The sequence below is a fragment of the Arthrobacter sp. AOP36-F1-5 genome (assembly GCF_058137995.1).
In genome coordinates, this window is sequence record NZ_CM176892.1 from 854,556 (window position 1) to 1,772,168 (window position 917,613).

Consider the following 917,613-nt stretch of genomic DNA (forward strand, 5'->3'; position numbering starts at 1 on the left):
CCAGGAGTTCGGCGTAGCCGGCATAGTCCATGGTCTCCACGTCCTGGGAAGCCGGCCACAGCGGGTTGCCGTCCTCGGTGCGCATCTCCCAGGAGACCTGGTTGAGGTCGTTGTTATGCAGGACCAGGATGATCAGTTGCGGGTTCTGCCACCGCGAGAGGTATTTCTTGATCGTGATGAGCTCGTTCATGCCCAGCATCTGGAAGGCGCCATCGCCGATCGTGCAGATGACGCTGCGCTCGGGGTGGGCGAATTTCGCGGCCGTGGCATAGGGCATCGCCGCCACCATGGTGGCCAGCCGTCCGGAGAGGTCCCCCATCATCCCTTCGCGCAGCCGGATGTGGTGGCCGTACCAGTCGGCGGTCGAGCCCGCATCGGCGGTGACGATGGCGCGCGGGGGAAGACGCTGGTTGAGCTCGTGGTAGACCCGGCGCGGGTTCACCCCGTCGTCGTAGGAGACCATGGCTTCGGCCTCCATCTCCGCTTCCCATTCCTTCATGCCCGCCGCGACACGCTCCTGCCAGGAGAAGTCCGTGGTGGCCTGCAGATGGGGGATCAGGGCGGTGAGGGTCTCCTTCACGTCCCCCCAGAGGTTCAGCTCGGTGGGGTAGCGCAGCCCCATCTGTTCGGGTTTGAGATCGACCTGGACGGCCCGGGCCTGCCCTGATTCCGGCAGGAACTGGGCATAGGGGTAGTTGGTGCCCAGCAACACCAGGGTGTCGCAGTCGGCCATCTGCTCCACGCTGGGCCGCGATCCCAGCAGTCCGAGCTGTTGGGAATGGTGGGGCACCTCGGAGGGGATGACTTGTTTGGCCCGCAACGCGGTGATGATCCCGGCGCCCCGGAGTTCGGCGGCCTTCAGGACCTCGGCGGTGGCCCCGTTGGCGCCGTGCCCGACGAGGAAGCTCACCTTGGAGCCGGCGTTGATGATCTCGGCGGCCTTGAGGATCTCACTGTGGGCAGGGACGACGGCGGTGGAGGGGGCGACGGCGCTGGAGCGCGAGACCCAGCTCTGCGGGCGCAGTGCGGGCATCTTCTGGTCCTGGACATCGTGCGGGAGGATGACGACGGTGGGGCCCAGCCGGACGCGGGCGGTGCGGAAGGCGGTGTCCACGACGGCCTGGGCCTGTTCGGGGGAGACGATCGTCTGCACGTAGACCGCAACATCCGCCAACGCCCGTTCCAGATTGCTGACCTGCTGGCCGAAGGTGCCCAGCGCGTTCAGCCCCTGTTGTCCCACGAAGGCCACGACGGGCTGGTTGTCCATCTGGGCGTCGTAGAGCCCGTTGAGCAGATGGAACACCCCGGGGGAGGAGGTTGCCACGCAGACCCCCACCTCGCCGGTGAACTTGGCGTGGGCGGTGGCCATGAGCGAGCAGATCTCCTCGTGGGTCGGACGGATGTAGTCCACCCCGTCGTCCTCACGCTCCGCCTGGCCCAGGGCGCCGTCGAAGGCGCCGATCCCGTCCCCGGGGAAACCGAAAACGCGGCTGACACCCCATTCCCTGATGCGCTCGATCACGAAGTCGCTGACCGTTCCTGCCATGGGAGGTACCTCCTGGAGATTGTTGCCGTGGCCCGGTGGGGATTTTTTCAGCTTCCTCGGAACCGACGCAAACTTCAAGGGCCCCCCAGTAGGCTGTAGCGGTGGATCTTCAACTCCTGGCCGTGGCGGCCTCCCTGGTGTTCATCGGTGCCGTCGCCCAACGGGTCGCCGGGCTGGGATTCGCCATGCTGGCCTCACCGTTCCTGGTGTTGCTGCTCGGCCCCCATGAGGGGGTGCTGCTGGTGAACATCTGCGGCGTCGTCTCCTCCACGCTGATCACCCCGCGGGTCTGGAAGGACATCAACTGGTCCGCGTTCCGCTGGCTGGCCGCCTTCAGCGTCGTCGGCTCCGTCATCGGGGCGCTCATCGCCACCCGGCTGGAGTCCGCGGTCCTCTCCCTGTCGGTGGGCATCATCGTGCTGATCGCCCTGCTCCTTTCGCTGGGCCTCTCCCGCTCCAGCGTCGCCGTCGGAGGCCCCGGCATCCGTTCCGCCGCCGGGGCGCTGTCGGGGCTGACCAGCTCCATGGCAGGGGTCGGTGGCCCGGCGGTCAGTGCATACGCGGTCCTCACCCGTTGGGATCAACGCTCCTTCGCCGCCACCATGCAACCTTTCTTCGCGGTCACCGGAACCGTCTCCGTGGTGTCGAAGGTCCTCCTCGCCCCGGAGCAGCAACTCATCCTGCCCTGGTGGTACTGGGCGCTGATCGTCCTGGCGATCGTGGTGGGGATCTTCGGCGGTGAACGACTCCAGCGCCACGTCCATGACCGTCATGCCCGGGCATTCATCCTGATCATCGCGTTCGTCGGGGCCTTCGCCGCCATCGCCAAGGGCTGGTTCGGCCTGCTCTGAGCCGGCCGCCCGGCCAGGGCCGCCGGCCGCGGGGGCCGGCAATGCCCTGGGCCCGGTCCTGCTAGTTTCGCCGGGCGACGATGACGGTGTCTTCCAGGTCGACGACGGCGCCCTCGGGGCCGGTGGCCTGCCGCGGCCTGGCCTCCGCGGTGACGACTGTCCACCGGTCCTCGTCGAGTCCGAGGAGTTCGAGTTCCTCGGCGGGGGTGGGGAAGTCGTGGGGGCCGTGGGAGGTGGGGGCCTCGCCGGGATCGTGCCGGTGCCGGGACCAGGGTGGCATGGCGGCATGGGAGACGATCAGCAGGGTGCCGCCGGAGGCCACGGCTTCGGCGGCCCGGCGCAGGACCTCCCCGCGGGGCAGGTCCACCGGGGAAGCCAGGAAGCAGGCGGAGACCAGATCGTAGGTCCCCGGAGGGAAGTCCTCGCCCAGATCGACCTGAAGCCAGTTGACGTCTTCGGCGCCCAGGCCGCGGGAGCGGGCCTCCTGGGCGGCCCGTCCGAGGGCCGTGGTGGAAATATCCGCCCCGGTGACCGTCCAGCCGGCCTCGGCCAACCAGAGCGAATCCCCGCCTTCCCCGCAGCCCAGATCCAGGGCGCTGCCCGGTTTCAGCGGGGAAACAACGTCCACCAGGGCCCGGTTGGCAGCCCCGCTCCAGATCCTTTCGCGCTCGCCGTACCGGGCTTCCCAGAAGGCGCGCGGCTCGATGGGCGCCTCGTCGTGGTGGTGTTGGTGCTCCATGTCGGTGCTGCTCCGTTCGTTCATGCCGCGTGAACCTGCTGTGCTGCGTGGTTGAAATCCTCGGTCACCAGATCCATGTTGACCATGCTGCCAGCCATCGTGCCCGCCGACATGCTCATCGGCACATTGGCCATCGGGGCGACGAGGTTTCCGGCAGCCCAGATCCTCGGGTGACTGGTTTTGCCGGTGGGATCGGCGGCGATGAAGCTGCCAAAAGGTGTCTGCTCCCGCGTCAAACCCAGTCCGTCAAGGTAGGCGTCCTGGGGGTGGAGTTCACCGGCGGTGAAAAGGGCGTCGAGGTTCCGTTGCCCGCCGTCTACCATCCGCACCCCGGTGAGGGCCCCGGCGTCGTTCCTGAGGATGCCGGTGACCTGCCGGTTGTCGATCACCACGTCCCGGGAGGCCAGGGTGGTGGCCAGTGCGTCGTCGATGGGCCCGGCGCCGGCGCTGAAGAGGACGACGTCGTCGCTCCACTGGCGGATCAGCTGCGCCTGGTGCAGGGCCATGGGCGAGGTGGCCAGGATGCCGAGGCGTTGACCGCGGACCTCCCAGCCGTGGCAATACGGGCAGTGCAGCACATCGGTTCCCCAGCCCGCGGCGAGGCCGGGCAGCGGCGGGAGTTCATCGCTGATTCCGGTGGCGGCCACGAGGCGGCGGGCAGCATGGTGCCGGCCCTGGGTATCGGTCACGGTGATACCGGCGTCGGTTGCCACGACGGTTGCGGCTGCCGCCGTGCCGAACTGGACGCCATAGCCGGCGACCTCGGAACGGCCGCGGGCCAAGAAGTCCTCGGGGGCGGTGCCGTCGTGGCCCAGGACACCCTGGATCCCTGCGGCGAAGCGGTTGCGCGGGGTGCCGGTGTCCAGGACGAGCGTGCTGCGGAGCGAGCGGCCGAGCATCAGTGCTGCACTGAGACCCGCGGCGCCAGCGCCGATGATGATGACGTCGTAGTTGCTGTTGGTTTTCATGCTTCTACTGTGGAACCCCCACTGCTATGATGGCAAATATCTTTGCAGAAACAGCAAGAAGGGAAAGATGTGAAGGATACGGTTCTCGAGCAGATCGGCCCCCGACTCCGGGCTGCCCGGGTGAAGCAGGATCGGACGCTGGAGGATCTGGCCTCCAAGACCGGCATATCGGTGTCCACGCTCTCGCGGCTTGAATCGGGCAAGCGCCAGGCCAGCCTGGAACTGCTGTTGCCGCTGACCCGAGCGCTGCGCATCGGCATCGACGAGCTCATCCCCGCCGAGGTGCCCGACCCGCGCGTCCGCCCCACCCGCAGCATGCACCACGGCATCCAGACCCTCAGGCTGTCTCCGCCGAACTCGCCCACGCAGACGTTCAGGATGACCTATCCGGGACGCCAAGTCATGCCGGAGCCCCGCGTGCATGATGGATACGACTGGCTGTATGTGCTCTCCGGGAAATTGCGCCTGCTGCTGGGGGATCGGGACCTGGTGCTCGAACCCGGGGAGGCCGCCGAATTCGATACCCGGATCCCGCACGCCATGGGATCGGCGGATGGCCGATCCGTGGAGGTGCTGAGCATTTTCGGGGGAGACGGCGAACGCATCCACACCAGGGTTTCCGACGGCGACCGACCCGGCGACTGATCCGCCGGCCCTGCCCTCGGACGGCTGGCCGAGGCACGGCCCCGTGCAGGATACTAGGGGAGCACCCCGGCGAGCTGCCGGGCGGAGGCGAGGAGCGGAGCCCGGACATGACCGAACGCTATGTGAAGATCTGCGGGTTGAGCACGCCCGAAACCGTGGCTGCCGCCGTCCAGGCCGGGGCCGATGCCCTGGGATTCATCTTCGCCCCCGGCAGTGTGCGGACCGTGGAGCCGGGGGTGGTCCGCCAACTGATCAACGACGTCCCCGCAACGGTCGAAACCGTAGGGGTTTTCCGCAACCAGCCCCTCGATGTCGTCCTGTCCACCGCGGCAGCGGCAGGAGTGTCCACCGTCCAATTGCATGGTGAAGAACCCCTGGCCGATATCCGCGCCGCCCAGGAGGCTGGTTATCGCACCCTGCGGGCCTTCTCCGCCCCGGCGTATGCCGCCCTGTCCTCGGCCGATCGCGCCGAGTGGGCCGCCGAGCGGATCCTGCTGGACGCCGTCGACCCCGGGGCCGGTGAGACCTTCGACCCCTCGGTGCTGGCCGGCCGGGCCCCTGAGGGATTCTGGCTGCTGGCCGGAGGGCTCACCGTGGACAATGTCGCGGCCCTGCTGAACAGCTCGGGGGCCACGGGCGCCGACGTCTCCAGCGGGGTGGAATCCCGGCGCGGGGTCAAGGACACCGGGTTGATCCGCGCCTTCATCGCCGCAGCACGGTCGGCGGCCGGCTGAGACGGTCGCCGGTCCACCGAAAACCCTGGCCCGAGAAACAATTTGCAGTTAGTGTGCAAATTGTTCGGGTTGCTCGACCCGCCAGTTCCCCCCACCACAGGATGGCAGCGTGAAAAACGGTATGACGGTCACCAGCGACTACTTCCTGCTCGACGAGGAACTCGACGATGCGGAGATCGCCCTGCGCGACAGGATCCGAGCCTACGTCGATACGGATGTCCTGCCCATCATCAACGGGTACTGGGAACGGGCCGAGTTCCCGCACCAGCTACGCCCCGGGCTGGCGGGCCTGGGCATCATCGGCGGCACCATCGAAGGGTACGGGTGCCCGGGGTTGAGCCGCCGGGCGGCAGGAATCGTCGCCCGCGAAATCTCCCGCGGCGACGGCTCCATCAACACCTATATCGGCGTGCACTCATCGCTGGGCATGGGGACCATCGCCATGCTCGGCAGCGAGGAACAACGCCAACGCTGGCTGCCGGAGATGGCCACGCTTCAGCGCACGGGGGCGTTCGCGCTCACCGAACCAGAGCACGGATCAGACTCCGTTGCCCTGGAAACCAGCGCCCGCCGCGAGGGCGGAGAATGGGTCCTCAACGGGCATAAGCGCTGGATCGGCAACGGGGATGCCGCCGATATCGTCGTCATCTTCGCCCGTGACGCGGCCGACGGCCAGGTCAAGGGATTCGTCATGGAGAAGAACGACGACGGTACCTACCCCGCAGGATACGAACCCACCGTGATCACCGGGAAAATGGGCAAACGGGCGATCCGGCAATCCGATATCGTGATCTCGGAACTGCGCGTTCCCGCGGCCAACCAACTGGAGAACTGCCACTCCTTCCGCGATGTCTCCCGGGTACTCACCGCAACCCGTGGCGGCGCCGCCTGGGAAGCGGTAGGCCACGCCATGGCCGCCTACGAAATCGCCGCCACCTACGCCGGTCAGCGCGAACAATTCGGCCAACCGATCGCCAGCTTCCAATTGGTGCAGAACAAGCTGGCCAATATGCTCTCCGAGCTCACCGCCATGCAATTGATGTGCACCCGGATGGCCGAGCTGGCAGAGACCGACCGACTCACCGGTCCGATGGCCTCCATGGTCAAGATGTCCACCGCGCAGAAGGCCAAATGGATCTGCAACGAGGCCCGGGACATGCTCGCCGGGAACGGTGTACTCATCGAACGCCATATCGCCCGGCATCTGACCGATATGGACATTGTCAGCACCTATGAAGGGACCGACTCGATCCAGTCGTTGTTGGTCGGCCGGGACATCACCGGCATCTCAGCCTTCAAATAACCCTGCCGCCGAATCAATAGCCTGCCAGTACCTGCACCCCACCGGAAGGGCTCCATGACCGACCGCAGCTCCCGCCCCGCGCCCCGGGTCGCCCTCTCCCGGCACGACGACGTCGTCCTGCTGACCCTGTTGGCTCCGCCGGTCAACGCCCTGGGGCAGGCGGCCCGCACGGCGATCGCCCAGGCCCTCGATGACGTGGCGGATCTGTCAGGTGTGCGCGCCGTGGTGCTCACGGGCACGGAGAAGGCGTTCTCCGCCGGCGCCGACATCACCGAATTCGGTGGCTCCACCGACGGGATCTCGCTGCCCGAACTCGTGGACCGGATCGAGTCGTTGGCCCTGCCGGTGACCGCAGCCATCTCCGGGGTGGCCCTGGGCGGGGGGCTGGAATTGGCGATGGCCGCCCACAGGCGGGTCGCCCACCCCGAGGCCCTGGTCGGGCTGCCGGAAATCACCTTGGGGCTCATCCCGGGGGCCGGCGGCACCGGGCGGCTGCCGCGACTCGTCGGGCCCGAACGGGCACTGGCCATGATCCTGACCGGAACGCGCGTCGGTGCAGCCACTGCCGAAGGTGACGGGCTCATCGACGCGGTTCTTGATGGTGGGGATTTCTCCTGTGCCGCCGTCGCCTGGGCGGCTTCCCGGCTCGACGAGGAGCCCGGAACCGAGTCGACGCCCCCCACCAGAACCCGTGACCTGAACCGGCGGATCGCCGAAGCTTCAGCCGTTCCGGGAACCATCGAACGCCTCGCGGCCCCGGCACTGCGCAAGGCCAAGGACCCCTTCGCGGCCCGGGCGGCAGTGGACTCCCTCGCCGCAGGCATCGAGCAGGGATTCGACGCCGGGGCGGAGCTCGAACGCGAGAAGTTCCTGGAGCGGCTGGCCAGCGACGAATCGGCGGCCGGTCGCCACCTCTTCGCCGCCGAACGGGCCAGCCGCACGCCCCGGGCCCTCGCCACCGCCCCGGGAGAAACAGCCGCCCGCGACGTGCGGCGTGCCGGAGTCATCGGTGCCGGGACCATGGGCGGGGGCATCGCGTTGGCCCTGGCCACCGCGGGGGTTCCGGTCACCGTGGTGGAAACCTCTGCCGAAGCCCTGGACCGCGGCCTGACCCAGGTCCGGGCGACTCTGGACGTTTCGGTCTCCCACGGCAGCCGCAGCCCCCAGAGGGCCAACGAACAATTTGCTCGCATCAGCGGAAGCCTCGACTACGCCGACCTGGCCTCGGCAGACCTCATCATCGAAGCGGCCTTTGAGGACCTGGACGTCAAAAAAGAGATCTTCGCCCGACTGGATGCCCACGCCAGCGAGGACGCAGTACTGGCCACGAACACCTCCTACCTCGATGTGGACGCACTCGCCGCCACCACGGCCCATCCCGGCCGCGTGCTGGGAATGCACTTCTTCAGCCCCGCGAATGTGATGGAACTGGTGGAAGTCGTCCGGGGGGAGGCCACCGAGACCCGGGTTCTCGCCACAGCGGTTTCCTTGGCCCGGCGGCTGGGCAAATGCCCCGTCGTGGTGGGGGTCTGCCATGGGTTCGTGGGCAACCGGATGCTCGAAGTCCGCGCCCGCCAGGCCGAGGCCTTATTGCTGGAAGGGGCGCTTCCGGGGCAGGTCGATGACGCGTTGACCGGTTTCGGTTTCCGCATGGGCCCGTTTGCCATGGCCGATCTGGCCGGGCTGGATATCGGTTGGCGCAACCGCCAGGCCCGGGGCACCACAGCTGCCGTCAGTGACGCGCTCTGCGAGGCCGGCAGGTTCGGGCAAAAGACCGGAGCAGGTTTCTTCGCCTACCAGGGCCGTGAGCGTCAGGAGGACCCCGCAGTCACCGACATCATCGAAGCTGCCAGCGCCGAACAGGGGATCGAACGCCGGGAAATCGACTCCGCGGAGATCCTCGAACGGCTGCTCTACCCGATGATCAACGAAGGTGCCCGGATTCTCGCCGAGGACATCGCCGAACGCCCCGGGGACATCGACCTCATCTGGGTCAAAGGCTATAACTGGCCCGCCCACCGGGGAGGGCCCATGTTCTACGCCCAGCAGATCGGGTGCGCCCGGATCGCCGATCGGCTCCGCCAGCACGCCCGGGCCACCGGGGATCCGACGCTGGAACCGGCCCCCTGGCTGACCGAGGCGACCCCGGACGGCCAGGGCGCCCCGGGAAATGGTCGAGCATGAACGACGTGGACGGCCGCAGCGCCCGGGCCGAACGCACCCGCTCCCAGATCGTCGACGCCCATTTGGGGCTGATCACCGACGGGAAACTCAAACCCACCGCCCGCCAGGTGACTGAACGCGCGGGGGTGTCCCCCCGGACGCTCTGGGGCCACTTCACCGATATGGAGGCGGTGATGGCCGCCTCCGCCCGCCGACAACTCGATGACCGGGCCTCGGCCTTCACCCCGCCGCCCGAGGGCACCGGCCTGCCCGCACGCATCCAGGCCTACGCGCGCCACCGGGCCGCAGCCTTGGAGGAACTGGCACCACTGGCGCGGGCAGCCGATGTGCAACGCCCCTTCTCACCCGTGCTGCAACAGAATCTGCGTCAGAACCTGGAGAGAATTCGCGCAGAAATCGAAGCCCATTTCGCCGAAGAACTTGATCGGCATGAGGCGGGGGAGCGGGAACGACTCGTCGCGGCCCTGGTCGTCGTCTCCGACTGGGCCAGCTGGCAACTGCTGCGCCAGTACCTGGAACGTTCCGTTGCCGACGCCAGAGCAGTGCTGGAAACCTCGGTGGCCGCCCTGCTGGCAGCCCCATCCGTATCGGATCCCAGGAAGAAAAACCCGGCATGACAGCATTATCCCTCGCCGCCGTTCTGGAAGGGTCGGCGCGCAAGTATCCGCAGAAGACGGCAGTGATCAGCGAAGGAACGTCCTACACCTACGCACAGCTATGGGGCCAAGCGCTTCAACAGGCGGCCTCGTTGGCCGGTGCCGGGATCCGCGCCGGTGACGCGGTGGCCATCATGAGCCCCAACGTCGTGGACTTCCCACGTTCCTATTATGCCGTGCTCGCCGCCGGCGGGGTGGTCGTACCGGTCCACCTGCTGCTCACCGTCCCGGAGGTCGTGCACGTGCTGGCCGACAGTGGCGCCACGATGCTGATCTGCCACCCCTCCTTCCTGCCGGTCGGAGGTCCCGCGGCCGCGGAAGTGGGGATCCCGGTGGTGACCAGCACCTGGCCACAGCAGGACGCGGAAGACCCGGGCCTGGACGCTGGACTGGAACCGGCGAAGCTGGCCCACTATGTGGCGCGTGAAGCCGAGGACCCCGCCGTCGTCTTCTACACCTCGGGGACCACCGGCACCCCCAAGGGGGCCATCCTGACGCAGGTGAACATGGTGATGAACGCGACCGTATCGGCGGTGGATGCCAACGACGTCCACTACGACGACGTGGCGCTGGGCTGCCTGCCGCTCTTCCACGTCTTCGGGCAGACCGCGAGCATGAACGCCGTCTTCCGGCTCGGCGCCACCCTGGTGCTGCTGCCCCGGTTCAGCGGCGCCGGGGCGCTGGGGTTGATCCGCGAGCACCAGGTCGACGTCTTCCATGGGGTGCCGACCATGTTCCACCAGCTGCTCGCCTCCGCCGAGGACGAATCCGAACTGCCGAGACTCAGGCTCTGCGTCTCCGGGGGAGCTGCCATGGCGCAGACGTTGATGGAGCGGTTCAACGCCGCCTTCGACGTGACCATCTTTGAGGGCTACGGCCTCTCGGAAACCTCCCCGGTGGTCTCCACGAACACCCCTAACGCCGGTGTGAAACCGGGCACCGTGGGCCCGGCGATCTGGGGTGTCGACGTCATGATCAGCGACCGCACCACCCCCGAGACCCTTGCCGAACTGCCCCATGGCGAACTGGGCGAGATCCTGGTGCGCGGGCATAACGTCTTCGCCGGCTACCTCGGCAACGCGGAAGCCACCGAAGCGGCGATGGTCGAGGGGTGGTTGCGCACGGGGGACCTGGGCACCATGGACGACGACAGCTTCATCACGGTGCTCGACCGCACCAAGGACGTCATCATCCGCGGCGGATTCAACGTCTACCCGCGAGAGGTCGAAGAGGTCCTCTCCCGCTGCCCCGGCATCGAGCAGGTAGCGGTCATCGGGGTTCCCGACGAGGAACGCGGCGAGGAGATCTGTGCCGTGGTCATCAGGGATACCGGGTACGACGGCGCAGAGCCCACCGCGGAGGACATCATCGCCTGGAGCAGGACCCGGCTGGCCAAGCATAAATACCCCCGGCGCATCCGCTTCGTCGGCCAGTTCCCGCTGGGGCCCAGCCATAAGATCCTCAAACGCGAACTGCGCCGCGATGTGGCGGGGGAGTAGCTCACGGTTCCGGGCATGGGGTTCCCACACCGATGCGGATCACACCACAGGTTGGTCAGTAAGGTGAGCCTAAGCTAATATGTTTGCGTGATGTCCAATAAACCTAATGTCATGCTCACGGCCGACGGGTTGAACCTGCGCTACGGAAGCACCGACGTCGTCCACGATGCGTTCCTCACGCTGGAACCCGGCCGCATCCTGGCGCTGGTGGGCCCCAACGGCAGCGGCAAATCGACGCTCCTGCGCGCTTTGGCCCGGCTGCATGATGCCGAGTCAGGGGCCCTGCAGCTGGAAGAAGCCAGTGCCAGCACCGATGCCCTGGCCCTCAAACGTAGTGAGTTCGCCCAACGGGTGACCTTGCTGGCGCAAAGCCGTCCGGTCCCGAACGGGCTCAGTGTGCGCGACGTCGTGGAATTCGGCAGGCACCCCTATCGGGGACGCTGGCGGGCGGCCGACCCCGACGGGGCGGCAGCGATCGAGCACGCCATGGAGCTGACGGGGATCACCGAGCTGGCGAACCGCGGTGTCCATGAACTCTCAGGAGGTCAGCTCCAACGCGTCTGGCTGGCCAGCTGCCTGGCCCAGGACACCTCGATCCTGCTGCTCGACGAGCCGACCAACCATCTGGACCTGCGCTATAAGGTCGAAATCTTCGACCTGATCCACGATTTGGCACGCGACCATCAGGTGGCCATCGGCGTCGTCCTCCATGACCTCGACGAAGCCGCCGATATTGCCGACAGCATCGCCGTCCTCTCCGAAGGCCGCATCCTCGCCAACGCCCCGGCCGAGCAAGCCCTGGAATCCGGGCTGCTGAGCAGGGTCTACGGCATCGACGTCGTCACCCATACCGACCCGTTCACGGGACGGCTTCGCACCCACGCCCTCGGCAAACGCGCCGGCGCGCTCGTCTAACCTGCCGGCTTCACGCCCGCCGCCCGCCCCGGCGGTGGAACACCCCTGCCTCCGACCACCGATCCGAAGGAACCCCTGCCCCATGAAGCTCCTGCGCCCCCTGCTCATCCTGACCACTGCGACCCTGCTGCTGACCGGTTGCGGTACCACCGAAGAACCCGCCGGGAGCACCGCTGACGGTCAGGCCCCGGCCGAGTCCGCCGGCCCGGTCACCCTGACGGACACCCGTGGAAAAAAGATCGAACTCGACGCGCCGGCCACCCGGGTCGTCGGCACCGAATGGGTTGTCGTGGAGGACCTGGTCGCCCTGGGAGTGATGCCCGTCGGGGTGGCCGACGTCAAGGGCTACACCGACTGGGTGACAGCCGAACCCCTGGACGATACGGTCACCGACATCGGCACCCGGGGCGAGCCCAGCTTCGAGACCGTTGCTTCGCTGGACGCGGATCTGATCGTGGCCACCACGGATCTGCCGGAGAACGTCATCGCCCAGCTCGAGGACCTGGCCCCGGTCTTCGTGATCACCCCGGCCGATGCCAGCCGGCAAATCGACCAGGCCACCGAGAACCTGGACCTGATCGCCCAGGCCACCGGCACCGAGGAAGCCGCCGCGGCGACCATCGACGACTACGAAAAGGCCGTCACCGAGGGGCGGGACACCCTCGCAGATGCCGGGCTGGACGGGGCCCGCGTGGCCTTCACCGACGGTTGGGTCGCCGACGGCCAGGTGTCCCTGAGGCCCTATCCCGCAGGATCGTTGCTGACGGATATCAATACCGAGCTGGGCCTGGAAGCACCATGGACCCTGGAGGGCGACCCCGCCTATGGGCTCGCCACGACCGACGTCGAGGCGCTGACCAAACTAAAAACCGACCATTTTGTCTACATCGGCAGCCCCGTCGACGGGGACTTCACCGACGCGCTGAAGGATAATGCGGTGTGGACGTCACTGCCTTTCGTCCAGGACGGGAACGTGGAGCGCCTCGATGACGGGATCTGGATGTTCGGCGGCCCCTCCTCGATGACGCAATACGTCAAGTCCCTGGTCTCCACCCTCACCGCTTCCTGAACGCCGGATGAGTCTCGACACCGAACGGGCCTCCCCGCCCCAGGACCCAGAACGGCGGACGACGCCGGGACGCCGGGGCCGGGGGATCGCCGTGGTCGCCGCCAGCGGGCTGGGCCTGCTGGTCCTGCTGGGGCTGATCCACCTGGGCCAGGGCACCGCCACCGTGGGGGCGGCCGATCTGCTGCGGATCCTGAGCGGGGAAGGCACCGACCAGCAGACCGCCGTCCTGCAGGCCTCACGCATTCCGCGGTTGCTGGCCGGGTTGCTCGTCGGGGTGGCGCTGGGATTCGCCGGGGCCGGGCTGCAATCGGCCACCCGCAACGTGCTGGCCTCCCCGGACACCCTGGCGGTCGACGCCGGGGCCCATCTGGTCATCGTCGCCGTCGCGGCCTTCGGGGTGGCCCTGCCTTCGCTGGCCTCCGGCGGGCTGGCCTTCATCGGCGGTCTGGCCGCCGCCCTGCTGGTCCTGGGGCTCTCCGGGGCGGGAGGTTCCGGCAGCGGCGGGCCCATGCGTCTGGTGCTGGCCGGAACCGCCATCGCGCTGGGATTGTCCTCGGTGACCTCGGCGCTGTTGCTGCTCTTCAACCAGGAAACCACCGGGCTGCTGGCCTGGGGCAGTGGCAGCATCGGGCATACCAGCAGCACCGATCTACGCGAATTCTCCCCGCTGATCCTGCTCGGTGCGGTGGGTCTGCTCCTGCTGGCCCGCCGGTTGGATCTGCTTTCGCTGGGCGATGATGCCTCCCGGCTGGCGGGAGCCGACCCGCGGGCCGGACGAATTGCCGCCGTCGTTCTGGCGGTCCTGCTCGCCGCCTGTTCGGTCACCATTGCCGGCCCCATCGGCTTCGTCGGGCTCTGTGCCCCGGCGATCGTGAGGTTGCTGGCCACGAGGGTCGACGGACTCATACGACACCGGGCGTTGCTGCCGGTCTCCGGACTGGTCGGGGCCATCGTGGTGATCGGTGCGGATGTGCTGGTGCGCCTGATCCTGGGGGCCGCAGCCGGGGTGGAGGTGCCCACCGGAGCCGTCACCACGGTGTTCGGGGCGGTGTTCCTGGTGGTGCTGGCCTACCGGATGAGAGATGCCGGAACGGCCATGATGGGCGATACCCTGGCGAAGCTGAGGTCTCCGGCCAGGTATCTGGCGGTGGTGGCCGGGCTCGTGGTCCTGCTGGTGGGCTTGCTCGGGGCCGGGGCGTTGCTGGGGGACGCAAAACTGTTGCTCGGGGATCTGTCGAACTGGCTGATGGGGAACGCGGGCCCGACGGTCACCGCCGTCCTGAACACCCGGCTGCCGCGGGTTGTGGTGGCCTTGTTGGCCGGGGCCGCCCTGGCGTTCGCCGGCGCCCTGATCCAGGCCATCTCACGTAATCCCTTGGCCGAACCCGGTTTGCTCGGCGTCTCCGCGGGTGGGGGACTGGCGGCCATTGCGGTGATCACCACGGTGCCGTTGGCCGGGGCCTGGCTGATCACCGGCTCGGCGCTGGCGGGTTCGACCCTGACCGCCGTGTTGGTGTTCGGGTTGGCCTTCCGCGGTGGGCTGCAACAAAACCGGTTGGTCCTCATCGGCGTCGGGATCTCCGCCGGGCTGGCGGCCCTGGTGGCCATCATCCTGGTCTCCACCGACCCGCATAACCAGGCCAAGGCGTTGACCTGGCTCTCCGGCTCGACCTATGGGCGCAGCTTCGACTCGGTGCTGCCGCCCCTGGTGGCGCTGCTGCTCGCGCTGCCGGTGCTGGCCGGGGCGCGTCGTGACCTGGACCTGCTGGCCGTAGATGACGATTCGCCGCGGGTCTTGGGCATCAGCCTGGCCCCGGCGAGGTTGGTCCTGCTCGCCACGGCCGTGATGCTGACGGCCGGCGCCGTGTCATCGGTGGGGGTTATTGCCTTCGTCGGTCTGGTTGCACCGCATGCGGCCAGGAGCCTGGTCGGATCACGCCATGCCCGGGTTCTGCCGGTTGCCGCGTTGCTGGGGGCCTGCATGGTGGTGTTGGCCGATACGATCGGGCGTACGGTCATCGCCCCGGCGCAAATCCCCGCGGGCATCATGACCGCCCTGGTGGGGACCCCCTATTTCGTGTATCTGCTGTGGAGGTCCAAGGCGGGGCAACGGTAGGGCAGTTTCATTCGGCGAGCAGACCGGCGTGCTTGTTGGCGTAGCGGCGGGCCTTGCGCACCTGGCGCATGGTGCGGGGCACCAGAACCGCCACGAAGATCACCAGCAGGATCAGGAAGAGGATACCGAAGAAACCGCCCTGACCCACGAGGGCTTGGCGGGCGAAGATCGTGCCCGTCGAGGCAAAGAGGTAACCGAAACCGTAGGTCTGCAACGGGACGGACACCGGCAGGACCGAGGCGACGCGGGCGGCGTGGATCTGCTCCTGTCCGTCCAGGTCCATCTCCCGACCGCGCAGGACCACCTGGTTGATCCTTTTCAACTGCTCCTGGCTGTTTCCTGCGGCACGCAGCAGTGCCTGCCCCACGGACGTCGCGGAGAAGATGGCCGTGAAGGCGGCGGCCAGAAACAGCGCCTGGAGGTACCCGAGCAGTGTTTCAAACGCCGCGGCGGGTGGATCGGTGGCGCCGAACCAGGCGAAGACGGCGACGCTGATCGCCAGCCCACCGCCGAGGACGGCGCCGATCAGGGCGAACCTGCGGGCGAAGATGACCGGGGTGGCTTCCGACCAGGAGGCGATGGCCCGTCCGCCACGCAGCGGGTCCGGTGTGGAGAAGGCATCCCTGAGCCGCCACCAGAGCGGGAACCCCAGGATCACCAAGAGCCCCAGCCCGGTCACCAGGGCAGGAACCGGGGACCCGGGCGCCAACTGGCCGGCGCCCAGGGCCGCGAACATGACGAGCACGGTTCCGCTGATGGTGTAGGTCAGGAAGAACCACGTTTTCATCGGTCCTCCACGTTGGCGCTTGAGCGTTCGGCGAGAGGACGGGGAAGGTTTTCGCTGGCGTAGTGGCGGGCCCGACGTAACTGCCCGGCCACATAGGGGATCCGGATGAGGGCGAGCAGAAGAAGCAGGGCCGGGAGGAGGAAGTCGAAGATGTCGCCCTCGCCCAGCGCGATGTTCCTGCCGAAGCCCACGGCGAGGAACGCGAGGAAGAAGGTGATGCCGAAGCCCCGTAGACGCAGCCTGAGCGGTGCCACGATCGCCACGCGGAGGGCCACCAGTCGATCGTGCTCGGTGAGGGGGAGGTCCTTGCCGCCCAAGGCCACCTGGTTGATCCGCTTCATGGACTTCCGGGAGTCACCGACCGCGTCATGGGAGGCGGTATCCAACGGCACGGAGGTGATGGTGAGCGTGAAGGCCGTCAACACGAAGAGCCCCTGGACGATGTAGGAGAGCACCTCCAACGCCTGGTCCGGTGGCTCGTGGGCACCGGTCAGGGCGAAGACGATGACGCTGATCGCCAGGGCCACCCCGAGGAGGATTCCGGTCCGGGCGAAATTACGGGCGAAGACCTCAGAGGCCGTATCCGCGGTCCAGATCTGCTCCGGAGGGCCGCCACCCAATGGGTTGGGTTCCGAGAAGGCATGCCTGAGCCGCCACCAGAGCGGCGCCGCGAACAGCAGCAACAGGCCCAAGCCGGACAACAGGGCCGGAGCCGGGGAGGCCGGGGCCAGCTGGCCGGCGACCTGGGTCCCGAGCAGGACCACGGGCGTTGCCAGCAGGAGGTGGAGTTGGAAGAGGGTGGGTTTCATCTGGAGGACTGTTCTCCCGTGGGTCGGCGATGGGGCCGAGGGTAGGCCTCGTGCCCCGGGCGTCTGGGCGTTCAGTGGGCGGGCTGGGGCGTGTTGGTGCGGGCGTAATGGCTGGCATGGCGGATCTGCCGGGCCAGATGGGGAAGGTAGATGAGTACGACGACGCCCATGAAGACCAGGAGCACGGCGGGCATCACCTGGCGTTCACCGGTCAGGAGCGTCTCGATGAAGGCGGTGGCGAAATAGCCGTAGAGGTAGAACAACCCGAATTTCTGCAACGGCAGGACGACCGGGACGACGAGCGCCATGCGGTTCGCCGCACGCCGTTGAGGGTCGGTGAGGTCGACGTCCTTGCCGCCCAGGACCGCCTGGTTGATCCGGGGCATCTCCCCGGGGGCGGCTTCGGCGGCGTTGCGCAGGGCGCTGTTCAACTCGAACGTGACGATGATGGTCGTGAGGCCGGCCACCACAAACACCATCTGCAGTTGGAAGGACAGGGACCCCAACGCTTCGGGGGACAGATCGGTGGCGCCGGTCAGGGCGAAGGCGATGACGCTGACGGCCAGCCCCGTGCCGAGGATGGCGCCGACCAGGGCGAATTTATGGCCGACCAGCTGCCGGGCCTCGGCGGTCCAGAACAGGGCGGAACCCTCGCGGCGTCGGATGCTGGCCACGGACAAGGCCCGCCGGAATCCCCACCAGAACAGCGAGCCGAGGACCACGAGCAGGCCCAGGCCGGCCACCATCGCAGGCACCGGCGACCCCGGGGCCGCCTGGCCTGCACCGTAGGTCGCGCACAGGACGGCCAGGGTGCCGGCGATGGTGGCGACGAGGAAGGCTGCGACTTTCATTATTGGGTGGAACTCCCGCTGGTCGAGGTGCCCGGAGGCTGGTTCTCTCCACGCTACTGCCAGGCCGCTCGGTCGGCGACCTTGGCTGCCCGGGGTCTTGATGGGAACTGCACGGAACTCGATCATCAGTCCGCCGTCGTCAACGTCCACCCGACAGGGCAGGGAGGTGCCCGGCGCACCATGACGGGCGAGTAACGCACAGCGCGGGGCAGGTCCCGCGAGCCGACCTGGGTTCAATGGGTCACCTGGATGCACCGATCAGGGACTCCTCCTGCCGGTACCAGTGGATCCAGTGGCCCGGTTCATCAGTGGGGTGGGTACCTGATGATTCTCGACTTCAGCCGTGGAAACCCCGGGCCCGAAGGAACTCTCGTCGAGCTTGCGGTACTTGTTCCGAACCGCAATGCGTGCAGAACAAACGAGTACGCCCACGGTGAGCACGACGATGAGGATCGAAAGGCTCGTGAGCTCAGCAATATTCAGCGAAGCGATATCGATGTTCGAATTCATGCCCATGCTCGCTGCCCCCCCCACAGTGAAAGAAAACCGCGGCTTCAGCCTACGCCTCTCAGTTGGGGGGGAGGCCGGTCATCCGCCACGGGCCGCGCGCCCGGAGGCGACTGATGAGGAGAATCAAGGGGGATGAGTTCATGACTCTGGAAGGGCGGGGTAGTGCAGCCGGGATGCGGTGACGGACCCGGAAGTCACGGCGGGGAGACATGCGTCGTCTTGGCTTGCTGCAGCGAGGTGAGCATCGCCTTGATCTGCAGGTATTCTTGGGTGCGGGTGTAGGCCTCCAGCCGCTTCGTCCCCTTCAGCTTCGAAGACACCCCGGCCAGCGGGGTATCCGGTCCGATCTCCCGGCGGAACACGCCGCTGCCGCCCACATAGGAAAAGCGGCGGGGCAGGGCGGAGACTTCATCATCGGATTCCTCCTGCGGGCTCAGGGCCATCGAGGCGTCCGAACCGTCCTTGCCCAGTGCGTCGTAGACGAATGCGTGGTCCTCGATGAACGTCGGGGCCGAATCGAACCTGGTGTAGGGCCGGTCCTGATCGCCGGTTTCCGCCTCCGCCATCGGGGCGTCGCCGGAGACGAACTCCGCCATGACCTTGCCCTCTTCATTCAGGACCCGGAGGTGGCCGGCCTCGGGGCGGTGGGCCAGCAGGGGATCGACCTCCAGCTTCTCCACGGTCCAGGTCGGTGGCGCCTCGAACTCGAAATAGCCATCGGCCACGGAACGCACCAGCATCCGGATCCGGGTCGAATCGGTGGCCGCGGCACTCGGGGTGGCGGTAGTGCTCTCGGGGGGTGGCGTATGGGGTCCGGGTGCGGGTGCGGCGCAGGCCGTGAACAGGACCAGCGATACCAGTGCCACGACGCAGCGTGCCACGGGACGGCGTGGTGAAAAGTTCATCGTTTCCCCTGGAGTGACCTCCCGGTACTCGGCGGCCCGGGACACAAGACGTGATGATCCGCATCCTATGTAGAACGGGTGGAAAAATCTGCTTACCCACGAGTACGTGACCATCTGAAGTCGTCAACGGTCCTCCGGGTGGTCTACCGAAGCCTGGAGTTTGTCACCACGCATAGGATGGAAGGCCCGAAACTTCTTCAAGGAGAAAACCAAACATGACTGTTTTGATGGCCGGATGTGGCGATGTGGGGACCGAAGCAGGACTACGCTTCGCCGCGCTCGGACATCGCGTCGTCGGCTGGCGGCGTTCGCCCGAGGTGCTGCCCGGGGCCATCGAGCCGGTGGTCGCGGACCTGACCGGCGAATTGCCTCCCGTGCCGGCTGACACCAGCATCGTGGTCGTGGCGCCGGCGGCGGGGGCACGCAACGCGGACGCCTACCGGCAGGTCTACCGGGAGGGGCTGGCCAACGTCCTGAATGCACTCGAACGTGACGGTGTGCGCCCCGAACGCATCATTCTGGTCTCTTCCACGGCGGTCTACCCCAACGTCGACGGGGCATGGATGGACGAGGTAAGCCCCGTGGATCCGCCAACAGCCACGGCCGCGGTGCTCTGTGAAACCGAAGAGCTGCTGGCCGCCCGTGCCCCCCAGGGCACCGTGCTGCGCCTGTCAGGTATTTACGGGCCCGGCAGGACGCGCCTGATCGACCAGGTACGCACCGGGGAGGTCGACCCGTCCGTCCCCGGGCTCTATACCAACCGCATCCACCGCGACGACGCGGCAGGAGCGATCGTGCATCTGGCCACCGCCGTGGATGCGCCGGGCCCGCTGTATCTGGGCGTCGACGAGGAGCCGGTCAGCCAGCTGCAGGTGCTCTCCTTCCTCGCCGGACGCCTGGGGATGCCCTGGCAGGAAGCACCGAACCCGGGGGAGCCGGCAGGAAAACGCCTGCGGGGCGACCTGCTCCGTGCCAGCGGCTACACGTATTCCTATCCGAGCTACCGGGAAGGCTATGCGGCGGTGCTCGAGGGGTCCGGGGTCCGCCACCCGTGATGACCACCCCGGCCGGAACCGGCGGCCTGGTGCTGCTGGTCAATCCGAACACCAACGAGGACACCACCGCCCTGATGGCCGACATCGCCGGGCGGGAGCTGGCCGGCTCGGGATATGAACTGCGCGCGGTCACGGCCCGCTCCGGACCACGGATGATCCTGGACTCCGGGGCCCTGGCCGAGGCAGCGACCGAAGTCTGCCGCACCGTCCACGAGATCCTGGCCTCGGACCAAGGCAGCCGGGTGGCCGGCGTCGTCGTGGCGGCTTTCGGGGACCCGGGCCGTGGCCGGTTGGCCCGGGAACTGGGGATCCCCGTCGTCGGCATCGGCCAGGCATCCATCCTGGCCGCGGCCCGGGGCGGCCGACGGTTCGGGATGGCCACCACCACTCCTCGTCTGGTTTCCTCTTTGGAACGGCTCGCCGACGAGCATGCCGAGGCGGGGCTTTTCTGCGGGGTCGAGACCACTGCCGCGGGCCCGTTGCAGCTGGCCACCGACCCCGAGGCACAATTCGCCGAACTGCAGAGCGCGGCACTTCGATCCTGGGCGGCCGGCGCCCGCGCCGTCATCATCGCCGGGGGACCGTTGAGTGAGGCGGCCCGTCGGCTGGCCACGGGCGGTGCCGTGGAGATCATCGAACCCATCCCCAGTGCCTGCGCCCTGATCCGCGAACGCCTCTGAGGGTGTGTTCTTCACCACCGGGGAACGCCCCGGCGGAAGATTAGGGCATTACAGTTCCCTGGCCTGGCGGTGCCTGCGCACCCGGGTCCTGTTCGCGCAGCCGCGTTGCGGGCAGAAACGTGCCGAGGCGTTGCGGGTGCGGTCGGCGAAGTAGCGGGAGCAGTCGGATGCTGCGCAGCTGCGCAGCCGTCGCGGGGAATGCCGCAGGATGAAGTCCATGAGTCCGGCAGCGCATTCGGCGGCGACGTGCCGCCACAGCAGGTCTCCCGGAATGTGGTGGTCCAGATGCCAGTCGTGCCCGTCATGGTTGGAAAGCCGTGGGGTGCACCCTCCCTCGGCGGCCAGGGAATTCAGTGCCGGGGCGGCCTGGCCGATCTCGGCGGCGTCCATCACCACGCGCAGTTGCCCCCGGACGGCCCGCAGATGGGCGGCATCGTCGTCGGTGGCCGGGCGGCGCGCCGCCACATGGTGTCTGGCCAGTAGTTCGGCCACGTCCGCCGAATCGCGCAGCCGGTCATCATCGGTCGCCGCCGTGTTCACGAGGTCGACGGCGAGGTCAACCGCCCACCCTTTGTAATGCTCAAACTCGTTATTGGCCATGTTGAAAGGGTAGCAGGGTCCTTCTAGGCTGGTCGGGCCCCACCACCGAAGGACGACGATGAACCCAGCAGAGACCGCACCCTCGACCGCCGCACCATCGACCGCCCAACCCGGCGCCGGAACGGCACCGGAGGAGCCCTCCGTGGCCCCGCACCGCTCTCTGGTGCCGTTGTGGTTCGCCGCGGTAGCCGTCGTCGTGGTGGGCCTGAACCTCCGCCCGCCGATCACCGCCGTGGCCCCGTTGATCGGGCAGATCCAGGAATCGCTGGGCTTCTCCTCGGCCATCGCCGGACTGGTGACCTCCACCCCGTTGCTCAGTTTCGTCCTGCTCTCCTCCCAGGCACCACGGATCGGACGCCGCTTCGGCATCGAACGCACGATTTCCGGTGCACTGGTCATCATCCTGGCCGGCACCGGGCTGCGGATGCTGCCGGGCACCGGATTCCTCTTCGCCGGGATGGCGCTGGTCGGCGTGGGCATCACCTTCGGCAACGTCCTGCTCCCGGCCCTGATCAAACGCGACTACGCCGGACGCACCGGGATCCTCACCGGGCTGTACACCACCGCCCTGTTCACCGGCCCGGCAGCGGCCGCCGGCCTGACCTTGCCGCTGCAGCGCGCATTGGGCCTGGACTGGTCCGGTGCGCTGGCCCTCTGGGGGGTCCTGCCGATCATCGGCCTGGTCGTCTGGATGCCTTTCCTGCGCGGAAGCAAGCAACCGGCCACCGGTGCCGGACACCTTCAAACGCACGACGGCGGGGTCTCCGTCTGGCGCCAGCCGTTGGCCTGGGCGGTGACCGTGTATTTCGCGGTGCTCTCCCTGGTCTTCTATACGGCCAACGCCTGGTTGCCCGTGATCCTCATGGATGCGGGGATGCCTGCCGCCGCAGCCGGCAACGCCCTGTCGATCGCCAACCTGGCGGCCATCGTTCCGGCCCTGATCTCCTCGATCGCCGTGGCCCGCCACCATTCGCAGATCGGCGGGGCCGTGGCAGGGACCCTGTTGACCGTCGCGGGGATCATCGGTGTCTTGGTGGCGCCCACCGGGCCGACCCTGCTGTGGATGCTGCTGATGGGCGTGGGCTTCGGGATCATGACCGGCGTCGGCTTCTCGTTGCCGTTGCTGAGGGCCCGCGGCGGCTCGGCAACCGCTGAACTGGGCGCCATGTCCCAGACCATCGGCTACTCCATGTCGGCCAGCGGACCGCTGTTGGCCGGGGTGCTGCACGACCTCACGGGCAGCTGGACGACGTTGCTCTGGGTCCTGCTCGTGGCCCTGGTCGTCCAACTCCCGGCGGGGATGGTGGCGGGGCGCAGCGGCTACGTCAAGCACTGATCCGTTCCAGGACCAGTGCCAGGGCCGGCCAGGCGCTGCGACCGCGCCGGATGCGGGCGAAGGCGCGGAGCCTGACCTCTGGATCATGCAGTTCCAGGATGGTGATCCCTTTCCGGGGCAGCCGGTTTCTGGGGAGCAACCCGACGCCGAGACCAGCCAGGATGAGGTCCTCGACCAGGTCCAGGCTGTCGGACTGGTGGCGCAGCGCCGGTTCGAATCCGGCCATCGAGGAGATGATGCGCAGCACCGTCTCGTCGGCGATATTGCGTGAATTCCCGATCCAGTCGTGGTCGCGGAACGCCGAGAAGACCGTGGCCGCATCCGGGGCGGTGGTCCCCGACCTGTCTTGGGTGCCTGTGGCGGGAAGGAACCCGAACCGGTGGGCGGCGGCCGTCGGTACGCCGAGGCCCCACGGGGTGCTCCACAGTGGCAAGGTGTCCACCCCCGCGTCGACCTGGTCGGGCGCCAAGTTGTAGTCATAGGTCAGGGCCAGATCGATCTGGTCCACGCCGAGGAGTTTCAGCGCCTCCGCCGGTTCGTGTTCGAAGACCATGATGTCCATGCCGGGATGGCGCTCGGCCAGTTCGGCGATGATCGGCATCAAGGTCGTGCGGATCGCCGTGGCGAAACCGGCCACTCGCAGGGTCCCCGAGGGGGCCGCCCCCGGAACCAGATCCAGGCGCGCCGAATCGACGGCGGTCAGGATGGCCTCGGCATGATCGGCCAGACGGCGCCCCGCCGGGGTCAGCCGCACCCCGCGACCGTCGGGCTCCAGGAGCCGGGCGCCGGTCTCCCGGGCCAATAAACCGATCTGCTGGGAGACCGTGGACGTCGTGGTCCCCAACAGATCGGCGACCCCGCGCATCGAGCCCATGCGGGAGAGTTCGTAGAGATATTGCAGACGCCGGGTTTCCATTCTTCTATTGTGCAGGAATGCTGGATGATCCGTTGTGGATTGTCACGTGGACGTTGACGGAGTGTTTCCGTTCCAATGGACCCATGAACTCCTCACCCCGCCTGGCGGAGAACTCGGCAGGCACCGGCTCGCTCATGGCGCTCGCCGCGATGGTCTGCGTCCAGTTGGGGTTGGCCGTCTCCGTCGGACTCATCGACACGTTGGGTCCAGCCGGGGTCGCGTGGCTGCGGCTGTCCTGGGCGGCGGTGATCCTGGTCGTGGTGGGACGGCCGTGGAAGGTCACGTACAGCCGGGCCGCCTTGGGGACCAGTGCCTTGCTGGGGGTGGCGACCGGAGGGGTGACGATCTTCTTCATGTTCGCCATCGAACGGATTCCGTTGGGTACTGCCAGCGCCCTGGAATTCCTCGGGCCGTTGTCGGTGGCCATCGTCCAGGGCCGGGGCCCGGCCCGGTGGTGGGCCTTGGTCGCCGGGGCCGGCGTCCTGGGGCTGACCGAACCGTGGTTGGGCGCCACGGACCCGGTGGGGATCTTCTTCGCGCTCTGTGCTGCCGCCTGCTGGGCCGGCTACGTACTGTTTACCCAGAAGGCCGGTGACGCTGTTTCGGGGATCAGTGCCTTGGCGATCTCGATGCCGGTGGCCGGGATCGTCGCCACGCTCGCGGTCGGGCCCTCCGTTCTCGGAAACCTGGACTGGCCGATCCTGCTCTGGGGGTTCGGGCTGGCCCTGCTGTTGCCCGTCATTCCGTTCAGCCTCGAGATGCTGGCCCTACGCAAGCTGACCACCGCCGCCTTCGGGACCCTGATGTGTCTGGAACCGGCGATCGCCGTGCTGATCGGGCTGACCATCCTGGACCAGGTCCCGCGTCCGGCAGCGGTCATCGGGATCGTCTTGGTCATCGCCGCAGGGATCGGCGCCACCAGGACGGGCCAACGACGCACGAACCTCGAAACCGACGCGGTCATCGGCGCAGGATGAAGATCCCGTCGGGTCCCTGAGGCGGATCCGGCGTGCCGGGTGCCGAGAAAACAGCGACCGACCAAGGAGAACCGGCGTCGAACGGGCCCAGATGCCAGTCGGCATAGCGCTGAACCAGCTTCAGGCCGGCTGATGCCGCCGCCTGATCCTGGTCTCCGGGCCCGCCGCGGATCGCGCTGGTGGTTCCGATGACCAGCGTTCCACCGGGATCCAACAGTTCGGCCACGTGCCCGATGACTTCCTCGAGTTCTGCTTCGGAGAGGAACGCCGGGACGTTTCCCGACATGAGCACGACATCGTAGGAGCCGGGGAGACCCTGGCGAACCAGCTGTGACGGGGCGATCTCCACGGCGCCGAGAGGACGAAACCACGAGGGCTCGTAGAGCTCGACTGCCACGTCGAGGACTGCGGGGGTGGGATCGATCCCGTATGCCGCATGGCCTCTGCCGCGCAAGGCAGCAACGGCAGTGCCGATCCCACAGCCGACGTCGAGGATCCGGGCGCCGCGACCGCTGATCATGTCGAGGAACCGGGCCTCGACCTCCATATCGACGCCGGACAGGACGAGGTGCCGCATCTTCGCTGCGTAGTTGAGGTAGTCGGGCTGGGGGATCATCGACCCAGTCTGACATGGGGGCATTGAACCGTGGAGCTGTGAGTGCCCGCAAGCCAGGCCCCCAAGGGCACGAGGGGCGAATGGATCTGTCGTGGCCCAGCGACAGCCACAGCCCCGGTCCTTGCGCGTGTTCAGCTTCGCTTGCGGGCGATCACGATCAGTTCACCCTGGCCTTCCCCGATGACTTCGCCAGCCCAACCGCTGAGCACCTGTTCGAGAGTGAACCCTGCTACCGCGAGATCCTGGCGCAGCTGTGTTTCAGTGCGGAAGGAGAGAATCAGCGTGGCGGTCTCTTCCTCACGGCCGCGACGGAGCCGGTGTTCGGTCAGAAGTGCCAGCCCGTCGCGAGGGACAGTGCAATCAATCCACGTTTCGACGGTCGTGCCATCGGGGAGTGTGTAGGTATCCCGCGTGTTGGCCGGAGTCCACCGCTCCCAGACACGGGCCGCAGGATCGCGGGAATCGAAGATCAAACGTCCGCCGGGGACCAGTGCCCAATGAAGACCTTCAAGGGTTTGGGCCCAGGCTGCCTCGTCGCTAATGGCTTGGGCCACATGGGAGGTCATGATGGCGGTATCGAAGAGAACCCCGTCGGGGATCCTGGTTGATGTTCCGTGAACCCACCTGATGTTCTCGGCGTCCGGTTTCCTCCGTGCGGCATCAAGGGCCTCGGCATCCGGATCGATGCCGACGACGTGATGACCATCGGCAGCGACGGCCCGGGTGAGTCGTCCAGTGCCGCATCCCAGATCAAGAACCTGGCTGCTCGGGAGCTCGTTGATGACGGTGAGGAAGAACGCGTCGTCCACCGACCACGGGTTCTCAGCGTCGTAGAGGGCGGTGAGCTGTTCGCCGGTCAATGGTGAAGTCATGGCCCCACGGTACGGTCGTTCAGCGATGCCGTCATCTGGACCCTGCGGCCGTAGCCAGGCAGCCCGAGATCCTCTTCGGTATCGATCAAGCCACGGTGGAAGTCGGTCGCGGGGAGCACCTCGACAAAACCGGCTCGGGAGTAGAACGGTGCATTCCGGGGCACGTCGGCATAGGTCCGTAGGGAGACCCGGTCATATCCGTGTACCCGGGCTTCAGCGAGGGCAGCATTAAGGAGGAGTAGGCCATAGCCCTGCCGGCCATGTGCGGGGGCCACCGACAGTTGTTCCAGATGGGCCAGCCCCTCGACTTCCAGGACATGAACGAAGCCGAGAATGGCGGGTGGACTGCCCTCTTCGGCAACCAGAAGGTATCCGTCCGCTGAAAGTCTGGAGGCACCGGAAGGGGCAGGGGGCCAATGAGCAGGGGACAACCAGTCGATCAAGAGCCGGTCGGCGTCGTTCTCTAGCGCTTCGATCGATGCCGCGTCGGCCGGGGTCGCAGGGCGAATTCGAAGGGCCATGGACCGATGGTACGACGAGGGTCCGGCGGGCGATGCTGGGTACACTCGGCGCATGGTCACCATTGACGAAGAACCGGACTGCGGAAATTCCCCGCGCAAGGAAATCCTCAGGGATCTGGTGGTCGCCCTCGCGCAACGCGACGTCGAACACCTTGAGGCAGTGCTCGACGAGGAAGTTTCCTGGACGGTGGTCGGGCGGCAGACCGTGACCGGGCGCGCGGCAGCCCGGGAATTGGCGTTGGCCCTTCCCCCGGTTGACGAGCTGAAATTTGGAACGTTCCTGACGCACGGACGTGGTGCCGGGGTCGATGGGGTCCTGCGGCTAGCCGATGGGACGGAAACCGCGTTCTGCCATGTCCTGCGTTTCAAAAGCACGGCGAAATCAGCGAAGGTCGCCGACATCAACAGCTACCTCATCACGGTGGTTGGCGAATCGTAAAGAAGCTTGCGAGGTGCGGAAGGCTTTTCGCCGCTGATCCGTGCCATACGATGGCCGAAGCTGCAGATGCTTGGCCACTACAGAGGGGATGTAGCGGGAAATGACTGAACTTCCTGACGGACCTAAGTCCTCGCGGACTAGTGGCAGAAGCAGGGTAATTGCCTTGTTGATCGTTGCCCCCCGCAAGCTCCATCGTCCTAGTCCCCCTCCTCTATCTGGTCTGGGGCCCATGGCTACCGAGTCGGGCCGTTGTCCATGTCGGCACCGACAGCGTCGAATATGGCTCTCTTTCACTGCTGCTGGTAGGGGCCTGTTCCCTCGCAGCGGTGGCGTTCATCATTGGTGGTGCGACAGCAAGGGGCTTCTTGAAGGAAAGCCATTGGTTTCAAACCGGGAAATCCATCGCCGTCGGGATTGAGGCCGGTGGCTTCGGTTTGATTGGTTTTGCGGTGGCCAGTATTTTGGCCATCGTCGGCGTTGTGCCCTACGAGGCCTCGAGCGATTCGGTGGGCTGGGGCTTGCTGTGCTTCGTGTTCCTATTTATCGCCGCGATCTGTGTCTATGTTGCTTTCCTGCCGCGCGCGCAGATCGAAACCCTAACCACGGAGGATTCGTCACGCTGAACACGGACCCCGGGGCCCAGGATTCCTTAGCTGTTCTTTCGGTGCGGTGTGAGTGGCTGCGAGAGTGCGGCCCGAAGCACTCTGGTCCACAAAGTTCGACGAGAGGGCGATCTGGCTGGAGCACCGCATTCCCGTTCGGCGCGATCCAGACTTTCTTTCACTAGGGCGTTGTGGAGGGGCCTGAAGAACAACGGCCAGGTGATGAGTGCGATACCCCGCGGCCTCAAGAACAGTTCGTGTCGAAGCAGCGTTGAGTCGGTTGAGTTACTGAAGGCCGCAAAGGAATGGTGTCCGTGGAAGCCCTCCGGACCAGTGAACCGGAACTTCACCCGTCGGCCCGGTTCGTAGTGCTCGATGGTGTAGCGGACCGGGCCGTGCCCGCCGGCGGAACCTACCTCGAGTCCTCGGTCCAGGCACATGGCAGGCCAGTCATTGCTGGGCCAGAGGCGATCATTGGAGCTGGCCAGTGAATCGATCAACTCAGCGACCACTGCTGGGGGTGCGGCGATTTTTCGCTCATGCACATTGAGGACCATGGAGGACAAGATACCGGAGAGCGCTGGAAGCGAATACGTTTTTCGGGAGGGCGCCGATCCGCGCGTGGTTTTCGTCCAGAACTTCTTCGCTCCTTCAGCTATGGACGGCCGACCCGGGATTGCCACTCCGGCTACGATTGAGTCATGAAGCTCTGGGGGAAAGCAGCGCTACGGGGCGGTATTCCGCTCGTGCTCATGTCGGGCATTGCGGCGCGATTGGCGGCGTTGGACCAGACATCAGACGCACGCGGCACGCTGACTGTCGGTGTCATCGTTGCTTCGGTCATGGCGGCTTCGGTGATCTACGACGTTGAAGCGTGGACCCTGAGGCGCCAGACGGTTATTCACTTTTTGGTGATGGCCCTGACGGTTTTTCCCGCTCTGTGCTTGAGTGGCTGGTTCCCCGCACAAACAGCTACGGACATTCTGGTCATCGGAGGGTACTTCCTGGTTATCGGGCTCGTCGCCTGGGTTCTTGCGTATTGTGTTTTCGGTATCGTCGTTCCGCGTCTTCAAAAACGAGGCAGCACGTCGGCCAGCCCTCAATAAGGCCAGCGCCCCAAGCGTGGGCGTGGATCGCCAGAAGGTCCTCGGGTACGTGGGATGCGGGCCCTTCATTTTGTGCGGAGCTGGATAGCGGGGGCTAATTCCCTTGGTTTTGCGTGTATCGCGATATATCGTTGAGTATCGCTGTACATCGTTGGCGATTCCCGAAGGAGACCAAAATGCGTAATTCATATCCGTCAGGTGGATTCGACGGCAACAACATGGACGGTATGTGGCAGGCCGTGGAAGAGCTGCGAGCACGATTCGGGAAACGCCCGGGCACGCGTGCCGGACGCGGCGAGGTGCGCACAGCGGTTCTGGCCCTGCTCGCAGAGCGCCCGATGCACGGATATCAGATCATCCGCGAAATCGAAGAGCGCAGCGGTGGTAGCTGGAAGCCCAGTGCCGGCTCCGTCTACCCCACGTTGCAGTTACTCGCCGACGAGGGTTTCATCAGTTCCGAGGAATCCAATGGACGCAAGATCTACTCGCTCACCGAGGCGGGCCGGGAAGACGTCGCTGACAACGATGAGCCGGCTCCCTGGGAGACCAGCGGGGCAGCCTCAGGCTCAGGTTTCGCGGCGCTTCCCAAGGCCGGTGTGGAACTCGCCCAGGCAGCGTCGCAGGTCGGTCGCACCGGAACTCCGGAACAGGTGCAGGAAGCCGTGACGGTGCTCGACGAGGCCCGGCGTCGGCTCTACTCGATCCTCGCCCAGGGCTGACGGGGGTGGCGTCGGTTCGTCGGGATCGGGCAGATCCGGTGGCGGGGGCCGGCAACACCCGTGCCCGCTATCGGCGCATCCTGCGTTTCGCGGCCTGGCACCTGGTGGTGACCTGGTGGTTCGAACTGTTCCTTCCACGGATCGGGCTCAGATGGATGGCGGACCGGGGGCGGACCGAAAGGATGCGGCGCTTTGCGCAGCGTTTCCATCGGCTTGCGGTGGAACTGGGCGGTTTGATGATCAAGGTAGGGCAGTTCATGTCTTCCCGGCTCGATGTCCTTCCGCCGGAGATCACCGCCGAGTTGGAAGGTCTGCAGGACGAGGTTCCTCCTGTTCCGTTCCCCGCGATCCGGGCCCTTGCCGAGGCTGAGTTGGGTGCCGGGCTGGAGCAGGTCTTCGCCGCCGTCGAGGAGACACCCATTGCCGCAGCCTCTCTCGGGCAGGCGCACCGGGCACGGCTGGTTCCCAGCCTGGCCGCCGATACCGGTTTCGACACGGTGATGCTGAAGGTTCAACGACCCGGCATCGAGGCCATTGTCGACATAGACTTGGCGGCCCTGCGCAAAGTCGGCGGCTGGCTCAGCCATGTGCGCCTGGTCTCCAAGCGCGCGGATATGCCGGCATTGGTCGAAGAGTTCGCCCAGACGAGCCGCGAGGAAATCGACTATCTGCAGGAAGCGGCCAATGCCGAGCGCTTCGCCGCCGAATTCGCCGAGGACGATCGGGTGGCGGTCCCTGCGGTGGTCTGGGAGCGAAGCGCCCGCCGCGTCCTCACCCTGGAGGACGTCACCGCCATCAAGATCACCGATGCCGTGGCGCTTCGTGCTGCAGGCATTGATCCGGCACAGGTGGCCCCCGTTTTCGCCTCGATTATGTTCGACCAGATGTTCACGAACGGTTTCTTCCATGCCGATCCCCACCCCGGAAACATCTTCGTCACCCCAACCGGCGACTCCTCTGCGGAGCACCCTTGGAAGCTGACGTTCATCGACTTCGGCATGATGGGGGACGTTCCACCCAGTACACGAAGCGGACTGCGGAAACTACTGATCGCCGCAGCCTCCCGGGACGGTAAAGGGCTCGTAGCCGCGATCGGCGACGTGGGCGTGTTGGTGCCCTCGACCGATACGGGCGAGTTGGAGCGGGCCATGACGCAGCTTTTCGCCCGCTTCGGGGGGATGGGCTTCGCCGAGCTGAAGGACGTGGACCCGCGCGAATTTCGTGAATTCGCGACTGAATTCGGGGACGTCGTCAGGTCGTTGCCGTTCCAATTGCCGGAGAACTTCCTCCTCATCATCCGGGCGATGTCCCTGACCTCGGGCGTCTGCAGCACGCTAGATACCCAGTTCAACTTGTGGGACTCGGTGGAGCCCTATGCGGGGCAGCTGCTGCGCGACGAGCGCGGAAATTTCGTGCAGGACGTCGCCCGCGAGGGGCTCGATGTCGCCAAGGTCGCCGTGGGGCTGCCCAAACGCCTGGATGGCCTCATCACCGGAATCGAAGACGGGACCCTCTCGGTGGCCAGCCCCCGGCTGGAACGCCAAGTCGCAGGGTTGCAGCGCACCATCCAACGGGCGGTGGCGGTCCTGGTCTTCGGTGCCGTGCTCATCGCCGGTTCACTGGTCCGTCCCGACGACGTGGTGCTGGGCAACGTCCTGATGATCGGGTCTGCCGTTCCGCTGCTCACCGGACTGTGGGCGGGGCGCCGGCGGCCCTGAGGCGGCAAGCTCGCCGAAGGTCTCAGTCGCGGGCCTCTTTCAGCACGGTGTCCAGACGTTCGAAGTCCTCGTCCATCCCGGCGTCCATGCCGGAATCGATCATGGCGTCGCAGGCGTGTTTGGACGGGTAGGTCGAGGTGGCCTCCAGGGCGCTGGATCCGTCGCCGTGATCGACGAAATGCAGCGTCTCCAAGGTGACGTCGTGGTCCTCCTCGTACTCCCAGGTATGCACGATCAGCCCGGGAGAGACCACATGATAGGAGCCGTGGAACGGCCGGCTGCCGCCACCCTCGGCTTCGACGATGTAGTGGAACGCCCCTCCGGTGACCGCATCGAAGCGTTCCACGCGGACTGTGGTCCCCCGCGGGCCCATCCATTGCCTAAACAGTTCCACGTCCGTGTGGGCGCGCTGGACCAAGGCGGCCGGGGCGGAGAATTCGCGCCGGTGCACCACGCTTTGTTCGCCGACGCGGCGGTGTTCGGTCCGTCCCGGATGGTGGATGTCGTGCGGATTCATGATCTTTCCCCTGACGGTTGGATCGGAGTGCTCCGGAAGGCGGGCCAGTACGGCGCCGAGACGTCGGTGGCGGTGCTCGAGCCGACGTCGTCGCTCCTGGAGCCAATGGTGCGCGGCATCCAGGGTCTGTTCTTCCAACTGAACGCGGCGCGTCCGGCCCTCCCGACGGCGGGTGATCAGCCCGGCGCGTTCCAGCACGCCCAGATGCCGCGTCAGGGATCTCTGGGAGATCTCGAATAGTGCGGCCAGCTCACCGACCGTGGCATCCGTCGCGGAGAGGTGGTCGACGATCGTCGCTCTCACCGGATCGCCCAAGGCGGTGAACGTCTGCGTTACGGGGGTGCTCATCCTCCGATTCTTCAACCAGGGAATCCAATGTCAAGGCCTGCCGGTCCCCGGGGCGGCGCGTGGCCCCGGGGAACAGGGACTATTCGGAGAGGTTGGCCAGGCGTGCCGGGCGCAGCAGCTCCTCCAGTTCGGTGCGGCTGAGCAGGTTCTGCTCCAGCACCAGGTCGGCGATCCCGCGGCCGGAATGCAGGGCCTCCATGGCGATCGCCGTCGAGGTGGCGTACCCCAGCTGCGGGGTCAGCGCCGTCACCAGGCCGATCGAGTTCTCCACGTTGGCCCGCAGCAGGTCCTCGTTGGCGGTGATACCCGACACGCAGTTGCGGGCCAGGGTCAGGCAGCCGGCTTCCAGGTGGCGCATCGACATCGACAGGGAGTGCACGATCACCGGTTCGAAGGCGTTGAGCTGGAGCTGTCCGGACTCGGCGGCCATCGAGATCGTCACATCGTGCCCGACCACCTGGTAGGCGACCTGGTTGACGACCTCGGGGATGACCGGGTTGACCTTGCCGGGCATGATCGAGGACCCTGCCTGAACGGCCGGCAGATTGATCTCGTTGAAGCCCACCCGCGGGCCGGAGGACAGCAGGCGCAGATCGTTGCAGATCTTGGAGAGCTTCACGGCCACGCGCTTGAGCACGCCGGAAAGGTGCACGAAGGCGCCGACGTCCTGGGTGGCTTCGATCAGGTCGGGGGAGGTGGTCAGCGGCAGACCGGTCAGTTCGACCAGGTGCCGGCAGGCGGCCTCGGTATAGCCGTCGGGGGCGTTGAGCGAGGTGCCGATCGCCGTGGCGCCCAGGTTGATCTCATGAACCAGCTCCAGGGACTCGGCCAACCGGTCGTGGTCTTCGCGGATGGTCACCGCGTAGGTGCCGAACTCCTGGCCCAGCGTCATGGGTACGGCATCCTGCAGCTGGGTGCGGCCCATCTTCACCACGGTACGGAATTGGCTGGCCTTGGCTTGGAATGCGGTTTCGAGTTCTTCGATGGCCGCCAGCAGTGGGGCCGCGGTGAAGGAGGTCGCCACGTTCACTGCCGTGGGGTAGACGTCGTTGGTGGATTGGGAGAGGTTCACGTGGTCGTTGGGGTGCAGGTGCTGGTAGTCCCCACGTGCGTGGCCGAGGATCTCCAGGGCCCGGTTGGCGATGACCTCGTTGGCATTCATATTCGTGCTGGTCCCGGCACCACCCTGGAGGACGTCGACGATGAACTGGTCATGCAGGGCGCCCCCGGCGATCTCCGCGCAGGCGGCATCGATGGCTTCGGCACGGGTGGCGTCCAGCAGACCGAGTTCGCGGTTCGCCCGGGCCGCCGCCTGCTTGACCAGGGCCAGGGCGCGGATCAGGTGCGGGTTCGAGCCCACCTGCTGGCCGGTGATATGGAAATTTTCGGAGGCGCGCAGCGTGTGCACGCCCCAGTAGGCTTCGGCGGGGACTTCGCGGTCACCGATCAGATCGTGTTCGAGACGGGTGGCGGCCAAGGTGCTGATGGACATGGGGTGATGCTCCTGAAGGGTGTTGCTCTGGGTGGGTATGGGAAAAGCGGGGGAGGGGACGACGGCGGTGTCGGCCGGTCCCGGAAGTATCAGGCGGGGACGGCGGTGAGTTCGCCGACGCGTTCGCCGCCGCCCAGGGCGCCGACGGCCAGGAGGGGGTGCAGGGCCGCGGCCAGGGAGGGATCGTCGCTCAGCCGGGACAGGGCCGCCGCGGCGACGGGCATCCGCGCCCGGTCCCCGCCGTCGGAGATCTTCAGGGCCAGTCCCGTGCCGTCGGGCAGGCCGATGGCCTGGATGCCCTCGAAACCGTCCTTGGCGACCAGCCCGGGGACGGCGCGCATGATGGCTGTGACATCACGTCCCTCGCCGGCGACCAGCTCGGGGTGGGCGCGCATGGCATCGGCCACGGCACGTTCCGCGGTGCCCTCGGCGGCCGCGGCCAACCGGCCGAAGGCCCGGGCGACCCCGGCCAGGGACAGGGTGTAGACGGGGGTTCCGCAGCCATCGGTGCTGGTGGTGCCGACGTTCTCGCCGGTGAGGTCCTCGACGGTGCTGCGCAGTAGTTCGTTGATCGGGTGGGATGTGTCGAGGTAGCCCTGAACGGGCCAGCCACGCTTCACGCAGAGGGCGACGAGCGCGGCATGTTTGCCCGAGCAGTTCTGGGCCAGTCGGGTGGGGCCGTTTCCAGCCTGCAGCCAGGCGCTTCGTTCTTCGGCGCCATAGGGCAGGTCGGTGCTGTTGGCCAAGGCCGAGGCGTCCATTCCGGCGTCGGCCAAGGTGGAGGCGGCGATGTCCTGATGGCGCTCGGAACCGGAGTGGCTGGCCGCGGCCAGGGCGAGTTGTTCGCTGGACACGGCCAGGCCGGCGCGCACCATGCCCACGGCAAAGAGTGGTTTCAGGGCCGAGCGCGGGTAGAAGCCCGCCTGGCTGTCGCCCATGCTGGAGGAGATGCTCCCGTCGGGTGCGGTGGTGATCAGGGATCCGTAGTGGACGGATTCGACGGCATCGCCTCGGGTCTGGACGGCGAGCGGGGCGTGGGAGGGAAGATTCACTGGGATCCGTTCTTCACGAGATGGTCGACGGCGCCGTGGACGGCTCCGAGGTGTTCCTGCAGGGCGGTTTCGGCGGCCGCGGGGTCACGGGCCCGGATCGCCGAGACGATTTTCTGGTGTTCGGCTTCCGAGGCACGGCGGCGGCCAGAGACCAGGTTGATGGTCTCGGACTGGCGGGCCATGGCCTCGCGGATGTCCGCGATGACCTTGATGAAGACGCCATTGCCCCCGGCGGCGGCGATGGCCAGGTGGAAGGTGGTGTCTAGTTCCACCCAGGCTTCGGCGTCCTCCTCGGTCCGCATCTGCTCCATGAGCGAGGCCAGGCGTTCAAGATCCGCGGGAGTGCGTCGTTCGGCGGCCAGTCGGGCCGCCGGGCCCTCGATATGCGGGCGGGCCTCGAGGAGGTCGGTGGAGGAGAAGGTGCCCAGCACCAGGTCGGTGGTGGCGTCGTCGGCGATGACGAAGGTGCCGCGGCCGGTCTCGGTGCGGGTCAGACCCAGGGACGCGCAGGAGCGCAGGGCCTCGCGCACGACCGAACGGCTGACGCCGAAGCGGGCGCCCAGGGCTGCCTCCGAACTGAGTTTGGTGCCCACGGGCAGGTCGCCGGCTTCGATGGCCTTTCGCAGGGAGGCGAAGACCGCTTCGGGGGCGCTCGTGCGCTCGATCGGTTGCTGTCCTGCTGTCCAGCTGTCTGACAGGTTCATGAACAGTAGGATGGCACCGATCACAGTCCGAGGTCAAAACAGGCGGGCCTCCGGAGCCGATACACTCTGGACGCGGCGGATGCTCGCGAGCTCCCTGCTTCGGTCTTTCGCCGGTCCCTGGAATTCGGAGCCCGGTGAAAGGCCCAGGCTCAAACGAGTGTCCCAAAGGTTAGGCCGCTACTCCAGGATTCGATACCCCTACGGAGCTGATTTTCGGTACGGCCCAATCATGGAATGGTGGCCTGAGGAGGATCTATATGAGGCCGCTCAACCGTTTTCGGCGGCTACTCCTCCTGTTGTGACGTTCCACCGATGCCCATGGCCCATGTCTTCGCTCAGTCCGATCAGTCGCGACGCCAAAGAGGAGAACCGGTCACGGACGGGGCATGGCCCGCACTGCTGGAGAGGTGAGCAACACCAGAACTCCGAGTGCGCCAATTGCGCAGGTGAAGACACCCAAAGTTGCGTCAAGCCTAGCTTGAATGGCGGCTCCTGCAACGATCGGAGCAGCCACCGTGGCGAGTCCGCCGACAAGGCTGAAGGTGGCCATCACCCGTCCCTGCATGCCTGGAGACGTCTCGGCGAACACGTGTGCGAACAGCCCCCCGTTGAGCGCAGGAGAAGGAAGCATTGCGAGGACGCCCAAGACAAACAGTGTCCACGGTCGTCCGTCACACAGAAATAGCCCGGCAAAGATGGCGGTCATCCAAGACAGCCCGACGATCGCCAGGGGGCCAGGGGGGAATCGATCTGTCAGTGCCGGGGCTATGGCACTGCCAATCAGTCCACCGACAGCAAACCCGGCGACGGTGATCCCCGTTGTTAGCGCGTTCACCCCTGTTGAGGCCAGGTGCAAAACCGTCCAGGACGTACCGGAAAAAACCATGAGATTAACCAGTGGCGCAGCGACCAGAACTCGCCGTAAGGCACGGTGTTGACGTAGAAACGACAAAGCCTCCCGGTACCCCAGGAGCGCTTGAGCATATCGGCCGCGAGGGGAGGCACCTGAGTCCTTATCTAGTCCCTCATGTGTCACGGGGCCGAGGTCCTGGCGAATGTGTCGCAAGGTCAGGAGGAAACCCAGGTCGCATAAAACGCGAAGCATAAACGGGGCTGACGGTATGAGGGCGTAGAGTCCACCCGAAGCGGGACTGCCGACGATCTGCAATGTGGAGCTGCGTGCCTGTTCGGCACTCATTGCGCGCGGAAACTCTGGAGGTTTAATCAATGACCGGGCCGAGGCGTCGAGGGCGGGATCGGCGATTCCCGCCGCACCCGCCGACACCACGAGCGCAACGACCACTGCCCAGGCAATCCAGGCTCTTCCTTCACCCCCTGCCAGGGTCAGGGTGGTCAGCAAGGCGACGAGCACGGTGTTCGCGGCCAGTGCCGCGAAAAGCGCACGGCGCAACAGCGTCCGACGGGAGATCACGTCAGCCAAGCCACCCCCTATGGGCACTACCAGCAGTTCGATTCCAAGAATGAGGCCGCTGATCAGACCGGCCAGGGCGACACTGGCCGTGACGTCGACGAGTGCCAGCGTTACTGCCACCATGGTGGAAGTGCTCACAGCAAGCAGTGTTGTAGCTGCATACCACTGCCGGAAAGCAAGGCGTCGAAAAGGATTCGGCTGGCTCTCGGAGTCGACGTGATTCTCGTCGGCGATGCTCAAATCACAACTCCCCGTGTGTCTCGAGGGCTAAACTTCGCTGCCAGGTCACGCTTGTACATACGATGTCAGCCATTTCCGTGAACAGGCGAGTGTATTCTGGCTCAGCCCAGATCTGCTCCTGCAGATCGGCCCCAGAACTCAGCGCAGAAGTCATATTGGCGATCCGCTCCCCGAGCTCAGCTATCCGACGGAGCCTCCACTGCTGGGTATCAGAATCCACGAGAAGCTGCTGATCTGGATAGTTGTTGTGCGCCGCGGCGAATTCTTGGACTGAAGCCACCGCTTCTATGGCACAGGTGCTGGTTTTAGCGAAGGTTGAAGAGATGGCGTCGACCTGAGGAGGAGTAGGGACTCCCGATCCAGTGATGACATCTTCGACAAGAGCATTCGCTGCGAAGAAATTTTGAGCCGCGCGGAAGAGGTCGCGGCAGTACCGAGCACTAGAGCGGACATAGCTGTCATAGATGCCATCAATATTCATACGAGTACTTTCTTGATTAGAGAAGTGCCCTGCTGGCCATCGACATGGCATACAGGGCACTTCAGCAAGTCATTAGGGGCGGGTAGGACGGGGGTTGATGCCACCACGCATAATGGATCTCCTTTCTGTAAGGCCGCTAGCAGGTCTGTAATTTCATTACACAACGAATGTTATGTGAGTCACATTAAAAAACACAAGACCCAACTTCGTCTTTAATTCCGGCCGGAAAAGGAGCACCCTGACGATGAAGAAATTTGCTCCTTGCTACCTCGACCTCAAGATGATTCGCACGGGACCGGTGTCTCGTCCCAAGCCGGAACCATCCTGCTGACCGGGACTGCGAAAACCGTCAGCCTGCCAACAGCCGTGAACACCGCGTTCTGCCGTGGCGCAAACCATTCGTCGCGCAAGACCCGGCGGCGTTCTGGCTCGTTGCCTCGGAGTCACCATCTCGCGGCTCATGGAGTCCTTGGCCGCTGAGGCCCCCGCCGTGCTGGAAGCCATCAATACCACCCACGCCGGTGGCCGAGCCCGAGTTTGGGAAGTTGCCGGGGCGGGGGCCCGGCACCGCGACGTCCGTCGGATCCTGGAATCCGGCGGGCGCATGGTGCCCGGGAGTGGCGGTGCCCCTGGGGCGGAGCGGCTCTCGCCGACACGTTGAAGAAGCGAGGCCGAGGCCGTCCGGGGCGTGGCTCGAGGCCGTCTCAGGTCGTCGCGCTTCGCTTGACCGAGGAAGAGCTCTCAGTCGTTGACGCACGCGCCGAGCGTGAGGGGAAGACCCGTTCTAAAATCATCCGTGAAGCGCTGGCCGAATCCGGCGCGTGAAAGTTCACGAGTCCGCGCTCGAGCATGCTTTGTCTTGCTTGAGGCACGGACTTCGCACGTGAGTCCGGACGAAGAGGCCCACGGGTTGACGGGGACGCGTAGGGTTCAGGGGAAGGACCCCATCAGCTGAAGGAGCGACCCATGACGTTGAAACCAGCCGAACGCCAGGTCACCAGCGAAGAGCTCGCAAAGAACCTGTCCCTGTCCGGTCGGAGCCGGGAGCAAGTCTGCGAAGACCTCGAATTCAGCGACGAGGCGCTCGACGCGGCGCTGGAGCTACGCGAACTGGTGGACCCCGTCGATGTGTGGGTGCTGCGCGACTACCTCGAGCAGACGGCCCGCGATGCCGGCGCCGAACCTGCCGCGTACACGGTGCTGACCGAAGAGGCCAGGACCGAGGCCTACCGGTGGTTCGAACTGCGCCAGGCCCCGCGAGCCGGTTCAGGGGTCACCGCGGACTGATCCCCGACTGAAGCCGGGATCGTTCGCGCGGATCCGTGGCGGCGGCGACCGCCGCCATGGCCAGACCGTAGGCGCCGTCGAGCACTGCCTGATCGGCCCCCTCGCTGGTTCCGAAGGACGCGAATTCGGCGGTATGGGGTGTGGCGCCGTCGGTGGGGTATCCCACCATCGGGTGGATCGAGGCGACCAGATGCGAGACGTTGCCCATGTCGGTGGACGCCGCGGGAGCCTCCAGCAGCGGCACCTCGCGGCCCCGATCGACCATCGCGGCGGCATAGGACTCGGCCAGGAAACGGTTCTGGCGCAGATCGGCGAAATCGTGGCCCTGCGGTTCGATCTCCAGCGTGGCGCCACTGGCCAGGGCTCCTGCCTCGAGGCATGTGCGGATCTTGTCCTGGACGAGGACCAGGGTCTCGGCCGACGGGGCCCGCATTTCCACCCGGGCGTGGGCCCGGGCCGGAATGATGTTCACGGCGGTGCCCCCCTCGAGGACCACCAGCGAGACGATCGCCCCGGCCGGTAGCTGCTGACGGGCCAGTCCGATGGCCGTCTGGGCCACCACCACCGCGTCCAGGGCGTTGACCCCTGCCGCGGGGTTCATTGCCGCATGCGCCGGAACCCCCGAGAAGTAGGCGTCCCAGCAGCCCAGGGCCAACGAGGCGGAGCCGACCCCGTCCGTATCGGCCGCATGGCCCATCAAGGCCAGATGGACCCCTGAGAAGAAGCCCTCGTTGATCAGATCGACCTTGCCTCCGGTGGTCTCCTCCGCGGGAGTACCGAAGACCTCGACCGTCAGGCCCAGCTCTTCGGCGACGTCGGCGAGTGCCAGCGCGGTGGCCACCGCCATGGCCCCGTTGACGTTGTGTCCGCAGGCATGGCCGAGCCCCGGCAATGCGTCGTATTCAATACAGACGGCCACGACCAGATCCCCGGAACCGGTGGTGGCATGGAAGGCGGTGGGGGAGTCCGGCTGGTGGTCCGGGAAGTCGAAGCCGGCCCCGGCCAGCACCGTACGCACCCGGGCCGCGGAGCGGTGTTCGTTCCCGCCGAGCTCCGGGTCGGCATGCAGGGCGTGGCTCAGTTCCAGCACGGTGGCACGATCGCGGTCCAAGGCCCGGGAGATCGTGGAGGCCGGTTCCTGGATGGCGGGACCGGCGTCGTGCCGGGTCTGGTGCGGATTCATGCTGTGACCTCTTCGGTGGGGGCGGATGCGGTGACCGGGGTGTACCCGCGGGAAAACAAGGTGGCGACGAGGGCGGCCAGGATCAGGGTGATCCAGATGGCGATCATCCCCTTCATCAGGATATGGCCGTCGGCGGCGAAGGTGGAGGAGAGCATCTTGACCACCGCCGCACCCACGGCGATGCCCACCGAGAGCGCCAGTTCGTTCAGTCCGGCGGCCGTGGCCGTTTCCTCCAGCGGGACCCCTTCGACCGAGAGCGCCCGGGTGGCCGATTGGTAGATGCCCATGCCCATGTTGAACAAGGCGAAGCCGGCGCAGTATCCGGTGAAGGAGCCGTGCCCCAGGGCCATGACCACGAACCCCGAGGCGAGGGTCGCCCCGGCCAGCATCAAGGTGGTGCGTTCGCCGATCGCCGTCAGCGCCCGGCCGGTCAGCAGCGAGGCGCCGAGGGCGAGGACCGAGGCCAGGGCGAGGACCAGGGCGATGGCCAGCGGATCGAGTCCGAAACCGTAGCCGGCGGCCTCGGCGTCGGCGTGCAGGAAGATCCCGTTGGTCCCGAAATAGCTGACCGAGGCGAAGCCGAAGAAGAACGTGGCCAGCGAGACGCTGCGTACGCGCGGGACCGCCAGCAGGCGCAGGTTGATGAACTGCTTCTCGGCGCGGGCGTCGATGCGGGTCCACCACAGCAGCAGGCCCACCCCGATGATCCCGGCGAGCAGGGTCTTCGCCGACAGCCAGCCCCAGTCCGGGCCCATCGACAGGGCGATGACCAGGCCCACGAGCCCCAGGGAGCAGCAGGTCATCGGCAGCAGGGCGATCGGCTCCCGGGTGGGGACCCCGGCGTCGGGCAGGAAGAACGTCATGAGCAGCGCCAGGAGGGCGAACGGCACCCCGACCCAGAACCCGCGGGCCGGATCGTGGGCCCCGATCAGACCGGCCAGCAGGCCGCCGAATCCGACCATGATCATCAAGGTGCCGATCATGACGCTGACGCCGCGCCGGGTGTCGGCCGAGCTGGTCACGCGCAGGATGCCCATCATCAGCGGGATGAAACCCACGACGCAGGTGAGCATGACGACGCCGATGCTCACGGTGAGCAGGGTCGGGGCCAGGGCCATGAGCAGGACCCCGGCGGCGACGACGACCGTGGAGCAGCGCAGCACCAGTCGATAACCGAAGCTGTCACCGAGCCGGGAGATGATCGGGGTCATCACCGCGAAGGAGACGTTGGAGATCAGGAAGATCCCGTTGATGGTCGGGTCGTCGATGTCCAGTCTCGGGCCCAGGGCCGGCAGGATCGGGTTCAGATAGCCCTGCGTGACGCCGCTGAGCGCCTCGATCAGCGCCATGGCCACGATCATGCCGGTGATGGTCCGCCGCACGATGGGTGCGGAGGCCTCGTGGGTGGTTCTCATGGGGAATCCTTGGTGGGTGGGCTCTGCCGGGGGCCGGGCCCTGGGGGCCGAACCTCCGATGTGCGGTACATCACCTATTTTGAAGGTGTACGGTAAGGGCACGGAAAATCCAGTGGAAACATCATTATTTGGATTACTCACGAAGGAATCGTCCATGATCTCGGAACTTGATCTCAAGATCATCCACGCCCTGCAGATTGCCCCTCGCGTCGACTGGGAGCAGCTCGCGACTGTCCTGGACGTTTCGGCGGTGACCCTGGCCCGCCGCTGGGAGACCCTGCGCGAGGCCGGCATCGCCTGGGTGACCCCGTTCCCGGGGCCGAAGTACCTCGAGGCCGGCTGGTCGGCCTTCGCCTACCTGACTTCGACCCCGGCCCGACAGGCGGAACTGATCGAACGGCTCTGCCTGGATCCGGCGTTCGCCACCGTTTCGCTGGTCTCCGGACCCCACGACCTGTTGGTCGATTGCTATGCCTCCTCCCACGACGAGCTGATGCGCACCCTGACCCGCTCCTTCGCCGAGCTTCCCGGGCTGGTCCACCGTGACGTGATGTTCTCCACCACCCTGCACCGCGGGGCCTCGGAATGGCGGTCCGGGACGTTGGAGCCGGCCCAGGTACGCCAACTGGGCGCCCCGGCACGGCCGGTGCGGGTCGGCCACGTCCCCGACGCGCTGGACACCCGCCTGGTGCGGGGGCTGTCCTCCGATGGCCGGATGTCCTGGGCCCGGCTGGGGCAGGAATGCGGCGTATCCGCGCAGACGGCCCAACGCAGGATCAGCCAGATCCTCGATTCGGGGTTCCTCTCCCTGCGCTGCGACGCCGCCCTGGAGATCGAGGCAGGACAACGCGAGGTCTCCCTGCTGCTCAGCGTTCCGGCGACCTCGGTGGAGGAGATCGGGGCCTATCTGGGGAACCTTCCCGGCTGCCGGCTCAGCGCCGAGGTGCTGGGGGCCGCGAACCTGCTGGCGACCCTGTGGGTGCATGAGTTCTCCGAGGTCCGCGGGCTCGAGGTGGAGCTGGCCCGGCGGGCCCCGGGGTGCACGGTGGTATCCCGGCAGGCCACCGTGCGGCACTATAAGCGGGCGGGCCGGTTGCTCGATGCCGGCGGCCGCTCCTGTGGCACGGTCCCGGTCCCGCTGTGGGAGGCCGGCTCCGGACGCTGAATCCGCCGGTGGCGACCGGGGTCCGCGCGGTGTCAGCCCCCGGGGGTGGTGACCGGGGGCCCCTGGGGCTGTCGCCGGGCGAAGCGGCGGGCCGCCCGTCCCCACCGCAGGAAGTGGGCCGTGGACAGGACCAGGCCCACGGCCAGAGCGAACGAGGTGACTTGGCCGAAGAACGATCCTTCGCCCCGGATGACCCCCACGTAGTACTGCAGCGCCTGCGCCAGGAACAACAGCGGGAAGACCATGGCCCGGAAGAACGACTGGTAGGGCATGGACAGCGCGAACCGCAGCGCCTGGCGGCGGAGTTCGGCGTCCTGGGGCAGCGGCGTCCTCCCACGGATGATCCGACGCAACAGCGCCGTCTGGTCCCTGTTGACCCGGGCATCGTGCAGGACCTGGTCCCGCAGGTAGGCCCCGCAGATCATGGCGGCCAGGCCGGTAGCGTAGAGGGCCAGCTGGGTGTTGCCCAGCAGGTGGTAGACCAGCTGTCCGGTGTCGCCGGTGGGACGGGAAGGGGCCCCGGCCAGCAATGAAATCCAGAAGATGGCCTGTGAGCCGATCGCGACCAGGCAGGCCATCTGCCGTTGGAGGCGTTCGGCCGCGGGCATCCTGCGTGGCCCACTGATCAGCTCATCCGGGCGGCGGGCGCGGATCCACCGCCCGGTGCCGATCCCGAAGCCGCTCAAGACGAAGCCGCTGGCCACCAGGACAAGCGCGGGCCAGGCGGAGTTTCCATTGGTCAGCGCGTGGGCGAGGGTGGCCAGGATGCCGATGGCCAGCAGGGCCGACCCGCTGCGTTGCCACCCCGTGCCGAAGGCAGCCGTCCACGCGGTGCCCGGGGTCCGCACCGGCGCGTCGACGCTGCGGGTCCCCAGACACCAGGCGGCCCCCACGAAGGCCGTCGGCGCCAACGCCGCCAACAGGACGGCCCCGGGGGACCTCGCCGAGGAGGTGGCCAGGACCCACGCCAGCAAACCGGTGGTGAAGACCTGGCCGCCGACGACTGCGGCCAGATACATCACGATCTTCATCTATCGGGGTCCCTCGGAGGTTGGGTGGTCGAAGAGCACCAACCCTTTCAGCCGGGCGCCCGCCCGTCAACGTGGGTCCCGGGCCGTGGAGGCCGGACCGGCGGATCGCCCGGGCGTGCCACGGGTGCGCTTTGGCAGGCCAGCGTCCATACTGGGCGGAAGGGGCCGCCGTCGGAGCCGGTTGCGGCGTTCCCGCCAGCGAGGTTGCTGCCCACGCCTGGTGAACAGCCAGCCGGCCAGGAGGCCATGCATGCACGTGCCGCGCGGTTCGCTTCTCGCTGTCACCGGGTTCGTCGCCTCTCTGGCACTGACGTGTTGCACCGCAGGACCTCCCACGGACGAGTCTGCACCCCCGGCGCCCGGGCAGGGATCGGCCCCCGCCGGTTCGTCCATCCGGCCCGCAGAAGCCGCCCCGACCCTGTCCGTGTTGAAGGATGATCCCGAAGTGGTCGCCGAGGATCTGGAAGCGCCCTGGTCGGTGGTCTTCCGCGAGAAAACGGCCCTGATCAGTGAACGGGACTCGGGGCGCATCCTCGAATTGGGGGAGGACAGCGAAACCCGGGAGATCGGCGTCGTCCCCGGAGTGGTCCATGGCGGGGAAGGCGGGCTGCTGGGCTTGGCGATGCGCGGGACCGAACAGCTCTACGCCTATTCCACCGGGGCCGAGGGCAACCGGATCCAGCGTTTCGAACTCATTGGCCAACCGGGGTCGCTGGCACTGGGCAGTGTCGAAACCCTGCTCGACGGGATTCCCGCCGGCACGAACCATAATGGCGGGCGGCTGGGGTTCGGCCCCGATAAGATGCTCTACGCCACCACCGGGGATACCGGCGACCGCTCATTGGCCCAGGACCGGGACAGCCTGGGCGGGAAGATCCTGCGGATGGAGCCCGACGGCGGAATCCCGGACTCGAACCCCTTCGAGGACTCCTACGTCTACAGCCTCGGGCACCGCAACCCGCAGGGGCTGGCCTGGGACGCCGTGGGCACGCTCTATGCCACCGAATTCGGGCAAAGCACCTGGGATGAGCTCAACGTGATCACCGCCGGGGCCAACTACGGCTGGCCGACGGTGGAAGGCATCGCCGACGAGGACGCTTTCACCGATCCCGTCCAGCAATGGCCTCCCGCCGAGGCCAGCCCCAGTGGGATGACCATCACCGCCGGGGCGATCTTCATCGCCAATCTGCGGGGGGCCGCCCTGCGGATGGTTCCGGTGTTTGAGGATGGAACCTCGACCGAACACTATGTGGGACAGTTCGGCCGGCTGCGCCAGGTGACGACCGCCCCGGACGGGGACCTCTGGATCCTGACCAACAACACTGACGGACGAGGCAGCCCCGGTCCCGAGGACGATCAGATCCTCAGGGTCGGGGTCCGCGGCAGCTGAGTCGGCTGACGGCGGCCCGGCGGAGGAAGACGGCTACGCGGTGGCTTCGCGGACCCGCGCCACGATGTGCTGGCGGGCGGCACGCCCGGTCGCCGTGGGCAGCAGCGGATACACGTGGAGCTGCCCCTGCTTTTCGACGTATTCGACGTCGACGCCGGCCCGGGCGGCGCGCTGTGCAAAGAGCCGGCCGTCGGGGTTGAGGATGTCTCGGGTTCCGGAGAAGAGCGTCACGGGGCCCAGACCCTCCAAGTCACCATTGAGCGGGCTGACCGTGGGGTCATCCACGTCCAGGGTGTCCCGCCACAGGTCGATGAAGACCTGGGTGCCCCGGGTGCCGAGCCACGGATCACTGGGCTGGACGGCAGCGATCTCGGGGTTCTTCATGGACAGGTCGACCGCCGGGGCGATGGCGATCGTCCGCGGCAGGGTCACCTGGTGCCGGTCGCGCAGGTGCAGGAGGGTCGACAGGACGATCTGGCCTCCTGCGGAGTCCCCGGCCAGGACGGTGGGTTCGGCGCTCTCCAGGCACTTCAGGACCTCGGTGGTGAAACCGTCGACGACCCTCCCGGCCGTGCCGAAGGGGACCAGTGGATAGATCAGCACATGGACGGTGGTCCGTGCCTCGGCGGCGATCTGCGCGGCGAGCTGCCAATGCTGGGGGGAGATCTCGTTGACCCATCCGCCGCCGTGGGCGTAGATGAGGTGCCCCCGGGCCCCGGGATTGCGGGGCCGCAGCGTGTAGGCGGGCCATCCGGCCGCGGTGCGCGCCACGGTGATGCCGACGTCGTTCCGCAGCCCCCGTGGTGGACCGTAGGGGGCCGGGCGGAGCGTGCCTTCGCGGACCCGTCGGTGGGCCGCGGCCTCCGAGATGAACTCTTCTCCGGCCTTCGTGGCCTTCAGGAAGACGGGGATGAGCGGCTCGGGAAGGATCATGGCTGGTTCCGTGTCCGATCGGTCGGTGGCTGGTCGGGGAGGTTGGCTTCGATCGCCGCGATGATTTCCGGGGCATCCGGTGTGGTCCGGGGACGGAAGCGCAGCCTCTGTCCGGAGGGTAGCAGGAGGAACTTCTCGAAGTTCCAGCGCACGCGTCCGGCCTTCCCGGTGGCGTCCTTCGTCTTCTTCAGCTCCGTATACAGCGGGTGCTCGTTCCGGCCGTTCACGCGGAGGCGGTCGAAGACCGGAAAGGTGATGCCGTACGTCGTCGAACAGTACTGGAGCACCGCCTCGTTGCTGCGCAGTTCCTGGAGGAACTGGTTGCTGGGGAAGCCCAGGACGGTGAAGCCGCGATCTGCATAGGTGCGGTGGAGTTCCTCGAGCTGCTCGTATTGTCCGGATAGTCCGCAGCGCGAGGCGACGTTGACCACCATGACCACCTGGCCCGCGTAGTCGTTGAGGGTCGTGGTGCGCTCATCCATCGTGGTCAGGGGAATCGTGGTCAGGTCCATATCCGGGCCAACCCCTGCGGGGCCCGGGACATTCCCCCTGGCACCTAATGCGAGGTCGGCATCACGCTGGCCAGATGCTTGACCACATCGCGCAGCGGGAACGCCGTGCCCGGATGCGCGTGGACCCGGGACCGTTGGGTCCTGGCCCGCTGCGGGTGGTCGGTGACGATTCCGGCGACGCCGTCGTAGAGGTATTTGCGGATGCGGTCCTCGCGGTTGACCGTCCACACATAGACGGGCAGATCCGCCGCGCGGGCCTGGTCCAGGAACTGCTTGGAATAGGAGGCCTGTTCCACGACCAGGAAATCGCAGTCCACGTCCGGGATCCCGCCGACGGTCATCGCGATGGTGTATCCCACGGACAGGTCGGGGCGCCGGGCCTTGAGCGATTCCACGAGGTCGGCATCCAGGGAATGGTAGATGTTGTCGTCCAGGGGTCCCACCGAGGCGAGTTCGGCGATGAAGCGGTCCAGGTAGTCGTCCGTTTCATGGCCGTGGACCTTGGGCTCGATGAGGAGCTTGATCCCCAACTGCCGGGCCCGGCGGACGTAGTCCAGCATCGAGGGGATGTGGTCGCTGAAGCCTCGGGCACTGACTGTGGTGGCTTCGGCCTCGGCCAGGGTCAGATCGTAGATGTCCACGTTGTGGCCGGTCAGGAGCAGCAGGTTCGTGTCATGGCTGGCGACGAAGTGTCCGTCCTTGGTCTGCTGGACGTCGACCTCCACCAGATCGGGGTCCTGGGTGGCCGCCGATTCCAAGGCGCCCAGGGTGTTCTCGACCCCGCCCCACACCCACCCGCGGTGGGCGATGACCAGGGGGTCGGAAGTCTGGGCCGGAGCGGCGGCCACCGCGGGGGCGCCCATGATGGCGATGGCCACCACCGCGGCGCCCGCCGTGGTGCGCAGCGCCAGCCGACGTCCCCCGAGGGGGAGTGCGGCACGGCCCGGCGACCGGTTGGCTTCGGCGGCGGGGCGGTCCACCGCCCCGGCGGGCGAGGCGGAGGCCCGGCCGGCCGGAACCCGCCGATCCACCCAGGCGAGCAACACCCGGATGAGCGCCACCGTGGCGATGACCATGAGCACGAAGTCCGCCGCCCGCGCCGCCCCCAGGCCCAGGGTGGCCACCAGATGGGAATCGGTGTCCAGCACGGCCCCGGGCAGGGTCGCGGCCCAGGCCACGGTGCGCGAGGGCAGATCGAAGGTCAGCACCGCGGCCAGTAGCGGGGCAGCGAGGATCGCCGGGAGGCGGAGGCGTGGGGTCCAGGTCGCCTGCCAGCTGGTGAGCATGGCCCGCAACGGGGTCAGCCCGCGGGTGACCAGCAGCGGGATGGTCGGCAACAGGCGCAGGTTCAGATACACCAGCGCGCTGATCATCGACAGGTACAAGCTGATGCTCAACGGTTTCTTGAGGTACTCGGCCGTGACGAACGGGGCGACCCCGATATCGCGGGTCAGCGGGGAGAGATCGGCCAACCCGCCCAGCGGCATGAGCAGGAAGACGTAGAGGGCCACCAGCGGGGCCTGCAGCCCCAGCGCCTTGCCGGTCGCACGCCAGGCCTGGCGTCCCGCCGTCGTTCCCGGATGCCGTGACCCGGCGCGGATCCTGCCCACCAGGGCGATGACCGAGGTGTATTGCAGGGCCAGTGCGCCCAAGGCGATGAACCCGATGGCCAGGAACAGCAACACCGACGGGGGACTATGCAGGATCCGCGGGAAGTTCCGGTCGGTCAGGTTCGGGGTCCCGGCCAGCGCCAATGCGTGGGTGAACAAGAACTTCACCAACGGCAGTACGAACACCAGGATGATGCCCTGCCAGAGCACGAGTACCCCGGCAGGGACCGACAGGCCCGTCAGGAACGCCCTGAGCCTCCCGGGCCGGGCGGTCGGGGCGGCATCGGTCCCGGCCGGTTGCTCATGCTGGTTGCGCTGGCCGATGGCGTCTTCCCCCTGTCCCTGCCTCGGTGGTTCCGGACCGCCACGGGCCGTGACGGGTTAAAAGATCCGTACCATTTTACCAATGCGGGGCGGGGGACCGGGTATCCGGTGCGTTCGGCGGGGTCGAGTCGCCGGGCCGGACGGGCCCGGGGGGGAGAGGCTACAGCAGGGATTTCAGGTAGGCGCGGTCGGCGGGATCCAGCGACGTGGCGAAGCTGGCCAGGCATCTGCGCCGGTCGTTGGTTTCGCCCAGCGCCCGGACCATATGGGCCGCGGAGAATTCACAACCGCTAAACGCGGCGGTGTAGGACCAGACCTGGCCGGTCAGTTCCCGGGTGGCCAATTGCTTCTCCACCAGATGCCCCAACACCGTGGCCACCGTGGTGTAGGCCGGATGCGGGGGTTCGCCGGTGGCCAGTTCCTCGAGGATGCTGCGCGTGGTGTGGGTCTGCTTGGTCTTCCACAGCACGTCCAGGACCCGGCGTTCCAGGGTGCCGACCCGGGGGGCCTCTCCGGGGTCGAAGGGCAGAAGGGGCTGCCGGGGCGATGCCCCGGGCTCGACGGCGGCCTCGCCGGTGGTGGTGGTGCTCATGCCTGGGTCCTTTCCGCTGTCTCCTGTAGGGCATCCGGTCGCGGGATCGACACCGGGCATTCGACCTGGCCCGAGAGCCGGTAGATCACGGCGCCGAAGGTCATGACCAGGGCCAGGGCGGCCATCCAGGGCTGCAGGGGCGCGAAGTAGGCCATTGCGCCGGAATACCCCAGGGCCAACAGGGCGATCTTATTGCAGACCGGGCAACCGATGGCGAACCAGGCCAGCAGCCCACCGGCCAACCCCCAACGCGAACCGCCGTCGGCCGAGGAGTCCTCCGGGGCCGGGGCGGCCCCGCGGGGACTGACATAGCTGCCCACCAACAGTCCGGAGAGCAGGGACGTGGCGATCCAGACCGGCCGGTCCCATGCCGTGGGGGCGATGTCGCGGCTGAAGAAGTCGTTGGGGATCAGGACGGTGGCCACGCCGAGCAGCACGCCGATGCCCAGGGCGCCGAGGGCGGCGATGATCCATTGCCGGGGCCCCCACCACCTCAGGGCGGTCGCGGCCAACGTGATGCGGCGTGTGAAGCCGATGCGCGGTCGTGCGGGGCGTGACATGGGTACTGGCTCCTGGGTGGTGTGTGATCTTCAACGGAAAACTTGATCGTCGCCGTTCTATCTACTATCAAGGATAGTAGAGATACTATGCAACATAGTAGCTAATCGATCGAAAGCAGCACCCCCATGTCTGAAACACCAATGCACGACGAACCGGCGACGCCGGGCCGCCGGAACGGCGGAGCCAGGAAACTGCCATGGGTGTGGATCATTCCGATCCCCGTGGCCCTCGTCATCGGTCTGTTGATCGGCATGCAATTGCCCTTCGGCAACGGAAGCCCCTCCGAACCGGCCCCGGCCGCCGCACCGCAGGAACAGCAACAGCAGCAACCACCCCAGCAGGAGCAGGCCCCGGGCGAGGACGTCGAGGTCCCGGACATGGCCCGCGTGGATCCGGAGGATCCCACCGCCGTGGGGGATGTGGATGCGCCGGTGGTCATGGTGGCCTACTCGGACTTCCAGTGTCCGTTCTGCGCCAAATGGACGGCCAACACCCTGCCGACCCTGATGGACAAGTACGTCGACGAGGGAAAGCTGCGCATTGAATGGCGGGACCTGGACATCTTCGGCGATGCGTCCCTGAAGGCCGCCGAAGCCGCCCAGGCGGCGGCCATGCAGGACGGCTACCTCGAATTCCACGAGGAGATGTCCAAGGACGGCAAGATCGCCGATGCCTCCGCCTTCGAGGACAAGAACCTGAAGGCCACCGCCGAGAAGCTCGGGATGGACGGCGATCAGCTCATCGAGGACATGAACGGGGTCCACGCCCCGGATGTGGTGCAGCAGAACATCGACGAGGCCATGGAGCTGGGCGTGACCAGCACCCCGTCCTTCCTGCTGAACAAGACCCCGTTCGTCGGCGCCCAGCCCACGGAGAACTTCATCGAGGCCATCGACAAGGAAATCAAGGCCGCTGAAAAGGACGAGAAGTAGATGGAGGCCGGACTGCTCTTTGCCTTCGTCGGGGGAGTGCTGGGGCTGTTCAGCCCCTGCAACGCCCTGCTGCTTCCGGCGTTCTTCGCCCATGCGGCCACCTCCACCCGCAGGCTCTCGGCCCTGGGGCTGGCCTTCCTGATCGGCATGCTGGCCACCCTGGTCCCGCTGGGCCTGGGCATCGGCTGGCTCGGGGGCACCATCGCGGTGGATCGCCGGGCCCTGATCGTCGTGGCCGCCTGGGTCATCATCACCCTGGGGGTCGTGCAGATCCTGGGCGGGGGATTCGATGTCGGCAAGCTGCTGCCCAGCCGGGCCCGGCGCAAGGGTCCAGCGACTCCGTCACTGGGTGGGGCCGTATTGCTGGGGACCGCCGCCGGGGTGGCCGGATTCTGTACCGGCCCCGTCCTGGGAGCGATCCTCACCCTCGTCCTGGCCCAGGGCAGTGCCCTCTCGGGAGGACTGCTGCTGGCCATATACGCCCTGGGCATGGTGATCCCCGTGCTGATCGTGGCCGGCATCATCCGTCGGACCGGGGTGTTCAAGGCCGGCTGGCTGCGCGGACGCACCGTGTATCTGGGCAGGTTCCGCTTCAACACCAACATGTTGATCGCCGGGGTGGTCACCGTGGCCGTCGGGGTCGTCATGTTGGCCACCGGCGGACTCGTCACCTCCAATGAACTGATCTCCGCCTCGGTGATGGACAAGGTCTCCGCCGCGGCCGGCTCCGTCGACCAGGCGCTGCCGGGCTGGGCCTGGCCGGCACTGTTGGGACTGGTGCTGTTGGGCTGGTGGATCCTGGCGGTCCGCCGTCACCTCAAGGCCGAAGACCCGGGGAACGGGCAGGACGCGGAGCACGACGCCGGCTCGCAGGACGCTGGTTCGGGCCAGTCGGGCGAACGGGCCACCAGCGGCGCGGGAACGGAGGCACCATGAACTCCCTGGTGCTGCACCTGGCCGGACCGGGGCAGGCGCCGTTCCCCGATCTGGCCACGGCCTTGAGGATCGCCGCCAACGCGCTGGCCGAATTGCCCGGCACCGAGGTGGAGATCGTGGTCCAGGGTCCGTCGGTGACCCGGCTGGCCGCCCCGGCGGAGGACTCGGCACGGATCACGGAGCTGCTCGGCACGGGACGGGTGGCGATCAGTGCCTGTGCCAACTCCCTGCGCTCGGCCGGGGTGGAGGTCTCGGAGCTGGCCCCCGGGGTCCGCGACGTGCCGGCAGCCATCGCCCAGCTGGCCCGCCGGCAGGGCGAGGGGGCCGCCTACGTCCGCATCTGAGGCAGCCCGGGCCCGACCCGCGATAGCATCGGTCCCGGGAGCCGGCACGTCAGTTCTCGGCGTCCGGGCGTCCGGCAACCGGCCGGCACCATAGACAGCGAGGCGGGGAGACGATGGCCACCGGGCAACGGGATCAACCAGGGCGCAAGGTCCCCCTCTGGCAAGCGGTCCAGGATCGGCTCAAGGAGCGGATCGACCGCGGGGAGTTCGTCGACGGCTTCCCCGGGGAAATGGCCCTGGCCGATGAATACGAGGTCAGCCGGTCCACCATCCGGGCCGCCCTGGCCCCGCTGCGTCGGGCCGGGCTGCTTTCGGCCCAACGCGGCAGGCAATCCTCGGTGGTCAACGTCGTGGACGAACAACGGTTCGGCCCCGTCTACAGCCTCTTTGCCGCCGTCGAGAACGCCGGGATGACCCAGCGCAGCGTCGTCGAGGTCGCCGAGCTGCGCCGCTCCGCCACGGCGGCGGCCCATCTGGGGTTGGCGGCCGATGCCGAACTCGTCTTCATCTCCCGTACCCGCTATGCGGACCGCGACGTCATCGCCGTGGACGACACTTGGCTGCCCGCCGACCTTGCCGCGTCGGTCCTGGAGGCCGATCTGAGACATACGGCCCTCTATGAGGTGCTGCGCCGCAGGTGCTCGATCACCCTCAGCGCCGGACATGAAACCCTGCACGCGTTGGCCTCCGACGGGGCCCAGTCGCGGCGCCTGGCCTGTCCCGAGGGGACCGCCGTCTTCTTCATCGAACGTCTCGGTCTGGCCGGGGAGCAGGCGGTGGAATGGCGCGAAACCCTCATCCGGGGAGACCGTTTCACCGTCACCACCTCCTATCCCTCGGCCCCCGCCGCCGCCCGCTGACCCCGCCGCCTCCCGGCGCGCCGACCACTGCCACCATCCGGGGGCTTCCCAGAACCGGCAAATGTACGTACATTAGGGCGTAGGGTGCTTCCCGCCGGGATCCGGCACCTCCCCGCCGCATGGACAGCTCCGGCGGGCAGCGCCGAACGAAGTGGAGACGTTTCATATGGGCCTGCACCATCGCATCCTGATCATCGGCGGCGGCAACGCCGGACTGAGCGTGGCCGCCCGGCTACGCCATGCCGGCCAGGACGACGTCGCCGTCATCGAACCGAACGACAAGCACTACTACCAACCGCTCTGGACCCTGGTCGGCGGTGGACGGGCCCCGGCGAAGGAATCGGTGAGGTCCCAGGCCTCGGTCATGCCCCAGGGGGTCGCCTGGATCAAGGACGCCGCCACGGGGGTCGACCCCGAGGCGAAGACCGTCACCCTCGCCTCCGGGACCACCGTCGGATATGACTATCTGGTGGTCTGCCCCGGCATCCAGCTGGACTGGGACAAGCTGCCCGGCCTGCCCGAGGCCCTGAAGACCCCCTCGGCCTCGAGCAACTACAGTTTCGAGCTGGCGCCCAAGACCTGGACCATGATCCGCGCCCTGCGCTCGGGCACCGCCGTGTTCACCATGCCGGCCGGGCCGATCAAATGCGCCGGAGCACCCCAGAAGATCGCCTACCTCGCCGCCGACTACTGGCGTGAACAGGGGGTCCTGGACGATATCCGCATGGTCCTGGTCCTACCCACCCCGGGCATGTTCGGGGTCAAGGAATTCTCCGACGAACTCGACCGGGTCGTCGCCGACTACGGCATCGAGGTCCGCTTCAGCAGCGAAGCAACCTCCATCGACCCGGAGGCCAAAACCGTCTCGGTGCGCAACAACACCACCGGGACCGACGAGGAACTCGGCTACGACTTCCTCCACGCCGTCCCGCCGCAGTCCGCCCCGGACTGGTTGAAGAACAATGCCCTGGCCGACCCCCAGAACCCCGCCGGCTACGTGGAGATCGACAAGAACACGCTGCGCCACACCAGGTACCCGGAGGTCTTCGCCCTGGGCGATGCCGGCTCGAGCCCGAACTCCAAGACCGGGGCGGCCATCCGCAAACAGGCCCCCGTGGTGGTGGAGAACCTGTTGGCCGTCATGCGTGGGGCGACGCCGTCGGCCAGCTACGGCGGGTACGCCTCCTGCCCGCTGACCACCTCACGCCACACGATGCTGCTGGCCGAATTCGACTACAGCATGCGCCCGGCACCAAGCTTCCCGTTCATCGACACCACCCATGAACGCAAGGACATGTGGTACCTCAAACGCTACGGACTGCCCAACATGTATTGGAATCTCATCCTCAAGGGACGAGCCTGAACCCACGAGCGACTGCCTAAGGAGTACGCCATGTTCTTTGAACGCATCTACGACACCGATTTGGCACAGGCCAGCTACGTCATCGGCTGCCAGGGCAACGGGGAAGCAGTGGTCATCGACGCCCGCCGCGATACCGACGTCTACCACCGGATCGCCGCGGAGAACGGACTGAAGATCACCGCCGTGACCGAAACGCACGTGCACGCCGACTACCTCTCGGGCACCCGCGAACTGGCGGCCGATACCGGCGCCACCATGTATGTCTCCGGCGAGGGAGGACCCGACTGGCTCTATGACTTCGAGGCCACCGTGCTCACCGAGGGTGGCACCATCACCCTGGGCAACATCACCCTCACCGCCCTCCACACCCCCGGGCACACCCCCGAACATCTGACCTTCCTGGTCACCGACGGGGCCTTCTCGAAGGATCCCGGGTACGCGCTGACCGGTGACTTCGTCTTCTGCGGGGATCTGGGCCGCCCCGACCTGCTCGACGAGGCCGCCGGCGGCGTGGATACCCGCTTCATCGGGGCGAAGCAGATGTTCGCCAGCCTGCGGGACAAGTTCCTCACCCTGCCCGACCATGTCCAGGTCCACCCGGCCCACGGCGCCGGCAGCGCCTGCGGCAAGGCGCTGGGTGCCGTGCCCTCGAGCACCGTGGGCTATGAACGGCTCAACGCCTGGTGGGGCAAATACCTGGAGGCCGACGACGAGGAAGGCTTCGTCGCCGAACTGCTCGAGGGCCAGCCCGACGCCCCGGCCTACTTCGGGCGCATGAAGCGCCAGAACCTCGCCGGCCCCGCCGTCCTGGGCGAACGGAAGCCGCTTCAGGAGCTCGACGTGGACCAGGTCGCCGCCTCGCTGGACGCCCACGAGGTGACCTTCGTGGACACCCGGGCCCAGAGCGAGGTCCACCGGGGCACGGTCACCGGGTCGGTGAACATTCCGGCGATCAAATCCATGGCCACCTACGGGGCCTGGGCCATCGACCCCGAACGCGACGGCCGCCCGCTGGTCCTGCTGGCCGAGGGCCCCGAGGCCGCCCGGACGATGTGGGACCACCTGATCCGGGTGGGCATCGACGATGTCTCCGGTTACGTCACCAGCATCGAGGGCCTGCCCCGGCATACGCCGAAACTGGTCCAGCCGGGCGAGATCGCCGACTTCGACAAGGCGCTGCTGCTGGACGTCCGGGCCAAATCCGAGCACGAGGACGGCCACGTCCCCGGCTCGGAACAACTCCACGGCGGGAGGGTGTTGTGGAACCTGGAGAAGCTGCCCACCAGTGGAACCATCGTCACCTACTGCCAGAGTGGGGTGCGCAGTTCGGTGGTCGCCAGCACGCTGCGTCATGCCGGGTACGACGTCGTCGAGCTCGAGGGCAGCTATGCCGCCTGGGCCGAACAGTACGCCAGGTAGCCGGCGGTGATCGGTGCCGCACTGGTCTTCGGGCTGATCGTCGGCGGGCTGCTGGGGCTCGTCGGCGGGGGAGGGTCCATCCTGGCGGTTCCGGCACTGGTCTATGGGGTGGGGATGCCACTCTCGGCGGCCATCCCCAGCTCGCTGGTGGTCGTGGGGGCCTCCTCGACCATGGCGGTGCTGCCCCGGATACGACGCGATGTGGACTGGCGGCTGGCGCTGGTCATCGGGGTCACCGGCGGGGCGACGGCCTTCGCCGGCACCGCGGTGAACTCGCTGATGGATCAGCAGGTGCTGCTGATCGTCTTCGCGGCGATCATGGTGCTGGCCGGCATCCGGATGCTGTTGCCCGTCGGTTCCCGGGCCGGCCATGACATAGCCGCCGACGGAACCATCATCTGGCGTCGCCGCCTACCCAAGGCGGTGGCCACCGGTATCGTCGTCGGATTCCTGACCGGTCTGCTCGGGGTCGGCGGAGGGTTCCTCATCGTCCCGGCCCTGGCATTGGTCCTGGGTCTACCCATGACCACGGCGGTGGGGACCTCGCTGGTCATCGTGGTGGTCAACTCCCTGGGCGGATTCATCTCCCATATCGGGAACCTGGACCTGGACTGGGCGCTGACCGGGGCCTTCGCCGGAACCGCCATGGTGGCGTCCTATATTGCCGGGCATATCGGGCGCTCGCTGCCCGAACGGGTGCTCAAACGAGGCTTCGCCTCGCTGGTCTTCGTGGTCGCCGCCTATGTGGTGGCCCGGGTGGTCCTGGCCTTCTAGCCGGTGGGGCCGGGACCCTCCGACGGGCTTGTGGGGCCCGGGCTGCGTAGACTGGCCTGCATGTCGGTTACTGAATTGTCGGACAGCGCCCAAAACCATCTCAAAGCCGTCTGGAGCCTCTCGGAGTGGACCAGCGAACCGGTCACCACCAAGGACATCGCCGAAAAAACCGGCTTGCGGATCTCCACGGTCTCCGATGCCGTGCGCAAACTCGCCGAGCAGGGCTACCTGGACCATGCCAAATACGGCACCGTTGAACTCACCGAAACCGGTCGCACCCACGCGGTGGCGATGGTCCGCCGCCACCGGCTGATCGAATCCTTCCTGGTCGACATCCTGGGCTACGGCTGGGAACAGGTCCACGACGAGGCCGAAGTCCTCGAGCATGCCGTCTCGGACTTCATGATCGAACGCATCGACACCATCCTGGAGCACCCCACGCGCGACCCGCACGGGGATCCCATCCCCGCGGCGGACGGCACCGTGGAGGTGCCCGACGCCGTCCAGCTCACCGGCGTCGAACCCGGAACCGTCGTGGTGGTCGAGCGGATCTCCGACTCCGACAGCGAACTGCTGGGCTACTTCAGGGACCGGGACATCATCTGTGGTGTGCGGTTGACCGTGGGCGCCGGCGAACCGTATTCGGGCACACTCGAAGTGCAGATCGACGGCTCCGACCAGCCGCCGTTGAGCCTGGGGAAGACGGCCAGCGACGCCCTCTTCGTCTCGGTCGCCGGCCGCTAGGGAACAGAAGCAAAAAACTGCCCGCCCGGTTCAACCGGGCGGGCAGTTTTTTGCCGTTCCCCCTCAGGCTGCGGTGGTGAGCAGGCGCTTGCGCCGCTGCGCCGCCCACCGCTTACCCAGCAGTCCGTGGCGGGGGCCGAACAGGTAGACCACTGTGAAGGCGGCGCCCTGGGACAGGACCACCATGGCTCCCGAGGCGGTGTCGAGGTAGTAGCTCACATACAGCCCGGCCACGGCGCAGACCACCGAGATGATCGGGGCGATCACCAGCATCCGGGAGAACCGGTCGGTGAGCAGGTAGGCCGTGGCCCCGGGGATGATGAGCATGGCCACCACCAGCACCACGCCGACCGCCTGCAGCGCCACGACGCAGGTCAACGCGAGCAGACCCAACAGACCCGCTCCGAGCAGGCGCGGGTTCAGCCCGATCGCCTGGGCGTGGGTGGGATCGAAGGCGTAGAGGGTGAAATCGCGGCGCTTGAGCAGCAGGACCGCCAGGGTGATGGCCCCCAGGATGCCCACCTGCCACAGCTCCGCCCGGGAGACCCCGAGCAGGTTGCCGAAGATGATGTGGTTCAGGTCGGTCTGGGAGGGGGTGACGGAAATCAGTGCCAGACCCAGCGCGAAGAGCGTGGTGAACACGATCCCGATCGCGGCATCCTCCTTGACCCGGCTGGTGTCACGCACCACCCCGATCAGGGCGACGGCCAGGAACCCGAAGACGATGGCCCCCAGAGCGAAGGGCGCCCCGACGACGTAGGCCAGCACGACCCCGGGAAGCACCGCATGGGACACGGCATCGCCCATCAGGGACCAGCCCACCAGCACCAGCCAGCAGGAGAGCACGGCGCAGACGACCGAGGCGATGATGGTGGTGGCCAGGGCACGGACCATGAAGTCGTAGCTGAGTGGTTCGGCGAAGAGCTCGATGAGGTTCATGCCAGCACCTCCCGGTCCATGACGTCCAGGCCGAAGGCGCGGGCCAGGTTCTCGGGTTGGAGGACTTCGTCGGGGGAGGCGTGCATCAACACCTTGCGCATCAGCAGCACGGCCTCGTCGGCCAGGGCCGGCAGGGCGTGGAGGTCGTGGGTGGAGACCAGGACGGTGGCGCCGTCGGCGGCGAGCCCGCGCAACAGGGACGTGATGGTGGCCTCCGTGCGCTTATCGACGCCGGCGAACGGCTCGTCCAACAACAGGATGGTGGCACCCTGGGCGATCCCTCGGGCCACGAAGGCCCGCTTCTTCTGTCCTCCGGAGAGTTGGCCGATCTGCCGGTCGGCGAATTCGGTCAGTTCCACCCGTTCCAGGGCGTCCGCCACGGCGGCTCGGTCGGCCGGGCGTGGCCGGCGGGTGAAGCCCATCTGGGCGTAGCGGCCCATCATCACCACATCGCGGACGGACACCGGGAAGGCCCAGTCGACCTCCTCGCTCTGCGGGACGTAGCCGATGGTGCCCGCCTTGCGGGCGGCGGCCGGGGCCCCGCCGTTGATCTTCACGGTTCCCTGGTCCGGGGTCACCGAACCCATGATCGTCTTGAACAGCGTGGACTTGCCCGAGCCGTTCATGCCGACCAGTCCGCAGATGCGGCCGGGCTGCAAGCTCACGCTGGCGTGGTCCAGGGCCAGGACATCGCCGTAGTGGACGGTGGCCTCGCGCACGTCGATCGCGGCGGTCATGAGTTGGCTCCGGTCAACGCGTCGGAAATGGTCTCCGAGTCATGGCGCAGCAGATCCAGATAGGTCGGGACCGGTCCGTCGGCGGTGGAGAGCGAGTCGACGTACAGGGTTCCGCCGAAGTCAGCGTCGGTGGCCTCGACGATCTGCTGCATCGGGGCATCGGAGACCGTGGATTCGCAGAACACCGCGGGGACCTGCTGGTCCTTCACGAATTCGATGGCCGCGGCGATCTGGCTGGGCCGGGCCTGCTGCTCGGCGTTGACCGCCCAGATGTACTGCTCGGTCAGTCCGGCGTCGCGGGCCAGATAGGAGAAGGCGCCTTCGCAGGTGACCAGCGCCCGTTCATTCTTCGGCAACGTGGACAGATCGGCTTCCAGATCGTCACCGACCTGCTGGATCTCCTTCTTGTATTCCGCGGCGTTGGCCAGGAAATCCTCGGCATGCTCGGGGGCGAGTTCACCGAAGGCCTTCGCCATGTTGTCGACGTAGAGCTTGGCGTTGTCCGGGCTCATCCAGGCGTGTGGGTTGGGCAATCCGGCCTGCTCGTCCTCGCTGATGTCGATGACGTCCACGCCTTCGCTGGCCACGATGTGGGGGACGTCCAGGTGGTCCACGAACTTCTCGAACCACGCTTCGAGGTTCATCCCGTTATCCACGATCAGATCGGCCTTCGAGGCCTTCTTGATGTCCCCGGGGGTCGGCTCGTAGCCGTGGATCTCCGCACCCGGCTTGGTGATCGACTCCACCTGGAGGTGGTCTCCGGCGACATTGGTGGCCAGATCCGACAGGACGGTGAAGGTCGTCAGGACCACGGGCAGGTCGGAGTCGTCGTCGGTACCGGTGGACGAGGCTGCTGCGCTGCAGCTCGTCAGGCCCAGGGCCGCAGCCAGCAGGGCAGCAGCGGCAACGGGGCGACGCCTAGCGTTTTTTGGCCAGGGAAAGTGAGGGATGTGCATATCTGTACTTTACGATCAAGCACCCAGAAAACAAAAGTTCGGGTCCCCAAACCTGTTGTTTTGACCCGCAAGCCCGAAACTTCCGCCTAGTCCCGCAAGATGTGTCGGATCTGCCCGGTCTTCTTGCCGTTTTTCCAGATCACGCCCACGGCGCTGAAGGTTCCGATGAGGATGGCGGTCGATAGCAGTGTGCAGAGCAATCCGGTGTCCATGGTCCTGCCTCCGTTCCGGTCCTGATGTCCTGTTCCGGCCACGGTACTCCCTCAACAGGTGACGCGGGTCAGACCCGGATCTTGCGGGGCAGGACCCCGGCACAGACGATGACCAGCAGTCCGGCCAATGGCACGATGAGCAGCCCGGTGGCCAGGGTGGTGCGGTCGGCAACAAACCCGACGATCGGTGGGGAGAACAGGAACCCCACGCGCATCAGCCAGCCCAGGATGGTCAACCCCGTGCCATGGCGCAGGCCGGGGAGCTCGTCGGCGGCGTGCATGGCCGCCGGGATCAGCGTGGCCATGCCGAAGCCGGAAAGCCCGAAACCGATGATGGTCCCCGGGATGGTCGGGAAAGCCAGCGCCAACCCCATGCCCACCACGACGATGACGCCCCCGGCACGGGCCACCAGTCGTTGGCCGAAGGCATCGAAGAGCTGGTCACCGATGAGCCGACCCACCAGCTGGCAGCCGATGAGGGCCACGAAACCCAGCGCGGTGACCGGCGCAACGGCGCCGAGTGAATCGTGCAGGTAGATGGCCGCCCAGGAGTTGCCGGCATCCTCGATGACCGAGCCGCCCGTGGCGACCAGGACCAGTGCGGCGAGGATCCCGTAGGTGGCCAGGCGGGAGACGCGGGCCCGGGGGATGCCGCCGTCGTGCTGCTCCGCGGTGTCCACCTCGGTCGGCTCCGGCCCGGGAAGAAGCGTGCGGCGGCAATACAGGGCGAGGGCGCTGAAGAGGATGAGTGAAAGCCCCAAATGGATGCCGCGTGGGATATCGGCTCCGGAGGCCGCGGCCCCCATCAGCCCGCCCAGGACCGCGCCCACACTCCAGGCGGCGTGGAAGGAGTTCAGGATCGAGCGGCCATAACGGCGTTGGACGCGCAGCCCGTGGGAGTTCTGGGCGACATCGGTGATCGCGTCGGCGGCCCCGGCGATGAACAGCGCCCCGGCAAGCAACGCCCAGCTCGGGGCCAGTCCGGCCAGCAGGATGCCGGCGCCGGTGAGGATCGTGCCGGTGACGGCGACCCGTGAGGAGCGGAAGCGACGGATCAGGGTGGCCGCGGCCAGACCGGCGATGAGGGCCCCGAGCGGGAAGGCCGCGACGGCAGCCCCGAATTCCCCGTTGGAGAGCCCGAGTCCGTCCTTGATCGCCGGGTAGCGCGGCAGCAGGTTGGCGAACAGGGCGCCGTTGGTCAAAAAGAGCAGCGAAACCGCCAGTCGCGCCCGGCGGTCGGTGAGTGAAGGGCCGGTGGCAGTCGCGGTGTCTGGGGCCTCAAGCGGGTCGGGTGTCACGTATTCACCGTAGGCCGTTTTCGTGATCGCCTGCCTGCATGACTAGTTCCGTGTAGTGTGCCTGTGACGGTGCACACGGTACCGGAGCCGGGGGAGGGCATTGATGGCACGTCTCGATGGCGCGGATCGCCTGGGAGCGCCCTCGGTGTTGCGCCGCGAACGCCGGGTGCTCACCAGTGCCACGCTCACCAGCGGCACGGGAACGTTCATCGACTTCGTCCTCCCGCTGTTCGCTGGGGCCGTGCTGGGACTCTCGGCCTCCCAGACCGGTGTCCTGCTCGCCGTGGACGTGCTGGTCTCCCTGCTCACCCGACCGTTCGCCGGAACCTTGGTGGACCGTGGAGGACGCCTCGGCATCGCGGCAGCAGGCGCAGCGACCATCGGTGTGGGCTGCGTGCTCTTCGGGCTGGCCTCCGGGTTGCCGCTGGCGGTGACGGCAGCAGCCGTGTCCGGGGTGGGAGGAGCCTTCCTGTGGGTGGCGATCCGGGCCATCGTGGGCGAACGGTTGGACATAGACTCGGGAGTCTTCGCCAAGCTGCTCTCGGCCGAGGAATACGGCAGCTGGGTCGTGTTCGTTCCGGCGGTCGTCCTGCTCTCGCTGACCAATTATGTCTCCGTGTTCTTCGCACTGGCCCTCTGTTCCTTCGCAGCGGCCGTGGTGCTGGCCACCTCACCGGGGCGGCGGGTCCTACCTGCCGCGCCCGATGAACCTGCCGGCGGTGGGGAGGAAGGAACCGAGAACGATTCCGCAACGGCGTTGACCTCCCTGAATCTGGGTGGGGTGGGTCGGAAGCTGCGACCGATGCTGCTGGCAGTGGTCATCGTCGAGGCCGCGGAGGCCGCGATCAGCCTGCTGATGATCCTGCAGCTGCAGCGTCACTTCGACTTGGAGCCCTTTCAAATCGCACTGATCTTCCTGCCCGGTGCAATCGCCATGAGCATCCTGCCACCCCTTCTGCACCGTGCCGTCGTCATGTACGGGCGCCGGAAAATCCTGATCCTCGGTTCAGTGGCCAGTGCGATCTTCGCCGCGGGCCTCGGCTTAGCGCCCAATCCTTTGGTCATCGCTGGTCTGTGGGTGCTCTCCGGGGCCGCCTGGGCGGCCATCATGCCCATCCAGCAGGCGGTCATCGCCGAATCGGTCGGGCCTCGCCACCTCGGACGCGGGCTGAGCCTCTACGAAGCCAGCACCCTGGCCGGGGCTATGGTCGGTTCACTCGCCGCAGGTTTCTTGTACGACGCCGGATCCTGGCTCATGGCCTGCCTCGTCTTCGCGGTGGTCATTCTCTCCGGGGCGGCGCTGGTGCCGGCGGCAGTGCGCCGGCTCGGCGCGGTGGATCAGCCCCGCACTCTCGAGCCGACACCGCTGGTCCCAACGCCCATCGAGACTCCGGACAACGCAGCGGATGCGGGCCTGGACGCAGAAGACGAAGAGAGCGTGGCCTCGGAGGAGGCCAAGCCGGAAAAGAGCCGACGGCAGCTCATGGTGGACCTGCTCTGGCATACGGTCCTCTTCGGGACCGCCGTCGTCCTCGGGTTGCTCTTCCTGCCCTCGTTGAACCCGGAGGCGCTTCTCGGGATCGGGCAAGAAGCGATCCTCCCGTTCCGTGCGGTGATCCATGCCGTCACCGGGCCATTCGACCTCGTCGCCCTCCTGGCGGCTGCCCTACGGCTCTGGGTCTTCGTCTACGCCGTCGATGTCGTCTGGACGCTGTGGAAAGTGTGCACCGGCAACTGGACTGATCCGACTAGGCACTGAGAACACGATTGCATTGCGGACGCGAGCAGCGCGTGGACGTACTTATGGGAGCAGGCGATGCCTGAGCTAATCGGTACGCGTTAGCGGGCAAACGCTGCTGATTCCCGGGCGGGTCCGGTATCTCCGGGGAAAGTCATAGTCATATTGCGCGAGTTGCTGCCATCGTCCCCGCGAAGTGTTTGCCCCGTGAGCGGTCGGGGAAAGTCATCCTCGGTGGGCAATTTTCCTTTTGCGACGGATTGAAACACCTCTCGAGGACGAGCGGGGTATTCCGACTCGTGGCGGGCAGGAGTCCGTCGCCGTGAGGCTTCTACTCCTCCGGGAGAAGTTCTAGGTGTTGCTGATTTCGATCCGGTGGTACCCCGTCCCCACCCATCCGAAGGATTCATGGCGAATCCCTTGACATAGATAGTCCCTGCGCTGACCCTGCTGGCTTCGAAGACTGCTAGGAGCGCCCGTGCCAAGGAGCGGGAAGCGGTGGCGCTCTCGGTGTCGATTTCTAGGGCGATCTTCTTTTTGTCATGCACTGAACCTACCTGCTGACCCGACCGGGCCTGCGTATCGGCGCCGTTCTCATATAAGCGGCGCAAGATTCAGGGCTTGGATCAGAAGAGACTACTGGTTGGCCCGGTCTGGTCCCGGCCGCGGGTGAGTTCGGCGAAAGCGGCTAGGTCCATCAGCCAAGATTGTTGCTCGGCCCTGTAGGGTGCCTGCAGCGGCTTGGGGACGACAAGTTGCAGTTTCTGTGCCTGCATCTCCCGGGTTTGCCCTAAGCTGATCGGGCTTTCCAAGGTGATCAGGTGTTTGTGCTCGATGCGTTCAGCTTCGCTCAGGACCTGACGCCAGCGGTCCTTGCAGGTGGTCTTCGCTCCCAGGACGGTCAGTTGCTCGGCCGGGATACTAGGGTCGTGGTAGTCCTCGATGCTGGGGAAGATGAAATCGGGGCGGACATCATTTTCGGTGGCCTTGTCGAAGGTATGGCGCATCCCCAGAGCCTCAAAAGTAGCGATGAGATGGTGCTCAAGGCTCTTGCCTGCCCGGCTTTTGCGCCTGTTGTGGATGCGTAGGGACTCGGCGACGAACTTGTCCACGTCAACTTGGCCGTTGGTGTAGACCGCATTGAGGGTATCAGTGACTAGATGGCGTTCTAGGGTGCGGAAGAGTAGTTCCTCGCGTTCCAGCCAGGCCATGAGTACCGCGTCAGGGTCATCGCGTGGGTCAGCATCGGGGAGAGTGGATCGGGTGAAGGCCCCGAACTCCGCGGTGGAGGGAAAGGTGGCCCCGAACTTTTCGAGAAGTTGTTCGAGCCAGTTCTGGTCGGTGGGTTCGACAGCGATGCCGAGCATGTCCAGCAGATACAGGGCAGGCAACCCCAGACCGTCCTGATTCTCTTGGAGGCTGGTTCGTACGGAGTAGCTCTCGCGTTCCAAGGCGTTGGTGCCGAAGAGCCAATCTAGTTGCGCGGCCATGCTCGAGCCGTGAGGCGCGACAATGAGCAGGACCGTGTCGTCCTTCTGTTTTGCTATGAACACGATGTCCCCGGGCAGGGCCCGTTTCATGGCCTCGACATGCGCGGGGTAGTAGAGCCGGTATTCGGAGCCGCGTTTGGGTTGATTTGCGCGGGCGTCGTAGTAGGTCAGGGTGCCGTCTTCCACGACGGGCTCCTCTGCCTCATCCGTCGCCCACAGGAACCTAGTCCGCAATGGGACTCTGCCTTCAGGGTCGCCGAAGAGCTCCCGAAAGGCCTTGGTACCGGCTAACTCGTTTTGGTTGGAACCGTTTCCCACGGTTTCGACGCGACTAAGGACCTTAGCGGCCACGCCCTTGAAATGATCGGCAAGATATCCAAGTTCCATTGATCCCCCAGGATCTCCGTGTTGTGTCGTGTGATGTTCGTGCGGCGGGTGTTTTCAGGCGACCAGTGGACTGTCCTGGCGGGCCAGGATGGCTTGGACGTGCGGGGTCATGATACGTGCGACTTCTGCCATAACGGGGGCCACGACGCTGTTACCGAACTGGCGATAGGCTTGGGTGTCGCTGACGGGAATGCGGTGGGTGTCATCCAGCCCCATCAGGCGCGCGCATTCCCTAGGGGTGAGTCGGCGGGGCCGGTTGCCGTCTTGGGCGACGAGGATCTCGGAGCCGTCTTTGTAGTAGCGGGCAGACAGGGTCCGGGAGGTCCCGGTGGGATGGACCAAGCCGAAGCCAAAACCGTTGCCGGCGGCCTTGTGCTTGGCCGCATATCCCTGCAGGTAGGACCACAGGTTGGCGGTGAGCGTGTATTTGGGCTGCACACGGGCGTTGTCGAGGTCGAAGAACCGGTCGCCGTCCCACTCGAGCACCGGTTCGGTGCCGTCGGTGCGGTGCAGGATGGTCTCGAGTTTCGGCCCCACGGGCGGTATTTCCAGATCGTCCCAAGTGAAGTCGGTGGGTTCACGGAAACCGACGATGATGATGCGTTCACGGTTCTGCGGGGTGAAACTGATGCCATTGATGACCTTGGTATGGACCTCGTAACCAAGTTCTTCCTGCAAGGTGGCCATGATGACCGCGAAGGTCCGGCCCTTATCGTGGGAGCGCAGGTTTTTCACGTTCTCCAACATGAACGCCGCGGGCCGCTTCTCATCGATGATCCGGGCCACGTCGAAGAACAAGGTGCCCTGAGTGGCGTCCTCGAAGCCGTGGGCCCGACCCAGAGCGTTCTTCTTGCTCACTCCGGCAATGGAGAACGGCTGGCAAGGAAACCCGGCCAGCAACACGTCGTGGTCGGCGACCTCGGCTGCCGGGACGGGTTGGATGTCCCCGACGAAGACATGTTCGGGGTCGTTTTCGTCCGGGTAGTTCGTTAGGTAGGTCTTCTTCGCCCAACGGTCCCATTCGCTGGTGAACACGCATTTTCCTCCGTGGGTTTCAAAGCCCTTGCGGATCCCGCCGATCCCGGCGAACAGGTCGATGAACCGGAAATCGGCGTCGGCCGCGGCCGGCTTCATGCCCAGCAGTTCCCGCAGGGCCGGGGCGAGCATGGTCGGCATGGGGGTCTGGTCGCTTTCCCAGCGGGCGATCGTGCGCGTGTTGACGCCGAGTTGTGCGGAGAGCTGACGCTGGGTGTAGCGGGCACGGGCAAGGGCAAGAAGTTCGGTATTCGTTTCCACGACATCCTTATCTGGGTTAACTACCTGACATCATGTCGCATATTCGTTCTTTTGCGCGGATGCCACGCCGTGGCGGAAACCCGGTGGCTTCCCGTCCTCGAGCATGGATAGTTTCCCAGCCGCCACCGACGGATTAGAACACCCAACGGTGGCACGGGGGAGGCGATACGGGGAGGGCTTCAGCCGGTGGGGGTGCGGTGTTCACGTCAGTGGTCGTCCAGCCACGCCAGCTGCCGACTTTTCAAACCCACATGCAAGGGTTGGCCGCCCTATGCCGGCATAGAGCGCGTAGGAAGCCAAGGAGTCGGCGACGTCGATGGCCTGGGTAGCCGGGTCCACCGCGATAAGCCCGAGGTCGAAAAGCCGGTGCAGGTCCCGGCGCATCAGCAGGCCCCAGTGTTCGTGGTGTTCACCCACCGCCGCGAAGCTGTAGAGGTGGGCCGCTTCCAAAGCCTGGGCCGGGGTGGGACCGGTGAAAACGCAAACATGTCCCATCGAGGTCAGCAGGTCGCGGCGGAATTGGCCTTGTCCGATCCGGGCCCGGACGTTCGCGCTCCGGTGCCCGCCCGCGATGGTCCGCGTCGACGCCTGCAGAGCGGTCAAGAGTTCCGGGCCGCCGGACTGTGAGAGTTCGCTCTGGAAGGTCGGCCAGTGCAGGGGGCACAGACTCAGCTGGGAGTTCGGACTCAGGCAGGAGCGGCGCAGGGTAGCCCCGTCCAGCAGGCCATCCAAGGACACCCGTGAGGTCCCGTAACGGGCGGTGTATTCAACGACGTCCTTGTTCTCGACGGTTGGTTCATCGAACTCCTTTTCGCATTTGAAGCACCGGTAGCGGGGTTGCTTAGTCTTGCGTTCCTTGCAGCAGTTCAGAGACCGATACACCCGCGTGGAGGATTCAGTGATGTCGACTCTTTCGATGACCGAGGCCTCGATGATGGCCTTCTTATCCCACAGCACGACGGTATCGCCGACGTTGATGCGCCCGTGGTTGGGGACGGTATCGTCCCACCGGTAATGGGTTTCGGGTTCATCGTCGTATCCGTCATTGCTGCCAAAGGCCCGATCGCCGGAGACTGCGCGCAACAACCATGTTGTGGCCCCGACGGAATCCGGCAGGTCGGACGGTGCCGGGGGAGAGGCCGGGCCAGAGTTTGTTGGTGACTTCCGGTAGTCATAGCCGGCCCTGCGGGCATAAGCGGCGAGATCTTATTCATAGATGACCCAGTGGTCGCCGTGGATCTGGCGGCCGGGCAGGACCCTGTTGCGTAGCTTCTGGCGCAATGCCTTTGGACCAAGTCAAAGCCGCCGGGCCGCTTCGGTGGCAGTCAATCCTATCGGCACGGCATCTCTTTCCACTTCCATGTTCATTTCTTGGCAGGCACGAGGGGCGCGGAGTCGACCACGAGGGACCGTAGGCCAGCTGCGTCGAGGTAGGAGATGTCGCGGTATCCATAGACGAGTGTCATTTCCATCATTATTGATTGGAGGTGTTTGTCTGTTGCATTGGTGCCTCCCTTTGCCGCGTGTTCCAGGACGCTGCGGACCAGGTCGGGTAGCGCTCCTGCTTCCCGGTCGAAGAGGGCGTTGAGGCGGTCCTCGTTCTTGAAGGCCTCGCGGGTATAGGCGAAGGGGTCGCCGGTGGATTGTGCCAGCGGATGCTTCCGTTGGGGGTCGTAGGTCAGGGAGGACACCCACCAGAGGCGGGCGATGCCATGCCTGATGAGGCGACCTCGGGTGGCATTGCCCATGAGCCAGCGGGTCCGGACACGGTTTTTCCAGTTGCGTACGTCGGCTAGTGGCCAGCGGGTTTCCATGTATTCGCGGTACGTGGTGAATGCGAGGTAGGTCCATAGGCGTCGGTCCGAGGCATTGGCGCGGTCCAAGGCCCCCAGATACTCGTACACCAAGGGGGCGTTCTCGACGTCGCGTCCGGGCCCTTTCGTGTCGTCCAGCCGCTCTGGCGCGCCCAGGTCCACGGGCAGCTCCAGCTGGTTTTCCTCGCGGTGCACGATCGTATCGGCGTGGGCGAAGAAGCCTTCATAGGTATCGGCGGCGTCGAGTGCGGAATTGAGCTCGACCACGGCCTGCTTGGTGAGTGAGCGGGCACGGTTGTCTTCCATGGTCTAGTCCCCCAGATTGTCGAAGGTGGTGGTGAGAGATGTGTCCAAGGGGTTTCCGAGGATTTCCTGCGCCATCTGAAAGGGACTCATGTCACCGGAACGTGATCCTTCCATGAGCCGATTTATGGCGGTGTACCACTTCCTATCGGTCAGGTCTTCGCCGTCGCCGGATGTTTCATTGGTTTTGATGAAGGAGATGGTTTCCATGAGGGCGGGGAGGACGACGAGACTGATCTGCAGGTCTTGACGGTTGCGGAGCATGCCGAACCCTTGAAGGACTTCAACGGGGAAGGTCACGAGGATGTGCTCGTCGTCATCGAATCTGATCCGCAAGCCGCGCTTCAGATTGGAGTCGGCAACGAACTCGAAGCACGATCCGAGGGGCGGATTGAGGGGGTCGTAGAGCTTTTCCGCCTCGAATTCGAGGACGCCGGCGTCCGCGAGGATGTCACCGGGCAGGAGGTGGAAGTCCGCGTCGCCGTAGTCTGGGTGCTGGTTTTCCGGTCGGTACTTCTCGATGGGTTTGGTGGCGACGACCCTGAGTTCGAGCCTGACCGTGCCGCTAACGGATTGCTGGTCGATCCATCCGATATAGCCGGTGCTGTCGGTATGGTGCATGTTGAGCTTGGCCCCTAGCTCCTCGCTGGCAAGGGTGGCGGTGCAGGACCATCGGAAGCTGTACTTGGCTGACCCCTCATCGATGAGGGCTTGGATTCGTGGTTCTGTCATGCGTACCTGGAACTTGATCTCGACGTCGTCGACGCTCGGGGCGAACGAGGCGTTGAAGACCTCGATTTCGGCACCGACGTCGTCGGAATCATCGAGGACGGGATGCGGATACGACCCGCGGGTGGTGCTGCTCATTTGATCCCCAAACGGTAGCGGTGGTTGGACGAAAGTGTGAGCCGGACCTGGGATGTGGTCCCGGCCTTTAGCTCGAGTTGGGTCAAGGTGTTTCCTTGGTGTTTCAACGGGCTGGTAACCCCTGCGGTAATGATGGAGACTTTGTCGATCGGCAGTTCGTAGTCTTCCTCGATGCTCCCGCCAGGTCCGAGTGCAAGAAGCTGCACGTCACCGGAGATATCTTCTAGAGAGGTCAGGGCAAGGCAGACGTCGCCGCTGCTGGCGTCGGACCAGCTTCGGAATCGGACGTTACCGGCGCTGATCCGTCCCGTTCCGTCACCTTCCTTGCCATTGCCGGCGATGTTCCCACCCTTGTTGTCACGCTTCTTGCCACCGCCGGCATCCTTGCCCTTTTCAGCAGGGGACGGGCCATCGCCGCCGGCCGAGGTCTTCACCCGGACGCTGACGGCCTTGCGACCGCCGACAGAGGCAGGCTTTTCCGCTTCTTCGCGGCCTTGGACCGTGCTGGATTCACGGGTGGTTCCAGACCCTGTGTCGGGGGTTCCTGTGGGCCCGGCTTCGGTCAGAGTCCTCTCTTCGAACAGCTCATCGGGAAGGTATTTGGATAGGCCTTTGACATGGACCTGTTCGCCGATTTGCTCCTTGACCCGGCTCTTGAGGCCGTTGCGGACGAAGGCCTTGAGGTCTTTGATTAGTTTCCCCCCGCCTTCGGAGCGTCCGGCATCCCATTTGTGGTGTTGGGGTGGCTCGAGCTTGCGCAGTAGGGTGTTGCCCTTCTCGTCGAAACACTCCAGCACCGCCGCGTACTTCACTGGAATCGACGTGTGTTTGAACGTGTCGATCTTCATGAGGGGCCTGCGGACGGTGATCGTATGCAGCGAGGTGGTTAGGGAGTCGTCGACATTGACGTACAGGGTCATCTGGCCGAGTTTTTCGTGTGTTCCGACGATGGGATTGGGGTCCGTGATGGCACGGAAGAAGGCCGCGGATTCCCCATCTTCTAACACTTCTGTCTTGAGCCTTTCCGCGTCCAAGCACCACGTTCCTGACGGGGTTATGCCCTCCACAATGAGTTCGCCGCGGTGGATCGCTAGGAGAAAATTCCTCATGAAGGCGACCTTGATGTGCTGGAGTGTGCTGTCCTCTTCGGCCTTACGGTATCCGAGGATGTACAGGTCGGTGCCGGCGTCCGTTCGTTGTGGAAATGGCCCGACGGGGCCGGGGTTGCGCAGGTAGCGGAAATCCTCGTCGTGGGACTGTTCTGTGTAGAACCCATCACCCACGCGCCAGGTCCCCTCGGCGTCACGGTGCGATGCCAGGCAGCTGTAACCGGCGAAGATCACCTCGTTGCCGTCCGAAGGAAGAGATGTGTAGAGAACGGTGCTCATATCCGAGGCCATGGGCCCCACGGCCGAACCGATGCCGAAGGAACCGCCTCGGGATCCGTCGTCAGCGGAAATACCCGCCCCTCTCGTCAGGGCGCTAAGCGGGGACTTGGGGTCATCGATGGACTCGGTGCCGCTCAGGCCTTTGGTGCCATAGTCGCCGATGCGCAGCACGGGAATAGTCGTCCGCAATGCGGTTTCATGGGCCAACTTCATGTTTTCGTGCCCCTGCGACTCCCGTGTCTGCTCTTCCACCTGTGCGAGATGGGTTCGCAGACCATCCATTCCCGGAATGTCGTCGGTGGGAATGTCTGCCAATTCGAAGACGATCCTCACGGGATCGACATCGGCACGGGCATCGATGGAGTTCTGGCCGGTCTCACGGACTAAGGAGGTTTCGGCCCTTGAGCCTTCGAAGAACTGCGCGGCCGGAGAAATGGCACCTTGGGTAGCGGTCTTGCCGGCGGCCTCGAAATAGAAACCGAAGTTCGCAGAGGTCATTCGAATGACACCTTTCTGTCGGAGGGGGAATCGGGATCGAAGAGGGCTCGCACTTCTTGTATCTCGGCCTCGATCGGACGAAAAAGCGCTTCTACCTCTTCTGGCGTGTACTCATAGTTCTTTCGGTTGGAGAGGTTCCCTAGTAAGGAAATCTCCCGGATAAGCCGATCTCCTCGAGTCGCGGCCAACCGGCGGAATCTACCGTTCCGGGTTTCACTGGACTTACTTCTTGAAGATTTGTCGGACATAGATCAACTATATATCTTAAATGTAGTCCGTCAAGATGTGGTGTAGAAATTTTTCGGGGGACACGACCGCGACCATGGAGTGGTTGGCGACCCGGGTGCCGTCAAAGGACGATTTCTTCGCACTCGTGTAATCCGCCGTACCTTAGCTGCAGGCGGTGAGCTAGTGTTAGCATCGTGGACCCGGTGTGGTCCACGCAAGCCGAGGGTATTTGGAGTATCTACCCGGCATTCGAGACGACATTGTCTGCGGCAGCTCGTAAGGGCCGGCTGTTAGATGGTCGCCGTCTCGATCGCCTTTGGCGACAGCGCGAACTCCGTCGCCAAGGCCACCGCGCCCAAGACGCCAGCGTGGGAGCCGGAGCTGGAGGCGATGATGCGCAGGTGCTTGGTGGCCAGGGGGAGCGAGCGCTGATAGACCACCTCTCGGATCCCCGCTAAGAGGTGCTCGCCGACCTGGGCCAATGAGCCGCCGACGACGATGACCGAGGGGTTCAGCAGGCTGACGCAGGTGGCCAGGACACTGCCCAGGTCCCGGCCTGCCTGGCGCACTGCGGCAATGGCGGCGGCATCCCCGTCGCGCACTTGTTGGGCCACGAGCGAGGGGATGTTCTGTCCCGGTTCGCCGGTCAGGCCCAACTTCAGGGCGATGGCCGGACCGCTGGCGACGGCCTCCAGGCACCCGACATTCCCGCACGTGCAGAGGGTCTCTGGTCCGCCGGGGACCCGCACGTGTCCGAGGTCCCCTGCGGTTCCCTGGGCTCCACGTTCGAGGTTCCCGCCGGCGATGATGCCGGCGCCGATGCCCGTGGCGACCTTGACGAAGAGGATGTCCTGGTCGGTGGGGAGGTTCGCCTTGTGTTCGCCCAGGGCCATGATGTTCACGTCGTTATCCACGAGCACCGGGACGTCGTAGTCCTGATGCAGCCTCGCCGGCAGATCGTAACCGTCCCAGCCCGGCATGATCGGTGGGCTGACCGGTCGACCTGTTTGAAATTCCACCGGGCCGGGGAGACCGACACCGATGGCCGCAAGCTCGTTGGTCGTGCATCCCGCCTCGGAGAGCAGCCGGCCGATGGTCTGGGCCAGCCAGCCCACCACGGCCTCGGGGCCGTCGGCGATCGGCAGCATCTCCCAGAACTCGGCCTTGACTTCCCCCGCGAGGTTGGCCAGCACGGCACGGGCGTGGCTGGCCCCCAGGTCAGCGCCGATGACGACGCGGGCGTCGGGGTTGAGCGCGAAGAGCGACGGTGGGCGACCGCCGGTCGAGGTGGAATCGCCGACCGGGGCGACGTAACCGAGCTGCAGGAGGGTGTCCACGCGGGACGCCACGGTGGATCGAGCCATGCCGGTGACCTGCGCCAACTCGGCGCGGGTCCGGGGGCGTCCGTCGCGTAGCAACTGCAGGAATTCGCCGGCCTTGGCCAGGTCGGCCGTGCCGTTCTCCGCCGTGTCGATTGGCATGGTCCCTCTTCTCGTGCGTCGTCGGTGATCGGTTCTTAGCAGTGATCATGCCAGCAGATTCGCCGTTCCCCGTCTTGGTGCCAGAACGTGACCACGAATCGTCTTCTGAGTATACCTCTACAGCTTTTGCTTGACGTTCGTCAAAAGTACTCGTACGCTCATTCCAACGCTGATGTGATTGCCGTCACGATGATGATCGCAGCGGCAGCAGACCGATAGTCCGCCCAGCACCGAGGAGTCCTTTCATGACACCGTCCGTCCAGCTCTATACGGTCCGCGGCCATTTGGCCGAGGACCTACCCGGAACGCTTGAAGCGATGGCCGGCATCGGCTTCACCCAGGTCGAGCCCTACGCCTTCGTCGAGCGGGCCGCGGAATACGCGGAACACATGGGCCGCCTCGGACTCGCGGCCCCGACCGCCCATGTGAAGCTCATCGACGCCGACCTGGACGCCGTCTTCGCCGCAGCGAAGCAACTGGGCGTCTCCACCATCATCGACCCGCATATCGACGAATCCCGCTGGACCAGCCGCGAATCCGTCGCCGGCATCGCCCGCGACATGAAGGACATCGCCGCGAAGGCCGCCGAGCACGGGCTGGCCATCGGCTACCACAACCACGCCTTCGAACTCGAGAACCGCATTGACGGATCTGCGGCCCTGGAGGTCTTCGCCGAGGAGGTGGGCGACGCCGTCGTGCTGGAAGTGGACACCTACTGGGCAGAAGTCGGCGGCGAAAGCGCCCCGGCGCTGCTGGGCCGCCTGGGCGACCGGGTCCAAGCCCTCCATGTAAAGGACGGACCCAAGACCAAGAACGACAAGGAACAGGTCGCCGTCGGCGCCGGCTCCATGCCGATCGCTGAGATCCTCGCCGCCGCACCCCAAGCACTGCGCGTGATCGAACTCGACGACTTCAACGGCGACGTCCTCCAAGCCGTCACCGATTCCTACAACTTCCTGGCAGGCACCAAATGAACACCACCACGGGCGTCGGCATCGTCGGCGCAGGAACCATCAGCGACCAGTATCTGGAGAACCTGACCCGCTTCCCCGACCTGAAGGTCCTGTTCATCGCCGACCTCGACGAGGAACGTGCCGCCAGCCAGGCAGCCAAATGGGGCGTCCCGAACTCGGGCTCCTATCAGGCACTCTTGGAGAACGCCGACGTGGAGATCGTGGTCAACCTGACCGTCCCGGCAGTGCACGTGGAGGTCGCTCTCCAAGCCGTCCGTGCCGGCAAGCACGTCTGGGGAGAGAAGCCCTACGCCCTGGACCGCGAATCAGGACGCGAACTCATGGACGCCGCCCACCAGGCAGGAGTCCGCGTCGCCGTCGCCCCGGACACGTTCCTCGGTGCCGGCCTGCAAACCGCACTGCGCGAGGTCCGCGCCGGGTCCATCGGCCAGCCACTGACCGGGCTCACGCTCTTCCAGGTCCCCGGCCCCGAATCCTGGCACCCCGGCCCCGAATTCCTCTTCGCACAGGGCGCCGGCCCCATGTTCGACGTCGGCCCCTACTACCTGACCACGCTGGTCCAAGTCTTCGGTCCGGTCCGACGGGTCGCCGCCACCGCCTCCCAGGCCCGCCCCACCCGCACCATCGGCTCGGGACCGAAGGCAGGAACCGAATTCCCCGTCGAGGTCCCCACCCATATCTCGGCATTGATCGAATTCGAATCGGGGGCGAGCGCACAATCGGTGTTCAGCTTCGACTCGAAACTCCCACGCGCAGGATTCGTCGAGATCGCCGGCACCGAGGGCACCGCGGTGTTCCCCGACCCCAATATGTTCGACGGCGAGACCACCCTCCACACCGGTGAGGACGAATCGCGGGTCATCGAGGCCGAAGGTTCGCTGTTCACCCGGGGGACCGGCGTCGCCGAAATGGCACAGGCCCTGCGCGAAGGGCGCCCCGAACGGGTTCCCGGCGCCCTGGCCTTCCACGTCCTGGACATCATGGTCTCCATTTCCGAAGCCGCCGGCACCGGCCAATTCGTCGATGTGACCAGCACGGTCGAGGTCTCCGAACCGCTGGATGCCGACTGGGACCCGTCGAAGGCCAGCTCCAAGGCCAGCAGCTCCGTCTAATCAAATACACCGGGCCCTCCCGGCGCATCCCTTCCGTATCCACTCCACCGACAGGCCACCTAGCCACCGCTTGCCCTGCACCTCACCGCATCCGGGCTCCGCCCGATGAGAAGAAAACGAGAAACCACCATGAAAACGACCAAGAAATGGGCAGCCGCCCTCTCCATTGGAACCCTTGTCCTAAGCCTCTCGGCCTGCGGCAACTCGGCTTCGAATGATGTCGGTGACGCCCAGGCCGGCGGAACCATCACCTACTGGGCCTCCAACCAGGGCACCTCCGTCACCGACGACGAACGGGTGCTCAAGGAGTCCATCGACCGCTACACCGAGGAGACCGGCACCAAGGTCGAGCTCGAGGTCATCCCGTGGAGCGACCTCTACAACCGCATCCTCACCGCCGTCTCCTCAGGTGATGGCCCCGACGTGCTGAACATCGGCAATACCTGGGCCGTCTCCCTGCAGGCCTCCGGTGCCTTCATGCCCTGGGAGGGTGATCCGCTGGAGAAGATCGGCGGGCAGGACCGCTTCGTCCAAACCAGCTGGGCCACCGGTGGTGCCGAGGGGGAAGCCCCAACCTCCGTCCCGCTCTACGGGCTGAGCTACTCGATGTACTACAACACCAAGATGTTCAAGGAGGCCGGCATCGAGAGCCCGCCGGCCACCTGGGATGATTTTGTTGCCGACGCAAAGAAGCTGACCAAGGACACCAACGACGACGGCAAAACCGATCAGTGGGGCGTGTCCCTGGCCGGAGCCTCGGTCACCAATAACGCCCACGCCGCCTTCATCCGCGGGCTACAGAACGGCGGGTCCCTGTACGACGCCGACGGCAAGCCACAGTTCGCCGCCGACGGAGTGGTCAAGGGCGTGAACCAGTGGGTCCAGCTGATGGGCTCCGACGGCGTGGTCAACCCGTCCATGGCCGAGGCTCAGAACGGCTCGGATATGGTCGAGGACTTCGCGGCGGGAAAGTCGGCCATGTTCTTCGATCAGGCCCCCGGCAAGACCCTGAACGCCCGGGACATGAAGGACTATAAGGCAGCGCCGGTTCCGATGATGACCGCCGATGCGACCGGCCTCGAGGGTACGCAGAGCCACGTCGCCGGGATCAACGTCTCGGTCTTCGACAACTCGGATAACAAGGCGACGGCCGTCGATTTCGTGAAGCACCTGACCAGCGACGATGAGCAGATCTACCTGAATAAGGAATACACCGCGCTGCCGGTGGTCACCGCCGCCTACGACGATGAGGCCTTCCAATCAGACGAGATCACGCTGAAGAAGGACATCCTGGCCAACCATGCCCAGCCGATGCCCCTCTACCCCTCCGAAAGCCAGATGGAGACCCTGGTCGGCACCGCGGTGAAGAACCTCTTCGCCAAGATCGCCCAGGGCGAGAAGGTCAGTGAAGCGGACGTGAAGAAGGCGCTGGACAACGCGAATTCGCAGATGTAACCGTCTCCGCCCACCCCTCGTCGAATCCGCTGAAAGGACTGACCATGGGCCCCACCCTCGAAGCCGGCAAACGCCGTCGGGCCGCATCGGATCCGGGCACCCCTACCGCGGGGCGCCCGGCCCCGGCCGCAACGCCCCGCAAACGCAAAAAGGACCTGTTCCCGTATCTGCTCGTCGCCCCGGCGAGCATCATGGAACTGCTGATCCACATCATTCCCATGGCCCTTGGGGTCTGGATTGCGTTCATCGCGCTGACCCAGTTGAGCATCGCGAACTGGGTGCAGGCGAAGTTCATCGGATTCCAGAACTTCGTCGACGGGCTCAACCCCGCCGGTCCGATCGGCAGCCAGTTCTACGACGCCCTCGGCCGGACGGTGCTGTTCACCATCATCGTGGTGGGTCTGGCCTGGAGCATCGGGATGTTCGCCGCGGTTCTGCTCTCCTCGAGCTTTCGGGGCCGCGGCTTCCTGCGGACCCTGTTCCTGGTCCCGTACGCGTTGCCCAGCTATGTGGGCACCATCGCCTGGGCGTTCATGTTCAACCAGCGTGACGGCGTCATCAACCGTTTGCTGGTCGATGACCTGGGGCTCCTGGACCACCGGCCGTTTTGGCTACTGGGTTCCAACGCCTTCTGGGTCATGGTGATCGTGACGGTCTGGCAGTTCTGGCCCTTCGCGTTCCTGATGCTGCTCGCGGCCCTGCAGAACATCCCCGGCGACGTTTATGAGGCCGCAGCGCTGGACGGGGCGAGCCTGTGGAAGCAGTTCACCAACATCACCCTGCCGATGATCCGGCACGCGAACACGGTGTTGCTGCTGATCCTCTCGCTGTGGATCTTCAACCAGTTCAACGTCCCCTACGTCCTCTTCGGGCCGGCCTCCCCACCGGAGGCAACACTGATCTCCCCGCTGATCTACCAGCAGTCCTTCAGCAACTGGAACTTCGGCGTCGGTGGGGCCATGAGCGTCCTGCTGCTCATCGTGCTGCTGATCGCCTCCGCCTTCTACATCCGACTCGTCATGCCGAAGGGAAAGAGCACCGATGCTTGAAACCCGTGGATTCCGGATCCTGCGCACCTTTGGGCTGCTCGGACTCTCCGCGATCGTGATCCTGCCGCTGTATGTCGTGCTGATCACCAGCGTGAAACCGCTCGAGGATGTGCGCGGGCTCTTCACCTGGTGGCCCAGCACCATCACCCTGCAGCCCTACCTGGACATCTGGACGACCGTCCCGCTGGCCGACTACTTCGTCAACAGCCTCATCGTCACCGTCAGCGCCACCTTCTTCTCGGTCGTGCTGGCCATCATGGCCGCCTACGCGATCTCCCGTTTCGAGTTCAAGGGGGCCCGCACGTTCTCCCTGGTGGTCCTTTCCACCCAGATGTTCCCGGGCATCCTGTTCCTGCTGCCGCTGTTTCTGATCTTCACCCAGATCGAACGGACGGTGGGGCTGCAGCTCTCGGGCAGCTACCTGGGCCTGATCCTGACCTACCTGACGTTCTCGCTGCCCTTCGCCATCTGGATGCTCACCGGCTTCTTCGCCTCCATCCCGCGGGCACTGGAGGAGGCGGCGATGATCGACGGAACCGGACGGCTTGGCGCGCTGATTCGGGTGGTCCTGCCGGTCGCGAGGCCCGGCATCGTCGCGGTATCGGTGTACTGCTTCATCACCGCCTGGGGCGAGGTCCTCTTCGCCTCGGTGCTGACGAACTCCTCCACCCGGACCCTGGCCATCGGTCTGCGCTCCTACGCCTCCCAGAACGATGTGTATTGGAACCAGCTGATGGCCGCCTCGGTGGTCGTCTCGCTGCCGGTCCTCATCGGCTTCATGCTCGTGCAGCGCCACCTCATCGCCGGGCTGTCCTCCGGCTCCGTTAAGTAACCCCGACCCGACCATCTGCGCAGGAGACACCCGTGAGCTACACATCCACAGCACCGCTGAAAGTCGGGATCGTCGGCGGCGGCTTCATGGCCAGCACCCATGCCCGCGCCGCCCGGACCGCCGGCGCCGAGGTCGTCACCCTGATGTCCTCGGACCCCGACCGCTCCTCGGAAGCGGCCGCCAAACTGGGAATCCCACACGCATCGTCCTCCATCGAGGAGCTCCTGGACCGGGTCGACGTCGTCCATGTCTGCTCCCCGAATGCCGTGCATGCGGCCCAGGCACGTGCGGCCCTGCACGCTGGCAAACACGTCGTCTGCGAAAAACCGCTGGCCACCGGCCGGGAGGAAGCCGGGGAGCTGGCCGAGCTCGCGGCCCGCACCGGTCTGACCGCCACGGTCCCGTTCGTCTACCGCTTCCACCCCATGGCCCGGCAAGCCAGGCACCAGGCAGCCGATGGCGGGATCGGGCGCCTGCTCACCGTGCGGGGAAACTACCTGCAGGATTGGATGCTCTGCGACCAGGAAACCAACTGGCGGGTGGACCCCGTTTCCGGGGGACCCTCCAGGGCCTTCGGCGATATCGGCTCCCATCTGGTGGACCTGCTCGAATTCGTCTCCGGTGAGCGCATCGCGAGGGTCAACGCCCGGCTGGGGATCGCCCACCCCACCCGTGGGGGAGAGGTGGTGGAAACAGAGGACTCGGCCGTGTGCATCGTGGAGATGGCCGGCGGTGCCATCGGCAGCCTCATGGTCTCCCAGGTCGACGCCGGCCGGAAAAATGCCCTCATGCTCGAAATCGCAGGAACCAGGGGCTCCGTGGTCTTCGACCAGGAGCACCCCGACGAACTCTGGCTCGGCGGCCGGGCCGGTTCCACCCTCTTGGCCCGCGACGCCCCGCAACTGGTCCCCGATGCCCAGCGAATCTCCACCGTTCCCGCAGGGCATCCCATGGGCTACCGTGATGCCTTCGCGGCCTTTGTCGCCGATACCTACGATCACATCGCCGGCGGATCGCCTGCCGGGTTGCCGACCTTCGCCGATGGGTTGCGGGCCAGCGTGATCACCGACGCGGTACTGGCCTCCGCAGCCACCGGCCGATGGGTGGACGTCTCAGCGGCCACCGACCACCGTGCCGTGCCGTGCAGCTGAGCCAATGACCCCGATCCCTGATTTTCGACCCATTGTCCCCGCCCCCACAGGAGAATCCGATGACCGTGACACCGCAGCCCACCAGACAGCAACCCGTCACCTTGTTCACCGGCCAATGGGCCGATATGCCCTTCGAGGAGCTGGCAGGACGGGCCGCGGACTGGGGGTACGACGGCCTGGAGATCGCCGCCTCCGGCGATCACCTGGATCTGCAGCGTGCCGATGAGGACGACGCCTATCTGGCCTCGCGGCTAGAGATTCTCGACCGTCACGGTCTCAAGGTCTGGGCCATCTCCAACCACCTGGGTGGGCAGGCCGTCTGCGATGACCCGATCGACTTCCGCCACCAGGGGATCCTACGCCCCTATATCTGGGGCGATGGCGAGGCCGAAGGCGTGCGCCAACGCGCCGCCGAGGATATGAAGCGCTCGGCCCGGGTGGCCCGCAAACTCGGCGCCGATACCGTCGTGGGCTTCACCGGATCGAAGATCTGGCAATACGTCGCCATGTTCCCTCCCGTCCCCGGCGAGGTGATCGACGCCGGCTACCAGGACTTCGCCGACCGTTGGAACCCCATCATGGACGTGTTCGACGACGAAGGGGTCAAGTTCGCGTTGGAGGTCCACCCTTCCGAAATCGCCTACGACTACTGGACCACCGTGCGCACCCTGGAGGCCATCGGACACCGCGAATCCTTCGGGCTGAACTGGGACCCCAGCCACATGTTCTGGCAGGGCATCGACACGGTCGGGTTCATCAGCGACTTCGCCGACCGGATCTACCACGTGGACTGCAAGGACACCCGCCTGCGCCCGCCGATGGGCCGCAACGGGATCCTGGGCTCCCATCTGCCCTGGGGCGATCCCCGCAGGCGCTGGGACTTCGTCTCCACCGGCCACGGTGACATCCCCTGGGAGGACGCCTTCCGCGCGCTGGCCCATATCGGTTACGACGGCCCGATCTCGGTGGAATGGGAGGACGCGGGGATGGACCGCCTGCACGGTGCCGCCGAAGCCGTCGGGCGGATCCGCGAGCTGCTCTGGAAGCGGCCGGAGGCGTCCTTCGACGCTGCGTTCTCGAACCAGTAGGCCGCTGATCGTGGAAGGTGTGGTTTCATCGCTCGGGCTCGAGAAGCGGAGCAGTAATCACTCGTGCGCTGAGAAGAATGACGTGACGTTTGATGCACTCTGTACTGGTGATCATGACGGGCGGCGGCGGGTAGCTTGAACTTCGATGCCGGCCCATTCGTAGATGGCGATGTGGATGTCTATGGCGGTCTGAACAAAGTCGCCAGCTCCACGACCGTCGACGCGAACGGCTTTGCTTTTTACTTGGCCTTCTAACCGGCGGATTTGGCGGGTCAGATCGATCTGTTCTTGCGGCGCTTTTAAGCGCTTCAGGATCTCGTCGGCGGAAGCAAGCGGCCAACTGCTTCCACTGATCTTGTCGGCACCCAACCGATGCTGTCCCAAATAGCGCACACCGAGGCGCAGATCGCTGTAGGCCGTCCGGACGAGTTCCGCGCTGACCGCTGGAGATCTTGTATTATCTTGCCGTTTCGTGTTGAGCAGTTTCTGGTAGATCTGGTCACCGAGAAATTGCAGCAGCTGCTGTTCGGATTTCTCATCAGCTTCGCTTTGCGCTGCGTTCTGCCGAGCTTTTCGTTGCGTGAAGCTCGGATATTGAGTTTGGGCGACCGCAGCGCCGGCGACATCGTCCTTGGGGGTATTGCCCGGATCAGCCGAGCCCTCGACTCCTCCGAGGCCCTCGAGAGCATCCTGCCGAAGCGATTCTGAAAGTTGGTTGCCAGATCTTGTTGCCTTATTCCCCATGATCTCGAGCTGGGTGATTTCGTCGATGAATCGTCCGATGGGGCTGCGGAAAAGCCACATGGCGAGTAGGAATGCCGCTGGCCAAGCAGCGGTTCCCAGGAAGACGAGAACTGGGCTGTACCAATCCGCGGGCATGTTTTCCTCCCCATTTGGCCGCCGCCAGACTCAGGGAACGATATCCCTAGTATACGTGACAGCCACAGGGACAATCTATCCGAGAATCCGTGGTGTGGCTGGCTTCGCGGGGGAAAGATTCTGGAGAACGTTGAGGTTCCCATACGTGAAGAACCCGACCAAGACCGCGCTGCATGAAACTCGATGCTCTTGTTATATCGCTGGAGTAGCTCGCAGCAGCCGCTACGAAGCAGAATGGGCTGGAAAAAATGGGGACGAGTTCGCAAGACGTCGGCGTTAGACAGACATCGCCGTCGTCCTTTATGCCACGTGCTGTACCTGCGGGGTTAATCAGGCAGCGTGGCGATCTGGATGAGGTTCCCGCAGGTGTCGTCCAACACCGCGGTAGTCACCGGCCCCATGGTCATTGGTCCTGGGTGAAGCGCACCCCGAGGGAGCGGAGGCGCTCGTATTCGGCTTGGACATCCGCGACGGCGAACTGGGTGAACGGGATCCCGTCGGCGACCAAGGCCTCCTTGAATGGTTTGGCGGCGGGATGACCGCTGGGCTCCAGACGCAGCTCCGCGCCTTCGGTACCCACCGCTAGGTCGTTCTTCTTCACGAAGCCGAGCACCTCGGTTGAGAACCGCTCAGCCTTCGCTTGGTCGTCGACGAACACTCTGGTCAGGGGAATCTCATGTCCTGTCAGTTCTCTGGGTGGACGACAGTTTCACTTTGGCTGCTGCCCCCTCATAGATCGCCGAGGCCACGGCCAGGTCCTGCCAGGGCATGCCCGTGGTCTTGAAGATTTTCGGTTGGCCTTCGGGCAGCGTGTGCCCTTCGGCCAGCTGGCGCATGGTGACCAAGCTTGACCGGTCGGAGATGGCCCCACTGTCGAGGCCTTGGATGATCTCCCCGGCCTCCCGGGTCGAACTATCCAGTGACTCGACGGCAATGCCGGACCGGGCCAACAGGCCGTCGTCGAGCTCCCTGCGTTCGGGGGAGTGGGACCCCACCGCGACGACCACGGCGTGGTCAGCCACCAACGCGCCGTCGAACGGCGGTTCCTTGGCGCTGGTGCAGGAGACCACCACATCCGAGACCGGCAGCGCGTCGGCTGCGTCGCTGGCCTGGACGCTGAAACCCCGGCTGCACCCCTGCTCGACAAGCTCCTTGACGTTGCCCGGGTCCCGGCCGACGATGTGGATCTCGCCGATGTCCAGCACCGAGGTCAAGGCCAGCACATGCTCCCAGGCCTGGACCCCAGTGCCCACGATCGTCAACGTCAGCGGACCTGTCTTGGTGACCAGATGTAGTGCGCCGAAGGCCGAGACCGCGGGGGTGCGGATATTCGTCAGCGTGGCACCGTCAAGGACGGCCACCGGATTCTGTTGTCTTCCGGCAAAGAGGACGTAGACCCCCTGGATCATCGGCAGCTCTTCGACCACGTTCCCCGGCGTCAACGTCAGGATCTTGGTCCCCACGTAGTCCCCGAAGGTCGAGGGCATCTGCAGCATCTCCCCGGTATCCGTGGCCACCCGCGTCCGCGGAGCATCGTGTTCCGGGTCGAAACCGGCCAGCAGCGTCTCCTTCATGGCGTCAACAGCCTGCCGGGTGTTCACCAGTTCCCGGCACCGTTCGGGGCCGAAGAGATCCGGTGTTGCCGTGGGCAGGAAGTCCTGTGCGAGGTCGAGTCCGTCACTACCAGTCATGGGTGTTCTCCTTCTGCAACGCGTCCGAGGACTATGCTTTCTGGTCGATGTTGGCCACGGTGCTTCGCTCATGCTCGGCCACCTCGGGGATCCGGCCAGCGTCGAGATCCGCCCGGTGTCCAAGGATCTCGCGGCGCAGGACACCGGAGAGCAAGTAGATGCCCAGGATATTGGGCACCGTCAGCAGGAAGAAGGTGGCATCCGAGAAGGCGACGACGGTATCCAGCGACACCGACGATCCGACGACGATCATGACGATCCATGCACCGTCGTAGATGCGCTCCACACGTTTGCTGTTGCCGAAGACGTAACCGGCCGCCTTCTTGCCGTAGTAGGAGTAGCTCAGCAGTGTGGAGAACGCGAAGAGCAGGACGCACAGGGTGAGGATGTACGGGAAGAAGGCAGCAACGGTGCCGAACGCCACCGAGGTGAGTCCCACGCCGTCTGCGGAGGTTTCCGCGTACTGGCCGGTGACGATGATGGCCAGGGCCGTCATGGTGCAGATGATGACCGAGTCGATGAAGGGTTCCACGGAGGCGACGTAGCCTTCCTGAGCCGGACGCTTGGTCTTGACCGTGGAGTGGGCGATACCCGCCGAGCCAACACCTGCCGCGTTGGAAAACAACGCGCGCTGGATACCGACGATGGCCACGCCGACGGCACCGCCGGCCACACCGTTACCCGTGAAGGCGCCCTCGAAGATGAGCACGATGGCATGGGGCAGCTCGCTGATGTTCGCAATCAGGATCACGATCACCGACAGGCCGTAGACGACGGCCATGATGGGCGTGAGCTTACTCGTCCAGCGCGCAATGCTGCGGATTCCGCCGAAGATCACGGCGGCGGCGACGACGGCCAGAACAACACCGACGATCCAACCCCGGCCGTCCAGGAAACTGGATTCTCCACCGGTGGCGGCGGTCAGCTGGGCGGTGACCTGGTTGGCTTGGAAGATGTTGCCGGCACCCATGGCACCGAAGATCATGAGCAGCGCATACAACATGGCCAGCACCCGACCGGTCTTGGGTTTGCCGATGTGGGCGAGTCCGGTTTCGAGATAATACATGGGACCGCCGGAGACCGTGCCGTCCTTATTCATCCGGCGGAACATGACGCCCAAGGTGGCCTCTGCCATCTTCAGACTCATCCCGAGGAAACCGGCAATGATGATCCACAGGGTTGCGCCGGGACCGCCAATGGTGATCGCCACGGCCACACCGGCGATGTTGCCGAGCCCGACCGTCCCGGAGAGCTCGGTAGCCAGGGCTTGGAAACTAGTGGTCTCGCCCGGATCGCTGAAGCGGTTGAAGCGTCCACGCGCGATCTGGATCATATGGCGCATTCCGATAATCGGCTGGAATTTCAGGAGCACGGTCAGGAAGATGCCGCCGGCTAACAGCCAGATGATCAAAAAGGGAAGCTCGGTGCCGAAGAACGGGAAAGAGGCGAAGACGATGTTCTCCAGCCATTCGACGGCCGGCCCGATGGCGTTCTCGAGCGTTTCATCGATGCTGGCCGCCACCGGGACGGCATTCAGGGGGAGGTTCATTGCGTGGATCCTTTGACTAGGTCTGGTCTGTACCCCGGTGGCCGCACCTGATCGCGCCCCGAGCAGTTCTGCCCTCTAGAGCTTGATGTTCACCCTTTCTCGAGGCTGCGCACCGCCGAGCCGGGCGCCGCGCAGATCCATGGCCGCGCGGACCCGGTCTCTGGCCATGGCGAAGGCTGCTTCATGGGTGGTGGTGTCGCGCAGGCGGGCCTGCCCCAACACCGTGGAGGTATTACTACGGATTTTCTCGGAGACCGTGGCCATGATCGGGGCGGTATCCGGGCGGAAGGCAGAGTAGCGCCCTTCCATCGCGTAGGCGGCGGCGACGATGCCTCCGGCGTTGGCGATGAAGTCCGGGACCACTGCGGTTCCCTGGGCCCGGAGGCGTGCCCGCGCCCCGTCGCTGGACGGCAGGTTCGCCCCCTCGGTCACCAGCCGGGCCCGGACATCACCGGCGTTGTCTTTGGTGAGCACGTCCTGCAGGGCGGCGGGGACCAGGATGTCGCAGTCCAGGAAGAGCTCCGAGCCCGGGGCGATGCGCTGGGGAAGATACTCATCGACCAACTGGTCTCCCAGTTCGGCGCGTTGGGCCAGCAGCCGGTCGATGTCGAGTCCGTCCGGGGCGTGGATGGAACCGACGGCGGTGGAGAGTCCGACGACGGTGTACCCCAGTTCGTCGAAGCGCTTGGCTGCAGCGTGGCCCACTGCCCCGAAGCCTTGGATGACGACCCGTTTGCCCGGAAGTGCCACGTCGGTTGCTGCCTGGTCGGCGGCCTCTGCCACCCCGAAGCCGGTGACGCCGAGCCGGTCGTAGGCGACCCCGCCCAGTTCGGCAGGGGTGCCGACGGCGGCACCCCGATCGCCGAGCTCGTCGTTGATGATGGCGGCGTCGTTTTCCGTCAACCCCATGTCGAGCCCGAAGACGTATTCGCGGGGGACCTCGTTGCGCAGCGCCTTGACGAAGGAACGCAGTACAGCTTCCTTGTCCGCGGAGGTGGGATCGAATTTGATTCCGGCTTTGGCCCCACCGTAGAAGAGGTCGGCGGCAGCCCATTTCCACGTCATGGTCCGGGCCAGTCGGGCGACTTCCTGGACACTGACGTTCGGCTGCATGCGGGTGCCGCCCTTGCCCATGCCCCGGGCCGAGTTGTCGATGACCAGAACGCCTTGCATCCCGGTTTTGGTGTCGCTGACGAGCACGACTTTCTCGGGGCCCCAGTCATCGATCAGGTCAAACATGTCGTTGCTACTCCTTGGTCTGCGGTGTGCTGAAGTTCGCCGGTGTGGCCGTGGCCGGCACGGCCCGGACGTGGGCCGTGCCTGTAGGGTGTTCGGTGGTTCTAGAGGAACTCGACCCCCTGGGCCAGGGGCAGTTCACCGGAGTAGTTCACCGTGTTGGTCGCCCGGCGCATGTACCCGCGCCACGCGTCGGAACCGGATTCACGGCCACCACCGGTCTCCTTCTCGCCGCCGAAGGCACCACCGATTTCCGCGCCCGAGGTGCCGATATTGACGTTGGCGATACCGCAATCGGAGCCGGCGGAGCTGATGAAGCGCTCGGCCTCACCCTGGTCCTGAGTGAAGATCGCCGAGGACAGGCCCTGCGGGACCGCGTTGTGCATCTCGATGGCATCGTCCAGATCCGTGTAGGTCATCACGTAAAGGATCGGGGCGAAGGTTTCCTCTTTCACTGTGGCGGTCTGTGAGGGCATGCGGATGATGGCCGGTTCCACGTAGAACGCATCCGGGTACTCGTCGGCGAGCACGCGATCCCCACCGCAGACCAGTTCGCCGCCTTCGGCCAGGGCGTTCTTGATGGCCTGTTGCATGTTCTCGTAGGCACCCTGATTGACCAGGGGGCCGACGAGAGTGTCGGGTTCCATGGGGCTGCCGATCTGCAGGGTCGGGTAGGCCTTGGCGAGGCTATCGACGAGCTGGTCGGCGACCGACTCGTGCGCGATCAGACGGCGCATGCTGGTGCAGCGCTGGCCGGCGGTGCCCACGGCGGCGAAGGCCACACCGCGCAGGGCGAGATCGAGATCGGCCGATGGCGCCACGATGGCCGCGTTATTGCCGCCGAGTTCCAGGATGCTGCTGCCAAAGCGCTCGGCGATCCGGGGAGCAATCGTCCGTCCCATGCGGGTCGACCCCGTGGCCGAAATCAGGGGGAAGCGGGAGTCTGAGACCATTTTGGATCCCAGTTCACGGTCGGCGAGCAGCACGTGGTGCAGACCGGCAGGTGCCCCGGTTTCCTTCACGGCCCGTGCGAGCAGGGCATCTGTGGCCAGTGCCGAGAGCGTCGTCATCTCGGAGGGCTTCCAGACGATCGAGTTGCCGCACACCAGGGCGACGGCGGTGTTCCAGGCGTAGGGGGCGACGGGGAAGTTGAAGGCGGTGATGATGCCCACGACACCGAGCGGGTGCCAGGTCTCCATTAGCCGGTGGCCCTTGCGCTCGGAGGGCATCGTCTTGCCGAAGAGCTGACGGGAGAGCCCGACGGCGAGTTCGCAAATATCGATCATCTCCTGAACTTCGCCATTGGCCTCAGAGGTGATCTTGCCGGCCTCGGCGGTGACGAGGACACCGAGGTCTTCCTTGTGTTCGGTGAGCAGCTCGCCCCAGCGTTTGACGAGGGCGCCGCGGACCGGCGCCGGAGTATCGCGCCACTGTGTGAAGGCCTCCTGGGCCTGGCCGATCATGGATTCGAGATCGGCTTCCGTGCTCTTCTTCAGGTTCTTCAGCGTCTGGCCGGTCAGCGGGGAACGGGCGCCGATGCCCTCACCCTCGGTGACGGTGACGCCGCAGGCGGTCAAAGCGGATTCGACTGACTGGAGGAGGTTGTCCTGGCGGGTTTCGGTGGTCTGCATGGTGTGACTCCTGGTTCTTTCTGCGTGGGTTACGTGTGTTTCGTGTTCTCCGGGCTATTGCCGAAGGGTGACACCGAGTTGTTTTTCAAGTTCGGAAAGCGAGGCGTCCTGTTGGGCCCGGTACAGGTCCACCGGATCCTTGATGGGAAGACCGATGATTTCTGAAAGTCGGTCCATGTCGTAGAGGGTTCCCTCCTGGGCATCGTCACGTTGGCCGGCCTCGCGCAGGTTGGACTGGAAGATCCCAGCTGCCGAACGGGGAAGGAAGTCCTCGTAGACGATGGGATTGAGCTCCACGGTTCCCGCAGTGACCAGCTCGGCGAGGCTGGCGCCGTCCGGAACCTCGCCCTGCGACGCGCTGGATGAGTAGGTGTAGAAGGCCAGATCCTGTGCTGCCAATTCGGCATCCGTGCCCGGCAGCATTTCCTGCCACACCGTTTCGGATACCCGGGAGCGACTGTCCCCGGAGGTCATTCGGCGGTCGATTTCGGCGTTCATCTCCTCGTAGAGGTCGCGTCCCTTCCGGGTCAGGGCGACTCCTCGTTGCTCGACTTCGCCGAAGCGGACACGCAGCTTTCCCTGTCCTTCGCTCCCGTCGGCGAAACGGAAGGTTCGTTCCTCGTCCAGGGCGCGGAACGAGGTCTGGCGCAACAGCACATCCGGGCCGTTCCAGCGCGGCGGGCCCTGGATGGCGTCGATCATCTTGATTCCGCGGTCCTCCATGCGCTGATAGAGATCGTCGATGTCCAGCACGCGGGGGGTGAGGTGGTTGATATGGGTGCTTGACACTCCGCCGATATCCGCAGCGACCGCAGAAATGGCCTCGAGCTTGCGGTACCAGGCATCATCGACCGGTTCGCTGGAGAGTTGGAAGACGCTGGTGGCCAGGTGGAGCAGCCGTTCGGCCTCATCGCTGTCCAGACCCTGGCCGACGGTGGCACGGTCGGCCAGTTCCAGCAGGCCATCAGGGAACAGGCTGCGAGAGTCGATGAACTCCCGCAGCTCGCGTTGGAGTTCTTCGTTGAAGAAGCGGGGGTCTTCGGTAGCCAGCAGCGAGGTGAAAACCCGGAAGGGGTTCTTGGCCAGCTCGTCCTCATCGACGGGCCGGAACGCGGTGGCGATGACCGGGACCGAGGACGACGAGGCATCGCGGAGGTCATAGAAGCCGACCGGATGCATGCCGAAGGCTGCGAAGACGCGGGCGACTGACGCCAGCTCTTGAGGTGAGCCGACGCGGATGGCGCCGTGGCGTTCGGCGGTGACCCGCTCCAAGGTGCCCAGCCGTTCGGCGTCGGATCCGTGGCGATCCATGAAGTCTTGGTTCACGTGGCTGGAGACCTCAACCAGTGTGTTGTATGCCGGAACCTCTTCGCCATACATCTGTGACAGGCGCAGGGCGAATTCGGCTCGTAGTTGCCAAGTGTGCAGAAACGGCACGTGTTCTTCCTTTCCGAGGTGTGGTGGTCGGGGTGGGGGCTGGTCAGATGATGTGGACTTCGTTCAGCTGCGGGACGTTCTGGCAGCTGAAGCGTTCCGCGGAGAACCCGGAGGCGTCCATGAATGATTCGCGGCCCAGATGCAGATCGGCCATGATCTCCCCGACGCCAGGGGCCTGAAGGAAGCCGTGGCCGGAGAAACCGGTGGCGTAGGAGAACCCGCGCACGTCTTCGGAGGCCCCGATCAGGGCATTCCTGTCGGGGGTGTTCTCATAGAGGCCGGCCCAGCCGTGCTCCAGTTCGCGATCGCTCAGCGCCGGTGCGCAGATCTCGGCCGAAGCGTTGAAGTCCGGGACCCAGTCGAAACTGAAATCACGGTCGAAGCCCTTTTCCTGTCCGGGGTTCGAGATGCCGAGCAGCAACTGGTCATCGTAGTTATGGAAGTACATGGTGGTGCCCAGATCGAGCGTGAAGGGAATCACCGGGGGAGTGGGGCCGCCGTCGGGCCGGGTGATGCCGATCTGGCGCTTGACCGGCACCACCGGCAGGTCGACGCCGACCATGTTCCCGATGGAGGCGGACCATGCCCCGGCGCAGCAGATCACCGAGGTGGTTCGGATGGTCCCGCGCGAGGTCTGCACGGATTCGACGGAACCATTGGACGCCTCGATGCCGGTGACCTGCGTCCGGTCAGCGATGACGAGCCCGAGTTCCTTGGAGAGCGATGCGTAGCCGTCGACCACGCTGCGGGGGCAGGCGAGCCCGTCCTCGGGGGAGAACTGGGCGCCGAGCAAGGCCCCGGGGGCGATGTATGGATTGATGCGTTGGGCTTCGTGCGGGCTGACCATGCGGCTGTTGCCGCCGAGGCTGTTCTGTAGCTCCACGCTGGCTTCGCAGGCCGCAAGTTCTTCGGGGGTCCGGCACAGGAAAAGGTAACCGACCTCGCGGAAGGAGATGTCGATGCCGTGGGTGGACTCGAAGTCGCGGAACTTGGCCAGGCTGTGGCGACCCAAGCGGATGTTGTTCGGGTCGGAGAACGTACCTCGCACCCCGCCGAGGGGCTTGGCAGAAGAACCGGCCCCCAAGGCGCCGCGCTCGAGGAGAACGACATTTTGAACTCCGGCTTCAACGAGGTGGTAGGCGACGCTCATGCCGATGACGCCGCCGCCAATCACCACGACGTCGGCGGATTCCGGTAGATCTGTCGAATGCTCTGGGGTGAGGTCGGTGAGCAAACTGGCCATGTCCCCTCCTTCCTATGTGAACCGTGGGAGTGACCCACGTCATGTTTTCTTCTGGAATCACCATCCCCCGAGAGCGGTTATTACACAAGCTATTGTTTTTTGAGCAATTGCTTTAGTGAAACTATAGGTAGGGTCGAGGCATGAACTGGACGCTCCACCAACTCAAGTTATTCGCAGCCGTCGCCCGCACCGGCAGTATGACGGCGGCCGCGGACGATGCCGGATATACGATCGGGGCCGTTTCCCAGCAGATGAAGGCCCTGCAGCAGGAAGTCGGTTCCGCCCTGTTCATCAAGGACGGGCGGGGCGTGACGCTCTCCGATGCCGGGATCAAACTGGCTCTTCCCAGATGAGGGTGTAGCGCACGTCGCGCGGCGGGCCGGCGCGTCGGTGTCGGGGTGAGGGTCGAGGTCTCCCGAGGATGAGAGCTCCTACACACTCAGCCCGAAAGACCTCGACGTGCACGACGCTACCGTCGGCGGGCGCGCTGATGCGTTCGCCAGCCCCGACCTGACTGCCTTCTGCCGCCTCGACGAACTCGGCCTCGTTGTCACCGGGCAGCGACTCGAGCCGGATCGTGCCGTATTGGCCTGTCAGGTGGTCGAGCCCGACCAGTGGTGCCGGCGCTGCGGCTGCGAAGGGAGACCACGTGACACCGTGGTCCGACGGCTTGCCCACGAACCACTGGGCTGGCGGCCCACGACGCTGGAGGTCGTCGTGCGCCGTTACCGCTGCAGCGGCTGCGGGTATGTGTGGCGCCAGGACACCACCGCCGCGGCCGAGCCCCGGGCCAAGTTGTCTCGGCGCGCTCTGCGGTGGGCGCTGGAAGGGATCGTGGTCCAGCACCTGACCGTGGCTCGGGTCGCCGAGGGGCTCGGGGTGGCCTGGGACACCGCCAACGACGCCGTTATGGCCGAGGGCAAGCGGGTGCTGATCGACGAGGAGCACCGCTTCGAGGGGGTGAAGGTCGTCGGGGTCGATGAGCACGTGTGGAGGCACACCCGTCGCGGCGACAGGTACGTCACCGTGATCATCGACCTCACCCCAGTGCGAGATGGCACCGGCCCGGCACGGCTGCTGGACATGGTCGAAGGACGCTCCAAGCAGGCGTTCAAGACCTGGCTGGCCGACCGCCCGCAGGAGTGGCGCGACGGCGTGGAGGTGGTCGCGATGGACGGCTTCACCGGGTTCAAGACCGCCGCCGTCGAGGAACTGCCCGACGTGGTGACCGTGCTAGATCCCTTCCACGTCACGCGCCTCGCTGGCGAGGCGCTCGATGAGTGCCGACGGCGAGTTCAGCAGGCCATCTGTGGGCACCGCGGCCGCAAGGGCGACCCGCTCTATGCCGCCCGCCGGACCCTGTCCACCGGCGCCGACCTGCTCAACGACAAGCAGAAGGACCGACTGGACACCCTGTTCGCCGACGACGCCCACGTCGAGGTCGAGGTCACCTGGAGCGTCTACCAGCGCATGATCGCCGCCTACCACCACGAGAACCGGCGCCACGGCCGCGAGCTGATGGCCCGGCTCATCGACTCGATCAGCACCGGCGTCCCCAAGGCCCTGGTCGAGATCACCAAGCTCGGCAGGACGCTGAAGAAGCGCGCCGCCGACGTCCTGGCCTACTTCGACCGGCCCAGCACCTCCAACGGGCCCACCGAGGCGATCAACGGCAGGCTCGAGCACCTGCGCGGCTCGGCGCTGGGGTTCCGCAACCTGACCAACTACATCGCCAGATCCCTGCTCGAGACCGGCGGGTTCAGACCCCGACTACACCCTGGATTCGGATGAGCCGGTTTCGTTGGGTTGGTCTGCTTCGAACCGGTGGATGCTGCTTTTGGGGCGCTTCTTCGGTTCTGGGGTGATCAGGTCTGCTTTGTGCAGGATCCGGCGGATCGTGGAGGTCGACGGGGCGCGCGGGTGTTCGTGTTCGAGGTGCCAGGCGATGGTGACCGGGCCAGCGTCCAGTCCGGAGTCCGTGAGGACGCGACGCAGGGCCAGGATGCGGGCTCGCACGGGTTCGGCGGTGGCGGCACTGTTGCTGCGGGGGCGCCGACTTCGGGGCTCGATCGCGTCCCAACCGCCCTGTTCGTATCGTCGGATCAGTTCGTGGACCCATCGCCAGGACACCCGGTAGCGGCGGGCGACCTCGGCCTGCGTTTGCTGCCGCTGCGTGACGGCCAGAACAATCAGACGCGCTTTAGACATCCCTCATCGTCACGGACCACTATGAACGATGTCCCGACTCACCTATGAACGATGTCCTGAACCTACACACCTTCAGCTCCACCAATATGTTCAGGCAATGTGTTTCAGCAATAGCCTCCGGGCTCGTCGATGTGGCCGGTGGCGAGGATTTCGCCGGTGTGCCGGCCGTCGCGGGTCAGCTGACGGCGTGAGGCGATGACCCGTTCTCGGACCGGGCGCGGCCCTCGCCGCCACGCGATTCTATGGCCTGCCCAGCCTCTGACCGATGTCTCGACTCATCCGTCCCGGTGGACCTAGGGAGTCGAGCCCTAGGTGTTGCGGGTCATGACGTTGTAGTCACGGAGCGGGGATGAAGGAACGGGTCCCTGACCGGCACGATGGGTGGTGCTGAAGCCGTCCATCTGCCGGAAGAGACCCGTTCCATGACCCACCGTAATTCGCCGCTGACCCCTGCCGGAAGACTCCGCCTGGTCCAACGTGTCGAAGATGATGGCCGACCCATCGCCCACGTCGCTGCCGAAGCCGGCGTCGCCCGCTCGACTCTGACGAAATGGGTCCACCGCTATCGCGCCGACGGTGCCAAAGCCTTGGAAGACCGCACAAGCGCTCCGGCCAGGCGACCCTCGAGGCCACCGATCAAGGTCCTCGAACTCATCGACGCCTGGCGGCGAGAGCACAAATGGTCGGCCCGCCGCATCGCCCTCGAGCTAGCCAGCCGCGGCCACCACTACTGCGTCCGGACCATCGGACGCTGGCTGCAGCGCCTCGGGATCTCCCGCCGCCGTGACCTCGACCCGACCGGGGAGAACAACCGCGAGCCCGGGAAGATCATCGCCCGCTTCCCGGGCCACATGCTCCACCTGGATGTGAAGAAGGTCGGACAGATCCCCGACGGCGGCGGATGGCGACTCCATGGCCGCGGCCATGCAAAGGCGCGCAAAAAGCGCGTGGGCTACACCTACCTGCACTCTGCGATCGACGGCTACTCCCGCCTCGCCTACACCGAGGCCCTGGAGAACGAGACCGCGGCAACCACCATCGGTTTCTTCTCCCGGGCGAGAGCGTTCTTCGCTGCGCACGGCATCAATCGCCTCGTCCGGGTGGTCACCGACAACGGCACCAACTACCGCGCCAAGACCTTCGTCCGCACCGTGAACGCGCATGCTTCCCGGCATCAGCGGACCCGGCCCTACACGCCCAGGCACAACGGGAAAGTCGAGCGTTACCAGCGGATCCTCTCTGAGGAATGCCTCTACGCCCACGCCTTCTATTCCGAAGACGAACGGCGCGAAGCGATCAGCGTCTGGGTCCACCACTACAACTATCATCGGCCGCACACCGCCTGCGCTGATCAGCCCCCGGCCACCCGAGTCCACGAACGTGTCGACAACGTCATGACCTCATACACCTAGGTCCACCCGAGATGGATAAGACATCGCTCAGGCTCTCACGGCGTCGCGCTACCTTGGGGACTTAGGCCCAGTCCTTGTGCGGCGACGTGCCGCCGATACCGGCGTTGAACGTATTCGTCGGATCGAGCTCCTTGAAGTGCTCTTCCATGGACTCCGGCAGCTTGTAGATGCGACCGTAGTTGTGCTCGGCGGGCAGCTTCGCGCCGCGCTCCTCCAGCAGGTGCTGGATGCGGTCGTGCAGCGCCTCGGGATCCACGCCCTGCTTGGCGACATAGTCCTGGTGCATCACATGGCAGAAGAAGTGCCCGTAATACGCCTTGACCTCAAGCTGGTCGTCGATCTCCTCCGGCAGCACCTCGAGCCAGTTCCAATCGTCGCGACGCAGGGCCACATCGATGGGGATGAGCCCTGCGATGTGCCGGCGCTTCAACGCGGCGTAGCGAGTGGCGGCACTGGCCGCGCCGAACCGGTTGAGCGACGCGCTCTTTTCTTCATCAGACGTGCAGATGAAGAACTCACCAGTGTGCTCGGGCTCTGCGAAGAACTCCTTGAGCATCTTCTCGCTCGCGGCCTTCTGCGACTCGCTGACGGTGAGCAGCAGGTGATGCTCGAAACGGTTGCGGTACTCCATCATGCGCTTGGGCAGCTGGTTGGGCAGCACGCTGAACATGGCTTGCGATACCGTGTCGGCGAAGGTCGGACCAATGCCGGGAATCTTCGAGAACAAGCCGTTGGCCCACGTCTTGAACGAGAACATGCGCGTCTGCAGCGCTGGACTCATGAACTTCAGGAAGACGAAGGTGTCTTTGCCGTACTTCTCGGCCAAGTCGAAGGCACTGCGGCCCATGTACTCACCAGAGATAGGCAGCGGCATGTCGGCTTCGAGGAACAACCGACGGATCTCTTCGAGCTCGTGCGTGTTGTTCGTGCCGATGTAAAACACGGTCGGGTGCACTTCGCGAGGGAAGGTGCGGGTGCGCACCGCGAACACCATCAGCTTGCCGGCCGAGCCGGAAGCCTCGAACAGGTACTCGGGGTTCGCATTGTAGCGAGCAGGCGAAGGCACGATCTTGCGCAAGTGCTCGGCGTACTCGGTCTCGTTCGAGTCTTCGGGAGCTGGGGTGACATCCTCGGGAGACCACTCGCCGCGCTGTAGACGGTCGAGTGCGACCTCAGGGTCGTCTCCGAGCGAGATGCCCAGGTGATTGACCAGCTCGACCTTGCCGTCGTCGTTGACGCGGGCGAAGATCGCTTCGCGCGTGAATGCCGGACCCTTGCGAATCTGGCTGCCGCCCGAGTTGTTCGCGATGCCGCCGATGACCGAGGCGCCGATTGATGTCGACCCGATCACCGAGTGCGGCTCGCGCTGGTGCTTGGCGAGCGCGTCGGTCAGGTGTGTCAGCGGGGTGCCCGCGAGCGAGATCGCCTCGCGCGCGTCGTTGATGAGGTGCACCTCATCGATGCGGTGAGTCGAGATGATCACAATGGGGCGATCGTAGTCTTGGAAGCCGGGGCCGGATCCACCAGTCAGGCCCGTGTTCGATGCCTGCGGGATGACGATGAGGTTGTTGTCGACGGATACCTGCAGCGCCCGCCACATCTCGACCAGCGTGCCGGGGCGCACCACGGCGAAGACTGGTCCTCCGCCGAATCGATAGCCTTTGCTGAATGGCATCGTGGCACGCTCAGAGGTCAGTACATGTTCGTCGCCGACGATTCTCTTGAACGCATCGATCGCTTCGTGCGAAGTCGTGGTGGTCTGTCCTGGTTGCGTCATCTCTAAGCTTCCTATATTCAGTTGCATCACAAGCGCGTCATGATGCTGAGGGGATGTCGCCTTGATCCGAGCTAGTCCGCGGTCGTTCATTTTTTGATGGGCGGGGAAACGAGCCAGGGGGACGACGTCTGCGACCGTCTGCCCGGAAGCTCGCTACGGCGTCCAAGGAGTGTGCGTGTGCGTATGCATGTGCATACGCGCATCCTCATTGTAGAAGATGCGCATCAGATAGTTTCGGACCGCGGTACTTTCGGACTCCGGTAGGTTCGGAGGCTCTTCCCAGATGAGGGTGTAGCGCACGTCGCGCGGCGGGCCGGCGCGTCGGTGTCGGGGTGAGGGTCGAGGTCTCCCGAGGATGAGAGCTCCTACACACTCAGCCCGAAAGACCTCGACGTGCACGACGCTACCGTCGGCGGGCGCGCTGATGCGTTCGCCAGCCCCGACCTGACTGCCTTCTGCCGCCTCGACGAACTCGGCCTCGTTGTCACCGGGCAGCGACTCGAGCCGGATCGTGCCGTATTGGCCTGTCAGGTGGTCGAGCCCGACCAGTGGTGCCGGCGCTGCGGCTGCGAAGGGAGACCACGTGACACCGTGGTCCGACGGCTTGCCCACGAACCACTGGGCTGGCGGCCCACGACGCTGGAGGTCGTCGTGCGCCGTTACCGCTGCAGCGGCTGCGGGTATGTGTGGCGCCAGGACACCACCGCCGCGGCCGAGCCCCGGGCCAAGTTGTCTCGGCGCGCTCTGCGGTGGGCGCTGGAAGGGATCGTGGTCCAGCACCTGACCGTGGCTCGGGTCGCCGAGGGGCTCGGGGTGGCCTGGGACACCGCCAACGACGCCGTTATGGCCGAGGGCAAGCGGGTGCTGATCGACGAGGAGCACCGCTTCGAGGGGGTGAAGGTCGTCGGGGTCGATGAGCACGTGTGGAGGCACACCCGTCGCGGCGACAGGTACGTCACCGTGATCATCGACCTCACCCCAGTGCGAGATGGCACCGGCCCGGCACGGCTGCTGGACATGGTCGAAGGACGCTCCAAGCAGGCGTTCAAGACCTGGCTGGCCGACCGCCCGCAGGAGTGGCGCGACGGCGTGGAGGTGGTCGCGATGGACGGCTTCACCGGGTTCAAGACCGCCGCCGTCGAGGAACTGCCCGACGTGGTGACCGTGCTAGATCCCTTCCACGTCACGCGCCTCGCTGGCGAGGCGCTCGATGAGTGCCGACGGCGAGTTCAGCAGGCCATCTGTGGGCACCGCGGCCGCAAGGGCGACCCGCTCTATGCCGCCCGCCGGACCCTGTCCACCGGCGCCGACCTGCTCAACGACAAGCAGAAGGACCGACTGGACACCCTGTTCGCCGACGACGCCCACGTCGAGGTCGAGGTCACCTGGAGCGTCTACCAGCGCATGATCGCCGCCTACCACCACGAGAACCGGCGCCACGGCCGCGAGCTGATGGCCCGGCTCATCGACTCGATCAGCACCGGCGTCCCCAAGGCCCTGGTCGAGATCACCAAGCTCGGCAGGACGCTGAAGAAGCGCGCCGCCGACGTCCTGGCCTACTTCGACCGGCCCAGCACCTCCAACGGGCCCACCGAGGCGATCAACGGCAGGCTCGAGCACCTGCGCGGCTCGGCGCTGGGGTTCCGCAACCTGACCAACTACATCGCCAGATCCCTGCTCGAGACCGGCGGGTTCAGACCCCGACTACACCCTGGATTCGGATGAGCCATCAAACTGCTCAAACATGTGGGCCCGCTCCTGACGGCAGAGCAGGATGCGGTGCGCAGCGTGGATGATGATTCGAAAGGCAGCGAATCGGTGGTCACCTTGGGGATCTTCGCCACGGTCGGCGCCATCGCCTGCAAGCCGCTGATTGATGCGCTGCGCGTCACCGATCCGGATCTGGAGGTGATCTTTCATGAAATCGATGTCGAACGCGACGCTGAATACGTCAGATCGGGCGCGGTGGATGTTGCCTTGACCGTCGAGTACTCCCAGCTACCGGACATGGTTGGCAGAGATCTGGAGCGAGTGGTCCTGCATACCGAACCGATGCTTTTGGCCGGCAATGACCATGCCGGGCTCCACCCGGGAATGGACTTGACCCGAGAACGAACGTGGATCCTGCCTCCGGCTGAAACGGCATTTGGCAGTGCTGCCCGGCAGGCGTGCCTGAGTCAGGGCGCCCAGCTGGATGATGTGCACAGCATCACCGATACCGCCCTCGTACTCGCGCTGGTGGAGGCCGGGGTGGGGATGTCGATCACCACGCCGTTGATGCAGATTGTCCACCCACTGCGCCTGCAGACGCTGGCTCTGGCTTCGGGATCGAGTAGGTCGCTGGTGACCCTGGCCAAAGCCAGCCATATGCAGCGCCGCTCGGTCCGCCGGGTGGTTGAAACCCTGGAGACCATCCTGAACGGCAGCCTCATGGAAACCCGGCAGCCGGATGAGGCTCCACGCTAGAGGGAGCTGCCGCCGAGGCCTCAGTCGCCGACGCCCTCGGATCTCATCCTGTCCAGCGAATACTCGGCGGAGGCGAAGCTACCGCCTTGAGGGGTCCCGGGGTCGATGGCCTCGAGGACACCATGCTCTGCCGCATCATCGACGCGAACGAAACCCAGGGTCTTGCCGGCGTCAAGGTTCCACCAGAGTTCCGAATTCTTGGAGACCGCATAGAAGACGCCGTGGTGCTGCGGTGTGCGCATGGCCGCCGTGAAGGCGCGCACCGCATCCCCGGGACTGAGCATGGTGCGCATATGCCGCGGTGATGCGGGTTCGGAGAGGTAGGTTCCGATGCGCAAGGCGATGGTGCTCAGGCCGAATTTATCGGAGTAGAGCTGGCACAACGCTTCGCCGGCGGCCTTGGAGACCCCGTAAAAACCATCCGGCCTAGCAGGCATGTCGACCGTCAGCTCGGTATCCACGTCGTAGAAGCCGGTCAGTCGGTTGCTGCTGGCGAAGACGACCCGGCGCACACCGGCCCGGCGGGCGGCTTCGAGCACATGGTAGGTCCCGACGATGTTGACCTGTGCGAGGTCATGGAAGTCCGCTTCGTCCGAAATGCCGCCGAGGTGGATCACCCCATCCGCTGACGCAAAGGTCTGCTCGAGTGTCTTGAGATCCTCGACATCGCCCCGCACCACGGTGTCCGTGGGCCCCACCGGCTCGGTGTCGGCCACATCGACCGAGACCAGGTTGACTCCCAGCTCGGCCAAGGCCCGACGGAGGGGGCGGCCGATCCTTCCGGCGGCCCCGGTGACGATCCACCGTTGGCCCGTGAAATCCTCCATGCCGGCGGCATCTTCCGTTGGTGAAGTCTGTGTCATGCCCCGAGTGTACAAAAATGCTTGGCCCGGAGCTGCTGGCTAGTAGCCCCGGGTCAGTTCATCCCAGAGGCGGGCGGCGTCGATATCGAGGTCCTGCCGAGCAGCAGCCTGGGCCAGAAGTAGCCGTCCTGTGGTGGCCAGGTGTTCGCTCATCAGCTGCCCAGCGCACTGTGGATCGTTGGCGATGACTGCTGCCACGATGGGCGCATGCTCGTTCAGGATGTCCTCGTAGGTCCGCTGTCTGCCGGCGGTGGAGACCCCCAGCAGCCGGGTTGATACCCGCAAGCGGTTGACCACCTCCCGGGCGCGATGGCTTCCGGCCGCTTCGAGGAGCAGGTCATGCAAGTACTGGTCATCGGCGAAGAAGGACTCGTCATCGCCCGCCCGCGCAGCACGGGCCATGCTGGCCTCCAGTGCCTTCAGGGCGGTAGCGAGTTCATCGCTGCAGGCCATCGCGGCCCGACGCGCTGCGGGGACTTCCAAAGCCAGGCGAATCGAAAAGATCTCGGCCACGTCCTGCGGGGTGGTGGGGATGATGCGGAAGCCGCGATTGCGGGCGAACTCCACCAAACCGGCTTCTTCGAGCCGCAGGAGGCCGTCACGGACCGGGGATCGTGAGAAACCCAGACGTTCAGCCAGTTGGTAGACGCTGTAGAGCTCGCCGGGACGCAGATCCCCCGAGGCTGTGGCAGTGCGCACGAAGTCCATGACCTGCTCGGTCAACGACCTCCTGACGGGAGGGGCGTTCCCGGCTCCCGGGCTGTTGCTCGTGGTGCCGGGGGCCGAAGGCTGGATGCTCATAAGTAACATGTTACTCTAATTCAAGTCGTGATCGTGAGGAGCAGCAGTGGAACAACTAGCGCCAAACCCCTTCAAGGCGGTGCCCCCGGGAACGATCCATGAACTACTACGCACGGACATGACCACCCGGGCCGCCTACGTTTCGGACGCCTCGATCTATCGGCGCCTTCCCGCGGCAGTACTGGAAGTGCGCAGCGTTGAAGATCTCCGCGGTGCCGTCGCCCTGGCCGGCGAAAAGAACTGGTCGATCACCATGCGTGGTGGAGGAACCTCGGTGGCCGGCAACGGCATCGGGGAAGGGCTGGTACTCGACACCTCCCGCTACTTCAACCAGATTCTTTCCATTGACCCCCAGGCGCGAACGGCTAGGGTCCAGCCAGGGGTGATCTGCGACCAGCTCCGCGATGCAGCCGGGGAATTCGGGCTGACCTACGGCCCGGATCCCTCCACGCATAGCCGCTGCACCATTGGGGGAATGGTGGCCAATAATGCCTGCGGTTCACATTCACTGGAGTGGGGGACCGCGGCGGAGAACCTTGAATCGGTGACCTTGATGCTCGCCGACGGCCGGGAAGTCGTCTTTGGACCCGACGGTACCGACGATCCCGAAATCAACGCCAAGTTGCTGGCGCTGCGGGATGGGAACCTGAAGACCCTGCGGACCGACCTGGGGCAGTTCCCGCGCCAGGTCTCCGGCTACGGGCTCCACTACCTGCTGGCCGAGAACGGCTTCGACGCCGCCAAGGCCCTGGCCGGCAGCGAGGGGACCTGCGGGATCATCACCGAGATGACCGTGAAGCTGGTCAAGCGTCCACTGGCCAGCGCGCTGGCCGTGCTGGCCTTCGAGACCGTCTTCGATGCCGCCGAGGCCGCGGCCGTGGTCCGCGGTACCGGGATGACGACCGCCGAAGGCATGGGCTACGACCTGCTCGAAGCCTTGCGTTCACGCCCCGGCCAGGACTTGGCGGGCTCGGAGCTGCCCGGGGTCAATGATCCGGCCGGCGGGCAGGACGCCGGAGGCTGGCTGTTCTGTGAGGCCGTCGGCGATACGGTCGAGCAGGCCAGGGGAAATGCCGAAGACTTCGTTGCTTCGGTCACTACGGCCACGTCATCGATTGTGGTCACCGAGCATGCGGAGGCCCGGGCGCTCTGGCGCATCCGTGAGGCCGCCGCCGGCATCGTGACCCGCCTGCCCGACGGTGGGGAGGCTTGGCCCTCCTGGGAGGACTCGGCGGTGCCACCGAAGCATTTGGCCCATTACCTGCGTGATCTGTACGCCTTGATGGACCGGCACGGGCTGCGCGGAATCCCTTTCGGACACTTTGGTGAGGGCTGCGTCCACATCCGGCTCTCCTTCACGCTAGGAACCGATGAGGGGGTCGCCGACTTTCGTTCCTTCATGGAGGAAGCCGCCGACACGATTGCCCGTTATGGCGGTTCGGTGTCAGGGGAGCATGGTGACGGCCGGGCTCGCTCCGAACTGCTGCGCCGGATCTATAGCCGCGAAGCCCTGGAGGCCTTCCGCACCTTCAAGAACATCCTGGACCCGGGACGGATCTTCAACCCCGGGGTCTTGGTTGACCCCGAGGTCGTTGACGATCGGGTCCGCCCCGGTCCCGGCCAACGCAGTTTCGAGCTGCTTCCCGTCCAAGCCCTGAGCCGTGACGGCGGCTCACTGGTGAACGCGGTGAACCGCTGCGTCGGGGTCGGTGCCTGCCGATCCGACGAAGGGGCCATGTGCCCCTCCTTTCAAGCCACGGGAGACGAAGTCGACTCGACCCGCGGCCGCGCCCGGGTGCTCTCTGAAATGTTCCGGGGCGAATCCCTGCCCCAGGCCTACCGTTCCACCGAGGTGAAGGATGCCTTGGATCTCTGCCTGTCCTGCAAGGCCTGTGCCAGTGAATGCCCGGTCAACGTGGATATGGCGACCTATAAGTCGGAATTCCTGCATAAGTTCTACCAGCGGCGCATCCGGCCGATGGCCCACTACAGCATGGGCTGGCTGCCGCTGCTGACCCATGTGCTGCACCGGATCCCCGGGATGGCCTCGGTGACCAACCGCCTGCTGGGGATCGGCACAGTGGAGAAGCTGGTCAAGAAACTTGGGGGCATCGAACCCAGCCGAGCCATGATTTCCTTCGCGCCGTCTAGTCTCCAATCGTGGTTCGCCCGTCGTCAGCCATCCAATGGCCCCCGTGCCGGAGTGGGGACCCGCGATGCAGGCACTGTGGTGCTGTGGCCCGATTCGTTCACCAATCATTTGGACACGGGGCCGGGGCTGGCCGCCGTCGAGGTGCTCGAAGCCTTGGGCTACACCGTGGTCATGCCCCAGGGATTCGTCTGTTGCGGGCTGACCTGGCATTCAACCGGACAACTCGATATGGCACAGAAGGTGCTGACCCGAACCTTGGATGTGATGGAGCCCTATCTTCGCGCTGGATATCCGGTGGTGGGTTTGGAACCTTCCTGCACCGTCCTGCTGGCACACGATCTGCCGGAGATGCTGCCGGATGATCCCCGGGCGGCCCTGATGGCGAAGTCCGTCGTGTCCTTGGGCGGGCTCATCGAACACCGGGTCCCGGCCAACGGAGAGTCCGGCACTGAGTGGCCCTTCGAGGAATTGGACGCCACGGCGGTCAGCCAAGTGCATTGCCATGAACGCTCGCAGGGTGACCATGGTCCCGCGGCAACGGTGCTGCGGAGTGTGGGCGTGCGTGAAGAAGAGATCAAAACCGGCTGTTGCGGCCTAGCGGGCAACTGGGGCTTCGAGCCGGGGCATGCGGAATTGTCCAAGACCCTGGGCGAACGCGAACTCTTCCCAGCAATTCGAGCCCGGGAAGCAGGGGACCTGGTGTTGGCCGATGGGTTCTCCTGCCGCACGCAGATCACCGAAGGCACAGGAGTCGATGGCCTCCACCTCGCCGAAGTGCTGCAGAAGGCTCTGGTGAAGAAGACCTAAACGCCGTTAGAAAAAGGCGCTCCCATTTTCCAATACGGTTCCCACCAGCGGATCGCCCCACCAGCCCAGTCCATTCGCGTCGAAAGTCAAACGGTCGATGTAGGTCCCCAACGGCTCGGCGACGTCGACATCTGCAATGTTTTGACCCTGCTCGACGGGATCCTCACAGTCCGGATCCTCTGCACCGCGCATTAGCCCGACAGTGGGTCCCCAGGGGGAGGTGTAGACGATGAACATCGCGCCCTTGTCCACCCAAGCGTCGAACACCTCGACGCATTCCCACGCGGTCGGGCCGCCGGAACCCAACCGCTTCAGGCAGGAAGTCAGGACGATGGTGACCCAGTCGGGGTGGGGGATGGCATCGAAGGTTTCGATGAGGGACTGCAGCCGGGGAGTCATCATGTGCTGAGCCTACGCGGATGCGTGAAAACGAATGAAGCGGTTAGAGCCCCGCGGCCAAGGTCTCCGCCACGTGATCCAAGGCCCCGGGGACCAGGGAGTAGTAGGCCCAGACCCCGCGCTTCTCACGGTGGAGGAAGCCGGCGTCGACCAGGATCTTCAGATGGTGGGAGACCGTGGGTTGGCCCAACTGCAGCGGCTCGGACAGATCGCAGACACAGGTCTCGGCGTTGGTGTCGGCAGCCACGATGGACAGGATCCGTAGCCGGCTCGGATCGGCGAGCGCCTTGAACGAGGCGGACAGCGCTTCGGCTTCCTCGATCTCCAGTGGAATACGGGCGGGGGAGGATGCGCACCCCGGTGCCGGTTTCGTGGCAGTGGATGCCGGGCCGGCGCCCCTTGGGACCTGGCCGGTGGCTGACGTGGACATGAGCTGCCCTGCTTTCTGGCACTCCCGATCGGGAGATTGACATCTGTCGATATCGACCACCATACTCGACACATCGATGTTCGTCGATATATACCCTGGGAGTCCCACACTATGAACAGCACCGCCGTGCCCGCCGACACCGGACACGTCACGAAGAAGCTCTCCACCCTGGACCGGTACCTTGCCGTCTGGATCCTCGCGGCCATGGCCGTCGGGCTCGGACTGGGACGGGTGATCCCCGGATTGGGGGAAGCGCTGGATTCCCTGCAGGTCGCCGGGGTCTCCCTGCCCATCGCCATCGGACTGTTGGTGATGATGTATCCGGTCCTGGCCAAGGTCCGCTATAACGAAACCGGGAGGGTCATCGGCGACAGGAAGTTGATGGTCACCTCCCTGGTCGTGAACTGGCTGTTGGCCCCGGCCTTCATGTTCGCCCTGGCCTGGATCTTCCTGTCCGATCTGCCCGAATACCGCACCGGGCTGATCATTGTGGGATTGGCCCGCTGCATTGCCATGGTCCTGATCTGGAACGACCTGGCCTGCGGAGACGGTGAAGCCGCCGCCGTCCTGGTGGCCATCAACTCGGTGTTCCAGGTTGTCGCCTTCGGCGCGCTGGGCTGGTTCTACCTCCAGGTCCTACCCGGCTGGCTCGGCCTGCCGACCACCAGCGCGGGCTTCTCCGTCTGGACGATCACCCTCTCCGTCCTGGTGTTCCTGGGCATCCCGCTGGTGGCAGGATTCCTGACCCGGACCTTCGGTGAACGAGCCAAGGGCCGCGACTGGTATGAGGGCACCTTCCTGCCGAAGATCGGTCCCTTCGCCCTCTACGGCCTGTTGTTCACCATCGTCGTGCTCTTCGCCCTCCAGGGGGATACGATCATCGGCCAACCCCTGGACGTCGTCCGCATCGCGATACCGCTGTTCATCTACTTCACCGTCGTCTTCGGCGCCGGGATGCTCATCGGGCGTGGTCTGGGCATGGGGTATGAACGCACCACCACGCTGGCCTTCACCGCGTCGGGAAACAATTTCGAACTGGCCATCGCGGTCGCCATCGCCACCTTCGGGGTCACCAGCGGTCAAGCACTGGCAGGAGTCGTCGGGCCCCTGATCGAGGTGCCGGTTCTGGTGGGGCTGGTCTATGTGGCCTTGTGGTCCCGCAAATTCTTCACCACCGGTACCCCACGAAAGGTCAGCGCATGAGCCAGACTCACATCCCCTCCGTCCTGTTCGTCTGCGTCCACAACGCCGGACGCTCCCAGATGGCCGCCGGCTTCCTGCAGCAGCTGGCCGCAGGCCGCATCGAGGTCCGTTCGGCAGGCTCCCAACCCGCCGAGAGCGTCAACCCGGCAGCGGTGAGGGCGATGGCCGAAATCGGCATCGACATCTCCACCCAACAGCCCAAGGTCCTGACGACTGAGACAGTTCAGGAATCCGACGTCGTCATCACGATGGGCTGCGGCGACGCCTGCCCCATCTTCCCCGGCAAACGCTACGAGGATTGGCAGCTCGCCGATCCTGCAGGACAAGGAGTGGACGCCGTGCGGCCCATCCGCGATGACATCCACTCCCGGGTCCAGACGTTGATCGCCGAGCTGCTGCCGGGGGTCGAACCGTTGGAAAGAACGCAACAGCAAGCAGGAGGAACACAGCATGGATCGTGAAAACACCCTGCCGGTGATCATCATCGGTGCAGGACCCATCGGCCTGGCCGCCGCCGCCCAGCTGCGCGAACGAGACCAGGAGGTGCTGGTGCTCGAAGCCGGTGCCACCCCGGGAGCGGCCATCAGCAACTGGGGGCATATCAAACTGTTCTCCACCTGGCGCTACAATATTGACCCGGCAGCCCGCCGGCTCCTGGAAACCCCGGCCCCCGGCTACGCCGCCGACTGGCAGACACCTCGCGCAGCCCACCTGCCCACCGGTGCCGAACTCGTCTCCGAGTACCTGGTGCCACTGGCCGAACACCCCGAACTGGCGCCCCGCATCCGGTATAACCACCGCGTCACCCACGTCTCCCGCGTCCACGACGACGGAAAAGGTCTCGACCGCACCCGGACCGCAGGCCGCGAAGCCACCGCGTTCCTGATCCGGGTCGCCACACCCGGCGGGGAGACCGAGATCCTGGGCCGGGCCGTCCTGGACGCCTCAGGAACCTGGGGGACCCCGAACCCCGTGGGACGTTCGGGGCTCGAAGCCCTCGGCGAGGCCGAAGCCCGCAGGTGCGGGTTCATCACCTCCCCACTACCTGACCCACTCGGCGAGGACCAAGACCGGCTGGCGGGCAAAACCGTCATGGTCCTCGGTGCCGGACATTCGGCAGCAAACACCCTGATCAGCCTGGGCCGGCTGCGCCAACGCCACCCCGAAACCCGCATCCTGTGGGGACTGCGCGGCACCGCCGACCCGGTCAGGCTCTACGGCGGCGGAGCCGCAGACCAGCTCCCGGCCCGCGGACAACTCGGGGCCAGCCTGCGCCGACTGGTCGAATCCGGCGACGTCACCATCGAAGAGAACTTCTCGATCACCCGGCTGGTTTCCGGGGAACGGTTGAGCGTCCTGACAGCCGACGAACGGGAACTCATCGTCGACGCGCTGGTTCCGGCCACCGGCTTCCGGCCCGATCTGCGGCCGCTGGCCGAACTGCGCCTGGACCTGGATCCAGCGGTCGAGGCACCCCGGGCACTGGGTTCGCTGATTGATCCCGAGTTCCACAGCTGTGGCACCGTCCCGGCCCACGGGGAGTCCGTGCTGGCCCACCCCGAATCCGGGTTCTACCTGGTCGGGGCCAAGAGCTACGGCCGGGCACCGACGTTCCTGCTGGCCACCGGCTACGAACAGGTCCGCTCCGTGGCCGCCGCGCTATCCGGGGACCGGTGCGCCGCAGATGCGGTGGAACTGGAACTGGCATCCACCGGTGTGTGTTCCGGCTGAGCGGTAGCCCGCACCGTCACTGCGGGCGAAGCTAGGAGCTGAGGCCCCGGCCGGCGTCGTGAACCAGCAGGGCGATCTGCACCCGGTTCTCGGCGCCGAGCTTATCCAGCACCCGCCCCACATGGGTTTTCACCGTGGTGATGCTGATGTGGAGGTGCTCGGCGATCTCGGCATTGGAGAGCCCCCGGGCCACAGCCGTCGCGATGCCTCGTTCACGCTCGGTGAGCAGGGCCATCTTGCGGGTGGCTTCGGTATCGGCTTGTGCCTGGCCCCGGTGGGCGGTGGCCGCGGTGACCAGATGTCCGATGGCCGCGGGGGAGAGCATGGACCCGCCGCCGGCAACGTGATGCACCGCTTCGACCAGGCGGGCCGGCGGGGTGTCCTTGAGGAGGAAGCCACTGGCACCGAGCTCCAGAGCCTGCAACACCAGGTCGTCGGTGTCGAAGGTCGTCAACACCAGGATCTTCAGCTCGGGGTCCCGGGCGAGCAGTTCCCGGGTCGCCGCCAGCCCGTCCATGGTCGGCATGCGCACATCCATGAGGACGACGTCGGGCCGGGCATCGCGGATCACGTCCAATGCCGCAACACCATCGCCGGCTTCGCCGACGATCTCGATCAGCGGATCCCCGTTCAGGATCAGCCGTAGCCCGGCCCGCACCAGGTTCTCGTCATCGACCAGCACCACCTTGATGCTCGTATCTACCGGTTCCATGGGACCCAAGCCTCCACGACGAAGTGACCCTCGCCGTCGTCCGCGGCGCTCAGCGATCCACCGGCCAATCTGACGCGTTCCGAGAGTCCGGTCAGTCCCATGCCCGAGGCCGGGGCAGCGTTGGGGCCAGTGGCTTTGACGTCTGGCACTAGCGCACGGGTCCTGTCGGTGAGGCCATTGCGCAGCGACACCGTGAGCCGTCCACCCGGGTTACCGGCCAACCGCACGTAGACGGTCTGCGCTGGGGCGTGCTTGCGGGCATTGGTCAGCCCCTCCTGCAGGACCCGGAACACGGTCCGGCTGCTCGTTTCATCCAGTGCCTCCAGTTCGGTGGCTCCGGGCGGGTTCCCCTCCAGGACGGTGGGGGTTCCGGCCTCGCGGTTTTCGGCGAGCAGGGCCTCGAGGCGTCCGAGCGTGGGCGGGGGAGTCGTGGAGTTTGGTTCGTTTGAGACGGTCGCCGGATCACGCAGGACACCCAGGACCTCGCGGAGTTCGCTGACGGCCAGATGGGCGTTGGCGCGAATCACCCCGGCGGCCTCGCTGACTTGTTCGGCCGGTAGGTCCGTACGGTATTCCAGAGCGCCGGCATGCAGGGCCACCAGGGAGAGCCGGTGGGCCAGTACGTCGTGCATTTCCCGGGCAATGCGGGTGCGTTCGTTGGCCCGGGCCTGCTCCAACTGGGCGTCTTGGCTGCGCCGGTTGCTGGCCAACTCAGCCTCCAGAGCGGCCCGTAACTGTCGGCGCCCACCGATATACATCCCGGTCAGGACCAGGACGGCGGTGAAGATGACGACGAAAAGGACGACAAGCCACCAGGGCTCCAGGGGTTCCTCCCCGGGCAGCAGGGGCATGCTGGTTTCCACAAGAAACGAGGCGCCCATGAACAGCACCGAGACGATGATGATTTCCGCCCAGCGGCGCCGGGTGGCCAAGGAGACGAGAGCCAGCATCGCGGCGGCCGAGCCCAGGGTGGAGAACGAGGCGAAAACCACGAGCAGGATGGTGAGGGTGCGCGGTGCCCGATGCCTGAAGGGATACAGGAGGAAGCAGAGGAGCCCCAAGACCAGGTCCACAAAGATCAGCACACCGAAGGTTTCCCCGGCAGGCCCTGAGGGGTCCAGTTCGAAGACCGGGGCATAGACGACGGCGAAGGCGACGATCCCGAGCAGCACGGCGACCACCAGACGCCAGGTACCGCTCCAGGCCCGGCGGAGGCGGGACTGCGGTGGGACAGAAAGTTCGGCGGTGGTCATAGGCTCAACCCTATCCAGCCGGTACTGCGCAGACATCCTCCCCACGGTCGGTTTGGCACTCATCCTTTAGGCCCGATATTTTTCGTTCCGACGGTCGATGCGGTGACGGCGGGATATGGGAAAGGATGGGTTCATGACGAGCACCAACACACCTCAGCCATCGCCGACTACCGAGACCGGCGACGCCTCGCCCATGTCTTACCACCGGTTGGCCCGCGACGGGGCCGGATACCGGTGGTGGAAGCCGCTGCTGGTCGGGCTGATCGGGGTCGGCCTCTATGTGGGCTTCATGATCGCCGCCTTCTTGGCTGTCGTCATCGTCGGGCTGCTGAGCCCCGGATTCGAACGCATCATCGACGGAGTGTTGCTGGGCTCCGGAGTCCCGGACATGAACGACCCCTTCGTCTTGATCCCCCTGCTCGTCTCCTTGGCCTTGATGATTCCGGCCCTCTGGCTGGCCACGCTGATCGTGGGCACACGGCCCGTCGGTCTGCTCTCCTCGGTCACCGGGCGACTGCGCTGGACCTGGCTGCTCTGGTGTCTGGGCGCCGCGCTGGGGATCAACGTCATCGCCCAACTGGTGGCACAGTTCCTGCCCGGCACCGAAGAGGGCGGGGAATTCATGTACGACGGCGGCAGGACCCTGGCCGTCTTGGCTGCCGCCTTGCTGGTGGTCCCGTTTCAGGCAGCTGCCGAGGAGTACGTCTTCCGCGGCTATCTGATGCAGACCCTTGGTGGCTGGTTACGGCATCCGGCCTTCGCGATCCTGCTGCCGGTGCCGCTGTTCGTGCTCGGCCACGACTACGAGCTGCTGGGTCAGCTCGACATCGCCGTTTTCGCGATCGCCGCCGGCTGGTTGAGCTGGCGTACCGGGGGACTGGAGGCGGCGATCGCCCTGCATATCGTCACCAATGCCAGCATCTTCGCCTTCGTCGCCTTCGGGGTCGCCGACGCCAACGCCGATGATGTCGGCCTCCTGGATCTGCTCCTCTCGGTGGCCGTCACCGTCGTCACCGTCCTGGTCCTGGCCAGACTGGCGACAGCACGCAAGGTCCAGCGCACCCGCCCCTCAGTTCCCGAGGCTGACCTCCAGGGTCGAGCCCCCGTAACCGTTCTCTAGGTCGCGTCCTTGAACGGTGACCGTGGAGACGTCCTCGGGGAACCGGTCCGCGGCGCTGTCGGTGGTGGCTGTGCCGGAGGATCGACGCGGCACGTTTCATGTGATCAGCATGCCACGCGCTGCACCGCAGCGACATCAGTTCCGGGGCCGGGATTCCGGGCCGAACTGCTCGACGCCGTCCTGGAAGACCCGCTCGATCATGGAGTGCAGATCCGCGAGCTGGTCGGTGGATTCCAGTTTCCCGTTCAGGACGACGGCGTCGGCCAGATAGCCTTCGGCCAGCCGACCCACCGAGTGCTCAGGGGTGATCAGTTCCCCCGCCACCGAGGTGGTGGAAGCCAACACCTGTTGCAGTGACATCCCGGCGTCGGCCAGCAGGGCCAGCTCCTCGAGGTTCTCGCCATGGATACCGACCCCCGAATCGGTGCCCATGCCGATCTTTACTCCGGCCGCAATGGCCCGGGCGACCGAGCCCCGGTGGTCTTCGTGGACCCGGTAGGCCTTGTCGATCACGGTTTGCGGTAGGCCACTGTTTCCGGCCTCGGCCTTCCTGATGACCGCTGCCGGGGCGGCCAGCGTGGGCACCAGGTAGGCGCCCCGGTCCAGGAAGACCTGGATGGTCTCGTCGTCGAGATAGATGCCGTGTTCGATGGTCCGCACGCCGGCATCGAGGGCATTGCAGATTCCAGCGGTGCCCTGGGCATGGGACATGACGTACTTGCCCTGGGCTTCGGCTTCGTCGACGACGACCCGGATCTCTTCGGGGCTGAACTGTGAGTGGCGGGGATCGTCGGCGGGGGAGAGGACCCCGCCGGTGGAGCAGATCTTGATCTGGTCGGCCCCGGCGCGCAGCATCGTGCGCACCGTTTTGCGCACTTCTTCGACCCCGTCGGCCACCCCGCTGGGCCGTCCGGGGTGTGGACCGAGGGCGGGGGCCGAGACCCCCGAAGGCAGCCAGAAATCCCCGTGTCCGCCGGTCTGGGACATGATCGAAATCGCCAGACGCAGGCGGGGCCCCTGGATGAGCCCGGAAGCCTGGGCTACCTGGGCGCCCAGGTCGGCACCACCGGCATCGCGGGCCGACGTGATCCCCGCCCGCAACGTGGCCTCGAGGTTGTGCACCGACTCGTAGAACTGCAGTGAGAACGGCTCGGCAACGGCGTGCAACGAACCCGGGTTCGAGGAGGTGACATGGATGTGCAGGTCGATCATCCCGGGCAGCACCGTCTTGCCCGTGCAGTCGATGACGGTGGCCGAGGCATGTGGGGCCGCATCCCCGGCGCCGGGGCCGACAGCTGCCACGCGGCCGTCCACGAAGACGACGTCTGCCGGCTCCGGAAGGAAGGCCACCCCGTCGAAGACCTGGGCATTCGTGAAAACCGTGGATGTGCTGGGCATCGGGACCTCCGGAGACGAGCAGTTCGCATGAACCTCATGTCCACGCCTGCTATGGACTCTAGCCCCCGGCTCATGCACCGGACTTGGAGGAAGGTCGGCTAGCCGCCGAGCTTGCCCGCCATCCGCCGGCGCATTTCCAGGCTGGCGGTGTTCAGCCCCTGGACGGAGACCGCCTTGCCGTACTTCTCGTATTTCTCGGTGATGGAGTCCAGCGCGGCGATGGTCGAGGCATCCCAGAGGTGGGAATCATGCAGGTCGATCACCACGCGCTCGGGGTCCCCGGCGTAGTCGAACTGGGTGTACAGGTCGTTGGAGGAAGCGAAGAACAGTTCGCCGTGGACCCGGTAGGTGGCCAGCTGTTCGCCGTCGTGTTCCTCGAGATCACGATCGACGGTGACGAAGTGTGCGACCCGGCGGGCGAAGAGCACCATGGCGGTGAGCACGCCGACGCCGACGCCGATGGCGAGGTTGTTGGTGGCCACGGTGCCGATCACGGTGACGACCATGACGGTGGTTTCGCTCTTGGGCATCATCCGCAGTGTGGAGGGTTTGATGGAATGCCAGTCGAAGGTCGCCACGGAGACGAAGATCATCACGGCCACCAGGGCGGCCATGGGGATCAGGGCCACGATATCGCCCAGGGCGACCACCAGGACCAGCAGCAGGGCACCGGCCAGGAACGTGGAGATCCGGGTTCGGGCGCCGGAGGCCTTCACATTGATCATGGTCTGGCCGATCATGGCGCAACCGCCCATGCCGCCGAAGAGCCCGGTGACGATGTTCGCCACGCCCTGGCCCCAGGACTCGCGCGTCTTGCTCGAGCGGGTATCGGTGACGTCATCGACGAGCTTGGCGGTCATCAACGATTCGAGTAGACCCACGAAGGCCATCGCCAGGGAGAACGGGAAGATGATCTGTAGCGTTTCCCAACTCAGCGGGACGTTCGGGAAGACCAGGCCCGGCAGGGAATCGGGAAGATCTCCCTTGCCACCGACGGTGGGCACGTTCATGGACGTCAACACGGTGATCAGGGTGATCACGACGATGGCGACCAGCGGGGCGGGGACCGCGGTGGTCAGTTTCGGCAGGCCGAAGACGATGAGCAGGCCCAGGGCCACCAGCGGGTAGACCAGCCACGGAACGCCGAGCAGTTCGGGGACCTGGGCCGAGAAGATCAGGATGGCCAGCGCGTTGACGAAGCCGACCATCACCTGGCGGGGGATGAACCGCATCAGCTTCGCCACCCCGAGGACGGCCAACACGATTTGCAGGAGTCCTGCCAGCAGGACGGCGGCGATGAAGTAGTCGGTCCCGTGGCTGGCCACCAGCGGGGCGATCACCAGGGCGATGGCACCGGTGGCGCCGGAAATCATGGCCGGACGCCCACCCACGAAGGCGATGGTGACGGCCATGGTGAAAGCGGCGAACAATCCGACGCGTGGATCGACCCCGGCGATGATGGAGAAGGCGATGGCCTCGGGGATCAGCGCCAAGGCCACGACCAGCCCGGCCAGGATCTCGGTCTTGAGCAGGCGCGGGGACTTCAAGGTGCGCAGGACCGACTGGCGCTCTTCGGGCGTCAGCGTCGTGCTGGGGGTGTCGATGGCCACGCGGGCCTCCGTTCGGGTCATCGTCACGGTGCGGCGTGCAGGATGCTGCGGGGATGTCAGGGGTGCGCTGCGCTGCGCGGCCGGGAAAGCACCGGCGGTGCCTCGGGCTGGTTTCGGGGGACCAACCGTGAAAAGGGCCGGAGCGAACTCTACCCTAACGTGAGGGTTGGGTTCGCATCGTCGGGGAGGCTCATCGGCCGGTCAGGGATTCGAGCTCGATGATGAGCTCATCGGCCTGGACCAGATAGCGGGCCAGTTTTTCGCGTTCGTGACGGGCGCGTTCCAGAAAATGTCCGGCGCGTTCGGCCCGCTGGGCTCCGGGGGCGGCCTCCTCGATGACGGAGAGCAGTTCGGTGATCTCCTCGAGGCTGAACCCCAGCGGTTTCATGGCCTTGATGTGCATCAGGCGGTCAAAATCCGTCTCGGCGAAGACCCGGAAACCGCCCTCGGTGCGCGCGCTCGCCGGCAGGAGGCCGACGTCGTCGTAATGCCGGATGGTGCGCAGCGATAGGCCGGTCCGCTCGGCCAGTTCACCGATATGCATGGTGCGGCCCCGGGGGTGGTGCGGCATGGATCCTCCGTCGATCGTCGGCTCGTCACGTTACCAGCGTGAGGGGACCCCGGCCGGAGGGGCGCCGGCGTCGGCCTCGGACCGCCGGCCGGGGGTGAGTTGATCCAGGAGGTCCTCGGCCCATTGCGGATCGTAGTGCTCCAGCCGGGCGAATCCGGTCGGGGGCGGGCTGGTCCAATGATAGGTGGCCCCGGGGTTGTGGTGACGCGCGCCGTCGGCGGTCTCGACGACGGGGCTGCCCTGGATCGGCAGGGAGCGGGCCTGCTCGAAGTCATGGTGGATCGCGGCGATGCCGGCTCCTTGGGCCAGCTGTCGTTCCAGTTGCACGGGATCCAGATCGGGGCAGGTCCGCGCGGTATCCAGGATGACCGAATGGATGCTGATGCAGCGGTGGTCGATGTAGAACGCCTGCCGCAGTGCGGCGTCGAGCTGGTCGCTGGCACGTAGTCCGCCGACGTCGGGATGCTTGGCCGCCTGCACCGCCGCCATGGCCGGGAGGGTGGTCACCGGGTAGGACGATGCCGGGGCCGACCAGCAACTCCATCCCAACTCGGGCAGCAGGCTGGCGATGGCGACGATCTCCGGATCGACGATGTCCTGCGGCGTGGGGCCGGCGTTGAACAACTCCAACGGGAAGGCCCGATGGTCGATGTCGACCGCTGCGTTTCGCTGCTCGATCGCCGTGCGCAGGGTGGCCAGGGCCAGGGTCGCCCAGGGGCAACCGATATCCGACCAGACGGTCACGGTGGGGGTGGGGCGGGGTGCATTGAACATGATGCTCCTTGGGTGGATGGTCCGTTAGCGTACTAACAGTGTGCACGCCGAAGAGTAGTCCGTCAACGGACTACCTGTGGGACGATGGCAGCATGGCTTCCACCCCGACGAACCGAACGGCTCCCGCCCTGACCGACGACCGCCTGACCCTGGTGGGCCTGCTCCTCGAAGTCCAGCGCGGACTGGCCAAGGCGATGGACGAGGTCCACGCCGCCCATGGCCTGCTGGGCAAGGAATTCGACGCCTTGCTTCGGCTCGCGCGCAGTGACCAGCACCGCCTGTCGATGCGCGACCTGGCGGCGCAAACCTCGACGTCGACCAGCGGGACGACCGGTTTGGTCGACCGGCTTGAGGCCCGAGGGCTCGTGACGCGGTCCCAGAGCCAGGCCGACCGCCGCAGTTTCGACATCATCCTGACCGACGCCGGCCACCGGCTCGTGGCCGAGGATGCCACCGCGCTGATGCCCGTGATCGACCGGCTTGTCACCGACCCGGTGGGACCCGATGCCGAGGTGGTGCAGCACGCCCTGGAGCGCATCAGGGACCTCACCACGCCGCAGGCCACCGCCGGCCGTCGTTCCTGATGAAAGGGCTTCGCGCTACACCGTGGTGACGACGGCCCTCTGGTTGAATCGGTGGACGAGGTTAGTATATTGAGTGTTCTTGGGGTGCGGATGGGCCGCACCACCACCCAGACCCGGAGACCTGATGAAAAGCACCTGGCCCCTGATCACCACCGTGACATTGTCCGCAGCCCTCCTCGTCGGCTGTAGCGGCGGTGATTCCGATCCGGAAGATGCTGAAGCCTCCTCCCGGACGGCGCCCGCGACCGCCTCGGCGGGCGAAGCGGCCCCGGGGGACTCGCATCAGGTGCTGGCCAAGCAGGAATACGAGCTTCCCGGTACCAATGACCAGGTCACGGTCGGGATTAAATCCCTGGTCGTGGACGGGGACACCATGAAGCTCACTCTCGTGCTGACGCCCGAGTTCTCCTCCTTGGGGGAGACGGACCAGGTGTCGATCTCCAAGATCACCGATCCGTGGTACCTGAGCCCGCGGTTGATCGACCGGGAACACCATAAGGAGTATTCGATCGTTAGCGATACGTTCAATAAACGGTGGCAAGTGGACACCATGAGCAATACCACCAACGGTGAGCCCATCATCTGGTGGGGAATCTATGCTGCGCCCGAGGACGGGATTGATTCGGTGGACCTCCGGATCTTCGGAGATATGCCCGACTTCACCAATGTGCCCATCCAGCAATGACCCGCCAGTCCATGGCAGCGACGTGATGGAGCAATGGTGACCCGCAACATAATAGTTAGTACCTTGAACAGTCCATGGATGTGGCACGGCCCGTATCTGCACTCGAACCCCGGAGACCTGATGAAGAAGACCTGGCCCCTGATCACTACGGCTGCCGTCGCCGCGATGCTGTTGGCTGGCTGCAGCGCTGGAGACTCCCCGCAGTCCACCACCGGGACCAGCGGTTCCTCGTCCCCGTCGTCGTCCGGTACCTCCGGCGATGATGGCCAGGACGTGGCGGAAGACTCGGACATTGGTATCGCCGAGATGGATACGAGCAAGGTGTTGGCCGAGCAGGAATACCAGCTTCCCGGGACCAAGGACAAGGTCACCTTCGGGGTCCAATCCCTGGAAGTGCAGGGGGAGACGATGAAGCTCACCCTGGTGTTGACTCCGCATTTCACTTCCGTGAGCGAGTCGAAAACCCTGCCCATCTACGAACTGACTGGAGAGGGCGCGTTGGATCCGTTACTGATCGACCGGGAGAACCTCAAGGAGTACTCGGTCATTCGCCAGCTGAGTGACCTGTGGACCGTCGACCGCCTGCATACCAAGACCACCAATGGCGAGCCGGTGATCTGGTGGGGGATGTATGCCGCCCCCGAGGACGAGATCGACGAGGTGGATCTGAGGCTGTTCGGTGACATGCCCGAGTTCACGAAGGTGCCGATCGAACGATGAGGACGATGACCAGGCGCGCACTGCGCGGATCCGCCGTTGTTCTGGCCACGTTGATGGTGGCCCCGGTGATCGCCGTCGCGGACACCACCCAGTCCGAGGACTTGCCCGAGCCCACGAAGGGTCAACTGGCGAAGTCGGTGCATGTCTGGGATCCGACCAGAGGAGTGCACACCTGGAAACTCAAGGGGGCGGTCTCAGAGGTCGAACAGGTGGAGACCAAGGACGAAGAAACGACGATCACCCTCTCGACCGACATCCTCTTCACTCCCGACAGCTCCACGTTGCCGGGGACCGCTGCGCAGCGGATCGAGAAGCTCGTGAAGGACGTTCCGAAGGGGGCCAGGATCCGGATCGACGGGCATACGGATTCGGTGAAGGGGAAGGTGGACAATCAGAAGCTATCCACCGACCGGGCGAAGTCCGTGGCCACGGTGGTGTCCACGAAGCGCCCGGATCTCAAGACCAAGGTCGCAGGCCATGCGGATACCCAGCCGGTGGAGCGCGAGGACCCCAAGGATCCGTCGACCCGGGCGGCCAACCGTCGCGTGGAAATCACCTATCACGGTTAAAAAACGGCAAGTCAGCGAATAAGTGCACACTGGCGTGATGTAGGAAGCGTCACCTTCGTTAGGTATGGGTTACCTTCCTCGGGTAGCCTGAAGGCGTGTTGAAGATTCGTGGGTTGAGCAAGACCTTCTCCGGACGCGCCGGACAAGAGCCGGCGCAGGCACTGGACCAGGTCGATATCGACGTGGCCGAAGGCCAATTCGCCACCATCCTGGGCCCCTCGGGCTGCGGGAAAACCACCCTGCTGCGTTCCATCGCCGGCTTCGAGGACCCCAGCGCGGGAACCATCAGCATCGACGGCCGCGACGTGGCCGCCAACGGACGCTCCCTGGTCTCCGCCCACGAACGCGGAGTCGGTATCGTCCCGCAGGACGGGGCCTTGTTCCCGCACCTCTCGGTGGCCCAGAACATCGGATTCGGGCTCACCGGCCAGCCCCGCCGCGAACGCAACCGCCGGGTCGCCGAGGTCCTGGAACTGGTCGGCCTGGACAACCTCGGATCCCGCCGCCCCCATGAACTCTCCGGCGGCCAGCAGCAACGCGTCGCCCTGGCCCGCGCCATCGCCCCCAACCCGCGGGTGATCCTGCTCGACGAGCCCTTCTCCGCCCTGGACGCCTACCTGCGCCAGTCGCTGCGCGAGGAAGTACGCACCCTGTTGCGCGATATCGGTGCCACCGTGGTGCTGGTGACCCACGACCAGGGAGAAGCCATGACCCTGGCCGACCATCTCGTGGTGATGCGCGAGGGCAAAGTGGTCCAGGCCGGCAAACCGCGCGAAACCTACTTCCGTCCCTGCGATATCGAGCTGGCCCGCTTCCTGGGCGACGCCGTCGTCGTCGACGGGGACATTCCCTGCGGGGCGGCCACCGGCACCAGCGGCTCCACCGTCTCCTGTGCCTTCGGCGAGCTCGCCATCGGCTCCTGGCACGGCAGCCCGGGGCTCTGCGACGTGCTGATCCGTCCGGAGAACATCACCGTGCGCGGCGCCGGCGAGGGCGTTGGCCTGCCCGGGGTCGTCGGCACCGTCGTCGACCAGTCCTTCTACGGCCACGACGGCGTCCTGCAGGTGGCCATCCCGCAGCTTCCCGAACGGGTTCCCGTCCGGGTCATGGGGGACCAGGCCTTCGACGTCGGCCAATCCGTGACGCTGTCGGTGGACCGGGCGGTATGCACCTACTAGGCCCACCGGCACCCCACAGCCCCCTCCACTAAGGCGCACACGACGCCGCTGTCTTCCGTGCGCCAGCGCGGTCCGTACCCATCCATGCAACACAACCGAGTTAGGTCCAGACGTATTCGTATGTTCTCCACTCTTTCCCGGCGGGTCTTCGCCGCCACCGCAGTTGTTTCCCTGGCCGCCCTGACCGGATGTTCGGCAGGTGGCGCCGATTCCGAATCCAACGCGTCGAATTCCGGCGCCGCGGGCGAAGATACGACACTGACCGTCTACACCGACCAGCACGCCGAACTCATCGAGGGCCTGACGAAGGCCTACACCGATGAGACCGGCGTGAAGTTCAACATCCAGGCCGACGCCACGGTGGGCCAGATCGAAGCCGAGGGCGATGCCGCCCCGGCCGACGTCTTCCTCTCCGAGGATCCGGGCCCGGTGGCCCAGCTGGGCAAGAAGGACCTGCTCACCGACATCGACCAGGAGACCCTGGACCAGGTCCAGCCCGAGCTGAACTCGAAGAAGGACCAGTGGGTGGCCTACGCGGCCCGCACCCGGGTGCTCTACTACAACCCGGAGAAGATCGACGAAGCCGACCTCCCCGAGACCCTGATGGACATCAACGACCCCGAATACAAGGGCAAGTTCGCCTGGGCCCCCTCGGGAGCGTTCGTGGCCACCACGCAGTACCTGATCTCCACCATCGGTGAAGCCAAGACCAAGACGTTCCTGGAGGGGCTGAAGGAGAACGGCGTCAACGAGCAGAAGAACGGCAACGTCCGCGACACCGTCGAAGCCGGCAAGCACGCCATGGGCCTGTCCAACCACTACTACTGGTGGATCAAGGCCGATGAGGTCGGCGGTGTCGATGAAATGACCTCGAAGATCCACCACTTCCCCGAAGCCGACGCCGGCAACCTGATCCTCTCCTCGGGCGCCGCGATCATGAAGTCCTCCGACCAGCAGGAGGCCTCGGCCGACTTCGTCCAGTGGCTCACCGCCGCCGACGGCGGGCAGAAGCTCATTGCCGAAGGCGACATCGACGTCTCCGGGGCCCAGTACCCGGTCGCCAAGGACACCGAAAGCAAGATCGTCGGATCCCTCGATGACGTGAAGTCCCCCGACTACGACATGGACATCATGGCCGACCAGGCCGAGGCGGAGAACCTGCTGAAGTCCTTGGGTATGTCCAGCTGATCTTGCCCACCCGCACCGGAAAGCCGACGGCGACCGCATCCCTTGCGGTCGCCGTCGGTGTGCTGTCACTCCTGCCGGTCAGCTATCTGTTCATCGCCGGTTTCTCCCTGGCCGACATCCGCCAGCTCTTCGCTTTCCCCACCACGGTGCCCGATATCGCCCGGACCATCGGGCTGACGCTGTCGGTTTCGGTCCTGTCGATCCTGCTGGGGGTCGCGGCGGCCAGCCTGGTGGTGCGCACCGACATCCCCGGACGCAAACTGCTCACCGTGCTCTTCGCCATGCCCTTGGCCGTTCCGGGGTTCGTCAGCGCCTACGCGGCCTATTCGGCCAACCTGATGTTCGTGCCCCACACCGATCTGGTCACCAATTTCGCCGGGGCGACGGCGGTGCTTTCGCTGACGCTCTACCCCTATGTCTTCCTTCCGGCCGTGATCGCCCTGCGCAATACCGACCCCGCGCAGGAGGAAGTGGCCCGCAGCCTCGGGACCCGTTCGAGCTCCGTGTTCTGGCGGATCGTCGTCCCGCAGCTGCGCCCGGCCCTGGCCGGCGGGGTGCTGATCGTCGCGCTGCATGTGCTCTCCGAATACGGGGCCATGGTCCAGCTGCGCCAACGTACCCTGACCACGACGATCATGGCCGAAATGATCGACTACGGCGACTACTCCTCGGCCCGCTCCATCTCGGTGCTGCTGGCCGTCTTCTCCTTCGGGGTGCTGCTGGCGAACCGGGCCTTTTCCGGACGGACGGTCCCCGGCTCGGTCGGCAGCGGGTCGGTCCGCCCGCCCTCCCGCTGGCGGTTGCGCGGGTCCAAACCGGTGGTCATGCTCGCCGCCCTGGTCGTTCCCGGCCTGGCGTTGGGGCCCACCGTGTTGATGACGGTGCGCGGGCTGACCTCGCCGCATCGGGACGCCGTCGTGCATTGGCCCGAGGTGTTCGCCGCGATGGGCTCCACCCTGGGCTACGCGGGATGGGCGGCGCTCTTCGCCACGATCCTGGCGTTCCCGGTGAGCTGGTGGGTCAGTCGGAAACCCTCGGTGTCCTCGCATCTGACCGAACGCTCGATCTGGGTGGCCCACTCGGTGCCCAACGCGATCCTGGCTCTCGCCCTGGTCTTTTTGGCCACCCGGTTGCTGCCGGGGATGTATAAGACGGCCGCCCTGCTGGTGTTGGCCTATGTGATCCTCTACCTCCCGCTGGCGGTCAGCAACCAGCGGGTCGGCATGCAGGCGGCCCTGGTGAAGTACGACGACGTGGCCGCCTCGCTGGGGTCCGGCAGCGTCCGCAGGTTCTTCCGGGTCTCGCTGCCCCTGGCACTGCCCGGGGTGGTCACCGGCGCCCTGCTGGTGGGCCTGGACGCCAGCAAGGAGCTAACCACCACGTTGATGCTGCTGCCCTATAACTCCAAGACCCTGGCCACCGGCCTGTGGGCCACCACCAACGGGGAGTCCCTGGACTTCACCGCAGCCGCCCCCTACACGCTGATGCTGGTGATCCTGGGGTCCATCCCCGTCTTCCTGATCGTCCGGCGCACCCTGCGCTACGTGCGCTAGGGGCGCCGTCGCTCAGGACTCGACGAACTGTACTTCGCCGGTGGCCGCCCCGGTATGCAGGTCCCAGAAGGAGCCGGCAATGGCATCGGGGTCGAAGAACGTCCCGGCCTTCACCACGCCGCCGATCGTGACGGTGCCGACGGTGACGCCGGTCCCGGCCAGCTCATCGGCCAGGGTGAAGACCAGGTTGCGCAGTCCGGCCTTGCCGATGGCCGCCGAGACTCTCGAGGCCACCGGGTTTACCCCCAGCATCCCTCCGGTGAACAGCAGGGTGCCCGACCCACGCTCCCGCATGGCAGGGGCCACCAGTTGGGCGCATTCCAGCGCGCCGAGGACGTTGACCGCGAAATCGTGGCTGACATCGTCCGCCGCCACCTCCAACGGTGTGCCGACGGTGATGGCCCCGGCGTTGTAGTGCAGCACGTCGGGGGTTCCATACTCGGACTCCAGTGTGGCGAAGGCCCGGCGCAGGCTTTCGGGGTCCGTCACATCGGCGACCAGGGAGTGGGCTTCGATGCCGGCTGCGCGTAATTCGGACACGCGCTCGTCCAACGCCTCGGCACTCCGGGCCAGCAGGACGACGGCGAATCCCTCGGCCCCGAACCTGCGGGCGACCCCGGCACTGACGCCCGGTCCGGCGCCGACGATGGCGATGAGTTTCTTCTGCATGGGGCCTTCCTAGTCCAGCGTGGAGGTGTCGATGACGGCGCGGTAGCGAACCTTCGAGGACATGACCCGGTCGTAGGCCTCGTTGATCTGCTCGGCCGCGATCAGTTCGGTGGCCGCCTCGACGCCGTGTTCGGCGCAGAAGTCCAGCATCTCCTGGGTTTCGCGGATGCCGCCGATGAGCGATCCGGCGAAGGAGCGCCGGGCCCCGATCAGCGAGAACGCGTTGAGCGAGAGCGGGGCCGGCGGGGCCCCGAGGTTGGTCAGCGTCCCGTCCAGGGCCAGCAACGAGAGGTAGGCATCCAGATCGATCTCGGCGCTGACGGTGTTCAGGATGAAGTCGAAGGAGCCCGCCAGCCGGGTGAACGTCTCCGGGTCGGAGGTGGCGTAGTAGTGGTCGGCGCCGAAACGCTTGCCGTCCTCCTGCTTGGAGAGGGTCTGCGAGAGCACGGTGACCTCGGCTCCCAGGGCGTGGGCGATCTGCACCCCCACATGGCCCAGCCCGCCCATCCCGACGACGGCGACGCGGGAGCCGGGGCCCACGTTCCAGTGCCGCAACGGTGAGTAGGTGGTGATGCCGGCGCAGAGCAGCGGAGCGGCGGCGGCGAAGTCCAGGGCCTCGGGGATGGACAGCACGAAGTCGGCGTCGACGACGACGGCGGTGGAGTAGCCGCCCTGGGAGATGGTTCCGTCGCGGTCCACGGCGCCGTAGGTGCCCACGTTGCCGCTCGTGCAGAACTGTTCCTCGCCCTTGAGGCAGTTCTCGCACTCGCGGCAGGAGTTGACCAGGCAGCCCACGCCGACCTTATCTCCGACCTGGTGGCTGGTGACCCCGGAACCAATCTCGGTGACCAGCCCGACGATCTCGTGGCCCGGGGTCAGCGGATAGTGCTGCTCACCCCAGTCGCCCTGGACCGTGTGGATGTCGGAGTGGCAGATGCCCGCATATTTGATGTCGATGAGCACGTCGTTCACGCCGACGTCGCGACGGTGCAGGGTGGTGGGGACCAGGGGTTCGTTCTCGGCGGGGGCGGCATAGGCGTTGACGGTGAGCATGGTGTCCTTTGCGGTGCGCCGGACCGGGGGAGCGGCGGTGGGTATCGGGGACGAAACGAATCGATCGGGGATGAAGTACGATGACCAGCGTAGTACGATGGTTCTCGTATTAGCTAATCATTTCCCGTACCGGAAGATGGGTTGATGACTTCCCCCCGCACCCTGGAGCACCCCGAGACCGGTGAACTGAACCTGGATGCCGTCCTGGCGGCCCTGGCCGATCCGATCCGGCGGCGGATCGTGGTCCAGTTGGCCCACGGACATCAGGACCAGGCCTGCATCGGATTCAACCTGCCGGTCAGCCGGTCGACCTCCACCCACCATTTCCGGGTGTTGCGGCAGGCGGGGGTCATCGAACAGCGCTACCGGGGCACCGCCATCCTGAACTCGCTGCGCACCGCCTGCCTCGACGAACGCTTCCCCGGGCTGCTGTCCGCCATCGTCGCCGCCGAACCGCCCGTGGACGGCGCCTTGCCGCACCCCGTCTGACGTTCCGGCCCTCGAACCGCAGGATATCCGGCACCCCGACCCCCTTCCCCTTGAGGGTCTATTTTGGAATGATACTTTTGGGATACGGAAAAGAGAGGGGTTTCGGCGATGCTGATCCGCAATGTCAGGCCATGGGGCGGGGAAGCCGCCGACGTGGAAATCGAAGGCGCCCGCATCACGGCGATCAGGCCCCGCACGGCAGCAGGCGGGACCGCCGGTGACCCCGCGCCCGGGACGTCATCCGCCGGAGCCGACGAGCTCGACGGCCGGGGACGACTGCTCCTGCCGTCCTTCTCCGACGTCCACGTCCACCTGGATTCCACCCGGATCGGTCTGCCCTTCCGCGAACACACCGGTGGGCCCGGGGTCTGGGCGATGATGATGAACGATCGGGCGAACTGGCGCCACGCCGAGGTCCCCTTGCCCGAACGCGTCGCCGGAACCCTGGAACGCATGATCGCCTATGGCACCACCCGGGTGCGCAGCTTCGCGCAGATCGATGTGGACGCCGGACTGGAGAAGTTCGAGGCCGTGCTCGCCGCCCGCGAGAAGTTCGCCCACGCCGCCGAGGTCCAGATCATGGCCTTCCCGCAGGCCGGCCTGCTCATCGAGCCCGGGACCATCGACCTGCTGGAGGAGTCGCTGAAGCTCGGCGCCTCGGTCATGGGCGGGATCGACCCCTGTCAGCTGGACCGCGATCCGGTGAAGCATCTGGACGTGGTCTTCGATTTGGCACAGAAGTACGACGTCGATGTCGACATCCACTTGCACGAACCCGGCCAGCTGGCCGTCTTCAGCGCCGAGCTGGTCTTCGAACGCGTCCGGGCCCTGGGGATGCAGGGGCGGGTCACCCTCTCCCACGCCTACGAGCTCGGGGCCGTCTCCGACACGGTGACCGCGGCCATGATGGACCAGATGGCCGAACTGGACATCTCCTGGACCACGATCGCCCCCGCGCGGACCGCCCCGCAGTTCAACCTGGCCGCGATGAGCGCGGCAGGAATCCGGGTCGGGCTCGGCCAGGACGGCCAACGCGACTACTGGAGCCCCTACGGGAACTGCGATCTGCTGGATCGGACCTGGCAACTGGCCTTCACCCATCAGCTGCGCCGCGACGAGGACATCGCCCACTGCGCCGCCATCGCCTCCATCGGCGGGGCCTCGATCATGGACCGCACCGCCCCTCGACTGGGAGACGTCGCCGACCGCCCGGGACTCGCGGTGGGGGACCGTGCGGACCTGCTGCTCTGCCCGGGCGAGACGGTGACCAGCGCCATCATGGACCGCGAGGCCGACCGCACCGTACTGCACGACGGCCGCGTCGTCGCCGAAGGACTCCATGTCAGCTGATACCTCGCCCCCGTCGCCGCCGTCCACCGGTTCCGACGCCGCCCGGCTGCTGGGACTGTTCGCCGCGGCAGCGGTCGGGTTGAACCTGCGCCCGGCCATCACCTCCGTGGCCTCGGTCCTGGACCAGTTGCCGGCCCAGCTGGGGGTCTCCGATACCGGCATCGTGGTCCTGTCCTCGCTGCCGGTGGCGGCCTTCGGGCTCAGCGCACCCCTGGTGCCCCGGCTGGCCCGCAGATTCGGGGTCAACGGGGCGTTGCTGCTGTCCATGGGGGTGCTCGCCGCCGCCCTGCTGCTGCGGGTCCTCTTCCCGGTGCTCCTGCTGCCCGGGACCCTGGTCGCCGGTGCGGCGATCATGGGCGGCTCCGTGCTGATGCCGCAATACCTCAAGCAACTCCAGGCAAGCCCCCGGGCGATCGGGGTGGCCACCACCATGTTCGCCGTGGGGGCGGCCCTGGGCGCCGCCCTGACCCGGCAACTCTCCGATGCGGTCTCCGCGGCCGTCGCACTGGGGGTCTGGGCCCTGCTGGCGGCCCTGGCAGGCGCCGTGCTCTATCTGGCCCGCCGTGCCGCAGCGCACGGAACGGTGGAGGACTCCGAGGCGTGGACGGGTAGATCATCCACCGGTTACGGAGTCGTCCCCCGGGCCGCCGGACAACGCTGGACCACCTCCTTGATCGTGGTGGTCTTCGGGCTGCAGGCCGTACTGTATTTCTTCGTCGCCGGATGGCTGCCCACGGTGCTGGGCGAAGCAGGAACGGATGCGGGAACCGCGGCGAACCTGCTGGCCTGGTTCAGCGTCGTGGGCTTCATCTCCACCATGATCACCCCGATGCTCGTGGTCCGTCCGGTCATGCTGCGGGTCACCGCCCTCGTCATCGGCGTCGGTATCGCCGGCGGCGTGCTGTGGTTGACCGTCGTCGTTCCCGGGCAGGCGTTCGCGCTGGTCTCCCTGCTGGGACTGCTGCAAAGCGGGGCCTTCGGGGTGGCGATGTCGTTGCTGGTGGCCAAGGCGGCCAGCCCCGCCGCCGCGGGAACCCTCTCGGCCCTGGCCCAGGGGATCGGGTTCGTGCTGGCCGCGATCGGCTCCGCCGTCGTCGGCTCCCTGCGGCTGTCCACCGGCTCCTGGGACGCCGGATTGTGGATCATGGCGGCACTGGCCCTGGTGTTCGGGGCGGCGGTCATCGCCGTGGCCGGCCGCCCGGCGATCGGCCAGCGGGTCGCGGAGCCCCAGGCCCCGGTGGGCTCCGGAAACCGCTGAGCAGCGGTCCGCGGGCCTCGCCCCGGCCGGGTTCCCGGCGTACCGTAGGGGCAGGGGTTAGTGCCGATCGGAAAGTGATATGAAACCAGCCAGCAAGAAGTGGATGCCCGCCGTAGCCATTCCGGCAGCGATCGCCGCCGTGGCAGTCGGAGCCAATGTGTCTGCTTCGGCCGCCCCGGAGCTGGAGGCCAAAACGCCCGAACAGGTCATCGAACTGATGGCCGCGTCCGATCTCGAGGCGTATTCCGGCCAGTTCGGCACCTCCACCCGGTTGGGTCTACCGGCACTGCCCGACGCCGGGGCCCCCGCCTCCTTCGGCCCTCCGGCCCAGGCGCCCTCGGACGATGACGGGCCATCGAACGCGGCGAAATCCGCCCCGGCTTCGGAACCGTCAGGGGCCCCCGGGGCCGGTGACTCCAGCGACGCACCACTGGCGAAACTACTGAGCCTGGTCTCCGACAGCCATAAGGCCCGGGTCTTTGTCGATGGTGCCGATCAGGCCCGGCTGCAGGTCTTGGGAGACATGGAGGAGCAGGACGTCATCCTCAATGGCACCAGCCTGTGGACCTATGATTCGGCGGCGAAGAAGGCAGTGCACATGACCCTGCCGAAGAAGCCTTCGGCGGCCCATGAGGGCCCCGGCGCAGGGAAGTCAGGTGCCGCGGCATCGGGCGACGTGGCGCCCCGGACGCCGGCGGAGCTGGCCGAGACCTTCCTGTCAGCAGCCGAGGGATCGACGCAGGTTTCCGTGAAGGAAGGCTCGACCGTTGCCGGACGGGCCGTCTACAACCTGGTCCTGGACCCGAAATCCAAGCAGACCCTCGTGGACGAGGTGACCATCGGCGTCGACGCCGAAACGGGGGTTCCGCTGGCGGTCACCGTCGCTGCCGTCGATCAGGACGCCCCGGCCATCAACGTCGCCTTCACCTCCTTCACCCCGAAGGCCCCCGACGCGGCACGCTTCGACTTCACCCCGCCGGCCGGCGCCACGGTGACCGAGAAGAAGGTGCCGAAGCACACCGACAAATCAACAAACTGGCCCAAGCACACCTTCGGGGCACCGCATGAACGCCCGGCGCCCTCGGACGCCCCGAACGGTGACGGACACTGGCCCGCAGACGAAGCGAAGGACGGGGTCGACGGCGAGGGCTGGGATACGGTCACCACCATTCCCGCCGACAAGGTCCCGGCAGAGCTGAAGGACTCCACGATGCTCAACGCCCTGGCCACCGAGGTCGACGGCGGAAAACTGCTGCACACCTCGCTGGTCAACGTCCTGATCACCGACGACGGCCGCGCCGTCATCGGCGCCGTGCAGCCCTCCCGGCTGCAGGCGGTGGCCCGGGCCGACGCCCGGTGACCGGCGCAGCCGCCACGGCTGGCAGCGCCAACGCAGCCGCCAGCACGGCCCACACCGGCGAACTGGCCATCGAGACCAGCGGGCTGAGCAAATCCTTCGGCCGCCGCCACGCGGTCACCGATCTGGATCTGGCCGTCCCGCACGGATCGGTCTTCGGGTTCCTGGGTCCCAACGGGTCGGGGAAGACCACCACCATCCGGATGCTGCTGGGTCTCGCGAGCCCCAGTAGCGGGACCATCAACGTCCTCGGTCGGCCCATGCCGACCGCCGCCAAGGACGTGTTGCCGCGGGTCGGGGCGCTGGTGGAAGGCCCGGCCTTCTACCCGTTCCTTTCCGGCCGGGCGAACCTGCTGCGCCTGGACGCCGCCAATCCCCGGGCCGATGCCGAAGATCGCCGACGGCGCGTGGACCGTGCCTTGGAGACCGTCGGCCTCGCCCAGGCCGCCGGGCTGGCCGTGCACGCCTACTCGCTGGGAATGAAGCAGCGACTCGGGATCGCCAACGCCCTGGCCACCGATCACGAACTACTCGTCCTGGACGAACCCACCAACGGCTTGGACCCGCAGGGAACCCGGGAAGTCCGTCACCTGATCGCCTCGATGGCCGGAGCCGGGACCACGGTCTTCATCTCCAGCCACCTGCTCAGCGAGATCGAACAGATGTGCACGCACGCAGCGGTGATGAGCAACGGCCGCCGGGTGGCCCACGGGACCCTGGAGGAACTACGGGCCGACGGCACTGCCTCCGCGGTCCTGCACACCCCCGATGAACAGGCCGCCCGCGCCGTGCTGGCCCGCATGGGTCTCGGTCTCGTGGAAGCCGCGGCAGGCACCTCGACAAGTACTGAAAGAGGCGCCGCCGTCGTTCCCGAAGGGGGCGCAGCCGTGGAGGCGAGCCCGGCAACGGACACCGTTGTCGTGCGAGGTGCCATGCCCGAGGGGGCTGCCACCGCCGAGGAGATCGTGGCGGAACTGGTGGCCGCCGGGGTACGGGTGCGCGGTTTCGCCATTGAGCGGCCCAGCCTCGAGGAACGGTTCGTGGCGTTGACGGGGGAGGGGTTCGATCTTGCCCACTAGTGCGTTGTTGCTTTCAGAGCTGGGGATGGTGTTTCGACGCAGGCGCACGTGGGCGATGCTCGCGGCACTGGGGGCTGTTCCGGTCCTGATCGCCGTCGCCGTCCGGCTCACCTCCTCGGAGGTTCCCGCGGGCCATGGTCCGCAGTTCCTGGACCAGGTGGCCGGCAACGGACTATTCGTGGCGATCGTGGGGATGTTCATGTGCATTCCGCTGTTCCTGCCGTTGACCGTTGCCGTGGTCTCGGGAGACACCATTGCCGGAGAAGCAGGGCACGGAACGTTGCGCTATCTGCTGCTTGCTCCCGCCTCCCGGGCCCACCTGTTGTTGGTGAAGTACCTCGGGGCGTTGGCCTTCTGCCTGGCCGCGGCGTTGACGGTGGCAATCTGTGGTCTGCTGATCGGGGCGGCCCTCTTCCCGGTGGGGCCGGTGACCTTGCTATCGGGGGACACCATTGCCCTCGGCGCCGCCGTCCTGCGGATCGTGCTGATCGCCGGCTATGTTGCCTTATCGCTCTGCGGGCTGGCGGCGGTAGGCCTGTTCATCTCCACCCTGACGGATGTTCCCGTGGGGGCGATGGCAGCCACCGCCGTGCTCTCGGTGGCTGCCCAGATCCTGGGCCAGCTGCCCCAACTGGACTGGTTGCATCCCTGGTTGTTCACCCATGAATGGTTCGGATTCGCCGATCTGCTGCGTGAACCGATCCTGTGGGGATCCTTCGGCCGGAACGCCTTGCTGCAGGGCGGCTATGTCCTGGTTTTCGGCGCCCTGGCCTATGGGCGGCTGAGCACCAAGGACATCCTGTCCTGATTCAAGGAGATCAGAGGCCGGATGCCTCGGATCATGCGGGTTTCCCTCCCACGATCCCCTCACAGGTCACCCGGCAAGCCTCCTGTCCCCAGCACCCGACGACCCCCTCGAGCGAGGTCCCGCCTGCTGGCAGAGTGGAGGCATGGAACACAACACGAGCGTGGTGGTCGACGGATGGGACATCTCCCGGTCCGCCGGCCCCACCGTGGATGGTTCCACCCGGTTGAAAGCCGCCGAGGCCCTGGCCCGGTTTGCCGAGGCGGAGAAGTTCAAGGCCGCCGCCATGCTCCATGCCGAAGCCCAACAGGCGGTTCCGTCCCTGTTGGATGATTTGGCCCAGGAACCCGGGATGGGGACGTCGCTGCGTACCGGTCGGATGGCCGAACAGGCCGCCACGGAAAGCGCCGCGCTGGAAGTCGCGCTGGTCTGTGGAATCTCCCCCGGACAAGGGCAGCGCATTCTCGACCAGGCGGAAACCCTGGTCCTACAGACCCCGGAAGTCATCGACTCCCTGGCCTCGGGACGACTGGGGAGCGGCCATGTCCAGAAGATCCTCGAACAAGTGAAGTACATCGTCCCTGAAACGCTCCCGGCATTGCCCCGGGAAGCCGATCAGGCCACCCGGGAGGAATGGGAACGGGAGAAGGCCCGGCTGGACGAGCAGGCCCGGGCCGCACGGCGGGATTTCGGCGCAGACATGCTGGCCACGGCTCCCGGGAAGTCACCTGCACAATTGCGTACCCGGGGCCGGCAGTTGCTGGAGAAGTACTACGGGCTCTCCTATACCAAGCGCTCGCGCACTGCCATGCGGGACCGGCGGATCATGTTCGATGAAGACGCTGACGGGATGTCCTGGTTCTCCGCCTTCCTTCCCACGGCCGGTTGCCACGCCATCTTCTCGAGGATCGATGCCATGGCCAGGGTGCTGAAAGCGGATCCGGCCTCTGCCGCCGATCTGCTGCATCCCGAAGGGAACGGCACCCCCGCCCCTCATAGCGCGGCAGCTTCCGGTCCGGGGACGCCAATGACTGAAGCCACCGATGACCCGACCGAACTGCGGACCGTGGAGCAATTGCGGGCCGATGTGTTCATGGACCTGCTGCTCGAGGGTCCCGCGGGGAAGGGGCTGGCCTCGATCCAGCCCGAAGTCTTTGTCACGATCCCGGCCACGATGCTTCCCGGTCTGCCGGGTGGCCCCACCGCCGAAACCGAAAGCAAGCCCAGCCAAGTCGGTACGGCCGAACTACCGCCCGGGGCAGAAGTTCCCACAGTGCTCGGCGGCGGAGTCGTCGATCAGGAATCCGCCGCACGTTTCATGGCGGCAGCGAAGACCTGGTGGCGGGTCGTCACCGATCCGATGACCGGGGCCATCGTGAAATTCGGACAAAGAAAGTACCGGCCCAGTGCCGCCCAACGCGCGGCCCTGCGCTTCCGGGACGGAGGCTGTTGCACCCCGGGATGCCCTGGCCGGGTGGAGGACTGCGACGTGGACCATGACCGGGAGTGGCAGGAGGGTGGCGGCACTGATCTGGGCAATCTGTATCTCAGGTGCCGACGCTGCCATCGGCTCAAGTCCTGGGGACTGCTCGATTTCGAGGAGGGCGCAGACGGCAGTGTCGTGGCACGAAGCCTCTTCGGTACCCGGCAGGGAAGAACCCCTGCCGCGCCGTGGGCGGTTGGAGACCCTGGACGTGCCGCCACCGTGCCCGTCGAGCCGCAGGCCCAGGCACCGGAATCCCCATCGACCCCCTGGGGCAGGGCGGAAGATGTGCCTGACCCGTCCTGCGAGCACCCGGAGTTCGGCCGGTACGCCAAGACCAGCCAGGCACGCGGCGCTCGCCGTCGACGGCTGAACCGCCAGGCCGGCGGGCCACGTCCCCGGGCGGCCCCCGACGATCGCCCCGTGGATCCGTGGCAGAGTACCTCAACCCAGTCGCGGTCCGGCACGGAGGATATCCCGTTCTGAGGGCCGCCTTTCCGGGAGGTGGTTCCAGCAGCAGACACCGGGTTACTTTTGAGCACCAGTGGCAGGAACTTCGTCGACGATGGAATCGGCGACCTCGTCGGACACGGCTTTGAGGGGCATGAGTAGTCCATGCAGATACAGGTCGAACGGGACGCCGATCACTCGTCGAGTGAACTTGGCAGGATAGACTTCACCGCGGTCCACGCCAGGATCCGGGATCTGTTGCATGGCATTGCCACGGCCAGGGAGGAGGTCTTCGCGCAATGGGGCGATGCCTATCGGAGAACTGGTTCTGCTCAAGGCTTTCGCCCGCTGGCCGCGTCGTCGTCGCTGGTGTTCCGGCCCGGCATCACCCTGAATGGCGCGATGCTCCTGCTGCCGTTGTACTTCCAGGTTCTGCGGGGGACCACTGTGCTCCGAGTGCCCCAGCTGCTGGTTCCCCAGGGTCAGGGCATCCTTGCCAGCCGTATCCTGGCAGGATTCCAGCAGGCGTTCTGGTGGGCGATGGCCTGTGGCACCGCGATAATGCCGGTGTCGGTGTCCCCGCCCGGTCGGCTTCCTGCAGGCCCTGAAGAGGTGCTGAAGGCATGGCCTTCGACTGCTGGGGGAGCCGGGGGAGTGCGGAGACTGTGATTTTTGGTGGTCAGGGTGCCGGGGGGACCGAGGCGAGGCGCGGTTAGCCGGAGGTTGCCTCTCGTTGGGAGGCCCACCGGCGCAGGAGCAGCGCCAGCAGCACGGCCGCTGCGATTCCCACGACGGTGAAGACGACCCGCTCGATGGTCAGCTCGAATCCGCGGTCGACGTCACCGAGGGAAGCGAAGATCAACAGCATGGGCGTCAAGGACAGTGCTTGCATCAGGTAGGCGCCGCCCATGGTGTACCAAACCAGGGTGAACAGGCACAGTACGGCCACGACCACCGCGGCCCATAGTGGCAGGAACAGGACGACCAGCAGGGCAATGATCGCCCCGAGGAAGGTGCCGATCAGCCGGCCGTTGAGCGTCTCGCGCCGCTGGTTGGCCAGAGGACGCAGGGCCATGAGCACGGTCACGGCGATCCAGTAGCCGTGCGGAACCTGATAGGTCAGACTCCAGAACATGACTCCGGCACACAGGATGCCGACGGCCAACCCATGTTCCCAGGCGCTGCGCTGGTCCACAGGGAGGGTCGGTGCCTGGAACTTCAGGAGGCGGGTGATGAAGCAGCCGACCAGCCCACCACCAAGAATCCACAGGCCCGCGGACCACCAGCTCAAATCGATGGGGCCGGGGCCAAAGAGGATCACCATGATCGGAGCGAGGGACAGCAGCCCAGCGGAGCGCTGGTTGGCGATGGCAAAGAGGACTGCGGAGGCGAACATGAGCGCCGCTATGGCCCACGGAGTTGTCCCGGCCCAGGACGCCAAAGCGCCTAAAGCGGCACCCACGACGATCAGGGCCGCGACCTGGCGTGGCCGGCTCACGGGCGTGACCGCCATGCCCAAACCCACGGCCATGCCGAAACCCATGCTCGCCGACGTGCCCGCCAGCACGCTCACCAGCGCGGAAGGGATCAGGATGGCCACGAGGAGCTTGAGCGTGATGGCCAAGGTACCTGGCTGGGGACGGCTGAAAATATTCATGATGTCGTTACCTTTGGATCGGCCGGTGGAAGAAAGGACTGCCAGCCTTCCGAGGAAGGATTGGGTCAAGGAGCCGAGAATACCGGCGCTTCGAGAGTTCCAGTTCGTTCGGGAACGTCATTCTCCTCAGGGGGGATTCTTCTGCGGGAGCCCCGTCCATCTGCTACACCTGTTCTCGTGCCATCTCGTGCCATCTCGTGCCATCTCGTGGTGATTGGTGTCCGAGGGGAAGCTACGGGGTCTTGGGCAGAAGGACTTCCCCTTCCAAACCGTCGGGATCCCGGAAGAACATGCTGAACTGTGTGCCGAAGTCATTGACGGTTCCGTCGCCGGCCCCCGCCTGCACCAGCCGTTCACGGATGGTCTCGAAGGCCTCGGCCGAAGCGGCGGCCAGACCAAAATGATCCAGTCGCCCACGCCCCCACATCGGGGTCTGCCGGTCGGCCTCGGTATTGCCAGCGATGACGAAGACGTTCAATTCAGTCGCCGGTCCGATCCGGATATTGGTCATCGTCTCACCCGGCCCGTGATCCCGGGTTTCGACCACGATGGCGTCGAAGACTGTTTGGTAGAAGCGCCCCAGCCTCTCGACGTCCTTCGAAATGAGCGCTATGTGGTTGATGCCATCGAGCAACATGTCAGGTCCAGCCTTCCCTCGTCGGTCAGATCTCCACAGTGTCCCCGCCGTCGGGTTTGTTCAAGACGACGCCGACGCCGGGCTCTCGCCAGCCCGTCGGTCTTCCCGGCGAGGAAAGGCCACCCGCCATGATTACCGGGAACGACGGGAGATGGTTGCGCCCCGGGAGCAGACTGCCGAGTCAGCCGTGCCTGCACCACGAACGGCATGCCGAACGGCAGTTTTCATGAATCCAAGGGGGATCCAGTAGTCCACGGCTGGTGGCCATGGTCCTATCGTGGCAGGGTGGAGCAACCACGTCGATGGTCCGTCGGGACCGTCGGCCAAAACCACTTCGGGAGCCGAGCATGACCGCTATCCAGATCCAGAACTACGGACCCACCGACCAGGTTGTTGTCGCCGACACCCAGGGCCCGACCGAGGTATCCGAGGGGCACCTTCTTGTCCGGGTGGCCGCCGCGAGCATCAACCAGATCGATACCGGCATTGCGTTGGGGTACATGGCCGAGGACATGCCGTTGGAATTCCCGATCACCCTGGGTACCGACTATTCGGGGATCGTGGAAAAGATCGGGCCCGGGGTGGAGGGCTTCTCAGTAGGTGACCTCGTCATCGGACAGGCCGGGGTGGCCATGGGCGGTTCCGGTAGCTTCGCCGAATATGCCGTGGGTCCGGCAGTGTTCGCAGCCCATGCCCCTAAGTCCTTGCCGCTGGTCGAAGCCGCGGCCCTGCCACTAGTTGGAGCCAGTGCCCTCCAAGCCATCGAATCACTGCGCATCATTCCAGGAATGACGGTGCTGGTCCTCGGGGGAGGGGGCGCCATCGGTAGCCTGGGCGTCCAGCTGGCACAGGCCGTCGGTGCCAAAGTCATCGCCACGGCCGGTCCGGCCGATCATGAAGATGTTCTCGCGCTGGGGGCCTCGGAAGTCCACGACTATGCCGACCAATCATGGTGGGAGGACCTACCCGCCGTCGATGTCATCCTGGATGCGTCCCCGGGGCTGGATCCGGCACCGTACTACGGCCTTCTGCGTTCGGGCGGGACGATGCTCTCACTATCCAGCCAGCATGATGAAGCCACCGCTTCAGCCGCAGGGGTTAGCGCACAGACCCAGCTGAGCGTTCCGGTCACCGACGTACTCGACCAGTTCGTTGCCGCCGTGGACGCGGGCCACGTGATCCTGCACATCGGAATGACCCTCCCATTGGCGCGGGCCGCCGAGGCTTTTGCCGCGGACGAAACGACTCCAGGAAAAACGCTACTCATTGTCGCGGATCTCACTGAGCGTTAGACGGGTAAGGTCGCGGAAAATCACCGTAGACCCGCCGGGGCCGGTTCCTGTTGTTGGAGGGGGTCAGCTGGACTGTTGGCTGGCGCGCGGGGCAAATCCCGCAGGACGGACCATGCGGATTTCTGGCAGCTCGTTGAATGCGGCGGGCAGCCGCTTCCGGGCCCCGTCCGGACGAAAGCCGTGCTTGGCGTAGAAAGCCTGGGCACGCGGGTTCGCCTCCAAGACCCATAAGTACGCAGCAGCATCTGATATACAGGCCTCGAGCAAGTCGGAGCCGAGCCCGCTTCCATGGGTTCCTGCCAGCGTGTAAATGCGATATAGCTCCACCGTGCGGGGTCTTTGCTCGTCGCGTCCGGGGCCCGACTCGACGAACCCGACGACGGAACCGGCGCCATCGTGGGCAAGGAAGTGGGGATCTGTACCGTTGAGGAAGGAGCGGCGACGTTGAACGCGCTCGTTCCGCTCGGCGCCGACGGTGTGGAAAGCGATCCGGGGCATGAGGCTCCGGTAGCTCTCTTCGAGAGCAGCGGCGTGCATGTCCACCAAGGCTTCGGCATCTTCGGGGGTGGATTGGCGGATGCGGTAGATCATCGGTCCAATCTATCGCCGTCGCCCACCGGGGTGCCCGACCCCCCCCCCATCGAGAAAGGCGACGAGCTTCGAGAGGACGACGTCGGCGTCCTCTAGTTCGCATTCCCAGACATCCAGGACACTCCAGCCCAGTTCATGGAGTTCCGAGTGGTTACGTGCATCGCGTTCCCTGTTCGTCTGGAGCTTCCGGGCCCAGAACTCCGCATTGGTTGTTGGTGCGTGCCGTCCGGCTCGACAGCCGTGTTGGTGCCAGAAACAGCCATTGACGAAGACGACCTTCCGTTGCCCGGAAAAGACGAGATCCGGACGTCCCGGGAGCTTTCCTCCGGGTAACCGTACATCCGGGTGGTGACGTCGGGCCTGGGCCTGTGCCACGGCAGAAATCCGCCTGTGCAATCGGAATCTGAACCCGGCGTGGTGGACCAACCGGCGTACAACGAGTTCGGGACGCGTGTTGGTACCTCGGATGCGCGACATCTGAGCGGAGCGCTGCTCGGGGGTCAAACGATCCATGGGAGGGGTCCTGGGACGCGGGTTCTTGTGTGGTTCTGGCCTTATCCTACGTTCAGGCCGGTCTGATCCATGGAGAACAGTTTAACCAGATGACGGTACACGTTGCGGGCGGGAACGCGTTCGAGAAGTGCCCGGCCAGAATCAGCACGTACCTGATAGTGGCCGGCAGCCGAGGCGTTGACGAACGTCGACGGCTGGCCGCCCTGCTGCTCGATTTGCCACACCAACCACGGGCTCTCCCATAATTCCGGGGTGACACCGTCGGGCCTGGCGATATCGGTATCGTTGGCAAGAGCTCGTTGGTCGTAGACGATTCGACTGATGGAAACCGATTCCTGGCGGAACCAGGAGGGGCCGAGACCCAGCCAGGAAGTGACCACGGCCGCGGTCTCGTCTGCGGCAATGTAGTCCAACTGCGCGTGAGACGAGAAAGCTGCCAGCTCGGGATCGGCCTGAAGTTGCTGATGGGCCGAGGGGCCTGCGAGCAACAGGACGCGTTCGTTGGTCCCGAACCAGAGTTGCAGAACTGATGTACGACCCCGCAACTGTGTGGTGATGCGCCAGGACGAGGCATTCTGGCGTAGCGGGGTCGTGCACACCAAGCCCCCGCTGGAGAGCTTTCCCTCCTGGGTAGCCAGCTCCGCGGAGACGAGTTCGCCGATGGCTTCCTGCTGGCCTCGTCGTTCGAAGGCACCCAAGCCACCACTTAGGCTGATCAAGGAGTCACCATCATCAGCGATCCCTGCTTTGGAACGTGGTCCCAGCAGACCGACCAGCCGTTGGGCATCGAGCGACAGCCAAGGGCCTACGCTGCGGTAGGGCTGACGGATGGCCAACCCCGAGAGTTCTTCACGGGGCACACCAGAGCGGCTGGTTGCGGTCGCGTCCAGTCGTGGCTCGCGGTCCGGGATTCTGCTCATGCTGCCACCTTGACCGTGTCGTTGCAGTCGAGGAAAGCGGCGTCAAGACCTGCCAATTGAGCCTCGGTGGAAGTCAACGTGAGATGTGCGGCCAGTCCGTTGATGACGGTGCTGTATTGGATGCAGTGGAGCAGGCCCCCACCCAACCGGTGAACGTACTCAAACCGTCGGCCATCCGGAACCGGCACGTCCCAGGTATCGACATCGATGAGGTGATATTCAGCCAGCATCACCTGGTGGCCGGCCAGGGTTACGGTCGATAGCTTCGCTTGGCTGCCAGCGAATTCTTCGGAGTGGACGACGAAGTTGGGACGAAAAGCCCCCTCCGGTGGTGCGGGGGCAAGCACCACAGCGTCGGTTCCTACCAACGGCTCTGTGGCGGACCACCCGGAGGGTGGGAGTAGCCTCAACGGTCCGGCGTTCAAAGAGCCCATATCAGTGGTGCTCCTTCCGGGAAGATTGATGGTGTCAATGTGGGAATTCATACGGCGTGTTTTGACTCCCGCCATACTGACGGTCGAGGTCCAGCAGCCACTGCGGGCGCCACCGTTTGGGCAGCCACCACGAGAACAACGTTCCGGCCCCACCAACGATCACGATGACCGGCACGGTGAGCAAGAAGCTCCCCATGGGCGACATGTCTACGTGGTAATAGTTGAACCACACGATGTAGCTTCCGGCCACACCTACCCAGAATGAACATACTGCCCACAAAGCGCACGTGAGTAGTCCCCAGTATCGGCCGACGGGCACCATGAAGGGCTGATTCGTGAGGAACCAGGACCAACGGCCCTTATAGGCGCGGTAAGAAAAGAACGCCAGGGTGATGCCAGCGAAGAAACACACGCCGATCTGGAACAGCACCATCATGACCCATTCAGGCATCCAAGGTCTCCTTTCATTTCAGCGCTCAAACCATGGATCATCCAGAAGGCAGCCAAGGGCTTTGCCGAAATACTTACTTCAACGTTTCTGGATCCAGGCTCGAGGATACGCGCGTGGGGCACTAGGAGGGTCCTTGCGGGAACGAATGCCAGCAGTTCGAGAGGGGCCCATCAGGCTCCACTCGCTGTCAATGAAATGTCATCACAGATTTAGTGTATAAGTTTCCAACTTATCTTGCCCTCTTGTTGATGTCGTCCATAGCCTGACTGCATGGAATATAAACACAAGACACCCCCGATAGCGTCGATCCGTCATCTACCCACGGGATGTGCCCAGTGACCGCCCGCCGTTGGGCCGGCCCCTGCGCTTTTCTGGGGGCGGCACTCCTGCTCATCGCCCCGGCGTCTGCTGGTGCCGCGACGGCGGTGACCCCGCTTCCGACCTCAACGATGGCTCTCCCGCAGGTCCCATCACAGAAAACGGAGACCCAAAAGGTCGACCGTGTGGCCACGCCCAAAGCCGACTGGTTCGACTGCGCCGACATCGCCAAAGGTGCCGACTGCGCCAATATTCCGATGCCGTTGGACTACGACAAGCCGGACGGACCAACGACCGACGTCGCCGCATTGAGGCTGGAAGCCACCGGTAGCAAGGACGAAAAGCTGGGAACCTTGTTCCTCAATCCCGGAGGACCGGGCGGCTCCGGCGTACAGATGGCTGCTTCGGCGGATTTCTTCCTCAGTCCCGAACTTCGCCAGCGTTTCGATGTCGTGGGGTTCGACCCCCGTGGAACCAATTTCAGTGACAATGTGGCCTGCTGGGAAAACATGGGGGAGCAATCCGCGGACTTGAGCGGCTTCAACGTCGCCTTCCCGGTCACCAAGTCCGAAAAGAAGGCCTACATCAGCTCCTCCGAGGCGTTCGGCCAGGCCTGCGCGACCACGGGAACCCCGCTTTCTGAATCCATGTCCACTGCCGAGGTGGCCCGGGATATGGATCTGCTTCGGCGCATGGTCGGGGATGAACAGCTCAGCTTCCTGGGTTTCTCCTATGGCAGCTACCTGGGCAATGTCTACGCCAACATGTTCCCCGACCGGGTCCGTGCGGTGGTCATCGACGGTGTACTAGACCCGGAAGGCTGGGCCGGCACGAAGTGGAACAAGGCGCTCCCGCAGACCCAACGCATCAAATCCGGCCAGGGTGCCTCCAAGGCATTGAAGGAAATCCTCAAGCGCTGCAAAACCGCAGGGGAGGACTACTGCCAGCTGGCTGCGGACGGAGACCCTGCCAAGGTCTATCAGGCCATTGTGAAGTCCTTGAAGAAGGAGCCGTTGGTCGTCAGCGCCGAAGGCGAAACCTTCGAGCTCAGTTACGCGATGTTGACGTCATTGATGCTGAATTCCTTATATGCACCCGATGCCGGGGCAACCGTGGATGGATTACTTGCCCAGGTATCCGCGCTGATGGCCGAGCCGGGCGCGCAGGGCAGTGCACTGGCCAAGCGTCAGATTCAGGCACGCAAGGATCTGGCTGCGCGAATCACCGAGGAGGAGCAGGCGGCGGACGAGGCGGCAAAGGCGAAACAACGCATGGGGAAGTCCGCAGGCTGGGCCTTCCCCTACAGCAATGCCCCGGAGGCCTTCCAGTCGGTGTTGTGTACCGATGGGATCAACCCGTACCGAGCCGGGAGCTGGGCGAACTACGCCGACTATGCGCAGATCCTGGCTCCGGACTTCGGGCCGATGTGGACCTGGTCATCCGCCCCGTGCGCGAACTCGACGTGGACCGCTCAGGACGAGGACTCCTACCGGGGGACCTTCGATCATGACACGGCCAACCCGGTCCTCGTCGTGGGCAACTATTGGGACCCGGCTACCAACTACGACGGGGCGGTCAACGCTGCCTCGTCGCTGCCCAAGAGCCGCCTGCTCTCCAGTACCAACTGGGGACACACGGCCTACGGGACGTCGACGTGTGCGACGGGTGCCGTGGATTCCTACCTCCTGACGGGCGAATTGCCGGCCAAGGGCACCGTCTGCGAGGGCGATATCCAGCCGTTCACCGTCCCGCTCGATGAGCAGGACGCACAGAAGAAACGCCGGATGACACCGGACCGTGGACTGCCGCCAGTGGTCCCGCCGATTCCTGGAGCCGTGCCGCGTTCCTAGCTGGACATCACGAAGAACCCCTGGTTTCTTGTCCTCTCGTTGGAGGGATCCAGGGGTTCTTTCGTGGACCGAAGACTTCCGGGCGGAGTCGATTCCACCGGCTTTCCACCGAGATTTTTAGACAAGATGCAAAGTCAGCGCAGGGTTGAGATCAATTATTTACAACCATGACACAAACCCGATTTATGGCACGAGTTCAGTCATGGTGTATTCAATTCGTTTAAATGGTTCGCAAGAACCCGTTATGAAATTGTTGCTTCAGAGGGCGTGACACAGGTCACCCATCCTTGGCAGGGTGGTGGAGGTCAAGGGCTTTGTTCCGGACGTCAGAGTCGACGCCGGGGTCCACGGCCCACTAGCTCCAGAGGAACCACGTTTGCTGAAATTCATTGCCCGAAGATTCGCTTCGTACACAGTCATGTTGTTCCTGGCAACCAGCGGGGTCTACTTCCTGGCGTCCTGGTTCCTGGATCCACGCTCCAACTACATGGCCCTCCGGCCTCAACCCCCTGCAGCATCGATCAACGCCTCGTTGGACTATGCGGGCATCAACGACCAGACACCGATTTTCGAACGGTACTGGAATTGGCTCACCGACATCGTGCTCCACTGGAATTGGGGATACAGCCCGGTGGGGGAGCCCGTCAGCGGGGTCATCTGGGACCGGGCCTGGGTCAGCGTCCAACTGGTCACCATCTCCACGGCGTTGGCCATCATCGTCGGCATCGCCATCGGCGTCCGGGCGGCCATCCGCAAGTACAAGGCCTTCGACCACGTCACGAACTCGGTCAGTGCCGTTTTCCTGGTCATGCCGTCCTTCGTTCTGGCACTACTGGTCGTGCTGATGTATCTGATGCTGCAACAGCGATTTGATCTCCACTGGTTTGCCGTGACCGGTTTGGGGGACGGCACGTTCTTCAGTTACATGCAACACCTGTTCCTCCCCACCCTGGTGTTGACCCTGGTGGGCTACGTGGGCTTCCACCTCACCCAACGCACCTATCTGCTGGACACCATGAACGCTGATTATGTGCGGACCGCCCGGGCCAAAGGCGTCCCGCAGAACGTGGCCATTCGCCGTCATGCCCTGAGGACCTCCATGATCCCCACCGCGTACGGCATCGCGTTTTCGATCACCGGTACGGTGACCGGCGCACTGTTCGTCGAGCAGATCTTCGCCATCCATGGAGCCGGTCTGTACTTCATCGAAAGCCTCTCCAAGAACGACATCAACGGTTCCGTTGCCGTCGCCTTCCTCGGTGGCGTCGCCACCTGCGCGGGACTTCTCCTCGCCGACATATTCGTTGCCTTCCTGGATCCCCGGATCCGGATCTCCTAAGGGGCCCCATGACTACCAACGCGAGCATCGACCTCTCCAACCAGGACAGCGAAGTCCGGACCACGGTCAAGCGCACCTCGAAGCACCGGCTGATCCTGCGTCGCTTCTGCCGCAATAAGCAGGCAGTCATCGGCGTGGCCATCGTGCTGCTGATGATCATCTACGCGGTCTTCGCCAAATATCTGACGGAGTGGGACTACGACGAACCCGATTTCCTGAATCTCAAGCAACCGCCGAGCGCCGAACACTGGCTCGGCACCGACATCGTCGGTGGAGACCTGTTCGTCCTCTCGGCCCGGGGGCTGGGACGATCCCTGATGATCGGTTTCATCGCTTCGATCGGCATCACCGTCATCGCGGCATTCGTCGGGGCGGCCATCGCCTACGTCGAAGGATGGTTCGAAACGGTAGGGACCTGGATCCTCGACATGCTCCTGGTCGTGCCCACGTTCTTCCTGCTGGCCATCATGGTCTCCAAGTCCTCGGGAACCAGCGGCTGGATCTGGCTGACGTTCGCGTTGATGCTCTTCGGCTGGATCGGTTACGCCCGGGTGCTTCGCTCCATTGCCCAATCACTCCGCGACCGTGAATATGTCGCCGCCGCCCGCTACATGGGGGTGAAGCCGCTGACCGTTCTCTGGCGGCACATGATCCCCAACCTGGGTTCGATCCTGATCATCCACACCGTGCTCGGTGTCGTCTATGCGGTTGAAGCGGAGACAGGCCTGTCCTTCATCGGTTTCGGGATCACCCCTCCGGACACCTCCCTCGGCGTGCTGATCAAATCAGGATCGGCGACCCTGATGACCGCCCCGTGGATGTTCCTGACCCCTGCGCTGCTGCTGCTCGCGCTGTGTTACAGCATGACCAAGATCGGGGATGGCCTACGGGACGCCCTGGACCCCTCATCGGAATCCGGAGGCAAGGCATGACCATGACCCACCCCGCAGAACTGGGCGATACGCGGGAATCCGCCACGGAACCCGTGCTTTCCGTCAGGGACCTGACGGTCAGCTACGGCAGCGAAGCCGGGCCGGTGAGGGCGGTCCGAGGGGTCTCCTTCGACCTGCTGCCCGGCCGGACACTGGCCATCGCCGGCGAATCGGGGTCGGGAAAGTCGGCCGCCTCGCTGGCCATCATGGGGCTGCTCCCGGACTCGGCCGTCGTCGGCGGATCCGTCCGGCTCGATGAGCGTGAACTGCTCCGGCTCAACGACCGCGAGATGTCCTCGGTGCGTGGCCTTGAAATGAGCATGATCTTCCAGGATCCCTTGTCGGCGCTGACCCCGGTCTTCACCATCGGCCAGCAGATCGCCGAAGCCCTGGATACGCATCAGGACCTCAGCCGCGGGCAGGTCGTGAAGCGTTCCATGGAACTGTTGGACTTGGTGGGGATCTCCGATCCCGCAGCGCGGCTGAAGGCCTACCCGCATCAATTTTCCGGAGGCATGCGGCAGCGGGTGATGATTGCCATCGCCATCGCCAACGACCCCAAGGTCCTCATCGCCGATGAGCCGACCACGGCGTTGGATGTCACCATCCAAGCCCAGGTGCTTGATGTCCTGAAACTTGCCCAGCGTGAGACCGGAGCCGGCGTCGTCATGATCACGCACGACCTGGGTGTCGTGGCCAACGTGGCTGACGACGTCATGGTCATGTATGCCGGCAAACCAGTGGAACACGGAACCGTCGACAGCGTGTTCGATGCTCCACAAATGCCCTACACCATGGGCTTGCTCGCCGCCGTTCCCCGTCCGGACCGCAGCACCTCGGGCCCGCTGGTCCCGATCGAGGGGAACCCGCCCTCGCCGGTGATCCTTCCTCCCGGCTGCCCGTTCGCGGAGCGGTGCCCCATTGCCGTGGACCAATGCACGGAGGCCGAACCGGCGCTGGTTACCCATGGTGGTCCCAACGCGCACGATGCCGCCTGCATCCGCGCCGATGAAATCGTCGAACAGGGGCTCAAATACACCGACGTCTACCCGATTCCGGAACTTCCGCCACGCGAGGCCAATGTCGCTCGCGCAGAGCGCGCGACCGTGCTGGAAGTCAAGGATCTCAAACGTCATTTCGAGCTCTCCAGCGGGATGCTCCGCCGCAAGACCGGCACCGTCCGCGCCGTGGACGGGGTCACTCTGGATATCCGGCAAGGCGAAACCCTGGCGCTGGTGGGGGAGTCCGGCTGCGGGAAGACCAGTACGTTGCTGGAGATCATGCAGCTGAAGCAACCCATGAACGGACGCATCGTCCTGATGGGGCGGGACGTCTCCGAACTCGGCGCCCATCAGCGGCGCAAGCTGCGGTCGGATCTGCAGATCGTCTTCCAGGACCCCATGGCCGCCCTCGACCCCCGCATGCCCGTCTACGACGTCATCGCCGAACCGCTGAAGGCACAGGGCTGGACCAAAAAGGCCATCAATGAGCGGCTCGGTATCCTCATGGACCTGGTGGGGCTCAACCCGGATCATGTGGACCGCTTCCCGGAGCAGTTCTCCGGTGGACAACGACAACGCATCGGTATCGCCCGTGCCCTGGCCATCGAACCGTCCCTCGTGGTCCTGGACGAGCCGGTCTCCGCGTTGGACGTCTCCATCCAAGCCGGGGTCATCAACCTGCTCGAATCCTTGCAGGCCAGGCTCGGGGTCTCCTTCCTGTTCGTGGCCCACGACCTTTCGGTGGTCCGCCACGTCGCTGATCGCGTCGCGGTGATGTACCTCGGCCGGATCGTGGAGATCGGTGACGTCGAGAGCATCTACACCCGGCCGCGCCACCCCTATACGGCGGCTTTGCTGTCCGCGGCACCGATCCCCGACCCGCAGGTGGAACGCCAACGCCAACGCATCATGCTCAGCGGTGAGCTTCCCAGCCCCACCGAACGGATTTCCGGATGCCGCTTCCGGACCAGATGTCCCACCTACAAGATGCTTCCGGAAGCCGACCGCGCGGTATGCGAGGCCGAGGAACCGGATCTAGTGAAAGAGGGGGAAACGGACCAGCAACGCGCATGCCATTTTCCGATGGAAATCAAATGATGACCGGGACCACCCGGTCCCCAGCCGAATGGGAGTTTCGACTATGAAAATGAATAAGATCCTGGCGGTCGCCGCGACGGCTTCCGTCTTCGCGCTCTCCGCTTGTGGTGGCGCGAATAATGGCGACGGCAGCGATGGCGCTGATCAGTCGGCGGCGAAGCAGCCGGCCGCCGGTGTCGCCCCCAACACCGATCCGCTACCACAGCCCGAGGTCGGGCAGCTCTATAACAACCCGCAGGACCGCGACGACGTCAAGGATGGCGGGACACTGACCCTGCCGATCGGCGAGATCCCCCCGAACTTCAACGGGTTCAACATCGACGGCAACTCCGTCTATGTCAGCGACATCGATAATTGGACCTCCCCGACCCTGTGGAACTTCACCGAAAGCGGGGAAGCCAGCCCCGATGAGGACTACCTGCTCTCGGCCGAGCTGGTCAGTGAAGATCCCGAGACCGTCAAGTACGTGTTGAATCCGGATGCGAAGTGGAACAACGGGGACCAGATCACCTGGAAGGCCTTCGAAACCACGTGGAAGACCCAGAGCGGGAAAACTGATAAATACAACCCCGCAGCCACGGATGGCTACGAGAACATCGAGAGCGTGAAGAAGGGCGAGGACGAGAAGGAAGCCATCGTCACCTTCAAGAAGTCGTTCTACCCCTATGAAACGCTCTTCGGAGACCTGGAACATCCGAAGAACCTGGACGCAAAGTTCTATAAGACCGGCTGGGTCAACGATCCACATAACGAATTGCGGGCCGGCCCCTTCATGATCGATGAGCACTCCAAAACGGAGCTGACCCTGGTGCCCAACCCGAAATGGTGGGGTGAGAAGCCGAAGCTGGACAAGGTCGTCTATAAGCAGATGGAATCCTCGGCTTCCATCAACGCCTTCCAGAACGGCGAGATCGACGCCACCGGCATTGGCACCGCCGACCGCCTGGCGCAGATCAAGGACATGGATGATGTGCAGCTCCGTCGTGGCTTCGACAGCTCCGTCGCCGTCTACACGTTCGGGCAGGACAGCCCGCTGTTCGAGAACGATTACGCCCGTAAGGCCTTCTCGCTCTCGACCGACCGCAAACAGCTCCAGGAAATCGCCTATAAGGGAATGGACTGGGAAGAGCCGCTTCCGGGCTCGGAAGTGCTCTACCCCTGGATGCCGACCTACGTGGACAACCTGGACGGCTTCGAATACGACGTCGACGCCGCCAAGCAGCTCATGGAGGACAACGGCTGGGCCATGAACGACGACGGATACTACGCCAAGGACGGCAAGGTCGCGGAATTCAAATACGTGAACTTCGGCGATGACCCCATCTCCGATGCGCGGGCCCGTGCCCAGCAGTCGATGTCCAAGAAGGCCGGGCTGAAGATGGAGATCGACAACAAGAAGAGCGCCGACTTCTCCGAGACCCTCTCCAGTGGTGCCTTCGACGTGGTGATCATGCGCTGGAGCCAGGGTGACCCCTACGGCTACGCCTGGGCCTGCCAGCTCTACTGCTCGGATTCCGAAAGCAACTTCTCCGGCGTGGGCGATGACGAAGTCGACGAAATGATGAAGAAGGTCACCACGGTGGCCGATCAGGACGAAGCGCTGAAGCTCGCCAGCAAGGCGGAAACGAAGGCCTTGGAACACTTCGGGACCCTGCCGCTGAGCAATGGGCCTGATATGTCAGCCGTGAAGAAGGGACTGGCCAACTTCGGTCCTTCGGGATGGAAGGTTGAAGAACCGGAAAACGTCGGCTGGGAGAAGTAGGTCCAGCTAGCAGATTCCTGTGGCCGATCCCCTCCTCGGGGATCGGCCACACCTCATTAAACCGACGGTCGTCCAAGGGGACCCGCCTGCATGACCGCGGAAGGCTACCGGGGCGCGTTCGCCTCGAGCCGGTCGATGACCGGTTTCAGTGCGAACAGCACCAGGGAGGCGATCACGGCAGCCACCAGCGCGGTCAACGTAGAGGTCACCACGAGGGAGAACAAACCGGTCAAGACCGCCAGCCCGGCCAGCAGGGACAAGGCTTCCCGGGCCACCCGAAGATCCCGGGGAAGGAACGACCTCAGAACGAACTCCACGAATTCAACGGCCACCAGCCACGCCAGGAGGAAGCCGATCAAAATCACGGCGCCCCAGGCCAACACACCGGGTTTGAAATCGCCCAACCCGGGAATGGCCACGGCGGCACCGAGACCGACGGCCAGCGGGACCGCAACCAACAGCACGCTGCCGGCCAGCAACAGGGCCAAAACAGCGATGCCGCCGAGGCCCAACGGTTCAGGGTTCCGGTCCCGCGGTAAGCCTGTCATGGGGGATACGCTGCCACGTCGAAGGGCTCGTACCAAGACACCGGGCCGCAGGTCAGGCCAAGGATTGGAGTCCGAGGCACCGCTCCGGCCGTCGGGGTGTTCCCGAGGGCCGGACAACGGTGGAGACTGGAGGTCGAGGTAGCCACCACGAAACCGGGGAAATTGTGAACGAAATCCAGCAGATGTCAGCCACCGCCCTGGTGGGTGCCATCCGCCGTCGGGACGCTTCAGCCCGGGAAGCGGTGCAATCCCAGTTGGACCGCATTACCGCAGTGAATCCGGTGGTCAACGCCGTGGTCACCCTGGCACCAGAAGAAGCCTTGGATCGCGCAGATGCGGCCGACCGGCTGACGCTCTCCGGGGCCGACCTGCCGCCGTTGCATGGACTGCCGATGACCCATAAGGACACCCACGACGTGGCCGGGATGCGCAGCACTCAGGGTTCTCCGCTGTTTGCCGAGCACGTTCCCGACATCGACGCTCCCATCGTGGCACGGTTGCACACCGCCGGGGTGATCTCCACAGGCAAGAGCAACGTCCCCGAATTTGCCGCGGGCTCGCATACCTTCAACCCGGTCTTCGGGACGACAACGAACCCCTACGACCCCACACTCAGTGCCGGAGGATCTTCCGGTGGGGTGGCCGCAGCCCTCGCCGCCTGCATCCAACCCCTGGGTGATGGATCCGATATGGGAGGCTCGCTACGCATTCCTGCATCGTTCTGCCACGTCGTCGGATTCCGTCCCTCCCACGGGGTGATCCCGATGCCCGCCGTCGACAACGATTGGGCGTGGCTCTCGCGCACCGGACCGATGGCGAGAACCGTGGAGGACATTGCCCTGTTCATGGCGGCCACCGCTGGCCCCTCCGAACGCGTCCTGCCCTCGGCACCGCTGACTGGGGCTTCCTTTGCCGGGATCTTCGAGGGCCCCGGGGGAGCGGGACCAGCCGGCGGGCCCGGCGATCTGCGCGGGGTGCGGATCGGGTGGAGCCCCGACTTCGGGCTCGACGTCCCGGTACAGGCCGAGGTCCTGGACGTACTGCACAGCCAATTACGCCACTTCGAAGAGGCCGGTGCGATCATCGAGGAGGCGTCCCTCGACTTCACCGGGGCCGACCTGGTGTTCGAACGCACCCGGGCCACCGATTTCGCCGCAGGGTTGGGCCCGCTGGTGGAAAGCCACCGCGACCGGATCAAACCGGAGGTCTGCTGGAACGTCGACGCCGGGTGGTCGCTGACCGCCACCGAGCTCATCGCAGCCACGGCCGCGAGAACCCGCCTGGCCGCGGCCACCCGCGACTTCTTTTTCCGCTACGATCTCTTCCTCAGCCCTGCCGCCCAGGTCCTGCCCTTCGACGCGAGAGAGCGCTATCCCGGGGCAATCAATGGAACCGCAGCGACGTCGTACCTGGACTGGATGCGCTCGGCCTCCCTGCTCTCGGCCACCGGACTGCCCGTCCTGGCGCTCCCGGCAGGATTGAGCGGCTCCGGACTCCCGGTGGGCTTCCAACTGGCAACGAACCACTACCGCGATGTCGAGCTGCTGCGTTACGCCCGGGCCTTTGAAGCCCGGGCGGGCTGCGGCGGACAGCGACCGGACCTGGTTCCCGGAACCGGCCAGGCGCACCGGCCGGTGGTCACCGTGGGTCCCGGACAGGGATGACGGGCCGCCGTTCTTCCCCCCCCTGGTGGGGAATACGATGGAAGGGCGATCTCACGTTTCCCCACTGTCAGGCGTCTACAGGGTGATGAAGAATAAACAGGCCTTCGAAACCGTCGTTGAACGGCATGGCAGAACCGTGCTGCGCGTGTGCCGTGCCGTCCTGGGCCCCGGAGCCGATGCCGACGACGCCTGGTCCGAGACATTCCTGGCCGCCCTGCAGGCCTGGCCCGGAGTCGACGCCGAGACGAACATGCAGGCCTGGCTGGTCACCGTCGCCCACCGCAAGGCCCTCGACGTGACCCGTGCCCGCGCCCGTCAGGCACTTCCTGCCGCATACCTGCCCGAACAGACCTCCCCGTGGGGCACCCCGGGGACGGGCGAACCGGAACTCTGGGCCGCGGTGGGGCAACTCCCCACCCGTCAACGACTCGCGGTGGCCTACTACTATCTCGGCGGCCTGAGGCACACCGAAACTGCGGAGCTGATCGGCGGTACCGCCGAGGCCGTGCGTCGTGCCGCCGCCGACGGACTGAACACCCTGCGCCGGACCTACGGGGCCGACGCCTTCCGGGAAGGAACCCTGAGATGAACACCGAAATCCCCGCTGAAACGGCGCACCTGGCCTCCCTGCGGGCGGAGCTGGCCGAACGGGCCGAGAAAGCCGAGCTGCTCGACGTCGCCTACCGGAGGGTCGACAGCCCCGTGGGACCGCTGCTGCTGGCTGCCACCGCGCGGGGACTGGTGCGGGTCGCGTTCGAACGGGAGGACTTCGACGCCGTGGTCGACTCCCTGGCAACACGACTGGGCAGCCGCATCCTGAGTGGCACGGCCCGGCTCGATGACGCGGCCCGCGAGGTCGAGGAGTACTTCAGCGGGAACCGCCGGCACTTCGACCTGGAGTTGGACCGGTCGCTCTCAGCCGGCTTCCGGCTCGAGGTCCAGCGCTACCTCCCGCGGATCGACTACGGCCGGACGCTGAGCTACGCCCAGGTCGCCGACTCGGTGGGCAATCCGCAAGCGGTACGGGCCGTGGGCTCGGCCTGTGCCAGAAACCCGCTGCCGATCGTCGTCCCATGCCACCGGGTGGTGCGCACCGACGGCTCACTGGGCGGATACATCGGTGGGCTGGAGGCCAAGAAGGCCTTGCTGGGTCTGGAAGCTGCCGCATGAGCGGGGAGGCGCTGTTCGGCGACGACCTCTTGCATCGGCCGCGCCGCGAGCTGGCCCCCGGGGCCATCTGGGTGCCCGGCTGGCTACGGCTGGACCAGCAACGGTGGATCGTGGACCGTTTCCACGAGTGGGTCAACGGTCCGGTGCCGATCCGTTCGGCCCGGGTCGGCGGACACGAGATGAGCGTGAAAACCGTTTGCCTGGGCTGGCATTGGCGTCCCTATGAATACACGCGCGAGGCCGTGGACGTCAACGGCAACCGGGTGCTGGACGTTCCCGACTGGCTGGTGAGGTTGGGGCGCAAGGCCGTGGTCGAGGCCACCGGCGATCCCCGGGCCGGGGAGGCCTACACCCCGGATACCGCCCTGGTGAACCACTACGACGACGCCGCGCACATGGGCATGCACCAGGACCGGGACGAACGCTCCCGGGCGCCGGTGGTCTCGTTGTCCATCGGGGATACCTGCCGTTTCCGTTTCGGGAACACCGAGCACCGGAACAAACCGTATGAGGATATCGACCTGGTCTCCGGGGACCTCTTCGTCTTCGGCGGGCCCTCCCGGCTGGCCTACCACGGGGTGACCAGGATGCGCCCGGGGACCGCCCCGGCCGGCTGCGGGGTGGAGACCGGGCGCATCAACATCACGCTGCGCGAAACCGGGTTGGGCTAGCGTTTCGACCCGGGGCGGTACCGCGGTTCAGAAGGAGAATCGGGCCAGGGCCTCCAGGTAGGCCTCGTGGAAGGTGGGGAACTGGGGGACCTGATCGCGCAGGGTCTCGATCGGGATCGAGGTGCGAATGGCCAACGCCGCATGGTGGATCCACTCGGCCGCCTCCGGACCCACAGCCCAGGCGCCCAGCAGCACCTGCCGGTCGGTGTCGGCGAGCAGACCCAGCCGTGCGGCCGGCGCGGGTTCGTCGATCCACGGTTTGGCCAGGGCCGCGGTGACGTCCAGTTCCACCGATTCCACCGAGAGGCCCTCGTCGGTGGCCTGCTGGCGGGTCAGCCCGACGCAGGCGATATCGGGGATGCCGAAGACCACCCGCGGGATCCCGTCATAGTGGGCCGTGCGCCCGCGGCCGAGGATCGCGTCGGCGACGAGGCGGCCCTGGTATTTGGCCACATGGGTGAAGGGCAGCACCGCGTTGACGTCACCGATGGCCCAGACGCCTTCGGCGGCCCGGCAGGTGCCATCCACCGGGATCTCGCCCTTCTTTCCCAGCGTGATGCCTGCGGTGTCAGCCCCCAGCTCGTCGGTGTTCGGGCGCCGGCCCGTCGCGAATACGACGACGTCCGCGGCTACTTCGGGTACGTCTCCACCCTCGAGTTCGAGCACGCTGTCCCCACCCTCACGTCGGGCCCGGGTGGGGGAGGAGTCCAGCAGGACGCGGACCCCGGCTCCCTCGAGCTGTTCGAGGGTCAGTTCCCCGACGCGCGGTTCCTCGCGGGATAGGAGCGCCGAACCGCGGTGGACCAATGTGGTTTCCACCCCGAAGTGGGCCAGGAACGTGGCGGTCTCCACCCCGACGGCGCTACCCCCGACGACGACGGCACGGGCCGGCAACGTGGTCGCGGTGTAGATCTCACGGTTGGCCCAGGCCACGATGTCTTGTAGCCCCGGAATCTGGGGGAACACCGGCGTCGTCCCGGTGGCGATGATGACGTGGGTGGCTTCCAGCTCCCGTTCGCCGACCGAAATGCGCCCGGGGCCGGTGAAGCGTCCCGCTCCCCGGACAACGGTGGCGCCGCGTTTTTCGTAGCCTTTCAGCTGGGCCGAATCGTCGAGGTGGCGGATCATGGTGTCCCGGTAGTCGCTGGCCGCGGACCAGTCGAGTTCGGCGCCCGTGACCCCGGGGGTGGCGCGGGCTTCGGTGCGGACCTGCGCCGGCCGCAGTAGCGTCTTGGAGGGGATACACGCCCAATAGCCGCATTCCCCGCCGATCAGTTCGCGCTCGACGACGGCGACGTCGAGCCCGGCTTTGAGCAAACGGCCCGCGGCCACTTCGCCGCCGGGGCCCATGCCCAGAATGATGACATCGAAAGTGTTCTCCATGTCCCCACCGTCCCACCTTCGACGGGCCCGGAACAGGGGTGGGGAGGTGGCGGCGGCTAGGCCTGGCTCAACGGCCCGGCGGGATCCTCCATCACCGTGGCCGCCGGATAGTGCACCACCACGGAGAAGGAGGCGGCCGAACGGCCTGCATTGCTGTAGCTGTGCTCGATGTCCCCGCCGTGCGTGGCCGAATCCCCGGCAGCCAACACCACCGAGGTGTCGTTGACCCCGAGGGTCAGCTGGCCCGAATGCACGGCGACCAGTTCCCGGGTCCCCGGCGGGTGCGGGGTGCTGTGGTGGGTTTCGCCCACCGCCATGCGCCACTCCCAGAGTTCGGAGACATTGGCTCCGCCGAGGCTGCCGGCCAGATGGGCCGTCCCGCCGTCGTCCCCCTCCCAGAGCAGCGGCCCTTCCCCTGACCTGCGGACCTGGAAGGCATCGGGCTCGCCGGCATCCACCAGCGACGCGAAGGCCACCCCGAGGGCGTCGGAAATGCCGGAAAGCACGGCGGTGGAGGGGTTCGCCTGGCCTTGTTCGATCGCCACCAGCGTCCGCCGGCTGACCCCTGAACGGGTGGCCACCTCTTCGAGGGACCATTGGCGGGCCGTCCGGCGGGCGCGGATGCGCTGGCCGATCAGCGTGGCGATGTCCTGATTGCCGGTCACGGGGATTCCTTTCGTGGAGCGGAGACCATTCTACGCCAACGAGAGACCACCGGCCCATAGTGATGCACTGCATAGTGCAATATTGTGCACTATTCGTTATGCTGGTTCGATGACTTCCTACCGTGATCTTTTCCGTGCCCCTGGCGTCCTCCGCGTCGTGGTCTCGCAACTGGTCGCGCGTTTTCCCGCCGGGATGCTCGCGTTGGCCGCGCTGATCCACGTCGAGCACGTCCACGACTCCTACACCGCCGCCGGTCTGGTCCTGGCGGCACTGGCCATCGGGCAGGCGGTGGCCGGACCGCTGAGCAGCCGGATCTTCGGCCGCTTCGGCATGCACCGGGTCCTGCTGGTCACCCTGGTGCTCTCCGGGTCGACGATCCTGGTGCTGGCCCTGCCCGGACTCTCCGTCATGGCCTATGCGGTGATTGCCTTCATCAGCGGGATGAGCACCCCTCCCTTCCAGCAGGCGGCCCGCTCGATCTACCCCTCGCTGGTGGCCCCCGGCGCCCGCGGCGCCCTGTTCTCCTTCGACGCCTCCCTGCAGGAGGTCATCTGGATCCTCGGGCCGGTGCTGACCACGTTCGTCTCCCTGACCATCAACACCTCGTTGGGCGTGGTCATGGCGGCAGCCTTCGTCACCGGCGGGGGTATCTGGTTCATCACCACCAAACAGATCTCCCGCGCCGTCGCCGCACCGCCGACGGGCCGCCTCGGCTCCGTCCTGCGCTCGCCGGCCCTGCGCCTGGCGGCGGTCATCGGTTTCCTGATCTGCGGCTGCATCTCGATGGTCGAAGCCTCCGTCGTGGCGACCTTCGGTGAAGGCGGAGCCCAGTCGGGCATCATCCTGGGGGTCCTCTGCGTCGGTTCGCTCTCCGCCGGGCTCTACCTGGGGCGCAAACGGATCAACCGCTTCAGCACGGCACGGCGGATGGTCGTCGTCGTCATCGGTCTGGCACTGGCCACCGTCAGCACCGACTTCTGGTGGCTCATGGCCACGGTCTTCCTGGCCGGACTCGGGGTCGCCCCGGTCATTGCCGCCCTGACCCAGATGACCTCGGCCGGGGTTCCGGCAGCCGACGTGGCCGAAGCCTTCGGCTGGACCACGACGGCGCAGCTCATCGGGATCGCCCTGGGATCCGCGGTGGCCGGGGCCCTCATCGATGGCCCCGGCACCCAGGCCGCGCTGGTCGGTGCCACCGTGGTCGCCGCCATCACCCTGGTGGTGGCGCTGGTCGTCAAACGCGGCCAGCCGGGGGTCCCGGAAACGGTGGAGGAACTGATCGACGCCGGCTACACCAAGGCCGCCTGAGCGGTCGTCACTGCAGGGAGGAGGTCAGTCGGGCCAAGTTGTCCAGGACCTTCTCCCTGGCCGGCCGACCGACCCAGTCCTGAAGCGCGAGCTGCCGGCTGTTGGTGCGATAACCGTCCTCGATCGCCCGGACCCGTCGGACGAATGCTGCGCCTTGGATCATGACCGAGACCTCCATGTTCAGGCTGAAGGAGCGGATGTCCATATTGCTGGATCCGATGACGGCGACATCGTCATCGATGGTGAAATGTTTGGCGTGGAGCACCGTCGGCGACGCGTAGAGGTGGATCTTCACCCCGGCCCGCAGCAGCGCCTCGTAATAGGAGCGTTGGGCATGGTGGACCAGTACCTGGTCGCCGATCTCCGACACGAAGAGTTCGACGTCCAGGCCCCGGGCCGCGGCGGAGATGATCGCCAACAAGGTTGATTCCTCCGGCACGAAGTAGGGGCTGGTGATGCTGATCCGCCGTTCGGCCTTGTGGATCAGGGCGACATACAGCTTCAGGTTGTTGTCGTTCTCGAAGCTGGGCCCGCTGGGCAGGATCTGGGCGTCGAGGAGCCCGGGTGCCTCGGAGATGACCACCGGGGTGGTGTCCAGGGGGAGCAGCTCGCCGGATTCGCTGAACCAGTCGGTCACGAACACGGCTTCCAGCTCGCGGACCGCAGGCCCTTCCAGCCGCACCATCAGCTCATGCCAGTGCAGGTCCAGCTTGCTGCTTTTGCTCTGGTGGTATCCGGCCTCGATCATGTTTTGCGACCCGGTGAAACCGGTGTGCCCATCGACGACGACGAGTTTGCGGTGGTTGCGTAGATCCGGGCGCTGCCACTGACCGCGCCAGGGACGCAACGGCAACATCGCATGGTATTCGGCGCCCAGCTGTTCCAGCACCGTTCTGGTGTGTCGGCGGTGGGGATTCATGAAGCCGGAGACATGGTCGGACAGCACCCTGACCGTCACCCCGCGGTCCACCGCACGGGCCAGCGCGTCGAAGAACGGTGCGGTGGAGTCGTCGTGGACCAGGATGTAGAACTCGACGTGGACGTAGCGGGTGGCTTGGTCGATCTCAAGGATCATCGCGTCGAAACAGCCCTGGTAGTCATCGATGAGCTCGATCCGGTTGCCACCGACCATGGGCAGGGCCCCGAGGTTCTCGTTGAGGGTGACCACCGAACGCAACCAGGCCGGCCACTGGTCGCTGTTGCCCACCCGATGCAGGCCCTCGGTGCGTTCCAGGATCAACGCGTTGACGTGCTGTTGCTTATCGAGGCGATTGCGGGGGAGCCGGCTGAGCCCGATGAGGAAGAAGACCAGGGCGCCGAGATAGGGGATGAAGACGATGACCAGCAGCCAGGCGACCGCCGTGGAGGGGCGGCGGTTGGCCGAGATCAGCACGATGGCGATCGTGCCCACGACGGCATGCAGGGCAATGAGGAGCAGGGCAACCGTGTCGAGGCCGTCGGGGGTGATCATGGGTTCAGACTGTCATGGCGGAGACGAAGCCGGTAGTAGGTGGCCGGCCTCGACGAACGGGTGTTGCTGCGAGGTGGTTAGGGCTCCTGTTCCTGCGTTTCGTCGTCGTCCTCGATGGCCACACCATCGCGTTCGCCTTCAAGGTGTCGCCGCAGTTTCTCCTCGGTCTCCTGGCGCCGACGCGTCATGTTCCGGAAGTCATCTTCCTCGCCGCCGTGCGGACCCGCTTGACGTCGCTCCGCGCGCTGCAGCGGAGTCCTGCGTCGTTCGGTCATCACCGCGCCCTCCCCGTGGACCCGCCGGGGGCCTGTTCGCGCCGCGGGTCCGTTTCGGGCTCCGGGGGAACCACGATGGGTTCGATGAGCGGTTCGGGCCAGGGCTCCGAAGGCTCCGGTGAGGTGGGCGGATCCGTAGCCGGGACGGTGCTCGGGCTCGGTTCGGGCTGCGTGGGCGGCTGCGTCGTCGGATCGCCGGGGATCGATGCCCCGTGATCCGCCCGGGGATGTTCCTGATACATGGCATTCCTCCACCTGTCTTGGACGGATCGTCCGTGGCTCAGGGACGACGCCGGCGCGGGACGGGCTCTGCGCGTACCCGCACGTCTGCCCGCACGTCCTGTCTGAAGTGAAGCACCGGTCCGGTGGGTGGGTCAACGGTTCCAGGAGCCCGCAGGCCCGCGCGTCCTCCATGGCTTTCCCTCCCGGGGGCGCTGCCGGCAGCAGGTAGTGTCGGGGGTGCCTTCAGCGGCGCGGATCGCGTCGACTGCCAGCCGAAAGGGGAGAACGATGTCCACCTCTGCGACAGGACGACCCGGCTCGGGGACTGCTTCCGCCCGGACGAGGGACGACGCCGCATCCGCGGGGGTCATGCAACGCGCCGGGCGCTGGATGGCGGAGCTGGTGAAACGCCCCGACTTCGTCACCGACCTGCTGCAGATCCTCAAATCAGTGGTTGCCGGGACCGGTTCGTGGTGGTTGTCGGTCCATGTCCTGGAGTCCCCGTTGCCGTTCCTGGCGCCCTGGGTGGCCCTGCTGACCGTGCACGCCACCGTATATCGCTCGCTCTCCCACGGGGTTCAGACGACGGTGGCCTCCATCATCGGCGTCGGACTCTCGTTCGTGATCGGCAACTACCTCGGCGTCGAATTGTGGACCTTCGCCCTGGCCCTCCTCGTCGGACTGGTCGGGGCACAGGTGACGTGGATCCGCGACGAGGGAATGGTCATCGCCACCACTGCGGTTTTTGTCCTGGGGAGCGGGTTCTCCAGCCAGGAACCCCTCTTGCTCGACCGCATCATCGAAGTCGGCCTGGGTGTGGGCGTAGGCGTGGTGGTCAATCTGTTGATCATCCCTCCGCTGCGGGATCAGCAGGCGGCACGCTACGTGGACAGCATCAACCGGCGAATGGGGGAGGTGCTGGGCAACATGGCGGAGGAACTCTCCGACCAGTGGGACACCGACCGGGCCGACGCCTGGTATTCCGAGACCCAGTCGATGTCCGATGAGCTGAACTCGGCCTGGCAGTCCGTCCGCTTCGCCCGGGAAAGCAGGCGGGCCAACCCGCGGGGTGGACTGCGGGCACTGCGCCGCTCGCGTGCGGCCACCAGCGGCAAACCCGCCTCCAGCCAGGAGGTCAGCTACGAGCACATCCTCTCCAGGGTCGACGAGGGAATCTCGCATCTGCGCCATCTGGCCCGCACCCTGCGCGACGCGACCTACGCCTCCGGTGAATGGGACGAGCGGTTCAGGCAACAGTGGGTGGCCCTGGTGCGCGATTGCGGCCGATCGATCGCCGATCCCGACGCCGACGTCGAACCCCTCGCCGACCGCTTGACCGAGCTGGCCTCGACGATGTCGGAAGACCATGAACTTCCCCAACGCCGGTGGCCGCTCTACGGGGCGCTGATCACCAGCCTGCGCCATATCGTGGTCATCGTCGACGATGTGGCCTCCGCGCGGGAAGCGCGCGAGTCCGCCAGCAGGAACCCGGAGGATTAGGCAGGGAGATTCCGGTGAGCACGCCGGGGCAGCTACGCGGAGGATAAGCGGTTGACCAGTGGATTCCGTGATCCGCGCCAGTGACACCCGTGGGTTTATCTCGTAAACTACTTTTTATGGGGCTCGTACTTACATTGATCATTGTCGGAGTAATTCTTCTGGTGCTGGGCGTCGCGGTGGAGGCTGCGAAGTTCCTCTTGTGGATCGGTATAGCCATCCTCGTGATTGGTGCCGTGATGTGGGTATTGCGCGGCGTCAAGAACCGGGTCTGAGCGGCTTGCTACGACCGCGGAGTGGGCGGTGACCCAACCCGTGCGCCAAGCGGTCACGGGGGGGTCTGGCAGCCAAGCTGCCGGGCCGAGGCGGCATCCCGCGTCGTAGACTGGCAGGCGACGATTCATATCAGGGGGTTTCGTGGCACCGGAAACGGCTCCAAGCGCTGTCGAGCGCGGCAGGGCGCCACTGAGTCGGGAATTGATCCTCGACACCGGGGCTGAGTTCATCGAGGAACATGGTTTGCGGCGCCTCACCATGCGCCGGCTCGGGCAGGAACTGCGTGTCGAAGCCATGGCTCTCTACCGTTATGTGCCATCCCGCGAGGATCTGTTGGACGGCGTCGTCGAGCGGATTTTGATGGAACTCCAGGAGGATCCCGACGTCTTTGTCGATCCACGCCAGGGATGGCAGGATTATTTGGTCCGGCTGGCCCACGGGCTAAGGAAACTGGCCGTGGCCTACCCACAGGTCTTTCCCATCCTCGCCACCCGTCCGACGGGCGCCCCATGGATCAGGCCGCCGCTGCGCAGCCTCGCGTGGATCGAATCCTTCCTGGCTGCACTCACCAGCTCTGGATTTTCCGATCGGGATGCCGCCGACGCATATCAATCCTTCAGCAGTTTCCTCCTGGGAAACCTCCTGCTCCATGTCTCCCTTGAGGGGGAAGGCACACAGCCCGAATCGGCGGCCCAGGAGAGCCACGGCGTCGACCTCGGCGGATACCCGAATATCCACCGCATGCAGACGCTCTTGGCGGAGAGCTGGAACGAGCAGGAATTCGACATGGCCCTTCAGGACGTCCTGAACCGGATCGAGCTGCTCAACTCCTGAAGCCGCTGTCCGCACCCCCGCCACCTCGAGTGCTGGAGGCTTCGAAGGCGAAACCCGCTGGATCGTGGTTCACTGGCCTCGTGGGCAGGAGGCGGAAGGGGCCAAAATGGGAACCGACGGGGACGAACCAGGCAGCGCGCACGAACTACTGGAATTGCGCATTCATGGGGTGTTGAACACCCCGAACTACGAAATGCTCGAAACGACGCCGCAACGGGTGAAAACCATCCGTGGGGATCAGCTCGCAGGATTTTCCACCTATCGCTTCCCGGCCCCCGTAGACGCCCCGACCGACCGACGCGTGGAAGCCTACGCCTGGGGCCGGCTGTCCCGGTTCACCGGGATCCCGTCCCTGGGCCGGATCGGTGATGCGCTGGTCAAACTCCTCTGGTTCGCGCTGGCTCCCTACGGACTGGCGAACACGGCCTACTGGTCGCGCCGCCAGATCGGCACCGGCGAAACACCCCGGACCGAGGACGCCGCCGACGGAGGGCACCGGTGGATCGCCCGCACCATCAGCACCGGGCGTGGCGCCGGCACCATGCGGCTATACGGGCTGCTGCTCAGTCTGCTGTTCGTCACCACCGCGGCCACCGTCGCCCTGGACATGATCGGCCGGCAATGCTTTGCCACGGCGACCTCGGCCGTCGGGGCCGGGGTGGAGCTGAGCTGTCCGGGGGCGCGGCTGGTGTTGTCACCGTTGGCCGCATGGGGCCCCGGCACCCGGGACGCCCTGCTGCTGGGCATGCCGTTGCTGGCATTGGCCGCCGTCGTCGTGCTGCCGATGCTGGGACGTACCCGCTATTTGACCGGCCCCGCCCGCCCCGGGCGCGTGCCGCCGGGCCAGGCGGCGGCGGTGCAGCCCGGGGGCCCGTTATTGGCCCAACGCGACCTGTGGCTGGTGGGTTCTGGCATGGGCCGGTTGCGCCGCCTGCATGCGGGGGCGGCGCTGGCCTGGTTGGCGGCAATCCTGGCATTCGATCTTGCCGACGGGTGGCGGCAGGATGCCGGGGCGGCTGACTGGGCGGGAACCGTTTGGCCGGTGGCGGCCGGGTTGGCCGTGCTGCTGACCGTCGGCGGCTGCGGATGGATCATCAAACCCCAGGCCCAGGTCGCCGGTGACGTGCCGCGTCGCCATGTGGTCTATCTGGTGGTCTGCGCCGGCCTGCTGGCCGCGGTGATGGCCGCAGGGATCGCGGATCCGGGGACCGCCCGCGGAGCCCGCTCCGGAGCATCGGCGGCCGTCGTCGTCATGCTCGCACTGGCGCTGACGCTGGTGGTCCTGCTGGTCAACGCCGAATCGGCGGCGCGATCGGAAAAAAAGGGCCCGTCGGCAGTCGCCTCGGAGGACGAACGGAAGTACCTGGGCTGGAACGGCCGGGGCCCCTTCATCCTGGGTTCCCTGGCCGCCGGATTCGCCCTCCTGCTCTCCTTCGCCGTCGTCCTGGGTGCCGGATGGGTGTTGCGCGGCCCGAAACCACCGCTGGTCTATGTCCTGCAGGGCGCCGGCTTCCTGCTGTTCCTGCTGGCCGCCGTGATCTGGTTGGCCCTGCGGCAGGCCGCCATCCACCGGCGGGAGCGTGCCCGACGAGACGACGAAATCGCGGCGATCCGTGAAGACCTGCTCCGCCAAGCGGGGCATTGGACGACCGGACCGATGATCACCCACTCCGCCGAGGAGATCCACCACGCCCGCCGGCAGGCGGCATTGCTGCGCCGGATGGAGACGTTCATCGGGTGGATCGGCTGGGCCGTGTTCATCGGCATCTGCGGTGGTTTGCTGGCACTGTTCCTCTTCCTAGGGCAGGACCGGACGACGTCCGGGGGAGCGTGGAGCGTGGTGCGTGGGCTCGGGGACGCCGGCCTATGGGCCGGGATGATCGCGGTGGCGGCGCTGTATCTGTTGTCACGGGGCTCCGATTCCCGCCCGTTGGGCCTGCTGTGGGACCTGATGTGCTTCCTGCCCACCCAGGCCCACCCGTTCGGTCCCTCCTGTTACGCCGAGCGGGTCGTGCCCGAGCTGGCCGACCGCATCGTCGACTGGTTCGCCGAGGACCACCAGGACCCGGCCGGGGCAGCCGAGCCGGAGGAACGCGGACTGGTGGTCTCCGCGCATTCAATGGGTATCGTCCTGGCGGTCTGTGCGCTGTTCCAACTGCCCTCCCGTGGCCTGGTGGAGGAGGACCGGGACCGGATCGGGCTGCTGAGCTACGGCTGCCAATTACGGCGCTATTTCGCCCGCTTCTTCCCGGGGGTCTGCGGCGCGGATGAGCTGTCGCTGGTTCCGGCGGGCCGGCCGTCGCCGACCGCCCAGGACCCCTGGCCGCCCACGCTGGCCGGGGAGATCGCCGAGGAACCGGATCCCGGGCCCGCCGTCGTGCAGCCGGGTTCGTTGGGAAGCCTGTTGGGGCCACGGTGGCTGAACCTCTACCGTTCCACGGACCCGCTGGGTTTCCCGGTGCGCTATCGGGGAGGGGACGGGACCATGGATTGCGAGGCCGCCTCGTATCAGGAGCAGGCCTACCAGTTCCTGCCGGCCACCCACGGGGACTATCTGGAGTCCACCAGCTATGAGTGGGGCTTCTCGGAGGTACGGCGGCGGTTGCGCTGAGTGCGCCCGACGCCGGGGGGTTAAAAGGCCCGGCACCGGAGCAACTTTGGGGGGAAAACAGCTCCGGTGCCGGTGAAGATTAGTCTAGGACGCCGTCGGGGTGCCCGCCATGGGGAGAACTCCCCATGCCCGCCCCTAGGCAGGAACCCATAAACGTGGTATTAGCCCCTTTGTGTTGGCGATGGGAAAAGAAATCCAAAACTTTTCGTCTTCTTCCAATCCATCCTGCCCCGGGCTCCGAATGACTTCATGACAGCCCACCCCCGTCACCGGGGAACGGGAAGCACGCACGGCCGCTGGTCGTGACAGCAAGGAGACACGTCATGAAGACCATGAACCGCAAGTACACCGCACTCTTCGGCCTGATGGCAGTCGGCTCGCTCGCCATGAGCGCCTGCTCCGGTGGAGGCAGCGACGCCGGATCGGCCGAATCCTCGGCGCCGATGTCCGAGTCCTCCTCTTCGGCTCCGATGTCAGAATCCTCCTCCTCCGCCTCGGAGATGGACCCGGCAGCCAACCTGATCGGCCCCGGCTGCGCCGACTACGCCGAGCAGGTCCCGGACGGAGACGGATCCGTCGCCGGCATGGCCCAGGATCCGGTGGCCGTGGCAGCATCGAACAACCCGCTGCTCACCACGCTCACCGCGGCCGTCTCCGGGGAACTGAACCCGGATGTCGACCTGGTCGACACCCTCAATGGTGACGAGTTCACCGTCTTCGCCCCCGTCGATGACGCGTTCGACGCGATCCCGGAGAAGGACCTGAACGCGGTCGTCGAGGATTCGGACATGCTCAGCAAGGTCCTGACCTACCACGTGGTCCCCGGCCAGATGAGCCCCGATGAAATTGATGGCACCCACGAGACCGTCGAAGGCGATTCGGTCAAGGTCACCGGCAGCGGAGATGACATGAAGGTCAACGGAGCCTCCGTCATCTGCGGTGGCGTCCAGACCGCCAACGCCACCGTGTACCTCATCGACGAGGTCATGATGCCGGACGCCGCCAAGAAGTAAGGCAGGCAGCTGGAACACCACGGATCCCGGCGGCAACCGCCGCCGGGGCCGGTGGTGTACCCCGGGCCAGGGGCCAACGGGGAAGGGCATTGGTATTCAGGCAGGTTGGAGTCATGCGAGACTGTCAGACATGAGATTGCCATGGGCCCGGACGGCGGAGGAACCCGCACCCCCGGACCATGAGGAACTCCTCGGCAGGATCGCCCAGGGCGACGAAGCAGCATTCGGAGCATTATATGACGAGCTCTCGGCCAGGGTCTTCGGTCTCATCCGTCGCATACTGCGCGATGAGTCGCAAAGCGAAGAGGTCCTCCAGGAGGTCTTCATCGAGGTCTGGCAACACGCAGCCCGCTACGACGCCGACCGGGGCCGGGGAACCTCGTGGATCATGGTCATGGCCCACCGCCGTGCCGTGGACCGCGTCCGGGCCAGCCAAAGCAGCAAGGACCGGGACCTTCGCGAGGGGGTCAAGGGGTTCGAGGAAAGCTACGACGACGTCCAGGACACCGTCGAGGCCCGGATGGAAGGCGAGCGGGTGCAGCAGGCGTTGAAATGCCTCTCCGCCGCGCAACGCCAAGTCATCGAGTTGGCCTACTTCGGGGGCTATACCCATCAGGAAGTCGCCGGATTGATCGAAGCCCCCGTGGGAACCGTGAAAACACGGATCCGTGATGGAATGATCAAACTCAGAGACCAGTTGGGAGTAGCGTGATGGATCGGCAACTGCACCTACTCACTGGTGCCTATGCACTCAATGCCTTGGAACCGGGCGAACGCGAATCCTTCGAGGACGCCGCCCTGGACTCCGAGGAAACCCTGCGCGAGGTCCGCTCGCTCAGCGAAACCGCCGCCCTGCTCGCCGAGCAGACGACGCCGGTGACCCCGCCACCACGGGTCAAGGCAGACCTCATGGCCGCGATCCGACAGACCCCCCAACTTCCGGCCGTCCGTGACGATGCCACGACGTTCGGACGCGGCACCGCCTCCGAAGGCCCCGCTGCCGAAAGCCCCGCCACCGCGGAGCCCGAGGCACCGACCGACGCCTCCGCACCAGCCCCCGGGGTCCTGGATCTGGGCTCTGCCCGGGCCCGACGTCGGGCCCCCGGCAGCGGGACCCGCAACGGGACCAAATACCTGGCCGTCGCGGCTGCGGCCCTGTTGGTGACCTCCGGCGGACTGACCGGGGTGGTCATCAGCCAGAACCACCAACAGGACCAGCTCCAGAACCAGATGACCGCGCTGGATGACAGCAACGAGAAGATGCTGCGCATCTTCTCCTCCAACGACGTGAAGTCGGCCAGCCAGTCCCTGGACGACGGTGCCCAGGTCACGGTGACCTATTCCGCCTCGGCCGGATTGGCAGCGCTGACCGCCGATGGGCTGCCCACGCTCCCGCAGGACAAGGGCTACGAACTCTGGCTCATCGGTGACGACGGGGCGGCCCCCATGGGCATGCTCGACTTCGCCGGCGGTTCGAGCGATACCGCCCTGATGGAAGGCAAACTCTCCTCGGCGACCCATGTGGGGATCACCGTGGAACCTGCCGGGGGATCGCCGCAGCCCACCACCGACCCGATCGTCCTGCAGGAACTCTAGGTTCCCGGCACCTCGATCCAATCCAGATCGGGCCGGGCTCCGAATCTCCTGTGTCCATGGGTCTGAAATCCCGACCCTGGCCACCGAAGCAGGCCGCCGACGCCCGGAAGGGCGCCGTGGGCCGCAAGGCAGGATGGAAGGCGCACGATGGAAACGCATGAAACGCCCGGCCCGGAAACCACGGCCCCGGGCAGGGCCCGCACGGTGCTGCGGCGCTGGCCCCACGCCGTCGCCGGACTGGTGTCCGCCGGCTTGCTCTTCGGGGTGGCCGAACTCGTCGCCGCCTTCTTCTCCACCTCCTCCTCGCCCCTGGTGGCCCTGGGCGGGGCCTTCATCGACATCACCCCGCCGTGGCTCAAGGACTTTGCCATCGCCACCTTCGGCACCAACGACAAACTGGCGCTGTTCATCTCCATGGGCATCGTGGCCACTCTCGTCGCTGCCGTCACCGGCCTGCTGGCACGGCGCCGGTTCGCGGTGGCCCAGGGGATCATCCTGGTCCTGGCCGTCGGCATGGCCGCCGCCGTCCTGAGCCGTCCGGCCACCGGGATCCTGGATATCGTGCCGACCGTCGTGGGTGCCGTGGCAGGGATCGTGGTCCTGTACCAGCTCAGCCGGCTTGCATCCCGGGCCGAACCCGGGGGCCTCCCGGCCGCCGGGCAGGCAGAGGAGCACGACGCCGAGCCGACGCGGGCTGCCGGATCCTCCTCGCGACGTCGTTTCCTGACCTTTTCCGTCGTGGCGGCGGTCGGCGCGGGGGCCATGCTCGCCGGAGGCCGGGCCCTGTCGGGGGTCCGCAATGCGGCAGCGACCGCGCGGGAATCCCTGCGGCTGCCCCGTCCGGCCCACCAGGCCACTGCCCTGCCCGACGGCGTCGCCGCCGAGGTCAAGGGCATGCCCTCCTTCGTGACGCCGAATGATTCCTTCTACCGGATCGACACCGCGTTGGCGGTTCCCCGCATCGACCCCGCCACCTGGACGCTGCGGGTGCACGGGATGGTGGAGGAGGAATTCAGCATCGGGTTCGACGAACTGCTGGGCATGGAGCTCGACGAGACCTGGTTGACCCTGACCTGCGTTTCCAACCCCGTCGGCGGTGACCTGGTCGGCAACGCAAAATGGTTGGGCTACCCGTTGCGCAAGCTGTTGGAACGGGCCCGCCCACAGCAGGGGGCCGATATGGTGCTGTCCACCAGCATCGACGGATTCAGCGCGTCGACTCCGCTGGAAGTACTCACCGATGATCGTCAGGCGCTGCTGGCCGTGGGAATGAACGATGAGCCACTTCCGCTCGAACACGGCTATCCGGTGCGGATGGTCGTGCCGGGGCTGTACGGATACGTTTCGGCCACCAAATGGGTCGTTGATCTGGAGGTCACCCGGTTCGCCGATAAGGCCGCGTATTGGACCACCCGCGGCTGGTCCGAGCGCGGGCCCATCAAACTCGCCTCGCGGGTGGATGTGCCCCGGCCGTTCTCGACGGTCAGCGCCGGCACCGTCATGATCGGCGGGACCGCATGGGCGCAGACACGAGGCATCAAGGGCGTGGAAATCAAGATCGATGACGGGGACTGGCAGAAGGTCGAGATGGCCACCGAAGCCTCCGTCGATACCTGGCGCCAATGGTCCTACGAGTGGAAGGGCGCCAAGGAAGGCACCCACTCGGCCACCGTGCGGGCCATCGACGCCGACGGCACCGTCCAGACCGAGGAACGCGCCGATCCGGTCCCCAACGGAGCCAGCGGCTGGCAGCGGGTGCAGTTCACCGTCGGCTGACCGGCGGCGGCCTGGGCATTGACCGGCCCCGGTGGATCCGTAGTCTGGGGGATACGGACCACCTGAAGGAGGACGGGCAGCCATGGCAGAGGACACCTCACCCATCAAGGACGAGCAGATGTACCAGGCCCTGCGTGACGAGGGCAATTCGAAGCAGAAATCGGCGCGTATCGCCAACGCTGCCGCACGAGACAGCCGATCCGAGGTCGGTGAGCGGGGCGGTGAATCGGGCAGCTATGACGACTGGACCGTCGAGGAGCTCACCCAACGGGCCCGCGAGATCGGCCTCACCGGCTACTCGGATTTGACGAAGGACGAACTGATCAAGGCGCTGCGCGATTCCTGAGCCCACCGATAATCCGCCCCGGCGTCCTCGAGCGAAGCTGGTGGACCTGCCGCGCCCCCACGGCGAAACCATCAGGACCCTCGGCGAAATCCCGCAGGACGCGGTGGACTACGACTCCTGCGAACATCAGGGCCGTCCCGGTCCGGAAGCCACTCAGGACGACCACGTCTGACCGGTGCCTGCGACCCGTGGCCCGAACCTCCGACCTGCGGGTGTGGCGCAAATCACCACCAGGGCATAAGGTCGGGTGAACGACCCGGTCAGACCGGTTTTGTTCGGGTCCTTCGGACGTTGACGGGGAGGCTCGTACTGATGCCAGAACATGCGAAACACGGTCGCCGCCGGCGCCGTGTCCGGTGGGCCGGGGTCACCGCCGTTGCCTCGGCCTTGCTGCTGTCCGGCTGTGGGGCGCCGGACTCGACCCCGGTGCTCACCTGGTACATCAACCCGGACGACGGCGGCCAGGCGGCGATCGCCAAGACCTGCACCGCAGCCGCCGACGGCAAATACCGGATCGAAACCTCACTGCTCCCCTCCGACGCAGCGGCCCAGCGTGAACAACTGGCCCGTCGTCTGGCGGCGGGGGATACCTCGCTGGACATCATGAGCCTGGACCCGCCGTTCATCCCCGAACTCGCCGAGCCCGGCTTCCTGGCCCCGGTCCCGCAAGAAACAGCAGACAAGACCACGAAGAACACCCTCGATGGTGCCTTGGCCGGAGCGAAATGGAAGGACGAACTGGTCACCGTCCCGTTCTGGGCCAATACCCAGATCCTCTGGTACCGCAAATCCGTGGCGAAGGCCGCCGGGCTGGACATGACGAAGCCGGTGACCTGGGACGAGCTGATCGAGGCCACCCGGGACGAGAAGAAATATCTCGGGGTCCAGGGGGCGCTGGCCGAGTCGATGACCGTCTGGGTCAATGCGCTCGTCGAATCCAGCGGCGGACACATCGTGCAGAACCCCGAGGCGTCGGCCGACGACGTCAAGCTCGGACTGGAGACGAAGGCCGGGAAGAAGGCCGCCGAGATCGTCTCGACCATCGGCAAGGAAGGGCTGGGGTCGCCTGGCCTTCCGACCCAGGCGGAGAACGAGTCGATGCTGCTCTTCCAAGGCAAGAAGGGCTCCTTCATGGTCAACTGGCCGTTCGTCTGGCCGGCCACCAACGCCAGCGTCAAAGCCGGCAACCTGGACAAATCGCTCGTGGAGGACATCGGCTGGGCGCAATATCCGCGGACGATGGCCGATGAGGAATCCCGTCCGCCGCTGGGTGGCATCAACCTCGGGGTCGGGGCGGCCAGCCCCCACGTGGACCTCGCCTACGAGGCGATCGAATGCATCGTGGAACCGAAGAACCAGGTCGAATACTTCGTCACCAACGGCAACCCGCCCTCGGATTCAACCGCCTATGACGATCCGTCGATCAAGAAGGCGTTCCCCATGGCGCCGACCATCAGGGAATCGTTGAAGCATTCGGCCCCACGGCCGCAGACCCCGTACTACAACGAGGTCTCCACCGGCATCCAGCAGCATTGGGCGCCACCATCCGGGGTCGATCCGGCCACGACGCCGAAGAAGACCACCGACTTCATCATCGCCGTGCTGCGAGGGGAGAGGCTGCTATGAGGCGCAGATGCACCGACGGGCCCACCCGTAGGAGGGAGGAATCGCGATGAGTACCCCCGTGGACACGAAACCAAGCGGGCGGCGGCGGGCCGACGCCGGCGTCGGGCTCTCCGAACGGCGGAAGGCCGAACGCAGGCTGGGCTGGATGTTGGCGGGGCCCGCCTTCGTGGTCATGCTCATGGTCACGCTGTATCCGATCCTCCAGGCCGTCTGGGATTCGCTGTTCAATTTCCGGCTCACGGCCCCGGGGGACAAGAGCTTCATCGGGCTGCAGAACTACGGGGTCATCCTCACCGACCCGGTGTTCTTGAGGGACCTGGGCGTCACCTCGCTGATCACCGTCATCACCGTCGTGGTGGAGCTGATCCTGGGCTTCGCCCTGGCGCTGGTGATGCATAAGGCGCTGAAATCGGTTCGCGGCTTCGTTCGCACCGCCATCCTGGTTCCCTACGGCATCATCACCGTCGTGTCGGCCTTCGCCTGGTTCTACGCCTTCGACATCAACTCGGGCTTCATCAACCACTGGTTCGACTGGCTGCCGGGAATCAGCGAGGACACCAACTGGTTCGCCGGGACCTGGACGTCGTTGTTCGTGATCATGGCCTCGGAGATCTGGAAGACCACGCCGTTCATTTCGCTGCTGCTCCTGGCCGGTCTGGCACAGGTCCCCGATGAGCTCACCGAGGCGGCCGAAGTCGACGGGGCCACCTGGTGGCAGCGCATGCAGAGGGTCATCCTGCCGAACATGAAGGCGGCGATCATGGTTGCCGTGCTCTTCCGGGCGCTGGATGCCTTCAGAATCTTCGACAACGTGTACATCATGACCAACGGTGCCTACGGCACCGAAGTGCTCTCGCTGTTGGCCTATCGGACCTCGATCGGGCGACTGGAGATCGGACTGGGTTCGGCGATCTCGGTCCTGCTGTTCCTGTGTGTGCTGATCATCTGTTTCGTGGCGATCAAGTTGTTCAAGGTCGACCTCGCCGGAAACCAGGGAGGCAAGTGATGAAGAAGACCACCACGAAGACCCGGCTCATCTGGGCGGGTATCACGGTCGTCGTCGCCGTCTACGCCCTGTTCCCGGTGTTCTCGATCCTGGCGACCTCCTTCAAGGAACCCAGCGACCTGTCCAACGGCAAACTCCTGCCGACCAACTGGTCGGGGGTCAACTACGAACAGATCCTCGTCGGTGACGCCCAGGGGCTGTTCCTGACCTCGCTGCGGAACTCGATCGGGATCACGCTGATCTCCACGGCGATCGCCGTGGTGCTGGCGACCCTGTGTGCCTACGCGATTGCGCGGTTGGACTTCCCGGGCAAGAAGCTGGTGCTCACCACCGCCCTGGCCGTCTCGATCTTCCCGGTCATTTCCATCGTTACCCCGCTGTTCAACGTCTGGCGCACCATCGGGCTGTACGACACCTGGCTCGGTTTGATCATCCCCTACCTGTCGCTGACCCTGCCGATCTCCATCTGGACGCTGGCGGCGTTCTTCCGGCAGATCCCCTGGGAACTGGAACAAGCAGCCCAGGTGGACGGGGCCACCGCCTGGCAGGCCTTTCGCAAGGCGATCGTCCCGTTGGCGGCCCCCGGGGTCTTCACCACGGCGATCATCGCCTTCTTCATCGCCTGGAACGACTTCGTCTACGGCATCTCGCTGACCTCCACCGAGGCGGCGCGACCGGTTCCGGCAGCCTTGGCGTTCTTCACCGGCGCCTCCCAATTCGAATCACCGACCGGCGCGATTTCCGCCGCCGCGATCATCGTCACCATCCCGGTGGTGCTCCTGGTGCTGGGCTTCCAGCGGCAGATCGTCTCAGGCCTGACCCAGGGCGCAGTCAAGGGCTGAGGCCCTGATCCGAGAAAGCAGAGGACAACCCATGGCATCGATTACGTTGAAGAACCTCGTCAAGAAATACGACGACGGGTTCCCGGCCGTGAACGACATCTCCATCGATATCGCCGATGGGGAGTTCGTGATCCTGGTCGGCCCCTCCGGCTGCGGCAAGTCCACGCTGCTGCGCATGATCGTCGGGCTGGAGGACATCACCAGCGGGGATCTGTACATCGACGACAAACGGGTCAACGACATGGCCCCGCGCGACCGGCACCTGGCGATGGTCTTCCAGAACTACGCCCTCTACCCGCATCTGACCGTTTTCGAGAACATCGCCTTTCCGCTGCGGCTGGCCAAGGGAAAGTTCAGCGAGGACGACGTCCAGGAGCGGGTGCGGGCCGCGGCACTGACGCTGGAACTGACCGACCACCTCGACCGTAAACCCGGCAACCTCTCGGGTGGGCAACGCCAACGCGTGGCAATGGGCCGGGCGATCGTACGCCAGGCGGACGCCTTCCTCTTCGACGAGCCGTTGTCGAACCTGGATGCCAAGCTGCGCGGGCAGATGCGGGCGGAAATCTCGCAGATGCAGCGCCGGTTGGCGACCACCAGTGTCTACGTCACCCACGACCAGACCGAGGCCATGACCCTGGGCGACCGGGTCGCGGTGCTGAAGAAGGGCGAACTGCAACAAATCGCTTCCCCGCGTGAACTCTACGAACAACCGGTGAACATCTTCGTGGCCGGATTCATCGGCAGCCCGTCGATGAACTTTTTGCCCGCCACGGCCGAGGGCAACATCCTCAAGACCCCCATCGGCGACTTCGAGGTCCCGGCGGAGACGGCGGCCACGGCGGCCGGGAAGGAGATCGTGCTGCTGGGCATCCGGCCCGAGTACTTCGAGGATGCCTCCCTGGTGGAGGAATCCAAATTGGTCCACGGCAATGCCTTCAGTGCCGAACTGACCCACACGGAGTGGTTGGGCAACGAACAATACGGCTACATCGACTTCGACCCTTCCCCCGAGGTCAAGGACATGCTGGACTCCCTGGCCCGCGACCTGGATGCCGACGAACTGCGCCCGCAGGTGGTGGTCACCCTCGACGCCGCCAGCCGGATCCGCGGGGGGCGGGTCTGCGAACTCTGGCTCGACACCCGCCGGCTGCACATCTTTGATCCGGCCACGGGGGAGAACCTGACCCGGGACGCGGACGCCGGGGCCGCGTTGACCGAGGAGGCCAACCAGGAACGGGCGGAGGAAATCGAACGGGCCACCCGCGAAGCCGCCGAGGCCGGCTGAGCCGCCCCGGGGGTCGGGCCCCGGTGGAAGGCGCCGTTTCCGGGCCCGCCACCGGGGCCTCCCTTGTGGAGTACGGGTTTCCGGCCTACCGTGGAAGTACCCATTCGGCTCGTCCGGGGCCGAATCGGCTTTCGAAGGAGAGGGTCATGGGGTTCACACATACGGTTCCAACCGGAGGCCGCCCACCACGGGCCGCCACCGCCGATTTCCGCATCAGGGGCAGCGCGATGGCCACCGGCGGATTACTGGTCCTGATGATCTGCGCGCTACTGAACGCAGCGGTCCTGGGCAACGCCGATACCGGTGGTTCGCTCGGATTCGGCCTGCTGATCGGCATGTACATGCTGGCCTACGGCATCGTGAAACGACTGAGTCTGAGCTTCCCGCCGCGGCCGGGGACCAGCACCGGAGACTCCCGCGAACACCACCCGGCTGACTAGCGGCGGGGTGCCCTGAAGGGAATACTCCTGCCACGAACGTGGTTCCATCTGCGCAGGCAATGAACCAAGGTGAGTGGCAGGAGGCCGTCATGGGCGCATCGATCGTCGTTGTTTCCGGGGGACTGGGGGTGCCGTCGTCCTCACGTATGCTGGGGGACCAACTGGCCAGATCGACGGTCTCCGCTCTGGCCGCCGACGGAATCAGCGCGGAAGTCCAGGTCATCGAACTGCGTGAGCTGGGAGTGGACATCGCCAAGGCCATGGTCGCCGGATGGGTGTCCCCGCAGCTGGAGGAAGCGATCGAGGCCGTCGGGTCGGCCAACGCCGTGGTCGCCGTCAGCCCGGTGTTCACCGCCTCGGTCAGCGGGTTGTTCAAATCCTTCCTCGACGTTTTGGATCCCACCCTGTTGGACGACAAGCCCGTCCTGTTGGCCGCCACCGGTGGATCCTCACGGCATTCGATGGTGATCGACTACGTGATGCGCCCGATCTTCGGCTACCTGAGGGCCAACACCATGCCCACCGCGGTCTTCGCGGCCCCCGGGGACTGGTCGGACGGGAGTGGGTCGGGAGCCCTGGCCGAGCGGTCCGACCGGGCCGGTGCCGAGCTGGCCCGGGCCCTGGGTGGTCGGCATGGCCTGTCGGCGGCCCGGCAGGACCCGATGGAATCACTGCCCTTCGAACAACTGCTGGCCGAGATCCGACCGGAAGCCTAACCACCCCGGACGCACACGTGAGGGGCGGACCAATCGGTCCGCCCCTCACGTCCATTCAACCGCTAACGCCAGGCACGCCCACGTTCCATGGCCCCCTCAAGGGAAGATGCCGCGAGCCAATCCAGCGCCGCCGTCGTGCTTTGAATTATTCGCCGGTCAGGCCGTCCTTGACGTCCTTCGCGGCGTCCTTGACATGCTCGCCGGCCTGCTTGGCTCCGGCGCTGGCCTGATCGCCCACGCCCTCCGCCTGCATGCCTTCGTCGTCCGTGGCCTTGCCGAATGCTTCCTTGGCCTTGCCCGAGAGTTCTTCGGTCTTATTCGACATCTTGTCTCCCAAACCCATTGCGCATTCCTCTCATCGGTATTGCTCAGATGGCGGCTCCGTGGAGCCGTCGTGCCGGCCGACGACCTCAAGGCCGTGCACGATGTCTTCCACGTTAACGCCGTGCAACGGATACGTCTAGCTGTGGGGCCCGCAAAAACGCTCGGAAATCGAGGTTCCGACGATGGGTCCCCGCCATGGTGGGGATGCAGGATTTTCCGGCGGGTTCGAAGTCGGGGTATGACCTCCGTCACCGGCGTGATCGTATACGATGTCAGCAGGACGTGGGTGGACGGCACCCCGTGCGCGCGGCCGCCCCGCAGCCCGCCGACCGCCGCCCGACAGGATCAGGAAGGTACTTTCCGACATGCTTGACGACGAGACCATCACCTCCATCGCCGACGAACTGGTGGAGGCCGGCCGCAGCCGGACCCCGGTGAAGCGACTGACCTCCCGGTATCCGGAGATGACCATCGAGGATTCCTACCGGGTGCAGAACCTGTGGCGCCAACGCAACGAGGCCGCCGGCCGGCGCCTGGCGGGCCGCAAGATCGGGCTCACCTCCCGGGCCATGCAGGCCGCCACCGGGATCACCGAACCGGACTACGGGATCATCTTTGATGACATGGTGCTGGAGAACGCCTCAAGCATCGAATGGAAGCAATACACCCATCCGCGGGTGGAGGTGGAACTGGCCTTCGTCCTCAAGGACGACATCACCGGCCCCGGGGCGACGATCTTCGACGTGCTGCGCGCCACCGAATACGTCACCCCCGCCCTGGAGATCCTTGACTCCCGCGTGGAGATGGAGGGGCGGACCATCGTGGACACCATCAGTGACAACGCGGCCATGGGGGCCATGGTCCTGGGCGGACTCCCCGTGGCCCCCGACGCCGTGGACCTGCGCTGGGTCTCGGCGATCCTGTACAAGAACCACGTGGTGGAGGAGACTGGCGTCGCCGCCGGGGTCCTGAACCACCCGGCGTCCGGGGTGCATTGGCTGGCCAATAAGATCGCCCCGCATGGTGACGGTCTCAAGGCGGGTGAAATCATCCTCGCCGGATCCTTCACCCGACCGATGTGGGTCAATGAGGGCGACACCGTCTTCGCCGACTATGGAGAGCTGGGAACGATTACATGTCATTTCGCGTAGAACCCGATCCGTCCTTCAAGGACGTCCTGGCCACGGCCGACCGTCCGCTGGCCGGGATCTGGATCTGTTCGGCCTCCCCGCTGGTGGCCGAGATCTGTGCCGGGGCCGGGTTCGATTGGGTCTTCATCGACGCCGAGCATTCCCCCAATTCCCCCGAGACCGTCCTGGCCCAGCTCCAGGCCGTGCGCTCCTACCCCGTGATCCCGGTGGTCCGTCCTGCGGTGAACGACACGGTGTTGATCAAGCAGTACCTCGATGTCGGCGCCCAGACGCTCATCATCCCGATGGTCCATACCGTCGAGGACGCCCAGGCCGCCGTGGCCGCCGTCAGATATCCGCCCCACGGCGTCCGCGGGGTGGGATCCGCGCTGGCCCGTTCGGCGCGGTGGAACCGGGTCCCCGACTATCTGGAACGGGCCTCGGACACGATCACGCTGATCGTCCAGGTCGAATCTGCCGAAGCCGTGGACAACGCCGCCCGGATCGCGGAGGTCGACGGGGTCGACGGGATCTTCATCGGCCCCTCGGATCTGGCGGCCTCCATGGGACTGATCGGCCAGCAAGGCCACCGCCGGGTCGTCTCCGCCGTCGATGCCACGATCGCCGCGGTGAAGGCAGCCGGCAAGTTCGTCGGTGTCAATGCCTTCGGGGAGGCGGCGGCGTTGCGCTACATGGACACCGGAGCCGATTTCGTCGGCGTCGGCGCCGATGTCGCGGTCCTGGCCCGCGGGACCGAGGCGCTGGCCGGGAAGTTCGTTCCCGCCGCGAAGGGCGCCACCCCCGACAGCTACTGATACCGCCTCCGGCGCCCTTCGGCGTCGTACTCTGCGGCCCGGGTCGCGTCGCTCGCCCGGATCGGGGACGGCAAGTGGCACGATTGAGACGATGAAAAAAGACCAGCAGTCCGGGGCCGGCCCGGAGAAGGCGCGGGAACCGAAGACGGCACGGGGGCGTGGAGCCATGGCCTCCTGGCGGGAGTCCTTCAGCGAGGGCCTGCCGATGCCGCTGTGGCTCCAAGGAGCCCTGGAGTTCATCCAGTGTGCCTTCCTCTCGGCCCTGCTGGTGGTCGTGCCGTTGGTGGGTGTCTGGTTCGCCGGAGGATTCGCCGAACGGACGCTGGACTCCGTGTTCAGGATGTGCGGGCAGGTCTGGCTGCTGATCCACGGGGTGCCGTTGCAACTGACCCTGACCGGGGAGGACTCACCGGTCGTCACGACCGGGATGCTCACGCTCATCCCGTTGGGTTTGACGCTCATCCCGTTCTTCCTGGCCTGGCGGTCGGGCCGACGCATTGCCCGGGCTTCCTATACCGACCAGCTGTGGCAAGGCATCGCCGGGGCCCTGGGCGCCTACCTGCTGGTGGGACTGATCACCGGCTTCGCCGTCCCCACCGAGGAGGTCGGAGTCAATCTGGGCGCCGCCGCGCTGATCCCGTTGATCCCCGCTGGGCTCGGAGTCGTGATCGGGGCGCGGCGCGAGGCCGGGTCCTGGGGCCGGCTCATCGGCGTGGACTTCGTGGAGTGGATCGCCGCCACCAGCCAGCATTCGCGCTGGACCGGTTCCTACCTCTGGTCCGTCATCCGGGCCGGACTGCTCGGGTACGTCGCGGCCTTCGCGCTGGCCGCGCTGGCATTGACCGCCGCCCTAGGCCTGAACTGGCTCGACATCTCCAACATCTACCAACAGCTCCAGCCAGGGCCAGTCGGCGGGTCGGTGCTGACCGTCGCCCAGCTGGGCATGATGCCCAACCTGGCGTTGTGGGCCCTGGCCTGGATCAGCGGTGGCGGGATCACCCTGGGGGTCGGCAGCACGATGGGCCCCTTGGGCACCGCCGTCGGACCGTTGCCCGCGGTGCCGTTCCTGGGGGCCTTGCCAGCCGGGGACCTCGGAGCGGCCTGGGCCTTCATGCTGTTGCCGGTCCTGGCCGGGATCCTGGCCGGCTGGTGGTTCCTGCGTGAAGGGGAGAACCACTTCGAGGACTGGCTCTCGATGCGGCTGAACACCCGGTGGCTGTCGCTGGCCCTGTCCACCGTGCTGCTGGGGCTGTTCATCGGCATCGTGACCGGTGTGGTCTCCCTGGCCGGCAGCTGGCTGGCCGGCGGATCGCTGGGCATCGGGCGTTTGACCGACGTGGGCCCCAACCTCTGGATGACCGCCCTGCTGCTGGCCGGGGAGGTGGGCCTGGGGGTCGTCATCGGCTACCTGTTGGCCCCGCTGCTCGAACGCGATCCGGTGCTGGAGGACTAGACCGCCGGGTCCCGGCCGTTCACATCGTGCAGATGGTGGGCGATGTCATGCCAGGTGTACCGGGCCAGGGTCTCGACCGTGAAGGCCGCCCCGTTGCCGCGGAGCCCGGGACGGTCCAGATCGCGGTTGAGGACCGAATCGAAGGCATCGGCCAGCCCCCGTCCGGCGGCTGCGAGCTGGGTGGCGATGACCCGGGGGGGCTGGTCGGCGTAACCATCCTCCAGCGCGGTGGCATCCTGGTCCCAGTCGGGGAACGTCGGGGAGTCCTCCATATGCATCAGATCCAGCCGGTAGTGCATCACCTTGAACACGTCTCGCACATGCGCCGCGTACTCCAGCGGGCTCCAGACCGCCGGTTCCGGACGCACGGCGACATCCTCCCGCTGCAGGACCGCCGCCCAGCGGGGCAGACAGGTGCGCAACGCGATGGCGATGTCCTGGGGGCTCAGCGCCGAGACGTCGGTGCCGCATTCGGGACAGGCCCGCTCGATGGTCCAGGTCCAGTCCTTGGCGTCGGGGACCGGCTGGATGTCCTCATGCGGTGCCGGGTCGGAGGGGCTGGTCATGATCCGATCACTCCTTGGAGGGTGGAGAGCTTCTGGTCGTAGTCGTGTTTGCATTGGGCCTGGGACCGGTCGGTGACGGTGGTGGCCATGCACTGTTCGTAATCCAGGGTCGGCTGGTAGAAGAGCACCTGGGTGGAAGTGGAGACGGTGAAGAGCAGGCACGCCAGGGTGGCCAGCGGCAACGTGATCCGCAGGACGCCGGGCAGCTTGCGCCGGAAGACCTTCACCGAGGCGACGACCCCGGCCACGATCCCTGCCAGCCCGAAGACCACCGAGGCGATCTTCCAGGGCAGGACCACCGAGGAGAGCAGATAGGACAACAAGACGAAGAGGACGACGGCTCGGATCCATCCGCTCACGGCGGCAATACGCTGGGCGACGTCCTGTTCTGGTTCGGGCATGCCCTCAGCCTAGTCCGGACCGCCGGAGCACCTAAACTGGTGCCATGCGCATTGTGATCCTCGTATCCGGGACCGGTTCCAACCTCCAGGCAGTCATCGATGCCGTCGCGAGCGGGGAGCTGGACCTGGAGATCGCCGCGGTCGGCGCGGACCGCACCGGGACCGGAGGAGTGGCGCGGGCCGCGGCCGCAGGGATCGAGACCTTCGAGGTGCCGTTCAAGGAATACACCGACCGCGCGGCCTGGAACCACGAACTCACGCGCATCTGCCGGTCCCACGCCCCGGACTACGTGGTCTCCTCGGGGTTCATGCGCATCGTCGGCGAGGAATTCATCACCGCCTTCGACGGGACCTACCTCAACACCCACCCGGCCCTGCTGCCGGCCTTCCCCGGCGCCCACGGGGTCCGCGACGCCCTGGCCTACGGGGTGAAGGTCACCGGATGCACGGTGCATATCGCCGATGCCGGGGTCGATACCGGCCCCATCCTGGCCCAGCGCGCCGTGGAGGTCCACGAGGACGACACCGAGGACACCCTGCACGGGCGCATCAAGATCGCCGAACGGACCCTGCTCATCGAGACGCTGGCCTCCTTGGCCGACCGGCACACCGTCTAGGACCGTCCCGGGCCCAGGCCCGGGGGAGGAGCGGCCCCGCCACCTTCCCCGGTGGCGGGACCACGTGTCGGCCGGCTACTGGATCCCGGAGTCCGGGTCGGGTAGCCGGTGGATCAGTTCGGCGGTGACGGAGGCGACGCCGCCGATCGCTTCGAGTCCGGCCATCCGCTCCGCGGCGATGGTGCCGGTGATCATCGACAAGGCCGGCAGGACCCGCTCGACGATCATCCCCGCGGTGGCCAGTTGCCCGGCGACCTCGGCCGACCGGCCGGCGTAGGGCTCCGTCAGGGTGACCGTGACCCGTTGGCTCATGGGGAGGGAGCCTCCGGTGGTGCCGGGGCGGCCTCGTCGCCTTCGTCGCCGTCGCCCCCGGGGGCCGCCGGTTGCGGGGCCCTGACCAGTCCGGCGCCGACATCGGCGGAGGCGGCGTCCAGACGTTCGCAGCCCTGCACCAGTTCGGCCCAGAGCTCCCGGCCGCGCAGGCCGGTGGACGCGGCCAGGACGGCGGCGACCCCGGCGGCATGCGGGGTGGCCATGCTGGTGCCGCTGATCGTGTTGTAGCGCTGGGGCATGGGCCAGGAGGAATAGACCTCGACGCCGGGACCCGCCACATCGACCTGCCCGCCCTCGGTCGCCCCGGAGCGGGCGGAGAAATCGGCGATGGCCAGCTGCTGATCGACCGCCCCCACGGCCATGATGTAGGGGCTGTTCGCCGGGGTCCCGACGAATCCGGGGTTCCCCGCGGAGCGTTCGGCATTATTGCCGGCCGCCGCGATGATGAGCGTGCCACGGGCCAGGGCCCGCTTCCCGGCCGCCACATAGGGCGGGTGGACCTCGGCGACATCGGCGCCCAGCGACATCGAGATGACGGCGCAGCCCTGGGTGATGGCCCAGTCGATCCCGGCCAGGATCCCCGCGTCGCCGCCGGAACCGGAGGCGTCCAGGACCTTGCCGGCATAGATCTCCGAGGCATGGGCCACCCCGTATCCGGGGCCGGTCCCGGGGGCGCGCGGGCCGCAGGAGGTGCCGATGCAGTGGGTGCCGTGCCCGTGCCCGTCCTGGGCGTCCTCGCCGTCGACGAAGGATTCGGTCACGATGGTGCGGCCGGCGAAATCCGGATGGCCCGTATCGAAGCCGGTATCCAGCACGGCCACCTTGATGCCCTCGCCCGAGGCCTCGGAGGTCGCGGCTCCGGTGGCCTGCAGGCCCCAGGTGAATTCGGCGGTATCGGCAAAACCGTCGGCCGGTGCCGCCGGGGAGGAACCGGTGGCGTCGCGGGAGACGGCGTCGGGGGCGGCCTCGGAGCGGTGCCGGCCGGCCTGCCCCGGTTCCAGGACGTGGTGGATCAGTTCGGGGTAGTAGTGCAGGCCCCGCTGGGCTCCGGCCGAGCTGGTCCGCAGGGTCTCGAGTTGGGCGTCCTCCGCCGCGACGACGGCCATGCGCAGTTCCGCGAAGTAGGTTCCCTGCCCCTGCCGGGCCGCGGCGGACCGCTCCTCGGAGGTGGCCAGCGAGGCCAGGTCACGGGTGTCGGCCACCCGGGTCATGCCGCCGGCGGCCAGCAGGTCCAGCGGGTCCGGGTCATCGTCGTCGAACACCACGATGTAGCGGCCGGTGTGCTGCCCCGACGGACCGGAAAAACCTGGATCCAACATCCGTTGCCTCCATCGTTGCGACCGGGGAGTCGCCCCGTACCTCGGGGCCTGGCCCCCTTACGGTCAGTGTAGCTGCGCCCCGCGGGGGTGGGAATGGTCTGTGGGACCGGGCTTCAGCGCAGGTGGGTGCCGCGGGTTTCCGGGGCACGCAGCCCCATCCAGCCGACCGCGAGCAGGACCAGGGCGCCGGCGACGAGGAAGGAATTGGCCAGCCCGAACACCGGCCACAGCCAGGCGAAGAGCAGCGGCCCGAAGCCTGCCCCGAGGCGGCTGAAGGAGGAGGCCCAACCGAATCCCGAACCGCGGAGTTCGGTCGGATAGAGCTCGGAGACGTAGGTGTAGAGCACGGGGATCGCGATCTGGATGATGAACCCGAAGACCAGCAGCCAGGCCACGGCCACGGCGGGCTGGGACAGCGAGAGGGCGACGAGGACCAGGACGAGGGCGGCCAACGGGCCGGTGACGCCCAGGAGCCATTTACGGCCGACCCGTTCCACCAGCAGGGCGGCCAGCACCACGCCGGCCAATCCCACGGCCGCCATGCCCGCGGTGCTGAACAACGCCGCGGATTCACCCATCCCGGCGTCGAGGAGGATCGAAGGCATCCACGTCAGGGCCAGGTAGTAGACGAGCAGGACCGTCAGGAAGAGCGACCAGGCGATGGCCGTGATGCGCCAGTTGAAGGCCCAGACCCGTCGCAACTGGTCGACCCACGCCCCGGCGGAGAACCGCGGCACCGAGCTCGCCGAGGGCAGCGTATAGGGTTCCACGGCGGCCCCGGTGCGCCGGACCAGACCGTCGATGACCCTCGAAGCCTCACGCCGGCGGCCCGCCCGGACCAGGAACAGCGGGGACTCCGGGACCGAACGGCGGATCCAGAAGACCAGCAGGGCCGGCAGGACCATGACCAGCAGGATCAGCCTCCAGTTCCCGGTGCCGGCCTGGATCACCGCGGAGACGAAGAACGCGGCGGCGGCCCCGACGGGCCACCATCCGTCCATGGCGGTCAGGACCCTGCCGCGGTGCCGGGCGGGGGTGAATTCCCCGACCAGGGCATAGTCCACCGGGATGCACCCGCCCAGTCCCAGCCCGGCAAGGAAACGGCAGGCGGCAAAGAAGACGAAGTTCGGCGACAGGGCCCCGGCCACCGTGAAGAGGGAGAAGATCAGCAGGGTCCAGGTGAAGGCCTGGCGGCGGCCGATCCGGTCCGCGATGGTGCCCCAGAGGAAGGCGCCCAGGGCCATGCCGATCAGGTTCGCGGTCCCCAGCCAGGCCGCCGTCGTGCGCTCGAGCCCCCATTCCTGCATCACCAACGGGATGAGGGCGCCGTTGAGGGTGACATCCCAGGCGTCGAACATGAAGCCGAGCCCACCGATGATGAAGATCTTGCCTTGGACGCCCCAACGCCAGGGGAGTCGTTGGACGATGTCGTCGCCGGAGGCCAGGGTGCGGTACTCGTTCATGGGCAGGCAGGTCCTCTGGCGATGGTGCAGGTCGGGTGGGAGGCGGAGCTGTTCCGGTCCCGGCCGGACCGCCCGATCCCAGATTAGCCGGTGGGCCGCAACCGGGCCGGGCGACACGTCTGTCACCACGGTGGTGAAGGCCCTACAGTAGGTGTGAACTACATCACCATAGGCGCTCCGCGGGGGTGCCCGAAGGGACGGACCGCCATGGCAGAAGACCCGGCCGGGAAACACGGCGAACTCGAGACGCCCAAGAAGTGGAAGGTCATTGGTCCCGGGCTCATCGTCGCCGCCACCGGCGTGGGGGCCGCCGATATGGTGGCCACCCTGGTGGCCGGCTCCAAATTTGGTTACGGGCTGTTGTGGGCGCTGGTCGTCGGCGTCATCCTGAAGATCGTGCTGGTGGAAGGAGCCGGACGCTTCTCGCTGGCCTCGGGCCAGACGATCTTCGAGGGGTGGCGCTCATTGGGCCGGTGGCCCGTCTGGTATTTCGGGCCCTACATCATCATCTGGGGGTTCATCTACGGGGCCTCGGCCATGGCCTCGACGGCGCTGCCGTTGGCCGCCCTGTTCCCTGCGGTGCCGCAGATCGTGTTCGCCCTGGGCACCGGGCTGGCCGGATTCCTGCTGGTGTGGTTCAACCGGTATGCGGTGTTCGAGAAGATCACCGCCGCGTTGGTCGGGCTGATGTTCATCACGATCGTCGGGCTGGCCATCATCGCGGTCCCCGACGTGCCGGCCATGCTCGCCGGGCTGGTTCCGCGCCTGCCGGAGGGGTCGGTGCTCTATACGCTCGCGCTCGCCGGCGGGGTCGGTGGCACGATCACCTTGGCCGCCTATGGCTATTGGCTGCGGGAGAAGGGCTGGGTGAAGCCCGGATGGATGCGGGTGATGCGGCTGGACAACACCATGGCCTACGTCATCACCGGGATCTTCGTGATCTCCATGATGATCGTCGGTGCCGAGGTCGTCGCGGCCGCAGGAGTGACCCTCGATGCCAAGGACAAGGGCTTGCTGGACCTCAGCGAGGTGCTCAAGGACAAATACGGGGACTTCATCGGTTCCGCGTTCCTGGTGGGCTTCTTCGCCGCGGCCTTCTCCTCGGTCATGGGCGTCTGGAACGGCGTCTCGCTGATGTTCGCCGATTTCTGGGGCAACATCCGCGGCAAGGGATCCGACCACCCCGATTCCCGGGCCCACGGCAAGTACTTCCGCTTCTACCTGCTCTGGCTGACCTTTCCCCCGATGCTCCTGCTGCTGATCGGCAAACCGATCGCCCTGGTGCTGGCCTACGGTGTCCTGGGGGCGATGTTCATGCCGTTCCTGGCCATCACGCTGCTGCCGCTGCTGAACACCGACCGGGTGCCGCGCGAATGGCGCAACCGGTGGCATACCAACACGGCCCTGGTGATCTGTGCGGTGCTGTTCATCTGGCTCGGCGTCTACAAGCTGGTCACCACGATCATGGATTTCTTCTAGGAACCGGGCCCTCCGGCGGCTCCATGGCCATGACTGCCGAAAAAGCAAGGCCTTATCAGCCGCGCCCGACGGGGGTAGGCTCTGATCATGGGAGTGGATTGGACGGCTTTGGAAGAGGCAATCCGGCGATCGGCATTGCGACAGGCCCGGGACGTGATCGAGAATCACCCGGACCACGAGTTCTATGCGATCGCACTGTCGGGGGTCTCCACCGACCCGGCCGAGCCCATCGAACTACCGGTGCTGGCCTTGAACTCCGAACAGGCGTTGGACCGCGACGGGGACTCCGTGGAGGAGGACCTGGGGGTCGGCGACGAACCCGAGGAGACCGAAGAGGACGGCGACGGCCCCGACCCGCTGAACACCGGCCACGAGGACGACGGCGACGATGCGGAGGACACCGCCGAGGATTCGGCGGACGACGACGATTCCGACGGATTCGACGTCGACGGGGAACTGGCCCAGCTCGAAGCCGAAGGCGAAGCCGCGGAATCCGGGGCCAGCTACTACTCGTCCCGCTGGAACCCGCCGGAATGGCACTGGTGCTCGATGGAGCTCTTCGACGAATCCGCCGCCGTGCTGTGGCGCGAGGCGTTGACCCGGGTCGCCGAATCCTCCGGCTGGGAGGAAACGCTCCGGCGCTACTACGAATTGCTGCTCACCGTCGTCGAAGACCTGCGCGTGGAACTGGCCCACGGCCGCAATGCGGAGATCGTCGCCTATGTCGCCGATGACGACCACGCCGACGCCCTGCTGCGCAGGAGCCTGACCCCCGAGCAGCTCTCACGTCATTTCCCCGACCTCGTCTCCTGAAGCCCGGCTGCGGGCCGGTAGGGTTGTGAACGCCCCAACCGATGATTCCCGGGAGTTCCTTGTGAGCCAGACCGTCCTTGACCGTGTTCCTCTTCGCCGTGCACTGATTTCCGTCTACGACAAGACGGGGCTCGAAGACCTCGCCCGTGGCCTGCACGAGGCGGGGGTTTCCCTCGTCTCCACCGGCTCGACCGCGAAGAAGATCGCCGCCGCCGGGGTGCCGGTGACGGAGGTATCCGAGGTCACCGGCTTCCAGGAATGCCTCGACGGCCGGGTGAAGACCCTGCACCCGCGCGTGCATGCCGGGATCCTGGCGGACCGCCGCCTGCCCGAGCACATGGACCAGCTGACCGAGATGGGCATCGAACCCTTCGATCTGGTCGTGGCGAACCTCTACCCGTTCGTGGACACCGTCGCCTCCGGTGCCGGTCAGGACGAGGTCGTGGAACAGATCGACATCGGTGGCCCCTCGATGGTCCGCGCCGCCGCGAAGAACCACCCTTCCGTGGCCGTGGTCGTGGATCCAACCAGCTACGGCGACGTCGTGTCGGCAGCCCGGGGCGGGGGCTTCGACCTGAAGACCCGCCGCCGGCTGGCCTCACTGGCCTTTGCCCATACCGCCGCCTACGACAACGCCGTCGCCAGCTGGACGGCAGCCCAGTTCGGCGATGACGAAGCCCCCGCCAAGTTCCCTCCCTACGCCGGGCTCGCGCTCGAACGCTCGGAGGGCCTGCGCTACGGGGAGAACCCGCACCAGGCCGCCGCACTCTATGTCGATACGGCAGCCCCCGCCGGCATCGCCCAGGCCGACCAGCTGCATGGCAAGGCCATGAGCTACAACAACTTCACCGACGCCGACGCCGCCCTGCGTGCGGCCTTCGACTTCGCCGAGCCGGCCGTGGCAGTCGTCAAGCATGCCAACCCCTGCGGTGTCGCCGTGGCCTCGGGCCACGCCGCGGACCCGATCGCCGATGCGCACCGCAAGGCCCACGCCTGCGACCCGGTCTCCGCCTACGGCGGAGTCATCGCCGCCAACCGGACCGTCACGGCGGGCATGGCCCAAACCATCAGGTCCATCTTCACCGAGGTCGTCATCGCCCCCGGCTTCGAGCCCGAGGCGTTGGAGATCCTCACGGCGAAGAAGAACATCCGCCTGCTGCAGCTGCCGGCCGGTTACGAACGCGATGGCGTCGAGTACAAGCAGATTTCCGGTGGCATGCTCCTGCAGGCTTCGGACCGGATCGATGCCGCCGGCGACGACCCGGCGAACTGGACGCTGGCCGCCGGCAGTGCCGCCGATGAGGCCACGCTGGCGGATCTGAACTTCGCCTGGCGGGCCATTCGTGCCGCCAAGTCCAATGCCATCCTGCTCGCCAGCGGCGGGGCCACCGTCGGGGTCGGCATGGGCCAGGTCAACCGGGTGGACTCCTGCAAACTGGCTGTCGAACGCGCCAACACGCTGGGGGTGGCCGTCGAATCCGACGTCGATGCCGCCGGCGGCGCGTCGGGAGTGGCAGCAGGAGCCCCCTCACCCGAGCGGGCCCGCGGGGCGGTCGCCGCCTCCGACGCCTTCTTCCCCTTCGCCGATGGGCTGCAGATCCTGCTCGATGCCGGGGTCAAGGCAGTGGTGCACCCCGGTGGGTCGATTCGAGACGAGGAAGTCGTCGCCGCGGCCAACGCCGCGGGGATCACCATGTACTTCACCGGGGCGCGACACTTCTTCCACTAGGAAGCGCGGCGATACCGCCGCCGGAACCCCCAGCGGCCGGTCCCCTCGAGCCAGGGGCCCGGCCGCTGCCGTATCCGGGGCGGGAGCGGCCGGGAAGTCATCCTCGGTGGGGATGACCCGTCCGCCCCGGAGTCGTACGCTGAAATGAACGCAGACCCGAAGGGGGCCTCATGTTCAGCATCATTGCCGCAGGTACAGCAACAGCAGCAGCGAGCGAAAACGGTTCGGGGAACCTCGTCGTCGGACTGGTGGTGGGGGCCGTCATCGTCCTGGGCGCCGCCGGATGGTTCCTGCGGCGCTACCTGGTGGCCCGCCGCCCGGCAGCCAGCCGGGAAGAACACGAAAGGCTCCGTGAAATGAACGGGGTGCGCCCCGAACAGAAGGTCGTCAACGACCAGACGACCGTGCGGCCGGTCCGCCGCGGGGGCATCTAGCCCGGTCCGGAAGGACCGGCGCAACAACAGCTGGGGGGAACATGCTCATCACCATCACCGGTGGCCTGTTGGCTGCTGCCGAAACCAGCGGAGATGATTCAAGCAATCTGGCCCTGGGCCTGCTGATCGGGGCCGTGGGCCTGGTCGGCGGCGTCTGGTGGATCGTGTACCGTTTCCGGGCCGCCCGGCGGCCGGCCGCCAGCCGGGCCGAGCATGAGATGCTCCGGGAGATCACCGCGGAGCGGCCGGAGCAAAGAGCCGTCCAGCGGGTGCGCCCCCGGGTCCGCCTGCGCCGGAGCGGATTCTAGTTCCGGGCCGTCAACACCTGGTGTGCCAGGGCCGAATCCGCGGGTAGGAACGGGAGCAGGGCCGCGCCCTGAAGCGAGGTGGCCGCGGGCTCACGCACCTGCAGATGCGGCCAGAGCGCCGCCAGCCGGGAGATGAGTTGGCTGCGGACGCGTTCCCCGCGCAGCACCCCACCGAGGAAGCAGACGGCCGGGGCCTCGGCCCGGTCCTGCCCCACCCGGCGCAACCCGGTGGAGACGGCCAGGGCCAGTTCCCGGGCCGCGTCATCACAGATCCGGCGGGACACTTCGTCGGTCGCGGCGAGCCGGGCCACCGTGGCGGCATAGGAGGCGGTGCGGCTGACGCGGTCCGGATCGCGTTGGAGTTCGACGTAGGCCTGGGCCAGATCGGGGAAATCGGCGCGCACCACCTCGGTCAGGGTGGTGGCGGGGCCGCGACCGTCGAAGTCGCGCATCACCGCGTCCAGGGCCGCCCGGCCCATCCAGTAGCCGCTGCCGGCGTCGCCCATGATGTAGCCCCAGCCGTCGATGCGCACCACCTCCGTGGCGCCCACGGCCAGGGTGACCGCGCCGGTCCCGGAGGCGATCACGGCGCCGGGGGAGTCACCCAGTGCCCCCAGGTATGAACTGACCGAATCGTGGGTGATGTGTACCGAGTGAACGCCGTAGCCGGTGGTGGCAGCCAACAGTGCCGGTGCCAGCCCCTCGCCGTCGGTCAGTCCCGACAGTCCCGCGGAGACGGTCCTGAAATCGTGGCCGGCCGCCTCGCGGGCCCGGGCGACGACGTCGGCGATCTGGCCGGCCAGCGGCCGGTCGGTGAGGATGCCCCGGAATTCAAGGACCTCGACGTCGGGGGAGGCGGTGCCATCGTCCTGGAGCACCTGGGCGCGGATGCCCGTTTGCCCGCCATCGATCGCCAAGGCCATTTCGGGCATGGGAGCCGTCCTTTGTTCGGTGGTGCCTCGGAGGGGACCCGGGGCCCGGACCATCATACCGATCCGTTGTGAGGTCGGACACGGTGCGGTCGCGGGAACCGCGGAATGTGGCGCATCCCACAACTAGTGGCCTGGGGCAACGGGATATGGTGGCGGTGACGGACGCCATGGCGGGCCGTCGGCACCGACCAACACCACTTCTGGAGTCATCGCATATGAAGTTCCCCCACGTCCTGGGCGCCGGAATCGCCGTCGCCGCTGCTTCCCTGGCCCTGGCCGGCTGTTCCGCCGGTGAACCGGCCGCCGATTCGTCCTCCTCCGCCTCCTCGGCCAAGGCGGCGATCGCCGCCCCGGAGACCAACGACCAGATGAAGGCCGAAGGGGCCGACGGGCTGTCGGCGACCACGTACTACTACTACGAGGCCATGTCCTACGCACTGCAGACGGGCCAGACCGATGACATGCTCGCGGTCACCGAGGACTGCACCGAATGCGAGGACGCCGCCGGGGCCATTGCCCGGGTGTACGACGACGAAGGCAGCATCGAGGGTGGGCAGCCCAAGCCGCAGGACGTGGTTGCGGTGGGCGAGGTCGACCAGGACGGCCAGCTGAGCGCCGTCGTGCCCTACATGGAGGATGCGAAGAAGGTCCTGGACAAGGGCGGCGAGGTCGTGGAGGAAACCGAGTGGGATGCCGAGGGCACCACCTACACGGTGACCGCAAAATACGACGACGGTGCCTGGAAGATCACCGCGCTGAAGCACACCCCGGATGCGAGTGCCCCCGAGGACGAGTAGCCCCCGGGAATAGGGGCCCACGGGCCCTCTCGGGTAAGTTGGATACGTTGAGATCATCACGTTGATCTCCCCAAACCGTTGACCTTCAGGGAGATGCCTCACCCATGGCAAAGATTATCTACACCCACACCGACGAAGCGCCGATGCTGGCCACCTATTCCTTCCTGCCCATCGTCGAAGCCTTCGCCTCGACCGCCGGCGTCGAATTCGAGACCCGCGATATTTCGCTGGCCGGCCGCATCATCGCCCTCTTCGGTGACTTCCTGAGCGAGGACCAGCGCCAGAACGATGCGCTGGCCGAACTCGGCGCCCTGGCCCGGAAGCCCGAAGCGAACATCATCAAGCTGCCGAACATCAGTGCCTCCATGCCGCAGCTCAAGGCGGCCATCGCCGAACTGCAGTCGCAGGGCTACGCACTGCCGGACTACCCGAACAACCCGGCCTCCGACGAGGAAACGGACATCCGTTCACGCTACGACCGCATCAAGGGCTCCGCCGTGAACCCGGTGTTGCGCGAAGGCAACTCGGACCGCCGGGCCCCGCTGTCGGTGAAGAACTACGCCCGCAAGTACCCGCACTCCATGGGTGCCTGGTCCGCGGATTCGAAGACCAACGTCGCCACCATGGCCGACGGGGACTTCCGCGCCAACGAGAAGTCGGTCGTCATGGACTCCGATGACCGGATCGAGATCCGCTTCATCGCCCAGGACGGGACCGTCAAGGTCCTGAAGAAGGCCTTCGACGTGCTCAAGGGCGAGGTCATCGACGGAACCTTCATGTCCGCCGCGCAGCTCGACGCGTTCCTGGCCGACCAGGTCGCCCGTGCCAAGAAGGAAGGGGTGCTCTTCTCCGCCCACCTGAAGGCGACCATGATGAAGATCTCCGACCCCATCATCTTCGGCCACGTGGTCAAGGCGTTCTTCCCCGACCTCTTCGCCACCTATGGCGAGGACCTCGAAGCGGCCGGACTGAGCCCCAACCACGGCCTGGCCGCCATCCTCGGCGGACTCGAGGACCTCTCCGAAGAGGTGCGCGACGGGGTCAAGACCGCCATCGAGGACGGCCTGGCCAACGGGCCGGGCATCGCGATGGTCGATTCGACCAAGGGCATCACCAACCTGCACGTGCCCTCGGATGTCATCGTCGACGCCTCCATGCCGGCGATGATCCGCACCTCGGGCCACATGTGGGGCGCGGACGACGGCGAACACGACACCCTGGCCGTGCTGCCGGATAGCTCCTACGCCGGGGTCTACCAGGCCGTCGTCGAGGACTGCCGCGCCCACGGCGCCTACGACCCGACCACCATGGGCACCGTCCCCAACGTCGGGCTGATGGCCCAGGCAGCCGAGGAATACGGCAGCCACGACAAGACGTTCGAGATCGCCGGAGCAGGCACCGTGCAGATCGTGGATTCCGCCGACCGGGTCCTCATCGAGCACCAGGTCGAGCAGGGCGATATCTGGCGTGCCTGCCAGACCAAGGACACCCCGATCCGCGATTGGGTCAAGCTCGCCGTCACCCGGGCCCGCACCTCCGGGATGCCGGCGATCTTCTGGCTCGACGAGACCCGCGCCCACGACCGCAACCTGATCGCCAAGGTCACCGAGTACCTGGCCGATCACGACACCGAGGGCCTGTCGCTGCAGATCATGGCCCCCGTCGAGGCGACCACCTACACGCTGGAGCGCCTGCGTCGCGGCGAGGACACCATCTCGGTGTCCGGCAACGTGCTGCGCGACTACCTGACCGACCTCTTCCCGATCCTCGAGCTGGGCACCAGCGCCAAGATGCTATCGGTGGTCCCGCTGATCAACGGGGGCGGCCTCTTCGAGACCGGCGCCGGCGGTTCCGCGCCGAAGCACGTGGTGCAACTGCTGCAGGAAAACCACCTGCGCTGGGATTCGCTGGGTGAATTCCTGGCCCTGGCCGAATCCTTCGCCCACCTGTCCAGTTCCACGTCGAACGCCCGCGCCCAGGTGCTGGCCGACACCCTCGACGCCGCCACCGGCACGTTCCTGCTCGAGGACAAGTCGCCCAAGCGTAAGGTCGGGGAGCTCGACAACCGGGGCAGCCACTTCTACCTGGCCATGTACTGGGCCCAGGAGCTGGCCCGTCAGGAAGAGGATGTCGAGCTGGCCGCCGCCTTTGCCGAGGTGGCAAAGGACTTCGTGACCCACGAGGACGACATCAACGCCGAACTGCTCGGGGTCCAGGGTTCAGCCGTGGAGCTGGGCGGCTACTACCGTCCCTCCGACGAGTTGGCCCAGGCGGCCATGCGCCCCTCGGCCACGCTGAACCGCGTCCTGCAGTCCCTGGTCTCCAAGCTGGGCTAGGGCCTCGGCCACCGCTGCGGCGGCAGGACCACGACGGCGCGTGGCCCGATGACTTCCATCGGGCCACGCGCCGTGTGCGGTGCCGGGGGTCTTCGGCCCGGGGGAACCGCCCCGGGGGCGTTCCCGGCCGGTTGCTCAGCCGGTCGCCAGCGTGGGGGAGGCGGCCAGCAAGGCCCGGGTATAGGGGTGCTGCGGGGCGGCGAAGACCTCTTCGGTGGCCCCTGATTCCACGATGCGCCCCTGCCGCATCACCGCCAGCCGGTCGCTGACATGGCGTACGACGGCCAGATCGTGGGAAATGAACAGGTACCCCAACCCGAATCCGGCCTGCAGGTCATCGAGCAGGTCCAGGATCCTGGCCTGGACCGAGACATCCAGCGAGGACACGGGCTCATCGCAGATGAGCACCCGGGGTCCCGGGGCCAACGCCCGGGCGATCGCAACGCGTTGACGTTGGCCCCCGGAGAGGGTCCGTGGATGCCGTCCGGTCAGCCCCGGGGCCAGGCCGACCAGTTCCAACAGCGCCTCCGGGGAATCGGCGCCCCAGCCGCCGTCGGCCCCGGCCCCGCCACCGCGGACGGTCAGGGCATCGGCCAGGATGGCCCCGACGCGTCGGCGGGGATCGAAGGAACTCAACGCGTCCTGGTAGACGGCCCCGAGCAGTGGCCGGCGCGCCCGGCGGGAGGATTCCTTCCCCGGAACCCAGTCACCGCCGAACAGCTCGACCGTGCCTTCATCGGGTTCCTCCAAGCCCAGCAGGATCCGCGCCGTCGTGCTCTTGCCCGATCCGGAGGCGCCGACCAGGCCCAGCGTGCGCCCGGCTTCCACCCGCAGGCCCACATCATCCACGGCCCGGAAGTCCTCGCCGCCTTTGACCGCGAAGGTCCTCGACAGGTGCCTGGCCTCCAGCACCGTCCCCTGCGACGAACCAGGGCCCGACACCGGCCGCGGCTTCGACTCCGGCACGGGATCCAGCAAAGAGACCGGCTCCGGCGCCCCGGGATCCGCCGGTGCCACCGACAGGCGGGTGCCGCGGGGGCGACCGGCCGGAACGGCGCGCAGGAGCATCCTGGTGTATTCGTGCTCCGGGTGGGACAGGACCGTGGCGGTGGGACCCTGTTCGACGATCCTGCCCCCGCGCATGATGGCCACCCGGTCCGCCACCGAGGAGACCACCGCCAGATCGTGGCTGATCAGCAGCAGCGACGACCCCCCGGAGCGCAAGGAGGCCAGCACCCCGAGGACCTGGGCCTGGGATTCGGCATCCAGGGCCGTGGTGGGTTCGTCGGCGATGAGCAGCTCCGGATCCAAGGCCATCGCGGAGGCGATCAGCGCCCGTTGGCGCATGCCGCCGGAGAGTTCCCCGGCCCGCCGCCCGGCATCAACGGTCTGCAGTCCCATCGATTCCAGCAACCCGGCCACCCGGCGGCCCCGGGAGGCGGCGGAGAGGGAGGTGTGCAGGCGCAGCGAGTCGTCGATTTCCCGGCCGATGGTGCGCAGCGGGTCCAGCGAGACCAGCGCATCCTGGAGCACCAACCCGATCCGGGTTCCGCGCAGGCGCCGCCACTGCCGCGCGCCTGCCCCGTGCAGGGAGGCGCCGTCGAACTCCCACCGGCGGGCGTCCACCCGGGCGGCCCGGCCCGAGAGCCCCAACAGGGCCCGCGCGGTCACCGATTTACCCGACCCGGATTCTCCCACCAGGGCCAGGCATTCGCCCCGGCCTACGTCCAGGCCGACGTCGTGCACCACCGGGGTGCCGCCGAATCCGACCTGGAGCCCCTCGACCCGCAACAGCGATGGCCCGTTCATGCGCCGACCGCCCGTCGTTGGAGGGACCTGCCGAGTACAGTGCTGGCCGCCGCCGTGGCGACGATGGTCAGACCGGGGAAGAACGTCATCCACCAGGCGGAGCCCAGATAGGTGCGTCCCGCCGCGAGCATGGCGCCCCATTCGGGCGCCGGAGGGGCCTCGCCGAGCCCGAGGAAGCTCAACGCCGAGGCCCAGATGACTGCCTGGCCCACCCCCAGGGTCGCCAACACCAGGACGGGGCCCAAGGCATTGGGCAGCAGATGCCGGAACAGGATCTTCGCCGGATGGTGGCCCAGGACCCGGGCCGACTCGATCATCGCCGAGCCGCGCAGGGCCCTGGCCTGGGACCGGATGATCCGGGCGTAGCCCGGGGCGGTGGTCAGCCCCACGGCGACGATCGTGGTGGACACCCCGGGACCGGCCAACGCGATGAACACCAGGGCCAGGAGCAATCCGGGCAGCGCCAGCATCACTTCGACGAGGCGTCCGATCCCTGCGTCGAGCCAGCGTCCGCCCAGCCCGGAGGCCAGCCCCAGGACCAGGGCCAACCCCAGTCCCAGGGCGGTGGCCGCGGCCCCGATGAGCAACGAGGGCCGGGCCCCGTGGACCACGCGCGAATAGAGGTCCCGCCCCGATTCGTCGGTGCCGAACCAGTGGGAGAGGGAGGGGCTGGAGAAGGCGGCCCCGGGGTCGATGGCCAGCGGGTCGGTGGGCGCCAACCACCAGGGTACGACGGCGGCGAGGACCAGGAAGCAGGCGGTGGTTGCGGCGAGGGCCGGCAGGATGACCCCGGGGCCCGGCCAGCGGCGCGGGCCCGGCCGGCGGCGCGGGCCCGGACCGCGCGGGAACGGCCCCGGCAGGCTCGACATGGTGGAAGACACGGGGGTCACCGCCCCCGGATCCGCGGGTCGATGAGCCGTTCGGCCAGATCGGAGAGAGCCATGACCACGACGTAGGCCAGCGCCGAAACCAATGCGACCCCGGTGACCAGGGGGACGTCGCGCAGCGTGACGGCCTCGAGCAGGGTGCGCCCCAGGCCGGGCCGGGCGAAGATCGACTCCACGACGACCGCGCCGGAGACCAGGGACCCCAAAGCCCAGCCGGAGAGGGCCACCCCGGGCAGGGCCGCATGGCGCAGGGCATGGCGGAGCACGACGCCGGCCTCGGACTCCCCGCGGGCGCGGGCCGAGAGCGCGAAGGGTGAGTTCAGTGCGGTCACCATGGACTCACGCATCACCTGGCCCAGGAATCCCGCCAACGGCAGGGCCAGGGTGACGATCGGCATGACCAGCCCGGCGACCGTGCCGTTGCTGACCGGTGGCAGCCACCGCCAGGCGCTGGAGAAGAGGAGCACCAGCACCGAACCGAGCCAGAAGTGCGGGACCGAGGCCGCGGCGATCTCCAGGGCCGAACCGACGGCGGAGGCGCCCCGACCGCCCAACCCCGAATAGAGGGCGAGCCCCAGGGCCACCACCCAGGCCAGGATCCAGGCGCCGACGGCCAGGCCGAGCGTTCCCGGAAGTTGGGCGGCCAGCACCTCGGAGACCGGGATCTTCAACGAATACGAGGTCCCCAGGTTCCCGGTGGCCAGATGCCCCAACAGGGTCAGGTACTGCACGCCCACCGGCCGGTCGAGCCCGTAGTCGACCCGGGCGGATTCGAGGGCCTCGGCCGAAGCCTGCGACCCGGGCCCGCCCATGATCGCCTCCGCCGGGTCCCCGGGGATGAGACGGATGGCGACGAAGATCAGTGTGGCCACGGCCCAGAGCACGAAGACCGCCGAGGCGGCACGACGAGCCAGCCAGACGCCGACGGGACGCCACGCGGTGGGGGCGCCCCGGCTGCTGCGTCGGGTCTGGGTGGGGTCGGAGGTCGTCTGCCCGGCCATGCTCCGGCGTCGTTCCTACTTCGCCAACCAGGCGTCGTGGAACGTCGGGGAGGCCACCGCGGTCATCGCCCCGACGTCGTGCAGATCCGTGCTGTACAGGAAGTGGTTCTGCTGGTCGTACAACGGCAGGAGGTAATGGCCTTCCAGGACGATCTTCTGGGCTTCGGTGTACTTGGCCTCGCGCTCATCGGCGTCGTTGGTGGCGCTGGCCTCCTCCAACAGGGCGTCGAGCTTCTTGTCCTTGACCTGGGCGTGGTTGGCGAAGTAGCCCGAAGGGGCCGGGACCGTGTTGGAGGAATGGAACAGGATGGACAGCACGTCGGGGCCGACCTTCGTGTACGGGGCGCTGACCAGGTCGTAGTGGTTCTCGCCCAGGACGTCGTACCAGCTGGAGAGGTCCAGCAGGTCGAGCTTGACCTCGAAGCCGACCTCCTTGGCGGTGGCCTGGAACTGCTGGAAGAGCGACTGTTCGGCCGGGACCGACTGGTTGGTGCTCACCGGGAAGGTCAGGGACAGGCGTTTGCCGTCCTGGGTGCGGTACCCCTGGGAATCGCGGTCGGTCCAGCCGGCCTCGTCCAGCAGCCGATTGGCCTGTTCGGGGTCCCGCTCGAAGGCGGATTCATCGGAGTAGCCCATCGGTTCGACGCTGGACAGTGCCGAATAGGAGCGCTCTGCCGTATCGAAGAACAGCGAGGAGAGGCCGTCCTGGACGTCCACGGCGCGGATGAAGGCCTCACGGACCTTCGCATCGTCGAACGGGGCCTTGGAGGAATTCAGTTCGATCCGGTTCGAGGCCCCCGGACGCGGGGCATCGAGGTGGTCGATGTCCTCGGCGTCCTCGGCGGCCTTGATGGTGTCCGGCTGGGCGTTGTCGATCATGTCCACCGTGCCCGATTGCAGGGCGGCATAACGGGTGGCGGCCTCGGGGATGAACTTCCAGGTGATGGCCTCCAGATGGGCGGGCCCCGCATGGTCGGCGCCGTCGACGGGGACCGTGTAGTCCTCGTTGCGGGTCAGTTCCACCGAATCCTGTTTGGTCCACTTGGAGACGGTGAAGGGGCCGGTGCCCACCGGGGCGGCGCAGTTGTCGGCCTGGCTGCGTTTCAAGGCCTGCGCCGATTCGATCGCGACCCACGGCATCGAGAACGATTCCAGCAGGGCCGAATCCGGGGCCGAGAGGTTCAACGTCAACGTCGAATCGTCCACGACGTCCATGCTCTTGATCTTCGCCACCGCCAGATAGCCGGTGGAGGAGGCGGTGTCGGGGTCCTGCAGGTGTTCGATGTTCGCCTTGACCGTGGCCGCGTCCAACGCGGTCCCGTCGGTGAATTCGATGCCCTCGCGCAGGGTGAGCGTCCAGGTCAGCCCGTCCTCGGAGGCTTCCGCCCCGGAGGCCAGCCACGGGACGATCTTCCCCTCTTCGTCCTTGGTGTACAGGGTCTCGAGGTATTGGCCGGCCAACAGGGCCTGCGGGTAGTTCCCGCCCACATGCGGGTCCAGGCAGGTCGGTTCGGCGTCGCCCGAAGCGTAGACCAGGGTCCCACCCTCGACCGGGGTGTCATCGGAGGCCGAACCTCCGGGGCCACCCGAACCGGCGCAAGCGGTCAGGACGAGAAGGGAAGCGAGCAGGGACGCGGCGAGCGAGGCCGGCCGTGCGGGACGGGGGACTACGGGCATGGGTGTGACTTCCTCGACAGATGCTGGGGCACCGGCGCCCGGTGATGGCGGGCGCGCGGCGGACCACGCTGATGCGCGGGATGCCCCACCAGCCTAAAGCAGGGGAGCCCGGACCTGCGGTGGCGTGGGACACAGTGGGCGCCCCAAGTCACAATTATCGGCCCCGGGCCCGGGTTTGAAACCATGGTTTCCATGCCAAGCACTCCTGAAGGACCCGGCGGGCCAGAGGCGCCGTCGACGGTGACGACCGAACCCCGGGGCGGGACGAACCCCGGCGAGGAACGCAGCGCCCGGGTGGCCGTGACGCTGTTCCCGCTCCTGATTCTCGCGGGCGGGGCGGTGGCCTTGTTCTTCCCGGCCCCCTTCACCTCGCTGGCGCCGCTGATCAACCCGGGGCTGATGCTCATCATGTTCGGCATGGGCCTGACCCTGACCCTGCCCGACTTCTCCCTGGTGGTGTGCCAACCCTTGCCGGTGCTGCTGGGAGTCATCGCCCAATATGTGATCATGCCGCTGCTCGGGCTGGGGGTCGCCAGCCTGCTGGGGCTGCCGCCGGCCCTGGCGGCAGGGGTCATCCTGGTGGGTTGCGCCCCGGGAGGGACGTCGTCGAACGTGGTCACCTATCTCGCCAAGGGCGATGTCGCCCTGTCGGTGACGATGACCAGCGTGTCGACGTTGCTCGCCCCGATCTTCACCCCGCTGCTGACCCTCTGGCTGGCCGGACAGTACCTGCCCGTCGCGGCCGGGTCGATGGCCGTGTCGATCGTGCAGATCGTCTTGATCCCGGTGGTGCTGGGCCTGATCGTGCGCACCGTCGCCCCGGCGCTGGTGGCCGCCATCCTGCCGGCACTGCCCTGGGTCTCGGTCCTGGCCATCACCTTCGTGGTCATCGCCGTCGTCGCAGGCAGCGCCGAGGCCATCTTCAGCGCCGGGCTGCTCATCCTGGCAGCGGTCATCCTGCACAACGGGCTGGGCTACCTGGTCGGCTACGGGGCCGCCCGGATCTTCGGATTGCCGATCCCCTCCCGCAGGACCATGGCCATCGAGGTCGGAATGCAGAACTCGGGGCTGGCCGCCGGGCTGGCCAAGACCTATTTCGCGCCCGAGGCCGCCCTGCCCGGCGCCGTGTTCTCCGTCTGGCACAACGTCTCGGGAGCGATCCTGGCGGCGATCTGGCGGCGCAGCAGCGCGCGGCCGCAGTAGGACTGCACCGGCCCCCTGGGACTACGAAGGGAGGACGACGACGGGTTCCGTCGTCGTCCTCCCTTGCCGCCGGAGGCGGGGGTCGCTACTTCGTCAGCGGGCCCAGCACCGGATCGTTGACATAGGCTTCCTTGACGTTCTCCTGGGTGACGATCTGCGGCTTGAGCAGGTAGGCCGGAACGACCTTGGTCCCGTTGTCGTAGGAGTCGGGGTCGTTGACTTCGACGTCCTTGCCCTCCTGCAGGTCCTGGACCATGGTGACCGAATGCTCCACCAGGGCACGGGTGTCCTTGTTGATGGTGGAGTACTGCACGCCCTTCATGATGGACTTCACCGACTCGACCTCGGAGTCCTGCCCGGTGACGACCGGGACGTCCTTGCCTGCTGCCTTGACCGAGGTCAGGGCGGCGCGGGCCAGGGTGTCATTGGGGGAGAGGACCCCGTCGAGGGACTTGGAACCGGTGTAGGTGCCGGTGAGCAGGGTGTCCATGCGCTTCTGCGCGTTTTCCGCCTTCCACCCCTGGGTCACCGCCTGCTCGAACTTCTGCTGCCCCGAGGCCACCTTGACGGTCTTGTCCTTGATGGCCGGCTTCAGCACGTCCATGGCGCCGTCGAAGAAGACCTGGGCGTTGGCATCGTCGGGGGAGCCGGCGAGCAGCTCGATGTTGTACGGGGCCTTGCCCTTCTTCTCCTTCAACCCGTCCAGCAGGGCCTGGCCCTGGAGCTGGCCGACCTTGAAGTTGTCGTAGGCGACGTAGTAGTCGACGTCCTGGGTGTTCAGCAGCAGCCGGTCGTAGGCGATGATGGTGGCCCCGGCCTCCTTGGCGGCCTTGAGCTGGTTGCCCAACTGGGCTCCGTCGATGGCCCCGACGATGATGACCTTCGCGCCCTTGGAGATCATGGCGTTGATCTGGTTCTGCTGTTCGGCGACGCCGCTGTTGGCGAACTGCACGTCGGGTTTGAAACCCTTGTCCTTGAGGTCCTTATTGAATAGGTTCTCCGCCAGGACCCAGTTCTCACTGGTCTTCTGCGGCAGGGCGACACCGATGGTGGCGCCCTCGTCGAATCCTGAAGCACCGTCCGCGTCGGCGGCGGCCCCGGCATCCTGCCGGCCGCAACCGGTCAGTGCCAGCGCGGCGATCGCCGTGACCGCGGCGAACTTGGTTGCTTTGCCCATGATCTTCATTGGTTTCTCTTTCTGGTGGTGCGGGTGGAGCCGGATGGAAGGTGTCAGACAGAGGTCGGGATCTTATCCGGGGTGGAGGGGATCCCTTCGTCCGCGGGACGGTTGCGGGAGGACAGCCCCCGGGTCAACAGACCCGTGATGGAGGGTTTGCCCTGGGATTTGTTGTAGACATCGAAGGCGACGGCTGCCAGCAGCACCAGGCCCTTGATGATCTGGGTGGCATCGGCCCCGACGCCGAGCAGCTGCAGGCCGTTGTTCAGCACGGCCATCACCAGGCCGCCGATGATCGAACCGACCACGGTGCCGACGCCGCCGGTGACGGCGGCGCCGCCGATGAAGACCGCGGCGATCGCGTCGAGCTCCCACATGTTGCCATCGGAGGGCCCCGAGGCGGTGGAACGGGCCACGAAGATCATGCCGGCCAACCCGGCGAGGACTGCCATGTTCATCATGACCAGGAAGTTGACCTTCTTGGAGCGGACGCCGGAGAGCTCGGCGGCGTGGCGGTTGCCACCGACGGCGTAGATATGGCGGCCGAAGACCGTGCGCGAGGAAATGAAGCCGTAGATGATCACCAGGCCGATGAGGATGATTCCCGGAATCGGCAGCGAGGTCCCCGGTCGGCCGGTGGCAAAGAGATAGGTGGCGTAGAGGATGGCGGCGCTGATCAGGGTCAGTTTGGTGAGCTGGACCCACAGCGGCGGGACCAGGGCGCCCAGCCGCAGGGCCTTGGCACGGCCGCGCAGCGACATGATGACCACCAGGGCGACGGTGGCCAGGCCGAGCAGGAGGGTGAGGTTGTTGTAGCCGGTATTGGGTCCGACCTCCCTGAGGTAGCCGGCACCGATGTACTGGAAGTCCTCCGGGACCGGGATCGTGTTGGATTTGCCCACGAACTGGTTCAGTCCGCGGAAGAGCATCATGCCCGCCAGGGTCACGATGAACGCGGGGATCCCGACATAGGCGACCCAGAAGCCCTGCCAGGCTCCGATCACCACGCCCAGGGCCAGACCCAGGAGGATGCCGGCCCAGGCGGGCAGCCCCCAGTCGCGGATGGCCAGGGCCACGGTGACGCCGACGAAGGCGGCGATCGAGCCCACCGAGAGGTCGATGTGCCCGGCGATGATGACCAGCACCATGCCGATGGCCAGGATGAGGATGTAGGCATTGCCATTGAGTAGGTTCATCAGGTTGCCCGAGGTCAGGGTGACCCCGTCGGTCATGATCTGGAAGAAGACCACCAGGGCCACCAGGGCAAAGATCATGCCGAATTGACGGGTGTTTCCGCCAAAGAGCTGCTTGATCGCGTTCATTATCGGTTCCTAGGTTCGCGGGTGCGGGTGGGGGAGGTGCCGGCCGGAAGGCTCAGGCAGGTTGGCGCGCCGAGGTCATCAGGCGCATGAGGTGCTCGGGGGTGGCGTCCTCGCGGTCCATGACCCCGGTGATGGCTCCCTCGAAGATCGTGTAGATCCTGTCGGAGAGACCGAGTAGTTCGGGCAGTTCGGAGGAGATGACGATGACCCCCTTGCCTGCCCTGGCCAGTTGCTGGATGATCCCGTAGATCTCGAACTTGGCTCCCACGTCGATGCCGCGGGTGGGTTCGTCGAGGATGAGCAGGTCGGGTTCGGTGAACATCCATTTGGCCAGGACGACCTTTTGCTGGTTGCCGCCGGAGAGCTTGGCAACCCCTTCCTGCACCGAGGGGGTCTTGATGCGCAGCGCCTTGCGGTAGTACTCGGCCACCTCGAATTCCCGGTCCCGGTCCACCACCTGGTGCTTGCTGATCTTGCCCAGGTTCGCCGAGACGGTGGTCTCCTGGATGTCGTCGAGCAGGTTCAAGCCGAGGGTCTTGCGGTCCTCGGTCACGTAGCCGAGGCCTGCACGGATGGCCTGGGCGACGGTGCGCAATTCAAGGTGGCGGCCGTTCATCGTGATGGTCCCGGATTGGTACCGACCGTAGGAGCGGCCGAAGACCGAGCGGGCCAATTCGGTGCGTCCGGCTCCCATGAGCCCGGCGAAACCGACGATCTCCCCCCGCCTGACGAAGAAGGACGAGTCCTTGCAGACCATCCGGTCCTGGACCTGGGGGTGGCCGACGTTCCAGTGGGAGACCTCGAAGAACGTCTCGCCGAGCTCTGCCGCGTGCTCGGGGAAGCGCGACTCCAGGGTCCGGCCGACCATGCCCTTGATGATCCGGTCCTCGTTGACGCCGTCGGCCTGGACATCGAGGCTTTCGATGGTGCGTCCGTCGCGGATGATCGTGATGGAGTCGGCGACCTGTTCGATTTCGTTGAGCTTATGGGAAATGATGATCGAGGTGATGCCCCTGCCCTTGAGCCCGCGGATCAGATCCAGCAGATGCTGGGAGTCGGATTCGTTCAACGCGGCCGTCGGTTCATCAAGGATGAGCAGTTTCACCGATTTGTTCAGTGCCTTGGCGATCTCTACCAGTTGCTGCTTGCCGACCCCGATCTCCTTGATCGGGGTGTCGGGGTCGTCGTTCAAGCCGACCCGGGCCAACAGGTCCAGCGACAAGCGGCGGGCGGTGGACCAGTCGATCATCCCGAAGCGGGTGGGCTCGTTGCCCAGGAAGATGTTCTCCATGATGCTCAGCTCGGGGATCAGGGCGAGTTCCTGGTGGATGATCACGATGCCGGCCTCTTCGCTGGCATTGATGGTGCGGAAGGTCTGGACTTTTCCTTGGTAGTGGATGTCCCCGGTGTAGGTCCCGTGCGGGTAGACCCCGGAGAGCACCTTCATGAGGGTCGATTTCCCGGCACCGTTCTCGCCGCAGATCGCGTGGATTTCTCCGACGCGGACGTTGAGGTTGACCGTGTCCAGGGCCTTGACGCCCGGGAACTCCTTGGTGATGGAGCGCATTTCCAACAGGTTCGGGGCGTGCTGTCCGGCAGATGGTGTGTGCATGGTGCCCTAGGGCCTTCCAGTGGGTGGTCGAGGGGATTCTTCGGTGCTGGTCGGTCACGGACCGCCGCGGGGGTCAGGGGGCACGGATCCCGACATGCTGGAAGGCCAGTGCCGCGGCTCCCAGGGATTCGGCCCGTTCACCCAGTGAGGACATGACGACGTTCGTGCTTTCGCCGACGATGGGGACGGCATGGCGGTGCAGGCCGCGTCGGATCGGGTCCAGCAACAGTTCGCCCAGACCGGCCAGGGGGCCTCCGACGACGATGGCTTCGGGGTTGAGCAGGTTGGCGATGTTGCCCAGCTCCTGCCCGACGGCCATGCCGGCGTCGTCCAGCACGCGCAGGACCGCCGAGCCGCCGGCGCGTCCCTGCGTGACGATGTCCTCGGCCGTGTGGGGTGGATGCTCGCCCCCGGCCAGCAGGGTCGACATGATGGTGGTGGAGGCGACGGTTTCCAGGCAACCGCGGTTGCCGCAGCGGCAGATCGAGCCATGTTGTTGCACGGTCGCATGGCCGATTTCCCCGGTGATTCCAATGTTGCCGTAGTAGGGGGAACCGTTGATGATCAACCCGGCGCCGATGCCCGAACCGATCTTGATGAAGACCAGGTTATCCACCCCGTTATGCGGACCCCACGTCACCTCGGCCAGGGCTCCGAGGTTGGCGTCGTTGTCGACGATGACCGGGATGTCGAGGACTTCTTCGATGCGTTCCTGCAGGTTCAGCCCCACCCATTCGGGCAGGATGGCCCCCTGGGCGACCGTCCCGCTGCGGCGGTCGATGGGTCCGGGGATGCCCACGCCGGCACCGATGAGGGCACTGCGCTGGAGATCGTGTTCGGCCAGGAGGTCGTCCACGAGCCGTGCGGCGGCGGCGATGCCTTCTTCGCCCTGGTGCCCGAGCGGCAGGATCACGGTCTTCTCCGCGATGATCTGGTAGGTCAGCGAGGAGAAGACCACCCGCAGGTGGCGCCGGCCGAAGTCGATGCCGACACCGATGGCCCCGTCGTTGATGAGACGCACGTTCAGGGCCCGGCGTCCCGAACTGGTGGTGGGTTCGGTATCGACCAGGCCGGAGGCCTGCATGAATTTCACGATGTTGGAGACGGTGGCCGTGGACAGCCCCGTCTGGCGGGAGAGCTCGGCCTGGGTTGCGGGGCCGGCGAGCAGGCTATCGATGAGGCGTTGCTGGTTCAGGTGGCGCAATGCGGATTGCGATCCGGGACTCCTGGGGCCGCCATGTGATCCAGCTCTCGTTTCTTGCATGCTGAAAAGTCTGCAACAAGGATTTGTTGCCGTCAATAAGTAAACGCAAGAATTAAAAAACTAGTGGCTTGTGTATGGAGGGTTACGTCAATGGGGGAGGGGTGCAGTTCCTTAAGGCAGCGGCCACTCGTGGACCGGGCCCGAATGGTGCATGTGGTCCCAGTACAGCCGGGTCATTTCCTGCAGGGCATGGCGGCGGTCCAGCCCGCGGGCCTCGAGCCGGTCGAGGGCCTGGATCTGCCAGAGGGCCCCGTTCTGTTCGGTGCGGGCCCGTTCGCGCAGCACGTCGAGATACCGCGCGGCCACGGCATCCTCGACGCCCAGATCCGCCAACCCCTCGGCAGCCAGCGGGATCAGGTGGCGCACGATGAGCTCGGACACCGGGATCTCCCCGACCCCGGGCCAGTAGACCATGGCATGGAGCCCGTCGCGGGCGCAGGCCAGGAAGTTCTCCGTGGCCGTGCCGAAGGCCATCCGTGACCACAACGGACGTTGGGACCTGCGCAGCCGGCGGACCAGCCCGAAGAAGAACGCCGCATTGGCCACCGTGTCCAGCACGGAGGGACCGGCGGGCAGCAGCCGGTTTTCCAACCGCAGGTTCGGCCTCTGAACCCCCGGGTCGTAGATGGGCCGGTTCCAGCGGTAGACGGTCCCGTTATGCAGGCGCAGTTCGTGCAGATACGGGGCCCCCGCCTTCGTCTTCTGCGGACGCCGTCCAGCCAGTTCGGGGAGCAGCGCCGGGAAATAGCGCACATTCTCTTCGAAGAGGTCGAAGATCGAGGTGATCCACCGATCGCCGAACCAGACGCGGGGCCGTACCCCCTGGGCCCGCATTTCCGGGGCCCGGGTGTCGATCGACTGCTTGAATAATTCGATCCGGGTCTCGTGCCACAACACCCGTTCCAGGAACACCGGGGAGTTGGCGGCCAAGGCGATCTGGGGTCCGGCCATGATCTGGGCCGCGTTCCAAGCCGGGGCGAATTCGGCCGGGCTCAGTTGGACGTGGAGCTGGACGGAGGTGCAGGCGGCCTCCGGGGCGATCGTGGGGGCATAGAACCTCAGGCGTTCCTGGCCGGAGATATCGATCAACACGTCCTCGCCGCGGGCCTGCAGCACCGAGGTGTTCAGGGCGGCGTAGCGCTTGCCGGTGCTCATCCAGTCGGGGTCCTGCAACTGCTCGGGACGCAGGGTGGGCAGGATGCCGGTCATCAACAAATCGGCACCGACCTGGTCGGCCTGGGCGTCGGCATGGTTGAGCTGCGCCCGCAGCCCCTCCTCCAGATCGCGCAGCCCGCGACCCGAGACGTCCAGGGCCGGATGGTTCAGTTCGATGTTGAAGGCACCGATCTCGGTCTGGAAGGCCTCGTCGGCGATGGATTCCAGGACTTCGGTGTTGCGCATCGCCGGGGTGAAGTCCTCGTTGGCGAGGTTCAGTTCCAGCTCGACGCCGATGGTCCCCGAGGCGGCGAAATGCCCGTTCGAGAGGAAGTCCTCGAAGGTCTCGAGGTTCTCGTTCAGGCGTTCACGGTACCGGGTGCGTTGCGCCCGGGTGAAGGTCTTCTTCCTGACTTCTGCTCCCATGGCCTGAGCGTACTGGGGCATTGGTCATCTGTATACGGATGCGGGCCTGCACGCCGGCGGGGGCCGGAGGCCCTAGCGGCCGCGGTCGTTGAGGTAGCTGACCCCCAACTGGTTGCGGACCCCGTCGAACAGCCGCAGGGTATCCACCGAATCCTCCCAGCTCATCGTCGGGCTCTGGGTCAGTCCCTGTTGGATGCAGCGGGTGGCCTCGCGCAGTTCATAGACGTAGTTCCGGCCCACCGTGTCGAACCTCTCGGTCCTGGCCTGACCGTCGAGGGGGTGGACCTCGAAGGAGGGCGGGTTGTTCAGCGGGCCGGTGATGCGCAGGAAACCGGTGCTGCCGGAGATCACCGCCTCCCGGGGTCCTGCGCCGGTCAACGAACAGAGCAGTTGGGCCTGGGCGCCCGAGCCGTAGGTGAGGGTCAACGACTCCTGGGTGTCGATCCCGTCGTCGTTCAGGGTCCCCACCGCCTGGACCGACTGGGGGAAGCCCAGGGCCCCGAGCGCCCAGGTCAGCGGATAGACCGCCAGATCCAGCAGGGCCCCACCACCGGCTGCGGGGTCGAAGAGCCGCCAGGTCCTGTCGTAGTCCGCCGGGAAGCCGAGATCGGCCCGGACCCAGGCGACTTCCCCGATCGCCCCGGCCTCCAGGAGGTCCAGGGCACGGTGGACGGCCGGCAGGAACCGGGTCCAGACGGCTTCCATCAGAAACAGGCCGCGGGACCTGGCCAGTTCCACCAGCTCGGCGGCTTCGGCGGCATTGATGGTCAGCGCCTTCTCGCACACGACATGCTTGCCCGCCTGCAGGGCCGCGAGGGCGACGGCGAAGTGCTGGGCATGAGGGGTGGCGATGTAGACCGCGTCGACGGCCGGGTCGGCAAACAGCCGATCGTGGCCCGACACCCCGTCCAGCGGGCCGTAGGCGACGGCGAAACCGTGGTCGGCGGCGAAGGCGGCCGCCCGGCCTGCGTCGCGGGAACTGACGGCGTGCAGCGTCGCATCCTCGAGCAGGCCGAGATCACCGACCACCGTCGCGGCGATGCGCCCCGTGGAGACCACCCCCCACCGGAGGGGCCGTCCCGTGGCGGTCAGGGGTGATCCGGCGTCGGGCGCGGCGCAGGGCGGGGTGGGGAAACGGGGGTTCATGCCCCCAGCTTGGCATGACGCAGGGGGCCCGGCAATCGGGGGCGTTCCGGCTCAGCCTGCGTTGGCGTCGCGGTGCTTGCCCGCCAGGACGAGGTAGTGCTCGGTGTTGGTGCGCAGCGACTCGACCTCCTCGTCGCTGAGTTCGCGGCGGACCTTGGCCGGGACCCCGGCCACCAACGAACGCGGCGGGACGTCGGTGCCCTCCAGCACCAGGGCGCCGGCCGCCACGAGGGACTGCTCACCGATCCGGGCGCCGTTCATGACGGTGGCGCTCATGCCCACCAGGGAGCCGTCGCCGATGGTGCAGCCGTGGATGACCGCGGAGTGGCCGACGGAGACGCCGGTACCCACGGTGGTGGGGAAGCCGGTGTCGGCGTGGACGACCACGTTGTCCTGCAGATTGGTGTCGTCGCCGATGCGGATCGGGGCGGAATCCCCGCGCACGGACACCCCGTAGAAGGCACTGGCGCGCTCGCCGAGCTCCACATCGCCACTGAGCGTGGCCGTGGGGGCCGTGAAGGCCGAGGAGGCGATCTTCGGGGTATGGGAATCGATGGTGATGATGTGTGTCATGGGGCGAGTCTACAAACCCCGGGGCCCCGGAAGGCTAGTTGAAGACCACGGTCCGGCGCCCGTCGAGCAGGATCCGCCGTTGGGCGGCCCACTGCACGGCCTGGGCCAGCGTGCTTCCCTCGACGCTGCGGCCCATGGCCACGAACTGGCTGGGGGTCTGGGAATGGTTGACCCGGATGACCTGCTGTTCGATGATCGGGCCCTCGTCGAGATCCGCGGTCACGAAGTGCGCCGTCGCCCCGATCATCTTCACGCCCCGGGCGTGGGCCTGGTGGTAGGGCCTGGCCCCCTTGAAGGAAGGCAGGAACGAATGGTGGATGTTGATCGCCCGCCCGGACAACCCCCGGCACAGTTCGTCCGAGAGGATCTGCATGTACCGGGCCAACACCACCAATTCGATGTCATGGTGCTCCACCAGCTCCAACAGCCGGGCCTCGGCGTCGGCCTTGGTGGCGGGGGTGACCGGGAGATGCAGGAAATCCACCCCGTAGAACTCCGCCATCGGGGCCAGGTCCCGGTGGTTGGAGACGATGAGCGGGACCTCGATCGGCAGGGACCCGGCGCGCTGCTGGTACAGCAGGTCGTTCAAGGCGTGTCCGGCGGTGGAACACATGATCAGGGTGCGCAGCGGCCGGGCCTCGGCGTGGACGGCGAGCTCCATGGCGAAGCGGGCGGCCACGGCATCCAAGCGGGACTGGACCTGCTCCTGACCGGCCTCGGTGGAAACGGCGACGCGCATGAAGAAGGACCCCGATTCGGGGCTTTCGAACTGCTGGGATTCGGTGATGTTGCATCCGGCCTCCAACAGGGCGCCGGACACCGCATGCACGATGCCCGGCTGGTCGGCGCAGGAGAGGGTCACGATGAATTGCTGGCTGGTCACCCCCGGAGTTTATCGGGGCCCGCAGGCGTCAGCGAAAACGAGGGTCCACCCGGGTCATGGAACTCCCGGGGACAACAGGCTATGACTAGGGCATGGTGATTCTTCGTTTCCTGAGGCGGTACCCGCTTTTTGCGGCCACCGTGGGGTTCGGACTGCTGACCGTCGGGCTGAACATCGGCGGCCTGCACGGGCCGGCCCGGCTGGTCGCCTCCGGCTTCGCCCTGGTCGTGGCCGCGACGGTCTGTGTGGACATGGTCAAGGACCTGCTGCGTGGACACTGGGGGATCGACGTGTTGGCCCTGACGGCGATCGTGGCCACCGTGGTCGTGGGTGAATACCATGCGGCCTTGGTCATCTGCCTGATGCTGACCGGGGGAGAAGGGCTCGAGGACGCGGCCCAGTACCGTTCACGGCGGGAACTGACCGGACTGTTGGACCGGGTCCCGCGGACCGCCCAACTGGTTGCCTCCGACGGCACCGTCTCCGAGACCCCGCTCGAGGACGTGGCCGCCGGTGACATCGTGTTGTTACGCCCCTCCACCGTGGTTCCGGTGGACGGGACGCTGCTGGAAGGCAGCGCAGATTTCGACGAATCCGCGGTGACCGGTGAATCCTTGCCGGTGACCCGGGCGGCGGGGGAACCCGTGCCCTCCGGCGCCGTGAACGGCACGGTGGCGGTATCGCTGCGCGCCACCGCCACGGCGGCCGACTCGCAATACGCCCGGATCGTGGCCCTGGTCCAGCAGGCCGCCGAATCGCGGGCACCGCTGGTGCGCCTGGCCGACCGGTACGCAGTCCCCTTCACACTCTTCGCCTATCTGGTGGGCGGGCTCGCCTGGTGGCTTTCTGGGGATCCGGTGCGGTTCGCCGAGGTCCTGGTCGTCGCCACCCCGTGTCCGTTGCTGATCGCCGCCCCGGTGGCCTTGATGGGAGGGATGAGCCAGGCGGCCCGTGAGGGGGCGATCGTGAAGGACGGCGGAACCCTGGAACGGCTGGGCCGGGTGAAGACGGCGGCCTTCGACAAGACCGGGACCCTGACCACGGGGACCCCGCGGCTGAAGCGCATCGCGGTCACCCCGGGTCTGACCGGCGGGCTCGATGCGGATCGGGTTCTGGAACTGGCGGCCTCGCTGGAGGCCTACTCCACCCACGCCTTCGCCCCCGCCGTCACGGCGGCCGCCCGCACCCGCGGGATGGCCCTGCACCCGGTGGAGGATGCCACCGAGATGGCGACCGAAGGGATCAGCGGCACCGTTGAAGGCCACCGGGTGATGGTGGGCAAACCACGGTGGATCGCCGACCACAGCTCCGGATTCGCCCCCGGATCCCTCCAAGCCGGCGAAGCCGGTGTCTACCTGGGAATCGACGGCGTCCACGTCGGGATGCTGGTGATGAGCGACCCGCTGCGCCAGGAGGCGGCGGGCATGATGGCGCGCCTGGACCGGGCGGGGGTCAAGGACCGGGTGATGCTCACCGGTGACATCGCCGCGACGGCGCAGGACGTGGCCCGCCAGGTGGGGCTGACCGACGTCCGGGCCGAGCTGCACCCGGGGCAGAAGGTCGACCTGCTGGCGGCCTTGCCGCACCGCCCGGTGATGATGGTCGGGGACGGGATCAATGACGCCCCTGTGCTGGCGGCCGCCGACGTCGGGGTCGCGATGGGCGTCCATGGGGCCACTGCGGCCTCCGAAAGCGCCGACGTCGTGATCATGATCGACGACGTCTCGGTGGCGGCCACGGCGGTGGAGATCGGCCAACGCACCGTCAGGGTGGCCCGCCAATCCATCTGGATCGGGATCCTGCTCTCCGTGGGCCTCATGGTCTACGCCTCCACGGGGGGCCTTCCGGCACTGTTCGGCGCCCTGGCCCAGGAGGTCGTGGACGTGGTGGCCATCGCCAACGCCCTGCGGTCCCTGAGCGGTCCGGCCACGTCATCGCAGGTCCGCAGGACTGCGACGGCAGGCTCCATCCAGTAACATGAAAGGCGTCGTGACTGGCGCTGGTGGATGACCACAAGGGAGCGGCAACAGCAGGAACCAAACGGATCGCGCGCCTGGGCCCGGGGGTCTCCGCAGCGGCGCCTGCCGCCGGGGTGGCCCCTAATCGAAGACCATCCCCGCAGCAGGAGAAGATTTCGTGAGCACACCACACCCCGTCACCAACCAACCACTATCCGAAGTGGACCCGGAGATCGCCGCGGTGCTGACCGCAGAACTCGGCCGCCAACGCAACACCCTGGAAATGATCGCCTCGGAGAACTTCGCCCCGCGATCGGTCCTGCAGGCCCAGGGTTCGGTGCTGACCAATAAATACGCCGAAGGCTACCCGGGGAGGCGCTACTACGGCGGCTGCGAGCACGTCGACGTGGCCGAGAACCTGGCCCGGGACCGCGTCAAGTCGCTCTTCGGTGCCAAATACGCCAACGTGCAACCGCATTCGGGGGCCACGGCCAATGCCGCGGCCCTGGCGGCCATGATCAACCCCGGGGACAAGATCCTCGGCCTGTCCCTGGCCCACGGGGGCCACCTCACCCACGGGATGAAGCTGAACTTCTCGGGCAAGCTCTACGCGGTCGCCGCCTACGAGGTCGATCCCGAGACGTTCACCATCGACATGGACAAGCTGCGGGCCCAGGCCATCCAAGAGAAGCCGCAGGTCATCATCGCCGGCTGGTCCGCCTACCCGCGCCAGCTCGATTTCGCGGCCTTCCGTTCGATCGCCGACGAGGTCGGGGCACTGCTCTGGGTCGACATGGCCCACTTCGCGGGACTCGTCGCCGCCGGTCTGCACCCCAACCCCGTCGAATACGCCGACGTCGTGACCTCCACGGTGCATAAGACCCTCGCCGGACCGCGCTCGGGCCTGATCCTGACCAACGACCTGGAACTGTATAAGAAGATCAACTCCAACGTGTTCCCGGGCCAGCAGGGCGGGCCGCTGATGCACGCCATCGCCGGCAAGGCCGTGGCCTTCAAGATCGCCGCGGGGGAGGAGTTCCGCGAACGTCAGGAACGCACCGTCGAAGGAGCCCGCCTGCTCGCTGCGCGGCTCACCGCCCAGGACGTCACCGCAGCGGGGATCTCCGTGCTCACCGGCGGGACCGACGTCCATCTGGTCCTGGTGGATCTGCGTGATTCCGCGTTGGACGGCCAGCAGGCGGAGGATCTGCTGCACTCGATCGGCATCACCGTGAACCGCAACGCCGTCCCCTTCGACCCGCGTCCGCCGATGACCACCTCGGGTCTGCGCATCGGGACCCCGGCACTGGCCACCCGTGGTTTCGGGGCCGCCGAATTCACCGAGGTCTCCGATATCATTGCCACCGCCCTGCGGGACGGGGAAGCGGCCGATACCGCCACCCTGGGTGCCCGTGTGGAGCGCCTGGCAGCAGACTTCCCCCTCTACGCCGAACTGGAGCAGTGGTGATCATGACTGAACGCGCACGAATCCTCGATGGAAAAGCCACTGCGAAGACGATCAAGGCCGAACTGACCGAACGGGTCGCCGCCCTGAAGGAACGCGGCATCACTCCGGGACTGGGAACCGTCCTGGTCGGGGAGGACCCGGGCTCGAAATGGTACGTCGGGGGCAAGCACAAGGACTGTGCCGAAGTGGGGATCACCTCGATCCGCATCGACCTGCCCTCGGACACCAGCCAGGAGGACCTGCTGGCGGCCGTCCACGAGCTGAACGAGAACCCCGAATGCACCGGCTACATCGTCCAGCTCCCCCTGCCGGAGCACATCGACCAGGACGTGGTCCTGGAAGCCATGGACCCGTCCAAGGACGCCGATGGCCTGCACCCGATGAACCTGGGCCGGCTGGTGGCCAACGTGAACCGGCCGATGGTGTCGCCGCTGCCCTGCACCCCCAAGGGTTGTGTGGAGTTGCTGGCCCGCCACGGGATCGAACTCGACGGCAAGAACGTCCTGGTCGTCGGCCGCGGGGTGACCATCGGGCGACCGATCGGCCTGCTGTTGACCCGCCGGCAGGTCAATGCCACCGTCACCCTGGCCCACACCGGCACCCGGGATCTGGCCGAGCACCTCTCCCGGGCCGACGTCGTCATCGCCGCCGCCGGGAAGGCCCATATGATCAAGGCCCCCGACCTCAAACCGGGAGCCATCGTTCTTGATGTCGGCGTCAGCCGGGTCGACGACGGCAGCGGCAAGGCGGTCGTCACCGGAGACGTGGAACCTGCGGCCTACGACGTCGCCTCGTGGATCTCCCCGAACCCCGGCGGGGTGGGGCCGATGACCCGCGCCATGCTGCTGGACAACGTCGTGGACAGCGCCGAACGCCAGGCCGACTGAGACCACCAGGACAGGTGCCCGGGAACCCCAGGGGTCCCGGGCACCCGTGCGTGGTCGTCGAGGCCGCGGCGGGTCGGCGGCCCCGCAGGGTTTCCCCGGATGGGAATGCTGTCATCACGCGGGCGTGGATGGTAGACATGCGGTGTAAGGTCCCGAAGTTTCCCACCCAGCCAAGGGGTTTGATCACATGGATACCTCACAGATCATTTGGATTGTTGTCGCCGTCGTGGTGGTACTGGTCATCATCGGCATCATCGCCCGCGTGGCCGGCCGGAAGAAGGCCGAACGCAACCGTGAAGAAGCCGGCAGGATCCGTGCCGAAGAGCAGGAAGCCCAGCTCCAGGTCCGAGAACGCGAAAGCTCGGCGCAACGGGCGAAAGCCGACGCCGATGCCGCGGAACTGAAGTCGAAGGAACGGGAGATCGAAGCCCAGCGCCTGCAGGCGGAGGCCAAGGAGGCCGAGGTCGCCGCCGAACGCAAGCGCATGGACGCCGACCGGCAGGCCGCCGCGGCGAGCGAACAGATGGAGGCCTCCGAGGAACGGCTGCGCCAGGCCGAGAAACTGGACCCGGACGCCGGGAAGGAGACCGCCCCGGAGGCCGGGAAGACCGGCAGGGGCCGTCGTGCCGAGGGTCCCGCCGCCGGGGAACCGGTGGACGGCGAGCGTCGCCAGGAACCTGCAGCACCCGGTCGTCGTGAGGATGCTGGACCGGTGGCGGATGAACCACGGGTGACTCGTGAGGGCGATGCCGCGGGGCAGCGGGTTCGTCGGGAGCCAGCAGAACCGGTGGTCGGCGATCCTTTATCCGATGATCGTTCGGACGCCTCCGGCGAGGCCACCGCCCAACGCGCGGATCGCCCCGCAGGACCCGACCTCACCGGGGCCGACGGTCTCGAAACCGATGGCCTCGACACACCTGAGGTTGATCAGCAGGGACGTCCCGGGGACAACCCCAAGCATCTCGACGAAGGCTGACGGTCCGCCCATCGCCGTGCCCGGCCCCGCCGTTTAGGCGTGGCCGGGCGGCGTCATGCGGCCTGTTCGGCGGCCCACGCTCAGTCGTTGCACAGCCCACATGCGTATAGTGGTGATTCAGGGATCATGAGGTTTTCAGTTCCTGCGGCCGCGAGGCCAGGAACTACACTCCGAGGGAGTGCACATGAGCGCTCAAATGCCTTCCATCCTGACCCACGATTCATCGACGACCGCCCCCAAACGGCGCAACGCCGGGGCCCGGAACTTCAGCCTGCTCAAGAACCGGGTCCTCGATGCAGGGCTGATGGGCCGACGCCGTGGCTACTATCTCGGCGTCGTGATGCTGCTGACGCTTCTGCTCGCCGCCGCGGTCACCGGCTTCACCTTGCTGGGCGACAGCTGGTTCCAGCTGTTCGTGGCGGCGGCCCTGGGGATCATCCTCACCCAGTTCGCCTTCCTGGCCCATGAGGCCTCCCACGGGCAGGTGCTGAAGTCGGGTCCGGCCAATGACCGGGTCGGCCGGATCCTCGCCAATGCCGTCGTGGGCATGAGCTACCAGTGGTGGATGAACAAGCACACCCGTCACCACGCCAAGCCGAACACCATCGGCAAGGATCCCGATATCGAACAGGACACCGTCTCCTTCCTTCCCGAGGATGCCGCGGCGCGTACCGGCGTCCTGGCCTGGTTGACCCGCCGGCAGGGATACCTGTTCTTCCCGCTGCTGACGATGGAGGGGTTCAACCTGCACTTCCACTCGTTCCGGTATCTCTTCTCGCGCCGCCCGGTGAAGCAGCGCACCCGCGAGATCCTCATGGTCGCCCTGCGCCTGTCGTTCTACCTGGCGGTCTTGTACATTTTCTTGCCGTGGGGTATTGCCAGCGCTTTCCTGGGCGTCCAGATGGCCGTCTTCGGCGTCTACATGGGTGCCTCATTCGCCCCGAACCACAAGGGCATGCCGCTCATCCCCAAGACCTCCACCATTGACTTCTTCAGCCGCCAGGTCCTGACCTCGCGCAATATCGTGGGACGGACGTCCTTTGGGACCCGCGTTCTCACCGCTGTGTACGGTGGCCTGAATTACCAGGTTGAACACCACCTGTTCCCCAGCATGCCGCGCCCGCACCTGCGCCAGGTCAGCGTCATGGTCCGCGAGTACTGCCAGGAACTGAAGGTGCCCTACACGGTCGCCTCGGTCGGTGAATCCTACGGCCAGGTCGTGAAGTACCTGAACACGGTGGGACTGAACGCCCGCGACCCGTTCGATTGCCCGATGGTCCAGGAATACCGCCCCCACTAAACCAGGACGACCACGCTGATTGGCTGGTGCCAATCACTCGTTGCCAGTAGAGTGCGGATGTGATTCAGAACCCATCTCGCCCCGCGGTCATCGTTGCCGACCAGCTGACCAAACGCTACGGGGACTTCACCGCCGTGGACTCCATCTCCTTCGAGGTCCCGGCCGGGGAATCCTTCGGGCTGCTCGGGCCCAACGGCGCCGGCAAATCCACGACCATGCGGATGATCGGCGGGGTGTCCCAACGTAGCGGCGGGACCCTGAGCATCATGGGGCTGGACCCGGAACAACAGGGCCCCGAAGTCAGGGCGCACCTGGGAGTGGTGCCGCAGGAGGACAACCTCGACCAGGAATTGAAGGTCAGGGACAATCTGATCATCTATGGACGCTACTTCGGGCTGCCGATGAGCTATCTACGACCCAAGGCCGACGAACTGCTGGAATTCGCCCAACTCACCGAGAAGTCCACGGCCCGTGTCGACGACCTCTCGGGAGGCATGAAACGCCGGTTGACCATCGCCCGGTCACTCATCAACGATCCCCGCGTCCTGCTCCTGGACGAACCGACGACCGGGCTGGACCCGCAGGCCCGGCACATCCTCTGGGACCGGCTGTTCCGGCTCAAGGAACGCGGGGTCACACTGATCCTCACCACCCACTACATGGACGAGGCCGAACAACTCTGCGACCGGCTGATCGTGGTGGACCAGGGCCGGATCATGGCCGAGGGGTCCCCGGCGGCCCTCATCCGGGAATACTCCACCCGTGAGGTCCTCGAGCTGCGCTTCGGGGCCGACCGCAATGCCGGGGCCGCCGACGCCGTGGCGGGGATCGGGGAGAGGATCGAGGTCCTGCCGGATCGGTTGCTGATCTATGCGCACGACGGCGAAGCAGCCCTGGACGCCGTGACGGCCCGGGGCCTGACCCCGCTGACCTCGCTGGTGCGCCGTTCATCGCTGGAGGACGTGTTCCTCCGGTTGACCGGGCGGAGCCTCATTGAATAACCACGAAGCAGCACCTTCCACCACCGGGCCCAGCCGGCCGGCGTCGTTGACGCCGTTGGTCCCGCATCCGCCCGCCACCAGCGCCCGCAAGACCCGGAGGTTCGGCAGCTGGTACGTCGCCGAACAGTACCTCCGAGCGATGAAGGGCTATCTGGACATCGTCATTGCCTACTCCGTGGGCAACCCACTGATCTACCTGTTCGCCATGGGGGTCGGATTGGCCTCGCTGGTCGATGCGAACTCCGGGACTGCGAGCTTCGACGGCGCCAGCTACCTGCAGTTCGTGGCCCCGGCCCTCCTGGCCTCCGCGGCCATGATGACCGCGTCGGGGGAATTCACCTACGGGGTGATGTCCGGATTCAAATGGTGGAAGACCTATTACGGGCCGCTGGCCACCCCGCTGACCCCGCAACAGATCTGCCAGGGCCATGCGCTGGCCGTCGCGATCCGGATCCTGGGTCAGAGCATCGTCTATCTGGTCATCGTGCTCCTCTTCGGTGCGGCCACCAGCGGTTGGGCCGTCTTGTCGATCCTCACCGCCTCCCTGGCCGGATTGGCCTTTGGCCTGCCGCTGATGGCCTACTCGGCCTCGGTCAGGGACGACAAGGGCCAATTCGCACTCGTCGAACGATTCATCGTCATGCCGCTCTTCCTGTTTTCCGGCACGTTGTTCCCGTTGTCGACGCTGCCCTGGTTCCTGCAGTGGATCGGATGGATCTCCCCGGTCTGGCACGCCACCGAAATCGGGCGGGTGCTCTCCTACGGGTATGCCGAGCCCCTCTGGCTCTCCGTGGTGCACGTGCTCTACCTGCTGGCATTGACCGGCGGGGGACTGTTGCTCGCCCGTCGGGTCTATGCCCGCCGGCTGGAGGGATGAAATGAGTCTGATCCGTGACGCCGACCTCGTCCTGAAGCCCGACCGCCGCCCCTTCGCCGCCCTGTACTCACGCAATATCCGGGCCGTGATCGAACGTGGCCTCATGGCCACCCGGACCTCCAACGCGGCCATCATGATCTCCGGATTCGTCGAACCCGTGCTCTACCTGCTCTCGATGGGGATCGGGCTGGGTGCGCTGATCGGGACCGTCCAGGGTCCCGAAGGAACCCCGATCAGCTACGCCGCCTACATCGCGCCGGCCCTGCTGACGGTCTCGGCGATGAACGGGGCGCTGTACGACTCCACCATCAACGTCTTCTTCAAGATGAACTACGGCAAGCTCTACCAGAACATGCTCCACACCTCGTTGGGCCCGCTGGATGTGGCCTTGGGGGAGATCTTCCTGGCCCTGTTGCGCGGATTCCTCTACGCCACCGGGTTCACCATCGTCATGGCGGCCATGGGATTGATCACCACCTGGTGGGCCTTGCTGATGGTCCCGGCCGCGGTCCTGATCGCCTTCGGCTTCGCATCGATCGGCATGGGCATCACCTCCTATATCCGGACGTTCCAACAGTTGGACTGGGTCACGTTCATCATGCTGCCGATGTTCTTGTTCTCGGCGACGTTCTACCCGCTGGATGTCTACCCCCAGGCCATCCAGTGGCTGATCCAGGTGTTGCCGCTCTGGCACGGGGTCGAGCTGCTGCGCCAGCTCTCGGTGGGTGCCTTCGGGGTCATGACGGTGGTGCATGTGCTCTATTACGTGCTGATGATCGGCGGCGGAATGATGCTGACCACGAATCGTCTGCGGGCCCTGTTCCTGAAGTGAGATGGGTGTCGGAGGCCTCCGGCAGGTAGTCTGGTCCGGACCAGAACCCAAGGAGGCGCCGTGATCGGCAGTTGGCATGCGGTCGTCATCGACTGCGAAGACACGGAAATCATGGCAGATTTCTACGAAAAAGCCCTCGGCATGGTGCGGGTGCAGCATGACGACGACGGATGGATCACCATCGGGGACGCCCCCGACCGGCCCGCCATCGCCTTCCAGCGTGTGGAGAACTACCAGCCCCCCGAGTGGCCGGGCCAGACCCACCCGCAGCAGGCCCACCTGGACATCCGGGTCGACGACCTGGATGTCGCCGAGGAAGCCGTGCTCAAACTCGGTGCGACCTCGATGAACACCGGCGGACAGAACTACCGCGTCTACCTGGACCCCCAGCGCCACCCCTTCTGCCTCGTGTCCTGGTGACCCCGGGCCCGCAGCGGACCTCTCGGCGCCGTGCGGTCGTCCTGGGCGGTACCGGCCTGCTCGGACGGGCCACCGCCGCCCGACTGGCCTCCGCTGGATGGGCGGTGGACGTGACCGGTCGGGACCGGCACCACCTGCCAGCCGATCTGGGCCGGGCCGGGGTGCGTTTCGTCGCCGCGGACCGCTACGATCCCGTGGCCCTGGCCGCCGTCATCGGCGACGGGGCGGATCTCGTCGTGGACACGCTGAGCTACACCGCGGGGCATGCGCGCAGCCTGCTTCCCCTGCGGGATGACATCGGACGGGTGGTGATGCTCTCCAGCAAGGCCGTCTATGTCGACGCCGAAGGCCGGCATGTGAATTCGGCCCACCGGCCGGAATTCACCGGCCCTATCGCCGAGGACCACCCCACCCTGGCTCCCGGGAGCATGCCGTTCGCCTCCGCCGCAGGGTATGGGCCGAATAAGGTCGCTGCCGAACTGACGCTGCTGGAATCCGGGGCGAACGCCACGGTCATCCGGGCTTCGAAGGTCCACGGGGTCGGCGCCGCGCCCGCCCGGGAATGGGCCTTCGTCCGCCGGGTTCTGGACCGCCGCCGGGTGCTGGTGCTGGCCGGACGCGGTAGGGGGACGGACCATACGACGGCCGCGGTGAACACCGCGGCCCTGATCGAATGCGTCGCCGAGGCCCCCGAGGGGGCCCGGGTGCTCAACAGCGCCGACCCCGACGCCCCCAGCGGGCTGGACATCGCCCGCGTGGTCGCCGCGCAGCTGGGCCATGACTGGCACGAGGTCCTCCTGGACGACGACGCCCCGGAAGGCCTGGGGGCCCATCCCTGGGACTCCCGGCCCGCCATCGTGCTGGACACCACGGCGTCACGGGACCTGGGCTACGTTCCGGTGGGAACCTACGCACAAACGGTCACCGACGAACTGGATTGGTTGGCCGGGCTGCCGCGGGAAAGCTTCGCCGGAAGCCCGCACTTCGGCGATTTCGCCGCGGACTATGCTGCCGAGGACGCGTATCTGCGCCGGTTCCCTGGCTTGCTGCCGCACCGCTGAGCCTCGCCGGATCCTGCCGGGGTGTTCGCCCACGGGAAACTTGTCCCGGACAGCGCCCCGGGTTTGGGATACTAGGAACATGGAACCCATCGGCACGGCCCGCCCCGGCTCGGAAAAGAAGATCACCCTCAAGGCCAGCACCCTGTCGTTGGCCGTCATGGTCACTGTCTTCCTGGTGGCGGTCGTGTTCGCCGCCAACCAGAACGACGTGATCGGGTGGATCGTCGCCGTGATCTCACTGGGCTGGCTGCTGCTGGCCGCCTTCCTGGTCTTCGGTCTGCGCCGCGGCGCCCGCAAGGTCAGCAGCCAGCTGCAGAACGCCTCCGCCTCCATGGCGGCCCGCGCCCGCCAGCCCGAGCCTGCCGAAACCGTCGTGGTGGACGAAGGATCGCGCACCCGTGACCTGAAACTGGAACACTCCTTCAAGATCGTCCAGGTCCAGGCCGGGGTCATCAAGGAGCACCTTGATGCCGGCGGGGACGACGCCCGGGGCATGGTCGACCGCGCGGTGGAAACGATCGAGATCACCGCGCACAACGCCCGGGAGATGATGAAGCCCTCCGGTGGCAGTGATCCACTCTCCGGGGAAGTCATCGACTAGGAATTCTTCGGTAAGCTGGATCAGGTGAGTACAGCAGAGGAACAGAACCAGGCCAAGAACCCGGGCGCCGTACGCGTCGCCTCCGTCAATCTCAACGGCATCCGCGCCTCCTACCGGCGCGGCATGGCCGATTGGCTGAAGGACCGGGACATCGACATCCTGACCATGCAGGAAGTGCGTGCACCGGACGAGATCGTGCGCGAACTCCTCGGCGATGACTGGCACATCCTGCATGCCGAGGCGGAAGCCAAGGGCCGCGCCGGGGTGGCCATCGCCTCCCGCCAGGCGCCGACCGCCACCCGGGACCACATCGGCGAGGACTACTTCAAGACCTCCGGCCGCTGGGTCGAAGCCGACTTCGACCTCAACGGCGAGCAGGTCACCGTCGTCAGCGCCTACGTGCACTCCGGTGAGGTCAACAGCCCCAAACAGGACGATAAATATCGTTTCCTCGACGTCATGACCACCAAGCTGCCGGAGCTGAAGGCGGCCTCCAAGCACGTGCTGGTCACCGGTGACCTCAACGTCGGACACACCGAACGCGATATCAAGAACTGGAAGGGCAACGTCAAGAACTCCGGCTTCCTCCCCGAGGAACGCGCCTATTTCGACCGTTTCTTCGGTGAGGAGATCGGTTTCAAGGACGTGGCCCGTGAACTGGCAGGGGACGTCGACGGCCCCTACACCTGGTGGTCCTACCGCGGCAAGGCCTTCGACAACGACACCGGGTGGCGGATCGACTACCAGATGGCGACCCCGGACCTGGCCGCCCTGGCCTCCAACGCCGTCGTCGACCGCGCCCCGAGCTACGACACGCGCTTTTCCGACCACGCACCACTGGTCGTCGACTACCAGTTCTAGGAAGAACCCACCATGACTGACACTGAAGCAGCGGCCGAACGTCGGCCGCGCGTCCTCTCGGGGATGCAACCCTCCGCCGACTCCCTGCACCTGGGCAACTACCTCGGGGCGCTCGTCAACTGGGTCAAGGCGCTGGACGACTACGACGCCTTCTTCTTCGTCCCCGACATGCATGCGATCACCGTCGGGCACGACCCGGCCTCGCTGCGTGAACGCACCCGGACGACCGCCGCCCAGTACATTGCCGGGGGCATCGACCAGGACGCGGCCACGCTGTTCGTCCAGTCCCACGTCCCCGAGCACGCCCAACTGGCCTGGGTGCTCAACTGCATCACCGGGTTCGGCGAGGCCTCGCGGATGACCCAGTTCAAGGACAAGTCGGCCAAGGGCGGACAGGATGCCGTGAGCGTCGGCCTGTTCACCTACCCGGTGCTGATGGCCGCGGACATCCTGCTCTACCAGCCGCATGCGATTCCGGTGGGTGACGACCAGCGCCAGCATGTGGAACTCGCCCGGGACCTGGCCCAGCGTTTCAACCACCGTTTCGGGGAGACGTTCAGGATCCCGGAACCGCTCATCCAGAAGGAAGGCGCCCGGATCTACGATCTACAGGACCCGACCTCGAAGATGTCCAAATCCGCGTCGAGCCCGAACGGGTTGATCAATATCCTGGACGACCCGAAGGTCATCACCAAGCGGATCAAATCCGCGGTGACCGACAACGACACCGTCATCGCCTTCGATCGGGACGGGAAGCCAGGTGTCTCCAACTTGTTGGAGATCCTCTCCACCATCACCGGCACCCCGGTGGACGGGTTGGTGGAGGAATATGAGGGCAGGATGTACGGGCACCTGAAGGTCGATGTGGCCGACGCCGTGGTCTCCCGGGTCGAACCGATCCGCCGCAGGACCCTGGAACTGCTGGACGACTCAGCGGAATTGGACCGCCAATTGGCGGTCGGGGCGGCCCGGGCCCGTGAAGTCGCCTCCACCACCCTGGAGGCGGTCTACTCGAACATCGGGTTCCTGCCGGCGCGGACCGAGACGGCGTTCGACGCGGCGGGCCCCGACGCTGGCCAGAGCCCGCGATAACGATGAGCATCCCTGCGTCGGGCACCACGACCCCCGGGGCCACCGGTCCCGGGGGCGAGGGGGTCGGCGTGGGGATCGTCATCCCGCTGCCCGAACCGCACCGCTCGGAGCTGAGGGAACACCGGTTGTCCTTCGGGGATCCGGTGGCCCGCAGCGTCCCGCCACACATCACCCTGATCACCGGCGCCCGGGCCGCCGACTGGGCCGCAGCACGCGCCCATGTGCGCCGGGTCGCCGCGGGTACGGCGCCCTTCAGCCTCAGGCTCCACGGGACCGAGACCTTCCGGCCCGTCTCCCAGGTGGTGTTCCTGCGGGTCACCGAGGGATTCGACGCCTGTGTGTCGCTGCATCGGCAGCTGCAGGCCGGCCCGCTGGAAACGCGCGCCGAATTCCCCTTCCACCCGCATCTGACCCTGGCCCACGATCTGGCCGAGGAACCGATGCAGCGGGCCATGACCTCCTTGGCCGGCTACGACGCCACCTTCCCGGTGGATAGAATCGGGTTGTTCGAGTACGACGCCGAAGGCCTCTGGGCCCTGCAGGAGGAACTGACACTTGGCCAAGACGGCGCGCATCCCGACCCAGCGTAGGCGCGGCAGCCCTCCGGCCAGCACCGCCGCCTATAGCGATCCGGCCCGATCGACGGCGGATCTGGGCACGCTGATCTCCCCGTTGGACCGGGCGGGCCTGCACACCAAGGCCATGCATCAACGGGCCGCCCTGGGACGGGCCCGCCGGGAAAAAGCCGGCCTGCCGAAGATCGCGATCGCCGGCGTCGGAGCCCTGATGGGACGACTGAACGTCTGGAAGCCGTTACGTGTCTTCACCCTCTACGGGCAGCGCCATGGGTCGGTGATGGCGGCGGGCGCCGCCTATAAGATGTTCTTCTCCATTGCTGCACTGCTGGTCGTGGGCTTCTCCGTTCTGGGCATCCTGGCCAGTGGCAACCAACAACTGCAGGAATTCGTGGTTGACGGCGTCGCCAAGACCACCCCCGGGCTGATCGATACCGGGGACGGGGGACTGGCAACCCCGCAACAGCTCTTCCGCACGCGGGGGTTCGGGTGGGCTCTGGTGATCTCCACCGTCGTCTCCCTGCTGACCTCATTGCGGTGGATCGCCGGCCTGCGCGAGGGGATGCGCGGGGTCTTCGGGCTGCTCAAATCGCAGTCCAACATCGTCCTGGCCAAGATCAAGGACCTGGGGGTGCTGCTTCTGCTGGGCATCAGCCTGATCCTCACCACCGGCCTGGGGGTCATCGCCAGCACGGCCCTGCAGACGATCATCGACTTCCTGGAGCTGGAATCGACCTTCTCGGTGATGCTGACCCGGGTGGCGAGCCTGGTGGTGATGCTGGTGCTGGACTCGGTGGTCGCGGTGATCCTGTTTCGGCTGGCCTCGGGGATCACCATGCCCCGCGTGGCGCTGCTGCAATCTGCCTTCATCGCCGGGGCCGGTTCCACGCTCCTGCGCTACTTCTCCTCACTGCTGCTGGGCAGCGCGAGCAGCAATCCGATCCTCGCCCCCTTCGCCGTGATCCTGGGGCTGTTCGTCTGGTTCTACCTGCTGAGCCAGGTCTACCTCCTGGCGACCGCCTGGGGTGCGGTGACCACGGCGGACATCGTTGCCACCGCACTGCGCGGAAACCCGAAGGGCCTGCGCTCGCGTTCGAAGCAAATGCTCACGCCGGGACCAGTCGCCCATCTCCCGGCGGGGTGGAAGCAGGGCAGGAACCAGAAATGACGAAGGCGCCGTCCCCGTGGGGGCGGCGCCTTCGTCAGGCCTCGGGGGCCGTGGTGGCTAGACCGAGCGGGCCAGGATGGCCTGCTTGACCTCGGAGATCGCCTTGGTGACCTGGATGCCGCGGGGGCAGGCTTCGGTGCAGTTGAAGGTGGTGCGGCAACGCCACACGCCTTCCTTGTCGTTGAGGATCTCCAGACGCATGTCGCCGCCTTCGTCCCGGGAGTCGAAGATGAAGCGGTGGGCGTTCACGATCGCTGCCGGGCCGAAGTACTGGCCATCGGTCCAGAAGACGGGGCAGGACGAGGTGCACGCGGCGCAGAGGATGCACTTGGTGGTGTCGTCGTAGCGCTCGCGTTCCTCGGGGGACTGGTAGTGCTCAGCAGTCGGGGAGTGGCCCTTGGTGATCATGAAGGGCATGATCTCGCGGTAGGACTGGAAGAAGGGTTCCATGTCCACGATGAGGTCCTTCTCGACCGGCAGGCCCTTGATGGCCTCCACGGTGATGGGCTTCTCGGTGTCCAGGTCCTTCAACAGGGTCTTGCAGGCCAGGCGGTTACGGCCGTTGATGCGCATGGCATCGGAGCCGCAGACGCCGTGGGCGCAGGAACGGCGGAACGACAGCGAGCCGTCGATCTCCCATTTGACCTTGTGCAGGGCGTCCAGCACGCGGTCGGTGCCGAACATCGTCAACTGGAAATCCTCCCAGGTCACGTCTTCGGAGAATTCCGGTTGGTATCGGCGCACCCGCAGGGTGATGTCGAACTTCGGGATCTCCCCGCCGCCGCCGACACCGGGGGCCAGGTCGACCTTGGATGCTGGTTCGGGAATCTCGCTGCTCATTAGTACTTACGCTCCATCGGCTGGTAACGGGTGAAGATGACGGGCTTGGTGTCGAACCGGATGCCCTCGATGCCCTCCATCTGCGCGGTGTCGTCCTTGTAGACCATCGAGTGCTTCATGAAGTTCTCGTCGTCGCGGTCCGGGAAGTCCTCGCGGAAGTGGCCGCCACGGGATTCGTGACGGTGGAGTGCGGAAACGGACATGACCTCGGCCAAGTCCAGCAGGAAGCCCAGTTCCACGGCTTCGAGCAGATCCAGGTTGAAGCGCTTGCCCTTGTCCTGGATGCTGATGTTGGCGTAGCGCTCACGGAAGGACTTGATGTCGGCCATGGCCTTCATGATGGTGTCCTTGGAGCGGAACACCTGCATGTTGGTGTCCATGGTCTCCTGCAGGTCCTTGCGGATCGCCGCGATGCGTTCGGTGCCGCCGGCATTGCGGACGACGTCGAGCATGGCCTCGGTGGATGCCGTGGCGTTCTCCGGCAGATCGACCCAATCGGCCGTCTTGGAGTATTCGGCGGCCGCGATGCCGGCCCGCTTGCCGAACACGTTGATGTCCAGCAGCGAGTTGGTGCCCAGCCGGTTCGAGCCGTGCACCGACACGCAGGCGACCTCACCGGCGGCGTAGAGCCCGGGAATGGTGAATTCGTTGTCCTGGAAGACCTCGCCCTTGATGTTGGTCGGTACCCCGCCCATGACGTAGTGCGCGGTCGGGAAGACCGGCACCGGCTCCGTGTAGGGCTCCACCCCGAGGTAGGTGCGGGCGAACTCGGTGATATCCGGAAGCTTGGCGTCGATATGCGCCGGCTCCAGGTGCGTGAGGTCCAACAGCACGTAGTCCTTGTTCGGGCCGCAACCGCGGCCTTCGCGGACCTCGTTGGCCATCGAACGGGCGACGATATCGCGTGGCGCCAGATCCTTGATGGTCGGGGCGTAGCGTTCCATGAACCGTTCGCCCTCGGAGTTGCGCAGGATCGCGCCCTCACCGCGGGCCGCTTCGGACAGGAGGATCCCGAGCCCGGCGAGGCCGGTCGGGTGGAACTGCACGAATTCCATGTCCTCCAGCGGGATGCCCTTGCGGAAGGCGATGCCCATGCCGTCACCGGTCAGGGTGTGCGCGTTGGAGGTGGTCTTGAAGACCTTGCCGGCCCCGCCGGTGGCGAAGACGACCGACTTGGCCTGGAAGACGTGGATCTCGCCGGTGGCCAGATCGTAGGAGACGACGCCGGCCACCCGGGTCTGCAGGTAGGTGGTGCCATCCTCGCGGGTGGCCTCCTCCTGGACGGTGAGCATGTCCAGGACGTAGAACTCGTTGTAGAACTCGACGTTGTGCTTCACGCAGTTCTGGTAGAGCGTCTGCAGGATCATGTGCCCGGTGCGGTCCGCGGCGTAGCAGGACCGACGGACGGGGGCCTTGCCATGGTCGCGGGTGTGGCCGCCGAAGCGACGCTGGTCGATCTTGCCCTCGGGGGTGCGGTTGAACGGCAGACCCATCTTTTCCAGGTCCAGCACCGCCTCGATGGCCTCCTTGGCCATGACCTCGGCGGCATCCTGGTCAACCAGGTAGTCGCCACCCTTGACGGTGTCGAAGGTGTGCCACTCCCAGTTGTCTTCCTCGACGTTGGCCAGGGCGGCACACATGCCGCCCTGGGCGGCGCCCGTATGTGAACGGGTGGGGTAGAGCTTGGTCAGCACGGCCGTATGGGCCTGCTGGCCGGATTCGATGGCAGCGCGCATGCCCGCGCCACCGGCGCCGACAATGACGACGTCGTACTTATGTACCTGCATACCGGATGTTCCCTCTTCTTTGAATCTTGGTGTCGGCGAAGCGCGCCGGGACTACTGGCAGACCGCGAGCGTGGAGCCGGGGATGCACGGATCGAAGGTGAAGATCACGAGCGTCCCGAGGATGACGATGGCCGCCGAGCACAGCACCAGCACCAGCTGGAGCCAGAACCGCGGACGATCCTTTTCGACGTAGTCGTTGATGATGGTGCGAACGCCATTGGTGCCGTGCAGCATCGCCAGCCACAGCATGGTCAGATCCCAGAACTGCCAGAGCGGGTTGGCCCACTTGCCGGCGACGAAACCGAAGTCGATGGCATGCACGCCGTCACCGACCAGCAGGTTCACGAAGAGGTGGCCGAAGATCAGGATGACCAGCAGGACCCCAGAGATGCGCATGAAGAGCCAGGCGAGCATCTCGAAGTTGCCGTTCTTGGACTTGGAGCGCAGGTACTTCGGGTCGACCCGAGTCGAACGCGGTGCAACGAATTCCGTGGGAGCCATGGCTTAGTAACCTCCGAAGGCGAGCGACAGGTGACGGATGGCGAAGCCGATCATGACCACGACCCACACGATCAGCACTCCCCAGAGCAGCTGACGGTGGTACTTGGGGCCGGACTTCCAGAAGTCGACCAGGACCAGGCGCAGGCCATTGAAGGCGTGGAAGACGATCGCGGCGACGAGACCGAGCTCTCCGACGGCCATCAACGGGTTCTTATACGTGCCGATCACTGCGTCGTAGGCGCCGGGGTCGACCCGCACCAAGGCCGTATCGAGCACGTGCACCAAAAGAAACAAGAAAATGACGACACCGGTGACCCGATGCCCTACCCAGGACCACATGCCTTCGTGGCCGCGGTAGAGGGTGCCTGACGATGTCTTCGACACTGAATTTACCTCCATGCATGCAAGGGCGTTCGTGTGGCGTGCACACAAAAGATTGGCGCCGGTGCGTAAGCGTTCCTAGCCTGATCCTAGACCACGGGGTCCGTCAGGCTTCGTCTCCACCCTACCTGTGTGGCGAGCCTCACGGCGACCGTGGTGACGAGGGGGAATACGCGGATTCGCGCGGAAAATACGTGACATTTTCGTGCCCTAAATCCAGCCCGTCCTCCAGCGAAACGGTTCGGTGATCGCCTACTGTGGGATCCATGAATGATGACCTCCTCGCGCGCTTCCACGGCGTGATCCCCGCCGGCGGCGTGGGAACGCGGCTGTGGCCGCTCTCCCGAGCGGCCGCCCCCAAGTTCCTGCACGACCTCACCGGATCGGGGACGACGCTGATCCGCGCAACCTATGAGCGGCTCGTTCCCCTGGCCGAGAAGCGCATCATGGTGGTCACCGGGCAGGCCCACCGCGAAGCCGTCCAGTCGCAGTTGCCCGAACTGAGCGAAACGAACCTCGTACTCGAATCCGAGCCGAAGGACTCCGCGGCGGCGATCGGCCTGGCGGCAGCCATCCTGCACCGGAGGAATCCGGACATCATCATGGGGTCCTTTGCCGCGGACCAGGTCATCGGACCGGTGGAGGTCTTCCAGGAGGCCGTCCGCGAGGCCATCCTGACCGCAGCTACCGGCAAGATCGTGACGATCGGGATCAAACCGGCCTCACCGTCCACGGCGTTCGGCTACATCCGCGCCGGCGATGCCCTCACCGTGGAAGGGGCCCCCAGCGCCACCTCGGTGCTCGAATTCGTGGAGAAGCCCGACGAGGAAGTGGCCCAGCGCTACGTCGACAGCGGGGATTACCTGTGGAATGCGGGGATGTTCGTCGCCCCCGTGTCCTTGATGCTCGACCATCTCGAACGCAATGAACCGGAACTGCATGCGGGGTTGATGGAGATCGCCGACGCCTGGGACACCCCCGAACGCGATGCGGTGAAGAAGCGCATCTGGCCGACCCTGCCGAAGATCGCCATCGACTATGCGGTGGCCGAACCAGCAGCCGAACAAGGCGACGTCGCAATGATCCCCGGTGAATTCACCTGGGATGACGTCGGCGACTTCGCCGCCATCGGCCGGCTGAATCCGGCCAGCGAGGCCACCAACCTCACCGTGCTGGGGGACGGGGCCCGGGTCTACGCCGACGATGCCTCCGGAGTGGTGGTCTCGGACACCAAACGCATGATCGCCCTGATCGGCATCAAGGACGTGGTCGTCGTCGATACCGGGGATGCACTGCTGGTCACCACCAGCGACCATGCCCAGTCCGTGAAGAAGGCCGTCGAGGCACTCAAGGCCTCCGGCGACCTCGACGTGTTGTAGCCGGGTTCCCGCCGGCCGGTGACGCGCACGAAATGATGCGTTGCAAACTCGGTGGTTGCCGCGGCGACGCCGTAAAGTCGCTTCTGTGACTTACGATTCCTCGAGGCAGACGACCTATCCCGCGATCGGGCCTTGGGCGCAGCCGTTGCTGCCCCAACTGGTGGGCTTCCGACGTGACCTTCACGCCAACCCGGAACTCTCCTTCGAGGAGACCCGGACGACGGCACGCATCCTGGCGGAGCTCGAGGCGGCCGGACTGGAGCCACGGGCCCTGGAGGGGACCGGGCTCTACGTCGATATCGGTGAGGGGGACATCGCCCTGGGCCTGCGGGCGGATATCGATGCCCTGCCGATCCTGGAGGAAACCGGGCTGGACTACGCCTCGACCCGGGAGGGGGTCTGCCACGCCTGCGGGCACGACATCCACACCACGGTCATGCTCGGGGTGGCCCTGACCCTGGGGCGCATGCACGCCGCCGGTGAACTCGGCGGCAGGATCCGGGTGATCTTCCAGCCGGCGGAGGAGACCATGCCCGGCGGGGCCCTGTCGGTGATTGCCCAGGGAGTCCTCGAAGGGGTCCCGCGCATCCTGGCCCTGCACTGCGAACCCCGGGTCGACGCCGGGACGATCGGCACCCGCATCGGGGCGATCACCAGTGCCAGCGACACCATCAAAATCGAACTATCGGGCCGGGGCGGCCACACCTCCAGACCGCATCTGACCGAGGACCTGGTCTTCGCCCTGGCGGAGATCGCCGTTGGTGTCCCGGCGGTGCTCAACCGGCGGATCGACGTGCGCAGCGCCGTCTCGGTGGTCTGGGGCCAGATCCATGCCGGGTCGGCCCCGAACGCGATCCCCGCCGCGGGCTACCTGGCCGGGACCATGCGTTGCCTGGACGGGGACGCCTGGGAATCGGCGGGGGTGCTGTTGGATGAGGTCGTCCGTCAGATCGCCGTCCCCTATGGTGTCGACGTGAAACTCGAGCACACCCGCGGGGTCCCGCCGGTGGTCAATGCCGAAGCGGAAACGGATCTGATCGAACGGGCCGCGCGCGCCGAGATCGGGTCGAAGGCCATCGTGCTCATCCCGCAGTCCATGGGCGGGGAGGACTTCGCCTGGATGACCCACACCATTCCCGGGGCCATGATGCGGCTGGGAACGCGTACATCGGGAGGGGAGACCTACGATCTGCATCGCGGTGACTACATCCCGGACGAGAAGGCCATCGAAACCGGCATCCGGGTCATGGCTGCTGCCGCCCTGCGCGCCATCAATCCTGGACAAAGCGTCTGATCGAGCTACCAGCAGGTAACAAAAGGTCAACAATATAGTCGTGTCAACTATTTGTGCTGGCAGGTCGGTCCGAGTGGGGCATACTGTATCTTCCGTCACGTCCTCCCCTCATGTGGAGGCCGAAGGCGGTCGGCACCCGTTCGAGGGGCCCAGGTAGGTCACCTGGCCCGTGGAGGGGGTGGCCCTGAAGCATCACTCGTCACTGGAGGAACCTTGAAGAAGTCACCGCGCACCCTGAAGCGCTCCACCGGCAAGCTCGCCGCCGTCCTGGGCGTTTCCGCCCTCGTCCTGACCGCCTGCGGGGCCGCCCCGGATTCCGGTGGCGATGATTCGGCCGCCTCGAGCCACCCCGGCGCCGCCGACTACACCGGCTGCATCGTTTCCGACTCCGGCGGATTCGACGACCGCTCCTTCAACCAGTCCTCCTATGAGGGCCTGATGAAGGCGAAGAAGGACCTGGGCATCAAGACCAAGCAGGCCGAGTCCAAGGCCAAGACCGACTTCGAGCCCAACCTGAACTCCATGGTCAAGGGCGGGTGCAACCTGACCATCACCGTGGGCTTCCTGCTGGCCGATGCCACCAAGGACCTGGCGGAGAAGACCGAGGACGCGCACTTCGCGATCATCGATGACGACTCGATCGACCTGCCCAACGTCAAGCCGATCATCTACGACACGGCCCAGGCCGCCTTCCTGGCCGGCTACCTGGCCGCCGGGACGTCCGAGACCGGCAAGGTCGCCACCTACGGCGGCATCAACATCCCGACCGTCACCATCTTCATGGACGGCTTCGACGAAGGGGTGCAGTACTACAACGAGAAGAACGACGAGAAGGTCAAGGTCCTGGGCTGGAACGCCGATAAGCAGAACGGTACGTTCACCGGCGACTTCGAGAACCAGGGCAAGGGCAAGACGACCACCACCAACTTCATCAACGAAGGGGCGGACATCATCATGCCCGTCGCCGGTCCGGTGGGCCTGGGCACCATCGACGCCGTTAAGGACGCCAACTCCAACGGCAAGGACGCCAAGGTCGTCTGGGTCGATTCCGATGGCTACGAGTCACTTCCCTCCGGGCAGGAATTCGTGCTCACCTCCGTCATGAAGCTGATGGGTGAGGCCGTCGAGAACGTGATCACCGAGGACCTGGACGACGAGTTCGACAACACCCCGTATGTCGGGACGTTGGAGAACAAGGGTGTCGACCTGGCACCGTTCCACGACTTCGACTCCGATGTCTCCGATGACATGAAGTCGCAGCTGGACGACATCAAGGCCGACATCATCTCCGGCGACATCAAGGTCGAGTCGCCGTCCAGCCCGAAGAAATAGTCCGCGGGAGGTCCCGACCCATCGAAGCGATGGGTCAGGACCAACCAGCAGACACGGCGCGCGCCGTCCGGAAAGACGGGAGACCATCCCGGAAACGGGCGGCGCGTGCCTCATCCGACGTCCAACGATTCGCGGCTACGCTGGATTCGATGGCCCACGGTGCATCGGGGCAGATCCCCTGGAGCCCGGGCCGCTAAAGAAGGGAACACGGTAGAGCACGTGAAATTGGAACTTCGCGGAATCACCAAGAAATTTGGTTCGTTCACCGCCAACGACAACATCGACGTGGTGGTCGAAGACAGTCAGGTGCATTCACTGCTGGGCGAGAACGGGGCCGGCAAATCAACCCTGATGAACGTCCTGTTCGGCCTCTACGAGGCCACCTCGGGGCAGGTGCTCATCGACGACCGGCCGGTGTCCTTCAACGGCCCCGGCGACGCCATGGCCGCCGGCATCGGCATGGTCCACCAACACTTCATGCTGGTCCCGGTCTTCACCGTGGCGGAAAACGTCGCCCTCGGGGACGAGGCCACCAAGGCCGCCGGGATCCTCGATCTGGAGGCCACCCGCCGCAAGATCCGTGAGATCTCCGAGCAATTCGGTTTCCACGTCGATCCCGACGCCATCGTGGAGGACCTGCCCGTCGGGGTCCAACAACGCGTGGAGATCATCAAGGCACTGGTCCGCGATGCGCGGATCCTGATCCTGGACGAGCCCACCGCGGTGCTGACGCCCCAGGAAACCGACGAACTGCTGAGCATCATCGGGCAACTGCGCGACAACGGCACCTCGGTGGTCTTCATCTCGCATAAGCTACGCGAGGTCAAGGCCGTTTCCGACGTCATCACCGTCATCCGTCGGGGCCGGGTGGTCGGCAAGGCCGAACCCGAGGCCTCCGCGAGCGAACTGGCCTCGCTGATGGTCGGCCGTGAGGTGAACCTCGCCCTGGGCAAGGAGGACGCCACCCCGGGGGAGGAGACCTTCCGCGTGGAGCACCTCAACGTGGTGGCCCCCACCGGCCAGGTCCTGCTCGACGACATCAGCTTCGGCGTGCGCCAGGGGGAAATCCTGGCGGTCGCCGGGGTCCAGGGCAATGGGCAGACCGAACTGACCCAGGCCATCATGGGCCTGATGGACCAGGCCACGGGCCGGGTCATGCTCGAGGGCGAGAACCTGCTGGGCCGGAGCGTGAAGTCCATCATCAACTCGGGGGTCGGGTTCGTCCCGGAGGACCGCAGCACCGATGGACTGGTCTCCACGTTCACGGTCGCGGAGAACCTCGTGCTCAACCAATATGACCGGGCCCCGTATGCCCGCGGACTGAACATGCGCCCGGCGGTGATCAACCGCAACGCCGAGGACAAGGTCGAGGAATACGACATCCGGACCCAGAGCGGGCAGTCCAATGCCGGAACCCTCTCGGGCGGCAACCAGCAGAAGGTGGTCATGGCGCGGGAGCTGTCCCGGCCCCTGAAGCTCTTCATCGCCTCGCAGCCAACCCGCGGCGTCGACGTCGGCTCGGTCGAATTCCTGCACCGGCGCATCCTCGCCGAACGCGACGGAGGCACCCCCGTGCTGATCGTCTCCACCGAACTCGACGAGGTGGCCGAACTGGCCGACAGGATTGCCGTGTTGTACAAGGGCAGCCTGGTGGGCATCGTCCCCGGAGACACCCCGCGCGAGGTCCTGGGCCTGATGATGGCCGGCAGCTCCGCCGCCGAGGCCGGCGCCACCCCGCTTCCCGAGGCCACGGATCAGGGATCCGGTGCCGCGGCTGCGAACCCGAACCAAGAAGAGGAGTCCGGGAATGAATGATCCCGTGGACGGGCCCGGACCGGGCCCCGTCGCCCCAGACAGCGAAACCCCGGCGGGGGAGCCGGGATCGATCCCCGGAGGAGCCGACGCCGGGAACTCCCCGGCCCAGCTGGCCGAGGCGTCCGGACCGGACCCCCAGGCTTCGCTGATGACTCGGATCACCACCGGCAACGGCATGGTGTCCGTCCTGGCGATCCTGTTGTCGTTGATCGTCGGAGCCATCCTGATCGCCGCGACCGACGAGCGGGTCACCGAGGCCTCGAGCTACTTCTTCGCCCGGCCCATGGATCTGTTGGGGGCCGTGTGGACGTCGGTGTCGGAAGCCTATGTGGCGCTCTTCCGCAGCTCCATCTTCAACACCCAGGCCGACGGTTTCGCCAATGCGATCTATCCCCTCACCGAAACCCTGACCGACGCCACCCCGCTGATCCTCGCAGGACTCGGGGTCGCCCTGGCGTTCCGGGCCAGCCTGTTCAACATCGGTGGCCAGGGGCAGATCATCGTCGGCGCCCTGCTCGCCGGCTGGGTCGGATTCACCCTGGACCTGCCCGCCGGAATCCACCTGATCCTGGCGATGGTGGCCGGGATCATCGGCGGTGCCCTCTGGGGCGGCATCGCGGGGGTGCTCAAGGCCCGACGCGGAGCCCACGAAGTGATCGTGACGATCATGCTCAACTACATCGCGCTCTACTTCCTGCTCTATCTGCTGACCACCCCCGGCTTCCAACGCCCCGGCTCCAACAACCCGATCAGCCCGAACATCGACTCCTCGGCGGCCTACCCGCTGATCTTCGGCAGCGGCTTCCGGCTGCATTACGGTTTCGTCGTGGCCCTGGCCGCGGTGGCCTTCGTCTGGTGGCTGCTCAACCGTTCCACGACCGGCTTCGAACTTCGTGCGGTCGGGGCCAACCCGTTGGCGGCCCGCACCGCGGGGATCAATGTCTCCAAGGCCTACATCACCGCCATGGTGGTCGCCGGGGCCCTCGCCGGGCTCGCCGGCACCGCACAGATCTCGGGCACCGAACGCGCCCTGTCCAGTGACATCGCCGCCAGCTTCGGATTCGATGCCATCACAGTGGCGTTGTTGGGACGCTCCAAACCCATGGGCACCCTCTTCGCCGGGCTGCTGTTCGGCGCGTTGCGGGCCGGTGGCGTGGGCATGCAATCCAACACCGGCATCCCCATCGACATCGTGCTGGTCGTCCAGTCCTTCATCGTGCTGTTCATCGCCGCCCCGCCGCTGGTGCAAGCGATCTTCCGCATCAACACCGGCAAGAAGAAGAGCAAGACCACCACGGCGCGGACCGCCGGGACCGGAGGAGCAGCGTGAGCACCGCAACCACCACCCCCTCGGCCGGCGTGACGTCGGTCGGCACGGCCCACCGGAACTGGAGCACCCCCATGGTGCTGGCCGTCCTGGCTCTGGTGGCACTTCTCGGATTCGCCATCGGCAGCCCGAGCGCCACGGCCAGGTTCCGCATCTCGACCGACCACGACGCGATCAAGGTCCCCGACGTGATGCTCGGCACCACGCTCGTGGGATGGATCGGCGCCATCCTGCTGCTGGGACTGGCGGCGTATTCCTTCCGGCTGACCTCCCGGCGGGCCACCGCCCCGAAATGGCTGGTCCCGGCCTTCGCGGCCATCTGGGTCATTGCCTTCCTGGTCTGGGTCATCGGCAGCGCCAACAACCCCAACGTCTACTTCTCCGGTCTGATCGCCGGTTCGTTCACGTTGGCCATCCCGCTGATCTTCGGTTCGCTCTCCGGCGTGCTGTGTGAGCGGACCGGGGTCATCAACATCGCCATCGAGGGCCAGCTGCTGGCCGGGGCCTTTGGCGCCGCGGTCGTCGGATCGATCACGCAGAGCCTGCTGGCCGGTGTTCTGGCCGCCGTGGTGGCCAGCATGCTCGTCTCCGCGGTCCTGGCGGTGTTCAGCATCAAATACATGGTCAACCAGATCATCGTCGGCGTCGTACTCAACGTCCTGGTCGCCGGGCTGACCAGTTTCCTCTTCTCCACCGTGATGAAGGCCGATACGGCCCTGTTCAACTCCCCGCCGTCGTTCCACAACATCAGGATCCCCGGCCTGGCCGACATCCCGGTGTTCGGTCCGATCTTCTTCGACCAGACGATCCTGGGCTACGGCATGTACGTCGCCGTCTTCCTGGTCTGGTTCGGCCTGTTCAAGACCCGATGGGGCCTGCGCGTGCGGGCCGTGGGCGAACACCCCCAGGCCGCCGACACGGTGGGCATCCGGGTCAAGGCCATCAGGTTCTCCAACGTCCTGCTCGCCGGGGTCGTCGCCGGTCTCGGGGGTGCGTTCTTCACCCTGGTGACGTCCTCGTCCTTCAGCAAGGAAATGACCGCCGGGCAGGGGTTCATCGCCCTGGCGGCCATGATCTTCGGGCGCTGGAACCCGATCGGGGCGTTCTTCGCCTCCCTGTTGTTCGGCTTCTCGTTGAACCTCTCGTTCGTGCTGAGCATCCTGGGCACCCCGGTGCCCAACCAGTTCATGCAGATGCTGCCCTATATCGTGACGATCTTTGCCGTCGCCGGGCTGGCCGGGAAATCACGACCCCCGGCCTCCAACGGCGTCGCCTACGTGAAGGAGTAGGCCCGTGCCCCACCCTCCGACGACGCCGCTGGACCCCGCCGGCTGGGAACGCCTGCGGATCGCGGCCACCGCGGCGATGGAACACGCCTACGCCCCGTATTCGAAGTTCCCGGTCGGGGCGGCGGCAGTGACCGAGGACGGGCGGATCATCAGCGGCTGCAATGTCGAAAACGCCGCCTACGGGGTCGTCCTCTGCGCCGAATGCACCATGATCGGACAATTGCATATGGGCGGGGGCGGCCGGCTGCGCGCGTTCTACTGCGTGGACGGAACCGGCAACATCCTGATGCCCTGCGGGCGCTGCCGGCAATTGCTCTACGAACACCGTGGACCCGGGATGGAACTGATGACCGTCCGCGGGATCGCCACCATGGACCAGGTCCTGCCCGACGCCTTCGGCCCCGAAACCCTGTTGCACTAGCTCCGGCCATCCGGCCGGAGCACCGACGAAAGGTCCAGCATGAGCACCGAGCACTTCGACGCGGTCGAGATCATCGGCATCAAACGCGATCGCGGGACGCTGAGTCCCGAACAGATCGACTGGACCATCGACGCTTATACCCGCGGGGTCATCGCCGAGGAACAGATGGCGGCGTTGAACATGGCGATCCTGCTCAACGGGATGGACAGGGCGGAAATCTCCCGCTGGACGACGGCGATGATCAACTCGGGCGAACGCATGGACTTCTCCTCGCTGCGCACCCCCGCGGGGGCGGTCAAGCCGACCGCGGACAAGCACTCCACCGGCGGGGTGGGGGACAAGATCACCCTGCCGCTGGCCCCGTTGGTGGCGGCCTTCGGGGTCGCGGTACCCCAGCTGTCCGGCCGTGGCCTCGGGCATACCGGCGGAACCCTGGACAAGCTCGAATCCATCCCCGGATGGAACGCCTCGCTGTCCACTGCGGCCCTGATGGACCAGCTCTCCGATTGCGGTGCGGTGATCTGCGCGGCCGGGACGGGGCTGGCTCCGGCCGATAAGAAGCTCTACGCCCTGCGTGATGTGACCGGAACCGTCGAAGCCATCCCGCTGATCGCCTCCTCGATCATGTCCAAGAAGATCGCCGAGGGCACCGGGACCCTGGTCCTCGACGTCAAGGTCGGATCCGGGGCGTTCATGAAGAACGAACAGGACGCCCGCGAACTGGCCCGCACGATGGTGGGATTGGGCACCGACGCCGGGGTCAAGACGGTGGCGCTGCTGACCAACATGGCCACTCCGTTGGGGCTCACCGCCGGCAACGCGATCGAGGTCGCCGAATCCGTGGACGTCCTGGCCGGAGGCGGACCTGCCGATGTGGTGGAACTGACGGTGAAGCTGGCCCAGGAGATGCTCGCCGGCGCCGGGGTGCACGACGCCGACCCTGCGGCCGCGCTGGCCGACGGCCGTGCCATGGACGTCTGGCACAAGATGATCTCCGCCCAGGGAGGGGACCCGGCCGCCGCCCTGCCGGTCGCCCGCGAATCGGAGACCGTGTACGCCCAGGCCGACGGGGTGCTCACCGAACTCGATGCCCTCTCCGTCGGGGTGGCGGCCTGGCGGCTGGGTGCCGGGCGGGCCCGTCGGCAGGACGAGGTCCAGGCCGGGGCCGGGGTGCGCCTGCACGCCAAACCCGGAGACGTGGTCCGCCGCGGCCAACCGCTGATGACCTTGTTGACCGACACCCCCGAGAAATTCGGCAGGGCCCTGGAGGCACTGGAGTCGGCAGCGGTGATCAGCGCCGAAGGCAGCAGGAGCGGCCAACGCCTGATCCTGGAGCGGATCGCCGAATAGCCGCTCCGCCGGGTTGCGTGTCCGCCGACCTCGGGGAGGACCCGGGTCGGACCCGTAATCATCCCGGGGTGGGAGGCCACGGCCGGGTCCGATGGGCCAGACTGGATGCATCACCCGACGAAGACCGGGTGCGGCCGCCGTCGTCCACCGGAAGACGGAATAATTCCAGCCAAGGGACCCTGCCTCATGGAGATCGTCAACGAGGTCATCCTCCATGCCTCGACCGCCTGGTGGATCCTGCCGTTGCTCTTCCTGCTCTGCCTGATCGACGGGTTCATGCCGGTGGTGCCCAGCGAGTCGCTGCTGGTGGCGCTGGCGTCCGTCGCGGTGGCCTCGGGGTCCCCGTCGCTGTTGCTGCTGGGCGTCGTCGGAGCGGCCGGGGCGATGGCCGGGGACCAGATCGCCTACGGGTTCGGCCGGCGGATCGGCCTGGATCGGTTCCGCTGGATGCGTCGTCCACGGACGCGACGGACCTTCGCCTTCGCCCGACGGGAACTCGAACGACGGGGCGCCCTGCTGATCTTCACGGCCCGCTACATCCCCGTCGGCCGGGTGGCGGTGAACTTCACCGCCGGGGCCACCCGGTTCTCCCGCCGCCGTTTCACCCTGCTCGACGTGCTGGGATGCCTGACCTGGAGCGCCTACTCCACCACCATCGGTGCCGTCGGCGGCCACTGGATGAAGGACAACCCGCTGCTGGGGATCGGCCTGTCCATAGCCATCGCCATGGTGTTCGGCTTCATCGTGGACCGGGTCCTCAATGTCCTGCGGCGCCGGCTTGGCACGGACCCGCAGGCCCCGGACGCCCAGCCGGCGCCCCCGCTGCTGGAAGTCCCCGCCGAGCGGGGGCACTGAGCCGCGGCAACGCCGTCCCGGGCTCCCGGGATTCAGTGGTTCCGCTGCGTTGCCCCGCCCAGTACGCTGGGTACGTGAGTGAAGAGCTGATCCATACCGCCTATGACCCCGAATTCGACTTCCGCAGCCTGCCGAAGGTCTCGCTGCATGACCACCTCGACGGCGGACTCCGTCCGTCCACCATCATCGAACTCGCCGCCGCGGCAGGCCATGAACTGCCCTCCACCGACGCGGTCGCCCTGGGCGAATGGTTCCGCCAATCGGCGAACTCCGGTTCGTTGCCGCGCTACCTGGAAACCTTCGAACACACCGTGGCGGTCATGCAGACCCACGAGAACCTGGTCCGGGTGGCCCGTGAATTCGTTGAGGACCTCGCCGACGACGGCGTCGTCTACGGGGAAGTGCGCTGGGCCCCCGAACAGCATCTGGCCGGCGGGCTGAGCCTGGACGAAGCCGTCCAGGCCGTGCAGCAGGGCCTGGACGAAGGGGTTGAAACCGTCGCCGGTAGTGGCCGGCCCATCCAGGTCGGCCAGCTGATCACCGCGATGCGCCATGCCGATCGAGGCGTGGAGATCGCCGAATTGGCGTTGCGCCATCGCGGCAACGGGGCCGTCGGCTTCGACATCGCCGGTGCCGAGGACGGGTTCCCGCCCTCGCGGATGAAGGAGGCCTTCGATCTGTTGGCCACGAACTTCTTCCCCACCACCGTCCACGCCGGCGAAGCCGCGGGAGTGGATTCGATAGTCGATGCCCTGCTGACCGGGCGGGCCGAACGGCTGGGCCACGGCGTGCGCATCGCCGAGGACATCGAGATCCAGTTCGGTGGCACCGACGATGACGGATCCGAGGTCGAAGAGGACACCGGGCTGGTCACCCTGGGGCCGGTCGCCAACTGGGTGCGCGACCGGGGCATTCCGCTGGAGATCTGCCCGTCCTCGAACCTGCAGACCGGGGCCACCGCGGCCTTCGGCGAGGGCATCGAGTCCCATCCCATCGACCTGCTCTACCAGACGGGTTTCACCGTCACCATCAGCCCGGACAACCGCTTGATGTCGGAGACGAGCCTCTCGGGCGAGTTCGAGTTGCTGGTCGAAGCATTCGACTACGATCTGGACGACCTGCTCGAGCTCACGCTCAACGCGGCCGAGGCGGCCTTCCTGCCGCTGGAGGAACGCGAAGCCCTGGTCGAGTACATCAACGCCGAATATGCGGGGATGACCGGCGACGGCGATGACCAGGACGATGACCAGGCCTGAACCGATCATGAGCGGGGCCCGGCCCGGGGGGAGCCCGGGCACGCCGGGGGAGCCGCAACGCCTTATGGGCATCATTGCGGACCTCCGCCGGCACTGCCGCTGGACCGCCGGACTGAGCCATGCCTCGCTGGTGGAATACCTGGTCGAGGAGTCCTACGAACTGCTCGAGGCCATCGAAACCGGCCAGGATGACGACGAATTGCGCGGGGAACTGGCCGACGTGCTCCTGCAACTGGTCCTGCACGCCGAGATCGCCGCCGAACGGGGGGCCTTCGACTTCTCCGACATCGCCGCGCATCTGAGCGAAAAGATGATCCGCCGCAACACCCACGTCTTCCACCGCGACGGCAGCCTGCGCGGAACCTACCCCGAGGACGTCCAGGAGATCGTCGAATCCTGGGATGCCGCCAAACGCGCCGAGGACCCCTCCCGCACCGACCCGTTCTCCTCGCTGCCGCGTCATCTTCCGGCCCTCGCCCTGGCCGACAAGACGATCGGCCGGGCCCGTCGCTGGAGCGGCGGGCCCGGGGCGCCGGCCGCCCCGCCGGTGCCGGGCGCCGCGGTGGTGGAGACTGAAGCCGAACTCGGCGAGCTGCTCCTGGGGATCGTCGCCGACGCCCACGAACGTGGATTGGACGCCGAACGGTCCCTGCGCACCGCCGTCGCACGTTACATGACGGCCGCGCAACCAACTTCCTCCTCCACACCCGGCACAGGCTAGGCTGGGACGCGAGGCAACGTGCCCGCGTATCCAATGCTGTGTACGGCCCCCAACCCACCCACGAAGGAGTACCTTCCATGGCCTTGATCGATGCCATCCACGCTCGCGAAATCCTCGACTCGCGCGGCAACCCGACCGTAGAAGCCGAAGTCCTGCTCTCCGATGGCTCGCTGGGCCGCGCGGCAGTGCCCTCCGGCGCTTCCACCGGAGCCTTTGAAGCCGTTGAGCTGCGCGACGGTGACAAGTCCCGCTACCTGGGCAAGGGCGTCACCAAGGCCGTCGACGCGGTCATCGACACGATCCAGCCGGCCCTGATCGGCCAGGACGCCACCGACCAGCGGGCCATCGACCAGATCATGATCGATCTGGACGGGACCCCGAACAAGTCGACGCTGGGCGCCAACTCCATCCTCGGGGTGTCGCTGGCCGTGGCCTCCGCCGCCGCCGAGTCCTCCAACCTGCCGCTCTACCGCTACCTGGGTGGACCGAACGCCCACGTCCTGCCGGTGCCGCTGATGAACATCCTCAACGGTGGTTCGCACGCCGACTCGGATGTCGACATCCAGGAGTTCATGGTCGTGCCCGTCGGCGCCTCCACCTTCTCCGAGGCACTGCGCTGGGGCGTCGAGGTCTACCACGCGCTGAAATCGGTCCTGCAGGAACGCGGGTTGGCCACCGGCCTGGGGGACGAGGGCGGCTTCGCCCCGAACCTGGAAAGCAACCGGGCCGCCCTGGAACTGATCATCGACGCCATCAAGAAGGCCGGGTTGACCCCGGGCGAGGACATCGCCCTGGCACTGGACGTCGCCTCCTCGGAGTTCTTCGAGAACGGGACCTACCAGTTCGAAGGGGCCTCCCGCACGGCCGCCGAGATGAGCGACTACTACGCCCAGCTCGTCAAGGACTTCCCGCTGGTCTCCCTCGAGGACCCGCTGGACGAAGACGACTGGGAGGGCTGGAAGACCCTGACGGACGCCATCGGCTCGAAGGTCCAGATCGTGGGCGACGACCTCTTCGTCACCAACCCGGAGCGCCTGCAGAAGGGCATCGATTCCGCCACGGCGAACTCGCTGCTGGTCAAGGTGAACCAGATCGGTTCACTGACCGAGACCCTCGATGCCGTGTCGCTGGCCCAGCGCAACGGCTACACCACCGTCACCTCGCACCGCTCCGGCGAAACCGAGGACACCACGATCGCCGATATCGCGGTGGCCACCAACGCCGGCCAGATCAAGACCGGCGCCCCGGCCCGCTCCGAGCGCGTCGCGAAGTACAACCAGTTGCTGCGCATCGAAGAAGAGCTCGGCGATGCCGCGTTCTACGCAGGAAAGGCGACCTTCCCGCGTTTCACCGCCTAAGGTCGCACCGCAACGCGTAAAGTGCTGAGGGGAGTCGCCGGACACCGGCGGTTCCCCTCACGCCTTTCAGGCGCGTGCACCCGGCCCACCCCCGGACCCACCGAGCAGACCGGAAGGACACCCATGGCAAACCGACGTCCCAACATGCCACGGGCCAGGCCTGCCGAGCCGGGGCACGACCCCGCCGCCTCCGGCGACCACGAAGACGCCGTCGTTCCTGCACCGTCCGCCCCCCGCACCCCGGCGGCGGTCAACCGGCAGAAGGTCGTCCCGATGGGTGCCGCTCCCGGACCCGGGAACACGTCCGAGGATTCCCCGTCCCCGTCATCGGCGGCCGGCCGGTCCGCGGCGAAGAAACCCACCCCCGATAAGCCGGCGGCCCGCAAGCAGCCCGCAGGGCCCTCCACCGCGCGGAAGCAGCCAGGTACCCCGGCGGCCCCGGGCAGCGGCAAGTCCCCGGCGAAATCCTCGCCGGCCTCCCGCGGGAGGGCACCGGCCACACCGTCGGCAGCGAAGTCGACTCCGGCCGGCAAACGTCCCGGGCCACGCCCGAGCGGGCCCCGCGAGAAGCGGCTGCGCGAACGCGCGGAACTCTCCGGGGCGATCCGCTCCGGCAACGGCCACCGCGAACCCGAGGCCACGCAGGCCCCGGCCGAGGCCGGTGCCCCGGTCCCGGCCCGGGCCTTCTCCGGACGGTTGCTGACCCTGGCGGTCATCCTGGCCGTGGTGACCGTCCTGCTGCTACCCAGCGTCGGAACCTACATGGACCAGCGGGCCGAGGTCGCCGAAGTGCAGGCCTCGATCGCCGAGAAGCAGCAGGAGCAGGCCGAGCTGACCTCGCAGATCGCCCGCTGGGACGACCCGGCCTACGTCAAGGCCCAGGCCCGCAACCGCATCAACCTGGTCATGCCGGGCGAGAAGAAGTACATGGTGGTCGGGGCCACCGGCGACGATTCCGCCGCGGGCCCGCAGAGCGTGGGCGATGTCCGGACCGACCTGCCGTGGGTCGACTCCCTCTGGGACACCGTTGTACGCTCGGCCACCGACTGATCATTTCCTGAAGGAGAATCCGTGGAGCATCCCGCCACCGCACCGCGCCATGAGGCGCTGGACGCCGAACAGCGGGTCCCCACCCCCGGGGACCTGGACACGCTGAGTCGTCAGCTCGGCCGTCCGGCCCGCAATGTGGTGGAGATCGGGGCCCGGTGCCTCTGTGGCAATCCGCTGGTGGCCACCACCGCCCCGCGGCTGGCCTCGGGCATCCCCTTCCCCACGACCTTCTACCTCACCCATCCGGTCATCACCTCCGCGGTTTCCCGCCTGGAGGCCGCCGGGTTGATGGCAACGATGACCGAACGCCTGGGACAGGACGAGGCGCTGACGGCCGCCTACACCGCGGCCCACCAGGACTATCTCGCGGCCCGCGATGCCATTGGCCGGCGCACCGGAGTCGGCGCCGTCCCGGAAATCGACGGGGTGTCCGCCGGCGGCATGCCGACCCGGGTGAAATGCCTGCACGTGCTGGTGGGACATTCGCTCTCCGCGGGGGCCGGGGTCAACCCGCTGGGCGATGAGGCCATTGCCGGAATCGCCGAATGGTGGACCGCCGAGCGGTGCCACTGCCGGGGGGCCTGGGATACCGAGGCGCCCGTTCCCGCACAGGACCGCAGCCGCCACGTCAAGACCCAGGCCGAGGACCCTGCCGTGAAGAAGGCCCGGCGCAGCGCTGCCCGACAGGCGCGCGAACACGCTGAAACGACCGGGCAACAGCCCGCACCACACGATCCAGGAGGCCAGGCATGAGGGTTGCCGCCATCGATTGCGGAACGAATTCCATCCGGCTGCTGATCGCCGATGTCATCGAGGACGACGACGGACGGATCCGACTGCTCGACGTGGCCCGCCAGATGCGCATCGTGCGCCTGGGCCAGGGCGTCGATGCCACCGGGAACCTGGCCCCCGAGGCCCTGGAGCGCACCTTTGAGGCACTGGATGAATATGCGGCACTGATCGGCCGGCACGGTGCCCAGCGGGTGAGGTTCGTCGCCACCTCGGCTACCCGTGACGCGGGGAACCGGGATGAGTTCATGGACGGGGTCCGCACCCGGCTCGGCGTCACCCCCGAGGTCATCGAAGGCTCGGAGGAAGCCGCCTTGAGCTTCGCCGGCGCCGTGTCGGTCCGGCCGCCCGCCGACACGGAAGACGTCCTGGTCATCGATCTCGGGGGAGGGTCCACCGAATTCGTGGTGGGCAGCAGCGAAGGCGTGCGCGCGGCGATCAGCATGGACATGGGCTGCGTGCGTTATGCCGAACGCTTCCTCACCGACGACCCGCCGACGGCCGAGCAGATCGCCGCCGCGGAAGCCGAAGCCAACCGGCAGATCGACACGGTGCTGCAGACCGTGCCCCTGCAGGAAGTGGACCGGGTGGTCGGCGTGGCCGGAACCATCACCACGGTGACCGCTCATGTGCTGGATCTGCACAGCTACCAGCCCGAGAAGATCGACGGCGCCGAACTGCCCGTCGGGGTCATCGAGGCCGCGGCCAGCGAATTCCTGGGCTTCTCGCGGCGCCGCCGCGAACAACTGCCGTACATGCACCCGGGCCGGGTCGATGTCATTGCCGCCGGGGCGCTGATCTACCGGACCATCCTGCTCCGGGTCGCCGAGCTGACCGGAAACCGGGTGCGCACCGCGGTGGCCAGCGAACACGATATTCTGGACGGTATCGCCCTCGGGTTGGCGCGGCAGTAGGCCGTCCTCCCGCCGTCGTCCCCGACCCTTGAAGGAACCGCCCGTGACGTCACGTCCGACCCGTGCCACCGCCGGCCTCCTGGCGAGCCTGCTGGCCGCGGCAACGCTGCTGGTCGCCGCCCCCGCTGCCCAGGCGGATCAGATCCGTGACAGCGAATACTGGCTCAAGGACTACGGCATCAAGCAGGCCTGGAAGGTCTCCAAGGGCGAGGACGTCACCGTCGCGGTCATTGATACCGGCATCGCCGACTCGCACCCCGATCTGAGCGGGACCGTCATCGGCGGCAGCGACTTCTCCGCGGCAGGGAACAAGGACGGCACCGAACCCCTCGGCGCGCTGCCCGAGCACGGCACCCTGGTGGGCACCCTGCTGGCCGGACACGGAAACAACGAAAAGGCCATCGCGAAGGCCAAGGCAGAAGACGAGAAGCAGACCATTGCCTGGAAGCGTGCCGTGAAGGACGCGAAGAAGGACGACGAGGATCCGCCGAAGAAACCCGATCCGGTGAAGATCCCCAAACCCGGGCCCGGCCCCGACGGCGTCATCGGTGTGGCCCCGAAGGCGGAGCTGCTCTCGGGGTCGCTGTGGCTGGGGTCGGAGAACCCCGGGGGCGTCCCCATCAGCGAGCAGGTCCCGCGCGCGGTGAAATGGGCCGTGGACCAGGGGGCCGACGTGATCAACATGTCGTTGGGGTCCACGACGCCGAGCTGGCCGACCAGCTGGGACGAGGCCTTCAAATACGCCGAGGAGCACGACGTCGTCATCGTCGCCGCCGCCGGGAACCGTGCCGGGGGCATGGAACAGGTCGGGGCGCCGGCAACCATCCCCGGGGTGCTGACCGTGGCTGGTGTCGACAAGAAGGGCAAGGCCAGCTGGGACTCCTCGACGCAGGGAATCAGCATCGGCGTGGCGGCCCCCGCCGACCCGCTGGTGGGCGGGCTGCCCGATGGCGGGTACGCCGACTGGTCAGGGACCTCGGGTGCGGCACCGCTGGTATCCGGCGTCGCGGCCCTGATCCGTTCGAAGTACCCGGAGATGAAGGCCCGCGACGTCATCCAGCGCATCCTGGCCACCGCTGAGGACGCGGGGGAGCCCGGGGTGGACAACCTCTACGGCTACGGTCTGCTGGACGCCGAGGCCGCCCTGACCACCGATGTCCCCTCGGTGGACCAGAACCCGCTGGGCACCATCGCCGAATGGATCCACGTCCACCGCCGCGGCCAGGTCACCCGCCCCAATGCCTCCAAGCCCAGCGCCAAGCCCGAGGAGGAATCCTCCGTCCCGGCGGTGGCCGCCCCCGAGGCCGTCGCCCCGGAGGATCCCGCCGGCGCGCTGCCGGCGGTGCTGGTCATCGGATTCGGCGCGCTGGCATTGATCATCATCGTCGGTGGCGGTGTGCATGTGGTCACGGTGCGACGCCGGAACCGGGCCGCCCTGGCCGCCGCGGCCGGGACGGTGGCGGATGCGGAATGGACCGCCTCCGAGGCGGATCGGGATCCTTTCGATGATCTCCCGGAAAGTCGCTAGTGAAGACTTTCACATAGCGGTTGATGGCGTTAGTATGGGCTCATGGCAAACACTCCTGAACTTTCCGATCGCCCACGCATCCTCGTCGTTGGCGGTGGATACGTCGGCTTGTACGTCGCAATGAAGCTGCAGAACAAGGTCAAGGCCCATGGCGGCGTCGTCACGGTCGTTGATCCGCTGCCCTACATGACCTACCAGCCGTTCCTTCCCGAGGTCGCCGGTGGCAAGATCGAGCCCCGCCACGTGACCGTCTCCCACCGCACGCACCTGGACAACGCGGAACTGATCACCGGCCGCGTCAGCGCCGTTGACCACGCCAACCGCAAGGCCGTCGTCGTCCCGACCGACGGGGAGCCCTTCGAACTGGGCTACACCGACGTCGTCATGGCCGCCGGCTCCATCACCAAGACCTTCCCGATCCCCGGCCTGGCCGACGAGGGCATCGGACTGAAGTCCATCGAAGAGGCCGTCGCCCTGCGCAACAAGGTCCTCGAGCGTGTCGAGACCGCGTCGATGATGAGCGATCCGGCAGCCCGCCGTCGCGCCCTGACGTTCGTGGTGGTCGGTGGCGGCTTCGCCGGCATCGAGACCATCACCGAACTCGAGGACCTGGTGCGCGCCGCCGTCGCCAAGACCAGCCGCGTCGAGCAGGACGAGATCCGCTTCGTGATGGTCGAGGCCATGGGCCGCATCATGCCCGAGGTCACCGAGGAACAGGCCGTCTGGGTCGTGGAGCACATGCGCTCGCGCGGCATCGAGGTCCTGCTGAACACGTCGCTGGGCAAGGCCGAAAACGGCACGCTCGAGCTGACGAACATGCCGGAGAAGACCCCCGGCGAGACCTTCGAGACCGACACCCTGGTCTGGACCGCGGGCGTGCAGGCCAACCCGATGGTCCACTCCACCGATTTCCCGATCGAGCCGCGCGGCCGCGTCCGCGTTGGAACCGATCTGCGCATCACCGGCGACGACGGCCCCATCGAGGGCGCCTGGGCCGCCGGCGATGTCGCTGCCGTCCCGGATGTCACCGGCGGCCTGCCCGACGGCACCTGCGTGCCCAACGCCCAGCACGCCGTCCGCCAGGCCAAGCTGCTGGCCTCGAACATCTACGCCACCCGCTACGGCGTGGGCCAGGTGGGCGAGTACGAGCACAAGAACATGGGTGCCGTCGCCGGATTCGGCACCGGCAAGGGCGTCGCCAAGGTCCTCGGCCTGCAGCTCAAGGGCGTGCCGGCCTGGGTCGCCCACCGCGGCTACCACGGCATGGCCATGCCGACGTTCGAGCGCAAGTTCCGCGTGGCCGGCGACTGGTTCGCCAACCTGCTGTTCAAGCGCGACATCACCCAGATCGCCGATCTTCAGACCCCGCGCCGCGGGTTCGTCGAGGCAGCCACCCCGAAGCCCAAGGCCGCAGCCAAGTAGTCTTCGGCACCGCCGGAACCCGGCATCCCACGGCGCCGCGTCCCCCGAATCCCGGGAAGGACGCGGCGCCGTGTGGCGTCCGGGGGCCGACGCTCTTGTAGGATCTAGCTGCGGGCCCCCATAGCCCAATCGGTAGAGGCGGGAGACTTAAAATCTCTGTGTTGTCGGTTCGAGTCCGACTGGGGGTACTACTGCCGGAGCCGGCGGTTCACCGGCTCACCACGTCGTTTCCCTGAGCAGTTCGGCTCCGGCGAATTCGACCACCCGGGCGATTCCCCCGTGCTCGAAGGCCACGCGCTGGCGGGCGGCGCCGTTCCCGGAATCCAGGAGTTCCCGCAAACCCGCCGACACATAGGCGGCATCGCCGAATCCGATCAGATGGTCCTCGACCGTGTCGAACATCAGATGGGCCAGTGCCGAGGGCGAGGACCGTTCGCAACTGGGGAGCCCGACCAGATCCCCCTCCACGCCGTGGCGGGCGGCATGCCAGGTGGCGGCGTCGGACTCTTCGGGAGTGATGCCATCGGGAGTGGGGGACCGGTGCAGTGCCTCCACGGCCAGCGAGCGGACCAGCAGGGCGAAAAGCACTGATTCCCCGGCGGTCAGCTGCATGTCGATGGCGCGGACCTCCAGGCTCCCGCGCAAGGGGGAAAGCCGTGCTCCCCATCCGACGTGGTCCTGGGTGTCGATGCCCGGACTCTCCAGCAGCCGGTCGACGCGTTCGGTGTAGTCGCGGGCGCCGAAGAAGTGCGGAGGGATGCCGTGGACGGGCAAGGTCCGGTTGCGTAGCGTCCTCCAGCTGGCGTATCCGGTGTCGGCGGTGTTCCAAAGCGGCGAGTTGGCGCCCAGGGCCATGAGGACGGGCATCCAACGACGCAGGTGGTTCATGACCTGGACCCCTTCTTCGGGAGTCGGAACCGGAAGATGGATCCGCAGGGCACCCCCTTCCCGACCGGTCGAGGGGGCGCAGGGGTCCGCCGCGGGGGACAGCGCGGGAACCAGACCGAACCCCGTGGCGATCGCACCGCCGTCGGCCGCCAGCGCCCCCAGCGCCCGGCGATCCTCCAACAACGCCTCCAGCGCCTCGGCGCCGGTCCGGAAGATGAATGAATCCGGCTCCGCCTCGTCGGCCTCGCTGCGGGTTCCCGGATCACCGGTCTCGACGCGTCGGCCCGTGGCCGGGTCCACGCACAGGAGATCCTCCTCGATGCCGAACTTCATATCTCCTCCTGGCTGGTGTCCGCCCCGAAGAGGGACGAACCGGTGCGCCGTGCCGGCGCAGGGTTGGGCGAAGGCCCCCGCTGCAGCCGAGCGTAGCTGTGGACGCCGTGGCTGTCACCCCTCCTCGGGCCGGCGGGGCGCCGAGGCCGCCATCGGCCGACGAAGGGGGCCCAAGTCACGAAGCCCGGCCCGTGCGTGGCGGCGCTGATAGGCTAAGCCGGTGACTTATGAGATTGAGATCGGCCGGGGAAAACGAGGCGTCCGCGCCTACTCGCTGGATGACGTCGCCGTCGTCCCCACCCGCCGCACGCGTGACCCGCAGGACGTGTCAGTGAACTGGCAGATCGACGCCTACCAGTTCAGCAGCCCCATCATCGGTGCCCCGATGGACTCGGTCATGAGTCCGGCCACGGCGATCGCCCTGGGCAGGTTCGGTGGCCTCGGGGTCCTGAACCTCGAGGGGCTGTGGACCCGATACGAGGACCCGGAGCCGGTGCTGGCGGAGATCGCCTCGCTGGAGTCCAAAGTCGAGGACGACAGGACCCTGGGCGAACACGTCAACCCGGCGGTGACGGCCCGGCTGCAGGAGCTCTACCAGGCGCCGATCCAGGCCGAGCTGATCACCTCGCGGCTCGCGGAAATCCGCGACGCAGGGGTCACGGTGGCCGGCTCCCTGACCCCGCAACGCACGCAGGAGTACTACCGGACGGTGATCGACGCCGGGGTGGACATCTTCGTGATCCGCGGTACCACCGTCTCCGCCGAACACGTGTCGCAGAACCAGGAACCGCTGAACCTCAAGCAGTTCATCTACGAGCTCGACGTTCCCGTCATCGTCGGCGGCGCCGCCGGATACACCCCGGCCCTGCACCTGATGCGTACCGGCGCCGCCGGCGTCCTGGTCGGATTCGGCGGGGGTGCCACCGCCACGACCCGTCGCGCCCTGGGCATCCACGCCCCCATGGCCACCGCGATCTCCGATGTGGCCGCCGCCCGCCGCGACTACCTCGACGAATCCGGGGGACGTTACGTCCACGTCATCGCCGATGGCGGACTGGGCACCAGCGGAGACATCGTCAAGGCCATTGCCATGGGGGCCGACGCCGTCATGCTCGGCAGTGCCCTGGCCCGGGCCCAAGAGGCCCCGGGACGCGGCTGGCACTGGGGTGTCGAAGCCCACCACGACAACAGCCCCCGGGGCGACCGGGTCCGCGTGGGAACCGTGGGTCCGCTGGAGGAGGTCCTGCTCGGCCCCTCGCGCCACACCAACGGCACCTCGAACCTGATCGGCGCCTTGCGCCGGGCCATGGCCACCACCGGTTATTCGGATCTGAAGGAGTTCCAACGCGTTGACGTCGTCGTCTCCCCGTACGAAGCTGGGTAGCATGACACCACCGATGAAGCACCGCGAACCGGGATCCACGTCAACCAGGGGAGTGCTCGACCCGACCTTCCGCACCGCCTCGCTCGAGACGATGCGGGCGACCACGGAGGGGCCCGAGGCCGAACTGGACCTGCTGATCATCGGTGGGGGAGTCGTCGGTGCCGGATCCGCCCTCGACGCGGCCACCCGGGGGCTGAAGGTCGGCATCGTCGAAGCCCGTGACTGGGCGGCCGGGACGTCCTCGCGATCCTCCAAGCTCATTCACGGCGGGTTGCGCTATCTGGAGATGCTGGACTTCGCGCTGGTGCGCGAGGCCCTGCAGGAACGTGGACTGCTCATCGACCGGATCGCACCACACCTGGTCCGGCCGGTCCCGTTCCTGTATCCACTGACCAAGCGCTTCATCGAACGCCCCTACGTCGGGGCGGGAATCGCCCTCTATGACGGGATGTCGCTGGCCTCAGGACATAGCCGCGGGGTGCCCTTCCACCGGCACCTGAGCCGGAAGGCGACATTGCGCAGCGCACCGAGCCTCAAGGACGAGGCCTTCGTCGGTTCGATCCGCTATTACGATGCCCAGGTCGACGACGCACGGCTGGTCATGGATCTGGTCCGCACGGCAGCGAACTACGGCGCCGTGGCGGCCAACCGGGTCAAGGTCGTGGATTTCGTCCGCGAGGCCGGACGCGTGGTCGGGGCCCGGCTCGCGGATCAGGAAAGCGGTGAGGAGTTCACCGTCCGGGCCAAGCAGATCGTGAATGCCACCGGCGTCTGGACCGACGAAACCCAGGACCTGGTGACCGATCGGGGACAACTGCGGGTCAAGGCCTCCAAGGGCGTGCACCTGGTGGTGCCCCGCGACCGCTTCCAGTCGACGGTCGGGCTGATCCTGCGCACCGAGAAATCGGTGTTGTTCGTCATCCCCTGGGGACGGCATTGGATCATCGGGACCACTGATACCGCCTGGACGTTGGACAAGGCACATCCCGCGGCCTCCAGTGAGGACATCGACTACATCCTGGATCATGTGAACAAGGTGCTCAAGCGTCCATTGACCCGCGAGGACGTCGAAGGGGTCTATGCGGGGCTGCGCCCGCTGCTGGCCGGGGAATCCGATTCCACGGCCAAGCTCTCCCGTGAACACGTCGTGACCCACCCCGTCCCGGGGCTGGTGGTCGTCGCCGGCGGCAAATACACCACCTACCGGGTCATGGCCCGCGATGCCATCGACGAGGCGGTGCGTTCGATGGACCTGAACGCCCCGACCTCCTGCACCGAAACGATCCCTTTGCTGGGGGCGGAGGGCTTCCAGGCGGGCTGGAACAGCCGCCACCGCATGGCCAAATCCTCGGGGCTGCACGTCTCCCGGGTCGAACACCTGCTGGGCCGCTACGGTTCGCTGGCCCGCGATGTGCTGGCCCTGGCCACCGCCGACCCGGATCTGGCCCGCCCGCTGCCCGGCGCGGACGACTACCTGGCCGCCGAAGTCGTCTACGCGACCACCCATGAAGGGGCACGACACGTCGAGGACGTGTTGACCCGCCGAACCCGCGTCTCCATTGAATCGTGGGACCGGGGAGTGGCGGCGGCCCCGGTCGTCGCCGGGATCATGGCCCCGCTGCTGGGGTGGAGCCAGGCGCAGTGCGATCGCGAAGTCGCGTTCTACGAAGCCCGCGTGGCTGCCGAACGCGCCAGCCAGGAGCAGCCCGACGACGAGTCCGCCGATGAAACACGACTGAATGTTGAAGATATTGTCCCCGTCCGCGACTGAACAGAACGATGAACTCACGACCCCTGAACTGGTCGTCCTGGAAATGGAGGCGGCCGACCGGCAGGAGGCCGTCCGGCTGTTGGCCGGAAGACTGTTCGAAGCCGGTCGGATCGATGACCTGGAAGGCTTCGTCGGCGAGGTCAATTCGCGCGAACACCAACTAGCCACCGGGCTGCCCGGCGGGATCGGCATGCCCCATGCCCGGACCGCACACGCCGACCGGGTCTCCATTGCCGTGGGGATCACGGCGTTCGGACACTCCTTGGATTTCGGGTCGGTCGACGGCCCGGCCACGGTCGTGCTGCTCCTGGCGACCCCCGCCGGAAGCTATTCGGTGCATCTGCAGGTCCTGGCCACCCTGGCCCGCAGTCTGGTCAAGCCGTCCTTCCGTGAATCCCTGCGCCGAGCCTACGACGCCGAGGTCATTGCCGATCTGATCAATTCCACGGTCGACTTCACCGACGTCTAGTCGATCCGGTGCCGGCCGGCACCTGCCGGGCCGGGTCAGCCGGCCGGCGGGGTGAACCCCGGGTCGGTGATCAGCAGACCGGCGACCTTGCCCGAACGGTCCACGGCGACCCGGCCATCGAGCAGACCGTCGGCAAAGACCAGCGAACAGTGCACGAAGCGGGTGGAGCCGTTGCGCCGCACCGTGGCTGCGGTCAGCCGATCGAAGGGGCCGAGGGATCCGATGGCATCGGCCCACAGCGCCGTGACGGTGGACGGGGGGACCTGGGCCAGCATGCGTGGGGTGAATTCCGCGCCGATCCGTTCAAGGCCGCCTGAATCGATGGCCGCGAATAGCCTCCGGACCTGGTCGAGGAGCGCGTGGTCCTCGCGCCGCCGTTCGTCGTCGGCCGGGTTGCCCACGGCGAACCGCTGGTAGGCGGCCTGCCGGGAGATTCCCAACTGGTTGCCGATGTCCTGCCAGCTCAGACCGGCATCATGGGCCCGGGATGCCGCGGCGGTCAGGAGATCATCGGCCAGGTACTTCAACTCCTCGGCCTGCCGCAGGGCGGTCACGGCCCCGTCCGCTTCGAGGGGGTCCGCGAGCCGGCCGGCCAGTTCGACCGCACGGCGGGCCCGTGCCGTCGTCTCGGCCGGGGCGTTAGCGAAGGAGTCCATATAAGACCACTACCAGAACCACGCTCTCGATCACGAGCGACACGACGGTGCGGATCCGCCGGTCCGCCGGGCCCGACCGGACCAGGGTCGGCCAGCGGGCGCTGAGGGCAACGGCACCCACGCCGACGGCGACCGCGGTGGGACACCAGGTCCACGAGGGGACGATGTCGGCCCGGAGGGCCACCATTCCCAAGGCGGCAAGGGCCGTCATGGACATCAACTGGGAGATGCGGTTCAGCGCCGGTTCAGCCGTCCTCGTGCGCAACATCCGAAAGCACCAGGGGGCCGTGAAGGCCAGCAGGATGACAGGAACCGCGTAGGCGATGAAGGTGTTCAACGGCTGCCTCCGTCCAGGAGATCGAGTCCTGCTTCGTCGACGCCGCGGGCTGTAGCGGAGAGCACGACGACGGCACGCTCTCCGTCGGGCAGCAGGCCCAGATACGAGGCGAATCCGCCGGTCATCCCGTTATGCCAGACGACTTCTCCACTAGCGGGGGAGTCGACTGGTTCCGCGGTGGTCATCCAGGCCAATCCCACTTGCCCCCCGCTATCGTCCGCGGTCACCGGATTCAAGCTGTCGGTTCCCGGGGCGGTTCCATCCAGCACGGCCTGGGCCAGGAGGGACAGGTCTCCGGCGGTCGAGTGGATGGCCAGGGCCGGGGCGAAGCCCCCGGCGGGCCACGCGCCGGCCACGTGTCCCGTGGCCCGATGCCCTGTAGCACTGGCCGTGGCCAACCGTGGTGCCGTGCCCCGGTCCGCGGAGGCGGATGCGGCGTCCAGTGGTTCGACCCACGTGCGGTCCATTCCCAAGGGGCCGGTGATCCGTTCGGCGACCAGCGCCGGATAGCTGGTGCCCGTCACCCGGGCCAGGGCCTGCCCCAGCAGGGCCGCCCCGAAATTCGAGTAGGCGAATCCGGGATCGGCCTTCGGATGTGCGGTGCGCCCCAGCTCGATCACGTCATCGACCGACTGGGTATACGGGTTCGAGTTGGCGAATATCGAGGCGAGGGTCTTGGCGTAGAAGGGCACCGAGAGCGGCAAGCGCGGCAAACCCGAGGTGTGGGTGGCCAGTTGTTGAAGGGTGATGGCCCCCGACCCGTCTGCGGGGTAGCCGAGGATCTCGCCCAGCGTCGTGTCCGCGCTGACCTCCCCACGGTCGATGGCATCGGCGAGTAGCAGTCCGCCGAAGACCTTGCTGATGGAGCCGAGTTCGAAGGCCGTGTGCTCATCGGCGCCGCGTCCGGCGAAGTCGATCTTACCGTCCTCGATGACGGCGGCGGCGAAATTCCCGGCGGGAGCCTCGGGGCCGTGGCCGATCCGGGTTCCCAAATCCTGGTCCCCGGTCGGTGCCGCGGCGGGCAGGGCCCGTGGTGCGGCCACGAGGAGGACGGCGATGGTCACCGCGGCGATGACCCAGGGGATCCGGCGGTTCGTCGTCCGCGAGCGGTGATCGGTGGAAGGGGAGGAAAGCATGGCGTCAATATTTCCTTGACGCTGATTCAATGTCAATATCTTATTGACGTGATTTTTGGGTGATGGATACCGACGATGCATTCGCTCTTCTACAGAGAATCGAAGTACGGTTGGGTATGTGTTGAAGACTGCCCTGAAGCCCAAATGGATCCTCGCTCTGGTGGGGGCCCTTTTGTTGGCGAGCGGCTTCGTGCTGCTGAGCCAATGGCAGTTCTCCAGATCCCAGGATGCCCCGCCACCACCGGTATCCACCACCGAAACGGCGGTGCCGCTGACCGATCACTTCGAACCCGAAACAGTGATGTTCGAATCCGTGGCCGACCAGGTCGTCAGCGCCAAGGGGCACTTCCTGAAGGACAAGGAAGTCCTGGTCAGGGGGCGTGTCCAGGAGGGGGTCCAGGGATACTGGGTGGTTTCCGCCTTCGCCGTCGACGGCGCCCCGGGGCACAACACGATTCCGGTCGTCCGTGGCTGGCAGTCCGAATCCACGACCCCGCCGCGGCCGCCGGCCGGCGAGCTGGAAGTCACCGGGCGGCTGCTGCCCACCGAAGCTCCCGTCGATGAGAAACCCGATGACGATCCGTCCTTGCGCGCCCTTTCGGTCGCCCAACTCATCAACCTCTGGGACGTGCCCTCCTATAGCGGCTTCATCGTCGCCTCGGAGGTCACCGGGCCCGACGGGGCGGATGCCGGGGCCGCCTCCGTGGGACTGGACGAGGTCCACGTCGGACCCCAGCCCCAGGAACAGCCGCTGAACTGGCTGAACATCTTCTATGGCATCGAATGGGTCGTCTTCGCCGGCTTTGCCGTCTTCCTCTGGTGGCGTCTGGTGGCCGACGACTACCGCCGCCAACAAGAGGACATCGAAGACGCCCTGGCCGAAGCCCACACACCAACCATCCCCCCGAACCACGAGGACCAGCAGTGACCCAGCAACCCGCCCCAGCACCCCGCAAGCGCCGCTTCGCCGGAACCCCGGCACAAATCCGCACGGCAGCCACCTTCTACCGGGTGCTCGCCTACGCCACCGGCGTGATGCTGCTGCTGCTGTGCGTGGAGATGATCGCCAAATATGCCTTTTCCTTCGAGGCCTACCTCGGGTCGCTGAACCTGTCCACGACCGTGCTGATCGTGCATGGCTGGATGTACGTGGTCTACCTGCTGGCCGACTTCAACCTGTGGTCCAAGATGCGCTGGCCCTTCAGCAGGTTCATCACGATCGCCCTGGGCGGGGTGGTGCCGTTGCTCTCCTTCTACATGGAGAAGAAGGTCCATAAGGAGGTCGAGCGGGAGTTGCACGAACATCCCGAGGCCGCCAAACGGTACTGAGGCAAAACGCGGCGCCGACGGTGAAGGTGCGGCCGAAGCCCACTGGCGACTAAGCTGGAGCGCGTGAGCAACCCAGCACCCACCCCAGAGCACCAGCCGGTTCTGGTCGTCGACTACGGAGCCCAGTACGCGCAGCTGATCGCACGCCGCGTCCGTGAGGCCAACGTATATTCGGAGATCGTTCCGCACACCTATACGACCGAGCAGATCCTGGCCAGGAATCCCGCGGCCATCATCCTCTCCGGCGGACCCTCCAGCGTCTATGCCGACGGGGCCCCCAGCGTCGGCCCCGACCTGTTCGAGGCCGGTGTGCCGGTCCTGGGCATCTGCTATGGCTTCCAGGCGATGGCCAACGCCCTGGGCGGAACGGTCGCGCAGACCGGCCTGCGCGAATACGGGTCCACCGACGCCACCGCCACCGGGGTCTCCCGGTCGTTGCTGGCAGGGCTGCCTGAGGACCAGCAGGTCTGGATGAGCCACGGCGATTCCGTGCAGGAAGCGCCGGAAGGCTTCGATGTCCTGGCCTCCACCGAAGGAGCCCCCGTGGCGGCCTTCGCCCACGAGGACAAACGGCTCTTCGGCGTCCAATGGCACCCCGAGGTCAAGCATTCCTCCTACGGCCAGCGGGTCCTGGAGAACTTCCTGTTCAACGGTGCCGGACTGGAACCGAGCTGGAACACCGGGAACATCCTGGAGGAACAGGTCGCCCGCATCCGTGAGCAGGTCGGCACCGGCCGGGCCATCTGCGGACTATCCGGCGGCGTCGATTCGGCCGTCGCGGCGGCCCTGGTCCAGGAGGCCATCGGCGATCAGCTCACCTGTGTCTTCGTCAACCACGGCCTGCTGCGCGAAGGCGAAGCCGAACAGGTCGAACGCGATTTCGTGGCTGCCACCGGCGCCAAACTCCATGTCGCCGACGAACGCGAACGCTTCCTGAGCGCCTTGAAGGACGTCACCGACCCCGAAACCAAGCGCAAGATCATCGGCCGCGAATTCATCCGCGCGTTCGAAGCCTCCGAGGCGGCGATCATGTCCGAAGCCTCCGATACCGGCGAACCGGTGCGCTTCCTGGTCCAGGGCACCCTCTACCCCGACGTCGTCGAATCCGGGGGAGGCGAAGGCGCCGCGAACATCAAGAGCCACCACAACGTCGGTGGTCTGCCCGAGGATCTGCAGTTCGAACTGGTCGAGCCGTTGCGCGAACTGTTCAAGGACGAGGTCCGTGCCGTCGGAGCCCAATTGGGTCTGCCGGCCGAAATCGTGCAGCGTCAGCCGTTTCCCGGCCCGGGGCTTGGCATCCGCATCATCGGTTCGGTCGATGAGGAACGCCTGGAACTGCTGCGCAAGGCCGACGCCATCGCCCGCGCCGAGCTGACCAACGCCGGACTGGACCAGGAAGTCTGGCAGATGCCGGTCGTTCTGTTGGCCGACGTCCGGTCGGTGGGTGTCCAGGGTGACGGCCGCACCTACGGGCATCCGATCGTCCTGCGCCCGGTGTCCTCCGAGGACGCCATGACCGCCGACTGGTCACGGCTGCCCTACGATCTGCTGGCGCGGATCTCCAACCGCATCACCAACGAGGTCGATGGGGTCAACCGGGTGGTCCTGGATGTGACCAGCAAGCCCCCGGGAACCATCGAATGGGAGTAGGCCCGCGGTCCCCTCGGACCCTGGCCTGACACGGAGCGAGGGCCTGCGGCCCTCTCTTCGTCGTCCTGACCCGTCGTCGACGTGTTGCGATCAAGCGCCGAGGGGCCGGGGTCGCGTACCTTAAGTAGTGGCGTGCGCCGAGGATCGCGCACCGGCCGATCTCCATCACCCCGCGCCGGGCGGGTACTGAGGGGGGACCAAATGCAAGGAAGGTGGTGTTCCGGTGGTAGGGACGCAACAAGGCGAGGCAGCATTGACCGATTGGCTGGAGAAGCTCGGTCCGGGGGCGGGTACCGACACCCTGTTGCGCTTTGCCGGTTCGACGTCCAACTGCATCGACATCACCCACGCCCATCCCTCGGGGCTGGCCCAGTTCCTGGCCGGACGGAGGACCCGGCTGTCCATGTTGTTGCGCGACGTCGACGCCTATAACCAGGGTCGTCGCACCGCCCGGGCCCTGCGCGCGAAGATCCGCGAGTTGTCCGAGGACCGCGGCATCGACGTGGGCTACCTGGCCTCCGGCGTGGCGACCTGGCGGGCGGTACAGGACGGCCGTTCCGAACAGTTCAGCGCCCCGATCATGCTCGGGCGGATCTCGCTGACCCAGCGCGAAGGCCAGGAAGAGGACGAGGTCCAGCTGGCCGGCCGGGCGCAGGTGAATCCGGCGCTGGTCCGCTATTTCCAGGAGCAGCAAGGACTGGACATCGACGTGGAGGCCCTCGAGGGCGCCGCATACATGACCGCCCGTTTCGATCCCCGCCGCGCGCTGGACACGCTGCGCGAACAGGTGGCCTCCCTTCCCGGAACGGTCATCGAACACCGGCTCCTGGTTTCGACCTTCGCCGATCTGGCCGATCCCGCCGACCCCTCGCTCATCGATACCACCCATCCGGTCATCTCCCGCTTGCTGGCCGAGGACGCCGGCGAGGACGCCGGTGAGGACGTCGTCGTGGACGAGCCCGAGGTCACCGTCCTGAGCAGCGACGAACGCCACCCCGCGGATGAGGCCCTGGTCCTGGACGCGGATGCCAGCCAACAGGAGGTCCTGGACCTCGTCGACGCCGGGGAATCCGTCGTCGTCTCCAGCCCGCCCGGCACCGGACAGACCCAGACGGCCGTCAACGCCGCGGCCATCCTTGCCGGCCAGGGCAAACGCGTGCTCGTCGTGGCGGAACGCCGGGACACCTCCCGGAGCCTGACGGAAAAACTGGCCGAACTCGATCTGGCGTCGATGGCCCTGCGGTTGTCCCCGGAGGTCGGACCGGAGGAACTGCGTGATCAGTTGACCCAGGCCATCCTGCGCAACGAACGAGCCACCGAACCACAGCTGGGCCAGCTCCACCAACGCCTCACGGAGCACCGCCATGCCCTGCTGGACCACGTGAACTCGTTGCATGACGTGCGCAGCCGGTGGGGCTGCTCGCCCTACCAGGCCATGCAGGAACTGGCCCGCCTGACCTCCATGGAACCGGCGCCCGCCACCTCGGTGCGGCTCAAACGCTCCGTCCTGGACAGCATCAGCGACCGTGAGGAAACCGCGGTCCGCCTGCACCGGGCCGCCGAGGTCGGCAGCTTCACCGCCTCCACCGCCGCCAGCCCCTGGTACGGAGCCCGCCTGCGCAACCGGCGGGAGACCGACGACGCGCTGGAGATCGCCAGCTCGCTGGCCGAGGACCTGCCAGAACTGCACGCCCGGATGCTCAAGGTCGCCGAACATTCGGAGATCACCTTGGGGGAGACCTTCGTTGAATGGGGTGCCCAGCTGGACCTGCTGGTGGCCGTGCGCGGATCGCTGGATAAATTCGAGCCCGATATCTTCGACCGTTCGGTCGAGGACCTCATCAGTGCCACCGCCAGCTCCTCCTGGCGCCGTGAACGGGGCATCGAAATGAGTTCGATCACGCGTTCACGACTACGCCGGGTGGCCAAGGAATACGTGCGCCCCGGCGTGCACATCTCCGATCTGCACCACTCGATCATCGAGGTGCAGCAGCAGCGCGAACTGTGGAACAGCTATGCCACGAGCCAGCGCCACCCCAAGGTCCCCACCGGGCTGATCGAACTGAACAAGGCCTACCTCGATGCCGCCGGGCGGATCGCCCGGCTCGACGAATCCCTCGCCCCCGTGGACGCCGATGACGAGCTGCAGCATCTGCCCCTGGGTGACCTGGTGACCCGGCTGAAGGAGCTCGTCGACGACGAGAATGCCCTGCACGTGCTGCCCGAGAGGACCCTGGTCCTGGAACAGCTGCGCGAACAGGGACTCGGTGAACTGCTCGAGGACCTGGCCGAACGCGAAGTGGTCGCCGAGGAGGTGGCCGCCGAGCTGGACCTGGCCTGGTGGCAGTCCGCGCTGGAGGCGATGATCTCCGGTGACGAATACCTGGCGATGTCCGACGGCGCGAGCCTGCGCCGGCTCGAGGCCGAATACCGCCTCGCCGACAACGCCCACATCGCCTCGGGCGCCTCGCGGCTGCGCTGGCAGCTGGCCCAACGATGGAAGGCCGCCCTGGCTGACCACCGGGCCGCCTCCCGGGAACTCCGGGCCCTGCTCAAGAACGGCGAACCAACCCTGGAGGACGTCGCCGGCCTGGGCGTCGGCCTGGTCAACGCCCTGGTCCCCGTCTGGGTCGGCTCCCCGCTGCTGATCCCGGCCGTCGTCCCCGAGGACGTCGAATTCGATGCCGTGATCCTGCTCGACGCCGATGCCTTGTCGTTGCGTTCGGCGGTCGGCTCGATCAGCCGTTCCGGACAGGTCATCGCCTTCGGCGACGCCATGCTGGGCAAACCCCGCGGTTTCAATGTCTCGGTCGATCCGACCGCCTCGGCCCGGGCGCCCCACGAACCGGCCAGCACCTTCGAGGAACTCTCCACCGTGCTGCCGCTGCGGCGCCTGCGGACCGTCTATCGCGGAGTCGATGAGGGACTGACCGAAGCGTTGGGTCGCGCCTACTACTCGGGCTCGCTGCACCGGCTGCCGGCGGCCCGGGCCATGTCCGGCGGAACGCCTTCGTTGTCGGTGGATTATGTCCCGGACGGGACCGGGATGCCCGGTTCCGGCGGCGAATCCGTGGAGACGACCGTCGCCGAAGTCAACCGGATCGTGGATCTGGTCTTCAGCCACATCCGTCGCCGCCCGCACCGCTCCTTGGCCGTGATCGCCGCGAACCAACGTCATGCCGCCCGGATCGCCGAGGCGATTTCGCTCCAGCTGCCCAACCACCCCTGGGCCCAACCCTTCTTCAAGGAACGGGTGGAGGCCTTCCAGGTCTCCTCCGTCGAACGTGCCCACGGTCTGGTCCGCGATGCCGTGATCTTCTCGCTGGGCTACGGCCGGACCCCGCATGGCAAGAGCCTGCATGACTTCGGCGCGCTGTCCTCCGAACGCGGCGACGAACTTTTCGTGACCGGGGTGACCCGTTCGCGCGATCTGTTGCATCTGGTGAGTGCCGTGGCCCCGGAGGACATGGACATGGACCGGGTGACCGGCGGGGCACGCCAGTTCATCGAACTCGTCGGCCGCGTCCTCTCCGGCGAATCCGGGGTCTCCGGTGACGGGCATCCGCTGGAGGACCCGCTGGTGGCGGATCTGAAGGAACGGCTGGAAGCGGCAGGGGCCATCGTGAAGGAACGCTACCGTGGCGTGCTGGATCTGGCCGCCCAGGCAGCCGATACGAGCCAAGGCGCCGAACTGCCGTTGGCCGTCGTGTCCGACGGGACCGAGGAATACCGGAACATGACGGTGCGCGAACGCAGCCGGCTGCGCCCGCAACTGCTGGAGACCATGGGCTGGCGGTACATCCCGTTGTGGACGATCGACGTGTTCTCGGACCCGGCGAGCATCGCCTCGACCATGGCCCGCTCCCTGGGGCTGGACGATCCGGCAGCTACCGCACACGACCGGGAGGATGAGATGGAATCGCACGCACAGGACCACGACCGGACCGGCCAGGCGGAGAACCCCGCCGGCCGGCACGCCGCCGATCCGGGAGCCGGTGCTCCGGCGGACCGGACCGCGGGCCAGGGGAGCGAGCCGGTGCTTCCGACCCGTTCCGGCGACGACGACCCGCACGGTTGGGGCGATGGCGAAGGAAACCACGACCAGTGGTTGCGCGAACAGCGCCCGCCGCACTGGGGCTAGGAGGAACCGGGGCCGACGAGGACCAGGAAGATCCGTCCCCGGGCGGCGGCCCCCGCCAGAGCGGCCGAATCCTTTTGTGAGGCGGCAACGACCACCATGCCCGCCGATTCACCCGCATCCAACCAGGTGTCGGCGGCACCGGTGGGCACCCACAACACCGGGACCCCATGGGCGATCACTTCCGAATCAACGGCGCGCTCGTAGCCGTTGCCTTCGCTGAGGACGACGTCGACCAGCTGGCCGGGGGAGAGCAGCCCGATCGTCTCGGGATCACTGGGGCGAACCGGCACGGCGACCGTCCCGGAGGCCGTACCGGTCAACAGTCCGGGTCCGACCAGCATGGCCGAAGCCAGCGGTGACCCCGACGCCGCCGGAAAGGCCAGTTGTTCCCCGGTGACGGCTTCGACGTCGTCCAGGACACCAGGGGGCAGGGCCTCACGGGCCAGTTCGACGATCCGCACGGAGGTGGCGTCCAAGACGGCTCCCGAGGGCAGGTCCCGGGCCGCGACGACGACGGCGGAGGTCTCGGTGTGCTCCGGGGCCAGTGCCGATAGTGAAACGGCGACGGTCAACGCCGCCAAGGCGGCCACCAGCGGGCGGCGGTAGCGGGCCAGGACCTCACGCCAGGATCGTCGATATCCACTGGTCCGGCCGGACGCGGCACGACGCTCTCTGGTTCTCATGCCTCCAGTAGGCCCGGAGTCGGCCGTCCGGGGCGACCCGGAGACCGCCGGTTGTGGACGAAGCCGGCCCCCAGGGGAGACCGCGGCCCCTGTGAGGTGTCCGTCAGGAGTTCGTGGAGACCTTCTGCGCCGATGAGGCTCCGGAGGACCCGGAGGATCCGGAGGATCCCGTGGAGGAGGAGTCCGTAGAGGTGCCCGAGGAGGAATCGGAGGACGACTCCGACGTCGACGCGGAGTCCGACCCGCCGGCCTTGGTCCCGGAGGTGGAATCCTTCGTCGCCGGGGAGGAGCCGTTGGAACTGTTCCGTGAATCGTTCCGGTAGAAACCGGATCCCTTGAACACGACGCCGACGCTGTTGAACTTCTTGCGCAGCAAGCCATGGCACTGGGGGCATTCGGTCAGCGAATCCTCGCTGAAGGACTGCACGGTGTCGAAGGCGTGGCCGCAATCCTTGCAGGCATAGGCATAAGTGGGCATTGTCTTCCTTCATTGCACTGGTCTCGGCGGAGGGCCGGTGCGGTCCATCGAGGCCTTCTTGGCACTCACATCCGTCGAGTGCCAATTCTACCTCATGCGGTGCGCGGAGGACCGATCCAGGTGATTCCCGAGGCGGTGAGGACCCCGTCCACCGGCTGGTCCAGTTCCCCGACCTCGAAGGTCCCTGCCGGGACGAGCTCGTGCTCGTAGACCATGGCCAACAGCACCGGCCGGGTTCTGCGCTCGGCCAGCGAGGCGATGAAGCGGTCGTAGTATCCGCCGCCCTGGCCCAGCCGTCCACCGTCGGGATCCACGATCTGGGCGGGGACCAGGACGACATCGACGTCGTCCATGACCTCCACCCCGTGGCGTTCCCCGACGGGTTCGTCGATCGGGGCCACCGTGGCCCGGGCCATGGGAACCGAGGGGTACCAGTCGGCCCACGACAGTTGCCGCCCCGGCTCGCAGATGGGGACCAGAATCCGGTGCCCCAGCCCATGCAGCCGGTCCAGCAGTTCCGCGGTGGGTGGCTCGGAGCCGAAGGACAGGACCGAGGTCAAGGTGTATCTCCGGTCCCGGCCCAGCCAATCCAGCAGGACCGCGGCGATGCCCCTGGCTTCCTGCCGGCGTCGTTCGGGATCCATTTCACTGCGCAGGGTCCGGAAATGCGTACGGGCCGCCGCCTTGCTCATCGTCTCCACTCCTCGATGGTAGGACAGCGGAGGGCCGAAGCCGAGGGCAGGGACCGCCCGATGAAGCACCCCTGCGTCGAGGCCTCCGAACCGCGGTGCTGAGGATAAGCTGGGGGCATGGGATTCGGGACCGGTTCGTGGCCGGTGGTACTGGAAAGCGACGATCTTCTCCTGCGGCCGCTGCGCTACCGGGACAAGGCCGAATGGATGGCGTTGAAACGGCGCAACGCCGACTGGCTGCAGCCCTGGGAAGCCACGTCCCCACGTCCCGAGGGGCCGTTGCCGAGCTACCGGGACATGATCGCCTCGCTCAACCGCCAGGCCCGGGCCGGATTGACCCTTCCGTGGGCGATCGGCCTGCGCACCAGCGACCGACGCGAACCGACGATGGTCGGCCAGCTCACCGTCTCGGGCATCCTCTGGGGGTCGGCGCTGAGTGCCTCGCTCGGGTATTGGGTGGATGGCCGGTACGCCGGCCGGGGGATCACCCCGCATGCCGTGGCCCTGGCCACCGACTACTGCTTCTCGACGTTGGGACTGCACCGGATGGAAATCAACATCCGCCCTGAAAACGCCTCCAGTCTGCGCGTGGTGGACAAGCTCGGATTCCGGGATGAGGGTGTCCGCGAACGCTTCCTGCACATCGACGGCGCCTGGTGCGACCACCGGGCCTTCGCGCTGACCTCCGAAGAGGTCCCCGAAGGACTGCTCCAACGGTGGCTGGGCGACGCCGCCACCCGCTGAACCGCAGGTCATGCAGGGGTCCGGGACCGACTTCGGAGCGGACACACCGGGGTCAATGCCGCCCCCTGCGCGGTGGGCCACGTAACGTCGAGGTGTGGACATCCAAGTCGAAAGCTCAGTGGTCCTGGCGGCCATGATCGCCGTGCTGCTCGCCTTCATCGTCCCCTCACTCATCCGTCGCGGTCGGCGAACCGGCGAGCCCGCCTTCGTGCTCGCCTCGGCGCCCGACGAAGCACTTACGTCCGGCCCCGACCGGCTGGACGAAACACCGGCGCCGGACGGCCCGGACCCCGCCGAGGGCCCGCCGACCCAGGCCCCGACGACCAGCCCAGCCCACGACACCGAACGTCCCCGGAGGAACACCATGGCAACGCCCGCACGGACCCGGACCGCCGCACCGACCACGGCGGGTTTCCGGATCCGATACGGCCGGCTGTCGATCGCCCTGGCCGGCGTCCTGGCCGCGCTGGCGCTGGTGGTCGGTGGACTGCTGGCCCCCTTCGGGATCATCTCGGGGTTCGTCCCGCTCATCGGGGCGATCGTGCTCGTGGGATCCTTCATCGGACTGCGGGTGCTGGCCGTGCGGGATCGCAGGCGCAAGGTCCTGGCCCGCATGGACGCGATCTTCCACGAAGCCATGGACACCCGGCCGGCCGAACCGGTCGTCCGGCATCAGGCCACGGAGGTCTTCGACGCCCGGGAACAGGAGAACGCGCAGGCTTCGGCCCCCGCAGCCCAGGGCACCGTCCGTCACCACGCACCGCTCGCGGCCCCGACCGCCCCGGCGACCTGGGAACCGGTCGCCGTGCCGAAGCCCACCTACGTCGGAGCCGCCAAGGCCGAACGCCCCGCCCCCGAGCCGCTGCCGGCCGGCGAGGAGAAGAAGCCGCAGAAGGCCACCAGCATCCTGGCGCAGACCCGCCTCGCCGAGCAGGAGGCCCAGCTGGCCGAACGGGCCGAGCGCGCCGAACGGGGCGAAGAACTGCCCGCAGTGGCCGAGGCACCCCGTCGTCGTCCCGCGGCACCGGCCGGCGGGATGAACCTCGACGCCGTCCTGCAGCGCCGCCGGGCCTGAACCGGCGGGTAGCCGACACCGCGGTCCCCACCCATGCAGCCCGGATGGTCCGACGCCGAACAGGCAGAGGCCCTGGGCCGCCACGCACCGACACTGATTGCCCGGGTCTGGGCGGACCACTTCGACGCCCGGGTGGCCGGAACGGCCCGCCAGGTCCAGTTCCAGTTGCGGCCCGGCGCCGGGGCCAGCGCCGTCTACTCGCTGCGTCGCGGCACCACCGAGCATTTCGTGGGCCTGAGCACCGAACGGCTGGAGGCATCGCCGGGGCTGCGGCGTAGCGATGTCCCCGGTCCCGTGGGAGCGGACCGGGCGAGGATCCCGTTACGGATCTCCAGTTGGCTCCATCCGCAGGACCCCCGGCTGCCGGGCCTGGCCCATGCCGGGGTCGCAGCCACCGCCGAACGGCTCTGGGGTGGTGGTGACCGTCTGACGGATCTGCGGACCATGACCTACCGCCCCTTGCGCCGGGCCGTCTTCCGCGCTGACTTCTCGACCCCCGGGCCGGTGGTGGCCACCCGCAGGGTGTATTTGAAGGTCCTGCGGGCCGGGCAGGCCGAACCATTGGTGTTGCGCCACCGGCTACTGGCCGACGCCGGCCTGCCCGTGGCCGACGTGCTCGACCCGGTGGCCCATTCGGTCGTGGCCACCGCCGGGCTCCCCGGCACCGCGCTGGGCGCGGCCATGCGCCTGGAAGGAGCCGGCGGGGTGCACCCGGCCACGCTGGTGTCCCTGCTGGACCGGCTGCCCGCCGCGGTGCTGGATCTTCCCCGCCACCCGTCCTGGACGGACCGACTGTCCCGCTACGCCCACGCGGCCGGTAGCGCGCTGCCGGAGGAACGCCGGGGGATCGCCGCGCTGGCGGACCACCTGCGCCTGGTCATCGACGCGCACGACGCCGGACCGGTGGTTCCGGTGCACGGGGACTTTTACGAAGCCAATCTGCTCATGGACGGCCCCGCGGTCAGCGGGCTCCTGGATCTGGACTCGGTGGGACCGGGACACCGGGTCGATGACCTGGCCTGCCTGCTGGGACACCTGGCCATGATCCCCGCGCTCGGGGGCAGGAACTTCCGACAGGAACGAATCATCTGGTCGACGCTGCAGGCGTGGGGCACCGAATTCTCTCGGGAGGTGGAGGCCGGCTCCCTCTACGCCCGGGCTGCAGCCGTGGCGGTGTCCCTCATCGCCGGGGCCAGGAGGCCGGGCATGCGGACCTGGAACCGGGAAGCACTGGCCCGCCTCGACGTGGCCCGGCGGCTGGCCGAACTGGCGCAGTAGCTAGCCGGGTTCAGGGTCCTCCGGGGTGCCCTGCGGGTCCGGACCTTCCACCGGGTCCTCCGGGTCGGTGGCGTTGGCCCCGGTCGTGGGGGCGGGATCGTTGCCGTCCCGGGGTTCCTCGTCGTCCTCCGGCTCGTCGCGGTCATAGGTCTCCTGCGCCTCCACGAGGGCCCGGTTGGCCAGATCCGCGGCCTCCTTGGCCTGCACCGGCAATCCGAGGGTGGTCAGGACCTCGGAAAGGCCGCGTTGGGCCGCATAGAAGTGCGCGACGCTCTGGCGGTGTTCGGCCGCGATGAGCCGGTACAACTGGATGGCCTCGTCCCCGCGGTCCGTCTGGGAGAGCACATGGGCGGCAAAGAGCTCGGCGTTGCCGGCCCCGTCGGAGTCCTCGGCCACCCGGAAGAGGTCGGCGGCCTCCAAGGCCGCGGCCACGGCTTCGGTGGGGTAGTCCAACGCCCAGAGTGAGCGGGCCCGGGTGTCCCGGAAGTCCGCTTGATGCCAGTCGGCCCCGTCGTCGTCCGCGAGTTCGATCGCCTCGGCCAGGATGACCAGACCGGTGGGGTCCCCGCTTTCGGACAGGGCGTGGCCGTAGGCGTGCAGGGCCACCGGCAGGACGGTCGGATCGTCTTCGCAGGCGCGCGCCAGCTCGGTGGCGCGGGAGAAATGGGCCAGGCAGGCCCCGGGGTCCTCGGCGTCCGAGAGCAGGGTGCCGGCGCTGAGGTGGGCGCGGGCGGCATCGCCGGCCAGACCGGAGGCCTCGAACCCGGCGGCGGCCTTCTCCCAGACCTGCAGGGCATCCACCTCGCGATCCTGGTGCCGCAGGCAATGCCCGAGGGACATCAGCGTCCGGGCGGCGTCATCCTCCCGTCCGCGGGCTTCCAACAGCTGGGCCAGCGATTCGAGGACCTCCTCGGCGAGCAGGAACTCCTCGGCCTCCAGCAGTTGGTTGCCCAGGGCCAGACGGATGGCCCAGGTCTCCTCGAATTCTCCGCGTTCGGCCTGCTCGACGGCTATCCGCCAAGCGGTGATCGCAGCGTCCTGGTCCAGATCGGCCGAGGCGAAGTTGGCCACCAGGGCGGCGGCGGAGATCGCCCCGCGGCGCACCCCGGAGGCCGAATACAATTCCAGCGCCTCGACGGCGCAGCCCTCTGCCTCCACCGGATGCCCCAATTCGTGGTGGCAGGAGGCCTTGACCATCCAGATCGCCGCCCGCATCGCCTGGTTGGTCCGCAGGGCCAGCAACCGGTCGGCGGCCTCGATGGCCTCGGGCTGCCGGCCGTGTTTGGCGAAGCCGTGGGCCAGGTACAGCAGCGCCCCGGCCTCGCTTTCGGCACGACCGCCATCGCGGTAGTCGTCGGCACAGCGCTGCAACTCCTCCAAGGCGGATTCGTCGCCGCCCTCGAAGCGGACCACGGCCAGGGGGAGCCGGGCATCGGCCAGGACGTCGGCGTGGGCCCCGGAGGCCGCATGGGTGGCCAGGGCGGCCTGCAGGATGGCGGTTTCCTCGGGACGGGGCTCGCGGAAGAGCAGCCCGCCCAGATGTTCCTCGAGATCGGCCTGATGGGTCCGGCCGGCAGAGCGCAACAGGACGATCCGCCGGGCGGCGGCCTCCTCGGCGTCGGAGATGTTGCCATCGAGCTGCTGGACCGAGGCCAGGACCCCGAGCAGCGACAAGGCGGTCTCGAGGGCGGGGGAGTCCTCCCCGGTCGCGCAGACACCCTCCCCGGTCGCGGGGGCCCCTGCCAAGAGGGGGCGCAGCAGATCGAGTCCGGCGGCTGCGGCGCGCGCGGCCCCCGGATGGTCCTCCGAATAGGCGCGGTCGTAGGCCAGCTCAAGCCAACCGTGGGCGGTGGCGGGCGAGGCCAGCGGGTCCGGCTGCGGCATGCCGGAAATCTCCTGCAGCCGCTGTGTCAATGCCGACAAGTACCTGATTCTCCCAAGTTCTGCGTTTCGTTCGTTCCCGGGTGGCCGGTGGCCTTCCAGCTTAGTGCCTGCCCGGCCCGGCGAGGTGCCGAAGTAGTGGTTCGGCGCGGTACGGGATGTGTTCACTCAAGGCCAGGGAGGTCTCGGTGCGGATCACCCCGCGCATGCGCAGGATCGAGCGCAACAGGCTTTGCAGGTGGTGGGTGTCCCGGGCGACGACCCGGCACCAGACGTCGCCGCGCCCGGAGATCTCATGGACCTCCAGGACCTGCTCCTGGGTGCGCAGGGCGGCGATGACGGAATCGAGCTCGCGGTGGGAGACCTCGATGGTGATGAAGGCCAGCACGTCGAATCCCAGCGCCGCCAGATCCACTTCCCGTCCGCCATGGCGCAGCACCCCGGTCCGGTCCAGGCGTTTAAGCCGGGACTGCACGGTGTTCCGGGCGACCCCCAAGGTGGTGGAGAGGTCCCCGATCTGGGCCCGGGGGTCCTCGAGCAGGGCCAGCACCAGACGCAATTCGAGTTCATCAAAAGTAGCCATAGTGCGTCCCAGTAGATCACATTGACAATAAATTTTGATCAAAACCATCAATTTTGAACTTCTATATGTACTATTTCGGCTCATCCTCACCCAGAATGGCTACTCGAAGGTCAAAGCGGGACATCCACCGTTCAGGCCGCCACCGCCCGACCCACCCTGTGAGGCCTCGTGACCGTCATCAGCGAACTGCGCATGCGCGCCCAGCCCACCGCCTCCACCCGCGGTTGGAACGCCTCCGTGAAGGCGCGGCTGCTGCTGACCTTCGCGGCCATGACGCTGTTGCTCATCGGGGCGAACCTGGCCACGCCCTTGTATCCGCTGCTGCAGGAGCAGCTCGATCTGGGGCCTTTCGCGGTGACGCTGGCTTTCGCCTCCTACGTGCTGGCCCTCATCGCCGGACTGGTGCTCTACGGTCACTGGTCCGATCACATCGGCCGCCGGGCGGCCCTGGTGGTCGCGGTCCTCGTGGGCCTGGCCGGCTCGCTGGTCTTCGGCATGGCCTCCGGACTCGGCGGACTGATCTTCGGCCGCATCCTGCAGGGGGCCGCCGTCGCCCTGTGCACCGGAGCCAGCAGCGCCGCCCTGCGCGAACTGCTGCCCCGCAACCCCGAATGGGCCAGCCGGCTGACCCTGCTGGCCTCCGCGTCCGGGGTGGCCGCGGGCCCGGTGCTCGGCGGCGCGCTCGGCGTGTTTCCCCGGCCGGACCTCACGCCGTTCCTGCTGCTGGGGTTCGCCCTGCTGCTGGTGCTGGTGCCGTTGTGGGTGCTGCACGCCCGCCCCGCCCTGGACCCGGCCCCGGGGGCGGCAGCCGTCAAGGCCCTGCGTCCGCGCCGTCTGGGCCCCGTGGCCGATGCCCGGGTGCAGTTCCGCCGGGCGGCCGCCATCGGGTTCCTGAGTTTCGCACTCTTCGGCTTCGGCCTCTCACTGGCGCCCCGCTATTTCGCCGACCTGTTCGGGATCACCTCGATGCTGGGCATCGGCACGTTGGCGGCCCTGACCCTCATGGCCTCGGCCGCCGCCCAACTGCTGGGGCGCTCGCACCGGGGGTTGCTGCCGGTGGCGCTGATGGTCATGGCCACCGGGATCGTACTGATCGCCGTCGCCGGGTCCGTGCGCAGCCTGCCGCTGCTCATTGCCGCCAGCCTGCTGGCAGGGGCCGGACAAGGCACCGCCTTCCGCACGGCCTTCAACGACGTCGCGTTGGCGGTGGAACCTTCCCAGCACTCCCAGGTCATCAGCACCGTGTATGTGGTGACCTACCTGGGCAGCGCCGTCCCCGTGCTCTGCCTCGGCCTGGTCGCCGGGCTCATCGGCCTGCCCGCAGCGGTGGCCTGGTTCGCCGGGATCATCGCCGCCGGCTGCCTGGCGGTGGCCATCAGCGTGCTGGCCCACCGCCGACCCGCGGCCGCCTAAGGCCTCAAAGCGGGCCGGCCTGCCCCTGGACGTGGTCGAAGACCAACGTCGTCTCGGTATGGCCGACGGCTTCATCGGTGGCCAGGTTGTCCAAGACCCAATCGCGCAGGGCCTCCGTGGAGGGGACCGCGACGTGGAGCAGGTAGTCGGTGCCGCCGGAGACATGGAACATCGACAGGACCTCGGGCAACTGCGGAACCCCACCGGTGAACCGGTCGATCTGCACCCGGTCGTGGATCCGCAGCTTCACCGCGATCAACGCCTGGACGCTGCGCCCGACGGCCGGTAGGTGCAACCGGGCATGGTAGCCCTCGATGATCCCGCGCTCGACCAGCTGGCGGGTGCGCAGCAGGGCGGTCGACGGAGCGATCCCGGCCCGCTGGGCCAACGCGGCATTGCTGATGCGTGCGTCGGCGAGCAGTTCGGTGATCAACACACGGTCGACCTCGTCCAACGGGGCGTTTCCCAGGGGCTTCTTGGCGGCAGGCATGCCAATATTCCACCACATGCGGCCGGGTCCGCGGAGCGGGAGGGTCTGCGGCACAGTACGCTGGGGCCATGAGCGCTGCGCCCCGGAAGCCGGAGACAGGTTTCGATACGCGGCTGGCCGCCTATTGCGTGGTGGTCCGCCGATCCAAGATCCTGCTGGCCCTATGGGACATGCGACCCAGCTGGCCTGGCTTCACCCCCCGCTGGACCCTCCCCGGGGGAGGCGTCGAACTCGGAGAGGCCATCGAGGACGGTGCCGTCCGCGAGGTCTCGGAGGAAACCGGCTACGACGTGCGCCTGACCGCGCTGCTCGACGTCGATGCCGGACATGTTCCTGCCGAATCCAGATTGCACCCGACCAGTAAACCGCTGCAGAACGTCGCGGTGCTCTACTCCGCCGAGATCACCGGCGGGGAACTGGAATTCGAAGTCGACGGCACCACCTCCGAGGCCGGCTGGTTCGACCTCGCAGAGCTGTCCCGGCTGGAGCGGACCTCCCGGGTTGATTGGGCCGTGAAAGCACACCACCACCACGTCGACGGGGGCCGTCCATGATCCGATTCCAGCAGGTGAACAAGCAGTACGACGGCGGTGCTCCAGCCGTCTCCGACCTCAACCTGGAGATTCCCGAGGGCTCCATCACCGTTTTCGTCGGCCCCTCCGGCTGCGGGAAGACCACGTCGCTGCGGATGATCAACCGCATGGTGGATCCGACATCGGGCACCATCGAGGTCGATGGCCGCAACATCGCCGACGTCGCCCCCTATCAGCTGCGCCGTTCCATGGGCTACGTCATGCAGGCGGGCGGACTCATGCCGCACCGCACCATCGCCGAGAACATTGCCACCGTGCCCCGGCTCATCGGCACCGCCAAGGCGGACTACCGTCGCCGCGTGCAGGAACTGCTGGAGACCGTGGGGCTGGACGCTGAACTCGCTGGACGGTACCCCTCCCAGCTCTCGGGGGGCCAGCAGCAACGGGTCGGGGTGGCCCGCGCCCTGGCCGCCGATCCGCCCGTGCTGCTCATGGACGAACCCTTCAGCGCCGTGGACCCGGTGGTCCGCGGGGAATTGCAGAACGAACTGCTGCGGCTGCAGGACCAACTCTCCAAGACCATTGTCTTCGTCACCCATGACATCGACGAGGCGGTCCTGCTGGGAGACCACGTCGCGGTGATGGGCAACGCCGGAATACTGCAACAGTTCAGCCCGCCGGACGAACTGCTGCGGGCCCCCGCCAACGATTTCGTCGCCCACTTCATCGGCCGGGACCGTGGCTTCCGGGCTTTGTCCTTCCGACCCGCCACCGAACTGCGCTGGAAGTCCCTGGCCGGCCATACCGACGACGACGTGGCGCGGGCCGTCCGGATCCCACGCTCCTCCACCGTCCGCGCCGCCCTGGACGCCGCCCTGACCTCGCTCTCCGGGCTGGCGCTCGCCGTGGACGAGGACGGAACCGAAACCGGACTGCTGGATGCCGAGGAGATCGGCCGGCAGATCGGGGGGAGGGACCACGATGAAGTGGCTTGAAGGCCACTGGCAGGAGGTGTTGAGCCTGGCCGGTAGCCACCTGGTCCAATCGATCCTGCCGTTGCTGCTGGCGGCCCTCATCTCGATTCCCGTGGCCCGGCTGATCCGCATCAACGGAACCCGCCGGCGTCGTACCGTGAGGTGGGGTGTGGTCCAGCTCAGTGCCCTGCTCTACACGATCCCCTCGCTGGCGTTGTTCGTGGTGTTGCCCTCCATCCTGGGCACACAGATCCTGGACCCGTTGAACATCATCGTCGCGTTGACCATGTATGCCATCGCCCTGCTGGTGCGGAGTGCCGCCGATGCCCTGGAATCGGTGGATCCCGCGGTTCTGCGCGCCGCCGACGCCATGGGCTACCGGCCGGTGCGCCGGTTCTTCTCGGTGGACCTTCCGCTGTCGTTGCCGGTGCTCTTTCCCGCGTTGCGCGTGGTGTCGGTCAGCAACATCTCCCTGGTCAGCGTCGGGGCACTGATCGGTATCGACAACCTGGGGACCTTGTTCATGGACGGGTTGCGGCGTAGTTTCACTTTCGAAGTCGGGGTGGGCATCGTCGCCACGTTGCTCCTGGCCCTGCTGATGGACCTGATCCTCGTGTTGGCCCAACGCATGCTCACCCCCTGGGAACGCGCCAGGAGCGCACCGCGAGCGACCCGGTGGGTGGCCGCATGAGCGCCCCCACCACGGCGTTCGCCCTGCTGCCCGCCGCCGTGCCCACGGCCGGTCCGCTGGGCGGACTCGCCGAATGGTTCTCCCGCCCCGGGACGCTCTCCGGCCCCGGAGGCATCCCGACCCGCCTGGTCGAGCACCTGGCCTATACCGGCCTGACCCTGGCGATCGCCCTGGTCATCGCCGTCCCCATCGGGCTCTACGTCGGACACACCGGCAAGGGCCGGGTCGCGGTCATCGCCGGATCCGGCATGTTGCGGGCCCTGCCGACGCTGGGCATGGTCACCTTGTTCATCCTGCTCTCCGGAACGCTGGGCATCATGCCGCCGATCTGGGCCCTGGTGCTGTTGGCGGTGCCACCCCTGCTGGCCGGGATCGCCGCAGGCATCTCCGCCGTCAACCCCGGAATCGTCGATGGGGCCCGGGCCATGGGCCTGACGGAACCCCAGGTGCTTTTCACCGTCGAGGTCCCCAATGCGCTGCCCGTCCTCATGGGCGCCCTGCGTCTGGCGGTCCTGCAGGTCATCGCCACCGTCGCCATCGTCTCGATCATCAACCTCGGAGGGCTGGGCCGTTATCTCATCGACGGCATTGCCGTCCGTGACTACCCCCAGGTCTTCGGCGGGGCCGTCGTCATCGCTGCATTGGCTATTGTGGTTGATGCGGTGCTGGCGATGGTCCAACGGATTGCCGTCTCGCCCGGCTTGAGAACCAACACAGGAGGCACCCCATGAACCGCATCAACCCACCAGGAGCCCGCCCGGTCCGCCGGGCCCGGCTCGCGGCCGCACTCGGAATCGTCGCAGCCCTCGGCCTGTCGGCCTGCAGCGGCTCGGACCCGCTGGCCGGCGACAGTGCCCAGGCCTCGGGGTCGGCACTGGACCGACCGCTGGTCATCGGCAGCGCCGATTTCCCCGAATCCCAAATCATCGCCGAGCTCTATGCCGGGGCCCTGGAAGGCGCCGGGATCGACGCGACGACCAAACCTGGCATCGGGGCCCGCGAGGCCTATGTCGGGGCCGTGAAGGACGGGTCGGCCGACGTCGTCCCGGACTATTCGGGAAACCTGCTGCTCTTCTTCGACAAGGACGCCAAGGCCGTCTCCGACACGGAGATCACCGACGCGCTCCAGGACGCCGTGCCCGAGGGACTCGGCGTGCTCAAGGCCTCCGCGGCGGAGGACAAGGACTCGATGGTCGTCACCTCGGCGACCGCCGAGAAATATGACCTCAAGACGGTGTCCGATCTGGCGAAGGTCTGCGACAAGCTGGTCCTGGGGGCACCGCCGGAGTTCAAGACGCGCGCCTACGGGCTGCCGGGGCTGGAAAAGGCCTACGACTGCGTCCCGAAATCCTTCGAACCCATTGCCGACGGCGGCGGCCCGCTGACCGTGAAGGCGCTGATCTCCGATCAGGTCCAGATCGCCGACATCTTCACCACCAGCCCGGCCATCGAGGACAACGGTCTGGTCTCCCTGGAGGACCCTAAGGACAACTTCATCGCCCAGCAGGTCCTGCCGCTGATCAACGCCGGCGTGGTCAGCCAGGAAGCGGCGGGGGTGCTGGACCAGGTCTCCAGCGAACTGACCACCGACGACCTGGTGGAACTGAACCGCTCGGTCTCCGGTGACGCGAAGCTGGACCCGGCCGAGGCGGCCGGGGAATGGCTCAAGGACAAGGGGCTGGACGGGAAGTAGCACCTCACCGACCCCCAGTGGTTCCCGCAGCGCCGGGTCATCCTTCCGGGATGACCCGGCGCTGCTGTCATATGCTGGGACAATGCCCGAGTTCAAGCAGTCCAATAAGCTCCACAACGTCCTCTACGACATCCGCGGCCCGCTGCTCGAGCACGCCCAACGGATGGAATCCGAGGGCCACCGGATCCTGAAGCTGAACATCGGCAACCCGGCACCCTTCGGGTTCGACGCCCCCGACTCGATCCTGGTGGACATCATCCGCAACCTGCCCCAGGCGCAGGGTTATTCGGATTCGCGCGGCATCTTCTCCGCCCGGACGGCGGTCTCGCAGTATTACCAGACCCGGGGCATCCAGACGATCGGCGTCGATGACGTCTATCTGGGCAACGGGGTCTCCGAATTGATCACGCTGAGCCTGAATGCCCTGTTGAACAACGGCGACGAGATCCTCATCCCGGCCCCGGACTACCCGCTGTGGACGGCCTCGGTGTCGCTGGCCGGGGGCACCCCAGTGCACTACCTCAGCGTCGAAGAGGAGGGCTGGCTCCCGGATCTGGAGGACATCGAAGCGAAGATCACCCCGCGCACCAAGGGCCTGGTGATCATCAACCCGAACAACCCCACCGGTGCGGTCTACCCCAAGCATGTGCTGGAGGGGATGCTCGAGCTGGCCCGCAAACATTCACTGATCGTCTTCTCCGACGAGATCTACGAAAAGATCCTCTACGACGACGCGGTGCACCACAACACGGCGGCCCTGGCCGACGACGTCCTGATCATGACCTTCTCCGGGCTCTCCAAGGCCTACCGGGTCTGCGGTTTCCGGGCCGGGTGGATGGCCATCTCCGGGCCCCGGCATCTGGCCGCGGACTACATCGAAGGCATCAACCTGCTGACGAACATGCGCCTCTGCGCCAACGTCCCGGCACAACACGCCATCCAGACGGCCCTGGGCGGATACCAGTCGATCAACGACTTCCTGCTGCCCGGAGGCCGGCTCAAGGAACAGCGCGACACCGCCTACCGGTTGCTCAACGAGATCGACGGCGTCTCGGTCCAGCAGGCCCAGGGAGCGATGTACCTGTTCCCGAAACTGGACCGGGAGGTCTTCCGTTTCGACAACGACGAGCAGTTCGCCCTGGATCTGCTCAAACAGCAGAAGATCCTCATCTCCCACGGGCGGGCCTTCAACTGGATCACCTCCGACCATTTTCGGCTGGTCACCCTGCCGTCGGTGCCTGACCTGGAGGAGGCCATCGGACGGATCGCCGAGTTCCTGGACGACATCCGCCGCTGAGCCGGTTCCGCCCCACCGTCGTGCTCCCGCCGCTATCCGCGCAGGGCCCCGGATGGCATAGTGGACCGCACGGTGGAGGTGCCGCCGGACGAGCGAACCGCTAAGGGGCCTCATATGGGCAAGAAGCACAAGAAATCCCAGGGTTTCCCGGGGGCCTCCTTCGGGGTCACCCACCCGCTATCGGCCCTGTTGCGGGCCGGCCGGGGCTTCTCCCTGCAGGATGCCGACCCCGGGGCGAAACCCGGCTTCCCCGGGAGCAAGAAGGACGGGCGGAAGGCGTTGGCCGCCGCCGATGAACGCCTCGACGACCTGCAGGAACGCCTCTACGCGCAGGCGATCGGCGGCGACGCCACCGAACGGGTGTTGTTGGTCCTGCAGGCCATGGACACCGCCGGCAAGGGCGGGATCGTGCGCCACGTCATCGGATCCGTGGACCCGCAGGGGGTGGAGCTGCAATCGTTCAAGGCGCCGACGGCGGCCGAGAAACGCCACGACTTCCTGTGGCGGATCGAACGCCGTCTGCCGCATGCGGGCATGATCGGGGTCTTCGACAGATCGCATTACGAGGACGTGCTCATCGGACGGGTGAGGTCCTTGGCCACCGACGAGGAAATCGAACGGCGTTACGGGGCGATCCGCGAGTTCGAGGAACGCATCGCCGCTGAAGGCACTCGCATCATCAAGGTCATGCTCCATATTTCACCGCAGGAGCAGTACCAGCGTTTGGCGAAGCGACTGGACCGCAAGGACAAATACTGGAAGTTCGCCCCCGACGACATCGATGACCGGCTCCTCTGGGAGGAGTACATGCAGGCCTACCAGCGGGTCATCGAGGAAACCGATGCGGATCATGCCCCGTGGTACGTCGTGCCGGCCAACCGCAAATGGTATGCCCGGGTGGCCGTGCAGCATCTGCTGCTCGAGACCCTGGCGGGGATGGACCCGCAATGGCCTGCCGCCCGCTTCGATGTGGACGCCGAACGTCTCCGGCTCAAGGAGTCCAAGGACGTCGGCTGAGCCGATCAGCTGCCCGCCGTCTCCTCGGCGTCGCCACGACCGGCCCGGTTGCGGGCGGCGTCCAGGCGTTCCCGGGCGCCTTCGAGCCAGGCCTCACAGCGGGCGGCCAGCGCCTCGCCACGCTCCCAGAGGGCCAACGACTGCTCGAGGCTGGCCCCGCCTGCTTCGAGCTGGGCCACCACGGCCACCAGTTCCTCACGGGCCTGTTCGTAGCTCAGCGCTGCGATATCGCCGGTGGAGTCCGTCTCTGTCATTGTGGTGCCTTCCTGTCGTGCATCGTGTCCTGGTCGTCGTCCTGCCCCGACAGGACGACGGCGGTGAGTTTCCCCCGGGCCAGCCGGATGGCCAGCTCGGTGTCGGGGGGAGCATCGGCGGGGGAGCGGACCACGGCACCGTGGGCTGTCTGGACGACCGCATACCCCCGGTCCAGGGTCTGTTGCGGTGACAGTGCCCTGACCTGGGCCCGCAGATGCGCCACGGCATCACGCCCGCGCCGCACCAACGTATCGATGGAACGATGCGATCTTTCACGCAGACGCTCCAGGTCCTCGCTCCTGACCTGCACCATGCCCTCCGGATGGGAAAGGACCGGCCGGGTACGCAGGGATTCGAGCTGGTGGGACGCACGGTCCAGGAACAACACCACCGAGCGGTCCAGCCGCTGCCGGGCCTGCTCGATCCCCTGCAACTCCTCGGCCAGATCCGGGACGATCCGCTTGGCGGCGTCCGTGGGCGTGGAGGCCCGCAAATCGGCCACGTCGTCGAGGATCGGCCGATCGGCTTCGTGTCCGATCGCGCTGACCACAGGCGTCGTCGCCGCGGCGACCGCACGGACGAGTTCCTCGGCGCTGAAGGGCAATAGATCCTCCAGCGCACCGCCACCGCGGGCGATGACAATCAGATCGACCTCCGGGTCGGCATCGAGCTCCCGGAGCGCGGCGATGACTTCGGGAACGGCATTGACCCCCTGCACCGCGGTGTTGCGAACCGTGAAGTCCACGGCCGGCCAGCGCAGCGTGGAATTGCGGATGACGTCCTTTTCCGCGTCCGAGTCACGCCCTGTGATCAAACCGATCCGTTGCGGTAGCAGCGGAAGCCGGAGTTTCCGGGACGGGTCGAAGAGTCCCTCTCCGGCCAGGGCATGGCGCAGCCGTTCGAGCCGGGCGAGCAGATCGCCCAACCCGACGGGCCGCACGTCCGAGGCGATCATCGACAGGCGGCCGGTCTTCAGATAAAGGTTCGGGGCCACCCGGGCCACCACCCGGGAGCCGACCTCGGGTTTGGTCTCCAGCCGGCGCATCACCGAGGACCAGACGTTGACCGAGAGTGAATATTCGACGTCGACATCGCGCATGGTCAGATAGGCGTGGCCGTTGCGGACATTGGCTTCGAGGAGCTGGCCTTCGATCCAGGCCGCCGGCGCCCGTTCGACATGCTGCTTGAGCTTTTCGGAGAAGACCCGCAGCGGCCAGGGGGCGTCGGGGCTGGTGTCACCGGCCATCGGGGGCAAGATGGCTCCGCCATCGGGCTGCCGTCCCGCGGCGGCGGACGGGTTCGGGTTCTCCACGGCTCTTGCTCCCCGGTCTCGTTGCGGCTCCGGCAGTCGTCCGGGCCCATGTACATGCATACCAGTAGGCTGGGATAAATGGCGTACGCCCGGCCGGGCGTGCCGAGGCAAACCATCCGGGAAGGGGAGGCCGTGCGCTCCATCGGACCCGTGGTGCTCATGATCCTGTCGGCGCTTCTGGCTGGCGGGGCCGTCACCGGATCCTCCATCGATCGAATCGCACACACCGCCGGACCGGCCCGTGAGATCGCCGGGGGCCTCCCCACAGACCAGGACGTCAGGGACGCACTGCCGCAGGTGATGATCGATGGAATCCACGAGGCCCTTCCCGGCAGCATCGAAGTACCCGAGATGTTGGTCGAGCCGCTGAACAAGGCCAGTGCACGGGCCGTGGAGGTGGTGCTGGACAGTGAAGGTTTCGAGCCGGCCTGGCTTGAAAGCATCGATGAATCCCGACAGGCCTATGTGGATCGGCTCTCCGCGGTGCGGAACGGCGCGGCGGAAACGGCGCCGGCCACCCTTGAACTCGGCCCCGTGGTCGATCTCGGCGTCGAGGGCCTCAAGGAGGCGGCCCCCGGGGTGGGGCTGGGGCTGGTGATCGATTCGCTGGGCCAGGACATCACTGCCTCCGTTCCCCTGGATCTCCCGTCCGCCGATCCGACGGTGGCGCAACGGGTGGCCACGACGGTATGGCTGGCTGGTTCCTGGGGATGGGCCGCCGTTGGCTCGGCGATCCTGGCATTAGCCGGACTGGTGCTGGCCCGGCCCCGGTCCCGGGGAGGGGTCGTCGCCCTGGGAGGAGCGGTCGTCTGCCTCTGGTCGGCGGCCCTGTTGATCCTGGCGGAGCGTCTCGCCCCGGACGGCGCGGTCCAGGCCTCGGAGGGGCTGGGCGCGGTGGCCGGATCCCGGATCATGACCGGGCTGGCGGAGCAGGTGCAGGGCGTCGGAACGGCCTCACTGGTGGGTGGGGTAGTGGTCCTGATTGGCGGGGTTGTGATCCGGCTCCTCGTGGGTCGTGGCAGGAACGGATAGCATGGATGGCATGTCCATCAGTTCTGCCGCCCCGGTTTCCGTGCCCATGCCACAGGTGCCCCGTCGTCGTCGTTCGCCCGAGGAGGTAGCCGCCGTTGCCCCCGTTGAGGGACCCAAGAGGGTCCTTCTGGCCGCCCCGCGGGGTTATTGCGCCGGCGTTGATCGGGCGGTGATCGCCGTGGAAAAGGCCCTGGAACATTATGGGGCCCCGGTGTATGTCCGTAAACAGATCGTGCACAACGTCCACGTCGTGTCCACATTGGAGGAACGCGGAGCCATCTTCGTCGAGGAGACCGACGAGGTCCCCGAAGGCGCGCTCGTCGTGTTCTCGGCCCACGGGGTGAGCCCCGCCGTCGTCCAGTCCGCCGAAGACCGCAATCTGCGGACCATCGACGCGACCTGCCCCCTGGTCACCAAGGTCCACCGCGAAGCCGTCCGGTTCGCCAAGGCCAAGAACCACATCCTGCTCATCGGCCATGCCGACCACGAAGAGGTCGAAGGGACCTACGGGGAGGCCCCGGAGAGCATCACGATCGTGAACAACCCGGCGGAGGCCCGTACCGTCGAAGTCGAGGATCCGGAGCACCTGATCTGGCTCTCGCAGACGACCTTGTCGGTCGACGAGACGCTGGAAATGGTGGATATCCTGCGCGAGCGGTTCCCGAAACTCCAGGATCCGCCCAGTGACGATATCTGCTATGCCACCTCCAACCGCCAGACGGCGATCAAGAAGATCGCCCCCGAGGCGGAACTGGTGATCGTCGTTGGCTCGTCCAACTCCTCCAACTCCGTGCGTCTGGTCGAGGTCGCCCTTGAATACGGGGCCAAATACGCCCACCGGGTCGACTTCGCCCATGAGATCGACGAGGCATGGTTCGAAGGCATCTCCAGCGTGGGGATCTCTTCGGGCGCCTCGGTTCCCGAAGTCCTCGTCTACGAGGTGCTCGAACTACTCGCCGATTACGGGTTCGGTCCCGTCGAGGAGATCGTCACCGCGCAGGAGGACATCATCTTCTCGCTGCCCAAGGAACTGCGGGCCAAGCTCAAGGAAGCCGGCGACACCTCGACCGGACTTGGCGGGCACGGAACCGCGAACTAGGCGTACCTGCGCCGCACGAGAAGCACGTCATGACCGCATCGAACGGCACCAAGGCGCACGTCTTCGATGCGGCCGGTACGGAAGTGGCGGACCCGGAGCGGGGTGCCGCCCTCATCCAATGGACCAACCCGCTCGAAGGTACCGATGGCGGACTTCGACGGACCTGCCGGGGATCCTGGGAACGTCCCGGGGAAATAGGCGCTCGATGCGACCGGCCCCGGCCGCCGTGCGATTAGGCGGAAATCCACCGTACGCAACATTGTGGACGATTCCCCCCACGGGGCCCGGCGTGCGGCATCGGATCCTGCCGTCTAAGCACCTGCCCCGCTGCGTGGTTCCGCGGGCTGCTCCTGCGTGGGCCGCTCGGCCTGCAGGAGCTCACTGGCACTGAGGACCCGGGGAGTGGACTCCAGGGGCGGCACGGACAGCCCGGCTCCATCGGTGGAGGACAACCCATGGCCCGGGTCCAGGTTCTGGATCCGACGTACCGAGGGCAGGACCCTGGACTCAAGGGTTCCGACGAACGAGTTGTAGCGTTCAACGCTGGACTTCAGCGAGGATCCCAACTTCGTCACATGGGATCCCAACGTGCCCAAGCGGTTGTAAAGGTCCTTGGATTCGTCGAAGAGGGCCCTGGCGTTTTCCGTGAGCAATTCCTGGCGCCAGGCGAAGGACAAGCCCTTGAGGATGGAGAGCAACGTGGCCGGTGCGGCCAGGGCGACGTTCTTGGAGAACGCATGATCGAGGAGCTCCGGATCACTGGTGACTGCTGCGGCGAGGAAGGATTCCGCCGGTAGGAAGCAGACCACCAATTCAGGGCTGGCGGCCAGGGATTCCCAATAGGCCTTCGACCCCAGATCGTCGACATGCGCCCGCAGGGCCTTGGCATGGGCTTCGAGCAGCGTCCGCCGTTCGGCCTCCCGTGACGGTTCCGCCAGGAGATCAATCTCCTGGGCCAATAGGTAGGAATTGAGCGGGACCTTTGAATCGACAACGACGGATTTGCCGCCGGGCAGGGTGATGACCATGTCGGGGCGCTTGCCGTCGGACGTGGTGACCTGCTCGTTGAAATCCACCCGGGACAGCATCCCCGCTGCTTCCACCACCCGGCGTAGCTGGACCTCGCCCCAGGTGCCCCGCGCCGACGTGTTGCGCAAGGCCCCGGCCAGTGACGACGTCGTCCTCAAAATGGCGGCGTCTTGCTCGGCTGCCATGTTCAACTGCTGGCTGAGCTGGCCGTATTGCTCGACCCGGTCACGTTCGAGGACCGTCACCTGCTGCTGGACCTGCTGGAGCTTCTCCGCCACGGGAGCCAACACCTGCAGCACCTTCCGTTCGTCGCCGTCGCGTTGGCGTTCAGCGTCCTGCCGGGACTGGAGCGAATCAATGTGGCTGTGTGCGGTCGCCAACGCCGATTCGGCGGTGGCGAGTTCCTGCGTGGCCGTGCGGTTCTCGTGATTGAGGACGGAAAAACGGTCCCTGAGCCCGAGCATCCAGAGGCCGAAAGCCCCGAGAACCAGGCCCAATAACAACGTGAGAGTCGACACAACCCATGCAAAAGCGTCCATGGGTCCACTGTGCCAGTCCGCGCCGACACATTGCGGCAGGTAGAGTTGTCTCCCGTGGCACTTACTATCGGAATCGTCGGACTGCCCAATGTCGGCAAGTCAACCATGTTCAATGCACTGACCCGCGCGCAGGTTCTCGCGGCGAACTACCCGTTCGCCACGATCGAGCCCAACGTCGGCGTCGTCCCCCTGCCGGATGAGCGGCTGAAGGTCCTCGCCGGGATCTTCGGATCCGAGCGCATCCTGCCGGCAACGGTGTCGTTCGTGGACATCGCCGGAATCGTCAAGGGCGCCTCCGAGGGGGAGGGGCTGGGCAATAAGTTCCTGGCCAACATCCGCGAAGCAGACGCCATCTGCCAGGTCACCCGGGCGTTTGCTGATCCTGACGTGGTCCACGTCAACGGAGAAATCGACCCCGCCGGAGACATCGACACCGTCGCCACGGAGCTGATCCTGGCCGACATGCAGACGATTGAAAACCAGCTGCCGCGGCTGGAGAAGGAAGTCAAGGCCAAGAAGGCCGACGCCTCGTTGCTGGCAGCCATCAAGACGGCGCAGGAAGTGCTGGAAACGGGCACCACGCTCTACGCCGGCGCCGCAGCAGCCAAGCTCGATCTCGCCGAGATCGCTTCGCTGCAGCTCATGACCACCAAGCCATTCATCTACGTCTTCAACATGGACGAAGAAGCCCTCGCCGACGAGGCCCTGCGCACCCGACTGAGTGAACTCGTGGCTCCGGCCGAGGCGATCTTCCTGGATGCCCAGTTCGAATCCGACCTGGTCGAACTCGAAGAGGACGAAGCCGCGGAGATGCTGGCCGACGCCGGCTATGAGGAGTCCGGCCTGGATCAGTTGGCCCGCGTCGGGTTCAACACCTTGGGGCTGCAGACTTATTTGACGGCAGGCCCGAAGGAATCACGTGCCTGGACGATCCCGCAGGGGGCCACCGCGCCTCAGGCAGCCGGAGTCATCCACACCGACTTCCAGCGAGGATTCATCAAGGCCGAAATCATTGGTTTCGAAGACCTGGTCGCTGCCGGGTCAACCGCTGCCGCCAAGGCCGCCGGCAAGGCACGTATCGAAGGCAAGGAATACATCATGAAGGACGGCGACGTCGTGGAATTTAGGTTTAACGTCTAGTCTTTAGCGCTTTTGATGCCCCGGTTTCTTCTTAGAAACCGGGGCATTTTTGTGTCCTCGATACATATCGGGCCTCAGCTCGGCCGGGCGTCTTCTCCTTTGGGATCGAAGAGTTCCTCGATCCTGCATTCGAAAACCTCGGCCAGACGGAAAGCTAGCGGCAAGGATGGGTCAAACCGTCCGCGTTCGATGGAGATGACTGTTTGGCGGGAGACTCCGAGTTCATCGGCGAGGCGTTGTTGCGACCATCCGCGGTCCTGTCGGCGTTCGTGAAGCGAGTTCTTCACGGTCAGCCCCGCTTCTTCGCCATGAGGTACCGCACAATTGTACTGAAGAAGGCAACCCAGACGACGCCGATGAGCGCCCAGGTGACATCGAGTTCGAAGCCGGTGATGACGAGAGTAGCAAGCGCGAATCCTGTCAGCATGATCGTGTCGCAGAGCGCACCAGCCATAGCGGCTTCCAGCCACTTTGACTCGATCGATTCATCTGGCCTGTCGAGTGCCCCCCGCAGGCTTGAGTGATCCACGACTAGGGCCCAGATGAGGCCGATGAGCCCCCAGGACATGATGAGGGTGAACACGCCGGCAATGATCAAGGCCTGCTCGCCCTGGGAGACTCCAGTCAAAAGTGTGAGCGCACCAACTCCCGCGGCCAGGATCAGCCCGGCCGGGATCGCAACAGCCATCGCGGGGATGCGCCCTCCGGCGAACTTGATGCGGCCCCAGCGCGTTCGGGTGTCGGTTCGTGGTTCGGTGCTCATAGTCTCTCCGTTGTGAAGCTCGTTTGACATGTGAAGCTAGCTTGACATGTACAGCTCGCTTTACGCAAGTTGACGATTCCGAGCTTGTCCTGCCGCCGCATGCGCTGGGCCGTAGACCCCTCCCGTGAGGTTGGTATGTGCGGCGACGTGTGCGAGTGGCGGTTTAACGTCTAGTCGCGTTTCGCTTTAACGTCTTATGCAAGCGCCGGATCCCTGTCGGGGTTCGGCGCTTTGCTACGGTGAGCTAGGAGTGCAATCGTTGCCGAATGGCAGACGCGTGGTGTGCATCGCTGGCTTTGGTTGATCCAGCAGCGCCCGGTATTGGCTCACCTGACAATGTTAGGGGTTTCGGATCGCGTCGAGATTGCGTGATAAGGTGGTTCGATGTCTGACGTGAAAGTGCGATCGGTGCAAGCTGTATCAACGCTTTCTCTAGCGTTGGCGGGAGTGCTGTTGCTGCCAGGGTGCTCGACGGCAAGTTCGTTCGAGGCCGAGCTTGAGGATATCTCTTCGAAAAGTAGAACGTTTAATTTGCCTTCGAGTGTCGGTGGCGACATGGCTTGGGATGAGTTGCTCATCGTCTGTCCTTACGCCGAGCCGAAGGGCGATGTTCATCCAGTGCTTGCCGCTGCAGCTTCTGAAGTAGATGCCGACAGCTCTGACGACTTGCAGTGGCTAATATTCCGCAGCAACGAGGACGTCAGCACTCTCGAACTGTCCCGCATCGACTTTGATTTCTGCTCACGTTCCTTCTCTGCTGAAGAGACGTTCAAGCCGGAGGCCCAGTGGGAAATGATCGAAGATGACGGGGCTTCCGTGATCGTACCCGCGGAGTAACGCGTTTTAGCTGATTGGCTTCTCATTGAAATCAATGATTGAAAGCGCGTGGAGCAGCCTTCGTGGACGAACCATGAAAATGGCAATATCACGCGCCTTCGACCAGTCAGTGACGAGATCACTCCTGTCAAAGGTTGGCACCTGTGGGCACTGCTGCGAATGGCGGCACAATACAACCTCTGCGGGTAAGAAGTGAACCGGTGGTCGCGCCAAAGGTTCGCTAACCGCGGCGACGTGGTGGAGTTTCGGTTTGCGCTTTAACCTCTGGTTGCGGCCACTCCAAGCCTGACGTCCGTTGCCTCACGCTGAATCGATCAGCGTGACCGTGTGGTCGCATGGCGCAGGAAGTGCGATGTGATCATCGCCGAAGGGCATGTAGTTGACGGAGTGCAGACGTCCATCGGCGACCCAGAGCCCGAGAAGCCCGTGCGTTTCCGCGGCGTCCTCGCCGCTGCAGGATGTCGAGCAGCGCGTTCTGCGCGGGGCTGAGAGTCTCGCCGATGCGGCGGTGGTTCTGGGCGCTCAAAGCTCTCCGGTCTTCGAGGGCGACACTGTTCGCAATACTCATCTTCCGGCAATGCGATTTAGGGTGGACACCAGGTTGCGGAACGTCCCTCTGCCCTCTGGCGTCAGCCGCACCAGCGTTGTTCCGTAACGGTTCTTGCGCTCCTTGGAGATCTCCACCAGGCCTCGATCCTCCAGGTCCCGAAGCACCTTCGACAGATCGGGCATCGACAAGCCCGTCGTCTCCTGCAGTGCGGAGTAGTCCGCTTGCTCTACCTGGCTCAGATGCGAGAGAGTGACGAATCGCTTGGGCGCGACCAGGTGTGCATCGATTTCTGCATACGACATGTCAGCGGCGGATCAGAAGCACGACATAGAACACCAGCCATGCCGCAGGGGCCAAGCCCGCGAAGATGAACGCTTCAGGGAACGGAATCGTCTCGCCATGCACGAGGCCCCGCCAGACGGGGATCAGGAGCCAGACGGCGAATGCTGCGGAGATGATGGTCCCCTTTAGCCTGGGCTCGTTCGGCTGGCTCAGTCGCTTGGAGATCCAGACGTTTGACGTGACGATTGCGCCTAAGGTGAGTGGGATGGCCCACCAGGGAAATCCGCTCAGCGCGAGAAGCCCGGACGCGAATGACAGCGCGATCGTGGCAATCGCGCTCAGATGGTCACCGGCGCTGAAAACTCGCCGAGGTCTCGGCGGCATTGAGTCAAGCAGGCGCTGTGCTTCGATGGCAGTGACGTTCTGGTGCTCGCTCGGTTCGGCGTCCTTCATGGTGCCAAGATAGCAACTAGTTGCAGAAAAAGAAAGTAGTGCTTTGGGCTGTCGGCCCCAGAGGTTGGTTTGTGCGGCGACGTGGTGGAGTTCCGGTTCAACGTGTAAAAAGCGCCTCTGACCAGGGGTTTTACCTTCTCGGCTTCCTGTTGGGGTCGACGGACGAGTTTCGATCTACCATCAGTTGCTTAGCGTTCATGCCGCTGACCTGCGGTTTTAGTCGGACCCTGCGGAACCTCCGCGGGGGCCGACACTCGTTTCTGCGGTGCGGGAGCGTCGCGGGCAAGCACCCCGGATGGTCAGTTCTGGGGAGGATTCGAGTTGTTCGACGCGCGATCTCTCGCTAGTTGCGCTGACTCAAAAATAGGTCTGACTCAAAACTCGGAGCTCGACGGGGATCGATCGTTGCAGGTGCTCTGTGATGTCTCAGGACTTCGATGACAGTTCTGTATCAGGACATCGGTGACAGTTGATGTCTCAGGACATCGGTGACGGTTCGGGATTCTTCGGTGGCCGGCCTCGGCGTTTGCCGCTCCGTTGACCCGTGTGCTTGGACGCGTATCGGATGCCGAGCGGCGGCCAAGCATGCTCGGCCAGGATCTCGCCGTGGAGGTCGACGAACGTGACGCTGGCCTGTTCGACGAGGACGTGCACTTCCTGCTGGGCATGGGGCTGGGAGACCTGGAACGCGACGCCGTGAAGGGTGATCGTGCCGTTGCTGTTCACCACCCGTGTTCGTTCACCGGTCTGGATGACCCGCTCCCGGGAGAGATCCCGGGAACGCTTCTTGCTGTCCCCGGCGATTTCGATGGTCAGGCTGGGCTCCACGACAGGCCGGGGAGACGGTGCCGGCTCCGTCGCGTCCCAGGCCTGGCGGGGTGTGATCCGTCCGGGAAGCCCCTGGTGAGGGCGTTGCTCGTTATAGATGACGTCGAACTCGTTGACCTGAGCTTGGAGCTCCTCGATGCTTCCAGCGATGGGCTGTTTGTCCAGCCAGCGGAATAGAGTCTGGTGGAATCGTTCGTTCTTGCCCTGCGTGGTCGGCTTGTAGGGCCTCCCAGTGATCGCCTCGACTCCCAGCGCGGTCACGTGGATGACGAGTTGGCCCTTCATCCCACGGCGCGTGGGGTTCAGCGCGGCTCCGTTGTCGGTAAGCAGACGCTGCGGAGTCCCGTAACGCGCGGTGCCCTTGTTGAACACCGCGATCGCTGCTTCAGCGGTCTCGCTGCCCGCCACGTGGGAGGCGACCGCGAGGCGCGAGTGATCGTCCTGGAGCTGGAAGATCACGCAGGTCCGGCCATTGGTGAGGACGTACTGGGTCGCATCCAGCTGCCAGCACGCGTTCGGTGCCGGATAGACGAACCGCCGCCAGGACGCGCGAGGCCGCTTCCTCGGCTCCAGTCGAGCCACGCCTCGTTCGCGGAAGATCCGTGCCAGGGCCGCGATCGATGGCGCTTCAAGTCCCATCGTTTTCATCCGGTCGTGGACGCTGATCGGACCGTGATCCAGCCCTGACGCTTCGAGCGCGGCGCGGACCTGAACAGCCTGGTCCTTGACCTCTTCATCGAGCTGGCCCGGGGAGGTATGTGGTCGTTTGGTGCGGGGCTCGAGCACGGCCGCGGGCCCATCGACGCGGGCGCGAGCACGGAGGGGGTAGAACGTCTTGCGCGAGATGCCGTGCTCGACGCAGAACGTGCTCACCGACCCGCGCGGTGCGTCATCAGGCCACCGCGAGATGGCCAGGCGGACAGTGGGATCGACGGGCTCGTTTCTGCTCACCGCCCATTTTCACCGGCGAAGTGTCACCACCAAGAGCCCCGGAAGTGTCACCGATGTCCTGATACAGAACTGTCACCGATGTCCTGCGACATAACACTTGGCAGGCCCCTGCTTGGTGTCCTCGCGACGGACCTACGGAACCCCTTGAGCCCTCAAGCTGAGACCGTAGTCGGCATTCTGCCGAGGGCAACTGCGTCGCACAGGATCATGTGCTTCGTACTGAAGTGGCCGAGCGGGGCCGGCCACGAGAGAGGTTATTCGGCTTCGGAACGCGGTCAAGTTTCGGTTTAGCGTGTAGCTCGTTTGGCTTGTCTGACGGCCCCGTCTGCTTCGGCAGGCGGGGCCGTTTCTGCGAACGCAGGTCCTCGTATCCCGACGGAATCAGGGTTTAGTGGCCGTGGACAGCGCTCACTGCGGTGATGCGCCGCCGCTGCCGAGCACCGAGGGTGTGTGTCGCTGTTGTGGGTCATGACGTTGTAGTCACGTAGCAGGGATGAAGGAACGGGTCCCTGACCGGCACGATGGGTGGTGCTGAAGCCGTCCATCTGCTGGAAGAGACCCGTTCCATGACCCACCGTAATTCGCCGCTGACCCCTGCCGGAAGACTCCGCCTGGTCCTACGTGTCGAAGACGATGGCCGACCCATCTCCCACGTCGCCGCCGAAGCCGGCATCGCCCGCGCGACCCTGACGAAGTGGGTCCACCGCTACCGCCATGACGGCCCCGAGGCGCTGGAGGATCGCTCCAGCGCCCCGGTCAGGCGACCCTCGCGACCACCGATCGAGGTCCTCGAACTCATCGACGCCTGGAGGCGAGAGAAGAAGTGGTCGGCCCGCCGTATCGTGCTTGAGCTCGCAGGCCGCGGTCACCACTACTGCGTTCGCACGATCGGACGCTGGCTCGAACGACTGGGGATCTCCCGGCGTCGGGATCTCGACCCGACCGGGGAAAACAACCGCGAGACCGGGAAGATCATCGCCCGGTTCCCGGGTCACATGCTCCACCTGGACGTGAAGAAGGTCGGACAGATCCCCGACGGTGGCGGCTGGCGACTCCACGGCCGCGGTAACGCGAAGAAGGGCAAGCAGCGCGTGGGCTACACCTACCTGCACTCCGCGATCGACGGCTACTCCCGCCTGGCATACACCGAGGCCCTGGAGAACGAGACCGCCGCGACTACTATCGGATTCTTCTCCCGCGCCAGGGCGTTCTTCGCTGCTCACGGCATCACGAGACTGGTCCGGGTGGTCACCGACAATGGTGCCAACTACCGGGCGAAGACGTTCGTCCGCACCGTGAACGCGCATGCTTCACGCCATCAGCGGACCCGGCCCTACACGCCCCGGCACAACGGCAAAGTCGAGCGCTACCAGCGGATCCTTGCCGAGGAATGCCTCTACGCGCACGCCTTCTACTCCGAGTACGAGCGGCGCGAAGCGATCAGCGTCTGGGTCCACCATTACAACTATCATCGGCCGCACACCGCCTGCGCTGATCAGCCCCCGGCCAACCGCGTCCACGAACGTGTAGACAACGTCATGACCTCATACATCGGGCCTGAGCCCGGGCTTGGATGTGCGGTACTGGTGCATCTCTTCAGTTGGACGCATTCGGCGCTGACGGACAGGGAGGGGTGCTGTATATTAGCTACCGGGGGACTCACTGCTCAAGCTCTGTGACGGTGTTGAGCAAACGTGCTTCTTGGATTGCAAATTTCATGGAGGAAGCAACTTCGATGGTCGGTTTTCGTCTGCTCTCACTGGAATACAGAAGCGTCGACAGGCGGAGCTCTGCGCAAATCGAAGAGGGGGCTTTCGAGCGAGAGCTTGTTATCTCGCCCCCACCCGATACTTCCTCGACAGAAGAGTCCTGGACGTCGGTGGTCCTGGGCAGGAACGGGCTTGGGAAAAGTCGAGCATTGGGCGGCGTTGCGGCGATGTTCGCAAACGCTCGCTACGGCCAGCTTCCGCGTGAGAGACGCTCGTATACGCGATCCAGCAACCGGACTGTTTGGCGGATTCGATACGTGCTTCGTGAGGACGAATGCGAGCTCGTTGGCGTCGAGGGTGGCGAGATCGTTGGCAGATTGAACGGTGAGTCTGTTCCATCAGGGATTATTCCGTTGCCGTCGAGAGTGATCGCACTCAGTACCACTGTGATGGACAAGTTTCCATTGCCGCCTCGCCTGAGCCTGGAGGATGATTTAGAGGCGGATCGGTTCTACAGCTACATGGGGCTAAGGGACAGGACTGGAAGAGCGTCGCCGACCGGTGCTGTACACCGTGCGCTGGAATCCCTGATGGACGCGGCGGAATCGAGCAGAGAGCGGAGGTCCCGGGTTGCTGATGTCTTTCAATTTCTTGGATACGAGCCTTGGGTTGAGCATGCTTACGATTGGCGGCACCCGGGCCTAAGGAGTGGCGGTAAGAGTGTAAGAGAGCTGATTGACGATAGCGAGGCCCGGCGCGCAGGGACATATTCTGGTGAGAGGCTGAGGCGGATTTGGGACAAGGACCCCGAGGCGGCGAAGTCTTTGGACGCGATCATCGAGAAGCTTCGGTTCGATTCAGAAGATCGCTACCTACGATTTGTCCTGGATTTTGAACAAGATGCATCGACGGACCGTTCCCGCAGCCGCGACATCCAGCTCCTGAGGCAGGCCGGATTGATCAGGTTACGATCTGCGGAACTTCAGGTTGTGGAGGGAAAGACGCGAATAGATTTGCGCGAGATTAGTTCCGGTGAGCTTTCACTGGTGACAGCATTCTTGGGGATTGCTGCCGTGATTCGGGACGACGCTTTAGTGCTCATAGACGAGCCCGAAGTGAGTCTTCATCCTGAATGGCAAGCGCAGTATCTCGGGCTATTGTCGGAGGTCTTCGCGAAGTACTCAGGCTGTCATTTCGTTGTCGCCACACACTCGCCATTGGTTGTATCTGACGTGCCATCCGCCACAGCCAATGTGCTTTCTGCGGACCCCCAGCGGCCGGTTGCTAGCCCCGGCCATGAATTTTCGGGCGATTCAATTGACGAAGTGCTTGTTCGGGCTTTTGATGTGCCTGGAAAGAACAACTTGTTTCTGAAGCAGCTTCTGGTGGAGTCTCTACGTATTGCAGCGGATGGCGAGTCTGATACAGAACGCTTCGCAGAGCTCCTGAACGTCCTTGGGCCACTCGCCTCCAAACTAGAGGAGGGCAGTCCAATGCGGGATCTGATTTATGGGCTTGTTGAGCTGCGGGAAGGCGGCGAGGGGCAGTCATGATTTTTGAAGCGGTGTCGTTCTCAGCGGCACACTTGGCTGCCATCGGCCAGCTGTCAGCCAATGGGAGAAGCGTTTCCCCGAACGACTGGGAAGAAGCGGCACTTCGTGAAGTGAAGGCCCACATTAAGCGCCATTATATTGCGGCGCAAGCGACTCGATGCTGTTACTGCAATCGGCATCTTGGTTCGGACAATCATCGTGTATGGGATATCGAACATGTTGTTCCAAGATCTAGTCATTGCCGTTTCATGTTTGAGCCGCGAAATCTGGCAGCATCGTGTCCGGATTGCAACCTCCACAAATCAGATAAAAAGGTGCTCAATAACGAACGTCGCATGTCATATCCGGATGGTTCGTCCCACTTCAAGATTATTCATCCTCACTATGACAAGTTCGCAGACCACATCTTCAATTCGCAATACATTTATGTGGGGAAGACCGAGAAGGGGAAAGCGACGATTTATGCTTGCGACCTTCTTCGGTTTGCCCAGAAGTACATCGACTGGACCACCGAGATCGGCGATGACCGATTTGAGGGCGAGGTTGACACAGTAATGCGCGGAGGCCTTCACGGCGCGCTTGAAGTGCAACGACTTCAGGCGATTCTGGACGACTGATTCTCGCTATGATCGACCTTCACCGGCTGCTTTGATGTTGGCGCACGGCATCGGGGGATCCTGCGGGGGACGACATCTCAGCACTCTATGCCGGTGCGAGTCGACGATCCAGACGTTGCTCCGTGCCGGAATGCGGTCGAATTTAGGTTCAATGTCTAAAAAGCGCCTCTGACCAGGGGTTTTGCCTTTCGGCTTCCTGTGGGGCTCGACGGACGAGTTTCGATCTACCATCAGTTGCTTAGCTTTTGTCTCGCTGACCTGGGGTTTTAATCAACCTCTGCGGAACTCCCGCACAGGTCGATTCTGATTCCCTCGGTGCGGCAGCGTTCTTGGTAGGCAGTCTCGGCTGGCCAGTTCTGAAGAAGATTCGAGCCGTTCGACGCACGATCTCTTGGTAGGTGCGCTGACTGCAATAAGCAGCCTGACTCAAAAGTGGGTCGTCTCAACGACGCCGCAGTTCACTGGGGCAGGTCTGGTTCCGCCAGAGTGCGAGTGATCTCGTCCCACTGGGAGCTCGCGATCAGTTGGTTGTGCCGGCGCAAGGCGGTCTGCCATGACCCGAACTCAGCTGGGAGCTCGCGCCACGAGATGCCGGTGCGGGTCTTGTAGAGAGCCGCGTCGACGATCGTGCGTATGTCAGTGCGTGGCCGCCCGCGGCGAGCGCCCTCTTCTGTGTGGACGATGTGCTTGATCCAGCTCCATTGCTCATCTGTGAGTCGTTGATAGTCGGGCTGGAGGCCCTCGATGTCGCTGCCGCCGTCACCAGCCTTCGCCTGGTCATCGATTCGCACGGCTTTGACCACGCCGCGGATGACAGCGCATTAGGTGCATTGGACGGTTGGCTCAACGTAGCGAGGGGAATGCCCGACCAAGGTCTCGACGTGCTGGCAGGTCAGTTCCACTCGCCAAGTGGCGCTGCGGTCGATGTGCAATGAGGGTGGGTATAGGAGCTGTCGGAGCTCATCGCGCTGAGTCGGCGAAAGTGGCGGGAACGGGCAGCACAGATGGCAGTGCTCCACCCTGTTGTTCTCGAGACGCCAAACCCCCATGTTGCATGCCGTGTGCTCGGCTCGGAACTCGGCGTTGTCGGCATCGATCAGCGCAAGGCTCTCTTCATCAGTTCCCAGGGCTGGCTCACCGAGAAGGGCACGCCCACACGCGCGATATGGTTCGCCCGCTGCATAGGCTTCGTACGTCAGCTGCAGGTCGTCGTCTGCCCGCTCCATCCGCTTTGCCTCCGCTGCTTGAGCCCACGATTCCGAGAGCAGTGCCCTGCTGAGTGGTTTGTGCAGGACGCGGGGGAGAGCCGTCGAGCTCCCGTCGGGCACCTGCTGCGAATCGGGCATCGTCATGCTCTCCTTCGAGGTCTGATGCGGCCGCAGTGCGAGTCGTGCGCGACCCGTCTCGACCGCACTGGAAGCGATAACTTCCTGGAAGTCATGACTACCAGACCTGAGGCTGGTCGTGTGACAGATCCACTGAAAAAGGTGCTCGGAGCGCAGGTGCGCGATCTGCGCCTTGCGCGCCGTCTGTCGCAAGAAGGTCTCGCCGAGGAGCTCGGTGTCTCGACTCGGTACCTCGCCGGCATCGAGCGCGGGGAGCGCAACCTCACCCTGGATTCGGTCGACGCCCTCGCCGAGCAACTCGGCGTCGAGGCGCGTTCGCTAATCATTCGGCCTTGATGCCCGCTGCGTGAGCTGGAGGGTCGCGGCGTCACGTCGGAGACCGACGCACTGCTCGAGTGCCGGGTCACGTTCCCGATGAGTGGCCGCGTCGACTCGCTGAGCGTGACGGCGACAGCGGCAGTGGCGTTCTACGCGACGCGGTGATGATGAGGGAAGCTCGAGTGTCAGTGGCACCCGATATAGTGAGAGCAAATAACCCAACACCGTGATTGCGCAGTGGCGCGGAGGAGCACGACCTATGGCACCGAGCACCAAAGAGGCGCAGCGAGCTGAGTTGCACAAGACGATCTGGCGCATCGCGAACGACCTGCGTGGCAGCGTCGACGGGTGGGACTTCAAGTCCTACGTGCTGGGCATGCTGTTCTATCGGTTCATCTCCGAGAACCTCACGGCGTACCTCAATAAGCACGAGCATGATGCGGGCGACGTGTCGTTCGACTACCGGCTGACGGCGGATTCCGACGCGGAGTTCGCACGCGACGAGGTCGTCGCGGAGAAGGGGTTCTATATCCTGCCCTCCGACCTTTTCGTCAACGTTCGCAAGCGTGCGGCGCGGGACGAGAACCTCAACGAGACGCTCGAGCGGGTCTTCAAGAACATCGAGGCGTCGGCGCTGGGTACGGATAGTGAGGACGACATCAAGGGTCTATTCGACGACCTGGATGTCAACAGCAACAAGCTCGGCTCAACGGTCGCCAAGCGGAACCAGAAGCTGGTGAAGTTGCTCGACGCGATCGGTGATCTTCCGCTGGGGCGGTGGGAGGACAACTCGATCGATCTGTTCGGTGACGCCTATGAGTACTTGATGCAGATGTACGCCGCCAATGCGGGAAAGTCCGGTGGTGAGTATTACACGCCGCAAGAGGTCTCCGAGCTGCTGGCGCGCATCACGGTCGTCGGCAAGAAGCAGGTCAACAAGGTTTACGACCCTGCCGTCGGCTCGGGTTCGCTGCTGCTGAAGTTCGACAAGGTGCTCGGCAAGAACAACGTCCGCCAGGGGTTCTACGGTCAGGAGATCAACCTGACCACGTACAACCTGGCGCGGATCAACATGTTCCTGCACGACGTCAACTACGCCGACTTTAAACTCGCCCACGGCGACACACTCCTCGACCCCGCCCACTGGGACGACGAGCCGTTCGAGGCGATCGTCTCCAACCCGCCCTACTCGATCAAGTGGGAGGGCGATGCCAACCCGCTCCTTATCAACGACGAGCGGTTCGCGCCGGCCGGTGTCCTCGCGCCGAAGTCGAAGGCCGACTTGGCCTTCACCATGCATATGCTGAGCTGGCTCGCCGTCAACGGCACGGCGGCGATTGTCGAGTTCCCTGGCGTGCTGTACCGCGGGGGAGCGGAGAAGAAGATCCGCCAGTACCTCGTCGATAACAATTACATCGATGCCGTCATCCAGTTGCCGCCGGACCTGTTCTTCGGGACGACGATCGCGACTTGCATCCTCGTGCTGAAGAAGTCGAAGAAGACCAGCGACGTACTGTTCATCGACGCATCGGCCGAATTCAAGCGCGTAGGCAACAAGAACAAGCTGCTCGAGGAACACCAGACGAGGATCCTCGACGCATTCACAACGCGCGAGCCCGAAGATTACTTCACCACGATCGTCAGCAATGAAGACATTGCAGCTAACGACTACAACATTGCGGTGTCTTCGTACGTGGAGGCCGAGGACACTCGCGAAGAGATCGACATCGTGGAGTTGAACGCTGAGATCGCGCGCATCGTCGCGCGTCAGGCGGAGCTACGGACAGCGATTGACGAGATCGTGGCGGACCTGGAGGGTTCCAAGTGAGCCGCATCGATGAATTGATCCAGGAGCTGTGCCCGGGCGGGGTGCCGATGTTGACTCTAGGGGAATTGCTCGATTATGAACAACCGGGCAAGTACCTCGTCGCATCGACGGACTATCGAGACGACTATCCGACGCCTGTACTGACTGCCGGGCAGACCTTCGTGCTTGGATATACGAATGAGACTCATGGCATCTACCCCGCTTCGGACGTCTCCCCGGTGCTGATATTCGACGACTTTACGACAGCGTTTCGCTGGGTCGACTTCCCTTTCAAGGCGAAATCGTCTGCGATGAAGATGCTTACGCTCAGACCCGAAGCGCCTGCGTTGCTTCGCTTCGTCTATCTCGCTATGCAGTGCATAGGATTTGAGCCGCAGGATCATGCACGACATTGGATCGGAAAGTACTCTGCCTTTCGAGTCCCGGTGCCGCCTTTCGAGGTGCAGCGGGAAATCGTGCGAGTACTGGATAAGTTCACCCAGCTGGAAGCGGAGCTGGAAGCGGAGCTGGAAGCGCGGCGCGCCCAGTACGAGCACTATCGATCACAGTTGCTTGACGGAGCCGGAGCGAACGCTGCACTCGTCCGGCTCGGCGACCTCGGTCGTATCGTCACTGGTCGCACCCCTAAGTCGTCTGATGCATCAGCCTGGGGGACAGAAATTGACTTCGTCACGCCTAGCGATATCCGCAATGGCATGAAGAGCGTCACAACTCCCGACCGTCGGTTGTCCTCCGCGGGAATGGCGGCGATGGTAAAGGCGGTTATCCCGGCAAACTCCCTTCTTGTGACATGCATCGGCGCAGACATGGGCAAGACGGTTATAAACGCGAACGATTGTGTGACTAATCAGCAGATCAACTCGATCGTCCCGATCAAGGATGTTGTCGTGGAGTACTTCTTCCACTTGTTGACATCTATGCGTGAGCGACTGCGCGCTCAGGGCGAGCGCGCTGGCGGAACGATGCCGCTCATTAATAAGACCGACTTCTCAAAGATTGAAGTCCCGGTCCCTTCGCTCGAAGTGCAGAAGCGTGTGGCGGCTAAGCTTGACGACTTCGACGCCCTCATCAACGACATCAGCATCGGTCTCCCGGCCGAGCTCGCTGCTCGTCGCAAGCAGTATGAGCATTACCGTGACCGTCTCCTGACGTTCAAGGAGTTGGCGTCATGAGTGAGGCTGCAGCACTGAAGTTCGATCCGATCGCGGTCTCGTCGGAGAGCACGGTCGTCGCGGAATTCGTCCAGGATCCGTCGCAGGCTGATGCATACCAGTCGGAGTCTGCGCTCGAGAAGGAGATTATTCGGCTCCTCGAAGGGCAGGCATATGACCACCTGTCGATCAAATCCGAGACAGATCTGGTCGCCAACCTCCGCACACAAATCGAGAAGGTCAACAAAATGACCTTCTCGGATGCTGAGTGGGAGCAGTTCTTCACGACAAAGATCGCAGGTGCTAACGACGGCATCGTCGAAAAGACGGTACGTGTCCAGGAGGATCACGTCCAGATTCTCAGGCGCGACGACGGGACGACGAAGAACATTGCGCTGATCGACAAGACGAACATTCACAACAATCAGTTGCAGGTCATCAACCAGTACGAGATCGGGCGCGGCGGGGGTGACACCGGAGAGGGGGGTGCGAGGTACGCGAATCGGTATGACGTGACCGTGCTCGTCAACGGACTGCCGATGGTGCACATCGAGCTGAAACGGCGTGGCGTGGACATCCGGGAAGCGTTCAACCAGATCAATCGCTATCAGCGAGACAGCTTCTGGGCGGGCTCGGGCCTGTTCGAGTACGTGCAGCTGTTCGTGATCAGCAACGGCACGCTCACGAAGTACTACTCCAACAGCACTCGCAACAGGCACCTGGCCGAGCAAAAGAAGTCTGGCGGTGCCGGCAAGGGCAGGAAGACGAGTAACTCATTCGAGTTCACCAGCTGGTGGGCCGACGCGAACAACAGGCCGATCACCGAACTGACGGCGTTCGTGAAGACCTTCTTCGCGAAACACGCGCTGTTGAACATCCTGACGAAGTACTGCGTGTTCACCGCGGATCGCGACCTGCTCGTGATGCGGCCGTACCAGATCGTCGCGACCGAGCGGATCCTGCAGAAGATCCAGATCTCGACGAACTACAAGACGCTCGGCACTGTAGAAGCCGGAGGGTATGTGTGGCACACGACCGGATCGGGCAAGACACTTACCTCGTTTAAGGCAGCGCAGCTCGCGTCGAAGATGCGGAGTGTGGCCAAGGTGCTTTTCGTCGTGGACCGCAAGGACCTTGACTACCAGACGATGCGTGAGTACGACCGTTTCGAGAAGGGCGCGGCGAACTCAAACACGTCGACGGCGGTACTGAAGAAGCAGCTCGAGGACCCCGGTGCGCGGATCATCATCACGACGATCCAGAAGCTGTCGACGTTCATTAAGGCGAACAAAGGCCACGAAGTGCTCTCGGGCCATGCGGTGATCATCTTCGATGAGTGCCACCGGTCGCAGTTCGGCGACATGCACACCGACATTACGCGCGCGTTCAGACGGTACAACCTGTTCGGGTTCACCGGCACGCCGATCTTCGCCGCGAACGCCGGCAGCGGTGGCAACCCTCAGCTGCGCACGACCGAGCAGGCGTTCGGCGACAAGCTCCACACGTACACGATCGTCGACGCCATCACAGACAAGAACGTGCTGCCGTTCCGGATCGACTACATCAACACCATCAAGGTCGGGAACCCCGACGACTCACAAGTGTCAGCGATCGACCGTGAGCGAGCGCTCCTAGACGTGCGTCGGATCCGGGACGTCGTGGCCTACACCCTGGAGCATTTCGACCAGAAGACGAAGCGCTCATCGAGCTACGAACACGGCGTCGTGACGAACGTCGCCGACTCAGTGCGGGGCCGCCGTCAGGCGGAGGCTCTCAAAGAGCGGAAACGAGTTCGCGGATTCAACGCGCTGTTCGCCACCGCGTCGATCGATGCCGCACGTCGTTACTACAACCAGTTCCAGCTGAAGATGTCGGAACTGCCACCGGACAGGCGTCTGAAGATTGGCCTGATCTTCAGCTACGGCGCGAACGGGGCCGAAGCCGACGGCATTCTCGATGATGAAACGTTCGACACCGATGCGCTCGACGGTGACACGCGCTCGTTCCTGGAGGACGCGATCCAGGACTACAACGACATGTTCGGGACCAGCTACGACACAAGCGCGGAGCGGTTCCAGAACTATTACAAGGATCTTTCCCAGCGGATGAAGAACCGCGAGATCGACCTGGTCATCGTGGTGAACATGTTCCTCACCGGCTTCGACGCGACGACCCTGAACACGCTGTTCGTCGACAAGAACCTCCGAGCGCACGGACTGATCCAGGCGTACTCGCGCACGAACCGCATCCTCAACTCGGTGAAGACCTACGGCAACATCGTCGCCTTCCGCGACCTCGAGGAAGAGACGAACGCTGCGCTGGAGCTGTTCGGCAACAAGGACGCCCGCGGCGTCGTCCTGTTGAAACCGTACGGCGACTACTACGGCGAGTATGTCGACAAGGTCACCGAACTGCTCACGCACTTCCCAATTGGGCAGCAGATCGTGGGGGAGCAGGCGCAAAAGGACTTCATCCAGCTGTTCGGCACGATCCTGCGACTGCAGAACATCCTCACGTCCTTCGACGACTTCGACGGCAACGACCCACTGACCGAGCGACAGCGGCAGGACTACACCAGCATCTACCTGCGGCTCCGCGACGAGTACACGCGCGACCGCGACAGCGACAGAGAAGTCATCAACGACGACGTCGTGTTCGAAATCGAGCTCGTCAAACAGGTCGAGATCAACGTCGACTACATCCTCATGCTCGTCGAGAAGCTCCGCGCCGAGAAGGGCGACGGCGACGACAAGGAAGTCCGTGCCGAGATCACGCGCGCGGTCGACGCGAGCCCGACCCTGCGCAGCAAGCGCGACCTCGTCGAGGACTTCGTCGAGTCGGTGTCGCTGCAGGGCGCGGTCGATGAGCAGTGGCAGTCGTATATCTCCGTGAAGCGCGAGGCTGAGCTTCAGGAGCTCATCGAAGCGCACAAGCTCAAGCTGGAGGAGACGCAGTCGTTCGTGGATGAGGCGTTCCGGGACGGACAGCTGCGCACGGCGGGAACTGAGATCACCCGCATCTTGCCGCCAGTGTCACGGTTCAACCGCGAGTCCAACCACGGCGACAAGAAGAAGCGGGTCATCGAAGCGCTCTCCAGATTCTTCGAGCGGTTCCGCGGACTTGCCTCGGGGGATGAAGAGTCTAGGGACTGAGGGCAGCAATGAGTGGGATCATGGGCTCATGACCGAGGACAACCCCGAGCGCGCGCCGAAGGTCATCCGCTGTGAGCACTGGTCTGAGGGGCTTGGTCGCTTCGGCGGCTGGCACCACCACGAGGGCCCTCACGCGTGCGACTGGGGGAACCACGATGGCGAGTGTCCGTACTGGGTCAGCGTTGGCGGTAGGCCAAACCTCCCATCTCGGTAGAGGGAGTCGGGTAGCCATGCCAAGCCGTCCAGTGGCGCGCCGGCTGGCACCCTCGCGACTCTGCCAGAACCTCGAGTGATAGCTTGGTTCCAAGTCATATGGTGGCAAAGGGACAGCCTCAGCACCAAAGGTTCCGCAATCACCGGAATGCGGTCGACTTCCGATTCAACGTCTAGGTACCGGCCGGCCTGAAACTTACAGCGGTGGCCGCCAGGAACATATGTTCGTGACGGCCACCCACATATTTCCACCCGTGGTGCGTCGCAATAATGCCGTGCTCCTTGTGCGGCTTCACTTTCGGGTGGCTCAGCTTGCGGGGCCAGTGGGGGCGCCTTAGAAAAGGGGCCAAGGCACCGCGGACATCTCACCGCGTGGGGATGGAAACCGGCCCTCTGAGAGCAACCGTGTGCAACGTGCCGCGAGAGATGCCAGTTCCTCGACGCTGAGCAAGTCCACCAGTTCCTGGCCCAGACCGCCCTGTAGCCCTTCGCTGACCCGACCTATGCCGTCTCGTTCATCGGCGGTGAGGGCTTCTCCCAGCCACCCCCACAGCACCGTCCGCAGTTTGTGGTCGCTGTGGAGGGTGAGCCCATGGTCCACACCGTGCCGATGGCCGTCAGCCATGGCAAGAATGTGATCTCCTTTGCGGTCGGCGTTGTTGACGATGATGTCGAACACCGCCATGCGTCTGAGGGCAGGCGAGTCTTCGTGGACGAGCGCGATTATCCGTCCGCTCTCATCACGCCCCTCGAGAACCTGTTTCCAGCCGGTCTCCGGAACCTGGTCCGTTGCGACCAGGTCCACAGCGTTTTGGGTTCGGTCCCGCTCCTGCCAGAGCTGCACCATTCCTTCACCCATCGGCCCATCACGCAGCCAGGTGCGTGGCACGATGTCCCAGCCGAGGGCCTGCGAGACCAGATATGCGGCCACTTCCCGATGAGCCAAGAGGCCCTGCGGAAAATCCCAGAGCGGAGTTTCGCCAGCTATCGGCTTATAGACAACCACTACATTGCCGATGGTGCCGAGGAACGTAGCGTTGGACGCCGTCGTGATGCGACCGGTCAGAGTCAGCTCGGCTGTCGCGAGGTCCGGCGTCGCCATCAGACCTCGGGGGAGGGACAGTTGTGCCCGTCTGCGTCCATGGGATAACCACAGAACGGGCATATCGGACGACCGGCCCCGACGATCTCGCGGGTGCGCTTGGTGAATGCACGGGCGCTGCCGACCGGAATTCGCACCCGAAGCATTTCGGGCTCGTCAGTGCCTTCCTCGACGAGCCATTCGCCGTTGCCATCAGCATCAGCATCGGTGATGGGGTAAGCCTCCATGACGATTTGGGCCGTGGTCGGGTCCCAGCCCAGGCCCACAGCTCCGGTACGGAACTGCTCCTGGACGACCTCGAGCTGGTCATTATCGACTAGTTCAACGGGAGTGTTCGTGGGAACACTGAAGGGGTTGCCATCGATGGTGATGAGCTGGTCGAGGATTTCGTCGATCTTCTCCGCGAGCAGAGCAGACTGCTGCTTCTCGAGCGCAATGCTGATGATCTGCGTCCCCGCACGCACCTGCAGGTAGAACGTACGCGCCCCCGGAAGGCCAAGGGTGCCAACGACGACCCGATCGGGCCAGTCGAATTCGTGAACACGTGTAGCCATGTCAGTATTCTAGGCGCATATGGTTCATGGGGCCTTCTGTCCTGCACCGCCGCCCACCGGGGCATCACCAGAAAGAGTGTTGGTAGTGAGCCACGATAGATCACCCGCGTTGGTGTTGGTCGCGTAGACGTTCGGCCGACTCGTTCCGTAGTGCACGATCGATACAGAGGCGGGGCCGACGTTAATACGCTGAAACAGGTCAAGATGCATGCCAAGCGCATCGGCAAGGATTGACTTGATGACGTCACCGTGGCTGACCGCCACCCATACGGCTTCCTGGCCGTACGCGGCTTCGAAGGCCGCATCATGGCGGCGAATTGCTGCCACTGACCGGGCCTGCATTTCTGCCATTGACTCACCGTCGGGGAAGACGACGGCGGACGGTTGGGTCTGTACCAACGGCCACAACTCCTCGGACGCGAGATCACTGAGCGCGCGGCCCTGCCATTGGCCATAATCGCACTCTGTCAGGGCTTGATCGACCACCGTGCCCGGTGTGCCGGTCTGGCGCTCGAGGATGATTTCGGTGGTTTCCTGACAACGCTCAAGTGGGCTCGATACCACCCCGGCAATGGGGACGGGCGCGATCCGTTCTCCGGTCAGAGCGGCCTGGTCACGCCCGACCGAGTCCAAGCTGACGCCAGCGGCTCGGCCAGCTAGCAGACCAGTGGCATTAGCTGTGGTGCGGCCGTGCCGCACGAGAAGAACTGTCGCCATCCACCCAGCCTAGCCACCCATTAGCTGGGGGGCGTGAATCGGGCTGGGGCGTGCGTCGACAGTTCATGCGATGTACAAGATGACCAGAGGGTGGTCCGTGACGTGACGGGGTCGACTCCCGCTCTACCATCCGACACCTATCGGCTGACCACCTACGGCGGCGGCGGGGAACCCGGAGCGTGTCATCTTCTGTCGGTCGTTGGAACTTTCCGCCGTTCTGTTGGAAGGTTGGCTGAAGGGCCAATTTTAGGTCCAACCGACATTTATGAAGGAGCATCAAACCATGACTTTTTCCGTCTATCTTTCCGGTGAGATCCACACCGACTGGCGTGATGAGATCCAGCGTGGTGCAGAGGCCCTCGGGCTCGACGTGGAATTCACCTCGCCGGTGACCGACCACCCCGCAAGCGACGCCGCAGGCGACCACCTCGGCGAGACCTCTAGCCAATTCTGGCGTGATCACCAGTCCTCCAAGGTCAACTCCATTCGTACGCGCACGCTGATTGAACAGAGTGATTTGGTGGTGGTCCGCTTCGGAGATAAGTACAAACAATGGAACGCCGCCTTCGATGCCGGCTACTGCGCAGCCCTGGGCAAGCCATACATGACGTTGCACGACGAAGACATCGTCCATCCGCTCAAGGAGGTCGACGCCGAAGCACAGGCTTGGTGCAAGACCACTGATCAGGTGGTGCAGACACTGCAGTACGTACTCAAGGCATAAAACAGCGGTTGCTCCGTGCTGGAACGCGGTCGACTTTCGCCTCACCGCATTGCCGCGTTCCGGTTCCACCGTTGTCCCTGGGCCGGCATCGGCCCCTGATGCACGAACTTCGTGCTCGCCTTGAGTGCACGACGGAATGACGGGGTGATCGGAGTGCTTCGATGTCGTCGGCCAGGTCGGAGACGGGCCGACGCCCGTCAAGCTCGATGGTTGCGCCTCGCCGTAGCTGTGGTTCGACGTCCCTCGGATTCCGGCGCACTTCATCCTGCTGTGCCCTGGTGCGTCCGTACGGGTTGTTCGTCCTGTTGGCGACACGCTCGATGAGAGCCTGGACCGGAGCGTTCAGCAGCACCACGTGGTCGAACCGGTCGTAGAACCTTCCCTGGTTCTCGACGGTGCCCGAGATCAGCAAATCATCGTGCCGGGCCAGGAGGTCGCTCATTCTCGACTCGTCCCAGACGCTTCCCGGCAACTCCCAGTTGTCGTAGTCCGTATCAACGGTGAGGTGTCCCCGAATGGCAAGCTCTTCGAGCAACGTCGACATCCCGGCACCGGACATGCCGGTGATGAGGATGCGGGCCCTGACGCAAGCGTAATGGACTTCCTGAAAGACGGATGTGAATCCTGCGCGCGTCGAGGGTTGGACTGGAGACCTCCAGCTTCCAGGGCTTCTTCGGGCCGGAACCCGGCTGGTTTCAGCTTCAACGTTTATTTCCGGGGGAGCGCAGTCGGATGCACCCGGTGGCCCACGGTACGAGCCGTCAGGGCACGTCACTTCGGACGACAGGAATCGGTGTCGAGGAGGCGGACGTTTGAATAGCACTTTTGATGCTGCGGCCTCAGTGCTGGTACCGACTATGCCACCGTGGACTACCGCTCTAAAAGGGTACATATGGCGAGCTACGACGGCTGCCCTAGAGCCTTGTTGTAGCGTAGTCGATGTGGAGAATTCAACGGCGTTCGTTCGGGCACTGGAAGAGCTACAGACCACCGGGGTAGTGACGATGCCGGGTAGACCCGCCGGATGGTCGAAAGCGAGACGATGGTTGTTCCTGGTACTCATCGGGCTCGTGAGTCTGGTCGGCTTGGGTGCGGCCATCGCTTTGGGCTTGGTTCTGTCCGGCGAGAGTCTCCGGGTCACGGGGGCGACCATTTCCGGCATCATCTCGGTCTACGCCATGCTCTTTGGCGGGCTGGCCCTACTGATTACGACGTATCGGCGTCAGCTCGAGTTCGCTGATCTTGAACGTGAAGAGGTCAGGCTTGAAACTCGTGGAATGACGCTGCGCGGTATCGGTCCGATTCCCTGGCAGGACTTCGAGCCAGCCAGAAGCATGATGGTGCGCGCCGAGCATAGCGGTAGTTACACCCTTCGCGCCGTGATGCCGTTGACGCAGTTGGGGCTCGTCAATGTGAATCAACGGATGCCTCGGCAATTGCGCGGGCGCATCTCACCAGCCGTGGGGCCGTTCTGGAGCCGCCGCCACCGCTGGTTATATGTCCCCGGGGTGGAAGGGATGCCAGAGGGCGCCGTGATGGAACTGATCAACACGGCTCACTGGATGTTTGGCCAGACAGTTCACACTCACCCATGAGCTGGCAGCGGGTCAACGCAGGGCCGGATCCCGCCCGTTCTTCGGCATGCGACCAGGTCTATTCAATAGAGGCGGGCCGGTTGCACGACGCTGCGATGAGCAGAGCTGCGACGTAACAACCCCCGATGACATTCGTAGGGAGGACCCGTCACGAGGCGTCCATGGGCCACGCCCATGGGACGGGTGCCGGGGATACTGCCAAGCTTTGGGCGGGATACGATCGCGAAGCCATGGACCGCACACACCGGAGGAGGCGCGATGACCAACGATCTCGTGACGGGCATGCTCCCGGTGCTCGGAAGATCCTTGGAGCCAGGGTTCAATGTCTTCGACGTGATGCACCACGGACTCCACGAGAAACAGATCTCCAACGTCTTCACGTGGCTTCTGGAGGTCGAAGGTTCCCACCGACTCGGCGACGCCTTCATGAAAATCCTCATCGACGAAGTTAATCGTCAGAAGACCGGCGCTGAACCGCTTCCGGACGCCGGCTACTGGGTCCGGCAGGAAGTGAACACTGCTGTGGCGGATGAGCCGGCAGACATCGCCGATATGGTTCTCGAGAGCGATGCCGCGGTGCTCGTCGTTGAGAATTACTTCACCTCCGACGGGCATGGCCATAGTTACGAGGGATATCTTAAATACAGCCGACGCGACGGACGGAGGGGCGCCGTCGTGCTCCTCTGCCGAGACCGGGATGAAACGCTTCAGACCCAAGGCTGGAAGAACGCCCCGGTTCTCACCTACAGCCTGTTGATCGAGCGGCTTCGCGGAGTGATCGATCGCGATCCCGGCTACCGCCAACGGAACCCGGAGGCCTATTCGTTCATTGACCAGATGAGTCAGAAATTTTCGAACGGGAGGGGACTCGTGGAAGAGCAGGATGTGGTCGGCTTCGTCGTCGCAATGTGCGCGACGGGAGAAGCGAGGAGGTATCAGGGCAAGTGGCAGGACGTGGAGGCGGAAAAGTTCGCGAACGATCTGGCAGTTCAAGCGCGTGAGCGTTTCGGTGAGGGCCGTGAACTCCTGAAGAGACTGAAGTTGCAGGCGCGCCTCTTCGCTGCCAACGTCCTGAAAGACCAACTGAACGCAACGTTCGGCCCCGAATACGTGCAAGAGGTAAGTGCACGTTATGCCGGGATATACGAATGGACGGTCAATTTTGAGGTGCCCGGAGGAGGAACTGACTTCGGAGAATGTCAGCTGCAGCTCAAGTTCGGCCCCTCTGCCTGGTTCGCGAACGAGCAGGACCCGAACTGGAGGCAGACGGTGGCTGGGGCGTCGGTCGACTACTCACATCTTTTCATCACCCGGGCGGAGACCCGTGAGGTTCGGCAGAGCGAAGTCACCATCGGTGAAGTTCTCGACGGGCTTGATCAGTCCGATAGGCGACTGCACGATGAGATCGTGAGGCTGTTGGATGGTGATGGAACTATCGTTTCGTCGGAGTCATAGAGGCGGAACTGCCTGCCCCGCCTTCTGCGCCACGGCTAGTTGACCGGTGTTGTGCCGGCCTGCGAAGTCTCGGGCCGAAGCCAGCTCCAGGCGAGTGACCTCTCCCCACGGAACCCCGGCGTTGTGCACACGGCCCTGATGCACGGCTTCATCAGGCAGGGACCGTCTCCTTGTCCTGCGCCATGGCGACGCCGTCGACATCCGTATCAGTCTCGAGCATGCTTCACGCGCCGGGCTCTACGATGGTGACGAGAGAGGGCCTTGCCTACTAACTCTGGGGGTACTTGCCCCAGGTCATTCGAAGGAAGTGTGCGTGTCAGAGTTCAGGGCTCCGGCTCCTCGGCCCGGAACGGGCGCTCCCAGCCCTGTTCTTCCGTCCCGTAGGCCGGTTGTTGTCTGGAATCCTGATGCCGATACTCCCTGATGGCTCTGGGCACGCTTCTGGTGTTCTGGGGCTGCTATTGGGCCGGCACCACGTGCAACGACTGGTTCCTCATGGGCGGAATCGTTGTCGCGGGAACGCACATCCCGGCACTCATCGTTCTACAACGATGACGCGATGGGCTGGAAGGACTCGGCATCCATCACTGGTTCCTTGCACTGTCGCTCATCATCTCGCTCGTCCTGGGAGGGGCCCTGCGTTCCAGCTGTTCCATGTGGCTGCCGAACAGGGAGTGCCCGCCGTACCGCAGCTCATGGCGAACCTCGTGGTTTTGTAGGAACCGTTCTTCGCCTTCGGCTGGTTGTTCCTTCGCTGGGAACGTGCTTTCGGCTGGCTGCCAGCGATTCTGCTGACCGGAATCGGGTTAGCGCTGCAGCATGTCGGCTCGGTTCCTTTCGCACAAGCCATCGGCTTCGGCCTGTTCGCGGTGCTTTTCGGTATCGTTTTCGCATTTGTGCGGAACCTCTTGATCCTGTGGCCGTTGTTCTATCCCGTCGCCAGTGGAATCGGGACGCTGCAGGCCGGCTATCTGATGGGGTGGCCCGAGGCGTTCTCTGGCGCGGTATTACTGGCGGTGCAAATCGTTGTCCACGTCGTGGTTTTCCGGATCAGCCGCCGGGGAAGGCAGCCCGCCGGGACCTGAGGCTGCCAAGGGGTGGTTTCGGACAGCAGGGATTGCTCTACTGGGAACACGGTTGCTAGCCGCAGTGAAACCCCGACAGGAGTGAAGAAATGAGCAAGGTCCCGGTTCCTCCCACCACGTTGGCTATCTGCCTTACAGGGCAATACCTGCTGATGCGCCAGCGTGCGGTGACACCGACCTCGGCCACCGTGGCCGCTGTTCTTTCACTGGCCTCGGGATCCCTCGTCGTGGGCAGCTTATGGGAGTTCCGACGCCAGCGCACCAGCTTCGATCCGGTCGACGTGGAGGCCGCCACGTCGCTGGTGGTCCGGGGACCGAACCGGCTGACCAGGAATCCGATGTACCTCGGCATGGCCGGCCTGCTGGCTGCCCACGCGATCCTGCGTCGGTCCGCCGTCGCCGTGCTGCCGATGGCAGCGTTCGTCCTGGTCATGGGCCGCGTGCAGATCCCCCTCGAAGAAAAGGCATTGAAAGCGAGGTTCGGAGCAGACTACGGGCGCTACCGTGGCTCGGTGCCCCGCTGGTGAACCGTTGTCCGGTCTGCCGCCCCGGAGCCGGCCGCGCGTCGATTACCCGGAGCAGCGCGCCTCGCGGCCCTGGTGGCAAGAACGTCCCCGAAGGGGGCTTGAGTGCGGAAACCGGGCCCTGACCGACGTACGCTGACCCATGGATGTTGGATCGGCCACGGGAAAGAAGCGGCAGTCATGAAGATTGGGATATTGGGGACGGGCAGTGTCGCGCAGGCCCTCGCGGGCGGATGCATCGACGTCGGACACGAAGTAACCCTGGGCTCGCGACAGCCGGAGTCACGCACGGGGCTCCCTTTCCCTGTCGCTACCCTGGAAGCGACGGCCCGAGATGCCGAGGTGATCGTGAACGCGACGCCGGGGGCCGCGTCCGTGGAACTACTCGGTCAGCTGGATTCGGCCGCTTTCAGCGGAAAACTACTCATCGACGTTGCCAACGCCGCCACCTCCGGATTCAACCACCTGTACCCGGGCTCCAGCCTCGGCGAAAAGCTGCAGGAGATGCTTCCCCAGGCACAAGTCGTCAAGACGATGAACACCTGCGCCGGCAAAATCTTCGTGAACCCCTCCCTGCTGGAGCCGAGCAGCATCTTCCTCTCCGGAGATAATGTCGGGGCCAAAGATCGGACGACGTCACTCCTTGGGGGAACTGGGCTGGACCTCGGAATCCATCGTGGACCTGGGCGGGATCGAGACCGCCAAGGGGCCGGAGCACTACTTCATCATGTGGGCGTATCTCACGGACGCGCTGGGCACCACGGCCCTCAACATGCAGGTCGTTCGCTGACGAACGAAGTGGCCCGTGTGGTCGACCGGAGTCTGCACTTCGGGACCGGCCCGCTGCCGGCCTGCACACGCTCCAGGACGGTAGCGCCAGGCCGATGAGGAATATACGGCTCCCCACGACGTTGTACCCAGCGGAAGCCGTCGTCTGAAACCCGATCATGGGCGGAGCGACGGACGCTCTCGGCGCCGAATCGGCGCAATCGGAGGTTTTCGTGTCAACAGCAGATAAAGGTCGCGTCATTGTCCTGGGCGGTCATGGAAAGATCGCCCTTCTGGCGGCGCCCAAGCTCAAGGACGCGGGGTACGCCGTCGAATCCGTGATCCGTTCCGCGGATCAAAGGGGCGACATCGAAGCCGCCGGGGCCAGCCCGGTTGTTCTCGACCTGGAGAATGCTGACGCCGAGGCGTTGACGCAGGCGTTCTCCGGTGCGCAGGCCGTGGTCTTCTCCGCCGGAGCCGGCGGCGGTAGCCCCGAACGCACACGCTCGGTCGACTTCGAAGCGGCGGCCCGTACCATGGATGCCGCCGAAGCAGCCGGCGTCAAGCGATTCGTGATGGTCTCCTATGCCGGCGCAGGTGTTGATGCCGACCGGCTCGATCCGGAGGACTCGTTCCATCCCTACGCGCAGGCCAAGCATGATGCGGATGCCCATCTGCGGCAGACAGGTCTGGATTTCACGATCCTTGGCCCCGGACGGCTCACCTTGGAGCCGGCCAGCGGAAAGATTACGATCGCTGATTTCGAGGGCACGATCGCCGGCCAGGCGCCCGCGGGCGATGAAGCCGTGACCTCCCGCGAGAACGTAGCCGAGGTCCTGGCCCACGTGCTCTCGGACGGGGCTGCGATTGGCCGCACAGTCAACTTCTATGACGGTGACACCCCGATCGCCGAAGCGATCAACTAAGCAGATCGATGACCCTCCGGGGGGCCGGCCGCCGTTCCGGGTCGGCCCCCGGCAGTGGTCGCCTCTTCCGGACCTTCGCTCTGCGGGGAGGATCATGGGGAGAGGGCTGCAGATAACGAATGGACTGTGAAATCGGTTCCGGTCGATGTTTAATCCGAGTCGTTTCTTGAGGTGTCCTGTAGTCTGCTGCGACCAACGGCAGATCGAAACTGCCTTGTTTGCAAGTCCGGACCAATAAGGAGGCTTCCCATGGAAGACATCGATTGGATAGGTATGGCGCAAAAGGTCGGCATGGCCATCGTCATACTCATTGTGACGTGGATTATTGCCAAGGTCGTGAAATGGGCCATTGGCAAGGTTGTCGGCCGCGTATCGTTCTTGCAGAAGCAAGACGGCGATGGTGCATCGACCGGAGAATCGATTGGCAGTATCGGTTCGTTGATCGTCTGGCTGTTCGGCCTGGTGGCCATCCTCCAGGTGTTCGCCCTGGACGCAGTCCTGACACCGATTCAGGAACTCCTGTCCACGCTGATGGGCTTCCTGCCCAACGTCATCGGGGCCGCTGTGGTCTTCTTCATCGGCTTCGTGATAGCGAAAATCGCCAAGCAGCTCATTGCCTCCGCCATCGGAATGCTCAACTTCAACAGCATTGCCGGAAAGATGAAGCAGGTTGATCCGACCTCGGGTGCCGGGGCAACACCGACCCCAGCCCAGCCGTCAGGTGCCGCCGAGGCACAGGCGGGAGCCGGGATGGACTCCCGGAAGATCGGCTCCATGGTCGGCAATCTGGTGTTTGCCGTCATCTTGATCGTGGTGGGCATCGCAGCTCTCCAGATCCTCGACATCTCGGTCATCTCCGATCCGGCCGAGCAGATGCTCACCATGATCCTCAACGCGATCCCGATGATCATCGCGGCCCTGGTGCTGCTGGGCATCGGCGTCCTCATCGCAAAGTTCGTCGGTGGCATCCTGGAGGCCACGTTGCGTGGTCTTGGAACCGACCGGGCAGCAACGAACCTCGGGATTCTGAGCGCCGACAAGAGCGCCTCGACCATTCTGACCCGCGTGGCACAAGTGGCCATCGTGGTGTTCTTCGGGATCATGGCTGCTCAAGCGCTTGGTTTCCCCGAGATCTCGGATCTGCTGAACACGGTGTTCGCACTCGGGGGCCGGGTGCTGTTTGGCGTCGTTATCGTCGCCGTCGGCTTCCTGATCGCCAAACTGGTGTCCAGTGCCATGGGGGCCGGCACGGGAAGCACCGTCGCCAAGTACGTCATCATCGGGCTTTTCGCCGCGATTGGACTGAAGTACATGGGCATTGCCGACTCGATCATCACGCTGGGCTTCGGCGCCGTGGTCGTGGGCGGTGCTCTGGCTGCGGCGCTGGCCTTTGGGCTGGGTGGACGCGATGCCGCGGCACGCGTCCTGGCAGAGAAGGACCCGAAAAAGCACGTGACACCCGAGTAGGAGCTCCACGAACGTCTCGTTGGATGACGTTCTCATGACCGGTCGGGCCCGGTGCTGTGCAGAGGTGCGCAGCACCGGGCCCGACCGCGTGGGCCTAGTGGTCGACCGGGAGACACGGGGATCGGAATGAGGGAACAGATGGAACGCACGCCCGGACACTGCACGGCGGGGGACCCGGTGATCCCGCGACCGGCTACCGTACGTCGAGGCACTGGAACACCGATAATCATGATTCATGGCAATGGCGTCGATCACCGGTTGCTCCTACCGCTGGATCCTTGTCTGGCCGATGCCGGTGCCTGGGAGCGGATTTACCTGGATCTTCCCGGCTTCGGCGGAACCCCCGCGCTGGAGGAGCCCGGTGGATTACCCGAAATTGCCGACTGGCTGCAAGAAACCATTGGCGAACTGGTGGGGGACCGGAAATTCGCCGTGCTGGGGCACTCACTCGGAGGTGTTCTGGCCGCGCATCTGGCAATCACTTTCGGGGATCAGATGAGCGGAATGGCGTTGTTGGCGCCGGTGGTCCATCCCCGGCCACGAGATCGCACCGTGCCCGAGAAACGGGTCCTGCACCGAGACCAGAAGTTCCTCGGTTTGCTCGATCCGCAGGATGCCCGGGAATTCGAAGGCATGGCCATCCTCCACACAGCGGAGGCCTGGGCCGCATTCCGAGATGCCGCCCTGCCGGGGATCCGCGCCGCGAACGCACGCGCCGTCATGCAGTTGTCCCGCCGATATCACCTGGCCCCCGAGGCGGGCCCCGGGTCCCGGGCCGCAGGGACGGTCTCGCCCCGGACGCTGATCCTTGCCGGACGGCACGACCACGTCGTGGGGTTCGCGGATCAGGAAGACTTGTTGCTGCGGTATCCGCAGGCAACCTACGTCGTGCTGGAGGACGCCGGACACAACATCCACCTGGACCAGCCGGAGCGGGTCGCAAGCTTCCTGCGGGCCTGGGCCAGGGCACTCCACGAGAGCGCAGAGGAAACCCAGACGAGGTCACGATGACGGGCACCACCACGCCGTCCACAACGGCCGATGGAGAGGCTGGCCTGGGCCCAGACCCCGGCAGGCGGGAGGCTCCGCTGGAATACACGGGTCCTTCTCGGCGTTGGGGGCGGTATGCGAGCAATGACCTACAGCAAGTACGGAAGCAACGACGTCTTGGAGCTCACCGAGCTGCCGGTGCCCAAGGTCGGCCCGGGCGAGGTGCGTATCCGCGTCACCCATGCCTCGGTCAATCCGGTTGATTGGAAGATCATGTCCGGAGGCCTTGACGGGCTCATGGATGCACATTTCCCCGTCATCCCCGGGTGGGACGTGGCCGGAGTGGTCGACGCCGTTGGGCCAGACGTCCCGGAATTTGCCAGTGGCGACCGGGTCGCCGCCTATGCGCGTAAGCAGGTGGTTTCCGGCGGGACGTTCGCTGAATACGTGACGGTCTTCGCCGTGGACGTTGCGGCGGTTCCCGAGGGAGTGACACAAGAAACCGCGGCGGCCCTACCCCTGACCGGGCTGACCGCCCAGCGCAGTCTCGAAGCACTTGATGTTCTCCCTGGGGAGCGACTGTTGCTCCACGCCGCCTCCGGAGGAGTCGGCTTCCTGGCAGCGCAACTGGCCATCGCCACGGGAGCTGAAGTCGTCGGCACGGCCTCCGTGGCCAACCATGAGAAGCTAACCGCTCTGGGGGTCACCCCGGTGGCCCACGGGGACGGGCTGGGGGAGAGGCTGCGCGATATTGCCCCGGATGGTTTCGACAAGGTGGCCGACTACGCGGGAGGGGTCCTGGACACAACGCTGACGGTGCTCAAGGACGGAGGCCGTCATGTTTCCATCGCCGATCCCGGGGTGATCGAGCATGGGGGTCGCTGGCTGTGGGTCCGGCCCGACGGGTCCCGTCTGGGTGACCTGCTGGACCAGGTGGCAGCAGGGTCACTCGAGGTGGTCATCGATACGGTCTATGGACTCGAAGCGCTGGCGACCGCCTTCAGTGCCTCCCAGCAGGGGGCCGCGCGCGGAAAACTCGTCCTGCATATCGCCGACTGACCGGCCGCGGTCTATGCATGAAATTTGCTGCGGACCTTGAAACCTGGCTCATGCACTTCCAAGTGTGCGGTTCCATGGCCAGCACGGTTCGACGTGGAGAAGGCGCGGTAGGAAGTGGTGCGTCACCCACTATCGCTCGAGTATGAATGCGGCCCGACTGATGCTGACCAGGGAGATTCGGCAGACGTCCGTAGCGGGTTGGAACCAGGAGATTCCAAGTTGGCTTCCTCATTCACCCTGGCGTACCCGTAGGGAGCCTTGACCTGTCACGAACAGATCGGTTGAACACCAACGTTCTTCTTCGGCTGGCAGTTTCGGACCCCAACTGGTTCCGGCAGTCCGGGGTGCGCCCGACACCTCACCGTTGACAAGGGGTCCGTGCCGCGTAGCAAGCACGCGGCTGTTGGCGTGGGTACATTTCCACGCCTGGCGACGGCGATGAAGCACGTAGGGCTGGTCCGGGGGCGCCGCAGAATGAAGCGAGTGCCCAGAATATAGACGCGGGCCCTTGTTACCTCAAGAAGTTTGATGCACGATATAACTACCAATAACAAAGGATGTTAGAACGTAGTCAAATAATGAATCATCTTTAGAGAAAGTGGGTGCATTCTAGTTTTTTGTATAAGTCCTGACTGGCTTCACGTTTGCAGTCGTTGCACCATTGGGGATGACGGTCGGATCTGCGGCACTGGGGGACGTGGCGCCGGCCTGTTCGCCCAGCAGCTGTGTTTGGGCCAACCAAGGCGGGGGAGAGCGCAGTAGTCCAACTGCTAGATCACATCGATTCCCGTGGTGGATCACCGCAAGGGCTGCACGGGCCACGGCGGTCAGTGCCGTGCCCGGGGTCGGGTCCGGGGAGGCGAACTCGAACGGAGCGCGCTTCCGGCCCCCGGGAGGCTGTATCACTGCATGGCCGGCGGTGCAAAGATTAAATCCGCCCTCTTTGATGCCGGGTTCGGTGGCTCGGGAACGCGTATCGCCTCAAATGCATGGCGAGACACGCCGTCATTGATTGGGAATTTTTACAAAATCTTCGAAGATCCGCTTGATGGCGCGGACGAGTAGTTGACAATCCCCAATCTGAAGCAGATCCTTGAGTTCTCGCGTAAGGATCGATGCCGAGGGGAGCCGCCGGACGAATGTGACCACCATCTCGCAAAGTTGCGACTCCATAACAACGGAATCTGAAGCGAGATTTTTATATCCAAGGGGCCCCTCCGCAGTCTATGGTTTCTCTATGTGAGACAGGCCACTCCTCGTGGTCTGTCGCAGTCAAGTGGATCGCTCGGCTGGAGAACACACCAAACACAAGGAGGCGGAATGCGTTTCACACGTATTTCCAAGGCAGTCGCGATTGGCGCGACCGCCGCCCTGGCACTGAGCGCATGCGCGGCCAGCACGGGCACCAACGACTCATCGTCCGGGGCCGACGAAGGAGAGGGCAACGGCGGAGAGATCCGTGTCGTCGAAGTGAACGCCTTCAGCTCGTTCAACGACAACACGGCGAAGGGCAACGTGGATATCAACTCCAAGATTGCCTACACCACCCAGTCGGACTTCAACTACATCGACAATGACCTGAAGGTGCAGAAGAACGAGAAGTTCGGCAAGTACGAGGTCGAGTCCGAGGATCCGCTGACCGTGAAGTACACCATCAACGAGGGTGTCAAGTGGTCGGATGGCGAGCCGGTGAATGCCGACGACATGATGATGGCCTGGGCCATCTCGTCGGGGCACTTCAACGACGCGAAGACCGACGACGAGGGCGAAGTCACCGCCGGAACCAACTACTTCGACTATGCCGGTGACACCTCCGGGCTGGCACTGACCGACGTCCCGGAGATCGGCGATGACAACCGCTCGATCACGCTGAAGTACTCCAAGCCCTTCGCCGATTGGGAAACCAGCTTCGGGATGATGGGGCCGGCACATGTCGTCGCCGACAAGGCGGGCATGACTGTCGACGAACTCACCGAACTGTTCAAGACCGCAGACAAGGGAGATCCGGAAAATCCTTCGAAGAAGCCGAATAAGAAGCTGAAGAAGGCCGCCGACTTCTGGAATACGGGCTTCGACACCAAGTCGCTGCCCGACGATGAGTCGCTCTACCTCTCGTCCGGCCCCTTCATCGTGGACAAGATCGTCCCGGACCAGTCCATGACCCTGGTGCGCAACGAGGACTACGACTGGGGACCGGAGCCGAAGGTCGACTCGATCGTCGTGCGATACATCAGTGAATCGCCGGCCCAGGTCCAGGCGCTGAAGAACCAGGAAGTCGACATCATCGCCCCGCAGGCCTCCGCCGACACGTTGGAGTCGCTGGAAGCCCTGGGGGATCAGGTGGTTGTGGAGAAGGGGGACCAGCTCTCCTACGACCACATCGACCTGAACTACAACGGCGTCTTCAAGGACAAGGATGTCCGCAAGGCCTTCATGCACACGATCCCGCGCCAGCAGATCGTGGATACGATCATCAAGAAGCTGAACCCGGATGCAAAGCCGCTGGATTCGCAGCTCTTCGTCCCCGATAACGACGGCTACGAGGAGTCGGCGAAGAACAATGGTTCAGCCGATTACCAGAAGGCCGACATCGAGAAGGCCAAGGAACTGCTCGACGGCAAGAAGCCGAAGGTCCGCATCATGTACAGCAAGGACAACCCGAACCGTGCGGATGCCTACTCGCTGATCGCTGCATCGGCGAAGAAGGCAGGCTTCAAGGTCGTCGATGGCGGTCTGGGGGCCTCGGAATGGGGCAGCGCGCTGGGAGGCGGCACCTATGACGCCACCATCTTCGGCTGGATCTCCTCGGGCGTCGGCGTGACCGGTGTCCCGCAGATCTTCGGCACGGGCTCCTCGTCGAACTTCAATAAGTTCTCCGATAAGAAGGCCGATGAACTGATGGATGAGCTCATCGTCACCACGGATGAGAAGAAACAGACCGACCTGCAGATCCAGATCGACAAGTTGATCTGGGACTCCGGATACGGGCTGCCGCTCTTCCAGTCGGTCGGCGTTGACGCCTACGACTCGGGAGTCGAGGGCGTGGAGTACATGTCCAACCAGACCGGTGTCTGGTGGAACTTCTGGGATTGGAACCTGAAGAAGTAGCTACGTCGGGTAACCGGATATAAGTGCCACTGAGGCGCCGGGACCATGATTCACGGTCCCGGCGTCTCAGTGTGCCGCTACAGATGCAGGTGGAAGGGATTCCACCGATTGGTCGGACGCCAGGTCCGCCCCGTAGTTCCTTGACCGGGCCACGGGAAGTGATTGGGATTTCCCTCCTTCCCGAGTGCTGTGAGGTGAACTACACTTCTGCAAAAGTACTGCCGGGTGATCCCCGGTATCTTCTACCAAGAGGCTATATTTCATGGTGACCTACATCATCCGACGGCTCGTCACTGCCGTGCTCATCCTCCTGGGCGCCTCATTCGTCGTGTACCAGCTCACGGCCGCGGCGGGCGACCCCTTGGATGAACTGCGACAGAGCAACGCGCCGAATAAGGACCAGCTGATCGCGCAAAGGGTGGCCCTGCTGGACCTGGGCACCCCCGCCCCGTTGCGCTACTTCAAGTGGCTCGGGGGCGCCGCCCAATGTGTGGTCCCGCTGGTCGGCAAATGTGATCTGGGTCAGAAAATGAACGGTGAACCCGTGGTGGATGCCCTCGGGCGCGCGGCGGGCCAAACGATCCTGCTCATCACCGCCGCGACGATCCTGGCCATTGTCATCGGCATCGGTCTGGGCATCATCACCGCCCTGCGTCAGTACAGCACGCTGGATTACTCGGTGACCTTCATGGCCTTCTTGTTCTTCTCACTGCCGATCTTCTGGATCGCCGTACTGCTGAAGGAATTCGGGGCCATCGGCTTCAACGATTTCCTCAGGGACCCCGTCTTCAGTCCGACATCGATCCTCATCACCGCGATCTGTCTGGGCATCGTCGTCGTCCTGTTCATGGGTGGAAGCTACCTGAAACGGATCATCGGTTTCCTGATCGGCGCCGCCGCCACTGCAGGGCTGATGTATGCCCTGTCGGTGACCGGATGGTTCAGCACCCCAGGTCTGGGCCCGATTCTGATCGCCCTCTTCGGCGTGGGCATCGCCTATCTGGCCACCCAACTGACTGCAGGAGTGAAGAACCGCAAGGCGTTGTACTCCTCCCTTCTCATGGTCCCGGCCGGTCTGATCGCCTATTACGCACTGAACCCGGTCCTCTCCGGCATCTCCGGATGGGGAATCCTCGGGCTGTTCGTGGCGACCCTGGCGGTCGGTTGCATCGTCGGATGGTTCATGGGCGGATTCGACCGGGGCCAGTCCATGCGGGCAGCGGCCTTGAGTGCCTTCTTCGTGGGAGGCCTGGTGATGTTGGACCGCTTCATGGTGGAGTGGCCGAATTACTTCTCCAATGGTCGGGTCCGTGGACGCCCCATTGCCACGATCGGATCCTCGACTCCGAACCTCGAGGGCAACTGGTGGATCCAGAACATCGACCTCTTCACCCACCTCCTGCTGCCGACCGTGGCGCTGCTGCTCGTGTCGCTGGCCAGCTACTCGCGATACTCCCGAGCCTCGATGCTCGAGATCATGCAGATGGACTACATCCGTACCGCCCGCGCCAAGGGCCTTCCCGAGCGGACGGTGGTCATGCGCCACGCGTTCCGCAATGCCCTGATCCCCCTGGCCACGCTGGTGGCCTTCGACATCGGTGGGTTGATCGGTGGGGCGGTGATCACCGAACGGGTCTTTGCCTTCACCGGCATGGGCAACCTCTTCGTGGACTCGCTGTTGCCGGTACCCGACCCGAACCCGGTCATGGGCGTCTTCCTCGTGACCGGCATCCTGGCCCTGGTCTTCAACCTGATTGCCGACCTGGCCTATTCCGTACTCGATCCGCGCGTAAGGGTAAAAGCATGAGCAGGCCGAATCCAGAAACCCCGTCCGGGCAGCTGCCCGAGGACCTCGAGGCGGCTGCAGTCCCCGAAGAAGTCCAAGGCCTGTCCCAGAACGCCATCGTCCGCAAGCGGTTCATGGGAAACACGCCGGCCCTGATATCGATCGTCGTCTTCGCGCTGATCTTCGTGATGGCCTTCTCCTCCATCGGCTTCATCGGGATCCCCGGCTGGTGGCATTACAGCTACGAGCAATTCAGCACCCAGATCAACGGCGGACGACCGACCTTCGTTAATTTGTTCAATTGGGGTGACCACCCCTTCGGACAAGACCGGATCGGGCGGGACTACTTCGCCATGACCATGCGAGGAACCCAGCAGTCGATCGTGATCATGTTCGTCATCGGTTCGGTAGGTGGCTTCATCGGGGTGGTCGTGGGCGCACTGTCCGGGTACTTCCGTGGATGGATCGAAGCGGTGCTGATGCGCATCGTGGACATCATCATCATCGTTCCGCTGCTGATCCTGGCTGCCGTCCTCGGACGCATCTCCGGCTCCGCCGTCAGCGGCAACATGGCCACCGTCGCCTTGGGGCTCTTCATCGGGGTCATCATCTGGACGGGGCTCTCCCGTCTGGTCCGCGGTGAGTTCCTGACCCTGCGTGAGCGCGAGTTCGTCGATGCCGCCCATATTGCCGGTGCCTCCAACACACGCATCATGTTCAAGCACATCCTGCCCAACGCGGTGGGCGTCATCATCGTGAACGTCACCTTGCTGATGGCCGCGGCGATCCTGCTGGAGACGGCGTTGTCCTACCTGGGATTGGGCGTGAAGGCCCCTGATGTCTCGCTCGGTTCGCTGATTTCGGACAACCAGGAGGCCTTCAGCACCCGCCCGTGGCTGTTCTGGTTCCCCGGCTTGTTCATCGTGGTCATCTGCCTGTCGATCAACTTCATCGGCGACGGGCTGCGTGACGCCTTCGATCCACGCCAGCGCAAGTTCAAGGCCAAGAAGGCCAAGGACCGTGGAGTCCATGGGTCGGCAGTGAATGACTCCGCGTCGGCTGCCGCCATCGCCCAAAGGACCGAGGGAGGTGAGGACTCAGGACGTCACGGGTCCTCCGACCCCGATGATGATGGTCCGGCCCACCGGGCCTAGCCGGGGCCGTGCCGGGAGCACAGGTTCCGGCACGGTGTCAGGACAGCACGGCAGGCAAGGTCAGGCTCAGGACGATCAGGATCAGGAGGACAGTGAGATGGATCCAATGGATGCTTCGCCGGGTCTTCAGGGACTCCGTGGACTCGAGATCCAGATCCCCGTCTTCGGCCATGCGTGCCAACCGTCGTCTGACGATGTCGGCGACCACGCCGGAGTCGCTGGAGCGTTGATCGCCCGGACGGATGCTCACATAGCTGGTGCCGGATTGGTCGCGGGACTCCGATCTGGCCGAACGGCGCGAGTCGCGCAGTGCCGAGATGACGCTCGGAGCAGGAGCGGCCCACGCGGTGAAGCGCCCCTTGGGCGTCACCAGGGACAAGGCGTATTTGGTGTCCACCAGGATGATCGTCGACCACGGGACCCGAAGGGTCTGCAACGGATTGATCAAGGTGACACCGGCGTCGTTGACTTCCACCCGGGGCAGCCAGAAGACGACCCACGCGGCATACCCGACCACAAGAACGGGCAGGATGGCCGGTGCCGAATACCAGCTTCCCGTCCACAGGATCGCGACGGCGGCTGCGACGGCCAACACCATGAGGGCCATCGCCAGGAAACGGGGCCCACGGGGCCTGAAGGTGAAGTCCCGGTTAGTGCTATAAGCAGAAGTCATAACCCACATAGTTTCAGGATTATCGGCCGCCATGTAATCGGCGCCACACAACACCCCGGCCGCCGGCCTACGCGGGCCGCCGGCGGAAGGAAATGAGGACCAGATGAGCCAGCAGAATCCCTCCTCCCGGGAGGCAACGCAGGGCGGCGAGCAGCCGGTCCTGAAGGTCAGCCACCTCTCCGTGGACTTCGGTGTGGACAAGGAATGGGTCCCCGCTGCCATCGACCTGAACTACCACGTGAACGCCGGCGAGGTGCTGGCCATCGTGGGGGAGTCTGGATCGGGCAAGTCGGCCAGTTCGATGGCCCTGCTGGGGCTGCTCCCCACCAACGCCAGGATCCGTGGTGAAGTCACCCTCAACGGGCAGTCACTGCTCGGGCTGTCCAGCCCGAAGATGCGCCAGGTCCGGGGTAACGATGTCGCGGTCATCTTCCAGGAACCCATGACCGCCTTGAACCCGGTCTACACCATCGGGTTCCAGATCATGGAGACCCTGCGCCTGCACAACCCGATTTCCCCCGCGCAGGCCCAGAAGCGTGCGTTGGAAATGCTCGAACTCGTCGAGCTTCCCGACCCGATGAAGGCCTTCAAGTCCTACTCGCACCAGTTGTCCGGCGGTCAGCGTCAGCGCGCCATGATCGCCCAGTCGCTCTCCTGCGACCCGAAGCTGCTGATCGCCGACGAACCGACGACGGCCCTGGATGTCACGGTCCAGGCGGAGATCCTGGATCTGATGCGCAACCTGCGCAATAAGTTGAACTCGGCGATCGTGCTGATCACACATGACATGGGCGTGGTGGCCGACCTCTCCGACCGCATCGCCGTCATGCGGCAGGGGCGCATCGTTGAGCACGGGACCACCCATGAGATCTTCAACGACCCACGACACCCCTACACCCAGGCCCTGCTGGCGGCCGTGCCGAAGCTGGGCACCGGGGGCGATTCCATCGGGGAAGTCGACGTGGATGCCGCGGTGGCGGCGGCCTCCGGGACCGAACTGGATTCACCCGAGGATGAATCCTTGCAGATCCGTGAACGCAAGCTCCTGGATGAGGCGAAGGAAGCCCAGTACGGGGCCGCGAAGATCGAGGACCGCCCCGTGGTGCTTGAGCTGAAGGACGTTGCCATCGAATACCCGAAGCAGGGGCGCGTACCGGCCTTCCGCGCCGTTGAGGGCGCGAATCTGACGGTCCACCAGGGCCAGGTCGTGGGTCTGGTCGGTGAATCCGGTTCGGGAAAGACCACCATCGGCCGGGCCGCGGTGGGGTTGCTGCCGGTGGCCGAGGGGTCCTTGAAGGTCAACGGGGCCGAGCTCTTCGGGCTCAAGCCCACCTCCAAGGAACTCTTCCACATCCGCCGACAGATCGGCATGGTCTTCCAGGACCCCTCCAGTTCACTGAACCCGCGTCTGCCGATCGGTGAGTCCATCGGCGAACCGATGCTCCTGGCCAAGGTCGCCAAGGGGGCCGAGCTGCAGAAGAAGATCGAGACGCTGCTGGACCAGGTGGAACTACCGCGGAACTACCGCAACCGGTACCCGCACGAACTCTCCGGCGGCCAGAAGCAGCGGGTGGGCATTGCCCGGGCCCTGTGTCTGGAACCGCAGCTGATGGTCGCCGACGAGCCGACCTCGGCCCTGGATGTGTCGGTGCAGGCGAAGGTCCTGGAACTGTTCCGGGACCTGCAGGCCGAAATGGGGTTCGCCTCCCTCTTCGTCACGCACGACCTCGGCGTGATCGACGTCCTGGCCGATCACATCGTGGTGATGCGCAACGGGAAGATCGTCGAACAAGGATCCCGCGACGATGTCCTGCGCCGGCCCCAGGACCGCTACACGCAGCGCCTCATGGCAGCGGTTCCGGTGCCGGACCCCGACGCCCAGCGCGAACGCCGGGAGCTGCGGGCCCGTCTGCTGGCCGACTCCGAGGCCTCCTGACCCGACCGGTACGGCCCTGCGGTCCACGTCCGCCGGCAGCAGGCTGCGCCGGCGGACGGTCCCGGGCGGGACAACGCCATCATGATGCCTGCCGGCGCTGGTGGCCCCCGCGCGCGGAACGCCGTGCCACCGGACGCCAGGAGTGTGATTTACCTCTCACGTGCAACCCTGCCGGTCCAAGGATTTCGGGCCCGAAGCGGTCCTGTCCGCCGCCTCGGCGACACGCTCGGTCGCGGCAACTTTTCATGAAGGTCTAGACTGGTCTCTTGGGTCAGCCGTGGCCCCACGTCTTCGACCCAAAAAACATCAACTTGAAGCGAGCCTTTACGCATGTCAGATCTTTCCCCGGGAACCACTAGCGCTACTCGCGAGGATCTTCGCAACGTCGCCATCGTCGCCCACGTCGACCATGGAAAGACGACCATGGTCGATGCCATGTTGTCGCAGACCGGCGCTTTCTCCTCGCATGGCGACACCACGGATCGTGTGATGGACTCCGGCGAACTCGAGCGCGAGAAGGGCATCACCATCCTGGCCAAGAACACCACCGTGTTCTACTCCGGCCCGTCGGCCAAGGGCCATGACGTCACCATCAACGTCATCGACACCCCCGGCCACGCTGACTTCGGTGGCGAGGTCGAGCGCGGACTGTCCATGGTCGATGGCGTCGTCCTGCTCGTGGATGCCTCGGAAGGGCCGCTGCCCCAGACTCGGTTCGTGCTGCGCAAGGCCCTGACGGCCAAGCTTCCGGTCATCCTGGTCGTGAACAAGACCGACCGTCCCGACGCGCGGATCGACGGTGTGGTCTCCGACTCCATGGACCTGTTGTTGGGGCTGGCCTCCGACCTGGCCGAGGAAGTCCCGGATCTGGACCTGGACTCGGTGTTGAACGTGCCCGTCGTCTACGCCTCGGGCAAGGCCGGCCGTGCCTCGACGATCCAGCCAGAAGACGGATCGCTGCCGGACAGCGAAGACCTCGAGCCGCTGTTCTCCACCATCATGGAGCACGTCCCGGCCCCGACCTACACCCCCGGTGAAGTCCTCCAGGCCCACGTCACCAACCTGGACGCCTCGCCGTTCCTGGGTCGCCTGGCCCTGATGCGCGTGTTCAACGGCACCCTGCGCAAGGGCGACCATGTTGCCTGGGCACGCCAGGACGGCCAGCTGAAGACCGTGAAGATCACCGAACTGCTGGCCACCAAGGGCCTGGGCCGCGTGGCGGCCGAGGAAGCCGGACCGGGCGAGATCGTCGCAGTTGCCGGGATCGAAGACATCATGATCGGTGAGACGCTCACCGACGTGGAGAACCCCAAGCCGCTTCCGTTGATCACCATCGACGACCCCGCGATCTCCATGACCATCGGCATCAACACCTCGCCGCTGGCCGGAAAGGTCAAGGGGGCCAAGGTCACCGCCCGCCAGGTCAAGGACCGCCTCGACAAGGAACTGATCGGCAACGTCTCGCTGAAGGTCCTGCCGACCGAGCGTCCCGACTCCTGGGAGGTCCAGGGCCGTGGCGAACTCGCCCTGGCCATCCTGGTGGAGCAGATGCGCCGCGAAGGCTTCGAGCTGACCGTCGGCAAGCCGCAGGTCGTCACCCGCACCGTGGATGGCAAGATCCACGAGCCGATGGAACTGATGACCATCGACGTCCCCGAGGAGTACCTGGGCAACGTGACCCAGCTGCTGGCAGGCCGCAAGGGGCGCATGATCAACATGGCCAACCACGGAACCGGCTGGGTCCGGCTGGAATTCACCGTCCCCGCCCGTGGCCTGATCGGCTTCCGCACGCGGTTCATGACCGATACCCGCGGTGCCGGCATCGCCTCCTCCATGGCCGACGGCTACGAGGCCTGGACCGGTGACATCGAATACCGCAACAACGGCTCGATGATCGCCGACCGCTCCGGAACGGTCACCCCGTTCGCCATGATCAACCTGCAGGAGCGTGGCTCGTTCTTCGTCCAGCCGACTTCCGAGGTCTATGAAGGCATGGTCGTCGGGGAGAACTCGCGCGCCGATGACATGGAGGTGAACATCACGAAGGAGAAGAAGCTCACCAACATGCGTGCCGCGTCCTCGGACTCCTTCGAGAACCTCACCCCGCCGCGTCACCTCACGTTGGAGGAATCGCTCGAGTTCGCCCGCGAAGACGAGTGCGTCGAGGTCACCCCGGAAGCCATCCGCATCCGCAAGGTCATCCTCAACTCCAGCGAGCGCGGTAAGGCCTCCCGCTCACGTGCCCGCGCCTGATCAACGGACCCGCCGGCTCACCCCGGTGATCACCGGCACCCTCGTCGCCATCGTGACGGGGGTGCTGGCCGCTGTCTTCGGCACGCTCCTCCAGGGCCAGATCCACTACCTGGGGGATACGCCCCTGCCATGGGGTGCCGTATTGGCGCTCCTGTTGGCGGGCAGCTTCGCCACGGTGGCCGGACTGTATGTCGAGAAGGTCTGGGTCGCAGGGCTCTGTGGGCTGATCACCTATGGGCTGGTCGCCTGGACCGCCCTGGATACCCATAACCACCTGTTGATCGGGTGGTCCAGCCACGACACGTTGCCCGGTCCGGCCCTGGCCGCAGCCCTGTGGACCTACGGGATCGTCGTCTCCACCGTGGTCGCACTGCTCGTCACCGCCGGTGGCCTGCGCACCCGTCGCCGCTGACGGCTCCGCCGTATTGGGCCGGACGCCGACGCCGAAATCAGTTGGCCGTCTGGTCCAGATGGTGGGCAACGAAGAGCGACGTCGCCACGCCCTCGTCGTCGGAAGGGCGCAAGGCATAGTCGGAGATGACGTCCTTGATGCGTGAGAGCAGCTCGCGCTGATCCGCCTCGGTCAATTTCAGCCCCACCCGCATCACCTGGATCTCGTCGGGAGCCAGACCGTTGATCTCCTGGAGAAACGTCTCCAGCAGCACGGGGGCCGCGTCGGGCAGCTTCGTGCCCCAGGACATGCGGGTGCTGCGATACGGCACTTCCTTCGCCCCGCGTTTACCCCGGCGCGGCTCCTCGGACTCCAGGAATCCGGTCCCCATCAAGGTCCGCACATGATGCAACGACGTCGCCGGATTGATCTCCAGCAGATCGGCTATTTCCTTGTTCGTCCGGGATTTGTGCAGAGATAAACGCAGGATCCTCAGGCGGATCGGGGAGCTCAATGCCCTCGCCCGTGCTTGCAGCTCGTCATCTGATGCCATATGTTCAGCATACGATAAACAACTGCACTGATTGACATCATCAAATCACATAGCAAGGTTTTCATGACCTCTCCTGGGCCCCAGTCTCATTCGGCTCCGGACGGTAACCAGCAGGCCAGTGGGGTGGCCGAACCGTCCAACATCCATCCTTCGCCACCGCCTCGGACGCCCTTGCGTCGGGACGGGAACTTCCTGGTGTTCTGGCTCGGCCAGACACTGAGCCAGTTTGGCGCCCAACTCGGCACGGTGGCCATGCCGGTGCTTGCCGTCACGCTGCTGCAGGCCTCGGAGTGGGAAGTCGGCGTCCTGAACGCGGCGAACACCGCAGCCTTCCTGGTGGTCGGTCTCCCCGTGGGGGCGTGGGTCGACCGGTTCTTCAAGCGCCGGATCATGATCCGTGCCGACGTGGTCCGGGCCGCCGCCATGCTGGCCATCCCGCTGCTCTGGTACCCCGGGTTGCTGCATATCTGGCATCTGTGGATCATTGCCGCGATCATCGGGGTGGCCAACGTCTTCTTCGACGTCTCCTACCAGTCCTATATCCCGGCCTTGGTCCATCGTGAACAGATCTCCGAGGCCAACGCCAAATTGGAGATCAGCGGGCAGATCTCCCGGTTGGCCGGTCCGGCCGCCGGGGGTGCGCTGCTGGCGGTGTTGACCGCACCGCTGCTCTTCGTCGGCCAGGCCATCGGGTATCTGGTCTCGGCACTATGCCTGTGGCGGGTCCGCGACGATGAACGTCCCGCGGTACGCCGGCCCGATGCGCGGTTGGTTACCGAAATCAAGGAGGGGCTCGGCTATGTGGTCGGGCACCGGCTGATCGGTCCGATCGCCGCGACCACCGGCATCATGAACTTCTTCAGCACCATCATCTTCACGCTCCTGCCGATCCTGGTGCTGCGCACGTTGAGCCTGAACACGGTCGAGCTCGGCCTGATCTACTCGGCAGGTGCCGTCGGCGGGCTCCTGGCGGCCTCCCTGACGCCCTGGGTGGCCGCCAAGGTGGGGGAGGGGCCGTCGCTCGTGGTCGGCACGCTGCTGACCGCCGTGGGCATGTCGGGATTCCCGCTGTCCATCCTCGCCGGGGGTCTGCGCCCGTCGTTCGCGATCCTGGCCTGCTCGATGTTCGTCCTGACCGCCGGCGTGCTGGTCTACAACATCATCCAGGTCAGCATGCGCCAGAAGATCTGCCCTCCGCGGTTGCTCGGGCGCATGAACGCGTCCATCCGGTTCATCGTCTGGGGCATCATGCCGGTCGCCTCGCTGCTGGCCGGGCTCTTCGGTGAAATGCTCGGCATTTCCACGGCCCTGTGGATCGGGGTCGTTGGCAGCGCCCTGGCCACCGTGCCGCTGCTGCTCTCCCCGCTACCGCGGATGCGCCAGTTGCCTGATGAGGAGGAGCACGACGGCGGGCTCTAGCGCCGGGTGCCGCCGCGACGCGGTGGTGCGGGCGGAACCCGTTTGGCATGGGTGATTGCGCTGTGGTCCACGGTGACCGGTCCGGTCCGGGTCTGCACGGTCACCCGACCCTCCGCCAGTGAGACGAAGTGGCCGATCGAATCGCTGTGTTGCGGTCCGTCCGGCACTTCGGGGGCGTCCCGGGACCCGTGCGACGGGGGGATCCGGCCGCCGATCCGGTACCTGATGACGATGCGTTCGCCGGGGGGCAGCGAGTCGAAGAAATCGGCGGTCATGGTCCCATCGTAGTAGCGAATCCGGGCGGGCCCTTCGGTCCGGGGGGCCAAGGGGACTAAGCTGGAGGCCGGTGGCGTCCTCGGACGCCCCGCGGAGTCGAGGCGAACAGCAAAGGAAGGCCCTAGGTACCGTGACCTACATCATCGCTCAGCCGTGTGTAGACGTGAAGGACAAAGCCTGCGTTGAGGAATGTCCCGTCGATTGCATCTACGAGGGGGAACGTTCCCTCTACATCCACCCGGATGAGTGCGTGGACTGTGGCGCCTGTGAACCGGTATGTCCTGTCGAGGCGATTTATTACGAGGACGACACCCCGGATGAATGGGCCGAATACTACAAGGCCAATGTCGAATTCTTCGACGAGCTGGGGTCCCCGGGCGGGGCCGCCAAGGTCGGCAACACGCACACCGACCACCCGATCATCGCCGCGCTGCCCCCGCAACCCGGCATCTGAAGCCGTGCTGATCCTCCCCGATTACCCGTGGGACTCGCTGGCCCCCTACCAGGAGCGGGCGCGTCAGCACCCCGAAGGGGTCGTGAACCTCTCCATCGGCACGCCGGTGGATCCCACCCCCGGGCTGATCCAGCAGGCATTGGCGGCTGCCGCCGACGCCCCGGGCTATCCGACCACCCATGGAACGGCCGGACTACGCCAGGCGATCGCCGATTGGTACGCCAGGCGCCGGAACACCACCGGGCTGGACCCGGAGAACATCATGCCCACGGTCGGCTCCAAGGAACTGGTGGCGTGGCTGCCGTTGTTGTTGGGGCTGGGAGCAGGCGACGTCGTCGTCCGTCCGTCCGTGGCCTATCCGACCTATGACATCGGCGCCCGGTTGGCAGGTGCGGAGGCCGTCGCCTCCGACGACCTCGAAAGCCTGGACCCCGAGGTCCGTTCGCGGGTGAAGCTCGTATGGGTGAATTCACCGGGAAACCCCACGGGGATCGTGCGTGACGTCGAGTCCCTGGCCGCACTGGTGGCCCAGGCCCGCGCCCTCGGCGCCGTCGTGGCCTCCGACGAATGCTATGCGGAGCTGGGGTGGGGCGACTGGGACGGACCCGGCACCCCGGGGGTCCTCGACGACCGGGTCAGCGGCGGTGACCACCACGGGTTGCTGTCGGTGTATTCGTTGTCCAAGCAATCGAACCTCGCCGGCTACCGGGCGGCCTTCGTCGCCGGGGCCCCCGAGCTCATGCCCCATCTGATCAACTCCCGAAAGCACGCCGGAATGATCGTTCCGTACCCGGTCCAGGAGGCCATGCGGGTGGCTCTGGGGGACGAGGGGCATGTGGCTGCGCAGAAGGAACGCTACCGCCACCGCAGGCAACTCCTGGTTCCCGCCCTGGAGGCGTTCGGCCTGCGGATCGACCACTCCGAGGCCGGACTCTACCTGTGGGCCACTGCGGGGGAGAACACCTGGATCACGATCGGCCGGCTGGCGGATCTGGGGATCGTCGCCGGGCCGGGAACGTTCTACGGCGAAGCGGGCCACGGGTACGTGCGGATCGCACTAACGGCCAGCGATGAGCGGGTCCTCGCTGCCTCAAACCGACTCACCGCCGCGGTGGGCGCGGTCCAGGCCCCACCTGATTAGTTTCCGGTGCCTGCGGAGCGGTACCGTGAGACCTGATTACTGCTTGTTTGTACAACTTTGTACTCCGGTTAAGGAGAAACCATGACGGATAACAATTCCGCTCGCTTGGCGTTTGCCGGACATGACCTCGAACTCCCGGTGGTGGCTTCCTCCGAGGGTAACGACGGTTTCGATGTCGCCAAGCTCCTGAAGGACACCGGGAATGTCACCTATGACCCCGGTTTCATGAATACGGCGGCCACCAAGTCCGCCATCACCTACATCGACGGCGATGCAGGAATCCTGCGCTACCGCGGCTACCCGATCGAGCAGCTCGCCCAGCAGTCCAGCTTCCTTGAGACGTCGTACCTCTTGATCTACGGGAATCTGCCCTCGACCAGCGAGCTGGAGGAATTCGACCAGAAGATCCGCCGGCACACCATGCTGCACGAGGAGCTCAAGGGCTTCTTCGGTGGCTTCCCGCGGGACGCCCACCCGATGCCGGTGCTCTCCTCGGCCGTATCGGCGCTGTCGACCTGGTACCAGGATTCATTGGACCCCTTCGACGAGGACCAGGTCGAACTCTCCACCATCCGCCTGCTGGCCAAGGTCCCGGTCATCGCCGCCTACGCGCATAAGAAATCGGTCGGCCAGGCGCTGCTCTACCCGGACAACTCCATGAACCTCGTGGAGAACTTCATGCGGCTGAACTTCGGCATCGCCGCCGAGCCGTACGACCTGGACCCCGATCTGGTCAAGGCACTGGACCAGCTGCTGATCCTGCACGCCGACCACGAGCAGAACTGCTCGACTTCCACCGTCCGTCTGGTCGGCTCCTCCAACGCCAACATGTTCGCCTCCATCTCGGCGGGCATCAACGCTCTCTTCGGCCCGGCCCATGGCGGGGCGAACGAAGCGGTGCTGAAGATGCTGCGCGGCATACAGGCCGAGGGCATCAAGCCCGAGGACTACATGGAGAAGGTCAAGAACAAGGAGGACGGGGTCCGCCTTATGGGCTTCGGACACCGTGTCTACAAGAACTACGACCCGCGCGCGAAGATCATCAAGTCCACCGCCCACGACATCCTGAACAAGCTCGGAGGCAACGACGAGCTGCTGGACATCGCCATGCGCCTGGAGGAGCGGGCCCTGGAGGACGACTACTTCATCGAGCGCAAGCTCTACCCGAACGTCGACTTCTACACGGGACTGATCTACAAGGCGATGGGCTTCCCGGAGAAGATGTTCACCGTGCTGTTTGCGATCGGTCGGCTCCCCGGCTGGATCGCGCAGTGGCGAGAAATGATCCAGGAACCAGGCCTGAAGATCGGACGCCCCCGCCAGCTGTACGTGGGCGAAGGCGAACGCCAGTACCCGAGCTTCTAGACCGGCCCTGCTGAATCCTTGAAGGCGGCCGCTTCCCTATGGGGAAGCGGCCGCCTTTTCATCCGGACGCTTCCGGGAACCGGGACACGGGCCTATTCTGGAAGTGGGGTTCACGGAGTAAGGACGACCGGCATGTATGAGTACCGTGGGGACGGATGGCACGTCTCGGCGCAAAGCCATGGGCAGATGCTGCTGGCCTTGTACTTCCGCGACCTCGCGGGCATAGAACACCCCGGCCCGCCCGACATCGCCCCGCTGGCACCCCGGGTCAAAGCCACCGCGGCGGCGGAGGTCTGTGGCCCTCCGGCTGCGGAGCTGCGGCAGGAATGGCACGACTGGTGGCGCCGCGTCCTGGTCCAGGGCCCGGAGGACGACGGGTTGTTCTCCCCACCGGCATTTCCCGGCTTCGCCGATTCCCCGACCCTGCAGCGACTCCTGCAGGCCCATTACGGTGCCGCCCTGAGTTGGAGCCGTGCGCGGATGATCGAGTACACCGAGGTCAGTGCCGAGCACCATGGCAGCGGGCGCCGCGGCCTGTTGGAACAGATGATCACCGACCGGGCGATGGAACTGGAACGCCGCCCGAAGCCGACGGAACTGAAGCTGGTGGAGCTGCCGTTGAGCGAACCACGCGCCTGGTTCGTGGACCCCGATACCGTCATCCTCAGTCAGGATCTGGCGCGGGACGCCGATTTGTACCGCAGCTTCCTGGAGCCGGTGATCCGCTTCCTGCTCTGATCCGGAGCGGGGTGGCCTACGGTGCGGCGTCGGCGAAGGTGATGACGACCTGCGATTTTGCTGTGGTGCCCGGAACCCATTGGTGCTCGGCGCGGTTCCACAACAAGCCCGAATTGCTCACCGAAACGATCTGGTGTTCTGCGGCATTGGCGACCGCCCATTGGGCGACGGCCCAGCCGCGTTCATCGGCCGCCGAAACGGTAAGTCGGTGGGCTCCGGCGGAGACCGGCAGGTCCCCGAATGCCGCGGTGAGCTGCGCCGACGTGGCAGCGACGTCCCCTGCTGCGGTGGGGCGGCGCAGGACGCAGTTCAACGCCGCCGGAGAATGCCCGGTCAGCGCCGAGGCGTAGGCCCTGCCTTCGGGTTCGTGAGCGGCGTAGGCCTCCGGGAAGGCGCTGCGTTGGACCTTCTGCGCGGCTTCGGTCACGGGCAGGGAGCGGTAGTCGAAGGTCTCCAGTTCCTGGTAGAACCGGTTGGTCGCGTAGAGCGGGTCCATGATCTCTTTTTCGGTGCCCCAGCCCTGCGAAGGACGTTGCTGGAACAAGCCCCGGGAATCGGGGCCCGCCCGGTCCCCGTAGTCGATATTGCGCAGTTTTGATTCCTGGACCGAGGTGGCAATGCCGATGGTCGCGGCCCGGGCCGGCATGTTGCGCCGGACGGCCACGGCGGAGATCAGCGCCGCATTGCTTGCCTGCTCCGGAGCGAGCCGGTGCTGGTCCGGCCCGACGGCGGCGGTGCAATGCGGCCGGACCAGTGTTTCTTGGTGATCGAGGAACCGGGAGGCGGCATAGACGCCTCCGGAGACCACCCCGACACCCAACACGATGGCCATGAAGGCGCGGAGCCCCCGATGGCGACGGCGCTGGGGCCCGGGGCCCCGACGGGGCCCCGGTGACCGGGTGGACAACGAGAAGACGTTGTCCGAAAGGTCAGTTGGCATGGAGCGCGGAATTCAATTCCACGCTCTGGCCTTCACGGGCCAGGACTTCAACGGCACCGCTGGTGGAGTTGCGACGGAACAACAGGTTCGGGACGCCTGAGAGGTCGCGGGCCTTGACGTTCTTGCCATCCAGGAGCACCCGGGTGCCGGCGGTGACGTAGAGGCCGGCTTCGACGACACAGTCATCGCCGATGGAAATCCCGACACCTGAGTTGGCGCCGAGCAGCACGCGCTCACCGATCGTGATGCGCTCCTTGCCGCCACCGGAGAGGGTGCCCATGATGGAGGCCCCGCCGCCGACGTCGGACCCGTTGCCGACCACCACGGAGGCGGAAATGCGGCCCTCGACCATGGAGGATCCCAGGGTTCCGGCGTTGAAGTTCACGAAGCCCTCATGCATGACCGTGGTCCCCTCGGCCAGGTGGGCCCCGAGACGGACACGATCGGCGTCGGCGATCCGCACCCCGGCGGGAAGGACGTAGTCCACCATGCGCGGGAACTTGTCCACGCCCTGCACGATGACCGCCCCGCGGCGACGCAGCCGCAACCGGATGCTCTCGAAGTCCTCCACCGGGCACGGGCCGAAGTTCGTCCAGACGACGTTGGCCAGGAAACCGAAGATCCCGTCCAGGTTGATGCTGTTCGGTGCGACCAGCCGGTGGGAGAGCAGGTGCAGACGCAACCACACATCGGCGGTATCGGCCGGGGCGACGTCGAGGTTGATCTCCAGTTCCACGACCTCCTGCGTGGTTCCACGCTCGGCATCGTCGGTGGCCACGGCGGCCAGCTCCCCGGAGAGCCGGGGGGCCTTTTCCAGGGCGGTCAGGACGGGGGCGGGGAACCAGACATCAAGGACCGTGCCATCGGAGGCGATGGTGGCTAGGCCGGATCCGGAGGCAATGCGTACCGGGGCGGCGGAGTCGTTCAGGGCAGAACCGGGCTGGGCCGTAGTAGAAGTCATGCCACCCATCGTAGCCGGGAGGACAGGCTATAGGCTGGATCCGTGAGTGAACATAACGCCGTGCCTGCCCCCGCAACCTCCCGCACCCCTTTGCCTGATGCCTCCGACGTCGCCTTGCTGACGCAGGCGCTGATGGACATCGAGTCCGTCTCGGGGAACGAAAAGCAGATCGCCGACGCCGTGGAGGACTACCTGCGCGCCCTGGACCATCTCAGTGTCCACCGCGACGGGGACTCCATCGTCGCCCGCACCGATCTGGGCCGCCCCGAGCGGATCGTGTTGGCGGGCCACCTGGATACCGTCCCCTTGCCCACGACCCCCGGTTCCCGCGGAACGGTGCCTGCCCAGTGGGACGGGAACATCCTGTTTGGGCGTGGCGCCACCGACATGAAGGGCGGGGTGGCCGTGCAACTGGCCATCGCCGCGCAACTGGTCGAACCGAATAGGGACATCACCTTCATCTTCTACGACCATGAGGAGGTCGAAGCCTCAAAATCCGGGTTGGGCCGCCTACTGCGAAATTCGCCGGCGCTGCTCGACGCCGATTTCGCGATCCTGCTGGAACCAACGAACGGCACGGTGGAAGGCGGCTGCAACGGCACCACGCGTTTCCTGCTGCGCACCCGGGGCACCGCAGCCCATTCGGCACGCGCCTGGATGGGGCATAACGCCATCCACGATCTGTCGGATGTCTTGACGCGGCTGCAGGCCTATGAACCGGCCACGGTGGATGTGGACGGTTTGGCCTTCCGTGAATCGCTCAATGCCGTGAGGATCACCGGGGGGATTGCGGGAAATGTCATTCCCGATGCCGCCGAAGTCGAGATCAACTACCGTTTCGCCCCCGATAAGGGCATTGCCGAGGCCGAAGCCCTGGTCCGCGGGCTTCTCCAGGGCTACGACATCGAACGAACCGACGGCGCCCCGGGGGCCAGGCCCGGGCTGAACCATCCTGCCGCGGCGGCCTTCGTGGCCACCGTGGGTGCCGAACCGAAGCCGAAGTACGGCTGGACGGACGTCGCCCGGTTCTCCGAATTGGGGATTCCGGCAGTGAATTTCGGTCCGGGCGATGCGTTGCTGGCCCATTCCGACGACGAACATGTCACCGGTCAGGCGATCCGTGACTGCCATGCCGCCCTGCACCGGTGGCTGAGCGACTGATCCGACGATGGGGCGCATCCTACGCTCCCGTGGACGAGGAACGGCCCCGGACCCCCATGGAGGGGTCCGGGGCCGTTCGCCGTCCAGCACCACGAGCCGGGAGCGGCCCGCAGCCGGGCTAGCGGTTCTGGTTTCTTCCGCCGGCCCCACCACCGGGCTCGACGTCGTCGAGTCCGGCCGGGGCCCCCACGAGTGCCCGGGCACCCGGCTTGGTCTTCGTTTCGCCACGGCTGGAGAGCCGGCGCGAGACGATCGTGGCCAGCTTGGAGAGGGCGAAGTTGATGATGATGAACACCGCGGCCACGACGATCAGGGCCTGGAGCACGTTGCCGTTGGGCGAGGAATAGGTCCTCCCGTAGAACAGCAGTTCGTTGAAACTGATGATGTAGCCCAGCGCCGAGTCCTTCAGGATCACCACGAATTGGCTGATCAAAGCCGGGAGCATGGCCACCAGCGCCTGCGGGATCTCCACGGCGCGTAGGCACTGCCCGGTGGTCAGGCCGATTGCGGTGCCGGCTTCACGCTGGCCCTTGGGCAGGTTGCGGACCCCGGAGCGGATCAGCTCGGCGACCACGGAGCCGTTGTAGAACACCAGGGCGGCGACCACGGCCCACATGGCACTGTCGGAGCTGATCTGCAGGTTGCGCGAGAAGAAGATGTTGAAGAACACGATCATCAGCAGCACGGGCACGGAGCGGAAGAACTCGACGATGATCGAGCAGAACACGTTGATCAGCTTGTTCTTCGAGAGGCGCCCGATGCCGAAGATCAGGCCGAAGACCACCGAACCGACGATGGCGAGGGCTGCAGCCTTCAGCGTGTTGGCCAGGCCTGGAAGCAGATAGTCCACCCAGGTGTTGGCCTCGAGGAAATCATCCCATTTACCGGGGGCCATCTGGCCCTTGGCCGCGAGACCGGAAATGGTCCACCACAAGACCGCGACGATGACCACGGCACCCAGGATGTTGATGAGGATGATGTTCCGCCGCGCCTTGGGCCCGGGCGTGTCGAACAGTACGGAAGCACTCATTGGGACACCGCCAGTTTCTTGGAGAGCCAGGTCGTGAGCAGGCCGACCGGGATCACGATGATCACGAAACCGGCGGCGAAGGCCAGGAAGATGGGCAGGACGATATCACCACGGGCGTCGAGGGCGTTTCCCATCGTCGCCGAGGCTTCGACGGAGACGGAGCCCACGGCGGCGACGGTGGAGTTCTTGATCAGGGCGATCAGCACGTTGCCCAACGGGACGATGGCCCCACGGAAGGCCTGCGGCAAGATGATCATGCGGGCCGCGGGCATGAAAGCCAACCCGATGGCGCGGGCTGCTTCGGCCTGGCCCTGCGGAACGGTGTTCACTCCCGAGCGGATGGATTCGCAAACGAAGGCCGCGTGGTAGATGGCCAGCCCCATCACGGCGAGCCGGAAGAAGTTCTGCTGGAACCCCCCGCCCAGATCCAGGCCGAGCTGGCCGTTGAGGGCCAGGACGCCGAACAGGATGATGATCGTCAACGGGGTGTTGCGGATGATGTTGACGTAGGAGGTGCCGATGGCAGCGAAACTAGCCACCGGTGAGATGCGCATCATCGCCAGGATGGTACCGAGCACAGTGGCGCCGATGGCCGCGAAGAACGTGAGTTTGATGTTCACCCACAGCGCGCCGGCGACGTCGAACTCGGTGAAGATTGAAATAAATGTATCCACTGTCTGCCTCTATCTGGATTGCCGCGTGGGGCGGCACCGTGGGCGGGCTACCGGGTGGGGCAGCGGTGCCCCACCCGGTATGGGGGGATGGTCCGGCAGGAGCCGGTGGGACATCCCCGGGAACTGCTAGGAGCAGTGATCCGGCGTCGGTGGGTTCACCTTGGCATTGGGCTCGTAGCCGGTGCCTTCGGTGTTCGCATCCAGCGACTTCTTCCAGTCGCCGGAATCGATCATCTTGGCGATCGCCTTGTTGATGTCCTCGCACTGATCGGATCCCTTCGGGAGACCGATGCCGTAGATCTCCTCGCTGAAGGGCTTGCCCACGAGTTCGAACTTGCCCTGGTACGCCGGCTGGGCGGCCAGCCCGGCGAGGATGATGTCATCGGTGGTCACCGCGTCGATCGTTCCGCCTTCCATCTGGGTCACGCACTCCGCGTAGCCCGGAAGTTCCTGGAGGTTCACCTTCTTGGCGTACTTATCCTTCACCTTGCGGGCCGAGGTCGAACCGGTGACGGAGCACAGGTTCTTGCCATTGAGGTCCTCGGGGGAGGTGATGCCGCTGTCCTTCTTCACCAGCAGGTCCTGGCCGGCAATGAAGTACGGCCCGGCGAAGTCAACGACCTTCTCGCGATCGTCGGTGATGGAGTAGGTGGCGACGATCATGTCGACCTGGTTGTTCTGCAACATGGTTTCGCGGTTCGCCGACGGTGCCGAGACGAAGTCGATGTCGCCCTCGTCATAGCCCAACTCGTTGGCGACGTACTTGGCGACATCGACATCGAAGCCCTTGTAGTCGTCGCCGTCCTTGAACCCGAGGCCCGGCTGGTCGAACTTGATGCCGATCTTGACCTTGTCGCCGTCTCCGCCGCCTCCGCCGTCGTCGCCCGATCCGCCACCGCATGCGGTCAGGGTCAGGGCCGCAGCGGCGGCCATCGCGGCCATCGCGTAATGGGTCTTGCGCATGTGCTTCTCCTTGTGTTGTGACCGGGGTAGTGATGCCCGGTCGCGAGTGATCCGGTCCCCGTGGGGGGCCGGGCTAGTGGTTGGTGATGAGCTTTCCGAGGAAGTCCTTCGCCCGGTCGCTCTGCGGGTTGGTGAAGAACTCCGTGGGGGTCGCTTGCTCGACGATCTGTCCATCGGCCATGAAGACCACCCGATCGGCTGCCTTGCGGGCGAAGCCCATCTCGTGGGTCACCACGATCATCGTCATCCCCTCCTTGGCCAGGGCGACCATGGTGTCCAGGACCTCCTGGATCATCTCGGGGTCCAGCGCGGAGGTGGGCTCGTCGAAGAGCATGACCTTCGGACGCATCGCCAGGGCCCGGGCAATCGCCACCCGCTGCTGCTGCCCACCCGAGAGCTGGGCCGGTAGCTTGTCCCTCTGGTTGGCCACCCCGACGCGTTCGAGCAGTGCCATCGCCTGTTTGACGGCTTCGGCCTTCTTCACCCCCCTGACCTTGATCGGTCCCATGGTGACGTTCTCAAGGATCGACTTATGCGCGAAGAGGTTGAAGGACTGGAAGACCATGCCGACGTCGGCGCGGAGCTGGGCCAGGGTCCTTCCCTCTTCGGGAAGCTTCTTGCCATCGATGTAGATGGCCCCGTCGTCAATGGTCTCGAGCCGGTTGATGGTGCGGCAGAGCGTGGACTTGCCGGAACCGGAGGGACCCAGGACGACCACGACCTCGCCGCGCGCGACGTCGAGGTCGATGTCCTGCAGGACGTGGAGGGGGCCATAATGCTTATTGACCTGGTCGAGCTTGACGACCGGGGTGCTCGAGGAGGCCCCGGTGCCGCTGCGGGATGAATTGCTCATGCCATGACAGTAGCCGATGTAACGCAGCACACCATGGGTAGTTGGCACCTTGGTGACCGAATCTTTACAAAGTCCGGTCCACCTCGCCTGCCATCCCTTGTCGACGACGATAGGCTGAACCCATGCCAGACTCTTCAAACCCACGTCAGACGATCAATGCACTGCGGGAAATTGCCCGCCGAAAAGGCGCTGTGGTCCTGCGACGGGACCAGGCCAACGTCGACCAGTCCGACCGGATGCTGCTTGAATCCAGGTCGTCGGGCGAGGACTTCACCCATACCGACCCCTGGCGCGTATTGCGGATCCAAAGTGAGTTCGTCGAGGGGTTCGGCACCCTGGCCAAACTCGGCCCGGCCATCAGCGTCTTCGGCTCGGCGCGCACACCCCACGACTCGGAGCGCTACCAGCAGGGGGTGGATGCGGGACGACTCCTGGGTGAAGCCGGATTCGCCGTGATCACCGGGGGCGGCCCCGGGGCCATGGAGGCCGCGAATAAGGGGGCCTGCGAAGCCGGCGCCGTCTCCGTCGGGCTCGGGATCGAATTGCCGTTCGAGACCGGAATGAACGAATGGGTCGATCTGGGGGTGAACTTCAGGTACTTCTTCGTCCGCAAGACCATGTTCGTCAAATACTCGCAGGGCTTCGTGGTCCTCCCCGGCGGCTTCGGGACCCTCGATGAGCTCTTCGAGGCGCTCACCCTGGTCCAGACGCAGAAGGTCACCAGCTTCCCGATCGTGCTGGTCGGCAGCGCCTATTGGGGCCCGCTGGTCGATTGGCTGCGTGACACCGTCGCGGAGGAGGGCGCCATTGCCGCCTCGGACCTGGACCTCATCCATGTGACCGACGACGTGGAGGACGCGGTCCGCCAGGTCACCGGCGGCGCACGGCCGACGGCAGGCAAGGCCTAGCGATGCAATACCTCCTGGTGTTCGTCGGCGTCCTGCTCATCGGAGTGGTGGTCTTCTTCGCGGTGGGGACCCGGCGTCGGGTGCCGGGATCCTCTCCGACCCCGACCGACGGGATCCTGGGGCTGGCCGAACCGGTCCCGTCGCTGCCCCCGGTGCTGCTTCCGGCGCATCCTGGGCCGGAGGACATCGCCCGCATGCGGCTGGGGGTGGGGCTGCGCGGGTACCGCTGCGACCAGGTCGACGAGGTCATCGGGGTGCTCACCGAGGAAATCGGGCGACTCAATGACGAACTCGATGCGACACGGCAGGGACCTGTGATTAGCGCCACGGAGAAATCTCCTGAATAATATGAAATGCAGGTTGAACAAGACGCGGTGGTGTTTGCCATCCTCGTCAGCGACGATCCGCGGGCCCGGTGGGACCGTGACATGCAGGAAGGAAGTCAGCATTAATGGCTGCGATGAAACCGCGTACCGGGGATGGCCCCATGGAGGTTACCAAGGAGGGTCGTAGCCTCATCATGCGGGTTCCGATTGATGGCGGAGGACGCCTGGTGGTGGAACTGAACGCCGAGGAGGCTGCCGAGTTGAAGGCCTGCCTCGTGGGTGTCACGGAGTAGTTCCCCCCCCGATTCTTCACACAGAAAGGCAGGAACGGCATTCGCCGTGTTCCTGCCTTTTTGCCTACCCGGGCCCCGGGCGAGGCCGCGCGAAGCGCGGATCAGCCGGCCCGGACCGCCAGGAGCAGGCCGCTGCCGGTGGGGACGGTGCTGACCACCAGATTCTCATTATCGCGTAGCATGCGTCCGACGTTCCGGGCCGCGACGGTGCTGCGGTCCCGGACGGCCGGCTGGGGCACCCGGTCCCCGTCGAGTGCGTCGTTGATGATGAGCATTCCACCGGTACGCAACAGACGGACCCCGTGCTCGGCGTATTCCATCAGGTTCTGCTTATCGGCGTCGATGAACACCAGGTCGTAGGCGCCGTCGGTCAGACGGGGGAGCACGTCGCGGGCCCGTCCTCCGATGGTGCGGGTGCGGTTGGCCGGGATGCCGGCATCCAGATAGGCCTGACGTGCTGCATTGAGATGGTCGACGTCGATGTCGATCGTGGTGAACACCGCCTGCGGGGAGAGCCCGCGCAGCAGGCTCAGGCCGGAGATCCCGGCCCCGGCGCCGACCTCGACGACGGTGCGGGCCTTCGAGTTCGCGGCCAGGACCTGCAACAACGAGGCGATGCCCGGACCCACGGGATCCACGCCCAGTTCATAGGCGCGTTCCCGGGCTCGGGTGATCACGTCGTCCTCGACGGGCAGTGCTTCGGTATAGGACCAGCTACTGTGCTTGTCGGAGCTCATGGGGTGCGAAGTTCCTCGGTTCGTGGTTGTGCGGTGGGGGCCGGTGGGCCCCGCACCATCCTAGCGCCGCCGCGGTGGCGGCATATGCCCAGAGCTTGTTCAGCCTGCTCACAGGATGATCGGGAAGAATTGACACCGTGATTGTCAAAGGAAGCAAAGAAGACGGAGCCCTCTCCCCGCAGGCCGAGCAGGAGCTGGGCGTTCCGTCCTGGGACGAAATCGTCCAGAACCACTCCTCCAAGGTCTTCCGGCTGGCCTACCGTCTGACGGGCAACCGGTTCGATGCCGAGGACCTGACCCAGGAGACGTTCGTGCGGGTCTTCCGCTCGCTGCACAACTTCACCCCGGGGACGATTGACGGATGGCTCCACCGGATCACCACCAACCTCTTCCTCGATCAGGCCCGCCGCCGCAACCGCATCCGTTTCGACGCCCTCGCCGAGGATTCCGAAACGCGCCTGCCCGGAGCGGACCCGGGCCCGGAGCGGACCTTCGAATTCAACAACCTCGACGTCGACATCCACCTGGCCCTCGATGAGCTGGCCCCCGAATTCCGCGCCGCCGTCGTGCTGTGCGATCTGGAGGGGCTGTCCTACGAGGAAGTGGCCGAAACCCTTGGCATCAAACTGGGGACCGTCCGTTCACGCATCCACCGGGGCCGTTCGCAACTGCGGGTCAAGCTGGCCCACCGGGCCCCCAAACCCACCGCAACCCAGAACCGACCAAAGGTGGGGCCCGCGGTATCCGAGGCGCGCTGACGATGCATCGACACGGTAAACGCATCGACGGCTATCTCGACGGGGAACTCAACGACCGCCAGCGGGCGGCGCTGGAACACCACGTCGGGCGGTGTGCCGACTGCCGGCTGAGGCTCGAGGACCGCCGCAGGCTCAAACGCCGACTCCAGTCATTGGGCAGCACGGCCGGGGAGGCCACACCCGACGACGCGCTCATGGGACGTCTACGCCAGGGACCCTGGTCCATGGGGACCCCGACGGCGTTCGCCGAGGCCTCGCTGGATGCCGATGGGCACAGTTCCCGTCTGCGCTCCCTGGCCCCGGGGCTGGCGGCGACGGCCATGGCCGCGATGCTGACCGCCGTGGTCTGTGCCGCATGGGTGCTCGGCGGAACCGTCCAGGATGCCACCGATGGCCATGGGCCGTTGGCTGGCGCTTGGTCGGGCACGGGAACCGAATTGAGTCGTTCCGATCTCGGGACCCTGCGGGCCGCCGGCTGGAATTGCCCCACCATGTCCCCGGCCGGGTTGGAACTGGTCCGGGCCACCGGCAGCCGGACCGGGGGAATCGATCAGGTGACGCTGGAATTCACCGGTGACCAGGGCGAGGTGGTGCTGACCGAGTCACGGACCCGGGATGCCGGACTACTCAAATCATCCTTGTTCCAGCCGACCACCGCGCCGGAACAGCCCCGGACCCACGCCATCGGCGCGCAAGAATCCCAATTGCAGAGCATCGACGGCGAAGCCGTTTCCGTGGCCGCCGTTGACGGCGGGATGGAACTGGATATGCGCGATGCCACCTATTCGCTGCGCTCCTCGCTGGATGGTCCGGGCACCGACGCGGTGAAGCATCGGATCGTGGCCACCGAACATGCCCGGCTGGCCCCGCACGCGGAGGGGACCGACGGGATGTTGGCCCGGCTCGGGCGCGGGATGTCACGCTTGCTGGTCCTGGATACGGATTACTGATGTCCAGGCAGGAGCCGTCCCGGGGGCGAGGACAACGCCGGGCGGGGTCGTGGAGTTCGGGGCAGCGGCGCCGAGCGGGTAATCTCTAGACGTGTTCGGAATTAACGGTGGCGAGTTCCTGATTCTCGTGGTGTTGGCGGTCTTCGTGCTGGGCCCTGACAAACTCCCGGTCTATGCGCAGCAATTGGCGCGCCTGGTGAAGGAAGTGCGCAAGATGGCCACCGGCGCCAAGGAACAGCTCCGGGAGGAGGTCGGCGACGAGATCGCCGACATGGACTGGCGCAAGCTCGACCCCCGGCAATACGACCCCCGCAAGATCATCAAGGACGCACTCCTTGATGACGCCGACGACGTCGTGGCTGCCGCCCGGGAACCGTCGCCCGCCGCCGGTCGCCAGAAGGCCCTGGGCGCCTCCGGGCCGGAGCGGACCGGAGGCCAGGCCCTCCAGGCCAACGAGCCGGCTCCCTTCGACCTCGAGGCCACCTGAACCCAGCGGTGGGGCCACCGCCTCCTGCCGGGGCCGTGGAGGGCTTTCAGCCCTCGCGCGGGGTGACGTCCAGCTTCATCCCCGAGAGACCTCGGGGCCGGTGCGTCAGTTTCCGGGCGATGGCCGTGATTTCGCCGGCCGCGGCGGACTCCGGTTCGGCCACCACGATGGGGATCCCGGCATCGGCCGACTCGCGCAGGCGCTGATCCAGCGGCACCTCGCCCAGCAAGGGGACCTCCGTGTCCAAGGAGGTCGCCAGCCGTTGGGCCAGCAGTTCCCCTCCGCCGGAGCCGAAGGGGTGCACGCGGGTTCCGTCGGGTAGTTCGAACCACGACATGTTCTCCACCACCCCGATGACCTGCTGCCCGGTCTGGCTCGCCAGTGCCCCGGCGCGTTCGGCGATCGACGCCGCCGACGCCTGGGGGGTGGTGGTCACCAGGATCGAGGACCCGGGCAGCAGCTGCCCGACGGAAATCGCCACGTCCCCGGTGCCCGGCGGCAGATCGAGCAGCAGGACGTCCAGATCACCGAAGTGGACATCGGTGAGGAACTGTTCCAGGGCGCGGTGGAGCATGGGCCCGCGCCAGATGACCGGCTGGTTGCCCTCGATGAACATGCCGATGGAGATGACCTTGACCCCGTGGGCGACCGGGGGCAGGATCATTTCGTCCATCCGGGTCGGTGCCTGGGTGATTCCCATCAGCCCGGGGACCGAAAAACCGTGGACATCGGCGTCGATGATGCCCACCCGCAGTCCGTCGGCCGCCATGGCGCAGGCCAGGTTCACGGTCAGGCTCGATTTGCCGACCCCGCCCTTGCCGCTGGCCACGGCGATGACCCGGGTCAACGAGCCCGGCTCGCTGAACGGGATGACATGGCGTTTCAACCCGGTCTTCAATGCCCCGCGCTGTTCGGGGGACATCACCCCCAATTCGACTTGTGCCTCGGTGATCCCCGGCACCGAGCGGACCGCCGCGGCGGTGTCCTCCATGATCGTCTGGCGCAACGGGCAGCCGGAGATGGTCAGCAGGACGCGCACGTGGGCGGTGCCGTCCTCGTCGACCCGGATGGAATCGACCATGCCGAGTTCGGTGATCGGCCGGCGGAGTTCGGGGTCCTGGACCTCGGCAAGGGCCTCGTGGACGGCCGTGGCCAGGGGGCCTGTGATATCGGGTTCGGTCAAACTACTCGGTCTTCCCTTCGGTGTTGTTCCCGGTCCCGCCCGTGGTCGGGCGGCCGGGCCGTGCTGCCCGCACCCGCGGCAGCGTGGTGGTCGCCTCGGAGACCTTCTCCTTGCGTTTGGGTGCCTTCCCGCGCAGCCGGATGTCGTCCCCGTCGTTGGATTCGACGAGCTCCTCCAAGGCGGAACGCAGCTCGCTGCGCACATAGTCGCGGGTGGCTACATCCCGCAGCGCGATCCGCAGTGCGGCGAGCTCGCGGGTGAGGTATTCGGTGTCGTAGAGGTTGCGTTCGGCCCGGTTGCGGTCCTCCGTCAGCGAGACCTTGTCCCGGTCGTCCTGGCGGTTCTGGGCCAGGAGCAGCAGCGGAGCCGCATAGGAGGCCTGCAACGAGAGCATCAGTGTCAGGGCGGTGAATCCCAAGGCCGCCGAGTCGAAACGCAGCGAGTCCGGCCCCCAGGTGTTCCAGGCCAGCCAGACGATGCAGAAGATCGACATGTAGACCAGGAAGGCCGGGGTGCCCATGAAGCGGGCAAAGCCCTCGGTGGCCTTGCCGAACGCATCCGGGTTCGGTGAAACGCGGGGCCAGAGCCGGGACCTGGCCCCGAGCGGGGTGTCCAGTCCCGAACCGTTCTTATGTGGTTCAACCATGGTTGCCTGCTCCCGTCGACTGGATCTTCCCGTCATGGATGCGCCAGTCCTCGGGGAGGATGTGGTCCAGCACGTCATCGACGGTGACCGCCCCGACCAACCGGCCCTCCCGGTTCACCACCGGCATCGAGGTGAGGTTGTAGGCGGCCAGCATCCGGGAGACCTCACTGACGTCGGTGGTGTCGAGCACCGGCTCGAGATCGTTGTCCAGGATGTTGCCCACCGGTTCCGGCGGGGGATGGCGCAACAGCGCCTGGATGTGGACCATACCCAGATATCTCCCGGTCGGGGTCTCCAAGGGCGGACGGCAGACATAGACGCTCGAGGCCAGTGCCTGGCTGATCTCCTCCCGGCGGACATTGGCCAGGGCTTCGGCGACCGTCGCCTCGGGCGGCAGGACGATCGGCACCGGGGTCATCATCGAGCCGGCGGTGTTTTCCTCGTATTCGAGCAGGCGACGGACGTCGTCGGCGTCCTCGGGTTCCATCAACTGCAGCAACGCCTCCTGCTGGACCTCCTCCAGTTCGTGGAGCAGGTCGGCGGCATCGTCGGGGTCCATCTCCTCCAGGACGACGGCGGCTCGATCCATGTCGAGGAAGGACAGGATCTGGACCTGCTCCTCGTCGGGCAGTTCCTGCAGGACATCGGCCAGGCGGTCATCCTGGAGTTCGGTGGCCACTTCAAGGCGGCGTTTGGTGCTCATTTCATGCAGGGCCTCGGCGAAGTCGGCCGGTTTGAGTTCCTCGTGGGCCGCCACGAACTGGGTGGCCGCCTGGGGATCGTCCCGGTTGCCGTGGACGATCTCGTTCCAGGACACCAGCACGCGGTGTCCGCGTGAGAGCCGACGCAGGGGGCGGAACCCGCCGGCCGGATCCGCGCCGCGCCGGACGTAGTAGTCCGAGAGGGCCCAATCGCCATTGCGTAGCTTCTGTAGTCCGATGTCTTCCACGGTGGCCTCCCCGGAACCGTCGGTGAAGGCGACGACCCGGTCGAAGAGTTCGGCGACCACCAGGGTCTCGGCACCGCGCTGCTGGAAGCGGCGCAGATTGACCAGCCCCGAACAGATGATCTGGCTGGCCTCCATGGCCTGCACGCGCGTCATCGGGACGAACACCCGTTTCTTGCCCGGCACCTCGACGACCAGGCCGACGCCCAGCACCTGTTTGCGCGGACCACGATCGAGCACCACGACATCACGCAGCCGGCCCAGACGATCCCCCAGGGGGTCGAAGACATCGAGGCCGAGCAAGCGGGCAATGAATACCTTGTTCGATGAGCTGCTCACCCTCCCTAGGCTACCGGCTGGGACCCCGGCCCGTCAGGGATGCACCGGGAGGCGGCGCACCGGTTCACCGGGAGCGATAACACCCCACGTCCACGCGTTGAGGAGGCAGAATGGAAGCATGAGCCCAACAACCGGCACCAATCGGAACGCCTCCGCCCAACTGGGACCTCCCCGCGGGGAGATCCTGGGCCGCTACGACTCCTATCTGGATGCCCAGAAGGTGGTCGACTACCTGGCCGACCACGACTTCCCGGTCGCCGGGGTGAGCATCATCGGCAACGACCTGATGACGGTGGAACGGGTCACCGCGAAACTGAGCTACCCGAAAGTGGCGTTGGCGGGGGCCGCGCAGGGGGCTATGTTCGGCATCTTCGTGGGCCTGATCCTGAGCATCTTCGGTCCCGAAGGCGGACTCACCCAGATCCTTTCCTCGGTGGGGCTGGGCATGGCCATCTGGATGATCGTCGGGGTGGTCAGCTATTCGTTCCGCAAGGGGAAGCGCGACTTCTCCTCCTCCAGCCAGGTCATGGCCACCAGCTACGACGTCGTCGTCGCGTTCGAGCATGCCGCAGCGGCCCGTCAGATGGCCTCGAAACTGCCGATGAGCCGGGTCGAGGCCCAGCAGGTCACCCCCGCCTGGGCGCCCCCGCGCCAACAGGGCGGCCCGGCGGGCCCCGGCCCCGATGCCGGGACGCCGACGGGCGGCCCCGTGGCCCCGGCGCCGAGCCCGGCCCCGGGCGGAACCGGCCAGGACGAGGGGCACGGCACCTCCGAGGCCGGGACCGCCTCCGGTGCGGACACGGCACCGCGGTCCTCGACGTCGTACTCCGATCTGCCCGACGGACGTCCGCAGTACGGGGTGCGGGTCACCCCGGAACAGGAACCCGAGGCCCCGGCGGAAGGCGAGGACCAGACCGGCGGCACGGACCAGCAACCCCAGCCTTGACGCGCCCCGGGGCCCGGGGCAGCCGCCCACCAGTGGCGGAAAAGACCAAAGGCCGGTTCCTCCCCACGGGGAGGAACCGGCCTTCTTTGATCCGCGGCGGAGGCTACTGGGCGTCGGCCGAGTAGATTCCCGCCATCCAGGATTCGATGTCCTCGGCCGTGCGTGGCAGGGCCGCGCTGAGGTTTTCGCAGCCGTCGGCGGTGACCAGGACGTCGTCCTCGAGGCGGACGCCGATGCCGCGGTACTCCGCGGGGACGGCCAGATCCTCGGACTTGAAGTACAGGCCGGGCTCGATCGTGAAGACCATGCCGGGCTCCAACACGGCATCGAGGTACAGATCCCGCTTGGCCTGGGCGCAGTCATGGACATCCAGCCCGAGGTGGTGGCTGGTGCCGTGCGGCATCCAGCGGCGGTGGTGCTGTCCGTCGGGGGAGAGTGCCTCCTCCAGGGAAACCGGCAGCAGTCCCCAGGCGTCCAGGTTCTCGGCCAGGACCTTCAGCGCCGCTTCGTGCAGCTCGCGGAACCTGCGCCCGGGGCGGGCGACCTCGAAGGCGGCATCGGCGGCGTCCAGGACCGCCTGGTAGATCCGGCGCTGGACCTCGGAGTACTTGCCGTTCACGGGCAGGGTCCGGGTGATGTCCGCGGTGTAGAGCGAATCGGCCTCGACGCCGGCATCGAGCAGCAACAGGTCCCCGGTGTTCACCTGGCCGGAGTTGCGGATCCAGTGCAGGACGGTGGCGTTGTTGCCCGAGGCGGCAATGGTGTCGTAGCCGAGGTCGTTGCCTTCCTCGCGGGCCCGGGCGAAGAAGGCGCCTTCGACGACGCGTTCGCCCCGCTTATGCTCGATGGCGCGCGGGAGTTCGCCGACGACGTCGTGGAACCCGTTGACGGTCGCCTCCACGGCGGCACGCATCTGCTCGATCTCCCAGTCGTCCTTGACCAGGCGCAGTTCGGAGAGCGCTTCGGAGAGTTCGCCGTCGAGGCGGTCCGAGGCTTCGAGATCGACCCCGGTATTGATCCGGGAGGTATCCACCAGGGCGTCGCAGTTCGGATCCACATCACGCAGCAGCCGGATCCGCATCCCGCCGATCTCGGTGGCGCCGGCACCGGTGGTGATGGCCTCCTCCAGCTCGGCGTCGATATGCGCGGTGGGCAGTTCCAGCCGGGCCTTCAACACGTCGAGGGTCGGACGGGTGCCGATCCAGAATTCCCCGGACCGGGCATCGGAGTAGAACTCCTCGGTGTCGCGGCCGGCCATGGGACGGAAGTAGAGGGTCGCCCGATGGTTTCCGCCGTCGTCTCCAGCGCCTTCCTCGGTGGGTTCCAGAAGCAGGACGGCATCGGGTTCGTGGTCGACGCCGAGCCCGGTGAGGTGGGCGAATCCGGAGTGCGGGCGGAAACGGTAGTCGGTGTCGTTGGAGCGGACCTTCAACGGTCCGGCCGGGATGACCAGGCGTTCACCGGGGAACTTGGCCGAGAGGGCGCGGCGCCGGGCGGCCGCATAGGGGGCCACGGCGTCGGGGCCGGGGGAGGTGGCTTCGGTGGAGGGGGCCCACTGGGACCCCATGAAGTCCTTGAAGGCCTGCGAGGACGGGCGCTGTGAACGGTTGTTCACGCGTTCCTCGAGTGGTTGATCGCTGCCGGGGGTGTTGTTCGCTTGAGTCATCACCGTTCCATGTTCTCAAAGCCGGGCCGATACACCAAGGCGCCGGTAGGCTGGAGGAATGCTGATCGATCTGCATGCTCACTCGAATGTCTCCGACGGGACCGAAACCCCGTCGCAGCTGATGGCCGCGGCGGCCGCCGCCGGCCTGGACGTCGTCGCGCTGACCGACCACGACCAGACCTCCGGATGGGCCGAGGCCGCCACCGCTGCGCTAGAGACCGGCGTGGGGCTGGTTCCCGGGATGGAGATCTCCTGCAAGACCGCCCGCGGGGTCAGTGTGCACCTGCTGTCCTATTTGCACGACCCGGGCCATGGGGAATTGTTGGTGGAGATCGACAAGGCGCGTGATGCGCGGATCCACCGGGCCCGGAAGATGGTTGAACTGATCTCCGAGGACTACCCGATCACCTGGGAGGCGGTGGGGGAGCAGTCCGCCCCCGGGGCGACGTTGGGCCGGCCGCATATCGCCGATGCCCTGGTCGCGGCCGGGGTGGTGTCGAGCCGAAGCGAGGCCTTCGCCACCGTGTTGACCTCGCGATCGCGTTACTACGTGGGGCACTACGCCGTGGACCCCGTCAGGGCCGTCGAACTGGTGCGGGCCGCCGGGGGAGTACCCGTGTTCGCCCACCCCATGGCGGAGCTGCGTGGCCGGGTGGTCGAACCGGAGGTCTTCGACGAGATGATCCAGGCCGGTCTGCTCGGGCTGGAGATCGACCATCGGGATAATTCGGACCAGGGGCGCCGGTTCCTGCACTCGCTCGCGGCCCGGCATGATCTGATCGTGACCGGTTCCAGCGACTACCACGGGACCGGCAAGCCCAACCGGCTGGGTGAGAACTCCACCAGCGTGGACATGCTCCGACGAATCCTCGAAGCAGGCACCGGAACCGCCCCGGTGGGGATGCCGAAAACCTGACTCATCAGTCACCTGGATTTCCGGCTGGCGGGAATTACCTCCGCACTCTGATAGTGTCACCGACGTAGGGGGTTGCTCCAGGCAACCTTGTCGAGCACGAATCCGAGTGCTTGGACGACCCCCGGTTCCACGGGAGGCCCCACCATGGCCTCCGCCGTTTGAGTGGCCTTGACCCGAAAGCCGGGTAGCCGCACGCGCCGCGCCAACAGCGGCCCTGCAGGTCCGGTTAGGTCCGGGTGGAATGCGCGCCTTGAATGCGTCCGCACCGGACGAAGCCCGCCTCACGGCGGCGTGGCAATGGCGCCCGTTAAACCGGGCCGGCGCGCTGCGACCAGGGGAGGCATCCGGTGGCCGACCCCGTGAGAAGAGGAGCAGCATGACACCGAATGGTGCGGAGCTCCAGCAGCTGAGTGGATGGCTAGTCATCGGGCTGCTGGTGTTTTTTTACGGGGGGACATTCCTGATGACCCTCGGGATCAGCAAGAAGAAGGAAAACGCGGACGGCTACATGACCGCGGGCAACAACATCGGCTTCGGCATCTCCGCGGCGAGCATGACGGCCACCTGGATCTGGGCCTCGTCGATGTATGCCTCGGCCACCTCCGGCTACACCTACGGCATTTCGGGCCCCATCCACTACGGCCTCTGGGGCGCCTTGATGATCCTGTTCATCTACCCCTTCGGCAAGCGCATCCGCTCCGTGGCGCCCCGGGCCCACACCCTGGCCGAGGTCATGCACGCCCGGCACGGCCGAGGCAGCCAGCTGATGCTCGCCGGCTCCAACGTCGTCGGCAGCCTCATCAGCCTGACCAGTAACTTCATCGCCGGCGGTGCCTTGATCGGCCTGCTTTCGCCCTTCAGCTTCCAGCAGGGGATCCTCACCGTCGCCGCCGGCACCCTGCTGTATTCGCTGTGGTCGGGCTTCCGTGCCTCCGTGTTGACCGACTTCGCGCAGGTGCTGGCCATGCTCGGCGCCGTCGTGGTCATCATCCCGGTCGTGTTCTTCGCCGCAGGCGGGACGAACATGTTCGTCGAGGGGGCCGCGAACGTGACCCCCCAGCAGGGGAACTTCTTCTCCTCCGAGGCCTTCATGAACCAGGGCGCGCCCTACATCGCGGCGGTGCTGGCCTACGCCATCGGCAACCAGACCATCGCCCAGCGGCTCTTTGCCGTGCGCGAGGACCTGATCAAGAAGACCTTCGTCACCGCCACCGTCGGCTACGGGGCGACCATCATCGGCATCGGCATGCTCGGTGTCATGGCGCTGTACCTGGGCATCACCCCCACCGGCGGGGACCTGAACAACCTGATCCCCGAAATGGCAGCGACCTACCTCGGACCCGTGTTGTTGTGCCTGTTCCTGGTGATGATCATCGGGGCGCTGTCCTCGACGGCAGACTCCGACCTGAGCGCCCTGTCCTCGATCATGATGGCCGATATCTACGGGCAGAACGTGGCCCAGAAGGGCGAAGTTAACCCGAAGACCATGCTCCTGGTCGGCCGCGTCTCCATGGTCCTGGCCACCGGCGCCGGGCTGTACTTCGCCAGCGGGGCGTTGAACATCCTGGACCTGCTGGTCTTCGTCGGCGCCTTGTGGGGGTGCCTGGTCTTCCCGGTCATCTCCAGCTTCTACTGGAAGAAGGTCACGAACATGGCCTTCGTGACCTCGGTGATCGTCGCCCTGGCCATCTTCATCCCCGTGCGTTTCTCCTGGATCCCCGTCGACGGGCTCTGGGGCTACACGGTCGACGTCTTGTCGATCGTCGGGGTCGGCGTGGTGCTCGGGCTGATGCTCTTCGGCTTCTTCGGCGGCCGGGTGGCACGGATCGGTGGCATCATCGCGACCCTGGCCGTTGCGCCCTTCGCCTTCGGGCACCTGCACGACTACGCGGTCCTCAGCGGATCGCTCGTCGCCTACGCGGTCTCCACGGTGCTGTGCTATGTGATGTCCGCCCGGTCCTCGATGGAATTCGATTTCGACACCATCAAGGACACCGTCGGCGATTTCGACCCGTCGGATCGGCCGGCAGCGGCCCAGACCGACGTCGATGCCGCCGAAACGCATTCCTGATCCTGAAGGAGGAAACGACATGGAACCGATGATCCTGACCGTGTACATGCTCATCTGGCCGGTGATCGTGGCCGGAACACTGTTCGTCATCGCGCGGGCCTTCCTGCGCGAATGGCGCCAGGCACGTCGAGACGACCGCACGATGGTCTGACCCGTTCTGGGGGGACCCCACGCTCCGGTGCCCTGCGGGGTGCCGGAGCCGACGGCCGCCGGCACCACCAGTACTCCTGGGGTGCCACGGCCGTTTCGTGGTTAACGGCGTCGACCGGTCGAGGCCGGGGCGGCGCATTGGTCAGCTCCGGCGGAAATCCGTCTGCTCGGGCAGGCGCGTACGCATGGTGTCGATCGCCGCGGGATTGGCATCCACGCAGACGAACCGCCGATCCAACTGGGAGGCGGCGGCCCCGGTGGTCCCGGACCCGGCGAAGAAGTCCAGCACCCAGTCTCCCGGGCGGCTGCTCGCGGCGATGATCCGGCGCAGGATGCCCACTGGCTTCTGCGTGGGATAGCCGGTCTTCTCCTTGCCGGTGGGCGAGACGATGGTATGCCACCAGACATCGGTGGGCAGCTTGCCGCGGGCCGCCTTCTCGGCAGTGACCAGACCGGGAGCCATATAGGGTTCGCGGTCGACCTCGACGGAATCGAAGTGGTACCTCGAAGGGTTCTTGACGTAGACGAGGATGTTGTCGTGTTTGGCAGGCCAGCGGCTCTTGGACCGGGCGCCGTAGTCATAGGACCAGATGATCTCGTTGAGGAAGCACTCCCGGCCGAAGATGGCATCAAGCATCACCTTGGCGTAGTGGACCTCACGGAAATCCAGGTGCAGGTACAAGGTGCCGTCGTCGGCCAACAGCCGCCAGGCCTCGATCAGCCGCGGTTCCAGGAAGGCCCAGTAGTCATCGAAGGCGTCGTCGTAGCTATGCAGGGCCCCCCGGATGGTCGAATAGCTGGCGCCCTTGAACCCGACCCGGTCACCGGTGCCATCGGTGTTGCGGACCATCGTGGTGGCCTGGCGGGACTGCTTGCGCCCGGTGTTGAACGGCGGATCGAGGTAGACCACGGTGAACGCGCCATCGGGCAAGGTGGGCAGGAAGTCGGCGTTGTCGGCCTGGACGACCAGATCGGGTCCCTCCGGGGACCATGGGTGCTCGGACCCGACACGGGTGGGGACCCCGGCCGATCGGCCGGGGTCCCCACCGGAGGTAGGCGTGGTGGCGCCCACAGGTGCTACTCGGACTCGTTGCGGTTGACGACCTCGCCGTGGTGCCGGCGCGTCCGCGAGCGGCGGCGGCGTGCCGGACGGGCCGCCTCGTCGCTGGTGGGTCCGGTCTCGGCGGGCTGGCGGTTCGTCTCCCCGGTGGCTTCGCGGTTGGGACGGTCGGAGCGGCCGTGGCCGCGGCCCCGACGCCCGGCGCCGTCCCCACCGGATTCCGAGCCGCGGCTGCGACCGCGTCCGCGGCCCGCGTCGCGGCCCGAGCGGGAACCGGTTCCCCGGCCCTTCTCGCGCTCTGCCGGACGTTTGCCGGTTTCGCCCAGGTCCTCGAGCTTCTCCCCGGACAGTCCCTGGAGCTTGCGTTGGTTGCGCGGCAGCCGTCCCTTGGTCCCGGCCGGGATGCCCAGATCGGTGAACAGGTGCGGTGAGGAGGAATAGGTTTCCACCGGATCGGCCTGGTCCAGTCCCAGGGCCTTGTTGATCAGGCCCCAGCGGGGGACATCGGACCAATCGACGAACGTGATCGCGGTCCCCTTCTTCCCCGCACGGCCGGTGCGGCCGATCCGGTGGAGGTAGGTCTTCTCGTCCTCGGGGCACTGCAGGTTGATCACGTGGGTCACATCCTCCACGTCGATGCCCCGGGCGGCGACCTCGGTGGCGACCAGCACGTCGACCTTGTGGTTGCGGAAGGCGCGCAGTGCCTGCTCGCGGGCGCCCTGGCCGAGGTCCCCGTGGATCGCGCCGGCGGCGAAACCGCGGTCGATCAGTTCCTCGGAGAGCTTGGCGGCGGAGCGCTTGGTCTTGGTGAAGATGATGGTGCGTCCGCGGCCTTCGGACTGCAGGATGCGGGCGACGACTTCGTCCTTGTCCAACTGGTGGGCGCGGTAGACGACCTGGCGGATGTCCTTCTTGGTGATGCCGTCGTCCTCGGGGTCCGCGGCACGGATATGCGTCGGATGGGACATGTAGCGGCGGGCCATCGACACGACGGCGCCGGGCATCGTGGCCGAGAACAGCATGGTCTGGTGCACGGCGGGGATGGCGGCGAGCAGCGTCTCGACGTCGGGCAGGAAGCCCAGGTCGAGCATCTCGTCGGCTTCATCCAGGACCACGATGCGGATGTTCTTCAGGTTCAGGTACTTCTGCTTATGCAGGTCGATCAGACGCCCCGGGGTGCCGACCACCAGTTCGACGCCCGCGGTGAGCTGCTCGATCTGCGGCTCGTAGGCGCGACCACCGTAGATGGTGGCGATGCGGGCATTGCGCTTGGTCGCGGCCTTCTGGATGTCGGCGGAGACCTGGTTGGCCAGTTCACGGGTCGGAGCCACGATGAGGGCCTGAGGTGCGCCGGGGCTGGGCAGCTTGTCGTAATCGGGGTCGTCCCGGCCGATGACCCGCTGCAGGGCGGGAATGCCGAAACCGAAGGTCTTGCCGGTGCCGGTCTTGGCCTGCCCGATGATGTCGTGTCCGGCCAGCGCGACCGGAAGGGTCATCGACTGGATCGGGAACGGGTGGATGATGCCGGCGTCGGCGAGGGATTCGACGATGTCCTCGCGGACGCCGAAGTCTGCGAAGGTCTGTTCGGGCAGCTCATGCGGGGCATCCTCGCTTGCGAGGAGACCGTCGACCGGAAGTTCGATGGTTCCGGTGTCGTCGGTGAGTTGTTGCTCAGTATTCAATGAAATCTCATTCGTTTAGGCGCCGGGGCTCGGTGTGCTCGACGTCCTCTGAAAACGGAGAGCGGAGTCCACCGCAGCAGCGGCGCGTCCAGCGGAGCCGATCGCGGGCTAACCAGCGCGAATGAACGCGCAAAAGGTGCAGGTTCGCTGGGAATTCCTGCCAAGTAAATGCGTCTGGTACGACCGGGCATCCTTGTCTACCCCTCCAGTCTACCGTGCCGCGACATAATCACCGCTTCGACCCGGCGACCGCGCGTGGCGTGCGTTAGGCTGGAACCGAACCACGGGAGCCCGCAGACGGGCTGAGAGGGCGCTGCGCCGCAGATGCGGTACCGAGCGCCGACCGAGACACCTGATCCGGATCATGCCGGCGGAGGGAAGGTAAAACAGTATGCATTGTGCGGTCATCGGCGCCGGCATCGTCGGCTTGTCCATCGGCTGGGAACTGGCCCGCAGCGGATACCGTGTCACCCTGATCGATCCCGAACCCGCCACCGGGGCCACCCATGCCGCGGCGGGGATGCTCGCGGCCGTCACCGAATTCCACTACCAGGAACAGGGCCTGCTGGGACTCTCCGTTCCCGCCGCCGACGCCTGGCCCCGGTGGGCCCGGGAACTGGAAGCAGCCAGTGGCCGACCCACCGGCTTCGAGGCCTGCGGCACGCTGGTGGTTGCCGCCGACGGCGCCGATCGAGCCGATCTCTCGGCGCTGGCCGAGGCCCAACGCACCGTCGGGTTGGGGATCGGGGAGCTGGGCACCGCGGCGGCCCGCGAAGTCGAACCGCTGTTGGCCCCCCGGCTGGCCGGGGCCTTCCGGGCCCCCGGGGACGCACGGACCGACCCGCGCCGCACCGCAGCCGCCTTGCTGGCCGCCCTCGAACTCGAATCCGGTGTGAGCGTGAACCGCCGGCGGGCCACCGGCGTCGTCGCCGGAGCACACGGGCCCGTCGTCCAGACCCTGGGTCCCGACGGGGCCCGGGAAGACCTCGAAGCCGATGAGGTCATCCTGGCCACCGGGACCGGAAGGACCGGAGAGCGCGGGGGAGCGGGGGAGCGGATCAGTGGATTGCCGGCCTCGCTGCGGCTTCCGGTCCGCCCGGTCTTCGGCGATGTGCTCAGGATGCGCCCGACCGCCACGGCCCCGCGTCCGGCCGGCTCCACGGTGCGCGCCCTGGTCTCCGGGCAACGGGTCTACATCCTTCCGCGCCGCGACGGGGAAGTGGTCGTGGGGGCCACCGAACGCGAGGACGACCAGCCCGGCATCAGCGTCGAGGGCGTGCACCGGCTGCTACGTGACGCCCTGCGGGTGATGCCCGCCCTGGCCCACTATGAACTGGTGGACCTGACGGCCCGGGCCCGTCCATCAACCCCCGACCACCTGCCCCTGCTCGGACGCATCGGCCCCGGACTGCTGGCCGCCACCGGATTCCACCGCCACGGGGTGCTGCTCAGTGTGGCCGCGGCAGCCACCATCCGCGGGCTGATTGGCCCGGTGCCCGGGGCCACGCCGCCGAGACCACCCCCGGCCAGCCTCGACCCGACCCGACTGGCACCCTTCGACCCCTGGAGATTCTCATGAACGACACCACGCCCCCACTGATCCTGAACGGACAGGCCGAACCCCACGCCGCCCTGAGCGTGCTGGAGCTGATCCAACGCGAAACGGGCCTGGCGCTGGGCGCCGATGGCCGCACGAGCGAGGGAACGAGCCCCGGGCTGGCCGCCGCGGTCAACGACGAGGTCGTTCCCCGCTCGGCCTGGGCCCGGACCCGGTTGCAGCCGGGGGACCGGATCGAACTGCTCTCGGCGGTGCAAGGTGGGTGAAGGTGCGGGAACCGACGACCTCCTCCTGGACGGAACCCGCTTCGGCTCACGGCTGATCACCGGGACCGGCGGGGCCCCCGGGCAGGACGTGCTCGAAGCCGCCCTGCGTGCTTCCGGAACCGAACTGACCACGGTGTCGATGCGCCGCCACGCAGTGGTCCCGGGCACCGAATCGATCTTCGCGTTGCTGGGACGGCTGGGCATCCGACTGCTGCCGAACACCGCAGGATGCCATACCGCCCGTGAAGCGGTCCTCACCGCCAGGATGGGCCGCGAAGCGGTGGAGACCGACTGGGTCAAACTCGAGGTGATCGCCGACGACGAATCACTGCTGCCCGATATCCCCGAACTCCTCAAAGCCACCGAGGAACTGGTGGCCGACGGGTTCAAGGTCTTCGCCTACACCAACGACGACCCGGTGGCCGCCCAACGACTCGAGGACCTGGGCTGCACGGCGGTCATGCCGCTGGGGGCACCCATCGGCACCGGCCAGGGGATCCTGAACCCGCACAACATCGAATACATCGCCTCCCGGCTGACGGTCCCGGTGGTGCTCGACGCCGGGATCGGCACCGCCTCGGATGCCGCCCTGGCCATGGAACTGGGGTGCGACGCCGTGTTGTTGGCCACCGCCGTCACCCGGGCCCAGGATCCCGCCCTGATGGCCGAGGCCTTCAGGCATGCGGTGCGGGCCGGTCGACTGGCCCAGCGGGGCGGGCGGATCCCGCGTCGGCCCATGGCCCAGGCCTCCTCGAGCATGCAGGGACGGGCGGAGTTCCTGCTGGGCTGAACGGGTGGGGCCGCCGGCCGGTCGTTTAGTCGATCCTGAACAGTACGGTGCGCCGGTCGATATCGGCCTCGATCAGTTCGGCCTGGACGCGTTCGCCGGCTTCGGCCCGGCCCAGGAAGCGGGCGTTGACCGCCGGGTCCAGAAGCTGCAGGCGCCCGCCCGGGGCATCACCGTTCTCCCGGGCCCTGGCCGCCTGCTCGGCGGTGGTGCCATTGAGGGTGATCGCATCGAATTTCTCCCCGATCCGGTCCGAGAGCAGGGCGGCCTCGACGGTATCGATGGCTGCCCGTTCGGCGGTTCCCGCCACCTGGTTGGAGGACTGCATCAGCTCCGGCAGCAGGACAAGGGCCCGGCGGATTCCCGCAGGAACCTCGGCTCCGCGGACCAGATGCTCGCAGACGACGAGGCTGAACCGGTCCACCAGCCGGCGCAACGGGGCCGTGGTGTGCGCATAGGGGGCAGCGATGGCCGCCTGGATCCGTTCCTCGGGGGCTTCGCCGTCGAACGCGGTATACCCGGCCCCCCGGAAGAGCGAGGTGGCGGCATGCATGATGGCCAGCTGACGGGGCTCGGTGACATCGAGCGAGCGCAGGAACTCCCCGTAGGGGACCCCGTCGCGCCAGGGGGTCCCCAGGGAGGCGGCCTGGCGGCGGAAGGCCGTGGACCCGTGCTCATCGGGGGCGGGCATGGTCCGCAGGATCCCGATCCCGCCCTCGAGCATGATCCGGGCGGCCTCCATCCCGGTCAGCAAGGAGATCTGCGCATTCCAGTCCTCCACCGGCAGGGCCGCCCGGACGGTCAGGCAGGGGACCCCGTCCTCGTCCACCTCGACCTCCTGCTCGGGGATGCGCAGGCTCGCCCCACCGCGCTCGCGTTCGGCCTCGATGCGCTTGAGCCCGACTTCCTTCAACAGTGCCAGCGACTCCGAGGCATGCCCCTCGTCGATCGAGGCCTGGACCCCGGCGTAGTCGAGCTTCTGCCGACTGCACACCGTGGCCCGGAGGAGCCCGGTCCGGCGCACCAGTGCCGCCGCATCCAGGTGGAACGTCCAGACATAGGCGCCACGGCGTTGCCCGGGCAGCAACGAGCCGGCATCCTCGCTGATGATCTCCGGTTGTAGGGGCACCCGGTGGCCCGGCAGATACAGGGTCTGTCCACGGTGCCTGGTCTCGGCGTCGAGGGCGCCGCCCAGCTCGACCAGGGCCGGGACATCGGCGATGGCATAGCGGACCACATAGCCCTCCCCGTCACGGGCGAGGTGGACGGCCTGGTCGAGATCGGTGGAAGCGGCCGGATCGATGGTGACGAACTCGATGTCCGTCAGATCGTGGTCGGGCAGGGCCAGGGAATCGATGGCGGTCCTGGCCTCGGCCAACGCCTGCGGGGGATAGTCCCCGGGAAGCTCCAACGCGGACACCACCGAGTCCAATGCCTGGACGAGACGGGTCTGCGCGGCATTGGTCTTCAGCTCAAGGGGTTTGTGCACCACGGATTCAGCCTAACCACAACATGGAAGGAAACCAGCGCCCGGGCCGGGGAGGAACCGTGCCGGAGGTAGGCTGGCCTGCATGACCGAGCTGCCACCGCCGACCCTTGACGACGCGACCCGAGCCCGGGCCGAACTGGCCCTGTGCGGGCTGATGGCCTATCGGGAACTGACCGCGTTCGAACGCCTGTCCTCCGATGCCCGCTTCTCACCGACCATCATCGACCGGGTGGCGCTGGCCCGTCTGGCGGTCCACGAGTTCGGGCACTACGAACGGGTCGTGGAGGTCATCACCTCCCGGGGGGCCGAGCCGACGGATTCCATGGAACCGTTCGTGGCCTCCATCGATGCCCTGCACGATCGCACCCGCCCGGGGGACTGGTACGAATCCCTGATGAAGGCCCACGTCATCGACTCGGTCTCGGGGGATTTCTATGTCGCCATCTCCCGGGGCCTGGATCCCGACGTCCGTGGACTCGTCCAGGAGGTGCAGGCGCTGGACGCACAGAACCAATGGCTCCACGAACGCCTCCAGGAAGCCCTGGCGGAAGATCCCCGACTGGCCTCCCGCTTGGCGTTGTGGGGACGTCGACTGCTCGGCGAGGCCCTCACCCAGGCCCGCAGGATCGCCGATAGCGGCCTGTTCAACGACGCACTGATCACCGAGGCGGATGAGGCCGGGGAGGAACCCCTGGGCGTCTTGTTCGCCCAGCTCGTGGAGAACCATTCACGCAGGATGGCCGCCTTGGGGTTGACTGCCTGAGCCGCTCGCACGAGCATGGGCCCAGGGAGCGAAAGGAGAGATCATGACCGATCCATCCACCGGCCCGGGCGACGGCGTCCTGACCGGTACCCAAATCAATGAGGCCTTGGCCGGGCTGCCGGATTGGCGGCATCGACGAGGTGCCCTGGTGACCGCCTATGCCTTCGAATCCTCGGCCGCGGCCATCGGGTTCATCGCCGCCGTGGGGGCGATCGCCGAGGAACGCAACCACCACCCCGATCTGGACTGGCGCTACGACACCGTGTTCCTGGCGGTGTCCTCCCATGAGGCAGGCAGTCAGGTGACCGGCCAGGACACGGGCTTCGCCGAGGCCGTCTCCCAGGCCGCGACACGGGACGGCGGGAATGCCGAACCGCAGCGACACCCGGCCGTGCACGAAGGGAACGATGGCGAGAACCCCTGACGGACCGCAGGATTCCTGACCACGGCGACGCCGGGCCACGAAAAACGGCCGGCCCCGACGTCTACCGTCGGGGCCGGCCGTTGCTCGGCAGGCGGCCTCCTAGGCCTGGGCGGCGAAGCCCACGCGACGCGGTTCCTCGGCGCCGACCTCGACATAGCCGATGACACCGGCGGGAACGATGACCTGGCGGCCCTTGGAATCACTGAGCACCAGAACGGTGGAGCCGCTGATGGCATCACGGACGGTCTGGGTGACCTGCTCCGTGGTTTCAGCCGATTCGATGACAACCTCGCGGGCAACATTCTGGATTCCGATGCGCACGTCCATGGTGGCTCCTCTTAAGTCGGGGTGGGCGCCTGAAGCGTCGCCCATATACGTCAGGGTCAAATCTACGTCAGGATTCCTTCGGGAACCGAGCGATTCCGCGCCAAGCTAAACGCGAGACCAGGTCGCTGGCCTCGTCGAGGTCGACCTCGCCCTCCAGCTCGAGCCAGTAGCGGGCCGCGACCTGCGCCATGCCGGACATGGCCCGGCCCAACAGCACCGCTTGGGCCTGGCTGAGCCCGGTGTCCTCGGCGATGACCCCGGCGATGGCGTCGGCGAAACCGGCGTTGAACGTCTCCAGACGCGAACTGACGGCGGAATCATGCATCAGATCCGATTCGAAGACCAGACGGTGGGCCTGGCTGTCCCCGGCGATGAAGCCGAAGAACTCGCGGATGGTCGCCTGGACCCGCTGCTTGTTGTCGGTGGTGGAGGCAATGGCCTTGAGAAGGCGTTCGGACAAGGCCTGCAGGTGTTCGTCGAGCAGCGCGAGATAGAGTTCGCGTTTGCCCGGGAAGTGCTGGTAGAGCACCGGCTTGCTGACCATGGCGACATCGGCGATCTCGTCCATGGCAGCACCATGGTAGCCATGGGCCACGAAGACCTGGTGCGCGGCCTGAAGCAATTGCCGCCGTCGCTGGTCCCGCGGCATCCGAGGGGTCCGCTGGGAATTTTCTGGACTGCGCTCCACTGCCTGCCTTTCCTCCGCAACGTCGTCGTCGTTACGGATGGAGTCATTCTACCCATGGGTATTCCGTGGCTGGGACTAGGCTGGGAAAATGCAGGACGCGATACGAACAGCTCCCGGCCCCCTGGTCGAACCAGCAGCCGAACTGGGCCCGGACGAACTCAAACGGTATTCACGGCACATCATCATCCCCGAGGTCGGTCTGGAGGGACAGCGACGACTGAAGAACGCCCGAGTCCTGGTCATGGGCGCCGGCGGGCTGGGCTCTCCGGCCCTGCTCTATCTGGCGGCCGCCGGTGTCGGGACGATCGGGATCGTGGAGGACGACACGGTCGAGGTCTCGAACCTGCAACGCCAAGTCATCCACGGCGTGTCCAATCTGGGGCAGGGGAAGGGCGAGTCCGCCCGGGAGAGCATCGCCGAGATCAACCCGTTCACCGACGTCGTCCTGCACGAGGTGCATCTGGACAGCACCAACGCGTTGGAGGTCTTCGCCGATTACGACCTCATCCTGGACGGCACCGACAACTTCGCCACCCGCTATCTGGTCAACGACGCCGCAGCGATCCTGGGCAAACCCTATGTCTGGGGTTCGATCCTGCGTTTCGACGGCCAGGTGAGCGTCTTCTGGAACGGCCAGGGCCCCACCTATCGGGACCTGTACCCGGAGGCCCCGCCGGCCGGAAGCGTCCCCTCCTGTGCCGAAGGCGGAGTCTTCGGGGTGCTGTGCGCACAGATCGGGGCGGTCATGGCCGCCGAGGCCATCAAACTGATCACCGGGATCGGTGAGTCCCTGCTGGGCCGGGTGCTCATCCTCGACGCCCTGGCCATGAACTGGCGTGAAATCCGTTTGCGGCCCGACCCTGAGACCGTCCAGCCCACCGAACTGCTCCAGGACTATCCTGCCTTCTGCGGGATCGCCCCGGCCGAGGCGACGGAGCGTGAACTGCCGACGATCGATCCGCTGGGACTCCGCGATCTGCTGGGGGAGCGGGCCGCCGGGAGCAGGGACTTCGTGCTGCTCGATGTCAGGGAAGCAGGCGAGGCGGAGATCGTCGCCATCGACGGAGCCGAACTGGCCCCGCGCGGCCAGGTCCTCGGGGGAGACATCGACGTGCCCCGGAACAAGGACGTGGTGCTGCACTGCAAATCAGGCGGACGCTCCGGCGAAGTACTGGGCTATCTGCTGGACCACGGCTATGACAACGTACGGCACCTATCCGGGGGCATCGCCGCCTGGGTCGAGCAGGTGGAACCCGGGAAGTCGATGTACTAGGGCCCCGGCCGCGAGGCGGCCCGCGGAGGCCGCTAGGCTTCGCGGCGTCCGGGGCAGGGGGCGCCGTCGGTGCCCGTTGCCGGCAATCCCGCCGGGCCGGTGACCGGATCCGCGGGCCGGGGCTGCTGCCCGTCCCCGGGGCCCCGGGCCACGGGGACGTCCTCCAGCTCGATGCCGAAGAGCGTGCCCAGGGCGTCCTCGACATCGCCATGCCGACCCTCGGCGGCCAGGTCCCTGGCCCTCACGGTCGGGACATGGAGGAGCTGGCGCATCATGCGGCGCATGGCGAATTCGACTTCCTCGGCGGCAGCGGTGCACCCATGCTGGGCGCGGACCTTCTGCACTTCGGTCTCCAGGACCTTCTGGGTGTGCTTGCGCAGCGCGACGATCGCGGTATCGGCACTGCGCTGGCGCTGCTGACCAGCGAACTTATCTGCGGCATCGGTGACGATGGCCCGTGCCTGGGCCACGGCCTCCGACTGTTCGGCGGGAGCGGCCATGCGCACCGACTCCAGGGTGATCAATTCGACGCCGTCCAGCTCGAGGACATCGGGGTCCACATCGTGGGTCAGTGCCAGGTCGATCGCGACCAGGGGCCTGCCGTTCCGATCCAACGCCCGCAGCTCGGCCGCATCGATGCGCACCCCGCCGCCGCTGCAGCCGATCAAGACGTCGGCCTCACGCAACACGGTGGGCAGGGCAGCATCGTCGATGGCCGTTCCGCCGCGGGAGGCGGCGAAGACATCGGCCCGGCCGGAGGCCGAATAGACGGACACCTCGTGGGCGCCGCGTTCCTTCAGCCGGGCCATGGTGGCCCCGGCATAGGCGCCGGTGCCGAAGATGACGACGTTGAGGTCCGCCCAGCTGGTGGTGGCCGAAAGGTCCTCGGACAGGTCCAGGGCCACCGAGACGATGGACAGGCCGCGCCCGCCCAATGCGGTGCGGGTCCCGACGTCCTTGGCGGCCCGTGAAGCACTCTGGAACAACCGGACCAGGGATCCGGAGGCCGTGCCGGTGGCCTGGGCATCGATGAGGGCCCGTTTGACCTGTCCGGCGATCTCACGTTCGCCGATCACCGCCGAATCGAGTCCGGCGCCCACGGCGAAAAGGTGGGAGACGGCGTCGTCCTCCGTCTTGGTCTCCAAGGCCTGGGACACCTGCTCCTCGGCCAGCCCGGAGGCGGCGGAGATCTGCTCGATGACTGCCTGGCGTGCTGCGGGAACCTCGTCCTGGCCGGGGGCCTCGCAGTAGACCTCGTAGCGGTTGCACGTGGACAGGACGACGGCGCCGGAGACCGGGGTGGTGCCGTCGAGCACGGCAGAAGCGACCCCGTCGGAGGCGGCGCTCAGCCGGGCCACCGTTTCGAGGTCGATATCAGAATGGGAGGCGACAAGTGCTAGGAAAACCACAATGTCCAACATCGTACCTCCGGAGCGCCCTCCAGGACACGCAGGCTGCCCTAACCTCCGGGCCCGGTTCCCCCGGAACGGCGGGCGGAAACAGGTTTTTTACGAGTCGTAGAACGTGTCGTTGGCCACGAAGGTCCCGCGCGCGCATCAAGGATTAGCGGTTCGGTGGGTGGACTTGGCAGAATGAGAGCATGACCTTGAGCGCTAGCCACCCGTTGATGGATGGGCGTACGTCCTCATCCGATCACATCACCACCTACCGAGGCGGGGTCCCCACCCGGCGCCCCGTATGGTTCATGCGCCAGGCGGGACGCTCGCTTCCCGAGTACCGCAAGCTGCGCGAAGGCGGGAACATGCTCGACTCCTGCCTGGACCCCGCGATGGCTTCGGAAATCACCCTGCAGCCGGTGCGCCGCCACGGGGTGGACGCGGGGATCTTCTTCTCCGATATCGTCATCCCGCTCAAGCTCGCAGGAGTCGGCGTGGACATCGTCCCCGGGGTCGGCCCGGTCCTGGACGAACCGGTGCGCACCGCGGCCGACGTGGCCCGGTTGCCCCAACTGACCGATGCCTCGCTGGATCCCATCCGGGAGGCCGTGGCCCTGACCGTCGCCGAGCTGGGCAGCACCCCGCTGGTCGGCTTCGCCGGGGCCCCGTTCACCGTCGCCGCCTACATGGTCGAAGGCAAGCCCTCCCGCGACCACCTGGGCCCGCGCCGGATGATGCACAACGATCCGCAGACCTGGAACGCCCTGGCCGAATGGGCCGCGGAAGCCTCCGGCGCGTTCCTGCGCGCCCAGCTGGAGGCAGGTGCCAGTGCCGGGCAGCTCTTCGACTCCTGGGCCGGAAGCCTGTCGCTGGCCGACTACGAGAAGTTCGCGGCGCCGTCCTCCACGCTGGCCTTCTCCCGGGTCAAGGACCTGGGCGTGCCGCTGGTGCATTTCGGCACCGGGACCGGTGAACTCCTGACGGCCATGCGTGACTGTGGTGCCGACGTCGTCGGGGTGGATTACCGGCTGAGCCTGGCCGAAGCCAACCGCCGTCTCTCCGGGGGGAACGTGCTGCAGGGCAATATAGACCCGGCCCTGCTGACCGCCCCCTGGGAAGTGCTCGAAGCCCATGTCCGGGACGTCCTGGCCTCCGGCGAGGAGGCTCCCGGGCATGTCGTGAACCTCGGCCACGGGGTGCCCCCGGACACCGAGCCCGAGGTGCTGACCCGGATCGTGGAGCTCATCCACTCCATCCCGCCGACCGCCGGCTGACGCCGTGCACACCTGACGGTCAGGACACGGGGCGATAATGGTGGGGGACCCTGGGCGGGTCCCCACCGCGGAAAGGACGTAGGGATGACGCAGGCCGGGCAGCTAGCCGGTACTCCGGGCCACGCCTCGGCACCCCGCGCGATCGTGGTCGGGGGAGGGATCTCCGGGCTTGTGGCGGCCCGTGAACTGTCCTTGACCGGACACCAGGTCGACGTCTTCGAGGCCTCCCCCCGCTTCGGCGGGGCCGTGGCCAGCCACCAGGTGGCCGGGCTGGACCTGGATGCGGGGGCCGAATCCTTCGCGGTCCGCTCCACCGCGGTGGCCGATCTGGCCACAGAACTCGGACTGGGAGCATCGCTCCAGTCGCCGAACCCCGCGGGGTCCTGGCTCTACCACGCCGTCGACGGCGCCAAACGCGGCGGCCCCCGCGCCATGCCGATGCCGGCCACCGCCCTGCTCGGCATCCCGGCGGATCCCTGGGCCGAGGACGTCAAGACGGTGATCGGTGCCGCGGGGTGTGTCCGGGCCGCCACCGATCTGGCCATGCCGGTGACCCGCCGCCAGGCCAAGGAACCGATCAGCCTGGGCGAGCTGGTGGCGGCCCGGATGGGTCAAGCCGTCCTGGAGTCCCTGGTGACCCCCATCGTCGCGGGGGTGCACTCGGCCGATCCGACGACCCTCGACGTCGATACGGTCGCCCCCGGTCTACGCGCCGCCATGGCCGAGCACCATTCCCTGGCCCGGGGAGTGGCTGCGCTGCGCGCCTCCGCCCCGGCGGGATCCGCCGTCGGCGGCCTGGCCGGGGGCATGCACCGGCTGACGGGGGCCCTACTGGCCGAACTCGATGCCGCAGGAGCCCGATTGCATCCCGGAACCCCGGTCGTCTCCATCGCCCGGGCCGAACCCTCGCACGATCCCTCCGAGGACGGCTGGGACGTCACCGTCGAAGGGCGCGAGACCCCTGAGTCCGCCGACCGGCTGGTCATCGCCACCCCCGGACCCGCAGCAGTGGACCTGTTGGCCGGGCTGTTGCCCGATGCCGCGGCCCTGCGCCCGAAGACAGGCCATGGCATCGCCCTGGTGACGTTGGTCGTGGACCAGCCCGAGCTCGATGCCGCCCCGCGGGGTACCGGGCTGCTCGTGGCCCCCGGAACCCCCGGGATCCGGGCCAAGGCACTGACCCATGCCACTGCCAAATGGGAGTGGCTCGCCGATGAGGCGGGACCGGGAACGCATGTGCTCCGGCTGTCCTACGGCCGGCTGTCCGATGCCCCCGGCACGATCCCCGCCGACGACGCCGTCCTGCGTGATATCGCCATCGCCGATGCCTCCGCCCTGTTGGGGGTCCCCGTCTCGGCAGCGGACGTGGTGGGGTGGGACGTGGTGCGTCATGACGCGGCCCTGCCGTTCGCCACCACCGGCCACCGGGACCGCGTCGAGGCCTTCCGCACCGCCCTGGCCGGTCATCCCGGCCTCGAGGTCGTCGGCGCCTGGCTGGCCGGCACCGGGCTGGCCTCCGTCGTCGCCGACACCAGGGCCCGGACCTCCATCACCGCCAGTTGACCCCGGCCGAGAGGCCGCCTAGACCCCATCGAAATATCCAGCAGCAGAAAGTTGAGGCCACACCTTGAGCCAAGCACCTTCCACCACCGAAACCGGCACCCCAGACGCCCCGGAGGAAGAGCTCTTCTATACCCTGTGGACCGTGTTCAAGCGCGATTCCGACCTGGACCGCAGTGAAGGCGTCGAGGCCTTCGACGCCCTCGTCGCCGAACTCGCCGCCGCCGGCGTCGTGCTGCGCGGCACCTACGACGTGTCGGGGATGCGCAACGACGCCGACATCATGGTGTGGTTGCACGGGTCCACCCCCGATGACCTGCAGGCGGCCGTGCGCAAGATCCGCCGCACCTACCTCTTCGCCGAAACCACCCTGGTCTTCTCCGCCATGGGCGTGCACCGCGACGCGGAATTCACCAAGAACCACTCCCCGTCCTTCGCCCTGGGCAAGGAGCCGCAGAAGTGGCTCTGCTTCTACCCCTTCGTCCGCTCCTACGAGTGGTACCTGCTCGAGGGCGAGGAACGCGGCAAGATGCTGCGCGACCACGGCATGCTGGGCCGGGACTTCCCGCAGGTCCAGGCCAACACCGTCGCCTCCTTCGCCCTGGGCGACTGGGAGTGGCTGCTGGGTCTGGAAGCCCCCGAACTGATCGACCTGGTCGATTTGATGCGCCACCTGCGCTACACCGAGGCCCGCAACCATGTCCGCGAGGAGATCCCCTTCTACACCGGCAAGCGCATCAGCTCCGCCGAGGTGGCCGAGGTCCTGCGATGAGCCGGCCGAACGAGCAGTCCTTCGACCCGCGTGAAGGCTACGACGCCGCGGGGCGGATGGCCCCCAAACCCTATGACGCCATCCTGCTGGCCTCCTTCGGCGGGCCCGAAGGCCAGGAGGACGTGATTCCGTTCCTGCGCAACGTCACCCGGGGCCGCGGGATCCCCGACGAGCGGCTCGAAGAGGTCGCCACCCACTACCGGGCCAACGGCGGCATCAGCCCGATCAACGCGCAGAACCGGGCGTTGAAGTCGGCGATGGAGGCCGAACTGGCCTCCCGTGGGATCGAGGTCCCCGTCTACTGGGGCAACCGCAACTGGGACCCCTACATCCCCGAAACGCTGAAGCAGCTCCACCAAGACGGACACCGCCGGGTGCTGATGTTCTCCACCAGCGCCTATTCCAGCTACTCCAGCTGCCGCCAATACCGTGAGGACCTGGGCGTGGCCTTACGCGAAACCGGGCTCGAGGGCATCCTCGAGGTCGATAAGGTCCGCCAGTACTTCGACCACCCGGGATTCGTGGACCCCTTCGCCGAGGGGCTCTCCGCCGGACTGGCCGACGTGCGCTCCCAGCTGGCCGAGGCGGGCACCCCCGACGCCCCGGTACGGGTCGTCTTCGTCACCCACTCCATCCCGCTCTCCGACGCCGAAGCGGCCGGCCCCCGCGATCTGGCCCCCACCCTGGACACGGACGTGTATTCGGCCCAGCACCTGGCCGTGGGCCAGGCCATCCTGGCCCAGGTCCCCGAGGCCGCAGGGCTGGAGCATTCACTGGTGTTCCAGTCCCGTTCGGGCTCCCCGGCCACCCCGTGGTTGGAACCGGATATCAACGACGCCCTGGCCGACTACCGCCAGGAAGGCACCGGCGGCGTGGTCGTGGTCCCGATCGGCTTCGTCTCTGACCACATGGAGGTCCTCTGGGACCTGGACACCGAGGCCAAGGACACCTGCGCGGAACTGGGCCTGGCGTTCAACCGGGTGGCCACCCCGGGCACGCACCAGAAGTTCGTGCGCGGCATCGTGGACATGGTCTCCGAACGCCTGGCGGGACCGGACGGCACGGCCTTGCTGCAGGGCCGGGAGAGCGAGGTGGCCCTCGGCCCCTGGTTCGACGTCTGCCGTCCCGACTGCTGCTCCAAGGTCATGCGGGACGGCACGATCAAACCGACCATTGCCGCGGTGGACTCCGAGGTGGGGGTGCCCGCATCGTGAGCGAGGAACTGAACGGACCGGGCCCGGCGTCGGAGCCGGGCTTCCGCGTCGGCACCCGGGGGTCGGCACTGGCGATGACCCAGACGAGGACCGTCGCCGACGCCCTGAGCGCGGCCTCCGGACAGGGCCATGAACTGATCCGGGTCAAAACCGAGGGCGACGTCACCTCCGGCCCCTTGTCCCAGCTGGGAGGCACCGGGGTCTTCGCCGCGGCGCTACGCATGTCCTTGCTCGAGGGCGGCTGCGATGTGGCCATCCATTCGCTCAAGGACCTGCCCACGGCCCAACCCGGGGACCTGGTCATCGCGGCCACCCCGACACGGGTCGACGTCCGGGACGCGTTATGTGCCCGGGACGGACTCCGGCTCGACCAGCTCCCGCACGGAGCCAAGGTCGGTACCGGATCCCCGCGTCGTGGCGCCCAGCTGAAGGTCGCCCGGCCCGACCTGCAGATCGTGGGCATCCGCGGCAACGTCGGCACCCGGCTGGGCCGGGTGGCCGGTTCGGCCACTCCCGAGGACGACGGCGGTGTCGGGCGTGGGGTCCAAGGCGACCTGGACGCCGTGGTCCTGGCTGCCGCGGGACTCGAACGGCTGGGCCTGGGCGAACACATCACCGAGTACCTGGATCCGGGGATCATGCTCCCGGCCCCCGGTCAGGGCTCCTTGGCCGTGGAGGTCCGCGCCGGGGGTACCGGCAACGCCGAGGTCGACGCGGCCCTGAAGGTCCTGGACGATCCCGAAACCCGGATGACCATCACCGCCGAACGGGCGCTGCTGGGTCGGCTCGAGGCCGGTTGCTCGGCCCCGGTCGGCGCCCTGGCCCGCATCGTCGACGGCGAGCTGACACTGGATGGTGTCGCGTGTGCCCCCGATGGCAGTGAATGGATCCGTCGCAGCGCCACCACCGGGCGCCTCGACCTCGAGGGGGCGCGCACCCTGGGGATCCGGCTGGCCGAGGAACTGCTCGACGCCGGAGCCGCCCGGATGGCAGGCCTCTAGGTGCCCGAACTCCAGCGGCTGGCCGGACGGTCCGCGCTGCTGTTGCGCAGCGCGGACCGGGCCGCGGCCACCGTGGCCGAACTGGCCTCCCGCGGCGCGGCCACCGTGCTGTGCCCGCTGATCGACTTCGAACTGCCGCAGGACACCACCGGGGTCGACGACGGGCTCTTACGCCTGGCCGAGGGGGGATTCGACTGGCTCCTGCTCACCTCCCGCACCACGGTGCTGGCCTTGCAGCAACGCTGTGCCGCCCTGGGCCTGGGCGGAACCGGGATCCCCGTACCGGAACGGACCCGGATCGCCGTCGTCGGCGAGGCCACGGCCCGTGCCGCCGGTGCGGCGGGACTGACCGTGGACTTCGCGCCCGCCGGCGACCATTCGGCGCGTGGCATGCTGGCCGAATGGCCGGCGCCCGCCCGCCCGGGGCCCGCAAGCGATGTCTTCATGCCGCAAGCAGATATCGCCTCCACCACCCTGGCCGACGGCATGCGCGAATGGGGTGCCGACGCCCTGGTCGTCACCGCCTACCGCACCGTCGACGCCCCGGCCGAGGCGTCCCGTCGGCTGCACGCCGCAGACGCCGAACCGGTACCCGCCCCGCTGGTGGAACCGGCGGCCTTGACCCGGAGCGGGGGCGCCCCCGCCGCAGTGGACGCCGTCCTGTTCACCTCCCCGAGCATCGTCAGACGCTATCTGGGACTGGTCGGCACCCCACCGGATCGGGTGGTCGCCATCGCGATCGGGGACTCCACCGCCGAGGAGCTGCGTCGCAACGGCTGGGAGCCGGCGGCCATCGCCGCCACCCCCACCCCGGTTGGACTGGCCGACGCCTGGGAATCCGCCGTGCATGACCCGTCGCCCCCGGGGAGCCCCGCCGGCACGCCCGGCTCCGACTGACCCCCCCGAACCCCACCCGCAGACCACGAACGCCCCACACGCCATCCGGGGCAGAAAGCTGAAGGCCACAATGTCTTTCCCCGCCCACCGGCCCCGCCGGCTACGGACCACCCCCGCCATGCGCCGGCTCGTCGCAGAAGTCGACCTGGCCCCCCGCCACCTGATCCTTCCCACGTTCATCCGGGAGGACCTCACCGAACCACAGCCGATCAGCTCCATGCCCGGGGTCGTGCAGCACACCACCGATTCGCTCAAACGCGCCGCCGTCGAAGCCGTCGAACTGGGGCTGGGCGGGTTCATGATGTTCGGGGTCCCCGCCCGACGCGATGCCTCCGGAAGCGCGGGGATCGACCCCGACGGGGTCCTGAACCGCGCCATCGCCGACGTGCGGGCCGAGGTCGGCGACGACATCGTGATCATGTCCGATCTCTGCCTGGACGAATTCACCGACCACGGGCACTGCGGGGTCCTGGACTCCGAGGGTCGCGTGGACAACGACGCCACCCTGGCGATCTACGCGCAGATGGCCGTCGCCCAAGCCGAGGCCGGGGCCCATATGGTCGCCCCCTCGGGAATGATGGACGGCCAGGTCGCCGTCATCCGGCAGGCCCTGGACGGGGCCGGGTTGGCCGACACCTCGGTGCTGGCCTACGCGGCGAAATACGCCTCGGCGTTCTACGGGCCCTTCCGGGAGGCCGTGGATTCGCAGTTGAGCGGGGACCGGCGTACCTACCAGATGGATGCCTCCAACCGTCGGGAAGCCATCCACGAGGTCGAACTGGACCTTCAGGAGGGCGCGGATCTGGTCATGGTCAAACCGGCCATGAGCTACCTCGATGTCCTCGCCGACGTCGCCGCCATGTCGCCGGTCCCGGTCTCGGCCTACCAGATCTCCGGCGAGTACGCGATGATCGAAGCCGCCGCCGCCAACGGCTGGATCGACCGTCGCGCCGCCGTCACCGAATCCGTCCTGTCGATCCGCCGTGCCGGCGCCGACACCGTCTTGACCTATTGGGCCGCCGAACTCGCCGGCTGGCTGAAGGAAGGAAACCACGCATGAGCACCTCACAGGAACTCTTCGACACCGCCCGGGGTCTGATGCCCGGGGGAGTGAGCTCCCCGGTCCGGGCCTTCGGCTCGGTCGGCGGCGTGCCCCCGTTCATCGTGGCCGCCGACGGCGCCCACCTCACCGATGCCGACGGGAACGACTACGTGGACCTGGTCTGCTCCTGGGGCCCGGCCCTGCTGGGCCACAGGCATCCCGCCGTCCAGGAAGCCGTGCACGCCGCGGTGGATCGTGGCCTGTCCTTCGGGGCCTCGACCCCCGACGAGGCAGGACTGGCCCGGCTCGTCAGCGATCGGGTTCCCGCCGTCGAACGCCTGCGCATGGTCTCCACCGGCACCGAGGCGACGATGACGGCCGTCCGGCTGGCCCGCGGCTACACCGGCCGCGATCTGATCGTGAAGTTCGCCGGTTGCTACCACGGGCACCTGGATGGACTGCTGGCCGCAGCCGGCTCCGGTCTGGCCACCCTGGCGCTACCCGGTTCCGCCGGGGTCACCGCGGCGACCGCTGCCGAGACCCTGGTGCTGCCCTATAACGACGTCGCCGCCGTCGAGGCGGCCTTCGTCAAGCACGGGGAACGCATCGCCGCCGTGATCACCGAGGCGGCGCCGGCCAACATGGGGGTGGTGACCCCCTCCGAGGGCTTCAACGCCGCCCTGTCGCGGATCACCGCCGCCCACGGATCCCTGCTGATCCTGGACGAGGTCCTCACCGGGTTCCGTACCGGACCCGGCGGCTATTGGGGCCTGACCGGGGCCGGAGAAGGCTGGACCCCGGATCTGTTCACGTTCGGCAAGGTCATCGGCGGTGGACTGCCGACCGCCGCCCTGGGCGGCCGGGCCGAGGTCATGGACCACCTGTCCCCGCTGGGCCCGGTCTACCAGGCGGGAACCCTCTCCGGGAACCCGGTGGCGATGGCCGCCGGCATCGCGACGCTGACCCATGCCACCGCCGAGGTCTACGCCCACGTGGACGCCCGCAGCATCGAACTGCAGGCCGCGGTGCGGCAGGCGTTCGACGGCGCCGGGCTGGACCTTTCCATCCAAACCGCCGGGAACCTCTTCTCCGTGGCCTTCGGGACCTCCGAGCACGGGGTGCACGATTACGAGCAGGCGCAGGGCCAGCAGGCCTTCCGCTACGCCCCGTTCTTCCACTCCATGCTGGACTCCGGGGTCTACCTGCCCCCGAGCGTCTTCGAGGCCTGGTTCCTCTCGGCGGCGCATGACGACGCGGCCATGGAACGCATCATCGGTGCCTTGCCGGCCGCCGCCCGGGCCGCCGCGGCAGCGGTGCCGCAGGCATAGAGGCACGCCGGTCCACCCCGGTGGAGACCGCACACACAGGCGGCGTTCGACTCCCCCGAGGAGGGAGTCGAACGCCGCCTGTGTGTGCGCCGGGAGTGCTCAGCGGTGCAGCATGCGCTTGGCCAGGGCATTGCCCAACAGCTGGGCCAGTTGGACGATCACGACGATGACGCCCACGGCCAGCAGGGTGACCGCATAGTTGAACTGCTGGTAGCCGTAGGTGATGGCCAGGTCGCCCAGGCCACCGCCGCCGATGTATCCGGCCACGGCGGACATGTCCACGACCCCGATGAAGATGAACGTATAGCCCAGCACCAGCGGCGCGATCGATTCGCGCAGGACGACGTCGAAGAGCACCCTGCTACGGCTGGAACCCATGGCCCGGGCCGCCTCGACGACTCCGGGATCGACCCCGACGAGGTTCTGTTCCACGATGCGCCCCAGGACCACGGCGGTCATCAGGGTCATGGGGAAGATCGCCGCATTGGTGCCGATGGAGGTGCCGATGACCTGTAGGGTCCACGGACCGACCAGGGAGATGAAGATGATGAACGGGATCGGCCGGACCAGGTTGATCACGAAGTTCAGCACGTTGAACACCACGGTGTTGGCCAGGATGTTCCCCGGCCGGGTGGCGTAGAGCAGGATGCCGATCAGCAGCCCCAGGATCCCGCCGAGGACCATGGTGATGATGACCATGTAGAGGGTCTGTTCGATGGATGAGACCAATAGCGGTCCGAGGGTGCCCCATTCGATCATTGCTTCGCTCCTTCGGCCTCGGGGCCGGCCGGGGTCGACGCGGGCCATTGCTGGACGGTGGTGATCTTCGACAGGCCTTCGACGACGGCATCGACATCGGCCTCGGGTCCTTCCAGGACGTACGTCAGGGACCCGAAGGGGCGTTGGGCGATTTCGGTGACGGAACCGTAGACCACCGAATCATGGACCGCCGGATAGGAGGCCAGGAGCGAGGAGATCTCCCGTTGGTTGGTTCCGGCCCCGGCCCCGGGGGCCTCGGAGATCGTGATGCTGACCAGGCGTCCCGGATGCAGCACCTGCAGGCGGGCCACGGTTTCCGGGCTGGGCCGGTCGGCGATGGTGCTGCTGATGAACTTCTGCGTGGCCGGGTTCTCCGGGAAGGCGAAGACGTCGTAGACGGGGCCGTGTTCGAGCAGGGCGCCTTGTTCCATGACGGCCACGTGGTCGCAGATCGAGCGGACGACGTGCATTTCATGGGTGATGACCACGATGGTGGTGCCGAACTCCTCGTTGACCCGTTTGAGCAGGGCCAACACCTCGGTGGTTGTTTCGGGGTCCAGCGCACTGGTGGCCTCGTCGGCCAGCAGGAGCTCCGGGTTGGTGGCCAGGGCCCGGGCAATGCCCACGCGCTGCTTCTGACCGCCGGAGAGCTGGCTGGGGAACTGCCTGGCCTTCTCGGAGATCCCGACGAATTCCAATAATTCGGCGACCCGGGCCACGCGTTGCTCCTTCGGCCAGCCGGCGACGATGAGCGGGTACTCGACGTTCTTGGCCACCGAGCGCGAGGTGAAGAGGTTGAACTGCTGGAAGATCATGCCGATGCCGCCGCGCAACCCCCGCAGATCCTTCTCGTTCATGCCGGTGAGTTCTCGTCCGTTGACGTCCAGGCTGCCTCCGGTGGGCAGCTCCAGGGCGTTGATCAGACGGACCAGGGTGCTTTTTCCCGCCCCGGAGTAGCCGATGACCCCGGTGATGGAGCCCTGCTGGATATCGAAGGTGATGTCTCGGAGCGCGTGGACGGGGGTACCCTTGGCGGCGCCGCGGCCCGGGTAGGCCTTGGAGACCTGGCGGAAACTGACGATGGATGGCATCGCAGGTCCTTTCTCGCGGAGGATGATGGCGGGGCCCTCGAAGCCATGCCGGCTGCGGCCCCGGGGTGTCCGGTGCCGCAGCCGTGCTGACTCGGTTCGAAGGGGGGCCGGGGGACTACTGGGAATCGGCCTTCATGTTCTCCTCGATGGTCGCCAGGGCGGACTGCAGGTCCTCACCGCTGTTCTCCCTGAATACGCCACCGGTGCCCAGATCCTTCTTGATCGCCTCGACGACCTCGGGGTCGTGGTAGAGCTTGGCGACCTCGAGCAGCGTGGGGTTCGTCTTGTCGGCATCGCGGGCGACGAACGCATTGATGTACGGCTTCGTCGAGTCCGCCTCCGGATCGTCCTGGGCGATGATGTCGTCATCGCTGAGGTCCGCTGCCGCAGCGTAGTTGTTGTTCACGACGGCACCGGCCAACGAGTCCAGGTTCTGTGCGGTCATCTTGGCATCGACGGTGACCACCTTGACCTTGGAGGCTGCCGTGTCCACATCGGTCGGGGTCGACGTGGAATCGGCGCCGCCCTCGACCTCCACGAGTCCCGCGGCCTCCAACACGATCAGCGAACGGGCCAGGTTCACCGGGTCGTTCGGAATGGCGATCTCCGATCCCTTCGGGATCTCCTCGGTGGAGGAGTACTGCGTGGAGTACAACGGCAGCGGGTAGACGGCAGTGCCCCCGATGGGCTGCAGATCCTTGTCGTTCTTCGTGTTGTAGGTGGCCAGGTACTGCAGATGCTGGAACTCGTTGAGATCCAGTTGTTTCTGGTCCAAGGCCGGGTTGGGCTGGTTGTAGTCGGAGAAGTTCTTGAACTCGACGTCCACGCCAGTCTCTTCCTTCACGACCTTCTTGTAGACCTGCCAGTAGGGCTCGGCGCCGTCGGCCACACCGATGGTCACCGTCGTGATGTCATCCGGCAGACTGGACGATGCTTCGGAGGTTCCGCCGCAGGCGCTCAACCCGAGGGCGGTCACCGCCGCGAGGGCTGCAAATTTCGCAAGGGGCAACTGGAATTTAGGCATACAGGGGTTCTTTCCGGCTGGAAGTGAACGGTGTCCCGAAATGGACACCAACAATCGAATGAATCCATTTGATCAACCCCTGCGTGCTTCACGAAATCGAATTCACATATCGAAATATTGGGTCCTGGCGAAGAAACTTCACGAGAATGCGGTTTTGGTCCGAGCCCATGCGATATGAACCCGACGCGCTCTAAGAACGGCCCCATCCGTCCGGCGACGCCCACTTCCGGAAAATTAAGTGATATGTCCCACTATGGGATCGTGCGCCGGCCCCGCTGGTCCGGCCACCGACCCCCTGACTGGGGGTCAGCGGACCGGCCAGGTGCCGTCCACGACCGCCGTCGGATCCTTGCGGCGGAAGAATTCCTGCAGGCTCGCGGCCTGCTCGGCAGCCCATCCGATCAGCAACCGGTGCAGCTCGGCGGGATCCACGGACAGGACCCGTGCGTACTTCGCGACCTGGGCATCGGCCACCCCAACGGTCGCCGCCGCGTCGGCGGCCGAGGAGTGGGCGTTGTTCAACGGGATGCCATAGTGCTCGCACATCGCCGTGAGCGTGCGCTTGCCCCGACGGTACTTATCGACATGCTTGTCGATGATGAACGGATCGATCACCGGGGCCGGCTCCAGGGCGGGAACCCCCTGGCGTTCCGATTCCCGGGCCAGGACGGTGAAGTCATATCCGGCATTGAAGGCCAGCACCGGCATGGTCTGGAACAAGTCGCGCAGATGAGCGGAAATCTCGGCGATGGCAGTGGCGGGATCCTGCCCGGAGGCAACGGCCTGCTCCGTGCTCACCCCGTGCACTGCGGCGGCCTCCTCGGGGATCGGCACTCCGGGGTTCACGAGCCACTCCCGGTGGTTGATGATCTCCTGCCGGCCATTGACGATCACGACGGAGGCGGTCACGATGCGTGCCTCCTGCGGATCCTTGCCGGTGGTCTCGAGGTCGAATGCTGCGCGGGGGAGCTCATGCCAGTTATCCATGTCCCCACGGTATCGTCAGCTGCCGACGATATGGCGCCGGCCCGCCTAAACTGGAACCATGTCAGCCGAATATGCCCGGGCCGTCCATCGGCTGGCCTGTCACATCCCTGCGGGGGCCGTGCTGACCTACGGGGACATTGCCGAGCTGCTCGGCGCCGGTGGCCCCCGTCAGGTCGGCGCCGCGATGGCCCGGTCCGACGGCGCCCTGCCCTGGTGGCGGGTGCTGCGCGCCGACGGAACCCTGCCGGCCGATCTGCAGGCCAGGGCCATCCCGCACTGGATCGACGAATCGATCCCGCTTCGCCACGGACGGGTCCGCGTCCCGGTGGCCCGCTGGCAACCCGACGAGGAGGCCTTCGCGCTCCTCGACGAAGTCGCCGCGGTCCTGGCGTCGGCGACCGTCGTGGAGGAGGCCGCGCCAAAGCGACGGGGGCGCATGCTCTGATGGAGTCCATGGAAACCGTCGAGGACACCGCAGAAAGTTCCCGGCAACGCCTCCGTGAGCTGGTCCCCGGCCACGGCCCGGTGCTTGTCCTGGGAGCACCGGGGACCGGGAAGAGCACGGCGTTGCTCGACGTCGTCGTGCGCAGGCTCGCCGCCGGGCACCGGCCCGAACACCTCCTGGCCATCGCCCCGTCCCGGTCCGCGGCAGCCGATCTGCGCGATCGGCTCTCGGCAGCGACGGATACGACGTTTTCCGAACCTGCGGTACGCACCTGGGCGGCCTACGCCTTCGATCTCATCCGCAGGGCCCGGCTGCTGGGGTACCTGCCCGCCGTCGAGCGCCCCCCACGGCTGCTCTCCGGCCCCGAACAGGACACCCTGATCGCCCAGTTGCTGGCGGGGCATGCCGACGGCATCACCGCGGGCCCCGCCTGGCCGGAGTCGCTGGGCGAAGCCATCGGGACCCGCGGATTCCGCAAGGAGATCCGTGAACTCTTCGACCGGCTGGCCGAATACGGGGTGGAGGCCGGGGACCTGGAGGAACTGGGGGAACGCTGCCTGCGGCCCGAATGGACCGCCTCCGCCGCGCTCTACCAGGAATACCGTGACCTGCTCGACCTCGGCTCCAGCGAGGCCTTCGACCCGGCAGGGCTGATCACCGCCGCCGCCGACCTGCTCGAGGACCATGAGGAACTCCTCGAGGAGGAATGCCAGCGCCTGTCCTTGATCGTGGTGGACGACCTGCAGGAGGCCAACCCCGCCCAGCACCGGCTGCTGCGGTTGCTGGCCGCCGGGCGTGACCTGCTGGCCTTCGCCGCCCCGGATAATGCCGTCCTGGGGTTCCGGGGCGCGCGTCCCGACCTGCTGGGCCGGTTCGAAGGCGATTACGGAACCGATAGGAACCCCGCCGAGCGGATCGAACTGGGGACCTCATGGAGGATGAACCCGGCGATCGCCGAGGCCTGGACGCGGGTGGCCGGACGCATCCCGGTCACCACGGGCCACTCGGGGCGCCGACTCGTGGAGCGCCCGCAGGCGCCGACCGGAGACGACGAGCGGGAAGCGGTGGAAGTCCATCTGGTCGAATCACCCGTCCACGAGCTACGGCTGGTGACCCAGCGGCTCCTGGAAGAACACCTGATGCGCGGCCGGTCCCTGGACTCGATGGCCGTCATCGTCCGCAATGGTGGTCTGGTCGCCGAGGTTTCCCGTCATCTGGCGAGCCAGGGCATTGCCGTGGACGTCCCGCAGGCGGAGGTGCCGTTGCGGGAGGAACCGGCGGTGCGCCCGTTGCTGACCCTCCTGCGCGTGGCCTTGGACACGGCGGGGGGTCCCGACGGGAGCGAAGGAACCGGGGAGCCGGCCCCGGAACCGGCGGCATACCTTCCGGATGCCGGGGTCGTCGAGGCCCTGCTCTCCTCGCGCTACGGGGCCTCCACCGCCTTGGACATCCGTCGGCTCCGACAAGTCCTGCGCCGCCGCGAACGCGTGGCCGGAGGACGACGCTCCAGCACCGAACTACTGCGCGGGATCTTCACCGATCCGCAGGCCCTCGGCGGCCTGGGCCGGGAAGGTCGCGGCGCCGAACGACTGGGACGGATGCTCACCGCGCTGGTCGCCGAACTCGCGGTACCCACCGCCAACGCCGAGACCGCCCTCTGGGCCCTGTGGTCGGCCTCCGGAATGGAAAACACCTGGCGTCAGGCCGCCCTGGATGGCGGGGCCGCGGGGGCCCGGGCCGATCATGATCTCGACGCGTTGATGGCGCTGTTCCAGGCCGCGGAACGTTTCGTGGACCAGCTTCCCGGCTCGACGGTTGGCCAGTTCGCCGATCACGTGCTCAGCCAGGAACTGCCGATGGACACCCTGGCCTCCCGCGGGGGCAACGGCGCCTCCGTCGCGGTGACCACCCCCGCCGGTGCGGTCGGCCACGAATGGGATCTGGTACTGGTGCCCGGACTTCAGGAGGGGATCTGGCCCAATACGCGCCTTCGGGGGGAACTGCTGGGCAGCAGCGCCCTGGCCGATGTCATCGAACACGGACCGGCCATCCTGCGCCAGCGTGACCCTGCCACCCGATTGAAGGCCACCCGGGCCGACGAACTGCGCACCTTCGCCAGCGCGCTATCCCGCGCCCGGGACGGATTGGTGTGCCTCGGGGTCGCTTCCGAGGACCAGCAACCCTCCCAGTTCCTGGATCTGGTCCTGCCCTGGACCTCCCAGGAAACCCCGCGACCGATCACCGCGGTGCCGCGTGAACGCACGTTGGCCTCCCTGGTCGCCTTGTTGCGCCAGCGTCTGGAAGCCGGCAGCACCGCCACGGACCCGGGACCGGCAGCCATCGACGCGGCAGCCGTCCTGGCCCGATTGGCGGATCAGCCCGAACACGTCCGCGGAGCAGCCCCCGCCCAGTGGTGGGGGCTCAAGCCGACGAGCACCGACGCCCCGGTGAACCCCGAGGGCGAGCCGGTCCGGGTCTCACCCTCGCGGGTCCAGGCTGCCTTGGAATCCCCGCTCGACTGGTTCGTCCAGGCCGCGGGAGGGGAACCGGCGACGGATCTGGCCCGCAGTCTGGGGACCCTGGTGCATGCGATCGCCGAGGACCTGCCGGCCGCCACCGGGAACGAATACCTGGAGGAACTGGACCGCCGCTGGCCGGATCTGGATCTGCCCTCGAACTGGGAAACCGCGAAGGACCACGAGCGGGCCGAAACGATGCTGCGCAAACTCGCCCAATACGCGATCCTCATGCGGAGCCATGACCGCACGCTGCTGGCCAGGGAGCAGTCCTTCGACGTCGAAATCGCCGATGCAGAGATCACCGTCCGGCTGCGCGGGGTCATCGATCGGCTGGAGGTCGACGCGGACGGCCGCGCCTACGTGATCGACCTCAAAACCGGGAAATCCGCGCCGACGAAGGCCGACGTCGAACGCAACCCCCAACTGGGCAGCTACCAGGCCGCCGTGTTGGCCGGGGGGTTGGGCGCGGAGCTGCCCCAGCAGCCCGGCGGCGCCGCCCTGGTCCAGTTGGGTACCACGACCAAGAGCCCGGGGGAGCAAGCCCAGGACCCCGTCGGAGCCGAGGACTGGGCCACCCCACTGGTACTGAGCGCCGCCCGGTTGATGGCCGGCAACGAATTCCACACCCGGCACGACCCCTCCAAGGCGGGGCGCAGCGGCAGCGGCTGCCGGCTGCCGGCCGTGTGTCCCTTATGTGATGAAGGACGGCAGGTCACCGAATGAACCACGAGCACGACCTGGCACTCCCGCAGCAGGAATCCGCTGCCGGCCGCCGCTACACCCCGGAGGAGCTGGCCGAACTGCTGGGCCAGCACCAGCCGACCGCCGAACAGGCGGCCATCATCTCCTCCGAACTGGCTCCGATGCTTGTGATCGCCGGCGCCGGATCCGGAAAAACGGCGACCATGGCCGACCGGGTGGTCTGGCTCGTGGCCAATGGGCTGGTCAGGCCGGATGAGATCCTCGGGGTCACCTTCACCCGCAAGGCCGCAGGGGAACTGGCCCAACGCATCCGGGCGCAGTTGGCCCGTCTGGCCGAGAGCGGGATCGTCCCGCCGGGAGATGACGATGCCCCGCTGGAACCGGAGGTCTCGACCTACCATTCCTACGCCAACGCCCTGGTGCAGGATCATGGCCTGCGCATCGGGGTCGAATCGGACACCTCGCTGCTGGGCAGCGCCCAGGCCTGGCAATTGTCCCTGAAGGTCGTCCAGGAGTACGACGGCGACCACGAACACCTGCGCGTGGCGAAGTCCACCCTGGTCGATGCGGTCGTGCAGTTCGCCGGGGAATGTGCCGAACATCTGGTGGATCCCCTCCAAGCCCGCGACCATGTACTCGCCGAAGTCGACCATCTGTCCGCGCTTCCCTACCGCGTCGGCAAGGAAGCCAAGCCCTCCCAACCCGCCCTCAAGCTCCTGGACAAGCTCAGGACCCGGGCCACGGTGGCGGATCTTGCCGTGCGGTATGCCCGGGCGAAGGCCGAACGCAATGTCCTGGACTATGGGGACCTGGTGGCCCTGGCCGCCCGTATAGCCAGAACCGTACCCACGGCGGGGGAGGTTGAACGAGACCGGTTCAAGGTCGTGCTCCTGGACGAGTTCCAGGACACGTCCCACGCCCAGATGGTGCTGTTCTCACAACTGTTCACCGGAGGCCATGCGGTCACGGCCGTCGGGGACCCCAACCAGTCGATCTATGGTTTCCGGGGGGCCTCGGCCGGCCAACTCTTCCGCTTCCCCCAGGAGTTCCCGGCCACCGGTCCCGACGGCAGGCCCACCCCCTCGGCGGTGGCGTTCCTGACCACCGCCTGGCGCAACTCGGTGAACGTCCTCGAAGCCGCCAACGCCGTATCGGCCCCGCTGAACCGTGAAGACCCGAACCGGGCCTCGGGTTCCATCGCCGTCCCCGCGCTGGTCCACAGCCCCTTCGCCGGAACCGGCCGGGTCGAACTCGCCCGCTTTGCCACGAGTGCCGAGGAGGCAACTGCTCTCGCAGGCCGCCTCCTGAGCGAACGCGGGGCGTTCACCTCGGCGTTCGGGCGCCATCCGACCATGGCCGTCCTGTGCCGGACCCGGGCCGCCCTGGCGGGCATCGCCGAGGCCCTGACCCAGCGCGACATCCCCTACGAGATCGTCGGGTTGGGCGGGCTGCTGGCCATGCCGGAAATCGTCGATCTCGTCTCGACGCTGCGGGTCCTGGTGGACCCGCTGCGCTCCGATGCCCTGTTGCGGTTGCTCGCCGGTGCCCGCTGGAGGCTGGGCCCCGCCGACCTGATGGCCTTTGCCGATTGGTCCCGGTTCCTGGCCCGACGCCGTGAAGCAGCCATCCGCGAGGCCCGCGACATCGATACCACCACCGCGGACAGTGCCGCGGTGGACAGCCAAACCGAAGCCCGCAGCGAGCTGGCCGAGGAAGCCAGTCTCGTCGAAGCGCTCGATCGGCTCCCCCCACCGGAGTGGACGTCCTCGGCCGGACGGAGCCTGACCTCCACCGCCCTGGACCGGCTGCACACACTCCAAGCCGAGATCCGCTATCTGCGCAGCTTCGCCGACGACGATCTGCCGTCCCTGCTGCATGAGGTCGAACGCACCTTGTTGCTCGACATCGAGGTCGCCGCCAAACCCGGCGTCGGTATCCATACGGCACGACGCCACCTCGACGCGTTCGCCGAGGTCGCCGCCGGATATTCCGATACTGACCTGGGAGCCGATCTGAGCGGATTCCTGGTCTGGCTGGATGCTGCCGCAGCCAAGGAAGGCGGTCTGGAGATCGTCCAGCAGGAAGCCAGTAGCGAAGCCGTGCAACTATTGACCATCCACGCTTCCAAGGGATTGGAATGGGATGTCGTGGCGATCCCGGGAATGAACGAGGGCATCTTCCCCTCCTCGACCGACTCCCGATGGACCAAGGAAGACGGCTCCCTGCCCTGGCCGCTGCGCGGTGACCGGCACGACCTGCCCCAATGGGATACCGATCAGCCCAGCCTCTTCGAAGCCGTCGTCGCCGAAGCGATATTCCGTGATGACGTCCTGGCCCACGGGGAAAACGAGGAACGACGGCTGGCCTACGTCGCACTGACCCGGGCCAAGGACCTGCTGCTGTGTTCGAGTACGGTCTGGACCGGATCGCGGTCCAAACCGACCGGGCCCTCCGTGTTCCTGAACGAGCTGCTCCCGTTGGCCCAGGCCCCCACGCCGCGGGCCACCGTCCCCGTCTGGTGCGAGGACGACCAAGCACCCGGGCAGAACCCCTTCCGGGAGGATCCGCTCGAATCCAGCTGGCCCTACGACCCGCTCGAAGGCCCCGTCGTCTTCCGGGCCGGGGTGGCCCAGCCCAAGCCGCGGGGACGGCGCGGCCCACTCGAGGCCGCCGCGGCCCTGGTGCACGAGCAGCTCGAACTACGGGCCGTCCCCGGAGCCGACGACGAGACCCCGGTGACCACCGAAGACGGGGCAGCGTGGAACCACGAGGCCTCGTTGTTGTTGGCGGCCCGCCGGGAACGGGAGGCCTCGCGGGAAACCGCGGCGGTGCCCGAGCATGTGCGCGCCTCGCTTTTCGTCGATCTGGCCACCGATGCCGGACAGGTCCTGGGCCAGATGCGTCGACCGGTCCCGCGACGCCCCGGTGTTGCCGCCCGGAAGGGCACCGCGTTCCACGCCTGGATCGAGGACCACTACGGCTCCACCGGGATGCTTGACCTGGGGGAGTTCCCCGGGGCGGCCGATGCCTATGTGGAGGACATGTACGGGCTGGAGGAGATGAAAACCGAATTCCTGGCCTCGGAATGGGCGACCCGGCAGCCGGCCTACGTCGAGGTCCCGTTGGAGACCCGCGTCGGACCGGTCAGCGTACGCGGTCGGATCGACGCGGTGTTCAAGGAGCTCGACGCCGACGGCAGAACGGTATGGACACTCGTGGATTGGAAGACCGGGCGGGTACCCACCGGGCGGGATCTGGAGATCAAATCCCTGCAGTTGGCGGTCTACCGCCTGGGCTGGTCGCGCCTGCACGACGTCCCGTTGGAGGACGTCGAGGCAGCGTTCTACTACGTCGGCCAGGGGCGGACGATCCGGCCCGCCCGGTTGGCGGATGCGGAGGAGCTCGAAGAACTGATCACGACCTCGATGGCCGACCTCGACCCGAGCTGAGGATTACTTCGAATCCGTGGAAGGGCCGGACTTCTCCGAGGACTCGATGACGATCATCGGCATCGCATCGGTCTCCAGCCCGGAGGCAACGGTGTCGGACGGCGGAGTTTGCTGGGCATCGCTGCCGGCATCCGTTGGTGCGGGGGAGTCCTCGTCGTCGATATCGGCATCGCGCAGGAAGGCCGGCTCCTCCTCATCCTGGACGGGCGCAGCGTCATCCTCTGCGGCGCCGGAGGGATCCGCAACGGGATCACCGGAGTCCGTGTTGGAGACCTCGGCGGGATCGCTGGTGGAGGGGGCGTCGGAGTCTTCGTCCGTGGGCAGGCCCTCGGGGGAGGCGGGGGCGACCCGTGGTTTCGGCGGCACATTCGGAGGCGCAGGGACTCCCGGGGGCCCTTCGTCGGCGGGAGTTGACGGGAGATCGGTGGCCTCCTGGTCCTGAAGGGCAGCGTCGAGGTCCGGGGCATCAGTCCCGTTCGATTCGTCGTCGTCCTCGGGAATCGGCTGCCCGTTGATATCCATGCGGGGCGGGTCCACGATGCTGATCGGCTGGCCGCCGTACTCGGAGATGTCTTCGTCGAGATCGCGCAGCATCTGTTCGCCTTCGGCAATGCGTTCGGCATCGTTGGTCGCCAGTCCGCGGGAAAGCCATTGGGCCAACGCGAATTCGGCCGCCAGAGCGGCACGGCGCATGATGTGCGGGTCGGCCAGTTCGCCGCGTGCGGCGGTGTAGGCCTCGACGACGGTGTCGGTGAAGGACTGTTCGTGGGCGGCTGCGAGCCAGGCGAAGTCATCGGCCGGGTCCCCGATGCGCACATCGGTCCAGCCGATCACGGCGGCCACCTTGCCGTGTTCGATCAGCAGGTTGTCCTCGTGGACATCCCCGTGGACCACGCGCGGGTTGAAGCGCCACAACGCCACATCCTCCAAGGCGTGCTCCCAACGGCGGAGCAGCCGCGGGGGGATTCGCCCCGTCATGGCGGCCTGATCGAGCTCGTTGAGCTTGCGTTGACGGAATTCCTCGGCGGTATAGACCGGTAGGTCGGCCCGATCGACCAGTTCCTCGGGCAACGCGTGGATGGCGGCGATGATGCGGCCGATATCCGCTGCGGTGGAGCCACCGGCGGCCACCAGTTCGTCGAGGTCCATCACTTGGCCGGGCAGGTGGTTGTAGACGAAGGTGCGCAGGCTTCCCTGACGCACGGTCCCGGCCACGGAGGGCAGCCTGAAGGGCAACGAGGCGCGGATGCCGGGGGTGAAGGAACGCAGTGCGGTGAGCTCGGTCTCCAACCGCATGCTGGATTCCTGGTGACGGGGTGAACGCACCCTCCAGCGGTTCTTCTGCGCGTCGATGACCAGCGCCGAATCGAAGTCATCGGGATCATCCGCGATGCCGGCGACGCGGGCAGGAGTCAACCCCGGCACCGCTGCGGTCGCGATGGCGGCCAGTTCCATGGGAGAACGTTTCACGTACACAACCGTATGCCGCGAAGTGCCCCGCGGCCACGCCTCGTCGACGGCGAGTCGCCTGAATGACGGCCACTACACAGTTATTACACAACCAATGGGTGCGCTCGTGATCCAGCACACCCCGTGGTCCGCTTCCGGCAGGGCAGCGGCGTCCACAGCGGTGACCTGCGGATATGCGGGCCGGGGGCCAACCTCAGTACGGTAGGACCATGACTTCTTCCCACGATCCCGTTGCCGAGGCCGCTCCCGATCTCCCGCTCCTGGGGCGACTTCCATTGGCCCGGACCGAAGTGGACCGGGGGTGTGAACGCCGGCAGGAAGAAGGCTGGCTCGATTCCTTGCTGGAGGACGGAGGGACCAAGGCCCTCCTCCTGGTCAACGGCCGGACCCCGGTCCGCGACGGTGAATTGGCCCTCGTGGGAACCGAGGGCCTGCCGGAGGACTGCCGTTGGGTGTACCTGGGGCGTTCGGACGGGCGGGAGATCGTGCTGGCCGACCTCGACAAGGCCCCAGCGCAGGCTCCCGTCGATGCCGACTGGTTGGGGCTGCGCGATGTCGCCGCCGGACTGGGTGCCCGCGATGCCGGGCTGTTCGTCGAGGCGGTGGCCATCGCCAACTGGCATGCCAGCCACACCCATTGCCCGCGCTGCGGAACACCGACCGACGTCGTGCACAGCGGCTGGGTCAGGATCTGCCCGCAGGATGGTTCACAACATTTTCCCCGGACCGATCCGGCGGTCATCGTCGCCATCACCGACGCCGAGGACCGGCTCCTGCTGGGGGCGAACGCCCAATGGGGCGGCCGGCGGTATTCGACCCTGGCTGGATTCGTGGAACCGGGGGAGTCCCTGGAGGAAGCCGTGGAACGCGAGATCGGGGAGGAGGCCGACGTCCGGGTCCACTCGATCCGGTACGCCGGTTCACAACCCTGGCCGTTCCCGTGCTCACTCATGCTCGGATTCACGGCGAGGGCCGAGACCGCGACGGTCGCCCCCGACGGCGAAGAGATCATCGACCTGCGCTGGTTCACCCGGGAGGAACTGGCCAGGGAGGTCACCGACGGCACCATCGGCGTCCCTTCGGGCGTCTCGATCTCCAGTGCCCTCATCGAACATTGGTACGGTGGGCCGCTGCCCGAACCGCGCCGGATGGAGAACTAAACGCATGACCACATTGGAAGAGCGCATCCTTGGCGGCCTTGACGAGGAGCAGCGCAGCGTGGCGACCACGCTCAACGGGCCGCTCTGCGTCCTGGCCGGGGCCGGAACCGGCAAGACCCGTGCCATCACCCACCGCATCGCCTACGGCGTGCACACCTCGGTGTACAAGCCCAACCAGGTCCTGGCCGTGACCTTCACCTCCAGGGCCGCCAGCGAGATGCGCACCCGGCTGCGTGACCTCGAAGCCGGCGGCGTCCAGGCCCGGACCTTCCACGCCGCGGCCTTGCGCCAACTGCAATACTTCTGGCCGCAGGCCATCGGCGGGCAGCTGCCGTCGATCGTGGGGCATAAGGCCCAGCTCGTGGCTGAAGCAGCCCGCCGGCTACGCATCTCCACCGACCGGGCCTCCATCCGCGACATGGCCGCCGAAATCGAATGGGCCAAGGTCTCGATGCACACCCCCGAGGGGTACGTCGCGGCGGCCTCGGGACGGGCCGAGGCCGCCGGCTTGGACCCGCGTACCGTGGCCCGGCTCTTCCAGTCCTATGAGGACGTGAAATCCGATCGCCATGTGATCGACTTCGAGGACGTGCTGCTGTTGACCGTGGGGATCCTGGACGAGGACCCCCGGGTGGCTGCCTCGGTGCGGGAGCAGTACCGGCATTTCGTCGTCGACGAGTACCAGGACGTCTCACCGCTGCAACAGCGGTTGCTCAAGCTCTGGCTCGGTGGGCGGGACGAACTGTGCGTGGTCGGCGATGCCAGCCAGACCATCTACTCCTTCACCGGGGCCACCCCCTCCCATCTGCTCGACTTCACCCTCGAGTATCCGCAGGCCCCGGTGGTCCGCCTGGTCCGCGACTACCGCTCCACCCCCCAGGTCGTGAACCTGGCCAACAGTCTGCTGGCCTCCCGCCGCCTCGAACATGGGGTCGCCGGCCGCGACGTGCAGTGGGCGACGCCGCTGGAACTGCTCGCCCAACGAGAGCCGGGCCCCGAACCGGCGTTCACCGAATGCAGCGACGACGAGGCGGAGGCCGCCCATGTGGCCCGCACCATCGGCACATTGATCCAGGACGGCGTGGAACCGGCGCAGATCGCCGTGCTGTTCCGGACGAATGGACAGTCCGAGGCCTACGAACAAGCCCTCTCGGGGGCGGGGATCGGCTACCAGCTGCGGGGCGGGGAGCGTTTCTTCCAACGTAGGGAGGTCCGTGACGCGGTACTGGCCCTGCGTGCCGCCTCGCGTCAGCCGGCGGACGACGCCGTACCCCAGCTCTGCCGTGATGTGCTGGCTTCGCTGGGTTATTCCCCGCAGGCTCCCACCAGTGGCGGGGCAGTGCGTGAACGCTGGGAATCGCTCTCCGCGCTGGTCGCGCTCGCCGACGAGCTCTCCGCAGCCCGGGCCGACCGCGAAACACCATTCACCTTGTTGGAGTTCGTGGCCGAACTTGATGAACGGGCGACCACCCAACACGCGCCGACTGTCCAGGGGGTCACCCTGGCGTCGTTGCACTCGGCCAAGGGGCTGGAGTGGGATGCCGTGTTCCTGGTCGGGCTCAGCGAGGGGCTGATGCCGATCTCCTTCGCCGAGGACCAGGGCGACTATGACGAGGAGCGCCGGTTGCTCTATGTGGGCATCACCCGGGCCAGGAAGCAGTTGTCGCTGACCTGGTCCACGGCGCGGACCCCGGGAGGGCGGGCCAGTCGACGGCCCTCGCGTTTTTTGGACGGGCTGCGTCCGGCCTCCTCCTCCCGGGCCGCGGCCCGGCCCGCGGGCGGCGGTTCTAAACGACGCAAGGCGGCCACCCCGCCGACCTGCCGGGTCTGTGGAACCTTGTTGGGCAGCCCTGCCGAGCGCAAACTCGGTCGGTGCCTCGACTGCCCCTCGAGCTACGACGAGGCGGTGTACGAGGCCCTGCGCGAATGGAGGTTGAAGACCTCCAAGGAGGCCGAGGTGCCCGCCTTCGTCGTGTTCACCGACGCAACGCTGATGGCCATTGCCGAAGCCATGCCCTCCGATCCCTCGGCACTGTCCAAGGTATCCGGGGTCGGGTCGGCCAAGCTGGAACGCTACGGCCAGGACGTCCTGGACATCCTGGGCACGGGGTCCGCCCCGGCCTGAGACCACCGGTCAGGCGGCGGGAACCATGCAGGTGCAGTCGGAACGCGGCTGGACCGGGACCCGCTGCACGCCACCGGTCGCCAGATCGATGGTCAGCATGGCGTCGGCGGTGGAGGGGACATTGACCCCGTCCAGCAACATCAGGATCTGTACGGCAGCCAGCCCGGCGGCGGTGCAGGAGAGCGCCAACTCGGCGGTCGAACTCCCCGGTCGGGGCGTCCCTGCGGCCCGGGGGCCCGCCATCGGGGCCCCGACAGGTGGTTGGGCGCAATCCAGACAGGTCGTCAGCCCGGGGATGACCAGCGGTCCGACGCGTGCCCAGGCCGGACCGAACACCACCGGCAGGTGGGGCATGCGGGTCCCCGCCAGATGGGCGGCCCATGATTCGGGCAGGGCGTCGCAAGCGGTCACCACCGTGATCCGGGCTCCCACCCCGGAGGAATCGGGGCCCGGAGCCCATCCGGAGAGCCGGGTACGGGGCCATTGCTGGCCCAGCCGGTGGGCCAGGGCGACGGTGCGCGATTTACCCAGATCGGCCATCCGCAACGGACCGATGCCGATGTCACCGGCGAGGACCGGATGCTCGTCGTTCAGGTAGAGCCCACCGATCCCGCTGGCTGCCAGCAACGAGGCGATGGTCTGACCGCAGCGGCCCAGGCCGTGGATCCGGGCGGCGGAGCGGGACCGTTGCCGGACCAGTTCCCCGGCCGGTGCCGTATAGGCCACCGAATATGCATTGACGTCAGGGACCAGACTGGCCCCCAGGGCGCCGGGCAGCCGGTAGGAATCCTCCAGGACCGGAGCCAGCAAGTCGAGGAGTTCGCGGCGCCGGCGCGGGCCCGGATCGGGGCTGAGCGAGCCGTGCGGCGGTGGCTCGACGGTACTTCCGTCCTCGGTGGCCAGCCAGTGGATGTACTGCTGGTCGACGGGGGTCAGCCCGGTCATCCACAGTCCGTCGCCTGGGGCTCCAATCCGAAGTGAGGTCTCGGTTACGCTGACGATCTGAAGTCCGGGGATGATGCGCATGTTCGCCTCCAGCGATTCTGCCGGAAGGGTTCCGGTGGGGATATCCTGACAGGTCCGGTGCGCTGGAATCCGGGTTTCCACAGCTTCTGGTGGGCGAGTGGCCACCGCGGCATACGACGACGAGAAACGAGGAACCACCATGGTCCAGCGACCGACCGAACGCGAACTGGTCACCGCCGACGGGGTGAATGTGCGCGTGCTGCGTTCGGCCCGGCGGCGCCGCACGGTCTCCGGTGTCTGGAAGGACGGGGCCGCGGTGATTTCCATCCCGGCCACCCTGAGCCTGCGGCAGGAAAACGACTGGGTCGACCGGATGGTCCCTGACATCCTGGCCCGGCGGGCGAAGGCCCTGGGGAAGTTCGGCGAAAACGCGGATACGGAACTGATGCAGCGGGCCCAGCGCCTGAACCGGAAGTACCTGCAGTCACGGGCCGAACCGTTGTCGGTGAAATGGGTGACCAACCAGAACACCAGATGGGGGTCGACCTCCACCGGCTCGGGGGCGATACGGCTGAACCATCGGTTGCAGCAGATGCCGTCCTGGGTGCAGGACTACATCCTCGTCCATGAACTCGCCCATCTCATCGCCGAGGACGGTCACGGCCCCCAGTTCAAGGCCCTCGAAGCCCGCTTCGAACGGCTTGACGAGGCCAAGGCCTACCTCTGGGGCGTCAGTTTCGGCATGGCGCAGGAGCAGGAAACGGAGGGGACCCATCGGGGGCCTCCCCGGGCCGGTAGCGGCCCCGGAGATCGTGAAGGAGCCGACGGGGCCGGAGGGTGGGATGAGGAGCCGTCCGATGATTGGACCGACTGAAACGGCCGGTGGCGTCCGCAGGGACGACACCGGCCGTTTCAGTCCTCACACCCGGCTGGGTGTGAGGCGGGGGGATAGCACGGGCTGAAGGTCAGCGGGGCGTCTCGGGGCCCTGCCCGGGGTCCGACCCATCCTCGGGGGAGTCGGGGTCCCCGTCGTCGGAGGAATGATCTTCATCGGAGGCCCCGGGCGTCTGCTCGGGTTCGTCGTAGCCGCCGTCGAGCAACCGGTTCAGGGCCTCATCCATCTCGCCAGCCGAGGCTTCAGCCAGGGCCCGCCGCGAGGAGAATCCCTCGGGATCGTCGAGATCCTCGGCGGCCGGCATCAGATCCGGATGCTGCCAGACGGCGTCCCGACCTTCCATTCCACGCTCATCCTTGAGGATCGACCACAGCGTGGCGGCATCGCGCAGCCGACGTGGACGCAATTCGAGGCCAACCAGGGAGGCGAAGGCCTGCTCGGCGGGCCCGCCGGTGGCCCGGCGCCGCCGGACCGTCTCACGCAGGGCGGGTGCGGAGGGCAGATTGGCTGCCGCCTCGGCCACGACCTCATCGACCCAGCCTTCGATCAAGGCCAATGCCGTTTCGAGCTTGGCCAGTGCCGCCTCCTGGGCCCCGGTGCGCTGGGGCATGAAGAGCCCCTCCGTCACGGCCCCTTGGATGGATTCGGGATTGGACGGGTCGATGTCGCGGATGGCTTCCTCGACCCTGGACATGTCGATGTGGATTCCGCGGGCGTAATCCTCGATGGCTCCTAGCACATGGGCCTGCAACCAGGGGACCCGCTGGAAGAGTCGGGCGTGGGCTGATTCGCGCAACGCGGCAAAGAGCATGACCTCTTGTTCGGGGATGTCCAGACCCTCGCCGAAGGCCGCCACGTTGGTGGGCACCAGGGCCGGCGCATCCGTGGTGAGCGGAATCCCGATATCAGTGGATCCGAGCACGTCCTTGGCCAGGCCGCCGACGGCCGTACCCAGCTGCATGCCGAACATGGCGCCGCCGAGGTTCTGGAACATGCCCTGGGCGGAGCCGAGCATGGACTTCATTTCCTCGGGGACCTGATCGCGCATGGCGGTACTGATCGCCTGCGAAACGCTGATCGCCACGGGTTCGGTGAGTTTCTTCCACCGTGGCAGGGTCTTCTCGACCCACTGGGCCCGCGAATAGGAGGAGAAACCCGAGGCCGAGGCCTCGAAGGTGGTGGCCTGATCGAGCCACAGATCGGCCAGTCGACCCGCTTCGGTGATGGCTGCGGCCCGCGCCGTGGTCACGCTGGGGTCGTCCCCGGAGGCTGCCTGGCGGGCGGTGTCCTGGGCCAGCTTCCAATTCACGGGGCTTCCGTCGCCGGAGGACATGGCACCCATCATGGCCTGCATCTGGGCCATCATCGCCTGCATGGCGGCCGGATCCGAGGGCATGCCCATGGCACCGAACTGCTTCTGCAGATCGGCGGGGTCCATGCCCGGAGGAAGCTGGCCACCGAAAAGGTTGGAGAGCATCTCCGAAAAGGGGTCGTTGCTGCCGGAATCATCCGGGTCGTCAGAGCCGTCTGGGCGGTTGTTCGGGGGGTTCTCAGCCATGCACCCACGGTACCCCCGGACCGTGGACGGCCACGAGGGATGAAACGGCAGGTTCGCTGTCGGCACAGCGAAAACAAGGACTTACCTTGTAGCCTTGGGGGGATCTAATGCGCACCGGCCTGCGGGTCGGCGAAAAGCCGGAAGGAAAGACAACCACGGTGACCCAGCCGCAGGACCCCCAGGAGCGCGCCACCCACGAGCCGGCGCCGGAAAACGAACCGCCCCCCGTCCGCCCGCGCCGGAGCCAGCGGCGGCTGATCACGGCGACCTGCCTGGCCGTCGTGCTCGCGTTCGTGGCGCTGGCCCTGCCCACTCCCTATGTCGTGGAGGCCCCGGGTCCGGCCGTCAACACGTTGGGCAAGGAACACGGCAAACAACTCATCGAGGTCTCCGGACACAAGACCTACCCCACTAGTGGTTCCCTGGACCTGACGACCGTCTACGTCCTGGGCGGGGCGCAGGGGAAGACCTCCTTCTTCAGGGTGCTCCAGGCCTGGGCGGATCCGAGCGAGGACGTCTATCCGGAGGAAGCGCTGTACCCGCGCACCGCCACCAGCGAGCAGATCAGTGACAACAACGCCGCCGAGATGGACGATTCCCAGCAGAGCTCGGTAGCCGCGGCCCTGGGGGACCTGGGGATCGACTACGAACAGGAACTCACGGTGGCCGGGCTGGCCAACACCACGAATAAGGGCCTGCTGCAGACCGACGACGTCCTGCGGCGGATCGACGGCCGCCCCATCACCGATCTGGACATGCTCCGGTCCGCGCTGCAGGATTCCTCCGAGGGGAAACCCCGGTTGGAGATCGAACGGGCCGGCCAGGAAAAAAAGCTCACCGCGAAGACCACGGTCTCCGACGACGGGAAACACCAACTCGGCGTCTACCTGGGCACCCGGTACACCTTCCCCTTTGATGTGAAGTTCACCCTGTCCGATATCGGCGGGCCCAGCGCCGGGATGATGTTCGCCCTGGGAATCATCGATACGCTCACCCCCGAGGATCTCACCGGAGGCAACAACATCGCCGGAACGGGGACCATCGACGCAGACGGGAAGGTGGGCCGCATCGGAGGCATCGCCCAGAAGCTGGTAGGTGCCAGGGGCGGAGGCGCGGATTACTTCCTGGCCCCCGCCGGCAACTGTGGCGATATCGACGGACGCGTGCCGGACGGGCTGACCGTCGTCAAGGTCTCCACCCTCGAACAGGCGCGCCAGTCGGTGGAATCCATCGCCTCTGGAGCCGACCCGGAGACCCTGTCGACCTGTGGTTCGTGAATGTTTCTGCTGTGAAACCCACGCAACACCCCCCGGGGGGTTAGCGAGTTGACCTGACTCAAGGCAGAATGGGCGAGTGTGCTCCTGCCTACTGTGGGTGCGCGGTAGCTCGTACCAACGATGAGGTTCAATAAGTGAGTTTTGGTCCTGACAACCCGTTCGGCCGACGACCCCAGGGTTCCGGCGATGACGAAGGCGGCGGCCAGCAACGCCCCGCGCCCACCAATAAGAAGCCATCGCCGCTGGTGCCCACCATCGTGGCCATCGGCATCCTGGTGGCCGCGTTCATCTTCTTCGCGAATATCTACGCCGACGTCCTCTGGTACAACCAGGTCGGCTACGGGCAGGTGTTCTGGACCGAACTGCTCACCAAGGTGGCCATTTTCGTGGTGGCCTTCCTGATCATGGCCGCAGCCATCCGGGCCAGTCTGCAGATCGCTTTCAAAACCCGTCCGGTGTACGCCCCTGACATGCAGATGCAGGACAACATCTCCCGCTACCAGGCCCAGCTGGAGCCGATCCGCCGCCTGCTGATGTGGGGGATCCCGCTGGTGATCGGCGCCTTCGCCGCCACCGCCCTGGCCTCCCAGTGGCAGACCGTGTTGTTGTACATCAACCGGGTTCCCTACGGGGAAGTGGACCCCCAGTTCAACCTGGACCTCTCCTTCTACATGAACTCGCTGCCCTTCTACGGGCTGCTCGTCGGCTTCCTGATCAGCGTCGTGTTGATCGCCGGCATTGCCGGGCTGCTGACCCACTACCTCTATGGGGGCATCCGCATCCAGGAACGCGGTGGAGTCACCATCTCCCGCTCGGCCCGGCTGCATGTCTCCATCGCCGCCGCCTTGTTCCTGCTGCTCCAGGGCGCCAATTTCTGGCTTGACCGCTACTCCACGCTGGAGGACCAGGGCGGACGCGTCGCCGGCGCGCTGTACACCGATGTGCATGCCGTCATCCCCACCAAGACGATCCTGGTCGTCGCCGCGGTCCTGGTGGCCGTGTTGTTCGTGGTCGGCGCCATCATGGGCCGGTGGAAGCTGCCGCTGATCGGCACGGCCATGCTCGTGGTGACCGCCCTGGTCGCCGGCGGGGTCTACCCGATGCTGGTGCAGCAATTCCAGGTCGTCCCCTCCGAGAAGACGCTCGAACAGCCCTACATCAAGAAGAACATCGAGATGACCCGTCAGGCCTACGGCCTCTCCGACGTGGAGTCGAGCAACTACGATGCCACCATCGACACGGCCAAGAACGCCCTGTCCAAGGACAAGGCCACCACGACGAACATCCGCCTGCTGGACCCCGATCTGGTCTCCGATGCCTTTGCCCAGCTCCAGCAGTTCCGTACGTACTACAAATTCGCCCCGACCCTGAACGTCGACCGCTATGAGGTGGACGGCAAGACGGAGGATACGGTCATCGCCGTCCGCGAGGTCAACGTCGATCCGACCGACAGCTGGGTCAACCAGCACGTGACCTACACCCACGGCTACGGTGCCGTGGCCGCCTACGGCGCCAAGGTCGCGGCCGGTGGGCGCCCCGACTTCATGCTCTCCGGGATCCCGACCACCGGCGTGCTGGCCGACGATTCCACCTACGAGCCCCGGATCTACTTCGGTGAATTCTCTCCGGAATACTCGGTGGTCGGTGGCCCCGACGACTGGACCGCCCGCGAACTGGACCACCCCTCGGACCAGTCCGGAGAGGGCGACGCCAAGACCACGTTCGAAGGAGACGGCGGGCCCATCGTGGGCAATTTGTTCAACCGACTGGTCTACTCGCTGAAGTTCAGCTCCACGGACCTGCTGCTTTCGGACGCCATCAACAACGAATCGCAGATCCTCTACGACCGGTCCCCGAAGGACCGGGTGCAGAAGGTCGCCCCGTATCTGACGACCGACTCGAATACCTACCCGGCCATCGTCGACGGCCGCGTGAAGTGGATCGTGGACGCCTATACGACCAACAGTTCCTTCCCGTACTCCACCGAGCAGCAGCTCGACACCGCCGTGCGCGATTCGCTGACCGGTGAGAACCGGACCGCGACGCTCTCGGGCAAGGTGAACTACATCCGCAACTCCGTCAAGGCCACCGTCGATGCCTATGACGGTTCGGTCGACCTGTATGCCTGGGAGCCCGACGAGCCGCTGCTGAAGGCCTGGCAGAAGGTCTTCCCCACCACGGTGAAGCCGATTTCGGAGATCTCCGGGGACCTGATGAGCCACGTGAGGTACCCGGAGGACCTGTTCAAGGTCCAGCGGACCCTGCTCGGCGACTACCACGTGACCGATCCCGACGACTTCTACGAGTCCAACGACGCCTGGTCGGTCCCCAACGACCCGACCACACCGGACAACCCGGTACCGCAGCCGCCGTACTACCTCTCGCTGCGCATGCCGGACCAGAAGAAGGAGACGTTCTCCCTCACCAGCACGTTCATCCCCAAGACCAGCGCCGGAAGCCAGCAGCGCAACGTGCTCTATGGCTTCCTCTCGGCCGAGGCCGACGCCGGGGACAAGAAGGGGAAGAAGTCCGATGGCTACGGCACGCTGCGGTTGCTCGAACTGCCGCGTTCCACCGTGGTCCCCGGGCCGGGCCAGGCACAGCAGAACTTCGACTCCAACACCACGGTGTCGACCCAGTTGAACCTGCTGCGTTCCGGTGCCTCGAAGGTCATCAACGGCAACCTGCTCTCGCTGCCGGTCGGCGGTGGCGTGCTGTACGTGCAGCCGGTATACGTCCAGTCCACCGGCGAGACGTCCTACCCGACGTTGCGCAAGGTGCTGACCTCCTTCGGCGACAAGGTCGGCTTCGCCGATACCTTGTCCGAATCCCTGGACCAGCTTTTCGAAGGTTCCTCGGGTGCCGAGACGAGTGAGGGCGACGGGAGCAAGAAGCACGACGACGACGAGGGCGGAGCAGGTGCTGAAGAGGCTCCGGCGAACGAGCAGCAGCAGCTCAAGGAAGCGCTGGCGGACGCCAACTCGGCCATCAAGGCTGGCCAGAAGGCCCTGTCCGATGGTGACTTCGCCACGTACGGCAACGAGCAGAAGAAGCTCGGCGACGCACTGGACAAGGCACTGGAGCTCGAAGGGAAGATCTCCGGTGAGCCGGTCGAAACCGATAAGGAGAAGTCCTCGGACAACCCGATCCCGGGTCAGGACGGGTCGGCTCCGGCCAAGGATTCGAAGGGCTAGCTGTACTCGGCCATCAGGTTGGTGACAGGCGGCTGGTCGGGGGTTTGCCTCCGAGTGCGGTGTGGCGTCGGACAGTGTTGTAGACCTCGAGCCATGGGGCAAGGGCAGCGCTACGGTCGGCGTTGGTGGTGAACACCTGGCGGTAGGCCCATTCGGTGGCCAGGGTTCGGTTGAACCGCTCGACCTTGCCGTTCTGCCATGGGCAGTGCGGTTTGATGAACTTGTGCTTCGCGCCCAGATCGCTGATGGCGGTAGCGAAGTCTTCTGAGCGGCGGTACGACCAGTGGTTGTCGGTGATCACCCGCTCGATCTGGGCGATGCCATGGACATCAAAGAACACCGCTGCACGTCGCAAGAACCCCGCACAGGTGGTGCCCTTTTCGTCACCGAGGATCTCGGAGTACGCCAACCGGGAGTGGTCGTCGACCATCGAGTGCACGTAGTCATAGCCGATCCGGGCCTTCTTCTTCGCCGCGGTTGACCCCATCTGGCGGCCATGGGCTTTCCACCCACCGCCGTCAGGGATCTTGCCGATCTTCTTCACATCGACATGGACCAGCTCACCGGGCCGGTCGCGTTCGTAGCGCACCGCTGTGGTCTTCGAGGCCCGGATCACCTCACCGGTCAACGGGTCACACTCGCGTAGATAGGGGACCGCGTGGCGGCGCAGCACCCGCGAGACTGTGCGAGCTGGGATGTTGAGGTCAGCGCCGATCCAGTCCTGGCCGTGTCGTTGCTCGTGGCGCAGCGCCACGATTCTTTCCTCAACCTCGACCGAGGTCTGGCGTGGACTGTGGTGCGGGCGCGAGGACCGATCGAGAAGGCCCGCAGAACCCTCACTACGGAACCGATTGATCCATCGGTGCGCGCACTGACGAGACACACCCTGGGCTCGCGCAGCATGCGCGACTGCCCACCCCTGGACACAGACCCGCTCTACGAGCAATTGCCGGCCACGCAAGTTCAGCCGGGCATTACGGTGGGACATGAAGACCTCCGGACGGTTGGCGACTTAGACATCACCCACCGCACCCGGAGGTCTTCGCTACGTCAAGAGCCCGGGACCGTCACCAACCTCCCGGCCGAGTACAGCTAGCCGCACAGGGCGGGCCTCGGTGGGCCGGTAGTCCGGCCATCGATGACCCGTCCCCGTCGAAGGCGGTGGTGCCACGTAGTGATCTGCGTGACACCACCGCCTTTCGATTTGAGGTTGGGGCCCGAAGATGGGATGCTTTAAGCACGCCGCGGGGTGGAGCAGTTCGGTAGCTCGCCGGGCTCATAACCCGGAGGTCGCAAGTTCAAATCTTGCCCCCGCAACGGAGAAAAGGTCCCGGTCGATGGAAACATCGGCCGGGACCTTTTGTGTGCCCGGAAACTCGAAAAAAGCTTTGACCTCCTACTAAATGGTTGCAAGACCTAGTATCATCGAGTCCAGCAAACCGCGCCGAGAGGAACAATTGGTGAATCAGCAAACCCGCACACCATCTGCTGTGACCGGAAGCCGTTGGGGACGCTTCGGCATCTATGCAGGAGGTGCCGTCGTCATCCTGGCGCTGGTCGTCCTGGGTGCCAGGTGGTTGACCGGCACCGCACCGGTCTCGGAATTCATGACCACCTACCCCGGGCAGGTTCCGCTGCCCGCCGTGGCCCCGGTAGGGCTGCCGGCATGGTTGGGGTGGCAGCACTTCCTCAACGCCTTCTTCATCGTCCTGCTGGTGCTCACCGGGTGGAGGGTGCGGACCACGCAACGGCCCGCAGCCCACTGGGTGCGCAACAACAAGGGGCTGATCAAGACCAAGAAGGCGCCCAAGCGCATCAGCCTTGACCTCTGGATGCACCTGAGCCTCGACGTGTTGTGGGTCCTGAACGGGACCATCTTCATCGTCCTGCTCTTCTCCACCGGCCAATGGCGGCGCATCGTCCCGACCAGTTGGGACATCATCCCCAATGCCGTTTCGGCCGGCCTGCAATACGTGTCGCTGAACTGGCCGCTGGATGACGGCTGGGTGAACTACAACAGCCTGCAACTGCTGACCTACTTCCTGACCGTCTTCGTGGCGGCCCCGTTGGCCATCATCACCGGTCTGCGGATGTCCTCGATATGGCCGACGAAGGCGAAGAGGCTCAACCGCCTCTACCCGATCGAAGCGGCCCGCGCGTTGCACTTCCCAGTCATGCTCTACTTCGTGCTCTTCGTGGTCGTGCACGTGACCCTGGTGCTCAGCACCGGGGCCTTGCGCAACCTGAACCACATGTTCGCCGCGCGGGACGACGGAGGCTGGCTCGGATTCATCTTCTTCGCCATCTCATTGGTCGTCATCGTCGGTGCGGCATTGCTGGCACGACCCATCTTCGTCGGCCCGATTGCCTCACTGATGGGCAAAGTGAGCCGCTGACCACCCGTCCGGTCGAAAGTGCCGGACGTCCCCATCTGGCCCCCGGGCCGAAAGGACACACATGTTCGAGCTCAACGACGAGCAACAGGCCATGGTCGACATGGTGCGCGATTTCGCGACGGAGCAGATCGCCCCGTTCGCCGACACCTGGGACCAGGAACACCATTTCCCGGTCGACGTGCTGCGTCAGGCCGGAGACCTGGGCATGGGGGCCATCTATGCCGACGAAGAGTACGGCGGCTCGGGACTGACCCGCAGTGATGCGGTGCTGATCTTCGAGGAACTGGCCCGGGCCTGCCCGACGATCTCCGCCTACATCTCCATCCACAACATGGTGGCGTGGATGATCGACCGGTTCGGCACCGCCGAGCAGCGGGCCGCGTGGATCCCCGGGATGGCGACCATGGAGGAGCTGGGCAGCTACTGCCTCACCGAGCCCGGAGCGGGCTCCGACGCCGCGGCCCTGACCACCCGGGCCGTGCGTGAGGGGGACGAGTACGTCCTGAACGGAGTCAAGCAGTTCATTTCCGGTGCCGGGGCCTCGACCTACTACCTGGTGATGGCCCGCACTGCGGATACCGGTAGCCGGGGGATCTCGGCGATCGTGGTCCCCGCAGGGACCGAAGGGCTGGGGTTCGGCGGCCTGGAGAAGAAGATGGGCTGGAATGCCCAACCCACCCGCCAGGTCATCTTCAACAACGTCCGGGTCCCGGTGGCCAATCGCCTCGGCGAGGAGGGCGACGGATTCGGCATTGCGATGAAGGGCCTGAACGGGGGCCGGCTGAACATCGGCGCCTGCTCCTTGGGCGGGGGACAGGCCGCGTTGGAGAAGTCCGTCGCCTACCTCAAGGAACGGCAGGCCTTCGGCGGACCGCTGATCAAACAGCAGGCGCTGCTATTCGAACTGGCCGACATGGAAACGAAGATCTTCACGGCCAGGACCCTGTTGTGGCGGGCCGCGGCGGCCCTGGATGAAGGTGCCGACGACGCGCTGAAACTCTGTGCCATGGCCAAGCGCGTGGCCACCGATGCCGGTTTCGAAACCGCTAACGCCGCCATCCAGCTCCATGGCGGATACGGATACCTGAGTGAATATGGTTTGGAGAAAATCGCCCGTGACTTGCGGGTTCACCAGATCCTCGAGGGGAGTAACGAGATCATGCGCCTGATCATCGGCCGGATGATCGCCCAGGAATAGGGGATCGGACACCTCGATTTTGGGCGGTATCCACTTTCGTGTAGAGTCATATCTCGCAGCGCGGGGTGGAGCAGTTCGGTAGCTCGCCGGGCTCATAACCCGGAGGTCGCAAGTTCAAATCTTGCCCCCGCAACGAGATGAAGAACCCCGATTCGGCATGACGCCGGATCGGGGTTCTTTTCGTGTCCCCGGTCGTCCGTGACCGACCGGTCACGGACCACCGGGTGGAGCGGGAGGTGCCGGGCTTCGTGGTCCCTAGCCCAGCTCGGGCGTCGGGCTGCCTCCGGCCTTCAGGGCCGCCAGGCGGGCCTCCACCTCGGTCTGCTCGCCGAGGTCCTCGAGGGACTCGAACTGGGCGTCGAGGCTGGAGGCCGAAAGCTCTGCGGCGCCCTGGACGCGGGCTTCCTCGCGCCTGACCTTCTCCTCGAAACGCGAGACCTCGCTGTTGGGGTCCATGATGTCGATGCTCTTCAGGGCATCCTGGACCTGGGACTGCGCCTGCGTGGACTTGGCCCGTGCGACGAGCGAATCCCGTTTGGCCACCAATTCCTGACGTTTGGTGTTCATGGCGTTCAAGCCGCTTTTGAGCTTCTCGACGATCTCCTCCTGCGAGGCGATAGTCGGCTCGACGGATTTGGCTTCGTCCTCGGACTGCATCTGACGCTGGATGGCGACCTTGGCCAGATTGTCGAACTTCTTGGCGTTCTCGTCCTTGCCGGCGGCCCGGAACTCATCGGCCTTCCGCGATGCGGCGAGGGCCTTGTTGCCCCAGTCGCGGGCATTCTCCTGGTCTTCCTGATGGTCCTGTTGGAGCATGCGCAGGTTGCCGATGGTCTGCGCGACCGCCGTTTCCGCCTCGGCGATGTTGTTGGTGTAGTCGCGCACCATCTGGTCCAACATCTTCTGCGGGTCCTCGGCCGAATCGATCATGGAGTTGATGTTGGCCTTGGCCAGTTGGGCGATGCGCCCAAAGATTGACTGCTTGATCACGATGTCACCTTCCACTGGGGTTTAACTGGTCTGGTCCTGCAACCGGCGGCCGAACCGCCGGAATCCTCTGGGAGCCCGGGCGGCGGCTCAGAAATTGCCGCCCCCGCCTCCACCGCCGAAGCCGCCTCCGCCGAAGCCGCCTCCACCTCCGCCGCCGCCGAAGCCACCGAATCCGCCGCCTCCGAACATGCCGTCGCCGCCTCTGCCGCGCCCGCCGCCCCCGCGGAGGATCGAATCGATGAGGATGCCGCCGAGGATGGCTCCGCCCATGCCGTTCCCGCGGCCGTAGCCGCCCCGGCCGCCGCCGAAACCGCCGCCGAAGCCATCGACGTCGGACTCGGCCTGCCGAGCCGCCTGATCCGCGAGCGAGGCGGCCTGCTGGGCGCTTTGCAGCGCCTTGACGGGGTCTTGTTCGGTGAGTTGGAGTGCTTCGTTGAAATACCGTTGGGCTTCGGCCAGCCGGGTCCTGGCCGTGGCGCCGACGCCACCGCGACGGGCCCGGATGAAGTCGTCGGTGCCGTCGATCTTTCCCCGGGCGGTCTGCAGGGCGGACTGCAATGAAGCCGCAGCCCGTCGGGTTTGTTCCCGGCGGTCCCGGATCGCACCCAGCGGGCCGTCGAGGCCTTCCCGGGCGCGGGCCAGTCGGGACAGCAGGTCGCCGGGATCCACGCGTCCCTGGTGACGGGCTTCCTCGATCCGGCCGATGGTTTCCTGCAGGACGGCAGCAGGCGCCGCCAGCTCCTGGTGCTGGCCCGCATCGACCAGCGATTGGGCCTGCGTGAGGTCCTGGTGCGCCTCGGCCAGTTGGGATTCCACGTCCTCGCTCGCCTGGCCCAGGCTGGTCCCGGTCTTGCCGATGGCTGCGATGAGCACCCGGGTCTGGTCCACGGCTTCCTCCCCGGCGCGGATCGCGACGGCTGCCTCGGCCTCGGAGGAGTCTGAGGAGGACTCGGCAGCGGTCTTCAGGGAGTCCTCGATGAAATCAATGAGTTCGTCGGCCTGTTCGACGTTGTCCCTGACCTGGAGCAGCGCCGAATCCGCATACCGCTGGGCCAACCCCGTCAACGAGGACTTCGCCGTCTGCAGATCCGTGCGCAGCACCTCCAGGTGGCTCCTCAGGGACGCGGTGGCCTGGGGTAGCTTGCGTTCGAGCTCACGCAGGGAGGCAAAGTCCTCACGGTGCTCCTCGAGCGAGTCGTTGACCGCTTCGCACCGGTGGATGATGGTGCCCAGCCACTGACGCTGATCGGCTTCGGAATCGGGGATGGAATCGTCGAGCTGCTGCTGGAGTTTGAAGGATTCGCCCAGATGTTCCTTGGCTTTGGCCAGATCCGCCGCGAATGGCTTGATGGCTTCCTCGCCGAACTCGGCCAGGGCGAAATTCAATTCCTGCTCGCTGGAACGGATGGCGTCGTCCGCGGCGATCAGGAGTGGGCCGGCCTGGTGCCGGAGCTCCTCGATGCTCAACGACGCCAGCGGGTCCTGTGGTGCCGTGTCTGCCGAGCGGGGGCGACGGGATTCCCGGAGGGATTTCTTCCGGCGTCCCAGGACCCAGAGGGTTCCGCCGCCGACCACGATGACCCCGCCGATGATCCACGGCGCGGCCGAGCCGCCGGAGGACGCGGAGGCGCCGTTCCCGGACGCACCCTGGAGTTCGCCGGAGGCGGCGGCTTCGATGCCGGTGACGGCATTCTCGGCCGCGGAGGCCCAGTCGTCGGCCGTGAGCGTGTTCGAGCGCAGGTCCGGGGTGATGTACTCGGTCACGATGTCCGCATCATGGGCGGCGATTTCTCCGTTGTCGCTGGACTTCAAGCGAAGCTGCCGCGCGTCGGTGGCAATGGCCAGCACGCTGTCCGTGGTGCCCAGGCCCTTCTTCCGGGCCACGTCCTGGACCCAGGCATCCATGTCCGAAGGGTCGGAGAACTCGTCGACGTAGATGACGTAGAGGTTCAGCCCCTCGCTGTCCTGCAACTGGGTGACCGCCTGGTCGACCCGGGATGCTTCCGAACCCAGGACCCCGGCGTCGTCCACCACGTATTGGCCCGGGGGGATCGTCACCGGCGGTTCGGCGGACGCTGGTCCCGCCAAGAGCAGCATGGACAGCAACGCGAATCCGGCGGCCGCCGGAACGCGTCTGGAAATGGATCGCATGGATCACCCTTCGACGTCGGTGACGGCTGGCCAGCACCGCTGGGGGCACACGCCGGAAGGCTGCTCCCGGCGCACGATGGCCTTCGACCGTCGTCTTTGAGTCTATTGGTATGATTTGGGGCCGTCCACAGCGACGCGGCGGCGATGGCCGGCTCACGGGAACCCGTCCGTGTTCTCACAGGTTTCGCTCAGGTAAAGCTTCTCCAGGACACAGCGCACGTTGTCATAGTTGGAGTCAAGGAACTCCCAGAAAGGACACCACGTCATGAGCGAGGAACGGAACACCTTCTCCCAAGGATCGACAGGCGAACCGGAGGATGGATCCGGGACGTCCACTGGCGGCCCCGTGGTCCCGCCTCGCCCGCAGACCCCGCCCCAGGCCCCGGCGGAACCGACCACGGAACAGTACCGCTCCGTCACCGGTGAACCCCGGACCGGGACCTTCCCGGCCGGCGGCAGCCCCGGGGCGACGCCCCCTCCGACCGGTGGCGGCCACTTCCCTCCGGGAGCGGCCTTCTCCCCGGCCCCGCGCCGCCAACCCAAGCGTTTCGGGACCGCCACGCTGATTTCCGGCATGGTCATCGCCGCCCTCATCGGCGGGGGCAGTGCGGTGGGCGCCAACTATCTGATGGACGGCTCCGAGCAGCCCACGGCCAGTTCCTCGCAGAAGAGCGATGCCGTGGTCATCAACAACCCGGAGAACGTCACGGCAGTCAGCGCCGCGGCCGCCAAGGCCTCGCCCAGCGTCGTGACCATCGAAGTCGATGGTCAGAAGCAGGGAGGCTCCGGTTCGGGCATCATCCTCGATACCGACGGCCACATCCTGACCAATACGCATGTGGTCACCCTCGGGGGGACCGTCTCGGATCCGAAGATCACCGTGCGCACCAGTGACGGACAGGTCCACCAGGCCACCGTCGTCGGTACCGATCCCATGTCGGATCTCGCGGTGATCAAGATCGAGGCCGATGGCCTGCAGCCGGCCAAGCTCGGGGACTCCTCGAAGCTGAACGTCGGTGATTCGGCGATCGCCATCGGTGCCCCTCTGGGCTTGAGCGGTACCGTCACCGACGGGATCATCTCCACACTGAACCGCACGATCAGCGTCGCCTCCTCGGCGGTGCCCGATAGTTCGGCACAGAAGGACTCCTCCGATGAAGGCAACCAGTTCAACTTTGAATTCCCCGGGGAGAAGCAACAGCAGCAAAGCGCGGGCAGCGGGTCGATCTACGTCAATGTCATCCAGACCGATGCCGCCATCAACCACGGCAATTCAGGCGGGGCCCTGGTGAACACCAAAGGTGAAATCGTCGGCGTGAACGTCGCGATCGCCTCAGCCGGCGGTTCCGGGAGCACCGGGGGCGATGACAGCGGTTCGATCGGTGTCGGATTCGCCATCCCGATGGACTACGCCCACCGGATCGCCAACGACATCATCGAGGACGGCAGCGCCACCCATGGTCTGCTCGGGGTCACGGTCAAGGCCAAGCAGGCCGACTCGGGAACCCAGTTCAGTGTCGGGGCCGAAGTCCAGGAGGTCACCTCGGGCTCGCCCGCCGACAAGGCAGGGATGAAATCCGGGGACGTCATCACCAAGGTCGGAGAACGCCAGATTTCCGATAGCCAGTCGTTGACGGCAGCCATCCGTGAATACGCCAAGGGCAGCGAGGCGAAGATCACCTTCGCCCGTGGCGACGGCGAGAAGACGGTCGAGGCCACCGTGGGCGCCCTGCCCGCCGACTAGCCGGAAACCACGCCGAACCAACTGCCGCTTGGGGCCCCGACAAGGGCCGCAGGCGGCAGTTGTCGATGGGGGCCGGTTACGCTGGTCTCCGGACCGCGGTGTCACCTGCTGGCGGCACGGTCCCTGTGACGTTAGTCTTTGTTAATACCCATTAACTGGAATTCGCGGGTTGTTCCCGTGAAATCGACGGTACCGGTCGCCTACGGCCGGACGAGTCAAGTGAAAGGCAATCATGAGCGTGACAAGCGGGGCACCCCTGAAGGTGCTCGTCCTGGTCAAGCACGTCCCGGACGCGCAGTTCGACCGCCACCTGACCGGTTCCGACCATGTCATCGACCGGTCCGAGAGCATCCTGTCCGAATTGGATGAATATGCGGTCGAAGCGGCATTGCAGTTGGTGGAGGCGCGCGGAGGAGCCAAGGCCGGCCATACCGTCACCGCGCTGACGATGGGGCCGGAGCGTGCCTCGGCCGCGGTGAAGAAGTCCCTGCAGATGGGTGCCACGGACGGGGTGCACATCAACGATCCGGCCCTGGCCGGCTCTGATGCCGCAGCCACCTCGCTGGTCCTGGCCTCGGCCGTGAACCATCTGGGCGGATTCGATGTCATCATCACCGGCATGGCCTCCACCGACGGCGAGACCTCCCTGGTCCCGGCGCAGCTGGCCGAACGCCTTTCGCTGCCGCAGCTGACGATGGTCTCCTCGCTGGAACTGGGGGAGGACGGCGTGCTCACGGCCCGGCGCGATTCGGACACGACCTCCAAGACCCTGCAGGCCGCGACCCCGGCCCTGGTGTCGGTCACCGACCAGGGGGAGGAAGCGCGCTACCCGAACTTCAAGGGCATCATGGGCGCCAAGAAGAAGAAGACCGTCGCACTGTCCCTGTCGGATCTCGGGCTGGAGGCCTCGCAGGTCGGCGCCGCCGGATCGTGGACCAGGATCGAGGACGCGAGCCCGCGTCCGCCGCGGGAAGCCGGAACGGTTGTCACCGACTCCGGCAACGCCGGTGTGGAACTGGTCGACTTCCTGGCAGACAAGAAACTTCTTTAGGAGCTGAGGCGAACAGATGGCTAATATTCTGGTTTTCATCGACACCCCCACGGCACAGCCGGGCAAGGCCCAGCGCGAACTGCTCACCCTGGGCCACCGGCTCGGCGAGCCCGTGGTCGCCCTCGGCTCACCGGCTGCAGACGAAACCGTCGCCGCCTACGCAAACCTGGGGGCCACGGCCCTCTACGCCCCGGCGGGGGCGCTGGCCGGCACCCTGATCGCCGGGGAAGCAGCTTTCGTGGCCGAGGCGGCCCGCGCCTGCTCGGCCGGAGCCGTGCTCCTGCCCAACTCGGCGGATGGCAAGGAAATCGCCGCCCGGGTGGGCATCAAGCTCTCCGCCGGTGTCATCACCGATGCGGTGGATGTCACCGCCGACCTGACGGTGACCAAATCGGTGCTGGCCGGCGGGTACACCGTCAACGCCCGGGCCGTCCAGGGCACCCCGGTCATCACGGTCAAACCCAATAGCGTCGAGCCGACCGACGCAGCAGCGACGAGCCCGGAGGTCACGACCCTGGAGGTCGCCGATGCCGGCCCCGCCGCACGGGTCACCGAAACCGTCGAGAAGGCGGTCTCGGCCCGGCCGGAACTCCAGGATGCCCGCATCGTGGTTTCCGGTGGACGAGGCCTGGACGGGGACTTCACCCCGGTCGAACAGTTGGCCGATGCCCTCGGCGCCGCAGTCGGTGCCTCCCGCGCGGCCACGGATGCCGGATGGATCGAGCACTCCTACCAGGTCGGTCAGACCGGTAAGACGATCTCCCCGCAGCTCTACATCTGTGCCGGGATCTCCGGTGCCATCCAGCACAAGGCAGGGATGCAGACCTCGCAGGTCATCGTGGCGATCAACAGCGACGAGGACGCCCCGATCTTCGAGATCGCGGACTTCGGCATCGTGGGCGATGCCCGTAGCGTCCTGCCGCAGGCCGCCGCCGAGATCCAGCGTCGGAAGGGCTGAAGGAACCGTGTTCGACCCGCGACGTGAGACCGTCCGCCGGGTCTTATGCTTCGGCGCGCATCCGGATGACCTCGATTTCGGGGCGTCCGGATCCGTCGCGGCCTGGACCACCTCCGGCGTCGAGGTCCACTATTGCATCATGACCGACGGCGACGCCGGAGGCTTCGATCCTGCCCACCGCGCGGAAATCGTCTCCATGCGCCATGCCGAGCAACGCGCAGCGGCGCGCAGCGTCGGCGTCTATGACGTGCACTTTCTGGGCGAATCCGATGGGTTCCTCGAACCCTCGTTCGCAGTACAGCGCAAGATCGTGGAGATCACGCGGAAGGTACGCCCCGATATCGTGCTGGCCCAACATCCCGAACGGGATTTCACGCGCCTGCAGCGTTCCCACCCCGACCACCTGGCCTGCGGGGAAGCGGTGACCCGTGCCGTGTACCCGGCGGTGGAGAACCCCTATGCCTTCCCGGAACTGCAGGACGCCGGGCTTCAGGCTTTCAAACTGCGATGGCTGTGGCTCTACGGGGGACCCGAAGCCCGGGAAAACCATGTAGTGGACATCACCGACACCTTCGAAACGAAGCTCCAGGCCTTGCGGGCCCATTTGAGCCAGCATCCCGACGTGTCGAAGATGGAGCGGTTCGTACGGGCCAACGGGGAGTCGTTGGCCGAACGCCACGGGCTCGAGCAAGGACGGATCGCCGAGGGGTTCCACGTCGTGGAGGTCAACGCGGCCGATACCATCGCCGGATTCTGAGCCCCGCGGCCACCTGAAGAGGCCGCGGGCCCGCCGGATCAGTGCGGCAGGTCGATCTCGAGGACCTTGGTATCGCTGGGCTCGTTGGAACCATCGACCGGTTCCGTGGTGACCAGGACGGATTCGATGTCATCGAGGGATTTGAAACCCACCGTGTCCTTGGTGTCCTTGGGGTCCAGGACCTCCACGGAACTGACCGTTCCGCCGCCGACGGACTCGACCCACACCTGGTAGGTCTGCTGGTCGGGGGCTCCGGGCAGGTCGCTCAGTTCCAACGAACCGGCATCAAGGGACTCCGAAAGGCGCAGCACGGCCTGACCTCCACCGGTGACCCCGGCCGACGTCTCGGTGACATCCGGGGCATCGGCGACCTCGCCGGCGACGTTGCGTGGCATCAGGGCAAGCACCAGGGCGGTGATGCCGATGACGACCACCAGCGCGGCGCCGACCACGAGCATCCATTTCTTCACCGGGGCCGACCGGCGTCGTACCGTTTCCTGCGAGGCATCGTCGACCAGGCCCAGACCCAGATCATCCGTGGCGTCTTCGGGCGTCCCGTAACGGAAATCCTCGGGCTCTTCGTGGTGCATGATCCTCATCCCTGGATGGTCTGGCGTTTTCTCCCCTCCCAGCTTAGGGCAGGTGGGGTCGGGGACCGATAGGGCGAGGCCGGCAGGGCGCGTCAGGCCCCGGCGAAGCCTTGTTGGCGCCACGCCTCGTAGACGACGATCGATGCCGAGTTGGCCAGGTTCAGCGAACGCCTCGAAGCCAGCATGGGCAGGCGGACCCGGGCCTCGAGGCGGGGATCGGTCTTGATCTCCGGGGAGAGCCCCACCGATTCGCGGCCGAACATCAACACGTCGGAGGGCCGGTACCCGATATCGGTGTACGTCGTTTCCCCTTCGGCCGTGAAGGCGAAGATCCGGCCGGGAGCCAACGCCTGCCAGGCGGAGTCGAGATCGGGGTGGATATGGACGTCGGCGAGATCGTGGTAGTCCAGGCCCGCCCGACGGAGCTTGGCATCGGAGAGATCGAAGCCCAAGGGCTCGACCAGATGCAGTTCGGCGCCGGTGACGGCGGCCAATCGGATGGCATTGCCGGTATTGCCGGGGATCTCGGGGGTCACGAAGAGTATGCGGAACACCGTTAGATCCTATGCCTGGTCGGGGGTCCCTGCGTGCAGGTCAGTACATTCCGCCGATCAACCGGGACAGGAGCGGGACATCGACGACATTCGGGCTGGGGCCGGTGCCCAGGAACATCTTCAATTCACGCACCAGGTTCGCGGCGTTGACCACATGGGTCAGCGAGGCGGAGGCCGGGTCGGCGCCGCGGGCATAGTCGATGACCGGTTCGTGGAGGTTGTCATCGGGGGAATGGACCACCGTCCAGCCGGTGACGTTCAACTCCGGGAAGGCCTCCTGCATCCCGCGGACCAGGGAGGCCATCCGCGGGGGATCGATGGCCTTGCCCCCCTGGTGCAACGTCGTTCCGTCCCAGCGGTAGACCCCGCGGGGCAACACCATGGAATTGACCAGCGCCAACCGGTATCCGCACAGCACGACATGGTCGATGAATCCACGGCCCGCCGGTGAATGCAGGCCGTTGACCAGCCGGGCCGCAGGAACGTGGGGCAGGATCCGGCCCGAGAGCAACCTGACGGTCCCGGCCTCGCGGGCCAACCGTGATTGCGGGGTGAACAGACCGCGCTTCCGGGGAGCCCCATGGATCTGCCGGGAGGCGACGGTCTCGGTGAGCACCGGGGTCGGGGTGCTGGAGAACGCCGGGACATAGCGCACGGAGTCGGTGGCGGTCGGTCGACGCCCACCGGCCGGCTCGGTCCTGGGGGTGCTCCGTGCGGCCGCCCGGGCGTCGGAGGCCGGGGCCTGGTAGGCGGAGGAGGTGCCGTAGCTGCGGTCATAGGCGGCCCGCGAGACCGGGTCCCGCAAGGTCTGGTAGGCCAGCGAGACGACCCGGAACGCCGCCGCGTCTCCGCCCTGGTCGGGGTGGGTGGTGCGGGCCGCCCGACGGTAGGCGGTCTTCACTTCGGCCAATGAGGCATCACGGGTGATGCCCAGGACCTCGTAATGGGTTCTTGCCGGGGACACGCCTGACCTTTCCGTGGGCGCCGAAGGGCTGCCTGATGGGTGTATCTGTTGTGCCGAACGAACGGCACCGGGAGCTGGTTCCGGATGAACCAGCGTGTTACTCGGAGTCGTGGGCCGGGGCCCTGCGGTATTCGGTGAACAACGCGCCGGCTTCCTCGAGCAGCAGGGCCAGCCTGACCGGCTGGTTCCCGGAGGTGGGCCCGGTGGCGATGCGCTGGCCTTCCCCGCCGGCCAGCACCGGGGAGACGGTCAGGCAGAGGCTATCCACCGCGTCGGCCCGCTGGAACGAGGCGAACAGGGTCGGCCCGCCCTCGGCATGGACCATCCGGTGCCCGCGCCCGCCCAACCCGGCCAGGACCTGCCGCGGGTCGACGTCGTCCGCTCCTGCGGTGATGACCTCCGCCACCCGGGAGATCGCCTCCCGGCGGGCCGGATCCGCGGGACCGGTCGTGAAGACGAGCACGGGGACCGGGGCGGAGGTGAAGAAATCGGATTCCGGATCCAGGGCCAGGGATCCGGAGACGACGGCGATGGCCGGATGGGAGGGCAGGCCGCGGTCGCGACGCCAGGCCTGGGCCTCGGCGTCGAGGAGCTTACCGGCGTAGCCCTCGGCACGAATCGTTCCGGCACCGACCAGGATCACGTCGGCATGGCGGCGCTGCAGGGCGAAGAGGCGCTGGTCGGCGTCGGTTCCCAGCCCGCCGGAGGTGCCGCCGGTGGTGGCCGCCCCGTCGGCGGAAGCCACGAAGTTGAAGCGCACCAGGGCGCGGTCCTGCGGAGCATAGAGCTCCAGGAGCTGCTCATCGGTCAGATCGGGGGAGCCGTCATCGCGGCGCGGTGGAATCAGTTGCTGGACCATGGGACCAATCTATCGTCCCGGCAGCCGGGCCGGCTCGTTGACGTCGGACATGTTGTGCCGCAAATAGGCGGGTTCACGCCATCCGGCCGTGGACTCGAAGAGCCGTGCGGCCGAGACGGCTTCGGGGATGTTGTGCATGCGCAGGATCCGGGCCCCGTTCATCAGGCAGATCACCGCGGCGGACAACGACCCGCTGAGCCGTTCGGATTTGGGTTGGTCCAACGTCTCGCCGATGAAGTCCTTATTGGACACCGCGGCCAGCACCGGAAGACCCAGTGCGGCGATCTCATCCAGCCTCCGGGTCACCTCCAGGGTGTGCCGGGTGTTCTTATTCAGGTCGTGTCCGGGATCGATGATGAGCTTGCCCTCGTCGATCCCCAGGCTCCGGGCCAGTTCGACCTTGCGTTGCAGGAAGCCGGCGACGTCCTGGACCACATCCGCATAATCGGGGCGCGGGTAGACGGTGCGGGGTTTGGCCAGCGAATGCGTGATCACCAGATGCACCCCGGCATCGGCCACCACCCGGGCCAGATCCGGGTTGGAGATCCCGGTGGTGTCGTTGATGACGTCGGCGCCGGCGGCAATGGCCGCCTCGGCGACCTGCGGCTGGAAGGTGTCGGCGGAGATGATGGCATCGGTCTGCTCGCGGATGGAGCGGATCACCGGGACCACCCGGTCGGCTTCCTCCTGCCACCGGAGTTCAGGACCCGGTGCGAACGGCACCCCGCCGATGTCCAGCCACGCGGCGCCGGCCTGGACGGCAGCCAGCGAGGCATCGAGCGCGGCGTCCAGGGCAAAGGTCGCCCCGCCGTCGTAGAAGCTGTCGGGGGTGCGGTTGATGATCGCCATCACCGCGACCTGCTGCGAAAAATCGATGCGGCGATGCGCGAAGTCGTGGATCGGATGAACGAGTGGGGGGAGATACATGCTCACGGGGGGTCTGGCTCCTCGGGACGGGTCCCTTCAGTTCTACCAGCCCGGCGGCTTGTAGGGTGGAGGCATGGCCATGACGTTCGCCGGGGCAGGGCCCGGACAGTGGATCGCCCAAACACTCGAAAGGGTCCTGGCGACCCGACCGCCGGCCACCACGGCGGCCGCGCAGATCCCCGCGGGGTTCGACGCCTATGCCCGCATCTTCCATCCGGCCTCCGACGAGGACGGAAACCCCGTGCGCTGGGCGGATATCGCCCTCGAACGCGGGACCGTGCTGCATGCCGGGGCCCAGTTCTCCGCCGTCTCGGGCATCGACGACACCGGGATGGCATGGACCGAGGACGCCTGGGATGGTGAAGCGCCCGCCGGTGACGGCCTGCCGGCCACCGATCTGGCCGCCGTGGCGGAGATCATCTCCCGGCATGCGGGGCCCGAGGTGTATCTGGGGTTGTGGGACGGGTATGCCTTCATCCGGGGAGGCGACGCCGTCGAGGTCCTGGCAGCCGACGAAGCAGCCGCCGACCCCGCCACGGCCCAACGCGAGGCCCTGCTGCGGGAAGAACTCAAACGACCCGCCTTCTCCGCCCGGGTACTCGAGGGCCCGAAGCTCGAGATCGGCCCCGAAGGCTACCGTTCCTACTACCTCTTCTCCGGCAGCCTGGAGGATCTGGCCTCGCCGCTCTGGAAGGCGGGGACCGGTTTTTCCGAACGCCAAGCACCGGACCTGGCCTGGGGCGCCGACCGTTCCTGGATGTTCTCCACCGAACTGTTCGAGGACTCGACCATCATCGGGGGAGGGGCCGAGCTGATCGATGAGCTCTGCCGGGACCGGCGTCTCGAAGCCCGCGCCATCACCCTGGACACCGATCTGGGGGCCGATGGTGACCGGATCAACCCCGTTCCGGAGCTCGACGGGTACTGACATCGGCGGCTCCGGCGGTAGAATCGTGACGTGTCCGCCACCCAGCCCGTGTATTTCGATCACGCGGCGACCACGCCCATGTCGGCGTCCGCGCTCGCCGTGCTGACCCAGGAATTGAGCCGTACAGGGAACCCGTCGTCCCTGCACGGTGCAGGTCGTCGTGCCCATACCGTCGTGGAGGAAGCCCGCGAGAAGTTGGCCGCGGCCGCCGGGGCGCACTCCTCCGAGGTCATCTTCACCTCCGGCGGGACCGAATCGGACAACCTGGCGATCAAGGGCCTCTACTGGGCGCGCAATGGCGCCGACCCGGCCCGCCGCCGGATCCTGTGCAGCACCGTGGAACACCATGCCGTGCTGGATGCCGTCGAATGGCTGGCCGCCCATGAAGGGGCCGAAATCAGCTGGATCGACGTGGACTCCACCGGACGCATCCTCCTGGACCAGCTCGCCGCCGAAATCGCCAGGGATCCCGTATCGATCGCGTTGGTGACCCTGATGTGGGCCAATAACGAGGTCGGTACCGTCCAACCGGTCGCCGAGGCGGCCACGCTGGCGGCGGCCCACTCCATCCCCCTGCATTCCGACGCGGTCCAGGCGTTCACCGCCCTCGAGGTCGACTTCCGTGCGTCGGGCCTGGCCACGATGGCCATCAGCGCCCATAAGATCGGCGGGCCCGTCGGCATCGGGGCCCTGCTGGTGCGCCGGGACATCGTCCTGACCGCCGTCCAGCACGGTGGTGGCCACGAACGGGCCCTCCGCTCGGGAACCCTGAACACCGCAGCCGCTGCCTCCTTCGCCGCGGCCGCCGGTGAGGCAGTGGCCGGCCTGGCCGCCGAATCCGAGCGTCTGGCCGGGCTGCGCGATCGGCTGATCGCCGGCGTCCGCCATGCGGTTCCCGATGCCGAACTCTGCGGGCCGGCCGCCGATGGAGCCTCGGGGGAACGGCTGCCGGGCAACGCCCACTTCACCTTTCCAGGCTGCGAGGGGGACTCCTTGCTCTTCGTGCTGGACATGCTCGGGGTGCAATCCTCCACCGGGTCCGCCTGCACGGCAGGGGTGCCACGACCCAGCCACGTGTTGTTGGCCATGGGACGCACCGAGGAGGCGGCCCGCGGGGCCCAGCGGTTCACGATCGGGCACACCACCACCGAAGCCGACGTCCAGGCCCTGGTGGAGGCCTTGCCCGAAGCCCACCAACGGGCGAAACAGGCAGGTATGGCCGCCAGGAAAAGCAGCATCCAAACAGCAGGAACAGGATTAAGAGTATGAAGGTATTGGCAGCAATGAGCGGCGGGGTCGACTCCGCGGTGGCGGCAGCGCGCGCCGTGGATGCCGGGCACGACGTCGTCGGGGTGCATTTGGCGCTTTCGCGGATGCCGGGGACCCTGCGCACCGGGAGCCGGGGCTGCTGCACGGTGGAGGATTCCAACGACGCCTGGCGGGCCTGCGACAAACTGGGCATCCCGTACTACGTCTGGGACTTTTCCGAGCGTTTCAAGGAAGACGTCGTCGATGACTTCATCGCCGAATACGCCGCAGGACGCACCCCGAACCCCTGCATGCGCTGCAATGAGCGCATCAAGTTCGCGGCCCTGCTTGAAAAGGCGCTCGCCCTCGGCTTCGACGCCGTATGCACCGGCCACTACGCCAAGGTCATCACCGATGCCGAGGGGAACCCGGAACTGCACCGTGCCGCCGATTGGGCGAAGGACCAGTCCTATGTGCTCGGGGTGCTGACCCACGAGCAGCTGGGCCATTCGCTGTTCCCCTTGGCCGAAACCCCGTCCAAGGCCGAGGTGCGGGCCGAAGCCGAAAGCCGTGGTTTGTCGGTCGCGAAGAAGCCGGACAGCCACGACATCTGCTTCATTCCCGATGGGGACACCCGAGGCTGGCTCGAGGAGCGCATCGAACTGAGCGAAGGGGAGATCCTGGACCACGAAGGCAACTCCGTGGGTAGCCACCCCGGCGCCAACGCCTTCACCGTCGGGCAGCGCAAGGGGCTGAAGATCGGCCGTCCCGCCTCCGACGGCAAACCACGCTTCGTGTTGGAGATCCGGCCCAAGGACAACCAGGTCGTGGTCGGACCCAAGGAACTGCTCTCGGTCGATCGGTTGCGGGGCATCAAGGTCAGCTGGGCCGGCTTGCCGCTGAAGGAAGCGATGGCCGGCGAACGGTTCGACTGCATGGTCCAGGTCCGCGCCCACGCCGATCCGGTGGAGGCGGTGGGCTGGCTGGAAGAGGTCGCCGCGGAAGACGGTGGGACCAACCGCGAACTCGTGGTCGACGTCGACGATCCGCTCCAGGGGGTCTCCCCGGGACAGACGATGGTGATCTACCAGGGCACCCGGGTGCTGGGGCAGGCCACCATCGACACCGCCCGGAGCCTGTCCTGGGATCCGGCCAGCGTTTCCTCCTAGGAGACCGGCAGGTGGAGGCCGGATCCTAGTGGGCGGCCTCGTCGACGACACCGGTCAGCGGTCCGGCGACCTGCTCGTACTCACAGCGCACCCGTCCGGCCGGAACCGCCGGTAGCTCGCGGGGGGAATGGGTATCGCAGAAGACGAAATCGAAGTCCGGCCACCACTTCTTCGGCCGGGCGGCCTCGGAGCGGCCGCAGACCGTGCAGGTCAGATGGACCCAGACCGGTCGTTTGCCCTGCCGGTTCTGCATCGACTGGACCAGCCATGGTGGGGGATCGGCCTGCAGCTCGGCGAGTTCGGATTCCTCCAGCCGGCTGGGGATCCCGTGTCGGGTGGCCATCTCGAGGGGGATGTCCAGGGCAATCGCGGCGTCTCGTCTACTCATCATGGCCCCTCCACTGTAGGCCATCCGCCCCGGCCGTCCCGTCGCGGGACTACGCTGGAATGGACCTTTCCTCCCCGACCCCCGAGGTGCTCGCGCATGCGATCCGTCCGCCTGAAACCGATCGTCCTCTATATCGTGATCGCCTACGTGCTGGCCTGGCTGGTGGCACTGCCGCTGTGGCTCGGCGGCCAGGGCCTGGGCGATCCGTTGTTCACGGTCTATGCGCTGGTCATGATGCTCACCCCGACGGCGGCGGCCCTGCTGGTCACCCGCTTCGCCGAACCGAAGGCGCAGCGTCCCGGAGGGCCGGGGATCGCCCGCAGCCTGGGCCTCTGGCCGCTGAAGCCCGTGGGCCCCTTCCTCGCCTTCCTGGCCGCCGGCTGGCTGCTACCGATGCTCCTGGTGGTCGGTGGGCTGCTCCTGGGAGCCCTCCTGGGACTCTATCCGGCCGATGTCACCCACCTGCCGGTACTCCGTGGCCTCATGGCCCAGCAGGCCCCTCAGGCCGCCCGGGAGATCATGTCCATGCCCACCGCAGTACTGCTGGGCACGCAACTAGTGAGCATCCTGGTCGGGTCGATCATCAACATGGTTCCGGCGCTGGCCGAGGAGATCGGCTGGCGGGGGTGGCTGGTGCCCCGGCTGGAACCCTGGGGAAAAACTGCCACCGTCCTCATCTCGGGGATCATCTGGGGACTATGGCACGCCCCGCTGATCCTGTTGGGGTACAACTACCCGGGGGTCCCCGGAGGATTGAGCCTGCTGGCGATGACCGGGATGACGATCAGCTTCGGCGCCGTATTCGCCTGGTTGCGGATGGCCTCCGGGAGCGTCTGGCCGGCCGCCCTGGCCCACGGGTCCTTCAACGCCGCGGCGGGGTTGTATGTGGTGTTCGCGGCCACCTCGGATCTGGACCTGCTCGTCGTGGCGCCGCTGGGTTGGACCGGGTGGATCCTTCCACTGGTCCTGGCGGTCCTGCTGCTGTGGAAACTGCCGGTCAAGCGGGCACGCACCACGTAACACCGTCGGGCCCCGGGCCACTCCCAACTAGGATGGGACCCATGAGCAACGAGCCGCACGCCCAGCCCGCCCCGGGCGAGGACTACGACCCCACCGCCTCCTCCCTGTCCGGGAGCGTGGACCCCGAAATCATGCAGGAACTGTTGTCGGTGCGCGGCAGCATCGACAATATCGACGCCACCCTGATCTATCTGCTGGCCGAGCGGTTCAAGGCCACGCAGAAGGTCGGCCATCTCAAGGCCGAACACCAGCTGCCCCCGGCGGATCCGAACCGCGAAGTCGCCCAGATCGCCCGACTGCGCCGGCTGGCCGGCGAGGCACATCTGGACCCGGCCTTCGCCGAGAAGTTCCTGAACTTCGTGATCGACGAGGTCATCCGCCATCATCAGGCCATTTCGGCCTCCCGCGCCCCCGAGGGAGGCGAGGACCGCTGAGCAGCGTCCGCGTCACCGGTCAGGGGCCGTTGCCCGGCACCGACCCGCTCGAATCGACCCGCATCATCTGCGGTGAGCTGGGCGAGCCCCATCTGCCGCATCTGGTCCAGCTGCCCGATCGGGGCGTCGGCTCCGATGCCGTGGGCCGTACGGCCGCCCTGCTCACCGAACTCTATGTCGAGGTCCGACCCCACGGTTGGCGTCTGACCGACCGCCCCGGGCTGGATCACCGCCGCGCCGTTTCCGCCTTGGGCACCGACCTGGGGGTGATGGCCGACGTCGTCGGGGCCGCCGGAACCGACCCCGGGGCCCTGAAGCTCCAGCTGAGGGGGCCGCTGTCCCTGGCGGCAGGGATCTCGTTGCACCAGGGGGAGAAGATCCTCTCCGATGCCGGGGCCCGCCGGGATCTGGCCGATTCCCTGGCCGAGGGGGCCGCGAGGCATCTGCAGGACGTCCGTCGGGTCACCGGGGCGTCCGCGCTGACCGTGGTCGTGGAGGAACCCGGCGCCGCCGCGGTCCTGGGCGGTGCGGTCCCCACCGCCAGCGGATACCGCAGCCTGCGGGCCGTGGACCGGCAGGAAGCAGGCAGGCACTGGAAGGTCCTGGTCGAGGCACTCCACCAGGCCGGGGCGGAAACCGTGATCCTGGCCCCGGGGACCGGATTCCCCGGGGGAGGCCCCTCCTGGCCCGAACTGATCACCGAGGCCCTGGCCGTGGGGTTCGACACCATCTGCCTTCACGGGCGGGCCGATATCGCCGCCTGGGAACGCTGCGCCGAACTCCTGGACCAGGGCGGACGGCTCTGGCTCGAAACCCTGGACCCGGGTCAGGAACTCCCCGGTGTCTCCGCCGCCGTGGAGACGGTCCACCGGCACTTCCGCAGGATGGGACTACCCGATGCCCTGCTCGGGGCCCTGACCCTCATGCCGGCCCCCGGACTGGAAGCAACGACCCCAGAGACCACCCGCCGCGTGCTGCGCCGGCTCACCCGGACGGCGGACGCCCTGGACCAGGTCCGGCTGGGCGGCTGAGACACCCCCCGTGGAGGAAGGCCTGGAGACCCGATGCTGAAGGACCTGCCCCTGCCCGCCACACTCACGGTGCGCGGCGGCCCGTTGACCCTGCGCCGGGCGCAGGAGGGGGATCTGCCGGGGCTGATGCGGTTGCTGGCCGATGATTCGATCAGCGCCTCCCGCGGTGATGGCCCCGGAAGCGATCCGGAACCCTATCGGCTCGCGCTGCAGGACCTGGTGGACGATCAGGGGAACGACCTGCTGCTCGTCGAGGACCCCGACGGCACCGCCATCGCGATGCTGCAGCTGACCCGGACCCCGGGGTTGAGCCGCCGGGGCAGCACCCGGCTGCTCGTGGAAGCGGTGCGCGTCGGAACCGGGCACCGGTCCGCCGGTCTCGGATCTGCGATGCTGCGCTGGGTCACCGGGATCGCCGCCCCGGCCCTGGGAGCCTCCCTGGTCCAGTTGACCTCGGATGCCTCCCGGGTCGAGGCCCACCGGTTCTACACGCGGCTGGGGTTCGTGGGCTCGCATATCGGGTTCAAGTACCAGTTGCCCTAGACCGCCCGGCGGGCTCCGAAGCGCAGGGCCAGCAGATCCAGCAGTTGGAGGGCACAGAGCTGCTGGTGGCTGCGCAGGGCGGGGCTGGTGGACAGTGGTTCCCGGCTGCCGGCTTCCGCATAGTAGATGAACAGGGCGGAGAACCAGGTGTCCAGATCCGCGTCAGCGGCCCCGGCCGTCAATTCCCAGGAGGAGACCTCCTCGAGGGAGAGGCCGCCGTCGAGCAGGGAAGGCCAGAGCACCGCCCAATCGGCCCAGCCGGGACCGGTGGCCAGGTAGTTCCAATCGCAGATCCAGGCGGTACCGGCCGGGAATCCACCGGACGCGGCCCGGGAGATGACCACGTTGTCGGCCCGCAAGTCGTTGTTCAGCGGCACGGGCCCGGACAGGGCGGTGTCGATGCGGGAGGCCGCCCGCAGGATGTCCCCGGCCAATTCGTCCCCCGCCGAACCGATGAACCACGGGGGCAGATGGTCGGGGCGCCGGCCGGACTCCAGGACCATCCGTCCGCCGTCGAGGTCCGCGAGGTGGGTGTCCCATTGGAGTTCGAGGCGTCCGGTGGCGGGCAGGCTTGCGGAGGCGTCGCCCAGGACCTGGTTGGTGAGCAGGCAACTGTTGTGGATGGCCCGGGCATCGGCCAGGGTCCATGGGGTGCCGGGCATCCACCCGTCCAGTGCCGTGGTGGCGAAGACCAGCCACCCGGCGAGGATGTCGTGCTCCAGCAGTGACGGGACCGGGGCGCCGGAGGGCAGGACCCCCAGCACTTCGACCTCCCGGGCATACGCGGGGGCGATGTGTGGATCATCCGCCGGGATGGCCTTGACGAAGAGCGGACGGGGCCCGCGAAGGACAGCGGCGAACCCGTGGGTGAAGCCACCCCCGGCGGGGTCCACGGCGTCGAGGCGTCCGCCGACCCAACGCGTCAACAGCTCCCTGACCTCCTCGGGGAGGTCCTGCCACCGGGCGCGCCGGGCCGTGGAAGTGTAGTCAAGGTCCGGGCGCCGGTCCGCCAGGGGGCCGGAGGCCTTGTCATTGGTCATCCAGTCCACCATTCTGGGATCGGGTCCACGGGCCCGCCGACAGAGCACGCACCACTGGAGAGGCACCACCATGGCCGACGTCGTCCTATTCCACCACGCACTGGGCCTGACCCCCGGGATCGAGGGGTTCGCCGAGCTCCTGAGGGCCGGAGGACATACGGTGCACACTCCCGACCTGTTCGATGCGCACTGCTTCGAGACCCTGGACGAGGGGGTGGCCCACGCCTCGAAGATCGGTTTCGGGGAGCTGGTGGGCCGCGGCACCCGGGCCGTGGAGGATCTGGGCCCGGAACTGGTCTACGCAGGATTCTCCCTGGGCGTGATGCCGGCCCAGAAGCTGGCGCAGACCCGTCCCGGGGCCGCCGGCGCCCTGTTCTTCTCCTCCTGCGTCCCGGTCACCGAATTCTCGCCCTCCTGGCCGGCCGGGGTCCCCGTGCAGATCCACGCCGCGGAAGAGGATCCCTATTTCATGGACGAAGGAGATGCCGACGCCGCCCGCGCCCTGGTCGCCGAGGCGCCGGCCGCCGAGTTGTTCCTCTACCCGGGGTCGGGCCACCTGTTCGCGGACTCCTCCACCGCCGAATACGACGCCGGGGCGACGGACACGATGCTGGCCAGGGTCCTGGCCTTCCTCGGCTCCCACTGACCCGGGGGACGGGGACGGGGACTCCAGGGTGTCCTAGAGCCGCCCGGTGGCCTTCAACCGGATGTAGGTGTCGGCCAGTAGCGGAGGCAGCTCCAACGGGGCGGCGTCGACGATCTCGGCGCCGACGGCCCGCAGTTGGGTCTTCAACGCCTCCCGCTGCTGCAACGTCCTGGCCGCGGCAGCCGCCCGGTACACGGCCGCGGCATCGGAGACATCGGCGGCCCGTTCGTCCAGCTCCGGGTCCCGCACCGCGGCGATGACCACCACATGCTGGGAGGTGAGCGCCGGCAGGATGGGCAGCAGCCCCTCTTCCACGGCGCCGGAGTCCAGGGCGGTGAGCAGCACCAGCAGGGAACGGTGCGTGGAGATGGCCCGCACCTGTGCCGGGAGGCCGGAGAAGTCCGCCTCGATGAGTTCGGGCTCCAACGGGGCCATCGCTTCGACCAGCTGGGTGAGCATGACGGCCTTGGACGCCGATTCGACCCGGGCCCGTGGCCTGCGGTCGTAAGCCAGGAAATCGACCCGGTCCCCGCCGCGTTCGGCCAGCACCGCCAACAGCAGGGAGGCTTCGATCCCGGTATCGAGCCGGGGTTCGTCGGCCACCCGGGCCGCCGAGGTGCGGGAGGTATCCAGGACGATGACCACCCGACGGTCGCGTTCGGGCCGCCAGGTCCGCACGACGACGTTCTGTCGGCGGGCGGTGGCCCGCCAGTCGATGGAGCGCACGTCGTCACCGCGGACGTAGTCTCGAAGTGAATCGAATTCGGTGCCCGCGCCCCTGACCTGGATCGCGGCCCGGCCGTCCAATTCGCGCAGACGCTGGAGCTTGGAGGGCAGATGGCGTTTGGCGTGGAAGGGGGGAAGCACCCGCAGGGTGCCTGCGCTGGCATGGGTGAGTTGACGGGCCGCCAGACCCATTGGACCCGAGGACCTCACGGTGGTGTGGTGCACCGATAGGTCCCCGCGCCGGACCGGTTGCAGGTTGATCGCGAAGACCCGGCGCTCGCCGGCGGGCAGGTCAATGGGAAAACGGGTGTTCCGGGCTCCCGTCGAGGGCTGCCAGCCGTCCCGGACGGAACCCCGCAACCTGCGGGTTCCTGGATTATGCAGATACAGCTGGGCCGTGGCCGGTTCCCCCAGGCGCACACTGCGCGGGATGGCCCGTTCGATGACCACCACCCGGGGGGAGGCGGCCAGGGCGACATCGAGTCCCGCCAGGGCGGACAGCACGCCCAGGGCGATGAGGATCGTGGGCACGCCGGGCCAGAGGACGACCGGCACGAGCCCGAGCAGGGCCAGCCAGACGAAACGGCGGTACAGGGCCATGCCGGGCCCTAGCGGGGGACCGGCACGGTGGCCAGGATGGACTGCAGGACGTCGTCGGCCCCGACCCCATCCATCTGTGCCTCGGGCCGCAGGGATACCCGGTGGCGCAGGCACGGCAGGGTGAGGACCTTGACGTCGTCGGGGGCCACGAAGTCGCGGCCGGAGAGCCACGCCCAGGCCCGGGAGGTGTTCAGCAAGGCGGTCGCCCCGCGGGGGGAGACGCCCAGCTGGAAGCTGGGGGCATTGCGGGTCGCCCGCGCGATGTCGACGATGTAGCCGATGACCTCCGGTGACACCGTCACCGCGGCCACCGCCCGGCGGGCTGCCGCCAGGTCATCGGCGCTGGCCACCGCCCGGACCCCCGCCGCTGCCAGGTCGCGGGGATCGAACCCTGCGCCGTGGCGGCGGATGATCTCGATCTCGTCCTCGCGTTCGGGAAGCTCCATGGTCAGTTTGAGCAGGAACCGGTCCAGCTGGGCTTCGGGCAGCGGGTAGGTGCCTTCGTATTCCACGGGGTTCTGCGTCGCGGCCACGATGAAGGGTTCGGGCAGCAGCCGGCTGATCCCGTCCACGCTGACCTGACGTTCCTCCATGGCCTCCAGGAGCGAGGCCTGCGTCTTGGGCGGGGTCCGGTTGATTTCGTCCGCCAGCATGATGTTGGTGAACACCGGGCCCTCACGGAAACTGAAATCGGCGGTGTTCGCGTCGTAGACCAACGAACCGGTCACGTCGCCGGGCATCAGGTCGGGGGTGAACTGGACCCGCTTGGTATCCAGGTCCAACGCCGCCGACAGGGTGCGCACCATCAGCGTCTTCGCGACCCCGGGCACGCCCTCGAGCAGCACGTGTCCCTGGGCCAGCAGGGCGATGAGGAGCCCGGTGACCGTGGCATCCTGCCCGACGACGGCCTTGGACACCTCATGGCGCACGTCCAATAGCGCCTGGCGGACCGTATCGGCCTCTTTGACTTGTTCGCTCACGGGATCCCGATCTCCTTTTCGACGGTATGCAATTCCTGGGCCCATTCGACCAGTCCGGCCTCGCCGGTGATCTTTTCGGGGAAATAGAGGCGGCGCAGGCGGGAACCGGGCAGGCCCGACTCCTTGGCCGCAGTGGCTACGATGTCATCGGCCCGGCTGCCGTGCCCGAGCCGGAGGCGGACGGCGAGGCGGTCCAATGACGCCGACCGCAGGGCGGCGACGGCCGCGTCGATGGCCTGGGCGTCCCGGTACAGGCGGGCCCGGCCCTCGGCGGTCTCCGAGGCGGGGACGACGACGGGAAGCGGTTCGCTCACCAACGGGCCGTCCCGGCGGGCCCGCCAGAGGATCGCGATGACCCCCAGGAGCAGCAGCCAGCCGGAGGCCGGGGAAACCCAATCCGGGAGCAGTTCGAAGGGGTTCGCCGCGGGGCCGGTGAACTCGTGGTCCGCCACGGTGGGCTGGTACCAGACGAGCGTTGGTTCGGCCCCCAGGGTGCGCAAGGCCAACGGGGCATGGTCGAAGTCCAGGACATGGCCGTTGTCGAGGTAGGCCGGGTTGCCCAGCACCGTCGTCGTCCCCTCCACGACGTAGCCGTAGGCCTCGTGGTCCCGGGCCCCGTAGTTGAAGCATCCCCTCGCGGCGCGGTACTTCTTCCCGCCGGCGGCGGCCTCACGCGTTTCGGCGACGGCGGGAACCGGGCAGTCGGCAGCCACCGGGGAGTCGGCCTCCTCGGGGACGACGCCGGCCGGGCGGGTGGAGGGGGCGAAGACCCGGAGCTCATCGAAGCCCGGCTCCACCAGTACGGTCCGGCCGGCGGCCTCGTCCAGTTCGGTGAGTTGGTCCTGGTTCAGGTAGCCGCCCTGGTCGTGGAGCAGCAGCGTGGTCCCGCCGTCGGCCCGCAGGGCAGCCAGGGCGGCGTCGAGTCCGTCGGGTTGTTCCACGGAGATGTCGTGGTCCGCCAGGACCCGTGCCACCGCCTTCCCGCCCTCGGGGCCGGGGTTCTGCGGGCTCAGGACCCGGGTGTCGTGGGGGCCGTTGGCCAGGGCGTAGTAGACGGCGGCGAGCACGGCCACCACGGCGATGATGATCCACAGCCGCCAGGCCCGCCAGCGGCCGGCCCAGACCGAACGGGCCGAGGCCGGACGCGGGGCCGCCAGCAGGCGATCGCCATCCTTGATCCGACTCATCTGGGCACCACCACTGCCGGGTCCGCCCGGGCGGCTGAGGGGGTGGCCGTGGAGAGGCGGTCCTCCAGCGTGGTCAGGTTGCGGGCGTCCTCGGCGCTGGGCTCGTGATGACCGTAATGCACCGCGTTGAAGAGCCTGGCCGCCTCCCGCAGTGCCGGGGATTCGCCGGCGAAGGCCTGCCCGAGCGCGGTGGAGACTTCGGTGGCGGTCCGTCCAGGCCGGGGCTCCAGCAGGGTGCGTTCCTCGGCCCGGGCCAGCAAGGCCCTGAACCGCTCCAGGACGGCGGTGGCATAGTCGGCCGCCAGGAAGGCGCGGTCGGCCCGTCGACGGTAGTCCTCGGCGCCGAGGGTGGCATCCAGGTCCACCTCGGCCCCGGCCTCCTGCGCCGTGCGGGCCCGGCGCTGCAACCGGGGGCGCGCGAAGAGGACGACCAGGGTGATGAGGATGGCCAGGGCCAGCAGGACCACGAGCCAGCCCAGGTTCGGGGCCAGCGCATTCAAGGAATCCACCCACTGGACGAAATCGGCCCAGACCTGTTTCAGGAAGACCACGATGGGGTTGGGCATCGCCTGGGCATACTCCTGCCGGGCCAGTTCCCGCGTCAGCTCACCGGTGGCTTCGTCCCGGTCGGGAAGATAGTGCGGGGCCTGCAGGAGGAGGGGCAGCGCGGAGGGCATCGGGTCAGCGGCCCGCCGGGTAGCCGGGGGAGTTGCCCGCCGGGGGGACGGTCGGCAGGCCCGGGATCGGGGCATCGATGCCGCTGTCGAATTCACGCAGCAGGGTCATGTCGAAACCGTCGCGACGGAACCGCAGATCGGTGTAGAGCAGCGTGGTGACCGAGCATTCGTAGGCGAAGCCCAGTCCCGCGGCGATACCGCCGAGGATCGTGCTGACGAAGCCGATCTTGACCAGGAGGCCGGCCAGGGCCGCCGGATCCTCGGGGGCCAGCATCCCGCCCAGCAACCCGGAGATCATGCTCAGCGGGGAAGTGATCAGGCTGGTGATGATCGCGACGATGATGCCGGTCAGCAGCAGGATCCCGAAGCACCGCCACCAGGAGGACTTCACCAGGGCGAAGGATCGGGCCATGGCCGCCAGCGGTGGCAGGTTCTCCGCCACGACGGCGTGGACGGTGAACGTCAGTTTAATCGAGATCCAGAGCGTGGTGGGGATGGCCAGCACCACGACGATGGCCGCCGTGGTGAAGGTGGCGGCCGTATCGGCGTTGAAGGCCACGAGGGTCACGATGCCTGCGCAGATGGCCAGCGCCGCGATCCCGGCGATCAGGTACAGCAACGCGACCAGCAGGAGCCTGCCGATCGAGGGGCGCAGGATCCGCAGGGCCTGCCCGAAGCGGGTCTTGCGGTTCAGCGTCGCCCGCAGCACGGGGATGGTGATGGCCCCCTGGACGATGATCATCAGGAACACCGAGGCCAGCCCGGCCGCCAGGCTGCCCGCGACCATGGTGATCAAGGATCCGGCCAGGGCGCTGAAATCCGGTTCGGCACCGTCGGCGAAGCCGGGGTCGGCGATGACGGAGAGCAACGGGATGGCCAGCAGGGCGCTGATGGTTCCGATGAAGAGCTGGACGATCACCGACAGGCCCAGCGTGGAACCGGCATTGCGGCGGACCGCCTGGAAGGCGCCGTCGAGCATGTCCCCGAGACCGAGTGGACGCAACGGGACGACCCCGGGCTTCGGCGGCGGGGCATATCCGTAGGGGCCCGCCGGGGGGAAGCCCTGGCCGGGCGGCGGCATCCCTCCGCCGGGGCCCGGTGGTCCTCCCCAGGAGCCGGGGGCCGGGTGGCCCCAGCCCTGGCCCGGTGCGGCCCCCCACCCCTGCTGCGGTGGGTTCTGCCAGCCGGGCGCCGCCGGTGGTTCGAAGCCCCCGGGAGCCGGCGGGATTCCGGCGCCCTCCGGCACTCCGGCATCCTGACCGGGCTCGGAACCGGGCAGGTCGTCGGGGTTGGGTGGGTATTCAGTCATGCCGTTGGTGCCCCTCGCATCGCGTCAGTGTCCGAACCAGCCTAACGGGGCCCGGTGCGCCGCTGCAGGGGGCGCACCGCTGACCCCTATAGTGGAGGGCAGGTTCAAAGAGACACCAGTGAGACGTTCAGACGGAAGAGGGGTGCCATGAAGGCCCGAGTTTTGGTGGTCGACGATGACGAGGCGCTGGCCGAGATGATCGGCATCGTGCTGCGTAACGACGACTTCGACCCGGTCTTCTGCTACGACGGGGCCCAGGCCCTGGACACCTTCCGCGAGGTCAAACCGGATCTGGTCCTGCTGGATCTGATGCTGCCGGGCATGGACGGCATCGAGGTCTGCCGGCTGATCCGGGCCGAAGCGGATGTCCCGATCGTCATGCTCACGGCCAAATCCGATACCGCCGATGTGGTCCGTGGACTGGAGTCGGGGGCCGACGACTACGTCCCGAAGCCGTTCAAGCCGGCCGAACTCATCGCCCGGGTCAGGGCCCGGATGCGTCCGGGGGAGAAGCATGCCCCGGAGACGCTGAAGATCGCGGACCTGGTGATCGACGTGGCCGGGCACTCGGTGACCCGGGGTGGGGAACCGATCTCGTTGACCCCGCTGGAATTCGATCTGCTGGTGGCATTGGCCAGGAAACCGTGGCAGGTCTTCACCCGTGAACTGCTGCTCGAACAGGTTTGGGGCTACCGGCATGCCGCCGATACCCGGTTGGTGAACGTCCATGTGCAGCGGCTGCGGTCCAAGGTCGAAACCGACCCGGAGAACCCCGAAGTCGTCCTGACCGTGCGCGGAGTCGGATACAAGGCCGGACAGGGCTGAGCATGGAGACCTCCGCCGCGGACCACCCGGCGGCGGAACCCGACGACGGGGAGCCGCCAGTCTCCCGGGCCTTCCTGCTGCGCCCGCGGGCGGACCGGGAGGGCTCCCGGTGGAAACGCATGGTCACCGCGTGGCGGCGCTCGCTGCAATTGCGGGCCGTGGCCACCACCGTGCTGCTCTCCGCGTTGGCGATGCTCGGGGCCGGGATCTTCCTGTCGAACCAGATCGCCGACGGCCTGTTCCAGGAACGCTTCAACCAGGTCCAGGAGGAATCGGTCCGTGGCCTGAACCAGGTCAAATCCAACTTCGAGTCCGCGGCCACCACCGACCGCTCCAGCACCGTGGCCTTCGTCAATGACACGTTGAAGCTGGTCGAGGGTGATGGTGCCAGCGTCCAACGCGACTTCATCCTGACCCCGCTGCCCAGCTCCGAGAACATCTATGTCCCCAACACCGCCAGTGGTGGACTGACCAATGCCGTCATCCCCGACACCCTGTCCACCACCGTGAAGGACAGCCCCGGGGTCTATTGGGAATCGATCAGCTTCCCGCATGCCAGCTACGACACCCCCGGTCTGGCCTTCGGCACCACGGTCCAGTTGCCGCCCGGGCGCGACTATGCCCTGTATCTGGTCTACGACCTGGATTCGGTACAGCAGACCCTGGACTTCATCCACCGGGTGCTGGCCATCGGTGGGGTGCTGTTGCTCCTGGTCACCGGCGGCATCGCCTGGTACACCACGCGTCTGGTGGTCCGCCCGGTCTCCACCGCCGCCTCGGCCTCGGAGAAGTTGGCCGCCGGACAGTTGCAGGAACGCCTGGAGGTCCACGGCGAGGACGAGATCGCCCGGCTGGGGATCTCGTTCAACCGGATGGCCACCAACCTCCAGGACCAGATCACCCAGCTGGCCACCCTGTCGCAGATGCAGCAGCGCTTCGTCTCGGACGTCTCTCACGAACTGCGCACCCCGCTCACGACGGTCCGCATGGCCGCCGAGGTCCTCCACGACGCCCGCGAGGACTTCGACCCGATCAACCGGCGCTCCGCCGAACTGCTCTACAACCAGGTCGAACGCTTCCAGACCCTGCTCAACGACCTGTTGGAGATCTCCCGTTTCGACGCAGGGGCCGCGCTGCTGGATGCCGAGGTCCTCGATCTGGTTCCGGTGGTTCGGCGGGTCGTGGAGACCGCGAGCCTGCATGCGGAGAACCTCGGATCCGAATTGCGCGTCCACCTCCCCGAGGAGGGGTGCGCCGTGGAGATGGACCCGCGCCGCATCGAACGGATCATCCGCAACCTGGTGATGAACGCCGTCGAACACGGGGACGGGAATCCGATCGACATCACCGTCGGCCAGGATGAATACGCGGTCGCGGTCAGCGTGCGCGACCATGGGATCGGAATGGACCCCGAAGAGGCCTCGCGCGTCTTCGACAGGTTCTGGCGCGGGGATCCCGCCCGGGCCCGGACCACCGGAGGCAGTGGGTTGGGACTATCCATCGCCACCGAAGACACCCGCCTGCATGGTGGGTGGCTGCAGGCCTGGGGTGAGAAGGGCGAAGGAGCCTGCTTCCGGCTGACGTTGCCACGGCATCTGGGCGAATTGCTCGGTTCCTCGCCGTTGCCCCTGATGCCGCATACCCAGCTGGCGCTGGGCCAGTCGCTGGGCATGGGGGAGCCCGCCCCGTACACGGCCTCGCTGCCCACCCTGCCCACCCTGCCCACCGGGAACCTCGCCTTGCCCGGCTCGATCCTGCGGGCGGTTCCACCGGCCGAGCGGGCCACCGCGGTGTCCCCCTCCCCGGACCCCGACGACCAGCAGCCCGCCGCCCCGGACCGGATGGACCCCCACGGTGATGACCGGGCTGCCGCGGGAGGGCCGGAGGAACAGGACCCGGGAAGCATTGCCGACGACGAGCCCGGCACCGGGAAACAGGGAGGACAGGATGCTTAAGCACAGGGCATGGCACGGCGGCGGGGCCCGGGTCACCAGGGTACTCGGGGCCCTCGTCGCGGTCCTGTTGGTCATCACCGGTTGTGCCTCGATCCCGACGTCGGGGCCCGTGGGCACCAGTGCCCCCGAAGCCGCCGGCCAATCCGATTTCTCCTATGCCTTCGATCCTCCCGGGCCCACCAAGGATGCTTCCCCGCAGCAGATCATCGAGGGGTTCCTGCGCGCGGGCATCGACCCGCAGGACGATTACAGCGTGGCCCGCGAATACCTGGCCCGGGATGTCTCCCGGGAATGGCGGGCCGCGGACCGGACCACCGTCTATACCTCCGAACCCAACATCGTGGAGAATGTCGAAAAAGGCAGCTACACGGTGGAGGTCTCGGAGACCTCCAGCATCGACGAATACGGGCTCCTGACACGCAAGAAGGAACGGACCACGAAGTCGGTGGACTTCGAACTGGTCCAGGTCGACGGCCAATGGCGGCTCTCGAAGGTCCCGGATGGCACGATGATGGACGAGGGAAGCTTCGCGATCGTGTTCAAGTCCTACCCGTTGTACTTCTACGATTCCACCGACACCTACGCCGTGGCCGACTACCGGTGGTTCGCCACGCGGCAGGGCCTGTCCGCGACCGTCACGGCCGCACTGTTGGCCGGCCCCGCCCCTTATCTGCGCAATGCCGTCAGCAGTGCCTTCCCCGAAGGCAGCGAACTGGCGCGGGCCTCCGTGCCGGTGGAGTCCAAGCGGGCCACGGTGGACCTGAACGAGGCGACGTTCACCGATGCCAACGAGCTGCAACGACAACTGATGCAACAGCAGCTCGAATTGACGCTGAGCCAGATCCAGAACGTCAGCACGGTCACGATGACGGTCGCCCAACGGGCCGTGAGCCTGGGCAGCGTGGCCGAGGGGTTCACCGATGCCATCGTCGAGGCCTCGGTGCCGAACACCCAGATCGCGATCGCCAACAATTCCCTGGTGTTCTACCAGGGCAACGGCGTCGTCCCCGTGGGAGGGGTCCAGGACATCTCCTCGCATAAGCCCCGCGACCCGGCCATGTCTCCCGCGGACAATCGTTTTGCCTTCCTGAACGGCAAGCGCACCCAACTGTTCACCGTGGACGAATCCGGGGTGGTCCATGAGGCGACCACCGGGCAGAAGTTGTTGCGTCCGAGCATCGACGTCCACGGCTGGACGTGGACGGTCGGCAACGACGGACGCACCCGGGTCAGGGCGACCCCCTCGGACACGAAGAAGGACGGCCCCTCACGCCAGGTCAATGCCGGATGGATGTCCAAGGCGGATGTCACCTCCCTGCGGGTTTCCCCCGATGGGGCCCGGGCCCTGGTGATCGCCAAGGTCAAGGGCACGACCGGAGTCTACATCACCGGCATCATCCGTGACAGCGAAGGCGTCCCGCGCGGGTTCACCGATCCGTTGAAGCTGGACTCCTCGGTTCCGGTGGAGCGGGGGGTGTGGAACTCCTCGGATTCCGTGGTGGTGATGAAACCCAGCGACACCAAGGCCGTCCAGGCCGAAGAACTCTCCCTGGATGGAAGCACCAAGGAACTGGAACCGTTGTTGGGGATGACCAATATCTCCGCCGGCCCGGGAGACCAGCGTACGGTCTACGCCGAAACCCCCGACGGGGTCTACTCGCAGGTCTTCTCCACCTGGAAGAAGCGTGAGGGCAAGGCCACCCAGCTCGCCTACCCGGGGTAGCGGCCCGCTGTCCACAGCCGCTGGTCCGGACCTTCCAGACATGGCCCGCCCCGGGGACCATGAAGGCATGGAGTACCCGGCATTACCCGATCGGTGGGGTCGTCGCCTGGACTCGGTGGCCTTCTCCTCCTCGGTCCGGGGGCCGCTGTCGGCCCTGGCCGAACTCGGTTCGGTGGCGGCGCCCAGCGACTGTGTGTTCTGCCGCCGGCCCGATGTGGTGATGTGCCGGTCCTGCCGGGGCTCCTTCCGGGCCGCGACCGTCCGTCCCTTCCAGGCCCAGGACGGGGCCGAGTCCCTCCCGTTGGATCCGAAGGGGGAACCGTTGGCCGTGGTGGCCGGGGGAGTCTATGCCCGGGAGGTCTCGGCCGCCGTCCTGGCGTTCAAGAACCGCCAACGGGTCTCCTTGGCCGGGGTGTTGGGCCCGGCCCTGGCAGGGGCCCTGCGGGTCGCCGGGGAGGGCTTTGACGACGGGGTGGTGCTGGTGCCGATCCCCTCGACCCGCATCGCCCGGGCCCGCCGCGGCTATGCCCCGGTGGACGTGCTGTTGACCTGGATCCAGCGCCGGGCCCTGTTGCCGCCGTCGACCAGCCTCGCCCGCATGCTGCGGGTCCGCCCCGGACCGCCATGGGCGGGGGCCGCGCAGAAGACCAAGGGCCGGCGTGCCCGCTCGGGTAGTGCCGCACAACTGGTCCTGCGTCGCACGCGGGGGATCCCCGACCGTCCGGTGCTGCTGGTGGATGATGTGCTGACCACCGGGGCCACCCTGGCCCGGGCGCATCACCAACTCCAGGCCGCCGGGGTCCGGGTCGAGGGTGCCGTGGTGCTGGCCGCGACCGCTGCACCGCGGCACGGGGACGGGTCAGCGGTGGGCGCCCCGGATCCCGACGGGAGCGACACGCCCACCGGATCCCGGCCGGGACGCTGAGGAATTCGATGCCAGACCACATGTCGAGTGACGTGGATCACGAAATGAACGGTGGGAAGGCTTGATTAACCTGCGCGCTGGATTACGGTTGAGTATGGGCACCTCACCAAGAGGAGAAGAACCCATCTTCAGCGGTTGAAAGGAGAGACTTTCAGCCGCTGTCGTGTCACCCGAGGTCAGTAGGAGGACACCATGGAGATGCACATCACCGGGCGCAATGTGACGGTATCCGATCGATTCCGCGAATACGCGGATGAGAAGACGGGCAAGATCGAGCAGTTGGCCAGCAAGGTCCAGCGCCTCGACGTGAAGGTCACCAAGGAACCCAACGCCCGGCAGGCCGAAGCCCAGCTGACAGTGGAGATCAGCGTGGTGGGCAGCGGCCCGGCCATCCGTGCCGAGGCCAAGGCGGCCGATAAGTTCGCGGCCTTCGATACGGCCTTCGCCAAATTGCTCGAGCGGCTGCGGCGGGCCCGCGATCGGCGAAAGGTCCACCACGGCCGGCAGACACCCAAGGCGGTGTTCCAGGCGACGTCGACCCTAGAACCGGTCAGCAGTACCATGCCCCTGCATGAACAAACCCGTCAGGAACAGGACCAGGAACGCGAAGCAGCCGAAGCCGCCGAGGAAAGCCCGGTCGAGATCCGCCGTAAGGTCTTCCCCTCCGAGACCATGAGCGTGGACGATGCGGTGGACCGCATGGAACTGGTCGGGCACCCGTTCTACCTGTTCGTCGATGCCGACACCGGGGCCAGCTCGGTGGTGTACCGCCGGCGGCAATGGAACTACGGGGTGATCACCCTCGACGACAACCACTCCGACGAGGAGACGGTGGAGACCCGGAAGTACCGTGGCTCGCAGGGCGCCGCCGTGTGATGACGGCTCCGGGGCCCGAAAGGGCTCCATGACCCGATCGATGACCTTGGCCCAGGCCCGGCGCATTGCGCTGGCGGCCCAGGGACTTCATCAGGAACGGCCCACCCGCCGGGCGACCGCCCGGCAGGTGGGCCGGACCTTTGAGCGCCTGCAATTGTTGCAAATTGATTCGGTCAACGTCCTGACCCGGGCCCACTATCTGCCGCTCTTCGCCCGGTTGGGGCCCTACGATCGGGCGGCATTGGACCGGTTGTCCTCCCGGTCGCCACGGCGGATGGTGGAGTACTGGGCCCACGAAGCAAGCTTCATCCGGCCCGAACACCACGCCGACCTGTTGCTGTGGCAACGACGGACCTGGATGGGCAGCTTCACCCCCGATCGTCCCGAACTCGGTGAACTGGCCGACCGGATCCTTGACCTGCTGGGCTCCTCACGGCCGCTGACGGCCCGTGAGGTGGCGACTCGTTTGGGACACCATGAAGTGATCGACCGTTCCGGCTGGGGATGGAACCGCTCCTCGGTGAAGGAGGCGTTGGAAGCCATGTTCGCCCTCGGGCAGGTCGGCTCCGTGAACCGCAGCACCCAGTTCGAACGGCGTTATGCCCCCATCTCCACGGTCCTTCCCCCACAGGCCCGCAGTGCGGGGCCGCCGCGGGCGATCGAGGGGGTCGGAGGTGGCATGGTCGTCGCGGCCACCGACGCCGAGCGCTCCACCTCCGCCCGCAGGCTGATCGAGGCCGCGGCCAGGGCTCACGGCATCGGCACCGTGCGTTGCCTGGCCGATTACTTCAGGCTCCCGGTCCGCGCCGCGGCCGAAGCCGTGGAACGACTCGTCGAGGACGGGGTGCTCGAACTGGTCGATGTCCAGGGGTGGCCCGGCCGCCAATACCTCCACCACCAGGCTCTCAAACCGCGCCGGGCACGGGCCCGGGCGCTGCTCAGCCCCTTTGACTCGCTGGTCTTCGAACGACGGCGCCTGGAGGAGCTCTTCGGTTTCCACTACCGGCTCGAGATCTACACCCCGGCCGCCCGACGACGCTACGGCTACTACGTCCTGCCCTTCCTGTTGGGCCAGGACCTCGTGGCCCGGGTGGATCTCAAGGCCGATCGGGCGCGGGGAGTGCTCCTGGTCAGATCCAGCCACGCCGAACCGGAGGCACCCGCTGAAACCGCCCGGGAACTGGCGTCCGAGCTTTCCCTGATGGCTGAATGGCTCGGTCTGGAATCGGTGCAGGTCGAACTGGAGGGTAACCTTTCCCTAGAACTGGCCAATACGGTGGGGACACGAAGCGCGGGAACCTGAAAGGGCCGCCGATCGTGTCTCCCGTAGACTGGTCAAGCCAGAATTCCTGTGCCTGAGATTTGGAGCTACCACGTGGCATCACTGCTAGAACGCGTCCTGCGGACCGGCGACAAGAAGACCCTGAAGCAACTGCGCGGATACGCGCAGGCCATCAACCTGCTTGAGGACGAATTCCGGGCCATGTCGGATGCGGATCTGCGGGCCGAAACCGAGGACTTCAAGAAGCGCTTCCAAGAGGGCGCTTCGCTGGACTCCTTGCTGCCCGAGGCCTTTGCCGCGGTCCGCGAGGCATCCGACCGCACGTTGGGCATGCGTCACTTCGACGTCCAGCTCATGGGCGGGGCGGCCCTGCATCTGGGTGACATCGCCGAAATGAAGACCGGTGAAGGCAAGACGCTGGTGGCGACCGGGCCTGCCTATCTCAACGCCATCTCCGGCAAGGGCGTGCACATCATCACGACCAACGACTACCTCGCCGAGTACCAGTCGGACCTGATGGGGCGCGTCTTCCGCTTCCTGGGCCTGACCACCGGCTGCATCCTGGCCAACCAGGATCCTTCGGTGCGCCGTCAGCAGTATGAAGCGGACGTCACCTACGGGACGAACAACGAATTCGGCTTCGACTACCTGCGCGACAACATGGCTTGGAGCAAGGATGAACTCGTCCAGCGCGGCCACAACTTCGCCATCGTTGACGAGGTCGACTCCATCCTCATCGACGAGGCCAGGACCCCGTTGATCATCTCGGGCCAGGCCCAGGGGGATGTGAACCGCTGGTTCAGCGAGTTCGCCCGGCTGGTGACCCGCCTGGACGTCGACACCGACTACGAGGTCGACGAGAAGAAGCGCACCGTGGGCGTGCTGGAGGCGGGGATCGAAAAGGTAGAGGACCACCTGGGCATCCACAACCTCTACGAAGAGGCCAACACCCCGCTGATCGGCTTCCTGAACAACGCCATCAAGGCCAAGGAATTGTTCAAGAAGGACAAGGACTACGTCGTGATCAAGGGCGAAGTCATGATCGTCGACGAACATACCGGCCGTACGCTGGCGGGACGCCGCTACAACGAAGGCATGCACCAGGCGATCGAGGCGAAGGAAAACGTCGAGATCAAGGCGGAGAACCAGACGATGGCCACGGTCACATTGCAGAACTACTTCCGTCTGTACGCCAAGCTTTCCGGCATGACCGGTACCGCACAGACCGAGGCGGCCGAGTTCATGGGGACCTACAGCATCGGTGTCGTGGAGATCCCCACGAATAAACCGATGGTGCGCAAGGACCAGTCGGATCTGATCTACAAGAACGAAATCGCCAAATTCGATGCCGTCGCCCAGGACATCGTGGAACGCCACGCCGCCGGACAGCCGGTGCTGATCGGTACCACCAGCGTCGAAAAGAGCGAATACCTCTCCCGCAAACTCGCCCAGGAGGGCGTGCGCCATGAGGTGCTCAATGCCAAGCAACACGCCCGTGAGGCCGCCGTCATCGCCCAGGCCGGCAAGAAGGGTGCGGTCACCGTGGCCACCAACATGGCCGGCCGCGGTACCGACATCATGCTCGGCGGCAACGCCGAGTTCCTCGCCGTCGCCGACATGGAGCGCCGTGGCCTCGACCCCGAGCGCGACTCGGAGGAATACGAGCGGATCTGGGACGACGTGTTCGCCGCCGCCCGCGAAAGCGTGAAGGCCGAGGCCGAGGAGGTCCGCGGGTTGGGCGGTCTCTACGTCCTGGGCACCGAACGCCACGAATCCCGCCGTATCGACAACCAGTTGCGCGGCCGTTCCGGACGTCAGGGCGATCCGGGGGAGTCCCGTTTCTACCTGTCCATGACCGACGAACTGATGCGGCGCTTCAACGCCAACGCTGCCCAGCGGATCATGAACAACCCCTCGATGCCCGAGGACATGGCCCTGGAGTCCAAGATCGTGTCGCGGGCCATCGAAACCGCCCAGGGCCAGGTCGAGTCGACCAACGCCGAACAGCGCAAGAACGTCCTGAAGTACGACGACGTCATGAACCGCCAACGCGAAGCCATCTACGGCGACCGCCGGCGCATCCTTGAAGGTGGCGACCTGCAGGAGCAGGTCCAGCACTTCCTGGAGGACGCCATCAAGGCCATGGTGTCCGAGGCGACGAGCTCGGGGCACGGCGACGACTGGGACTTCAAGCAGTTGTGGACGAACCTGGGGCAGTTGTACCCGATCGCCTTGACCATCGAGGAGGTCCTGGAAGAAGGTGGCGGCCCCGGCCGCATCACCCCGGAGTTCCTGTACGAGGAAATCCTTTCCGACGCCCGCGTCCAGTACGAGGAACGCGAACGGGCCATCGGTGCCGAGAACCTGCGTGAACTCGAACGCCGGGTGGTCCTGAGCGTGATCGGACGCAAATGGCAGGAACATCTCTACGAGATGGACTACCTCAAGGAGGGCATCGGCTTGCGGGCCATGGCCCAGCGCGACCCGCTGGTCGAATACCAGCGCGAGGGCTACGTGATGTTCCAGACCATGATGGAGGCCATCCGCGAGGAAAGCGTCGGCTTCTTGTTCAACCTCGAGGTCGAGGTCGCCGCACCGACCCCGGTGTCCTTGCCCGGGGTCACCGACGGACGCTCCAACACCACGACGCCGGTGCTCAACACCCCCGGCCTGGATGCGCCGGCCCCTCCCTCGACCTTGCAGTACACCTCACCCAGTGAGGACGGGGAAGCGGAATCCCGGGTCGAGCGGTCGGCCTCGGCGGCGGCCAAGACCAAGGGCAAGGCCAACCGGGCCGAGCGGCGCTCGAAGAAGGCCAAGCGCAGCTAACCCAACTGCAGATCGACTACGGTCCAGTGTCCGTGTCGCCGCTCCACCCGGAGAGCGGCGGCACGGACACGGTCGTTTTCGGCCACCACCAGACTCGCCTCGTAGGCGCCGGTGGCCACCGGGCAGAGCCGGGTCCGTCTGATCGAGGTGTTGCGCCGGGAGCGGGTTCCGTCATCGGGTCGGGTCGCGTTGATCAGGGCGACCCGGCAACGGAGCTTCTCGTACTGGCCGGCCTCGAGCCAGCGGGCCAGCTGGTGGACCGGTCTGACCCCCGTCATCGATTCGAAGGCCGCCAGGGCAACCATGCGCACGATCGTCTGCACATGGGCGACTTCCTCCCGCCGGGACGCCTCCGCGGCGTCGTGCCGTGCCGGTGGAACCCTGGGGTCCGCAGCGGACCCGTTCGAAGTGCTGGCGGGGTAGCGGGGTGTGGTTGCCGGGAGCAGATCGGCGAATTTGCGCACCGGCAGGGGGCGGATCATTGCCTCCGGTGTTCCGGCGGAAAACCCCGGTCCGATCCCGGGGCCGTTCACGGGGCCCGGCGGCGGGGGTTCCGGTTGTGCTGACTGGCTCATGGCTCCTACTTTCCGTTGTGGTCCAACTCGGCCGGAGGCCGGGTCAAGACGGTTCCGATGGACAACAGGTTGGGGTCCGGGCCGATGGCATCCCGGTTGGCGTGGTACCAGCGGGGCCAGGCATGGGCGATTTGTGCGTCACTGGCTCCGGGCCCGGCCATCCGTGCGGCGATCCGCCAGAGGGAATCCCCGGCGCCGACCACCACGGTCCTTCCCGGTGCGGGGGCATCGGCCGGACTGCCCATCAGCCGCTCCATCGGTGCTGCCGGCCGTTCGGCATTCCACCGGGGGGTGGGTAGCTGCCGTTCGGTCCAGGACGCCGTGGGCACCGTGGACCGTGGGTCCTGGAGTGCCAGCTCCGGTACCGCGATGCGGAAGGTGGCAGACGAGGCAGCGACGGGGGGAACCGGTGCGAGGGCGTGGGCGGCCGGGACGATCAGGAGTTGGGTGCCGAGCAGGGCTGCCGCCGCCCGGCGCATGAAGACCGGCGAAAGCCGTGCGGTGCGATCGGCGCCCGCCGTCCGTCCTCTCCGGCGTAGGAATTCACTGAGGCAGGCGGCCAGGAAGCTGAAAATCCACCACCCGATGACCGCCAGCCCCAGCACGACGCAGCAGAGGGCGGCGCTGCGGTCCCAGCTGGCGGGGGAGCGCGTCGCCGCATCGCCCCACTCGGGTCCGCCGGACAGTCGGATCACCGCACAGAGCGACAGCAGGATCGTGCAGAGTCCGATCAGGACCCCGCTCACCCCCGAGGCTGTCTGCCGGGGGTCACCGGTCGGTCCTGGAACCATTTCCATCACTCTTTTCATTTGATGCAGTTTGATGTTATTTGGTGTTGATTGAGATCGAGCATGGCACTCGGGATCCCCGCTGTCCAGAGCCGAATGGAAATCGGTGGGAATAGGGTGGGCCCATGCGCTGGGAATCACTATTCGCCGATCTGGAGTCCCAGCTCAATGCCGTCCGGGCGCGGGAGCGCACCGTGGAGATCCAGGAGATGGTCCGGATCGAGCGGTCCCAGCTGCGCCTCTGGGACTATCTCGCCGGCCAGACGGGCGCGGAGATCACGCTGGACCTGCTCTCCGGTCAGCGGCTGCGCGGGGTGCTGGTGCATGTGGGGGCGAATTGGTTGTCGCTGCTCGAGGGCCATGCCGAATACCTGGTGTTGGCTCCCGGCATCAGGTCGATCGAAGTGGCCGGAGAGCGTGCCGCGGTCGTGGACCAGACCGCGGTACGACGCCGGCTCAGCCAGGGTGCTGCCCTGCGTTCACTGGTGCGCAACCGGGCGCGGGTCACGGTGTGGGCCGTGGACGGGGCCGCCTTGGGGACCGGGACCCTGGATCATGCCGGTGCCGACCATTTGCGCCTGGCCCGGCATCCGGCCGACGGGTACCGTCGCAGCGCCGAGGTCAGATCGGTTGCCCTGCTGCCATTCGCCTCGATCTCCGTCCTGCGTCATGAGGGCTGATGGCCGCCGACGATCCACAGATCGGGCCCACCCCTTGGGTAGTGGGGGTTTAGTCATTAGTGTTGACGCGTAGGGAGGAATCATTCACCGTAACTTCTCCCACCAACGCGGTCTGTGTCATCACAGTCGGCGGGAAGCAGAGGCAGCGTGGCAACCGATGTACAGCACAGCCAACCGGCGCGCAGACTGCGCAAACCCGGGTGGAGGGATCCCCGGCTGATCGTTGGCATCCTGTTGGTTATCGGCGCCGTGGCCGGAGTCCTCACCCTGCTGTCCTGGCAGAACAAGACGGTGCCGGTATACGTGGCCAGCCAGGACATCAGCATGGGGGAGAAGATCGAAGCCTCCGGATTGGACGTTGTCGATGTGCGGCTGGATTCCGTCCAGGACCAATACCTCACCGCCCGGCAGGCCCCGTCCGAGGATCTTCGGGCCAATACGCTGATCCGCAGCGGTGAACTGGTCCCCCTTGCCTCGCTGGGCGGCCGCGACCCGCAGAACCGCAAACCCCTCTCCGTCGAGTTGTCCCGGGACCTGCCGGTGGCGGTGGCGGTGGGCACCCGTGTTGATGTGTGGGCCGCCGAACGGGCCAAGGACTCCACGACCTATCAGGAACCGAAGAAACTGTTGGAAACCGTGGAGGTCAGTGCCATCCGCGAACTCGATTCCGGTTTCGGCGGGGTCTCGGGGCAGGTGGTTGAGCTCCTCGTGACCGATGAGGACCTGCCCGGGATGATTTCCGCCTTGGCCAATGAAGCGCAACTGACCGTGGTGTTCGCCGGCGGAGGGTCTGCCGGATGAGTATCGCCGTCGTGGTCTGGGGCCGGGCCGGGGACCTGGCGGACCGTCTTGAACGATTGCGCGGCATGGTCACCATCGTGAGGCACTGCGAGGAACTGGGCGAGGTCGTGGCCTTGGCCGAATCCGGCTTGGCCGATGCCGCGTTGTTGCTGGGACCGCCCATGGACATCGATGCGGAATTCGCCGACGAGCTGTCCTTCCACGGCGTCCCGGCGGTGGCCATCACGGATGAACCCTCCCAGGCCGGGCGGCTCGCCGGGCTCGGTCTGGGCGTGGAACCGGAAACCGCGCAGGAGCAGTCGGTCTCGGATCTGCTCGAACTCCTGGTTTCCGGCGCCCACCGTCCAGCGCCACGCGGTGCACGCCGGGCGCAGTCCCCCGCAAGGACGGAGCACATCCCGGAGCCGGCCCCGGGACGGATCCTGGCGGTCTGGGGCCCGGCGGGATCGACTGGGAAGACCCTGGTTGCGGTGAACCTGGCTGCCGAAGCGGCCATGGACGGCCAACGGGTCGTGCTGCTCGACGCCGATACCTACGGCGCCAGCGTCGCCGTCCATCTGGGGCTGCTCGACGAGGCTGCGGGGCTGGCACAACTATGCCGGCTCTCGGACCAGGGCATGCTCGACGAGGCGGGGTTCGAACGCTCCTGTGCCGTGGTCGCGGTCGGAGGGACAACGCTCCGGGTGGCCACGGGCTTGTCCCGGCCCCAACGATGGCCCGAACTGCGGGCCGGGGCCTTGGCCCGGGTGCTGGACTTCGTGCGTCGTCGGGCCGACCTGGTGGTCGTCGATGTCGCCTCCTTCCTCGAACGCGACGAGGACCTGACGTATGACACGTCCGCCCCGCAACGCAATGGTGCGGCCCTGGCCGTGTTGGAGTCGGCGGCCGAGGTCATCGCCGTCGGCTCGGCCGACAGCGTCGGGGTTCCCCGGATGATCAAGGGCCTCGAGGATCTGCGCGAGATCCTGCCCGGAACGACTCCCCGGGTGGTCTTCAACCGGGTGCGTCGTTCGGCGGTCGGACCCGCCCCGGAACGGGCCCTGGTGGAAAGCTGGGAGCGCTTTGGTCCCGGTGGCGGGATCGACGGGCTGCTGCCCTGGGAACCGGACACCGCGGACCGGGCCTTGCTGCAGGGCAGCGTGCTGGCAGAGCTGGCTCCCGAGAGTGTTCTGCGGGCCGGGATCGCGGCCCTGGTTTCGGTGGAAGTCAGGCGTCGTGCAGGGTTCTTCAATCGCTGATACAGCCCATTGGGAGCTAACCGGTCCGCGGGTTAGTCTTGAGGTGTTCGAGACCGCAAAGGCGCGGTCCTCATCCTTTTACGGAGGCGTTAATTGATGTCGTCGGAGTCGGGCAGTCCTACAGGATTCATTGCCGAGACCAACACCCCCCAGTTCGCCGAGGCCTATTACGGGCACCTTTCACCGGAGGATGCGGCAACGTATCCACCGGAGGAGCTGCGGAACCGCGTCGGGGTGCATCTGGGCCTCGGGCACCAGCGGGACCGGGGACGGGCGAAGGTCGCGGTGGATCTGGAGGAGGACCGTGCGGTCGTCTATGCGGTCACCGACGACATGCCCTTCCTGGTCGACTCTGTCACCGCGGAGATCGTCCAGCAGGAACAAGGCATCACCTTGGTCGTCCACCCGACGTTCCTGGTCCATCGGGACGAGGAGGGAATTGCGACCACGATCGAACCGGTCAACACCGCCGAGGCCACATCATCGGGCGATACTGCTGCCTTGCCGGACCTTTCCGCCTTCATGGACCAGACCGGTAAATCGACCGTCGAATCATGGATCGCCATCGAAATCGCCGGGACGCCGGAACCGGAGCGGGTCACCGCATTGGTCGAGGGCCTGGAACAAGTCCTGTCCGATGTCCGCGACGCCGTGGAGGACTGGGCGCCGATGCGTGCCAAGGCCCACGAAATCGCTGATTCGCTGGCAGATGTCAACGACGAGATCCCCGATCTGGATAGCGCTGCCGAGCTGTTGCGTTGGTTGGACGAAGGCAACTTCACCTTCCTGGGATACCGCGAATACGATCTGGCCGTGGAGGACGGAAAGGATGTCCTGCACGTGCGTTCCGAGAGCGGATTGGGCCTGATGCGCCGGTCGGGCACCACCATGCTCCGTCAGGAACTGACGAAACTGGGGAGGGACAAGGCCCGGGAAAAGCGTCCACTGGTCATCACCAAGGCCAATTCACGCTCCACGGTCCACCGCGCGGTCTACCTGGACTACATCGGGGTCAAGAGCTTCGACGCCCAGGGCAACGTCACCGGCGAACGACGCTTCATCGGCCTCTTTGCCACCAGTGCCTATACCCGCCCGGTCCGGACCGTCCCGGTGGCCCGCGATAACGTCGAGCGCGTGCTCAAGGCCTCGGGATTCGCCCCTGATTCCCATTCGGGCAAGGACTTGTTGACGATCCTGGAGAGCTACCCCCGGGACGAACTCTTCCAGATCCAAACGGAGGACCTGCTGCGTATCGTCACCGGGATCCTCAGGCTGCAGGAACGTCGTCGCACCAGTTTGTTCCTCAGGCCCGACATCTACGGACGGTTCATGTCCGCCTTGGTCTTCCTGCCCCGCGATCGGTACACCACGGCGGTCCGGTTGCGCATCGAGGAGGAACTGAAGAAGGCCTACGCCTCGGATTCCACCGAGTACGAAGTACAGATGAACGAATCCGCCCTGGTGCGGCTGTTCTATCGGGTCCGACTGCCCCTGGGTGAGCAGACGCCTGAGGTTTCCCGCGAGGAGCTGGAACAGCGGCTCGTCCGGGCCGTCAGGTCCTGGGGCGAGGGAGTGGACGAGGAGGTGCGCAGTCGCTTCGAGCGAGGCGAAGCCGCCGAGATGTCCCGGCTTTGGGCCGATGCCTTCCCGCAGGCCTACCGCGTGGACTTCGAAGTGGAGGACGCACTCGATGACATCGAACGCTTCTCCACCTATGACGAGCCCGGGCACGAAGGCCCCGTGCTCCACGTCTACGTCCCCTCCAACGTGGCCGACCAGCATGGCGTGGATGCCCGGTTGAACCTGTACCTGACCGAACCGCTGTCCTTGAGCCGGATCCTTCCGGTGCTGTCCCACCAGGGATTGGAAGTCGTCGACGAGAAGCCGTTCGCCATCGAACGACGCGACGGCAAGAAGTTCTACCTCTACGACCTGGGACTGAAGTATCCGGAGGGCATCGACCCGCTCGAAACCAGTGACCTGCTCACCGAGGCCTACGGTGCGGTCTTCGTGGGACGGGCCGAATCCGACGCCTTCGACCGGCTCATCCTCGCTCAGGGCCTGTCTTGGCGGGAGACGGCGGTCCTGCGGGCGTACGCCAAGTACCTGGGCCAACTCGGTGCCTCGAACTCCTATGGGTTCATTGCCGATACCATGCTGGCCAACCCGGAGGTGACCGAGGCCCTCGTGGACCTGTTCGAGGGCACCTTCGACCCGGATCTCGATGACGCCGAACGCACGCGTCGCACCGCAGCGGCACGGGCCGCGCTGGAGACCGGGCTGGAACACGTGGCGACCCTTGACGCCGACAGGCTGCTGCGCCGCTTCGTCAACGTCATCGACGCCACCACGCGGACCAACTACTACCAGGACACCATCCACCTGTCCTTCAAGCTCGAACCAGGGCGGATCGACGGGGCCCCGTTCCCGCGGCCGCAATACGAAATCTGGGTCTATTCGCCCCGCGTCGAAGGCGTGCACCTGCGCTACGGCAAGGTTTCCCGCGGTGGCCTGCGCTGGTCGGATCGCCGGGAGGACTTCCGGACGGAGGTCCTGGGGCTGGTCAAGGCACAAATGGTCAAGAACGCCGTGATCGTCCCGACCGGCGCCAAGGGCGGTTTCTTCGCGAAGAACCTGCCTGACCCTTCGGTGGATCGCAATGCCTGGATCGAGGAAGGCAAGGCCGCCTATCGGATCTTCATCTCGGCCCTGCTCGATATCACCGACAACCTGGTCAGGGACGGTGACACCGAGAGGGTGGTCGTCCCGGACCGCGTGGTGCGCCTGGATGACGACGACACCTACCTGGTCGTCGCCGCCGACAAGGGCACGGCCAGCTTCTCCGATACCGCCAACGAGATCTCACTGGCCCGGGGCCACTGGCTCGGCGACGCCTTCGCCTCGGGCGGATCGGTGGGCTACGACCACAAGGCCATGGGCATCACGGCCCGTGGCGCCTGGGAGTCGGTCAAACGGCACTTCTTCGAACTGGGAATCGACACCCAGACGGAGGAATTCACCGTGGCCGGCATCGGCGACATGAGCGGGGACGTCTTCGGCAACGGGCTGCAGCGTTCCGAGCACGCCAAACTGGTTGCCGCCTTCGACCACCGGCACATCTTCCTGGATCCGAATCCGGATCCGAAGCCGTCCTTCGCCGAGCGCCAGCGGCTATACGAGCTACCGCGTTCGAGCTGGGGCGACTACGACACCTCGCTGATCAGCGAAGGCGGGGGTGTTTATCCACGCCAGTCCAAGTCCATCCCGATCTCCGACCAGGTCAGGGACGTGTTGGGGCTGCCGGAAGGGACGACGTCGATGTCGCCCCCGGACCTGCTGCGCGCCATCCTGTCGGCGCCAGTGGATCTGGTCTACAACGGTGGCATCGGCACGTATGTGAAGGCTTCCACGGAATCCCACACCGATGTCGGGGATCGTGCCAACGACGCGATCCGGGTCGACGGCAAGGATCTGCGGGCCCGGGTGGTCGGCGAAGGCGGAAACCTGGGCATGACCCAGCGCGGACGCATTGAAGCAGCGCTGAAGGGGGTCATCCTCAACACCGACGCGATCGACAACTCCGCCGGGGTGGACTGCTCCGACCACGAGGTCAACATCAAGATCCTGATCGATCGGATGGTCACTGCCGGAAAGCTGCCCGAGGACGAGCGGGCGGACTTCCTGCATTCGATGACCGACGAGGTCGCGCGGCTGGTGCTGCGGACCAACGTCGACCAGAACATCCTGCTGGTCAACGACAAGCAGCATCTCTCCGAATGGAGCCCGAGCTTCGAACGGCTCATGGACTGGTTGGAGGAGCATGCCGATCTGGACCGCGAGCTCGAGTTCCTGCCCAGTACGGAGGAACTGGAGGAACGCCTGGCCGGGGGCAAGTCACTGACCGCTCCCGAGCTGGCCGTGTTGGTGGCCTATTCGAAGATCCAGCTGGCCACGGCGTTGGCGCAGACCACGCTGGCGGATGATCCGTACTTCGACCGGACGATGCGCGAGTACTTCCCGGTGCAGCTTTCGGAGAAGTTTCCCGAGGATGTCCTGGCCCACCCGCTGCGCCGGGAGATCGTCAGCACCGTGGTGGCCAACGACATGGTCAACATGGGTGGCATCACCTATGCGTTCCGGGTGCTGGAGGAGACCAGCGCTTCCGAGGAAGCCGTGGCCCGTTCATTCGTGGCCCTGCGGGAGATCTACGCCCTGGATGACTTCGTGGACGCCGTGACCGGTTTGCCGGCCAGCGTCCCCGTCGAGCACTGGTGCCGCATCCAACTGGATATGCGCCGGCTGCTGGACCGGGCCACGCGTTGGTTCATCTCCCATGTCGGTTCCGGGACGAGCATCCAGCAGGACATCGAGGCCTTCGAGCCGACGGTCACCGCCCTGCAGGCCGAACTGGGGGACCTGCTGCGCGGCGTTGACGCCGAGCGGGTGGCCCGGTGGAAGGACAACGGGATCCAGTGGGGCCTGCCCGAGGATCTTGCCTCGCGCTGGGCCTTGCAGTTCGAGGGCTTTGCCTTGCTGGATATAGCCCAGGCCGCCCATGACCGGGGACTGCCGGCCCGCGAGGTCGCAGCCGTCTACTACGTGGTCTTCGCGCGTTTCGGCATCGACAATTTGCTCGAACGCATCACCCGGCTCCCGCGGGGGGACCGGTGGCAGGCGCTGGCCCGTGCCGCCCTGCGGGACGATCTGTATTCCACGGCGGTGGACATCACCGGAGCGGCGTTGCAGGCCGCACCGGAGGTGGTCGATCCCGAGGGACGGGTCGTGGAGTGGGAAGAACAGAACGCCGACAACCTGGCCCGGGCGAAGAACATGTTCGATGAGGTCAACAGCCTCGAACGCGATGACATGGCTTCACTATCGGTGGCACTGCGCCTGCTGCGTTCGATCGTGCGGCGGTAGCTCTTGGCGACCTTCACCGATCCGGTCCGGGACGACGCCGATTTCAGGCCCGGGGACGAGGAATGGCTCCACCTGCTGGTGGGGGATTGGCAGATGGTCGCGGACCTGGCGTTTGCCGATCTGGTCCTCTGGCATCCCTCGGCCGGAGGGACGTATGTGGCTCTGGCCCATGTACGTCCCTCCACCAGCCATACCGTCTTCCATAGCGACTTCGTGGGGGAGCGGATCCGCAAGGACCTGCGCCCCCTGGTCGAGCAGGCCTGGACCAGCGGGGAATCCCAACGCGCAGGGGAGGAGCATTGGACGCAGGAGTCGGCGATGCGCATCGAGGCGTTCCCGATGGTGCGCAACGGCAGGACGCTGGCGATCGTCACCAGCCACCAGGATCTGTCCAACTCCCGGGTGGCCTCGCGGCTGGAACAGACCTATAAGCAATGCGCCACCGATCTGCTACGCATGGGCATGCAGGGCCTGTGGCCGGACTTCGCGACACCCACCGGCTCCCGACGCGGGGCTCCCCGCGTCGGTGACGGGCTGATCCGGTTGGACGCCGAGGGAATCGTGCAATATGCCAGCCCCAACGGGGTCTCGGCCTATCGCCGTCTCGGGGGGGTCGACTCCCTGGAGAGCCGCTCACTGGCGGAGGTCACCACCGGTCTCCTGAGGGACCGCCGCCTCGTGGACGAGGCCCTCGCATTGGTCGTCACCGGCAAGATGCCCTGGCGCACCGAGGTCGAGTCCAACGGGGTCAGCTTGTCCCTGCGGGCCATCCCGCTACGTGATGGCAAGAAGCGATACGGGGCCCTGGTGCTCTGTCGCGATGTGACGGAGTTGCGCCGCCGCGAGATGGAGCTGGTCTCCAAGGATGCCACCATCCGGGAGATCCACCACCGGGTGAAGAACAACCTGCAGACCGTCGCCGCGCTGTTGCGCATGCAGTCCCGCCGCATGGTCAGCGAAGACGGAAAGCAGGGTCTGGAGCAGGCCATGCGCCGGGTGGCCACGATTGCCCTGGTGCACGAGACGCTGTCCCAGGGCCTGAGCCAGAGTGTCGACTTCGACGAATTGATCGACCGCCAGTTCAGGTTGGCCGCCGAAGTGGCCTCACCTGGTCAAGTGGTTCACACCGAACGGTCGGGATCCTTCGGCGGGCTGCCCAGCGAACTGGCGACCCCGCTGTCGCTGGTCATCAACGAGTTGGTTTCCAACGCCGTCGAACACGGCCTGGGCGAGCAGGACGGAACGGTCAGCCTCCACGCGGTGCGACGCACCATCGCCGATGGCACCGAACGGCTGCGCGTGGTCGTCTCCGACGACGGTCGTGGTCTGGGCTCGGAGCCCCGCAAGGACGGACTCGGACTGCAGATCGTTCGCACCCTGGTGACCAGCGAACTGGCGGGGACCATCGAATGGGAGCCGGGAACCCATAGCGGCACGGATGTCATCCTGGACCTGCCGCTGCGCAGCTGAGGGGCGCACCCGTGAACAGGAAAAACGCCGGCCGGTCCCCGAAGGGACCGGCCGGCGTCATGGGGACCCGGGATTGATCAGTTGAACTTCTTCTGGTGGGCCTTGACCGACTTCACGTAGGTCTTGGTATCGCTGTACATGCCATTGCGCTTCACCGAGCCCTGCCCCTGGTAGTAGGAGGCGATGCCGTCTTCGACGTTGCTGCTGGTGCGCTGCAATGAACGGATGATGGCAACCCCCGCCGTGGCGTTGTCGTAGGGGTTCAGCAAGTCCAGCTTCCGGCCGACCAGCTGTGACGCCCAGTCACCCGAGGTCGGGATGACCTGCATGGCACCGATGGCGTTGGCGGGGGAGACCGCTGCCATGTTGAAGCCTGACTCCTGGTACGCGTGGGCCAGGGCCAGGGACGGGTCGACGCCCATCTTGCGTGCCGTGCTGCTGATGATCGACTGCATTTCCGACCGTGAGGGGAGGTTGCGCGAGAGCAGCGTGTACTTATTGTCGTTCGCGGACTTCACCGTGCCGGCCGGGTACTTATAGTGCAGGAAGGTATCCGGCACCAGCTGCTTACGGGTCGACGAGGTCGAGGAGGTCGAGGAGGCCGGGGACCCGCCGGAGAGCTTGAGCTTCTGTCCGGGGTAGATGACCGAGGAGTTGTTCAGGTTGTTGGCCGACAGGAGCTTGGACAAGCCCATCCCCGCCTGGCCGGCGATACCGGAAAGGGTGTCCCCGGACTTGACCGTGTAGGTGCTGCTGGTCTTCTTCTTCGTCGAGCTCGACGAGCTGGAGGAACCCGAGCTGGATTTCGAGGAGGAAGAGGCGGAGCCGGAGAGCTTGAGCTTCTTGCCCGGGTAGATGACCGTGGACATGCTCATGTTGTTGGCCGCCAACAGCTTGGACAGACCCATGCCCGCCTTCTCGGCGATCGCCGAGAGGGTGTCCCCGGATTTGACCGTGTAGGTCGACGCCGATCCGCTGGAGCTCTTCTTGGAGGAGCTCGAGCTGGACTTGGACGAGTTCGAGGAGCCCCCCGAGAGCTTGATCTTCTGGCCCGGGTAGATCATGGAGCTGGACTTCAGTCCGCTGGTCTTCAGCAGGGCCGAAAGGGAGAGGCCCTTGCTGTGGGCGATGCCCGAGAGGGTGTCTCCGGATTTGATCGTGTAGGTCGATGCCGATCCGCTGTAGCTCTTCTTGGAGGAGCTCGAGCTGGACTTGGAGGAGGACCCACCGGAGAGCTTGAGCTTCTTGCCCGGGTAGATGATCGTGGACATGCTCATGTTGTTGGCCGCCAACAGCTTGGACAGGCCCATGTCCGCCTTTTCGGCGATCGCCGAGAGGGTGTCCCCGGATTTGATCGTGTAGGTCGACGCCGATCCGCTGGAGCTCTTCTTGGAGGAGCTCGAGCTGGACTTGGAGGAGGACGATCCACCGGAGAGCTTGAGCTTCTGGCCGGGGAAGATCAGATCGCTGGCCTTGAGCTTATTGGCCTTGAGGAGTTTCGACAGCGGCATATCGTGTCGATGGGCGATGCCCGAGAGGGTATCGCCTGACTTGACGGTCACCTTCTTGGCGGGCGCTGCGGCCACGGTGAGGCGGGTCGGCAGCTGTGAAGCCACCAGATGGGCGGCGATGCGCTGCTGGGCGGCCGCGATGTTCGCGGGAGTCGCGGTCTTCGGGGTGAGAAGTGCTGTGGACGTGGGAGCCTCGACGGCGGCTGCGGGGGCGGCTGCTGCCACACCTGACAGGACGACGGCGGGAATCGTCGCGGCTGCGACGGCTCCGGAAATGGAACGGTTGCGGGCTCCCTGAACGAAGACGTTCGAGGAACGCGCGCCGCTGGTGCGGTGCTCGGGCATGTAGACATCCTCTGATCGCGACGGCCTTGGCCGAAGAGATCACCATCGAGTTGAAGCCAGGCAGGGCTTCGCGATACTCGTGTGACCTATGTTGCAACTGTGACTCATGTGAATTTACACCATGTGATGCGTTCCTAAAAGTCTTAAGTGGCTCGTCACCTGAGCATTGCGACGGGGAGAGCACGGATTGTGGCATTCTTGTGTGGTGAGTTCTCTTAATAATCTCGTGACCGAATGGTTGTCTTTGCCTGACCTAGCCGAGGCGTTGGACGTCTCGATCAAGGACGTGCACCGTCTGTTGGACGAACGCTCGATCGTTGAATTGCGGGTGGGCGCACGCAAGGTGCGCTCCGTTCCGGCGGAATTCGTTCTGGAGGGGCGGATCATCGATAGCCTCAAGGGCACCATCACGGTGCTGGGCGACGCCGGATTCACGGACGAGGAGCTGATCAGCTGGCTCTTCACCCCCGATGAATCGCTGCCCGGTACGCCGATCCAGGCCCTGCGTGAGGGGCGGAAGACGGAGATCAGGCGCCGGGCCCAGGCCCTCGGCTGGTAGCAGCGGCGCCCGGGCGGGCGGCGGTGGTGCTCAGGCCGTGCGCTCGGTGACGGCCTTTCCCAGCGCGCGCAACTGTTCGCGGATCTGATCGGTGACGGATAAGACGTCGAGCGCATCGAAGGCCTGCGCCGAGAGTGCGGCGATGCTCCCCTCGGTCGCTGCCAGCGCCCCGCAATCGGTGAGGACCGTCATCATGCGATTGATTTCCGCCGCTGTGAGGTCATCGGCCCCCAGACGGTTCTGGATGAAGTCGCGGTCTTCCTCAGAGGCCAGCAGCAGCCCGTGGGCGATCATTTCGGTGCGTTTGCCCTCGCGGAGATCATCGCCGGCAGGTTTCCCGGTGATCTCGGCGTTTCCGAACACGCCCAACACGTCGTCGCGGAGTTGGAAGGCCTCGCCGATCGGCAAGGCGAAGGCGGAGTAGCCGGCCAGCAGGTGGTCGTCGGCCCCGGCCAGGGCGCCCCCGAGGAGCAGGGGGTTCTCGGTGGAGTACTTGGCTGATTTATATCTCAGGATCGTCCGGGCCCGTTCAAGGACGTCGCTATCGGATGACGAAGGCCCCGCCGACTCCTCCAGGACGTCGAGATACTGCCCGGCCATGACCTGGGTGCGCATGCCGTCAAAAATCCTCCGCGCCGGCGAACCGGCGTCCGTGGCGGTCGCGAAGAGCTGTTCACTGAACGACAGGCAGAGATCGCCGGCCAGGAGGGCTGCTGCTTCCCCGAAACGTGCTCCGTCCCGGGCCCAGCCGAGCCGGGAATGGGTGGATTCAAAGGATTTGTGCACGCTGGGTCGGCCGCGTCGGGTCGCGGACCGGTCGATGACATCATCGTGGATCAAGGCCGCCGCCTGGAACAGTTCCAGGGCCGCGGCCGCCCTGATGATCGCCTCGTCGGCGGGATCCCCACCGGCCCCGGCATAACCCCACCAGGCGAATCGCGGCCGAAGCCTCTTGCCGCCCTGGATGAGGGTTTCGACCGAATCGACGAGATCGACGGCGGTGGGCGAGATTCCGGTCACGATATCCCGCTGTTCCGACAGGAACGTCGCCAGCATGGAGTCGAGGCGCTTGATGAATTCGGTGTCCTCGGCGCGGGGGGGCCGGGGGAAGGGCCCGGGGGCTTCAGTGGGATTCATGACGTCCGTTGTGTGGGGTGGGCTGGGAACGGTCCCATTCTATCTGTCGGAGCAGTTACGTAGAATTGGTGACATGGTCGAAGCCCCCACGCCGCGCACGGTCTTCCATGTGGACATGGATGCCTTCTATGTCTCCGTCGAGCTCCTGACGCGGCCGGAATTGAAGGGGCGCCAGGTCATCGTGGGAAACCCCGGGGGGCGTTCGGTGGTGCTTTCCGCATCCTATGAGTGCCGTCGCCTGGGCGTCCGGTCCGCGATGCCGATGGGCACGGCGATGCGGATGGCACCGAAGGCCACGGTCATCGAGCCGAACATGGCTTCCTATCGCCTCATTTCTGAACGCATCATGTCGGTCTTCGCCGAGATCACCCCCCTGGTGGAACAAGTGAGCGTGGACGAGGCCTTCCTCGACGTCACGGGCAGCTTGCGTCGACTGGGTGAACCACTGGAGATCGGGCGCATGATCCGGGCCAGGTTCCGCGCTGAACTGGGCCTTCCGGCCAGCGTGGGGATCGCCAGGAACAAATACGTGGCGAAGGTGGCCTCGACCCGTTCCAAGCCCGACGGATTGCTCCGCATCGCTCCCGAGGACACGGTCGCCTACCTGCACACCCTTCCCGTCGAAGCCCTGTGGGGCGTGGGGGCCAAGACAAAGGAGGTGTTGGCCCGGGCCGGGATCTCGATGGTGAGCGAACTGGCCCAGACCCCGCTGGCCACGCTGGAACGGCTGCTTGGTTCCAATGGCCTCCACCTCCATGCCCTCGCCTGGGGCAGGGACGACCGTGCGGTGGAACCGGTCAGGGTGGAGAAGAGCATCGGTGCCGAGGAAACCTTCGCCGTCGACGTCCATGAAGAGGCGCCGCTGAAGCGGGAACTGCTGCGCCTGGCGTACCGCGTGGCCCAAAGACTCCGCGAGGCGGAGCGCCAGGGCCAGACAGTGGCCCTGAAACTCAGGTACTCGGACTTCACCACCATGTCTCGGAGCCGTCGACTGGTGCAGCCCACGAATTCCGCGCAGGTACTGCTGGCGGCTGCGGAAGGACTGCTGGCCGGGATCGGAGAACGACCGCAAGGGGTTCGTCTCATCGGCATCCGGGTGGAACAACTTTCCGATGCCGACGGCGGCATCCAATTGAGCTTCGAACGGAGCGACGGAAACTGGCGTCAGGCCGAGGAAACCATGGATCGCATCCGGCAGAGGTTCCCCGCCGGATCGCTGCAGCCGGCGACCCTGATGCGCCCACCGGAGAACCCACCCGAGGAGGAAACATAACTCGACTTCCCGGTGGTGGAAATGCAGACTATCCTTGACGGACCACAGGTAGCGAAAAAGTAATTGGACGTACTTGCGGCAGCGGGAACAATGCAGTTGCGGGAACCGTTGACTTATATATAGGGGTTCTCCGGACGGAGACCGACGGACACGAGGGATTGGGGAAGGGATCATGCCACTTTCCGAACACGAGCAGCACTTGCTCGAGCAGCTGGAAAAGCAACTGCACGAGGATCACAAGTTTGCCTCCTCGATGAAGTCAAACGCCGCACCCGGCGGCTATTCCACGCGGAACATCGCCATCGGCGCCATCATCGGAGTCGTGGGCATCATCGCTCTGTTGCTGGGTGTCTCCAGCCAATGGATCCCGGTCGGTGTCCTGGGCTTCGCGCTGATGTGCATCGGGGTCTATGTCGCTTTTTCGAAGAATGCCTTCGGCAAGGTCGGCAAGGGCAAAACCAGGTCAGGACCGCAGAAGAGCTCATTCATGGCGGATCTTGAATCCAAATGGGAAGCCCGTCATCGGGACGAGCACTAACGATCACTAACTAGTCGTCGGGCCTGGCCACCAGGCCCGAAGAAGGACCCTAGCCACCGCAGGGCGCAGGCCATCACGGCCGGCGCTCTTTTTTTGTGCCCTCAGGGCGCCACGACCTCGTGGTGAACGCCACACCCCCGCGGGCCCATCCCCTCCGGTGGCCCTCCGCGCCGTCCTCCACTTCCCGCCACCGGGTTCCTCCACTTTGCCCCACCAGGATCCCGGCGAGGGCGCACAGCCCGTGATTGCGCATCTTTTCGGGCTTTTTCCCGTCCGGCGCGCTCTTGTATACCAAATTCCCTCCACTCCTCACCACGGGCCTGCTTCCCTCTGATTGCAAGGAAAAGAATTTGCCCTATTGGTGGTAAAACTACCGTCTGTCGTTGACAGTGGGGCTTTGTGGAGTAAAGTGGGGGACTGTAGAGGTGATGGGGGATGACGGGGTGAACGTAGCTCCTTGATGACGGGAAGGCGGTGCGTATGTTCCTCGGGACGTACACGCCGCGTCTTGACGAAAAGGGGCGCATCATCCTTCCTGCCAAATACCGCGATGAACTGGCGAACGGGCTGGTTCTGACCCGGGGGCAGGAACGCTGCGTCTACGTCTTCAGCCAGCGGGAATTCGAGAACGTGCATGAGCAGATGCGTCAGGCACCGTTGTCCTCGCGGCAGGCGCGGGATTACATCCGCGTTTTCCTCTCCGGCGCCTCTGACGAGATGCCGGATAAGCAGGGCAGGGTCACCATCCCGGGGGCACTGCGCGCCTACGCCGGACTGGACCGTGAGGTCACCGTCATCGGTGCGGGGTCCCGGGCCGAGATCTGGGATACCCAGGCTTGGAACGAATACCTCGAAGAACAGGAGAGCACGTTCTCCGAGACAGATGAAGAAGTACTGCCGGGCATTTTCTAGCAACCGCTGGAAGCGCTCGGTGGGGTTGGACCAGATCTCCAGCCGCCCGTCAGCATCATCCTGGCTCCACTTCCCCGGAGCCAGGCCGATGAGGATCGGAGCGGAGGGGGATCTGGCCCAATCCCTACACCACGATTGCAAGCTGTGACACGCTGAAAGGGGACAGGGCATGACCGACGACATCACACCCCGTCCCACATCCGAGCGGCACGTACCGGTGCTGCTCGAACGTTGTGTAGGGCTGTTGGCGCCGTCGATCCAGGCAGGGATCGACCAGCGCGAACGGGCCGTCGTCGTTGATTGCACGCTCGGCATGGGCGGGCACTCCGAGGCGCTGTTGCGTCGTTTCGACCAGCTTCACCTGATCGGGCTGGATCGCGACGAGCAGGCACTGGCCTTGGCGGGGGAGCGGTTGGCGCCGTTCTCCCACCGGACCGATCTGGTCCACGCGGTCTACGACGAAATCGATGATGTGGTCGAGGACCTGGGCTTCGACGGCGTCGATGGCGTGTTGTTCGACCTGGGGGTTTCCTCGCTGCAGCTCGATGAGCGCGAACGCGGCTTCGCCTATTCCTTCGATGCCCCACTGGACATGCGCATGGACACCTCGACCGGACCGACGGCCGCCGATGTGGTCAACGACTATTCCGAATCGGATCTCGTCCGCCTGATCCGCACCTGGGGTGAGGAGAAGTTCGCCGGTCGGATCGCGTCGGCCATCGTCCGGGACCGGGGGATGCGCCCCTTCGAAACCACCGGCCAGTTGGTGGAGAGCATCCGCAGCGTCGTGCCGGCCGGGGCCGCCCGCACCGGGGGACACCCCGCCAAAAGGACCTTCCAGGCCCTGCGTATCGAGGTCAACGAAGAACTCGATGTGCTGGACCGGGCGCTACCGGCCTCGATGGACGTGCTGAACATCGGGGGCCGGGTGGTGGTGATGAGCTACCACTCGCTCGAGGACAAGCTGGCCAAGAAGCACTTCGCCGCGGCCTCCAAGTCCTCGGCCCCCCTCGGGTTCCCGGTCGAGCTGGAGGAGCACAAGGCCCGCTTCCGGAGTCTGACCAAGGGAACCGAGAAGCCGAATGACATCGAAATCGACGAAAACCCCCGCGCGGCATCAGCCAAGCTCCGCGCGGTGGAACGAATCCTGAAGAGGAGCTGAACATGAGCACCGCAACCCAGACGCGTGCAGTTCACGCACGGCAGAGCACCGCAGGCAGCACCGTCGGTGCCAACGCCCGCGCACTGGCTCCGACGCCCCTTCCTCGTTCCGAACCCAAGCCGCGCACACCGCTGTCCCTGGTCCCGGCCACGAAACGCAGCCGACGCGCCGGATTCGCCGTGTTCTGCTTCGCTTTGTTGCTGGCGGCGCTGGTCGGGGTCCTGGTCATCAACGTCAATGTGGCCAACTCCCAGTACGACATCGTGAGCCTCCGCGGCCAGGAACAGGCCCTCAGCCAGCAGAACGAAGCGCTGACACAGGAGCTCCAAAACCTTCAAGCTCCCCAGAATGTGGCAGTCAAGGCGGCAGAATTGGGTATGGTCACCCCGGGAACGGTGGCTTCGATCAATCTGGACACCCAGAAGATCGCCGGAAAGTCCACGGCCGCGGAAAAGGGAAAGCTTCCTTCCGCCCATGTACCGACACCGGCGGTCCCTGAAGACCAGGCCAAGAAACAGACGGTGGCGGACACGAAGTCCGAAGCCGCGGAGCAGCAAAGCAACATCGCCCCCGAGGGCAAGGCAGTCACCGACGGCGCCTCGGAGGCCGAGAGCAAGACACAAAAGAAGACCGACGAAGCTTCGAGCGAGGACCTGAACGGCGGAACCATCCCGGCTCCGGCGCAGCAGGGTTCCGGACAGTAGGGCAGCGAGTCCTGTTCGGTACGGACCTCGAGAAGAACCGATCAGCAACCCAAGGAATGAACTATGGCCAGGCCGCCCGCCAGGAAATCAAAGCACACCGAGCCGCGCCGTCTGCGGACGGGCCTGGCCCTTGCCATGGTCATGCTGGTCCTGCTCGGCGGACGGCTCTTCCTGGTGCAGGGGCTCGATCCGTCGGCTGCTGCGGAGGCGGCCACCGGCCAGCGGATCCGCGAAACGGACCAGCAGCCGGTGCGTGGCAAGATCCTGGACTCATCCGGGAAGATCCTGGCTGCCAGCTTTGAACGCTACGACCTGGTGGTCGACCAGCGCCAGGTTAAGGACTCGTTCAAGCGCAAGGACGGTGACGGCGGCCGGGACGTCGTGCAGACCGAAGACGCCGTCAAGGAACTCGCGGCCACCCTGGACATCGATCAGGACACGCTGAAGACCTCCATCATCGGCGATGAGGGGGCCAAGAAGAAGGGCTACTCCGTCGTGGCCAAAGGGGTGACCCCCGAAACCCGCAACAAGGTCCTGAAGATCGGGCTGCCATGGATCACCAGCCAGGAACGCTTCGAACGTGAATACCCCAACGGCACCGTCGCCGGCTCGGTATTGGGTTTTCTGCGGTCCAGCGAGGACGGGACCTCCCAGACCGGGGCCGAGGGCTTGGAATTGAGCCAGAACAAAGCATTGGCCGGTGAAGCGGGGACCAAGACCTTCGAGATCGCCGCCGATGGGGTCAGGATTCCGATGGCGACGCTCAAGGAAAAGCCGGCGGTCGATGGCCAGGACCTCAAACTCACGATCAACAGCGATATCCAGTGGGCCGCCCAGGAAGCGGTGATGGCCAAGCAGAAGCAGTTCAACGCCGAATGGGTCAACGCGGTGGTCGTCGAGGTGGACACCGGCAAGATCCGGGCCCTGGCGGATTCGACGACGGTGGATCCGGCGGACCCGGGAGCCACGGACGCCAAGTTCCGTCGTTCAACCACGGTGTCGCAGGCCTACGAACCCGGCTCGACCGGCAAGGCCGCCACTTTCGCGGCCGCCTTGGAGGAAGGCGTGGTGAAGCCCAAGGACCACTTCACCGTCCCGAACGAATACACCATCGGCAAGGAAACCATCCACGACTCGATGAAGCACGAGACCCTGGACATGACCACGGCGGGGATCTTCGCGCGCTCCTACAACACCGGCACCACGATGGTCGGCAGCAAGCTCAGCAACGAACAACGCTACGAATGGATGAAGAAGTTCGGCATCGGCCAGGGCTTCGACATCGGGGTTCCGGTCAACAAGGGCATCTTCGTTCCCCCGGAGCGCTGGGACCGCCGCCAGCAGTACACGACCATGTTCGGCCAGGGCTACAGCCTGACCTCCCTGCACACGGCCCGCATCTTCCAGGCGATCGCCAACCAGGGGGTCCAGATCGAGCCCTCGCTCATCGAGTCCTACACGGATCCGGACGGGACCGAACACGAGCGCAAGGAGGTCAAGAGCAAGCGGGTCATCTCCAAGAAGACCTCCAAGGAAATGCGGCGGATGATGGAGACCGTGGTGACCGACGGCACGGGGTATGACATGGACATCGATGGATACCGCGTCGGGGGCAAGACCGGAACCGGTCAGGCCGCCGGTCCGACGGGCAAACTCGACGGCTACACCAGCTCCTTCGCCGGGATGGCGCCGATCGACGACCCGAAGTACCTGGTCGTCGTGACGATGCAGCGGCCCAAGGGCAATTGGGAGAGCTTCAGTGTGGGCGACACGTTCACCTCGATCATGTCCCAGACCCTCAACAGCTACAACGTCCCACCCACCACCGATAAGCCCGATCCCTATAAGGTCTTCGTCGGAAAGAAGCAGAAATACGCATGGTGAACACAGTGCCCCCCACCCCCCAGGACGCCGAACGTGCGTTCCGTCCCGACCAGGCTCCTCGTCTGACCCTGAACGAGCTGGCCGGTCGCCTGGCCGAGCACGGCATCACGCCTCGGCTCCGGGGTGACGGCGGCACGGTGGTCCAGGGGGTATGCCTCGATTCACGAGCCGTGCTGGCCGGGGACCTCTACGCAGCGGTTCCCGGGGCACGAAGCCATGGTGCCGACTACTGCACCGCAGCCGCCAATTCCGGAGCCGGGGCGATCCTCGCCGACGAAAGCGGTGAAGAACGGGCGGCGGCCACCGGCCTACCGGTGCTGGTGGTGGACTCCGTGCGGGCCTCCGTGGGACCCGTGGCCGCCATCCTGTACGGATCGGGGGAGCCCGGGCTCGGCCTGATCGGTGTCACCGGAACCAACGGCAAGACCACGACGACGTACTTCATCACCTCGCTGTTGCGGGCGCTGGGCCAGCGGACCGGGCTGATCGGGACCATTGAGATCCTCGCCGACGGAACACGGATCCCCAGCGTGCTGACCACACCGGAAGCCCCGCAACTGCATGCGTTGTTGGCCCGGATGCGGGCGGCCGGGGTGGACACGGTCGCGATGGAGGTCTCCTCCCATTCCATCGACTATGAACGAGTCGGAGGCATGGCCTTCGGGGTCGCGGGCTTCACCAACCTCACCCAGGACCACCTGGACCTGCATGGCAGCATGGAGGCCTATTTCGAGGCCAAGTCCCGGCTCTTCGCCGCCGAGCGGAGTGCCCGTGCGGTCATCACGGTGGACGATGCCTGGGGTCGTCGCATGGCGCGCTCCAGCACCGCCGAGGTGTCCACCCTGCGGACCGTTCCCCGTGATGGGGCAGGAGCCGACGAGCAGCTGCCCGGTCGGGCGTGGAGCGTCCAGGGCATCGCCCAGCACGGTCTCGGTCATGAATTCGAAATTCACGGTCCCGACGGGGAACGGTTGCGCGCCCACACGGGCCTGCCCGGGCTCTTCAATGTCTCCAACGCCGCCCTGGCCCTGCTGATGGTCCATGTCGCAGGCATCGCCCTGGAAGACCTCCAACGGGTCCTGGACGCCTCCGACCCCCTGACCGTCGCGGTGCCGGGCCGGATGCAGGTCATCTGTGATTCCCCGGCAGCCGTCGTCGATTTCGCCCATAATTCAGACGCGCTCGAACGGGCCATCGAAGGCGTGCGGGGACAACATCCGGACTCACGGGTCATCGTCGTCTTCGGGGCCACGGGGGACCGGGACGCCACCAAACGCCCCACCATGGGGGCCGTCGCAGCCCGACACGCCGATGTCGTGATCATCACGGATGATGATCCCCACAACGAGGAAGCCGGAGGGATCCGCCGGGATGTCCTGACCGGGGCGTTGGAGGCCATCGAAGCCGAGGGACTGGGGAGCCAGGCCGCCGAGATCTTCCCGCGGGCGGACGCGATCGTGGCCGCAGTGGCGATGGCGCGGGCCGGGGACACCATCCTGGTGGCAGGGCGCGGGCATGAGGTCTGGCAGGAAGTCAACGGCGTGAACGTGGCCCTGGACGACCGGGTGGAACTGCGTCAGGCATTGCTCGCCGCAGGGCATAGCCCGCGCCCCGCCGAGGACGGTTCCACCGACTCGGCGGCCAACGGGTAAAGTCAAAGAGCCATGATTGAACTGAACACAGCCGACATTGCGTCCATTACCGGTGGGCGCATCACGGCCACCGCCGATCCCGGAACCACCGTCAGCGGTGTCGCCACCGACTCACGGGAGTGCGCCACCGGGACCCTTTTCGTCGCCAAACCCGGCGAGGTATCGGACGGCCACCACTTCATCGACCGGGCCTTCGCCGCAGGCGCCATCCTGGCCCTGGCCGAGCACGAGACACTGGATACGGCAGGGGCCGTGCACCCGGCGGTCATCGTCGACGATGCGGTCATCGCCATGGGCGCGCTGGCGGCCCATCTCGTGGAGCGGCTGCGGGCCGGCGGGACCCGGGTCATCGGCATCACCGGTTCCGCCGGGAAGACCACCACCAAGGACCTGCTCGCATCGATCCTGCAGACCTCGGGGCCCACGGTGGCTCCCATCGGTTCCTACAACGGCGAAGTCGGCGTCCCTCTGACCGTCTTCAATGCCACGGCCGAGACCCGGTACCTGGTCATCGAAATGGGTGCCACCGGCATCGGCCACATCACCTACCTGACCGACATGGTCCACCCGGACACCGGCGTCGTGCTGTGTGTGGGCACCGCCCACGCCGGCGAATTCGGCGGAGTGGAGAACATCGCCCGGGCCAAGGGCGAATTGGTCGAGGCACTGCCTGGCAACGGCACCGCCATCCTGAACCTCGACGACCCGCGGGTCGCCGCCATGGCGACACGCACCGACGCCGAGATCCTCGGATTCGCCATGGACGACGGCGGGAACCGGGCCCCGGTCATGGCCACCGACATCGTGGTCGCCGAGGGCGGCTACCCCGAATTCACGCTCGACCTGCCCGACGGTGGAAGCCACCGGATCCGTAGCGGACTCATCGGACGGCACCACGTCTCAAACCTGCTGGCCGCCGCGGCCGCCGCGTACAGCGTGGGCATCGACGGCTCCACGATCGCCGCGACCCTGCAGGACCGGGGGCCGGCGAGCCGGTGGCGCATGGAACGCACCGACCGTGCCGACGGCGTGAGCATCGTCAACGACGCCTACAACGCGAATCCCGAATCGATGCGTGCCGCACTGCGGACGCTGGCCGAACTCGGTCTGCCCTCGGAGGCGGGAGTCGCCCGCCGCACCTGGGCAGTCCTGGGCGAGATGCTCGAACTCGGCCCCGAATCAATCCACGAACACGACCTGGTCGGCCGCCTCGCGGTCCGGCTCAACATCAAGAAGCTGGTGGTGGTCGGCCAAGGAGCCAAGGCCGCCTTCAACTCGGCAGTGCTCGAAGGCAGTTGGGGAGACGAGGCGTACTACGTCGAGACCCCGGACGACGCCGAGGCATTGTTGGCTGACCAGCTGGAACCCGGAGACATCGTCTTGTTCAAGTCCTCCAACTCCGCAGGTCTACGCCACCTGGGCGACAGGGTGGCTTCCACTACCTGCTCGAACGGTGCCACCAGCGCGCTCGAAACGGAGGATCCCCGGTGATCTCCCTCATCATGGGCGCAGCCATCGCCCTGGTCCTGTCCTTTGCCGGAACCCCGGTCTTCATCAAGGTCCTGACCAAGCGCAGCTATGGCCAGTTCGTCCGGGACGACGGTCCGACCTCGCACCACACCAAGCGCGGGACGCCGACCATGGGCGGTGCCGTCATCGTCGCGGCCGTCTTCGTCGCCTATTTCGGTACGCACGGGATCCTGGGCCTGCTCGCCGACCATGCCCCCGGCCCCTCGGCCAGTGGGTTGGTGTTGCTGTTCCTGATGGCCGGCATGGGCTTCGTCGGGTTCCTCGACGACTACATCAAGATCTCCAAGCAGCGCAGCCTCGGGCTCCGGGCCTGGCAGAAACTGCTGTTGCAGGCGATCGTGGGGATCGCCTTCGCGATCCTCGCACTGAAGTTCCCCAACGGCAAGGGTCTGACCCCGGCCTCCACCCATTTGTCCTTCACGCGCGACACCGCCCTGGATCTGGCGTTCTTCGGCCCGCTGATCGGGGCCATCCTCTTCATCATCTGGGCGAATGTGATCGTCACCGCGGCCACCAACGGCGTGAACCTCACCGACGGCCTGGACGGGCTGGCGACCGGGGCGTCGATCATGGTCTTCAGTGCGTACACCCTGATGGGCATCTGGCAGTTCAACCAGGCCTGTGGATCCTCCCGCTCGATCGGGTCGGTGTGTTACGAAGTCCGCGACCCGATGGATCTGGCCCTGCTCGCGGCGATCCTCTCCGGGGCCCTGATCGGGTTCCTGTGGTGGAACACCTCCCCGGCACAGATCTTCATGGGGGACACCGGCTCACTGGCCATCGGTGGTGCCGTGGCGGCCTTCGCGCTGCTCTCACGCACCGAGGTCCTGCTGATCATCCTCGCCGGACTGTTCGTGATCATCTCCTTGTCGGTGATCATCCAGGTCGGCTTCTTCAAACTCTCCGGCGGCAGACGAATCTTCCTGATGGCTCCGCTGCAGCATCACTTCGAACTCAAGGGGTGGGCCGAAGTCACCGTCGTCGTGCGCTTCTGGATCATCTGCGGACTGTGCGTCGCCGTTGCCTTGGGTCTCTTCTACGGCGAATGGGTTTTGGGACTGTGAACGTGCGTTTGGACGATCTGACCAGCTGGGACGCCGACTGGAGCGGCCTGCGGGTCGTGGTGGCCGGGCTGGGCGTCACCGGCTTCTCCGCCGCCGATACCCTGATCGAGCTCGGGGCCGCCGTCGTCGTCGTCGATACCGGCGCCGGGGAGGAAAGCGCCCAGCGGGCCGACACCTTGAAGATCGTCGGTGCCCGGGACGTCCTGCTGGGCCCGGAACACACCCAGGGACTGCCCACCATCGACGGCCGGGTCGCCGATCTGGTCATCGCCTCACCGGGCTGGCCACCGCATCACCCGCTGCTGAGGGCTGCCGCCGAAGCCTCGGTGCCGATCTGGGGCGACGTCGAACTCGCCTGGCGGGTGAACCACCGTGAAGGGCGCAAGACCGCCGAATGGCTGGTCATCACCGGGACGAACGGGAAAACCACCACCGTGGGGATGACCGAGGCCATGCTGCAGGCGGGCGGGCTGCGGGCCGTCGCCGCCGGCAACGTCGGCACGCCCATCCTCGATGCGGTCCGCGACCCCGAGGGGTATGACGTGATCGCCGTCGAGCTCTCCAGTTTCCAACTGCACTACACCCACACCCTCTCGCCGCTGGCCTCGGTGGTGTTGAACATCGCCCAGGACCATGTGGACTGGCATGGCTCCTTCGAGCAGTACCAGGCGGATAAAGCCAGGATCTACGAACGCACCCGGGTGGCCGCGGTGTACAACGTGGAGGCACCGATCACCGAGAAAATGGTCGAAGACGCCGATGTCGTCGAGGGATGCCGGGCCATCGGCTTCACCACCTCGGTCCCCGCGCGCAGCATGCTGGGGGTCGTCGACGATCTGTTGGTGGACCGCGCCTACATCGCCGAGCGCGGTGATTCGGCCGCCGAACTGGCCTCGTTGGAGGACTTCGGGGGAGTGGCACCGCGGCATATGGTCGCCAATGCGCTGGCTGCCGCGGCGCTGGTCCGCGCCTACGGGGTCGAACCGGAAGCCGTCCGCCGGGGACTGCACGCCTATGAAGGCGGGGACCACCGCATCCAGGCCGTCGCCCGTCGGGACGACATCCTGTGGATCAACGATTCCAAGGCCACCAACCCGCATGCCGCCGCCGCATCGCTGGGCTCCTTCGGCTCGGTCGTCTGGATCGCCGGAGGGCTGTCCAAGGGAGTGGACTACTCCGAACTGGTGACGCGCTTCGCCGACAAACTCCGAGCCGTGGTGCTCATCGGAACCGACACCTCCGCGCTGCAGGAGGCATTGCGGCGACACGCGCCCACGGTGCAGGTGATCGAGGCGCCGGTAGGCGAAACTGGTACACAGACAGCAGATGGTTCGGATCGGCAGGAACGCGAAACGTCGGTCATGGAAGCGGCTGTTCAAGCCGCGGCGCGGATCGCCGAGGCCGGGGACACGGTGCTCATGGCGCCGGCGGCGGCATCCATGGACCAGTTCACGTCCTACGCCCACCGCGGCAACGCCTTCATCGAAGCGGTCGGCCGGCTCATGGAGGACGAAGAAAACTAAGGAGTATGCGTGGAACCCCCCACATCACGCCCCACCGGTGGATCGGGCCGCAAGCCCCGGATCCGCAGGACGGGCCTCCACGGGGGCAACGCAGGCTCAGCGGGACATCCGCCGGCGTCCGGTCCATCCGGCACCGCCGATACCGGGGCGCAGGAGTCGGCCCCGGCCACCAACGCCCACCCCGGCAGCCCGAAGAAGGCCTCCTCCCCGCGGAAGAAGGGCCTCCAGGCCCCCGACCGGTCGCGGGCCCTCATCACCCGGACCCCCGGACGCGAGAACACGGCGGCCACGCGGGGCAGGACCCGGGAGAAATCCACCCAAACGCCGGTCGCCCGCTTCTGGAACTGGGTTGAAGGCGACCCGCATAAGGACGGACGGACCGGGTACTACCTGATCCTGGGCAGCACGTTGGCCCTGACCGTGATCGGCCTGATGATGGTCCTGTCCTCCTCCTCCGTGGAAGCGATCAGCAGCAACCCCGATGCCTCCTCCTACGACCAGGTCATCAAACAGGGCGTCTGGGCCGTCGTGGGGGTCGCGATGATGCTCATCATCTCGCGGTTCTCGCTGCCGACGTTCAAGAAGCTGGCGTGGCCGGCCCTGTTCATCAGCGCCTTCCTGCTCCTGCTGGTCCTGACACCGCTGGGGCTGGAGATCTACGGGAACAAGAACTGGATCAAGATCGGTTCGCTCACCTTCCAACCCTCCGAAGCGGCGAAGCTGGCCCTGGCGGTCTGGGCGGCCTCCGTACTGAGCAAGAAGTCCAAGCTCATCGACCAGACGTCCCACGCCTTGATCCCGGTCCTCTTCCCCGGGGGCGTCCTGCTCCTGGGACTGGTGATGGTCGGCCGGGACCTGGGCACCGCACTGGTCATCGGTCTGGTCCTGGTGGCCACGTTGTTCCTGGGCGGGGTCCGGCTGAAGCTGTTCGCCGCGGCCGGGGTGCTCGGGGCCATCGCGGCCGTGGTCATGGTGATGGTCTCCGGCAACCGCATGACCCGCATCTATGCCTGGCTGGGGCTGAACTGCGATACCCAGCCCGGCGCCTGCTACCAATCCACCCAGGGCATCTATGCGCTGGCCTCAGGCGGCTGGTGGGGTGTGGGCCTGGGCCAATCACGGCAGAAGTGGAACTACATCCCCGAGGCCTCCAACGACTTCATCTTCACCATCCTCGGTGAGGAGCTCGGACTGTTGGGCACCCTGGTCGTCGTCGTGCTCTTCGCGATCCTCGCCATTGCGATGTACCGGGTCGCGGCCCGCCACCAGGACGGGTTCGTGCGCATCGCCACCGGCGGCATCATGGCCTGGCTGATCGGCCAGGCATTCCTGAACATCGGCATGGTCACCGGGTTGCTCCCGGTGATCGGCGTCCCGCTGCCCTTCATCTCCTCGGGTGGTTCGGCCCTGCTGCTCTCGCTCATGGCCGTCGGCGTCGTGTTGTGCTTCGCCCGTTCCCGCCCCGACGCCAGCTCTGAACTGCCCACCGAAGCCACGACCCCGGGCGGGACCCCACGCAAAGCCAGGAAGGCCAACCCATGAACCATGTCCCCTCGGTGGTGATGGCCGGCGGAGGAACCGCCGGCCATGTCTCACCCCTGCTCGCCATTGCCGATGCCCTGCGGGAGGCCGAACCCCGGCCCGCGATCCGCCTGGTCGGAACCCCCTCGGGGATGGAAACCCGGCTGGTGCCGGCGGCCGGCTACGAGTTGGAGACCATCGCCCGGGTGCCGATGCCACGCCGTCCCTCGCTGGACCTGCTGAAGCTGCCGTTCCGTTTCGTGGCGGCAGTGCGGGGGGCCCAGAACATCCTGCGCCGGGCCGAGGCCGACGTGGTCGTCGGGGTCGGCGGCTACGTCTGCACTCCGGTTTATCTGGCGGCCCGTCGGCTGCACATCCCGGTGGTCGTGCATGAGGCCAACGCCAAGGCAGGCCTGGCCAACCGGGTCGGCGCGCGCTTCGCCGCCGCCGTGGGCACCGCGTTCGAGGGCACCGGCCTGCCCGGAGCCGAACTGGTCGGCATGCCCATGAGCCGCCGGATCGCCGGATTGGACCGCGCCGCGGCCCGGGTCGAAGCCCGCAGCGCCCTGGGCCTGGACCCACAGCTGCCGACCCTGGTGGTCACCGGCGGATCCTCCGGCGCCCTGTCGGTGAACCAGGCCCTCATCGGTGGTCTCCGCCGCCTGGCCGGGGACGCCGGCGCCGAACACCCGGGATTCCAGGTCCTGCACGTCACCGGCAGCGGCAAGGCCATGGTGGACGAGGACGGGGAGCCGCTGTCGCTGCCCGGCTACCACCAGGTCGAATACGTGGACGGGATGGAACAGGCCTACGCCGCCGCGGACCTGATCATTGCCCGGGCCGGAGCCGGCACGGTCTGCGAGCTGGCCGCCGTCGGACTGCCCTCGATCCTGGTCCCGCTGCCGATCGGCAACGGCGAACAGGCACAAAATGCCAGCGACCTGAAGGCCACGGGGGGCGCCATCGTGAAACCCGATGACGAGTTCACCGCCGACTACGTCGCCCGGGTCGTCCCCGGGTTGCTGGCCGACCCCGGACGCCTGGACACCATGTCCGCGGCGGCCCGGGCGCTGGGGCGCCGCGACGCCGCCGAACAGATGGCCCGCCGGGTGCTCGACGCGGCCGCCGGGCAGCGGGGCGTCCGCGCCCCGAAGAGAGGACACTAGAGGCATGCAACAACGTCATACGCTGGCCGAGCTCGGCCGGGTCCATCTCATGGGGATCGGCGGGGTCGGGGTCTCCGCCGTCGCCCGGCTGATGCTGGCCCAGGGGGTCGCCGTCACCGGCAGCGACGCCAAGGACCTTCCGGTCCTGGACGAACTCCGCGCCCTGGGGGCGGTGATCCACGTCGGATACTCCGCCGCGGAGCTGCCGGAGGCCGATACCGTCGTCGCCTCCTCGGTCATCAAGGCGGGGAATCCCGAATATGATGCCGCCATCGACCGCGGGATGCGCATCCTGCACCGCTCCGAGGGGCTGGCGGCCACGATGGATTCCCACCATGTCGTCGCCGTCTGCGGCACCCACGGCAAGACGACGGCCACCTCGCTCATCGCCGTGATGCTGCGCCAGGCAGGAGCCTCACCGTCCTTCGCCATCGGCGCCAACATCGCGGGGTTGGGGGTCAACGCCGAACATGGCTCGGGGCGGATCTTCGTGGCCGAAGCCGACGAATCCGACGCTTCGTTCCTGAACTACCGTCCCGATACCATCGTGGTGACCAATATCGAGGCCGACCACCTGGACCACTACGGCACCGAAGCCGCGGTGCATGAGAGCTTCCACCAGTTCGCCTCTTTGTTGCCCGACGGCGGATTGCTGATCGCCTGCGCCGACGACCCCGGGGCCCTGGCCCTGGCACGGCGCCTCCGCGCGGAACGTCCTCTGGTGCGGGTGCAGACCTACGGTTTCTCCGACTCCGCGGACCGTCGGCTGAGCAACTCCCGGCCCGAGGAGGGACGCTTCGCCTGCGATCTGGACTGGGGCAGTGGCGGATCCGGGCGGCTCTCGCTCTCCGCCCCCGGGGACCACAACCTGCTCAATGCGGCGGCGGCCTTCGCCGTCGGACTGGACTGCGGGCTGGATCCGGGGACGGCTCTCGACGGCCTGGCGGCCTTCACCGGGGCGGCCCGGCGTTTCGAGCTCCGGGGCCGGGCCCACGGGGTCACCGTCTACGACGACTACGCCCACCACCCGACGGAGGTCCTGGCGGCGCTGCGGGCCGGCCGTGCCGTGGCGGGGGAGCATGGCAAGGTCCATGTCGTCTTCCAACCGCATCTGTTCAGCCGGACCCGCGAATTCTGGGCGGAGTTCGCCGATGCCCTCTCCCTGGCTGATACGGCCCTGGTGCTGGAGATCTACGCAGCCCGTGAACAACCGTTGCCCGGGGTCCATTCATCCCTCGTGGCCGATGCGTTGAACACCGCCGGCGGGTTGGTCGATCGCGGGGACGTGGCGGCCCGGATCTCCGAGGTGGCCCGCAGCGGCGATATCGTGATGACCATCGGCGCCGGGGATGTCACCGAACTCGGACCGGTGATCGTTTCGAGGTTGGAATCGGGCGCATGAGCGGGGGATCCTCCGGCGGCCCCAACGTCGTCACCCTGCCCGAATCGCCCGGCCGGCGTCTGCGTCGACGCATCCTGTGGATCGGCGGGGCCGTCGTCGCGGTGATCGTGGTCCTGATGCTGGTGCTGCTCTATTCGCCCCTGCTGGCCGTGCAGACGATCACGGTGGAGGGCAATAAGCTGGTCCCGACGAAGACGATCACCACGGCGCTGGAACCATTGGAAGGAACTCCATTGCCACGGATCGGTCCGGGGCGGGTCAAGGACCTGCTCGCGGATCAGGAAGCCATCCATGACGTCGTTGTCCAGGCCCATGCCCCCGGGACCCTCGAGGTGCGGATCGTCGAGTTCGCCCCGGTGGCCATCGTGGAGAACGATTCGAAGTCCTACGACCTGGTCGGAGAGGACGGCAGGACGTTGTCCAGCGTCAAGAAACGCAAGGGCGTCAAGCTTCCGCTGATCGACGGGAAGGCCTCGGAGCAGGATCCGGAGGTCTTTTCCTCCTTGACCGGCGTTTTGGCGGCCTTGCCTTCCTCGACGTTGAAAAAGCTTGACCATGCCAGCGCGCAGACCGTCGATTCGGTTGAACTCTCCCTCACGACCGGGCAGAAGGTCCTGTGGGGGAGCGACGAACGCAGCGGTGACAAGGCACGGGTCCTCACGGCCTTCCTGAAGGACAAGAAGCAGGCGGGCGTCAAGACCTTCGACGTCAGCACCCCCGACCACCCGGTCACCCGGTAGGGGTCGGGGCATGCGGCAGGAACCACCCCACGGTAATGGTGCGACACGCCTAGGCGGTCGTTGCATGCCGGGGATGCAAAACATAGCGTCTTAGTAGCAGGTACTTGACATAACTATAACCCTCAACTTGAGGGTTAACGTTGGTCCGGTTGAAGCTTCCTAAGACTCAGCAGCACATCGAACAAGGGAAACAGGACGTGGCAGCTCCACAGAACTACCTCGCCGTCATCAAGGTCGTCGGAATCGGCGGTGGCGGCGTCAACGCCGTGAACCGCATGATCGAGGTCGGCCTTCGCGGCGTCGAATTCATTGCGATCAACACCGACGCGCAGGCGCTCCTCATGAGTGACGCCGACGTGAAGCTCGACGTGGGGCGCGAACTGACCCGTGGCCTCGGCGCGGGCGCCAACCCGGAGGTCGGCCGCCAGGCAGCGGAAGACCATGCCGAGGAAATCGAAGAGGTCATGCGCGGCGCCGACATGGTCTTCGTGACCGCCGGCGAAGGCGGTGGTACCGGCACCGGCGGGGCCCCCGTCGTCGCCCGCATCGCCCGTTCGTTGGGGGCGCTGACCATCGGCGTCGTCACCCGTCCGTTCACCTTCGAGGGCCGTCGCCGTGCAACGTCCGCCGAGGCCGGCATCGACGCCCTTCGCGACGAGGTCGATACCTTGATCGTGATCCCGAACGACCGGCTGCTCTCCATCAGCGATCGGAACGTCTCGGTACTCGATGCCTTCCGTTCCGCCGACCAGGTGCTGCTGTCCGGCGTCCAGGGCATCACCGACCTGATCACGACCCCCGGGTTGATCAACCTCGACTTCGCCGACGTGAAGTCGGTCATGCAGGGGGCGGGTTCCGCCCTCATGGGCATCGGCTCGGCCCGGGGCGAGGACCGTGCGGTCCAGGCCGCCGAGCTGGCCATCGCCTCACCGCTGCTCGAGGCGTCCATCGACGGGGCCCACGGCGTGCTGCTCTCCATCCAGGGCGGTTCGGATCTGGGCCTGTTCGAGATCAACGAAGCGGCCCGCCTGGTCCAGGAGGTCGCCCACCCGGAAGCCAACATCATCTTCGGTGCCGTCATCGACGACGCCCTGGGTGACGAGGCCCGCGTGACCGTCATTGCGGCGGGGTTCGACCAGGTTGATGTCACCAGCGCACCGGCGCAGCCGCGACAGCAGCAGAGCGGACCGGCAGTGCCGCAGCAGGCGCCGCCCACGACGGTCCCGGGCACCATCCCGCTGGCCCCGTCCGAGGGAGCCGCCTCGGCGCAATCGACGCCCGGCTCCTCCGGCCAGTCCGCGGCCTCCGCCCCCGAAGCGGCCCCCGCTGCCTCCCAGGGGTACGACGAGCTGCCCCACGTCGTGGAGCAGGACCTCTCGTCCTCCTCGCATGACGATCTGGATGTCCCCGACTTCCTGAAGTAATCCCCGACAGTGGCCCTGATGGGGTCGACGGCGCGTGGCCCGGTACCATTCCGGGTGGCGCGCCGTTGTCTGATTTGGAGTGGTGGTCTTGCTTCGCTTTGAGTTCCCCGGCCCTTCGCCGGCGCAGGTGGCCTTCACCTCGACCGCCGAGGGCAACCTGGCCTTGCACGTGGGCGACCACGCCCCGGAGGTCCTTCAACGACGTCGGAGGCTGGAGGACCGGCTGGGCCTGGAACCCGGGAGCCTGCGGTTCATGAACCAGACGCATTCGGTCACGGTCCATACCGTGGAACCCCGTCCGGCGGCCCCGAACCAGCAGGTCGACCCGGCCCGGGACGCCGGGGTGGGGGAGAGGTCCGCCGAGGCCGACGCCCTGCTGTCCCCGGACGGCTCGATCCCCCTGGCGGTCATGGTCGCCGATTGCGTACCGGTCGTCTTCGTGGCCGCCCGGGACGATGGCGGACTGGTCACCGCGGTGGCCCACGCCGGGCGCAACGGCCTGCTCGGGGGCATCCTGACCAACACGGTCGAGGCTATCCGCGAGGCCGGGGGCGCCCGGATCCATGCGTGGATCGGTCCTGCGGTATGCGGGGCCTGCTACGAGGTTCCTGCCGACATGGCGTCGGACGCCGCGGCCGTGATGCCCGGAATCGAAGCCAGGACCTCCTGGGGTACTCCTTCACTGGACCTGCCGGGTGCGGCGGCCACCCTGTTGGCAGGTCTGGACGTGGACGTCACCTCCACCGGGGTGTGTACGGTCGAGGACCAGGATTACTACTCCTACCGGCGTGATGCACGCACCGGCCGTCTGGCCGGAATCGTCTGGCCGGCCCAGCTGTCGGAGAGGAACACATGAACACCACCCCCGCCCCGGCCCCGGATGAGGCCCGGCGTCGCGAGGGCCTGGAGCAACGACTCACGGCCGTCCGCGAACGCATCACCACCGCGACCCGTGCCGCCGGACGGGACCAGGAGCCCGAACTGGTGGTCGTGACCAAGTTCTTTCCCGCCTCCGACGTCCGGCTGCTCCACGAGCTCGGGGTGCGCGAGGTCGGTGAGAACCGCGACCAAGAAGCCTCCGCCAAGGCAGTTCAGGTCCAGACGCTGGACCTGAACTGGCATTTCATCGGCCAACTCCAAAGCAACAAGGCCAAATCGGTGGTCCGTTACGCAGCGGCCCTGCATTCGTTGGACCGGGCCTCCCTGGCCCGGGCGTTGGGCAAGGCCATGCACCGCGAAACCGAGCGCCGGGCCGAGGAGGGGCTGGCTCCCCGAGCGGACCTGGCCACTGTGATCCAAGTCGACCTGCGTGCCGCGGACCAGCGCACGGGGGACGACGGCGGGATCGGACGCGGCGGCGCGGAACCCGAAGAGGTCCAGCAGCTGGCCGAGCTCGTCGCCGAAACCGAAGGTCTGGCCCTGGCCGGGGTGATGGCCGTGGCCCCGTTGGGTCAGGACCCGACTCCGGCCTTCGAACGGCTGGCCGGAATCTCCGCCTCCTTGCGGGCCGACCACCCCACCGCGGACTGGATCTCGGCGGGGATGAGCCACGACCTGGAACAGGCCGTGGCCGCCGGGGCGACACACCTCCGTGTCGGCTCCGATGTGCTCGGCCAGCGCCCGCCGGTGCTGTAGCGTCGTTTGCAGCGGAGACTCAAGCGGGAGAAGACCCCTCGCCGCGTACGATCATAAGGAGAAGACCATGGCTGGCGCCTTGCGCAAGACGATGATCTACCTGGGACTCGCCGACGGTGACGAGCACTACGAGGACGAGCAGTCCGAGATGCCCGAACAGCAGCAGCTGCAGCAGCGTCCGGAACCGTCCCGTGTCGAGCCCGAGCGGGCCCCCATGGCAGTCGCCGCTGAACCGGAAACGGAATACCGGGCTCCGGTCACCCCCATCAAGCGCGCGCCTTCATCCAGGGACGAGGATTCTTCATTGCGGCAAATCACGACGGTTCACCCCCGTTCATATAACGACGCCAAGGTCATCGGCGAGAGCTTCCGGGACGGCATCCCGGTCATCATGAACGTCACGGACATGGGTGAAGGCGACGCCAAGCGTCTGGTCGACTTCTCCGCCGGCCTGGTCTTCGGGCTGCATGGCAGCATCGAACGCGTCACCAACAAGGTGTTTCTTCTCTCACCGGCCAGCGTCGAGATCCTGGGTGAGGACAAGAAATCCTCCGAGGACACGGCAACCTTCTTCAACCAGAGCTAGCGGCCGCTTCGTACCGTGGGAATTCTTTTCGGACTGGTCTATGCCGCCTTGACGGTCGTCCAGGTCATGCTCATGCTGAGGATCGTCTACGACATCGTCCAGATGTTCGCCCGGGGCTGGCGTCCCCGCGGCATGGCGCTGATCCTGGCCAGTTTCGTCTACCGCATCACCGATCCGCCCATGCGGTGGCTCCGGTCCAAGATCAAGCCCTTGGATGTGGGCGGGATGCGCCTGGATCTGGCTTTCCTGATCCTTTATTTCGCCATCATCATTGCCAAGGTCGTCGTTCTGCAGATCGGGCGATAGGCTCTTGTCTCCCGACCGAGGTCAAAGGTTAGTCTTCGGTGCGGGAAACGTTATAGTCTTGAAACAGGAAGTATGCCGCGGCAGCCGCTGCAGCTTGCTTACATAACCGGTGTAATCGCCCTCGGGCCGCAATCAGGCGGCCGGGGAGAGAACTAAGTATCGAGGTGACCAGATGGCGCTCACGCCAGAAGATGTAGTCAACAAGCGTTTCCAGCCAACGAAGTTCCGGGAGGGCTACGATCAGGACGAAGTTGACGACTTCCTGGACGAGATCGTCGTGGAACTGCGTCGACTGACCCAGGAGAACGAGCAGCTGCGCCAGCGCGTCAGCGAGCTCGGTGGCTCCACGGACGTCGAAACCGGCAGCGTTCCGGCCCCCGTCGCCGCGGCCCCCGCCAGCGAGACCGCCGCCGCTCCGGCCGCGGAATCCGCTCCGGTGACCGGCAACGTCGACGAAGCAGCCGAAGAAGCCTCCCCCGAGGTCGAGGACGCCCCTGCCACCGAGCAGACGCCGACCACGCCGGAAGCTCCTGCTGCCGCCGCGGCCCCCACCGCCGATACCGCTGCCGCAGGATCCGGTTCCGCCGAGTCCGCCGCCGGTGTGCTGGCCATGGCCCAGCGCCTGCACGACGAATACGTCGGCGCCGGGGTCGAGCAGCGCGATAAGATCATCGCCGAAGCCCAGCTGCAGGCCACGAAACTGGTATCCGACGCCGAGGACAAGAGCACCAAGACGCTCAACTCGCTGGAGGACCAGAAATCCGTGCTGGAGCGCAAGCTCGACCAGCTGCGTGGCTTCGAGCGCGACTACCGGGCCCGCCTGAAGTCCTACATCGAAGGTCAGCTGCAGGATCTCGAGTCGCAGGGCCCCATCGCGACCCCGGATTCCCAGGACAACGCCTAGCCAATCGTTGCGGGGAGGACGCTTCGGCGTCCCACCCACGACCATGTCTGTCGGCGGCCGGATCACCCGGCCGCCGACATCACGTTAAGGACCCCGATGGATCAGGACCCCGCAGCACGCACCGAGCATGAGGCCCCGGCGCCCCCGCCGAAGGGTGCCAGCGGCCGGTTGATCGCGCTCTCGCTGGGCATCGCCGTCCTCGGGGCCGGCCTGGACCAGCTGACGAAGGCCCTGGTGCAGGCCAGGATGGAACTGGGCGAAACGATCGACGTGATCGGATCGGCCCTGCAATGGCATTACATCCTGAACTCCGGGGCCGCCTTCTCCATCGGTACCTCGGTGACCTGGATCTTCACCATCATCATGGCCGTCGTCGTGGTCTACGTCCTGACGCTGCTGCGCAAGGTGAGCTCGGGATGGTGGGCCGTGGCCCTGGGAGGCTTGCTGGCCGGTGCCAGCGGCAACCTCATCGACCGGCTGTTCCGTGAGCCCTCGTTCGGCATGGGCCACGTCGTGGACTTCATCGCCGTCCCGCACTTTGCGATCTTCAACGTGGCCGACTCCTTCGTGGTGTGTTCCATGATCGGCATCTGCCTGCTGCTCTTCCGGGGCATCGGACTGGACGGCCTGCCGGTGCCCGAGAAGACCACCCGGAAGAGCGGGAAAGCCGACGAATCGTGAGCCCGACCATCTTCGCCGTCGGGCCCGAGGAAGCAGGCCAGCGCGTCGACGCCCTGCTGGCCGCCCGACTGGAGACCACCCGCAGCGTGGCTGCGCGCTGGTGCGCCGGGGGCCATGTGCTGCTCAACGGCAGCCAGGTCGCCAAATCCCGCAAGGTGGCCGACGGCGACGTCGTCAGCGTCGATCCGCCCCCGGAAACAGACCCGTTGGAAGTGAGGGCCGAATACGTGGAAGCCATGAAGATCCTGGCCGAGGACGACGACTACGTGGTCATCGACAAACCCGTCGGGGTGGCCGCCCATCCTTCCCCCGGGTGGGTGGGGCCCACGGTCGTCGGCGCGTTACTCGCCGCCGGCTACCGCATCTCCACCTCCGGGGCCCCCGAACGCCAGGGCATCGTGCACCGGCTGGACGTGGGGACTTCCGGGGCGATGGTCGTGGCCAAGACCGAGCGGGCCTACACGGCACTCAAACGTGCCTTCAAGGAACGCACCCCCTCCAAGACGTACCACGCCCTCGTCCAGGGGCTGCCCGACCCGTTGTCCGGGACCATCGATGCACCCATCGGCCGGCATCCGGGACATGACTGGAGGTTCGCGGTCCTCGAAGGCGGACGCGATTCGGTCACCCACTACGAGGTCCTGGAGGCCTTCGGTCGGGCCAGCCTGGTGAAGGTGCAGCTGGAGACCGGACGCACGCACCAGATCCGGGTGCACTTCTCGGCCCTGCGCCATCCCTGCGCGGGAGACCAGACCTACGGGGCCGACCCGCGGTTGGCGGCCGACCTCGGACTGACCCGGCAGTGGCTGCACGCCTACCAGCTGGGGTTCCCGCATCCGGTCACGGGGGAGTGGGTCGAGGTCGAGAGCAGCTACCCGCAGGACCTCTCCCACGCCCTGGAGATCCTCCGCGACGGGGACCTGGGCTACTGAGCCCCCGCCGCGTCGACCTCCACGGACCCGGGGCCGCCCGGCCCCCGACCGGGACACGCCTGCCGCCGCGCGGGGAAGTTCGGAAGGGTCGCCTCCGGGCCTAGAATGGATCGGTGGCCAGCTCAAACCGGGACGGATTCGTCCACCTTCATACGCATACCGAATACTCGATGCTCGACGGCGCCGCGCGCCTGACCGACCTCTTCGAGGAGACCAAGCGCCTGGGCATGCCGGCCCTGGCCACGACCGACCACGGCTATCTGTTCGGGGCCTTCGACTTCTGGAACAAGGCGACCAGTGCGGGGGTCAAACCCATCATCGGGGTCGAGGCCTACGTCACCCCCGGAACCTCCCGCAAGGACAAGACCCGGGTGCGCTGGGGCGAGGCCCATCAGAAGCGGGACGACGTCTCCGGCGGTGGCGCCTACACCCATATGACGTTGCTCAGCCGCAACAACGAAGGCATGCGCAACCTCTTCAGGGCCTCGTCGATCGGATCGTTGGACTCGGTGTTCGGCAAGTGGCCGCGGCTGGACCGCGAACTGCTCGAGCAGTACAGCTCAGGGCTCATCGCCACCACCGGCTGCCCCTCGAGCGAGATCCAGACCCGCCTGCGGTTGGGCCAGTACGAGGAGGCCAAGCAGGCCGCCGGTGAATACCAGGACCTCTTCGGCAAGGAGAACTACTACTGCGAGCTGATGGACCACGGGCTGGACATCGAGCGCCGGGTCACCAAGGATCTGCTGCGGCTGGCCAAGGAACTGAAGCTGCCGCTGGTGGCGACCAACGACCTGCATTACACGCACGAACGCGATGCCAAGGCCCATGAGGCCCTGTTGGCCCTGCAGTCGGGCTCCACGCTGCTGGAACCGACCTATGACCAGGGGGGATCACGCTTCGCGTTCTCGGGAACCAGTTTCTACCTGAAGTCGCCGCAGGAGATGCGCGCGCTCTTCGCCGAGTTCCCCGAGGCCTGCGACAACACCCTGGAGATCGCCGAACGGTGTGAGGTCTCCTTCAACACCGACGCGAACTACATGCCCAAGTTCCCCTGCCCGCCGGGGGAGGACGAAACCAGCTGGCTGGTCAAGGAAGTCGAATCCGGCATGCGGTACCGCTACCCCCAAGGCGTCCCCGAGGCCTCGCGCCGGCAGGCCGACTACGAGCTGGACATCATCACCAAGATGGGCTTCCCCGGCTACTTCCTCGTCGTGGCGGATTTCATCAACTGGTCCAAGGACAACGGCATCCGGGTCGGCCCCGGACGTGGTTCCGGCGCCGGCTCCATGGTGGCGTACGCCATGCGCATCACCGACCTGGACCCGCTGCAGCACGGGTTGATCTTCGAACGCTTCCTCAACCCGGAGCGTGTGTCCATGCCCGACTTCGACGTCGACTTCGATGATCGTCGCCGCGGCGAGGTCATCAACTACGTGACCGAGAAGTACGGCGACGAGCGCGTGTCGATGATCGTGACCTACGGCTCGATCAAGACCAAGCAGGCCCTGAAGGACTCGGCCCGGGTCATGGGCCACCCCTTCAGCATGGGCGAGACGCTGACCAAGGCCCTGCCGCCGGCCGTCATGGCCAAGGACATCCCGCTGGCCGACATCGAGGACAAATCCGCCCAGCGCTACTCCGAAGCAGCGGATTTCCGCCAGATGCTGGCCGCCGATCCGGAGGCCGCCAAGGTCTTCGAAACGGCGAAGGGCATCGAAGGGCTGAAGCGCCAGTGGGGCGTCCACGCGGCGGGGGTGATCATGTCCTCGGACCCGATCATCGACGTCGTGCCGATCATGCGCCGTTTCCAGGACGGGCAGGTCATCACGCAGTTCGACTACCCCACCTGTGAAACTCTCGGGCTGATCAAGATGGACTTTTTGGGGTTGCGGAACCTGACGATCATTTCCGACGCGATCGAGAACATCAAGATCAACCGCGGGATTGACCTGGACCTCGAACAACTCGAGGTGGACGACCGGGCCGCCTACGAACTGCTGGCCCGCGGGGACACCCTGGGGGTCTTCCAGCTCGACGGCGGACCCATGAGGTCGCTGCTGCGTCTGATGCGCCCCGACAACTTCGAAGACATTTCCGCCGTCATCGCGCTCTATCGTCCGGGCCCGATGGGCGCGAACTCGCACAACAACTATGCGCTGCGCAAGAACGGCCTGCAGGAGATCACCCCGATCCACCCCGAACTCGAGGAACCGTTGCAGGAGATCCTCGACAAGACCTACGGCCTGATCGTGTACCAGGAGCAGGTCATGGCCATCGCGCAGAAGGTCGCCGGGTTCTCGCTGGGCCAGGCGGACATCCTGCGCCGGGCCATGGGCAAGAAGAAGAAGGCCGAACTGGATAAGCAGTACGCCGGCTTCCACCAGGGCATGCTGGACAGCGGGTTCTCCGAGGCCGCCATCAAGGCCCTGTGGGAGATCCTGCTGCCCTTCTCCGACTACGCGTTCAACAAGGCCCATTCGGCGGCCTACGGCCTGGTCTCCTACTGGACCGCCTACCTCAAGGCCCATTATCCGGCCGAATACATGGCGGCCCTGTTGACCAGCGTCGGCGACGACAAGGACAAATCGGCGCTCTACCTCAACGAATGCCGCCATATGGGCATCACCGTGTTGCCCCCCGACGTGAATGAATCACAGCTGAACTTCACCCCGGTGGATACCGACATCCGTTTCGGCATGGGAGCCATCCGCAACGTCGGCTCCAACGTGGTCAACGCGCTGGTGGAGGCACGCCAGGAGAAGGGCGCCTTCGAGACGTTCACCGACTTCCTGCAGAAGGTTCCCGCGGTGGTGTGCAATAAGCGCACCATCGAATCGCTGGTGAAGGCGGGCGCCTATGATTCGATGGGCCACCCACGGCGGGCCCTGGCCATGATCCATGAGGAGGCCGTCGACTCGGTCATCGTGCTCAAACGCAACGAGGCCGCCAACCAGTTCGACCTCTTCAGCGCCCTGGACGATCCGTCCGCCGGCTCCGGGCTGGCCATCGACGTCCCGGATCTGCCCGAATGGGAGAAGAAGGACAAGCTTTCCTTCGAACGCGACATGCTCGGGCTCTACGTGTCGGACCACCCCCTGCAGGGCCTGGGCAACCTGTTGGAACAGCATGCCGACCTCTCCATCACCCAGGTGCTCTCCGAGGACGGGCCGCGCGACGGGCAGATCGTCACGATTTCCGGGATGATCACCTCGCTGCAACGGCGCATTGCCAAGAACAGCGGGAACCCGTACGCCCGGTCGGAAATCGAGGACCTCGGCGGCTCCATGGAGGTCATGTTCTTCGGTCAGGCCTACGGGCCGATCGCCAGCGTGCTGGCCGAGGACCTGATCGTCGTGGTCCGCGGTCGACTGCAACGGCGCGACGACGGGGCGGTGTCCTTGAACGCCCAAGAACTGACCATCCCCGAGATCAGCGAGGACGGGCTGGCCGGGCCGGTGGTCATTTCGATGCCCAGCCACAAGGCCAACGAGGCGGTGGTCACACAGCTCGGTGAGGTCCTGCGCACCCACCAGGGCAACACCGAGGTGCGGGTGAAGCTAGCCGGCACCCGCAGCGTGGAACTGATGCGCCTGGGCATCGACTTCCGGGTCAACCCCAACCCCGCACTGTTCGGGGACCTCAAGGTGTTGTTGGGCCCCACCTGCCTGGACATCTAGCGTCGCCGGTCCGCCGTAGCACTCGGCGGGCCGGGGCCCGAGGCCGTAAACTGGTGCGGTGACGAATTCAACCCAGACCCCCGGATCCCTCCCCGTCCTGCGGACCATCGACCTGCGGGGGACCGCGCTGGACCATGCGGGCCTGAAGGCCGCCCTGCCCCGGCCGGAGAACGACTTCGACTCGGCCTCCGACGCCGTCGCGCAGATCATCGCCGAGGTCCGGACCGGAGGCTACGCGACGTTGGCGGAACTGGCCCGACGCTTCGACCACGTGGAGCAAAGCAGCACCGTGGTCCCCGCCGAGGCCCGTCGCCGTGCCTTGGACGAACTCGATCCTGCCGTCAGGGACGCGCTGGAGGAGTCCATCCGCCGGGCCCGCCTGTTTGCCGCCGCCCAGCGCCCGGCCCCCGCCACGGTGGACTTCGGCCAGGGAGCCACCGTGACCCAGCGCTGGGAACCGGTACGCCGGGTGGGGCTGTACGTCCCCGGCGGGCTGGCCGTCTACCCGAGTTCGGTGGTCATGAATGTCGTCCCGGCACAGGCCGCCGGGGTGGGGTCCATCGCCCTGGCCTCGCCTCCGCAACAGGAATTCGGCGGGCTGCCCCACCCCACGATCCTCGCGGCCGCGGAACTGCTGGGCATCACCGAGATCCATGCCATCGGAGGCGCGCAGGCCATTGCCGCCTTCGCCTACGGGGTCGACGCCGATACCGCGTCCACGCCGACGGAGGGCATCGAGCCCGTCGATGTCATCACCGGGCCGGGAAACGTCTTCGTGGCCACCGCAAAACGTCTGGTCAAGGGGGTCGTGGGAATCGACGCGGAGGCCGGTCCCACCGAAATCGCGATCCTGGCCGACGCCGGCGCCACCGCCCGGTACGTGGCCGCCGACCTGATCAGCCAGGCCGAACATGATCCCAACGCGGCGGCGGTGCTGGTCACCGATTCCACCGAGCTCGTCGTGGCCGTCCGGCAGGAGCTGGACGGGCAGATCGCCGCAACGAAGCACGTCGAACGGGTGCGGACCGCACTGGCGGGTCGCCAATCGGCCGTCATCCTGGTCGACGACCTCGCCGCGGGGCTGCGCGTCTGCAACACCTATGCCGCCGAACACCTGGAGATCCTCACCGCCGATGCCGCCGCGGTGGCCGCACGGGTGACAGCGGCCGGAGCCGTCTTCGTCGGGGAACACAGCCCGGTGAGCCTGGGGGACTACAGCGCCGGCTCCAACCATGTCCTGCCCACCAGCGGAACCGCTGCCTTTGCCTCGGGGCTGAACGTGCTGACGTTCCTGAAGGCCATCCAGGTCATCGACTACCCCTCTGCGGCGCTGCGTGAGGTCGGTAATCATGTCGTGGCGTTGGCCCGGGCCGAGGACCTCCCGGCGCACGGCGACGCGGTCAGCCAGCGCATCGGGGGTGACTAGGGACGACGGCAGCACCGGCCCCGGGTCCCGGGGCGGGGCCTACACAGGGCGTCCTGGTGGCCTTCGACACGTCGAGGGGCTCCGAACATGACATGATGGTGCTGCCGTGACCATGTCCTTGATCACGTAGCCGGGTCCGAAGTCCGGCCCATGACCCCAGGAAAGGTGGAGTGGATGCGTTGCCCATTTTGCAGGAACTCCGACTCCCGGGTCGTTGACAGCCGGCTGACCGAAGACGGTTCGTCCATCCGCCGGCGTCGTCTCTGCAGCTCTTGCGAACGACGGTTCACGACCTTGGAAACGACGAGCCTGAATGTCGTCAAGCGATCCGGCGTCGCCGAACCCTTCGATCGCGCCAAAGTCATCTCCGGGGTGGGCAAGGCGTGCCAGGGCCGGCCGGTCACCGATGACGACCTGGCGCTGCTTGCCCAGGAAGTCGAAGAAAGCGTCAGGGCCTCGGGCGCCGCGGAGATCAACGCCAACGAGGTCGGATTGGCGATCCTGGGCCCGCTACAGAAGCTGGACCAGGTCGCCTACCTGCGGTTCGCCAGCGTCTACCAGGGCTTCGAGTCGCTCGAGGATTTCGAAAGCGCGATCGCCAAGCTGCGCAGTGAAGGCCAGCCGCGCCCCGACGCCGCCCATCAGCGTCCCCTGACCGCCGAATAAGGAACCGCAGGGTCCCGGACCCGACGGCTTCCCGCCGCCGCATCCGGCCCTGCCGGCCGGCAGGCTAGTCGTGGAGGCCGTGGTGGATGGCCGACTGCAGTGCACCACCGACAATGCCGGCATTGTTCTTCAGATGTGCCGGTTCGATCGGGGTGCGGAGCTTGAGCTGGGGCAGGAAGTCCTCCGAACGCTTGGAGATCCCGCCGCCCACCACGAAGAGCCGCGGGGAAAAGAGGAACTCCACGTGGGAGAAGTAGCGCTGAAGCCGCACCGCGTAGTCCTCCCAGGACAAGCCATCGCGTTCGCGGGCCGAGGCGGAGGCCTGGGTTTCGGCGTCGTACCCGTCGATTTCCAGGTGCCCGAGTTCCAGGTTCGGGACCAGGACGCCGTTGTGGACCAGCCCCGATCCGATGCCGGTGCCGAGCGTGATGAGCATGACGGAGCCCTTGACCCCGGCCCCGGCCCCGTACCTGGCTTCGGCCAGTCCCGCGGCGTCGGCGTCGTTCATGACCTGGACGGGGCGTTGGAGCACGTCGGTGAAGAGCGTGTCGACATCCGTGTCGATCCAGGATTTGTCGACGTTGGCTGCCGAGAGCGCCACGCCTTCGTGGATGATCGCCGGGAAGGTGATGCCCACCGGGGCGTCTGTGGCCGGGGCCTTGTCCCGGGTGCCGAGTTCCTCGAGGATCTGCCGGACGACCTCGGCCACGGCCTGCGGGGTGGAGGGGGTCGGGGTATCGATGCGGTACCGCGAGCCGAGCAGCTTGCCCTTCTTCAGGTCGACGATGCCGCCTTTGATCCCTGTGCCGCCGATATCCACGCCGATGGCAGTGGAAACCGTGTTCTTCTTGCTTTTCTCGTCCTTCGACATGGTGCTCCTCAGCGGGGGATGGGAGGGCCGGGTCAGGCCACGGTCAGGATTTCGGCGCCCTGGTCGGTGACCAGGAGGGTGTGCTCGAACTGGGCGGTGCGTTTGCGGTCGCGCGTCACGGCCGTCCAGCCGTCGTCCCACATGTCCCAGTCGACCTTCCCGAGCGTGAGCATCGGTTCGATGGTGAAGACCATCCCGGATTCGATGAGTCGTGAGTAGGCAGGCGCTGCGTCGTAGTGCGGGATGATCAGACCGGTGTGGAAGGCCTCGCCGACGCCGTGGCCGGTGAAATCGCGGACGACGCCGTAGCCGAAGCGCTTCGCGTAGGCGGAAATCGTCCGGCCGATGACATTGATCTCGCGTCCTGGCATGACGGCCTTGATCGCCCGACGCAGGGACTCCTCGGTCCGTTCGACCAGCAGACGGGAATCCTCGTCGACGTCCCCGGCCAGGAAGGTGGCGTTCGTGTCGCCATGGACGCCGTTGATGTAGGCGGTGATGTCGATGTTCACGATGTCCCCGTCCTGCACCACGGTGGTGTCGGGGATGCCGTGGCAGATGACTTCGTTGATCGAGGAGCACAGGGACTTGCTGAAGCCGCGGTAGCCCAACGTGGAGGGGTAGGCCCCGTGGCTGATCAGGTAGTCGTGGCCGACCCGGTCCAGCTCGTCGGTGGTGACGCCGGGGACGACGGCCTGCCCGACCAGTTGCAGGGCCTCCGCCGCGATCTTCGAGGCGTGGCGGATCCGTTCAACGGTCTCGGGGGACTTCACCTCGGAACCCTCGAATTTCGCCGGGGCCGGCTTGCCGACATATTCGGGACGGGTGATCGAGGCCGGAACATGACGCTGCGGCGTCGGGGTTCCGGGGACGAGGTTTCCAAGGGGGGCTGTGGACGTACGTGGCATGTTCTTGATCCTATCGCCATCTTCGCCGCCCGGAGTATGGTGGGCTCCCCAGCTGAGCCCGACCCTGCGTCGGGGAACCGAAAGAAAGAGGTACGGCATGAGCGATGGCAGTGGAACCCCGGGCGGCAACTTCTGGTTCAACGTCAACACCAAGCAGGTCGAATCAGGCCCGCAGTCGGACTGGTCGCAACTCCTGGGCCCGTACGACACCCGCGAGGAGGCCCAGGGCGCGCTGTCCCAGGTGGCCCGGAACAACGAGGCCTGGGACGACGACGAGGACTAGCTAGAAGCCGTGTTCCTCGGCGGGGAAGGTCCCCTCGACGACGTCCCGGTGGTAGGCGGCGGCCGCATCGCCCATGACCTGGCGCAGATCGGCATATTTCTTCACGAAGCGCGGCAGCTTGCCCGGGTTCAGGCCCAGCATGTCCTGCCAGACCAGGACCTGGCCGGTGGTCCCGGCCCCGGCCCCGATGCCGATCGTGGGCACCGACACGGCCGCGTCGACGGTCGCTGCGACGTCGGCGGGGACCATCTCCATCAGGACGCAGAACGCCCCGGCTTCCTGGAGTGCGGTGGCATCGTCGATGAGCTGCTGGGCGGCATCACCGCGCCCCTGGACCTTATAGCCGCCGAGGGCGTGTTCGGCCTGCGGGGTGAACCCGATATGGGCCATGACCGGGATGCCGGCGTCGACCACCGCACGGACGTGTTCGGCCCGGCGGGCGGTGCCCTCCATCTTCACTGCATGGATGCCCGTTTCCTTCATCAGCCGGACCGACGATTCGACGGCGAGCTGCGGGGAGGCCTCGAAGCTGCCGAAGGGTAGATCGCAGACGACCAGGCTGCGCCGGGCCCCGGCGGTCACGGAGCGGGCGAAGACGGTCATCTCGTCCAAGGTGATGGGCAGGGTGGTCGAATAGCCCATGACGTTGTTCGCCGCGGAGTCACCCACGAGCAGCACCTCGATGCCCGACTCGTCGAAGATCGATGCGGCGTACTGGTCGTAGGCGGTCAGCATGGCGAAGCGGCGGCCTTCGGCCTTGGCGCGGGCCAGGTGGCCGATGCGGACCCTGCCGCCGGCCGGGGGCGGGGTAGTGGACTGACCGGAGTCGTAGGGGGAGGGTTGTTCGTGCGACATGTCCATCACGATACGTCACCGGTGGGCCGGGACACTGGGACGTACACGGATTCCGAGTAGTGTTGAGCGCGGTGGAACGGCCCGGAACCACCGCAGCATTCGCCGGATCAGACGAGGAGCGACGCATATGGACCGCCAGCAGGAATTGGTGCTCAGGACCATTGAGGAGCGCGACGTGCGCTTCGTACGCATGTGGTTCACCGACGTGGTCGGATCGCTGAAGTCGGTGGCGTTGGCCCCGGCCGAGGTGGAGGGCGCGTTCGAGGAGGGACTGGGGTTCGACGGTTCTTCCATCGAGGGCCTGTCGCGGATCTACGAATCAGACATGCTCGCCCAGCCGGATCCCTCGACGTTCCAGATCCTGCCCTGGCGCGGGGAGATCGAACCGACCTCACGCATGTTTTGCGACATCCTGACCCCGGAAGGTGAACCATCCCCGGCGGATCCCCGGCATGTGCTCAAACGCCAGTTGGCGGCCGCGGCGGACCAGGGGTTCACCTGCTACACCCACCCCGAGGTGGAGTTCTACCTGCTGAAGTCCGATGACCTGGGCGACAACGGTGAACCGATCCCCGTGGACTACGGCGGCTACTTCGATCACGTGACCGGTGGCGTCGGGCAGGATTTCCGTCGTCGTGCGGTGACCATGCTCGAGGCGGTGGGCATCTCCGTGGAGTTCAGCCACCACGAGACCGGTCCCGGCCAGAACGAGATCGATCTGCGCTATGCCGATGCGTTGCAGACCGCCGATAACATCATGACGTTCCGGACCGTCATCAAGGAGGTGGCGCTGCAGCAGGGGATCTACGCGACGTTCATGCCCAAACCCTTCTCCCGCCACCCCGGTTCCGGGATGCACACCCACTTTTCGCTGTTCGAAGGTGATTCGAACGCGTTCTTCGAAGCAGGGCAGGAATACCAGCTCTCGCAGACGGCCCGGCAGTTCATCGCCGGGATCCTTCACCATGCCCCCGAGTTCACCGCCATCACCAACCAGTTCGTGAACTCCTATAAGCGCCTCTGGGGCGGCGGAGAGGCACCGAGCCACCTGTCCTGGGGCCATAACAACCGCTCGGCCCTGGTCCGGGTGCCGTTGTACAAGCCGAATAAGGGCCAGTCGGCGCGGGTGGAATACCGGGGCATCGACTCCGCCGCCAACCCGTATCTGGCCTATGCCGTCATCCTCGGCGCCGGGCTGAAGGGCATCGAAGAGGGCTACGAACTCGCTCCTGCGACCGACGACGACGTCTGGGGCCTCAGCGCCGCCGAACGCCGGGCGATGGGCCATGCCCCGCTGCCGGGATCGTTGCACGATGCCATCCGCAGCATGGAGGACTCCGAACTGGTCGCGGGCATCCTGGGTGAGCAGGTCTTCGACTCGTTCCTGCGCAATAAGCAGGATGAATGGAACGAGTACCGCCAATACGTCAGCCCCTTCGAGACCTCCCGCTACCTCGGCATCCTCTAGGCGGATTCCGTGAGCCTGACGCGACAGCTGATTTCCGCCGGGTTCGAAGACGTCGAGCGGGCCAAGCGGTTCCTCGGGGACGAGATCCTCGCGGGAGCCGATGAAGCCGCGCTCTTGGCCGGTCTGCGGGCGGCCGCGGATCCGGACCAGGCCCTGTTGCTGGTCCTGCGTCTGGCCGAGCGGGCCCCGGGGATCCTGGACCGGCTCCACGACGTCGACGCCGCGATCCCGGTATTGCGCCTGTTGGGGGCGTCGGAGGCCCTCGGGGATTTCCTGGTCAGGCATCCGGAACAACTCCGAATCTTCGCCCAAGAGGAGGGGCCCGGCGACGAGGCCCCCGACCCCGGGGCCTTCGCCGGGGCATCCGACGATGACACCCGCCCGGAGGCCCCCGGGCTGGATCCCTCCAGCGGGCCGGACGTCTCCGACGGGGACGAGGAATCCGGCACCCCCACGGAGAACTCCGATACCGCCGTCGTTGCCGGGGCGCCCGAGGGGTGGCGTCAGGTGCCGTACCGCACGTTGCGCCAGCGCATGCTGCGCGCGGTGGGAGCCGATCCCGACGACGAGCTGCCGGTGGCCACCCACGAGGGCAAGGACGGCTATGCCCTCCTGCGCGTGGCCTATCGGGCGGGACTGGCCCAACTGGCGTTGCGTGATGTCGGGGCCGAAGACCCTTCGGCCGTCATGCCGGCCGTGGCCGCCGAACTCGCCGACCTGGCAGGGGCCGCCGTCGACGGGGCCCTGGCCATCGCCCGGCTCGAAGCCGCCGAACGGTTCGCCGCCGACGCGGTGGCCGCCGTGCATCTGGCCGTCATCGGGATGGGCAAATGCGGGGCCTGGGAGCTGAACTACATTTCCGATGTGGACGTCATCTACGTCCACGAGGCGGAGGACCTGGACGACGACCGTGCGGCCGAGATCGCCGCGACCCTGGCCATCGGGATCTCCCGGGCCATCAACTCCCCGGGCCCCGAGCCGTCGCTCTGGGAGGTCGATGCGAATCTACGGCCCGAAGGCAAGGACGGTGCCCTGTCCAGGACGTTGTCCTCGCATGTGGCCTACTACGACCGGTGGGCCAAGAGCTGGGAGTTCCAGGCCCTGTTGAAGGCGCGGTGCATCGCCGGAGACATCGAACTGGGGCGTCGCTACGAGGAAGCCGTCGCACCGATGATCTGGAACTGCTCGGAACGCGACGGATTCGTGGAATCGGTCCAGGGGATGCGCAAACGCGTGTTGGAGAACATCTCCCCCGATGAACGTTCCCGTCAGCTCAAGTTGGGCCCGGGGGGATTGCGCGATGTCGAATTCACCGTCCAGCTCCTGCAACTGGTGCACGGCCGGGTCGACGAGACCCTCCGGGTGAGGGATACGACGTCGGCCATCACCGCCTTGAGCGTGGGCGGGTACATCGGGCGCGCCGATGCGGCCGACTTCGACCAGGCCTACCGCTATCTGAGGGTGCTGGAGCACCGGCTCCAGTTGGTCAACATGCGTCGGACCCACCTCATGCCGGTCAAGGAGGAGGCACTGCGTGTCCTGTTCCGGGCCTCCGGGGGGAAAGCGGTCAGCGGTCGCAAACCCGCCGACGAACTGACCCGCCAATGGCAGAACACGAAGCGCTCGGTCCGGCGTCTGCACGAGTCGATCTTCTACCGGCCGCTGTTGGCCTCGGCGTCGAACCTGTCCACCGACGAGGTCAGGCTTTCGCCCACGGCCGCCCAGGCCCGGTTGGCTGCATTGGGGTATCTCGACCCGAAGGGGGCCATGCGCCATATCGAGGCGCTCACCACCGGGGTGCGTCGTCGTGCCGCCTTGCAGCGCCAGCTGCTGCCGGTCCTGCTCGAATGGTTGGCCGAGGGGGTGGACCCCGACGCGGGCCTGCTGGGCTTCCGTCGCTTGAGTGAGGCGTTGGGGGAGTCGCACTGGTACCTGGGCATGCTGCGCGATTCGAAGGCGGCCGCCGAACGGCTCTGCCATGTCTTGTCGGGTTCGCGTTTCATCACCGACCTGCTGGAGGTGTCCCCCGAATCGGCATCCTGGCTGGGGGACGACCGGGAATTGCGGCCACTGAGCTTCGACCAGTTGTGGCAGGAGAACAAATCCAAGCTCAAACGGCATGGCAACCCGGAATCGGCCATGCGCCTGGTGCGTCTGAACCGTCGGCGTGAGCTGTTGCGGATCGCCTTGGCCGATTCGGCGAACCTGCTGAGCATCGACGAGATCGGTTGGGCCCTGTCCGATGTGGACCGGGCAGCGGTCCTGGCCGCTTTGCGGGTGGCCGAAAGCCACGAGTTCGAGACCACCCGGCGGATGACCGACCTGCTGGTGGTGGCCATGGGCCGTCAGGGCGGCCGGGAGATCGGTTACGGGTCCGACGCCGATGTCATCTATGTCCACCGGCCGTTGGAGGGGGCAGATCCGCAGGAGGCGCAGCAGCAGGCACTGCGGGTCTTCGCCCATGTGGGAAAACTGCTCACCCAACCGCTGAAACCTGCGGTGCTCGCCGAACCCAAGCTGGTGGTCGACGCGGGTCTGCGCCCGGAGGGGAAGAACGGTCCACTGGCCCGGTCGCTGGAGTCCTTCCGCGGCTACTACGACCGCTGGGCCCTGGTATGGGAGCGTCAGGCGCTCCTGCGGGCCCGGCCGATGGCTGGTTCCGACAGCCTGGCCGCGGAATTCATGACCCTGGTCGACGGCGTCCGGTACGGCCGGGGCGCCACCCCGGACGAGGTGCGTGAGATTCGCAGGGTCAAGGCCCGGGTGGAAGCCGAACGGCTGCCGCGTGGCGCGGATTCGACCCGACACGTGAAGTTGGGACGTGGCGGCCTGAGCGACGTCGAGTGGCTCGTTCAACTCCTCCAGCTCGAACATGCCAAGGATCATCCCGAACTACGGACCACCTCCACCCGTGAGGCACTGGCCGCGTTGGCCGAGCTGGAGTTGTTGCCCCCGGGCGACGTCGAACTGCTGGATCGGGCGTGGTTGCTGGCCACCCAGATTCGGGGGGCCTCGGTGGCCTGTACCGGTCGTGCCTCGGATGTCCTCCCCCGGTCATGGCGGGACATGGAAGCCGTCGCTCGGTGGTGCGGTTATCCCGCGGGGAATGCCTCGGAACTGGAAAACGACTACCGGCGGGTCACGCGCAGGGCCCGCAGCGTCTTCGAACGCCACTTCTACGGTTTCGAGGAAAACGGCCACGACTGACGTGGCCCCCCCGTCACGCGGGGTGACAATGGAAGGTAGGGGACCATGGTGGAGGCACCAATGCCGCCGGGTCCGGCTCCGGAACAACGAAAGTGGGAATCATGCATGTGAGCAAGGCCGATCTCGACGAACTCGTCGCGCTGCACCTGGAGAAGGCAAAGACCGCCCCGCATGGTCGCAGCGCCACGGCGGTGTTGAAAGACGGGAAGCTACGCCAGACATTGCTGGCGCTGGATGCCGGTTCCGAAATGGCTGACCACAGCAAGCCCGAATCGGCCACCCTGCTGGTCCTGCAGGGGACGGTCACGGTTCGTTGGGCCGAGGGCGAGCAGATCATCAACCACGGTGGGCTGTATGTGATCCCCGACGTCGTCCACAACGTCCTGGCTTCGGAGCCGTCAGCTTTCCTGCTGACCACGATCGCCGGCTAGCACGAGTCCGGCTCCTCGCCCCGGGCCGACGCGTGCCTCGGGTTATGGAGGGTCGGCTGTGGGGTAGGCCGCCGCTTCGGCTTCGGTTCAGTGGGCGCGGCGCGGTGTTTTCCCCGCGCCGACGGCCCACCGTTGGGCTCTCTTTCCCCTCACCGGCCCGCTTCCGGGTCGTGTTCTGCACACCCCGGTGGCTGCCGTCCAACCTGTCGGTGGCAACTGGCACAGTGGGGTCATGGACGCGATCAACGAAGCAGTGTCGGTCAACGGGTGGCAACTCACCCGTCAGAGCGCCACGGCCGTTGACGGGTCCACCCGGTTCAAGGCCGCGGAAGCATTGGCCCGTTTCGCTGAAGCCGAGAAGTTCCGTGCCGCGGCCATGCTCCACGACGAGGCCCAAGAAGCGATAGATCCCCGTCTGGAAGCACTACAAAACCGGCCCGGGATGCGGATCTCGCTCCGGACCGGACGCATCGTGTCTTCCGCGGCCACCGATAGTGCCGCGATGGAAATCGCCCTGATCGCCGGGTTGTCCCCGGGCCAGGGACATCGGGTGTTGGATCAGGCCGAGACCCTGGTGATGGATACCCCCGAAGTCCTGGAGTCGTTGGCGTTGGGGCGTATCGGGGCCAGCCATGTCCAACGGATCCTGGAACATACCCACCACATCACCGCCGAACCACCGGCCTTGCCGGCCCGGGATGCGGACGAGGCCCGCAAGGAGGAGTTCGAACGCGACGTCGCCGCCGCAGCGGCCCGGGCCCGGGCCGATCGGCGGGACTTCGGGGCCGATATGTTGGCCATCGCTGCGGGGAAGTCGCCTACGCAATTGCGGGCCCGGGGCCGGCAGGTCCTGGAGAAGTATTACGGGTTTTCCTTCACCAAACGCTCCCGGACCGAGTTGCGGGACCGCCGGATCGAGCTGGAACAGGCCCGTGACGGGATGACGTGGTTCTCGGGGTATCTACCCACGGCTAGTTGCCAGGCGATCTTCGCGAAGGTCGATGCCATGGCCCGGCTGCTGAAGACCGCCCCCGAAACGGCGGCCGCGGTCAGCCAGGCAGCAGCCCACGCCGCCGGGAACACCGGCCCCGGTCATGACATTGAGGAAGTGGCCCCGGGCCGTGTTGGGGAGCTACTTGGCCAGGGTGCTGCTGATCCGGCGCCGGGGGCCGGGGCCGGTGATGATGCCGGACAGTTTCGTACCTTGGATCAGTTGCGGGCCGATGTCTTCACCGACATGATGCTCAACGGTCCCCGGGGCCAGGGGTTGGAGACGGTGGACGCGCAGGTCTTCGTGACGATTCCGGCGACCATGCTTCCCGGAACCGAGGGCGGGCCCACCGGGATCGATCAGACCCCGGTGAACGGAACCACCCCGAACCCCGACACGTTCCCCACCCCCGGGACAGGGGGCGAAGCAGACGTTGGACAAGGTGTTCCTACCGGGACCCCCAGCGCGGGTCCTGGCCCGGGTGGATCGGAAGGCTCGGCTGTGGTGGATGGGCCGGCTGGGGTGGATGCCCCGGGTGCCCTGGCGGTGGCCGAGCTCAAGCCCGGGGCCCCGGTGCCCACGATGCTTGGTGGGGGCCCGATAGATCAGTACTCAGCGGCCCGGTTGATGGTCGCGGCGAAGACCTGGTGGCGGGTGATCACCGATCCCTTGACCGGGGCGGTGGTGAAGTTCGGCCAGAACAGGTATCGGCCTACCGCGGCCCAGCGGGCGATCCTGCAATTCAGGGACGGGTCCTGCACCACCCCGGGATGCACCGGGCCCGGTAGGACCTGCGAGATCGACCACACGAGGGAGTGGCAACACGGTGGAGGGACGGATATCGCGAACCTGCGCTTGGGGTGCAAGCGGTGTCACCGGTTGAAGTCGCTGGGGTTGCTCGAGGTCGAACAACGCGCCGGGGGCACGATCCTGGTCACGAGTCTGTTCGGAACCAGGCGGGTTGGCTACCCGGCAGCTCCCTGGGCCTTGGCGGATCCCTGGCAGAGCTCCCGAACCACCGGTGGGGTGGCGGCGCCGCCTGCGGATCCTGAAGCGGTGATCCCCACGGTCTCACCGCCAGCGGTCATCGCGCCGAAGGCCTTCACGATCGAGTCGAGCAAGATCGAGTACGAGTACGAGAAGTATCAGGACCTGCAGATCTGTTTATGGGGTCGGGTCCAAGACGTGCCGGATCCTTCCTCCCCGTGTCCCGAACGGGGCCGTTACGCGATGACCACCCACGCCCACGCGGCCAGGAAGCGGCGTTTGAAGCGTAATGCCGGTGCTTACGGGCCACCGGCGATCCATCGGCCCGATGACCGGGACAACCCGCTACGCCCCAAACCCCAAACACCGGAAAAGCCCCCGGAAGAACCACCCTTCTGAGTCGATATCCGGGAGCTATCCAGCTTCTAGGCCTCGAGCTTGTGCCAGCCCTCTGCTGCGGTATAGATGGCAACGATTCGACCTTCACCAGGTCCGCTGTTCCCGGATCCGTCTTCCATGAGCCGGGCGAATTCGACTTTATCTTTGGTTAGTGCGTCGGTCGTTGTCTCGAGTGCTTCATCAAGGTCGTTTCCGAAGACATCCGTGCGTGAGTCGACACTGCCGCGAGACAGTCTTTCCAAGTGATAGGCCATAGAGCGATTCTATGCACGGCCCCAGCTCCTGACCAGCGCTTTTACTGATGCGCTGGGTGGATGTAGCCGGGGGAGTCCCGGGAAAACGCCCATCATGGTGCAGGGGGAGCAGGGTACTTGGAGCGTGGCTGAACGATGGCAAGCGGCCACCACAGGCGGGGATCCAGACAATAGAGAGTCCGCACGTGCGGCCGTCACCGAAGTGTCGCTCGCTCGTGCGGACTCTCTACGGACTAGATGAGGTTTAGCTTTGCGGTCTGACTAGCAGCCGTAGTAGAGCTCGAACTCATAGGGGTTCGGGCGCAGTGACAGCGGCTTGATCTCGGTTTCGCGTTTGAGGTCGATCCAGGTCCGGATCAGATCCTCGGTGAACACATCACCGGCGAGCAGGAAGTCGAAATCGTCCTCCAAAGCCGACAGGGCTTCCTCAAGCGACCCTGGTGCCACCTGGATGTCCTTGGCTTCCTCGGCTGGAAGTTCGTAGAGGTCCTTGTCGATCGGATCGGCCGGTTCAATGCGGTTGCGGATGCCATCGAGGCCTGCCATGAGCTGAGCGGCGAAAGCAAGGTACGGGTTGCCCGAGGCATCTGGCGCGCGGAACTCGATGCGCTTGGCCTTCGGGTTCGACCCCGTGATCGGGATGCGGATACCGGCGGAGCGGTTGCCCTGCGAATACACCATGTTCACCGGGGCTTCGAAGCCCTTGACCAGCCGCTTATAGGAGTTCACGGTCGGGTTGGTGAAGGCAAGGACGGAGGAGGCGTGCTTGAGTAGTCCGCCGATGTACCAGCGGGCGGTGTCCGACAGGCCGGCGTAGCCCTTCTCGTCGTAGAACAACGGGACACCATCGGTCCACAACGACTGGTGGCAGTGCATGCCTGAACCGTTGTCACCGAAGACCGGCTTCGGCATGAACGTCGCGGACTTGCCCCAGGCATCGGCCAGGTTCTTGACGATGTACTTGAACTTCAGGATGTCATCGGCAGAGTGCGTCAGCGTATTGAACTTGTAGTTGATCTCGGCCTGGCCTGCGGCGCCGACCTCATGGTGCGACCGTTCGACTTCAAGGCCCGCCGCTTCGAGTTCCAGGCAGATGGCGTCACGCAAGTCGGCCTGCTTATCGGTGGGAGCCACCGGGAAGTAGCCTCCCTTGAACGGCGTTTTATAGGCCTGGTTGCCGCCCTCTTCCTTCTTGCCGGTGTTCCACGGAGCTTCGACTGAATCAATCTTGTAGAAGGAACCTTGCGGCTTCGACTCCCACTGCATGTTGTCGAAGATGAAGAATTCCGCTTCCGGAGCGAAGAAGGCAGTATCGGCAATACCCGTGGACTCCAGGTATGCCTCAGCACGCTCGGCTACGCCACGCGGGTCGCGGTGGTACGGTTCGCCGGTACGGGGGCTGACGATCGAGAAGTTGAAAGCCAGGGTCTTTTCCAGACGGAAGGGATCGACGAAGCCGGAGGTGACGTCCGGAATCAACTGCATGTCAGAGTCCGCGATTCCCTGGAAGCCCTTGATCGACGAAGCGTCGAAAAGCTGTCCGTCGACAAAGAAGTCTGCGTCAACCGTTTTGGCCGGGACGTTGAAGTGCTGCTGCACCCCCGGGAGGTCCGTGAACCGGATGTCGACGAATTTAACGTCCTCGTCGGCAATGTACTTGAGGACTTCGTCAGGGTTTTTGAACATCTGCTACTGCTCCTATGAGGTTTGCTCAGGCCAGGGAAGCACGCGGCCTTTGCACGTGTCGGCCCCTCGCTGTATCCCTACTCTAACGAATATTGGTTCCCCGATCGTGACACATTCGCTTCTCGGGCGTTATAGAGTGCCCAGCGGACCGATCCCAGCGATTTCGGGAGTAGTTTTTCGCTCCCGCCCGGCCTCGCGTTCCGGGCTTATCAGCGTGGACGGGACGATGTCGCCGCACTCTGGAAAGCCCGCGATAGACTGGTGGGGTGGAACGTAAAGATGTCAGCTCATGGCTCGAAGGCCCGCCTCAGCTCAATTCCGAAGCCTGGCCGGGCCAGCGCCTTGGACGGCCCGAAAGCGGGCCGGGATCTGTGGCTCGCATTGGCCGGCGCGTCGGTGCCTTGTGCATCGACTGGGCCTTGGCCATGATCCCGTCGTTCATTTTCTTCCACGGCAGTTCCTACGCCAATTTGGCGCTGTTCGCCGCCATGCAGATCGTCTTCGTCGGAGTGACCGGCCACTCCATCGGCCACCGCACCCTCGGTATGCAGGTGCAGGGCATGGACGGCTCGCCCGTGCGACCGCTCCAGGGCCTCATCCGCGGTGTCCTGGTCTGTCTGGTCGTCCCCCCACTGGTCACCGACCCGGATCAGCGCGGCCTCCACGACCGGGCCATCAAGACAATCCTCGTACGGACCTGACGTCCTAGACGAAAGTCGGGATATTGCGCTAGGTACCCGGAAGCACCCGGTTTCACTCAGCCCTTGCCATCGCCCGGGACTGTCAGGGTGAGCGCTACCGGGGTTTCTGGACGGACACATCCCGGACCTGGGCACTCGGCATGGGCTCCACATTGATCCATCCGTCATCGTCCCGTCCCACCAGATGGTGCCTCGCTGCTCCGGGACCCAGCCAGGCGTTGCCGTTGGGTGGCTGATGGATCGTTGATCCCATCCAGCTAGTCTTCGCGGCGGATCACGTTCCTGGGCTCGCCGTCGGGTCCGTATTCCTGGTTTTCCGGCCATTCTTCAGGGGGAACGCCCAGCCGCCCGTGGAGACTGCCACCGGGTTTCAGCGCCTGGGACAACAAATCGTCGCCGCGACGAATTTCCTTGATGTCATCTTTGATCCATTGGGGCAGTAGAAAGCGTGGAAGCCAGAACAAGCTCAAGATGCCGAGCAAGAGGCTCGGGAACCACACAAAAACCACAACCACGGCACCCAACGGGTTGCCGGCATCCATATCCCGATGTGTAGGCCGCCACGTCCCGGCCACCCCGGAAAAAACGACTTCAATTGCAGCCATGCCAGATACTTTCCCCGATAGGCAAAGTAGCCCGAGACCACCAGCAGTGCCCCCAAGGAAGCCATGATCAGATACAGGGGCGGTCTTTCCCTGATGTCCTTTCCACCGAACCCTGGACGGGGTAGATGGGGCGTCCCCGGCCTCGTGCACAGCCTTGTTACTAGCCGAACACCGGGTGCCGGCCGTCGGGGATCGCTCCTTTGGCGTCGCCGCCATCGGCAACGAGATGGGTGGGTACCGCTGGCGTGCGGTCCCACCTCAAATGAAGAGTGCCGGTTCCCTCGTGGAGGAAACCGGCACTTTTGCGTAGTCGTTCTTTAGCGCCCGCGCATTGAACGGCGATCAGGGCGGGCCTTATTGGGGTCGATGCCCTTGGGAATGGGAAGTTTCGCGCTGCCCAACGTGGACAGACGCATGTCCACGGCATGGACTTCCTGCTTATTGAGCGTCTTGGGGAACTTCTTCATCTTCTTGGACACATCGCCCAAACCGGTCTGTCCATCGTTCGAACCCGCGTTGATGACGTGGATCGGCACGTTCGGCAGGACACGGTTCATTCGCTTGCGCTCGGCATCCACCAGCGGGCGAACCCGGTGGGTCGGCCCTTCGGTGACCAGCACGACCCCACAGCGACCGATGCCGCGGAAGACGAGGTCCTGGGTCTTGGGACTGACCGCCACGGGTTGTTCCGTGAGGATCCAGCCACGCTTCAAGACGGACATGGATGCGCCGGCGGCACCCGGACGGCCTTCAAGCTGCTTGAAGGCGGCCTTCTCGGCACGACGGGAGAGGATGAGTAATGCTGCCAGCAAGCCCAGCGGAATGGAGACGAGCAGTGTGGTGATCCAGTTGTTGATCACCAGTCCGATGACCAGGCCAACGGCGATGATGCCGAAGAATGCCAGGACCATCCACCACACGGCGTTGGGGTCATTACGCCGGGTCATCTGGAAGACCTGGCCGAGCTGCTTCAGCCGACCTGGTTCCTTGGCGGCCTTCTCGGCCTTGGGCTTGCGGGAGAACAACGAACGCTTGGGCTTGGCGCCGTCGTCTGCGGGGGAGTTAGAAGTTCTGGCCATAGTGGTCCAATTCTACGTGATCGGCGAGCTACTGTTGGGCAGCGAGGAGAGTGGCTGCCTCTTGCTTGGTCGTTCCGGAGCTCTCGATATGGGCCATGTCCTCGGGAATGGGCAGACCCTTCTTGCGCATGGCGCCCGCCCAGAGGCGTCCGGCGCGGTAGGACGAGCGCACCAGCGGTCCGGCCATGACGCCCAGATAGCCGATTTCCTCCGCGAGCTTCTGTAGTTCGACGAATTCCTGGGGCTTTACCCAACGGTCCACGGGGGCGTGCCGTTCGGACGGGCGGAGGTACTGGTTGATGGTCAGCAGATCGCAGCCGGCTTCGTGCAGGTCCTTCATGGCATCGACGACTTCTTCGGGGTTTTCGCCCATGCCGAGAATGAAGTTCGACTTGGTGATCATCCCGTTGTCGTGCCCCCGGCGGATGACGTCCAGCGAGCGCTCGTAGCGGAAAGCAGGACGGATCGATTTGAACAGCCGCGGGACGGTTTCGACGTTATGGGCATATACCTCCGGGGCCGACGCGCAGATCTCGTCCAGGTATTCCTTCTTGCCGGAGAAGTCGGGGATCAACAGTTCGACGCCGGTGCCCGGGTTGAACTGGTGGATCCGGCGGACGGTTTCGGCGTAGAGCCAGGTTCCCTCGTCCTCGAGGTCGTCGCGGGCCACCCCGGTCACGGTCGCGTAGCGCAGACCCATCTGCTTCACGGACTGGGCGACCTTGAAGGGTTCGGAACGGTCCAGGGCGGCCGGCTTTCCGGTGTCGATCTGGCAGAAGTCGCAGCGACGGGTGCACTCGGAGCCGCCGATGAGGAAGGTCGCTTCGCGGTCCTCCCAGCATTCGAAGATGTTCGGGCAGCCGGCCTCTTCGCAGACCGTGTTCAGGCCCTTGTCCTTGACGAGCTTCTTCATCTCGACATATTCAGGGCCGATTTCAACCTTGGCTTTGATCCACTCGGGCTTACGTTCCACGGGGGTTGCCGAGTTGCGCTGTTCAATGCGCAGCATGCGGCGTCCTTCGGGGGCGAGGCTCACAGTAGGGCTCCTTCATCGGCGATGGGGGTGTTCGTTTTGATGGCTGGTTCGAGTAGGCGGGTCAGTTCGTCCTGGACCCGGTCGAGCACGTCCAGGGTGCGGACTGTTCGGCCGCATTCTTCGGTGATGCTTGTCGTGGAGGCATCGGTGATGCCACAGGGGATGATCCGCGAGAATGCGTCGTCGTCGTTATCGCAGTTCAGCGCGAAACCATGCATGGTCACTCCATGGTCCACACGGATGCCGATGGCGGCGATCTTCCGGTCCTGGGCGCCGTCGGTGCCCAGGACCCAGACTCCGGCCCGGCCATCGACCCGCTGTGCGGTGATGCCGAAGTCGGCGACGACGTTGATCAGCATCTCCTCGAGCCGGTGGACGTAGTCGCGGATGCCGGAGTGGTTGGCCAGTTCGACGATGGGGTAGCCCACGAGCTGCCCGGGGCCATGCCAGGTGATCTTGCCCCCGCGGTCCACGGAGATGACGGGGGTTCCATCAACCGGCAGATCCTGGGGTTCGGTGCGTTTGCCGGCCGTATAGACGGCGGCATGCTCGAGTAGGAGGACTTCTGGCCCATGCATCCGGGCAGCCACTTCATCGTGGATCCGGCGTTGCAGGTCCCAGGCCTCCTGGTAATCAACGTAGTCCGGGGCGAAGCCCAGCCGCTGGAAGGAGATGGTCATGCGCCATACGCTACTCGCCGTCGGTGGCAGGTTCGAATTGGGGTCGAATCCGTTGCTGTGGATAACTTCTGCAGGTCAGCGCGACATTCGATAGAAATGGAGGATGGGTGCACCGAACGAGTGGAGACGTCGACCAGAGTTGAAGGATTGGGCACTTGAACACGAACTCGGGCGAGGAAGTAGCGGAACCGTATATGTCGTCAGGCAACGTCATACGGGGGTCCGTGCCGCTCTGAAGGTTGCCGCTGCCCAGGACGGTGGGGAAGAAGGCAGCTGCTCGAAGGAAGTCCAGGCCCTGGCCTCGATGAGTCATGAACACATCGTGGAGTTGATCGGTGCGGTCCCGACCGATCACGGCGAGGGCATCCTGATGGAGTACCTTCCGGGCGGCTCGGTGGCGGACCTGATCGCTGCCCGCGGACCATTGACGCTGGGCGAGACGGTGACGGTCCTTGCCCCCGTGGCCGGAGCCGTGGCGTTCCTGCATGGGAATGGGGCCGTTCATGGCGACATCGCCCCGGGCAATGTCCTGTTCACCGCGGCGGGGAAACCGAAACTTGGTGATCTGGGGTTGGCCGTGCTGGTGGGTGGACGGCAGGACGAATCCGGAACCCCCGGCTTCCGGGCTCCCAGTTCCGAACCCGAGGAATCCGGAGGCAGACGGCTGCGACCGGCCCGGGACGTATATTCCTTGGCGGCATTGGCCTGGTACATGGTGACGGGGCGGGTCGCCGGGCCCACCCATCAGCGACCACCATTGTCCAGCCTGCTGGGAGGGGTGCCGACGGAGCTGGTGGAACTACTTGAATCGGGGCTGGCCGAAGACGAGGAAGAGCGGCCCGGAGCCGAGGAATTCGGGCGACGGATCTTCCGGATCGCGACACCAGAGCCGGTGAACCTTCGAGAAGCCGTGAGGCCCGAGGCCCTGGGACAGATGGTCACCCATGTCGTTGCGGATCCGGCCACGCGCAGGGTGGGCCGCGGCCCGAGGGAGTGGTTCCGTGGGCTGGCCACCCTCGGGCGCGGCCGGAAGCGACACCCCGGCAGCGGGGCAGCGGGGCCGCGGGGAATCGGACGTCCCGCCCGTCGTGGACGGGGCGACCGCCACCCCCAGCCCGATCGAGCCCGGGGCCGGGCTCGGCGGGGCCGGCGGTGGGCCGTGATCCCGGCGATTGGGGTGCTGCTCTGTCTGGTCGTCGCGGGTCTCATGGTTGCCACCCGGGGCGGCTGGGGCCCCCAGCCCGCCCCGGTGGCCCACCCGGCGACGGAGGCCGGCCCGGATGTCTCGAGGCCGGCCCATGAACAGGACGGAACGGATGCGGAGGCGAGCGAAGGGGGCGACGCCACGCAGCCGCCGTGGGTTCTACCGGAGAAGGTGCTCGAGGCGTCGGTCTTCTCCACCCCGGTTCCCGAGGATCCACTCCAGGCGGCCCGGGCCCTGACGGAGAGGAGGGACCTTGCCTTGGCGGGAGCCGATGCTGATGCCTTGCGGCAAGTCCACGCAGGGGGAGGGGACTCGCTGGGCCCGGATCTGGCGGTGACCAGTCAACTGCGGTCCCGCGGGCTGCATTATCGCGGATTGAAGACGCGCTTATCCGATGTCAGGATCAACCCGGGGACCGATGAGGAACAGGTGGCCGTGGCGGCCACCAGCACCATGAGCTCCTACCAGGTGGTAGGGGCCGACGGGGCAACGATCCAGAGCACCCCCGGGCCCGAAGTGCAGGACATCATCTTGACGCTGGAGCGGGTCCACGGTGGGTGGCTGATCGTCTCCGTCGAGGACGCTTCGAGGGGTACGGGGAACCACGGATGATTCCCCTGCGGTGACGCCACCGGTATCGATCGGTAGGATCGCATCATGAGTTTGAGTTGCTACCTTCGATACCCGCACGTCTCCGCCGAACTCGTGGCTTTTGTCGCCGAGGATGATGTCTGGCTCGTCCCTCTGGCCGGCGGCCGTGCCTGGCGCCTTTCAGCGCAGGGTCTGCCGGCACGAAACCCCCGGTTCTCCGCCGATGGGCAGACGCTCACCTGGACCATCCGCAACGGGGCCAGTCAGGAGATCGTGGCGGCCTCCGTCGATGGTGGTGACTACCGCCAACTCACCTACTGGGGCCACCCGTCGACGAAGAACCGTGGGTACACCCCCGACGGCCAGGTCGTGGCCGTCACTTCCAAGGACCAGGCGGATTCACGACTGACCTGGGCTCGAACCGTTCCACTGGATGGGTCGGTGGGCGAGGGGCTGGATTACGGGCCGGTTGATTCACTGGCCTGGGGGCCGTCGGTCGGTGATGAACGCCCGTTGGTGGTGGGCAGCGCCCTGAGCCGGGAACCCGCCTGGTGGAAGCGCTATCGCGGTGGGACGGCAGGCAAGCTCTGGATCGATCGGGATGGTGGCGGGGAATTTGACCGCCTGATTCCGGACGTTGATGGAAACCTGTGCGACCCGGTCTGGATCGACCAGCGGATTGCCTTCCTGTCGGACCATGAGGGCTACGGCAACATCTACTCGGTCAGCCCCGACGGTGGTGACCTGAGGCGCCACACGGACCATGAGAGCTACTACGCCAGGCATCTGTCCTCCGACGGGGAACGTCTGGTCTTCGAATCCGCCGGCGAGCTCTGGGTGCTTGACGGGTTGGACGCAGCCCCCCGGAAACTGGAGATCACCCTCGGATCGGCCGGGCACGGCAGGCAGCCGACGGCCCTGGACGTCGCGGCACATCTGGTGCGGGCCACGCCCGATCACCGCGGCAATGCCAGTGTCATCGAAAGCCACGGAACGCTGCATCTGCTGACCCACCGTCGGGGCCCGGCCCGCACGATCGAATCGACCCCCGGGGTCAGGGCGCGGCTAGGCAGCCTGGTCGGGGCCGACCGGGTGCTCTACGTGGCCGACGAGGAGGGTGAGGAAGCGATCCACCTCCAGGAGCTGGACGCCTTCGAACGGCGCTACCCTGCCGACGCGGGCAGCGGGGGAGCCCCTGAGGACGGGGGTGCCGGTGTCGGCTCGGGAGCGGGGCAGGCCCCGACGAACGGGGAGACCGGAGAGGCGGATGACGACGGCGGGGACCTTCCCCAACCGGTCAGCGCAGCGGGAAGTGCCGGACTGCCGGCCCCGGTGGCGGCCGCAGGGAAGGAACACGATGTCGTGACTGCCCCGGCCACCGAGGATGACTCATCCGTCGAATCGCCTGCGAAGGAGGACCCGGCCACCGGGCCGGGCCCGAAACGCTTCGAGCTGCCGGCCGGACACCGCGTCCGCAGCCTCGTGGCCGGGCCGGATGCCCGCTGGATCGCCGTGTCCACCGAAGCCGGGCAGACCTACCTGCTGGAGCCGGAAACCTCGACGTGGCACCAGATCAGTGCCGGCGGTCAGGGAGCGGCCGAAGGGCTCGCGTTCTCCCCTGACGGGCGGTGGTTGGCCTTCACCGAGCCGGTGGCCACGTTCGGGGCCCGCAGCCGCATGCTGCTGGTCTCCACCGAGGATCCGTCCGCGGAACCGATCGAGGCGACGGACGGTCGATTCCGCGACCATGCGCCGTCGTTCACCCCGGACGGAAAATACCTGGCCTTCCTCTCCGACCGCAGCTTCGACCCGCTGTATGACACGCACGGATTCGACCTGTCCTTCCCGGCATCGACGAAACCGTTCCTGTTGGCGCTGGACGACCGGACGCCGTCGCTGTATGGACCACGGGTCTACGGAACCGAAGCCACCTGGGACGAGGCCGGGAAGGACACCGGATCCAGCGACCAGGACCCGGCTTCAGCCGTACCGGAGACCACCGTGGTTCGTGCGGGACTTCCCTCACGCCTCTTCGCGGTCCCCGTCGCCCAGGGCCGCTACACGTCCCTGGTGGCCGTCGAAGGGGGCCTGTTGTGGTTGACCGATGTCTCCACCGGCGTCACCGGCGATGGCCGGGCCCCCGACGCCGAGGCCGAATCCCAGAGGCTGGAACGTTTCGATCATGAGACCCAACGACTCACCACGCTTCTGGAAGCCGCGGAGGCGTTCCTCGTCAGTGGAGACCGCAAGCGTCTGGTTGCCGTCCACAACGGCACCGTGCGGGCCGTGGCGACGGATAAACCAGCCGAGTCGGACTCCGCGGACACCCAGGACATCGATTTGGGCCGGATCCGGGTGGCCCTGGATCCCTCGAAGGTCTGGGCCCATGCCTTCGACGAAGCCTGGCGGCTGCAGCGGGACTTCTTCTGGGTCGAGGACATGGCCGGACGGGACTGGGATGCGGTGGCCGAAACCTATCGTCCGCTGGTTGACCGCCTGGGCAGCCACGACGATCTCGTGGACCTGCTCTGGGAGCTGCACGGGGAACTGGGCACGTCCCATGCCTATGTGACCCCCGAACCCATCCAAGGTGCCGAGAGCCAAGGCCTCCTCGGCGCGGATCTGGCACGGGTCGATGGCCGCTGGCGCGTGGAAACCGTGCTGGCGGGGGAGTCCTCCGATCCGCAGGCCCATGCCCCCCTGGCCGCCCCCGGGGTGGGGGTGCGCGCGGGGGACGAGTTGTTGGCGATCAACGGGGTCGACATCCCCGAGTCCGGACCGGCGATCCTGTTGCAGGGAACCGGCGGTAAGCCCATCGAACTCACCGTCCGCGACGGGGCGTCCTCACGGGCCCCCGGCGAGGTCCGGCGGGTCGGGGTCGTCCCGGTCCGCAACGAAGAGCGCCTGCGGTACCACCAGTGGGTCTCACGGAATCGTCGGGAAGTCCGTGAGGCGTCCCAGGGACTGTTCGGGTATCTCCATATCCCCGACATGATGCCGCTGGGGTGGGCGCAACTGTTCCGGGACCTCGACCAGGAAGCCTCGCGGGACGCGTTGCTCATCGACGTACGTCGGAACCGCGGCGGGCATACCTCCCAACTGGTGGCCGAAGTCATCGCACGGAAGGTGACCGCCTGGTCGGTGGCCCGCGAACAGGAACCGTGGACCTACCCGGATAGTGCCCCCCGCGGGCCGGTGGTCATCCTCACCGACGAATGGGCCGGCTCCGACGGGGACATCATCACGCAGGTCAGCAAACTGCGGGCCATCGGCCCCGTGGTCGGCGTGCGCACCTGGGGCGGGGTCATCGGCATCGACGGGGAATTCGACCTGGCCGACGGAACGGTCGTCACGCAGCCGCGCTACGCCACCTGGTTCACCGGTGGCGTGGGCTGGGGCGTGGAGAACCGGGGTGTTGATCCGGATATCGAGGTGCCGTTCCCTCCGCATGCCTATCTGGCCGGAACCGATCCGCAACTCGAGCACGGGATCATGGTGCTCAAGGAAATGCTCCATGAGATCCCGACGCACCGGGCGCCCGAACGTGAGGGGTACCCTTCCAGGGAACCGGGCCCCCTGCCGGCCCGGCCGCAGGATGCCGCGGGGGACTGACCACCCCGGGATGCACCAACGACGAAGGGCGCCGGAACCATGGTTGGTTCCGGCGCCCTTCGTCGTTGGTCGGGCTGGAAGCTAGGAGACCAGCGTGGCGTCGAGCTTGATGCTCGGCACCGAGGCCAGGGCCTTGGAGACGGGGCAGCCTTCCTTGGCGCCCTGTGCTGCTTCCTTGAAGGTGGCCTCGTCGATGCCGGGGACCGTGGCCTTCAGGGTCAGGCGGATCTCGCTGATCAGCGGACCGTTGGTCGTGTCGAAATCAACTTCGGCACTGGTCTCGATCGAATCAGCGGTGAAGCCCGCGTCCTTCAACGCGCCGCCGAGTGCCATCGAGTAGCAGGAGGCGTGCGCTGCCGCGATCAGTTCCTCGGGGCTGGTCTTGCCCTCGGACTGGTCGGAGCGGGCCTTCCACGTGATGTCGTAGGTGCCGATACCGGACGTCTCGAAAGACGTCTGACCGCTTCCGGAGAAAAGATCGCCGTTCCAAACGGTGCGGGCGGTACGGGTTGTAGCCATGGTGACTCCTCCACATCTGAGCTGGGCGACCGGTTCCGGGCGCCATCTCCATCCTATGTCTCCCGGCGATCGGGGCAAGAACATGACTCCGGACAGCAAAGGACCCCCGGTGTATACCGGGGGTCCTGGAGGTACTGCCTAGACCCAGAGCACCGCGATGGCGATGTTGATCAAGGCCAGGCCGCCGACGCCGTGGGCGATGCCGGTGGGCACCACTTCGTGGTTCTTGACCTTCTTGCGACCGATCCATGCCGCGACGAGAACGCCCAGGGCGATGATGAGCTTGACGCCCAGCTTGATCCGGTTCGGTTCGCCGTCCCCCATTTCCAGCAGGCCGAACATCAGGATGCCGGTCACCACCTGGGTGATGGCCCCGATCCACTGCCAGAGGCCGACCGTGGGGGTCTTGAAGGAGGCGAGCCAACCGCCGAAGATCGCGGCCGCGCCCAGAATGTGCACGAAGATGAGCAATGTGAGGATGAAGTTCATGGGGACAGTCTAGGTGTACTGCCCATAGACGTTAGTTAAGCGGCTGATTGGTGGCTGGTTCCCGATTGCAGTGTGGGGCCTGTGGTGATTGTACGCATGGATCCAATCCGGCAGTGCTTCGCGGCGGGTGGCCTCGCTGCCATAGAACCTGGCGTAGGCCCAACCGTCGTTCAGGGTCCGATGGAACCGCTCGATTTTCCCATTGGTCTGGGGCCGGTAAGGGCGGGTCCGCTTGGGCGTGATGGCCAGCTCGGCGCAGGCGTCACGCCAGGCATGCGAGCGGTAGGCGGACCCATTATCAGATAGCACGCGCTCCACGACGACGTCACGGGCAGCGAACCACGCCACGGCCCGTTCCAGTACCGCGATGGCCGTTACCGACTTCTCATCATCATGAATCTCGGCATAGGCGATACGCGAGTGATCATCGATGACCGTGTGCACGAAGGCGGTTCCCATTTTCGGGGTGTGGTTCGCATTGCGGGGCTTGTCCGGGGTTGCTGCACGGTTCTTGTCTCCGGCCTGCCGGCCCACGAACCGGTGCCCGCCGCCGTCGGGAATATTGCCGAATTTGGTGACGTCCACGTGGATCATCGATCCCGGATAGGGGTGCTCATAGCGGCGGATTTTCTCACCGGTGACCCGGTCGATATAGCGCAGCCTGTTGATCCGGCAACGTACCAGCACTGCGTGCACCGTCGAGGCAGCCAGGCCCAGCCGGTAGGCGATCTGGACGGGCCCCAAGCGCTTGCGCCAGCGCAGTGCCACGATTTGTTTGACCGCTGCCTGCGGGGTGCGTGCAGGACTTGTCCGGGGTCTGCTGGGCTTGTCGGCCATCCCGGCCGCGCCGTGGGCTCGGTAGCGGTCGGCCCAGCGTTTGGCGGTGGGCCAGGAGACCATGAACATTTTCGCTGCGGTGGAGACGCTCCACTGCTGGTCAACGATGAGCTTGGCGATTCTCAGACGTGCTTTGGGGGTCAGGGCTGCATTAGCGTGGGACATGAAGGCCTCCTGTTTGTGAAGTGGTTTCTTAGACAGCTCCACTCCACATCGGGGGGCCTTCGTCATCCCATCAATTCAGACCGTGTCGTCGCACGAGTTCAACCAACGTTGCTGGGCAGTACATCTAGGGGTGGTTTCGACAGCGTGTCGAAACCGCGGACTCCTGCATCAACGACGACGGCTGGCGTCCCTCCCGAGGAGGGGCACCAGCCGTCGTCGTTCACCGCCGGACCCCTGTGCTGGTCCGGGAGGCGTTGCTACAGACCGAGGTCGGCCTCGAAGGCGCCTTCTTCCAGCCGGGCGCGCAGCGTCTGCAGGAAGCGTCCGGCATCCGCGCCGTCGACTAGACGGTGGTCGTAGGTCAGCGACAGGTACATCATGTGGCGGATGGCGATGGTGTCATCGCCATCGGTGCCCGTGACGACCATGGGACGCTTGACGATGGCTCCGGTGCCGAGGATGGCCACCTGCGGCTGGTTGATGATCGGAGTATCGAACAACGCGCCGACCGACCCGATGTTGGTGATCGAGAACGTGCCACCGGAGAGCTCATCCGGGCCGATCTTGTTGTCGCGGGTGCGCTTGGCGACATCGTCGATGCGGCTGGCAACGCCGGCCAGGTTCAGATCACCGGCGTTGTTGATGACGGGAACGAGGAGACCCTTTTCGGTATCCACTGCGATCGCCAGGTGCTCGGCGTCGTGGTAGGTGATCTCCTGTTTGCCCTCGTCGTATTCGGCGTTGAGCTTCGGGTGCTGCTTGAGCGCCTCGGCAACGGCCTTGGCGATGAAGGGCAGGTACGTCAGCTTGGTGCCGTTGACGGCCTGGAACTGTGCCTTGGCCGAGGTGCGCAACTTGGCCACGCGGGTCATGTCGACCTCGTGGACCTGGGTGAGCTGGGTGGACGTCTCCAGCGACTCGCGCATCCGCTGGGCGATGACCTGGCGGATGCGGGGTGCCTTCTCCGTCTTCCCTCGCAGCGAGGAGGGGACGACGGCGGCAGGAGCCTTCGGTGCGGAGCCCGAGCCGGCTGTCGGTGCTGCCGGAGCAGCGGACTTCTTGGCCTCGACGGCGTCCAGGACATCCTGCTTGCGGATGCGGCCGCCGACACCGGTGCCGGTGACGGTCGACAGATCGATCTCGTTCTGCGAAGCCAGACGACGGACCAGCGGGGTCACGTAGCCGTCGTTGCCTCCGGCGGGGGCCGGCGTCGAAACGGGCTTCGGGGCCTCGGCCTTCGGAGCTTCCTGCTTCGGTGCCTCCTGCTTGGGCGCTTCGGCCTTCGGGGCTTCCTGCTTCGGTGCTTCTTCCTTGGGCGCTTCGGCCTTCGGGGCTTCCTGCTTCGGTGCTTCTTCCTTGGGCGCTTCGGCCTTCGGGGCCTCCTGGGCCGGAGCCGACCCGGAACCAATGACGGCCAGCACGGATCCGACCTCGGCGGTGTCGTCTTCGTTCACCTTGATCTCCAGCAGGGTGCCGGCGACGGGTGAAGGAATCTCGGTGTCGACCTTGTCGGTGGAGACCTCGAGCAGCGGCTCGTCGACCTCGACCTCGTCGCCGACCTGCTTGAGCCAGCGGGTGACGGTGCCTTCGGTGACGCTTTCGCCGAGGGCGGGAAGCGTGACATCGGCCCGTTCGCCGGAATCATCGGAAGCAGCGGGGGCCTCGCTGGAGGAGGACTCCTCGGCTGCGGGAGCGGACTCCTGGGCGGGGGCCTCTTCTGCCGGGGCTTCCTCGCCGGCCGGTGCCTCTTCGGAGGATCCGGATCCGGATCCGTCGCCGATGCGCACCAGCGGGGCGCCGACATCGGCCGTCTCGTCCTCGGGGACGAGGATTTCTTCGATCACACCGGAGATCGGCGAGGGGACCTCGGTATCGACCTTGTCGGTGGAGACCTCCAGTAGTGGCTCGTCGACCTCGACGCTATCGCCGACCTGCTTGAGCCAGCGCGTCACAGTGCCTTCGGTGACACTCTCACCGAGTGCGGGCAAGTTCACGGTTTCAGACATGGTGTCCCCGTTCTCCTAAAGCTATATCTCTTGACTTGGACGGCCGGCAACGAGGGCGAAGCGGCCGGTGTTCGGCTTGCGTCGAGCTTAGTGCACGGTGGGCCGACCCGCGTAAGATCGGCCCACCGTGCACGTCATACCCGTGCTTAACCGTGAAGTGGCTTCCCGGCCATGGCCAGGGCGGTCTCGCCCATGGCCTCGTTCTGGGTCGGGTGTGCGTGGACCAGCTGGGCCACGTCCTCGGGGTAGGCCTCCCAGTTCACGATCAGCTGCGCTTCGCCGACCTGCTCGCCGATCCGGCTGCCGATGCCGTGCACACCGACGATCGGGCCGTCCTTGACGCGCACCATCTTGATGATGCCCGCGGTCCCCAGGATGGAGGACTTGCCGTTGCCGGCGAGGTTGTATTCCTGGATCTCGACCTGGTCGTCGCCGTACTTTTCCTTGGCCTTCGGCTCGGTGTAGCCCACGGACGCAATTTCCGGTTCGCAGTAGGTCACCTTCGGGATGTTGATGTCCTCGACGATGACCGGGTTCTTGCCGGCGATCTCCTCGGCCACGAAGATCCCGTGCTGGTAGCCGCGGTGGGCCAGCTGCAGACCGGGAACGATGTCGCCGATGGCGTAGATGTTGCCGACACCGGTGTGCTGGCGTTCGTCGGTGATGACGAAGCCGCGATCCATGGTCAGGCCCTGCTCCTCGAAGCCGAGGCCCTCGGTGACCGGGCCACGGCCCACGGCCACCAGGACGATGTCCGCCTCGAGGTCGGTGCCGTCGGCCAGTGCGACCTTGACCCCGTCGTCGTTCTGCTCGACCTTCTCGAAGAAGACGCCGGTCTTGGACTTGATGCCGCGCTTCTTGAAGGCACGCTCCAGGCCCTTGACGATCGAGGGATCCTCGTTCGGGACCAGCGACGGCAGGCCCTCCACGATGGTGACGTCGACGCCGAAGGACTTCCAGACGGAAGCGAACTCCACGCCGATGACGCCGCCGCCGAGGACGATGGCGCTCTGGGGCAGGGTTTCCATGGCGAGCGCTTCGGTGCTGGTGAGCACTCGGCCGCCGATCTCCAGCCCCATGGTCTTGGTGGTGGAGCCGGTGGCCAGGATGATGTTCTTGCCCTTGTAGGCGACCCCGTCCACATCGATGGTGTCCTGGGACACCAGGCGGCCGTTGCCCTCGATGACGTTGACCTTCTTCATCTTCAGCAGGCCGGCCAGTCCCTTGTACTTGCCGGCGACGATGCCGTCCTTGTACTGGCGGACCGCGCCCATGTCGATGGAATCCAACGTGGTGTTGATGCCGTACTTGGCGCCTTCGCGGGCGTTGTCGGCCAGTTCGGCCGAGTGCAGGTACGCCTTGGTCGGGATGCACCCGGTGTGCAGGCACGTGCCACCGAGCTTTGCCTTTTCCACCAGGCCGACGGTGAAGCCGAGCTGGATGGCGCGCAATGCGGCCGAGTAGCCGGCGCTGCCGCCACCAAGGATGAGTACATCGAATTCTTGCGTTGTTGCCGATTCGGCCACGTTGACGCTCCCTCGCGAGTGAGATCATGCCCCACGGTGTGGGGGCTCGTTCCATGTGTTCTGCCTGTCCGACCTCGGGGCCGGAGAGGCACTGCCTACTATTCTTTCAGGGTTCACCTTAGCGCGGACCATGGCCGATCATCCACAAACCGTGACCGGCCGATCGTGGGTGGGTGACCGGTCTCATGGACCGCCGCTTCGGAAACTACCGTGCTGCCAGTGCCTCCGCGTAGGTGACCAGGGTGCGCAGACCGGATCCGGTCCCGTTCTTGGGGACGTAACCATAGGGGGCGACGTCGTTATATGAGGGGCCGGCGATGTCGATATGTGCCCAGGGGATCTTCCGGCCATCGACCTCACCGACGAACTCCTGCAGGAACGCGGCGGCGGTCATCATCCCGCCGTTGCGTTCACCGGCATTGGCCAGATCGGCGACGGTCGAATCCAGGGAGGCCCGGAGCTCTTCGGGCATGGGCATGCCCCAGGCGGATTCCCCGGAGGTCCCTGCGGCACTGACCAGTGCATCGCGGACACCGCTGTCACCCATGATGCCGCTGGTGCGGCGACCCAACGAGATCAACTGTGCGCCGGTGAGCGTGGCGATGTCGATGATGACGTCGGGCTTTTCGGCGCTGGCAGCCACCAGTCCGTCGGCCATCACCAGGCGACCTTCGGCGTCCGTGTTCAGGTTCTCCACGGTCTTGCCGCCGAACATGGTGAAGACGTCGCCGGGACGGGCGGCGTGGCCGCCGGGCATGTTCTCCGCCAGGCAGAGCCAGGCGGTCGCGCGCAACGGCAGTTGGAGCTCGGCGATGGCGAGCATGGTTCCCAGCACGGTGGCTGCCCCGGCCATATCCGACTTCATGAAGTGCATGTTCGCTGCCGGCTTCAACGAGATGCCGCCGGTGTCGAAGGTGATTCCCTTGCCGACGAAGGCGAGGTGGCGGCGGGCCTTGGCCGGGGAGTACTCCAGCTTGACCAGGCGCGGCTGGCGCGAAGAGCCCTTGCCGACGCCCATGATCCCGCCGTACCCGTCCTTTTCCAGCCGCTTCTCGTCGTAGACGGTGACCTTGATCGGCAGCGACTTCACGGCGCTGCGTGCCTCCGTCGCGAAGGATTCGGGGAAGAGGTCGCTGGGGGAGGTGTTGACCAGATCGCGCACGCCGCGCACGGAGCGACCGACGATGGCGGCCCGGCGCAATGCGGGCGGCAGGGTCTTATCGGCCGACGCAGCGGTGGCGATGATGCCCTCCGTCAATGGCGTCTTCTCCGGAGCCTTGGAAAGGTGGTTGGAGAAGGCGTAGGCACCCAGGGCGACACCTTCGGCGACGGCCGTGGCCGATTCGACGGTGGGGGTCGGTAGGGCGAAGACCACCTTGGCGTGGCCCTTGAGCTGGCGGGCGGCCGCACCGGCGGCGCGACGCAGCGCCTCCGGTTCGGGGGTCTCGCCTTCGACGGTCCCGACGCCGGTCAGGACCAGGACTTCGGCCTTCAGCGAACCGGTGGCCGGGAGCCGAAGGACTTCATCGGCCGCTCCGGTGGCGCCCAGGGCGGGCAGTGAGTCCTGGAGGGCGGAGGCCTCTGCCTTCGGCAGGGGTGCGTCGAGCAGCCGGGGGCCGTCCTTGCCCTGGGCGATGGCGATGACGACGGCGTTGGCCGCCACCCGCCGCACGTCGGGGGAAACGGCGGTCAGCTTCAATTCGCTGGCGTTGATCACGGGTCGGGATCCTTAATGCAGCCGCCCACCAGGGCTGCGGTTGGTATGTGAAGTAGATGTTGCGTTCCCCTTGATCGTATCGCTGCCCGATGGTGCCGGGGTCCACCGGCGTCGTGATGGGCCGACCTGGTGGGTCCAGCCGATAGAATGGTGCCCGGGCCGGGAAGGAATCCGAGGCCCCGTGTGTTGAACCGGAAGGTGCATGCTCGAGTCCCTGGAAGGAGACACCATGCTTGATCCCTTGTCCCTCGTCAGGTACGACGACGAGGTCGTCGATGACGTGCGTCTCCAAGGACTGGGCATGCTGGTCTCCCTCGCGGGCCATGCCGACGCAGGGCAGGTCAGTCAACAAATCCGTCGGGAACTGCTGGGCAAGCTCGATTCCGAGCTCATCGCCTCCTTCGATGCCGACCAATTGGTCAACTACCGCGAACGACGCCCGCAGATCTCCCTGGCCGCCGACCATTTCACCGACTATGCGGCGCCCGTGATCGAACTGCACCGGCTCACGGATGGGCTGGGCACCGACTTCCTCTTCCTGACCGGATCGGAACCGGATTTCCAATGGGAGCGGTTCGCCGCCGCCGTCGTGTTGCTGGCCCGTGGCCTGAATGTCTCGTTGGCTGCCGGGATCGGCGCGGCGCCCCTGCCCGTACCGCACACCCGGCGCATCGGAGTCACGGTGCACGGGAACCGCCCCGATTTCGGGGAAGGCATCTCGACGTGGAACCCCTCCGCCCAGATTCCCGCGGCGGCAGCCCATCTGGTGGAAATGCGCCTGGACGCGGATGGCCGCGACGTCGTGGGGTACGACCTGCACATTCCGCATTACCTGGCCGATTCGGAATACCCCCAGGCAGCAGTGGCTGCGCTGGAATTCCTGGGGGCTGCCCTGGGGCTGGGATTGCCCTCGGACGATCTGCGCGAAGCGGCGCGGAAGGTCGAAGGACAGATCGCTGAGCAGGTCGCCGACGCCCCGGACGTCCAGCGGATGGTCGCCAATTTCGAGAAGCGTTTTGACGCCCATGAGCCCGAGGCCGAACGGCGTTCGCTGCTCCTGACGGCCGACGAGGCCGTTCCCGATGGCGAAGACCTGGGGACGGCGGCGGAAGCCTTCCTCTCCTCGGAAGCAGCCAAGGGCGACCCCGACGAAAGCGGTCAGTGACCGCCCTCAGGGTCAGGGCCGCCTCCGGGCCCGCCTGGTGGGTCTGGGGGATCGGTGTCTTCGCCTACATGGTTGCCGTCACCCAACGGACCAGCTTCGGTGTCGCCGGGCTGGAAGCAACGACCCGGTTCGATGCCAGTGCCTCGATCCTGGGGATGTTCAGTGTCGTCCAGCTCGTGGTCTATGCCGGTTTGCAGATCCCGGTGGGCATGCTGATCGACAAGTTCGGTTCACGGCGGCTCATCATCTTCGGTGCCGTCCTGATGGGCGTGGGACAGATGTTGCTGGCCCTGGCCACCTCCGTTCCCGCAGGATTGGTCGGGCGCTTCTTCGTGGGCGCCGGCGATGCGATGACCTTCGTATCGGTCATCCGCCTCATCTCGGCCTGGTTTCCGGGCTATCGCGTCCCGATGCTCACCCAGTTCACCGGCATGGTCGGCCAGTTGGGGCAACTGCTCAGCCTGGTGCCCTTCGTGGCCCTGCTGCATTGGGCCGGATGGACGACCTCGTTCCTCTCACTGGCCGCGCTGTGCGTCCTGGCTTTCGTCCTCTCCCTGGCCGTCGTGCGGGACCAGCCGGCCGGAAGCGCGCCGCTGCCCCCCGGACCCGCTCCGAAATCCTTGGCCGTCCTGGGGGAGGCCTGGCGCCAGCCGGGGACACGGTTGGGGTTCTGGACGCACTTCGGCCTGCAATTCACCTCCAACGTCTTCCTGCTCGCCTGGGGGTACCCCTTTCTGGTCTCCGGTCAGGGCCTGGAGCCGGCCGCGGCGTCGGGACTGATGACGATCTTCGTCCTGGTCTCGCTGGTTTTCGGGCCGTTGTTCGGGGCCATCGTGGCGCGGCATCCCCTGCGGCGGTCGACGTTGGCGTTGGGGATCATCATCCTGATCTCGGCTGCGTGGGCCACCGTCCTGCTCTGGCCCGGACCGGCACCGCTGAGCCTGCTGGTCGTGTTGTTGACCCTGCTGGCGATCGGTGGACCGGGATCGATGATCGGCTTTGATTTCGCCCGGACCTTCAACACCCCCCAGAGCATCGGAACCGCCACGGGCATCGTCAATGTCGGCGGATTCACCGCGGCGCTGATCAGCGTGTATTTCATCGGGCTCATCCTCGACCTGCAGTTCGCGGCCGCGGGCGGCCGGGGGGATCTCTACAACCTCGATGCCTTCCGTTGGGCGATGGCGTTCCAATTCATCCCCCTGGCGGCGGGCGCCATCGGCATCCTCGTCACCCGCCGCAAGGCCCGGGACGATTTGGCCCATCACGGGGTGGTGGTCGTCCCCCTCCGGCAGGCCTTCTCGGAACGGCGGTGGCGCCGCGGCCGGCGGCCCCGCATCTGAACGGCAGCTGCCACGGACCCCTCACCGGGAGCTGCCCGGCGCCGTCGGGGCCGGTTGCTCCACAAGTCAACGGCCCGGCCTCGGACGCCACGCACGGCAGGGGACACGGTGGGGTCATGAACAGCTCACCGGGACAACTCTCCGTCAGTGACGCCGAAGGCGTCATCTCGCTCGTACCCCATCTGCTCGGATTCCATCCGCGCGAAAGCCTGGTGGTGCTGATCATGCGGGATAAAGCCTTGGAAGCCACGCTGCGGGTGGACCTCCCGGCCCCGGGCCCCGGCATGATGGCGGCGCGGGCATTCACCCGGCAGCTGGCCGACTATCTGCGGGCGGCCCCCGAGGCGGATGGCGCCTGCCTGGTGGTGTATTCGGAACTGGCCCATGCGGACGGAAAGAAGCTCCCGTACCGGGATTTCACCGATGTGGTGGCCACGCAGCTTCAGCGCTGCGGATACCGGATCCCTGATGCCTGGCTGGTCGGCTGCGGACGCTGGTGGTCCTACTTCTGCGCGGAACCGGACTGCTGTCCTACGTCGGGGCGGCCGATCGAATCCGTCCTGCTTTCGGAGGCACATCTGGACATGGTCCTGCGGGGGAGCAGCCCCGTGTCCCAACCGTGGGACGGGACGGGGACACCATCGTGGCCCGGGCTGGAGGCGGTGCGTGAGGTGGTTGAAGAACACCGCAGTGCCGGCGGCGGGTGGCGGGAATCCCTGCGCGGCCTTGAACGATGGTGTGCGGCCCTGGACCAGGAGCCCCGGGGGCTGGTGGCCGAATTGAAGTCGAATCCCTCGGACACCGGGGCACTGTTGGCATCCCTGGGGACCGATCTGGTGCGGGACGCACTGCCGTTCGCCGCCGGAAGTTCGGGATCCGCGGCGCGGAACGCCCTGGTGGGCAGGCTGCGCAACGCCCGGGCCAACGTCGAGTTGCGTGAACTGGGTGAATTCATGTTGGGCAACTCGGACCAGGCGCCCCACTGGGAGGGCCTGGAGCACCTATGGGAGGTGGGCCGGGGAATACTACCGGCGGCAAGGGGGCGGGACCGGTGGGCCCTGCTGTGCATCCTGGGCTGGGTTGAATGGGCCAAGGGGCACAGCAGCGGGGCCCATGCCCTCATTGCCACCTGCCGCTCGGAGGAGCCCGATTACCGTTTGGCCGCCTTGCTGGACGCCTTCCTTTCCCGGGGGCGGTTACCCCGGTGGGCCACCAACCGGGAAACCGCCTGGGCGGGCTGTCTCGAGGCCGGCCAATGACGAGCGTGGGCTCGAAACGTGAGACACTATTAACCGCAGACCCGGTTGGGTCCGTGTCCTTGGGGACGGTAGCCACTGTCCCGCCCGTCGTCCACTTTCGGAGACGGGAACAAAAGGCCGAATGCAGGCGTTGCACCCACTGGACCCTTCATTCGGATCCGCCCATGTGGCGGAACCCGGACTTGACAGGGTCATAGTGGTGTTACCCGTCAGGTGGCGCCGCGGTCGATCCGTGAGAAAGGTTATTCGTGCCAGCTTCCAAATCAAGCTCTCAGGCCACCACCAGCCGGGGCAAGAAGCCCGCAGCCGCAGCGGGTGCAGTGGATACAGCCGATGAGACGGATGAGTTGACGCCTCAGCAGAAGGCCGCTCAGACGCGCGCCAAGAACAAGGCCAAGAAGGCGGCCCAGGCAGCAGCCGAGCCCACCGAACCGGTGGCGGCGGAGCCGGAGGCCGAGGAGGAGGGCGAGGCAACAGCCAAGCCCGACAGTGAAAAATCGGGGGCCCCCGCCGATCCGGCAGCCCGCGAAGACGAGGCGCGCGGTTTCATCATCACCAGCGATGACGACGATGCCCCGCAACAGCAGGTGTTGGTCGCAGGTGCGACCGCCGACCCGGTGAAGGACTACCTGAAGCAGATCGGCAAGGTCGCCCTGCTCAATGCCGAACAGGAAGTGGACCTCGCCCTGCGGATCGAGGCGGGTCTCTACGCCACCGAGAAGCTCAAGGCCGGCGACGACCTGCCCAAGCGCCTGCGCTGGGACCTGGAACAGGTGGTCCATGACGGCAAGATCGCCAAGAACCACTTGCTCGAAGCCAACCTGCGCCTGGTCGTCTCGCTGGCCAAGCGCTACACCGGTCGTGGCATGCTCTTCCTGGACCTGATCCAGGAAGGCAACCTGGGGCTGATCCGTGCGGTCGAGAAATTCGACTACACCAAGGGCTTCAAGTTCTCGACCTATGCCACCTGGTGGATCCGTCAGGCGATCACCCGTGCCATGGCAGACCAGGCGCGGACCATCCGCATCCCGGTCCACATGGTTGAGGTCATCAACAAGTTGGCCCGCGTCCAGCGTCAGATGCTGCAGGACCTCGGGCGCGAACCGACTCCTGATGAGTTGGCCAAGGAACTCGATATGACCCCCGAGAAGGTCGTCGAGGTCCAGAAGTACGGTCGTGAACCGATTTCCCTGCATACCCCGTTGGGCGAGGACGGCGACTCCGAGTTCGGGGACCTCATCGAGGACTCCGAAGCCGTGGTCCCGGCCGATGCCGTGAGCTTCACGCTCCTGCAGGAACAGCTGCACTCCGTGCTGGACACGTTGTCCGAGCGCGAAGCCGGCGTGGTGGCGATGCGTTTCGGGCTGACCGATGGCCAGCCGAAGACGCTGGATGAAATCGGCAAGGTCTATGGCGTCACGCGGGAGCGGATCCGTCAGATCGAGTCCAAGACGATGTCCAAGCTGCGCCACCCGTCCCGGTCGCAGGTCCTGCGGGACTACCTGGACTAGACCGGAGCGTCGGCGAGCCGACCCGGAGCCACAGGCCGTCACCCCTGCCACGGGGTGCCGGCCTGTGGTGTTTCCAGGGGCGTTCCCTCGCAGGCGGTGGGGTGCTGCCCCATGACAAGGGGCGCCCGCCGAAACGAATCAGCGCAGACAAAAAGCGGGAACCGTGTGTTCACGGTTCCCGCTTCAGCAGTCTTCAGGCCCCCAGGGGGCCTGTCGATCGAGGATCAGTCCTCGTCGTCGTAGACCGGCTTTTCATGAAGTTTGTCGGTTTCGTCCTGCCACTCGGCGGTCATGGGCCGCAGCTTGGCCTCGACGTCGCGTGCGTGGTGGCCGCAGAAGAGCAGCTCTCCGCCAGAGGTCTGAAGAACCGCCCGCACATAGGCCTGTGCTCCGCAGCGGTCGCAGCGGTCGAGTGCGGACAGTCCGCGTGTTGCCACTGATGTTGGCGTCATGGTGACCTCCTTAGATCTCGTGTACCCAATACAACCAGTTACGGCGGTGATTCATCCCGTCATGACTCGACTTTCGCTCACCGCGTAGCGTTCGGGGGGTATTGGAGGCATGGGCGTGTCGTGGAACACGCCCTGATCGACCGTCGAAAAGCAGCAACGGCGCGGGAACCGTGAAATGCCGGAGGCGGGGACTACCGTGGAATTGGTCCCCATTCCATCGTCAACATCGTCAACAAGGAGCACGTTCCCCGTGGCACCGAGTTCTCAGTACAACGCACGCCACCTCTCCGTGCTCGAAGGCCTCGAAGCGGTCCGCAAACGTCCGGGCATGTATGTCGGCTCCACCGATTCGCGGGGCCTCATGCATTGCCTCTGGGAGATCATCGACAACTCCGTGGACGAGGCGTTGGGCGGATTCGGCCAGAGCATCACCATCGTGCTCCACGCGGACGGTTCAGTTGAGATCCATGACGATGGCCGGGGCATTCCCGTGGACGTCGAACCCAAGACCGGGCTGACCGGCGTCGAAGTCGTCTTCACCAAACTCCACGCCGGCGGAAAGTTCGGTGGCGGCTCCTACACCGCCTCCGGCGGCCTCCACGGCGTGGGTGCCAGCGTGGTCAACGCCCTGTCCGGACGTCTGGATGTCCAGGTGGACCGTGGCGGGAAGACCTATCAGATGCAATTCCGCCGCGGGGAGCCGGGACGTTTCAAGGACACCGGGAAACCCAGGCCTGAAGCACCTTTCGAACCGTTCGTGGAAAACTCCGAACTCGACGTCGTGGGCAAGGCCAAGCGCGGGGTCACCGGAACCCGCATCCGCTACTGGGCGGACGAACAGATCTTCATCTCCGACGCCAAGTTCTCCTACGAGGAACTCGAGGCGCGCGCCCGTCAGACGGCGTTCCTGGTGCCGGGCCTGCGGCTGACCCTGCGCGATGAACGCAAGCTCGCGGGAACCGCCGGTGAGGACGGGCCGATCCAGGAGGTGTTCCATCACGACGGCGGCATCTCGGAATTCGTCGACTACCTGGCCAACGATCCGGCCGTCACCGACATCTGGCGCATCCAAGGCAGCGGGAGCTTCAAGGAAACGGTGCCCGTGCTCGACGACGCCGGACACAGCAAAGTCATGGAGGTCGAACGCTCCTGCGAGGTCGATGTCGCCCTGCGTTGGGGGATCGGCTACGACACCACGGTGCGTTCCTTCGTGAACATCATCGCCACGCCCAAGGGCGGCACCCACCAGACCGGGTTCGAGCAGGCCCTGCTGAAGACCTTCCGCAAGGTGATCGAGTCCAACGCCCGCAAGCTGAAGGCCGGTAACGACAAGATCGAGAAGGACGATGTGACCGCGGGGATGACGGCCGTCTTGACCGTGCGTCTGGCCGAACCCCAGTTCGAGGGGCAAACGAAGGAGATCCTGGGGACCTCGGCGGTGCGCCAGATCGTTTCCCGGGTCGTGGAAAAGCAACTCGGGGCACGGCTAACCTCCTCGGCGCGGGCCGATAAGCAGCAGTCCGGGGCCGTGTTGGAGAAGGTCGTCAACGAGATGAAGTCCCGGATCTCGGCCCGGGTCCACAAGGAGACCCAGCGGCGCAAGAGCGCGTTGGAGACCTCGTCGTTGCCGACGAAACTGGCTGATTGCCGCAGTGATGACGTGGGGCGTTCCGAACTGTTCATCGTCGAGGGCGATTCGGCGCTCGGCACCGCCAAACTGGCCCGCTCCTCGGACTTCCAGGCCCTGCTCCCCATCCGGGGCAAGATCCTCAACGTCCAGAAGGCCTCGGTGGGGGACATGCTCTCCAACGCCGAATGTGCGGCCCTGATCCAGGTCGTGGGGGCCGGATCCGGGAGGAGTTTCGATATCTCCGCCGCCCGGTACGGCAAGGTCGTCCTGATGACCGATGCCGATGTCGACGGCGCCCACATCCGTACCTTGCTGCTGACCTTGTTCTTCCGGTACATGCGCCCGATGGTCGAGCATGGCAGGGTCTATGCCGCGGTGCCGCCGCTGCACCGCGTGGAGGTCATCCACTCCGGGACCAAGCCCAATGAGATGCTCTACACGTATTCGGAGAACGAGCTCCACACGGTTCTGGCCCAGCTCGAGGCTAAGGGCAAGAAGTACAAGGAGCCCATCCAGCGTTATAAGGGTCTGGGCGAGATGGATGCCGAGCAGTTGGCCGAAACGACGATGGATCCCCGCCACCGCATGCTGCGCCGGGTGAACATCGCCGACGCGGAGCGGGCCGAGCAGGTCTTCGATCTGCTGATGGGTAGTGATGTGGCGCCGCGCAAGGAGTTCATCATTGCCGGCGCGGAACGCCTCGACATGGAGAACATCGACGCCTGATCGGCGCCAATCAGTTCAGCAGACCCGGGGCCACCAGGGCCAGGGTCGGGACGAGCACCAGCAGTACGGCGGTGGCCATGACCGTTGCCCGCCCGGAGGCGGGGAGTTCCCCGACCGGGCTGAGCAGCCGGCGCAGCCGCAACGAGGAGAGTTGGCTCGGGGGCACCGCCGCGGCGCGTCCGGGCCCGGCGGCCGATTCCCGGGCCCCCGTTCCGTGGGGCCGGTCGGTTTCCACGGCATCGCCGAGCCGCGCCTCGACGGCCCCCACCGGGGAAGGGTCCATGCCCGAGGACACGGCAACCAGGGAGCGCAGCAGATCATCGCGGGACACCTGTTCCAAGGCGGCGTCGTCGGCCAGCATTTCGATCAGTTCCTGGACGGCCAGACGTGCCAGCCGGGAGGTCGGCAGCCAGGGCAGCGCCTGGTTCCAGGATTCGAAGGCCAGGACCAGCAGATCATGACGCTGATCCAGGTGGGCCCGTTCGTGGGCGACCACCCCGCGCAGGCCCTCTTCGTCGAGCGAGTCGAGCAGTCCCCGGGAAAGGACCGTGAGGGAGCCGTTGAATCCGGGCAGGCAGTAGGCCACCGGTGCCTGGTGCTCGACGACGACGGTGCCGGGGATCGAGGCGGATGGACCGCTGAGCAGGGCCAGCAGGCGGCGGTGGCGGGCCCGCTGGCGGGTGACCTTATAGGCGGTCAACAGCAAGGTGAAGACGAGGTGGGCGCCGAGCAGCAAGGCGGTGCTCAGGGCAAAGACGTGGACGACCGTCAGCAGGGCGGCGCCCGGTTCCCCGGCCAGGATGCCGCGGAATCCCGAGAGGGCCGACAGGAGGTTGTCGCCCAGGGGGGAGAGTCCCCAGACGAGGAAGGCCCCGATCATCGACAGACCGCCGGCCAGGGCGATGGCCTGCCAGAGCAGCAGGGCGGTGAAGGGGGACCGGGAGGTCCAATGGGCGCGTGAGAGCACTATCGGGGCCGGCCACGCCAGGATGATGGCGAGGCCGAGCAGGAGATAGGAGGCTGTCAGCATCGTAGCCGGGGAGCGGCGGTGGCGCCGCTAGGCGTTGGCTCCGTCATCGAGGATGCGTCGCAGGGAAGCCAGTTCGACGGGGGAGATGCCACCGATGAAACGGGCCAGCACGGCTTCACGGTCCATGACGTTGCCCATGGCCTCGTTCATGAGTTCCACCGTGTGTTCCTCGCGGCTGGTGACCGCGCGGTAGCGGTGCGGCCGGGTATCGCGTTCACGGGTGACGAGCTGTTTCTTCTCCAGCCGGGCCAGCACGGTCAACACCGTGGTCACCGCCAGTTCCTTGCCGTCGTTGCTGTGGGCCTGCGCCAGCTTGTCACGAAGGTCGTTGGCCGTCTGCGCTTCGGCACCGTCCCACAGCAGATCCATCACCGAGCGTTCGAGGTCGCCGAGAGTTGCCAATGATCTTCCTTATCTAGCCCAACCAGGTCTACGCAGGGTTCACGTCGGTGGAGTCTGTTCATCCTCCGGTCCGCTGCGCTGATACCAATCTACCCTGATTTCCGTCCAGGTTCTACATGGCGTAGAAAATCGGGTATTCTACAAAGCGTAGAAAACGTCTCGGGGGCTCTCCCGGGACGTCCGCAGGGTTTGGAAGGTTGTTCATGGACCCCCTTGAAATTGCCCGCTGGCAATTCGGCATCACCACGGTCTACCACTTCCTGATGGTGCCGTTGACCATCGGACTGGGCATCCTCGTGGCGGTCCTGCAAACCATGTGGGTGCGCACCGGCCGGGACGTGTACCTGCGGATGACGAAGTTCTGGGGCAAGCTGTTCCTGATCAACTTCATCATGGGGGTGGCCACCGGTCTGGTCCAGGAGTTCCAGTTCGGCATGGCCTGGAGCGAGTACTCCCGATTCGTCGGTGATGTCTTCGGGGCGCCGCTGGCCATGGAGTCCCTGCTGGCCTTCTTTGTTGAATCCACCTTCCTGGGACTGTGGATCTTCGGCTGGCAACGACTACCGAAACTGCTGCACCTCGGCTGTATCTGGATGGCCACCCTGGCCTCGGTCCTCTCCGCCTATTTCATCCTGGTGGCCAACTCCTGGATGCAGCACCCGGTCGGTGTCGAAATGGTCGATGGACGCCCGGTCATGACCGACGCGTGGGCCGTTTTCACCAACAGCACCGCCCTGGTCACCTTCCCGCACACCATCTTCGGGGCCTTCGCCGTGGCGGGTGGGTTCCTGATCGGCATCGCCTGGTTCCACCTCTACCGGCGCCGCAAGGCGGGCATCGACACCGTGGATGCCCAGGGATACGTCATCGTCGGCCAGGACACCTCCCATGGTGCAGGCCGGGACAAGCTGGACCACGCGGTGTGGCTCAAATCGCTGCGCATCGGCGCGGTCGTGGCGATGGTTGCCTTTGCCGGGGTGGCCTTCTCCGGGCACGCCCAGGCCCAGCTGATGTTCAAGCAGCAACCCATGAAGATGGCCGCTGCCGAAGCCGCCTGCCACGACGGCACCGGCTTTTCCGTGCTGACCATCGGCAACCTCGGGGGCGGAGGGGCCACCACCTGCGACGACGTCGTGGCGGTCTTCGAACTGCCGGGACTGCTCTCCTTCCTCGCGAACGACGACTTCACCACCGAGATCCCCGGGGTGAACACCCTGCTGCCGCAGTACCAGGAGAAATACGGGACCCACCTGCCCGACGACCCGATGTACGGGGACCGGGCCGGGCAGGAGATCAACTACCTGCCCCTGATGGAGGTCACCTACTGGGGCTTCCGGCTCATGATCACCTTCGGTGGCATCGCGGCGGTGGCGGCCCTGGTCGCCCTGTGGGTGGTGCGCAAAGGCACCGTGCCGGAGAACAAATGGATTTCCCGGCTGGCGGTCTTCGGCATCCTGGCCCCTTTCGGAGCCAACTCGGCGGGCTGGATCTTCACCGAGATGGGGCGCCAGCCCTTCGTCGTGGCACCGAACCCGACCATGGACGGCTCGGTGGACCAGGTCTTCATGTATACCGCCGCGGCCGTCTCCCCGGGGGTCTCTGCCGCCGAAATGCTCTTCTCGCTCATCGCCCTCACGGCCGTCTACGGGGTGCTGGCGATCGTCGAGGTCAAGATGATCGTGCGCTACGTGCGCGGCGGGGTACCGGCGGCCATGCCCGAATTGACGGCCCCACCACCAGGGGAGGACGACGACGACACCCCGCCCGGCGACGGCGACGTCCTCGCCTTCGCGTACTGATCCGTCCTGCGGAAACGATCTAAGGATTGATGATGGAATTCCTCCCGACACTCTGGTTCGTGATCATTGCCGTGTTCTGGGCCGGCTACCTCTTCCTCGAGGGCTTCGACCTCGGGGTGGGCATGCTGATGAAACTGCTGGCCCGCAACGAACGGCAGCGGCGGGTCCTGCTGAACACGGTCGGTCCCGTCTGGGACGGCAACGAGGTCTGGCTGATCACCGCCGGAGCCGCGACGTTTGCTGCCTTCCCGATGTGGTACGCCTCGCTGTTCTCCGCCCTGTACGTGCCCCTGGTCCTGGTCCTGGTGGCGTTGATCTTCCGTGCGGTGGCCTTCGAATACCGTGGCAAGGCCCATCGCCAGTCCACCAGGAACCTCTGGGACTGGGCCATCAGCCTCGGCTCCTTCACCGCGGCCTTCGGGGTGGGGGCGATGCTCGCCCTGACGACCACGGGGCTTCCCTTGGACGCCAACGGCGATCGCGTGGGCGGGGCCTTTGCCTGGTTCACCGGGTACGCCGTCCTGGGGGGCCTGGCCGTCGTCGCCTTCTCGCTGATCCATGCGCTGGCCTTCGTCGGACTCAAGACCGACGGTGAACTACGGGGGAGGGCCCGCCGGATCATCGGCCGATGGCTGCCGGTGGCCCTGGCGCCGATGGCCCTTTGGGCGATCCTGGTGGTCGTGCCGACCGGCCAGGTGGTCCCGCTGGGTCTGCTGGTCCTCGCCGTCGTGGGGGGCGTCGCCGGATGGCTGGCCAACCGGCGTGGCGCCGAAGGGTGGTCCTTCGCCTTCTCGGGGGCCTTCCTGGTGGCCGGGGTCTCCGCGATCTTCGTGGCGGTCTTCCCCGTGGTCCTGCCCTCGACGATCGACCCCGCGTTCAGCCTGACCGTCGCCAACGCCTCCTCGAGCGAATACACGCTGGGACTGATGAGCATCATCGCGGCCTTCGGTATCCCGCTGGTGCTGCTCTACCAGGGCTGGTCGTACTGGGTGTTCCGCCAACGGGTCTCCGAGAAACACATTCCCGACGCCCATACCGTGACCCCGGTGGTCTAGGACCGAGATGACCCGTATGACGACGCCTGCCGGCGGTCCCCACCAGGGGCTGCGCGAGGTCCCGCGCGGGCAGCTGGTGCTGCTGGCCGCCCTGGCCGCCGTGAAGGCCGTGGGCCTGATCCTGCTGGGGCAGGCACTGGCCACCGGAATCACCGCGGTGGCCGACGGCACCGTCGGCTCCCACCCGGGGACCGTCCTGGACCTGGCCGGTTCCCTGGCTCCCCTCTGCCTGCTCGGGGCACTCGGGGTGCTGCTGCGCGCCGCAGCCACCTGGGGCATGACCCATGCCGCGCAGCGGACCGCCCGGGGCACGAAGGAACGCCTGCGCCACCGTCTGGTCGCCGCCGAACTGACCGGAAGGACCCGTCCGGGAGGCGCCGATGCGCCGAACGGGCCCGGTGCCGTGGCCGCCTTGGCCACGCGCGGGCTCGACGGCCTGGACGAGTACTACACGACGTTCCTGCCCGCTTTGGTGGGCGCTGCCGTCGTGCCGGTCTTCATCGGGGCCCGCATCCTGGCCGCAGACTGGGTCAGTGCCCTCATCCTGGTGCTCACCGTGCCCCTGGTGCCGGTGTTCATGGCCTTGATCGGGCTGCATACCCAGGACCGGGTGGCCCATGCCGCCGCGGGGCTGGATGCCTTGTCCAACCAGCTCGCCGAACTGGCCCAGGGCCTGCCGGCACTGATCGGGTTGCGTCGTTCGGCCGAACGACGGCAGGGACTCACCGCGGTATCGCGTCGCTACCGGGAAAGCACGATGTCCACGTTGCGTACCGCCTTCCTGTCCGGGTTTGCGCTGGAACTGATCGCGATGATCTCCGTGGCCGTCGTGGCCGTGTTCATCGGGGTGCGGCTCGTCTACGGGCAGCTGGGACTCGACGTGGGACTGCTGGCCTTGATCCTCGCCCCTGAGGTCTTCCTGCCGTTGCGCGCCGTCGGCGCCGCCTTCCACGCCTCCGAAGACGGTCTGGAGGCCCTCCGCCGGGCCGAGGACCTGCTGGGGGAGGACCTCGAGGGGCCCCGGCCCGCCGCCGAGGACCCGGAGGGGGCCGACGAGGAGCCGGGCCCCGTCGGGCTGCGCGTGCACGACCTGGTCGTCCGATATGCCGGCGCGCAGGCCCCGGCCCTCTCACGGGAGGAACTCACGGTGGCTCCCGGCGAACGAACCGTCCTGGACGGTCCCTCGGGGAGCGGGAAGACCACCTTGCTGCATGCCCTGGCGGGAGTGCTTCCCGCCGATGCCGAGGTGGCTGGGGTGATCGAGGTCCCGGGGGCGGCCCGCACCGCCTGGATCGGCCAGCACCCCCGGTTCACCGAGCCCACGGCCACCGCCGAACTACGGCTCTACGCGCCGGACGCCGCCCCCACGGAACTGACCCGGGTGCTTCAGGACGTGCGGGCGGGACATCTGGCCACCCTGCCGCTGGAGCGGCTCAGTCCCGGGGAACTCCGCCGCATCGCGGTGGCCCGGGCGCTGCTGCGCATCCGGTGCGCCGGAGCCTGCGTGTTGTTGGCCGACGAGCCGACGGCCCACCTGGATGAGGTGAGCGCCGCAGCCGTCAGGAGCGCGCTGGCAGGTCTCGTTGATGAGGTGACGCTCGTCGTCGCCACCCACGACCGTGAACTGGCCGCGATGCTGCGGCCGACACCAGCCGCCGGGCAGCTCCAGGCCCCTCGGGAAATCCGAGGGGACCTGCCGGCAACACAGGCTTCCGTCGCGCTGCCGCCCGGCCCGGCGACACCCGAGACCGCTGAAGGGGCCACCCCGGCCCCCGCCTCCGCATGGCCCGCCCGCCGGGGGCTGCTGCGCTCGATCAGGTGGTGGCGTTCGGGAATGGCCGGCGGAATACTGCTGGCCACGGCCTCGGTGCTTTCCGGAGCCGCCCTGACCGCGGTCTCGGGGTGGCTGATCGTCAATGCCAGCACCCAGCCGCCCATGATGGTGCTCATGGTCGCCATCGTCGGGGTGCGCTTTTTCGGATTGGGCCGGGCCGTCCTGCGCTACGCCCAACAGCTGGCCGTGCACCGGGCGGTCCTTGACTGGGCGACGACGCTGCGCGCCCGCCTCTGGGACGCGCTGTCCGACCGCCCGGCCGGCTGGGGGAAGCTGACCCGTTCGGGGGACGCGCTGAGGTACCTGGTGGCCGACGTCGACGAATTGCGTGATGCAGCCCCCCGGGTCCTGGTCCCCTTGCCGGCAGCGATCCTGGCCTGGCTCGGTTCCCTGATCACCGCGGCCCTGGTCTTCCCCTCGACCACGGTGATCTTTCTGGGCGCCGGGGTGCTGGGCTTCCTGCTCGGACCCTGGTTGGCGGTCCGCATCGAACGCGGCTCGGCCGTCGAGGCCGCCCGGCACCGCAGTTGGGCGACCGGCCGGATCTCCACGCTCTTCACCGCCGCAGCGGACCTGCGGGCCAACGGGGTCGCCACCCGGGCGGCCACCGGCTTCACCCGCCGCGACCGCCAGGCCTCCACCACACTGCTCAGGGCCGCCATGGGGACGGGACTCGGCGAGGCCATCGCCGTGCTCACCTCCGGGCTGGCGGCGCTCGGATGCCTACTGGTCGCCGGTGCCGGCGGGGCAGCGGGAGCAGACGCCGCGGCCCTTCTGGCGGTGGTGGCCTTGCTCGCGCTGAGCCTGAACGAACCCTTCGCCAATGCCTCCGAGGCCGCCTCGAAATTGCCGCTCTTCGGCGACCGGCTCGATGCCGTCGGCCGGATCCTGCTCCCGGAGGACGACGACGCCCCGGCACCGCTTCCGGCCTCGGCGTCCGAAGGCGCCGTGAACGACGCCGGATGCGACGGCGGCAAGGCACGGGTGGAATCACTTCAACTGGACCGGGTCTCGGTGACCTGGACGGGCACCACAGCGGTGGTGGAACAGATTTCGGCACGGGTCGAACGGGGCGGCTGGTTGGCGATCACCGGCCCCTCGGGATCGGGTAAATCCAGTCTGCTGGCCGTCCTGTTGGGACTGGTCCGGCCCTCGCATGGAGCCTTCCGGCTGGAGGATGGATCCGGCAGGGTCCTGGACCCCTGGAGGGAGCCGGAGCACGCCGCACCCCTGCTGGGACGGATCACGTGGTGCCCGCAGGAAGCCCACCTCTTCGATTCAAGCCTGCGGAACAACCTCTCGCTGGGCCGTGCCGCCCACGATCCAGCGACCGATGCCGAACTCCACGCGGCGCTCCACCGGGTCGGGCTCGGAACCTGGTTCGCCCAGCAGGGCCAGGGGCTGGCGACCCGGATCGGCAGCGGGGGACACCGGCTCTCCGGGGGACAACGTCAACGACTCGCGGTGGCCAGGGCCCTGGTGGCCCGGGCGGACGCCGTCCTGCTCGATGAACCGACGGCGCATCTGGGCCAGGGCGAGGCCCTGGAACTAATCGCCGATCTACGTGAAGCCCTCTCGGGAATGGCCGTGGTCATGGTCACCCACGATACGGCGATGGCCGCCGGCGCCGATACGGTCCTGGATCTGGGCGGCGGGGCAATGGTGTCGCCGTTGCGGTCCTGAGCGGTGAATCCCCGGCACCGGCACCGGCGGGGGTCGCGGCCGGCAGGGCAGTACGACTAGGGGTCCACCGGCGTCGTGCCGCCGCCTTCGACCTCCACGACCGCCGAATCGGCGAAGGGGACGCTATCCTCTTCCGGGGCCGCCAGCGGGGCGCGCTGGGGCTGCTCCGCATCGAAGCCCGGCAGGAAGTCTCCGACCGGCTCTTCGGGGCCCGCCTTGCCGCGGCGACCCGCCGCCGGTCGGGAGGTGGAGGTGCTGCGGCGTCTCGGTGTCGGGGCGGCCTCCGGCGCGGGGCCGGTGCCGCCGGCAGTGTTCTCGCCGGAGCGCTCGATCGGCGGTGCGGGTTCGCCCACGGCCTCGGGGGCGATCGGGGCCCCACCGAGGGCGTCGACCTTGCTCGACAGGGGAACCCCCGAACCATCACGGCGGCCGTGTTCCAGGGGCAGCGCCCGGGAGACCCCGGCCGCCGACGCGGCCCGGGCCGGGCCATGACCGGCCCACGCCAGGGCCAACACGCTTTCGCCCTTGAGGAAGCGGTGGGCCCGCACCCCGCCGGTGCCACGACCCTTGGCCGGGTATTCGGAGAGCGGGGTGACCTTCACGGTTCCGGCCTCGGTTCCGGGCAGGGTGGCCCCCGCCGCGGCAATGGTGACCACGACCGCCGAATCGTCCGCGGGATCCGCCGCACCGAAGAAGATGGCCTGGTCACCGTCAACGAGCTTGATTCCCGCCATTCCGCCGGCCGTGCGTCCCTGGGCGCGCACGGCGGATGCCGGATAGCGCAACAACCGGGCCTGGGCCGAAACGAAGACCAGATCGTCGTCTTCCCCCGGAACGCAGACGCCGATGACCCGGTCCCCGGGTTTGAGCGAGACCGCTTCGAACTCGTCACGGTTCAGCGGGTAGTCGGGGGTGACCCGTTTGACCACGCCGCGGGCCGTCCCCAAGGCCAGGACCTCGTTCAGCGGCACCAGTCCGATCACGGTCTCGCCCTTGGCCAGTGAAATGAATTCGGCGACCGGGACCCCGTCGTTCAGCTGCGGGAACGAGGTGGTGGCCGGAAGGACCGGGATGTCGAGGACCTGCAGGCGCAACATGCGCCCGGCGGAGGTGACGGCCCCGATCTCCCCCCGGGCGGTCGCCGGCAGCAGCGAGGCCAGCACATCGTGCTTGACCCGGGAGCCATCGGTGGGCAGCGGATCACGGGTCGTGGTGCGGGCCAGCCGGCCCGAGGCGGAGAGGATCGCCCAGCAGGGGTCGTCGGCGATCTCGAGGGTCAAGGGTGCCTTGGCGCTGGTGGACGCGGGCGCGGGCATCGTGGTGCCCTTCAACGGGGCCGCCGTGGCCGACTTCAACAGGCGGGTGCGGCGCGGGGTGGCATAGCGCTCGGAGACCTCGGCCAGTTCGCTGGAGACCAGGCCGCGCAGCAGTTCGTCCGAGGCGAGGATCGCGCTGAGCCGTTCGATCTCGCGCTGGAGTTCGTCGCGTTCCTTCTCGAGCTCGATCTGCGAGTACTTGGTCAGCTGGCGCAGGCGCAGCTCCAGGATGTGGTTGGCCTGGATCTCCGAGAGGTCGTAGATGGTCATCAACCGTTGGCGGGCCACCGCGGTTTCGTCCGAGTTGCGGATGATCTGGATGACCTCGTCGATGTCGACGATGGCAATAAGCAGCCCCTCGACCAGATGCAGCCGGTCCTTCTTCCTGCCTAGGCGGAAGGCGGTCCGACGGGTGACCACCGAAAGGCGGTGTCCGACGTAGACCTGGAGCAGTTCGCGCAACCCCAGGGTGCGGGGCTGGCCGTCGACCAGAGCGACGTTGTTGATGCCGAAGGAATCCTCCATCGGCGTGTACTTGTACAGCTGCTGGAGGACGGCATTGGGGTTGAAGCCGTTCTTCAGTTCGATGACCAGACGCATGCCGTTCTTGCGGTCGGTGAGGTCGATGACATCGGAGACCCCGACCAGTTTCTTGGCGGTGACGGCATCCTTGATCTTCTGGATGACCTTCTCCGGACCGACCATGTAGGGCAGCTCGGTGACGATCAGGCCACTGCGTCGGGCGCTGATCTGCTCGAGCTCGACCTTGGCCCGGGTCTTGAAGGAGCCGCGCCCGTTCGTGTAGGCGTCGTGGATGCCTTCGAGCCCGATGATCTCCCCGCCGCTGGGCAGGTCCGGCCCGGGGACGAACTTCATCAGTTCGGCCAGGGTCGCTTCGGGGTTCTCCACCAGGTGGCGGGCGGCGGCAATGACCTCTCCGAGGTTGTGCGGGGCCATGTTGGTGGCCATGCCCACGGCGATGCCGGTGGTTCCGTTGACCAGCAGGTTCGGGAAGGCCGCCGGAAGCACCTCCGGCTGAAGGAGCTGGTTGTCGTAGTTGGGGATGAAGTCCACGACGTCCTCGTCGAGGTGGTCGGTCATCGCCACTGCCGGGGAATCCAGCCGGGCCTCCGTGTACCGCGGGGCCGCCGGACCGTCGTCGAGCGAACCGAAGTTGCCGTGGCCGTCGATCAACGGCAACCGCAACGCGAAGTGCTGGGCCATGCGCACCATTGCGTCGTAGATGGCGGTGTCACCGTGCGGGTGCAGCTTGCCCATGACCTCCCCGACCACACGCGCACTCTTGACATGGCCCTTCTCGGGGCGCAGACCCATCTGGGTCATCATGAACAGGATGCGGCGTTGGACCGGTTTGAGGCCGTCACGGGCATCGGGCAGGGCCCGGGAGTAGATCACCGAATAGGCGTACTCCAGGAACGACCCCTCCATCTCCGAGGTCACGTCGATGTCGACGATGTTCTCGATGAAGTCCTGCGGTGGTTCCGGTGTCTGCCTGCGGGCCATGTCTGTGATTCCTCGAATCGGTGCTGATGTGGGGCCTGCGCGACTGGACGGTGCCACACGAATGGGCAGTCTCGTCGCTGGAAGCCGGATCACGACGGATCCGCGCACGAAGGCCGTAGGCTAAGCCTATGGTGCACGAGGTGGAAAATGCTGAATATCCGGCTCATTGGGAAGCCGATGTCGTCCTACGCGACGGGACCACGGCCCATTTGCGGCCCATCGGCCCCTCGGATGCCGCTGCTTTGCAACGGTTCCACGCCGGACAATCCGAGACATCGATCTACTTGCGGTTCTTCACGTTCAAGTCAAAGCTCACCGACCGCGAGCTGACCCGCTTCACCGAGGTCGATCACGTGAACCGGGTCGCGATGATCGTCCTGCGTGGCTCCGAGATCATCGGGGTCGGACGCTACGACCGACTCGATGACCCCCGCGAGGCCGAGGTGGCCTTCAACATCGCCGACAACACCCAGGGCAAGGGGGCCGGGTCGATCCTGCTCGAACACCTGGCTGCTGCGGCCCGTGAAAACGGGATCGAACGATTCAGTGCCGAAGTGCTGCCCGAGAACCGCAAGATGCTCACGGTCTTCGCCGAAGCAGGCTACGAGGTCAAACGCCGGTTCGACGACGGGGTGGTGATGCTGGAGTTCCCCATCGACCCGACCGAGAAGTCCCGGGCCGTCATGGAATCACGCGAACACCGGGCCGAGGCCCAGTCCCTGGCCGGGCTGCTTGCCCCGCGTTCGGTGGCCGTGATCGGCGCCAGCAGGCAGTGGGGGACCGTGGGATACACGCTGCTGGAGAACATCATCGAAGGTGGTTTCACGGGGCCGGTCCACGCGGTGAACCCCGATGCCCTGGAAATTGCCGGCATGATCTCCCATGGTTCCCTCTCTGAGATCCCCGGCACCGTGGATCTGGCGGTGATCGCCGTGCCGGTGGCCGAACTGGAAACCGTCGTGGCCGAATGCGGGGCCCACGGCGTGCGCGGTCTGCTCGTGGTGACCGAGACCTTCCCGGGAGACCAGGCCGAAGCGATGCAACGCCAGCGCGAGCTGGTGCGGTTGGCCCGCAGCAACGGGATGCGGCTAATCGGTCCGGCCTCGCTGGGACTGGTCAATACGGCCCCTTCGGTCAGTTTCAATGCCTCCATGGCCCCGGGGATGCCCCGACGCGGGGGCCTGGGGCTGTTCAGCCATTCCGCGGCGATCGGTGTGCTCGTCTACTCGGCGGCCAGCCGCCGCGGCATCGGGGTCTCCAGCATCGTTTCGGCGGGAAACCGTGCCGACGTCTCCGGCAACGACGCCATGCAGTTCTGGGAGGACGATCCCGAAACCACCGCCGTCGCCTTGTTCCTAGAAAGCTTCGGCAACCCCCGCAAGTTCTCACGCATCGCCCGTCGACTGGCGAGGAAGAAGCCGGTCATCGTGGCCAAATCCGATGTCATGGGCCTGCGGTTGCCCCCGGGCCATGCCGTGCGCACCACCCAGGCCCCGTTGGGCGCCGTGGATGCGATGCTCCGCCAGTCCGGGGCCATCCGCGTGGCCTCCAACGAACTGTTGATGGACCTGGCCCAGCTCTTCGCCACCCAGCCGCTGCCCGCCGGCAACGGGCTGGCGATCGTCGCCAACTCGCGGGCGCTCTCCCGCGTGGTGGAGGACAACGCCGAACAGCACGATCTGGAGGTCGTCGCCCGTGAATGCGAACTGGTCCTGACCGACGGGGCCTCCCGCGCCCTGCCTAGGCTCCGGACGATGCTGCAGACCCTGCTGGCCAGGGACGAGGTGCACTCGCTGATCCTGGCGGTCCTGCCCGCCCCGGGCATCGACCACCACGAGCTGGCCCGGATCCTGTTCGACGCTGGCCGGGAGGCCGGCAAACCGGTACTGGCCTCCTTCACCGGCATCATGGATCCGCAGGAGCCCGCCGTCGGCCTGATCCAGACCGGCCCCGTCCCAGCCGGGGGCACCGCCGAGGTGGAGGCCACCCCGGACCAGGACGGGGCCGGGCCCGTGGAGGTCCGGCAGGATGCCGTCCCCGCCTATGCTTCTCCGGGGACCGCCATCGGGGCCCTGGCGGAAATGGTCGGCTACGTCGATTGGCGGGGTCGGGACTTCGGCGAATACGTCGAATCCACGGGAATCGACAGGGACCGGGCCGATGAGCTGCTGGCCGGATACATGCACCGCGTGGACGGCACGGAACTGCTGGCGCTCTCGACGGAGGACGCCGTCGAACTGTTGGGATGCTACGGCGTCGGGGTGCTGGAATCGGTCCGGTTCAGCGACGAACAGGAGGCCGTCCAGGCCGCCCACCGCATCGGCTGGCCGGTGGCCTTGAAGGCCACCGACCAGTACCTGCGCCACCGGCTGGATCTGGGCGGGGTGCGGCTGAACATCACCGACGAGACGGCATTGCGCCAGAACATCCGGCATATGCAGCAGACCTTGCGCCAATACGGTGCCGACGACCTCGAGGTCCAGACGATGGCCGCCTCCGGCCAGGGCTGCGTGGTGCGGGCCTTGGAGGACCCGCTGCTGGGGCCGCTGATCTCCTACGGGCTGGCCGGGGATGCCGTGAATCTGCTCGACGACTGGGCCCACGCGATCCCGCCACTGACGGACACGGACCTCTCGGACTTCGTGCGCACCCCCCGCGCCTCACATAAGCTCTTCGGCTACCAGGGCTTCCCCCGGGTGGACGTGCCGGGGCTGGAGGACTTCCTCAACCGGGTGGCGACCCTGAAGGACGACCACCCGGAAGTGGCGCTCATGGAGTTCAACCCGGTGCTCGTCTCCGAAGGATCGGTCACCGTGCTCGCCGCCGATGTGCGGATCGGCAACCCCGCACAGCGCACGGACAGCGCCCGGAGGGCCATGCGCTAGGTCCGGGGGAGACGGACCGGTGCCGTCGTCGTCCCCGCCACGGCCCGCCGACGGCACCGACACCGGTAGAGTGGGGTGATGTTCTCCCGTACTTCGGCCCCCGGCCGTGATCTGCACAGTGCCTTGGAACGAGCAGGGTTCTACCCGAAGCTCGTCGCGGACGTCGTTGAAGACGCCCTGGATGGGATGGAGCCGCTGGCCCATCTGGTCCAGCTCGAAACCCATATCGAACACACCGAGGTCCATCGCCATGTCACCGTGCTGGTGCTGACCTCCGAGGTCATGGTCATCGTGCACGTGGACGACCAGCAACTGGACGTGGCCGGCGACCAGGTCATGGCCCAGGTCTCCACGGAGACCGTGCCGATCGGCAGGATCTCCTCGGTGGTGCTCAGCTTCGTCTACCACCAGCCGCAGAACTACCGCACTAGCGACAAGAGCCGCGAACTGACCCTGGCCATCTCCTGGTCCGGCGGACAACGCGTCGATCTGGCCCCGGCAGGATGTGCCGACCCCCAATGTGAAGCCGACCACGGGTACACCGGGACGCTGCAGAAGGAGGACGTGGTGCTGCGGGTCAGCGCCGAAGCCGATGGCCTCCAGGCCGTCGAGGACGCCCGGTCCTTCGCCCGTGCCCTGCGCCAGGCCACCACGACCACGGCCTTGGATCATCGTCCGGTCGCTGCGGCCGAATCGCGGGCTCCCCGTCCTGCGGGACGGTTCGTCCGCGGCCACCACCAGGGCTGAACCGCGTGAGCACAGCCCGCCCCACCCGACTCGAACCCGCCGACCCGCTGCCCGCGCCGCCGCGCTACGGCACCGCCGATCTCTCGGTGGTGATGTCCAGCGCCGCCGCCGTCCTGGGAGTCCCCGGGTTCAGCAACGTCCTGTCCCTGCCCAAGGCCCGCAAGGTCTGCGTGGTGATGGCCGACGGTCTGGGTAAATCACTGCTGAAGGCGCGCTCGGGGCATGCCCCGTTCCTGCGCTCGAAGATGGCCAATTCACGGACGCTCGATGCCTCGTTCCCCACCACCACGGCGGCGTCGCTGTCGAGCCTGGGCACCGGTGTGCCCCCGGGCCGGCATGGCATCGTCGGGTACGACGTCGTTGATCCGGCGGTACCGCGGGTGGTGAACATGCTCGGGAACTGGCCGGAGGATCTGGATCCGGCGGTGTGGCAGCCGTATCCGACGGTGATGGACCAGGCCTCGGAGCATGTCCATGTGGCCACGGCGAGCCTGCCCCGCTTCAGCGATTCGGCCTTGACCCGCGCCTCGCTCAAGGGGGGCGAGTTCCTCCCGGCGGGCACCCCCCAGGCCCGGGTGCGGGCCGCCACCGAAGCCCTGGCCGCCCACGATCGGTCATTGGTGTACTGCTACTGGAACGAACTTGATAAGGCTGGGCATAAATTCGGCAGCGATTCGCCCCAATGGCTCAGCGAGCTGGAGGAACTCGACGCGAACATGCGCACCCTGGCCCAACGGGTCCCGGCGGGCACGTTGTTGCTGCTGGTCGCCGACCACGGCATGGTCGACGTGCGGCCCGAAGCGCGCATCGACTATTCACGGGATCCGGAACTGCTGGAGGGGATCGCCCTGACGGCGGGGGAACCGCGGGCAGTGCAACTGCACTTCAGCCATGACGCCACCGAAGCGACCCGCGCCGCGCTGATCCGGAACTGGAAGGAGGCCTTCGGGGCGAAGGCCTGGGTCATCACCCGGGACGAGGCCATCGACCACGGCTACTTCGGGGAAGTGGACGAGCGGGTCAGATCACGGATCGGTGATGTGCTGGTCCTGGCCAGCGGGGAACTGGCACTCTTCGACGGCCGGCGGGTTTCACCCCGGGCCATGGAAATGATCGGCCAGCACGGGTCAATGACGCGGGCCGAGCGGGAGATCCCGCTCCTGACCCTGGCCACCCCGAAGTAGCCCGGGGCGCCGGGGCGCTAGTCGCGCTTCTTGCCCTTGCCGAAGACGATCTCGTCCCAGCTGGGCACCGAGGAGCGCTTGGCCTTCTTGCGCCCCTGGCCGCCGTCGTCCTCGGAGTCCTCGTGACGGGTCACGGTATCCTCGGCGTGGCGGAAATCCGCGGCCGAGAGACCGGGCACGACGGTGTATTCACTGGTGTTCGTGCTGACCCCGTCATGCAGATGCGGCAGCTCGTCATCATCGTCGTCATGCGGTGGAACGATTCCCAGGCGACGGGCTTCGCCCTCATCGGCGAAATCCTCGTCCCGCGGATGGGCGGCGGGGATGGACCCCTGGGACAGCATCATCGCCAGGGCGTCGTCGCCTTCCTCGTCCACACCGAGTCGTTGTCCCCGGCGGGCGCGCAGCACGTCGAGTAGTTCCTCGGCCTCCGGATCGCCCGGGGAGGTCGCCGCCGCGTCGGGGCCCTGCGGGTCATGGCCGGCGTCGGACTCGAAATCAAAAGGCCGGTCGGCCACGGCAGTGAGGCGACGATTGGTGAACGCGTTCTCCACCGGTTCCAGTTCGCTGAGGACCTGGGCCCAGCGGTTGGCGTTCTGCAGGGACTTACGGGCCGGATGGAAGACCCACATGGCCGGGGGCTCTTCGCCGATGCTGGCATCGGTTTCCGAGCCCGAGGCATCGAATTCAGCCGAGATGTTCCAGGAGCCGTCGCTGCGGCGCCAGGCATCCCACACCAGGGAGGCGGCGCTGACGCCCAAGGCATTGAGCCGGACGTCGACCATCTCCCCGAGCGAGGCCGGCTCATCGCCGAAGGCCGAACGGTAGGTGTCATGGGCCTGGGGGGCGGAGACCTCCACCCCACGGGCCTGTTGGGCGACGTAGTCGCGTTCGGCGCGGACGGGACCTTCGTACCGCAGCACGCGGTCCAACGGGAAGCCCGATTCCTCGGCAACCTCCTCGGCGGTGGCGCCGTTGCGGATCCGGGTCTGGATCTCCCGGGGGGAGAACGCCGCCGGTTCCTGTTCCGCGCCCGACGCGGCGGGTCGGCCAATGGGCCGGGCAGTGGCGGCGCGGAGCGCCTCGTCGATGCGCAGCACGAAGCTGGACCCATCGTCACTGCTCAACAGCAGGTGCTCGCCATCCTCTTGGACACCTACGAGCCGAAGTTGCTGCATACTTTCCCTCCACGGACGCTCACGTACGGATACGACTCTGCCACCGGGTGGGTGGAAAAGTCATTATTTGCCCTGGTGTGGCGCGGTTAGTTTACTCTCAGGCGGCCCCGGGAACCGCGGGGGAACCCCTGATCTGCGGGCCGGGGCCACGGCGGGGCGCCGGCCTCATCCCCCGGGCCCCGGTCACGGGGCGCGGGTCATTGGCTTTTTACCCCCCGATGGTGAACAATCTGTGCGTTGCGGGCACAAAATGCGCCCCGGTGGCGTTGTACCTTGAGGGTCGGGAACGCCGGGCCGCCCCCGATCGACTCGAACCCGCACCACGGCCCGATGCTGCTGCAGCAACGGTGCCGGGGACCTGGACGGCCCCCATCGAGCAATGACCGGAGCGTGATGGAGAGACTATGGCGACAGACTACGACGCGCCGCGGAAGACCGACGACGAACCCAACCAGGAATCGCTGGAGGAACTGAAGGGTCGCGGCAAGGGCCACCAGTCACCGGTGGTCGACGAGGACGAGACCGAGCTGGCCGAAGGCTATGAGCTGCCCGGGGCCGATCTCTCCGGCGAGGAACTCCTGGTCCGGGTCCTCCCCGCCCAGACCGACGAATTCACCTGCGCTTCCTGCTTCCTGGTCCGACACCGGTCCCAGGTGGCGAAGGAAAAGGGCGGGCTGTTCTACTGCAAGGACTGCGAGGGCTGAGGCCTTCGACGGCCCCGCACCCCGGGGTCCCGCCGGGGCGAGAGGCCGGGAGGGGGAGCCGGGTCTAGGCGCGTGCGGTCTGCTGCAGCGCCCTGACCAGCTCCTCCGGGCGACGGGTCGAAGCCAGCCAATAGGGGGTGGCATCGAGCGGATCAACGATCTCCAGCTTCACGACCGGGTCGATCCAGCCGCGCAGGCACAAATAGGCGGTCCCGTCCAGGGCCGGGCCCCGTGCATGGGTGGCTTCCTCGCCGCGATGGGCGGAGACCTCGCCGATGTAGCGGCACTCGATGCTGGCCCGGCCGACCTTGAACCACTCCCGGGTCAGGCTGATGGTCGGGGTCAGGGCCAGCAGCGTGGCACCGACGGCGATGAACACGACGATTCCCACGATGATGGAAACGTTCAGGTTGATGGGAAGGACCATCGCCGTGCCGGCGAAACCGGTGCCCACCACGAGGATCCACATCCACCAGGCCGGCCACAGTTTTTCGCGGAAGATCTCGGGGGACGCTGCAGGAGGGGTCGAATCAGGCATGACACCAGCTTAGTTCGCCCAGAGCCTGTCGTGGACACATTGGGGCTGGACGGCAATCGGGCTAGAGTGAACACGGTCATGACCCTCAACGCCCTGGAGAATCCGGCTACGATGCCCGAGCAGCCCACCACCACCCTTGACGTCCAGCTGAAGATGCTCGACCCCGGCCTGGAGCCGCCGTCGTATGCCCATCCCGGGGATGCCGGCGCCGATCTGCGCACCCGCGAGGATGTCGTCCTGGCTCCGGGGGAACGGAAGCTGGTCCCCACCGGAGTGGCCATCGCCTTGCCCCCGGGGTTCGTCGCCCTGGTCCACCCGCGGTCAGGGCTGGCCACGAAAAAGGGGTTGAGCATCGTCAACGCCCCGGGAACCGTCGACGCCGGCTACCGCGGTGAGTTGTGCGTGACCCTGCTGAACACCGACACCCGGACGCCGATCGAACTCAACCGTGGCGACCGGATCGCCCAGCTGCTCATCCAGCGCGTGGAGCATGCGGCGTTCATCCCCGTCGCGGAACTACCCGAATCGGTGCGCGGCGCCGGGGGCTTCGGCTCGACCGGAGGATTCGCCGACGCCGCAGCTCGCTGAGCCACCACCCCTACTTCACCACCTGCGGCCCGTCGGGCCGGGAGGAGCAACGATGATTTTCAAACGCCGCAATAATTCAACGAACGACGACGCCGCCACCGGGGACGAGCAGGTCCAGGACACGGATTCCGTCGCCGCCGGGAACGAACAAGGACCCTTCGATCTGGAGGATGCCCCGGAACACGGACACTACATCGACCTCGGGGCCCTGAAGATAGAACCGGTCGAAGGCATGCAGCTGCGCCTGGAAGTCGAAGAAGGCTCCCAACGGGTCATTGCCGCCGCCCTTGAACTGGACGGTTCACGCCTGCAGCTCCAGGTCTTCGCCGCCCCGAAGTCCAGCGGCCTCTGGGAGGGGATCTCCTCCCAGATCGAGGAGAGCATCGGGGAGCAGAACGGCAAGATCGATCGCGTCGAAGGACGGTTCGGCACCGAACTGGTGGCCCGCGTACCCGCGGACGGCCCCGATGGCGAGCAGGGATACATGGTCGCCAGGTTCATCGGCATCGACGGGGGACGCTGGTTCCTGCGTGCCGTGGTCGGCGGTCCGGCCACCCTGGACCGCGCCCAGGCCGAACGCCTCGAGGACCGTCTGGCCCGGGTGGTCGTCGAACGCGGCGACCAGCCGATGCCGCCCCAGGAACTGCTCCCGTTGACGATGCCGGCCGGTGCCGTGACCCGGTCGGCGACCGACACCGACGAGGAGACCGAGGAAAAGACGGACACCAGCAGCGAACGTTCACTGCAGGGTCGGCCCGAACGCGGACCGGAGATCACCGAAATTGGCTGAGCGTGGCGTCGCAGCCCGACGCCGCGGCCTGGCCTCCCGACCCGGTGGATACACCGGGGCCGATGAACCCGAACGCTGCTCCGCCCTGGCCCGGCTCCCCGAACGGGGGCGGGTGCTTGCCCGCGGCTTCGTGGAGAACATCAGGATCCTGCCCAGCGCCCAGGCCCCGGTCTTCACCGCCGGAATCGTCGACGCACCGGCCCCACCCGGGGGACGACGCTCCCCGGTGGCACGGATCGTGCTGGTCTGGAACGGCCAGCGCCGGGTCCCGGGCATCGAAGCGGGCACCCGCCTGCTGTTCGAGGGGATGATCGCCCGCGTCGACGGGGTGCCCACCATCTACAACCCCCGGTACGAGATCCTGCCCGAGGACGACCACGACGTGGAGGACCAGGTATGAGCCAGCACCCCGAGGGGGAGCCGACCGCAGATGACGGCCACGACCAGGCTGAGGATCTCGGACGTCGATTGGCTGAAGGCTCGGGCATCCACCGGACCGCCGCGGGACAGGTCGATGTCCTGAAGACCGTGGGCGGCATCCGCGGCCTGATCGAGGCACTGTTGCCGGGAATCGTCTTCCTGGTGGTCTTCATGGTGTTGCGGGAACTGAACCCGGCACTGATTTCCTCGCTGGCCATCGCGGCCGTCTTCACCATCGCCCGGCTGGTGCGCAAAACAGGGTTGACCCAGGCGTTGACCGGGCTGTTCGGTGTGCTGATCTGCGCCGTGTTCGCCCGCACCACCGGCAACGCCCGGGACTTCTACGTGCCCGGCTTCTACACTAACGGCGCCTACCTGGTGGCCTTCGTGATGTCCACCCTGGTCCGCTGGCCGCTCATGGGCCTGGTCTTCGGTTTCATCCGCGGTGAAGGCATCGAATGGCGGGCCCAGCGGGCCCGCCGCCTCTCCTACGCGGTGGCCACCTGGATCATCGCCGGGGTCATGGCGGCCCGGCTGCTGGTGCAGCTGCCGCTGTATGCGGCGGAGAACATCGAGGCGCTGGGAGCGGCGCGCATCGTGATGGGCATCCCGCTCTATGCTATGGGGCTCTGGCTGGCCTGGCTGGTCTCCCGGCCGTCGACGGCGCTGGACGCCGAGCCCGGACCGCAGCAGGCCCCGCAGGACTGACTCGGCAGGGCTGATCCTCCGGGGCTGGTCCCACCGGGCCGGCCCCCGGGGCGGCCCGGGGCCACCCCGCCGCGGCTCAGTCGCGGAAGGCGTCCGAGGCGTCCTGGGATTCGTCGTCGTTCCGTGATCTGGTATCCAGGCGCAGGACGGCCCGCAGATCGTCCTCGGCGGCGATTGCGGTGATGAAGAACAGCTCATCGCCCCCTTCGATCACGTCATCGGGGCTCGGGGTGATCGCCAGGTCATCACGCAGGATCGCCACGACCGCGGTGTCCTGCGGCCACGGGACCTCACCCAGGGTGCTGCCGATCAATGCCGCATCGGTGGGGACCGTGAACTCGACCATGGAGGTCACCCCGGTCTGCAGCGTCAGCAACCGCACCACGTCCCCGACCTCGACCGCTTCCTCCACGAGGGCGGTCATCATGCGCGGGGTGCTCACGGCCACGTCGACGCCCCAGGCGTCGTCGAAGAGCCAATCGTTCTTCGGGTTGTTGACCCGGCCCACGGTCCGCCCGACCCCGAATTCGCTTTTGGCCAGCAGGGAGACGACCAGGTTGACCTTATCGTCGCCGGTGGCCGAAACCACCACGTCGACATCGGACAGATGGGCGTCCTTGAGCGTGGTGAGCTCGCAGGCATCCCCGAACAGCCAGGTGGCACCCTGGACGCCGCTGCGCCCGACGACTTCAGGCTTCTCATCGATCAACAGGACGTCGTGACCGTGGGAGAGGAGTTCCTTGGCGATGGAGGAGCCGACGCTGCCGGCCCCCGCGATGACGATCTTCACTGGTTCTCCTCGTCGTCGGGCAACTGGGTGGTGGGGGCCTTGGAAAGTATCCTGTCGATCTCTCCCAGGGAGGCGACGGCCATCATGGCGTGCAGGATGTCGCCTTGCTGCAGCCGGGCATCGGGGCGGGGGATCTGGCCCTCGCCGAACCGGGTCAGATAGGCCACCCGGATCCCCGAGACCTCCTCGATTTCGGCCAGGCTGCGTCCGTACCACTGGTCATGGACCGACACCTCGCCGAGGATCAGCCGGCCCGAGGCTTCACGGAAATCGCCGTTGATGCCTTGTTCGGGCAGGACCCGACGCAGGACCTGGTCGGCGCTCCAGCGCACCGCCGCCACGGTGGGGATCCCCAGCCGCTGGTAGATCTCGGCCCGCCCCGGGTCGTAGATCCGGGCGACCACATGGGGGACGTGGTAGTTTTCGCGGGCCACCCGGGTGGCCAGGATGTTCGAGTTGTCGCCGCTGGAGACCGCCGCGAAGGCGTAGGCGTTGGAGATGTCCGCCCGTTCCAGGGTTTCCCGGTCGAAGCCGACCCCGCTGACCTTCTGGCCGGTGAATCCGCGCCGTAGACGCCGGAACGCCCGGTCGTCCTGGTCGATGATCGCCACGGTGTGTCCGGCGTCGTCCAAGGTGTGGGCCAACGTGACGCCGACGCGCCCGCACCCCATGATGACGAAATGGGCCATGCCTTGCTCCCCGCGATTGTCCTGCTGACGGCGGGGCCTTTCCGACCCCGATGATGGCTCCCAGTCTCCCACGCGGGAAGCGTGCAGGAGCCGGTGGCGGTGCGGCGTGTATGACAGATATGCCGTTCACGGGCTAGCTTTGACTGGTGCTGACGTTCCTCGACGCGCTGAAACGGATCCTGGTTGGCAGACCATTCCGCACCGAACGGCTGAAGCAGGCGCCCCTGCGCCGCCGGCTGGCGCTTCCCCTGCTGTCCTCCAACGCGCTGTCTTCCGTGGCCTACGCCCCCGATGAAGTCCTCATGACCCTGGCCATCGCCGGACTGTCGGCGATCTACTTCTCGCCGCTGATCGGCATCGCCATCATGGCGGTGATGATGGTGATCATCGCGTCCTACCGGCAATCGGTGAAGGCCTACCCCTCGGGACGCGGGGACTATGAGATCGCCAGCGTCAACCTCGGGCCCCGGGCCGGCACCACGGTGGCCTCGGCCCTGCTGGTCGACTTCGTCTTGACCGTGGCGGTGTCCATGTCCGCCGCCGCACACTACGTCGTCGCGGCCTTCCCGGGGCTGGACGGGCACCAATCGCTGCTCGCCGGTGCCGGCGTCGTGATCCTGGCGCTGCTGAACCTGCGCGGGCTGGGCCGGTCTCGGCTGGGCAACGCGTTGCCGACCTATCTGTTCATCGGCGCGATGCTGGTGATGATCCTCACCGGCACGATCAGTGCCGCCATGGGCCGGTTGGGCTCGGCCCCCAGCGCAGGGTTCGAGATCCTGCCGCAGCAGGGCTACGACCCGGCACTGACCGGGCTGCTGGGCGCCGTGCTGGTGCTGCGCGCCTTCTCCACCGGCTCGGCGGCACTGACGGGGATCGAAGCGCCCATCAGCAACGTCCAGAACCTGGCCCGGCCGCGCGCCCGGAACGCCGCATCGATCCTGCTGCTGCTGGGCCTCATCGCCACGGTACTGACCCTGGGCACCATGTTCCTGGCCCGCGCCGCCCGGGTGCATATGGTCGAGGACCCGCAACGGAACCTTGCGGTCGACGGCGGATCGATCCCGGGGGACTACATCCAGAACCCGGTGCTCAGCCAGCTGGCCCACGCCGTCTTCGGCGGCGGTAGCGTCGGTTTCTACATCATCCTGGCCGTCACCGTCGCCGTGCTGGGCATGGCCGGGCATTCCGCATTCAGCTCCTTCCCCAACCTGGCCTCGCATCTGGCCACCGACGGCTATCTTCCCCGGCAGCTGCGGACCCGGGGGGACCGGCTGGGGTTCAGCAACGGCATCATCGCCCTGGGCGTCGGGGCCCTGGTGCTGGTGTTGGTGTTCGGCGCCCATGTGGCGACCCTGATCCAGCTCTACGTCGTGGGGGTCTTCGTCTCCTTCACGCTCAGCCAGCTGGGCATGGTCAGGCACTGGAGCCGGCAACTGGCCAGCACCGCCAACCAGCGGGTACGCCACCGGATCATGCGCTCGCGCCTGCTGAACCTCGTCGGGTTCGTCCTCACCGCCGCCGTGCTGGTGATCGTGCTGGTCACCAAATTCATCTTCGGTGCCTGGTTGGCCGTGGTGGCGATCCTGGCGATGTATCTGATCATGTCCTCGATCCACGCCCACTATGCGGCGGTCGACCGTGAACTGGCGGTCGACGGGCGAGGCACCGCCAAGGCCCTTCCGGCCCGCGTGCATGCCCTGATCCTCGTGTCGACGCTGCGCAAACCGGTGCTGCGGGCGGTGGCCTTCGCCCGGGCCGGCCGCCCCTCGAAGCTCGATGCCATCATCGTGGACATCGACCAGGATGCCACGGAACGCACCGTGGCCGAATGGGAGCGGTTGCAGATCCCGGTGCCGATCACCGTGCTCGCCTCGCCCTACCGCGAGACGGCGGCGCCGATCATCGACTACATCAAGACCATCAAATCCAATTCACCCCGTGACCTGGTGGTCGTCTACATCCCCGAATACGTGGTCGGACGCTGGTGGGAGCAGCTGGTGCACAACCAGACGGCGTTGCGCATCAAGACCCGGCTGCATTTCGTCCCGGGCGTCGTGGTCGCCAGCGTCCCCTGGCAACTCTCGGAGGAAACCCACGGGCGGGCACTCTTCGAACACGAGCGCGGGATCACCGGGACCGAAGGCCAACCACGAGAGCACGACGGCGGGAGCAGCAGGTGAGCCAGCAGGAAGAACCGGCGACGGGCGATCTGATCGAGGTCGAGATCGGCGCCCCCGCCCATGGGGGCCACTTCGTCGCCAGGTACCAGGGCCGGGTGGTCTTCGTCCGCCATGCGTTGCCCGGTGAACGGGTCCGGGCCCGGTTGACCGACGCCGGGCAGGAGGCCCGCTTCTGGCGGGCCGACGCGGTGGAGATGCTGGAGGCCTCCGCGCACCGGGTACCGCATTTCTGGCCCGAAGCCGATGCCATCGCCCGCCACGCCGCGGGGGAGTTGCCGGTCGGCGGGGCCGAGTTCGGGCATGCGGAGCTTGGATACCAGCGGGAACTGAAATCCGCGGTCGTCCGCGAACAACTTGAACGATTGGCCGGTCTGGATGCCGACGACGTCGGCTTCACCGGGGTCGAGGCCGCGCCGGGCGAGCGCGGGGACGGACTGGGCTGGAGGACCCGGGCGGCCTTCAGCGTCGACGCGTCGGGACGACTGGCCATGAACGCCCACCATTCCGACCGGCTCGTCCCCATCCGCGACCTGCCGCTGGCCGTGGCGGCGATCAACGACCTGTCGTTGGCCGAGTTGCCGTTGCGCGGGCTGGACCGGATCGAGGTCGCGGCCGGTTCGGCCGGCGGGGCACCGCTGGTGCTCCTCGTCGAACGGGCCGATGCCACCCCGGGAGCCGCGACACGCCTGGCCAAGGCCCTGCCCGAGGGCAGCAACGCGGCGCTGATCACCCAACACGGCGGTGCGGCGGCCGACGGGGCGGGAACCCTGCACCGACTGCGCGGCAGGACCTGGGTGGCCGAACAGGCCGCCGGGGAAACCTACCGGGTCACCGGGGAGGGGTTCTGGCAGATCCACCGCAGTGCCCCCGACGCCCTGAACGACGCCGTCCAACGCATCCTGGACCCGCAACCGGGCCAGGCCTGTGCCGACCTCTATGCCGGCGCCGGACTGTTCACCGTGCCCTTGGCCCGCGCCGTCGGGGCGCAGGGGATCGTCCTGTCGATCGAAGGGGCCCCGGGCACCAGCAAGGATGCCCGCCGCAATGTCCAGGGCCTGGACCAGGTCCTGATCCGCCAGGGCCGGGTGGAAAAGGTCCTGCGTGCCGAGGTGGCCCGGTTGCCCCGGGGGCTGGATGCGGTGGTGCTGGATCCACCCCGCACCGGCCTCGGGCGGGCCGGGGTGGCCGCCGTCAGCGCCGCCCGACCGGGACGGATCGCCTACGTTTCCTGCGATCCGGCGTCGTTCTCTCGGGATCTACGCGACTTTGCCGCGAAGGGCTACGCCACCGAATCGGTACGGGCCTTGGATCTCTACCCGCATACCCACCATGTGGAGTGCGTGGCGGCGCTGGTCCCTTCGGCCAACGGATAGACTGGGGGCAGCTCTGCCGCAATCCCATCGTGCTTCCCGGCCGGTTAGGTTCGCCTTACTGGCGGGATGCCCGTGCGTGCAACAAAGATGAAAGTCTGGCGAGAGGAGTCCCAGTGAGTAATGTGGACAGCTTTGGTGCCAAGGGCGTATTGGACGTCCAAGGCAACGAATATGAAATTTTCCGGCTGAACGCGGTCGAGGGCAGCGACAGCCTTCCGTACAGCCTTAAGATCCTTCTGGAGAACCTGCTTCGGACCGAGGACGGCAAGAACATCACTGCCGACCACGTTCGTGCGCTGGCCCAGTGGGATCAGAACGCCCAGCCAAGCACGGAGATCCAGTTCACTCCGGCCCGCGTGCTGATGCAGGACTTCACCGGTGTGCCGTGTGTGGTCGACCTGGCCACCATGCGTGAAGCCGTCGAGGACCTGGGTGGTGACCCGACCCGGGTGAACCCGCTGGCTCCCGCGGAAATGGTGATCGACCACTCCGTCCAGATCGACGTGTTCGGTAATAAGGACGCCATCGAACGCAATATGGAGATCGAGTACCAGCGCAATGGCGAGCGGTACCAGTTCCTGCGTTGGGGCCAGACGGCGTTCGATGACTTCAAGGTCGTCCCCCCGGGCACCGGCATCGTGCACCAGGTCAATATCGAGTACCTGGCCCGCACGGTCATGACCCGCGAGGTCGACGGCAAGCTGCGCGCCTACCCGGACTCCTGCGTCGGCACCGACTCGCACACCACCATGGTCAATGGCCTGGGTGTGCTGGGCTGGGGCGTCGGCGGCATCGAGGCCGAGGCGGCCATGCTCGGCCAGCCCGTCTCCATGCTGATCCCGCGGGTGGTGGGCTTCAAGCTCGCCGGCTCCATCCCCGCAGGTGCCACCGCGACCGACGTCGTCCTCACGATCACCGAGAAGCTGCGCCAGCACGGCGTGGTCGGCAAATTCGTCGAGTTCTACGGCGAAGGCGTCGCCCAGGTGCCGCTGGCCAACCGCGCCACGATCGGCAACATGTCCCCGGAGTTCGGCTCCACCGCAGCCATGTTCCCCATCGACGACGTGACCCTGGACTACCTGCGCCTGACCGGCCGTTCCGAGGAGAACGTCGCCCTCGTGGAGGCCTACACCAAGGAACAGGGCCTCTGGCACGATCCGTCCAAGGAACTGCGTTTCTCCGAGTACCTCGAGCTGGACCTGTCCACAGTGGTTCCCTCCATCGCCGGCCCGAAGCGTCCCCAGGACCGCATCGAGCTGACCAGCGCGAAGGAACAGTTGCGCAAGGACATCCACAACTACGCCGCCGGTGACGCCGACGATCGCAACGTGGGCCGTCCCTCGAAGTCCGTGGACGTGAAGACCGCCGATGGCCGCGAATTCTCGCTGGACCACGGCATCGTCTCCATCGCCTCGATCACCTCGTGCACCAACACGTCCAACCCCTCGGTGATGCTCGCAGCAGCCCTGCTGGCCCGCAACGCCGTGGACAAGGGCCTGGCCTCGAAGCCGTGGGTCAAGACCTCCGTCGCCCCCGGCTCCAAGGTCGTCACCGACTACTACGAGAAGTCCGGCCTGAGCCCGTACCTGGAGAAGCTCGGCTTCTACATCGTCGGCTACGGCTGCACGACCTGCATCGGCAACTCCGGTCCATTGGAAGCGGAGATCGCCGAAGCCATTCAGGCCAACGACCTCTCCGTCACGTCGGTCCTCTCCGGTAACCGCAACTTCGAAGGCCGGATCAACCCGGACGTGAAGATGAACTACCTGGCCTCCCCGCCGCTGGTCATCGCCTACGCCCTGGCCGGCACCATGGACTTCGACTTCGAATCCGAGCCGCTGGGCCAGGACGACGCCGGGAAGGACATCTTCCTGGAGGACATCTGGCCGAACCCGGTCGAGGTCCAGCAGGTCATGGACGCCTCCATCGACAAGGAGATGTTCGCCAAGGGCTACGAAGGTGTCTTTGACGGCGACGACCGTTGGAAGGCACTGGACACCCCGGCCGGCAACACCTTCGAATGGGCCGAGGATTCCACCTACGTGCGCAAGCCCCCATACTTCGATGGCATGAAGGCACAGCCGGAGCCGGTCTCCGATATCGACGGTGCCCGCGTGCTGCTGAAGCTGGGCGATTCGGTGACCACCGACCACATCTCCCCGGCCGGCTCGTTCAAGTCCGATTCCCCGGCGGGCCAGTACCTGCTGTCCCACGGCGTGGATCGTAAGGACTTCAACTCCTACGGCTCCCGTCGTGGTAACCACGAGGTCATGATCCGCGGCACGTTCGCGAACATCCGCATCCGCAACCAGCTCCTGGACAACATCGAGGGTGGCTTCACCCGCGACTTCACCCAGGACGGCGGACCGCAGAACACGGTCTTCGACGCGGCGACGAACTACGCAGCCGAAGGGACCCCGCTGGTCGTGCTGGCCGGCAAGGAATACGGTTCCGGCTCCTCACGTGACTGGGCCGCCAAGGGCACCGCACTGTTGGGCGTCAAGGCCGTCCTGGCCGAGAGCTACGAGCGGATCCACCGCTCGAACCTCATCGGCATGGGCGTGCTGCCGCTGCAGTTCCCCGAGGGCGAGTCCACCTCGACCCTGGGGCTGGACGGCACCGAGTCCTTCTCGATCGCCGGGGTGACCGAGCTCAACGAGGGGACCACCCCCTCCACGCTGAAGGTCACCGCCACCGCCGACGACGGCTCCACCCAGTCCTTCGATGCCGTGCTGCGCATCGATACCCCCGGTGAAGCCGACTACTACCGCAACGGCGGCATCCTGCAGTACGTGCTGCGTCAAATTAGCGGTAGTTGAGCAGATCGGCTCGACTAGGAGACTTTCTGGCCGTTGAAGATATAGTCTTTGGCTCCTATTTTTAGAGTCTCGCACATGCGCCCGTCAGGCTTCTGCCTGGCGGGCGCATCTGTATCTAATTGCGGGAACCGTCTGTTCACGATCTTCCCCAATCCGTATCCGCGGTTCGAGCTGTTTGGCTGGCCGTGTCGAATGGCCGCCGTCACACGCGGGGGATATGAATCCGGTGACTTTGGTGGAGCGTTCGACGGAGGTTCAGGAAGCTCGCGAGATCCGGCAGATTTGTGCCCCGCCTGGTATAGATTCTGCTGCTTTGCGATACGCGACAGGAGAATGAAGCCATGGAACGACAGATTGATTTCTTCCGAGAACGTCACATGTTGTGCGGAGCCTGCGATCACGGCTGGGTGGTCGATCTGAACTGGGTTGATCGCCCCATTTCCGATTTTAGGCAGAGGTTGACCTTGATGAGCATGTGATGAGCACAGCCTTTCGCATGGTCATTCGTGTTAGCAGACGGCATCACCACGCAAGTGGGCACTGCGCGCTGCTACGTGCTCCGCCGGGTCTACGTCCTAAAACGCCCGAGTGATACGTTCTCGGTAGTGACGGACGCTTCACCCTAGGCCCACACGAAGTATTTCGCGTGAATGAAGTGCCTGCACACGGCCGTGCTGCGAGTTACTCCGTTAGGATCACGATGGGAACGTGCGAGCGTTGAGTACAGACGTTGACGCGGCAGCTGAGCTCAACATGCTCACGTATATCACCCGGTCCCTTATCGAAACCGACGGCTTCAGACTGCACCCGCACGGTCAAATGATAAGAGCCAGTTATCGTGGGACCATGAACGCGTCGACCGATTCGAACCATCAGTCTGGTAAGTCACGTTTCGCGGCAATGTACGAGGCAACTGCCGCGAGCATGAAAGCACAGTTTGAACAGGCGCGCGCCAGCCTGGACCATTCAGGAGCCCGCGGGGGAGCCGCCGAGGAGATTGTGCGCGAGTTCCTCAACAAGGCACTGCCAGCGGCGCTTGGAGTTACCGTTGGGCAGGTGGTGGACGCCGATGGTAACTTCTCTGGTCAAAGTGATGTGATCATCTACGATGCCCGGACTACTCCGATGCTCTTTACCAGCGCCCAGGGCGGAACGCAAACGGTGCCGATCGAGGGCTTCGTGGCAGTGATTGAGGTGAAATCGGTTCTTCAGAAGAAGGACCTGGACCAGCTCCTCACCCACGCACGCAAGCTGAAGTCGATGAAGCGACGCGCTTACCTTCAGCAAGCACTTACGACGCACCGCACGATGTACGACAAGAGCTGGGCACAACCTCCCGTCTTGTACAGCGTGTTCGCATTCACTTCTCGGGGCCTATATGTCGGTGAGCTCAACGATTTGCAGGCCGAAATTCCTCTGCATCTTCGGGTCGATAACCTCTGTGCCCTAGATCGCGGTTTAGCGGTAAATGTGTGCCTGACCGGACATGTGAATGGTCCCGACTCGCTGTTCTCGTTTCAGGGGACAGCGTCCAAGATCAGCAAACTCGGAGAAGTCCTTACCGACAACCCATTGTTGCCGTGGTTCGCGATGAATTCCAGCCTTTACGTCCAAGGTGATCGCTCTCCAATTGATCTGGCAGTATACGTTCAGGACCAGTTGCGGTTACATGCGACGATGCCACCGGACACCGACATGGAGATCCGCAATGAGCTGAATCTTCAATTAGCCGAGGCGACCGGTGTTCCGCTCGACGTCATACGCAGGCTTGCCGGGGTCGAGGACGGGACGAAGCCAGCGAACCCACCAGGAGTTCAATTATCCTCGGCGGAGTTGCTCGCTCTCGTAGACCCGTACATCAACAGATTTTTCGTGCCGGGCCCTGACGCTGGGGACCTATTCAGGAGCCTTGCGGAAGTTCCCGCGGAAGAACGCGAGCGCGTTTTGGCCCAATTCCGCACTGAGAGTAGCAACAGAGAGAGGGCGGGTGAAACAGAAGCGGACCTGGACGGATCATGATGCCGGCCGATCATTCAGTTGACCAGTCGAGCACGCGGGCCTAAAGCGCGTTCATTCCCTGCCGTCGATGTACTGCTTTGAGTCCGGAACGGGCAGAGGCAGCCAGAGCTTCGTGTGCTCCGCCATGAGGATCCCCATACAGAAAATCAGCCCACCCCTTGCAGCCACGAGCTGAAATTGGTGACTTCGACGAAGGTGTCAGCAGTCGACGGAACCAGGTCTTCGCCGTAACCGATCGATGCCTGTAGTAGCTCGCCTCCGACCAGCCGATCGTCTTTGCTGTATCGATGAGGCTGAGTTCCTCTGCTTCGATGAGATCCTCGACGGTCCGCAGGTACCGTGCGATGTTCTGCGGATCCATTGGCGGCCGTCCGAACTTCACGGCTCGCGCCAACGCTGGGCCGACGCGGAACTGGACCAGCCATTGGCTGGTGTTGTGCTCGTGAATGCTAGCGTCGAGCACTGCGCGGTGCTGGAGATCGTCGTCCTACTTGTCCTGGTCGACGTATGCGTAGCGCGTTATCGACTTAGCCAGGTTCCGGCGAGGGGAGCTTCGGGTCTCCAGTTGTTAGAAATTTGGGATCGGTAGTAGCTCGTCCCCGAATTCCGGCCATTCCCAGCTTTGAAGTAACTCGGGCTGCACGTCGCTTTCCAAAAGGATTGTGACCTGCGCGTATGTGAAGGAATTCGCGACCTCTTCGCCACTGAGCAGGCCAACCACCTGTCCGTCCATAGTGTGAGTAAACCCGAGAAGGTCGTGCGTCCTTAGTAGGGCCCTTCGAACGATTTCCAGCACGTCCAGGTCCTTGTCCGCAGGTAGGAGTTCGTCTGCAATTTCCCTAAGGCGATAGGTTCGTCGAACGCCGTACTGTTCGCCAATTGCGGAGTGTTCCTTATCTAACATCATTTTGCCGACCTCGGAATCCCAGAGTCTGTCGATCAGTTCAGCGCTCGAGATATCCCAATCAACAGCTGAGCCAATACTCAGCTTGTGTCTCCGGCCGCGGTAGAGGCCGATCTGGCAATTGCTGCCGGCGAAAACCGACTTTTGATGAATGTTTATGTTGCGGGCTCGAGTCAGTGCGCGACCATACTCGTTGACAGCGATCTCATGAGGAATGCTCGCGAGATGCTCTTTCCATTTTGGCCATCGACCGTTGGCTTCAAGCTCCTTGGTCAAAACTTCCGAAATCGACACATATGCAGAGAGAAATGCGCCCAGCGAGTAGCGAAACTTCTGAGGGTTATGGTAGCCAGCCTCCATCTGACTCGCGAAGTATACGGTCTCTTTGAAGCGGTCCTCAGCCCCGGGGGTCAGGCAACCATTGACCGAATCCGCATAGATGCATTCGTGTGACCGGAAGCCTCTGGGAAAATATGCATCGTATGATCCGAATAGGTTTTTCATGACTTTCAGACTAAACCTCCTAACGAATCTGTCCCACGACATTTAGGTCCACAGGAAGGGTGTACAGAAGAAATAGGACTAGTTAATGACGCAATAGCTGACCTTTCATTCTACTGGCCAGCACCGGGCAAACCGAGGTTTCGCTGCTCTGCGCAGCCCGTTTCAGTGCGCCCGTGCAATGTCCGGCCTCGTCGCTAGTGTGGGAGAGTCGAAACAATCGAAGGGAATTTTGGGATGTCCGATGTGCGTGTGGCTGTGTCAAGACTTGGCGAGGACGACTCGCTCGAAGCGCAGAATGCTCGCGCTGTGAAGTGGCTTCTTGAGCAGCCGGGCGGATCAGTGGTCGTCGTGACACCGCGACGAGTAGTGGAGAGCGCGAGTATCAGGCGACTGATCTCGTCTCCGCAAGTGCGTCACCATGCCTGGCGAGGATTCTCTGGCGGCAACTTCGACGGCCAGCGCGTGCTCTATGCCTGGCCCGATCGTAAGCGCCTCAACGAGGTGTGGCATGTGGAGGCCGACGCGATCGCGGTCATCGAATGGGGCATCGACGAGACCGCCGAGTGGCTAGATGACATGAACCCGGTTCAGCTGTACCGTGGCCGGACGATCGTGCCTTCTACGGATCCCAAGCCGGCTCTTGAAGCGCTGCCAAACGGTGTGGACGGCATTCTTGAGCACGTCGCGTCTATGGCAGCCGGATACTCTTCGGGCCTGAAGTGGAACGAAGAGGACAAGCTCAAGGCTGACATGATGCATCGGCCCGATCGTTGGGCTCCGGTCACTGTCGAGCAGGTTCTCGCGAAATGCCGTGCTCTCGGAATGCGCGGTGAAGACGCCGACACGATCGCCGGGCTCTTGCAGCGACGTAAGGAAGGGCGACGCTTCAACGTGCGGTCGTCGTACCGGGATTTCCAGTTCAACTGACTTGCCGCTCGCGTTCGTTTCCGGAGGGCTGGAGGGCGCAGGACGATTTCCGGGACGCTGCGATGTGTCGGCGATGGGCAAGGAGGCCTACTGAACATGCACCTGACCCGGATGGACTTGCTGCACACACGTGCGCTGGACACGAGAGTTCCTCTAGGTACTTGCGATGCGAACACGAATTGGAGGACGGCAGCATATTCGGCTGGCACGATCACGGCGGGCCACACACGTGTGACTGGGGAATTTACGGATTTGAATGCCCCGGGAAGGCGAGCGCTGAGCGGGTCCCTCGCGTATGAGAAAGAACCGCAACGGCAGCACGTTCGGGTTCGCGTCTGCAGTCCATTTTTGGCGTCACAACGTGCTGCGATAGCGGTAGTGCTCTGGAGCCATTTAGAGTGCATGATCCCAGTAACGGAGGGCTTCGTACGGAAGCACGAGTACGTCTCAGGCCCGACTTCGTGTGGCAAAGCTGTGACGGGCGCGAACGGAGTGGATCACAGTACGTTCTGCGTCAGATCTGCGCTAGCTAACCGCAGATCCACCGCAGACGGGGCGGGCCATCCGGGAGACCGGGTGGCCCGCCCTTTTTGCGTGCCTGGAGTCGAGGCTTTGCTAGCGTGGGGCCCATGAGCACAGGTGAGGACCAGCTGCTGGGGGTGGGATAGGGAGCCGGGAGCGTCGTGCTCCTCGGGCCGATCAGTTGCGGAAAAACCACGATCGGGAAGCTGCTGGCCGGACGGCTTGGTCTGCGCTTCGTGGATTTGGATGATTTACGAGCCGACCATTATCCGGCGCTGGGGTATGACGAGGCAGAAGCCGACCGGCGACAGGCAGCTGGTGGACTGCCGGCCAAGCTCGCCTATTGGAAGCCCTTCGAAGCAGCCAGTGTGGAAAGGACCCTGAGGGAACATGGCGCCGGCTGCGTCATCGCCTTCGGAGCAGGGCAGGCCATCCACGAAGACCCACAGCTGGCTGAACGCGTACGCAGCGCCTTGGAAGCGGCCTCCGCCGTCGTGCTGTTGAAGGTCGCGGCGCAGCCCGGTGCCGAGGCTGAGGAGCTGGCCCGGCGGATCCGCGCCGATTTTGCCGACGAGCCGGAACTGGCCGAGCAGATTGTCGACCTCAACGAGACCTTCATCCATGCCCCCGATCATGCAGCGCTGGCGACCCATGTCGTGGTGACACACGGACAGGGGCCCGACGAGGCCTCCGCGGCCATAGCCCAGGCTCTCGACGGCTAGGATCCGTAACCGATGCCCACCCCGAGGGCTATTACGCTTTAACGATGGAAGCACTCAGCACATCGTGGCCGCTCTTCGGCCTGCACCTGTCCACTCCGCGCTTGGAGCTGCGGGCGATCACCGATCAGGACCTGCCGGCCTTCCAAGCTGCCGGACTCAGCGGCATCCACGAACCCGGGCGCAGCCCCTTCTCCCATCCCTGGACCGACGTCCCCGATGCCGAGCTGCCAACGAACATGGCCCGGCATATTTGGCGGGTCCGGGCCCAGACCCGGACGGAGGACTGGACGCTGCCCCTCGGCGTCTGGCATGAAGGTGACCTGGTGGGGATGCAGGATCTGATGGCCCGGGACTTCGCTGACCTGCGCACCGTCTCCACCGGATCCTGGTTGACCCGCACGGCTCAAGGCCGGGGCATCGGTACCGGGATGCGCACCGCCGTCGTGCTCTATGCCTTCGGCTATCTGGGGGTCGAGGTGGCCGAATCCGAGGCCGCGAGCTGGAACCACTCCTCGTGGGGGATCTCGCATGCCGTGGGATATCAGGACAACGGGGTGACGCGGCGGATGTGGTGCGGATAGCCGCAGGAAGTCCAGCTGGTCAGGTTCACCCCTGGACAGCTGAGACGTCCCGATTGGCAGCTGGAGGTCGCAGGGCACGACGCCGTCGCCTCGGTCCTGCATCTCCCGGAAGCCGCGCCAGCGCCGGCGGGTCGAGAACCCGTCGCCGTGCGCAGTACGATGGAATGATGTTTCCGGCTTCGAAAGGACGACCCGGCATGGGAATGCTCGAGACCATCCGAGAGCCGCGTGATTTGCGCTCACTGGGGATGACGCAGCTTCAGCAGTTGGCCCAGGAGATCCGTGCCTTCCTGATCGCGAACGTCTCCCGTACCGGGGGACATCTGGGCCCGAATCTGGGGGTCGTGGAGCTCACGTTGGGGATCCACCGGGTCTTCGATTCCCCGCGTGATTCGATCGTCTTCGATACCGGGCACCAGTCCTATGTGCACAAACTGCTCACCGGGCGCCAGGATTTCTCCACGCTGCGCCAGCAGGACGGGTTGGCCGGTTATCCCGAACGCTCCGAGTCGGTCCACGACATCGTCGAGTCCTCGCATGCCTCAAGTTCCCTGTCCTGGGCCGAAGGCATCTCCCGGGCCCGGAAACTCTCCGGCGAAGGGGACCGCTACGTCGTCGCCGTCGTCGGCGACGGCGCCCTGACCGGCGGCATGGCTTGGGAGGCCGTGAACAACATCGCCGCCGATAAGGACCGCCGGGTCGTGATCGTGGTCAACGACAATGGACGTTCCTATGCCCCCACCGTCGGCGGTCTGGCCGACCAGTTGGGTGCTCTGCGCCAACGCACCCTCGATAAGGTCAGGACCCACCCCGTCTACGAGGACACCCTGAACTGGTGGAAGGACCGCCTCCAACAAGGTGGGGCCGTCAGCCGTTTTGCCTATAAGTCGCTGCATGCCACCAAGAAGGGCATGAAGGACTGGTGGGCCCCGCAGGGGCTGTTCGAGGATCTGGGCATGAAGTACATCGGCCCGATCGACGGACATAACCTGGAGGCCGTGGAAGAGGCCCTGCAGCAGGCCCGGCAGTACGAGGGCCCGGTCATCGTGCATACGCTCACCCAGAAGGGCCGTGGTTTCGCACCGGCACTGGCCGACCCGAACGACCAGATGCATTCGGTGGGCGTCATCGACCCCGAAACCGGCGAACCTGTCTCCCGACCCGGAGCCCAGTCCTGGACCTCGGTCTTCGGCGAAGAGATCGCCGATATCGCCGACGAGCGTCCTGACATCGTCGCGGTGACGGGGGCCATGCTCATCCCGGTCGGGTTGTCCACGATGGCCGCCCGCCACCCCGAACGGGTCATCGACGTCGGTATCGCCGAACAGCATGCCTTGACCAGCGCCGCTGGCATGGCCTTCGGTGGCCTGCACCCGGTGGTGGCGCTCTATGCGACGTTCCTGAACCGTGCGTTCGACCAGCTGCTCATGGACGTGGCCCTGCACCGCGCGGGGGTGACGGTGGTGTTGGACCGGGCAGGGGTCACCGGCCCCGATGGGCCGAGCCACCATGGCATGTGGGATATGTCGCTACTGCAGTCGGTGCCCGGGCTTTCCCTGGCCGCCCCGCGCGACGCCACCCGGCTGCGTGAGGAACTACGTGAAGCCGTAGCCATCAACGATGCCCCCACCGTCCTGCGTTTCTCCAAGGGCACTGTCGGGCAGGAACTCGAGGCCATCGAACGACTTGAGGACGGGGTCGATGTCCTGGCCCGGCATGGCGAAGGGGACCGCGATGTGCTGATCGTGGCCGTCGGGTCCATGGCCGGATTGAGCTTGGACGTCGCCGAACGGCTCGAGGCCCAAGGAGTGTCCTCCACGGTGGTGGACCCCCGCTGGGTCCTGCCCATCGCCAGGTCCCTCATCGGCCTGGCCGCCCGCCACCGGATCGTGGTCTGCATCGAGGACGGGGTCAAGGCCGGCGCCGTCGGCTCACGGATCCGCCAGGAAATGCGGGCCGCAGGGGTCGATACTGCACTGAACGAGGTCGGCCTGCCCACCGAGTTCCTCAAGCACGGCTCACGCAACCAGATCCTGGAACGCGTCGGCCTGACCGCCAACCAGATCACCCAGGACACGCTGGCCCAGGTCCTGGGCACGAAGGTCCCCTTCGCCCGCCCGCTTCCCGGCCAGGATGCCCCGACCGGTCAGATCCCGCAACTGTGAACCGGCTGCAGACGCTGGCCCAGGCCCCCGGGGACATCGCGGTGGGCGATCAGGTCATCGCCCGGGCCTGGAAGTACGACGGTTGGCCGCATTGGGTGGTCCCGGGGCGGTATCTCGGGGCGGACGAATACGGGCACTGGGTGATCCAGCCGGCCGGATCGCTGGTGGCCCGGCCCGGCGCCGCCTTCGCCGCGGAATCCGATGCGATCTGCCTATTTCCCCATGATGCGGATTGGGTGGCCACCTTCTACGACGACTCCCATCCCGGCCACTTCCGTCTCTATATCGATGTCTCCAGGAATCTGGGGTGGCGGGCGCTGAAGCCTTCCGGCTGGGAATTCAACTCGATCGACATGGACCTGGACGTGGTCCGCTCCACGAGCCGCGGCATCTATCTCGACGACGAAGACGAATTCGAGGACCATGCCCTATCCATGGGCTACCCCCAGGAACTGGCGCAGCGGATGCGTGATGCGGCCCGGGAGCTTCTGGAGGCCGTGGAAACCCGGCAGGAACCGTTCGGGGCGAGCGCCGACGTCTGGTTCGACCGCGGACGACGCCTGCTGGCCCAGGCAGTAGGCTAGATGCGGCGACGCGCCACCACCGAAGCAGGGGCGCCGAACCACCGTACGAGCACCGGCAAGAACCGAGGAGAATCGCATGCCGATCCAGCGCACCTACCGCCGCGACGACGACGGGGTCCTGCAATTCCGTGAGGCCTGGTTCGAGCAGACCGAGGGCGGGGAGACCGGCCAGTTCGTGGTCAACCACGGCACCGTCGGGAACCTGTCCACCACCAAGGAAGCCGTCGATGTCGATGGCGAACGCGGGGCGGGGCTCATGGGGGCCTTCGCCGACCAATGCGCCTGGGACGGATTCGCCGAACTGACCGGGGCCGACCAGTCGTGGGTGATCGTCCAATACGCGTTGAAGACCACCGAAGGGACCCAGCGCGACGAATATCTGCGTGATAAGGCGATGGAAGCGCTGCGTGGACATCTGGCGTGGCGTGGCCTGGGGACGGTGGAGTCCAGCGACTTCGCCCCCCGGAAACTCAATATCCGCGTACTTTCCCCCGAGCCCGGCAAGGCGGTCACCGCCATCACCACGTGCATCCGGCAGGCCAAGCTCGACTTCACCAAGCTCTCCATCGGGGTGGCGCCCTACGACACCCCGGAGGCAGCCAAACAGAAGTACCCGATGCCGGCCAAGACCCCGTTCTCCGTGGCCTGATCCGTTCCCGTCCCGCCCCTCCTTCCGAAAGGACGCATCCCGTGAGCTCCTCCAGCAATTCGACCCGCGCCGCCACCGCCCAGCCACACCCCGAGATGGAATACCGTCGGCTGGGCCGCTCGGGGCTGAGTGTCTCCGTCGTGGGCCTGGGGTGCAACAACCTCGGCCGCAGCGGCACCGCCACCGAATCGCAGGAGGGCACCAACGCGATCGTGCACGCGGCCCTGGACTCCGGCATCACCCTGTTCGACACCGCCGACACCTATGGGCGCGAACCAGGACTGGCGGAGACCCGCCTGGGCAAGGCCCTGGGCACGCGGCGGGACGAGGTCGTGGTGGCCACGAAATTCGGCATGGACGCCGGGGGAGCCAACGGCCGGGACTTCGGGGCCCGAGGGTCCCGCAAGTACATCATGCAGTCCGTGGAGGCGTCCCTGGGCCGGCTGGGGACCGATTACATCGACCTCTACCAGTTCCACACCCCCGACGACCTGACCCCCATCGATGAGACGCTGGCCGCCCTCGATGACCTCGTGGCCTCCGGCAAGGTCCGCTACATCGGGCATTCGAACCGGGCCGGCTGGCAGATCGCCGATGCCGAATTCACCGCCCGCAGTGGAGGCTACACCCGGTTCATCTCAAGCCAGAACCACTACAACCTGCTCGACCGCCGGGCCGAACTCGAAGTTCTCCCGGCCTCGAATGCCTACGGGTTGGGCGTGCTGCCCTACTTCCCGCTGGCCAATGGCTTGCTGACCGGCAAATACACGTCACGGCAGGCGCCCGGCGGCAGCCGGCTGAGCCACTCGCGGCAGAACCTGCTGGACAAGGTCGACTTCGACCAGTTGTCCGAACTGTCCGATTTCGCCTCGGCACGGGAACTGACACCGGTGCAGGTGGCCTTCTCCTGGTTGGCGGCCCAGGACCCGGTGTCCAGCGTCATCGCCGGAGCCACCCGGGTGGAGCAGATCCACCAGAATGCCGCCGCCGCCCAGTGGAAGCCCGACGCCGAGGACCTGGCGGAACTGGACCGGATCTTTCCTCGTGAACCGAAAGTCGCCCTCTTCTAGGAAGGGACCTCATGGCCGAACCCGTGGAGGACCTGAACACGCTGCCGGACTTCGAACGCTGGGAAACGTTCTGGGTGGGTGGCCAACGTGTTGGTGCCCTGCACCGCATCTGGCAATATTCGGTGCTGTTGACCCGCATCGCCATCGAGGACGAATCGGGGGACTACCTGGCCGAGTCACGCATCCGCTTCGTGCCTGGACCCGACTGGGATCTGAGTTGGTTCCATTCCAGCGGCATGGACCAACCGGTCCTGCTGCATAATCCGGCCAACTGGACCCACACCGGCAGCCTGCCCGTCGTCAGCGCCGAATCGTTGATCACCCCTGATGGGCGCGAACTCCCCACGGGGGTGAGCCGGCAGGCCCCGGCGGGAACGGTGCCGGGCTACGGAGAATTCCTCGTGGTGCGCAACCTGGTGGGTCGCGGACGGGCCGAAGCGGCCTGGAGCAGCATCCACGACGACGACGGACAGGTCCAGCAGACCCGCCTGGTGGCGGTCGAGGATCCCCACCCCCCTGCCTACGTGGCCCCGTCCCTCGACGGGGGACCGGTGCTGCGCTTCGACCGTTTCGACGACGACCAGCGCGGGGCCAGCCATTGGGTCGTCGACGGGGAGATCCTGGCCAGCGAATGGGCCGGGGCGTATTCCGTGCGCGTCGGAGACGACGCCGGCTCCGCGGCCTGGGAAACCATTGCCGGGCTGCAGGATTCAACGGCCCGCTTCCTGCTCCACGGAGCCCGCCACTGATCCCGGGACGCGGGACCGCCTAGAGGTAGATCAGGACGTCCTTGCCCTTGATCTCCGCGGCAAAACGCGCCAGGGGCTTCGATGCCGGCCCGACCACGGCCGAGCCGTCTTCATGGGAGAACTCGGAACCGTGGCACGGACATTTGAAATCCTTCTTGGTCACACCCACCGTGCAGCCCTGATGGGTGCAGACCGCCGTATACGCCAGGACGGTGTCCTCGTCCTGGCGCCAGAGCAGGTAGGTGTCACCGTCAACGGCCACCGAGGCGCTCTGGCCCACCGCCAATTCGTCGGTGGTGGTTGCCTTCGTGGCCTCGCCGCTGGGTTCGGGGATCTCATCGACCGAGGATCCGCTACCGCAGGCCGCCAACGCCGCCCCGGCCCCCAGGACCAATGATCCGCCCAGAACGGCCCGTCGTCCCGTGGTGTGTGCTGTGAAGTGTTCCATGCTGCCATTGTGGCATCCCGGGGGGAACCAGCGTGGAACACCACGGGGGGCTCAGGGGTAGAGCAGGATCTGCCCATCGGCGATTTCCGCCGCGAAGCGGGTCAGGGCCTCACGGGCGGGGCCACCGGTGGCCGTGCCGTCGGCGGGGTCGAAATGCGATTCGTGGCAGGGGCAGATGAAGTCCTCCTCGCCCGGGCCCACCCGGCAGCCCGCATGCGTGCAGACGGCCGTATAGGCCAGGACCGTTTCCTCGTCCTTGCGGTAGAGCAGGTACGTCTCGCCGGTGGCCTCGGCGTCGACGTTGACCATGGACCCCACGGGGAGATCGGCCACGGGGGCGACGGTCAAGGGGTTCCCGGCCGGTTCCGGCACGGGCTGGGAAGTGTTCTGCGGCGCCGCGGAGGAACCATCGCCGCAGGCGGCGAGCGTCGTGCCCGCGCCGAGGGCGAGCGTGGAACCCAGAACCAGACGGCGGCACGGTTGTGCTGAGGTGTTCATGCCCTGATCCTTTCATGACCACGCATGACGGCGATGCCCCGTCAGCGGGGCATCGCCGTCATGTCGGACAACTCACAGGATCCGGTGGGTCACTCCGCGTGGAAGCGGGCCCCCCGGATGCGTTCGGAGGCACCGACGCGGTCCAGGTACGGCGTGATGCCGCCCAGGTGCATCGGCCATCCGGCGCCGAGGATCATGCACAGGTCGATGTCCTCGGGACCGGCGACGACCCCCTCGTCGAGCATCAGGCCGATCTCCTCGGCCAGGGCCTCCTGGGTGCGGACCAGCAACTCCTCGGACGTGCTCGGCGTCGAACCGAAGCTGAGCAGCTCGAGGGTGGAGTCCGGGATGGACCGGGTGCCGTCGTCGTGCTGGACCCAGAGGGACTTCACGCCGTGGTCGATCAGTGCCTGCTGGTTCGCCGAGACTCGGAAACGGTCGCCGAAGGCCTCATGGAGGGATTCCGTGACGTGCTGGGCGACCGGGACCCCGACCATGGCCAGGAGCGTGAACGGGCTCATCGGCAGACCCATCGGGCGCAACGCGTTGTCGGCGATCTCGGCGGGGGTGCCGTCGTCGAAGGCGTTGGACACCTCGCCCATCAGGCGCAGCAGGACACGGTTGACCACGAAGGCCGCCGCATCCTTGACCAGGACCGCCGTCTTGCGCAGGTCCTTGGCCACGGCGAAGGCGGTGGCCAGGACGGCGTCGTCCGTCTTGGGGGCCCGCACGATCTCGATGAGCGGCATGGCGGCCACCGGGTTGAAGAAGTGGAAACCGACCACCCGCTCGGGGTGCAACAGATCGGCGGCCATCTCGGTGACCGACAAGGAGGAGGTGTTGGTGGCCAGGATGCATTCGGGGGAGACCACGGCCTCCACCTCGGCGAAGACCTGCTTCTTGACCTGGAGTTCCTCGAAGACGGCCTCGATGACCAGATCGGCGTCGGCGAAGGACTCCTTGGAGACCGAACCGGTGACCAGCGCCTTCGTGCGGTTGGCCGCGTCCGCGGATATCCGCTTCTTGGCCAGCAACTTATCGACCTCGCCATGGATGTAGGACAGGCCCTTGTCCACCCGGCCCTGATCGATATCGGTGATGACCACCGGGACCTTCAACAACCTGGCGAAGAGCAGGGCGAACTGTCCGGCCATCAGCCCGGCCCCGACGACACCGATCTTGGTGACCGGGCGGGCGAGCTTGCGGTCCGGGGCCCCGGCCGGGCGCTTGGCCCGCTTCTGCACCAGATCCAGGAAGGAGTAGACGGTGTCGTGGAATTGCGGGGTCTGCATCAGTTCGACCAGGGCGGCGCATTCGAGCCGCGCCGATTCCCCCTGGCTGATCGTCTTGCCGGCCTCGAACACATCCAGGACCTTGCCCGGGGCCGGAGCGGCGCCGGCGGTCTTCGCCTCGACGAAGGCCCGGCCCTTGGCGACGGCGGCATCCCACCGTTCGGCCACAGCCGGATCGGCGGCCGGATCCACGGCGTTCGGCCGGGCCACCTCGGCCCCCGACAGGACGGTATCCGCCCAAGCCAGGGACTGCTCGAGGAAGTCGGCGGGTTCGAACAGGGCATCGGCGATGCCCAGCTTGTAGGCGGCCGGGCCGGCCAACGAGCGGTTGTTGTTCAACGGGTTCTCGATCATCACCGTCGTGGCGGCTTCGGGGCCGATCAGGCGCGGCAGGCGGTAGACGCCGCCCCATCCGGGGACCAGGCCGATGAACGCCTCCGGGAGACCGAGGCCGTTGGCCCCGGAGGAGACGGTGCGGTAGTTCGCGGCCAGCGCGACCTCCAGCCCTCCGCCGAGGGCAACGCCGTTGATGAACGCGAAGGTGGGGACCCCGAGATCGGCCAGCAGATCGTAGGCGGCATGACCGAGATCGGCCATCAGTGCCCCGCTGGCGGATTTCTTCAGCGTCTTCACCGTCGTCAGGTCCGCCCCGGCGACGAGGAAGTGGGGTTTTCCGGTGACGGCCAGGGCCTGGATCTGCCCGGCAGCCGCCCTCTCGTGCTGGCGGTTGAGTTCCCGCCCGAATTCGATGAGGGTTCCCGGGCCCAGGGTGGTCGGCTTGCTGTGGTCCAGCCCGTTGTCCAGGGTCAGCAACGCCAGCGTCGCCCCGGAGGCCAGCGTGACGTCGGAAACCAGGGTGTGGGTGATGATTTCGTCGGGGACCTGCTCGGCGAGTGCCTCGAAGCGGTCAAAATCCTTGGTGGCCATGTCTCAGGCGTCCTTCCCGTAGTCGGCGTGGTGGGGGTTTTCCCAGATGACGGTGCCGCCCATGCCCAGGCCGACGCACATGGTGGTCAGGCCGTAGCGCACGGAGGGGTCGGCTTCGAACTGCCGGGCGAGCTGGTTCATCAGCCGCACGCCCGAGGAGGCCAACGGGTGCCCGACGGCGATGGCCCCACCATAGCGGTTCACCCGCGGGTCGTCGTCGGCGATCTCGTAGTGGTCCAGGAACGACAGGACCTGCACGGCGAAGGCCTCGTTGATCTCGAAGAGCCCGATGTCCTCGATGGTCAGGCCGGCCTGGGCCAGGGCCTTCTGAGTGGCGGGGACCGGGCCGATGCCCATGACCTGTGGTTCGACGCCGGCGAAGGCGTAGCCGACCAGGCGCATCTTCGGGGCCAGCCCGAGCTCCTCGGCCGTCTCGGAGGAGGTCAGTAGGGCCGCGGTGGCGCCGTCGTTCAGTCCGGCGGCATTGCCGGCGGTGACATGGCCGTGGGCGCGGAAGGGGGTGCGCAGGGACTCCAGGTCCTCGAGCGTGGTCCCGGGCCGGGGCGGTTCGTCGGTGGTGTTGAGGGCCCATCCCTCACCCGGGCGGCGCGCCGCGACGGGAACCAGGTCGGGCTGGATGTCGCCGGCCTCATAGGCGGCGGCCAGCTTCTTCTGGCTGGCCAGGGCGTAACGGTCGGCCCGTTCCTTGGTGATGGCCGGGAAACGGTCGTGCAGGTTCTCGGCGGTGTTGCCCATGTTCAGGGCCGCCGGGTCCACGAGGCGTTCGGAGACAAAGCGCGGGTTCGGATCGGCATCGGCGCCCATGGGGTGGTTGCCCATGTGCTCGACACCGCCGGCCACGACGACGTCGTAGGCGCCGAAGGCGATGGAGGAGGCGGTGGTGGTCACCGCGGTCATCGCTCCGGCACACATCCGGTCGATGGCGAAGCCTGGAACGGACTGGGGCAGTCCGGCCAGCAAGGCCGCCGTACGGCCGATGGTCAGGCCCTGGTCACCGGTCTGGGTGGTCGCGGCGATGGCGACCTCGTCGATGCGCTCCGCCGGGACCTCGGGGTTGCGGCGCAGCAGATCGCGGATGCACTTGACCACCAGGTCATCGGCGCGGGTGCCGTGGTAGATGCCCTTGTCTCCGGCCTTGCCGAAGGGGGTGCGGACGCCGTCGACGAACACGACGTCGCGGACCTGCCGGTTGCGCGGCAGCGCGCGTGCGGATGTTGGGCTCACTGGGGGTGACTCCTTGCGTGGAATGAATGTGATCCAGTCCATATGTTACCGGTGAGTAACTAGAGGCGCAAGGCGTGCGGGACCCGCCGTGTCACCGGTGGGCCGCAAGACCCCCGCAGCAGGTGGGCGGGGCCGGTCATTCGGCCTTGGAAGCGTGCTTCTTCGGCAGGGGATCGGGATCCAGGAAGGCGACGGTGATGATCGGAGCGGTTTCGTGGATCTGCCAGTCACGGGCTCCCAGTTCGGCCAGGGCGGCGGCGATGGCTTCCGGGGTGACCTCCTCCGGTGGTCGCCAGGCCAGCCGACGCAGGGTGTCGGGGGTCAGCAGGTTCTCTGTGGGCATCTCCAACTGCTCGGCCCGCCGGGCGACCCGGGGTTTGGCGGTGCCCAGGCGGCGGGCCGCGGCCTCGTCCTTATCCGGCCAGGTGCGGGCCGGCGGTGGGGCCGAGGTGGGGATGTGCATGGGTGGCAGCTCGTCGGCATGCCGGGCCGACTGCAGGCAGCGCAACCAGCGCGGGGCTTCCTTGCTGGCCGCCCGACCATGGAAACCGGGGGTCTTGAGCATCTGCGGGACGGTGGTGGGCATGGCCTTGGCCGCCGCGATCAGTGCGGCATCGGGAATGAGGCGGCCGGGGGCGACGTCGCGGTTCTCCGCCAACGACTCCCGTTCGAGCCACAGGGCCCGGACGGCAGCGAGCTGGCGACGGTCGCGCAATTGGTGCAGGCCCGAGGTCCGGCGCCACGGATCAACGCGCGGGGCCGGGGCCGGGGCGGTGCGGATGGCCTCGAATTCCTCGGCCGCGAACCCCAGCTTGCCGGATTCCTCCAGCAGCTCGGCCAGGGCGATCCGCAGCTCGTCGAGGACCTCGACATCCAGGGCGGCGTATCTGAGCCAGGAATCGGGAAGCGGGCGGGTGGACCAGTCGGCGGCGGAGTGTTCCTTGGCCAGCCGCAGGCCCAGCAGGGACTCCACGACCGGGCCGAGGCCGACGCGCGGCAGGCCGGCGAGGCGCCCGGCCAACTCGGTATCGAAGAGCGCGTCCGGGTGCATCCCGAGTTCCCCCAGGCAGGGAAGGTCCTGGGTGGCCGCATGCAGGATCCATTCCACCCCCTGCAGGGCCTCGTTCACGGGGAGCAGGTCGTTGAAGGGAACCGGGTCGATCAGCCAGGTCCCCGCGCCGCGGCGGCGGAGCTGGACCAGGAAGGCGCGTTGGCCGTAGCGGAACCCCGAGGCCCGCTCGGCGTCCACGGCCACCGGCCCGCTACCGGCCGCCAGGGCGCGGGCGGCACGGAGCAGACCGGCGTCGGTGTTGACCACGGGGGGAACTCCATCGCGGGGTTCCGTCAGCGGGGTGGGTTCGGGCGCCGGGGGCGTCGGATCCTCGAGATCGGTGGGGGCGGGGGTGCTGTCGGTGTGCGAAGTGGTCATGATGGAACCAATTCTAGTGGATTCAACTCCGGCGGCGGCGTGGAAGGGCCGTCACGCCCTCCGGCAGGGGTGGCAAACCGGCGAAGGTGCACACCATATCGCTCCAGGCCTCCAGATGGGACCGGAGCTCGGCACCCTGCGGGGTCCAGGAGGCCCGCAACTCGATGTCGATGGTTTCGGGCCGCTCCTGCAGACTGCCGAAGCTCTGCGAGAGCATCCGCGTGGCGGTGCCCCCGGCCTCGGCATAATCGGCGTCGTTCTCGTGCAGGGCATCGAGCAACCAGGTCCAGGCCACGGAACCGAGCATCTGATCGTTGCCCATCTCGGCGTCGAGCTGGGCCCGGATGTAGGTGACGATGCGGAAGGTGCCGTTCCAGAGGTCGGAGCCATCGGGATCGTGCAGCAGGATGAATCGTCCCGTCGCCAATTCATTGTCCTCATCGGCACTGCGGGACTCGGTCAGTGCGGTCGCCGCGGGGCCGTGGGGGGACCCGTGGACCCGCGGTGGGGAGTCCAGGACCTGGGCGGAAAGAGCCACCGCGAACGGAGCCAGCCGTGCGGGGGCCGGGATTTCGGCCAAGTGCATTTCGGCACGGCAATCGGCCTGACGGAGTCCGGAGAGCGCCGTCATGAAGTCTGGGGGAACCTGTGCCAGGTCGCCAAGAGCGGTCACGGAACCGAGTCTAGGGTCATCGGTCCGGGGGGCCCGGAAGGCTCGCCGTTGTCCTGCGGGGCGGAGCCCGCCGCTGGGGGAGGACCCCGTGGCACAGCGGTGCACCGTGCCGGTTCGGGCCCGGTGGACTACGGTCGTTCGGGGCGTGCTGTTCGCCGCCACGCGCCATGGACGATCAAGGAACCGGGAGGTGGACCATGTTGGCTGTAGCCGCTGCCGTACCGATCGTGCTCGCGGGCGTGTTGTTCTTCCTGGGCATCAGATCCACCCGGATATCCGTCTGGTCCTTGGCGGTGGGCCTGGTGGTGGCCCTGCTCTTCTTCCCGACGCCTTGGTCGGTGGTCGCCGGGTCGTTGGGCGCCTTCGCCCCGACCATCATCGAGATCCTGCTGATCCTCTATGCCGGGGTCCTGCTGAGCCGGATCATGTCCACCACGGGTGCGATGGCCTCGATTTCCGGCTGGCTACGCTCGAGTGCCCCGTCACGGCGGACCGGGACGCTGCTCGTGGTCTTCGGGATCGTCCCCTTCGCCGAATCGGTGACCGGTTTCGGCATCGGGGTCACCGTGGGCGTGCCGATCCTGCGGTTGATCGGACACTCGGTGCCACGATCGACGATCTTCTCGCTGCTCGGGCTGCTCGCCGTTCCCTGGGGTGCGCTCGGCCCCGGGACCCTGCTGGCCTCCGAACTATCGGGGACCTCGCTGCTGGAGGTCGGGATCCGTTCGGCGATCATTTCCCTGCCGGTCATGCTCGGGGCGGCCTTGCTGGTGACGTTCCTGCTGCGCCATGAAGGGTCCGTGGGCCGGCTGTTCGGCGGCGCCGTGGCCAGTGCCCTGTTGCTCTGGGCGGGGATCCTCGGGGCCAACATCCTGCTGGGAACCCCCTTGGCGGGGGTGATGGGCTCCCTCTTTCCGATCGCCGGGCATCTGCTGGTGTATCGATGGCGCGGATCGCTCGTCGCTGCCGGATGGGTGGTGGCCCGGGCCGCCCTGCCCTATGCCGTCATGGCTGCCGGGTTGCTCACCACCCGGGCCGTGGTGTCGTCCCTGGGGGAGACGCAGCTGGGCCTGCGCGCGATCAGCAGCCCGGCGACCTGGCTCGTCTGCGCCTGTCTGGTTGCCCATTTCGGTCCGGGGCAGCGAAACGGTAGCGGGGGGCCGGAAACGCGGCTGCGGCGCCGGGCGGCCTCGGCCTTCGGGACGTGGCTCCCGGTGGGCGTGGTGACCTTCTGCTTCACCGTCCTGGGCTCGGTACTGGCGTCCACCGGAATGGGCGCGGAGCTGGGAACGGCCTTGGCCGCCATGGGCGGCAGTTATCTGGTGATCGCCCCGGCAGTGAACGCCCTGGCCGGTTTCATCACCGGGTCGAACACCGCCGCCAACGCCATGCTGACCGCCACCCAGACCCAGGTGGCCACCGAACTGGGCAGTTCGGTCCTGCAGATGGTGGCAGCGACCAACGTGGCCGCCTCAATGGCAACGATGGCTGCGCCTTCACGGCTGCTGTTGGCCTATGAATTGGCCGTGGCGACCCCGGTGGGGGCCCCGACCGGCGGGGGAGCCGGGGGCAGGCCCGAGGACCCGCTGGATGCCGAATCAGCGGTCAACCGGTGGGTCCTGCCGCGGATCTTCGGTTTGTTGATCGTCGTTTCGGCGGTTCTGGGGCTGGTCACCTGGGTTCTCTTCTGACCCGGTTCCATCGCTGGCCCGCGGCTGGACCCGCCACGGTTCAGGCGGCTGCGGCGGGTAGACCCAGGCGACCAGCACCACCGAGATGATCATGAGCAGCAACCAGGAGCCGAGTTTGCTGATCGAGACGAATTGCCAGCCGTCGAGTTGGTCGGGGTAGGCCCAGGCATTGGACCAGGTGGCGATGTTTTCGGCGAACCAGATGAACAGGGCCACCAGCACGAAGGCGAGCACCAGCGGCATCCGCAACCGCACCCGGAAGATCCGGAAATGCATCCAGCTGCGACCGAAGACCACGGCCACCGCCCCCATCAGCACCCAGCGTAGATCGACGATGTAGTGGTGGGTGAAGAAGTTCAGGTAGATGGCGGCGGCCAGCACGGCGGTGGCCCAGCGGCGGGGATAGCGATCGAAGCGCAGATCGAAGAGCCGGAAGACCCGGACCATGTAGGAGCCGACCGCCGCGTACATGAAGCCGCTGTACAGCGGGACGTGGCCCAGATGGAGCAGTCCCTCGCCCGAATAGATCCACGACCCGACACCGGTCTTGAACAATTCCATGCCGGTGCCCACCACATGGAACAACACGATGACCCGCAGCTCGCGCAGCGTCTCCAGACGGAAGACGACCATGAGCACCTGGATGAGGACCGCGGCGAGGGTGACCGCATCATTGCGGGCCAGGGCCACGTCCTGGGGGTACCAGAGCCGGGTGGCCAACAAGACCACCAGCATGGCCGCCCCGAAGACGCAGGCCCACGCCTGTTTGGACGTGAAGACCGCGAATTCGATCAGGACCCTGGCCGTCCTGCTGTCGGGGAAGCGGCCGATGAGGCGATGGGCCAGGGACTCGAGGCGCTGCTCGAGCGTGGTGGAGCGGGCGTTGGCGCTAGCCAGCAGCGACCTCCGTGCGGATGGCCGCGGCGAAGCGGTCGACGTCCTCCTCGGTGGTGTCGAAGCCGCACATCCACCGGACCTCGCCGGTGGCTTCGTCCCAGTCATAGAAGCGGAAGTCCTCGCGCACCCGGTCGGCCGCTGCGGGGGGCAGCTTCGCGAACACGGCGTTGGACTCCGTGGGCTGGGTGATTTCCAATCCGTCGATGTCCTCCACCGCGGCCCGGAGCCGCTGGGCCATCGCATTGGCGTGGGACGCCGAGCGCTGCCAGAGGTCACCGCCGTACAGGGCGATGAGCTGGGCGGAGATGAAGCGCATCTTCGATCCGAGCTGCATGTTCATCTTCCGCAGGTATTTCAGTCCGGTGGCGGCCTCCGGATCCAGTACGACGATCGCTTCGCCGTACATCATCCCGTTCTTGGTGCCCCCCATGCTCAACACATCGATCCCCGCATCGCGGGTGAACGCCCGCAGGGGCACGTCCAATGCCGCCGCGGCGTTGGAGAGGCGGGCCCCATCCATATGGACCTTCATGCCTAATTCGTGGGCATGGGAGGTGATCGCCTTCAGTTCCTTGATCGTGTACAGCGTGCCCAGTTCAGTGGACTGCGTCAGGGAGACCGCCAACGGCTGGGCGCGGTGTTCGTCGCCCCAGCCCCAGGCCTCCCGGTCGATCAGCTCGGGGGTCAGTTTGCCGTCCGGGGTCGGCACGGTCAGCAGCTTCATCCCGCCGGCGCGTTCGGGGGCACCATTCTCGTCGACATGGATATGCGCCGTATCGGCGCAGACCACGGCACCCCACCGGGGCAGCAACGATTGCAGTGCGGTCACATTGGCCCCGGTTCCGTTGAACATCGGGAAGGCTTCGGTGGCCGGCCCGAAATGGGACAGGATGACGTGCCCGAGCCGCTCGGTGTATTCATCTTCGCCGTAGGCGATCTGGTGGCCGCCGTTGGCGGCGATCAAGGCCTCGATGATCTCTGGATGGACCCCCGAGTAGTTATCCGATGCGAAGCCGCGGACCATGGTGTCGTGCAGGGATGTGCTCACGTTTATCCTCAGAAGTTGCTGGTGGGAAGTCGTCCCAGTCTATGCCTGCGGCACCAGGGACAAACGGGTGCCGTTCAAGGTCCCGGCATCGGCGTCGAACAGTCCGGCGACCGCACTGCCGAAATCGGCGACGTCGGTGAACCCGGTGAATTCCTTCTCGGGTTCGGCCTCGCGGGCCGCGGCGTCGACGAAGGCCTTGATGACCAGAACGACGGCGGCGGAACGCTGGGGGACGGGATCCTGCTTATGGCCGGACTGGGCGGCCCGCAGGCCCCCGGCGGTGGCCATGGTCCACGCTTCGGCCGCGGCCTTGACGCTGATGTAGTTCGCTCCCGACGCGCTGGGGCGCTGGACCGCAGTGGAAGAGACCACGGCGAGCCGTCCGACGGGGGAGTCGGCGATGTCCTGGTAGAAGGCCCGGGAGGTGTTGCGCAGGGTGGTGAGGACGTGGCGGTGCAGGAAGTCGTAGTCTTCATCCGATTGTCCGCCCAGCCCCTTGCCTCCCCGCCAACCGCCGACCAGGTGGATGAGCCCGTCGATGGCTCCGACCTCGGCGTGGATCCGTTCTGCCAGCGCCGTGGTGGCGGCGTAGTCGCCCAGATCGGTGGCGTAGCGCTCCGAGACGAACCCCAGGCGTTCTTCCAACCGGGCCGCGTTGGTCCCGACGGCCAGGACCCGGGCCCCGGAATCATGCAGTGCCCGGGCGGCGGCCACCCCCGAGGAGGACGTGGCGCCGGCAATGAGGACGGTGGGTATATGCGGTGTGCTCATCTGGCTAGTCTAGGCCGAGGCCGGGACGTCGCCGGCGGTGATGCCGACCGTGGATTCAATGACCGGCTTCATCTTCTTGCCCAGCGCCTCGTAGAACATCGACAGCGGGAACTCATCGTCGAGGACCTGGTTGGTCATTTCCTTCAGGGGCTCCGTCAGCGGCAGGGCTTCCTTGCCCTTCGCCCAGACCGAGGCCGGGTGCGGGGTGAGCGTGGAGGACACCAGGTCGTAGGCAGCCAGCCAGTGGGAGATCTTCGGCCGGTCGATGGAGCGCCAGTACAGATCGTCAATGGCATCGCCCAGGGAGCTGACGACCTGGGCGATGGCGTCCCAGTCGATGGTCAGCTTGGTATCGGTCCAGTGCAGCACGTGGTGCTGGTGCATCCAGGCAAAGAGCAGCTGTCCGCCGAGCCCGTCGTAGTTGCGCACGCGGTTGCCCGTGATGGCAAAGCGGAAGATCCGGTCGAAGATCACCGTGTACTGCACCAGGCGGGCATGCCGGGCGGTCTCGGGGTCCGAGGCGGGGGAGGCGGCGATCTTGACGCATTCGCGGAAGGCGGTGAGATCGCAGCGCAGTTCCTCCAGGGAGTACAGGAAGAAGGGCATGCGCTGTTTGATCATGAAGGGATCGAAGGGCAGGTCCCCGCGCATGTGGGTGCGGTCGTGGATCATGTCCCACATGATGAAGGTTTCCTCGGTCAGCTTCTGGTCGGCCAGGAGTTCGGCGGCCTCGGCCGGCAGATCGAGATTGGTGATCTCGGCCGCGGCGGCGACGACCCGACGGTAGCGGGCGGCTTCGCGGTCCTGGAAGATCGCGCCCCAGGTGAACGCCGGGGTCTCGCGCATGGCCACCGACTCGGGGAAGAGTACCGCGGCGTTGGTGTCGTAGCCGGGGGTGAAGTCCAGGAAGCGCAGCGGGACGAAGAGCTTATTGGAGTAGTCCCCGGCTTCCAGTTCGGCGATGAAGTCGGGCCAGATGACCTCGACCAGCACGGCTTCGACGAAACGGTTCGATGACCCGTTCTGCGTGTACATGGGGAACAGGACGAGGTGGCGCAGCCCGTCGACGCGGTCCAGCTGCGGCTGGAAGGCCTGGAGCGAGTCCAGGAAGTCCGGGACACCGAAACCGCCCTCGGCCCAGGCCTTGAAGTCGGCGACCACCTGATCCAGGTATTCGTCGTCGTGCTCGAAAAGGGGGCGAAGTTCCGCCACGGCATCGGTGATGGTGGTGGTCAATTCCGCAGCGCGGGCCCGATCGTCTGCTTCGGGGACCGAACCGTCCTTGACCTGCAGCTCGTGGAAGGCGGTGGCCGCCGCCTTCAGCTCAAGCCACGAGGGATGGTTGGCGAGGTCCTCGCCGTGTCCGCTGGTGGTGTCATGGGTCATGGTTGCCTGGGACATCGGTCCTGCACCTCGAATCATCTCCGGGGCCGCGCTGGGTGCGCCGGCCTGCTGCCGTGGTGGTTCCAGCCTAGGAGAGATCAAGCACTGCTGGCGTGTGGAGCGAGTGAGGCCAAGAGATACTCATGCTTGTGCGGAGGAATACCTTCCGCAGACCCAGCGCGGGGGCAGGCTGCCGTGGCAGTCGCCGCTAGGCCTGGGCGGGACGCAGGGTCAGCGACACCGAGTTGATGCAGAAGCGCTGGTCGGTGGGGATGTCCAGCCCCTCGCCCTCGAAAACGTGCCCCATATGGGAATCGCAGGAAGCGCAGCGGACCTCGATGCGTTCCATGCCCAGGGACTTGTCATGCAGATAGCGCACGGTCCCTTCGGCCAGGGGAGCGAAGAAGGAGGGCCACCCGCAATCGGAGCCGAACTTCTCCTTGCTGGTGAACAGCTCGGCCCCGCAGGCCCGGCAGGCGTAGACACCTTCGGTGGTGCTATCCCAGTACTCGCCGGTGAAGGGGCGCTCCGTCCCTGCTTGTCGAAGCACCTGGTATTCCTCGGTGCTGAGTTCTTCCTTCCACTGTTCATCGGTCTTGGTGACGGGGAAGGACTGGGCGTTCGAATCAGAAAATGTACTCACATCCGGTCCAACGCCCGGGGAGGCCCGGCCATTCCCGCGGTGGCCGGTCCGGACCCCCGGGTGAGCTGATGAGCCGGCGGGGACTTGGCGCACCCGGGTTGACTTGCCATGATGGGTACATGCGCGAGTACACACGGACCGCCGACCCTGCGACCCCCCAGGCCCCCATGATGCGGTGGGCCGTCCTCGGTGCCGGTGCCGGTGTCGCCGCCGGCTCCCTGCTGGCCGCCAGTGCCTCCGCGTTGGCCGGATACTTCGCCCGGCAAGTGGTGCTTCCGGTACGCAAGACCGAGGATCTGGCGATCCTCGCCGTCGTGCGCGGGGACGAGGGAATGGAAGTGATCCTGCCCGCCACCGCCGAAACCACCGATCCCGGTACCTATTCGCTGTACTTCGACGTCGGCCGCGGCCACGCCAGGATCGGGGAGATCCTCTCCTTCACCCCGGCCGAAGGCACCATCGCCCGCCGCGTGGAGCACGTGTACTCGGGAAACCTGGAGACCGCGGTGCGTGGCTGGTGGTCCGGCGCGGTCTACGAGACCCCCGAGGACGCCGGGTTCGCCTTCGAGAGCGTGGACATCCCCACGTCGGTGGGCAACGCCCCGGCCTGGGTGGTTCCCGGAACCGATCGCGCCGACACCTGGGCGATCATGGTGCACGGCCGCGGGGCGGCACGCACCGAGGGCCTGCGGGCCTTGTCCACCACTGCGGAACTGGGCATCAGTTCACTGCTGCTGTCCTACCGCAACGACGGGGTGGCCCCGTCGGCCGCCGATCAGCGCTACGGACTGGGCAGCACCGAATGGGAGGACGTCGACGCCGGGATCGACTTCGCCCTTCAGCACGGGGCACGCAACGTGATCCTCATGGGCTGGTCCATGGGCGGGGCCATCAGTTTGCAGGTGGCCGATAAATCTCGGCATAAGCGCCATATCCAGGCACTGGTCCTGGATGGCCCCGTGGTGAACTGGATCGACGTCCTGCGCCACCAGGCCAAGGTCAACCGCATCCCCGAAGCCGTCGGGCGGCTCGGGCAATGGTTGCTCTCCAACCGGGCGGGCCGCGCGATCACCGGACTGGCGGCCCCGGTGGACCTGAAGGAGCTGAACTGGATCGCCAAGGCCGACCAGCTGCGCGTTCCCACCCTGATCCTGCATAGCGAAGACGACGACTTCGTGCCGGTGGGCCCCTCGGCCCAGCTGGCCGAACTCAATCCCGAGATGGTCACCTTCGAACGCTTCACGCTCGCGGCACATACCCGCGAGTGGAACGTCGATCCCGAACGCTGGGAGCAGACGGTCATCCGGTGGCTCTCGCGGATCATCGTGGCCCCCAAACCCGGGGCGGGGAATCCCGGCAGCCGGGGCCGCGGCCCGAAGGGCTAGGGGCCGGCCAGCGGAACCGGACGCGCGCCGGTCAACCGGATCAGATCCTGCGGAGCCAATTCAATCTCCAGCCCGCGACGCCCGCCCGAGACGTGGATCGTGGGCCAGTCCAGTGCGGAATCATCAAGGACCGTCGTGGAAGGGTGTCGTTGACCCAGCGGGGAGATCCCGCCCAACACATAGCCGGTACGGCGTTGCGCGTCGGCCGCCTGCGCCAGATGGACCTTCTTCACGTGCAGGGCCATGGCCGCCGCCTTGAGATCCAGCGACCCGGTCACCGGGACGACCGCCACCGCGAGCGCCTCGGACCCCGGGCGGCCGGTATCGATCAGTAGGGTCTTGAAGACCCGGGCGGGATCCACCCCCAGGGCCTCCGCGGCTTCGGCACCGTAGGACGGAGCCTGCGGATCATGCGCGTAGGCATGGGTCCCGTATTCGGCCCCGTCCGCGTCCAGGAGCAGGGTGGCCGGGGTGCCACCGGCGTCGTGGGCGTGCTTCTTCCTGGACATCACGGGGCCTGTTACGCGGCCAGGCCTTCGGCGACCTTGCGTTTGATGCGGCCCAGCAGCGAGGACATCCCGCGCATGCGCAGCGGGGTGATGGCCCGGGTCAGCCCGAGCCGGTCGGGCATGTCGTTGGGTACGGCGAGGATCTCGGCGGCCGGCAAGCCATCGAGGCCTTCCGCCAGGACGCCCGCGAAACCCCGGGAGGTCGGGGCCTCCGGCGGCGCCGAGAAGAACAGACTGACTTCCCGGGCGTCGGTATCGGCGATCTCCAGGGTCAGGAACAGCGGGGTCTGGCATTCCACGACCCGTTCCAGCAACTCCGGGTGTTCGGCGAACCGCTCCGGCAGGGCGGGTAGTTCGTCGGAGAACTCCAGGAGCAATTCGAGGCGCTCGCGCTCGGTGATTGCGTTGAAGTCATCGATGATCTCCGCCAGGGCGGAGGGAATGGCAGTCTCACTCATGGGTGCATGCTCCTTGGTGGGCGGGGGGCCTAGCTGCGGGATGACGAGGCCGGGGCCTCGCCACGCTCGGTACCGACGGCGATCGGAACCCGGACCGCGTTGCCCCATTCGGTCCAGGAACCATCGTAGTTGCGAACGGAATCGAAGCCGAGCAGGTGCTTGAGCACGAACCAGGTATGGCTGGACCGTTCGCCGATCCGGCAGTAGGCAATGACGTCGTCCCCGGGCTTCAGCCCCGCCTCGTCCAAGTAGAGGGCCTCCAGCTCGGGACGGCTGCGGAAGGTGCCGTCCTCGTTGGCCGCCTTGCTCCAGGGAACCGAGGCAGCGGTGGGGATGTGCCCGCCGCGCAACGTGCCTTCCTGCGGGTAGTCCGGCATGTGGGTGCGTTCGCCGGTGTATTCCTCGGGGGAGCGTACGTCGATCAACGGCTTGCCGAAGTGGGCGCTGACATCCTCGCGGAAGGCTCGGATCGCGTCGTCGTTGCGGGGGACCACTGGGTAGTCGACGGTTTCGGGCCGGGGCTTTTCCCTAGTCGTCTCGCGTCCTTCGGCCAACCATTTATCGCGGCCGCCGTCCAGCAGCCGGACGTCTTCGTGGCCGAACAGGGTGAAGACCCAGAGTGCGTAGGCGGCCCACCAGTTGCTCTTGTCCCCGTAGATCACCACGGTGGTCTCCCGGGTGATGCCCTTGGACCCCATGAGCCGGGCGAAGGCTTCACCCTCGACGTAATCGCGGGTGACCTCGTCGTTCAGGTCGGTGTGCCAGTCGATGTTCACGGCGCCGGGGATGTGCCCGGTGGAGTAGAGCAGGATGTCTTCGTTGGATTCCACGACGACCAGGCCGTCATCCTTCAGATGCTCGGCCAGCCAATCGGTGGAGACCAAGCGCCCGGGATGGGCATAGGCGGAGAACTTGGCAGTGGTATCGGCGGCAAGGCCCATGAGGATTCCTCGTTTCACACGGTGGCTGGGGATCTGTCTCCAGCCTACGTCTTCGGGTGCCGGCCTGCTGGGTCGGGCGTCACGTGCCGGTGGCTTTGCGCGCGAGGCGTAAAGTTGGTCATGGTGCGCCCCGCGTGCCGGCCCGTCCCCTCACAAAGGAACCGACCCCGCCCGTGGCACACATCGAACACCTGACCGAACGCATCCCCCAGGTCTCGCCCGACGAACTCCTGGCCGGATTCCATCCGTCCTACCGGTTCGGCGTGGTCTCCTTCGACACCTTCCGTCCGGATCCGGCGCAGCCTTCACAGACCGAGGCGGTGGAGGCCCTGCGGGCCTTCGCCGAGGGCGTCGGTGGCTCGAAGAAGTCCCTGCTGGGACGGATCTTCGGGGGGAAGGGACCGCAGACCAAGGCCGGCATCTATCTCGATGGCGGGTTCGGCGTGGGCAAGACCCACTTGTTGGCCTCCCTCTGGCACGCGGTTCCCGGCCCCAAGGCCTTCGGTACGTTCGTTGAATACACCAACCTGGTCGGCGCCCTGTCGTTCCGCAAGACGGTGGAGGTCCTCAGCGGCTACAACCTGGTGTGCATCGATGAATTCGAACTCGACGATCCCGGTGACACGGTGCTGATGTCGCGGCTGATGCGTGAACTATCCGATGCCGGAGTCAAACTCGCGGCGACCTCGAACACCCTGCCGGGCTCCTTGGGCGAGGGGCGCTTCGCCGCCGTGGACTTCCAGCGCGAGATCCAGGTGCTGGCGGACCAGTTCGATGTCCTGCGCATCGACGGCGACGACTTCCGCCACCGTGGCCTGCCCGAGGCGCCCCGGCCCGTGGATGATGCCGCCCTGGAGTCCACCGCCACCGAACTCTATGCCGATAAGGTCCTGGCCATCGATGACTTCGAAGCGCTGGTGAAGCATCTGTCGAGCGTCCACCCCAGCCGTTACCGGCAGTTGGTGGACGATATCGACATCCTGGTCCTCCACGAGGTCCGGACCATCACCGAACAATCGCTGGCCCTGCGCTTCGTCGTGCTGGCCGACCGGCTCTACGACAAGGACGTTCCCGTCCTGGCCAGTGGGAAACCGTTCAACGAGTTGTTCACCGAGGAGATGATGGCCGGGGGGTACCAGAAGAAGTACTCCCGTGCCGTGTCGCGGCTGACGGCCCTGGCCCGAGAAGGCCAGAAGGCCGAAGTGGCGATCTAGCCTCGGTTCACGAGGTGGTCGTGACGCCCGTGGTGGCGAGCACGATGAGCAACCGGTGCCGGGCAGCCACGGGATCGCCTTCCCAAGTACCCATGACCTCGACGTGCTCGAAGCCCGCAGCGCCCAACGCTTCGATCAGCTCGGTTTCGGTGCGGAAGTACAGGGCGCTGGTGAAGATCCTGTCGGTTCCGTTGGCGAAGAGGTTATGGCTGTCGAAGACGACGACGCCGGGGCGCACCGATGTGACTTCCAACCATTCGGTGAAGGTCCCGAATGCTGCCGGGCGGACATGGGTTGTTTGGTCCGGAGTCCAGTTCTTCCATTCGCGGTGGGCCGGGTTGCGCGTTTCGAAGGCCAAGGCCCCGCCCGGAGTGAGGCTGCGTCGAAGATGGTCGAGCGTCTCCACGAGCTCGTCCGTGCCGATGTGCATGAAGGCGTTCCCGGTGCAAAGCACCAGATCGGCAGGAGCCGAGGGGTCCAGGACACGGGCATCACCGTCGATCCACCTCACCGCACCCGCCCCGGGCCGGCGGCGGGCGTATCCGAGCATCGTGGGGGCTCGGGTCCACACCGATGACCTCGCGCCCGGGGGCCGTGAGGGTTCGGGTCAGCAGCCCGGTGCCGCACCCCAGATCGATGATCTTTCCGGCACCGAGGGTGTCGGCGAGCGACCGGTAGTACTCGTGGTCCCGCCCTGCCGGGTGAGCGGTTTCGTAGAGGGCCACGAGATCCTCGTCGCCCTAGGGGTCCACCATGATCTCAGCCTAATGGCGTCCCGGACGTTCTATCGCCCATCTGACCAACAGCCCCCCGGCCAGCCCCCAGAATGCGGCGCCGACCCCCAGGAACGCGACGCCGGAGGCGGTGATCATGAACGTGGTCAACGCCCCGAACCGGGAGCGTGGGTCCTCGAGGGCGGAAGAGGCCGCGGCACCCAGGGTGCCGAAGAGCGCCAGACCCGCGGCTGCGGTCAGCAGGCCCTCGGGGGCGGTGACGGCGATCGCCCCCACCACGGTGGCCCCCAGACCGAGGAGGAAGTAGAAGCCGCCGGCGGAGACCGCGGCGATCCAGCGGCGCGAACGGTCGGGTCCGGCTTCCTCGCCGGCGGCGAGGGCCGCGGAAATCGCGGCCAGGTTGATGGCATGCCCGCCGAAGAAGGCGGCGCCGAGTCCGGCAGCGCCGGTGGCCAGCATGGAAGCGGTCCAGGGGGTCTTGTAACCGAACCCGGACAGGACGGCCATCCCGGGGATGTTCTGCGAGGCCATGGTCACGATGTACAGGGGCACCGCGACGCCGGTGGCTCCGGCCCAGGTGAATTTCGGCAGGGTGAATTCCAGCCGGGGCCATAGATCGCCGGGCAGCGCCGTTCCGGTCTGGGCCGCGTTGAACAGGACGATCAGCAACGTGGCGGCCATGGCAGCCGGGACGGCCCACCGAGGCGCCCAGCGCATGCACACGAGCCAGACCAGGATGATCGCCCCGGCCATGAGCGGGACATTGGCCAGTGCGTGGAACGGGGCCAGACAGAGTTCGAACAGGACCCCGGCGAGCATCGCCTGGGCCAGGGGTGCCGGAAGCCTTCCGAGCAGCCGCCCGATGACCGGGACGGCACCGGTGAGGAAGATCAGCAGGGCACACATCACGAAACCGCCGACGGCCTCGTCCCAGCCGAGCCCGAGCCCGCCGGCGGCCGCCAGCAAGGCGGCACCGGGAGTCGACCAGGCGAAGGTCACCGGACGCCGCGTGGTGACCGCGATGGCAACGGTGCACAAGGAGAACGAGATGGTCAGCGCCAGTAGCCCGGAAGCGGCCTGCCCGGGGCTGGCGCCCACGGCGCTGAGCCCGGCCAGGACGACGGTGAAGGAGGAGGTGAATCCCACCAGGGCGGTGACCAGACCGGCAGTCAGTGGGCGGACGAGATCGCCCGGGGCGGTGGGAACTGGAGTATGGGACATGACCTCGACTGACGGTGGTTCTGTTTACGGAACGACTCTCAGCGTAGTCTGGGTCCATGTCAGCCGCAATCGATCCCCGCATGCTCCACGTCGGCAACCGGATCCGCACGCACCGGCAAGGTGCCGGGCTGTCGCTGACCGGCCTGGCCACGGCCGCGGGCATCGGCAAGGGGACGCTCTCCGAACTCGAGCACGGGCAGCGCAACCCGACCTTGGAGACCCTCTATGCCGTCGCCGGGGTGCTGGGAGTCCCGTTGGCCGGCTTCGTCTCCACCGATGACGGACACCAGCCGGTGGCCTCGCAGGCCACCGGGGGAGCCGGGCCGCTGCCGGGCGATGGAGCGATCTCGGTGGGAGGCGGCCCGGTATCGGCCCGGTTGCTGGAGGCCCGCCGGGTCGCCGACGGGTCGTTGATCGAAGTGTATTGGCTCACGATCGGTCCGGGCCGGAGGGTTTCCCCGGCCCATGGACGGGGCGTGGCCGAACGCCTGGTCCTCGTGGAGGGGGAGGCCGAGGTGGGGCCGGAGGGCCGGACCAAACGGATCAAGGCCGGGCAGGCCCTGTCATGGGAGTCCTCTGGTCGACATGTCTACTCATCGGACGTGGGTGCCGAAGGGGTGCTGACCATCATCAATCCGCCGATCCCCGGGGCCGCCGGGCGTTAACGGGCAGGTGCCGGCCCCGCCTCCCGGCGGGACCGGCACCTGTTTGCCGTGCTCGTGGGCCGGCAGGCGTCCTGTGGGGGACGCGTGGAATTCTAGGTCGGAGGATTCGAGTCGTTGCCGGCTGCCTTGTCGAGAAGGTGGTGGGCGGATTCCTGGAGGTGTTCCACCTGCTCGGAATACCTGCCACCGGTTTTCTCGTCGACGAAACCGCCGACACCGCCTACGGCCCCACGGAGCTTCTCGGCTCCGTCTTCGGCCACTGTCGCGGCCTTGTCCTTGAGTCCCTCGGCCTTGCCCTTGAGCTCGTCAAAAAAAGCCAAGTGCCACCTCCTCTCCTCCGGGAAGCCTTCGAGGCTTCCGTGTGATCACCATCATACCGGCGGACCGCCGGCCAATTCGAGGGGAAGGCAACAAAAAAAAACCGCCTGGTCGACCCTGGGGTCATCCGGCGGTTCGTGGAGCGGACAGCGAGACTCGAACTCGCGACCTCCACCTTGGCAAGGTGGCGCTCTAGCCAACTGAGCTATGTCCGCATAAAAACGCTCCGCCGTGGCGGAGCAGTTTCAGTGGGCGATACTGGGTTCGAACCAGTGACCTCTTCCGTGTCAGGGAAGCGCGCTACCGCTGCGCTAATCGCCCTCTTCAGGGTGCAACATTACCGTATGCGAGGTGGGGACGGGATTCGAACCCGCGTATACGGCTTTGCAGGCCGCTGCCTAGCCACTCGGCCACCCCACCGTGACCCGGACCGGTTTCCCGGTCCCGGCTCGATCGACGAATCGACCGTTACAGTGACTTGCGAGCGGACAACGAGATTCGAACTCGCGACCTCCACCTTGGCAAGGTGGCGCTCTAGCCAACTGAGCTATGTCCGCATGTCGGAGAACTGCTCCGTTTCGGTCGCTTTTAGCTTTCCGAACCGGTGCGTTCCAACGAGTAAAAACTCTATACGACGATTCCCCGAAGTTCCAAATCGGGGATGTCATGGGAGCGTCGGAGGGCGGAATCAGGGGGACGAACGGCGCCTGGATCGCCGGTGCGGCACCCGATGCGTCGGACCGGCATGCCAGAATCGTGGGCATGACTTCACCTGCCCTGGCCCACCAGACCACGTACGGCCGCATGTACTCCCGCAAGATCAACGGCCTGCCCGAGGTCCCCTCCATCACCACGGTGATCGGCCAGGCGTCCATGTCCCTGGACGGCTGGATCGGGCACGTGGCCGCCACGGCGGTCACCCAGGACGACCGGCTCGGCGCAGCGGTCGGCAACAAGGCCAAGCTGCGCACCGTGGCGCGGGACGCCTCCAACGCCGCGGAAACCTACCGCAACGAGGCCGCGGCCCGCGGGGACCGCGTCCACAACTACTGCGAACAGGTGGCGCTGCGGGCCTTGGGACGTCCGCATTCCGCCGCCGAGGCACGGGAGGTCCTCCTGGAAAAGGACGAAGGCGGATTCGCCTCGCGCTTCGATGACTGGTGGGACGAATACCGGGTGGAACCGATCGCTGCCGAGGTCACCGTCTGGAACCACACGGTGGGCTATGCGGGAACCCTGGACCTGGTCGCCCGGATCGGTGGACGGCTATGCCTGATCGACTACAAGACCAAGGGCACCGATCGGGACGGGCGGGTCAAGGCATTGGATCCGAAGGTCGTCATGCAGTTGGCCGCCGGCTACAAGGCCGAGGAGGTCGTGGTCGACGCCGAGGCCGGAACCTGGGAGCCCTGGCCCTACGGCGAGGATCCGATGCTGCTCGGGGTGGCCGTGGGGCAGACCGAAGTGCGCACCCTGATGGCCCCGCCCGAGGTTCTGCCGGCCTATTGGAGCAGGTTCTTCGCCTTGCGCCGGGTCTGGGAATCGGGGGTGAAGGTCTCCGAGGCCGGGACCGCGCTGCGGGCCGTGGGACCGCCCCCGGCCCAGTAGACTGGTTCCTGCGTACCGGTGCTGCCGCCAGCAGGGCCACCGGACGACTTTCCACAGCACATTGCCGGGTATACGGCGTCAGGAGCATACAGTCATGACGATTCTGGAAATCCGCATCGTGGGGGACCCCGTGTTGCGGACCCCCGCGGAGGACGTGTCCAGGTTCGGGCCCGAACTGGCCCGCCTGGTCCAGGACATGACCGAAACGATGGACGCCGTCTCCGGCGTCGGACTGGCCGCGCCCCAGGTCGGCGTCGGTCTGCGCGTCTTCACCTACCGGGTCGGGGACCAATACGGCCACGTGGTCAACCCGGTCCTGGAAGTCGGGGGAGCCGACGAGGACGAAGCCCTCGAAGGCTGCCTGTCGGTCCCCGGTCTGGGATACCGCCTGCCCCGGCCCGGCTGGGCCCGCGTGAGTGGGGCCGATATGACCGGGGCACCGCTGGTCATCGAGGCGGAGGGCGTCCTCGCCCGCTGCCTGCAACACGAAACCGATCACCTCGACGGCCGCCTCTACATCGACCGCCTGCGTGGAGCCGATAAGAAGGAGGCCCTGAGGCGCATCCGGGACTCCGGCTACGACGACGTCGCCTCGGAAATCCGCGGCAGCCGGGCCACTGCGGTGGGATCGAGCTTCGGCGGCGGGACCTTCGGGGCAGCTCGATGAGGGTCTTGTTCGCCGGAACGCCGCAGGTTGCCGTGCCGTGCCTGGACCAGCTCATCTCCGACGGCCTGGAAGTAGTGGCCGTGCTGACCCGCGAAGACGCCCCGCTCGGACGCAAACGCGTCCTCACGCCCTCGCCCGTCGCCGCTCGTGCGGCCGAACTGGGGCTGCCGGTCATCAAGGCCAACAGGATCGACGAGGACGTCATCTCGGCCATTGCCCGGACCGAAGCCGAGATCGCCGCCATCGTCGCCTACGGGGGACTGGTGCCACCGCGGGCATTGGAGGTGCCCCGGCATGGCTGGGTCAACCTGCACTTTTCGCTGCTGCCGGCCTGGCGCGGCGCCGCCCCGGTCCAGCACGCGATCATCCATGGCGACGATGTCACCGGGGCGGTGACCTTCCGCCTCGAGGAAGGCCTGGATACCGGCCCGGTGTACGGGATGCTGACCGAGGACATCGCCCCGGAGGATACCGCGGGGGCCATGCTGGACAGGCTCTCCCACAGCGGATCCGTCCTGCTCTCGCAGACCCTGCATGGGATCGACGCCGGCCGCTTGTCGCCGGTACCCCAAAGCGGGCCGGTGACGCTGGCCCCCAAGCTGGGCCTCGAGGACGCGCATGTCCACTGGGCGGAACCGGCGCTGGCGATCCGGCGGCGCATCAACGGCACGACCCCCGAACCCGGTCCCTGGACGTTGTTGGACGGCAAGCGGTTCAAACTCGGTGCCGTCGGCCTCGAGCCCTCGGTGACGGATCTGGAGCCGGCCGTGCTCCGTGTCCTGCCCGGCCGGACGCCCCGAGTCCTGGTCGGAACCGGTTCACATGCCCTGGAACTGCACCAGGTCCAACCGGCGGGCAAGAAGATGATGAAGGCCTCCGACTGGGCCCGCGGCCTGGATATCGACGACGAAGGCGCAACAGGGAAGCAGGTCTCCTTTTCATGAGCAAGGACCCACGCGGTGAACGCCGCAACGACGCCGGACGCCAACGCAACCGGGGCGGTTCGGGCCACCGGAACTTCAGTGCTTCGGCACCCTCCCAACGCCGGCGCATCGCCGACCCCGCCCGACTGGTCGCCTACGAGGTCCTGCGGGCCGTCGCCGAGCAGGACGCCTACGCCAACCTGGTCCTGCCCGGCCGCCTGCGCGAACACGGGCTCAGCGGACGGGACGCCGGATTCGCCACCGAACTGGCCTACGGCGCCCTCCGGGGTCGCGGATTCTACGACGCCGTCCTCTCCCGTTGCGTGGACCGTCCGCTGGAAAAACTGGATCCGGCGATCCTTGACGCGCTCCGGCTGGGCGCCCACCAGCTGCTGGCCATGCGCGTTCCCCACCACGCGGCACTGGATGAAACCGTCGGCCTGGCCCGGGCGGTCATCGGCGCCGGTCCTTCCGGGCTGGTGAACGCCGTCCTGCGCAAGGTCGCACGGAACGACGCCGACGCCTGGAAGACGCTGCTGTTGGACGGTGTCCAAGACGAGATCTCGAGGCTGGCCCTGGAATACAGCCACCCGGAATGGGTGGTCAGGGCCCTGCGCCAGGGCCTGGTCGCCCACGGCCGGGATGCGGCCGAAATCACCGACCTGCTTGCCGCGGACAACCTGGCCCCGGTGGTCAACCTGGTGGCCCTGCCGGGAGTCGGATCCCTCGATGAAGCCTTCGACCACGGCGCGACCCCGGGACGACTGGCCCCCGATTCGGCCTACTACAGCGGGGGAGACCTCTCCAAGCTCTCCTCCATCCACCGCGGAACCACCCGGGTCCAGGATGCCGGCTCGCAATTGCTGGCCCGCGCCCTGGCCTCCGTGGAGATCGAGGGACGCGACACCGACTGGCTGGACCTCTGCGCCGGCCCGGGCGGCAAGGCCGCCCTGCTGGCCGGTCTGGCCGCGCAGCAAGGCGCCGAACTGACCGCCAACGAACCGGCCGAACACCGTGCCGATCTGGTCCGCAAGGCCCTGCGGCCGGTGGATCGACAGGCCTGGAACGTCGTGGTCGGTGATGGGCGACGCTATCTGGGGATCCCGGCCGATCAGCGCTTCGACCGGATCATCGTCGATGCCCCGTGCAGCGGGTTGGGCGCATTGCGGCGCCGGCCCGAAGCCCGATGGCGCAAGACCCCGGCGGACGTGGCCGAACTGACCACCTTGCAGGATGAATTGATCGATGCGGCGCTGAAGGCCCTGCGGCCCGGCGGCGTCCTGGCCTACGCCACCTGCTCACCCCACCCGGCCGAATCGTTGGCCGTGCTGGAGGACGCCCTGCGCCGGACCCCGACAGCCCGGCTCCTCGATACCGCCGCCGCCGTCAATGCCGTCTCGCTCGAAGGCGGCATCTCCGGTACTGACCATGCGTCGGGAGGGAACACCGTCCAGCTGTGGCCGCATCTGCACTCCACCGACGCCATGTTCCTGGCCCTGATCACCCTCGACGCCGATGTCGAGCCGACCGAACAGCCCGAGTAGACGAAAGGTAGACCCATGTCCCCCTGCCGGATCCACCCCAGCATCCTCTCCGCCGACTTCGCCAACCTCGAGGCCGAGCTGCACCGCATCGGGACCGCCGATGCCGTGCACGTCGATGTCATGGACAACCACTTCGTCCCGAACCTGACCCTGGGCCTGCCCGTGGTCAAACGCATCGCCGACGTCAGCACGCTCCCGGTGGACGTGCACCTGATGATCGAAGACGCCGACCGGTGGGCCCCGGACTACGCCGACCTCGGGGTCGACTCCGTGACCTTCCATGCCGAAGCCTCGGCGGCCCCGGTCCGGCTGGCCCGCGAACTTCGGGCGCGTGGATCCAAGGCGGCCATGGCCCTGCGCCCTGCCACTGCCGTTGAACCGTATCTGGACATGCTCGAGGAACTGGACATGTTGCTGCTGATGACCGTCGAACCCGGTTTCGGCGGCCAGTCCTTCCTGGACCTCATCCTGCCCAAGATCCGTAGGACCCGGGCCGCCATCGAGGGCTCCGGATTGCCGCTGGTGCTGCAGGTCGATGGGGGAATCACCCGCGAAACCATCCTGCGTGCCGCGGAGGCGGGAGCAGATGTCTTCGTGGCCGGTTCCAGCGTCTACGGCACCGAGGATCCCGCCGCGGCCGTCGACGCATTACGACATGTCGTCGAACACACCGAGTCGGGGCTATAGTTTAGGGACATAAGTAAACAACACGTGCTCCGGGGTCGGTGTAAGTCCGAACCGGCGGTTATAGTCCGCGACCCGAGGTGCCTCACGGCGCCGAGGTTGAACTGGTGGAATTCCAGTACCGACAGTTAAAGTCTGGATGGGAGAAGCACGTACAGGGCTGGTCTGGTGACCGGTGGCGTCCTCGACGCCCCGTCCGCCGATGCCTCAACTGTCGTTCCCCCGGAGCCGCCGCGGCTCATGAGGAGGAATGATGGAATCCCTGCGGTGGCTCATTGATATCTTCAACGCCAATATTCCGGTCGGCAACAGCTCGCTTCTGGTGCGGGAAGTCGTCGGCAACATCTTCGGTCTGGCCAGCGCCGTCGGCGGCATGCGCCGCAAGGTCTGGGCCTGGCCGGTCGGCATCGTCGGCAACCTGCTGCTGTTGACCGTCTTCGTCGGCAGCATCTTCGACACCGGCCACGCGGCCAACCTCCTGGGCCAGGCGGGTCGGCAGATCATGTTCATCGCCGTCTCGGTCTACGGCTACCGCCGCTGGAAACAAGCCAGCGGTGATGGAACGGGCACCGCGGTCACCCCCCGGTGGGCCACCGGCCGCGAGCGCTGGGCGCTCGGCGGGATCATGATCGTGGGAACGGTCGCGCTGACCCCGCTCTTCCGCATCCTCGGCTCCTACGAACCCGTCTGGGCCGATGCCTGGACCTTCGTCGGTTCGCTCCTGGCGACCTGGGGGATGGCCAAGGGATGGGTCGAGTTCTGGCTGCTCTGGGTCGTCGTCGACGTCGTCGGGGTGCCGCTGCTCTTCAGCGCCGGCTACTATGCCAGCGCCTTCATGTACCTCTTCTACGGCGGCTTCACCCTCGCGGGGTTCTTCGTCTGGTGGAGGGCCCGGAACCGGGAACAGGCCCTGGTCCAGACCGCCATGCCCGATCCGATCACGCGGACCTCAGCATGAGCGGGCAGACGGTGGGCCCCCCGACCAGCCGGGCCGAACAGGAGGGGATGGAACTGGCCCTGGAACTGGCCTGCCGCGGCATCCGCGGGGCCAACCCACTGGTCGGTGCGGTCATCCTGGATGAAACCGGGCGCCCCGTCGCCAGCGGCTGGCACCGCGGGGCGGGCACCGCCCACGCCGAAGCCGCGGCCCTGGACGAGCTGGGTCCGGTCACCTCCGAACAAGCCTCCCGGTTGACGATGCTGGCCACGCTGGAACCGTGCTCCCACCGGGGCCGGACCGGATCCTGCGCCGAGGCCATTGCCGCCACCGGAATCGGCCGGGTCGTCCATGCGGCCACGGATGGCACCGCACGGGCCGGTGGCGGGGCGGAAATCCTTTCGGACGCCGGGGTCGACGTCGTGTCGGGGCTATTGGGAGCCGAGGCCCGCTTGCTGAACCACCGGTGGATTGGCGCCCGGGCCGCCGACCGGCCCTTCACGAGCCTGCATCTGGCGCAGAGCCTGGATGGCCGGATCGCCGCCGCCGACGGAACCAGCCAGTGGATCACCGGTGCCGGTTCCCGCGATCACTCCCATCTGATCCGGGCCCGTAGCGAAGCCATCATCGCCGGAACGGGAACGATCTTCGCCGACGATCCCCGACTCACCGCCCGGACCCCCGCAGGGACCGCAGCACCACGCCAACCGCTACGTGTCGTCATGGGCCACCGCGAACTGCCCGGCGGGGCAGCGGTGGCCGCCGATGACCACCACGTCCAGCTCCGCACCCACGATCCGGCGGCGGTGCTGGCGGCCCTATCCGCACGGGGCATCGACCACGCCATGATCGAGGGCGGTGCCTCGATCGCCACGGCGTTCCTGGCCGCCGATCTCGTGGATGAGATCTGGCTGTACCAGGCCCCGATCTTCCTGGGAGCAGGACGCCATGCCGTGGGTGATCTGGGGATCGGCACGCTGGCGGAGGCCGGACACTTCCGATTCGACGACGCCGGTGGGCCGGCCCACCAACTGCTGGGCTCCGACGTCGTCCTGCATCTTGAACCACAACCAGGGCCCGCAGACCGGGCCTCCGAGCACGAAGGGACCCGCTAATGTTCACGGGCATCATCACCGGATTAGGGAATGTCGAAGAGATTTCCGCGGTTCCGGGACAGGACGCAGCGATCCTGCGCATCAACGCCCCGGGGCATGCCTCGGATCTGGGCCTCGGCGGATCCCTGGCCGTCAACGGCGTGTGCCTGACGGCCACGGCCATCACCGGCGATGCCGTGGACCTGGATGTCATGGGCGAATCCCTTCGACTGACCACCACCGGCACGCTGGCGGTGGGGGAGCAGGTCAACCTCGAACGCTGCGTGCCCGCTGGCGGGCGCCTGGACGGTCACGTCGTCCAAGGCCATGTCGACGGCACCGGAACCGTCCTGGAACGCGAGGACGAAGGCAATTGGGTGCGCCTGCGATTCGGGTTGGACCGCGAACTGGCCCGCTATGTGGCCCGCAAGGGCTCGATCGCCGTGGACGGGGTCTCGTTGACGGTCACCACCGTCTCCGAGGCCGCGGAGGCCGAACAATATTTCGAGGTCGGGGTCATCCCGACCACGCTGAGGGAAACCGTCCTGGGGCAGCGCCAGCCCGGGGACACCGTGAATCTGGAGGTCGACGTGATGGCCAAATATGCCGAGCGGCTTGCCGCATTCTCCGAAGGAGCCCGGCGATGAGCCCCCGGGAGCAGGGCGAGTCCCTGCTGGACCCGGTGGACGCCGCCGTGGCGGCGATGGCTGCCGGACGCCCTGTCGTCGTGGTCGATGACGAGGACCGCGAAAACGAAGGCGACATCATCTTCGCCGCCGAATTCGCCACCCCCGAACTGCTGGGCTGGACCATCAGGTATTCCTCCGGCGTGCTCTGTGTCCCGCTGCCAGGGGACCGGGCCGACCAGTTGGGGTTGCCCCCGATGGTCGAGGACAACCAGGACGCCAAGGGCACCGCCTACACGGTCTCCTGCGATGCGGCGGCGGGAATCACCACCGGCATCAGCGGGGCGGACCGGGCCCTGACCGCGCGCCTGCTCGCGGATCCGGCCAGCGACGGGACGGTGATCAACCGTCCGGGACACATGTTCCCCCTTCGGGCCGTCGACGGCGGTGTGCTGGTGAGGCGTGGACATACCGAAGCCAGCGTGGACCTGTGCCGTCTGGCGGGCGTGCAGCCGGTGGGAGTGATCGCTGAACTGATCCACGACGACGGGTCCATGATGCGTCTACCGGCCTTGCGGGTCTTCGCCGATGAATTCTCGATCCCGCTGATCAGCATCGAGGACCTCGCGGCCCGGCTCGAAAGCCAGCAGGATGCCGCCCCTGAACCGTCCACCCCCTCCGCGGTGCTCGGGGGACCGGTGGTCGCCGTGCCCACGGAGCACGGGACCTTCGCCGCCCAGGCCTGGACCGAACGCCAGACCGGGTTGGAACACCTGACCCTGACGGCGCCCACCCCGCAGCATGCCAGCACCGAGATCCCGCTGGTGCGGTTGCACTCGGAATGCCTGACCGGAGACGTCTTCGGGTCCTATCGGTGTGATTGCGGGGAGCAGCTCAACGCCGCCCTGGCAGCCATTGCGGTGGACGGGGGAACCATCATCTACCTGCGCGGCCACGAGGGCCGGGGGATCGGGTTGGCCAATAAGATCCGCGCCTATTCGCTGCAGGACGGTGGCGCCGACACGGTCCAGGCCAATGAACAGCTGGGACTTCCCATCGACGCCCGTCGGTACGACGCGGCTGCGGCGATCCTGCACAGCCTGGACCTGGACCGGATCAGACTGATCACGAACAATCCGTTGAAGGCCCAATGGCTGCGGGAATCGGGGGTCGACGTCGTGGAATTGATCCCCAGCACCATCGTCGCCCGCCCGGAGAACACCCGGTACCTGCAGACCAAACGCGAACGCATGTCCCACCGCATCCTGGCCGAGGCCTTCGCCTCGACGGATCCCTCGCAACCCAGCACACCCACCACGAAGGAGCACCACTGATGAGCGGACACGGAGCACCGGATACCGGAGCCGATGAACTGAAGGCAGCAGGAAAAGCCGGACTGCGTGCGGTGGTCGTTGCCGCCAGCTGGCACCAGCAGGTCATGGACGGACTCGTCGACGGCGCGTTGCGGGCCGCGAACGAGGCAGGCCTTCCAGAGCCCCGCCTCGTCCGGGTCCCGGGCACCTTCGAGCTGCCCGTCGCCGCAGCCCGGCTCGCACCGGACTACGACGTCGTCGTGGCCCTGGGCGTGGTCATCCGCGGGGGGACACCGCATTTCGAATTCGTCTGCCAGGGGGCGACGGCGGGATTGACCGAGGTCTCGATCAGGACCGGCGTCCCGGTGGGCTTCGGCGTACTGACTTGCGATACGGAGCAGCAGGCCCTGGACCGTGCCGGGCTGGCCGGTTCGGTGGAGGACAAGGGACATGAAGCCATGTCGGCGGCGCTGTTGACTGCCCTGGCACTGTCCGCGGAATAGTGTTCCCGGCGCCGCCCCGCACCGTCGGTTTCGTCACATTGAAACGTCGGAGTCGGGGCGGCGCTTCGCCAACGGCTAGGCTTGAAGGGTGAAAACCTTTGACACCCTCTTTGCCGAACTGGCCGAAAAGGCACAAACCCGACCCTCGGGTTCCCGCACCATCACGGAGCTGGATTCGGGTGTCCACGGCATCGGCAAGAAGATCGTGGAAGAAGCAGCCGAAGTCTGGATGGCCGCCGAATACGAGACCGACGAGGAAGCAGCCGAGGAGATCTCGCAGCTGCTGTACCACCTGCAGGTCATGATGCTGGCCAAGGGACTGTCGCTGGAAGACGTCTACAAGCATCTCTAGCCGCCCGACCCCGCACTCGGCGGGGTCGGCGGCCCAGGGAGCCCAGACCACCGAAAACCAGCACAGAAAAGAGCACCGCCATGTTGCGAGTAGCCGTACCGAATAAAGGCGCCCTCTCGGAGGCCGCCACCGCCATGCTCAACGAATCCGGGTACCGCCAGCGCCGCGACAACCGCGAACTGGTCATGGTCGATCCGGACAATGACATCGAATTCTTCTATCTCCGTCCCCGGGACATCGCCGTCTACGTCGGACGCGGCATCCTCGACGTGGGCATCACCGGCCGTGATCTGTTCGTCGATGCCGGGGTCAACGGAGATGCCGAGGAACTCCTTCCGCTGGGACTCGGCGCCTCGACCTTCCGCTTCGCAGGACCCGTCGGGGACTTCTCATCCGTCGAACAGCTCGAAGGCAAGCGCGTGGCGACCAGCTACGACGTGTTGCTGAAGAGCTACCTCGAGGAACGGGGGATCGACGCGGCCGTGGTCCGTCTGGACGGCGCCGTGGAATCCTCGGTACGACTCGGTGTCGCCGACGCCATCGCCGACGTCGTGGAAACGGGCAGCACCCTGCGCGCGGCCGGCATGGAGACCTTCGGCGAAGCCATCCTGGAGTCCGAGGCCGTGCTCATCGGACGGACCGGCGAACACCCCCACGGGTTGGAGATCCTCACCCGCCGACTGCAGGGCGTCCTGGTGGCCCGCCGCTACGCGATGCTCGACTACGACATCCGCAAGGACCTCGTCTCCCGGGCGTGCGCCTTGACTCCGGGCCTGGAATCACCCACGGTCTCCCCGCTGCACGACGGCGACTGGGTGGCGGTGCGTTCGATGGTGAAACAGGCCCAGGCCAACAACATCATGGACGAACTCTATGAGCTGGGCGCCCGCGCCATCCTCGTGACCAACATCCACGCCATCCGTATTTAGGGGATCCACCCGTGACTGTAGCCATCCGTGTCATCCCCTGCCTCGATGTCGATGCAGGACGTGTCGTCAAGGGCGTGAACTTCGAGGGCCTGCGCGATGCCGGGGATCCCGTGGAACTGGCCCAGCGTTACAACGCAGCAGGAGCCGATGAACTGACGTTCCTGGATGTGACCGCCACCTCCGGGGACCGGGAAACCACGTTCGACGTCGTACGCACCACCGCCGAAGAGGTCTTCATCCCGTTGACCGTCGGCGGCGGGGTCCGCTCGGTCGAGGATGTCGACCGCCTGCTGCGCGCCGGGGCCGACAAGGCGTCGATCAACACGGCGGCCGTGAAGCGTCCGGAGGTGATCCGGGAGATCACCGAGCGATTCGGCTCCCAGGTCCTGGTCCTCTCGGTCGACGCCAAGCGCAGCAGCGACCCCTCGCTGCCCTCTGGTTTCGAAGTCACCACCCATGGGGGGCGGACCGGTACCGGGATCGACGCCGTGGACTGGGCCCGTGAGGCGGCCGACGGCGGGGTGGGTGAGATCCTGTTGAACTCGATCGACGCCGACGGGACCAAGAACGGATTCGACCTCGAAATGATCTCCGCCGTCCGCGCGGCGGTCAACGTGCCGCTCATCGCCTCCGGCGGTGCCGGGGCACCCGCGGATTTCCCGCCGGCAGTGGCCGCCGGAGCCGATGCGGTGCTGGCGGCGTCGATCTTCCATTTCGGCCCGGTCGATATGATCGCCCAGGTCAAACAAGCCATCAAGGAGGCAGGTTATCCTGTTCGCTGAACCAGAAGAGCTAGACCGGCTGATGGATGCCGCCTGGCCGGCTCTTGAAAAGAGCGCCGTCGGAGGGTGGACCCTGCGTTTTTCCGCCGGCATCAGCCAGCGCGCCAATTCCGTGCTCCCGGTTGCCGCACCCAATGACCTCGATGCCGCTCTCGAGGAGGTCGAGACGCGCAGTGCCGCGCGCTGGCTGAACTCGACCTTCCAGATCTCCCCGTCGGCCCAGCCCGCCGATCTGGATGCCTATCTGGCGGCCCGCGGCTATACCGTGGGCACGCCGACCCTGGTCCAGGTCATGGACGGCTCGGAACTGGACCGTTTCGCCGAGATCGTCCCCGACGTACGCCTGGAATTCACCGACGAACCCCCGCAGGACTGGCTGGAGCTGTTCTGGTACCAGGACGGCCCCGCCGCCGAGGACGACCGGGCGGTATCCCGCCGCATCCTCACAGGGGTGCCGGCGACCTACATCTCGTTGCGGGTGGACGGACGCATCGAATCGATCGCCCGGTTGGCCATCGTGGAGAACCACGGCGGCATCTACTGTGTCACCACGCGCCCCGAAGCCAGGCGCCGGGGGTATTCGCGGCTGGTGATGGAAGCCGTCCTGCATGAGGCCTACCGCCGTGAACTGGACGGTGTCTGGCTGCAGGTCCGGGAGTCCAATGTGGGGGCCATCGTGCTCTACAACGCCTTGGGCTTCAGCACCGCATCCACCTATCATTACCGCACCCGCGCCCTCTAGGCTTCTTCAGCACCACGGCGCCCCCTGCCGGCGGCGGTCATGTCGTCGGTGGCGGGAGCGAGGGGGCATCCTTCGCCCACGATCCTTGGCCAGTGGCCGGGACACCCGGCCCATGACTGGTGTTCCGGGGCAACAACTCGTTGTACCTTTCGGACCATCCGGACGCCCGATGGCCGTTCAGGTCCGTATCGAGGTGGTCCAGATGCGTGTGCCAGCCCGCCGCATACCCAGGCAGGTCTTCCGGGCGTAGTGAAGCGTGGGTCAAGACCACCCGGGTGTCGGTGCCGGTATCGGAGCGGTGGACGTCCACCTGCGTGGTCCCCTCACCGGGGGATTCCCAAGTGGCCGTGAGCTGGTCGGGTTCGCGGCAGGTGGTGATCCGGCCGGACGTGGTCTCGCCGTCTCCGAAGTCAAGACCGTATCGGCCGTGCTCCCGCATATCACCGGTCACGGCGCCCAGCCACCGGGCCAGCCGTTGGGGGTCGGTGAAGGCCTGCCAGAGGTCTTCCCGGCCCAAGGCATAGTGGCGGACGAATCGTACGCTGCGGTTCTCCGCATCGATGTCACCTTCGGAATCCGTGGTCATGAGATGTCCTCCTCGATGAGCTCGTCCACTGCGTTTGCGGGTCTTCCCCGGAATAGTTCCGTGTCCAGGGCGTCCAGGCGTTGGTGCCAGAAGCTGCGCACGTCCTGAAGCCAGGTGGCGACGACATCCAAGGTGGCCCGATCCAAGTGATATCGGCGCTGGGCGCCGTGGTTGGTGCACACCGCCACCCCGGATTCACGCAATAGGCGGAGGTGGCGCGATGTCGCCGGTTGGCTGATCCCGAACTCGACGTGCAACGCCTGGGCGATTTCTCCCGCGGGCCGTTCACCACCGCCGAGCAGCTCGACGATGCGACGACGGACCGGGTCGGCCAACACCTGAAAGACATCCACTCATCGAACATTGTGCATTTGGTTATATAACACAAGGGGTAATTCCTGGAATCGAAACGGGTCCTCCTGGCCACCAGCATCCAGGCTGTGCCATGGGACGGCTGCGTGTTAGTTTCAGGGAATGTCCCAGCCGAACGGAAATATTTACGAGGCGGAGATCGCCGGGCTCCTCGACGACCTCAGCTCGCCGGACCCCCTCATCAGGGACGGGGAGTCGCTGGGCAGGCTCTACGAAATACTGGATTCGCCGGCTGTTTCTCCGGCACAACGCAGGCGGGTCGGCTCGACCGCGGTGCAACGACTGGCCGACCCTCGCGTGGAAGTGCGGAGCTTCGCCGCCTTGGTGCTGATCCCACTCATCCTCCACGACGCTGCTGAACCCGGGTGGTTCGACGATTTCGCGACCTGGTACGCCACCGAAGAAGAAACCACCGGATACGACGACGTCCGCGGGTGGCTCCATGCCGTGGCCCACGGGGCGGACGTGCTCGGTGCCTTCGGATGGATGGCCCGGGAATCACCGCGGCCCGCCCTTGACCTGGCGGCCCTGAGGATGCTGCACCAGGGCCCGGGGATCTGGCGCGACCAGGAGGACGACCGGCGGGGGTATGCCTTGGCCATCACCCTGGCGAATCCGCGTCTCACCCCGGACGATGCCCTCTCCTGGCTGGATCCCCTCGAAGAAGCATTCCTGCGGGCCGACTCCGGGCCCGTGCCCGCCTTCGTCTCCAACTCGATCCGGACGCTCCGCGTGGTCCAGCTGCTGACGGACGAAGAAATGTCGTACCAGGGCCGGGGGGTTCGTGTCCGGCATTCCACCGCGGTAGGGCAGCGGATCCGCGATGTCCTCCATCTGGCCTCCCCATGGATGTGGAACCCGGCCGGGGCATCGGGGCAGCAGTGACCGCAGGATGGCCGCGGATCCCCCTTTCCCCGCGGCGGCCCCGGCGGTAACCTGCAGGAATGGCAACCGGACCGGAGATGCTCGACTGGCTTCTGGACTCGGATCCTGCCTTGCGTTGGCAGGTCCAGAGGGATGTTGCCGGCGCGCATCCGGCGGTGTGGAAGGAAACGCGATCACGGATCGCCACCGCGGGTTACGGTGCCCGCCTGCTCTCGAAGCAGGACCCGGATGGCCAATGGGCCGGGGGAGCCTACTTTCCTGCAGGGTTCTTGGGCAGTGCCGAGGCCAGGGAACCGGGACAGCCCTGGACGGCGACCACCTGGGCGCTGAAGGACCTGCGCGACTGGGGGCTGGAGGCCGGCGTGTTGGCAGGAACCGCCGAAAAACTCGACAGGAACAGCACCTGGGAATATGACGACCTGCCCTATTGGGGCGGCGAGGTCGATGTCTGCATCAATTCGTTCACACTGGCAAACGGCGCGTGGCTCGGGGCTGATGTCTCATGACTCATCGAGTGGTTTCCTGCCTACCGGCTGGCCGATGGTGGCTGGAATTGTGAAGCAGAAGAAGGGAACTCGATTCGATCGTCCGTGCACTCGACGCTCAACGCCGTGCGCGGCCTGCTCGCCCACGAGCAGCTGACGGGCGACACCTCGCTGCGGGCCGCCCGCCACGGGGGCGAGGAGTACCTGCTGGAACGACGACTTCTCTACCGGGCCACGACCGGGGAACCCATCGGGGATTTCGTCTCCGAGTTCCTCCATCCGAGCCGCCACCGGTACAGCGCCCTTGCCGCACTGGAACATTTCCGGGAGGTGGCACTGCTGGAAGGCACCGCGCCGGATCCCCGGCTGGCCGACGCAATCGAGGTGGTCCGTGCCGCCCGGACGGCAGACGCGACGTGGCGCCAGGCGGCGCGGCTGCTCGGCGCCACGTGGTTCGACGTCGATGTGCCGCCCGGTGAACCGTCGAAATGGTTGACCTGGTCCGGCCTGCGGGTACTCGATTGGTGGGAACCAGACGCCGGGGAGCGGGACTGATTAGGGGCGTTCACCTCGGGGCCCAGCCGGGGTATGCTCCGAGAAAAGCCATCCGAGGAGGGGCAATGCCACTGAATGTGTGGGTCCGAAGAGTCCAGGAGGAGCCCGGCCACAACGACGGCACCAGGGTCCTGGTGGACCGGATCTGGCCGCGGGGGGTGAAGAAGGCGGATGCCGCGCTCGACGATTGGAACAAGGACGTGGCCCCGTCGACGGAACTACGCAAATGGTATGGGCACGATCCGGAGAAGTTCGAGGAGTTCGCCAGGAAATACCGTTCCGAACTCGATTCCGACGAAGGCCGGGCCGCACTCGAAAAGCTGAAGGACAGCGTGCGCGGCAAACGGCTCACGCTGTTGTCCGCCACCAAGGACATCGACCATAGCCAGGCGGCCGTCCTGGCCAGGATCCTGGAAGAATCCTAGAAGCTACTGTTCGGAGCTGGAGAAGAGGGCCAGCGCGTCGGGGGACCCTTCGAAGGTCACCAACGCGTGTTCGCGTCGTCCGATGGCATGCATCAGCAGCTCTCCGGGGTCCCCGGTGATGGCCACGGAGGTGGACGCCTTGCGGACGACGTGGCGTTGTCCCTCCGGCCGGCGCAGGATGATGCCCACGTCGGTGCCCCGGTAGAAGACCGCCGCCTGACGGATCAGGGACTCCCACAGGACATCCGCGTAATCGGTGTCCAGCACACGCGGGGCCCACCGATCCATGGCCCGGCGGACGTCCTCGGCATGGACGAAGAATTCGATGAGGTTCGCGGCATGGCCCACGGACGGAAGGGCCAACGGAGACAGCGCGGAGGGGCCTCGGCGGAACCGGTCCACCAACTCCGCATAATGTCCGGGATCCTCGGCCCGACGGGCCGCCTGCTGCAATCGGCGTTCCATGGGGGCACGAAACGCCCCGATGGCGATGCCCGCAGCCCAAAGGCTGTGTTCGCGCAGAACCAGATGTGCCGCCAGGTGTCGTGTCTTCCAACCGGCGCACAACGTCGCCTCGTCCGGGCCGGCTGCCAGCAGGACTTCGGCGAGGACTTCACGGGACGGGTGTACGTATCGCATTACCCCGAAGCTAGCACGTTCCGGGGCCTACGGCCCGGTACCCGAGTCACCGACTGCGTGGCGCGAGTCCACGGCCAGTAGACTGGAGGCGATGCCGCAGAACCCAGCCCCCCGGAGTCCGGATCCCGCACTCGATCCCGAGATCGCTGCGGGCCTCAAACGAGACGCCGACGGCCTGGTGGCCGCCATCATCCAACAACACGACACCGCCGAGGTGCTGATGCTCGGATGGATGGACGACGAGGCCCTGCGCCGGACCCTGACGAGCGGGCGGGTCACCTTCTGGTCCCGATCACGCCAGAGCTACTGGCGCAAGGGCGACACCTCGGGGCACCAGCAACTGGTGCGCTCGGTAGCCCGCGATTGCGACGGGGATGCGCTGCTGATCCAGGTCCATCAGATCGGGGCCGCCTGCCATACCGGAACGCGGACTTGTTTCGACGGCCGGGCCCTTCCCGCCGTCGAAGGACCGTCCGCGGCCAACGTATGAAGCTTCCAACGACGCAAGGAAATCCAGTACAGCATGCATGAATTCGGGGTTGTTTCCCCCACTCTCGAGGAATTCCGTGAACTGGCGCGGGGTCGCAGCGTCATCCCGGTGAACCTGCGCGTCCTGGCCGATACCGTCACGCCCATCGCCGTCTACGAACGACTCGCGGGCGGCCGGCCGGGCACCTTCCTGCTGGAAAGCGCCGCAGCGGGGGGTGTCTGGAGCCGCTATTCCTTCATCGGATGCGGTTCCTCGGCGACGTTGACCACCCGTGGGGGCCAGGCCCACTGGATCGGGACCCCTCCGGCCGGGGTCCCGACCGAGGGGACCCCGGTGGAGGTCCTGCGGGATACGGTGGCCCGGTTGCGCACCGAACCCCTCGACGGACTGCCCCCGTTCACCTCGGGAATGGTCGGTTTCATCGGGTGGGACAGCGTGCGCCATTGGGAGAAGCTGCCCGACCCCCCACCCGATGACCTGGGCCTGCCGGAGCTGGCGATGAACCTCGTGGCGGATATGGCAGTTCTGGACAACCGCGACTCCACGCTCACCCTCATCGCCAATGCGATCAACCAGGACGGGGCCGACACGGGGGTCGATGAAGCCTACGCCGACGCCGTGTCCCGGCTGCACGTCATGCTCGGGAACTTGACCGACACCGCGCCGGGATCGGCGACCGTCTTCTCCGGGAACCGGATCCCCACCGCCGAGCTCATGGCGGCAGTCACCGAAAGCTGGGATGAAGACGGCTACCGCCAGGCCATCCTGCGCGGGAAGGAAGCAATCGTCGATGGGGAGGTCTTCCAGGTGGTGGTCTCCCGACGGTTCGAACTCGACTGCGCCGCTGACCCGCTGGATGTATACCGGATCCTGCGCACCACCAACCCGAGCCCGTACATGTACCTCTACAACCTCGAGGATGCCGACGGCGATACCTACGCGGTGGTCGGATCCTCGCCGGAGGCGCTGGTCACCGTCAACGAACGTCACGTCGTCACCCACCCCATCGCCGGCTCACGGCCCCGCGGGGAGACCTACGAAGACGACGCCCTCCATGAGAAGGACCTGCTCTCCGATGAGAAGGAGCGTGCCGAGCACCTCATGTTGGTGGATCTGAGCCGCAATGACCTCTCGAAGGTCTGCGAGCCCGGGAGCGTCGAGGTCACCCAGTTCATGGAGGTCGAGCGTTTCAGCCACATCATGCACCTGGTTTCCAACGTCGTCGGACGCCTGGAACCACAGGCCACCGCCTATGACGTGTTGGCGGCCACCTTCCCCGCAGGCACGCTGTCCGGGGCTCCGAAACCCCGGGCCCTTCGACTGCTCGACGAGTTCGAACCCCACCGCCGAGGCGTCTATGGCGGCGTCGTGGGCTACCTGGATTTCGCCGGGGACATGGACCTGGCCATCGCGATCCGCTCGGCCCTGTTGAAGGACGGAAGGGCCTACGTCCAGGCCGGTGGCGGGATCGTCGCCGATTCCGACCCGGATGGCGAGTCGTTGGAAAGCATCAACAAGGCGGCGGCACCGCTTCGGGCCGTCTGGGCCGCCCGGACCCTGCAGCCGGCTGTCCCCGAGGAGGACGCATGAGCCAGACCAACACCCCAACCAGCGACCAGGACCCTGAACGAAAGGTGATCGGACGCTGGATGTCCAAACGCATGGTCGTCTCCGCCGGCGTCATCGGGGCCATTGCCGCCCTGGCGATGAGCACCCGGACCTGGGTCCGGGTCATTCCATCCAGCGGCGCCATCAACGTACAGCCCTTCGATGTCTCCGGTGATGATGCCGCAACGGCAGTGGCGGCTCTGGCCGTGGTCGTGCTGGCAGGTTCGGTCGCCGCGGCGATCGCCGGACGGATGGCCCGATGGATCATCGCCGTATTGATCCTCCTCTCGGGGTTGGGGATCGCCGCTTCGGCGATCAGCGCCCTCTCCGACCCGGTCGCCGCCTCCGTTTCGACGGTGGGCGCGGCCGCAGGGACGCTGAGGGTCAACGGTGACTACCAATTGACGTTCTGGCCGTGGCTGACGGTGGTCATCGGAGTCTGGATCATGGCCACCGCCGTGTGGTTGGCCGTGGCCGGGCACCGGTGGAAGACGAGCCGGAAATACACTCCCGCACCGGCCACGCAGGCCGTTGCCACCCCGGTTGCGGACACGGTCGCCGGGGACGCGGCCCCGGCCACGGCGCAGCGCCCCGGGAGCGGGGCTCCGACCTCGTCCGAGGAACAGCCCGAGGACGAGGAGTCGATGGACGAAATCGACGGTTGGGACAGCCTGACCCGGGGCGAGGACCCCACGGGTTAGCCACACCCGGGTACGCGTGGGGCAACATGGCCTCATCGCAGCCAAAAGAATGGCAGAATGGAACACAGTTTGGCCCCGAATGAGACCGGGGATACTTGAGGCACTGAGGAGTAGATCAGATCATGGCAAGCAACACGACCGTCCAGACAGAACACGGCCCGGACCCGGTTCTCACCGAGCCCGTGGGACACGGAAACAGCATCGCCGCCTGGACGGGCGTCGGAATCATCTTCATCGGCTTCCTGATCGGCAGCATCTCCTTCGCACTCTACGCCGAGGTCGGTGTCTACATCGGCGTCGCCATCATCATCTTGGGCCTGATCGCCGGCTTGGTCATGCGCATCATCGGGTTCGGCGTCGGCGGACACCGGTCCAACAACGACGGACACTAGTCGTGAGTGTTCTCGAGGACATCATTTCCGGAGTTCGCGAGGACCTGCACGATCGAAGGTTGCGGGTCGGCGACGCCGCCATCAGGGCCCGTGCCCAGGCGGCACCGCCAGCCCGCGACGCCCTCGCCGCCCTGGGGGGCCACCTCGATCCCTCCCGACGCGACCAGGTGCTCCATGTGATCTCCGAGGTCAAACGGCGCAGCCCCTCCAAGGGGGCGCTGGCCGATATCCCCGAACCGGCCGTTCTGGCCCGTCAGTACCGCGATGGGGGAGCATCGGTGATTTCGGTGCTCACCGAACAACGCCGTTTCGGCGGGTCCCTGGCCGATTTCGATGCCGTCCGGGCCGCCGTGGACACCCCCCTTCTGCGCAAGGACTTCACCGTCGATGCCTACCAGATCCACGAGGCCCGCGCCCACGGCGCCGATCTGGTCCTGCTGATCGTTGCCGCCCTGGACGACGAGGAACTGGGCAGCTTCCTCGACCTGACCCACGACCTGGGCATGAACGCCCTGGTGGAGACGCATACCGCCGAGGAAGTCGAGCGGGCCGTGCGCGTCGGCGCCCGCATCATCGGTGTCAACGTCCGCAACCTCAAGACCCTCGACGTGGACCGGGAAACGTTCGCCCGGCTCTCCGGGGACATCCCGGACTCGGTGGTCATCGTCGCCGAATCGGGGATCCGTGGCCGCGAGGACGTCGCGCTCTACGGCTCCCACGGGGCGGATGCGGTGCTGGTCGGCGAGGCACTGGTCAAGGACAACGACCCACTCACCGCCCTGCGCTCGTTCATCGAGGTCGGCAGCGCGGCCAAGCCCCCGCGTGGACGCTGACCCACCCCGGACAGCCCTCACCACGCCTGAACGAAGGAAGGCCACGCATGAGCCAGACCCCAGAAGATCCCGCGGCTTCCGCGGAGCACCCCGCCGATGCCTTCCTGGCCGAGGGCAGGAGCCTGCGCCACGCCCCGGGCCCGTACTTCGGTGATTTCGGCGGCCGTTGGATGCCCGAGTCGCTGATCGCGGCCCTGGACGAACTGAACGATACGTTCGAGAAGGCGAAGGCCGACCCGGAGTTCATCGACGAAGTCACCGAGTTGAACCGCAACTACTCCGGACGTCCCTCGTTGCTGACCGAGGCCAAGCGCTTCTCCGAACACGCCGGGGGTGTGCGGGTCTTCCTCAAACGTGAGGACCTGAACCACACCGGTAGCCATAAGATCAACAACGTCATCGGCCAGGCGCTCCTGGCCAAGCGGATGGGCAAGACCCGCATCATCGCCGAAACCGGGGCCGGTCAGCACGGGGTCGCCAGTGCCACCGCCGCCGCCCTCATGGGCATGGAATGCGTGGTGTACATGGGGGCCGAGGACACCCGTCGGCAATCCCTGAACGTGGCACGGATGCGTCTGCTGGGCGCCGAGGTGGTACCGGTGACCGCCGGTTCCCAGACGCTGAAGGACGCGATCAACGAGGCCCTGAGGGATTGGGTCGCCAACGTCGACAACACCCACTACCTGTTGGGAACAGCTGCCGGGGCCCACCCGTTCCCGGCCATGGTCCGCTACTTCCACGAGGTCATCGGCGAGGAGGCCCGCGAACAGATCATCGCCCAGACCGGCCGGCTGCCCGATGCCGTCTGCGCCTGCATCGGGGGCGGCTCCAATGCCATCGGGATCTTCCACGGATTCCTCGACGACCCCTCCGTGGCGATCTATGGCTTTGAAGCGGGAGGCGATGGCGTCGACACCGACCGCCATGCGGCCACCATCACCTTGGGGCGTCCGGGCGTGTTGCACGGAGCCCGCAGCTACCTCATGCAGGACGAGGACGGCCAGACCATCGAATCGCACTCGATCTCGGCGGGACTGGACTACCCCGGCGTCGGCCCGGAACACTCCTACCTGCATGACATCGGCCGGGTCACCTACGAACCGATCACCGATACCGAGGCCATGGATGCCTTCAGCCTGCTCTCGCGGACCGAAGGCATCATCCCCGCGATCGAATCGGCACATGCCCTGGCCGGGGCCTTGCGCGTCGGCCGGAAGCTTGCCGAAACGGCGGCGGATCCGCAGGAGAAGACGATCATCGTGAACCTTTCGGGACGCGGTGACAAGGACGTGGGAACCGCTGCCGAATGGTTCCAGCTCATCGACCCGGACGAAGGGGCAGCCGAATGACCCGCATGACCTCCGAAGCAGCCATCGAGCGGGCCCGCAGCCAGGGCAGGCCGGCGCTGATCGCCTATCTGCCCGCCGGGTTCCCCGACATCCAGACCACTATCGATGCCGCGGTGGCCGTTGCACACAACGGTGCCGACATCATCGAGATCGGCATCCCGTACTCGGATCCGGTCATGGACGGGGCCGTCATCCAGGCCGCCACCGTGCAATCGCTGGCCCAGGGTTTCCGTGTGGCGCAGGTGTTCGACATCATCCGCGGCATCACCGAGCGCTGCGATGCCGCAGTGATGGTGATGACGTACTGGAACCCGGTATTGCGTCTGGGCGTCGACGAGTTCTCGCGTCGCTTGGCAGAGGCCGGAGGCGCCGGGCTGATCACCCCGGACTTGGTCCCCGATGAAGCCTCCGAATGGTTCGAGGCCTCCGATAAATACGACCTCGACCGGGTGTTCCTCGTGGCCCCGAGCTCCACCCCCGAGCGGATGCGCGCCACGGTCGAAGCCAGCCGCGGCTTCGTCTACTGCGTATCGATTATGGGGGTCACCGGGGCCCGCACCTCGGTGTCCTCCGCCGCGCAGGCCGTCGTGGAGGCCGCCCGGGAGGCCGGGGCACCCCGGGCCTGCGTCGGGCTCGGGGTTTCCAAGGCCGAGCATGTGCGTGAAATCGGCGCCTACGCCGACGGTGTGATCGTGGGGACGGCCCTGGTCGCGGCCCTGCGCGACGGAGGAGTCGACGCCGTGGCCGCATTGGCCGCCGAACTGAGCGGACGCAACCCGGTGGCGGCCTCCTGAACCAAGGGAGGACGGGACCATGCCGTCGTCGTCCCGGTCCGGGGCTTGGCTGCTACGTCACATGTGGGCTGCCGTAGATACTTCGGGCCGGGATCTGCTGTAGAGTTCCACAGTGAGGACGGTCGTGTGACCGGCGTCATGGCTTTCGAAGAGGAATCCATGGGGAATGCGAATAGGCCACCGGCCTGAATGATGCGTTGTCCCGCCGTCTTCACGCTTTCGGATCCGGGAAACACCGGGCCGGAACCCGCCGGCCTGGATGAACGGGCCGGGATCGATTTTGATGACCGGGGCAGTGTCGCCCGAGACGGTTACTACATGACCAACACGCCAGGCGTGTTTGCGACCGGGGATTCCGGACGTGGGCAGGCGCTGGTCGTGTGGGCCATTTCAGCGGGTTGCTTCTGCACCGCCGCGATGGACGAGTACCTGATGGGTGTGAGCCGGCTGCCCGCCCCCGTGGCGCCGCGCGTTCGCCCCATCGACATGATGTGAGGGTCGCGGATTCGTCCGCGTCCCCGTTTTCGGACGAGATAAGGCGGATAGGCTTTCGGTATGAGACGCGCAAAGATTGTGGCCACTTTTGGGCCGGCCATTGGAACCTTCGAGAAGACGCTCCAGGCGCTCCAGGCCGGTGTGGACGTGGCCCGGCTGAACATGAGCCACGGCGAGTATTCAACCCACGCCGAGAACCTGGCCAACGTCCGTCAGGCGTCGGAGAAGCTCGGGCGCCCGGTCGGCGTGTTCGCCGATCTCCAGGGCCCGAAGATCCGGCTCGGACGGTTTTCCGACGGCCCGCACCTGTTGGAGGTCGGTGACCGGTTCACCGTCACCATCGACGACATCGAGGGCACCAAGGACATCTGCTCCACGACGTTCAAGGGCCTGCCCCAGGACGTTGAGGTGGGAGATCGCCTGCTCATCAACGACGGCAAGGTCGGCCTGCGTGCGGTCGAAGTCGATGACCGCAAGGTCGTCACAGAGGTCATCGTCGGTGGAGAGGTGTCCAACAACAAGGGCATCAACCTCCCCGGCGTCGCGGTCAACGTCCCGGCACTGAGCGAGAAGGACGAAGACGACCTGCGCTGGGCCCTGCGCGCCGGGGTGGACATGATCGCCCTGTCCTTTGTCCGCAACGCCTCGGACATCGAACGGGTCCACGAGATCATGGACGAGGAAGGCCGCCGACTTCCGGTGATCGCCAAGATCGAAAAGCCGCAGGCCGTTGATCACCTCGAGGAGATCATCGACGCCTTCGACTCGATCATGGTGGCCCGTGGCGACCTCGGGGTGGAACTGCCGCTGGAACAGGTTCCTCTGGTCCAGAAACGTGCCGTGGAACTGGCGCGGCGCTGGGCCAAGCCGGTCATCGTCGCGACCCAGGTGCTCGAATCGATGATCGAGTCACCCACGCCGACCCGCGCCGAGGCGTCGGACTGCGCCAACGCCGTTCTCGACGGTGCCGACGCGGTCATGCTCTCGGGGGAGACCTCGGTGGGCCAGTACCCGATCGAGACCATCGAGACGATGGCACGGATCATCTCCGCGACCGAGGACCACGGATTGGAGCGCATCCCCGCGCTCGGCACGCTGCCGCGCACCCGCGGCGGAGCCATCACCCGCGCCGCCGTGGAGATCGCCGACCAGCTGGACGCCAAGTTCATCGTCGCCTTCACCCAGTCCGGTGATTCGGCACGTCGCCTGTCGCGGCTGCGCCCCTCGGAGCCGGTGCTCGGCTTCACTCCGTTGAAGCACACCTACAACATCCTGACGTTGGTCTGGGGCGTGCAGCCCCGCCTCGTCGACTACGCCGACCACACCGATAAGATGACGGCCCAGGTCGACCAATCGCTGCAGGCCGAGGGGCTGGCCGAGGTCAACGACATGGTCGTGATCGCCGCCGGTTCACCTCCCGGGCAGGCCGGTTCCACGAATTCGCTGCGGATCCACCGGGTCGGGGACATCGCCGACGCCGGCCAGCTGCTGGAAGGCAGCAAGAACCAGGCACCTTTCCGGGAGAAGGTCGGCCCCTGGCGGACCAAGGCCCAGGCGGCCGAAGGCCAGCCGGCCAACCCGCCGAGGCCCGACGGCGACTAGGCCCAAAGGGCCACAGACAACTGAAGTCCGACGGTGGTCGGCCCACCTCGGTGGGCCGACCACCGTCGGACTTCGTTGGTGCCAGGCAACTTGCACCTTTTCAGGAAGAAGCTGCCGGTCGGCTACTTCACCTGGGCGATGATGGTCTCGGCGACCTCGCGCATGCTCAGTCGCCGGTCCATCGACGTCTTCTGGATCCACCGGAAGGCCTCGGGTTCGGTCAACCCCATTTTGGTAGTCAAGACGGATTTGGCGCGCTCGACCAGCTTGCGGGTGGCGAACTGCTCCTGCAGGTCATCGACCTCGCGTTCGAGGGCGATGACCTCCTCGTGGCGGGACAGGGCGATTTCAATGGCCGGGATCAAGTCGTTCGGGCTGAACGGCTTCACGACGTAGGCCATGGCACCGGCTTCGCGGGCCCGCTCGACGAGTTCCTTCTGGCTGAAGGCGGTGAGCAGGACGACGGGGGCGATCCGCTCCTTGACGATGATCTCCGCGGCAGAGATCCCGTCCATCACGGGCATCTTCACGTCCATCAGGACAAGATCGGGGCGGTGCTCACGGACCAGGTCCACCGCCTTCTCACCGTTATCTGCTTCGGCGACGACCTCGAACCCCTCACCCGTGAGGATCTCGACGATATCCAGCCGGATGAGGGTCTCGTCCTCGGCGACAACTACCCGGCGGGCCGGCGAGGGAGTTGCCTCGGCTGTGTCTTCTGTCATGGTGATTCTCCTGGCTGCCCCGGGAAATCGGGGCGGTGGGTTCTCGGATTCAGTAACAAGCCTATCGGCATGTAGAGTTGTTTAGCGCACCGCGTGACTGTGATGTTCTGCCCGTTTGATTCGGGCGGTTTGACAAGTCCGCGGGGCGAGTTGGGCCCGAGTGGCGGAATGGCAGACGCGTCGCACTCAAAATGCGATATCGAGAGATGTGTGGGTTCGAGTCCCACCTCGGGCACCGATCGGCCCCGACCCCCGGATGACCGGGGATCGGGGTCTTTTTCGTGGGCGGAGCCCCTGGCCTTTCCGGGTCTCCGGGGCGCTGGAAGTGGCGATCTTCAGACACCGCTGCGTGACCTTGTCTGCCGGTCGGTGCAGCAGCACAGGGCCGGCGACGCACGCGGCATGCACGAACCCAGCGAGGTGCTGGAAGGCCGGCAGGTTCTGGGCGGATGCCTCGCGGTCATGGGAGTGGGCAGCGGTCCCGCGTCTCACTGACCGCATACGGCCGGCGCGGTATCGGTGATGGACAAGTGCCCCGGGGGGAGCTGCTGCATGAGTTGGACCAAGACTTTGCCGCCCTTCTGCTCGTGTGGGCGCGCCACCATGATCACCCGATCGCCATGGCTGGTGGTGGTGTTTGAACATCGCGGAACCGTCGAGACGTCTTTCTCCGCCCCCGGCGTTTGGGCTGGGTGCTGACGCCCTGCAGTTCTGAACCGGACGGCGGGTACCTCGGCGAGCCAGGGGAGCGTCAGTCGTCCAGGATCATGGTCTTGTTCCTGGAGTCCTGTGGCGGGGCATGCTGGCCGACGCTGGTCGGAGGGGGCCTGGAGGCTCCCGGGGGGCGGCAGCGGCGGAAACCGGCTCCGTAGTCGGGAGCGCCCCGGGGGATGCGACGGCGACGAGGGGGAGGTCCTGCTCTTGGCCCCACGCCGTCCAATAGGCTGTGGGGCGGGTGGCAAAGGAACGAGTCAGTTCTTCGCGGGTGCCACCGACGAGGCGGGTGAGTCGTTCGGCGAAGTGTGGTTCGATCGCCGCGACGGCAACGAATCCGTCGGCTGTTGCGTACACTCCATACGCAGGTATCGCACCGCCGAGGACGGCACCGGGAGAGGTGAGTCCGTGCCGGGTGCCGGCGGCTGCGGCGTGCGCCGCCTCTTCGAGGACCACCTTCTCGTGGACGCCCTGAAGGCCCTGGTCGCGCTGACGCAACGCCGAAAGGGTGGCGACCACTGCGCGTTCGGAACCCAGGATGTCGGCGACCGGTACCAGCGGCAGGGCCGGGGGAAGCAGTGTTCCATGCTCGGCCTGGTAGGTGAGGTCGTGACCTGGCTGCTCGGCCCGGGCGCCGTCGTGCCCGACGATTTCCACCAGGGCGATGCCGCGGGTCTTCAGTATCTCGCCGAGATCAAGCCGGGCGAGGGCCGAGGGGCGCATCGACGTCAGCAGGACGTCGGCATCGGTGAGAAGTTCTTCGAACTCCGACCTGCTGGCCGGGTCCTTCAAGTCCAGGGGGACGACGTCCTGCCCCGTGACGAGTTCCTCATACCAGTGGGGGGCGACGCTCCGGAGCGGGTCGCCCTGCGGTGGTTCGACCTTGATGACGGTTGCTCCGAGCTCGGTCAGCCGGGATGCGGCCAACGGCCCCGGGAGGTTGATGGCAACCGAGACCACGACAATGCCTGACAGCGGGTGGGACATGAACTCTCCTAATGACTGTGACCTGAATTACTCTTTGTACAGTTGTGCAGCATGCAGTTCGATCGTTCAATGGTTTGTGGTCTAGCATAGCCCTGTGGATAGAACGAAGGCATCAAACCCGGCAGGCCTGTCGACGGCATGGTCCTCCAACGACCTGACCTCCAAGGCCCGGATCCGCAATGCGGCGCTCACCCTGTTTGCGCAGCAGGGGGAGGACGGCACTTCCATGCGGGCGATCGCCACGGCAGCCGGGGTGACCGTTGGGCTGGTCACCCATCACTATGGGACCAAGGACGGGTTGCGGGAGGCCGTGGACACCCTCGTCGTCGAGCTCTTCGCCGATACCCTCGCAGCCTTGCCGAACGAGGGGGGCCCTCGCCGGGTCCTCGGCTTGCGGGACGAGGCCGTGGCCGGGATGCTGCACGCCAATCCGACGATCGTCGACTATCTGCGGCGGTCCCTCCTGCACGGACCGGGACGCCCCGGCGACATCCTGAGCCGGCTGGCCGCGTTGACGGCCGAGCAGACCCGCGTCCTGCGGGACGCCGGAGTGGTGTCGACTGATCGCAGTGTCACCGAGCAGACGGTCACCACGATCGTCCGCCAGCTCGGGCGGCAGCTGCTGCAACCACTGGCCAATCGCATCGTCGACGAGTTCGGCGAACCCGGCGAAAACGCCCCGGAACTCTATGTGGGCGTCAAATCCTGATCGGCAGGCACCGTCCCCCCGGTGGGACCCCGGACTCCGTGCCCGGCACCGTATGATCGCCCTGTAAACGTTCAAAGGAGAATGATGTCAGCACGGATTACGCCCGCCACCGCTTCCGATGTCCTGGACCTCGATGGTCTGTTGAGCGCCCCCGAGCTCGAACTGCGCTCCACGGTCCGCGCCTTCGTGGACTCACGGATCCGACCGAACATCGCCACCTGGTACGAGGAGGCCCGTTTCCCCGTGGAACTGGCCCGTGAACTCGGCAGCCTGGGCTTGCTGGGCATGCACTTGGAGGGGTATGGCTGTCCGGGCCGCAGTGCCGTCGAATACGGGATCGCGGCGATGGAACTGGAGGCCGGTGATTCGGGTCTGCGGACCTTCGTCTCGGTCCAGGGGTCCTTGGCCATGTCGGCGATCCACCGGTTCGGTACCGAGGAGCAGAAGAACAAGTATCTGCCGTCGATGGCCGCCGGAGAGGTCATCGGCTGTTTCGGACTCACCGAGCCCACCGCCGGATCGGACCCGTCGGCGATGGCCACCACCGCGGTGCACGACGGCGATGGATGGGTCCTCAACGGCGCCAAACGGTGGATCGGGTTGGCTACCATCGCCCAGATCGCCGTGATCTGGGCCATGACCGACGAGGGGGTCCGCGGTTTCCTGGTGCCCACCGACGTCGCAGGCTTCACGGCCACCGTGATCGAACCGAAGCTGTCGATGCGCGCCTCCATCCAATGCGATCTGACCTTCGAGGACGTGCGGTTGCCGGATTCGGCGTTGCTCCCCGGTGCGAAGGGGCTGCGCGGCCCGTTCTCCTGCCTGAACGAGGCCCGCTACGGGATCATCTGGGGCGCGATGGGAGCTGCCAGGGATTCCTACGAATCCGCCCTGGAGTATTCCAAGGAGCGGATGCAGTTCGATCAGCCGCTGGCCGGGTACCAGATCACCCAGGTCAAGCTGGTGGATATGCTTCTGGAGATCCAGAAGGGCACGCTGCTGGCCATCCATACCGGACGGCTCAAGGATGCAGGAACCCTGGAGCCGGTGCAGATCTCGGTCGGAAAGCTGAACAACTGCCGGGAGGCGATCTGGATCTGTCGGGAGGCGCGGACGGTCCTGGGCGGTAACGGGATCACCTTGGACCATGCGCCGATGCGCCATGCGAACAACCTCGAATCGGTGCGCACCTACGAGGGGACCGACGAGGTCCACACCTTGATCCTGGGCAACCACATCACCGGCATCCCGGCCTTCAGATGAGGACCGGCGGTGGGGCCCCGCGACTGGTTCGGGGCCCGACCAGCTATTCGAAGGGCGAGGGGTCTCCCATGCCGACCCGGACGATCTCGGGCACCCCGCTGGAGAAATCCACCACGGTCGTCGGTTCTGTGCCGCATTCACCGGAGTCGATGACGGCGTCGACCTGGTGGTCCAGGCGTTCCTTGATCTCCCAGCCCTGGGTGAGGGGTTTCTCCTCGTCGGGCAACAGCAACGTGGTGGACAGCAGGGGCTCGCCCAGCTCCGCCAGCAGGGCCTGAACCACCCGGTGGTCCGGTATGCGGACCCCGACGGTTTTCTTCTTCGGGTGCAGCAGGCGCTTGGGGACCTCGGAGGTGGCCTTGAGGATGAAGGTGTAGCTCCCCGGCGTGGCCGCCTTCAGACTTCGGAAGACCGCGTTGCCCATCTCCACGAAACGTCCCATCTGGGCGAAGTTGCTACACATCAGGGTGAAGTGGTGTTTGTCATCAAGCTGTCGGATGGTGCGGATCCGATCCAAGGCCTTCCGGTTGCCCAATTGGGCGCCGAACGCGTAGCAGGAATCGGTGGGGTAGGCGATCAGCGCACCGTCCTGCAGCAGGTCAACGACCTGTCCGAGGGCACGGGGTTGCGGATCCTGAGGGTGGACGTCGAAGAATCTAGCCATGACAGGAGACTACGACCCGCAGGCGGAACTTGCACGCGACGCCCCGCCGTACGGACCGCGGAGTTGACTGGCGCCCCGCCGGCCCTAAGATGAATGTGCGCCGCGGGTGACGAATGTGTGACCATGGTATGACTTCCGGGTCGAACTACTCCCTGCGGTACGACCGCGCTCTTTTGCCATCTCAAGATTGGTTCCTAGATGGATCTCACACTCATCGTTGTCCTGGTGATTGCCCTGGCTCTGTTCTTTGATTTCACGAACGGGTTCCACGACACGGCCAACGCCATGGCAACCCCGATCGCCACCGGCGCCATCAAGCCCAAGACGGCAGTAGCCCTCGCCGCGGTCCTGAACCTGGTGGGTGCCTTCCTCTCCACCGAGGTCGCCACCACGATTTCAGGCGGACTGATCAACGAAGGGGACAACGGGTTCTCCATCGGACCCGAAATCATCTTTGCCGGCCTCATGGGCGCCGTCGTCTGGAACATGCTGACCTGGTTGCTCGGTCTGCCCTCCAGCTCATCCCACGCCCTCTTCGGCGGACTCATCGGTGCCGCGATCGCCGGTGCCGGTTTCTCCGTCGTCAACTACGGAACCGTGATCTCCAAGGTGCTGCTTCCGGCCTTGCTGGCTCCGTTGATCGCCGGCCTGGCTGCCTACCTATGTACCAAATTGGCCTATTGGGTGACCAAGCGCCCTTCGGGCCTCTCCTCGCCCAAGCGCGGAGGTTTCCGTGTCGGTCAGGTCTTCTCCTCCTCGTTGGTGGCCCTGGCCCACGGCACCAACGATGCACAGAAGACGATGGGCGTCATCACCCTGGCCCTGGTCGCCTCGGGGCTGCAGGAATCGGGAAGCCACGTCCACTTCTGGGTCATCGCCGCCTGCGCCTTGGCCATCGCTCTGGGCACCTACGTGGGCGGCTGGCGCATTATCGCCACCATGGGCACCGGCCTCACCGAGGTCAAGCCGGCCCAGGGCTTCTCCGCCGAGGCCTCGACCGCCGCGGCCATCCTGGCCTCCTCGCACCTGGGCTTCGCCCTGTCGACCACCCAGGTGGCCTCCGGTTCCGTGATCGGTTCGGGTCTGGGACGCAAGGGGGCCTCCGTCCAGTGGCGTACCGCCGGGAAGATCGCCACCGGGTGGCTCTTCACGCTGCCGGCAGCTGCCGTCGTCGGCGCCTTGGCCGCTACCCTGACCTACTTTGGGAACGTCGGTTTGGTTCTGGTGGCCGTCATCGGTTTCGGCGTCGTCCTGTTGATCTGGTGGCTCTCCCGCAAGGACATCATCGGCCCGCATAACGGGGTTTCCGATGTCGATGAAGCAGGTGGTGCCATCAGCATCCCCACGAAGAAGCAGCGTCGCAAGATGCGTAAACGCCAACGTGAAGCCGAGCGGGCCGAGGCCGAGCGCATGGCCCGCGAACTCAAGAAGGCTCAGAAGAACAAGAAGAAGGAAGCCAACGGCAAGACGAAGGTCCCCACGGCGTCGGGATCGAAGTCCCGGGCACAGGAAGCTTCGGCGCCGAAGCGCGAAGCACGCGGAACAAAGGAAAAGCGATGAACATCGAATGGCTCTCCTTCCTGACCGTCACGCTCGTGACCCTGATCGGCTCCCTCTCGCTCGTGGCGCTCTACTCCTTTGCCGTCCGGCTCAAGGCGATCGCCGAAGACGAAGTCCGGGGTGCCGGTCTGGCGAAGTCCGGGGCCGTCGTCTGCTTCGTGCTGTGCGGCTGCCTGGTGCTGCTGGGCATCTACCTGATCGTGCCGCAGCTCGGGGGCTCGGGCGGTCACTGACGCACGCCCGGCGGGGCGACGGAACCGGTATGGCACCATGGGGCCATGACCCGCTTCCGCTATTTCGTAGCCGCCAGCGTCGACGGATACATCGCCGACGAGCACGACTCGCTGGAATGGCTGACCACCTACGACGACTACCATGTGGGGTTCCGCGATCCGGCAGCTGCCTTCCTCGAAGAGATCGGCGCCGTGGTCATGGGGGCCGACACCTACCGTTGGCTGAGCACCCATATGGACGACACCGGAGCCCCGTGGCCGTATGAGAACACCCCGTGCTGGGTCTTCACCCACCGGGAACTGGCGGCCGTGCCCGGCGCCGATCTGACCTTCATCCGCGGTGACGTCGGGGAATGGGCCGGCGATATCGCCGCGGACGCCGGAGACCAGGACGTCTGGGTACTCGGGGGCGGCGGGCTGGCCGGACAACTGGTGGACTCCGGTCATCTCGACGAGCTGATCCTGTTCACCATTCCCCTCCTGCTGGGCGGCGGACGGCCTTTGGCGAGCCTGCGCGCCCCGATGGGACTGAGTCCCACCGGCAGTCGTGAATTCGGCAGGGGAGTGCGTGAAACCCGGTACGACGTCGGCAAGCCTCCCTCCGTGCCCCACACCGGCTCCTAACCACCGATTGGCGCGACGGCGCCAGCGGTCCTAGGCTCGATCACTACCTCCGTATGCAGCGAAAGGACACGACCCATGAAACTCAGCCACCTGCCATTGCGCCTGACCACCGGCGCCTTCATTCTCAACTCAGGGGTGGGCAAGTTGCAGTTGGAGCCCGAAGCGGCGGCCGGACTGCAGAAGATGGGTGCCTCCGCCTTTCCCCAGCTGGCCGACCTCGACCCGGAGCAATTCGGCAAGGTGCTCAGCACGACGGAGATCGTCCTGGGGTCCTCCCTGCTGCTGCCGTTCGTACCGAGCCGCCTGGCCGGCCTCGGACTGACTGCCTTCTCGGCCTCCATGGCGACGATGTACTTCAAGACCCCGGGGATGACCCGCGATGACGGGCTGCGCCCCACCCAGGAGGGCACGGTCATCGCCAAGGACTTCTGGATGCTCGGCATCGGGCTGGCCCTCATCCTCGATTCGGCGCGGAAGAAGAAGCGCAAGACCACCTAGGACCCACCAGCCTCAGTTGGCCGCATCCCCCGGAGGACCCGTGGGGATGCGGCCGTTTTCTGCCACCAGTCGCAGCCAGCGGCGGGTGCGGCGTCGACTCCCGAAACGCACTGTCTTCATCGGGCCGTCGGCGGCGAGGAACGCCTTGACGTGCGCGCGCTTGGGCGCGAAGGAACGCCCGTGCCACAGCAGGATCGAGTCGTTCGAGAACAACTGCTTCCAGGTCTCCGTGTTGCCGTTGCAGACCGGTTCTTCGGTAACCACCCGACGGATGCTGCGGGGATGAGGACCCGGCTCGGGGCGTCGGATGTGGTGGCGGCCGGTGCGTCCCGGCCATCGGTCACGAGGGGCCCAGGATCATGTTCGTGATCCGGGCGGTGCAGACCCGTCGGCCTTCCTCATCGGAAATGATGATTTCGTGGGTCGTGGTGCTGCGCCCCAGATGGATGGGGGTGCACACCCCGGTGACCAACCCCGAGATCCCGGCGCGGTGGTGGGTGGCATTGATGTCCACCCCCACCGGGCGGCCCGTGGGGCCAGCATGGACGGCGGCGGCGAAGGAACCCAGCGTTTCGGCGAGCGCGACGCTCGCCCCGCCGTGCAGGATCCCGGCCACCTGCTGGTTCCCCTCCACCGGCATCGTGGCCACCACCCGTTCGGCGGTGATGCCCTCGAACATGATGCCCAGCTTCTCCACCAGGGGCCCGACCCCGTGCCCGCTGAGCATCGGCCACATCCGTTCCGGCACCTGATGCCGTGCGAGCTGCTCCTCGAAGGGGTTCGATCCGGCGTCATGCCCTGCGTTGGCGGCCGGGCCGCGTGTGTCTTTGTCCGTCATGGGAACTAGGCTGGCACCTGTGAGTCAATCAACCAAAACCGCTGCCAATGACCTTTCCCGTCTGCTCGTCATCGACGGCCACTCGATGGCCTTTCGTGCCTTCTACGCGCTGCCCGCGGAAAACTTCGCCACCGACACCGGACAGCACACCAACGCGGTCTACGGTTTTGTCTCGATGCTCATCAAAATGATCGAACAGCGCAAACCCACCCACGTGGCGGTGGCCTTCGATCTTGACACCCCCACCTTCCGTTCCGAGGAGTACAGCGAGTACAAGGCAGGCCGGAGCAAGACCCCGGAGGAGTTCCACGGCCAGATCGATCTGATCCAGAAGGTCATGGAGGCGATGAACATCCCCTCGATCACCATGGACGGCTTCGAGGCCGACGACATCATCGCCACCCTCGCCCGGGTCGGCGAAGATGAAGGCTGGGACGTGCTGGTGGTCTCGGGGGACCGGGACGCCTTCCAGCTCATTACCGAAAAGACCACTGTCCTGTACCCGAAGAAGGGCATCTCCGACATCCCGCCGATGGACGCCGCGGCCGTGGAAGCGAAGTACTTCGTCCAGCCGGGGCAATACCCGGACCTGGCGGCACTGGTCGGGGAATCCGCGGACAACCTGCCCGGGGTACCCGGGGTCGGACCCAAGACCGCCGCGAAGTGGATCAACCTATACGGCGGACTCGAAGCCATCTTGGACCAGGTCGATTCCATCAAGGGCAAGGTCGGCGAATCCCTCCGGGCGCATCTGGACGACGTCCGCCGCAACCGGCGGTTGAACCGGTTGCTCACCGACCTGGATCTGCCGGTCGAGCTCGGGGCCCTGGAACTGGAACACCCGAACCAGGACGCCATCGAGGAACTCTTCGACGCACTGCAGTTCAACACGCTGCGCAAGCGCCTGTTCGACCTCTTCGGAGCCGACGAGTCCGAACCGGAGCCGGAGATGCAGGTCCCGGCCCCGACCGAGCTGGACGACGCCGAGGCATTGACCGGGTGGTTCCGCGCCCACGGGGGACACCTGATCGCCCTGCAGCTGGATACGGTGCGCTCCGCCGGCGGCGGGGACGATGCGGTGGGTATCGCGCTGGCCGCCGACGCGGCGACCGCCTACATCGGGTTGGAGGAACTCGACGAGGCAGCCGACGGGGCCCTGGGCACCATCCTGGCCAGCGGTCACTACCCACTGGCCCTGCATGACTTCAAGACCGGCTACAAACTGCTGGCCGATCGCGGGATCGAACTGCGCGGGGTCGTGGACGATACGATGATCTCCGCCTATCTCATCCAGCCGGATCGGCGCAGCCACGAACTGGCAGATATCGCCCAGCACCATCTGCGACTGACCCTCAAGGCCGAGGAACAGGCGCAGGAAGGACAGCTGGCACTGGAACTCGAGGGGTCGGGCCAGGCCGCTGCGGCCGTGCGGGCCGCCTACATAGTGCGGGAACTGAGCCTGTACCTGGCCGGGCAGGTCCTCGAACGTGGAGCGACCGGATTGCTGGCGGAGATGGAATTGCCGTTGTCGGTGGTGCTGGCCGAGATGGAACGCACCGGAATCGCCATCGACGCCCGACAGCTCGATGACCTGCTGGCCGATTTCACCACCACCATCGATGCGGCAACGGCCGAGGCCTATGCGGCGATCGGTCATGAAGTGAACCTCTCGTCGCCCAAACAGCTGCAGGTCGTGCTGTTCGAGGAACTCGAACTGCCCAAGACCAAGAAGATCAAAACCGGATACACCACCGACGCCGATTCACTGGCCGACCTGCTGGCCAAGACCCGGCACCCGTTCCTGGCCTCGCTGATGGCCTACCGCGATGCCACCAAACTGCGGCAGACGGTCGAGGGGCTGAAGAAGTCCCTCGCCGAGGACGGACGGATCCACACGACGTACGCCCAAACCGTTGCGGCCACCGGGCGGCTGTCTTCGCTGAACCCGAACCTGCAGAACATCCCGGTACGCAGCGAGGCCGGACGGCGCATCCGTGAGGTCTTCGTGGTCGGCGACGGGTACGAGACCCTGCTGACCGCCGACTATTCACAGATCGAAATGCGCATCATGGCCCACCTCTCCGGAGACGAGGCACTGATCCAGGCGTTCAAGGACGGGGAGGACCTGCACCGGTTCGTCGGTTCACATGTCTTCGGTGTCGAACCGGCGGAGGTCAGCGGGGAAATGCGCGCCAAGGTCAAGGCCATGTCCTATGGTCTGGCCTACGGGCTCAGCTCCTTCGGCCTGTCCAAACAGCTCAACGTCCCCGTGGACGAGGCCCGTGGGCTGATGAAGGACTACTTCACCCGCTTCGGATCCGTCCGCGACTACCTGCGCTCGGTCGTCGACCAGGCCCGCCGGGACGGCTACACCTCCACCATCGAGGGACGCCGCCGCTACCTGCCGGATCTGGCCAGCGACAACCGCCAGCTGCGGGACATGGCCGAACGCGCTGCGTTGAACGCGCCCATCCAGGGGTCGGCGGCGGATATCATCAAACGCGCCATGCTCGGGGTCGACGGCGGGCTGCGCGAACAGAAGCTGGGTTCACGCATGCTCCTGCAGGTCCATGACGAACTCGTCCTGGAAATCGCCCCCGGCGAACTCGAGGCAGTCACCGCCCTGGTCCAGGACCACATGGGCTCCGCGGCCGAGCTCTCGGTCCCACTCGATGTCCAGATCGGCACCGGGCACAGCTGGCAGGAGGCAGCACACTGATGAATGATTCGACCCCCCATACCAACGGCTTGCGCCATGAGATCTTCGACGCGGGGATCCTCCCCGCCGCCGGCGAAGTCGAGCCGGCCCCTGACACGCGTACCGCCAACTGGTTCCGCGCGGTCCGTACCGGCTTCCACGCCCAGCCCTACACCACCGCCGAGGCGGCACGCATCGCCGCCACCTACCGGGTCGATGGGCGTCGGCTGTTGGGGGTGTACGACGACGATGCCCCGGCGCCGTCGCTGGACCCGGCCATCCCGGTGGCCACCTTCGCCGAATTCACCAAGACGCTGAACACCGGCGCGGGGCGGATGATCGACAGCCACCTCATCACCGTGGTCACCGTCCGGCCCAGCCATCGCCGCAGGGGCATCCTGCGGACGATGATGACCGATTCGCTGGACCGCGCCCGTGCTGCGGGTCTGCCCATGGCGGCACTGACCGCGACGGAGGGCACCATTTACGGCCGGTTCGGTTTCGGGCCGGCCACTACCCTGGACACGGTCAAGGTCGACGTGAAGGGCGGGTTGAACGTGGTGGCTCCGCCCGAAGGCACGGTCCTCACCGTGGATCCTTCCTCCCTGCTCGAGCTGGCCCCCTCCCTGTTCGAGGAGTTCCACGCCACACACCGCGGGTCGATCGGACGCCAGGAGGCCTACACCCTGCGCGCCACCGCCCGGCTGGCCCCCGAGGAGGCCAAGGATGATCCTGCCCTGCGGGCCGCGGTGTATCTGGATGCCGAGGGGGTCGCCCGGGGTTTCCTGACGTATGCCTTCGCCGGTTGGGAGACCACGCCGCTGACCATGGAGGTCCGCGATCTGGTGGCGACGACCGCGGCCGCCCGGCGTGAACTCTGGCGCTACCTTGGGGCCCATGACCTCATCGAGCGGGTCGTCTATGACTCTGCAGCCCCGGATGACCCGTTGCCGTGGTCCCTGGACGATCCGCGCAAGGTCGCCGTCACGGAGACCGAGGACCTGTTGTGGCTGCGCATCCTGGATGTCCCCGCGGCACTGGCCGCCCGGGAATATGCGGCGGACGGGGCCCTGCGGCTGCGGATCACCGACCCGCAGGGATATACGACGGGAAGCTACCAGCTGGTCGTGGAGGGGGGAATCGGATCCGTTCGGGTCGAAACCGACCCCGATGAGCCGTCGGATCTGGAACTGGATATCGGCTTGCTGGGCTCGCTGTACCTGGGCGGAACCGGCGTCCGGACATTGGCAGCTGCCGGGCGGGTGCTGGCCAGGAACGAGGACGCGGTGGATCGCGCAGCCCGGTTGCTGGACCTGGGGCGGGCCCCCTACGCGATCAACGGTTTCTAGACCCGGTTTCCGGGCCTGGATCCGGCCGCGAAGCCACGGTGCGATCGGCGCCATGGCGACGCGCCCGACGTTTTGACCGCTCGTGGGCCGGGGACTAAACTAATAAGGCGACTGCCGGGGTGTTTCATGCCCTGTCTCGCAACAATTTCAGTTCCATCTTCGGAATATGCCGGGACTTCCGGCCTTCCGACTGACGTTTCTATCCACATCGGAGCCCCTACTACATGACCATCACCTCCAACGAGAAGACCGGTACCCCGCAGGTCGCGATCAACGACATCGGTACCGCTGAAGACTTCCTCGCAGCTGTCGACGCCACCATCAAGTACTTCAACGATGGCGACCTCGTCGAAGGCACCGTCGTCAAGGTCGACCGCGACGAAGTCCTGCTCGACATCGGTTACAAGACCGAGGGTGTCATTCCGTCCCGCGAGCTTTCCATCAAGCACGATGTTGATCCGGGCGACGTCGTCGCCGTCGGCGACAACGTCGAGGCCCTCGTCCTCACCAAGGAGGACAAGGAAGGCCGCCTGATCCTCTCCAAGAAGCGCGCACAGTACGAGCGTGCTTGGGGCGACATCGAAAAGATCAAGGAAGAGGACGGCGTCGTCACCGGCACCGTCATCGAGGTGGTCAAGGGTGGGCTCATCCTGGACATCGGCCTGCGCGGCTTCCTGCCGGCATCGCTGGTCGAAATGCGCCGTGTGCGCGATCTGGCTCCGTACATCGGCCAGGAGATCGAAGCCAAGATCATCGAGTTGGACAAGAACCGCAACAACGTGGTCCTGTCCCGCCGTGCCTGGCTCGAACAGACCCAGTCCGAGGTCCGCTCCACGTTCCTCAACAAGCTCGAAAAGGGCCAGGTCCGTCCGGGCGTCGTGTCCTCCATCGTCAACTTCGGTGCCTTCGTGGACCTGGGTGGCGTCGACGGCCTGGTGCACGTCTCCGAGCTGTCCTGGAAGCACATCGACCACCCGAACGAGGTTGTCGAGGTGGGCCAGGAAGTCACCGTCGAGGTCCTCGAGGTCGATCTGGACCGCGAGCGCGTCTCCCTGTCGCTGAAGGCGACCCAGGAAGATCCGTGGCAGACCTTCGCCCGCACCCACGCCTTGGGCCAGGTCGTCCCCGGCAAGGTCACCAAGCTGGTTCCCTTCGGTGCATTCGTTCGCGTCGAAGACGGCATCGAGGGCCTCGTGCACATCTCGGAGCTGGCCGTGCGCCACGTCGAGCTGGCCGAGCAGGTCGTCTCCGTGGGTGACGAGCTCTTCGTCAAGGTCATCGACATCGACCTGGAACGCCGCCGTATCTCGCTGTCGCTGAAGCAGGCCAACGAAGGGGTCGACCCCGAAGGCACCGAGTTCGACCCGGCGCTGTACGGCATGGCCGCCGAGTACGACGAAGAGGGCAACTACAAGTACCCGGAGGGCTTCGACTCGGAGACCAACGAGTGGCTCGAAGGCTACGAGACGCAGCGCGCCGTCTGGGAGCAGCAGTACGCCGACGCCCAGGCCCGTTGGGAAGCCCACAAGGAGCAGGTGGCCGCACACCTGGTCCAGGACACCACGGCACCCGAGGCCGGCGGCGGTGGAGCGGGCGAGTCCGCTTCCACCAGCTACTCCTCGGAGGCCCCGGCGGAGGACGCCGGCACGCTGGCTTCCGACGAGGCCCTCGCCGCACTGCGCGAGAAGCTCACCGGAGCCTAGGCTTCAGCCACCGGGCTGAACCAGCCAGGGCGGGGCCCGCACACCATGGTGTGCGGGCCCCGCCTTTTTTAATAGGCGGCAGCCTAGCTCCGGTTGGAGACGGTGACCGTGAACTTCGGGTTGCGGGCCACCTGACGGGTGGGGCCCACCAGCCTGGCCAGGTGCTGACGATAGCCCAACGGGGTGTTCCAGACGCACCATAATTCCCCGCCGGGGGCCAGGACGCGGCCGGCAGCGGCGATCAGCTTCAGGGCGATGCCCGCATGGATGGCGTTGCCGACATGGAAGGGCGGATTCAGTACGACCAGCTCCCGCGAGCCATCGGCCAGACCCGACAGGGCATCATCTCTGACCGCCAGGATCTGATGGGCCACATCGTTGGCTTCGGCGGTGGCGTGGGTGGAGGCGACTGCGGCGGCCGACTGGTCGCAGGCGAGCACTCTTTGTCCCGGGCGGGTGAGGGCCAGGTAGGCGGCAATGGTGCCGTTGCCGCAGCCCAGATCGACCGCTTCCTCCGCGTCCCGGGCTTCGGCCAGATGCGGCAGCAGGAAACGCGTGCCCGGATCAAGTTTTGCGCCCCCGAAGGTGGCGCCGAAGGCCCGCAGTTCAAGCGGCTGGGCAAGCCCGACGTCGTGGGCGGAAGCCAGCGGGAAACGTGGCACGGGTCGATCACCGTCCTGGCGGGGCGCCCTGGCGGTCAGCACGCGTGATTTCCGGGCCCCCAGGCCGGCGCTGACGTGGCTGAAATGGCGTTCGAGGACGTCGTTCATCGCCCGGGACATGTGTTTGGTCCGCCCCCCGGCCAAGAGAGCCACGTCGGGGTCCGCGTGCGCTGCCGCCCAGGCCGCGATCTCCTCCAGCGCCGCCAAGGACCGGGGCAGTTGCAGGATGACCAGCCGGGCCCCGGCGAAGAGTCCGGCGCCCAACGGCATCAGAGTGAGGCTGGATTCCCCCTGGCCGGGGGAGCCGACCCCGGTCCTCTCGGCATTGGCTTCGATGGCTTGTTCACCCGATAGCGCGTCCTGGTGGACCCGCACCCCGCGGGCCCCGGCGGCCACGGAGCCCAGGGCCAGGGCCCCATAGTGGTCGTTGACCACCGTCGTCGTCCCCTCCGAGGTGCCGAGCCCGTACCCGGCCGCGGTATCGAGCAGGAGGAGATCGGCGCCGTCGTACGCCTGCAGTTCGGGGGACTCCACATCGGGCCAGCGCCGGAGACCTTCGGGAATCGGGGTGTTCATCGGTGTCCCGTCACGGCAATATCCGTCCATTCGGTACCCTGCGCTACGGCTGTTCCGGCTCCCGCCGTCAGGGTGGCCAGCCGTTCCGCGAAGTCCGTCGCCGCAGTGGGTCCGTCGGGGACAGCCACCCGCAACGTGGCCGACGAGGGTCCGTAGTCGGTACCTAGAATCGTGGTGCCGTCCTGACGCAATTCGTTGTCCCACCGTCCGGACTCGGCATGGGGCGCGTCGATGGCAAATACTGCCAGGCGTTTTCTCACGAGAAGATCGGCGCTGTCCATGGCTCCGGAGACGGACTGGGAGTAGGCGCGCACCAGACCCCCCGCGCCCAGGAGCACACCGCCGAAATACCGGACGACGACGGCGGTGATGTCACTGACATCGCATTGTCCGGAAGGCATTTCGCGTTTGGCCAGGGCCTCGAGCATCGGCAGACCAGCGGTCCCCGAGGGCTCGCCGTCGTCACTACTGCGTTGTACCATCCGGTCGGGGCCCAGCAGGAACGCCGAGCAGTGGTGGCGCGCATCGAAATGCCTGCGGCGCAGTTCGGCGATGAAATCCCGGGCTTCGGCTTCGGTGGTGGTGCGTCGCAGGTAGGTGATGAACCGGGACCGTTTCACCTCGAGCTCATGCTGGTGATCGCCGGCCACCGTGGTGTATTGAACCACCGCACTCCCCGTTTCGCCCATCGGTCCAGTCTAATGCGAGTTCACGGGACCAGGGCTGCGGAGCACGGCCCGTCGGACTACCGGATGGTCACATCGCCCGTAGACTCTCCACCACCGGGTGGTCCGTCCGGCCCGCGCATCATGGGGCGTGGGCCTGGAGGGATGGCGACTGTGTCGTCCTGACTCCGGACAGCTCGGAGGAAACGGGGAAGTCGTGGACGTAGTGGTCATTGGCGCGGGCCTGGCGGGCCTGCACGCCGCCGGACTGGCAGCCGCCCAAGGACATGAGGTCACGGTGCTGGAGGCCACCAGTCGGGTCGGTGGACGGGTCGATACCGAGGTCATTGATGGTTTCCTGTGCGACCGCGGATTCCAACTCCTGAACCCGCGCTACCCCGAGGCGCGTCGCGCGTTGGATCTGCAGGCTCTTGGTCTGCAGGCCTGGGGACGCGGAGTCGCAGTGCGCGGCGACGAGGGGCTCCGCGTCCTCGCTGATCCGCTCCGCCATCCCTCCCGGCTCCGAGGGCTGGTCAGCGGTTTGCTGGCGCCCAGGGATCTGCCGGCTGCCCTGCGGTGGGTACGAAAGGCCGGCGATGACTCGCTATCGCTCCACGAATCCCTGGACGGAGCGGCATTCTCGACACCGTTGCGAGGGATCATGGGCCTGTTCTTCGCAGGAGTCCTCGGGGATCCTGATCTTGAGGTTTCCGCCCGCTTCGCCCGTCGGCTCGCCGGATACTTCGCGGTGGGAACCCCCGCCTTGCCGGGGCAGGGAATGGCGGCGATCGCGCATCAGCTGGCCACGCCACTGGCGGGGCGTATCCGGTATGGGCACGTGGCGGAGAGCCTGACCCGCCAGACAGGTCGCTGGACCGTCAGCTGTGGTGCGGGAGAACGCTTCACCGCCGACCGGGTCGTGGTCGCTGCCGGTCCGACGGCGAGCGCTCGTCTGCTGGGCGAGACGGCCCCGCCGATGCACTCCCTGACGACGTGGTGGTTTTCGACCGAACACCAGCCCAGCCGACTGCCGTTCCTGCATCTTGATCCGCGCGCCGGTGTCCGGCTCGCCCACACGTCGGTCGTCTCCAATGTCTGTCCTTCCTACGCTCCGGCGGGTCGGCACCTGGTTCAGGCGACCGCTGTGGGAGCACATGGTCTGGACGACGAATCGGCGCTGAATCAGGCCGCAGCCATCCTCGGTGTCCAGACCCCCGACTGGCAGCTGCTCGTTCGCCATGACATCAGGGACGCCCTGCCCGTCATTTCCCCGGGGCATGCCCCACCGACCAGTGCGTTGGACGGCGTCGTGCTAGCCGGTGATCAGAGCGAGGCTTCCATCCAGGGTGCGCTGGCCAGCGGGGCGGCGGCTGCCGCAACACTCGGCAGTGGAGGGCCAGGCAGCCCTGCTGCGTCGAAGACCCCCGGTACCTTTGAAGTGCGGCTGCGGCGTCCCGGTGATGCTGCCACCCTGTGGGCAAGACTCACGGATCTGGACACCCACAGTGCTGCCATCCCGTTCACTAACGTGACCCCGCGGGGTGCCCGGATGAGTGAGGGCCTGGCATTCGTCGGGCTGACCCGGCTGGGCCCTTTCGCCCTGTCGGACCGGATGCTGGTGCGCCGCGCCGAGGCACCCACGGGGAATCGTCGCGGCAGGTTGGCCGTGTCGAAATTCGGACCCGTGGCCGGTGAGGTCGAGGCCACTGTCGAACAGCAGGGCTCCGACGTGGAGGTCGTGTGGCGCCAAAGCCTGCGACCTTCCTGGCTTCCCCGCCCGCTCAGACCGGCTGCCGCGCTGGTCGCGAAGACCGCCTATGCGGTGGGCCTGCGCAAACTGCTCGCGTGACCTGTTTCCGGACCCGCCTGTGGACGCGGTGCCATAAGCTGGAGCCATGCTTGATGTTGGACTGACGGGCGGGATCGCCTCGGGAAAATCCGCGGTGGCCACGCGCCTGGCCGAACGCGGTGCGGTGCTGATCGATGCCGATGCCATTGCCCGCCGGGTGCTCGAACCCGGCACCGAGGGGCTGGCCGCGGTCGTGGAGGCTTTCGGCCCGGACCTGGTCGACGCCGATGGTGAACTGGACCGTGCCCGGCTGGGCGGCATCGTGTTCGCCGATCCGCAGGCCCGCGAGACACTGAACGGGATCGTCCATCCACGGGTCCGCGCCGAAGCAGCCCGGATCCGTGGTGAAGCCGCCGACCGGGAAACGGCGGACCGGCCCGTGGTCGTGGTCCAGGACATCCCACTGCTGGTCGAGACCGGGCAGGCCGCCTCCTTCGACGTCGTCGTCACCGTCCAAGCACCCCGTGCCGAACGGGTCCGCCGGATGGTCCAGGACCGGGGGATGGGCGAGGACGACGCCGTGGCCCGGATGGCTGCCCAGGCCACCGATGAACAGCGGGCCGCCGTCAGTGATGTGGTGTTGGAGAATTCCGGGACCCTGCAGGAGCTGCAGTCGGCGGTGGATGACCTCTGGACCGGGACTTTGCAGCGGCTGGCCGGACGCCCGGGCCCACGCGACGGGGATCCGGGATGAGGCGCAAGGGTCCGGCCGCGACCTACCGGTTCGGGTACGGGATGAAATGGGTGACGTGGCTGTTCATGGCCACCGGGGTGCTCTGGGTGGCGGCGATCGTGCTGTGGCTCGTGGCCGGTGGCCGCGTTGAATTCACGACCGGGTCGGCGCCGTGGAGCTGGCAGGTGCTGGTGCCGGCCTGGATGACGTTGGCGGGGATCGTGCTGGCCCTGGGGGGATGCGTGGTCTTCGCGCAGCAGATGTTCGTTGCCATCCTCGGCAGGTTCGAACACGACGGCTTATTGGACCCTCCTGGACGGTCGGGCAAACGCCAGCGCCCACCGGCCTGAAGCCCGGTGCGACTGCGGGTCCATCCCGGTCCGTGCCCTGCGGGTTTAAGCCCTGAGCCGTAGCCGTGCACAGCCCTCGACGCAGAGCGTAGCCTTGGACCCATGAGTCTTGCCCAGGAGATCAACCGCGTCGTCGCCCCGTTCGAGGTCATCAGCGATTTCGAACCGGCAGGAGACCAGCCGCAGGCCATCGCCGAGCTTGCCGAACGGATCAACGGCGGGGAGAAGGACGTCGTCCTGCTGGGGGCCACGGGTACCGGCAAGAGCGCCACGACTGCCTGGCTGGTGGAGCAGGTCCAGCGTCCGACCCTGATCCTGGTCCAGAACAAGACCCTGGCGGCCCAGCTGGTCAACGAGTTCCGGGAACTGCTGCCGAACAACGCCGTCGAATACTTCGTCTCCTACTACGACTACTACCAGCCCGAGGCCTACGTCCCGCAGACCGATACGTTCATCGAAAAGGACTCCTCCATCAACGAGGAGGTCGAACGGCTGCGCCACTCGGCCACCAACACGCTGCTGACCCGCCGGGACGTGGTCGTGGTCGCCACCGTCTCCTGCATCTACGGTCTGGGGACGCCGGAGGAATACGTCGCCGGCATGGTCACCCTGCGCAAGGGCATGGAAATGAACCGGGACGAACTGCTGCGCAAATTCGTGTCGATGCAGTACGCCCGCAATGACATGGATTTCCACCGCGGGACCTTCAGGGTGCGCGGGGACACCGTGGAGATCATCCCGATGTACGAGGAGCAGGCGCTGCGCATCGAGTTCTTCGGTGACGAGATCGAGCAGATCCACACCTTGCACCCCCTCACCGGTGACGTGATCCGCGAGGAGGAGGAGATGTACATCTTCCCCGCCAGCCACTATGTCGCCGGGCCGGAACGGATGAACCGGGCCATCAAGGACATCGAGGACGAGCTGCAGGTGCGGCTGGAGGAACTCGAGGGGCAGAACAAGCTGGTGGAGGCCCAACGCCTGCGCATGCGCACCACCTACGATCTGGAAATGATGCAGCAGATGGGGTTCTGCAACGGCATCGAGAACTATTCGCGGCATATCGACGGTCGTGGCCCCGGCACCGCCCCGCACTGCCTGCTGGACTACTTCCCCGACGACTTCCTTCTGGTCGTCGACGAATCACACGTGACGATCCCGCAGATCGGCGCCATGTACGAGGGCGACATGTCGCGGAAGCGCACCCTGGTGGAGCACGGTTTCCGGCTGCCCTCGGCCATGGACAACCGTCCGCTGAAATGGGATGAATTCCTGGAGCGGATCGGACAGACCCTCTATCTCTCGGCGACCCCGGGCAAATACGAACTCGGCAAATCCGACGGATTCGTCCAGCAGATCATCCGACCCACCGGACTGCTGGACCCGGAGATCATCGTCAAACCCACCAAGGGCCAGATCGATGACCTCCTCGAGGAGATCCGGACCCGGACCGCGAACAACGAGCGAATCCTGGTGACCACGCTGACCAAGCGGATGGCCGAGGACCTCACCGGCTACCTCAGCGAACACGGCGTCAAGGTGGAGTACCTGCACTCCGACGTCGATACCCTGCGCCGGGTCGAATTGCTGCGTGAACTGCGGATGGGGGTCTTCGACGTGCTGGTCGGCATCAACCTGTTGCGTGAGGGGCTGGACCTGCCGGAGGTCTCCCTCGTGGCGATCCTCGACGCGGATAAGGAAGGTTTCCTGCGTTCGGGGACCTCGCTGATCCAGACCATCGGCCGTGCCGCACGCAACGTCTCCGGCCAGGTGCACATGTATGCCGACCGGATCACCGACTCCATGTCCCACGCGATCTCCGAAACCAACCGGCGCCGCGAGATCCAGGACGCCTACAACCAGGAGCGCGGTGTCGACCCGATGCCGTTGCGCAAGAAGATCGCGGACATCACCGACCAATTGGCCCGCGAGGATGCCGATACCCAGGAGCTGCTGAATAATCAGCGGTTGGCCAAGGGGGCCCGCCGCTCCAAATCCACCACCGACAAGGCCGAATCCCAGGTCCGACAGGACGGGTTGGCGGCGGCGCCGGCCGAGGACCTGGTGGGGCTGATCACCGATCTGACCGAGCAGATGCACGGGGCCGCCGCGGAACTGAAGTTCGAATTGGCGGCGCGACTCCGCGACGAGGTCGGGGACCTGAAGAAGGAACTGCGTCAGATGCAGCAGGCCGGCCACGCCTGATCCGCGACAGGCCCCAAGCGCAGTGGGGTAGGCTTGTGCCCGGCGTAGGGGAGTATCCCGAACACTGTGGACGTCAACACGCCCGGCAATGCCGCCGGGCCGGGCACAGTGGCCGATCCCGATCCCGGGCGGCGGAGAGACTTGCGGCAATGCCCCCTGTCCCCTGCCGGCGCTTCCTGCGCCCCGAGAGGTTACCGTGTCGGACCATCTGACCACCCAATTCGAAGTCATTTCCCTGGCCGCCCTGGGCCTGATCCTGCTGTTCGACCTGCTCTATGTGGTCAAGCGTCCCCATGAGCCTTCGATGAAGGAAGCCGGCCTGTGGGTCGGTTTCTACGTCACCCTCGCGCTCGTCTTCGCCGGGGTGCTCTTCTGGCAGGCGGGCCCCGACTACGGCCAGGAGTTCGTCGCCGGCTGGATCACCGAATACAGCCTGAGCGTGGACAACCTCTTCGTCTTCATCATCATCATGGCCCGCTTCGCCGTCCCGCGGAACTACCAGCAGGAAGTGCTGATGTTCGGCATCATCATCGCGCTGATCCTGCGCGGCGGGTTCATCCTGGTCGGGGCGACATTGATCGAGCACCTGACCTGGATCTTCTACATCTTCGGCGCCTTCCTGCTCTGGACCGCCTGGAAGCAGGCCACCGACAGCGACGACGACGAAGGTGAAGGCGAAAGCAGCCTGGTCGCCAAGGTGACCGCCAAGCTCCCCGTCGCCAAGAAGTATGACGGAAACAAACTGCGCACCACCGTGGGTGGAAAACGCATGTTCACCCCGATGGTGCTGGTCTTCGTCACGATCGGCATGACCGACCTGCTCTTCGCCGTCGACTCGATCCCCGCCATCTTCGGCCTGACCCAGAGCCCCTTCATCGTCTTCACGGCCAATATCTTCGCCCTGATGGGATTGCGCCAGCTCTACTTCCTGCTCGGCGGGTTGATGGAACGACTGATCTTCCTCAAACACGCCCTGTCGATCATTCTGGCGTTCATCGGGGTCAAGCTCATCTTCCATGCCATGCACGAGAACGAGCTGCCGTTCATCAACGGGGGCCAGGGCATCGACTGGATCCCGGACATCAGCACCGGTCTGTCTCTGATCGTCATCGTCGCCACCCTCGTGATCGCCACCGTCGCCAGCCTGCTCAGTCCGGCAGGCAAGCGCGCGGCTGCCGAGGCGCAGGCCAGGAGCAATGCCGACAAACACGACGAGGACGACATCTAGCCCCCGTCCCGGGGCCGCCGCGGCACCCCGGCGTTGGTAGGCTACAGCGGTGAGCGAGAACCAGGGCGCCGTTCCGGTGCAGTCAATCCCCGGAAACCACCAACGCCGGGTGGTCCTCTCGCTGTCCCTCGGCCAGCTCTTCAGCGGCCTCGGAAACGGTTCGGGGTTGGCCCTGGGATCGCTCATGGCAGTGGATCTGACCGGGAGCAATGCCTACGCCGGCGCCACCACGATGGCGATCTCCGTCGCCGGCGCCCTGACCGCCCTTCCGCTGGCCGGATTGGCCATCCGGCGCGGACGACGGGTGGCGCTCTCCGCCGGCATGCTCGTCGCCGCGCTGGGTGCCCTGGGAATGCTCCTGACCCCGATCCTTGAGAGTTTCCCGCTGCTCCTGGTTTCGGCCGCGCTGTTGGGGGTCGGAAATGCCGCCAACCTGCAGGCCCGCTTCGCCGCGACCGACCTCGCCGAACCGGCCACGCGGGGTCGGGACCTCGGGCTGGTGGTCTGGGCCATCACCATCGGCGCCGTCACCGGACCGAACCTGATCGGCCCCGGCGCCGCCATGGGCCGGTCCCTGGGCCTGCCCGATGAAAGCGGACCCTTCATCTTCTCCATGGCAGGAATGCTGATCGCCGTCCTGATCCTCAATATCGGGCTGCGGCCCGATCCGCTGGGCAGCTCCCGGGAACCGGGCACCCCGGCACCGGTACGGCTCTCGCTGGGCGGCGGCCTGTCGGTGCTGCGGCATAATCCGGCGGCCCGGCTCGGGGTCATCACCATCGTGATCTCCCATCTGGTGATGGTCGCCGTGATGTCCATGACCCCGGTGCACTTCAAGGACCTGGACGCCATCGCCGCGGGGGCGAGCGGGGGAGCCATGGCAGGGCACCATGCGAGCCTGGATGTCCTGGTGCTCATCGGGTTCACGATTTCACTGCATATCGCCGGAATGTATGCCCTCTCGCCGTTCATCGGGATCCTGGCCGATCGATGGGGGCGCCGGCAGACGATGCTGGCCGCACAGGCGGTGTTGGCCTCCTCGCTGGTCTGCTGCGCGGTGGGGGCGGCAAGTCAGCTGGCCGTCACCGTGGGGCTGGTCTTTTTGGGGGTGGGCTGGTCGTTGGCGACGGTGGCCGGCTCCGCGTTCGTCTCCGAAAGCGTTGAGCTCGGCCACCGGGTCCCCGTCCAGGGACTGTCCGACGCCCTCATGGGGGCCGCCGGGGCCATCGGCGCCGCCGGCTCGGGCCTGGTGCTCGCCTTCTGGGGCTTCAGCGGGCTGAACGTGGCCTGCCTGGTGCTGGTGGTGCTGGTCGGGCTCGGGGGAGTCGCCGAACTGCGTCGGCACCGTAGGACGATCCTCGAGGTCGGGTACGACGACGCCGTCGCCGGCTGAGCCGCCGGGAACCCTCAGTCAGGCCGACTGATGGCCGGCTCCGCCGATTCCGCGTCGGAAGGGGACGTCATGCCCAGCAGCCGGGCGAAGATGCCCGCCCCGTCGTCGGCGATTCCGTCATGGTGGAAGTCGGCGGTCTCCCAGACGCGTAGGCCACGGACCTTTTCTGCCGTGGCGCGGCTGATGTCCCGGTCCACGTACACGTCATCGGAGTACACGGCGGCCGCCACAGGCACCGTGGTGGCGGCGAGCTGTTCGGCGTCGTACAGGGCCGGCCACTGCTCATGATCCGCGAGGATCCGGGCCACGTCCTCCAACGGTCGGAGGAGGGGATCCTCCCGGAAGTACCAGCTGTAGACCATCTCCCCGGTAAGCAGGGGCTCGGCGGAGGCCGGATCGAACTCGGGGAACTCGGCGGCGACGCGTTCGGCGGCCCAGCGGGTGGCCCGCCCGTGCGCGTAGATCGATTCGTGCAGTAGGGCGTAGAGCGGATTCGGGCCCCGGCTGGCCTGCTGGAACAGCACCCCCGTGAAGGCATCCGACAGCCGGGGGCCGTCGGGGGTGGGGATGAACGCCGATTCGAAGACGAAGTGGAGCTGGTCCATCCGGGTGTTTCCGCCCAGGAACTGGCCCAGGATCTGGACGAGGCCACCCGTGACGCCCCGTCCGTCGGGGAGTTGCTCATGTTCCTGCTCGACGTGGCGCATGATCCGGTTCAGGACCAGGCGGTCCTCGGGATACCGGGCGAAGTACTCGGTGTTGCGCGCGGCCATGCGCGCATACGTGGCCCGGTAGACCTCTTCGGGGTCGCCGTCGACCGGCCCCAGGCCCCCGGTGACCAGACAACGGTCCAGCGATCCGGGGGCCAGCGACAGGTAGGTCAGGGTACAGAATCCCCCGAAGCTCTGCCCGAAGGTGCTCCACGAATCGATGCCCAGTTCGGCACGGATGGCCTCGGCATCACGCACGATCGAATCGGCACGGAAGTGCGTCAGATAGGAGGCCTGCGCCGCGGCATCACCCCGCAGTGGCAATGATTGCCGGTTGGCGGGGGTGCTCAGCCCGGTCCCGCGCTGGTCCAGCAACAGGATCCTGAAGGTCTTCGCTGCCTCGGCCATCCATCCCGTCAGCGAGGAGACCCGGGGGCTGGCAGCTCCCGGCCCGCCTTGCAGATAGAGCAGCCACGGCAGCTGGCCGGGGTCCTCGTGCTCCAGGGAGGAGACCTCCCGGGCGAAGACGGTGATGGTCTCACCATCGGGCCGGCCATGGTCGAGCGGGACGGTGAAGTAGTGTTCGGTGGCGCGGAGGCCGCGGAACTCGTGGGTGGCGGACACACGGTGCATCAGGGCGGTCATGTGATCAACACTACCGGCCCCGGCGCCGGCCCCCGACGTCCAATCGACACCGGGGGCCCCTAGGCTGGGACCCGCCGTGGCCGCCGGTCGGAGGCCGAAGCACCAACCCGTCTTCCATCGGATGAAAGAGAGCCAAGCCCATGATGGGAGGCCACCATGCTGCCAGTGGTGCAGCGGTCTGGATCGCCGTCACCACCCAGCCGGTACTGGGCTTGGGTCCGGTGGCGGAGTGGCTCTCCTTCCTCCCTGCCCGCATCCCGTTGGGTTTCGGCCTGCTGGAGGTCTCTGACGCCGGGGTGCTCGCCGGGGCGCTGGTCTGCGCCGGGGCGGCCCTGCTGCCCGACGCCGACCACCGACACGCCAGCATCGCCCAGTCGCTGCCGCCGGTGTCGAACCTGATGTGCGCCGGGATCGGCCGGGTGGCCGGGGGACATCGCAACGGCACCCATTCCCTGCTCGGGATCGCCCTCTTCACCCTGATCGCCCATGCATTGGGCCTCTGGGAGGTCCATTCCCCCCGGTGGGGAACGGTCTTTCCCGGGGCGGGACTGTCGGCGGTACTGCTGATCGCCTTTGCCCTGAAGGCGTTGAAGTTCATCCCGGATGCCATGCGCAAACTGCCGTGGGTGGTGTCCATTCCCGCCGGGGCCTTCGTGGCCCTCTTCGCCCCCGAGGAGCAGTACTGGTTCGTGTTGGCCGTGCTGCTCGGAACGGCGACCCATGTCCTGGGGGACCTGCTGACCGTCGGTGGCTGCAACCTGCTGTGGCCGCTTCGACTACGCGCGCCAAGTAAGCTGCGCAGACTCCCGTTGCTGCGCCAGATCTGGCGTCCCAGCGGCAGGCTGGCCGTCCCGGTCCTGGGTGTGGCCGGGTCCTGGCGCGAATGGTTGCTCTGCGTACCGGTCTCGCTCTACGCATTCCTGGGGATCATGGCGCCCGTCCTGGGCATCGCCGCGGCCAGATCCCAGCCGTTGTATGCCGCGTTCCTTCCCTGAGACACCACCCCGGGGCGACGGCGCCGGGGCCCGGGCCCTAGTCGAGCCGGCCCACACCAGTGACGGTCACCACGGCGGTCCCCGCCTCGTCGGAGTCCGCCAGATTGATCACGGCGTCAATGCCCCAGTCGTTGTTCCCGGCAGGATCCTTGAAGATCTGCCTGACCTTCCATTCGGTGGGGGACGGGGTGATGATCAACAGTTGGGGGCCGCGGGCGGCCGGCCCGTCATCGATGTCGTCGTGTTCGTCGAAGTAGTCGTCCATGGCGTCCGCCCAGGCATCGGCGTCGAAGCCGTGGTGCCCGTCGAGCTGGCCCAGGGTTTGTTCCTGCTCATCGGCGAAGAGCTGGACACGACGGAACATCTCGTTGCGGACCATCACCCGGAAGGCCCGCTCGTTCGAGGTCAGGCGTTCGGGCTTCGGCGGGGTGATCTGCGCCGAGGGGTCCTGGGGCATCTCCCCGCTGGAGAGCTTCTCCCATTCGTCCAGCAGCGAGGAGTCGGTCTGGCGGACCAGTTCGCCCAGCCACTCGATGAGGTCCTCGAGATCCTCACGCAAGGCATCGCGGGGCACCGTCTGGCGCAACGCCTTGAAGGCATCGGTCAGGTAGCGCAGCAGGATACCCTCCGAGCGCGCCAACGAATAGAAGGCGATGTACTCCCCGAACGACATGGCCCGTTCATACATGTCGCGGACCACGGATTTGGGGGCGAGCTCGAAATCACCGAGCCAGGGGGCCCCGCTGCGGTAGGTCTCGAAGGCCTCGCCCAACAGTTCGGCCAACGGTTGCGCATAGGTGACTTCGTCGAGCGCGTTCATCCGCGCCTCGTATTCCATCCCCTCGGCCTTCATCGCGGCCACGGCTTCGCCGCGGGCCTTCTTTTCCTGGGCGTTCAGTACCTGGCGTGGCTTCTCCAGGGTTGCTTCGATGACCGAGACCACGTCGAGGGCGTAGCTGGGTGAATCCCGGTCCAGGATCTCCAGGCTGGCCATCGCGAACGGGGAAAGCGGCTGGTTCAGCGCGAAGTTCTCCTGCAATTCAACGGTCAGGCGCAGCATGTTCCCGTGTTCGTCGGGCTCTTCCAGACGTTCGACCACCCCGGTGGCCAGGAGCTCGCGCAGGATTCCCAGGGCCCGACGCAGCAGGGCACTCTGTCGAGCCGGCGGCTCATGGTTTTCGGTCAGCAGCTTGCGGGCCGCGACAAAGGAGTTCCCGGGGCGCTCCAGCAGATTGAGCAACATCGAGTGGGTGACCTTGAACGACGAGGTCAGGGGCTCGGGGGTGGAGGCCACCATCTTGTCGAAGGTCTTCTCGGACCAGGAGACGAAACCCTGCGGCGGCTTCTTCTTGACCACCTGGCGTAGCTTCTTCGAGTCATCGCCGAACTTCGCGACGGCCTTGGTCATCGACTTCTTGTTTTCGATGGCGAATTCCGGGGCCTGGACGACGACGGTTCCCGCCGTGTCGTAGCCGGCTCGTCCGGCCCGGCCGGCGATCTGGTGGAACTCGCGGGCATTCAGCGGCCGGGTGCGGATGCCGTCGTATTTGGAGAGTGCGGTCAGCATCACCGTGCGGATGGGGACATTGATGCCCACCCCGAGGGTGTCGGTGCCGCAGATGACCTTGAGCAGGCCGGCCTGGGCCAGCTGTTCGACCAGTCGGCGGTATTTGGGCAGCATGCCGGCGTGGTGGACCCCGATCCCGTGACGGACCAGGCGGTTCAGTGTCTTGCCGAAGCCCGTGGCGAAACGGAACCCGGCGATCAGTTCGGAGATCCGGTCCTTCTCCTCCCGGGTGCACACGTTGATGCTCATCAGGGACTGGGCGCGTTCGATGGCTTCGAGCTGGCTGAAGTGCACCACATAGACGGGAGCCTGCTGGGTGGACAACAGTTCCTCCATGGCTTCCTGGACCGGCTCCTCGGAATAGTAGTAATGCAGGGGGATGGGGCGCTCGGCGTTGGCCACCGTCGTGGTGTGCCGACCCGTGCGCTGGGTGAGTTCGTCCTCGAAGCGGGTGACGTCGCCCAGGGTCGCGGACATGAGCAGGAACTGCGCCTGGGGCAACTCCAGCAGCGGGACCTGCCAGGCCCAACCGCGTTGCGGGTCGGAGTAGAAGTGGAACTCGTCCATCACCACAGGGCCCAGATCGGCGTCGCCCCCTTCGCGCAAGGCGATGTTGGCGAGGATCTCCGCGGTGCAACAGATGATCGGAGCGTCCTGGTTCACCGAGGAATCCCCGGTGACCATCCCGACGTTCTCGGCTCCGAAGATCTCACAGAGGGCGAAGAACTTCTCCGAGACCAGCGCCTTGATCGGCGCCGTGTAATAGCTGCGGTCCCCGCGGGCCAACGCATGGAAGTGGGCGGCGACGGCCACCAGGGATTTCCCGGAGCCGGTCGGGGTCGCCAGGATGACGTTGTTGCCCTCGACCAGTTCCATCACCGCCTCGTCCTGCGCCGGATACAGGGAAATCCCGCGATCCTCCGCCCAGGTCAGGAAAGCGGCATAGGTCGATTCGGCGGTGGCCCCACGCGGCGGGGAATCAGGCAGCAGGTCAGTAAGATTCATGGTCCCTCCAGCCTATCGTCCAGCGACCCCGGCGTCGGTGTGCACGCGTCGAACCCGTCGAGGCCGGAATAGGGTGGGGCCATGAAATGGAACCCCGCCAAGTACGTCCAATTCGCCACCCACCGCGACCGCCCCTTCTTCGAGCTGATCGCCCGGATCGAAGAAGACGCCCCGAGGCGGGTCGTCGACCTGGGTTGCGGTCCGGGTCCGCTGACCGCCGCACTGGCCGATCGGTGGCCCGACGCCCGGATCACCGGGCTGGATGCCTCACCCGAAATGATCGGGAAGGCCACCGCGGATCATCAGCGGCCCCGTGTGGACTTCGCCGAAGCCGACGCCGCAACCTGGACTCCCGAAGCGGAAACCGACGTCCTCATCAGCAATGCGATGATGCAGTGGATTCCCGGGCACGGGGAGCTCATGGCGGGATGGCTCGATGCCCTCAAGCCGGGCGCGTGGTTCGCGGCCCAGGTACCGGGCAACTTCGAGGCCCCCTCGCATGCGTTGATGCGAGGACTTGCCGCGGAAGCGCAGTGGGCGGACCGCTTGCAGGGATTGGTGCTGCGCAAGGACGCGGTCGCCGAACCGGAGACGTACCTGCGCCTGATGTTCGACCATGGTTTCGAAGCAGACGTGTGGGAGACCACGTACGAGCAGATCCTGCACGGTCCCGACCCGGTGCTCGACTGGGTCCGCGGTACGGCACTACGCCCGATCCTCTCGGTGCTGGAGGATGCCGACGCCGCGGAGTTCGAGGCGGAGTACGCCGCGCTGGTCCGTGAGGCCTACCCTCCCTTCACCGGCCCGGATGGCGGGGAACTGACGGTCTTCCCCTTCCGGCGCATCTTCATGGTCGGGCGCAAGGAGGACCGGCGGTAGGCATGGAGGCCCGCATGAGGCCGATAGGGCCGCGGTCTTGGCACCGGCCTAGCCGCCGGATTCGTTGCACTGCTGCGGATCCCCGTAGGGGCTACGTGCACCGTTGATCAGCCAGTTGAGTCCGTCCCAATGCATTTTGTACTCGATCGCCCAGTCTGAACAGTCCTGCTGGCCGTCCTTGCTGTCTTCAGTGTCCTGCACCGTTTGTAGCTGGACGAGGGCCACCAGGTCGTCGCCGTGTCCGCTGACATCAACGACGTTGAATCCGAGCCAGTACGACGAGGCCAGACCTGCCTGCCATGTGCCCAGTCCGCCCATGCCCTCCTGCATTTCAGGAGTGAAAAAATCGAATGCCGCCTCGTAGGCGCCATCGTTGATGCCCTGACCGTGGATCTGCAGGCTCTGGGCAATGTTCATGGCCTGATCGTGCTCTGAGTCGATGGAGACCTCGACCTCGACGCTCCGGGCCAGGGCATCTTCGCACTCGGCAGGCCGCACCGGGACGTTCCGTTGCTGCCATGCCTCGACTGCTTGTGCCGTACGGGGTCCGGAGACGGCATAGGCCATGCCAGCGACGGATCTCTCACTGCGGCGGTCCGGACGCATGCTCATGACCCCTGCAACCGAGCCGTCCCGGGTGATGAGAGGGCCACCGCTGTTCCCGGGGTTGACCGGTGTGTCTGTCAGGACGAAGTTGCCGGAGTCCACTTCGGATTCGGGCGCGCCTCGTTTCAGCCCGCTGACCGTTCCCTTGGAGAAGGAAAGGTCGTCGCCAAAGGGGAAACCCAGCGCCGCCACCTCGGTCCCGACGGGTGGATCCTCCTGCCGCAAGGTAAATACATGGCCCGGGGCGGTGTTGTTCAGGCGCAACAAGGCGAGATCAGCGTTGTTGTTCACTCCCATGACTTGAGCCCCGGAGAGATCGCCGTCGATCTGGGTCGTGACTGAAGTTGCCCCCTGTACGACATGGGCTGCCGTCACGAGCAAGTCATCCGCGACCAGGAAACCCGAGCCGGTCCCTCCACCGTCACAGGTGACGACCTGGATTTTTGCCAGGCCGCTGGTGACGTCCTGTGCCGTCTCGGGCCACGTCGCGACCGACTCACTCGAGGCGGCTGGTGTAGTGGGTGGGGAGCTTGGTGGTGGGGATGGAGTTTTCGGTTCCGGTGCGGAGGAGGTCGCTGGTGACGAGGGGGCCGCAGGTCTTGGCACATCGGCTTGGGGTGAAGCAGTCAGGGCCGCTCCGCCGCCTGATAAGGCACTGCAGCCGGTGATGGCAGTTCCGATGATGGTTCCCAACGCGATCAACTGATACGTTTTTCCGGTCCGGGGCTTCACGTCGGCTCACTCTCCTTGTCGTCGGAGCCGCCCGGGCAATCTTGGTGGACAGCGCGAAAGTTGACTTAGCTTAGAGCGTTCTGCCGGCTAGGACCAGTGTTCAAGGGATCCCGTTCTACGGGGGCTGGTGAAGGGCGCGGCCTTTAGTCAGCGGACCACGTGGTGACCGATGGTGGGAGGAGTGGCTGCGGAATCTGGGGGGCCCGACGCCGGGGGTATCTGTTGCCGCACGGAAGTGTCTGCGTATGGACGGCGCCTGCCCTGGGGTGCTGCCCTCGGGAACTTGAAGTATCACCGAGGCTTCGAAACCCCCGGAATGGGGAGCCGTGGGACGTCCCGTCCAGCTACAGTTCCATGGTCGGGAACCGTGGCCCGACCGGGAGGCCTCCGCGCAGTCAAACCTTCCCGTGCCGTGTCCGGGGTGGTAGAGCTGGGGTCAGCAGCGACGGAACACCGCACAGGAGGAACCGGCCATGGAAAACCCACTACCCCGCGCCTACCAGAGCTATCTGGAGGGGGCCGAACCAGCCTTCCTCGATACCGTCCGACCCGTCATGCAGGAATCCGTGGCCGAAGGCGAATACGGGGTCCTCGTGAGATTCCTCGGATCTGGCGTCCAGGCCCTGGTGTCGGAGACGGTCCCGTTCGGAGAGGTCCGGGAACTGCATAACGAGTAGGGGGCGCCAGCCAGCCGTCTACCAGCCGCGCTGTTTCCATTCAGCCAGTTGCGGGCGTTCCGCGCCCAGGGTGGTGCCCTTCCCGTGACCGGGATGGACGAATGCGTCATCCGGGTACTGCCCGAAGAGACGCTCAGAGACGTCCTCATGCAGGGAGGCAAACCGGGAGGGGTCGCCATCGGTGTTCCCCAAGCCTCCGGGGAAGAGGCTGTCACCGCTGAAGATATGCGTCGGGCCCGAGGGGTCCTCATACACGTAGGCGATGGAGCCGGGGGTGTGTCCACGCAGGTGCACGGCCCGCAGATCGAAGCCGTCGAAGTTCCCGATATCGTCCTGGCCCAGGACCACAGCGGGTTCGACTCCCGTGGCCGCCCGGATCCCTTCCACGTCGTCGGCCCCGCAGGCCGTCCGCACGCCGGTCTCATCGGCCAGCTCGCGCAGCGCCCGGACGTGGTCCCAATGCTGGTGGGTGGTGGCGATCAGCTCAAGGTGCGGGGTCACCGCCGCGTCCTCGGCGGCCTCACTGATCAGACCGCGCAGTGCCGGTGCGTCGGCGGCGGCATCGATCAGCACCTGCGCGCCGGTCTGCTTATGGGTGATGAGGTAGGCGTTGTTGTCCATCGACGAAACGGACACGCGGCGGATGGTGACCTCCGCCAGGTCATGCAACAGCGAATTCTCTGGGCTCATGCCGCCAGCCTAGGCGCTCGCCGGAGCGGGGGAAAAGCGCCGGCGGGTACTGTGGGGGGCACCCGAAGCCACGGCCAGCGATGACCGGCCCGGATCCCCGAGGAGACCCAGTGAACGACGACGTCTTGGATTTTGTCGCCATCAGCAAGGACGTGCCTGAGAACCCGTATGACCAGATCCGCCAACAGATCCTGGAGGCCATCGGTTCGGGGAAGCTGGTTCCGGGAACCCGGCTGACTTCGGTCCGGGCGCTCGCCGGACGACTGGGGGTCGCCGTGAACACGGTGGCCCGGTCCTACCGGGAACTCGAACAGGCAGGAGCAGTCCAGACCCGAGGGCGTCACGGGACCGTCGTCCTGGCCACGGGCTCCGAGGGCGACCGCAGACTCGCGTCCGCGGCCCAGGAACTGGCCTCGCAGGCCAGGACCTGGGGCGTGGGGGAGGACCGCGCCGTTGAATTTCTGCGGGCCGCCTTCCGCGTGCAGTGAACACCGGCGGTCCAAACCCGCTGAAACCCGCAAAAACATGAGTCTTCGAACGTGTGTTCGAGGCCGAATTCGACTACTCTGGACCCGTGGCTATTTCCTCCAGCGAATTGCAATCCGTTCCCAGCGTTTCCATGGAATCCATCGAGCGTGCCCACGACCGGTCGCGACTTCTCGTGAAGGGCGCCCGGGAGCACAACCTGCGCAATGTGGATCTGGATCTCCCGCGGGACGCGATGATCGTCTTCACGGGCTTGTCCGGATCGGGCAAGTCCTCCCTGGCTTTCGACACGATCTTCGCCGAGGGCCAGCGCCGCTATGTCGAATCGCTCTCCGCCTATGCCCGCCAGTTCCTCGGCCAGGTCGACAAGCCGGACGTGGACTTCATCGAAGGACTGTCCCCGGCGGTCTCGATCGATCAGAAGTCGACGTCGAAGAACCCGCGTTCCACGGTCGGGACGATCACCGAGATCTACGACTACATGCGCCTGTTGTGGGCCCGTGTCGGCCACCCGCACTGCCCGGTGTGCCATGAACCGGTCACCCGGCAGACCCCGCAGGCGATCGTGGACCAGCTGCTCGAGCTCGAGGAGGGGATGCGTTTCCAGATCCTCGCTCCGGTGGTCCGCTCACGCAAGGGCGAGTTCGTCGACCTTTTCAAGGAGCTGGCTGCCAAGGGCTATGCCCGTGCCCGGGTCGACGGGGACACCATCCAACTCAGCGACCCCCCGAAGCTGGGCAAGCAGTACAAACACACCATCGAGGTCGTCATCGACCGGTTGGTCGCCAAGGACGGCATCCGGCAACGGCTGACGGATTCGATCGAGACGGCCCTGGGCCTGGCCGACGGCCGCGTGCTCGCTGACTTCGTCGACCTGCCCGCCCAGGACGACGCGCGGGTCCGGGCCTTCTCGGAACATCTGGCCTGCCCCAACGAACACCCGTTGGCGATCGACGAGGTCGAGCCGCGCTCGTTCTCCTTCAACAACCCCTTCGGTGCCTGCCCCGCGTGCACCGGCATCGGGACCCGGTTGGAGGTCGACGAGGAACTCGTCGTGCCCGATCCGGGCAAGACATTGGCCGAAGGGGCCATCGCGCCCTGGTCGCTGGGCGTGGCCACCACCCAATACTGGAACCGGCTGCTGCAGGGCCTGGGCGACGACCTGAAATTCGATCTGGATACCCCCTGGCGCAAGTTCACCGACGTCCAGCGCGATGCGATCCTCAACGGCAAGGACCATAAGGTCGTGGTCCAGTACCGCAACCGTTTCGGACGGGAGCGCAAATACAGCACCGGGTTCGAAGGTGTCATCCAGTACATCCACCGCAAACACCTGGAAACCGAATCCGATCACGCCCGGGACCGGTACGAGGAATACATGCGGCAGATTCCCTGCCCCGTGTGCAACGGCGCCCGGCTGAACCCCGCCTCCCTGTCGGTGCTGATCAACGGCAAGTCCATTGCCGAAGTCTCCGCCATGCCGATGCGCGAATGCGCCGACTTCCTCAATGCCCTGGTCCTGTCGGGACGCGAAAAGCAGATCGCCCACCAGGTGCTCATCGAGATCCAGGCCCGGCTGCGCTTCCTGCTCGACGTCGGACTCGAGTACCTGAACCTCGAACGAGCCGCCGGAACGCTCTCCGGTGGGGAGGCCCAGCGCATCCGCCTGGCCACCCAGATCGGTTCGGGGCTGGTCGGCGTGCTCTACGTCCTGGACGAACCCTCCATCGGCCTGCATCAGCGCGATAACCGACGCCTGATCGAGACCCTGAACCGCCTGCGCGACCTCGGGAACACGCTCATCATCGTCGAGCATGACGAGGACACCATCCATCAGGCCGACTGGATCGTCGATGTCGGCCCGGGGGCCGGCGAACACGGGGGCACCGTCGTGCACTCGGGGTCGTTGGAAGGGCTGATGGCCAATACCGATTCGATGACGGGCGACTACCTCGCGGGCCGCCGCAGGATCGAATTGCCGGCCAAGCGCCGCAAGGTCGATCGCAAACGCCAGGTCACCGTCGTCGGCGCCCGGGAGAACAACCTGCAGGACGTCACGGTGAAGTTCCCGCTCGGGGTGCTGACCGGCATCACCGGGGTCAGCGGCTCCGGGAAGTCCACGCTGGTCAACGACATCCTCTATAAGGTGATGGCCAATAAGCTCAACGGCGCCAAGCAGGTGGCCGGACGGCATACCCGCGTCGAAGGCCTCGACCAGCTCGACAAGGTGGTCCACGTGGACCAGAGTCCGATCGGCCGGACCCCGCGTTCCAACCCGGCGACCTACACCGGGGTCTTCGACCATGTCCGCAAGCTCTTCGCCGAGACCAACGAGGCCAAGGTCCGTGGCTACCTGCCCGGGCGCTTCTCCTTCAACGTCAAGGGCGGGCGCTGCGAATCCTGTTCCGGCGACGGCACGCTGAAGATCGAAATGAACTTCCTGCCCGATGTGTACGTCCCCTGCGAGGTCTGCCACGGGGCCCGGTACAACCGCGAAACACTCGAGGTCCAGTACAAGGGCAAATCCATCTCCGATGTGCTGAACATGCCGATCGAGGAGGCGGCGGAGTTCTTCGCGGCCTTCACCCCGATCGCCCGCCATCTGAAGACGTTGGTGGACGTGGGGCTGGGATACGTCCGGCTCGGCCAGCCCGCCACGACCCTGTCCGGCGGCGAGGCCCAGCGGGTGAAGCTCGCGTCGGAACTGCAGAAGCGTTCGAACGGGCGCAGCATCTACGTGCTCGATGAACCGACCACGGGTCTGCACTTCGAGGACATCCGCAAACTGCTGCTGGTCCTGCAGGGGCTGGTCGACAAGGGCAACACGGTCATCACGATCGAACACAACCTCGACGTCATCAAGAGCACCGACTGGGTCATCGACCTCGGACCCGAAGGCGGCCACGGCGGGGGACAGGTCGTCGCCCAGGGCACCCCCGAACAAGTCGCCAAGGTCGAGGCCAGCCACACCGGCAGGTTCCTGGCCGAGGTCCTCGGCTAGGGTCCCGGCCGGCGTCCCGGCGCGGCGTAGGCGCCGCGTGAGTATGCCGTGGCGGGCATGCCTGCCGTGGAGCCCGGGTGGTCCGTGCGACAATATCCCGGTGATGATTCCTGCCCGCACCGTGCTTTTTGACCTCGACGGCACCCTCGTGGACCCCGCCGGAGGCATCACCGGAGGCATCCTGCATGCTTTGGAACGCAATGGGCTGGACCACCCGGGCGACGACGCCCTGAACCTGTTGATCGGGCCCCCGCTGGCCATCGGATTGCTGGGCCTCCCGGGCATGACAGAGGAACTCCTGCCTCGGGTCATCGCCGACTACCGGACCGAATATGACCGCCACGGCCTGGACGCCAGCCGGGTCTATTCCGGCATCCCCGCACTGCTGGGCCAGCTGCGTGAGGCAGGATGCCGTCTGGCGGTCGCGACCTCCAAGCCCGAACCGCTGGCCCGCCGGCTGCTGGCCGCCAAGGACCTGGATGCCTTCTTCGATTCCATCCACGGATCGGCCCCGGAAGAGGCCTCCACAGCCCCGGCAACCGCCGGGAAAGCCCATATCGTGGCCGCCGCACTCCACGCCACCGGCGGCGGGACCGGAGACACCGTCATGGTCGGGGACCGGCTCTACGACATCGAAGGAGCCCGGGCGAACTCACTGACCGCCCTCGGCGTGTCCTGGGGCTTCGCCGCCGACGGCGAGTTGGAAGCGGCAGGCGCGGCCGCCGTCGTGCACTCCGCCGAGGAACTGGGGCGCCTGCTGGGCCCGGCCACTGCCGGTACACAAGCGCACCGGGGGGCTTCCGCCTAGATGGGGATGTTCGAAGGAGTCCGCGCCGGTTTCCGCGGAACCATCCGTACGCTCTGCCGCCCGGAGATCATCGGGCTGGAGAACGTACCGACCGATGGTCCGTTCATCGTCGCCTCCAACCACCTGTCCTTCCTGGACAGCATCATCATCCAGGCGATCTGTCCGCGTCCTGTCGCCTTCTTCGCGAAGGCCGAGTACTTCACCACCCCGGGGGTCAAGGGACGGGCGATGAAGGCCTTTTTCGAGTCCGTGGGGTCCATCCCCGTCGAACGCGGGGAACAGGCCGCCAGCGTTGCCGCGCTGGACTCGTTGGTGGACCTGCTCGAATCGGGCCAAGGCGTCGGGATCTACCCGGAGGGGACCCGGTCGCGGGACGGGCGGCTCTACCGGGGGAGGACGGGGGTGGGCTGGCTGGCCCTGTCCACCGGGGCGCCGGTGGTTCCCGTGGGGTTGATCGGCACCGAACGCCTGCAACCGGCCGGGAGCAACAGGATCGTCCCGCATCGGTTCACGCTCTCGGTGGGGGAGCCCCTGCAGTTCGAGCATGTCGGGCGTAAGCACCCGCTGCCGCAACGACGCCAGGCCACCGATCAGATCGTCGATGCCATCGCCGGGCTCAGCGGGCAGGAACGGTCAGGCAACTACAACCAGTCGCCCTCGGCAGAGTAGCGTTGGGGGTATGGCCGATCCCAGCAGTTACCGTCCGCGGACCGGCGAGATACCCACGTCTCCCGGCGTCTACCGCTTCCGCGACCCCGCGACACGGGTCATCTATGTAGGCAAGGCCAAGAACCTCCGGTCGCGACTGAATTCCTATTTCGCCAATCCGACGACGCTGGCCCCCAAGACCCACGCCATGGTCCATACCGCGGCCAGTGTCGAGTGGACCGTGGTGGGCAGCGAACTCGAGGCGTTGCAGCTCGAGTACACGTGGATCAAGGAGTACGCCCCGCGGTTCAACATCATGTTCCGCGACGACAAGTCCTACCCGTACCTGGCGGTGACGATGGGGGACAAGTTCCCTCGCGCCCAAGTCATGCGGGGAGACCGCCGCAAGGACGTGAAGTACTTCGGTCCGTTCTATCCGGCCAAGGCGATCCGCGAAACCCTCGACACGTTGTTGCGGGTCTTCCCGGTACGCACCTGTAGCCCCGGGGTCTTCCGCCGGGCCCAATTGACCGGACGTCCCTGCCTGCTGGCGGACATCGGCAAATGTTCGGCGCCGTGCGTGGGCCGGATCAGCCCCGAAGACCACCGGAAACTGGCCGAGGAACTCTGCCAGTTCATGGGAGGCGAAGGCACCCGGTTCATCCGGGATCTGGAAGGCCGGATGAAGGCCGCGGTCGCCGAACTGGATTACGAACAAGCAGCCCGGCTGCGTGACGACATCGCAGCCCTGCGCCGGGTGTTCGAACGCAACGCCGTCGTGCTCTCCGAGGACACCGAGGCGGATATCTTCGCCGTCGCCGAAGACGACCTCGAGGCCTCGGTGCAGGTCTTCCACGTCCGCAACGGCCGGATCCGCGGGCAGCGGGGCTGGGTCGTGGAGAAGGTGGAGGACACCGACGGACCGAAGTTCATCGAACACCTGCTGCAGCAGGTCTACGGGGAGAACACCGGTGGGGACCGGATCCCCCGGGAGGTCCTGGTGCCGGTTGAACCGGAGAACCGGCAGGAACTGGCGATATGGCTGCGCGGGCTGCGCGGCAGCGCGGTGAACCTGCGGGTGCCCCAACGCGGGGAGAAGGCCACCTTGATGGGCACCGTGAAGGAGAACGCCGAGCAGTCCCTGCGCCTGCATAAATCACGCCGCGCCGCCGATATCACCACGCGCAGTGCCGCTCTGCAGGAACTCCAGGAGGCACTCGCGCTGCCGATACCGCTGATGCGCATCGAATGCTATGACATCTCCCATGTCTCGGGTACCAATGTCGTGGCCTCCATGGTGGTGGTCGAGGACGGCATGCCCAAGAAGTCCGAATACCGCAAGTTCTCCATCAGCGGTGAAGCGGCCCGGGATGACACGGCCTCCATGTACGACGTCATCACCCGCAGATTCCGCCACTACCTCGAGGACCAGGCGGCCATGGCGCCGGTGATTTCCGGAGAGATCAGCATTGAGGAACAGGGTGAGAAGGCCCCGCCGAAGAAATTTGCCTACCCGCCCTCCCTGGTCGTGGTCGACGGCGGTCCGCCGCAGGTCGCCGCGGCAGTCCGGGCGTTGGAGGACCTGGGGATCGACGACGTCTACGTCGCCGGGCTGGCCAAGCGACTGGAGGAACTCTGGCTGCCCGAGGATCCGTTCCCCGTGGTTCTGCCGCGGGCGTCCCACGGGTTGTACCTGCTCCAGCGCATCCGTGACGAGGCGCACCGGTTCGCCATCACCTTCCACCGGCAGAAACGTAGTTCGTCGATGGTTTCCTCGCTGCTTGACCAGGTTCCCGGGCTGGGGCCGGCCAAACGCCAGGCGGTCATCAAGCACTTCGGTTCGCTCAAGCGCATGCGGGCGGCGACCGCCGAGGACTTCACCCGGGTCAAGGGGGTCGGAACCGTCCTGGCCGGACACCTGGTCGAGGCGCTGGCCCTGCCGCAGGAGCCCGACGACACCGCAGAGGACGACGACGGTGCCACCCCGGCGGTCAACACCACCACCGGGGAGCTGCTCGACTGAGAACGGCCGTGTCGGAACACGACTAGACTGAAACCATGAGTATCGAGCTGAGCCCCGTCAAGCCCGAAGCATCAGAAATGCTGGTCGTGACCGGCATGTCCGGTGCCGGCCGCACCACCGCCGCCCACGCCCTGGAGGACCTGGGCTGGTACGTGGTGGAGAACCTGCCCCCGCAGCTGCTGGGCACCCTGACCGATCTGGTCGCCCGCACCCCCGGGTCCATCCCCAAGCTGGCCGTGGTCATGGACGTCCGGAGCCGGGCGCTGTTCGCCGAACTGCGCGAGAACCTGGGCCAGCTCAGGGCCGCCGGGATCGAATACCGGGTGTTGTTCCTCGACGCCAGCGACGAACTGCTCATCCGCCGTTTCGAACAGGGCCGGCGTCCCCACCCGCTGCAGGGGGAGGGGCGGATCTCCGACGGCATCACCGCCGAACGCGAGGTCCTGAAGGAAATCAAGGACCACGCAGAGATCGTCATCGACACCACCCCCTTGAACGTCCATGCCCTAGGCCGGTCGATCATCGAACTGTTCTCCGATTCGGGACCGGTGGTCCTGCGGCTGAACGTGATGAGTTTCGGTTTCAAATACGGCTTGCCCACCGATGCGAACTTCCTGGCCGATGTCCGGTTCATCCCGAACCCGCACTGGGTACCCGCGCTCCGCCCGCATACCGGCCAGGAGAAGGTCGTCAGCGACTACGTCCTGGAAGCCGACGGGACGGCCGACTTCATCTTCCACTATCTTGAAGCGCTCGAACCGGTCCTGGAGGGGTATCGCCGCGAGAACAAGCACTACGCGACCATCGCCATCGGGTGCACCGGTGGCAAGCACCGGTCGGTGGCCGTGAGCGAGGAGATGGCGCGCCGACTCAGGCAGATCCCCAACGTCACGGTCATGGTCAACCACCGCGATCTGGGCCGGGAGTAAGTCCATGACGTTCCTGACCGGACAGATGCCGATGCTTCCCCCACGTCCGGCGGGCAGCGGCGATGAGATGACCACCACCCGGGTCGCAGCACTCGGCGGCGGACATGGCCTTTCGGCCTCCCTCTCGGCGCTCCGGCGGCTCACGAATGACATCACGGCCATCGTCACGGTCGCCGACGACGGCGGATCCTCCGGACGATTGCGCCGCGAATTGGGCGTCCTGCCGCCCGGTGACCTACGCATGGCCTTGGCCGCCCTTTGTGACGAATCGGACTGGGGACGGACCTGGCGCGACGTCATGCAGCATCGTTTCGTCGGCTCCGAAGGGGTAGAAACCTCGCTGGAGAACCACGCGGTGGGCAACCTGCTGATCATCACCCTATGGGAGCTGCTGGGAAATGCCGTGGCCGGGCTGCGCTGGGCCGGTGCCCTGCTCGGGGCCCGCGGCGCCGTGCTGCCGATGAGTACCGTGCCGCTATACATCTCCGGGGAGGTCCTGGCCACCGCCGGGGACGGAAGCCTAGTCCGACGACGGATCCATGGGCAGGCGGCTCTGGCCGAAGCCGGAAACGACACCCTGGTCAGCAATGTGACGTTGGCCCCCACCGATGCCCCGGCCTGCCCCGAGGCGTTGGACGCCATCGAACTGGCCGACTGGGTCATCCTGGGCCCCGGCTCCTGGTACACCTCGGTTTTGCCGCATCTGCTCCTGCCGGAAATGCGTGAGGCACTGCAGAACACCCCGGCCCGTCGCCTGCTGACGATGAACCTGGTCACCGATACCCAGGAGACCTCGGGAATGACCGCCGCAGCACATCTTGACGTGATTGCCCGCTACGCCCCGGACCTGAGAATCGACGCCGTTCTGGCCGATCCATCGTCCGTCGATGACGAGCAGGCCTTCCGTGCGGCAGCCGGCCGGCTCGGCGCCGAGTGCTTTTTCGGTAAGGTGGCTACTGGGCATGACCGTGCCGTCCACGAGCCCCTGCGGCTTGCGGCGGAGTATCAGGATGTCTTTGAGGCGTTTGCCCGGAATACAACGCGACGTGAGGAAGAGTAGCCATGGCACTGACCGCTTCGGTCAAGGACGAGCTGTCCCGGCTGGACGTCAAGAAGTCCTCCGTGCGTAAAGCCGAAGTGTCGGCGACCCTGCGCTTCGCCGGGGGACTGCACATCATTTCAGGTCGCATCGTCATCGAGGCGGAAGTCGATCTTGCCGCCACCGCCCGGCGGCTGCGTCAGGCCATCTCCGAGGTCTACGGACACACCGCCGAGATCATCGTCGTCTCCGCGGGGGGCCTGCGCCGGGGCAGCCGCTATGTCGTCCGGGTGGTCAGGGACGGCGAATCGTTGGCCCGCCAGACGGGTCTGCTCGATGGCCGGGGCCGCCCGGTTCGGGGACTGCCCTCGGTCATCGTCAACGGTTCCACCGCCGACGCCGAAGCCGTCTGGCGCGGAGCCTTCCTCGCCCATGGCTCGCTGACCGAACCCGGCCGCTCGTCGGCACTGGAGGTCACGTGCCCGGGCCCCGAAGCGGCCCTGGCCCTGGTCGGGGCCGCCCGGCGGCTCGATATCGTCGCCAAGGCCCGCGAAGTGCGGGGGGTTGACCGCGTCGTCATCCGCGACGGTGACAGCATCGCCGCATTGCTGACCCGCATGGGCGCCCACGACACGTTGTTGGTGTGGGAGGAACGGCGCATGCGCAAGGAGGTCAGGGCGACGGCCAACCGGCTGGCGAACTTCGATGACGCCAACCTGCGCCGCTCGGCCCAGGCCGCCGTGGCGGCGGGTGCCCGGGTCGAACGGGCCCTGGAGATCCTGGGAGACGACGTCCCGGACCATCTACAATATGCCGGGGCCCTCCGCGTGGCGCATAAACAGGCCAGCCTGGATGAACTGGGCCACCTGGCCGACCCCCCGATGACGAAGGACGCCATCGCCGGAAGGATCCGTCGCCTGTTGGCGATGGCGGACCGCCGGGCCGCTGAACTGGGAATACCCGGGACCGAGGCCAGCGTTACCGCAGATATGCTCGACGGCTGATCAAGCCGCTGGATTTCCGTCGCCGCGAGGCACGGGAAGCACTACCCACCAGCATGCCCGTAGAGCGGGCGTGTGAGAGACAAATGGAGGAGATCATGGCGAAGTACGAACTTCCTGACCTGCCGTACGACTACGCGGCGCTGGAGCCGAACATTTCCGCGCGCATCATGGAGCTGCACCACAGCAAGCACCACGCGTCGTATGTCGCCGGCGCCAACACCGCGCTGGACAAGCTGGCAGAGGCCCGCGAAAAGGGCGAGTACGGCAACATCCCGAAGCTGTCCAAGGATCTGGCGTTCCACCTCGGTGGGCATACCAACCACTCGATCTTTTGGCAGAACCTTTCCCCCGAAGGCGGGGACAAGCCCGAGGGTGAGCTCGCTGCGGCCATCGATGACGCCTTCGGCTCGTTCGATGCCTTCCGCAACCACTTCACCAACGCCGCACTGAGCCTGCAGGGCTCGGGCTGGGCGCTGCTGGCCTTCGAGGGCCTGGGTGAAAACCTGGTCATCGAGCAGCTCTACGACCAGCAGGGCAACGTGCCGGTGGGCACCACCCCGCTGCTGATGTTGGACATGTGGGAGCACGCCTTCTACCTGGACTACGTCAACGTCAAGGCGGATTACGTCAAGGCGTTCTGGAACATCGTGAACTGGGCCGACGTGTCGGCCCGCTTCGAGGCGGCACGCTCCGGCGCGAAGTCGCTGATCGTTCCGGGCAAGTAGCCCGCGCCCCCGGGTCCTCGGACCCGGGGAAAAGAGCAGGTAATTTTGCTCACACATCAAACGCCTTATGGCGTAAGATGTTATCAACGGCTTCAGTGGGCCCCGCATCCGGTTTTCCCCGGATCGGGAGCCCGCTGAACCGGTCGGCCCACAGGCCAAGGACACAACGGGGTGTCACAAAATTTCCATTGCCATCCCCGCGTCCATATCTCCCTACCCGGAGCACGGTGGTGGCTACCTTCCGGCAAGGAGAATATTCACGTGACTACCCGTGTTGGCATCAATGGCTTCGGACGCATTGGACGTAACTACCTGCGCGCCGCGCTCATGAACCAGGCAGACGTCGAGATCGTCGCCATCAACGACCTGGCTGACATCGACAGCCTGGCCATGCTCCTCAAATACGATTCGGTCCTCGGCCGGCTCTCCGAGGAAGTGTCCGTCGATGGGCAGGATCTGGTCGTTGGCGAACGCCGCATCCGCATCCTCGCCGAGAAGGATCCGGCCGATCTGGGCTGGGGCGCACTCGGTGCCGACGTCGTCATCGAATCCACCGGCCGTTTCACCAAGGCCGAAGGCGCCCGCAAGCACCTGGAAGCCGGCGCCAAGAAGGTCATCATCTCCGCCCCCGCCAAGGGCGAGGACATCACCATCGTGATGGGTGTCAACGACAACCTGTACGACCCGGAGAACCACGACATCATCTCCAACGCCTCCTGCACCACCAACTGCCTCGGCCCCATGGTCAAGGTCCTCAACGACCAGTTCGGCATCGTCGACGGGTTGATGACCACCATCCACGCCTACACCGCCGACCAGAACCTGCAGGACGGCCCGCATAAGGATCCGCGTCGTGCCCGGGCCGCCGCGCTGAACATGATTCCCACCTCCACCGGTGCCGCCAAGGCGATCGGCCGGGTCCTGCCCGAGCTCAAGGGCAAGCTCGACGGCTATGCAATGCGCGTTCCGGTCCCGACCGGCTCCTCCACAGACCTGACCGTGACCCTGGCCCGCGAAACGACCGTCGAGGAAGTCAACGCGGCATTCCGCGCGGCCGCCGAGGAGGGCCAGCTGGCCCCGTACCTGAAGTACAACGAGGACCCGATCGTCTCCAGCGACATCGTCACCGATCCGCACTCGACGATCTTCGACGCGCCGCTGACCAAGGTCATCGGCAGTACCGTGAAGGTCATCGGCTGGTACGACAACGAATTCGGCTATTCCAGCCGCCTGGTCGACCTGACCGAATACGTCGGCTCGAAGCTGGCGTAGTCGCGGCGATCCGATAGCCTGAAGTCATGACTTCCAACACTCTCGACGATCTGCTCGCCGATGGTGTCCGTGGGCGGCACGTTCTGGTCCGTAGCGACCTGAACGTGCCGCTCGATGGCTCCACCGTCACCGACGACGGACGTGTCCGCGCGTCCCTTCCCGTCCTCGCGAAACTCTCCGAGGCCGGTGCCCGGGTCCTGGTGATGGCCCATCTGGGCCGCCCGAAGGGGGCCCCGGAGCCGAAGTACTCCATTCGTCCCGCCGCCGACCGGCTGGACGAGCTCGCCGATTTCCCGGTCGAGGTGGCCCAGGACGTCGTGGGCAGCAGCGCCCGCGAACTGGCCTCGAAACTCCAGGACGGCTCCGTGCTGGTCCTGGAAAACGTCCGCTTCGATCCGCGCGAGACCAGCAAGGACGACGACGAACGGGCCTCGTTCGCCCGTGAGCTGGCCGACCTGACCGGCAGCAACGGTGCCTACGTGGATGATGCCTTCGGTGCCGTGCACCGCAAGCACGCATCAGTGGTCGACATCGCCGCACTGCTGCCCTCCTACCAGGGCGATCTGGTCAGGACCGAGATGGAGGTGTTGCGTCAGCTCACCGAGGGCCCCCAGCGGCCCTACGTCGTCGTCCTGGGCGGGTCCAAGGTCTCCGATAAGCTCGCGGTGATCGACACGCTCCTCGGCCGCGCCGACCACCTGCTGATCGGCGGTGGCATGGCCTTCACCTTCCTGGCCGCCCAGGGACACCCGGTCGGGAAATCATTGCTGGAGGAAGACCAGCTCGAAACCGTCCGCGGATACCTGGCCCGGTCCAAGGAAACCGGCTGCGACATCATCCTGCCCACCGACGTCGTGGTGGCCTCCAAGTTCGGGGCCGACGCCGAACACGAGGTGCGCCCCGTCGACGGGATCGAAAACGGTCGGTTCGGCGATACCGGACTGGGCCTCGACATCGGACCGGCCTCGGGAGAGGCCTTCGTCAGTTACATCCGCTCCGCCAACACCGTGTTCTGGAACGGCCCCATGGGGGTCTTCGAGATCGAGGCCTTCTCCGGGGGAACCCGGGCCGTGGCCCAGGCCCTGGCGGACTCCGAGGCGTTTTCCGTCGTCGGGGGCGGGGACTCCGCCGCAGCCGTCCGCACCCTGGGTTTCAGCGAGGACGATTTCGGCCATATCTCCACCGGAGGCGGGGCCAGCCTCGAATACCTGGAGGGCAAGGAATTGCCCGGACTCACCGCGCTCGAAGGGAACTAGCCACCTATGACCACCTCCACGAACGGTCAATTCGACCGGAAGCCGCTGATTGCCGGCAACTGGAAGATGAACATGGACCATGTCCAGGGCATCACGCTGCTGCAGAAGCTGGCGTGGACCCTCGAGGATGCCAAACACGACTTCAACCGGGTCGAGGTCGCCGTCTTCCCGCCGTTCACCGATCTGCGCGGCGTCCAGACGCTGGTCGCCGGCGATGACCTGCCGGTCGTCTACGGGGGCCAGGACCTCTCACCGGAGGATTCCGGCGCCTTCACCGGGGACATCTCCGGGGCCTTCCTCTCCAAGCTCGGCTCACGGTATGTCCTGGTCGGGCATAGCGAACGCCGGGCCATCCACGGCGAAACCGATGAGTTGCTTTCCCGCAAGGTCGCAGCAGCCTACAGGCATTCAATGGTGCCGGTGCTCTGCGTGGGCGAGGGCCTGGAGGTCCGGCAGGCCGGGCGCCATGTCGAGCACACGCTCGAGCAGTTGCGTGGCTCGCTGGCGGGATTGGATGCGGCCCAGGCCGCCGATCTCGTGGTGGCCTACGAGCCCGTCTGGGCCATCGGCACCGGGGAAGTCGCCGGACCCGAGGACGCCCAGGAGATGGCCGCGGCGCTCCGCGCCGAGCTCGTGAGTCTCTACGGAGCCGACACGGCAGCAGGAATCCGGCTGCTTTATGGCGGTTCGGTCAAGGCCGCCAACGCCGCCGCCATCATGCGTGGCAGCGATGTCGACGGGCTGCTCGTCGGGGGTGCCAGCCTGGACGCCGCGGAATTTGCTAACATTATTAGGTTCGAGCATCATCTGGTGACGGACTAACCGGCTGCGGCCGTTCTCGACCGAAAGGTAGTAGTGGACACACTCAAGATTGTCCTGCAGGTGGTGCTGGGACTCGTGAGCCTGTTGCTGGTCATGCTGATCCTGCTCCACAAGGGACGTGGAGGCGGCATGTCGGACATGTTCGGCGGCGGCATGACCACCAGTCTCGGGTCCTCAGGTGTTGCCGAAAAGAACCTCAACCGGATCACCGTCGTGCTCGGGGTGTCCTGGGGCGCGATCATCGTGGCGCTGGGCATCATCATGCGCTTGAGCTCGGAGATCTAGGACCCCGCAATCCCCGCGGGGGCATCCCGGGCCCAGGCCCGGCGCGCCCACCGCCGTAGAACCATGAAGAGGCGGCTTCCCCCACGGGGGAAGCCGCCTCTTTGGCGTTTCGTGGTGCCCGCAGGCTCAGCGTTCGGAAGCGGTCACGGAGCGCAGGTTGGTCTGGGCCAGACCCTCCCGCAGGACCTCGCCGAGGACCTCGTCGGGGTCCAGCCGGCGCAGTTCCTCCGCAAGACAGACCGAGGTGTTGCGCCGCGGCAACGACACCCGTTGGACGGGCTGTCCCGGCTGGTACAACTCGGCCACGTCGTCATGGGGGCGGGTCAGCACCACGTCGCCGTCCTCGCGGGAGAACCTCACGCTGCGCACCCCGGTCCCGTTGGAGGAGGAGGCGATCGTGACCGGGATGTCCAGCCGGAGCGTCAACCAGGCAGCCAGCAGCAGCACGCTGGGGCTCGAGGACGAACCCTTCACGGTGGCGGCCGTCAGGCAGGAGGCATCGAGCTGGTCTAGGACGGCGGCCAATTGGGCCCGCCAGAGGGTCAACCGCGTCCACGCCAGGTCGGTGTCCCCGGCCACATGGCTCTTCGCCAGGGCGAAGAGCGCCTTTTGCGGCTCATCGGCGGTCCGGCTATCGGTGATCCGGCGGTGCGCGATCCTGCCGATGGCCGTTTCGGAGGCACATTCGGGCATCCCATGGGGCCACCAGGCGACGATGGGGGCATCGGGGAGCAGGAGCGCGTTGACCAGTGATTCGTTGGCCGTGGCCAGGTCCCCGTCGGCATGGAGGACGATGACTTCCGAGGCCCCGGCATCACCGCCGACCCTGATCTGTGCCCCGAGGCTCGTCGGGGCGTCGGTGGCCCCTTCGACCACGACGATGATGCGGCACGGGTGCTCCCGGCTGGCCAGGTTCGCCGCGGCGATGGCCTCCTCCTCGAACCCGGACTGCGTGACCACCACAAGCGTCAGCACGCGGCTCAGGGCGACGACACCGCCGGTCTCGCGGAGGTTCATGACCTTCTTGGCCACCTTCGAGGTGGTGGTGTTCGGCAGGTCTACGATCATGGTCGCCGCCACGTCCTTCCATCTCGGGCCAGCAGTTCATCAGCCGAACTCGGGCCCCAGCTTCCGGGGGCATACGGTTCGGGCTGTTCGTCCAGGGACGCCCAATAGTCCTCGAACGGGTCGAGGATCTTCCAGGACAGCTCCACCTCCTGATGCCGGGGGAACAGGGGGGGTTCGCCGAGCAGGACGTCCAGGATGAGCCGCTCATAGGCTTCGGGGCTGGACTCGGTGAAGGAGTGGCCGTACCCGAAGTCCATGGTCACGTCCCTGACCTCCATTTGCGTGCCCGGGACCTTGGAACCGAAACGGATGGTGGCGCCTTCGTCGGGCTGAACGCGGATGACCACCGCATTCTGGCCGAACTCCTCGGAGGCGTTGTCGCGGAAGAGCAGGTTGGGCGCCCGTTTGAAGACGACGGCGATCTCGGTCACCCGACGCCCCAACCGCTTGCCGGCGCGCAGATAGAAGGGCACCCCGGACCATCTGCGCGTGTTGATGTCCACGCGGATGGCGGCATAGGTCTCGGTTTGCGATTCCGGGTTGAACCCTTCCTCGTCGAGGAAACCGGTGACCTCCTCGCCTCCCTGCCAGCCCCCGGTGTATTGACCGCGGGCCGAGTGCCGGGAGAGGTCCTCGGGGAGTTTGACCGCGGCGAGGACCTTTTCCTTTTCGGCGCGCAGGTGATCGGCGTTGAAGGAAATCGGTTCCTCCATCGCGGTCAGGGCCAGCAGCTGGAGCAAGTGGTTCTGGATGACGTCGCGGGCGGCCCCGACGCCGTCGTAGTATCCCGCCCGGCCACCGATGCCGATGTCCTCGGCCATGGTGATCTGCACATGGTCCACGTAGTTGGCGTTCCACAGCGGCTCGAACAGCTGGTTGGCGAAACGCAGGGCCAGCAGGTTCTGGACGGTTTCCTTGCCCAGGTAGTGGTCGATGCGGAAGACCGCGTCGGGGGGAAAAACGGATTCCACGATGGTGTTCAGTTCGCGGGCCGATTCCAGATCGTGGCCGAAGGGCTTCTCGATGACCACCCGGCGCCAGGGGGCCGGCTCCTGCGGCTCCGCGGAGGCGTCGGCGTGGATCTGCTCGTCCTGGGCCAGCCCGTGGCGGGAAAGCTGCTCACAGACCTGCTCGAAGGAGTTCGGGGGGATGGAGAGGTAGAAGACGTGGTTTCCGCGGGTGCCGCGGGAGATCTTGAGCTCATCCAGGGTCTCGCCGAGACGTTCGTAGGCTTCTTCATCGCCGAACCCGCCGGTGACGAAGCGGAAGCCGCCGGCTAGTTGGGCCCAGACGGTTTCGTTGAAGGGGGTCCGGGCGCTGGCCAGGACCCATTCCCTGGCCTGGGCGACGAAGTCCTCGGGCGACCAATCGCGGCGACCGAAGCCGACGACGGCGAAGCTGGGCGGGAGGAGCCCGCGGTTGGCGAGGTCGTAGACCGCGGGGATGAGTTTCTTGCGGGCCAGGTCGCCGGTGACGCCGAAGAACACCAGGGCAGATGGCCCGGCAATCCGGTTCAGGCGGCGGTCCCGACGATCGCGCAGGGGGTTGTGCGCGGTGGTATCTGCCATGGGGTGCTTTCTGTGGTGAAACAACGGGGGGAGCGGGCGGCCACCGGGGCCGCCCGCCCCCGATGTTACTGGTGAATTCCGGGCAGTGCGCTGATCGCGGCACGCAGCTGGCGGATTCCTTCGTCCCGGGAGCCCAAATGCAGGCGCAGGACCGGGCGGCCGTTGTCGGCGAGCACCTGGGCGTCACCGGTGGCCTGGGCGGAGATCAATTCACCGAACGTGAATGGACGGTCGGGGATGCTGATGTCCGTATCGGAGTCGGCGGTGATCTGCAGGTAGACCCCGATGCGGGGTCCACCCTTGTGGAATTGCCCGGTGGAGTGCAGGAAGCGTGGGCCCCACCCGAACGTCGTCGGACGGTTCGAGGCCACGGACAGATCCTCGCGCAGGGTCGCCAGATCGGCGTGCCCGATGCGATCCAGATACGCCTGGATGCTCAGGTAGCCGTCGGCCGGCAGGGCACCGAGCAGGTTGGCCACGGCGTCCGTGACGCCTGCCGCCCCCTCGAGCAGGCCTTCGGTGGCCCGGAGCTCGATGTCGCCGTCGACCAATTGGGCGGTCTCCGGCTCGGGGGTGGCATCGAGGAGCCCGCGGGCAGCGATCTTCGCCGCCTCGACATCCGGCTGGTCGAAGGGGTCGATGCCCAGCAGCTTGCCGGCCACGACGGTGGCGTACTCCCACAACAGCATCTGGCTGCCCAACGATCCCGAGACATACACATGGTGTCCCTGGGTGGCGATGACCGGGTCCTCGTCGTCGGAGACCAGGTGGACCAGGAGCACGTCGTCGGCCTGGTGGACCGTCTCCTCGGCCCCGGGTTCCACCACGACCGGTAGCAGGCCGGTGCCGTGCTTGCCGGTGGATTCGGCAATGAGCTGTTCGGCCCAATCGGCGAATCCGACGATGCCGGATCCCTCGTCGACGAAGACGATCTTATTGCGCAACGGCGTGGTCCCGGCCAGGGCCGCGCCCAAGGCGAGTCCGAGGTTGTCCTCGTCGTCGTCGGCCAGGAATTCCGCGGCTTCCTCCGCCTCGTCCAGCAAGGTGGCGATATCCACACCGGCCAGACCGGAAGGCACCAGCCCGAAGGCGGTGAGGGCGGAATACCGTCCTCCGACGTCCGGGTTGGCGTTGAAGACCGCCCGGTAGCCGGCCTTGCGCGAGGCCTTATCCATGGGGGACCCCGGGTCGGTGACCACGATGATGCGCGATGCCGCATCGATTCCCGCATCCTCGAACGCCTGGGAGAACACCCGTCGCTGGGAATCGGTTTCCACGGTCGACCCGGATTTCGAGGAGACGACCAGAGCCGTGGTGGCCAACCGGTCGGTCAGGGCATTGCCGACCATTTCGGGGTCGGTGCTGTCCAGGACGACGAGTTCGACGTCGGCGGTGGCGGTGATGACCTCGGGTGCCAGCGAGGAACCGCCCATTCCGGCCAAGACGATCCGGTCGATGCCGTCCGCCTGCAGTTCCCGGCGCAGATCCAGGATGGGCTCGACCAGGGGACGCGAGGTCTCGGCCAAGTCGACCCAGCCGAGGCGCTTGGAGGCCTCGGCCTGGGCCTCGGGACCCCAGAGGGTGTCGTCCTTGGCCGCGATGCGCGAGGCCGTCTTCTCGGCGACCAGGGCAGGGACATGCGCCTGGATGGCAGCTTGTGCGGCTCCGGTGGCCGTGAACCCCAGGGCACTCATGCCGACGCCTTTCCTGCTGCTTCCAGTGCCTGGCGGACATCGGCCAGCAGATCGGTCCAGGCGGCCTCGAACTTCTCCACCCCTTCGTTCTCCAGCAGCAGGACGACCTCGTTGTAGTCGATGCCCAGTGCGGCCAGCGAATCCAGGACCCGGTTCGATTCGTCGTAGGTGCCGGTGATCGTGTCGGCGGTGACCTCGGCGTGGTCGGCCGTGGCATCCAGCGTCTTCTCTGGCATCGTGTTCACGACCTGTGGGGCAGTGAGCCCGGTGACGTACAGGGTGTCGGGCAGCGCGGGATCCTTCACCCCCGTGGACGCCCAGAGCGGACGCTGCGGACGGGCGCCGGACGCGGCTAGGACGCCCCAGCGTTCGGAGGAGTAGTCCTCCTCGAAGACCTGGTAGGCCAGACGGGCGTTGGCCAGACCGGCCTTGCCCTTGAGCGCGGTGGCTTCTTCGGTACCGATGGCGTCGAGACGCTTGTCGATCTCGGTGTCCACGCGGGATACGAAGAAGGAGGCAACGGAGTGCAGTTTGGACAGGTCGTGGCCGTTTTCCTTGGCCTGCTCCATGCCCGAGAGGAACGCGTTGATCACGGCGCGGTAACGCTCCAGCGAGAAGATGAGCGTGACGTTGACGCTGATGCCTGCCGCCAGCGTCGCGGTGATGGCTTCGAGCCCTTCGACGGTGGCCGGGATCTTGATGAAGACGTTCTCGCGGTCGACCTTGGCGGAGAGCTTCTTGGCCTCGGCGATGGTGGCGGCTGCGTCATGCGCCGAACGGGGATCGACCTCAATCGAGACCCGCCCGTCGATGCCTTGGCTGGCGGTGGCCACGGGGGCGAAGAGGTCGCAGGCCCGGGTGACGTCCTGGGTGGTGATCTGGAAGACCGCTTCTTCGACGTCGGCGCCGGCGGCAGCGAGTTCACCCACCTGCTCGGTGTAGTCGGCGTCGCCCTTGGACAGGGCCGCGGCGAAGATCGAGGGGTTGGTGGTCACACCGACCACGTTCCGCTCGCCGATGAGCTTCTGCAGCGAACCCGAGGTCAGGCGGGAGCGGGAGAGGTCATCGAGCCAGATGGAGACGCCGGCATCGGAGAGGGCCTGGGTGTTGGGGTTGCTCATGAGATGGATCCTTCCAGGAGGGAAATGAGGTCTGCGCCGTTCCTGCGGGTTCGGGCCACGGGAACGGAAACCGGTCGGCCACTATTCCAGTGGCCGACCGGCGTCGTGCTATTTCGCTGCGTTGATCGAGTCGCGCGCCGCCTGGGCCACGGCCTCGGCCGTGATGCCGAATTCGGTGTAGAGGCGCTTGTAGTCTGCCGAGGCACCGAAGTGCTCCAGCGAGACCATGCGGCCGGCGTCGCCGACCAGTTCGCGCCAGCCCTGGGCCACGCCGGCCTCGACGCTCACCCGGGCCTTCACCGACGGCGGGAGGACGGAGTCGCGGTAGGACTGCTCCGCACGGTTGAACCACTCGACGCAGGGCAGCGAGACCACCCGGGCGGCAATGCCTTCAGCGGCCAATGCCTCGCGGGCATCGACGGCGAGCTGGACTTCCGAACCGGTGCCCATGAGCACCACGTCCGGGTCCACGACCTGGCCGTCACGCATGGCATCGACGAACACGTAGCCACCGTCGGCGACTCCGGAAGCCGGCCCGAATCCTGGCTGGTTCCTGTCGTAGACCGGCAGTCCCTGACGCGAGAGCACGAGCCCCGCGGGGTTGGAGGTGTTCTCCAGGACCGTCTTCCAGGCCCAGGACACCTCGTTGGCGTCCGCCGGGCGGACGACGTCGAGGTTCGGGATGGCACGTAGCGAGGCCAGCTGCTCGACCGGCTGGTGGGTCGGACCGTCTTCGCCCAGACCGATGGAATCGTGGGTCCAGACATAGATGGACGGCACACCCATCAACGCCGAGAGCCGGATGGCCGGCCGCTGGTAGTCGGAGAAGATCAGGAACGTACCGGAGAACGCCCGGGTCGGCGACGCCAGGGTGATCCCGTTGACGATGGCTGCTGCGGCGTGCTCGCGGATGCCGAAGTGCAGGACCCGGCCGAACGGGTCGCCCTTCCAAGAGTCCGTCTGCTTGGTTTCGGGGATGAACGACGGCGCCGATTTGATGGTCGTGTTGTTCGAGCCGGCCAGGTCGGCCGAACCGCCCCAGAGTTCCGGCAGGACATCGGCGATGGCATTGATGACCTGTCCCGAGGCGGCACGGGTGGCCAGATCCTTGCCCGCTTCGAACTCGGGGAGGTTGGCATCCCATCCCTCCGGGAGCCTTCCGGCCTGGATGCGCTCGAGCAGGGCGGCGTTCTCCGGGTTGGCTGCCTTCCAGGCGTCGAAACCCTTCTGCCATTCGGCGTGGGCGGCGGCCCCGCGATCGGCGACTTCGCGGGCATGGGCCAGGACCTGGTCATCGAGGGCGAAGTGCGCGGCAGGGTCGAAGCCCAGTTCCTTCTTCAGTGCCTCGAGTTCCTCGGTTCCCAGCTTCGAGCCGTGGATGCCACCGGTGTTCTGCTTAGTCGGCGCGGGCCATCCGATGATGGTGCGCAGCGAAATGATCGACGGGCGGCTGGTCTCGGCCTTGGCCTCGTTGATGGCCAGGTGCAGGGCCTCGACGTCTTCGACGTAGTTGCCGGTGCGGGTCCAATCCACGCGCTGGGTGTGCCACCCGTAGGCGGAGTACCGGCCGAGGACGTCCTCGGTGAAGGACACGTCGGTGTCGTCTTCGATCGAAATGTGGTTTTCGTCATAGATGACGACCAGGTTGCCCAGTTCCTGGTGGCCGGCCAAGGAGGAGGCTTCGGAGGTCACGCCTTCCTGTAGGTCGCCGTCGGAGGCGATCACGAAGACGGAGTGGTCGAACGGGCTGGTCCCTGCTGCCGCCTGCGGATCGAGCATGCCGCGCATGCGACGCTGGGCGTAGGCGAATCCGATGGCGGAGGCCAGGCCCTGTCCCAGCGGGCCGGTGGTGATCTCCACGCCCTTGGTATGGCCGACCTCCGGGTGTCCGGGGGTGAGTGAATCCCAGGTGCGCAGCGCTTCGATGTCCTTCATCTCCAGGCCGTAGCCGGAGAGGAAGAGCTGGAGGTAGAGCGTCAGGGAGGTGTGCCCGGGGGAGAGGACGAACCGGTCGCGGCCGATCCAATGCGGGTCGCTCGGATCGTGGCGCAGATGCTGCTGGAACAGGAGATAGGCCGCGGGGGCCAGGCTCATCGCCGTACCGGGGTGGCCGCTTCCGACCTTCTCCACCGCATCGGCTGCCAGGACGCGGATGCTGTCCACGGCCTTCTGATCCGATTCCGTCCACGACAATTCCCGAACATCTGACTGTGGCGCCACGTGGCGGCCCCTCTCTCTGGTCCTGTATTGGCGGTCGGTGCCGAGGAGTGGAGTCGGGGGAAGCACAGATGCTGCACGCCCACGTACGAATACTGAGCTCCAGCGCTCCGGCACATCGCTTCAACCATATCTCTTTGGGGGTGCCCGTGGCCTGTTTATTCCGATAATTTCCGGGGCGTTCGCGGCTGGGGGAAAGATGCCTGAGTTCTACAGCCGGTAAAAGGGTATGATTGGGGTTGTCTGTGTATTTCCCGCGAAGAACTGAGTGGCATGTCCGTGAAGACCGTACCGACCGACGTAGAGCTCGCACCTCGTGCGTCACGTCAAACCGATGAATCCCTGGGTGGTTTCATCGGACGCAAGGCCCGGGCCTATGTGGCCCTGACCAAGCCGCGAGTCATCGAGTTGCTTCTGGTCACCACGCTGCCGACCATGATCTTCGCGCAGCGCGGCTTCCCCGACCTGATCACGATCGTGGCGACCCTGCTGGGTGGCGCCCTGGCCGCCGGAAGCGCCGGCGCCTTCAACTGCTATTTCGACCGGGACATGGACCGGCTCATGCACCGGACCTCGAAGCGTCCGCTGGTCACCGGCGAAGCCACGCCCCGTGAAGCACTGATCTTCTCGTACGTGATCGGCTTGGCCTCGATCGGGATCCTCTGGGCCGGTGCAAACCTCTTCACCGCTGTCCTCGGACTCACCGCGATCCTGCTGTATGTGGTCTTCTACACACTGATCCTCAAGCGCCGCACCTCGCAGAACATCGTCTGGGGCGGAATCGCCGGCTGCATGCCCGTGCTCATCGGGTGGGCAGCGGTCACCGGGACCCTGGCTTGGCCGGCCATCATCCTGTTCCTGATCATCTTCCTCTGGACCCCACCGCACTACTGGCCGTTGTCGATGAAGTATGCCGACGACTACAACAACGCCCACGTCCCGATGCTCGGGGCCATTGCCGGGGCCCGGACCGTGTCCGTGCAGGTCGTCCTGTACGCCTGGGCCACCGTCGCCTGCTCCTTGCTGCTGGTTCCGATGGGTGACGCCGGTATCGTCTACACAGTGCTGGCCGCGGTTTCCGGTGGCTGGTTCATCTTCGAATCCCATGTGCTCTACCGCGAGGCACAGCGAGAACACCTGCCACGCGACATGAACCGCAAGGCGATGAAGGTCTTCCACATCTCCATCAGCTACCTCACGGTCCTGTTCGTCGGGCTGGCGATCGACCCGTTCGTCGGGACTCCGATCTTCGGCTAAATCTTTTGCTCAATGGCCGGCCCCTGCACTGCGGGGGCCGGCCGCTTGGCTTCTGCCTGCCGACGACTATGAGCAGCTAATTGTTCGAAATCGAGCGCATGTAATGTCAGGGGCTTCCGTGGTTTGCGTTGCGCAGCCGCCCGCGTTCAATGGCTCGATAGACAGTGGAGCGACCGACGCTAAACAGCTCAGGTAGCTCCGCCTTGCTGTGTTCCCCAGCGGCGTGCAGTTCGAGGAGGTGCTCTTCCTGCTTCGCTGAGAGTTTGGGCTGCTTGCCCCGCAGCCTGCCCTTGGCCTTGGCAACCTTCATTCCTTCGCGGGTGCGCATCCGAATAAGGTCAGCTTCGAACTCGGAGATCATCGCCAACACGTTGAACAGGAGTTTGCCCATTGGGTCGGTAGGGTCATGGACGGGACCGCCGATGCTGAGTTTGATTTCGCGTCTGGCGAGGTCATCGGCAATTTCGTGGGCGTCCCGGACGGAGCGGGGGTGTACTGCCCAGCAACGTTGGTTGAACTCGTGCGACGACACGGTCTGAATTGATGGGATGACGAAGGCCCCCCGATGTGGAGTGGAGCTGTCTAAGAAACCACTTCACAAACAGGAGGCCTTCATGTCCCACGCTAATGCAGCCCTGACCCCCAAAGCACGTCTGAGAATCGCCAAGCTCATCGTTGACCAGCAGTGGAGCGTCTCCACCGCAGCGAAGATGTTCATGGTCTCCTGGCCCACCGCCAAACGCTGGGCCGACCGCTACCGAGCCCACGGCGCGGCCGGGATGGCCGACAAGCCCAGCAGACCCCGGACAAGTCCTGCACGCACCCCGCAGGCAGCGGTCAAACAAATCGTGGCACTGCGCTGGCGCAAGCGCTTGGGGCCCGTCCAGATCGCCTACCGGCTGGGCCTGGCTGCCTCGACGGTGCACGCAGTGCTGGTACGTTGCCGAATCAACAGGCTGCGCTATATCGACCGGGTCACCGGTGAGAAAATCCGCCGCTATGAGCACCCCTATCCGGGATCGATGATCCACGTGGACGTCACCAAATTCGGCAATATTCCCGACGGCGGCGGGCACCGGTTCGTGGGCCGGCAGGCCGGAGACAAGAACCGTGCAGCAACCCCGGACAAGCCCCGCAATGCGAACCACACCCCGAAAATGGGAACCGCCTTCGTGCACACGGTCATCGATGATCACTCGCGTATCGCCTATGCCGAGATTCATGATGATGAGAAGTCGGTAACGGCCATCGCGGTACTGGAACGGGCCGTGGCGTGGTTCGCTGCCCGTGACGTCGTCGTGGAGCGCGTGCTATCTGATAATGGGTCCGCCTACCGCTCGCATGCCTGGCGTGACGCCTGCGCCGAGCTGGCCATCACGCCCAAGCGGACCCGCCCTTACCGGCCCCAGACCAATGGGAAAATCGAGCGGTTCCATCGGACCCTGAACGACGGTTGGGCCTACGCCAGGTTCTATGGCAGCGAGGCCACCCGCCGCGAAGCACTGCCGGATTGGAACCATGCGTACAATCACCACAGGCCCCACACTGCAATCGGGAACCAGCCACCAATCAGCCGCTTAACTAACGTCTATGGGCAGTACAGCTAGGCGATCCAGCTTGGTAACGACGAAGGTATCCCCCGCTCGGCATGCGGCCAAGGCGTCGCGTAGGCCGGCACGATTCTTGTTGGTGCCGGTAAACCCATGATCAACATAGATGCGTTCCGAGGTGACGCCCAGGGCTGCTAGGGCATCACGCTGCGCGGTGAGGTCTTGCTCTTCCGTGGACACGCGTGCATAGCCGATGATGATCTCAGACATGCAGATCAGTGTGTCGCATAGGGACCCGTCACCGGACGACTCGCCGGACGGGTCTTACGGGACGGTGATGGCTTGGCGTGTGAAGTTTGGCGATGAATGGCGGCGTTCTGTGATCGCTCGGTGGCGCACTCCCGGCCACAGCGGGGCCCCGCGCTGACACGTGCGAATACTGGTCCAGCGTGTGAGCCTCGGGCGCGGGGAGGGTGCGTGGTGGTTTAGTGTCCGGCGCCGAGCTTGCCGGACATGCGGTTGCGCATGTTTTGGCTGGCCTCGTTGAGGCCGATGACCTCGACGTTCTTGCCGTAGTGGCGGTACTTGTCCTCCACGGAATCTAGTGCGGCGATGGTCGAGGCATCCCACAGGTGTGAGGTCGTCAGGTCGATGACGATGCGCTGAGGGTCCTCGGCGTACTCGAACTGGGTGTAGAGGTCGTTGGAGGAGGCCCAGAACAGTTCCCCGTCCACGGTGTACCGAGCTACGGCCTGCTCGCCCTCGCCCTTGACGGTGCGCGTGACGGTGGCGAAGTGCGCGACCCTGCGGGCGAAGAGCACCATCGCGGTGAGCACCCCGAGCCCGACGCCGACGGCTAGGTTGTGGGTGGCGACGGTCGCGATGACGGTGACTACCATGACGATGGTCTCGGACTTGGGCATCATTTTCAGCGTTGAGGGACGGACGGAGTGCCAGTCGAAGGTGGCGATCGACACGAAGATCATCACCGCGACCAGGGCGGCCATCGGGATCAGCGCCACTACCTCCCCGAGGGACACGGCCAACACCAGGACTAAGACGCCGGCCAGGAAGGTGGAAATCCGGGTGCGGGCCCCGGAGGCCTTGACGTTGATCATGGTCTGCCCGACCATCGCGCAGCCGCCCATTCCGCCGAAGAAGCCGCTGATGATGTTCGCCGCGCCCTGGCCCCAGGACTCGCGGACCTTGTTCGAGCGGGTGTCGGTGATGTCATCGACCAGCTTGGCCGTCATCAGGGATTCCAGCAGCCCGACGAGGGCCATGCCCAGTGCGTAGGGGGCGACGATCTGGAAGGTCTCCAGGGTGAAGGGCACGTCAGGCAGGAACAGGGTGGGCAGGGCGTCGGGCAGCTGACCCTTGTCCCCGACGGTGGGCACGTTGAGTGCGAAGACCAGGGCCAGAGCGGTGACAACGATGATCGAGATCAGCGGGGCTGGGACGACCGTGGTGATCCGTGGCAGCAGGTAGATGATCGCCAGGCCGGCGGCGGTGAGCGGGTAGACCAGCCACGGGACGCCGATCAGGTCTGGTAGCTGGGAGGTGAAGATCAAGATGCCCAAGGCGTTGACGAAGCCGACCATCACCGACCGGGGGATGAAGCGCATCAGCTTGCCCACCCCGAGCACCCCGAGGATCACCTGGAAGACACCGGCAAGGATGACCGCGACGAGGAAGTAGTCCAGCCCGTGCGAGGCCATCAGCGGGGCGATCACCAGAGCGGTGGCCGCGGTGGCCGCAGAAATCATCGCCGGCCGCCCACCCAGGAAGGCGATGGACATGGCCATCGTGGCGGCAGCGAACAGACCCACCTGCGGGTCCACCCCGGCGATCAGCGAGAACGCGATGGCCTCAGGGATCAACGCCAGCGCGACGATCAGGCCGGCCAGCACCTCGGTCTTCAGCCAGCGCGGGCGCTTCAGGGTCGCCAGGACGGATTGGCGTTCTTCGGGGGTGGCATTCGCCGGCGGGGCGGTGTGGATTGTGGTGGACACGCAGGTCTCCCATCAGGTCGTGAACAAGAAGGACCCCGGCCTTACGAGGCAGCCCGGCCGCCCAAGGGGCGGGGCATCAGGTAGTCACCGGGAAAAGTTTCGACACTAACTCTACCCTAACGTGAGGGTAGAGTCTGGCTGCTGGCCCACCTCGCTCCGCCAGCGGGGGGGCAGGTTTAGTCGTGGACGCGGTCCTGCAGGGCGTCGATGAGCTCGTCGGCTTGGCGCAGTTTGCGGGCCATCTTCTCCCGGGCCACCCGGACCCTTTCCAAGTACGCGGCAGTGGCCTCGACCGGTTCCTTGGCCTCCAGAATGGCGAGGATCTCGGCGGTCTCCTCCAGGCTGAATCCCAGCGGAGTGATCCGCCGGACGTAGTTGAGCCGCTCGACGTCGGCCTGGGTGTAGAGCCGAAATCCGCCCTCACTGCGGGCCGAGGGCGGCGCCAGCCCTACATTGTCGTAGTGGCGGATAGTGCGCATCGACAGCCCGGTGCGTTCGGCGACCTCACCGATCTGCATCGTGTCCATGTCTTGCTCCTGCGCTTGCCCCACTGCTTCACCCTTCCACTAGCCCTTGCTCGCCATGACGCCTGAACGCAGGCGCCCGCGTTCTGCCGCCCGGCAAGCAGGCACCAACTCTACCGCTACGTCACAGTCGCGCTCAGAGTCGGCCCCAGATTACGTCGACGCGGATAGTTCAAGGCGAAAGCGCTTCGCGCCAAGCAATCGCCGCCCTTCCACAAGGTGGCAAGCTGGTGGCGCCTCAAGAATCTACAGCTTTACGCGACGCCGCGTTTGGTGACTACGGCGCCGGCACGAGCTGGGTCGACGGGAGGCCCATGGTGTCTCGTAAAGTCGTCGCACCGCGTTCTGTCTCAGACCTTCCGGTGAATGTGCTTTATGAGGCATGATGTCGTCATGAGACTTCTGGGGTACACGCGGGTGTCGACGGCGGGGCAGGACCCGGCGCTGCAGCTTGACGCTCTTCTTGCGGCAGGGGTGCAGAAGCGGGATGTGTTCTCGGACGTAACGTCCGGGGCGAAGAGCGCGGCGGAGCGTCCGGGCATGAAGAAGCTCCTGGCCTATGCGGAGCCTGAGGACACGGTGGTGGTCTGGCGGATCGATCGACTGGGCCGGTCGCTCATCGATGTGCTCAACACCGTGAACCTGCTCCGGGATCGCGGCGTGAAGATCCGGTCGGTCTCCGACGGGATCGATCCTGAGACGTCGTCGGGTCGGCTCATGCTCGGTATGCTGGCAACGCTAGCGGAGTACGAACGCGAGCTGATCACCGAGCGTGTCAACGCGGGGATCGCAGCAGCCCGCGCTCAGGGCACGAAGTTCGGCCGGCCGCCCGTGAATCCCGAGGTCGTGGATCGCAAACTGGCGATCGCTGCCGAAGAGAGAGCGAAGGGTTGCACCGCTGAGGGGGCGGCGCGCCTGGTGGGGTGGTCTCGGGCGACGCTGTACCGCCACCAGCGGGACGCTGCCGCTCGCGAGAGCATCGCGCAGGCGTGACATGGACGGGTCGCAGAAGTGGAAGATTCTGCGGCTCCACGTCGAAGACGGCATCCCGCTGGCGAGTCTCGCGCGGGAGGCCGGGGTGGGAGAGCGAACGCTCTCGCGTTGGCACAGCCTCTACCGGGCTGGTGGCATCTCGGCTCTTGAGCGGGCACAGCGCGCCGATGCTGGCGTGCGGCGCACCGCGCCTGAGCTGGTGGCTTTCGTGGAGCACCTGGCTCTGACCAAGCCCCGCCCCAGCATCGCGACACTGCACCGCCTGACCGCAGCCGAGGCCGCACGAAGAAGCGTGAGTACGCCGAGCTACGCGACGGTGCGGTCGATCGTGCAGGCACTGGATCCCGGGATGGTGACGCTCGCTCTCGAGGGGCCAGCATCCTACCGGGACCGCCATGAGCTCGTCTTCCGCCACCGCGCTGAGCGTCCCAATGCCCTGTGGCAGGTCGACCACACCGAGCTCGACATCCTCATCAAGGACCCCAGCGGGAGACCATCCAGGCCGTGGCTGACCACGGTCATGGATGACTACTCGCGGGCGATCTGCGGGTACATGGTCTTCGAGGGCGCGCCCTCGGCGATGAACACCGCGCTGGCGTTGCGCCAAGCGATCTGGCCCAAGAGTGACCCCGCCTGGCCGATCTGCGGCATCCCAGACGTCCTCTACGTCGACCACGGCAGCGACTTCACCAGCCATCACCTCGAGTACACCGCGATCGCGTTGAAGATCCGAATCATCCACTCCACGGTCGCCCGCCCCCAGGGAAGAGGAAAGATCGAGCGGTTCTTCCACACCGTCAACACCGAACTGCTCGCGACCCTGCCCGGGCGCCTCACCCCTGGAAACCCACATCCAGTGCCGGTGCTGGTCCTTCCTGGTCTCGACCGGGCCGTCGGGGAGTTCGTCGGCCAGTACAACCAGCGCACGCACACCGCGATCCGCACGAGCCCAAAGGCGGCCTGGATCGCTGAGGGATGGCTGCCGCGACTACCCGAGAGTCTCGAGGAGCTCGACGGGCTGCTTCTGCGGGTCTCCAAGCATCGCACCGTCCAGCGCGACGGGATCCACTTCCAAGGCCAGCGCTACCTCTCGCCCACGCTCGCCTCGTTCGTCGGACGCACGGTCACCATCCGCTACGACCCCCGGGACCTGTCCGAGATCCGTGTCCACGACCACGACACCTTCGTGTGCACAGCGATCGACGAAGCCCACCCCAACCAGCGCTACAGCCTCCACGACATCGAAACCGCCCGACGAGCCCGCCGCCGGCAGCTACGCAAGGACATCAACGACCGCATCCCCACGACTCCACGACCCCCTTACGATGCGCCCACGCCGCCCGCTCCCGCGCGACGGCCCAGGAAGCGCCTGAAGACCTACGAAGAGGACGAGTAGATGAACCGCGACTTCATCGTCACCAAGGAACACCGCCGCTTCACCGAGTTCGCCGGCACCATCCGCAAGGACGTCACCATCGGCATCTGCCACGGCGAGGCCGGCGTCGGCAAGACGCAGTCCGCCCGCCGGTACGCCCACTGGGACACCCTCGAACCCTTCATCCAGGCCTGGGGGCCACGCAGCGAGGCCGACCTAAAGCACTACGCCGCCGCCCACCGCTCCCGCACCGTGTTCTACACCCCCGAGGTCCTCGCCAAGCACCGCGATCTCATGCGCGATATCGAGTTCTACCGCGGGAAGGTCGGAGTCCTGATCTACGAGCACCTCTGCGCGATCGGGAAGATCACGACCACCGACGTTCCCCGCACCATCGACTTCACCGAACTGATCATCATCGACGAGGCCGAACGACTCACGCCGACCTCACTCGAACTCCTCCGAGACCTCCACGACCGCCACCACGTCGCCCTCATGTTCATCGGGATGCCCGGCATCGACCAACGCTTCCGCCACTACCCCCAGCTCTACAGTCGCCTCGGGTTCTCCCACCGCTACCGCGCCCTCGCACGCGAAGAACTACTTTTCGTCCTGACCCGCCACTGGAAACGCCTCGGCCGCACCCTCGACCCCGACGACTTCACCGACGCCCAAGCCATCGCCGCGATCGAACGCATCACCAGAGGCAACTTCCGCCTCCTCGAACGCCTCTTCCCCCAAATCGGACGCGTCCTGAAGATCAACCAACTCGACACCATCACCGACGACGTCATCGAAGCAGCCGCCAGCACCCTCATCACCAGCTAACGCCACCAGAAGCACGCCATTCACCGATCAACTCCACAGGCTTGGCGCTCTCGGTAGCTATTGTTTCGAGCTGTCGTTTCCGGTGAAGGACCGGCTTACGAGACGGTGGACACCGCTGTCTCCCGGAACCGATTTAGGGGCTTGAGCGTATGAGTGTGGAGCATCTCAGGTGTTCACATCGCGGGTTGTTTGGCTGACAACGCTAGAGAGCGCTGAGCTTCCTAGCGTATTTCTGGTATCTGACCCTAGCGCCAACCCCTGTACCGATCTTGGGCCGGCGGTCAAGGAATGGAACACTAGTAGCCATACAACACCGTAGCCAAATGCATTCGGTGTGCATTTCCGGTGAGCCCACCAGGAACCCCTCACCGCCCCACGAAAATGCAGCGAAAGCTCCGGATAAGAGGCCAGAAGCTAAACCTAAGTGGCAGCAACTCCGCGACGATACATCTCCACCGTCTCCTTATCGTGATCGTCTATCCCTTCATTTCGTTCGATCGCTGAATACCAGGTGCGAGCCAACTCGAAAACTTCGATGAAGGCGTTAGCCTTTCCAACGGCTTCTTCAGTGCCACTGATAGCGAGTAGTGGCCAAATCCACCCCATGCCTAAATTCGAAATCAGATCATAGGCTACGCCGCCCACCGCATAAGTCTCCAAGAGCTGAAAACCTGTCAGAGAGGTCGTTCCGTCGAATAGTCGGAAGTATTCATTCTCGCCGGGCGCATCGTGCGAAAAAGCCGCGCGCCAGAGCACGGCGTAGGCACTTCTGGGAAGGCTCTGCACAGGGAACGCGCCGTCTGCTGCGAGGGACCTCATCCTATGGAGCAATTCAGCTCGGTACTTCGAGTCATCAACGAGACGCTGCGCCGAATCGTCCGGCCACAGCCGCACAATCTCGTTCCAGGAGTATTCCGCCGTGCGACCCCAACCTCGAACGCGCTCGCCCACATCGCCGTCTACGTTCCCAGCTCGCACTTCTCTGACGAAGTCTGGTCCCGACAGCTCGTCCATCTCAACGAGAAGGCTTACCCAACTCGAGCCGACCTTATCCAAGTTACTTTTATGAAATCGAATAAATTCGTCAAATGAGTACGGTGCCGAAACAGCCTCGTCAGACGCAATACGGCTTGCCGGTAACTCCGTCGGATTAAGTGCTTCACCGGGAGCGCCGACCACTTCCAACAGGTGCGACATTCCAAGGTACATAGTCATCGCCTGATCAACCTGAGCAAAACGGTGGAGGTGGTCCAAGTTAAGCTCCCGACTGTCGAGCGAAATTCCGCGCGAAGCCACATGTTCAGCCTTCTCACCCGTCCTTCGATCTGAGTGGATTATGCCGTTGCGAAAGTTCTTGATGGCGAGATAGTCCTCGAGTATTTCCGTGTCCACTGCTCCGCCGATCCGTCCTTCCAAATACGATCGCAGCGATTCCACCTTCTTTTTGTTATTTTGACCATTGGGTTTGAGATAATCCTTCAGTTTCGAATCGCCCGTGCGCTCATGTTCCTGGTTGATTGCGTTCTCGACATTCCCGACCAACATCACAGCATGCAGGCGAGCGAGGGTGGCATCCAAGATCTTCGGATAGTGATATTCGAGAGGGTGTCGCAGTAGAGATCGGCGAACCGTCTGCAAGAAGATCATGTCGTCGGAGTAGCTGTCAGTGAACTCAGGAATTGTCGCGGTCATACGCCCAGACTCTCAGAAGTTGCCACTCGCGTGGCCATTCCCTGTTGCAGTTGGTCGAGAGATTAGAGCGCAATTGTCCAATCCGCCGAGTTCACGTTCATCTGGTAGATAGCCCGATGATTGGCTGCATTGGGCGGTTTCGTCCGGAGTTTAGAGGAGCAAAACCACAAGCTGTAGGGCGGATAATGGCATTCTATGCAGCCTTCGTTGTGCCGCAGAGTGTCTATTCGGCTGTCAAGCCGCGAATACCGTCCCGTTGAGCCCTCGGCTATTGAGGCGCAGGAGGCGAGGATTCGCAGAGTCGAATTCACTCCTTGTTGTTGCGGCGTTCCTTGGACGCCCGAAGGAAGCGTTCTTGGTAGGCAGAATAGGCATCTGCATGGCGAGCGTGTTCCTCAGGTGTGGTCGAAGGAGGGAGCTCAACCGGGGGCATGTAGCGGTCAATAGCATCGATTTTGAGCGGATACCCGAACTCGTCTTTCATTGCCATTCAACAACGATAGGCCTTATTCAACACGAGAACAGTTGCCTCCCATGGGGTTCCCGCTGAGGGACTCGCTGTCAGCCTTTTCCTCCACGGTTCTTTGCTGGCACGTGATCAGGGAAATCTTCTGCTCCGATACCGCCAGCGCCATAGAAGGCTTCTACGAAAAGGCGAGCTTCCTCGACGAGCTCTTCGGAGGACATTCGCGAAACGTCGTTGGAATCGGTGCCCGTTATGCCGACAGTAAAGCCGTAAGTTCCCTCAGCTGGACCATTCAGCCAAGCAAAGTCATAGCTGAGGCTCCCGCTTGGTTGGTACCTTTCGCTGATGCGGAACAGCTCGTGGTCAATCGCGACTTCAAAGTTGTCCATGTGGCGACTTTAGTCTGATTCCGGAAGGACCATCAGGTCTCGGCTGCCGTCAGTAGGTAGCGTCCGGCGGTGGATCAGCCGAGAGATCCCGGCCGGCCACGCTCGCAAGCTGGCGTCCCGACGAGGGTTCCGCTTGCGGCGTCACTCCACTCGACCTACGGTTATGGAATGCTTGTTGTTGGGTCCATTGTCATTCGTGTGAGCGACCTGCAAGAGCAGATTCAATTTTGGTCTGATGCTCTCAATTACACTGTGCGAGAGCCGATTGATGATGACTTCGCACTGTTATTCCCCACCGATGGAATAGGTCCGAATGTCTCCCTCGACGCGCACCGCTCTGAGCGGATATTGCCACCTCGCATTCATCTGGACTTGTACGCGGAGGACCAGGCGGCCGAAGTTCACCGACTTACTGTTCTCGGTGCCACCAAGGTGGATTGGGGTCGATGCCCCGACGATGCAGATTACGTCATCATGCAAGACCCCGAGGGAAACCGGTTCTGCGTCATTGAGGCGGCCGAGTGGTCGGGCTGGAGAAGTTGGCGGACAACAACCAATAGCTGAGAGCTGCCGGTCACGTCACTCCGGGATGCCCATTTGGGGTTCCCTCTCGCGACTAATTCGCTTCCCTACTCAGCATCCCGCGTCATATGCGCGGCGCCCCACCACATCAGGCGCCACTCGCCGTCTTCATTCGGCGCAGCCGCACGCCCATCGCTCCCCTCACGCACCCACCTCATCTCTGGAGAGCCGGGCGTGCCGTTGACGACGACGTGAAGGCGAACGGTGCAGATCGCGGCGGCGCTGTGCACCAGCGACTTGAGGGAGTAGTCATCCAGCGAGTGCCCTTGATAGTCCAACCGCACGTCTCCAGGGCCGACTGTCTGGCCCAGAGTCGTGATCACCTGGGCCATGTGTCCGTAGTTCTTCCGCTTCCAGGCGTCGAGGTATCTAGTAGACGCCACATAGACCGGGTGAGCGGCGAGTGATGCGTGATCATCTGAGGTCAGGGCAATGGGCACGAACTCCGCCAGTGCAGCTTTCGTCTCGGTGTTGGCAGCAAGTTGAGTTGCGAGGTCTTTCCACGTCGGGTCGGGCGGCTTCGCTGTCTCTTGCTCTTGGGCCTCCAAGGAGCGCGCCCAGTCCGCCACGGCGAAGAGTCGATTCCAGGCTTTGGTCGCGACGACGCTGCTGTTGTAGTTGGTCAGCATCCCGTGCACGATGCCGTTGCGGTACAACTCATAGACTGGCTCGTCGTTGCGTCCCTTGCTGGACTTGGCGAAGGTCGCATGCGCTGCACTGAGTCCCAAGTGGTGGCCCACAACGCTGTCCCAGGCGTCCATCTCCTGCGGCTCGCGGGCATGCAGACCTTTGCGGCAGGCCGGATTGAGGTCGTTCACGAAGCCATCCATGACGCTGAGCAAGACGTGGACTACGGCGTAGTAGCGCTGAGCTTGGTAATCCTCCAGCGCCGACCTCAGCAGATGCATGCGTGCGCGTAAATCAGGGTGCACATTGAGTCGTCGCACCAGATGAGACAGGCGATCCTTGTCCTGGTACCAAGCGATGAAGGCTTGCTCCGCACGCTCCGGATCGTCCTGGTGATTGGCCACAAGGCCGGCCAGGTCATCGACCGGCAGGTCGTCATGGAAGACCCAATGTCGAGGACCGAGGAGTACGTAGAAGGCGTCAACAGTGCTCGTGATGCGGTCCAGTTGGGCTGAGACGTCTGTCAGCAGGTGACGCTGTTCCTTAGAGATGAGGAACTTGAACCGCCGCAGTCCTGCCAGTTGCAACTCCATCTCTTTGAACTTCGGCAAGTCGCGCGCCGACCCATACGCCATGCTGGCCTCCTCTTCCTCGTCCATTCTCGCTGCTGAGGTATCGGCGGGGGCTCTACGTGTCAGGGTGAGTTGAGCCCAGAACGGGATCCCTGACCGGTCACCGTTCCGGTTACGGAGCAGTCGCTTCGATCTTTAGCAACGGGACGAGATCCGTCAGGCTACGCAGAGTCATCGGCTGACCGGCATCCTCCCGGTCAAGGTGTATGGCTTGAAGGCCTGCGGCTCGTGCCCCTTCGATATCCACACGGAAGTTGTCACCGACGTAAAGTACCTGGCTTGGGGAAATCCCCATCTTCTCGCACGGCAAGATGAATGCTGAACTTGTGGGTTTAGCATGGCCCATTTGTTCAGAACTGAAGAATAGATCGAGGAGGGGTTCGATGCCGATCCTTTTGATCTTCTTCGCTTGTTGCTCGTGGTTGCCGTTGGTGATGACGCCGACCGTGGTACCGGAACTTCTTAGCAGCTCCAGGGTCGGCACGGCGTCTGGAAACGCAGTCCATGCTTCCTCATAACTTCGCAGGTAAATGGCGAACACTTCGTCAAGCTCAGTGGCGCCAACCGGACCCGGATGCCCTATCAGGGGAAGGAACTGGCGGAGTCGTTCGCGGCGCTGTGCATGAAAACTGAGCTCACCTGATAGGAAAAGATCGTAGTTGGCCTGTTCAATCTCAAACCACGAATTCGAAAGATCAGGTGTCAGCTCGACGCCAAAACTCCGAACGAATGTATCCAAGCCACCACGTGCTGATGTCAGATGGTCGAACAGAGTGTTGTCCAGATCGAATAGAACGGCTCGAAATTCCATGCACTCAGACTAGCCGTCGTCGCAATTCACTCATCTGTGTTGCCTTCTTTCAACATTCCTAGCCAGCCGTCCCGCAAGCCGTTGCCCAAACAGACACGGAATCGTTGTGCAGAAGACTCCGGGCTTCCTTGTAGTCGTCTTCGAAAAACGACACCGGGGCAATATCCGCACTCTCATGGAGCACCGGGAGGAGCGGCCGGCTGCAAGCCCGGGAACTCGGGGCGTGATCCTGCACCTGACCAGGGCTGGAAACCAGAAGGTCCCGTTGCTTCACCGCGGGAAAGGAGCAGGGCAGTCGGCGGGGCGTTGCTATAGCGGAACGACGCCGGTGGAACGGTCCCATACATTGGTGGCGGCCGCCGTCAGGAATGCGGTGCCTACCATGTGCAGCAGGACGACCGCGATGGGCAGTCCGAGGAAGAACTGGGTGTATCCGATGGCGCCCTGGGCCAGTACGGCAACGACCAGGAAGAGGTAGCCGCGCTTCAGGGCCCGCGCCGCATGGGTGCGGTAGACCAGATACAGGCCCAGCAGGGTTGCGATGACCAGGAGGTACACGGGGACCACATGGATGCGGGTCACGAGGTACAAGTTGAAGCCGTGCCGGGGTGAGGAGGGATCCCCCGCGTGGGGGCCCGAGCCGGTGACCACGGTTCCCAGGATCAGGGCCAGGGCCGAGGTGATGGCGATGGTCCAGCCCAGTGAGCGCATCGTTCCGGTGAGGGGGCCGGGGGCCACCAGTTCTTCACCGCGCGATTCCCTCCCGGTGCGGTTGACCAGCAGTGTTGCCACGGCCACCAAGGCGATCGACGCCAGGAAGTGGAAGCTGACGACCCAGGGGTTCAAATCCGTCAATACGGTGATCCCGCCGATGACGGCTTGGATCGGGATGAAGCACAGCAGGGCGATGGAGAGCCAGAACACGGTGCGGTGGGTGCGTCGTATGCGCCAGATGGAGACGATCATGGCAATCGCCACGGCGGCCAGGACGAACGTCAGCAGTCGGTTGCCGAATTCGATCAACCCATGGATTCCCATTTCGGGGGTCGGGGTCATCGTCCCCGGCATGCAGTTGGGCCACTGCGAACAGCCGAGTCCGGAAGCGGTCAGTCGGACGGCGCCGCCGGAGACGATCAGGATTGATTGGGTGATCAGGGAGGCGATCGCCAACCGGTGGATGCCTCGGCCGATGGATAGCGGGAGATGGTTGTATCCACGGGAGTAGGTGGTCTGAACCGCGCGGGTGCCGCGCCCCAACGCCGGCGGTAGCCGGTCGGTCCAGTGGTTGGCGACGGGGGTTGTCATGTTGTCTTTCTCCATTCGGGACGCGGGGCGACTGGCTGTGCGCGCGTCAATTCCATTTGAACCAGCGGGTGGCGGCGAATCCTGCGGCAATCGTCCAGGCGAGCAGGATCAGGATGGCCCCCATGTTCATGGTCCCACTGATGAGGGTCTCACGCAGTGCATCGCCGAGCGCCGACGAGGGCAACACGGCAACAATGTCGGACAGCATCCCGGGAAGGCGGCTGCCCGGAATGAGGATCCCGCCTCCTGCTGCCAGGAGGATCCACGCCAGGTTCGTGATCGCCAAGGTTGCTTCAGGCCGAACGGTACCGGCAATCAGCAGGCCCAGTGAGGTGAAGGCAGCGGCACCGAGTATCAACAGCAGGACGCCCAGGGGAATGCCTGCCGGTTCCGGGCGCCACCCCAGGAACAGCGCCACCCCACCAATCAGGACGACCTGGACCACCAGTACGGCCAACACGGCCAGGGCCTTGCCGAAGATCAACCCGGCTCGTCCCAAGGGGGTCGTGGCCAGGAAGCGCAGGACACCGTATCTCCGGTCGAACCCGGTGGAGATGCCCTGGCCGGTGAAGGCGGTGGACATGACGCACAACGCCAGCACGCCGGGGGCGGCGGCATCGATGCGGTGTTCGGCAACGCCATCGAGGATGCTGGTGAACGTCAACCCGAACAGTGCCAGCAGGGGCAGGGCGACCGCCAGGACCAGCTGTTCGCCATTGCCGAGCATGGCGCGGGTTTCGTAGCCACCGTGGCGGACGACGCGCGTGGTCAGACTGGCGGCATTGGACCGGCGGGCACCGGTGGTCGGGGCTTCGGGCAGGGGCGAGGGCGTCGGGTCAGCCACGGGTGCCTCCTTGGGCGATATCCAGGAAGACGTCTTCAAGGTTCTTCGGTTCCATGCTGATCGAGGTCGGCAGGACTCCCTGTTCAGACCACCAGGAGGTGATTTCCGTCAACCCGGCGGGGGAGTGGAGCCCCTCGACGCGGTAGCGGCCCGCCGCCTCCTCGATGAGTGATCCGGCGTCGTGTAGCCGGGGGATCGGCAGGCCGGGGTCGGCCGTGAAATGGAGGGTACGGCTCTCCGTCGCCGAAGTGGCCTCGGCTGTCAGATCCGCGACGGTGCCTTGGGCGACGTTGCGGCCGTTGTCGATGATGTAGACGTAGTCGGACAGGCGCTGGGCGTCTTCCATCAGATGCGTCGTCAGGACGATGCACAAGCCCCGTTCGCGCAGCTCTTCGATCAGTTCGAAGACTGTTTGGCGTGATTGCGGGTCCAGGCCTGCACTGGGTTCGTCCATGAACACGACTTCGGGATTTCCGACGAGGGAGGCTGCCAAGGCGACGCGCTGGCGTTGCCCGCCTGAGAGGCGCCGGATGGTGGTGTGCGCGAAGGAGTCGATGCCAAGGCGTTTGGCCAGGGCATCGACGTCGACCGGGCGGTCATACATCCGGGCGACGTGGCGCAGGAGGGTCATGGGCTTGACCGAAGGGGGTAGGCCGCCGTCCTGGAGCATGACGCCCACCCGGGAGCGCAGTGCGCTTCCTCCGGAGGCCGGATCGGTACCCAGCAGGCGGACGGTGCCGCCGTCGGGAAGGAGCAGTCCCTGGGCGCAGGCGAGCGTGGTGGATTTGCCGGCGCCATTGGATCCGAGCAACGTCGTCACCGCGCCACGATGTGCTGTCAGTGAGATACCGTTGAGGACCCGGACCATACGGCCATCGAGTGCGGCAACCGGGCCGAAGTCCTTACGGAGGGACTCGACGACGAGACTGGGTTCTGTAGTTGTCACCCGAGCATTCTACGTTACGTAGAGAAGGGCGCGGGCAGAGGGTCCGGAGCGCCGGTATTTGCGCTCTGCGGGAACTAAGTCACACCTTACTGGCGCACTCGACCGCATTAGGTCATGATTGTGTTGTGTATTCATCTCAGCTGCCCTCTCAGGAAGCGACCGCTACGTCGGCCGCTAACCCGGTGGCGCCCGAACCCGAGGAACGGACTCGCGACCGCGTGTTGCAGGCCGTCCTGCACCAGGGGCCGGTCAGCGCTGCGGAACTCGGGGAAAGCCTCGGCTTCACCCCGGCTGCGGTCCGCCGCCACTTGGATGCCTTGAGTCGTGATGGCTTGGTCGAGGTCAAACTCGTCGCCAACCAGCCGGCCGGGGCAGGGCGTCCCGCCCGACGTTATGTGCTCAGCCGCCATGGCCAGTCGACGCGTGGCAACGACTACCTCGACATCGCGACCTCGGCCTTGACCGATCTGGCCGACGTGGCCGGCGAGGAAGCGGTCACCGCCTTCGCGCAACGCCGCTTCGCGGAAATGGAGCGGCGATACCGTCCCATCGTCGAAGCGGCCGGCGACTCCCTGGAGGACCGGGCCGAAGCGCTTTCCGGGGCACTCAGCGGCGACGGGTTCGTTGCGTCGACGCGCGCCGTGGGATTCAACCAACCGGCGGCGATGCTGCAGAGCATCCAGCTGTGCCAGGGACATTGCCCCATTCAGGATCTGGCCCGGGAGTTCCCGGTGTTCTGTGATGAAGAAACCAAAGTTTTTGCCCGCCTTTTGGGTGTCGACGTCCGCCGACTGTCGACGTTAGCCTCGGGTGGACACGTTTGTACGACCCACATTCCGCTGGGTCGCAACCAGACTCCTCAGCAAGCTGAGAAGAGAACACGAGTCAAACTGACAAAGCAGGAAAGGCCGAGATGACGGATCAGATGGCACAGGAGACCGCCGACCCCGGTGTGCTCTCCGAGATTCTGGAAAAGAATCCGGAGCTCGAGGGGATCGGGAGCTACGAGTATGGCTGGTCGGATAAGAACGACGCCGGCGCAAACGCGCGCCGTGGCCTGAACGAGGAAGTCGTTCGCGACATCTCGCAAAAGAAGAGCGAGCCCGAATGGATGCTGAACATGCGTCTGAAGGGCTTGAAGTACTTCGGTCGCAAGCCGATGCCTACCTGGGGTGCAGACCTCTCGGGCATCGACTTCGATAACATCAAGTACTTCGTGCGCTCCACCGAGAAGCAGGCCACGAGCTGGGAGGACCTCCCGGAAGACATCCGCAACACGTACGACAAGCTCGGCATCCCGGAAGCGGAGAAGAACCGCCTCGTCTCGGGTGTCGCCGCACAGTACGAGTCCGAGGTCGTCTACCACCAGCTCCGTGAGGATCTGGAAAAGCAGGGTGTCATCTTCCTGGACACCGATACGGCGCTGAAGGAACACGAGGATGTCTTCAAGGAGCACTTCGGCTCAGTCATCCCCGTGGGCGACAACAAGTTCGGTTCGCTGAACACCGCGGTCTGGTCGGGCGGTTCCTTCGTGTACGTGCCCAAGGGTGTACACGTTGATATCCCGCTGCAGGCCTACTTCCGCATCAACACGGAAAACATGGGTCAGTTCGAACGCACGCTGATCATTGCGGACGAGGATTCCTACGTCCACTACATCGAAGGCTGCACGGCACCGATCTACGATTCGGATTCGCTGCACTCGGCGGTCGTGGAGATCATCGTGAAGAAGGGCGCCCGCGTCCGTTACACGACGATCCAGAACTGGTCGAACAACGTGTACAACCTGGTCACCAAGCGCGCGATCTGCGAAGAGGGCGCCACCATGGAGTGGATCGATGGCAACATCGGCTCCAAGGTCACCATGAAGTACCCGGCCGTCTACCTGGTCGGCGAGCATGCCAAGGGCGAGACCCTTTCCATCGCCTTCGCCGGCGAAGGACAGCACCAGGACACTGGTTCGAAGATGGTGCACATCGCACCGAACACGTCCTCGACGATCGTGGCGAAGTCGGTGGCGCGCAACGGCGGCCGTTCGGCCTACCGAGGGTTGGTCCAGGTGCGCGAAGGCGCCAAGGGATCGCGTAACTCGGTGGAGTGCGACGCGCTGTTGGTCGACCAGATCTCCCGTTCGGACACGTACCCGTACATTGACGTCCGCGAAGACGACGTCACCATGGGCCACGAGGCAACCGTCTCGCGTGTTTCCGAGGAGCAGCTGTTCTACCTCATGTCCCGCGGCATGGCCGAGGATGAGGCAATGGCGATGATCGTACGCGGTTTCGTCGAGCCGATCTCCCGGGAGCTTCCAATGGAATACGCGCTCGAACTGAACCGCCTCATTGAACTGCAGATGGAAGGAGGCGTCGGTTAATCATGACTGATACCGCAACAGAAACCACTGGCAAGGAATCACGCTACGGCGTGCCCGCCATCGCTGGATTCACCGAAGAGGGCGAGAATCTCTCCCCACTGAATGAGGACAGCTCGCCGCTGGGCGGTGATGCCAGCAAGGCGCACAGCCACGGCGGTGGAGCGGGAGTGCCCGACTCTTCCCGAGCCGGCCGTCTAACCAGCTACAAGCTGGAGGACTTCAAGGCGCTGACGGGTCGCGAGGAAGACTGGCGCTTCACACCGCTCAAGCGCCTGGGTGGACTCCATAAGAAGGCTCCCACCGGTGCCGCTCCGACGCTGGCCACCGAGCTCAGCGATGGCGCGACCTTGGAAACCGTGGGCATGGACGACGCTCGCGTCGGTTCCGCCGGCATTCCCGAGGACCGCGTCTCCGCCAACGGGTGGAACGCAGCCGCAGAGGCCTCCGTGCTGACCATCGGCGCCAACGCCGAGGACGTGAAAGCCACCCTCACCTATACCGGTGCGGGTATGGAAGCGTCGGCCCAGCACCTGGTCGTCGTCGCGGAGCCAAACTCCCGCGGTCTCGTCGTCATCGACCACGTAGGCAGCGCCGTCCTGATTGAGAACATCGAGTTCGATGTCCAAGAAGGCGCAGAGTTGACCGTTGTCAGCGTGCAGGCTTGGGAAGACGATGCCATCCACGCAGGTTCGCAGCAGGCCAAGGTGGGCGAGAATGCGAAGATCAAGCACATCGTTGTCACCTTCGGCGGTGATCTTGTGCGCCTGACGCCGTCGGCGCGATTCGCTGGCACCGGTGCCAAGGTGGAGATGTTTGGACTGTACTTCGCCGATCCGGGCCAGCATCTGGAACACCGTTTGTTCGTCGATCACTCCACGCCCCACTGCACTTCCAACGTCCTCTACAAGGGGGCGCTGCAGGGCAAGGACGCACACACTGTGTGGGTGGGCGACGTGCTCATCCGCGCGGCGGCAGAAGGCACGGACTCCTATGAGGCCAACCGCAACCTGGTCCTCACCGATGGTTCCCGGGCTGATTCGGTCCCGAACCTGGAGATCGAGACCGGCAACATCGCCGGTGCCGGACACGCCAGCACCACCGGTCGTTTCGACGACGAGCACCTGTTCTACCTCCAGTCCCGCGGAATCGACGAAAAGACGGCTCGCCGTCTCGTCGTGCGCGGCTTCCTCAACGAGGTCATTCAGCAGATCGGCGTCGAGGAGTTGCAGGAACGCTTGAACGAAACGGTTGAGGCGGAACTCGCCGCGACCGATAACTAGGCCTTTGGCCTTTTTCCCCCCCCCAGTGAACCTCGCCGGCCAGTCCGGCATGTCAGAGAACGGACACCAATGTCTACCCTGGAAATCAAGGACCTGCACGTATCGATCGATACGGAGCAGGGCAGCAAGGAAATCCTCAAGGGCGTGAGCCTCACCATCAAGACCGGTGAAACGCACGCCATTATGGGCCCGAACGGTTCGGGCAAGTCAACCCTGGCCTCCACGATCGCGGGCCACCCGCGCTACAACGTCACCTCGGGCACCATCACGCTCGACGGCGACGACGTGTTGGCCATGAGCGTCGACAAGCGTGCTCGCGCCGGCCTCTTCCTGGCCATGCAGTACCCGGTCGAGGTACCCGGCGTGAGCATGACGAACTTCCTCCGGACGGCCAAGACCGCCATCGAGGGCGAAGCCCCGAGCCTGCGTCACTGGACCAAGGACGTCAAGGCGGCCATGGCCAACTTGAAGATCGATCCGGAGTTCGCCAGCCGTAACGTCAACGAAGGCTTCTCCGGTGGTGAGAAGAAGCGAGTCGAGATCCTGCAGCTCGAGCTCTTCAAGCCCAAGTTCGCCGTCCTCGACGAGACCGACTCCGGCCTCGACGTCGATGCGCTGAAGGTCGTTGCCGATGGCGTGAACCGCGCCGCGGAGGGCAGCGAGATGGGCACCATGCTCATCACCCACTACACGCGGATCCTGCGCTACATCAAGCCGGACTTCGTCCACGTGTTCGTTGATGGCCGTATCGCCGAACAGGGCGGTCCGGACCTTGCCGACCGTCTCGAGGAAGAGGGCTACGACCGCTTCCTCCCCGTCGGGGCGTAGTCATGAGCACCACCGACGAAGCAAGTGGCTCGACCCACACTCCGCTGGAGGACGTCGAGGAAGCATTGAAGGACGTTATCGACCCTGAACTCGGGGTGAATATCGTTGACTTGGGCTTGCTCTACGGCCTGCAGTATGCCGATGACGGTGCGCTGCTCATTGACATGACGCTGACTTCGGCGGCCTGCCCGCTCACCGACATCATCGAGGAGCAGGTTGGCCAGGCGATGAGCAGTGTCGTTGACGAGCACCGACTGACATGGGTCTGGATGCCACCGTGGGGACCTGAGAAGATCACCGACGATGGACGCGACCAGATGCGTGCGCTCGGCTTCAACATCTAGTTAGAGCACCGGATCCTGTTGATGGCTTCCCAGGAAGCCTTCAACAGAACACCACGATGAGGCTCCCACCGCTTTTAGCGGTGGGAGCCTCATTGTTTAAAGGGATATATTCGCTGACTCCCTGGCAGGCAGCCGTGCTTCCAACGCTCGACTCAGAAGGGTGGTTCTTCCGGGGGCTTTTTTGGTGTTTGGGGTTTGGGGCGTAGCGGGTTGTCCCGGTCATCGGGCCGATGGATCGCCGGTGGCCCGTAAGCACCGGCATTACGCTTCAAACGCCGCTTCCTGGCCGCGTGGGCGTGGGTGGTCATCGCGTAACGGCCCCGTTCGGGACACGGGGAGGAAGGATCCGGCACGTCTTGGACCCGACCCCATAAACAGATCTGCAGGTCCTGATACTTCTCGTACTCGTACTCGATCTTGCTCGACTCGATCGTGAAGGCCTTCGGCGCGATGACCGCTGGCGGTGAGACCGTGGGAATCACCGCTTCAGGATCCGCAGGCGGCGCGACGACCCCACCGGTGGTTCGGGAGCTCTGCCAGGGATCCGCCAAGGCCCAGGGAGCTGCCGGGTAGCCAACCCGCCTGGTTCCGAACAGACTCGTGACCAGGATCGTGCCCCCGGCGCGTTGTTCGACCTCGAGCAACCCCAGCGACTTCAACCGGTGACACCGCTTGCACCCCAAGCGCAGGTTCGCGATATCCGTCCCTCCACCGTGTTGCCACTCCCTCGTGTGGTCGATCTCGCAGGTCCTACCGGGCCCGGTGCATCCCGGGGTGGTGCAGGACCCGTCCCTGAATTGCAGGATCGCCCGCTGGGCCGCGGTAGGCCGATACCTGTTCTGGCCGAACTTCACCACCGCCCCGGTCAAGGGATCGGTGATCACCCGCCACCAGGTCTTCGCCGCGACCATCAACCGGGCCGCTGAGTACTGATCTATCGGGCCCCCACCAAGCATCGTGGGCACCGGGGCCCCGGGCTTGAGCTCGGCCACCGCCAGGGCACCCGGGGCATCCACCCCAGCCGGCCCATCCACCACAGCCGAGCCTTCCGATCCACCCGGGCCAGGACCCGCGCTGGGGGTGGGCTTTGTGTCGGGGTTCGGGGTGGTTCCGTTCATCGGGGTCTGATCGATCCCGGTGGGCCCGCCCTCGGTTCCGGGAAGCATGGTCGCCGGAATCGTCACGAAGACCTGCGCGTCCACCGTCTCCAACCCCTGGCCCCGGGGACCGTTGAGCATCATGTCGGTGAAGACATCGGCCCGCAACTGATCCAAGGTACGAAACTGTCCGGCATCATCACCGGCCCCGGCCCCCGGCGCCGGATCAGCAGCACCCTGGCCAAGTAGCTCCCCAACACGGCCCGGGGCCACTTCCTCAATGTCATGACCGGGGCCGGTGTTCCCGGCGGCGTGGGCTGCTGCCTGGCTGACCGCGGCCGCCGTTTCGGGGTCGGTCTTCAGCAGCCGGGCCATGGCATCGACCTTCGCGAAGATCGCCTGGCAACTAGCCGTGGGTAGATACCCCGAGAACCACGTCATCCCGTCACGGGCCTGTTCCAGCTCGATCCGGCGGTCCCGCAACTCGGTCCGGGAGCGTTTGGTGAAGGAAAACCCGTAATACTTCTCCAGGACCTGCCGGCCCCGGGCCCGCAATTGCGTAGGCGACTTCCCCGCAGCGATGGCCAACATATCGGCCCCGAAGTCCCGCCGATCGGCCCGGGCCCGGGCCGCTGCGGCGGCGACGTCGCGTTCGAACTCCTCCTTGCGGGCCTCGTCCGCATCCCGGGCCGGCAAGGCCGGTGGTTCGGCGGTGATGTGGTGGGTATGTTCCAGGATCCGTTGGACATGGCTGGCCCCGATACGCCCCAACGCCAACGACTCCAGGACTTCGGGGGTATCCATCACCAGGGTCTCGGCCTGATCCAACACCCGATGTCCCTGGCCCGGGGACAACCCGGCGATCAGGGCGATTTCCATCGCGGCACTATCGGTGGCCGCGGAAGACACGATGCGTCCGGTCCGGAGCGAGATCCGCATCCCGGGCCGGTTTTGTAGTGCTTCCAGACGGGGATCTATCGCTTCTTGGGCCTCGTCGTGGAGCATGGCCGCGGCACGGAACTTCTCGGCTTCAGCGAAACGGGCCAATGCTTCCGCGGCCTTGAACCGGGTGGACCCGTCAACGGCCGTGGCGCTCTGACGGGTGAGTTGCCACCCGTTGACCGACACTGCTTCGTTGATCGCGTCCATGACCCCACTGTGCCAGTTGCCACCGACAGGTTGGACGGCAGCCACCGGGGTGTGCAGAACACGACCCGGAAGCGGGCCGGTGAGGGGAAAGAGAGCCGGACAAAGAGCCGAACGGTGTACTCACCTAGTGACTCGGCCAAGGTGTCGATGCCGCTCGGTGGGCACCGCGATCCTCTTTACTTTGCGGCGGTGTTTTTGCGGAATGCCTCGCCCATTTGTCGTACGGCGCGTTTGAGGATGGGCGTCGGCATGGCCAGGTTGAAGCGAAGATAACCCGCACCGTTGTCCCCGAACCCGGCACCGTCTGAACAAGCGACTTCAGCATTTTCGAGAAAGAACTCAGCCGGGTGGTTGCCGAGGTCGAGACTCCGACAGTCGAGCCACGCGAGGTAGGTACCTTCAGGGGCGTGATACCGGACCTCGGGAAGGTGCTCGGCAAGCAGGACAGCCAACTGTTGTCGGTTGTGATCCAGATAAGTGATCACCTCGTCCAGCCAGGGTTTACCCTCGCTGTAGGCGGCAGTCGTCGCCAGGACACCCAGATATCCGACGCCGTGTTCGGCCATGAAGCTCGCCGATGACCAGGTGTGCTGATCAGTACTGTTGCTGAAGATGATCTGTGCGCATTTGAGACCCGACATGTTCCAGGCTTTGGTGGCGGAAGCCACTGTCACCGTGTGTTTGGCGGCTGCTGGTGAGACCGAGGCGTAGGGGACGTGGCGGCTACTCGAGAAGACCAGCGGTGCATGGATTTCATCGGAACAGACTCGTGCACCGTGTTTTTCCACGATCTCGGATAACTCGAGCATCTCGGCCCGTGAGTAGACCTTCCCGATCGGGTTGTGGGGGTTGCAGAAGATCAGGAGGCCCCCGCCCGCGGCGAACGCGGCATCGATTCCCTCCAAGTCGAGCTTCCACTCGTCGGCACCGAAAGTCATGGGGACCTGGATGATGCGGCGATTCAGGCTCGCTGGGATCTTCAGGAACGGCATGTGGGCCGGAGTCGGAAGGACAATCGCCGACCCGGGTGCCGAGTAGTGGGTGATGGCGAGGACGATGCCGGCCAGCACATCCGGGATGGGACGAATATCAGTGGCGGGAACAGTCCAGCCGTAGACGCTCTCGAGCCAGGCCGAGCAGGCACGTGTCATGTCGTCCACGGCGGTCACCGGGGCGTATCCGAGGGCGGCGGATCCCACCGGCTCCTGAAGCGCTGCCTGGACCTCCGGGGCCGTACCGAAATCCATCTCTGCGATGAAGGCGCCGATCGCGTCCGGGTACGTAGTCCACTTCCTGCTTCCAGCGCCTCGTAGTTTGGTCTCCGTCAGACCATCGAAGTAGTCCGCGTGATTCATCTGGGTCCCTCGCTGGTTCGTGGATATCGGCGTAGCTGTGGTTCCCAAGATACACATAAAAGTACGTACATTTAGTGCTGGGAGGACATAGTCAGCACCTTCTTTTTTCGCGCCCTGGTCCGAAAGGGAGCTACAAGCGGTGGTGGACGCCTTTTGTGGGGGTCACGTCGGCAGCTTCGTCGCGGAGGCCTTGTTCAAGGATCCCGCGGGCAGCCAGTGCGTCCCCGGTCTGATGGGCGAAGGCGACGGCCGAAACCACGACCGGGCCCGCCAGCGCAATAGGATTCCGGCCCAGGCCCCGGGCTCGCGCCGCGTCGGACACATCGGCGATGCACCCCAGTACGGCGGGGATGCTGCGCAGCATGAGGCCTACCGCCAGGGCCACCAGCTCCGGGTTGACCCCCACCTTGCGCAGCGGGGAACACGCCCAGGCCATACCATCGATCAGATCGGATTGGTCGGTGGTCAGCAACAGGAGGCGAGCCAGTTGCAGCGCCGCGAACATGCCTCCGACGACCATGAACGCGGTCCACGGGCCGTTCATCCACCATTGGTAGGCCGCGAGCAGGGCGAAGATCCACCACAGCAGCCGCAGTGGGGACGCCCAGGCGGCGAGGACCCGTGCTCCGGCGACCGCATACAGCAGCAGGCCCACCACCAGCAGGGCGGCCGCCGTGGTGGGGGAGCGGAGGAAGACGACGGCGGTTCCTGCCGCGACCAGCACCAGGTACTTCAACCACAGCGGGGCCCGGTGGACCATCGAGGTTCCGGGGATTCGCAGGCCCAGCAAGAGGGCCTGGCCGCGCATCAGGAACCTTCCCTCGACGCGGAAAGCGCCAGCTGTCGGTAGTGCTCGATGGCCTCGCAGGGTGTTCCATCGTGCACGATGTGGCCGCCCTCGACGACCAGGACCCGATCGGCACGGGCGGCGAAGTCCAGGTCATGGGTGGCGTAGATGATCTGCTGATCGAGGGCGAACAGGGTGTCCTGCAGCAGGATGTTGTTGCGTAGATCCAGCAGGGTCGTCGGCTCGTCGGCGACCAGGATGTCCTGTCCCGCAGCCAGCACGCTGGTCAAGGCGACGAGCTGGCGTTCGCCGCCCGAGAGGTCATGGACGCTACGGTCGGCCAGGTGGGCCAGGTCCATGGAATCCAGATGATCCATGGCGACCTGACGACGTCGTACCTTGTTCTTGAGGGTGGGCTTCAGGGACAGTTCCACGTCCTCGCGAACCAGCGGCATGACCAGCTGGGAGAGCGGGTCGCTGAACAGGAAGGCAACGCGTCGGCGCACCGCCGCGACGTCCCGGGCCACATCCTTCCCGTCGACCACGACACGGCCCGTCGACGGGCGGGCCAGCCCGTTGATGAGCCGGAGGAGAGTCGATTTGCCGGATCCGTTGGCGCCGATCACCGCCACTCGGGACTCGCGTAGGTCCAAGCTCACCGGGGCGAGGATGACGGTGTCGTCATCGCTGCCATCGGGGTTCGGGACGCTGAGGCCTGCGGCGTGGAAACTGATCACTTCAATAGCCTAGGCATCGAATTCGCGCCGGGCCATGCGGGGGAACGCCTTGAAGACCATGACGGCCACCAGGGCCGCGATGATGTTCTTGATGATGTCTCCCGGCCAGTACGCCAGGTCGACGACGACTGCCTGCGCCCAGGGGATCTGCCCGTTGATGCTCATTCCGAGGATGCCCAACGGGTGGGTCATCAGGATGGACCCCGCCATCGCGGCGGCGAAGAGCCAGGGCATGCCGGCCGTCCGCTTGCGGCGCAGGATGAACGTGGCCAGGGAGCCGGCCACCAGCGCCGCCAGGGGGAAGGCAAGCAGGTAGCCGGCCGTCGGGCCGGCCAGGACGCCGAGTCCGCCGGTGAATTTCGCGAATACGGGAACACCGGCCAGGCCGACCACCACATAAAGCAGGACACTGACCGAACCGCGGAGGCCGCCGAGGCAGAGGGCCACCAGCGACACCGCCAGGGTCTGCAAGGTGATCGGAACGCCCAAGGGGCCGACCGGGATGGCCGGGACGAGGGTCAGGGCGGCCATCAAGGCGGCGAAGACCGAGATCAAACCCAGGTCACGGGCGCCCCATCTGCTGCGGCGGGCGGACAGCCGAGGGGCGTCGAGATACGAATTCGTCATGCTGCACATAATACTTGATCACTGTTCAAGCCGGTATTTTGGGGTGAGATGGCACTCGTGGGGTGGATCGGCCTTAGGCGGTCATCGCTCGCACGCGTACACTGGAAAGGTTGCGTGACAGCGCATCACATTCCATTTGAGAGGTTCCCATTGATTTCCGTTGCCGACCTTGAGCTCCGTGCCGGCGCTCGACTCCTGATGGAGGGTGTCAACTTCCGCATCGATCAGGGAGACAAGATCGGCTTGGTCGGACGCAACGGCGCCGGCAAGACGACGATGACCCGCGTCCTGGCGGGCGAAGCGGAGCCCACCGGAGGAACGGTGACGCGGAACGGATCCATCGGATACCTTCCGCAGGATCCCCGGACGCCGAACATGGGACAACTGGCCCGCGACCGGATCCTTTCGGCCCGCGGCATGGATGAGATCGTGACCAAGCTGCGCAAGTGCACGGACGAGATGGGCAGCGAGGACGAATCCATCCGCACCAAGGCGATGAACCGGTACGACCGGTTGGACGCAGAGTTCATTTCGCGCGGTGGCTACGCCGCCGAAGCGGAAGCCTCGGCGATCTGCAACAACCTCGCCTTGCCCGAACGGCTCCTCGACCAGACGCTGGACACGCTCTCCGGCGGTCAGCGCCGACGCGTCGAACTGGCACGGATCCTCTACGCCGACGCCCAGACGCTCCTGCTCGACGAACCCACCAACCACCTTGACGCCGACTCGGTGGCCTGGCTGCGCGAGTTCCTGCGCAACCACCAGGGCGGGCTGATGGTCATCTCCCACGACACCGACCTGCTTGAATCGACCGTCAACAAGGTCATCCATCTCGATGCCAACCGCGCGACGATGGACCTCTACAACCTCGGGTGGAAGCGGTACCTCGAGCAGCGGGAAACGGATGAGCGTTCCCGCAAGCGCGAGCGTGCCAGCACCGAGAAGAAGGCCGGCGCCCTGCTGGCCCAGGCCAATAAGATGAAGGCCAGGGCCTCCGGCGCCTCCGCGGCGCAAAGCATGCTCAAGCGCGTGGATCGCCTCATGGGCGGCCTGGAGGAAGCCCGGGCCCAGGAAAAGGTGGCCGCGTTGCGGTTCCCGGAACCGGATCCCTGCGGCAAGACCCCCATGATGGCCAAGAACCTGAGCAAGTCCTACGGCTCCCTGGAGATCTTCATGGACGTGGATCTTGCCATCGACCGCGGCTCCAAGGTGGTCATCCTGGGCTTGAACGGTGCCGGCAAGACGACCCTGCTGCGCATGCTGGCCGGGGTTGCCGAGCCCGATACCGGCGAAGTCATTCCCGGCCACGGACTCAAGGTGGGGTACTACGCCCAGGAGCACGACACCCTCGACGTGGAACGCACGGTGCTGGAAAACATGCGCTCCTCCGCGCCGGATAAGCTCGGCGACGCTGAAGTACGCGGTATCCTCGGCTCCTTCATGTTCAGCGGAGACGACGTCAACAAGCCGGCAGGGGTCCTCTCCGGCGGCGAGAAGACGCGTCTGGCACTGGCCACGATCGTTGCTTCCAGCGCCAACGTGCTGCTCCTCGACGAACCGACCAACAACCTGGACCCGGCCAGCCGCGCCGAGATCCTCAATGCGTTGAGCAACTACAGCGGCGCCGTCGTCATGGTCAGCCACGATGAGGGTGCCGTGGCCGCCCTGAACCCGGAACGGGTGGTCCTCTTGCCCGATGGCGACGAGGACCTGTGGAACGAAGGCTATCTGGACCTGGTCACCCTGGCCTGAGTCACCTTGGCCTCAAGGCCTGCAAGCCCCGCCGGTGAATCCGGCGGGGCTGCTTCCTTTTAAGACCGGCGCGCCCGGCTCACTAGCGTCGGGCCTGGTCCTCGAAGCGGTCGAGGTAGGCGTCCTCGAGCTCTTCGTCGGTGGGCACGTTGCCCTTCCTGCGGGTGGGGCGTTGACGGGGTGCGCGGTAGGCGGAATGGATGACTTCGGTGCCCGCCGCGGCGGCCTCTGCCGCCTCCTGTGCATCCTCGCGATTGAGCCGGGCCTGCTGCCGGGCCGCGTATCCCAAGCCGATGAAGGACAGGACCCCGAAGGCGAACCACTGCAGCGAATAGGACAGGTGGTTGCCCTCATCGATCGAGGGCCGTTCCAAGGCGGTGGGGGTCGTCGCCGGGGCCGGTTGCTCCCGGGCGATCACCCCGTAGGCGCCCGTCGCGATGGGATAGCCCAGATCCTCTTCCAGGGCGGGAAGCTCGACCGAGGCCACCTGCCCTTCGGGGGCCGAGCGGCGGACCGCCGGCTCACCGACCTTCATGCGGGCCGTGATCTGAACCTGGCCCTCCGGCGGGGCAGGGACGCTGTCGGGCCTGCCGGCGGAGTCGTCCCCGATGGGCAGCCAGCCGCGATCGATGACGACCCGGGTTCCTTCATCGGTTTCGAAGGGAACCAGGACCTCATAGCCGGGTTGTCCGTTGGTGGTGCGGTTGCGCACGATGCGCGTATCCCCGGGGAGGTAGCTGCCCTTCATCGTGACCGGGGTCCAGGCCCGGTCCGCCGGAAGCGTGTCGAAGTAGGGGAGCGCCTGCCGGAAATCCAGGGGAGCGGCGTCGTAATTGGCCTTGACCAGGTCGTTGGCGGCCCGGGCTTCATCGAGCCGGTTCATCTGCCATTTGCCCAGCCCCACGCAGGCCGCCGCAAAGACGCAGACCAGCAGCAGCCAGCCAAGCCAGCGGGTGCTGGCCAGGAATCGGTACACGGATTCACCCCTCCTGGGCGTCGGCGGGGAGCGGCTGTGATTCCTTGAAGAGACCGCGTTCCGTGAGGTAGGTGGTCAGCCATCCGCGGTGGTCGTCACAGGCCAACCAGATCTTCCGGCGCTCCGGGGTATGGATCCTGGGGTTGTTCCAGAGCAGTTGCCACTGGGCGGACTGCCGGCATCCCTTGCGCGAGCACTTCGGCACCGCGGGGCCCTCAACGCCTGAGAGTTGGTCGAAAATGCTCATCCGTGCTCCCTTTCGCTTCCTGGCCGGTGGCGGTGGCCGTGATGGTGATGGACCCGTTCTTCCTGCTGTGGTTCCTCCGCCTCGTCGGGGACGTACCAGTGCCCCGAGAGCAGGTCGGGTTCGGCGTCGTCCTGCGGGCTGGTCGAGCCGGAAGCCGGGTCGAAGGGTCCGGTGGTGGTCCCTTCGCTGCCTTCCGTCGGGTCATCAGTGTTCGACTCGTCCTTCGCCGTGGGGTCCTGCGGGGCCTCGTCCTTCGTGCCGTCGGCTGCGGCGCCGGCGAGCATGGCGGGCTCCGTCGGACCGCCGTCGTAGTAGTTGGTCTCCGTACGTTTGGCCAGATCGGCACCGCTGGCGTTGGCCACGACCACCGCGAAGTAGGGCAGGATCACCGCCAGGATGAGCATGACCACCTGGATCCACCCATGGACGAAAAAGGCAGCGATGAAGCAGGCCATGCGCACGGACATCGAAATCGTGTATTTGACGGTGCGCGAATGCATGTCCGCCGAACGTGACTCATCGGCGTCGGTGATCCGCTGCGGGTGGCCGGCGGGGACAGGCTGGTTCAAAGGATACGAATGCTGGCTCATGTCTCTTCCATGGTGTTCCCCTCCATTGTGTCACCGTCGCGACGATCCGCCGAACCCTCCACGGCTAGAATGGTGCGGAACCGTTGACGTACCGACTTGGAGGACCCATGACCGAAACCGCCCAGCCCGCCCCGCGCAGCGTATTGATCACCGGTGGCAACCGGGGTATCGGCCTGGCCATTGCCCGGGCATTCGAAGCGAACGGCGATCAGGTGGCCATCACCTATCGCAGCGGCGTGGTCCCCGAAGGTCTGCTGGGGGTGAAGGCGGATGTGACCGACTATGCGTCCATCGACGCGGCGTTCACCGAGGTCGAACAGGCCCACGGTCCCGTCGAGGTCCTGGTGGCCAACGCCGGGATGACCAAGGACATGCTGTTGTTGCGCATGAACGAGGACGACTTCAGCTCGGTGGTCGACACCAACCTCACCGGCGCCTTCCGGGTCATCAAACGGGCCTCGAAGGGAATGATCAAGCTGCGCAAGGGCCGTGTCGTGCTGATCTCCTCCGTGGTGGGCCTGCTGGGCTCTCCCGGTCAGATCAACTACGCGGCGTCGAAGGCGGGGCTGGTGGGCATGGCCCGGTCGTTGACCCGTGAGCTGGGGTCCCGGGGCATCACCGCCAACGTGGTGGCCCCGGGGTTCGTCAACACCGACATGACCGCCGCACTGCCCGAAGACACGCAGAAGGAGTACCTCTCGGGCATCCCCGCGGGACGGTTCGCCGAGCCCACCGAGGTGGCAGGAGTCGTCCGCTGGCTGGCCAGTGACGAGGCCGCCTACATTTCCGGCGCCGTCATTCCGGTCGACGGCGGTCTGGGCATGGGGCACTAGGCCCACCTGCCGTTCGTCTTTGGAGCATTCCCACAACGGCACGACGCCGGATGGGCTGGCAAGATGGAGGAAAGTGCCCGCGACAGCGGGCTCCCTTGCCGCATCCGCGCCATGGCCGCGTGAACCCCAACTAGGAGAATCCATGTCAGAACTCAACGGAAAAACAGCCATTGTCACCGGGTCCTCCCGGGGCATCGGCGCAGAAGTGGCGAAGAACCTCGCAGCGGGGGGTGCCTCCGTCGTGGTGAACTACCGGCAGAAGGCTCCCCGTGCCCATAAGATCGTCCAGGGCATCACCGATGCCGGGGGCCGGGCCGTGGCCGTCGGTGCGGACCTGACCGCCGAGGGGGGCGCCCAGTCACTGGTGGATGCGGCGCAAGAGAACTTCGGGTCCCTCGATGTGCTGGTGCTCAACGCCTCCGGCGGCATGGAAGCCGATCTCGGCGAGGACTATGCCCTGCGACTGAACCGCGACGCCCAGGTCGACATGCTGCGCACCGCGGCCGCCGTCATGCCCGCCGGTTCGCGTGTGGTGTTCGTCACCAGCCACCAGGCCCACTTCATCGACCAGACGGCGACGCTGGATGCCTACGAGCCCGTGGCCCGTTCCAAGCGCGCCGGGGAGCTGGCCCTGCGTGAGGAGATCCCGGCGCTGGAGGCCAAGGGCATCTCGTTGGTGGTGGTCTCCGGGGACATGATCGAAGGGACCGTCACCGCCACGCTGCTGGACCGGGCCCAGCCAGGGGCCATCGAGGAGCGCCGGCAGGCTGCCGGCAAACTGCTCACCGTCCAGGAGTTCGGGGTCGAGGTCGCCGCGATGGCCACGGCCGACGTCCCCACCGGACATACCGAATACGCTGGGGGAGCAGGACACTTCCTGGACTAGAACACACCGGCAGTACACGGAGCATCAAAGGCGGCGGCTCCACCCTCCCACGGGTGGAGCCGCCGCCTTTGGCGTCGGTGCGGGGGTTAGGGCTTCTTCCCGCAGACGACCTTGTTCCAGGGCTGATACGTCCAGTGCAGGCTGTCCTTGAGCGTCTCCGAGCCCGCCGTCCGGGTGCGGTGCACATCGACCGAGAACCCCTTCTGGCCACCGGACTCCGCGACACACTTCTCGGCGTCGTTGTAGGTGGTCTTGGGGTTGGTCTTGTTGTAGTGCCCCGAGGTCTTGGAGGTGACCTTGTACTTCTTGGTCCCCCAGAGACGGGTCTTCACATGGCTGTCGGTCACCCAGGCCTGGATCATCACGGCGTGGCCGGTGTTGTTCTTCCAGGCCATGTCGATCTGGCCTTCCCACAGGGTGGATTCACGCCCGGCGGGGTAGCGGTCGAACCAGCGGCTATGCGGCCGGTGGGTGACATCGTCCATGCCCCCGAGCCATCCCACGTTGAACAACTGGGTGGAGATCTGCGACAGACCACCGCCGATGGCTTCGGTGGTGAAGCCGTCTTCCACCACGCCGGACTTGAAGTAGCCGTTCGCCTCCGTGATGGGGGCCAGCGCCTTGGTCAGCGAGAAGGTGTCGCCGGGCATGACCAGCATGCCGTTGAGCTTCGAGGCCCCGGCGCGCAGGTTCTTGGTCCGGACCGTGTCAAAGGTGGGGTACGGCGTGGAGAACTCGACGATCACCTCCTTCACACCCAGCTTCTTCGCCTTCGCGGTCGTCAGTTCCGGCTTGGTGACGGCGACGTCGATCTTCGCGGTCCGTGAATCGGTGGTCGCGGCGGTGAGGATCTTCTCGGTGAGGTTCTTCGTCTCGACGCCATGGCCCTTGACCGCGGGGATGATCTTCGGCTTCCCGCCCTTCAGGACGATGCGGGCGTCCTTGGCCGTCGACGCCATCTTGGGATTGGCCTTGAGCAGACGGTCGGCGAGCTGCTGGTTGTCCAACGACATCTTCACCGCGCCGTCAGAGACCTTGAAGGACGCCGCCTGGGCCAGCTCGGCCGGCTTCAAGGTGGCCTTCAGGTCATCGGCGGCCACGGTCACGTTCCCGGCGACCAGGGGCTTGGCCTGCTCATCGCGGACCTTCTCGAACGCCGAGGCGGGGGTCTTGGGCTCCACCGTGGTGGTGGCCACCTCGATGGGTTCGCTCGCGCCGAACCAGGAATTGCCGATGGCGTCGCCGGCCTGGTCCGCGTCGACCTTCTCGCCTTCGGACGGGGCGTCGTACTGGACCTTGGAGTCCTTGAAGGCAATCTTGCCTTCGGTGGCCTTGGTGTCCAGCTTGGGACGCAGATCCTCGATGGCGGCGTCCAAGGCGTCGTCGTCCTGGGTCAGGACCGGCTTGATGGCCGAACCGCCGGTCAGGCGTTGAAAGAGGACCATGGGGTTCAGGGTGTACCCGGTCCGGCCCTGCAGGGTGGCCTCGATGTCCAGGCCCAGGCCGGATTCGTCGGGGGTCAGCGGCGCGGACTGTTCCCCGGCGGCGATCGTGACCGGTTCGGAAGCCAGCGGGTCCAGGTCCCGGTGCAGTCGGGCGGCGGCGTCGGAACTGCTCAGACCGCCGATCTCGACCCCGTGGACCGTGGTCCCGTTGGGGATCTGGTCGCCGAGCAGCGACGCCCCGCCTGCGTAGGCGCCCGCCAACAGGATGATGGCGCCACCGCCGATCAGCCAGCCCTTTTTCTTCTTGCTCGTGTCTCTTTTGTCCCGCATCATTGCCCGCGAATGCTCCATGTTCATCGACGCCGTGCGCCCGTCGGAACGCGCACCACAAAAGATCCTAGCGCCGCGGGCTCGCGCAGATGCGCCGCTGATGTCCGCGGGGCCCGGTAGTTATGCAATCGTCATGATCAAATACCTGCCAGATGACGAATGATGTCCAGCCGTGGCAGATCGATCACCGCGTCGGCGGCGGTACGCAACGCGGGTTTGGCGCAATAAGCGATCCCGAGTCCGGCAGCCCGGACCATCAACAGGTCGTTGGCTCCGTCGCCGGCGGCGATGGTGTGTTCCACGGGGAGGCCCGCCTCGACGGCCCACTGCCGCAGGGACGACTCCTTGGCGGCGGCATCGACGATCTCCCCGTTCACGGTTCCGGTCAGCCGGCCTTCGCTGACGCCCAGATCGTTGGCCCGGGCGAAGTCCAGCCCCAACCCGTCGGCCAGCGGCCGGAGGATCTGGAGGAACCCGCCCGAGACAACGCCCACCAGATGCCCGCCCTCGTGGCAGGCCGCGATCAGTTCCCTGGCCCCGGCCGAGAGAACGACGGCGTCGCACACCCGATCGATGACCCCGGCCTCCAGCCCGGCCAGGGTGGCCACCCGGGCGTGGAGACTTTCGGAGAAGTCCAGTTCGCCGCGCATCGCCGCCTCGGTGACGGCGGCGACTTCGGCCTCACGCCCGGCATGGGCGGCCAGCAACTCGATGACCTCCTGCCGGATCAACGTGGAATCGACGTCCATGACCAGCAGCTTGCGGGGCGCCTCGATCAGGCTGGCCGGGACCAGGGCATGCTGCGCGGAGTCGGCGGCGAGCCGGTCCAGCAAGGCGGCGGAGCGGTCTGCGTCGGGGCCTTCCGGCGTCGTGCGGGTCAACGCCCTGCGTGTTCCGGCGTACCCCAGCCCCGAGAACGCCGTGGAGGAGGCCGTGGAGAACCCGTGGTCCCCCAGGAGCGCCTCGATCCGTGCCGGTTCGAACCGGGTCGCCTCCGGGCCGTCGGCGGCCGTCGGAGTCGCGGCACCGTCGTCGGGGGAGGACGCGGTGCCGTGATGGGAGACGAGGTAACTGCTGATCTTCATGGAACGATTCTCCCGTGCGGTGCCTGCTAGGCGCTACTTCGCGACGTCGCGGGGCGGCACACCCGGTAGCATTTGGCCGATCACCTAGGTATTGCCTTAGTGTTTTGACCATGAATGATGTGCTCTCCTTTACCGGTATCGACGTGGTCCGGGGTCAAAAGAACCTCTTGACGAGCATCGACTGGCAGGTGAAGGAGGACGAACGATGGGTTGTTCTGGGTCCCAACGGGGCCGGGAAGACCACCCTGTTGCAGATCGCCGCGGCCCGCATGCACCCCACCCGGGGCACCGCCGAGATCCTCGACGAGACCCTGGGACGGGTCGACGTCTTTGAACTGCGTCCGCGGATCGGGTTGTCCTCCGGGGCCCTGGCCACCCACATCCCCGCCCACGAGAAGGTGTTGAACGTCGTGGTCACCGCCTCCTGGGGCACCACCGGCCGCTGGCGTGAACAATATGAGGCCATGGACGAACGCCGGGCCTTCTCACTGCTGCACGACTGGGGGATGTCCACCCTGATCAACCGGAAATTCGGGTCACTGAGCGACGGCGAACGCAAGCGGGTGCAGATCGCCCGGGCCCTGATGACCGACCCCGAACTGCTCCTCCTGGACGAACCCGGGGCAGGACTGGACCTGGCGGGGCGCGAGGACCTCGTCGCCCGCCTCTCCGAGCTCGCCGCCGCCGACGAGGCACCGGCCATGGTCCTGGTGACCCACCACCTCGAGGAGATCCCCCCGGGCTTCACCCATGCCATGCTGCTGAACGAGGGCAACATCGTCTCCGCCGGCCCCATCGCCACGACACTGACCGAAGCCAACCTCTCGGAGACCTTCGAGATGGATCTGCGCCTGCGCGTCGACGACGGCCGCTACTCGGCCGTCGCCCGACTCGGCGCCTAGGGCCAGCGCAGCGCATGGATTTATGGAGGGAACTGCTCGTCCTCTTTGCCGGGCTCTGGGCGGGCACGATCAACACGATCGTCGGCTCCGGCTCGCTGGTGACGTTCCCGGTCCTTGTGGCCCTGGGCTTCGCGCCGGTCAACTCCATCATCTCCAACGCCATGGGCCTGGTCGCCGGCGGGTTCTCCGGCGCCTGGGGATACCGGCAGGAAGCCCGCACCGTCCCCAAGACGATGCTCAAACTGGTTCCGGCCTCGCTGCTGGGCGGCATCCTGGGCGCCTTCCTGCTGCTCCACCTTCCCGAAACGGTCTTCGGGTATGTGGCCCCGGTCCTCATCGCGATCGCAATCCTGCTGGTCATCTTCCAGCCGCGGTTGGCCCGGTGGGTGCGTGAGAGGCAAAGCGGCGGGGCCCTGCGGCCTTCCCATGCGGACGAACAGAAACTATCGCCGCTGGTCTACGTCCTGGTCTTCCTCATCGGGGTCTACGGAGGCTACTTCACCGCGGCCCAGGGCATCCTGCTCATGGCCGTGCTGGGCATCTTCTTCCATGGTTCGCTGCAGCAGTCCAATGCGATCAAGGTCATCCTCTCGCTGGTGGTCAACCTGGTCGCCGCCGTGTCCTACCTGCTCTTCGCCTTCGACCGCATCAACTGGCTGATCGTCCTGCTCATCGCCGGCGGTTCCCTGGTCGGTGGGTTCATCGGCGCCCGGGTCGGCCGGAAGCTCTCACCGCTGCTGCTGCGTTCGTTCATCGTGGTGCTCGGGCTCGTGGCCCTGGCGGTCATGATCGGCAAGCTGGTCTCCTGATGCCGATCATCACCCTGGAATCTGCCTCCGACCCGCGCGTCTCCGATTACGTCCGGCTCTCCGATGCGGCCCTGCGGCAACGAACCGATCCGGGGCGCGGGCTCTACATCGCCGAAAGCTCCAAGGTCCTGCGTCGGGCCCTGGCCGCCGGACACGTCCCGCGCTCCTTCTTCCTGGCCGATAAATGGCTCGAGGGGCTCTCCGATGTCCTCGAAGCCCACCCCGAGGTTCCGGCCTTCGTAGGGGCGCCGGGCGTGTTGGAGGAGATCACCGGCTTCCACCTGCACCGGGGTGCGCTGGCTGCCATGAACCGGCCGCAACCGGTTCCGGTGGCCGACGTCGTCGCCGGGGCCCGCCGGGTGCTGTTGTTGGAGGACATCGTGGACCACACCAACCTCGGCGCGATCTTCCGTTCGGCGGCCGCCCTGGGAATGGACGCCGTCCTGGTCTCCGCCCGCTGTGCCGATCCGCTGTACCGGCGTTCCATCCGGGTGAGCATGGGTGGGGTCTTCCAGATCCCGTGGGCGCGGCTGGAGGACTGGAATGAGGGGCTGGACCGGCTGCGCGGGGACGGATTCCGGTTGGCGGCCATGGAGGTCACCGACTCGGCCCGGCCCATCGATGAAGTAGCCGCCGAGAACATCGATCGGTTGGCCCTGGTGCTGGGCACCGAAGGGGCCGGTGTCTCGGACGACACCCTGGCCCGGGTGGACGAGGCCGTGATGATCCCCATGCGCCCGGGCGTCGATTCGTTGAATGTCGCTGCGGCCTCCACCGTGGCCATGTGGGAATTGCGGGCGAGGTAGGCGCGGCGAATGTCGTGGGCGCAGGCCGGGTCTCCTGGATGGTTCGCCGGAGTGGCTCCGGCCCTCTCAAAACGCGCCCTAGAAAGCTGGCATGACTCCAGCAGGGGAGTGCGAGCCCAATGAGAGGCGTGATGGTCGTGGTTCATCAGAGCCAGACGTGGACGTTGGCGCTCGGCACTGAAAGCCAGGGCTTGAATCCGACTGCAGGCCATGGACTCGTTGATCCTGGGCTGACGCCTCGGACGTACTCGAACAACCGGCGCTGAATATTACCCGATGAGCAGTTGGTGAGCGCCCAACGCCGAGTAGTGCCGGCTTTGAGCGGGATCCCGGTAGTGCAAACCATCAGCAGCAGGGCGACGAACCGATCGTTCTTCTACCTGGCGAGAGGGTGTTGTTGTGGCAGCTCGTCCCTGTCCAGGCACTCAGGTCTTCACCAACGACTGGGGCGAGTGGCGGACCGCCGAATCATCCAAGGTCGAGGTCGCCCGTGAGCCACTCATATGCACGATGCTTTTCGGCAGTGAGGGTGAAGTTCAGGACGTCGTCTAAATACGGGTCGAATGCGTCAAGTGTCAGTGAGTCGCCAAGGGGGATAAATTCGGCGTCGTCGTCTTCGGCGCCGAAATCAGCGGTCGCTATTGCCGTACCGGCAACAACGAGCGAGGTGAACAGTCTTGCTTGTCCGACAAGGTGGACCAGTCGAACTTGGACTTCGTTTGTTCGGTTGTTGACGGCAACGTGTTCGAGCGCGGCTGCGGACTCGGGAATTTCCGAGTAGTCGTAGTGACCGTTGCGTTCGCAGTAGCGCGCCAGTTCGATTTGATTGATTGCCGGGCGCGCGTCGCCCAGCAGCTCGGTCAGGAACTCGTCTCTGGGGTGGAGCCCGGTATAGGCATCCTGGAATTTGTCGTAGAGATGGCCCAAGGCAGCGAGCGTGATGAGTTGGGATGCATAGTCAGGACTGGATTCGTCCACGATCGGCTCGAGGTCCCCCTCTCGGGAAATCGCCGCCCAAGCCCACGGGATCCAATGGTGCTTATCGTGGTACTCAAGACCAGAGGTGATGATTTCCAGTGTTTCCTCGGGAATCTGGACGTGCATCTGTGAAACGGTATCCATGGTTGTCCTTTCGTGTGTTGCTCGCTTGACTGTGAAAGCAGGCTGTCATGCAGCCCTGACATTTTGCCCGCGCAGGTAAGCGCTACGTGCGGATGTCAGTGAAGCTGTCCCACGAAACCATCGGGCTGCGGATCCCAGCGTCGATGCCCCCCATCCGGGGACCAGCCAGGGAGGTAGCCGGTGGGGTGCAGGAGGGGCGTGGCTTTTCGTGTTGGCACCGGACTACGCACCCAGTAGGCGCGGCGATTTTTCCGGGCATCTGTCGATGGGATACAGTGAATGGTCGGTTCCGTGACGAACGGAACGGCTGTACCCGTATGGCTGCTGGCAAAATCCAGTGGCTCGAACAAAGGTTTTCCACATGAAGTCCAATACCCACCCGAAGTACGAGGCGGTCGTGTTCAACGACCTCGCCTCCGGCGAAAAGATCCTGACCCGCTCCACCCGGTCCTCGAGCAAGACGATCGAGTGGGAAGACGGCAAGACCTACCCGGTCATCGACGTCGAGATCTCGGCAGCATCACACCCGTTCTACACGGGTAAGCAGCGCATCATGGACTCGGCCGGCCGCGTCGAGCGCTTCAACGCCCGCTTCAAGAACTTCGGCAAGAAGTAAGCGGACCCTTCATGTGGCAAAAGGACCCTTCGGGGTCCTTTTGTCGTTAACGGCCCGGGGCCGACGCCGCCCCGCCGGGCCGTTCCGGGACCCGTGGGCCCGGCGGGTTCACTAGGATGGAACCATGCCAGTCGAGAATCTTCCCCAGCCGGACAGCACGCCCTACACCCACCACGGAGAATTCAAGGTCCACGGAGGAAAACTCGTGGTCGCCGATCTCGAGGTCGCCGGTGAAGGGGCGGAGGCGCGGATCGTGCGCGCCAACATCAACGGGGACTTCTTCCTCGAACCGGATGAGGCGCTGGATGACATCAACTCGGCCCTGGTCGGAATGGAGGCCTCGGCACCGCATGCGGTGATCAGCGGAGCCGTCGGCAGGGCGGTCGGCCACGACGCGGTCATGTTCGGTTTCGATCCCGCGGCCGTGGCCACCGCGGTGCGCCGGGCCCTGGGCCTGGCGACGACGTGGGCCGACCACGACTGGGAAGTCATCGGACCCCGTTCGTTGCCCATCGCCGCCAACGTCGCCCTGGACGAGATCATGACCCGTGAGGTCATGGAAGGGACCCGGAAACCCACCCTGCGGATCTGGGACTGGAACGAGCCCGCCGTAGTCATCGGCAGTTTCCAGTCGGTCCGCAACGAAATCAACCCCGACGGGGCCCGGAAGCATGGGGTGACCGTGGTGCGGCGCATCAGCGGGGGTGGGGCCATGTTCATGGAGGCCGGGAACTGCGTGACCTATTCCCTCTATCTTCCCGCGTCGCTGGTGGATGGCATGAGCTTTGCCGACTCCTACCCGTTCCTGGACGCCTGGGTGATGGAGTCGTTGAAACGCCTAGGCGTGGAGGCGTTCTATAAACCATTGAACGACATCGCGACCGACCAGGGAAAGATAGGCGGAGCCGCGCAGAAGCGTTTCGCCGGGGGAGCGATCCTGCATCACGTCACGATGAGCTACGACATCGACGCCGAGAAGATGACCGAGGTGCTGCGCATCGGGCAGGAGAAGATTTCCGATAAGGGGATCGCCAGCGCCAAGAAACGGGTGGATCCACTCAAGCGGCAGGCGGGCATCCCGCGGGCCGAGATCATCGAGACGATGATCTCGACCTTTGCCGAGCGCTATGGGGCGACCCGGACCGAAATCGATGAGGCCACGTTGACCCGGGCCGAGCGTCTCGCCGACGAGAAGTTCCGGACCGATGGATGGCTGAACCGGGTTCCCTAGCCGGACCGGGCCCCTGGACGGGCCGGCGCCGGATTGGGCCCGGCGCCCGCCTCATCCGATTGCCGGTGAGCTCAGTCCCGTGACGCCAGGACGGCGGCCTGCCCGTGCAGGGTGCGCACCAGCTGGTCGCGCTGTTCGATGATGATCCGACGCAGGGCCCGTGGAGCCTCTGCGTGGTCGGCGAGCCAGGCATCGGCGCTGCGCACGACGCGATGCTGCTCCGGTGCCTCGGTGCCCAGATCCTGATCCAACGGGAACAGGCCCTGCACGATCCGGGTGGCCAGGCCGATGCTCATCTTCTCCCAGATATCGGCCAGGGCCGGCCAGTAGCGTTCGTAGTAGCCGTCGATCTGCTCATGTGAACCGATCAGGAAACCGTTGACCGTGGCACTGAGGACATCGTTGGAGAGGACCGCGCCGTCGGCGTCGGTTCCGGACAGGGCGGCGTCGAAGGCCGCCTGCTTCACCTGCGCCTCCGGGCGTGCTGCCCAGGCGAGCGCCTGCCCCACGGTGGCGACCGCCGACGGGTTGGCCTGGCGCTCGGCCTCCAGGGTGGAGGTGGAGATGTGTCCCCGGGCCGCACCGGCCTGCAGCAGGGCCCAGCGCAACTGCTCGTCGACGGTAAGTCCTTCGACCCGGAGGCTGCCGTCCAGCAGCCCGGCCACGACATGGTCGAGTTCGCCGGCGCGGGCCAACTCGGCCAGGGCCCTGGCGAAGGCCAGCTGGGCGTCGGATCCGGGATCAGCAGCGAGCAGGAAATCATGCAGCGACTGGGCCAGCTGCCGGTGTTCGGCATCCCTGACATGGGGAGGGCAGTACCGTTGGACGGCGGTCTCGGCCTGCCCCAGGATCATCGACAGGACTCCGACATCGGTGATCGTGGAGACATGTCGGCGGACCGCGCTCAGGAAGACCGGTGCCGGAAGCAGGCCATCGCGGACCATGGACCAGAGGGCTGCCCAGGCGGTGGCCCGCGACAGAGGCTCTGTCAACGTGCCGAGGTGTTCGAGCAGGACCTGCAGGGAGGACTCGTCGAATCTGACCTTGGCATAGGTCAGGTCCCCGTCATTGGGCAGGACGACGGCGGGGCGGGGCCGGCCGACGAGTTCGGGGATCTCGGTCCGGGCCCCGGTGGCATCGAGCCTGAATCCTCCGGTGCGCTCCAGCTTGCCATCGCGCAATTCGAAGGTGCCCAACCCCAGGGTGTGTGGACGGATGGCGGCGGATCCCGTCGTGGGATCCGCGCCCTCCTGGACGATGACCGCCGAGGTGACTGCGCCGTCGTGCTCCTCGAACTCGACCTCCAGGGAACCGACCCCCGCGGTGCGGAGCCAGGATTCGGACCAGGCCCCCATATCGCGGCCGGAGGCCTCGGCCAGGACGGCCAGGAAGTCCGCCAGGGTGGTGTTGCCGTATTCGTGGCGACGGAAATAGGTACGGGCCGCGGAGACGAAGGCCTCGCGCCCGACGTAGGCATCGAGCTGCTTGAGCACGGAGGCGCCCTTGGCGTAGGTGATGCCATCGAAATTCTGCCGGGCCGCTTCCAGATCGGGGATGTCGGCGACGATCGGGTGGGTGGTCGGCAGCTGGTCCTGGACGTAGGCCCAGGCCTTGCGGCGGTTCGCGAAGGTGACCCAGGCGGTATCGAAGTCGGTGGCTTCGGCCACGGCCAGGGTGCCGATGAAGTCGGCGAAGGATTCCTTCAGCCACAGGTCATCCCACCAGCGCATCGTGACCAGATCGCCGAACCACATATGGGCCATCTCGTGCATGATCGTATTCGCCCGGCCCTCGTACTGGGATTCGGTGGCGCGGGAGGTGAAGACGTAGTTCTCAGTGAAGGTGACCAGACCGGGGTTCTCCATGGCGCCGAGGTTGTATTCGGGGACGAAGGCCTGGTCGTATTTGCCCCAGGGGTAGGGGTAGTCGAAGAGGTCATGGAAGAAGTCCAGCCCCTGCCGGGTGGTGGTGAACAGGGCATCGGCATCGAAGCTTGCCGCCAGCGAGGCCCGGCAGCTCAGGCCCAGCGGGACGGTCAGCGTGCTGCCGTCCTCGAGGCGGCGGGACCAGCTGTCGGTGACGTAGTGGTATGGCCCGGCCAGGATCGTGGTGATGTAGGTCGAGATCGGCAGCGTCGGGGCGAAGACCGAGGTGGCCATGCCGTTGTCGTGCTCGGTGCGTTCGGCCACCGACTGGTTGGAGGCGACATGCCAGTGGGCGGGCGCCGTGACGGTGAAGCTGAAGGGTGCCTTGAGGTCGGGCTGTTCGAAGTTCGCGAACACCCGGCGGGCGTCGGCCGGCTCGTACTGGGTGTAGAGGTAGGTCTGGCCGTCCACCGGGTCCACGAAGCGGTGCATGCCTTCCCCGGAGGTCGAGTAGAGGGCCGTGCCATCGACCTCGACGAGGTTGTGGCCCGCCGTGGGAGTGAAGTGGATCCGTGACCCACGGACCGCGGTCGCGGGATCCAGGGGCTTGCCGTTATGGACCACCGAGGCGACGCCACCATGGATGAAGTCCAGGAAGGTCTCCTCGCCGGCGACCTGGGCGGTGAGCGCGATCCGCGTCCGGGATCGGTAGCCGGAGACCGTGGGATCCGGGGCGCCGGTCAGATCGAGATCGACTTCATAGGAGTCGACACTGAGGATCCGGGCGCGCTCGGCGGCCTCATCGCGGGACAGGTTCTGGTTTCTGGGCTGCTGATTCTCCACGGGGCCATTCAACCATGAAACAGGTGTTGAAGATCACCGTCCGGCGTGGATCCGTGGATTACCAGGGGGAGGGACGGTAGTCCTTGATGAAGCAGCCCCGCAGATCCGTGCCCTCCTCGCCGGCAACGATCGGATGGTAGACCCGGGCCGCGCCGTCGATCAGATCCAGGGGTGCATGCCAGCCTCCGGCGGCGTGTCGGATCTTGGACTCGTGCGGGCGTTCGTCGGTGATCCACCCGGTGTCCACGGCCGTCATCAGGATGCCATCGGTGTCGAAGAGCTCCTCGGCGGACGTGCGGGTCAACATGTTGATCGAAGCCTTGGCCATGTTGGTATGGGGGTGACCGGGGCCCTTGTAGACCCGGGAGAACTGCCCCTCCATCGCCGAGACATTCACGATGTACTTGCGGTTGAACGAGGAGGCGGCCATCGCCGGACGCAGCAGGCTCGCCAGCAGGAACGGTGCCGTGACGTTGCAGAGCTGGACCTCCAGCAGTTCCAGCGCCTCCACTTGGCCCAGCGTGTGGGTCCAGCTGTTCACGCTGACCAGATCGGGGACCAGCCCGCCGGCATCGATCGCGGTTCCTGCTTCCACCCGGTCCAGGGAGGCCGATCCGGCGGTCATCGCCAGCTCGGCCAGCCGTGCCGGATCCCAGGCGGCGGAGGATTCCAGGGCGTCGGTGTCCAGGTCGAAGGCCGCGGCCAGGGCCCGGGGGTGGGCTTGTGGTGCCTGGCCGGCGCCCCAGAGTTCCGGGCCACCTCGGGCCTGGCTGAGCTCGGGGGGCAACGGCCGGGCCTCGGCATCGATGAGGTGGCGGTAGGCCTGGCCGGAACGGCGGACCGTCTGGGCCGCATTGTTGATCAGGATGTCCAGCGGCCCGGCGGCGATGAGTTGCTCGGTCAACGACACCACCTGGGAGGGGTCGCGCAGGTCGATCCCGACGATGCGCAACCGGTGCAGCCAATCGCCGCTGTCATCCAGGGCGGCGAACCGGCGGGCCGCATCGGCGGGGAAACGGGTGGTGATGGTCGTATGGGCCCCGTCGCGCAGCAGCCGCAACGCGATATGCATGCCGATCTTGGCCCGCCCGCCGGTGAGCAGGGCCCGGCGTCCGGTCAGGTCGATGCGGGCCTCGCGCCAATGCCTGCCGGCGGTGGCGCAGTCGGGGCACAGCAGGTGGTGGAAGGCATCGACCTTCGTGAAGGGCTGTTTGCAGACGTAGCATTTGCGCGGCTGCTGGTATTCCCCGGCGCTGGAGCCCGCGGAGGTCGAGGACAGGTCCAGCCCCTCGGTCTCGTCGTCGAGCCGGTTCGCGGCGCCGGTGGCCGTGCGTTCCATGACCTGGCGGTCGGCCTCGACCACCGCCTGGCGGGCCTCGGTCCGGCGGGCGCGTTTGACCTCCTTGAACATCTTCGCAGTGGCCCGGCGCACGGCGATGAATTGTTCGTCGTCGTCGGGGAGTTCGTGGATGCGTTCGAGGACGCCCAGGCAGGCGGCCAGATCGGCGGCGGCGATGGGGGAGGAATGCTCAGTCATGACGGCAGAACTATACCGCCCCGGCGCGACATCCACCCAGTCGGGTCAGCCGTCGATCTGCTGTCCCTTCGCCAACACGGTCAGCCCCGAGTCGGTGACCAGGAATCCGCGGGCCCGATCCACCGCGTGGTCGATGCCGATGCTGGCGCCGGCGGGGACCACCACGTTCTTGTCGATGATCGCGTGGTTGATCGTGGCACCGGCTCCGATGACGACGTCGTCCAGCAGGACCGAATCGGTGACGCAGGCCCCGTGCTCGACGCGGGCGTCGGTGGAGATCACCGAGCGGGTGACGACGCCTCCGGTGATCACCACACCCGCAGCCAGCAGCGAATCGTGTGCTTCGCCGGGGACGCCGTTCTTATCGCGGACGAGCTTCGAGGGCGGGGAGCTGTGGTGCCGGGTGTGGATCGGCCATTCCTTGTTGTACAGGTTGAACTTGGGGATGGGGGAGACCAGATCCATATGGGCGTCATAGTAGGAATCCAGCGTGCCGACGTCGCGCCAATAACGCACCAGCCCGTCGTCCTCGCCCGGGACGGGGTTGGAGGAGAAGTCATAGACCCCGCAGTCACCGCGTTCGACGAAGCCCGGGATGATGTCCGCGCCCATGTCGTGTTTGGTGTCGTCGCTGAGGTTGTCGGCGTCCAGGGCCTCGAGCAGGGCATCGGTGCTGAAGACGTAGTTGCCCATCGAGGCCAGGAAGGAATCCGGGTCATCGGGCAGCCCGGGGGTCGATGCGGGTTTCTCACGGAAGGCGGCGATACGCCCTGGGTCGTCGTCGTCGACCTCGATGACCCCGAATTGATGGGACTGGTCGATGGGCTGGCGGACCGCGGCGACGGAGGCCGAGACCCCGGCGGCGATATGGGCGTCGATCATCGCCGAGAAGTCCATCCGATACACGTGATCGGCGCCGACCACCAACACGTATTCTGGTTTGGCGTCGTGGATCAGGTTCAGGGACTGGTAGATCGCGTTGGCCGAGCCGAGGAACCAGTCCTTGCCCAGCCGCTGCTGGGCAGGAACCGAGGCGACATAGTTGCCCAGTTGGGTCGACATGCGCCAGGTTTCGGACACGTGGCGGTCCAGGCTGTGGGATTTATATTGGGTGAGCACCACGACCCGCAGATATCCCGAATTCACGACATTGGACAAGGCGAAGTCGATCAGCCGGTAGCTGCCGGCGAACGGTACGGCCGGTTTGGCACGATCCGCCGTCAGGGGCATCAGCCGCTTGCCTTCCCCACCGGCCAGAACCACGACGAGGACTTTTCTCCGGGGCATGCCGTCTCCCTGCTCCTTGTTGCCTCCCGGCGACGTGGACGCCGGGCTTCACCTGCACGCCTCAGACTATGGCAGAAGTCACTTAAACGGCTACGTTGGTGCTGTGAGAGTAGACATTGTGACCAAGGAATTCCCGCCGGCCATCTATGGCGGGGCCGGTGTCCACGTCGCCGAGCTGTCGCGGGTGCTGGCACCGCTGGCGGATCTGCACGTGCACGCCTTCGGAGCGGAGCGCCCCGCGGACTACCACGGCGCCACCGTGGCCAGCTATGCCGAGCCCGGGGACCTGGGGGAGGCGAACCCCGCACTGGCGACCCTGGGGACCGATCTGCGCATCGTTCCCGCGCTGGCCGGGACGGATATCATCCACTCGCATACCTGGTACGCGAATTTCGCCGGCCACCTCGGCTCGCTGATGCATTCGGTCCCACATGTGCTCAGCGCCCACTCGCTGGAGCCCCTGCGCCCCTGGAAGGCCGAACAACTCGGCGGGGGATACGCCGTCAGCTCCTGGGCCGAATCCACCGCCTACCACGGGGCCGACGCCGTCATCGCGGTATCCGCGGGCATGCGCCGGGACATCCTGCGCGCCTACCCCGACGTCGATCCGGAACGGGTCCACGTGGTCCACAACGGGGTCGATGTCGAGGCGTGGCATCCGGCACCGGATCTACAGGCACTGCCCGGACTGGGGATCGACCCGGACCGACTCACGGTGGCCTTCGTGGGACGGATCACCCGACAGAAGGGGGTGCCCTATCTGCTGCGGGCCGCGGCACTGCTGCCGCCCGACGTCCAACTGGTGCTCTGTGCCGGAGCCGCCGACACCCCCGAACTGGCCGCGGAAGTCGCCGGGCTGATCGCCACGTTGCGGGCCACCCGGGAGGCCGTGGTCGTCATCGAACGCATGCTGCCACGCAACGAACTCATCCAGGTCCTGAGCCAGGCGACCGTCTTCGCCTGCCCGTCGATCTATGAACCGCTGGGGATCGTGAACCTCGAAGCCATGGCCTGCGGCACCGCAGTGGTGGCCAGCGCGGTCGGGGGGATCCCCGAGGTGGTCGCCGATGGCGAGACCGGACTGCTGGTGGCCCTGGAACAGCTCGACGACGCCTCGGGCACGCCGGCGGATGTCGAGGGTTTCGTCGCCGATTTCGCCGCAGCGCTGACCCGGGTGCTGGAGGACCCCGAACGGGCCCGGGTGATGGGCGCCGCCGGCCGGAAACGCGCCGCCAGCAACTTCAGTTGGGATGCCATCGCCCAGCGGACGTTGGAGGTCTACCAGGACGCGATCGACTCCTACCGACCCTGAGGGCCCGGGCGCCGTCACGGCCCCGACAGACGACGACGGCGGTGCCTCCGGAATCCGGAGGCACCGCCGTCGTGCCGTGGCCGGGTCGGTCTAGGCGCCGACCTTCTTGCCCTGGGTGGCCGCCGACTTCGCGGCCTTGCGCTTGGCCTTCTCGGCCGCCTTGCGACGGGCGACGAGGATCTTCTCGTCGATGGGGGCATCGGGTTTGGCCCGTTCCCGGCGCAGGTACTCGGCCGCTTCGTCCTGACGCTCCGCCTCGATGCCCGAGGAGATGTCGGCCCGCAGGTGCTCGGGGCCGTAGCCGAAGGCGTCGACCAGGTCCTGGGCGTGCGGACGCAGACGGGCCAGCAACCGGTTGATGTACGGGCCCAGGGTCCTGGCCCGCTGGTTCGAGAGGCGTCCGTGCATCACATACCAGGACAGGTCCTTCTCGATCAGCTGCAGGCCGTAGAGGTCCCGGACCCAGGTCATGACCTGGCGGGTGCCCTCGTCCTGGATCTTGCCCAGGGCCGTGGTGAACGACTCCCAGAGCAGCAGATCGGCGTGGGCGCGGGCCGCCTCGATGATCTCGTTCTGGTGCTCGTTGAAGACCTTGGCGCCTTCGGCCTGGGGCAGCTTGGCGGCCCCGCGCATCGCGTCGGCGACCTCACCGACCGCGGTGCCGACACGGTCGGTCAGCAGACCGCGCTGGGTCTCGGCATCCTTGAGGAAGTTTGCCGAGCGCTTCTCCGAACCGGTATCGGAGAAGGTCTGGGCCAGCTGGCGCAGACCCGAACGGTTGATCGCCACGTTGCCGGCCTGCCGGACCACATAGCGGGCCAGGACGCCGGCATCGAGGTGGCGGAACTCCTGGGCGTAATCGGTCAGCAGGCGCTTGGCGACCAGCTGCAGCAGCACCGTGTTGTCGCCTTCGAACGTCGCATACACGTCGAGGTCCGCGTAGAGGGAGGTGAAGCGGTTCTTCGTCATGTAGCCGGAACCACCGGTGGCCTCGCGGCACTCCTGGACGATGTCCAGGGCGTTCCACGTGGATGTGGGCTTCAACGCGGCAGCCAGGGTCTCCAGGTCCTGCCGGTCCTCATCGGAATCGGCGGTTCCGGAGAACACGCCGTCGAACTTCTCCAACAGCTCCTCGTGGGCGAAGGACATCGCATAGGTGGTCGCGATCCGCGGGATGAGGCGACGCTGGTGGCGCTGGTAGTCCATCAGGGTCTCCTCCTGCACCGTGGAGGTCGCGTTGAACTGGCGACGCTGGTGGGCGTAGGTGGTGGCGATCTGCAGGGCCACCTTGGAGGCGGCCACCGCGGCACCGTCGAGGGAGACCCGCCCCTGGACCAGGGTTCCGAGCATCGTGAAGAACCGGCGCCCCGGGCTGGAGATGGGGGAGGTGTAGGTCCCGTCGACGGCGACATCGCCGTAGCGGTTGAGCAGGTTGGTGCGCGGGATGCGGACCTGGGTGAAGTGCAGGCGGCCGTTGTCGATGCCGTTGAGCCCGCCCTTCAGGCCGTCGTCCTCGCCGCCGACGCCGGGCAGGAACCCGTTGTCATCGCGGATGGGTACGTAGAAGGCGTGGACCCCATGCTTGACCCCGTTGGTGATCAGCTGGGCGAAGACCACGGCGGCGCGACCGTGCTTCGCGGCGTTGCCCAGGAACTCCTTCCACGCGGCCCGGAAGGGGGTGTGGATGACGAATTCCTCGGTGGCCGGGTCATAGGTCGCCGTGGTGTCGATGCTGGCGACGTCCGACCCGTGGCCGATCTCCGTCATGGCGAAGGCCCCGGGGATCTCCAGGTTCATGATCCCGGGAAGCCACTTCTGGTGGTGTTCGGTGCTGCCCAGGTGCTGGACCGCGGAACCGAAGAGGCCCCACTGCACGCCGGCCTTGATCTGCAGGGACGGATCGGCGACCACGAGTTCCTCGAAGGCGGCGATGTTCCCACCGTGGTTGTTCGCACCGCCCATCGTCTCGGGGAAGGCGCGCTGGATGGCGCCTTCGTCCACGAGGATGGACAGCTGGTTGAAGACGCGTTCGCGGTGCTCGTCCATGGACTGGCCCTCGATGCGCTGGAGGTCGTCGCGGCCGGCGAGCCGGCGTGAGGTGCGGCGGTCCTCGGCCCACTGGCCCAAGAGCTGTTCGGCGAGTGCGGCGACGTCGATGCGGGGGTCTGTCCGGCCGGAGCCGGCGGTGTTCTGCTGGGTCACGTCGTGTGCCTTTCCAATTCGGTAGGTTCGTTGCTGGGATGTCGGGGCTGTTCGGTCCCACCGGGGGGATGCCCGGTGATACCGGAGACCAGCCAGGTCGTGATGGTTTGGGTCAATTCGAGTTCATCGGGTTTGCCGGGGCTCGCGGCGGTCCGCAGCCAGGCTTCGCCCGCGGCCCGGACCATGCCGATCGAGGCGGTCGGCCAGAGTTCCAGCGCCGGGCTGGTCGCCCCTGCCGCGCCATGCCGGCCGTTCAGGTAGGCATGCATGCGTTCCTTCATCATCGAGGTGATCTCCGCGAAGAAGTCGTCCAAGGGGGCGTCGCCCGTCGTGGCGGGGGTCGGCCGGAACGGATCACGGGCGGTGTCGGTGACGAAGAAGTAGACGTTCGGTGACGTCTGGGCCATCTGCAGGTAGGCCTTGACCATGGCCCGCAGACCGGCTTCCTCGGTGGTGGCCCGGCGGGCGGCGTCGACGACCTTGGCCCGCATCTGGCCGATCGCCATCTCACCCATGGCCTGGCGCAATCCGTCCTTATCGCGGAAATACCGGTAGAACACGGATTTGGAGGTTCCGGCGGCTGCGGCGAAGTCGTCCATCGAGGCCGAAGGGCCCATGCGGTGGATGACCGAACGGGCGGCTTTGACCAGTTCGGTGCGCCGGGACTGACGGTGGGCGTCCCACCGGGCGGAGCGCCCGTCTCCGGTGGCGCCCGCCCCGCCGGTTGCGGAGGGCTCTGAAGTGTTCACGATACCCAGCGTATCAGGTACGCTAGGTATCGGTAATCAACTTCACATCGTCAGGAGTCATTCCATGGCCGACCCGGCTTCCCCCGCCCAGTCCACGACGACCGGCACCACCGGTCCGCGTCCCGCCGTCGTGATCGGCGGCAACCGCATCCCCTTTGCCCGGTCCAACGGCAAATACTCCACCGCCTCGAACCAGGAGATGCTCACCGCCGCCCTGGACGGCCTGGTGGCTCGTTTCGGGCTGCAGGGCCAGCGCATCGGGGCGGTCGCCGCCGGAGCCGTCCTGAAGCACTCCAAGGACTTCAACCTGGTCCGCGAATCAGTCCTGGGAACGGCACTGTCGCCGACCACGCCCGCCTATGACGTGCAGATGGCCTGTGCCACCGGCATGGAAGCGATCGGGTCGCTGGCCAATAAGATCCGCCTCGGGCAGATCGAATCCGGGATCGGCGGCGGGGTGGACACCACCTCCGATGCGCCCATCGCCGTCAGCGAGGGCCTGCGCGCCGTCCTGCTGGAACTGACTCGGGCCCGCACCCTGCAGCAGCGGCTCTCGGCACTGTCGAAGTTCCGTCCCAAGGATCTTTCGCCCGCCGCACCGGGCACCGGGGAACCGCGCACCGGGCTGTCGATGGGCGACCACCAGGCCGTCACCACGGCCGCCTGGGGCATCACCCGCCAGGCCCAGGACGAACTCGCGCTGGCCAGCCACAAGAACATGGCCGCGGCCTATGACCGGCACTTCTTCGATGACCTCATCACCCCCTTCCGCGGGGTCAGCCGGGATACGAACCTGCGTCCGGACAGCACGTTGGAGAAGCTGGGCACCCTGAAGCCGGCCTTCGGCAAGAACCTGGGGGATCAGGCCACGATGACCGCCGGGAACTCCACCCCGTTGACCGACGGGGCCGCGACCGTGCTGATCGGTTCGGAGGACTACGCCCGCGCACACGATCTGCCGATGCTGGCCAACTTCGTGGACTTCGAAGCCGGGGCCGCCGATTTCGTCAACGGCGGGGACGGCCTGCTGATGGCCCCCGCCTACGCCGTGCCGCGCCTGCTGGCCCGCAACGGACTGACCTTGCAGGACTTCGACTTCTACGAGATCCACGAGGCCTTCGCCGGGACCGTGCTCAGCACGCTGGCCGCCTGGGAGGACGAGGATTTCTGCCGCAACAACCTGGGGCTCGAAGCCCCGCTGGGGTCGATCGACCGCAGCCGATTGAATGTCAACGGCTCCTCGCTGGCCGCCGGCCACCCGTTCGCCGCCACCGGCGGACGCATCGTGGCCACGCTGGCCAAGATGCTGCATGAGAAGGGTTCGGGCCGTGGCCTGATCTCCGTCTGCGCAGCCGGCGGCCAAGGCGTCGTGGCGATTTTGGAGGCACGCTAACCATGGCCGACAACTACCTGAAGCTCGTCAACACCGGGTTCACCAAGGATCTGGCCAAGACGCTGGGTCTCCCGCGTCCCACGATCCTGCGCCGCTATGAGCCCGGCAAGCCGCTGGTCCCGGGACCCGTCGTCGTCCTCGGCGCCGGCTCCGCCGCCCATGACCTCACGGAGACCCTGTTGGGTTGGGGACTCGACGTCCGCCGCCATGCCGGAGGCCCCGAGAAGCTCGGCGCGCTGATCCTGGCCCTGGACGCCGTGGAGGCCCCCGGCGATCTGTCGGCCGTTGCCCTGGAGGCGGGTGCCGCGTTGCGCAGCCTGCTACCCGGTGGGCGCGTAGTCTCCATTTCACGCCCGGCGACCGTCAACGACGCCCCCGCCCGGTCGGCTGCCCGGATGGGCGTCACCGGTCTGCTGCGCTCCCTGGGCCGTGAAATGCGCGGTGGTGCCACCGCCAACGGGATCCTGCTCGCCGAAGGCATCGGCGCCGCAGCCCCCTCGGCGGCAGCCGCCCTGCACTTCCTGCTCTCCGGACGCAGTGCCTACGTCGATGGACAGTTCATCAACGTCGAGTCCGAACGCGGTGTCCTGCCGGCGGACTGGGACCAGCCGCTGGCCGGCAAGGTCGCCGTGGTGACCGGCGCAGCCCGGGGCATCGGTGCGGCCATCGCCCGGACCCTGCACCGCGACGGTGCCACGATCGTGGCCGTCGACGTCCCGCAGGCCGGGGAATCACTGGCCGCGGTCGCCAACGGGATCGGCGGTACCGCACTACAGCTCGACATCACCCGGGACGACGCCGCAGCGGTGATCATGGAGCACGCCTTGGGCCGCCATGGACAGCTGGACATCGTCATCCACAACGCCGGGATCACCCGGGACAAGCTGCTGGCCAACATGGACGCAGCACGCTGGGATTCGGTCATCGCAGTGAACATCCAGTCGCAACTGCGCATGAACGAGGCGTTCCTGGCCGCAGACCTGCAGGGGCTGCGCATCGTGTCTCTGGCCTCCACCAGCGGCATTGCCGGGAACCGCGGTCAGACCAACTACGCCACCTCCAAGGCCGGGGTCATGGGCATGGTCGCCTCCACTGCGTCGGCGATGGTCGAACGCGACGGTGGCATCAACGCCGTCGCCCCCGGCTTCATCGAAACCGAGATGACCGCCAAGATCCCCGTGGCCACCCGGGCCGTGGGGCGGATGCTGCTGCCCTCGCTGATGCAGGGCGGCCAGCCGCTGGACGTGGCCGAAGCCATCGGTTTCCTGGCCTCCGACGCCGCCGGGGGCATCAACGGACAGACCCTGCGGGTCTGCGGACAGTCGCTGGTGGGCGCATGAGCCGCCGCCTCGTCGACCTGGATGCCGTCCCGGCGCTGCCGAAGCTCTACGCCGAAGCGGTGGCCCATCAGGTCCGCAACCAGCTGAGCCGCTCGAGCAGCGAGCTGGTGCTGCCCGAGGTCGAACACCGGGTCCATGGCGTGGTCCCCGACCAGACGCGGTTGGAGGCCTACCAGCGACTGGTGGGCGATACAGTGCGTCCGAACCTGCCGAGCGTCTTCATCCACGGGACCGTCTTCCCGGTGGCCATGTCCGTGTTGGCCTCACGCGACTTCCCGTTGCCCCTGCTGGGGATGGTCCACCTGTCCAACCAGGTCGAGCATCTGCGCCCGGTGGGTGTCGATGAGGTCCTGAAGGTGCGGGCGTGGACAGAGAAGCTGCGCGACCACCAGGCCGGCACCCAGCTGGACGTGGTGTGCGAGGTCAGTGTCGGGGAAGAAACCGTGTGGGTGGGCACTTCGACGTACCTGGCCAAGGGCGTCTGGGCCGGGGAGCGTCCCGAACGCCGGGGCCAACGACCCGAATTCGTCCCGCTCCGGCAGACGGGCGCCTGGCGTTTGGGGGCGGGGACCGGGCGTAAATACGCCGCGGTGCTGGGGGACTACAACCCCATCCACCTCGGGGCCCTGCCGGCCAAGGCCCTGGGCATGAAACGCCAGATCGCCCACGGCATGTTCCTGGCCGGCAAGGCACTGGCCCAGACGGCACCGCTCGAGGGCGGATACCACTGGGACATCGTCTTCGAATCCCCCGTCCTGCTGCCGTCCACGGTGAGCTTCGGGGTGATCAGGAACGAGAAGCTCCTCGGCTTCGAGGGCTGGAACGCGAAGAAGGGCCGCCGGCATTTCCACGGAGCGGTGCGCGCGCTCTAGGTCACTGCCGACCCGGCGAGGCGGCCGGTGGTTTGTGGTCGGAGCAAAACCGGCGACACACCACCGGCCAGGCTAGGCGCGCCGGATGGATCGACGGATCTGGAGGCCCGCCAGCCCGAAGAGGAGGGCCAGGATCCCGGAGACCAACCCCGCCCACCAGCAGGACGTCGTCCAGCGGGCGGCGATGGCGACGACCACTTCCGTGATGCCCAGCATCATGGCCCAGGCACCGACGAACAGGGCCACGGCCAACGCCGTCAAGCCGGGGGCGACCAGGCCGGCCAGGACTGTGATGACGGCACCGGCCAGGATCCATCCCGAGTGTGCCGCCGCGGCCTCGGATCGCGGCGCGCGCTGAACCACTGGGAGCCGGCCGCCACGCCATCGACGATCGCGTGGATCCCGAAGACGATCGACACCAGACCAGGCCACCACAGGGCATTCCCGACGGGCCTAGATGTACTGCCCAGCAACGTTGGTTGAACTCGTGCGACGACACGGTCTGAATTGATGGGATGACGAAGGCCCCCGATGTGGAGTGGAGCTGTCTAAGAAACCGCTTCACAAACAGGAGGCCTTCATGTCCCACGCTAATGCAGCCCTGACCCCCAAAGCACGTCTGAGAATCGCCAAGCTCATCGTTGACCAGCAGTGGAGCGTCTCCACCGCAGCGAAAATGTTCATGGTCTCCTGGCCCACCGCCAAACGCTGGGCCGACCGCTACCGAGCCCACGGCGCGGCCGGGATGGCCGACAAGCCCAGCAGACCCCGGACAAGTCCTGCACGCACCCCGCAGGCAGCGGTCAAACAAATCGTGGCACTGCGCTGGCGCAAGCGCTTGGGGCCCGTCCAGATCGCCTACCGGCTGGGCCTGGCTGCCTCGACGGTGCACGCAGTGCTGGTACGTTGCCGGATCAACAGGCTGCGCTATATCGACCGGGTCACCGGTGAGAAAATCCGCCGCTATGAGCACCCCTATCCGGGATCGATGATCCACGTGGACGTCACCAAATTCGGCAATATTCCCGACGGCGGCGGGCACCGGTTCGTGGGCCGGCAGGCCGGAGACAAGAACCGTGCAGCAACCCCGGACAAGCCCCGCAATGCGAACCACACCCCGAAAATGGGAACCGCCTTCGTGCACACGGTCATCGATGATCACTCGCGTATCGCCTATGCCGAGATTCATGATGATGAGAAGTCGGTAACGGCCATCGCGGTACTGGAACGGGCCGTGGCGTGGTTCGCTGCCCGTGACGTCGTCGTGGAGCGCGTGCTATCTGATAATGGGTCCGCCTACCGCTCGCATGCCTGGCGTGACGCCTGCGCCGAGCTGGCCATCACGCCCAAGCGGACCCGCCCTTACCGGCCCCAGACCAATGGGAAAATCGAGCGGTTCCATCGGACCCTGAACGACGGTTGGGCCTACGCCAGGTTCTATGGCAGCGAGGCCACCCGCCGCGAAGCACTGCCGGATTGGATCCATGCGTACAATCACCACAGGCCCCACACTGCAATCGGGAACCAGCCACCAATCAGCCGCTTAACTAACGTCTATGGGCAGTACACCTAGACGGGGCAACTGTCAGACTATTGGCCACTTGAACCTCTTCGACCGAAACCCCGGTGCCCCCGAACGGGGGAGCCGGGCCGTGGGAGACTTCGGGCCGGGAGTCGGGGCGTCCTTCGTGGAACCGGCAGGGCACCAGCACACCCTCGGGGTCAGGGGGCTACCTCGGCCGAATCGATGGTGGCCCTGGCATAACTCGCCCGGGTCGCCGTGGCCGTATGCATCCAACTGAATCCATGCGATCTCGCGACGGCCGTATGGCCCATTCGTGCGACGTCGTCCCGGTGCGTCGCCGCGTGGGCGATGGCCTCGGCCCAGCTTTCCGCCGAGAGATCGGGGACGAGGACCCCGGTGGAGCCATCGGCGACACTATGGCGCAGGCCGCCGACGTCATGGGCCAGCACGGGGGTCCCGCAGGCCTGTGCCTCCATGGCGACCAGGCCGAAGGATTCGCTGTAGGAAGGCACGGCCACCACATCGGCAGCCCGGAACCAGGCAGCCAGCTCGTCGGCCGGCGACGGCGGAAGCAGGTGGGCGATCTCCTGGAGCTGTTCTTCATCGATCAGCCGCGCCAGGTCCAGGTCCTTCGAGCCGCTGCGGGAGCCGATGATTGCCAGCTCCACCTCGATGTCCGGCCGGGTGCGCGCCAGCAGCCCCAGGGCGCGCAACAGCACCTGGGGTCCCTTGAGCTTCTGGATGCGCCCGGCAAAGACCAGCCGCAGGGGATCCACTGCCGGACCAGGGGTGTGTCCCGCGTCGGCGACCCACATCCGGGGCCCTTCGGGGTGGAAGGTCTGCAGATTCACTCCGGGGACCACCAGGTCGATGCGGGAGGGCTCGGCGCCGTAGTCGGTGACCAGCTCATCGGCCTCGGCTTGGCTGTTGGCCGTCAGTCGGGTGGCCCGGCGAGCCAACTGCGTCTCGGCCTCGACCCGGCGATCCGATTCCTCAGCATCCTGTTGGAGCCGGCGTTTGACCTTCGCCAGGGTGTGCATGGTGTGGACCAGGGGCAGTTCCCACCGGCTGGCCAGTTCCAGACCGACGATCCCCGACATCCAGTAGTGGCTGTGGATGATGTCGAACGGTCCATGGTCGCCGCCGGCGATCCTTGCGGTGATCTCCGGAAGGTGGTCGGGCAGATCCTCCTTGGCCAGCGGGCCGTCGGGGCCGGCCGGGACATGGTGGACCCTCACCCGCTCGTTCAAGGACACCGACTCGGTGCCCCGGGGGCCACGGGTGAAGATGTCCACCAGCAGTCCGGAGGAGGCCATGGCCAGGGCGACCTCACGGACGTAGACGTTCATTCCCCCGGCATCCCCCGAGCCCGGCTGGTCCAACGGAGAAGTATGCAGGCAGAGCATCGCCACATGCAGCGGTGGCGAATTCTCGGGATCCGGCAGGTGGGTGGCCGGATGAGGGGCGTGCGTCATGGAGGTCCTGGAAGGGCTGGGTGGAGGATGGCCAAGCGTTCCCCTGAAGACTAGTCCGAACGGCCGCCCGGGTACTACTTGCTGGTGTCCCCGGTGTCCTTCGTGCTCTTGGTTTTCGCGATGAAGGCCTTCACCAGGGCCGGGACATCAGCCGTCGGCGTCTGGCCGTCAACTTCGTCAGGGAACCATTCGCCGCAGTGGCGGGCCACCTCCTCAACGGTCAGGGGCGCCGCGAATTCCTCCGTATCGGGCGAGTCGCCGGCCCAGGGGTGGGCCTTGACAGCCCGGGTCAGGAGAGTCATCTCGATCGTCCCCAGGACACGGGATGCCGGGGGCTCCGGGGCCTTTGCCGTGTCCTCTTCCCCGCTGAGGTATTCGTCCTCGTAGGCGAGGCAGAGCCCGTCCAAGGTCGCTGGCTCATCCCTGCCCGGATCCGGCGAAGCGCTCGGCTCACCGGCGGTCGGGGACGGTGTCGGGGTCGGAGTGGAGGTCGGCGGCACCGAGGGCGTCGGGGTGACCGTGGGGGTCGGCGCCGCGGAGGGGGTGGGTTTGGCCGGCGGTGTCTTCGTCGGCGTCTTGGCCGGTGCCTTGGTTGGTGGTTTGCCCGGTGTCGGCGAGGGGGATTTCACCGGAGTCGTGGTCGGGGTGCTGGACGGTGCAGGAGCCGAGGGGGTGGGCTTCGTCGAGGACGAGCGCGGTTTCCGTTCCACGTCCGTGGAATGTGCGGGGGCCTGTTGCTTCGCGGATTCCTTGGTTTGCCCGGGCCGTGGGCGTGTACCCGGTGTGGGGTCCTTCGGGGCAGGGCCGGCAGCGGTGGGGCTCTTCGACGCCGAGGGCTGCGGGGCCGCCGCGGCCCGGTGCGATGCGGCCGGAGCGCTGGAGGAGGCCGCCGTCGTCGTACGCGAGGGGGTGGGCGAGGGGGACGGGGAAGTCCGGCTCTTGGCGATCTGGCGTAGCTCCTGTTCGGAGACCGGCCGCTTCTGGCCCGGGACCCGGGGCAGATACTTCGCCGGGTCGACCCATTTGCCGTGCAGGTAGACCTCGAAATGCACATGGCACCCGGTGGAGTTGCCCGTGGTGCCTGACAGTGCCAAGAGGTCGCCCCGGTGCACGCGGTCACCCTGATGGGCCACGAGCAGCGAATTATGGCTGTACGCGGTTTCGACGCCGCTTCCATGATCCACGCGGACGCGTTGGCCTGAATGTCCGGCCCAGGCCGATTGGACGACGCGCCCATCGGCAGCCGCCCGGACCGGGGTCCCGCACGCGACCCCGTAGTCCTGACCGATATGGATGTAGGAGCCGGGGCCCGTCGGATTCAACCGCCAGCCGAAACCGCTGGTGATCCGGGTGGTTTCCACCGGTGGGGCGAGGGCCAGTCCGCCGGGCAACAAACCCGCCGGACCGGTGGTGACGTGCTCGGCGCCGCGTCGGGAGGGCAGGCCCTCTCCATCGGCCGGGCTGCCGTCGGGGCTGACGATGGAGGTGATTTCCGGTTGGTAGCCCGGGGACCAGTCCCCGCCGCCGAGGCCGGAGCCGGCAGAAGGGTCACGGAGCGGGGAGGTGCCGGCGACCATGGCGAAGACGGGTTGGACCGTACGGCTCGGGCTGGATTCCGTGGAGGCGGTGCTGGTCGCAGCGGCCGCGGGGTCGGGTGCGGGAAGGCTGCCGGCGGCCGGGGCCGTGCCGATGAGCAGTGCGCCCGCCGTGGCCAGACCCAACCATTTGAGCAGTGGGCCTTTGCTGGACGGGCGTGACGGAGCGTGGCGAGGCACTTGCTGGTGCTCTGGCACCCGTGCACCCATGTTTCCCCCGAGTGGTCGGCCCCTATGCCCGCATTGCGACACTCATTGTCGTCCGCGGAGTGGTGGAGATCACGCTACCCGTGCCCGGGAGTTTGGACCAGAGGTGCCGACCGGAAATCGGAGGGAGGGGTGAGCGCCGCGGGGTGGGGCAGCGCCCGGGCATGAAAAAAGCCCCGGAGAACCGGGGCTCATTTCGTGCGCGGAGGGGGACTTGAACCCCCACCCACTATACGTGGACTAGCACCTCAAGCTAGCGCGTCTGCCTATTCCGCCACCCGCGCAGGTGGTGCGATTCGGCCGGTCGGGAGTACTCGTGGGACTTCCTGCCCGGCGAAAGCAGCGAGTAAGACTCTAACATGTCGGTGAGGCAGTTCCCAATTCCACCCTCTTTCCACGGATGACTAGGCTGGAACCACCCGAACAACCCGGAAGGCCAGGCCATGACCGAGCTAGGAAACCACGGTGCCGCAGGCATCACGGCAGCCGACGAAGTCGAAGAAATCTGCCGTACCTTGATCCGTTTCGACACCAGCAATTTCGGCGGCAACGACGCCCGCCCCGAACGTCCGGCAGCAGAGTACGTCGCCGAGCTGATGACCGGGGGAGGGCTCGCCCCGAAGATCTATGAATCCTCCCCGGGCCGTGCCAGCGTCGTGGCCCGGATGGAAGGCACGGATCCCTCGCTGCCGGCCCTGGTAGTCCACGGCCATCTGGACGTGGTCCCGGCCCAGGCCGAGGACTGGAGCGTCGACCCGTTCGCCGCCGAGGTCAAGGACGGGCTGATCTGGGGGCGGGGCGCGGTGGACATGAAGGACATGGACGCCATGATCCTGGCCGTGCAGCGGCAAATGCACCGTGAAGGGGTGAAACCCCAACGCGACCTCATCTTCGCCTACTTCGCCGATGAGGAGGCCGGCGGGACCTACGGGGCCGGGTGGATGGTCGAGAACCATCCCGAGGTCTTCGCCGGTGCGGGGGAGGCCATCAGCGAAGTCGGGGGGTTCTCCTCGACCGTCGGCGGGCGACGGGCCTACTTCCTGCAAACCGCGGAAAAGGGACTGCACTGGCTCACCATGCACGCCGGGGGCCGCGCCGGACACGGATCGCAGATCAACGACGAGAACGCGGTGACCCGGCTGGCTGGGGCCATCAGCCGCATCGGCGCCCATGAATGGCCCATCGAATACACGAAGACCACCCGGGCACTGATGGAAGGTGTCTCCGAGCTCACGGGCATCGAGTTCGACGAACGGAATCCGGAACCGTTGCTCGATGCGTTGGGCAATGTGTCCCGGTTCGTCGGGGCCACCTTGCAGAACACCTCGAATCCCACGGCCCTGAAATCCGGCTATAAGCACAACGTCATCCCCGGCGCCGCCGAGGCCTTCCTGGATTGCCGGACCCTGCCCGGACGCGACGAACTGCTGCACGAGACCCTGCGCGAACTGGCAGGAGCCGGAGTCGATTTCTCCACCGAGCACTCGGATACCTCACTGGAGGTCCCCTTCTCCGGATCGCTGGTGGACAACATGGTCGCGTCGATCTCCGCCGAGGATCCCGGGGCCGTCGTGCTGCCCTACATGCTCTCCGGCGGCACCGACAACAAATCGTTGTCCCGGCTGGGAATCACGGGATACGGCTTCGCCCCGCTGCAGTTACCCGACGAGCTGGACTTCACCAGCATGTTCCATGGTGTGGACGAACGGGTCCCGGTGGACGCACTGAAATTCGGCACCCGGGTCCTGTCCCGGCTGCTGCGCACCTACTAGGGTGCCTCGGGGCCCGAAGGGCGGCTGGGCAGGGTCCGGAAGGATGAAGCCCGGCCCCGCTTCGGCGTTGTTCAGGCGGGGAAGCTGTCCAGGGTGCTGGTCACCCGCATGACGCGGCGGCGCATCCAGTATCGGCGCATCCCGCCCATGTAGATGCGGGTGGTGCGCAATTCCCATTTTCCGTATTCGGCGTGCTCGGCCAGTTCACGCCGGGCATCGGCGATCGACTGGCCGGGACGGACCGTGAGGACCAGATATTCGAAGCCCGCCGCGTGGTCGGTGGACTTCCGTGCTGCTGTGGGGGAGTTTTTCATCATCTTGCCTCCATTCTGCTCGCTCTACGGGTAACGTCTAGACCATGAGCACTGATCCGCGTGTTGCACTGCAGGCACTGGTTGCCTCGTTCGAAGAACATCTCTCTGCCGTGTCCTCACGCCGGGGCGATGACGACCCCGCGGTGGAGAGCGCCGCCTACAGGATGATGGACGCCTTCGAGGAGTACGAGGACTCCCTCTACGACACCTACGGTGAAGTCACCCCGCTGGACGTCTACGACGACTCCGACGATGACGACCTCGACGACGATGACGACGATGGTCCCGACCTGGACGACTCCGACGACGAGGACGACGCCTCCGAGACGGACGACCGCCGCTGAACCGTCCCCTTCCATGCGGCACACCCCACATAAGTGGGCCCGGGCCCTGCCGGGTGAAGTAGTGTTTCACGCGTGAATTGGTTTGAAGCGGCCTTTTTGGGCCTGATCCAGGGACTGACCGAGTTCCTCCCCATCTCCTCCAGCGCCCACCTGCGCATCGTGGGGGAGTTCCTGCCCAATGCAGCGGATCCGGGGGCCGCGTTCACCGCGATCACCCAACTCGGCACGGAAACCGCCGTCGTCATGTTCTTCTGGCGTGACATCGTGCGGATCATCCGGGCCTGGTTCCGGGCCATCACCGGCAAGATCCCGCATAGCGACCCCGACGCACGGATGGGCTGGCTCATCATCGTCGGTTCACTGCCGATCGGCGTGCTGGGGCTGCTCTTCCAGGACGATATCGAGACGACCTTCAGATCCTTGTGGCTCGTGGCCACGATGCTCGTGGTCTTCGGCGTCTTCCTGGCCATCGCCGACCATTACGGCAAACAGAAGCGCGAGCTGAAGGAATTGACCGTCAAGCACGGCATCCTCTTCGGCCTGGCCCAGGCGCTGGCCCTGATCCCGGGGGTCTCCCGCTCGGGAGGCACCATCACCGGTGGTCTGCTCATGGGCTACTCCCGCGAGGCGGCCGCCCGCTACTCCTTCCTGCTGGCCATCCCGGCGGTCTTCGCCTCCGGGCTGTTCCAGGCATTCAAGAGCTTCGGTGAGCCGAGCGTCTATTCCGGGGCGGAAACCATCCTCGCCACCGTCATTGCCTTCGCCGTCGGTTTCGTGATCATCGGGTGGTTCCTGAGATACGTTTCCACCCACAGCTACAGTGTCTTCGTGTGGTACCGGATCGCTTTGGGTCTGGTGCTGTTCCTCCTCCTGGGTTTCAACGTCATCAGCGCCTGATTCCCCCTTCCATACCCCGCTTTCGAAAGGCCGATCCTTCGTGCACGCATGGCCCGCGCCCAGCATTCCCACCCTCCCTGGAACCCCTCCGCCGTTGCGGATCTTCGACTCCTCACGGGGAGAGGTCCTCACCCCGGCCACGGAGCAGCAGGCGGGCATGTACGTCTGCGGGATCACCCCGTACGACGCCACCCACATGGGCCATGCCGCCACCTATGTCGCCTTCGACCTGCTCTACCGTTTCTGGCGCGACGCCGGACTGGACGTGACCTACGTGCAGAACGTCACCGACGTCGATGACCCGCTGCTCGAACGGGCCACCGAAACCGGCGTCGATTGGAAGGACCTGGCCGAAGGACAGACCGATTTGTTCCGCGGGGACATGGAATCGCTGAACGTGATCCCGCCCGAGCACTACATCGGCGCCGTCGAGTCCGTGTCCTGGATCGTCCCGGTGGTGGAGAACCTCCTCGAGGCGGGATTGGCCTACCGGGTGCCCGGCCCCGGGGACGAGCCCGACGGCGACGTCTACTTCGACTCCGACGCGGCCGCCTCCGAGGTCTGGCGCCTGGGGTCGGTGAGCGGTTACGACCAGGAGACCATGGCCACGTTCTTCGCCGAACGCGGCGGGGACCCCGAGCGGGCGGGAAAGAAGAACACGCTGGACCCGCTGCTATGGAGGCTGCGCCGACCCGGCGAACCCTTCTGGGACGGAGCGGGCCTGGGTGAAGGCCGCCCGGGGTGGCATATCGAATGCTCGGTGATCGCCCGGCGTTTCCTGCCCGCCCCCTTCACCGTCCAGGGGGGAGGAAGCGACCTGATCTTCCCGCACCACGAATTCTCCGCGGGCCACGCCACGGCGGGCGACGGGAAGCCGCTGGCCGAGCATTACGTCCACACCGGGATGGTGGGCCTGGACGGCGAAAAGATGAGCAAGTCACTGGGCAACCTCGTGTTGGTGTCGAAGCTGCGGGCCGCGGGGGAGGACCCCATGGCCGTTCGCGCCGTCCTGGTGGGCCAGCACTACCGCACCGATTGGGAATGGACCGATGAACTGCTGAGCCAGGCCAAGGACCGCTTGGCCGCCTGGCGCTCCCGGGCTGCCGGGACGACGCCGGAACGGGCCGAAGCACTCGTGGCACAACTGCGCACGCATCTGGCCGACGACCTGGATTCCCCCTCGGCACTGGCGGCCCTCGACGAATGGGCCGCCGAAGCACCCGGCAATGATCCCACCGCCCAGGGAGCCACCACGGTCCTGGCCGCACTGGATGCCCTGCTGGGGCTGAAACTGGCGTAGCGGCGCCCCCGCGCCCCGGGGCTCACCTCCGGGGACGGAGGGACGAAGTCAGCGGGGCGCTCCGGTGCAAGGAAATGATCGGGCCCAGCGCCGTGGAGACCGTCATGAAACGTGCCGCCAGGTCCCGCAGACTACAGAACGCCCGCCCGGTGGCGAACATCAGTTTCGCGAGCCGGCGGGAATTCTCGTGGGCGGCCAGTACCCGCGGGCGTTGGGCCTGCTCATAGTCCAGCAAGGCCCGGGCCACGCCGGTGGCCGGGACCCCGGCCAGATGGGTATCGAGCACCGCCGCCGATTCGATGGCCATCGCGGCGCCGACCCCTGCGGTCGGCAGGAAGCCGGCGGCCGCATCCCCCAAGAGGATGACCCGCCCCAGCGCCCAGCGGGGGCTGCGCGCATCAGCGAGCTTCCAGAGAAAAGGCGAATCGGCCGATTCGATGGCGGCCAGGGCGTCCGCCGTCGGACGGTCCAGCTCGGCGATCCGGGTCCGGAGATGGTCGACGAAGGCGGCCGGACCGGCGTCGGTCCGACCGCGGGGCCCGCCGACGAAGACACCCACCCGGTGACGGACCGGATAACGTCCGATGAAGAACCCGCGGCCCCAGGTTTCGGCATAGAGGTCGTTGCTGGTGGTGTCCGTCCCGGCGTCGGACCAGGCGACCCAACCACCCCACCCCGTATCGAACCTCTCGACGTCGGCGGGATCCACCACCAGCGCCCGGGTGGTCGAGTTCATCCCGTCCGCGGCAATGACGAGATCGAAGCGGGCCACCACCGGGCCGTCGGGGGTCTGGATCCTCGCGGTGGCCCCGGCGGCATCCTGGACCAACGCAGCCACCGACGCCCCCAGGGTGGCCGGCAGTCCGGGGCCGGCCATCGCCTCGATCAGCTCCCCGCGCCCGATGCCGCCGTACCTGCCGTAGCGGGCGAACACCCCGTCGAAGGAGTAGGTGCGGATCACCCGGCCCCGGCTGGAGCGCAATTGGTAGCGATGCATCGCCACGCTCTGCCGGAGGTAACGGTCCCTGGCCCCCAGCCGGCGCAACGGTGCTTCGACCAGCGGCATCAGCCCCAGCATGTAGCCCTCGTCCGCACCGCGGGGGGATCGTTCCAGTACTACGGGATGCAGCCCGCGACGCCGCAGCAGTCCTGCCACGCAGACGCCGGCGACCCCGGCCCCCACCACGAGTACGCGCAACCGGTCCCGGGCCGCGGCCTCGAGCTGCCCGGTGAGCGGGGTGTCCTCCACCATGGTTCCGTGCCTTTCCCCGGCCTGTTCCGGACGCTGCGGTGGGGCTAGCCTTCGGTTCCGCCGTCGCGTCGTTTCAGATAGCGCTCGAATTCGCGGGCGATCGACTCTCCGCTGGCCTCGGGCAGCTTGGTGGCGTCCTGGGTCTCCTCCAGCTGCTGGACATAGGCGGCGACCTCGGGATCCTCCTCGGAGAGTTCGTTGACCCCGCGTTGCCAGGCCTCGGCCTCCTCGGTGAGCAGCGTCAGATCGAAGGGCGTGTGCAGGACCGCCTCCAGCTGGGTCAACAACGCCAGGGTCGCCTTCGGGGAGGGTGAATGGCCCACATAGTGGGGGACCGCGGCCCAGATCGACAGGGTCGGCAGGCCCGCCGAGTCGGCGGTCTCCGCCAGGACGCCCAGGATCCCGGTGGGTCCCTCATAGGTGGTGCGGTCCGCGCCGAGAAGCGCCCGCAGATGCCCGTCCTCACTGGTGATGCTGGCCGGCAGCGGGCGGGTGTGCGGGACATCGGCCAACAAGGCCCCCACCAGGACCACGGCCTTCACGTTCTGCAGTTCGGCCTGGGTGAGCAGTTCCGCAGTGAAGGCCTGCCAGCGGTAGGTCGGCTCCGCCCCGCGCACCAGCAACAGGTCCACGCCGGTATCGGGGATCTCGGCCCGGAACATCCGGGTGCTGGGCCAGCGGATCGTGCGCTTGCCTGCGGCATTGCGCCGGACCGACGGACGCGAATACTGGTAATCGTAATAATCGTCTTCCGAGAGTTCGGCGACCTTCTTGGCCTCGAAGTGCCGGGCGAGGAATCGCAGGGAATCACTGGCGGCCTCGCCGGCGTCGTTCCAGCCACCGAAGGCGACCACCATGATGGTGGGCCGTCGGCCGCTTCCCGGAGGCGCCTCGGCCGCAATCAGCTCGGTGAGCGAGCCCTGCGAATCATTATTCTCAGCCACGCTCTCACCCTAACGCGAACGGTGGCCGTGGCAACGTGCCCGCCCACGTAGAATCGAGGCATGAGTGCCTTCCCCACCCACGCCCCACGGACCACGAACGTTTTTGATGCCCATGACGGGTTGCAAGCCGTACTCTGGGACATGGACGGGACCATCGTGGACACCGAGCCGTATTGGATCGCCGCCGAGAAGGAACTGGTCCACCGCCATGGCGGGACCTGGAGCGATGAAGAAGCCCAGGAACTGATCGGCCAGGCGCTGCCCACCAGCGCAGCGGTCCTGCGTGAGGTTGGCGTCGACCTCGAGATCCGCGAGATCATCGACGAGATGACCGCCAGTGTGGTCCGTGGTTTGCGCGAGCACATGGTCTTCCGTCCCGGCGCCCGCGAGCTGCTGGCCGATCTGCGCGCCCACGGGGTGCCGTGTGCCCTGGTCACCATGTCCGAGGGCCCGATGGCCCAGCTGGTCGCCGATTCCCTCCCGTCCGGGACCTTCGAATTCCTGATCACCGGGGACCAGGTCCCCGCCGGCAAACCGGATCCGGCGCCGTACCACCTGGCGATGGACCGGATGTCGGGGCAGGTCCCCTCGCTGCAGCGCCACCGGGTGGTGGCCATCGAGGACTCCGATCCCGGGGTCCGCTCGGCGGCGGCCAGTGGAACCCCCACCATCGCCGTTCCGCATTATTCGACCCTGCCCGCGACAGGCAACTGGACGGTCTGGCCGACACTCGCCGGTGTCACCGCCGGCGACCTGGACTCCTTCGTCGCCCCCGAAGGCGCCGCCGGATGAGCGGTTCCGCGCAGCAGTCGGGCCACCACGACACCCCGGTCCCCGGCCAGGAGAAGTCCCGCCGCCCCGGCATCCCGTTGGGACGCATGGGCGGCATCCCCGTTTATCTGGCCTGGTCCTGGTTCCTGATCGCCGGCTTCATCCTGTTGGTCTTCACCCCCGATGTGATGCGGATCCTGCCGGGAATCGGTCTGGGCGCCTACGCGGTGTCCTTCGGCTATGCGGTCCTGCTGGCCCTGTCGATCCTGATCCACGAGCTGGCCCATGCCCTCTGTGCCACTGCCTTCGGCTGGCCCAACGCCCATATCGTGCTCACCCTGTGGGGTGGACACACCCAGTTCGGTTCCTTCCATGCCACCCCCGGGAAGTCCCTGCTCGTGGCATTGGCCGGGCCGGCAGCGAACTTCCTGCTGGCGGGGTTGGGGTATCTGGCCATCGTGAACCTGGATCCGATCGGGGTCACCGGGCTGCTGCTGACCATCCTGGTGTGGGCGAACCTCCTGGTCGCGATCTTCAACATCCTGCCCGGGTTGCCGCTCGACGGCGGCCGACTGGTCGAATCCGCCGTCTGGGCGGGAACCGGTTCGCAGGAAAAGGGGACCGTGGCCGCCGGCTGGGCGGGACGGATCATCGTCATCGCCCTGGGCCTGTACTTCGTGGTGCTCCCGCTGTTCAACCGGGAACCGATCAACCTGCAAGTGACCATCATCGCGGTGCTGCTCTGCGGGTTCCTCTGGGTGGGGGCCAGCGGGGCCATCAACGATGCCCGCATGCGGTTGCGGCTGCCACGGATCGGGGCCGGGGAACTCATGGAGCCGGCCACCGCCCTGCCCGGCACCGCCGTCGTCACGGACATCGACCACCGGCTGGCCCGCTCCCCGGGGCATGTCCTGCTGTGTTCGGCCACCGGCCGGCCCGAAGCCGTCGTGGACCGCACCTCGCTGGCTGCCGTGCCCGGGACCTTGCGCTCCACCACTGCGGCGGGGACCGTGGCCCGGGCCCTGGCCCCCGGGGCCGTCGTGGCCGCCAGCCGGTCCGGGCGGGACCTGGTGACCTACCTGGCCAGCCTGGACGGCAGCGAATATGCCGTCGTCGACGGCAACGGCAGGATCGTGGGCCTGCTGCTCCAGCGGACCGTCGTCTCCGCCATCACCGGCAAGAAGTCCGGTTCATGAACCATCCAGCCAACGGAACGAGCCCCAGCATGAACGAAACCCCCCACCAGCCCGCCACCGCGCATGGCGCCGCCCACCGCCGCGGGCCCTTCGCCCCGGGGGACCGGGTCCAGCTCACCGATGAGAAACGGCGGATGAACACCCTGACGTTGACTCCCGGGGGCCAGTTCCACACCCACCGCGGGGTGTTGGACCACGATGCGTTGATCGGCCAGCCCGAAGGCATCGTGCTGGAGAATTCGGAGGGACGGCGCTACCAGGCGCTGCGCCCGCTGCTGAAGGACTTCGTGCTCTCCATGCCGCGGGGGGCCGCCGTCGTCTACCCCAAGGACGCCGCGCAGATCGTCACGATGGGCGACATCTACCCGGGCGCCCGCGTCCTGGAAGCCGGCGTCGGTTCCGGGGCCCTGTCGATCTCCCTGCTGCGGGCGGTGGGAGATGGCGGATACCTGCACAGCATGGAACGTCGTGCCGAATTCGCCGAGATCGCCCGCGGCAACGTGGAAACGATCTTCGGCGGTGAACATCCGGCCTGGAGGATCAGCCTCGGCGACTTCCAGGACCAGGCCACCGCCACCGAGGAACCCGGTTCCATCGACCGCGTCGTATTGGACATGCTGGCTCCCTGGGAATGCGTGGATTCCGTGGCCACCGTGCTGGCCCCGGGCGGGGTCTGGGTGAACTACGTCGCCACCGTCACCCAGCTTTCACGCACCGCCGAGGCCATCCGGGCCGATGGCCGGTTCACCGAACCCGAATCCTGGGAATCGATGGTCCGCGGCTGGCATCTGGACGGTTTGGCCGTGCGCCCCGACCACCGCATGGTCGCCCATACCGGGTTCCTGCTCACCGCCCGCCGGCTCGCCGACGGGGCCGCGGGGATCCCGGGGCAGAAACGCATGAAGAACACCGAATTCGCCGCCGAGGACGTCCAGGCCTGGACCAAGGAGCACGACGACGGGGCCTGGGATGCCACGGGACTGGGCGAACGCGGGGTCTCGGACAAGAAACTGCGTCGGGCCGCCAAGGACGCGAAATCGATGAAGCAGCGCGGGGCCTTCCGTGATGCCGACGGCAACGGCCTGGATCCCGCCGACTTCCCGGAGCCGACCCCCGGGGAGTGAACCCCGGCCTGGACGGCGACACCTGCGGTTAACATCGATGCCCTGACGGGCCGCGGGTGGCTACGATGAAGGGGACGGACCCCATCGGGGCAAGGCGCGACGAAGGGTGCTCATATGCCGGACAACACATCGACCCCAGCCTCCGGGGCGGCCGAGGGGGACGGGCGGCTGCAACGCCAACTCGAGATCGCCGAACGCCAGCTCAACGTCCTGCGCGATAAGTCACGGACCTTGGATCGCCAACTGGGGACGACGACGGCCAACAACGCCCGGCTGACCGCCATGCTCGAACGCACCCGGGAACAGATCGTCACGCTCAAATCGGCGTTGGATCGGGACGGGGACACCCCGTTCAGTTTCGGCACCATCGTGGGGATCAACGCCCGCAGCCATCCCGCAGCCGGAACCGCCATCTCCTCCACCGGGGTCCCGGGGGCGGACATCGTCCAGGGCGGCCGGAAGCTCCGGGTGGCGATCAGCCCGCTGCTGGACCTGGAGAGCCTGCAGCTGGGGCAGGAAGTGCTGCTGAACGAATCCTTGACCATCGTCGCCGGACTCGGCTTCGAAGCCTCCGGGGAACTGGTCTCCGTCAAGGAGGTCATGGAGGACGGGCGGGTCCTGGCCGTGGGCCGGGCCGACGACCAGAAGGTCATCCGGCTGGCCGGGCCGCTGCTGCGCGAAAAGGTCAGGGTGGGCGATTCACTGGCCATCGACCCGCGGACCGGGCTGGCCACCGAACGGGTGCAGCTCTCGGAGATGCAGTCGTTGGTCCTGGAAGAGGTCCCGAACATCTCCTACGCCGATATCGGCGGGCTGGGCCCGCAGATCGAACAGATCCGCGACGCCGTCGAACTGCCGTTCCTGCACCAGGACCTCTACCGCGAACACGGGCTGAAGGCCCCCAAGGGCATCCTGCTCTACGGCCCCCCGGGCTGCGGCAAGACGCTCATCGCCAAGGCGGTGGCCCATTCACTGGCCGAACGGACCGCCGAACTGCGCGGCGGGGAAAGCGCCCGCAGCTACTTCCTGAACATCAAGGGCCCCGAACTGCTCGATAAATATGTCGGCGAAACCGAACGCCATATCCGGCTGATCTTCTCCCGTGCCCGGGAAAAGGCCGCCGGGGGCAACCCGGTGGTCGTGTTCTTCGACGAAATGGATTCGCTGTTCCGCACCCGCGGCACCGGGGTCTCCTCCGATGTCGAAACGACGATCGTTCCCCAGCTGCTCAGCGAGATCGATGGCGTGGAGAAGCTCGACAACGTCATCATCATCGGCGCCTCCAACCGCGAGGACATGATCGACCCGGCCATCCTGCGCCCCGGACGGTTGGACGTGAAGATCAAGGTGCTGCGCCCCGACGCCGAGGGCTCCGCCGAGATCTTCGCCAAATACCTCACCACCGACCTGCCCCTGCACGCCGACGACCTGGCCGAACACGGGGGCAACGCCGAGGCCACCGTGCAGGGGATGATCCGCCAGACCGTGGAGGCCATGTACTCCACGGGCACGGAGAACGAGTTCCTGGAGGTCACCTACGCCAACGGCGAGACCGAGACGCTCTACTTCAAGGACTTCAACTCCGGGGCGGTGATCCGCAACGTGGTCGATCGGGCCAAGAAATCGGCCATCAAGGAACTGCTGACCTCCGGGGAGCGTGGATTGCGGATCGACCACCTGCTGCGCGGTGTCGCCGACGAATTCCACGAACACGAGGACATGCCCAACACCACCAACCCCGACGACTGGGCGCGGATCTCGGGCAAGAAGGGCGAACGGATCACCTACATCCGCACCATCGTCGCCGATAAGAGCGGCTCCGGCGTCGGACGCAGCCTCGAGACGGAACCGGGGCAGGGATACTCCAATACGGGGCAGTACCTGTGAGTGTCCGGCGGGTCATCGGTCTGGAAACCGAATTCGGGGTGCTGGCCCCCAGCCAGCCCGGAGCGAACTCCACGATCCTGTCCGCGCAGGTCATCAACGCCTATGCCGCCACCGTGCGCCAGGGCTACGGGCAGCTGGCGGGGACGCGCTGGGACTATGCCGATGAGGCGCCGTTGGCCGACGCCCGGGGTTGGAACATGCCCCGGGCCGTGGCCGACGCCTCCCAGCTGACCGACACCCCGCGCGAACTCACGGCCGAGGAGATCGCCTTGGCCGGCGGGGACGTCAGGGCGGGGGAGACCCTGTATGCCGAGCAGGACACGGACGGTCATGTGCTGATGAACATGGTGCTGGGCAACGGGGCCCGGCTCTACGTGGATCATGCCCACCCCGAATACTCCTCACCCGAGACCACCGGACCCCATGACGCGGTCCTCCACGACCAGGCGGGGGACCGGGTCGCCCTGGCCGCCCAACGACGGATCGCCGAGTCCCCGGGCTTCGCCGAGGTCCTGCTGTACAAGAACAACACGGATAACAAGGGCGTGAGCTACGGGGCCCACGAGAACTACCTGATGCCGCGGTCCACCCCCTTCGACGACATCGCCGCAGGACTGATCCCGTTTTTCGCCACCCGGCAGGTCCTGTGCGGTTCCGGACGCGTGGGCCGGGGGATGACCGGGGCGGAACCCGGCTACCAGATCAGTCAACGCGCCGACTTCTTCGAAGCCGAGGTCGGACTGGAAACCACCATCAGGCGTCCCATCGTGAACACCCGCGACGAGCCTCATGCCACCTGGGAGAAGTACCGGCGGCTGCACGTGATCGCCGGGGACGCGAACCTGGGCCAGGTCTCCACGCTGCTGCGGGTCGGGACCACCTCCCTGGTCCTCTCGCTCATCGAAGCCGGTACCGCGCCGCGGATCCAACTCCGTGAACCGGTGGCCGCCCTGCAGCAGATCAGCCACGACCCCACCTTGCAGACAGTCGTCGAACTCTCCGACGGCCGACGGGTCACCGCCCTGGAGATCCAACGGATCTACCTCGACGCGGCACGCGCCCACTGCCGGACCACCGGGGCCGAGGATGCCGCGACCACCGATGTGCTGACCCGCTGGCAGGACACCCTCGACACCCTGGGCCGGGACGTCTTCGCCGCGAAACGCACCGTGGACTGGGTTGCCAAACTGGATCTGATGAACCGCTACCGTGACCGGGATGGCCTGTCCTGGCAGGACCACCGGCTGGCGATGATGGACCTTCAATGGGCGGATCTGCGCCCCGAACGCGGTCTCTACCACCGGTTGGCCGGACGCGGGATGGTCGAGACGCTCTTCAGCGAGGAACAGATCGCCCGGGCCGTCGTCGAACCCCCGGAGGACACCCGCGCCTACTTCCGCGGCCGCTGCCTGAGCCAGTACCCGCAGGATGTGTTGGGGGCCAGCTGGGATGCGGTGATCTTCAGCATCCCCGGCCGCCCCGGCAGCCACCGGGTGGCGACCCCCGAACCGCTGCGCGGAACCAAGGAGCGGGTCGGGCGGCTCTTCGACGCGGGACTCGACGTGGGCCGGTTCGTCGACGAGCTGGCCCGCGGGCGGACCTGAACCGGGCAGGACCGCGGTCCCGCCGATCCACCAGCAGCCGGAACCACCAAGTGAGACGATAGACAGACCGGCGATTCGTCGCCCCGAGGAGAGGAGCAGACCATGGCACAGGAACAGCAGCGGCCGCAGCCGTCCACGCAGGAGCAGGAAGTCGAGGAGACCCCGGCCCCGGCCGCGGCGGCACCGGCCACGCAGGAGCAGACCCAAGGTGTGGACGACCTGCTGGAGGACATCGACGGCGTACTGGAACAAAATGCTGAGGAGTTCGTGCGTGGTTTCGTGCAAAAGGGCGGACAGTAGCCATGCAGATTCCCGAGGGGCCTTCCTTCGTCGAGCATCTGCGGCGCGAACGCCCTGACCTGCTGCCGGCGGCCGATACGGCCGGGGCCACTGAAGGGCTCCGGCATGCCACCACGATCGTCGCGCTGACCTATGACCAGGGGGTGGTCATGGCCGGTGACCGGAGGGCGACCATCGGCAACGTCATTGCCAGCAGGCATATGCAGAAGGTCTTCGCCACCGACCACTTCTCAACGGTCGGGATCGCCGGTTCGGCCGGCATAGGACTGGATCTGGTGAGGCTCTTCCAGGTCGAACTCGAGCATTACGAAAAGATCGAAGGGGCCCTGCTCAGCCTCGACGGCAAGGCCAACCGGTTGGCCGCCATGATCCGTTCGAACCTGGGCCGGGCCATGCAGGGCATGTCGGTGGTCCCGTTGTTCGCCGGCTACGACCCCCGCCAGCAACTGGGCAGGATCTTCTCCTACGACATCACCGGCGGACGTTTCGAGGAGATCGAACACCACAGCATCGGTTCGGGCTCGGTCTACGCCCGCGGGGCCCTGAAGAAGCTCTGGCGCCCCTCACTGGGCGCCACGGGCGCCATCCGGGTGGCCATGGAGGCCCTGTACGATGCGGCCGACGATGATTCGGCCACCGGGGGCCCGGATCTGGTCCGCCAACTCATGCCGATCCTCTACCGGGTCGACGCCGACGGCTCGGCACGGATCCCCGACGACGAGCTGGTCCGTCTCGCCCGGGAAATCGTCGCCGAACGCTCGGCCACAGCCAGGGAGGCCTGATGAGCGCGCAGTTCTACGTTTCACCCGAACAACTCATGAAGGACCGGGCGGATTTCGCCCGCAAGGGCATCGCCCGGGGCCGTTCGGTCATCGTGGCCAGCTGCCGGGACGGCATCGCCCTGATCGCCGAGAACCCCTCCAGGACGTTGCGCAAGATCGGGGAGATCTACGACAGGATCGGTTTTGCCGCCGTCGGCAAATACAACGAATTCGAATCCCTGCGCCAGGCAGGGGTCAGGTACGCGGACACCCGGGGCTACTCCTACGACCGGGAGGATGTCACCGGCCGCGGTTTGGCCAGCGTGTACGCCCAAAGCCTCGGCGCGGTCTTCACCGCCGAATCCAAACCCTTCGAAGTCGAACTGGCGATCGCCGAAGTAGGGGAGGAGCCCGCCTCGGATGAGTTGTACCGGGTGAATTTCGACGGTTCGATCTCCGACGAACCCGGACTGGTCGTCATGGGCGGTGACGCCCGGTCGTTGGCCGAGGCCATGGACGCCGCCTGGGCCGGCCGCGAACTGGCCACCGCCGGATTCGACGAGGTCATCCGGACCGCGGCCGCCGCCTTGCCCGAGGTCTCCGGGCCCGACGCCGTGGACCTGTTGGAGGTCGCCGTCCTCGAGCGCAGCCCGGTCGACCGGCCGCTGACCGGCAGGACCTTCACACGACGGGGCAAGGACGAGATCCTGCGCGCCCTGGCTGGAAAGGACGGTGCCTGAGATGGACCGCCGCATCTTTGGAATCGAAACCGAATACGGGATCGCCTACTCCGATCCCGGAGGACGACCGCTGACCCCCGAGGAAGTCGCCCGCTACCTCTTCAAGCCGGTGGTGGCCTGGGGGCGCAGTTCCAACGTCTTCCTGACCAACGGTTCCCGGCTCTATCTCGACGTCGGATCCCACCCCGAATACGCCACCGCCGAATGCGACGACGTCGCCCAACTGATCGCCCACGACCGGGCCGGGGAGTCGGTCCTCAACGATCTGGTGGCCAGCGCCGAGGAACTCATGAAGGCCGACGGGCTCCGGGGATCCATCTACCTGTTCAAGAACAACACCGACTCGGCCGGGAACTCCTACGGCTGCCACGAGAACTACCTGATCCCGCGCAAACTGGAATTCGCCCGGCTGGCCGAGATCCTCATCCCGTTCCTGGTCACCCGCCAGCTCTTCGCCGGGGCCGGGAAGGTGCTGCCGGTGGACGGCGAACACCGTTTTGCCTTCTCCCAACGTGCGGACCACGTCTGGGAAGGCGTCTCCTCGGCGACCACCCGGTCCCGCCCGATCATCAACACCAGGGACGAACCGCATGCCGATGCCGAATATTATCGGCGCCTGCACGTGATCGTGGGGGATTCGAACATGTCCGAAACGACCCAGCTCGTGAAGATCGGCGCCACCGATCTGGTCCTGCGCATGATCGAGGCCGGCACGATCATGGAGGACCTGCGATTGGAGAACCCGATCCGCAGCATCCGCGATATCTCCCACGACCCCACCGGGCGGCACCGGGTGCGGTTGGCCAGCGGCCGCGAGCTGAGTGCCCTGGAACTCCAGGAGATCTTCCATGCCAAGGTGACCACGTTCATCGAACGCCACGGGGCCCATAACGAGCACGTGCCCCGGGTGATGGACCTGTGGCGCCGTGCCCTGGATGCGGTGGCCAGCGGGGACGCCTCGGGGATCGACACCGAAATCGACTGGGCCATCAAACAGCGGCTGATCCGGCAATACCAGGAAAAGCACTCCCTGGAACTCTCCTCCCCGCGGATCGCCCAACTGGATCTGACGTATCACGACATCGATCCGCACCGCGGGCTGTTTTCGCTGCTGCGCCGGAATGGGCGGGCGCAGGCGGTGGTCTCCGAAGCCGAGATCGCCGCCGCGACGACGACCCCACCCCAGACCACCCGAGCCAAACTACGCGGGGACTTCGTCCGGGCCGCCCAGGAAGCCGGCCGCGACTTCACCGTCGATTGGGTCCATCTCAAGCTCAACGACCATGCGGGCCAGACGGTCCTGTGCAAGGACCCCTTCGCCCAGGTCGACCCGCGGGTGGAGGAACTGACGGCCCTGATCCGGCCCCAAGACTGATTTTCCGGCGCGGCCTCAGGACATTCACAGGCGGGAACCTTAAGCTGGACGGGGCCCGGGCGGCGCTGTGGTGCCCCCGGGTCGATTGTTGACCATTGATGTACGACGACGAAAGTGGATTTTGTGCGCAAGCTGCTGGCACTGGTTCTCGGGGTCGCGCTGCTAGCGCTGACCGCCTGTGGAGCCGGAACCCCGAGGACCGTGGGCGCGGCCGAGCCGCTCTCCTCCATCAAACTCACGCCCGGGGAGGATGAGGACTCGGCGCCGAAGGTCGAGTTCGATACCCCCTTGGAAGCCACCGAGCCCGGGGCGAAGGTCCTCGAGGAGGGTGACGGGGCCAAGGTGGAGGAAGGCCAGGACGTCTCCTATAAGTTGGCCGGATACAACATGAAGGACGGCAGCGAGGTCGGCAACACGTTCAAGGAACCGGCCATGACCCTCAGCGTCAATGACGATTTGAAGGAACAGGACGAGCAGATCCACGAGATCCTCGTCGGGACCAAGATCGGTTCCTGGGTTGCCTACGTCCATCCCAAGAACGCCGACGAATCCGATGACGACGGCGCCTCCGCCAACCCGAAGGATCCGTCCCAGATCGATCAGCTGCTGATCCTGAAGGTCGTGGACGCCAAGGACAAGATCAAGGTCGACTTCACGAAGGAGGACGGCGACGCGAAGAAGGACGCCGAACCCACCGCCGACATCGCCGAAGACGGCAGCGGCACCGTGAAGATCCCCGCCGGCAACGAACCGCCCGCCGACCTGAAGGTCACCACCTTGAAGGAAGGCGACGGCGACAAGGTCAAGAAGTCCGACACCATCACGGTGGACTATGCCGGGGCCCGCTGGGAAGACGGCGAACAGTTCGATTCCAGCTACGAGAAGGGCTCCCCGGCGACCTTCGGCCTGGATCAGGTCATCAAGGGGTGGACCGAAGGCCTCGAAGGGGTCAAGGAAGGCTCCACCGTCCTGCTGACGATCCCCAGCAAGCTCGCCTACGACGGCCAGGACGGCATGCCGCAAGGTACCCTCGTCTTCGTCGTCGACGTGAAGTCGATCGACAAGCCCGCGAAGTAGAAATCCCGGAACGGAAACAGGAGAAGGACGAATATGTCTTTTGGCAAACGCGAGTACGACCGCACCAAACCCGAAGTCGACTTCCCCACGGAAGGCGCACCCACCGAATTGCGTTCGGAGGACCTCATCGTCGGTGACGGCGCCGAGGCGACCGCCGGCGCCACGGTTTCGGCCCACTACGTCGGGGTCGCCTGGTCCACGGGCGAGGAATTCGACGCCTCCTGGAACCGCGGCGAACCGCTGCAGTTCCGGGCCGGTACCGGACAGGTCATCCAGGGCTGGGACGAAGGCATCCTGGGCATGAAGGTCGGCGGACGCCGGCGCCTGGAAATCCCCTCGCATCTGGCCTATGGCGAACGCGGGGCAGGGGCCGCCATCGCCGGCGGCGAATCGTTGATCTTCGTGGTCGACCTGGTGGACGTGCGCTAGCAGTCCTCCCGCCACGACGGCGCCGTCCCCCCACCGGGGGGGCGGCGCCGTCGTGCTTTCTAGTAACGTGGGTCCGGTGTCTGCCAAACGTAATGCGGGTGCGCCTTCGCGCACGGAAAAGCTCGTCAGCCTCACCTATGCCCTGATGTCCCGACGCCGGGGCTACACCCGGGCCGAGCTGCGGGGCATCGTGGATGACTACCAGGATTTGTCCGACGAGGCCTTCGAGCGCAAATTCGAACGTGATAAGAGCGATCTGCGCTCCCTCGGGGTCCCGCTGGAATCCCTGGTCGGGGACACCTACTACGGCAACGACCGCCAAGAGACCCACTACCGCGTCCGCCCCGAGGAATACCGGCTTCCCGCGGTGTCCTTCACCCCTGAGGAAGCCATGGCCCTGGGACTGGCGGCCCGGGTCTGGAAGGATCCGACGATCGCCTCCGCCGCGGACCGGGCCTTCAACCGGCTCTCCCCGGGCGCCGCCGGAAGCCCCGACTCCGCGGGCGCCTCCTTCGAGACCTTCGAACCGAGGCTCCATGCCGCGGACGCCGCCTTCCGCGATGTGCTCGGCGCCGTATGGGATCGAACCCCGATCCGTTTCAGCTACCGTGCGGCCTCCGGGCAGAGCGCCGTGCGCACCATCGAACCCTGGGGCATCGGCAACCGCTTCGGCCACTGGTACCTCGTGGGCCGCGACCGCGACCGGGACGGCCAACGCATCTTCCGGCTCTCGCGGATCTGTTCCGAGATCGCCCGTCGCCCGGGCACCGTCGAGAGACCCGAAGGATTCCGCATCGCAGAGGTCCTGGACGGGCTGGACCCCGACACGGCCCGCCAACGGGCGAGGGTGCGCCTGGCCCCGGGGCGGGGACTGGCCCTGCGGAGCCGGGCGGTCGACCCCGTCGACGGCACGGACCCGGGGCAGTCACCTGCCGGGCAGGACCCCGAGGACACCGCCGATACCGTGTGCCTGGACTACCAGGACGACGAGGCGCTCAGCGCCGAAATCGCCGAACTCGGTCCGGCAGCGGCGGTCCTGGGCCCCGAGGGCCTGCGCGACGCCGTCGGACGCCGCTTGCAGGGGGCCTGCGAAGCACAAAACGCCCCGGTGCCGGCCTACTCCTTCGGACAGGCACGCCCCGGGGGCCGGCCGTCCTCCTCCGACGTCGTGGCCCGGGCCCTGGACATCATCGCCTACGTGGTGCGCGAAGGCGCCCCGCTGCTCGAGGACACCGCCGCGCGGTTCGGATTGTCCCGGCGTCGGCTGATCGAGGACCTGACCATGATCCAGCTCTGCGGGGTCCCCAATGGCCTGCCCGATGAACTGATCGACGTCGACCTGGAGGGGGACCGGGTCTCCATCGTCAACGCGGAGGGCCTCGCGGCCCCGATCCGGCTGAACCTCCTGGAGGCCTTCTCGCTGCTGGTCGGATTGCAGACCCTCCTGGACCTGCCCGGGACCACGGACCGCAGCGCCGCGCGGTCGGCGCTGGAGAAGCTGCGCGGGGCCGCGGGGGAATTCGCGGACATCGACCGGATCGCCTCCGCGCGGTTGGCAGCCACCGAGTCCTCCGCCGTCCGCGAGACGGTGAGCGCCGCCGTGGCCTCCGACGAGGTGCTCCAGCTGCGCTACCACCAACCCAGCCGTGACGAGATCAGCGACCGGGAGATCGAGCCGATCCGCCTCCTGGAGGACGGTGGCCGGACCTATGTCCAGGCGTGGTGCCGCAGCTCCCGGGCCAGACGGAACTTCCGGCTGGATCGGATCCTCTCCGCACGGGCCACCGGTGAGAGGTTCGTCCGCGAGGCCGAACGACACACCGTGGCGGAGGGCACGCTCTACACTCCGGCCCCGGAGGACATCGCCGTCGAACTCGGATTCGCCCCCCGGCTGCACCGGCTCGTCGAGGAATTCGCCCCGTACCAGAGCGCGAAGGCCAAGGACGGGACCCTGATCGCCGAGGTCGGTGTCCCGGCGCCGGAATTGCTGCCCGGGCTGGTGGCCCGGCACGGCGGAGGCCTGCGGGTCATCGCCCCCGACACCGCCGCCGACACCACGCGCCGCTGGTTGGACGCGGCCCTGGCCGCCCACGAAAACCGTCGCCCCCACCCCCTGACCAAGGAGAACGCATGATGCCCTGGTGCTTCTGGATCCTGCTCTGGGCCGTGCTGGCCCTGGCCACCCTCGTGTTCCTGGGCCTGTGCGCCCTGCACCTGTACCGCAAGTTCATGGTCATGTTCGATGAAGTGACCACGGCCGGGGACGCCCTGTCCCTGCCGCCGGGGGAAGCATTGGAAGAGGACCTCGGGGGCCGGCCGCGGCCGCCGGCGGGTACCGCGGTGTTGTTCAGGTCCCGCGACGCGGCCCGGCGGGAATATGACGCCGGGAAACAGGCCCGCCGCACCGCCCGCCGCGAGCGCAGGATCGCCGGAAAACATCGGCGGGGACAGGCCCAACGCGTAGGCGACCTGTACCGGCGTGACGTAGACTGAGAGCCAGACGAAAGGAAGTTCCACCCATGGCTGGTCTACAGGGATGGCATATTGTCATCATCGTTGTGTTGGCGCTGATTCTCTTCGGTGCCCCCAAACTCCCGGGGCTGGCACGTTCCCTCGGGCAGTCCATGCGCATCTTCAAGTCCGAGGTCCGCCAGATGAAGGACGACGATCCACAGGCTCCGCAGGACCCCCAGGATCCGACGGCCACCGACGAGCCCTACGAGGGCAAGGTCGTGGACCCGGAACACCGCGGCCCCAAGCGCTAGTTCCCGGTGGCGGAAAAGACAGGGCGTAAATCCAACCCCGAAGGGAGGATGGCGCTCAAGGCACACCTGATCGAGCTGCGGAACCGGCTCTTCATTTCCCTCGGTGCCCTTTTCGTCGCGGCGGTCGGGGGATTCTTCCTCTACCAACCGGTGCTCGGTCTGCTCTTCCAACCGTTGAAGGACGCCGGCGGGACGGCGAACTTCAATACGGCGGTCTCGCCTTTCGACATCATGATCAAGGTGTCGCTGTTCCTGGCCCTGATCATGGCCTCCCCGGTCTGGCTCTACCAGCTCTGGGCGTTCATCGTCCCGGGGCTGAAGAAGAAGGAAAAGCGCACCGCGCTGTCCTTCATCAGCGTCGCGGTACCACTGTTCCTCGGCGGCATCTACCTGGGCTACTGGGTGCTTCCCCACGCCCTGCTGTTCTTCCTGGGGCTGACCCCCGATATCGCGGTGAACCTCATCACCGTCCAGGACTATCTCACCTTCGTGCTGCGCCTGCTGATCGCCTTCGGCATCTCGATGATCATCCCCGTGCTGTTGGTGGGGTTGAACATGGTCGGGATCCTGCCCGGCAAACTGATCGTGAAGAACTGGCGGATCACCGTCTTCCTGATCTGCCTGGTGGCGGCGATGGCCGCCCCGGGCGGCGACGCACTGACCATGTTCGTCCTGGCCGGACCACTGCTGGTGCTCTTCGCCGCCGCCACCGTTTTCTGCCTGCTCAACGACCGGCGTCGGGCCAAACGCCGCCTCGAACAGCAAGAGGAGAACGAGAGGTTGATCGCCAACGGCGAATCCATCGACTGAGCCGTGGTGACGCCCGGGTAGGCTGGTTTTGTCCCCTGAGACGAGACACCAATGAAGGGGTGGTCAGGCATGGGCTCTCCAGCAGAGCAGTACGCCGCGTGGCGTGAACGCGCGGCCGAGGAAAAAACCCATTTCGGCGCGTTCCGCCGGAGCCTGGAATTCGAACTCGACGACTTCCAGATCCAGTCCTGCACCGCCGTCGAAGAAGGCCGGGGCGTCCTGGTGGCCGCGCCGACCGGCGCCGGGAAGACCGTGGTGGGCGAATTCGCGATCCACTGTGCACTGCAGCGGGGCATGAAGGCGTTCTACACCACGCCGATCAAGGCGCTGAGCAACCAGAAATACAACGAGCTGGCCGCCTATTACGGCCACGATCGGGTGGGGCTGCTCACCGGGGACACCTCGATCAACAGCGAAGCCGACGTGGTCGTGATGACCACCGAGGTCCTGCGGAACATGCTCTACGCGGATTCCGATACCTTGACCGGTCTGGCCTACGTCGTCATGGACGAGGTCCACTACCTTGCCGATAAGTTCCGTGGCGCGGTCTGGGAGGAAGTCATCATCCACCTGCCGCAGAGCGTCCAGGTCATTTCCCTCAGCGCCACCGTCTCCAATGCCGAGGAATTCGGCGGCTGGTTGGATACGGTCCGCGGGGATACCGCCATCGTCGTCACCGAACACCGTCCCGTCCCGCTCTGGCAGCATGTCATGGTCGGTGGCCGGCTTCTGGACCTCTTCGCCGGAAACCTCGCCTTCGACCAGGCGGCGGCCCTGGAGGACCAGGGCGCCGAACACAGCATCGCCGTGAACCCGGAACTCACCCGGCTGGCCCAACGCGATGAACGGCATCAATTCCGTGGCGGTGCCGGTCGGGCCCAGCGCCGGGGACGAGGCCATGCCGGGCCCCGCAACACCTCCGGACCACCCCAGAAACATCGGGTCTCCCGCCCCGAAATGGTGCTTTCGCTGGACCAGTCGGGACTGCTGCCGGCCATCTTCTTCATCTTCTCCCGCAAGGGCTGCGATGCCGCCGTCGCCCAATGCGTGCGCACCGGTTTCTTCCTCACCACCGAGGCCGAATCACGGATCATCGAAGAAGAGATCGACGCCGTGGCCCGGGAGATCCCGGCAGGGGACCTGGAAGTCATCGGTTTCTGGTCCTGGCGTGAAGGCCTCCTGCGGGGATTCGCGGCCCACCATGCCGGATTGCTGCCGATTTTCAAGGAAGTCGTCGAGAAGCTCTTTGCCCGGGGCGTGGTCAAGGCGGTCTTCGCCACCGAGACCCTGGCCCTGGGGGTGAACATGCCGGCACGGTCGGTCGTGTTGGAGAAGCTCGAGAAATTCAACGGGGAATCGCATGTCTCGATCACCGCCGGCGAATACACCCAGCTCACGGGGCGTGCGGGCCGGCGGGGGATCGACATCGAGGGCCACGCGGTGGTCCTCTGGCAGCCGGGCACCGATCCGGCGGCGGTGGCAGGTCTCGCCTCCAAACGCACGTACCCGCTGAACTCCAGCTTCCGCCCCACCTACAACATGTCGTTGAACCTTTCGGCGCAGTTCGGGATGGGGCGGGCACGCACCATCCTGGAATCCTCCTTCGCCCAGTTCCAGGCCGACCGTTCCGTCGTCGGGCTGGCCCGGCAGGTCCGCAGCCGCCAGGAATCAATGGCCGGCTACGAGGAATCGATGGCCTGCCACCTGGGCGACTTCAAGGAATACGCCCGGATCCGCCAGGAACTCGGGCAGGCCGAAAAGGATGCGTCGCGCACCGCCCACCGGATGCGTCGGTCGGCGGCCGAGGAATCCCTGGAACAGGTCGTCCCGGGCGACGTCATCGACGTGGCCGGTCCGCGCCGGCTGGGACGCTGCGTGATCATCGCCGTCTCCGATTCGCTGCGTGATCCCCGTCCGACGGTGCTGACCGAGGACCGCCAGGTCCGCCGGGTCGGGGTCCAGGACCTGGACGGCCCGATCGAGGTCATTTCACGGATCCGCATCCCGAAGTCCTTCACCGGCCGCACGCCGAAGGAACGCAAGGACCTGGCCGCCTCGCTGCGCAATGCGCTGCAGGAACAGCGGCCACCTCGTCGGGGGGCCAGCGGCTTCGACTTCCCGGGCACCGACCGGCAGGAAGCCCGCATCACCGAGTTGCGTCGGCAAATGCGTCGGCATCCCTGCCACGGCTGTTCCGAACGGGAGGACCATGCCCGTTGGGCCGAACGCTGGTGGAAGCTCAAGGCGGAAACCGACAGGCTCTCGGGCCAGATCTCCGGGCGGACCAACACCATTGCCAAGACCTTCGACCGCGTGTGCACGATCCTGGAACACTACGGCTACCTGGCCCTTCCCGAGGGAGGTTCCCCGGACGGGGAACTGGTGACGACGGCCTCGGGGAACCGGTTGCGACGCATCTACGGCGAACGCGACCTGTTGACGTCCCTGGTGCTCGAATCGGGTTGCATGGATCAGCTGGGGGCCGCCGAGCTGGCGGGGTTCGTCACCACGCTGGTCTACCAGGCCAAACGCGAGTCCACCGCCGGGCATCCCAAGATGCCCAGCCGGCAGGTCGAGGAAGCCTGGACGGTTGCGGTACGCAACTGGTCCGAACTGACCGACCTGGAGGAAGCCAACCGGCTCCCGGAGACGGGCGAGCCGGATTCCGGCCTCGTCTGGCCCATGTACCTGTGGGCGCGAGGGAAGGACCTGAAGGACTGCCTGCGCGGCACCGACCTGGCGGCCGGGGACTTCGTGCGCTGGGCCAAACAGGTCATCGACACCCTGGACCAGTTGGCCAAGGTCCCGGACCTGTCCCCGGTGCTGGCCGGGAGGTGCCGGGCAGCGGTGGACGCCGTGCGTCGCGGTGTGGTGGCCTACTCCAGCGTCGCCGACTAGGCACGCTTCCGGCAGGCCAACCACCACCGGGCATCAAGAACCACTTTGGGGGCGAGCCGTCGGGCCGCCCTCCTGCAGGGAAGGAAGTACACATGCCCGCACTGGTCATGTACCGCAACGGAGCCATCTACAGCGCCGCGGATCCATTCGCCACGGCAATGCTCATCGATGGAGGCTCCGTGGCCTGGGTCGGCCAGGAGGCGGCCGCGGACGCGCTGATCGACGAGAGGATGGAGATCGTCGACCTGGACGGGGCACTGGTGGCTCCGGCCTTCGTCGACTCCCACGCCCACCTGACCGAGACCGGCGTCGCTCTGGCCTCGCTGGACCTGTCGGGCTGTACCTCGGTGGACGGATTCCTCGCCGCGGTCTCCGAACGGGCCGCCACCCGGCCCGGCCCTGTCATCGGGGCCGGGTGGGATGAGAGCACCTGGCCCGAGGCCCGGACCCCCACGGTGGAGGAGCTGGACACGGCGGCTCCGGGCCGGGAGGTGTATCTGACCCGTGTCGACGTTCATTCGGGCCTGGTCAGCAGTGCATTGGCTGCTGCTGCCGGAATCCACGGTCTCGACGGTTGGGACGGCGGCCCCGTGGCCGTGCGTGAAGCCCATACCCGGGTGAGGGAGCACATTCTCTCCTTTGACGCCGGATCCCGCGCCGACCACCAGCGCCGGGCCCTGCAGCATCTGGCCTCCCACGGCTACGCGGCCGTCGCCGAAATGGCGGCCCCGCATATCGGGACCCGCGCGGATGTCTCGGCATTGAACGACCTGCTCGACGCCGAGGGCGAGGACCTGCCGGCGGTGCGGATCTATTGGGCCGAAACCGTCGACACGGCACAGCAGGCCCGCAGCCTGTTCGATGACTTCGATAGTCCACGGATGGCCGGGCTCGGCGGGGACCTGAACATCGACGGCTCGCTGGGCTCCCGGACCGCCTCCCTGCGCGAACCCTATGCCGACGCCCCCTCCACCAGCGGCTGTCTCTATCTGGACGCGGAAACGATCGCCACCCATGTCCAGGCCTGCACCGAAGCCGGTATCCAGGCCGCGTTCCACGTCATTGGCGATGCCGGCATGGATGAGGCGGTGGCCGGGTTCCGGCTGGCCGCCGACCGGCTGGGGATCGCGGCCATCCAGCGGGGTCGCCACCGGATCGAACATGCCGAGATGCTGGACGAGACCGCGATCGACACCTGGCTAGAACTCGGGGTCACGGTCTCCATGCAACCGCTTTTCGATGCCCTCTGGGGCGGCCCCCATGGCCAATACGAACAACGCCTGGGGGGTGAACGTTCGGCGCGGATGAATGAAGTCGGCCGTCTGCTGACCAGAGGGGTGCCGGTCTGCCTGGGCTCCGACAGCCCGGTCACGGAGATGAGCCCCTGGGCCACCGTCAAGGCGTGTCTTGAACACCACACCGAATCGTCCCGGATCTCGGCACGGGCCGCCTTCGTCGCCCATACGCGGGCCGGCTACCGGGGCTTCGGGGATCCGGACCCGTTGGCCGGTCAGCTCGTCCCGGGCTCGGAGGCGACCTTCGCAATCTGGGCGGCTTCCGAACTGGCGGTCCAGACCCCCGACGCCCGGGTGTCCTCCTGGAGCACCGACGCCCGGGCCGGGACCCCGATGCTTCCCGTGCTCGAGGACTCCCTGCCGACCTGCCTGGGCACGGTACGTCGGGGACGGAGCATCTTCCGTCGTGCGTGAGCGCCGCCCCGGCGATTTCCGATGCGCGGAAAGGGTGTCGCGACGCGCCGGGCCTGACTAGGTGGTACGCCTGAAAATGCTAGTCAGGCTTCAGTTGACAGGGCGATCTGAGCCGATAGGGTGGATTCTCAACGGCGATGGTAGGGAGTCCTACAACGTCGAGTCGGCATCACGGCAAATAAACAAAGGTCTGGCCCCGGGAGCAGTAGAAAACAAATTGCTTGTGCTTGAATGCACTCTTTTTGGTCCGAAGTTCCCGGGGTCTTTCCGTGCCCTCAGGTCGGTGAACGGTATACTTGGTCATTGGCTTTTCCCCACCCGGTCCTCCGGCGGGGGAGTGGACCGTTGGTCCGCAGTCGTGTCCGAAGGTCCCGAGGGATCGCATCGAGGCCCCTGGGGGGCCGCCGAGACAGTTCAGAAGGGTAAAACCGCGTGCGGGTAATCACCATCATTCCGACCTATAACGAGATCGAGTCCCTCCCCATCACGATCAAGCGTCTGCGCGAATCCGTCCCGGAGTCGGATGTCCTGGTGGTCGATGACAACAGCCCCGATGGCACCGGTGAGTTCGCCCGGAACCTGGGAACCACGGACCCGCAGGTCCATGTGCTGCACCGCAAGGGCAAGGAAGGCCTCGGGGCCGCCTATCTGGCAGGATTCACCTGGGGCCTGGAACAGGGCTATGACGTGCTCGTCGAACTCGATGCGGACGGATCTCACCAGCCCGAACAGCTTCCTCGCCTCCTCGAGGCGCTGAACACCCAGGGGGCCGACCTGGTCATCGGGTCCCGGTGGGTCCGTGGGGGCAGCGTCGTGAACTGGCCGCCCTACCGCAAGCTCATTTCCCTGGCCGGCAGCACCTACTCCCGACTGATGTTGGGGCTGGGCATCCGGGATATCACCGCGGGCTTTCGTGCCTTCCGCCGGGAGACCCTCGAAGCGCTGGACTTCAACGACATAGAATCCGTGGGCTATGGTTTCCAGGTGGACATGACCTTCCGGGTGGCACTGATGGGCAAGAAGATCGTCGAAGTCCCGATCACCTTCGTGGAACGCGAACTCGGGGTATCGAAGATGAGTGGGAACATCGTGGTCGAGGCCATGCTCAATGTCACCCGCTGGGGGCTGGGTGCCCGCTGGAGGAAGCTGACCGGAAAGCTGTGAGATCGTCCCACCGTGCCGTGGAATGAGAAGAGGCCGGTTCCCGCACCCCACAGGTGCGGAAACCGGCCTCTTTATTCTTTGTGCGTCCGGTCGAGCTCGACGAGCGGTTAGGCTTCGATCTTCTCGCCGCGGCCGGCGCGGAGCTTATTCAACCGATCCTTGAGGGTCTGTTCGAGCTCGTCGATGGAACGGCGCTCCAGCAGCATGTCCCAGTGGGTACGGACCGGCTTGTCCTTGGAGGTGTCCGGCAGTTCGCCGTCGACCAAGAGTGCTTCCTTGCCGGTCTTGGAGACCCAGGAGAGGGGAATCTCGGCCTCGGTGGAGAACATCACGAAAACCTGCTCCCCATCGGCGCAACGGTACTCCACGCGCTGACGCGGTGCCGGCTCCACCCCGGCTTCGGTCTCCATGCTCTGTGCGCCCAAACGCATTCCACGCAGACTGCGATCGCTCATGTTTTCTCCCTACTACGTTCTGCTGCTCTTCGGCATCATCCACTGTTTACAACGCCTGGGGTGGGGTAATCATTCCCCTGAGCCCTTGGCGGAAGCCACAAAGACACCAGTATACGCGTTGCCAGCCCACGTTGTCGTTTAACGAGGTGGGGCACGAAGGGTGTTCCCTCCGTGCCCCACCATCTGGTGTTATCAGCCGTGGAAACCTAGGGCTGCTTCGGGGCGCCCGGTGCCGTGGCGGCGCCGGCCGAATCGTCACCGTCCGTGAAGTTGCCCAAGGCCCCACCGATGCCCTTGAGGGCTTCGCCGACCTCGCTGGGGATGATCCACAGTTTGTTCGAGGAGCCCTCGGCCAGCTTCGGAAGGGTCTGCAGGTACTGGTAGGCCAGCAACTTCTGGTCCGGGTTTCCGGCGTGGATGGCGTCGAAGACCTTCTCGATCGCCTGGGCTTCACCATCGGCGCGCAGGATGGCGGCCTTGGCGTCACCTTCGGCAGCGAGGATGGCAGCCTGACGCTGGCCCTCGGCGGTGAGGATCTGGGACTGCTTGGTGCCTTCGGCGGTCAGAATGGCGGCACGGCGGTCACGCTCGGCGCGCATCTGCTTCTCCATCGAGTCCTGGATGGACAGCGGCGGGTCGATGGCCTTGAGCTCCACCCGGGAAACGCGGATGCCCCACTTGCCGGTCGCCTCGTCCAGGACGCCGCGCAACTGGCCGTTGATCTGGTCACGGCTGGTCAGCGCCTCTTCGAGGTTCAGGCCGCCGACGACGTTACGCAGCGTGGTGGTGGTCAGCTGTTCGACCGCCTGGATGTAGTTGGCGATCTCGTAGGTGGCCGCCCGCGGTTCGGTGATCTGGAAGTACACGACGGTGTCGATGGAGACCACGAGGTTGTCCTCGGTGATCACCGGCTGCGGCGGGAAGCTGACGACGTTTTCACGCAGATCCAACAGCGGCAGCAGGCGGTCCACGAATGGGATCAGCAGCGTCAGGCCCGGTCCGAGCGTGCGCTGGTATTTACCCAGCCGCTCCACGATGCCTGCCCGCGCCTGCGGGACGATGCGTACCGATCGCAGGAGCACGATGATCACGAAGACCGCGAGTACTGCCAGGACTATGCCTAGGCCTGTCATTGATGGTTCCTCTTTTCCTTATGGCCCTTCGCAGGGCATTGGACTGACCAGATCCGGATGTTTCCTTCTCCGGCCGTGTCGAAGTACTAGTTCTCGTGTGGTTCCGCGGCGCGCATCGTGATGTACGCCGTGGCTCCATCGATGCTCACGACGGTTCCGTACATCCCGGGAGCCAACGCGGCGTCGTCCTGGCTTCTGACGCTCCAGGTCTCTCCGCCGATCTTGGCGCGGCCACCGAGTTTCGTGGTGGGTTCGAGCACGAGGGCGTCCTGGCCGACCAGGCGATCGACATTGGTCAGCCGGTCGGCGGGGCCCTTATGCAATTGCCGGAGGGCGATCGGTCTGATGAAGAGGATCATGGCCAGGGAAACGAGGCAGAAGGCCAGGGCCTGAAGCCAGAATTCTCCGCCGGCGAGGGCCACGACGACCCCACCGAGTGCGCCGGCACTGAGCATGATGAAGTACAGGTCCAGCGACATCATTTCGATGATCGCCAGGATCAGGAACAGTGCGAGCCAGAAGACCCAACTGTTCTCGAGGACCCATTCGAACATTTCGTCACCCGCATGCGTTGGGAGGGCGCTTGCCACCCTCGGTCCTACCATCTTGCATGATGAGTGCCGGTGGGATCGTCACCCTTGGGAGGTATGTTCGAGTCCTTCCGCTGGTCCGCGCGCTATCGACGGCGAAACACCTGCAGGCGGAAGGCGGCGGTGACCCGGGCCGGCATCGGGTGGGTCTGCAACCGGGAGCGGGTCGACGCGTCATCGTGGTGGTGGCCCGCCGGGCCCATCGTGGCCAACCGGACGGCGTCGTCCGTGGAAAGCTCCAGCGAGGAACGGATTTCCCGGGTGTGGACGGCCTCGAATTCCGGGCCCACCGCCGCGGCCACGGACTCGTCCTTCCCTGCCGCGATGCCGAGCAGCCCCAGGGGCACCGTGGCTTCTGCCAGATGTCCGGGCAGGGGAGTGGCCACCAGGGCCAGCCCGCCCGGGGCGATGACGCGGGCAAATTCCTTGCCGTTGCGAGGGGCAAAGACGTTCAACAGGAGATCGACGCCGGCGTCGGCAACCGGAAGCGGACGCCAGAGATCCCAGACCAGCGCCCGGGTCCGGGGAAGCCTGGCGGCACGCCGCATGGCGTACCGGGAGATGTCCAGCGCAAGGGCGGGCGGCCTCTGGCCGCGGGATCCGGCCAGGGCCGAGGCCACCGCGTCGAGGTAGTACCCCGTTCCGGCGCCGGCATCGAGAAGTCGCGGGACCCGGTCCGGAAATCCCGTCAGGGCCTCCTGGGCGAGGGCGTCGGCCAAAGGTTCGTAGTGTCCGGCAGCCAGGAAGGAGGCCCTGGCCTGGACCATGGCGGCCGTATCTTCCCGAAAGGAGGTGCCCCGGCCGGTCAGGAGATTGAAGTAGCCCTGCTTGGCGGCATCGTAGCGATGCCCTGTGGGGCAGGTGAGCGTGCGCTCCCCGGAGGAAGCCGCTGCCAGGGTCCCGGCGCAGAGCGGGCAGCGCAGGGGGACCAGATCATCGCTCATGGCTATTTCCTTCAATAAGTCTTTCAGATACGCTCACGGGGTGAAACCAGATCAGTTAGAGCTCCTGACCACTGTATCCGCCCCCGCTTTGGACCCGGCCGGTCGCCGGGTGGTGTTCGCGGCGACCAGGCCCAGCTTCGACGCCGATTCCGGGGTGGGGCAGCTCTGGCTGATCGAGCTTGATGAATACGGCAGCGCCGCGGGCCCCGCGCGGAGGATCACCCGCGGGACCTCGGATGCCCAGCCCAGGTTCTCGCCCGACGGGCGGTTGATCGCCTTCCTGCGCCCCAATGGCGAGGGCGTCCCGCAGTTGGCCATCGTCGACGCCCGCGGCGGTGAACCCCGGGTGATCACCAACCGCCATCTGGGGGTGTCGGAGTTCGTCTTCTCCCCTGATGGCCGCCGGGTGGCCTTCGGCAGCCGTACCCCCGAGGAAGGACGCTACGGCACCGTGGAGGGGGTGGGCGCCGGGGCCGAGGCCCCACGCCGGATCACCGGATATAAGTACCGGTTCAACGGGCTCGGATTCGGCAACGACCGCCGGAACGGGATCCACCTCATTGAGGTCCCGGCCCCCGACGCCGAACCCTTCATCAAGCCCGTGGGCCGGGCAGCTAAGACCGTCCAGAAAGCCGCCGCGGCCCGCGAAAACGTAGAGGGGGACAGCCACACCTGCCAGGCACCGGCCGAGGGCTTCCCGGTGACGCGCCTGCTCACCCCCGCCGATGCCGATTGCAACAGTCCGGAGTTCGGGCCCGATGGCAAGCACCTGTATTTCACCGCGGCATTGCATCACGGAGCCGATGCGGATCTGCGCTCGATGATCCACCGGGTCCCGGTGGAGGACGTGGACACCTCGGCAGCGGGAGAACCCGACGTCGAATTGGTGGCCGGCTCACCGTCGGGCGATACTGTTTACGACGCAGCGACCTTCAGCCGCGACGGGGAGAAGCTGTTTCTGCTGGGTAGCAAGGTGGGGGAGTCGGGCACCGACTTCGTGGCTCATAGTGCCGCCGTCCATGTCCTGCCCACCGAAAAGATCGGGGCGGCGGAACCCACCCTCCTGACCGATCCGCAGATACTCGACTACAGCGAAAGCGGAGGCCTCTTCCCCGTGGGCTCCGGTGAGGTCGCCGCCTTGGCCCGGGTGCGGGGCAGTAGCGAACTCCATGTCATCGACGCTTCCGGTGCGACCCGGATCCTGGTTTCGGGCCCGCTGGAGGTGACCGGGGTTTCGGAGGCCGCGGACATCGTCGTCGTGTCCTATACCGACCCGGCCACCCCCGGGGAGATCGCCCTGGTGCAGGACGGCGGAGTGGTTGCCTTGACGGATTTCGCCGCTCCGTTGCGCGAGCAGACCCGCATCAGCGCACCACATGAACTGACCGTGCCTTCGGCCGACGGCTATCCGGTCCATGGCTGGCTCTATCTGCCCGAAGGCGAGGGCCCCCACCCGGTGCTGCTGAACATCCATGGTGGCCCCTACGCCCAATATGGTTGGGGTTATTTCGACGAGGCTCAGGTCTATGCACGGGCCGGATACGCGGTACTGCAGTGCAACCCACGGGGCAGCGCCAGCTACGGCCGTGCCCACGGCCTGGCCATCAAGGAGGCCATGGGCACCGTCGATCTGCAGGACGTATTGGCCTTCCTGGATGGTGCGGTCGCCGCCGAGCCGTCGCTGGATGGGAACCGGGTCGGGGTGTTGGGCGGTTCCTACGGCGGATACCTCACGGCCTGGACCATCGCCCACGACCACCGTTTCGCCGCAGCGATCGTGGAGCGTGGATTCCTGGATCCGATCTCCTTCGTCGGTTCGAGCGACATCGGCTGGTTCTTCGGTGACGAGTACACCGGGCGGGATGTGGCCGCAACGCTGGAACAAAGTCCGATGGCGAAGGTCGGGCAGGTGCGGACCCCCACCCTGGTGATGCATTCGGAAGAGGATTACCGGTGCCCCTTGGAACAGGCCCAGCGCTACTACGTGGAGTTGCTGCGGCAGGGGGTCGAGACCGAATTCCTGCTCTTCCCCGGGGAGAACCACGAACTCTCCCGCGCCGGGACGCCGTGGCACCGTCGCCAACGCTTCGAGGCGATCCTGGACTGGTGGGATCGGTACCTTCCGGTGAACCCGGCCCGCGACTGATCGTTGGTGGGCCCGGGGAGCTAGAAGCCCAGCCCCGCCCGGGCGGCAGCAATATCGGCGCCGGCCCAGCGGCTGGCGTATTCCTCGGCGCCCACCAGGCTGCGGGTCATCGCCCGATCGATGTAGACCGTTCCGTCCAGATGGTCGGTCTCATGGGCGAGGATCCGTGCCTGCCATCCATGGAATTTGCGCTGGATGGTTTCCCCGGTGGGAGTCGTATAGGTGGCTGCCAGATCGGCTGGACGCTCGACGACCGCCTGGAAGCCGCTGAAGGACAGGCACCCCTCGTAGAAGGAAGCCGTCCGCGTGCCCACGGCCTGATAGTGGGGATTAATGATCGCGAAGTACTCAAGCGATTCCCGTTCACGCACCCTGGCGATCTCGGCATCGGTGGCGAAGGTGTCCTCCAACACGGCCAGTCGCAGGGGAAGTCCGATCTGCGGGGCGGCCAAACCAACCCCGGGGGCGGCATGCATGGTGGCCCGCATGATCTCCAGCAAGGCCTCCAACACTTCCGGTTCCAGCTGACCGGTGTACTCCTGTGCTTCCATCCGCAGCACGGGATGGCCGAGTTGGACGATGGACGGCAGTGTTTCGGGCAGCAAGGTGCCGTGGTTTCCCCGGGTGGCGCGTTCGAGCATGGTCCCCACCAGATCCGCCAGCCGGCCGGGGGAGTAGGCGGCAGTTACAGATCGGTCCAGGGTCATCGAAGCGGGCTTTCCTGTTGGGAGGGGGCGGGATCGTGGAGGGAATCTTCATCGGAGGTCCCGGGAACCAGCGGTCGCAACGCCATGAGCCGGCTGCCCAGCCGGGCGGCATCGACGGGATGACCTTCCACCGCATCGGGGTCGGGCGGATCCACGCAAATCAGATCGGTGCGCACATCGCGGTCGTACAGGACGTCGATGAGGTTGGCCAGGCGCTTCCAGGCGCTGGTCGTGGCCCGGTCCGGTGCGGGGATGCCATCGATGATGACATGGTGGAAATTCCGGGCCAGGTGCAGGTAATCGGAGGCTGCCGAGGGGCGGTCGCACAGGTCGCGGAAATCGAACCAGGCCTGCCCATGGGCGGCACGTTGGGCCGTGAAGCTGTGCGTCGTGGGCTTGAGGTCGGTGATTTCGTTGTGGTGGGGGACCGCGAGTCCTGCCTGGGCCAGTTGTTCCGCCGTGCCGGGGACGATGATGTGCCCTGCCGCATAGCCGGAGAGGCGGTCTGCTTCGGTGATCCGGGCCCGGTAGTCGGTTCCGCCGTCGAGCATGACCACTTTCATACGTGACTTGATCAGTTCGATGGTCGGTTCGAAGAGGTGGTGGAAGTAGTCATTGGGCAGCAGATCGTCCGGGGCATAGTTCGAGGTCGCGATCAGCAGGATTCCCCGGGCAAAAACTGCCTTGAGTGCGCGGGCAAAGAACATCGCATCGCCGGGGTCGTGCACGTGGAGTTCGTCGAAGCACAGCACCCGTACGTCCCCTAGCAACTCGTCCAGTGCCACCTCGACGGCGGTATCACCGGCGGACTCAGCCAGTTCGGAACTATGCGCCGAGGCATGGAGATCGCGGAAGAAATCGTGGAAGTGCAGCCGGCGGGTGGCCTCGCTCTGTAGTGCCTCATGCACCAGCCCCATGAGCCATGACTTGCCGCGCCCGGGAGGGCCGTAGATGTAGAAGTTCTCCACCGACGCCGTTTTGGAGCGTCGTGAAAGCGCCCGGGCAGCGGCCGTGGAGAGGTCTCTGACCAGGGACTGCTGCTGGGGATCGAGTTCCACACCTGCTGCGTCAACGGATGCCTGGACCCGGGCGATGATCTTCCGCACTGAATTACGCGGGCCGAACGGCAGGGGAGAGGGCCTCATCGGGCCGACTCCCGTGCTTGCGAAGTCTTCATGGGTGCATTCTACAAAGGTTGCTGCACCATTGGGTCATACGTCCTGGGCCACGCCGCCTGCGACCCCTTCCGCATTGACACGAGCCTGCTGATCCTTGTCCTGCTGGGCATCGCGGATGCCCCTTCTGACCGCTGAACGGATAGTGGTGTGAAGGAGATAGAAAAACACCCCGAGGCCGAGCGCGCAAAGGACGATGGAGTTGAGTATCGAGGCATCCATATACTGGAGTGTACTTCGTGATGACGTCCTATTGGAAACGGTTGGAAGATTGTCAAAACATACGCTCATCAGGGCCGCGACGCTGACTGACTCACCATCGATAGCCGATAAAAGCCACGACGGTGGCGCGAGCAGCAGTGCCGTGCCTGGCTATGTGGGTGCCATGAAGGACCCGGATCGTCTGGTGTTGGTGGCAGAAGCCGGCGGACAGGTGGTCGGCTGGGCAAAAACCCATGTCTGGGACCATGCCGACGGCCCTGCGTTGGCCGGACATTATCTAGGTGGCGTCACCGTCGACCCCAGGTGGAGGCGGCAGGGGATTGCAGCTCGCCTCACGCAAGAGCGGCTGGCCTGGATCTGGACCCGTAACCACGAGGCATGGTGCGTGGTGAACGCTGAAAATATTGCCTCGATCGAGCTACACCGTGCGTTGGGATTCGTTCAGGTTGCCGCGGCGGCACGGTTTCACACGACCATATTTGCTGGGGGACGAGGGCTGCTCCTTCGAGCCGAACGCCCCATTGAGAGCCCCAATCACTAGAGTTATGCAGGGGAGAGGTGGTGAGGTCAAGCAGGGCCGGTCGTGGGTGTCTCGGAGCTGTGGGCCCACGGAAGGGCTTGGATTCTCCTCCGGCGTCAACCAGGAAGAACGCATCAGCCGAACGGGATGGGCATGGCGGGGTGCGGGTGGAGTCAATGGCCGTGTCGATATCTCGGGGCTCCAGATCGACCGGCGGAGTCGGAACGCGAACGATGGCGTGTGAACGCAATCTGTGACGGTGCCGGAGAACACTCCGTGAGTGAGGCCGATGCACTTGATCTCTTATCAGACCGCGGGCCGGACGCTTTATGGCGGGCGGGATGGCGCTGGCATCAAGAGGCGTCGTCCAGCAGCACATAACCCAGTGGGCACGAATGCATTTCGCCGAAGTACCTGATCAGGACAGTCCGACCTTCACGATTTGATAAAGCGCCGATAATCTACATTATGTCAAGTAATGCTTTGCTCGGGGTTCTTCCTGTCCTTTGCCTACCCGAGTGAAACAGGCAGTCCTGCTGTCCTGTCTCACTACAGTTAGGGCAACTGTCCGCCTGTCTTGCCCAAGGTGGGCCTGCAATAGGTTTCGTCGGCCTAGAGTCGAAGCGTGGGACGTGCACTCACGGCGTCCGATGTTCGCACCGAACGAGAACCGATTCCGGGCACCCTGACGTTCAGGGAACAACACTCCCCTGCGCCCATCAATGGCCACCTCTCTGCATGCTGGTCGACGCCCTGAGAAGACGTCGTTCCCGTTGAACTTGGATGTCGCACCAAGAACCGTGGAAATCTCTTCGTAGCCATTCCGCGTCAGGTACCTTGCAGCACTTCCCTAGCATTCGCGCGTGCCCGAGCATTTGGCCCGACTACCGCGACGGCACGGGTCTCGTGATTTCTGTAGGACTCCGGCGCCATCATGAAATCAGACGACTCGCGGCACAAACCTGCGACGACAGATGTGCACACACAGCTTCGTCATCCGAGGGTCCAACCCTGCCCATCGGGGCATCGAGATCTGTGCTGAGTTCATTCCTTGTCCGACAGTCGGCTGCATAAGTCACAGCAGGGTCCTGTTGCCTGCTTGCGGGACACCAACTATTCACGGGTGAAAAGTGGCAGAAGGCCCCTGAACTTTTACCTGCGCGCGGCCACGAGGAGAGGCAGTGTGATAGCTGTTGCGATCATCCCGATGGCTACAGTCCATCCGAATGCTGAGCGAAAGTCTTCGGCAAACAGCCCGACGACCAGACCGAGCGCCAGACTCGCCAGGAACGAGATCCCTATTAGAGTGAAGGCGCTCGCCACGGGACGGTCTGCGGGGAAGATTCGGGCGAATGAACTAAACACAAGTCGATGGTAATTGCCGTATGACCTACTCGTGCTCCCCCGTCGTTGCCCAAAAGGGCTACCCGTGGACTTCAACGTCGCCCGCACAACGATTTCTTCCCCTTTTGTGTGGCGTTCTACGGGCATCCTGTCATTATTTGGCAGGGATGTGGTCTAGTCGGTCAATTCACGAGGCCACGTCACCCGTAAGCGTTCGAACACTATCCTGTCTTGCTCGGATCCAAACATCGTCGCGGGCGACGCAGTCACGTTCCCTATACCTGCGGTGCCCGCTATTCCAGCTCTCAAGGGATCCAACCCCTGGCAAGTCATCGCCGTGTTCCCTGATCTCGGAAACGAGCTCCGATGTTGCCGGTTTTGCCCCGTGCAGGACCTTGCCTAGGGGTTCGTCGGCGAGGCGAGAGGAATCACCGAAGTGCTCAACGGTGGATTCCGGGCAGGTACTTACGGCCGCCGGATGAGCGAGAGCGGATTCGGCCCAGCGGGTTTACACAGCGGTGACGTTAGGGGCATTGGCGCCGAGCGAGTGTTCCTCCATGCGCTCATTCTCCCGGCACGAGACGCATCTCTCTGGCATTACTCTGTGTTGGTGACTTGTTCGGACCTTCTGATTTCTCGGCTGCAGTCCTTGCCCTAGCCCTGACGTCAACGGGTATGCATATCCGTGAAAGCGCTCGAGGAGACGACGTGGCGAGATCCCCGTAGGCCGCCCTGACCGAGGATGAACGTGGGCCGTCCGTGACCTGATCGCATGTTGGATTTGATGGTTTGGTTCGACTGCCGAGAGATACCTGGAGCAAGCCCGTTTGAAGTCAGTTGAGTCACGCGAATAGTTTCCTGGCTATTCGTGGTCCACCCCAAGTGAGACGGGAAGACTCCACCGCCAGCACCGACTCTGGATGAAGACCGCGTTCCCTACGGGTGTCGGGCGCCGGCGCGGGGAGATCCATTCGACCTTCCAACTGCCGGTCTCCAGGCTGATTCGTGGTTTTGCCGCAACTCGGATATTCCACACCGAAACCATCAGAGTGATTGACGGTTGGAGAAACCCGCTTCGGCGGGCTGCAATGGTATGAAGGTATTCCCACGAACGGTCGTCGCGCCGCGGCCCGGTTGCGCTTCCCCGCGCCTGGAAGTGTTGGCTGTTCGGTCAATTGAGCAGGTGGAGGCTGAAATGAGCAATGCTGAAGAGCGAGGGTTGGTGGTTCGCCCCAGCCGATTTGGCCACGGGGAAACCCTCAGGTTGTTGACCGCTGCGATTGCCCATCACGGGGCCACGTTGTTTGCGGTCATTGATCACGCTGCCAACGCAGCCGAAGTTGATTTGGAGCTCCCCCCGACCGCCGTGGTGATCTTCGGCAATCCCGCGGTCGGCACACCGCTGATGCGCGGAGAGCCGGACCTGGCCCTGGACCTGCCCAGCCGAGTACTCGTCCGGGAGGACGCGACCGGCATGGTGGAGGTTGTCTACCTCGATCCAGCCCGTCTCGCTGAACGGCATGGGTTGGAGAGCAATCAGGTCAAGGGGCTCGTCGGGCTGACTGCGATCGTCGATGAAGCCCTGGGGTCCCGCTAACGCCGTTGCTTAAACCGTCTGGAGGGGCGGAGGGGCCGTGATGACGGAGCGTCCGTGCAGGGTCCTGGTCCGCGGACCCCCGGATTCTGGGGCGTGGTAACCTCCAGATTCGTCTACTATGACGGGCGTTTCTCCGGTCAGCTCATACGAATGGTGGCCCAAAACGCCCCTCGAAGGAGCAGGAAATGCCTACTGGACAAACTTTCGTCGTTGTCGGTGCCGGGCAAGCCGGCGGGACTGCTATTCAGAAGTTGCGTGCAGAAGGCTTTGACGGGCGGATCGTGCTCGTCGGCGCCGAATCCCACCTTCCCTATGAGCGGCCACCGCTGTCGAAGTCCTATCTGAAAAATGAAGGATGGCTCTCGCATAAGTCATTGCTGGGCCAACAGTGGTACGACAAACAAGAGGTCGAGGTCCGTCTCGGGACTCGAGCTGTAGCGCTGCGGAGCGACGATCACCAAGTGGTTCTCGACGACGATACGACGCTGGACTACGACAAGATCCTGATCGCAACCGGATCAAGTGCCCGACGATTGAAAGCGCCCGGTGCCGAACTTGCCGGTGTGCACTACCTGAGAACCCTTGAAGACTCCGAAGCGTTGGGTGCCGCCTTGGACAACGCGCCGAACGTCGTGATCGTCGGTGCGAGCTGGATCGGACTGGAAACTGCCGATGCCGCTCTGCAGAAGGGATGCCGGGTCACCGTGATCGGTCCGGGCGAAGCCCCGCTCGAGGCATCCATGGGAACGCTCCTGGGCGGGTATTTTGCTGACGTGCATCGAAGCCATGGCGTCGAATTCGAACTGGGGCGTCGTGTGGTCGGGCTGGAAGGCGCTGAAAGCGTCGAATCCGTCGTCGTCGACGACGGCACAAAATTTCCTGCCGACGTGGTGATCGTGGGGGTCGGGGCCGTTCCTGAGTCTGGATTTCTCGAGGAGCGGTTGCTTGCCGAAGACGGCGGCATCCGTGTCGACTCACGGATGCAGGCCGAGGCGCCCGATGTCTTCGCCGCTGGCGACATCGCTAGCGTGGCCAACCCCCTCTATGGCCGGCAAATGCGGGTCGAGCACTGGAATAATGCACTAATGGAGGGAAAAATTGCCGCACATTCAATGCTCGGACAGTCCTCCGATTTCGACCCGGCACCCTTCTTCTTCACCGACCAGTACGACCTTGCCTTGGAGTACGCCGGACGAGTGGATGCCAGGAGGGCCGATGATCCGGTGATCCGCGGGGATCTTGCTGCCGATCGGTTCCACGCTTTCTGGCTTGTTGACGACGTGGTTGTCGCTGGTCTGCATGTCAACGCGTGGGATGAGGGCATCGAACCGGTCCAGGAGTTGATTCGTTCCCAAGCCCGGGTGGATCCAGCTGAACTAGCCAATCCAGCAGTGCCTCTGACGCAATTGGTGCAGGCGTCCCGACCCTAGGTATTTTCCGCCCATGACCCGGGGCCGGCGCGCCGCCCGGTTCCGGGGGAACAAGTCAGTGGGGTTCAGCGGCTCAGGCCGGTTCCACGCGGAGCCCGGTCGAAGACGGGGGGATGATTCTTCGGCGGGGGCACTGCTGGCGACGGCGCCATCAGGTTGTCGCAGAGCGTCAGGGGCGGTGTTGCACGATGTTGACGACGGTGCCGTCGGGCGCACGGACCAGGAATCTGCGGACTCCCCAGGACTCGGTGTTCAAGGGATGCACGATGTCGTACCCCAGTTCCAGGGCCTCCGAGTAGGCCGCGTCGACGTCGTCCGTGTGGATCGACATCTTTGAATCGACCGGGGAGGTCTCGTCCCGGGTGACGAGTTGAACATTGGCTCCACTCAGCGGTGAGGTAAACCGGGCCACCCAACCCAGATTGAATTCCTCATCGGCCAGACCCAGGAATCCGGTGTAGAACGCCTTCGCGGCCTCTATGTCCTCCACCGGCACATTGGGGGTGATCTTGAGCGAATGCATGGGAACCTCCACGTGGATCGTTACCGTCGATCCTCCACCGAAGGCCGGCCCCTGTCGAGGGGCGTCGGCCTACCTCTTCTTCCTCAGCCGGTTCTCCGCTGGGTGTACGCTTTCACGGTCCTCGGCCCCACGGCCGGGACCACACCGACCCTCGGGGGGAAATAATGGAAGATGCCATCGCGACCGGAATCATCATGGCGGTGATCGGCATGCTCATCGCCGTGCTGGGTGGGCTCGGGCGCGCCCGCCGGCTACCGGCCAGCGCGATGATCGGGATCCGGTTGCCGGCCACGAGGGCCTCCGACGACGCCTGGGAAGAAACCCATGTTGTCGCCGGCCCATGGCTGATGCTGGCCGGGCTGGTCCCCTTCCTTACCGGAATCCTCATCCTGATCCCGGGCGCAAGCATGCCGGAGTGGACCGTCCTGGGCGCTTATGCGGCGATGGTCGTCTTCGTCATCGTTGGTGCGGTGCTCGGTGTTCGGGCTGCCAATGCGGTGAACAGCCCTAGCTAGTGGCGAGCACGGCGATGCCCGTGCAGGCGCAGGCCCACAGAACACTGGCAAAGGTGCCCAGGATGAACCGTTCGGCGGCGCCGTCCTTGCCGAGTTCGGCATAGCGTCCAAGCCCCTTGACCGCGAGCACGATCGCCAGACCCTCCGGCCATCCGCACCAGAGCGTCACGGAGATCGCCGTCCGCTCGAGCACGCCGATCCACGCGCCTCCCTGCAGCACGACTTCGCCGTGGAAATCTGCCGGACCGGTGGCGGAGGCCTCAGGCGGAGGTGGCAAATACGAGCGGTCCCCCGAAGCCCGGGTTCCTTCAGCGCGCAGATCGGCAGCGACGGAGCGTTCCGACAGGCGCAGGATGCTCATGGTCACCGGTCCCCCGCCGACGGCTGCCGCGACGACGGCGAACGAGGCGGCCGCTCCCCACGCGATGCCACCCGTGCCTGCCGCGGCCAGGAGGGCCGCCGCGGCCAACAGGGCCAGCTGGACCGACGCCGTGAGGTAGAGCCAGCGGTTCGTGCTTCCGCGAAGACGACGGAAATACTGCGGGAGCCCACACGCTCCGGCCAGGATCAACAAGACCAAAACAGGCATCCGCTACTCCCCTTCCCCGAATTGTGTGTTGTACCGGGCCAGGGCCACCCCGGCCTGCTCGGCCAGTTGGCGGCACGGGAGCCATAGTCCGGTGGCGAGACGGCTGGAAACCGCTTGCTGGGTGATCCCCAGGCGAAGGGCGGCTTCATGCTGCGAGAGGCCCTGGTCGATGAGCAGGCCCGCAGCCCAGGAGGCTTCGGTGCGTCGGCCATTGACCTCGGCGACCAGCTGGAGTTCGGCTTCGAGGCGTTCCGCCTCTCCCCCGCGCCCCGAGACCGCAACGGAGGCCGGGGCGTGCTTGGCGCGTTCGACGGCGTCGCGGGCTGCTTCAAAGGCCTCGCCGGAGCCGGCGCGCGTCTGTTGGGGTAGCGGGGATTTCACGCTCCCCACCCCCAGGCCCACGCTCCACCGAGCGCTCCGGGCCACCTCCAGGAGTAGGCGCACGGCTGCTACGCCGTCATCCATGACGCCCTGCAGCTCGTCCCCCGCGGTACGCTCGAAGGCTCGGAGCACCGGGAAGTCGGCATTCAACCGGGCCACCAGAACTTCGACCCGGTCGGGGTTGTGTCGTGAATCCCGTTGGTCGATGGTCAAGACGATCATGCCAACAAGGATAAAGCTTTGTAGTTACATATACAAGACTGATGGCTTGTCTGAAGAAGTCGGCGGCTTTTGATCTCGATAGACTGTCAGCCATGCGCAATGTTCGACAATGGATTCCACTACTCGTCATCGATCTGCTGCTGGTGATCATCTTCGCCGTGCTGGGCCGTCGCTCGCATGCCGAGGGGTTGGACCTCGCCGGAATCCTCGGGACGGCCGGCCCGTTCCTGATTTCCTTGCTGGTCTTTTCAGGCATCACCGCTCTCTGGCGGGAGCCTCATCGGATCTGGCCGCATGGGGTGATCACCTGGGTGGGAACCGTCGCATTGGGGCTGATACTCCGGATACTCTTCGGGGCAACCGCCGCGGTGCCGTTCATCATCGTGGCAACCGTCGTGCTCGGGGCGTTCCTCCTCGGCCGCAGACTGGTTTCGGGTCTTTTGGTCCGTCGCAAGGTGCACTCCGCTGGTGCTGTGAACTAGGGTCGAAGCACGAAACAAGTACCGGACGCCGCCGGTACCGGAAGGTGGAGGGACACGAGATGATCACCGCGTTTGTCATGATCCAGACCGCAGCGGACCGCATCCCGGAATGCGCGCAGGAAATCTCCGAACTGGAGGGGATCAGTGAAGTCTATTCCGTGGCCGGTGACTCGGATTTGATTGCCATTGCCCGGGTCCGCAACCACGAGGATCTGGCTGAGGTCATCGCCAACAGGCTCTCCAAGGTCGACGGCGTCGTCGAAACCACCACGCATATTGCCTTCAGGTCATATTCCCAACACGACCTCGACGCGGCGTTCTCGCTCGGGCTCGAATAGACCACGGGGGTCGATCCCCCAAGCGGGACCCGGTGCGGCGTCGGTCGCACCGGGTTCTTCCGCGACTACCCCCCGACGGCCGTGGAGGCGATCCAGCGGCTGAGAACCTGATGAGCGGCACCGGAGTCGATGGCCTCCTCCGCGCGCCTGGCAGCGGCCTCCAGACGCTCTGTCAGACTGCCTGTGGCCAAAAGGTCGAAGGCGACCAGGCCGGCCGCCGCATTCAGGACCACCGCGTCGCGGACCGGCCCCCTGGCACCGTCGAGGACTTCGTGGACGACGGCGGCGTTGTGTCGGGCATCCCCGCCGCGCAGATCGTGCAGCGTGGCCCGTTCCAGGCCGAGATCCCTGGCATCCAGGACCGAGGCAGCCACCGAGCCGTCACGGACCTCCCAGACGTGGTTCGCCGTGGTCGTGGTCATCTCATCCAGACCGTCATCGCCCCTGAAGACCAGGGCCCGGGAGCCCCGGGAAGCCAGGACGCCCGCCATCAGCGGGGCCATGCGTTCATCGGCGCAGCCGATCGCAGACGCGGTAGGACGTGAAGGATTCGTCAACGGGCCCATGAAGTTGAACGCCGTCGCGACCCCCAACCCCGAGCGGGCCGCTGCGGCAAAGCGCATCGAGGGATGGAACATCTGGGCGAAGCAGAAGGTGATGCCGGCTTCATCGAGGATCGTGCCCAACCGTTCGGCCGGGGCGTTCAACCGAACCCCGAGGGCCTCGAGGACATCGGCGGAACCGGAGGAAGAGGAAGCGGCTCGGTTTCCGTGCTTGACCAACCGCGCCCCGGCCCCCGCGCACACCAACGCGGCCATCGTGGAGATGTTCACGGTGTTGTGACGATCGCCACCGGTGCCGACGATATCGAGCTTCTCGCCCGGAATTTCCAGCGGCCGGGCATTGGCGATCATGCCTTCGACGAGTCCTGCCAGCTCCTCCACCGATTCACCCTTGGCTCGAAGAGCAACCAGAAAACCAGCGATATGGATGTCGGAGGCATTTCCGCCCATGATCTCACCCATCGCCCACGTCGCATCCGCGGTCGAAAGATCGTCTCCGCGGATGAGGGAGGTGAGCATAGTTGGCCAATTCGGGAACTCTGATGGCGTAGAAATCGTTGACACGCACCTAGGTTATCTACGTTTTGTAGAAAGTGCGGAATTGTTTCTCCCTTGATATTCCGCGGAACTTAGGCCTGACCCGGCCAAAAAGAAGCGACTCGGCCTCGAATGCATTGGTGTCAGGAGCACTTTTGTAGCCATAATGGCTCTGTGACAACTGCGACTCATAACCTCAATGCCCAGGCGCACCCTGCGCCTAACCGTCCCAACATGGTGTCGGTCGGAACCGTCGTCTGGCTTTCCAGCGAGCTGATGTTCTTCGCCGCGCTATTCGCCATGTACTTCACACTCCGTGCTGCCTCGCCGGAGTTGTGGGCGAACGAGACCTCCAAGCTGAACGTCCCGTTCGCACTTATCAACACGCTCATCCTGGTTTCCAGTTCCTTCTCTTGCCAGCTCGGTGTCTTCCGCGCCGAGGATCTCCAGCCGCGTCGCCTCGGCGGCCTGCTGAACTTCCGCAAGTGGGGAATGGTCGAGTGGTTCATCCTCACCTTCATCCTCGGGGCGATCTTCGTCTCGGTGCAGGCGTTTGAATACACCGAGCTGGTCCACCATGGCGTGTCACTGAGCTCCAACGCCTATGGCTCCGCCTTCTACATCACGACAGGCTTCCACGGCCTGCACGTGGCCGGCGGACTGATCGCCTTCGTCCTGATCATCGGGCGAGCGTACGTGGCCAAGAAGTTTGGTCACTTCGAGGCAACTTCCGCCATCGTCGTGTCGTACTACTGGCACTTCGTCGACGTTGTGTGGATTGCTCTGTTCGCGATCATCTACTTCCTGAAGTAGCACCGGCCTCCCAGGCACCCAAGCATCACCAACCAAATCAAGTGAGGAACCAGCAAGTGAAGGCTCTTTCGCAAAGGCGCCGCCATCCGCTCGCCGCCGTAGCGCTGCTTTTGATGGGCCTGCTCATCACCGGCGGCCTGTACGCCGCGGCGGGCAGCGTCAATGAGGCCAAGGCCGCTACGACCTATAGCGCCAGTGACGTCGATGAAGGCAATAAGCTCTTCGTCGCCAACTGCGCCACCTGCCACGGCATGAATGCCGAAGGCACGACCGATGGCCCCTCGCTTGTAGGTGTCGGCGCCGCAGCCGTCGACTTCCAGGTTGGCACCGGACGCATGCCAATGCAGATGCAGGGGCCCCAGGCCCAGGCCAAGCCGAAGCAGTTCGGCGACGAGGAAACACAGAAGCTCGCAGCGTACGTCGCATCCCTCGGCGCCGGTCCCGCAGTGCCGGACGACGAGGCAGTCGACACGACCGAGGGCAACTCGGCCGCTGGTGGCACGGTCTTCCGCGTCAACTGTGCCATGTGCCACAACGCCGGTGCCGCCGGCGGCGCACTGACCCGTGGCAAGTTCGCTCCCGGGATCTCCGATGTCAGCAGCAAGCACATCTACGAGGCCATGGCGACCGGCCCGCAGAACATGCCTGTCTTCAACGACTCGAACATCACCCCCGAGGAAAAGCGTGACGTCATCACGTTCCTCCAGGAAATCGATGCACAGGGCTCCGCCGGCGGTGCCAGCCTCGGCTCCCTCGGCCCGGTCTCCGAAGGCCTCCTCATCTGGACCGGCGGCCTGGCCATCGTCATCGCCTTCACGATCTGGCTGACCTCCCGGCCGTCCTGATCCGGCGCTGCGGGCCACGGCCCGCACACCACACTTCGTACCAAGGAATTTTGAGAAAAGGATGAGAGAGAACATGGGCGACCATAGTCACGGCAGTCCGAACGATCCGGGCACCGTTGCTAAGGCCGGTCAGGGCTCCGTGGAAAGTTTCCAGGACCCGGGCCTGCCCCCGCATCGGCCGCGTCTCGCCGACGTTGACCCGCGCGCCGCTAAACGGGCTGAACGCCAGGTAACCCTGCTGTTCGTGGTGTCCATCCTGGGCACCGCACTGTTTTTCGTCGCCTACTTCGTCGTGGGACGCACGAGTACATTCAGCGGCATCCGGCTGCAGAACACCCTGCTGGGTCTGGGCACCGCATTCGCGATGATGGGCATCGGCGTGGGGATCGTGCACTGGGCCAAGACCCTGATGCCGGACCACGAAATCACCGAAATGCGCCATGAGATCCGCCCCGAGGCTGAACGCCAGGAAGCGGAAGCCATGATCGGCGACATCCTCGACGAGACGGGCATCAAGCGCCGTCCGCTGATCCGCAACTCGCTGATCGCCGCCGTGGCATTGGCTCCGATTCCGGCCATCTTCATGTTCCGCGACCTGGACCGCACCGGCGCCACCGCCAATGAGATCGTCGACCGGTTGCGTTACACGATGTGGGACAAGGACACCAAGCTCGTCCGGGACCCCTCGGGCACCCCGATCAAGGCCTCGGATGTCCAGATCGGTTCGGCATTCCACGTGATCCCCGAAGGTCTAGACGACACCGAGGATCCGCTGAACGAGAAGGCCAAGGCAGTTGTCCTGCTCATGCGTCTTGATCCGCGGGAGATGGAAATCTCCCCGGAGCGCGAGACCTGGCACCACGACGGCATCGTGGCCTACTCCAAGATCTGCACCCACGTGGGTTGCCCCGTTGCCCTGTATGAGCAGCAGACGCACCACCTGCTGTGCCCGTGCCACCAGTCCACCTTCGACCTCACGCAGGAATGCAAGGTCATTTTCGGTCCGGCCGGTCACGCACTTCCGCAACTTCCGATTACTGTCGATTCGGAGGGCTACCTGGTCGCCCAGAGCGACTTCCATGAGCCCGTCGGTCCGAGCTACTGGGAGCGTGGCTAATCATGTCCTCAACTACTGAGTACCGTCCCAAGACCTCGACCGGCAAGATTGCGAACTTCGTTGACACCCGTGTCGGCGGTTCGGCCATGGTCAAGGAATTCGGTCGCAAGATCTTCCCCGACCACTGGTCGTTCATGTTCGGCGAGGTGGCGTTGTACACCTTCGTCATCCTGCTGATCTCCGGAACGTTCCTGACGTTCTTCTTCGATCCCTCGATGGCCCACACCGTCTACGAAGGCAGCTACAACCCGCTCAAGGGCGTCCACATGTCGGTGGCCATGGCCTCGACGATGGATATCTCCTTCGACGTTCGTGGCGGGCTCTTCATGCGCCAGGTCCACCACTGGTCCGCGCTGCTGTTCGTGGCAGCCGTATCGGTGCACATGCTCCGGGTGTTCTTCACCGGGGCCTTCCGCAAGCCGCGCGAGCTGAACTGGGTCGTCGGAGGCACCTTGCTGATCCTCGCGATGGCAGCCGGTTTCACCGGCTACTCGCTGCCGGACGACCTGCTCTCGGGCAACGGCCTGCGCATCATCGACGGTGTCATCAAGGCACTGCCGGTCGTTGGTACCTTCATCTCGGCCTTCCTGTTCGGCGGGGAATTCCCCGGAACAGCGATCATCGGGCGCCTGTACATGATGCACATCATGTTGGTTCCCGCGTTGATCCTGTTGATGATCGGCATCCACCTGTTCATGGTCGTCGTGCACAAGCACACGCAGTACCGCGGCCCCGGCCGGACCAACGACAACGTCGTCGGCTTCCCGGTTGGCCCGGTCTACGCCGCGAAGGCCGGTGGGTTCTTCTTCATCGTCTTCGGCATCGTTGCGCTGATCTCGGGCTTCTTCCAGATCAACCCGATCTGGAACTACGGACCCTACGACCCCTCCCCCGTCTCGGCCGGTACCCAGCCCGACTGGTACATCGGTTGGGTTGATGGCGCCCTGCGTTTGATGCCTGGTTATCTGGGCAACTTCAGCTTGGAATGGATCATCCCGTTCCCGTGGGGCGGAAACAACCTCATCCTGAACGTGCTGATCCCGATGATTCCTGCAGCAATCCTCATCGGCGCCATGTTCGCGTGGCCGTGGATCGAACGATGGGTCACCAAGGACGACCGCGAACACCACCTGCTGGACCGTCCGCGCAACGCCCCGTTCCGCACCGGTGTCGGCGTGGCCGGCGTCATCTGGTACTGCGTGATGTGGTGCGCGGCCTCCTCGGACCTCATCGCCACGCACTTCCACGTGTCACTGAACGACGTGACGTACTGGTTGCGGGTGCTGTTCTTCCTGGGACCGATCCTCGGGTTCATCGTGGCCCGCCGCATCGCCCTGGCGTTGCAGCGCAAGGACCGCGAGATCGTGCTGCACGGCCGTGAGGCCGGCGTCATCCAGATGTCGCCCGAGGGCGGCTTCTCGGAGCAGCACGCCGAGCTGGACGTCTACAAGCGCTATAAACTGGTTGCCTTCGAATCCCACGAGGTCATGCCGGCGGAAGCCGACAGCACGGGTCATGTCAGCCGCGGTGAGAAGGCGCGTGGTGCAGTCTCGAAGTTCTTCTTCGAAGATCGTGTCGCACCGGTGACCCCGTCCGAGCTGGAGGCCGCCCATGGCCACCACGCCCCGGCCATCGAGGAGTCGTCGGAAGACGCATCGATCGATCGCTAGACACTAGCGGCTTCGGCACCACGAGGGACCCCGACCATTGAGGTCGGGGTCCCTTGTGTTGCATCCACCTCCCGTGCCGAACGCCTCGTCCCCGTGGATCCCTGGCACTGAATCGAAGAACGGGGTTCCGCTCTGTACCGGGTGCATAGCCGGTCGGGGGCGAGGTCAGCCCCGATGGCGGCGGGGATGTTGGGGTGCCGCGCGATCGCTTCCGGACGCCCCGGGGAGGGATGAAGGCGGCACTACCCCTGCTAGCAGTCCACGGATCAAGCCGGCCGGGCGGGAGCCCGTGCGGTCGTGACGACGGCCCGGTGCATCGGATGCCGCCGGTTCCGAAGGGGCGCCGTCACCGTACCGTGTCCCCCACGGTCCCAGGGGGCTCCTGTGGGCCCGGGGCCGGTCAGTGCGTCAGAGGGAGCGGGGCTGGCGTGTCCCGGGCCTCTGGAGCGGCACGAAGAGCTTATAGCGGTCCGCGCGGTAGAGCGAGACGGAATAGTCCACGAGCTCGCGTTTGACGTAGGCATGGCGTTGGATCTTCAACAGCGGGGTGCCCGCATCGACCCCCAGATGCTTTGCGTCGTGATGGGTCGCCGCCGTCGCCTCGACCTGGTCCTCGCCCCACTGCATGACCAGCCCGTACCTCTCGTTCAATGAGGCGTAAAGCTGTCTGGGTGCCGGATCATCAAGGAACCCCGGAACCCGGTGGGAGGGCAGGTAGTTCTCGTCCAAGTTCATGGGCAGGCCGTCGGCCAACAGCAGGCGACGCAGACGGACCACGGGGGTACCGTCATCCAATTCCATTTCGCGGGCCAGTTGACCGGTGGCGGGGACCTCGTCGAAACGGAGGACCCTCCCCGTGGGGACCATCCCGCGGCGGACCATCTCCTCGCTGTAGGAGGTCAGCTTAACTTGGAGATCGACCTTCGGGAAGGCGGCGAACGTCCCGACACCGACGATGCGTTCGAGCACGCCGTCGTCGACCAGTGCGTCGATGGCATTCCTGATGGTCATCCTGGCGACCCCGAACTGTTCGGTCAGCTCGCGCTCGGAAGGAATGGCCCGGCCCGGGTCGCAGACCGCCGTGGCATGGTGGCGCAGGATTTGTTTCACCTGCTCATGCTTCTTCAGCGGCGATGAGGCATCCAGGGTTCCGGCAACCGGAACGGGCGGTCTATGCGACATGCGGTACCCACCATTCATCAATGTGCTTCTTGGTGACCATCCTACCGTTGCCGCCGCAGGACCCTGCGGGGCCGTGGGCGCACAAAAAGGGCGGTTCCCTCCTGGAGGAAGGAACCGCCCCTGATGACGTTGGACCGTTGCCTAGTGGGCGTGGTCTCCGCGGCTGAATTCGTAGACCCAGCCGACCAGCGCGATCACACACAGGCCTGCGCCGATGTAGGTGACCCAGAACCCAACGGCGATGCCGAGGAATCCGGTGGCGGCGGCGGTGCCCAGGACGAGCGGCCACCAGCTCCACGGAGCAAAGGTTCCGATGACACCGGCGTTCTCGTGGATTTCGCCGTCGACGCGATCCTCGGGCCGGTCTCCGACGCGCTTGGCGGTCGAGTACAGGTAGAAGCCGACCATCAGGCCGAGTCCTGCGCACAGTCCCAGGGCCAGGATGCCGACCCATTCATTCCAATCGGTCATGATGCCGTAGAAGACCATCACCGGGACGAAGAACAGGAACAGGACGAGGAAGAGTCCGGTTTCAACTTTCATGGCTACACGTCCTTCTGGTCTGCGGGGCCGAACACCGAGGCTGCCATGGCCGTGGGCGTCACCCGGGCCGAAAGCTCCGGATGGTGCAGGTCCAGGGCAGGACGTTCGGAGCGGATCCGCGGGATCGAGTGGAAGTTGTGCCGCGGCGGCGGGCAGGAGGTCGCCCATTCCAGCGAAGCACCGAAGCCCCATGGATCATCGACCTCGACGCGCTTGGCCGACCGGGCGGTGATCCAGACGTTCCAGAAGAACGGGATCATCGACAGGCCCAGGATGAAGGCGAACACCGTGGAGAACTGGTTCATGGTCGTGAAGCCGTCCTCGGGCAGATAGTCCGCATACCGGCGCGGCATGCCGATCACACCGAGCCAGTGCTGGATCAGGAACGTGCCGTGGAACCCGAAGAACAACATCCAGAAGTGGATCTTGCCCAGCCGTTCGTTGAGCATCCGGCCGGTCCATTTGGGCCACCAGAAGTAGAAGCCGGCGAACATGGCGAACACGACGGTCCCGAAGACCACGTAGTGGAAGTGGGCGACCACGAAGTAGGTATCCGAAACGTGGATGTCCAGCGTGGGTGCCGAGAGGATGATGCCGGTCAGTCCGCCGAAGAGGAAGGTCACCAGGAACCCGATGCTCCAGAGCATGGGTGTCTCGAAGGTGATGGATCCTCGCCACATCGTGCCGATCCAGTTGAAGAACTTCACCCCGGTGGGCACCGCGATCAGCATGGTCATGAACCCGAAGAACGGCAGGGCGACCGAGCCGGTGGCGTACATATGGTGCGCCCAGACGGACACGGACAGTGCGGCGATCGAGATCGTTGCGAAGATCAGCCCCTTGTAGCCGAAGATCGGCTTGCGGGAAAAGACCGGGAAGATCTCCGAGACGATGCCGAAGAACGGCAGCGCAATGATGTAGACCTCGGGGTGGCCGAAGAACCAGAACAAGTGTTGCCACAACACCGGTCCCCCGGCGTCGGGGTCGTATATATGGGCGCCGAAGCGTCGGTCGGCACCGAGGCCGAACAGGGCGGCGGCCAGCGGCGGGAAGGCCATGAGGATCAGCAGTGAAGTGATCAACGTGTTCCAGCTGAAGATCGACATGCGCCACATGGTCATGCCCGGTGCACGCAGGCAGATGATGGTGGTGATGAAGTTGACCGCACCCAGGATGGTGCCGAAGCCGGACAGGGCCAGACCGAAGACCCAGAGGTCACCGCCGACCCCCGGACTGAACGTCGTATTCGACAGCGGCGCATAGGCAAACCAACCGAAGGAAGCGGCACCCTGCGGGGTGATGTAGCCGGCCATGGCAATGGTGGAACCGAAGAGGTAGAACCAGAAGGCCAGTGCGTTCAGACGCGGGAACGCCACATCGGGGGCCCCGAGCTGCAGGGGCATGATGACGTTGGCGAAACCGGTGAACAACGGGGTGGCGAACATGAGCAGCATGATGGTGCCGTGCATGGTGAACAGCTGGTTGTACTGCTCCTTCGTCTGCAGGATCTGCATGCCCGGCTCGAAGAGCTCGGCACGGATCAACAGCGCCATGATGCCGCCGATGCAGAAGAAGATGAAGGAGGCGATCAGGTACATGTAACCGATCGTCTTGTGGTCGGTGGAGGTGATCCAGTTGACGACGATGCGTCCCTTGGAGACCGGCACGACCCGGGGGGCGAGGGGCTTGGCCTCGTCCGTGGCGTATTCATAAGTAGTCATCGCGGCCTACTCCCCTTCCTCTCCCGGAATGGTGATGGAATTGACCTCGTCCGGCTTGCGGCTGTAGTCCTTGCCGATGTGTCCGTCTTCCATCTCGGAAAGCTTGGACTTGAACTCGGCTTCGGAAACGACCTCGACGTTGAAGAGCATCTCGGAGTGGTACTCGCCGCACAGCTCGGCACATTTGCCGGCGTACGTGCCCTCCTCCTGCGGAGTGAGGTAGATCGTATTGGTCTTGCCCGGAATCATGTCGAGCTTCTGCAGGAAGGCAGGAACCCAGAAGGAGTGGATGACGTCACGGCTGTTCAGCTCGAGCGTCACCGAGGTGTCGACCGGCAGGTACAACGTGGCGATTTCATCGTTCTTGCCCTTGGAACCATCCAAGTGGGCCTGAACGCTGGCATCGTACTTTTCTTCGCCCTGGTAGGAATAGTTGTAATCCCAGGCCCACTGCTTCGCCTGGACATCAACGACCAGTTCGGAATCGACGGGTTCTTCGATGGCGGTCTGGGTGCTATCCGAGAACGTGAAGAACGTCAGGACCATCATCAACGGCACTGCCGTGTAGAGGATCTCCATGGGGAGGTTGTAGCTGAGCTGGCGTGGGAAACCGACTTCGCCCTTACGGCGGCGGTAGGCCACGATGCACCAGATCATCAGCCCCCAGGTCATGATGCCGACCAGAAGGACGGTGACCCATGTGTGGACCCAGAGATCCTGGATGCTTGCAGTGTGGTTGGTGATATCCCGGGATTCGTTCGGGAGCCAGCCACGCTGGACTTGTTCTGAACAACCCGTCAGCAGCAGCGCCCCCGCGCCGGCGATGGCCAGTACCTTGGCCTTGCCCCTGCGACTGCTGCTGGTTCGGTCTTGCGAACTCACAGACGGCCCTTCCTCTTTGTTGGTGCGATACGTGGTCTCGGAGCTGCCAGATTCGGTTCCGGCCGCAGCAAGGCATCCGGCACCGGCACTTCGAGACCAATAGTTTTACTACTCATCGTAGAGCTTACCCTCTCGAACGACGGAATGCCGACCGAAACCCCGTGTCAACCGATGGTTACGTTGACGTGGGATTCAGGTCGGCAGCGTCCTAGTGGAACGAGTCGCCGCAGGCGCAGGAGCCGCCGGCGTTGGGGTTGTCGATGGTGAAGCCCTGCTTGGAGATGGTGTCCTCGAAGTCGATGGAGGCACCGGCGAGGTAGGGCACGCTCATCTTGTCGATGATGACGTCGACCCCCTCGAAGGTGCGCACGGCATCACCATCGAGCTGGCGCTCGTCGAAGTAGAGCTGGTAGATCAGGCCGGAGCAGCCACCCGGCTGGACGGCCACGCGCAGGCGGAGATCGGTTCGCCCTTCCTGCTCCAACAGGCTGCGGACCTTTTCCGCGGCCACATCGGAGAGAAGCACCTCGTGGGTCTTGAGCTCCTCGGTGGAACCGGCGGTCGAATCATTGGTCGTGGCGGTCATCTGGTCCTCCAATATTGCTTGTTCCGGAGGGCGGCACCGTAGCGTGCCGTCCCCTCATGTCCCATGGTACGACAGGCACCCTTATTTCAGTCCTTCTGAATCAAGCCGCGCCAGAAGCAGTGCTTCGGCGATGACGGCCTTGCGGAAATCCTCGAGATGCAGCGACTCGTTGGCGCTATGGGCCCGCGAGTCGGGGTCCTCGACCCCGGTGACCAGGATCTGGGCCTGCGGGTAGACATCGAGCAGATCGGCGATGAACGGAATCGAGCCGCCGATGCCGGTTTCCACGGGGGTGACGCCCCAGGCCTTCTCCAAGGACCACAGGCTGGCCCGGGCGGCTGCCGCCTGGGTGTCGGTGGAGAAGGCATTGCCCTGTTCGACGGCGGTGAAGTCGACCTGGGCGCCGAAGAGGTCCTGTGACTCCACGTGGCGTTGCAGCGCCTCGGCTGCTTCCTGCGGATCCTGGCCGGGGGCCAACCTGACGCTGATCTTCAGCCGGGTCGACGGCTGCAGGGTGTTGGAAGACAGATCCACGGAAGGCATGTCCATGCCGATGACCGACAGTGCCGGTTTGTTCCAGAGCCGGTCGGCCAGCGCGCCGGTACCGGCCAGGCGGTATCCCTCGACCACCGAGGAATCGGCCCGGAAGTCGGCCTCGGCGTAGTCCACCGGATCGGTGTCGCGGGCCAGCAGACCCTCGACGGCGACGTTGCCTTCATCATCATGGAAGGAGGCGATCAGTCGCGCGGCCACGGTGGGGGCATCGAGGACCGGGCCACCGAACATGCCCGAATGCACTGCGTGGTCCAGGACGCGGACTTCGATCTCGGCGCCGACCATCCCCCGCAAGCTGGTGGTCAAGGCCGGGACACCGACCTTCCAGTTGCTGGAATCGGCCACGACGATCACATCGGAGGCCAACAGTTCGCGGTGCTTCTCCAGGAACGGGCGGAAGGAGGGCGAACCGGCTTCCTCCTCCCCCTCGAAGAAATAGGTCACTCCGACGCCGAAGTCCTCCACGACGTCGAGCACCGCGCGCAGCGAGGCGATGTGGACCATGATGCCCGCCTTGTCATCGGCGGCACCACGACCGTACAGCCGGCCCTCGGATTCGGTGGCTTCGAAGGGGGCGGTGTTCCACAGGTCCGGATCCCCCGGGGGCTGGACATCGTGGTGGGCGTACAGCAGGATCGTCGGCTTGCCGGGCTGGGCCGGGCGCCGGCCCACGACGGCCGGGGAGCCCGGCTTGCCCTCGGGGGTGTCCACCGAAAGGATCTGCACGTCCTCCATGCCGGTGGAACGGACCAATGCGGCGACGGCTTCGGCGCTGCGATCGAGTTCGGCGGCATCGAAGGCCTCCCAGGCGATCCCGGGGATGGCGACAAGGGATTTCAGCTCGGTCAGGGTCTGGGCGATGGCACGGTTCACGCGCTCGGTGATCGCTGCCAGATCGACGCCGTGATCGACGGCGGCGGAAACGGGTTCGGAAGTAGTCATGGCTTCAGCCTACAACCGCCCGGCGTTTCGGCTGCGGGAGAGGCCCGGCTAGACTTGGCACGTGTTTGGAAGCAAAAAAGCCGATGCCGCACAGCCGCCGGCCACCCCAGAAGAGTCAGACAGCCCGGCCCTAGGCAAGGGCACGCCGACGCCGAGGCGCAACAGCCAGCAGGCGCAGAACAAGCGTCCCCTGGTGCCCAGCGACCGGAAGGCGGCCAAGGCCCAGGCGCGCCAGCAGCGTTCGGCCGCCCAGGAGCGGATGCGTCTGGCCAACGAGACCGGCGACGAACGCTACCTCTCGACCCGGGACAAGGGTCCGCAGAAGCGTTTCGCCCGCAACTTCGTGGACTCCCGCTGGATGGTCGGTGAGTTCCTGATGATCATCATCCTGGTCTTCCTCATCATCTCCTTCTCGATGAGCAGCAACATCCAGGTCACCGCCTACGTCACCTTCGGTTTGTGGATCGTCCTGGGCGTCACGGTCCTGGACTCGTTCATCATGACGCGCCAGCTCAAACGGCGCTTGACCGATAAGTTCGGCACCCGGGACCGTGGAGTGCTGTGGTACGCGGCGATGCGCGGCCTGCAGTTCCGCAAGCTGCGCCTGCCGAAGCCGCAGGTCGCCCGCGGCGGACCGGTCGACTGACCGCACTGCTTCCCGGAGCATGCAACGAGGGCCCCCACCATCGGTGGGGGCCCTCGTTGCCTGTGTGCAGGATCAGCGACCGGAGAAGGCCTTGCGCAATCCGCGGTTGATCCGGGCGACCCAGAACGGGCCTTCATACAGGAAGGCGGTGTACCCCTGGACCAGATCCGCCCCGGCCGCCAGGCGTTCCAGGACATCGTCCGCCGTCTCCACTCCCCCGACCGAGATCACCGTGGACTCCTGTGGCAAGGTCGAGCGCAGGCGGCGCAGCACGTCCAATGACCTGGACTTCAGCGGGGCACCACTCAGACCGCCGGCTCCGTATTCGCGGATCCGATCGGGAACCGTGACCAATCCGGTGCGCTCGATGGTGGTGTTGGTGGCCACGACTCCTTCCAACCCGAGCTCGGTGACCAGCGCGGCCACGTCATCGACATCAGAGTCCGCCAGATCGGGGGCGATCTTCACCAGGAGGGGGACATGCCTTCCCGTGGTCCGGTCCGCTTCGGCCCCGACGGCGGCCAGCAGTGGACGCAACGAGTCGATGCCCTGGAGCAGGCGCAGCCCAGGAGTGTTCGGGGAACTGACGTTGACCACCAGGTAGTCCGCCGCGCCAGCCAGTTCCCGGGTTCCTGCCAGATAGTCCTCGATGGCATCGTCCAGCTCGACGAGTTTGGTCTTGCCGATGTTCAGGCCCACGACCGGCCGGTCGGGGCCGAACCGTCGGGTCAGGACGGGCAACGCGGCTCGGATCCGGGGGGCGACCGCTGCGGCACCGTCGTTGTTGAATCCCATCCGGTTGATCACCGCACGATCCTCGACGAGCCGGAACAGTCGTGGTTTCGGGTTCCCTGGTTGGGCCTGGCCGGTGATCGTCCCGATTTCGAGATGCCCGAAGCCCAGATCCGCCAAGGCCGCAACCCCGTGGCCCTCCTTGTCGAAACCGGCAGCCAGACCGAAGGGTGAGGGAAAATCAAGGCCCATGACCCGGCGCTTCAGGCTTGGGTGCGGGCGGGTGATCCGGCGCAGCACCGCCGAAGCCCCGGTGGTTTCGGCCAGGCGGATGAGCCGGAAGCCGATCTGGTGGGCCTTTTCGGGATCCATGCCGGAGAAGACCACACGGAAGAACGTCGGGTAGAAGCGCATGCCACCAGTCTTCCCTGCCCATGCTGCCGCTGCCAACTCCACCATGGATATGCTCGACACATGCATAGCGAGGAACCGCAGTACGCGGTCGACACCCGTCCCGGGCAGTGGGTCGAGGATGAACTGGGGCCGGGATTCAGCTACACCACGATTGCCCGCGGACGGGATGAGGAAGGTCCCCTCAGTGCCACGTTGGTGCGCTACCTGCCCGTCGAGGCGTCCTCGCCGGAGCCACCCCGGGAACAGAAGCATTGGCGCGATGCCATGCTCAACCTCCGCCAGGGACTGGACCGGGTCCTGGCCGGCGGGCCGCAGGCCGGCGCCGCCACCGAGGAGCCCACCGACGTCGTGCTGGGGATGCATGGCTGGACCGACTATTTCTACAACGCGGAACTGGCCAGGTATTGGGCCGGACGGGGATACCGTTTCTACGCGTTGGATCTGCGCCGGTACGGTCGCAGCCTCAGATCCTGGCAGACCCCGGGATTCGTCACCTCGCTCACCGAGTACGACGTCGATATCGAAGCCGCGCTGGCCACGATCAGGGAGGATGTGGGTCCGGTGGGCCGGACCCTCTGCGTGGCCCACTCCACCGGGGGTCTCACGGCGAGCCTCTACGCCCATCGCCACCCCGGGGTGTTCACGGCGCTGATCCTGAATTCACCCTGGCTGGAGATGCAGGGCAGCTGGTTGGTCCGCAACGCGGCCGCCGGACTACTCGATCCGTTGGCGAGGGTGCGGCCCAAGGCCAGGATCAAGCTCCCCGAGGTCGACCACTACTGGCAGTCCCTGTCCAACCGGGCGCATGGGGAATGGGACATCCATCCACTCTGGCGCCCACGCCATGCCTTCCCGGTCACCGCCGGATGGATCACTGCGGTCCTGGCCGGACACGCGGAGGTCAACCGGGGACTGGATATCAAGGCACCGGTGTTGGTGATGACCTCAGACCGGACGCATCTGGGGACCTCCTTCGAACCCGAGATGCTGGTTTCGGACACCGTCATCGAGGTGGAGACGGTCAGGCAGCGGGCCCTGAAGCTGGGCCACGAGGTGGCGATCGTGCGGATTGAAGCGGGGATGCATGACCTGTTCACCTCTGCTGCGCGGACCCGTGCGAAGGCCTACGAGGCGGTGACCCGGTTCTGCGACGGGTACGTCCCCGCGCCCTGAGCGGTTCCGGCATTCATTCGGTGGGGGTGTCCATGGCGGCGCCGAAGCGCCGATCGCGGCGGGCGTAGATCCCGACGGCCTCCCAGAGCGTGCGCCGGTCCACATCGGGCCAGAGCACATCCATGAAGACCATTTCGGCGTAGGCGGATTGCCAGAGCATGAAGTTGGAGGTCCGTTGCTCCCCCGAGGACCGCAGGAACAGGTCGACATCGGGAAGATCCGGTTCGTCCAGATAGCGTCCGATGGTCTTCTCGGAGATCCCGCGGGGTTTCAGCCGCCCGGCGGCGACATCCTCGGCGATCGCCGACACCGCGTCGGCGATCTCGGCCCGGCCACCATAGTTCACGCACATGGTCAGATGGCAGACGTCGTTGTCCTTGGTCTGTTCCTCGGCCTCGAGCAGTTCGTTGACCACCGAACGCCAGAGCCTGGGGCGCCGGCCGGCCCAGCGCACCCGGACCCCCCAGGCGTCGAGCTGGTCCCGCTGCCGGTGGAGCACATCCCGGTTGAAGCCCATCAGGAACCTGACTTCCTCGGGGCTGCGCTTCCAGTTTTCGGTGGAAAAGGCGTAGACCGACACGTATTTCACGCCCAGTTCGATCGCCCCGGCCATCACATCGAGCAGCGCGGCCTCCCCCGCCTTATGTCCTTCCGTGCGTGGCAGTCCGCGTTGGTTGGCCCAGCGTCCGTTGCCGTCCATCACGATGGCCACATGCCGGGGCACCAGCTCGGCGGGGATGCGTGGGGCCGTGGCACCACTGGGGTGCGGCCACGGGGCGAGGACGTCGGGACGGTTCGCCCGCTGGCGGGAGGATCGCTTCATCAATCAGGCTCTTTCCACGTGTTTGAGGGACTTGACGACCCGTTCCAGATGCCATTGCAGATACCCCGCCACCATACCGGCAGCCTCCCGTCGGGCCGAGGCATCGGCGTGAAGCGTCGCAGGCCAATCCCCGGTGAGCAGGGCGGCCAGCAGGGAAACGGTCGCCGGGGCCGGGGAGCTGGACCCGGCAGGACGGCATTCGGCGCAGACGACCCCGCCCAGGGGGATGTTCAGGGCGGTATGCGGGCCGGGGGCCCCGCAGTGCACGCAGTCGGTGAAGCTCGGGGCCCACCCGGCGGTGGCCAGCGCCCGGAGCAGATAGGAATCCAGCAGCAGGCCGGGATCCTGGGCGCCGCGGGCCATCGCCGCGATGGCACCGTGGAGCAACCTGAACTGGGTGGCCGCGGATTCGGTATCGGCTTCGGTGAGGCGCTCGGCGGTTTCGGCCATGGCGCTGGCACTGGTGTATCTCGAATAGTCCAGCGACAGGGACTGGCCGTAGGGATGGCGCAATTGGGCCTGGGTGATGATGTCCAGGCTCCGACCACGGACGACCTGGGCCTCTACGAACATGAAAGGCTCCAGGGTGGCCCCCATTTTGGAGCTGGTGCGGCGCACCCCCTTGGCCACGGCACGGACCTGGCCGTGATCGGAGGTCAGCAACACGATGATCCGGTCGGCCTCGCCCAACTTATAGGTGCGCAGGACCAGACCCCGGGTCCGGTAGGACTTCGCGGCGAAACTGGAACGGGGCACGGCTCCAGTATCCCAGAGAAGCCGTGCCCCATGTGCCGCCGGTGGCTGTAGTTGCCGCCTCAGGCCTGCTGTGCGTTGTCCCAGATTGCCCGGTTGACCGCCGAGATGACGGCCTTCAAGGAGGCGGTGGTGGTGTTCGCATCGATCCCCACGCCCCACAGCACACGTTCGCCGACCGCGCATTCGACGTAGGCGGCGGCCTGGGCCGAACCGCCTTCACTCAACGCGTGTTCGGTGTAGTCCAGGACGCGCAGATCCACGCCGTCGGCGGAGAGGATGTTCACCAGCGCGTTGATCGGGCCGTTTCCGGTTCCCGAACGTTCCTGCTCGACGCCGTTGGAGACCAGGGCCATGTCCAGGGTGAACGACCCGTCCTCGTCGGTGCGGGTGCGCGTGTTCCCCAACCGGTAGTGGCCCCAGCTCTCCCCCTCGAAGGTTTCGCAGGGCAGGTACTCGTTCTGGAACTGCTGCCAGATGCTTGCCGGGCTGATCTCCCCGCCGTCGCCTTCGGCCAGGCGTTGGATGACCCCGGAGAATTCGATCTGTGCCCGACGTGGCAGGTCCAGTGAATGGTCGTGCTTGAGCACGTAGGCGACCCCGCCCTTGCCGGACTGCGAGTTCACCCGGATGACCGCCTCGTAGGACCTGCCGATGTCCTGCGGATCGACCGGCAGGTAGGGAACGGCCCACGGGATGTCGTTGATGTCCTTGCCCGCTGCGGCGGCCTTGGCCTCCATATGTTCGAAGCCCTTCTTGATGGCGTCCTGGTGGGAGCCGGAGAAGGCGGTGAAGACCAGATCGCCACCATAGGGTGAACGTTCCGCGACGGGCAGCTGGTTGCAGTATTCGACGGTGCGGCGGATCGACTCCATGTCGGAGAAGTCGATCATCGGGTCGATGCCCTGTCCGTAGAGGTTCATCCCCAGGGTGATCAGGTCGACGTTGCCGGTGCGCTCCCCATTGCCGAACAGGCATCCTTCGATGCGGTCGGCGCCGGCCATGTAGCCCAGTTCCGCGGCCGCTACCCCGGTGCCCCGGTCGTTGTGGGGGTGCAGGGAGAGGATGATGGAGTCGCGGTTGCGCAGGTTGCGGTGCATCCATTCGATCGAATCCGCGTAGACGTTGGGGGTGGCCATCTCCACCGTGGCGGGCAGGTTGAGGATCATCTGGTTCTCCGGGGAGGCCTCGAGGACCTCGGCCACGGAGTCGGAGATGCGGCGGGCGAACTCCAGTTCGGTCCCGGTGTAGGACTCGGGCGAGTACTCGTAGGTGATCCTGGTGCCGGTCAGCTGTTCCTCGAACTTCTTGCACAGCCGGGCCCCGGTCAGTGCGATGTCCACGATGCCGTCCTGGTCCTGCTTGAATACCACCTCACGCTGGAGCACCGAGGTGGAGTTGTACAGGTGCACGATCGCCTGCTTGGCCCCTTCGAGGGATTCGTAGGTCCGCTCGATCAGGTGTTCGCGGGCCTGGGTGAGGACCTGGATGGACACGTCCTCGGGGATGCGGTCCCGTTCGATGAGCTGGCGGACGAAATCGAAGTCCGTCTGCGAGGCCGAGGGGAAACCGACTTCGATCTCCTTATAGCCCATCTTCACGAGCAGATCGAACATCTGGTGCTTGCGTTCGGGGCTCATCGGATCGATGAGGGCCTGGTTGCCGTCCCGCAGATCGACGGCGCACCACCGCGGTGCCTTGTCGATGATCTTGTCCGGCCAGGTGCGGTCGGGCAGTTCGACGGTGATCTGATCCTGGAAGGGGATGTACTTCTGGATCGGCATTCCTGAGGGCTTTTGCATGTTCTGCATGGATCTAGGGGGCCTTTTCAGTGGTGGTTGAAAATGCAGGCCGGCAGCACGAAACTCCGCAACGGGGGGTCGGCCCTAGTGACTGGTGTCCAGAAGATCCCCGTCGCGGCTACCTAGTAGAAGGAGTTCCGCATGCATGAAATTCACCCTAGCATCAGGTCCGGGCCGGTTCGAAGGTCCGCACCGAATGTTTCGTCGGTGGGGCCGGCCCTAGAATCCGAGGCGGCCGAGCTGTTTCGGATCCCGCTGCCATTCCTTGGCGACCTTCACATGCAGGTCGAGGTAGACCCGGGTTCCCATCAGCGCCTCGATCCCCTGCCGGGCCCGGGTCCCGACCTCCCGCAGCCGTGAACCGGCCCGGCCGATGATGATCGCCTTCTGCGAGGAGCGTTCGACGAACAGGTTGACGTGGATGTCCAGCATCGGGCTGTCCTCCGGCCGGTCCTCGCGCGGGATGACCTCCTCGACGACGACGGCCAGGGAATGCGGCAACTCGTCGCGGACCCCCTCCAGGGCGGCTTCGCGGATGAGCTCGGCGATCAACACGGACTCCGGCTCGTCCGTCAGTTCCCCGTCCGGATACAGCGGCGGGGACAACGGCATGGTCTTCGCCAGGACATCCGAGACGGCTTCGACCTGGAAGTCCCCGGTGGCCGAAACGGGCACGACGGCGGCCCAGCCCGACTCCCCCAGGGTCTCGACCCCCAATTCGGTGACGGCCACCAGCTGGCGGGCCAGGGCCGACCGGTCGACCAGATCCGCCTTGGTCACGATCGCCACGATGGGCTTGCGCTTCAACTGGCCGAGTTGGGTGGCGATGAACCGGTCACCGGGGCCGATCTTCTCGTTGGCCGGGATGCAGAATCCGATGGCGTCGACCTCGGAGAGGGTCTCGGCGACCAGATCGTTGAGGCGTTGACCCAGCAGGGTGCGCGGCCGGTGCAGCCCGGGGGTGTCCACGAGGACCAGTTGGGCGTCATCGCGGTGGACGATCCCGCGGATGGTGTGCCGTGTCGTTTGGGGCTTGGCCGAGGTGATGGCGATCTTCTGACCGACCAGGGCGTTGGTCAAGGTCGACTTGCCGGCGTTGGGCCGCCCCACGAAGGAGGTGAAACCGGCCCGGAAATCCTCGGGCCATTCGGTGGGTAGCGCGCTGACGGCGCGCCGCGGGCCCACCCCGGGTTCCTGGACCACGGACTCGGAGACATGCGGTGGCCGGGACTGCGGGGCCCTGGCTGCCTGGTGGGGGTTCTTGCCTGCTCCGCGACGTGCTGGCCCGGGGTTGCGGCGTTGCTGTGCTGCCATCGGTTTCATTCCTTGTTCTCGCGGGGGACGTCGTCGGCGGCCAAACGGCCCAACGATCCCTCATCATTGTCTGCGGCTTCGGGGTATTCGTCGACCCAGGCCAGGACGAAACCGATCCGGTTGCGCCGTCCGGCGAGGCGTTCGGCGTGGATGCGGATGCCGTCGACGGTGACCTCGGAACCGACGATCGGCACCCGGCCCAACGTCTTGGCCAGCAGGCCGCCGACGGTGTCGACCTCGTCGTCGGTGATCCGGCGTTGGAACAGTTCGGCGAAGTCATCGATGCTCATCCGGGCGCTGACCCGGAAGACGCCGTCCTCCAGCTCCTCGGACTCGTTCGTGGAATCGTCGTATTCGTCGTCGATCTCCCCGACGATCTCCTCGATCAGGTCCTCCAGGGTGACCAGGCCCGCGGTACCACCGTACTCGTCGATGACGATGGCCACGTGGGTGGATTCGCGTTGGAGTTCCTGGAGCAGTTCGGCCACGGACTTCGATTCGGGCACGTAGCGTACGTCGCGGCAGGCCTGTTCGACCAGGTGGTGGTCATCGGGCCGGGCATGCAGGCGGGCCGCGACGTCCTTGAGGTAGATGATGCCCACGATCTGGTCGGGGTTGTCGCGGATGACCGGGATGCGTGAGCAGCCCGAACGCAGGAACAGGCTCATCGCCTCTCCGAGGCTGGAGCCGTGGTCGACCGTCACCATATCGGTACGCGGCACCATCACGGCCCTGACCCGGGTATCGCCCAGCTCGAAGACCGAGTGGATCAAATCGGCTTCGACGTCCTCGATGATGTCGGCCTCGTGGGCGCGGTCGACCATGTCACGGAACTGTTCTTCGGTGAAGAACGCCTCCTCGGTCGCCGGGGCGCCCTTGGCCACGCTGCTGCCCAGGCTGACCAGCCAGCCGGGGATCGGTCCCAGGACCAGGCGCAGCACACGGACCATCGGCGCGCTGAGCACCACGACGCTGCGGCTGCGGACCCGCCCGTAACGGCGTGGGGAGACCCCGACCAGGACGAACCCGACCGCTGCCATGGTGACGGTGGCCAGCAGGCCTGCCCACCAGATGTTGTCCAACAGGTCGTGGTAGAGCAGGGCGATCGCCACCGCACCGGCGGTTTCGAACCAGATCCTCCAGAACCGCACGGCATGGGTATGGGCTGCCGGATCGGAAAGGATCAGGCGCAACTGCCGGCGGGGGCGCTCCGCCAGCATGTCTTCCGCCTCCTGCCGGGGCAAGGCCAGGAAGGCCGCTTCGGAGGCCGTGAGGATCGCCGCGCAACAGACGAAGACCAACGCCAGGGCCAGCAGCAGGGCAGGAATCATTCGGTGGTCTCGCGGGGAGCCTTCCGACCGAGGAACTCCTCCAGCAGGGTGCGTTGCAGGGAGAACATCTCTTCCTTCTCCTGGGGTTCCTCATGATCGAAACCCAGCAGGTGGAGGGTGCCGTGGGTGGCCAGCAACAGGATCTCGTCCTCCGTGGAGTGGCCCCCGCTTTCGGCTTGCCGGGCGGCGACCTGGGGGCAGATGACCAGATCCCCGAGCATCCCCGCGGGGGTCAGCGAGCCGGGGCTGCCCGGACGCAGTTCATCCATGGGGAAGGACATCACGTCGGTGGGTCCATCCAGATCCATCCAATCCACGTGCAGGCGCTCGATGCCCTCCTCGTCGAGCAGGATGACGGAGACCTCCGCCTCGGGGTGGACGCGGAGGGAATGCAGGATATGCCGGATGAGGCGCTCGAGTGCCTCGAGGTCGGCCTCGACCCCCGATTCGTTGTTGACTTCGATGCTCATGTTCTAGGACTCCGGCTCGGTGGCTTGTACGGTCGGGGGCTGTTCTTCGCTGCCGGCTTCCGCCGCCCGACGGTGGGCGATCCGTTCGCGGGCCGCGGCGTTGTCCTGTGCGGCGGCGCGACGGCGTTCGGACCCGGTGTCCTCCTGCGGGTCGTCCGCCCATTTCTCATAGGCGCTGACGATGTCCCCGACCAGCCGGTGGCGCACCACATCGGTGGCGTCGAGATGGCAGAAGGTGATGTCCTCGACCGAGCCCAGGATCTGCGAGACGACCTTCAGCCCCGATCTGGACCCGCCGGGCAGGTCGATCTGGGTGATGTCGCCGGTGACGACGATCCTGGAGCCGAAGCCCAGCCGGGTCAGGAACATCTTCATCTGTTCCGGCGTCGTGTTCTGGGCCTCGTCCAGGATGATGAACGCGTCGTTGAGCGTCCGTCCGCGCATATAGGCCAGGGGGGCCACCTCGATGGTCCCGGCGGCCATCAGGCGCGGAATGGATTCCGGATCGATCATGTCGTGCAGCGCGTCGTAGAGCGGGCGGAGATACGGATCGATCTTCTCGTTCAGGGATCCGGGCAGGAAGCCGAGCTTCTCCCCCGCCTCGACGGCCGGACGGGTGAGGATGATCCGGTTGACCTCCTTGGCCTGGAGGGCCTGGACGGCCTTGGCCATGGCCAGATAGGTCTTGCCGGTGCCGGCAGGTCCGATCCCGAAGATCACCGTATTGGCGTCTATGGCATCGACGTAGGCCTTCTGGTTGACCGTTTTGGGGCGGATGCGTTTGCCGCGCCCGGAAATGATGTTCAATCCGAAGGTCTCCGACCCGGAACGGTGCACCGCGCCGTCGGTTTCGACCATCCGGACGAGCTGTTCGACCAGTTGGGCGGAAACGCGGGTGCCCCGCGCGGCCAGCGAGCGGGCTTCCTTCACCACGTGTTCGGCCCGTCCCGCCGGAGCGGACTCACCGGTGATGCGCAGTTCGTTGCCGCGGACATGCAGGTCCACGGAGGGATAGACCCCCTCGAGGATGCGCAGGACCTCGTCGTTCGCGCCGAGCGCACCGATCATCTGCTCGCTGCTGGAAAACGTGATCACCGTGGCCCGGTTCGCTTCCGGTGCGGTGGTGTTGTCCTCGTCGGTCATCCTAGTGGGTTGGCCCTCCCGATCGCGTGCTGGTTGACAGCCGTTCCGACCGCTGCAATGCGGTCGTTCGGCACCCTTCCATCCTACGGGACAAGCCCGCAGGAGGCGCTCGTTATTCATGCAACTGTATATATCGGTCTTGCAACGGTCCTGCTTGGGGCGCCGAAGTGGGGCCCCGACCCCGGCCTCGTGTGCCAATATTAATGGTCGGTCGCGGCACGCGTGTGTCTCCGCCCCGTCATTGAACCTCCACCGAGCCGAAGGATTCCCCCCACGTGATCGCCGCCCACACCAACCGCCGGACCCGCGGTCGCATGGTGATGCTGATTGCGGTGCTGTCCCTGGGGGCGGTTTCGGCGTGCGTGGGATCCCCGGAGGGCTTCCCGAGCAGCATGCCGGCGGCCACCGACGTCTCCTCCTCCGTGGCGGGACGCAGCAGTTCGGCGGCGTTGGAATCACTGAGCGGTCCGCATCTGTCCCCGATCTACTGGCTGGGTGAACGCGATTCGACCGTCTACCTCTATCGGGAGTACGTCGCCGCCGAGGATCAGGGTGATCCGGTCACCACGGCGATCAAATACCTCACCGAACAGCAGCCCGACGATCCGGATTACTTCAACCTCTGGAGCAAACCCTCGCGGATCGGCACCTCGATCGACGCCGACAACGTCATCACCGTCGACCTCTCGGCCGACGCCTTCCACCGCAAGCTCGACGACGGTCTGGCCCAGCGGGCCATCCAGCAACTGGTCTACACCACGACGGCCGCGGCCGCCGCGTCGGGGCTGATCGGACAGGAACCGGCCGCCAGCGTCAACATCCTGGTGGACGGGCATTCGGGCTTCAATGCCTTCGGGCATGTGGAACTGACCGGGCCGATCCAGCGCAATAGCCGATTCCGGGCCCCCATCTGGATCATCGACCCCCAGCAAGGGGCCGAGGTCCCGGCCGGAGCGCTGAAGATCCAGGGCACCTCGGCCACCTTCGCCGGGGGGACCCACTGGGAACTGACGCGCAGCGAAGAAGACAAACAGGTGCGCGTCGACTCCGGGACCGTGAAGCTCGGTGAGGGTGATCTGGCCGATAACGCCTTCGCCCTGACCTCCGGCGTCGAACCCGGGGAATACACGCTCTCCGTCTGGGGCACCAAGGACGGTTCCAGCGACCGGCAGGCCGAGGACTCCAAGACCATCACCGTGAAGTAGGGCGGCCTCCCCGGCCTAGAGGTCCAGCAGCCCGGCCACCTGGCGGGCGACGACCAGCGCGGCCGGCCCGGCCGTCGAAGCGCGCAGGACATGGCGTCCCAGGACCGCGGTCTTCGCTCCGGCTTCCACGAGCCGGGAGACCTCGGAATCGGCGATGCCCCCCTCGGGGCCGACCAGCAACAGGATGCGCGGACGGGCGGCCGTAGGATCCGGGGTTCCGGACTCGTCCATGAAATCCCGGACGACGGCGGACAGCGGTTCGGTGGCCCCCTCATGCAGGATGACCGCCAGTTCGGGGCCCTTCCCGGCCCCGGTAAGACCCAACCTCGCGGCCAGCTGCGCCGTCGACACGACCGGGGCGACCTCGGGGCGACGACTCCGCCGGGATTGTTTGACCGCCGAGCGGACCGTCGCCTCCCATTTGGCCCTGCCCTTTTCGGCCTTTGCCGCCGGCCAACGGACCACCGAGCGGTCGGACTGCCACGGCTGGATGGCGTCCACGCCCAGCTCCACGGCCGCCTCGACGGCCTGCAGATCCCGGTCCCCCTTGGCGAGGGCCTGGACCAGGACCAGCTGGACCGGTGGCTGCTCCTCGTGCTCGATCCGGTCGATGACGGCGCTCAGGGACGCCTTCCCCGCCTGCCGGACGGTGCAGACGGCGCGGGTACCCGTCCCGTCGAGCAGATCGATCTGCTCTCCGGGACGGACCCTTTTGACCGTCACCGCGTGGTGGCCTTCGGGCCCGTCGAGGTCGACGGCGTCGCCGGGGGCCGCCGTGGCGGGCAGCCCCTCATCGAGCAGGAACGCCTGGTTGCTCATCAGGCGCGGTGGCCCAACTTATCGCGTAGCCGTGAAAAGACCCCGCCCCGTTCGGCCAACCGGCCCTCGGCGAATTCCTCGTCACGCAGGGTGGCCAGACGTTCGAGCAGCTCACGCTGTTCGTCGTCGATCTTCGTGGGGGTCTCCACCTGCAGGTGGACGACCAGATCGCCGCGGCTGCCCCCGCGCAGCCGGGGGACGCCCAGCTGGGAGAGCTTGACCGTATCGGCCGACTGGGTGCCCGGCTCGATCAGGATGTCCTGCTCGCCGTCGAAGGTCTCCAACTTCATGTCGGTGCCCAGGGCCGCCGCCGTCATCGGGATGCGCAACGTGGCATGGAGATCGTTGCCTTCGCGTTCGAAGACCGCATGGCGTTTGACGTTGATCTCCACGTACAGGTCGCCCGACGGTCCGCCGCCGGGCCCCGCTTCGCCCTGGCTGTCCAGGTGGATGCGGGTGCCGGTGGCCACGCCCGCGGGGATCTTCAGCTGCTTGGACACCCGCTCACGCACTCGGCCCTGGCCCATGCATTCGTTACAGGGGCTGGGCAGCGTGGTGCCGAAGCCACGGCAGGCGCTGCAGGTTTCGATGGTCATCATGTTGCCCAGGAAGGAGCGGACCGGACGCTGCACCTGGCCCTGCCCCTGGCAGATGGTGCAGGTCTCCGGCGAGGTCCCCGGCTGGCAGCAGGTGCCTTGGCAGACGCCACAGGTGACCGCGGTTTCGATGTCGAGGGTGTAGACGGTCCCCTGGACCGCGTCCTTGAGATCGATGCTGGCGGTCACCAGCGCATCCCGTCCACGCTGGGTCCGCGAGGCGGGACCCTGGGCCGCTCCCCCGCCGAAGAACTGTTCGAAGATGTCCCCGAAGCCGCCGAAGCCGCCACCGCCACCTCCGCCGCCGGCGGTGCCGTTCTCATTGCCCGTCGCATCATAGATCTCACGCTTCTGCGGGTCCGACAGGACCTCGTAGGCGTGGGTGACGGATTTGAACCTATCCGAGACATCCTCGCCCGGGTTCACGTCCGGGTGGAGCTTGCGGGCGAGCTTCCGGTAGGACTTCTTGATTTCCTCGGCGGAGGCGTCGCGCGCGACGCCGAGGGTTTCGTAGTGGCTGCTCACAGTGTGTGCTGTGTCCTTTCCGACAATCTGTACATGCTTATTCCCCGGGCCCTGGTCCGTCAGCCGGCCAGGATGCGGGAAAGATAACGGGCGACCGCTCGTACGGCCGCCATGCTGGTGGGGTAGTCCATGCGGGTGGGACCCAGGACCCCGACCTTGGCCGCGGCACCGGGGCCGTAGCCGGTGGCCACGACCGAGGTCTCGGCCAGGCCGCCGTAGGGGTTCTCCCGTCCGATCTGCACGGCGATGCCCCGGGCGTCCTGTTCCAACTCGGAGAACAACCGCAACAGGACCACTTGTTCCTCGAGGGCTTCGAGCACCGGGGTGATCGTCAACGGGAAGTCCCCGGTGGAACGCGCCAGGTTGGCGGTCCCTGCCATGATGATCCTCTCGATCACCGAGTTGTCCCCCAACGAAGCCAGGGCCTGGGCCAGGATCCGTCCGGAATCGCGCAGGGATGGAACCATTTTCTCACAGGCGGCCAGGGCCAGATCACCGATGCTCTGCATCCGCTGGCCCGAGGTGGCTGCCAGGAACGTGGCCTTGAGGTCGGCCAATGATTCATCGCTGGTCTCCGGAGGGACCAGGACCACCCGTTGGTCGACCTTGCCGGTGTTGGTGATCAGGATCGTGAGGACCTGACCGGACCCCAGACCCACCAACTCTATGTGGCGGACCGTGGCATCGCTAAACTGCGGCACCTGGAGCACGGCGACCTGGTTGGTCAGCTGGGACAGGAGCCGGACCGTGCGTTCCAGGACTTCGTCCAGGTCGTTGGTCCCCTCCAGCATGCGGTGGATGGCCCGGCTTTCCGCGGTGGAGAGGGGGCGGACGGCGTCGATCTGGTCCACGAAGTAGCGGTAGCCCTGTTCGGTCGGGATCCGCCCCGAGGAGGTGTGCGGGGCGATGATCAGTCCCTCTTCCTCCAGGGCCGACATGTCGTTGCGGATGGTGGCCGCCGACACGCCCAACCGGTGCCGTTCAACCAGGGCCTTGGAGCCGACCGGTTCCCGGGAATGGACATAGTCCTCGACGATCGCCCGCAGGACCTCGAGGCGCCGTGGTACTGACATTCGATCCTCCTGTGGGTCTCGCGGTGGATGGACGGATTGCGGCCTCGTGGCTTAGCACTCGACACGCCTAAGTGCTAAGTCTAATACGAATGACCGCTTGTTAGCATGGTGGCCGCGCGCATCGGCGCCGGCGGCCCGCTCCTCGCGACCGCCCGACCCAGTGAAAGGCCGTGTCAGCATTGGATATCCACCAGTGGGGAGCCCAGAATCTATCGGCACCGAAAGCCCGCCAGCTGCGCCGGGTGCCCGCCGCCCTGGGCCTGTTGCTCGAAGACGTGCAATCCGGCTGGGTCGGTGAAGTCGTGCGGATCGAACGTTCCGGGGGCCTGCGTCTGGTCGTCCTGGAGGATCGTCGGGGCAAGACCCGGTCCTTCCCCACGGGCTTCGGTTTCCTGATCGAAGGCGAGCCGGTCGAGGTCATCGAACCACAGGCCGTGGCGGCCGCCCCCGGGGCCGGAGGCGGCCGGAGCGCCTCCGGTTCGGTGAAGGTCTCCAACCTCAAGGCCCGTACCGCATTGGCCAGCCGGATCTGGGTCGAGGGCAAGCACGACGCCGAACTGGTCGAAAAGGTCTGGGGCCACGACCTGCGGGTGGAAGGGATCGTCGTCGAACCCCTGCATGGTGTCGATGACCTGGCGGGGGCGATCGCCGAGTTCTCCCCGGGGCCCGAGCGCAAGCTGGGGATCCTGGTGGACCACCTGGTCTCCGGGACCAAGGAGGAGAAGATCGCCGCCGAGGCCATGCGGGTTCCGGGGGCCCGGTCCAATGTCCTGATCGTCGGGCACCCCTATGTCGATGTCTGGCAGGCAATCCGCCCGCAGGTGCTGGGCATCACCGCATGGCCGGTCATCCCGCGGGGAACCGATTGGAAGACAGGTATCCTCAAGGGTCTGGGGTGGGCCCATGCCAGCCAAGCCGATGTGGCCCTGGGATGGCGGCGGCTATTGGGCCAGGTGAACAGTTTCACCGACCTGGAACCGAGCCTGCTCGGGCGGGTCGAAGAGGTCATTGACTTCCTGACCACCGGCCGAAACTGACCTCTCGGCGCGCCGTACGTCCCGCGAAGGGGTACCGGAGGCCCCCGGGGGCGATAAACTAGGCAAAATCGTGTTGGACGGGAGGAACGACTTGGTGATGAACGGATCAGGCAAGAAGCCCGGCGAAGGCTCGGCCGACGCCGGACGCTTCGAGGGTTCGTCATCGGCTCCCCTGCCGCTGACACCTTCGGAAGATCGCCAGTGGGCGACGATTGCGCACTTCGGGGGCATCCTGGGATGCATCCCGTCGGGGATCATCTACCTCGTCTATCGGGACCGCGGGGCCTTCACCGCCCAGGAATCCAAGGAGGCGCTGAACTTCACGCTTCCGTTGACGGTGCTGGCCCTGATCTCCAACCTGCTCATGTTCATCCCGGTGGTCGGTGGGGTCTTCGCCATCATCGCCGTCGCGCTGTGGACCTATATCACCGTCAGCGGCGTGGTCGCCGGGATCGAGGTCAACCGCGGTCGTCCCTACCGCTACCCCTTCAACCTCAGACTCATCGATTAGCACTCGCCCCGGTACGGAGTTCGGGCGGGCCCGGGAACCTGGTTCCCGGGCCCGCTTCCGTTCGGGGCAGGGCCCCTAGAAGTCCAGGAGCCGACGCACGATGGCGTCGGCCAGCAGACGGCCATTCAAGGTGGGGATGATCCGGCCGCCCACGGCGGCCGAGCCCTCGATGAGTCCGTCGGAAATCAGCCCGGCCACGGCGTGGCGTCCCGAGGCAGGCAGCTCCGCGACCGGAAGACCGTCGACGATCCGGGTCAGCAGCATCGTCCGCTCGAGCAGACGCGCCTGCTCATCGGGGCTTTCGCGTCCGGCCGCCGGGGAAGTCCCGGCGTCGATGCGCTGCTGGTAGGCCGCAGGATGCTTGACGTTCCACCAGCGCAGACCTCCGACATGAGAATGCGCTCCGGGTCCGGCGCCCCACCAGTCGGCACCCTTCCAGTAGGCCATGTTGTGGCGGCACCGGGTTGCTTCGCTCCGGCTCCAGTTGCTGACCTCATACCAGGAGAACCCGGCGGCGGTGAGCAGTTCCTCGGCCAGCAGATACTTATCGGCGTGGTCGTCGTCATCGATGTCGGCGACTTCGCCGCGACGAATCTGGGCGGCCAGCCGCGTTCCGTCCTCGATGATCAGGGCGTAGGCGGAAATATGATCGGGGTCGTAGGACAGGGCCGTCTCCAGCGAGGCCCGCCAATCCTCCAGTGACTCCCCCGGAACCCCATAGATCAGATCCACGCTGACGGCCAGTCCGGCTTCGCGGGCCCACGCGACCGCCTGGCCGACCCCTTCGGGGCGGTGGGTGCGGTCCAGGGTCTTCAACACGTGGGGAACGGCCGATTGCATGCCGAAGGACACCCGGGTGAAGCCGGCCTCGGCCAGGGTGCTGAGCGATTCGAACGTCACCGAGTCCGGGTTGGCTTCGGTGGTGATCTCCGCACCGTCCTCCAACCCCCATGTCCCACGGATCGTCTCCAGGACCGAGGCCAGATCCTCGGCCGGCAACAGGGTCGGGGTTCCCCCGCCGAAGAAGACGGTGGAGACCTTCCGGTCGGGCAACCCGCTGGCTCGCAGGACCCCTCCGCCGAACTCCAGCTCGGCGGAGGCCGCGGCCGCGTAGGTGTCCTGGCTTGATCCGGAGCCTAGTTCATGGGCCGTATAGGTGTTGAAGTCGCAGTATCCGCAGCGCACGGCACAGAACGGGATATGCACATAGACACAGAAGTCGCGTTCGGTGGCGCCGTCGATGGTGCTGGCGGGCAGCAGGCCATCGGCCGGCGCCGGATCCCCGAGGGGCAAGGCAGAAGGCATGAAGGCTACTTCTTGGCCTTGTCCGCGGAGCCCTCGGAGGACAAGGCGGCGATGAAGGCTTCCTGCGGCACCTCGACGCGGCCGACCATCTTCATGCGCTTCTTGCCTTCCTTCTGCTTTTCCAGCAGCTTGCGCTTACGCGAGATATCGCCGCCGTAGCATTTGGCCAGGACGTCCTTGCGGATGGCCCGGACGGATTCACGGGCGATGATCCGCGAGCCGATGGCCGCCTGGATGGGGACCTCGAACTGCTGGCGCGGAATGAGCTCGCGCAGCTTGCGGGTCATCATCACCCCGTAGGGGTAGGCCTTGTCCTTATGGGTGATCGCGCTGAATGCGTCCACCGCCTCGCCTTGGAGCAGGATGTCGACCTTGACCAGATCGGCGACCTGTTCGCCTTCGGCCTTCCAGTCGAAGGAGGCATAACCCCGCGTCTTGGATTTGAGGAAATCGAAGAAATCGAACACGATCTCGGCCAGCGGCAACAAGTACCGCAATTCCACCCGGTCCTCGGAGAGATAGTCCATGCCCAGCATCTGACCGCGGCGGGATTGGCACAATTCCATGACCGAGCCGACGAATTCGTTCGGGGTCAGGATCGTGCCGGCCACCATCGGTTCGCGCACTTCCTGGATCTTGCCGGCAGGGAATTCGCTGGGGTTGGTCACGGTGACCACCGACTTGTCCTCGGTCACCACGTCGTAGATGACGTTGGGGGCCGTGGAAATGAGGTCCAGGTTGAACTCGCTCTCCAGGCGTTCCCGCGTGATCTCCAGGTGCAGCAGGCCCAGGAAGCCCACCCGGAACCCGAAGCCCAGGGCCACCGAGGTCTCCGGTTCGAAGGTCAGGGCCGCATCGTTGAGCAACAGCTTGTCCAGGGCATCGCGCAGCACCGGGTAATCCGATCCGTCGATCGGGTACAGCCCGGAGAAGACCATGGGCTTGGGGTCCTCGTACCCGCCGAGGGACTCCGGCGCGGGGTTGGCGAAGGAGGTGATGGTATCGCCGACCTTGGACAGGCGGACGTCCTTCACCCCGGTGATCAGATAGCCGACCTCGCCGACGCCCAGACCCTTGCAGGGGGTCGGTTCGGGGGATGACACCCCGATCTCGAGCACCTCGTGGGCGGTGCGCGTGGACATCATCTGGACCTTCTCGCGCGGGCTCAGCTTCCCGTCGACGACGCGGACGTAGGTGACGACGCCACGGTAGGTGTCGTAGACGGAGTCGAAGATCATCGCCCGGGCCGGGGCATCGGCATCGCCGACCGGGGGCGGGAGTTCGCGGACGATCTTGTCCAGCAGTGCATCGACGCCTTCACCGGTCTTGCCCGATACCTTCAACACGTCTTCGGGATCGCCGCCGATGAGGCCGGCGATTTCGGCGGCATACTTCTCGGGTTGGGCGGCCGGCAGGTCGATCTTATTGAGCACCGGGATGATCGTCAGATCGTTTTCCATGGCCAGGTAGAGGTTGGCCAGGGTCTGGGCCTCTATCCCCTGGGCGGCATCGACCAGCAGGATCGCCCCCTCGCTGGCTGCCAGGGAGCGGGAGACCTCATAGGTGAAGTCGACGTGGCCCGGAGTGTCGATCATGTTCAGTGCGTAGGAGACGCCATCGACTTCCCACGGCATGCGCACGGCCTGGGATTTGATGGTGATGCCGCGCTCGCGCTCGATATCCATCCGGTCCAGGTACTGTGCCTTCATCTCACGCTGGGAGACGATCCCCGTGGATTGCAGCATCCGGTCGGCCAGGGTGGATTTCCCGTGGTCGATATGGGCGATGATGCAGAAGTTCCTGAGGATCGCCGGATCGGTTGCGGCAGGCACCGGTGCGGTGCGGGCCATGGGTGACACGTAGGTGACCTCACTCTGGGGTTCTTGTTGGGATGGATCGAGGGCGCAGTTGCACCACAGGACCTCATTGTTCCACGATTCGGGCCCGAGTCTGACCCCGTAGTGGGTGTGGCGCAGCGCTGTTACCGTGGGCGCATGCAGATCAGCGCCGGTAACATCAGGAAATTGGTTCGGCTCGGTTCCAAGGCCTTCCGGGCTTTTCGCCGCAGCCAGGGATCGAGGCCGGGCCCCTCACGGAGCCCCGGAACTTCCCCGGCCGGTTCATCGGGGCCAGAGGGCGGACGCCCCTATCCCGGCGACTACGAGGGCCGATTCACCCCCCGGTATGCCCCACGGCCGGACGGCCTTCCGGATCCGGGGGAAATCGTCTGGACCTGGGTCCCCTATGAAGAGGACCCCTCCCGGGGCAAGGATCGTCCGGTGCTGCTGGTGGGCCGTGACGGGGAGTTCCTCCTGGGGCTGATGCTCACCTCCCAGGACCATAACAACCGCCGGCACCGTGATCGGGACTACATCGACATCGGGACCGGGGCCTGGGACCGGGCCGGCAGGCCCAGCGAGGTCAAGGTCGATCGGGTCATCCGTGTGGACCCGCAGGGCATTCGTCGCGAAGGGGCCGTGCTGGACCGAGGCGCCTTCGACCGGGTCGGCCGGGCCCTGGGCGGAGCCTGAGGGCGCAGCGTTCCAGCCTGGAGCGTCCCGACGGGCCGACCCGCCGGAAGCTGCGTCGAATCGCGGGCATCGGCCTTAGCTGCTAGGATTGCTTGCTGTGTGTCCGCGCAGGTCGACGGGCACTTCTCCCGGGTCGCCATAGGTATCCCCACGCCGCTCAGTCGATGGCTCGGGAGGGATCCCTCACCGACCATTTTCCGCGAAAGCAAGAGAGTTTAAACTAGTGGCAAACATCAAATCCCAGAAGAAGCGCATCCTCACCAACGAGAAGGCCCGCGCCAACAACGCGGCAGTCCGTTCGGATGTGAAGACCGCCATCCGCGCAGTCAAGCAGGCTGTGACCAAGGCTGATAAGGATGCCGCCACGGCAGCGCTGCGCGTTGCAGGCCGCAAGCTCGACAAGGCCGTCTCCAAGGGTGTCCTGCACAAGAACAATGCAGCCAACCACAAGTCGGCCATCTCCAAGAAGGTCAACGCGCTCTAAAGCCCGTTCAAGGTTTCATCGCAAGAAGCCGCTTCCGGTTCTCCGGAGGCGGCTTCTTCGTTTAATGCCCCCGGGGCCCTGGCTTCAGCGCCGGGCAGCCAGGGCGATCCCGGTGACGGCCCGCTCCACCGCATAGCGCGGATCGCGGGAAGCACCCTTGACCTGGGCATCCGCCTCGGCCACCAGGCGCAGGCAACGCACCAGGTCATCGGAGGAGAAAAAGCGGGCCTGCTCCTGGGCCTGTTGGATCTGCCACGGTGCCATGCCGAACTCCTGGGCCATGGATCCTGCGGAACGGCGTTGCCCGGAGACCTTGGCCACCTGACGCAGTTTCATGGCCAGTGCCGCGACGATGGGGACCGGGTCGGTACCGGTGGCCAGGGCATGGCGCAGGGCCCCCAAGGCCGCGGGGCCACGACCCGACAGGGCGGCATCGGCCACCTTGAAGCCGGTGGCTTCCACCCGCCCGCCGAAGTACCGGTCCACGGTCTCCTGATCGACCTCACCCGTGGTGTCCTGGATCAATTGCGAGCAGGCCGCCGCCAATTCGCCCAGATCGGCGCCGACGGCTGCCACGAGGGCACGGGTGGCCTCGGGAAGGATCCTGCGGCGGGCCTCCTTGAATTCGTGGGAGACGAACTCGACCTTCTCGGAGTCCCTCTTCAACGGCTGGCAGTCGATGACCCGGGCCCCGGCGGCCTTGAGTGCATCAAGGACCTTCTTGCCGCGGTTGCCCCCGGAGTGGTGCAGGATCATGACCACGTCCTGGGCCGGGGAGGCCGCGTAGGCGAGCGCGTCGTCGAGGAAGTCCTCGTTCATGGTCGCCAGCGAGGTGGCCTCGATGATCTTGGCCTCACCGAACAGGGAGGGGCTGGCTGCCAGCAGCAGCTCGCCGCGCTGGTAGGTCGACGCATCGAAGGCCGTCACCTCGGCGTCCCCGTCGCGGTGGCGAACCTGCCGGCGGATCGATTCGATGACCCTTCCGGCAAGGTAGGCCTCGGGTCCCTGGAGAAGGACCAGCGGGGCGGGGGCGGCCTGGCGCCAGCCGGTGCGGTCCTGTGCACGCGTTCCCGAGGCCCGGGACGGGCCCGAGGTCTTATTGGCCACCCTGATCCACCTTCCATTGGAGTCTGACATTGCATCCTATCGTCCCGAGGGCCGGACAGGTCGTCCGGTGATCACCAGCTCCCCCGTGGGCGTGACGCGCAAACGGATGGTCCCGTTGAGGTCGGTGCGGAACGTGTGCATGCCGGCTTCATGCAACGCCTTGAGGATCTTCGGGGTGGGATGGCCGTAGCTGTTCCCGCCCCCCACACCGATCAGGGCCACCCGGGCCCCGGATTGGTCGATGACGGCCGTCCCGCCGTTCTTCGCCCCGTGATGGCTGACCTTCAACACGTCCACCTGCAGCTCGGGGTGGGCCCGGAGCACCGCGTCCATGGCCTGCTCCTCCAGGTCCCCGGTGGCCAGCAGAGTGAAGGGCGGATGACCAGGGGCTGCCATCCGGAAGACCACGACCAGGGAGGCATCGTTTTCCTCTTCCCCCCGCGGATCCCCGATGGGCCCGATGACCTCCCAACTGACCGGGCCGGCGGATCCGGTCTGCCCGACCTCGGGAACCGTGGCCTCCAGCCCCTGTGGAAGTCCCGGTAGTTCGGTGCTGTCCGTTCCCGTGGAGTAGAAGGCCTGTTCCACCATCCTGCCCCGAACCGCCCCTTCCACTCCGCCGGCGTGATCGGCGTGCAGATGGGTGATGAACAAGGCATCAATGGTGTGGACCCCGAGTTCGTCCAGACAATCATCGACGACGTCGGGGTCCAGCCCCGTGTCGATCACGACGGCATGATCGGGGGCGGAGCGCAGGACAAAGGAATCCCCCTGCCCGACGTCGCAGCCCGCGACCTGCCACGGCCCGGGCGGGTCCGGCCACCAGGCTGTTGCCGGAAGCGTGAGTCCTGCCAATAGGCCCAGGCACCCCAACGCGGCGGCCCCGGCGACGGTCCTGCGTCCTGTTCCGGGGGCGGGCCCGGTCCTCGAGGCCCAGCGGCCGCCGGCGAACGGGCGCAGCCAGGCCCAGCGTCCGGGGTGGGGCCCGGCCTCTGCCGCCGGCGTGGCGGCAAGCCACACCGCGACCAGGGCCATTAAGGCCAACAGAACCGCGGCCCCGCGGCCACCGGGTCCTTCCGGCCACGGAAGCAATGCGCCGGGCAGGCCATGGACCAGCCGGCCCAACATCCCGATCCAGTCCGCCGGGATCCCGGCCAGCCAGATCAGTGGCTGCGCCCAGGGTCCCGGCACGGCACAGAGCAGCAGTGCCGACATGCCGGCCACGGTGACCAGCGGGACCAAGGGGGCCGCCAGGACGTTCGCCGGAACCGCATAGAGGCTGAAGGCAGGATTCATGCCCAACAACACCGGGAGGCAGAAGAGCTGGGCACTGGTGCTGATGGCCACCCCGTCGGCCAGCCATCCCGGCATGATGCGTCGGGCCAGCGCCCCCAGCCGGGCACCCATGAGTACTATCCCGGCGGTGGCAAGGACTGAGAGCTGGAAGGCGGGTTCCCGGGCGAACCAGGGATCCCAGGCCAGCACCCCGCAGACACAGACGCAGAGGGCGGTCAGTGCCTGGCGTCCCCTGCCCAGGTAGACGGCCACCGCACCCACGGCCCCCATCACCGCGGCGCGGATGACGCTGGGTTCGGGATGGACCAGGATGACGAACCCGACCAGGGTCACCAGCGAGGCACCCAGGGCTAACCATCGATTCACCCCGCAGAAGCGGCACAACCACAACACACTGCCCAGGATCATCGCCACGTTGGCCCCGCTCACCGCAGTCAAATGAGCCAGCCCAGCGGTTTTCATGGCGCTGTCCAGTTCGGGGCCCTGGGCCGAACGGTCCCCCATCACCATGCCGGGCAGGAGCGCCGGACCGGTGCCGGGAAGCACCGCCGACTCCAGTACGAAGCGTCGTCGCCATTGCTCGGAGACCGGTTCCGGCGAGGGCGTGTCCCGGGTCTGCATGGAAGCGACGGCCCTGAGCCAGTAGCCCTGGCGTTCCCCGGGCTCCGCCGGGCTGAGACGTGCCAGCCCGGAGACGATCCGACCCGGTAGTGGTTCCGCCCCGGGGCCCGCCCGGCCCGCGTCCAAGACCAGGACCGCCTCGGCGGCCCCGGCATGCCAGTTTCCATGGGCCGAGTATTTGAGGATCCGGACATCGACCATGAGCCTCGCCGTCGGTTCCGGACGTTCCTCGGCGGCGTGTTGTCCGACGATCGGTTCCCCCGTATGGGCCGCTCCTCCCGTTTCGATCCGGCGGGGATCCCCGGTGACCACCGCTTCCACCCGCAGGGTGGACGACGTCGCGGCCAGGGCGGCGAAGGTCGGGTCCATCTGGGCCAGGGAGTGGGTCGAGATCGCGGCCGAGACCAGGAAGACCCCCACTGCGGCGGCAGCCACCGGCGTCCACCAATGACGGGACCAGGCCAGCAGTCCCCGGTTGCGCATCAACACCCCGAAGAGAAAGACCAGGAGGAGCCCCAGGGCCACGGTCAGTATCCGCGCCAGGGCAGGGTCATGTCGGACCAGTTCCCAGGCGGCCGCCCACGCCCCGGCCGCTGCCGCGAGGCTGCGCAGGTCCAGGTAACCGTCGTCGACGGGGCCCGAAGCGGTACCGGCGTCGGGACGGGCCCAGCGGGACAGCAGGCGCTGGAGAAAGCCGGCGCCATCGCGGCTCAACATGGCAGCGCCGCCGGGGCCATCAGTTGAACCGGACCAGCGGTTCGAGCCGTTCCATCATGGCCGGACCGATTCCGGACACGGCATCCAATTCCGTCATCGAGGCAAAGGGGCCGTTCGCCGCCCGGAAGTCGATGATCCTCGCGGAGAGGGCCGGGCCGATGCCCGGCAATTCCTGCAGACCGGCGGCATCGGCACTGTTGATGTTGATCGGGCCCGCCTCCCGCGCGCCGGCACCGGCTGCGCCGCCGGGCCCTGCCCCGGGTCCGGCGCCGTTCGGGGGTCTTTCCGTGCCGCCCGCCCCGGGAAGTTCCTTGGTGGTGGGCAGATACAGTTGTTGGCCGTCCACCAGGGGGGCCGCCAGGTTGATCGCCGCGGGGGCCGCACCGCTGGCCAGTCCCCCGGCGGAACGAACGGCATCCTCGGCCCGGGCCCCGGGGGCGAAATGGTAGACCCCGGGCTTCTTCACCGCTCCGGCCACGTGGACCAGGACCGACGCGGTCCCGGCGGCCGCCGCCCCGGAGGCCTGCCCCGGGTCCGACCCGGTGGGGCTGGATCCCTCGGCTGAGGGAGGGTGGCCCGAGGTGGTGCCCGGGCCGGGGGTGCTGGGCGGGGTCGACGCCGGGCCGGTGGCGGCGCTGGGATCCAGGGCCACGGAGTCCAGTTGTTGTCCCGCGCCTTCGGGCGGATGGAAGAGCAGACTGGCAGCGATCCAGATGACGGCGGTGAACAGCAGGCACATGATGGCCCCGCGCCCCAGCCGAAAACGGAAACGTGTCCGGGGAACAGGGCCCGCTGCCGTAGCGGTGCGCTGTTCCCAACGGTGTCGGACCATGTTCCCAGCCTAGGAACCGCGTTCCTCGGCGGCGCCCCGGGTTGGCCGGATGTGGAGAACCCCGGTGGCCCGACGGCTGTGGAGGACCGGGTCAGGCCGGGACGGTGGATCCTGGGGCGTCGTCTTCGGGGGGATCCTGTTCGGACGGCGCCGCGGCATCGACCGGTTCGTCAGGGTTGTCCGGCGGGGCAAGGGCGGCAATGACCACGGCCAGGACCCCGGCGCCGGCATGGGCTGCCAGCACGGTGGGGAGCGGCTCGCACAGGACATCGCCGACACTGGAGCTTTCCAGCTCGGCACACAGTTCGTGGGCCTGATCGGGGTTGCCGAAATAGTGCACGGCGATCCGGGCCCCGGCCGGTGCGGCAGCGGCCTCCTCGCGGGAGATCTCCACCAGACGGGACATGGCCCGCGGCATGGTGCGCACCTTCTCGTGCACTCCGATGCGCCCGTTCTCGATGGCCAGCAGGGGCTTGACCGCCAACAGGGTGCCGAACATGCTTGCCGCGGCGCCGATCCGCCCGCCCTTGCGTAGCTGTTCCAAGCTGGGGACCACGAAGTACAGCCCATGGTCCTGCGCCCGCCGGACCCCGGCTTCCAGTTCCTGCGCGCCGGCCCCGGCCTCGGCGGCCAACACGGCGTCCATGACGGCCAGTCCCTGGGCCAGCCCCACGGTCCTGGTGTCCATCACGGTGACCTCGACCTCGACCTGCTCCGCCGCCCAACAGGCCGCGTCCACGGTTCCGGAGAGACCTTGGGACAGATGGAGCGAGTAGATCCGCTCGAAGCCGGCGGCGGCCAGGGATTCATAGGTGCGTTGGAAGGCGCCGGGGGCGGGACGGGAGGTCTGCACGGAGGCCCCGGTGGCCAAGGCCATTGCCAGTGCCGTCTCGACGTCGTCCAGTCCTTCCGTGTAGATCTGTCCGTCGATCATCACGGGAAGGGGCAGGACGCGCAGATGTTCGGCGTGCTCCTGGGCCCAGGCGGCGGGGATGGCCGAGGCGGTATCGGTCACCACCGCGGTACGCGGACCGCTCCTCCCCCGCGCCCGGTGGCGCCGATCGCGGGGAAGCAACCGTTCGAGGAAGCCGGGGGAACGACCCGGGGGCTGGGGCGTGGGGTCGCCCCGGCGCGGGGCTGAAGGCATGTCCCTACCCTAGGAGACCGGAACGAGGTTCACGAGCTTCGGGGCCCGCACGATCACGGTCCGCAGTTCGCGCCCGTCCAGGGCCCGTTGGATCGGCTCCGAAGCCAGGGCCAGGGCCCGCAGGTCCTCTTCGCTGATATCCGCCGGGACACTGAGGCGATCGCGCACTTTGCCCTTGATCTGCACGATGGCCACGACCGTGTCCTGGACCAACAGGGCCGGATCGACCGTCGGCCAGCCGGCGTTGGCGACCGAGGGGCCATGGCCCAGCTGCTCCCACATGTCCTCGGCGGTATACGGGGAGAACAAGCTCAGGATCACTGCGACGGCTTCGGCGGCCTCGCGCACTGCCGGATCGGAGGAACCGACCCCGGAATCGATGACCTTGCGGGTGGCGTTCACCATTTCCATCAGCTTGGCCACCACCACGTTGAACTTGCCCGAATCCAGCAGTTCGGCGGCTTCGGCGACGGCGCGGTGGGTGACGGTACGCAACCCCTGGTCGCCGGTGGCCGGATCGGCCCCCGGTTCGCTGTCGACATCCTGGGCCAGGCGCCAGGCACGGGCCAGGAACTTCCCGGCGGCGGCCGGGGAGACATCCGCCCAGTCGACGTCGTCCTCCGGGGGCGAGGCGAAGATCATGGTCAGACGCACGGCGTCGACCCCGTACTTGTCGAGCTGTTCGCCCAGGTCCACCCCGTTGCCCAAGGATTTGCTCATGGCCTTGCCGCCGTTGAGGACCTGGCCCTGGTTCAGCAGGGCGGCGAAGGGCTCGGTGGCCTCGATGAGTCCCAGATCGTGGATGACCTTGGTGAAGAACCGCGCGTAGAGCAGGTGCAGGATCGCGTGCTCCACCCCGCCGACGTACTGCCCCACCGGCATCCACGCGTTGGCGGTGTCCGGGTCGAAGGGTCCGTCGGTGTAGTCCGGGGACAGGAAGCGCAGGAAATACCACGAGGAGTCCACGAAGGTGTCCATGGTGTCGGTGTCGCGCATTGCGGCACCACCGCAGGAGGGGCAGGTGGTGTTGACCCAGTCGGTGGCAGCAGCCAGCGGGGAGGTGCCTTGCGGGGCCAGTTGTTCCCCGCGCAGGTCATCCGGCAGACGGACCGGCAGTTGGTCGTCCGGGACCGGGACCTCGCCGCAGTCCGGGCAATGGATGATCGGGATGGGGGTCCCCCAGAAACGCTGGCGTGAGAGCAGCCAGTCGCGCAGCCGGTAGTTCACCGTATGCCGGCCGGTTCCCGCGGCTTCGACGATCTCCACGGCGCGGGCGATCGCTGCGTCCTTCTCCAGCCCGTCGAGCTCCCCGGAGTTGACCAGGGTGCCCTCGCCGGTGGTGGCGACCCCGCTGGAGGCCGGGTCCTCTTCTCCGGTGTCCAGGACGACCCGGATGGGCAGGTCGAAGGTCCGGGCGAAGTCCAGGTCGCGCTGGTCGTGGGCGGGCACCGACATGATGGCCCCGGTTCCGTAGTCGGCCAGGACATAGTCGGCGGCCCAGACCGGCAGGCGTTCGCCATTGAGCGGGTTGATGGCATGGCGTCCGAGGAAGACACCGGTCTTGGTGCGTTCGGTGGACTGGCGTTCGATTTCGCTCAGGGCCTTGACCTGGTCCTGGTAGGTGGCCAGCTCCGCGCGGCGCTCCGGGGCGACCAGATCGGCGGCCAGGTCGGCGTCGGCGGCCACGACGAAGAACGTCGCCCCGTGGAGGGTGTCGGGGCGGGTGGTGAAGACCGTCACCTGGTGGTCGGCCGGATCCTCGGCGGTGGGTTCGATGACGAAATCGACATGGGCGCCCTCGGAGCGCCCGATCCAGTTGCGCTGCATGGCCAGGACGCGTTCGGGCCAGTGGCCCTTGAGCCCTTCCATGTCCTCGAGCAGGCGATCGGCATAGTCGGTGATCTTGAAGTACCACTGGTTCAGCGACTTCTTCGTCACGGCGGTTCCGCAGCGTTCGCAGGTGCCGTTGACGACCTGCTCGTTGGCCAACACCGTCTGGTCCTTGGGGCACCAGTTCACCGGGTGGTCCTTGCGGTAGGCCAGTCCCTTGTCGTAGAAGCGGGTGAACAGCCACTGGGTCCAGCGGTAGTACTCCGGATCGGAGGTGTGGATCCGTCGGGACCAGTCGGCGCTGATGGCATAGCGCTTGAAGGACGCCGCCTGGGTTTCGATGTTCTTATACGTCCACTCCGCGGGGTGGGCGTTGCGCTTGATGGCCGCGTTCTCCGCGGGCAGGCCGAAGGAGTCCCAGCCGATCGGGTGCAGGACGTCATAGCCCTGCTGGCGCCAGTAGCGGGCCACCACGTCGCCCATGGCGAAGGCCTCGGCATGGCCCATATGCAGGTCGCCCGAGGGGTAGGGGAACATGTCCAGGACATACCGGCGTTCGGCGCTGCCGTCGTCCTTCGGGGTGAAGACCCCCAGTTCCTCCCACACGGGTTGCCACCGTGCCTCCAGCTCGCTGAAGCTGTAGGTGGTGCCGGTCTCCGGGGTTCCGGGTGCCTCTGTGCTCACGGTGGGTCGCCTTCTGGTAGTGCAGATTCGGTTGGTCATCCAGTCCCGGCCCGCGCCGGGGTCCCCGCGGGGTTCCCACGAGGACCGAACATGAAAATACCCCTTGGCATCCAAGGGGCAGCCGGACGGTTCGGGCCCGGCTAGGAAGGACGTAGGACTGCTGACATGGTCCCAGTCTACAGCACGGCGGGGCCGTGACACCTGGGGTGTCACGGCCCCGCGCTGCAGGTCGTGGAGGGGTTGGCGGGCCTAGAGGACGTCCTCGTCGACCCAGTCGAAGGTCTTGGTGACGGCCTTCTTCCACAAACGCATCTGACGGTCGCGTTCGGTGGGGTCCATTTCGGGTTCCCACCGCTTGTCCTCGGCCCACTTGGCGCGCAGCTCATCACGGTCGGTCCAGAACCCGACGGCCAGTCCGGCGGCGTAGGCGGCGCCCAGGGCCGTGGTCTCGGTGACCTCGGGGCGGACGACCGGGACGCCGAGCATATCGGCCTGGAACTGCATGAGGGTCTCGTTGGCGACCATGCCGCCGTCGACCCGCAGTTCGGTCAGCGGGACTTCGGCGTCGGCGTTGACCGCGTCCAGGACCTCCCGGGTCTGGAACGCCGTGGCTTCCATGGCGGCCCGGGCGATATGGGAGCGGTTGGCGAAACGCGTGAGCCCGACCATGGCGCCGCGGGCGTCGGGACGCCAGTAGGGGGCGAAGAGGCCCGAGAACGCCGGAACGATGTACACCCCGCCGTTGTCCTCGGCCTGCGCGGCCAGGTCCTCGACCTCTGCGGCGGAGGAGATCATGCCGATGTTGTCACGCAGCCATTGCACCAGGGAGCCGGCCACGGCGATCGAGCCCTCCAGTGCATAGACCGGCTTCTCCCCCTCGAGCTGGTAGGCCACGGTGGTGAGCAGCCCGTTGGAGGACTTCACGATCTCCTCGCCCGTGTTGAAGATCAGGAAGCAACCGGTGCCGTAGGTGTTCTTCGCCTCGCCGGCCTTGAAGGCGGTCTGGCCGAAGGTGGCGGCCTGCTGGTCACCGAGGATGCCCGCCACGGGGACCTCGCGCAACAGCTGGTTGGTGTGCACCGTGCCGTAGACCTCCGAGGAGGACTTGATGGTCGGCATCATCGAGACCGGGACCCCGAAATCGGCCAGGATTCCCTCGTCCCAGGCCAGCGTCTTCAGGTCCATGAACAAGGTGCGGGAGGCGTTGGTGACATCGGTGATGTGGACGCCGCCGTCGGTACCGCCGGTCAGGTTCCAGGTCACCCAGGTATCGGTGTTGCCGAACAGCAGGTCCCCTGCTTCGGCGCGTTCGCGGACCCCGTCGACGTTGTCCAGGATCCACTTGATCTTGGTGCCCGAGAAGTAGGGGGCCAACGGCAGACCCACCCGGTCCTTGTAGCGGTCCCCGCCGCCGTCGGCGGAGAGCTCGTCGACGGTGTCCTGGGTCCGGGTGTCCTGCCAGACGATGGCATTATAAACGGGCTTGCCGGTGTTCTTGTCCCAGACCACCGTGGTCTCGCGCTGGTTGGTGATGCCCACCGCGGCGATGTCGTGCCGGGTGAGGTTCGCCTTGGACAGGGCGCTGCCGACGACTTCACGGACGTTGGTCCAGATCTCCTCGGCGTCGTGCTCGACCCATCCCGCCTTGGGGAAGATCTGCTCGTGTTCCTTCTGTCCAACGGAGACGATGGCTCCGTCGTGGTCGAAGATGATGGCACGCGAACTCGTGGTGCCCTGGTCGATGGCGATGATGTTCTTGGTCATGGGTTGCTTCCCTTCGAAGTACCGGTGATGGGGCAGATGATGCCGTGACGCGCACCACACGATCGTGTGCTGGCAGTCTAGGACATGGGTCCTGGCCGCGGGGTCGAGGTGCGCACGGAGGCGTTAGAAGAGCAGGCCTCCGGAGACGCCGCCCAAGGCTCCGCCGACCAGGGGGCCGACGACGGGGATCCAGGAGTAGCTCCAGTCGCTGGGTCCCTTGCCCTTGATCGGAAGGAAGGCGTGGGCGATCCGGGGTCCGAGGTCACGGGCCGGGTTGATCGCGTAGCCGGTCGGTCCACCGAGGGAGGCACCGATGCCCACCACGAGGAAGGCCACGGCCAGCGGGCCGAGTCCGTTGGGGGTCAGTCCGAAACCGGCGATGACGAAGACCAGGACGAAGGTCGCGATGATCTCCGTGAGCAGGTTCCAGCCCTTATGCCGGTAGACGGGGCCGGTGGCGAAGACGCCCAGCTTGGCCGCCGGGTCCTCTTCGGCGTCGAAGTGCTGCTTATAGGAAAGGTAGGCCAGGACGGCACCGATGATGGCGCCGATCATCTGGGCGGCGAAGTAGAGCAGCGTGTTCACCAGCGTGATGGCCACGCCCGGGGCATACTCGTGGACGTTGGGGTTGACCAGCAGGCCGACGGTGACGGCGGGGTTGATGTGTGCGCCGGAGACCGCGGCGACCCAGACACCGGCGAAGACGCCGAGCCCCCAGCCGAAGTTGACCATGAGGAAATTGCCGTTATTGCCCTTGGCGCCCCTCAGGACGGCATTGGCGACGACGCCACAGCCGAGAAGCATCAGCACCATGGTGCCGAGTGCTTCCGCACTGAAGACTTGTAGAGACATCGTTGACTCCTACGTTGTGTGGAATGGGGCGGGGCATCAGTTGATGTCCCGCGGTGATCCGGCTCCCGGCGATCGCCGATGCGGAAAAATGGGGGCCCGACCGTGCCCGGTGGCACGGTCGGGCGAGGGTCCCTAGGCGGCTGCCGGGGAGAAGGTGACGCCGTGCTCTTCGGAGAGTACGCGATGGGTCTCTGCGCGTTCGCTGGCCACGCGTGTGGCGTCCCACCCCAGCACGGGGGCCAGGACCTCGGCGCATTCGTCGATGAGCGCGGTGGTGACCAGGCCGCGGAAGGCCAGCGAGGTCCTGCGGATGAACACGTCGACCAGCCGTCCGACCTGCTCGTGGCGGGCCATGTGGGCCAGTTCGTCGACGCTGAGTTCGTCGCAGCTCAGCAGCAGGGCGTCCTGCTCGCCGCTGGCCTCCAGGACCTCGTCGGCACGGGTACCGTAGCGTTCGAGCAGGACGGCCAGTCGGTCGCGGCTTGCCCGTGAAGTCCTGGCGGAGATCCACTGTTCGCGTTCGACGTCGTTGCGCGGGTAGTCCACGCCGCCGCCGATGGCCAGGGCGCTGGTATCCGGCCCGGAGGGGCGTCCCAGTGCCGTGAGCACTTCGCCTCCCAGGTGTTCGGCCAGGGCCCGGAAGGTGGTCCATTTGCCGCCGACCAGGCTGAGCATCGTGGACCCTTGGCCGCCCGATCGCTTTTCGATGCGGTAGTCACGCGAGACGAAGCCGGGCTGGGTGTCGTCGTGGCGGGGCAGCGGGCGGATGCCTGAGAAGCGGTAGACGATCTCCTGCCGCGAGACGGCGACCTCGGGGAAAACATGGTTGATCAGATCGAAGAAGTAGTCCACTTCCTCTTCGGTGCAGCGTGCCGGCTCGCCCGGGTCCGCGTCGATGTCGGTGGTGCCCACCAGGACCCGGTCCCCCATCGGGTAGATCAACACGATGCGTCCGTCGCTGTGCTCGAAGAAGATCTCCCGGCCGCCGCAGGCGGCGAGCAGTTCGGGGCTGTCCAGGACGATATGCGAGCCCTTGGTCCCTCCCATGAACCGGCTGTCCTGACCCAGGGCGTGGTTGGTCTCATCGACCCAGGCGCCGGTGGCGTTGACGATCACCGGGGCCGTGAACTCGAATTCCTCGCCGGTGAGTTCGTCGCGCAACGTCGCCACGCCGTCGTGCTCGTTGACCAGGGAGACGTAGTTGGAGGCCCGTGAGTCCGGGTTGGCGCGCAGGCCGTCCTGGAGCACATCGAGGGTGAGGCGTTCGGGGTTGTGCACGGAGGCGTCGAAGTAGGTGGCCGCGTACTTCACGTCCTGGCGCAGTGCCGGCAGATCGTGCAGGGCCCGGCGACGGCCGTGGAACCGGTGGCGTTCGGTCAGCCGTCCGGAGCCGGCGAAGGCGTCATACATCATCAGGCCGGCCTTGATCAGCAGGGCCCCGCGTTCCTGCGGCTTGCCGTTGCGGTGGGTCAGGAAGCGGGCCGGGGCGCTGAGGATCCCCGAGAAGGTGGAGAAGATCGGGATGGTGGTGCGCAGCGGCTTGACGTAGTGCGGGGCGATGGCCAGCAGCGTGTTGCGTTCCTGCACCGATTCGTGGACGAGGCGGAACTCGCCGTTTTCCAGGTACCGGATTCCGCCGTGGATCATATGCGAGGAGGCGCCGGAGGCCCCCTGGCAGTAGTCCCCGCGCTCCACCAGCGCGACGTCGATGCCCTGCAGGGCCAGGTAGCGGAAGGTGGCGACGCCATTGATTCCTCCTCCGACGATGAGGACCTGGGCACGGGGCCTCTCCGACAACCGGGAAACGGCAGGACGGGCTGCTTGCGTGGATGACACTTAGATCTGTCCTTTGCTGCGAAATGGAACTGTTGGCCCCTGAACGGGCAACCGCCCAGTAGTCTGTCCAGTGGAGGACGTTGCCGTCAATCGGAATGCACAAACGTGCAGGAAGCGGAGGAATCATGCCGTACGACCCGCTGGAGGAGGATCCGGAGAACGGATCCGGTGACCCGAACGTTCATGGCGTACGACACACCTCCGGTGACCGGCGCGAACGCGATGCGCTGCGGGCGGCCCAGCTGTACTACGTCCAGGAACTGACCATGGAGGCCATTGCCCGGGACCTGGGGGTCTCCCGGTCCACCGTGTCCCGCTTGCTGTCACTGGCCAAGCGCAATGGCCTGGTCAAGATCGAGTTGAATCCCCCGCGGGGCCGGGCCACGTCGTTGGTCAGGGCCATGGAAACCAGATACGGGGTCAGGGCCCATGTGGTGCCCACCGACGGTTCTCTCAGTGAGGCCGAGGTCCTCGAACGCGTGGCCGCCCACGGGGCCCATGTGGTCCAACCGCTGATCTCTTCGGGAATGACCGTCGGGCTGGCCTGGGGGTCCACGCTGACCGCGTTGAGCCGGCACCTGGTGCATAAACCCACCCATGACACGGTCTTCGTCCAACTCAACGGCGCCGCCAACCCGCAGACCACGGGCATCTCCTATGCCAGCGAGATCCTCTTCAGGTTCGGGGCGGCCTTCACCGCCCGGGTGGAACAGTTCCCGGTCCCCGCCTTCTTCGACCGGGCCGAGACCCGGGCCGCCATGTGGCAGGAACGATCTGTCCGCCGCGTGCTGGACACCCAGTCAGAGTGCCGTTTGGCGGTCTTCGGGCTGGGCTCCATCGACGCCGCGGTCCCCAGCCAGATCTACCGCGGAGGCTATGTCAGCGCCCGGGAAGCCGCCGCCTTGCGTGAACAAGGGGTGGTCGGGGACGTGGCCACCGTCTTCTACCGTCGCGATGGCAGTGACGACTCGATCTCGATGAACGACCGCTCCACCGGTCCCCCGCTCGACGCCCTGCGCCGGGTTCCGCAACGGCTGGCGATCGTCGCCGGCCGGGGCAAGCTCGAAGCCGTCCGCGGCGCACTGGAGGGCCGGCTGATGACCGATCTGGTGATCGACGAGGGGACCGCCTGGCGGTTGCTTAAATGAGCACCGGCGGCCGATAGGCTCATCCCATGGACATCCCTTCCGACTACCGCGCCCCCTGGGTCACCCGCCACCGACACCTGGGCTCGGACCTGGCGGTCAGGACCTACCCCTCCCGGGGCCCCTCGCAGGGGATCATCCTGGCGATCCATGGGTTCCGTGGGGACCACCACGGACTGGACCTGCTGGTGCGCAACCTTCCCGGCTACACCGTCATCGTTCCCGACCTGCCCGGGTTCGGTGATTCCACGGCCTACCCCGACGCCCGCCACGACGCGGCCACCCAGGCGGGGGTCATCGAAACCGTGCGCGCCGAGCTGGGGATCCCGGCCTCGGCCGTCCTGCTGGGGCACTCCTTCGGAACGATCGTCGCCTCCCGCTACCTGGCCGAACATCCCGGCAGGTTCGCCTCGCTGGTGCTGATCAACCCCATCTGCGAACCGGCGCTGGAGGGCAGCCAGGCCGTCTTCTCCCGGGTCGCGGCCGGCTACTACGCCGCCGGTCGGATGTTGCCCGAACGCCTGGGCCTGGCGGTGCTGCGCAACCGGCTGATCGTCGATGTCATGTCGGCCGCGATGGGCACCTCCGGGGATCCGCGGACCCAGGCCTATGTGGTGGACCAGCACCGGCGCTATTTCAGCCGCTTCGCCACCCGGGCCAGCCTGCAGGAGGCCTTCGCCTCCTCGATCACCGATACGGTCCGTGACGTCGCCGCCGAGGTGGAGGAGCCGACCCTGCTGATCGTCGGCGCCCTCGACGACCTCGGCTCCATCGAGGGGCAGTATTCCTTGGCGGCCAGGTTCCCGCAGGCCAGGGTCGAGGTCATCGCCGGGGTGGGGCACCTGATCCACTACGAACGCCCGCGGACCGCGGCCAGGATGATCACCGGTTTCCTGACCGGCAAGAACTAGAGCAGGCCCTGCGGGTCGACGCGTACCGCGACCACCGGATCGCGGTTGGCCGAGGACCTGGCCTTGACCCGGCGCAGTTCAGCGCAGACCGGTCCGCCCTGGCCGTAGGAGAAGAACAGCAGCCACCGGTGGACCCCGTCCTCTTCGATCACCGGTCCGGTGAGCCTGACCGATTCGGGAAGTTCGAGTGCTTCGGCAAAGGCGTCGGCCGCCAGGGCGGGACCCGAGAGGGAGGCCGTGCGCACCGCGGGGGGCAGCTCCAGTTCACGCCGCAGGTTCAGCTCGCGTTCGGCATAGCCGGCGGCATCCCAGCGCACCAGGGCGCGGACCGGATCGGACTCCCCCGCCGCGATGACCACCACGCCACCATCCCGTGATGACCTGCCCAGGGAGGCGGCCGCGAGCCAGCGGTGGAGCACTTCCTCCCCGGTGCGCAGTTCATCGCGGGCGAGCATGCGGTCCCCGTCCAACAGCAGCACCGCGGCGTAGCCGCCCTCGGCCACCGGCTCGGCCCCCGGGGTGGCGACCACCAGCGACGGGGATCCCGGGACACGACGGCGGGGCAGGCCGCCGGTGGCGCTGACGACCGGGACCTTGGGGAAGGCCCGGCCCAGTTCCTCCGCCGTGCGGTCGGCCCCGATGGCCGCGGCCCGCAGACGCCGCCCCCCACAGGTGGGGCAGGACCAGTTCGGGGCCTGTTCCCCGCACCACCGGCAGCCGGGGACGGCGGAGGAATGATCCAGACCCAGAGGGCCGGAACAGGCGGGGCACCGCACCGGTTCGCGGCAGCGTTCACAGCGCACGGCCGGCAGGAAGCCGGTCCGGGCCACCTGTACCAGCACCGGACCGTGCTCCAGCGCCTTCGACGCCGTCGACCAGGCCAGCTTCGGCAGCCGGGCGGCATGCAGGACCGGGTCACGTTCCTGCTCGAAGGAATCGGAGCTGGCCACCACCCGGGGCGCCTGGGCCCGCAACAGGGCCCGCGGGGCCGTCAGTTCGGCGGCCCACCCGGTCAACACGAGGCGCTGGGCCTCGGCGCTGCGCGAGGTCCCGGCCATCAGCAGGGCGCAGCCGGCCAGTTGGCACCGCAGCAGCAGGGTTTCGCGGGCGTGCTGGTAGGGGGCCCGTGGTTCGGCGTGGCTGGAATCCTGGTCCTCCCACAGCACCACCAGTCCCAGGTCGTGGACCGGGGCGTAGGCCGCCGACCGGGTCCCCACCGCCACCGATGCCTGGCCGCGGGAGATCCGCAGGAATTCCCGGTAGCGCGGGGTGGCCCCGTCCTCGGCGCTGAGCCGGGCGACGACCGCCGGGCCCAGCAGGGCGGTCAAGGTCTCGGCGGCCCGATCCAGGTCGCGGGCATCGGGGACGACGACCAGGGCCCCCCGCCCCGAATCCAGGCAGGCTCCCACCGCTTCGCCGAGCAGGGCAGGCCAGCCCCCCGGCTGGTTGGGCATCACGCTGAGCACGGCCCGGGGGGCGCCGCCGCCGGCCAGCGACTCCAGGAACCCTGCTCCACCGTCGTACTCCGGCACCGACGACGGCGTCACGCGCGGGCCCTCGTCGGTGGGGGCCGCCGGGAGTGCGGCCCGTGGGGCATCGGAGGCGTCGGCGGCACTGGTCTCGGTTTCGACGCGGGCCATCCGCGGGGGGATGGCGGAGCGGACGACATCGGGAAGGGTTCCGGCGTAGCGGTCCGCGACGGCCCGGCATAGCCGCAGGACCTCGGGGCGCAGGACGACCTCGTCGGAGACGATCTTCCCCAGTGGCTGCAAGCTCACCCCGGGGTCGGTTTCGGCCAGTCGTTCCACGAGATATCCGGTCAGTTCCTGCCCGCCGAAACGGGCCCGGATGCGTACCCCGGGGATGGCCCGGGCCTCCAGTTCCGCGGGCACCAGGTAGTCGTAGAGCCGGTCCAGATGCGGGACCTGGGTGTCGAGCAGGACCCGGGCCACGGGCAGCGAGGCCGCCGGGGTGACCCCGGTGGGCAGGGGCCGGCGCACGTCGAAGCCCTGCAGCAGCGTGGGCTGCTCGGGCTCTGCGGCTGACCGGTCCACGAGGCCCTCCTAGAGGTTGAAGTAGTGGCGCAGCGCCCCGACGCGGTTGGTCTGCTCCCAGGTGAACCCCGGTTCCTCGCGGCCGAAGTGGCCGTGGGCGGCGGTGCGCTGATAGACGGGACGCTTCAGATCCAGATCCTCGATGATCCCCAGCGGGCGCAGATCGAAGACCTCCTCGATGGCGCTGGCGATCTTCAGCGGATCCACGGTTTCGGTACCGAAGGTCTCCACGTACAGCCCCACGGGCCGGGCCACGCCGATGGCGTAGGCGACCTGGATTTCCGCGCGGCGGGCCAGCCCGGCGGCCACCACGTTCTTGGCGATCCACCGCATCGCGTAGGCGGCCGAACGGTCGACCTTGGAGGGGTCCTTGCCGGAGAAGGCCCCGCCGCCGTGCCGGGCGAAGCCGCCGTAGGTATCGACGATGATCTTGCGTCCGGTCAGCCCGGCATCGCCGACCGGGCCACCGATGATGAACGGGCCGGAGGGGTTGAGGATGATCCGGGTGTTGGAGATGTCCAGATCGGTTCCGGCCAGCACCGGGCGCACCACCAGTTCGTGCAGATCGGTGCGCAGCGCCTCGAGTTCGAGTTCGCGGGCATGCTGGGAGGAGACGACGATGGTCTCCACCGAGACCGGGACGTCCCCGTCGTAGCCAATGGTGACCTGGGTCTTGCCGTCGGGACGCAGAAGCGGCTGGGCCCCGGTCTTGCGGACCTCGGTGAGTTTTTCGGATAGCCGTTGGGCCAGCCAGATGGGGGTGGGCATCAACACGGGGGTCTCGTCGGAGGCATAGCCGAACATGATGCCCTGGTCCCCGGCGCCCTGGGCGTCCCGGGGATCCTGGCCGGTGCCTTCGCGTTGTTCCCAGGAGTTGAACACGCCGTCGGCGATCTCCTGGGATTGCTGGCCGATGGAGACCGAGACGCCGCAGCGGGCCCCGTCGAATCCGTTGGCCGAGGAGTCGTAGCCGATGTCCAGGATGGTCTTGCGCACCAGATGCGGGATCTCGACGTATCCGGCCGTGGTGACTTCACCGGCGACGTGCACCAGACCGGTGGTGACCAGCGTTTCCACGGCGACGCGGGAATTCGGGTCCTGGGCGAGCATCTCATCGAGGATGGCATCGCTGATCTGGTCGCAGATCTTGTCTGGGTGGCCTTCAGTGACGGATTCGGAACTGAACAGGCGCAGGGAGGGGTTCTGGGAAGTCACCCGATCACTCTACCGGTTCAGGAGGGTCCCCACCGTCGCGATGAGTCCGCGGGCCACCTCGTCCTTGCTCCCGTCGATCCGGGTGGGTTCGGCGCCGTCGGAGGCCAGGATGGTGACCGTGTTGTCTTCGGTGCCGAAGCCCAACGTGGCGGAGACCTCATTGACGACCAGCAGGTCACAGCCCTTGCGCACGAGTTTGGCGTGGCCGTATTCCAGCACGGAGTTTTCGGTGTCGCCGGTTTCGGCGGCGAAGCCGACGATCAGGGCCGGGCCCTCCTCGGGATGGTCCCGGCGGTGTTCGACCAGTGAGGCCAGGATGTCGGGGTTGCGCACCAGCGTCAGGCCGGGGGCCCCGTCCTCGCCGGTCTTCTTGATCTTGGTGCCGGCGTAGTCGGCGGGACGGAAATCGGCGACGGCGGCGGCCATGATGACCGCATCGGCCCCCTGGCAGGCCTCGCTGACGGCGTCCCGTAGTTCCAGCGCGGTGGAGGCGGTGGTCAGCTCGACGCCGGCGGGGACCTCGGTCTCCAGATGGGCGGCGACCAGTCGCACGGTGGCGCCGGCGGCCAGGGCGGCCCGGGCGATGGCCGTACCTTGCCTGCCGGAGGAGCGGTTGCCCAGGAAGCGGACGGGGTCCAATGGTTCCCGGGTGCCCCCGGCGGTGACGACGACGGTGCGGCCCGCCAGGGGTCCCTCCCCCGTCGTCGGCTCCTCCATGGGGGTCCGTGGGCCCGTGGCCCCGGAGGGGATCAGGAAACGTTGGGCGACGTCGAAGATCTGCGACGCCTCGGGCAGGCGTCCGGCACCGGTGTCCTTGCCGGTCAAACGGCCCACGGCGGGGTCGATGACGGTGATCCCGCGCGAACGCAGGGTGGCGACATTGGTGGTGGTGGCGGGGTTCTCCCACATCCCGGTGTGCATGGCCGGGGCCACCACGATCGGGGCGGTGGAGGCCAGCACCGTATTGGTCAGCAGGTCGTTGGCCATCCCGGCGGCCAGGCGGGCCAGCAGATCGGCCGTCGCCGGGGCGATGACGATCAGATCGGCGTCCTGGCCGAGGAGGACATGGTTCACGTCCTCCACGGCCTCGAACACACTGGTGCGCACCGGGCGCCCCGAGAGGGCCTCCCACGTGGCCTTGCCGACGAACCGGAGCGAGGCTTCGGTGGGGACGACGTCGACCCGGTGGCCCGATTCCGTGAACAGGCGCAGCAGCCCCGCCACCTTATAGGCGGCGATCCCGCCGCCTACTCCGAGGACGATGCGCTGCTGGGCCTTCACGGGGTGGCGCTACTGCGCGTCGTCGGCGTCGAGCGGCTTGACCTGCAGCAGGCCCTCGTTGATTTCGCGCAGGGCGATGGAGAGCGGCTTTTCGTTCAACTGGGTGTCGACCAGCGGGCCGACGTACTCGAAGAGGCCCTCATGCAGCTGCGAGTAGTAGGCGTTGATCTGGCGGGCCCGCTTGGCCGAGTTGATCACCAAGGCGTACTTGGAATCCGTGGTGGTCAGCAGCTCGTCGATCGGCGGATTGATGATGCCTTCGGTGTTCGTAGACACGAAGCCTCCAAATTCTGTGTGGTGTTCGTCGGTGCCGGTCGGCCCCGACTACCGCTGGTGCGGAGTCAGGCCCATCTGGGAAACCAGCTCGTCGGCTGCACGCCGAATATCGTCGTTCACGATGGTGACGTCGAATTCGGATTCGGCAGCGAGTTCCAGTTTAGCGGTATCGAGCCGTCTTTGCTGTTCCTCCTCCGATTCGGTGCCGCGTCCGATGAGCCGGCGGACCAGTTCCTCCCAGCTGGGCGGGGCCAGGAACACGAATTTCGCCTCCGGCAACGACTCCTTCACCTGGCGGGCACCCTGCAGGTCTATCTCCAACAGGACCCGGCGTCCGGCGGCCACGGCTTCGGCGACCTTGGTGCGGATCGTCCCGTAGCGGTTGCGTCCGTGGACCACCGCCCATTCGAGCATGTCCCCGGCCCCGACCAGTTCGTCGAAGGCGTCCGGGCCCACGAAGAAATAGTGGATTCCATCCTGCTCCCCCGGCCGGGGGTCGCGTGTCGTCGCCGAAACGGAGAGCCACACCTCCGGGTAGTGGTCACGGATGTAGGTGGAAACGGTCCCCTTGCCCACTGCTGTGGGGCCGGCGAGGACGGTGACTGGCGGGTGGCTGGAAGCCGGCATGGTGTCCTTTGTTACTTTTTTGCGTGCGGCGGCGTGTCGTCGAAGTGGGACCGCAGCGCCGCCTGCTGTTTACGTCCCAGGCCGCGCAACCGGCGATTCGCCGAGATGCCGATGCGTTCCATCAGCGCCGCGGCCCTGACCGAACCAATCCCGGGAACCGACTCCAACAGATCCGCAACGCGGAGGCGTCCGACCGCCTCATCGCTGCGGGCCAGCTCGAGCAGCTCCGCAATGGGCAACTCGCCGCGGCCGAAGCTGTTCTTCACCTCGGCTCGGCGGGTCCGCGAGACCAGGGCCTTGGCCCTCGCCTTCGCACGGTCTTCCTCCGATAATGACTTCAAAACCATAGCGTAATCCCCTGCCGACTAGGAATCGGTCGTCACCGGGAACCGAACGTGCCTAGTGACGATGTGATCCGAACCTAGCGAACCCTGGGACCAGGCGCAATGGTCGCAGGCCTGCCGACTCAACCGCGCAAGGAGTCCTGGACGTCGATGGCGGCCCTGCGCAGCGTCGCGATATCGGGTCCATGGCGCAGGATGTCGCGGCTGGAGGTGGGCACCAGTTGGTCCCAGACCGCGCCGAACACCGCCCGCAAATCCTCCGGCGTGGCTCCTTGTGCCCCCAGCCCCGGGGCCAGGATCGGGGCCTGGCTGGCCGCCAGATCGATCCCCAGTTCCTCCAGGGCCGGGCCGACGGTCGCCCCGATCACCAACCCGGTGGAGCCCAGCTGCGCTCCCTGGTTCTCCCGGGCCGTGGCCTCGACGATCCCCCGCGCCACCGAGGCGGCCCCGCCGACATGCTGGACGCTGGCCCCCTCGGGGTTGGAGGTCAGCGCCAGGACGAAGACCCCGCGGCCGCTGGCGGCGGCGGCCTCCAGGGCCGGACGCAGCGACCCGAACCCCAGATAGGGGCTCAGCGTCACCGCATCAGCGGCCAGGGGGGACCCATCGCGCAGCCAGGCGTCCGCATAGGCGGCCATGGTGGAGCCGATATCCCCGCGTTTGGCATCGGCCAGGGACAGCAGCCCGGCCTGCGAACATGCAGCCAGGGTCCGTTCCAGGGCGGCCATTCCGGCCGACCCGTGGCGTTCGAACAGGGCGACCTGGGGTTTGACCATGGCGACTTCTCCGGCCAGGGCCTCCACCACCGAGAGGGCAAATCGTTCCACCCCGGCCGCATCGTCGGTCAACGCCCAGTCGGCCAGCAACCCCGGATGCGGGTCGATCCCCACGCAGAGCGGACCGTGCACGGCCATGGCCCGGGCCAGCCGGGAGCCGAAAGGCTCCCGGCCGGCGTCGTGCGGTGCACTCACGGCTCAGGCCCCCTGGCGGGAGTCGTTGAGCCGTTCGGCGTGCTCCTGCAGGGAGGTGACCGACCATTCGAACTGGCGCATCGCCTGGATCGCCTGGATGGCCGCCCCGAAGGAGGCCACCGTGGTGATCACCGGGGTGCCGACCGAGGTAGCGGCCGCCCGGATCTCGTACCCGTCTCCGCGGGCATCGCCTCCCGAGGGGGTGTTCAGGATCATGTCGATCTTGCCGTCGGTGATCAGATCCGCGATCGTGGCTTCCCCGTCCTCGGTGCCTTCGCGGACCTTGCGGACCACGGTGGCGGTGATGCCGTTGCGGCGCAGGACCTCGGCGGTCCCGCCGGTGGAGACGATCTCGAAGCCCAGATCGGCCAGGTGCTTCACCGGCAGCACGATGGAGCGCTTATCCCGGTTGGCCACCGAGACGAAGACCCGTCCGTGGGTGGGCAACGGCGAATTCGCGGCCGCCTGGCTCTTGGCGAAGGCGGTGTCGAAGTACTTGTCGATGCCCATGACCTCGCCGGTGGAGCGCATTTCCGGGCCCAGCAGCGAGTCGACGACCCGGCCTTCGGGGGTGCGGAAGCGGGCGAAGGGCAGTACGGCCTCCTTCACCGAGACCGGGGCGTCGTCGGGAAGATGCGATCCGTCGCCGCTGGCCGGCAGCAGGTGGTGGACCTCGCGCAGGTGCTTGATCGAGACCCCCGTCCCGATCAGGGCGGCCCCCTTGGCCAACTGCACCCCGGTGGCCTTGGAGACGAACGGCACCGTGCGGGAGGCCCGCGGGTTGGCTTCGATGACGTAGAGGACGTCGGAGGCCAGGGCGAACTGGATGTTGATCAGCCCCTGGACCCCCACCCCGCGGGCGATGGCCAGCGTGGCTTCGGCCACCCGGGCCTGGACCTCGGTGCCCAGGGTGATTGGGGGCAGCACGCAGGCGGAGTCACCGGAGTGGATGCCGGCCTCCTCCACGTGTTCCATGATGCCGCCCACGTAGATGTCGGTGCCGTCGTAGAGGGCGTCGACATCGATTTCGATGGCATCCTCCAGGAAACGGTCCACCAGCACCGGGTGGTCGATGGTGATCTCGGTGGCGTGTTCGATGTAGCGGGCGAGGTTCGGCTCGTCGTAGACGATTTCCATGCCGCGGCCGCCCAGCACGTAGGAGGGCCTGACCAGGACCGGGTAGCCGATCTCGTCGGCGATGCGCTTGGCGTCCTCGAAGGAGACTGCGGTGCCGTTCTTCGGGGCGATGAGCCCTCCGGCGTCCAGGACCTGCTGGAAGGCACCCCGGTGTTCGGCCAGGTCGATCGCCTCCGGCGAGGTGCCCAGGATCGGGACCCCGGCGTCGGCCAGTTCCTGGGCCAGCTTCAGCGGGGTCTGCCCGCCGAGCTGGACGAAGACGCCCAGCACCCCGCCGGTCGCCTCCTCGGCGTGGATGACCTCCAGCACGTCCTCCAGGGTCAGCGGCTCGAAGTACAGCCGCGTGGAGACGTCGTAGTCGGTGGAGACCGTTTCGGGGTTGCAGTTGATCATGACCGTCTCGTGTCCGGCCTCCCGCAACGCCATGGTGGCGTGGACGCAGGAGTAGTCGAACTCGATTCCCTGGCCGATCCGGTTCGGTCCCGAGCCCAGGATGATGATCGAGGGCTTCTCATGCACCTCGACCTCGGACTCCTCGTCGTAGGAGGAGTAGTGGTACGGGGTGTAGGCGGCGAATTCGGCAGCACAGGTATCGACCGTCTTATAGACGGGGCGCACGCCCAGGGCATGACGCACCCCGCGTACCACTGCCTCGGGGGTGTGGGTCAGCGCGCCGATCTGCTCATCGGAGAAACCGTGGCGTTTGGCCAGACGCAGCACGTCCTCGGTGAGGGAGCCCGCCTCCCGGATCCGTTCGGCGATCTCGTTGATGAGCACCAGCTGGTCCAGGTACCAGGGGTCGATCCCGGTGGCCTCGTAGGTCTCCTCGATGCTCGCCCCGCCCAGCAGTGCCTGCTGGACCATGGCCAGCCGGCCGGTGGTGCCGACCCGGCTGCGTTCGAGCAGACCGGGCACGTCCATCGCGTTCGGTGTGGTGAACTGCAGCTGGGCGTCGCGCTGTTCCAGCGAACGCAGCGCCTTCTGCAGGGCCTCGGTGAAGTTGCGGCCGATGGCCATGGCCTCCCCGACGGACTTCATGGTGGTGGTCAGGGTCGGATCCGCCGCCGGGAACTTCTCGAAGGCGAACCGCGGGACCTTCACCACGACGTAGTCCAGCGCCGGTTCGAAGCTGGCCGGGGTCTTGCGGGTGATGTCGTTGGGGATCTCGTCCAGGGTGTAGCCCAGGGAGAGCTTGGTGGCGATCTTGGCGATCGCGAAACCGGTGGCCTTCGAGGCCAGCGCGGAGGAACGGGAGACGCGCGGGTTCATTTCGATGACGACCACCCGGCCGGTGTCGGGTTCGATCGCGAACTGGATGTTGCAGCCGCCGGTGTCCACCCCGACCTCGCGGATGACCGCGATCGAGATGGTGCGCAGCTTCTGGTATTCGCGATCGGTCAACGTCATGGCCGGGGCGACGGTGATGGAGTCACCGGTGTGCACCCCCACGGGGTCGAAGTTCTCGATGGAGCAGACGACCACGACGTTGTCGTTCGCGTCGCGCATCATTTCCAGCTCGTATTCCTTCCAGCCCAGGATGGACTCCTCCAGGAGCACCTCGGAGGTCGGGGAGTACTGGATGCCGGCCCCGGCGATGCGGCGCAGGTCCTGCGCGTTGTAGGCCATCCCCGAGCCGAGCCCGCCCATGGTGAAGGAGGGGCGGACGACGACGGGGTAGTTCAGTTCCTCCACGGCGGCGAAGGCCTCGTCCATGGAGTGCACGATGATCGACTTCGCGGATTCGGCCCCGCAGCGTTCGACGACGCCCTTGAACTTCTCGCGGTCCTCGCCGAGTTCGATGGCTTCGATGTTCGCGCCGATCAGTTCCACGTTATGGCGCTGCAGCGCCCCCGATTTGTCCAGGGCGATGGCCGTGTTCAGTGCGGTCTGTCCGCCCAGGGTCGGCAGGATGGCGTCGGGGCGTTCCTTGGCGATGATCTTCTCCACCACCTCGGGGGTGATGGGTTCGATGTAGGTCGCGTCGGCGAACTCCGGGTCGGTCATGATGGTGGCCGGGTTCGAGTTCACCAGGATGACCCGCAGGCCCTCCTCGCGCAGCACACGCAGCGCCTGCGTTCCCGAATAGTCGAATTCGGCGGCCTGTCCGATGACGATCGGGCCCGACCCGATGACCAGGACTGACTTGAGGTCTTCGCGCTTGGGCATTAGTTCTCTTCCTTGGAGTTCGTGGACTGGTCGCCGTGGGCGGCCATCATGTCGAAAAAGCGGTCAAAGAGGTAGGCGGAATCGTGGGGACCGGCGGCTGCCTCGGGGTGGTATTGGACGGAGAAGGCAGGAACGTCCAGGCAGTGCAGCCCTTCGACGACGTCGTCGTTCAGCGAGACGTGGGAGACCTCCACCCGCCCGAACTTCTGCTCGGGGGCCTGGAAGGCACCCCCGCGGGGGGCGTCGACGGCGAAGCCGTGGTTCTGGCTGGTGATCTCCACCTTCCCGGTGGACAGGTCCATGACCGGCTGGTTGATCCCGCGGTGCCCGTAGCGCAGCTTATAGGTGCCGAAGCCCAGGGCCCGGCCCAGGATCTGGTTGCCGAAGCAGATGCCGAAGTACGGGATCCGCGCCTCGAGCACCCGGCGCAGGGTGGCCACCTGGGCGGTGGCGGTGGCCGGGTCGCCGGGGCCGTTGGAGATGAACACGCCGTCGGGCTCCAGCGCGGTGAGGTCCTCGAACGTGCTGGTTGCCGGGACCACGTGCACCCGCAGTCCGCGCTCGGCCAAGCGCTCCGGCGTGGTGGATTTGATGCCCAGGTCGATGGCGGCAATGGTGAAGCGCGGTTCGCCCTGCCAGCCGTAGTCGGCCGGTTCCACCGTGTAGGCGGTTTTCACGCTGACCTCCTCGGCCAGTTGGGAGCCCTCCATCGATTCCTGCGCGGCGACCCGGGCGACGAGCTCGGCGTCGGGGGCCACGGCGTCGTCCCCGGAGAAGATCCCGGCCTTCATGGCCCCGCGTTCACGCAGGTGGCGGGTGATGGCCCGGGTGTCCACGCCCTGGATGCCCACGATGCCCTGACGGACCAGTTCCTCGTCCAGCGTCCCTTCGGAGCGCCAGTTGGAGGGACGGCGGGCCGCGTCGCGGACGACGTAGCCGGCGGCCCAGATGCGATCGGATTCGTTGTCCTGGACGTTGATGCCCGTGTTGCCGATATGCGGGGCCGTCTGGACGATCAGCTGGCGGGCATAGGAGGGATCGGTGAGGGTCTCCTGGTAGCCGGTCATGCCGGTGGTGAAGACCGCCTCTCCCAGGGTGGTGCCACCGGCTCCATAGGACTGGCCGCGGAAGATCCGGCCGTCCTCCAGGACCAGTACTGCCGGCTCGGGGGTGGTGTTGACGCTCATGGCTTGTCCTTCTTCGGTGCGGTGCGGTCGGGGTTGGGCGCTGCGGCGCCGGTTGCGGGGATGAGGGATTCGGCTGCTGCCACCAGTGGGGCCATGTCCTCGGCCCGTCGCGGTCGGAAACCGGTATCGAGGTGGTGTTCCCCCAATTGCCAGCCCAGGACCAGCAGGCCACCGGCTTCGACGAACTTGCCGGCCATGCCGGATTCCCGGCGCACCGATTCCAGGTCGGCGGCGGGGATGAACATATCGGGGGCCCCGGTGCGGGAGAACAGCACGCCATCGGTGTGCACGGAGAGGTCGGCATTGGACTTCATGCCCAGGCCGTGGACGCTGATGCGGTCCAACCAGTCCCCCGCCGTCGTCGTGGACACGTATTGGCCAACGGCCTGGGCCACGGGTGCGCCTAGTTCGGTGGGGATCTGCGCCGGTGCTGCGACATCTGCCTGACGGCCCTGGCGGTGACGCCAGCCGATGCGCATCAGCAGGATCGCCACGGCGGCGATCACCACGATGCCGATCAGATACGGGGCATATTCGCTCATGCTGGGGCTCCGGTGTAGGGCCGAGGGGTGGCCAGGGCCCCGTCGAGGACGGTGGGGTGGCCGTGGAAGAACGTCGCGCGCACACTCCCGGGCAGTTCCATGCCGGCGAACGGCGAGTTCCGCCCCTTGGTGGACATCGTCGACGGGTCCACCGTCCAGCGGGCCGCGGGATCCACCAGGATCAGGTTGGCCGGTTCCCCGGCGGCCAACGGACGGCCCTGGTCGGTGAGCCGGCCGATCAGCGCCGGCGTGGTCGAGGTGATGCGCGCGACCCCTTCCCAGCTCATCAGGCCCGTGTCGACCAGGGTGTGCTGGACGACCGAGAGCGCTGTTTCCAGCCCGGTCATCCCCATGGCGGCCTGCGCCCATTCGCAGTCCTTGGCTTCGGAGGGATGCGGTGCATGATCGGTGCCGATGATGTCGATGGTCCCGTCGGCCAGTCCGGCGCGCAGGGCCATCACATCGGCTTCGCGGCGCAGCGGCGGATTGACCTTGTAGACGGGGTCGTAGCTGCGCACCATTTCGTCGGTGAGCAGCAGGTGGTGCGGGGTGGCTTCGGCGGTGACGTTGATGCCGAGGGATTTGGCCCAGCGGATGATCTCCACCGAGCCCGCGGTGGAGACATGGCAGACATGCAGCCGCGAGCCGACATGCTGGGCCAGCAGGACGTCCCGGGCGATGATCGATTCCTCGGCCACCGCCGGCCAGCCGGCCAGCCCCAGGACGGCGGAGACCTCGCCTTCGTTCATCTGGGCGCCCTCGGTCAACCGGGGTTCCTGGGCGTGCTGGGCGATGACCCCGTCGAAGGCCTTCACGTATTCCAGCGCCCGACGCATCAGCACCGGGTCCCAGACGCAGATCCCGTCGTCGGAGAAGACCCGGACCCGGGCCCGGGAGTCGGCCATCGCGCCGATCTCGGAGAGGCGCTCCCCGGCCAGGCCGACAGTCACTGCGCCGACGGGTCGGACGTCGACCCAGCCGCTGCGCTGACCCAGGTTGTGGACTTGTTCCACGACGCCTGCGGTATCGGCCACGGGGGTGGAATTGGCCATGGCATGCACGGCGGTGAATCCGCCGCGGGCCGCGGCCCGGGTCCCGGTTTCGACGGTTTCGGCGTCTTCGCGTCCGGGTTCGCGCAGGTGGGTGTGCAGGTCGACCAGACCCGGCAGGGCGATCAGCCCGGCGGCCTCGATGACTTCTGCGGTGGCCGCTGCTTCATGGGTTCGTGCGTCGGGGCCGACGGCGGCGATGAGGCCGTCGACCAGCAGCAGATCGGTCTCCTCGGCCCCGCCGAGGGTGGCGCCGCGGATGAGGTAGGTGGTGGTGCTCATGTGTTTCTCGATTCTCAGAGGGAGCCCGGTTGCTGTGGGTCCGCGGACAGCAGGAGGTACAAGACGGCCATGCGCACGGCGACGCCGTTGCTGACCTGTTCCAGCACGGTGGAGCGGGGGGAATCCGCGGCGGCCGAGGAGATTTCCAGCCCACGGTTCATCGGCCCGGGGTGCAGGATGATCGTCTCGCGGCCGGGCTGGGTGTCCAATGCGGCCAGCCGAGCGTCGTCGAAACCCCAGATCCGCGAATATTCGCGGGTGCTGGGGAAGAAGGAGGCATGTTGGCGTTCGGCCTGCAGGCGCAGCATCATCACCGCATCCGCCCCTTCGGCCAGGGTGGCGTCGAGGTCGTAGCTGATGGTGCACGGCCAGGCGGCCGCGCCGACCGGCAACAGGGTCGGCGGGGCGACCAGGGTGACTTCGGCTCCCAGGGTGCGCAGCAGCCACAGGTTCGAGCGGGCGACCCGGGAGTGCAGGATGTCCCCGACGATGACCACGCGCATGCCCGTCAGGTCCGAGCCGGTGGAGTCCACGCCCTGGACCTGCGCCCAGTGGTTGCGCAGCGTGAAGGCATCCAGCAGGGCCTGGGTGGGGTGTTCGTGGGTGCCGTCCCCGGCATTGACCACCGGGGCGTCGATCCAGCCGGCGGCGGCCAGCCTGGCCGGGGCCCCGGAGGACCCGTGGCGGATGACGACCCCGTCGGCGCCGATCGCCTTGAGCGTCTGGGCGGTGTCCTTCAACGATTCGCCCTTGGACACCGAGGAGCCCTTGGCGGAGAAGTTGATGACATCGGCGGAGAGGCGTTTGGCGGCGGCCTCGAAGGAGATGCGGGTGCGGGTGGAGTCCTCGAAGAACAGGTTCACCACGGTGCGCCCGCGCAGGGCCGGGAGCTTCTTGACCTCGCGGGTTCCCACGGCGGCCATGTCCTCGGCGATGTCCAGGATCCGGATGGCATCGGTGCGCGCCAGATCGGCGGTGGAGAGCAGATGCCTCATGCGCGGGACTCGATGACGACGTCGTTCACTGGTTCGCCGTGGTCGGTGTCCAGTTCGCCGAGGCGGACCCGCACCTTTTCGGAGGAGGCGGTCGGCAGGTTCTTGCCGACGTGGTCGGCCCGGATCGGCAGTTCGCGGTGGCCCCGGTCGACCAGCACTGCCAGCCTCACGATACGCGGTCGTCCCAGGTCGGAGAGGGCGTCCAGGGCCGCGCGGATGGTCCGCCCGGAGTAGAGCACGTCGTCGACGAGGACCACGACCTTGCCGTCGATCCCCCCGGCGGGCAGCTTCGTGGGCAAGGGCGTGCGGGTGGTGGAGTGGCGTAGATCGTCCCTGTACATGGTGATGTCGAGTTGACCGGTGATCGTTTCGGGATTGGTGCCCGGTTCGGCTCGGGCGATGCGCTGGGCCAGCCGTTGGGCCAAGGGGAAGCCGCGGGTGGGGATGCCCAGCAGGACCAGGTCCTCGGTGCCCTTATTGGCTTCGATGATTTCATGCGCGATGCGGGTGAGCACACGCGAGATGTCGGCTTCGGAGAGAACCGTGCGAACGCTGCTGGGACCGGTGGGCCCGGTCTCGTCGGTGGCGCCGTGTGTTTCCATGATGCCGCCTCCTTCCCCGCCTCACTGGACGGAATTTAAAGGGTGACTGCTCGCTCAAAATTACCACAGGACGACGCCGGTTCCCGCCCGGGGGGTAGGCGCTGCGGGGATATGTGTCACGAGGCCTTGCTCATGTTCTGTCTCTGGCCCGTCAAACTCCCACGATCGGTCCGTGTCAAGCCCTCCACGTTGATCTCGTCAAGTGAGGCTATTCAAAGACACCCAGGAGTCCTTGGAAGCCTCGAGAACTTCGGTAGGCATTTCACTGTTGCACATTGGAATATCAGTTTTATGGGGTGACGTGCGCAGAGTAGAGTCGATGGCCTAACTTGTTACGCGTCGCTTCCTTGATCACGTGATGTTGCTCGGCAGCGCTTATGGGGGGAAACATCATGTTGCCTAGTGCAGCCCAAATTCACTCTGCCAGCACCATCAATCTCTTGGGCCTGGACCTGACCCCGGTGGCCTTCTGGCTGCTGATCTGCTTCGTCCCGGTTCTGGGCGGATGCTTTACCTGGTTCGGATATTCGCTCAAGCGCGGACAAAAGAAGGCCCAGCAACGGATTCGCCAGCTCGAGACCATCCTTGCCCCACTGAGCGACGAGAACCTCGTTGCCATGCGACAGTCTGCCTTGGACACGGCCCGTGCCCTCCGGGAATCCTCTCGGGCTGCGCCAGAAGCATGGATGGAGTTCGACGAGTCGCTGGTCGAGTCCCCTGACCGACGCCGTTTATTCAACACAGTGGATGCTGAATACTTCTTCGACACTGAAACCCTGGCGGGCGAGGTGTTGCATAACCGAATTCAAAAGTTCCTCCCGTCCGCTCTGACCGCGCTGGGTGTGTTGGGGACCTTCGTAGGGCTAGTGGCGGGTCTCTGGGGATTGGATCTGGGCAGCGATGCCGATAGCGCGGAATTGCGTTCCGGCATCGGTGAACTGATCTCAGGTGCCTCCCTGGCGTTCCTGACATCGATTCTTGGGGTTTCACTCAGCCTGGCGGCAAATATGTGGGGCAATCGGGTCGCCAACCAAGTCTCCCGTCACGTCAAGAAGATCCAGGAACGTATCGACCATCTCTTCAGTCGACACACGGCAGAACGATCGCTTATCGAGATCGAACGAAATTCCGTGGACTCGAACACTGCTCTGCAAGAGCTTCACGAAAAGATCGGCGTCGAGCTGCAACGAGCAGTGACCGGATTGTCTCAAGACATGCAGGCAGCGGTGACTGCTGCCCTCGAATCCTCCGTCACGCCAGCGATGGCCCAGATCAGTGAATCGGCGTCGAAGCAGTCAAGTGAAGTCTTTGAACACCTGGTGGGAAAGTTCGCCTCTTCGTTCGAGGACATCGGGAATCGGCAGGCGCAGCAAATGGGAGAGGCCGCAGGCAGCGTCGGCGAATCCCTAGGTGCCATGAGTGGTGAGTTCAGCAGCATGATGGAACGGCTGACATCCACGGTCGACGGCATGATGGAAAAGACCGGCGAACAGTCCGAGGCCTCCCAAAAACGGTTGGAGGAGTTGCTAGTGGCCATGTCGAAGCAACGGACCCATACCGAAGAGGTGGTCGCCATCCTGGCCGAGACCGTTGATGCCGCCGGCCTGACGATGAAGACTTCCTCCCAGCACTTACAAAGTGCATCACGGGACCTTGAAAAGTCCGCGAATGCGTTCACCGACGCGTCCGCAACTATTGGGGAACGCACGTCGGCCTCCGCCGAGCTCCTGGATTCCTCAACGGAAAAGCTGCTTCAAACAGTGGATCAACAGCAAGGCATCGTGGACACATTCGCGCAGCAACGCGAAGAGTTGAAACGTTTACACGGTCATATGCAGGAGGCGGGAAAGTCATTGACCGAGGCTGCAGCAACGTCCAGGGACGGTTTCACCGCCCTGGAACAGCATCAAAAATCTTATCTCCAGGGGCTCCACACAGAATTTGAACACCTCACCAATGGTCTGACGACACGTCTGGAGGCTACGCAGGATTCTATGCGGCAGTGGCTCAACGAATATTCGACAGCGGTATCCGACCAGACGCAAAACCGCTTCGAGGAATGGAACACCCAGAGTCAAGCGTATGCAGGCAAGATGCTCAATATCGCACAAGGCCTACAAGACACCCTTGAGGAGATCGACGATTTGAAAGGGCGTGTGAAGAGTGGCGTTCACACGGCGTAGGTCGAAGTCTCAGTCGAACGAGGAGGGGGACTCGTTCTGGATTTCCTTTTCGGACCTGATGTCGGCCTTGGTCATGATCTTCATCCTGGCGGTGGTTGTTCTGGTGTTGCAGCTATCGGAGAAACAGCAAGAGCTATCTGGACAACAAGACAAAGTCCAGGTTCAGCAGGATCGATTCAACGAACAGGTCTCGACTCTGAGGGAAGCCGAAATTGTCCGCAAGGACATGCTGGAGGAGATGCAAAAGACTCTCAAGGATCGCGGTATCGATGTCTTGATTACTGAAAATAACTCGGTGCTAAGCATTCCCAGCGAAAAATTGGGCTTTGCTGCTGCCTCGTACGACATTGACGATGAATTCAAGGGCGTTGCCTTATCGATTGGCTCCGTGATTTCGGAGAGTATTCAGACCGATGACCGCATGCAGTTCTTGGACACCGTCTTCGTAGAGGGTCATACCGACAACGTCGTGTTCAAGGGGTTAGAAGGGACAGGCAATTGGGGTCTGTCCACCTTCCGGGCCATCTCCCTGTGGTCGCTATGGGACGAGGAACTCTCACCCACACTGAATTTGGGAAAACTCGAGAACCAAAGCAGCCAGCTGCTCTTCTCCGTCTCGGGCTACGGACAAAGCCGACCCGTCGCCTCACAGCAGGACAACGACGCGAATCGGGCTGCAAACCGGCGTATCGATATTCGCTTTACCATCGTACGTCCCGATGCGGATGACCTACTCGATATCAGCAAGAATCTCGATAAGGCTGGTCAATAGATGTTTGGGCGCCCCCCGGCCCCAGAACTGTTCAGCCCTTCATCGCAGGTGGCAGCCACTGAGGGCTGGGCGCGATTGTTCAGCCACGCCAGTCGCCTATCGAGCAGCGCTAACGCCGGGGTAGGTATTACCCCTCTCCTCGGGAGGGCAAGAGAGGTCCTTCTGCGCGGAGACAGTGCAGAAATTGTTGCAGCCCTGAACGAAAGGAAGATGGGTCGGGCATTCATCTCGTTGTGGAATGACGAACCTGATATCGCGGCCTCCACTTTGCGGATCACACCGCTGGAGTTGCTCGGGGATTCCTCACATAGGCTGTCCCGCATGGCGACTGCAGGGTTGCTCATGGTTCATCTACGCTATTTCAGCCGGTTGGAGTCCTGGCAATCAGGACTTCTTGCGGCGCTTAGTAGTCGTATTACACAGTCCATCGGCAACCTTGAAGCAAAGCAGGATCGCAAGGACGTCATTGAATTTACCCGAAGTCACGCGGAGCTGATTCTTGACCCGACAGGCCCGGAGACAGTTGCTCGAAACTCCATCCGGAATGGGCGAAGCCTCGAGGAGTTTCTAGATGGAGCCGGACTCCCGGGGTTCGATGGTGGAGACTACGGCGAACAAATCCGGCTTTGGTACTACGTTCAGCAGATTCACGACGCGGATCCCGCCACGGATCACGACTTCCTAGCCGAACTCACCCAACCGTCGGTCTTTAAGGCCCCAGTTCAAGGCGGCTATTTCGGACATAAGATCCTTCAAGCCATGTCGGATAAGGACCAGAAGCCCGGGACGGCTTGGCTCGATACCATCCTGACTATCGCCAGGGACCCCCGGCTAGAACACACCAGAGAGTGGTTTGAATGGTGGAGGCCCCTCCCCCAATCGTGCATCGACCGGGTCAAGTCGTGGCTTAGTGCCCAGGACCTCGGTCTCTTTCTGGCAGCTGTCGAAGAATACGGGATTCGCTCGGGCCAAGAAGATCTCCAGCGCATGTTCCCCGGAAGAAAGGCCTTCCTCGAAGGACTTCTCGGGCTTGGCCTCATCAAGGAAACACGCCTGATCCTCGGCAACCAAGCGACGAAGTACGTACGCGAGCGGCTCGGAAAATCGTTACGCTCGGACATTGCCCTTCTGAAACAAGATTCCCAAAAATCCATCATCTTCGTGGACTGCGGCGATTTCCATTTGGTTGAAGGTTCGCATAATTTCCGGTTGTGGGTCTATGTCGGCAAACCAGCCGCGGCGCTGCGCGACCGAAGCAAGGGGACTTTCACCCCTGGGTTCCTTCGCGAAGATGTTCCACAAGATTTCCTTCGATCCAATGTTTATCCGTCCGCCTATGTTGATGTCACCCACCAAGGTTCCGAAAACGGGACCTGGCAATTCAAGGCCATGGACTTCTTGATTGATCACGACATTTGGTTGCCGGAGAAGAGTCTTCTAGATCCCAACACCTACCGAAACTACGCCGTACGGTTCGGCATCAGACGTCCAGCGAAATAGCGACTCTCAGGGCGCCAACGAAAGGATGACCAGATGGGCTTGTTCGATAGGAACAGGCAACGCGCGAAGGCGACTGATTCCACGCCTGCGGATGTTGCCGCGCTAGATACCACCCGTCTCGAGCTCCACATGGACGCGACTGGGGCGACATGGACGACAAATCAGGAAAACTTGGATGCCTTGGACGCCGGTGGCGGTGCCGCCACGATCGCAGACCAGTTCATCGTCTTGTCCATGCTCGAAGAAGCTGGAAGCGCACTCAAGCTACCTGGCATCGGGTTTTCGGTTTCAACTGAGGACATCGCCCGGCTCGGTGACGACGTCGCCACGATTCTTGCTCTTCCGTCAACGTATTCGGGAAAATTCAGTGTTGAGCGACGGAGCAACACCACCTCAGCATCCTTTGAGTTCTCGGTTCGGGCCTTGCGGGGAGAGCATCCGGAGCCATACACCCGAGCTGGTGCCTTCCTCCAGACCGGCGGCAGTTGGTACAGGCTCACGAGCCCGGTGATGCATGCTCTCGCGGCCATTGATTCCCACCAAGCTATGGCGACGGAGGACCGGGGCGAGATCGCCAACGTTCGGCTGATCGCTCAATTACAGAGGGCGCAGCTTGAAGCCAAGGAATTCCGCCCCAATGACCTGGACGAAGACGTCGACTCTTCCTCGTCGGTAGGGACCGCCTTTCCACTTGACCTTGGCTACTTCCAACGTTTTCAGACGAGCACCCCGGAAAAGGTAGGACTGACCGTCGAGGAAATGGGCGATGGATCCCTGGCATTGTCACCGAATCTTGGGACGGGGCACGGTCCCGGTGAGCTGCGGGAACGACGACACCAGCTCGCCCTGGATCGCGATGAGAATGTCCTCAGGATCGACAACGACCTTATTCTCTTGGAAAAGGAACAGATGGATGGCGTTCGGGAGATCTATCGCCATCCCCACATCCCGGCAGAACGTGTCGGTGATTTCTATGAGGCCCCCGGTAGCTTTATCGATGCTGAAAAAGTTGATATGGAAGGTGTTTTCAGTGTTCGGGTCAAGGGGATCGGCGTGTTGGCGCCGGTGTCCTTCAACGAGGCGGCGGAGTCCGGTATCCAATGGATCGATGAAGCCGATGAGGTCCTGGAACCAGAAATACTGGCCGAAATCGCAGAAACAGAAGACGCACTCACGGAAGTCGAGGAATCAGTTCAACGTGCTCGTTCCGGTCGCGCATCCATCGCCACGTGTGGCGAACATCTGGTCGACATCAGTGATAGTCAGCGGGTCGACGCATCTCTGTTTCGTGCACGTCAAAAATTCCTTGAGCCGGTGTCTCCGCTGCCCGGAAAAGCCGACGACGCAGTCCAGGTGGGATTCATCATCAGAGAAGCCCATTCGCTCAGTGCCCGGCTGCGAACGGCTGCCCTGGAAGCAGACTTGCACTTTCCCATCGAATATTCCGGTCTCCGCCGCGAACCGTTCCCGCACCAACGTGAAGGCATCGAGTGGATGGTCCGGCTCATGTCCGCGGCTCTCGCTGGCCGGCGCGATCAAGGGGCACGGATCCAGGGGGCCATCCTTGCCGACGACATGGGCCTAGGTAAAACGTTCATGATCCTGGTGGCTCTCAGGGAAATGAAGAAGCTCGAACAACGCGGCGGTCATGAACCACGACCCATGCTGGCGGTCTTGCCACTTTCGCTCATCGACAACTGGAAAGATGAAATATCGGAGACCTTTACCCGTTCTCCCTTCAACGACGTGGTTGTCCTTCAAGCCAGCGAGGATCTAAATCGGTTCAAATACCGTGGGGCGCAGCGAGAGAGCGCAGCAAGTGCTTCGCTACTCGACGCCGCGGGAATGCTGGCCGAAGATGACCTCACGCTTTCCCTCGCCGTTGGTCCTCAGGCAGGAGAGGACCGCCTCGACCAACCCGGCCGATTGGTCATCACCACCTACGAGACACTCGCGTCCTATCAACTCTCTCTCGGGCAGGTCGAATGGGGCGCAGTCATCTTCGACGAAGCGCAAAAGACCAAGAACCCGGAGACTTTGGCAGCGCGAGCAGCCAAGGGACTCAAGGCCTGGTTCAAACTCATCTGCACCGGCACCCCCGTGGAGAATCGGCTCAAGGACCTCTGGTCGCTGATGGACACGGCACAGCCAGCCCTCTTGGGCACCTGGCCGGAGTTCAATCGCGAGTGGGTACGCTCGGTCGAGAACTCCAGTACTGAAGTGCAGCTGGCCAAGGGACGGGCACTAGCCGAGCACGTCCGCCCGTTCATGCTCAGGCGCATCAAGGAAGAGCACCTGAAAAATCTGCCTCCGAAGACGATCCATAGTGGACTGCCCGGCGTCGGCCTCGACTATATGCCGGAGCTCCATCGTCATATGCCGGAGGAACAAGCGCATAAATACCTTCAGGCGCTCAGCAGCCATTCTGCCCGCTCGGGAAAAAAGGGGGCGGCCCTGAAGACACTTCAAGGGCTGAAGACGGTCAGCCTCCATCCTGTGGATCGCCATGCGAGTCCCGCTGCCCGAGAGGTGTCTCCCGAAGCCGCCGCCCGTGTGGAGGCGACCTTGGAAATTCTCGACCAGGTGCGTGAGGGCGGCGAGAAAGCCATCGTCTTCCTCATCGACAAAATGCTTCAACGGCTCATGGCCCGGTGGCTCCAAGACCGCTATGGCGTGCGGGTCCACATCATCAATGGCGATACCCAAGCTTTGGCCGGTGACCGGTCCCCCTCACGCAAACAACTCATCGCGGACTTTCAGCGGCGGGAAGGATTCGGCGTCATCATCATATCACCGGTTGCTGCCGGAACGGGCCTGACCGTGACCGCCGCAAACCATGCCATCCATTTGGAACGTCATTGGAATCCTGCCAAGGAAGCACAGGCTACTGATCGGATCTATCGCATTGGGCAACAACGGCCGGTACATGTCTACCTGCCGTTGGCTATCCATCCCGATGATTCAATTCGTTCCTTTGACCTGAACCTCAACCAACTGTTGCAGCAGAAGTTGGATCTCAAGGATGCCGTCGTGGTTCCTGAGGCCGTGTCCGAGAAGGAAATGCTTTCCGCTTTGGGGTTGGAGTAGTTCCGTACAGGAAATACCTGAACCGATGATCCTCGGTTATCCATCGCTGGAATCTGCTTGCTTCATCATGGCCATGGCCGACTCGGCCAGCGCATCGAAGCTGGCCAAGAGCTCGCGGGGCTCCCGTCCGATATCGATGGGGTACTCGGTGATCAGTGTCGTCGTCCCGATGATCTCGCGGCGACGCGGCATCCCGGGGCCCGCGTAGAGCAGCCATGCGGGAATACTGTCGAGAACGGTGGAGTATGCCAACATTTGATAGTAGTCGGCGTTGGCATAACTGCCGCTGGTGGTTGCCGCTTTGTATTTGGCATCAAAGATCAACGCCGGCCGATCATCGATGTGGTGGAGGACATCGGGGCGCATCGCGATCCGTGGTGCTCCGTCAGTCCTCGGGCCGTCAAGGTGGCAAAAAAATTGGGCGGTGGTGCGACCTGGGTACCTGTGCAGGGCCTCAGTCAAGGCCGTGGTCGTGAAGTCCTCGAAAACCCGTGCCATGTCCACGGCAAAAGACGCCACGGAGAATCTGCCCGGTGCCGTCTCAGCCACCATGTTGCGCAGGATAATTTCCGCAATACGCAGCGCCGGAAGGTACTTCTGGTTCATGCGGCCCGGTGTCCACGATGGTGGATGCCGGGTATTGGTGAGCACCGTGACGTCGGCAAGACGCTGATCGAGGTGCATCAATCGCCGACGAATATCGGCAGGTAGTCGCGGGACAGCCAACATGCGCCGGGCCGCTGCGCGCAGAATCCGGTTCTCCACGATGTCGATGGTGAAGTCGTCGTGGGTCACCTCAATGGGAAAGGACTGTCCGGGGCGCTGAGTCAGCTGGTCGGACATGCGGATGCGGCCCCGTACGGTGCGTAGCGTTTCCTCCAGGGTTACGTACCCCTGCAGGACGCCTCGTTGGGTGGCCCGCTCCGCCGAGCGTGCCAGTGTCTCTCCGAAGGCAGCCCACAAATCATTCGTCTCGACCGCGGCAACATCACCTGGCAGGAATCCCGGATCGTGGGCATAGCCGAGAAGAAAGAGTAGTTGGGCGATCGGGACCTTGTCCTTGGGCCTGACTTCAACCAGCAGGTCCGCGATCTGCACGGCACCGACGAGCCCAGAGGGTACCAATTCCCAATATCGCGAAGTTCCGGCAATCTGCCCCGGAAGAGGTCCGACTGCCGACCTCGTAGTGACCAGGCCAGTGGCGTCGAGCGTTGCGCGCACGTTGTCGTCCAGTTGTAGAACCGGACCGTTCGTTCCCAATTCGTCGAGGACAACATGCTGAAGCCCGGAAACCTCAGGACTACTCCTCGTCGTCAACGTTCACGTCCAGGTCTTCCAGACTGCGACCGATCGACGTCAACAGGGCATCCAGTCCAAAGGCAGCATGAACGTCGTCTCGCGAGAGTTCACCAAAATGGTATTCCTCCAACAGCGGAAGCAACTCGTATTTCCATACACGCCGTAGCCCGGCCGCATCGGCAGCATCATCCCTCATGAAGTAGGAAGGGCCGATGGCCAGATCGCGTTTGGCCGCACCCAGTTTTTCATTCAGGCTGTCCAGCAGCTCAGCGGTGAGCGGGGAACGCTGCTGCGCGATCAGGTACCGGCCCAGCACGTCCCTGATCATCCCCTCCTGGGGGTGAAGTTCCACGAACGCGAACCGACGGCGAATAGCCGCATCGACCATGGCGATGGAACGGTCTGCCGTATTCATCGTTCCGATGATGTAGAGGTTCGGCGGAAGGATGAAGCTCTCGGTCGGGCTGTATTGAAGCCGGATACTATCCGTCCGGTATTCGAGCAGGAAATACAGTTCGCCAAAAATCTTGGCGAGGTTGCCGCGGTTCATCTCGTCGATGATGAGGAAGAACGGCTTATCCTCGTTTCCCGGCTCGCCGGCCACGCGTGCCAGTCGGCGCAGCGGCCCGTCCTGCAACTCAAATCCCACCTGCCCATTGGCTGAGGCGGGGCGGTAACCCTCGAAAAAGTCCTCGTAGGAATAAGAAGGATGGAACTGCACGATTTGAACATCGGCGGTACGTTCCCTGCCGGTCAAGTGGCGCGCCAATTCCTTGGCAATATATGTCTTGCCGGTACCCGGAGGACCATAGAGCACGATCTGACGCCTGGATTGCAGAAGATCAACCAGTTCCTGCAAGTCGTCCCGGTCCACGTGGAGCCTGGAACTCAAATCCTCCGTCGCTGCGTCGAGTAGCAGTGCTTCCTGTGACCTGGACACCGAAGGTTTGGCCACTACGGGTTCATCGCCAACCGGCTGTTCCTTGTCCAACCAAGAGGCGATATCCCGCGACGCGGCACTGGCGTCGGTGACGGCATGGGTTTCTTGGAGGGCGGCGGCGAGTTGCGCGGGAAGGTTCTCGTTGACTATCAAGGTCGCATTCCAGCTCACCTTACGGAGGAACTTCGCGCCTTCGAGGGTGCCGAGATCGGGATCCCCGGTGACTTGCCCGACCAGCAGCACCTCCTCCCATGGAACCACCACGTAGTCACCCAAGGACATCTGGGTGATAAAGCGGTGGATGGAGCCCGCGGCGTCGCGCATCGACGTGGCGGATTCCCCGTCCATCGAACCGCGCAGGGTGGCGTGAATCTCTTCGAAGGAAGCACCGACGGATTCAGCGTCCAGGCCGAGGGAAGGCAGACTCACCAGCTCTCGCTCTTGCCAGAATTCGGCTAGGGCACGACCATTTTGCGTTTGCGGCACAATCCAGGCGCGGCTGGTTGCCGCCTCTCCCCCGGCCCACTGGGTGATATATGGATCCGCGTACCACTCGGGGTATCGACCTGATTCGCGAGTATGGACTATCAGGATTTCGTGCAGGTCCTTGGCCAGCTCGATTTCTCCGTTACCCCTGACACGTTCAAGCACGGAGGCAAAGGCATCCCTGATTTTGCGCCGATGCCCCTGGACGACGACGGGAAGGAGATAGTTGGGCCACACGAGATAGTTGATGGTATGCCGAATCTCCGGCTGGTCTTCAGGGACTGCCAGCGTGAAAGCCATCCATTCCCACGGAGTGGACAACGCCAGCTCCAAATCGCTCCGGGAGGCCCGGGAAACATACTCCGCAAAGCGCCCGAGCCAGCCAATATGCACGGCAGCGCGGAGGTTGAAAGCAGCTCCCCCATTGAAAGACCCCCAACACTGCAGGCCTTCACGGAACCTGGCAGGGAGCTCGCGGGGTCCGTCTGGTGATTGGCGGAGCAGGCCCTCCACCCGCTCGATCTTTGTGGCGGGCCGCAGGTTGGAGAGCGCCACGCATTGTAGAAAGGTCAATTCGGCGGCCAGAAGGTGCACGGCCTGATCGCCGCTGGCCACTTGGGCACGGAGCCTCTCGCTAAAGGTGCCGGTTTCGGGGTCGTGGGTGTTGCGAAGTTCAGCGAATTGCTCCGCCGCCTCCGTACTCCAAACGGTGCTGTGTCCACCCAAAGGAGACAGTTGCCCGTGAAGGGCCGGTTCCAGGATGAGCCACGCGGCGTCTTCCGTTTCCGGTGATTTACCGGGCCGACGCTGATAGTGTTCCGTGGCTGGAGTAACTTTGTCACCTCGCCATGTGCGCAAAGCGGCGGCGGCGTCACCGGGCCACGTTGGGGTCGGGTCTTCTTTCATGAGCCGCCAGATCAGCGACTGCGCGTCCAGGCGGTCACGCAACGGAAGTCCCTGACTACTGGCCTCTTCGAGGAGACGATCGAGGACATCCAGAAATTGCTGGAACCGCTTCGTGGAGTATTTCGGCCCCAGCGGAACCTCACCAACGAGTTTGAGGAAGCCATCGGCTGGCCGTACCTGGTAGGGAGCATAGTGTTCGGGGCTTCTGGCGAATAGTAGCAATGCCCCCAGCCCGACGGTGCCGCCGGCGGAGAGCTTCGTCGGATTTAGCGCCCTGAGATCCTCAACGAATTCATCCAGTGAAGCTGCCGAGGCCTTGTCGGCCCATATCCGCAGAAAGACCTCTTCGAGCTGGCGTGGATGGTCCTTGGCTACCTGGGCGAGGCCCATGGTTGTGTACTGGTTCACCAGACCGGCACGTCCCAAGCACTTGCGCAGCGTTTCAAACCAAACTGGGTCGTGAGCAAGGAGCTGGTTCCTCGCGATGCGTGCCTGCTCAGCGAAAGCCAATTTATAGTCGCGTTCGTCGGAGTCCAGGTCAGTATGCTCCAGTGAGACTCGGGCAAATTCCATCACTGGTGTCCAAGGATTGTCCTGTTCACTCATGATTTTCCTCCCAAGAGTCGGCTCGGTGCCCCGGCCCAGGTGACGACCAGTTCGTCGCGGGCCCGCGATGCGGCGACATAGAGTAGTGAGCGTTCCCGCATGACGGCGTCTGCCTGCTCCGCCTCCGGTAGCTTTCCGAAATCCCAGGTGGCCGGCAGTTCGCCGTCGCCCACCCCCATGACGATGACGTTTTGGAATTCCATGCCCTTCGCGGAGTGCATCGTCATCAACAACGGTTGGTCCGGTTGGGGGCGTTTGGTCCGGGCCGTGACGACCTGTGCCTGGATCCCGCGTTCCAGAAGCCCGGTGTGGATGGACTTCAGCGCTTTTTCGCTGCGTGCCAGGATGCCGATGGCATTGCCCTCCACCTTCTTTTCCTGCCACCGCTGCAGGTGTTCGACCGCTGCGTCCAGCTCACTGTGCAGATCAGTCGCGCCGACCTGTAGCGGCTCCGGTCCGGTGCGCACCGAATGGTACTCGGCGGTGGTTTCCTCCCCGCCTTCCAGATCGAGGTAGTCCTGGCCGGACAGGATGGAAATGGCGTAGGCGAGGTTCTCAGCGGTCGTCCGGTAGTTAAGGCGCAGCCGGCGGGCCCTGCCACGGATCTTGATGCCGAACTGGTTCAGGGAGATCTTCTGGCCGTAGATCCGCTGGTGCGAGTCCTCGGCAATGAACAGGTCATCCGGCCCCTCGGGCGCCAAGGCACGCAACAGCTGCCAATGACCGGCATGGAGATCTTGGGCCTCATCCACCAGTACGGAATCTGCAGGAAGCGGTTGGCCGCCGGCGGCACGGTGTTCGAGGATTGCTGCAGCAACCACCGTCTGCTCCGGATAAGTGAGCTGGTCGTCCAACTCGTTTTCACGACGGAATGACTCGACGATCTTCCACAGGCCCATGCGGGCCTTGCGGCTCAGCGCCGTCCCCCGGCCCGGGCGCGGAACCCTCACATAATTGGCAAACGATGTGATCCGGCCGGCCAGCACCACGGCCAGGTATTCCTGCGCCAGGAAGGCGGGTTCGATCAGATGGTTGGGCAACCCATGGTCCACCGAGGCTGCCGCCTGCTTCCAGCTGTACGCTTCCCGACCGGAAAGCTTCGTCATCGCGTTACGGCCGCTGCCGAAAACCGCCTGATGGGCGGAATCCTTCTCGGCGACGGAGGCCTCGGCCAGAATCCGGTAGGCGACCTGGTCGATTCCTAAGATCGCAATGCCGGGCTCTCCCAAGGGCATTATTTCGAGCTCGGGGGCCAGCTTGCCCATGTTCGTAGAAAGTGATTCCGCCAGGGTACGGGTGAACGTGGTCAGCAGGATCCGCTGCTCGGGGCCCTTCTGCGCCAAATAGCGGGCACGGTGCAGCAGTACGACCGTCTTGCCGGTACCGGCACCGCCGGAGAGACGGTAGGCGCCGTTTGTTTCCTTGGTGACGTATTGGCGTTGTTCGGGGTGGAGAAAGATCCGCCATTGGTCGATGTCCGCGCTTTCGACGGCATCGCGTAATTCCTGGGGATTTTCCCCCACGTAGGCAAAGCCCAGCGGGGCGGTCTTCAGCCCGCGGACGACGGCGACGTCTTCGTCGTCTGCGGCTACGTCCATGGGAGCGGCCGGTAGGCCTAGTTCACGGCGTACGGTCGCCAAATCATCACCCTGCGCGAGTCCCAACAGGACGAGGCCCTGTACTTCCGGGCAGGAGTTCACCACCGCGCTGAACCCGGAAGCGGTGTCGGCGGCCAATGCCGCCTCCGCGTGCTCGGCATCGATGCCGGCCTGTTCGGATAGCGACTCTGCATTCCACTCATGGGACAGAGGGTTCGTCCAGAGGGGAGGGTTCGGTAGCGGCGCCGGTGGCACGTCGGCGACGGTGGCCCCGGCTTCGGAGGTTTGGGTGCCGGAACGGTCGTCGTGACGACGCCGTTTCGGCGTCGGTTCTTCGGCGGCTGGTTTCGGTGCACCGCGGTTGATGATCTCCGGTACTCCGAGGGCGCTGTTGAAGGTCATAATGCTGGATTCGGCGATGGCGTTGGCCTTGTCGTGGGGCCAGGTCCCGATGTAAACGTAGTGGGTCTCCCCCGGCACCTCCATGCGGAAGAGGACCGCACGCCACATGTCGTTGACCTTGCCGGTGCGGGCCCGGCGATCGCGGGCTCCCTTCATGGGTTCGATATGCAGTCCGGGGGCGGTGTCGTTGTCCTGGAGCTTCCGCAGGAAGTCGAAGACTTGCTTCTTGATCGACCCGTCCAGCTTGTCTTTGGTGGACACCATTGTCACGAATGCCATGGCTAGGATCCTTTCCCTGCGGGGTTCTTGGTGTTCGTCGCTTCTGAGGGGGCCGTGCTCAGCAGGTCCGCAATGCGTTCGGCAGCCTCGTCATCCGTGCCACCGATCACTTGCCAGCCCGCGGCTGTCAGCGCGTCTACGCCCTCGGTATCGGCGAGAACGGCGATGCCTTCGGAGTCCCAGGACAGAATAGTGGGCCATCCGTTGATTTCCTCCCCCACCATTGGCGTTGGGGTGATGTCGAGCCGTGCCAGGGTATTGAAGAAGCCGAGTTCATCGTCGTCGAGTGCTTGTTCCAGAACGGCAGCCCAGCCGGCATTGATGCGACCCGTCGGCTGGTCATCCGCACCCAGTGGGCTCGAACCAACGGAGACGCTGGGGACTCCTGTTGTTTGACCGACAGAGGGCAACTGCAAAAGAGTCGTAATTTCTGCCGCGCTGCGTGTCGTGAGGATGGCCGCCCCGTGGGTTTTGAAACCCAACAGATTCGAAACCAGGAGCCAGTGTCTCCAGGCGTCGGCATGTGCTTCATCGTAGAGAGCCGGTTCATGATCGTCGAGACAGAGAATCGCCCGGGTTCCCCCGGGATGGTCGGGCCGGCCTGAGAGAATGATGGAGACAAAGTCACGTTCTCGTGTCCACCAGAACGTCGCGGCGTCCTGGTTTCCACCCAGAAGTGAGAAGACAGCGTCTGGGGTCATGACCTTCAGGAGCTGGCCCGAGAGGTCCTTTGCTGCCTCCAGCGGCCGGGGTTTGGCCTCCAGCATGAACAGGGGGACCGTATCGGCAAACCGGTTCCAGGCCTCCACCTGGGGGTCATTGATCCATTCCCACAGCAAGGCCATGGCGCCGACGGAGATGGCCTGCAGCAGTGACGGGGACAGTGAGTGTTTCTTCATCATGGCGTCGACGAATTTTGGTTCAAACCACGGCGGCAAGGCGTGGTCCGCTCCCCCGGCAGTGAAATCGTCGAGATCCCGGGAGGTGATGGCCCAGGGCATGATGCCGTGCTCGCGCAGGCGGTGGCGTTTGACCGCATCATCGGCGGTGCGGTTATGGGCGGGGCTCGCGTGGAACTGGCGACCATCGGTGTAGATGGCGATTCCCTCGCCACCACCCTGGTGCCTGAGCACGAAGTCCGGCCGGGTACCGTGCATGTCTACTTGTTCCTCGAGGAACCAGTAGAAGTTCTGCGATGGCAGCTGGAACTGTAAGGTGCGTCGTCCCTGCACATCCTTTTGCTGGACCTTCGCTCCGAGGGTTTGGAGATGTTCGATCAGGACGTGCCGGAAGCGGACTTCCAGATGTGATTCCCCGTTCGCGTGCTGCTCTGGCTTCTCCTTAGTGACCGTCCAATCTGAGAAGACTGGTTCGAAGGATTCATCGGTGGGTGCCTGGGTGTGTTGCGTCCCGGCCAGTAGTGTTCCCAAAAGTCGTTCGGCGGCAGAGCGCGATACCTGGTCCTCGGTACCATAGTCGGCGTGCGGCAGCAGGCAGTGATGGCACGCCAGCCGGCCGGTCTTCTGGCACTCGCAATCCCGTACTTTCTCCCAGGCAGCACGGAGTAGGGCATGCACGTTTTCGGGTTGGGTGAACTCGGCTAGGTAGCCGGTGCCTCCGGGCACGGTGTCGTGCAGCAGCAGCGCGGTTGCAGGACTCTCGACACCGGCGGCTGTGGGATCGGTATCCGGCACGGCGATGACGCCCAGGTGGCCGGGTGTGCCGCCGAGGGATTCCTGCAGGCCCAAGAGCAACGCGGCCTTCAGGGTTGGTAGCGCGAAATCATCGCTGACTGTCAGGTCGATCGGCACGTGCAGCAGGATGGCCTGGGTCTTCAGTTCATAGGCCAGGGCGACGGTCTGGACGTGCTCTTCCTTGCTCTTGCGGTGTTTGCACCAGAATCGATGTTCGTCGGGGGAATTCTGTTTGGCTGACCTGTCCTGCTGGCCGCAGACGTCACAGAGGTGGAACAGCGGGGCCGCAATCTCATGACCGGCAATGGAGGTTGTCGGTCCTTGTCTTCCCCGCTCCCCCAGGTTGAGCCAGCGGATGTCGACGTTGGAGAAGTATTCGATGCCGAATTCGAAGTCCTCCACGAACCAGCGGTCGGTCACGTTGTGTTGGTCGATGTCTGCTGCCGGCACGATATGGAAGCTGGTCCGGTGACGATCATCTTGGCGGTCGCCGATGACGGATTCGTCCCGGCGGATCTCCGCGGAGACCTTGCGCAACACGGCGACATTCAGGATCTGCCCGGTGTCGTTGATGTCGGCGGCATGGCAGCGCAGGCATGTGGGTGCCAGTGCCGTAAAATCCTTGTTGACCCAACCGCAGGCGGGGCACACCTGCCATTTCTCAAGATCGCGTTGTTGGGCTCCCAAGTCCACGGCATCGACTTTGATTTCCAGACCACCGGCATAGAACGTGGACCCCGGGGCGAACTCGCGCAACGCCGCTGCGGCACCGCGGTGATAGCTGCGGACTTCGGCTTCGAACTCCTGGGTTTCCTCGTTGCGCCAGGACAGGCCGACGTCCAGTTGAACGGTATCGCCGATCAAGGTGTAGTTGGGGAAGAGTCCGTAGGATTCCATGAGGGAAATCCAGTAGGTTCCCAACAGTTGCTCATCACGCTGCTTTCTCATGCGCTTGAGCGTTCCGATGGCGGCACTCACCGCATGGCGGGCCTCACGGACGGTGCTGCTGTCCTCGTCATTGAGCCTGGCTGCTTCTTCCGCATCCGTCTTCAGCTCGGGGATCACCGTCTGGTCCAATTCCGTGATTCGACGGCTGATCTCTTCGAGGTCTTCATTCCACTGCCTGGACGCCTGGGCCAGCTTCATTGCCAGTGGCGCGGTGTTTTCACCGTCCCCCAGCACCCAGTGTCGCAGCCGTTGGCATCCCGCGGTACTGATCAGTTCGCCGCCTGCCGCGTCTGTGAATTGCTGTAGGAAAGCCTGCAGGTGTTCCTCCCCGCGGATTTCGGTCTCGCCGATGAGGGCTCCCAAAAAGGTGTCGGTCCCCAGGCTGCCCAGCGCATCGCGTGCCATGTCCGGATGAGGCGCGGCCTTGTCCTGGGCCAGTCGGTCGGCCAAATAGGCCAGGAACTGACGGGACAGGATTTCTTCGGCATCCAAGTATGTGGCCGGCGGCCGAACGTCCCCGCCGATGACCGACAGTGGGTCGTTGAGCTTGGGCAGGTGTTGCCCGCGTCCTCGGACAAAGGCCATGGCCAGCGAATTGCCGGTCAAGCGTCCTGCCCGGCCCACCCGCTGGACATAGCTGGCGACGGAGTTCGGCATGGATGAGAGCATCACGGTGGACAGGTCACCGATATCGATGCCCATTTCCAAGGTAGGGGTTGCCACCAGGACGTTGGGGGCATCCGGCTTTCCGGCCCCGGACTTGAAGTCGGTCTCGACCTGGACACGCGTCTTGTCGTCGAGCAGCGAGGAATGCTCATGGGCGACCACGCGCTTACCATTCGTGGAGGCATAAAGATCGCGATAGAAGTTGGATTTCTTGACCGGGGAGGGGGCCAGACTGCCTGGGCAGCGGACCATCAGGCAGGGAGCGCCCTCGAGTTGGCGGACCACGGTGTCGGTTCCAAAGGTGAGCCCCTCGCAGACCGAACATTTGAGGGTATGTTTCCCGGCTTCGAGGGCGTTGGTGTCGGGAATGGAGAGCAGGAGCCGGTCGGGACTGAGTGAGTAGATGTCGGCACCCGTTTCACTGCGGGTGACGTCCAGCAAGTTTTCGCCGACCATCTCGTCGAAGAGGGCCTTGGCCAGGTACCCGGCGTCTTCATGGGCCACGTCCAGGCAGCGGACGGTCCAGCGGGAGTACCAGGTACTGCGCCCGAGCACGGCGTCGAAGTTGGTTTCGCCGGCGGAGCCGCCGATCTTGGGGAACACGGGGGCCGGACGGCCGGAGGGGAATGCTGGCATCCCTTCACCGCGGGCACGGCCGCCCCAGATGTTCCACCGGTGGCCGTCCCGGCGAATGTACCTATTCAACCAAGGATGGGCGATGCCTCCCTGCAGTCGAATGCGGACCAGGATTCCGCGCAGCCAGGCCATGAGTTGGGCGTCGGTGATTTCGCTGCGTTCAAACATGGGTACCTGGACGCGGCTTTCCAGCACGCGCCGGGCCAACGCGATCATCTGCACGTCATTGCCAGCCTGGGTCTCCACCGCCACCGAACCAGTCAGCTCCAAGGTTCGACCCAAACGTGACTGCAGGCCGAATTCCAGGGCTGCGTCGAAGGACAGCCGTTTGCGGACCAGATCGCGGGCCCGGCGACGTTTGCCGGCATCCGCGGCCGCTGCCGCCTTCGGGTCCCAGAACACCCGGAACTCATCGCGATCGGTGAGTTCCGGCGGGACCAACTCGTAGCGGCGTGAGGCATCGGCTGTCCCATCCCCCACCCACATGGTTGCTTCAATGAGTTCCGTGAGACTGGTGATTTCCCCTGCGGGCAGCGCATTATGCAATACGGTGCGGAGTGAGAAGGTCCGCGAGCGTGCCTGGACGAACCCGGCACGGTGTGCGGCATCCTGGACGGAGTCGGTGAAGACCAGTGCCTTTTTTTCGTCGTCGTTGAGTTCCTCGGCGCCGAAGAGGTTGGAAATGGCCACCGATAGCAAGGTGGCGATGGCGCTGCCGATGAAGCGAATGGCATCGGGGGCGTGGCAGGCGGGGCAGACGTCCTTGGCGCTCAGATCGCCTGCTTCGAGCCCCGGGTGGGTGAGCACCGGGATGATCAAGCCCTTTTCGAAGTCCGCTTCGTCCTCGTCGGGAATGTCACTGGCCAGGGTGTGATTGGCCGTATGGAGGTAGCGCAGTCCTTCGACCTCGGGCTCATCGACGCCGGCTTGGCGTTGCAAGAAGGCGGCCTCGGCTTCATTGGTGCCCGAGAGCAGGGCACGGAAGTCCGTGCTGTTCTGCATGGATGCCTGGCGGACCTGATCGGGATCCATGATGAGTTCTGTGCCCGTCGGAGCCATGAGGCCTCCCCAGCCGTTACGCCCGCAGTGGCGGCAGAAGATGGCCGGGAGGTGGACCCGGTGGTGGTCCAGGTCGGCTTCATCGGTGCCGTCGTCACTCCACCGGAAATCGTGTGTCAGATCCAGTGCGGCGTCGATGCGGGAGAGCTCACGTGCCCAGAGGTGGGTTTCGACGGTGAGGGCTGCGCGCCCGGCAATCGCACGCACATGGGAGTAGAGGGACAGTACGTGGCCCAGGAAAGTCTCGGCATCCTCGCCCTTGATGCCTTCGGGCAGCACACGGTGCGGGAAAACTACGTCCGCGAGGTCGACGAGTGCGACGGCGTTGTTGGCCGTCTCGATGAGTTTCTTGCTGAGCGGGTGCTGGCGCAGTGCCGCCAACAGGGAATCGATGTTCTCTTGAGTGCGGTGACCGGCAGACCAGCAGACCGGAGGACGTCCATTCTCATCAAAGAGAGCGTCGACGACCCGCTCCAGGTTGACTTCCGTGGATGCCGTGCTCTTTATCGCGTCGTTGGTCACCTTGATCGTCAAGGCGATGTCCTCGAGATCCCGGGGCGCGAAGAGGGATGTTCCCCCCACTCCAGGCGCGGTGCCCGCCGAGGTCGCCCGGGCGCACCATTCGTCGGCGCTGAGGCGGGATTCGGTGACAATGGAATTGGTACCGAAGCGCTCACCGAAGACGGTGTGGGCGAATTCAAGCATCGGATGCGCAACGTCGTTATTTTCCCCGTTTTCCGGGGTGACAGACGTGGTTCCGAGGGTGGCGGAGGTGGCGACCGGGGTCATCCGGCCCAGGGGTCTAGCCCGGTCGGTTTCCACGGGGCCGTGGCGAACGGTGGATAGATCCGCGGGCCAATGGGATTTGAGTGTGAGGCCAAGTCGGCGCAGGAGCATCGCAACATCGGTTCCCTGCGCACCGTCATAGGTGTGGAACTCGTCGAGCACGATGTACTGCAAACTGGTTGCCGACTGCTGCCAGATGGGCGCGTCATCATGACGAAGGAGGAGCATGTCCAGCATCTTGTAGTTGGTCAGCAGGATGTCGGGCGGGTTGTCACGGAAAGTGTGTCGATCGTTGATGAGCCCTCGGGGCGACATCACGGTGCGTCGGGACCCATCCTTCTGTCCGGTGTAGATGCCAGCCCGAATGCCAGCCAGGTCGGGATGCTGCAGCATCTCGGTCAAACGTTGGGCCTGGTCATTGGCGAGGGCGTTCATCGGGTACAAGATCAGTGCCTTGACGCCTCGGATGCCGGCCTTTTGCGCACGGAGGACATGGTCGATGATCGGGTACAGGAAAGCTTCGGTTTTACCCGAGCCGGTTCCCGTGGTGACCAGGGTGGGCTGAGGCCGTCGAAACAGCTCCCCATTGGTTCCCTTGCTGCTCAGGCGTCCGAAAGCAGCGGCCTGGTGCCCATAAGGGGTGAAATCCGAGGTGTAGGAGTCGAGAACGTCCGTGGCATCGCCTTCTGCAGCGGCAAACGGCAGCCGCAGGCGCACATAGGGCCCCTTGAACATCCCGTTTTGGGGGTCTTCCAAAAAGCTGCCAATGGCTGCCTGGGCACCGCCCTCGCTCAAAGCAAAGGTCGTCGAGAGGTAGTCCGTCAGGCCGTCGACGAGTCGACGAGCCTGCTCGGTGGGGAGCAACTCGGAAGAAGTCTGGCTCTGGCTACTTTCGATGGTCACTGGGTGGCCCCTTGCCATTCGGAATCAGCTGAAGGCGGCTCGTCGATGTCATTAGCGCTGGACGTTTCGGAGCGAAGCAGCGGTTCAAACTTGGCGTAGGCAGCTCGCATGTCTTCCTCCCGGTCGAAGCTTCGGAACGGGAACTCGAAGGTATACTCCACCCCGCTCTGTGGATGCGTCCACTGCAAGTCTGCAGCGTTCATGCCAGACTCACCGACCTTGCGGTATTGCCTGTTCATATCGCCTGGAACCTTGCGGCCGTTGGGGTCGTACAGATCTGACTGCTCGTATCCGCGGAGTACTGGGAACTGTGTGCGATAGATGGTGCAGAGCTCGTCAACGGTCAATTCGAACAATAATGCGGTCAAAGCATCAATCTCTATCTGGAGTCGCCTTCTCACATAGGCGCTCCGCGCCGGTGATTGCGACGACCACGCTGTCATGTGAAGTCCGTTGCTGTCCCAAAGTTCGCTGTATGCAGCCGTTAGACAGATTAAACGAGCGAAACGGGACGAGATTTCTGGTAGGAGTGATGCAGATTGCCGGAATGGAAGCAGGTTTAAGTCGTCGGGGCCAATCTTCGAAGCACCAGCAACCTTGATTTGAAAATCTGAAACCAACGAAGATGCAATCCCACCAATGGCTAGGAGCAAACGTCCGTCCGTTTCCTCTAGTTGTACTGCCCAGCAACGTTGGTTGAACTCGTGCGACGACACGGTCTGAATTGATGGGATGACGAAGGCCCCCCGATGTGGAGTGGAGCTGTCTAAGAAACCACTTCACAAACAGGAGGCCTTCATGTCCCACGCTAATGCAGCCCTGACCCCCAAAGCACGTCTGAGAATCGCCAAGCTCATCGTTGACCAGCAGTGGAGCGTCTCCACCGCAGCGAAAATGTTCATGGTCTCCTGGCCCACCGCCAAACGCTGGGCCGACCGCTACCGAGCCCACGGCGCGGCCGGGATGGCCGACAAGCCCAGCAGACCCCGGACAAGTCCTGCACGCACCCCGCAGGCAGCGGTCAAACAAATCGTGGCACTGCGCTGGCGCAAGCGCTTGGGGCCCGTCCAGATCGCCTACCGGCTGGGCCTGGCTGCCTCGACGGTGCACGCAGTGCTGGTACGTTGCCGGATCAACAGGCTGCGCTATATCGACCGGGTCACCGGTGAGAAAATCCGCCGCTATGAGCACCCCTATCCGGGATCGATGATCCACGTGGACGTCACCAAATTCGGCAATATTCCCGACGGCGGCGGGCACCGGTTCGTGGGCCGGCAGGCCGGAGACAAGAACCGTGCAGCAACCCCGGACAAGCCCCGCAATGCGAACCACACCCCGAAAATGGGAACCGCCTTCGTGCACACGGTCATCGATGATCACTCGCGTATCGCCTATGCCGAGATTCATGATGATGAGAAGTCGGTAACGGCCATCGCGGTACTGGAACGGGCCGTGGCGTGGTTCGCTGCCCGTGACGTCGTCGTGGAGCGCGTGCTATCTGATAATGGGTCCGCCTACCGCTCGCATGCCTGGCGTGACGCCTGCGCCGAGCTGGCCATCACGCCCAAGCGGACCCGCCCTTACCGGCCCCAGACCAATGGGAAAATCGAGCGGTTCCATCGGACCCTGAACGACGGTTGGGCCTACGCCAGGTTCTATGGCAGCGAGGCCACCCGCCGCGAAGCACTGCCGGATTGGATCCATGCGTACAATCACCACAGGCCCCACACTGCAATCGGGAACCAGCCACCAATCAGCCGCTTAACTAACGTCTATGGGCAGTACATCTAGTCGAGCGGCCGAATTCACAGTGTGAACGTGTGCTGCGCCTGCGGGGATCACAGATATATGTAGAGTTCGAGATCCAGTTATCGATGCCATATTCCTCCACGTGAGCCGTGGAACGGAACTTACTGCAACGGAAGATCCTGTGCTGCTAAGCCAGGAGCCATAGTCAGTCCTGTACTCCACCGGATTTGTGGCTGGCTGGTAGCTGGTGCGCGGGATGAAATCGGCGGGGAGGGCCTCAAGGTCGATTTCTGTCCAGTCTTGGTTGCTCCGCATCGTTGGGTTCGGAATTTTGTAGAACGGATTTGCCACGGAGAAATGGGGACCTTGCAGGATCACGTCGTCCCAGGTGTCATTCACCTTCGAACCGACTTCGAAGTAACCCTTTTTGCGGTCAGTCGTCTCGTTCCAACCTGACGAGTATTGAAGGCCCAAATCCCGCACGCGCGGGGCCATACTTAGCTTCTCCAGCACTCGCGCACTAGCCTTATTCACCGGATACACCATACGGGCATGCAATGGCGACGTACCGGGATTGTCGAGGATTTCGGCCCAGGTCTTCAACATGTCCGTATCCACAGCAAGGATCCGTTCAGGGTGCGGGCGGGTGTCCCATTTGCCTTCTGAATCCTTGAGCCCGGGTATCTCCGTGCCGCCCTCGTGCCTGATCGAACGCTCTACCGTGTCCGGCTGATAGAGGGAGGCCGCCATCAGGAACTCTGGTGCTTCACGTCTGGCCCCATACACGTGAACGCCGAAGAAGACACCGTCGTGAATCTCGTCAAAGATGAACATCGCATTGCGAAATTGCCAGTGGCGACGTAGTCGCCGATATGTTGCAGCTCGAAGGTGCGTCGCCCGTTTCTCGGTGAAATGTGATTCGGGATGAATCAGCGAAACGATGCCCCCCGGCGAGGAATTGCTCCAGGTTCGTTCCATGAACGACCGGTAGAGGTCAGGCCTGAGACCAGCGACGATGGGGAAAAGGTTTTTAGAGGTGAGGATTGCGCGCGTAGCGACGATGGAGCTGGCCATGGTCGACATGAACCAGGCCTGTTGGGAATCAGCCTTAGCAATTGTTTGCTTTCCGCGCTGAAGCGCTTGGGATTGCTTGTCGTTGAGCTGCCACCAGGGATCGAATTCAGCGTAGATGGCTTTCTCGTCCCAGTCGGGCCTGACCCATGGCGGATTTCCGACCTGCAGGTCGAAGCCTCCGCGACCGAAGACCGAAGCGAATTCGAGTTCCCAGTGGAAGAAGCCCTGTTCGTCAGCAATTCGCCCGCAAACTTCCAACCAGGGATACGCGACCTTGAGCTCGTCGATGTCCTTCATCTCGGAGAGCGGACGGTCGAAGATCTCGAAGTCATCCAGGTCATTCCAGCCAGCCGTCGACAGTACGCTCGTTTGGCCATGGGATTGCCCGTATTTGCGCGGTTCCTTCTTGGAATCTGCGATGGGCTTGCCGAGAATCCCTTCCGCTGCGTTCAGCCATTCTTCGAAGGACGGCGGCTCAGGGAATTCCTGTCCGTCAGGAACGACCGGCCAGAACCAAAGCGCGTTCCACGCATCCATCACCTGCTTGAGTCGTTGGAACAGGCCGTCCGGGTCTCCCAGCTTCTTTTCGATCTCTGCCCTCGAAACCCCGTGCGATTCCTCGACGTTCTCCGGCTTGCCGAAGTAGGTGACGTCCCGCCGGGCCTCCGCCTCCGCGAGCTGCAGGCGGCGCAAGGACACCTGCCACAGCGTCTCCACGCGGCGTGAGAGCCGAACCAGGCGCTCAACGTCTTTGGCTGCGAGCTTCCTGGTGATCTGCTTGCGCCAGTCCTTCAGTGACTTTTGTGCGTCGGCGGCGAGGTCCTTGACCTCCTTGGCTTGTGCGGCGGCTCCCCAACCTTCACCGGGCACAAGGAAGTGATGGATCCGCCCGACGGTGGCGGCGTCTTCGGTATCGCGTTCGAGGGCATCGACGAGACCCGTCATTGGGTTCGCCTGCGGTTCCTCGGAGAGGTATTTTTTCGCCTGCACCTGTTCCCGCGAGTAGGTCGCCCGGCGCGCGCCGATCAGGGAGTTGCCGCGCTTGAGCCGCAGACCGAACCACGGGGCCTGCAGGCCGCTGACCATGGTGTCCAACCACAACGACACTTCGGCCAGCTCGACGGCTGTGGCGTTGAGGTCCACGCCGTGGACCTGGTGCAGGGCGATCTGGGCCTTGACCTTCTGAAGTTCCACCGGATATTCATCGGCCGGGATCTGGGTCTCGAGTTCGGTCTGCTTTCGCTTGAGGTACTCTTCGGCCAGCTGGCGCACCGCCTCAATGGCGAAGGCCCCCGACCCCAATGCCGGCTCACAGACCGAGAGTTCCAGGATCCGGTCCGCGGGGGTCTCATCGGTCAGCAGTTCAGCCAACGCCTGGGAGACCACGAAACGGGTCAGGACCTCGGGGGTGTAGTAGGAGGCAGACTGCTGGCGTTCCCGCCCGGCCAGGCGGAAGACAAAGGAGCCGCGTTCGTGCAGGATGGGTTTCATTTCGCCTGTCAGCGGGTCTGCGGCCCTGACGAAGTGCTTGGCCTCGATGTCCTTGGACTTTTCGACCGAGACCACCCAGGAGCCCTTTTCGGCATTGCCGTCCTTGGCTACTTCGTGCAGGTCCTCCTCGGCGATGAAGCCCGTGTAGGACATGAGGCCCTCATAGACGGCGCCGAGCTGGTTGATGCCCAGGTTGGCGTAGGAGACGAAGCCTCGGTCCTGGTTCTTCTTCTCGCCGGTCAACAGCAGGCGCAGCAGCACCTGCTGGAGGGCCTGGTTGCCGAGCTTTGCGTCGTTGATCAGTCCGGTGGCGGAGCGTTCGAACAGATCGGCCTTCAGCGGTTCGAAATCCAACCCCTGTTCGTCGTCCTGGGCGACACCAGCCGCCGGCGCATTCGTTGCTTGGGCTTGTTGAGTTGGGTGGTCACCGTTGACCAGCAGGAAAAGCTGGTTCAGCGATTCATACAGGTGCATCCCGTGCTGGGATTCGTGGCCGTTGAGTTCCACCAGGGCGAGTTCACGCAGACGTTCCAGCCCGTAGCCGTCGTCGTACTCGGTGGCCCCGACCGGCAGGACCCCCATCTCCGGCGATGCCTCGGCATAAAGGAGGAACAGGATCCGGTAGAGGAAGCGCAACGATTGCTTGGCCAGCACGTTGCCGTCGACGCCCTCGTTTCCCCTTCCGGCGGCGGTGCGCCGTTCCAGGACGTTGTTGGCAATGATTTCGATGGATTCGCGGATGCCGTGGCGCAGGTCCTCGGACACGGAGACGGCGTGCTTGACGGAATCCTCCAGGATCCCGTCCCACCAGATGGTGCCGTCGGCCTGCGGTGCCAGCGAAGTGCGGCCAAAGACTGCCAGGAAACGGTCTACTTCCCCGCCACGTTTATGGTCCTTGCGGTCGGCGACGACGAGGGCATCCGCGGCCAGGTAGCGCCCTTCGGGCCAACGCTCGCGTTCGGTGAGCAGGACGAATCGTCCGGCGGTCACCGCGATGTACTTCGGGGCTGGTTCGCAGAGATACAGCTCGGAGATGAGCTTGGCGATTGGCCAATCAACCTGTTTGCCGTCCTGCTGCACCCCGCCCAGCACCCGTGCCGAGGAGATGACGTCGTCGATGGAGTCGGCCGGGGTGGCTTCGAGCCAGAGCAGGTCGTCCCCGAACTGGTTGTAGCCGCGTTCGACCAGCAGGTCGCTACCACCACGTTCGAAGGCCAGTGAGGTCAGTTCTCCGGGGAACCCGAGGACCGTGCGCAACCGGGCGTAGACGGTGGCAGTCGCGCCCTGGGCTGCGTCGGCGTCCGGGCCGGAGGCGGACGGTTCTCCCGTCCCGGTGTCTTCGCCCAGTTCGGCCAGGGCCACCTGCAGGTCAGCACGGGCTGCCGAGAAGCGTTTCAGGATGGTGTCTTGGCCCTCCTTGGCATCGGCGTCCCATTCTTTTCGAAGCTTCAGGACGTCGCCCTGGAAGGTTCCCTTGGTGGTGTCGGCGGTGAAGTAGTGCTCGCTGATCCAGTCTTCGGCCAGCGTGAAGGAGTCAAAGGCGGGCATCAGCGGCCTTCCGTTTCAGGGATGGTGGCGGCGGCCGTGGCCACCGGGGTGTCGCGCGGCAGGATGGCCAAAAGAGGCCGGACCACCCGTTGGGCGGGCCGCATGGCCTCGGCGAGTTGACGCTCCTCGGCGACGCGTTCGCGGCGTTGCCGGACGTCGGCTCGTTGGATCAACGCATCGGATTCGTGGGACCAGGCGTCAGCGCGCTGCAGCCAGTCCTCCAACCGATCCTCGGCGTCGTTCTCCGCCGCGCCCATGGTCTGGTTCAGGTAGTGCTCCGCGGCGTTGACCGCACCGGGCAGGAGCTCCTGGATTCCTGACAGGTCCACCGGGCCCGGGTTGGCGGATTTTGCGTTGAGCCCGATCTCGCGCAGGTATGCCCCCACGTCACCGACCGCCGTCGGCAGGGCGAAGTCAGGGGCCTCGACGTCGGGCATCTGCACGGCCATGAAAGCCCGGCTGACCAGCTGCCCGCGCCGGTTCATCACGGTTCCCAGGACCAGGAAGGTGGGGTGGTCGACGTCGCCGCGCACCCCCAGCACTTCGTTGCGGGACATGGACGCCAGGGCCCGGTCGCTCGCCCAATCCAGCACGGGGTGCAGGGGGCCCAGATAATGCGCAGCCGGCCACATCATGTCGTCGGAGGAACGCGCGACGGTCAGTTGATGCTCCCCCGCGGTGAGCGTCGTGGCCAGCTTCAGGTTCTCCGTCACACGGCGTTCGGTGAGGTAGTCCTGCGGCAGGACCCCCATGCGTCGACGGAGATCAGCGGTGGGCTTCAGCTCGGCGATGCCATGTTCGGGATGGACCTTCCACTCCACCTTTTGTGCCGGGTCGATGAACGCCTCTGTCAGCGCCTCCTCCAGGAATGCCAGATCGGAGGCATAGAGATCCACCCGTTCCTCGAGTTCGACGGCCACCTCCGCGGGCGGCGACACAGGAGATTCTGAGTGCTCTTCGCTGGCCGGGCCGTGTGCAGCAGCATCTTCGGGGGAATCCTCGTCATCGAAGAGCGACTCGAATTCCGCCCACGGGTTGTCCAACACCGTGCCTGGTTCGGGGATCACGTCTTCCAGGTCGCGTTGCTTGATCAGAGCATCGCGGATGGCGTCTTCCTCTGCCTTGACCGAGCCGGCCCCCATGAGAGAGGCCACGTCGTTGAGGACCTGGTGGGCGGCGTGTTCCTTTTCCATGAGGCGCGCCAGCACGCTGATGTCACCGGAAAAGCGGGAATCGTCGGGATCCAGGAGCAACGTGGTGATCTGGGGCGAATGCTTCTGCCCGTAACGGTCGATACGGCCGTTGCGCTGCTCGATGCGGATGAGGCTCCACGGGACATCGAAGTGGATGAGGTGGTGGCATTCTGCGTGCAGGTTCACCCCTTCCGAGGCAACATCGCCGGTGACCAGGACGCGCAGCTTCGAATTGCCGCGCTTGAACTGATCAACAACGTCTTGCTGTTCGACGTCGGTCAGGCCACCATGCAGGATGGCGATGTTCTCCGGCTTCAGGCCCAGGGATTCGGTGAGCTCTTCGCGCAGGTACTTCAGTGTCGCCACCCGTTCGGCGAAGACCACGGCCCGCATCGGCTTGTTCTTGCCCACGCCGATCTCCTTCAGATGGGTCACCAGGGCCCCGAGCTTCGCCGAATCGGCCTCCAGCGCGACCAGCGTCAGCTCCCGGAGACGTTCCAAGGCGGCTGCTTCGCCGGCAGCGGGGGTTGCGGCACCGTCAACGCCCTTGCCCGCACCCCCGACCTTCTTGAGGCGTTCCTGTACCGAATCCAACAGGGCGGCCGGGGAGGAGAGGAAGGCCTTGGCCAGCGTCCAGCCGAACAGGGCGGCCGTCGTCCCCGAATAGGGGCTCTTGCCCTCCGGGTAGAGCCACGTGCTCGCCAATTCGTCGGCGATGGCGTTCTCCGCGGGCGAGGCGGGCACCAGACGATTATCCGGGTCGAGGCGTTCGGCCCAGTCGGCGCCAACTTCCCGGGCCACCTCAGGACTATGCCGGTGGCGACGGACGATCAGTTGGCGCACCGCCTGTTCATCCACTGTCCCGTCGGGGCGGACCATGGTGGGATCCAGCAGGCGCAACAGCTCGGCGAAGGATTCCTGCCGGCCATTATGCGGGGTGGCGCTGGCTAGGATCAGGGCGTCGGTTTTGGGGGCGAGGATGCGGGCGAGTTCGTTGTTCAGGGTCCCGGTGTTGGTGAGGTTATGGGATTCGTCGATGACCACGGCATCCCAACCGACCTTCTTCAGATGTTCGCGGTAACGCGGGGACTTCAGCGTGTCGATGGAGATGATGGCACGTTTGTAATAGGTGAACGGGTTGCGGGTGGCCGGCAGCTTCTGCCGGACTTTCTGGATGCCTGCCGAATCCAAACGGACGAATGGCAGGGCGAAGCGGCACCACATCTCGTGCTGCATCTGTTCCAACACGTGGCGTGGGGTGACGATGAGGATGCGCTCGCCCCGTCCCCGGGCGACCAGCTCGGAGAGGATCATGCCGATTTCCAGCGTCTTGCCCAGGCCAACGGCGTCCGCGATCAGGATCCGGGGCCGGATGTTGTGCGGATCAAGGGCCTTGGCCACGGCGATCTGTTGGTACTTCAGGGTGGCCGCCAACATGCGGGTGGAAACACCCAGTCGGTTGCTGGTGGCCGGCACCGGGGTCTTGCGCAGTGTGGTTTCCAGGAAGAGGCGTGCGCGGCGGTAGTGGGGAGTTCCATCGGCGGTGACCCTTGCTTGACGCGGATCGACCACCTCGATCGTGTCGAGGTCCGAGTAGAAGCTGGCGGTGGTGTCGCGGACCAGTTCGCTCAGGCCTTGGACCCTCACCAGGGTGCCTTGGGTGGTCGAGCTGGTCGAGGTGACCAGCCAATCCTCGTCCCGGACCCGGATCACCGAGCCGGGCGCGAGATTGATTTCCGCTGATTCCGTCGGACGCGCAGCGTCTGCCTCGGCATGGCCAACTACCACTGAACAAGCCCCCATGTTTCTTTGATGCGACCGGCAACCATGCCGGTCCTGGCCACTAGGAAAAGCTCCCCGAATGGCTCTTCCCACCCTAAGGGATGATCTCCGACATTTTGGGCAGATCGCGCCCGGTGGGTGCCGCTGCCATCCGCTGCGAAGAGCTGCTTCGTCGTCAGGATGCTGGCCTTTATGAACCTTTCGACCGAGGATGGCCTGAAGGTGTACAGACCATCCAAGGAGATGAACCAACATGAAACTGAAAGACCAAGCCGCGATCATTACCGGGGCCGCGAGCGGCATCGGGCGTGCTACGGCGCGACGGCTGGCTGAAGACGGCGCGAAGATGATCTTGGTCGACTACAACGAGGAAACGCTCCACGAGACGCTGGAACTGGTCAAGGGACAAGGTGCCGAAGCCCATGCCGTCGTCGTAGACGTCTCGGACTCCGGCTCCGTTCACGGCTACGTCCAGACGGCCATTGAGAGCTTCGGCCGAGTCGACCTGTTCCACAATAATGCCGGCATCTTGCAGGTCCCCGGCCCGCTCCACGAGTCCAGCATCGAAGACTTCGACCAGATCGTTGCGGTGAACCTGCGCGGGGCCTTCATGGGCATGAAATACGTCTTGGAGCAGATGATGCTTCAGGGGTCGGGGTCGATCGTGAACACCGCATCACATGCAGCCATCCGGGCCGAACCGTCGATGGGGATGTACGCCGCCACCAAACACGCGCTGGCGGGGCTGACGGTGACGGCGGCCAGTGAATACGGCAGGCACGGATTGCGCATTAACGCTGTGTGCCCGGGCGGGGTGAAGACCGCCATGACCGCGGGCATGCCCGAATCAGCGGATCTCTCTGGCTTCGGGCCCATGCAACGCATGGCCGAGCCGGAGGAAATAGCCGCCACGGTGGCTTTTTTGCTCTCGGACGAGGCCTCCTACATCAACGGAGTCCTCCTGCCGGTGGATGGCGGCCTGGCCGTGTAGAGCTGAGAGGAACTCGATGATCTTCGGAATACTTAGGCTCGGGAACAATGGAACGAGCGATTCAGATCTCTAGCCCAAAATTATGCGGTCAGTAATTATCCATAATCCCCGGCTTGGTCGGCGAGGAGGGGGATATACCAAGCTGATTCATATACCCCAAGAGAAACACTGCCATAAACCCGAGTGAAACGCCGGAAAGAGTATTTTGCACTCGGCTATGTAGTTGCTGACGCTTCCACCTGTCGAGGGAGTCTAAACGCTCAGACCCGGAACATTTTTCGGCTTCTCGAAGATAGCGTTCTGTATTCCTCCGGTTATTTGCCATAAGCCACAACGTAAACCCAGCGAGAAGTGCCGCGTAAGTCAGCATTGCACTGAGAGGTTGGTCAGTTGCCGTTGCCACGACTACAACGGGAAACATGAAGCAGAAAGCCAAATCAAGCCCCCCATGAAGCAGTCCTGCCAAGTGAAGCCAAATGAGTGGTCATGATGTCGACAATCATCGACTGCCACAGCTCTGCCTAGACCATTGCCGCATAAAATCAAGGCCACAATTGCTACAGCTGCCATGACCAATGAGATCAGGGAGCCGATGGTTTCCTGTGCTGCTAGGAGACTGACCGCGCTGAAAACAACGAAGCTAAAAGCCCACAACAGAATCAGTACGGGCCAATCTCCGTACGATGACCGTGTGCCGCGTAGATATAGCGCATTCGCGTATAGGCCCCAAGCACAGAAGAATGCAGCCCCAGCTGACGGCAGGAAGATAAAAGAAAGCGTTAACCAGTCGGCACTCTGGACCATTTGAATATCCACTATGCGGCTTACGGCCCAGAATGAAGCCATAACGGTGAGTACAGTCAAAATAATGACTTGAAATGCCCGGTTCCGTTGGTTTCTTAGTACTAAATACAAGAATCCCACACCAGTAAGAAATATGAGCGGAATCCAAAGAACCCTAAAATCATCTTCCGTCCACGCCAATGCGATCGTGACTGAGGGACTAATCGCAAAAAGCAAGCCAGCCAAGTATGCGAAAAGGGTCAGGCCGCCCCATAAATAGACCCTGAAACGTTCTATACTTGCGGCGATCGCTTCTCCCGTGTTTTCGAAATGCACCATTCTTGCGGTGAGTAATCGCAGGGTCGTGTGAATTAGGAGAACAGCGCAATAGCCTATCGATAGAACGACTAATTCAGGAACAGCAATAGCCGTCGCGGCCCCACTAATAATCGACCACAGACCAATCGCTACAACTGTCAAGGCAATAAGACCAGAAATACTCCGCTCTTCATCCCGAACCGGCGTTTTGAACCAAGATTTTGTGCCTTTGATAGATATGTACATAAGTGCAGCCGCAACTAGTAGCCCAAAAATCTCACCAGAAATCTTGTCCCGAGATGGAACCGACGTTAAATTCTGATCGATCCATGTATCCCACGTTTCAGGCAAGTAGATCTGTTGACTCAGAAAGGTAGATGTCAGGGCCGCGAGCAAGACCACATGTAGCGCACCTTTGCGGGGAAGGGGGAAGAAGTCTTGCCCCATAGTTAGAAGCAGAGGCAAGAAAACCAGCAATGCCTGTATCGGTATCCCTACGTAGTAAATGCGGGTTGCTAGAAAGAGGAAACCGCTGCTGTTAAATGGCCGTTTCGGGAACCGGTAGTCCATGTACCGGGTACCTCCTTTCCATGGCGGGTACCGGCCGCCGATCGAGGTCGGCGGCCGATATCCATTCAGCTCGGCCCTGTAGTCTTGTCCCAGGGCATCGTGGTTAGTTCCAGTGGCCCTCGGTTTGGCGTCTTCTCATGTTTTGCTCACGCCGCATATCAACCGTTCCGAGTTTTATGTGGCGTGAGTTGTTAGCCAGCCGGTTCACGATCGAGTCTGCCGCGACTCGGTCGTGAATCATTTGGATCCAGTACTCCGGTCCGGTCTGGGCCAGGACCATCGTCGGCGCACGTCGGTCCCGATCGGCCAGGACCCCGAACAGGTCGTTGGTAGCTCTGGCATCGACTCCGACCGTTAAAAAGTCATCAAGGATGAGTAACTCGACTTCCTTGAGCTGGTTGAGCAGGTTCCGGTGGGCGATGTGGTCGTCGTGAACGCTGACCAGCGCCAGGGCCAGATCGTCCATGCGCCAGTAGCGGACACTGTGTTCGTTATGGCATGCCGCGACCCCGATCGCGCAGGCCAGGTGCGTCTTGCCTGAACCGGACATGCCGGTGATGACGACGTTGAGCTGCTCGCGGCTCCAATCGTTGGCGGCGTAACGGCTCATTTGTACCGGGTTCAGGTCCCCGCGGCCTTCCCGGTAGTCCAGTTCCTCGACAGTGGCGTCCGCGAACGGCATCCGGGCTTGGGTGATCAGTCTTTCGATTTTGTTGGAGCGCCGCTGCTCGAGGGCGTCATCGACGGCTTGGCGGAACAGTCTCTCCGGGGGCACCTGCTCGTTCGCTTCCTCGACCAGGAGCAGCTCGAGGGCCTCGGCGACGCGTGTGATGCGTAGGGTTTTGAACTTGTCGTGGTCCTCGCTGGTGAAGATGGGCATCAGAATCCCTCCTGGTAGTAATCGGAGCCGCGCACGAACACCTGCCCGGTGGTTTCCCGGTTTCCGAGGTGCTCGGGCTTGAGGGTATTGGCCGCGGCCCGGGGCACCGACGGAGCGTGCTGGTCGCTGGTGATGGTGGCCAGCACCCGCTTGAGGGTCGTATAGGTGGGGACCGCGGAGGTGTTGAGCACCTGCTGGCAGGCCGCCTCCAGGCGCGCCTTGCCCTTCTTGCCCAGCGCATCCAGAATATTCTGGCAGTCGAGGTAGCCCTGGGCCTCGATCACGTGCCGGTCCAGGACCTGGGTGATCACCCCGACGGTGGCGGGCCCAAAGCCTTTGGCACGGTCCAGGAACCAGGTGCGCGACCAGAGGTTGGCGACGTTCTGGTGCGCCGGCGGAACGTGCTCGGTGCTTGTCGAGTACTGGCCCTTGCGCCCGTGCTTGCGCGCGTGCTCACAGACGACCTCTTCCCCGGCGAAGAGCGTCACCGTGGTGCCGGTCAACCGGGCCTTGAGCATCTGCCCGGCCAGCCGGTAGGGCACCGAGTAGTGCTGGTAATCAGTGGTGACGTGGTAGTTCCGCTGGACCTTGAGCTGCTTCCAGGTCACCTGCGTGAACCGGTGGTCGGGCAGCTCTGCCAGGAGGGCTGCCTCCTCAGCGGTGAAGATTTCGCGCTTGGTGATCCCGTGCGGATTCTTCAGGTCGTTGACCTCCTCGACCTGCACCTGGATAGCCGCATTCAGCTCCTGGATCGTGGACCACACCTCGGCACTGAGCTTGCCGATGATGCGGTGGTTGGCGGTGCGCACCGCCCGCTCGATGGCGCCCTTGTCCTTCGGTGATTTCACCCGGGCTGGCACGATCGCGGTGCCGTAATGGGTGGCGAACTGGGAATACCGGTCGGTGAGCACCCGTTGGGTATCCCGGCGCTCGGGCCGGTATGTCGCGGTCTTGGCGTTATCGGGAATCAGGATCTGTGGGACGCCACCAAAATATTCAAGAGCCCGAACGTGCAGGTCGATCCACGCTTCGAGGTTCATCGACAGCGAGGCCCGGGCGAAGACCATCCCCGAATAGGGCAGCACTGCGGCGAACAGGTAGGCCTTGGCTACCCGGCCGGTGAAAATGTCGGTAACCGGCAGCGTTTGCCCGGCCCAGTCGACCTGCATCGAGCGACCCGGTTCGTGGTGGATCGTCGCGCTCAGGTCGTTGGTGGCCACGTGCCGGGCGAAAAGGGCACAGAACTTCGAATACCCGTATTTGCGGTGGTCTCCGGCGGTGGTGACGTAGGCCTGCCAGGCCTGCTGCAGGGTGAAGTTCCGGTCTCGCTTCATCCGCTGGAGCACCGGCTCGAAATCCGGAAGCTCATAGCCTTCGGACCGGGCGGATCGGCCGTCCGGGAACCAGTCGTCCAGGTCGTGGTCGGCGAGCTCCTGGACCTGTGCCGTGGTGGTGATGCCCCGGGTGGCCAGGGCCTTGTTGGCCAGGGAAATCCCGCGGCGCGAGCAGTTCAAGCTCGCGGTGATCTCGTGATAGCTGCGGCCCTGCACCAGCAGCCGCATGATGGCTCGGTAATCCGCCATCGGTCCTCCTTGAGGGTCAAGGCGCAACACCGTGTGTGTTGCTGCCATGACCAGAAGAACACATCCCCTGGAAGCGGTATCCGGTCGATGGAGAGGCGGTACCCGAAACGTGGACTACCGGTTCCAGAAGCCGCTATTTAACACGCTGCCTAAAAGAACAACTAGGCAGAATGCAAACCCCCATTCGCGAATGGATTCCGGGAGTTTACGATGCCTACTTCTCCACCCGGCCCACGCAGACGCATAAAGGATGGAGGGGAGAGCCCAGGCGATGACTAGTAAGACTTTTGTCGAGCTCTCGGCCGTTTCGTCCAGAGCAAGCAAGACGATGAAAGCCGGCCCAAGAAAGAATGCCCCCATAGTTGTTGGATCTCGTAAAGTCGTGCTCAAATGCGTGTGCTTTGTGTGAGCCAGAGCATAAAGAAATCTCAGAAGCCAGTAAGTGAGTGTGGCAGTGGCAACTACGAGGAAAGCAGCATGATAGAAACCCGCTCCGTTGAAATGGTGACGCGCAGGTATTGTCCAATTTAGGGCAGTCTCTGGATCGAGTATCCAATAAACTTGGGTGGAAGCACCGATGAGCACGGCGACGACCGTAGTCGTTCGAATCACTAAACGCGCGGCGATGCCTCGCACCTGAGTACTTCTTCCGAGGGAGACCAGGCAAAACAACCAAAGTGGCAGAACCACCGCGTCGCCATACACCGCTGATTTATAGTGGGAAACTTGCCCCACCAGATCAGCCAGAATATCAGCATGGCCAAAAAACCAGAGAGAAATAGTGACACTGCCCAATAAATCGCTGGCTTGTATGCCTTTTTCATGCTTTCTCCAAGCTTGAAAGGAACTTACAGGTCACGGCTGGATATTTCTGCGCAATTTGGGCGCCTGCTTTCAGACTACCCCCAGAGGGTGGTGTCTGGTATAGACAATTCACCCACGACACATAGCTACGTATAGATAGCTCCAGTGATGCGGATTGAGATACAAAGATCGAAGAGTCACGCATTTTTAGCGATGGAACGAGTCCAAGCTAAAAGAGCTACTTTGTCTCTGGGGCTGACACAGCGCGGTCTCGATATGCTTGAACTCATGAACGCATACCCTCCCCGGGGACCGCAGCTCCACGGAGTGGATCCAGCGGCCCCCACGACTCCTGTCTGGCCCCACGCCGAGCCGGCGGAAAACCTGTTCCATCCGGCGAGGCTGCCCTCGGTGAAACCGCCACGGCGCTATAGTCCGGGCCTGGTGATCGTGTTGGTGCTCAGCGGACTCATCCTGCTCGGTGTTGCTCTCTGGTTGGGACTGGTCCTGGGCGCCGGAACCCTGTTCGTCGTGGGCCTGTTGGCACTGTTCCCGCTCGCCATCTGCTTGATCGGCCTGGCCTGGGTGGACCGTTGGGATCCCGAACCCAAGCTGATTCTGATCAGTGCCTTCGTCTGGGGCGCCGGGGTTTCCGTGGTCGGGTCGTTGTTCTTCGGCGCAGCCTTTGAACGGGCCTTCGCCTCTCTGGCCGCAGTCGCCGGGCCCGATCTGTTCGGCGCGGTGGTGCAGGCCCCGGTGGTCGAAGAGACCATGAAGGGCCTGGGGGTGCTGCTGATCTTCTTCGTCGCCCGGAGGAACTTCGATGGCCCGGTGGACGGGATCGTCTACGGGGGAACGATTGCCGCCGGCTTCGCGTTCACCGAAAACATCCTCTACTTCTCCGACGCCTTCGCCGGAGCCGGGGCGGGAGCGGTGCAGGTGTTCGTGTTGCGTGGGCTCTTCTCCCCCTTCGCCCACGTGATGTTCACCGCGTGGACCGGATTCGCCCTGGGCCTGGCCGTCCAACGCGGGGCCCGTCGCTACTGGCCCTTCTACTTCCTGGCCGGGCTGATCCCGGCGATGCTCGGTCACTTCCTCTGGAACGGCGGGGTGGGGCTGATCTTCCACAACTTCTGGACGTTCTACGTGCTGCTGCAGGTCCCGTTGTTCATCTGCGCCATCGTGGCGGTGATCCTGCTGCGCCGGGCCGAACGCCGGCTGGTGGCCCAACGGCTGACCGATTATGCCCAGGCCGGCTGGTTCAGCCCGGAGGAGGTCGAGATGTTCGCCACCCGCCGCGGACGCCGCCAGGCCAACGGCTGGGCTTCGGCCACCGGGCGGCGGAAGGCCATGCGCGGTTTCACCCGGACGGCCATGCGCCTGGCGGCCACCCGCAACCGCATCATTGCCGGCTCCCACCGGCAGAAGGCCCAACGCGACGAGGCCAGGCTGCTGGCGCTGATCCTTGATTACCGGCTGGCCTTGACCGGCACCCCGCAGGCCCCGGGCACCGCCTGAGACGATCCATGCACCAACGACGGCGGGTGCCGTCCCCATCTCGGGGACGGCACCCGCCGTCGTACGCTGTCTTCTTTCCGGGGAACCCCGGTGTCGGCTAGGCCAACAGGGTGTCCTTGAGCTGCTGGATGCGTCCGAGCAGGCCGTTGATGAACTCCGGGGAGTCATCGGTGGAGAAAAGCTTCGCCGTGGCGACGGCCTCGGCCACCGCGACGGCGTCGGGCACATCGTCGTTGTACAGCAGTTCCCAGGTCCCCAGACGCAGCAGGGTGCGGTCCACCGCGGGCATGCGCTCCAACGTCCAGCCCTTGGCATAGGTGCTCAGGATCTCGTCGATCCGCTCGCCCTGGGCCATGACCCCTTCAATCAGCGTCAGCGTGTACTCGTTGACCGTGATGTCGGTGGTCTCCCGGCGCAGACGCATGGCCTCCAACGGGGAGACCTGACGCTGTTCGGCCTCGAACAGGACGTCGAGCGCCCTGCGCCGGGCCTTGGTGCGGGCACTCACTAGTTGACACGTCCCAGGTAATCGCCGGTGCGGGTGTCGACCTTGACCATGGTGCCCTGCTCGAGGAAGAGCGGGACATGGATCTCGTAACCGGTTTCCACCGTGGCGGGCTTGTTGCCGGCCGAGGAGCGGTCGCCCTGCAGGCCCGGCTCGGTGTAGGTGATCTCGAGCGTGACCGACGGCGGCAGCTCCACGTAGAGCACCGTGCCCTCATGCAGGGCGATGGTGACCATCTGCGATTCGAGCATGAAGTTCGCGGCATCGCCGACGACCTTGCCCTCGACGGTGAGCTGGTCGTAGTCCTCGGTGTCCATGAAGACGTAGTCGGCGCCGTCCTGGTACAGGTACTGGTAATCGCGGCGGTCCACGTTCGCGGTCTCGATCTTCAGACCGGCGTTGAAGGTCTTGTCAACGGTCTTGCCGGAGAGCACATTGCGCATCTTGGTGCGGACGAAGGCCCCACCCTTGCCGGGCTTCACATGCTGGAATTCGGTGATCGTCCACAGCTGGCCGTCGATCTTCAGCACGGTGCCGTTCTTGATGTCGTTAGTGGTAGCCACGAATACTCTCTCTGTTGATTCCCGCTCCGCGGTCAGTGCCCGCCCGGTCACGGGCAGGACTGCGGGTCGGGTCGCATTGTCAAAAAACCATAGCCATTCTAACGTACGGGCGAGGCCTTGGCCTGCGCGGCCGCCAGCGACCGCCGCGAGATCTCGATCCTGAACTCCTCGTCCCCGGCCTCCACGCGCAGGTCCAGCGCCAGCTTGAAGCGGGTCACCGCGGCATGGAAATCCCCCACCGTGTAGTAGAGGACCCCCAGCTGCTGCTGCAGTACCGACTCGTGCGGCAGGTCCTTATACTCCTCGATGAGGTTCCGCAGCCGGTTGATGGCCCGTTGCGGGTCGCCGTTGGCGCGGACGACATCGGCGTCGACCACGCGCATCGGGAAGTTCTGTGGCTCCACGAGCCGGGTCTCGGTGACCAGTTCCGCCGCGTCGGCGACATCACCGCGGGCGACGAGGATCATGACCTTCTCCACCGGGTTGGCCGTGGCGTAGGCCTGCCGTGCGGCCTCCTCGTCGACGACCTCGGCGAGCAGGGTTTCGGGGTCGATGGCCAGGCCCGGGATCCCGGTGCGGATCCAGTTCTCTGCGGTACTCATTGGGCGATTTCCTGGTAGGCGGCGAACAACAGGGACGTATCGGGGACCTCGAGCATCCCCGGTTTGGCCAGCCCGTCCAGGACCACGAAACGCAGCAGGTCCCCGCGGGCCTTCTTATCCCGGCGCATCCCGTCGAGCAGGGACTGCCAGCGGTCGCGGCGGTAGGACACCGGCAGGCCCAGGGACTCGAGGATGTTCCGGTGCCGGTCCGCCAGCTCGTCGCTGATCCGGCCCATCGAACGGGCCAGTTCGGCGGCGAAGACCAGGCCGATGGACACCGCTGCCCCGTGGCGCATCTGGTAGCGCTCGGCCAATTCGATGGAGTGGGCCAGGGTGTGTCCGTAGTTCAGGAACTCGCGCTGGCCTGCTTCGCGCAGGTCGCTGGACACGATCCGTGCCTTCACGGCGATGGTCCGTTCGATGATCTCGCGTAGCTGCTCGGTTCCGGCGGTGGAGGCGGCCTTCGGATCGGCCTCGATGATCTCCAGGATGCGCGGATCGGCGATGAAACCGCATTTAACCGCCTCGGCCAGTCCGGTGATCAGCTCGTTCGGCGGCAGGGTGGCCAGGGCATCCAGATCGACCAGGACCCCCGCCGGCGGGTGGAAGGAGCCCACGAGGTTCTTGCCCTCGGCCGTGTTGATGCCGGTCTTGCCACCGACCGCGGCGTCGACCATGCCCAACAGCGAGGTCGGGACGTGGATGACCTTGAGCCCGCGGAGCCAGGTGGCGGCGACGAATCCGGCCAGATCGCTCACCGCTCCACCACCGACCGAGACGATGGCATCGGAGCGGGTGTAGTCGTTCTGGCCCAGGACCTTCCAGCAGAAGGACGCGACCTCGATGTGCTTGCCCTCTTCGGCGTCCGGGATCTCTGCGGTCATCGCCGTGAGACCGGCGGCCTCCAGATCGGATTTGACGGTGTCACCGGTGGTGCGCAGGGCCCGCGGGTGGATGATCAGGACTTTGCGGACCCGCTCCCCCAGCAGACCCGGCAGTTCCCCGAGCAGTTGCTCTCCCACGACGACGTCGTAGTTGTCCTCAGGGGCCGTACCCGTCACGCTGATGCGGGTCGAAGCGCTGCTCATGTGGTGATGCCTCCAGATGTTGATGCATGACGCCGGTAGGCGCCCTCGATGTCTTCTGCCAACCGCGCGACGGATCCCGTGCGCGCGTCGATGGTCAGGCTGGCGCAAGCACGATACAGGGACTCGCGCTCCGCAAGGATATCGGCCCAGCGCCGGATCGGGTCCCCGTCGAGCAGGGGCCGGCCCGAATCGGCCTCGATCCGCGGGCGGACCGTGGCCAGATCGGTGTGCAGGTAGACCGTGAAGGAGCCGGCCAACAGGTCGCGGTTCCCCGGGTCCAGGACCACGCCGCCGCCGGTGGCGATCACGGACGGTTCCTCCCGTGAGGCCGCCCGGGCCAGGGTGGTGCTCTCCACGGTGCGGAAGGCCGCCTCTCCCCTCTTGGCGAAGAGTCCCGCGATGCTGCCATGCCCGGCGGTGATCTCCTCGTCGGTGTCCACGAAGCGGTATCCCAACCGGTCGGCCAGGGCCCGGCCCACGACCGATTTACCGCTGGCCATGGGCCCGATCAGGAAGATGTCCTGCACCATCAGTGGCGGACCGATCCCAGGGAATCGGGGATGGAATCCAGGTAGGAATCCAGGTTCCGGCGGGTTTCGGTCAACGAGTCGCCCCCGAACTTCTCCAACACCGCCTGGGCCAGTACCAGGGCGACCATGGCTTCGGCGACGACCCCGGCCGCCGGGACGGCACAGACATCGGAACGCTGGTGGTGGGCGGTGGTCTCCTCGCCGGTGGCCGTGTCGATGGTGCGCAGGGCCCGGGGCACGGTGGCGATGGGCTTCATGGCGGCCCTGACGCGCAGCGGATCCCCGATGCTCATGCCGCCTTCGATGCCTCCGGCGCGGTTGGAGGAGCGGCCGATGGTGCCGTCCTCCTCACGGACGATCTCGTCGTGGGCTGCCGAGCCGCGGCGGGCGGCGGTGAGGAAGCCATCTCCGACCTCGACCCCCTTGATGGCCTGGATGCCCATCAGGGCGGCGGCCAGGCGGCCGTCGAGGCGACGGTCCCAATGGACGTAGGAGCCCAGACCGGGAGGCAGGTTGTAGGCGATGACCTCCACGATGCCGCCGAGGGTCTCGCCGTCCTTATGGGCTCCATCGACCTCGGAAACCATGGCGTCTGAGGTATCCCGATCGAAGCAGCGCAACGGGTCGGCGTCCAGGGCGACGACGTCCTCGGGAAGGGGCAGGGCGGCGGTTTCGGGAACCGAGACGCTGCCCACGGCCACGGTGTGGCTGATCAGTTCGATGCCCAGTCCGGCCAGCAGGCGTGATGCTGCGGTTCCCAAGGCGACCCGGGCCGCGGTTTCGCGGGCGCTGGCGCGCTCGAGCACGGGGCGGGCGTCATCGAAGTCGTATTTCTGCATGCCGGTGAAGTCGGCATGTCCCGGACGTGGCCGGGTCAAGGGCGCATTACGCGCCAGGGAGGCCAATTCGGCGTCGTCCACCGGGTCGGCGTTCATCACCTTTTCCCATTTGGGCCATTCGGTGTTCGCGACCTCGATGGCCACCGGCCCACCCTGGGTGAGTCCATGGCGGACCCCACCGACGAAACTGACCTGGTCCTTCTCGAACTTCATCCGGGCGCCGCGCCCGTAGCCGAGCCGGCGCCGGGCCAGGGCATCCTGGACGTCGGTCGTGGTCAGGGGCACACCGGCAGGCAGGCCCTCCAGGATTCCTACGAGTGCGGGTCCGTGTGATTCGCCCGCCGTCAACCATCGCAACATGATCTCCATCCTGCCATGCCCATGGCTCAGTTCCGGGGGTGGGGCAGCCCCACTGCGTCACACATCACATTTGTGACTTGGCCCCAGTCGGCTTCGGTGACCCCGCTGAACATCTTCACCTGTTCAACCGCTTGGTGCAGGAGCATGGACAGTCCCCCGATCACGGTCCCGCCGGCGGCTTCCCAGGCCGAGGCCAGGGCACTGGGCCAGGGGTCGTACGCCACGTCGAGCAGCGCGGTCCCCGGGCGCAGGGTGGGCAGGTCCAGATCCTGGATCAGCCCGTCCGCGGCATGCGGGGGCAAGGTGGAGACCACCGCGTCGTAGCCTTCCAACCGCCGGGCCGCCGTCGCCACGTCAATGGCCTCGGCGGTACAACCCAGTGTCGTGGCCAGTTCGAGGACTCCTGCGGCCCGGGACCCGTCACGGACGACGTAGTCCACGCTCTGCGCGCCCATGCTCCGCAGGGCTTCGGTGGCCGCGCTCGCGGTGCCTCCCGCCCCGAGGACGGCCACGGCCCCCACCCGGTAGGCGCCGGCGTCGCCCAGGGCGCGGACGATCCCGTCGACGTCGGTGTTCTCCCCGCGCAGGTGGACCCGTCCCTCGGCCCGGCCGACCACGATGGTGTTCAGCACCCCCAGCCGCTGGACGCGTTCGGAGATGCTGTCCATCAAGGGCACCATGGCCTGTTTCAGGGGCATGGTCACCGAGGCACCCGTCCATCCGGGTTCCGTGCGCATCCTGGCGGTCAGTTCCCGGGCCTGCCCTGTGCCGGCCTCCACCCGTTGGTAGTCGATCGGGACCCGGAGTCGGGCGTAGGCGGCCTGGTGCAGGGACGGGGACTTCGAATGGGCGATCGGCTGTCCGAAGACCGCGGCCCGGGCTGGGTGGCTCACTTGCAGATGTCCTCGTTGTCGGAGCACCAGTCCCTGAACTCCTGCTGGTAGACCTTGTGCTGCTCATAGGTCTTGGCGAACTTCGTTTCACCGGTCTCGGTATTGACGGTCACCCAGTAGTAGTAGTCGTTCTTCTCGGGGTGGATGGCCGCGTCGATGGCCTTGTCGCCGGGCGAACCGATGGGCGTGGGGGGAAGGCCCCGGTGCTGGTACGAGTTGTACTTATTGCTCTTGTCCGCCTTCTCCTCCTTGCTCAGCTGCAGGGTGTAGCGGTCCAGGCCGTAGATGACGCTGGAGTCGACCTGCAGGAGCCCGTCGGTCTCCTTGTTGTCAGGCTTCAGCCGGTTGTCCAGTGCCCCGGAGACGATCTTGTAGTCCTTCGGGCTGGCCTCGGCCTGCAGGATGCTGGCGATCTTCAGGGCGCGGTACTGCTTGGCCGGATCCGTGACGCCCTGGCTGGTGAGCTCCTTGGTGGTGGCATCGACCATCTCCTGGAGCATGTCCTCGGCGGTGGCATCGAGCGGGAACCGGTATTCGCCCGGATGCAGGTACCCTTCGAGGTTCTTCACCGGCTTCTTGAGCCCGAACTTCTCGGGCTGGTCATTGAGGTCCTCGAGGTCACCGAGGGAAACACCGGTGTCCTCGGAGATCTTCTCGAACACCGCCTTGGTCCTGACGTTCTGCTTCACCGCCACATAGCTGACCTTGTCCGCGGCCTCGCCGATCAGGATGTCCGCGGCGTCCTGGGCTGCCATCTTGTATTTGAGCTGGTACTCCCCCGGATGGATTTCCTTGTTCTCGGCATCCGAGTCCTGGACGGCCTCGAGGAAGATCTTGCGGTCGGACACGATGTCCTTCTCGGTCAGGTGTCCGCCGATGACCGAGGGACCCCAGCCGGGTTCGACGGTGAAGGTCACTTCGCCTTCCCCGGGGCCCGGGTAGTCCTCGGTGGTCCACATGCCCAGGATGTTCTGGAGCAGCAGCACGGTGATGGCCAGGATGATGGCGAAGATGCCGATCACGATGGCCATGATCACGTTCCGACGCTTTCGGCGTCGCTTGCGGACCCCCGGGGTCGATTGGCTTCCGTTGAGCAGGGATTCGGTGGGGCTCTCCTCCTCGGCCTCCGGCTCGGGGTCGGCGAGCAGGAGATCCTCGGCCGCGGGCGCCTCGGAGGGGGCCTGGGCCGCGAGGGGTCCGGGGGTGTGTTCGGTGCCCACGTCGTCGGAATCAACCGGCGGGTGCGCCTGGAGCAACTCGGCCTGATGGTGATCACGCACCGGAAGGTCCTCGGGCGCCGGGTCCTCGACGGGTCCGCCGTCCTCCGTCACGGGGTCAGGAGTTCCGCCATCCCCGGTGTCGGCCGTCATTGCCGCGGGTGCGGTGGGTTCGGTATCCACGGGTTCGGGTTCGGTCGGGTCGGGATCGGCTGGTGCGGCGGCGTGCTGGGCCGCCGCCGGATGGGCCGGCTCCTCCCCGGGTGCGTGTTCATCCCAGGGGGCGGTCGGTGCCGCGCGGCGACGGCCCGAACGTAGACGACGGAACGGCGCGGGCGCCTCGGGCACCCCGGTGCCGTCGGCGCGCTCCTGAGGACCCCCGGGTTCGACGCCGGGGCCCTCGGATTGCTGCTCGTTCATCCTCTGATGTCCTTCACTGAAGATCGGTGCTGGCGGAACGCCCTCCGGAAATGACGGAGTCCCCCACATCGCGCTGTAGTGATTTTTGCATATCCAGCGCTTGTTGCAGAATATCCGCTGCGGCGACCTGGTCCACCACTTGACGATGTTTCCTTCCGTCGAGCCCGGAATCATGCAGGGCCCGATGCGCCGAAACCGTGGTCAGACGCTCGTCGATCAGCCGCACAGACACCCCGGGAGCCTGCTCCTGGAGCCCTTCGGCCAGGAGCGAGGCGTAGTCGCGGGCCATCTGTGTCGAGCCTGTTTCATGACCGCGGAGGGACCGGGGCAACCCCACGAACACCTGGACTGCTGCGTGTTCGACCACGAGCTTCGCCAGGACGCGCAGATCGCTGTTCTTCTTCAGATCCCGTTTCAAGGTCTTCAGCGGTGTGGCCAGCACCCCGTCGGGGTCGCAGAGGGCCACCCCGACGCGTGCCATGCCCACGTCGACCCCAAATTTCACTCCGCGCGGAGGGCCCGGCGCGTCGGAGCCGCTCAGGATCGTTCCGCGATCTGGCGCAGGACCGCGGCCAGCGCATCGCCGGTCCGGGCGGGATCGGAGCCGCCGCCCTGGGCGACGTCGTCCTTCCCGCCGCCGCCGCCGCCGAGGATGCCGGCGGCTGTGCGCACCAGGGCCCCGGCCTTGACGCCGAGCCCGCGGGCGGCCTCATTGGTGGCCACCAGGACCAAAGGCCGTGAGTTGGCGACGCCGGTCAACGCCACGGCGGCCGGTTCGGAGCCCAACCGGTTGCGCAGGTCCAGGGCCAAGGCGCGCAGGTCATCCGCCGAGGCGACCGCCCCGGCATCGTGGGCCAGGACCCTCACCCCGGCCACCTCGCGGGCCTGGGAGAGCAGTGCGCCGGCCTGTGCGGAGCGCTGCTCGGCCCGCAACTTCTCGATTTCCTTCTCGGCGGCCTTCAACCGGGACAAGGTTGCATGGATGCGGTCGGTCAATTCCATCGACGGGACACGGAACAAATCGGTCAGTTCGTTGACCAGTGCCCGTTCCGCGGCTCCGTGGCGGAAGGCCTCCATCCCCACGAGTGCCTCGACCCGTCGGTTGCCCGAGCCCACCGACTGCTCCCCCAGCAGGGTCAGGCTGCCGATCTGGGAGGTGTTGGCCACATGGGTGCCACCACACAGTTCGCGCGACCAGGCCCCATCGATCTCCACGACGCGCACGGTGTTCCCGTACTTCTCGCCGAAGAGGCTCATGGCGCCCATGTCCTTGGCCTCATCCAAGCCCATGACGTTGGTCTGGACCTCGTAGCTGTTGCGGATGGCCAGGTTGGCGACTTCCTCGACCTCGGAGCGGGCGGCCTGCGACAAGGCCTCGGTCCAGCTGAAGTCGAAGCGCAGGTAGCCGGCCTTGTTGAACGAACCGGACTGGCTCGCCTCGGGACCGAGGATCTGGTGCAGGGCGGCATGGACCAGGTGGGTGGCCGAGTGGGCCTGTTCGCCGGACCGGCGGCGCTGTGCGTCGACTTCGGCGGTGACCAGGGCATCGGAGGGCAGTTCGCCTTCGCGTACGACGGCACGGTGCACCGACAGTCCGCGCACCGGGGACTGGACGTCCAGGACCTCCACGACGAAGCCGTCTCCGGTGATCAGTCCCACGTCGGCGGCCTGGCCGCCGGCTTCGGCATAGAACGGGGTCTCGTCCAGGACCAGTTCGATCTCCTGGCCCTGCTCGGCGTAGCGGACCAGTTCCCCGTCGCGGACGATGCCGCGCACCGAGGACCCGGTGGTCAATTCGTCGTAGCCGGTGAAGACGGTGTCCCCGGCGCCATGGAGTCCGCTGAAGACGGTCAGGTCCGCGTGTCCGGCCTTCTTGGCCTTCGCGTCCTTCTGCGCCCGCTGGCGCTGTTCGCTCATCAGGGCGCGGAAGGCCCCTTCGTCGACGGCCAGACCTGCTTCCGAGGCCATCTCCAAGGTCAGGTCGATGGGGAAGCCATAGGTGTCGTGCAGGGCGAAGGCCTCTTCCCCGGACAGGGAGGTCCCGGCGGCCTTGGACGCGGTGACTGCATGTTCCAGTCGCGCGGTGCCGCTGGCGATGGTGCGCAGGAAGGCCCGCTCCTCGGCATAGGCGATCCGTGAGATGCGGGCGAAGTCGGTTTCGACCTGCGGGTAGACGCCCTTCATGGTGTCCCGGGAGACCGGAAGCAGTTCGGGCAGGACCGGATCCTCGACCCCGAGCAGCCGCATGGCACGGACCGCACGGCGGATCAGGCGACGCAGGACGTAGCCGCGTCCTTCGTTGGAGGGGCTCACCCCGTCGCTGATGAGCATGAGCGAGGACCGGATGTGGTCCCCGACCACGCGCAGGCGCACGTCGTCGGTATGACGGGGGTCCTCCGGGTCCTCGGTGGAGGAGTATTCACGTCCGGCCAGCTCGGCGGCCCGATCCAGGACCGGACGGACCTGGTCGGTCTCATACATGTTCTCGACGCCCTGCAGGATCATGGCCAGACGTTCCAGACCCAGACCCGTGTCGATGTTCTTCTGCGGCAGTTCTCCGGCCACATCGAAATCGGTCTTCGAACGCACCGCGGAGAGCTGGTACTGCATGAACACCAGGTTCCAGATCTCCACGAACCGGGTTTCGTCCACCGCCGGGCCGCCGTCGAGCCCGTAGGCGGGGCCCCGGTCGTAGTAGATCTCGGAGCAGGGTCCACCGGGGCCGGGCTGGCCGGTGGTCCAGTAGTTGTCTTCCTTGCCGGTGCCCACGATGCGTTCGTCGGGAACGCCCATCTGGTCGCGCCAGATCGCGCGGGCTTCGTCGTCGCGCTCCTCGCCATCCTCGTAGACGGTGACCCAGAGGCGTTCGGGGTCCAGCCCGAAACAGCCGTCATCGACCGAACCGGTCAGCAGCTCCCAGGCGTAGGAGATGGCTTCGGCCTTGAAGTAGTCCCCGAAGGAGAAGTTCCCGCACATCTGGAAGAACGTGCCGTGGCGGGCGGTCTGGCCGACTTCTTCGATGTCCCCGGTGCGCAGGCATTTCTGGATGCTCACGGCACGCGGGTAGGGGGCCTCCTCCTGGGCGGTGAGGTAGGGAATGAAGGGGACCATGCCGGCGACGGTGAACAGCAAGGAGGGATCGTTGGAGATCAACGAGGCGCTGGGCACGACGGTGTGGCCCTTGGCTGCGAAGAATTCAACCCAACGGTTGGCGATTTCCTGCGATTTCATGAGTGCTGGCGATCCCTTCATGGAACGGTACTGCGGGGTGTGGTGGAGCCTGGTGTCAGCGGCGGTGCGTGGGGGCGTCGGCCTGCGGGTCGTCCAGTCCCAGGGCGGTCCGCAATTCGGCCTCGCGGCCGTGCATCCCGTCACGGAATGCTTCGGCGGACGTGGTCATCGCATCGGCCAGTCGTCCGACGGAACGGTTCAGTCCCTCGCGGCCCAACCCCTGTTTGACGGTGGCGACCTTACGGGCCGCCAGCACGCCGACGCCGACACCGATCCCGACCCAAAAGAGCTTCTTGATCATGCTGGCCTCCTAGCGGCTGCGGCGGCCGGTGCCGCCGGTGGGTGCATTGATGGCGCTACGGACGCCGTGGGTGAAAGCCGCGACCTTGATCAGCGGTCCGCCGAGCACGGAGGCGGCCAAGGACGAGAGCGCGGTGACATTGGCCGAGGCGTCGGAGACGTTGTTGGTGATGCCATCGACCTTCTGCAGTTGTGCGTTCGTGGAGGAGACCGTCGTGGTGACTTCCTCCAGTAGGGGGCTGGTCCCGTCCGAGAGCTCACGCACGGCCAGACGCAGTTCATCAAAGACCCTTCCGAGCTTGATCACGGGAACGGCCAACAGTGCCACCAGAATGGCGAAGACCCCTGCGGCGATGAGGCCGGCAATATCGGACCCGGTCATATGGAACTGCTCCTCCTGCTAGGTGCTAATCAACAAAGGACAACATTACCTTTTTCCGCCAGCGGTGGCGCAGTCGGCCCACCGGGCGCCGTGTTTTCCGTAAGAACCCGACGATCCTCGCCTCCGGGAGGGCCCACCCGAGCACGATCCGCCAGCCCCTGGGCCATTCATTCCCCCTGCGGCGGAGTGAGGAGGGTGAGCTCGTTGCCTTCGGGATCGGCAAAGGTGCGCCGGAGCCCGTTCTGTCCCGTCAGGGCCCGTCCCCCTGCTTCCAGTACCGCTTCGGTCTTCAGGCGGGCCGTCTCGGTGGAGACCTGCAGTTCGATATGCAACCGGTTGCGTGCCCGGCGCCGGTCCTCGTCCACCGGATCCATCTGCTGGAAGAAGAGGACCGGGTTGAGGCGGCGAGGATCAACGATGTCGGTCACCGAGGGGCGGGGATCCTGCGCATAGCCCAGCACCGAGGCCCAGAAGCCCCGGACGGCGTCCACGTCGATCGCGTCCACGCCGAATTGGACGAAGCGGGTACGCCCCCTCTCGGCCGTGAGTCCCAGGCCCCGGGCCGCCGCCTGGATCCGGCCGGCCAGGGCCACGAATGAGGAGCCATCGGAGCGTTCGGCGTCGTCCCACTGGTCTTTGCCGCTGTCGATCGTGACTCGCCCGGGACGCAGATCCACCAGAAGCGGGATCTTCGCCTCGTCGGCCAGCTCGGCCACCGCGGTGGCCAGGGATACGGCCACGGTGCCGGAGGCGGCCGGGTAGGAAGCGGTCGCCCCGAACGCGACGCTCCAATCGCTGGTGTCCGGTTCCGGTGAAAGCACGCCGCCCGGAACGAGGTCGACCTCGTTTCCATCGATGTCGGCCAGGGTGAGCCCGTTGGCTCCGAAAGGCTCCTGGCCGAGGGTGGAACGGACTGCCTCCACCTGGCCTGGTGGTCTGACGACGTCGACATGGATCCTGCCGCGGAGGTCGTTGTGCGCCGATGGACTGGCCCATGAGATGGCCGGGTCGCGCCCGGTGGGATCCTCCAGCCGGGCGGCGCCGTCGTGTTCGTACCCAAGCACCGTCTGCCAGAAGGTCCCCTGCGAGGAGGAGTCGGAGGCGTCGATCGCCAGCTGCATCACCTGCACAGTGTCCGGATCGGAAGCCATCCCCAGTTCTCGGGCGGCCGTGGAGATCGCCCGGGCCCGGGCCGCTTCCTCGTCACTGAACCGCCCCGGGGCGCCCGGGTCGAAGTGGATCCGCAGGCCGCTGGACCGTAGATCGATATCGGGCAGGGTCCCGCCCTGGAATACCTCGGCGATGCGACCTGCCAGAAGAGCGCTCCCGGCCAGCGAAGGGGCGTTGAACCACGCGCAGGCTCCGTCGCCGAGGAAACTCCAGTCCCCGGGCCCTGCATCGTTTGCGAACCCCGTGTAGTGGGGTGGCTGCATCATGAGGACACCTTCCATCAGTGGGCTCGCACCGCGACGGTGCTGCTCCCCGCTGGAGGGACATTCGTGGCCCCCGGGAAGGCGCCCGGTTTTCGTGCCGAGTCTAGAAGCCAGGATGGTCCCTGCCTAGGTCGGTTCGCCATCCCGGTCTTCGCCGAAGGTCCACTGGCCGTTGTCATCCCCAAGGAAAAAACATGGAGCCCATGACCAGCAGGTCATGGGCTCCATGGGTGACGCGCAGTACGCGTCGGGAATCAGCGGTGGCTGGTTCCTAGCGTGCGTAGTACTCGACGACGAGGTTCTCTTCGCAGGTCACGGGGACCTCCGAGCGCTTCGGGCGGCGCACGAGGCGGGCCTGAAGTGCTTCCATCTTGACGTCCAGGTAGGCCGGTGCGGCCGGCAGGACGTCGCGGTGCGCGCCGGTGGCGGCAATCTGGAACGGAACCATGGTCTCGGACCGCTCGTGGACGGCGACCAGCTGGCCTTCGCCTACGCGGTACGACGGACGGTCAACGCGCTGTCCATCAACCACGATGTGGCGGTGAACGACGAGCTGGCGGGCCTGGGCGATGGTGCGGGCGATGCCCGAACGCAGAACCAGGGCGTCCAGACGCATCTCGAGGAACTCCACCAGGTTTTCACCGGTGTCGCCAGCTGAGCGCTTGGCATCCTCGAAGTAGCGGGCCATCTGTGCTTCACGGATGCCGTACTGGGCGCGCAAACGCTGCTTTTCACGCAGACGCACTGCGTAGTCGGAATCCTGCTTCTTGCGGGCGCGTCCATGCTGGCCGGGGCCATAGGGACGACGCTCCATGTACTTCTCTGCCTTGGGGGTCAAGGCAAGGCCGAGGGAACGCGACAGGCGAACCTTACGGCGGGCACGGGTGTGATTAGCCACTGGTGTCCTTCTTCTTTTTATCGGCGACTGTGTGTCACTGGCCTCCCTGGCGGAGAGTTAAGGGAAGTCGCTCCCTTGGTACTACAACTCGATCTCCATCCGGGGCACCGGGGTGCCGCCTGAAAGGTCATGCGGATGTGATCGGCTTGCCAGCCAAGGAACCATCCTAACACCACCGATGGCCCGGTCCCGTGTACGGGTCCCGGGCCGGTCGTGGATCAGTTACCTTCGCTCCTCCCGGTCCTTCTGGTCCGCCGGGCCGAACACCGAGGCTGCCATGGCCGTGGGCGTCACCCGGGCCGAAAGTTCCGGATGGTGCAGATCCAGGGCAGGACGTTCGGAGCGGATCCGCGGCATCGAGTGGAAGTTGTGCCGCGGCGGCGGGCAGGAGGTCGCCCATTCCAGCGAAGCACCGAAGCCCCATGGATCATCGACCTCGACCCGTTTGGCCGACCGGGCGGTGATCCAGACGTTCCAGAAGAACGGGATCATCGACAGGCCCAGAACCATGGAGAAGACGGTGGAGAACTGGTTCATGGTGGTGAAGCCGTCTTCGGGCAGGTAATCCGCATACCGGCGCGGCATGCCGATCACGCCGAGCCAGTGCTGGATGAGGAACGTGCCGTGGAACCCGAAGAACAACATCCAGAAGTGGATCTTGCCCAGCCGTTCGTTGAGCATCCGGCCGGTCCATTTGGGCCACCAGAAGTAGAAGCCGGCGAACATGGCGAACACGACGGTCCCGAAGACCACGTAGTGGAAGTGGGCGACCACGAAGTAGGTATCCGAAACGTGGATGTCCAGCGTGGGTGCCGAGAGGATGATGCCGGTCAGTCCGCCGAAGAGGAAGGTCACCAGGAACCCGATGCTCCAGAGCATGGGTGTCTCGAAGGTGATGGATCCTCGCCACATCGTGCCGATCCAGTTGAAGAACTTCACCCCGGTGGGCACCGCGATCAGCATGGTCATGAATCCAAAGAACGGCAGGGCCACGGAGCCGGTGGCGTACATGTGGTGCGCCCACACCGAGATCGAGAGCGCGGCGATCGAGATCGTCGCGAAGATCAGGCCCTTATAGCCGAAGATCGGCTTGCGGGAAAAGACCGGGAAGATCTCCGAGACGATGCCGAAGAACGGCAGCGCAATGATGTAGACCTCGGGGTGGCCGAAGAACCAGAACAGGTGCTGCCATAAGATCGGTCCCCCGGCATCGGGGTCGTAGATATGGGCGCCGAAGCGCCGGTCCGCCCCCAGTGCGAACAGTGCGGCAGCCAGCGGCGGGAACGCCATCAGGATCATCAACGAGGTGATCAGGGCGTTCCAGGTGAAGATCGGCATCCGCCACATGGTCATACCCGGTGCACGCAGGCAGATGACCGTCGTGACGAAGTTGACCGCGCCCAGGATGGTGCCGAAGCCGGACAGGGCCAGGCCGAAGACCCAGAGGTCACCGCCGATCCCCGGACTGAACGTGGTGCTGGACAGCGGGGCATAGGCGAACCACCCGAACGCGGCGGCACCCTGCGGGGTGATATAGCCGGCCATGGCAATGGTGGAACCGAAGAGGAAGAACCAGAAGGCCAGTGCGTTCAGACGCGGGAACGCCACATCGGGGGCCCCGAGCTGCAGGGGCATGATGACGTTGGTGAAACCGGCGAACAACGGGGTGGCGAACATGAGCAGCATGATGGTGCCGTGCATGGTGAACAGCTGGTTGTACTGCTCCTTGGTCTGCATGATCTGCATGCCCGGTTCCCACAACTCCGAGCGCATGAGCAGGGCCATGATCCCGCCGATGCAGAAGAAGGTGAAGGAGGCGATCAGGTACATGTAGCCGATGATCTTATGGTCGGTGGAGGTGATCCAGTTGACGACGATGCGCCCCTTGGAGACCGGTACCACCCGGGGGGCGAGAACAGTTGTCTCGTCCGTAGCGTATTCGTAGGTAGCCAAGGGATCCTCCGATCGGCGCAAGCTCGATTCCGCCCGTCCCCCCGGCCGGCCAAGCGTCCTTGGGGCCAGTGTGGCACCTACTGGAGGGTAGGAGAAGGGTTCGGGCCGTAGAGGTTCCGTTGGCGGATTCAGCGACCGCGGATGATCCGTCGGATCCGCTGCAGCCGTTCACCGATGCCACGTTCGGCCCCATTGGCCGTCGGCGCGTAGTAATCGCGACCGACCAGATCGTCGGGGGCGTACTGCTGTTCGGCGATCGAATGCGGGGCGTCATGGGAGTAGAGGTACCCCTTGCCGTGGCCCAGTTGTCCGGCGCCGGGATAGTGGGCATCGCGTAGATGCGGGGGGATCCCCTCGCCTCGACCGCCCCTGACATCGGCGATGGCGGCGTTGATCGCCTGATAGGAGGCGTTGGACTTCGGGGCGGTCGCCAAGTGGACCACTGCCTGGCCCAGGATGATCCGGCCCTCGGGCATCCCGATCAGTTGCACTGCTTGTGCCGCGGCCACCGCACTCTGCAGGGCCGTCGGATCGGCCATGCCGATGTCCTCCGAGGCACTGATCATGATCCTGCGGGCAATGAACCGGGGGTCCTCCCCCGCCTCGATCATCTTCGCCAGATAGTGCAGTGACGCATCGACATCGGAGCCACGAATGGACTTGATGAACGCGCTGATCACGTCGTAGTGCTGGTCCCCGGCCCGGTCGTAGCGCTGGACGGCGGCATCCATGGCCCGCTCGGCATGGGAGGTGTTCACCGGGATCGGGACAGCAGCGTGTTCCTCGCCCTCGGCCGGGGCTTCGCCGTCGTTCCCTGGACTGGCTTCGACACCGTCAGATTCGCCCCAGGCGACCCCGGCGGCGGCTTCCAAGGCGGTCAGCGCGCGGCGGGCATCGCCTCCGCTGAGCCGGACCAGGTGATCCAATGCGGCAGGTTCCAGTGAAACGGTCCCGTCCAGTCCGCGGGGATCCTGAACGGCGCGGACCACCAGTCCACGGATGTCCTCCTCCTCCAGGGGCTGCAAGGTGAGCAGCAGGGAACGCGACAGCAGCGGCGAGATCACCGAGAAGGAAGGGTTCTCCGTGGTCGCGGCGATGAGCACCACCCACCGGTTCTCCACCCCCGGCAGCAGGGCGTCCTGTTGGGCCTTGGTGAAGCGGTGGATCTCGTCCAGGAAAAGCACCGTGGTGATCCGGTTCAGGTCCCGGTCCGTCAACGCCTGGTCCATGACCCGGCGGACATCCTTGACCCCGGCGGTGATGGCACTGAGTTCTACGAAACGCCGGCCGGGGGCCCGGGCGATGACATGGGCAATGGTCGTCTTGCCGGTTCCCGGCGGTCCCCAGAGGATGACACTGGCGGGTCCGGAGGGACCGGGCCCATCGACCCCGGCCAGTTGGCGCAACGGCGAGCCGGGTTTGAGCAGATGTTGCTGACCGACGAGTTCGGCCACCGTCTGCGGGCGCATGCGCACTGCCAGGGGCGGCCGGGGGCGGGAGGATCCGCGGGTGGGTTCGTCCTCGGAGTCGTCATCCAGCGGACTCAACAAATCGTTCACCCATCCAGCCTAGTGCCCGCACGGTGGTGCCGGGGCGTAGCGCTACGGTGGACGGGTGATGTCGTGCGAGCGAAGGGCCAGGGCATGAAGGCAGTAGTCCAACGGGTTTCGAAGGCCTCGGTCGAAGTCGAGGGGACGGTGGTCGGGCGTATCGACGAGCCGGGGCTCCTGGTGCTCTTGGGGGTCACCGGGACCGATACGGACGCCGAGGCCGCCACCTTGGCCGCGAAGATCTGGCGTCTGCGCCTGCTCGAGGCGGAGAAATCCTGCGCCGATCTCGGCGCCCCGTTGCTGGTGGTCAGCCAATTCACCCTCTACGGGGACGTGCGCAAGGGCCGGAGACCGGGATGGTCGGCCGCCGCACCGAGGGCGCTGAGCGAACCCTTGTATGAGGCGTTCATGGCCGCCCTTCGGGACCTCGGGGCACGAGTCGAGCACGGGGTCTTCGGCGGGCAGATGGATGTTTCCCTGGTCAACTCGGGGCCGTTCACCCTCATCGTCGATACGGCCGATCTCCCCGGCTGATCACCACGGGGATCCTGGCGGACCGAAGCACGCCTCGGGGACCGCTCATCGCTTCCCCGGCCGGCCACCACCCGCCGGACGAGGACCGGCCGATGGTGGCCGGCCGGGTCCCCGTCCAGGCGGAGTCGATGTGCTGGACAGCGGTGTGCCCCGGTGCGCTCTGCCGGGCCGCCGGTTCCAGCATGATCAGGCGTCGGCGGACGCCCCGTCCTGCTGGTCCGCCTTGGCGGCCTTCTTCGGTTCTGGCTTGGCGTCGACGCCGGCCTCCTTGCGCTGCTGCGCGGTGATTTCCGCGGGCGCCTGGGTCAGCGGATCGAAACCGCCACCGGTCTTCGGGAAGGCGATGACGTCGCGGATCGACTCGGTGCCGGTGAGCAGCTGCACCACACGGTCCCAACCGAAGGCGATGCCGCCATGCGGCGGGGCGCCGTACTTGAACCCGTCCAGCAGGAAGCCGAACTTCGACTGGGCGGATTCCTCATCCAGCCCCATCATCCTGAAGACCCGTTCCTGCACCTCGCGCTGGTGGATGCGGATGGAACCACCACCGAGCTCGTTGCCGTTGCACACGATGTCGTAGGCATAGGAGAGGGCGTTTTCCGGATCCGTGTCGAAGGTGTCCAGGAACTCCGGCTTCGGGGAGGTGAAGGCGTGGTGGACCGCGGTCCACTGCCCGGCACCGACGGCGACGTCGCCGGAGGCCACGGCGGCCGCCGAGGATTCGAACATGGGGGCGTCGACGATCCAGACGAAGGCCCAGTCCCCGTCCTTGATCAACCCGGTGCGGTGTCCGATCTCGACCCGGGCCGCGCCCAGCAGGGCTCGGGATTCGGAGGCCGAGCCGGCGGCGAAGAAGATGCAGTCCCCCGGGGTGGCGCCGACCGTGGTGGCCAGGTTCTCCCGCTCGAAGTCGGTGAGGTTCTTGGCCACGGGCCCGGTCAACGAACCGTCCTCCTGGACCAGGACGTAGGCCAGGCCCTTGGCTCCGCGCTGCTTGGCCCATTCCTGCCAGGCATCCAAGGTCCGCCGCGGCTGCGAAGCACCGCCGGGCATGACCACCGAGCCGACATAGGGGGCCTGGAAGACGCGGAAGGTGGTGTCCTTGAAGAAATCCTTCAGTTCGGTCAGTTCCAGACCGAAGCGCAGATCCGGCTTATCCGAGCCGTAGTTCTGCATGGCATCGGCGTAGGTCATCCGGGCGATGGGGGTCGGGACCTGCACGTCGATCAGGTTCCAGACGGCACTGACGATCTGCTCGCCCAGGGCGATGATGTCATCCTGCTCGACGAAGGAGGCCTCGATGTCCAGCTGCGTGAATTCCGGCTGGCGGTCCGCCCGGAAATCCTCGTCGCGGTAGCACCGGGCGATCTGGTAATACTTCTCGAATCCACCGACCTGCAGCAGCTGCTTGAACAACTGCGGCGACTGCGGCAGGGCGTACCAGGAGCCGGGGGCCAGACGGGCCGGCACCAGGAAGTCACGCGCGCCTTCGGGGGTGGAACGGGTCAGCGTCGGGGTCTCGATCTCGACGTAACCCTGGTCGTGCAGCAGTTCACGAGCCACCCGGTTGACCTCCGAGCGCAGGCGGATGTTCGCGTGCGGGCCTGGACGGCGCAGATCCAGGTAGCGGTGGCGCAGCCGCGCCTCCTCGCCGACCTCGACGTGCTCGTCGATCTGGAACGGCAGCGGTGCCGAGGTGTTCAGCACGACGACGGAGTCCGCCATCACCTCGATCTCGCCGCTGGCCAGGGCCGGGTTCTCGTTGCCATCGGGACGGCGTTCTACCGTGCCGACGATCTGCAACACGAATTCATTGCGCAGGGAGTGGAAGTCGGCTTCGTCGCGGACCACGATCTGGGCCACACCCGAGGCATCACGCAGATCCAGGAAGGCGACCCCTCCATGGTCCCGGCGGCGGGCTACCCAGCCGGCCAGGGTGACGGATTGTCCGATGTGTTCGGCCCTGAGCGTGCCCAAGTCGTGAGTGCGCAGCACTGAAGTCCTTTCGAGGGGTTCCTCGCGTGCTCCCGGGGGTTCCCCGGGCCCGGCACGCGTTGGTTCAATTATGGGTTTGGGTCGAGTTTACCGGCAGTGGTGGGCCCCCCGACAACCGGGGCGGCTCCCGGGGGGCCCGCCCCGGTCAGGAGGCGCTGATTCCCGGGTGCTGGTCCTCTGCCGGGGGCGTCCAGGCATGCGGGTCGGCCACCACCTGCTCGCCGGAACGGATGTCCTTGACCTCATGGGTGCCCTCGGCTGAGGTGAACCAGACGTAGGGGATCCCCCGGCGGTCGGCATAGCGGATCTGTTTGCCGAACTTCTCGGCCCGGGCCGCGACCTCCACGGCGATGCCGCGGGCACGCAGCGCCGCGGCGACGTCCTGGGCGGGGTACCAGGAGTCGTCGTCGTTCAGAGCGACCAATACGGCGCTGGGGACATCACGGCTGGCCTTCAGGCCGCCGTCGGACAGCATCCGGGAGACCAACCGGCTGACCCCGATGGACAGTCCGACGCCGGGGAAGACGCGGTTGCCCTTCGAGGCCAGGGATTCGTAACGGCCGCCCGAGCAGATGGACCCGAGCTTCTCGTGGCCCACCAGCACGGTTTCGTAGACGGTGCCGGTGTAGTAGTCCAGGCCGCGGGCGATCGAGAGGTCGGCCACGACCTGGCCGGGGGCCCGACGGGTGGCCACGTCGATGACTTCCGCCAGCTCGGTCAGGCCCGTCTCGAGCAGTTCATGCTCCACCCCCAGGGCCCTGACCTGTTCGACGAAGGAGGTGTCGGCGGTGCGGATCGAGGCCAGGGCCAGGGCGGCCCGGGCTTGTTCCTCGGTGGTGCCGATCTCGTTCACCAGCGCTTCGGCGACCCTCTCGGGGCCGATCTTCTCGAGTTTGTCGATGTTGCGTAGCACCCCGGCGGTGTCCTCGATCCCCAGTCCGAGGTAGAAGCCCTCGGCTAGTTTGCGGTTGTTCACCCGCACGGTGAAGTCGCCGATCGGCAGGGCGCTGAGCGCGTCGGCGATGACCAGGGCCAGTTCCACGTCGTAACGGAAGGGTAGGGCCCCATCACCGACGACGTCGATGTCGGCCTGGGTGAATTCGCGGAATCGGCCGTCCTGGGGTCGCTCCCCGCGCCAGACCTTCTGGATCTGGTAGCGGCGGAAGGGGAAGGCCAGGTGTCCGGCGTTCTCCACCACGTAGCGGGCGAAGGGAACGGTCAGATCGAAGTGCAGGGCCAGGGCGTGGGGGTCCGTCCCCGCCGCCTCACCGTCGTCGTTCTGCAGCCGTGAAAGCCCGTAGACCTCCTTGTCGATCTCCCCCTTGCGCAGCAGTTGGCCCACGGTTTCCACGGCCCGGGTCTCGATGTTGCTGAACCCGTGCAGTTCGAAGCTGCGCCGCAGGCTGTCCAGGACATGGAGCTCCACGAGGCGTTCGTTGGGTAGCCACTCGGGGAAACCTGACAATGAGGCCTTGCGTGCCATAGGGGTGAAGACTCCTTCGCGGGGATGGTGGGATGCTGCCGTTCCGGATGGCGTCGCGCCGGCGTGCCCGGGTCCGGGAGGTAACCGCACGATTCTATGTCGTTCGAGACCGCCATAGCGACCCGGCCCGCGGCAAACTACCTTGTTGCAGCACTGACTCGGTACAGTTACGGAGGAAACACAGGGTTCCGGGGAACTTCCGGACCGACTCCGAACGAAAGAGTTTTAGCGGTGAACAGCTCCACGCAATCCGACGACAACGCAGGCCAGCCCGACGAGTCCACCCAAGGTGCGCCCGTAGGCACCTCCGAGCAGCAGACCTCCCCGGCGCAGGCGGCCCCCGCCACGGAGTCAGAGACCCCCGCCACGCAGCAGGCTCCCGCCACGTCGCCCGAGCCGCAGACACCGGCCGCCGACGCCCCGGCCGCAGAGGCAGCGCCGAAGCCCGCCGACGCCCCGAAGCCCACGGCAGTTCCCAAGCCCTCGGCCACCCCGCGACCGACGCCCACCCCGGCGGCCATGCCCCGCCCGCAGGCGGGACCGAAGTCCAGCAAGCCGACCCCGGTGGTCCCCGCTCCCCCGGCCTACAGCAGCGACCTGGACGAGGCCGCGAAGTTCAGCCGCGTCACCGATGACGGCCACGTCTTCGTCCTCGTCGAGGGCGAGGAGTTCCCGGTCGGCCAATACCCGGACGCCACCCCCACCGAAGCGCTCGCCTATTTCGTGCGCAAGCACGACGACGTGGTCAGCCAGTTGCTGCTGCTCGAACAGCGCGTGGCCGCCCACGCCCCCTCCACGGACATGAACAAGACCCTGGACCACCTCCAGCAGCTGGTGACCGAACGGATCATGGTCGGTGACCTGAAGGCGTTGCAGGGCCGGTTGGACGCCGCCCGGCAGGAAGTTGCCGAACGGCAGAAGGCCGAACGCAAGACGCAGGAGGAAAACCGGGCCCGCGAACTGGCCGCCCGGGAGGCGATCGTCGTTGAAGCCGAGGAACTCGCCGCCCAGGATCCGGCCACCGTCCAGTGGAAACAGGGCAGCAACCGGATGAACGAACTGTTCGAGCTGTGGAAGTCGGCCCAGAAGAACGGTCCGCGTCTGGGCCGTTCCACCGAGGACGGCCTCTGGAAGCGGTTCCGTGGGGCCCGGACCACGTTCGACCGCCACCGTCGTGCCTTCTTCTCGCGGCTGGATGCCGATAATTCCGAGGCCAAGCGCGTCAAGGAGGATCTGATCGCGCGGGCCGAGGCCATGTCGGGGTCCACCGAATGGGGGCCGACGGCGGGCGAATACCGCCGGTTGATGGACGAGTGGAAGGCCTCCAAGCGGGCCTCCCGCAAGGACGACGACGCCCTGTGGGCCCGCTTCCGGGCCGCCCAGGACATCTTCTTCAATGCCCGCTCGCGGGCCAACGAGGAACTGGATCAGGAATTCGAGGAGAACCTCGCGGTGAAGGAGAAGATCCTCGCCGAGGCCAGGGCCCTGCTGCCGATCAAGGATCTGGCCGCGGCGAAGAAGGCCTTCGAGCCGATTCGCGACCGCTGGGAGGCTGCAGGGAAGGTGCCCCGCTCGGCCATGCAGCGCATGGAAGGCGGAATGCGCACCGTCGAGGACGCCCTGCGTGGTGCCGAAGACGAGAAGTGGCGTCGCTCCAACCCGGAGACCAAGGCCCGCTCGAACAGCATGCTTACGCAGCTCGAGGACACCATTGCGGAGTTGGAGACCGAACTCGAAACCGCGAAGGCCTCCGGCGACGAACGGCGGATCAAGCAGGCGGAGGAAGCCCTCTCGGCCCGCCGGGCCTGGTTCGAAACCCTCCAGGAGTCCGCCCAGGACTTCGAGTAGGCCTCTGCCGGCTCCTGCTCCCCAGTGACCGGTAACGGTCCGCGGAGCACCCGTGCCCGGCTCTGGAGGGCCGGTCACCAGTATCCACAGGCTGGTGGCCGGCCCTTTTGCCGCGACGCCCCCTTTGCCACAGTGGGTGCATGATGGATCCGATCGAGGCCACCGAGGTCACCGCGCTCCTGCAACCCGGGCGGCCCTTTGCCGCTCCGGAGCTGATGGTGCTGCGTGCCGAGGGGGTCCTGCGCCAGGTGCTGCCCGGGACGTTCGTGTGTTCGGCCGTCGAGGACGGCCCGGCGTTGCGCGCCGCGGCGGTGGCCACGGTGGCCGGCCCCCGGTTGCACGAATCGGCCGTCATCGGACGGCTGGCAGCGGCCTGGGTGCATGGCTTCCACCCGGCACCGGAGGTCCTTGAACTACTGGTTTCGCGGTTCCATCGCATCCCGTTGCAGCGCGGCCCCGTCCGGTTGGCGCTGCATGAATGCGTGCTGGAGCCCAGTGAGGTCCAGGGGCGCTTCGCGATGCCGGTGACGACCCCGGTCCGCACGGGCCTGGACGTCGCCTTCCATGGTGGCCCGGCCGTGGCGCGCCAGGTGCTCAGTCGTCTGACCGGTCCACGCAGCGGTGGGTGCAGCAGGCAGGAGCTGTTGTCCGCGATCGAGGCCACGGGCCGTCGACCGGGTAAACGGGCGGCCTGGGACCTGGTGGCGGGATTGCCGTCGCTGGCGGCCGTCCCCCGATGAGGTCCAGGGCCCCGAAGGCCGCTACGAGCGCCGGCGGCCCTCGGAAGTGCGGTACACGTCGTAGACCCCGTCGATCCGTCGCACCGCGTTCAGGACGTGGTTCAGGTATTTGGGATCGCCCATCTCGAAGGAGAAGCGGGAGGTCGCGACCCGGTCCTTACCGGTGACCACACTGGCCGAGAGGATGTTGACCTGATTGTCCGAGAGCACCTTGGTGACGTCGGAGAGCAGCGATTTGCGGTCCAACGCCTCCGCCTGGATCTCCACCAGGAACACACTGGACTGGGTGGGGGCCCATTGCACCTCGACCAGCCGTTCGGCCTGATCGCCCAGGGCCTGCAGGTTGGCGCAGTCGGCCCGGTGCACCGAGATCCCCGAACCCCGCGTGACGAAGCCGCGGATGGCATCCGGGGGCACCGGGGTGCAGCAGCGCGCCAGTTTGGCCATGACGTCCCCGGCCCCGGGGACGACCACCCCGGCGTCGTGGGTCTGGCGGGAGGTTCCGGGGGTGAAGGAGGGGGTCTCGTCGAAGTCGGCTTCATGCGGGTGGGTCGGGCCCACCAGCGCCTGGAGGTGTTCGATGACGTTCTGGGCGGAGGTGTGTCCGTCACCGACCGCGGCATACATGGCGGCGATATCCGAGTGGCGCAACTGCTGGGCGACGGCGGTGAGCGTATCGTGCGTCATCAGCTTCTGCAGCGGCAGGTTGTTCTTGCGCAGGGCCTTGGTGAGCTGGTCCTTGCCCTTGTCGATGGCCTCTTCGCGACGTTCCTTGGTGAACCACTGGCGGATCTTGTTCCGGGCCCGGGGGCTCTTGACGAACCCCTGCCAGTCCTGGCTGGGGCCGGCACCTTCGGCCTTGGAGGTGAAGACCTCCACCCAGTCCCCGTGGTGGAGTTCGCTGTTCAGCGGGACCAGTTTGCCGTTGACCCGGGCCCCGATGGTGCGGTGGCCGACCTCGGTATGGACCGCATAGGCGAAGTCCACGGGGGTCGACCCGGCGGGCAGGGCCATGACCTCGCCCTTGGGGGTGAAGACGAAGACCTCGGCCGCGTTGATCTCGAAACGCAGCGAATCAAGGAACTCGCCGGGGTCGCGGGTCTCCTGCTGCCAGTCCATGACACTGCGCAGCCAGTTCAGGTCCTGGCCGTCCTGGCCGACGGCCTTGGTCTTAGCCGCACCGGATTTGTACTTCCAGTGCGCGGCGATGCCGTATTCGGCACGCCGGTGCATATCGTGGGTGCGGATCTGGATCTCGACCGGTTTGCCGTCGGGGCCGACCACGGTGGTGTGCAGCGACTGGTACATGTTGTACTTCGGCATCGCGATGTAGTCCTTGAACCGCCCGGGCAGGGGGTTCCAGCGCGCATGCAGGGTCCCCAGGGTCGCATAGCATTCGCGGACGCTGTCCACGAGCACGCGCACGCCCATGAGGTCGTGGATGTCGTCGAATTCCTTCCCGCGCACCACCATCTTCTGGTAGATCGAATAATAGTGTTTGGGCCGGCCGGTGATGGTGGCCCGGATGCGCTGCTGGTGCAGGTCCTCGCCGATGAGGGTCCTGACCGTGGACAGGTATTTTTCGCGTTCGGGGGTCCGGTCCCCCACCATGCGGACGATTTCCTCGTAGACCTTGGGGTGCAGGGCCGCGAAGGAGAGGTCCTCCAGTTCCCATTTGATGGTGTTCATGCCCAGACGGTGGGCCAGCGGCGCGAAGATCTCCAGGGTTTCGCGGGCCTTCTTGGCACTGGATTCCGGGGAAACGTACCGCCAGGTCCTGGCGTTGTGCAGGCGGTCGGCGAGTTTGATCAGCAGGACCCGGATATCGCGGGCCATGGCAATGACCATCTTGCGGACGGTCTCGGCCTGGGCGGCGTCGCCGAACTGGACCTTGTCCAGCTTGGTCACCCCGTCGACGAGCATGGCGACCTCGTCGCCGAATTCCCGGGCGAGGTCCTCGAGCGAATAGTCGGTGTCCTCGACCGTGTCATGCAGCAGCGCCGCGGCCAGCGTGCTTCCGGTCATGCCCATCTCGGCCAGGATGGTCGCCACCGCCACCGGGTGGGTGATGTAGGGATCGCCGCTTTTGCGCTTCTGGTTTTCGTGGCACCGCTCCGCCACGGTGAAGGCGCGGGTGATCAGATCAAGGTCCTCGCGCGGGCTGTTCGCCCTTACGGTGCGCAGCAGCGGTTCGAGGATCGGGGGCTGTCCGGAGGTGCTGCGCCCGGCGAAACGGGCCAGTCGGGACATGGTCCCGCCGCGGCGTCGGGCTGCCGGCGGTGGTGACGCCGGCTTGGCCGGCTGGTCGGCCGCGCCGTTCGCTGCCCGGGCTGTGGGTTCCGCCATGGCAGGTCCTCTCGCTGTACCCGGTTCGCACTACGCTTCCGGGGCCTGGGTGACGGGGAGGCCACGAGCGGCTAACCGCCCGTGGCCCCTCCGTTCCTCAAGGTTATAGCACCCCCGGGGCTCTGCGGTCACTTCCGCTGCCCGGGTGTGACGGCTCAGCCGGCAGTGGCCGCCTGGGAGTGCAGATCGGCCCCGCGCTTGGCTAGGACCTTCTTGTTGTGTTCGCGCACATCGGCCTCGCCGTGGCGCAGCACCGCGTAGAGCGGTGCCTGGATGAAGACGGTGCACAAGGTGCCCACGATGATGCCCACGAACAGGGCCAGCGACAGGTCCTTCAACGTGCCCGCACCCAACAGGTAGGACCCGATGAACAGGATCGAGCCCACCGGAAGCACGGCGACCACCGAGGTGTTGATCGAGCGGACCAGTGTCTGGTTCACGGCCAGGTTGATGTGCTCGATATAGGTCCGATCCGTCTGTTCGAACGTATGGGCCGTGTTCTCGCGGATCTTGTCGAAGACCACCACGGTGTCATAGAGCGAATAGCTCAGGATCGTCAGGAACCCGATGATCGCACTGGGGGTGACTTCGAAACCCGAGAGCGCGTAGATGCCTGCGGTGATGATCACGACCGTGAACAGGCCGATGATCGCTGCCAGCGACATCTTCCAGGTGCGGAAGTAGACGGCCATCAGCAGGGCCACCAACACGACGAACGCGATCAGGCCCAGGAGGGCCTGCTGCGAGACATCCGCGCCCCAGGAGGGACCCACGAAGGAGGAGGTGACCTCGTCGTCGGAGACGCCGTAGGCGTCGGCCAGGGCGTCACCGGCCTTCAGGGTCTGATCGTTGGTCAACCGTTCGGTCTGCACGCGCATGGTGTTGGCCGCGATGTTGGTGACCGTCGGGGCGTGGTCGGGGGCGATGGCCTTGATGGCGTCCTCCCCGACCTTGACGTCGGTGTGCTTGACATCGGAGATGGTGAATTCGGAACCACCACTGAACTCGATGCCCAGGTTGAAGCCGCCCTTGGCGATCGGCAGGATGATCGAGGCCAGGACCAGCACCGCGGCGATGGAGAACCACAGCTTGCGTTTGGCGATGAACGGGTAGGAACGCTTTCCCGTATAGAGCTCGTTGCCCCAGGTGGCGAGATTAGGCATTATCGTCTTCCTTCGTCGCGACCGACTGGGATTCCGCGGACCCTCGTTCGGCTTGTTTGCGTTCGGCGATCGTCTGCCGCCGGGCGGCTTCCTTCGAGGCGCCGGAATGGCGTTTGGAGGTGTCGACCGTCGGGCGGAAGTCGCGGATCCGTCCGGCCCCCTTATAGAGGGGTTCGGCGCCCAACAGCGAGGGGTCCAGCCCCGAGAGGCGGTGGCCTTCGCCGAAGAACCGGGTCTGGGCCAGGATCTGCAGCATGGGGTGGGTGAACAGGAACACGACGATGAGGTCGGCGATCGCCGTCAGCCCCAAGGTGAACGCGAAGCCCTTCACATTGCCCACCGCCACGACGTACAGCACGACGGCGGCCAACAGGTTCACCGCCTTGGAGGCGATGACCGTCTGCTTGGCCCGCTTCCAGCCGGTTTCCACGGCCGAGGGCAGGGATCTCCCGTCACGAAGTTCGTCACGGACCCGTTCGAAGTACACGATGAACGAGTCCGCCGTCAGTCCGATGGCGACGATGATGCCGGCGATGCCGGCCAAGGAGAGCCGATAGTTTTGCGCCCACCCCAGCAACACGATGGCCAGATAGGTCAACACCCCTGCCACCAGCAGCGAGACGATGGTGACCAGGCCGAGCAGCCGGTATTGGAAGAAGGAGTACACGGCGACCAGGGCCAGCCCGATGATGCCGGCGATCATGCCCATGCGCAGCTGATCCGAACCCAGGGTCGCCGAGATCTGTTGGTCCGACTGGATCTCGAAGCTGATCGGCAGGGCGCCGTACTTCAGCTTCTCGGCCAGGGCCTTGGCGGATTCCTCGGTGAAGTTGCCGCTGATCTCCGCCTTGCCGTTGCCGATCTGTGCGTTGGCGGTCGGGGCGGTGAGGACCTTGCCGTCCAGGACGACCGCGAACTGGTGCTGCGGGCCCTGCATGGAGACCAGGCGCTTGGTGACTTCACCGAACTTCTTGGCGCCCTCGGAGTTGAACTCCAAGTTGACGACCCATTTGCCGGTGTTGAATCCCTGGTCCGAGGTCGACATGCCCGAGGTGGCATCGGCGATGTCCGTCCCGGGGATGGCGACGGGGCCCAAGATGTATTTGGCCTGCTGGTTGGGATCGCAGGAGATCATCGGAACGTCGGGATCGCCGTTCTCGATATTGGACTTCGCGCTTTCGTCCGCGCAGTCATAGGCCTCGAACTTCTTCAGCAGCTTGCCGTCGATCCAGTTCTCGTCCGAACCGTTCTTCGGCTTCGCCGTCGGCTTGGGCAGGTCGGCCTTCTTGGTGCGCTCCGCCTTGGGGGTCGCTTCCCAGGTCCCGGCAGCGATGACGGGACGGAACTCCATGTTCGCCGAGGCCTGGATCAGTTCGCGGGTCTTCTCATCCGGGGAACCCGGCATGGAGACCACGACGTTGCGGCCTGACTGGGTGGTGATCTCCGCTTCGGAGACACCGGAACCGTCGACACGCTGGCGGATGATCTTCACCGCTTGTTCCAGCTGTTCCTGGTTGATTTCCTGGTCGCCTTGGACCTTCGGGGACAGGATCATCTGCGTGCCGCCCTCCAGGTCCAGGGCCAGCTTGGGGGCGAAGGTCGATTGCTGGGTTGCGACGCCACTGATCAACACCGCCGAAAGGGCGAGGATCATCACGCCGAGCCACAACAGCGCGCGGCGCGCGTGTTTGATCGGGCCTGTCTTGTTCATTATGGGACTTCCTGCTCAAGACGCCTCTGAAGGACGTCGGAGTACGGCAGAACGCGGCGTCGGCCTCCGTCAGGAGGCCGACGCCGCGGTGCATCTAGTCGTTCTCGTTCTTGCCTTCGCCATCGAGGCGACGCAGGGTCTCCTCGGGGGTTTCCCCTGCGGTCGACTGGGCCTCATCGGTCGACAGCTCGGCATCGTTGCCGGGCTCCGCGACGGGGATGACCTTGGCGATGGCCTGGGCGTGGACCGTGGCGGTGGTTCCGGGGGAGATCTCCAGGATGACCTTGTTGTCATCGGTGTCGATCGCCGCGACCGTTCCGAACAGTCCGAAGTTGGTCATGACCTCGGATCCGACGGCCAGCTGCGACCGGAGCTCCTGTTGCTTCTTCTGTGCCTTCTTGCGTCCGCGGAACATCATGAAGATCAGGAAGGCGAAGGCCAGGATGAGGATCAGGGTCATCGGGTCGAAGCCCGACGGCTGGTCCGCCTGGGCAATTACGGTGGAGGTCAAGAGTTACTACCTGTTTCTGTTCCGGGGACTTCCGGAGGGCGTTTTCGACAACGCCCACGGAGGGCAAGTCACTATTGTATAGGTCCAGTCTGGACGTTGGGTGACCGCGGAGCCGATTCCCGCCCTCCGGCTCAGCTGCCGGCGGGGTTCCCGGAGGGGTCCTGGCGACCGAATTGACCGGCCGCGCCATCGTAGTGGACCGCATGGGCGGGCATGGCCAATCCGAGATGTTCCCAGGCGGCGGGCATGGCGATCCGCCCGCGTGGCGTCCGCCCGAGCAGGCCCTCACGGACCAGATACGGTTCGGCGACGGTTTCCACCGTCTCGGTCTCCTGTCCGACGGCGATGGCCAGGGTCGACAGGCCCACCGGTCCTCCGGCGAATTTGGTGCACAGGGCCTCGAGGACGTTGCGGTCCATCCGGTCCAGGCCCTTGGAGTCGACCTCATACATGTCCAGGGCCGCGGAGGCGGCCCGGGCATCGATCTGTTCGATCCCGTGGACCAGGGCCCAGTCCCGGACCCGGCGGAGCAGACGGTTGGAGATCCTGGGGGTACCGCGCGAACGCAGGGCGATCTCGGCGAAGGCCGCGGAGTTCACCGACATGTCCATGAGCATGGCCGAACGGCGCAGGACCAGCTCGAGTTCCTCGGTGGCATAGAACTCCAGGTGCCCGGTGAAGCCGAACCGGTCACGCAGCGGCCCGGGCAACAGACCGGCACGGGTCGTGGCCCCGACCAGGGTGAACGGCGGGATCTCCAGGGGGATGGCCGTGGCTCCGGCCCCCTTGCCCACGACGATGTCGACGCGGAAGTCCTCCATGGCCATGTAGAGCATCTCCTCGGCGGGACGGCTCATGCGATGGATCTCGTCCAGGAACAGGACTTCGCCTTCGGTCAGCGAGGAAAGAATGGCGGCCAGATCCCCGGCATGCTGGATCGCGGGGCCGGAACTGATGCGCAGCGGGGCGTTCATTTCGGCCGCGATGATCATCGCCAGGGTCGTCTTGCCCAGCCCCGGAGGGCCCGACAGCAGGACATGGTCCGCGGAGCGTTCGCGGATCCGTGAGGCTTCCAGGACCAGCGAGAGCTGCTGGCGGACCCGGGGTTGACCGACGAAGTCATGCAGGTTCTTCGGGCGCAGTGCCGACTCGAGCGCCCGCTCCTCCGGCTCCGAGGAGGAGGCGGTGATCTGCTGGTTCTCGGTCATGGTTCCAGCCTATCGTCCGCCGGCCGAGGCGCCACGGCCCAGGTCGCGCAGAACTGATTTGAGGATGTTGCCCACCTGGGCGGTGGCCACGAGTTCGGGCTCGGCCTTGGCGGTGGCCGCCACAGCCTTTTCGGCGTCCTTATCGGACCACCCCAATCCGGTCAGGGCCTCGAGCACCTGTTCCTTCCACGCCGGTACGGTGGCGGCCTGGGCCGTGGTGGTGGCCTCCCCGGTGGGGGCGAGCTTGCCGGCCAGTTCCAGCACGATCCGCTGGGCGCCCTTGGGGCCGATGCCCGGAACCCGGGAGAAGGCCTTCGTGTCCCCCTCGGCGGAGGCCACCCTGACGTCTTCGGGGGTATGGACCGCCAGGACGGCCAGGGCGAGCCGCGGACCGATCCCTGCCACGGAGAGCAGCACCTCGAACACCTCCCGCTCCCCCGGCTCGGCGAAACCGAAGAGCGTCATGGAGTCCTCGCGGACCACCATCGAGGTATGCACCACGGCCTCGCGGCCCACATGCAGACCCGAGAGGGTCTGCGGGGTTGCCTGGACGAGCATCCCGAATCCGGAGACCTCGATGACGGCACTGTTCAGGGCCACATGGCTCACCACACCGTTGAGCGAACTGATCATGAAAAGCCTTCCTCCGGCGTCGTCCTGTGATCGGTGACCGCTGGGCGGCATCCGAACATATCTACGAATACCTTACCCGTCGGGCCGCGGATCCGGGCCCACCGACTCGGTCAGCGTGGCTTGCGGGCCGCTGCTTCGGCGGCGGCCCAGGCGCGTTGCGCGGGGGTCAACCCGCTGGAGCCGGCGGTGACCCCGCTGGAGGCCTGCGAACCGGGGGCCGCCCCGCGCCAGCCATGGGTGATGGCCAGGGCGGCGGCATCGGCGGCATCGGCCGGGCGGGGTGGTTCGTCCAGGCGGAGGATCTTGGCCACCATCTTGCCTACGGCGGCCTTGCTCGCCTGACCGCTTCCGGTCACGGCCGCCTTCACCTCGGTCGGGGTATGCAAAGCCACCGGGATGCCCCGCCGGGCCGCGGCGACGATCACGATCCCCGAGGCCTGCGCGGTGCCCATGACCGTACTGACATTGAGTTGGCTGAAGACCCGTTCCACGGCCAGCACGTCGGGGCGATGCCGGTCCAACCAGGCATCGATGCCTTCGGCGATGGCCAGCAGTCGCTGGTCCAACGAGGTGTCCGGCGTCGTCCCGACTACCTTCACGTCGACCAGGGACGCCCGCCGGTTGGGTTCGACGTCGACCACGGCCAGACCGCAGCGGGTCAGCCCCGGGTCGACCCCGACCACACGCAACGCCATGGGGTGCTAGTCGTCCGCTTCGAGCTCGGCCATGACCTCATCGGTGAGATCGGCATTCGAATACACGTTCTGCACGTCGTCGAGTTCCTCCAGGGCATCGGCCAGCTTGAGGAACTTGCGCGCGGCGTCGGCATCGATCTGGACCTGCATGGAGGGAACGAACTCGGCTTCATCGGATTCGTATTCGATGCCTGCCTCCTCCAGCGCCTTGACCACTTCCTGCAGGTCGGTGGGCTCGCAATGCACCTCGAAGCCGTCGCGGGATTCCTTGACTTCTTCGGCCCCGGCGTCGAGCACGGCCATGAGCAGATCGTCCTCGGTCAGGTCGTTCTTCGGCACCGAGACCACGCCCTTGCGGGTGAACATGTAGGCCACCGAGCCCGGGTCCGCGACGGTCCCGCCGCTGCGGTTGATGGCCAGGCGCACCTCGGAAGCGGCCCGGTTCTTGTTATCGGTCAGGCATTCGATGAGCAGTGCCGAACCCTGCGGCCCGCGGGCTTCGTAGATGATCTCGGCGTAGTCGATGACCTCACCGGTCAGCCCGGCACCGCGCTTGACGGCCCGGTCGATGTTGTCATTGGGGACCGAGGTCTTCTTCGCCTTGGCAACGGCGACTTCCAAGCCGGGGTTGCCCGCCATATCGGCGCCGCCGGCACGGGCTGCGACCTCGATGTTCTTGATGAGCTTGGCAAACGACTTCGCGCGCTTGGCGTCGATGGCCGCCTTCTTATGCTTGGTGGTTGCCCATTTGGAGTGGCCTGACATGCTTACGCTTCTCCCTTGATCAGCTGGATGAACAGTTCGTGGATCCGGCGCTCCCCCGTGACTTCCGGATGAAAGGACGTCGCCAACAGCGATCCCGAACGTACTGCAACGATTCTACTGTCCGTTCCCGCCTCCGGGCCCGATCCGCCCGCCGGGACCCGGACCGTGGCCAATACCTCGACCCCTTCGCCCACCGATTCGACCCAGGGGGCGCGGATGAACACCGCCCGCACCGCCGCCGCGGGTCCGCTGGCGGAAGACCGGGCATCCCGGGGTGGATCGGGCAGTCCCTTGAACGCCAGATCCGTTTCGAAGGACTCGACCTGACGGCCGAACGCATTGCGTCTGACGCTCATGTCGATGCCGCCGAAGCTCTGCTGCGACACGCCTTGGCGGTCGGTCGAGGGGTCCAGGATCCGATCAGCCAACAAGATCAGCCCGGCGCAGGAACCGAAGACCGGGAACCCGTCGGCGATGCGTTCCTTCAACGGGGCGGAGAGCCCGAACATGCGGGAGAGCTTGTCGATGGTGGTCGATTCGCCCCCGGGCAGGACCATCCCGTCCAGCCCCGCCAGTTCCTCGGCCCGGCGGACTTCAACGGCGCGGGCGCCTACGGATTCCAACGCCGCCACATGTTCGCGGACATCACCCTGGAGGGCCAGGACACCGACGTTGAGCATGTGGAACCGCCTTTCCCGGGTGGGGCCGGGGTCGCACCGCGTCACCGCGGCGGAGGAAATGGGACGCTTCAGCATAGTTCCCGCACCGGCCGACCGCCCACCGGGTAGGCACCGTCAGCCCCGGGCCTGGTCACGAGGAGGCTGCGGGGCTGGTCACGGGGAGGCTGCGGGGCGCCAAGGCCGGGCCCCGTCCCCGTCGGCGCCCAGGACGTTCAAGGTCGAGCGCGTGCGTTTCAGCGAGGCGGCATCACCGGCCGCCGTCGTGCACGGGGTCTTCGCCGGCAGGGCACACCAGCGCACCGGGTCCTGGGCCATGATGTGTCCGACCCAACGCGGGGCCGAGGTCGTCCACCGGTCCCCCTCCTTCACGAAGTCCAGCTTCAGGCTCACCCCTTCCCGGTTCACCGCCAGATCGGTGGCATGGGCGGACACCGAGTTGCCCAACCCGTAGGCGATCCACACCCCGTCGCGCTTTTCCAACGGCAGCACCGAATGCGTGTGGTGCGAATAGACCGCATCGAATTCCCCGCTGTCCGCCAGGGTGTGGGCGATATGGGTTTGTTCGGTGGTCGGGCGTGTCGAGTACTCCTCGCCGGCATGGAACCCGGCCAGCACGACGTCGGCGCCTGCCTTGCGGGCTTGTCTGGCCCGGGCGATCATCTGGTCGGTGTCGATGAGATCGACCCTCCAGTCGGTGTCGGCGCTCAACCCGTTGAGCCCGTAGGTGGCTGCCACGACGCCGACCCGGATTCCCCCGGCCTCCAGGATCAGCGGCTTCCGGGACTCCGCGGCACTGCGATAGGTCCCGGTATGTTCCAGCCCTGCCTCGTCCAGGGCGTCCAGGGTGCGTTCGACCCCGGAAGTCCCGTCGTCGACGGCATGGTTCGTGGCGGTGGTGCAGGCGTCATAGCCGGTGGAGGCCAGGGCCGGAAGGATCTGCGGGGGCACCACGAAGGACGGGTACCCGCGATAGGGCCCCTTGTCGGTCCCGACCGGGGTCTCCAACGAACAGATCGCCAGATCGGCGTCGGCAAGATAGGGCGCCAGACCCGATAGCAGCGGGGCGAAGTCGGGGGTAGCGGCCGAACCGTCCGCCCGGGCCTGTTCCCACAGGGGTGGGTGGAGCAACACGTCACCGGTCACCACCACCGAGACCTCCTCGCGGGACGAGGGCATCGGGTCCGGCCCGGTGGCCTCCGCATCCGTCGTCGCCGCCGTGGCGCTGCCCGCCGTTGCCGGGGCCGCCGCATTCGGCGGCGTCGTTCCCGTCCCGGCCGGCTGGGAGGTATCGGCGCCTGAACAGCCCGACAGCAGGATCAGCGAGGCCACCAGGGCGGCTACTCGGACGGCGGCCCGCCGGCGGGTCGGCAACGATCTGTGGCTCATCCTCCGATGGTAGGCGTCGCGTCCGGTCCGCAGGTGTGAAAAACTGACTTCATGACGAATCCCCTGCTCAGCAAAAGCGTGCTGCCCTTCGAAATGCCCGCGTTCGATCTCCTGACGGCGCAGGATTATGTCGAAGCGGTCAAACACGGCATCGCCGAGCAGCTGGCCGCCATCGCCGCCATCACCTCCTCCACCGAGGAGCCCACCTTCCCCAACACCACCGAAGCCTTCGAAACCAGCGGGGAAACCCTGCGCCGGGCGGTCATGGCCTTCTCCAATGTCAGGCCTTCCCACGGCACCGACGACATCGTGGAGGTCGATGCCGACATCCAGGCACTGCTGACCGAACACGAGGATGCCGTGCACCTCGACGCGCAGCTCCACGCCCGGCTGTCCGCCGTGGAAGCCGCCGGTGGGCTCGACGGCGAACGCCAGCGCCTCAGTTCCGAGACGCTGCGCCGGTTCAGCCAGGCGGGAGCCGGGCTCGATGAAGCGGGCAAGGAGCGCCTCCGGGCCCTGAACGCGGAGATCTCCGCCCTCTCCACCCGGTACGGGACCCGGTTGTTGGCCGGGATGAACGACGCCGCGGTGCTCTTCGATTCCGCCGAGGCACTCGAGGGCCTCTCCGACGCCGAGATCGCCTCGGCCGCCCGTGCCGCCACGGAGGCCGGACATCTTCACGGCTATTTGTTGACCCTGGTCCTGCCGACCCAGCAGCCGGCCCTGGCCCGGTTGGAACGGGAGGACTCACGCAGGCGGCTGTTCGAGGCCTCCACCCGACGTGGCCAGGAGGGACCGAACCGGACCCTGGAGCTGGGCGCTTCCATGGCGCGGTTGCGCGCCGAACGGGCCGCCCTGTTGGGCTATGACCATCACGCGGCCTACGTCCTCGAAGGCCAGACCGCTCCCTCGGTGGAGGCGGTGCGTGAACGTCTGGCCGGCCTCATCCCCGGTGCCCTGGCCAATGCCGCCACCGAGGCCGCGACCATGGCCGAGCTGGCCGGACGGCCACTCGCCCCTTGGGACCGCGCCTACTATTCGGCCCGGGTCCAGCGGGAGAAGTACGCCGTGGACGCCGCGGCGTTGAAGCCCTGGTTCGTACTGGACCGGGTCATCCACGCGGGGGTCTTCGCCGCAGCCACGCGGCTCTACGGGGTGGAGTTCACCGAACGTCACGACCTGCCCGTGTACCATCCCGAGGTCAGGGTCTGGGAGGTCACCGACGCCGATGGCAGCACGTTGGGGCTGTTCCTGGGCGACTACTTCGCCCGGCCCACCAAGGCCGGCGGTGCCTGGATGAACAGCATCCGCGACGGGGCCTCCCTCTTCGGCGAACTGCCCGTGGTCACCAACAACCTGAACATCCCGGCCCCGGCCGAAGGCCAACCCGCGCTGGTGACCCTCGATGAATGCCGGACCCTGTTCCACGAATTCGGCCATGCCCTGCATGGGCTGTTCGCCCACGGGATCTACCCTTCCCTCGCCGGGACCTCGGTGCCGCGCGACTTCGTCGAATATCCCTCGCAGGTCAACGAGATGTGGCAGTTCGACGCCGAGCTCGTCACCAAATATGCCCTCCACGTGGAGACGGGCGAACCGCTGCCCGCCGGCGCCGTGGAGAAGATCCAGGATGCGGGCCTCTGGGGTGCGGGCTTCTCCACGACCGAATACCTGGCGGCGGCCCTGTTGGATCTGGAGTGGCATTCCCTGGCCGCCGGGGAGGATCCGGGGGATCCGTTGGAGTTCGAGGACCGGGTGCTGCGCGAGGCGGGCTTCTCCCCCGAGGTCATCGTCCCGCGCTACCGCACCGGCTACTTCAAGCACATCTTCGATGGCGGCTATTCCGCCGGCTACTACTCCTATATCTGGAGTGAAGTCCTCGACGCCGACACGGTGGAGTGGTTCACCGAAAATGGTGGTGGGACCCGGGCCAACGGCGACCGGTTCCGCCATGAACTCCTGGCCCGGGGCAATACCCGGGACCCGTTGGCCTCCTATGAGATCTTCCGCGGGCGTGAAGCCCGGCTCGAGCCATTGCTGGTGCGCCGCGGACTGGACGCAGCCGCCCAATGAGCACCGTAGCCGGCGCACAGCGCGCCTTCACCGACTGGCACCGGACCCTGGCTGCGGCCACCGGTGGCCGGGAGTTCTCCACCCACGGCTGCCAATGGCTCTATCAGCCGACCCGGGCCCGGTTGGTCCTGCTCTTCCCCACCCGTCCCGAAGCCTCCGGGCTGCGCCCCGGACTGGCGGAGGGAACCCGTCTGGGGGCCCGCGAAGTCCACGTCTTCCTCAATGCCGCGGCCCGCGACGAGGCCCTGACCGAGCTGGGCTTCCGAGACGCGCCCCCGCTCTTCTGGCACGGTGGGTCCGCGGCAGATGTGGCGGCAGCCGGCCGCGATGGCCAACCGTGGGAGGGCGGCGTCGAATTATCCTCCACCCTGCCCGAGGCCACCGGGGCCGACCGGGAAGAACTGGCGGTCCTGCAACCGGAGCGTCGGATCGAACAAGCCGTGGCCCGGGGCGCCGACGTAACGCTGGCGGGACGGGGGTTCGGTCAATTGCATGACGGCGGGGACCTGTCGATCCAGTCCCTGGCGGTCGGCCGCTCCTGGCGGCGTCAGCGGGCCGGAACGGCCCTGCTGGGGGCCCTGGTCGAACGGCTCGACTCCGAGGAAGGTTCGGGCCAGGTCCTGGCGGCTTCGACCCCCGGGGCGTCGGCCTTCTTCCGCACCAACGGCCTCGAGCTGCTGGGCAAGGGACGCCATCTGGTGCAGTAGGAAGACACGAACGGCCGGCCACTCGGGATGAGTGGCCAGCCGTCCGTTTCAGCTCAGGAGGGTTTACCAGCCGCGCTCGGAGAGGCGGTGCGGTTCGGGCAGCTCCTCCACGTTGATGCCGACCATGGCCTCACCCAGCCCGCGGGAGGCCTGGGCAATGACGGAGGGGTCGTCGTGGAAGGTGGTGGCCTTCACGATGGCTGCGGCCCGCTGGGCCGGGTTGCCTGACTTGAAGATGCCTGAGCCGACGAACACGCCGTCGGCGCCAAGCTGCATCATCATCGCGGCATCCGACGGGGTGGCGATGCCGCCGGCGGTGAAGAGCACGACGGGCAGCTTGCCCGCCTCGGCGACTTCCTTGACCAGTTCGTAGGGTGCCTGCAGCTCCTTGGCGGCCACGTAGAGCTCGTCCGTGGGCATCGAGGACAGCTTCGCGATCTCGGCGCGGATCTTGCGCATGTGCCCCGTGGCGTTGGAGACGTCGCCCGTGCCGGCTTCACCCTTGGAACGGATCATGGCAGCACCCTCGTTGATGCGGCGTAGGGCCTCCCCCAGGTTGGTGGCACCACAGATGAAGGGGACCGTGAAGTCCGTCTTGTCGATGTGGTTGACGTAGTCGGCCGGTGTCAGGACTTCCGATTCGTCGATGTAGTCGACCCCGAGGGACTGCAGGATCCGGGCCTCCACGAAGTGGCCGATACGGGCCTTGGCCATGACCGGAACCGATACGGCGTCGATGATGCTGTCGATCATATCGGGGTCGGACATGCGCGAGACCCCGCCCTGGGCGCGGATGTCGGCGGGAACCCGTTCCAGGGCCATGACGGCGACGGCGCCGGAATCCTCAGCGATTCGGGCCTGCTCTGCGGTGACGACATCCATGATGACGCCGCCCTTGAGCATATCGGCCATGCCACGCTTGACCCGGGGACTGCCGGTGGTGTTCTCAGTGCTGGACACGTATGGTCCTTTCAAAACGGGGGGAAAGTACGCTCCATCCTAAGCCAGTGTGCCGGTGATCACCGCCCCCGATGACGCCACCGGTCAGCGATGGGCGTGCTTCGGCGCCACCGCGGCGCCGATGATGTAGCACCACTGGTGCTCGCGGTCGATCTCAGCCCTGGTCCCATGCGTCGGCGATGTCCTGACGGATGTCCCCCAGGACCGCTGGGATGGCTTTGGTCCGGGCGATGATCGGGAAGAAGTTCCCGTCCCCGCTCCACCGCGGGACCACATGCTGATGCAGGTGCGCGGCGATGCCCGCCCCGCCGGCCACCCCCTGGTTCATGCCCAGGTTGAAGCCCGACGGGTTCGCCACCGCCCGCAGCACACGCATCGCCTGTTGGGCTGCCGCCCCCATTTCGGCGGTTTCCTCCACGGTCAGATCCGTGTAGTCCGGGACGTGGCGGTAGGGGCACACCAGCAGGTGCCCGGAGTTGTAGGGGAAGAGGTTGAGCACCACGAACATCGTCTTGCCCCGGTGCACGATCAACGATTCCTCGTCGCTGCGCTGGGGCCCGGTGCAGAAAGGGCAGTCCTCTTCGTTCTTGACCTGCCCCTGGCCCTGTTTGATGTAGGCCATTCGATAGGGCGTCCACAGGCGTTGGAAGGAATCCGGGACCCCGGCCAGTTCGAAGTCGTCGGTGATGTCCTCGTCGTGTTCCGGGGTCCCCATCAACTACGCCTCCCGGTTCTGCACGGCGGAAACGATGCGCTCGATGGCCTCGGCCACCGGCACCCCGTTGTCCTGGCTCCCGTCACGGAACCTGAAGGAGACGGCGCCTGCCTCGGCGTCCTCTCCCCCGGCGATCAGGGTGAAGGGGATCTTGTCCTTGGACGCGTTGCGGATCTTCTTCGGGAACCGTTCGGTCCCCAGATCGGCTTCGGCACGGATGCCGCGGGCCTTGAGCTGGGCGACGATGTCCTGGACGTAGTCGTTGAACGCCTCGGCCACCGGGACGCCGAGCACCTGCACCGGGGCGAGCCAGGCCGGGAAGGCCCCGGCATAGTGCTCGATCAGCACGCCCATGAACCGTTCCACCGAGCCGAAGAGGGCCCGGTGGATCATCACGGGGCGTTGACGGGAGCCGTCCGCCGCCTGGAATTCGAGGTCGAAACGCTCGGGCAGGTTGAAGTCCAGCTGGATGGTGGACATCTGCCAGGTGCGCCCGATGGCGTCGCGGGCCTGCACGGAGATCTTCGGCCCGTAGAAGGCGGCTCCGCCCGGGTCGGGGACCAGCTCGAGGCCCGATGCGGTCGCCACCTCCTCGAGGGTGCGGGTCGCTTCCTCCCAGGCTTCGTCGCTGCCGACGTACTTCTCCGGGTCCTTATCGGAGATCTCCAGGTAGAAGTCGTCCAGCCCGTAGTCCTTGAGCAGGTCCAGGACGAATTCCAGCGCGGTGGTCAGCTCGCCCTTCATCTGCTCGCGGGTGCAGTAGATGTGGGCGTCGTCCTGTGTCATCCCCCGCACGCGGGTCAGCCCGTGGACGACGCCGGATTTCTCGTAGCGGTAGACCGAACCGAATTCGAACATCCGCAACGGCAGTTCGCGGTAGGAGCGTCCCCGCGAGGCGAAGATCAGGTTGTGCATGGGGCAGTTCATCGGCTTGAGGTAGTAGTCCTGGCCGGGCTTGCGCACCGACCCGTCCTCGTTCAGTTCCTCGTCGACGTGCATCGGGGGGAACATGCCGTCCCGGTACCAGTCCAGGTGCCCAGAGATCTCGTAGAGGTGGCCCTTGGTGATATGCGGGGTGTAGACGAACTCGTATCCGGCCTCTTCGTGGCGCTTACGTGAGTAGTCCTCCATTGCACGGCGGATGATGCCACCCTTGGGGTGGAAGACCGGCAGGCCCGAACCGAGTTCATCGGGGAAGGAGAACAGGTCAAGTTCGGCCCCGAGCTTGCGGTGGTCCCGGCGTTCGGCCTCGGCCAGACGCTCCTGGTAGGCCTTCAGGTCCGCCTTCGTCGGCCAGGCGGTGCCGTAGATGCGCTGGAGCTGCTTGTTCTTCTCGTTGCCCAACCAGTAGGCGGCGGCGGAACGGGTCAGGGCGAAGGCATTGGAGATCAGCTTGGTGTTGGGCAGATGCGGGCCGCGGCACAGATCGCACCAGATGGTCTCCCCGCTCTTGCGGTCGACGTTGTCGTAGATGGTGATCTCGCCGGCGCCGACCTCGATGTTGGCCCCTTCGCCGACCGCGTCGGCGTCACTGGACTTGCCCAGGATCTCCAATTTATAGGGTTCGGCGGCCATGGCTTCGCGGGCCTGGTCCTCGGTCACCACGCGGCGGGCGAATTTCTGGTTCTGGTTGACGATCTTGAGCATCATCTTCTCGAGGGTCTTCAGATCCTCGGGGGTGAAGGGTTCCTCGACGTCGAAGTCGAAGTAGAAGCCGTCGGTGATGTACGGGCCGATGCCCAGCTTCGCTTCGGGCCGCAATTGCTGCACGGCCTGGGCCATCACGTGTGCGGTGGAGTGGCGCAGGACTTCGAGTCCTGCCGGGGAGTCGATGGTCGCCCGCTCGACGGTGGTCCCGGCTTCGAGTTCATGGGACAGGTCGCAGAGGACGCCGTCCACATGCATGACCACGACGTTGCGCTCTTCGAAGTACAGCTCGGCCCCTGTCGTGCCAGCAGTCACCTCACGCTGTTCGCCGTCGACATTTAGGGTGATCTGCTCTGACACGTTGGTCTCCTGATTCGTGGTGGGGCTTCATGACTTGTGGCATACGGTGACCACAGCCAGCCGGGTCCAGCTTAACCGACTCGTTCGCAGCCGAACCAATCGACCGGGTTCCCGCGGCGTTGCAGGAATCCGGTCGCGTCCGTCGTGCACCCGCCTCGTGCTCCCTGGAGGTCCCGGGGCACGACACCGCGACGGATTCAGCGCAGCTTGATGGATCCGCCGTCGGCCATGACGGTCTGTCCGGTCATGTAGCGGGAGTCATCGGAGCACAGGAACGCGACGATGGGGGCCACGTCGGTCTCCGGGTCACCGAAGCGTCCCAGCGGCACCTTCTCCTCGGAGGCGGCGAACATCTCCGGGTAGTTCTTCTTCCAGTTCTCCACGCCTTCGGTCATGGCCATCGGGCACACCACGTTGACCCGGATGCCCTCGGGGGCCCATTCGTTCGCCACGACCCGGCTGAGTCCGCGGATGGCCTCCTTGGCGGCCGCGTAGGCAGCCTGGGTCGGCTGGCCTTCGAGTCCGGCCCCGGATCCGTAGTTGACCACGGCGCCGACGGTCTTCTTCAGTTCCTGGTAGGCGGCCAGCATGAAGTTCCGGGTGGCGAAGAACCCGGTGTTGAAGGACAGGTCCCACATGGCATCGGTGTGTTCCAGGAAGGAACCTTGTTTGGAGGCGTGGGCATTGTTGACCAGGGCGTCCAATCGACCGAAGCGGTCCACGGCGCGGGCCACGGCCGCCTTCGCCACCTCGGGATCAGAGACATCGCCGGCGACGAATTCCACGTCCTGGCCGAATTGCTCCACGATGACTGCACCGGCTTCCTCATTGAGGTCGACCGCCACCACCTTTGCGCCCCTGGCGACGAAAGCGCGCGTCACGGCTCCGCCGATGCCCGCCGCGCCACCGGTGACGATGGTGACCTTGCCCTCGAGATTGCGTACTGGTTGGTTGTCCATGGCTGCTCCTCTGATTTGATGTCCTGAAGACAGTATACTCGTTCGATTGTTGCTTTGTCAGCCCACCGCCCCCGCGAAGGCTGCCTGCGGCCCACGCCCTTGCTAGATTGAGGGCCCGTGGCGTGGTGCGATCCGAGCCGGGCCGGGAAACCCGCCGGGAGGAGGAAGGCTGGTGTCTGAAAGCAGGCAGGTGGACCTACCGGGGACAGGGAAATTCGGTGCATGGCGGCCGATGACGACCCCGAAGCCCGATCACCATACTGATCCCCACTGCTCCGACCCGCCGATGCCACGATGAGCACCACGGCGCTGGGGCTGATTCTGCTGGCTGCCCTGGCCCATGCGACCTGGAACATTGCGGCCAAGAGCGCCGGCTCCGCCGGGGCCGCGTTCGTGTGGCTATACAGCGTGGCCTCCACCGTCCTCTACCTCCCTTTCGCCGTGCTCGTGCTCGCCGGGGCCGACGTATCGATGGGCACGTGGTGGTCGGCGGCGTTGGTCAGCGGAATCATCCACACCGCCTATTTCGTGCTGTTGCAACGGGGGTATGCCGTGGGGGACGTGTCAGTGGTCTATCCACTGGCACGCGGGACCGGCCCGTTGCTGGCGGTGGTCTTTGCCATGATCCTGTTCGCCGAACGACCCGGCGCGCTGGGCCTCGTGGGAGCGGCACTGGTGGTCTCGGGCATCGTGGTGATCGGATTGACCGGATCCTCGTCCAGCCGTCCCGGCGGTGCCAGCCGGGGAAACGGGGTCCTCTTCGGGGTGATGACCGGGGTGATGATCGCCGCGTACACCGTGTGGGACGCCCATGCGGTCACGGCACTGGCCATCACCCCGGTGCTCCTGTACTGGGGCTCCTTGGTGACCCAGGTGGCGTTGCTGACCCCCGTCGCACTCCGGGACGTTTCCCGCCTGCGGTCCATCCTGCTGGGGAACTGGCTCAAGGTCCTGGCCGTGGGGGTGTTGTCTCCGCTGGCCTACATTCTGGTCTTGTGGGCCATGCGGCTGGCACCGGTGTCATTGGTGGCACCGGGCCGGGAGCTGAGCGTGGTGCTGGTGACCGTCGCTGGCTGGCTGATCTTCAGGGAGCCCAAGCCTGCCCGACGGCTCGCAGGAGCCGGGACCGTCCTGCTCGGTGTCGTGCTGGTGGCATTGTTCTGAAGAGGGCTCGTGGAGGATGTTCCCGGCAGCAAACACCAGGAGGTCGGATCAGCGACCGCCGATTTCCTGCGATCAAACCGTGCACAGCACCTGATACATCAGGTGGTCCTGCCACCGCCCAGCGATCTTCAGGTATCCGGAGGCCCTCCCATGCCGGGTGAAGCCGTTACGGGTCAGGACGCGCTGGTAGGCATGGTTGTGCACCAGTGTTTCCGCCTGGAGACGGTGCAGGCCCAGCCCATCGAAGGAGTGGGCCCGGGCTTCGGCGACCGCCCGGGTGGCCAAGCCGGCCCCTGGTGTTCCTGTCCGACCCAGAACCCCCGGCTTGCCGATTCCAGCGTGCCGCGGGTGATGCCATTGATATTGATCCTGCCCACCAGGGCGCCGGATTCGTCGGTGATCGCCAAGGGAGGCATGGTCCCGGCTTCCCGGGCGTGGAGACCCCGAAACAGGACACCCACCAGCGCCCCGCCCTCGGGGCCCACCCGACGTGCTGGGGCGGACATTACGGCGATGACGATCTACCCCCTGCTCTTGCAACTGGTTCCGGGTTAGCCTTGTGAGACGGTCAAAGCAGGTGAACCCGGTTGAGCGCGGAGGTTGGCATGAGACGGAAAACATCGTTGACGGCGTTGGCACGTCATGAGTTGGAACACGCAATGACGGGCACGAGCGGTCGTAGTGCGGCTACGGTGCTCGGTGGGCACGACAGGATGCTGCGCCAAACGGTCATCGGGATGCGGGCCGGGGAATCCTTGGACGTGGGCGAAAGCCCGGGTGAGGCCAGTGTGCACGTGCTTTCCGGTCGGGTCGTCCTGCACTCCGGTGGACGGAAGTCCTTCGGCTGGGTCGGTGACCTGCTGGTCATTCCCGCCGCGGCCCACTCGCTGGAAGCCGTCGAGAACTCCGCGATCCTGCTCACCGTGGCGAAGAGCATGCCTTCACGGCCCGACCTTGTTCCGGCTGAGTCAATCCACGAGTTGGCGGAGAGCACTGTGGGTGAGGAGTAGTTCCATTCATTCGCACGGCGAGACGGGATGGTGCCCTGGTCGTGCTGGGCTGACCGGATCATGATCCGACGTCGAATTCCGGCCAACCCTCCGGAAGTTCACCGGGCAGCCGGTTGTCCAGGCCTTCGTCCTGCATCCGGATGGCCAGCAACGAGGTGTCCTCGCCACTGGTGGCGGTCTTCGCCGTGGCAGGTGGACGCTTATCGCTGACTCGGTTCGGGTCATTCAGGTGCCCCGGCCCCGGCAGGGTGGCCTGGTCGGCAAGATCCCAGGCTTGCAGGGCCTGCAGGGTGATGCCGCGGGGACCCGTCCGACGGGTGATCCCGTGCACCAGCAGGAGCCGGGTGGAGAACAGCAGCGGCCCGGAGTTCTGCTGGGCTTCGTGGAAGAAGGTGCAGTCCACGCAACCGGTCCCGTCGTCCAGGGAGATGAACACAACCCGTCGACCGCCACGCATCGGCGGTGTCTGCGTGGCGACCCGTACACCGGCAACCAGCACCTCCGTTCCGTTGCGCAGTCCCAGCAGGTCCTCGGCATGGGTCGCCCCCAGCTTCCCCAGTATCGGGGCGTGCGAGGACATCAGGTGGCCGCTGACGTCCACCGACATCAGATCCAATTCGGTGCGGACGGTCTCCTCCATGCTCTGTTCGGCCTCCCCCACGGCCAACCCGCCCAGTTCCACATCACCCATCGGCAAGGACAGCTGTCCCGGGATGGGCCGGTGCCGTGGGGGCAGCGTCTTGGCGGTCCGGGCGGTCAGGTGGAGCATCAGATCCGCGCGGTTGCCGCGTCCAGCCGCTTTTTGCAGGGAATCGAACGCCCCCAGCGCGGCAAAGGTGCGCAACGAGGACCGGCTCAGCCCCGACCGGTCACGTACATCGGCCAGTGAGTCGTAGGGCCGACCGGCCACGACCCGCTTCACCTCGGTCCCTGAGACCCCGTGGATCCCGCTCAAGGACAGCCGGATGCCCAACCGTCCGGCAGGCATCGTCCCCGGGGCCCGGTAGACGGGGGGCACCGTGGCCGGGGGGAGCAGTCCCTTCATGCGTTCGACCCGGTAGGAGGCATCGGAGTTGTTGATGTCCAAGGGCAGGATGGGGATGCCCATCCGCCGTGCCTCGGCCACCAGCAACCGTTTGGGATACATCCCGGGGTCGTGTTCCCAGATGCCGGCCAGGAACGCCTCGGGGTGGTGGGCCTTCAGCCAGGCCGACTGGTAGGTCGGTACGGCGAAGGCCGCGCCATGGGCCTTGCAGAAGCCGAAGGAGCCGAAGGCCTTCAACGTCGTCCAGACCTCGTCGATCACGGCCAACGGATAGCCCCTCGCCAGGGCGCGGGAACGGTAGAGTTCCTCCACCCGCGGTTCGGCCTGCTCGTTGCCCAGCAGCCGCCGATACACATCGGCCTTGGCCAGCCCGCACCCGGTCATCACGTCGAAGATCCGCAGCACCTGTTCGTGGAAGACCGTGACCCCGTGGGTCTCGGCCAGGGCAGGTTTGAGATCGGGGTGCGGATAGCTTTCGACCGCGAATCCGTGCCGGTTCTCCAGATACGGCTTGACCATGTTCGATTGCATGGGCCCGGGCCGGAACAACGAGATGTCGATGATGATGTCGTTGAATCGGCGTGGCGCCAGCTTGCCGATCAGTTCACGCTGCCCGGGGGATTCGATCTGGAAGCAACCCAGGGTGTCGGTGGTGCAAATGAGCTCGAAGGTCGGTTCGTCATCCAGCGGGACCCGCTGCAGGTCGATGGTCCCGTCGCTATCCAGATACTCCGGAAGCTCCCCGTCGGGTGTTCTCGGGTGGGCCCCGGCGCGCGCGACCGCCTCCCCGTCCCCATGGATCCTGACGACTTCGGAGACCGCATGGGCCATCGCCGATTGCATGCGCACCCCCAACACGTCGAGTTTGAGCATGCCCATGGGATCCATGTCGTGCTTGTCGAATTGGCTCATCGCCAACCCGAGTCCGCTGGGCTGGACCGGGGTCCGGTCCAGCAGGGTGTTGTCCCCCAGGATCACCCCGCAGGGATGCATGGAGATGTGGCGGGGCAGCCGGTCCAGCCGTTCGGTCAGGTCCACCAGCAGGTCCAGTTGCTTCTCGGCCCCCATCCGTTCGGCAAAGGGGCGCAGCTCCGGCTTCTCCTCCAGGGCCTCGCGGAAGTTGCTGGCCGAGAAACGCCACAACTGTTTGGCGATGACGTCCAGATCCCCGTCCCCCATGCCCAGCGCCTGCCCCGCGTCCCGGACGGCACCCCGGGCCCGGTATCCGTTCTGCATGCTCATCAGGGTCACCCTCCCGGAGCCGAACCGCTCGAAGATGTGCTCATAGACCCGATGACGCTCGGCGGATTCGACGTCGATGTCGATATCGGGAAGGGTCGTCCGTTCCCGGGACAGGAAGCGCTCGAAGAGCAGGTCGTGCGCCAGCGGGTTCACATGGCTGATGCCCAGGAGGAAGTTCACCAGCGAGGAGGCCCCGGACCCCCGGGCGGCATTGCGCACGCCCAGGGTGGTGATCATCGAGCTGACCTCGGCCACGGTGAGGAAGTAGGTGCTGAACCCCAGGTCCGAGATGGTTTCCAGTTCCATGGCGAGTCGATCGCGCAGCGTACGGGAAGCGGCGTCCTGCGGAATCAGGCGGGTGATGCCTGCTTCGCAGCGTGCCGCCAGCTCCGCGTCGGGGTGGCCGCTGATGCCGATCACGCTGGCTTCGGGGACCACGGGGATTCCCCAGCCGGCGTCGTCCACCGGGTCCATCCGTGCCCAGTCGGCCATCGCCGCGGTGTTGCCCAGCAGTTCCCCGGCGACTTTCCCCTCCCCCGCCTCCCGGGCGATTTCCCGGGCCAAGGCGTGCATCCTCCCGGGGCTTTTGAGCCACCCCTGACCGTTTGGTTGCAGGTCCCTGAGGGTTTCCAGCGAGCTCAGGGCGCGGGCGGAGTCCAGGACGTCGGCAGTGGCGGCCCCGTCGGGGACCGCGTAGCGCACGGCGTTGGTGAGCAGGGCGGGGACGTGCAGGGCCTGGGCCGTACGCAGCATCCGGATGGAATGCGCCGTGCTGAGCCGCTCACCGGGGGTGTTCATATGGGTGACCAGCTCCAGGCACACCACGTCCCGGCCCACCGCCTGCAGCCATCCGGCCAGCGCGGTCCTGGCGCGCGGGAGTTCACGACGCAGGGCCGCCTGTCCGACGTCGGAATCCGGTCCCAGCAGGACCTTCAGCACCGTGCCGGCCTCCGGGTCGGTGGCGCAGGCGGCCAGCTCCGCGTGGGTCACCCCGACCGGTTTGCGTCCGCTGACGCCCCGGTGCGCCGAGGTTCCCTCATGGGCCAGGGAGACCAGTCGGCAGAGGGCACGGTACCCGGCCCCGTCGCAGTGTCCTTTGGCCAGCACGACGATCCGCCCCTGCACCTGGGGCCCCGGACGCCCCCGGGCGGCATGCCCCGGAGGAGGACGGGGGTCATCGGCCGCGGGGCCCAGCACGGCAAGGTTCACCCCGAGGATCGGATCCAGCCCGGTGTCCCGACAGGCCTTGAGGTGTTTGACGGCCCCATACAGGCCATCGCGTTCGGTGGTGGCCAGCGCGTCGGCCCCCTCGGAGGCAGCCCTCAGGGCCAGGTCCTGCGGCCAGGAGACCCCGTAATGGGCACTGAACGCAGAAGCCACGTTCAGATGGGTAAAAGTCATGCGCTCTCCAGCAGGGCATCGTGGATCCGGATGAGCCGCCAGCGCCCGCTCTCCACGTCACGGGAGACCTCGAAGGTCAGTAGCGGCCCCTTGCCGGCGAGTCTGACCTGGAGCCGCCAGATCTCGTGGTCCACGAGTCCCGGGCCGCGACCGCGTTCGGCGCGGACCTCTTCGGCCCACCAGCGACGGCGTTCAAACCAGCGCACGGGGTCGGCGGCAACACGGTATTCCCGCCCCTGCCACCGCATCCGCAAGGGTAGCCCCGCGGTACTGCATTCCACGTCGACTGACTGGGTGAAAAGCCCCATCTGATACCTCCAAATCGCCCCGGACGACGGCATTGGTCCCGGAGCCCTACACGATGGGAGGGGCCGCGAAACTGCCTGTGCACGACGACCACTCCATTCTATTCGAAACTTTGTACTAAGCAAGATCAGACTAGAAAGTATGTACGACACTTTGGGTCTCGTGGGTGGAGGTATCCGTTGGTGGTGCTGATCGAAGGCTGCTGCCCCCGAGGTTCAAGCCCACTCGCAGGGCCGTCTCGAACCGGTCCGGGGAACCTCCTGCATGCCGAAGCTAGTGCGCGCAGCAGGCAACAGGCCCCCGAAAAAGGGCACAGCAACGTCGTCCAGATGATTCGGGAGGAACCTGCTGTTCACCAGGCAGGCAGCCGCGTCAGGGCCTTCCTTCTCCAGGCAGGAGCGAGAACAGCACCATGTCATGGCGTTCGCCGGATCGTGCCGTTTTGGAGCGTTGGAGCCCTTCGCGGGTGAACCCGGCATTGAGTGCCACCTTTTGGGAGCCGATGTTTGCCGATGCGGCCTCGAGGCTCACCCGTTGGGCGCCCAGCTCTTCTATTGCCCACCGGGTCACTGCCCTGGCTGCGGCAGTGGCCACCCCGCGACCGCGCGCCCATGGGGCCACCCAATACCCCACTTCCACCGTGGAGTTGGCCGGATCGACATCAACCAGTCCACAAGAGGCGAGTACGGCATCCGTCGTTTCATCGACCACGGCAAAAGGTGCTCCGGTCCGTTCGTTCCAGGTCATTGCGGAGTGATCCGCAAATGAGGCCGCGTGCTCCTGCGTGTATGGATGCGGCACGGTCGTCCAGCGGATGATTTCGGGGTCCTGGCACGCCCGGTGAATCGATTCCGTATCCCCGCGGCTCCAGGGACGCAAGATGATCCCTTCCCCGCCGTCCGTCGAGCCCCTCAGGATCGGGGGTGTTTCGTTCCACGCCAAAGTCATGGTGAACATCATAGGGGACCCCGCTTTTGAGCAATCGGCCACTGATGGTTGGTCCGTTCCCACCCCGGATTACTCCGCGAAAAGATCCTCGACCGGCTCGATGAGTTCGGGGCCGTTGTTCCGCACGTTGCCCACGGCGGAGCCGACTTCACGGAGGGACCAGCCACCGGCGACCTCATGGGCTTCGTCCCTGACCTGTTCGACCAGTGGGCCGGCTTCCCGGTCGCCGGGGTTCAACCATTCGGACATCGCCGCCCGGTCCAGGGGAATGGGCAGCCGGTCGTGCAGGCCGTGCAGCTCGTCGAGTACTTCGGATTCGCCCGTTTCCTCGGGTGAGGCCATCGTGAGGATGCTGCAGCTGAGCAGCCAACGTTCCGGATCGTCCTCCGCCTTCGTGGGATCCTTCCACCATTCGTAGATGCCGGCGAAGAAGATCAGCGAGTCGTCTTCCCGGTGCACGAAATACGGACGCTTGGAAGCGGTCTTGCCCGTCCCGGACTTCTTCCACTCGTAGTATCCCTCGACGGGGACGGCACAGCGGCGGGCCTTGATGGCGGCGCGGAAGGTGGGTTTCTCCAGGACCGTTTCGCTGCGGGCGTTGAAGGCCCTGACCCCCACCGAGGGGTCCTTGGCCCAGCTGGGGACCAGACCCCATTTAGCCACATGCACCTGCCGGACGACTTCATCGTCCAGGAGTCGCTCCAAGACGATCGGCACATCGGTGGTCGGGGCGACGTTCCATGATTTGCGCAGTTGCAGCGCGTCATCTGCTTCCGCTTCGGCTTCGGCCACCAGATCGCCGATGGCCCGGGCCATTACGTATCGTCCGCACATGGAATAAGGATCTCATAGTGCCGGTTGTGCTGGATATGACTGATTTGAAGACCGAGGAATACATCCCCGAAGCCGGGGCCGTCACCATGTTCACCACCTCCTGGTGCGGATACTGCAGGAACCTGAAGAAGGCCATGGACGCCGATGGCATCTCCTACCGGGAGGTCAACATCGAGGACGTCGCGGGAACCGCCGAGATCGTCGAGGAGTTCAACGGCGGTAACCAGACGGTCCCCACCTTGATCTTCTCCGATGGTTCGGCCGTCACGAACCCCCGAATTGAACAGGTGCGCGAGCGTCTCTAGCGGCTCTATGACAGGATGAAAGGTGCCCGCGGTTTTTCCGCGTGGGCACCTTTTTTCTGAATTGGATGGGCCGTGCTGGACACGGCCGAGAGGATGGAAACCATGGCACAAAAGGTCAAGGCTGTAGTCGTCAAGGCCAAGGACGCACCGGTGGAAATCGAGACGATCGTCGTTCCGGATCCCGGTCCCGGCGAAGCGGTCGTGGACATCCTCACCTGCGGGGTCTGTCACACCGACCTGCACTATAAGCTCGGCGGCATCGGCGACGAGTATCCGTACCTGCTCGGACACGAGGCCACAGGCGTCGTGAGCCAGCTCGGGGAAGGCGTGACCAACGTCGAGGTCGGCGATCGCGTCGTCTTGAACTGGCGGGCCGTCTGCGGCGAATGCCGGGCCTGCGCCAAGGGCCAGCCGCAGTACTGCTTCGATACAGCCAACGCCGATCAGCCGATGACCCTCGAAGATGGCACGGAGCTCTCCCCCGCGCTGGGCATCGGGGCCTTCGCGGAGAAGACCCTGGTTGCCGCCGGCCAATGCACCAAGGTCGATGACGACGTCGATCCAGCTGCCGTGGGCCTGCTGGGCTGCGGCATCATGGCCGGTATTGGTGCGGCGATCAACACCGGGGAGGTCAAGCGCGGCGAATCCGTCGCGGTCATCGGGTGCGGAGGGGTCGGCATCGCCGCCATCGCCGGCGCGAAGCTGGCCGGTGCCACCACGATCATCGCCGTGGACATCGATCAGTCCAAGGTCGACATGGCCGTCGAGCTCGGAGCCACGCACGGGATCAACTCCAAGGAGAAGGACCCGGTAGAAGCCATCAAGGCACTGACCGGTGGCTTCGGCGCCGATCTCGTCATCGAGGCCGTCGGGCGTCCGGAAACCTATCGGCAGGCCTTCTACGCCCGTGACCTGGCCGGCCGCGTGGTTCTGGTCGGCGTTCCGACGCCGGAGATGAAACTCGAGTTGCCGCTGGCCGATGTCTTCGGCGGTGGCGGTTCACTGAAGTCCTCCTGGTACGGCGATTGCCTGCCCTCCCGCGACTTCCCCATGTTGGTCGAACAATACAAGCTCGGACGACTGGATCTGGATGCGTTCGTCACCGAACGCATCGGTCTGGGGGACATCGAGGCTGCCTTCGAGAAGATGCATGACGGCACCGTGCTGCGTTCGGTGGTGGAGCTCTAATGCCGGCACAGATCGAAAACCTGGTGACCTCCGGAACGTTCAGCCTCGACGGCGGGACCTGGGATGTGGACAACAACGTATGGATCATCGGTGATGAAGCCGAAGTCCTCGTGATCGATCCGGCGCATAAGCCGGCAGCGATCGTTGAAGCAGTCGGTGGCCGCAAGGTCACCGCCGTGCTGCTCACCCATGGGCACGACGACCACATCCGCTATGCCCGCGATTTCGCCGAAATGGTCAACGCCCCGATCTACATGAATCCCGAGGACCAGATGCTCTGGGAAGACGTGTTCCCGGGGACGACGCCGGATGAACGCATTGCCGATGGCGATACCTTCGACATCGCCGGCACCACGTTGCGGGCCATCCACACCCCCGGCCACTCCCCCGGTTCCACCTGCTTCTACGCCGAGGAGCTGGACACGCTCTTCTCCGGGGACACGCTGTTCAGCGGCGGGCCCGGGGCCACCGGTCGCAGCTATTCCAGTTACAAGACGATCGTGGAATCCATCCGCGACCGGCTGCTGGTGCTGCCGCCGAACACCATCGTGAACACCGGGCACGGCGACGCCACCAGCGTCGCCGCCGAAGCCCCGCAGTTGCAGGAGTGGCTGGACCAGATCGAGGAATAACCAACAACGGCAGGCCGGCAGGCCCGCCGACGAAGACAGCGCGTGGCGGGAATCCCCAGGGGTTCCCGCCACGCGCTTTTTCACCGGTCGCCCTGGTCCTAGGCTCCTGTTTGACGCCGCAGTAACCGGTGTCGGCGGGCCAAGCTCCCCAGCGGAACCACTTCCCCTTCCGGCCCGGCAGCCGCCGAAGCCGGACGCATCGATCGGGCGGAGGAGGCCCTGAACGGGACCGGCACGACCTGGAGCACGTTGATGATTCCCTCGTATCGCAGGATGGCTTCGGTCAGTTCGATGCTGTGGGCATAGCGGCGCAGCAGCAGGCCCTGGCCTTCGCCCAAGCTCGTCGACCCCGGTTCCAGTCGGAGGGAACCGGCCAGGACGGTGGCGATCAGTTCATGCAGGATCCGGTGTCCGAGCGAAAATCCCATCTCGCGGATGATCAGCTCCGGTTGCTGGATCCCGGTCAACCCCACCGTGTAGGCCACCGGGACCCCGCGGCGTCCGATGGCGTGTTCAATGAACCAGTCCCCCGGCCGAGGCGCCCCGGTTCCGTCGAGCCCCCTGGCCGTAATGCTGCAGCTCCTGCACATGATGCCTCCTTGCGACACCGGTCTCCCCGTCGGAGCACCGGTGCCTGGACACCAGCATCGAAGGAGCGGTCCCGGTCCGCGGAAGCGTCGTGCCCTGTTGTGTACAACGGAGGCCGGGGCGCGCTTGTGGGGGCCGAGTCGGGGGGAAGGCCTAACCGACCAGTGGCTGCTGCGGATCAACCACGGTGGTGTGCCGGGCGTAGGCCTGCAGCAGCGCCTGTTCAACGGCTTCCACCGTGGTTCCAGGAACCAGGTCCTCAGCGGCTCCAGCCGTCGTCGGGTCGAAATCCAATCCCATATCCGCGTAGACGGACTCCAGGACGGCGCGCAGCGGGGCGGAGTCCTCGACGACGAACACACTGGCGAACAACCAGGCACCGGAGACCACGCGTTGGGCGGTGCCCACGAGTTTGACCGGGGAGGTCGTCCGGGAGCCGGGGCCCGGCCGGCCATGGACGCTGAATTCCCCGGGACAGTATTCCCCGGGGATCTCCCCCACCTCGGCCTCGATGCCCAGGTCCCCCAGTGCCCGGGCGTAGAGCTCCCCCAGGATCCTGAAACGGTCCTGATGACCGAGCATCGCTTCCCCCGCGGGTTCCACATGATCGACGATCAACGTGCCCTGGTGGTAGGCCGCGGCCCGGCCGCCCGCCTTGCGTACCACGGGGGCGAAGCCCAGACGACGAGCCGAAGCGGTGGCCTGCCCATATCCGGGAAGCCTGATGTCCCGTTGGCCGAAGGCCACGGTGGGTTCGGGTCGGTAGAGACGCAGGGTCGGCCCGCTCTCCCCGTCACGGACCCGTTCAAGAAGCCGGATTCCTTCGAGCAGGTCGGATTCGGGGTCCCCGACCGCCTCGGAACGCCACACGGTCAGGGGCTGATGCGCGGTGGGATTCCAGGAAGTCATGGTGTCGATTCTAGTTGTGGGCGGTCCGCATGAATAATGGGGGTCGTGCCTGAACCAACCCTGACATTGATCCTCCTGGGCGGCTCCTCCGGATCCGGGAAGTCCTACCTCGCCGAGCGCTATGGCCGCCCGCATATCGAGTTGGATAACTTCTACCGTGAGCTGGCCGAGGATTCCCCGCACAGCCCGCTGCCCCACACCGCCTACGGCGAGGTCGACTGGGACCATCCCGGAACCTGGAACTGCGACGCCGCGGTCGATTCCGTCCTGCGTCTGCTACGCACCGGCAGCATGGAAGTCCCGCATTATTCGATTTCCACATCCAGCTACTCCGGCTATTCCACCGTGACCATGGCCGGCGGTCCCGTCGTGGCCGAAGGGATCTTCGTCGATGAGATCCGTGCCCCGCTGATCGACCACGGGGTGGACGTCCGGGCCTACTACATCGACGTCTCCCCGATCACGACGGCGGTACGCCGGTTGGTGCGCGATGTCCGGGAACGTCGTAAGCCACTGCCGTTCCTGCTGCGTCGGGGCTGGGCGTTGTACCGGGCCGAGGGCTGGATACGCCGTCGCTATCTGGAGGCCGGATTCATTCCGACCCCCAAACCCAGGATCCGTTCGATGCTTGCTGCCGCCTGAGCTGCCCCCCGGATCAGCGGCTGGGCATCGGGCGTACGGTCAGGATCTGCTCGCTGCGGCCGAAGGGCCCCTCGACATCGTGCAGCACCGCCGACGTCAGGCCGATGCCGTCGGCACCGTAGGTCTGCTGCGACTGGATGCCCAGCCATTGACCCACCGGACGGCGATACATGTGGATCTGCAGGTCCACGTTGGGGAACATCCACGATTCCGGTCCCGGGGCCACCCTCGGTGCGACCCCGTTGGCCGTATCGACCATGCCCAGCAACCGCACCATATCGGGGGTCTCGAAGCCGTCGACCATCTGTTGCGGGTTCCGCAGCCAGACGACCCCCTTGCCCAACCGGTGTCCGGGTTCGACCCGCAGCTCCAACTGCTCGATGTAGCCGCCGGGCCACATGGCCATTCCGTCCCAGACGGGCAGTTCCTCGGGATGGGAGACCTCGGGATCCTCCACGCCGGCGACCTGAGTCGAATCGTGGGTCTTCAGCCTCCAGCCCCGGGCCACGATGGCGGTCCTGCCTTGGCAGACCATTTGCGCCTCGACCAGTTCGATGGTCTTGCCGGGCCTGATCATGGTGGTGGTGATCTCCACGTCTCCACCATGGATGATCCCTAGGATATCCAGGCTGACGCGGGCCATGCGCATGTCCTCGCGGGGCTGGAATAGTTCGAGTTCACGCACCAGGAGGCCGGTGGCCGGGGCCATATGCTGCTCATGTTCGTTCCAGGCACCCTGGGTGTGGATGGTGGAACGGTAGCGGCCCTGGCCCAGCGGAACATAGAAGCTGGAAGGCCGGGAACCGTCCGGCATTTCGAGCAGATGGGTTCCGGAAGCATCCGGGCGGTCCTGGTGGCCGATGGTCGAAGCAGTCATGAAGGGATCCTTTCAGCGCCTCGGAGGTCAGCGCTCACCGTTCCACCCTATCGGTCGACCCTCGCGACGCCGTACCGGCTACGGCGGCCCCTCAGCCGTGGGTCTCAGGTACCGCAGAAGGTGACGTACGGCCCGGAGTCCGTGGGGGCACCGACGGCAAGACGTTCCAGGCCCGGACGCACCTCATAAGGGGCCGATACGGCTTCCAGAAGCCTGTTCAGCGGCCCCAGGTCCCCGTCGGTGGCGGCGTCGAGCGCTTCTTCCACCAGATGGTTGCGCGGGATGTAGGCGGGGTTGATCAGGTCCATTCCCGTCGCATCGGGCCCCAAGGCCAGCCAGGTCTCGGCCCAGGCATCAAAGGGTGCCGGGTCGGTGAACAAGGCCCGAGCGGGTTCCCGGTCGCCTCGGGCCACCCCCGCCAACGCGCGAAAGAACAAGGTGTAGTCGGCTCCGCTGGTCGTGAGTAGTTCGGTCGTGGCGTGGACGACTTCGTGGGCCGGTTGGTCCTCGCGCTCCACCCCGGTGGCCGGGGGCAGGCCGAGCTTTTCGAACATGCCCGCCGACCAGGCCTCGCTGTAGCGGGTCCTGAAGGTGCGCAACGATTCCATGGCCAGTTCAACGGCCTGGTCCTCGTCGTCATCGAAGAGCGGCAGCATGGCCTCGGCCAGGCGCGCCAGGTTCCATTCGGCCATGACCGGTTGGTTGCGGTACGCATAGCGCCCCTGCCCGTCGATGGAGCTGAAGACCGCGGCGGGATCGAAGGCATCGATGAACGCGCAGGGGCCATAGTCGATGGTTTCCCCCGAGATGGTCATGTTGTCGCTGTTCATCACCCCGTGGACGAAGCCCACCAGCATCCATTGCGCGATCAACGCGGCCTGGTCGGCAACGACCGCGTCGAACAAGGCCAGATGGGGCCGCTCGGCGTCGGCCGCCTCCGGATGGTGGCGGGCCATGGCAACTTCGGCCAGCCGGTGCAGCAGATCCGGGTCCCCCAAGGCCCTGGCATATTGGAAGGAGCCGACCCTCAGATGGCTGGAGGCGACGCGGGTCAGCACGGCGCCGGGCAGCCGGCTCTCGCGCAGCACGTCATGACCGGTGGCGGTGACCGCGAGTGAGAGCGTGGTGGGGATCCCCAACGCGTGCAGGGACTCGCTGAGGATGTATTCGCGCAGCATGGGCCCCACGGCCCCGAAGCCGTCACCACCCCGGGAGAAGGGGGTCCGGCCCGAGCCCTTCAGGTGCAGATCACGGAGGTTCCCCTCGGCGTCACGCAATTCGCCCAGCAACAGGGCCCGGCCGTCTCCAAGGCGCGGGGAGTAGGAACCGAACTGGTGTCCTGCGTATCCCTGGGCGACAGGTGTCGCCCCCTCGGGTGGATGGGCCCCGGTCAACACGGAGATCCCCTCGGCGCTGCGTAGGTATTCGGGGTCCAGCCCGAGCTCCCGGGCCAGGCGTTCATTCAGGACCAGTAGTTCCGGCGCCGGGGGTTCTTCGGCTTTCCAGGGGATGGAGAGCTCGGGGAAATTCCGGGCGAACCCGTTCTCGAGAACAACGGATCGCTGCAGTGCTGTACTCATGCTTCGAGCCTACCGTCGCAGGCCCGGAGATAGACTTCCTCCATGTCTTTGCCCGGTCCTGCTCCGACCTTCGGGCCACGCCGCCTGACCCTGGGCGTGGCCGCGGCCTGCGTCATCGCGGCCGGTCTGGCGGCCCGTTTCCTGCTCCACGGGGGATTCGCCGACGCCGCCGGCGGCGTCTTGTACACGGTCCTGGTCTACCTGTTGGTGGGCCTCCTGCGGCCCGGCTGGCGTCCTGTCCGCCTGGCGGCCATCGCCTTAGCCATCAGCTGCGCCGTCGAGCTGCTCCAGTTGACCGGGCTTCCCGGGGCCCTCTCCGCCATCGTCCCACCGATGCGTCTGGTGTTGGGGACGACCTTCTCACTGACCGATCCACCCGCCTATGTGGTGGGTGCGCTGCTGGCCCTTGCCGTGGATTGCCTCCTACGGTGTGGGACGCGGCACCCTCGGCCATCCCGGCACGATATCCCCGCCCGGAGCCGATGAGCCCCGCCCGGATCGGATCGGTAACGTCGAAGGGCTCCGGCGCAGTGGCGCCGGAGCCCTTCGAACAGTTCGTGCAGCATCTGCCGATGTGGTTAGAAGTCCCAGTCCTCGTCTTCGGTGTTCACGGCCTTGCCGATCACGTAGGAGGATCCCGAGCCGGAGAAGAAGTCGTGGTTCTCGTCCGCGTTGGGGCTCAAGGCCGAGAGGATGGCCGGGTTCACGTCCGTCACCGAGGACGGGAACATCGCTTCGTAACCCAGGTTCATCAGCGCCTTGTTGGCGTTGTAGTGCAGGAACTTCTTGACGTCCTCGCTCAGGCCCACGCTGTCGTACAGATCGTGGGTGTACTGCACCTCGTTTTCATACAGTTCGTAGAGCAGCTCGAAGGTGTAGTCCTTCAACTCGGTCTTGCGCTCTTCACTCAGGCCTTCCAGGTTCTTCTGGAACTTATAGCCGATGTAGTAGCCGTGGACGGCTTCGTCACGGATGATCAGACGGATCAGGTCGGCCGTGTTGGTCAGCTTGGCCCGTGAGGACCAGTACATCGGCAGGTAGAAGCCCGAGTAGAACAGGAAGGACTCCAAGAGCGTCGAGGCGATCTTGCGCTTAAGCGGATCCTCACCGTAGTAGTAGGCCTCGATGATTGAGGCCTTCTTCTGCAGGTTCACGTTCTCGAGGGACCAGCGGAACGCCTCGTCGATCTCCTTGGTCGAGGCCAGTGTGGAGAAGATCGAGGAGTAGCTCTTGGCGTGGACCGACTCCATGAACGCGATGTTCGTGTAGACGGCTTCCTCGTGCGGCGTGAGCGCATCCGGGATCAGCGAGACGGCCCCGACCGTGCCCTGCAGCGTGTCCAGCAGGGTCAGCCCCGTGAAGACGCGCATGGTGAGCAGCTTCTCGTCCTCGGTGAGCGTGTTCCAGGACTGGACGTCGTTGGACAGCGGGATCTTCTCCGGCAGCCAGAAGTTGTTCACGAGGCGGTTCCACACCTCGACGTCCTTCTCGTCCTGGATGCGGTTCCAGTTGATGGCCTCGACGTGATGCTGCAGCTTGACCTGGTCGGTCATTTCATCCCCTGACTTTCTGATGCGGGTTGCCTATGTGATCGGTGGCCGGGACGACGGCTGGGTTTCCCCGCCGTCGTCCCGGTCCGGTGTGTCCCGGATGCCGGCCTCCGGCATCCCGATGGTGGGACGAGGGTGATTCAGCGCCTGCTGCTACAGGGCGCAGGACACGCAGCCCTCAACCTCCGTGCCTTCCAGCGCGAGCTGGCGAAGACGGATGTAGTAGAGCGTCTTGATGCCCTTGCGCCAGGCGTAGATCTGCGCCCGGTTGATGTCGCGGGTCGTGGCGGTGTCCTTGAAGAACAGCGTCAGCGACAAGCCCTGGTCGACGTGCTGGGTCGCGGCCGCGTACGTGTCGACGATCTTTTCGTAACCGATTTCGTAGGCATCCTGGTAGTAATCCAGGTTCTCGTTGGTCAGGTACGGAGCCGGGTAGTAGACACGGCCCAGCTTGCCTTCCTTGCGGATCTCGATCTTCGCGGCCACCGGGTGGATCGAGGAGGTCGAGTTGTTGATGTAGGAGATCGAGCCCGTCGGCGGGACGGCCTGCAGGTTCTGGTTGTAGATACCGTGCTCCATGACCGAGGCCTTCAGCTGCTCCCAGTCCTGCTGGGTCGGGATGTGCACGTTGGCGAAGAGCTCGCGGACCTTTTCGGTCTGCGGAACCCATTCGGCCTGGGTGTACTTATCGAAGAACTCGCCCGAGGCGTACTTCGAATCCTCGAACCCACCGAAGGTCTCACCCGTTTCCATGGCCAACTTATTCGAGGAGCTCAACGCGTGGAAGAGCACCGTGTAGAAGTAGATGTTGGTGAAGTCCAGGCCCTCTTCGGAGCCGTAGTGGACGTGCTCCCGTGCCAGATAGCCGTGCAGGTTCATCTGACCCAGGCCGATGGCGTGCGAGGCCTTGTTCCCCTCGGCGATCGAAGGAACCGAACCGATGTAGGACATATCCGATACGGCGGACAACGCGCGGATGGCGGTCTCCACCGTGGCACCCAGGTCGGGGGAATCCATCGCCTTGGCGATGTTCAACGAGCCCAGGTTGCAGGAGATGTCCTTGCCGATCTCCTCGTAGCCAAGGTCCTCCTTGTACACCGACGGCGAGGAAACCTGCAGGATCTCCGAGCAGAGGTTGCTCATGATGACCTTGCCCTTGATCGGGTTGGCCCGGTTCACCGTGTCTTCGAACATCACGTACGGGTAGCCCGATTCGAACTGGATCTCCGCGAGGGTCTGGAAGAACTCGCGGGCGTTGATCTTGGTCTTCTTGATCCGGGAATCGTCGACCATCTCGTAGTACTTCTCCGTGACGGAGACGTCGGAGAAGGGGATGCCGTAGACGCGCTCGACGTCGTAGGGCGAGAAGAGGTACATGTCCTCGTTCGTCTGGGCCAGCTGGAAGGTGATGTCCGGGACGACCACGCCTAGCGAGAGGGTCTTGATGCGGACCTTCTCATCGGCGTTCTCCCGCTTGGTGTCGAGGAAGCGGTAGATGTCCGGGTGGTGGGCGTGCAGGTAGACGGCGCCTGCCCCCTGGCGGGCCCCGAGCTGGTTCGCGTAGGAGAAGCTGTCTTCAAGGAGCTTCATCACCGGAATGACGCCGGAGGACTGGTTCTCGATCTGCTTGATCGGGGCACCGTGCTCGCGGATGTTCGTCAGCGACAGGGCCACCCCGCCCCCGCGCTTGGAGAGCTGGAGCGAGGAGTTGATGCCACGGGCAATGGACTCCATGTTGTCTTCGACGCGCAGCAGGAAGCAGGAAACCAGCTCGCCGCGCTGGGCCTTGCCGGCGTTCAGGAAGGTGGGGGTGGCCGGCTGGAAGCGGCCATCCATGATCTCGTCGACCAGCTGGGTGGCGAGCTGTTCGTTGCCGCGGGCCAGGTGCAGGGCGACCATGCACACGCGGTCCTCGTAACGCTCCAGGAAACGGTTCCCGTCGAACGTCTTCAGCGTGTAGGAGGTATAGAACTTGAAGGCGCCCAGGAAGGTCTCGAAGCGGAACTTCTTCTTATAGGCATGCGCGTAGAGACCACGCACGAAGTTCATCGTGTACTGGTCGATGGTCTCGCGCTCGTAGTACTCGTGCTTCACGAGGTACTCGAGCTTCTCGTCCAGGTCGTGGAAGAAGACCGTGTTGTTGTTCACGTGCTGCAGGAAGTACTGCCGCGCCGCCGCACGATCCGCGGCGAACTGGATCTTCCCGTCCTTGTCATAGAGGTTCAGCATGGCGTTGAGCTCGTGGTAGCCCAACCCCTGGAAGGCCTCGGGGACCTCCTTGGTATCTGTCTTCACGGTTGGCTCTGCGACTGTGGTGTCCAAAACTCTTCCAATCCTTGGCGTACACGGGTGACGTCCTCCGACGTCCCCATGAGTTCGAAACGATATAGCACGGGAACCGAGCACTTGGCGGAGATCTTGTCCGCCGCCAAGCAGTAGGTGGTTCCAAAGTTTGTGTTGCCGGCGCCGATGACGCCGCGTAGCAGCTGCCGGTTCCCCTCGTTGTTCAGGAACCGGATCACCTGCGGCAGAATCGACCGCTCTCCCTTCTCCCCACCGTAGGTGGGCAGAACCAGGACATACGGTTCGGTGGCCAGCAGCTCTGGTTCGCTGGCATAGAGGGGAATCTTCGCCGCATCGAGTCCCAGTTTCTCCATGAACCGTTTCGTGTATCCGGAAACGGAGGAGAAGTAGATCAGGGAACTGTTCGTGGTGTTTGCGGTGGCCGGACTCGTGGTCCGCTCATCCACCGCGATGTCGCCAGACATGAGACCGGCCTCCAACTGCTGGTGATGGGTGGTGTCGCCTCAGGCAACGCTCGAGGCGGCCACGGCCAGTTCCTCGATCTTGTCCGGGCGGAAGCCTGACCAGTGGTCGGCTTCGGTCATGACCACGGGGGCCTGCATGTAGCCGAGGGCCCGAACACGTTCGAGGGCCTCCGCGTCCTGGGAGATATCGACCTTCTGGTAGGCAATGCCCTTCTTGTCCAGCGCCCGGTAGGTGGCGTTGCACTGCACGCATGCTGGCTTGGTATAAACCGTGACGGTCATGGCATTGATCCCCTCGTACAAAATATGTGGTCATCTTCGTTGTCTGTCCCGGATTCCCGGGGGTCCGAAAGCGGGCCATCCGAGCGTTGGCGGGAGTGGAAACCGTTCCCGCCCCGTGGGGCGCTTCCTGAGATTTCAATACTACATGTAGTACAAGGAACAGCAAGCAACCCCTATATGTTGTCTTACAAGTATGTCATTCCCCACTCCCTTAGTCCACAGCGGGTGTGGAGAAACGCATCCCTAATTGCCGCACGAATCCGGGGTTCGGGCCCATCCGTCCACAGCCTGTGCATGGAAGATGCCCACAACCAAACAGCTGGTGTGTCGTTCGGCGACGGCGTGTCGCCACCCATTCTGGAAGGCCGCGGTCGAAGGCTCGGCGGTAGGCTGGATTCAACCTCAGCGGAAGGAACCCACCTGACATGACCACGGTCTCAGAACACATGATCGCCACCCTCCGGGCCAACGGCGTCCAACGAATCCACGGCGTCCCGGGAGATTCGCTCAACGGGATCACCGATGCCCTGCGCAAGGACGGGAACATTATCTGGTCCACCGTCCGCCACGAAGAGGCCGCTGCCTTTGCCGCCGGGGCCGAGGCAACCATGACCGGGCGCCTGGGCGTCTGCGCCGGCAGCTGCGGGCCGGGCAACCTGCACCTGATCAACGGGCTCTACGAGGCCAACAGGTCCCGCGTGCCGGTGCTCGCCATCGCCGCCCACATCCCCAGCGCGGAGATCGGCAGCAACTACTTCCAGGAAACCCACCCCCAGGACCTGTTCAGCGAGTGCTCGGTCTTCACCGAAATGGTCTCCACCCCCGACCAGATGCCCCGTTTGATGGAAATCGCCATGCGGACGGCGATCGAAAAGCGTGGTGTGGCCGTGCTGGTCATTCCCGGTGACGTGGCCCTGGCGCCGGCGACCAACGAACGCATCACCCACATTCGCCGCGCCAACCCCGTGGTGGTGCCCTCGAGGGAGGAACTCGACGAGGCCGCAGGGATCCTCAACGCCGGGTCCAAGGTCACCATCCTCGCCGGCGCGGGCGTGGCAGGAGCCCACGACGCGGTGGTGGGCCTGGCGGACACCCTGGGCGCGCCCATCGTCCACGCCCTGGGTGGCAAGGAACACATCGAATACGACAATGAATTCGACGTCGGCATGACCGGGCTGCTCGGTTTCGCCTCGGGCTACCGGGCCATGGAGGACGCCGACACCCTGCTGATGCTGGGCACCGATTTCCCCTACCAGCAGTTCTTCCCCTCCAAGGCCCGCATCATCCAGGTCGATATCCGGGGCGAGCAGCTCGGTCGCCGCACCCCGGTGGACCTCGGATTGGTGGGGTCGGTGGCCGATACCGCTACGGCCCTGCTGCCGATGCTCAAACGCAAGTCCCGCAGGTCCCACCTCAAGGACGCGCAGAAGCATTACCGCAAGACCCGCGAGAAGCTCGACGACCTGGCCACGAAGACGCGTAAAGGCAAACCGCTGCACCCGCAGTTCGTGGCCCGCTCCCTGGATCGGCACGCCTCCGACGACGCCGTGTTCATCCCCGATGTCGGCTCCCCGGTCATGTGGGCCTCCCGCTACCTGACGATGAACGGGCGTCGGCGCCTGTTCGGCTCCTTCGCCCACGGGTCCATGGCCAACGCGCTCCCCCAGGCCATCGGAGCCCAGGCCGCAGCCCCGGACCGGCAGATCGTTGCCATGTGTGGTGACGGCGGGTTGTCGATGCTCATGGGCGAGCTGCTCACGGTGGTGCAGTCCAGGTTGCCGGTGAAGATGGTGGTCTTCAACAACTCCTCGTTGAACTTCGTGGAGCTGGAGATGAAGGCAGCCGGATTCGTGAATTACGCCACGGATCTGGAGAACCCGAACTTCGCCGACGTGGCCAACGCCGTCGGGATCCTGGGGATCCGGGTCGAAAGCTCGGCGGATCTGGATGCGGCGCTGAAGAAGGCCCTCGCCCATGACGGACCAGCACTCGTCGATATCGTCACGGCGCGCCAGGAACTGACCATGCCACCGAATGTCACGGCCGAGCAGGCCAAGGGATTCGCCCTCTACGCCGTGCGCACGGTCATGTCCGGCCGGGGCGACGAACTGCTGGACCTGGCTGCCACGAACTGGCGCCAGCTCTTCTAGGCCCATCCCATGGAAGGCCTGGAGCAGTTCATTGCTGCTCCGGGCCTTTCGTCATGCCGTCCGCCACGGCTTCCGGCAGCAGGGCGCCCCATCCACCGGCTGCTTCACCGAATATGGGTCTTGACCGCGTTCGTGCGGATCTTCCCCTTGGAACGGAAACTCGGGCGCGACATGCACCGGATGGCCGTACGGCTGCTAGACGTCGACGACAGCGATCCCGCCATCCGCGGGCTCATCCAGGGCACCCTTGACATGGCACGAGGCTTGGGGCTGGCAGATACGCCGCGCAATGACTCGCATCGTCGAGGCCACGTGGTTGCCGTCTGGTCGGCCCAACTCGCTTCCGCTCTCGGAAGGGCCTAGGACGCCACCGCCCCGACCTGCTCGAAGACCGTTGTGGGACCGGCCTGCAGCAAAACATGCCCTACTCACGTTCGCCGGTTCAAGTACCGGGGGCGGCTGGCATCGCGCTAGCATGGGGACGCCGTGTGTCGATACCCGGCCGTAACCACGCTGTCTCCTCGTCGTGGGAGAACACATCCATTGCATCGAGGGACGAACCTAGTCATGGTCCCGAGGCGAAGGAGTACTGATTGTCTGACGCAGAAGAACCCCCGAAGGGTTCGACCGACGCACCCCGCCCCCGGATTGATCGCAGTCGTTTCGGCATAACCGGCCGCCGCAGGGGACCCGATACCGACCCGATGCGTCCCCCGATCTCCAGCAGCGAGATGAGCAAGGGGCCCGTCGAACTCTCCGAGCACCGCGGCCCACGGGTGAACTAGCGCGTCTTCATCATCTCCTCGGCGATCATCCTGGGATTCTCCTGCTGGGCGATGGCCTTGCCGGATCAGGCCTCGGCGACGATGCAGGCCGCCGTGACCTGGATTTCGACCAATCTCGGCTGGTTCTACGTCCTCACGATCACCCTGGTCATCCTCTTCGTCCTCTGGGTGGCGCTCTCCAAGGAGGGCGGGGTCAGGTTGGGACCGGATCATGCCCGTCCGCAGTACAATCTCTTCACCTGGGTGGCCATGCTGTTCGCCGCCGGGGTCGGCATCGACATGCTCTTCTATTCGGTCACCGGCCCGATCACCCAATTCATCACCCCGCCCTCGGCCACCCCCGAATCCGCCGAGGCCCTCCATGACTCGGTCATCTGGACCATGTTCCACTACGGGATCGCCGGATGGTCGATGTACGCCCTGTTGGGCATGGCCATGGGCTACTTCGCCTACCGCTGGGGAATGCCCCTGTCGATCCGGGCGGTCCTGTATCCGCTCCTGGGCAAACGGGTCCGTGGGGCCACCGGCGACGTGATCGACATCTTCGCCCTCGTGGGCACCGTCTTCGGCGTGGCCACCTCGATGGGCATCGGGGTGGTCCTGCTCAACGTCGGTTTCGCCTGGCTGCTGGGAATCGAAGAGGGGCTGGCCCTGCAGATCGCCCTGGTGCTGGTGGCCGTGATCATGACGGTGGCCGCCTGCGCCTCGGGGGTGGACAAGGGGATCAGGCTGATCTCGGAGCTCAACCTCTGGGCCGCGGGGGCCATGATGCTCTACATCCTGATCACCGGTAAGACCGCCTTCCTGCTCAATGCGATGGTGGAGAACATCGGCAGATTCGTCCTGACGCTGCCCGAACGCACGTTGAAGACCTTCGCCTATACCGATGGCGGCAGTGAGTGGATGGGAAGTTGGACCCTGTTCTTCTGGGCCTTCTGGCTCGCGTGGGGTCCCTTCGTCGGGCTGTTCCTGGCCCGGATCTCCCGGGGGCGCACGTTGCGCGAATTCGTGATCGCCGCGATCACCGCCCCGGTGCTGTGCGATTTCTTCATCGTCACGATCTTCGGCAACAGTGCCCTGCGCCAGGTGTTGGAGGGCAACAGGGACTTCGCCGAACTGGCCATGGATAGTCCCGAGCACGGCTGGTATGCATTATTGGAGATGTTCCCCGGCGCCCCCTTCCTGATCGGTCTGGCCACCCTGTCGGGCATGCTGTTCTATCTCACCAGCGCCAACTCCGGGGCCATGGTGATGGCCAACTTCTCCTCGTCGATCCCCGATCCCTCGGTGGACGGGGCCAAATGGCTACGGATCTTCTGGGCCGTGCTCACCGCGGTCCTGACGGTTTCGATGATCGTCGCCGGAGGGGTGGCGACCATGGAACATGCGACGCTGATCTTCGCGCTGCCGGTGACCATCATCAGTTATCTGGTCATGGCCTCCTTCTCCAAGGTGCTGCGGATGGAGCGGGCCGAACGCGAGGGGCAGGTGCGGCGCCGCCGCTCCATGGCCGTCCATGGCGGTCAGACCCCCGAAAAGACCTGGCGTCAGCGTCTGGCTCAGTTGCGCTCCTACCCCTCGAAGAAGGCGGTCGCCCAGTTCGCGGACAGGGTGGTGGAACCGGCGTTGCAGGAGGTGGTCACGGAGTTCAACGGCCTGGGCTACGACGCCGAACTGACCTCCTCCCCCAACGCCGACACCGGGATCAGCGAGCACACCCTGCTGGTGAACATGGAGGACCACCGGAACTTCCACTACCAGGTCGCGGCGGTCGAGGCGCCGGCCCCGATGTTCGGCGGACGCAGCATGTCGCGACAGATCGACATCTACTACCGTCTGGAGGTCTTCACCCAAACGGGAACGGAGGGCTATGACCTGATGGGCCTGACCGAACAGCAGATCATCAACGACGTGCTCGACCGCTACGAAGCGCACCTGGGGTTCCTGCACTACTCCACCGAACATGACTACGCTTCGGTCCTGACCCCGGTCATGCCGACCACGACGGGAACCATCCCCCGGATCCCCGATTCGGCGGACGACGTCGAACCTCTCGAAGAGGACGAACAGTAGTCCCCTGACCGCGGGCCGGCACTTCGGCCCCGGACACAGAAGAAGCCCCGTCCGTGGACGGGGCTTCTTCTCATGGATCCTGAATTCGGTGGAGGTAAGGGGATTCGAACCCCTGACCTTCTGCATGCCATGCAGACGCGCTACCAACTGCGCCATACCCCCGAAAGGGAGTCGCCGGTTTCGTTTCCGACCGGACAACTCATCCATCATAGGGCACGGAATTTAGCCCGCGCAAATCGCCTCCCCCTACTAGGCGGAGGTCTCCGGGTCCTCAACCACGGCCACGCTCCGGGCGGCAGCCGGCAGTTCGATCGCGGCGCAGTCGCTCCACAGGCGGTCCAGGGCATAGAAGACGCGGTCTTCCTGGTGCTGGATGTGGATGACGACGTCGATGTAGTCCAGTAGGACCCAGCGGCCCAGTCCCCTGCCCTCTCGACGGACGGGACGCAGATCATGCTTTTCGATCAGCGCCTCTTCGATCCCGTCGACGATGGCGTTGACCTGCCGCTCGCTTTCTGCCGAAGCGATCAGGAAGGCATCGGTGATGCCCAGGCGTTCGCTGACGTCCAGGGCGATCTGGTTCTCCGCGAACTTCTCGGCCGCGGCCAATGCTGCGGTGTTGATGACGCTCAGTGAGTATTCTGTTGCAGCCATGTGGCTCCTCGGGTGGTGGTGCTGGTCATCGGTCGACGACTAGCCGTTGGTGGTGATCATGATGATGCCGACCGTCAGGGCGGCGGCACCCACCAGGAGTACCCCGAGCACCGCCCACGCCCAGACGTTGGCCCGCCGGACCCCGCTGCTGCGGTAGTCCAAGGGATCCAGGCCCTGGGCCGAACTGGCGCTGACCGGTTGCCGGGCAGCCCCGCGGCCCGGCTCCTCGGAGGCCGGGTCCGAAGGTTCCGCGGCCGCGGGTTCACCCACGGGGTCCTCGTGGCCCGTTCCCGGCGTCGGCGCAGCGACGGCTGGCCCCTTGCCGGTCGCGGGCATCTGGAGATGGAAGCCGCTGGTTTCGGGAGCGTTGATTCCGGTGTTGGCCAGATCCCTCTCGGCCTTTTCCCTGCGCAACCGGTCCATGGCCCCCGTGAACGGGTCCCCTGCCTGGTCTTCGGCACTGCGGGTGGAGTGGGCCCGTTTCAGGCGCTCCCGCTCTGCGACCCGTCGGCTGATGATGGCCGCACGGGCGGCCAGTTCGCGCTGTTTGGCCAGGACCTCCAGGTCATCGTGGTCCTCGGCAGCAGCGGCTTCGGCCTCGGGGTCCCCGGGCTGGTCAGGGATGGTTTGCCGGCGGGCTTCCAGGGCCTCCGCGACGCTGAGTGATTCCTGCCCCTGTGCGGTGCGCTCGGCCGCGGGCTTCTCGGTCGACGGGGACCCGGAGTCCACCTCGGCCTCGGGTTCCGCGGTCGAGGCGGCAGCCCTGGCCGCAGCCAGGGCCTGGAGACGGAGCTGCCGACGGGTCAGCGGGGCCGGCTCATCGCCAGCGGGGCGGACCTCTGCCGGCGCGGGCTTCT

General features: G+C 66.1%; 824 protein-coding genes, 10 tRNA genes, 6 pseudogenes and 2 riboswitches (2 of these 842 running past the window's edge). Of the genes and pseudogenes, 464 read left to right on the forward strand and 376 right to left on the reverse strand.

Translation table 11 applies throughout. The annotated features are described in order from the left end of the window. A protein-coding gene (locus AC3ZI9_RS03885) for a thiamine pyrophosphate-requiring protein (protein WP_444554951.1) crosses the window boundary here: on the reverse strand, positions 1-1,546 show its 5' portion. Its footprint begins 302 nt before the window's first position; the window shows 1,546 of its 1,848 coding nt (coding positions 1-1,546); it begins with the start codon at positions 1,544-1,546; the stop codon falls past the left edge of the window. Positions 1,547-1,647: 101 nt separating this feature from the next. Between AC3ZI9_RS03885 and AC3ZI9_RS03890 the strand changes: the two genes are divergently transcribed. Further along, positions 1,648-2,397 carry a sulfite exporter TauE/SafE family protein gene (locus AC3ZI9_RS03890; protein WP_444554952.1) on the forward strand — a complete coding sequence of 250 codons (750 nt, stop codon included), beginning with the start codon at positions 1,648-1,650 and terminating at the stop codon, positions 2,395-2,397. A 61-nt stretch (positions 2,398-2,458) separates the two neighbouring features. On the opposite strand, the gene AC3ZI9_RS03895 is transcribed toward AC3ZI9_RS03890, so the two are convergent. Beyond that, positions 2,459-3,160 carry a class I SAM-dependent methyltransferase gene (locus tag AC3ZI9_RS03895; protein ID WP_444554953.1) on the reverse strand — a complete coding sequence of 234 codons (702 nt, stop codon included), beginning with the start codon at positions 3,158-3,160 and terminating at the stop codon, positions 2,459-2,461. Beyond that, positions 3,157-4,104: an NAD(P)/FAD-dependent oxidoreductase gene (locus tag AC3ZI9_RS03900; protein ID WP_444561257.1), complete on the reverse strand. Its 948-nt coding sequence runs from the start codon at positions 4,102-4,104 to the stop codon at positions 3,157-3,159. The genes AC3ZI9_RS03895 and AC3ZI9_RS03900 overlap by 4 nt, the downstream gene beginning before the upstream one ends. A gap of 69 nt (positions 4,105-4,173) precedes the next feature. On the opposite strand from AC3ZI9_RS03900, the gene AC3ZI9_RS03905 reads away from it, so the two are divergent. The 9 genes from AC3ZI9_RS03905 (at position 4,174) to AC3ZI9_RS03945 (ending at position 15,225) form a co-directional block, all read left to right on the forward strand. Further along, on the forward strand, positions 4,174-4,749 hold the full coding sequence (locus tag AC3ZI9_RS03905; protein ID WP_444554955.1) for a helix-turn-helix domain-containing protein: 576 nt from the start codon (positions 4,174-4,176) through the stop codon (positions 4,747-4,749). 107 nt (positions 4,750-4,856) lie between these two features. After that, positions 4,857-5,483: a phosphoribosylanthranilate isomerase gene (locus AC3ZI9_RS03910; RefSeq protein ID WP_444561258.1), complete on the forward strand. Its 627-nt coding sequence runs from the start codon at positions 4,857-4,859 to the stop codon at positions 5,481-5,483. A 109-nt stretch (positions 5,484-5,592) separates the two neighbouring features. Beyond that, complete coding sequence (locus tag AC3ZI9_RS03915; RefSeq protein ID WP_444566462.1) at positions 5,593-6,786, forward strand: acyl-CoA dehydrogenase family protein; 1,194 nt, start codon at positions 5,593-5,595, stop codon at positions 6,784-6,786. 54 nt (positions 6,787-6,840) lie between these two features. Then, positions 6,841-8,970, forward strand: coding sequence for a 3-hydroxyacyl-CoA dehydrogenase NAD-binding domain-containing protein (locus AC3ZI9_RS03920; RefSeq protein ID WP_444566461.1), 2,130 nt, complete (start codon positions 6,841-6,843; stop codon positions 8,968-8,970). Next, a complete protein-coding gene (locus AC3ZI9_RS03925) occupies positions 8,967-9,587 on the forward strand; it encodes a TetR/AcrR family transcriptional regulator (RefSeq protein ID WP_444554959.1) in 621 nt (206 codons plus the stop codon). The genes AC3ZI9_RS03920 and AC3ZI9_RS03925 overlap by 4 nt, the downstream gene beginning before the upstream one ends. Beyond that, on the forward strand, positions 9,584-11,125 hold the full coding sequence (locus tag AC3ZI9_RS03930) for a long-chain-fatty-acid--CoA ligase (RefSeq protein WP_489923854.1): 1,542 nt from the start codon (positions 9,584-9,586) through the stop codon (positions 11,123-11,125). Before AC3ZI9_RS03925 ends, AC3ZI9_RS03930 begins: the two co-directional genes overlap by 4 nt. 90 nt (positions 11,126-11,215) lie before the next feature. Next, positions 11,216-12,040, forward strand: coding sequence for an ABC transporter ATP-binding protein (locus tag AC3ZI9_RS03935; protein ID WP_441380441.1), 825 nt, complete (start codon positions 11,216-11,218; stop codon positions 12,038-12,040). 82 nt (positions 12,041-12,122) lie between these two features. Further along, positions 12,123-13,109, forward strand: a complete 987-nt coding sequence (locus tag AC3ZI9_RS03940; protein WP_489923855.1) for an ABC transporter substrate-binding protein — start codon at positions 12,123-12,125, stop codon at positions 13,107-13,109. A gap of 7 nt (positions 13,110-13,116) precedes the next feature. Next, entirely contained in the window at positions 13,117-15,225 is a 2,109-nt protein-coding gene (locus AC3ZI9_RS03945; RefSeq protein ID WP_444554963.1) for an iron ABC transporter permease, read from the forward strand. Between the two features lie 7 nt (positions 15,226-15,232). Here the strand turns inward: AC3ZI9_RS03945 and AC3ZI9_RS03950 are convergent, their stop codons facing one another. The 5 genes from AC3ZI9_RS03950 to AC3ZI9_RS03970 all read right to left on the reverse strand — a co-directional run bounded on the left by AC3ZI9_RS03950 (position 15,233) and on the right by AC3ZI9_RS03970 (position 19,087). Next, positions 15,233-16,012: a hypothetical protein gene (locus AC3ZI9_RS03950; protein WP_489923856.1), complete on the reverse strand. Its 780-nt coding sequence runs from the start codon at positions 16,010-16,012 to the stop codon at positions 15,233-15,235. Continuing rightward, complete coding sequence (locus tag AC3ZI9_RS03955) at positions 16,009-16,821, reverse strand: hypothetical protein (protein WP_444554965.1); 813 nt, start codon at positions 16,819-16,821, stop codon at positions 16,009-16,011. The genes AC3ZI9_RS03950 and AC3ZI9_RS03955 overlap by 4 nt, the downstream gene beginning before the upstream one ends. Before the next feature lie 71 nt (positions 16,822-16,892). Then, a complete protein-coding gene (locus AC3ZI9_RS03960; RefSeq protein ID WP_444554966.1) occupies positions 16,893-17,672 on the reverse strand; it encodes a hypothetical protein in 780 nt (259 codons plus the stop codon). A gap of 258 nt (positions 17,673-17,930) precedes the next feature. Beyond that, positions 17,931-18,182, reverse strand: coding sequence for a hypothetical protein (locus AC3ZI9_RS03965; protein WP_444554967.1), 252 nt, complete (start codon positions 18,180-18,182; stop codon positions 17,931-17,933). 194 nt (positions 18,183-18,376) lie between these two features. Next, complete coding sequence (locus AC3ZI9_RS03970) at positions 18,377-19,087, reverse strand: hypothetical protein (protein WP_444554968.1); 711 nt, start codon at positions 19,085-19,087, stop codon at positions 18,377-18,379. A 215-nt stretch (positions 19,088-19,302) separates the two neighbouring features. Between AC3ZI9_RS03970 and AC3ZI9_RS03975 the strand changes: the two genes are divergently transcribed. Then, positions 19,303-20,142, forward strand: coding sequence for an NAD-dependent epimerase/dehydratase family protein (locus tag AC3ZI9_RS03975; RefSeq protein ID WP_444554969.1), 840 nt, complete (start codon positions 19,303-19,305; stop codon positions 20,140-20,142). Further along, a complete protein-coding gene (locus AC3ZI9_RS03980) occupies positions 20,142-20,822 on the forward strand; it encodes an aspartate/glutamate racemase family protein (RefSeq protein ID WP_444554970.1) in 681 nt (226 codons plus the stop codon). Before AC3ZI9_RS03975 ends, AC3ZI9_RS03980 begins: the two co-directional genes overlap by 1 nt. A gap of 48 nt (positions 20,823-20,870) precedes the next feature. Here AC3ZI9_RS03980 and AC3ZI9_RS03985 read toward each other — a convergent pair whose 3' ends face one another. Then, positions 20,871-21,422 carry a CGNR zinc finger domain-containing protein gene (locus AC3ZI9_RS03985; RefSeq protein WP_444554971.1) on the reverse strand — a complete coding sequence of 184 codons (552 nt, stop codon included), beginning with the start codon at positions 21,420-21,422 and terminating at the stop codon, positions 20,871-20,873. A 58-nt stretch (positions 21,423-21,480) separates the two neighbouring features. On the opposite strand from AC3ZI9_RS03985, the gene AC3ZI9_RS03990 reads away from it, so the two are divergent. After that, on the forward strand, positions 21,481-22,758 hold the full coding sequence (locus AC3ZI9_RS03990; protein WP_489923857.1) for a CynX/NimT family MFS transporter: 1,278 nt from the start codon (positions 21,481-21,483) through the stop codon (positions 22,756-22,758). On the opposite strand, the gene AC3ZI9_RS03995 is transcribed toward AC3ZI9_RS03990, so the two are convergent. Beyond that, complete coding sequence (locus AC3ZI9_RS03995; RefSeq protein WP_444554973.1) at positions 22,748-23,674, reverse strand: LysR family transcriptional regulator; 927 nt, start codon at positions 23,672-23,674, stop codon at positions 22,748-22,750. The two genes, AC3ZI9_RS03990 and AC3ZI9_RS03995, sit on opposite strands and share 11 nt — an antisense overlap. 83 nt (positions 23,675-23,757) lie before the next feature. On the opposite strand from AC3ZI9_RS03995, the gene AC3ZI9_RS04000 reads away from it, so the two are divergent. Beyond that, positions 23,758-24,651 carry an EamA family transporter gene (locus AC3ZI9_RS04000; RefSeq protein WP_444554974.1) on the forward strand — a complete coding sequence of 298 codons (894 nt, stop codon included), beginning with the start codon at positions 23,758-23,760 and terminating at the stop codon, positions 24,649-24,651. Here AC3ZI9_RS04000 and AC3ZI9_RS04005 read toward each other — a convergent pair. The 3 genes from AC3ZI9_RS04005 to AC3ZI9_RS04015 form a co-directional block, all read right to left on the reverse strand. After that, on the reverse strand, positions 24,635-25,267 hold the full coding sequence (locus AC3ZI9_RS04005; RefSeq protein ID WP_444554975.1) for a class I SAM-dependent methyltransferase: 633 nt from the start codon (positions 25,265-25,267) through the stop codon (positions 24,635-24,637). The two genes, AC3ZI9_RS04000 and AC3ZI9_RS04005, sit on opposite strands and share 17 nt — an antisense overlap. A 131-nt stretch (positions 25,268-25,398) precedes the next feature. Next, positions 25,399-26,139 (reverse strand): class I SAM-dependent methyltransferase, encoded by a 741-nt coding sequence (locus tag AC3ZI9_RS04010; protein WP_444554976.1) that lies wholly within the window; start codon positions 26,137-26,139, stop codon positions 25,399-25,401. Then, positions 26,136-26,660 (reverse strand): GNAT family N-acetyltransferase, encoded by a 525-nt coding sequence (locus tag AC3ZI9_RS04015; protein WP_444554977.1) that lies wholly within the window; start codon positions 26,658-26,660, stop codon positions 26,136-26,138. The genes AC3ZI9_RS04010 and AC3ZI9_RS04015 overlap by 4 nt, the downstream gene beginning before the upstream one ends. A gap of 52 nt (positions 26,661-26,712) precedes the next feature. Here AC3ZI9_RS04015 and AC3ZI9_RS04020 point away from each other — a divergent pair, with 52 nt between their 5' ends. The 5 genes from AC3ZI9_RS04020 to AC3ZI9_RS04040 all read left to right on the forward strand — a co-directional run bounded on the left by AC3ZI9_RS04020 (position 26,713) and on the right by AC3ZI9_RS04040 (position 31,244). Then, positions 26,713-27,099, forward strand: a complete 387-nt coding sequence (locus AC3ZI9_RS04020; RefSeq protein ID WP_444554978.1) for a hypothetical protein — start codon at positions 26,713-26,715, stop codon at positions 27,097-27,099. 326 nt (positions 27,100-27,425) lie between these two features. Next, positions 27,426-27,722, forward strand: coding sequence for a hypothetical protein (locus tag AC3ZI9_RS04025; protein WP_444554979.1), 297 nt, complete (start codon positions 27,426-27,428; stop codon positions 27,720-27,722). A 680-nt stretch (positions 27,723-28,402) separates the two neighbouring features. Beyond that, positions 28,403-28,807, forward strand: a complete 405-nt coding sequence (locus tag AC3ZI9_RS04030; protein WP_444554980.1) for a DUF3021 domain-containing protein — start codon at positions 28,403-28,405, stop codon at positions 28,805-28,807. Between the two features lie 176 nt (positions 28,808-28,983). Continuing rightward, positions 28,984-29,526, forward strand: a complete 543-nt coding sequence (locus tag AC3ZI9_RS04035; RefSeq protein WP_444554981.1) for a PadR family transcriptional regulator — start codon at positions 28,984-28,986, stop codon at positions 29,524-29,526. A gap of 5 nt (positions 29,527-29,531) precedes the next feature. Beyond that, positions 29,532-31,244: an ABC1 kinase family protein gene (locus tag AC3ZI9_RS04040; RefSeq protein ID WP_489923858.1), complete on the forward strand. Its 1,713-nt coding sequence runs from the start codon at positions 29,532-29,534 to the stop codon at positions 31,242-31,244. Between the two features lie 22 nt (positions 31,245-31,266). Here AC3ZI9_RS04040 and AC3ZI9_RS04045 read toward each other — a convergent pair whose 3' ends face one another. The 6 genes from AC3ZI9_RS04045 to AC3ZI9_RS04070 form a co-directional block, all read right to left on the reverse strand. Next, entirely contained in the window at positions 31,267-32,109 is an 843-nt protein-coding gene (locus AC3ZI9_RS04045) for an ArsR/SmtB family transcription factor (protein ID WP_489923859.1), read from the reverse strand. A 79-nt stretch (positions 32,110-32,188) separates the two neighbouring features. Then, positions 32,189-33,601, reverse strand: coding sequence for an aspartate ammonia-lyase (locus AC3ZI9_RS04050; RefSeq protein WP_489923860.1), 1,413 nt, complete (start codon positions 33,599-33,601; stop codon positions 32,189-32,191). A gap of 89 nt (positions 33,602-33,690) precedes the next feature. Then, positions 33,691-34,653 (reverse strand): asparaginase, encoded by a 963-nt coding sequence (locus AC3ZI9_RS04055; protein ID WP_489923861.1) that lies wholly within the window; start codon positions 34,651-34,653, stop codon positions 33,691-33,693. Next, positions 34,650-35,357, reverse strand: coding sequence for a FadR/GntR family transcriptional regulator (locus AC3ZI9_RS04060; protein ID WP_489923862.1), 708 nt, complete (start codon positions 35,355-35,357; stop codon positions 34,650-34,652). The genes AC3ZI9_RS04055 and AC3ZI9_RS04060 overlap by 4 nt, the downstream gene beginning before the upstream one ends. 373 nt (positions 35,358-35,730) lie before the next feature. After that, positions 35,731-37,029 (reverse strand): MFS transporter, encoded by a 1,299-nt coding sequence (locus AC3ZI9_RS04065; RefSeq protein WP_489923863.1) that lies wholly within the window; start codon positions 37,027-37,029, stop codon positions 35,731-35,733. Between the two features lies 1 nt (position 37,030). Next, positions 37,031-37,510, reverse strand: coding sequence for a hypothetical protein (locus AC3ZI9_RS04070; RefSeq protein ID WP_444554988.1), 480 nt, complete (start codon positions 37,508-37,510; stop codon positions 37,031-37,033). A 723-nt stretch (positions 37,511-38,233) separates the two neighbouring features. On the opposite strand from AC3ZI9_RS04070, the gene AC3ZI9_RS04075 reads away from it, so the two are divergent. After that, entirely contained in the window at positions 38,234-38,335 is a 102-nt protein-coding gene (locus AC3ZI9_RS04075) for a ribbon-helix-helix protein, CopG family (protein ID WP_444554989.1), read from the forward strand. A 141-nt stretch (positions 38,336-38,476) separates the two neighbouring features. Then, entirely contained in the window at positions 38,477-38,797 is a 321-nt protein-coding gene (locus AC3ZI9_RS04080) for a DUF2316 family protein (protein ID WP_444554990.1), read from the forward strand. Here the strand turns inward: AC3ZI9_RS04080 and AC3ZI9_RS04085 are convergent. Together AC3ZI9_RS04085 and AC3ZI9_RS04090 are read right to left on the reverse strand one after the other, a co-directional pair. Next, a complete protein-coding gene (locus tag AC3ZI9_RS04085; RefSeq protein ID WP_489923864.1) occupies positions 38,784-39,980 on the reverse strand; it encodes a M20 family metallopeptidase in 1,197 nt (398 codons plus the stop codon). The two genes, AC3ZI9_RS04080 and AC3ZI9_RS04085, sit on opposite strands and share 14 nt — an antisense overlap. Then, positions 39,977-41,395 carry an MFS transporter gene (locus tag AC3ZI9_RS04090; protein ID WP_489923865.1) on the reverse strand — a complete coding sequence of 473 codons (1,419 nt, stop codon included), beginning with the start codon at positions 41,393-41,395 and terminating at the stop codon, positions 39,977-39,979. Before AC3ZI9_RS04090 ends, AC3ZI9_RS04085 begins: the two co-directional genes overlap by 4 nt. A 154-nt stretch (positions 41,396-41,549) precedes the next feature. On the opposite strand from AC3ZI9_RS04090, the gene AC3ZI9_RS04095 reads away from it, so the two are divergent. Then, entirely contained in the window at positions 41,550-42,560 is a 1,011-nt protein-coding gene (locus AC3ZI9_RS04095) for an Lrp/AsnC family transcriptional regulator (protein ID WP_489923866.1), read from the forward strand. A 32-nt stretch (positions 42,561-42,592) separates the two neighbouring features. Here AC3ZI9_RS04095 and AC3ZI9_RS04100 read toward each other — a convergent pair whose 3' ends face one another. Further along, the gene (locus AC3ZI9_RS04100; protein ID WP_489923867.1) at positions 42,593-43,591 is read right to left on the reverse strand and encodes a hypothetical protein; all 999 of its coding nucleotides are present in this window, start codon (positions 43,589-43,591) and stop codon (positions 42,593-42,595) included. Positions 43,592-43,841: 250 nt separating this feature from the next. Between AC3ZI9_RS04100 and AC3ZI9_RS04105 the strand changes: the two genes are divergently transcribed. Next, positions 43,842-44,981: a PQQ-dependent sugar dehydrogenase gene (locus tag AC3ZI9_RS04105; RefSeq protein WP_489923868.1), complete on the forward strand. Its 1,140-nt coding sequence runs from the start codon at positions 43,842-43,844 to the stop codon at positions 44,979-44,981. 33 nt (positions 44,982-45,014) lie between these two features. Here AC3ZI9_RS04105 and AC3ZI9_RS04110 read toward each other — a convergent pair whose 3' ends face one another. From AC3ZI9_RS04110 to AC3ZI9_RS04130, 5 genes are all read right to left on the reverse strand, one after another. After that, the gene (locus tag AC3ZI9_RS04110; protein ID WP_444554996.1) at positions 45,015-45,914 is read right to left on the reverse strand and encodes an alpha/beta hydrolase fold domain-containing protein; all 900 of its coding nucleotides are present in this window, start codon (positions 45,912-45,914) and stop codon (positions 45,015-45,017) included. Next, positions 45,911-46,426: a glutathione peroxidase gene (locus AC3ZI9_RS04115; RefSeq protein ID WP_444561274.1), complete on the reverse strand. Its 516-nt coding sequence runs from the start codon at positions 46,424-46,426 to the stop codon at positions 45,911-45,913. The genes AC3ZI9_RS04110 and AC3ZI9_RS04115 overlap by 4 nt, the downstream gene beginning before the upstream one ends. A gap of 44 nt (positions 46,427-46,470) precedes the next feature. Further along, entirely contained in the window at positions 46,471-48,246 is a 1,776-nt protein-coding gene (locus tag AC3ZI9_RS04120; protein WP_444566455.1) for a glycerophosphoryl diester phosphodiesterase membrane domain-containing protein, read from the reverse strand. Between the two features lie 274 nt (positions 48,247-48,520). Further along, positions 48,521-48,952 carry a BlaI/MecI/CopY family transcriptional regulator gene (locus AC3ZI9_RS04125; RefSeq protein ID WP_444566454.1) on the reverse strand — a complete coding sequence of 144 codons (432 nt, stop codon included), beginning with the start codon at positions 48,950-48,952 and terminating at the stop codon, positions 48,521-48,523. Next, positions 48,949-49,512 carry a hypothetical protein gene (locus AC3ZI9_RS04130; protein ID WP_444566453.1) on the reverse strand — a complete coding sequence of 188 codons (564 nt, stop codon included), beginning with the start codon at positions 49,510-49,512 and terminating at the stop codon, positions 48,949-48,951. Before AC3ZI9_RS04130 ends, AC3ZI9_RS04125 begins: the two co-directional genes overlap by 4 nt. A gap of 126 nt (positions 49,513-49,638) precedes the next feature. Between AC3ZI9_RS04130 and AC3ZI9_RS04135 the strand changes: the two genes are divergently transcribed. The 8 genes from AC3ZI9_RS04135 to AC3ZI9_RS04170 all read left to right on the forward strand — a co-directional run bounded on the left by AC3ZI9_RS04135 (position 49,639) and on the right by AC3ZI9_RS04170 (position 56,885). Beyond that, positions 49,639-50,445, forward strand: coding sequence for a DsbA family protein (locus AC3ZI9_RS04135; RefSeq protein ID WP_444555001.1), 807 nt, complete (start codon positions 49,639-49,641; stop codon positions 50,443-50,445). Beyond that, complete coding sequence (locus tag AC3ZI9_RS04140; protein WP_444566452.1) at positions 50,446-51,381, forward strand: cytochrome c biogenesis CcdA family protein; 936 nt, start codon at positions 50,446-50,448, stop codon at positions 51,379-51,381. It begins immediately after the preceding gene. Continuing rightward, positions 51,378-51,725 (forward strand): DsrE family protein, encoded by a 348-nt coding sequence (locus AC3ZI9_RS04145; protein ID WP_444555003.1) that lies wholly within the window; start codon positions 51,378-51,380, stop codon positions 51,723-51,725. Before AC3ZI9_RS04140 ends, AC3ZI9_RS04145 begins: the two co-directional genes overlap by 4 nt. A gap of 113 nt (positions 51,726-51,838) precedes the next feature. After that, positions 51,839-52,585 carry a GntR family transcriptional regulator gene (locus tag AC3ZI9_RS04150; protein WP_444566451.1) on the forward strand — a complete coding sequence of 249 codons (747 nt, stop codon included), beginning with the start codon at positions 51,839-51,841 and terminating at the stop codon, positions 52,583-52,585. A gap of 166 nt (positions 52,586-52,751) precedes the next feature. Continuing rightward, positions 52,752-53,948, forward strand: a complete 1,197-nt coding sequence (locus AC3ZI9_RS04155; RefSeq protein ID WP_489923869.1) for an NAD(P)/FAD-dependent oxidoreductase — start codon at positions 52,752-52,754, stop codon at positions 53,946-53,948. Positions 53,949-53,978: 30 nt separating this feature from the next. Then, positions 53,979-55,367 carry an MBL fold metallo-hydrolase gene (locus AC3ZI9_RS04160; protein ID WP_444566449.1) on the forward strand — a complete coding sequence of 463 codons (1,389 nt, stop codon included), beginning with the start codon at positions 53,979-53,981 and terminating at the stop codon, positions 55,365-55,367. A 6-nt stretch (positions 55,368-55,373) separates the two neighbouring features. Continuing rightward, positions 55,374-56,141 (forward strand): sulfite exporter TauE/SafE family protein, encoded by a 768-nt coding sequence (locus tag AC3ZI9_RS04165; RefSeq protein ID WP_444566448.1) that lies wholly within the window; start codon positions 55,374-55,376, stop codon positions 56,139-56,141. A gap of 60 nt (positions 56,142-56,201) precedes the next feature. After that, on the forward strand, positions 56,202-56,885 hold the full coding sequence (locus AC3ZI9_RS04170; protein ID WP_444555008.1) for a metal-dependent transcriptional regulator: 684 nt from the start codon (positions 56,202-56,204) through the stop codon (positions 56,883-56,885). Between the two features lie 63 nt (positions 56,886-56,948). Here the strand turns inward: AC3ZI9_RS04170 and AC3ZI9_RS04175 are convergent, their stop codons facing one another. The 5 genes from AC3ZI9_RS04175 to AC3ZI9_RS04195 form a co-directional block, all read right to left on the reverse strand. Beyond that, complete coding sequence (locus AC3ZI9_RS04175) at positions 56,949-57,824, reverse strand: metal ABC transporter permease (protein WP_444555009.1); 876 nt, start codon at positions 57,822-57,824, stop codon at positions 56,949-56,951. Next, positions 57,821-58,561, reverse strand: coding sequence for a metal ABC transporter ATP-binding protein (locus tag AC3ZI9_RS04180; RefSeq protein WP_444566447.1), 741 nt, complete (start codon positions 58,559-58,561; stop codon positions 57,821-57,823). Before AC3ZI9_RS04180 ends, AC3ZI9_RS04175 begins: the two co-directional genes overlap by 4 nt. Further along, positions 58,558-59,517: a metal ABC transporter substrate-binding protein gene (locus AC3ZI9_RS04185; protein WP_444566446.1), complete on the reverse strand. Its 960-nt coding sequence runs from the start codon at positions 59,515-59,517 to the stop codon at positions 58,558-58,560. Before AC3ZI9_RS04185 ends, AC3ZI9_RS04180 begins: the two co-directional genes overlap by 4 nt. A gap of 86 nt (positions 59,518-59,603) precedes the next feature. Then, a complete protein-coding gene (locus AC3ZI9_RS04190; protein ID WP_444555012.1) occupies positions 59,604-59,729 on the reverse strand; it encodes a hypothetical protein in 126 nt (41 codons plus the stop codon). 68 nt (positions 59,730-59,797) lie between these two features. After that, positions 59,798-61,027, reverse strand: coding sequence for an MFS transporter (locus AC3ZI9_RS04195; RefSeq protein WP_444566445.1), 1,230 nt, complete (start codon positions 61,025-61,027; stop codon positions 59,798-59,800). Positions 61,028-61,130: 103 nt separating this feature from the next. Here AC3ZI9_RS04195 and AC3ZI9_RS04200 point away from each other — a divergent pair, with 103 nt between their 5' ends. Further along, positions 61,131-62,786, forward strand: coding sequence for an MFS transporter (locus AC3ZI9_RS04200; RefSeq protein WP_444566444.1), 1,656 nt, complete (start codon positions 61,131-61,133; stop codon positions 62,784-62,786). Between the two features lie 605 nt (positions 62,787-63,391). Here the strand turns inward: AC3ZI9_RS04200 and AC3ZI9_RS04205 are convergent. From AC3ZI9_RS04205 to AC3ZI9_RS04235, 7 genes are all read right to left on the reverse strand, one after another. Continuing rightward, positions 63,392-64,441, reverse strand: coding sequence for a type II restriction endonuclease (locus AC3ZI9_RS04205; protein WP_444566443.1), 1,050 nt, complete (start codon positions 64,439-64,441; stop codon positions 63,392-63,394). A gap of 255 nt (positions 64,442-64,696) precedes the next feature. After that, entirely contained in the window at positions 64,697-65,938 is a 1,242-nt protein-coding gene (gene dcm, locus AC3ZI9_RS04210) for a DNA (cytosine-5-)-methyltransferase (protein ID WP_444566442.1), read from the reverse strand. Positions 65,939-66,139: 201 nt separating this feature from the next. After that, a complete protein-coding gene (locus tag AC3ZI9_RS04215; protein ID WP_444566441.1) occupies positions 66,140-67,021 on the reverse strand; it encodes an HNH endonuclease in 882 nt (293 codons plus the stop codon). Positions 67,022-67,302: 281 nt separating this feature from the next. Further along, positions 67,303-68,058 carry a DUF6339 family protein gene (locus AC3ZI9_RS04220; RefSeq protein WP_444566440.1) on the reverse strand — a complete coding sequence of 252 codons (756 nt, stop codon included), beginning with the start codon at positions 68,056-68,058 and terminating at the stop codon, positions 67,303-67,305. 3 nt (positions 68,059-68,061) lie between these two features. Beyond that, positions 68,062-68,922 (reverse strand): hypothetical protein, encoded by an 861-nt coding sequence (locus tag AC3ZI9_RS04225; RefSeq protein ID WP_444566439.1) that lies wholly within the window; start codon positions 68,920-68,922, stop codon positions 68,062-68,064. Then, complete coding sequence (locus tag AC3ZI9_RS04230; RefSeq protein ID WP_444566438.1) at positions 68,919-70,808, reverse strand: hypothetical protein; 1,890 nt, start codon at positions 70,806-70,808, stop codon at positions 68,919-68,921. The genes AC3ZI9_RS04225 and AC3ZI9_RS04230 overlap by 4 nt, the downstream gene beginning before the upstream one ends. A gap of 518 nt (positions 70,809-71,326) precedes the next feature. Beyond that, positions 71,327-72,517 (reverse strand): ROK family transcriptional regulator, encoded by a 1,191-nt coding sequence (locus AC3ZI9_RS04235; protein WP_444566437.1) that lies wholly within the window; start codon positions 72,515-72,517, stop codon positions 71,327-71,329. A 245-nt stretch (positions 72,518-72,762) separates the two neighbouring features. Between AC3ZI9_RS04235 and AC3ZI9_RS04240 the strand changes: the two genes are divergently transcribed. The 7 genes from AC3ZI9_RS04240 (at position 72,763) to AC3ZI9_RS04270 (ending at position 80,178) form a co-directional block, all read left to right on the forward strand. Beyond that, on the forward strand, positions 72,763-73,491 hold the full coding sequence (locus tag AC3ZI9_RS04240; protein ID WP_444566436.1) for a sugar phosphate isomerase/epimerase family protein: 729 nt from the start codon (positions 72,763-72,765) through the stop codon (positions 73,489-73,491). Then, positions 73,488-74,603, forward strand: coding sequence for a Gfo/Idh/MocA family protein (locus AC3ZI9_RS04245; RefSeq protein ID WP_444566435.1), 1,116 nt, complete (start codon positions 73,488-73,490; stop codon positions 74,601-74,603). Before AC3ZI9_RS04240 ends, AC3ZI9_RS04245 begins: the two co-directional genes overlap by 4 nt. 129 nt (positions 74,604-74,732) lie before the next feature. Continuing rightward, positions 74,733-76,058 carry an ABC transporter substrate-binding protein gene (locus AC3ZI9_RS04250; RefSeq protein WP_489923870.1) on the forward strand — a complete coding sequence of 442 codons (1,326 nt, stop codon included), beginning with the start codon at positions 74,733-74,735 and terminating at the stop codon, positions 76,056-76,058. A gap of 44 nt (positions 76,059-76,102) precedes the next feature. Continuing rightward, a complete protein-coding gene (locus tag AC3ZI9_RS04255; RefSeq protein ID WP_441392431.1) occupies positions 76,103-77,107 on the forward strand; it encodes a carbohydrate ABC transporter permease in 1,005 nt (334 codons plus the stop codon). Next, positions 77,100-77,939, forward strand: coding sequence for a carbohydrate ABC transporter permease (locus tag AC3ZI9_RS04260; RefSeq protein WP_096224278.1), 840 nt, complete (start codon positions 77,100-77,102; stop codon positions 77,937-77,939). Before AC3ZI9_RS04255 ends, AC3ZI9_RS04260 begins: the two co-directional genes overlap by 8 nt. Positions 77,940-77,971: 32 nt before the next feature. Continuing rightward, complete coding sequence (locus tag AC3ZI9_RS04265) at positions 77,972-79,090, forward strand: Gfo/Idh/MocA family protein (protein ID WP_444566433.1); 1,119 nt, start codon at positions 77,972-77,974, stop codon at positions 79,088-79,090. Between the two features lie 59 nt (positions 79,091-79,149). Continuing rightward, the gene (locus AC3ZI9_RS04270; protein ID WP_443413364.1) at positions 79,150-80,178 is read left to right on the forward strand and encodes a sugar phosphate isomerase/epimerase family protein; all 1,029 of its coding nucleotides are present in this window, start codon (positions 79,150-79,152) and stop codon (positions 80,176-80,178) included. Positions 80,179-80,289: 111 nt separating this feature from the next. Here AC3ZI9_RS04270 and AC3ZI9_RS04275 read toward each other — a convergent pair whose 3' ends face one another. The 8 genes from AC3ZI9_RS04275 to AC3ZI9_RS04310 form a co-directional block, all read right to left on the reverse strand. Next, positions 80,290-81,057 carry a hypothetical protein gene (locus AC3ZI9_RS04275; RefSeq protein WP_096224281.1) on the reverse strand — a complete coding sequence of 256 codons (768 nt, stop codon included), beginning with the start codon at positions 81,055-81,057 and terminating at the stop codon, positions 80,290-80,292. A gap of 403 nt (positions 81,058-81,460) precedes the next feature. Further along, positions 81,461-81,715, reverse strand: coding sequence for a VOC family protein (locus AC3ZI9_RS04280; RefSeq protein ID WP_443347130.1), 255 nt, complete (start codon positions 81,713-81,715; stop codon positions 81,461-81,463). Positions 81,716-81,731: 16 nt separating this feature from the next. Next, the gene (locus AC3ZI9_RS04285) at positions 81,732-82,748 is read right to left on the reverse strand and encodes an ornithine cyclodeaminase family protein (RefSeq protein WP_158225949.1); all 1,017 of its coding nucleotides are present in this window, start codon (positions 82,746-82,748) and stop codon (positions 81,732-81,734) included. Positions 82,749-82,779: 31 nt separating this feature from the next. After that, positions 82,780-84,297 carry an alanine/glycine:cation symporter family protein gene (locus AC3ZI9_RS04290; protein ID WP_096224283.1) on the reverse strand — a complete coding sequence of 506 codons (1,518 nt, stop codon included), beginning with the start codon at positions 84,295-84,297 and terminating at the stop codon, positions 82,780-82,782. A gap of 75 nt (positions 84,298-84,372) precedes the next feature. Further along, entirely contained in the window at positions 84,373-85,536 is a 1,164-nt protein-coding gene (locus AC3ZI9_RS04295; protein WP_096224284.1) for a Glu/Leu/Phe/Val family dehydrogenase, read from the reverse strand. Between the two features lie 101 nt (positions 85,537-85,637). Then, complete coding sequence (gene amaB, locus AC3ZI9_RS04300) at positions 85,638-87,164, reverse strand: L-piperidine-6-carboxylate dehydrogenase (RefSeq protein WP_086995664.1); 1,527 nt, start codon at positions 87,162-87,164, stop codon at positions 85,638-85,640. Positions 87,165-87,218: 54 nt separating this feature from the next. Continuing rightward, a complete protein-coding gene (hglS, locus tag AC3ZI9_RS04305) occupies positions 87,219-88,601 on the reverse strand; it encodes a 2-oxoadipate dioxygenase/decarboxylase (RefSeq protein ID WP_086995661.1) in 1,383 nt (460 codons plus the stop codon). Between the two features lie 43 nt (positions 88,602-88,644). Beyond that, positions 88,645-89,844, reverse strand: coding sequence for an NAD(P)/FAD-dependent oxidoreductase (locus AC3ZI9_RS04310; protein WP_086995658.1), 1,200 nt, complete (start codon positions 89,842-89,844; stop codon positions 88,645-88,647). Positions 89,845-89,984: 140 nt separating this feature from the next. Here AC3ZI9_RS04310 and AC3ZI9_RS04315 point away from each other — a divergent pair, with 140 nt between their 5' ends. Next, positions 89,985-90,197, forward strand: a complete 213-nt coding sequence (locus AC3ZI9_RS04315; RefSeq protein ID WP_444566432.1) for a helix-turn-helix domain-containing protein — start codon at positions 89,985-89,987, stop codon at positions 90,195-90,197. Between the two features lie 106 nt (positions 90,198-90,303). Then, positions 90,304-91,635: an ISL3-like element ISPfr3 family transposase gene (locus tag AC3ZI9_RS04320; RefSeq protein WP_301526061.1), complete on the forward strand. Its 1,332-nt coding sequence runs from the start codon at positions 90,304-90,306 to the stop codon at positions 91,633-91,635. Here the strand turns inward: AC3ZI9_RS04320 and AC3ZI9_RS04325 are convergent. Beyond that, a pseudogene (locus tag AC3ZI9_RS04325) lies at positions 91,627-92,052 on the reverse strand (helix-turn-helix domain-containing protein); the annotation flags it as partial. The gene AC3ZI9_RS04320 and the pseudogene AC3ZI9_RS04325 overlap by 9 nt on opposite strands. Positions 92,053-92,474: 422 nt before the next feature. Here AC3ZI9_RS04325 and AC3ZI9_RS04330 point away from each other — a divergent pair. Further along, the gene (locus AC3ZI9_RS04330) at positions 92,475-93,464 is read left to right on the forward strand and encodes an IS481 family transposase (protein ID WP_444566431.1); all 990 of its coding nucleotides are present in this window, start codon (positions 92,475-92,477) and stop codon (positions 93,462-93,464) included. Between the two features lie 61 nt (positions 93,465-93,525). Here the strand turns inward: AC3ZI9_RS04330 and dld are convergent, their stop codons facing one another. Beyond that, positions 93,526-95,241, reverse strand: a complete 1,716-nt coding sequence (gene dld, locus AC3ZI9_RS04335; RefSeq protein WP_013161533.1) for a D-lactate dehydrogenase — start codon at positions 95,239-95,241, stop codon at positions 93,526-93,528. A gap of 393 nt (positions 95,242-95,634) precedes the next feature. Between dld and AC3ZI9_RS04340 the strand changes: the two genes are divergently transcribed. Continuing rightward, the gene (locus AC3ZI9_RS04340) at positions 95,635-96,966 is read left to right on the forward strand and encodes an ISL3-like element ISPfr3 family transposase (protein ID WP_301526061.1); all 1,332 of its coding nucleotides are present in this window, start codon (positions 95,635-95,637) and stop codon (positions 96,964-96,966) included. A 63-nt stretch (positions 96,967-97,029) separates the two neighbouring features. Further along, positions 97,030-97,707 carry a LysR substrate-binding domain-containing protein gene (locus tag AC3ZI9_RS04345; RefSeq protein WP_489923871.1) on the forward strand — a complete coding sequence of 226 codons (678 nt, stop codon included), beginning with the start codon at positions 97,030-97,032 and terminating at the stop codon, positions 97,705-97,707. Between the two features lie 20 nt (positions 97,708-97,727). Here AC3ZI9_RS04345 and AC3ZI9_RS04350 read toward each other — a convergent pair whose 3' ends face one another. After that, positions 97,728-98,570 (reverse strand): NAD-dependent epimerase/dehydratase family protein, encoded by an 843-nt coding sequence (locus AC3ZI9_RS04350; RefSeq protein WP_444566429.1) that lies wholly within the window; start codon positions 98,568-98,570, stop codon positions 97,728-97,730. A gap of 39 nt (positions 98,571-98,609) precedes the next feature. Further along, positions 98,610-99,371 carry a GntR family transcriptional regulator gene (locus AC3ZI9_RS04355; protein WP_086995650.1) on the reverse strand — a complete coding sequence of 254 codons (762 nt, stop codon included), beginning with the start codon at positions 99,369-99,371 and terminating at the stop codon, positions 98,610-98,612. A 118-nt stretch (positions 99,372-99,489) separates the two neighbouring features. Between AC3ZI9_RS04355 and AC3ZI9_RS04360 the strand changes: the two genes are divergently transcribed. Continuing rightward, positions 99,490-102,330, forward strand: coding sequence for an FAD-binding and (Fe-S)-binding domain-containing protein (locus tag AC3ZI9_RS04360; protein WP_444566470.1), 2,841 nt, complete (start codon positions 99,490-99,492; stop codon positions 102,328-102,330). Positions 102,331-102,336: 6 nt separating this feature from the next. On the opposite strand, the gene AC3ZI9_RS04365 is transcribed toward AC3ZI9_RS04360, so the two are convergent. Further along, positions 102,337-102,732 (reverse strand): hypothetical protein, encoded by a 396-nt coding sequence (locus AC3ZI9_RS04365; RefSeq protein WP_443384118.1) that lies wholly within the window; start codon positions 102,730-102,732, stop codon positions 102,337-102,339. A gap of 40 nt (positions 102,733-102,772) precedes the next feature. Further along, positions 102,773-103,159: an ArsR/SmtB family transcription factor gene (locus tag AC3ZI9_RS04370; protein ID WP_096224287.1), complete on the reverse strand. Its 387-nt coding sequence runs from the start codon at positions 103,157-103,159 to the stop codon at positions 102,773-102,775. A gap of 111 nt (positions 103,160-103,270) precedes the next feature. Between AC3ZI9_RS04370 and arsB the strand changes: the two genes are divergently transcribed. The 3 genes from arsB to AC3ZI9_RS04385 are packed head-to-tail and all read left to right on the forward strand — an operon-like array spanning position 103,271 to position 106,093. Further along, positions 103,271-104,362 carry an ACR3 family arsenite efflux transporter gene (gene arsB / locus AC3ZI9_RS04375; protein WP_443358288.1) on the forward strand — a complete coding sequence of 364 codons (1,092 nt, stop codon included), beginning with the start codon at positions 103,271-103,273 and terminating at the stop codon, positions 104,360-104,362. Next, entirely contained in the window at positions 104,359-104,823 is a 465-nt protein-coding gene (locus AC3ZI9_RS04380; protein ID WP_086995638.1) for an arsenate reductase ArsC, read from the forward strand. The genes arsB and AC3ZI9_RS04380 overlap by 4 nt, the downstream gene beginning before the upstream one ends. Further along, complete coding sequence (locus tag AC3ZI9_RS04385) at positions 104,813-106,093, forward strand: FAD-dependent oxidoreductase (RefSeq protein ID WP_086995635.1); 1,281 nt, start codon at positions 104,813-104,815, stop codon at positions 106,091-106,093. Before AC3ZI9_RS04380 ends, AC3ZI9_RS04385 begins: the two co-directional genes overlap by 11 nt. Before the next feature lie 31 nt (positions 106,094-106,124). Here AC3ZI9_RS04385 and AC3ZI9_RS04390 read toward each other — a convergent pair whose 3' ends face one another. Together AC3ZI9_RS04390 and AC3ZI9_RS04395 are read right to left on the reverse strand one after the other, a co-directional pair. Then, positions 106,125-106,805, reverse strand: a complete 681-nt coding sequence (locus AC3ZI9_RS04390; RefSeq protein ID WP_444566428.1) for a response regulator transcription factor — start codon at positions 106,803-106,805, stop codon at positions 106,125-106,127. Beyond that, positions 106,793-108,058, reverse strand: coding sequence for a sensor histidine kinase (locus tag AC3ZI9_RS04395; protein WP_444566427.1), 1,266 nt, complete (start codon positions 108,056-108,058; stop codon positions 106,793-106,795). Before AC3ZI9_RS04395 ends, AC3ZI9_RS04390 begins: the two co-directional genes overlap by 13 nt. A 133-nt stretch (positions 108,059-108,191) precedes the next feature. Between AC3ZI9_RS04395 and AC3ZI9_RS04400 the strand changes: the two genes are divergently transcribed. Then, positions 108,192-109,178: a CPBP family intramembrane glutamic endopeptidase gene (locus AC3ZI9_RS04400; RefSeq protein WP_444566426.1), complete on the forward strand. Its 987-nt coding sequence runs from the start codon at positions 108,192-108,194 to the stop codon at positions 109,176-109,178. A 135-nt stretch (positions 109,179-109,313) separates the two neighbouring features. On the opposite strand, the gene AC3ZI9_RS04405 is transcribed toward AC3ZI9_RS04400, so the two are convergent. The 4 genes from AC3ZI9_RS04405 to AC3ZI9_RS04420 all read right to left on the reverse strand — a co-directional run bounded on the left by AC3ZI9_RS04405 (position 109,314) and on the right by AC3ZI9_RS04420 (position 113,531). Then, on the reverse strand, positions 109,314-110,576 hold the full coding sequence (locus tag AC3ZI9_RS04405) for a metal-dependent hydrolase family protein (RefSeq protein ID WP_444566425.1): 1,263 nt from the start codon (positions 110,574-110,576) through the stop codon (positions 109,314-109,316). Positions 110,577-110,674: 98 nt separating this feature from the next. Further along, positions 110,675-112,207 (reverse strand): SulP family inorganic anion transporter, encoded by a 1,533-nt coding sequence (locus tag AC3ZI9_RS04410; RefSeq protein ID WP_444566424.1) that lies wholly within the window; start codon positions 112,205-112,207, stop codon positions 110,675-110,677. 169 nt (positions 112,208-112,376) lie between these two features. Next, a complete protein-coding gene (locus tag AC3ZI9_RS04415) occupies positions 112,377-112,757 on the reverse strand; it encodes a MerR family transcriptional regulator (protein ID WP_444566423.1) in 381 nt (126 codons plus the stop codon). A gap of 30 nt (positions 112,758-112,787) precedes the next feature. Beyond that, positions 112,788-113,531, reverse strand: a complete 744-nt coding sequence (locus AC3ZI9_RS04420; RefSeq protein ID WP_444566422.1) for a DsbA family oxidoreductase — start codon at positions 113,529-113,531, stop codon at positions 112,788-112,790. A 92-nt stretch (positions 113,532-113,623) separates the two neighbouring features. Between AC3ZI9_RS04420 and AC3ZI9_RS04425 the strand changes: the two genes are divergently transcribed. The 7 genes from AC3ZI9_RS04425 to AC3ZI9_RS04455 all read left to right on the forward strand — a co-directional run bounded on the left by AC3ZI9_RS04425 (position 113,624) and on the right by AC3ZI9_RS04455 (position 120,008). Further along, positions 113,624-114,115, forward strand: coding sequence for a MarR family winged helix-turn-helix transcriptional regulator (locus tag AC3ZI9_RS04425; RefSeq protein WP_444566421.1), 492 nt, complete (start codon positions 113,624-113,626; stop codon positions 114,113-114,115). Positions 114,116-114,239: 124 nt separating this feature from the next. Beyond that, positions 114,240-114,800 carry a hypothetical protein gene (locus tag AC3ZI9_RS04430; protein ID WP_444566420.1) on the forward strand — a complete coding sequence of 187 codons (561 nt, stop codon included), beginning with the start codon at positions 114,240-114,242 and terminating at the stop codon, positions 114,798-114,800. A gap of 78 nt (positions 114,801-114,878) precedes the next feature. Continuing rightward, complete coding sequence (locus AC3ZI9_RS04435; RefSeq protein ID WP_444566419.1) at positions 114,879-115,520, forward strand: hypothetical protein; 642 nt, start codon at positions 114,879-114,881, stop codon at positions 115,518-115,520. A 5-nt stretch (positions 115,521-115,525) separates the two neighbouring features. Continuing rightward, on the forward strand, positions 115,526-116,089 hold the full coding sequence (locus AC3ZI9_RS04440; protein ID WP_444566418.1) for an OmpA family protein: 564 nt from the start codon (positions 115,526-115,528) through the stop codon (positions 116,087-116,089). Between the two features lie 95 nt (positions 116,090-116,184). Then, positions 116,185-117,267, forward strand: a complete 1,083-nt coding sequence (locus tag AC3ZI9_RS04445; RefSeq protein ID WP_444566417.1) for an ABC transporter ATP-binding protein — start codon at positions 116,185-116,187, stop codon at positions 117,265-117,267. 120 nt (positions 117,268-117,387) lie between these two features. Then, the gene (locus tag AC3ZI9_RS04450) at positions 117,388-118,455 is read left to right on the forward strand and encodes an extracellular solute-binding protein (protein ID WP_444566416.1); all 1,068 of its coding nucleotides are present in this window, start codon (positions 117,388-117,390) and stop codon (positions 118,453-118,455) included. Positions 118,456-118,457: 2 nt separating this feature from the next. After that, a complete protein-coding gene (locus tag AC3ZI9_RS04455; RefSeq protein ID WP_444566415.1) occupies positions 118,458-120,008 on the forward strand; it encodes an ABC transporter permease in 1,551 nt (516 codons plus the stop codon). Positions 120,009-120,020: 12 nt separating this feature from the next. On the opposite strand, the gene AC3ZI9_RS04460 is transcribed toward AC3ZI9_RS04455, so the two are convergent. Both AC3ZI9_RS04460 and AC3ZI9_RS04465 read right to left on the reverse strand, forming a co-directional pair. Then, positions 120,021-120,677, reverse strand: a complete 657-nt coding sequence (locus tag AC3ZI9_RS04460) for an SDR family NAD(P)-dependent oxidoreductase (RefSeq protein ID WP_489923872.1) — start codon at positions 120,675-120,677, stop codon at positions 120,021-120,023. Positions 120,678-120,686: 9 nt separating this feature from the next. Beyond that, the gene (locus AC3ZI9_RS04465) at positions 120,687-121,730 is read right to left on the reverse strand and encodes an NAD(P)-dependent alcohol dehydrogenase (RefSeq protein WP_489923873.1); all 1,044 of its coding nucleotides are present in this window, start codon (positions 121,728-121,730) and stop codon (positions 120,687-120,689) included. A gap of 144 nt (positions 121,731-121,874) precedes the next feature. Between AC3ZI9_RS04465 and AC3ZI9_RS04470 the strand changes: the two genes are divergently transcribed. The 8 genes from AC3ZI9_RS04470 to AC3ZI9_RS04505 all read left to right on the forward strand — a co-directional run bounded on the left by AC3ZI9_RS04470 (position 121,875) and on the right by AC3ZI9_RS04505 (position 130,670). After that, on the forward strand, positions 121,875-122,219 hold the full coding sequence (locus AC3ZI9_RS04470; protein ID WP_489923874.1) for an ArsR/SmtB family transcription factor: 345 nt from the start codon (positions 121,875-121,877) through the stop codon (positions 122,217-122,219). 108 nt (positions 122,220-122,327) lie between these two features. Next, positions 122,328-123,569 (forward strand): amidohydrolase family protein, encoded by a 1,242-nt coding sequence (locus AC3ZI9_RS04475; protein ID WP_489923875.1) that lies wholly within the window; start codon positions 122,328-122,330, stop codon positions 123,567-123,569. After that, entirely contained in the window at positions 123,559-124,827 is a 1,269-nt protein-coding gene (locus tag AC3ZI9_RS04480) for an MFS transporter (RefSeq protein WP_444566410.1), read from the forward strand. The genes AC3ZI9_RS04475 and AC3ZI9_RS04480 overlap by 11 nt, the downstream gene beginning before the upstream one ends. A 79-nt stretch (positions 124,828-124,906) precedes the next feature. Next, on the forward strand, positions 124,907-126,187 hold the full coding sequence (locus AC3ZI9_RS04485; protein ID WP_444566409.1) for a LolA family protein: 1,281 nt from the start codon (positions 124,907-124,909) through the stop codon (positions 126,185-126,187). 62 nt (positions 126,188-126,249) lie between these two features. After that, positions 126,250-127,263 (forward strand): ABC transporter ATP-binding protein, encoded by a 1,014-nt coding sequence (locus AC3ZI9_RS04490; protein ID WP_444566469.1) that lies wholly within the window; start codon positions 126,250-126,252, stop codon positions 127,261-127,263. Positions 127,264-127,267: 4 nt separating this feature from the next. Continuing rightward, entirely contained in the window at positions 127,268-128,071 is an 804-nt protein-coding gene (locus AC3ZI9_RS04495; RefSeq protein WP_489923876.1) for an ABC transporter permease, read from the forward strand. A 142-nt stretch (positions 128,072-128,213) separates the two neighbouring features. Then, on the forward strand, positions 128,214-130,037 hold the full coding sequence (locus AC3ZI9_RS04500) for an HNH endonuclease (RefSeq protein ID WP_489923877.1): 1,824 nt from the start codon (positions 128,214-128,216) through the stop codon (positions 130,035-130,037). 129 nt (positions 130,038-130,166) lie between these two features. Continuing rightward, positions 130,167-130,670: a hypothetical protein gene (locus AC3ZI9_RS04505; RefSeq protein WP_489923878.1), complete on the forward strand. Its 504-nt coding sequence runs from the start codon at positions 130,167-130,169 to the stop codon at positions 130,668-130,670. A 43-nt stretch (positions 130,671-130,713) separates the two neighbouring features. Here the strand turns inward: AC3ZI9_RS04505 and AC3ZI9_RS04510 are convergent, their stop codons facing one another. Both AC3ZI9_RS04510 and AC3ZI9_RS04515 read right to left on the reverse strand, forming a co-directional pair. Further along, positions 130,714-131,658, reverse strand: a complete 945-nt coding sequence (locus AC3ZI9_RS04510; protein ID WP_489923879.1) for an FUSC family protein — start codon at positions 131,656-131,658, stop codon at positions 130,714-130,716. A 232-nt stretch (positions 131,659-131,890) separates the two neighbouring features. Continuing rightward, positions 131,891-132,295 (reverse strand): VOC family protein, encoded by a 405-nt coding sequence (locus AC3ZI9_RS04515; protein WP_489923880.1) that lies wholly within the window; start codon positions 132,293-132,295, stop codon positions 131,891-131,893. Positions 132,296-132,642: 347 nt separating this feature from the next. On the opposite strand from AC3ZI9_RS04515, the gene AC3ZI9_RS04520 reads away from it, so the two are divergent. Then, positions 132,643-133,587: an NADP-dependent oxidoreductase gene (locus AC3ZI9_RS04520; protein WP_489923881.1), complete on the forward strand. Its 945-nt coding sequence runs from the start codon at positions 132,643-132,645 to the stop codon at positions 133,585-133,587. Positions 133,588-133,650: 63 nt separating this feature from the next. Here the strand turns inward: AC3ZI9_RS04520 and AC3ZI9_RS04525 are convergent, their stop codons facing one another. The 5 genes from AC3ZI9_RS04525 to AC3ZI9_RS04545 all read right to left on the reverse strand — a co-directional run bounded on the left by AC3ZI9_RS04525 (position 133,651) and on the right by AC3ZI9_RS04545 (position 136,496). Next, the gene (locus AC3ZI9_RS04525; RefSeq protein WP_489923882.1) at positions 133,651-134,178 is read right to left on the reverse strand and encodes a GNAT family N-acetyltransferase; all 528 of its coding nucleotides are present in this window, start codon (positions 134,176-134,178) and stop codon (positions 133,651-133,653) included. 9 nt (positions 134,179-134,187) lie between these two features. After that, complete coding sequence (locus AC3ZI9_RS04530) at positions 134,188-134,691, reverse strand: very short patch repair endonuclease (RefSeq protein ID WP_489923883.1); 504 nt, start codon at positions 134,689-134,691, stop codon at positions 134,188-134,190. A gap of 41 nt (positions 134,692-134,732) precedes the next feature. Further along, positions 134,733-135,611, reverse strand: a complete 879-nt coding sequence (locus AC3ZI9_RS04535; RefSeq protein WP_489923884.1) for a hypothetical protein — start codon at positions 135,609-135,611, stop codon at positions 134,733-134,735. Beyond that, positions 135,608-135,958, reverse strand: a complete 351-nt coding sequence (locus AC3ZI9_RS04540) for a hypothetical protein (protein ID WP_489923885.1) — start codon at positions 135,956-135,958, stop codon at positions 135,608-135,610. The genes AC3ZI9_RS04535 and AC3ZI9_RS04540 overlap by 4 nt, the downstream gene beginning before the upstream one ends. Positions 135,959-136,079: 121 nt before the next feature. Continuing rightward, positions 136,080-136,496 carry a hypothetical protein gene (locus tag AC3ZI9_RS04545; protein WP_444566957.1) on the reverse strand — a complete coding sequence of 139 codons (417 nt, stop codon included), beginning with the start codon at positions 136,494-136,496 and terminating at the stop codon, positions 136,080-136,082. Positions 136,497-136,999: 503 nt separating this feature from the next. Between AC3ZI9_RS04545 and AC3ZI9_RS04550 the strand changes: the two genes are divergently transcribed. The 5 genes from AC3ZI9_RS04550 to AC3ZI9_RS04570 all read left to right on the forward strand — a co-directional run bounded on the left by AC3ZI9_RS04550 (position 137,000) and on the right by AC3ZI9_RS04570 (position 144,796). Further along, entirely contained in the window at positions 137,000-138,664 is a 1,665-nt protein-coding gene (locus AC3ZI9_RS04550; protein WP_489923886.1) for an alpha/beta hydrolase, read from the forward strand. Positions 138,665-139,082: 418 nt separating this feature from the next. Further along, the gene (locus AC3ZI9_RS04555; RefSeq protein WP_489923887.1) at positions 139,083-140,003 is read left to right on the forward strand and encodes an ABC transporter permease; all 921 of its coding nucleotides are present in this window, start codon (positions 139,083-139,085) and stop codon (positions 140,001-140,003) included. An 8-nt stretch (positions 140,004-140,011) separates the two neighbouring features. After that, positions 140,012-140,935 carry an ABC transporter permease gene (locus tag AC3ZI9_RS04560; RefSeq protein WP_444566960.1) on the forward strand — a complete coding sequence of 308 codons (924 nt, stop codon included), beginning with the start codon at positions 140,012-140,014 and terminating at the stop codon, positions 140,933-140,935. After that, positions 140,932-143,034, forward strand: coding sequence for a dipeptide ABC transporter ATP-binding protein (locus tag AC3ZI9_RS04565; RefSeq protein ID WP_489923888.1), 2,103 nt, complete (start codon positions 140,932-140,934; stop codon positions 143,032-143,034). The genes AC3ZI9_RS04560 and AC3ZI9_RS04565 overlap by 4 nt, the downstream gene beginning before the upstream one ends. 49 nt (positions 143,035-143,083) lie before the next feature. Beyond that, the gene (locus tag AC3ZI9_RS04570; RefSeq protein ID WP_444566962.1) at positions 143,084-144,796 is read left to right on the forward strand and encodes an ABC transporter family substrate-binding protein; all 1,713 of its coding nucleotides are present in this window, start codon (positions 143,084-143,086) and stop codon (positions 144,794-144,796) included. Between the two features lie 104 nt (positions 144,797-144,900). Here AC3ZI9_RS04570 and AC3ZI9_RS04575 read toward each other — a convergent pair whose 3' ends face one another. After that, a complete protein-coding gene (locus tag AC3ZI9_RS04575) occupies positions 144,901-145,344 on the reverse strand; it encodes a hypothetical protein (protein WP_489923889.1) in 444 nt (147 codons plus the stop codon). Between the two features lie 182 nt (positions 145,345-145,526). Between AC3ZI9_RS04575 and AC3ZI9_RS04580 the strand changes: the two genes are divergently transcribed. The 4 genes from AC3ZI9_RS04580 to AC3ZI9_RS04595 all read left to right on the forward strand — a co-directional run bounded on the left by AC3ZI9_RS04580 (position 145,527) and on the right by AC3ZI9_RS04595 (position 148,849). Continuing rightward, on the forward strand, positions 145,527-147,008 hold the full coding sequence (locus tag AC3ZI9_RS04580; protein WP_489923890.1) for an amidase: 1,482 nt from the start codon (positions 145,527-145,529) through the stop codon (positions 147,006-147,008). Positions 147,009-147,093: 85 nt separating this feature from the next. Then, positions 147,094-147,597: an RNA polymerase sigma factor gene (locus AC3ZI9_RS04585; protein ID WP_489923891.1), complete on the forward strand. Its 504-nt coding sequence runs from the start codon at positions 147,094-147,096 to the stop codon at positions 147,595-147,597. Next, complete coding sequence (locus AC3ZI9_RS04590) at positions 147,594-148,178, forward strand: methylated-DNA--[protein]-cysteine S-methyltransferase (RefSeq protein ID WP_444566966.1); 585 nt, start codon at positions 147,594-147,596, stop codon at positions 148,176-148,178. Before AC3ZI9_RS04585 ends, AC3ZI9_RS04590 begins: the two co-directional genes overlap by 4 nt. Beyond that, the gene (locus AC3ZI9_RS04595; RefSeq protein ID WP_489923892.1) at positions 148,175-148,849 is read left to right on the forward strand and encodes an alpha-ketoglutarate-dependent dioxygenase AlkB family protein; all 675 of its coding nucleotides are present in this window, start codon (positions 148,175-148,177) and stop codon (positions 148,847-148,849) included. The genes AC3ZI9_RS04590 and AC3ZI9_RS04595 overlap by 4 nt, the downstream gene beginning before the upstream one ends. A 27-nt stretch (positions 148,850-148,876) precedes the next feature. On the opposite strand, the gene AC3ZI9_RS04600 is transcribed toward AC3ZI9_RS04595, so the two are convergent. Together AC3ZI9_RS04600 and AC3ZI9_RS04605 are read right to left on the reverse strand one after the other, a co-directional pair. Further along, positions 148,877-150,232: a dihydrolipoyl dehydrogenase family protein gene (locus AC3ZI9_RS04600; RefSeq protein ID WP_489923893.1), complete on the reverse strand. Its 1,356-nt coding sequence runs from the start codon at positions 150,230-150,232 to the stop codon at positions 148,877-148,879. Positions 150,233-150,288: 56 nt separating this feature from the next. Continuing rightward, the gene (locus AC3ZI9_RS04605; RefSeq protein ID WP_489923894.1) at positions 150,289-150,897 is read right to left on the reverse strand and encodes a helix-turn-helix domain-containing protein; all 609 of its coding nucleotides are present in this window, start codon (positions 150,895-150,897) and stop codon (positions 150,289-150,291) included. Positions 150,898-151,006: 109 nt separating this feature from the next. On the opposite strand from AC3ZI9_RS04605, the gene AC3ZI9_RS04610 reads away from it, so the two are divergent. Further along, positions 151,007-152,206 (forward strand): MFS transporter, encoded by a 1,200-nt coding sequence (locus tag AC3ZI9_RS04610; RefSeq protein WP_444566970.1) that lies wholly within the window; start codon positions 151,007-151,009, stop codon positions 152,204-152,206. 7 nt (positions 152,207-152,213) lie between these two features. Here AC3ZI9_RS04610 and cls read toward each other — a convergent pair whose 3' ends face one another. Continuing rightward, the gene (cls, locus tag AC3ZI9_RS04615; protein ID WP_489923895.1) at positions 152,214-153,677 is read right to left on the reverse strand and encodes a cardiolipin synthase; all 1,464 of its coding nucleotides are present in this window, start codon (positions 153,675-153,677) and stop codon (positions 152,214-152,216) included. A gap of 77 nt (positions 153,678-153,754) precedes the next feature. After that, positions 153,755-153,955 carry a hypothetical protein gene (locus tag AC3ZI9_RS04620; protein ID WP_444566971.1) on the reverse strand — a complete coding sequence of 67 codons (201 nt, stop codon included), beginning with the start codon at positions 153,953-153,955 and terminating at the stop codon, positions 153,755-153,757. Between the two features lie 81 nt (positions 153,956-154,036). Between AC3ZI9_RS04620 and AC3ZI9_RS04625 the strand changes: the two genes are divergently transcribed. From AC3ZI9_RS04625 to AC3ZI9_RS04705, 17 genes are all read left to right on the forward strand, one after another. Further along, positions 154,037-154,168: a hypothetical protein gene (locus AC3ZI9_RS04625; protein WP_444566972.1), complete on the forward strand. Its 132-nt coding sequence runs from the start codon at positions 154,037-154,039 to the stop codon at positions 154,166-154,168. Positions 154,169-154,462: 294 nt separating this feature from the next. Then, complete coding sequence (locus AC3ZI9_RS04630; RefSeq protein WP_444566973.1) at positions 154,463-155,674, forward strand: FUSC family protein; 1,212 nt, start codon at positions 154,463-154,465, stop codon at positions 155,672-155,674. Between the two features lie 116 nt (positions 155,675-155,790). Beyond that, positions 155,791-155,946 carry a hypothetical protein gene (locus AC3ZI9_RS04635; RefSeq protein WP_489923896.1) on the forward strand — a complete coding sequence of 52 codons (156 nt, stop codon included), beginning with the start codon at positions 155,791-155,793 and terminating at the stop codon, positions 155,944-155,946. Between the two features lie 142 nt (positions 155,947-156,088). Beyond that, complete coding sequence (locus tag AC3ZI9_RS04640) at positions 156,089-156,781, forward strand: TetR/AcrR family transcriptional regulator (RefSeq protein ID WP_444566275.1); 693 nt, start codon at positions 156,089-156,091, stop codon at positions 156,779-156,781. A gap of 106 nt (positions 156,782-156,887) precedes the next feature. Beyond that, a complete protein-coding gene (locus tag AC3ZI9_RS04645) occupies positions 156,888-159,392 on the forward strand; it encodes a hypothetical protein (RefSeq protein ID WP_489923897.1) in 2,505 nt (834 codons plus the stop codon). A gap of 323 nt (positions 159,393-159,715) precedes the next feature. Further along, positions 159,716-160,405: a fasciclin domain-containing protein gene (locus AC3ZI9_RS04650; RefSeq protein WP_444554328.1), complete on the forward strand. Its 690-nt coding sequence runs from the start codon at positions 159,716-159,718 to the stop codon at positions 160,403-160,405. 130 nt (positions 160,406-160,535) lie between these two features. After that, the gene (gene sigK, locus AC3ZI9_RS04655; protein ID WP_444554327.1) at positions 160,536-161,117 is read left to right on the forward strand and encodes an ECF RNA polymerase sigma factor SigK; all 582 of its coding nucleotides are present in this window, start codon (positions 160,536-160,538) and stop codon (positions 161,115-161,117) included. After that, on the forward strand, positions 161,117-162,001 hold the full coding sequence (locus tag AC3ZI9_RS04660) for an anti-sigma factor (protein WP_489923898.1): 885 nt from the start codon (positions 161,117-161,119) through the stop codon (positions 161,999-162,001). Before sigK ends, AC3ZI9_RS04660 begins: the two co-directional genes overlap by 1 nt. A gap of 147 nt (positions 162,002-162,148) precedes the next feature. Continuing rightward, a complete protein-coding gene (locus tag AC3ZI9_RS04665; RefSeq protein WP_444554325.1) occupies positions 162,149-163,777 on the forward strand; it encodes a molybdopterin-dependent oxidoreductase in 1,629 nt (542 codons plus the stop codon). A gap of 82 nt (positions 163,778-163,859) precedes the next feature. Then, on the forward strand, positions 163,860-164,123 hold the full coding sequence (locus AC3ZI9_RS04670) for a DUF7218 family protein (protein ID WP_444554324.1): 264 nt from the start codon (positions 163,860-163,862) through the stop codon (positions 164,121-164,123). 40 nt (positions 164,124-164,163) lie between these two features. Further along, positions 164,164-164,295, forward strand: coding sequence for a hypothetical protein (locus AC3ZI9_RS04675; protein ID WP_489923899.1), 132 nt, complete (start codon positions 164,164-164,166; stop codon positions 164,293-164,295). Between the two features lie 140 nt (positions 164,296-164,435). Then, positions 164,436-165,749: an extracellular solute-binding protein gene (locus AC3ZI9_RS04680; RefSeq protein WP_489923900.1), complete on the forward strand. Its 1,314-nt coding sequence runs from the start codon at positions 164,436-164,438 to the stop codon at positions 165,747-165,749. Positions 165,750-165,795: 46 nt separating this feature from the next. Further along, a complete protein-coding gene (locus AC3ZI9_RS04685; RefSeq protein ID WP_489923901.1) occupies positions 165,796-166,755 on the forward strand; it encodes a carbohydrate ABC transporter permease in 960 nt (319 codons plus the stop codon). Continuing rightward, positions 166,755-167,597, forward strand: coding sequence for a carbohydrate ABC transporter permease (locus AC3ZI9_RS04690; protein ID WP_444554320.1), 843 nt, complete (start codon positions 166,755-166,757; stop codon positions 167,595-167,597). The genes AC3ZI9_RS04685 and AC3ZI9_RS04690 overlap by 1 nt, the downstream gene beginning before the upstream one ends. Before the next feature lie 31 nt (positions 167,598-167,628). Continuing rightward, entirely contained in the window at positions 167,629-168,885 is a 1,257-nt protein-coding gene (locus AC3ZI9_RS04695; protein WP_489923902.1) for an ABC transporter ATP-binding protein, read from the forward strand. A 146-nt stretch (positions 168,886-169,031) separates the two neighbouring features. Then, on the forward strand, positions 169,032-169,325 hold the full coding sequence (locus tag AC3ZI9_RS04700) for a hypothetical protein (protein WP_444554318.1): 294 nt from the start codon (positions 169,032-169,034) through the stop codon (positions 169,323-169,325). Positions 169,326-169,414: 89 nt separating this feature from the next. Continuing rightward, positions 169,415-170,041 carry an FMN reductase gene (locus AC3ZI9_RS04705; RefSeq protein ID WP_444554317.1) on the forward strand — a complete coding sequence of 209 codons (627 nt, stop codon included), beginning with the start codon at positions 169,415-169,417 and terminating at the stop codon, positions 170,039-170,041. Between the two features lie 145 nt (positions 170,042-170,186). Here the strand turns inward: AC3ZI9_RS04705 and AC3ZI9_RS04710 are convergent, their stop codons facing one another. After that, positions 170,187-170,384 carry a CsbD family protein gene (locus AC3ZI9_RS04710; protein WP_444561312.1) on the reverse strand — a complete coding sequence of 66 codons (198 nt, stop codon included), beginning with the start codon at positions 170,382-170,384 and terminating at the stop codon, positions 170,187-170,189. A gap of 346 nt (positions 170,385-170,730) precedes the next feature. Here AC3ZI9_RS04710 and hpaH point away from each other — a divergent pair, with 346 nt between their 5' ends. The 3 genes from hpaH to AC3ZI9_RS04725 all read left to right on the forward strand — a co-directional run bounded on the left by hpaH (position 170,731) and on the right by AC3ZI9_RS04725 (position 173,763). Then, on the forward strand, positions 170,731-171,516 hold the full coding sequence (gene hpaH, locus AC3ZI9_RS04715) for a 2-oxo-hept-4-ene-1,7-dioate hydratase (RefSeq protein WP_489923903.1): 786 nt from the start codon (positions 170,731-170,733) through the stop codon (positions 171,514-171,516). Next, the gene (locus tag AC3ZI9_RS04720) at positions 171,501-172,310 is read left to right on the forward strand and encodes an HpcH/HpaI aldolase family protein (RefSeq protein WP_444554314.1); all 810 of its coding nucleotides are present in this window, start codon (positions 171,501-171,503) and stop codon (positions 172,308-172,310) included. The genes hpaH and AC3ZI9_RS04720 overlap by 16 nt, the downstream gene beginning before the upstream one ends. 166 nt (positions 172,311-172,476) lie before the next feature. After that, positions 172,477-173,763 (forward strand): cell division protein PerM, encoded by a 1,287-nt coding sequence (locus AC3ZI9_RS04725; protein ID WP_444554334.1) that lies wholly within the window; start codon positions 172,477-172,479, stop codon positions 173,761-173,763. Here AC3ZI9_RS04725 and AC3ZI9_RS04730 read toward each other — a convergent pair. Then, positions 173,760-174,329, reverse strand: a complete 570-nt coding sequence (locus AC3ZI9_RS04730; protein ID WP_489923904.1) for a DinB family protein — start codon at positions 174,327-174,329, stop codon at positions 173,760-173,762. The two genes, AC3ZI9_RS04725 and AC3ZI9_RS04730, sit on opposite strands and share 4 nt — an antisense overlap. After that, positions 174,326-174,730 (reverse strand): hypothetical protein, encoded by a 405-nt coding sequence (locus tag AC3ZI9_RS04735; protein ID WP_444554312.1) that lies wholly within the window; start codon positions 174,728-174,730, stop codon positions 174,326-174,328. The genes AC3ZI9_RS04730 and AC3ZI9_RS04735 overlap by 4 nt, the downstream gene beginning before the upstream one ends. A gap of 44 nt (positions 174,731-174,774) precedes the next feature. Between AC3ZI9_RS04735 and purN the strand changes: the two genes are divergently transcribed. Further along, entirely contained in the window at positions 174,775-175,347 is a 573-nt protein-coding gene (gene purN / locus AC3ZI9_RS04740) for a phosphoribosylglycinamide formyltransferase (protein WP_444554311.1), read from the forward strand. A gap of 75 nt (positions 175,348-175,422) precedes the next feature. Here purN and AC3ZI9_RS04745 read toward each other — a convergent pair whose 3' ends face one another. The 3 genes from AC3ZI9_RS04745 to AC3ZI9_RS04755 all read right to left on the reverse strand — a co-directional run bounded on the left by AC3ZI9_RS04745 (position 175,423) and on the right by AC3ZI9_RS04755 (position 178,462). Beyond that, positions 175,423-175,659 (reverse strand): hypothetical protein, encoded by a 237-nt coding sequence (locus AC3ZI9_RS04745; protein WP_444554310.1) that lies wholly within the window; start codon positions 175,657-175,659, stop codon positions 175,423-175,425. Beyond that, complete coding sequence (locus tag AC3ZI9_RS04750) at positions 175,656-176,999, reverse strand: S8 family serine peptidase (protein WP_489923905.1); 1,344 nt, start codon at positions 176,997-176,999, stop codon at positions 175,656-175,658. The genes AC3ZI9_RS04745 and AC3ZI9_RS04750 overlap by 4 nt, the downstream gene beginning before the upstream one ends. Positions 177,000-177,112: 113 nt before the next feature. Next, a complete protein-coding gene (locus AC3ZI9_RS04755; protein ID WP_444554308.1) occupies positions 177,113-178,462 on the reverse strand; it encodes an MFS transporter in 1,350 nt (449 codons plus the stop codon). Positions 178,463-178,669: 207 nt separating this feature from the next. Between AC3ZI9_RS04755 and AC3ZI9_RS04760 the strand changes: the two genes are divergently transcribed. From AC3ZI9_RS04760 to AC3ZI9_RS04780, 5 genes are all read left to right on the forward strand, one after another. Beyond that, positions 178,670-179,941, forward strand: a complete 1,272-nt coding sequence (locus tag AC3ZI9_RS04760) for an Nramp family divalent metal transporter (protein ID WP_444554307.1) — start codon at positions 178,670-178,672, stop codon at positions 179,939-179,941. Positions 179,942-180,094: 153 nt separating this feature from the next. Then, positions 180,095-180,754 (forward strand): DUF4303 domain-containing protein, encoded by a 660-nt coding sequence (locus tag AC3ZI9_RS04765; RefSeq protein ID WP_444554306.1) that lies wholly within the window; start codon positions 180,095-180,097, stop codon positions 180,752-180,754. Between the two features lie 61 nt (positions 180,755-180,815). Beyond that, complete coding sequence (purH, locus tag AC3ZI9_RS04770) at positions 180,816-182,483, forward strand: bifunctional phosphoribosylaminoimidazolecarboxamide formyltransferase/IMP cyclohydrolase (protein WP_489923906.1); 1,668 nt, start codon at positions 180,816-180,818, stop codon at positions 182,481-182,483. 170 nt (positions 182,484-182,653) lie between these two features. Then, the gene (locus AC3ZI9_RS04775; protein ID WP_444554304.1) at positions 182,654-182,917 is read left to right on the forward strand and encodes a hypothetical protein; all 264 of its coding nucleotides are present in this window, start codon (positions 182,654-182,656) and stop codon (positions 182,915-182,917) included. A gap of 41 nt (positions 182,918-182,958) precedes the next feature. Next, positions 182,959-183,225: a hypothetical protein gene (locus tag AC3ZI9_RS04780; RefSeq protein ID WP_444554303.1), complete on the forward strand. Its 267-nt coding sequence runs from the start codon at positions 182,959-182,961 to the stop codon at positions 183,223-183,225. On the opposite strand, the gene AC3ZI9_RS04785 is transcribed toward AC3ZI9_RS04780, so the two are convergent. Continuing rightward, complete coding sequence (locus AC3ZI9_RS04785) at positions 183,222-184,157, reverse strand: N-acetylglucosamine kinase (RefSeq protein ID WP_444554302.1); 936 nt, start codon at positions 184,155-184,157, stop codon at positions 183,222-183,224. The genes AC3ZI9_RS04780 and AC3ZI9_RS04785 overlap by 4 nt on opposite strands. A 215-nt stretch (positions 184,158-184,372) precedes the next feature. Here AC3ZI9_RS04785 and AC3ZI9_RS04790 point away from each other — a divergent pair, with 215 nt between their 5' ends. Then, on the forward strand, positions 184,373-184,954 hold the full coding sequence (locus AC3ZI9_RS04790) for a DUF6318 family protein (protein WP_489923907.1): 582 nt from the start codon (positions 184,373-184,375) through the stop codon (positions 184,952-184,954). A gap of 104 nt (positions 184,955-185,058) precedes the next feature. Continuing rightward, on the forward strand, positions 185,059-187,290 hold the full coding sequence (locus AC3ZI9_RS04795; RefSeq protein ID WP_444561314.1) for an NADP-dependent isocitrate dehydrogenase: 2,232 nt from the start codon (positions 185,059-185,061) through the stop codon (positions 187,288-187,290). A 135-nt stretch (positions 187,291-187,425) separates the two neighbouring features. On the opposite strand, the gene AC3ZI9_RS04800 is transcribed toward AC3ZI9_RS04795, so the two are convergent. The 4 genes from AC3ZI9_RS04800 to AC3ZI9_RS04815 are packed head-to-tail and all read right to left on the reverse strand — an operon-like array spanning position 187,426 to position 192,664. After that, positions 187,426-189,099 (reverse strand): dipeptide ABC transporter ATP-binding protein, encoded by a 1,674-nt coding sequence (locus tag AC3ZI9_RS04800; RefSeq protein ID WP_444561315.1) that lies wholly within the window; start codon positions 189,097-189,099, stop codon positions 187,426-187,428. Continuing rightward, on the reverse strand, positions 189,096-189,980 hold the full coding sequence (locus tag AC3ZI9_RS04805) for an ABC transporter permease (protein ID WP_489923908.1): 885 nt from the start codon (positions 189,978-189,980) through the stop codon (positions 189,096-189,098). The genes AC3ZI9_RS04800 and AC3ZI9_RS04805 overlap by 4 nt, the downstream gene beginning before the upstream one ends. A gap of 5 nt (positions 189,981-189,985) precedes the next feature. Further along, a complete protein-coding gene (locus AC3ZI9_RS04810) occupies positions 189,986-190,987 on the reverse strand; it encodes an ABC transporter permease (RefSeq protein WP_444554297.1) in 1,002 nt (333 codons plus the stop codon). 15 nt (positions 190,988-191,002) lie between these two features. Next, the gene (locus AC3ZI9_RS04815) at positions 191,003-192,664 is read right to left on the reverse strand and encodes an ABC transporter substrate-binding protein (RefSeq protein ID WP_489923909.1); all 1,662 of its coding nucleotides are present in this window, start codon (positions 192,662-192,664) and stop codon (positions 191,003-191,005) included. Positions 192,665-192,856: 192 nt separating this feature from the next. On the opposite strand from AC3ZI9_RS04815, the gene AC3ZI9_RS04820 reads away from it, so the two are divergent. After that, entirely contained in the window at positions 192,857-193,867 is a 1,011-nt protein-coding gene (locus tag AC3ZI9_RS04820; RefSeq protein ID WP_489923910.1) for a bile acid:sodium symporter family protein, read from the forward strand. An 85-nt stretch (positions 193,868-193,952) separates the two neighbouring features. Here the strand turns inward: AC3ZI9_RS04820 and AC3ZI9_RS04825 are convergent, their stop codons facing one another. The 8 genes from AC3ZI9_RS04825 to purU form a co-directional block, all read right to left on the reverse strand. Continuing rightward, complete coding sequence (locus AC3ZI9_RS04825) at positions 193,953-195,053, reverse strand: substrate-binding domain-containing protein (protein ID WP_444554294.1); 1,101 nt, start codon at positions 195,051-195,053, stop codon at positions 193,953-193,955. A gap of 44 nt (positions 195,054-195,097) precedes the next feature. Beyond that, a complete protein-coding gene (gene mmsB / locus AC3ZI9_RS04830) occupies positions 195,098-196,366 on the reverse strand; it encodes a multiple monosaccharide ABC transporter permease (protein WP_444554293.1) in 1,269 nt (422 codons plus the stop codon). A 52-nt stretch (positions 196,367-196,418) separates the two neighbouring features. Continuing rightward, positions 196,419-197,978, reverse strand: coding sequence for a multiple monosaccharide ABC transporter ATP-binding protein (gene mmsA, locus AC3ZI9_RS04835; protein ID WP_444554292.1), 1,560 nt, complete (start codon positions 197,976-197,978; stop codon positions 196,419-196,421). Positions 197,979-198,051: 73 nt separating this feature from the next. Continuing rightward, positions 198,052-199,242, reverse strand: a complete 1,191-nt coding sequence (locus AC3ZI9_RS04840; protein ID WP_444554291.1) for an ROK family transcriptional regulator — start codon at positions 199,240-199,242, stop codon at positions 198,052-198,054. Positions 199,243-199,353: 111 nt separating this feature from the next. Further along, positions 199,354-200,844 carry a glutamate-cysteine ligase family protein gene (locus AC3ZI9_RS04845; RefSeq protein WP_489923911.1) on the reverse strand — a complete coding sequence of 497 codons (1,491 nt, stop codon included), beginning with the start codon at positions 200,842-200,844 and terminating at the stop codon, positions 199,354-199,356. Positions 200,845-200,895: 51 nt separating this feature from the next. Next, a complete protein-coding gene (locus AC3ZI9_RS04850) occupies positions 200,896-201,969 on the reverse strand; it encodes a Gfo/Idh/MocA family protein (RefSeq protein WP_489923912.1) in 1,074 nt (357 codons plus the stop codon). 51 nt (positions 201,970-202,020) lie between these two features. Further along, a complete protein-coding gene (locus AC3ZI9_RS04855) occupies positions 202,021-202,542 on the reverse strand; it encodes a gamma carbonic anhydrase family protein (RefSeq protein ID WP_444554288.1) in 522 nt (173 codons plus the stop codon). A gap of 34 nt (positions 202,543-202,576) precedes the next feature. Continuing rightward, complete coding sequence (gene purU / locus AC3ZI9_RS04860) at positions 202,577-203,425, reverse strand: formyltetrahydrofolate deformylase (RefSeq protein WP_444554287.1); 849 nt, start codon at positions 203,423-203,425, stop codon at positions 202,577-202,579. A gap of 92 nt (positions 203,426-203,517) precedes the next feature. Between purU and AC3ZI9_RS04865 the strand changes: the two genes are divergently transcribed. From AC3ZI9_RS04865 to AC3ZI9_RS04935, 15 genes are all read left to right on the forward strand, one after another. Further along, a complete protein-coding gene (locus AC3ZI9_RS04865) occupies positions 203,518-205,401 on the forward strand; it encodes a heavy metal translocating P-type ATPase (protein WP_489923913.1) in 1,884 nt (627 codons plus the stop codon). 3 nt (positions 205,402-205,404) lie between these two features. Then, positions 205,405-205,491: riboswitch (ZMP/ZTP riboswitch) on the forward strand. Between the two features lie 70 nt (positions 205,492-205,561). Then, on the forward strand, positions 205,562-206,851 hold the full coding sequence (glyA, locus tag AC3ZI9_RS04870) for a serine hydroxymethyltransferase (protein ID WP_444554285.1): 1,290 nt from the start codon (positions 205,562-205,564) through the stop codon (positions 206,849-206,851). A 2-nt stretch (positions 206,852-206,853) separates the two neighbouring features. Continuing rightward, entirely contained in the window at positions 206,854-207,738 is an 885-nt protein-coding gene (locus AC3ZI9_RS04875; protein WP_444554284.1) for a bifunctional methylenetetrahydrofolate dehydrogenase/methenyltetrahydrofolate cyclohydrolase, read from the forward strand. Between the two features lie 187 nt (positions 207,739-207,925). After that, a complete protein-coding gene (locus AC3ZI9_RS04880; protein WP_444554283.1) occupies positions 207,926-208,714 on the forward strand; it encodes a hypothetical protein in 789 nt (262 codons plus the stop codon). Between the two features lie 196 nt (positions 208,715-208,910). Next, entirely contained in the window at positions 208,911-210,014 is a 1,104-nt protein-coding gene (locus tag AC3ZI9_RS04885) for a fatty acid desaturase family protein (protein ID WP_444554333.1), read from the forward strand. Positions 210,015-210,073: 59 nt separating this feature from the next. Further along, positions 210,074-211,015 (forward strand): ABC transporter ATP-binding protein, encoded by a 942-nt coding sequence (locus AC3ZI9_RS04890; RefSeq protein ID WP_444554282.1) that lies wholly within the window; start codon positions 210,074-210,076, stop codon positions 211,013-211,015. After that, positions 211,008-211,892 (forward strand): ABC transporter permease, encoded by an 885-nt coding sequence (locus tag AC3ZI9_RS04895; RefSeq protein WP_444554281.1) that lies wholly within the window; start codon positions 211,008-211,010, stop codon positions 211,890-211,892. The genes AC3ZI9_RS04890 and AC3ZI9_RS04895 overlap by 8 nt, the downstream gene beginning before the upstream one ends. Position 211,893: 1 nt before the next feature. Continuing rightward, a complete protein-coding gene (locus tag AC3ZI9_RS04900) occupies positions 211,894-212,724 on the forward strand; it encodes an ABC transporter permease (RefSeq protein WP_444554280.1) in 831 nt (276 codons plus the stop codon). Between the two features lie 60 nt (positions 212,725-212,784). Then, the gene (locus AC3ZI9_RS04905; RefSeq protein ID WP_086999433.1) at positions 212,785-213,144 is read left to right on the forward strand and encodes a VOC family protein; all 360 of its coding nucleotides are present in this window, start codon (positions 212,785-212,787) and stop codon (positions 213,142-213,144) included. Beyond that, positions 213,141-214,205 carry an NAD-dependent epimerase/dehydratase family protein gene (locus tag AC3ZI9_RS04910; RefSeq protein WP_444554279.1) on the forward strand — a complete coding sequence of 355 codons (1,065 nt, stop codon included), beginning with the start codon at positions 213,141-213,143 and terminating at the stop codon, positions 214,203-214,205. Before AC3ZI9_RS04905 ends, AC3ZI9_RS04910 begins: the two co-directional genes overlap by 4 nt. A 79-nt stretch (positions 214,206-214,284) precedes the next feature. Continuing rightward, on the forward strand, positions 214,285-214,806 hold the full coding sequence (locus tag AC3ZI9_RS04915; RefSeq protein WP_444554278.1) for a hypothetical protein: 522 nt from the start codon (positions 214,285-214,287) through the stop codon (positions 214,804-214,806). A 24-nt stretch (positions 214,807-214,830) separates the two neighbouring features. Beyond that, complete coding sequence (locus AC3ZI9_RS04920) at positions 214,831-215,667, forward strand: exodeoxyribonuclease III (protein WP_444554277.1); 837 nt, start codon at positions 214,831-214,833, stop codon at positions 215,665-215,667. Positions 215,668-215,679: 12 nt separating this feature from the next. Beyond that, positions 215,680-216,759 carry a tryptophan--tRNA ligase gene (gene trpS / locus AC3ZI9_RS04925; RefSeq protein ID WP_444554276.1) on the forward strand — a complete coding sequence of 360 codons (1,080 nt, stop codon included), beginning with the start codon at positions 215,680-215,682 and terminating at the stop codon, positions 216,757-216,759. Between the two features lie 2 nt (positions 216,760-216,761). Continuing rightward, on the forward strand, positions 216,762-217,349 hold the full coding sequence (locus tag AC3ZI9_RS04930; RefSeq protein WP_444554275.1) for a 2'-5' RNA ligase family protein: 588 nt from the start codon (positions 216,762-216,764) through the stop codon (positions 217,347-217,349). Then, the gene (locus tag AC3ZI9_RS04935; protein ID WP_444554274.1) at positions 217,315-218,502 is read left to right on the forward strand and encodes a YihY/virulence factor BrkB family protein; all 1,188 of its coding nucleotides are present in this window, start codon (positions 217,315-217,317) and stop codon (positions 218,500-218,502) included. The genes AC3ZI9_RS04930 and AC3ZI9_RS04935 overlap by 35 nt, the downstream gene beginning before the upstream one ends. A gap of 57 nt (positions 218,503-218,559) precedes the next feature. Here the strand turns inward: AC3ZI9_RS04935 and AC3ZI9_RS04940 are convergent, their stop codons facing one another. From AC3ZI9_RS04940 to sdhC, 4 genes are read right to left on the reverse strand one after another with little or no spacing between them, the layout of a single operon-like run. After that, positions 218,560-219,342: a succinate dehydrogenase iron-sulfur subunit gene (locus AC3ZI9_RS04940; RefSeq protein ID WP_086999444.1), complete on the reverse strand. Its 783-nt coding sequence runs from the start codon at positions 219,340-219,342 to the stop codon at positions 218,560-218,562. Next, the gene (sdhA, locus tag AC3ZI9_RS04945; RefSeq protein WP_444554273.1) at positions 219,342-221,129 is read right to left on the reverse strand and encodes a succinate dehydrogenase flavoprotein subunit; all 1,788 of its coding nucleotides are present in this window, start codon (positions 221,127-221,129) and stop codon (positions 219,342-219,344) included. Before sdhA ends, AC3ZI9_RS04940 begins: the two co-directional genes overlap by 1 nt. 51 nt (positions 221,130-221,180) lie before the next feature. Further along, positions 221,181-221,630 (reverse strand): succinate dehydrogenase hydrophobic membrane anchor subunit, encoded by a 450-nt coding sequence (locus tag AC3ZI9_RS04950; RefSeq protein ID WP_444554272.1) that lies wholly within the window; start codon positions 221,628-221,630, stop codon positions 221,181-221,183. A gap of 3 nt (positions 221,631-221,633) precedes the next feature. After that, the gene (gene sdhC, locus AC3ZI9_RS04955) at positions 221,634-222,014 is read right to left on the reverse strand and encodes a succinate dehydrogenase, cytochrome b556 subunit (protein ID WP_086999449.1); all 381 of its coding nucleotides are present in this window, start codon (positions 222,012-222,014) and stop codon (positions 221,634-221,636) included. Between the two features lie 263 nt (positions 222,015-222,277). On the opposite strand from sdhC, the gene AC3ZI9_RS04960 reads away from it, so the two are divergent. The 18 genes from AC3ZI9_RS04960 (at position 222,278) to AC3ZI9_RS05045 (ending at position 242,299) form a co-directional block, all read left to right on the forward strand. Continuing rightward, positions 222,278-223,390 (forward strand): mannose-1-phosphate guanylyltransferase, encoded by a 1,113-nt coding sequence (locus tag AC3ZI9_RS04960; RefSeq protein ID WP_444554271.1) that lies wholly within the window; start codon positions 222,278-222,280, stop codon positions 223,388-223,390. Between the two features lie 85 nt (positions 223,391-223,475). Beyond that, positions 223,476-224,684, forward strand: coding sequence for an amidohydrolase (locus AC3ZI9_RS04965; RefSeq protein ID WP_489923914.1), 1,209 nt, complete (start codon positions 223,476-223,478; stop codon positions 224,682-224,684). Positions 224,685-224,897: 213 nt separating this feature from the next. Beyond that, positions 224,898-226,016, forward strand: coding sequence for a BMP family lipoprotein (locus tag AC3ZI9_RS04970; RefSeq protein WP_444554269.1), 1,119 nt, complete (start codon positions 224,898-224,900; stop codon positions 226,014-226,016). A gap of 219 nt (positions 226,017-226,235) precedes the next feature. After that, positions 226,236-227,831, forward strand: a complete 1,596-nt coding sequence (locus AC3ZI9_RS04975) for an ABC transporter ATP-binding protein (RefSeq protein ID WP_444554268.1) — start codon at positions 226,236-226,238, stop codon at positions 227,829-227,831. Continuing rightward, positions 227,824-229,161 carry an ABC transporter permease gene (locus AC3ZI9_RS04980; RefSeq protein WP_444554267.1) on the forward strand — a complete coding sequence of 446 codons (1,338 nt, stop codon included), beginning with the start codon at positions 227,824-227,826 and terminating at the stop codon, positions 229,159-229,161. The genes AC3ZI9_RS04975 and AC3ZI9_RS04980 overlap by 8 nt, the downstream gene beginning before the upstream one ends. Next, complete coding sequence (locus AC3ZI9_RS04985) at positions 229,158-230,447, forward strand: ABC transporter permease (protein WP_444554266.1); 1,290 nt, start codon at positions 229,158-229,160, stop codon at positions 230,445-230,447. The genes AC3ZI9_RS04980 and AC3ZI9_RS04985 overlap by 4 nt, the downstream gene beginning before the upstream one ends. 76 nt (positions 230,448-230,523) lie before the next feature. Next, a complete protein-coding gene (locus AC3ZI9_RS04990) occupies positions 230,524-230,868 on the forward strand; it encodes a cytidine deaminase (RefSeq protein WP_489924020.1) in 345 nt (114 codons plus the stop codon). A 39-nt stretch (positions 230,869-230,907) separates the two neighbouring features. Continuing rightward, positions 230,908-232,218, forward strand: coding sequence for a thymidine phosphorylase (locus AC3ZI9_RS04995; protein ID WP_489923915.1), 1,311 nt, complete (start codon positions 230,908-230,910; stop codon positions 232,216-232,218). A 186-nt stretch (positions 232,219-232,404) separates the two neighbouring features. Then, the gene (locus tag AC3ZI9_RS05000) at positions 232,405-233,073 is read left to right on the forward strand and encodes a DedA family protein (protein WP_444554263.1); all 669 of its coding nucleotides are present in this window, start codon (positions 232,405-232,407) and stop codon (positions 233,071-233,073) included. Between the two features lie 74 nt (positions 233,074-233,147). Continuing rightward, positions 233,148-234,329: an adenosine deaminase gene (locus tag AC3ZI9_RS05005; RefSeq protein ID WP_489923916.1), complete on the forward strand. Its 1,182-nt coding sequence runs from the start codon at positions 233,148-233,150 to the stop codon at positions 234,327-234,329. Continuing rightward, the gene (locus AC3ZI9_RS05010) at positions 234,316-235,050 is read left to right on the forward strand and encodes a MazG nucleotide pyrophosphohydrolase domain-containing protein (RefSeq protein WP_444554261.1); all 735 of its coding nucleotides are present in this window, start codon (positions 234,316-234,318) and stop codon (positions 235,048-235,050) included. Before AC3ZI9_RS05005 ends, AC3ZI9_RS05010 begins: the two co-directional genes overlap by 14 nt. 77 nt (positions 235,051-235,127) lie before the next feature. After that, positions 235,128-236,408 carry a phosphopyruvate hydratase gene (eno, locus tag AC3ZI9_RS05015; protein ID WP_444554260.1) on the forward strand — a complete coding sequence of 427 codons (1,281 nt, stop codon included), beginning with the start codon at positions 235,128-235,130 and terminating at the stop codon, positions 236,406-236,408. Positions 236,409-236,531: 123 nt separating this feature from the next. Further along, on the forward strand, positions 236,532-237,458 hold the full coding sequence (locus tag AC3ZI9_RS05020) for an FtsB family cell division protein (protein WP_489923917.1): 927 nt from the start codon (positions 236,532-236,534) through the stop codon (positions 237,456-237,458). A 21-nt stretch (positions 237,459-237,479) separates the two neighbouring features. Beyond that, a complete protein-coding gene (locus tag AC3ZI9_RS05025) occupies positions 237,480-238,211 on the forward strand; it encodes a DUF501 domain-containing protein (RefSeq protein ID WP_444554258.1) in 732 nt (243 codons plus the stop codon). Continuing rightward, positions 238,208-239,161, forward strand: a complete 954-nt coding sequence (locus AC3ZI9_RS05030) for a Ppx/GppA phosphatase family protein (RefSeq protein WP_444554257.1) — start codon at positions 238,208-238,210, stop codon at positions 239,159-239,161. The genes AC3ZI9_RS05025 and AC3ZI9_RS05030 overlap by 4 nt, the downstream gene beginning before the upstream one ends. A 43-nt stretch (positions 239,162-239,204) precedes the next feature. Continuing rightward, complete coding sequence (locus AC3ZI9_RS05035) at positions 239,205-240,689, forward strand: S8 family serine peptidase (RefSeq protein ID WP_444554256.1); 1,485 nt, start codon at positions 239,205-239,207, stop codon at positions 240,687-240,689. Positions 240,690-240,731: 42 nt separating this feature from the next. Continuing rightward, a complete protein-coding gene (locus AC3ZI9_RS05040; RefSeq protein ID WP_444554255.1) occupies positions 240,732-242,111 on the forward strand; it encodes an NAD(P)/FAD-dependent oxidoreductase in 1,380 nt (459 codons plus the stop codon). Between the two features lie 114 nt (positions 242,112-242,225). After that, positions 242,226-242,299, forward strand: a tRNA-Leu gene (locus AC3ZI9_RS05045). A 28-nt stretch (positions 242,300-242,327) separates the two neighbouring features. Here AC3ZI9_RS05045 and AC3ZI9_RS05050 read toward each other — a convergent pair. Beyond that, positions 242,328-243,332 (reverse strand): carboxylate-amine ligase, encoded by a 1,005-nt coding sequence (locus tag AC3ZI9_RS05050; RefSeq protein ID WP_489923918.1) that lies wholly within the window; start codon positions 243,330-243,332, stop codon positions 242,328-242,330. A 220-nt stretch (positions 243,333-243,552) separates the two neighbouring features. On the opposite strand from AC3ZI9_RS05050, the gene AC3ZI9_RS05055 reads away from it, so the two are divergent. Genes AC3ZI9_RS05055 through AC3ZI9_RS05065 form a run of 3 tightly spaced genes read left to right on the forward strand, consistent with a single transcriptional unit; the run spans position 243,553 to position 246,956 of the window. Further along, the gene (locus AC3ZI9_RS05055; protein ID WP_489923919.1) at positions 243,553-244,716 is read left to right on the forward strand and encodes a GuaB3 family IMP dehydrogenase-related protein; all 1,164 of its coding nucleotides are present in this window, start codon (positions 243,553-243,555) and stop codon (positions 244,714-244,716) included. Between the two features lies 1 nt (position 244,717). Then, positions 244,718-246,487, forward strand: coding sequence for a glycerol-3-phosphate dehydrogenase/oxidase (locus tag AC3ZI9_RS05060; protein ID WP_444554252.1), 1,770 nt, complete (start codon positions 244,718-244,720; stop codon positions 246,485-246,487). Then, a complete protein-coding gene (locus AC3ZI9_RS05065) occupies positions 246,456-246,956 on the forward strand; it encodes a PTS sugar transporter subunit IIA (protein ID WP_489923920.1) in 501 nt (166 codons plus the stop codon). Before AC3ZI9_RS05060 ends, AC3ZI9_RS05065 begins: the two co-directional genes overlap by 32 nt. A gap of 35 nt (positions 246,957-246,991) precedes the next feature. Here the strand turns inward: AC3ZI9_RS05065 and AC3ZI9_RS05070 are convergent, their stop codons facing one another. From AC3ZI9_RS05070 to AC3ZI9_RS05080, 3 genes are read right to left on the reverse strand one after another with little or no spacing between them, the layout of a single operon-like run. Beyond that, positions 246,992-247,612, reverse strand: a complete 621-nt coding sequence (locus AC3ZI9_RS05070; protein WP_489923921.1) for a hypothetical protein — start codon at positions 247,610-247,612, stop codon at positions 246,992-246,994. Then, complete coding sequence (locus tag AC3ZI9_RS05075) at positions 247,596-247,949, reverse strand: hypothetical protein (protein WP_489923922.1); 354 nt, start codon at positions 247,947-247,949, stop codon at positions 247,596-247,598. The genes AC3ZI9_RS05070 and AC3ZI9_RS05075 overlap by 17 nt, the downstream gene beginning before the upstream one ends. Continuing rightward, a complete protein-coding gene (locus AC3ZI9_RS05080) occupies positions 247,946-249,085 on the reverse strand; it encodes a serine hydrolase domain-containing protein (RefSeq protein WP_489923923.1) in 1,140 nt (379 codons plus the stop codon). Before AC3ZI9_RS05080 ends, AC3ZI9_RS05075 begins: the two co-directional genes overlap by 4 nt. Before the next feature lie 118 nt (positions 249,086-249,203). Between AC3ZI9_RS05080 and AC3ZI9_RS05085 the strand changes: the two genes are divergently transcribed. From AC3ZI9_RS05085 to AC3ZI9_RS05100, 4 genes are all read left to right on the forward strand, one after another. Continuing rightward, positions 249,204-250,013 (forward strand): SURF1 family protein, encoded by an 810-nt coding sequence (locus AC3ZI9_RS05085; RefSeq protein ID WP_444554247.1) that lies wholly within the window; start codon positions 249,204-249,206, stop codon positions 250,011-250,013. Continuing rightward, positions 250,010-250,414: a DUF3817 domain-containing protein gene (locus tag AC3ZI9_RS05090; RefSeq protein WP_444554246.1), complete on the forward strand. Its 405-nt coding sequence runs from the start codon at positions 250,010-250,012 to the stop codon at positions 250,412-250,414. The genes AC3ZI9_RS05085 and AC3ZI9_RS05090 overlap by 4 nt, the downstream gene beginning before the upstream one ends. Before the next feature lie 63 nt (positions 250,415-250,477). Beyond that, positions 250,478-252,064 carry a glutamine-hydrolyzing GMP synthase gene (gene guaA / locus AC3ZI9_RS05095; RefSeq protein ID WP_489923924.1) on the forward strand — a complete coding sequence of 529 codons (1,587 nt, stop codon included), beginning with the start codon at positions 250,478-250,480 and terminating at the stop codon, positions 252,062-252,064. A 223-nt stretch (positions 252,065-252,287) separates the two neighbouring features. Then, positions 252,288-256,205: a DNA helicase gene (locus AC3ZI9_RS05100; RefSeq protein WP_489923925.1), complete on the forward strand. Its 3,918-nt coding sequence runs from the start codon at positions 252,288-252,290 to the stop codon at positions 256,203-256,205. Here the strand turns inward: AC3ZI9_RS05100 and cpaB are convergent. The 3 genes from cpaB to AC3ZI9_RS05115 all read right to left on the reverse strand — a co-directional run bounded on the left by cpaB (position 256,202) and on the right by AC3ZI9_RS05115 (position 258,058). Then, on the reverse strand, positions 256,202-256,888 hold the full coding sequence (gene cpaB / locus AC3ZI9_RS05105; protein WP_444554243.1) for a Flp pilus assembly protein CpaB: 687 nt from the start codon (positions 256,886-256,888) through the stop codon (positions 256,202-256,204). The two genes, AC3ZI9_RS05100 and cpaB, sit on opposite strands and share 4 nt — an antisense overlap. Positions 256,889-256,991: 103 nt before the next feature. Next, complete coding sequence (locus AC3ZI9_RS05110; protein WP_444554242.1) at positions 256,992-257,366, reverse strand: FmdB family zinc ribbon protein; 375 nt, start codon at positions 257,364-257,366, stop codon at positions 256,992-256,994. A 92-nt stretch (positions 257,367-257,458) separates the two neighbouring features. Next, positions 257,459-258,058 (reverse strand): 5-formyltetrahydrofolate cyclo-ligase, encoded by a 600-nt coding sequence (locus AC3ZI9_RS05115; protein ID WP_444554241.1) that lies wholly within the window; start codon positions 258,056-258,058, stop codon positions 257,459-257,461. 117 nt (positions 258,059-258,175) lie between these two features. Between AC3ZI9_RS05115 and AC3ZI9_RS05120 the strand changes: the two genes are divergently transcribed. The 3 genes from AC3ZI9_RS05120 (at position 258,176) to AC3ZI9_RS05130 (ending at position 261,155) form a co-directional block, all read left to right on the forward strand. Beyond that, entirely contained in the window at positions 258,176-258,802 is a 627-nt protein-coding gene (locus tag AC3ZI9_RS05120) for a GNAT family N-acetyltransferase (RefSeq protein WP_444561365.1), read from the forward strand. A gap of 94 nt (positions 258,803-258,896) precedes the next feature. Continuing rightward, positions 258,897-259,877: a hypothetical protein gene (locus AC3ZI9_RS05125; protein WP_489923926.1), complete on the forward strand. Its 981-nt coding sequence runs from the start codon at positions 258,897-258,899 to the stop codon at positions 259,875-259,877. 33 nt (positions 259,878-259,910) lie between these two features. Then, positions 259,911-261,155, forward strand: coding sequence for a phosphotransferase (locus AC3ZI9_RS05130; RefSeq protein ID WP_489923927.1), 1,245 nt, complete (start codon positions 259,911-259,913; stop codon positions 261,153-261,155). Here AC3ZI9_RS05130 and AC3ZI9_RS05135 read toward each other — a convergent pair whose 3' ends face one another. Both AC3ZI9_RS05135 and AC3ZI9_RS05140 read right to left on the reverse strand, forming a co-directional pair. Continuing rightward, positions 261,156-263,078, reverse strand: a complete 1,923-nt coding sequence (locus tag AC3ZI9_RS05135; protein WP_489923928.1) for a hypothetical protein — start codon at positions 263,076-263,078, stop codon at positions 261,156-261,158. A gap of 61 nt (positions 263,079-263,139) precedes the next feature. Further along, positions 263,140-263,619, reverse strand: a complete 480-nt coding sequence (locus AC3ZI9_RS05140; protein WP_444554236.1) for an Lrp/AsnC family transcriptional regulator — start codon at positions 263,617-263,619, stop codon at positions 263,140-263,142. 168 nt (positions 263,620-263,787) lie between these two features. Here AC3ZI9_RS05140 and AC3ZI9_RS05145 point away from each other — a divergent pair, with 168 nt between their 5' ends. Continuing rightward, complete coding sequence (locus AC3ZI9_RS05145; RefSeq protein WP_489923929.1) at positions 263,788-265,032, forward strand: MFS transporter; 1,245 nt, start codon at positions 263,788-263,790, stop codon at positions 265,030-265,032. 4 nt (positions 265,033-265,036) lie between these two features. On the opposite strand, the gene AC3ZI9_RS05150 is transcribed toward AC3ZI9_RS05145, so the two are convergent. After that, positions 265,037-265,522, reverse strand: coding sequence for an Lrp/AsnC family transcriptional regulator (locus tag AC3ZI9_RS05150; protein ID WP_444554234.1), 486 nt, complete (start codon positions 265,520-265,522; stop codon positions 265,037-265,039). 68 nt (positions 265,523-265,590) lie between these two features. Between AC3ZI9_RS05150 and AC3ZI9_RS05155 the strand changes: the two genes are divergently transcribed. From AC3ZI9_RS05155 to AC3ZI9_RS05185, 7 genes are all read left to right on the forward strand, one after another. Then, positions 265,591-266,076: an NUDIX hydrolase gene (locus AC3ZI9_RS05155; RefSeq protein WP_444554233.1), complete on the forward strand. Its 486-nt coding sequence runs from the start codon at positions 265,591-265,593 to the stop codon at positions 266,074-266,076. Continuing rightward, positions 266,073-267,050 carry an ABC transporter ATP-binding protein gene (locus AC3ZI9_RS05160; RefSeq protein WP_444554232.1) on the forward strand — a complete coding sequence of 326 codons (978 nt, stop codon included), beginning with the start codon at positions 266,073-266,075 and terminating at the stop codon, positions 267,048-267,050. Before AC3ZI9_RS05155 ends, AC3ZI9_RS05160 begins: the two co-directional genes overlap by 4 nt. Further along, positions 267,037-267,720 carry an ABC transporter permease gene (locus AC3ZI9_RS05165; RefSeq protein ID WP_489923930.1) on the forward strand — a complete coding sequence of 228 codons (684 nt, stop codon included), beginning with the start codon at positions 267,037-267,039 and terminating at the stop codon, positions 267,718-267,720. The genes AC3ZI9_RS05160 and AC3ZI9_RS05165 overlap by 14 nt, the downstream gene beginning before the upstream one ends. Continuing rightward, positions 267,717-268,451: an ABC transporter permease gene (locus AC3ZI9_RS05170; RefSeq protein ID WP_444554230.1), complete on the forward strand. Its 735-nt coding sequence runs from the start codon at positions 267,717-267,719 to the stop codon at positions 268,449-268,451. The genes AC3ZI9_RS05165 and AC3ZI9_RS05170 overlap by 4 nt, the downstream gene beginning before the upstream one ends. Beyond that, entirely contained in the window at positions 268,448-269,413 is a 966-nt protein-coding gene (locus AC3ZI9_RS05175) for an ABC transporter substrate-binding protein (RefSeq protein WP_444554229.1), read from the forward strand. The genes AC3ZI9_RS05170 and AC3ZI9_RS05175 overlap by 4 nt, the downstream gene beginning before the upstream one ends. An 82-nt stretch (positions 269,414-269,495) precedes the next feature. Next, positions 269,496-270,710: a pyridoxal phosphate-dependent aminotransferase gene (locus AC3ZI9_RS05180; RefSeq protein WP_444554228.1), complete on the forward strand. Its 1,215-nt coding sequence runs from the start codon at positions 269,496-269,498 to the stop codon at positions 270,708-270,710. A 114-nt stretch (positions 270,711-270,824) separates the two neighbouring features. Then, on the forward strand, positions 270,825-271,727 hold the full coding sequence (locus AC3ZI9_RS05185; protein ID WP_444554227.1) for a PPK2 family polyphosphate kinase: 903 nt from the start codon (positions 270,825-270,827) through the stop codon (positions 271,725-271,727). Between the two features lie 5 nt (positions 271,728-271,732). Here AC3ZI9_RS05185 and AC3ZI9_RS05190 read toward each other — a convergent pair whose 3' ends face one another. Beyond that, positions 271,733-271,981: an exodeoxyribonuclease VII small subunit gene (locus AC3ZI9_RS05190; RefSeq protein ID WP_444554226.1), complete on the reverse strand. Its 249-nt coding sequence runs from the start codon at positions 271,979-271,981 to the stop codon at positions 271,733-271,735. Further along, positions 271,978-273,228: an exodeoxyribonuclease VII large subunit gene (gene xseA / locus AC3ZI9_RS05195; protein WP_444566301.1), complete on the reverse strand. Its 1,251-nt coding sequence runs from the start codon at positions 273,226-273,228 to the stop codon at positions 271,978-271,980. Before xseA ends, AC3ZI9_RS05190 begins: the two co-directional genes overlap by 4 nt. Before the next feature lie 144 nt (positions 273,229-273,372). On the opposite strand from xseA, the gene AC3ZI9_RS05200 reads away from it, so the two are divergent. Both AC3ZI9_RS05200 and AC3ZI9_RS05205 read left to right on the forward strand, forming a co-directional pair. Then, positions 273,373-274,326: a hypothetical protein gene (locus tag AC3ZI9_RS05200; protein ID WP_444554225.1), complete on the forward strand. Its 954-nt coding sequence runs from the start codon at positions 273,373-273,375 to the stop codon at positions 274,324-274,326. Between the two features lie 10 nt (positions 274,327-274,336). Further along, on the forward strand, positions 274,337-275,425 hold the full coding sequence (locus tag AC3ZI9_RS05205) for a 4-hydroxy-3-methylbut-2-enyl diphosphate reductase (RefSeq protein WP_444554224.1): 1,089 nt from the start codon (positions 274,337-274,339) through the stop codon (positions 275,423-275,425). A 311-nt stretch (positions 275,426-275,736) separates the two neighbouring features. Here the strand turns inward: AC3ZI9_RS05205 and AC3ZI9_RS05210 are convergent, their stop codons facing one another. After that, on the reverse strand, positions 275,737-276,993 hold the full coding sequence (locus tag AC3ZI9_RS05210) for a DNA recombination protein RmuC (RefSeq protein WP_444554223.1): 1,257 nt from the start codon (positions 276,991-276,993) through the stop codon (positions 275,737-275,739). Between the two features lie 54 nt (positions 276,994-277,047). Here AC3ZI9_RS05210 and ychF point away from each other — a divergent pair, with 54 nt between their 5' ends. After that, entirely contained in the window at positions 277,048-278,133 is a 1,086-nt protein-coding gene (gene ychF / locus AC3ZI9_RS05215; RefSeq protein ID WP_489923931.1) for a redox-regulated ATPase YchF, read from the forward strand. Between the two features lie 74 nt (positions 278,134-278,207). Here ychF and AC3ZI9_RS05220 read toward each other — a convergent pair whose 3' ends face one another. Beyond that, positions 278,208-278,420, reverse strand: a complete 213-nt coding sequence (locus AC3ZI9_RS05220) for a helix-turn-helix transcriptional regulator (RefSeq protein ID WP_086990707.1) — start codon at positions 278,418-278,420, stop codon at positions 278,208-278,210. 2 nt (positions 278,421-278,422) lie between these two features. Further along, positions 278,423-278,896: a hypothetical protein gene (locus AC3ZI9_RS05225; protein WP_086990705.1), complete on the reverse strand. Its 474-nt coding sequence runs from the start codon at positions 278,894-278,896 to the stop codon at positions 278,423-278,425. A gap of 384 nt (positions 278,897-279,280) precedes the next feature. On the opposite strand from AC3ZI9_RS05225, the gene AC3ZI9_RS05230 reads away from it, so the two are divergent. After that, positions 279,281-279,733 carry a hypothetical protein gene (locus tag AC3ZI9_RS05230; RefSeq protein ID WP_096146704.1) on the forward strand — a complete coding sequence of 151 codons (453 nt, stop codon included), beginning with the start codon at positions 279,281-279,283 and terminating at the stop codon, positions 279,731-279,733. A 564-nt stretch (positions 279,734-280,297) separates the two neighbouring features. Here AC3ZI9_RS05230 and AC3ZI9_RS05235 read toward each other — a convergent pair. The 3 genes from AC3ZI9_RS05235 to AC3ZI9_RS05245 form a co-directional block, all read right to left on the reverse strand. Beyond that, positions 280,298-280,585: a transcriptional regulator gene (locus tag AC3ZI9_RS05235; RefSeq protein WP_096158597.1), complete on the reverse strand. Its 288-nt coding sequence runs from the start codon at positions 280,583-280,585 to the stop codon at positions 280,298-280,300. Between the two features lies 1 nt (position 280,586). Continuing rightward, the gene (locus AC3ZI9_RS05240; protein ID WP_095796338.1) at positions 280,587-281,018 is read right to left on the reverse strand and encodes a hypothetical protein; all 432 of its coding nucleotides are present in this window, start codon (positions 281,016-281,018) and stop codon (positions 280,587-280,589) included. A 477-nt stretch (positions 281,019-281,495) separates the two neighbouring features. Beyond that, positions 281,496-282,797 carry an integrase core domain-containing protein gene (locus AC3ZI9_RS05245; RefSeq protein WP_489923932.1) on the reverse strand — a complete coding sequence of 434 codons (1,302 nt, stop codon included), beginning with the start codon at positions 282,795-282,797 and terminating at the stop codon, positions 281,496-281,498. Positions 282,798-283,363: 566 nt separating this feature from the next. Here AC3ZI9_RS05245 and AC3ZI9_RS05250 point away from each other — a divergent pair. From AC3ZI9_RS05250 to AC3ZI9_RS05260, 3 genes and pseudogenes are all read left to right on the forward strand, one after another. Beyond that, a pseudogene (locus AC3ZI9_RS05250) lies at positions 283,364-284,347 on the forward strand (IS481 family transposase); the annotation flags it as partial. A gap of 167 nt (positions 284,348-284,514) precedes the next feature. Continuing rightward, positions 284,515-286,059 carry an AAA family ATPase gene (locus tag AC3ZI9_RS05255; RefSeq protein ID WP_489923933.1) on the forward strand — a complete coding sequence of 515 codons (1,545 nt, stop codon included), beginning with the start codon at positions 284,515-284,517 and terminating at the stop codon, positions 286,057-286,059. Beyond that, positions 286,056-286,676, forward strand: coding sequence for an HNH endonuclease (locus tag AC3ZI9_RS05260; protein WP_489923934.1), 621 nt, complete (start codon positions 286,056-286,058; stop codon positions 286,674-286,676). Before AC3ZI9_RS05255 ends, AC3ZI9_RS05260 begins: the two co-directional genes overlap by 4 nt. 458 nt (positions 286,677-287,134) lie before the next feature. Here AC3ZI9_RS05260 and AC3ZI9_RS05265 read toward each other — a convergent pair whose 3' ends face one another. Next, complete coding sequence (locus AC3ZI9_RS05265; RefSeq protein WP_489923935.1) at positions 287,135-287,467, reverse strand: transposase; 333 nt, start codon at positions 287,465-287,467, stop codon at positions 287,135-287,137. 675 nt (positions 287,468-288,142) lie between these two features. Here AC3ZI9_RS05265 and AC3ZI9_RS05270 point away from each other — a divergent pair. The 4 genes from AC3ZI9_RS05270 to AC3ZI9_RS05285 all read left to right on the forward strand — a co-directional run bounded on the left by AC3ZI9_RS05270 (position 288,143) and on the right by AC3ZI9_RS05285 (position 294,471). Next, on the forward strand, positions 288,143-288,358 hold the full coding sequence (locus AC3ZI9_RS05270; protein WP_489923936.1) for a helix-turn-helix domain-containing protein: 216 nt from the start codon (positions 288,143-288,145) through the stop codon (positions 288,356-288,358). Positions 288,359-288,599: 241 nt separating this feature from the next. Next, positions 288,600-290,168, forward strand: a complete 1,569-nt coding sequence (locus tag AC3ZI9_RS05275; RefSeq protein WP_489923937.1) for a type I restriction-modification system subunit M — start codon at positions 288,600-288,602, stop codon at positions 290,166-290,168. Continuing rightward, entirely contained in the window at positions 290,165-291,340 is a 1,176-nt protein-coding gene (locus AC3ZI9_RS05280; RefSeq protein WP_489923938.1) for a restriction endonuclease subunit S, read from the forward strand. Before AC3ZI9_RS05275 ends, AC3ZI9_RS05280 begins: the two co-directional genes overlap by 4 nt. Then, positions 291,337-294,471, forward strand: coding sequence for a type I restriction endonuclease subunit R (locus AC3ZI9_RS05285; protein WP_489923939.1), 3,135 nt, complete (start codon positions 291,337-291,339; stop codon positions 294,469-294,471). Before AC3ZI9_RS05280 ends, AC3ZI9_RS05285 begins: the two co-directional genes overlap by 4 nt. Before the next feature lie 547 nt (positions 294,472-295,018). On the opposite strand, the gene AC3ZI9_RS05290 is transcribed toward AC3ZI9_RS05285, so the two are convergent. Genes AC3ZI9_RS05290 through AC3ZI9_RS05300 form a run of 3 tightly spaced genes read right to left on the reverse strand, consistent with a single transcriptional unit; the run spans position 295,019 to position 297,057 of the window. Next, positions 295,019-295,786 carry an SCO1664 family protein gene (locus AC3ZI9_RS05290; protein ID WP_444554220.1) on the reverse strand — a complete coding sequence of 256 codons (768 nt, stop codon included), beginning with the start codon at positions 295,784-295,786 and terminating at the stop codon, positions 295,019-295,021. Next, complete coding sequence (locus AC3ZI9_RS05295; RefSeq protein WP_444554219.1) at positions 295,786-296,340, reverse strand: DUF3090 domain-containing protein; 555 nt, start codon at positions 296,338-296,340, stop codon at positions 295,786-295,788. The genes AC3ZI9_RS05290 and AC3ZI9_RS05295 overlap by 1 nt, the downstream gene beginning before the upstream one ends. Before the next feature lie 24 nt (positions 296,341-296,364). Then, positions 296,365-297,057, reverse strand: a complete 693-nt coding sequence (locus tag AC3ZI9_RS05300; RefSeq protein ID WP_444554218.1) for a histidine phosphatase family protein — start codon at positions 297,055-297,057, stop codon at positions 296,365-296,367. Positions 297,058-297,340: 283 nt separating this feature from the next. Here AC3ZI9_RS05300 and AC3ZI9_RS05305 point away from each other — a divergent pair, with 283 nt between their 5' ends. Further along, positions 297,341-297,781 (forward strand): YtoQ family protein, encoded by a 441-nt coding sequence (locus AC3ZI9_RS05305; protein ID WP_444554217.1) that lies wholly within the window; start codon positions 297,341-297,343, stop codon positions 297,779-297,781. Here the strand turns inward: AC3ZI9_RS05305 and AC3ZI9_RS05310 are convergent. Then, positions 297,771-298,325 carry an AAA family ATPase gene (locus AC3ZI9_RS05310; RefSeq protein ID WP_489923940.1) on the reverse strand — a complete coding sequence of 185 codons (555 nt, stop codon included), beginning with the start codon at positions 298,323-298,325 and terminating at the stop codon, positions 297,771-297,773. The genes AC3ZI9_RS05305 and AC3ZI9_RS05310 overlap by 11 nt on opposite strands. A gap of 397 nt (positions 298,326-298,722) precedes the next feature. Here AC3ZI9_RS05310 and AC3ZI9_RS05315 point away from each other — a divergent pair, with 397 nt between their 5' ends. The 13 genes and pseudogenes from AC3ZI9_RS05315 (at position 298,723) to AC3ZI9_RS05375 (ending at position 313,698) form a co-directional block, all read left to right on the forward strand. Continuing rightward, positions 298,723-299,376 (forward strand): hypothetical protein, encoded by a 654-nt coding sequence (locus AC3ZI9_RS05315; protein ID WP_444555761.1) that lies wholly within the window; start codon positions 298,723-298,725, stop codon positions 299,374-299,376. Between the two features lie 258 nt (positions 299,377-299,634). Further along, positions 299,635-300,831 carry a PD-(D/E)XK nuclease family protein gene (locus tag AC3ZI9_RS05320; protein ID WP_444555760.1) on the forward strand — a complete coding sequence of 399 codons (1,197 nt, stop codon included), beginning with the start codon at positions 299,635-299,637 and terminating at the stop codon, positions 300,829-300,831. A 743-nt stretch (positions 300,832-301,574) separates the two neighbouring features. Next, a complete protein-coding gene (locus AC3ZI9_RS05325) occupies positions 301,575-301,916 on the forward strand; it encodes a hypothetical protein (RefSeq protein ID WP_444555759.1) in 342 nt (113 codons plus the stop codon). Between the two features lie 89 nt (positions 301,917-302,005). Next, the gene (locus tag AC3ZI9_RS05330; RefSeq protein ID WP_444555758.1) at positions 302,006-302,443 is read left to right on the forward strand and encodes a methyltransferase family protein; all 438 of its coding nucleotides are present in this window, start codon (positions 302,006-302,008) and stop codon (positions 302,441-302,443) included. Between the two features lie 177 nt (positions 302,444-302,620). Continuing rightward, positions 302,621-302,869: pseudogene (locus tag AC3ZI9_RS05335) on the forward strand (NAD(P)-binding domain-containing protein); the annotation flags it as partial. 181 nt (positions 302,870-303,050) lie between these two features. After that, a complete protein-coding gene (locus tag AC3ZI9_RS05340; RefSeq protein ID WP_444555763.1) occupies positions 303,051-303,230 on the forward strand; it encodes a hypothetical protein in 180 nt (59 codons plus the stop codon). 211 nt (positions 303,231-303,441) lie between these two features. After that, complete coding sequence (locus tag AC3ZI9_RS05345; protein ID WP_444555757.1) at positions 303,442-304,134, forward strand: SDR family oxidoreductase; 693 nt, start codon at positions 303,442-303,444, stop codon at positions 304,132-304,134. A gap of 249 nt (positions 304,135-304,383) precedes the next feature. Beyond that, positions 304,384-305,601 carry a mechanosensitive ion channel gene (locus tag AC3ZI9_RS05350; protein ID WP_489923941.1) on the forward strand — a complete coding sequence of 406 codons (1,218 nt, stop codon included), beginning with the start codon at positions 304,384-304,386 and terminating at the stop codon, positions 305,599-305,601. A 228-nt stretch (positions 305,602-305,829) separates the two neighbouring features. Beyond that, positions 305,830-306,612 carry an alpha/beta fold hydrolase gene (locus AC3ZI9_RS05355; RefSeq protein WP_444566288.1) on the forward strand — a complete coding sequence of 261 codons (783 nt, stop codon included), beginning with the start codon at positions 305,830-305,832 and terminating at the stop codon, positions 306,610-306,612. Between the two features lie 123 nt (positions 306,613-306,735). After that, complete coding sequence (locus AC3ZI9_RS05360; protein WP_444555267.1) at positions 306,736-307,650, forward strand: NADP-dependent oxidoreductase; 915 nt, start codon at positions 306,736-306,738, stop codon at positions 307,648-307,650. 1,320 nt (positions 307,651-308,970) lie between these two features. Then, positions 308,971-310,758, forward strand: coding sequence for an ABC transporter family substrate-binding protein (locus AC3ZI9_RS05365; RefSeq protein ID WP_444566289.1), 1,788 nt, complete (start codon positions 308,971-308,973; stop codon positions 310,756-310,758). Positions 310,759-311,020: 262 nt separating this feature from the next. Further along, entirely contained in the window at positions 311,021-312,565 is a 1,545-nt protein-coding gene (locus tag AC3ZI9_RS05370; protein ID WP_444555270.1) for an ABC transporter permease, read from the forward strand. Next, positions 312,562-313,698: an ABC transporter permease gene (locus tag AC3ZI9_RS05375; protein WP_444566290.1), complete on the forward strand. Its 1,137-nt coding sequence runs from the start codon at positions 312,562-312,564 to the stop codon at positions 313,696-313,698. Before AC3ZI9_RS05370 ends, AC3ZI9_RS05375 begins: the two co-directional genes overlap by 4 nt. Positions 313,699-313,735: 37 nt before the next feature. Here the strand turns inward: AC3ZI9_RS05375 and AC3ZI9_RS05380 are convergent, their stop codons facing one another. Then, complete coding sequence (locus AC3ZI9_RS05380) at positions 313,736-314,371, reverse strand: PH domain-containing protein (RefSeq protein WP_444555272.1); 636 nt, start codon at positions 314,369-314,371, stop codon at positions 313,736-313,738. Between the two features lie 103 nt (positions 314,372-314,474). Between AC3ZI9_RS05380 and AC3ZI9_RS05385 the strand changes: the two genes are divergently transcribed. The 3 genes from AC3ZI9_RS05385 to AC3ZI9_RS05395 all read left to right on the forward strand — a co-directional run bounded on the left by AC3ZI9_RS05385 (position 314,475) and on the right by AC3ZI9_RS05395 (position 318,972). Next, a complete protein-coding gene (locus AC3ZI9_RS05385) occupies positions 314,475-316,307 on the forward strand; it encodes an ABC transporter ATP-binding protein (protein ID WP_444566291.1) in 1,833 nt (610 codons plus the stop codon). Between the two features lie 330 nt (positions 316,308-316,637). Next, a complete protein-coding gene (typA, locus tag AC3ZI9_RS05390) occupies positions 316,638-318,560 on the forward strand; it encodes a translational GTPase TypA (RefSeq protein ID WP_444555274.1) in 1,923 nt (640 codons plus the stop codon). Then, on the forward strand, positions 318,547-318,972 hold the full coding sequence (locus AC3ZI9_RS05395; protein WP_444555275.1) for a hypothetical protein: 426 nt from the start codon (positions 318,547-318,549) through the stop codon (positions 318,970-318,972). The genes typA and AC3ZI9_RS05395 overlap by 14 nt, the downstream gene beginning before the upstream one ends. Positions 318,973-319,009: 37 nt before the next feature. Here the strand turns inward: AC3ZI9_RS05395 and AC3ZI9_RS05400 are convergent, their stop codons facing one another. Then, entirely contained in the window at positions 319,010-319,504 is a 495-nt protein-coding gene (locus AC3ZI9_RS05400) for an ArsR/SmtB family transcription factor (RefSeq protein WP_489923942.1), read from the reverse strand. Positions 319,505-319,567: 63 nt separating this feature from the next. Between AC3ZI9_RS05400 and AC3ZI9_RS05405 the strand changes: the two genes are divergently transcribed. After that, positions 319,568-320,923 carry an MFS transporter gene (locus AC3ZI9_RS05405; RefSeq protein ID WP_444555277.1) on the forward strand — a complete coding sequence of 452 codons (1,356 nt, stop codon included), beginning with the start codon at positions 319,568-319,570 and terminating at the stop codon, positions 320,921-320,923. Here AC3ZI9_RS05405 and AC3ZI9_RS05410 read toward each other — a convergent pair. Then, complete coding sequence (locus AC3ZI9_RS05410) at positions 320,920-321,198, reverse strand: hypothetical protein (RefSeq protein WP_444555278.1); 279 nt, start codon at positions 321,196-321,198, stop codon at positions 320,920-320,922. The genes AC3ZI9_RS05405 and AC3ZI9_RS05410 overlap by 4 nt on opposite strands. 131 nt (positions 321,199-321,329) lie before the next feature. On the opposite strand from AC3ZI9_RS05410, the gene fdxA reads away from it, so the two are divergent. The 4 genes from fdxA to AC3ZI9_RS05430 all read left to right on the forward strand — a co-directional run bounded on the left by fdxA (position 321,330) and on the right by AC3ZI9_RS05430 (position 324,897). Next, positions 321,330-321,653 (forward strand): ferredoxin, encoded by a 324-nt coding sequence (fdxA, locus tag AC3ZI9_RS05415; protein ID WP_444555279.1) that lies wholly within the window; start codon positions 321,330-321,332, stop codon positions 321,651-321,653. 4 nt (positions 321,654-321,657) lie between these two features. Next, positions 321,658-322,794, forward strand: coding sequence for a succinyldiaminopimelate transaminase (gene dapC / locus AC3ZI9_RS05420; RefSeq protein WP_489923943.1), 1,137 nt, complete (start codon positions 321,658-321,660; stop codon positions 322,792-322,794). An 81-nt stretch (positions 322,795-322,875) separates the two neighbouring features. Then, entirely contained in the window at positions 322,876-324,159 is a 1,284-nt protein-coding gene (locus tag AC3ZI9_RS05425; RefSeq protein ID WP_444555281.1) for a citrate synthase, read from the forward strand. Between the two features lie 132 nt (positions 324,160-324,291). Further along, entirely contained in the window at positions 324,292-324,897 is a 606-nt protein-coding gene (locus AC3ZI9_RS05430; protein WP_489923944.1) for a hypothetical protein, read from the forward strand. A 16-nt stretch (positions 324,898-324,913) separates the two neighbouring features. Here AC3ZI9_RS05430 and AC3ZI9_RS05435 read toward each other — a convergent pair whose 3' ends face one another. Together AC3ZI9_RS05435 and dapD are read right to left on the reverse strand one after the other, a co-directional pair. Continuing rightward, the gene (locus AC3ZI9_RS05435; protein WP_444555313.1) at positions 324,914-325,729 is read right to left on the reverse strand and encodes a hypothetical protein; all 816 of its coding nucleotides are present in this window, start codon (positions 325,727-325,729) and stop codon (positions 324,914-324,916) included. Between the two features lie 97 nt (positions 325,730-325,826). After that, complete coding sequence (gene dapD, locus AC3ZI9_RS05440; RefSeq protein ID WP_444566293.1) at positions 325,827-326,798, reverse strand: 2,3,4,5-tetrahydropyridine-2,6-dicarboxylate N-succinyltransferase; 972 nt, start codon at positions 326,796-326,798, stop codon at positions 325,827-325,829. A gap of 132 nt (positions 326,799-326,930) precedes the next feature. Here dapD and dapE point away from each other — a divergent pair, with 132 nt between their 5' ends. Next, the gene (gene dapE / locus AC3ZI9_RS05445) at positions 326,931-327,959 is read left to right on the forward strand and encodes a succinyl-diaminopimelate desuccinylase (RefSeq protein WP_489924021.1); all 1,029 of its coding nucleotides are present in this window, start codon (positions 326,931-326,933) and stop codon (positions 327,957-327,959) included. 118 nt (positions 327,960-328,077) lie between these two features. Here dapE and AC3ZI9_RS05450 read toward each other — a convergent pair whose 3' ends face one another. The 4 genes from AC3ZI9_RS05450 to AC3ZI9_RS05465 all read right to left on the reverse strand — a co-directional run bounded on the left by AC3ZI9_RS05450 (position 328,078) and on the right by AC3ZI9_RS05465 (position 331,479). Further along, positions 328,078-328,989: an amino acid ABC transporter permease gene (locus AC3ZI9_RS05450; RefSeq protein WP_444555285.1), complete on the reverse strand. Its 912-nt coding sequence runs from the start codon at positions 328,987-328,989 to the stop codon at positions 328,078-328,080. After that, positions 328,986-329,663 carry an amino acid ABC transporter permease gene (locus tag AC3ZI9_RS05455; RefSeq protein WP_444555286.1) on the reverse strand — a complete coding sequence of 226 codons (678 nt, stop codon included), beginning with the start codon at positions 329,661-329,663 and terminating at the stop codon, positions 328,986-328,988. The genes AC3ZI9_RS05450 and AC3ZI9_RS05455 overlap by 4 nt, the downstream gene beginning before the upstream one ends. A gap of 126 nt (positions 329,664-329,789) precedes the next feature. After that, positions 329,790-330,626 (reverse strand): glutamate ABC transporter substrate-binding protein, encoded by an 837-nt coding sequence (locus AC3ZI9_RS05460; protein ID WP_444555287.1) that lies wholly within the window; start codon positions 330,624-330,626, stop codon positions 329,790-329,792. Positions 330,627-330,699: 73 nt separating this feature from the next. Then, on the reverse strand, positions 330,700-331,479 hold the full coding sequence (locus tag AC3ZI9_RS05465; RefSeq protein ID WP_444555288.1) for an amino acid ABC transporter ATP-binding protein: 780 nt from the start codon (positions 331,477-331,479) through the stop codon (positions 330,700-330,702). 122 nt (positions 331,480-331,601) lie between these two features. Between AC3ZI9_RS05465 and AC3ZI9_RS05470 the strand changes: the two genes are divergently transcribed. The 3 genes from AC3ZI9_RS05470 (at position 331,602) to AC3ZI9_RS05480 (ending at position 333,006) form a co-directional block, all read left to right on the forward strand. After that, positions 331,602-332,387 carry an LOG family protein gene (locus tag AC3ZI9_RS05470; RefSeq protein WP_444555289.1) on the forward strand — a complete coding sequence of 262 codons (786 nt, stop codon included), beginning with the start codon at positions 331,602-331,604 and terminating at the stop codon, positions 332,385-332,387. A 2-nt stretch (positions 332,388-332,389) separates the two neighbouring features. Further along, a complete protein-coding gene (locus AC3ZI9_RS05475) occupies positions 332,390-332,734 on the forward strand; it encodes a DivIVA domain-containing protein (protein WP_444555290.1) in 345 nt (114 codons plus the stop codon). Positions 332,735-332,838: 104 nt separating this feature from the next. Next, positions 332,839-333,006: a DUF3117 domain-containing protein gene (locus AC3ZI9_RS05480; RefSeq protein ID WP_086999611.1), complete on the forward strand. Its 168-nt coding sequence runs from the start codon at positions 332,839-332,841 to the stop codon at positions 333,004-333,006. Positions 333,007-333,107: 101 nt separating this feature from the next. Here AC3ZI9_RS05480 and AC3ZI9_RS05485 read toward each other — a convergent pair whose 3' ends face one another. Next, positions 333,108-333,743 carry an O-methyltransferase gene (locus tag AC3ZI9_RS05485; RefSeq protein WP_444555291.1) on the reverse strand — a complete coding sequence of 212 codons (636 nt, stop codon included), beginning with the start codon at positions 333,741-333,743 and terminating at the stop codon, positions 333,108-333,110. Positions 333,744-333,883: 140 nt separating this feature from the next. Between AC3ZI9_RS05485 and sigE the strand changes: the two genes are divergently transcribed. The 3 genes from sigE to AC3ZI9_RS05500 all read left to right on the forward strand — a co-directional run bounded on the left by sigE (position 333,884) and on the right by AC3ZI9_RS05500 (position 335,938). Next, positions 333,884-334,501 carry an RNA polymerase sigma factor SigE gene (gene sigE, locus AC3ZI9_RS05490; RefSeq protein ID WP_444555314.1) on the forward strand — a complete coding sequence of 206 codons (618 nt, stop codon included), beginning with the start codon at positions 333,884-333,886 and terminating at the stop codon, positions 334,499-334,501. A gap of 2 nt (positions 334,502-334,503) precedes the next feature. Continuing rightward, positions 334,504-335,451 carry a zf-HC2 domain-containing protein gene (locus tag AC3ZI9_RS05495; protein ID WP_444555292.1) on the forward strand — a complete coding sequence of 316 codons (948 nt, stop codon included), beginning with the start codon at positions 334,504-334,506 and terminating at the stop codon, positions 335,449-335,451. Between the two features lie 91 nt (positions 335,452-335,542). Beyond that, positions 335,543-335,938 (forward strand): sec-independent translocase, encoded by a 396-nt coding sequence (locus tag AC3ZI9_RS05500; protein WP_489923945.1) that lies wholly within the window; start codon positions 335,543-335,545, stop codon positions 335,936-335,938. A 46-nt stretch (positions 335,939-335,984) separates the two neighbouring features. On the opposite strand, the gene AC3ZI9_RS05505 is transcribed toward AC3ZI9_RS05500, so the two are convergent. From AC3ZI9_RS05505 to AC3ZI9_RS05515, 3 genes are read right to left on the reverse strand one after another with little or no spacing between them, the layout of a single operon-like run. After that, entirely contained in the window at positions 335,985-337,106 is a 1,122-nt protein-coding gene (locus AC3ZI9_RS05505) for an Mrp/NBP35 family ATP-binding protein (protein WP_444566302.1), read from the reverse strand. Positions 337,107-337,122: 16 nt separating this feature from the next. Next, positions 337,123-337,767: a DUF1003 domain-containing protein gene (locus AC3ZI9_RS05510; protein WP_444555295.1), complete on the reverse strand. Its 645-nt coding sequence runs from the start codon at positions 337,765-337,767 to the stop codon at positions 337,123-337,125. Beyond that, positions 337,760-339,052 (reverse strand): magnesium transporter MgtE N-terminal domain-containing protein, encoded by a 1,293-nt coding sequence (locus AC3ZI9_RS05515; protein ID WP_444555296.1) that lies wholly within the window; start codon positions 339,050-339,052, stop codon positions 337,760-337,762. The genes AC3ZI9_RS05510 and AC3ZI9_RS05515 overlap by 8 nt, the downstream gene beginning before the upstream one ends. Positions 339,053-339,170: 118 nt before the next feature. Here AC3ZI9_RS05515 and AC3ZI9_RS05520 point away from each other — a divergent pair, with 118 nt between their 5' ends. Then, positions 339,171-339,998: a YflT domain-containing protein gene (locus AC3ZI9_RS05520; RefSeq protein WP_444555297.1), complete on the forward strand. Its 828-nt coding sequence runs from the start codon at positions 339,171-339,173 to the stop codon at positions 339,996-339,998. A gap of 103 nt (positions 339,999-340,101) precedes the next feature. On the opposite strand, the gene AC3ZI9_RS05525 is transcribed toward AC3ZI9_RS05520, so the two are convergent. After that, entirely contained in the window at positions 340,102-341,664 is a 1,563-nt protein-coding gene (locus tag AC3ZI9_RS05525) for an aminopeptidase P family protein (RefSeq protein ID WP_444555298.1), read from the reverse strand. 58 nt (positions 341,665-341,722) lie between these two features. Here AC3ZI9_RS05525 and AC3ZI9_RS05530 point away from each other — a divergent pair, with 58 nt between their 5' ends. The 3 genes from AC3ZI9_RS05530 to AC3ZI9_RS05540 all read left to right on the forward strand — a co-directional run bounded on the left by AC3ZI9_RS05530 (position 341,723) and on the right by AC3ZI9_RS05540 (position 344,802). Continuing rightward, on the forward strand, positions 341,723-342,580 hold the full coding sequence (locus AC3ZI9_RS05530) for a PHP domain-containing protein (RefSeq protein ID WP_444555299.1): 858 nt from the start codon (positions 341,723-341,725) through the stop codon (positions 342,578-342,580). Between the two features lie 376 nt (positions 342,581-342,956). Next, positions 342,957-344,651 carry a sodium:solute symporter family protein gene (locus AC3ZI9_RS05535; protein ID WP_444555300.1) on the forward strand — a complete coding sequence of 565 codons (1,695 nt, stop codon included), beginning with the start codon at positions 342,957-342,959 and terminating at the stop codon, positions 344,649-344,651. A gap of 19 nt (positions 344,652-344,670) precedes the next feature. Then, on the forward strand, positions 344,671-344,802 hold the full coding sequence (locus AC3ZI9_RS05540; RefSeq protein ID WP_444555301.1) for a putative transporter small subunit: 132 nt from the start codon (positions 344,671-344,673) through the stop codon (positions 344,800-344,802). Positions 344,803-344,943: 141 nt separating this feature from the next. Here AC3ZI9_RS05540 and AC3ZI9_RS05545 read toward each other — a convergent pair whose 3' ends face one another. Both AC3ZI9_RS05545 and AC3ZI9_RS05550 read right to left on the reverse strand, forming a co-directional pair. Beyond that, positions 344,944-345,771 (reverse strand): DNA-methyltransferase, encoded by an 828-nt coding sequence (locus tag AC3ZI9_RS05545; protein ID WP_444555315.1) that lies wholly within the window; start codon positions 345,769-345,771, stop codon positions 344,944-344,946. A gap of 107 nt (positions 345,772-345,878) precedes the next feature. Next, on the reverse strand, positions 345,879-347,543 hold the full coding sequence (locus AC3ZI9_RS05550; protein WP_444555302.1) for a DEAD/DEAH box helicase: 1,665 nt from the start codon (positions 347,541-347,543) through the stop codon (positions 345,879-345,881). 391 nt (positions 347,544-347,934) lie between these two features. Here AC3ZI9_RS05550 and thiO point away from each other — a divergent pair, with 391 nt between their 5' ends. From thiO to AC3ZI9_RS05565, 3 genes are read left to right on the forward strand one after another with little or no spacing between them, the layout of a single operon-like run. Then, positions 347,935-349,122: a glycine oxidase ThiO gene (gene thiO, locus AC3ZI9_RS05555; RefSeq protein ID WP_444555303.1), complete on the forward strand. Its 1,188-nt coding sequence runs from the start codon at positions 347,935-347,937 to the stop codon at positions 349,120-349,122. Further along, the gene (thiS, locus tag AC3ZI9_RS05560) at positions 349,119-349,367 is read left to right on the forward strand and encodes a sulfur carrier protein ThiS (RefSeq protein ID WP_444555304.1); all 249 of its coding nucleotides are present in this window, start codon (positions 349,119-349,121) and stop codon (positions 349,365-349,367) included. The genes thiO and thiS overlap by 4 nt, the downstream gene beginning before the upstream one ends. After that, positions 349,360-350,157, forward strand: coding sequence for a thiazole synthase (locus AC3ZI9_RS05565; RefSeq protein WP_444555305.1), 798 nt, complete (start codon positions 349,360-349,362; stop codon positions 350,155-350,157). Before thiS ends, AC3ZI9_RS05565 begins: the two co-directional genes overlap by 8 nt. Before the next feature lie 25 nt (positions 350,158-350,182). Here the strand turns inward: AC3ZI9_RS05565 and AC3ZI9_RS05570 are convergent, their stop codons facing one another. Further along, the gene (locus AC3ZI9_RS05570) at positions 350,183-351,646 is read right to left on the reverse strand and encodes an RNB domain-containing ribonuclease (protein WP_489923946.1); all 1,464 of its coding nucleotides are present in this window, start codon (positions 351,644-351,646) and stop codon (positions 350,183-350,185) included. Positions 351,647-351,725: 79 nt separating this feature from the next. Between AC3ZI9_RS05570 and AC3ZI9_RS05575 the strand changes: the two genes are divergently transcribed. Both AC3ZI9_RS05575 and AC3ZI9_RS05580 read left to right on the forward strand, forming a co-directional pair. Then, positions 351,726-352,406, forward strand: coding sequence for a ferritin-like fold-containing protein (locus AC3ZI9_RS05575; protein WP_444555307.1), 681 nt, complete (start codon positions 351,726-351,728; stop codon positions 352,404-352,406). A gap of 43 nt (positions 352,407-352,449) precedes the next feature. Further along, on the forward strand, positions 352,450-352,830 hold the full coding sequence (locus AC3ZI9_RS05580) for a 4a-hydroxytetrahydrobiopterin dehydratase (RefSeq protein ID WP_489923947.1): 381 nt from the start codon (positions 352,450-352,452) through the stop codon (positions 352,828-352,830). Between the two features lie 99 nt (positions 352,831-352,929). Here the strand turns inward: AC3ZI9_RS05580 and AC3ZI9_RS05585 are convergent, their stop codons facing one another. Then, positions 352,930-353,157: a DUF3107 domain-containing protein gene (locus AC3ZI9_RS05585; RefSeq protein WP_489923948.1), complete on the reverse strand. Its 228-nt coding sequence runs from the start codon at positions 353,155-353,157 to the stop codon at positions 352,930-352,932. Between the two features lie 67 nt (positions 353,158-353,224). Beyond that, positions 353,225-353,806 carry a TetR/AcrR family transcriptional regulator gene (locus AC3ZI9_RS05590; RefSeq protein ID WP_444555310.1) on the reverse strand — a complete coding sequence of 194 codons (582 nt, stop codon included), beginning with the start codon at positions 353,804-353,806 and terminating at the stop codon, positions 353,225-353,227. 127 nt (positions 353,807-353,933) lie between these two features. Here AC3ZI9_RS05590 and moeB point away from each other — a divergent pair, with 127 nt between their 5' ends. Continuing rightward, entirely contained in the window at positions 353,934-355,118 is a 1,185-nt protein-coding gene (gene moeB, locus AC3ZI9_RS05595; protein WP_444566296.1) for a molybdopterin-synthase adenylyltransferase MoeB, read from the forward strand. Positions 355,119-355,150: 32 nt separating this feature from the next. Here moeB and AC3ZI9_RS05600 read toward each other — a convergent pair whose 3' ends face one another. Beyond that, on the reverse strand, positions 355,151-356,527 hold the full coding sequence (locus AC3ZI9_RS05600; protein ID WP_444566297.1) for a glutamyl-tRNA reductase: 1,377 nt from the start codon (positions 356,525-356,527) through the stop codon (positions 355,151-355,153). Positions 356,528-356,718: 191 nt separating this feature from the next. Between AC3ZI9_RS05600 and hemE the strand changes: the two genes are divergently transcribed. The 8 genes from hemE to hemL all read left to right on the forward strand — a co-directional run bounded on the left by hemE (position 356,719) and on the right by hemL (position 365,603). After that, entirely contained in the window at positions 356,719-357,789 is a 1,071-nt protein-coding gene (gene hemE / locus AC3ZI9_RS05605) for a uroporphyrinogen decarboxylase (protein ID WP_489923949.1), read from the forward strand. 84 nt (positions 357,790-357,873) lie between these two features. Continuing rightward, complete coding sequence (hemG, locus tag AC3ZI9_RS05610; RefSeq protein ID WP_444555722.1) at positions 357,874-359,352, forward strand: protoporphyrinogen oxidase; 1,479 nt, start codon at positions 357,874-357,876, stop codon at positions 359,350-359,352. 64 nt (positions 359,353-359,416) lie between these two features. Continuing rightward, complete coding sequence (hemQ, locus tag AC3ZI9_RS05615) at positions 359,417-360,121, forward strand: hydrogen peroxide-dependent heme synthase (protein WP_444555723.1); 705 nt, start codon at positions 359,417-359,419, stop codon at positions 360,119-360,121. Beyond that, the gene (locus AC3ZI9_RS05620; RefSeq protein WP_444555724.1) at positions 360,118-361,335 is read left to right on the forward strand and encodes a ferrochelatase; all 1,218 of its coding nucleotides are present in this window, start codon (positions 360,118-360,120) and stop codon (positions 361,333-361,335) included. Before hemQ ends, AC3ZI9_RS05620 begins: the two co-directional genes overlap by 4 nt. Before the next feature lie 74 nt (positions 361,336-361,409). Next, positions 361,410-362,336 (forward strand): hydroxymethylbilane synthase, encoded by a 927-nt coding sequence (gene hemC, locus AC3ZI9_RS05625; RefSeq protein WP_489924022.1) that lies wholly within the window; start codon positions 361,410-361,412, stop codon positions 362,334-362,336. Next, positions 362,337-363,233 carry a uroporphyrinogen-III synthase gene (locus tag AC3ZI9_RS05630; protein WP_444555726.1) on the forward strand — a complete coding sequence of 299 codons (897 nt, stop codon included), beginning with the start codon at positions 362,337-362,339 and terminating at the stop codon, positions 363,231-363,233. Positions 363,234-363,303: 70 nt separating this feature from the next. After that, positions 363,304-364,293, forward strand: a complete 990-nt coding sequence (hemB, locus tag AC3ZI9_RS05635; protein WP_444555727.1) for a porphobilinogen synthase — start codon at positions 363,304-363,306, stop codon at positions 364,291-364,293. Next, on the forward strand, positions 364,290-365,603 hold the full coding sequence (gene hemL, locus AC3ZI9_RS05640) for a glutamate-1-semialdehyde 2,1-aminomutase (protein WP_489923950.1): 1,314 nt from the start codon (positions 364,290-364,292) through the stop codon (positions 365,601-365,603). Before hemB ends, hemL begins: the two co-directional genes overlap by 4 nt. 99 nt (positions 365,604-365,702) lie before the next feature. On the opposite strand, the gene AC3ZI9_RS05645 is transcribed toward hemL, so the two are convergent. From AC3ZI9_RS05645 to AC3ZI9_RS05660, 4 genes are all read right to left on the reverse strand, one after another. Beyond that, a complete protein-coding gene (locus AC3ZI9_RS05645) occupies positions 365,703-366,362 on the reverse strand; it encodes a methionine ABC transporter permease (protein WP_444554335.1) in 660 nt (219 codons plus the stop codon). Beyond that, positions 366,359-367,453: a methionine ABC transporter ATP-binding protein gene (locus AC3ZI9_RS05650; RefSeq protein WP_444554336.1), complete on the reverse strand. Its 1,095-nt coding sequence runs from the start codon at positions 367,451-367,453 to the stop codon at positions 366,359-366,361. The genes AC3ZI9_RS05645 and AC3ZI9_RS05650 overlap by 4 nt, the downstream gene beginning before the upstream one ends. Before the next feature lie 115 nt (positions 367,454-367,568). After that, positions 367,569-368,477 carry a MetQ/NlpA family ABC transporter substrate-binding protein gene (locus AC3ZI9_RS05655; protein WP_444554337.1) on the reverse strand — a complete coding sequence of 303 codons (909 nt, stop codon included), beginning with the start codon at positions 368,475-368,477 and terminating at the stop codon, positions 367,569-367,571. Between the two features lie 306 nt (positions 368,478-368,783). Beyond that, positions 368,784-369,464, reverse strand: a complete 681-nt coding sequence (locus tag AC3ZI9_RS05660) for a 3'-5' exonuclease (protein WP_444566497.1) — start codon at positions 369,462-369,464, stop codon at positions 368,784-368,786. Positions 369,465-369,522: 58 nt separating this feature from the next. Between AC3ZI9_RS05660 and AC3ZI9_RS05665 the strand changes: the two genes are divergently transcribed. Genes AC3ZI9_RS05665 through AC3ZI9_RS05675 form a run of 3 tightly spaced genes read left to right on the forward strand, consistent with a single transcriptional unit; the run spans position 369,523 to position 376,579 of the window. Continuing rightward, positions 369,523-369,909 (forward strand): MGMT family protein, encoded by a 387-nt coding sequence (locus AC3ZI9_RS05665; protein WP_444554339.1) that lies wholly within the window; start codon positions 369,523-369,525, stop codon positions 369,907-369,909. Between the two features lie 8 nt (positions 369,910-369,917). Then, positions 369,918-373,151 carry an ATP-dependent helicase gene (locus tag AC3ZI9_RS05670; RefSeq protein ID WP_489923951.1) on the forward strand — a complete coding sequence of 1,078 codons (3,234 nt, stop codon included), beginning with the start codon at positions 369,918-369,920 and terminating at the stop codon, positions 373,149-373,151. Continuing rightward, positions 373,148-376,579: an ATP-dependent helicase gene (locus tag AC3ZI9_RS05675; protein ID WP_489923952.1), complete on the forward strand. Its 3,432-nt coding sequence runs from the start codon at positions 373,148-373,150 to the stop codon at positions 376,577-376,579. Before AC3ZI9_RS05670 ends, AC3ZI9_RS05675 begins: the two co-directional genes overlap by 4 nt. Before the next feature lie 3 nt (positions 376,580-376,582). Here the strand turns inward: AC3ZI9_RS05675 and AC3ZI9_RS05680 are convergent, their stop codons facing one another. Next, positions 376,583-378,049, reverse strand: coding sequence for a macrolide 2'-phosphotransferase (locus AC3ZI9_RS05680; RefSeq protein WP_444561466.1), 1,467 nt, complete (start codon positions 378,047-378,049; stop codon positions 376,583-376,585). Between the two features lie 209 nt (positions 378,050-378,258). On the opposite strand from AC3ZI9_RS05680, the gene nudC reads away from it, so the two are divergent. Both nudC and AC3ZI9_RS05690 read left to right on the forward strand, forming a co-directional pair. After that, positions 378,259-379,209 carry an NAD(+) diphosphatase gene (gene nudC / locus AC3ZI9_RS05685; RefSeq protein WP_444561467.1) on the forward strand — a complete coding sequence of 317 codons (951 nt, stop codon included), beginning with the start codon at positions 378,259-378,261 and terminating at the stop codon, positions 379,207-379,209. Positions 379,210-379,213: 4 nt separating this feature from the next. Next, a complete protein-coding gene (locus AC3ZI9_RS05690; protein ID WP_444561468.1) occupies positions 379,214-381,334 on the forward strand; it encodes an ATP-dependent DNA helicase UvrD2 in 2,121 nt (706 codons plus the stop codon). A gap of 9 nt (positions 381,335-381,343) precedes the next feature. On the opposite strand, the gene AC3ZI9_RS05695 is transcribed toward AC3ZI9_RS05690, so the two are convergent. After that, positions 381,344-382,279: a hypothetical protein gene (locus AC3ZI9_RS05695; RefSeq protein WP_444561469.1), complete on the reverse strand. Its 936-nt coding sequence runs from the start codon at positions 382,277-382,279 to the stop codon at positions 381,344-381,346. 178 nt (positions 382,280-382,457) lie between these two features. On the opposite strand from AC3ZI9_RS05695, the gene AC3ZI9_RS05700 reads away from it, so the two are divergent. Continuing rightward, a complete protein-coding gene (locus tag AC3ZI9_RS05700) occupies positions 382,458-383,174 on the forward strand; it encodes a M48 metallopeptidase family protein (RefSeq protein WP_444561470.1) in 717 nt (238 codons plus the stop codon). A gap of 91 nt (positions 383,175-383,265) precedes the next feature. On the opposite strand, the gene AC3ZI9_RS05705 is transcribed toward AC3ZI9_RS05700, so the two are convergent. After that, on the reverse strand, positions 383,266-384,753 hold the full coding sequence (locus AC3ZI9_RS05705; protein ID WP_444554347.1) for a zinc-dependent metalloprotease: 1,488 nt from the start codon (positions 384,751-384,753) through the stop codon (positions 383,266-383,268). Positions 384,754-384,911: 158 nt separating this feature from the next. Here AC3ZI9_RS05705 and AC3ZI9_RS05710 point away from each other — a divergent pair, with 158 nt between their 5' ends. Both AC3ZI9_RS05710 and AC3ZI9_RS05715 read left to right on the forward strand, forming a co-directional pair. After that, positions 384,912-386,030 (forward strand): YlbL family protein, encoded by a 1,119-nt coding sequence (locus AC3ZI9_RS05710; protein ID WP_444554348.1) that lies wholly within the window; start codon positions 384,912-384,914, stop codon positions 386,028-386,030. A gap of 134 nt (positions 386,031-386,164) precedes the next feature. Next, positions 386,165-389,224 carry a UPF0182 family membrane protein gene (locus AC3ZI9_RS05715; RefSeq protein ID WP_444554349.1) on the forward strand — a complete coding sequence of 1,020 codons (3,060 nt, stop codon included), beginning with the start codon at positions 386,165-386,167 and terminating at the stop codon, positions 389,222-389,224. A 13-nt stretch (positions 389,225-389,237) separates the two neighbouring features. Here AC3ZI9_RS05715 and AC3ZI9_RS05720 read toward each other — a convergent pair whose 3' ends face one another. Further along, on the reverse strand, positions 389,238-390,212 hold the full coding sequence (locus AC3ZI9_RS05720) for an IS481 family transposase (protein WP_301497610.1): 975 nt from the start codon (positions 390,210-390,212) through the stop codon (positions 389,238-389,240). A 255-nt stretch (positions 390,213-390,467) separates the two neighbouring features. On the opposite strand from AC3ZI9_RS05720, the gene AC3ZI9_RS05725 reads away from it, so the two are divergent. The 4 genes from AC3ZI9_RS05725 to AC3ZI9_RS05740 all read left to right on the forward strand — a co-directional run bounded on the left by AC3ZI9_RS05725 (position 390,468) and on the right by AC3ZI9_RS05740 (position 392,951). Then, positions 390,468-390,541, forward strand: a tRNA-Met gene (locus tag AC3ZI9_RS05725). Between the two features lie 143 nt (positions 390,542-390,684). Further along, a complete protein-coding gene (locus tag AC3ZI9_RS05730; protein ID WP_444554350.1) occupies positions 390,685-391,620 on the forward strand; it encodes a cytochrome b/b6 domain-containing protein in 936 nt (311 codons plus the stop codon). A gap of 61 nt (positions 391,621-391,681) precedes the next feature. Beyond that, positions 391,682-392,818, forward strand: a complete 1,137-nt coding sequence (locus tag AC3ZI9_RS05735; RefSeq protein WP_444554351.1) for an acyl-CoA dehydrogenase family protein — start codon at positions 391,682-391,684, stop codon at positions 392,816-392,818. A 59-nt stretch (positions 392,819-392,877) separates the two neighbouring features. Continuing rightward, positions 392,878-392,951, forward strand: a tRNA-Met gene (locus AC3ZI9_RS05740). Positions 392,952-393,073: 122 nt separating this feature from the next. On the opposite strand, the gene AC3ZI9_RS05745 is transcribed toward AC3ZI9_RS05740, so the two are convergent. After that, positions 393,074-393,808, reverse strand: coding sequence for a PspA/IM30 family protein (locus tag AC3ZI9_RS05745; RefSeq protein ID WP_444554352.1), 735 nt, complete (start codon positions 393,806-393,808; stop codon positions 393,074-393,076). A gap of 87 nt (positions 393,809-393,895) precedes the next feature. After that, complete coding sequence (locus AC3ZI9_RS05750; protein WP_489923953.1) at positions 393,896-395,959, reverse strand: TPM domain-containing protein; 2,064 nt, start codon at positions 395,957-395,959, stop codon at positions 393,896-393,898. A 265-nt stretch (positions 395,960-396,224) separates the two neighbouring features. Between AC3ZI9_RS05750 and AC3ZI9_RS05755 the strand changes: the two genes are divergently transcribed. The 4 genes from AC3ZI9_RS05755 to AC3ZI9_RS05770 all read left to right on the forward strand — a co-directional run bounded on the left by AC3ZI9_RS05755 (position 396,225) and on the right by AC3ZI9_RS05770 (position 400,469). After that, a complete protein-coding gene (locus AC3ZI9_RS05755) occupies positions 396,225-397,703 on the forward strand; it encodes a S1C family serine protease (protein ID WP_444561472.1) in 1,479 nt (492 codons plus the stop codon). 232 nt (positions 397,704-397,935) lie between these two features. After that, positions 397,936-398,754 carry an electron transfer flavoprotein subunit beta/FixA family protein gene (locus AC3ZI9_RS05760; RefSeq protein ID WP_444561473.1) on the forward strand — a complete coding sequence of 273 codons (819 nt, stop codon included), beginning with the start codon at positions 397,936-397,938 and terminating at the stop codon, positions 398,752-398,754. A 16-nt stretch (positions 398,755-398,770) separates the two neighbouring features. After that, complete coding sequence (locus AC3ZI9_RS05765) at positions 398,771-399,712, forward strand: electron transfer flavoprotein subunit alpha/FixB family protein (protein WP_444561474.1); 942 nt, start codon at positions 398,771-398,773, stop codon at positions 399,710-399,712. 7 nt (positions 399,713-399,719) lie between these two features. Further along, positions 399,720-400,469 carry a PIG-L deacetylase family protein gene (locus tag AC3ZI9_RS05770; RefSeq protein WP_444561475.1) on the forward strand — a complete coding sequence of 250 codons (750 nt, stop codon included), beginning with the start codon at positions 399,720-399,722 and terminating at the stop codon, positions 400,467-400,469. A gap of 38 nt (positions 400,470-400,507) precedes the next feature. Here the strand turns inward: AC3ZI9_RS05770 and AC3ZI9_RS05775 are convergent, their stop codons facing one another. The 5 genes from AC3ZI9_RS05775 to folP form a co-directional block, all read right to left on the reverse strand. Continuing rightward, the gene (locus AC3ZI9_RS05775; protein WP_444554358.1) at positions 400,508-401,059 is read right to left on the reverse strand and encodes an anti-sigma factor; all 552 of its coding nucleotides are present in this window, start codon (positions 401,057-401,059) and stop codon (positions 400,508-400,510) included. Positions 401,060-401,151: 92 nt separating this feature from the next. Then, on the reverse strand, positions 401,152-401,613 hold the full coding sequence (locus tag AC3ZI9_RS05780) for a tRNA (cytidine(34)-2'-O)-methyltransferase (protein WP_444554359.1): 462 nt from the start codon (positions 401,611-401,613) through the stop codon (positions 401,152-401,154). Between the two features lie 40 nt (positions 401,614-401,653). Beyond that, positions 401,654-402,577 (reverse strand): J domain-containing protein, encoded by a 924-nt coding sequence (locus AC3ZI9_RS05785; RefSeq protein ID WP_444561476.1) that lies wholly within the window; start codon positions 402,575-402,577, stop codon positions 401,654-401,656. Positions 402,578-402,674: 97 nt separating this feature from the next. Next, entirely contained in the window at positions 402,675-403,436 is a 762-nt protein-coding gene (locus AC3ZI9_RS05790; RefSeq protein WP_444561477.1) for a dihydrofolate reductase family protein, read from the reverse strand. 9 nt (positions 403,437-403,445) lie between these two features. After that, complete coding sequence (folP, locus tag AC3ZI9_RS05795) at positions 403,446-404,363, reverse strand: dihydropteroate synthase (protein ID WP_444554426.1); 918 nt, start codon at positions 404,361-404,363, stop codon at positions 403,446-403,448. Positions 404,364-404,436: 73 nt separating this feature from the next. Between folP and AC3ZI9_RS05800 the strand changes: the two genes are divergently transcribed. The 3 genes from AC3ZI9_RS05800 (at position 404,437) to mnmA (ending at position 407,708) form a co-directional block, all read left to right on the forward strand. Continuing rightward, positions 404,437-405,291, forward strand: a complete 855-nt coding sequence (locus AC3ZI9_RS05800; protein WP_444561478.1) for a hypothetical protein — start codon at positions 404,437-404,439, stop codon at positions 405,289-405,291. Between the two features lie 78 nt (positions 405,292-405,369). Next, complete coding sequence (locus AC3ZI9_RS05805; protein ID WP_489924023.1) at positions 405,370-406,560, forward strand: cysteine desulfurase family protein; 1,191 nt, start codon at positions 405,370-405,372, stop codon at positions 406,558-406,560. Then, complete coding sequence (gene mnmA / locus AC3ZI9_RS05810; RefSeq protein WP_444561480.1) at positions 406,557-407,708, forward strand: tRNA 2-thiouridine(34) synthase MnmA; 1,152 nt, start codon at positions 406,557-406,559, stop codon at positions 407,706-407,708. The genes AC3ZI9_RS05805 and mnmA overlap by 4 nt, the downstream gene beginning before the upstream one ends. A 25-nt stretch (positions 407,709-407,733) precedes the next feature. Here the strand turns inward: mnmA and AC3ZI9_RS05815 are convergent, their stop codons facing one another. Further along, complete coding sequence (locus tag AC3ZI9_RS05815) at positions 407,734-408,099, reverse strand: hypothetical protein (protein ID WP_444561481.1); 366 nt, start codon at positions 408,097-408,099, stop codon at positions 407,734-407,736. A gap of 93 nt (positions 408,100-408,192) precedes the next feature. Here AC3ZI9_RS05815 and AC3ZI9_RS05820 point away from each other — a divergent pair, with 93 nt between their 5' ends. From AC3ZI9_RS05820 to AC3ZI9_RS05835, 4 genes are read left to right on the forward strand one after another with little or no spacing between them, the layout of a single operon-like run. Beyond that, on the forward strand, positions 408,193-409,116 hold the full coding sequence (locus tag AC3ZI9_RS05820) for a CPBP family intramembrane glutamic endopeptidase (protein WP_444561482.1): 924 nt from the start codon (positions 408,193-408,195) through the stop codon (positions 409,114-409,116). Positions 409,117-409,157: 41 nt separating this feature from the next. Further along, positions 409,158-409,550 (forward strand): chorismate mutase, encoded by a 393-nt coding sequence (locus tag AC3ZI9_RS05825; RefSeq protein WP_444554368.1) that lies wholly within the window; start codon positions 409,158-409,160, stop codon positions 409,548-409,550. Positions 409,551-409,579: 29 nt separating this feature from the next. After that, complete coding sequence (locus tag AC3ZI9_RS05830; RefSeq protein WP_489923954.1) at positions 409,580-410,581, forward strand: uroporphyrinogen decarboxylase/cobalamine-independent methonine synthase family protein; 1,002 nt, start codon at positions 409,580-409,582, stop codon at positions 410,579-410,581. A 33-nt stretch (positions 410,582-410,614) separates the two neighbouring features. Further along, positions 410,615-411,124 carry a GNAT family N-acetyltransferase gene (locus AC3ZI9_RS05835; protein WP_444561484.1) on the forward strand — a complete coding sequence of 170 codons (510 nt, stop codon included), beginning with the start codon at positions 410,615-410,617 and terminating at the stop codon, positions 411,122-411,124. Here AC3ZI9_RS05835 and AC3ZI9_RS05840 read toward each other — a convergent pair. Continuing rightward, positions 411,121-412,164: a phosphotransferase family protein gene (locus AC3ZI9_RS05840; RefSeq protein WP_444561485.1), complete on the reverse strand. Its 1,044-nt coding sequence runs from the start codon at positions 412,162-412,164 to the stop codon at positions 411,121-411,123. The genes AC3ZI9_RS05835 and AC3ZI9_RS05840 overlap by 4 nt on opposite strands. Before the next feature lie 70 nt (positions 412,165-412,234). On the opposite strand from AC3ZI9_RS05840, the gene AC3ZI9_RS05845 reads away from it, so the two are divergent. Further along, the gene (locus AC3ZI9_RS05845; RefSeq protein WP_444554372.1) at positions 412,235-412,810 is read left to right on the forward strand and encodes a dienelactone hydrolase family protein; all 576 of its coding nucleotides are present in this window, start codon (positions 412,235-412,237) and stop codon (positions 412,808-412,810) included. Between the two features lie 33 nt (positions 412,811-412,843). Here the strand turns inward: AC3ZI9_RS05845 and AC3ZI9_RS05850 are convergent, their stop codons facing one another. The 5 genes from AC3ZI9_RS05850 to AC3ZI9_RS05870 are packed head-to-tail and all read right to left on the reverse strand — an operon-like array spanning position 412,844 to position 418,289. Beyond that, positions 412,844-414,136, reverse strand: coding sequence for a DUF58 domain-containing protein (locus tag AC3ZI9_RS05850; RefSeq protein ID WP_444554373.1), 1,293 nt, complete (start codon positions 414,134-414,136; stop codon positions 412,844-412,846). A gap of 8 nt (positions 414,137-414,144) precedes the next feature. Further along, entirely contained in the window at positions 414,145-415,161 is a 1,017-nt protein-coding gene (locus AC3ZI9_RS05855; RefSeq protein ID WP_444554374.1) for an AAA family ATPase, read from the reverse strand. Further along, positions 415,113-416,303, reverse strand: a complete 1,191-nt coding sequence (locus AC3ZI9_RS05860; protein WP_444561486.1) for a DUF4350 domain-containing protein — start codon at positions 416,301-416,303, stop codon at positions 415,113-415,115. Before AC3ZI9_RS05860 ends, AC3ZI9_RS05855 begins: the two co-directional genes overlap by 49 nt. Then, positions 416,300-416,980: a DUF4129 domain-containing protein gene (locus AC3ZI9_RS05865; protein ID WP_444561487.1), complete on the reverse strand. Its 681-nt coding sequence runs from the start codon at positions 416,978-416,980 to the stop codon at positions 416,300-416,302. The genes AC3ZI9_RS05860 and AC3ZI9_RS05865 overlap by 4 nt, the downstream gene beginning before the upstream one ends. Positions 416,981-416,984: 4 nt before the next feature. Next, positions 416,985-418,289 carry a DUF7847 domain-containing protein gene (locus AC3ZI9_RS05870; RefSeq protein ID WP_444566500.1) on the reverse strand — a complete coding sequence of 435 codons (1,305 nt, stop codon included), beginning with the start codon at positions 418,287-418,289 and terminating at the stop codon, positions 416,985-416,987. Between the two features lie 147 nt (positions 418,290-418,436). Here AC3ZI9_RS05870 and mtrA point away from each other — a divergent pair, with 147 nt between their 5' ends. The 7 genes from mtrA to secA all read left to right on the forward strand — a co-directional run bounded on the left by mtrA (position 418,437) and on the right by secA (position 428,704). Then, complete coding sequence (gene mtrA, locus AC3ZI9_RS05875) at positions 418,437-419,114, forward strand: MtrAB system response regulator MtrA (RefSeq protein ID WP_444554378.1); 678 nt, start codon at positions 418,437-418,439, stop codon at positions 419,112-419,114. A 2-nt stretch (positions 419,115-419,116) separates the two neighbouring features. Further along, the gene (gene mtrB, locus AC3ZI9_RS05880; RefSeq protein ID WP_444566501.1) at positions 419,117-421,069 is read left to right on the forward strand and encodes an MtrAB system histidine kinase MtrB; all 1,953 of its coding nucleotides are present in this window, start codon (positions 419,117-419,119) and stop codon (positions 421,067-421,069) included. Continuing rightward, a complete protein-coding gene (locus AC3ZI9_RS05885) occupies positions 421,062-422,792 on the forward strand; it encodes an LpqB family beta-propeller domain-containing protein (RefSeq protein WP_444561489.1) in 1,731 nt (576 codons plus the stop codon). Before mtrB ends, AC3ZI9_RS05885 begins: the two co-directional genes overlap by 8 nt. Before the next feature lie 40 nt (positions 422,793-422,832). Next, on the forward strand, positions 422,833-423,717 hold the full coding sequence (locus tag AC3ZI9_RS05890) for a ComF family protein (protein WP_444554381.1): 885 nt from the start codon (positions 422,833-422,835) through the stop codon (positions 423,715-423,717). A 192-nt stretch (positions 423,718-423,909) separates the two neighbouring features. Further along, the gene (gene hpf / locus AC3ZI9_RS05895) at positions 423,910-424,593 is read left to right on the forward strand and encodes a ribosome hibernation-promoting factor, HPF/YfiA family (RefSeq protein ID WP_444554382.1); all 684 of its coding nucleotides are present in this window, start codon (positions 423,910-423,912) and stop codon (positions 424,591-424,593) included. Between the two features lie 28 nt (positions 424,594-424,621). Further along, positions 424,622-425,896 (forward strand): winged helix-turn-helix domain-containing protein, encoded by a 1,275-nt coding sequence (locus tag AC3ZI9_RS05900; protein ID WP_444554383.1) that lies wholly within the window; start codon positions 424,622-424,624, stop codon positions 425,894-425,896. 72 nt (positions 425,897-425,968) lie between these two features. After that, positions 425,969-428,704, forward strand: coding sequence for a preprotein translocase subunit SecA (secA, locus tag AC3ZI9_RS05905; protein ID WP_444554384.1), 2,736 nt, complete (start codon positions 425,969-425,971; stop codon positions 428,702-428,704). On the opposite strand, the gene AC3ZI9_RS05910 is transcribed toward secA, so the two are convergent. Next, on the reverse strand, positions 428,701-429,279 hold the full coding sequence (locus tag AC3ZI9_RS05910; protein ID WP_444554385.1) for an Rv3235 family protein: 579 nt from the start codon (positions 429,277-429,279) through the stop codon (positions 428,701-428,703). The genes secA and AC3ZI9_RS05910 overlap by 4 nt on opposite strands. Before the next feature lie 5 nt (positions 429,280-429,284). After that, the gene (locus tag AC3ZI9_RS05915; protein ID WP_444561490.1) at positions 429,285-430,088 is read right to left on the reverse strand and encodes a LysM peptidoglycan-binding domain-containing protein; all 804 of its coding nucleotides are present in this window, start codon (positions 430,086-430,088) and stop codon (positions 429,285-429,287) included. 104 nt (positions 430,089-430,192) lie between these two features. Here AC3ZI9_RS05915 and AC3ZI9_RS05920 point away from each other — a divergent pair, with 104 nt between their 5' ends. From AC3ZI9_RS05920 to AC3ZI9_RS05940, 5 genes are all read left to right on the forward strand, one after another. Next, entirely contained in the window at positions 430,193-430,747 is a 555-nt protein-coding gene (locus AC3ZI9_RS05920; protein WP_444554387.1) for a hypothetical protein, read from the forward strand. A 147-nt stretch (positions 430,748-430,894) separates the two neighbouring features. Next, the gene (locus tag AC3ZI9_RS05925) at positions 430,895-431,548 is read left to right on the forward strand and encodes a CpaB family protein (protein ID WP_444554388.1); all 654 of its coding nucleotides are present in this window, start codon (positions 430,895-430,897) and stop codon (positions 431,546-431,548) included. Further along, complete coding sequence (locus tag AC3ZI9_RS05930; protein WP_444554389.1) at positions 431,545-432,786, forward strand: CpaE/TadZ family protein; 1,242 nt, start codon at positions 431,545-431,547, stop codon at positions 432,784-432,786. Before AC3ZI9_RS05925 ends, AC3ZI9_RS05930 begins: the two co-directional genes overlap by 4 nt. Before the next feature lie 96 nt (positions 432,787-432,882). Continuing rightward, complete coding sequence (locus AC3ZI9_RS05935; RefSeq protein ID WP_444554390.1) at positions 432,883-437,706, forward strand: NAD-glutamate dehydrogenase; 4,824 nt, start codon at positions 432,883-432,885, stop codon at positions 437,704-437,706. Positions 437,707-437,709: 3 nt separating this feature from the next. Next, the gene (locus AC3ZI9_RS05940; RefSeq protein ID WP_444554391.1) at positions 437,710-439,176 is read left to right on the forward strand and encodes a sensor histidine kinase; all 1,467 of its coding nucleotides are present in this window, start codon (positions 437,710-437,712) and stop codon (positions 439,174-439,176) included. A gap of 77 nt (positions 439,177-439,253) precedes the next feature. Here the strand turns inward: AC3ZI9_RS05940 and AC3ZI9_RS05945 are convergent, their stop codons facing one another. Then, positions 439,254-441,032 carry a LysM peptidoglycan-binding domain-containing protein gene (locus tag AC3ZI9_RS05945; RefSeq protein WP_444554392.1) on the reverse strand — a complete coding sequence of 593 codons (1,779 nt, stop codon included), beginning with the start codon at positions 441,030-441,032 and terminating at the stop codon, positions 439,254-439,256. 226 nt (positions 441,033-441,258) lie between these two features. Here AC3ZI9_RS05945 and AC3ZI9_RS05950 point away from each other — a divergent pair, with 226 nt between their 5' ends. Next, positions 441,259-441,591 carry an Rv2175c family DNA-binding protein gene (locus tag AC3ZI9_RS05950; protein ID WP_444554427.1) on the forward strand — a complete coding sequence of 111 codons (333 nt, stop codon included), beginning with the start codon at positions 441,259-441,261 and terminating at the stop codon, positions 441,589-441,591. Between the two features lie 30 nt (positions 441,592-441,621). Here AC3ZI9_RS05950 and AC3ZI9_RS05955 read toward each other — a convergent pair whose 3' ends face one another. After that, a complete protein-coding gene (locus tag AC3ZI9_RS05955; protein ID WP_444554393.1) occupies positions 441,622-442,728 on the reverse strand; it encodes a polyprenyl synthetase family protein in 1,107 nt (368 codons plus the stop codon). Positions 442,729-442,801: 73 nt separating this feature from the next. On the opposite strand from AC3ZI9_RS05955, the gene dinB reads away from it, so the two are divergent. The 25 genes from dinB to nrdR all read left to right on the forward strand — a co-directional run bounded on the left by dinB (position 442,802) and on the right by nrdR (position 472,036). Further along, positions 442,802-444,001: a DNA polymerase IV gene (gene dinB, locus AC3ZI9_RS05960; protein WP_444554394.1), complete on the forward strand. Its 1,200-nt coding sequence runs from the start codon at positions 442,802-442,804 to the stop codon at positions 443,999-444,001. Positions 444,002-444,173: 172 nt separating this feature from the next. Further along, positions 444,174-444,539 carry a DUF3040 domain-containing protein gene (locus AC3ZI9_RS05965; protein WP_444561491.1) on the forward strand — a complete coding sequence of 122 codons (366 nt, stop codon included), beginning with the start codon at positions 444,174-444,176 and terminating at the stop codon, positions 444,537-444,539. A 480-nt stretch (positions 444,540-445,019) separates the two neighbouring features. After that, the gene (gene mraZ / locus AC3ZI9_RS05970; RefSeq protein WP_444554396.1) at positions 445,020-445,451 is read left to right on the forward strand and encodes a division/cell wall cluster transcriptional repressor MraZ; all 432 of its coding nucleotides are present in this window, start codon (positions 445,020-445,022) and stop codon (positions 445,449-445,451) included. Positions 445,452-445,620: 169 nt separating this feature from the next. Continuing rightward, positions 445,621-446,613: a 16S rRNA (cytosine(1402)-N(4))-methyltransferase RsmH gene (rsmH, locus tag AC3ZI9_RS05975; protein ID WP_444554397.1), complete on the forward strand. Its 993-nt coding sequence runs from the start codon at positions 445,621-445,623 to the stop codon at positions 446,611-446,613. Between the two features lie 2 nt (positions 446,614-446,615). Next, on the forward strand, positions 446,616-447,317 hold the full coding sequence (gene ftsL, locus AC3ZI9_RS05980) for a cell division protein FtsL (RefSeq protein WP_444561492.1): 702 nt from the start codon (positions 446,616-446,618) through the stop codon (positions 447,315-447,317). 63 nt (positions 447,318-447,380) lie between these two features. Then, positions 447,381-449,201: a peptidoglycan D,D-transpeptidase FtsI family protein gene (locus AC3ZI9_RS05985; protein WP_444554399.1), complete on the forward strand. Its 1,821-nt coding sequence runs from the start codon at positions 447,381-447,383 to the stop codon at positions 449,199-449,201. After that, positions 449,195-450,853, forward strand: a complete 1,659-nt coding sequence (locus AC3ZI9_RS05990; RefSeq protein ID WP_489923955.1) for a UDP-N-acetylmuramoyl-L-alanyl-D-glutamate--2,6-diaminopimelate ligase — start codon at positions 449,195-449,197, stop codon at positions 450,851-450,853. Before AC3ZI9_RS05985 ends, AC3ZI9_RS05990 begins: the two co-directional genes overlap by 7 nt. 12 nt (positions 450,854-450,865) lie before the next feature. Next, a complete protein-coding gene (locus AC3ZI9_RS05995; protein ID WP_444554401.1) occupies positions 450,866-452,344 on the forward strand; it encodes a UDP-N-acetylmuramoyl-tripeptide--D-alanyl-D-alanine ligase in 1,479 nt (492 codons plus the stop codon). Further along, positions 452,341-453,447 carry a phospho-N-acetylmuramoyl-pentapeptide-transferase gene (mraY, locus tag AC3ZI9_RS06000; protein ID WP_444554402.1) on the forward strand — a complete coding sequence of 369 codons (1,107 nt, stop codon included), beginning with the start codon at positions 452,341-452,343 and terminating at the stop codon, positions 453,445-453,447. The genes AC3ZI9_RS05995 and mraY overlap by 4 nt, the downstream gene beginning before the upstream one ends. Then, positions 453,429-454,970 carry a UDP-N-acetylmuramoyl-L-alanine--D-glutamate ligase gene (murD, locus tag AC3ZI9_RS06005; protein ID WP_444561494.1) on the forward strand — a complete coding sequence of 514 codons (1,542 nt, stop codon included), beginning with the start codon at positions 453,429-453,431 and terminating at the stop codon, positions 454,968-454,970. Before mraY ends, murD begins: the two co-directional genes overlap by 19 nt. 9 nt (positions 454,971-454,979) lie before the next feature. Next, entirely contained in the window at positions 454,980-456,512 is a 1,533-nt protein-coding gene (gene ftsW / locus AC3ZI9_RS06010; protein WP_444566503.1) for a putative lipid II flippase FtsW, read from the forward strand. Continuing rightward, positions 456,509-457,657 (forward strand): undecaprenyldiphospho-muramoylpentapeptide beta-N-acetylglucosaminyltransferase, encoded by a 1,149-nt coding sequence (murG, locus tag AC3ZI9_RS06015; RefSeq protein ID WP_444554405.1) that lies wholly within the window; start codon positions 456,509-456,511, stop codon positions 457,655-457,657. Before ftsW ends, murG begins: the two co-directional genes overlap by 4 nt. Before the next feature lie 4 nt (positions 457,658-457,661). Further along, positions 457,662-459,059, forward strand: coding sequence for a UDP-N-acetylmuramate--L-alanine ligase (gene murC / locus AC3ZI9_RS06020; protein ID WP_444561495.1), 1,398 nt, complete (start codon positions 457,662-457,664; stop codon positions 459,057-459,059). Then, entirely contained in the window at positions 459,056-459,799 is a 744-nt protein-coding gene (locus AC3ZI9_RS06025) for a cell division protein FtsQ/DivIB (RefSeq protein WP_444554407.1), read from the forward strand. Before murC ends, AC3ZI9_RS06025 begins: the two co-directional genes overlap by 4 nt. A 197-nt stretch (positions 459,800-459,996) precedes the next feature. Continuing rightward, positions 459,997-461,223: a cell division protein FtsZ gene (gene ftsZ / locus AC3ZI9_RS06030; RefSeq protein ID WP_444561497.1), complete on the forward strand. Its 1,227-nt coding sequence runs from the start codon at positions 459,997-459,999 to the stop codon at positions 461,221-461,223. 82 nt (positions 461,224-461,305) lie between these two features. Further along, a complete protein-coding gene (locus AC3ZI9_RS06035) occupies positions 461,306-462,079 on the forward strand; it encodes a purine nucleoside phosphorylase YfiH/LACC1 family protein (RefSeq protein ID WP_444554409.1) in 774 nt (257 codons plus the stop codon). Then, a complete protein-coding gene (locus AC3ZI9_RS06040) occupies positions 462,076-462,858 on the forward strand; it encodes a YggS family pyridoxal phosphate-dependent enzyme (protein WP_444554410.1) in 783 nt (260 codons plus the stop codon). The genes AC3ZI9_RS06035 and AC3ZI9_RS06040 overlap by 4 nt, the downstream gene beginning before the upstream one ends. Before the next feature lie 67 nt (positions 462,859-462,925). Further along, positions 462,926-463,444: a cell division protein SepF gene (locus tag AC3ZI9_RS06045; RefSeq protein ID WP_444554411.1), complete on the forward strand. Its 519-nt coding sequence runs from the start codon at positions 462,926-462,928 to the stop codon at positions 463,442-463,444. Between the two features lie 15 nt (positions 463,445-463,459). Beyond that, positions 463,460-463,750, forward strand: coding sequence for a YggT family protein (locus tag AC3ZI9_RS06050; protein WP_444554412.1), 291 nt, complete (start codon positions 463,460-463,462; stop codon positions 463,748-463,750). Positions 463,751-463,922: 172 nt separating this feature from the next. After that, the gene (locus AC3ZI9_RS06055) at positions 463,923-464,654 is read left to right on the forward strand and encodes a DivIVA domain-containing protein (RefSeq protein WP_444554413.1); all 732 of its coding nucleotides are present in this window, start codon (positions 463,923-463,925) and stop codon (positions 464,652-464,654) included. A gap of 96 nt (positions 464,655-464,750) precedes the next feature. Further along, positions 464,751-465,335 carry a signal peptidase II gene (lspA, locus tag AC3ZI9_RS06060; RefSeq protein ID WP_444554414.1) on the forward strand — a complete coding sequence of 195 codons (585 nt, stop codon included), beginning with the start codon at positions 464,751-464,753 and terminating at the stop codon, positions 465,333-465,335. Beyond that, positions 465,332-466,267: an RluA family pseudouridine synthase gene (locus AC3ZI9_RS06065; RefSeq protein ID WP_444554415.1), complete on the forward strand. Its 936-nt coding sequence runs from the start codon at positions 465,332-465,334 to the stop codon at positions 466,265-466,267. The genes lspA and AC3ZI9_RS06065 overlap by 4 nt, the downstream gene beginning before the upstream one ends. Positions 466,268-466,437: 170 nt before the next feature. Further along, on the forward strand, positions 466,438-469,944 hold the full coding sequence (dnaE, locus tag AC3ZI9_RS06070; RefSeq protein ID WP_489924024.1) for a DNA polymerase III subunit alpha: 3,507 nt from the start codon (positions 466,438-466,440) through the stop codon (positions 469,942-469,944). A gap of 58 nt (positions 469,945-470,002) precedes the next feature. Beyond that, positions 470,003-471,370 (forward strand): histidinol dehydrogenase, encoded by a 1,368-nt coding sequence (gene hisD / locus AC3ZI9_RS06075; protein ID WP_444554417.1) that lies wholly within the window; start codon positions 470,003-470,005, stop codon positions 471,368-471,370. Positions 471,371-471,544: 174 nt separating this feature from the next. After that, positions 471,545-472,036, forward strand: a complete 492-nt coding sequence (nrdR, locus tag AC3ZI9_RS06080) for a transcriptional regulator NrdR (RefSeq protein WP_444554418.1) — start codon at positions 471,545-471,547, stop codon at positions 472,034-472,036. A 64-nt stretch (positions 472,037-472,100) separates the two neighbouring features. On the opposite strand, the gene ppgK is transcribed toward nrdR, so the two are convergent. Together ppgK and map are read right to left on the reverse strand one after the other, a co-directional pair. Further along, on the reverse strand, positions 472,101-472,907 hold the full coding sequence (gene ppgK, locus AC3ZI9_RS06085; protein ID WP_444554419.1) for a polyphosphate--glucose phosphotransferase: 807 nt from the start codon (positions 472,905-472,907) through the stop codon (positions 472,101-472,103). A gap of 32 nt (positions 472,908-472,939) precedes the next feature. After that, entirely contained in the window at positions 472,940-473,815 is an 876-nt protein-coding gene (map, locus tag AC3ZI9_RS06090; protein ID WP_444554420.1) for a type I methionyl aminopeptidase, read from the reverse strand. A 97-nt stretch (positions 473,816-473,912) separates the two neighbouring features. Between map and AC3ZI9_RS06095 the strand changes: the two genes are divergently transcribed. Further along, entirely contained in the window at positions 473,913-474,098 is a 186-nt protein-coding gene (locus tag AC3ZI9_RS06095) for an SPOR domain-containing protein (protein WP_444554421.1), read from the forward strand. Here the strand turns inward: AC3ZI9_RS06095 and panB are convergent, their stop codons facing one another. Next, positions 474,099-474,953 (reverse strand): 3-methyl-2-oxobutanoate hydroxymethyltransferase, encoded by an 855-nt coding sequence (gene panB, locus AC3ZI9_RS06100; protein WP_444554422.1) that lies wholly within the window; start codon positions 474,951-474,953, stop codon positions 474,099-474,101. It lies immediately after the preceding gene. 127 nt (positions 474,954-475,080) lie between these two features. Between panB and glnA (AC3ZI9_RS06105) the strand changes: the two genes are divergently transcribed. The 4 genes from glnA (AC3ZI9_RS06105) to AC3ZI9_RS06120 all read left to right on the forward strand — a co-directional run bounded on the left by glnA (AC3ZI9_RS06105) (position 475,081) and on the right by AC3ZI9_RS06120 (position 482,436). Continuing rightward, a complete protein-coding gene (gene glnA / locus AC3ZI9_RS06105; protein ID WP_444554423.1) occupies positions 475,081-476,421 on the forward strand; it encodes a type I glutamate--ammonia ligase in 1,341 nt (446 codons plus the stop codon). A 9-nt stretch (positions 476,422-476,430) separates the two neighbouring features. After that, a complete protein-coding gene (locus AC3ZI9_RS06110; protein WP_444554424.1) occupies positions 476,431-479,628 on the forward strand; it encodes a bifunctional [glutamine synthetase] adenylyltransferase/[glutamine synthetase]-adenylyl-L-tyrosine phosphorylase in 3,198 nt (1,065 codons plus the stop codon). A gap of 101 nt (positions 479,629-479,729) precedes the next feature. Continuing rightward, entirely contained in the window at positions 479,730-480,059 is a 330-nt protein-coding gene (locus AC3ZI9_RS06115; RefSeq protein ID WP_444554425.1) for a cupin domain-containing protein, read from the forward strand. Between the two features lie 232 nt (positions 480,060-480,291). Next, positions 480,292-482,436 (forward strand): HNH endonuclease signature motif containing protein, encoded by a 2,145-nt coding sequence (locus AC3ZI9_RS06120; RefSeq protein ID WP_489923956.1) that lies wholly within the window; start codon positions 480,292-480,294, stop codon positions 482,434-482,436. 26 nt (positions 482,437-482,462) lie between these two features. Here the strand turns inward: AC3ZI9_RS06120 and AC3ZI9_RS06125 are convergent, their stop codons facing one another. Then, a complete protein-coding gene (locus AC3ZI9_RS06125) occupies positions 482,463-482,690 on the reverse strand; it encodes a hypothetical protein (RefSeq protein ID WP_444555747.1) in 228 nt (75 codons plus the stop codon). Between the two features lie 261 nt (positions 482,691-482,951). Next, entirely contained in the window at positions 482,952-484,376 is a 1,425-nt protein-coding gene (gene glnA, locus AC3ZI9_RS06130) for a type I glutamate--ammonia ligase (RefSeq protein WP_444555748.1), read from the reverse strand. A gap of 266 nt (positions 484,377-484,642) precedes the next feature. Between glnA (AC3ZI9_RS06130) and AC3ZI9_RS06135 the strand changes: the two genes are divergently transcribed. After that, positions 484,643-485,077: an RDD family protein gene (locus AC3ZI9_RS06135; protein ID WP_444555749.1), complete on the forward strand. Its 435-nt coding sequence runs from the start codon at positions 484,643-484,645 to the stop codon at positions 485,075-485,077. Positions 485,078-485,171: 94 nt separating this feature from the next. Here the strand turns inward: AC3ZI9_RS06135 and AC3ZI9_RS06140 are convergent, their stop codons facing one another. From AC3ZI9_RS06140 to lipB, 5 genes are all read right to left on the reverse strand, one after another. Continuing rightward, entirely contained in the window at positions 485,172-485,330 is a 159-nt protein-coding gene (locus tag AC3ZI9_RS06140; RefSeq protein ID WP_489923957.1) for a hypothetical protein, read from the reverse strand. Positions 485,331-485,334: 4 nt separating this feature from the next. Beyond that, positions 485,335-485,682, reverse strand: a complete 348-nt coding sequence (locus tag AC3ZI9_RS06145) for a hypothetical protein (protein WP_489923958.1) — start codon at positions 485,680-485,682, stop codon at positions 485,335-485,337. Between the two features lie 317 nt (positions 485,683-485,999). Then, on the reverse strand, positions 486,000-486,761 hold the full coding sequence (locus AC3ZI9_RS06150; RefSeq protein ID WP_444555697.1) for a DUF4191 domain-containing protein: 762 nt from the start codon (positions 486,759-486,761) through the stop codon (positions 486,000-486,002). A 28-nt stretch (positions 486,762-486,789) separates the two neighbouring features. Beyond that, positions 486,790-487,797, reverse strand: coding sequence for a lipoyl synthase (lipA, locus tag AC3ZI9_RS06155; RefSeq protein WP_444555696.1), 1,008 nt, complete (start codon positions 487,795-487,797; stop codon positions 486,790-486,792). Further along, positions 487,794-488,477 carry a lipoyl(octanoyl) transferase LipB gene (gene lipB, locus AC3ZI9_RS06160; RefSeq protein WP_444555695.1) on the reverse strand — a complete coding sequence of 228 codons (684 nt, stop codon included), beginning with the start codon at positions 488,475-488,477 and terminating at the stop codon, positions 487,794-487,796. The genes lipA and lipB overlap by 4 nt, the downstream gene beginning before the upstream one ends. Positions 488,478-488,580: 103 nt before the next feature. Between lipB and AC3ZI9_RS06165 the strand changes: the two genes are divergently transcribed. Beyond that, on the forward strand, positions 488,581-490,293 hold the full coding sequence (locus AC3ZI9_RS06165; RefSeq protein WP_444555694.1) for a serine/threonine protein kinase: 1,713 nt from the start codon (positions 488,581-488,583) through the stop codon (positions 490,291-490,293). Between the two features lie 45 nt (positions 490,294-490,338). Beyond that, positions 490,339-493,884: a S41 family peptidase gene (locus AC3ZI9_RS06170; RefSeq protein WP_489923959.1), complete on the forward strand. Its 3,546-nt coding sequence runs from the start codon at positions 490,339-490,341 to the stop codon at positions 493,882-493,884. A gap of 81 nt (positions 493,885-493,965) precedes the next feature. Here AC3ZI9_RS06170 and AC3ZI9_RS06175 read toward each other — a convergent pair whose 3' ends face one another. The 6 genes from AC3ZI9_RS06175 to AC3ZI9_RS06200 all read right to left on the reverse strand — a co-directional run bounded on the left by AC3ZI9_RS06175 (position 493,966) and on the right by AC3ZI9_RS06200 (position 501,143). Then, positions 493,966-494,403: an OsmC family peroxiredoxin gene (locus tag AC3ZI9_RS06175; RefSeq protein ID WP_444555692.1), complete on the reverse strand. Its 438-nt coding sequence runs from the start codon at positions 494,401-494,403 to the stop codon at positions 493,966-493,968. A gap of 138 nt (positions 494,404-494,541) precedes the next feature. Beyond that, entirely contained in the window at positions 494,542-494,892 is a 351-nt protein-coding gene (locus AC3ZI9_RS06180) for a hypothetical protein (protein ID WP_444555691.1), read from the reverse strand. A gap of 9 nt (positions 494,893-494,901) precedes the next feature. Then, a complete protein-coding gene (locus AC3ZI9_RS06185) occupies positions 494,902-495,894 on the reverse strand; it encodes an IS481 family transposase (RefSeq protein WP_489923507.1) in 993 nt (330 codons plus the stop codon). A 257-nt stretch (positions 495,895-496,151) separates the two neighbouring features. Then, on the reverse strand, positions 496,152-497,900 hold the full coding sequence (gene sucB, locus AC3ZI9_RS06190; protein WP_489923960.1) for a 2-oxoglutarate dehydrogenase, E2 component, dihydrolipoamide succinyltransferase: 1,749 nt from the start codon (positions 497,898-497,900) through the stop codon (positions 496,152-496,154). 146 nt (positions 497,901-498,046) lie between these two features. Then, entirely contained in the window at positions 498,047-499,426 is a 1,380-nt protein-coding gene (lpdA, locus tag AC3ZI9_RS06195) for a dihydrolipoyl dehydrogenase (protein ID WP_444554045.1), read from the reverse strand. Positions 499,427-499,631: 205 nt separating this feature from the next. Further along, entirely contained in the window at positions 499,632-501,143 is a 1,512-nt protein-coding gene (locus AC3ZI9_RS06200) for a leucyl aminopeptidase (RefSeq protein ID WP_489923961.1), read from the reverse strand. Between the two features lie 229 nt (positions 501,144-501,372). Between AC3ZI9_RS06200 and AC3ZI9_RS06205 the strand changes: the two genes are divergently transcribed. From AC3ZI9_RS06205 to AC3ZI9_RS06220, 4 genes are all read left to right on the forward strand, one after another. Continuing rightward, a complete protein-coding gene (locus tag AC3ZI9_RS06205) occupies positions 501,373-502,308 on the forward strand; it encodes a PAC2 family protein (protein ID WP_489923962.1) in 936 nt (311 codons plus the stop codon). A gap of 68 nt (positions 502,309-502,376) precedes the next feature. Continuing rightward, positions 502,377-503,651: an MFS transporter gene (locus tag AC3ZI9_RS06210; protein WP_444554056.1), complete on the forward strand. Its 1,275-nt coding sequence runs from the start codon at positions 502,377-502,379 to the stop codon at positions 503,649-503,651. A gap of 116 nt (positions 503,652-503,767) precedes the next feature. Continuing rightward, positions 503,768-504,910, forward strand: a complete 1,143-nt coding sequence (locus tag AC3ZI9_RS06215) for a DUF4192 domain-containing protein (RefSeq protein WP_489923963.1) — start codon at positions 503,768-503,770, stop codon at positions 504,908-504,910. A gap of 248 nt (positions 504,911-505,158) precedes the next feature. After that, positions 505,159-506,421: an RNA polymerase sigma factor gene (locus AC3ZI9_RS06220; protein WP_489923964.1), complete on the forward strand. Its 1,263-nt coding sequence runs from the start codon at positions 505,159-505,161 to the stop codon at positions 506,419-506,421. 224 nt (positions 506,422-506,645) lie between these two features. On the opposite strand, the gene AC3ZI9_RS06225 is transcribed toward AC3ZI9_RS06220, so the two are convergent. Next, positions 506,646-506,873: a DUF7455 domain-containing protein gene (locus AC3ZI9_RS06225; protein WP_086999860.1), complete on the reverse strand. Its 228-nt coding sequence runs from the start codon at positions 506,871-506,873 to the stop codon at positions 506,646-506,648. Positions 506,874-507,123: 250 nt separating this feature from the next. On the opposite strand from AC3ZI9_RS06225, the gene AC3ZI9_RS06230 reads away from it, so the two are divergent. Continuing rightward, the gene (locus AC3ZI9_RS06230) at positions 507,124-509,229 is read left to right on the forward strand and encodes a DNA gyrase/topoisomerase IV subunit B (RefSeq protein ID WP_444554040.1); all 2,106 of its coding nucleotides are present in this window, start codon (positions 507,124-507,126) and stop codon (positions 509,227-509,229) included. A 10-nt stretch (positions 509,230-509,239) separates the two neighbouring features. Here AC3ZI9_RS06230 and AC3ZI9_RS06235 read toward each other — a convergent pair whose 3' ends face one another. Together AC3ZI9_RS06235 and AC3ZI9_RS06240 are read right to left on the reverse strand one after the other, a co-directional pair. Then, on the reverse strand, positions 509,240-510,259 hold the full coding sequence (locus AC3ZI9_RS06235; protein WP_444554039.1) for a M56 family metallopeptidase: 1,020 nt from the start codon (positions 510,257-510,259) through the stop codon (positions 509,240-509,242). 27 nt (positions 510,260-510,286) lie between these two features. Further along, positions 510,287-510,661, reverse strand: coding sequence for a BlaI/MecI/CopY family transcriptional regulator (locus AC3ZI9_RS06240; protein ID WP_444561237.1), 375 nt, complete (start codon positions 510,659-510,661; stop codon positions 510,287-510,289). A gap of 203 nt (positions 510,662-510,864) precedes the next feature. Here AC3ZI9_RS06240 and AC3ZI9_RS06245 point away from each other — a divergent pair, with 203 nt between their 5' ends. Genes AC3ZI9_RS06245 through cydC form a run of 3 tightly spaced genes read left to right on the forward strand, consistent with a single transcriptional unit; the run spans position 510,865 to position 517,032 of the window. After that, positions 510,865-512,460, forward strand: a complete 1,596-nt coding sequence (locus AC3ZI9_RS06245) for a cytochrome ubiquinol oxidase subunit I (RefSeq protein WP_444554037.1) — start codon at positions 510,865-510,867, stop codon at positions 512,458-512,460. Positions 512,461-512,492: 32 nt separating this feature from the next. Next, positions 512,493-513,515 (forward strand): cytochrome d ubiquinol oxidase subunit II, encoded by a 1,023-nt coding sequence (gene cydB, locus AC3ZI9_RS06250; RefSeq protein WP_444554055.1) that lies wholly within the window; start codon positions 512,493-512,495, stop codon positions 513,513-513,515. A 7-nt stretch (positions 513,516-513,522) separates the two neighbouring features. Beyond that, on the forward strand, positions 513,523-517,032 hold the full coding sequence (gene cydC / locus AC3ZI9_RS06255) for a thiol reductant ABC exporter subunit CydC (protein WP_444561236.1): 3,510 nt from the start codon (positions 513,523-513,525) through the stop codon (positions 517,030-517,032). A 56-nt stretch (positions 517,033-517,088) separates the two neighbouring features. On the opposite strand, the gene AC3ZI9_RS06260 is transcribed toward cydC, so the two are convergent. Next, entirely contained in the window at positions 517,089-519,872 is a 2,784-nt protein-coding gene (locus AC3ZI9_RS06260) for a DNA gyrase/topoisomerase IV subunit A (protein ID WP_444554035.1), read from the reverse strand. A gap of 128 nt (positions 519,873-520,000) precedes the next feature. On the opposite strand from AC3ZI9_RS06260, the gene AC3ZI9_RS06265 reads away from it, so the two are divergent. The 3 genes from AC3ZI9_RS06265 to AC3ZI9_RS06275 all read left to right on the forward strand — a co-directional run bounded on the left by AC3ZI9_RS06265 (position 520,001) and on the right by AC3ZI9_RS06275 (position 524,688). Then, positions 520,001-522,757 (forward strand): bifunctional acetate--CoA ligase family protein/GNAT family N-acetyltransferase, encoded by a 2,757-nt coding sequence (locus AC3ZI9_RS06265; RefSeq protein WP_444554034.1) that lies wholly within the window; start codon positions 520,001-520,003, stop codon positions 522,755-522,757. Between the two features lie 78 nt (positions 522,758-522,835). Beyond that, positions 522,836-523,504, forward strand: coding sequence for a DUF5998 family protein (locus AC3ZI9_RS06270; RefSeq protein WP_444554033.1), 669 nt, complete (start codon positions 522,836-522,838; stop codon positions 523,502-523,504). 5 nt (positions 523,505-523,509) lie between these two features. After that, positions 523,510-524,688, forward strand: coding sequence for an alkaline phosphatase family protein (locus AC3ZI9_RS06275; protein WP_444554032.1), 1,179 nt, complete (start codon positions 523,510-523,512; stop codon positions 524,686-524,688). Between the two features lie 17 nt (positions 524,689-524,705). On the opposite strand, the gene sepH is transcribed toward AC3ZI9_RS06275, so the two are convergent. Further along, a complete protein-coding gene (sepH, locus tag AC3ZI9_RS06280) occupies positions 524,706-525,866 on the reverse strand; it encodes a septation protein SepH (RefSeq protein WP_444554031.1) in 1,161 nt (386 codons plus the stop codon). 260 nt (positions 525,867-526,126) lie between these two features. On the opposite strand from sepH, the gene AC3ZI9_RS06285 reads away from it, so the two are divergent. Both AC3ZI9_RS06285 and AC3ZI9_RS06290 read left to right on the forward strand, forming a co-directional pair. After that, positions 526,127-526,249, forward strand: a complete 123-nt coding sequence (locus AC3ZI9_RS06285; protein ID WP_444554030.1) for a hypothetical protein — start codon at positions 526,127-526,129, stop codon at positions 526,247-526,249. A 21-nt stretch (positions 526,250-526,270) separates the two neighbouring features. After that, the gene (locus AC3ZI9_RS06290) at positions 526,271-526,570 is read left to right on the forward strand and encodes a DUF4193 domain-containing protein (protein WP_444554029.1); all 300 of its coding nucleotides are present in this window, start codon (positions 526,271-526,273) and stop codon (positions 526,568-526,570) included. A gap of 64 nt (positions 526,571-526,634) precedes the next feature. Here AC3ZI9_RS06290 and AC3ZI9_RS06295 read toward each other — a convergent pair whose 3' ends face one another. Continuing rightward, positions 526,635-527,108 carry a DUF3093 domain-containing protein gene (locus AC3ZI9_RS06295; protein WP_444554028.1) on the reverse strand — a complete coding sequence of 158 codons (474 nt, stop codon included), beginning with the start codon at positions 527,106-527,108 and terminating at the stop codon, positions 526,635-526,637. Positions 527,109-527,186: 78 nt separating this feature from the next. Between AC3ZI9_RS06295 and dut the strand changes: the two genes are divergently transcribed. Genes dut through AC3ZI9_RS06315 form a run of 4 tightly spaced genes read left to right on the forward strand, consistent with a single transcriptional unit; the run spans position 527,187 to position 529,614 of the window. Continuing rightward, positions 527,187-527,696, forward strand: a complete 510-nt coding sequence (dut, locus tag AC3ZI9_RS06300; RefSeq protein ID WP_444554027.1) for a dUTP diphosphatase — start codon at positions 527,187-527,189, stop codon at positions 527,694-527,696. Positions 527,697-527,748: 52 nt separating this feature from the next. Further along, positions 527,749-528,486 (forward strand): DUF3710 domain-containing protein, encoded by a 738-nt coding sequence (locus tag AC3ZI9_RS06305; RefSeq protein WP_444554026.1) that lies wholly within the window; start codon positions 527,749-527,751, stop codon positions 528,484-528,486. Further along, the gene (locus AC3ZI9_RS06310; protein ID WP_444554025.1) at positions 528,479-528,886 is read left to right on the forward strand and encodes a single stranded DNA-binding domain-containing protein; all 408 of its coding nucleotides are present in this window, start codon (positions 528,479-528,481) and stop codon (positions 528,884-528,886) included. Before AC3ZI9_RS06305 ends, AC3ZI9_RS06310 begins: the two co-directional genes overlap by 8 nt. Further along, positions 528,883-529,614 carry a DUF3159 domain-containing protein gene (locus tag AC3ZI9_RS06315; RefSeq protein ID WP_489923965.1) on the forward strand — a complete coding sequence of 244 codons (732 nt, stop codon included), beginning with the start codon at positions 528,883-528,885 and terminating at the stop codon, positions 529,612-529,614. Before AC3ZI9_RS06310 ends, AC3ZI9_RS06315 begins: the two co-directional genes overlap by 4 nt. A gap of 76 nt (positions 529,615-529,690) precedes the next feature. Here the strand turns inward: AC3ZI9_RS06315 and AC3ZI9_RS06320 are convergent, their stop codons facing one another. Then, entirely contained in the window at positions 529,691-530,404 is a 714-nt protein-coding gene (locus AC3ZI9_RS06320) for a potassium channel family protein (RefSeq protein ID WP_444554023.1), read from the reverse strand. Continuing rightward, positions 530,401-531,093, reverse strand: a complete 693-nt coding sequence (locus AC3ZI9_RS06325; protein ID WP_444554022.1) for a potassium channel family protein — start codon at positions 531,091-531,093, stop codon at positions 530,401-530,403. The genes AC3ZI9_RS06320 and AC3ZI9_RS06325 overlap by 4 nt, the downstream gene beginning before the upstream one ends. Before the next feature lie 146 nt (positions 531,094-531,239). On the opposite strand from AC3ZI9_RS06325, the gene AC3ZI9_RS06330 reads away from it, so the two are divergent. The 5 genes from AC3ZI9_RS06330 to AC3ZI9_RS06350 all read left to right on the forward strand — a co-directional run bounded on the left by AC3ZI9_RS06330 (position 531,240) and on the right by AC3ZI9_RS06350 (position 539,484). Then, the gene (locus AC3ZI9_RS06330; RefSeq protein WP_444554021.1) at positions 531,240-533,273 is read left to right on the forward strand and encodes an APC family permease; all 2,034 of its coding nucleotides are present in this window, start codon (positions 531,240-531,242) and stop codon (positions 533,271-533,273) included. Continuing rightward, positions 533,270-534,646, forward strand: coding sequence for a class I SAM-dependent RNA methyltransferase (locus AC3ZI9_RS06335; RefSeq protein WP_444561234.1), 1,377 nt, complete (start codon positions 533,270-533,272; stop codon positions 534,644-534,646). Before AC3ZI9_RS06330 ends, AC3ZI9_RS06335 begins: the two co-directional genes overlap by 4 nt. 113 nt (positions 534,647-534,759) lie before the next feature. Continuing rightward, positions 534,760-537,465, forward strand: coding sequence for an aconitate hydratase AcnA (acnA, locus tag AC3ZI9_RS06340; protein WP_444566831.1), 2,706 nt, complete (start codon positions 534,760-534,762; stop codon positions 537,463-537,465). Positions 537,466-537,806: 341 nt separating this feature from the next. Further along, a complete protein-coding gene (locus tag AC3ZI9_RS06345; protein WP_489923966.1) occupies positions 537,807-537,944 on the forward strand; it encodes a hypothetical protein in 138 nt (45 codons plus the stop codon). A 367-nt stretch (positions 537,945-538,311) separates the two neighbouring features. Next, positions 538,312-539,484 (forward strand): DUF6602 domain-containing protein, encoded by a 1,173-nt coding sequence (locus AC3ZI9_RS06350; RefSeq protein ID WP_444566830.1) that lies wholly within the window; start codon positions 538,312-538,314, stop codon positions 539,482-539,484. A 40-nt stretch (positions 539,485-539,524) separates the two neighbouring features. Here the strand turns inward: AC3ZI9_RS06350 and AC3ZI9_RS06355 are convergent, their stop codons facing one another. Continuing rightward, entirely contained in the window at positions 539,525-539,947 is a 423-nt protein-coding gene (locus AC3ZI9_RS06355; RefSeq protein WP_444566829.1) for a hypothetical protein, read from the reverse strand. A 105-nt stretch (positions 539,948-540,052) separates the two neighbouring features. Next, complete coding sequence (locus AC3ZI9_RS06360) at positions 540,053-540,892, reverse strand: hypothetical protein (RefSeq protein ID WP_489923967.1); 840 nt, start codon at positions 540,890-540,892, stop codon at positions 540,053-540,055. Between the two features lie 234 nt (positions 540,893-541,126). Between AC3ZI9_RS06360 and AC3ZI9_RS06365 the strand changes: the two genes are divergently transcribed. The 8 genes from AC3ZI9_RS06365 to AC3ZI9_RS06400 all read left to right on the forward strand — a co-directional run bounded on the left by AC3ZI9_RS06365 (position 541,127) and on the right by AC3ZI9_RS06400 (position 548,861). Continuing rightward, a complete protein-coding gene (locus tag AC3ZI9_RS06365) occupies positions 541,127-541,819 on the forward strand; it encodes a hypothetical protein (protein ID WP_444566862.1) in 693 nt (230 codons plus the stop codon). Between the two features lie 683 nt (positions 541,820-542,502). Then, the gene (locus tag AC3ZI9_RS06370; RefSeq protein WP_444566860.1) at positions 542,503-543,063 is read left to right on the forward strand and encodes a shikimate kinase; all 561 of its coding nucleotides are present in this window, start codon (positions 542,503-542,505) and stop codon (positions 543,061-543,063) included. A 44-nt stretch (positions 543,064-543,107) separates the two neighbouring features. Continuing rightward, positions 543,108-543,644: a GNAT family N-acetyltransferase gene (locus tag AC3ZI9_RS06375; RefSeq protein ID WP_444566859.1), complete on the forward strand. Its 537-nt coding sequence runs from the start codon at positions 543,108-543,110 to the stop codon at positions 543,642-543,644. Positions 543,645-543,841: 197 nt separating this feature from the next. Then, positions 543,842-545,809, forward strand: a complete 1,968-nt coding sequence (dxs, locus tag AC3ZI9_RS06380; protein ID WP_444566858.1) for a 1-deoxy-D-xylulose-5-phosphate synthase — start codon at positions 543,842-543,844, stop codon at positions 545,807-545,809. Beyond that, positions 545,806-546,393: a DUF402 domain-containing protein gene (locus AC3ZI9_RS06385; protein ID WP_444566857.1), complete on the forward strand. Its 588-nt coding sequence runs from the start codon at positions 545,806-545,808 to the stop codon at positions 546,391-546,393. Before dxs ends, AC3ZI9_RS06385 begins: the two co-directional genes overlap by 4 nt. A 76-nt stretch (positions 546,394-546,469) precedes the next feature. Then, the gene (locus AC3ZI9_RS06390; protein ID WP_444566856.1) at positions 546,470-547,042 is read left to right on the forward strand and encodes a hypothetical protein; all 573 of its coding nucleotides are present in this window, start codon (positions 546,470-546,472) and stop codon (positions 547,040-547,042) included. A 95-nt stretch (positions 547,043-547,137) separates the two neighbouring features. Then, positions 547,138-548,112 (forward strand): aldo/keto reductase, encoded by a 975-nt coding sequence (locus AC3ZI9_RS06395; protein WP_444566864.1) that lies wholly within the window; start codon positions 547,138-547,140, stop codon positions 548,110-548,112. An 11-nt stretch (positions 548,113-548,123) separates the two neighbouring features. Further along, a complete protein-coding gene (locus AC3ZI9_RS06400; RefSeq protein ID WP_444566855.1) occupies positions 548,124-548,861 on the forward strand; it encodes a hypothetical protein in 738 nt (245 codons plus the stop codon). A gap of 19 nt (positions 548,862-548,880) precedes the next feature. Here the strand turns inward: AC3ZI9_RS06400 and AC3ZI9_RS06405 are convergent, their stop codons facing one another. The 6 genes from AC3ZI9_RS06405 to AC3ZI9_RS06430 form a co-directional block, all read right to left on the reverse strand. Beyond that, entirely contained in the window at positions 548,881-549,309 is a 429-nt protein-coding gene (locus AC3ZI9_RS06405; protein WP_444554015.1) for a Rieske (2Fe-2S) protein, read from the reverse strand. A 51-nt stretch (positions 549,310-549,360) separates the two neighbouring features. Continuing rightward, the gene (locus tag AC3ZI9_RS06410; RefSeq protein WP_444554014.1) at positions 549,361-549,807 is read right to left on the reverse strand and encodes a Rieske (2Fe-2S) protein; all 447 of its coding nucleotides are present in this window, start codon (positions 549,805-549,807) and stop codon (positions 549,361-549,363) included. Between the two features lie 89 nt (positions 549,808-549,896). Continuing rightward, complete coding sequence (locus tag AC3ZI9_RS06415; protein ID WP_444566854.1) at positions 549,897-552,026, reverse strand: 3-hydroxyacyl-CoA dehydrogenase NAD-binding domain-containing protein; 2,130 nt, start codon at positions 552,024-552,026, stop codon at positions 549,897-549,899. 3 nt (positions 552,027-552,029) lie between these two features. Then, a complete protein-coding gene (locus AC3ZI9_RS06420; RefSeq protein WP_444554012.1) occupies positions 552,030-553,271 on the reverse strand; it encodes a thiolase family protein in 1,242 nt (413 codons plus the stop codon). 136 nt (positions 553,272-553,407) lie between these two features. Beyond that, the gene (locus AC3ZI9_RS06425) at positions 553,408-554,700 is read right to left on the reverse strand and encodes an HRDC domain-containing protein (protein WP_444554011.1); all 1,293 of its coding nucleotides are present in this window, start codon (positions 554,698-554,700) and stop codon (positions 553,408-553,410) included. A 22-nt stretch (positions 554,701-554,722) separates the two neighbouring features. Continuing rightward, positions 554,723-555,331 carry a DUF3000 domain-containing protein gene (locus AC3ZI9_RS06430; protein ID WP_444566863.1) on the reverse strand — a complete coding sequence of 203 codons (609 nt, stop codon included), beginning with the start codon at positions 555,329-555,331 and terminating at the stop codon, positions 554,723-554,725. A gap of 239 nt (positions 555,332-555,570) precedes the next feature. On the opposite strand from AC3ZI9_RS06430, the gene AC3ZI9_RS06435 reads away from it, so the two are divergent. After that, positions 555,571-557,064: an L-lactate permease gene (locus tag AC3ZI9_RS06435; RefSeq protein ID WP_444566853.1), complete on the forward strand. Its 1,494-nt coding sequence runs from the start codon at positions 555,571-555,573 to the stop codon at positions 557,062-557,064. Here the strand turns inward: AC3ZI9_RS06435 and AC3ZI9_RS06440 are convergent. The 5 genes from AC3ZI9_RS06440 to msrB all read right to left on the reverse strand — a co-directional run bounded on the left by AC3ZI9_RS06440 (position 556,972) and on the right by msrB (position 561,806). Beyond that, positions 556,972-558,066, reverse strand: coding sequence for a DUF817 domain-containing protein (locus AC3ZI9_RS06440; protein ID WP_444554009.1), 1,095 nt, complete (start codon positions 558,064-558,066; stop codon positions 556,972-556,974). The genes AC3ZI9_RS06435 and AC3ZI9_RS06440 overlap by 93 nt on opposite strands. Beyond that, positions 557,954-558,985, reverse strand: a complete 1,032-nt coding sequence (locus AC3ZI9_RS06445) for a threonine aldolase family protein (RefSeq protein WP_444554052.1) — start codon at positions 558,983-558,985, stop codon at positions 557,954-557,956. Before AC3ZI9_RS06445 ends, AC3ZI9_RS06440 begins: the two co-directional genes overlap by 113 nt. 63 nt (positions 558,986-559,048) lie before the next feature. Beyond that, entirely contained in the window at positions 559,049-559,780 is a 732-nt protein-coding gene (locus AC3ZI9_RS06450; RefSeq protein WP_444566852.1) for an SDR family NAD(P)-dependent oxidoreductase, read from the reverse strand. A gap of 9 nt (positions 559,781-559,789) precedes the next feature. Continuing rightward, positions 559,790-561,181 (reverse strand): DUF6421 family protein, encoded by a 1,392-nt coding sequence (locus tag AC3ZI9_RS06455; protein WP_444566851.1) that lies wholly within the window; start codon positions 561,179-561,181, stop codon positions 559,790-559,792. Between the two features lie 190 nt (positions 561,182-561,371). Beyond that, positions 561,372-561,806, reverse strand: a complete 435-nt coding sequence (msrB, locus tag AC3ZI9_RS06460; RefSeq protein ID WP_444554006.1) for a peptide-methionine (R)-S-oxide reductase MsrB — start codon at positions 561,804-561,806, stop codon at positions 561,372-561,374. Positions 561,807-561,925: 119 nt separating this feature from the next. Between msrB and AC3ZI9_RS06465 the strand changes: the two genes are divergently transcribed. Continuing rightward, complete coding sequence (locus tag AC3ZI9_RS06465; protein WP_444554005.1) at positions 561,926-563,191, forward strand: alpha/beta hydrolase family protein; 1,266 nt, start codon at positions 561,926-561,928, stop codon at positions 563,189-563,191. Here AC3ZI9_RS06465 and ybaK read toward each other — a convergent pair. From ybaK to AC3ZI9_RS06480, 3 genes are read right to left on the reverse strand one after another with little or no spacing between them, the layout of a single operon-like run. Next, the gene (gene ybaK / locus AC3ZI9_RS06470) at positions 563,188-563,700 is read right to left on the reverse strand and encodes a Cys-tRNA(Pro) deacylase (protein ID WP_444554004.1); all 513 of its coding nucleotides are present in this window, start codon (positions 563,698-563,700) and stop codon (positions 563,188-563,190) included. The genes AC3ZI9_RS06465 and ybaK overlap by 4 nt on opposite strands. Before the next feature lie 11 nt (positions 563,701-563,711). Next, entirely contained in the window at positions 563,712-564,158 is a 447-nt protein-coding gene (locus tag AC3ZI9_RS06475) for a SufE family protein (protein ID WP_444554003.1), read from the reverse strand. 29 nt (positions 564,159-564,187) lie between these two features. Then, complete coding sequence (locus tag AC3ZI9_RS06480; protein WP_444554002.1) at positions 564,188-565,099, reverse strand: sulfurtransferase; 912 nt, start codon at positions 565,097-565,099, stop codon at positions 564,188-564,190. A 173-nt stretch (positions 565,100-565,272) separates the two neighbouring features. Between AC3ZI9_RS06480 and zapE (AC3ZI9_RS06485) the strand changes: the two genes are divergently transcribed. Beyond that, complete coding sequence (zapE, locus tag AC3ZI9_RS06485) at positions 565,273-566,313, forward strand: cell division protein ZapE (RefSeq protein WP_444554001.1); 1,041 nt, start codon at positions 565,273-565,275, stop codon at positions 566,311-566,313. Between the two features lie 7 nt (positions 566,314-566,320). Here the strand turns inward: zapE (AC3ZI9_RS06485) and AC3ZI9_RS06490 are convergent, their stop codons facing one another. Genes AC3ZI9_RS06490 through AC3ZI9_RS06500 form a run of 3 tightly spaced genes read right to left on the reverse strand, consistent with a single transcriptional unit; the run spans position 566,321 to position 568,268 of the window. Beyond that, a complete protein-coding gene (locus tag AC3ZI9_RS06490) occupies positions 566,321-566,824 on the reverse strand; it encodes a class I SAM-dependent methyltransferase (protein ID WP_444561231.1) in 504 nt (167 codons plus the stop codon). Beyond that, the gene (locus tag AC3ZI9_RS06495; RefSeq protein WP_444553999.1) at positions 566,805-567,038 is read right to left on the reverse strand and encodes a class I SAM-dependent methyltransferase; all 234 of its coding nucleotides are present in this window, start codon (positions 567,036-567,038) and stop codon (positions 566,805-566,807) included. Before AC3ZI9_RS06495 ends, AC3ZI9_RS06490 begins: the two co-directional genes overlap by 20 nt. Positions 567,039-567,077: 39 nt before the next feature. Beyond that, complete coding sequence (locus AC3ZI9_RS06500) at positions 567,078-568,268, reverse strand: benzoate/H(+) symporter BenE family transporter (RefSeq protein WP_444553998.1); 1,191 nt, start codon at positions 568,266-568,268, stop codon at positions 567,078-567,080. 56 nt (positions 568,269-568,324) lie between these two features. On the opposite strand from AC3ZI9_RS06500, the gene AC3ZI9_RS06505 reads away from it, so the two are divergent. Further along, entirely contained in the window at positions 568,325-568,933 is a 609-nt protein-coding gene (locus AC3ZI9_RS06505; RefSeq protein WP_444566850.1) for a helix-turn-helix domain-containing protein, read from the forward strand. A gap of 92 nt (positions 568,934-569,025) precedes the next feature. On the opposite strand, the gene AC3ZI9_RS06510 is transcribed toward AC3ZI9_RS06505, so the two are convergent. From AC3ZI9_RS06510 to AC3ZI9_RS06530, 5 genes are all read right to left on the reverse strand, one after another. Further along, positions 569,026-569,253 (reverse strand): Rv0909 family putative TA system antitoxin, encoded by a 228-nt coding sequence (locus tag AC3ZI9_RS06510; protein ID WP_444553996.1) that lies wholly within the window; start codon positions 569,251-569,253, stop codon positions 569,026-569,028. Positions 569,254-569,389: 136 nt separating this feature from the next. Next, positions 569,390-569,466: transfer RNA gene (locus AC3ZI9_RS06515), tRNA-Gly, on the reverse strand. A gap of 34 nt (positions 569,467-569,500) precedes the next feature. Further along, positions 569,501-569,572 (reverse strand) — tRNA-Val (locus tag AC3ZI9_RS06520). Between the two features lie 28 nt (positions 569,573-569,600). After that, a tRNA-Cys gene (locus tag AC3ZI9_RS06525) sits at positions 569,601-569,671 on the reverse strand. Between the two features lie 63 nt (positions 569,672-569,734). Then, a tRNA-Gly gene (locus AC3ZI9_RS06530) sits at positions 569,735-569,808 on the reverse strand. 205 nt (positions 569,809-570,013) lie between these two features. On the opposite strand from AC3ZI9_RS06530, the gene AC3ZI9_RS06535 reads away from it, so the two are divergent. From AC3ZI9_RS06535 to AC3ZI9_RS06600, 14 genes are all read left to right on the forward strand, one after another. Further along, positions 570,014-570,859 carry a cytochrome gene (locus AC3ZI9_RS06535; protein ID WP_444566849.1) on the forward strand — a complete coding sequence of 282 codons (846 nt, stop codon included), beginning with the start codon at positions 570,014-570,016 and terminating at the stop codon, positions 570,857-570,859. A 94-nt stretch (positions 570,860-570,953) separates the two neighbouring features. After that, positions 570,954-571,526 carry a peptide deformylase gene (def, locus tag AC3ZI9_RS06540; protein ID WP_444553994.1) on the forward strand — a complete coding sequence of 191 codons (573 nt, stop codon included), beginning with the start codon at positions 570,954-570,956 and terminating at the stop codon, positions 571,524-571,526. After that, complete coding sequence (locus tag AC3ZI9_RS06545) at positions 571,523-572,470, forward strand: methionyl-tRNA formyltransferase (protein ID WP_444566848.1); 948 nt, start codon at positions 571,523-571,525, stop codon at positions 572,468-572,470. Before def ends, AC3ZI9_RS06545 begins: the two co-directional genes overlap by 4 nt. Continuing rightward, positions 572,467-573,993 (forward strand): RsmB/NOP family class I SAM-dependent RNA methyltransferase, encoded by a 1,527-nt coding sequence (locus tag AC3ZI9_RS06550; protein ID WP_444566847.1) that lies wholly within the window; start codon positions 572,467-572,469, stop codon positions 573,991-573,993. Before AC3ZI9_RS06545 ends, AC3ZI9_RS06550 begins: the two co-directional genes overlap by 4 nt. Positions 573,994-574,008: 15 nt before the next feature. Beyond that, a complete protein-coding gene (rpe, locus tag AC3ZI9_RS06555) occupies positions 574,009-574,680 on the forward strand; it encodes a ribulose-phosphate 3-epimerase (RefSeq protein ID WP_444561227.1) in 672 nt (223 codons plus the stop codon). Between the two features lie 20 nt (positions 574,681-574,700). After that, positions 574,701-574,833: riboswitch (FMN riboswitch) on the forward strand. 97 nt (positions 574,834-574,930) lie between these two features. After that, entirely contained in the window at positions 574,931-575,635 is a 705-nt protein-coding gene (gene pnuC / locus AC3ZI9_RS06560; RefSeq protein ID WP_444554051.1) for a nicotinamide riboside transporter PnuC, read from the forward strand. Beyond that, positions 575,632-576,729, forward strand: a complete 1,098-nt coding sequence (gene ribD / locus AC3ZI9_RS06565) for a bifunctional diaminohydroxyphosphoribosylaminopyrimidine deaminase/5-amino-6-(5-phosphoribosylamino)uracil reductase RibD (protein WP_444566846.1) — start codon at positions 575,632-575,634, stop codon at positions 576,727-576,729. Before pnuC ends, ribD begins: the two co-directional genes overlap by 4 nt. After that, positions 576,729-577,355: a riboflavin synthase gene (locus tag AC3ZI9_RS06570; protein WP_444553989.1), complete on the forward strand. Its 627-nt coding sequence runs from the start codon at positions 576,729-576,731 to the stop codon at positions 577,353-577,355. Before ribD ends, AC3ZI9_RS06570 begins: the two co-directional genes overlap by 1 nt. Next, positions 577,352-578,668, forward strand: a complete 1,317-nt coding sequence (gene ribB, locus AC3ZI9_RS06575; RefSeq protein ID WP_444561225.1) for a 3,4-dihydroxy-2-butanone-4-phosphate synthase — start codon at positions 577,352-577,354, stop codon at positions 578,666-578,668. Before AC3ZI9_RS06570 ends, ribB begins: the two co-directional genes overlap by 4 nt. After that, positions 578,668-579,150, forward strand: coding sequence for a 6,7-dimethyl-8-ribityllumazine synthase (ribH, locus tag AC3ZI9_RS06580; RefSeq protein WP_444553987.1), 483 nt, complete (start codon positions 578,668-578,670; stop codon positions 579,148-579,150). Before ribB ends, ribH begins: the two co-directional genes overlap by 1 nt. Positions 579,151-579,238: 88 nt before the next feature. Continuing rightward, positions 579,239-579,502 (forward strand): phosphoribosyl-ATP diphosphatase, encoded by a 264-nt coding sequence (locus AC3ZI9_RS06585; protein WP_444553986.1) that lies wholly within the window; start codon positions 579,239-579,241, stop codon positions 579,500-579,502. Between the two features lie 80 nt (positions 579,503-579,582). Further along, a complete protein-coding gene (gene hisG, locus AC3ZI9_RS06590) occupies positions 579,583-580,431 on the forward strand; it encodes an ATP phosphoribosyltransferase (RefSeq protein ID WP_444553985.1) in 849 nt (282 codons plus the stop codon). A gap of 11 nt (positions 580,432-580,442) precedes the next feature. Then, positions 580,443-581,213, forward strand: coding sequence for an imidazole glycerol phosphate synthase subunit HisF (gene hisF, locus AC3ZI9_RS06595; protein ID WP_444553984.1), 771 nt, complete (start codon positions 580,443-580,445; stop codon positions 581,211-581,213). A gap of 22 nt (positions 581,214-581,235) precedes the next feature. Then, positions 581,236-581,955: a GNAT family N-acetyltransferase gene (locus AC3ZI9_RS06600; protein WP_444553983.1), complete on the forward strand. Its 720-nt coding sequence runs from the start codon at positions 581,236-581,238 to the stop codon at positions 581,953-581,955. A 37-nt stretch (positions 581,956-581,992) separates the two neighbouring features. Here the strand turns inward: AC3ZI9_RS06600 and AC3ZI9_RS06605 are convergent, their stop codons facing one another. Then, positions 581,993-582,541: an SRPBCC domain-containing protein gene (locus AC3ZI9_RS06605; protein ID WP_444553982.1), complete on the reverse strand. Its 549-nt coding sequence runs from the start codon at positions 582,539-582,541 to the stop codon at positions 581,993-581,995. Continuing rightward, positions 582,538-582,894, reverse strand: coding sequence for an ArsR/SmtB family transcription factor (locus AC3ZI9_RS06610; RefSeq protein WP_444553981.1), 357 nt, complete (start codon positions 582,892-582,894; stop codon positions 582,538-582,540). Before AC3ZI9_RS06610 ends, AC3ZI9_RS06605 begins: the two co-directional genes overlap by 4 nt. Before the next feature lie 121 nt (positions 582,895-583,015). On the opposite strand from AC3ZI9_RS06610, the gene AC3ZI9_RS06615 reads away from it, so the two are divergent. The 3 genes and pseudogenes from AC3ZI9_RS06615 (at position 583,016) to AC3ZI9_RS06625 (ending at position 585,263) form a co-directional block, all read left to right on the forward strand. After that, the gene (locus AC3ZI9_RS06615) at positions 583,016-583,798 is read left to right on the forward strand and encodes a DUF2785 domain-containing protein (protein WP_444553980.1); all 783 of its coding nucleotides are present in this window, start codon (positions 583,016-583,018) and stop codon (positions 583,796-583,798) included. Positions 583,799-583,857: 59 nt separating this feature from the next. After that, positions 583,858-584,838: pseudogene (locus AC3ZI9_RS06620) on the forward strand (squalene cyclase). A 65-nt stretch (positions 584,839-584,903) separates the two neighbouring features. Beyond that, positions 584,904-585,263 carry a DUF488 domain-containing protein gene (locus AC3ZI9_RS06625; RefSeq protein WP_444553979.1) on the forward strand — a complete coding sequence of 120 codons (360 nt, stop codon included), beginning with the start codon at positions 584,904-584,906 and terminating at the stop codon, positions 585,261-585,263. A 3-nt stretch (positions 585,264-585,266) separates the two neighbouring features. On the opposite strand, the gene AC3ZI9_RS06630 is transcribed toward AC3ZI9_RS06625, so the two are convergent. Continuing rightward, on the reverse strand, positions 585,267-585,902 hold the full coding sequence (locus tag AC3ZI9_RS06630) for a TIGR03085 family metal-binding protein (RefSeq protein ID WP_444553978.1): 636 nt from the start codon (positions 585,900-585,902) through the stop codon (positions 585,267-585,269). A gap of 91 nt (positions 585,903-585,993) precedes the next feature. Here AC3ZI9_RS06630 and hisI point away from each other — a divergent pair, with 91 nt between their 5' ends. The 9 genes from hisI to pyk all read left to right on the forward strand — a co-directional run bounded on the left by hisI (position 585,994) and on the right by pyk (position 594,166). Beyond that, the gene (gene hisI, locus AC3ZI9_RS06635; protein ID WP_444561219.1) at positions 585,994-586,392 is read left to right on the forward strand and encodes a phosphoribosyl-AMP cyclohydrolase; all 399 of its coding nucleotides are present in this window, start codon (positions 585,994-585,996) and stop codon (positions 586,390-586,392) included. Between the two features lie 33 nt (positions 586,393-586,425). Further along, entirely contained in the window at positions 586,426-587,982 is a 1,557-nt protein-coding gene (locus tag AC3ZI9_RS06640) for an anthranilate synthase component I (RefSeq protein ID WP_444553976.1), read from the forward strand. Next, positions 587,979-588,701, forward strand: a complete 723-nt coding sequence (locus tag AC3ZI9_RS06645) for a Trp biosynthesis-associated membrane protein (RefSeq protein WP_444553975.1) — start codon at positions 587,979-587,981, stop codon at positions 588,699-588,701. Before AC3ZI9_RS06640 ends, AC3ZI9_RS06645 begins: the two co-directional genes overlap by 4 nt. Positions 588,702-588,823: 122 nt before the next feature. Next, positions 588,824-589,093, forward strand: a complete 270-nt coding sequence (locus AC3ZI9_RS06650; protein WP_444553974.1) for an HGxxPAAW family protein — start codon at positions 588,824-588,826, stop codon at positions 589,091-589,093. 2 nt (positions 589,094-589,095) lie between these two features. Beyond that, complete coding sequence (gene trpC, locus AC3ZI9_RS06655) at positions 589,096-589,926, forward strand: indole-3-glycerol phosphate synthase TrpC (protein WP_444561216.1); 831 nt, start codon at positions 589,096-589,098, stop codon at positions 589,924-589,926. 47 nt (positions 589,927-589,973) lie between these two features. Beyond that, positions 589,974-591,275: a tryptophan synthase subunit beta gene (gene trpB / locus AC3ZI9_RS06660; protein WP_444566841.1), complete on the forward strand. Its 1,302-nt coding sequence runs from the start codon at positions 589,974-589,976 to the stop codon at positions 591,273-591,275. After that, complete coding sequence (gene trpA, locus AC3ZI9_RS06665) at positions 591,272-592,069, forward strand: tryptophan synthase subunit alpha (RefSeq protein ID WP_444561214.1); 798 nt, start codon at positions 591,272-591,274, stop codon at positions 592,067-592,069. Before trpB ends, trpA begins: the two co-directional genes overlap by 4 nt. 318 nt (positions 592,070-592,387) lie before the next feature. Then, positions 592,388-592,564 carry a hypothetical protein gene (locus AC3ZI9_RS06670; RefSeq protein ID WP_444566840.1) on the forward strand — a complete coding sequence of 59 codons (177 nt, stop codon included), beginning with the start codon at positions 592,388-592,390 and terminating at the stop codon, positions 592,562-592,564. Positions 592,565-592,624: 60 nt separating this feature from the next. Further along, on the forward strand, positions 592,625-594,166 hold the full coding sequence (gene pyk / locus AC3ZI9_RS06675) for a pyruvate kinase (protein ID WP_444561212.1): 1,542 nt from the start codon (positions 592,625-592,627) through the stop codon (positions 594,164-594,166). Positions 594,167-594,288: 122 nt separating this feature from the next. Here pyk and AC3ZI9_RS06680 read toward each other — a convergent pair whose 3' ends face one another. Beyond that, a complete protein-coding gene (locus AC3ZI9_RS06680; protein WP_444553967.1) occupies positions 594,289-594,891 on the reverse strand; it encodes an ANTAR domain-containing response regulator in 603 nt (200 codons plus the stop codon). Between the two features lie 154 nt (positions 594,892-595,045). Here AC3ZI9_RS06680 and AC3ZI9_RS06685 point away from each other — a divergent pair. Continuing rightward, a tRNA-Leu gene (locus tag AC3ZI9_RS06685) sits at positions 595,046-595,126 on the forward strand. Positions 595,127-595,656: 530 nt separating this feature from the next. Here AC3ZI9_RS06685 and AC3ZI9_RS06690 read toward each other — a convergent pair. Then, positions 595,657-596,592 carry a CoA transferase gene (locus AC3ZI9_RS06690; RefSeq protein WP_444553966.1) on the reverse strand — a complete coding sequence of 312 codons (936 nt, stop codon included), beginning with the start codon at positions 596,590-596,592 and terminating at the stop codon, positions 595,657-595,659. A gap of 94 nt (positions 596,593-596,686) precedes the next feature. On the opposite strand from AC3ZI9_RS06690, the gene AC3ZI9_RS06695 reads away from it, so the two are divergent. Together AC3ZI9_RS06695 and AC3ZI9_RS06700 are read left to right on the forward strand one after the other, a co-directional pair. Beyond that, positions 596,687-597,301: a TetR/AcrR family transcriptional regulator gene (locus AC3ZI9_RS06695; RefSeq protein WP_444553965.1), complete on the forward strand. Its 615-nt coding sequence runs from the start codon at positions 596,687-596,689 to the stop codon at positions 597,299-597,301. A gap of 84 nt (positions 597,302-597,385) precedes the next feature. Further along, on the forward strand, positions 597,386-598,564 hold the full coding sequence (locus tag AC3ZI9_RS06700) for an acyl-CoA dehydrogenase family protein (RefSeq protein ID WP_444553964.1): 1,179 nt from the start codon (positions 597,386-597,388) through the stop codon (positions 598,562-598,564). A 43-nt stretch (positions 598,565-598,607) separates the two neighbouring features. On the opposite strand, the gene AC3ZI9_RS06705 is transcribed toward AC3ZI9_RS06700, so the two are convergent. Continuing rightward, the gene (locus tag AC3ZI9_RS06705) at positions 598,608-599,228 is read right to left on the reverse strand and encodes an L-threonylcarbamoyladenylate synthase (protein ID WP_444553963.1); all 621 of its coding nucleotides are present in this window, start codon (positions 599,226-599,228) and stop codon (positions 598,608-598,610) included. A gap of 198 nt (positions 599,229-599,426) precedes the next feature. Between AC3ZI9_RS06705 and AC3ZI9_RS06710 the strand changes: the two genes are divergently transcribed. From AC3ZI9_RS06710 to AC3ZI9_RS06725, 4 genes are all read left to right on the forward strand, one after another. Beyond that, positions 599,427-600,788, forward strand: a complete 1,362-nt coding sequence (locus AC3ZI9_RS06710) for an inorganic phosphate transporter (protein WP_444566838.1) — start codon at positions 599,427-599,429, stop codon at positions 600,786-600,788. Continuing rightward, complete coding sequence (locus AC3ZI9_RS06715; RefSeq protein WP_444553961.1) at positions 600,785-601,021, forward strand: hypothetical protein; 237 nt, start codon at positions 600,785-600,787, stop codon at positions 601,019-601,021. Before AC3ZI9_RS06710 ends, AC3ZI9_RS06715 begins: the two co-directional genes overlap by 4 nt. 45 nt (positions 601,022-601,066) lie before the next feature. After that, positions 601,067-601,645 carry a dihydrofolate reductase family protein gene (locus AC3ZI9_RS06720; RefSeq protein ID WP_444561773.1) on the forward strand — a complete coding sequence of 193 codons (579 nt, stop codon included), beginning with the start codon at positions 601,067-601,069 and terminating at the stop codon, positions 601,643-601,645. A 75-nt stretch (positions 601,646-601,720) separates the two neighbouring features. Then, on the forward strand, positions 601,721-602,143 hold the full coding sequence (locus tag AC3ZI9_RS06725) for a hypothetical protein (protein WP_444553959.1): 423 nt from the start codon (positions 601,721-601,723) through the stop codon (positions 602,141-602,143). 12 nt (positions 602,144-602,155) lie between these two features. On the opposite strand, the gene AC3ZI9_RS06730 is transcribed toward AC3ZI9_RS06725, so the two are convergent. After that, complete coding sequence (locus AC3ZI9_RS06730) at positions 602,156-602,407, reverse strand: hypothetical protein (RefSeq protein ID WP_444553958.1); 252 nt, start codon at positions 602,405-602,407, stop codon at positions 602,156-602,158. 76 nt (positions 602,408-602,483) lie between these two features. Continuing rightward, entirely contained in the window at positions 602,484-602,981 is a 498-nt protein-coding gene (locus AC3ZI9_RS06735; RefSeq protein WP_444553957.1) for a hotdog fold thioesterase, read from the reverse strand. Between the two features lie 85 nt (positions 602,982-603,066). Between AC3ZI9_RS06735 and polA the strand changes: the two genes are divergently transcribed. The 3 genes from polA (at position 603,067) to rpsA (ending at position 608,731) form a co-directional block, all read left to right on the forward strand. After that, on the forward strand, positions 603,067-605,700 hold the full coding sequence (gene polA, locus AC3ZI9_RS06740; protein WP_444554050.1) for a DNA polymerase I: 2,634 nt from the start codon (positions 603,067-603,069) through the stop codon (positions 605,698-605,700). Then, positions 605,700-607,028: a GNAT family N-acetyltransferase gene (locus AC3ZI9_RS06745; RefSeq protein ID WP_444553956.1), complete on the forward strand. Its 1,329-nt coding sequence runs from the start codon at positions 605,700-605,702 to the stop codon at positions 607,026-607,028. Before polA ends, AC3ZI9_RS06745 begins: the two co-directional genes overlap by 1 nt. A 224-nt stretch (positions 607,029-607,252) precedes the next feature. Then, entirely contained in the window at positions 607,253-608,731 is a 1,479-nt protein-coding gene (gene rpsA / locus AC3ZI9_RS06750) for a 30S ribosomal protein S1 (RefSeq protein ID WP_444553955.1), read from the forward strand. A gap of 83 nt (positions 608,732-608,814) precedes the next feature. Here the strand turns inward: rpsA and AC3ZI9_RS06755 are convergent, their stop codons facing one another. Then, on the reverse strand, positions 608,815-609,969 hold the full coding sequence (locus tag AC3ZI9_RS06755; RefSeq protein ID WP_444553954.1) for a class I SAM-dependent methyltransferase: 1,155 nt from the start codon (positions 609,967-609,969) through the stop codon (positions 608,815-608,817). Next, positions 609,966-610,658, reverse strand: coding sequence for an IMPACT family protein (locus AC3ZI9_RS06760; protein WP_489923968.1), 693 nt, complete (start codon positions 610,656-610,658; stop codon positions 609,966-609,968). Before AC3ZI9_RS06760 ends, AC3ZI9_RS06755 begins: the two co-directional genes overlap by 4 nt. 193 nt (positions 610,659-610,851) lie before the next feature. Here AC3ZI9_RS06760 and AC3ZI9_RS06765 point away from each other — a divergent pair, with 193 nt between their 5' ends. The 6 genes from AC3ZI9_RS06765 (at position 610,852) to AC3ZI9_RS06790 (ending at position 618,332) form a co-directional block, all read left to right on the forward strand. Continuing rightward, entirely contained in the window at positions 610,852-612,483 is a 1,632-nt protein-coding gene (locus AC3ZI9_RS06765; RefSeq protein ID WP_489923969.1) for an FAD-dependent oxidoreductase, read from the forward strand. 46 nt (positions 612,484-612,529) lie between these two features. Further along, the gene (gene coaE, locus AC3ZI9_RS06770; RefSeq protein ID WP_444553951.1) at positions 612,530-613,177 is read left to right on the forward strand and encodes a dephospho-CoA kinase; all 648 of its coding nucleotides are present in this window, start codon (positions 612,530-612,532) and stop codon (positions 613,175-613,177) included. Next, on the forward strand, positions 613,174-613,506 hold the full coding sequence (locus tag AC3ZI9_RS06775) for a hypothetical protein (protein WP_444553950.1): 333 nt from the start codon (positions 613,174-613,176) through the stop codon (positions 613,504-613,506). Before coaE ends, AC3ZI9_RS06775 begins: the two co-directional genes overlap by 4 nt. A 102-nt stretch (positions 613,507-613,608) precedes the next feature. Further along, positions 613,609-615,711, forward strand: coding sequence for an excinuclease ABC subunit UvrB (gene uvrB / locus AC3ZI9_RS06780; protein ID WP_444553949.1), 2,103 nt, complete (start codon positions 613,609-613,611; stop codon positions 615,709-615,711). A 196-nt stretch (positions 615,712-615,907) separates the two neighbouring features. Beyond that, positions 615,908-616,939 (forward strand): TerC family protein, encoded by a 1,032-nt coding sequence (locus AC3ZI9_RS06785; protein WP_444553948.1) that lies wholly within the window; start codon positions 615,908-615,910, stop codon positions 616,937-616,939. 49 nt (positions 616,940-616,988) lie between these two features. Beyond that, complete coding sequence (locus tag AC3ZI9_RS06790) at positions 616,989-618,332, forward strand: MFS transporter (RefSeq protein WP_444553947.1); 1,344 nt, start codon at positions 616,989-616,991, stop codon at positions 618,330-618,332. A gap of 14 nt (positions 618,333-618,346) precedes the next feature. Here AC3ZI9_RS06790 and AC3ZI9_RS06795 read toward each other — a convergent pair whose 3' ends face one another. After that, on the reverse strand, positions 618,347-619,687 hold the full coding sequence (locus AC3ZI9_RS06795; protein ID WP_444553946.1) for an alpha/beta fold hydrolase: 1,341 nt from the start codon (positions 619,685-619,687) through the stop codon (positions 618,347-618,349). 140 nt (positions 619,688-619,827) lie between these two features. Here AC3ZI9_RS06795 and AC3ZI9_RS06800 point away from each other — a divergent pair, with 140 nt between their 5' ends. Beyond that, a complete protein-coding gene (locus tag AC3ZI9_RS06800) occupies positions 619,828-620,682 on the forward strand; it encodes a metal-dependent hydrolase (RefSeq protein ID WP_444553945.1) in 855 nt (284 codons plus the stop codon). Positions 620,683-620,719: 37 nt separating this feature from the next. Here the strand turns inward: AC3ZI9_RS06800 and AC3ZI9_RS06805 are convergent, their stop codons facing one another. After that, on the reverse strand, positions 620,720-623,254 hold the full coding sequence (locus AC3ZI9_RS06805) for a DEAD/DEAH box helicase (RefSeq protein ID WP_444553944.1): 2,535 nt from the start codon (positions 623,252-623,254) through the stop codon (positions 620,720-620,722). A gap of 81 nt (positions 623,255-623,335) precedes the next feature. On the opposite strand from AC3ZI9_RS06805, the gene AC3ZI9_RS06810 reads away from it, so the two are divergent. Continuing rightward, a complete protein-coding gene (locus tag AC3ZI9_RS06810) occupies positions 623,336-624,133 on the forward strand; it encodes a trans-aconitate 2-methyltransferase (protein WP_444553943.1) in 798 nt (265 codons plus the stop codon). Between the two features lie 48 nt (positions 624,134-624,181). Here the strand turns inward: AC3ZI9_RS06810 and AC3ZI9_RS06815 are convergent, their stop codons facing one another. After that, positions 624,182-625,471, reverse strand: a complete 1,290-nt coding sequence (locus tag AC3ZI9_RS06815) for a S1C family serine protease (RefSeq protein WP_444566837.1) — start codon at positions 625,469-625,471, stop codon at positions 624,182-624,184. 473 nt (positions 625,472-625,944) lie between these two features. On the opposite strand from AC3ZI9_RS06815, the gene AC3ZI9_RS06820 reads away from it, so the two are divergent. Continuing rightward, complete coding sequence (locus tag AC3ZI9_RS06820; protein ID WP_444553942.1) at positions 625,945-626,148, forward strand: hypothetical protein; 204 nt, start codon at positions 625,945-625,947, stop codon at positions 626,146-626,148. Between the two features lie 18 nt (positions 626,149-626,166). On the opposite strand, the gene AC3ZI9_RS06825 is transcribed toward AC3ZI9_RS06820, so the two are convergent. Further along, positions 626,167-626,838, reverse strand: a complete 672-nt coding sequence (locus AC3ZI9_RS06825; protein WP_444553941.1) for an MBL fold metallo-hydrolase — start codon at positions 626,836-626,838, stop codon at positions 626,167-626,169. A gap of 110 nt (positions 626,839-626,948) precedes the next feature. On the opposite strand from AC3ZI9_RS06825, the gene AC3ZI9_RS06830 reads away from it, so the two are divergent. From AC3ZI9_RS06830 to secG, 13 genes are all read left to right on the forward strand, one after another. Further along, positions 626,949-627,326: a GntR family transcriptional regulator gene (locus tag AC3ZI9_RS06830; protein WP_444553940.1), complete on the forward strand. Its 378-nt coding sequence runs from the start codon at positions 626,949-626,951 to the stop codon at positions 627,324-627,326. Between the two features lie 131 nt (positions 627,327-627,457). Then, the gene (gene uvrA / locus AC3ZI9_RS06835) at positions 627,458-630,325 is read left to right on the forward strand and encodes an excinuclease ABC subunit UvrA (protein WP_444554048.1); all 2,868 of its coding nucleotides are present in this window, start codon (positions 627,458-627,460) and stop codon (positions 630,323-630,325) included. A 103-nt stretch (positions 630,326-630,428) separates the two neighbouring features. Next, positions 630,429-631,133 carry an HAD hydrolase-like protein gene (locus AC3ZI9_RS06840; protein ID WP_444554047.1) on the forward strand — a complete coding sequence of 235 codons (705 nt, stop codon included), beginning with the start codon at positions 630,429-630,431 and terminating at the stop codon, positions 631,131-631,133. After that, entirely contained in the window at positions 631,134-631,802 is a 669-nt protein-coding gene (locus AC3ZI9_RS06845) for a lysophospholipid acyltransferase family protein (protein WP_444553939.1), read from the forward strand. A gap of 10 nt (positions 631,803-631,812) precedes the next feature. Then, positions 631,813-633,804: an excinuclease ABC subunit UvrC gene (uvrC, locus tag AC3ZI9_RS06850; protein ID WP_444553938.1), complete on the forward strand. Its 1,992-nt coding sequence runs from the start codon at positions 631,813-631,815 to the stop codon at positions 633,802-633,804. Between the two features lie 35 nt (positions 633,805-633,839). Continuing rightward, positions 633,840-634,733, forward strand: a complete 894-nt coding sequence (rapZ, locus tag AC3ZI9_RS06855) for an RNase adapter RapZ (protein WP_444553937.1) — start codon at positions 633,840-633,842, stop codon at positions 634,731-634,733. Positions 634,734-634,737: 4 nt separating this feature from the next. Further along, a complete protein-coding gene (locus tag AC3ZI9_RS06860; protein WP_444553936.1) occupies positions 634,738-635,793 on the forward strand; it encodes a gluconeogenesis factor YvcK family protein in 1,056 nt (351 codons plus the stop codon). 2 nt (positions 635,794-635,795) lie between these two features. Next, the gene (gene whiA / locus AC3ZI9_RS06865; protein ID WP_087000982.1) at positions 635,796-636,776 is read left to right on the forward strand and encodes a DNA-binding protein WhiA; all 981 of its coding nucleotides are present in this window, start codon (positions 635,796-635,798) and stop codon (positions 636,774-636,776) included. Between the two features lie 95 nt (positions 636,777-636,871). Beyond that, on the forward strand, positions 636,872-637,501 hold the full coding sequence (locus tag AC3ZI9_RS06870; protein WP_444553934.1) for a superoxide dismutase: 630 nt from the start codon (positions 636,872-636,874) through the stop codon (positions 637,499-637,501). Positions 637,502-637,762: 261 nt separating this feature from the next. Then, the gene (gene gap / locus AC3ZI9_RS06875; protein WP_444553933.1) at positions 637,763-638,773 is read left to right on the forward strand and encodes a type I glyceraldehyde-3-phosphate dehydrogenase; all 1,011 of its coding nucleotides are present in this window, start codon (positions 637,763-637,765) and stop codon (positions 638,771-638,773) included. A 26-nt stretch (positions 638,774-638,799) separates the two neighbouring features. Beyond that, complete coding sequence (locus tag AC3ZI9_RS06880; protein WP_444553932.1) at positions 638,800-640,029, forward strand: phosphoglycerate kinase; 1,230 nt, start codon at positions 638,800-638,802, stop codon at positions 640,027-640,029. 6 nt (positions 640,030-640,035) lie between these two features. Continuing rightward, positions 640,036-640,851: a triose-phosphate isomerase gene (gene tpiA, locus AC3ZI9_RS06885; protein WP_444553931.1), complete on the forward strand. Its 816-nt coding sequence runs from the start codon at positions 640,036-640,038 to the stop codon at positions 640,849-640,851. Positions 640,852-640,884: 33 nt separating this feature from the next. Next, positions 640,885-641,136 carry a preprotein translocase subunit SecG gene (gene secG / locus AC3ZI9_RS06890; protein WP_444553930.1) on the forward strand — a complete coding sequence of 84 codons (252 nt, stop codon included), beginning with the start codon at positions 640,885-640,887 and terminating at the stop codon, positions 641,134-641,136. A gap of 126 nt (positions 641,137-641,262) precedes the next feature. Here secG and AC3ZI9_RS06895 read toward each other — a convergent pair whose 3' ends face one another. From AC3ZI9_RS06895 to tkt, 5 genes are all read right to left on the reverse strand, one after another. Next, positions 641,263-642,204 (reverse strand): glucose-6-phosphate dehydrogenase assembly protein OpcA, encoded by a 942-nt coding sequence (locus tag AC3ZI9_RS06895; RefSeq protein ID WP_444561769.1) that lies wholly within the window; start codon positions 642,202-642,204, stop codon positions 641,263-641,265. Then, a complete protein-coding gene (zwf, locus tag AC3ZI9_RS06900; RefSeq protein ID WP_444553928.1) occupies positions 642,201-643,772 on the reverse strand; it encodes a glucose-6-phosphate dehydrogenase in 1,572 nt (523 codons plus the stop codon). Before zwf ends, AC3ZI9_RS06895 begins: the two co-directional genes overlap by 4 nt. A gap of 65 nt (positions 643,773-643,837) precedes the next feature. Continuing rightward, positions 643,838-645,466: a glucose-6-phosphate isomerase gene (locus tag AC3ZI9_RS06905; RefSeq protein WP_444553927.1), complete on the reverse strand. Its 1,629-nt coding sequence runs from the start codon at positions 645,464-645,466 to the stop codon at positions 643,838-643,840. Then, entirely contained in the window at positions 645,463-646,587 is a 1,125-nt protein-coding gene (gene tal / locus AC3ZI9_RS06910) for a transaldolase (protein ID WP_444553926.1), read from the reverse strand. Before tal ends, AC3ZI9_RS06905 begins: the two co-directional genes overlap by 4 nt. Positions 646,588-646,695: 108 nt before the next feature. Continuing rightward, complete coding sequence (tkt, locus tag AC3ZI9_RS06915) at positions 646,696-648,780, reverse strand: transketolase (RefSeq protein WP_444561767.1); 2,085 nt, start codon at positions 648,778-648,780, stop codon at positions 646,696-646,698. Between the two features lie 297 nt (positions 648,781-649,077). Here tkt and AC3ZI9_RS06920 point away from each other — a divergent pair, with 297 nt between their 5' ends. After that, a complete protein-coding gene (locus AC3ZI9_RS06920; protein WP_444553924.1) occupies positions 649,078-650,061 on the forward strand; it encodes a heme o synthase in 984 nt (327 codons plus the stop codon). Positions 650,062-650,167: 106 nt separating this feature from the next. On the opposite strand, the pseudogene AC3ZI9_RS06925 reads toward AC3ZI9_RS06920, so the two are convergent. Beyond that, positions 650,168-650,548 (reverse strand): annotated as a pseudogene (locus tag AC3ZI9_RS06925) (recombinase family protein); the annotation flags it as partial. 127 nt (positions 650,549-650,675) lie between these two features. On the opposite strand from AC3ZI9_RS06925, the gene AC3ZI9_RS06930 reads away from it, so the two are divergent. Further along, the gene (locus AC3ZI9_RS06930) at positions 650,676-651,668 is read left to right on the forward strand and encodes an IS481 family transposase (protein ID WP_489923970.1); all 993 of its coding nucleotides are present in this window, start codon (positions 650,676-650,678) and stop codon (positions 651,666-651,668) included. Here the strand turns inward: AC3ZI9_RS06930 and AC3ZI9_RS06935 are convergent. The 3 genes and pseudogenes from AC3ZI9_RS06935 to AC3ZI9_RS06945 form a co-directional block, all read right to left on the reverse strand. After that, a pseudogene (locus tag AC3ZI9_RS06935) lies at positions 651,663-651,881 on the reverse strand (recombinase family protein); the annotation flags it as partial. The gene AC3ZI9_RS06930 and the pseudogene AC3ZI9_RS06935 overlap by 6 nt on opposite strands. A gap of 215 nt (positions 651,882-652,096) precedes the next feature. Next, positions 652,097-653,623: a SulP family inorganic anion transporter gene (locus tag AC3ZI9_RS06940; RefSeq protein WP_055085098.1), complete on the reverse strand. Its 1,527-nt coding sequence runs from the start codon at positions 653,621-653,623 to the stop codon at positions 652,097-652,099. A 176-nt stretch (positions 653,624-653,799) separates the two neighbouring features. Then, positions 653,800-654,150: a MerR family transcriptional regulator gene (locus AC3ZI9_RS06945; protein WP_019160177.1), complete on the reverse strand. Its 351-nt coding sequence runs from the start codon at positions 654,148-654,150 to the stop codon at positions 653,800-653,802. Positions 654,151-654,540: 390 nt separating this feature from the next. Here AC3ZI9_RS06945 and AC3ZI9_RS06950 point away from each other — a divergent pair, with 390 nt between their 5' ends. Genes AC3ZI9_RS06950 through AC3ZI9_RS06960 form a run of 3 tightly spaced genes read left to right on the forward strand, consistent with a single transcriptional unit; the run spans position 654,541 to position 657,343 of the window. Further along, positions 654,541-655,140 carry a recombinase family protein gene (locus AC3ZI9_RS06950; RefSeq protein ID WP_114384512.1) on the forward strand — a complete coding sequence of 200 codons (600 nt, stop codon included), beginning with the start codon at positions 654,541-654,543 and terminating at the stop codon, positions 655,138-655,140. A gap of 1 nt (position 655,141) precedes the next feature. Further along, complete coding sequence (locus tag AC3ZI9_RS06955; protein WP_444555610.1) at positions 655,142-656,536, forward strand: TnsB C-terminal domain-containing protein; 1,395 nt, start codon at positions 655,142-655,144, stop codon at positions 656,534-656,536. After that, complete coding sequence (locus tag AC3ZI9_RS06960) at positions 656,537-657,343, forward strand: AAA family ATPase (RefSeq protein WP_444555611.1); 807 nt, start codon at positions 656,537-656,539, stop codon at positions 657,341-657,343. 420 nt (positions 657,344-657,763) lie between these two features. Here the strand turns inward: AC3ZI9_RS06960 and AC3ZI9_RS06965 are convergent, their stop codons facing one another. From AC3ZI9_RS06965 to AC3ZI9_RS06975, 3 genes are all read right to left on the reverse strand, one after another. Further along, on the reverse strand, positions 657,764-659,035 hold the full coding sequence (locus tag AC3ZI9_RS06965; RefSeq protein ID WP_444555612.1) for a hypothetical protein: 1,272 nt from the start codon (positions 659,033-659,035) through the stop codon (positions 657,764-657,766). A gap of 307 nt (positions 659,036-659,342) precedes the next feature. Then, a complete protein-coding gene (locus AC3ZI9_RS06970; protein WP_444555613.1) occupies positions 659,343-659,525 on the reverse strand; it encodes a hypothetical protein in 183 nt (60 codons plus the stop codon). Positions 659,526-659,596: 71 nt separating this feature from the next. Next, entirely contained in the window at positions 659,597-659,890 is a 294-nt protein-coding gene (locus AC3ZI9_RS06975; RefSeq protein WP_489923971.1) for a hypothetical protein, read from the reverse strand. Between the two features lie 168 nt (positions 659,891-660,058). Here AC3ZI9_RS06975 and AC3ZI9_RS06980 point away from each other — a divergent pair, with 168 nt between their 5' ends. Next, entirely contained in the window at positions 660,059-660,454 is a 396-nt protein-coding gene (locus tag AC3ZI9_RS06980; protein ID WP_489923972.1) for a VOC family protein, read from the forward strand. A 65-nt stretch (positions 660,455-660,519) separates the two neighbouring features. On the opposite strand, the gene AC3ZI9_RS06985 is transcribed toward AC3ZI9_RS06980, so the two are convergent. The 5 genes from AC3ZI9_RS06985 to AC3ZI9_RS07005 all read right to left on the reverse strand — a co-directional run bounded on the left by AC3ZI9_RS06985 (position 660,520) and on the right by AC3ZI9_RS07005 (position 665,637). Further along, a complete protein-coding gene (locus AC3ZI9_RS06985; protein ID WP_444555616.1) occupies positions 660,520-661,758 on the reverse strand; it encodes a hypothetical protein in 1,239 nt (412 codons plus the stop codon). 85 nt (positions 661,759-661,843) lie between these two features. Further along, the gene (locus AC3ZI9_RS06990) at positions 661,844-662,542 is read right to left on the reverse strand and encodes an HAD family hydrolase (protein WP_444555617.1); all 699 of its coding nucleotides are present in this window, start codon (positions 662,540-662,542) and stop codon (positions 661,844-661,846) included. 309 nt (positions 662,543-662,851) lie between these two features. After that, positions 662,852-663,847: a COX15/CtaA family protein gene (locus AC3ZI9_RS06995; protein WP_444555618.1), complete on the reverse strand. Its 996-nt coding sequence runs from the start codon at positions 663,845-663,847 to the stop codon at positions 662,852-662,854. Between the two features lie 46 nt (positions 663,848-663,893). Beyond that, positions 663,894-664,691 (reverse strand): ABC transporter permease, encoded by a 798-nt coding sequence (locus AC3ZI9_RS07000; protein WP_444555619.1) that lies wholly within the window; start codon positions 664,689-664,691, stop codon positions 663,894-663,896. Further along, positions 664,684-665,637 carry an ABC transporter ATP-binding protein gene (locus AC3ZI9_RS07005; protein ID WP_444555620.1) on the reverse strand — a complete coding sequence of 318 codons (954 nt, stop codon included), beginning with the start codon at positions 665,635-665,637 and terminating at the stop codon, positions 664,684-664,686. Before AC3ZI9_RS07005 ends, AC3ZI9_RS07000 begins: the two co-directional genes overlap by 8 nt. 182 nt (positions 665,638-665,819) lie before the next feature. Here AC3ZI9_RS07005 and AC3ZI9_RS07010 point away from each other — a divergent pair, with 182 nt between their 5' ends. The 5 genes from AC3ZI9_RS07010 (at position 665,820) to AC3ZI9_RS07030 (ending at position 670,463) form a co-directional block, all read left to right on the forward strand. After that, positions 665,820-666,554 (forward strand): helix-turn-helix transcriptional regulator, encoded by a 735-nt coding sequence (locus AC3ZI9_RS07010; protein WP_444555621.1) that lies wholly within the window; start codon positions 665,820-665,822, stop codon positions 666,552-666,554. After that, complete coding sequence (gene sufB / locus AC3ZI9_RS07015; protein WP_489923973.1) at positions 666,551-668,011, forward strand: Fe-S cluster assembly protein SufB; 1,461 nt, start codon at positions 666,551-666,553, stop codon at positions 668,009-668,011. Before AC3ZI9_RS07010 ends, sufB begins: the two co-directional genes overlap by 4 nt. Before the next feature lie 2 nt (positions 668,012-668,013). Beyond that, a complete protein-coding gene (gene sufD / locus AC3ZI9_RS07020; RefSeq protein ID WP_444555623.1) occupies positions 668,014-669,291 on the forward strand; it encodes a Fe-S cluster assembly protein SufD in 1,278 nt (425 codons plus the stop codon). A 69-nt stretch (positions 669,292-669,360) separates the two neighbouring features. Then, the gene (gene sufC / locus AC3ZI9_RS07025) at positions 669,361-670,119 is read left to right on the forward strand and encodes a Fe-S cluster assembly ATPase SufC (protein ID WP_444555624.1); all 759 of its coding nucleotides are present in this window, start codon (positions 669,361-669,363) and stop codon (positions 670,117-670,119) included. A gap of 2 nt (positions 670,120-670,121) precedes the next feature. Then, positions 670,122-670,463, forward strand: a complete 342-nt coding sequence (locus AC3ZI9_RS07030; protein ID WP_444555625.1) for a metal-sulfur cluster assembly factor — start codon at positions 670,122-670,124, stop codon at positions 670,461-670,463. A 152-nt stretch (positions 670,464-670,615) separates the two neighbouring features. On the opposite strand, the gene AC3ZI9_RS07035 is transcribed toward AC3ZI9_RS07030, so the two are convergent. From AC3ZI9_RS07035 to AC3ZI9_RS07055, 5 genes are all read right to left on the reverse strand, one after another. Beyond that, positions 670,616-672,709, reverse strand: a complete 2,094-nt coding sequence (locus AC3ZI9_RS07035; protein ID WP_489923974.1) for an HNH endonuclease signature motif containing protein — start codon at positions 672,707-672,709, stop codon at positions 670,616-670,618. Between the two features lie 176 nt (positions 672,710-672,885). Then, the gene (locus AC3ZI9_RS07040) at positions 672,886-674,064 is read right to left on the reverse strand and encodes a MalY/PatB family protein (RefSeq protein WP_444561445.1); all 1,179 of its coding nucleotides are present in this window, start codon (positions 674,062-674,064) and stop codon (positions 672,886-672,888) included. 130 nt (positions 674,065-674,194) lie between these two features. Beyond that, positions 674,195-674,872: a CbiQ family ECF transporter T component gene (locus tag AC3ZI9_RS07045; RefSeq protein ID WP_444561444.1), complete on the reverse strand. Its 678-nt coding sequence runs from the start codon at positions 674,870-674,872 to the stop codon at positions 674,195-674,197. Continuing rightward, on the reverse strand, positions 674,872-675,594 hold the full coding sequence (locus tag AC3ZI9_RS07050) for an energy-coupling factor ABC transporter ATP-binding protein (RefSeq protein ID WP_444561447.1): 723 nt from the start codon (positions 675,592-675,594) through the stop codon (positions 674,872-674,874). The genes AC3ZI9_RS07045 and AC3ZI9_RS07050 overlap by 1 nt, the downstream gene beginning before the upstream one ends. Positions 675,595-675,597: 3 nt before the next feature. Further along, positions 675,598-676,215 (reverse strand): biotin transporter BioY, encoded by a 618-nt coding sequence (locus AC3ZI9_RS07055; protein ID WP_444561443.1) that lies wholly within the window; start codon positions 676,213-676,215, stop codon positions 675,598-675,600. Between the two features lie 150 nt (positions 676,216-676,365). Here AC3ZI9_RS07055 and AC3ZI9_RS07060 point away from each other — a divergent pair, with 150 nt between their 5' ends. Continuing rightward, positions 676,366-677,967 (forward strand): ABC-F family ATP-binding cassette domain-containing protein, encoded by a 1,602-nt coding sequence (locus AC3ZI9_RS07060; protein ID WP_444554701.1) that lies wholly within the window; start codon positions 676,366-676,368, stop codon positions 677,965-677,967. A gap of 82 nt (positions 677,968-678,049) precedes the next feature. Here AC3ZI9_RS07060 and AC3ZI9_RS07065 read toward each other — a convergent pair whose 3' ends face one another. From AC3ZI9_RS07065 to AC3ZI9_RS07075, 3 genes are read right to left on the reverse strand one after another with little or no spacing between them, the layout of a single operon-like run. Next, entirely contained in the window at positions 678,050-678,943 is an 894-nt protein-coding gene (locus AC3ZI9_RS07065; RefSeq protein ID WP_444561442.1) for an SURF1 family cytochrome oxidase biogenesis protein, read from the reverse strand. A gap of 4 nt (positions 678,944-678,947) precedes the next feature. Further along, the gene (locus AC3ZI9_RS07070) at positions 678,948-679,190 is read right to left on the reverse strand and encodes a hypothetical protein (RefSeq protein ID WP_444554699.1); all 243 of its coding nucleotides are present in this window, start codon (positions 679,188-679,190) and stop codon (positions 678,948-678,950) included. Next, positions 679,187-679,780: a DUF3099 domain-containing protein gene (locus tag AC3ZI9_RS07075; RefSeq protein ID WP_444561441.1), complete on the reverse strand. Its 594-nt coding sequence runs from the start codon at positions 679,778-679,780 to the stop codon at positions 679,187-679,189. The genes AC3ZI9_RS07070 and AC3ZI9_RS07075 overlap by 4 nt, the downstream gene beginning before the upstream one ends. A gap of 107 nt (positions 679,781-679,887) precedes the next feature. On the opposite strand from AC3ZI9_RS07075, the gene fabG reads away from it, so the two are divergent. Next, a complete protein-coding gene (gene fabG, locus AC3ZI9_RS07080; RefSeq protein WP_444566934.1) occupies positions 679,888-680,613 on the forward strand; it encodes a 3-oxoacyl-ACP reductase FabG in 726 nt (241 codons plus the stop codon). A 142-nt stretch (positions 680,614-680,755) separates the two neighbouring features. Continuing rightward, on the forward strand, positions 680,756-681,499 hold the full coding sequence (locus AC3ZI9_RS07085; protein WP_444554696.1) for an SDR family oxidoreductase: 744 nt from the start codon (positions 680,756-680,758) through the stop codon (positions 681,497-681,499). Positions 681,500-681,585: 86 nt separating this feature from the next. Here AC3ZI9_RS07085 and AC3ZI9_RS07090 read toward each other — a convergent pair whose 3' ends face one another. Then, complete coding sequence (locus tag AC3ZI9_RS07090) at positions 681,586-683,277, reverse strand: VanW family protein (protein WP_489923975.1); 1,692 nt, start codon at positions 683,275-683,277, stop codon at positions 681,586-681,588. Between the two features lie 134 nt (positions 683,278-683,411). Next, the gene (gene serB / locus AC3ZI9_RS07095; protein WP_444554694.1) at positions 683,412-684,359 is read right to left on the reverse strand and encodes a phosphoserine phosphatase SerB; all 948 of its coding nucleotides are present in this window, start codon (positions 684,357-684,359) and stop codon (positions 683,412-683,414) included. Between the two features lie 110 nt (positions 684,360-684,469). On the opposite strand from serB, the gene AC3ZI9_RS07100 reads away from it, so the two are divergent. From AC3ZI9_RS07100 to AC3ZI9_RS07110, 3 genes are read left to right on the forward strand one after another with little or no spacing between them, the layout of a single operon-like run. Further along, entirely contained in the window at positions 684,470-685,261 is a 792-nt protein-coding gene (locus AC3ZI9_RS07100) for an ABC transporter ATP-binding protein (RefSeq protein ID WP_444561438.1), read from the forward strand. Positions 685,262-685,275: 14 nt separating this feature from the next. After that, positions 685,276-686,070 (forward strand): sulfite exporter TauE/SafE family protein, encoded by a 795-nt coding sequence (locus tag AC3ZI9_RS07105; protein ID WP_444554692.1) that lies wholly within the window; start codon positions 685,276-685,278, stop codon positions 686,068-686,070. Beyond that, positions 686,070-686,876 carry a TrmH family RNA methyltransferase gene (locus AC3ZI9_RS07110; RefSeq protein ID WP_444554691.1) on the forward strand — a complete coding sequence of 269 codons (807 nt, stop codon included), beginning with the start codon at positions 686,070-686,072 and terminating at the stop codon, positions 686,874-686,876. Before AC3ZI9_RS07105 ends, AC3ZI9_RS07110 begins: the two co-directional genes overlap by 1 nt. Before the next feature lie 468 nt (positions 686,877-687,344). Here AC3ZI9_RS07110 and AC3ZI9_RS07115 read toward each other — a convergent pair whose 3' ends face one another. Continuing rightward, entirely contained in the window at positions 687,345-687,998 is a 654-nt protein-coding gene (locus tag AC3ZI9_RS07115) for a hypothetical protein (protein WP_444561437.1), read from the reverse strand. A 361-nt stretch (positions 687,999-688,359) separates the two neighbouring features. On the opposite strand from AC3ZI9_RS07115, the gene AC3ZI9_RS07120 reads away from it, so the two are divergent. Together AC3ZI9_RS07120 and lplAB are read left to right on the forward strand one after the other, a co-directional pair. Continuing rightward, the gene (locus AC3ZI9_RS07120) at positions 688,360-688,614 is read left to right on the forward strand and encodes a type B 50S ribosomal protein L31 (RefSeq protein ID WP_444554689.1); all 255 of its coding nucleotides are present in this window, start codon (positions 688,360-688,362) and stop codon (positions 688,612-688,614) included. Positions 688,615-688,738: 124 nt separating this feature from the next. Beyond that, positions 688,739-689,845, forward strand: a complete 1,107-nt coding sequence (lplAB, locus tag AC3ZI9_RS07125) for a lipoate-protein ligase LplAB (RefSeq protein ID WP_489923976.1) — start codon at positions 688,739-688,741, stop codon at positions 689,843-689,845. Between the two features lie 71 nt (positions 689,846-689,916). Here the strand turns inward: lplAB and pepN are convergent, their stop codons facing one another. From pepN to glgC, 3 genes are read right to left on the reverse strand one after another with little or no spacing between them, the layout of a single operon-like run. Further along, positions 689,917-692,553 (reverse strand): aminopeptidase N, encoded by a 2,637-nt coding sequence (gene pepN / locus AC3ZI9_RS07130; protein WP_444561435.1) that lies wholly within the window; start codon positions 692,551-692,553, stop codon positions 689,917-689,919. Between the two features lie 58 nt (positions 692,554-692,611). Beyond that, positions 692,612-694,090, reverse strand: a complete 1,479-nt coding sequence (locus AC3ZI9_RS07135; protein ID WP_444561434.1) for an SDR family NAD(P)-dependent oxidoreductase — start codon at positions 694,088-694,090, stop codon at positions 692,612-692,614. A gap of 45 nt (positions 694,091-694,135) precedes the next feature. Continuing rightward, positions 694,136-695,377, reverse strand: a complete 1,242-nt coding sequence (glgC, locus tag AC3ZI9_RS07140; RefSeq protein ID WP_444561433.1) for a glucose-1-phosphate adenylyltransferase — start codon at positions 695,375-695,377, stop codon at positions 694,136-694,138. Positions 695,378-695,480: 103 nt separating this feature from the next. Between glgC and glgA the strand changes: the two genes are divergently transcribed. After that, positions 695,481-696,689, forward strand: coding sequence for a glycogen synthase (glgA, locus tag AC3ZI9_RS07145; RefSeq protein WP_444561432.1), 1,209 nt, complete (start codon positions 695,481-695,483; stop codon positions 696,687-696,689). A gap of 90 nt (positions 696,690-696,779) precedes the next feature. Here glgA and AC3ZI9_RS07150 read toward each other — a convergent pair whose 3' ends face one another. Next, positions 696,780-698,891: an acyl-CoA dehydrogenase family protein gene (locus AC3ZI9_RS07150; RefSeq protein ID WP_444561431.1), complete on the reverse strand. Its 2,112-nt coding sequence runs from the start codon at positions 698,889-698,891 to the stop codon at positions 696,780-696,782. Next, positions 698,888-699,640 carry a TetR/AcrR family transcriptional regulator gene (locus AC3ZI9_RS07155; protein ID WP_444566932.1) on the reverse strand — a complete coding sequence of 251 codons (753 nt, stop codon included), beginning with the start codon at positions 699,638-699,640 and terminating at the stop codon, positions 698,888-698,890. Before AC3ZI9_RS07155 ends, AC3ZI9_RS07150 begins: the two co-directional genes overlap by 4 nt. A gap of 64 nt (positions 699,641-699,704) precedes the next feature. On the opposite strand from AC3ZI9_RS07155, the gene AC3ZI9_RS07160 reads away from it, so the two are divergent. The 3 genes from AC3ZI9_RS07160 to AC3ZI9_RS07170 are packed head-to-tail and all read left to right on the forward strand — an operon-like array spanning position 699,705 to position 703,245. Further along, positions 699,705-701,033, forward strand: a complete 1,329-nt coding sequence (locus AC3ZI9_RS07160) for an acetyl-CoA C-acetyltransferase (protein WP_444561429.1) — start codon at positions 699,705-699,707, stop codon at positions 701,031-701,033. 2 nt (positions 701,034-701,035) lie between these two features. Then, entirely contained in the window at positions 701,036-702,373 is a 1,338-nt protein-coding gene (locus AC3ZI9_RS07165) for a 3-oxoacyl-ACP reductase (protein ID WP_444566931.1), read from the forward strand. Further along, positions 702,370-703,245, forward strand: a complete 876-nt coding sequence (locus tag AC3ZI9_RS07170; RefSeq protein WP_444561427.1) for a MaoC/PaaZ C-terminal domain-containing protein — start codon at positions 702,370-702,372, stop codon at positions 703,243-703,245. Before AC3ZI9_RS07165 ends, AC3ZI9_RS07170 begins: the two co-directional genes overlap by 4 nt. A gap of 72 nt (positions 703,246-703,317) precedes the next feature. Here AC3ZI9_RS07170 and AC3ZI9_RS07175 read toward each other — a convergent pair whose 3' ends face one another. Then, the gene (locus AC3ZI9_RS07175) at positions 703,318-703,608 is read right to left on the reverse strand and encodes a DUF308 domain-containing protein (protein ID WP_489923977.1); all 291 of its coding nucleotides are present in this window, start codon (positions 703,606-703,608) and stop codon (positions 703,318-703,320) included. Between the two features lie 217 nt (positions 703,609-703,825). Here AC3ZI9_RS07175 and AC3ZI9_RS07180 point away from each other — a divergent pair, with 217 nt between their 5' ends. Next, complete coding sequence (locus AC3ZI9_RS07180) at positions 703,826-704,818, forward strand: IS481 family transposase (RefSeq protein ID WP_489923507.1); 993 nt, start codon at positions 703,826-703,828, stop codon at positions 704,816-704,818. 149 nt (positions 704,819-704,967) lie between these two features. On the opposite strand, the gene AC3ZI9_RS07185 is transcribed toward AC3ZI9_RS07180, so the two are convergent. The 3 genes from AC3ZI9_RS07185 to AC3ZI9_RS07195 all read right to left on the reverse strand — a co-directional run bounded on the left by AC3ZI9_RS07185 (position 704,968) and on the right by AC3ZI9_RS07195 (position 708,331). Further along, positions 704,968-706,245, reverse strand: a complete 1,278-nt coding sequence (locus tag AC3ZI9_RS07185; RefSeq protein ID WP_489923978.1) for a glycosyltransferase — start codon at positions 706,243-706,245, stop codon at positions 704,968-704,970. Positions 706,246-706,319: 74 nt separating this feature from the next. Further along, entirely contained in the window at positions 706,320-708,020 is a 1,701-nt protein-coding gene (locus AC3ZI9_RS07190; protein WP_489923979.1) for a M23 family metallopeptidase, read from the reverse strand. Between the two features lie 226 nt (positions 708,021-708,246). Next, positions 708,247-708,331 (reverse strand) — tRNA-Leu (locus tag AC3ZI9_RS07195). A 159-nt stretch (positions 708,332-708,490) separates the two neighbouring features. Here AC3ZI9_RS07195 and AC3ZI9_RS07200 point away from each other — a divergent pair. Then, positions 708,491-709,819 (forward strand): M20/M25/M40 family metallo-hydrolase, encoded by a 1,329-nt coding sequence (locus AC3ZI9_RS07200; protein ID WP_444566867.1) that lies wholly within the window; start codon positions 708,491-708,493, stop codon positions 709,817-709,819. Between the two features lie 71 nt (positions 709,820-709,890). On the opposite strand, the gene AC3ZI9_RS07205 is transcribed toward AC3ZI9_RS07200, so the two are convergent. Next, positions 709,891-710,136: a DUF5703 family protein gene (locus tag AC3ZI9_RS07205; protein ID WP_444561422.1), complete on the reverse strand. Its 246-nt coding sequence runs from the start codon at positions 710,134-710,136 to the stop codon at positions 709,891-709,893. Between the two features lie 41 nt (positions 710,137-710,177). Here AC3ZI9_RS07205 and AC3ZI9_RS07210 point away from each other — a divergent pair, with 41 nt between their 5' ends. From AC3ZI9_RS07210 to mshC, 3 genes are all read left to right on the forward strand, one after another. After that, positions 710,178-710,477, forward strand: coding sequence for a hypothetical protein (locus AC3ZI9_RS07210; protein WP_444561421.1), 300 nt, complete (start codon positions 710,178-710,180; stop codon positions 710,475-710,477). Between the two features lie 72 nt (positions 710,478-710,549). Then, the gene (locus tag AC3ZI9_RS07215; RefSeq protein WP_489923980.1) at positions 710,550-711,374 is read left to right on the forward strand and encodes an undecaprenyl-diphosphate phosphatase; all 825 of its coding nucleotides are present in this window, start codon (positions 710,550-710,552) and stop codon (positions 711,372-711,374) included. Between the two features lie 40 nt (positions 711,375-711,414). Further along, positions 711,415-712,674 carry a cysteine--1-D-myo-inosityl 2-amino-2-deoxy-alpha-D-glucopyranoside ligase gene (gene mshC / locus AC3ZI9_RS07220; RefSeq protein ID WP_444561419.1) on the forward strand — a complete coding sequence of 420 codons (1,260 nt, stop codon included), beginning with the start codon at positions 711,415-711,417 and terminating at the stop codon, positions 712,672-712,674. A gap of 22 nt (positions 712,675-712,696) precedes the next feature. Here the strand turns inward: mshC and AC3ZI9_RS07225 are convergent, their stop codons facing one another. Together AC3ZI9_RS07225 and AC3ZI9_RS07230 are read right to left on the reverse strand one after the other, a co-directional pair. Then, entirely contained in the window at positions 712,697-713,926 is a 1,230-nt protein-coding gene (locus AC3ZI9_RS07225; RefSeq protein WP_489923981.1) for an FAD-dependent oxidoreductase, read from the reverse strand. Positions 713,927-713,970: 44 nt separating this feature from the next. Next, entirely contained in the window at positions 713,971-714,870 is a 900-nt protein-coding gene (locus AC3ZI9_RS07230; RefSeq protein ID WP_444561417.1) for a PAC2 family protein, read from the reverse strand. A 60-nt stretch (positions 714,871-714,930) separates the two neighbouring features. Here AC3ZI9_RS07230 and AC3ZI9_RS07235 point away from each other — a divergent pair, with 60 nt between their 5' ends. The 18 genes from AC3ZI9_RS07235 to AC3ZI9_RS07320 all read left to right on the forward strand — a co-directional run bounded on the left by AC3ZI9_RS07235 (position 714,931) and on the right by AC3ZI9_RS07320 (position 735,480). Continuing rightward, positions 714,931-715,662: an HAD family hydrolase gene (locus tag AC3ZI9_RS07235; protein ID WP_489923982.1), complete on the forward strand. Its 732-nt coding sequence runs from the start codon at positions 714,931-714,933 to the stop codon at positions 715,660-715,662. Beyond that, a complete protein-coding gene (locus AC3ZI9_RS07240; protein WP_489923983.1) occupies positions 715,659-716,837 on the forward strand; it encodes a site-2 protease family protein in 1,179 nt (392 codons plus the stop codon). The genes AC3ZI9_RS07235 and AC3ZI9_RS07240 overlap by 4 nt, the downstream gene beginning before the upstream one ends. Before the next feature lie 29 nt (positions 716,838-716,866). Then, the gene (locus AC3ZI9_RS07245) at positions 716,867-717,961 is read left to right on the forward strand and encodes a tRNA (adenine-N1)-methyltransferase (protein ID WP_489923984.1); all 1,095 of its coding nucleotides are present in this window, start codon (positions 716,867-716,869) and stop codon (positions 717,959-717,961) included. A gap of 114 nt (positions 717,962-718,075) precedes the next feature. Further along, positions 718,076-719,848, forward strand: a complete 1,773-nt coding sequence (gene arc, locus AC3ZI9_RS07250; RefSeq protein ID WP_444566870.1) for a proteasome ATPase — start codon at positions 718,076-718,078, stop codon at positions 719,846-719,848. Further along, positions 719,845-721,452 carry a depupylase/deamidase Dop gene (dop, locus tag AC3ZI9_RS07255; RefSeq protein WP_444566871.1) on the forward strand — a complete coding sequence of 536 codons (1,608 nt, stop codon included), beginning with the start codon at positions 719,845-719,847 and terminating at the stop codon, positions 721,450-721,452. Before arc ends, dop begins: the two co-directional genes overlap by 4 nt. Positions 721,453-721,554: 102 nt before the next feature. Then, positions 721,555-721,752, forward strand: coding sequence for a ubiquitin-like protein Pup (locus tag AC3ZI9_RS07260; RefSeq protein ID WP_444561411.1), 198 nt, complete (start codon positions 721,555-721,557; stop codon positions 721,750-721,752). A gap of 2 nt (positions 721,753-721,754) precedes the next feature. Beyond that, complete coding sequence (prcB, locus tag AC3ZI9_RS07265) at positions 721,755-722,534, forward strand: proteasome subunit beta (protein WP_444561410.1); 780 nt, start codon at positions 721,755-721,757, stop codon at positions 722,532-722,534. Next, positions 722,534-723,253: a proteasome subunit alpha gene (prcA, locus tag AC3ZI9_RS07270; RefSeq protein ID WP_444561409.1), complete on the forward strand. Its 720-nt coding sequence runs from the start codon at positions 722,534-722,536 to the stop codon at positions 723,251-723,253. The genes prcB and prcA overlap by 1 nt, the downstream gene beginning before the upstream one ends. 1 nt (position 723,254) lies before the next feature. After that, entirely contained in the window at positions 723,255-724,628 is a 1,374-nt protein-coding gene (pafA, locus tag AC3ZI9_RS07275) for a Pup--protein ligase (RefSeq protein WP_444561408.1), read from the forward strand. A gap of 114 nt (positions 724,629-724,742) precedes the next feature. Continuing rightward, complete coding sequence (locus AC3ZI9_RS07280) at positions 724,743-725,705, forward strand: FKBP-type peptidyl-prolyl cis-trans isomerase (RefSeq protein WP_444566873.1); 963 nt, start codon at positions 724,743-724,745, stop codon at positions 725,703-725,705. 33 nt (positions 725,706-725,738) lie between these two features. Further along, on the forward strand, positions 725,739-726,134 hold the full coding sequence (locus AC3ZI9_RS07285; RefSeq protein ID WP_444561406.1) for an FKBP-type peptidyl-prolyl cis-trans isomerase: 396 nt from the start codon (positions 725,739-725,741) through the stop codon (positions 726,132-726,134). Between the two features lie 76 nt (positions 726,135-726,210). Further along, positions 726,211-728,268 (forward strand): helix-turn-helix transcriptional regulator, encoded by a 2,058-nt coding sequence (locus AC3ZI9_RS07290; RefSeq protein WP_489923985.1) that lies wholly within the window; start codon positions 726,211-726,213, stop codon positions 728,266-728,268. Then, a complete protein-coding gene (locus AC3ZI9_RS07295; RefSeq protein ID WP_489923986.1) occupies positions 728,265-728,627 on the forward strand; it encodes a hypothetical protein in 363 nt (120 codons plus the stop codon). Before AC3ZI9_RS07290 ends, AC3ZI9_RS07295 begins: the two co-directional genes overlap by 4 nt. Before the next feature lie 26 nt (positions 728,628-728,653). Next, entirely contained in the window at positions 728,654-728,899 is a 246-nt protein-coding gene (tatA, locus tag AC3ZI9_RS07300) for a Sec-independent protein translocase subunit TatA (RefSeq protein ID WP_444561403.1), read from the forward strand. Between the two features lie 48 nt (positions 728,900-728,947). After that, positions 728,948-729,709, forward strand: coding sequence for a twin-arginine translocase subunit TatC (gene tatC, locus AC3ZI9_RS07305; protein ID WP_444561402.1), 762 nt, complete (start codon positions 728,948-728,950; stop codon positions 729,707-729,709). 51 nt (positions 729,710-729,760) lie between these two features. Then, complete coding sequence (locus tag AC3ZI9_RS07310) at positions 729,761-732,607, forward strand: DEAD/DEAH box helicase (protein ID WP_444561401.1); 2,847 nt, start codon at positions 729,761-729,763, stop codon at positions 732,605-732,607. A 92-nt stretch (positions 732,608-732,699) separates the two neighbouring features. After that, the gene (locus AC3ZI9_RS07315; protein WP_444554675.1) at positions 732,700-734,316 is read left to right on the forward strand and encodes an amidohydrolase; all 1,617 of its coding nucleotides are present in this window, start codon (positions 732,700-732,702) and stop codon (positions 734,314-734,316) included. A 432-nt stretch (positions 734,317-734,748) separates the two neighbouring features. Further along, positions 734,749-735,480, forward strand: coding sequence for a polyprenol monophosphomannose synthase (locus tag AC3ZI9_RS07320; protein WP_444554674.1), 732 nt, complete (start codon positions 734,749-734,751; stop codon positions 735,478-735,480). A gap of 107 nt (positions 735,481-735,587) precedes the next feature. On the opposite strand, the gene AC3ZI9_RS07325 is transcribed toward AC3ZI9_RS07320, so the two are convergent. The 4 genes from AC3ZI9_RS07325 to AC3ZI9_RS07340 all read right to left on the reverse strand — a co-directional run bounded on the left by AC3ZI9_RS07325 (position 735,588) and on the right by AC3ZI9_RS07340 (position 738,602). Next, entirely contained in the window at positions 735,588-735,935 is a 348-nt protein-coding gene (locus tag AC3ZI9_RS07325) for an RNA polymerase-binding protein RbpA (RefSeq protein ID WP_444554673.1), read from the reverse strand. 206 nt (positions 735,936-736,141) lie between these two features. Then, positions 736,142-737,068 carry an SPFH domain-containing protein gene (locus tag AC3ZI9_RS07330; RefSeq protein WP_444554672.1) on the reverse strand — a complete coding sequence of 309 codons (927 nt, stop codon included), beginning with the start codon at positions 737,066-737,068 and terminating at the stop codon, positions 736,142-736,144. 86 nt (positions 737,069-737,154) lie between these two features. Beyond that, positions 737,155-737,622 carry an NfeD family protein gene (locus AC3ZI9_RS07335; RefSeq protein WP_444554671.1) on the reverse strand — a complete coding sequence of 156 codons (468 nt, stop codon included), beginning with the start codon at positions 737,620-737,622 and terminating at the stop codon, positions 737,155-737,157. 122 nt (positions 737,623-737,744) lie between these two features. Beyond that, the gene (locus AC3ZI9_RS07340; RefSeq protein WP_444554670.1) at positions 737,745-738,602 is read right to left on the reverse strand and encodes a putative RNA methyltransferase; all 858 of its coding nucleotides are present in this window, start codon (positions 738,600-738,602) and stop codon (positions 737,745-737,747) included. Positions 738,603-738,642: 40 nt separating this feature from the next. On the opposite strand from AC3ZI9_RS07340, the gene AC3ZI9_RS07345 reads away from it, so the two are divergent. Next, positions 738,643-740,748 (forward strand): S9 family peptidase, encoded by a 2,106-nt coding sequence (locus tag AC3ZI9_RS07345; RefSeq protein ID WP_444554669.1) that lies wholly within the window; start codon positions 738,643-738,645, stop codon positions 740,746-740,748. Positions 740,749-740,768: 20 nt separating this feature from the next. On the opposite strand, the gene AC3ZI9_RS07350 is transcribed toward AC3ZI9_RS07345, so the two are convergent. The 3 genes from AC3ZI9_RS07350 to AC3ZI9_RS07360 all read right to left on the reverse strand — a co-directional run bounded on the left by AC3ZI9_RS07350 (position 740,769) and on the right by AC3ZI9_RS07360 (position 742,852). Further along, a complete protein-coding gene (locus AC3ZI9_RS07350; protein WP_444554668.1) occupies positions 740,769-741,455 on the reverse strand; it encodes a peptide deformylase in 687 nt (228 codons plus the stop codon). Beyond that, a complete protein-coding gene (gene zapE, locus AC3ZI9_RS07355; RefSeq protein ID WP_444554667.1) occupies positions 741,452-742,600 on the reverse strand; it encodes a cell division protein ZapE in 1,149 nt (382 codons plus the stop codon). The genes AC3ZI9_RS07350 and zapE (AC3ZI9_RS07355) overlap by 4 nt, the downstream gene beginning before the upstream one ends. 66 nt (positions 742,601-742,666) lie before the next feature. Then, on the reverse strand, positions 742,667-742,852 hold the full coding sequence (locus tag AC3ZI9_RS07360) for a hypothetical protein (RefSeq protein WP_444554666.1): 186 nt from the start codon (positions 742,850-742,852) through the stop codon (positions 742,667-742,669). A gap of 163 nt (positions 742,853-743,015) precedes the next feature. Between AC3ZI9_RS07360 and AC3ZI9_RS07365 the strand changes: the two genes are divergently transcribed. The 3 genes from AC3ZI9_RS07365 to AC3ZI9_RS07375 all read left to right on the forward strand — a co-directional run bounded on the left by AC3ZI9_RS07365 (position 743,016) and on the right by AC3ZI9_RS07375 (position 747,743). Beyond that, positions 743,016-743,393, forward strand: a complete 378-nt coding sequence (locus AC3ZI9_RS07365) for a GNAT family N-acetyltransferase (protein ID WP_489923987.1) — start codon at positions 743,016-743,018, stop codon at positions 743,391-743,393. A gap of 2,518 nt (positions 743,394-745,911) precedes the next feature. Further along, positions 745,912-746,313, forward strand: coding sequence for a DUF302 domain-containing protein (locus AC3ZI9_RS07370; RefSeq protein WP_444554664.1), 402 nt, complete (start codon positions 745,912-745,914; stop codon positions 746,311-746,313). Positions 746,314-746,498: 185 nt separating this feature from the next. Then, positions 746,499-747,743, forward strand: coding sequence for an NAD(P)/FAD-dependent oxidoreductase (locus tag AC3ZI9_RS07375; protein WP_444554663.1), 1,245 nt, complete (start codon positions 746,499-746,501; stop codon positions 747,741-747,743). A gap of 169 nt (positions 747,744-747,912) precedes the next feature. On the opposite strand, the gene AC3ZI9_RS07380 is transcribed toward AC3ZI9_RS07375, so the two are convergent. Next, on the reverse strand, positions 747,913-748,266 hold the full coding sequence (locus tag AC3ZI9_RS07380; RefSeq protein ID WP_444554662.1) for a VOC family protein: 354 nt from the start codon (positions 748,264-748,266) through the stop codon (positions 747,913-747,915). A 164-nt stretch (positions 748,267-748,430) separates the two neighbouring features. On the opposite strand from AC3ZI9_RS07380, the gene AC3ZI9_RS07385 reads away from it, so the two are divergent. Continuing rightward, positions 748,431-748,781: an SdpI family protein gene (locus tag AC3ZI9_RS07385; protein WP_444554661.1), complete on the forward strand. Its 351-nt coding sequence runs from the start codon at positions 748,431-748,433 to the stop codon at positions 748,779-748,781. Here the strand turns inward: AC3ZI9_RS07385 and AC3ZI9_RS07390 are convergent. Continuing rightward, positions 748,774-749,370 (reverse strand): hypothetical protein, encoded by a 597-nt coding sequence (locus tag AC3ZI9_RS07390; protein ID WP_444554660.1) that lies wholly within the window; start codon positions 749,368-749,370, stop codon positions 748,774-748,776. The two genes, AC3ZI9_RS07385 and AC3ZI9_RS07390, sit on opposite strands and share 8 nt — an antisense overlap. Positions 749,371-749,373: 3 nt before the next feature. Continuing rightward, the gene (locus AC3ZI9_RS07395; RefSeq protein ID WP_444554659.1) at positions 749,374-749,973 is read right to left on the reverse strand and encodes a hypothetical protein; all 600 of its coding nucleotides are present in this window, start codon (positions 749,971-749,973) and stop codon (positions 749,374-749,376) included. A 92-nt stretch (positions 749,974-750,065) separates the two neighbouring features. On the opposite strand from AC3ZI9_RS07395, the gene AC3ZI9_RS07400 reads away from it, so the two are divergent. Together AC3ZI9_RS07400 and AC3ZI9_RS07405 are read left to right on the forward strand one after the other, a co-directional pair. Next, complete coding sequence (locus AC3ZI9_RS07400; RefSeq protein ID WP_444554658.1) at positions 750,066-750,455, forward strand: DUF3054 domain-containing protein; 390 nt, start codon at positions 750,066-750,068, stop codon at positions 750,453-750,455. Between the two features lie 59 nt (positions 750,456-750,514). Continuing rightward, on the forward strand, positions 750,515-750,793 hold the full coding sequence (locus AC3ZI9_RS07405) for an Lrp/AsnC family transcriptional regulator (RefSeq protein WP_444554657.1): 279 nt from the start codon (positions 750,515-750,517) through the stop codon (positions 750,791-750,793). A 65-nt stretch (positions 750,794-750,858) separates the two neighbouring features. Here the strand turns inward: AC3ZI9_RS07405 and trpD are convergent, their stop codons facing one another. Then, on the reverse strand, positions 750,859-751,875 hold the full coding sequence (gene trpD, locus AC3ZI9_RS07410) for an anthranilate phosphoribosyltransferase (RefSeq protein WP_444554656.1): 1,017 nt from the start codon (positions 751,873-751,875) through the stop codon (positions 750,859-750,861). Between the two features lie 192 nt (positions 751,876-752,067). On the opposite strand from trpD, the gene ctaE reads away from it, so the two are divergent. The 4 genes from ctaE to qcrB all read left to right on the forward strand — a co-directional run bounded on the left by ctaE (position 752,068) and on the right by qcrB (position 756,338). Beyond that, a complete protein-coding gene (gene ctaE, locus AC3ZI9_RS07415; RefSeq protein WP_444554655.1) occupies positions 752,068-752,706 on the forward strand; it encodes an aa3-type cytochrome oxidase subunit III in 639 nt (212 codons plus the stop codon). Between the two features lie 56 nt (positions 752,707-752,762). Then, the gene (gene qcrC, locus AC3ZI9_RS07420; protein ID WP_444554654.1) at positions 752,763-753,551 is read left to right on the forward strand and encodes a cytochrome bc1 complex diheme cytochrome c subunit; all 789 of its coding nucleotides are present in this window, start codon (positions 752,763-752,765) and stop codon (positions 753,549-753,551) included. 73 nt (positions 753,552-753,624) lie between these two features. Continuing rightward, positions 753,625-754,668 (forward strand): cytochrome bc1 complex Rieske iron-sulfur subunit, encoded by a 1,044-nt coding sequence (qcrA, locus tag AC3ZI9_RS07425; protein ID WP_444554653.1) that lies wholly within the window; start codon positions 753,625-753,627, stop codon positions 754,666-754,668. Between the two features lie 2 nt (positions 754,669-754,670). Next, entirely contained in the window at positions 754,671-756,338 is a 1,668-nt protein-coding gene (gene qcrB, locus AC3ZI9_RS07430) for a cytochrome bc1 complex cytochrome b subunit (RefSeq protein WP_444554652.1), read from the forward strand. 408 nt (positions 756,339-756,746) lie between these two features. On the opposite strand, the gene AC3ZI9_RS07435 is transcribed toward qcrB, so the two are convergent. The 6 genes from AC3ZI9_RS07435 to AC3ZI9_RS07460 all read right to left on the reverse strand — a co-directional run bounded on the left by AC3ZI9_RS07435 (position 756,747) and on the right by AC3ZI9_RS07460 (position 762,749). Beyond that, positions 756,747-757,520: a GntR family transcriptional regulator gene (locus tag AC3ZI9_RS07435; protein ID WP_444554651.1), complete on the reverse strand. Its 774-nt coding sequence runs from the start codon at positions 757,518-757,520 to the stop codon at positions 756,747-756,749. A gap of 141 nt (positions 757,521-757,661) precedes the next feature. Beyond that, positions 757,662-758,063, reverse strand: coding sequence for a cytochrome c oxidase subunit 4 (locus AC3ZI9_RS07440; RefSeq protein WP_444554650.1), 402 nt, complete (start codon positions 758,061-758,063; stop codon positions 757,662-757,664). Between the two features lie 2 nt (positions 758,064-758,065). Further along, on the reverse strand, positions 758,066-759,784 hold the full coding sequence (ctaD, locus tag AC3ZI9_RS07445) for an aa3-type cytochrome oxidase subunit I (protein ID WP_444561397.1): 1,719 nt from the start codon (positions 759,782-759,784) through the stop codon (positions 758,066-758,068). A gap of 6 nt (positions 759,785-759,790) precedes the next feature. After that, a complete protein-coding gene (ctaC, locus tag AC3ZI9_RS07450) occupies positions 759,791-760,666 on the reverse strand; it encodes an aa3-type cytochrome oxidase subunit II (protein WP_444554940.1) in 876 nt (291 codons plus the stop codon). A 208-nt stretch (positions 760,667-760,874) separates the two neighbouring features. Beyond that, complete coding sequence (locus AC3ZI9_RS07455; protein WP_444554939.1) at positions 760,875-761,252, reverse strand: HesB/IscA family protein; 378 nt, start codon at positions 761,250-761,252, stop codon at positions 760,875-760,877. A gap of 81 nt (positions 761,253-761,333) precedes the next feature. Continuing rightward, entirely contained in the window at positions 761,334-762,749 is a 1,416-nt protein-coding gene (locus AC3ZI9_RS07460) for a dipeptidase (protein WP_489923988.1), read from the reverse strand. 61 nt (positions 762,750-762,810) lie between these two features. Between AC3ZI9_RS07460 and AC3ZI9_RS07465 the strand changes: the two genes are divergently transcribed. Further along, a complete protein-coding gene (locus AC3ZI9_RS07465; protein WP_444554937.1) occupies positions 762,811-763,395 on the forward strand; it encodes a DUF3043 domain-containing protein in 585 nt (194 codons plus the stop codon). A gap of 72 nt (positions 763,396-763,467) precedes the next feature. On the opposite strand, the gene AC3ZI9_RS07470 is transcribed toward AC3ZI9_RS07465, so the two are convergent. Further along, on the reverse strand, positions 763,468-764,541 hold the full coding sequence (locus tag AC3ZI9_RS07470; protein ID WP_444561396.1) for a quinone-dependent dihydroorotate dehydrogenase: 1,074 nt from the start codon (positions 764,539-764,541) through the stop codon (positions 763,468-763,470). Between the two features lie 60 nt (positions 764,542-764,601). Between AC3ZI9_RS07470 and AC3ZI9_RS07475 the strand changes: the two genes are divergently transcribed. Continuing rightward, positions 764,602-765,714 carry an alpha/beta hydrolase gene (locus tag AC3ZI9_RS07475; protein ID WP_444554935.1) on the forward strand — a complete coding sequence of 371 codons (1,113 nt, stop codon included), beginning with the start codon at positions 764,602-764,604 and terminating at the stop codon, positions 765,712-765,714. Positions 765,715-765,727: 13 nt separating this feature from the next. Here the strand turns inward: AC3ZI9_RS07475 and AC3ZI9_RS07480 are convergent, their stop codons facing one another. The 7 genes from AC3ZI9_RS07480 to AC3ZI9_RS07510 all read right to left on the reverse strand — a co-directional run bounded on the left by AC3ZI9_RS07480 (position 765,728) and on the right by AC3ZI9_RS07510 (position 773,350). Beyond that, a complete protein-coding gene (locus AC3ZI9_RS07480; RefSeq protein WP_444554934.1) occupies positions 765,728-766,537 on the reverse strand; it encodes an isoprenyl transferase in 810 nt (269 codons plus the stop codon). Positions 766,538-766,540: 3 nt separating this feature from the next. Further along, entirely contained in the window at positions 766,541-767,293 is a 753-nt protein-coding gene (recO, locus tag AC3ZI9_RS07485) for a DNA repair protein RecO (RefSeq protein ID WP_444554933.1), read from the reverse strand. A gap of 59 nt (positions 767,294-767,352) precedes the next feature. After that, positions 767,353-769,101: a 2-isopropylmalate synthase gene (leuA, locus tag AC3ZI9_RS07490; RefSeq protein WP_444554932.1), complete on the reverse strand. Its 1,749-nt coding sequence runs from the start codon at positions 769,099-769,101 to the stop codon at positions 767,353-767,355. Positions 769,102-769,311: 210 nt separating this feature from the next. Further along, positions 769,312-770,406, reverse strand: coding sequence for a GTPase Era (gene era / locus AC3ZI9_RS07495; RefSeq protein WP_444554931.1), 1,095 nt, complete (start codon positions 770,404-770,406; stop codon positions 769,312-769,314). Between the two features lie 5 nt (positions 770,407-770,411). Beyond that, positions 770,412-771,737, reverse strand: coding sequence for a hemolysin family protein (locus AC3ZI9_RS07500; protein WP_444554930.1), 1,326 nt, complete (start codon positions 771,735-771,737; stop codon positions 770,412-770,414). Further along, on the reverse strand, positions 771,734-772,207 hold the full coding sequence (gene ybeY / locus AC3ZI9_RS07505) for an rRNA maturation RNase YbeY (RefSeq protein WP_444566734.1): 474 nt from the start codon (positions 772,205-772,207) through the stop codon (positions 771,734-771,736). Before ybeY ends, AC3ZI9_RS07500 begins: the two co-directional genes overlap by 4 nt. A gap of 3 nt (positions 772,208-772,210) precedes the next feature. Continuing rightward, on the reverse strand, positions 772,211-773,350 hold the full coding sequence (locus AC3ZI9_RS07510; RefSeq protein WP_444554928.1) for a PhoH family protein: 1,140 nt from the start codon (positions 773,348-773,350) through the stop codon (positions 772,211-772,213). A 275-nt stretch (positions 773,351-773,625) separates the two neighbouring features. On the opposite strand from AC3ZI9_RS07510, the gene AC3ZI9_RS07515 reads away from it, so the two are divergent. Continuing rightward, complete coding sequence (locus AC3ZI9_RS07515; protein WP_444554927.1) at positions 773,626-774,555, forward strand: GerMN domain-containing protein; 930 nt, start codon at positions 773,626-773,628, stop codon at positions 774,553-774,555. A 15-nt stretch (positions 774,556-774,570) separates the two neighbouring features. On the opposite strand, the gene AC3ZI9_RS07520 is transcribed toward AC3ZI9_RS07515, so the two are convergent. From AC3ZI9_RS07520 to hrcA, 3 genes are read right to left on the reverse strand one after another with little or no spacing between them, the layout of a single operon-like run. Then, positions 774,571-775,374 carry a 16S rRNA (uracil(1498)-N(3))-methyltransferase gene (locus AC3ZI9_RS07520; protein ID WP_444554926.1) on the reverse strand — a complete coding sequence of 268 codons (804 nt, stop codon included), beginning with the start codon at positions 775,372-775,374 and terminating at the stop codon, positions 774,571-774,573. After that, entirely contained in the window at positions 775,374-776,495 is a 1,122-nt protein-coding gene (dnaJ, locus tag AC3ZI9_RS07525) for a molecular chaperone DnaJ (RefSeq protein ID WP_444561395.1), read from the reverse strand. The genes AC3ZI9_RS07520 and dnaJ overlap by 1 nt, the downstream gene beginning before the upstream one ends. A 59-nt stretch (positions 776,496-776,554) precedes the next feature. Beyond that, positions 776,555-777,568, reverse strand: coding sequence for a heat-inducible transcriptional repressor HrcA (hrcA, locus tag AC3ZI9_RS07530; protein ID WP_444566736.1), 1,014 nt, complete (start codon positions 777,566-777,568; stop codon positions 776,555-776,557). A gap of 179 nt (positions 777,569-777,747) precedes the next feature. Between hrcA and AC3ZI9_RS07535 the strand changes: the two genes are divergently transcribed. Beyond that, a complete protein-coding gene (locus AC3ZI9_RS07535; protein ID WP_444554943.1) occupies positions 777,748-778,605 on the forward strand; it encodes a DUF3097 family protein in 858 nt (285 codons plus the stop codon). Positions 778,606-778,702: 97 nt separating this feature from the next. Continuing rightward, the gene (locus AC3ZI9_RS07540) at positions 778,703-779,116 is read left to right on the forward strand and encodes a DUF4870 domain-containing protein (protein WP_444554942.1); all 414 of its coding nucleotides are present in this window, start codon (positions 778,703-778,705) and stop codon (positions 779,114-779,116) included. Between the two features lie 75 nt (positions 779,117-779,191). On the opposite strand, the gene hemW is transcribed toward AC3ZI9_RS07540, so the two are convergent. Both hemW and lepA read right to left on the reverse strand, forming a co-directional pair. Continuing rightward, positions 779,192-780,421, reverse strand: a complete 1,230-nt coding sequence (gene hemW / locus AC3ZI9_RS07545) for a radical SAM family heme chaperone HemW (RefSeq protein WP_444561393.1) — start codon at positions 780,419-780,421, stop codon at positions 779,192-779,194. 5 nt (positions 780,422-780,426) lie between these two features. Further along, positions 780,427-782,280: a translation elongation factor 4 gene (gene lepA / locus AC3ZI9_RS07550; RefSeq protein WP_444561392.1), complete on the reverse strand. Its 1,854-nt coding sequence runs from the start codon at positions 782,278-782,280 to the stop codon at positions 780,427-780,429. Between the two features lie 135 nt (positions 782,281-782,415). Between lepA and AC3ZI9_RS07555 the strand changes: the two genes are divergently transcribed. Both AC3ZI9_RS07555 and rpsT read left to right on the forward strand, forming a co-directional pair. Beyond that, on the forward strand, positions 782,416-782,952 hold the full coding sequence (locus AC3ZI9_RS07555) for a type II toxin-antitoxin system PemK/MazF family toxin (protein ID WP_489923989.1): 537 nt from the start codon (positions 782,416-782,418) through the stop codon (positions 782,950-782,952). Positions 782,953-783,175: 223 nt separating this feature from the next. Beyond that, the gene (gene rpsT / locus AC3ZI9_RS07560; RefSeq protein ID WP_444554920.1) at positions 783,176-783,436 is read left to right on the forward strand and encodes a 30S ribosomal protein S20; all 261 of its coding nucleotides are present in this window, start codon (positions 783,176-783,178) and stop codon (positions 783,434-783,436) included. Between the two features lie 84 nt (positions 783,437-783,520). On the opposite strand, the gene holA is transcribed toward rpsT, so the two are convergent. The 8 genes from holA to AC3ZI9_RS07600 all read right to left on the reverse strand — a co-directional run bounded on the left by holA (position 783,521) and on the right by AC3ZI9_RS07600 (position 796,122). Beyond that, entirely contained in the window at positions 783,521-784,573 is a 1,053-nt protein-coding gene (gene holA / locus AC3ZI9_RS07565; protein WP_444554919.1) for a DNA polymerase III subunit delta, read from the reverse strand. Positions 784,574-784,579: 6 nt separating this feature from the next. Continuing rightward, positions 784,580-787,177 carry a ComEC/Rec2 family competence protein gene (locus tag AC3ZI9_RS07570; protein WP_489923990.1) on the reverse strand — a complete coding sequence of 866 codons (2,598 nt, stop codon included), beginning with the start codon at positions 787,175-787,177 and terminating at the stop codon, positions 784,580-784,582. Positions 787,178-787,196: 19 nt separating this feature from the next. After that, a complete protein-coding gene (locus tag AC3ZI9_RS07575) occupies positions 787,197-788,009 on the reverse strand; it encodes a ComEA family DNA-binding protein (protein ID WP_489923991.1) in 813 nt (270 codons plus the stop codon). Between the two features lie 91 nt (positions 788,010-788,100). Further along, positions 788,101-789,156, reverse strand: a complete 1,056-nt coding sequence (locus tag AC3ZI9_RS07580; RefSeq protein ID WP_489923992.1) for a DegV family protein — start codon at positions 789,154-789,156, stop codon at positions 788,101-788,103. A gap of 9 nt (positions 789,157-789,165) precedes the next feature. Next, the gene (gene leuS, locus AC3ZI9_RS07585; protein ID WP_489923993.1) at positions 789,166-791,709 is read right to left on the reverse strand and encodes a leucine--tRNA ligase; all 2,544 of its coding nucleotides are present in this window, start codon (positions 791,707-791,709) and stop codon (positions 789,166-789,168) included. Between the two features lie 210 nt (positions 791,710-791,919). Then, on the reverse strand, positions 791,920-793,434 hold the full coding sequence (gene glpK, locus AC3ZI9_RS07590) for a glycerol kinase GlpK (protein ID WP_444554914.1): 1,515 nt from the start codon (positions 793,432-793,434) through the stop codon (positions 791,920-791,922). A gap of 123 nt (positions 793,435-793,557) precedes the next feature. Continuing rightward, the gene (locus tag AC3ZI9_RS07595) at positions 793,558-794,286 is read right to left on the reverse strand and encodes an MIP/aquaporin family protein (protein WP_444554913.1); all 729 of its coding nucleotides are present in this window, start codon (positions 794,284-794,286) and stop codon (positions 793,558-793,560) included. A gap of 132 nt (positions 794,287-794,418) precedes the next feature. Then, positions 794,419-796,122 carry a glycerol-3-phosphate dehydrogenase/oxidase gene (locus AC3ZI9_RS07600; RefSeq protein WP_444554912.1) on the reverse strand — a complete coding sequence of 568 codons (1,704 nt, stop codon included), beginning with the start codon at positions 796,120-796,122 and terminating at the stop codon, positions 794,419-794,421. A gap of 125 nt (positions 796,123-796,247) precedes the next feature. Here AC3ZI9_RS07600 and AC3ZI9_RS07605 point away from each other — a divergent pair, with 125 nt between their 5' ends. Together AC3ZI9_RS07605 and AC3ZI9_RS07610 are read left to right on the forward strand one after the other, a co-directional pair. Next, positions 796,248-797,270: a sugar-binding transcriptional regulator gene (locus tag AC3ZI9_RS07605; protein WP_489923994.1), complete on the forward strand. Its 1,023-nt coding sequence runs from the start codon at positions 796,248-796,250 to the stop codon at positions 797,268-797,270. 26 nt (positions 797,271-797,296) lie between these two features. Continuing rightward, entirely contained in the window at positions 797,297-798,178 is an 882-nt protein-coding gene (locus AC3ZI9_RS07610) for an alpha/beta fold hydrolase (protein ID WP_444554910.1), read from the forward strand. On the opposite strand, the gene AC3ZI9_RS07615 is transcribed toward AC3ZI9_RS07610, so the two are convergent. The 13 genes from AC3ZI9_RS07615 to pyrR all read right to left on the reverse strand — a co-directional run bounded on the left by AC3ZI9_RS07615 (position 798,175) and on the right by pyrR (position 812,906). Next, a complete protein-coding gene (locus AC3ZI9_RS07615) occupies positions 798,175-800,232 on the reverse strand; it encodes a primosomal protein N' (protein ID WP_489923995.1) in 2,058 nt (685 codons plus the stop codon). The two genes, AC3ZI9_RS07610 and AC3ZI9_RS07615, sit on opposite strands and share 4 nt — an antisense overlap. A 9-nt stretch (positions 800,233-800,241) precedes the next feature. Beyond that, positions 800,242-801,447 (reverse strand): methionine adenosyltransferase, encoded by a 1,206-nt coding sequence (metK, locus tag AC3ZI9_RS07620; protein ID WP_489923996.1) that lies wholly within the window; start codon positions 801,445-801,447, stop codon positions 800,242-800,244. A 9-nt stretch (positions 801,448-801,456) separates the two neighbouring features. Then, positions 801,457-802,728 carry a bifunctional phosphopantothenoylcysteine decarboxylase/phosphopantothenate--cysteine ligase CoaBC gene (gene coaBC, locus AC3ZI9_RS07625; RefSeq protein WP_444566739.1) on the reverse strand — a complete coding sequence of 424 codons (1,272 nt, stop codon included), beginning with the start codon at positions 802,726-802,728 and terminating at the stop codon, positions 801,457-801,459. Between the two features lie 9 nt (positions 802,729-802,737). Beyond that, entirely contained in the window at positions 802,738-803,004 is a 267-nt protein-coding gene (rpoZ, locus tag AC3ZI9_RS07630) for a DNA-directed RNA polymerase subunit omega (RefSeq protein ID WP_444554906.1), read from the reverse strand. A gap of 48 nt (positions 803,005-803,052) precedes the next feature. Next, positions 803,053-803,631, reverse strand: coding sequence for a guanylate kinase (gene gmk / locus AC3ZI9_RS07635; protein ID WP_444554905.1), 579 nt, complete (start codon positions 803,629-803,631; stop codon positions 803,053-803,055). 11 nt (positions 803,632-803,642) lie between these two features. Then, complete coding sequence (gene mihF, locus AC3ZI9_RS07640) at positions 803,643-803,978, reverse strand: integration host factor, actinobacterial type (RefSeq protein ID WP_444554904.1); 336 nt, start codon at positions 803,976-803,978, stop codon at positions 803,643-803,645. A gap of 119 nt (positions 803,979-804,097) precedes the next feature. Beyond that, the gene (pyrF, locus tag AC3ZI9_RS07645; RefSeq protein WP_489924025.1) at positions 804,098-804,889 is read right to left on the reverse strand and encodes an orotidine-5'-phosphate decarboxylase; all 792 of its coding nucleotides are present in this window, start codon (positions 804,887-804,889) and stop codon (positions 804,098-804,100) included. Between the two features lie 60 nt (positions 804,890-804,949). Further along, positions 804,950-808,249, reverse strand: a complete 3,300-nt coding sequence (carB, locus tag AC3ZI9_RS07650; protein WP_489923997.1) for a carbamoyl-phosphate synthase large subunit — start codon at positions 808,247-808,249, stop codon at positions 804,950-804,952. Next, complete coding sequence (gene carA, locus AC3ZI9_RS07655) at positions 808,249-809,436, reverse strand: glutamine-hydrolyzing carbamoyl-phosphate synthase small subunit (RefSeq protein WP_444566742.1); 1,188 nt, start codon at positions 809,434-809,436, stop codon at positions 808,249-808,251. The genes carB and carA overlap by 1 nt, the downstream gene beginning before the upstream one ends. Next, entirely contained in the window at positions 809,433-809,978 is a 546-nt protein-coding gene (locus tag AC3ZI9_RS07660; protein ID WP_489923998.1) for a PH-like domain-containing protein, read from the reverse strand. The genes carA and AC3ZI9_RS07660 overlap by 4 nt, the downstream gene beginning before the upstream one ends. Then, positions 809,975-811,309: a dihydroorotase gene (locus AC3ZI9_RS07665; RefSeq protein ID WP_489923999.1), complete on the reverse strand. Its 1,335-nt coding sequence runs from the start codon at positions 811,307-811,309 to the stop codon at positions 809,975-809,977. The genes AC3ZI9_RS07660 and AC3ZI9_RS07665 overlap by 4 nt, the downstream gene beginning before the upstream one ends. A gap of 14 nt (positions 811,310-811,323) precedes the next feature. After that, entirely contained in the window at positions 811,324-812,304 is a 981-nt protein-coding gene (locus AC3ZI9_RS07670) for an aspartate carbamoyltransferase catalytic subunit (protein ID WP_444561383.1), read from the reverse strand. Then, a complete protein-coding gene (gene pyrR, locus AC3ZI9_RS07675; protein WP_444561382.1) occupies positions 812,301-812,906 on the reverse strand; it encodes a bifunctional pyr operon transcriptional regulator/uracil phosphoribosyltransferase PyrR in 606 nt (201 codons plus the stop codon). The genes AC3ZI9_RS07670 and pyrR overlap by 4 nt, the downstream gene beginning before the upstream one ends. A 392-nt stretch (positions 812,907-813,298) precedes the next feature. On the opposite strand from pyrR, the gene zorA reads away from it, so the two are divergent. The 4 genes from zorA (at position 813,299) to AC3ZI9_RS07695 (ending at position 820,448) form a co-directional block, all read left to right on the forward strand. Continuing rightward, positions 813,299-815,089 (forward strand): anti-phage ZorAB system protein ZorA, encoded by a 1,791-nt coding sequence (zorA, locus tag AC3ZI9_RS07680; protein WP_444561381.1) that lies wholly within the window; start codon positions 813,299-813,301, stop codon positions 815,087-815,089. 73 nt (positions 815,090-815,162) lie between these two features. Further along, positions 815,163-815,861, forward strand: a complete 699-nt coding sequence (locus tag AC3ZI9_RS07685) for an OmpA/MotB family protein (protein WP_444561380.1) — start codon at positions 815,163-815,165, stop codon at positions 815,859-815,861. A gap of 321 nt (positions 815,862-816,182) precedes the next feature. Beyond that, entirely contained in the window at positions 816,183-817,361 is a 1,179-nt protein-coding gene (locus AC3ZI9_RS07690) for an EH signature domain-containing protein (protein WP_489924000.1), read from the forward strand. A 33-nt stretch (positions 817,362-817,394) separates the two neighbouring features. Continuing rightward, positions 817,395-820,448: a DEAD/DEAH box helicase gene (locus tag AC3ZI9_RS07695; protein WP_444561378.1), complete on the forward strand. Its 3,054-nt coding sequence runs from the start codon at positions 817,395-817,397 to the stop codon at positions 820,446-820,448. 36 nt (positions 820,449-820,484) lie between these two features. Here AC3ZI9_RS07695 and AC3ZI9_RS07700 read toward each other — a convergent pair whose 3' ends face one another. The 5 genes from AC3ZI9_RS07700 to AC3ZI9_RS07720 all read right to left on the reverse strand — a co-directional run bounded on the left by AC3ZI9_RS07700 (position 820,485) and on the right by AC3ZI9_RS07720 (position 834,372). Beyond that, positions 820,485-821,546 (reverse strand): McrC family protein, encoded by a 1,062-nt coding sequence (locus tag AC3ZI9_RS07700; protein ID WP_489924001.1) that lies wholly within the window; start codon positions 821,544-821,546, stop codon positions 820,485-820,487. A 202-nt stretch (positions 821,547-821,748) separates the two neighbouring features. Next, positions 821,749-824,685 (reverse strand): McrB family protein, encoded by a 2,937-nt coding sequence (locus tag AC3ZI9_RS07705; protein WP_489924002.1) that lies wholly within the window; start codon positions 824,683-824,685, stop codon positions 821,749-821,751. Beyond that, on the reverse strand, positions 824,682-826,964 hold the full coding sequence (locus AC3ZI9_RS07710; protein WP_489924003.1) for a 3'-5' exonuclease: 2,283 nt from the start codon (positions 826,962-826,964) through the stop codon (positions 824,682-824,684). Before AC3ZI9_RS07710 ends, AC3ZI9_RS07705 begins: the two co-directional genes overlap by 4 nt. Positions 826,965-826,966: 2 nt before the next feature. Then, the gene (locus AC3ZI9_RS07715) at positions 826,967-833,656 is read right to left on the reverse strand and encodes a DEAD/DEAH box helicase (protein WP_489924004.1); all 6,690 of its coding nucleotides are present in this window, start codon (positions 833,654-833,656) and stop codon (positions 826,967-826,969) included. After that, positions 833,653-834,372, reverse strand: coding sequence for a hypothetical protein (locus AC3ZI9_RS07720; protein ID WP_489924005.1), 720 nt, complete (start codon positions 834,370-834,372; stop codon positions 833,653-833,655). The genes AC3ZI9_RS07715 and AC3ZI9_RS07720 overlap by 4 nt, the downstream gene beginning before the upstream one ends. A gap of 82 nt (positions 834,373-834,454) precedes the next feature. On the opposite strand from AC3ZI9_RS07720, the gene AC3ZI9_RS07725 reads away from it, so the two are divergent. Continuing rightward, on the forward strand, positions 834,455-835,447 hold the full coding sequence (locus tag AC3ZI9_RS07725; RefSeq protein WP_489924006.1) for an IS481 family transposase: 993 nt from the start codon (positions 834,455-834,457) through the stop codon (positions 835,445-835,447). Here AC3ZI9_RS07725 and AC3ZI9_RS07730 read toward each other — a convergent pair. Continuing rightward, positions 835,418-839,518, reverse strand: coding sequence for a DNA methyltransferase (locus tag AC3ZI9_RS07730; protein WP_489924007.1), 4,101 nt, complete (start codon positions 839,516-839,518; stop codon positions 835,418-835,420). The genes AC3ZI9_RS07725 and AC3ZI9_RS07730 overlap by 30 nt on opposite strands. Further along, entirely contained in the window at positions 839,518-842,499 is a 2,982-nt protein-coding gene (locus tag AC3ZI9_RS07735) for a DEAD/DEAH box helicase (protein WP_489924008.1), read from the reverse strand. Before AC3ZI9_RS07735 ends, AC3ZI9_RS07730 begins: the two co-directional genes overlap by 1 nt. A gap of 247 nt (positions 842,500-842,746) precedes the next feature. Between AC3ZI9_RS07735 and AC3ZI9_RS07740 the strand changes: the two genes are divergently transcribed. Next, positions 842,747-843,484 (forward strand): SDR family NAD(P)-dependent oxidoreductase, encoded by a 738-nt coding sequence (locus AC3ZI9_RS07740; RefSeq protein WP_489924009.1) that lies wholly within the window; start codon positions 842,747-842,749, stop codon positions 843,482-843,484. 405 nt (positions 843,485-843,889) lie between these two features. Here AC3ZI9_RS07740 and AC3ZI9_RS07745 read toward each other — a convergent pair whose 3' ends face one another. From AC3ZI9_RS07745 to istA, 3 genes are all read right to left on the reverse strand, one after another. After that, positions 843,890-845,155, reverse strand: coding sequence for a hypothetical protein (locus tag AC3ZI9_RS07745; RefSeq protein ID WP_489924010.1), 1,266 nt, complete (start codon positions 845,153-845,155; stop codon positions 843,890-843,892). Positions 845,156-845,258: 103 nt separating this feature from the next. Next, the gene (locus AC3ZI9_RS07750) at positions 845,259-846,035 is read right to left on the reverse strand and encodes an ATP-binding protein (RefSeq protein WP_444567020.1); all 777 of its coding nucleotides are present in this window, start codon (positions 846,033-846,035) and stop codon (positions 845,259-845,261) included. Continuing rightward, entirely contained in the window at positions 846,035-847,618 is a 1,584-nt protein-coding gene (istA, locus tag AC3ZI9_RS07755) for an IS21 family transposase (protein WP_444567019.1), read from the reverse strand. The genes AC3ZI9_RS07750 and istA overlap by 1 nt, the downstream gene beginning before the upstream one ends. 1,092 nt (positions 847,619-848,710) lie before the next feature. Between istA and AC3ZI9_RS07760 the strand changes: the two genes are divergently transcribed. Further along, positions 848,711-849,940, forward strand: a complete 1,230-nt coding sequence (locus tag AC3ZI9_RS07760) for a PrsW family intramembrane metalloprotease (protein ID WP_489924011.1) — start codon at positions 848,711-848,713, stop codon at positions 849,938-849,940. 97 nt (positions 849,941-850,037) lie between these two features. On the opposite strand, the gene nusB is transcribed toward AC3ZI9_RS07760, so the two are convergent. The 16 genes from nusB to AC3ZI9_RS07840 all read right to left on the reverse strand — a co-directional run bounded on the left by nusB (position 850,038) and on the right by AC3ZI9_RS07840 (position 866,713). Then, positions 850,038-850,448, reverse strand: a complete 411-nt coding sequence (gene nusB / locus AC3ZI9_RS07765; protein ID WP_444566748.1) for a transcription antitermination factor NusB — start codon at positions 850,446-850,448, stop codon at positions 850,038-850,040. Beyond that, complete coding sequence (efp, locus tag AC3ZI9_RS07770) at positions 850,448-851,008, reverse strand: elongation factor P (protein ID WP_444566749.1); 561 nt, start codon at positions 851,006-851,008, stop codon at positions 850,448-850,450. Before efp ends, nusB begins: the two co-directional genes overlap by 1 nt. Before the next feature lie 98 nt (positions 851,009-851,106). Then, complete coding sequence (locus tag AC3ZI9_RS07775) at positions 851,107-851,610, reverse strand: tetratricopeptide repeat protein (RefSeq protein WP_443381849.1); 504 nt, start codon at positions 851,608-851,610, stop codon at positions 851,107-851,109. Beyond that, a complete protein-coding gene (aroB, locus tag AC3ZI9_RS07780; protein WP_444555523.1) occupies positions 851,607-852,698 on the reverse strand; it encodes a 3-dehydroquinate synthase in 1,092 nt (363 codons plus the stop codon). Before aroB ends, AC3ZI9_RS07775 begins: the two co-directional genes overlap by 4 nt. Further along, positions 852,695-853,228 (reverse strand): shikimate kinase, encoded by a 534-nt coding sequence (locus tag AC3ZI9_RS07785; RefSeq protein ID WP_444555524.1) that lies wholly within the window; start codon positions 853,226-853,228, stop codon positions 852,695-852,697. Before AC3ZI9_RS07785 ends, aroB begins: the two co-directional genes overlap by 4 nt. Then, entirely contained in the window at positions 853,228-854,427 is a 1,200-nt protein-coding gene (gene aroC, locus AC3ZI9_RS07790; protein ID WP_444555525.1) for a chorismate synthase, read from the reverse strand. Before aroC ends, AC3ZI9_RS07785 begins: the two co-directional genes overlap by 1 nt. 26 nt (positions 854,428-854,453) lie before the next feature. After that, on the reverse strand, positions 854,454-855,320 hold the full coding sequence (locus AC3ZI9_RS07795) for a shikimate dehydrogenase family protein (RefSeq protein WP_444555526.1): 867 nt from the start codon (positions 855,318-855,320) through the stop codon (positions 854,454-854,456). Next, positions 855,317-856,957: an endolytic transglycosylase MltG gene (gene mltG / locus AC3ZI9_RS07800; RefSeq protein WP_444555527.1), complete on the reverse strand. Its 1,641-nt coding sequence runs from the start codon at positions 856,955-856,957 to the stop codon at positions 855,317-855,319. The genes AC3ZI9_RS07795 and mltG overlap by 4 nt, the downstream gene beginning before the upstream one ends. Positions 856,958-856,970: 13 nt before the next feature. Next, entirely contained in the window at positions 856,971-857,438 is a 468-nt protein-coding gene (gene ruvX, locus AC3ZI9_RS07805) for a Holliday junction resolvase RuvX (RefSeq protein ID WP_489924026.1), read from the reverse strand. Between the two features lie 56 nt (positions 857,439-857,494). After that, on the reverse strand, positions 857,495-860,188 hold the full coding sequence (alaS, locus tag AC3ZI9_RS07810; protein WP_444555529.1) for an alanine--tRNA ligase: 2,694 nt from the start codon (positions 860,186-860,188) through the stop codon (positions 857,495-857,497). 55 nt (positions 860,189-860,243) lie between these two features. Next, positions 860,244-860,489 carry a hypothetical protein gene (locus tag AC3ZI9_RS07815; RefSeq protein WP_444555530.1) on the reverse strand — a complete coding sequence of 82 codons (246 nt, stop codon included), beginning with the start codon at positions 860,487-860,489 and terminating at the stop codon, positions 860,244-860,246. A 9-nt stretch (positions 860,490-860,498) separates the two neighbouring features. Continuing rightward, positions 860,499-860,870 (reverse strand): DUF948 domain-containing protein, encoded by a 372-nt coding sequence (locus AC3ZI9_RS07820; protein ID WP_444555531.1) that lies wholly within the window; start codon positions 860,868-860,870, stop codon positions 860,499-860,501. A 167-nt stretch (positions 860,871-861,037) separates the two neighbouring features. Next, positions 861,038-862,306, reverse strand: coding sequence for a VOC family protein (locus AC3ZI9_RS07825; protein ID WP_444555532.1), 1,269 nt, complete (start codon positions 862,304-862,306; stop codon positions 861,038-861,040). 268 nt (positions 862,307-862,574) lie between these two features. Then, positions 862,575-863,201: a 30S ribosomal protein S4 gene (rpsD, locus tag AC3ZI9_RS07830; protein WP_444555533.1), complete on the reverse strand. Its 627-nt coding sequence runs from the start codon at positions 863,199-863,201 to the stop codon at positions 862,575-862,577. A 222-nt stretch (positions 863,202-863,423) separates the two neighbouring features. Further along, the gene (gene ctaD, locus AC3ZI9_RS07835; protein WP_444561807.1) at positions 863,424-865,154 is read right to left on the reverse strand and encodes an aa3-type cytochrome oxidase subunit I; all 1,731 of its coding nucleotides are present in this window, start codon (positions 865,152-865,154) and stop codon (positions 863,424-863,426) included. A 128-nt stretch (positions 865,155-865,282) separates the two neighbouring features. Further along, on the reverse strand, positions 865,283-866,713 hold the full coding sequence (locus AC3ZI9_RS07840) for a replication-associated recombination protein A (protein ID WP_444555682.1): 1,431 nt from the start codon (positions 866,711-866,713) through the stop codon (positions 865,283-865,285). 84 nt (positions 866,714-866,797) lie between these two features. Between AC3ZI9_RS07840 and dtd the strand changes: the two genes are divergently transcribed. Next, positions 866,798-867,238 carry a D-aminoacyl-tRNA deacylase gene (gene dtd, locus AC3ZI9_RS07845; RefSeq protein ID WP_444555683.1) on the forward strand — a complete coding sequence of 147 codons (441 nt, stop codon included), beginning with the start codon at positions 866,798-866,800 and terminating at the stop codon, positions 867,236-867,238. A 186-nt stretch (positions 867,239-867,424) separates the two neighbouring features. Here the strand turns inward: dtd and aspS are convergent, their stop codons facing one another. Together aspS and hisS are read right to left on the reverse strand one after the other, a co-directional pair. Continuing rightward, positions 867,425-869,233, reverse strand: a complete 1,809-nt coding sequence (aspS, locus tag AC3ZI9_RS07850) for an aspartate--tRNA ligase (protein WP_444555684.1) — start codon at positions 869,231-869,233, stop codon at positions 867,425-867,427. A gap of 145 nt (positions 869,234-869,378) precedes the next feature. Next, entirely contained in the window at positions 869,379-870,716 is a 1,338-nt protein-coding gene (gene hisS, locus AC3ZI9_RS07855; RefSeq protein ID WP_444555685.1) for a histidine--tRNA ligase, read from the reverse strand. A gap of 231 nt (positions 870,717-870,947) precedes the next feature. Here hisS and AC3ZI9_RS07860 point away from each other — a divergent pair, with 231 nt between their 5' ends. Next, positions 870,948-872,564, forward strand: coding sequence for a DUF349 domain-containing protein (locus AC3ZI9_RS07860; RefSeq protein WP_444555686.1), 1,617 nt, complete (start codon positions 870,948-870,950; stop codon positions 872,562-872,564). A gap of 140 nt (positions 872,565-872,704) precedes the next feature. Further along, positions 872,705-873,304: a hypothetical protein gene (locus AC3ZI9_RS07865; RefSeq protein WP_444555687.1), complete on the forward strand. Its 600-nt coding sequence runs from the start codon at positions 872,705-872,707 to the stop codon at positions 873,302-873,304. 21 nt (positions 873,305-873,325) lie between these two features. On the opposite strand, the gene AC3ZI9_RS07870 is transcribed toward AC3ZI9_RS07865, so the two are convergent. The 10 genes from AC3ZI9_RS07870 to AC3ZI9_RS07915 form a co-directional block, all read right to left on the reverse strand. Beyond that, positions 873,326-875,554, reverse strand: coding sequence for a RelA/SpoT family protein (locus tag AC3ZI9_RS07870; protein WP_444555690.1), 2,229 nt, complete (start codon positions 875,552-875,554; stop codon positions 873,326-873,328). Positions 875,555-875,805: 251 nt separating this feature from the next. Next, positions 875,806-876,813 (reverse strand): protein translocase subunit SecF, encoded by a 1,008-nt coding sequence (gene secF, locus AC3ZI9_RS07875; protein WP_444555688.1) that lies wholly within the window; start codon positions 876,811-876,813, stop codon positions 875,806-875,808. Beyond that, positions 876,806-878,524 carry a protein translocase subunit SecD gene (secD, locus tag AC3ZI9_RS07880; RefSeq protein WP_444555689.1) on the reverse strand — a complete coding sequence of 573 codons (1,719 nt, stop codon included), beginning with the start codon at positions 878,522-878,524 and terminating at the stop codon, positions 876,806-876,808. The genes secF and secD overlap by 8 nt, the downstream gene beginning before the upstream one ends. A 94-nt stretch (positions 878,525-878,618) precedes the next feature. Next, positions 878,619-879,035, reverse strand: a complete 417-nt coding sequence (gene yajC / locus AC3ZI9_RS07885) for a preprotein translocase subunit YajC (RefSeq protein ID WP_444553613.1) — start codon at positions 879,033-879,035, stop codon at positions 878,619-878,621. Positions 879,036-879,166: 131 nt separating this feature from the next. Then, the gene (gene ruvB / locus AC3ZI9_RS07890; protein WP_444553614.1) at positions 879,167-880,243 is read right to left on the reverse strand and encodes a Holliday junction branch migration DNA helicase RuvB; all 1,077 of its coding nucleotides are present in this window, start codon (positions 880,241-880,243) and stop codon (positions 879,167-879,169) included. 9 nt (positions 880,244-880,252) lie between these two features. Next, entirely contained in the window at positions 880,253-880,876 is a 624-nt protein-coding gene (gene ruvA / locus AC3ZI9_RS07895; RefSeq protein WP_444553615.1) for a Holliday junction branch migration protein RuvA, read from the reverse strand. 110 nt (positions 880,877-880,986) lie between these two features. Continuing rightward, positions 880,987-881,571 carry a crossover junction endodeoxyribonuclease RuvC gene (ruvC, locus tag AC3ZI9_RS07900; protein WP_444553616.1) on the reverse strand — a complete coding sequence of 195 codons (585 nt, stop codon included), beginning with the start codon at positions 881,569-881,571 and terminating at the stop codon, positions 880,987-880,989. A 6-nt stretch (positions 881,572-881,577) separates the two neighbouring features. Further along, positions 881,578-882,336 carry a YebC/PmpR family DNA-binding transcriptional regulator gene (locus AC3ZI9_RS07905; RefSeq protein ID WP_444561692.1) on the reverse strand — a complete coding sequence of 253 codons (759 nt, stop codon included), beginning with the start codon at positions 882,334-882,336 and terminating at the stop codon, positions 881,578-881,580. A 2-nt stretch (positions 882,337-882,338) separates the two neighbouring features. After that, positions 882,339-883,016, reverse strand: a complete 678-nt coding sequence (pdxT, locus tag AC3ZI9_RS07910; protein WP_444566245.1) for a pyridoxal 5'-phosphate synthase glutaminase subunit PdxT — start codon at positions 883,014-883,016, stop codon at positions 882,339-882,341. 153 nt (positions 883,017-883,169) lie between these two features. After that, positions 883,170-884,402: a CapA family protein gene (locus AC3ZI9_RS07915; RefSeq protein WP_444561690.1), complete on the reverse strand. Its 1,233-nt coding sequence runs from the start codon at positions 884,400-884,402 to the stop codon at positions 883,170-883,172. 51 nt (positions 884,403-884,453) lie between these two features. Here AC3ZI9_RS07915 and AC3ZI9_RS07920 point away from each other — a divergent pair, with 51 nt between their 5' ends. Both AC3ZI9_RS07920 and AC3ZI9_RS07925 read left to right on the forward strand, forming a co-directional pair. Beyond that, entirely contained in the window at positions 884,454-886,475 is a 2,022-nt protein-coding gene (locus tag AC3ZI9_RS07920; protein ID WP_444566246.1) for a M3 family metallopeptidase, read from the forward strand. Next, complete coding sequence (locus tag AC3ZI9_RS07925; protein WP_444561688.1) at positions 886,472-887,182, forward strand: GNAT family N-acetyltransferase; 711 nt, start codon at positions 886,472-886,474, stop codon at positions 887,180-887,182. Before AC3ZI9_RS07920 ends, AC3ZI9_RS07925 begins: the two co-directional genes overlap by 4 nt. 63 nt (positions 887,183-887,245) lie before the next feature. Here the strand turns inward: AC3ZI9_RS07925 and pdxS are convergent, their stop codons facing one another. The 4 genes from pdxS to AC3ZI9_RS07945 all read right to left on the reverse strand — a co-directional run bounded on the left by pdxS (position 887,246) and on the right by AC3ZI9_RS07945 (position 891,823). Then, positions 887,246-888,094: a pyridoxal 5'-phosphate synthase lyase subunit PdxS gene (pdxS, locus tag AC3ZI9_RS07930; RefSeq protein WP_489924027.1), complete on the reverse strand. Its 849-nt coding sequence runs from the start codon at positions 888,092-888,094 to the stop codon at positions 887,246-887,248. A gap of 202 nt (positions 888,095-888,296) precedes the next feature. Beyond that, entirely contained in the window at positions 888,297-888,857 is a 561-nt protein-coding gene (locus AC3ZI9_RS07935; RefSeq protein ID WP_444553623.1) for an HIT family protein, read from the reverse strand. 3 nt (positions 888,858-888,860) lie between these two features. Further along, entirely contained in the window at positions 888,861-890,864 is a 2,004-nt protein-coding gene (gene thrS / locus AC3ZI9_RS07940; RefSeq protein ID WP_444553624.1) for a threonine--tRNA ligase, read from the reverse strand. 197 nt (positions 890,865-891,061) lie between these two features. Continuing rightward, positions 891,062-891,823 (reverse strand): SDR family NAD(P)-dependent oxidoreductase, encoded by a 762-nt coding sequence (locus AC3ZI9_RS07945; RefSeq protein ID WP_444561686.1) that lies wholly within the window; start codon positions 891,821-891,823, stop codon positions 891,062-891,064. Positions 891,824-892,117: 294 nt separating this feature from the next. On the opposite strand from AC3ZI9_RS07945, the gene AC3ZI9_RS07950 reads away from it, so the two are divergent. Further along, complete coding sequence (locus tag AC3ZI9_RS07950; RefSeq protein WP_444553626.1) at positions 892,118-892,987, forward strand: EamA family transporter; 870 nt, start codon at positions 892,118-892,120, stop codon at positions 892,985-892,987. A gap of 72 nt (positions 892,988-893,059) precedes the next feature. Here AC3ZI9_RS07950 and AC3ZI9_RS07955 read toward each other — a convergent pair whose 3' ends face one another. Continuing rightward, positions 893,060-893,272, reverse strand: coding sequence for a GNAT family N-acetyltransferase (locus AC3ZI9_RS07955; protein WP_489924012.1), 213 nt, complete (start codon positions 893,270-893,272; stop codon positions 893,060-893,062). 320 nt (positions 893,273-893,592) lie between these two features. On the opposite strand from AC3ZI9_RS07955, the gene AC3ZI9_RS07960 reads away from it, so the two are divergent. After that, a complete protein-coding gene (locus AC3ZI9_RS07960) occupies positions 893,593-893,997 on the forward strand; it encodes a cupin domain-containing protein (protein ID WP_444553628.1) in 405 nt (134 codons plus the stop codon). Positions 893,998-894,055: 58 nt separating this feature from the next. Here the strand turns inward: AC3ZI9_RS07960 and AC3ZI9_RS07965 are convergent, their stop codons facing one another. From AC3ZI9_RS07965 to AC3ZI9_RS07980, 4 genes are all read right to left on the reverse strand, one after another. Beyond that, positions 894,056-897,685 carry a DNA polymerase III subunit alpha gene (locus tag AC3ZI9_RS07965; protein ID WP_444561685.1) on the reverse strand — a complete coding sequence of 1,210 codons (3,630 nt, stop codon included), beginning with the start codon at positions 897,683-897,685 and terminating at the stop codon, positions 894,056-894,058. Beyond that, complete coding sequence (locus tag AC3ZI9_RS07970; RefSeq protein ID WP_444553630.1) at positions 897,682-897,993, reverse strand: DUF6504 family protein; 312 nt, start codon at positions 897,991-897,993, stop codon at positions 897,682-897,684. Before AC3ZI9_RS07970 ends, AC3ZI9_RS07965 begins: the two co-directional genes overlap by 4 nt. A gap of 370 nt (positions 897,994-898,363) precedes the next feature. Then, positions 898,364-898,951: a GNAT family N-acetyltransferase gene (locus AC3ZI9_RS07975; protein ID WP_444553631.1), complete on the reverse strand. Its 588-nt coding sequence runs from the start codon at positions 898,949-898,951 to the stop codon at positions 898,364-898,366. A 57-nt stretch (positions 898,952-899,008) separates the two neighbouring features. Then, positions 899,009-899,773, reverse strand: a complete 765-nt coding sequence (locus tag AC3ZI9_RS07980) for an SOS response-associated peptidase (protein ID WP_444553632.1) — start codon at positions 899,771-899,773, stop codon at positions 899,009-899,011. Between the two features lie 35 nt (positions 899,774-899,808). Between AC3ZI9_RS07980 and AC3ZI9_RS07985 the strand changes: the two genes are divergently transcribed. The 3 genes from AC3ZI9_RS07985 (at position 899,809) to AC3ZI9_RS07995 (ending at position 901,898) form a co-directional block, all read left to right on the forward strand. Further along, positions 899,809-900,078 (forward strand): glutaredoxin domain-containing protein, encoded by a 270-nt coding sequence (locus AC3ZI9_RS07985; protein WP_444553633.1) that lies wholly within the window; start codon positions 899,809-899,811, stop codon positions 900,076-900,078. 102 nt (positions 900,079-900,180) lie between these two features. Continuing rightward, positions 900,181-901,266, forward strand: coding sequence for an S-(hydroxymethyl)mycothiol dehydrogenase (locus AC3ZI9_RS07990; protein ID WP_444553634.1), 1,086 nt, complete (start codon positions 900,181-900,183; stop codon positions 901,264-901,266). Next, on the forward strand, positions 901,266-901,898 hold the full coding sequence (locus AC3ZI9_RS07995) for an MBL fold metallo-hydrolase (protein ID WP_444553635.1): 633 nt from the start codon (positions 901,266-901,268) through the stop codon (positions 901,896-901,898). The genes AC3ZI9_RS07990 and AC3ZI9_RS07995 overlap by 1 nt, the downstream gene beginning before the upstream one ends. A 98-nt stretch (positions 901,899-901,996) precedes the next feature. Here the strand turns inward: AC3ZI9_RS07995 and AC3ZI9_RS08000 are convergent, their stop codons facing one another. Together AC3ZI9_RS08000 and AC3ZI9_RS08005 are read right to left on the reverse strand one after the other, a co-directional pair. Continuing rightward, the gene (locus AC3ZI9_RS08000; RefSeq protein ID WP_444566247.1) at positions 901,997-902,488 is read right to left on the reverse strand and encodes a hypothetical protein; all 492 of its coding nucleotides are present in this window, start codon (positions 902,486-902,488) and stop codon (positions 901,997-901,999) included. Between the two features lie 151 nt (positions 902,489-902,639). Next, positions 902,640-903,395, reverse strand: coding sequence for a lipoate--protein ligase family protein (locus AC3ZI9_RS08005; RefSeq protein WP_444553637.1), 756 nt, complete (start codon positions 903,393-903,395; stop codon positions 902,640-902,642). Between the two features lie 36 nt (positions 903,396-903,431). On the opposite strand from AC3ZI9_RS08005, the gene AC3ZI9_RS08010 reads away from it, so the two are divergent. Continuing rightward, positions 903,432-904,037 carry a uridine kinase gene (locus tag AC3ZI9_RS08010; protein ID WP_444561683.1) on the forward strand — a complete coding sequence of 202 codons (606 nt, stop codon included), beginning with the start codon at positions 903,432-903,434 and terminating at the stop codon, positions 904,035-904,037. A gap of 13 nt (positions 904,038-904,050) precedes the next feature. Here AC3ZI9_RS08010 and AC3ZI9_RS08015 read toward each other — a convergent pair whose 3' ends face one another. Both AC3ZI9_RS08015 and AC3ZI9_RS08020 read right to left on the reverse strand, forming a co-directional pair. After that, positions 904,051-904,851 carry a thioesterase family protein gene (locus AC3ZI9_RS08015; RefSeq protein WP_444553763.1) on the reverse strand — a complete coding sequence of 267 codons (801 nt, stop codon included), beginning with the start codon at positions 904,849-904,851 and terminating at the stop codon, positions 904,051-904,053. Between the two features lie 167 nt (positions 904,852-905,018). Then, positions 905,019-906,494 carry a protein adenylyltransferase SelO gene (locus AC3ZI9_RS08020; protein WP_444561682.1) on the reverse strand — a complete coding sequence of 492 codons (1,476 nt, stop codon included), beginning with the start codon at positions 906,492-906,494 and terminating at the stop codon, positions 905,019-905,021. Positions 906,495-906,536: 42 nt separating this feature from the next. On the opposite strand from AC3ZI9_RS08020, the gene AC3ZI9_RS08025 reads away from it, so the two are divergent. Next, entirely contained in the window at positions 906,537-906,980 is a 444-nt protein-coding gene (locus tag AC3ZI9_RS08025; protein ID WP_444561681.1) for a ribosomal maturation YjgA family protein, read from the forward strand. Between the two features lie 92 nt (positions 906,981-907,072). Here the strand turns inward: AC3ZI9_RS08025 and nrdF are convergent, their stop codons facing one another. The 4 genes from nrdF to nrdH all read right to left on the reverse strand — a co-directional run bounded on the left by nrdF (position 907,073) and on the right by nrdH (position 911,094). After that, a complete protein-coding gene (gene nrdF, locus AC3ZI9_RS08030; protein ID WP_444553641.1) occupies positions 907,073-908,047 on the reverse strand; it encodes a class 1b ribonucleoside-diphosphate reductase subunit beta in 975 nt (324 codons plus the stop codon). 150 nt (positions 908,048-908,197) lie between these two features. Further along, positions 908,198-910,273, reverse strand: coding sequence for a class 1b ribonucleoside-diphosphate reductase subunit alpha (nrdE, locus tag AC3ZI9_RS08035; RefSeq protein ID WP_489924028.1), 2,076 nt, complete (start codon positions 910,271-910,273; stop codon positions 908,198-908,200). A 62-nt stretch (positions 910,274-910,335) separates the two neighbouring features. Next, positions 910,336-910,812 (reverse strand): class Ib ribonucleoside-diphosphate reductase assembly flavoprotein NrdI, encoded by a 477-nt coding sequence (gene nrdI, locus AC3ZI9_RS08040; RefSeq protein WP_444553643.1) that lies wholly within the window; start codon positions 910,810-910,812, stop codon positions 910,336-910,338. 39 nt (positions 910,813-910,851) lie between these two features. After that, a complete protein-coding gene (gene nrdH, locus AC3ZI9_RS08045) occupies positions 910,852-911,094 on the reverse strand; it encodes a glutaredoxin-like protein NrdH (RefSeq protein WP_444553644.1) in 243 nt (80 codons plus the stop codon). A 425-nt stretch (positions 911,095-911,519) separates the two neighbouring features. Here nrdH and poxB point away from each other — a divergent pair, with 425 nt between their 5' ends. The 4 genes from poxB to betT all read left to right on the forward strand — a co-directional run bounded on the left by poxB (position 911,520) and on the right by betT (position 916,102). Then, positions 911,520-913,244, forward strand: a complete 1,725-nt coding sequence (poxB, locus tag AC3ZI9_RS08050; RefSeq protein WP_444561680.1) for a ubiquinone-dependent pyruvate dehydrogenase — start codon at positions 911,520-911,522, stop codon at positions 913,242-913,244. A gap of 120 nt (positions 913,245-913,364) precedes the next feature. Next, on the forward strand, positions 913,365-913,607 hold the full coding sequence (locus AC3ZI9_RS08055) for a hypothetical protein (protein WP_444561679.1): 243 nt from the start codon (positions 913,365-913,367) through the stop codon (positions 913,605-913,607). A 230-nt stretch (positions 913,608-913,837) separates the two neighbouring features. After that, entirely contained in the window at positions 913,838-914,029 is a 192-nt protein-coding gene (locus AC3ZI9_RS08060; RefSeq protein WP_444561678.1) for a hypothetical protein, read from the forward strand. Between the two features lie 12 nt (positions 914,030-914,041). Then, complete coding sequence (gene betT / locus AC3ZI9_RS08065; RefSeq protein ID WP_444566273.1) at positions 914,042-916,102, forward strand: choline BCCT transporter BetT; 2,061 nt, start codon at positions 914,042-914,044, stop codon at positions 916,100-916,102. 89 nt (positions 916,103-916,191) lie between these two features. Here the strand turns inward: betT and AC3ZI9_RS08070 are convergent. The 3 genes from AC3ZI9_RS08070 to AC3ZI9_RS08080 all read right to left on the reverse strand — a co-directional run. After that, positions 916,192-916,264, reverse strand: a tRNA-Ala gene (locus tag AC3ZI9_RS08070). An 87-nt stretch (positions 916,265-916,351) separates the two neighbouring features. After that, positions 916,352-916,756 (reverse strand): ribosome silencing factor, encoded by a 405-nt coding sequence (gene rsfS, locus AC3ZI9_RS08075; protein ID WP_301443556.1) that lies wholly within the window; start codon positions 916,754-916,756, stop codon positions 916,352-916,354. 39 nt (positions 916,757-916,795) lie between these two features. Beyond that, positions 916,796-917,613, reverse strand: partial view of a hypothetical protein gene (locus AC3ZI9_RS08080; RefSeq protein ID WP_444553647.1) — the 3' portion only. 319 nt of this gene lie beyond the right edge of the window; 818 of the gene's 1,137 nt are visible here — the last part of the coding sequence; its start codon lies off the right edge, out of view — the gene reads right to left on this strand; its stop codon occupies positions 916,796-916,798.

Coding starts and splice junctions, on each gene's coding strand:
- AC3ZI9_RS05985 (WP_444554399.1), top strand. CDS start 447,381: ATGGCCAGGCCGCCCGCCAGGAAATCAAAGCACACCGAGCCGCGCCGT.
- AC3ZI9_RS05000 (WP_444554263.1), top strand. CDS start 232,405: ATGGAGATCGTCAACGAGGTCATCCTCCATGCCTCGACCGCCTGGTGG.
- AC3ZI9_RS07315 (WP_444554675.1), top strand. CDS start 732,700: ATGCCCGCACTGGTCATGTACCGCAACGGAGCCATCTACAGCGCCGCG.
- AC3ZI9_RS04630 (WP_444566973.1), top strand. CDS start 154,463: ATGTCCACCTCTGCGACAGGACGACCCGGCTCGGGGACTGCTTCCGCC.
- AC3ZI9_RS07225 (WP_489923981.1), bottom strand. CDS start 713,926: ATGGTGGAGGACACCCCGCTCACCGGGCAGCTCGAGGCCGCGGCCCGG.
- AC3ZI9_RS07670 (WP_444561383.1), bottom strand. CDS start 812,304: ATGAGGCATCTGCTCTCCACCGCCGATCTGGCGCGCACCGATGCCATC.
- AC3ZI9_RS04545 (WP_444566957.1), bottom strand. CDS start 136,496: ATGCCTGAATGGGTCATGATGGTGCTGTTCCAGATCGGCGTGTGTTTC.
- zwf (WP_444553928.1), bottom strand. CDS start 643,772: ATGGCAGATACCACCGCGCACAACCCCCTGCGCGATCGTCGGGACCGC.
- AC3ZI9_RS04515 (WP_489923880.1), bottom strand. CDS start 132,295: ATGTTGCTCGATGGCATCAACCACATAGCGCTCATTTCGAAGGACGTC.
- AC3ZI9_RS06745 (WP_444553956.1), top strand. CDS start 605,700: ATGAATGATTCGACCCCCCATACCAACGGCTTGCGCCATGAGATCTTC.
- AC3ZI9_RS07100 (WP_444561438.1), top strand. CDS start 684,470: ATGAATGATGTGCTCTCCTTTACCGGTATCGACGTGGTCCGGGGTCAA.
- AC3ZI9_RS04235 (WP_444566437.1), bottom strand. CDS start 72,517: ATGCCAATCGACACGGCGGAGAACGGCACGGCCGACCTGGCCAAGGCC.
- AC3ZI9_RS07260 (WP_444561411.1), top strand. CDS start 721,555: ATGGCACAGGAACAGCAGCGGCCGCAGCCGTCCACGCAGGAGCAGGAA.
- map (WP_444554420.1), bottom strand. CDS start 473,815: ATGCCACGTACGTCCACAGCCCCCCTTGGAAACCTCGTCCCCGGAACC.
- AC3ZI9_RS07045 (WP_444561444.1), bottom strand. CDS start 674,872: ATGCGCGGCCAGGCCCTCTTGCTGGGCCTGCGAATCCCCGGAACCTCG.
- AC3ZI9_RS05260 (WP_489923934.1), top strand. CDS start 286,056: ATGATTTTTGAAGCGGTGTCGTTCTCAGCGGCACACTTGGCTGCCATC.
- AC3ZI9_RS04570 (WP_444566962.1), top strand. CDS start 143,084: ATGAATAAGATCCTGGCGGTCGCCGCGACGGCTTCCGTCTTCGCGCTC.
- AC3ZI9_RS03920 (WP_444566461.1), top strand. CDS start 6,841: ATGACCGACCGCAGCTCCCGCCCCGCGCCCCGGGTCGCCCTCTCCCGG.
- AC3ZI9_RS05850 (WP_444554373.1), bottom strand. CDS start 414,136: ATGGCCCTGTACCGCCGTTTCGTCTGGCTGGCCCTGCTCGGGCTCGTG.
- AC3ZI9_RS04135 (WP_444555001.1), top strand. CDS start 49,639: ATGTCTGAAACACCAATGCACGACGAACCGGCGACGCCGGGCCGCCGG.
- AC3ZI9_RS04725 (WP_444554334.1), top strand. CDS start 172,477: ATGGCCTCCTGGCGGGAGTCCTTCAGCGAGGGCCTGCCGATGCCGCTG.
- murD (WP_444561494.1), top strand. CDS start 453,429: ATGGGTTTTGGGACTGTGAACGTGCGTTTGGACGATCTGACCAGCTGG.
- AC3ZI9_RS04295 (WP_096224284.1), bottom strand. CDS start 85,536: ATGTTTGACCTGATCGATGACTGGGGCCCCGAGAAAGTCGTGCTCGTC.
- AC3ZI9_RS04185 (WP_444566446.1), bottom strand. CDS start 59,517: ATGCACATCCCTCACTTTCCCTGGCCAAAAAACGCTAGGCGTCGCCCC.
- AC3ZI9_RS05690 (WP_444561468.1), top strand. CDS start 379,214: ATGACCACATTGGAAGAGCGCATCCTTGGCGGCCTTGACGAGGAGCAG.
- AC3ZI9_RS06325 (WP_444554022.1), bottom strand. CDS start 531,093: ATGGCCCATTTCGTCATCATGGGGTGCGGGCGCGTCGGCGTCACGTTG.
- AC3ZI9_RS06215 (WP_489923963.1), top strand. CDS start 503,768: ATGAACAGCTCACCGGGACAACTCTCCGTCAGTGACGCCGAAGGCGTC.
- AC3ZI9_RS06315 (WP_489923965.1), top strand. CDS start 528,883: ATGAGCCAGCACCCCGAGGGGGAGCCGACCGCAGATGACGGCCACGAC.
- AC3ZI9_RS06535 (WP_444566849.1), top strand. CDS start 570,014: ATGACTTCACCTGCCCTGGCCCACCAGACCACGTACGGCCGCATGTAC.
- AC3ZI9_RS05900 (WP_444554383.1), top strand. CDS start 424,622: ATGACCCGATCGATGACCTTGGCCCAGGCCCGGCGCATTGCGCTGGCG.
- AC3ZI9_RS05965 (WP_444561491.1), top strand. CDS start 444,174: ATGCCACTTTCCGAACACGAGCAGCACTTGCTCGAGCAGCTGGAAAAG.
- AC3ZI9_RS06165 (WP_444555694.1), top strand. CDS start 488,581: ATGGGTGCACCGAACGAGTGGAGACGTCGACCAGAGTTGAAGGATTGG.
- AC3ZI9_RS03945 (WP_444554963.1), top strand. CDS start 13,117: ATGAGTCTCGACACCGAACGGGCCTCCCCGCCCCAGGACCCAGAACGG.
- AC3ZI9_RS06210 (WP_444554056.1), top strand. CDS start 502,377: ATGGTTGCCGTCACCCAACGGACCAGCTTCGGTGTCGCCGGGCTGGAA.
- AC3ZI9_RS04155 (WP_489923869.1), top strand. CDS start 52,752: ATGGGCCTGCACCATCGCATCCTGATCATCGGCGGCGGCAACGCCGGA.
- AC3ZI9_RS06960 (WP_444555611.1), top strand. CDS start 656,537: ATGAACCGCGACTTCATCGTCACCAAGGAACACCGCCGCTTCACCGAG.
- AC3ZI9_RS05575 (WP_444555307.1), top strand. CDS start 351,726: ATGACCGAGCTGCCACCGCCGACCCTTGACGACGCGACCCGAGCCCGG.
- lplAB (WP_489923976.1), top strand. CDS start 688,739: ATGCCAGTCGAGAATCTTCCCCAGCCGGACAGCACGCCCTACACCCAC.
- AC3ZI9_RS04930 (WP_444554275.1), top strand. CDS start 216,762: ATGAGCATCCCTGCGTCGGGCACCACGACCCCCGGGGCCACCGGTCCC.
- AC3ZI9_RS05425 (WP_444555281.1), top strand. CDS start 322,876: ATGACGGATAACAATTCCGCTCGCTTGGCGTTTGCCGGACATGACCTC.
- AC3ZI9_RS04365 (WP_443384118.1), bottom strand. CDS start 102,732: ATGATGACTCCCCGGCTGCAGTCCCTCATCGAAACCTTCGATGCCATC.
- AC3ZI9_RS07205 (WP_444561422.1), bottom strand. CDS start 710,136: ATGATGAAAAACTCCCCCACAGCAGCACGGAAGTCCACCGACCACGCG.
- qcrA (WP_444554653.1), top strand. CDS start 753,625: ATGGGCGACCATAGTCACGGCAGTCCGAACGATCCGGGCACCGTTGCT.
- AC3ZI9_RS07375 (WP_444554663.1), top strand. CDS start 746,499: ATGCCTACTGGACAAACTTTCGTCGTTGTCGGTGCCGGGCAAGCCGGC.
- AC3ZI9_RS05120 (WP_444561365.1), top strand. CDS start 258,176: ATGGGATTCGGGACCGGTTCGTGGCCGGTGGTACTGGAAAGCGACGAT.
- AC3ZI9_RS06260 (WP_444554035.1), bottom strand. CDS start 519,872: ATGGCCCGCAGGCAGACACCGGAACCACCGCAGGACTTCATCGAGAAC.
- AC3ZI9_RS04465 (WP_489923873.1), bottom strand. CDS start 121,730: ATGCTCACCGTCAACGCCTATGCCGCCCCCGCCGAGAACGAACCCCTG.
- AC3ZI9_RS04410 (WP_444566424.1), bottom strand. CDS start 112,207: ATGACCCGAACGGAGGCCCGCGTGGCCATCGACACCCCCAGCACGACG.
- AC3ZI9_RS06415 (WP_444566854.1), bottom strand. CDS start 552,026: ATGGCCACCAAGGATTTTGACCGCTTCGAGGCACTCGCCGAGCAGGTC.
- AC3ZI9_RS07075 (WP_444561441.1), bottom strand. CDS start 679,780: ATGAGCCAGCATTCGTATCCTTTGAACCAGCCTGTCCCCGCCGGCCAC.
- AC3ZI9_RS07815 (WP_444555530.1), bottom strand. CDS start 860,489: ATGATCAAGAAGCTCTTTTGGGTCGGGATCGGTGTCGGCGTCGGCGTG.
- AC3ZI9_RS05670 (WP_489923951.1), top strand. CDS start 369,918: ATGGAAACCGTCGAGGACACCGCAGAAAGTTCCCGGCAACGCCTCCGT.
- AC3ZI9_RS07240 (WP_489923983.1), top strand. CDS start 715,659: ATGAGCGGTTCCGCGCAGCAGTCGGGCCACCACGACACCCCGGTCCCC.
- ruvC (WP_444553616.1), bottom strand. CDS start 881,571: ATGGCGTTGCGTGTGGTCGGGGTCGACCCGGGGCTGACCCGCTGCGGT.
- AC3ZI9_RS05805 (WP_489924023.1), top strand. CDS start 405,370: ATGTCGGCGTCCGCGCTCGCCGTGCTGACCCAGGAATTGAGCCGTACA.
- AC3ZI9_RS05590 (WP_444555310.1), bottom strand. CDS start 353,806: ATGCCGCGGGACCAGCGACGGCGGCAATTGCTTCAGGCCGCGCACCAG.
- ribH (WP_444553987.1), top strand. CDS start 578,668: ATGAGCGGACACGGAGCACCGGATACCGGAGCCGATGAACTGAAGGCA.
- ctaD (WP_444561397.1), bottom strand. CDS start 759,784: ATGACTACTTATGAATACGCCACGGACGAGGCCAAGCCCCTCGCCCCC.
- AC3ZI9_RS04850 (WP_489923912.1), bottom strand. CDS start 201,969: ATGAACCCCCGTTTCCCCACCCCGCCCTGCGCCGCGCCCGACGCCGGA.
- AC3ZI9_RS05860 (WP_444561486.1), bottom strand. CDS start 416,303: ATGAGTCGGATCAAGGATGGCGATCGCCTGCTGGCGGCCCCGCGTCCG.
- AC3ZI9_RS06975 (WP_489923971.1), bottom strand. CDS start 659,890: ATGGACAACTTTGAAGTCGCGATTGACCACGAGCTGTTCCGCATCAGC.
- AC3ZI9_RS04510 (WP_489923879.1), bottom strand. CDS start 131,658: ATGAATATTTTCAGCCGTCCCCAGCCAGGTACCTTGGCCATCACGCTC.
- ybeY (WP_444566734.1), bottom strand. CDS start 772,207: ATGAGCATCGAAGTCAACAACGAATCGGGGGTCGAGGCCGACCTCGAG.
- AC3ZI9_RS05230 (WP_096146704.1), top strand. CDS start 279,281: ATGTCTGACGTGAAAGTGCGATCGGTGCAAGCTGTATCAACGCTTTCT.
- thiS (WP_444555304.1), top strand. CDS start 349,119: ATGAACGACACCACGCCCCCACTGATCCTGAACGGACAGGCCGAACCC.
- qcrB (WP_444554652.1), top strand. CDS start 754,671: ATGTCCTCAACTACTGAGTACCGTCCCAAGACCTCGACCGGCAAGATT.
- AC3ZI9_RS07460 (WP_489923988.1), bottom strand. CDS start 762,749: ATGACTACTTCCGAACCCGTTTCCGCCGCCGTCGATCACGGCGTCGAT.
- mihF (WP_444554904.1), bottom strand. CDS start 803,978: ATGGTTTTGAAGTCATTATCGGAGGAAGACCGTGCGAAGGCGAGGGCC.
- AC3ZI9_RS07555 (WP_489923989.1), top strand. CDS start 782,416: ATGCAGATCAGCGCCGGTAACATCAGGAAATTGGTTCGGCTCGGTTCC.
- AC3ZI9_RS04580 (WP_489923890.1), top strand. CDS start 145,527: ATGTCAGCCACCGCCCTGGTGGGTGCCATCCGCCGTCGGGACGCTTCA.
- rapZ (WP_444553937.1), top strand. CDS start 633,840: ATGAGTATCGAGCTGAGCCCCGTCAAGCCCGAAGCATCAGAAATGCTG.
- AC3ZI9_RS03980 (WP_444554970.1), top strand. CDS start 20,142: ATGACCACCCCGGCCGGAACCGGCGGCCTGGTGCTGCTGGTCAATCCG.
- AC3ZI9_RS05160 (WP_444554232.1), top strand. CDS start 266,073: ATGATCCGATTCCAGCAGGTGAACAAGCAGTACGACGGCGGTGCTCCA.
- AC3ZI9_RS05040 (WP_444554255.1), top strand. CDS start 240,732: ATGGCAAACACTCCTGAACTTTCCGATCGCCCACGCATCCTCGTCGTT.
- AC3ZI9_RS04775 (WP_444554304.1), top strand. CDS start 182,654: ATGTTCAGCATCATTGCCGCAGGTACAGCAACAGCAGCAGCGAGCGAA.
- AC3ZI9_RS06550 (WP_444566847.1), top strand. CDS start 572,467: ATGAGCAAGGACCCACGCGGTGAACGCCGCAACGACGCCGGACGCCAA.
- AC3ZI9_RS07380 (WP_444554662.1), bottom strand. CDS start 748,266: ATGCATTCGCTCAAGATCACCCCCAATGTGCCGGTGGAGGACATAGAG.
- AC3ZI9_RS04525 (WP_489923882.1), bottom strand. CDS start 134,178: ATGATCTACCGCATCCGCCAATCCACCCCCGAAGATGCCGAAGCCTTG.
- AC3ZI9_RS05820 (WP_444561482.1), top strand. CDS start 408,193: ATGCGATCCGTCCGCCTGAAACCGATCGTCCTCTATATCGTGATCGCC.
- AC3ZI9_RS04555 (WP_489923887.1), top strand. CDS start 139,083: ATGTTGTTCCTGGCAACCAGCGGGGTCTACTTCCTGGCGTCCTGGTTC.
- folP (WP_444554426.1), bottom strand. CDS start 404,363: ATGTATCTCCCCCCACTCGTTCATCCGATCCACGACTTCGCGCATCGC.
- ruvX (WP_489924026.1), bottom strand. CDS start 857,438: ATGGCACGCGTCGGGGTGGCCCTCTGCGACCCCGACGGGGTGCTGGCC.
- AC3ZI9_RS05080 (WP_489923923.1), bottom strand. CDS start 249,085: ATGCTTTCCTCCCCTTCCACCGATCACCGCTCGCGGACGACGAACCGC.
- AC3ZI9_RS05650 (WP_444554336.1), bottom strand. CDS start 367,453: ATGCCATCCATCGTCAGTTTCCGCCAGGTCTCCAAGGCCTACCCGGGC.
- AC3ZI9_RS04330 (WP_444566431.1), top strand. CDS start 92,475: ATGACCCACCGTAATTCGCCGCTGACCCCTGCCGGAAGACTCCGCCTG.
- AC3ZI9_RS04080 (WP_444554990.1), top strand. CDS start 38,477: ATGACGTTGAAACCAGCCGAACGCCAGGTCACCAGCGAAGAGCTCGCA.
- AC3ZI9_RS05910 (WP_444554385.1), bottom strand. CDS start 429,279: ATGAGCCAGTCAGCACAACCGGAACCCCCGCCGCCGGGCCCCGTGAAC.
- carA (WP_444566742.1), bottom strand. CDS start 809,436: ATGAGCGTCAACACCACCCCCGAGCCGGCAGTACTGGTCCTGGAGGAC.
- AC3ZI9_RS04440 (WP_444566418.1), top strand. CDS start 115,526: ATGACCAGGCGCGCACTGCGCGGATCCGCCGTTGTTCTGGCCACGTTG.
- hemC (WP_489924022.1), top strand. CDS start 361,410: ATGACCCAGACGAGGACCGTCGCCGACGCCCTGAGCGCGGCCTCCGGA.
- AC3ZI9_RS05535 (WP_444555300.1), top strand. CDS start 342,957: ATGACACCGAATGGTGCGGAGCTCCAGCAGCTGAGTGGATGGCTAGTC.
- AC3ZI9_RS04160 (WP_444566449.1), top strand. CDS start 53,979: ATGTTCTTTGAACGCATCTACGACACCGATTTGGCACAGGCCAGCTAC.
- coaE (WP_444553951.1), top strand. CDS start 612,530: ATGCTTGATGTTGGACTGACGGGCGGGATCGCCTCGGGAAAATCCGCG.
- zorA (WP_444561381.1), top strand. CDS start 813,299: ATGTTGCCTAGTGCAGCCCAAATTCACTCTGCCAGCACCATCAATCTC.
- AC3ZI9_RS06430 (WP_444566863.1), bottom strand. CDS start 555,331: ATGACGGCGCTCTCCGGACTCCGTCAGGCCGATTGCCGTGCCGAAATG.
- AC3ZI9_RS04755 (WP_444554308.1), bottom strand. CDS start 178,462: ATGAACGAGTACCGCACCCTGGCCTCCGGCGACGACATCGTCCAACGA.
- AC3ZI9_RS05995 (WP_444554401.1), top strand. CDS start 450,866: ATGATTGAACTGAACACAGCCGACATTGCGTCCATTACCGGTGGGCGC.
- AC3ZI9_RS07960 (WP_444553628.1), top strand. CDS start 893,593: ATGAGACGGAAAACATCGTTGACGGCGTTGGCACGTCATGAGTTGGAA.
- AC3ZI9_RS06615 (WP_444553980.1), top strand. CDS start 583,016: ATGTCCCAGCCGAACGGAAATATTTACGAGGCGGAGATCGCCGGGCTC.
- AC3ZI9_RS04405 (WP_444566425.1), bottom strand. CDS start 110,576: ATGCCCAGCACATCCACGGTTTTCACGAATGCCCAGGTCTTCGACGGG.
- AC3ZI9_RS06905 (WP_444553927.1), bottom strand. CDS start 645,466: ATGAGTGCCCTGGGGTTCACGGCCACCGGAGCCGCACAAGCTGCCATC.
- AC3ZI9_RS04795 (WP_444561314.1), top strand. CDS start 185,059: ATGGCAAAGATTATCTACACCCACACCGACGAAGCGCCGATGCTGGCC.
- AC3ZI9_RS05705 (WP_444554347.1), bottom strand. CDS start 384,753: ATGGCTGAGAACCCCCCGAACAACCGCCCAGACGGCTCTGACGACCCG.
- AC3ZI9_RS04585 (WP_489923891.1), top strand. CDS start 147,094: ATGAAGAATAAACAGGCCTTCGAAACCGTCGTTGAACGGCATGGCAGA.
- AC3ZI9_RS05285 (WP_489923939.1), top strand. CDS start 291,337: ATGAGTGAGGCTGCAGCACTGAAGTTCGATCCGATCGCGGTCTCGTCG.
- AC3ZI9_RS05660 (WP_444566497.1), bottom strand. CDS start 369,464: ATGGATAACTGGCATGAGCTCCCCCGCGCAGCATTCGACCTCGAGACC.
- AC3ZI9_RS06775 (WP_444553950.1), top strand. CDS start 613,174: ATGAGGCGCAAGGGTCCGGCCGCGACCTACCGGTTCGGGTACGGGATG.
- AC3ZI9_RS06715 (WP_444553961.1), top strand. CDS start 600,785: ATGAACATCGAATGGCTCTCCTTCCTGACCGTCACGCTCGTGACCCTG.
- sufB (WP_489923973.1), top strand. CDS start 666,551: ATGACGGATCAGATGGCACAGGAGACCGCCGACCCCGGTGTGCTCTCC.
- AC3ZI9_RS03895 (WP_444554953.1), bottom strand. CDS start 3,160: ATGAACGAACGGAGCAGCACCGACATGGAGCACCAACACCACCACGAC.
- glnA (WP_444555748.1), bottom strand. CDS start 484,376: ATGTTCAAAAACCCTGACGAAGTCCTCAAGTACATTGCCGACGAGGAC.
- AC3ZI9_RS03910 (WP_444561258.1), top strand. CDS start 4,857: ATGACCGAACGCTATGTGAAGATCTGCGGGTTGAGCACGCCCGAAACC.
- AC3ZI9_RS06840 (WP_444554047.1), top strand. CDS start 630,429: ATGATTCCTGCCCGCACCGTGCTTTTTGACCTCGACGGCACCCTCGTG.
- AC3ZI9_RS06670 (WP_444566840.1), top strand. CDS start 592,388: ATGACCAACACGCCAGGCGTGTTTGCGACCGGGGATTCCGGACGTGGG.
- AC3ZI9_RS04600 (WP_489923893.1), bottom strand. CDS start 150,232: ATGGAGAACACTTTCGATGTCATCATTCTGGGCATGGGCCCCGGCGGC.
- AC3ZI9_RS07440 (WP_444554650.1), bottom strand. CDS start 758,063: ATGAAAGTTGAAACCGGACTCTTCCTCGTCCTGTTCCTGTTCTTCGTC.
- AC3ZI9_RS07975 (WP_444553631.1), bottom strand. CDS start 898,951: ATGATGTTCACCATGACTTTGGCGTGGAACGAAACACCCCCGATCCTG.
- AC3ZI9_RS05755 (WP_444561472.1), top strand. CDS start 396,225: ATGAGCGAGGAACGGAACACCTTCTCCCAAGGATCGACAGGCGAACCG.
- lspA (WP_444554414.1), top strand. CDS start 464,751: ATGGATCAGGACCCCGCAGCACGCACCGAGCATGAGGCCCCGGCGCCC.
- AC3ZI9_RS07510 (WP_444554928.1), bottom strand. CDS start 773,350: ATGACCGACGAGGACAACACCACCGCACCGGAAGCGAACCGGGCCACG.
- AC3ZI9_RS05585 (WP_489923948.1), bottom strand. CDS start 353,157: ATGGACGTGCGCATCGGAATCCAGAATGTTGCCCGCGAGGTTGTCATC.
- hpf (WP_444554382.1), top strand. CDS start 423,910: ATGGAGATGCACATCACCGGGCGCAATGTGACGGTATCCGATCGATTC.
- uvrB (WP_444553949.1), top strand. CDS start 613,609: ATGAGTCTTGCCCAGGAGATCAACCGCGTCGTCGCCCCGTTCGAGGTC.
- AC3ZI9_RS07965 (WP_444561685.1), bottom strand. CDS start 897,685: ATGACTTTTACCCATCTGAACGTGGCTTCTGCGTTCAGTGCCCATTAC.
- AC3ZI9_RS05460 (WP_444555287.1), bottom strand. CDS start 330,626: ATGCGCAAGACCCATTACGCGATGGCCGCGATGGCCGCCGCTGCGGCC.
- AC3ZI9_RS07185 (WP_489923978.1), bottom strand. CDS start 706,245: ATGACGCACGCCCCTCATCCGGCCACCCACCTGCCGGATCCCGAGAAT.
- AC3ZI9_RS04610 (WP_444566970.1), top strand. CDS start 151,007: ATGACTTCCTACCGTGATCTTTTCCGTGCCCCTGGCGTCCTCCGCGTC.
- AC3ZI9_RS04845 (WP_489923911.1), bottom strand. CDS start 200,844: ATGCCCCAGTACGCTCAGGCCATGGGAGCAGAAGTCAGGAAGAAGACC.
- AC3ZI9_RS05165 (WP_489923930.1), top strand. CDS start 267,037: ATGAAGTGGCTTGAAGGCCACTGGCAGGAGGTGTTGAGCCTGGCCGGT.
- AC3ZI9_RS06570 (WP_444553989.1), top strand. CDS start 576,729: ATGTTCACGGGCATCATCACCGGATTAGGGAATGTCGAAGAGATTTCC.
- AC3ZI9_RS04260 (WP_096224278.1), top strand. CDS start 77,100: ATGCTTGAAACCCGTGGATTCCGGATCCTGCGCACCTTTGGGCTGCTC.
- uvrC (WP_444553938.1), top strand. CDS start 631,813: ATGGCCGATCCCAGCAGTTACCGTCCGCGGACCGGCGAGATACCCACG.
- AC3ZI9_RS07775 (WP_443381849.1), bottom strand. CDS start 851,610: ATGAGTACCGCAGAGAACTGGATCCGCACCGGGATCCCGGGCCTGGCC.
- AC3ZI9_RS05790 (WP_444561477.1), bottom strand. CDS start 403,436: ATGGTCCAGCAACTGATTCCACCGCGCCGCGATGACGGCTCCCCCGAT.
- fabG (WP_444566934.1), top strand. CDS start 679,888: ATGACCGAAACCGCCCAGCCCGCCCCGCGCAGCGTATTGATCACCGGT.
- AC3ZI9_RS07595 (WP_444554913.1), bottom strand. CDS start 794,286: ATGTCTCTACAAGTCTTCAGTGCGGAAGCACTCGGCACCATGGTGCTG.
- AC3ZI9_RS05580 (WP_489923947.1), top strand. CDS start 352,450: ATGACCGATCCATCCACCGGCCCGGGCGACGGCGTCCTGACCGGTACC.
- carB (WP_489923997.1), bottom strand. CDS start 808,249: ATGCCCAAGCGCGAAGACCTCAAGTCAGTCCTGGTCATCGGGTCGGGC.
- AC3ZI9_RS06465 (WP_444554005.1), top strand. CDS start 561,926: ATGCGCGAGTACACACGGACCGCCGACCCTGCGACCCCCCAGGCCCCC.
- AC3ZI9_RS05520 (WP_444555297.1), top strand. CDS start 339,171: ATGAGCCCAACAACCGGCACCAATCGGAACGCCTCCGCCCAACTGGGA.
- hemG (WP_444555722.1), top strand. CDS start 357,874: ATGACGCAGGCCGGGCAGCTAGCCGGTACTCCGGGCCACGCCTCGGCA.
- moeB (WP_444566296.1), top strand. CDS start 353,934: ATGCAGGACGCGATACGAACAGCTCCCGGCCCCCTGGTCGAACCAGCA.
- secD (WP_444555689.1), bottom strand. CDS start 878,524: ATGAACAAGACAGGCCCGATCAAACACGCGCGCCGCGCGCTGTTGTGG.
- purN (WP_444554311.1), top strand. CDS start 174,775: ATGCGCATTGTGATCCTCGTATCCGGGACCGGTTCCAACCTCCAGGCA.
- AC3ZI9_RS04825 (WP_444554294.1), bottom strand. CDS start 195,053: ATGAAGATCATGGGCAAAGCAACCAAGTTCGCCGCGGTCACGGCGATC.
- AC3ZI9_RS05350 (WP_489923941.1), top strand. CDS start 304,384: ATGGAAGACATCGATTGGATAGGTATGGCGCAAAAGGTCGGCATGGCC.
- AC3ZI9_RS07970 (WP_444553630.1), bottom strand. CDS start 897,993: ATGGGGCTTTTCACCCAGTCAGTCGACGTGGAATGCAGTACCGCGGGG.
- ruvA (WP_444553615.1), bottom strand. CDS start 880,876: ATGATCAGTTCGCTCAACGGTGTGGTGAGCCATGTGGCCCTGAACAGT.
- dapE (WP_489924021.1), top strand. CDS start 326,931: ATGGACATCGAGTCCGTCTCGGGGAACGAAAAGCAGATCGCCGACGCC.
- AC3ZI9_RS06395 (WP_444566864.1), top strand. CDS start 547,138: ATGGAATACCGTCGGCTGGGCCGCTCGGGGCTGAGTGTCTCCGTCGTG.
- AC3ZI9_RS07110 (WP_444554691.1), top strand. CDS start 686,070: ATGCCGATCATCACCCTGGAATCTGCCTCCGACCCGCGCGTCTCCGAT.
- AC3ZI9_RS05150 (WP_444554234.1), bottom strand. CDS start 265,522: ATGCCTGCCGCCAAGAAGCCCCTGGGAAACGCCCCGTTGGACGAGGTC.
- AC3ZI9_RS05495 (WP_444555292.1), top strand. CDS start 334,504: ATGCATCGACACGGTAAACGCATCGACGGCTATCTCGACGGGGAACTC.
- AC3ZI9_RS07395 (WP_444554659.1), bottom strand. CDS start 749,973: ATGATCGTCTTGACCATCGACCAACGGGATTCACGACACAACCCCGAC.
- AC3ZI9_RS06245 (WP_444554037.1), top strand. CDS start 510,865: ATGGACCCCCTTGAAATTGCCCGCTGGCAATTCGGCATCACCACGGTC.
- hisS (WP_444555685.1), bottom strand. CDS start 870,716: ATGGCACGCAAGGCCTCATTGTCAGGTTTCCCCGAGTGGCTACCCAAC.
- AC3ZI9_RS03975 (WP_444554969.1), top strand. CDS start 19,303: ATGACTGTTTTGATGGCCGGATGTGGCGATGTGGGGACCGAAGCAGGA.
- AC3ZI9_RS05110 (WP_444554242.1), bottom strand. CDS start 257,366: ATGCCCACTTATGCCTATGCCTGCAAGGATTGCGGCCACGCCTTCGAC.
- AC3ZI9_RS06055 (WP_444554413.1), top strand. CDS start 463,923: ATGGCGCTCACGCCAGAAGATGTAGTCAACAAGCGTTTCCAGCCAACG.
- AC3ZI9_RS07540 (WP_444554942.1), top strand. CDS start 778,703: ATGAACGGATCAGGCAAGAAGCCCGGCGAAGGCTCGGCCGACGCCGGA.
- AC3ZI9_RS05050 (WP_489923918.1), bottom strand. CDS start 243,332: ATGAAGTTCGGCATCGAGGAGGATCTCCTGTGCGTGGACCCGGCCACG.
- AC3ZI9_RS04470 (WP_489923874.1), top strand. CDS start 121,875: ATGACTTCCCCCCGCACCCTGGAGCACCCCGAGACCGGTGAACTGAAC.
- AC3ZI9_RS05320 (WP_444555760.1), top strand. CDS start 299,635: ATGACCAACGATCTCGTGACGGGCATGCTCCCGGTGCTCGGAAGATCC.
- AC3ZI9_RS04995 (WP_489923915.1), top strand. CDS start 230,908: ATGAGCACCGAGCACTTCGACGCGGTCGAGATCATCGGCATCAAACGC.
- AC3ZI9_RS05435 (WP_444555313.1), bottom strand. CDS start 325,729: ATGGCCATCGTGTTGGGTGTCGGGGTGGTCTCCGGAGGCGTCTATGCC.
- AC3ZI9_RS05175 (WP_444554229.1), top strand. CDS start 268,448: ATGAACCGCATCAACCCACCAGGAGCCCGCCCGGTCCGCCGGGCCCGG.
- AC3ZI9_RS06705 (WP_444553963.1), bottom strand. CDS start 599,228: ATGGCTAGATTCTTCGACGTCCACCCTCAGGATCCGCAACCCCGTGCC.
- AC3ZI9_RS04710 (WP_444561312.1), bottom strand. CDS start 170,384: ATGGGTTTGGGAGACAAGATGTCGAATAAGACCGAAGAACTCTCGGGC.
- AC3ZI9_RS04010 (WP_444554976.1), bottom strand. CDS start 26,139: ATGACTTCACCATTGACCGGCGAACAGCTCACCGCCCTCTACGACGCT.
- whiA (WP_087000982.1), top strand. CDS start 635,796: ATGGCACTGACCGCTTCGGTCAAGGACGAGCTGTCCCGGCTGGACGTC.
- AC3ZI9_RS07825 (WP_444555532.1), bottom strand. CDS start 862,306: ATGATGCAGCCACCCCACTACACGGGGTTCGCAAACGATGCAGGGCCC.
- AC3ZI9_RS07115 (WP_444561437.1), bottom strand. CDS start 687,998: ATGGATACCGTTTCACAGATGCACGTCCAGATTCCCGAGGAAACACTG.
- AC3ZI9_RS05920 (WP_444554387.1), top strand. CDS start 430,193: ATGCGCTGGGAATCACTATTCGCCGATCTGGAGTCCCAGCTCAATGCC.
- AC3ZI9_RS06640 (WP_444553976.1), top strand. CDS start 586,426: ATGCATGAATTCGGGGTTGTTTCCCCCACTCTCGAGGAATTCCGTGAA.
- AC3ZI9_RS04535 (WP_489923884.1), bottom strand. CDS start 135,611: ATGAGCAGAATCCCGGACCGCGAGCCACGACTGGACGCGACCGCAACC.
- AC3ZI9_RS08005 (WP_444553637.1), bottom strand. CDS start 903,395: ATGACTTCCTGGAATCCCACCGCGCATCAGCCCCTGACCGTGTGGCGT.
- AC3ZI9_RS06800 (WP_444553945.1), top strand. CDS start 619,828: ATGATGGGAGGCCACCATGCTGCCAGTGGTGCAGCGGTCTGGATCGCC.
- AC3ZI9_RS05275 (WP_489923937.1), top strand. CDS start 288,600: ATGGCACCGAGCACCAAAGAGGCGCAGCGAGCTGAGTTGCACAAGACG.
- AC3ZI9_RS05990 (WP_489923955.1), top strand. CDS start 449,195: ATGGTGAACACAGTGCCCCCCACCCCCCAGGACGCCGAACGTGCGTTC.
- AC3ZI9_RS07915 (WP_444561690.1), bottom strand. CDS start 884,402: ATGAGCCACAGATCGTTGCCGACCCGCCGGCGGGCCGCCGTCCGAGTA.
- AC3ZI9_RS06025 (WP_444554407.1), top strand. CDS start 459,056: ATGAGCGGGGGATCCTCCGGCGGCCCCAACGTCGTCACCCTGCCCGAA.
- lipB (WP_444555695.1), bottom strand. CDS start 488,477: ATGACCATCTCCTTCCAGCGGCTGGGCTTCGCCCCGGACTACGTTGAT.
- AC3ZI9_RS05450 (WP_444555285.1), bottom strand. CDS start 328,989: ATGAGTGCTTCCGTACTGTTCGACACGCCCGGGCCCAAGGCGCGGCGG.
- AC3ZI9_RS05010 (WP_444554261.1), top strand. CDS start 234,316: ATGACCAGGCCTGAACCGATCATGAGCGGGGCCCGGCCCGGGGGGAGC.
- AC3ZI9_RS05815 (WP_444561481.1), bottom strand. CDS start 408,099: ATGATGAGTAGACGAGACGCCGCGATTGCCCTGGACATCCCCCTCGAG.
- AC3ZI9_RS06710 (WP_444566838.1), top strand. CDS start 599,427: ATGGATCTCACACTCATCGTTGTCCTGGTGATTGCCCTGGCTCTGTTC.
- AC3ZI9_RS06365 (WP_444566862.1), top strand. CDS start 541,127: ATGTCCGATGTGCGTGTGGCTGTGTCAAGACTTGGCGAGGACGACTCG.
- AC3ZI9_RS05645 (WP_444554335.1), bottom strand. CDS start 366,362: ATGATCGAATGGGGCACCCTCGGACCGCTATTGGTCTCATCCATCGAA.
- AC3ZI9_RS04255 (WP_441392431.1), top strand. CDS start 76,103: ATGGGCCCCACCCTCGAAGCCGGCAAACGCCGTCGGGCCGCATCGGAT.
- ppgK (WP_444554419.1), bottom strand. CDS start 472,907: ATGTCGAAGGACGAGAAAAGCAAGAAGAACACGGTTTCCACTGCCATC.
- leuS (WP_489923993.1), bottom strand. CDS start 791,709: ATGACCAACCGAATCTGCACTACCAGAAGGCGACCCACCGTGAGCACA.
- AC3ZI9_RS04885 (WP_444554333.1), top strand. CDS start 208,911: ATGCCTTCCATCCTGACCCACGATTCATCGACGACCGCCCCCAAACGG.
- AC3ZI9_RS04415 (WP_444566423.1), bottom strand. CDS start 112,757: ATGCCGCACCACCCCCGGGGCCGCACCATGCATATCGGTGAACTGGCC.
- cydC (WP_444561236.1), top strand. CDS start 513,523: ATGACCCGTATGACGACGCCTGCCGGCGGTCCCCACCAGGGGCTGCGC.
- AC3ZI9_RS05365 (WP_444566289.1), top strand. CDS start 308,971: ATGCGTTTCACACGTATTTCCAAGGCAGTCGCGATTGGCGCGACCGCC.
- AC3ZI9_RS06690 (WP_444553966.1), bottom strand. CDS start 596,592: ATGTCCCACCCGCTGTCAGGCATTGTCGTGGTCTCGGTTGCCATCAAC.
- AC3ZI9_RS06115 (WP_444554425.1), top strand. CDS start 479,730: ATGCATGTGAGCAAGGCCGATCTCGACGAACTCGTCGCGCTGCACCTG.
- AC3ZI9_RS03955 (WP_444554965.1), bottom strand. CDS start 16,821: ATGAAACCCACCCTCTTCCAACTCCACCTCCTGCTGGCAACGCCCGTG.
- trpD (WP_444554656.1), bottom strand. CDS start 751,875: ATGCTCACCTCCCTCATCCGCGGAGACGATCTTTCGACCGCGGATGCG.
- AC3ZI9_RS07030 (WP_444555625.1), top strand. CDS start 670,122: ATGAGCACCACCGACGAAGCAAGTGGCTCGACCCACACTCCGCTGGAG.
- hemL (WP_489923950.1), top strand. CDS start 364,290: ATGAGCACCTCACAGGAACTCTTCGACACCGCCCGGGGTCTGATGCCC.
- AC3ZI9_RS06040 (WP_444554410.1), top strand. CDS start 462,076: ATGAACACCACCCCCGCCCCGGCCCCGGATGAGGCCCGGCGTCGCGAG.
- AC3ZI9_RS07295 (WP_489923986.1), top strand. CDS start 728,265: ATGATGCCCTGGTGCTTCTGGATCCTGCTCTGGGCCGTGCTGGCCCTG.
- sucB (WP_489923960.1), bottom strand. CDS start 497,900: ATGTCTGAAACCGTGAACTTGCCCGCACTCGGTGAGAGTGTCACCGAA.
- AC3ZI9_RS04800 (WP_444561315.1), bottom strand. CDS start 189,099: ATGAACGGGCCATCGCTGTTGCGGGTCGAGGGGCTCCAGGTCGGATTC.
- AC3ZI9_RS05290 (WP_444554220.1), bottom strand. CDS start 295,786: ATGGCGACGCCGGACCTCGCGACAGCCGAGCTGACTCTGACCGGTCGC.
- istA (WP_444567019.1), bottom strand. CDS start 847,618: ATGGCGGATTACCGAGCCATCATGCGGCTGCTGGTGCAGGGCCGCAGC.
- trpA (WP_444561214.1), top strand. CDS start 591,272: ATGACCCGCATGACCTCCGAAGCAGCCATCGAGCGGGCCCGCAGCCAG.
- AC3ZI9_RS05945 (WP_444554392.1), bottom strand. CDS start 441,032: ATGCCCGAGCACCGCACCAGCGGCGCGCGTTCCTCGAACGTCTTCGTT.
- pnuC (WP_444554051.1), top strand. CDS start 574,931: ATGGAATCCCTGCGGTGGCTCATTGATATCTTCAACGCCAATATTCCG.
- AC3ZI9_RS05510 (WP_444555295.1), bottom strand. CDS start 337,767: ATGGTTGAACCACATAAGAACGGTTCGGGACTGGACACCCCGCTCGGG.
- AC3ZI9_RS04960 (WP_444554271.1), top strand. CDS start 222,278: ATGAATGATGACCTCCTCGCGCGCTTCCACGGCGTGATCCCCGCCGGC.
- AC3ZI9_RS06225 (WP_086999860.1), bottom strand. CDS start 506,873: ATGACGCCAACATCAGTGGCAACACGCGGACTGTCCGCACTCGACCGC.
- AC3ZI9_RS04085 (WP_489923864.1), bottom strand. CDS start 39,980: ATGAATCCGCACCAGACCCGGCACGACGCCGGTCCCGCCATCCAGGAA.
- AC3ZI9_RS03940 (WP_489923855.1), top strand. CDS start 12,123: ATGAAGCTCCTGCGCCCCCTGCTCATCCTGACCACTGCGACCCTGCTG.
- AC3ZI9_RS06295 (WP_444554028.1), bottom strand. CDS start 527,108: ATGCCTGATTCGACCCCTCCTGCAGCGTCCCCCGAGATCTTCCGCGAA.
- AC3ZI9_RS04520 (WP_489923881.1), top strand. CDS start 132,643: ATGACCGCTATCCAGATCCAGAACTACGGACCCACCGACCAGGTTGTT.
- aroC (WP_444555525.1), bottom strand. CDS start 854,427: ATGTTGCGATGGTTGACGGCGGGCGAATCACACGGACCCGCACTCGTA.
- rsfS (WP_301443556.1), bottom strand. CDS start 916,756: ATGGCTGCAACAGAATACTCACTGAGCGTCATCAACACCGCAGCATTG.
- AC3ZI9_RS07935 (WP_444553623.1), bottom strand. CDS start 888,857: ATGGGGACCCCGGAACACGACGAGGACATCACCGACGACTTCGAACTG.
- sepH (WP_444554031.1), bottom strand. CDS start 525,866: ATGCAGCAACTTCGGCTCGTAGGTGTCCAAGAGGATGGCGAGCACCTG.
- AC3ZI9_RS06440 (WP_444554009.1), bottom strand. CDS start 558,066: ATGACTGGGACGAAGCCACCGGCGAGGTCCGGTGGATGTGCGGCTTCG.
- alaS (WP_444555529.1), bottom strand. CDS start 860,188: ATGAAATCGCAGGAAATCGCCAACCGTTGGGTTGAATTCTTCGCAGCC.
- AC3ZI9_RS04110 (WP_444554996.1), bottom strand. CDS start 45,914: ATGATCCTTCCCGAGCCGCTCATCCCCGTCTTCCTGAAGGCCACGAAG.
- AC3ZI9_RS04355 (WP_086995650.1), bottom strand. CDS start 99,371: ATGAGCATCCAGCCTTCGGCCCCCGGCACCACGAGCAACAGCCCGGGA.
- AC3ZI9_RS05955 (WP_444554393.1), bottom strand. CDS start 442,728: ATGAATCCCACTGAAGCCCCCGGGCCCTTCCCCCGGCCCCCCCGCGCC.
- AC3ZI9_RS07335 (WP_444554671.1), bottom strand. CDS start 737,622: ATGTTCGAATGGGTCCTCGAGAACAGTTGGGTCTTCTGGCTCGCACTG.
- AC3ZI9_RS07135 (WP_444561434.1), bottom strand. CDS start 694,090: ATGACTGAGCATTCCTCCCCCATCGCCGCCGCCGATCTGGCCGCCTGC.
- AC3ZI9_RS06810 (WP_444553943.1), top strand. CDS start 623,336: ATGAAATGGAACCCCGCCAAGTACGTCCAATTCGCCACCCACCGCGAC.
- AC3ZI9_RS04095 (WP_489923866.1), top strand. CDS start 41,550: ATGATCTCGGAACTTGATCTCAAGATCATCCACGCCCTGCAGATTGCC.
- AC3ZI9_RS04420 (WP_444566422.1), bottom strand. CDS start 113,531: ATGTTCAATGCACCCCGCCCCACCCCCACCGTGACCGTCTGGTCGGAT.
- AC3ZI9_RS04200 (WP_444566444.1), top strand. CDS start 61,131: ATGGCACGTCTCGATGGCGCGGATCGCCTGGGAGCGCCCTCGGTGTTG.
- AC3ZI9_RS04915 (WP_444554278.1), top strand. CDS start 214,285: ATGGAACCCATCGGCACGGCCCGCCCCGGCTCGGAAAAGAAGATCACC.
- AC3ZI9_RS03990 (WP_489923857.1), top strand. CDS start 21,481: ATGAACCCAGCAGAGACCGCACCCTCGACCGCCGCACCATCGACCGCC.
- AC3ZI9_RS05665 (WP_444554339.1), top strand. CDS start 369,523: ATGTCAGCCGAATATGCCCGGGCCGTCCATCGGCTGGCCTGTCACATC.
- AC3ZI9_RS04145 (WP_444555003.1), top strand. CDS start 51,378: ATGAACTCCCTGGTGCTGCACCTGGCCGGACCGGGGCAGGCGCCGTTC.
- xseA (WP_444566301.1), bottom strand. CDS start 273,228: ATGGCCGGTGACACCAGCCCCGACGCCCCCTGGCCGCTGCGGGTCTTC.
- AC3ZI9_RS07330 (WP_444554672.1), bottom strand. CDS start 737,068: ATGACAGGCCTAGGCATAGTCCTGGCAGTACTCGCGGTCTTCGTGATC.
- pafA (WP_444561408.1), top strand. CDS start 723,255: ATGGACCGCCGCATCTTTGGAATCGAAACCGAATACGGGATCGCCTAC.
- AC3ZI9_RS03925 (WP_444554959.1), top strand. CDS start 8,967: ATGAACGACGTGGACGGCCGCAGCGCCCGGGCCGAACGCACCCGCTCC.
- AC3ZI9_RS06930 (WP_489923970.1), top strand. CDS start 650,676: ATGTCCCACGCTAATGCAGCCCTGACCCCCAAAGCACGTCTGAGAATC.
- AC3ZI9_RS06645 (WP_444553975.1), top strand. CDS start 587,979: ATGAGCCAGACCAACACCCCAACCAGCGACCAGGACCCTGAACGAAAG.
- AC3ZI9_RS05155 (WP_444554233.1), top strand. CDS start 265,591: ATGAGCGCTGCGCCCCGGAAGCCGGAGACAGGTTTCGATACGCGGCTG.
- AC3ZI9_RS06680 (WP_444553967.1), bottom strand. CDS start 594,891: ATGACAGAAGACACAGCCGAGGCAACTCCCTCGCCGGCCCGCCGGGTA.
- AC3ZI9_RS06400 (WP_444566855.1), top strand. CDS start 548,124: ATGGCCGAACCCGTGGAGGACCTGAACACGCTGCCGGACTTCGAACGC.
- AC3ZI9_RS05845 (WP_444554372.1), top strand. CDS start 412,235: ATGGCCGACGTCGTCCTATTCCACCACGCACTGGGCCTGACCCCCGGG.
- def (WP_444553994.1), top strand. CDS start 570,954: ATGACGATTCTGGAAATCCGCATCGTGGGGGACCCCGTGTTGCGGACC.
- tatC (WP_444561402.1), top strand. CDS start 728,948: ATGGCGCTCAAGGCACACCTGATCGAGCTGCGGAACCGGCTCTTCATT.
- AC3ZI9_RS05540 (WP_444555301.1), top strand. CDS start 344,671: ATGGAACCGATGATCCTGACCGTGTACATGCTCATCTGGCCGGTGATC.
- AC3ZI9_RS06895 (WP_444561769.1), bottom strand. CDS start 642,204: ATGATCGTAGACCTGCCGAACACCACCACCTCGAAGGTGGCCAAGAAG.
- AC3ZI9_RS04250 (WP_489923870.1), top strand. CDS start 74,733: ATGAAAACGACCAAGAAATGGGCAGCCGCCCTCTCCATTGGAACCCTT.
- AC3ZI9_RS07665 (WP_489923999.1), bottom strand. CDS start 811,309: ATGAGCACCACCACCTACCTCATCCGCGGCGCCACCCTCGGCGGGGCC.
- hrcA (WP_444566736.1), bottom strand. CDS start 777,568: ATGTCAGTACCACGGCGCCTCGAGGTCCTGCGGGCGATCGTCGAGGAC.
- AC3ZI9_RS06095 (WP_444554421.1), top strand. CDS start 473,913: ATGAGCGATGGCAGTGGAACCCCGGGCGGCAACTTCTGGTTCAACGTC.
- AC3ZI9_RS06175 (WP_444555692.1), bottom strand. CDS start 494,403: ATGGCTACAACCCGTACCGCCCGCACCGTTTGGAACGGCGATCTTTTC.
- hpaH (WP_489923903.1), top strand. CDS start 170,731: ATGCTTGACGACGAGACCATCACCTCCATCGCCGACGAACTGGTGGAG.
- AC3ZI9_RS04990 (WP_489924020.1), top strand. CDS start 230,524: ATGGAACACGCCTACGCCCCGTATTCGAAGTTCCCGGTCGGGGCGGCG.
- mltG (WP_444555527.1), bottom strand. CDS start 856,957: ATGAACGAGCAGCAATCCGAGGGCCCCGGCGTCGAACCCGGGGGTCCT.
- AC3ZI9_RS07870 (WP_444555690.1), bottom strand. CDS start 875,554: ATGTCCCGACTGGCCCGTTTCGCCGGGCGCAGCACCTCCGGACAGCCC.
- AC3ZI9_RS06920 (WP_444553924.1), top strand. CDS start 649,078: ATGTCCGTGAAGACCGTACCGACCGACGTAGAGCTCGCACCTCGTGCG.
- rpsA (WP_444553955.1), top strand. CDS start 607,253: ATGACCATCACCTCCAACGAGAAGACCGGTACCCCGCAGGTCGCGATC.
- AC3ZI9_RS07950 (WP_444553626.1), top strand. CDS start 892,118: ATGAGCACCACGGCGCTGGGGCTGATTCTGCTGGCTGCCCTGGCCCAT.
- AC3ZI9_RS03935 (WP_441380441.1), top strand. CDS start 11,216: ATGTCCAATAAACCTAATGTCATGCTCACGGCCGACGGGTTGAACCTG.
- AC3ZI9_RS05060 (WP_444554252.1), top strand. CDS start 244,718: ATGACACCACCGATGAAGCACCGCGAACCGGGATCCACGTCAACCAGG.
- AC3ZI9_RS04690 (WP_444554320.1), top strand. CDS start 166,755: ATGAAGAAGACCACCACGAAGACCCGGCTCATCTGGGCGGGTATCACG.
- AC3ZI9_RS07235 (WP_489923982.1), top strand. CDS start 714,931: ATGAGTGCCTTCCCCACCCACGCCCCACGGACCACGAACGTTTTTGAT.
- AC3ZI9_RS04100 (WP_489923867.1), bottom strand. CDS start 43,591: ATGAAGATCGTGATGTATCTGGCCGCAGTCGTCGGCGGCCAGGTCTTC.
- sufD (WP_444555623.1), top strand. CDS start 668,014: ATGACTGATACCGCAACAGAAACCACTGGCAAGGAATCACGCTACGGC.
- pdxT (WP_444566245.1), bottom strand. CDS start 883,016: ATGCTCAACGTCGGTGTCCTGGCCCTCCAGGGTGATGTCCGCGAACAT.
- AC3ZI9_RS06425 (WP_444554011.1), bottom strand. CDS start 554,700: ATGACCACTTCGCACACCGACAGCACCCCCGCCCCCACCGATCTCGAG.
- AC3ZI9_RS07995 (WP_444553635.1), top strand. CDS start 901,266: ATGCCGGCACAGATCGAAAACCTGGTGACCTCCGGAACGTTCAGCCTC.
- AC3ZI9_RS04530 (WP_489923883.1), bottom strand. CDS start 134,691: ATGGATCGTTTGACCCCCGAGCAGCGCTCCGCTCAGATGTCGCGCATC.
- AC3ZI9_RS06845 (WP_444553939.1), top strand. CDS start 631,134: ATGGGGATGTTCGAAGGAGTCCGCGCCGGTTTCCGCGGAACCATCCGT.
- AC3ZI9_RS03970 (WP_444554968.1), bottom strand. CDS start 19,087: ATGAACTTTTCACCACGCCGTCCCGTGGCACGCTGCGTCGTGGCACTG.
- murG (WP_444554405.1), top strand. CDS start 456,509: ATGAACCATGTCCCCTCGGTGGTGATGGCCGGCGGAGGAACCGCCGGC.
- AC3ZI9_RS06805 (WP_444553944.1), bottom strand. CDS start 623,254: ATGAATCTTACTGACCTGCTGCCTGATTCCCCGCCGCGTGGGGCCACC.
- AC3ZI9_RS06725 (WP_444553959.1), top strand. CDS start 601,721: ATGAAACTCAGCCACCTGCCATTGCGCCTGACCACCGGCGCCTTCATT.
- AC3ZI9_RS05430 (WP_489923944.1), top strand. CDS start 324,292: ATGTATGAGTACCGTGGGGACGGATGGCACGTCTCGGCGCAAAGCCAT.
- AC3ZI9_RS04900 (WP_444554280.1), top strand. CDS start 211,894: ATGAGTCTGATCCGTGACGCCGACCTCGTCCTGAAGCCCGACCGCCGC.
- AC3ZI9_RS07090 (WP_489923975.1), bottom strand. CDS start 683,277: ATGATGCGGGACAAAAGAGACACGAGCAAGAAGAAAAAGGGCTGGCTG.
- AC3ZI9_RS07575 (WP_489923991.1), bottom strand. CDS start 788,009: ATGGTCCGACACCGTTGGGAACAGCGCACCGCTACGGCAGCGGGCCCT.
- AC3ZI9_RS04175 (WP_444555009.1), bottom strand. CDS start 57,824: ATGAACCTCATCGAGCTCTTCGCCGAACCACTCAGCTACGACTTCATG.
- AC3ZI9_RS05840 (WP_444561485.1), bottom strand. CDS start 412,164: ATGACCAATGACAAGGCCTCCGGCCCCCTGGCGGACCGGCGCCCGGAC.
- AC3ZI9_RS06375 (WP_444566859.1), top strand. CDS start 543,108: ATGGAAGCACTCAGCACATCGTGGCCGCTCTTCGGCCTGCACCTGTCC.
- AC3ZI9_RS07200 (WP_444566867.1), top strand. CDS start 708,491: ATGACCGAGCTAGGAAACCACGGTGCCGCAGGCATCACGGCAGCCGAC.
- AC3ZI9_RS06990 (WP_444555617.1), bottom strand. CDS start 662,542: ATGGAATTTCGAGCCGTTCTATTCGATCTGGACAACACTCTGTTCGAC.
- panB (WP_444554422.1), bottom strand. CDS start 474,953: ATGTCGCACGAACAACCCTCCCCCTACGACTCCGGTCAGTCCACTACC.
- AC3ZI9_RS04270 (WP_443413364.1), top strand. CDS start 79,150: ATGACCGTGACACCGCAGCCCACCAGACAGCAACCCGTCACCTTGTTC.
- AC3ZI9_RS04105 (WP_489923868.1), top strand. CDS start 43,842: ATGCACGTGCCGCGCGGTTCGCTTCTCGCTGTCACCGGGTTCGTCGCC.
- cpaB (WP_444554243.1), bottom strand. CDS start 256,888: ATGAGAACCAGAGAGCGTCGTGCCGCGTCCGGCCGGACCAGTGGATAT.
- AC3ZI9_RS07120 (WP_444554689.1), top strand. CDS start 688,360: ATGAAGTCCAATACCCACCCGAAGTACGAGGCGGTCGTGTTCAACGAC.
- AC3ZI9_RS07455 (WP_444554939.1), bottom strand. CDS start 761,252: ATGACCGCCACGACCAATGATTCGACCGCCGGTTCCACCGAGGAGCTC.
- AC3ZI9_RS04645 (WP_489923897.1), top strand. CDS start 156,888: ATGGGAACCGACGGGGACGAACCAGGCAGCGCGCACGAACTACTGGAA.
- ruvB (WP_444553614.1), bottom strand. CDS start 880,243: ATGACCGAGAACCAGCAGATCACCGCCTCCTCCTCGGAGCCGGAGGAG.
- AC3ZI9_RS06120 (WP_489923956.1), top strand. CDS start 480,292: ATGGACGCGATCAACGAAGCAGTGTCGGTCAACGGGTGGCAACTCACC.
- AC3ZI9_RS06345 (WP_489923966.1), top strand. CDS start 537,807: ATGGAACGACAGATTGATTTCTTCCGAGAACGTCACATGTTGTGCGGA.
- AC3ZI9_RS05070 (WP_489923921.1), bottom strand. CDS start 247,612: ATGGACTCCTTCGCTAACGCCCCGGCCGAGACGACGGCACGGGCCCGC.
- dtd (WP_444555683.1), top strand. CDS start 866,798: ATGAAGGCAGTAGTCCAACGGGTTTCGAAGGCCTCGGTCGAAGTCGAG.
- nrdR (WP_444554418.1), top strand. CDS start 471,545: ATGCGTTGCCCATTTTGCAGGAACTCCGACTCCCGGGTCGTTGACAGC.
- AC3ZI9_RS04170 (WP_444555008.1), top strand. CDS start 56,202: ATGTCGGTTACTGAATTGTCGGACAGCGCCCAAAACCATCTCAAAGCC.
- mmsB (WP_444554293.1), bottom strand. CDS start 196,366: ATGAACGCGATCAAGCAGCTCTTTGGCGGAAACACCCGTCAATTCGGC.
- AC3ZI9_RS07105 (WP_444554692.1), top strand. CDS start 685,276: ATGGATTTATGGAGGGAACTGCTCGTCCTCTTTGCCGGGCTCTGGGCG.
- AC3ZI9_RS07580 (WP_489923992.1), bottom strand. CDS start 789,156: ATGCCTTCAGCCCCGCGCCGGGGCGACCCCACGCCCCAGCCCCCGGGT.
- AC3ZI9_RS07085 (WP_444554696.1), top strand. CDS start 680,756: ATGTCAGAACTCAACGGAAAAACAGCCATTGTCACCGGGTCCTCCCGG.
- AC3ZI9_RS07470 (WP_444561396.1), bottom strand. CDS start 764,541: ATGCGCTTCTACCCGACGTTCTTCCGTGTGGTCTTCTCCGGCATGGAT.
- dxs (WP_444566858.1), top strand. CDS start 543,842: ATGGGAATGCTCGAGACCATCCGAGAGCCGCGTGATTTGCGCTCACTG.
- AC3ZI9_RS05410 (WP_444555278.1), bottom strand. CDS start 321,198: ATGACCGCCGATTTCTTCGACTCGCTGCCCCCCGGCGAACGCATCGTC.
- AC3ZI9_RS07740 (WP_489924009.1), top strand. CDS start 842,747: ATGAAACTGAAAGACCAAGCCGCGATCATTACCGGGGCCGCGAGCGGC.
- AC3ZI9_RS05140 (WP_444554236.1), bottom strand. CDS start 263,619: ATGGCTACTTTTGATGAACTCGAATTGCGTCTGGTGCTGGCCCTGCTC.
- AC3ZI9_RS05800 (WP_444561478.1), top strand. CDS start 404,437: ATGGCCATGACGTTCGCCGGGGCAGGGCCCGGACAGTGGATCGCCCAA.
- AC3ZI9_RS06185 (WP_489923507.1), bottom strand. CDS start 495,894: ATGTCCCACGCTAATGCAGCCCTGACCCCCAAAGCACGTCTGAGAATC.
- AC3ZI9_RS04745 (WP_444554310.1), bottom strand. CDS start 175,659: ATGAGCCAACGGGTCACGGTCACCCTGACGGAGCCCTACGCCGGCCGG.
- AC3ZI9_RS05170 (WP_444554230.1), top strand. CDS start 267,717: ATGAGCGCCCCCACCACGGCGTTCGCCCTGCTGCCCGCCGCCGTGCCC.
- mtrA (WP_444554378.1), top strand. CDS start 418,437: ATGAAGGCCCGAGTTTTGGTGGTCGACGATGACGAGGCGCTGGCCGAG.
- AC3ZI9_RS04950 (WP_444554272.1), bottom strand. CDS start 221,630: ATGGCTCCCACGGAATTCGTTGCACCGCGTTCGACTCGGGTCGACCCG.
- AC3ZI9_RS06045 (WP_444554411.1), top strand. CDS start 462,926: ATGGCTGGCGCCTTGCGCAAGACGATGATCTACCTGGGACTCGCCGAC.
- AC3ZI9_RS05310 (WP_489923940.1), bottom strand. CDS start 298,325: ATGTCGACGTTGCTCGAAGAGCTTGCCATTCGGGGACACCTCACCGTT.
- AC3ZI9_RS07340 (WP_444554670.1), bottom strand. CDS start 738,602: ATGAGCGATGATCTGGTCCCCCTGCGCTGCCCGCTCTGCGCCGGGACC.
- AC3ZI9_RS05190 (WP_444554226.1), bottom strand. CDS start 271,981: ATGACAGAGACGGACTCCACCGGCGATATCGCAGCGCTGAGCTACGAA.
- AC3ZI9_RS07570 (WP_489923990.1), bottom strand. CDS start 787,177: ATGTTGAGCCGCGATGGCGCCGGCTTTCTCCAGCGCCTGCTGTCCCGC.
- AC3ZI9_RS04230 (WP_444566438.1), bottom strand. CDS start 70,808: ATGACCTCTGCGAACTTCGGTTTCTATTTCGAGGCCGCCGGCAAGACC.
- AC3ZI9_RS06150 (WP_444555697.1), bottom strand. CDS start 486,761: ATGGCCAGAACTTCTAACTCCCCCGCAGACGACGGCGCCAAGCCCAAG.
- AC3ZI9_RS04450 (WP_444566416.1), top strand. CDS start 117,388: ATGTTCTCCACTCTTTCCCGGCGGGTCTTCGCCGCCACCGCAGTTGTT.
- AC3ZI9_RS05030 (WP_444554257.1), top strand. CDS start 238,208: ATGAGGGTTGCCGCCATCGATTGCGGAACGAATTCCATCCGGCTGCTG.
- AC3ZI9_RS05480 (WP_086999611.1), top strand. CDS start 332,839: ATGGCTGCGATGAAACCGCGTACCGGGGATGGCCCCATGGAGGTTACC.
- AC3ZI9_RS04115 (WP_444561274.1), bottom strand. CDS start 46,426: ATGGACCTGACCACGATTCCCCTGACCACGATGGATGAGCGCACCACG.
- AC3ZI9_RS04240 (WP_444566436.1), top strand. CDS start 72,763: ATGACACCGTCCGTCCAGCTCTATACGGTCCGCGGCCATTTGGCCGAG.
- typA (WP_444555274.1), top strand. CDS start 316,638: ATGTCAGATCTTTCCCCGGGAACCACTAGCGCTACTCGCGAGGATCTT.
- AC3ZI9_RS05020 (WP_489923917.1), top strand. CDS start 236,532: ATGGCAAACCGACGTCCCAACATGCCACGGGCCAGGCCTGCCGAGCCG.
- hisI (WP_444561219.1), top strand. CDS start 585,994: ATGCCGCAGAACCCAGCCCCCCGGAGTCCGGATCCCGCACTCGATCCC.
- AC3ZI9_RS04030 (WP_444554980.1), top strand. CDS start 28,403: ATGAAGCTCTGGGGGAAAGCAGCGCTACGGGGCGGTATTCCGCTCGTG.
- AC3ZI9_RS05400 (WP_489923942.1), bottom strand. CDS start 319,504: ATGGCATCAGATGACGAGCTGCAAGCACGGGCGAGGGCATTGAGCTCC.
- AC3ZI9_RS07745 (WP_489924010.1), bottom strand. CDS start 845,155: ATGGACTACCGGTTCCCGAAACGGCCATTTAACAGCAGCGGTTTCCTC.
- AC3ZI9_RS05405 (WP_444555277.1), top strand. CDS start 319,568: ATGACCTCTCCTGGGCCCCAGTCTCATTCGGCTCCGGACGGTAACCAG.
- AC3ZI9_RS05465 (WP_444555288.1), bottom strand. CDS start 331,479: ATGAGCAATTCATCCCGCAGCGGCACCGGGGCCTCCTCGAGCACCCCG.
- AC3ZI9_RS05765 (WP_444561474.1), top strand. CDS start 398,771: ATGGCTAATATTCTGGTTTTCATCGACACCCCCACGGCACAGCCGGGC.
- AC3ZI9_RS06720 (WP_444561773.1), top strand. CDS start 601,067: ATGACCCGCTTCCGCTATTTCGTAGCCGCCAGCGTCGACGGATACATC.
- AC3ZI9_RS06735 (WP_444553957.1), bottom strand. CDS start 602,981: ATGACGGACAAAGACACACGCGGCCCGGCCGCCAACGCAGGGCATGAC.
- AC3ZI9_RS04565 (WP_489923888.1), top strand. CDS start 140,932: ATGACCATGACCCACCCCGCAGAACTGGGCGATACGCGGGAATCCGCC.
- AC3ZI9_RS03985 (WP_444554971.1), bottom strand. CDS start 21,422: ATGGCCAATAACGAGTTTGAGCATTACAAAGGGTGGGCGGTTGACCTC.
- AC3ZI9_RS07055 (WP_444561443.1), bottom strand. CDS start 676,215: ATGACGAATTCGTATCTCGACGCCCCTCGGCTGTCCGCCCGCCGCAGC.
- secF (WP_444555688.1), bottom strand. CDS start 876,813: ATGCCTAATCTCGCCACCTGGGGCAACGAGCTCTATACGGGAAAGCGT.
- pyrF (WP_489924025.1), bottom strand. CDS start 804,889: ATGGCCGTGCACGGTCCGCTCTGCGTGGGGATCGACCCGCATCCGGGG.
- AC3ZI9_RS03960 (WP_444554966.1), bottom strand. CDS start 17,672: ATGAAAGTCGCAGCCTTCCTCGTCGCCACCATCGCCGGCACCCTGGCC.
- AC3ZI9_RS05360 (WP_444555267.1), top strand. CDS start 306,736: ATGACCTACAGCAAGTACGGAAGCAACGACGTCTTGGAGCTCACCGAG.
- pyrR (WP_444561382.1), bottom strand. CDS start 812,906: ATGGAAACACACGGCGCCACCGACGAGACCGGGCCCACCGGTCCCAGC.
- AC3ZI9_RS04035 (WP_444554981.1), top strand. CDS start 28,984: ATGCGTAATTCATATCCGTCAGGTGGATTCGACGGCAACAACATGGAC.
- polA (WP_444554050.1), top strand. CDS start 603,067: ATGGCCTTTCGTGCCTTCTACGCGCTGCCCGCGGAAAACTTCGCCACC.
- aroB (WP_444555523.1), bottom strand. CDS start 852,698: ATGAGCAGCGCTTCGACCCGCATCAGCGTGACGGGTACGGCCCCTGAG.
- AC3ZI9_RS07685 (WP_444561380.1), top strand. CDS start 815,163: ATGATCTTCATCCTGGCGGTGGTTGTTCTGGTGTTGCAGCTATCGGAG.
- AC3ZI9_RS06985 (WP_444555616.1), bottom strand. CDS start 661,758: ATGGACGAGGAAGAGGAGGCCAGCATGGCGTATGGGTCGGCGCGCGAC.
- uvrA (WP_444554048.1), top strand. CDS start 627,458: ATGGAATCCATCGAGCGTGCCCACGACCGGTCGCGACTTCTCGTGAAG.
- AC3ZI9_RS05675 (WP_489923952.1), top strand. CDS start 373,148: ATGAACCACGAGCACGACCTGGCACTCCCGCAGCAGGAATCCGCTGCC.
- mmsA (WP_444554292.1), bottom strand. CDS start 197,978: ATGCACACACCATCTGCCGGACAGCACGCCCCGAACCTGTTGGAAATG.
- AC3ZI9_RS04730 (WP_489923904.1), bottom strand. CDS start 174,329: ATGACCAGCCCCTCCGACCCGGCACCGCATGAGGACATCCAGCCGGTC.
- AC3ZI9_RS05525 (WP_444555298.1), bottom strand. CDS start 341,664: ATGACTCAAGCGAACAACACCCCCGGCAGCGATCAACCACTCGAGGAA.
- rpe (WP_444561227.1), top strand. CDS start 574,009: ATGTCCCCCTGCCGGATCCACCCCAGCATCCTCTCCGCCGACTTCGCC.
- AC3ZI9_RS04680 (WP_489923900.1), top strand. CDS start 164,436: ATGCCAGAACATGCGAAACACGGTCGCCGCCGGCGCCGTGTCCGGTGG.
- AC3ZI9_RS06545 (WP_444566848.1), top strand. CDS start 571,523: ATGAGGGTCTTGTTCGCCGGAACGCCGCAGGTTGCCGTGCCGTGCCTG.
- AC3ZI9_RS07710 (WP_489924003.1), bottom strand. CDS start 826,964: ATGGCATTCGTGACAATGGTGTCCACCAAAGACAAGCTGGACGGGTCG.
- AC3ZI9_RS07985 (WP_444553633.1), top strand. CDS start 899,809: ATGACTGATTTGAAGACCGAGGAATACATCCCCGAAGCCGGGGCCGTC.
- mtrB (WP_444566501.1), top strand. CDS start 419,117: ATGGAGACCTCCGCCGCGGACCACCCGGCGGCGGAACCCGACGACGGG.
- AC3ZI9_RS06980 (WP_489923972.1), top strand. CDS start 660,059: ATGCTTGTTGTTGGGTCCATTGTCATTCGTGTGAGCGACCTGCAAGAG.
- AC3ZI9_RS04815 (WP_489923909.1), bottom strand. CDS start 192,664: ATGCCCGTAGTCCCCCGTCCCGCACGGCCGGCCTCGCTCGCCGCGTCC.
- prcB (WP_444561410.1), top strand. CDS start 721,755: ATGCAGATTCCCGAGGGGCCTTCCTTCGTCGAGCATCTGCGGCGCGAA.
- murC (WP_444561495.1), top strand. CDS start 457,662: ATGCAACAACGTCATACGCTGGCCGAGCTCGGCCGGGTCCATCTCATG.
- AC3ZI9_RS04380 (WP_086995638.1), top strand. CDS start 104,359: ATGAGCCAGACTCACATCCCCTCCGTCCTGTTCGTCTGCGTCCACAAC.
- AC3ZI9_RS05200 (WP_444554225.1), top strand. CDS start 273,373: ATGGCGTACGCCCGGCCGGGCGTGCCGAGGCAAACCATCCGGGAAGGG.
- glgC (WP_444561433.1), bottom strand. CDS start 695,377: ATGCCCCGGAGAAAAGTCCTCGTCGTGGTTCTGGCCGGTGGGGAAGGC.
- AC3ZI9_RS07725 (WP_489924006.1), top strand. CDS start 834,455: ATGTCCCACGCTAATGCAGCCCTGACCCCCAAAGCACGTCTGAGAATC.
- AC3ZI9_RS07920 (WP_444566246.1), top strand. CDS start 884,454: ATGACGAATCCCCTGCTCAGCAAAAGCGTGCTGCCCTTCGAAATGCCC.
- AC3ZI9_RS05835 (WP_444561484.1), top strand. CDS start 410,615: ATGCTGAAGGACCTGCCCCTGCCCGCCACACTCACGGTGCGCGGCGGC.
- trpB (WP_444566841.1), top strand. CDS start 589,974: ATGAGCCAGACCCCAGAAGATCCCGCGGCTTCCGCGGAGCACCCCGCC.
- AC3ZI9_RS07285 (WP_444561406.1), top strand. CDS start 725,739: ATGTCTTTTGGCAAACGCGAGTACGACCGCACCAAACCCGAAGTCGAC.
- AC3ZI9_RS04695 (WP_489923902.1), top strand. CDS start 167,629: ATGGCATCGATTACGTTGAAGAACCTCGTCAAGAAATACGACGACGGG.
- AC3ZI9_RS06500 (WP_444553998.1), bottom strand. CDS start 568,268: ATGTCCCATACTCCAGTTCCCACCGCCCCGGGCGATCTCGTCCGCCCA.
- AC3ZI9_RS04855 (WP_444554288.1), bottom strand. CDS start 202,542: ATGACACACATCATCACCATCGATTCCCATACCCCGAAGATCGCCTCC.
- AC3ZI9_RS06270 (WP_444554033.1), top strand. CDS start 522,836: ATGTTCTCCCGTACTTCGGCCCCCGGCCGTGATCTGCACAGTGCCTTG.
- AC3ZI9_RS05855 (WP_444554374.1), bottom strand. CDS start 415,161: ATGGGCCCAGGAATTGCATACCGTCGAAAAGGAGATCGGGATCCCGTG.
- AC3ZI9_RS07945 (WP_444561686.1), bottom strand. CDS start 891,823: ATGGACAACCAACCAGTACGCAATCTCGAGGGCAAGGTCACCATCGTC.
- AC3ZI9_RS05355 (WP_444566288.1), top strand. CDS start 305,830: ATGATTCATGGCAATGGCGTCGATCACCGGTTGCTCCTACCGCTGGAT.
- AC3ZI9_RS04020 (WP_444554978.1), top strand. CDS start 26,713: ATGGTCACCATTGACGAAGAACCGGACTGCGGAAATTCCCCGCGCAAG.
- tal (WP_444553926.1), bottom strand. CDS start 646,587: ATGAGCAACCCCAACACCCAGGCCCTCTCCGATGCCGGCGTCTCCATC.
- AC3ZI9_RS05870 (WP_444566500.1), bottom strand. CDS start 418,289: ATGACTGAATACCCACCCAACCCCGACGACCTGCCCGGTTCCGAGCCC.
- leuA (WP_444554932.1), bottom strand. CDS start 769,101: ATGCAGAACATGCAAAAGCCCTCAGGAATGCCGATCCAGAAGTACATC.
- dld (WP_013161533.1), bottom strand. CDS start 95,241: ATGACGCAACCAGGACAGACCACCACGACTTCGCACGAAGCGATCGAT.
- mraZ (WP_444554396.1), top strand. CDS start 445,020: ATGTTCCTCGGGACGTACACGCCGCGTCTTGACGAAAAGGGGCGCATC.
- AC3ZI9_RS04190 (WP_444555012.1), bottom strand. CDS start 59,729: ATGGACACCGGATTGCTCTGCACACTGCTATCGACCGCCATCCTCATC.
- AC3ZI9_RS05305 (WP_444554217.1), top strand. CDS start 297,341: ATGACTTTTTCCGTCTATCTTTCCGGTGAGATCCACACCGACTGGCGT.
- AC3ZI9_RS06205 (WP_489923962.1), top strand. CDS start 501,373: ATGCTTGATCCCTTGTCCCTCGTCAGGTACGACGACGAGGTCGTCGAT.
- AC3ZI9_RS07480 (WP_444554934.1), bottom strand. CDS start 766,537: ATGAAGCGATCCTCCCGCCAGCGGGCGAACCGTCCCGACGTCCTCGCC.
- AC3ZI9_RS05695 (WP_444561469.1), bottom strand. CDS start 382,279: ATGACCGGGCTGACCCCCGTCGACCAGCAGTACATCCACTGGCTGGCC.
- AC3ZI9_RS06410 (WP_444554014.1), bottom strand. CDS start 549,807: ATGAACACCTCAGCACAACCGTGCCGCCGTCTGGTTCTGGGTTCCACG.
- AC3ZI9_RS04560 (WP_444566960.1), top strand. CDS start 140,012: ATGACTACCAACGCGAGCATCGACCTCTCCAACCAGGACAGCGAAGTC.
- sdhA (WP_444554273.1), bottom strand. CDS start 221,129: ATGCAGGTACATAAGTACGACGTCGTCATTGTCGGCGCCGGTGGCGCG.
- AC3ZI9_RS07435 (WP_444554651.1), bottom strand. CDS start 757,520: ATGTCGCATAGACCGCCCGTTCCGGTTGCCGGAACCCTGGATGCCTCA.
- AC3ZI9_RS04575 (WP_489923889.1), bottom strand. CDS start 145,344: ATGACAGGCTTACCGCGGGACCGGAACCCTGAACCGTTGGGCCTCGGC.
- glnA (WP_444554423.1), top strand. CDS start 475,081: ATGGACCGCCAGCAGGAATTGGTGCTCAGGACCATTGAGGAGCGCGAC.
- AC3ZI9_RS05255 (WP_489923933.1), top strand. CDS start 284,515: ATGGAGGAAGCAACTTCGATGGTCGGTTTTCGTCTGCTCTCACTGGAA.
- AC3ZI9_RS08025 (WP_444561681.1), top strand. CDS start 906,537: ATGTCTTTGCCCGGTCCTGCTCCGACCTTCGGGCCACGCCGCCTGACC.
- mnmA (WP_444561480.1), top strand. CDS start 406,557: ATGAAGGTATTGGCAGCAATGAGCGGCGGGGTCGACTCCGCGGTGGCG.
- AC3ZI9_RS04480 (WP_444566410.1), top strand. CDS start 123,559: ATGTCAGCTGATACCTCGCCCCCGTCGCCGCCGTCCACCGGTTCCGAC.
- AC3ZI9_RS05235 (WP_096158597.1), bottom strand. CDS start 280,585: ATGTCGTATGCAGAAATCGATGCACACCTGGTCGCGCCCAAGCGATTC.
- pdxS (WP_489924027.1), bottom strand. CDS start 888,094: ATGGCCGATATGCTCAAGGGCGGCGTCATCATGGATGTCGTCACCGCA.
- AC3ZI9_RS04670 (WP_444554324.1), top strand. CDS start 163,860: ATGGCAGAGGACACCTCACCCATCAAGGACGAGCAGATGTACCAGGCC.
- AC3ZI9_RS04290 (WP_096224283.1), bottom strand. CDS start 84,297: ATGAACCTCCCCCTGAATGCCGTCCCGGTGGCGGCCAGCATCGATGAA.
- AC3ZI9_RS07040 (WP_444561445.1), bottom strand. CDS start 674,064: ATGAATCACGCGGACTACTTCGATGGTCTGACGGAGACCAAACTACGA.
- AC3ZI9_RS07605 (WP_489923994.1), top strand. CDS start 796,248: ATGCCGTACGACCCGCTGGAGGAGGATCCGGAGAACGGATCCGGTGAC.
- dnaE (WP_489924024.1), top strand. CDS start 466,438: ATGCTCGACGGCGCCGCGCGCCTGACCGACCTCTTCGAGGAGACCAAG.
- AC3ZI9_RS04875 (WP_444554284.1), top strand. CDS start 206,854: ATGACTGAACGCGCACGAATCCTCGATGGAAAAGCCACTGCGAAGACG.
- AC3ZI9_RS07310 (WP_444561401.1), top strand. CDS start 729,761: ATGAAGGGGTGGTCAGGCATGGGCTCTCCAGCAGAGCAGTACGCCGCG.
- AC3ZI9_RS04005 (WP_444554975.1), bottom strand. CDS start 25,267: ATGATCCCCCAGCCCGACTACCTCAACTACGCAGCGAAGATGCGGCAC.
- AC3ZI9_RS05485 (WP_444555291.1), bottom strand. CDS start 333,743: ATGAGCTCCGACAAGCACAGTAGCTGGTCCTATACCGAAGCACTGCCC.
- AC3ZI9_RS06965 (WP_444555612.1), bottom strand. CDS start 659,035: ATGACCGCGACAATTCCTGAGTTCACTGACAGCTACTCCGACGACATG.
- AC3ZI9_RS04475 (WP_489923875.1), top strand. CDS start 122,328: ATGCTGATCCGCAATGTCAGGCCATGGGGCGGGGAAGCCGCCGACGTG.
- dut (WP_444554027.1), top strand. CDS start 527,187: ATGACCCTCAACGCCCTGGAGAATCCGGCTACGATGCCCGAGCAGCCC.
- AC3ZI9_RS07365 (WP_489923987.1), top strand. CDS start 743,016: ATGAAGGACCCGGATCGTCTGGTGTTGGTGGCAGAAGCCGGCGGACAG.
- AC3ZI9_RS07610 (WP_444554910.1), top strand. CDS start 797,297: ATGGACATCCCTTCCGACTACCGCGCCCCCTGGGTCACCCGCCACCGA.
- AC3ZI9_RS04505 (WP_489923878.1), top strand. CDS start 130,167: ATGCAGATACAGGTCGAACGGGACGCCGATCACTCGTCGAGTGAACTT.
- hisG (WP_444553985.1), top strand. CDS start 579,583: ATGTTGCGAGTAGCCGTACCGAATAAAGGCGCCCTCTCGGAGGCCGCC.
- gmk (WP_444554905.1), bottom strand. CDS start 803,631: ATGCCGGCTTCCAGCCACCCGCCAGTCACCGTCCTCGCCGGCCCCACA.
- AC3ZI9_RS04435 (WP_444566419.1), top strand. CDS start 114,879: ATGTGGCACGGCCCGTATCTGCACTCGAACCCCGGAGACCTGATGAAG.
- AC3ZI9_RS06480 (WP_444554002.1), bottom strand. CDS start 565,099: ATGGGCCTTGCCGCCGATACCACTGCCAAGTTCTCCGCCTATGCCCAT.
- AC3ZI9_RS06825 (WP_444553941.1), bottom strand. CDS start 626,838: ATGAGCCCAGAGAATTCGCTGTTGCATGACCTGGCGGAGGTCACCATC.
- poxB (WP_444561680.1), top strand. CDS start 911,520: ATGACCACGGTCTCAGAACACATGATCGCCACCCTCCGGGCCAACGGC.
- AC3ZI9_RS06140 (WP_489923957.1), bottom strand. CDS start 485,330: ATGGGATCAACGATCCATCAGCCACCCAACGGCAACGCCTGGCTGGGT.
- AC3ZI9_RS05760 (WP_444561473.1), top strand. CDS start 397,936: ATGAGCGTGACAAGCGGGGCACCCCTGAAGGTGCTCGTCCTGGTCAAG.
- AC3ZI9_RS05300 (WP_444554218.1), bottom strand. CDS start 297,057: ATGGCGACAGTTCTTCTCGTGCGGCACGGCCGCACCACAGCTAATGCC.
- AC3ZI9_RS05240 (WP_095796338.1), bottom strand. CDS start 281,018: ATGAAGGACGCCGAACCGAGCGAGCACCAGAACGTCACTGCCATCGAA.
- AC3ZI9_RS06450 (WP_444566852.1), bottom strand. CDS start 559,780: ATGAGCACACCGCATATACCCACCGTCCTCATTGCCGGCGCCACGTCC.
- sufC (WP_444555624.1), top strand. CDS start 669,361: ATGTCTACCCTGGAAATCAAGGACCTGCACGTATCGATCGATACGGAG.
- AC3ZI9_RS07385 (WP_444554661.1), top strand. CDS start 748,431: ATGGAAGATGCCATCGCGACCGGAATCATCATGGCGGTGATCGGCATG.
- AC3ZI9_RS04015 (WP_444554977.1), bottom strand. CDS start 26,660: ATGGCCCTTCGAATTCGCCCTGCGACCCCGGCCGACGCGGCATCGATC.
- AC3ZI9_RS03995 (WP_444554973.1), bottom strand. CDS start 23,674: ATGGAAACCCGGCGTCTGCAATATCTCTACGAACTCTCCCGCATGGGC.
- AC3ZI9_RS03950 (WP_489923856.1), bottom strand. CDS start 16,012: ATGAAAACGTGGTTCTTCCTGACCTACACCATCAGCGGAACCGTGCTC.
- AC3ZI9_RS04275 (WP_096224281.1), bottom strand. CDS start 81,057: ATGCCCGCGGATTGGTACAGCCCAGTTCTCGTCTTCCTGGGAACCGCT.
- AC3ZI9_RS05380 (WP_444555272.1), bottom strand. CDS start 314,371: ATGACTTCTGCTTATAGCACTAACCGGGACTTCACCTTCAGGCCCCGT.
- AC3ZI9_RS07180 (WP_489923507.1), top strand. CDS start 703,826: ATGTCCCACGCTAATGCAGCCCTGACCCCCAAAGCACGTCTGAGAATC.
- nudC (WP_444561467.1), top strand. CDS start 378,259: ATGACTTCTTCCCACGATCCCGTTGCCGAGGCCGCTCCCGATCTCCCG.
- AC3ZI9_RS04370 (WP_096224287.1), bottom strand. CDS start 103,159: ATGTCCACGTCAGCCACCGGCCAGGTCCCAAGGGGCGCCGGCCCGGCA.
- AC3ZI9_RS05915 (WP_444561490.1), bottom strand. CDS start 430,088: ATGAAAAGAGTGATGGAAATGGTTCCAGGACCGACCGGTGACCCCCGG.
- AC3ZI9_RS05370 (WP_444555270.1), top strand. CDS start 311,021: ATGGTGACCTACATCATCCGACGGCTCGTCACTGCCGTGCTCATCCTC.
- AC3ZI9_RS07370 (WP_444554664.1), top strand. CDS start 745,912: ATGAGCAATGCTGAAGAGCGAGGGTTGGTGGTTCGCCCCAGCCGATTT.
- AC3ZI9_RS07405 (WP_444554657.1), top strand. CDS start 750,515: ATGATCACCGCGTTTGTCATGATCCAGACCGCAGCGGACCGCATCCCG.
- AC3ZI9_RS03965 (WP_444554967.1), bottom strand. CDS start 18,182: ATGAATTCGAACATCGATATCGCTTCGCTGAATATTGCTGAGCTCACG.
- AC3ZI9_RS06390 (WP_444566856.1), top strand. CDS start 546,470: ATGCCGATCCAGCGCACCTACCGCCGCGACGACGACGGGGTCCTGCAA.
- AC3ZI9_RS06145 (WP_489923958.1), bottom strand. CDS start 485,682: ATGGCTGCAATTGAAGTCGTTTTTTCCGGGGTGGCCGGGACGTGGCGG.
- AC3ZI9_RS06605 (WP_444553982.1), bottom strand. CDS start 582,541: ATGACCACGGATTCCGAAGGTGACATCGATGCGGAGAACCGCAGCGTA.
- AC3ZI9_RS06955 (WP_444555610.1), top strand. CDS start 655,142: ATGGACGGGTCGCAGAAGTGGAAGATTCTGCGGCTCCACGTCGAAGAC.
- AC3ZI9_RS04665 (WP_444554325.1), top strand. CDS start 162,149: ATGGAAACGCATGAAACGCCCGGCCCGGAAACCACGGCCCCGGGCAGG.
- AC3ZI9_RS06405 (WP_444554015.1), bottom strand. CDS start 549,309: ATGGAACACTTCACAGCACACACCACGGGACGACGGGCCGTTCTGGGC.
- AC3ZI9_RS07820 (WP_444555531.1), bottom strand. CDS start 860,870: ATGACCGGGTCCGATATTGCCGGCCTCATCGCCGCAGGGGTCTTCGCC.
- hemE (WP_489923949.1), top strand. CDS start 356,719: ATGACCTTGAGCGCTAGCCACCCGTTGATGGATGGGCGTACGTCCTCA.
- AC3ZI9_RS06950 (WP_114384512.1), top strand. CDS start 654,541: ATGAGACTTCTGGGGTACACGCGGGTGTCGACGGCGGGGCAGGACCCG.
- AC3ZI9_RS08015 (WP_444553763.1), bottom strand. CDS start 904,851: ATGCCGGACGGTTCCCGGCCTTCCAGCTTCTATGTTCCGCTGGGCCAG.
- AC3ZI9_RS04980 (WP_444554267.1), top strand. CDS start 227,824: ATGAATGATCCCGTGGACGGGCCCGGACCGGGCCCCGTCGCCCCAGAC.
- AC3ZI9_RS07695 (WP_444561378.1), top strand. CDS start 817,395: ATGGGCTTGTTCGATAGGAACAGGCAACGCGCGAAGGCGACTGATTCC.
- AC3ZI9_RS07980 (WP_444553632.1), bottom strand. CDS start 899,773: ATGTGCGGACGATACGTAATGGCCCGGGCCATCGGCGATCTGGTGGCC.
- AC3ZI9_RS05065 (WP_489923920.1), top strand. CDS start 246,456: ATGTTGAAGATATTGTCCCCGTCCGCGACTGAACAGAACGATGAACTC.
- nrdI (WP_444553643.1), bottom strand. CDS start 910,812: ATGTCTGGCGACATCGCGGTGGATGAGCGGACCACGAGTCCGGCCACC.
- holA (WP_444554919.1), bottom strand. CDS start 784,573: ATGTCAGACTCCAATGGAAGGTGGATCAGGGTGGCCAATAAGACCTCG.
- AC3ZI9_RS04460 (WP_489923872.1), bottom strand. CDS start 120,677: ATGCAGAAGAAACTCATCGCCATCGTCGGCGCCGGACCGGGCGTCAGT.
- AC3ZI9_RS03900 (WP_444561257.1), bottom strand. CDS start 4,104: ATGAAAACCAACAGCAACTACGACGTCATCATCATCGGCGCTGGCGCC.
- AC3ZI9_RS06290 (WP_444554029.1), top strand. CDS start 526,271: ATGGCGACAGACTACGACGCGCCGCGGAAGACCGACGACGAACCCAAC.
- AC3ZI9_RS05295 (WP_444554219.1), bottom strand. CDS start 296,340: ATGGCTACACGTGTTCACGAATTCGACTGGCCCGATCGGGTCGTCGTT.
- AC3ZI9_RS07170 (WP_444561427.1), top strand. CDS start 702,370: ATGAGCCGCCGCCTCGTCGACCTGGATGCCGTCCCGGCGCTGCCGAAG.
- nrdF (WP_444553641.1), bottom strand. CDS start 908,047: ATGACCGACCAGGTCAAGCTGCAGCATCACGTCGAGGCCATCAACTGG.
- AC3ZI9_RS05475 (WP_444555290.1), top strand. CDS start 332,390: ATGCAATACCTCCTGGTGTTCGTCGGCGTCCTGCTCATCGGAGTGGTG.
- AC3ZI9_RS05720 (WP_301497610.1), bottom strand. CDS start 390,212: ATGTCCCACCGTAATGCCCGGCTGAACTTGCGTGGCCGGCAATTGCTC.
- AC3ZI9_RS04635 (WP_489923896.1), top strand. CDS start 155,791: ATGGGGCTCGTACTTACATTGATCATTGTCGGAGTAATTCTTCTGGTG.
- AC3ZI9_RS05180 (WP_444554228.1), top strand. CDS start 269,496: ATGCCCGAGTTCAAGCAGTCCAATAAGCTCCACAACGTCCTCTACGAC.
- AC3ZI9_RS08000 (WP_444566247.1), bottom strand. CDS start 902,488: ATGTGCAGGAGCTGCAGCATTACGGCCAGGGGGCTCGACGGAACCGGG.
- AC3ZI9_RS04180 (WP_444566447.1), bottom strand. CDS start 58,561: ATGACCGCCGCGATCGACGTGCGCGAGGCCACCGTCCACTACGGCGAT.
- AC3ZI9_RS07500 (WP_444554930.1), bottom strand. CDS start 771,737: ATGATTCCTGCCCTGCTGCTGGCCCTGGCGTTGGTCTTCGTCTGTTGC.
- dinB (WP_444554394.1), top strand. CDS start 442,802: ATGGTCGAAGCCCCCACGCCGCGCACGGTCTTCCATGTGGACATGGAT.
- AC3ZI9_RS06630 (WP_444553978.1), bottom strand. CDS start 585,902: ATGCGATACGTACACCCGTCCCGTGAAGTCCTCGCCGAAGTCCTGCTG.
- serB (WP_444554694.1), bottom strand. CDS start 684,359: ATGAAGATCAGCAGTTACCTCGTCTCCCATCACGGCACCGCGTCCTCC.
- AC3ZI9_RS05130 (WP_489923927.1), top strand. CDS start 259,911: ATGCAGCCCGGATGGTCCGACGCCGAACAGGCAGAGGCCCTGGGCCGC.
- arc (WP_444566870.1), top strand. CDS start 718,076: ATGCCGGACAACACATCGACCCCAGCCTCCGGGGCGGCCGAGGGGGAC.
- glpK (WP_444554914.1), bottom strand. CDS start 793,434: ATGACCAAGAACATCATCGCCATCGACCAGGGCACCACGAGTTCGCGT.
- AC3ZI9_RS05375 (WP_444566290.1), top strand. CDS start 312,562: ATGAGCAGGCCGAATCCAGAAACCCCGTCCGGGCAGCTGCCCGAGGAC.
- AC3ZI9_RS06970 (WP_444555613.1), bottom strand. CDS start 659,525: ATGGCAATGAAAGACGAGTTCGGGTATCCGCTCAAAATCGATGCTATT.
- AC3ZI9_RS04425 (WP_444566421.1), top strand. CDS start 113,624: ATGGCTTCCACCCCGACGAACCGAACGGCTCCCGCCCTGACCGACGAC.
- AC3ZI9_RS06475 (WP_444554003.1), bottom strand. CDS start 564,158: ATGAGTGAGACTGCCATTCCCTCCGCCCTGGCGGAGATCATCGATGAC.
- AC3ZI9_RS05865 (WP_444561487.1), bottom strand. CDS start 416,980: ATGCCCTCCGCGCTGCCCCTCCTCCTGCAGGCCCCGCACTATCTTCCC.
- thiO (WP_444555303.1), top strand. CDS start 347,935: ATGCATTGTGCGGTCATCGGCGCCGGCATCGTCGGCTTGTCCATCGGC.
- AC3ZI9_RS07520 (WP_444554926.1), bottom strand. CDS start 775,374: ATGAGCAACCAGGCGTTCCTGCTCGATGAGGGGCTGCCCGCCACGGCG.
- AC3ZI9_RS07990 (WP_444553634.1), top strand. CDS start 900,181: ATGGCACAAAAGGTCAAGGCTGTAGTCGTCAAGGCCAAGGACGCACCG.
- AC3ZI9_RS06820 (WP_444553942.1), top strand. CDS start 625,945: ATGGAAAACCCACTACCCCGCGCCTACCAGAGCTATCTGGAGGGGGCC.
- sigK (WP_444554327.1), top strand. CDS start 160,536: ATGAGATTGCCATGGGCCCGGACGGCGGAGGAACCCGCACCCCCGGAC.
- hemB (WP_444555727.1), top strand. CDS start 363,304: ATGTCTTTCCCCGCCCACCGGCCCCGCCGGCTACGGACCACCCCCGCC.
- AC3ZI9_RS07035 (WP_489923974.1), bottom strand. CDS start 672,709: ATGGACGCGATCAACGAAGCAGTGTCGGTCAACGGGTGGCAACTCACC.
- AC3ZI9_RS06760 (WP_489923968.1), bottom strand. CDS start 610,658: ATGGGCGAAACGGGGAGTGCGGTGGTTCAATACACCACGGTGGCCGGC.
- AC3ZI9_RS04940 (WP_086999444.1), bottom strand. CDS start 219,342: ATGAGCAGCGAGATTCCCGAACCAGCATCCAAGGTCGACCTGGCCCCC.
- AC3ZI9_RS06625 (WP_444553979.1), top strand. CDS start 584,904: ATGCCACTGAATGTGTGGGTCCGAAGAGTCCAGGAGGAGCCCGGCCAC.
- AC3ZI9_RS05385 (WP_444566291.1), top strand. CDS start 314,475: ATGAGCCAGCAGAATCCCTCCTCCCGGGAGGCAACGCAGGGCGGCGAG.
- AC3ZI9_RS06350 (WP_444566830.1), top strand. CDS start 538,312: ATGAACGCGTCGACCGATTCGAACCATCAGTCTGGTAAGTCACGTTTC.
- AC3ZI9_RS06795 (WP_444553946.1), bottom strand. CDS start 619,687: ATGACCGCCCTGATGCACCGTGTGTCCGCCACCCACGAGTTCCGCGGC.
- AC3ZI9_RS06180 (WP_444555691.1), bottom strand. CDS start 494,892: ATGAACTTCATCCTCACATTGCTCATCTTCGTGCACATTCTGGGCGCG.
- AC3ZI9_RS05330 (WP_444555758.1), top strand. CDS start 302,006: ATGAGCAAGGTCCCGGTTCCTCCCACCACGTTGGCTATCTGCCTTACA.
- AC3ZI9_RS04485 (WP_444566409.1), top strand. CDS start 124,907: ATGAAACCAGCCAGCAAGAAGTGGATGCCCGCCGTAGCCATTCCGGCA.
- AC3ZI9_RS07390 (WP_444554660.1), bottom strand. CDS start 749,370: ATGCCTGTTTTGGTCTTGTTGATCCTGGCCGGAGCGTGTGGGCTCCCG.
- AC3ZI9_RS07690 (WP_489924000.1), top strand. CDS start 816,183: ATGGCGACTGCAGGGTTGCTCATGGTTCATCTACGCTATTTCAGCCGG.
- AC3ZI9_RS04150 (WP_444566451.1), top strand. CDS start 51,839: ATGGCCACCGGGCAACGGGATCAACCAGGGCGCAAGGTCCCCCTCTGG.
- AC3ZI9_RS05885 (WP_444561489.1), top strand. CDS start 421,062: ATGCTTAAGCACAGGGCATGGCACGGCGGCGGGGCCCGGGTCACCAGG.
- AC3ZI9_RS07730 (WP_489924007.1), bottom strand. CDS start 839,518: ATGCCCGCCTTTGACTCCTTCACGCTGGCCGAAGACTGGATCAGCGAG.
- AC3ZI9_RS04140 (WP_444566452.1), top strand. CDS start 50,446: ATGGAGGCCGGACTGCTCTTTGCCTTCGTCGGGGGAGTGCTGGGGCTG.
- AC3ZI9_RS07705 (WP_489924002.1), bottom strand. CDS start 824,685: ATGAGTGAACAGGACAATCCTTGGACACCAGTGATGGAATTTGCCCGA.
- pyk (WP_444561212.1), top strand. CDS start 592,625: ATGAGACGCGCAAAGATTGTGGCCACTTTTGGGCCGGCCATTGGAACC.
- AC3ZI9_RS04865 (WP_489923913.1), top strand. CDS start 203,518: ATGGTGATTCTTCGTTTCCTGAGGCGGTACCCGCTTTTTGCGGCCACC.
- prcA (WP_444561409.1), top strand. CDS start 722,534: ATGAGCGCGCAGTTCTACGTTTCACCCGAACAACTCATGAAGGACCGG.
- AC3ZI9_RS05750 (WP_489923953.1), bottom strand. CDS start 395,959: ATGCGATCCATTTCCAGACGCGTTCCGGCGGCCGCCGGATTCGCGTTG.
- tpiA (WP_444553931.1), top strand. CDS start 640,036: ATGACCACCTCCACGAACGGTCAATTCGACCGGAAGCCGCTGATTGCC.
- amaB (WP_086995664.1), bottom strand. CDS start 87,164: ATGCAGACCACCGAAACCCGCCAGGACAACCTCCTCCAGTCAGTCGAA.
- AC3ZI9_RS05935 (WP_444554390.1), top strand. CDS start 432,883: ATGTCGTCGGAGTCGGGCAGTCCTACAGGATTCATTGCCGAGACCAAC.
- AC3ZI9_RS05205 (WP_444554224.1), top strand. CDS start 274,337: ATGTCCATCAGTTCTGCCGCCCCGGTTTCCGTGCCCATGCCACAGGTG.
- AC3ZI9_RS05825 (WP_444554368.1), top strand. CDS start 409,158: ATGAGCAACGAGCCGCACGCCCAGCCCGCCCCGGGCGAGGACTACGAC.
- AC3ZI9_RS07750 (WP_444567020.1), bottom strand. CDS start 846,035: ATGCCCATCTTCACCAGCGAGGACCACGACAAGTTCAAAACCCTACGC.
- AC3ZI9_RS04685 (WP_489923901.1), top strand. CDS start 165,796: ATGAGTACCCCCGTGGACACGAAACCAAGCGGGCGGCGGCGGGCCGAC.
- AC3ZI9_RS04130 (WP_444566453.1), bottom strand. CDS start 49,512: ATGTCACGCCCCGCACGACCGCGCATCGGCTTCACACGCCGCATCACG.
- AC3ZI9_RS07905 (WP_444561692.1), bottom strand. CDS start 882,336: ATGTCAGGCCACTCCAAATGGGCAACCACCAAGCATAAGAAGGCGGCC.
- AC3ZI9_RS04050 (WP_489923860.1), bottom strand. CDS start 33,601: ATGTCCATCAGCACCTTGGCCGCCACCCGTCTCGAACACGATCTGATC.
- AC3ZI9_RS07865 (WP_444555687.1), top strand. CDS start 872,705: ATGATGGATCCGATCGAGGCCACCGAGGTCACCGCGCTCCTGCAACCC.
- AC3ZI9_RS04285 (WP_158225949.1), bottom strand. CDS start 82,748: ATGACTGGTAGTGACGGACTCGACCTCGCACAGGACTTCCTGCCCACG.
- AC3ZI9_RS07350 (WP_444554668.1), bottom strand. CDS start 741,455: ATGACCCTGGACCGATCTGTAACTGCCGCCTACTCCCCCGGCCGGCTG.
- AC3ZI9_RS06650 (WP_444553974.1), top strand. CDS start 588,824: ATGGCAAGCAACACGACCGTCCAGACAGAACACGGCCCGGACCCGGTT.
- arsB (WP_443358288.1), top strand. CDS start 103,271: ATGAACAGCACCGCCGTGCCCGCCGACACCGGACACGTCACGAAGAAG.
- AC3ZI9_RS08020 (WP_444561682.1), bottom strand. CDS start 906,494: ATGAGTACAGCACTGCAGCGATCCGTTGTTCTCGAGAACGGGTTCGCC.
- AC3ZI9_RS04070 (WP_444554988.1), bottom strand. CDS start 37,510: ATGAATATTGATGGCATCTATGACAGCTATGTCCGCTCTAGTGCTCGG.
- AC3ZI9_RS04350 (WP_444566429.1), bottom strand. CDS start 98,570: ATGACACAGACTTCACCAACGGAAGATGCCGCCGGCATGGAGGATTTC.
- AC3ZI9_RS04125 (WP_444566454.1), bottom strand. CDS start 48,952: ATGAGCACCACCACCACCGGCGAGGCCGCCGTCGAGCCCGGGGCATCG.
- AC3ZI9_RS04315 (WP_444566432.1), top strand. CDS start 89,985: ATGAACTGGACGCTCCACCAACTCAAGTTATTCGCAGCCGTCGCCCGC.
- ftsL (WP_444561492.1), top strand. CDS start 446,616: ATGAGCACCGCAACCCAGACGCGTGCAGTTCACGCACGGCAGAGCACC.
- AC3ZI9_RS06305 (WP_444554026.1), top strand. CDS start 527,749: ATGATTTTCAAACGCCGCAATAATTCAACGAACGACGACGCCGCCACC.
- AC3ZI9_RS06870 (WP_444553934.1), top strand. CDS start 636,872: ATGGCGAAGTACGAACTTCCTGACCTGCCGTACGACTACGCGGCGCTG.
- AC3ZI9_RS04880 (WP_444554283.1), top strand. CDS start 207,926: ATGGATACCTCACAGATCATTTGGATTGTTGTCGCCGTCGTGGTGGTA.
- AC3ZI9_RS07325 (WP_444554673.1), bottom strand. CDS start 735,935: ATGAGCGATCGCAGTCTGCGTGGAATGCGTTTGGGCGCACAGAGCATG.
- AC3ZI9_RS05210 (WP_444554223.1), bottom strand. CDS start 276,993: ATGGACGCTTTTGCATGGGTTGTGTCGACTCTCACGTTGTTATTGGGC.
- AC3ZI9_RS05775 (WP_444554358.1), bottom strand. CDS start 401,059: ATGCACCACGAAGAGCCCGAGGATTTCCGTTACGGGACGCCCGAAGAC.
- AC3ZI9_RS05340 (WP_444555763.1), top strand. CDS start 303,051: ATGTCGGGGCCAAAGATCGGACGACGTCACTCCTTGGGGGAACTGGGC.
- AC3ZI9_RS05620 (WP_444555724.1), top strand. CDS start 360,118: ATGAGCCGGCCGAACGAGCAGTCCTTCGACCCGCGTGAAGGCTACGAC.
- rsmH (WP_444554397.1), top strand. CDS start 445,621: ATGACCGACGACATCACACCCCGTCCCACATCCGAGCGGCACGTACCG.
- AC3ZI9_RS06445 (WP_444554052.1), bottom strand. CDS start 558,985: ATGGTCCGCGGCTTCGCATCGGATAACTACTCGGGGGTCCATCCAGAG.
- ribB (WP_444561225.1), top strand. CDS start 577,352: ATGAGCCCCCGGGAGCAGGGCGAGTCCCTGCTGGACCCGGTGGACGCC.
- ybaK (WP_444554004.1), bottom strand. CDS start 563,700: ATGTCCAGGAAGAAGCACGCCCACGACGCCGGTGGCACCCCGGCCACC.
- AC3ZI9_RS04840 (WP_444554291.1), bottom strand. CDS start 199,242: ATGCAAGAAACGAGAGCTGGATCACATGGCGGCCCCAGGAGTCCCGGA.
- AC3ZI9_RS04705 (WP_444554317.1), top strand. CDS start 169,415: ATGGGCGCATCGATCGTCGTTGTTTCCGGGGGACTGGGGGTGCCGTCG.
- AC3ZI9_RS07070 (WP_444554699.1), bottom strand. CDS start 679,190: ATGAGCATTTTCGACCAACTCTCAGGCGTTGAGGGCCCCGCGGTGCCG.
- AC3ZI9_RS08010 (WP_444561683.1), top strand. CDS start 903,432: ATGGGGGTCGTGCCTGAACCAACCCTGACATTGATCCTCCTGGGCGGC.
- AC3ZI9_RS07925 (WP_444561688.1), top strand. CDS start 886,472: ATGAGCACCGTAGCCGGCGCACAGCGCGCCTTCACCGACTGGCACCGG.
- AC3ZI9_RS07760 (WP_489924011.1), top strand. CDS start 848,711: ATGAACGCATACCCTCCCCGGGGACCGCAGCTCCACGGAGTGGATCCA.
- eno (WP_444554260.1), top strand. CDS start 235,128: ATGGCCTTGATCGATGCCATCCACGCTCGCGAAATCCTCGACTCGCGC.
- AC3ZI9_RS04595 (WP_489923892.1), top strand. CDS start 148,175: ATGAGCGGGGAGGCGCTGTTCGGCGACGACCTCTTGCATCGGCCGCGC.
- AC3ZI9_RS06700 (WP_444553964.1), top strand. CDS start 597,386: ATGTCAGCACGGATTACGCCCGCCACCGCTTCCGATGTCCTGGACCTC.
- AC3ZI9_RS05930 (WP_444554389.1), top strand. CDS start 431,545: ATGAGTATCGCCGTCGTGGTCTGGGGCCGGGCCGGGGACCTGGCGGAC.
- AC3ZI9_RS05735 (WP_444554351.1), top strand. CDS start 391,682: ATGTTCGAGCTCAACGACGAGCAACAGGCCATGGTCGACATGGTGCGC.
- AC3ZI9_RS04500 (WP_489923877.1), top strand. CDS start 128,214: ATGGAACACAACACGAGCGTGGTGGTCGACGGATGGGACATCTCCCGG.
- tatA (WP_444561403.1), top strand. CDS start 728,654: ATGGCTGGTCTACAGGGATGGCATATTGTCATCATCGTTGTGTTGGCG.
- nrdH (WP_444553644.1), bottom strand. CDS start 911,094: ATGACCGTCACGGTTTATACCAAGCCAGCATGCGTGCAGTGCAACGCC.
- AC3ZI9_RS06880 (WP_444553932.1), top strand. CDS start 638,800: ATGACTTCCAACACTCTCGACGATCTGCTCGCCGATGGTGTCCGTGGG.
- AC3ZI9_RS07165 (WP_444566931.1), top strand. CDS start 701,036: ATGGCCGACAACTACCTGAAGCTCGTCAACACCGGGTTCACCAAGGAT.
- AC3ZI9_RS04650 (WP_444554328.1), top strand. CDS start 159,716: ATGAAGACCATGAACCGCAAGTACACCGCACTCTTCGGCCTGATGGCA.
- AC3ZI9_RS03930 (WP_489923854.1), top strand. CDS start 9,584: ATGACAGCATTATCCCTCGCCGCCGTTCTGGAAGGGTCGGCGCGCAAG.
- AC3ZI9_RS06600 (WP_444553983.1), top strand. CDS start 581,236: ATGGATGCCGCCTGGCCGGCTCTTGAAAAGAGCGCCGTCGGAGGGTGG.
- zapE (WP_444554667.1), bottom strand. CDS start 742,600: ATGAGGCCCTCTCCCCTGCCGTTCGGCCCGCGTAATTCAGTGCGGAAG.
- AC3ZI9_RS04360 (WP_444566470.1), top strand. CDS start 99,490: ATGACCACCCGGGCCGCCTACGTTTCGGACGCCTCGATCTATCGGCGC.
- AC3ZI9_RS04660 (WP_489923898.1), top strand. CDS start 161,117: ATGGATCGGCAACTGCACCTACTCACTGGTGCCTATGCACTCAATGCC.
- dapD (WP_444566293.1), bottom strand. CDS start 326,798: ATGACTTCTACTACGGCCCAGCCCGGTTCTGCCCTGAACGACTCCGCC.
- AC3ZI9_RS04245 (WP_444566435.1), top strand. CDS start 73,488: ATGAACACCACCACGGGCGTCGGCATCGTCGGCGCAGGAACCATCAGC.
- AC3ZI9_RS06235 (WP_444554039.1), bottom strand. CDS start 510,259: ATGCTGACAGCCTCCTATCTCCTGCTCGGCCTCGCCATCATCCTGGCG.
- AC3ZI9_RS07245 (WP_489923984.1), top strand. CDS start 716,867: ATGAACGAAACCCCCCACCAGCCCGCCACCGCGCATGGCGCCGCCCAC.
- AC3ZI9_RS04045 (WP_489923859.1), bottom strand. CDS start 32,109: ATGAGCACCCCCGTAACGCAGACGTTCACCGCCTTGGGCGATCCGGTG.
- AC3ZI9_RS04820 (WP_489923910.1), top strand. CDS start 192,857: ATGCCAAGCACTCCTGAAGGACCCGGCGGGCCAGAGGCGCCGTCGACG.
- AC3ZI9_RS06435 (WP_444566853.1), top strand. CDS start 555,571: ATGTTGGCTGTAGCCGCTGCCGTACCGATCGTGCTCGCGGGCGTGTTG.
- AC3ZI9_RS04060 (WP_489923862.1), bottom strand. CDS start 35,357: ATGAACCTGTCAGACAGCTGGACAGCAGGACAGCAACCGATCGAGCGC.
- AC3ZI9_RS05225 (WP_086990705.1), bottom strand. CDS start 278,896: ATGAGCACCGAACCACGAACCGACACCCGAACGCGCTGGGGCCGCATC.
- era (WP_444554931.1), bottom strand. CDS start 770,406: ATGGCAGCACAGCAACGCCGCAACCCCGGGCCAGCACGTCGCGGAGCA.
- AC3ZI9_RS06125 (WP_444555747.1), bottom strand. CDS start 482,690: ATGGCCTATCACTTGGAAAGACTGTCTCGCGGCAGTGTCGACTCACGC.
- AC3ZI9_RS04385 (WP_086995635.1), top strand. CDS start 104,813: ATGGATCGTGAAAACACCCTGCCGGTGATCATCATCGGTGCAGGACCC.
- AC3ZI9_RS04750 (WP_489923905.1), bottom strand. CDS start 176,999: ATGTTGGATCCAGGTTTTTCCGGTCCGTCGGGGCAGCACACCGGCCGC.
- AC3ZI9_RS07475 (WP_444554935.1), top strand. CDS start 764,602: ATGCATAGCGAGGAACCGCAGTACGCGGTCGACACCCGTCCCGGGCAG.
- AC3ZI9_RS04225 (WP_444566439.1), bottom strand. CDS start 68,922: ATGAGCAGCACCACCCGCGGGTCGTATCCGCATCCCGTCCTCGATGAT.
- AC3ZI9_RS04430 (WP_444566420.1), top strand. CDS start 114,240: ATGAAAAGCACCTGGCCCCTGATCACCACCGTGACATTGTCCGCAGCC.
- AC3ZI9_RS06860 (WP_444553936.1), top strand. CDS start 634,738: ATGACGTTCCTGACCGGACAGATGCCGATGCTTCCCCCACGTCCGGCG.
- AC3ZI9_RS04310 (WP_086995658.1), bottom strand. CDS start 89,844: ATGGCCAGTTTGCTCACCGACCTCACCCCAGAGCATTCGACAGATCTA.
- ribD (WP_444566846.1), top strand. CDS start 575,632: ATGAGCGGGCAGACGGTGGGCCCCCCGACCAGCCGGGCCGAACAGGAG.
- AC3ZI9_RS05530 (WP_444555299.1), top strand. CDS start 341,723: ATGCTGATCGATCTGCATGCTCACTCGAATGTCTCCGACGGGACCGAA.
- trpS (WP_444554276.1), top strand. CDS start 215,680: ATGACTGACACTGAAGCAGCGGCCGAACGTCGGCCGCGCGTCCTCTCG.
- AC3ZI9_RS04390 (WP_444566428.1), bottom strand. CDS start 106,805: ATGGAACCGGTAGATACGAGCATCAAGGTGGTGCTGGTCGATGACGAG.
- AC3ZI9_RS07360 (WP_444554666.1), bottom strand. CDS start 742,852: ATGGATGCCTCGATACTCAACTCCATCGTCCTTTGCGCGCTCGGCCTC.
- AC3ZI9_RS06995 (WP_444555618.1), bottom strand. CDS start 663,847: ATGACAACCCCCGTCGCCAACCACTGGACCGACCGGCTACCGCCGGCG.
- AC3ZI9_RS07660 (WP_489923998.1), bottom strand. CDS start 809,978: ATGAGCGAATATGCCCCGTATCTGATCGGCATCGTGGTGATCGCCGCC.
- AC3ZI9_RS07210 (WP_444561421.1), top strand. CDS start 710,178: ATGAGCACTGATCCGCGTGTTGCACTGCAGGCACTGGTTGCCTCGTTC.
- nrdE (WP_489924028.1), bottom strand. CDS start 910,273: ATGCTGAACCTCTATGACAAGGACGGGAAGATCCAGTTCGCCGCGGAT.
- AC3ZI9_RS04090 (WP_489923865.1), bottom strand. CDS start 41,395: ATGAGAACCACCCACGAGGCCTCCGCACCCATCGTGCGGCGGACCATC.
- AC3ZI9_RS04395 (WP_444566427.1), bottom strand. CDS start 108,058: ATGACCACCGCCGAACTTTCTGTCCCACCGCAGTCCCGCCTCCGCCGG.
- AC3ZI9_RS04760 (WP_444554307.1), top strand. CDS start 178,670: ATGGCAGAAGACCCGGCCGGGAAACACGGCGAACTCGAGACGCCCAAG.
- AC3ZI9_RS04810 (WP_444554297.1), bottom strand. CDS start 190,987: ATGGCCGGGCAGACGACCTCCGACCCCACCCAGACCCGACGCAGCAGC.
- AC3ZI9_RS06505 (WP_444566850.1), top strand. CDS start 568,325: ATGTCAGCCGCAATCGATCCCCGCATGCTCCACGTCGGCAACCGGATC.
- AC3ZI9_RS07785 (WP_444555524.1), bottom strand. CDS start 853,228: ATGGTGCAGGACATCTTCCTGATCGGGCCCATGGCCAGCGGTAAATCG.
- AC3ZI9_RS04720 (WP_444554314.1), top strand. CDS start 171,501: ATGTCATTTCGCGTAGAACCCGATCCGTCCTTCAAGGACGTCCTGGCC.
- AC3ZI9_RS04790 (WP_489923907.1), top strand. CDS start 184,373: ATGAAGTTCCCCCACGTCCTGGGCGCCGGAATCGCCGTCGCCGCTGCT.
- AC3ZI9_RS05655 (WP_444554337.1), bottom strand. CDS start 368,477: ATGCCTAAATTCCAGTTGCCCCTTGCGAAATTTGCAGCCCTCGCGGCG.
- AC3ZI9_RS05185 (WP_444554227.1), top strand. CDS start 270,825: ATGGGCAAGAAGCACAAGAAATCCCAGGGTTTCCCGGGGGCCTCCTTC.
- AC3ZI9_RS04780 (WP_444554303.1), top strand. CDS start 182,959: ATGCTCATCACCATCACCGGTGGCCTGTTGGCTGCTGCCGAAACCAGC.
- AC3ZI9_RS07400 (WP_444554658.1), top strand. CDS start 750,066: ATGCGCAATGTTCGACAATGGATTCCACTACTCGTCATCGATCTGCTG.
- AC3ZI9_RS06755 (WP_444553954.1), bottom strand. CDS start 609,969: ATGAACACCCCGATTCCCGAAGGTCTCCGGCGCTGGCCCGATGTGGAG.
- AC3ZI9_RS06945 (WP_019160177.1), bottom strand. CDS start 654,150: ATGGACACGATGCAGATCGGTGAGGTCGCCGAACGCACCGGGCTGTCG.
- AC3ZI9_RS04400 (WP_444566426.1), top strand. CDS start 108,192: ATGACGAGCACCAACACACCTCAGCCATCGCCGACTACCGAGACCGGC.
- AC3ZI9_RS06455 (WP_444566851.1), bottom strand. CDS start 561,181: ATGTCCCAGGCAACCATGACCCATGACACCACCAGCGGACACGGCGAG.
- AC3ZI9_RS04735 (WP_444554312.1), bottom strand. CDS start 174,730: ATGCCCGAACCAGAACAGGACGTCGCCCAGCGTATTGCCGCCGTGAGC.
- AC3ZI9_RS06265 (WP_444554034.1), top strand. CDS start 520,001: ATGGTGCACGAGGTGGAAAATGCTGAATATCCGGCTCATTGGGAAGCC.
- AC3ZI9_RS04220 (WP_444566440.1), bottom strand. CDS start 68,058: ATGGAAGACAACCGTGCCCGCTCACTCACCAAGCAGGCCGTGGTCGAG.
- AC3ZI9_RS05470 (WP_444555289.1), top strand. CDS start 331,602: ATGCCAGACTCTTCAAACCCACGTCAGACGATCAATGCACTGCGGGAA.
- AC3ZI9_RS04625 (WP_444566972.1), top strand. CDS start 154,037: ATGAGCGGTTCGGGCCAGGGCTCCGAAGGCTCCGGTGAGGTGGGCGGA.
- AC3ZI9_RS05890 (WP_444554381.1), top strand. CDS start 422,833: ATGGCCCGCCCCGGGGACCATGAAGGCATGGAGTACCCGGCATTACCC.
- AC3ZI9_RS04700 (WP_444554318.1), top strand. CDS start 169,032: ATGGGGTTCACACATACGGTTCCAACCGGAGGCCGCCCACCACGGGCC.
- AC3ZI9_RS04590 (WP_444566966.1), top strand. CDS start 147,594: ATGAACACCGAAATCCCCGCTGAAACGGCGCACCTGGCCTCCCTGCGG.
- AC3ZI9_RS06360 (WP_489923967.1), bottom strand. CDS start 540,892: ATGAAAAACCTATTCGGATCATACGATGCATATTTTCCCAGAGGCTTC.
- hemW (WP_444561393.1), bottom strand. CDS start 780,421: ATGCCTTCTGCCTTGCCCCTCGGGGATCCGGCGCCGGCCGATGGCCTG.
- cydB (WP_444554055.1), top strand. CDS start 512,493: ATGGAATTCCTCCCGACACTCTGGTTCGTGATCATTGCCGTGTTCTGG.
- AC3ZI9_RS05115 (WP_444554241.1), bottom strand. CDS start 258,058: ATGAGCAAGGCGGCGGCCCGTACGCATTTCCGGACCCTGCGCAGTGAA.
- AC3ZI9_RS04785 (WP_444554302.1), bottom strand. CDS start 184,157: ATGCCCGAAATGGCCTTGGCGATCGATGGCGGGCAAACGGGCATCCGC.
- cls (WP_489923895.1), bottom strand. CDS start 153,677: ATGATCACCCCCGACGGCCTCGACACGGTTGCCCTGCTCCTCATTGCC.
- AC3ZI9_RS04000 (WP_444554974.1), top strand. CDS start 23,758: ATGAACTCCTCACCCCGCCTGGCGGAGAACTCGGCAGGCACCGGCTCG.
- AC3ZI9_RS06170 (WP_489923959.1), top strand. CDS start 490,339: ATGAGTTTGAGTTGCTACCTTCGATACCCGCACGTCTCCGCCGAACTC.
- AC3ZI9_RS07160 (WP_444561429.1), top strand. CDS start 699,705: ATGGCCGACCCGGCTTCCCCCGCCCAGTCCACGACGACCGGCACCACC.